Here is a 922746-nt window from a genome sequence, read left to right on the forward strand (position 1 = left end):
GGTCCAGAACGCTGTGTCGGGCTTCCTGGACTCCCAGAAGCCGGTGCTGGGGGTCATCGGAGCCGAACTGGAGCCGGTACTGGCGGCCGCTCGCGACTACACCTCGGGGGGCAAGCGACTCCGTCCGGCCTTCTGCTACTGGGCCCGGGTGGCCGCGGCCGGACAGCCGGTGGACGCCGCCCCGCTGATCCGGGCGGCGGCCAGCCTGGAACTGCTGCACGTCTCCGCTCTGATGCACGACGACGTGATGGACCACTCCGACACCCGCCGTGGGCTCCCGGCGGCCCATCGCCGGTTCGAGGCCGCCCATCTCGAGATGAGCGGCTCCGGTTCGGCCCAGGACTACGGCACCGACATGGCGATCCTGCTCGGCGACCTGCTGCTGGTGTGGAGCGCGGAGATGTTCTCGGGGTCCGGCGTGGACCCGCTGCGACTCTCGGCGGCCACCCCTCTGCTGGAGGCGGTGCGCACCGAGGTGACCTGCGGCCAGGTGCTCGACGTCGCCGCCGAGGCGAGGCTGGCCGGCGGGACCTCGGAGTCCGCCCTGGACCTGGTCAACCGGGTGGTGGAGTTCAAGTCGGCCCGCTACACCGTCGTGCGGCCCGCCCAGATCGGAGTGAGTCTGGGCGGGGGCACCGACTCCCTGCACCAGGCGATGCTGGACTTCGGGTCCCCGCTGGGCAGGGCCTTCCAGTTCCGCGACGACCTGCTGGGAGTCTTCGGGGACGCCGGGCTCACCGGCAAGCCGGCCGGTGGAGACCTGCGCGAGGGCAAGCGCACCGTCCTGGTGGCCCACGCCCTGGCGGCCTCCACCCCTGCCGACGCCGCCCGGTTGGAATCCCTGCTGGGCCGCCCCGACCTGGACGACGCCGATGTCGCCGACGCCCGGCGGATCATCGAGCGCAGCGGGGCCCGGGCCGAGGTCGAGAAGGACATCGAGAACGGCTACCAGCGGGCCGTCGCGGTCCTCGACCACGCCGAGATGACCCACGACGGGGCCCGCGCCCTGCGCGAGCTGGCCCGCCAGTCGGTGCGCCGCGACTCCTGAGGCTGCGGGGCCGGCGTGAGTGGTGGGGCCGGCGTGAGTGGTGGGGCCGGTGTGAGTGGTGGGGCCGGTTGAGATCTGCCATCCGGAGGGCCGGCAACCGCACAGTCCGCGGACCGGCTCTGTGGTGGCAGAACTCGTCGACGACCTATGCTCTGTCTGGCCGAGGCCGAGGGTCGCCCGTGGGGTGGCGACGGGCCCCGGAGGAAACGAGGAGAACGCTCATGAGATCCGCGATGGCCCTCGCCGCCAGTCTCGCCGGTCTGGCCCTGATCGCCGGCGGCCTGACCGGCTGCTTGGAGTCGGGGACCGGGTCCTCCTCCGGGAGCGTGCCGCCGGCCTCCGCCTCCTCCGAGCAGGTGGCGAAGGCCTATCTCGACGCCGCCAAGTCGGGAGACTGCGCCCTCACCAAGCAGCTCACCGGGACCAGCACCTGGGCCTGGTGCGACGAGCCCAGACTCACCGGGTACAAGGATCTCGGCACCGTGACGACACTGCCGGCCTCCCAGGCCGGGGTGAACCTGGACTGCTACCACCTCACCATCACCGCGACGGCGGCGCCCAAGAGGGGCATCACGGCCGGCACCCGGCCCTGGACGCTGTGCTTCGAGCACACCGACCAGGGGTACCGGCTCTACGAGCAGGGCATGCGCTGACCGCTGCGCCCCGAACGGCCGATCCGCCGAGCCGAACCGGCCCTGAACAGGGGACTCGCCGGGGGGCGGCAACGCCACCATCCGCTGGCTCCCGGGTTCTACACTTCAGAGCACGGGCGAACACGGCCTTCCCCTCTTCCCCGACCGTGTTGTGAGGCAACTGTGAGTATGACTGTGAGCACCGACCCCCTGGTGGGTCGTGTCCTCGACGGTCGCTACGAGATCACCTCACGGATCGCCCGGGGTGGGATGGCCACCGTCTACCGCGCCCAGGACCGCCATCTGATGCGGGTCGTCGCGGTCAAGGTGCTGCACGACGAGTTGGCCGAGGACCAGGACTTCGCCCGCCGCTTCGACCAGGAGGCCAAGGCGGCCGCGCGACTGGTCAATCCGCACATCGTCAGCGTCTTCGACCAGGGGATCGACGACGCCCGCCCCTACATCGTCCTGGAGTACGTGCCGGGGTGCACCCTGCGCCATGTCATCGCCCAGGAGGCCCCGCTGTCCCCGCTGCGGGCCATCGACATGCTGGAACCGGTCGTCTCCGCGCTGGCCAGCGCCCACGAGAACGGCCTGGTGCACCGCGACATCAAGCCCGAGAACGTCCTCATCTCCGACCGCGGCCAGATCAAGGTCGCCGACTTCGGGCTCGCCCGGGCCATCACCAACCAGTCCGTCTCGGCCACCCGGGGGGTGCTGGTCGGCACCGTGAGCTACCTGCCCCCCGAGCTGGTCGTCAAGGACCACGCGGATGAGCGGTCCGACGTCTACTCCACCGGGATTGTGCTGTTCGAGATGCTCACCGGACGCAAGCCGCACACCGGCGACAATCCGATCCAGGTCGCCTGGGCCCACGTCCACGAGGACGTTCCGGCCCCCTCGCAGTGGCTGACCCAGCACGCCGGCGTCAAGGGCCGCCAGATGGCCGGCGCGATCCCCGCATATCTCGACGCCCTGGTGCGCACCTGCACCGCCCGCGACCCCCGGGAGCGGCCGGCCGACGGCCGGGCCCTGCTCGCCCTGCTGCGCTCGGTGCGCTCCTCCCTGGCCCGGGGCCGGGCCGAGGACCCGGCGATCACCGCCCTGATGCACCGGGCCGGCAGCGCCCAGCCCGCCAGCCCGGTTCCCGCACCGACCCGCACCCTGCCGGCCGTCCGGTCCTCCGCCACGCCGGTCTCCCCGGTCGACTACCGTCCCGCCGGACCCCGGTCGTCGGCCCGAGCCGACTTCTCCTCGCGCGACCAGTCCCAGCACACCCCGGTACGACGCCCTCAGCACACCGCGACTCCCCACACCCAGCGCACCGCCGCAGCCCGGGCACCGCACGCCACCGGCCACTCCGAGCACACCGCTGTCCCTCGCACCCAGCGGACTCCACTGCGCCGACCCCAGGAGGCACCCTCCCCCCGGACCCGGCCCGCCTCCCTCCGAGGCACCGGGGACTCCCCGCGACCGGCACCCCGGCCGGCGGGTTCCGTCCAGCACCATCGCCCCGCGTCCCGGCCAGGTACCGCGTCCCGGCCGGGTACCGCGCACCGGCCCCAGACCGTCGCGTCCCGCCGCACCCCGGTGCCGGCCGCCCGGCGCCGTCGCAGTCTGGTGATGATCATCCTCATCACCGTGCTGGCGGTGGCGGTGGGGGTGGCGGCCTACCAGTTCGGGGTGTCCCTGCGCACCTCGGCGGGTCCGGCCATCACGGTCACCACGACCGATGCCGGCGGTTCCGGACAGGAGAATCCCTCTCAGGAACCGTCCTGAACCACCGTTCATCCGGACTGGAACCCCATGGTCGTTAGATCTTCTCGTTGATCAGGTTGATGGAGAGAGATTCTCCCGTATAGCATTATTCCCATGACAGCTTTTCGGAACCGGCCGCGGGTGTCCTCGGACCTCGCGCCGGCGGCTCTCCTGCTGATGGCGGCCCTGTGGGGGTCGACCCTGGTGGTGATGAAGGACGCCTACACCACCCTGAGCCCGACCGATCTGCTGGCCAATCGATTCGTGGTCGCCGTCCTGGCCTTCGGCCTTCTGATGCCGCGCGCCTGGCGGGCCAACCGGAGGACCGTCCTTCAGGGACTGGCGCTCGGCGCCCTGTTCGGCGCCGGCCAGGTGCTCCAGGGAGTTGGTCTGAGGTCCACCCCGGCCTCCGTCAACGGCTTCATCGGAGGCCTGTACGTCATCGTCACTCCCCTGCTGGGAGCCGCCCTGCTGGGTAAGCGGGTGCCCCGTCCGGTGTGGCTGGCGGTGGCCCTGGCGACCGTCGGCCTGGGCAGTCTGGCCCTCAACGCGGGCGGGTCGGGGGTCAGGATCGGCACCGGTGAGCTGCTGACCTTCGCGGCCGCGGTCTGCTTCGCCGTCCAGATCGTGGCCCTGGGACGCCTGGCCACCGCCCGCACCGTCATCTCCCTGGGGCTCTACCAGATGGTGGGCGCGGCAGCAGTCTGCCTGGTCTGCGCCGCCCCCGGAGGCATCCGGATGGCCTCGACCCCTCACGAGTGGTTCGCCGTGCTCTACCTGGGGGTGCTGTGCAGCGCCGTGGTGGCCTTCCTGCAGAGCTGGGCCCAGGCGCGGGTGGACGCCACCCGGGCCGCCGTCGTGATGTGCACCGAGCCGCTGTGGGGGGCGATCTTCGCCATCGGGCTGATGGGGGAACCGCTCACCGCCCAGATCCTGTTCGGCGCAGCCTCGATCCTGGCCGCGATGGTGCTGGTGGTCCGCCCGCCGCACCGCCACCGCGGACCGCGCGCCGAGTCCGCACCGCAGCTCGAGCCGGGAGTCGCGCCGCAGGCCGTGGCGGTCCCCGAGGGTCCCGGCCGGGGAGACCTGGCCTCGGCCAGCTGAGTGCCGTCCAACCCTGACAGTCTGGCCCGGCCAGACTCAGTGGCCCGGTGTCAGCGCTCCGGGACCTGCCACGGCTCGCCGACCCGCATGTCGTGGAACTGGGTGTCGCTCATCTCGTCGTGACGGTGGTAGGCCAGTGACCTGCCGCGCTCGTTGAGCAGCCCGTCGTGGATGAGGAAGCCGTGGTCGGCGCCCACCTCGCGCACGAAGTCGATGGTCTCCTTCATCGCCGCCCAGGGCCCGTAGGCCGGGCAGGCCAGCACGTCGACGCCGTGCGGGATCTCGTCGAGCTCGTCGCCGGGATGGAACAGGATGGTGCCGAGCCCCTCCCCGATGAGGTAGCCGACATTGCCGATAGCCGGGATGTCGCGATGGATGACGGCATGGCGCCCGCCGACCGCCTGGATGGTGGCGCCGCCGACCTCCATGACGTCGCCGGGCATGATCGGGTCGGCATCCATCTGCGGCACCGCGGCCACCGCGCCGGCCTCGGCACGGCACAGTGCCCCGGAGTTGGCGTTGACCAGATCGGCGATGTGCTCGGGGTCGACATGGTCGGGGTGGGCGTGGGTTACCAGGATGGCGGTGAGATCGGTGAGGCCCCGCCAGCCGTCGGAGAAGTTGCCCGGGTCGATGAGGATCCGGGCGTCGGCGGCCTCGACCAGAATGCAGGAGTGTCCCAGGTGTGTGATCCTCATGGCCCCAGTCTGGCGGCTACCGCGGGGCCCGACAACCGATTCGCGCGGAATCGGGTGCCGGCGCTCCTCTGCGGGGACCCGTGGGTCACATGTCGAGGCCGCGGTAGGGCTCCAGCGGGCTGACCGTCTTGCGCTTGATCCGCCCGTCGGAGAGCCTCTCGGCGATCATGAAGGCCAGTTCCAGGGACTGGTTGCGGTTGAGCCTGGGATCGCAGGCCGTCTCGTAGCGGGCGGCCAGGTCGGCCTCGTCGAGGGCGTCGACGCCGCCCAGACACTCGGTGACGTCGTCACCGGTGAGCTCGACGTGGACACCTCCGGGCCAGGTGCCCAGCGCCTCGTGGACGTCGAAGAAGGCATTGACCTCGGCGCAGACATCGGCGAAGGAACGCGTCTTGAATCCATTGGCGGCCTCGAAGGTGTTGCCGTGCATCGGGTCGCAGCTCCACACCACCTTGCGACCGGAGGACTCCACGGCCTCGATGATCGGGGGGAGCTTCTCGCGGATCGAACCGGCGCCCATCCGGGTGATGAAGGTGATCCGTCCGGGGATCCGCTCGGGATCGAGCAGATCGGCGATCCGGTTGGCCTCCTCACCGGTGGTGGTCGGTCCGAGCTTGATGCCGATCGGGTTGCAGATCGATCGTATGAAGGCGACGTGGGCGCCGTTGGTCTGCCGGGTGCGCTCACCGATCCACAACAGGTGCCCCGAGGTGTCGTAGGGCAGCTGGGTGCGCGAGTCGATCCTCGTCATGGCGTGCTCGTAGTCCAGCAGGAGGGCCTCGTGGCTGGCGTAGAAGTCGACGGTGCTGATCTGGTCGTCGTCGACCCCGCAGGCCATCATGAAGGCCAGGGCCCGCTCGATCTCCCCGGCCAGCACCTCGTAGCGGGTCTCGACATTGGAGTTGCGGACGAAATCGGCGTTCCACGCGTTGATCCCGCGCAGGTCGGCGAACCCTCCCTTGACGAAGGCGCGCACCAGATTGAGGGTGGCGGCGGAGGCGTTGTAGATCCTCATCAGCCGTCGCGGGTCGTGGACCCGGGACTGGGCGGTGAACTCGAAGCCGTTGACGGCGTCCCCCCGGTAGCTGGGGAGGGTGACGCCGTTGCGGGTCTCGGTGTCGCGGGACCGCGGCTTGGCGTACTGGCCGGCGATCCGGCCCACCTTCACCACCGGCACCTGCCCGGCGTAGGTCATCACCACCGCCATCGACAGCAGGACCCGCAGCTTGCCCTTGATGTTGTCGGCGTTGACGCCGGCGAAGGTCTCGGCGCAGTCCCCGCCCTGGAGCAGGAATCCGCGCCCCTCGGCCACCGCCGCGAGCTTCTCGCGCAGGTCGTCGCACTCGCCGGCGAAGACCAGCGGGGGGAGCTTGCGCAGGGCGGCGACCACCCGGTCCACCTCCGCGGGATCCGGATAGCTCGGCTGCTGCAGGTGAGGCATGGAGTGCAGGGAGACGAGACTGGGAACACCGGAAAGCATGGCGGTGAGTCTAACCGGTGTGTCCAGCGGCCCCCCACGCCGCCCATCCGAGGGCGTCATTCAGCCCTGTTCGTTCTCCCCCGGCTGAATGACGCCCTTCTCCAGGGCGTAGAGGGTCAGTTCGACCCGGTTGTGGAGCTGGAGCTTGCGCAGCACGTTCTGGACATGGTTCTGGACGGTGCGGTGCGAGACGAACAGCTCCTCGGCGATCTCCCGGTAGGCCATCCCCTGGGCCACCCGTCGCAGCACCTCGACCTCCCGGCTGGTCAGTCGGGGGCCGGCGTCCTGGCTGGCGCCGCCGTTCCTGGTCGCCATCCGACGGAACTCGCCGAGCACCAGGCCAGCCAGTCCGGGGGTGAAGACGGCGTCCCCCTCGGCGGTGCGACGCACCCCGCTGATCAGCTCTGCCCGGGAGGCGGACTTCACCAGGTATCCGCGGGCCCCCGCCTTGGCGGCCCGCAGGACGTCGTCGCGCTCACCCGAGGCGCTGATCACCAGGACGTGCATGGAGGGGAACTCGGTGGTGAGGATCTGGGTGCAGGTGGCTCCGTCGGGTTCGGGAATCTTGAGATCGATGACCAGCACGTCGGGTCGGGCCGCCCGGGCCCGGCGCAGGCACTGCGCACCGTCATGGGCCACCGCGACGACGTTGAACCCCTCGGCCGTGAGATCCTCGCTCAGGGCGTCGATCCACATCGGATGGTCGTCGACGAGCATCACACGATGCGTGCCGGCGGGTGCTGGGATGGTCATGTGGCTGCCCTCCTGACCCCAGCTTTCCATCCTTGTGCCGCCCAGACCAGACCCTGGGAGGCGTCGGGTCCTCCGGAGGGCTCGATCAGTGGCCCGGTCCGGCCGACGCAACGCGCCGCACGGGCGGCCGCGATCGGTCACTGCGTCCGGGGGACGGGTCGCACTGCCTGACGGCCGGTCGGCACCCGGATCTCCCACTCGACCCCGTGGCCCTCAGAGGTCCGCATCGTCGTCGTCCCGCCCAGGGCAAGGATCCGCCCGGCGATGGAGTGGGTGATCCCCATCCGGCCCTCGGCCGCCGCCTGCTCGGCCTGGCCGGGCGACATCCCCGAGCCGTTGTCCCGCTCGGAGATGACGATCGTCCCGGCCTCCTCCTCAATGAGGATCCAGCAGTGCGCGGCGGCACCGGCGTGGTGAGCGACATTGGAGATGATCTCGACCACCGCCTTGTCGAGCTCGTCGACCAGATGGGCGGGCAGCAGCAGCTCGCCGGCCATCGCGGAGACGGTGACCGACTCCCCCTCATGGCTCTCGACGGCCGCGACCAGATCTTTGAGATTCGGAGGGCCCTCGGCCCGGGCCCCCTCCCCCGCCGACATTTGCAGCATTCTTCGCAGCTGGCCGCCCTGCTCATGGGCCAGACGCGCCAGCGCCTGGCCTCGCGGGCCCAGGTCGGGCCCCTCCCGCTCGACCATCGACAGCACTTGGAGGGCGCCGTCGTGCACGATCCTACCGAGCCGCTCGCGTTCGGCCAGCCTGGCGGCCACCGCCTGATCGCGCTCCCGATCGGCCATCATCCGGCGGATCTGGTCGATCAGCCGACCCAGCACCACGCAGGCGACCACCAGCAGCAGGTCGGCGCTCCAGGCCCAGAGGTCCCCGTGACCGACCCCGGCCAGCCCCGGGGCGATCACCAGCAGCGCCGCCAGGAAGCCCAGCAGAGGCCCGCGGATGAGGGCCGCCGACAGGGCCGCGCAGATCACCCAGTAGGACCCGATCCCCTCGAAACTGGCGGTGCGGACCGAGGGCCCCAGAATGATCTGGGAGATCGCGGTCACCGACACCGCGATGAGCACGTCGACGCCGGTGAGGGCCAGTGGCGGTACCGAGTCCCGGCGCACCCACGCCGTCATGACGGCGGTCCAGACGAGCATCGCCGTCAGCACCGCGGCCAGCGCCCAGGGGTGGCTGCTGTGCTGCCATCGCAGCACGCCCATCAGAATGGCGTGGCCCAGGAGTACCCAGCGCAGCACGGTGACGGCCCGCTGGAGTCGCCCGGCGGGGTCGTCACGGCGTCGGGACGCGCTCAGGCGGCGGGTCTGCCGATCGGCGGCATCAGTGCTCATCCTCGGTGTTCCCGTCGGTGCCGGGGCGGTACGCCTCGTCGGGCCGGTCCGCCTCGTGGATGACCCCAGGGGTGATCCCGGCTGCCCTCAGCCGGTCGGCCAGGGCGGCCTCGCGGGCCTGGACCTTGGCCCTCTCCCTGGCCAGGATGGCGGCCTGAGCCAGGTCGGCGGCCTCCACGGCGGCCTGGGCCCGCACCTCCTGACGCTCCAGGATGAGCTGCTGACGGGCGGCCGCCCGGTGGGCCCGTCGTGCCCGGGAGCGGTCCCGTCTGGCCGCGCTGGCCTCCTGCCGGGCCGCCGGCGCGGGGATGTCCCGGTAGGGCAGTCCGGCCAGGGTGCTGATCGCCTCCATCACCTCGTCGGTGACGGCGCGCAGCACCGCCCTGCTGTGGGGGGTCTCGGCGTGCCGGCTGAAGTCCATCGGCTCGCCGACCCGAAGTGCTCCCCGGTCCCCGGTGATCACCGCCGGGACCACCGGGACCCCGGTCTCCAGGGCCAGGTGGGCGACCTCGACGTCCCCCTTGAACACCCCGTCCCCGGGAGCGATCGCGTTCTCCGGGAAGAGCACCACCAGCCCGCTCTGCCTGAGCACAGCCAGCGCCCGGGATCGCGCGGAGGTGCCCCAGGGCACCGACCGGGTGGGCATCACCAGTCCCAGCCAGGGTCTGCGCCCGGTGGTCCCGCGGATCGCCGAACGGACCAGGACGGCGTCGTCGCGTCCGACGTGGTGGACGGCGAGGATGAGCGCCCCGTCGGGCAGATCGACACCGGTCAGTGCGATCTCACCTCCTGGCAGCAGCGGCGATCTCGTCATCGCGCACCACCGGCGTCCCTGTCCTGGTGCGGTTCGGGGGCCGGCACACCGCCCGGCCGGGGACGCCGCCAGGGGGTCAGGTCCTTGCCCTTGAGGTTGCCGTACTTGACGCGGAATCCGTAGACGTCGACGTAGTCCTGGCCCCCGAGCTGCTGGATGGCGTCCATCACCTCATTGGTCACCCAGCGCAGCACGGCGGCCTCCTCCTCGCGGCCGCGCAGCTCCTCGAAGTCCAGCGGCTTGCCGATGATGATCCCGGGCCGGACCACCTTGGGGATGCCGAACGCGCCGCGGACCAGTCCGGTGCCGACCACCGCTGCCGGGATCACCGGGACCCCGGCCATCAGGGCCAGCCGGGCGACCCCGGTCTTGCCCCGGAACATCTCACCGTCGGCCGACCGGGTGCCCTCGGGGAAGATCCCGACCATTCCGCCCTCGCGCAGCCGGTCCAGAATCGGACGCATCCCCTCGACGGAGCGCCGGCCGCCCGACCGGTCCAGGGGGACCTGGTCGACCGCCTTGAGGAACCAGGCGACCGCCTTGGACCGGAGTCCCCCGTCCCCCTGGAAGAGCTCCTTCTTGGCCGGGTAGGTGAGCTGGCGGGGAATCATCGCCGCCACGATCACCGGGTCGAGGTACTCGATGTGGTTGCAGGCCAGCACCGCTCCGCCGGTGCTCGGGAGGTTCTCCTCACCGACCACCCAGGGATGCCACAGGGTGCGCACGATCGGACGGATCAGACCGCTCCGGAAGAACTGGTACCACATGGGGATCCCTTCTGGACCATGGCCGCCCGCGCGGGGCCCGCCAGCGCTCGTGACTCTTCGGCCACAGACTATCCGGTGCCGCCGATCCCGTGCTGACCGCCGAGGGGGCCTAGGCTCGACGCCGTGATGCCCTCACAACTGCTCGGATCCTGGTCGTTCACCCGCTCGATCGCCGAGCACCGGACCGGGGCTCGCTACCGGGCGCACGGGACGGCCCGGTTCAGTCCGGCGACCGGTGGCCGGGTGCGCTGGTTCGAGGAGGGGGTTCTCACCACCGACGGCGGATCCAGGCCCTTCACCCGCACCCTCTTCCTGGTGCCGGGGGCGCAGGGCTGGACGGTGACCTTCGAGGACGGCCGGTTCTTCCATCCCTGGGTGGACGGGCGGGTCACTCATCTGTGCGGACGCGACACCTATCGCGGCGACATCGCCGGTCCGCAGAGCTCCGGTGCAGGGAACTGCGGCACGCAGAGCTCCGATACGGGCATCCACGGTGCGGGGAGCTCCGGTACGGGCGTTGACCAGGACCGGGAGCCGGCCTCCTGCGACGCCGGCTGGCAGATCACCTGGACGGTGTCGGGTCCTCACAAGGACTACACGATGACGACCGGGTACCGGCCGATCACCGAGTGATCGAGGACCTCTCCGAGGGGGCCGCGAAACCCTCGGTGAGGGTCTGGAAGATCGGGCGGCGGCGAGGCCGGGCGCGACGGGGGTTGCGACGGCGGGGCCAGAATCCGCGCGCCGGGCCTGGCGGCTCGGTGATGGAGTGACGGGCCAGATCGGCGGCCCCGATGAGCCCGGCGTCGGGACCGAACGCGGCGTGCTCGATCTCGGCCATCGGACGGAATCCGCGACCGGTGAGGTGTCTTCCGAAGGCGGTCCGGGCCGGTGCCAGCAGCAGCTCGCCGGCATCGCTCACCCCGCCGCCGATGACGAACAGATCGGGGTCCAGGGCGGCTGCCAGGTCGGCCATCCCGAGACCCAGCCAGTGGCCGACATCGGCGATGAGTTCGATGGCCATCTGGTCCCCGTCCACCGCGGCGGCGGTGACGTCGGGGCCGACGAGTCTGGCCGGATCGTGGTCGGTGACGTGCTCGATGAGACCCTGGGCCCGCGGTGAGCCCTCCTCGATGAGGGCTCTGGTGTCACGCACCAAGGCATTTCCGGAGGCGTACTGCTCCCAGCATCCGCGGTTTCCGCAGGGGCACCAGTGCCCGTCCGGGACCACCGTCATGTGGCCGAACTCCCCGGCCATCCCGTAGCGGCCTCGGAACAACCGGCCGTTGATCACCAGGGCACCGCCGATACCGGTCCCCAGGGTGAGGCAGACCATCACCCTGGATCCGCGTCCGGCGCCGAACCGGAACTCCGCCCAGGCGGCCGCGTTGGCGTCGTTGTCGACCAGCACCGGGACGGGTATCCGGGTGGTGAGCCGGTCTCGCAGCGGCTCGTTGCGCCAGGCGAGGTGGGGTGAGAACCTCACCAGGGCCTGTTCGGTGTCGACCCATCCGGCCGCTCCGATGCCGACCGCACCGATCGACAGGCCGGTGGAGAGCTCGTCCACCGACTCGACGATGGCGTTCTCGACGGCCTCCGGGCTCCGCGAGGGAGTGGGACGTCTCAGTCGGCGAAGGATGGTCCCGGACTCATCGACGACACCGGCGGCCACTTTCGTGCCGCCGATGTCGATCCCGATGCTGAGCACCGGGTCAGCCTACCCGCCTCGCACCCGCGATGGGCATCTCGCCCACGGGAGAGGTCTTGATGCCGGCGCTCGGATTGGCAGCGTGGACGATCTGCCCGTTGCCGATGTACATCGCCACGTGGCTCGGCGGCACGCCGTAGTAGAAGACCAGGTCACCGGGCTGAAGGCTGCCGGTCGAGACCGGGGTGCCGGCGTTGAACTGCTCCTCGGAGGTCCTCGGCAGGCTCACACCCGCCGAGGCCCAGGCGGCCTGCATGAGGCCGGAGCAGTCGTAGGCGGTGGGGCCGGTGCCACCCATCACGTAGGGCCCGCCGACCTTCGACATCGCGAAAGCGATGGCGGTGGCGGCGCGACCGGAGGCCGAGCTGCCGGTCGAACTGCTGGAGGAGGCCTTCCGGGGAGTCGACGAGGCGCTGGTGCTCGGGGCCGCGGGCCGGGAGTTGGAGCGGGAGGTCTGGGCGGCGGCCCGGGCGAGGTTCGCGGCGGCAGCCGCTGCCTGCTCCTGGGCCAGCCGCTCCTTCTCCTGGGCGGTCAACCGGTCGAGGATCTGGTTGGCCTCGTCCTGCTTGGCCTGGGACTGCTTGAGCAGCTTGGCCTGGGCGTCGCGGTTGGACTTGATGGTGGCCCGGTCGGCGGCCGCCTGCTTCTCGAGGGTCTGCAGCAGGCCCTGCTGGGTCTGGAAGGCCAGGAACTGGCTCTTGGTGCGGTCGCTGACGTTCTGCACGGTGGCCAGCTTGGAGAGGAACTGAGCGGAGTCCCCGCTGGTCACCAGCTGGGCGGTGAGGCTGACCCCGCCGCTCTGGTAGTCGTTGACGGCCAACGAGCTGAGGGTGGAGCGCATCGAGGAGACCTTGGCGCGCTGGGCGGTGAGGTCCTTGTTGGCGGTGGCCAGCTTCTTGGAGGTGGTGTCCAGCTGAGCCTGGGCCTTGGTGTAGCTGTCCTGGATCTTTGCGGTCTGGGCCGAGATGGCGTCGAGGTTCGACTTGGCCTCCGAAACCGTGTCAGGAGCGGCGGCAGCACTTCCCTGTCCGCCGACCAGCCCCGAGACGACAATGACACCGCTCAGTGCGGTGGCCGCCAGGCTGCGGCCGATCCTGCTCCGCCTGCCGGTCGAGCAGGGGCGGGTCGCCGAGCTGGTCTGTCGATCCTGTGCCACGTTCTCTCCTCTGCACCACCGGTGAACCGGTGGTCCTCAATGCCTGATGTCGTCGGTGTGCACATGCAAGCGCCCAACCCGTCCGACTGAGAAAATCTTAGACGTTGCTCAGCTCCAGCGCAAATGATCCCGTCCTTCGGCGTCCGCCCTTGTCAGAGCGATCGGAAAGGGATCGGGAGAACGCCGTGGGAAGTGTCGGTGGCGATCTCTAGCCTGAGGATCATGACCGCTCCCGCCGTCCAGCCCTCATTCGACGATCTGGGCACTCCGCTGTTCGACGTCACCTTCTGCGTGGTGGATCTGGAGACCACCGGGGCGGGCGGCGAGGACGCCATCACCGAGATCGGAGCGGTGAAGGTGCGCTCCGGCGTCGTCCTGGGCGAGTTCGCCACGCTGGTGCACCCGCCCTCCCACATCCGCGCCTCGGTCCAGCTGCTCACCGGGATCACCGACGAGATGGTGGCCGACTCCCCCTCCATCGTGGCGGTCCTCCCGAGCTGGCTGGAGTTCAGCCGGGGGACGGTGCTGGTGGCCCACAACGCCCGCTTCGACATCGGCTTCCTCAAGAGGGCCTGCGCCGACGACGAGCGACCCTGGCCCGGCAACACCGTGGTCGACACCCTGGCCCTGGCCCGCTCCTGCCTGCCGCGTCAGGAGGTCGGCGACTTCAAGCTCGGCACCCTGGCGCGCCACTTCCGGGCTGCCACCTCCCCCACCCACCGCGCCCTGGACGACGCCCGGGCGACGGTCGACGTCCTCCACGCGATTCTCGAGAGGCTCGGCAATCTGGGGGTGACCACCCTCGAGGACCTCATGGAGGTCACCCACGCGGTCCCGGCGGCGCGGCGTGCAAGACGCACCTGGGCCGACGGGCTGCCCGAGGGCCCGGGGGTCTACTGGTTCGTCTCGGAGCACCGGACCAGTGTCCCCGAGGTGATCTACGTCGGCACCTCGGTCAACGTGCGCAGACGGGTCCGCCAGTACTTCACCGCATCGGAGACCCGACGGCGGATGGATGAGATGGTGCGGGTGGCCACCGGGGTGCGAGCCCAGGCCTGCGCCACCACCCTGGAGGCCGGGGTCCGCGAACTGCGGCTCATCGACTCCCGTCAGCCGCGCTACAACCGCAGATCCCGACGTCAGGACGCGGTCACCTGGGTGGCCCTCACCGATGAGCCCTTCCCACGGCTCTCGATGGTGCGCGACACCCGCCGATCCGGCCGGATCTACTGGGGCCCGTTCACCGGTCGCGGTCAGGCCGAGGAGGCCACCCGGACGCTGCGCGAGCTCACCGGGCTGCGGGAGTGCACCGGGGCACCGGCCTCCCACCCGCACGGCTGCCCACTGGCGGAGATGGGTCGCTGCGCGGCGCCCTGCCTGGATCCCGAGGCGGCCGACCGCCGGGCCGACTACCAGCGGGTGGTCGACTCCGCCCGCCGGGCGATGACCGACGACGTCCGACCGGTGATGGAGGCCGCCTGCCGGCGGATCGCCACCCTGGCCCTCGCCGAGCGTTTCGAGGAGGCCGGTGACCTCACCCGGCGCACCGGGCTGCTCATCAGGGCCTCGCGCCGCCGCGCCCGGATAGCCGCCCTGGCCGACTGCGAGGAGATCATCGCCGCTCTGCCCTGCGGCGGGGGAACGGGCCGCGACGGCTGGCAGTTCCATCTCATCCGTCACGGCCGACTGGCCGCCGCGGCGGTGAGCCCGGCCGGCTCCGACCCGATGGAGACGGTGGCCAATGCCCGCCGGGAGGCCGAGACCGTCCTGCCCGGACCTCCCGGAGTGCCGGGCTGCTCGGTCGAGGAGGCCGAACTGGTGGCCTCCTGGCTCGAGCAGCCCGGGGTACGGCTGGTGGACATCACCGGACAGTGGGCGTGGCCGGTGCACTGCACGGTTCCGGACCATCAGCAGGCCCAGTCCGTGGCCCGGCTGATGACGCCCGAGCCGACACGACCGGGCGCGGCCCCGGAGATGGACGACACCCCCGGCGAGCGCCACTAGAGTTGTGGCCATGCTCAACGCGATCGTGCTCATCCAGGCCAGCTCGTCGAGAATCCCCGAGGTGGCCCAGGCCATCCTCGACCTGCCGGGAGTCTCCGAGGTCTACTCCACCGCCGGTCATGTCGATCTCATCGCCATCGTGCGGGCGCACGACATGGAGGAGGCGGCGGAGATCATCTCCGACCGCATCAACAAGATCGACGGCGTCGTCGACACCGACACCCACATCGCCCTGCGCACCTACTCCGAGCACGACCTGGAGTCGATGTTCTCGATCGGCGACTGACAGTCGGCCCGGCGGGGATCAGCGCATCCAGGTGAGGACCAGCACGACCAGGCAGACCAGCGCCACGGCGGCGTAGCTCAGCCAGACCCTGGTCCGGCTCGCCCAGCGCGTCCGGTTCCAGACCCATCCCACCAGGGCGCCCACCACGACCGCCCCGATCCCGGCGGTCCAGTCCCTGGAGCCGGCCAGGATCCCCCAGATCACCAGCAGGGCGATGAGGATGATGTCGCCGCGGATGTCCTGGTGCTGCAGGTACTTGATGACGGCCATCGCCGCGAGAATGCCGAAGACCCCGCAGATCGACCCCGACAGGGATGCGGCGACGCCGGTCACCGACAGCGCGGTGGCACCTCCCAGACCCGCCAGCAGGTAGACCACGGCGAAGTCGATGGAACCGAGCATCGGTTCCAGGGAGCGTCCGACCAGGATGAGGAAGGCGGCATTGATGACCGCCTGGAGGATCGACCCGCCGGACAGCGCGAACAGCAGCGGCCGCCACACCTGGAAGTCGAACTGGGGGCTGGCGCCCGCGGCCAGCCAGTAGCCGACCGGCCCGACCATCGAGACGACCGAGATCACCACCGTCACGGCGGCCAGTGCGATGGCGGCCGGAATCTGAGCACCGGATGGTCGGATCCGGTGCTCAGCCCATCTGTCATTGCCGTTCCTCATGTCAGCCTCCTCGTCGCGACCCCGCCGCAGGCTCGGTTGTTCAGCCGGGACGCCGGCCCCGGGGTGCCAGGGGAGGCCGACGAGGCGATCACTCGCCGAGCTCGACGCTCTCGATCACCACGGGCTCGACGGGTCGGTCCATCCGGCCGGTGGGCACCTTGGCGATCTCGTCGACGACCTTCCTGGACGCCTCGTCGGCGACCTCGCCGAAGATGGTGTGGCGCCGGTTGAGGTGCGGGGTGGGGGCGACGGTGATGAAGAACTGAGAGCCGTTGGTGCCCGGGCCGGCATTGGCCATCGCCAGCAGGTAGGGCTTGCCGAAGGTGAGATCGGGGTGGAACTCATCGCCGAACTGGTATCCGGGGCCGCCGGTTCCGGTGCCCAGCGGGCATCCTCCCTGGATCATGAATCCGTCGATGACGCGGTGGAAGGTCAGTCCGTCGTAGAACTTCCCGGTCGTCGGCTTGCCGGTCAACGGATCGGTGTACTCCTTCGTGCCGCCGACCAGGCCGACGAAGTTCTTCACCGTCTTGGGTGCCTGGTTCTCGAACAGATTGAGCACGATGTCGCCGTGATTGGTGTGCAGGGTCGCGGATGTGGCCACCTGACTGCCTTCCTGGTAGGGGTGTTGGAGACAACTGCTGGTCCCCCGGTCCACAGTAGCGACTCCGGTAGGACCCATTCCGGTTTTCCCTGTCGTGGCTCGACCCCTGCGGCTACGGTGGGTGATGCTTGACCACAAGCCACACACCATCAGGAGGAACTCGTGTCCTGCACCAAGAAATCGCTGCGCGAGGCCGCCGAGCACACGGCCGCCTCGGCGAAGGAGCAGAGCGCCCAGGCACTCGCTGGCGCCACCACCACCCTCAGGGCCGCCCAGGAGAAGGCCGCTCCGCTGGCCGCTCAGGCCGCCGACCGGATCGGACCGTTGACCGAGCAGGCCGCCGAGCGCGGCAGGCGGGCGGTCGCCGAGGCCCGCGAGGTGACCCAGCAGAAGGTCGTCCCGGCAGTGAAGCAGGCCTACGAGTCATTCCAGAAGGATGTCCTTCCCGAGCTCGAGGTGCGCGCCCGCGAGGTCGCCTCCAGCCCCGCCGTCGAGGAGGCCACCAGGCGCGGCCAGGCCGCGCTGTCGGCGCTCAAGGGCCAGACGGCCGGCGCCGGGGCCACCGCAGCCGGTGTGGTCGCCGCCTCTCCGAAGCTCTCCCGCAAGGCGCGCAAGGCTGCCAAGAAGGCCGAGAAGAAGCTCGCCAAGGCCGACCGCAAGAGCCACAAGGTGCTCAAGACCTTCCTCATCCTGGGTGGTCTCGGAGCTGCCGGCATCATCGCCGCCCGCAAGTTCCTGGGCTCCTCCGACGACGGCTGGACCGCCCGCGAGCCCGCCGAGACCTACTCCTGGACGCCGAAGGCGCCCACCACGGAGCCCGCCCCGGAGGCCGAGAAGCCCGCTCCGCAGGCCTCGGCACCGTCTCCCGAGAGCCCCGACGAGACCTCGGGCGAGGCCACCATGACCGAGGAGGGAGCTCCGGCTCCCGAGGGCGTGGAGACCACCGCAGACGCCCCGGCCGATGACTCCTATGTCGGCAACGAGCCCCCGGAGGGATACGTCATCAAGGCCAACAGCCGCTCGAAGAAGTACCACCTGCCCGGATCCGCCGGCTACGACCGGACCATCACCGACATCTGGTTCGCCAGCGAGGAGGCCGCTGAGGCGGCGGGGTTCACCAAGGCGCAGCGCTGAGGCACTCAATCCGCTGAGCCGTTCCGGCACAGCGTCGAGACGTCACCGAGAGGCGGGCGGGTCCGAGAGGACCCGCCCGCCTCTCGTGCGCCCTCGCCGGGGCGAGTTTCCTGTGAATATCGCCCAGACCGTCACAACCGGGCCCTCTCAGTCCACCTGTTCAGGGTGAGAGGGGCTACTGGGTCCCTCCGCCCGACGACGCGAGGACAGTCATGAGCACCCCATCTCGACCGGACCGACCCGACCAGCCCCAGCATCCCCACCAGACCCGCCGGCCCGGGCGAACCCCCGCCGACGATGCCGTCGCGCACCGCTGGGTGCCGTCGGCCCGCTTCGCCGCCCACCTTCGTCAGCTGAGATCGGCCACCGGGCTGCCCTGGCGGGTGCTGGCGCTGGCCTGCGGGGTCTCCCCCCGCACGGTGGACCGACTGCTGGGCGGCGGCCGACCGCCGCGCCGGATCCGGCAGGTCGATGCCCGTCGACTCCTCCTCCTGGACACCCGGGCTCTGGCAGCATTGGAGCTGGAGCTGGTCAAGGCCGACGGCACGACGGCACGGCTGAGGGCCCTGGTGGGTCTGGGCGTTCCGCTGTCGCAGCTGTGCTCCGAGCTGAGGATCGACAGGACCGAGCTCCTCGACCTGATCAGTGGTCGTCGGCGCCGGTGCACCGCGATGGTGCGGCTGCGGACCAGGGCCGCCTGCCAGTCCCGCCGGATGTGGACCTGGAGCGAGGATGTGGGACCCACCGAGTCCGAGGAGGCGGCCTGAGATGTTCGGTGCAGCGCTGTCGTGGGATGTGCTCGCAGCGGCCGGGGCGGGGGCCGCGGTCTCCCTCCTGCTGGCGATCGTGCACCTGAGGGTGCTGGTCCCCCGGCTTCCCGAGCCCGACCCCGACGAGGTGGGGGCTGAGGTGATCGCCGCCAAGCCCCGGTACCGCGACCTGGTGACCCCGGCCCGCACCGCGGTGCTGTCGGTGCTGGCGATGGCGGCCGGAGCGGCCACCAGCCAGGTGCCGGCCTGGGGTCGGGGGATCTGGTGGGTGTGGGCGGGCTCGGTGCTCACCCTGGTGGCGGTGGACCAGGCCACCACCTTCCTGCCCGTCCGGTTGTGGAGATGGTGCCTGGCCGAGGGACTCATCGCCGCCGCGGTCACCGCGGCCCTCGTGAGCACCCGCCCGGCCGACCTGCTGGCCTGCCTGGTGCTCGGCGCGGTCACCGCCGGCCTGTTCTGGCTGGTGTGGAGACTCGGCGCCGGACTGGGCTTTGGCGATGTCCGGCTGGCCGCCGGGACCGGCGCGGTGGGAGCCGTGCTGGGTCTGGAGGGGTGGGCGGCCTCCCTGATGGCGACCGCCCTGACCGGGGTGCTGATCGGTGTCGGCACGACCCTGGTGAGGCGGTTCCGGCCCTCCCCGTGGGGCACCGTCTTCGGCTACGGACCGGCTCTGTGGCTCGGTCCGTGGGGCGCCCTGGCGGTCAGTGGTGCGCCCTGGCAGTGAGCCCAGCGGCACTCTCTGCTGAACCCCTCCGGGACGAGGACGGACCGGGAATGGAACCTCAGTCGGTCCGGGTGGCCCTCTGGGTGGCCTCGATCCAGCCGGCCAGATGCTCCCTGGCGACTCCCTGGTCGACTGCCTCGGCGGCGCGCTCCAGGGGACCCTTCAACTGGTCGGCCAGCGGGGCCTCCAGGTCGGGCCCCTGGAAGGCCAGCAGGGCGGCGGCGGCATTGAGCAGCACGATGTCGCGCACCGGTCCGGTCCGCCCGTCGAGCAGGTCGCGGACGACCTGGGCGTTGAAGGCGGGATCGGCCCCCACCAGGTCGTCACGGCTGGCCCGGGCCAGACCCAGGTCCGCGGGATCCAGGGTGGTCTCGACCACCTGGCGGTCGCGGAACAGCCAGATCGACGAGTCGGTGGTGGTGGTGAGCTCGTCGAGCCCGTCACCGCCGTGGAAGACCAGCCCCCGGGAGCCACGCCTGGCCAGTACCTGGGAGACCAGCGGAGCCATGCTCCGATCGGCGATGCCGATCGCATTGGCCACCGGACGGGCCGGGTTGCTCAGCGGCCCGAGCAGGTTGAAGGTCGTCTGGATGCCGAGCTCCTTGCGAGCCGGCCCGGCGAAGCGCAGCGAGGCGTGGTACAGCGGGGCGAACAGGAAGACGATGCCGGAGGAGGCCAGCACCTCGGGCTGACGGTCCGGGGGCACCGACAGGGCGACCCCCAGGGCCTCCAGGCAGTCGGCGGTGCCGCAGGCCGAACTGGCGGCCCGGTTCCCGTGCTTGACGACCCTCGCCCCGGCTGCTGAGGCCACGATGGCCGCCATCGTGGAGACGTTGACAGTGTTGGCCCGGTCACCGCCGGTGCCCACGATGTCGACCGTCTCGTGGTCCAGGTCGATCGGGGTGGCCCGGCCCAGCATTCCGTCCGCCATTCCGGACAGCTCGTCGACCGTCTCCCCCTTGGCGCGCAGGGCCACCGCGAAACCGGCGATCTGGACCGGGCTGAGATCTCCGGAGAGCACCTGATCCATCGCCCACGCCGCGGTCTCCTGATCCATGTCCGTGCCGCTCACCAGGCTGGTGAGCAGGTCCGGCCAGGTCCGGCCACCTGCGGGGACGGTTTCGGTCGACATAGGGGAACTCCCTTCAGGCTGCCCTGACGACGTCCGCGACGACCCTGGGCAGCTCAAGAGGATCGACGGGGTGGGTGGAGATGGCATCGGCACGTGACCAGCTGGCCAGCCACGCGTCGGCGACGCGAGCAACCAGCAGCACCACCGGTGGGCAGTCTGCCACCTCGTCCTTGAGCTGGTGACACAGTCCCATTCCGCCGCTCGGCACGGCTTCGCCGTCGGCGATCAGCACGTCATAGCCGCCGGAGTCCACCGCATGGACGGCTGCCGCCTGGGTGGCCACGTCCACCGTCTCCACCTCGGGCAGGTCCGCGGCGATCCGGCTGCCCAGTGCCAGCCTCACCTGCTCGCGCACCTGTCGGTCGTCGGAGTACACCAGCACCTTCAGGGTGCGCGTCCCACTCGTCTTCTCGTCACTCATGTCCGGTCCTCACACGGGTCGTTGTGTGCGCCGACGGTGAAATCCGGGAATCCGTCAGGCGGCTCTGGGCGGAGGCGGCCGCGGAGCCGACGTCGCACTCCAAGCCCTCCGGAGGGCATCGTATCGCCACCCGAACCGGCTGCGATCACCCCCACCCGACCGCCCCGAGGACCCGGCCATATCTCATCGGGAAGTCTGTCAATCACTCAGGGTTGAGGTTTCCTTTCGCCAAGACATGACCAATCGCCCGATTGCCGACATAATGACCTCGTGGCCACTTCATCGCAGACAGCCGAGCGACCGACCGGTGCCATCCATCCGATCGCCCCATCACGACTCAAGGCTCCCGCCGGTCGTCCAGACCTCCTGCCCATGGGGGTCTGGGTGTGGCTCGCCAGTGAGCTGATGTTCTTCGCGGCACTGTTCGCCGCCTACTTCATGATCCGTCAGACCACCAGCGTCCAGGCGGCGGCCGGCTCGCAGAACCTCTGGCAGAGCCAGTCCTCCCACCTGGACATCCCCTACGCGGCGGTCAACACGCTGATCCTGGTGCTCTCCTCGGTCACCTGCCAGATGGGTGTCCACGCCGCAGAGCACGGCCGGGTGCGCCGTTCGGGCGGGTTGGGGGCGATCACCTCCTGGGGGATGCGCGAGTGGTACACCCTCACCTTCGCGATGGGCGCGGTCTTCATCGCCGGGCAGGCTCTGGAGTACGCGAACCTCATCAGCGAGGGCCACACGATCTCCTCGAACGTCTACTTCTCGTTGTTCTTCCTGGCCACCGGTTTCCACGGCCTGCACGTGCTGGGCGGCCTCATCGCCTTCCTGTTCACGCTGGCACGCACCTACCTGGCGCGGACCTTCACTCACGAGCAGGCGGTGATGGCGATGGTGGTGTCCTACTACTGGCACTTCGTCGACGTCATCTGGATCATCCTGTTCTCGGTCATCTACATCGTGCACTGACCGCGCGCCAGACAAGAAAGGTCGATCCAGTGAGATTCCTCTCCACGCGACGACGGCACCCGGCGGCGAAGCCCCTGATGCTGGTGCTGGCTCTTGTGCTGGTGGGCAGCGTCTACGCCCTGGTGAGCCCCGCCGCCTCCAGCAGTGCCGACTCGAATGTGTCCAGCCAGGTGGCTGCCGGCAAGGCGATCTTCGAGACGAACTGCTCCTCGTGCCACGGCATGAACGGCGAGGGCACCTCCCAGGGCCCCAGCCTGGCCGGAGTGGGAGCGGCGTCTGTCGACTTCCAGATGGGCACCGGGCGGATGCCGATGGCCCGCCCCGAGGCCCAGGCCCCCGCCAAGCGCACCACCTTCACCTCCGAGGAGGTCGCCCAGGTCGCCGCCTATGTCGCCACCCTGGCCCCGGGCCCGGCGATCCCCAGTGCCGACCAGTACGCCACCGTCGGCCTGACCGCCGAGCAGGTCGCCCGCGGCGGGGAGCTGTTCCGCACCAACTGCTCTGCCTGCCACAACATCGAGGGACGCGGCGGAGCGCTGCCCAACGGTTCCTACGCACCCTCCCTGATGAAGAGCTCCGGCAAGCACATCTACGAGGCGGTGCGCACCGGACCCCAGCAGATGCCGGTCTTCTCCAAGCAGGTGATGACCGACCAGGACGTCAAGGAGATCATCGCCTACCTCAACACGACCCACTCGCAGCCCTCAGACGGAGGGTTCGCGCTGGGCGGTCTCGGCCCGGTCTCCGAGGGGCTGTGGGGCTGGATCATCGGAATCGGTGGATGTCTGCTGGCCGCCGTGTGGCTGGCGCGGAAGGGAGCTCGGTCTCGATGAGCACCGATCAGATGGAACCGGCGGGAAAGACCCCGGAGCAGGATCCCTCGACGGTCCATCCACCGATCGCTGATCCGGGCCCCGAGCCCTATGTCGACCGGTACAGCGACACCGACCCGGAGGTCGGCCGCCGGGTCTACCGGCAGGTGGTCGCGATGTACGGCCTGGCCCCGGTGCTGGCCGTCGCCTTCGTGGTGTGCTACTTCGCCATCCCCCGCGACGCCGCGGTGTCCTTCGGCCCGCTGCACACCAGTGCGATGCATCTGGCTCTCGGAGGCACCGCCGGGCTGGCCATCCTGCTGATCGGGCTGGCCTCGATCCACTGGGCCAAGCAGATCATGGAGGACCGCGAGATCTCCGAGGAGCGCCATCCGGTGGCCTCCTCCGACGAGGACCGGCAGGCCATCGCCGCGGCCTGGAAGGCCGGTGCCGAGGACTCCCGGCTCGGCCGGCGCAAGGTGATCGGCCTGGCCCTGGGAAGTGCGCTGGGAGCGCTGGCCCTGCCGGCCGTCGTGAGCTTCGCCGACCTCGGACCCAAGCCGACCGCCTCGATGCGCGCCAAGACCATCGAGCGCACCATCTGGGCCGAGGGTGTCCGGCTGGTCAACGACATCACCTACACCCCGATCAAGGCCTCCGAGATGGAGATCGGCCAGCTCGTCAACGCCGAGCCCGAGAACCTCGCCGAGATGGAGGGGGTCCACCAGCAGATCGAACGTGCCAAGGCCGCCATCATCATCGTGCGGATGGATCCGGACTCGATCAAGATCCCCGACTCCCGGCGCGACTGGCAGGTCGGCGGGATCCTCTCCTACTCGAAGATCTGCACCCACGTGGGCTGCCCGATCTCGCTGTGGGAGCAGCAGACGCACCATCTGCTGTGCCCCTGCCACCAGTCGACCTTCGACCTGGGCGACTCCGGAGTGGTGGTTTTCGGACCGGCCGCCCGCTCCCTGCCGCAGCTGCCGATCACCGTCGACCAGCAGGGCTATCTGGTCGCCCGCAGCGACTTCACCGTCCCGGTGGGTCCGAGCTACTTCGAGCGAGACTCCCGTCACGACTTCAAGAAGGGTGACAACTGATGGCCAGCCCCACCGGCACAGCCGACACCTCACCCGCCGTGGAGACCAAGGTCCCCGACGACGTCCCGCCCAAGAGGTCCGCCACCGGCGTCCTCACCTGGGCCGATGACCGGCTCGGACTGGCGAAGCTCGGCCGCTCCGGACTGCGCAAGGTCTTCCCCGACCACTGGTCATTCCTGCTCGGCGAGATCGCGCTGTACTCCTTCATCGTGCTGCTGCTCACCGGGGTCTTCCTGACCCTGTGGTTCAAGCCCTCGATGGCCGAGATCGACTACCAGGGCTCCTACCAGCTGCTCCGAGGGGTGCCGATGTCGGAGGCCTTCGCCTCCACCCTCGACATCTCCTTCGACGTGCGGGGGGGCCTGCTGGTCCGCCAGATCCACCACTGGGCCGCCATCCTGTTCGTCGCCGCCGCGATGGTGCACATGCTCCGGGTGTTCTTCACCGGAGCCTTCCGCAAGCCGCGCGAGGTCAACTGGCTGATCGGCATCGGACTGTTCATGCTGGCCATGGTCGAGGGATTCGCCGGCTACTCGCTGCCCGACGACCTGCTGTCGGGAACCGGCCTGCGCTTCGTCGACGGCCTCATCCGGTCCATCCCGCTGGTGGGCACCTGGATCGAGTTCTTCCTCTTCAACGGGGAGTTCCCCGGTACCGCCATCGTGCCCCGGCTGTACATGGTGCACATCCTGCTGGTGCCGGCGATCCTGCTGGGACTGGTGGTCGCCCACATCTCGCTGGTCGTCTACCACAAGCACACCCAGTACCCCGGCCCCGGACGCACCGAGAACAATGTCGTGGGCTACCCGATGTTCCCGGTCTACATGGCCAAGGCCGGCGGATTCTTCTTCGTGGTCTTCGGGATCACCACCCTGATGGCCACCTTCATGCAGATCAACCCGGTGTGGAAGTACGGCCCGTACAATCCCTCCCAGGTCACCGCCGGGTCCCAGCCCGACTGGTACATGGGCTGGTTGGAGGGTGCCATCCGCATCATGCCGGACTGGGAGTCGCACATCGGCCACACCACCTGGAGCTGGAACATCTTCATTCCGGGCGTGGGACTGATGGGGCTGCTGATGACCGCCTTGGTCGCCTGGCCCTTCGTGGAGCGGTGGATCACCGCCGACAACTCGTACCACAACATCCTGGACCGGCCGCGCAATGTGCCGACCCGCACCGCACTGGGTGTGGCGGCGATGACCTGCTACGCGATGTTCTGGCTGTCGGGCGGCAATGACATCATCGCCACCCACTTCCACGTGAGCCTCAACGCGGTGACCTATTTCATGAGGGTCGCGGTGTTCGTCGCCCCGGTGATCGCCTACCACATCACCAAGCGCACCTGCATCAGTCTGCAGCGGGCCGACGCCCAGCGTCTGCGCCACGGATCCCCATCCGGGGAGATCGTGCGCTCCCCCGACGGCGGCTACACCGAGTCCCATGAGCCGATCAGCGTCGCCGAGGCCTACTCCCTCACCCAGCACCGGCAGTACCCGGTCCTGGAGGCCACTGTCACCGGTGATGAGGGAATTCCGGTCAAGAACGGCATCTCGAGGCGGCGGGCCCGGCTGTCGCGGTGGTTCCTGGGAGCCAATGTCCCGGTCCCCCGCTCCGACGAGATCCACGTCGAGGAGGAGCCCGAGGTCGGCACTCAGCCCGAGTCCCCGTCCGAGGTCGGAGACGCCCCGAGGAGTGATGAACTCGAGGGATCGACGCACTGAGTCCTGCGGCCCGGGGGTTGTCCCCCGGGCCGCAGTGCGTCCTGGGGTTGCTGGTCCGGGTGGTCCTGTCGCGATGGCTCCCCGGCGGCGGCGAGTGCGCTCAGATAGGCCCGGGCCCAGCCGACCAGATCGGCGCGACAGCCGGCGATCCGGCAGCCACGACCCGAGGCCTTGACCGGGATACCCTCCTGCCGCCATCTCTCGACCGCTCGGGCCGTCAGTCCGATGGGCAGGTCGCCGGAGACGGTGACCACCCGCCACCAGCACACGTCATGGCCGCTGACCGCCATGATCCGACCGACCCGGCGGGCCGAGGTGCCGACCAGCTCGGCGACGTCGGAGTAGCTCACCACTCGTCCGGAGGGCACCAGATCCACGGCGAGCAGCACCCGGTCGATGGTCTCGGCGGTCGGGCTGGGGTTCACCAGGCCATTCTCGCCCAGCCGCGGAGCACCCCCGTCCACCCCGTGACAGAGATAGGCTGCAAGGCACCTGTCATGAGAGGATCAAGTACGTGCGTTTCCTGAATGAGCAGCCGACCTACGACCTCACGTACAACGACGTCTTCATGGCGCCCAACCGGTCCTCGGTCGGATCCCGGATGAATGTGGACCTCACCTCCACCGACGCCCTTCACACCCCCACCCCGATCGTGGTGGCCAACATGACCGCCGTCTCGGGCCGGAGGATGGCCGAGACGGTCGCCCGTCGGGGCGGCATCGCGATCCTCCCCCAGGACATTCCCGCCCCCTTCGTCGCCCGATCCATCAGCCGGGTCAAGGCCGCCGACACCCGCTTCGACACGCCCGTGAAGGTCGATCCGACGACCACCGTCGGGGAGGCCGTCGGACTCCTGCAGAAGCGAGCACACGGGGTGGCGATCGTCCTGGAGGACGACCGACCCGTGGGCCTGGTCTCCCCCAGCGAGGCCGAGGGGGTGGACCGGTTCGCCCAGGTCCACGAGGTGATGTCCACCGACCTCACGGTGGTCAGCCCCGATCTCAGCGCCGACGACGTCTTCAACACGCTCTCCGACCACCACCAGAAGGTGGCGGTCGCGGTCGACGACCAGGGCCGGCTGGTCGGCATCATGAACTCCCGCGGAGCCCTGCGCAGCGAGATCTACCAGCCCGCGGTCGACCCCTCCGGGCACCTGATGGTCGGTACCGCGATCGGCATCAACGGGGACGTCGCCGGGCGCGCCAGGGCCGCCCTGGACGCCGGCTCCGATGTGCTGGTGATGGACACCGCCCACGGTCACCAGGACCAGATGATCAAGGCGATCCGGATCGCCCACCGGGTGCGCGGCGAGTTCGCCGAGGAGACCGGACGGCGGGTCCCGATCGTGGCCGGCAACATCGTCACCCGACGCGGAACCCTGGACCTGCTGGACGCCGGTGCCGACACCGTCAAGGTGGGCGTCGGACCCGGCGCGATGTGCACCACCCGGATGCAGACCGGGGTGGGACGTCCCCAGTTCAGCGCCGTCCTGGAGTGCGCCGAGGCCGCCGCCGAGGTCAACGGCTCGATCTGGGCCGACGGCGGGGTCCGTTACCCGCGCGACGTCGCCCTGGCCCTCGCCGGCGGCGCCGGCTCGGTGATGATCGGGTCCTGGTTCGCCGGCACCCACGAGTCGACCGGTGAGATGATCACCGACCACGACGGACGCCGGTACAAGGAGTCCTTCGGAATGGCCTCGGCCCGCGCGGTGCGTCACCGCACCCGTCAGCGCAGCGCCTTCGAGAGGGCCCGTGCGGCACTGTTCGAGGAGGGCATCTCGCACTCCAGGATGTACCTGGACCCGGACCGCCCCGGGGTCGAGGACCTGCTGGACTTCATCACCTCCGGGGTGCGCTCCTCGTGCACCTACGCCGGCGCCGCCAATCTGGCCGAGTTCCACGAGAAGGCCGTCATCGGGGTCCAGTCCCCGTCCGGCTACGAGGAGGGCCGCCCGCTCTCCAGCTCCTGGAGCTGACCGGTCGCCCTCTGCCGGCCTGCGTAGGCTGATGACCATGAACTCTTCCATCAGCACAGCATCCACCAGTGAGGGCCGCACGGTTCTGGTCATCGGCGGGCACGGCAAGGTCGCCCTGCTGCTGGCCGCCGAGATGGCCGACACCGATAACCGGCTGATCTCCGTCATCCGTCACGCCGAGCAGTCCGACGATGTGCGGCGGGCCGGGGCCGAGCCCCTGGTCGCCGACGTCACGACGATGTCGGCCGCCGAGCTGGACCGACTGATCGAGGGGGTCGACGCCGTGGTGTGGTCGGCCGGCAACGGCGGCCGGGCCGGGGCGGAGCAGACCTATGCCATCGACCGGGACGGCTGCCAGGCCGTGGTCGACGCCATCTCACGGTCCTCCTCCCGGCCCCGGTTCATCCTGGTGTCGTGGTCCGGCAGCCCGGACCACGGGGTGGACCCGGCGGTGCCCTTCTTCGCCTACGCGGATGCCAAGGCCCAGGCCGACCGGTACACGATGGCCTCATCGGTCGACTGGACCATTCTCGGCCCGACCTCGCTGAGTCTGGAGGCGGCCGGCGGCATCACCGTGCTGCCCGACGGGCACTCGGCCCACCCGGACACGCCCACCTCCCGGCAGGCGGTGGCCCGGGTCATCGTCGCGGTTCTGGCCCACCCGCAGACCACGAGTCACCGGTTCATCCGGTTCAGCGACGGACCGACCCCGATCCCCGAGGCCTTCGCCTGATCTCATCGTCCCTCACCGCCACGCAGCACAGCGCCCCGGGGACCACAGGAGTGGTCCCCGGGGCGCTGTGCTGCAGACACTGGCCGCAGGCTGGTGAGGCTCAGTGGGCGTACTCGCCGCGGTAGAACTGGAAGGCCCATCCGGAGACGGCCCAGACGCCGACCGCGACACCGAGCACTGACAGCCACCAGCCGAAGGGCGGGCCGAGGCAGATCAGGGCCACCGTCACCCCGCACCAGAAGGGCCAGATGCTCGTCGGGGGGAAGAAGCCCAGGGTGCCGGCGCCGTCGATGACCTCGGCCTCCTTGTCGTCCTCGGGGCGGGCGTCGATCCGCCGGCCGACCGCCAGGACGTATCCGGCGATCATCACCGACATCAATCCGGCGAGTCCCAGGGCCAGGGCTCCGGCGATCTCGTGGGCGGACAGCCAGTAGATCGGCGTCATCACGAGCAGGAAGATCGCCAGCCCGGTGAATACCCAACGTTCGACCTTCATCGGTGATCCTCTCGCTTGCTGGAGTGGATGAGCTCGCGCGGCTCGTCGGACTCCCCCGCCAGGGATCCTGGCTCCTTCTGAAGTTCAGGATGGGCGGCGTCGAAGGCCGGGGAGGCCGAACGGACCCGGATCATGTGATCGAAGTTGTGTGCCGGCGGCGGGCAGGTGGTGATCCACTCCAGGGTCCGCCCCCAGCCCCAGGGGTCATCGACCTCGACCTTGGGGTGCTTGCGGGAGATCCAGACGTTCCACATGAAGGGCAGCATCGAGATGCCCAGCAGGAAGGCCCCGAAGGTGGACACCTGGTTGAGGGTGGTGAAGCCCTCCCAGGCGCCGTAGTCGGCGATCCGGCGCTGCATGCCCTCCACACCCAGCCAGTGCTGGACCAGGAAGGTGGTGTGGAAGCCGACGAAGAGGGTCCAGAAGTGGATCTTGCCCCAGGTCTCGTCGAGCATCCGCCCGGTGATCTTGGGCCACCAGTAGTAGTAGCCGCCGAACATCGCGAAGACCACCGTGCCGAACAGCACGTAGTGGAAGTGGGCGACGACGAAGTAGGTGTCGGAGACATTGAAGTCCATCGGGGGGCTGGCCAGGATGACGCCTGTCAGGCCGCCGAACAGGAAGGTCACCAGGAAGCCGACGACGAAGAGCATCGGGGTGTCGAAACTGATCGACCCGCCCCACATGGTGCCGATCCAGTTGAAGAACTTCACACCGGTCGGAACCGCGATGAGGAAGGTCATGAAGGAGAAGAAGGGCAGCGAGACCGCACCGGTGACGAACATGTGGTGGGCCCACACCGACATCGACAGGCCGCCGATCGCCAGGGTGGCGAAGACCAGACCGACATAGCCGAAGACCGGCTTGCGGCTGAACACCGGGATGATCTCGGTGACGATCCCGAAGAACGGCAGGGCGAGGATGTAGACCTCGGGGTGGCCGAAGAACCAGAACAGGTGCTGCCACAGGATCGGTCCGCCGTTGGCGGCGTCGAAGACGTGGGAACCCAGCAGCCGGTCGGACTCCATCACCAGCAGGCCGGCCGACAGCACCGGGAAGGTCACCAGCACCATGATCGAGGTGACCAGGATGTTCCAGCAGAAGATGGGCATCCGGAACATCGTCATGCCCGGGGTGCGCATCGTGATGATGGTGGTGACGAAGTTCACCGAGCCGAGGATCGAGGACAGGCCGAGCAGGTAGATCCCCATCATCCACAGGTCGCCGCCGACACCGGGGGTGTTGATGGCGTCCGACAGCGGCGCATAGGCGAACCAGCCGAAGCTGGCGGCACCGCCGGGGGTGAGGAATCCGGAGCAGGCGATCAGCGAGCCGAACAGGTACAGCCAGTAGGCGAACATGTTCAGCCGCGGGAAGGCGACGTCGGGGGCGCCGATCTGAAGGGGCATCACGTAGTTGGCGAAACCGGCGAACAGCGGGGTCGCGAACATCAGCAGCATGATCGTGCCGTGCATCGTGAACAGCTGGTTGAAGGTCTCGTAGTGGACGAACTGCATGCCCGGGTAGGCCAGCTCGGCGCGGATGATGAGGGCCATCACGCCGCCGAAGAGGAAGAAGAAGAAGGACGTGATGAAGTAGAGCCGACCGATCTTCTTGTGGTCGGTGGTCGTCATGTAGTCCCAGATGAGCTTGCCGACCCGGTGCCGGGTGGTGGTCCGCTCACCGGCGGGGGCGATCGCCTCGCGGTTCAGTGGTGCTGCTGCGCTGCTCACTTGCCCTCACTTCCTTCCTGGCTGGGGCTGGAACCGGCGAGGGTGGTCACCGATGCCGGTGCCTTCACCTCTCCGGTCTGGCCTGCCGCCTTGAGCTTCTGAAGGTGAGCGTTGTACTCGGAGACCGGCACGACGTGGACCTTGAAGAGCATGTTCGCGTGGTAGGTGCCGCAGAACTCGGCACACTTGCCGTCGTAGACCCCGACCCTGGTGGGGGTCAGGTCGAACTGGTTGGGATGGCCGGGGATGACGTCCATCTTGAAGTAGAAGGCCGGCACCCAGAAGGAGTGGATGACGTCGGCGGAGTTGAGATGGAACCTCACCGACTCGTTGACCGGCAGGTAGAGGTCCGGAATCTTCTCGATGGTTCCGGCCTCGCGGGTCACCACGGACCCGGCGGCCGGGTTGTCGGCCTCCATGTAGTTGAAGGTCCAGGACCACTTCTGCCCCACCACGTTGATGGTGTGCTGAGGCTTGGTGTCCTTGGCCAGGACCGAGCTCTGGGTGCGCACCGTGTAGAAGAACAGCACCCCGATGATGAGGAAGGGCACCATCGTGTAGAGGACTTCCAGGGGCAGGTGGTAGCGCGACTGCCGGGGAATCTCGGGATCACCGGAGCGGCGGCGGAACCGCACGACCGCGAAGATGATGAGACCCCAGACGAACACTCCGACGATGAGTGCCGCGATCCAGGCACCGGTCCACATCGACTCCATGTGCGCCGCACGATCGGAGGCACCGTCCACCAGACCGAACCTGGCAGCCTGCCCCTGAGTCTGCGAACTGCACGCCGACAGCATCAGCGCTGACAGCCCCGCTCCCACGGCCGCGAGCCGACGGCCCACTCTGGCCCGCCGAGGTTCGACTTGAGCTCTCACGACTCACCCTTCCCGCCACATGCCGTGCCGCAGGCGCGACAGAAGACCGTTGTGTCCGACAGGTCGAACAATAGCGAAAAAGAGTCACCCCGTCCGGCTCGAGAACCGGACGGGGTGATATCAGTCGACGTGTGACGCCGGTGGCCTCACGGGTCGACGCTGTAAGCGGAACACGATCCCCGACAGCCGACCTTCTGGATCAGTGGAAGGAGTCGCCGCAGGCGCAGGTCGAGGTGGCGTTGGGGTTGTCGATGGTGAACCCCTGCTTCTCGATGGTGTCCATGAAGTCGATGGTGGCGCCGGCCAGGTACGGGGCGCTCATCCGGTCGGTGACGACGTCGACGCCGTTCCAGGTCCCCACGACGTCGCCCTCGAGGTGACGCTCGTCGAAGAACAGCTGGTAGCGCAGGCCGGAGCATCCGCCGGGCTGGACGGCCAGCCTCAGGGCGAGGTCGGTGCGACCCTCCTGGTCGAGCAGGGCCTTGACCTTGGCGGCCGCGGCATCGGTGAGGATGATGCCCTCGATGGCGGGGGCCTCGTTGACAGTGTCAGTCATATCGGTACTCCAAGCTGATCAATCGGTGTTGATCCAACGGTGCTGGTCGGACGATGCTGCTCGAACAAATCCGGGTGCGGGACATCGACCCGCACCGCCACCAGTCTAGGAGGTGCCCCCAGAGCCCGCCCAACGCGTCCCGGGCGAACCACTCACCAGTGCCAGGTGCGCGCCACCGGAACGGCGAGGTCGGTGATCGCGGCGGCGCCGGACCGGCCGACCGGTTCGGTGCCGGGTTCCAGGGCCAGGGCCGCCTCCAGTCCGGAGGCCCGCAGTTCCCGCTCGGACACCTCGTTGGTGGCCGCCATGGCGATCACCGGGACCCCCGCGCGACCGGCCAGACCGGTCACGGTGGAGATCACCTCGCCGGTCAGGCTCATCGCGTCGAGGTGGCGGACGCCGGTGACGATGAGGTCGGCGGTGGCGGCGCTCTGCTCCGCTGCGGCCGCCTCGAGGAGGAATCGGGAACCGGTGGTGACCTCTCCGCCCAGAGCGGAAACTGCCATTCCGACCCCGCCGGCCGCCCCGGATCCCGGGGCGGTGCCGGCCTGGGGGGCACCGGTGAGCTCGGCGGCCCAGTCGCACAGCACCTGGTCGAGCCGGAGCATCCGTGCCGGGTCCATCCCCTCGGAGCGGGCCTCGGTGGAGACAAGCCCGCGCAGTCCGGTGAGCTGGCGATCGGCCTCCTCGACCGAGGTGACCAGGGTCATCCCGGACAGCCGTGACGCCATCGGGCCGAGAGCGTCCATCATTCCGTGGCCGCCGTCGCGCCACGGGGCCGAGGCGAGCTCCAGAACCGGGGGCCGGACCGGGGCCCAGCTCTCCAGCGCCGACCGGAGTAACTCCCCCAAAGGTGCCGATGAGGCCGTCCAGCGGTCCTCGCCGGCGTCCGGCCACCGCGGACTGAGCGGCCTGCTGCCGGTGAGACGGTTCAGGCAGTCGGCGAAGCCCTGCCCGGCCGGAGCCACCGGGAGGACGGCCGCCTCATCTCCCAGTCGGGCCCAGGCCCGCGCCAGTGCCGCTCCGACCTGTGCCGAGTCGAGTCCGGCCGGTGAGTCCTGGGACTGCCAGGATCCGGTCGCGACGAGAACTCTCACCCGGGGATCAGGCCGTCTCCCGATCCATTGCCCGCGAGCAGCTGGGAGACCTCCTCCACGGTCGCCGTCTCATCGGGGACGATGAGGTCGGAGTCGAGGATCTGGTCGTCGGGAACCTGGTGGCCCTGCGTGCGCAAGGTCGTCACGAGGTGGGTGAGGGCCGTGGTGAGCTCATCCTGGGAGCCGGTGGCGACGGCGTGCTCGACCTGAGAGTCGATCCCGTTGAGCTCATGGAGGACCGAGTCGGGAACATCCCACTGACCCTCTCCCATGATGCGGATGATCATCTCTGGTCCTTCCCGTCCTCACCCTGACCCAGCTCCGGACGGGCGGATGAACCGCCCGTCAGCTGGGCCTTCATCGCCGAGAGCTCCTGCTCGACCGAGGAGTCGGCCGACAGGGCGTCCAGCTCGCGGGTGATGTCGTCCTTGTGCATGTCGGTGGGGTCGTCGATCGCCCCGGCGGAGATGAGTTCATCGACGGCACCGGCGCGGGCCTGGAGCTCAAGGGTCTTGTCCTCGGCGCGCTGAATGGCCATCCCGACGTCGCCCATCTCCTCGCTGAGGCCGGTGAAGGCCTCATTGATGCGGGTCTGGGCCTCGGCGGCGGAGTAGCTGGCCTTGATGGTCTCCTTCTTGGTGCGGAAGGCGTCGACCCTGGCCTGCAGCCGCTGGGAGCCGCGGATCAGCTTCTCCTCCTCGCCCTGCAGCTGGGCGTGCTGGGCCTGGAGATCGTCGAACTGGGACTGCAGGCCCGCCTTGCGGGTGAGCGCCTCGCGGGCCAGATCCTCGCGACCCTGCTCCAGCGCACGCTGGGCCGACCGCTGCATCTTGTCGATCTCACTGTTGAGCTGGTTGGCCTGCAGCTCGACGCGTTTGCGGCTCGTGGCGACATCGGCGACGCCGCGGCGCACCTTCTGAAGCATCTCGAGCTGTTTCTGATACGAGTAGTCCAGCGTCTCGCGCGGATCTTCCACCTTGTCCAGGGCCTTGTTGGCCTTGGAGCGGAAGATCATCGAGAATCGCTCGAAAATTCCAGCCATGGGTGGTGTCGGATCCTTCCGTTCGGTTCGGCCGCGACCGCGGCACGGACATCCCGCGACCGCCTACGGTCCCGGTGACGCCCTCAAGACTACGGTCCCCGGGTCAAGATGTCCGCCCGAGACGCCGTCAATCACCCTGTGGGCCCGAATTCGGGGGACCAGTCCGGGCCCGGAAACCGATCTTGGCAGGATCTTCTAGACTGTCCGAGCCTCCTTCACCAAGGAGTGCCCCCAGGAGCATGGGGGTGGACATATCGGATCAAGGACGCAGCGTGGGACTCTTCCGCCCGTACCAGCAGGGCCAGACCGAGACCGCCAAGGCCTCCGACCGGGACACGGCAGAACACTCCCCGAGGGCCTCCGAACCCGGCCGGGACGCTGACAACCAGGTCGCCAAGGGCCAGGGTGACAAGGGTCTGGACGCCAACGGTCAGACGGTCGTGACCCGGCGTCGCGGACCGCAGCGCAAGAGCGGTCCGACCCCGAGCCGCGCCGAGGCCGAGGCGGCGAGAATGGCGCGTCTTCACCCCAACCTGTCGCGGCGGGAACTGCGCCGACGCGACCGGGACGCCAGGCGCCAGGCCCGGATCACCGGTCTGGAGAACATGGAGAAGAAGCCGGAGCGGATCCTCATCCGCGACTACATCGACTCCCGCCGGACCTTCAGCGAGTTCATCATGCCGATCTTCCTGGGCGTGATGATCCTGTGGTTCATCATCATCACGATCTTCCCGAAAGCCATCGTGGTGGTGAACCTGATGACCGTGCTGATGCTGGCCGTGATGGTCGGCTGGGCGGTGGATGCCTGGCGACTGTGGCGTCCGATCCGCCGTCAGCTCATCTCCGAGTATCCCGAGACCTCGCGCAAGGGGATGCTGAGCTACATGAACAACCGTGCGATGACGCCGCGCCGGTGGCGCAACCCGGCCCCCCGGGTGGCCCCCGCCTCCCGCAAGAAGGCCTGACAGACGCACTCCCGGCTAGGCTCGGGTGCCATGAGCTTCGCGTGGATCCTGTCAGTCCCCCGTCCCACCCCCGCCTCGGCCGAGGCGCTGGCCGAGCTGGGTGCCAGCCAGACCTTCGAGACCGCCGACGAGGCGGACGCCTGGTTCTCCGAGGTCTGGGAGGACCTCTCGGAGGAGGGGGTGGACGCCGTCACCCTCGCCGAAGACGGCAATCCGGTCCGCTCCCCGATGTCCCTGGCCGAGGGCTGAGCGCCTCTGCTTGAGGGTTACCTTCTGAGGGCTGAAGGGCCCCTTCCTGGGGGCTGAGAGTCACTGCTTGGGGGCTGGGGGCTCGGGTCGGCGCAACCGCCGAGTGAGCATTCCGGCGCCGAAGACCGTCACCACTGCCCCCAGGGCGATGACGGTGGGGCGCGACTGCGCGACCGCCCGGCGTCGCTGCTCGTAGCTCTGGACGGTGTCGGTCCGCAGCGAGGTGTAGCTGGACTTGTGGCAGACGTCCCCCGGGCCCATCTCGACCCCGCGGCAGGTGAGCGTGGGATGGGCCAGCACGACGGTCCCCCAGACCAGGATGACCACCCCGACAGCAACCACTGCGGCATCCAGGCAGACGCGCCACCAGCTGCGACCACCATCGGCGGCGGTTCGCGATGATCGGTTCCGGGTCGATCCTGTCACTGCATGCACATTACGACAGCCCGGGCTAGGCTGAAACTCACACGTAGCGGCTTGCAAAGGAGCTCCACCTCATGTCGACCGAAGTCACCCTCCCAGCGCTCGGTGAGTCCGTCACCGAGGGAACCGTCTCCCGTTGGCTCAAGGCCGTCGGCGACACCGTCGAGGCAGACGAACCCCTCCTTGAGGTCTCCACCGACAAGGTCGACACCGAGGTCCCCTCACCCGTCTCCGGAACCCTCCTGGAGATCCGCGTCCGCGAGGACGAGGACGCCGCCGTCGGATCGGTCCTGGCCGTCATCGGAGACCCCGACAGCGCCCCAGCCCCCGCACCCGCGGCCACCCCCGAACCCCCCAGTTCCGAGCCCACCCCACCACCCGCACCGGCAGCCCCGGCCACACCCGCCCCGGCACCCGCAGCACCGCAGGCCCCGGCAGCTCCGTCGAAGGGCACCGAGGTCACCCTCCCGGCGCTCGGTGAGTCCGTCACCGAGGGAACCGTCTCCCGTTGGCTCAAGGCCGTCGGCGACACCGTCGAGGCAGACGAACCCCTCCTTGAGGTCTCCACCGACAAGGTCGACACCGAGGTCCCCTCACCCGTCTCCGGAACCCTCCTGGAGATCCGCGTCCGCGAGGACGAGGACGCCGCCGTCGGATCGGTCCTGGCCGTCATCGGAAACCCCGACAGCGCCCCAGCCCCCGCACCCGCGGCCACCCCCGAACCCCCCAGTTCCGAGCCCACCCCACCACCCGCACCGGCAGCCCCGGCCACACCCGCCCCGGCAGCCCCGGCCACACCCGCCCCGGCACCCGCAGCACCGGCGGCCCCGGCACCCGCGCCGGCTGCTCCCTCGGCCCCCTCTCCGACGGCCCCCCCGTCGGCCGGCAGCAATGCCGTGGCGCCGAGGGCCACCAGCTCCTCCTCTGACGTCTACGTCACCCCGCTGGTCCGCAAGCTCGCCAAGGAGAACGGCATCGACCTCGGCTCCCTCACCGGAACCGGCGTCGGCGGGCGGATCCGCAAGCAGGACGTCCTCGACGCCGCGGAGAAGGCCAAGGCCCCCACTCCCGTTCCGGCACCCGCCCAGTCCCCCGCGCCGGCCTCGTCGTCGGCCAGGGCGGCCTCCCAGGAGGTCTCGGCGGAGGCGGCAGCACTGCGCGGCACGACCGAGAAGATGAGCCGGCTGCGCAAGGTGATCGCCTCCCGGATGGTCGACTCGCTGCGCGTCTCGGCCCAGTTGACGGCCACCGTCGAGGTCGACATGACCGCGATCTCGCGGATCCGCAAGGCCGAGAAGGCCGCCTTCAAGGCGCGCGAGGGAGTGGGCCTGTCCTACCTGCCCTTCATCACCAAGGCGATCGTCGAGGCCCTCAAGCAGAACCCCAAGTTCAACGCGCGGATCGACACCGAGGCCGGGACGATCGAGTACGGCGCCAGCGAGAACGTCGGTATCGCGGTGGACACCCCCAGGGGCCTGCTGGTCCCGGTGATCAAGAACGCCGGCGATCTCAACATCGCCGGGCTGGCCCATCAGATCGGCGATCTGGCGGCCCGGACCCGCGACAACAAGGTGACTCCCGACGAGTTGGCCGGCGGCACCTTCACCATCACCAACTACGGTTCGGCCGGGGCTCTGTTCGACACCCCGATCGTCAACCAGCCGGAGGTCGCCATCCTCGGCACCGGGGCCCTGGTGAAGCGCCCGGTGGTGGTCACCAATGAGTTCGGCGAGGACACCATCGCGATCCGCGACATGATGTACATCTCGCTGAGCTACGACCACCGTCTGATCGACGGAGCGGTCGCCGCCCGCTTCCTCACCGGCGTCAAGAACCGCCTGGAGGAGGGCGACTTCGGGGGCGAGTTCTGAGCCCTCCCCCGCTCAGCCGGCCGACTCATCCCCTCCCCTGCACGGGCCCCGACACGGGTCCGCGCAGCGGAGGGGATCGGTGTATATGGTGACTGCGTGACACAACAGGCGACCTCACAACCACAGACTCCGCAGGTCCACGGCGGCGTCTCCCCGAGGGGCTGGGTGCCCCATCCCGAGGGTCTGGAGTTCGAGTACCTGGGCATCGCCGAGGTCCCGCCGGTCCGCACCGAGTACCGCTGGTGCTGGGACCACCAGCGCCGGGTGCACGCCCGGGTGTCGGCCCACGAGATCCCCGACACGGTGATCTACGTGGAGCACGACCCGGTGTACACCGCCGGTCGGCGCACCCGTCCGCAGGCCTATCCCTTCGACGGCACACCGGTGGTGCCGGTCGACCGCGGCGGGGAGATCACCTGGCACGGCCCGGGCCAGCTGGTCGGCTACCCGATCGTCTTCCTCCAGCGCGGGATCGGCGTCGTCGACTACGTCCGCCGGGTCGAGGAGTCGATCATCCGGCTGCTGGCCGGCTACGACCTCCACGCCGGGCGGGTCCCCGGACGCACCGGCGTCTGGTTCCCCTCCGACGGCACCGGACCCGAGCGCAAGATCTGCGCCATCGGGATCCGGGTCTCCAGGCAGACCGCGATGCACGGGTTCGCCCTCAACATCGACCCGCAGACCACCGGGTTCGACAACATCATCCCGTGCGGGATCGCCGACGCCGATGTCACCACGATGGCCAGGGAGTTGCGCGGGGTCCACGGACCCGAGGCCCGCGTCCCCGGTCTGGTGGAGGTCGCCCGGAGTCTGGAGCCGATCCTCACCGAGATGATGGCCTTCCGCCCCTACCGGATGAGCCCCGACATCCCCCGGCGCTCCCATCCGGCCTTCCTCCATCCGATCGACTGAGGGCGACGTACAGTTCGATGAGGTCCAGTTCAGCAGATCGAGGAGACGTCGTGGCCTCTGAGGGTGTTCCCGCTTCCGACGGGCGGGTCGCGCCGAGGCGCCTGTGGCTCGCCCCGGTTGTCGTGGCGATGGCGGCGGCATCCGGTCTGATCGGGTCCCTGAGGCGGCTGGAGCCGCGACTGCTGGGCCGCGAGAACCCCGATCTGGCCACCTCCGTGCTGCACACCATGGTCGCCACCGCGGCATGGACGGCGATGATCCTCACCCTGGCCCAGCTGCTGCTCGCCACCGTCCTGGGCCCTCAGCGGTCCCCAGACGACCCGCGGCGACGGGTCGGGCGCGCGGCCTGGCGGTGCAGCCAGGCCTGGACCATCGCGGCCCTGTTGATGGTGCCGCTGGAGGCAGCCGACTCCTCCGGGCTTCCGACCGCCACCGTCCTGGGCGATCTGCCCACCCATCTCACCTCGACCCCCTCGGTGATGGCCTGGTTCGTGATGGCGGTGGTGGGCCTGGTGACCTCCCTGGTCTGCCTGCTGTGCCGCACCGCGGGCGGGCTGCTGCTGACCGCCCTGGCGGTGATCGCCTCCGCACTGCCGGTGACGGTCACCGGATCGGTGTCGGTGGGCCTGAACCACGACTTCTCCACCGATGCCGGGGCCGTCTCCGCGGTGGCGATGGTGATCGCCTCGGCGTCCTGCCTCGCCTGCCTGCTCGGCCACCCGGCCGGCTCGGCGGCCCGGCTGGCGCGCGTCCGGGCACCCATGGTGGTGTGTCTGGGGGTCGGCCTGGCGGGACAGCTGGTGGTCACCTGGCAGGGCCTGGCGGGCACCGCCGTGGCCTCCTCCCGGTGGGGCATCGCCCGTCTGGTGCTGCTGGTCGCGGTGGCGCTGTGGCTGGCGATGGCGTGCACCGGGTGGCGCACCCGGACCCGGACGATGGGGATCCTGGTGGCCGTCGTCCTGGTGGTCACCGGGTCCTCCTCACAGCTCATCCCGCCGCGCTACCTGGTGCCCCAGACCACCGTGGTGAACTACCTCGGCTACCCGCTGCCCGGCGCGCCCACCGTCGGTTCCCTGATGCTGCCGGGACGCCCGAACCTGCTGATGCTGTTCCTGGCCCTGTCCGGGATCGCCGGCTACCTGCTGGCGGTCCGCCGGGTGCGCCGGCTGGGTGGCAGCTGGTTCCCCGGCCGGATCGCCGCCTGGGTGGCCGGCTGGGTGGTGGTCGGTTATCTGGCCAGCGCCGGACTGTGGCAGTACTCCTCGATCACCTTCAGCTGGCACATGTTGGTCCACATGATGTTCAACATGCTGGTGCCGGCCCTGCTGGTGATGGGGGCGCCGATCACCCTGCTGCGCGAGGTGCTGACCTCCCACCCGGTGCCCGCCGGGTCGGATGCAAGCGATTCGACGACGCAGCAGACGCCGGCAGGACCGGAGGCGCAGGCAGCTCCGGAGGCGTCAGAGACGCCGGGGACCGGGCTGATGGGCCCGCGCGAGTGCCTGGAGAGTCTGCTGCACTGGCGTCCGACCCGGATCCTGTTCGGACCCTTCACCGGATGGGCGGTGTTCATCGCCAGCTTCTACGCGGTCTACTTCACCCCGGTGTTCGGCCTGCTGATGCGCTACCACTGGGGCCACCAGTGGATGCTGCTGCACTTCCTGGCCGCCGGACTGCTGCTCTTCCAGTACGTCATCGGGCTCGACGAGCTGCCGGCCTCGCTGCCCCACATCGGCCGGCTGGGATTCATTATCACCGCGATGCCCTTCCACTCCTTCTTCGCCGTCATCGTGATGGGCGCCAGCCAGATCATCGGCGCCGACTACTACCGGACCCTGTCGGTGCCGTGGGTGGGCGATCTGGCCGCCAACCAGAACCTGGGCGGCCAGATCACCTGGGCCACCGGGGAGCCGCCGATGGGCGTCGTCCTCATCGCGCTGTGCGTGCAGTGGTTCCTCGCCGACAGGCGGGACCAGCACCGGATCGACGCCGCCGAGGACGAGGGCGGCCTGGAGGCCTCCCTGAGCGCCTACAACGACATGCTGGCGCAGATGGCCGGCGAGGACGCCGCCCGCGCCAACGAGGAGCGGATCGAGCGGATCCGCGAGCAGAACAGGCACCGTCGATGACCTCGACGGAGGCTCTGCAACTCCAGATCGGCGGGATGACCTGCTCGGCCTGCGCCACCCAGATCGAGAAGAGGCTGTCGCGGATCGACGGCGTCCGGGCCAGTGTGAACTACGCCACCGAGCAGGCCGTGGTGACCGGCCTCGACCTGGCCACGGCGGTCACCGCCGTGGAGCGGGCCGGTTACAGCGCGGCCCCGGTCGGCCAGGTCGACCCGGTCATCCAGACCACCCGCCGGATCACCGCGCTGCGCCGGCGTCTGGTGGTCGCGGTGCTGCTCACCATGCCCCTGATGGACATCGGCCTGGTGCTCGCCCTGGCCCCCCAGCTGCGGTTCCCCGGCTGGGACTGGCTGCTGGTGGCGTTGGCCCTGCCGGTAGTGGTCTGGTGCGCCGGACCGTTCCACCGGGCGATGTGGTCGAACCTGCGCCACGGAACCACCTCGATGGACACCCTGGTCTCCCTGGGGGTGCTGTCCTCCTTCACCTGGTCGGTGGTCTCGATCGCCATCGGCGCCTCCGACCACGAGGGCTACTGGCTGGGCTACGGGATCACCCCGGCCGGGGCGGACACCCTCTACCTGGACGTCGCCGCCGGGGTCACCTGCTTCCTGCTGGCCGGCCGCTACTTCGAGGCCCGGGCGAAACGCTCGGCCCGCTCCGTGCTCACCGCCCTGGGCCGGCTGGCGGCCACCCGGGCCCGGCTCCTCGTCGACGGCGTCGAGACCGTCGTGCCGATCTCCGATCTGCACCGCGGCGACCTCTTCGTCACCCTGGCCGGGGAGACCGTCGCTGCCGACGGCGAGGTCGTCGAGGGCTCCTCGGGGATCGACACCGCGATGATGACCGGTGAGGCGATGCCGGTCGAGGCGACCCGCGGGACCGCGGTCCTCGGCGGCACCGTCAGCCTCACCGGCCGCATCGTGATCCGCGCCACCGCCGTCGGGTCCCACTCCCAGCTGTCCCAGATGGCGACGATGGCCGAGCAGGCCCAGGCCCGCAAGGCCAACGTCCAGAAGCTCGTCGACCGGGTCGTCCAGGTCTTCGTGCCGGTGGTCCTCGGCGTGGTCGTCGTCACCTTCGGCGCCTGGTGGCTGACCGGCGGCGGACTGCGGCACGCGATGTCGGCGGGGCTGTCGGTGCTCATCATCGCCTGCCCCTGCGCCCTGGGTCTGGCCACCCCCACCGCCCTGATGGTCGGGGTGGGCCGGGGCGGCCAGCTCGGCATCCTCATCAAGGGACCCGACGCCCTGGAGGCCTCCGGCCGGATCGACACCGTCGTCCTGGACAAGACCGGAACCGTCACGACCGGCACCATGACGGTGACCTCGCTGACCGCCGCCGGTCCCGCCGTCGATCTCGACCAGGCGATGCGCCTGGCCGCGGCCCTGGAGGCCGGTTCCACGCACCCGATCGCCGGCGCCGTGCTGGCCGCGGCCCGCGACCGTGGGGTGACCGACCGGCCGCCCTCCTGCACGGATCTGGAGACGGTGGCCGGGCGCGGACTGCGCGGCACCGTGGAGGGCCACCGGGTGATCCTGGGCAACCCGGCCATGATCACCGAGAACGGGCTGGAGACACCGGCCGGCGCCTCCGACGCCCTGCAGACCGCGGTGTCCCACGGGGCCACCCCGGTGGCGATCGGGATCGACCAGCGGGTGGTCGCGGTGATGGCGCTGGCCGACACCCTCAGGCCGGAGGGCCCCGAGGTGGTCGCCGAACTGCACAGGATGGGCCTTCGCACCGTGCTGCTGACCGGCGACACCCGGGCGGCCGGCGACCGGGCGGGCCGCGCACTGGGCTGTGACGAGGTGCTCGCCGAGGTGATTCCCACCGAGAAGGCGGCCGTCATCGAGAGACTTCGGGAGCAGGGCCACCGGGTCGCGATGGTCGGCGACGGGATCAACGACGCCGCCGCCCTGGCCAGCGCCGATCTGGGCCTGGCGATGGTCACCGGGACCGACATCGCGATGCGCAGCGCCGACATCATCTGCGTGCGACGCCACCTGGGGGTCGTCCCCGACGCCATCCGGTTGGCCCGCAAGACCCTGCGCACCATCCGCGGCAACCTGGTGTGGGCCTTCGTCTACAACATCGCCGCCATCCCGATCGCCGCCGCCGGACTGTTGAACCCGCTGATCTCCGGGCTGGCGATGAGCCTGTCGAGCCTGCTGGTGGTCACCAACTCGCTGCGACTCAAGTCGTTCGAGTAGTCAGAAGGGGGACGACCCCCCTTCGCTCACTGCGCTCGCTACCCCTCGTAGCGACCAGTCCCCGCACCCCCGGTCCGCCGCGCCGGCCACCACGCCCGCTGCGCTCGCTACCCCTCGTAGCGACCAGTCCCCGCATCCCCGGTCCGCCGCGCCGGCCACCACGCCCGCTGGCCGTCCTACCACCCCCCGATAGACTCACGGTCATGAGTGTCGAAGCTGATGGACGTCGCCTTCTGCGCGTCGAGGTGAGGAACGCACAGACCCCGATCGAGGACAAGCCCCGGTGGATCCGAACCAAGGCCACCATGGGCCCCGAGTACCGGGACATGCGCCGACGGATGCACGACACGGACCTGCACACGGTCTGTCAGGAGGCCGGCTGCCCCAACATCTTCGAGTGCTGGGAGGACCGCGAGGCCACCTTCCTGATCGGCGGGGACAAGTGCACCCGGCGCTGCGACTTCTGCCAGATCGCCTCCGAGAAGCCCGACGGGTACGACACCGACGAGCCCCGCCGGGTCGCCGAGTCGGTGCGCCAGATGGGCCTGCGCTACGCCACCATCACCAGTGTCTGCCGCGACGACCTGCCCGACGAGGGAGCCTGGCTGTGCGCCGAGACGGTCCGTCAGGTCCACTCCCTCAACCCGGGGGTCGGCGTCGAGATGCTCGCCCAGGATTTCTCGGGCCGCCCCGAACTGCTCGACCAGGTCTTCGAGGCCGGCCCCGAGGTCTTCGGCCACAACCTGGAGACGGTCCCCCGGCTGTTCAAGCGGATCCGCCCGGCCTTCCGCTACCAGCGGTCCCTCGACGTGCTGACCCGGGCCCACGAGCACGGCATGGTCACCAAGTCCAACCTCATCCTCGGGATGGGAGAGACCCGCGAGGAGATCTCCGAGGCGATGAGGGCCCTGCACGAGGCCCACACCGACCTGCTCACCATCACCCAGTACCTGCGTCCCAACGCCCACCTGCACCCGATCGACCGGTGGGTCACCCCCCAGGAGTTCGACGAGCTGGCGGAGGAGGCCGAGGAGATCGGTTTCGTCGGCGTCATGAGCGGACCCCTGGTGCGCTCCTCCTACCGGGCCGGGCGCCTCTACCGACAGGCGATGGCCGCCCGCGGCGAGACACCGGTGACCATCGTCACCGGCTACCGGGACGGTTCGGGACCGGCCCCCTTCGCCGCCAGGTCCTGACCGGCCACCGGCCGTTCGTCGACGGCCACCGGTGCAGGTAGACTGGGTCACCGCTTGTGATCGTGCCCGGTGCACGGTCGGATCCAGCAACGTTGAACCGCACGGGAGTCGTCACAATGCCGAAGAGCCAGGCCGCCAAGGAGCTCGCTGCCAAGCAGAAGGCCGAGGCCAAGGCCGCCAAGGAGCGTCGCAAGAACTCCGACAACCCCAGGGACTGGGGCACCTGGAAGCAGCTCGTCGAGACCTACAAGATGACCCGGACCACCGATCCGGCCGTCCTGTGGTGGTCCCTCGGCGGCTTCCTGGTCCCGCTGATCGTCTTCGTGGTGATCGGCCTGTTCGTCAAGCCGTGGTGGATCTACCTGATTGTCGGCATCTTCGCCGGTGCCGCCGGCGCGATGTGGCTGTTCAGCCGCCGTGCCCGCCGTTCGATGTACGCGCGGTTCAAGGGTCAGCCCGGATCCGCCGAGGTCGCGCTGTCCCAGCTGGACAAGAAGACCTGGTCGGCCACCCCGGTGATCGCCATCAACCGCCACCAGGACGTCATCCACCGCGCCCTGGGCCCCGGCGGACTGGTCCTGGTCGCCGAGGGCTCCGGCAACGGCGTCCGCCAGCTGCTCGCCTCGGAGAAGCACCGCCACGAGCAGGTCGCCTTCGGCGTCCCGGTGATCACCTTCGTGATGGGCGATGGCAAGGACCAGGTCCCCCTCGAGCAGCTCAGCACCAAGATCCGCAAGCTGCCGAAGACCCTCAACGCCGCCCAGATCGCCGAGATCAAGTCCCGACTGCGCGCCCTGGACGCCATGCGTCCGCGCCTGCCGATGCCCAAGGGCCCGATGCCGACCTCCTCCAAGGGCGCCCGCAGCGCCATGCGGGGTCGCTGAGAGCTGGTGGCAGCGACCAACCTCGTCAACGCCGAACACGTCTCCAAGACCTTCGGCACCAGAATTCTCCTCGACGACCTGTCACTGGGTCTGTCCCGCGGCGACGTCATCGGCGTGGTCGGCCGCAACGGTGACGGCAAGTCCACCCTGCTCGGCCTGCTCACCGGCTCGGTCGAGCCCGACACCGGGACGGTGACCCGCACCGGATCGGTGTCGATCGGCGTGCTGGCCCAGGCCGGACAGCCCGGCCCCGACCAGACGGTGCGCGACATCGTCGTCGGCGGACAGCCCGACCACGTCTGGGCCTCCGACCCGCAGGCCCGACCGATCGTCGAGCAGATGCTCGCCGACATCGATCTGGACTCCCTGATGGTCGACCTGTCCGGCGGGGAGCGCCGCCGGGTGATGCTGGTCGCCCTGATGCTGGCCGGCCACGACCTGCTGGTGCTCGACGAGCCCACCAACCACCTCGACGTCGAGGCGGTCTCCTGGCTGGCCGAACACCTGAAGCACCTGCAGTCACGCGGTGTGGCGATGCTCATCGTCTCCCACGACCGGTGGTTCCTCGACGAGGTCTGCAACCACATCTGGGAGGTCCACGACGCCACCGTCGACGCCTACGACGGCGGCTACGCCGCCTACACCCTGGCGCGGGCCGAACGCTCCCGTCAGGCGGCCAGCAACGAGGCCCGTCGCCAGAACCTGGTGCGCAAGGAACTGGCCTGGCTGCGTCGCGGAGCACCCGCCCGCAGCTCCAAGCCCAAGTTCCGCATCGAGGCCGCCAACGCCCTCATCGCCGACGTCCCCGACCCCCGCGACAAGCTCGAGCTGGCCCGGTTCTCGGCCACCCGACTGGGCAAGGACGTCTTCGACCTGAAGGATGTCACCCTCACCCTGCCCGACGGTCGCACCCTGCTGAACCACCTCACCTGGTCCATCGGTCCCGGCGAGCGGATCGGCCTGGTCGGCGTCAACGGGGCCGGCAAGTCCACCCTGCTCAATCTGCTGGACGACCGCCTCTCCCCCACCTCGGGTCGGGTGAAGAGGGGCAAGACGCTGCGCATCGCCCATCTCACCCAGGAGGTCCACGAGCTCGACCCCGGCACCGAGGCCGGTCAGGAGAGGGTTCTGGAGTCGGTCCAGAGGCTGCGCCAGGAGACCATGCTGGCCACCGGCGAGGAGGCCAGTGCCACCAACCTGCTGGAGGACTTCGGGTTCACCGGGCAGCGACTGGTGACCCGGGTCGGCGACCTGTCGGGCGGGGAGAGACGCCGTCTGCAACTGCTGCGGCTGCTCATCGAGGAGCCGAACGTGCTGCTTCTCGACGAGCCCACCAATGACCTGGACATCGACACCCTGAGGGTCGTCGAGGACTATCTCGACGGCTGGGCCGGAACCCTCATCGTGGTCTCCCACGACCGCTACTTCCTGGAACGGGTCTGCGACGTCACCTACGCCCTGATGGGGGACGGCTCCTGCGTGCTGCTGCCCGGCGGCGTCGACCAGTACCTGGCAGCCCGCCGGGAGCGCCGGGTCGACTCCCCCAAGTCCCAGCGGGTCGGGAGCGCCGCCGAGACGGCGACGCCCGGACCCTCATCGGCCGAGCTGCGGCAGGCCCGCAAGGATCTCGCCCGGCTGGAGGGTCAGATGTCGAAGACCCAGCGCGATCTGGACCAGATCCATCAGCAGATGGCCGAGGTCGCCACCGACTTCCAGGCCCTCAACGACCTGCAGGCCCAGGCCGGCGGACTCGAGGACCGCCTCGCCGAGCTCGAGGACGCCTGGTTGAGCGCCGGGGAACTCATCGAGGGCGCCTGATCACAGCCTGATCACAGTACCGGGGAGTCCTGACCCACCGGATCGTCGGCCGTCTCCTGCCTCTGCGACCCCCGGACCGACCCTGCCGACTGCTCGGACGGGCTGGCCGGGCTCGCCGGAGCATCCGACTCCCGTGCCGACCGCGACACCCCGACCGACTCCTCACCCTCAGCCGACCCCGTCTCCTGGGCCGACTCGTCGAGATCGTCGTGCAGGTGGGCGGGGGTCGGCATCAGGCGCCTGAGGACCTGGTCCAGGATGGCGCCGATGACGATCGCGCCGACCACCCCGATGCCCATCGCCAGCAGATGATTGTCGCCGATCAGGCTGGAGGCGCCGGCGCCGATGAGCACCGCGTACCCCGCCCAGGCGATCCCGGCGATGATGTCCACGGCGAGGAAGACCTTGTAGCTGAACCGGGTCGCACCGGCCATCGCATTGACGACCACCCGACCCGCCGGGATGTAACGGGCCACCAGGATGCACAGCGGGCCGCGTCGGCGCAGCTGATGTCGGGACCAGGCGACCATCTTCTGGCGCTTGGGACCTCCCGTCATCACGCGGGTGGTGCCCAGCTTGCGTCCGGCCCAGTAGGCGATGTTGTCTCCGGCGACCGCAGCCGCGGCCGCCACCGGCAGCAGCATCCACCATGGCGGCTGGCCGACCGCGGCCAGCCCCACCACCAGGGACTCGGAGGGAACCGGCGGGAAGAATCCGTCGATGGTGCAGAAGGCGAACAGTGCCAACAGCACCCAGGGTTCACCGGCGTGCTGCTCGATCAACGTGTTGATCGCTGAGAACCAGACTGCCAGATGCACCCCTCAAGTCTTCCACGCCACGGGCCCCGGCGGGTCAGACCTGGGTTCCGGGTTCTGGCGGCGTGCGTGCCACCGAGGTGCCGACCTGGGACCGGTCGTCGCCGGCCGCCGGCCCGGACCGCTACCCGATGAGTTCCCGGTAGATCCGCTGCAGGGTGGCGGCCAGCGCCTGAGGTGAGAACCGGTCCCGGGCACCGCGGGCGATCTGCTCGGCGTCGAAACCGGCCAGCCGCTCCACGAAGTCGGTGAGGCCGGCGCGCAGATCCCCGGCCTCGAACCCGCGGGTGACCAGCCCGGCGTCGGGGCCGATGAACCCCTCGGGACCGCCGCAGGGGGTGGCGAGCACCGGGGTGCCGGCGGCCAGCGCCTCGGCATAGGCCACCCCGAAGGTCTCCCACCGGGAGAACATCACGAATCCTCCGGCGCCGGCCACCTCCCGGGCCACCCGGGCCCGGTCCGTGCGCCCCAGCAGGGTGATCCGGTGGTCGGGATCCTGGTCCGCCAGGAGAGTCTGCAGGTCGGCGTGCAGCGGCCCGTCGCCGATGATCCGCAGTCTCAGGTGGGGGAAGGTCTGCGCCGAGGCGATGACGGTGCGGCACAGCTCGACCATCCCCTTGCGCTCGATGAGACTTCCGACGCTCACCAGGGTGTTGAGGTCTCGGTGCTGGTGGGCCGCGGCCCGGGCGAACAGGTCGACGTCGACGACATCGGGGACCACCTCGACATTGGTGGCGTACTCGTCGACCAGGATCCGGGCCAGGGCTCCAGAGACCGCCAGCACCCGGTCCGCGGCCCCGTAGGCCACCCGGCAGTCCTCGGCACGCAACCGGCTGGTGGCTCCGGGGCGCAGCTGGGAGTCGTGCTCGGTGACCACCAGCGGCACTCCCCCGCCCGGCAGACCGGCCCGCACCAGGGCGGCGGCGTAGCGGGCGAAGTGGGCGTGGACGACGTCGGGGGTTCCGAACCGCTGGACGACGGCCGTCCACAGCCGCTTCATCGCTCTGGCGTGGGCGGCGTGGTCGAGTCGGGCCGGCATCCTGCCGAGCGGGAGATCGAGCCGGACGGTGTCGATCCCGTCGATGCTGGTCACGTGGCCCCCCATCGGACGACGGTGCCGCACCGATCGCACGTCGAGGGCGGCGAGGACGACGCGGCAGCCGGCGTCCTGCAGCGCCCTGGCCTGATCGAGCTCGAAGATCCCGCGCAGCGGGTCCGAGTCCGAGGGGGCCCCTCGGCTCACCACAAGAACGAACATCCGATCACCTCCGGTTGACCACCACGGTGCCGAGCATCAGATCGTCCAGGCCACGGCGGTCGGCACCGATGATGACCGCCGGGATGACAAGACACTTGAGGGCAGTGCGGACCGCGGACCGCCACCAGCCCACGGGGGCGGCGGAGTCCACCCGGACCACCGCGACATGGGCCAGCAGCTGCCCGAAGGAGGCCGAGGCGAGGGCGGTGAGGATGGTCCGCTCGACGAAGAAGACGGCCATCGGCATCCAGACCGGCCATCCCTGGTCGCGGATCACCCTGACCCCGAAGACGGCGATCGCGACGACCATCGAGGCCGCCCAGTCCAGCAGCAGTGCGGCCAGGCGACGGTTCCACGGGGCCAGCGATCCCCTACCGGTGGCCGGCAGTCCCAGAGCGGCACCGACCTGGGATGCTGCTGGTCGGGGAGACGAGGTGTCGGGCACCTCGTCAGCTTATCGGCCCCGTCGCGTAGCGCGGGCAGCGACCGAGCCGATGTCGGACCGGCCGGTGCGAGACCAGACCAGCTGTCAGATCAGTTGGTCGTGATGGCCGACGTGGTCGAACTCGATCCCGCTGTCGGTGCGCATCCACCAGGTGAGCCGCGGAGCCCCGGGCGACTCGGCCTTGACATAGGTCCGCCAGGCCTGGGCGCCGTCGGCCCTCACCCGCTGCTTGCCGCCGCGCGGCGAGTCGTTGAAGGGATGGGTGATGTGGCGGTCCCAGGCCCACCCGGCGAGGATGTCGACCATCACCCGCACCGTCTTGCCACGGGGCACGATCTCGGCCTTCAACGAGTCGAGGAACCGCGGGCCGAGGGAGAAGTCCCTCAGTCCTGCTCCGCGATCGGTCTCGGGGGTGCCCAGCAGCCACTCCTGCTCGATCTCCCAGCGCAGCTGTGCGGCCGGATCGGAGTAGACCTGCGCGGGCGCCGAGCCGTGCGGCCCCGCAGCGTCCAACCTCCTCCGCAGGTCTGCGTTCTGCTCCTCGAGCGCGTCCGCCCGGGAGTGCTCCCTGTCCTGAAGCTCCAACTCGTCCCTGAGCAGGCTCAGCAGCCCCTCCTCCACCCCGGCGATGACCCGTCCGGCGACGGTCTCCACGCTCCTGTCCAGCAGCTTCTCGAGGGTGGCGAGGTCCACGGTGACGGTGCGCGAGGGTGCGCGCTCCTCGCCGGGAGCACCCCCGGTGGGGACCGCCTCGGGAGCCGGGACGGGTTCGGGGGCCCGGACCGGTTCGGGAGCCGGGATCTCCGCGGGGGTCCCGGGGGCGGCCGGCAGGCCGGGTGCCACGACGGGTTCGGGCTCCCGCGGCACCGCCCTGCGCCTCCCGGGACCCGGTTTGGGCCCGGACGTGCGTCCTCCACCAGGGACCGGGGTGGGTCCAGTGGCCGTGTCGCCCGTGGTGGCGACGTCGTCACCGGCGATCGGGCCGGCACCGGGAGCAAGGGCGGTACTGGCAGCCGGATCGGCGCCGGAAGCCGGGGCGGCCTCGGGAGCCCCGACATCATCGGAGAGCAGGCGACGTCGGTAGGCGACCAGTTTGGCGGCCTGCCCGGAGTCCAAGGCTCCGGTCCCGGAGCGCCCCGAGCTGTGGCCGGCGGGGCCGACCCCCTCCATCTCGGTGACGTGGCGGGCGATGAGGGCGCACAACCGGTCGGCGTCGTCCTCCGGGGCGATGGTGAACAGCCGGTGCCGGCGCCAGTTGTCGGTGCGCGAGGCCCCGGGCAGGATCACCCTCACCCTGCCCCCGTAGCAGTGGAACTGGGGGTCGACGGCGTCCGAGAGCAGATTGCTGGCCGCCTGGCTGGCCAGCACCGCCACCTCGGTGTCGGGAGGAATCAGACCGATCAGACGCGGCACGCTGATCCGCGGCCGACCCGACTGCGAGGGCGAGACCACCACGAGGGGAGCCGTTCTGGAGGGGTCGAAGATCCGGGTGACAAGGCGTCCGACCTCCGCACTGCTGACCTGCCATGTCTCTGCCACGGTCGTCCCCTCTCACGGGTCGTCACCTGTCCGGACCTCCAGCCTGCCACCTCGGCCCCACTCGGCGGGCCGCCGCTGTAACATCCCTGCAACAAGACGGTGACTCCCGAGCAACCGGTCACCGTTAGGTTCAGAACAACACCACGTCCTAGATGGAGGAACGATGTTCGAAGGCCCAGACGATCTACTCGAGTTCGTGAAGAAGGAGGGCGTCGAGTTCATCGATGTCCGCTTCTGCGACCTGATCGGGATCATGCAGCATTTCACGGTTCCGGCCCGCGAGTTCGACAAGCACGCCTACGAAGAGGGTCTGGCGTTCGACGGCTCCTCCATCCGCGGCTTCCAGAAGATCAACGAGTCCGACATGGCTCTGAAGCCCGATCCCAGCAGCGCCTGGCTGGATCCCTTCCGCGAGCACAAGACGCTGATCCTCAACTTCTTCGTCACCGACCCGATCACCGGTGAGCTGTACAGCCGCGATCCCCGCAACATCGCCCGCAAGGCTGAGGCCTACCTGACCTCCACCGGTATTGCCGACACCGCCTTCATGGCCCCCGAGGCCGAGTTCTACGTCTTCGACGACATCCGTTACGAGACCAACCAGAAGACCGCCTACTACTCCATCGACTCCGAGGAGGGAGCGTGGAACAGCGGCCGCGAGGAGGACGGCGGCAACCGCGGTTACAAGGTGAAGTACAAGGGCGGCTACTTCCCGGTGGCCCCCACCGACCACTTCGGCGATCTGCGTGACGAGATCGTCACCATCATGGAGGGCATCGGCCTCAAGGTCGAGCGCGGCCACCACGAGGTCGGCACCGCCGGCCAGGCCGAGATCAACTGGCGCTACGACACGCTCACCAAGAGCGCCGACAACGTCATGAAGTTCAAGTACATCGTCCGGAACGTGGCCTGGAACCACGGGAAGACCGCGACCTTCATGCCCAAGCCGATCTTCGGCGACAACGGGTCGGGCATGCACGTCCACTCCTCCCTCCGCAAGAACGGCGAGCCGCTGTTCTTCGACGAGTCCGGTTACGCGCAGCTGTCTGACACCGCCCGCTACTACATCGGCGGCATCCTCAAGCACGCCCCGGCCCTGCTGGCCTTCACCAACCCGAGCACCAACTCCTACCATCGCCTGGTGCCCGGCTTCGAGGCCCCGGTGAACCTGGTCTACTCGCAGCGCAACCGTTCGGCCTGCATGCGAATTCCGATCACCGGTCCCTCCCCGAAGGCCAAGCGCGTCGAGTTCCGCTGCCCCGACCCGTCCGCCAACCCGTACATGGCCTTCTCGGCCCTGCTGCTGGCCGGACTGGACGGCATCCAGAACAAGATCGAGCCGCCGGCCCCGGTCGACAAGGACATCTACGAGCTGCCCCCCGAGGAGCACGCTCAGCTGGCCCACGTGCCCAGCGACCTCGGATCGGTGCTGGACGCCCTGGAGGCCGATCACGCCTTCCTGGAGGCTGGTGACGTCTTCACCCCCGACCTCATCGACACCTGGATCGACATCAAGCGCAGCGATCTCTCCGAGCTCCAGCAGCGCCCGCACCCCTACGAGTTCGATCTCTACTACGACATCTGAGTTCCTCCCCTAGTCAGAGCGTTTCCCATCCGGATTTGTCCGGGATTTGTCCGACGCTCGTTTGAGATCATCCGCCCGTGCTGCCAGCACATCGTCAATGGCAGCACGGGCGGACTCGTCTGCGTCCGGCCACAGGTGGGCATACACCCGCAGTGTCGTGGTGGCCGACTCGTGACGGAGGCGAGCCTGCACCGTCTTCACATCGCACCCGGCATGGATCAGCAGCGACGCGAGATAGTGCCTCAAGTCGTGGAGCCTCATCTCCCCCGGTAGTGGTGTTCGTCCCGCCTCGACATCCTGAGCGATCACCGCAGCCCTCGCCTCCCGCCATGCCCGCTGGAGCTTCCACGGGCCGACCGGCTCACCGATCGGATCACAGACCACATGGTCGGACGGGTACTCGTGACGGTGCTCCAGCATCATCTTGGCGAGCCTGTCCGACATCGGTATCGGCATCTTGGAGGTGTCGGTCTTCAGCGGCACATCACCCCACTGGACGGTCGGCCGGATCACCCTGGCGTCCCAGTCCACATCGGCGTCGCGCAGCCCGGCGATCTCGGACACCCGCAGCCCGGCGAACGCGCCCAGGACCACCACGATCCTCAGATACTCGGGCATCGCGTCGTGCAGCGCCCACACCTGTGCAGTCGTGGCCACATAGGGCCGCTGGCCGCCCGCTTTCGGTGAGGTGCGCCTGGAGCACGGGTTCCTCTGGAGGATGCCGTCATGCACCGCGTCAGCGCAGATCTGGGACAGCCTTGCGTGCAGCGCGTAGATGTAGGACTGCTCCAGCCCATCGTCCTGGAGGCTGGCCACCCACGCGCGCACATCTGAAGGCTTCAACGCCCGGAGCCGTTTGCCGCCCAGACCCGTCTTGATTCTCGCCACATGTGTTCTGGCCTCCCGCACCGTCGCTGGTCGGCCGCCATAGCCTGCCAGCCAGCGGTCGCACCACTCCCCCACCGTGATCTTCGCCGTCGCGGGATCTGCGAGGACGCCGGCGACCTGGTCGTGGTCGATCTGCTTGGCGAACTGGACTGCGTCGATCCGGCGTTTGAAGTTCTTCGAGTGCTCCTTGCCGTCATCGTCGACCCACCGTTGCCGGTAGTACGGCTTCCCGGTCGCGGCCGAGATCCGACGCTCAGGACCGGCCATCGCCGCTCATCGGGTCATCTGGCGCCAGTGCATCCGCGTTGCCCCGCCGCCATTTCCCGGCGCCATCCTCATATGTCTGCTTCGCGATCCCGACGCACGATGTGCGAGCTAGACGACCCCAAAACGTGAACGGATCAGGGTCGATATAGACCTCATCATCCTGAACGCCGATTGAGTACAGGGCCCGGCACGCCGTCTCGTACTCCTTGCACGCAGACTCCAACGCATCGGCCGCATCCGCGTATGCGCCGCGCCGCGTTGACACTTCTAGCTCGCCCTTGAAGTCGTCCGGGTTGAGTGCGATGTCTTCCGGATCGATGTGCAGCGTCCGGCAGATGTCGGCGATCTCGTTCAGTTTGAGGTCGCGCTTGAAGCTCTCGACCCGAGTCATCGTCGTCTGAGTCATGGCGAATCCCCTTCGGTGCATTGCCTCGACCAGCTGCCGTTGAGACCAGCCCCTTGCCTCCCGGGCCGCCTTGATGTTCGCCACGACAGCACGCTGTAGATCGTCCACCATGCTGCAAGTCTCTCACGCCGAGATGGCCTCACCATCCGAGGCGGTATGGACTCAGGCTAGGCGACTCATCTAACCCGTGCTAGGATGACTCACATCATGAGTCATTCAGCCAACACGAGAGGTCGCATCCAATGACCAGACAGAAGCCGCTCACCACCGAGGAACTGGCCGAGCGGACCGGACTGCCCGTCGGAACCCTCCGCTACTGGCGGCACGCAGGCACCGGCCCCGTGTCGTTCAAGTTCGGGAAGGCCGTCCGGTACCGCGTCGAGGACGTCGAGCGCTGGGAGCAGGCCCAGTACGAGGCAACTCGGGTCGGCGACGAGGTCGTGACGTCGTGAGTATCCAGACCACATCACCCGGTTGTAACCGACCGGGCCAGCATCAAGGAACCACTGTCTTCGGATCACTGAACTGGTGGCGTGAGGCCGTCGATGAATGGTGCCGCCAGAACCGCGTCCTCCGGTCCACGTCGCAGATCCGCAAGATCGCCCGCCGGCTCTACAACGTCGGAGTCGTCGGTGACGTTGCTATGCAGATCGCCCGCGAGGTCGACAGGCAGATCGTCAACCTCGACAACTCGGTGGGTCTCCACAACATGGTCGAGTCGCGGCGCGGATCCCGGATCGCCGACGGTGAGATCGAGCGCAAGGCGGGGGGATGGCAGCGATGACCGCAACCGCGGACACTCAAACGCTCTGGGGCCAGATCCAGCGCTCAAGGCACGGCTACCCGTGCGGGAGGAATGAACTACCCCGGCTCCTGTTCGGCCACTTTCAGGAGCTCATGCAGGCCGGTGAGCTTCGGGCCGCGCTGGAGGACACCTGGTCGCTGTGTGAATGGCCGGGCCGCGCTGCTGACACCACCTCATGGCTGGCGCTGTGGGGGCTGGCTGGCGCCGACCACACGCCTGTCACCGGGCCCATATGGAGGGCTGCGGCAGAGGTGTATGCAGATGGCCTGTCGTGGACCACGGACCGCAACATCGCGGTGCGGTTCCACGATCGGAACCTGAAGCGCTTCCCGACCATGCCCGGCCGCTGCGGGCTGTGGCGCATCGACCACCCGGAGTCGTCACACGTCCTGGCCGTTCTGGACGATGCCAGTCATCGCAACGAGCACGAGATCGTCTACAGCCCTCAGGTCGACGAGTTGGTGAGGGAACTGTGAACGCGATCCCTGCCGCCACCAACGGGGGAGTGCTGCTCTACGTGGCCGTCGCCCTGCTGCTCATCTTCCTGGCCGCGATCAGCCGGCCGTCCCCCCGTGTCGTCGCCATCGACGGAACCCACCACAAGAACAACCCCGACGCGTCTATCCGCCAAGACCGCCGCGCCGGGGCCATCACAACCACCCTGCAATCACAAGGAGCTGTCATGACCGATTCTACCGTCAACCCCATCTCGACCGACCGGCTGCTGGAGGCTGCCGCTGATCTGCGCCCCTGGTGGGCGTCCGGGGGCGAGCACGTCCTCAACAACTCCGACCGGCCGACCGACGGCGACCCTGAGGCCGGGTGGGTCCGCTGGCTGTCCGCGCCAATGTGTGATGACCCGCACTTCGATGCCTGGCTCGAGCGGACCGTCAGCTTCGGCGCAGACCTGCATGTGCTGGCCGTGACCGACGCGATCGCCCTCGACCTTGAGGATCAGCTGCTCGCGATCCCCGTCTCCCGCGCCGACGACGCGATCGCCCTGGTCCGGGCCGCCGTCTCAGTGTGGGCGTCCCATCCGACCGACTGACAACCGACTCACTTCCAAAAGGGGCATGGCAGTTTCCTGGAAGGAACACTCAATGTTCGACACAAACAACGGTGCCGCTGGCCAGACCGCCAGCGGCACCCGAGGAGGAGCATCATCACTTGCTCCCCATGATACCTCATACCGCGAGGTATCGACACCACCCCGGCCGGCCAGAACCCAGCTGCAGAAGGATCTCGGAGATATCGCCATCGAAGCCATCGCCAAGTGCGAGGCAGCCCGCCGCAACCGCAACTACCTGCACACCAACCGGATGTGGTCGGCGGCCGAAGCCATCGCCGACACCCTCGGAATGACCGTCGAGGAGATCCTCGCCAACCAGCAGGCAGCAGAAGACGCCTACGCCTGGGCCCGGATCCTCCCCGACGATCCCGACTGGGAAGGGGTTGCAGCATGAGCACCACCGGTGACGAAAACGTTGTGCAGATCGACAAGGCACGCGGCAGGAGGAGCGAGACGCCCAATGTCGAGGAGCCTCAGGAGACCGAGCTGGAACGGCAGACGATCGCCGCCCAGCTGGTCACCATGGCCGAGCAGTCCTACACGTTCGGGCGCACCGCCCAGGACGATGTCTACGGTGTCGCCAAGGGCTCCCACGTGGCCCGGCTGCTGCGCGGCTCAGGATCACTACGGCAGGACCTCGCAGGCCGCTACTGGGACCAGCATCACAAGGTGGCCGGCGCCCAGCAGCTCACCGATGCCCTTACCGTCATCGAGGCTAAGGCCCTGCGCGCTCAGCCGGTCGACATTCACGTCCGCGTGGCCATGGTCGGCACGACCTTGTGGCTCGACCTGGGAGACGAGTCAGAGAGGGCCGTCAGGATCATGCCGGGTCACTGGGAGATCACCACACAGTGCCCGGTGCTGTTCAACAGGACCAAACTCACTCAGGCGATGCCAGAGCCCGACCGGTCCGGGAGGATCGGGAGCCTGTGGCGGGTTCTCAACGTCTCAAAGCGTGACCAGCCTCTGATCCTCGCGTGGCTCATCTCGACGTGGCTGTTGGTGGATCGGCCGTGCCCGATCCTGGGCCTGTTCGGGGAGCAGGGCACCGCGAAGACCACTGCCGGACGCTACCTGTCAGCGCTGGTCGACCCGTCGGCCGCCGAGGTCCGCAAGCCTCCGAAGGACGAGGACGCATGGGTGTCGGCAGCTGTCTCGTCGCGGGTGATCGCCATCGACAACCTGTCCCACATCTCCGCCACCATGTCGGACACCTATTGCCGCTCGGTGACTGGGGACGCGGACGTGCGCCGCCGCTTGTACACCGACTCAGAGCCCGAGGTCTTCCGTCTCAAGAAGGCCATCCTGATGACCGGTATCGACCTTGGAGCGCTGCGCGGTGACTTCGCGGAGAGGCTGCTGCGCGTTGAACTGGACACGATCCCCGACGAGCGGCGCAAGACTGAGGAATCACTGGCCGTCGAGTGGGCCACCGCCTATCCGAAGATTCTCGGGGCACTGCTGACAATCACGTGCACTGTCATGAAGCACCTTCCCCAGGTCCGCCTTCCGAAGAAGCCTCGCATGGCCGACTTCGCGAAGATTCTCGGGGCACTCGACATCATGCAGCCCAAAGGAAAAGTCCTGGACCTGTACCTTTCCCAGCTCGATGACCTGGCCGCCGACTCTATTGCCGGCGACCCGTTCATCACGGCTATGCAGTCGCAGATCGGATCCTCTTTCAAGGGCACCTCTCAGCGACTCTTCGACCTGGTCGACTTCGAGGGCTTCCGGGCGCCGAAGGGCTGGCCTGTCAACGCGCGGTCTCTGACTGGCCGGTTGAAGAAGTCGGCACCTTCCATGCGCAAGGTCGGGTGGACCGTCGAGAAGCACGACCGGGGTGGGCGCGATCACAAGACGACGTGGACCATCCGCCCTCCTCATGAGACGGAGGTAAGAAAGTGATGCCCGCATGCCCGATCGCCCGCCAACCGGCGGATGACAAGGGGAAATACATGCGGGCATGGTGCGGGCATGGCGGGCAAGCACATTACGGCTATGCCCGCCATGCCCGCGTATGCCCGCCTTATGCCCGCATGCACAACAGTGGGTTGACTAGGGGAAACGGCGTCCGAAGCGGGCATGCGGGCAATCGGGCACAGTTTCCCTACCTTCGTCTTGTGGCATCGCCTGCGGGCATGCGGGCATGGCCACCACAACTTTGTCCGTCCGACCTGGAGATCGCATCATGACCCGCCGTCGTTGTGACCGGTGTGGCCAGACCGTGCCGCCCCGCGCCGACCGGTGCCCTGCCTGCGGGGGAGAGGTCCGCGTCACCATCTGCGAGCCCGGGCACGGGACCGTCGAATACCTGTTGCGGAAAACACCGCCACCCGATCCGCGAAAGGACGCCCGATGATTGTCTCCACCGTCGCAGGGGTGAAAGGTGCATTTGCACCTTTCGGCTCGTCACGTTTCACGGTGTCGCGGCTGACGCCGAGGGTGTCTGCCGTCTGCTGCTGAGTCAGACCGGCAGCCCGAACACTCCACCAGAAGCACGAGACCGAGAAACGTCTCGCCAAGACCGAAGAACCACCCAAGAAGAAGAAATGAGGAAACCCGTGGAATTCTATCCGAACGAATCAGCCAGAATCCGACAAGTCCGCTACACGATCCCCGCCGAGGACCCGAAACGAGTCCACCGCCGGCAACTCGTCGGCTGGTGGGTCGAATCCGACCAGAAGGTCACCCCTGCGGTCATCACCGACGGCCACGTGACCCGGCTCGACGACCGCGCCCGAATCCTCGAAATCGAAAACTGACAAGGAGCAACAATGAGTGAGAACACCGCACAGGACGAGACCCCCGAGACCCCGCAGACCGAGGCCGAGCAGACCGAGGCTGTGGAGCCCGAGCAGGTCGACAAGAGCAAGGCCTCCCGTGAGGCAGCCCGGTATCGCGTTCGCGCCAAGACGGCCGAGGAGCAGCTCGCGCAGACCTCAGCCCGCCTGGACGCCCTGCAGCGCCAAGTCATCGAGCACCGGCTCGACGGCCTCAACCCGGCCGCGTTCTGGAAACTCCGCGACAACCAGCTCGACGGCCTGGTCGACGATGACGGGAGGATCAACACCGACGCGGTCACCCAGGCTGTCGAGGCCCTGCGCACCGCGTACGGCCTCACCAGGAGATCCGCCCCCATCGTTCCCGACGTCGGCCAGCAGCCCGAAGTGGCACGAGCTCACGGATTCGACGAAGCATTCAGTCCGAGGAGGGGCCAGTGATGACGAGCAACCCCCACTGCGAGGCCGTCAGCTTCCACACGGACGACGCCGGCCGCTACTGGATCGTCACGCAGTACCCCGACGGGCACCGCACCCTAGCGCTGTGGGCCGTCTTGTACTAAACTGGTGAACGTTCAACCAGTGGTTGACATCACGTTTCGACGGCCCGGGGTCGCCGAGGCAGTTCATTCCGAACTCCTTGGCGGCCCCGTTCGCGTACCGCCGGAAAGGCCATCATGGCTACTGTCACAACCACCACCACCAACCGGGCATGGTCCCCCGACGTCCAGGCATTCCTGCCGGACCAGGCCATCCCCCAAGCCCTCATCCTCGCCGCCTCCACCGCCGTCTACCAGGGCGACATCGGAGACGCCCCCGCGTGTCGAGTGCCCTACGTCGTCGACGATGACGCCGAGGTCACCGCTGAAGGTGCCGACATTCCCGAGGCCGACCCCCAGACCGCCGAGGTCGTCATCCACACCGAGAAAATCTCCCAGCTCATCAAGCTCTCGCGGGAGCAGTTCCAGCAGTCGCCGACCGCCGAGCTGTTGTCCACCAGCGTGGGCCGGGCCATCGTCAAGCGGGCGGACGTCGAGTTCCTGGCCGGGGCCCACACCAACCTGCCCGGTATCTCCACCACCGAGGGCATCGTCGACGGTGGAGCAGTCGGCACCAACCTGGACACCATCTCCGACGCCATCGCGCAGATTCAGCAGAACGGCGGCGAACCCACCTCGATTCTCATCTCACCGCTCGGCTGGTCCGCGCTGCGCAAACTCAAGGCCAGCGCCGACAGCAACCTGTCAGTGATCGGCGCCGGAACCAACGACGCCCAGAACCTCCTGTTCGGAGTGCCCGTCACCGTCACCGCAGCACTCGCCGCGACCAAGCTCCTCGTCGTCGACAAGACCTCGATCGCTTCGGTCGTCGGACCCGTCAACATCGCCCAGTCCACCGAGCGCTACTTCGAGGCCGACGCCATCGGAATCAGGGCCACCTGGAGAATCGGGTGGGCAGTACAGCGCCCCAACCGGCTCGCCACCCTGACCATCGGCTGACCCCACACTTGGGCGTCAACGCCACCAGCCGGCTCCCATGAGTAGCCGGTCCTGGAACGATGGACGGACCAGGCTCCCCCGCAGCCGATGACCCGACCAGCGCCCAACGACGACGGCCCCCCAGGCGTGGAATGCCCAGGGGGCCGAACTCGTCACCACCAGCCGCCGACCGCCAACATCCGATAGGGGGGCATACATGGCAATGGATACGTCACCAGGTGACTAAACGCATTAAAAATAAGCCCAAAACGTCGTTGGAGTGAATGTCATATTCACCTGGGGGTATGACCCCCCATTGCAGGTCAGCGTTCTGGCCCGGAGGCATAAAGATACCCGCCCTGGCCTGTGAGTAAAACCTGGGTCTGAAAAAAAACCTATGCCGTGCATGTTCGTGCAGGGCTCCATATACAGCCTCGGTTGATCCCCGGGGCTAGAGGCGCCCGCAGCTCTCCTGGCTGCGGGCCGTCGTGCGGCGTCGTCACGGGTGCAGTGGCCGATCGTGTAGACACATCCCCCCGCGCGATAGCTCTGGAGTTTTCTCATACAAGGAGAACTCCAACCCGTCTCCCCCCGCGCGCGTGAGGGCGCGATCCGTTGCCCCAGCGCTACAGCACCCCGACGATTTGTCCGGGATCTGTCCGAAAGTTGCTCCAAATAACCTCCAGCTGAGTATCTCATCCAACGCATATCAGCTAGTCAGCCAGCATCTCCAACAACAGCAAATCGTCCAAATCTGCACCGGATAGTTCGATCTCTACTACGACATCTGAGTTCGATGTCTGAGTTGCCCACCTCCCCCTGCGGCAGGTGAACGACCCATCGCGCGACGACCCCGGGCGGGCCACCACTGGTGGCCCGCCCGGTAGCGTGTGCGCCATGACCACCGTCGCCGACATCCGGACCCTGCTCGACCACTGGTACCCGCCCCGGCTCGCCGAGGAGTGGGACAGTCCCGGTCTGATCTGCGGCGACCCCGACGACCGGGTGACCACCATCGCCTGCGCCCTGGAGGCCACCGACTCCGTGGTGGCCGCGACCCTGGAGGCCGGCGCGCAGATGCTCGTCGTCCACCACCCGCTGCTGATGCGCGGGGTCACCTCGGTGGCCGCCGACACCCCGAAGGGCCGCATCGTGCACCGTCTCATCCGGTCCGGGGTCGCTCTGATGAGCGCTCACACCAATGCCGACGCCGCCATCGGCGGGGTCAACGATGTGTTGGCCCGGCTCCTGGGGGTCACGGTGAGCGCGCCGCTGGAGCCTTCCGACGCCGCCGAGGACCCGCTCGAGGGGATCGGACGGGTCGGTCGCCTGGAGCACGCCGTGACCCTGCAGCAGTTCACCGACCTGGTCGCCGATCGCCTGCCGACCACCGTGTGGGGGGTCCGGGCGGCCGGCGATCCGCAGCAGCCCGTGCGCACCGTGGCCCTGTGCTCGGGTGCCGGGGACTCCCTGCTGGGGGCCGCCGCCCGGTCCGGGGCCGACGTCTACCTCACCAGCGACCTGCGACACCACCCCGCCGACGAGTCGCTGCGGGCCGGCGGCCCGGCCCTGGTCGACACCGCCCACTGGGCCTCGGAGTCCCCCTGGTGCGAGTCGGTGGCCGACCGGCTCGCCGAGGCCACCGGGGCCACGACCACCGTCCTGCCGGTGCGCACCGATCCGTGGACCATCGGCGTCCACCCCGCAGCGTGAGAAGAGACATGGCCAACGCGAGAAACGACAGACAGTTCATCGACGACACCGAGGCGGTGGTCCGACTCGGTTCCATGCTGCTGTCGGCGGGCACCGGCTCCTACCGGGTGAAGCGGGCGATGGAGCGAGCGGCCGCCACCCTGGGGATGGACCGCCACGACGCCTCGGTGGGCCTGACCGAGATGAGCGTCACCGCCCACCGCGGCGACAACTTCCGCACCGTGGTCCGCGAGGTCTACCGGGTGCGCGTCGACTCCTCGCGGATCGAGGCCCTGGAGTACCTGTCTCGCCACCTGCCGAACCCGTGCAACGCCGCCGCCCTGGAGGCCGAGCTGGACCGCATCTCGCGGACCGTCACCGCCCGCTGGAAGCCCTGGCAGACGATGCTCGCCGCCGGGGTGGCCTGCGCAGGGTTCTCCATTCTCAACAGATTTCCCCTCACCGACACCGCGGTGGTCCTGGTCGCCGCATCCTGCGGCCAGATGGTGCGGATGTTCCTGGCCCGACGCTGGCTCAACCAGTTCGGCACCACCGCCCTGGCCGCCGCCACCTCCAGCCTGGTCTATCTGCTGGTCGCCTTCCTGGCGAACCTCACCGGGATCCCCCAGCTGGGGGTCAGCGACCCCGGCTACGTCGCCTCCCTGCTCTTCCTGGTGCCCGGGTTCCCGATGATCACCTCGATCCTGGACTTCGCGAGGATGGATCTCACCGCCGGCCTCACCCGCGCGGCCTACTCGCTGGGCATCGTGGTCTCCGCGACGATGTCGGCCTGGGTGATCTCCTTCCTCACCGGCCTCACCCCGCTGGCCACCGTGGCGGCCCTGCCCGGTCTGTGGCAGTGGGCGGCCTACGCGGCCGCGACCTTCCTGGGGGTCTCCGGCTTCGCGATCCTGTTCAACTCGACGCGGCGGATGGTGCTCATCGCGGCCTCCCTGGGGACCATCGGCAATCTGTCCCGACTGGCCCTGGTCTCGGCCTCGGCACCGGCCCAGCTGGCCGCCGGTTTCGGCGGCCTGGTGGTCGGGCTGGTGGCGGCCCCGCTCACCCGGCGGCTGCCCATCCCGAGGATCACCGTCACGGTGCCGGCCTGCGTCATCATGGTGCCCGGAACCGCGATGTACCGGATGATGTACTGGTTCAACGGCGAGGACACCGTCCGGGCAATCGGGTTCGGCGTCGACGCCGTCCTGGCGGTGGTGGCGATCGGCATCGGCCTCGCCCTGGCGCGGATGCTCACCGACCCGGCATGGACCTTCGCCCGGCCGATCCCCAGTCCCCACGCCTTCCGCACCGACCACCGCGGGATCGAGCGGGTTCAGGACCAGAAGAGCTGATCGACCGCCTTGGAGGCCAACCGGCATCGCCTCAGGTGGTTCTCCATCACCTGGGCCGAGGCCCCCAGTCCCAGGCCGAGCAGTCGGGCGATCCCGTCCAACTCCTTCGGATCGGTGGGGATCACGTCGGAGGCCCTGCCGCTCACGATGAGAATGGCGTTGCGCATCCGGGAGGCCTCCCGCCACGCCACCTGAAGGGCGACGTCCTGGGTGTCGCTCAGCAGGCCGGCGTCCAGCGCGGCCTGCAGGGCGCGGACCGTCGAGGTGGTCTGCAGCCCCGCCACCTCGGCGGCGTGCTGCAGCTGCATCACCTGGATCGTCCACTCGACGTCGGCGAGCCCGCCGGGCCCCATCTTGAGATGACGGTGGGGAGACACCCCGCGCGGGATCCGCTCGGTCTCCATCCTCGCCTTGAGTTTGCGGATCTCCCCGAGCTGACCGGCGGTGAGCCCGCCGGGCGGCCAGCGCAGGTGGGACACGCTGTCGAGAAGGGCGGCGGTGAGCTCGCGGTCCCCCGCCCCGTGGCGAGCCCGCAGCAGGGCCTGGGACTCCCAGGTGCTCGACCAGCGCCGGTAGTAGGCGCGGTAGCTGGACAGGCTGCGCACCATCGCCCCGGAGCGTCCCTCCGGGCGCAGGCCGGCGTCCAGGTCGAGCTTCGGGTCGGGGCCGGCCGCCCCCAGCAGGCTGCGCACCCGGGTGACGATCCGGGTCGCCGCCGTGACGGCCTCGGCTCCCCCGGCGTCCTCGACGACGAACATCGCATCGGCATCCGAGGCGTAGGACATCTCCCCGCCGCCCCACCGACCCATTGCGACAACGCCGATCCGCGGCGGCTGGTCGACCTCGCGGGAGACCGTCTCCAGGGCGGCGTCGACCGTGGCGGCGGCCAGGTCCGAGAGTCCGGCGGCGGTCTGCAGGACGTCGATCCGGTCCAGGATGTTGGCCACCACGATCCGGAAGAGTTCGCGGCGGCGGACCGCCCGGACCGCGGTGACGGCGTCCTCGACTGTCTCGTGGCGGGCGGCCACCGCAGTCATCTCGCGCAGGATGTCGTCGTGGCCGCGCGGTACCAGGTCCTCCTCCACGAGGATCTGGACGGTCTCGGGGGCGTGGTCGAGGATCTCGGTGGCGTACCGGCTGGTGGACAGCACGAAGGCCAGACGCTGGGCCATCGCCCCCTCGTCGCGCAGTGCCCGCAGGTACCAGTGGGACTCCCCCAACGACTCGGAGACCCGGCGGAAGGCGAGCATCCCGGCGTCCGGGTTGGGGCCGTTGGCCAGCCACTCCAGCATCACCGGCATCAGCTGGGCCTGGATCCGCTTGGCCCTGGTGGTGCCCTGGGTGAGGGCCTCGATGTGGCGCAGGGCCGAGCGCGGATCGGCGAAGCCGAGGGCGCGCATCCGGTCCTCGGCGGCCTGCGGGGTGAGTCGCAGTTCCTGGGAGGGGATCCGGGCGACCGCCTCGACCAGCGGGGAGTAGAAGACCCGGTTGTGGGACCGCAGGACGGCCCGGGAGGTGGCCCGCCACACCCCGGTCACCTCCTGGGGGGTGTGCAGCCCGAGGCTGCGGGCCAGACGCCGCAGGCCCGCCTCATCGGTGGGCAGCAGATGGGTCCGGCGCAGCTGGAAGAGCTGGAGGCGGTGCTCCATGAGCCGTTCCAGACGGTAGGCGGTGTCCAGATGCTCGGCGTCCCCCCGCGAGATGTATCCGCCGGCGGCCAGCGCGGCCAGCGCCCGGAGGGTGGATCGTTGCCGCAGGGACTCGTCGTGGCGGCCGTGGACCAGTTGGAGCAGCTGAATGGTGAACTCGACGTCGCGCAGCCCGCCGGAGCCCAGTTTGATCTCGCGGCCCTTCTCCCGGGCCGGGATGAGGGACACCACCCGGGTGCGCATCGCGCGGGTCTGGGCGACGAACTGCTCCTTCTCCCCGACGCTCCAGACCATCGGTGAGACCAACTCGCAGAACTGGCCGCCGAGATCCCGGTCCCCGGCCATCGGACGGGCCTTCATGAGGGCCTGGAACTCCCAGTTCTTTGCCCAGTTGCGGTAGTAGGTGGCCATCGAGTCGAGGGTGCGCACCAGCGGGCCGGCATTGCCCTCGGGTCGCAGTGCGGCGTCGACCTGCCAGATGGTGCCGGCCGCCGAGCGGGCCGAACAGATCCGGGTGAGGGTGCCGGCCAGCTTCGCGGCCACCGTGACGGCCCTCTCGGTGCTGACATCGGGCCGGGCGGGTTTGGCAATGTGGATGACGTCGACGTCGGAGACGTAGTTGAGCTCCTGGGCGCCGCACTTGCCCATCGCCACCACGGCCAGCCGGGCGTCGCGGTGTCCCGGGGTCTGGGCGCGGGCCAGGGCCAGGGCGGTCTCGATGATGGCATCGGCCAGGTCGGCGAGTTCGGCGGCGATGTCGTCGAGAATCTCGGCGCACTCGGAGGCGTCGACATCGCGGGAGGCGATCCGCACCAGGTGCCTCCGGTTGGCCAGTCTCAGGAGGTCGGCGCCGCGGTCGGGGTCGGTCTGCCGGGCGGGATCCTGGCCGGCGACCAGGAAGCCGTCGGCATCGGGGGCCGCCCCGACCTCGGCGAGCAGGTCGGCGGCGATCCGGTCGGCGGGCATCCGCACCGGCTCGCGGACCACCTGGTGGAGATCCTCCGGATGACTGGCGAGATGGCGTCCCAGTTCCGAGGAGACGCCGAGCAGCCGCACCAGACGTCGCGCAACGGCGTCGTCGGACAGGGCGGCGGCGGTGGCACCGGGAGCGGCCTCGGCGATGTCGACCAGGGAGAACAGCGCCATGTCGACGTCGGCGCACTCCTCCAGGTGGTCCTCCCAGGCGGCGAGGGACCCGGGTGCGGCATCGAGCAGCTGGGCGATCGTGTCGTGGAGGCCGGCGGCGCGCGGGCCGTCGGCGGCGCCACGCCTGGCCAGCTCGGCCGCGATCGTCGTCGTCCGGTCCATCGGGCCTCCTCGAGTCTCGCCGGTCCGTCGGCTCATCGTCGAGCTGGCGAACTGTCAGAACCCGAGACTAGCGTCACCGTCATGCCCCTCGAACCCAGAACACGCATCGATCGCAAGGTGAGGCGCACTGCACAGGCCTGTCTGCAGGCCTCGGCCGCCGTGGCAGGGGCCGATCCGGACCGGCCGGCCGGCGCGCGGCTGCTGGTGGTACTGACCGATGTGGTGCAGTCCTTCGACGACTCGGGGCGGTCCTGCTCGGAGCAGGCCGGGACGCTGAGTCTGACGCAGCTGATGGACGCCCGGCAAACCGGTCGCGCCGAGCTCTCCGCGATCGCCGACCGGGCGGTCGCCGGAGCCGGCGACCGGAACCTCGGCCCGCAGCTGGCGGTGGTGCACCAGCGACTGGCACAAATCCTCGACGGCCCGGTGCCCGACCAGGTGCAGGCTCTCGCCGGGCCGGTCGACACCTCGACCCTGCTCGAGGCGGCCGCGATCGAGATCTGTGCGATCGGTCTGGGGGCCGGGATCCAGATGCCCCGGACCAGCCTCATCGCCGCCTCCCGCGGGCTGGCCGGTGTCCTCGGGGACAGATTCGGCGGCCGGACCATCGAGATGCGGGTGCCGCCGGCCACCGCCGTCCAGCTGGAGGCCTTCGGGCAGGGCCCGTCCCACCACCGCGGGACCCCGCCCAATGTTGCCGAGACCGATCCGGCGACCTTCGTGCGGTTGGCGACCGGACTGGCGACCTGGCAGCAGGTGCGCGAGGCGGGCCTGATTCAGGCCTCCGGCTCCCACGTCGACGCGATGGCCCGGATGCTGCCGGTCATCGACCTGGGCTGACCGGCAGGCCGGCCGACCCCGCCGAGGCAGCCCTCCTGGCTGGCTCGGCGGGCTGTGTCGGCAGACGGGTCACAGACTCGGCAGGAAGCGGTCCAGCTCGAACTGCGTCACCTGGTTGCGGTACTCGTCGTACTCGGCCTTCTTGTTGCGCAGGAAGTAGTCGTAGACGTGCTCGCCGAGGGTGTCGGCGACCAGTTCGGAGTCCTCCATGCAGCGGATGGCCTCGTCGAGGCTGGTCGGCAGAGGACGGATCCCCATCGCCACCCGCTCCCGGTTGCTGAGCTTCCAGACGTCGTTGGAGGCCTCCTCGGGCAGCTCCATCTCGTGCTCGATACCGGACATGCCGGCGGCCAGGATCATCGCGTAGGCGAGGTAGGGGTTGGTCGCCGAGTCGATGGATCGCAGCTCGACTCGGGCCGAGGCGGACTTGTTGGGCTTGTAGAGGGGAACCCGGACCAGGGCCGACCGGTTGTTGCGTCCCCAGCAGATGTAGCTCGGCGCCTCGCCGCCGCCGTTGAGACGCCGGTAGGAGTTCACCCACTGGTTGGTCACCGCGGTGTACTCGGGGGCGTGATGGAGCAGACCGGCCACGAAGTGCTTGCCGATCGTCGACAGCCGGGTCTCGTCGGCGGCGTCGAAGAAGGCGTTGTTGTCCCCCTCGAACAGGGAGACGTGGGTGTGCATGCCTGAACCGGGGTGGTCGGTGAAGGGCTTGGGCATGAAGCTGGCACTGATCCCGCGCAGCGCGGCGACCTCGCGGATCACCACCCGGAAGGTCATGATGTTGTCGGCCATCGTCAGCGCATCGGCGTAGCGCAGGTCGATCTCGTGCTGGCCGGGGCCCGCCTCGTGGTGGGAGAACTCGACCGAGATGCCCATCTGCTCGAGCATCGTGATGGAGTCGCGGCGGAAGTCGGTTCCGGCCCCCAGGGTGGTGTGGTCGAAGTACCCGCCGTCATCCAGCGGCACCGGCCGGGTGCCGGGCTTGTGGACCTCGGTGAACAGGTAGAACTCGATCTCGGGGTGGCAGTAGCAGGTGAACCCCTTCTCGGAGACCTTGTCCATGGTGCGCTTGAGGACGTACCGCGGGTCGACGTAGCTCGGCGTCCCGTCGGGGTTCGTGATGTCGCAGAACATCCGGGCGGTGCCGGTGCCCTGCCGCCAGGGCAGCATCTGGAAGGTCGCCGGGTCGGGGTGGGCGACCATGTCGGACTCGGAGAGACGGGTGTAGCCCTCGACGGCCGAACCGTCGAAGCCGACCCCCTCGGCGAAGGCGCCCTCGACCTCGGTGGGAGGAATCGCCACCGACTTCAACGAACCCAGGACATCGGCGAACCACAGTCGCACGAAACGGATATTGCGCTCCTCCATGGAACGCAGGACAAACTCGGTCTGCCTGCTCATGGGGCCAGTCTGCCGCCAAAACGTTGCAATCCCATAACGTGACGGCGTTTTTCGGATGTACGCCGGGGTGGCGCCCACAAGTTCGCCACATACACTCACCCCCATGGCCCGAGCAGGTTGGTACCCAGACCCCGACGGAACACCGGATCGCTTCCGGTGGTTCGACGGCCAGGCCTGGACCGATCAGACCACCATGGGCGGCCGGGGCGGGGCCGGTGGCGGCTCCGGGTCCGGGGCCAGCCCCGATACCCTGACCACTGAGCGTGCGCCGCGCAGCGGCGGTCCCATCAGAGCAGTGCTGGCAGCTGCCGTGGTGATCCTGGCGCTGGTCCTGGTGGGTTGGCTGGTGATGCGGCCCAAGCCGGACAACAGCCAGCTGGCCCAACCCGATCAGAACTCCTCGACGCCCACGGTCTCGGCCTGGAACGAGAAGTCGGCCACCCCCAGCGCGGGTTCCTCGGTGGTCAAGTGCCCCAGCGGAGATGTCTCGAAGGCGGCCGGGTCCAGTGACGGACGGCTGCGCTCCGGCAGGATCTCGGCGGCGAGGATCTCCGGCTGGGCGGACCAGACGATGTCGATGCCGTGGGTGCGCAACATCTCCTCGCAGACCGAGACCGTCTACGTGGCCAGCCCCACGAGCTGGATGAGCGTCTCGGGGGTCGGGCAGTTGGCCGCCGCCGACGGATTCTCCGACCCGAGGACCGCGGCCCGGATGATGACCGAGTGCTTCGCCAGTTCGCAGTACTACTCCGGGTACACCGGCTCGAAGGTGGTCTCCCAGCAGGAGTTCGACCGCAACGGCCACACCGGCTGGTGGGTACGCACCGAGATCTACGTGTCCATCCCGAACCTCCCCCAGGTCCGCGGAGACGTCGTCGACGTCGTGGTGATGGACACCGGCCAGAGCGACTTCATGGGGGTCTACTTCAACTCCGCGACCATCGGGGACTCCGCCCGTCAGAAGCTGGTGGACGCCGCCCGGGAGTCGATCCAGGTGAGTTGAGCGCGCGGTCCCCCTGGCCGACGGACTCGGCCCGCATCCATCGACTGGCGATGAGCGTGCACGGCGCAGGGGCCTACCGCCGCAGGACCACGCCGGAGCGGCTGAGCCGCTTCGACGAAGGCCTCGCACTCCCCGAGCGGATCACGTCCGCTTGCCGCCGGCCACGACAGCGGCAAGACCCGAGACCTGCCGACGGCGGTCGGGTGTCGCAGCATGGTCAGCCAGAAGGGCTTCCCGCCCCAGGCCGGGCGAACGCGTTCCTCGCCGGCATCGGCGACACGGTCACCGCGGTGATGACCGACCACGGCGCCTGCTACCGGTCAGCTCTGCCGCAGGGCGTCGACCGGCTCGATCCGGGATGCCCTGCTGGCCGGGTAGAGGCCGGCGAGGCCGCCGACCAGCAGGCCGGCGACGGGTCCGAGAACCGCGAGGCGCCAGTCCAGAACGGCCGTCCACTGCTTCGCCCAGCAGGTCGCCACGACGATGACGGTGCCCAGGCTCGCACCGATCAGCCCGCCCAGGGTGCCCAGCGTCACAGCCTCGACGAGGAACTGGGAGAGGATGTGTCGCGACCGTGCTCCCAGCGCCCGCCGCAGACCGATCTCGGGGGTGCGCTCGATGACCGACACGAAGGTGGTGTTGGCGATCCCCACCATCCCGATCACCAGGCTCACCGCGGCCAGCAGCAGGAACAGCCCCTCCATGTCGGTGTTCACCTGATCCTTCAGGGAGGAGATGTCCGGGGGCTTCGTCACCTTGTATGTGCCGGCCAGATCGGGGTTCACCGCGTCGGCGAGTTGCGACGCGACCACGGCCGCCGCCCCGGGGCGCACCTGCGCCCACAGGGTGAAGGCGCCGGCCCCCGTCGGCGTTCCGAACAGGGCACGAGCGGTCGTACTGGGGATGATGACGGCATTGAGCAGTTCCGCGTGCCGCTGGGTGTTCGACAGGATGCCCATCAGGAAGAAGCGATGACCGTCCATCCAGATGGTCTGTCCGACGGCGGCCCGCGTGATGGACAGCTGTCGGGCAGCCCCGGGGCCCAGCACGACCACCGGCTGGGCGGTGCGCTCGTGCCAGTCGTTGTACAAAGCCCCAGAGGACAGTGTCGCACCGGCCTCGGCGAGCAGACCGGGGGACGCGGCCATGTAGGCCAACTTCGTGTCCGGATCGGTGGTGCCGGGCGGCGGGAGGAGCGAGACCTGTCCCTTCACGTCGTGAAGGCTCCAGCCGATGCCTGCCTCCTCCACCCCGTTGATGGATTTCACGCGCTGCTCGGCGTCGGGCCGAAAGGTGTAAGAGGCGACGGTCACCCCGTCCCCAGGGTCGGTGATCGAGACCTCGTTGGCGGTGAGCGGGTCGAATCTGCTGCCGATCTGGGCGGCGGCGGAGCTGGTGAGTCCGAGCACGCACACCAGGACGGCCACCCCGAGCACCGTGCCCAGGGCCGTCATGACGGAGCGTCCGGGCCGCTGAGTGATGCCGGCGAGGGCCTCGGCGAAGAGGTCGGCCGCCCTCATGGTGGAGCGGGGCAGCTGAGGGGACTGCCCGGCGTCCGCGGCCCCGGCCCCACTCCTACGCCATCTCATGGACCCGACCATCCTTGATCTGGATCTGGCGGTCCCCGTGCCGAGCGATCACCGGATCGTGGGTGATGATGACGATGGTCATCCCCTGGTCGTGGAGCTCGTCAAGGAGATCGATCACCTGGGCCCCGTTCTGGGAGTCCAAGTTTCCGGTGGGCTCATCGCAGAGCATGAGGTGGGGACTGTTCATCATGGCGCGGGCGATGGCAGTGCGTTGCATCTCGCCTCCCGACAGGTTGCGGGCGGGCGCGTTGAGGCGGGCGCCGAGCCCGACGCTCTCGATCACCTCACTGGCCCGCTCCCATCGCCGTGCCGGCGGCATCGACCGGTACAGCCCCGAAAGGCACACGTTCTCCAGCACGCTGCGGTGCGCCATGAGATGGAAGGACTGGAACACGAAACCGAGCCAGCCGCCGCGGATCGCGGTGCGCTGGTCGGCACTGAGCCGCCCGGTGTCCACCGCATTGACCACGACCGAGCCGGTGCTGGGACGGTCTAGCAGCCCGGCCAGGTTGAGCCAGGTCGACTTCCCGGAGCCACTGGGCCCGCACACGGTCACCAGGTCGCCGCGTTCGATCACCAGGGAGCAGGGATGCAGGGCCGTGACCTCCGGCGGGCCGGCGTAGGTGCGGCCCGCCGCCACGAACTCGAGCACCGGACCGACGGCGGAAGGAGCACCGATCATCTCGAGCTCGGTGAGGAGGAGGGCTGGATGGAGTCGCCGATAAGCACGGTGTCTCCCTCGGAGAGGCGACCGCTCACCTGGACACGTCCGTCTCCCTGAAGGCCGGTGACCACCGGCACGACGCGTCGAGTCCCCTTATCGACGATGGTGACGGAGGTATCTCCCCTGGCGCCGGTCGCCACAGCGCTGATGGGCACGTTGAGCACCGGGGCCTGGGAGGTCGCGGTATTGACGATGACCCTCACCTGGGTACCCTCCCCGGCAGTGATCGGATCGCTCGGAGCGATGACGATGCCGACCTGCTCCTCGACTGTCTGCGCGGGCTGGCCCTGCCCGTCCTGACCGGAGGAGGCCGTCGTGATCTGGACGGCGGACACCACCGCTGCGTGACGGGCTCCGTCGTCGGTGACGATCTCGGCGCTCTGGCGCGCCTTGACTCCCGTCGCGCTAGCCGCATCGAGACCGGTGACACTCGCCACCAGGGCACCACTCACGAGAGTGAACGCGGTGCCGCTCGCCTCCTTGCCGACCGCGGTGGACAGCGAGGCGACGGTCGCGGGCACCGAGGGCACGAAGACCACCTCGGAGCGGGGCAGCGTCGGCCCAGCCTTGGCCTGCGCCCGTTCCAGGGCCGTCGAGGCGTCGGCGAGGGTGTCCTGGGCCTCACCCAGTTGCCGTTCGGCCGAGCGCAGCGCCCTCCTGGCATCGACGATGCCGTCCTGCTGGGAGGTGTCGGTGCCGGACTCCTGGGAGGTGGCGGAGCCGGACGAGGATGCTGCGGGGACCGACTGAGCCGCCGGCCTGCGGGCTCGCGTGAGCGCGATCCTCGCAGTGTCCACGTCGTCCTGACGGGACTGGACGGCCTCCTTGGCCGAGGCGACGGCCGAGCGAGCCTCCTTCACCTCTTCATTGCCGGTGCTGGCGACCTTGTAACCGAGCTTGCCGTAGAGGCTCACCAGAGCGTCCTGTGTGTCGGGGCCGAAGCCACTCTCCTCGCCGGAGAGATAGTGCAACGAGCGGAGCGCCTTCTGCAGCTGGACGACGTCGGGGCCGGTGCCGCCGGGACTGATGGTCCGGTATGAGGGCATGGCTCCGGGCAGCAGGATCACCGGCCGCCCGCTCACCTCCAGCAGGACGCTGCCGCCTTGGACGCTCTGGCCCTCCGTGACCCGGAGGCTGCTCACCACGGCGCGTTCGGCATCCTCACCCGTTGCGGAGTCCAACGTGACGTCGGTCCTGATGCCGCGCTGGAGGCTCGCCCCGAAGGGCACGGACCGGGTGACGACGGACTTCTTGACGGTGTCGGTGAGTGGCGTGACCGGAGGTGGAGCGGTGTCGGCCTGGCGCTGGGCCGGCGACTTGAGGAAATGGCCGGCGATCAGCCCGACCGCCAGGAAAGCCACCGCGATCACAGTCATGACGGCGATTGCCCTGGCGCTTCGCCGCCGGCGCGGACCGGCCGCCATGAACTCACCCTCGTCGTCCACCTGCTGGTACCTAGCCCTTCGCGATGATGCCGCGCGCGGTCACCAGAGCCTTGCGCACGCCGTTCTGGGCCGACGTGAACTGCGCCTGGTGCGCGACGATGTACTGATTCTGGTAGGCCGTGTCCAGTGCGTACATGATGCCGTAGTAGTTGATCTGCTGGGAGCAGGTGGCGTCGTCGACGGCCACCTTGACCTGCTGGGCGCGAGGTTTCCCGGCCACCGACTGGACGGCGTCATCCTTGTGGGTGAAGGTGTATCCCTTGGTCTTCATGCACGCCGCCCACTTCTTCTCGGCGTCGAGCAGTCGGGAGTCGTTGTCGAGCCGGTCCAGAGCGTTGTCGAGACCGTCGGACGAGAGATGGATGAGATCGGCCCAGTAGTCCTTCTCATGATCCTGGATCTCGGCGTTACCCTCACCGTAGCAACCACCCTGGGGCAGGAGGTTGCCGTTCTTGTCCTTCAGGGAGGATTTCTGGCCGTCAGCGGTCACTCCGTTGAAGACCTCCCTCTCCTTCGGATTGGCCGGAGCCGCGTCCTTCACCTTCTCCTTGTCGTCCACCTTCACCGCGTACCGCGGGTCCTGCTGGTAACCGTACTGTCGTGCCCCGTCCAGCGAGACGACGGTGCTGTAGCGTCCATCCAGTTCCAAGGCATCGCTGGGCAGTCGCACGTTGTCTGGTTTCTGGCTGCTCACCACACCGAACCGCAGAGAGCACTTGTTCGCGACGATAATGACGGCGTTCTGAAGGGTGGCCGCATCCTCGGGGCTGAGGATGTAGGAGGCCATCGGGGCCTTGATCTGACTCAGCGAGGTGATGGGCGGCGGGTTGTCCGGGATGGAGACCGAGGCCTCGTTCCCGCCCGTGTCACCGCCACGGGAGCAGGCTGTCGTCATACTGGCTAGGGCAAGGACCCCAGCCAGCATGACTAGCATTCTTCCCGAGTGCATCATGAGATCTTGAACGAGCTGGCCCGGTCATTCAGAGAGGCTCCGACATACCCGATGTTCTGCCCGTAGTTCACATATCCGGTGGAAACACCACCGTATCCCAAGTTCGTGAAGAGATCGACGTCGCAACCTGCAAAGTCCTGAGCGCCACTCACGACATCGTTCCAGCCGCGGTCCCCCATCCAAGACATGACGGTGTCAGCATCGCTCGTTGATGCTGTACAATTTCCTGTCCCCAGAACGGTGAGCTTGTGACCCCCGTTGTAGTTCTCCCACAACACAGCCCTAGTAACCTTGCCAGAGGACCAGCTCGCATTCGATACGGCGTTCGCTCCGGGCGACGTAGCAATGACGGACACCAGTGTGACACCGGCCATCGCAATCGCCGCGATTCTCTTTTTCATGGTTGCCCCTTATCCTCGTCGTTGGTCGACGAGAACCACAGTATGGGATGTGACGATAACTGTCGAGCACTCTGGGCGAAAACGGTCCTTTTGGGCCCCTATCCCGGTCGTCGTCCACCAGAAATCGTGAAACAGCTGCCGAGATCCTCCCCGCCCACGGTGCCGTAGGTGCATCACAACGCCTTCGGCGCCTTCTCGCGCTGTCAGGGTGATCGACAGATTCCCATCAGGGGTGTCCTTTCGGCCACCCAAGCCCCATCTCGGGCGACCACTCACGATGCACATACACACAGCCAACGGAGGTCTACGCCCTTCATGTGAACTTCCCCTGGCGGCAGCCGTCTCGGCGCTCTTCATCGCGATGCTGACCTTGGCCTCGCCGCGGCCCGGATGATGACCGAGTGCTTCGCCAGTTCGCAGTACTACTCCGGGTACACCGGCTCCAAGGTGGTCTCCCAGCAGGAGTTCGACCGCAACGGCCACACCGGCTGGTGGGTACGCACCGAGATCTACGTGTCCATCCCGAACCTCCCCCAGGTCCGCGGAGACGTCGTCGACGTCGTGGTGATGGACACCGGCCAGAGCGACTTCATGGGGGTCTACTTCAACTCCGCGACCATCGGGGACTCCGCCCGCCAGAAACTGGTGGACGCCGCCAGAGAGTCGATCCAGGTCAGCTGAGCGCGCGGCCCCCCAGCCTTCGAGCGCCCCCTCGCGCGTCACCACCTGGGTCATCGGGAGGTCATGTGGGCGACCGCTCCCACCGCCAGCAGTCCGGCAGCCCAGGCCCATCCAATCCCGGAGGAGGGCCCGAGGATGGGCCAGTTCCAGGCGGCGTCACCTCCGTAGTTCGTTCTGCCGGTGAGCACTCCGATGAGGATCCAGCCCACCGCAGGCAGCGATATCACCGCCACCGCCAAGAAGCGTCCGGCGAGAAGAGTGAGCCCGATCCCGGCGGCCGTGCTGCGGGCGCAGATCAGCGACGCATCGCGGGGACCGGCGACGGCAGCGGCCAGGAACAGGACCACCAGCAGGACGCCGAATGCTACGTCCCAGATCCGTACTGGCCGGGCCGAACGGGACTCGGTGAGACGATCGGGCCGGGCCAGTCCGATCCCGTAGGCGACGATCACCGGCAGCGGGATGAAGAATCCCAGGGGCTCGTCCGCGCCGATCGCACCGATGATCGACGGCACCTGCACCCGAACGCCGCCTGTCAGCGCCAGGAGAACACTCAGCAGGAGGGTCAGCGCGTCAGTCGCCAATCCGCCTCGGCACTTCGCCCACCAGATGAAGGCCCGCCCTGTGTCGAGAATCCCCCTCATCGGCAGGCAGCCAGGTAGTCAAGGTCGGCGTTGACAGTCCGGCCCTGCTGAGCCCTCGGCTTCACCAGCAGCGCCGTAGCCCAGTCCCAGGCCTCCCGGTCCAGTCCGAAGCGTGCAGCGTCCATCCCGCCTCCGACCTGGGCGCCGGCGGAGCGCACCAGCCATGCCTGGGCGCGCTGCTGACGCTGGATCACCTCAACAGGCACCTGAGTGCCGGGGGCCTGGTAGGAGGCCGTGGCGAGAGCCTGGCTCACCTGGTTGAGAATGTCGAAGTCCGTGTCGTATCTGGCGTTGGCCACGAGCGCGGCGGCATCCCGGCTCCCCGGCTCAAGGCCGGTCGCCTCGGTGAGGGAGGTCGGCGTGCGCACCCCGTACACCTGCCATCGCGAGAATGCGGCGTCCGCCAACGAGACGATGTGGCGCGCCTGTCCGTCATGCTCAGGCAGGACGCAGACGGTGACCCGCTCGCCCGTCGTGCATGCGACGGCGGCGTGGCGTGGATCAACGGGCTCCCACCCGAGATGGTGGACCTGCACACCACCGAGTACCAGTCCAAGCGCCAGCGCCGCGACCACCCCGGGGCCTATCGACAGCCGGACCGATCTGCTCATGGTCCGGCTCCGCCCCCAGATTGCGAGTCCGGCGGCCACGAGCACGCCTGCCAGCACAGTGAGCGTCCCGGTGACCGCCGCTGGAGCCAGCGTCTGGTCGACCTGGCAGCAGACAACCCAGTCTCCGTTGAGATGACGCAACCACGGCACCGAGTTGACCGGGGCCAGGATCAGCCACAACACGGGGACGGCGAATGAGACCGGCAGAGCGACGACTGGCGGGGACCACAGGCCGGCGGCGATTCCCGCCAATGCCCACACCCACAACGACAGGATGGTCGTGGTGACCACGGCCATGGAGGCCCCACCCGAGAATGCCCGGTGCCGGGCGAAGACGATGACTGCGACGGCGGTGGCGGAGACCACCGACATCAGCCAGGGTGCCGCCAGGACTCGTGGAACGGATCGCCTGCGGGGCCAGGTGAGAACTCCCGCCCGCCTCAACCTTCCGCCTTCCCACGCCCCGGCAAGCGCACAGAGACCGGTGGCCAGCAGCAGATCGAAGGAGTCACGGGTGGCCACCGCCAGCCGGTATCCCTCGCCGGAACCCTCCTGACCGCCGAGGTTGGCTGCGACCAGCAGGGCGACGAGCGGGGTCAGCCACATCCCGGCGGAGACGCGCACTCTGGTGAGCCACCTCACAGCGCGATCTCCTCTGATCGGAGCAGGCTCAAGTAGGCTCGTTCCGCCTGACCGGGGCCGGGACCTGCGAGCCCGAGGAACTCTTGGGGGGTGCCGGTGAATCGCATCTGCCCCGCCTCGATCACCGCCACGACGTCGTAGAGCTCGCTGATGTCGTCGATCTGGTGGGTGGAGACGATGGTCACCCGGTCTCCGGGAATGGAGCGGAGGACGGACCGGAATCGCAGCCGCTGGGCCGGATCGAGGCCGGCGGTGGGCTCGTCAAGGAGCAGCACCTCCGGTTCGGCGACAATCGCCTGGGCCAGCCCTACCCGACGCAGCTGTCCCCCTGAGAGCCTTCCCGCCTTGGCGTCAGCCTTGCCGGCCAGATCCACCTGCTCGAGCGCATCCCCCGCGCGTCGCGCGGCCCGCCGGGCCGACAGTCCGGCGAGCCAGCCTGCATAGGCCACCTGCTCGGCGACGGTCAGGCCCGGCACTGGCGCGATGGACTGCGGCATGATTCCGACTCGTGATCGCAGCTCACGGCGGGAGGTCGGGCTGTCGGCTCCCGGCAGCAGGACCGCGCCGGAGCGTGCCGCGAGCGCACCCGACAGCACGCCGAACAGGGTCGACTTGCCGGCCCCGTTCGGACCGAGCAGCACCGTTCTGGAACTGCCGAACTGGCAACTGAGGGATCGTAGGACAGGCGTCGAGAAGTAGGAGAAGTCAAGTCTGTCGATCCGCAGCGATCCACTGGTGCTTGCGGAGAACACTTCAACCATCCCCTGAATTCGTGAAACTTGGGTTTGGATGACCTTACGACGACGTTTCACTCCGGTACAGATACGAGACCAAGATCGGTACATTTGGACACCTCTTCCGGCTCTCCGGGAACCGAGGCCATCACCGCAAGAGATCACGGACCCCCCCGGGACCACGCCATTGCGTCATCTGCTACGCCGCCGAAAACCTTCATCGGTACCCTCCCAAGAGTCCCATGCTGTCCATGCGGCCACCCAACGCCAGCGCCAGGAGGTGGCGCCAGTTCCGTCCACCGGGGTCAGGGATGTCCCGCACAGTGGTGTGGCACGGTAGCCGAGATCTCTCTCGGAGATCGCGCGGGTCGGTCGCTGCCCGGTGACAACCCTGCGCACCCGAGGCGACGAGCGGCTCAGATGCCGGAGCCTTCACTCGGCTCGAGTGGATCTTCCAGGACGCCCACGACCAGACGTCTTGGCAGACGACACCGTCGGCGGGCGCATCATCAAGGCTGTCTGAGACGGAACCACCTTCACGAAGGCCTCGGACTCACGGTCCCCCTGGTGATGACCGACAACGACGCCTGCCTATGATCAGCTCTGCCGCAGGACGTCGAACGGATCCATCCGGGACACCCTGCGAGCTGAGTAGAGTCCAGCAGGGCCGTCGACCAGCAGGCCAGCAACATCGCTGATGACTGCGAGACGCAAGCACAGGAAGACCATCCGCTGTTCAGCCCAGCAGGTCAACACAACTATGACCGTCCCCAGGTCGGCACCTGCGCGAACCCGCGCCCACAGCGTGAAGCGGCCGGCACCGAGTAGTTCCGAACAAAGTCCCACCGGACCGCACTCACCTCGATTGTCCGCCGCCACGGGCATCAGACGATCGATGTCTGCCGCGTCTGCCTCCCCAATCACCGGCTGTGCAGCTCGCCGGCAGAACTCCCATCCGGACCGATTCCAGAACGGCCAACGAGCCGGACAACCACATCCTCCCCCCACCGCCTCGATCATCAACCATTCCCCGACCGGCTTGCGCTCTCTACTTGATCAAGCGCTACTCTCCACCTGTGAACGCGGGGGGACTGAAGCGACTTCGAGCGAGACTCCGCACCTTCGAGAGTATCGTGACCGCGGTCGCAGCCGCGATCGCAATCCTGTTCATTGCAGTGCTGATGACAGCGCCTCCTCGGCACGGTGCAGAGGTCGCGCCGTTCGCCTTGGAGATCGCCCTGTGTACCGCGGCGGCCTTCTCTGGCCGCTGGCCGCTCCTGGCCGGATGCGTGGCCATGGCCTTCCAGGGAGCATTGCTCCTCTTTCCAGGTACTGACTCGACATTCGCCACCCTCGCGGGCCTGCTTCCGGTGGCCAGTTGCAGCGCCCTCGGGCGGTGGCGATCAGGAGCCTCCCTCACGCTCGCGTACTTGACGCTGAGTTGCATCGCAGAGACCCGTGCTGTTCCTCCTCAGTCACTCAGGAGAGTGGTCTTCGCCACTTTCGGATGGGCATTCATCCTTTCCCTGACATGGTTGACAACATTCGGTTTTCATCAGCTTCAACGCGCACTGAAGTACAAGTACGCATCCCAGCGACAACAGCAGCAACAGATCATCGCTCGCCAGTTGCACGACACAGCCTTGCAGTCGTTGTCCCGGATCTCGCTCATTGCGGCCTCCGCCGATGCGTCCGCCCAGCCTGACCCGAACATCCGAGGCTCCCTCGAGAAGGTGGGCGATCTCGCTCGCGCCACCGCCGATGATCTCAACGAGATCCTGATCGCCCTCCGGGATCCGGATCCCGATCTCGACTCGGCCTTCCTCAACCACTCCCCCCTCCAAGAAGTCCTGGACTCAGCAGCCGAGTCACTCCGCGGCGATGGATTCCAACCCATGGTAGTGGGCTCAGCGACCGGCTTGGTGAGTAGTGCCCCTTATGGTGGTGTAACCCGCTGGTGACCAACCCGTCGGCCTCCGCGACTTCGTGGTGGACGGCAGCGCGGTCACCGTGTGATCCTTCGAGAAAGCTCTCTACTTCTCACTCGAAAGGAACAACCACGATGACCGCTCCTCATATTGTCGACCCGACGCGGGTCCTGGACCAAGCCCTGGGCCAGGCCTCCCCGGACCTGCTGCGCTCACTGCTGCAGACGATGATCAACATGCTCCTGTCAGCCGACGCCGACCAGGTCGCCGGCGCGGAGTACGGCCGCCCCGACCCCGACCGCCTCGTCCAGCGCAACGGCTACCGTCACCGCGACCTGGACACCCGGGTCGGCACGGTGGACGTGGCGATCCCCAAGCTCCGCCAGGGCAGCTACTTCCCCGAGTGGCTGCTGGAGCGGCGCAAGCGCGCCGAGTCGGCGATGATCACCGTGGTCGCCGACGCCTACCTGGCCGGGGTCTCCACCCGCCGGATGGACAAGCTCGTCAAGAGCCTGGGTATCGACTCCCTGTCGAAGTCCCAGGTCTCCAGGATGGCCGCCGACCTCGACGCCCAGGTCGAGGCCTTCCGCCACAGGCCTCTGGGCGAGGCGGGCCCGTTCACGTTCGTGGCCGCTGACGCCCTGACGATGAAGGTCCGGGAGGCCGGACGGGTCATCAACGCGGTCGTGCTGACTGCCACCGGGGTCAACGCGGACGGCCACCGGGAGGTCCTGGGCCTCCAGGTCGCCACCGCTGAGACCGGGCCGGCCTGGAACACGTTCTTCGCCGATCTGGTGGCCCGGGGCCTGTCCGGGGTGCGGCTGGTCACCTCGGATGCCCATGCCGGGCTGAGGGAGGCGATCGCGGCGAACCTGCCCGGGGCTGCCTGGCAGCGGTGCAGGACCCACTACGCGGCCAATCTGATGAGCGTGTGCCCCAAGAGCCTGTGGCCGGCGGTCAAGGCCATGCTCCACTCGGTCTACGACCAGCCCTCCGCGGCCGCCGTCGACGCCCAGTTCGACCGGCTGCTGGACTATGTGGAGGCCAAGCTTCCCCAGGTCCATGCCCATCTGGACGCCGCGCGGGCCGATCTGTTGGCGTTCACGAGTTTCCCGGTCGACGTGTGGCGCCAGATCTGGTCGAACAATCCTCAGGAGCGGCTGAACAAGGAGATCCGGCGGCGTACCGATGCCGTGGGGATCTTTCCCAACAGGGAGGCCGTCATCCGGCTCGTCGGGGCCGTGCTGGCCGAGCAGACCGATGAGTGGGCCGAGGGCCGGCGCTACCTGGGCCTGGAGGTCCTGGAACGCTCACGAGGCACTCACAACCCCGACGGCCCGGACCAGACGCACCTGGAAGGAGCAGACCCCATCCCACCCGAACTGGCAGCCTGACCCCGTATCGAAAGATCACGAAACGGATACACCACTACCAGGGACTTGACCGCTTGGCGCTCAGCCCGGCGTGCCATGGCTGCCTGGTGGCTGGGATCCGCGAAGCGGCGCGAAACATCGCCAAGCACGGAGCCCCAGGGATCTGCACGCTGCGCCTCACCGTCAATGCAGAGCGACGCTCGGTCACGTTCACCGCTGCGAATCAACTCGCCACCGGTCGCCAGGAGTCACGTGTCGGCGGACACGGCCTCATTGGCATGCGAGAGCGAGTCGCGATCCTCAACGGACGATTCAGTAGCATGAGGAGCACATCTGATCCCACGACATGGCTGACATCGCTCTCCCTACCGATTGGAGGTGATTCCCATGACTCGTCCGATCACCGTAGTCATCGTCGATGACGACTTCATCGTCCGCGACTCATTGATGTCACTACTGAACGCAACCTCAGGAATTCATCCAGTCGCCGCATTCGGAAACGGAGATCATGCGATTCGATATGCCTCCGAGCATTCCGCAGATGTTTATCTTGTGGACCTCGCCATAGGTGAGACCAATGGATATGACACCACCGCTCAACTTCATTCCATCTCACCATCATCATCGATCGTGATTCTGACAAACAGTTCCAGTGCCAGTGCCGAGATCGCCGTCAGTGCTCTCGGGGCATCCGCCTATTTGCGGAAGACAGCAAATCCCTCTGCAATAGTCTCAACTATTCAGAACTTGGGTCGACGGATCACCAACTCGAGCGAGCCACCACCCGGGACCGAAGACAGACTATTCCCCGTGCCAGAACTCACCGAACGCGAACACCAGGTCCTCACCCTTCTCGGTCACGGCCTCTCCAACAGGGAGATTGAGGAGAACCTATTCCTCAGCAGCTCCGCGATAAAGAAGCACATGTCGGCTCTGTTCAAGAAATTCGAGACACAATCTCGCCTGGAAGTAGTTGTCAAGGCAGCCGAGCTCGGAATGATTCGCCTTGCAACACTGAGAGATTGGAGCTCAGACGACAAGAGGGAAAGCTAGGAAATAGGTTGCAGAAGGAGTTTTCAGGCCCTTGACTGGGAGGGGCCAAGAAAGTGACAGTCAAGAAAAGAACAATACCTGCAGTGTAGGTTCTCCACGAACGCATGTCGGTCGCCTTCCAAGAGACGGTTGCAGAGTAGTACACGCCCCGATCGACGGCCTCGTACACTAGGCAGACGTGACTGCCATCAAGCCCTACCCCGTGAGTCCCCGTCTCGACGTCCCCGCATCCATCCCTCGGCCCCCCTATGTCGGCCTGGGCGATGTCGATGAGGACTACCAGGGCTCCCATGTGCAGACCCCCGAGGTGATCGAGGCGATGAAGGAGGCCGGCCGGATCGCCTGCGGTGCGATGCACGAGGCCGGCAAGGCTGTCGCCCCCGGCGTCACCACCGACGCCCTGGACAGGATCGCCCACGAGTACATGTGTGACCACGGCGCCTACCCGTCGAGCCTGGACTACCGCAACTACCCCAAGTCGATCTGCACCTCGGTCAACGAGGTGATCTGCCACGGCATCCCCGATGCCCGCCCGCTGGAGGACGGTGACATCGTCAAGATCGACGTCACCGCCTACAAGAACGGCGTCCACGGCGACAACTGCTACACCTTCCTGTGCGGTGATGTCGACCAGGCCTCCCGCGACCTGGTGACGCACACCCAGGAGTCGATGAACCGGGCCATCAAGGCGGTCCGGCCCGGCCGCTCGATCTCCATCATCGGGCGGATCATCGAGAACTACGCCAAGCGGTTCGGCTACGGCGTGGTCCACGACTACACCGGCCACGGCGTCCACACCGCCTTCCACTCCGGTCTGATCGTCTTCCACTACGACGAGCCCCGCTACGACGTCACCCTGGAGGAGGGTATGACGCTGACGATCGAGCCGATGCTCACCCTGGGCGACTACCACTCCCACCAGTGGGACGACGGCTGGACGGTCATCACCAATGACGGCTCCCGGTGCGCCCAGTTCGAGCAGACCATGGTGATCCGCGCCGACGGCGCCGAGATCCTCACCACCCTGGGCTGAGACACCACCGGCATCGCGCAGATCCGGGGTCGGACGATGCCTGGCGTGAACATTTCACTCACACAACCCGGTGCTCAGCACCCCGGAGGGTCCCGGGCCCCACTTCCGCGAGTGAAACCTCCACCTCTCAGGCGATCCGGGCCGCCCTCCTCGACCTCTGCACCCGGGGATCGGGCACCGGAACCGCCGCCACGAGTCGCCTGGTGTACTCCTCGCGGGGATGGGCCAGCACCTGGTCGGTGGGACCCTCCTCGACCACCTTCCCCGCGCTGAGCACCAGGGTCCGGGCGGCGACCTGCTCGACCACCGCCAGATCGTGGGAGACGAACAGGCAGGCGAACTCCAACTCGGCCTGCAGGGAGGCGAGCAGGTCGAGGACCACGGCCTGCACCGAGACATCCAGTGCGCTGGTCGGCTCGTCGGCGATCACCAGTCGCGGTCTCAGGGCCAGGGCTCGGGCGATCGCCACCCGCTGGCGCTGTCCGCCGCTCATCTCGTGGGGATAGCGCTCGGCCATCGAGACCGGGAGCCGGACCTGCTCGAGCAGCTCGCGGACCCTGGCCCGCCGCTGGGCGGACTCCATCTCGGCATGGAGCATCAGCGGCTCGGCGATGGAGGCCCCCACGGTGCGGCGGGGGTTCAGCGCCGAGGCGGGGTTCTGGTACACCACCCCGGTCTGGCGGCGCACCGGCAGCAGAGCCCGGCGGGAGGCCCCGGCCACCTCGACACCGTCGACCCGTACTGATCCCGAGGTCACCGGAACCATCCCGGTCAGGGTGCCCGCGATGGTGGACTTCCCCGAGCCGGACTCCCCCACCAGGCCCAGCACCTCACCGGGGGCGATGGTCAGCGAGACACCGCGCACCGCGTGGACCGGTCGGCGCCCCCGGGCCCGGTAGACCACGTCGAGGTCGGTGACCTCCACGACCGCCGATGGCTGGCGGCCGGTCTGCTCCGACTCCCTCCTCTCGGGGGCCTCGCGCAGCGCGTCGAGCCGGGGCACGGCCCCCAGCAGCTCCCGGGTGTAGGGGTGGCTCGGTCGGCTGAAGATCTCGTCGACCCCACCGCGCTCGACGATGTGTCCGCACCTCATCACGGCCACCTCATCGGCGATGTCGGCCACCACTCCCATGTCATGGGTGATGAGCAGGACGGCCATCCCGTCGCGGGTGAGAGTCCGCAGCAGGTCGAGGATGCCGGCCTGGACGGTGATGTCCAGAGCGGTGGTCGGTTCGTCGGCGACGATCACCGGCGGGTCGCAGGCCAGTGCCAGGGCGATGCAGGCCCGCTGCTGCTGCCCGCCGGACAGTTGATGGGGGTAGGAGGCGGCGATCCGCTCGACCTCCGGCAGCCCGACCCGGGTCAACAGCTCCCCGACCCGCTCCCTCAGCCGGGAGCGCGAGATCTCGTGGCGGTCGCCGTGGGCCCTGATGGCCTCGCTGATCTGCGCCCTGATGGTGAGCAGCGGGTCCAGGGCGCTGGCCGGTTCCTGGAAGATGGTGCCCACCAGGCGGCCCCGGGCGTCGTCGAGAACGGGGCGGGCGGCCCCCACGAGTTCCACCTCCGAGGCGCCACCTCCCTTGTCACCGGGTCTGCTGAGCAGCGCCGAGCCGCTCACTTGTGCAGTCGTGGGCAGCAGGCCGAGGCTGCCGAGCGCGGTGACCGACTTCCCCGAACCCGACTCCCCGACCAGGGCCAGCACCCGGCCGGGGGTCAGATCCAGGTCGATCCCCTCGGAGGCCGCCACCGCCGAGCCGCCGAAGTGCACCGACAGGTCGCGCAACCTCAGCACCGGCTGGTCGAAGTCGGACTCTCCCGACGCCCCGGCCTGCTGCCCCGCGACCATCAGGCCGTCACTCCCAGGGTGAGGTAGTTCGGGTAGGAGGGGAAGGGATTGACGAAGAAGTTCGACACCCCGGACCCGTGCAGGAAGGAGTTGCGACGGTAGACCAGCGGCACCACCGGCGCGTCCTGGGCGATCCGCTTGTCGATCGCCGCCCACTGGGACTTGGCCTCGCTCACCGACAGGGCCGCGGCCGAGGCCAGCAACTTGTCCACCTCGGGCTTGCGGTAGCGGGAGACGTTGTAGCCGCCCGAGCCGATCTCACTGGATGCGAAGAGAGGCTGAAGGTTGGCATTGGCCGATGGGTAGTCGGGATTCCAGGCGCTGATCGCCAGGTCGTAGGCCGACCCGTTGCCCTGGGTGGCGCGCTCGGTCCAGGTGTCGTCCTCCACCGGGCTGATGGTCACCGTCAGGCCGACCTTCTGCAGGGACTGCTGGACGGCCTGGGCGATCGCCACCGAGGCGTCGTCGTTGGCGGTCAGCAGCACGAGCTTGCCGACCTTCCTGCCCTTCAGCAGCTGCTCGGCCTTGCTGGTGGAGGTCGGGTAGAGGTCGTACTCCTGGCGTCCGGGGACGCCGGGGGTGATGTAGGTGCTGGCCACGGCGGCGCCGAGGCTGCCTCCCAGAGCGGCCTGCACGGCCTTCTTGTCGACGGCGTGGGAGATCGCCCGACGGACATCGACGTCGGTGACCCGTTCGACGTTGATGGCCAGGTAGTGCAGGGGCCCGGCGCTGGCGGTGGCCAGCCTCGACCTGGCCGACGGATTGCCGGTCACCTGGGCGAGCTGGGCGGCCGCGACCCGATCGGCGCCGAAGGCGTTGCGGTCGGCTCCCGAGTCGGCGATCAGCCGCTGGGAGGCGACTGACTCGTCCTGGCCCATCGAGACGACGATGGTGTCGGGAAGGGCGGTGCGGATCGTGTCGGTGGAGGCGCTCCACCTCGGATTGCGCTTGAGGGTGGCGGAGACCCCCTGCTTGTACTCGGCGACCCGGTAGGGGCCCGAGGCGACCGGCTTGCGGGTGTAGGTGGCGGGGTTGTCTCCGGCGGGCACCGGGGAGAAGGCCGGGGTGGAGGCGATCCAGGGCCAGTCGCCGTAGGGCTTGGTGAGGTGGAAGACGATGGTCCTCGCGTCGGGGGTCTCCACCGATGCCAGGTGCTTGCCCTGGTAGGGGCCGGTGTACCCCTTCGTCCCGGCAAGCAGCGCCTTGTGGTAGCCGAGACCTCCCGACAGCGAGTCGGCGAAGGTTCGTTCGATGCCGTGCTTGATCTGGGCGGATGTGATCGCCGAGCCGTCCTCGGCCACCAGCCCGGCCTTGAGGACGTAGGTCCAGGTGAGGCCGTCGGCCGAGACCTTGCCGGTGCGGTGGCGAGGTCGGGCACCACGGCGGCCTCCTGGCCGTTGACGATCCGCCAGGTGGTGAGTCGCCGGTGCACCAGGGCCAGCGAGGTGACGGCCATCGACTGGCTCTTCGCCGGGTCCCAGTTGATGTCGGTCGCCGACTGCAGGATGGTCAGCGTCCCGCCCTTGGTGGGGGTGGCCGAACCGGTTCCGGAGGCCGATCGTTCGTTGGCCCCGCAGGCGGCCAGGGCCAGCGTGAGTGCGGTCGCCCCGGTGCCGGCCAGGAAACCGCGCCGGGAGAGGGTCTTGGAGGGGTGGATGGGATTGACCATGTGACTGTCCTTGTGGTGTCGGGAGGGTGTCGGGAGGAGAGGGGTCTCAGACCCGTGGGTCGATCGCCGCCGCGAGCACGTCGGCGACCAGGTTCATCAGGATGACGGCGGCCGCGGCGACCAGGGTGATGCCCATCACGAGCTGGATGTCGGTGGCGCCGACGGCGTCCATGAACAGGGCGCCCAGGCCCTGGATGGAGAACACCTTCTCGGTGATGACGGCGCCACCGAGAAGGCCGCCGAAGTCCAGTGCGAAGTAGGTGAGGACAGGTACCGAGATGTTGCGCAGGACGTGGTTGCCGATCACCCGGCGCTCCGGGAGACCCGCCGCCCGGGCGGTGCGCACGTGTCCTCGCCGAGGTTCTCCAGCATCTCGCCGCGCACCATCCGGGCGTAGACCGCCGCCGAGATGAGGGCCAGCACGGTCCACGGGAGGGCCAGGTGCCAGGCCCAGTCGACCGGGCTCTGGGAGAGCGGCACATATCCCGAGACGGGGACGATGTCGGCGGTGAACCCGAGCAGCAGGATCCCCAGCAGCCCCACCAGGTAGGAGGGCGCCGAGACGCCGAGCACGGTGCCGGTCATGATCACCCGGTCCAGGGTGGTGCCGCGGCGCAGCGCCGAGGCGATGCCGGCGACGACGCCGATCACCATCCACAGCACGGCGGCGCCGACGGCGATGGAGAAGGTGATCGGGAACCGGGAGGCGATGAGTTCGGTGACCGGGGCCGACAGCCGAAAGGAGTAGCCCAGGCAGGGAGCCGAGCACCGGACGAGATCGGCGCCGGAGCCGTAGCTGGTGCCGGTGATGATGCCGGACAGGTAGTCCCAGAACTGCAGGTACCAGCTCTTGTCGAATCCCATGTAGGCCCGGGCCCGGGCCAGGCTCTCGGGGGTGCAGGGCTTGCCGCAGGCCAGCTGCGCCGGGTCGGCGGGGAACAGCTGGAAGATCGCGAAGGTGATGAAGGTGATGAGCACCAGGACCAGCAGGGTCTGGAGCAGCCGGGAGGCCAGGAATCTCAGGCGGTTCATCGGGCCTCACCGGTCCTGGGGTCGATGGCGTCGCGCAGCCCGTCGCCGAACAGGTTGAAGGCGAGGGTGACGAGGAACAGGGCGGCACCGGGGAACAGCAGGTACCAGGGATCGGTGCTCACCCAGGTCACCGCCGAGCCGATGGTCCGTCCCCATGAGGGGGTCGGCGGCGTCACCCCCACCCCGAGGAAGGACAGGGCGGCCTCGGCGCCGATCTTGCCCGGGATGGAGATGGTGGTGAAGACGATGATGGTGGCCACCAGGTTCGGCAGCAGCTGGGTGGCCAGGACGTGGAACTCGCCGGCCCCCATCGCCCTGGAGGCCTGGACGAAGGTGCGTCCCCGCAGCGACATGGCGCGGCTGCGCAGCACCCGGGCGGTGGAGGGCCAAGCCCAGGACGCCGATGATGAGGATCATCATCGGGACCCGTGGCGCACTGGCCGGGACGACCGCGGAGATCGCGATCATGAACACCAGCTGCGGGAACCCCAGCACGACGTCAGTGGTCCTGGAGGCCAGGGCGTCCCACCAGCCGCCGAAGTAGCCCGCGGTGACGCCGACGACGATGGCGATGACCATCGACAGGATGGTGGCGCCCAGTCCGATGAAGAAGGAGGTCCGGGTGCCCTCGACGACGATGGCGAACAGGTCGCGGCCGGTCTGCGGCTCCACCCCGAACGGATGGGCCGCGCTGATCCCTCCGAACGGCCCGAGCGGCAACCCGGATCCGTCGAGGGCGGACAGGTTGTAGCTGTAGGGGTCTCGCCCGCTGAGTCGGGTGATCACCCGCGCGAACACCGCCACCAGGGTGGTGAGGATGACCACCACTCCGCCGGTCACCGCCCAGCGGTCGCGGCGGAGACGTCGCCACACGTGGTGGGTGGACACCGGGCGCCCGTCGAGGGACGGATCCTCAGGACCGTCGTGGGACGGGTCGGGAGCCCCGTCGTGCGACGGATTCGCTGGACCGTCGTGAGACGGTTCAACGGGCCCGTCGGTGGGACGGGGCGGAGGGGGTGTCGGGATGGTGTCTGTCGGCGTTCTCCACGTCAGACAGGGCTCCCGGTTAGGGGGTGGTCACAGAGTTACCTCAGAGGCGGAATCGGCGAATGGTGCAGTGGTGCTGTCTCAGCGACAACAACAACACATTCGCTCGTGCATCGTCCTCTTCCCGGATCTCCCGACGGGCCGCAGGCGCGGCCCGGAGTTGTTGTGACATTATCACCGCTTGAGACGCGAGCTCAATCCTCGAGACCTTCGCGACTGCCCTGAGAGCCCCGGTGAGAGCCCTGGTGAGGGCCCTGTGGGTCCGGGTTCTGGGGGTGCGGACCGTGAGGAGGCACCAGCCCGGCCGCCAGCCCGATCGCACAGGAGACGGCGTGATAGTCGCGTCCGGCCGCCATGAGCGCCATGCAGGCGATCGCGACGCCCGCCCAGAGGAGGGCGCGGCGGTCCGGCCGGGAGAGCAGCAGGTTCGAGACGAGAGCCGAGCCGAGAGCGAACACCGCCATCGAGTTGCCCCCGCCGACCGGTTCCAGGACGGGACCGACGGCGAGGTTGGAGAGGACCGCCCCCACCCAGAAGGTGATCCAGACCCGCCCGGCCGACCAGTACCGCTGGGCCGCGACAAGGACCAGGGTCAGGCGGAACAGATTGAACACCAGTCCGAGGGGGCCACCGTCCTGCACGACGACGGAGGTGACCAACCGCCACAGCTGCCCCGAGCCGATGCGCGCCCAGTCCCGTTCCAGGGCGGGCAGCAGGGCCGGGACGACCAACTGGACCAGGGAGGGCACCACAACCACCAGCCACAGCGCGGCGGTGGAGGGCCGGGGCCGCTCCCACGGGCCGCCGGGACGCCTCGCGGCGGTGCTGGCGGTGCTGGCAGCCAGCAGAACCGCCACGACCAGAACCCACGAGGAGACGGCGACCAGCGAACCCATCATTGGCGCGATGCTACCCGGGCATGCAGGCGCATCCGGGTGCGCCAGTGTGCCCGGGTGTACCGACCCAAGCCCCTCCTCGACTCGGCTCCCGGCAAGGAGTGGCCGTAGAGTGACGTGCCGTCCGGCACCACATCCGCCGGGGCGTCGTCAGGCAGAGGAGCCGCACATGAGGAGTCCAGTCCAGAACCGCGACCGCTCCCACCGGCTCATCGACCTCATCGGCCGCCACGACAAGCCGACCACCGCCGAGGAGCCCGAGGCCTCCACGGTGAAGGTGGTACGGCTGCGGCACGGCGAGGTGCACGGAACCGAAACGGCCGGACCGGACGCCTCCGGCGGGGTGGTCGAGGACGCCCTGGCCTACGCCAATGGCGACCCCGAGCGTCTGGTCGTGCTGGACTACGACTGCCCCAGCCCCCAGCAGATCCGACACCTCGCCAGAGCATGGCACCTCCACCCGGTGCTGGTGGAAGACCTCCTCAAGGCGGGCCAGCGTCCCAAGATGGAGCGCTACCCGGAGGTGCTCTTCGTGGTGGCGCGAATGGCGACCTATGTCGATGAGATCGAGGACGTCCAGGTCACCGAGTACCACCTGGTCACCCACCACAATGTGGTGGCGATCCTGCGGCAGGACGGCCACAACCCCGCCACCGACAGGGCCGAGCGCCTCTCCCAGAATGTCGAGCTGATGAAGCTCGGGGCCGACGCCGTCCTCTACTCCTTCCTGGACCTGGTGGTCGACGGGTATCTGCAGGTGCTGCGCGAGCTCGGCGTCGACCGGGAGCAGATCGAGAGGCAGGTCTTCGCCGGGGACCCGAAGGTCACCGAGCGGATCTACCGGCTCAGCCGCGAGATCATCGATCTCCAGCAGTCCTGCGTCCCCCTGGCCGAGGTGATCCAGGATCTGCGCGCCGGCTTCGCCAAGTACCGCACCCTCGACTCGTTGAGGGCCTACCTGCAGGACGTCTCCGACCACCTGTCTCGGGTCAACACCAGGGTGGAGGACCTGCGTTCCGGGATGGGTCAGATCCTCGACGTCAACTCGATCCTGGTGACCCAGCAGCAGAACGAGGACATGAAGAAGATCTCCGGCTGGGCGGCCATCGGACTGGCGCCCACGGTGATCGGCGCGATCTACGGGATGAACTTCGACGTCATGCCCGAGTTGCACTGGGCGCTGGGATACCCGTTCTCACTGGCTCTGATGCTCACCGCCGGAGTCCTGCTGTGGGTGATCTTCAAGCGCAAGCACTGGATGTGAGTCCACGCCGGGCCGGGCGAGGATGTGGCGGCTGATCCACTGCGAGGTGAGGGAGCCGCCCTTGGTGACATTGAGGGTGACATCGGTCTTGAGCTGGTTGCCAGAGATCGTGGCCCGGCACAGTGCCCTCAGGCCTCGCTCGGAACAGGCTCTCAGCACCGCCTCGAAATGAGCGCCACTGACGGACGTCAGCTCCCCCACCGGACGGCCATCGATACGTACCCCGACGATCTGCTTGAGAGTGCGCGCCGTCTGTCTGGTGAACAGGTACAGCTCGGCGACCTTGATCACCTCGTGCTCGTCGCCCAGCATCGCCACCAGCTCGTCCAGATGTTCCTCCTCACCGGTCACCTGAACCGTCGAACCCGGAGGCAACAGCACGTGCGGGTCCTCGATCTGCGCGCCTGGGGGGAGGATCTGATCGACCTCCGGCAGCCAGATGCGCACCCGCACACTGGGGCGATCCCCGGTCCCCACCCGTACCGAGACCTTCACCCGCAGTGAGTGCCCGCCGGCGGCCAGGTCCTCGAGCTCCTGCCGGTGGCTGATCTCGTGTGCGGCGGCCAGCCAGCCGATCTGCCGGTCATCGATGAAGACTCCGATCCGGCCCTGACCAGTCGGGAAGATCTCGGCACCGAGCCCGCTGAGGGTCCCTCCCGAGGTCCCCGAGGGAGGTCGGCCGTCGGGATAGAGAGCGCTCAGCTCGGTGAGGAAGAAGTCGCAGCGGACGGCGTCCACCGTCGTGGTGGCCGACCCCCAGGCCTCGACCGGGACCGGCACCGGGAAGGCGCGCGCCGGGCCGGCGGGCAGTTCCAGGGTGGCCGGAGAGAAGTCGTAGGGCAGCACCACCCGACCCTCGTGGCGTCCGGTGAGCTCGCCCTCCACCAGCAGCCGCGCGAGCCTGCGCCTCCTCAGCTCGGCATTGATCTTCCGCGCTGCAGCACCCTCGAGGATGCCGATCCGCTGGCCCCTGGCGAGCACCACCACCGGCGAGCCGCCGAAGGATCTGGTGCTGGATCCGACCAGCTCGAACCGTCGAGTGTCGGCCAACTCGGAGGGTATCGGCGCCCAGGACAACCCGCCGATCGGCACAACGACGCCTCCGCGGCGTCGGGTGACGCCCGGGACCTGGGTCCAGTCCAACCGGGAGCGACGCCTGGCACCAGGGCCACCCCACCAGATGCAGACGACGATGCAGACCGCCAAGAACACCATGTAGAGCATCGCCACTCCTCCCACTGGGTCTCACGGCCTTGTGTCGTCGGCCCATCGCTGGCCTCGGGATCCTTCGCCGGCTCAGGGTATCGCCAGCCCCCGTCAATACCCGGGCTTCGATGTCATCGCGCCTGCTCGCGCCGCCCTCTTCTGACCCTGGCCCCAGAGCCGCGGTCGGGGCCCATTGGAGTCACCCACCTCGATCCTCGCGAGGTCCTCGAGAAGACCTCTGGGACGCCCAGCGGTGAAACTTTCACTCACCAAAGGGACTCCTCCGCGCTCACCAGCGCCCGGAACGCCGTTCCGCGAGTGAAATGTTCACCCCGGCCCGGATCTCCCACGACATCACGCGACCTCAACAGTTGTCACGGGAGTGACGCGGCGACCAGAGATCGACCAGAAGCCTCAGCATTCCACCATCGCCCCTGGCCAGAGGCGCATTGTGGGGACGAGCCACCCTGTAAGCCGGGTTCTGTGCTCCCGAAGGAGCGGTGATCATCCATCTGTGAGTGCCGTTGCCGACACCCTCCAGCCGAATGGCTGCGCAGCCTACCCGGACGCTCGGGCGGGCAGCCCTCGAACGCGTCCGCGACCTCTCGGTCTTCTTGGCCTTGCTCCAGGTGGGGTTTGCCCTGCCGTCACCGTCACCGATGACGCGGTGGTCTCTTGCACCGCCGTTTCACCCTTACCGGTCCGAAAACCGGCGGTCTGTTCTCTGTGGCACTGTCCCGCGGGTCGCCCCGGGTGGGTGTTACCCACCACCATGCCCTCTGGAGCCCGGACTTTCCTCGACAGCAATGGCTGCCGCGATCACCCGGGTGGCTCGTCCAGCGGCCAACTCTACAACCCGGAGTCGGCCGTCCGCACCAGAATCCGGTCGCACTCCTCGCAGCGCAGCACCTCGTCCTCGCCGGCCGACGCGAACCGTCGCAGATCGGCAGCATTGATCGTGATCCCGCAGGACTCGCACACCCCGCGGTGGAGTCGGCCGGCACCCTGACCGGTCCGGGTGCGCAGGGTCTCGTAGAGCTTGAGCAGGTCGGCGGGAATCCCGGCCGCCTGGGCGCGACGCTGCTCGGTGAGCTGCTTGAGCTGGCGGTCGATCTCGGCGAAATGGTCATCGCGGGACTTCAGCACCCCGCGGATGTGGTCGTCGAGGGTCAGCCTGCGCCGATCGGCCTCCTCGTGGACCTTCTGGGCGTCCTCGAGACGCTGCATGGCCTCCAACTCGGTGTCCTCCAGGTCCGAGATCCGGCGCTTGAGGTGCTCGATCTCATCGGTGAGACCGACCAGGGCCTTGTGGTCTGACAACAGGCCGTCGTCGACGGTCTTCTGGTTGCGCTCCAGACGGGCCCGGGCAGGTTGCAGGTCGTGCTCGACCTGGGCCTCCTCCTCCTGGGCATCGGAGACCTCGGTGGCCAGTCGGACGACCTCCTCGGCGAGATCGCGTCGCTGGACCGCGAGCTGGGACAGTTCGGCCAGCTCGGGAAGAGTCTTGCGGCGGTGTGCGGTCTGGGCCAGGAGACGATCGGTCTCGGCGACGTCGAGCAGTCGCCACTGCTCCTGCGGTGCGGCTTTCACAGGATTCTGTGCCTCCTACTGAACGGGCGGTGGCGGCTCCACCGTCCACGAACGGGTCCGGCTCAGCCTAGTCGCTCGGCCCCTGTCCCGATGGCGCCGCCGGTCTCCCCCGACCCCCGACCCCCCGTCTCGCACCGGGGATGACCCACGCACCACGGCGGGGAAATATCGGTCGTCGGCCCGGCGGAATGCACCGCCCGAAAAGCCGCGCGCACCGCCCCTGGGCATTGTTACAGCTGAATCACAGCGGTGGACAGAAACAGAATCGCCAGTCAGAACAATTATTCTCCTGCCAACGGGCCGGCACCAGAACGCGACCCCATCACCGTTTCGGAACCCTTCGGGACGGAGCTGAGGGAAGGACATCCCCATGTCAGCGACACCCACCACCCGATCGGTCGTCGGCGGCACCGGCCCGACCGGTCAGGCCCACTCCTCCCATGACCTTCGCCCGCAGCTGCGCCTCCACTCGGTGCTGGCCTTCGGGCTGGCCTACCTGGCGCCGATCATCGTGCTGGGCACCTTCGGGGTCATCTCCGACAAGTCCCACGGCGGCACCGCCGGCTCCTACCTCATCGCCCTGGTCGCGATGCTGCTCACCGCGGCGAGCTACGGCCGACTGTCCCGGGAGATCCCGATGGCCGGATCGGCCTACACCTACGTCCGTCGGATGGTCAGCAACCATCTGGGCTTCCTGGTGGGCTGGGGATCCCTGCTCGACTACGTCTTCATCCCGATGGTGATCTGGCTGATCGGCGCCTCCTACCTCAACGCGGCCTTCCCGGCGGTGCCCGACTGGACCTGGATCCTCATCTTCATCGTCTCCACCACCACCCTGAACATCCTCGGCATCAAGGTGGCCGACAAGGCCAACCTGGTGCTGCTGGCGATCGAGATCCTGGTGATCGCCCTGTTCACCGTCTTCGCGGTCTACGCGGTCCTCCACCACGGACGCAGCCTGATCAGCCTGACCCCCTTCACCGGGACCCCGTTCAACGTCCTCGCCCTGTCGGCCGGCGCCGCCACCGCCGCCTACTCCTTCCTCGGGTTCGACGCGGTCACCACGCTCACCGAGGAGACGGTCGATGCCCGGCGCACGATCCCCAAGGCCATCATGCTGACGGCCCTGGTGGGCGGCGGGATCTTCGTCGTGTCGACCTACTTCACCGAGCTCGTCCATCCCCTGGTGGCGGTCGTCGACATCGACTCGGCCGCCTTCGAGATCGCCAAGAGCATCGGCGGCGCATTCCTGTCGGCGGTCTTCCTGACCGGCCTCATCGTCGGACAGTTCGCCTCCGGGATCGCCGCCCAGGCCTCCGCCTCCCGCCTGATGTTCGCGATGGGTCGCGACGGCGTCCTGCCCAAGCGGTTCTTCGGCGTGGTCTCCAAGCGAACCGGCACCCCGCGCAACGCCATCCTGGTGGTCGCGGTGGTCGGCCTCATCGGCTGCCTGCTCGACGTCAGCACCTCCACCTCGTTCATCAACTTCGGGGCCTTCATCGCCTTCGGGATGGTCAACGTCGCAGCCATCGCGCTGTCGCGCAAGCACGCCTCCGAGGCCCACGGCCCCGGACGCCTGGTCGGCTATGTGCTGCCCGCGCTCGGCGTGCTCGTCGTGTTCTACCTGCTCACCCAGCTCGACACCCCCGCCCTCGTGGTGGGAGGCTCCTGGCTCGTGATCGGAATCGGCGTGCTCACCTGGCTGACCCGCGGGTTCCACCGTCCCCCGCCCGAGATGGGCGACGCTGCGTGACGCAGCGCCACGAGCTGACGGCTCTGGGCGTCCAGGGGGTTCCCGTTCCCATCGGGACTCCTCTGGACGTTTTTGAACGGTCCTGCCGCGACCTCCTGGACCGGCATCCGGGAACCGGGATGCTGGTGTGGCCCGAACTCCACCTGTTCGCCGACGGGGTCCCCGATCGGGCCCGGGAGGCCCGGCTGCGCGCTGCAGCCCAGCCTCTGGACGGCCCCCTCATCGCCGGTCTGGCCGCCATCTCGCGGCGTCTCGGCGTCTGGCTCATTCCGGGCAGCGTCTGCGAACGGGGCCCCGAGGGCGCCCTGTTCAACACCTCGGTCGTACTCTCCCCCGATGGCGATCTCACCGCCAGCTACCGCAAGATCTTCCCCTGGCGGCCCACCGAGCCGTACACCCCGGGGGATCGGCTGTGCGTCTTCGACATCGCGGGGGTCGGCCGCCTCGGGCTGTGCATCTGCTTCGACTCGTGGTTCCCCGAGATCTCGCGGAACCTGGCCTGGTTGGGCGCCGAGACGATCATCAACCCGGTGAAGACGACGACCCCTGACCGGCCTCAGGAGATGGTGATCGCCCGGGCCAACGCGATCACCCAGCAGGTCAACTTCCTCACCGTCAATGTCGCCGGACCCGTCGGGGTCGGCGTCTCGGCGCTGTTCGGCCCCGAGGGGGAGCGGATCAGCGGGATCGACGACGACCGGCCCGGATCCTTCGAGGCGGTGCTCTCCTCGGACCGGGTGCACCGCACCCGCCGCGAGGGCACCGCCGGGGTGACCCGTCCGTGGGACTTCTTCCGCCCCGGCGACTCCCCGGTGGACCTGCCGGCCTACCGGGGGACGATCGACCCGGCGTCCTGGAACCGAATCTGATTCCTGGACGCCGGGCCGATGGAGTGGCTCCGGCGGGTTGCCGCCGGTGTGTCGGGACCGGTCAGCGGGAGGCTGCGGCCACGAACAGGTCGAGAGCCTCGTCCAGCAGATCTGCCGGAATGACGAGGGAGGGCAGGAACCGCACGCAGTTGCCGTAGATCCCGCAGGTGAGGACGATGACCCCCTCGTGCAGCAGCTCCGAGGCCACCTGGCCGGCTCGGGCCGCATCGGGCTCCTTGGTGCCGGGCTTGACGAACTCGACGGCCATCATGGCCCCGCGCCCGCGCACGTCCCCGACCGAACCCGATCCGACCAGCGGACCGACCTTGCTGCGGATCGCGGACTCGATGGCGCGAGCGCGAGCGGGCAGGTCCCACTCCTTCATGGTCTCGATGGCACCGAGGCTGGCTGCGCACGAGATCGGGTTGCCGCCATAGGTGCCACCGAGGCCGCCGGCCTGGGCGCTGTCCATGATCTCGGCGCGGCCCGTCACGGCCGCCAGCGGGAGCCCTCCGCCGAGCGCCTTGGCGGTGGTGATGAGGTCGGGCTCCACGCCCTCGTACTCGCAGGCGAACCACTTGCCGGAACGGCAGAAGCCGCACTGGATCTCGTCGAGGATGAAGACGATCCCGTGCTCGTGGCACCATGCCTGCAGGGTCGGCAGGTACCCCTCCGCCGGGACGATGAATCCGCCCTCGCCCTGAATCGGCTCCTGCAGCAGACAGGCGAGATGATCGGCGCCGACCGTCGTCTCGAGGTAGTCGATGGCGCGCTGGGCGGCCTGCTCACCGGTGATCGGCTCGGGCTCGCGGAACGGGTTGCTGCTCGGGAAGTGGTAGATCTCCGGGGCGAAGGGCCCGAATCCCACCTTGTAGGGCATCGCCTTGGTGGTGAGTGCCATGGTGAGGTTGGTCCGGCCGTGGAAGGCGTTCTCGGCGACCGCGACGGCGGCCCTGCCGGTCGCGTGACGGGCGATCTTGATGGCGTTCTCAACGGCCTCGGCACCCGAGTTCACCAGCACCGTCTTCTTGGCGAAGGTTCCGGGGGTGAGCTCGGCCAGCTGCTCGCAGACCGCCACATAGCCCTCGTAGGGGGTGGTGGCGAAGCTCGAGTGGGTGAAGTTGGCCACCGCCTCCTGGACGTTGTGGACGACGTGCGGGGCCGAGGCTCCGACGCTGGTCACGGCGATGCCGGCGCCGAGGTCGATGACCGAGTTGCCGTCGGCGTCGACCAGGACGCCGCCGTCGGCCTGCGCGACGTAGAACGGGGACGATGACGAGACACCCTTGGCGACCACGGCATCGCGGCGAGCCGCGAGCTCCTTGGACCGGGGACCGGGGAGCGCGGTGACCAGCCGACGCTCCTGGGCGAGGTGATAAATCGGATCGGCCATGAAAAGTACTTCCTCTGCCATCGAACGATGGGTGTCGGGATGCGACACCCCTGTGTGAATAATCGCACGACTCACATCCTTCCGCGCCACCACCTCAGCCAATGAAACGCCAGCGCTGAATTGTGACATTTCTGACATTTCTTGGGGGTTCGTCGAGACGCCGCGACTAGAATCGGCAGCGGCGGCCGACCGGCCGCCCTCACCATTCTGACCCTGAGGCGGGGACATATGACAGAGGTCCAGTCGACGACCAACAGCTCTTCGACGGGAGACCGGCACACCGAGGAGGACGCCGCCGCACAGCTGGCGGTGGCCGAGGAGCAGAAGCTGCCCAAGCGGCAGACCCCTTTCTCCCAGGCGTTCGTCGACTTCATCCCGACCGGATGGGCCCCCTACGACACCGCTCCCGAGCAGCAGCTCGACTCGGTGCCCTCGGCCACCGCGCACCGCGATGCGCTGGCCGCCCGCTTCCCCGGGGAGCGCCTGGTGATCCCGGCGGGCACCCTGGTGCGCCGCAACAACGACTGCGACTACCCGTTCCGGCCCAACAGCGCCTTCGCCTACTACACCGGGCTGGGCACCGACCGGGAGCCCAATGCGGTGCTCGTCGTCGACGGCTCCGCCGAGAGCCGCGACGTCCTCTACTTCAAGCCGCGCGCCCCCCGCACCGACCGTGAGTTCTACGCCGACCCGACCTATGGGGAGATGTGGGTCGGCAAGCGGGAGTCGCTGGCCGAGATGTCGGCGATGACCGGCCTGGAGTGCCGCGACATCTCCCGCCTCCAGGAGGCCGTCTCGGCGTCCGACCCGCAGGTCAGGGTGATCCGCGATGCCGACCCGGGAATTACCGAGACGGTGGACTCGCTGCGTTCGACCGGTTCCGAGGAGGCCGACCAGGAGTTCTACGAGGCCACCTCGGCGGCCCGGTTCTGCAAGGACGAGTGGGAGATCGGACAGCTGCGCCAGGCCTGCCGCAAGTCCAAGGTCGGGTTCGAGGCGATGATCGAGCAGATTCCCGCGGCCGTGGCGAACGGCCGCGGAGAGCGCTGGCTGGAGGGAACCTTCAACCTGCACGCCCGCCATCTCGGCAACAACGTCGGGTACGGGTCCATCTGCGCCGCCGGCGACAACGCCAACACCCTGCACTGGATGCGCAATGACGGGGACCTGAGGCCCGGGGAGCTGGTCCTCATCGACGCCGGCATCGAGGTGGACTCGCTCTACACCGCCGACATCACCCGCACCCTGCCGGTCTCAGGCCGGTTCTCGCCGGCCCAGCGAAAGGTCTACCAGGCGGTTCTGGAGGCTCAGGACGCCGCAGCGGCGGTGGCCCGGGTCGGCCACGACCACCGGGAGATCCACCAGGCGGCGATCCGGGTGATCTGCGAGTACCTCGCCGAGTGGGGGATCCTGCCGGTGTCGGTCGACGAGGCGCTGTCCCCCGAGGGCGGCCAGTTCCGCCGCTGGATGGTGCACGGCACCAGCCACCACCTCGGCCTGGACGTCCACGACTGCTCGGAGGCGGCCCGCAAGGACTACTCCGGGCCGCTGAAGGCGGGCATGACGGTCTCCGACGAGCCCGGCATCTACTTCAAGAAGAGTGATCTTCTGGTGCCCGAGGAGTTCCGCGGTATCGGGATCCGGATCGAGGACGACATCCTCATCACCGACGGCGACTGCGAGTGGCTGTCGAAGGACACCCCCCGCCAGATCGACGAGGTCGAGGACTGGATGGCCGAGATCTGGGGTCGCAGCACCAAGTAGTGGCGAGGGCCGGGGGTTGCCAGGGGGTCGTCCCCCGGACCCTCACCCCATCCAACGGGCCAGCGCGGCGGACCCCAGCCACCCACCGAGCCCCCGCCCGGGGGTTGCCAGGGGGGTCGTCCCCCGGCTCAGTCAGACAGCATCGCGCATGGTGCCGGTCATCACGAGGTTGAGGATCAGCACGGTGCCCACCGCGTGCACCACGGCCAGCCCATCGTTGGCCCCGGCGGCGGCGATGACCACCCCGACCACCAGCACCACGACAACGAGGGCGGCCAGCAGCAGGTCCCAGAGGTTGACCCGGTGACGCAGCCGCATCACGACCAGGCCGATGGTGAGCAGCTCCCCGACGGCCATCACCGCCTGCTGGACGGCCCATCCGGCCAGCGGGGCGTCCCCGACGCCGCGGACGAACAGCGCCCACCCCATGCACCGGGTCAGGGAGCTGGAGCCGGCCACCAGCACGGCGCCGACATGGGCCGCCATCAGGGTCACGACGGCCGCCACTCCCCATCTCACCCGCGGCCGCCACGTCCAGCCGGCTGCGGGATGGCGGGTGACGAACCAGGCGCGCCACATCGCACCCATCGCGATCAGGGCGGCGAGCAGGTCCAGGGAGGCCTCGACGCTGTTGATACCCCATTTGATGGTCATCATCCCGAACACCCCGGAGGTCAGCGCCCCCAGCAGGGCGATGACGGGCAGCACCACGAGTGCGTGGTTGCGACGTCGGTGGGCCACGCCGGCCAGCACCGAGGCGACCGCGAACAGGCCGATACTGCTGGAGATCACCCGGTGGATGAACTCGACCACCGGCTGGGTGTGGGCGCTGGGGGTGAGTTTCCCGACGTAGCAGCCCGGCCAGTTGGGACACGACGCGCTGGCGTCGGTCGCGCACACCGTCGAACCCAGCGCCAGGGTGATGGTGATGAGCACCGCGGTGAGGGCGAAGAGCACCTGCATCCAGCGCGGCGCCGGTTCTGTCGGACTCCCGGGGATGCTCGACGGGCGGCCGTTTCCGGATGTCTTCGCGTGTGCCATGGGTCTTTCCTCGCCGGCGGACAGGTCCCTGGCATCCTTGCATCCGCCCGCCATCGCCCCGCCGCCGGGGGTCCGGCGAACCTCTCGGCGGGGTCCGGCTCAGCCCTCAAGCGCCTGAATCAGGTTCAGCTCCCGGCAGCGGGGGTCGGGCTCAGCCCTCGAAGGCGCGGGCCCGGAACTCGGGCATCGCGTTGACGATCTCGCGGGCCTTCGCGGCGACCTTGTGCTCGGCGAGCACCTCGTAGTGGGTGGCCACCACCTGCTGGACGGAGTCGAAGTCGCGCCGGCCGCCGGTCATCGAGTAGCCGATCGCCGCGGTGATGATTCCGATCACCACACCGATCAGCAGACCGGTGATGAGCATGGTGAGGAAGTTCCCGGAGGATCCGGTGAAGAAGGCCAGCATCAGGCCGACGAGCAGGCCGGTGCCCAGTCCGGAGACCGCCCCCTGCCCGAGCACGCTCCCCCAGGTCTTGCGCCCGGTGACCCGCTCGACGGTGCGCAGATCGGTGCCGACGATGCACAGGTTCTCGACCGGGAACTCCTGGTCGGAGAGGTGGTCGACGATCTTCTGCGCGGTCTGGTAGTCGTCGACGACGATGACCGACTGCGGGTAGTCGAGCTGTAGAAGGGACGCCGGAACGTGCTGCCCAGCCATGATGGACCTCCTGAGGTGGTGACACCTCCACTCTACGAAGCACCGTGGGCGCTGGAAACCACGGCGCCCGCCGCGAACCACCCCGCTCATTGCGATCCACCCTCTCCTCGGGAACCACAGTGCCTCCCCCACTCGGCCACCGGGTGCCTGGCCGCGGGGCGCGTGTCGCCGATTCTCCGCGACTTGTAGATTGAGCGGGTGAGCAGGTCGTCCGCAGTATTCATCTCCCGGTTGCGGGGTCTTCCCGTGCTCGACGCCGCCGGTGACCAGGTGGGGAAGGTCCGAGACGTCGTCATCCAGCTGCGTACCCAGGGCCGAGCACCCCGAGTGCGCGGACTGGTGGTGGAGCTCTTCGCGCGACGCAAGATCTTCGTGCCGATGCCCCGGGTCCATGCCATCGACGTCAACCAGGTGATGATCGCCGGCACCGTCGACACCCGGGTCTTCTCCCGGCGCGAGGCCGAGACCCTGGTCGTCGATGACCTGTTCGACCGCACCTTCACCCGGGATGGCTCCCCGGTGAGCATCTTCGACGTGGCGATGAGATCGGTGCGCACCCACGACTGGGAGATCTCCCAGGTGGCGGTGACCCCGGCCGGCGGCCACAACCGGTTCACCTCGCTGCGCAAGCAGGCTCTGTCGACGATCATCGTCGACTGGGACGAGGTGCCCGCCCTGGTGATGATGGGACGTCAGTCCACCGAGCGGACCGTCGCCGAGATGCAGGACATGAAACCCGCCGATGTTGCACGGGAGCTCCACGACATGTCGCCGAGACGCCGTGCCGAGGTCGCCAAGGCCCTCGACGACGACCAGCTGGCCGACGCCATCGAGGAACTCCCCGAGGACGAGCAGGTGTCCCTCATCCTCATCCTGGATCCGGAACGGGCCGCCGACATCCTCGAGGAGATGGACCCCGACGACGCCGCCGACCTGGTCCAGGATCTTCCCGACAATCTGGCCGAGAGACTCCTGGCCAGGATGCGCCCCGAGGACGCCGAGGACGTCCGCAACCTGCTGGTCTACGACGACTTCACCGCCGGCGCCATGATGACCCCCGAACCGGTCATTCTCGGCCCCGACGCCACCGTCGCCGACGCCCTGGCGAAGGTCCGCAGTGAGGACATCACCCCGGCCCTGGCCTCGATGGTCTTCGTCTGCCGACCTCCCCTGGACACCCCGTCGGGGCGCTACCTGGGAGTGGTCCACGTCCAGCGGCTGTTGCGGGAACCGCCGTCGACGATGGTCTCCCTGCTGCTGGACACCGACCTTCAGCCGCTGGCCACCGACACCCCGGTGGGCGCCATCAGCCGGTACTTCGCGACCTACAACCTGGTGGTCGCCCCGGTGGTCAACTCCGGCAGGGAGTTGGTCGGGGCGGTCACCGTCGATGATCTTCTGGACCACCTGCTGCCGGCCGACTGGCGCGGCGACCAGATGGATGGACAGCTGGCAGGAGTGAGACGTGGCTGATCACGAGCGCGACCGGGAGCGGACCCGCGACGACATGCGTCTGGACCTGCCGGGCCCCCGCACCGGACGCCGGATGCCGCGGGTCCAGCTGGACTCCGAGACTTTCGGGCGGTTCGCCGAGTCGGTGGCCCGGTTCATGGGCACCGCCAAGTTCATCGTCTACATGACGATCATCGTGATCGTCTGGGTGACCTGGAACCTGGTGGCCATCTTTCGGCTGCGCTGGGACCCCTACCCGTTCATCCTGCTCAACCTGTTCTTCTCCACCCAGGCGTCCTACTCGGCACCGCTCATCCTGCTCGCCCAGAACCGGCAGGAGGACCGTGACCGGATGTCGATGGCCGAGGACCGTCGGGTCACCGTCCAGAGCCGCTCCGACATGGACTTCCTGGCCCGCGAGGTGGCGGCGATCCGGATGCAGATGGGCGACCTGGCGACCCGCGACTACATCCGTTCCGAGATGCGCGACGAGCTGCAGGACCACCTGCGGGAGGAACTCAAGGCGGCCCTCGCCGACCTCGACGGGAACCCGGAGGATGAGGACTCCGAGCAGGCCGCCAGCACACCCGAGCGGCACGACTGAGACGGCCGGTCCGGGGGCGTTCCGCCAAGGGCGGAACTCCCGTCCTCCGGCGGTCAGCTGCGACGGTCTGTAGTGCACACCTGTGGCAACGACTTGCCGGGCCATTCTGCGGCATGTAGACAGAACACATGAGCACCGAGAATCCCCTGGTCCCGCTCATCCGCGAGGCGCTGGCCTCCGTGGTTGATCCGGAGATCAGGCGTCCCATCACCGATCTCAACATGGTCGATGAGATCACCGTCGACGAGTCCGGACGCGCCTTCGTGCGAGTCCTGCTGACCGTGTCGGGATGTCCCCTCAAGACCGAGCTGCGGGAGAGCGTCACCGAGGCCGTCCAGGGCATCGAGGGAGTCTCCGGTGTGCACGTCGAGCTCGGCACGATGTCCGACGAGCAGCGCGACGCCCTCAAGGTGCAGCTGCGCAACGGCGTCCCGGAGCGGGTCATCCCCTTCGCCGAGCCGGGCAACATGACCAAGATCATCGCGGTGGCCTCCGGCAAGGGCGGCGTCGGCAAGTCCTCGGTGACCGTCAATCTCGCCCTGGCGCTGGCCGCCCGCGGTCGCAACGTCGGCCTGCTGGACGCCGACATCTACGGCCACTCCATCCCCGACATGCTCGGCGTCGGCGAGGCACGTCCCACCCCGCTGGACGACCTCCTGCTGCCGGTGCCGGCCCTCGGCATCAAGACCATCAGCGTGGGGATGCTCAAGCCGAACCGCTCCGATGTCATCGCCTGGCGCGGACCGATCCTGGACCGGGCCCTCACCCAGCTGCTGGCCGACGTCCACTGGGGCGATCTGGACTACCTGCTCATCGACCTTCCGCCGGGCACCGGAGACATCGCGATGAGCCTGGGCCAGAAGCTCCCGAATGCCGACGTGCTGGTCGTCACCACCCCGCAGCCGGCGGCCTCCGAGGTCGCCGAGCGGGCCGGCACGATGGCCGGCATCATGCAGCAGCAGGTGATCGGGGTGGTGGAGAACATGTCCTGGCTCGAGACGGTCTGCCCGCACTGCGGCAAGAGCCACCGGGTCACCCTGTTCGGCGAGGGAGGCGGCCGCGCCGCCGCCAACGCGCTGTCCAAGCGGCTGGGCACCGAGGTGCCGCTGTTCGGCCAGATTCCGCTGGACCAGCAGGTGCGGGTCGGCGGGGACGACGGCGACCCGATCGTGCTGTCCCACCCCGAGTCCCCGGCAGCCCAGGCCCTCACCGAGCTGGCCGAGGGTCTCGACTCCCGTCCGCGCGGACTGGCCGGAATGCACCTGGGGGTCACCCCGGTCGCCAACTGAGCACGCACCAGGCTGACACGGTTCGGCCCCGCCACGATGATCGTGGCGGGGCCGAACCGCATTCACGGCCTGCTGGCAGGCGCTGTGTTCACGACGTTGCTTCAGCCGATGCCGTGCTCGGGAGTCCGTGGGTGGGGGGACCTGTCAGGTCGCCTCGGAGTCGAAGGGGACCGGCACCGATCCCAGGGCCACCGTCCTGGCCGCCGGCTCATTGGCCGAGCTCGGGGACTGCGGCGCATCGGCGGTCGCGGTCTGGAAGTCGTTGATGCTGGAGTCCAGGTCGTTGCGAACCCCCTCCAGGTCGGCCTTGATCCCGTTGATGTCGTCCTGGAAGTCGTCCATGACGTACTTGCGGACGAAGGTCTTCGGGTTGAGGTCGGTGATCTGGAGGTCGGCGTACTTGGGGCCCAGATCCTCACGCAGCTGGTCGCGCGTGGAGTTGGCGATGTTCTTGAGGAAGTGGAAGACCCGGGCGGCCTTGCGGGCCATGTCCGGCACCTTGTCGGGTCCGAACATGACGACGCCGATGAGAATGAGGACCGCAAGTTCGGTCGGACTCATCATGGACATGGTGTCAGGATAGTCCGTCGGGACGGTCCGGCCGCTCCCCGATCAGCATCGGGGCGCCTGTCTCACAGCCCGGCGGCGTCCAGGACTGCGGCGAAGGTCTCCGCCTGGGACCGGGTTGCCGGGACCAGCGGTGCGCGAACGCCCCCGACCCCGAATCCCTGGTGGGCGAGCCCGGCCTTGACCATCACGACCCCCTGGGCGGCGAAGACGCCGGTGAGGACGGGCAGGATCTGCCGGTAGACGGCGAGGCCCTCCTCCCTGCGCCCGGCCAGGTAGTGGTCGACGAGCTGGTGCATCGACCGTCCGGTGAAATGGGTGGAGGTGCCGATCACGCCGACGGCGCCGAGTGACAGCAGAGCCGGGGTGATGGCGTCGTCCCCCGAGTAGTAGGACAGGTCGGTGGCGGCCATCACCTGGGCGGACTCGACCACCTTGCCCTTGGCGTCCTTGACGGCCACGATGCGGGGGTGCTCGGCGAGTCTGATGAAGGTCTCCGGGGCGATCGCGGTGCCGGTGCGCCCGGGAATGTCGTAGAGCATCACGGGCAGGTCGGTGGCATCGGCCACCGTGGTGAAGTGGCCCACCAGGCCGTCCTGGGAGGGCTTGGAGTAGTACGGGGTGACGACCAGCAGGCCGTCCGCCCCGGCCCGCTCGGCCTGCCGGGCCAGTGCCACGGTGTGTCGGGTGTCATTGGTCCCGACCCCGGCGATCACCTGGGCACGGTCCCCCACCGCCTGCCGCACGGCGCGGACCAGGGCGGACTTCTCCTCGTCGGTGGTCGTCGGCGACTCGCCGGTGGTGCCGTTGACGAGCAGCGAGTCATTGCCCTGCACGTCGACGAGCCGGGTTGCCAGCTCCGCGGCACGGTCGAGATCCACTTCCCCATCGGGGCTCATCGGAGTCACCATGGCCGTCAACACACGGCCAAAGATGGGATCGGACATGACGTGCCTCCTGGTTGGCAATGGACACGGCTCCTCGGCCGCCGACCATGTTGTCGACCACCATCGTAACGAGGGCTGCACCGGCTACGCTGGGGGCCGTGAGCGAAGCAATCGAGTTCCCGACCGGTCCGGATCGGCGATCCTGGGAGTACGCCGACGGTTTTGTCGCCGTCTCGGAGCCGGTGGAGGCTGCCCACGAGGCAGCCGGTGAGGCCGGCTGGACGCCGGTCGGCAACGGCACGGCCACCTTTCTCACCTTCCTCGCCCGGTCGATCGATGCCCACGCGGTCGTGGAGATCGGCACCGACGCGGGTGTCACCGGACTGTCCCTGCTCGAGGGGATGTCCGAGCACGGGGTGCTCACCAGCATTGATGTGGAGGCCGATCGTCAGGACGCCGCGCGCCGGTGCTTCCAGCGCGCCGGGTTCCGCTCCAACCGGTTCCGGCTCATCTCGGGGGTGCCGCTGAGCGTCTTGCCGAAGCTGCGGGACGGCGCCTACGACCTGGTGCTGGTCAACGGGGATCGCCTGGAGTACGTGGAGTACGTCTCCCAGGCCCTGAGACTGCTGCGCCACGGCGGGATCGTCGTGGTCAATGACGCACTGGCCGGAAGTGCGGTCGCCGACCCGGACAATGAGGACGACGAGACCCTCATCATCCGCGAGGCCCTGGACTTCGTCGCCGACTCCGAGGAGTTCCTGCCGGTCCTCCTGCCGGTCGGCGAGGGGCTCCTGCTGGCCGCCAAGGCGTGAGGCTGCTGGGGGTACTCTGAGCCGCGGCGCGCGGACCACCGCCGCAACCGGCCGAAGGAGCACCCACGCAGATGTCCAGCAACGGAGTCGACAACCCCGAGAAGTGGCGTCGCGGCACAGCCATCGAGATGATCGTCTCCGGGGCGATCGGACTGGTGGCCTCCTTCGTGCTGTCCATCGAGGCGTGGAAGCTGGCGAAGAACCCGCACGCGATCTTCACCTGCGACGTCAACTCCGTGCTGTCCTGCTCCACGGTGGCGCTCACCTGGCAGGCCCGGGTGCTCGGTTTCCCCAACGCCTTTCTGGGGATCATGTTCGAGGCCGTGGTGCTCACCATCTCGGTGGCGACCTTGGCCGGTGTGCGCTTCCCCCGCTGGTTCATGCTGTGCGTCGAGGGGGTCTACTGCATCGCCCTGCTGTTCGCCTGGTGGCTCTTCCTGCAGTCCTACTTCGTGATCAGGGCGCTGTGCCCGTGGTGCCTGCTGATCACCATCACCACCACTCTGGTGTGGGCCGGACTCACCCGGATCAACATCCATGACGGGTCGATCCGGGTCCGCGACGGGGTGCGCGAGTTCGTCAACTACAACACCGACTGGTGGGTCACCGGGCTCGTCATCCTGGTGATCCTGGCGATGGTCGCGATCGAACTCATCCCCGCCCTGATCTAGGCGGGGACTCCCCCCGCTACGAGGGGGTGCAGGGGGAGTCGCCTCCCCCGCCCCTGACAACAGCGCAGGTGGCCAGCGCGACGAACGCCGACCACCCGCAGAGCCCCCGCTACCAGGGGGTGCAGGGGGAGTCGCCTCCCCCGCCTCGAACACTCAGTACGGAACGGTCACACCCTTGCCGACGACGGTCACCCCGGCCGGTGAGACGGTGAATCCACGGGCCCGGTCGTGCTCATGGTTGACGCCGACCTGGGCGCCGTCGGGGACCACGACGTTCTTGTCGAGGATGGCCCGGTGGACGGTGGCGTTGGCGCCGATCCGGACATTGTTCATGAGGATCGACTCGTCGACCCGGGCCCACCTCTCGACCCGGCTGCGGGGTCCCAGAATGGTCCGGTAGATGTCGGTTCCCGAGATGATGCAGCCGGCCGAGACCAGGCTGTCGTCGCAGGTTCCGCGCATCACGAACTTGGCACCGGGGGCCTGCACCTGACTGGTCCAGATCGGCCACTCGGTGTTGTACAGGTTGAACTCCGGCTCCACCGAGACCAGGTCCATGTGGGCCTCGTGGTAGGCGTCGATGGTCCCGACGTCGCGCCAGTAGTCGGCGTCCTTCTCGGTGGCTCCGGGGACCTGGTTGTCCTTGAAGTCGTAGACCTGGGCGTCACCGGCATTGACGAACCGCGGAATGATGTCGCCGCCCATGTCGTGGCGGGCGTCGGGAGCGTTCGAGTCGTCGTAGAGGGCCTGGACCAGGGAGTCCCGGCTGAAGATGTAGTTGCCCATCGAGGCGAATGACTCGTCGGGAGAATCGGGAAGGCCGGGCGGGTCGGCGGGCTTCTCGAGGAACTCCTTGATCTTGTGGTCCTCGCCGGCGTCGATGATGCCGAATGCCGACGCATCCTTGCGCGGCACCCGGATGCCCGCGACGGTGCATCCCATCCTGGAGTCGATATGGGCCTCGAGCATCTGCTCGACATCCATCCGGTAGATGTTGTCGGCCCCGAAGACGACGACATAGTCGGGGTCCTCGTCATTGATGAGGTTCAGAGACTGGAAGATCGCGTCGGCGCTGCCCTGGAACCAGCGCGGCCCCAGACGCTGCTGGGCGGGCACCGGGGTCACGTAGTTGCCGAGCATCGTGCTCATCCGCCACGCGATCGAGATGTGACGGTCCAGCGAGTGCGACTTGTACTGGGTCAGCACCGCCGTCTTGGTGAGGTCGGAGTTCGCGAGATTGCTCAACACGAAATCGATCAGTCGGTAAGTCCCGCCGAAGGGGACTGCGGGCTTGGCGCGGTCCATGGTCAGGGGCATGAGGCGCTTGCCCTCACCACCGGCCAGGACGATGGACAGCACCTTCGGACGCGTCATTGCCATGGCCTGAACTTATTCCCCGAAACAGGCGTTGACAACCGGAATGGTGAAACTGACGCCATCCGTTCACAATGTGTCGCAGCAGCCCCCGGACCGCAAAGACATGTGGGACGATCTGGGCATGCTCGTCTCCATCCTGACTCGTGAGTACCCACCGACCATCTACGGCGGAGCGGGGGTCCACGTCGCCCAGCTCGTGCCCCAGCTGCGCAAGTTCATCGACGTCGACGTGCAGTGCATGGGCGAACCCCGCGAAGGTTCGACCGCCCACCCCGAGACCTTCCCCGAGGGAGCCAATCCGGCGCTGCGGGTCTTCGGCGCCGACCTGTCGATGACCGCCGCCGTCCCCGAGGACGTCGAGCTGGTCCACTCCCACACCTGGTACGCCAACCTGGCGGGGCTGCTGAGCAGCGTCTACCACGACATCCCGCACGTCATCAGCGCCCACTCCCTGGAGCCCGACCGGCCGTGGAAGGCCGAGCAGCTGGGTGGCGGGTACCGACTGTCCTCCTGGGCGGAGCGCACCGCCTATGACGCCGCCGACGCCATCATCGCGGTGAGCTCCGGGATGCGCCGCGACGTGCTGGCCGCCTATCCCGAGCTCGACCCGGACAAGGTGCACGTGGTGCGCAACGGCGTCGACACCGACGAGTTCCACCCGGTCACCGAGACCGACGTGCCCGAGCAGATCGGGATGGACCCGAACTCCCCCTCGGTCGTCTTCGTGGGCCGGATCACCCGCCAGAAGGGGCTGATCCACCTGGTGCGCGCGGCCGCCGACCTCGATCCCGACATCCAGCTCGTGCTGCTCGCCGGTGCCCCGGACACTCCCGAGGTCGCAGCGGAGTTCCACGAGGCCTTCGCGAGGGTGCAGAAGTCGCGCCGGGCGCCGGTCATCTGGATCCAGGAGATGCTCCCCCGCGCCAGCGTCCGTCAGGTCCTCTCGGCGGCCACCGTCTTCGCCTGCCCCTCGGTCTACGAGCCCCTGGGCATCGTGAATCTGGAGGCGATGGCCTGCGGCACCCCGGTGGTCGCCTCGGCCGTCGGAGGGATCCCCGAGGTCGTGGTGGACGGAGAGACCGGATTCCTGGTCCCCGGCGTCCCGACCGACGAGTCGACCCCCGAGCAGGTGGCCACATTCGAGCACGCCTTCGCCGAGCGGCTCAACGAGCTGGTGGCCGATCCCGCCAGGGCGAAGGCCTTCGGGGCTGCGGGCAGGCAGCGCTGCATCGACGAGTTCGACTGGGAGCGGATCGCCGAGCAGACCATCGACGTCTACAAGGCGGCCATCGCGCGACACAACTCCTGAGAGACGGACAGAAGACAGACAGAAGCAGCGGGGGTCACAACCGAATTCGGTTGTGACCCCCGACTGCCGAGATACCGGTTCCGCGCGGCGGAAAGCAGATCAGCCGACGACGTCCTTCAGGCAGGCGAACAGCTCGCTGGCCTCATCTGAGCTGAGCTCGACCACCAGGCGACCGCCGCCGTCGACCGGCACGCGCATGACGATGCCGCGCCCCTCCTTCGTGACCTCCATAGGACCGTCGCCGGTACGCGGCTTCATAGCTGCCATGTCACTCATCCTCGCTCACTGGTCAGTGGTAACACCCCTATTATTCCGTATTCGTCGCGGTTCCGCTGACCGGCGGGGGCTGATCCTCGCCCGGGGCCTGGGACTGCGGGCTCTCCTCGGACTCCCCACGCCGTGCCGCAGCGCGGTCGGCGGGGAGTTCGTCGGGCATCTGCATCTCGACCGCCATCCGTGCCAGCAGGGCATCCACCTGGGCCATCGAGTACCCCCGGGCGACGACGTCGAAGCGCACCGCACGCAGGTCATCGGGGGTCAACCGGTCGGCCGGCAGGTCGGGGGCGGGCCGGTCGTCGACCACCGCCGGCACGGCGCCGAACCGCCCCGAGGAGGCCATCACGGCGGCGCCGATGATGACGATGACGACCGCGCACAACACCCACACCATCACCGACTCCTCACGATCACGTGGTTGACGACCTGCTGGAGATCATCGCTGCAGATGAACATCTTCAGATCGTCAGGGGAGATATTGCCCTCGGCGAGGGTGGACTGGCGCACCCACTCCCACAGGCCGCGCCAGTAGTCACGGCCGACCAGGGCGACCTGGGCATGGGTCTTCTTGCCGGTCTGGGCCAGGGTCAGGCTCTCGAACAGCTCGTCGAAGGTGCCGTAGCCGCCGGGCATCACGATGAATCCCTGGGCGTACTTCACGAACATCATCTTGCGCACGAAGAAATAGCGGAAGTTGATCCCCAGATTCACCCACCGGTTGAGGGAGGACTCGAAGGGAAGCTCGATCCCCAGTCCCACCGAGACCCCGCCGGCCTCGGCGGCACCGCGGTTGGCGGCCTCCATGGTGCCCGGTCCACCGCCGGTGATCACCGCCATCCCGCGCTCGGCGCACATCCTGCCCAGTTGGCGGGCGGCCTCGTACATCGGGTGGTCGGCCGGGGTCCGGGCCGACCCGAAGATGGTCACCGCCGGTCCCAGGCCGGCGAGAGTGTCGAAACCCTCGACGAACTCGCTCTGGATGCGTTGGACCCGCCACGGGTCGGTGTGCACCCAGGCCGCGTCGGCACCGCCGTCCAGCAGGGCCTGGTCGGTGGTCGTGGGACGCACATAGGGTCCCCGTCGAATCACCGGCCCCAGCACCTGACGATCCTCGCCGGGCCTGGGGCGTCCCCAGTCGCTCTCGAAGGACCGCGAGACGCCGTCCTCCACCGTGCTCTCGCCGATCCGGTCGTGCCCGGTCTCACCGGTCTCGATCCGACCGTCTCCGGTCTGGTCGTGCCCGGTCCGGTTCTCGTCGCCCTTCCCGGCGTCGTGATCGCTCACCGCGCCGCCTCCCCGCTGCCGTCCAGCCAGCCGCCCAGGGCGGATGCGCACTCGTCGAGAGCGGCCACCCGGCAGCACTCGTCGGCCTTGTGGGCGCACAGCGCATCACCCGGTCCGAAGTTCAGGGCCGGGATCCCCAGTCCGAAGAACCGGGCGACGTCGGTCCAGCCGTACTTCGGCAGCGGCTCGGTGCCGACACCGTCGACGAAGGACCTGGCCAGCGGTCGGTCGAGTCCGGGCCGGGCCGGATCCGACAGGTCGAGCACCTCCATCGGCCAGCCGTCGAAGAGCCGTCGCATCTGCGCCTGCGCCTCGGCGGCGCTCTTGTCGGGGGCGAAGCGGTAGTTGATCTGAACGACCGCCCGGTCGGGAATGACATTGCCGGCGACTCCGCCGGAGACCATGGTCGCGTTGAGGCCCTCGTGATAGGTCAGTCCGTCGACCTCCACCAGCGGGTCGTGGCCCTGCCAGTCCCGCAGGATCTCCAGGATCGGCCTGAGATCGTGGATCGCATTGTGGCCCGTCCAGGAGCGCGCCGAGTGGGCGGCGGTCCCCAAGGTCGTGAGGGTGAATCGCATGGTGCCCTGGCAGCCGCCCTCGACCCGCCCGTCGGTGGGTTCCATCAGGATCGCCAGATCGGCCTCCAGAAGGTCGGGCCGCTGGGTGGCGATGAGCCCCAGGCCGTTGTACTCGGCGGCGATCTCCTCGGCCTCGTAGAACACCCAGGTGACGTCCTTGGCAGGCTCGGTGAGACGGGCGGCCAGCCACAGCGCCACGGCCACCCCGCCCTTCATGTCGCAGGTACCGCGGCCCACCAGGTAGTCCCCGTCGGGGCGGTGCTCGAGTCGCGAGGGCAGGTTGTCGACCACCGGGACGGTGTCCAGGTGTCCGGCCACCAGCACCCGTTCCGGGCGTCCCAGGGTGGTGCGGGCGACCAGGCTGTTGCCGATCCTGGTGACCTCCAGATGGGCCAGTCCGCTCAGTGCCGCCTCCACGGCGTCCGCCAGTTCCTTCTCGTGCCGGCTCACCGACTCGCAGTCGACGATCTGCCGGAAAAGGGCGTGAAGGTCCCCGAGGTCAAGTGCCATGGCCCGAATTCTAGTGGGCGGGGTGTGTGGGTGCGGTCATCTAGAGTGGCTTCATGACGAGCAGCACGATGAACCCCGCCCGCACAGCCTGGGGCTGGGGGCTCGCCACCGTCCATGACGGCGGCGAGATCCTTGACACCTGGTTCCCCCACCCGGCCCTGGGCGCCCCCGAGGAGGGCGAGGCCCGGCCGAGCTCACCGCGGCGGCCCACGCCGACCCGGTTCGCGAGGTCCACCAGGAGGTGGTGCGCACCGTCATCGATCTCGATGCCGCCCCGGCCGATGTCTCCGACGCCTACCTGAGGCTCCACGTGCTGTCCTGGCGGCTGGCCGCCCCGCGCACCATCAATCTGGACGGCATCTTCGCCGTCCTGCCCAACAACGTCTGGACCACCACCGGTCCGCTGCGCGTGGAGGACTACCCAGCGGCCTCGCTGCGGGCCCGCACCGCCGGCGCCCCGTTCACCGTTCTGCTCATCGACAAGTTCCCGCGGATGACCGACTTCGTGGTCCCCAGCGGGGTCCGGATCGGCAATGCCGACCGTATCCGACTGGGCGCCCATCTGGCCGAGGGGACCACCGTGATGCACGAGGGGTTCGTCAACTTCAACGCCGGCACCCTGGGCACCTCGATGGTCGAGGGCCGGGTCTCCCAGGGAGTGATCGTCGAGGACGGCTCCGACATCGGGGGCGGTGCCTCCATCATGGGCACCCTCTCGGGCGGCGGCAGGGAGCAGGTCACCATCGGCAAGGGATGCCTGCTCGGCGCCGAGGCCGGAATCGGGATCTCGCTGGGCGACAACTGCGTCGTGGAGGCCGGCCTCTACGTCACCGCCGGGACCAAGATCACCCTGCCGGACGGTTCGGTGACCAAGGCCCGCGAGCTCTCCGGATCCGACAACATCCTGTTCATCCGCGACTCGGTCTCCGGCGCGGTGCGCGCTCTGGGACGCAAGGGCGCCTCGGTCACGCTGAACTCCGCTCTGCACAAGAACTGACCTCTCGTGGCACGCAGGTCGGCTCCCCGCAGGGCCATCCGATCCCCACGCCGTTGGCTTCGTTCGCTGGCGGCGCTGGTGGTGACCCTCGCCCTGCTCGCCGGGCTGGGGTACGGCGGATGGCGGGTCTGGCAGAAGGTCGACCCGCTGTTCAACGTGCCGGTCAACGAGGGCTGCCAGACGACGGTCGGGGGCAACAGCTACACCCTGGACCTGGAGCAGTCGGGCAATGCCGCGATCATCGTGGCGGAGTCCATCCGACGGGGGCTGCCGAGCCGGGCCGCCACGATCGCCCTGGCCACCGCCATGCAGGAGTCCGGGCTGCGCAATCTCGACTACGGTGACCGCGACTCCATCGGCCTGTTCCAGCAGCGTCCCTCCCAGGGGTGGGGCACCCGGGCCCAGATCAAGGATCCGTGGTACTCCAGCGGCAAGTTCTACGACGAGCTGGTCAAGGTGGCCAACTGGCAGACCGAGGACATCAACGACGCCGCCCAGTCGGTCCAGAAGTCCGGGGTTCCCGACGGGTACCGCAAGCACATCGATGCCGCGAAGGCCTGGGCCAGCACCCTCACCGGCAACTCTCCCCGGGCGCTGAGCTGCGTCAACCGGTCCACCGATGCCGGTCGGGCCGGCGCCCTGGCCGCCACCACGGTCAAGGGGCTGGCAAACCGGGCGACGGTCACGGCCAAGGGCACCACGGTGACGGTGCGCAGCACCGACGCCACCCTGGTCTGGGCCGGGGTGGCCCTCACGATGGCCAGCACCGACACCGCGCCGATCGCCTCGGCGACGGTCGGGACCGCCGGATGGACGCTGGACCCCAAGCAGTTCGCGGCCTGGTCCACCTCGACCGGACCCTCGTCCAGCCCCTCGGGAACCACCTCGGCGACCACCGGGACGGTGAAGGTGCGAGGCTGAGACTCGGGGGCCGGACACGTAATGTGTCAGGCACCACCGAGGAAAGAGCATCGTGGACCTCAAGATCGACAGGCGGACGGTCAGCCGGACGATCGGCCGAATCACTGCCGCCGTGCTGCTGCCGGCACTCCTGACGGCCTGCGCACATCCGGCCGCCACCTCCCCCACGAGCAGCCCGCCGCCCTCCGGTGCACGGCCGGCGCCGTCGTCCCCGCCGATCCTCAGGTCCCAGCTCGCCGCACTGGTCGCCGACTCGGGGGTGGACCTTCAGATCGTGGTGGCCGGCACCGGTTCCACCGCGACCAGCGTCGGCAAGGTCGACCAGGACACCGCTTGGTCGACGATCAAGGTGCCCATCGCGATCGCCGCGATGACCACCGGCTCACCGGACCCCGATGACGTTGAGCAGGCGATCTCGGTGTCCGACAACGACGCCACCATGCACCTGTGGAGCCTGCTGGGCGAGGGCACCGGGGCGGCCGACACCGTCCAGAAGGTCATCAGCCGGCTCGGAGACTCCCGCACCGTCGTCCTGCCCGATGACGACGCCGGCCCCGACCAGCCCTTCGGGATGACCCGGTGGAGGGCCACCGACCAGCTGCGGTTCACCGAGGGACTGGCATGCGCCACCGACGCCGCGAGTGCCCGGGTGCGCGGCCACATGGCCCGGATCGATCCCTCCGAGCAGTTCGGTCTGGCCGGGATCCATCCCTCGATGGTCAAGGGCGGGTGGGGTATCGAGGACGACGGGGACTACACCATCCGCCAGATGGCCGTTCTCCCCCACGGCGGCGGCTACTCGGCGGTGGTCTTCATCGCCCAGGGACCGCAGGGCGACGTCGACCGGACGGTCGCCACCCTCCGGACCTGGTTCACCGCGCACCGCGACGACCTGCCCCTCAGACGCTGCCCCCGCTGACCGGTCCTCGGCAACAGGGTGAGCGGGGGCGCGCCCTCCGGAGCGCCCCCGCTCGACCGCAGGTCTCAGTTGCCGCTGGACAACCGTCGGGCCGCCTCGACGATCCGGTCGTCGGGGGCGGTCAGTCCGATCCTCACGTGGTCGCTGTGCCCCTCGACGTAGAAGTCTCCCGGGGAGCACAGGATTCCCCGCTCGGCAAGCCAGTCGAGTGTCTCGCGGCAGTCCTGGCCGCGGGTCGCCCACAGGTAGATCGATCCCTCGGAGTGGTCGATCCGGAATCCGGCTCCGGCCAGAGCCGGCATCAGGACCTCGCGGCGACGTCCGTACCGTTCGCGCTGCTCGGCCACCTGGCCGGCGTCACCCAGGGCGACCCTCATCGCCTCGGCGATCGGGGCCGGGACCATCATCCCGGCGTGCTTGCGGATCGCCAGCAGCTCGGAGGTCAGTGCCGGATCGCCGACCACGAATCCCGCCCGGTAGCCGGCCATGTTCGACCGCTTCGACATCGACATGCAGCTCAGCAGTCCGCCGATGTCGCCGTCGCTGACGCGGGTGTCGAGCACCGAGACGGCCTCGACCTGCCAGGAGAACTCTCCGTAGCACTCGTCGGAGGCCAGCACTGCACCGGTGCGCCGGGCCAGCTGCACCCAGGCGCGCATCTCGTCGATCGACAGCACCCGCCCGGAGGGATTGGCCGGCGAGTTGATCCAGATGAGATCAGGTTCACCCTCGACCCGGTCGGGGTCGTCGGTCACCTGCACCCGGGCACCGCATAGCAGGGCGCCGACCCGGTAGGTCGGGTAGGCGCACTCCGGGATCACGATCAGGGAGTCCGGGCCGAGCCCGAGCTGACTCGGCAGGGAGGCGACCAGCTCCTTGGTGCCGATCACCGGGAGCACCGACTCCTCGGTGAGCTCGCGGGCTCCCCAGCGGCTGGTCATGTGCTCCAGGATGGCGGCGCGCAGGGCCGGGGTTCCCCAGACCTGCGGGTAGCCGTGGGCGTCCGATGCGGCCGCGAGGGCGTCACGAACGGGGCCGGGGGTCGGGTCCACCGGGGTTCCCACCGACAGGTCGATGAGCCCTCCGGGATGCTCGGCGGCCCGCTCCTTGGCCGCCCGGATGGTGTCCCACGGGAAGGTGGGCAGGGATGCCGAGACCCGCCTGCGGGTACCCCGGTCGAGGGCGGAACTCATTCGCCCTGCGGGGGAAGCGCGGCGACCTCCGGCGGATCCTTGTGGGTCGGCCCGAGCCGGGCGGCACCGCCCGGGGAGCCCAGGTCGTCGAAGAACTCGGTGTTGATCCGCAGGAAGTCCTGCTGCTCGTCGGGCAGGTCATCCTCGTAGTAGATCGCCTCCACCGGGCAGACGGGCTCGCAGGCGCCGCAGTCCACGCACTCCTCGGGGTGGATGTAGAGGCTGCGCTCACCCTCGTAGATGCAGTCGACCGGGCACTCCTCGACGCAGGCACGGTCCTTGACGTCCACGCAGGGCAGACCGATGACGTAAGTCATGTCGCTCTCCTTGGTATCTCTTGGAAATCCGGTGACCCATGGGGGCCGTCGGTCACGATCGACCCCACTCTATCCTCTCTCCACTACAGCGTGTCGTGCCGATTCCGCGGGCGTGGGAGTCCCCGGGCCGGCCGCAGCCCGGACTACTGGCAGATGACCTCGTCGGTCGGGTCGTAGCGCCAGAAGAAGTTCTCCTTCCTGGCCACCGCCCCGTCGCGCCAGAACAGCCGCGAGTAGTTCACGTCGAATCCCGGGGAGGGGGACTGCGGGTGGCAGTCGGCGTCGGTGGAGGTGACCGTGCGTCCGTAGGCGTAGTTCGATCTCGCCAGCTCGCTGGAGGTGATTCGCTGCCAGGTCGGGGTGGACCAGATCCGCACCGTGATCGATCCGCTGCCGTCGACCGGGGCCTTGCGGGTGAAGGCCTGGACGAGGACCCCGTAGCGGGTGTCGTTGCGGAACTTGAGGTCGAGCTTTCCGTAGTAGAGGGTGGCCTCCCGGCCGGCCGGGTACCGGGAGAAGTACAGCGAGTGCGGATGGTGCTCGACGTCGGTCATCCCGGCGAAGAAGGCCGCGTTGAAGGTGGTGGTCGCAGACTGGGAGATGCCGCCGGCCGACTCGCGCTTCATGACGCTTCCGGAGATCACCCATCCCTCGACGTAGCCCTTGTCCGCGGTGCGGGGACCCAGCACTTTGTCCATGCTGAAGGTCTGTCCCGGGGCCAGGTAGGTGTTGTTGATGGTGTTGGCGGCGATCGTGAGGTTCGTGTTGCGGTAGGGGGCGTAGGGGAACTGGGTGGTGAACTCCCCGATCACCCGGTTGACGCCGGCCTTGCGGGCGTCCTCGGTGCTGAACCGGGCCGGCACCGCGGTGATCTGTGCGGTGCCGGTGCGCTGGGCGCCGGTCCGGACCAGGGCCGGCTGAACCGCTTTGGTGAACTCGGCCAGGCTGATTCCCCGGCCGTCGACCGAGGGCCGGATGGTGGGTTTTCCGCCGGAGATGAGGATTCTCGCGTCGGTGCCCTGGGTGAGGCCGAGCCGGTCCCGGCCGGCCTGGGTGGAGCGGTACAGGGATGCCATGTCGGTGGTGACCTTCACCGTGCCGCCGGCGGTGCGCACCGAGGTGGCCGCGGCGATCTGCTCCGCGGACACCGCGACGTCCCCCTTGTCGGTGGTCACCGTCACCGGCCCGGAGACGGTGGGTCGCAGGGTGGTGGAGACGGCCTGCTGGACGGCCTTGTCTGTGATCGCCGGATCCTTGCGGATGACGGTGGCAGCCATCGGTTCGGAACCGTCGGTCGGCCAGCCGTCGGCGATCGTCTGTGCGGTGGCGGCGGTGTCGAGGGTCCGGCCGGTCACCGCGCCGGTGGTGAGGATGCGGGTGCCCTTGAGGGTGACCCCGGCGTCCCGGGGGCTCACCGCGAACCGGCTGGACGCAGCGGTGACCGCGGCATCGAGCGCGGTCCGGTCGACGGCGGTCACCAGCGGGACCCGTCCTCCCCCGTGCAGGGTGTTCCAGATCACCCGGGGGTTCCAGGAGTTTCCGGGATCCACCTGCGCCATGGTGGCCGGCCAGTCGACCGACAGACCTGCGGAGGCCGGTCTCACCGCGACCACGGTCCTCCCGTCGGCTATCGGGACCTCCCTGGACAGGGTCGGGGCGAGGGCCGTCCGGGCCTTCTGGAGAGCCTGGTCGGAGGACAGCCCGCCGACGGCCACGCCGGAGATCTCGGTGCGGGCGGGCAGGGTGTCGGTGGTCATCAGATGACCGACCAGGTATCCGCCGGCCAGCACCACGGCGAGACCTCCGAGGCCGATGCCGACCATCCGGCGGCCGCGCCGCGAGGGGTGTCGGATGGTCTCGTCGGTGCTGTCGCTCACGCTGGTCCGCCCTCCCCTTGCCGCCGGCCGCTGGTCGCCTGCGAGGTGTGGGCATTGTAGGCAGACGATCCTGCCCGGACGCGAATGCCGATCCCGGCGGGCCGACGGCGGCCGGGCTCAGAGGGCCGCCCGGTAGACGGCGTCGACGATCCGGGAGTAGTCGACGGGGCGGTCCCTGCCGACGTCGGTGCCGAGCCGGTGACGCGCACCGGTGAGCAGACCGAGGGCCAGGTCTCGCTGTCGATCGACCACGGTCAGGGTGCCGGTCCACCCGGTGTGCCCGATGCTGCCGGGGGCGGGACTGCTCCCGAAGGGCGGATAGGGGTCGCCTGCGCTGGGCGCCACCCGCCACCCCAGGCCGTGACTGGACTCGGCCCGCTCTCCCGCGGTGCGCCCCTGAGGACGGGCGAAACGCCGCCAGACCTCGAGGTCGATGTACTGCTTGCCGTCCAGGCGGCCCTCCCCCAGGCCCAGTCGCAGCAGCACCGCGAGGTCGCCGGTGTCGGTGAACAGGCCGGCATGGCCGGAGACCCCGCCCATGCAGTACCAGGCCTTCTCGTCGTGCACCTGGCCGCGCAGGGTGTAGCGGCGCATCGGGGCCGGTGAGCCGTCGGGGGCCGGCCCGAGGTCCACCGACCCTCCCCGGGTGTTTCCCTCCGGTTCGGTGGCGGCGATCCGGTCGGGGTCGAACCCCTTGTCCAGAGGGTTGAAGACGGTGAAGACCAGGCCGAGGCTCCGGTAGAGGCCGTCCTCCAGCACGTGGTCCAGACGCTGCCCGCAGATCTGCTCAACCAGCAGCCCCAGGATCATGTAGTCCAGATCGGAGTAGCAGTAGCCCTGGTGCGGCGGCCGGGCCGAGGGGGTCCGGCAGATCGTGGCGATGATCCGCTCGCGGGGCACCGGATCGAGGGGGGTGCCCGAGCAGTACAGCGGGCCGGCGGCACGGGGGTTGAAGTAGCGGGGGTCGGCGATCAGTCCGGCCTCGTGGCGCAGCAGATCGGCGACCGTGACACCGCGGCGTCCCGGCTCGCCGAACCGCTGCCAGCCGGCGAAGGTGCAGACCGGGCGGTCCAGGTCCAGTGCACCCCGGCCGACGAGTTCCATCAGGGCCAGATTGGTGGCCCACATCTTGGTGTTGGAGGCCAGGTCGAAGAGGGTCGACCCCCTCACCGGCACCCTCCGGTCGGCGGGCAGCAGGACGGCCGGACCCGGGTCGGCGTCCGGTTGTGCGGTCGACGGTGTGGAGTAGCGCAGCGCGTCACCGCAGTGGTGCTCGTGGAGCACTCCGGCCGACGAGACGACGACCAGGCCGGCCGAGGAGAGCTCCCCGGCCGCCTGGTCGTCGAGATACCGGTCGAGATCCGACCAACCGGTCATGGTCGGGCTCAGTGGGCCGCCGCGGGCACCGGTAGTGCGGCGTTGATGGCGTCCACCGAGGCCTTGGCGTCCCCGAACAGCATCTGCGTGTTGTCCTTGAAGAACAGCGGGTTCTCGACGCCGGCGTAACCGGGCTTCATGGAGCGCTTGAAGACGACCACCTGACGGCCTTCCCAGACGTGCAGGACCGGCATTCCCGAGATCGGGGTGCCCGGATCCATCGCCGCCGGGTTGACGGTGTCATTGGCGCCGATCACCAGAACGATGTCGGTGTCGGCGAAGTCGTCGTTGATCTCATCCATCTCCATGACGATGTCATAGGGGACGTGAGCCTCGGCGAGCAGCACGTTCATGTGCCCGGGCAGACGGCCGGCGACCGGGTGGATCGCGAACCGCACCTCGACCCCCTGCTCGCGCAGCCGCTTGGCCAGTTCGGCCACCGGGTACTGGGCCTGGGCCACGGCCATCCCGTAACCCGGAGCGATGATCACCGAGGAGGCGTCGGCCAGCTGGCCGGCCAGGTCCGCGGCGGTGGTCTCGTGGATCTCCCCCTGCGGGCCGTCGGCGGCCACCATCGGGGCGTCCCCGAAGCCGCCGAGGATCACCGAGACGAAGGACCGGTTCATGGCCCGGCACATGATGAAGGACAGGATCGCACCGGAGAATCCGACCAGTGCACCGGTGATCGTCAGCACCGAGATGTGCAGGCTGAACCCGGAGAAGGCGGCGGCCCAACCGGAGTAGCTGTTGAGCATCGAGATGACCACCGGCATGTCGGCGCCGCCGATGGCGGCCACCAGGTGGAAGCCGAGGAACAGCGACAGGCCGGTGAGGATCGCCAGCGGCAGCCAGGCGATCGGTCCGTCGACATTGGAGAACCAGACCCCGCAGCCGATGACGGCGACCACGATGGCCAGGTTGATCCAGTTGCGGCCGGGGATGGCCAGCGGCTTGGAGGCGATCTTGCCCGACAGCTTGCCCCAGGCCACGATCGACCCGGTGAAGGTCAGGGCGCCGATGAACACACCGATCCAGATCTCCGAGCGCTGGAAGGCCGAGGCGGCGGCGCCGTCCTCCATGAAGGCGTTGAAGCCGATGAGCACGGCTGCCAGACCGACGAAGGAGTGCAGCTGGGCGATGAGCTCGGGCATCCCGGTCATCTCCACCTTGGTGGCCTTCCAGATGCCGATCCCGGCGCCGATGAGCATCGGCACGAAGAGCAGCACGAGGGCGACGGGGTGGTAGTGAGGCAGTGCGACCAGCCAGACGATGGAGGCGATGACCGCGATGATCATGCCGAGGATCCCGAAGGCGTTGCCGCGCTTGGAGGACTCGAACTTCGCCAGCCCGGCGAGGGCGAGGATGAACAGCAACCCCGCGACGATGTAGCAGGCGTCGACGAAATTCGTCAGCCGCCCTGAAATCAGCATCACTGCATTCATCGGTCAGGCCTTCCTGAACATCTTGAGCATTCGAGCGGTCACCAGGAAGCCGCCGAAGACGTTGATACTTGCGATCAGCACGGTGACCGCGGCGATGATCCGGATCGTCCAGGACTCGGACCCCAGCTGGGTGATGGCGCCGACCATGATGATTCCCGAGACCGCGTTCGTGACACTCATCAGCGGGGTGTGCAGGGCGTGGGAGACATTCCAGACGACGTAGTAGCCGACCACCACGGCGACCGCGAAGGTGCCGAACAGACCCAGGAAGTAGGACGGTGCGAAGGTGAGCAGGGCGATCAGCAGGATCGCCAGCCCTCCCACCATGGCGTAGGTCTGGGTCCACGGCCGGGGCTGCTTCTCGACCTTGACCGGCTCGGCGGGAGCCTTGGCGACCGGCGCCGGAGCGGCGGCGACCTGGACGGGCGGCGGCGGGAAGGTGACCTCGCCGTCGCGGCAGACGGTCATCGTGCGGATGACCTCGTCCTCGAAGTCGATGACGAACTGGCCGTCCTTCTCGGGAGTGGCCAGCTTCACCAGGTTGACGAGGTTGGTGCCGTAGAGCTGGGAGGACTGCCCGGCCAGCCGGGAGGCCAGATCGGTGTAGCCGATGATCGTCACACCGTTGTCGGTGACGTACTTCTCACCGGGGTGGGTGAGCACGCAGTTTCCACCGCCCAGGGCCGCCAGGTCGACGATGATGCTGCCGGGCTTCATCGCCGCGACCATCTCGGCGGTGATGAGCTTGGGGGAGGTGCGGCCGGGAATGGCCGCAGTGGTGATGATGACGTCGCAGACCTTGGCCTGCTCCATGTACAGCTCGGCGGCGCGGGCGTTGTAGTCGTCGGAGGTCTCCTTGGCGTAGCCGTCGGAGGACACCCCCTGGTCGGTCTGGGCGGTCCGCACGTGGAGGAACCGGGCCCCCATCGACTCGACCTGCTCGGCGGTCTCGGGGCGGACGTCGGTGGCGAAGACCTCGGCGCCCATCGAGTTGGCGGCACCGAGTGCGGCCAGGCCGGCGACTCCGGTGCCGATGACGAAGACCTTGGCCGGGGGCACCTTGCCGGCGGCGGTCACCTGACCGCCGAAGGTCCGGCCGTAGGCGAAGGCCGCCTCGACCACGGCGCGGTAGCCGGAGATGTTGGCCATCGACGACAGGGCGTCCATCGACTGGGCGCGCGAGATGCGCGGCACCATGTCCATCGACATCCCGGTGATCCCTGCCGCGGCCAGCTTGTCGGTCAGCGCGGTGTCCTGGCGAGGCGCCAGGAAGGTCACCAGCACCGTCCCGGAGTGCATCAGCGCAATCTCCTGGTCGGTGGGGGGGTTGACGGCCAGTACCAGATCGGCCCCCCAGGCATCACCTCCCGAGCCGAGCGTCGCGCCCGCTTCCTCGTAGGCTGCGTCCGGGAACGACGCGCGTTCCCCGGCACCGCGTTCCACGGTCACGTCATAGCCGAGTGTGACCAGTCGTGGGACTGTCACCGGCGTGGCCGCGACCCTGTTCTCACCCGCGAGTGACTCCCGCGGAACACCAATCCTCATGGCACCTGATCCTATTCTCTCGACATCGAGCGATCTCCGGGGGCCCCTCCCCCGGTGCACATCTGCTCACCAGCGCAAATGCGACCACGAGTGGGGTGGTCCAGGATCCTCCTGACGCCCCCGGACGGAGGGCCGCTCAGCCGGCACCGCCGCCCGATGGGGGCCCGGATCCGTGCACCACGGCCACCTTCGGCGGCCACCCGGAGCGCACGGCCATCCGCATGCCGTCGTGAAGGGTCACGAAGAGCAGCACCCCGATCACCGTCAGAGCGGTGGCCGCCGACCCGATGAGCAGGGTCCACCTCGGCCCCCAGGCGTCTCCGATCCAGCCGATGATGGGCGCCCCGATCGGCGTCCCACCCAGGAAGATCGCCATGTAGAGGGCCATCACCCGGCCCCTGACATCAGGATCGGAGGCCATCTGGACGGTGGCATTGGCGCTGGTCATCACGGTGAGGGCGCACAGCCCCACCGGCACCAGGGTGAGGGCGTAGACCTGATAGCTCGGGGCCACCCCCAGCACCGCGGTGAAGACCGCGAACCCGGCCAGCGGGATGAGCAGGGTGCGCAACCGCGGATGGGCCCGTCGGGCGGCCAGCAGGGCGGCGGCCAGGGTGCCGACGGCCATGATCGAGCCGAGCAGGCCGTACTCCCCGGCCCCCTTGCCGAAGACCTTCGTGGCCATCAGCGCGTTGGTGATCTGGAAGTTCATCCCGAAGGTGCCGAGCATGAAGACGATCACCATCGGGACGAGGATGTCGGGACGCCTGCGGACATAGCGGATCCCCTCGCGGACCGCTCCCCCGCCGCGTCTGACCGGCGCGGGGGTGAGCCTGCGCCGGTCCATCACCGCCAGTGAGACGATCACCGCCGCGAAGCTCAGCGCATTGATGAGCAGACAGGCCGACACCCCGACGCCGGCGATCAGCAACCCGCCCAGACCGGGCCCCAGCAGCCGGGCGCCGTTGAACTGGGCCGAGTTGAGCCCGATCGCATTGGGGACCAGACGCATCGGGACCATCTCGGGGACGAAGGCCTGCCGGACCGGGTTGTCCAGGGAACTGAAGACGCCCTGCAGGAAGGCCAGCGCCAGGACGTGCCAGAGCTGGATGACGCCGGTGGCGTCCAGCAGCCACAGGGCGGCGGCGTCCAGAGCCAGCAGACCCTGGCTGAGGTAGAGCAGGTTGTGCTTGGGCCAGCGATCGGCGACCGCACCCATGGTGGGGGCCAGTACCGCGATCGGCAGGAACTGCAGGGCGGTGACATAGCCGAGGGCGCTCGAGGAGTGCTGGGTGAGCTGGGTCAGCACCATCCAGTCCTGGGCGGTGCGCCCCATCCACAGACCCAGGTTGGAGACCAGGGAGCCGATGAAGTAATAGGTGTAGTTGGGAATCGAGAAGGACGCGAAGGTGCGCCCCACCTCGCCCGGGGCGGCTCTCATGCCTGTCCGATCCGGGTGAGGACCTCGGCGGCCCGGGTGAGGACCGCCAGGTCCTGCTCGGACAGCCCCTCCAGGTGCCTCATCATCCAGGAGTCCCGGCTCGCGTAGACCCGTTCGATGACGGCGGTCCCCCGGTCGGTGAGACTCACCAGCACCGACCGGGAGTCCTCGGCATTCCTGGTGCGCCGGACCAGACCCTGACCCTCCATCGCGTTGAGGGTCCGGGTCATCGCCGGTGTGGAGACGCGCTCCCGTTCGGCCAGGGCGGTCGGGGTCTGGGCCTTCGTCCGCACTGCGAAGAGGACGCTGATCTGGTGAGGGGGGATCTCGCTGGTCGACTCGAAGCGGACCCGGCGGGAGATGATCTGGCAGGCCAGCCGAAGGTCATTGGCCAGCTCGGCCAGGTCGGGCTCGGTCGAGATCGGGCGCGGTGATGCCATGGTGACCTCCAGTAATTAGTTCCGGTAATTACCTTAGGCCGCTACTCAACCCCTCGGAGATCAGTCGTCCTGTGGCGACCCGGGGTGCTGGCCCGGTCCCGACTGCTGAGGCGGGTACGGGGGCTGACCGTGCTGGGGAGGATAGGGAGGCTGACCCGGGTACGCAGTGCGACCCTGCTGCGGCGGGTACGGGGACTGACTGCGCTGGGGCGGGTACGGGGGCTGACCCTGCTGCGGAGGGAAGCCGGGCCGCGGCTGTACCTGCGTGTCGGACTGCTGGTTCCACTGGGGCGGCAGCGGGCCCGGACCGAGGGGACCGGATCCCGGGGCGGCCGGTCGGGCAGCCCGCCCGCGGTTCACCACGACCTGCCAGATGGCACCGCCGAGAGTCACCAGCACCGTGACGATGAACAGCCACAGCCCGAATCCCGTCGACACGCTCACCTCCGAGGTCTCGACGGAGGCCCGGCCGAGGACGATGTACAGCTGCTGGGCGACGCCGACGACCATCAGCACCGCGAGGATCCCCGACCCCAGCAGGCCGACGAGATCCCACCGGGCGGGCAGCGCCTCGTCCAGGGCCAGCGCGATGGACCCCATCACGATCAGCGCCAGGAGCAGGACCAGACTCAGCAGCACCCAGGTGTTCCACAGCACCGGGTTCTCCTGACCCTGCCCACCAACGCCGGAGCTCACCCACTGGAGTCCGTTGGACCGCACCGTCACCGAGCCCGACGAGGGCATGGTGATTCGCGTCACCAACCACGGCGCCAGCATCATGAGGACGCTGAGCACTGCCCCGGCGAGCAGCACCACCCGGGGGTAGCGCCTCAGCCAGGTTCCCGGAGCGACCCGGCCCTGCGGAGCGCCCGGCGTCCAGGAGTCGGGCACCGGACGGTGCTGTCCGGGACCACCGTGCCCGGGACCGTGCTGTCCGGGACCGTGCTGTCCGGGACCTTGCTGTCCGGGTCCGTTCTGGGCGGGTCCGTGCTGGCCACCCGCCGGCGCCGGAACCCCCGAGGGGGTCTCCCCCGCCGAACTCTGCCAGTGGGTCTGGGGTTCTCCCCAGGGCGGTTGCTGTGACATCGGTTCTCCTCATCGCGACGACCGGTCCAGGACCCACCCTAGGGGGAGGCAGCTCCGGCCACCACAGCGGAACGGGCCGGGTCCGCACGAGGAGAACCCTCGTGCGGACCCGGCCCGACACCATCGGGGACCAGACGGCCCCGTGCTCACGGCACCACGGGGGTCACTCCGCCAGCACGGCGCCTGCGACCTCGACCACATGGTCGGCGGTGATGCCGAACTCCTCGAAGCACTTGGATCCGGCGGCCGAGGCCCCGAAGTGCTCGATCGACACCGACTGGCCGGCGCACCCGACATACTTCGCCCAGCCCATCGCGATCCCGGCCTCCACCGAGACCCTCGCGGTCACCGCGGAGGGCAGCACAGACTCGCGGTACGTCTCGTCCTGGGCGTCGAACCACTCCTGGCAGGGCATCGAGACCACCCGGGTCGGGGTGCCCGCCTGCTCCAGGGTCTTCTGGGCATCCAGCGCGACACCGACCTCCGAGCCGGTGGCGATGAGGATCAGCTGCGGGTCCGCGCTGGCCTCCGAGACGACATAGCCGCCCTTGGCCACTCCCTCGGCCGAGGCGTACCGGGAGCGGTCGATGGTCGGCAGGTTCTGACGGGACAGCACCAGACCGGCGGGACGATCGGTGTGCTCCAGGATGGTCCGCCACGCCACCGCGGTCTCATTGGCATCGGCCGGGCGCACGACGTCGAGTCCGGGGATGGCCCGGCAGGCCGCCAGGTGCTCGATCGGCTGGTGGGTCGGACCGTCCTCGCCGACCCCGACGGAGTCGTGGGTCCACACGAAGATGCTCGGGATCCGCATCAGGGCGGCCAGTCGCACCGCCGGGCGCATGTAGTCGGAGAAGACGAAGAAGGTGCCTCCGTAGACCCTGGTGAGACCGGAGACGGTGATGCCGTTGACGATGCCCCCCATCGCGTGCTCGCGGATGCCGAAGTGGAGGGTGCGTCCGTAGGGCCCGCCCGGGTACTCGTCGACCACCCGGTTGGCCGGCAGGAAGGAGTCGGCCCCCTTCATGGTGGTGTTGTTCGAGCCGGCCAGGTCGGCCGAGCCGCCCCACAGCTCGGGCAGCTGCGGTCCGAGTGCGCTCAGCACCTCTCCGGAGGCCTTCCGGGTGCTCATCGAGCCGGGCTCGAAAACCGGCAGCTCCAGATCGGCCGGCAGTCGGCGGGCGCTGATCCGCGCCAGCAGGGCCGCCCGCTCGGGGTTGGCCTGCTGCCAGGCGGCGAAGGCGGCGTCCCAGGCCGCGCGGGTGGCGCCGTTGCGCTCGGCGAAGGCCTTGCGGGTGGTGGCGACCAGATCCTCGTCGATGGCGAAGGGGGTGTCCTCGAAGCCGAGCACCTTCTTGAGGGCCGAGATCTCGGTGGCGCCCAGCTTGGAGCCGTGCACCGACTCCTTGCCCTGGAGGTGGGGAAGCGGCCATCCGATGACGGTGGTCACCTTGATGAAGGAGGGCTTGTCGGTGACGGCCTTGGCGGCCTCGATGGCCTCGGCCAGGGCGTCGACGTCCTCGGAGTAGTGGGTGCCGCCGTGGGTGAAGTCGACGGTCCGGACATCCCAGCCGTAGGCCCGGTAGCGGGCGCAGACGTCCTCGGTGAAGGCGATCTTGGTGTCGCCCTCGATGGTGATCCGGTTGTCGTCGTAGAACAGGATGAGGTTGCCGAGCTCCTGGGTGCCGGCCAGCGAGGAGGCCTCGGCGGAGACTCCCTCCTGCAGGCAGCCGTCCCCGGCGATCGCGTAGATGTAGTGGTCGAAGGGGCTGGTCCCGGCGGGGGCGTCGGGGTCGAGCAGGCCGCGCTCACGGCGGGCCGCCATCGCCATCCCGACCGCATTGGAGACGCCGGCGCCCAGCGGGCCGGTGGTCGTCTCGATGAACCGCGTGTGGCCGTACTCCGGGTGGCCGGGGGTCAGCGACCCCCAGGTGCGCAGGGACTCCAGGTCCGACAGCTCCAGGCCGAGACCGGCCAGGTAGAGCTCGGTGTACTGGGTCAGCGAGGAGTGGCCGGCCGACATCACGAACCGGTCGCGTCCCAGCCACTTCTCGTCGGCCGGGTCGATGTTGAGCACCTTGTGGTAGAGCAGGTAGCCCAGCGGGGCCAGCGAGATCGCGGTGCCGGGGTGGCCGTTTCCGACCTTCTCCACGGCATCGGCGGCCAGCACCCGGGCCGTGTCCACGGCCTTCGCGTCCGTCTCAGTCCATTCAAGATGTGCCACTTTGTGATGTCCTCTCATTGGTGTGCCCCGGCCCGGTCCAGGACCGGACCGGGGCGTGATAAAACCTCAGGCGTTGCCAGCCGGGCTCGGTTCGTGCTGCCCGTAGTCGTTCTGGTATCGAGCGTACAGACGGTCGATGGTGTGTTGGGGAATGGGGACGGGCTCACCCATCTGTGCAGAAACCTGGACGGTGTGGGCCACCTCCTCGCACATCGCCGCGGTCTTGACGGCGGCCGTCGCGTCGACGCCGATCGTGAACGGGCCGTGGTTGGCCATCAGCACGGCCCGGGACCGGGATCCCCGCAGGGTCTCCACGATTCCCCGCCCGATCGAGTCGTCGCCGATCACGGCCAGCGGTCCCACCGGGATCTCGCCGCCGAACTCGTCGGCCATCATGGTGAGCACGCACGGGATCGGCTGGTGGCGGGCCGCCCAGGCGGTGGCGAAGGTGGAGTGGGTGTGGACCACCCCGCCCACCTCCACCATCTGCTGGTACACGTAGCCGTGGGCGAAGACGTCGGAGGACGGGCGCAGCGAGGCGTCGGTCCCGTCGTCGACCTTGTGGCCCGCCAGGTCGCAGACCACCATCGCATCGGGGGTGAGCAGCTCGTAGGGCACCCCGGAGGGCTTGATGACCAGCAGGTCGGTGCCGGCCTCCTCGGCGCAGCGGATCCGCTGGGAGACATTCCCGGCGGTCCAGACCACCAGGTTCCAGCGGATCAGCTCCCCGTGGAGTCGGGCCACCTTCTCCCGGGCGGCGTGGATCTGCGCCTGGGTCCGGGCAGACAGGTCGGCGATCCGGATCTGCTTCGGGGTGGCGGGACTAGTCATTGAGGTAGGCGTCCTCCGAGTGGTCCCCGGCCCGCCGCAGCAGTGGTCCGCGCTTCTTCTCGGCGCGGATGTGCGCGGCCCGGCGGATCTCCTTGAGCCGGTGCATCACCGGATTGGCTCCCCGACCGAAGTAGTCGTGCAGGATCCGGTACTCGCGGTAGAGCTCGTCGTACTGGCCGGCGCGCTCCTCGTCGACCTGGTAGACCCCCTCCTCCTTGGCCCCCATCGCCGCAGAGGCCGCCTTGACGTCGGGATAGACGCCGGCCGCCACCGCACCGAAGACCGCCGATCCGCGGGCCCCCGGCTGGGTGGTCAGACCCAGTGACAGCGGAACCCGGCAGATGTCGCAGAGCAGCTGCATGAGGAAGCCGTTCTTGGTGAGGCCGCCGGCCACCACCAGCTCGTTGATCGCCACCCCGGCCTGGCGGAAGGACTCGATGATGGTGCGGGCACCGAAGGCGGTGGACTCCAGCAGAGCCCGGTACTGGTCCTCAGGGGTGGTGGTGAGTGTCTGTCCCACCATCAGGCCCGACAGGTTGGCGTCGGCCAGCACCGAGCGGTTGCCGTTGTGCCAGTCCAGCCCGATCAGCCCGTGCGCGCCGACCTCCTGGTCGCGGCACTTCTCGGTGAGCAGGTCATGGACGCTGATCCCCCGCCGGGCGGCCTGGTCGAGATAGGACTGCGGCACGCAGTTGTCGATGAACCAGGCGAAGATGTCGCCCACCGCGGTCTGGCCGGCCTCGAACCCCCAGGAGCCGTCGACGACGCCGCCGTCGACCACCCCGAACATGCCGGGGACCTCCTTGAGCTCGGGTCCCGGCACGATGTAGCAGGCGGAGGTGCCCATGATGGCGGTCATCTGGCCGTCCTCGACCGCCTGGACGGCGGCGGCGGTGACGTGGGCGTCGATATTGCCCGAGGCCACCGCGATCCCCTCCGGCAGTCCGAGCCGGGCGGCCCACTCGGCGGTGAGCCCGCCGACCCGGGCGCCCAGGGGCAGCACCGGGGCGTTCATCTTGGTCTCGAAGACATCCTCGAACTCAGGGTTGAGGTTGCGCAGGAACTCCTTGGACGGGTACTTCCCGTCCTGGAACATCCGCTTGTACCCGGAGTCCCCGGCCGCGAAGGTGAGGGTGCCGGTGAGGGTCCAGGTGAGCCAGTCCAGGGCGTCGACGAAGACGACGGCGGCGTCATAGACCCGCGGCGCCCACTCCAGGGTCTCCAGAACCTTCGGCATCAGCATCTCGGCGGACAGGATCCCGCCGTAGCGGGCCAACCACGGCTCACGGCGCACCTGGGCCAGCTTGACGATCCGGTCGGCCTGGTCCTGGGCGCCGTGGTGCTTCCACAGCTTGACCCACGCGTGCGGCTCATTGGCGAACTCCTCGCTCAGACACAGCGGGGTGCTGTCGGACCGGCAGGCCAGCACGGTGGCGGAGGTGAAGTCCAGACCGATGCCGACGACATCGGCCGGGTCGACCCCGGCGTCCTTGAGGGCGCCCGGGACGATGTGCTCCAGGGTCTCGATGTAGTCGGCGGGAGACTGCAGGGCGAAGTCCGGCGGCAGCTTCTGCCCGTCGGCGGCGTCCAGGGTGCGGTCCATCACCGCGTACGGGTAGTCGTGGACATCGGTGCCCATCTCGGCACCGTCGCTGGCCCGCACCACCAGGGCGCGGCCGGACAGGGTGCCGTAGTCGAGACCGATGATGTACTTCTGGGACATGGCTTCCTACCTCTGTGTGGGAATGTGAGCGGGTGAGGGTCGGGGCCGCGGACGGCCCCGACCGTCGTCTGATCAGTGCTTCCAGGGGCGCTTGGCCCAGAACCCGTCGCCGACGAAGAGCTTGTCGACCTCCTCCTGGAGGACGCCGGCCTCCAGCAGGAAGTCCAGCAGGGTGTAGCGCGACCGGATCATCTGGCAGCGGAAGTAGGTCTGGTGGAAGCGCTCCTCGGTGAGGCCGATCTGGCCGGGATGGTAGACCCCGCCCACCTCCTTGAGGATCTTCTCGACCCGCTCGGCGGGCATCACCTGGTCGGCGCAGCGGCGCTGGATCTCGGGCCACTTCTGGGCGACCAGCTCGAGACGCTCGCGCAACTGGTCGGCGGTGAGGTACTTGTCCATCGTCTGCTTGACGGCGGGCTCGAGCATGTCGCCGGTGAAGTTGCGGCGGACCTTCGCCTCCATCTCCTGGGCGCTGGGCCACTTCGCGACGGCGGCGTCGATGTCGAGGCTGCTGAAGTCGATCGTGAGGATCTCGGCCCACAGGGCCAGCACCGCGATGGTGCCCAGGCCCACCTTCATGCCATGGGTCAGCGGGGGCTCCTGATCCATCCCGAGCTTCTCCATCTCCCAGGTGTGGGAGAACTGGTGGCCGGCCCCGGATGCGGGCCGGGAGCTGATCCGGTACTTCTGCATCGCCAGACCCGACATCACCAGGCCCTCCACCAGGCCCTCCAGAGCCTCGGGCTTGCCGACCGACAGGCCCTTGGGGTCGGAGATGGCCTGCGGGAGGGGCCCCTGGACCAGATCCCAGACCTCCTTGTCGATGGGCTCGATGCCCAGTTCGTCGGCGATGATCCAGTCGGCCCCGGCCGGCACCTTCTCGATGAGGTCGCCCAGCCCGGTGGCGGTGCACCGCTGCGGCGCCCCGGCCATCGTCGGCAGGTCGGCGATGAGGGCCTGGGGGGCCCGGCAGCTCATCGTGTGCTTGAAGCCGTTCTCGGTGATGGAGGCGCCGAAGGCGGCGTAGCCGTCCATCGAGGCGGCGGTGCAGACATTCATGTAGCGGCGTCCGAGCTCGTCGGAGGCGCGCTTGGTGAGGTCGTTGAGGGTGCCCGAACCGATCGAGCAGGCAATCACGCCGTCGAGGCCGGCCAGGTGGTCGCGGATCTTCTGGACGTTCTCGTAGGCGGCGTAGACGGTGGGGTGGGCCGGGAAGATCATCGGCTCGACCAGCTCGACGCCGGCCCCGGTCAGGGAGGCCTTCACAGCCTCGCCGGCGACCCCCCAGGTGTTGCCGTCGGCGATGATGATCGCCTTGGCATCGCCGAAGAGCTTCGTGAAGACGGGTCCCGTCTGGTCGAGGACTCCGTGTCCCATGACCACCACATCGGTGTCGTCGGAGTCTGCAAGAGCTCTCTCAATAAGTTCGGACATGTCATTCCTCTCGTGGAAACTGTGGGACTGGGCCCCCATCGGTGGCCGGTCTGTGCGACCGGCCACCGATGGGTCCAGTGCGTTGCGTGCTGTGCTGCTCGTGCTGTGCTGCTCGCACTGCCCGGGCCCCGCGGGGCCCGGTCAGTTCAGTGCTTCTGACAGCTCAGTGCTTGGCGGCCTCGTGATCGACGAGCTCGTGGATCAGCGACTGCATCAGCGGGAAGGAGCGCATGTACTTGTCCAGGTAGAACTGGTACTGCTCGTGACGCTGCGGGTCGGGCTCGATGATGTCGATCTCATGGACCATGTTGGCACCGGCCTCCGGCAGGTCCTTGTACAGGCCCGCGCCGACGGCGGCGATCATGCAGGTGCCCAGGACGACGGCGTCGCCCACCTCGGTGAGTGCGATCGGCACGCCGGTGACGTCGGAGTGCATCTGGATCCAGTCGCGGCTCTTGGTCGAGCCGCCGCAGGCGACCATCTTCTCGACATTGACGCCGGCGTCCTTGAAGGCCTTGACCGAGTGGCCGATGCCGTAGCAGACGGCCTCCTGGATGGCGTGGTAGACGTGCGCCGGGGTGTGGGCCAGGGACAGCCCCCACATGATGCCGCGCGCCTTGGAGTCGGTGTAGGGGGTCCGGTTGCCCTGGAAGTACTCGTTGACGATCAGCCCGTCGGATCCGATCGGGATGTCGCGGGACTGGGCGTTGAGGACGTCGTAGGGGTTGAGCCCGACCTTCTCGGCGGCCGCGACGACGTCGGAGGCGAAGTTGTCCTTGAACCACTTGAGGACCGATCCGGTCGACACCCCGGAAGCCTCGACGGTGAACTGTCCGGGAACCACGGCGTCGGTGTAGGACCCCCAGAACCCCTCGCCGTGGATCTCGCGGTCGCTCTGACCGCTGAGCACGTGGGAGGAACCGGTGATGAGGGCGAAGGTGCCCGGACTCAGCACCCCCAGTCCGATCTGGCCCGCCCAGGCGTCGCCGGGGCCCTGGGCGACCGGGATTCCGGGACGCAGGCCGAGCAGCTGGGCGGGAATCGTGCCGAGCACGCCGATCTGCTCGCCGAGGTTGACGACCCGCTCGGGAACCTTCTCGAACAGATCACCGCAGCCGACGGCCTCGTAGAAGTCGACCGGCCAGCCGCCCTGGGCCCGGTTGTAGTAGGAGCGGATCGAGTGGGTGTTGATGTTGGCGGTCCACTCGCCGGTCAGCTTGTAGGTGACCCAGTCGGCGGCATCGACGATGTGGGCGGCGCGGGCGTAGTTCTCCGGCTCGTGCTCCTTGAGCCAGGCGGCCTTGAAGGGGAAGTTCTCGGCGGGGGCGGCGCCCTTGCCGCCGTTGTTCATCAGCCGGGCGACGGAGTCGGACTGCTCGGCGCGGGCCGCCTGGGTGGTGGCGCGGTTGTCCATCCACATGATCGCCGGCCGGATCGACTCCCCCTTGGAGTCCAGGGTGACCATCGTGAAGGTCGTCGCATCGTAGGAGATGCCGGCGATCGCCGAGGGGGAGATCCCGGCGTTGGAGATCGCCCGGTGGGCGCTGGCCTGCAGGGCCTTCCACCAGTCCTCCGGGTCCTGCTCGGCCCAGCCGGGGTGCGGGAAGTTCGTCGGGTAGGGGGTGGCCGCGAAGGTCAGCGGTCGGCCGGCCAGGTCGAAGATGGCCACTCGACACGACTCGGTGCCGTAGTCGATGCCGAGAACGTAGGGTCCGTTGTCAATCATGAATCTCTCCTTTGAGGGTGCCCGTCACTGGGCACCGGAACACAACAGGGGATGAGCAGAAGGTCTGCTCGAGGGTGACGTCCCGTCCCGGGAGGTCACTGGTCGTCGTCGCTCCATCCGAGCTCGTCCCACACCGACGCCGGGATGAGCCGGTCGATCCGGTCCAGCACCCAGGTCGGGCGGTGGGCCCGGTCGAGGGCCGCGACATCGTCGGCGGTGGCCTCCCCGGTGAGCACGCAGGCCGATCCCATCCCGGTGTCCAGAGCCATCTGGATATCGGTCTGGAGCCGGTCGCCGACCATCACGCAGTCCTCCACCGCGACGTCCAGACCCTCCAGTGCTGCGGTGAGCATCACCGGCGAGGGCTTGCCCAGGTTCACCTGGCAGGTGGTCCCGGTGCAGGCCTCGATGGCCGCGGTGATCGCCGCGCAGTCGGGCTCCCCGCGTCCCCCCGGGAAGGGGCAGAACCGGTCCGGGTTGGTCTGGACGAGGAAGGCCCGCTTGTGGAACCAGATGGCGTCGAAGGCGATCTGGAGTTTGCGGTAGTCGAACTGCCGGTCGTAGGAGGCGACCACGATGTCGATCTCGGCGGGGTCCTCCGACAGCCGGATCCCCGCCTCGCGCAGACTGCGCTTCAACGGCTCCTCGGATATCGCGAAGACGGTGGCATCGGGATGGTTGGCCCTCAGCCAGTTGGTGGTCGTCACCACGGTGTTCGAGATGTCGGAGATGTCGGTGGGCAGGCCCAGCCTCTCCAGCTTCTCGACGTACTGCTGCGGATCCTTGGTCGGGTTGTTCGACAGGAAGCGCACCGGGATCCCCCGCTGACGCAGTTCCTCAATCATCCGCTTGGCCCCCGGCAGCAGGTGGTCACCGAGGTAGATGGTGCCGTCCATGTCGAAGACATAGGCCTGCTGGAAGTCGGTGGGGGCGTTCACGATGTCGTTCATTGAGTTCTCCAGGTCAGCGGGGGAATCACGGATTCAGATCAGGACAGCAGCGCGGCCAGGGAGACCACGACGGTGTTCGAGATCCAGATGGCGGCGGCCGGCGGGTCGATGTGGCTCGTGCCGCGGTTGTACCAGAGGCGGGCGGCGAGCTCGGCGAAGGCCGCGGCCATGATGCCGAAGACGGCGCCGATGAGCAGGGCCACGAAGGCCATCAGCCAGGCGTGGGAATCCCATGTGCTCGTCGCGGTCCACTTGAAGGTGTCGAAGGTGGCACCCATCAGGATCGGGTAGAAGTGCACGGCGCCCAGGCCGGCCGTGATCGTCACGTGGTGCTGCACCGGCATGTTCCGGTTCGTGATGAGGAACAGGATGATGATGGCCGAGATGGCGAACGGGAAGCTGGAGGCATTGGCGGCGGCCAGGGTGCTGGGCAGCCCCTGCGCGGCGAAGTGAGCGCCGACGTTCGAGGCCAGGAACAGCGAGGCGCTGGCGGCGAAGATGCCGAACAGCGAGCCGATGGACAGCAGCTGGGAGGGCTTCTCCTGCCATTCGAGCCAGCGCCCGTTCGGGCCGGGCTTGATCTTGGCGGGGAAGGAGGTGGCGTCCTCGTGGAAGAGCTCCGGGTTGTGCAGCGAGCCGCTGAACAGCTTCTGCTTCTTGACCCCGCCGAACGCCCAGCGGGCGACCAGGCCGGAGATGAGCACGGTCAGGGCCACCGAGTCGGTGTGCTTGCCGAACCACGGGAGGTTGGCGATACCGATCTGGAGGAGGTAACCGAACACACCGAAGATCGAGCCGACGAACAGCACGTCGGGCTTGCCCAGGCCGGCCAGGGGCGAGTTCACGTCCTTGCCGTCGGTCATGTAGCCCTTGTAGGTGGCGTAGATGGCACCGGCGACACCGCCGGCGAAGGCCACGTATGGGCCGAAGAACGGACCGAAGGCCAGGAAGTCGAAGCCGAAGGTGTTGCCCGTGGCGGCGAAGATGCCCCAAGAGACCAGCACCATGAAGCCGGTCATCACGAATGCGTAGTTGCCGCCGATCGCTGCGCCGACGGCGCCTCCCGCGATCGCAGCGAGGAGTCCGAAGATGAAGACTCCCAACGAAGCTGTGAACATCAGTGTCCCTAGTGGTCAGGCGGGTGCGGCCCGCGCTCATGTCACCGTCGGCCGGATGCCGCGGCGTGACCCCGTCGCGCCGATGGCGACGAACCGGGGTGGCCCTGCGTCGCACCGTCACAGGTGCGGCTCGCGAGGCTGGGTCCGCGTCGTGGCGGACCCGGTCTGGGCCGGCGCGTCCGCACCTCACTCGGAGGGCCGGACACGCCGACGGGTCTCAGCAGTCCTGGCCGGCTCCAGCGATCTGGCCGCCGGCGTTGGCCTCGTACTCGCTGATCAGGTCCACATTGGCCTTCGAGTGAGAGGTCGGGTCGAAGGTGTAGTCGAGGAACTCGCGGGCCAGTCGACGGGCCAGCTCCAGTCCGATCACCCGCTCCCCCAGGCACAGCACGTGGGCGTCGTTGGACATGATGAGCCGCTCGACGGAGAAGCTGTCATGGGCGGTGCACGCCCGGATCCCGGGAACCTTGTTGGCCGAGATGGCCATCCCCATCCCGGTTCCGCAGATGAAGATCCCCCGGTCGGCCCTGCCCTCGGCGATCACTCGGGCACCCGCGACACCGATGTGCGGGTAGAGAGTCTTCTCACCAGGGGTGATACCGACATCGATGACCTCGTCGACCCGCGGATCGGCCTCGAGATCGGCCTTGATGGCCTCCTTGTAGTCCACTCCGGCCGGGTCTCCGGCCACCACGATTGTGAATCCCATCGCTCCTCCGAGCCTCCTTGCGTTCGGAACGGGCCTTGCGGTCCGCCAGGGCGAATCGCCCTGATGGCGCTAAAACTAACACAGTTAGTGACAAAAACACCATGAAACGTGTGAGAACTATGAGCGATCGGGGACCGGCGGCTCACCGGCGGCCGCCGTCGCCGCCCGGCGAGGGGGCCACGCTCACCTGGACGCCGGTCTCCCGCAGGTGGCTGAGCATCTCGGGGGAGGACTTGTCATCGACCACCACGTGGTCGAACTCCTGGAGGTCGGCGAACTTGAACAGGGCGCGTCGGTTGAACTTCGTGTGGTCCAGCAGCAGCACCCTGGTCTCGGCGGAGTCGAGCATCGCCCGTTTGACCTCGACCACCTCCTGGTAGGGGTGGTAGCAGCCCATCTCGAAGATCCCCGAGGCTGAGACGAAGACCAGGTCGGCGTGCATCGACCGGATGGTCCGCACCGCCGTCGGCCCCATCAGGGAGTGCGCCCAGGCCTGGTACTCCCCGCCGGTGACGACCAGCTTCGCGCCACGGCAGGCGGCCACCTCGTCGGCCACCAGCAGAGAGTTCGTCACCACCGTGACATTGCTGATGTCGGGCAGGGCGCGCAGCAGCCAGACCCCCGAGGTGGAGTCGTCGAGCATCAGCGAGCAGCCGCTGGTGACCAGTGTGGCGGCCTCGCCGGCCACCGACTGCTTCTCCGCCGAGGACTGCTCCAGTCGGAAGTCGGCATCCGCCTCGTGCAGCCCGCTGGCCACCGCGACCACCTGGCCGCGATGTCTGGTGAGCACGCCGCTGTCCTCCAGCACCGACAGATCCCGGTAGATCGTCATCGCGGAGACCCCGGTGAGGCTCACCAGGTCCTCGACGCTCATCGAGCCGTTGCGGATCACCGTCTCGGCGATCGCCAACTGGCGGCCCCGCGGGCCGTCCTGTCCGCGCCTGCCCGACTGGTCGGTTGCACTACTGGGCATGGTCCCATCCCTTCATGAACCGGTCCGGCGGCCGTGGTCGCGGGGCCGGAGAGGTGCGTCGATCTCGGTAGTGTGGTGCCTATGACCGCTTATCATGCCGATTCCTCCGACGTCGTCGACAAGGAGGTGCTCACCTGGTCCAGGTTCGGGACTGCCCAGGAGGAGCTCGCCCAGCAGATCGCCGACTCCGGATTCCATCCCGAGGTGCTCATCTCGATCGCCCGGGGAGGGATGCTGCTGGGCGGTGCCCTCACCTACTCCCTGGGCGTCAAGCTCACCGATGCGGTCAACGTCGAGTTCTACACCGACGTCAACCAGACCCTGCCCGACCCGGTGCTGCTGGCCCCGATGCTCGACACCGCGTCGATCAAGGGCAAGCGGATCCTGGTTGTCGACGACGTCGCCGACTCGGGGCGCACCCTGGCGCTGGTCCTCCAGCTGCTGAGCGGCTACGGCGCCGAGGTCCGCTCGGCGGTGCTTTACACCAAGCCGGGCACGGTGGCCCACCCGGACTACCAGTGGAAGACGGTCGACCGGTGGATCGTCTTCCCTTGGAGTGCCAAGCCCCCGGTCACCGCTCACTGAGACCTCCTCAGCCGATCACGCTGCCGACGGCGCGCACGACCTCGACGAAGGAGACCGCCCCGGGATCCGGGGTGCCCAGGGACTTCTCGCCGAGGGGCCGGGAGCGTCCCAGCCGGGCCACGATGCCGGCGGTCGACCGCGCCCCCTGGTCGGCGGCCAGCACGGCTGCCCCCCAGGCGGTGGGCAGGTCGGCCGTCGACCCCTGGAGGGTCCTCACGAAGGGCTCCATGGCGTCGACCATCGTCTTGTCCCCGAGCTGGGCGCCGCCCAGCCGGGTGACCGCCTCCAGGGCGGCGCCGGCCGCCCGCACCACGAGTTCCGGACGGCACGGCTGATCGTCGCCCAGGGCCGAGCCGAAGGCCGTGAGTGCGGCCCCCCACAGTGCCCCCGAGGTGCCGCCGGCCTGCTCCGACCAGGCCGCCCCGGCGGCGGCCAGGGTGGTGAGCGCCCCGGCCCCCTCGGCAGCGACCTCCCGGGCCGCCTGCACGGCGGCGGTCGATCCGCGGGCCATCCCGATGCCGTGGTCCCCGTCCCCGGCGATCGAGTCCAGCCGTCCGAGCTCGTCCTGGCGCTCGACCAGCATCGACCTCATCAGGTCCAGGGCGCCGACGACCGTGCCGGCCACCTCCTGGGAGACGGGGCTGCCGGGGGTCGCGACGGTCACCGCCTCCGCCTGCTGGGACAGCTCGGCGGTGTCGAGCTCCACCTCGCCGATCGCCCCGCGGCGGTAGGCGGGGGTGTCGCAGGGGGCCAGCCAGAGCGGCTCGATGACCTCGTCGAGCCACACCAGGGTCAGCGACAGTCCGGCCATGTCGAGGCTGGTGACGAACTCGCCGACCTGGGGGTCGACGACCTCCAGACCGGCCTCGACCAGGCGCCGGCGGATGTCGTTCCAGATGACGAAGAGCTCCTCGTACTTGGTGTCGCCCAGCCCGTTGACGATCGGCACCACCCGGACTCCGGCGTCCTCGGGACGGTCGGCCAGCAGGCCGTCGACCAGCATCTGCGCCAGGTCGTCGGCGGTGCCCAGATCCGCGTCGTGGATGCCGGGCTCGCCGTGGATACCCATCCCCACGCCCATCCGGCCCTCGGCGACCCGGAACAGCGGCTGGTCCGCGCCGGGCAGGGTGCAGCCCTTGAAGGCCACCCCGAAGGACCGGGTCCGGTGGTTGACGCGGTTGAAGACCTCGACCACCTCGTCGATGCCCAGACCGGCCTCGCAGGCGGCACCGGTCACCTTGAAGGTCGGCAGGTCCCCGGCGATGCCGCGACGGCGGGACAAGTCGTCGGGGCCGGCCGAGGCGATGTCGTCGGTGACCAGCAGGCAGCGGGTGTCGATCCCTTCGCTCTTGAGCCGCTCGGCCGCCTGGCCGAACTGGAGGACGTCGCCGGCGTAGTTGCCGAAGCCGATGAGCACCCCGGCGCCGCGGTCGGCGGCCTTGCACACCGAGTAGGCCTGCGCGCCCGAGGGGGAGGAGAAGATATTGCCGCAGACCGCGCCATCGGCGAATCCCTGCCCGACCCATCCGGCGAAGGCCGGGTAGTGGCCGGACCCTCCTCCCACCACCAGGGCGACCTTGCCGGGGCGGGTGACAGTGGCCCTGGCCACCCCGCCGAAGACCGGCTTGAGGTGCTGGGGGAAGGCACTGGCCAGGCCGGCCACCGCCTGGGCGGGGAAGTCATCGGGGTCGTTGAGTACTCGGGTCATCCACGTCTCCACTTCTGTCTGGGGAGGAAGCATGCAACCGGGATCCGATCAGCTGTGATCGATCCCGATCATGTCGTTTTTTCACGTTCAGGACTAGCCTTTTCACATCAAATCATGAGAAGTTCGGATCAACAAGCGGGACCATCGGTCCGTTCCCGCGCCTGCGACATGCCAACCGGGAGGATCACCGAGATGACCTCAACCATGCCCACCCTCACCCTGCGCGGCCCCGGCGACGTCGCCCTGGTCGACAAGCCGGTCCCCTCCCCCGGACCCGGCGAGGTGCTGCTGGCGGTGGAGGCGACGACCATCTGCGGCACCGACCTGCGCATCATCTCGGGGGAGAAGACCAGCGGGGTGAGGCCGGGGGCGACCCTCGGTCATGAGGTGGCCGGCCGGATCGCCGCGATCGGCGAGGGGGTGGCCGGTTCACCGGGCGGCGCCGATCTGGTGGTGGGACGCCAGGCGACGGTCTCCATCGTCGTCTCGTGCGGATGCTGCCGGGCCTGCCTGATCGGTCGGGAGCACCTGTGCAGCGGTCTCGAGCTGGTCGGGTACGGGATCGACGGGGGCCTGGCCCCCTACCTGCTGGTGCCGGCCCGGGCGGTGGCACGGGGAAATGTCATCGTCTCCCCCACCGAGCTGCCCGCTGTCCGGCTGGCCCTGGCCGAACCGCTGTCCTGCGTGCTCAACGGGCACCACCGGCACGGCGGGGTCAATCCGGGCGAGACGGTGGTGGTGATCGGTGGCGGACCGATCGGGCTGCTGCACACCCAGCTGGCCCTGGCCGGCGGTGCGGCCCGGGTGATCCTGTGCGACCGCCACGAGGAGCGGCGCGCGGTGGCCCGCGGACTGGGAGCGACCGGGGTGGCGCCCGAGGAGCTCGCGGACAGGGTCGCCGACCTCACCGGCGGCTGGGGGGCCGATGTGGTGGTGGTCGCGATCGGGCGGACGGAGCTGGCCGAGACCTCCCTGGAGCTGGCGGCCCCCGGTGGCCGGGTGAGCTGGTTCGCCGGATTCCCGAAGGACTCCCAGTCGCTTCTCACCCCCAACACGGTGCACTACCAGGAGCTGACGGTCTCCGGAGGCTCCAACGCCCGACGGGCCGACGTCCATGACGCCGTCCGGCTGCTGGCAGCCGGTGTGATCGACGAGACGCCGATCGTCACCCACACCTTCGGGCTGTCCCAGTGGCCCGAGGCGATCGATGCGGTGCGGTCCCACCTGGGGATCAAGATCGCCATCGACCCCCGACGCTGAGCCTCAGATCGCCAGCTCGGCCAGTTCGGCGCTCGGGGTGCCGAACCGGTGGGCGGTCAGGGACACCGACTGCTCGCGCAGGAAGGCCAGCAGCTCCACCCTGGGTGCGGCGGTGACCGGCCAGGACCAGACCGCCAGATCGGGGTCGCCCGCGGTGGCCGCGGCGACCTCGGTGGGGTCGGCGCCGATCAGTCGGACCCTGCGAGGGGCTCCGGGGGCGCCCATCGAGACCAGCCAGTCGGGCTGGGCGACGACATCGCAGACCACCCCGAGGGCGGTCAGGGCACTGGCCAGGACCGGGTCGACCCGCGGGTCGAGGCTCACCGAGAGCACCGGGCCGGCGGCCAGCAGGCCGGCGCTGCAGGCGCGGGCGGCGTCACTCAGATCGGCGTCGGGGCCGATCCGGATCAGGGTCGCGGCGGGTCGGTAGCGGAACTCGTCGCGCTCGTGGATCAGACCGCCGATGTCCCGGGCGATGCCGAACTCGTGGGCCCAGGCGGCGGCGTCGCGGTGGGCGGCGTCCCACAGCCATCCCTCCCGGACGGCCTCGGCCCGGCGATGGGCGATGTGGGAGAGGAACTGCTCGACCCGCGGCGACAGCGGGCCGTCGGGGGCCGGGGTCCTCGGTTCGGCCGGAGCCCAGGAGCCGAGCACGGCCAGATAGTTCGGGCCGCCGGCCTTGGCGCCGGGGCCGACCGCCGACTTCTTCCACCCGCCGAAGGGCTGACGGCCCACGATCGCGCCGGTGATGCCGCGGTTGATGTACAGATTTCCGGCCTGGACGTGGTCCAGCCACCAGGAGATCTCGGCGGGATCCAGCGAGTGGATACCGGCGGTCAGGCCGTAGGGGGTGCCGTTCTGGTAGGAGACGGCGGTGGCCAGGTCGGGGGCTGACATGATGCCGGTGATCGGGCCGAAGTACTCGGTGAGGTGGTAGCGGTCCCCCGGCCTCACCCCGGCGCGCACGCCGGGACTCCAGAACCGGCCCGAGGGGTCGATCCGGCGGGGTCTCAGGGCCCAGGTCTGGCCGGGGTCCAGGGTGGTGAGGCCCTCGAGGAGTTTGCCCTCGGCGGGCTGGATGAGGGGCCCGAGCTGGGTGGCCAGGTCGCTGGAGTCGCCGAGCCGCAGGGAGGCCGCGGCGTCCAGGATCTGGTGGCGCAGCCGTTTGGACCGGTAGGCCTGACCGACCAGGATCACCAGGGAGGCGGCCGAGCACTTCTGGCCGGCGTTGCCGAAGGCCGAGCGCACGATGTCTGCGGCGGCCAGGTCGTAGTCGGCGTTCTCGGTGACGATGATGGCGTTCTTGCCGCTGGTCTCGGCCAGCAGTGGCAGGTCGTGGCGCCAGGAGCGGAACAGCGTCGCGGTGTCATGGGCCCCGGTGAGGATGACCCGCTCGACGTCGGGATGGCTGATGAGTCGGCGTCCCACCTCGTCCTCGGCGGCGTCGCCCAGCTGGAGGACCTCGCGCGGGACCCCGGCCTGCCAGAGGCACTCGGCGATCACCGCGGCGCAGCGTCGGGCCTGCGGGGCCGGCTTGAGCAGCACCGCCGATCCGGCGGCCAGCGGGGCCAGCACCGATCCGGCCGTGATGGACAGCGGGAAGTTCCACGGCGGGGCGACCACCGTGAGCCGGGGCGGGGTGAAGGTCGCCCCGTCCACCTGTTCCAGGCCGATCGCGTGGTCGGCGTACCAGGTGGCGAAGTCGATCGCCTCGGAGATCTCGACATCCCCCTCGGCGACGATCTTGCCGGTCTCGGCGCCGGCGAGCGCCAGCAGGTCCCCGCGACGTCGGGCGAACTCGGCGGCCACCTCCCGCAGGATCCCGGCACGGCGGGCGGCGCCCAGACCGTTCCAGCCCGGCTGGGCGGCCAGGCCGGTCGCGACCGCGTCGTCGACCTCCTCGACGCTGGCGAGGTGGTGGGAGGCCACCGTGGTGGCTCCCAGCCGGCAGTGGTCCATCACCGCCGCCACCTCGGCGGCCCACTCGCGCACCGGGGCCAGGGCCGGGTCGGAGTCGGTACTGGGACGGTAGTCATCGGCCGGGTCGGGCACCCGGTCGATCTCCTGGTGCCGGTGGGGCGCCGGAACGGTCCGGGTGAGGCCGTCGAGGGCGGCGCGGAACCGGGCCTCCTCGCGGGCGAACAGTTCCGGGTCGCGGCCGAGCTCGAAGACCGCCGACATGAAGTTCTCGGCGGCGGCCCCCTCCTCGAGGCGTCGCACCAGGTAGGAGATGGCGACGTCGAAGTGGTCGGGATGGACGACCGGGGTGTACAGCAGAACCCCGCCGACATCGGCACCGACCCGTTCGACCTGGTCGGGGACCATCCCGAGCAGCATCTCGAACTCGACCCGGTCGCCGACCCCGCGCCGATCGGCCAGCAGCTTGGCCATGGCGATGGAGAACAGGTTGTGGCCGGCCACCCCGTAGCGCACCGATCGGGTGCGCTCGGGGGTCAGCGCCCAGTCCAGGACGCGCAGGTAGTTGCTGTCGGTGGCGACCTTGGAGTGCCAGGGAGCCTGGGCCCAGCCGTGCAGCTCGGCGTCGACCTTCTCCATCGGCAGGTTGGCTCCCTTGACCAGCCGGATCTTGATGCCGGCTCCCCCGCGGGCGGTGCGCCGGTCGGCCCATGCGGTGAGCCGCTGGGCGGCGGCCAGGGAGTCGGGGAGGTAGGCCTGCAGGACGATGCCGGCCTCCAGGGTCAGGAACTCCGGACGGTCCAACAGGTTCTGGAAGACGTCGATGGTGAGGTCCAGGTCGTGGTACTCCTCCATGTCGAGATTGATGAACTTGGCGGTGGCCGAGCGGGCGGCCAGTCTAAACAGCGGTGCGAGCCGGTCGGCGACCTCCTGGACGGTGGCGTCGTGGGCCCACAGGTCCAGCTGGTTGACCACCGCCGAGATCTTCACCGAGACGTAGTCGACGTCGTCGCGGGCCAGCAGCCTCTTGGTGCCGGCCAGTCGGGCGGCGGCCTCCCGGTCGCCGAGCACCGCCTCGCCGAGCAGGTTGAGATTGAGCCTCACACCGTCCTTGCGCAGTCGGCGCAGGGCGCGGCCGAGTGCCCGGGGGCGGGCGTCGATGATGAGGTGTCCGACCATCTGTCGCAGCACGCCACGGGCCAGGCCGACCACCAGGCGGGGGGCGTGGGGGGCGGTCCGGCCGGCCATCCGGACCCCGGCGCGCAGGACCGGGGGAAGGAAGGATGCGTCGGTGCGGGACAGTCGCGCCAGGGCCGCCGCGGCGGTGCCAGGGTCCTCGGGGCGCATCACCCGGTCGATGAACTCCACGGTGAAGGGCAGCCCGGAGGGTTCCCTCAGAACCTGGGAGAGCAGGGTCGCGGCGACCCTGCCGCGGTCCCGGGGGAGCATCCCGCGCCACCGTGCGACGGCTCCGGTGCGGCCCTGCTGTGAAGAGTTGTCGAGGGCCCATCGACGGGCGAGCTGGACGGCCTCATCGGCGAGTTCGGCCGGACGGGGACCGGCAGAGCTCCAGGAATCCTCGGGGTTCTCGTCGTGGCGGTCGTCATGGTCAGTGCCGTGGGTGCCCATGACGGGACGATAGTCCCGCCGGGCGGTATGTGTTCGATCCTCGGGTGAACTCAACCGACGATCGCACACCGAAGGACGTAGGCGATGAATGACGATGGGTATTGAGCCAACCACCCTTCAACACTCCAGCCACATGATCCGCGGAGACGCCGGGGCCCCGCCCTGACACAATGTGCTCGTCCTGCAGCAGCCGGCAGATCTTTCCGAGGAGGGGCCATGTCCACATTCGAGTCACCCACCCCGACGTCACCGCCCTCCTCTCCACTCCCCTCTCGGGACCCTGGAATCAGTATCGAGATGACCGGGATTGAGATCATCGAGGAATCCGAGCGCACCGCCAGGCCGCGCAATCTGTTCCTGCCATGGTTCGCCTCCAACATCTCGGTGTTCGGTATGTCCTACGGGGCATTCGTGCTCGGTTTCGGGATCTCCTTCTGGCAGGCGACGGTCGCCACCCTGCTGGGAGTCGTCGTCTCCTTCATCTTCTGCGGGGTGATCGCGATCGCCGGCAAGCGCGGCTCGGCTCCGACCATGGTCGCCTCCCGGGCGGCTTTCGGGGTGCAGGGCAACAAGGTTCCGGGCATCATCTCCTGGATCACCTCGATCGGCTGGGAGACCTCCCTGGCGATCAGCGCGGTGCTGGCCACCGCGACGGTCTTCTCCCGACTCGGCTGGAGCTCCGGGACCACGGTCAAGGTCATCGCCGCGATCGTCGTCGCCCTGCTCATCGTGCTGGGGGCGGTGGCCGGCTATCACATCATCATGAGGATGCAGTCGGTGCTCACCTGGGTCACCGGCATCGTGACGATCATCTACCTCGTGATGGCGGTGCGGGCGATCCACTGGGACGCCGTCGCGGCCATCCCGTCGGGACCCTGGCAGTCGGTGGTCGGGGCGCTGACCATGGTGATGACGGGGATGGGGCTGGGCTGGGTCAACATCGCCGCCGACTGGTCGCGCTACCAGAGCCGCGAGGCCCGGGGCGGTTCGATCGTGTTCTGGAACACCTTCGGCGGGTCCCTCGGACCAGTCTTCCTCATCACCTTCGGCCTGTTGCTGGCGGGTTCCTCGAAGAACCTGTCCGAGGCCGTCCAGGTGGACCCGGTCGGCGCCCTCGCGACGATCCTGCCGACCTGGTTCCTGGTGCCCTTCCTGGTGGTGGCGGTGCTCTCCCTGCTATCGGGGGCGATCAACGGCATCTACTCCTCCGGCCTCACCCTGCTCAGCCTCGGGATCCGGATCCCGAGGCCCGCCGCGTCCCTGATCGACGGCGTCATCCTCACCGCCGGCACCATCTACGTGGTCTTCCTCTCCCCGAACTTCATCTCCCCCTTCCAGTCCTTCCTGGTCACCCTGGGAGTTCCGCTGGCGGCCTGGGCGGGGATCATGATGTCCGACATCGCGCTGCGGCGCCGGACCTACGACGACGCAGATCTGTTCCGCCCCGAGGGTCGGTACGGTGCGGTGGACTGGGTCTCCCTGGTCACCCTCGTCGTGGTCACCGCGATCGGCTGGGGTCTGGTCATCAACCAGTACCCCGGGGTCGGCTGGAACGACTGGCAAGGATACCTCCTCGGACCGTTGGGCCTGGGCGGCAGGGAGGGCTCCTGGGCGTGGGCCAATATCGGGGTCATCGCCGCCCTGGTGCTGGGATTCCTGGTGACCTTCCTCGCCCGGCGCTCCCGGGTCCGCCGCCAGGAGTCGTTCTGATGTCCGGATCCGATCTGCCCTGGCTGGTCGTCATCGATCCCCAGCGGATCTTCGCCGACCCCTCCTCGCCGTGGTGCGCCCACGACTTCGGGGCCGTGGTCGGGCCGATCGGCCGACTGTCCGAGCGCTTCGGAGACCGGGTGCTGGTGACCAGATGGCTGCCCGGCAGCGAGCACCCGGGGGCCTGGGCGGACTACTTCGACAGCTGGAGCTTCGCCGACCGTCCGGACGATGACCCCTGTTTCGATCTGGTCGACGCCGCCCGCGGCTGGTCGCGGCGTCCCGGCCTGGACCTCACGACCTTCGGCAAGTGGGGCCCCCAGCTGGCCGGGATCACCGGCCCGACACCTCACCTGGCGCTGGTCGGGGTGGCCACCGACTGCTGCGTCATCTCCACGGCCCTGGCGGCGGCCGACGCCGGGGCGTGGGTCCAGGTGGTCTCCGACGGGTGCGCCGGATCCACACCCGAGAACCAGGCGGCGGCACTGCGGCTGATTGGCCTCTACTCCCCGCAGATCGAGATCACCTCCAGCTCCGACCTGCTCGGCTGAGCCCCGCCCCGGGCAGCGCGCACCACGCACCCCCGGGCCGCCGCCACGACGCAGCTGGGCCCGCGCCACGACGCGGATTTGCCTCCGCGTCGAGATGACTTGATAATGGTTTTCAGTTACAACACGAATTGAGGACATACATGTCATCCCGTTTCCTGACACACTCCATCTCGCGCCGGGTGCTGGCGACCGTGGCGGTCGCTGCGCTGCCGCTGAGTCTGGCGGCCTGCTCGGGCAATGGATCAGCTGACGCCGCCGGCTCCGCGAGCTCCGGCTCCTCCGCTGCCGGCAAGGTCAAGGTCGTCGCCTCCACCAACGTCTGGGGATCGGTCGCCGAGGCGGTCGGCGGGGATCACGTCGAGGTCACCTCCGTGATCACCAGCCCCGCCCAGGACCCGCACGACTACGAGGCCACCGCCAAGGACAAGCTCACCTTCAGCAACGCGAAGATCGCCCTGGTCAACGGCGGCGGGTACGACGACTGGGCATCGACCCTGGCCAAGGGCAGCAGCGCCACCCTCGTCGACGCCGTCAAGATCTCCGGCTTCAACTCCTCGGTGGAGGGGTTCAACGAGCACGTCTTCTACTCGATGGACACCGCCCGCAAGGTCGCCGAGGTCGTCGCCACCGATCTGGGCAAGGCCGACCCGAGCCACGCCGCCGACTACACCAAGAACGCGCAGTCCTTCGGTTCCGAGATAGCCAAGCTCAAGGAGCGGGCCAAGACCGCCGGAGCGGCCCACAAGAATCTCAGCGCCGTGGCCACCGAGCCCGTCGCCGGATACCTGCTGACCGACATGGGGATCAAGAACATCATCCCCGAGCAGTTCGTCGAGCAGGCCGAGACCGACGCCGGCCCCTCGGTCAAGGTGATCAACGAGACCACTCAGCTCCTCACCACCAAGAAGGCGGGCCTGCTGGTCGTCAACGGACAGACCTCCGACGACGTCACCAAGCAGCTCCAGGCCGCGGCCAAGAAGGTGGACGTGCCGAACGTCGGCGTCACCGAGACCTTCCCCGAGGGAGTCACCAGCTACTCGCAGTTCGTCGGCGACACCATCACCCACATCTCCGAGGCACTGTCCAAGTGAAGTAATCCGATCCTGAGGGATCGGACCGGGAACAACTCCCGATATCATCATCGTCTGGGCCGCGGGGTCTCCCGCGGCCCAGACAGCTTTGGAGACTCAATGGACGCACAGACACCCGTTCCGTCCGGTCACGGGACCGAACCGTCGGACCCGGACACCCGCTCCCAGGCCGCCCAGCTCAAGGGTGCCGAGGTGACCTTCGGCGACCGGGTGCTGTGGCATGACGTGGACCTCACGGTCCACACCGGCGAGTTCGTCGCCGTGCTGGGGCCCAACGGCGCCGGCAAGACCACCATGCTGAGGGTCCTGCTCGGCCAGATCCCCCTGTCGGCCGGCACCGCGACGGTCGCCGGCCACCCGGTCACCAAGGGCTCGGCCGACATCGGCTACGTCCCCCAGCAGCGCGCCATGGACACCCTGGCCCCCATCCGGGGCCGCGACCTGGTGACGATGGGGGTCGACGGGCACCGCTGGGGTCCGCGATGGCCCTCCCGGGCGCGACGCCGCAAGGTCGACGACGCCATCAGGCAGGTGGGCGCCACCTCCTACGCCGAGGCCCCTATCTCCCAGCTGTCGGGAGGCGAGCAGCAGCGCCTGCGAATCGCCCAGGCCCTGGTCACCGACCCGGCCCTGATGCTGTGCGACGAGCCGCTGCTGAGCCTGGACATCCGCCACCAGGACGAGGTCACCCTCCTCATCGACCAGGCGCGCCGGGCCCATGAGATCGGGGTGCTCTTCGTCACCCACGAGATCAACCCGGTGCTGCCCTACATCGACCGAGTCGCCTATGTGGCCGGCGGGCGGGTGCTGGTCGGCACCCCCGACGAGGTGATGCGCTCGGAGACCCTCAGCGAGCTCTACGGCTCCCCGGTCCAGGTGTTCCGGCGCAACAACCGGATCGTCGTGCTGGCCGACGAGGAGCACGGACCCCACGAACACGGAGAGCACCAGGCAGGAACCCGTGACTGACATCAGCGTCATCCTCAACTTCACCAATTTCACCGAGCTGGTCCCGCTGGTCAGCGGGTCCATCCTGGCCGGCGTGGTGCTCGGCGTGCTGGCCGGACTGATCGGCCCGATGATCCACGCCCGCGATCTGGCATTCGCCGTCCACGGCACCTCGGAGCTGTCCTTCGCCGGAGCCTCGGTCGCACTGTTCTTTGGCCTCAGCGTCACCAGCGGAGCCGTCGTCGGATCCCTGGTCGCCGCCGTGATCCTCGGCCTGCTGGGGGTGCGCGCCAAGGACCGCAACGCCTCGATCGGCATCATGCTGCCCTTCGGGATGGGCATCGGGGTGCTCTTCCTCAGCCTCTACAAGGGACGCTCGTCCAACAAGTTCGGCCTGCTCACCGGACAGATCGTCGCCGTCGACGGCACCCAGCTCACCACCTTGTGCCTGGTCGCCGGACTGGTCGCACTGGCCCTGGCGATGATCTGGCGACCGCTGTTCTTCGCCTCCGCCGATCCGGCGGTGGCCAAGGCGCGCGGGGTCCCGATGCGCACCCTGTCGATCGTCTTCATGGTGCTGCTCGGCCTCACCACCGCGATGGCCATCCAGCTGGTCGGCGCCCTGCTGGTGCTCAGCCTGCTCATCACCCCGACCGCGGCGGCCGCCCGGGTGACGGCCAGACCCACCACACTGTCCCTGCTGTCGATCGCCTTCGCGGTCACCGCGGCGGTGGGAGGCATCCTGCTCTCCCTGGGGCCGGGCCTGCCGATCAGCCCCTATGTCACCACCATCAGCTTCGTGATCTACCTCATCTGCCTGCCGATCGGCGCCCTGAGACGCCGGCTCGGCTGGTCGAGGCGCGGCTGAGTCCACCGCCTCCCACCAGGTGCTGACCGGTTGCCTCACGGTGCCGGTCCCTCACCGTGCCGACGGGTTACCTCACGGTGCTAGGCTTCAGGAGATCTGATACCTAGGACTGTGAGGTAATGATGCAGGTCTCCAAGGAGCTGGTCGCCGCCTCGGCGACCCCGATCGTCCTCGGGGTGCTGAGCCACGGGCAGGACTACGGCTACTCGCTGCTCAGACGCATCGCCGAGGCCTCCGGCGGTCAGCTGGAGTGGAAGGAGGGGATGCTCTACCCGCTGCTTCACCGTCTGGAGCAGCAGGGGCTCATCTCGTCGCGGTGGGGAGTCTCGCCGGAGGGACGCCGTCGCAAGTACTACGACATCACCGAGACCGGACGCAGCGAGCTCGAGACCCACGTCTGCCAGTGGCGGCTGGTGATCTCCACCCTCGGAGTCCTACTGCCCACCGCGGCCGGCGACTCCCCCATCCCCGCGGCGGGGATCTGAGATGGCGACCACCGTCGGCTCCTCGGACGGCCCCTCGAACGACCTCACAGTCGGCGCCACGGTCGGGCACGACATCGCCGAGAATCTCGCCCAGTGGCGCCGGCTGATGAGCGGGCGGCCCGGGATCAGCGCCGACGACGTCGACGAGCTCACCGATCACCTCGAGGCCGAGACCGCCGACCTGCGGGCCCTGGGACTGACCCCCGACGAGGCCTTCCTCATCGCCGTCAAGCGGATCGGCCCCCGCGACGAGGTCGGCCGGGAGTTCACCCGGGTCCACCCCGACCGGCTGTGGAGACAGCTCGTGCTGGGCGCCGACGAGCAGTCGGCCGCGTCCTCCACGGATCCGGCACCCGGCGGCAGATCCGCCCGCCGACAGCTGGTCAGCCTGCTCCCGGCCCTCCTGCTGGCCGTCATCGCGGGCCTGGCCGCACGACTGCCGATGGCTCTCCTCGACGACGCCACCGGCGCGCGGTTCTACCCGCGCAACATCGGTCTGCTGGTCCTGCCGCCGCTCATCTGCCTCCTCCTGCTCGGACACTGGCGGACCCGCACCCCCGCAACCGGGCGGATCCAGCGGATCGGCGGGATCGGCGGGATCGCCACCCTGCTGGCGGTCTTCGCCGGCTCGGCGGTCCTGGTCAACGTCTTTCCCGCCGGGGCACACGGCCAGACCTTCTGGCTCACCGCGATCCATCTGCCCATCGCCCTGGTGGCGGTGACGGCGATCGCCTACCTGGGTCCGCGGTGGCGACACCTGGGAGCATGGATGGACTGGGTGCGGTTCCTGGGCGAGGCCGCCCTCTACTACGTCCTCATCGCCCTGAGCGGCGGGGCGCTGACCGGGGTCGTGGTCGCCATCTTCAGGGCGATCGACATTCCCATGTCGACCATCGACGACGTGCTCGGCTGGGTGCTGCCGATGGGGGCCGCCGGGGCCGTCATCGTGTGCGCCTGGCTGGTCGAGCACAAGAAGTCGGTGATCGAGAACATGGCACCGGTGCTCACCGCCGTGTTCACCCCCCTGCTGGGGCTGGCCCTGCTGGTCTTCCTGGTCGTGCTGGTGGTCACCGGCAATCCGGTCACCACCGACCGCAATGTCCTCATCATCTTCGACGCCGTCCTCATCGCGGTCGCCGCGATCGTGCTGTTCACGGTGTCCGCGCGCAGCTCGGAGCGGCGCAGCCCCGCGCTGGACTGGATGCAGCTGGGCCTGATCGTGGTGTCCCTGGCGGTCGACCTGGTGATGCTGTGGGCGATGGCTGGGCGGCTGGCGGAGTGGGGGCCGTCCCCGAACAAGATCGCCGGGCTGGGCTGCAACGTCCTGCTGCTGGCCCATCTGTCAGTCTCCGGGTGGTGGTACCTGCGGATCTGTCTGGGACGTCGAGACCGCGCGGTCGCCGCCTCCACCAGGCTCGAGCGCTGGCAGTGCGTCGCCGTCCCCGCATTCGGGATCTGGGCGCTGGTCGTCGCCCTGGCGTTCCCGCCGCTGTTCGGATGGATCTGAGGCCCCGATCCATCTGCCGGCGTCCGCGTGTTGCCGCACGCCCACGCGACCGCGTGCTGCACCCTGTGTGTTGCAGTTTGGTGACATCACCCGTGCCGAGTTGCAAATATTCGCGTTGATGCATAATTATGTGTTCAGCGGCGTCGACCGGCGCCCCCTCCCAAGGAAGTTCCATGAACAAGCTCACCCGCCTCGCCCCCACCGGCCTGGTCGTTCTCGCCCTGGCCCTCTCCGGATGCACCAATGCATCCCAGCAGGAGTCCGGCGGTTCGGGTCCGAGCGCCACCTCCTCCAGCATGGCCAAGGCCAATGACGCCCTCATCAACTCGATCCAGAAGGACGACGCGATCGCCAAGCTGGTCCCCGCATCGATCGCCAGCAAGGGCACCATCACGATCGGCTCCAGCGCCGACTACGCCCCGGCCGAGTTCGCCGACACCGACGGCAAGACGATCATCGGCTACGACATCGACTACGCCAGGGCGATGGGCAAGCTGATGGGGGTCAAGGTGGCCCCCTCCAATGCCACCTTCGACACCCTGCTCCCCTCGATCGGCTCCAAGTACGACATGGGGATCTCCGCCTTCACCATCACCGCCGAGCGCGAGAAGCAGGTCAATCTCGTCTCCTACTTCACCGCGGGCATGTCCAAGGCGGTCCTCAAGGGCAACCCGAAGAAGGTCCCGGCCGACTCGCTGTGCGGGGTCACCGTCGCCGTCTCGACGGGCACCTCCGAGGACGACTCGGCCCAGAAGCAGTCCAAGGAGTGCACCAGTGCCGGCAAGAAGCCGGCCAACATCCTCTCCTACAAGACTCTGCCGGAGGCCACCACCAATGTCATCGGCGGCAAGGCCGATGTCTCCTTCGGCGACTCGATGATCATCGCCTACTCCATCAAGCAGACCAACGGCACGCTCGAGCAGCTCGGCGGGATCACCGACGCCGCCCTGTTCGGGGTGGCGACCGCCAAGAATGACGGCGGGCTGTCCAAGGCCGTCCAGGCCGCGACCCAGAAGCTCATCGACGACGGGACCATGAAGAAGATCCTCGCCACCTGGGGCAACGAGGGCGGAATGATCACGAAGTCCGAGATCAACCCCAGCGTCAAGTAAGCCCCTCCCACACGGCACATCGCACGACGATCAGGAAGTTCTCATGGGCACACTCACATTTCCCCGCACTCTGGCAGCCGTCGTCGTCGCAGCGGCGATGGCACTGACCGGATGCACCAACGCCTCCGACTCCTCGACCACCGGACCGGGCAGCGCCTCGGGCTCGGCGTCCACCCCCTCCAACAAGGCTCTCATCGACTCGATCCAGAAGGACGACGCGATCGCCAAGCTCGTTCCGGCGTCGATCGCCAGCAAGGGCACCATCACCATCGGCACCGATTCGAGCTACGCCCCGGCCGAGTTCATCGACGCCGACGGCAAGACGATCATCGGCTACGACGTCGACTACGCGAAGGCGATGGGCAAGCTGATGGGGGTCAACGTGACCTTCACCAATGCCACCTTCGACACCCTGATCCCCGCAGTCGGCCCCAAGTACGACATGTCGGTGTCGTCCTTCACCATCACCGCCGAGCGCGAGAAGCAGGTCAATCTGGTCTCCTACTTCACCGCAGGGATGGCCAAGGCGGTCCTCAAGGGCAATCCGAAGGAGGTCCCGGCCGACTCCCTGTGCGGGGTCACCGTCGCCGTGGAGACCGGTACCTCCGAGGAGGCCGACGCCCAGAAGCAGTCCACCGCCTGCAAGGCCTCCGGCAAGAAGGAGACCAATGTGCTGTCCTACAAGGCGCAGACCGATGCCACCACCAATGTCATCGGCGGCAAGGCCGACGTCACCTACGCCGACTCGATGATCATCGCCTACGCGATCGAGCAGACCAACGGCGCCCTCGAGCAGCTCGGCGGGATCACCGACGCCGAGCCCTTCGGGGTGGTCACCGCCAAGAACGACGGCGGGCTGTCCAAGGCCGTCCAGGCCGCGACCCAGAAGCTCATCGACGACGGGACCATGAAGAAGATCCTCGCCACCTGGGGCAATGAGAGCGGAATGATCGCGAAGTCCGAGATCAACCCCGCGGTGAAGTGATCACGATGGCACACCAGGAACACGCCCGGATCCCCAACCGGATCCAGGCGAAAGAGGTCTTTCACCCGGGAACCGTCGTCGCCGCGATCATCGTCGCGGTGCTCGCGCTGATGCTGATCCACGGACTGATTACCAACACGAACTTCAAGTGGCCGATCGTCTGGATGTACCTGCGCGACGTCAAGGTGATCGAAGGTATCGGCTACACCCTGCTGCTGACCGTCTGCTCGATGATCCTGGGCACCGTCCTGGCCCTCGTGATGGCGATCATGAGGACCGCGTCCAACCCCGTCCTGCGGGGCGTCTCGTGGGCCTACATCTTCATCTTCCGAGGCATCCCGGTCTACACCCAGCTGATCTTCTGGGGGCTGGTCGCGGTGCTCTACCCGGTCCTGGGAATCGGCATCCCCTTCGGCCCGCAGTTCATCACCTTCGAGACCGGCAAGCTGATCGGGGCCTTCGCGGCCGCGGTCATCGGCCTGGGACTCAACGAGGGCGCCTACCTCGCCGAGATCATCCGCTCAGGGCTGGAGTCGGTCGATTCCGGCCAGCCCGAGGCGGCCAAGGCCCTGGGCATGAAGCCCTCCCTCATCCTGCGGCGGATCATCATCCCCCAGGCGATGCGGGTGATAATCCCGCCGCTGGGCAATGAGACGATCGGCATGCTGAAGACCACCTCCCTGGTGCTGGCGGTGCCGTTCACCCTGGATCTGCAGTTCGCCACCAATGCCATCGCCAACCGGATCTACGCGCCGATCCCGCTGCTCATCGTGGCGGCCTTCTGGTACCTGGTGATGACCAGCGTGCTGATGGTGGGGCAGCACTACCTCGAGCGCTACTACGGCCGCGGCTTCACCACCGGCGGCTCCAAACGGCGCAACCGGCAGGCGGCCATCAACGCCGCCGGCACCGCCCGCACCAACCCGTCACTGGAGGTCGAGCAGTGAGTACCACGATGTCGACCACGGGCGGCTCCCAGCAGCGTCCGCCGCTGGGCTCCCCGATGGTGGCGATCACCGACCTCCACAAGGAGTTCGGCGCCCTGCACATCCTCAAGGGGATCAACCTGAATGTCAGCGCCGGCGAGGTGTGCGTGCTGCTGGGACCCTCAGGATCCGGAAAGTCCACCCTGCTGCGCTGCATCAACCAGCTGGAGACCTTCGAGGCCGGCGAGATCCGGATCGGCGGAGAGCGTGTCGGGTTCGCCGAGAAGGCACTGCCAGACGGCCGCCTGGCCCGGCTCACCGAGCGTCAGATCGCCGCCCAGCGGGCCCGGTTGGGGATGGTCTTCCAGCGGTTCAACCTGTTCCCCCACATGACCGCCCTCCAGAACGTCATGGAGGCTCCGATTCACGTCGCCGGGGTGCCGAGCGCCCAGGCCCGCACCCGGGCCGTGGATCTCCTGGAGAGGGTCGGGATGGCCGACCGGGCCAGCCACTACCCCTCGGAGCTGTCGGGCGGCCAGCAGCAGCGGGTGGCGATCGCCCGGGCGATGGCGATGGACCCGGAGCTGATGCTCTTCGACGAGCCCACCTCGGCCCTCGACCCGGAGCTGGTCGGCGAGGTGCTGGCCGTCATCAAGGATCTGGCGCGTTCCGGGATGACGATGGTGGTCGTCACCCACGAGCTCGGCTTCGCGCGGGAGGTGGCTGATCAGGTGGTCTTCATGGCCGACGGGGTGGTCGTGGAGTCCGGCCCGCCCGACCAGGTCATCGATCATCCGCAGTCCCCGCGCCTCCAGGACTTCCTCCGGTCGGTCCTGTAGGCCCCTACCAGGTCATCGGCGCACGGGGTCGCGACCCCGTGAATCCGGGCGGGTCATCGTGAAGGCCGCGTCGCATGGTCACAGGGACCACGCGACGCGGCCGTCTCGGCACTGTGGGGCCTTCTCGGCACTGTGGGAGACTGAGGGGGTGGTGCGCGACGACATGATCCGGTTGGGACAGTTCCTCAAGTTCGCCAATCTGGCCGAGACGGGGGGCCGGGCCCGGGAGCTGATCGCCGAGGGTCTGGTCTATGTCAACGGGGAGCAGGAGACCCGGCGCGGCCGCCAGCTCCATCCCGGCGACGACGTCGCGGTGCGAAGCGGCGACCAGGAGGTCCACCAGACGGTGGAGCTGGGAGAGATCGACGTCCCCTGGTGACCCGGCCCGCAGCTGAACCCCGGGCCGGCGGGGAGCCCCGCTCCCCCGGTGGAGTACCCGGCGGCCGCCCGGCGGACCGGGCTCAGCTGCCGGCGTGCATCTCGCCGTGGGCCCAGGACATGTCCGGGACCCGCTTGGCGAACAGCTGAAGGATCTGTGAGGCACCGTCCAGGGCGTTGGTGGCCTCGGTGCCCAGCCCCGCCTCGATGGACTCGGCGGCGGCCTGGATCGTCCGGTCGGTTCTCAGCGACTCGAGGACCTCGTTCTCGACCATGTTCCACAGCCACTCGCGCTGCTGGGAGATCCGGCGGCGGGTGAGGGATCCGTCCTTCTCCAGGTAGGCGCGATGGTCCAGCACCGCCTGCCAGACGTCGTCCAGCCCCGACCCGGTGTAGGCCGAGCAGGTGAGCACCGGGACCCGACGCTTGTCGGCGTCCGAGGAGACCAGCTTCATCGCGATCGACAGGTCGCGGGCCGAGACGCGGGCATTTCCGGCGTTGTCGCCGTCGGCCTTGTTGACGGCCACCACGTCGGCGAGCTCGAGAATGCCCTTCTTGATCCCCTGCAGCTGGTCCCCGGTGCCGGTCACGGCCAGCATCAGGAAGGTGTCGACCATCCCGGCCACCGCGACCTCGGACTGGCCCACGCCGACCGTCTCGATGATGACGACCCCGTATCCGGCGGCCTCCATCACGATCATCGCCTCACGGGTGGCCCTGGCCACCCCGCCGAGGTGTCCTCCCGAGGGGGACGGGCGCACGAAGGCCTCGTCGCGGTTGGCCAGGTCACCCATCCTGGTGCGGTCGCCCAGGATCGATCCGCCGGTGCGGCTGGAGGAGGGGTCCACCGCCAGGACGGCGATCTTGTGGTGGTACTCATCGATGAGCTTGCAGCCCATCTTGTTGATGAAGGTGGACTTGCCCGCCCCCGGGACGCCGGAGATGCCGACCCGGATCGCATTGCCGGTGTGCGGGGCCAGCAGCCGCAGCATCTCGTGGGCCTTCTCCCGGTGGTCGGGTCTGCTGGACTCGACCAGGGTGAGAGCGCGAGCTATGTGCATCCGGTCGCCGGCAAGCACCTGCTTGACCAGTTCCGGTACGTCGATCTTCATCGGGCCAGTTCCTCCATCCTTGGGGACACTCCCCCCACCGTATCGTTCACCCACCGGGTCGTTCACCCACGAGGTCGTTCATGGGGCTGATCGGTTCGCGCACATGTCCGGTCGGGCCTGAACCCGTCCAGATGCCGCAGCGCCGGGGACCACGACCGGCAGGGCCCCGGTGCGACGAGACGGCCGGCTCCGGGATCTCTCCCGGAGCCGGCCGTCTCGTCGTGTCGCACTCAGGACCGGTGGTGCCGGGACCGCGCCCCGGTCAGCCGATCACTTGTCCGCGTCAACCCTGTCCAGCAGGTGCTTCATCAGGTCGACAGCGGCCTCCGGGATGTTGGTGCCCGGAGGGTAGATCGCGGCAGCGCCGTCATCCTTGAGCTCCTGGAAGTCCTGGGTCGGGATGACCCCTCCCACCACGATCATGATGTCGGACCGGCCGAGCTTGGCCAGCTCGTCGCGCAGCGCAGGCACCAGGGTGAGGTGGCCGGCAGCCAGCGAGGAGACGCCCACGACGTGGACATCACCCTCGACAGCCTGACGGGCCGTCTCCTCAGGAGTCTGGAAGAGCGGGCCGACATCGACGTCCATGCCGAGGTCGGCATAGGCCGTCGCAACGACCTTCTGACCGCGGTCGTGGCCGTCCTGGCCCATCTTCGCGATGAGGATACGGGGGCGACGGCCCTCCTTCTCCTCGAACTCCTTGACCATGCTCTGGACCATCTTGGTGGTCTCAGAGGAACCCGATGCCTTGCTGTACACACCGGATATGGTACGGATCTGCGCGGTGTAGCGCCCGAAAACCTTCTCCATCGCGTCGCTCATCTCGCCCAGGGTGGCGTTGGCGCGCCCGGCCTCGATGGACAGCTTGAGCAGGTTGCGGTCGGGATCGGTCGGGTCGGGGTTCGCGGCGGCCCAGGTGAGCTTCTCGAGGGCTGCCTGGGTGGCGGCCTCGTCGCGGTCGGCACGCAGCGACTCCAGCTTGGCCTTCTGCTCGGCCAGCACCTGGGAGTTGTCGACCTTGAGGACCTCGAGGGGCTCCTCCTCGTCGAGCTGGTACTTGTTGACGCCGATCAGGGGCTGACGACCGGAGTCGAGGCGGGCCTGGGTACGAGCCGCAGCCTCCTCGATCCTCATCTTCGGGATGCCCTTCTCGATGGCCTTGGCCATACCGCCGGCGGCCTCGACCTCCTGGATGTGACCCCATGCCTTGCGGGCCAGTTCCAGGGTGAGCTTCTCGACATAGGCCGAACCGCTCCACGGGTCGATCACCCGGCAGGTGCCCGACTCCTGCTGCAGGAACTGCTGGGTGCCTCGGGCGATGCGGGCCGAGAAGTCGGTCGGCAGCGCGATGGCCTCGTCCAGCGAGTTGGTGTGCAGGGACTGGGTGTGACCCTGGGTGGCCGCCATCGCCTCGACACAGGTGCGGACGACGTTGTTGTAGACGTCCTGGGCGGTAAGCGACCAGCCGGAGGTCTGCGAGTGGGTCCGCAGGCTCATCGACTTGGGGTTCTTCGGTCCGAACTGGTGGACCAGCTTGGCCCACAGCATCCGGGCCGCGCGCATCTTGGCGACCTCCATGTAGAAGTTCGTCCCGATGGCCCAGAAGAAGGACAGCCGCGGCGCGAACTGGTCGACCTTGAGGCCGACGTTCTCACCGGCGCGGATGTAGTCGACGCCGTCGGCCAGGGTGTAGGCCATCTCGATGTCGGCGGTCGCGCCGGCCTCCTGCATGTGGTAGCCGGAGATCGAGATGGAGTTCCACTTCGGCATGTTCGCGCTGGTGAAGGCGAAGATGTCGGCGATGATCCGCATCGACGGCTGCGGCGGGTAGATGTAGGTGTTACGAACCATGAACTCCTTGAGGATGTCGTTCTGGATCGTTCCGGCGAGCTGCTCGGGCTTGACGCCCTGCCGCTCGGCGGCCACCACATAGAGGGCGAGGATCGGCAGCACGGCGCCGTTCATCGTCATCGAGACGCTCATCTGGTCCAGCGGGATGCCGGCGAACAGCTCCTCCATGTCCTTGATGGAGTCGACGGCCACACCGGCCATGCCGACGTCACCGGGGACGCGCGGGTTGTCGGAGTCGTAACCACGGTGGGTCGGCAGGTCGAAGGCCACCGACAGGCCCTTCTGGCCGGCCGCCAGGTTGCGGCGGTAGAAGGCGTTGGACTCCTTGGCGGTGGAGAATCCGGCGTACTGACGGATCGTCCAGGGGCGGAAGGCGTACATCGTGGCGTAGGGGCCGTGGACGTAGGGCGGGATCCCGGCGTAGGTGCCGAGCCAGTCCATGTCCTTGTAGACGTCCTCGCTGTACAGGTGACCGACCGGAATCTGCTCCGGGGTCATCCACGGCTCGTGCTCGCCTGCTGCTTCGGCAAGTTCGGCGAACCGCTTCTGCGCATCGGCAGGAACCTTCGCGTCGCCGAGATTGACGGAATCAAAACGGGGCAGGGTGCTCACTTGGCAACTCCCAACGTGTCCAGAGTGTCGGAGAGGACCGAGACGACGTCCATCCCCATGGCGACCCGACCGTCGAAGACCTGCTCGGCCTCCGCGGCGTCATCGCCGAATTCCTTGAAGGCGCCAGACAGGTAGACCTTCTTGGCGCCCGCCTCCTTGAGTGCCTTGACGGCTGCCAGGCCCTGGGCGGCGTACACCTTCTTGTTCGAGCACAGGTCGGCAACGGTGGACCCGGAGGCCTTGAACGCTGCGACGACCTCCTCGAGGGAACCGCCCTCGACCTCGGGGGTCTCGATGCCGGCGATGTGCCACATCGGGGCCGAGAAGCCCTCGCGGGCGCCGAAGTCGCGCCGGGTGCCCAGGCAGGCCAGGAACACCTTCGGGCGCTCGGCGGCCTTGCCGGCCCGGTCGACCAGGGCCTCGAAGACCTCGGAGTCGCGGTGCCAGGCCAGTCCCTTGCGCTCAGGGGCGTCCGGGAAGGGCTTGGCCTCCACCGAACGGGCCCCGATCATCGGGAACTCCGAGACGGCGGTGATGGGCTGCTTGCGGGTGGCCAGGCGCTTGGCCCGCTCGGCGTTCAGGCCGTCGAGCTCCTCGACGACCTTTCCGCTGGCGAGGTAGGCGGCGAAACCACCGGCCGCCTCCACCTCCTGGAACTTGCTCCAGGCCGCCTCGGCGAGGGTCTTGGTGAGCGACTCGACGTAGAAGGAGCCACCTGCCGGGTCGTTGACCCGCCCGATGTTGCACTCCTCGGACAGCACGATGCCGGTGTTGCGGGCGATCCGTCGGGTGAACTGGTTCTTCGGCAGGCCGATGGCTCCGTCGAAGGGGAGCGTGGTGATCGCCTCGGCGCCGCCGACAGCTGCACCGAAGGTGGAGATCGTGCCGCGCAGGATGTTGACGAAGGGATCGTCGCGGGTGAGCTCACGCCAGCTGCTGACGGCCTGCTGACGGGCGCCGCGGTGATCCTCGGGAACCTCGAAGACCTCACCGATCCGGTTCCACAGCACACGCAGGGCACGCAGCCGGGCGATGGTGAGGAACTGGTCGTGGGTGGCGGTGACGCGGAAGTTGATCGCGTCGAAGGCGTCGGTGGCGGAGACTCCCTGCTCGACGAGGGCGCGCACGTACTCGACGGCGGTGGCGATCACCCAGGCGAGCTCGGCGACGTCGCCAGCACCGGCGTTGTGATAGATGGTCCCGTCGGCCACCAGGGCCCGCGAGTTCTTGTAGGGCTTGGTCTTCTCGACCCAGCCGGCGAGCCCCGACAGGTCGGCCTTCCCGCCGTTGAGGGCGGCGAAACCGATCGGGTCGATCCCCAAGTTGAAGGACAGCTCCTCGGGCGCCAGGTCCGAGGAGGCGTAGATATCGAGGAGGGCATTGGCCGCAGCGGCCTGGTCGTCGCGGCTGGAGACCTCGACCTTGGCCAGGTTCAGCAGCACGTCCTTGAGATCTCCGGCGATGTCCTCGGGCTTGATGGCGTCGGCTCCGACGCGCAGCCAGATGGAGGTGACGCCGCGCTCGAGGTCGGCGATGATCGCCTTGCGGGTGAAATCGGTGTCGGGATCCTCGTGGAGGGAGCGAACATCCCACGCGTCGATGTCACCGGTCTTGATGGTGGTGCCGCGCCTGAACGGGGCGACGCCGGGAGCACCGAGACTCTCGGGGGCGTCATCCCTGGTGTACATCGGCTCGAACTGCACACCGTCGACGGTGGTGGGCTCCATGCGCTTCAACGACTGCGCAAAGGTGAGCTGCTTGCCCTCGGGGCGACCACGGTTGAAAACCTTGGCCACCTCTTTCTCCCACTGCTCCTGGGAGGGGGCCGGGAAATCGCCGGCCAGGGTGAGCGCCTCGGGAACGTCGGACACTGCCGACTCGCCGGGGTTGTCGGGATCAGTCATACTCTGCAGACTCCTGCTCCGCTGTGGATGGACATGTGCCGAAGACCTCCCCTCGAGGCCCGCGGTACCGCATCGCACGCGGCGGTGCGAAGACGTGCTGGCAGGTATTCGGACTTGTGGGCACCCCGCCCATCGGCACCAGGCCGACGGCAGGTCCTACGTCACCGCTTCCCGGACCGGAGCCCAGTGCTTGATCACCGTCACGCCCGCGATCTGAACCGCGGACCCGGCGGCGATGGTGATGTCGTTCCCACTCACCGCTGCGGGGCAGCGCCGGAATTCCACCGGCTTCCCTCTTGTGGCCGAAACTGCGTTGACAGCTCCGGCACCAGCAGCTCCATCGTATCCGGAAGGCCTGCGCCGCCACCGCCGGGGTGCCCCTGTGGGGCGGCCCCTCGGGACCCGTGCGCGCGGGCCGGCGGACCGGTCCGCGGCCCGACCGGCGCAGGTGTGAGCGGGCTCACACCGTGACGCCCACCGTCTCGTCGATCCACCGGCAGATCTCATCGTGGACCTGGCCGCGGTTGATGTCGTTGAGGATCTCGTGGCGACCCTGCGGATAGAGCACCACATCGACCCGGCGGACCCCACTGGCGCGCAGTCGGCGGGCCACCTGATGCACCCCGCGACCGGCCGAGCCGACCGGGTCGGCGGCCCCGCTGAACAGGCCGACAGGCAGCTGGGGAGGGGTCGCCCGCAGCACGTCGACGCTGTTGGCCGACCTCATCAGGATGAGCAGCTCGCGGTAGAACCCGGCGCTGCAGATGTAGTTGCACAACGGATCGGCCAGGTACCTGTCGACCATCGCGTGGTCGCGGGAGAGCCAGTCGAATCTCGTCCGGGCGGGCCTGAAGCCGGCATTGAAGGTGCCGAAGGTGAGGCGGTTCATCAGGCGGCTGGGACGGTCCTCCCCGCCCAGGGCGACCTCGACCTCGGCGATCCCGATGCCCACCGACTCGACCGGGCCGAGGGAACCGCCGGTGCCCACCAGCACCAGGGCGGCGATCTCGCGGCCCCGCCGGGCGGCCATCATGCGAGCCAGGAAGGACCCCATCGAGTGGCCGACAAGCACCCAGGGCAGCGGGTGCGGCCCGGTGCGGAAGTGGTCGATGACCGTCGACATGTCGTCGAGGAGCTGGTGGAAGCCACGATCGGGCAGCTGGCCGAGCTCGCCGGCCACCAGGGCTCTGGGGCCCTCGCCGCGGTTCTCGCCGGCCACCACCAGCCAGCCGTCGGCGGCCAGCCGTCGGGCGAACTCGTCGTAACGGGCCGCGTACTCGCACATCCCCACGACGATCTGCACGACCCCTCTGGGTTCGCCCGGCGGTTCCCAGACCAGCACGTCGAGATCGGCACCGTCATCGGCCACCAGTGTGATGCAGTCCATGCCGCCACACTATTCGGAGTCGCACCTTCACCGCCCGGGTCCCCTAGACTTTCGCCCTACATCAACGGGGCGCACAAACCATCCCCAGGGGAGTACATGGTGAAGACGAGAATCGCGGTTGCCGGACTCGGTTACGTCGGGATGGCGATGGCCGTCCTGCTGGCCCAGCACAATGAGGTGGTGGCGGTCGACATCGACGCCGAGCGGGTGGATCTGGTCAATGCCGGCCACACCACCATCGTCGACCCCCAGATCCAGGAGTTCCTGGGCGACCGGGACCTCGACCTGCGCGCCACCGTTGCGGCCGACCAGGCCTATCCCGGCGCCGACTACGTGGTGATCGCCACCCCCACCAACTACGACCCCCAGGCCAACTACTTCGACACCTCCTCGGTCAACGCCGTCATCAAGCAGGTGGAGGAGCTGGCCCCGCAGGCCACCGTCGTCGTCAAGTCGACCGTCCCCGTCGGGTTCACCGAGCAGACCCGTGCCGAGCACCCGGGCCTGCACATCATCTTCTCCCCGGAGTTCCTCCGCGAGGGCAAGGCCCTGGCCGACAATCTGCATCCCTCGCGGATCATCGTCGGCGGCCATGACGAGCGGGCCCGCAAGTTCGCCGACATGCTCCTGGAGGGAGCCGCCGACACCGACGTCCCGGTGCTGCTCACCGGTTCCACCGAGGCCGAGGCCACCAAGCTGTTCGCCAACACCTACCTGGCGATGCGGGTCTCCTTCTTCAACGAACTGGACACCTACTCGGCCAAGCGCGGACTGGACACCCGCCAGATCATCGACGGGGTGTGCCTGGATCCCCGGATCGGCGACCACTACAACAACCCCTCCTTCGGCTACGGCGGCTACTGCCTGCCCAAGGACACCCGCCAGCTGCTGGCCAACTACCAGGACGTCCCGCAGACTCTGATCGGTGCGATCGTGGACTCCAACACGGTCCGCAAGGACTGGGTCGCAGCCGACATCGTCTCCCGGGACCCCAAGCGGGTCGGGATCTACCGACTGGTGATGAAGGCCGGCTCCGACAACTACCGGTCGTCGTCGATCCAGGGAGTCATGAAACGGATCAAGGCCAAGGGGATCGAGGTGGTGGTCTACGAGCCCACCTTCGAGGGCACGGACTTCTACCGGTCGACCGTCACCCACGACCTGGACGCCTTCAAGCGCGACTGCGACCTCATCGTCGCCAACCGGATCACCCCGGAGCTGTCCGACGTCGCCGAGAAGGTCTACACCAGGGACCTCTTCGGCAGCGACTGATCTCTCGGGCCGGGACCGCGGACCGGGTCCCGGCAGACCGACAGCGGGGCGGGGGAGCCAACCTCTGGTTGGCTCCCCCGCCCCGCTGCTGCGTCACCACCCGACCTTCCCCCCGCTGACGGGGGGAAGGTCGGGTCAGCGCCGCGAGGACCCGGTTCAGGCCTTCTTGGCAGCCGCCAGGGCCGCCTCGTAGTCGGGCTCCTTGGCGATCTCGGAGACCAGCTGGGTGTAGAGGACGGTGCCGGAACCGTCGACGACGACCACCGAGCGGGCCAGCAGGCCCCTCAGCGGGCCGTCGGTCATCGTGACCCCGAAGTCATTGCCGAAGGAGGAGCGGAATCCCGATGCGGTGGTGACGTTGTCGATCCCCTCGGCGCCGCAGAACCGCGCCTGGGCGAAGGGCAGGTCGTCGGAGATGCACAGCACGGTGGCGTCGGGAACCTCAGCGGCCTTCTTGTTGAAGACCCGGACGCTGGTGGCGCAGGTGCCGGTGTCCAGGCTCGGGAAGATGTTGAGGATGAGCCTGGTGCCCTTCAGCGAGTCACTGGTGACGTCGCTGAGATCGGATCCGACGAGGGTGAACGCGGGGATCACCGACCCCACTTCGGGCAGCTGTCCGATGGTGTGAATGGGATTTCCCTGGAACTTAGTTTCGGCCATGATCCCCATTCTTGTGACTCCGCTGTCGGGCCGCAACGCCTTGCGCCGCAGACGAACACCCGGCGCCCGGCCCCGACAGTCACCACACCGTCCCGACAGTCACCACACCGTCCCGACAGTCACCGCACAGCCCCGAGCGGGCCGCCGTCGGCGTCAGGGGCGACCCACGAAGGGAGAGGAGGCCCTGTCCAGAGCCGCGGCCTCGTCATCGGCGAGGGTCAGCTCGGTCCCCGCGAACAGGGCGGAGAGCTGACCGGGCACTCGGGCGGAGGCGATCGGGGCGGTGACTCCCTTCGACAGCAGCCAGGCCAGCGAGACGCTGGTCACCTCGGCATGGTGGCCGGCCGCGATCTGCCGCTCCACGTCGATGACCTCGAAGGCGGCCCGGGTGGCGGTCTCGTCGGACAGGTAGTCGGAGATCATCGCGCCGCGCGCGGCACCGCTGAGGTCCTTGACGCTGGTGTACTTGCCGGAGAGGAACCCGGAGGCCAGGGAGAAGTAGGGGAAGAGCGCCAGGTTCTTCTCGGCCGCCAGGGCGCCGTAGCCGTCGCCGCCCTCCACATCCCCGCGGTGGAGCAGGTTGTACTGAGGCTGCAGGGCGACCGGAAGGGCGAGTCCCTCGCGCTCGGCGACCTCGAACCACCCGCGCTCCCGGGCCACCGAGAAGTTCGACAGCCCGATGTGGCCGATCTTGCCCTGCCGCACGAGCTGGTCGAAGGCGGTCGCCATGTCCAGCACGGTCTGGGAGGGGTCGTCGAAGTGGGCGTAGTACAGATCGATGTGGTCGGTGCCCAGTCGTGCCAGCGAGGCGTCGGCAGCGGCGGCGATCGTGCTCGGCGCCAGGCCCTTGAACTGGGGGTGGGTGGCGACCTTGGTGGCGATGATCACCTTGTCGCGACTGCCTCTGGCCCTCAGCCACTGGCCGATGATCGTCTCCGACTCGCCACCCTTGTTGCCCGGCGCCCAGGCCGAGTATCCGTCGGCGGTGTCGATGAGGGCGCCACCGGCGGCGACGAAGGCGTCGAGGACCGCGAACGACTCCTTCTCATCGCTGGTCCAGCCGAAGGTGTTTCCACCCAGGGCCAGGGGGCGGACGTCCAGTGTCTTTCCGGCGAGATGAACCATGTGCACTCCTGAAGTGGTTGACGTGTCGACATCATTGATATGCCTCATTGATATCGCACCGCCCCAGATCAGCTGATCCGCAGCTCCAGCAGACGGTCGTCGCCGGACCGCGGGTCGCCGCGGCCGTCGGTGTTGCTGGTGCCCACCAGCAGGGTCTGGTCGTCCAGGGCCAGGACGCTGCGCAGCCGGCCGTGCGCGCCGTCCAGGAAGCTCTGCGGGGCGGCCACCGGGCGGGTGCCGTCCAGCGGGATGCGCCACAGCCGCTGTCCGCGCAGGGCCGCCATCCACACCGACCCGCCGGCGACGGCGATGCCGCTCGGGGAGTCCACGTCTGTCCCCCACTGGGCGACCGGATCGGTGAAGCGGGCGTCTCCTCCCCGACCCTCGACGACCGGCCAGCCGTAGTTGCGGCCCTTCTGGATGAGGTTGAGCTCATCGGCCTTGTTCTCGCCGAACTCCGAGGCCCACATCCTGCCGGCCCGGTCCCATCCCAGGCCCTGGACGTTGCGGTGACCCATCGTCCACACCGGTGACCCGCCGAACGGGTTGCCGGAGGCGGGGCGGCCCTGCGGGGTGATCCTGAGGATCTTGCCGGCCAGGTTGCCGCGGTCCTGGGAGTGGGCCGGCTGATAGGCGTCGCCGGTGCTGGCGAACAGGGAGCCGTCGAGGCCGAAGGCCAGCCCGCCGCCGTTGTGGTTGCTCGAGTGGGGGATCCCGGTCAGCACGGCGGTGTAGCCGGACAGCTGGCGTCCGGCGGCGGCGGACTCGTCGTAACGCAGCCGGGCGATCCGGTTCTCGGAGTCGGTTGAGTGGTAGATGAAGATCTGCCGGTCGGAGGCGAATCGCGGGGAGACGGCGATCCCGAGCAGTCCGCCCTCTCCGCCGGCGTTCTTGTTGCTCACCGACTCCGAGACGGTGCCCAGGGCCGTTGTCGCACCGTTCCTGACCGCGACGCGGGTGATGGCGGCGGTGTCCCGGGAGGTGACGAGGACATCACCGCCGGGCAGCCGGGCCATTCCCCAGGGCACGTTGAGTCCGGTCGCCAGGGTGCGGACCACCGACGCGGAGCCCTTCGCAGGGGGCGCCGATGCGCTCGAACCACCGGCCGAGGCGGAGGGCGAGCCCGAGGGGCCGGCGGACGATGGCGGGGGCGCCTCGGAGGTGGCGGGGTCCGAGGGTGTCGGCGACACCGTGGAGGTGCTGGTGGAGGGTCTGGTGCAGGCTCCCAGAAGAAGAAGGGGAATCGCTGCGATGACGGTGCGGCGGCCTACCATTCAGGCAGTGTACCGGGCCTCGGCTGTGGATCTGCTGTCCCTCCGGTGTGCCTCTTCGCAGCGATCCCTCCCGGAAGGAGCCACGATGAGCGATCAGGGTGCAGGCGGAGGAGCTGCGGCCAGATCCTTCGCCGCCGACGTCTTCGGGCCGGGGTTCGAACTCGTCGGTCATCGGGGGCCCGGTGACTGGATACCCCTGTCGGCGATGTCCTCGCCGCCGGTGCTGTGGGAGAGGGTAGAGAACACCCGGCTGGCGATCGGCGGGGTGGGTACCTCGCCCCGTCAGATCCGGGCCGTGGCCTCCACGATGGCTCTGGGGTTGTTCTCCCGGTTGATCTCCCCGGTGCTGGGAGCGGCCGTGCTGGACGCGGCGACGCTGGTCCCCGATCCGCAGACCACCTGGCTGCGAAGGGTCGAGCGGGGGCTGATCCCGCTGGCCACCACCCGCGCACCGGTCGACGCCGATCCGGCAGCGGCGCTGGACGGTCTGGTCCTTCCCCTGGTGTCGGTGATCGCACAGGTCTTCGGGCTGTCCCGCAAGGTCCTCATCGGCGACGTCGCCGCCGCGGTGGCCGGTGCCTGCGGGGTGATCGCGGCGGCACGCCCCGACCTGTCCGAGCGCGCCGCACGGCTGCGTGCGGATCTGCTGACCACACCGGACCTGGTGGGTTCGGGGACTCCCCGCGGTCCCTTCGTCCGGTCCTCCTGCTGCCTCATCTGGCAGCTCCCGATGAACTACATCTGCAGCAACTGCGTACTGGTGAACGCCCGCACCCGGATGGTCCGGGAGCGCGACGACGATCGTGCCGGCTCACCCGGCTTCCGTCGTCGCTTCAGGGATCAGCTGGTGGAGGCCGAGAGCACCCACACCTGGCGCGGGTCGAGGCCCTGACGACAGGAGGTCCGGGCCGCCGGTTGGGGTCCGGGCCGCCGGTTGGGGTCCGGGCCGGTTGAGTCCCTGGGATCCGGTCAGTCCGCCTCGACCATGTCGATGTCGACCATCAGCTCCGAGGCGATCGCCTCCAGGGCGGCCCGCAGGTCGTCGACGGTGGTGGCGGTGGTGAGCCTGACCTTCGCCGAGGCCTCGAACAGCACCCCGTCACCCATCGGGGCGTCGCGCACCCCGGTGTCCAGATCGTCGATGGTGGCTCCCAATCCGGCCAGCGCCCCGGTAACCTGGCTGACGATGCCGGGCCGGTCATGGCCGATCAGACGCACCGACAGGATGGTCTGGTCGGGGTGGACGATCGGCCGGGTCGGGGTGACCGTGACATCCAGGCCCTCCCCCGCCAGGCCTGCCAGGCCGGTGCGCAACTCGTCGACCCGGTCATCGGGGATGTCGACGAGCACGATTCCGGCGAATGCCCCGGCCAGTAGAGCCATCCGGCTCTCCAGCCAGTTCCCGCCGTGCTGAGCGACCTCGGCGGCCACCGATGAGACGATTCCTGGACGATCTTCGCCGACTGCAGTGAGGAGAAGCTGTGCCATGCCCAGATGCTACCGGAGGCGCCGTTCTCACCACCGGGCGCGGGTGGTCTCTGTCGGTCCGTCCAACTCGGTGAACCCGGCGTCGACGATCGAGACCGGGCGGCCGGCGTCCCGCCACTGAGGCTCGGTGGCGGTGACCACCCGGACCCTGAACCGGTCCGCGCGCCAGACCTCCCGGACGGCATCAGGCATCGTCTGGAGGGCGATCTGGGCGGCGTGCCCGCACTGGGCGGCGATCTTTCCGGTGGTCATCTCCAGCCCGGGGTTGATCTCGATCGTCACGACGGCGCCGACGGTGGCGCTGGTCCCCTCGTCGGGAAAATGTGTGCCGGAGACCTGCAGCTTGTCCAGCATCTTGGGCAGCGGATGAACCGGGGCGGGTGGGAAGGCGCGCACGGCGGCGGGACCGAACCCCTCGACCCCGGCCTGTTCGACGGTGACCCCGTCGAGTCCCTGGACGTCGGTCCACCGCTTGCCGTCCGCGCGGCGGACGAGTTTGCGGATCCGGTCGTCGTTCCAGTGCCGGACGGCCTGGAACCAGGGTCCGCCCTCGGCCGCGCGGGGGTCGTCCAGCAGGGTGACCACGGCTCTGGCCGCCGCCTCGCAGACGTCGACCTGACGGGCCGGCAGGTGCCGGTCGCGCATCACGACCAGCTGCATCGCCCACGGATCGGGTTCATCCTCGTCCATCACGTCCGCCGAGGCTACCCGTGCCTGGCAGGACGCCACCACCGCCGCTCTGCCACACTGGTCGGTGATGAACACGATCATCTGGGACATGGGTGGAACCCTCATCGACACCTATCCGGAGGTGGACCGCGCCCTGGCGGAGGCCGTCTGGGGGCCGCACCCGGCAGCGGAGCAGATCCACCGGGTGTCCCTGCTCAGAGCGGAGTCGATCGCCCACGCCATTGATGTGCTGGCCACCCGCCACGGCGTCGACCGCTCCCGGCTCGACGAGGCCTACAGCGCGCTCAAGCACCGGTGGGCAATCCATCCCGCTCCCGTGATGGACGGTGCGGTGGAGGTGATGGCCGCGGTCCATGCCGCCGGCGGGCTCAACCTGGTGGCGACCCACCGTGACCGGACGAGCGCCCAGGCGCTGCTCGACGCCCTGGGGCTGCGACCCGACGACATGGTGTGCGCCCCCGACGGCTTTCCGCGCAAGCCCAGTCCGGCGATGAACCTGCTCCTGATGAGACGCCATCATCTGGTTGCGCACCAGGTGCTGTGCGTCGGCGACCGGCCGATCGACGTCGAGGCCGCGGCGGCGGCCGGGTTGGCCGGCGCCCTGCTGGTTCCCGACGGGGAGGAGACGCCGGTCCCGCGACTCCCGGAGGGCAGCGTCGTGATCTCGGCCCTCACCGATCTGCTGGCGATGATCGGCTGAGGGTACGGGATCAGTGAGCGAATGGGGATCGCGTGAGTGAACGGTGGTCGGTGCCTGCGAGCCCGATCGCCCCGTCGAGCTCCTCGACACGAGTCACGGCCGAGATCCTCGACCGGTGTCTCAGACGAGATCCTCGAATGCGTAGTCGCCGGGCCACCAGGCCATCCAGCGCCCGTCCTCGAAGCCGGACAGCAGCGCGATCTCCCGCGAGGGGTCGGCCCGTCTCGGACTGATGATGAGGTGCCCGCGGGTGAGGTCGATGCGCAGGCCTTTGCGACTCTGCTCCCGGGTGCCGGTGACCTCGGCCCCGATGAGCTGGCGCAGCAGATCCGTGTATCCGGTGTCGCCGTCGCGCCAGGTACCGCCGGAGCGCTCGATGCTCGGCCACACGCGACTGCTGAGGACCCGGTCGGTGGACCGTCCGGGCTTGCTGAACACCAGCCGCAGGGGTTCTCCGGCCGCAATCTCGAGGGCCCGCAACCGGTCGCCTACCAGCTGGGAGAGCACATCATTGGGGGCGTACTGGGACACTGCCGATCACTCCGCCGCAGTATCGAGTTCAGTCTGTGTCACGTGGACCCCTCCTGCGCTGGAGCCGTGAAGGCCGCAAACCCGCCCTGAGCGAGCGCACCGCCAATGGTGCCACATCCGGGGATCCGCGGCAGCCCGGCTCGACCTGCCGGTGAGACGTGCTCGACCTGCCGGTGGGACCGGGAAGCGGCAGATCACGACAGCGCCTCGCCGATGATCGCGGTTGCCCGCCCGGCGGCCCGTTCACTGCGCTCCCGCAGCACCGCCAGGACCGTCCTGGCGGCCTCCCCGCCGTCGGCCGCCAGCACTCCCTCGAGGACCACGGCGTCCTGCATCTGTCCCAGGACGTCGGAGGCCCGGGCGAAGGCCTCGGCGCGCTGGGCAGCGCCCTTCACGGTGTCTGTGAGGGACTCGTGGGCGTAGCGGGCTGCCTTGATCCGGCGTCGCAGCCGGTGCCGGGTGGGAGCCAGCGTCGGGCTCACCAGTCCTGCTCCGTCCAACTGCTCCCAGACGGCCATCGCCCGGCTCTCGGCCCAGGCCACCCGCTTGAGGATCCGCGACCGGCCGGGTCCCCGTCCGCCGCGTCCCACCGACTTGCGCCAGGGGTCGGTGCAGAACGTCGCAAGGGCATCGACCAGCGCGGTCGCGGCCGGCGAGTGGACCATCTCCTCGGCCGTCCTCGCGGCGCGCTCCTGCTCCTGGCGGAGCCGATCGATCAGATCCCGGGCGCCGGCCAGCTCCGATCTTTCCGGGACGGCGTCCAGCACCTCGGCGACGTGCTGGGTGGCGACCTCGGCGTCGCGTGCCCGCCCGAGGACGTCGTTGTAGTGACTGAGCTCGTCGAGCAGCCGGACCGCCTGCTTCTGGTGCAGCAGCGGGCGGTAGATCCGGATGGTGGCGCGCAGTCGGCGTCCGGCCGCGCGCAGATCGTGGACGGCGTCGGCCTGGCGCTGCGCGAGGTCGTCGGGCAGGGATCTCATGAGCTCGACCTGGTCGGCCCAGTACCGCTCGACGCTCGCGGCGACCCTGGCTCTGGAGACTCGTGACATCGTCGACCGGCCTCAGCGCGACCCGGAGGCCGATCCGGATGTGGTGACGTCTCGCTCCTCGTCGAACCGCCGGAACAGCTCGTCGACGTCCAGGTCGGGGTCGTCGTCCTGTCCGTCGACCAGGGCCTGGGCCTCGGCCGGGGTGGAGACGGCCGGCATCGCGGCCGGCAGCGGACGGCGCGCCGACTCCGGCAGGAAGAAGATCGCGACGAATCCGGCGATCGAGGTGAGGATCACCCAGAAGGCGGGCGCCAGCGGCTCGCCGGTGATCGCCACCAGGGCCTCCATGATGAACGGGGCGGTTCCCGAGAACAGTGCCGCCGCCACGTTGTAGGAGATTCCCATCCCGCCGTAGCGCGAGGAGGTGGGAAACAGTGCGGGCAGGCAGGAGGCCAGATTGGAGACGTAGAGGGCCACCGGCACCGACAGCACGAACAGACCGAGCAGGGTCGACCAGATCACCCCGTGCATCATCAGCAGGAAGGCCGGAATCGCGAGCACCACCCCGCCGACCGAGGCGATCCGCAGCACCGTGCGACGGCCGATCCGGTCGGAGAGGGCACCGGCCAGCGGGATGCACAGAGACATCACGACCAGGACCGGCAGGGTGAGCAGGTTGCCGTGGGTCTCGTCATAGCCCAGGGTGCTGGTGAGATAGGTCGGCATGTAGCTGGTCAGGGCGTATCCGGCGGTGTTGGCGGCGGCCACCAGGGTGATGGCGACCAGGATCTCCCGCCAGAAGGCGCCGATCAGGGAACGCACCGACCGGGGACCCGTCGCGGCCTCGCTCTCCTGGAGTTTCTGCGCCTCCTGGAAGGCCGGGGTCTCCTCGATCCGGGAGCGGAAGTACAGCGCGACGACGCCGAAGGGCAGTGCCAGCATGAAGGGGATGCGCCATCCCCACCCCTCCATGAAGGAGGGCGAGAGTGTCAGCTGGAGGATCGAGACGACCGCCGCTCCGGATGCGAATCCGAGGTAGGAACCCACGTCCAGCAACGAGGCGAGGAATCCGCGGCGCCGGTCGGGGGCGAACTCGGTGAGGAAGGTGGTGGCGCCGGCGTACTCCCCGCCGGTCGAGAACCCCTGGAGGAGCTTGAGCACGATGAGCAGGATCGGCGCCCAGAAGCCGATCTTCGCGTAGTCCGGCAGGATGCCGATGAGGAAGGTGGCCGAGGCCATCATGAGCAGGGTGAAGGCCAGCACCTTCTGGCGGCCCATCCGGTCGCCGAACTGGCCGAGCACCACCCCGCCGAGGGGCCGTGCGATGAAGGTGACGGCGAAGACCCCCAGGGAGAACAGGTTCTGGGCGGTGGTGGATCCTCCGGGCAGGAACATCCTCCCGATGATCACGGCGAGATAGCCGTAGACCCCGATGTCGTACCACTCCATGAGGTTGCCGACGATCGTCCCGGCGAGTGTCCTCCTCAGCACCTCGGGCCTCACGACGGTGACGTCGGAGACCTCCAGGCGTCGACGGCCGCCGGTCTGCCCCGGTTGCGCTGCGACTCCCGAGTCATCTGTGGTTCCCATGATGTGCTCCCCTGCCGTGTCGCTGCTGTCCCTGTGGCGTCTCCGAATAGCGGTGTCTCCGAAGAGACGCCTCGGGGTCACAGCCCTTCGTCGTCGATCCGCGGGGTCACCATGCCGAGCTGGGTCGCCAGGATGAGGAGTTGGACGCGATCGCGCACCCCCATCTTCTCAGCGGCCCGGGCGAGGTAGCCCTTGATGGACCCGACCGAGACCCCCATGGCGGAGGCTATCTCGGCATTGGAGTATCCGTGAGCCAGCCACCGCACCGACTCCTCCTCACGATCGGTGAGAATCGGGCGGTGACGCGTCGGCGGATCGAGGTCTGGTCCGGGCCCGCCGCACGCCTCGGGAGAGGCAGTCGACGTCTTGGACTGGTCATCCATCGCCATTCTCACCAGGACGCTGGAGACCTTCGGGGAGATGTAGAACTCGTCGGTGAGAACGGCCTGGACCGCCCCGACCAGTTCATCGGTGCTGTCCTTGACCAGGTAGCCACTCGCCCCTGCCGCGAGCATCGGTGCGACGTACTCCTGGGTGGTGAAGGTGGTGAGGGCCAGCACCTTGATCTCGGGATGCTCCCGGACGATTCTGCGGGTGGCCTCGATGCCATTCATCCGCGGCATCCTGATGTCCATCACCACCACGTCCGGCGGATCGGCGATGCAGCGGACCAGAGCCTCCTGACCGTCTCGGGCCGTCCCGACCACCTCGGTGTCCAGACCCTGGTCGAACCGCAGCAGCGCAGCGAGCCCCTCACGCAGCACCGGATCGTCGTCGACGACAAGTATTCTCAGCTTCCCCACGCGCTCAGCGTATCGGGTGGGTGCAGATGGGAGCGGCAGAGGGAGAATCCCTTCTTCCGGGTGATAGCTTCTTCACAACGACTCGCGCCGGGTGGGCCATCGAAGCGGGACGCCCCCACGAATCACGGGTTCCGAAGAACTCCCTTTCACGATCTTTTTCAACAGCACAGGAGAAACTGCCATGAGACGTCGTTCACTCTCCTCCATCGTCGCCGCCTGCCTGCTCGGCGCCTCCCTGGGCCTCGGGGCACTGCCGGCCAATGCCGCTCCGGTCAGCTCCAATCGGGGATCCACCTCGACGGTCTCGACCCAGGGGCTCAACTCGATGATGTGCTATTGGTTGCCTGCATTCTGCAGGTGAGCTGAGCTCGCCGAGCGAGACTGACTGACAGGACGTCACAGGACATGACATCGGACGCGGCTGCGCGAGAGGGATTCTGGCGAGTTTCTCATCGCGTGCCGCGCCCGGTGGCCATCGTGGTGTCCTGCTTCGCCCTGCTGTTCAACATGGATGATCTCGTCGGGGCGTCGACGAGACTAGGTTCTGCCGGCTCGTACTCGGATTTTCTCCGTCTGCTCCTGTGCTCGGCTGCTCTGGGAATCGTGTGCTGGTTCCCCAGGATGGGAGCGGTTCTGGCCTGGCTCGCGGTGCCGGTGAGCGTAGGCAGCGGGAACATCGCGTTGCTCGCACTCGTGGGCCCTCTGGTGTGCGTGGCCGTCACCGCCACCTGCACCCTGCCATTCATCATCGTCAACGGTGTCGTGATGGTGGTGGGGACCATCGGAGTCGCGATCCGGTGGATCCAGTGGCACCACCCCCCGGTGCCGATCCTGTGGACCGGTGCCTTCCTGCTCTCGGCCAGCACGGCCCTGGGAATGGCTCTGCGCGCCCTGCTCGGGTCCCGGGCCGAACGGCGTCTCCAGGACAGACGCATCGCCGCCATCCAGAAGCAGGCCGAACAGGCCGCCGAGCACGAGCGCCAGCGTCTGGCCCACGACATGCACGACTACGTCGCCCACGAGCTCACCGTGATCATCGCCGCCCTGGCGGCCGCTCGCACCAGGCGGCAGAGCCACCAGCAGGATCCCGATCAGGACGCGGCCCTGCTGGAGACCATCGAGACCACCAGCCGCAAGGCTCTCGACGAACTGAGGCGGGTGCTGCGCCTGCTCGACGGCGAGGGCGACCCGGTCATCGGATCACCGGTGCCCGTCTCGGGCGCCCGACGGGCCGAGCCCGTGGAGACGATGATCACCGACGCGGCCCAGGATCTGGAGGCGATCGGGGACGAGGTGACCATCAGCATCAGTCCCGACGCGGCCTCCCTGATTCCCCCGGAGGATCATCGGCTCCTGCTGGAACGGTTCCTCAGCGAGGCGGTCACCAATGCCGTCAAACACGGCGGGCTGGGCTCACGGGTGACGATCCGCGCGAGTACCTGCTCCGGCGTCCTGCAGATCACCCTCAGCAACACCATCGAGAAGGCCAGGGCCGGACTCGACGTGTCCACAGGGCTCGGAATTCGTGGCCTTCGGGAGAAGGCGGAGGAACTGCACTGCTCGGTGTCGGCCCAACCGGCGCCCGGCAGGGATGGCTGGATCGCGACGCTGAGTCTGCCCGAGGATCTCGCGGCCTGAGGCTCCGGCCACGCGCGTCCTGGTCGACCAACGGCTGGCCGACCGGGACGCCGTAGTCCCCAGATCCCTCGTCGGGCCAGGGACCCGACACCACCCACTCAACTCCCTCGAAGGCCATCTGACAAGCAACTTTCGTCCGGACTTTGCCGGTCCCGGACCCGACTTTCGGTCAGCCTCGGCCGGCGATTGCAGTCGCCCGACCGGCGGGACCGGTTGAGCGACCCGACCGGTTGACCGGCCCGACTAGGTTCATTCCTGACTGTTGTCACCAGACTGGGAGAGCTCATGGCCACGGCACTCATCGTCGTCGACGTCCAGGTCGACTTCTGCGAGGGCGGATCGTTGGGGGTGGACGGCGGAAGCGCTGTGGCTGCGAAGGTCGCCCGGCTGCTGGAGTCCGACCACGGGTACAGCGCACTGGTCGCCACCCGCGATCACCACATCGACCCGGGCGATCACTTCTCCGACCATCCCGATTTCATCGACAGCTGGCCGCCGCACTGCGTGGTGGGTACTCCCGGCCAGCAGTTCCAGTCCGCGCTGGGGGGCAGCCGGTTCGACGCCGTCTTCGACAAGGGCTCCTACCGGGCCGCCTACTCAGGCTTCGAGGGCACGATCGGCGGTGGTGACGACGGGGTGACGCTGGCGCGATGGCTGCGGGACCACGACATCGACCGGGTCGACGTCTGCGGCATCGCGACCGACTACTGCGTGCGGGCCACCGCACTTGATGCCGCCCACGAGGGGTTCTCCACCCGGGTTCTGGGCCCCCTGACCGCGGCGGTGCACCCCGACGCCGTCCCGGCGGTGATCCAGGAGTTCGCCGGGGCCGGCATCCAGTGGCAGGCCTGAGGTCCGCCAGAAGGAGGACCAGCAGGGCTGCGAACCGACACGACGAGGACCGACAGAACGCACACCGGCACCAGGGCCGGCCGCACCCGCTGGGTTCAGCGTGCCGTGTCGGCCTCCAGCGCGATCAGGAAGGCCTTGGTCGCCAGCCCGCCGCGGTAGCCGCCCAGTTGGCCGTCGCTGCGCACCACCCGGTGGCAGGGCAGCACCAGGGGCACGGGGTTGGTGGCACATGCGCTGCCGACCGCCCGCACCGCGCGAGGCCGGCCCAGTCGCGCGGCGACCTGGCTGTAGGTGGCCGTGGTGCCATAGGCGATTGCGGGTAGATCGGCCTGCACGGCGCCCCGGAACCCGACCAGGACGGTCGGGTCGACCGTCAGGTCGAAGGTCCGTCGCCCCCCGGTGAGGTACTCATCGATCTGCCGGGCGGCGTCCTCGAGGCGCTCCGGGTTCTGACTCAGGCCGGCGCCGAGGGTCCGCGAGAGTGTGTCCAGCACCTCGTCGAAGTCCTCGTTGTCGAAGGCGATCCGGACCAGTCCCCGGCCGGTCGAGGCCACCAGCAGCGCTCCGATCGGGGTCTGGAGGATGCGGTAGGAGGCCTCGAGGGCCTCGGTCCCGGCGCTCACCACGCCGCCCCGGTGGACTCGAACTCGTCGCGGCGCCCGGCGATGAGCCGACTCAGCAGATCGACCGGAAGCCCGGTGTCGTAGGGCAGCTTGATGAAGCCGGCTCCGGCATCGAATCCCGCCGAGGCGACGTCCTCCGCCACGGTGGAGAAGTACCGGGTGGGGAACCTCAGTGAGGCGTGCTTCTTGAAGGACTGCAGCATCACCAGCCGGGTGCCGTCCTGGACGAATGCCGGGGTGTTCCAGTGGAGCACCTCCTCGGCACGGGGAAGCTCCTGCTGGCACAGTCGTCGCAGCTCGCCCAGGTGCGGCTGGGCCACCCCGGGCAGTTTCGAGTAGTAGTCAGAGACGTTCGCGCGTCTGGCCTGAGCCATCGTGGTCCTCCTGTTGTCCGGCCGGCGACGGTCCCGGACCACTCTAGGTGGCAGAGGGTTCCGCCCCGGGTGTCCGGAGAGGGGCCTCAGGCGACGGCGTCGTCGACCCCGCAGCTGGCGAAGTACCGCCGGCAGCGCGCCGCGCTCCAGCCGTGGGCCTGGGACAGGCCCTCGCTGAGCATCCGCAGGTAGCGCTGCTCGGGCTGGTTGGGCACCAGATCCGCTGCGCGTTCGGGACAGGTGAAGGTGAGCATCGCGACCCCCTCCCGCTGGCCCACCCGGACCAGGGTCTCGTAGCGGCCGGGGCCCGCGACATGGCGACCGCCGGGCACCCCGGCCCTCACCACCGCCTCCAGCGGACTGCTGCCTCCCGGTTCCCGGTGCATCTCCTGGGTGGCGACGTCGACGAACTGCTCGGTGCTGATGAGGTAGGCGCGACCGGGTGTCGGACCCTGGCCGTCGGGGTCGTAGAAGCCCATCCCGCCTCCCCAGACCGAGGATGTGCCGGCGAAGAAGAGCCGCCCGGGAAGCATCACCGCGGCGTCGGCGACCGGCGGGGTGTGGTCGCGGGCTCCGGGGTAGCTGACCCGCGCACCGGGCGGCCGGCCACCCTGGAGGTAGCAGGCCAACCGGGACGCGTTCATGTTCGACCCGTAACTGACGTACCAGACATGATCGGCGTTCATCGCGGTCCAGTGTGCTTCACGACGTCCGTCCGGTCGCCGGTGTTCGGATGGCGACACCCCCGGCGAGCTGCTGGGCGGCCAGCTCGGCGTAGAGCCCGCCCCGGGCCATCAGGTCGGCGTGGCCGCCGCTCTCGATGATGCGGCCGTCCCGGATGACGTGGATCAGGTCGGCGTCGACGACAGTCGACAGCCGGTGGGCCACGGTCAGCGTGGTGCGGCCGTGGGCCAGGGCGTCGATCGCCTCCTGGACCAGGTGCTCGGAGACCGTGTCGAGGGAGGACGTCGCCTCGTCGAGGAGGAGCACCGGCGGATCCTTCAGCAGGACCCGGGCGATCGCGATGCGCTGCTTCTCGCCTCCGGAGAGGCGGTACCCGCGCTCCCCCACCACGGTGTCGTAGCCGTGCTCGAAGCCGACGATGACGTGGTGGATGTTGGCGGCGGTGCACGCCTCGATCAGCTCCTCGTCGGAGGCCCCGGGCCGGGCGTAGCGCAGGTTCTCGGCGATGCTCGCGTGGAAGAGGTAGGTCTCCTGGGAGACGATCCCGATGTCGTCGATCAGGGAGGCCGACTGAAGGGTGCGCACATCGGCACCGGCGTAGACGACACGGCCCTCGGAGGCCTCGTAGAGCCGTGAGATGAGGGAGAGGATGGTGGACTTCCCCGATCCCGAGGGTCCGACCAGGGCGATGTGCTGACCCGGTTCGGCGACCAGGCTCACATCGTCGAGGGTCGGCCTGGAGCCGGGGGCGGCGTCGGGGTACCGGAAGGTGACGGCGTCCAGGACGATGCGCCCGCGGGGTCCGGGGGCCTCGGCGACCGGGCAGGCGTCGGGCCTGTCGCGGACCGCCGGAACCAGATCGAGGTACTCGAAGATCCGGGCGAACAGGGCCTGGGAGGTCTGGACCTCCAGGGTCACCCGCATGAGGCCGACCAGCGGGTTCAGCAGCCTCGCCTGGACGGTGGTGAAGGCCACCACGGCGCCGGCGGTGAGACCGGACCAGCCGCCGATGATCAGCCATCCGGCGAGCAGATAGATGATGGCCGGCACCGACGCCATCAGAACCTGGACGACGGCGAAGAAGCTCTGCCCGCTCATCGCACGGCGGACCTGCAGACCGACCTGGTTCCGGTTCTCGGTCCGGTACCGGGCGGCCTCGGCGGCCTGCCGGTTGAACGACTTGGCGAGCAGCACTCCCGAGACCGACAGCGTCTCCTGGGTGATCGCGGTGAGTTCGGACAACGACTCCTGGGTCTGGCCGGCGATCCGGGCGCGGATCTGACCGACCCTGCGCTGGACCACGACCAGGACGGGCATCAGGATGACGGCGACCACGGTGAGGCGCCAGTCGATGAGCACCATGGCCACCAGGGACGCGATCACGGTGACGGCATTGCCGAGGATCGAGGTGACGGTGGAGGTGAGCACGCTGGAGACCCCGCCGACGTCGTTCTGCAGCCGTGACTGGATGACGCCGGTGCGGGTATGGGTGAAGAACCCCAGTTCCATCTCCTGGAGGTGCTCGAAGAGCCTGACCCGCAGGTCGCCGGTCACCGAGTTGCCCACCGTTGCGGTGAGCCAGGTCTGGAACACGTTGAGCGCGGCCGCCAGCAGGTAGAAGCCGATCATCGCCGCCACCAGTCCGGCCAACAGACCCATCACCGGATGACCGCCGGGTGGGAAGAGAGCCTCGTCGAAGACCCTCTTGACCAGCAGCGGCGGGATGACTCCCAGTCCCGCACTCACCACCACGATGATGCAGGTGACCGCGATGCGGCCCCGATAGGGAGCGAACAGGCTCATCGCCCGACCGCGCAGGTTCTCGATCCGGGGAGCCTGGGCGTTGATGGCGCGCTGGGCGGTCTCGTCGATCCGCCGCATCCCGCCGGTACGGACCATGCCAGGGAAGCTCATGCCCGAATGATAGGAACCGGGTCCCAGATCAACCCAGAGCCCGAAGATTCAGAGTCACGACAAGCGCGAGCACGACCGCCAGGACGGCCATGATGATGAGAAACGGGCCCATGCCCTTGCGCTGCTGCCTGACATGCCCGATCGAACCGGTCGAGAACTGGTGCATGGGTGCGGCGTAGAAGACCGGGACGCACTGACCCGCAGCCAACTGGAAGTCCAGGGATGCCTGGCCGTAGGTGCGCGTCCACTGGGCGAAGGCGTCCACGTGGACCGGGCCGGCGGGCACCGTGATCCTCTGCCATCCGTAGTGAGCACCGATGTGGTGGCCGTTGATGACCACGGTCGGGGTGATCATGTTCGAGGTCATCACGGAACCCTGGATCGTGAGATCCACGGCGCCCATCGGAGGCAGCGCCGGATGCGGGCTCGGATACTGCGGGGTCGGATACCGCGGGGTCGGATACCGCGGGGTCGGATACCGCTGGGGCAGCTGCGCGGCCAGGTACGGCAAGGCCGGCTGTTGGGGAGCCATCCCTGGGTAGGGCTGCTGCCATGGGGAGGCCCCTGGCCCCGGCTGGCCGGGCGCGTCCGGGGCCAAAGGGTGCTGGGTCATGGTCGAAGGGTACTGGAGGAGTCGTCACCAGCCCGATGTCGAGCAGCTCAATCGCGTCGGTGCGTGCTGATCCAGTACCGGCGCTCGCACCGTCCGTTCTCGAGAGTCACGGTGTTCTCCAGTGCGCCACCATTGCACTCGATGACGCCGATCGATCCCCGGTTGACGTCATCGCAGGTGACGAGCGCCCGCTCCACACCCAGACCGCTGAGGATCTCCAGGCCCTGGCGCAGCATCTCCAATCCATATCCGAGACGGCGGAAGGCGGGCCGAACCGCAAATCCGATGTGCCCGCCCTCGCGCAGCAGCGAGGTCGTGAGTGCATGACGCATGTGGACACGGCCGACGATCTGCTCACTGACCACCGCGACGAGCATCGTGGCCGGCACTCTGCCCTCGGCGAGTCCCACGCCACGGCGGACCCGATCGGTGTCGCGCAGATACTCGCTCCAGGACTGCCCCTTCTTCCCGAGCATGAAGTCGAAGTCCTCTGCGGCGAGCTCGGCCTGAGCTGCCCGCACAGAGACCTCGTCCCCCGGCAGCGGCTCGCGCAAGAGCAGTGGTATCTGCGCCTGTTGTCCGGTCATGTGACCTCCCACCGTGTGATTCGGTTTGATCCTGTCAGTGGTAGTCAACGATCTCCACCTTGTATGGTCCGTACTGAGCCTGCCCTAGTCGCATCTACCCGGTAAGGGTGCGGCCCGCCCACTGTTCGGAGAGGGAGGCAGCCCGTTCAAGCCGGGCCAGGTCCGGGAGACTCACTTCTCAGTGGGAGATGTCGGAGTCTCCACAGTCACACACGTCACGCATCAAGGCAGCACTTGACCAGGCTCAGCTCAGTAGTGGTAGCGGGCCTGGAGGATCACGAGGTCGTCCCCGTCGACGAGATACACCAGCCGGTGCTCATCGGTGATACGGCGCGACCATGCCCCCTGCGCGCCATACTTCAACTGCTCCGGTTTCCCGATACCCGCGAACGGCTCACGAAGGCAGGAGTCGATGAGCGTGTTGACTCGCTTCAGCACGCGACGATCGATGGTCTGCCAGTGCGTGTAGTCCTCCCATGCAGACGGGTCCCAGACCAGCCGCACTCAAGCATCCTCGTCCGCACGGTCGAGGGCGTGCGTCTCGACCTTCCCAGCGCGGGCACGCTCGTAGGCATCGAGCAGTCGCCGAGCATTCGCAGGTGAGCGGAACAGATAGGCCGTCTCCTGCCAGGCCGTGTACTCGTCGGCGGGCATCAACACTGCGTTGCCCTTGCGGGAGACGATCTCGATGGCCTCGCGGTCTTCATTGATGCGCTCGATGAGCGGGAACAGCGTCCTGCGCGCCTCGCTGGCACTGATAGACATGATCACGATCCTCCTCGTGCGTCTCTGGTACGAGATTATGGTACCACTGGTGCGTCGATGGTCGACGGCGCGCAGGACCTGTCCGCCACGTCATACCCGAATACCCGATGACGTTGTTCGGTGACGGAACTCGACCCCGTTCCTCGCGTTGATCACGCTGAAAACCGGTTCTGTGCGCACAGCCAAGATGGCTGCAAGCGCATCGGCATCGTCCGGCTAGGCTGAACGCGTTTCGAGGGATAGTCAGGACCTGACGAGTGCAAGCCAGGCGCGTAGTCGGAGAAATCGTTCATGCGCCCCGCAGTGGTGTGATTGACGCGACGGTGTCCCGCAGTGCACGCCGCTCCATGCGCAGCTCGTAGTTCGATTGCAGGTTCATCCAGAACTCCTCGGACGTCCCGAAGTACCGCGCCAGCCGGATCGCCGTGTCCGCAGTGATGCCACGCTTGCCGTGCACAATCTCGTTGATTCGCCGCGGCGGAATGCCAATCGACACCGCGAGCTTGTTCTGCGTGATCCCGAAGCCCTCGATGAAATCCTCCATCAGGATCTCTCCCGGATGGATCGGCTCGATCAGGTCGCTCTCAGCGGTAGTCGACGAGTTTGACACTGTCCGCACCTCCCTCTCCCCAGACGAAGCAGAGACGCCATTGCGCGTTGATGCGGATGCTGTGCTGACCACGACGGTCACCGTCATGAACGCTAGACGTTAAACCGGAACTCGACCACGTCACCGTCCTGCATGACATAGTCCTTGCCCTCCAGCCGGAGCTTGCCGGCCGCCTGGGCCTCCTTCTCGGAGCCATAGGTCACCAGGTTGTCGAAGGAGACCACCTGCGCCTTGATGAATCCCTTCTGGAAGTCGGTGTGGATCACCCCGGCGGCCTGCGGGGCGGTCCAGCCCTTGTGGATCGTCCAGGCGCGGGACTCCTTCTCACCGGCGGTGAGGAAGGTCTGCAGACCCAGGGTGTCGAAGCCGACACGTGCCAGCTTGTCCAGCCCGGGCTCGGTGATCCCGGCGTCAGCGAGGAACTCCTCGGCGTCCTCGGGCTCCATCTCGGCCAGCTCGGCCTCGAACTCGGCGTCCAGGAAGATCGCCTCGGCCGGGGCGACGATCTTGGCCATCCTCGCCTTGAGATCCTCGTCGGCGAGCTGATCCTGGTCGCAGTTGAAGACGTAGATGAAGGGCTTGGTGGTGAGCAGGAACAGGTCGTGGAGAGGCTCGGGGTCCAGCCCTGCCGAGTAGATCGTCCGACCCTCCTCGAGGACCTTCTGGGCCTCCTCCCAGGCCTGCGCGCGGGGCCGCGACTCCTTGCGGATCGCCGCCTCCTTCTCGAGCTTGGGCAGCTGCTTCTCGAGGGTCTGGAGGTCGGCCAGCACCAGTTCGGTGGTGATCGTCTCGATGTCGGAGGAGGGCTCGACCTTCCCGTCGACATGGGTGACGTCGTCATCCTCGAAGCAGCGGGTCACCTGGCAGATCGCGTCGGCCTCGCGAATGTTGGAGAGGAACTCGTTGCCCATCCCCTCCCCCTGGCTGGCACCCTTGACGATCCCGGCGATGTCGACGAAGGACACCGTGGCGGGAACGGTCTTGACCGAGCTGTACATCTTCGTCAGCACGTCCAGCCGCGAATCGGGGACGCCGACCACCCCGACATTCGGCTCGATGGTCGCGAACGGGTAGTTCGCCGCCAGCACGTCGTTGCGGGTCAGTGCGTTGAACAGGGTTGACTTGCCGGCATTGGGGAGGCCGACGATTCCGATGGTGAGTGCCACGTCGCGCCATCTTACCGGCGGCCTCGCAGAGCCTGGCCCCGGCGCGGGGTAGCGTCCGGCCATGCCCCAGCGAATCATCCCGAACCTCTGGTTCAACCACACCGCCCGCGAGGCGGTGGACCACTACCTGGAGATCTTCCCCGACAGCAGCGAGGTGTCGGTCAGCCACTACCCGACCGAGGGCCTGCTGGACTTCCAGCAGGACCTCGCCGGCGACGTCCTGGAGATCCAGTTCCGGATCGGGGACCTCACCTTCTCGGCGATCAACGCCGGGGGCGAGTTCAGGCCCAACTCGTCGATCTCCTTCCTGCTGAACTTCGATCCCTCCCGGGACCCGGACGCCCGGGGACACCTCGACCAGCTCTGGGAGCGCCTCACCGCCGACGGGCTGGTCGGGATGGAGTTGTCCTCCTACCCCTTCTCGTCCCACTACGGATGGGTTGAGGACCGGTACGGGGTCAACTGGCAGCTGATGCTCACCAATCCCGACGGCGACCCGCGGCCCTTCGTCACCCCCGAGTTGATGTTTCCCCACGCCCAGACGCAGGCGACCGAGGCCATCGAGCTGTACACCGGCCTGTTCGAGAACTCCGGCACCGGGGTCATCGCCCGCTACTCGGAGCTCGGCGAGCTGCCCTCCGAGGAGACGTCCCCGCAGGCCCTCGCCTACGCCGACTTCACCCTGGCCGGTCAGTGGTTCGCGGCGATGGACTCGGCGGTCCCCCAGGACGTCACCTTCACCGAGGGGGTCTCGCTGGTGGCGCTGTGCCCCGACCAGGCCGAGATCGACCGACTCTGGGCGGTCCTGTCGACGGTCCCGGAGGCCGAGCAGTGCGGCTGGTGCAAGGACCAGTTCGGGGTCAGTTGGCAGATCGTCCCGCAGGACATGCCCGACTTCTCCCAGCCGGAGGCCTTCGGCAGGCTTCTGGGCATGAAGAAGCTGGTGATCGCCGACCTGTCCTGATCAGGCTCCCGCCCAGTAGGCCCTCAGAGCCGCCGACAGGTGGCTGAGGTCTGCGACACCGGCCAGTTCGCGGGTGGAGTGCATCGACATCAACGGGACGCCGACGTCGACGGTGAGGATGCCCAGACGAGTTGCCGTGAGCGGTCCGATGGTCGAACCGCAGGGCACCGAGTTGTTCGAGACGAAGTCCTGGGTCGGGACCCCGGCGGCCCCGCAGGCGCGGGCCCACAGCACGGCCCCCACACCGTCGGTGGCGTATCGCTGGTTCGCGTTGATCTTGAGCAGCGGCCCGCCGTTGAGCAGCGGGTGGTTCGCCGGGTCGAACTTCTCGACGTAGTTGGGGTGGACGCCGTGCCCGGCGTCGGAGGAGACGCAGGAGGAGCGGGCGAGCATGGCGCGGTAGCTGTCGCCGTCCCGGCCCAGGCCATCGGCGATCCTCACCAGGATGTCCTCCAGGAGGGGCCCGCAGGCCCCCGAGCGGGTGGCCGAGCCGACCTCCTCGTGGTCGAAGCAGGCCATCACCGCGATGTCGTCTCCCGGTGCCGCCTCGACCATTGCGGCGATCGAGGAGTGCACCGAGGAGAGATTGTCCATCCGCGAGCTGGCCAGGAACTCCCCGCGGGGCCCGATCACCGCCGGGCTCTCGGTCGGGTAGGCCAGGATGTCGTGGAAGCCGAGGTCGGCCCGGTCGATGCCGGCGGCCTCGCACAGCAGGTCCTCGACGTCCAGATCGGGGTTCGAGACCGACAGGATCGGCATCAGGTGGCGCTGCCTGTCCAGGTGCAGGGTGTCGTTGACGCTGCGGTCCAGATGCGGGGCCAGCTGGCTGATCCGCAGGATCGGTCCGGTGCGCACCAGATGGCTGCGGCCGTCGCGGGTGACCAGCCGTCCAGCCAGTCCCAGGTCACGGTCCAGCCAGGAGTTGAGCAGTCCCCCGCCGTAGACCTCCATCCCCACCTGCTGCCAGCCGTGGTTGGTCACGGTGGCATGGGGCTTGAGCTTGAAGGAGGGCGAGTCGGTGTGCGAGCCGACCACCCGGAAGGCGGTGCGGTCGCTGATGGCGTCCGGCGTCTGCCAGGCGACCACCGCGCCGTCGCGCACCACGTAGTGGCGTCCGAGGGTCTGGGACCACGGGTCGCTCTCGTCCAGTCGGGTGAATCCGGCCTCGTCGAGACGCCGGGAGAGCTCGGCGGCCGCGTGGTAGGAGGTCGGGGAGGCCTTCACGAAGGAGATGACGTCCTCGGCGTGGGAGGCGAACTGACAGGCCGCCGGCGCGGTGGTGGAGGTCTCGGGCAGGAGTGGTTCTGACACGTCAGTCATTCAACCACCGCCTGTCATTTCCACCCCTGCCCGGACGGCCGGACCAGCCGGCCCGACCAGACTGCCTGCCCAGAACTGTCGGTGGCGGCTGGCACCCTGTGGACATGACCATTTCGTCCCTCGTGATGCTGCTGATCGGACTGCTCCTCGGCCTGGCGATCGGATGGCTCCTGGCCGAGCTGCGCGCCCGCTCGTCGGTGGCCTCCGAACGCGCCCGGGCCGACGTCGCCCGGGCGCAGTGCCAGGCCGCCGAGCAGCGCGCCGAGATCACCGCCGCCGATCGCGACGGGCTGGCGGACCGCTTCAAGTCCCTGTCGGCCGACGCCCTGAACCTCCAGCAGTTGCGCGCCGACCGGGCCGCCGAGCGCACCGTCACCGACACCCAGCGCCTGCTGACCCCGGTCTCCCAGGCTCTCGACAAGTTGGAGCGTCGGCTGGCCGAGGTCGAACGGGAGCGCGCCTCGATGACCGCCTCGCTGGGCAAGCAGGTGGACCTGGTCAATGCCGCCGGGGAGGGCCTGCGCCGGGAGACCGCATCCCTGGTCACCGCGCTGCGCAAACCGCAGGTGCGGGGCGCCTGGGGAGAGGTTCAGTTGCGCCGGGTGGTGGAACTGGCCGGAATGGTGGAGCACTGCGATTTCGAGGTCCAGGCGACCACCCGTGTCACCGGCCAGCCGCTGCGCCCCGACATGACCATCCGGATGGCGGGGGACCGGTGCGTCCATGTCGACGCCAAGACTCCGCTGTCGGCCTTCCTGGACGCCGCCGGCACCGACGACCCGGACCAGCGGGCCACCCATCTGGCACACTTCGCGCGCAATGTGCGCGGTCACATCGATGACCTGTCGTCGAAGGCCTACTGGCGCACCGAGACCGACTCCCCCGAGTTCGTCATCCTCTTCCTGCCCAGCGACGCCTTCCTCCAGGCCGCCCTGGACGAGATGCCCGACCTCCACGAGTACGCGTCGCGGCGCAACATCGTGCTCGCCGATCCGGCCGTGCTGATCCCCATGCTCAAGGTCATCGCGCTGGCCTGGCGCCAGCAGGATGTCGCCCGGTCCGCCGCCGAGGTGGCGGCCCTCGGCCGCGACCTGCACGACCGGCTGGCCACCCTGTCGAACCATCTCGACCGGCTGGGGCGTTCGTTGACCGGCGCGGTGAAGAGCTACAACTCGGCCGTAGGGTCCCTGGAGACCCGGGTGCTGGTCAGTGCCCGCCGGTTCGAGGAGATGGGGGTGACCACCTCCGAGCTGGCCTCACCGGCCCCCGTCCAGGACGCCACCCGGCCACTCACCGCACCCGAGCTCACCGATCCGCTGGCCTCCGTCGAGGAGGCCGACACCGTGACACGAGGCTCCGACTCTGCGACACGAGCGTCCGGGACGACCGACACCGATGCGCAGATGCTCCGTCCAGCCATCGCAGCGACCGGTCCCGAGCCCGAGTCCTCCCGCCGGGGCCAGGAGAGGGCCTCCTGAGGCGACCGGAGGCCCCGGGTACTCAGGCTCCGGTACGCGCCGACCTGCTGCGCCTGGGGCGCAGCTGAGGGGGCAGGGCGAAGGTCAGCGACTCCTCGATGAGGGACTCCTCGACCGCCGGCGGCCAGCCCCTGGACTCCAGCAGCGCCAGCACCCCCTTGACCAGCTGCTCGGGTACCGAGGCTCCGCTGGTCACCCCGATGGTGGCCACCCCGTCCAGCCAGGAGTCGTCGATCTCGGTCGCGTCGTCGACCCGGTGGGCGGCCCCCGCACCGGCCTCCAGGGCGACGTCGACCAGGCGCGCGGTGTTCGAGGAGTTGCGCGACCCCACCACGATCACCAGGTCGCAGTGGGCCGCGATCTGCTTGATGGCGTACTGACGGTTGGATGTGGCGTAGCAGATGTCGTCGGACGGCGGGTTCATCAGGTCGGGGCGCAGCGCGCGCAGCCGCTTGAGGGTCTCGGCGGTCTCGTCGACGCTCAGGGTGGTCTGGCTCAGCCAGGACACCGGACGGTCGGGGTCCAGGTCCAGATCGGCGACATCCTCTGGGCGCTGCACCAGGGTGATGTGGTCGGGAGCCTCCCCGGTGGTGCCCTCCACCTCCTCGTGGCCGGCATGGCCGATGAGCACGATCTGGGTGTCCTCGGTGGCGAACCGCCGCGCCTCGTGGTGCACCTTGGTCACCAGGGGGCAGGTCGCGTCGATCGTGCGCAGACCGCGTCTCTTCGCCTCCGACGTCACCTCGGGCGAGACCCCGTGGGCGGAGAAGACCACCAGAGCGCCCTCGGGAACCTCGTCCAGATCCTCGACGAAGATCGCTCCGCGGGTCTCGAGGTCCTCCACGACATGGCGGTTGTGGACGATCTGCTTGCGCACGTAGACCGGCGCGCCATAGGCCTCCAGGGCCTTCTCGACCGTCACCACGGCCCGGTCGACACCGGCGCAGTAGCCGCGCGGGGCGGCCAGAATGAGCTTGCGGGGCACATCGGGCATGAGGTGCAGTGTAATCGCCGCGGCCCAAGCCACAGAGTCGTCAGACCCGGCCACTACGGTGGGGCCCATGCCCGATCCCTCAGACGCCGACAACCCGAAGTCCCTGGCCTGGGTGGTCCGTGCCGTCAAGGCGTGGGTGGAGCGCTGCGGCGCGGTCTGGGTGCAGGCCCAGGTCATCGAGCTCAACCGCCGCTCCGGACCCACCCAGTTCCTCACCCTGCGCGACATCGACGAGGAGGTCTCGGTGACGGCCACCTGCCACCGTCGCTTGCTGGACGCCGCCGGCCCCGTGGAGACCGGCATGACGGTCACCGCCCTGCTGAAGCCGACCGTCTGGTCGAAGACGGGCCGGCTGTCCTTCGAGTGCTCCCAGATCCGGCCCTCCGGGGAGGGCCAGCTGCTCGCCCAGCTCGAGCGCCGACGCCGCTTGCTGGAGGCCGAGGGACTGTTCGACACCAGCCTTCACAAGCCCCTGCCGCTGCTGCCGGCCGGCATCGGGCTGATCACCGGCACCCACTCCGATGCCGAGCGCGATGTGATCCGCAACGCCGGTCTGCGTTGGCCGGCGGTGCGGTTCGTGGTGCGCAACACCCTGGTCCAGGGGCCCCGCGCCGTCGAACAGATCCTGGCCGCCCTGGCCGAGCTGGACGCAGACCCCGGCGTCGACGTCATCGTCATCGCCCGCGGCGGAGGGTCCCTGGAGGATCTCCTGCCGTTCTCCGACGAGGTGCTCATCCGCGCCGTCTTCGCCGCCCGCACGCCGGTGGTCTCCGCGATCGGGCACGAGCGCGACAACCCGATCCTGGATCTGGTGGCCGATCTGCGCGCCTCGACCCCCACCGACGCCGGCAAGCGCATCGTCCCCGATGTCGCCGAGGAGGCCGCCCTGGTCGCCGAGTGCCGGACGCGGATCAGGCAGTCGGTCGCCACCCTGGTCGCCACCGAGCAGACCAGGCTGGAGGGGTTGCGGTCCCGACCCGTGATGGTCGACCCCACCGCCACCCTGGACATCGCCGCCGAACGCCTGTCGACGACGGTCTCCCGGCTCCGGATGGCCGCCGAGCACGGACTGGACGCCTGCACCCACCAGATCGACCAGTACCTGACCCAGATCCGGGCGATGTCACCGAAGGCCACCCTCGACCGCGGCTACGCCGCCCTGGCCGACGATCACGGAGACTCGGTGAGCTCGGTCGAACAGGTGGCCACCGGCGGCCGGCTGATGGCCTACCTGGCCGACGGCCAACTCGGCCTCCTTGTCGAGTCCGCCACCCCCACCGAATCACGCACCCCCGCCGAGGAGCAGTCATGACATCCCAGAACCCCACCGATCAGACCCCTGCCGCCCAGGCCACCACCGCCCAGGCAGTCGATGACCAGACCACCGGCGAACCGGAGATCGGCTACGAGCAGGCCCGCGACGAACTGGTCGAGGTGGTCCGGCGCCTCGAGTCAGGAGGCACCAGCCTCGCCGACACGATGGCCCTGTGGGAGCGCGGGGAGAAGCTGGCGGCCATCTGCCAGACCTGGCTGGACGGCGCCCGGTCACGGATCGACCAGGCGCGCCATCAGTCGGGCCCCGAGGGCTCCTGACCCCGGCCGGTCACGAGCTGGTCAGCAGGCTGGCGTAGCCCTGGAGCACCGGGTAGTCCGCGTCCCCGACGACAGCGGCCGTCGAGCGGCCCTCCGGGCGCACCAGGGAGCGGGTGCGCCCGTCGTCACTGATCCTCTTCTCCCAGGGGTGCCCCTCGACGACCACCATCCCATCGGGCCGTCCCGACCGGGTGACCGAGTCGAGGAATGCGCTGGTGGACGGCTCGTCGGACTGGTTCACCCCGATGTAGATCTGGTCGGTGCTGAGGAACCCCAGTTCCCAGCGATTGCCACTGGCGACGGTGTCGCCCACCCACTGCCCGCCACGTTCGACGAAGCGGGCCTTGACCGGCTTCCAGCCGGCCGGCGGGGTCGAGGGGGCGAGCACCGGGTATCCCGCCTTCTGGCGCGCCTGGGCGAGGATCGGCTGCCAGTCCACCGGGTCGACCTGCGGTGCGTCGGGGGTCCTGGTGAAGAACCAGACGATCAGGAGGACGGGGACCAGCAGGACGGCCAGGGAGATGACCATGTCGCGTCCGGTCGCCTTGGAGTTGCCATGTGATGCCACGGCGACCATGTTCCCAGATTCTCGGCCCGACGGCTCCGATCGCCTAGACCATGTCCTCGAGCATCTGGGTCACCAGGGCGGCGATCGGGGAGCGTTCCGAGCGGGTCAGCGTGACATGGCCGAACAGCGGATTGCCGCGCAGCCTCTCGACGACGGCGGCGACCCCGTCATGGCGGCCCACCCTCAGGTTGTCGCGCTGGGCGACGTCGTGGGTGAGCACCACCCGCGAGTTCTGCCCGATCCGCGAGAGCACGGTGAGCAGCACGTTGCGCTCCAGGGACTGGGCCTCGTCGACGATGACGAAGGCGTCGTGCAGGGACCGTCCCCGGATGTGGGTGAGGGGAAGCACCTCCAGCATCCCCCGCTCGGTGACCTCGTCGATGACATAGGAGTTCGTCACCGAGCTGAGGGTGTCGATCACCGCCTGACCCCAGGGGGCCATCTTCTCCCCCTCGGAACCTGGCAGGTAGCCGAGTTCCTGACCGCCCACCGGGTACAGCGGCCGGAAGACCATCACCTTCCGGTACATCTCCCGCTCCAGGACGGCGTCCAGACCCGCACACAGAGCCAGCGCCGACTTGCCGGTGCCGGCCCGGCCACCGAGCGAGACGATGCCGACCTCCGGGTCGACCAGCAGGTCCAGAGCCACCCGCTGCTCCGCCGAGCGTCCATGGATGCCGAAGACCTCCAGGTCGGTGTTGATGAGATGGGCCCTCCCGTCGGGTCGCAGTCGCGCCAGGGCGCTGCCGCCGGGACCCTCCATCACCAGTCCGGAGTGCACCGCGATGTCCTCGGCGCGCGGAGTCCCGTCGGACCCGTCGAGTGCCACCGAGCCCTGCTCGTAGAGCCGGCCGATGGTCTGGGAGGTGACCTCCACGGTCGTCATCCCGGTCCAGCCGACGTCGGAGGCCTGCTCGTGGCGGTACTCCTCGGCCTCCAGACCGATCGCCGAGGCCTTGATCCGCAGCGGCAGGTCCTTGCTCACCAGGACCACGTGATGACCGGCGTGCCGGTAGTTGGCGGCCACCGCCAGTATCCGGGTGTCGTTGTCCCCCAGCCGAAGCCCGTCGGGGAGGCACTCGGGATCGGAGTGGTCGAGCTCGACCATCAGGGTGCCGCCCTCGTCGTTGAGCGGGGCCGGGTGATTGAGCCCGCCGTGCTCGAGGGTCAGACTGTCGAGCAGCCGCAGGGCCGCCCTGGCGAAGTATCCGAGGTCCGGGTGGTCCCGCTTGGCCTCCAGCTCGGTGATGACCACGATCGGGAGCACGACCTGGTGCTCGGCGAAGTTGAGGAGCGCCCTCGGGTCGGACAGCAGCACCGAGGTGTCGACCACATAGGTGCGCCGACCCTCCACAGGGGCGACGATGACGGCATGCGGCCGATCCGGCGCATTCGGACGAGTGGGCACAGCGACCTCCCGTGACGATCGAACCGCTCCGAGAACGAGGCCGCCGCGAGGGCGCCTGGACCGGTTCCCTGCCCACAGGCTACCGACGATCTGCCGTGCCGGGGCAACACCGGCCCCCGGACACCGACCCGGACCGTGCCAGGGGACCGAACCGGCGCAGGGTTCAGATCACCACCAGGCCGATGGCGATCGCGTGGCAGATGGCGCCGATAGCGGTCCCGGCGTGGAAGACCTCGTGGAAGCCGAACCAGGTCGGTGAGGGATTGGGCTTCTTCAGCGCGTAACTCACCGCGCCCGCCGAGTAGGCCACCCCGCCGACCAGTACGAGGATGACCACGGCCGGTCCGCCGGCGTGCCAGAACTGCGGCAGCCACCACAGCGCACCCCAGCCCATCACGATGTACAGGCCGGTGTAGAGCCACCGGGGGGCGTCGATCCACAACCATCGGAAGGTGACGTCGATGACGGCGGCCCCCCAGATGACCGCCAGAAGCACCACCCGGGAGGTCCCGGTGAGCATCGAGACGGCCAGCGGGGTGTAGGTGCCGGCGATGAAGACCGCGATGTTGGTGTGGTCGATCCGGCGCAGCACCGCCTTGACCCGGGGGGACCAGCGGACCCGGTGGTAGACCGCCGAGTTCCCGAACAGCTCGACCCCGGTGCAGATCCACACGGCCACCGCCAGGCGCGTCTGCCAGGAGTCCCCGGCGACGATGAGGCCGAGTCCGCAGAGCAGGATCAGTGGCGCCATCACGGTGTGGATCCAGCCCCGCAGGCGGGGCGGCGTGTCCTCGGCCGGCACCCCGACCAGATCATCGGGACCCTTGGGCCCGACCGCCGGCGCCCGGTCAATGGAGGGCGCACCCGTCGAACCGCTGTTGCTGGTGGTATCTCTCATGGCATCATCCCGTCCTCGCCGAAGCAAAAACCTACCGAACCGTAGGTTATCTCGCTGCGCCGACTGTCAACACCCCGGCCCGAGCGGTGGACGCCGTCGGGCCGTCCCCGGCCGACCTGATGGCCGCGACGCAATAGGCTGACGTCATGAGCAGATCCGACCACCGCAGCAGGAGGGTGGGAGAGCTGGCCGACCGCCTCCATCCCTCCGGCCTGCTCTACAGCACCTACGAAGCCAGGCTGCTCGACCAGTTGGACCGCTCGCGGCTGCCCGAGCACGTCGCCGTTCTGGCCGACGGGAACCGCCGGTGGGCCCGCCTCAACGCACCGGGACAGCCGCTGGTCACCGGCTATCGCGCCGGTGCCCGCAAGCTCAAGCACTTCTGCGCCTGGTGCGACGAGGTCGGCATCCCGATCGTCACCCTGTGGGTGCTGTCGACCGACAATCTGCAGCGCGCCGAGACCGGGGAGCTGAGCTCCCTGCTGAAGGTCATCGAGGACCTCGTCGTCGCGCTGAGCGGCAATCCGAGCTGGCGGGTCCAGGTGGTCGGCGATCTCAACCTGCTCCCCGACGAGATGACCCGGGTCCTCACCGACGCCTGCCAGCGCACGGTCGAGCACCACACCATGCACATCAACGTGGCGATCGCCTACGGCGGTCGCCACGAGCTGCGCGACGCCGTCCGGGAGCTGCTCGCCGAAGAGGCCGGCAAGGGCACCTCGCTGACCGAGTTGTCCCAGACCCTGGAGATCGACCAGATCGCCAAGCACCTCTACACCCGCGGACAGCCCGACCCCGACCTCATCATCCGCACCTCCGGGGAGCAGCGACTCTCCGGGTTCCTGATGTGGCAGAGCGCCCACTCCGAGTTCTACTTCTGCGAGGCGCTGTGGCCAGACTTCCGCAAGGTCGACTTCCTGCGAGCGCTGCGCTCCTTCTCCCAGCGGGAGCGCCGGTACGGCCGGTGACCCGCCCGACCCGGCCGACCCGCCCGGCAGATATGCCGCGTCAGGCGCTCACACCCTGCGCCACAGCGGGTCCTTGAGCTCCAGGAAGTCGGTCACGGGTTCGAGACAGACCGTGCCCCGGCACACATAGGCGGTCGGTCCGGTCGAGTCGGTGCGGTCCTGGAACCAGCTGCCGAAGCCGCTGGTGCCGGCCTTCCCGCGCACCAGGGCCGACCCGGCAGGGGCCATCCGCCAGGCCGCCGAGGCCAGGTCGCCGGGCACCTCGTCCTCCTCGACCACCACCACGGTCGCCGGCTTCAGTCCGCGACGGGCGTCGTCGCGGATGAGGTGGTCGGCCAGCGCCCATCCGGCGAACCGGGGATTCTGGGCGACCACCGGTGCCAGCACCGCCGAGGCCCGGTCGGCGCGATCCAGCAGATCCTGGCGCTCGGCCATCAGACCGACCCTCCTCAGCGCCTTGACCATCGTCGCCGTCACCGATGGGCAGGCGTCGTCGGTGAGCTGGCGGGAGGGCACCGCAACCAGTGCGGAGGGCTCGGCGTCCAGGAAGGATCCGTCGTCGGCGGAGAACCTCTCCACCGCCCGCTGTGCCACCTCCACGGCCCGGTCCAGCCAGACTCCCCGGCCGGTGGCGCCGGCCAGACCGGCCAGGGCCAGCGCCAGGTGCGCGTGGTCCTCGGCCACCGCGGGGGCGCCGGGGACGCCGTGCAGGGAGGTGCGAAGGGGGGTCCTGCCCGCCCAGTGGGCGGCCCACAGCCGCTCCGCCAGGTCTGCCGCCAGGCTCACCCAGGTCCACTCGCGCAGGATCATCCCGGCCTCGACCAGGGAGTCGATCGCCATCGCGTTCCAGGCGGTGATCACCTTGTCGTCGCGGTCCGGTGCCGGGCGCACCTGGCGCAGTGCCAGCAGCTTGTCCAGGTCGGTGTTGATCCGCTTCCAGTCCACTCTTCCCCGCATCTGGAGGGTGGACAGGCCGTTCTCGAAGTTGCCGGCCGCGTCGATGTGGACCAGCGGTCGCAGCCAGTCGGCCTCCTCGGCGCCCAGGGCGTCGACCAGCAGGTCGGGATTCCACAGGTAGTACATGCCCTCGTGGCTGTGGCCGGCCAGATCGTCGGAGTCGGCGTCCAGGGAGGCGGCCAGCAGGCCGTCGTCGGTGGTCATCTCCCGTTCCAGCCAGCTCACCGTGCGCCGGGCAGCGTGGGAGTAGAGCTCGCGGCGGTCCGGGTCGTGGTCGGCGGTGCGACGCCAGCAGCGGGCCATCGTGCCCAGCAGCAGGGCGTTGCCGTCGAGCATCTTCTCGAAGTGCGGGACAACCCACTGCGAGTCGGTGCTGTACCGGTGAAAACCGCCGCCCACCTGGTCGAAGATGCCGCCTCGCACCAGGTGCTCGCAGGTGTTCTGGGCCATGTCGAGGCTGGTGGGGTCCCCCTTGACCAGCAGGGCGTCGATGAGGGTGGGGCTGGGGAACTTGACCGGTCCGCCGAAGCCGCCGTTGACGATGTCGTAGTCGGCCCCCACCGCGTCCAGCAGGTCCTGGGCCGGTGGCACGGGTGCGGTTGCGGCCGGAGGCTCGGCGCCCTGGCGAAGCTGCTCGGCGATGATGCCGGCCTGCTCGACGACCTCGCCGCGACGCTGTTGCCAGGCCTGCCCCAGGGCGCCGACGACGTCGACCAGTCCGGGCTGGCCGCCTCTGGCCACCGGTGGGAAGTAGGTGCCGGCGAAGAAGGGCTCCCCCTCGGGGGTGCAGAAGACGGTGTTGGGCCAGCCGCCCGAGCCGGTCAGCGCCAGGGTGGCCTGCATCAGTGAGGAGTCGACCTCGGGCATCTCCTCCCGGTCCACCTTGACCGCGATGAAGTAGGTGTTGATGACCTCGGCGATCTCCGGGTCGGAGAACGACTCCAGCGCCATCACGTGGCACCAGTGGCACGAGGAGTATCCGACGCTGACCATCAGGGGCAGGTCTCTACGGGCCGCCTCCTCGAACGCCTCGGTTCCCCAGGGGTACCAGTCCACCGGGTTTCCGGCGTGCTGGAGCAGGTAGGGGCTGGCCGAGTCCGCAAGGTGATTGGGCATGCCGGCCAGCCTACGGCGCAGCGACCACCCTCGGACAAATCAGGTCTGTCAGGCCTTCGTCTCGTCGTCGTGACGCTTCTTCAGCGCCGGGCCCGAGGGGGTCTCGTCGAAATCGATCCGGCGGATGTTGCGGCGCAGGCTGAACCAGGCGAGGATCCCGAATGCCACCAGCACGCAGAACACGATGAGATTCTGGGTGCCGCTGCCGATCATCGCTACAAGCATGACTGGACCTTATCAACGGGCGGTACGGCACAATGACGGGGTGAGTCAGTCTGAGCAGGGACCCGATGACCCGGTGAGCGCGGAGGACCGGGAGCGCATCGCCCGACGCTATCCGCCGCGCCCGGGCCGTCGGCTCTGGCTCGTGGCGGTCGTGGTGCTGGCCGGACTGGTGCTGGCCTGGACCGTCTGGGCGGGCCTTCACGCCTCCGCCGATCCGGTCCGCGTCCAGGTGTTCGGCTACCAGGTGGTCAGCGACTTCCGGGTCGACGTCACCCTCGAGATCCACCGGGGCACTCCCTCCGACACCGGATCCTGCACGGTCTACGCCACCTCGCACGACTCTCAGCGGGTCGGCGAGAAGCAGCTGGTGATCGGGCCCGGGACCGCCGAGGACGTCCGTGTCACCACCTCGGTGAAGACCTTCTCCCGCGCTGTCACCGCCCAGTTGGAGAACTGTCAGGCGAATCGCTAGCCACGGCGTCGACGCCGGGTCCGGCCGGGTCGGGGCGCCCCTGCAGGAGCGGTCGTGCTCTGGGACGGCGGCCACAGCGATATCATTGGGGAATGCCTGAGTCCCAAGACACCGTGTGGCTCACCCAAGAGGCATTCGACAAGCTCACCAAGGAGCTCGAGTACCTCAAGGGTGAAGGTCGCACGAAGATCAGCAACAAGATCGCCGAAGCCCGCTCCGAGGGTGACCTCTCGGAGAACGGCGGATACCACGCCGCCCGTGATGAACAGGGGCAGGCGGAGGCGCGAATCCTCCAGCTCGACCAGATGCTGCGGCACGCCCAGGTCGGGGAGCGCCCGACCGCCTCCGACAAGGTCGCCCCCGGGTCGAAGGTGACGGTCTACTACTTCGGAGACTCCTCCGACACCGAGACCTTCCTGCTGGGATCGCGCGAGATGATGAATGTCGACAAGTCGGTCGACACGCCGGTCTACTCCCCCCAGTCGCCGCTGGGCGGTGCGGTGGTCGGTCTGCGTCCCGGCGAGTCGACCAGCTACCAGGCCCCCTCCGGCAAGGCGATCAAGGTCACTGTGGTCAGCGTCTCCGCCTGACCTGCCGGCTCTTCTCGATGTTGCGGCCCGCAGCGCCCCAGGGGCGCGGCGGGCCGCAACGGTTCATGGTCGGTTCGTGGCCGATTCGCCGACGCCGCTGGGCGGCCCGGCACCGGGTGCTCCCACCTGGTGCGAGCCGGCACAGGCCAGGGTCAGGCCGGGGTCAGACCAGCCGGACCGAGATCCTTCCCATCACCGCGGACAGGTCCAGCCGGGCCGCCCCGTTGCCGACCACGTACTCGTCGACCTCGGACCCGCCGTCGGGCCAGGAGACGACGCTGGTCTGGGTGTCGGCGCGCACAGCCACATTGGCATCCCCGGTGAGCCTGACCGACAGGTTTCCCGACTCCACCCGGATCCGGGACCGTCCCTGGTCGACCGGACCGGTGACGGTGGCCCCGCCGACCTGGAAGAGGGCGTCCTCGATCCGGTGCACGTCGGCGATGTCGGCGGCCCCGGCGGTGACCCTCACGGAGTCGACCACCGGAACTCCCAACAGTCTCAGCGCACCGCCCGACAGCTCGATGTCGAGCCCCAGGTCGGGGTGCATCCGGATGACGAGTTCGGGTCCCAGGCCGAGGTCCTTGAGGTCCTCGGTGCCCTTGGGGAGCCTGAACTTCAGCAGCCCCGACAGGTCCGGTCCGATGTGTCCCTTGGCGGAGATCTCGACAGCCTCGCCGACCCGACGTCGGATGTGCTCCCCCTCGACCTTCACGCCTGGGGTTGCCGGGTCCCCGATGATCGTCACCCGGCGCCCCACACAGCGCACCCGGACCTGGCTCACCTGACCCGACGGGTCGGGGCCGGGGCCACCGGGACCGGCGCTCCCGCGGGATCCGGAGGCGGCGTCGGCGACCTGCTCGGCCACTCCTGTGACGCGCTGCCAGGCTGATCTGAGGCCCTCACGGGCCTCCGGCGGCACCCGGTTCCAGGGCTCGTCGAAGAGCCCGTGTCGTGACTGACCGGGGGCGTCGTGGGCCTGATGGGGACCGGTCGGGGGCTCCTCCGCCCGACCCTGGCCGGACTCGTCGGGTCGGTTGGTCTCTGCGGCGGGCCCGGTCGGCCCGGCGCCGTCCCGGTCTGCGTCTGCGTCTGCGGGCTGCTGGGCCGCGCCCCGGCTGGCGGCCTCGATGCGGCGGGTCGCCTCGGCTGCATCGATGCGGCCGGCGGCGAGATCGTCGAGGATCGAGGACAGGTCTGGAGTCGGACTCATGGCACCCACTGTATGGGCTCGGACGGGCCGGATCACGCGTGCGCGCCGTGCCCGTTCCGCCGCCTCGTGGTGCGGCCCGGCATCCTCACGCGGTTCTGGCCCTGCTCCCCCTGGGCTCGTCGTCGACGGGAACCGCCTCCTCGGGGGAGGCCGAGGAGCTGAGCGCCTTGGCGAAGGCGAACCCGAAGGCCACCAGCGGGATCGCGAACAGGGCGCCGACGATGCCGGCCTGGCTGGCACCGATCGCGATGCCCAGCAGTACCGCCAGCGGGTGGATGGAGACGGCCTTGCCGAGCAGGAAGGGCTGCAGGACATGTCCCTCGATCTCCATCACCGCGACGAAGACGATGAGCATGATGATGGCCTTGACCCATCCCAGCGTCACCAGCACCACCGCGACAGCCACCACGCCAGCGATGAGTGCTCCGGCGATCGGGACGAAGGCGAGAACGAAGGTCAGGGCGCCGATCGCCACGGCCACCGAGGAGCCGATCAGGGCGGCGCCGATCCCGGCCCCCAGACCATCGACGAAGGCCACGATGACGGCGGCTCGGACATAGGCGACCAGGGCGACCCAGCCGCGCTTGGCGGCGTCCAGAATCCGGGAGCGGCCGGACCGGGGCACCAGGTGGGACAGCGTCTCGCCGAAGTAGGAGCCCTCGTAGAGGAAGAAGAAGGTGGCGAACAGGGCGATCAGCAGTCCGGCCACGAAGTGGCCCACCCCGGTTCCCGCGGCGGCCGCCCAGCCGGCGATGCGCCCCTGGGAGGCCTTCGCCCAGGCTTCGCCCTGGTTGACCAGGTTGTTGAGCTGGTCACTGCCGATGTGCAGCGGGCCGGTGTCGAGCCAGTGGGTCAGCTGGGCGAAGCTGGCCATCGTCTGGTTGGACAGTTCACCCCACTGGCTGGCGATCTGTGCGCCGACCAGGGTGAACAGTCCGCCGACGACGATCACCAGGAGCAGGAGGCACAGGGCCGCCGACAACCCGCGGTGGAGACCGTGGCGGATGAACCAGTGGGCCAGGGACCACAGTGCCGCGGTCAGCATGAGAGCGACCGCGATCGGGATGGTGACGTCCGAGATGGTGGCCAGGACCTTCGCCACCATGTACACCAGGGCGCCGATCACCAGGATCCGCCAGGACCAGCCCGCGGCGGCTCTCAACCCGGAGGGGACGGGGTCGCGGTGGTCGGCCGATCCGTCGGCCCGCGCGACGGTGGGGCCCGCCGCCGCGGAGTCTGCCGCAGGGCTCGCGACGGTCTGCGGGGAGGACGTCGCGGCCGGCGGCTTGTTCCCGGATCCCGGAGAGTTGCTCTCGGAGTCGGGGGTCGACTCGTCTGGCGCAGTCATGGTGTCCTTTCCACCGAGCCGATGAACAGCCCGATGGCCAGAAGGGTAGCGTTACCGGGTCAGGTCTCCCCTCCAGACGCGTCCGGGGAGACGGTGCGAACCACGGAGGTGCCATGACGGCCAAGCCACTGAGCGAACTCGTGGCACCCGACTGGGCAGAGGCGCTGGCTCCCGTGGAGCCGGTCATCCATCAGATGGGCGAGTTCCTGCGGGGCGAGTTGGCGGCAGGACGCCAGTACCTGCCGACCGGCGACCGGGTGCTGAGAGCCTTCTCCAGGCCGATGGCCGATGTCCGCGTCCTCATCGTCGGCCAGGATCCCTACCCCACGCCGGGTCATCCGGTGGGGCTGAGCTTCTCGGTGGAGCGCGACGTCCGCCCGATCCCCCGGTCCCTGCAGAACATCTATGCCGAGCTGCAGTCGGATCTGGGGATCCCGCCGTGTCCGCACGGGGATCTCACCGGCTGGTTCGAGCAGGGGGTGCTGCTGCTCAACAGATGTCTCACCGTGCAGCCGGGGCGGCCGGGGTCCCATCGTCACAAGGGGTGGGAGACGGTGACCCAGCTGGCCATCGAGTCCCTGGTCGCCCGTGGGGGTCCGCTGGTGGCGGTCCTGTGGGGCCGTGACGCGCAGTCCCTCACCCCGATGCTGGGGACGGTACCCATCGTCGCCTCCCCGCATCCCTCACCGATGTCGGCACGATACGGATTCTTCGGTTCCCGGCCCTTCAGCCGCACCAACGAGCTGCTGGCCGAGCAGGGGGCCGAGCCGATCGACTGGGACCTCTCCCATCCCCGGGGCGGGATCGACCCGCAGTAGGTCGGCCGACGTCCTGCACGCTCCCCCGGCGACAACGCCTCACGGGAGCACCGTCAAGCGAGCACCGTCGGAGGCGCGCGGTCGGAGGAGAGCCATCACGGGGCGCGGGAATAGCGTGGAGCCGCCGGGCGCTTCCCCTGCGTGGTCTTCGGAGGATTTGCGAACAAGCGTCAGATGGTCGGTCCCGACAACGCCCTTCCGGGCGGATCAACTCCTGTTCTGGAGATGCCCTTCTTCCACCGGGTCCTCGGCGACCGGCTCGACCGGCAGTTCGAGGGGGCCGAGGTGATCCATCTCGCGATGGGCTGTTTCTGGGGGGCGGAGAAGCTCTTCTGGCAGACTCCCGGGGTACTGCTCACCTCGGTGGGGTACATGGGCGGGTACACGCCCAACCCGACCTACCGAGAGGTGTGCACGGGGCGCACCGGTCACGCCGAGACGGTGCGCGTGGTGTACGACCCGGACGCGATCTCCACCGATGAGATCGTGCGACTGTTCTTCGAGAACCATGACCCGACCCAGGGCATGCGGCAGGGCAACGACGTCGGCACCCAGTACCGCTCAGCGATCTGGTGCACCTCTGCCGACCAGCTCATCACCGCCACCAGGGTGCGCGGCGAGTACCAGGCCGATCTCCTCAACGCCGGCTACGGGCAGATCAGCACCACCATCGAGATGGCCGAGTCGCCCTTCTACCCGGCCGAGGCCGAGCATCAGCAGTACCTCCAGGCCAACCCGCAGGGCTACTGCCCGGTCCATGCCACCGGGGTCTGTCTGAGTCACTGAGGGCCGGCCCCGTCCGCCGTCCTCCTGCTGCTCCTCAGCCGAGCAGTCTGATCACCACGACGCACTCCGGCGTCTTCCCGCCGAACAGCTCCCGGGTGCGCCCGGCGACCGCCGTGGCCCAGGACTGTGCACGGTACTTCTCGACGATCTGGGCCTTCACCTGATCGAAGACCGGACCGTCGGCCAGCACGACGGCCCTGCCCTCCAGAACCGGCTCAGAGTCGATGGCGCGACCTCTGCTGGTCGCGGCGTGCACGCTCACCACGCAGTTGTCGGGAAATCGCTCGCGAACGCCCAGGTCATTGGCCAGCCAGAAGCCGATCTCCCCGTCGCCGACCAGGACGACCTGCTCCGTGCTCGTGGTTCTTCTGCCCTCCGAGTCGTAGGAACTCACCAGGATCCGTTCGGCGGTGCGCAGGCTCATCGGGTGTGCTCCGGACCGGCGGCGTCGTCATCGCGCGGCGACTGGTCGTCACCGGCCGTCAGCTGACGGTCCTCCGGTGCCCCGGACTCCGCTCCACCGAGCTCGGGGGCCGGCTTCTCGCTGGCCGCCTTCTCACCGGTGGTGGGAATCGACTCGACGGTCGTGCGGGCATTCGGCTCACCGGTCGGCGGCTGGATCCCGGCGCCGCCCTGACGTAGGGCGCTGTCGCGGATGGACCGTTCGCGCTGCTCGGCGGCGCCCCGCAGGGTTGCCTTGCGGACCGAGGAGTTCGTCTGGCGCGGGAGACCGACTCCCAGACCGATCAGCAGGCCGCAGGCCAGCGACACGCCCGCCACGGTCCAGATCGTCGAGGTCGGATCCGTCAGCCCCGCTCCCCCGGAGCTGGAGCGCGCGGCGGCCATGATCGTGTCCATCGCCATCCCCACGCTGATCGTCATGTAGAGACCAACTCCCAGGGCTACCGCGCCCAGGACGATCAGGACCAGCTTCAGCGTCTTCATCACCAGACGATCCTAAGCCCAACACGGCGGTCGCATCGGCTGTCGTAGGCTGGACGACCATGGCCAGCACTCGCCGGGCAGGGGCCCGCGACATCCCCTTCATGATTCATGTCCTCCGGCTTGCCGCCGGCGGAGCGAACGGCCCGCTCAGCATCGAGGAGTGCCGGTCCAATCCAGCGATATCTCACTATCTGGACCGCTGGAGCCCCGAACAGCTCGGTCTCATCTGCAGCGAGGAAAACACTGAGATCGGGGCGGCCTGGCTCACCCTGCTGCCCGCCGACGACCCGGGCTATGGATTCATCGCCCCTACCATTCCCGAACTGACGATCGGTGTCGCACCCGAGTACCAGGGCAAGGGCCACGGCGACTTCCTGCTCTCGAACCTGCTGGACGCCGCAGACCGGGCGGGTGTCCGCTCCATCAGCCTGTCGGTGGCCGACGACAACGACAGGGCTCGGGCGATGTACCAGCGAGCCGGATTCTCCCCGGTGGGACAGCACCAGCAGGCCACCACCATGCTGCGAGTCGCCTGATCCCCTGACGGGTCCTGCCGGCGAAACAAGTCCTGCCGGACTCGACCGGTCGGTGCCAGTGTGTGCCTGGTCGTCAGGTCAGCTCACCACTCGACTGGCCCCGGGCGTCATCGGCCCCGGGGGCCCCGGGCGTCATCGGCCCCGGGCTGTCTCCCGTCTGTGCCCGGTCGATCCAGGGGTGTTGCCGTCGGTGTCTGGGTGTGGGTGTGGTTCGGGGCCCGGACCGGGTCCCCCGTCATGTCGATCACCTCGACATGGGGAACACGGTCCGGGCCCCGAACTCTTTTTTTAAGGGGTTTGTGCGGCAGCGTCCTACTCTCCCACCCACTGGCGTGGGCAGTACCATCGGCGTGTGGAGGCTTAACTTCCGGGTTCGGAATGGGACCGGGTGTTTCCCTCCAGCCATGGCCACCGGCACAAAAACTGTGGATATGACTCCCACACAACCCGTCAGCCCATTGAATGGGTTGGAGTGTGTGGGCGTGTTTGTTTCGGATCCAGCCACCATCCCGCACCCCCCGCAGGGGGTGTGTGGTGGGCCAGAGCCGCACAGTGGATACGAGCAGTCACAGAAGATGAAGTGTGTGTAGCAAGCCCTCGGCCTATTAGTACCGGTCAGCTCCGCACCTTGCAGTGCGTCCACGTCCGGCCTATCAACCCGATGGTCTCTCGGGGGCCTTACCAGATTCATCTGTGGGAACCCTCATCTTGAAGTGTGCTTCCCGCTTAGATGCTTTCAGCGGTTATCACATCCCGACGTAGCCAACCAGCCATGCTCCTGGCGGAACAACTGGCACACCAGAGGTCAGTCCGTCTCGGTCCTCTCGTACTAGAGACAGCTCTTCTCAAGATTCCTGTGCGCGCAGCGGATAGGGACCGAACTGTCTCACGACGTTCTAAACCCAGCTCGCGTGCCGCTTTAATGGGCGAACAGCCCAACCCTTGGGACCGACTCCAGCCCCAGGATGCGACGAGCCGACATCGAGGTGCCAAACCATGCCGTCGCTGTGAGCGCTCGGGCAAGATCAGCCTGTTATCCCCGGGGTACCTTTTATCCGTTGAGTGACGGCACTCCCACGAGCCACCGTCAGATCACTAGTCCCGACTTTCGTCCCTGCTCGACATGCCTGTCTCACAGTCAAGCCCCCTTGTGCACTTGCACTCAACACCTGATTACCAACCAGGCTGAGGGAACCTTTGGGCGCCTCCGTTACCTTTTAGGAGGCGACCGCCCCAGTCAAACTACCCATCAGGCACTGTCCCTGGACCGGATCACGGTCCGAGGTGAGATAACCAGAACGACCAGAGTGGTATTTCAACAATGACTCCGCAACCACTGGCGTGGCTGCCTCACAGTCTCCCACCTATCCTACACAAGTCGCACCGATCACCAATACCAAACTATAGTAAAGGTCCCGGGGTCTTTCCGTCCTGCTGCGCGTAACGAGCATCTTTACTCGTAATGCAATTTCGCCGAGTTCATGGTGGAGACAGTAGGGAAATCGTTACTCCATTCGTGCAGGTCGGAACTTACCCGACAAGGAATTTCGCTACCTTAGGATGGTTATAGTTACCACCGCCGTTTACTGGGGCTTAAGTTCACCGCTTCAAACCCGAAGGTTCTGACAGTTCCCCTTAACCTTCCAGCACCGGGCAGGAGTCAGTCCGTATACATCGTCTTACAACTTCGCACGGACCTGTGTTTTTAGTAAACAGTCGTTTCCCCCTGGTCTCTGCGACCCTCACCGCTACCAGTCGCAAGGACTGTCACAGTTGGGGCCCCCCTTATCCCGAAGTTACGGGGGCATTTTGCCGAGTTCCTTCACCATGATTCTCTCGATCGCCTCGGTATACTCTACCAATCCACCAGTGTCGGTTTAGGGTACGGGCGGTCCAACACCTCGCTCACGAAGCTTTTCTCGGCAGTACAGGATCACTCACTCACCCACAAGCGTGGGCTCGCCATCATGCCTCGACCACATGCCCGACGGATTTACCTGCCGGACGGTCCACACATTTAGCCCCAGACAACCATCGCTGGGGTTGAGCTACCTCACTGCGTCCCTCCGCAGCTTGCCTACTACATGATCGGTTCACACACTCATCACCAGCCCCACACCTCAAAGAGGCGCAAGACCAGGACTCGCACGCTTAGCATCACACACCTCGGCACGGACGGTGTTGCACCGGTACCAGAATATCAACTGGTCGTCCATCGACTACGCCTGTCGGCCTCGCCTTAGGTCCCGACTCACCCAGGGCAGATTAGCTTGACCCTGGAACCCTTGGATATTCGGCGGACGGGTTTCTCACCCGTCATTCGCTACTCATGCCTGCATTCTCACTCGCGCCAGTTCCACGACAGGTCACCCCACCGCTTCACCACTGACACGACGCTCCCCTACCCAGCCAGCCACAAGGACTGACTGCCACAGCTTCGGCGGACGGCTTGAGCCCCGCTACATTGTCGGCGCGGAATCACTTGACCAGTGAGCTATTACGCACTCTTTCAAGGATGGCTGCTTCCAAGCCAACCTCCTGGTTGTCACCGCAACTCCACATCCTTTTCCACTTAGCCGCCCCTTAGGGGCCTTAGCTGATGATCTGGGCTGTTTCCCTCTCGACGACGAAGCTTATCCCCCGCCGTCTCACTGCTGCGCTCAACATACCGGCATTCGGAGTTTGGCTGATTTCGGTAAGCTGATAGGCCCCCTAGACCATCCAGTGCTCTACCTCCGGCACGCACCACGCAACGCTGCACCTATATGCATTTCGGGGAGAACCAGCTATCACGGTGTTTGATTGGCCTTTCACCCCTATCCACAGCTCATCCCCTCCATTTTCAACTGAAGTGGGTGCGGACCTCCACGACGTCTTACCGTCGCTTCATCCTGGCCATGGATAGATCACACCGCTTCGGGTCCAGAGCACGCGACTGTCGCCCTTATCGGACTCGCTTTCGCTACGACTACCCCACACGGGTTAACCTCGCCACGCACCACTGACTCGCAGGCTCATTCTTCAAAAGGCACGCCGTCACCCGAACACAAGTGTTCAGGCTCCGACGGATTGTATGCGGCCGGTTTCAGGTACTCTTTCACTCCCCTCCCGGGGTACTTTTCACCATTCCCTCACGGTACTATCCGCTATCGGTCACCAAGGAGTATTCAGGCTTGACGGGTGGTCCCGCCAGATTCACGCGAAATTTCACGAGTTCCGCGCTACTTGGGGTCACTCCCACCAGCGGTGCACTCACGTCTACGGGACTCTCACCCACTCCGGTCCGTCTTCCCAGACGATTCGACTTCACACACCATTTCTTACTGGTCGACCCGACGGCAGTCAGATCAAGAAGGCCCCACAACCCCGCGCATGCAACGCCTGCCGGCTTGAACACACACACGGTTTGGCCTCATCCGCTTTCGCTCGCCACTACTCACGGAATCACTATTGTTTTCTCTTCCTACGGGTACTGAGATGTTTCACTTCCCCGCGTTCCCTCCCACACCCCTATACATTCAGGGCAGGGTCACCGGACATGACTCCGGCAATTCAAGGTTTCCCCATTCGGACATCCCCGGATCACAGTTCGTTCACCAACTCCCCGGGGCTTATCGCAGGTCACAACGTCCTTCATCGGCTCTTGGTGCCAAGGCATCCACCGACCGCACTAAGTAGCTTGCAATACACACAAAACAAGAATCTACAAAGATGCTCATATCCACTGTACAGTTCTCAACCACCACACGAGACACCCACCACAAGCCCCACAACAGGACCCGCAGCAGCGGCATTCGCCAGGACACCACAAGGTGATACCCCAGAACCCCAACAGTGCGCCCCCACCCACCCGACACCCCCACACAGGAGGACACCAGACCAGGCAGAAAAATACATCCAGTCAACATTCCACAGAAGCAGGCCACACACCCCACACAGGAGGCGCCCGACCCAATGGACCATGCCAGACCGCCACAACGACGACCCACACAGTCACAGCTCCTTAGAAAGGAGGTGATCCAGCCGCACCTTCCGGTACGGCTACCTTGTTACGACTTAGTCCTAATTACCAGTCCCACCTTCGACGGCTCCCCCCCAAAAGGTTGGGCCACCGGCTTCGGGTGTTACCGACTTTCATGACTTGACGGGCGGTGTGTACAAGCCCCGGGAACGTATTCACCGCAGCGTTGCTGATCTGCGATTACTAGCGACTCCGACTTCATGGGGTCGAGTTGCAGACCCCAATCCGAACTGAGACTGGCTTTTTGAGATTCGCTCCACCTCACAGTGTCGCAACTCTTTGTACCAGCCATTGTAGCATGCGTGAAGCCCTGGACATAAGGGGCATGATGACTTGACGTCATCCCCACCTTCCTCCGAGTTGACCCCGGCGGTCTCCACTGAGTCCCCAACCGAATTGCTGGCAACAGTGGACGAGGGTTGCGCTCGTTGCGGGACTTAACCCAACATCTCACGACACGAGCTGACGACAGCCATGCACCACCTGTGAATCGGCCCACAAGGGGGGCGGCCATCTCTGACCGTTACCAATCCATGTCAAACCCAGGTAAGGTTCTTCGCGTTGCATCGAATTAATCCGCATGCTCCGCCGCTTGTGCGGGGCCCCGTCAATTCCTTTGAGTTTTAGCCTTGCGGCCGTACTCCCCAGGCGGGGTACTTAATGCGTTAGCTACGGCACGGAATCCGTGGAATGGACCCCACACCTAGTACCCACCGTTTACAGCGTGGACTACCAGGGTATCTAAGCCTGTTTGCTCCCCACGCTTTCGCTCCTCAGCGTCAGGAAAGGTCCAGAGAACCGCCTTCGCCACTGGTGTTCCTCCTGATATCTGCGCATTCCACCGCTCCACCAGGAATTCCATTCTCCCCTACCTTCCTCAAGTCAACCCGTATCGAAAGCACGCCCAGGGTTAAGCCCCAAGTTTTCACTTCCGACGTGATCAACCACCTACGAGCTCTTTACGCCCAATAAATCCGGACAACGCTCGCACCCTACGTATCACCGCGGCTGCTGGCACGTAGTTAGCCGGTGCTTCTTCTCCAGGTACCGTCACACCCCGAAAGGCACTTCGTCCCTGGTGAAAGCGGTTTACAACCCGAAGGCCGTCATCCCGCACGCGGCGTTGCTGCATCAGGCTTGCGCCCATTGTGCAATATTCCCCACTGCTGCCTCCCGTAGGAGTCTGGGCCGTATCTCAGTCCCAATGTGGCCGGTCACCCTCTCAGGCCGGCTACCCGTCGACGCCTTGGTGAGCCACAACCTCACCAACAAGCTGATAGGACGCGAGTCCATCCACCACCGCCAGAACTTTCCAACCCCCACCATGCGATGAGAGCTCATATCCGGTATTAGCACCAGTTTCCTAGCGTTATCCCGAAGTGATGGGCAGGTTACTCACGTGTTACTCACCCGTTCGCCACTCGTGTACCCCCGAAAGGGCCTTACCGTTCGACTTGCATGTGTTAAGCACGCCGCCAGCGTTCGTCCTGAGCCAGGATCAAACTCTCCAATGAAAAAATATCACCACCGCACCCCACCAACCCCAAAGGCCGGCGGACCACAGTACAGGCGACACCATCAAAGAATCCAAAACACTGACCCCGACAAACCAACTGACAAAAAATCAGATGATCAATCGAAATCAATCAAAGGAATCAATAAATCCGACACACAACACAAGTTGTGCATCAACAAAACATCTTTATTGACTAAACATATGACACACTGTTGAGTTCTCAAACATCACACACGACCCGCACCACCACATCACATGGCCGCTTGGGGCTCTCACAACACTACCGGAAACAAACCCGCCAGTCAAACCAGCCGATCCACACACTTCCCAGCACCAATCAATCCCGAAAACACCCCGAAAAGCATCCCCGGAACAACCGGAATCAATCACACCGTCCCTCACAGGACGACCCGATCAACACTACCGAAACAACACCAGCCAGTCAAACCGACCAACCCGCACACATCCCGGCACCAATCATCCCGAAAACACCCCGAAAGACGCACTCCCGAAACAATCAGATCAATCACACCGCCCCTCACGAGGCGACCCGACCAACACTACCCGAAACAACAACCCGGCACAAATCCCGAACCATCATCCCAACAACCCGAAACCACCCCACCACCCGACGCCCACAACAGGCACCAGACAGCCGAACAGCCACGAACCATCAACCGGACAGCTCGGAGAACATTACCCCACACCCACCCACCACGCAACACAGGGCGCAGAACGCCCCCTGGAACAGTCCGCCGGGCGGTTCCGGAGGACTGTTCCAGGGGGCGTGGCGGGCCCCTCGGAGCTCACTTCAGGATCAGTGCGCCCACCGTCTTCTTGCCTCGGCGCAGCAGAGCCACCTCACCGTGCAGGAAGTCCTGGGGGGTGAGCCGGCGCTCGACGTCCTCGACCTTCGTGTTGTTGAGGTAGGCGCCGCCCTCGGTGACGGCACGGCGTCCGGCCGATCGCGACTCCACCACTCCGGCCAGCACCAGGGCCTCCGGAATCGTGGGAAGCTCCGCCGACTCGAGCGTGGTGGCCCCGACCTCCTGTGCCAGCGCCTTCACCGTCGTCTGGTCCAGTGCGGCCAGATCTCCGCGTCCGAACAGTGCCTTGCCCGCGGCCTCGGCGGCCCGACGTTGGACCACCCCGTGGACCAGATCGGTGATGTCGTCGGCCAGCGCGTGCTGGGCTGCTCGCCGCCACGGCTCCTCGGCGGTCTGTCGGGCCAGCTCATCGATCTCCTCATGGGACCGCGGGCTGAACACCTTGAGGTAGTCGATGACCTTGGAGTCCTCGGCATTGAGGAAGAACTGGTGGAAGGCGTAGGCGCTGGTGCGCTCGGGATCGATCCACACCGTCCCCGACTCGGTCTTGCCGTACTTGGTGCCGTCGGCCTTGGTCAGCAGAGGCGTCACCAGCCCGTGGACGACGTCACCGGTACTGCGCCGGATGTAGTCCGCGCCGGCGGTGATGTTGCCCCACTGATCCTGGGCTCCGGTCTGCAGGCTGCATCCGTACCTGCGGTGCAGCTCGGCGAAGTCGAGGGACTGCAGCAGGACGTAGCTGAACTCCGTGTAGGAGATCCCCGACTCCAGACGGCGGGCCACCACGTCCCGGGCGAGCATCCGGTTCACCGAGAAGTACTTGCCGACGTCGCGCAGGAAGCTCAGCGCCGAGTACTCGCTCGTCCAGTCGTAGTTGTTGACCAGCCGGGCCGGGTTGGGTCCGTCCAGATCGACGTACTTGCTCACCTGCTCGCGGATCGAGTCCACCCAGCCGGCGACGACGTCGGCGTCGTTCATCTTCCTCTCACCGGTCATCTTGGGATCACCGATCAGCCCGGTCGCACCGCCCACCAGCAGCAGCGGGTGGTGCCCGCGCTCCTGGAGCGCCCGGACCAGCATCAGCTGCACCAGGTGCCCGATGTGGAGGCTGGCCGCGGTGGGATCGAATCCCACATAGAACGTCACCGGCCCCTGAGCCAGATGGGCCTCGAGGGCCTTCCGATCTGTTGAGTCGGCCACCAGGCCGCGCCACTCAAGTTCGTCCAGGACGCTGTCCACCGCAAGTCTCCTCTGGATATTCGGCGAATGTCGGGGCCAGCCTACCGGGGTCCCGCGCCGTGGCCCGTCCCGCTCACCCTGTGCCAGCGGAACTGATTCATCCCCGTGTCAGCGGTGCCGACTCACCCGTGTGCCAGCAGAGCTGCGGGGGCTCCGGTCTCGGCCATCTCCCGGAAGGCGTCCGCCAGCTCATCGGCCCCGATCCCCCGGGCGCAGATGAGAGCGATCGTGTCGTCCCCCGCGATGGTTCCGAGGATGACCGCCGATCCCGCCTTGTCGATCGCCGATCCGAAGTACTGGGCGGCTCCCGGCGGGGTCTTGAGCACCACCAGCGAGTCGTTGTGCTGGACGCCGGTGCACAGTTCGCGGGTGAGTCGGGCCAACCGTGTCCATGCCGGTGACCCGGTGGTCACATCGGAGGGGTGCTCCCCGCTGGGGATCGTGTAGCAGGGGTTGCCCTCGAGATCTCGGCCTCGCACCGCGCCGATCTCCACCAGGTCGCGCGACAGGGTGCCCTGGGACACCGCCATCCCCTCCTCGGCGAGTCGTTGGCCCAGTTCGGACTGCGAGGACACGTGGCCGGCGGCCACCAGGTCGCGTATTCGAGCCTGGCGGGCCGCGCGTGAGGCCGGTGCCCCGTTCGTCCCCTCCGACATCCTGGCTCCATCCTGGAGGGCCGAGACCCTCGAATACCATGCACTGTTTAGCATAAGTATGCAGTCAGATGTCAGCATTCTCAACTTGGGAGGAGTCCTCGGCGCCGCCGGTCGTCACGCCGCGCAGCCCGGTGACCAGGAGCTCCAGACCATCGGCGAAGTCCTCCTCCTCGGCGCGACGATCGAACTGGTCCACCACGCCCAGCTCGTGCAGCTGCGATCGGGTCTGCTCCTCGATGACATGACCCAGAATGAAGTGCACGAGCGCCCGGGAACTGTACCGCCTCTGGTGACCGGAGAACCCGTACCGCTCCAGCAGCGTCGAGACCTCCGCGGCAGGGTCGACCGTGCCCAGCCCGACCGGCATGGTCGAGGCGACCACCTCGGCGCCGTCGCGGTGCCGCAGCAGCGCGGCGCGGAAGAGGCCGGCCCAGCGGCGCACGGCGTCCGCCAGCTCGTCACGCGAACCGCTGCTCGCCCCGAGGGGATCGCCGTGGTGGTGATCGCGGACGTCGACGCCGGTGTCGATCCTCTCCGCACCGTCGGGCTCCCGGAGGATCTCGTCGCTCACCAGCGCCAGCAGGGTCTGCTTGTTGGTCACGTGCCAGTACAGGGCCCCCGCCTTGACCCCCAGGAGTCCTGCCAGGCGACGCATCGTCAGGTCCTCGAGCCCGTAGTGGTCGAGCACGTCCACCGCTGCCCGCACCACATCCTGCCGATTCAGTGACATCTGAGCCTTCCTGTCGCAGCTCCCACGGTGACCGGGTCCGGGTCCGCCGGAGCACCCGGGTATATTGACCACCGTTCAAGTTGAACAGCGTTCAACCACGCTGGGATCGATGCGCTGACGAACCGGGAGCCAATGATGAATCTATCCGAGATGGTGCAGGCCGGCCTGGACCGACGTTCTGCAACCCCCGAGCAGGCTCTGGAGATCCTGCGCAGCCCCGATGAGATGACGATGCCGATCGTTGCGGCCGCCGGCCGCCTGCGTCGTCGCTTCTTCGCGAACCGGGTGAGACTGAACTACCTGGTGAACCTCAAGAGCGGGTTGTGCCCCGAGGACTGCTCCTACTGCTCCCAGCGGCTCGGCTCGCGGGCCGACATCATGACCTACTCCTGGGCCGATCCCGCGGTGGTCGATGACGCCGTGGAGGCCGGCATCGCCGGGGGTGCCCGGCGCGTCTGCCTGGTGGCCTCCGGCCACGGCCCCAGCCGCCGGGACGTGGACCGTGTCAGTGGACTGGTCAGCGACCTGAAGACCCGGCATCCCGACGTCGAGGTCTGCGTCTGCCTGGGATTCGTCGACGACGAGAAGGCGGCCACCCTCCATGAGGCCGGTGCCGACGCCTACAACCACAACGCCAACACCTCCCGCAGCCACTACGAGTCGATCTGCTCCACCCACACCTACCAGGACCGGATGGACACCGTCGAGGTCCTCAAGCGCAACGGGCTGTCCCCCTGCTCCGGGGTGATCGCCGGGATGGGCGAGACCGACGAGGAACTGGTCGACGTCATCTGGGACCTGCGCCGTCACGGGGTCGACTCGGTTCCGGTGAACTTCCTGCTGCCCTTCGAGGGCACCCCCCTGCAGGGCCAGGGCCGGGAGCTCACCCCGCAGCGGTGCCTTCGGATCCTGTCGATGGTGCGATTCGTCCACCCGGATGCGGAGGTCCGCGCCGCCGCCGGCCGCGAGATGCATCTGCGCACCATGCAGCCGGTCGCCCTGGAGGTCGTCAACTCGATCTTCCTGGGCGACTACCTCACCAGCGAGGGGGCCGCAGGGGCCAAGGATCTGGACATGATCCGCGACGCCGGATTCGTCCCGGAGGGTCAGACCGGGGCCACTGACAGGGCTCCCGCCGAGGAGCCCACCGAGGTGCCGATCCGCCACCGCGGGATCGGCAGTCAGCTGCCGGTCAACGCCTGATCTCCGGTTCCGAACGCACCCCGGCCGCAGGAGCATGGCTCCTGCGGCCGGGGTGATTCACGTCAGGGTCAGGACCGCAGCTCGGCCCCGAACTGCGCGGTGGCCTGGGCCACCGCGGCGTCACGGACCTGGGCGGCCTCGACGTCCTTGAGGGTGCGGTCGGCGGCCCGCAGTCGCAGGCTGAAGGCCAGCGACTTGCGCCCGGGTCCGACCTGCTCGCCGGTGTAGACGTCGAACAGCTCCACCGACTCCAGCAGGTCTCCTCCGCCGGCCACCAGGGCCTCGCGCACCTGGGCGGCCGGCACGGCGGCGTCCACCACCAGGGCGACGTCCTCCTTGGCCACCGGGAAGGTCGACAGCGGGGTGATCTGACCGCCGGCAGGAGCGGCCTCCAGCAGTGCGTCGAGGCTCAACTCGACCGCACATGCCCGGGCGGGCAGACCGAAGGCCTTGCAGACCTTCGGGTGCAGCTCGCCGGCGTACCCGACGATCTGTCCGGCCACCATCAGAGCCGCGCACCGGCCGGGATGCCAGGGGGCCTGCCGCGCCGAGCGGCGCTCCAGCCTCACCCCCAGGGCCTGGGCCGCCGACTCGGCCAGCAGCACCGCGTGGGTCCAGTCGGCCCGCACGGCCGGTCCGTTCCACCGGTCGGGCAGCCAGTTGCCCGACAGGACTCCGGCCAGCATCCGGGGCTGGTCGGGCAGGGCCGCGGCGATCTGCGCCAGCTCCTCTTCGCTGGGTCGGTGGTCGACGCTGGGCCTGGGGGCCCGGGCCGGCGGTCCGGCCAGGAAGACGGTGCCGCACTCGAAGATGGCGACGTCGTCCTGGGAGCGCGACTGGTTGCGCGAGACGGCCTGGAAGAGCCCGGGCAGCAGGGTGGTGCGCAGGTATCCGCGGGTGTCGTCCAGCGGGTTGGCCAGCTGCACGGTGCGCCGTCGCGGGTCCTCGCCGGTCAGGCCGAGCCCGTCCAGGTCGGTGTCGCCGATGAAGGGCAACGAGATGACCTCGACGAATCCGGCGTCGGCGACCGCGTGCAGGGCGGCGCGACGTCCCTGCTGGGCACGGGTGAGTCCCCGGCCGGCGGTCAGCGGGGGCAGCGTCGCCTCGATCTGGCTGAACCCGATCTTGCGGCCGACCTCCTCGACGTAGTCGTAGGGATCCACCAGGTCCGGTCGCCAGGTGGGCGGGATGACGGTGAGGCTGTCACCGAGCGCGGTCACCTCGACCTTGGAGGCCTGGAGAATCTCGATGACCTTCTCGCGGGAGACCGGCAGGCCCAGGATGCGGCCCGGCAGGTCGGCGGAGATCCGCGCCTGCGGCATCGGGGTGACGTCGCCGACGATGGTCGGTTCCCCGACCGTTCCGCCGCCGAGCTCGGCGAGCAGCTGAGCCGCCCGCACCACCGCGGTGTGGGCGCACACCGGGTCGACGCCGCGCTCGAAGCGCCGTGAGGCCTCCGAGCCCAGCTTGTGACGTCGGTAGGCGCGGGCCACCGTGGTGCCGTCGAAGTGTGCCCCCTCGAGGATGATGTCGCGGGAGTCCTCGGTCATCTCGGTGCTGGCTCCGCCCATCACCCCGGCCAGACCGATGGCACCGGAGTCATCGGCGATCACCAGATCGTCGGGATCCAGCTCCCTCTCGGCGTCGTCGAGGGTCCTCAGGTGCTCCCCCGCCAGCGCCTTGCGGACCACCAGGGCACCCTGCACGCGCTGGCGGTCGTAGGAGTGCAGGGGCTGGCCGGACTCGATCATCACGTAGTTGGTGACGTCGACGGCCAGGCTGATCGGCCTCATCCCCGCCCGGGTGATCCTGTCGGCGATGTAGCCGGGAGTGGTGGCCTGGGGGTCCAGGCCGGTGACCGGCAGGGCGACGAACTGGCTGCAGGCCGGGGACTCGATCCGCACCGCCACCGGTCCGGAGACCGGTTGTGCGGGAGCCTCGGTGTAGGGGTCGTGGAAGTGCAGGCCCAGAACCTGGGCCACCTCGCGGGCGATCCCCCGGATCGACATGCAGTAGCCGATGTCGGGGGTGACATCGATCTCCAGGACATCCTCGGGGATGCCCAGGATCGGGCGGGCGTCCTCGCCGGGCACCGGGGTGCGACCCTCGAAGGTGTCGGGCAGCACGATGATGCCGGTGTGGTCGGTGCCGATCCCCAACTCGTCGGCTGCGCAGATCATCCCGTCAGAGGTGTGTCCGTAGGTGTGTCTGGCAGAGATCTCGAATCCGCCTGGAAGCACGGCCCCCGGCAGGGAGACCACGACGAGGTCCCCGACGCCGAAGTTGTGGGCGCCGCAGATGATGCCGCGGCCCAGCTCGGCGCCGTCGGCGTTCTTGGGATGCCCCTGGGCGTTGAGCTCGGCGCCGACGTCGACCCGGCACCACACGATCGTCTTGCCGTTCTTCTGCAGCTTGGGCTCGGCGCTGACCACCTTGCCGACCACGACCGGGCCGCTCACCTCACCGCCGATCGACTCGACGCGCTCGACATCGGCGGTGTGCTCGGTGATCACCTCGGCCACCTGGGTGGTCGTGGTGCCCTCCGGCAGATCGATCATGGCGCGCAGCCATGACATCGGGACCCTCATCGTGCTCCTCCCAGCAGTGAACGGCTGAACCGGACGTCGCCCTCGACGAACTCGCGCAGGTCCGAGGCGTTGTTGCGCACCATCACGGTGCGGTCCAGGCCCATCCCGAAGGCGAATCCGGAGTAGACGTCGGTGTCGACGCCGCAGGCGCGCAGGACGCGGGGGTTGACGACCCCGCACCCGCCCCACTCGATCCATCCCTCGGACCGGCAGGTCCGGCAGGGGCGGGCGGGGTTGCCGACCGACTCCCCGTGGCACACGAAGCACTCGACGTCGACCTCGGCGCTGGGCTCGGTGAAGGGGAAGTAGTGGGGGCGGAATCTGGTCCGCACATCACCGAAGATCGCCTGGGCGAAGTGGTCCAGGGTGCCCTTGAGGTGGGCCATCGAGATGCCCTTGTCGACGCACAGTCCCTCGACCTGGTGGAAGACCGGCAGGTGGGTCGCGTCGTACTCGTCGGCGCGGAAGACCTTTCCGGGGCTGATAATGCGCACCGGGGCGCCGTGGGCGAGGAGGGTGTGGATCTGGACCGGGCTGGTCGCGGTCCGCAGACACTTGCCGTCGGAGACCGGATCGATCCACAGGGTGTCCTGGAGGGCCCGAGCGGGGTGATCGGTGCCCAGGTTGAGGGCGTCGAAGTTGAACCACTCCGACTCGCACTCGGGCCCCTCGGCGACCTCCCACCCCATTGAGGTGAAGACGTCGGAGACCATGTCGATGAGTGCCGTCAGCGGATGCATTGCGCCCTGCGGGTGGGTCTGCACGGGCAGCGTGACGTCGACCGCCTCGGCGGCCAGGCTGGCCTCCAGCTCGGTCTCGGCCACCTCGGCGGTACGGGCCGCGAGGGCCTGTTTGACGCGGCCGCGGGCCATGCCGACCCGCTTGCCGACCTCCCTGCGCTCGGCGGGAGGCAAGGATCCGATCTCGCGGTTGGCCAGGGCCAGCGGTGAGTGGTCGCCGACATGGGCGATGCGAACATCCTTGAGCTCGGCGGTGGTCGAGGCCTGGGCAATCGCTGCCAGCGCCTCGGTGACGTGCCGCTCGACCTGGGCGGCGTCCAAGGCGCTGGTCGCCACCGGGTCGTCATTCGTGTTGGGACCGCTCATGGGCCTTCCCCTGATGCTGTTGGAACGTGCTCGCGCACAGTGTCTGCCAATGCAGCGCTGCGCGCGTGTGATGGCCGGGCGCACCCGGCACATCGGCCCATTCTAGTGACACCGGGCCGGAGGGATCGACCGGCTCAGGTACCGGGCGGTGCCCAGCTGCCACCACCGCCGGGAGGACCGGCGGCCCCACCGTCGACCGGCGGGCGGGCCGCGTCGGGCCCACCGGTCGGCCCGGGTCGGGGCGGACGCCGATCCGGCCGGCCGGGAGCGCTCGTCGCGGAGCCAGCCGACCCAGCGGGATGTGGAGCGAGATCGTGCGCCCCGACACCGGCCGCATCCGAATCCGTCGCCTCCTGGTCGGGCCCCGAGGGGGAGGCGATGGTGCGCGAGTAGGCGGTCGCCAGGGTGAGCATCAGCAGGCCGACCCCGATGAAGGCGATCACCCGGACCACTCCGTCGAGATACTCGAGATCGATCAGACACAGCTTGATCAGGATCAGGCCCATCAGCACGTAGCCGCCCACCCGCCGGATGGCGGCGCCGCGCCCCGCCCCGCGCGACTTCATCAGCAGCACCGTGACGATCACCGCAGCACAGACGGTGGTGAGGCCGCGTCCCAGCGGGGCCGCGCCGTCCTGGTACCCGATCAGCAGGGCGATGGTGTCGGTGACGGCCGTGACGGGTCCCTTGAGCAGGAGGCAGGCCGCCGTCGTCGCGGCCACGATCCATCCCGATCTCACGGCGGACGGGTTCGCCGGTGGGCGGGTGCTCTCGGCGGCCACCTTCCCCAGCATCAGCAGAACGGCGACCACGGTCGCGGTCTCGGCCAGTCCGGTGAGAGCCTCCAGCGCACGCTCCGCGGCCGAACGGGTCGTCTGCTGGTCCGGAAGAGCCGTGATGGCGTGGACCAGCGGGATGGTCGCGAACACCACCGCCACCCACAGCGCGGAGACCTGCCCGGTGCGTCGGTGGACATCCAGCAGGGCGAGGCACAGCAGAGCCACGCTGAGCCAGAGCGCATCACCCTCCAGCAGTGCGATCGGCAGGGCCAGACCGGCCAGCACCGTCACGACGGTGCATCCGGCGACCATGACCAGATCCTTGGCCACCACCCAGTGGACCAGGGAGACCACCAGCAGAGCAGTGGCGAGCAGTGCGGCGACCCATCCCGGCGAGGAGATCGCGGCGGCCCACAGCGGCAGAGTCAGCGGGACGACGGTGAGGGCATGGGCCCTGACCGTGGCCGGATCCACGGCCTCGCCTCCCAGCCTCACCAGTCGTGCCGCCATCGGTCGGAGCAGCCACCAGTCCAGGAAGGGGATCGCTGCGAGCACCGCGGCACCGACTCGCAGCAGTGGCATCCGAGAGTCTGTCGGACTGGCGGCCAGAATCAGCGTGGTCAGATAGATCACCGTCGGAAGCACCCGGCAGCCGAGCAGAACATGCCATCCCCGACGCCAGGAGGCCGGCGTGCTGACAGCGGTGAGGAGTATCAGGAAGGCGGTGGCGGTCAGGAGGTCGTCACCGGAGACGAAGGGCACCAGCACCAGTGCACCGACGGTGGCGATCACCGCAATGAGCTGGGCGCCCCACCACCAGGCCAGCCCGAGGCCGGCCAGCGTCAGCACGGCCGCCACCCCCATCGCGGCGCGCACAGGGGTCCCCAGCAGCCAGGTCATCGCCGTGATGTCGAGATAGCCGGCGGCCAGTCCGGCACCGGCCAGCACCGGGGATCCGACATTCCCGGGGTCCTTGCGATGGATGATCAGCCCCACGGTCACCAGGGCGACCGCCAGCACGCCACAGGCGATCACCCGCGCCAGCGGCCCGAAGTAGCCGTGCTGGGCCGCCAGCACCAGCAGCATCACGACGCCGGCAAGCAGGACGGCGGCGCCCACAGCGCCGATCACCACGGCCCCGGTGACACGGGGCAGGCGCCGGGATGGCCGCTCGGTGACACCGGGGGACGCGCTGGGCGCCGCGGAAGGACCCACCGGAGGGGCGAGTGCCGGGCCGACCGGGGGCACCGGAGCTCCTGCGGGAGGCGGGTAGTTCGGCCGCCGGGAGGAGGGCGGGAGGGCAGCTGTGCTCGGTGGACCGGGAGGCCGTGGGAGACCGGCGGGTGGTCGGGCGAACCCACCGGCCGGCAGCTGGGGGCCGGGGCGGCCGCCACGATCAGGCGGGGGCGGCCATGGCTGCGTTCCGGGAGGTTGCCTCGGATCGGCCGATGGGCCCACCGGCCGCTGAGTCCGGGGGGAGGGCATCTGGCCGCCGGGGCCGGCCATTCTGGCCACCGTGCTCTCCAGGCGTCGGATATCCGATCGCAGTTCCGCATTGCTTGCGGTGAGCGCCTCGAGGGCGTTCAGGACGTCATCTGGGGTCGCCGGTCGGCGTCGATCAGCAGCCATGGCGCAAGGATACGGAAGTCCGGTCCAGGCCGACTGGAATGCAGCAGATCAGCGCCGCTGGGCGCTGGCGGTGGTGTACAGGCACACCGCGGCAGCGGTGGAGAGGTTGAGGGACTCCGCCGCGCCCCACATCGGGACGCCGACGATCTGGTCGGCCAGGTCCTTCTGGTCGGCAGGCAGCCCCCACGCCTCATTGCCCATCAGCCAAGCGGTGGGTCTCCCCAGTTCGTCGTGTCGAGCCAGGTCATCGAGACTTCGTCCGCCGCCGTCGGCGGCGAGCACCTGCAGTCCGCCGGTCCTCGCCCAGCCGACGGCATCGGCCAGGTCCATCCCGGAGACCACCGGCAGGTGGAAGACCGAACCGACCGAGGCGCGCACGGTCTTGGGATTGTGCGGGTCAACGGACCCCTTGGTGAGGATGACGGCGTCAGCGCCGAAAGCGTCGGCACACCGGATCACGGTGCCGGCATTCCCGGGATCGCGGACCTGGGCGCAGATCACCACCAGTCGCGGATCTGTGATGGCGGGGGGCTGGGCCGTGGACACCAGCTCGCAGATCGCGAAGAGTCCCTGACTGGTCACTGTCTCCGAGAGTGCTCGCACGTCGGTGTCGGTGAGTTCGACGACTCTGATGCCGCGCTGCTGCGCCTCTGTCACCAGGGCACGGTCGCGCTGCGGATCGATGGTGGCCAGCAGCGAGGTGCGGCCGGTCCACCGAAGGGCCTCCCCCACCGCCTGGGCGCCCTCCACCAGGAAGAGCCCGGCCTCCTCACGACCGCGCCGGGACAGCAGACGACGGGCCGAGCGCAGCGCATTCCTCGAAATGGGTTCCGGTGCGTTCGACCCGCCGTTCAATGGCGTGCCGATGTCAGGCGGCCGCAGGCTGGGACTGGTGGGCCTTCGCGACCTCGACCAGGCTGGTGAAGGCGCTCGGCTCGCTGACGGCCAGCTCGGCGAGGATCTTGCGGTCCACCTCGACGCCGGCGTTCTTGAGGCCGTACATGAACCGGTTGTAGGTCATGCCCTCGGCACGCGCGGCGGCATTGATCCGCTGGATCCACAGCGCACGGAAGTTGCCTTTCTTCGCGCGACGGTCGCGGAAGGAGTAGGTGCCGGTGTGCAGCACCTGCTCCTTGGCCTTGCGGTACAGACGCGAGCGCTGGCCTCGGTAGCCGGACGCCTGCTCGAGGATCTCGCGGCGCTTCTTCTTGGCGTTCACCGAACGCTTGACGCGTGCCATCGTTGTTCTCCTTGAAAGTTCTTGGTCTGAAGTCCCGTCGCCCGGGGCGACTCATGAGTCCTGTGGACCCATCGAGGGGACTGTGAGGGAATCGGCGAGTGCGCCCTGAACCGTTCTGGACGGTGCAAGGCGAGGCGACTCAGCGGCCGGAGTGGCCACCGAGCAGCTTGCGGACCTTCTTCGCCTGTCCGGTCGAGAGCACGGCCTCACCGGTCAGACGACGGGTCTGACGCGAGGACAGGTGCTCGTTGAGGTGGCGCTTGCCAGCCCTGAGGTGGGTGATCTTGCCCGACCCCGTCACTTTGAAACGCTTCTTGGCCCCGGAGTGGGTCTTCATCTTCGGCATCGGGTGACTCCATTCGTTCTCGTCGGCCCGGGGCCGCATGGGACTCCGGGTGAACCGGTCGAGCCGGTTCGTCGGCTACTGCTCCACAAGGGGCAGTGGCCAGGTGTGGGGATCGGCAGGGCCGTGGGCCCTGACCGATCAGCTGATGATCACACGTCGATATCGGGGTCCATGTTGTCGGCCGGACCCTTCTTCTTCCTGGTCGGGGCGGCAGCAGCGCGCTGCTTGGCCTCGTAGACCTTGTCCGCCTCGGCATCGGCGGCGCGCTGAGCGGCCTTCCGGTCCCGCTCGACCTTCTGATCGGCTCGCGCCTCTGTCTTCTTGCGGGTCGGCGCCAGAATCATCAGCATGTTGCGCCCCTCCTGCTTGGGCGGGGACTCGACGGTGGCGTACTCCTGCACGTCCTCGGCAAGACGCCGCAGCAGGTTGACGCCGAGTTCCGGACGCGACTGCTCGCGACCACGGAACATGATCGTGATCTTGACCTTGTCGCCGCCCTTGAGGAAGCGCAGGACGTGGCCCTTCTTCGTCTCGTAGTCGTGATCGTCGATCTTCGGCCGCAGCTTCATCTCTTTGATCACAGTGTTCGACTGATTGCGGCGCGACTCACGCGCCTTCTGAGCCGCTTCGTACTTGAACTTGCCGTAGTCCATGAGCTTGACGACCGGCGGCCTCGCCATCGGGGCCACCTCGACCAGGTCGAGGTCGTGCTCACGGGCCAGCTGCATGGCCTGCTCCACCCGAACGATGCCGACCTGCTCGCCGTTGGGGCCGACCAGGCGCACTTCGGGGACTCGGATCCGCTCGTTGATGCGCGGTTCAGTACTGATGGGTCCTCCCAGGATCTCGTGTTCTCCGACCAATGCGGAAAAGGCTCCCGTGACGACACGGGAGCCTGACGTAAGGAACCACTGGCCTCGAAGGCCCTCGGCGCCGTTACCCGGCGCCCTCGTAGTGACCTTGCCGGCCACCCATCCGGTGCCGCCACAGGGCGGCAGTGATTCGTCTCGACCCGGCGAACTCGCACTCGCCCGGGTGGGAGGTCAGGCCTCCGCTTTCACGGACCATCTCCGCGACGGTCCTGAATAGAAGAGTACCCGCATCAGGACCGCAATCCCAAATCGGGAATCGGTGTCTGGGTGTGGGTGTGGGTGTGGTTCGGGGCCCGGACCGGGTCCCCCGTCATGTCGATCACCTCGACATGGGGAACACGGTCCGGGCCCCGAACTCTTTTTTTAAGGGGTTTGTGCGGCAGCGTCCTACTCTCCCACCCACTGGCGTGGGCAGTACCATCGGCGTGTGGAGGCTTAACTTCCGGGTTCGGAATGGGACCGGGTGTTTCCCTCCAGCCATGGCCACCGGCACAAAAACTGTGGATATGACTCCCACACAACCCGTCAGCCCATTGAATGGGTTGGAGTGTGTGGGCGTGTTTGTTTCGGATCCAGCCACCATCCCGCACCCCCCGCAGGGGGTGTGTGGTGGGCCAGAGCCGCACAGTGGATACGAGCAGTCACAGAAGATGAAGTGTGTGTAGCAAGCCCTCGGCCTATTAGTACCGGTCAGCTCCGCACCTTGCAGTGCGTCCACGTCCGGCCTATCAACCCGATGGTCTCTCGGGGGCCTTACCAGATTCATCTGTGGGAACCCTCATCTTGAAGTGTGCTTCCCGCTTAGATGCTTTCAGCGGTTATCACATCCCGACGTAGCCAACCAGCCATGCTCCTGGCGGAACAACTGGCACACCAGAGGTCAGTCCGTCTCGGTCCTCTCGTACTAGAGACAGCTCTTCTCAAGATTCCTGTGCGCGCAGCGGATAGGGACCGAACTGTCTCACGACGTTCTAAACCCAGCTCGCGTGCCGCTTTAATGGGCGAACAGCCCAACCCTTGGGACCGACTCCAGCCCCAGGATGCGACGAGCCGACATCGAGGTGCCAAACCATGCCGTCGCTGTGAGCGCTCGGGCAAGATCAGCCTGTTATCCCCGGGGTACCTTTTATCCGTTGAGTGACGGCACTCCCACGAGCCACCGTCAGATCACTAGTCCCGACTTTCGTCCCTGCTCGACATGCCTGTCTCACAGTCAAGCCCCCTTGTGCACTTGCACTCAACACCTGATTACCAACCAGGCTGAGGGAACCTTTGGGCGCCTCCGTTACCTTTTAGGAGGCGACCGCCCCAGTCAAACTACCCATCAGGCACTGTCCCTGGACCGGATCACGGTCCGAGGTGAGATAACCAGAACGACCAGAGTGGTATTTCAACAATGACTCCGCAACCACTGGCGTGGCTGCCTCACAGTCTCCCACCTATCCTACACAAGTCGCACCGATCACCAATACCAAACTATAGTAAAGGTCCCGGGGTCTTTCCGTCCTGCTGCGCGTAACGAGCATCTTTACTCGTAATGCAATTTCGCCGAGTTCATGGTGGAGACAGTAGGGAAATCGTTACTCCATTCGTGCAGGTCGGAACTTACCCGACAAGGAATTTCGCTACCTTAGGATGGTTATAGTTACCACCGCCGTTTACTGGGGCTTAAGTTCACCGCTTCAAACCCGAAGGTTCTGACAGTTCCCCTTAACCTTCCAGCACCGGGCAGGAGTCAGTCCGTATACATCGTCTTACAACTTCGCACGGACCTGTGTTTTTAGTAAACAGTCGTTTCCCCCTGGTCTCTGCGACCCTCACCGCTACCAGTCGCAAGGACTGTCACAGTTGGGGCCCCCCTTATCCCGAAGTTACGGGGGCATTTTGCCGAGTTCCTTCACCATGATTCTCTCGATCGCCTCGGTATACTCTACCAATCCACCAGTGTCGGTTTAGGGTACGGGCGGTCCAACACCTCGCTCACGAAGCTTTTCTCGGCAGTACAGGATCACTCACTCACCCACAAGCGTGGGCTCGCCATCATGCCTCGACCACATGCCCGACGGATTTACCTGCCGGACGGTCCACACATTTAGCCCCAGACAACCATCGCTGGGGTTGAGCTACCTCACTGCGTCCCTCCGCAGCTTGCCTACTACATGATCGGTTCACACACTCATCACCAGCCCCACACCTCAAAGAGGCGCAAGACCAGGACTCGCACGCTTAGCATCACACACCTCGGCACGGACGGTGTTGCACCGGTACCAGAATATCAACTGGTCGTCCATCGACTACGCCTGTCGGCCTCGCCTTAGGTCCCGACTCACCCAGGGCAGATTAGCTTGACCCTGGAACCCTTGGATATTCGGCGGACGGGTTTCTCACCCGTCATTCGCTACTCATGCCTGCATTCTCACTCGCGCCAGTTCCACGACAGGTCACCCCACCGCTTCACCACTGACACGACGCTCCCCTACCCAGCCAGCCACAAGGACTGACTGCCACAGCTTCGGCGGACGGCTTGAGCCCCGCTACATTGTCGGCGCGGAATCACTTGACCAGTGAGCTATTACGCACTCTTTCAAGGATGGCTGCTTCCAAGCCAACCTCCTGGTTGTCACCGCAACTCCACATCCTTTTCCACTTAGCCGCCCCTTAGGGGCCTTAGCTGATGATCTGGGCTGTTTCCCTCTCGACGACGAAGCTTATCCCCCGCCGTCTCACTGCTGCGCTCAACATACCGGCATTCGGAGTTTGGCTGATTTCGGTAAGCTGATAGGCCCCCTAGACCATCCAGTGCTCTACCTCCGGCACGCACCACGCAACGCTGCACCTATATGCATTTCGGGGAGAACCAGCTATCACGGTGTTTGATTGGCCTTTCACCCCTATCCACAGCTCATCCCCTCCATTTTCAACTGAAGTGGGTGCGGACCTCCACGACGTCTTACCGTCGCTTCATCCTGGCCATGGATAGATCACACCGCTTCGGGTCCAGAGCACGCGACTGTCGCCCTTATCGGACTCGCTTTCGCTACGACTACCCCACACGGGTTAACCTCGCCACGCACCACTGACTCGCAGGCTCATTCTTCAAAAGGCACGCCGTCACCCGAACACAAGTGTTCAGGCTCCGACGGATTGTATGCGGCCGGTTTCAGGTACTCTTTCACTCCCCTCCCGGGGTACTTTTCACCATTCCCTCACGGTACTATCCGCTATCGGTCACCAAGGAGTATTCAGGCTTGACGGGTGGTCCCGCCAGATTCACGCGAAATTTCACGAGTTCCGCGCTACTTGGGGTCACTCCCACCAGCGGTGCACTCACGTCTACGGGACTCTCACCCACTCCGGTCCGTCTTCCCAGACGATTCGACTTCACACACCATTTCTTACTGGTCGACCCGACGGCAGTCAGATCAAGAAGGCCCCACAACCCCGCGCATGCAACGCCTGCCGGCTTGAACACACACACGGTTTGGCCTCATCCGCTTTCGCTCGCCACTACTCACGGAATCACTATTGTTTTCTCTTCCTACGGGTACTGAGATGTTTCACTTCCCCGCGTTCCCTCCCACACCCCTATACATTCAGGGCAGGGTCACCGGACATGACTCCGGCAATTCAAGGTTTCCCCATTCGGACATCCCCGGATCACAGTTCGTTCACCAACTCCCCGGGGCTTATCGCAGGTCACAACGTCCTTCATCGGCTCTTGGTGCCAAGGCATCCACCGACCGCACTAAGTAGCTTGCAATACACACAAAACAAGAATCTACAAAGATGCTCATATCCACTGTACAGTTCTCAACCACCACACGAGACACCCACCACAAGCCCCACAACAGGACCCGCAGCAGCGGCATTCGCCAGGACACCACAAGGTGATACCCCAGAACCCCAACAGTGCGCCCCCACCCACCCGACACCCCCACACAGGAGGACACCAGACCAGGCAGAAAAATACATCCAGTCAACATTCCACAGAAGCAGGCCACACACCCCACACAGGAGGCGCCCGACCCAATGGACCATGCCAGACCGCCACAACGACGACCCACACAGTCACAGCTCCTTAGAAAGGAGGTGATCCAGCCGCACCTTCCGGTACGGCTACCTTGTTACGACTTAGTCCTAATTACCAGTCCCACCTTCGACGGCTCCCCCCCAAAAGGTTGGGCCACCGGCTTCGGGTGTTACCGACTTTCATGACTTGACGGGCGGTGTGTACAAGCCCCGGGAACGTATTCACCGCAGCGTTGCTGATCTGCGATTACTAGCGACTCCGACTTCATGGGGTCGAGTTGCAGACCCCAATCCGAACTGAGACTGGCTTTTTGAGATTCGCTCCACCTCACAGTGTCGCAACTCTTTGTACCAGCCATTGTAGCATGCGTGAAGCCCTGGACATAAGGGGCATGATGACTTGACGTCATCCCCACCTTCCTCCGAGTTGACCCCGGCGGTCTCCACTGAGTCCCCAACCGAATTGCTGGCAACAGTGGACGAGGGTTGCGCTCGTTGCGGGACTTAACCCAACATCTCACGACACGAGCTGACGACAGCCATGCACCACCTGTGAATCGGCCCACAAGGGGGGCGGCCATCTCTGACCGTTACCAATCCATGTCAAACCCAGGTAAGGTTCTTCGCGTTGCATCGAATTAATCCGCATGCTCCGCCGCTTGTGCGGGGCCCCGTCAATTCCTTTGAGTTTTAGCCTTGCGGCCGTACTCCCCAGGCGGGGTACTTAATGCGTTAGCTACGGCACGGAATCCGTGGAATGGACCCCACACCTAGTACCCACCGTTTACAGCGTGGACTACCAGGGTATCTAAGCCTGTTTGCTCCCCACGCTTTCGCTCCTCAGCGTCAGGAAAGGTCCAGAGAACCGCCTTCGCCACTGGTGTTCCTCCTGATATCTGCGCATTCCACCGCTCCACCAGGAATTCCATTCTCCCCTACCTTCCTCAAGTCAACCCGTATCGAAAGCACGCCCAGGGTTAAGCCCCAAGTTTTCACTTCCGACGTGATCAACCACCTACGAGCTCTTTACGCCCAATAAATCCGGACAACGCTCGCACCCTACGTATCACCGCGGCTGCTGGCACGTAGTTAGCCGGTGCTTCTTCTCCAGGTACCGTCACACCCCGAAAGGCACTTCGTCCCTGGTGAAAGCGGTTTACAACCCGAAGGCCGTCATCCCGCACGCGGCGTTGCTGCATCAGGCTTGCGCCCATTGTGCAATATTCCCCACTGCTGCCTCCCGTAGGAGTCTGGGCCGTATCTCAGTCCCAATGTGGCCGGTCACCCTCTCAGGCCGGCTACCCGTCGACGCCTTGGTGAGCCACAACCTCACCAACAAGCTGATAGGACGCGAGTCCATCCACCACCGCCAGAACTTTCCAACCCCCACCATGCGATGAGAGCTCATATCCGGTATTAGCACCAGTTTCCTAGCGTTATCCCGAAGTGATGGGCAGGTTACTCACGTGTTACTCACCCGTTCGCCACTCGTGTACCCCCGAAAGGGCCTTACCGTTCGACTTGCATGTGTTAAGCACGCCGCCAGCGTTCGTCCTGAGCCAGGATCAAACTCTCCAATGAAAAAATATCACCACCGCACCCCACCAACCCCAAAGGCCGGCGGACCACAGTACAGGCGACACCATCAAAGAATCCAAAACACTGACCCCGACAAACCAACTGACAAAAAATCAGATGATCAATCGAAATCAATCAAAGGAATCAATAAATCCGACACACAACACAAGTTGTGCATCAACAAAACATCTTTATTGACTAAACATATGACACACTGTTGAGTTCTCAAACATCACACACGACCCGCACCACCACATCACATGGCCGCTTGGGGCACCTGCTCTACTTTACTCGATTGAGGGCCGGTGTCAAATCCGACTCCCTCTCGAGTTGATCTTCCCTCACAGGAGAGATGATCTTGTCGATCTTTCGGCTCCCGCTCTCGCGGAGGCCTCAGCTTAGTTTAGACCCTTTCGGATCCCCCGTCAAGGCTTGTCTCCGACTTGTCATCAGATCGAAACCCCGAAGCACCGGGCCGAGGAGTAACTATGCACCTGTCTGGGCCTGGGTGCAAGTCGGGCTCCAAAAGGTCCCAGTACCGACCTCACGGCCTCCTCCATTCGGCACACCCTCGGTGTTGCGTCTCCCCTCTCGAGGCTCGCTGCTTGCCCACCTGACGGTGACGACTCCTGGCCCGAACCGGCCCCCCTCCGGAGCGCTCTCCATGGCGCCCACGGTGATGCGCCAGCACTGCGCCGAACTCCTAGACTCTTGACTGTGACTGTCCCCGCGCCCAGACCGCCGCTCCGCTGGCCCCGTGTGCTGGTGGTGCTGCTGTCCGGCTGCCTCCTGGCGGCCGGGTGTCAACCGGGGACCCTTGAGAATCCGCAGACCACTCGCCCCTCGATGTCTCCCTCCAGCACTGTCTCCGCCTCGGCCTCCCCCTTCCAGGGGTCCGCCACCCGGCTCATCGTCAATGAGCTGGTCGAGGCCGCCGGCGGTGCCCCGGTGACGAAGGTCGATGTCACCTCGCGCCAGGTCAACGTCACCACCCGCAGCGGCGCCACCGCCCAGATCTGGACCTGGCAGGCGGGCCGGATCACATCCAGCCCTGCCCAGAGCGCCCAGACCGTCTCCCGGCCCTTCTCCCCCGACGACTTCGCGCTGGACCGGATCTCACAGATCCTCGAGACCGCGGGTCGCGCCGTGGGGTCGCGGAGGAACCAGGAACTCCAGATCCTCGAGTACAACCAGGGCGTGGTCCTGATATCGGTCTCCACCCGACCGGAGACCGCACCGGCATTCTTCCGTCCCGACGGCAGCTTCATCGCAACCGTCGACTTCACCACCACTCAGGGGATGGCCGAGGCTCTGCGCGACGCGGTGGACACCTCCACCCAGGTGCTGTCGATCAGCTACCAGCCGGGCAAGGGCCTGATTGTCGACACCCGGACCGGAACCGACGGGATCGTGCTGCGCCGCACCCGTCCCGCCTCGCTTCCGGCCTGGGCGATGGAGCGGCGCGGCGACACCGGTGCCTCCGTCTTCAGTCCGAGCGATGTCTCCCCGGCCGTGCTGGCCGGTCTCATGAACCAGATCCCGGTCACCCTCAACAAGACGACCGACAAGTCTGCGCTGTCCTTCACGATCGACATGTCGGACGGGCGACCTCAGCCGACGATCCACTTCAACCTGGACGGCCAGACCATTGTCACCGACATGGCCGGCAAGGACATCACCCAGCAGGTCCGGTGAGCCTGTCTTCGGCCCGTTAGCCACCGGTGGTTCAATGAAAGTGTGTTGATCCTTGCGATTGGAGTGCCCGGAAGCGGCAGGTCCTTCGCATTTCGGGTGCCCCACGGGATGAACCCCCACCAGGAGCTCTGGCGCCGGGGCCTGGTTGCCAAGGAGTATCTGTCCGCCGATCTGACCGATCAGGAGATCACCCTCACCGTGAGGGTGGCCGCCAGGACGTCGCGTTCCCGACCACCGAAGGTTCGCTCCGGCGTCCCCGACCTGGCGAAGGACCACCGTCCCGGTGAGTCGATTCGCCCGTACCAGCGTCTGGCCGCCTACGCCGTGGTGCGCTCCAGCCTCGGACTACTGGGCACCGAGTGCTCCGTGCTCACCGCCGTGCCCGGCCTGTGGGCGCTGCCCGGCGGTGGCATCGAGCACGGCGAGTCACCGGCGCAGGCCGTCACCCGTGAGGTGATGGAGGAGTCCGGGCAGACGATGCGCCTCAACCGGATCATCGACCTGCAGTCCGACCACTGGATCGGCCGGGCCCCCTCCGGCGCCCTGGAGGACTTCCACGCACTGCGGATCATCTACAGCGCCACCAGCCAGGAGCCGACCGAACCAGTGGTTCTGGACGTAGGCGGCACCACCAAGCGATCACGGTGGATCCCGATCTGGCGGTGGCGCCGGCTGCCGTGGGGGGCGGCCACCAGATCCTGTCTGGAGCACCACCTCCACGACGTGCCGTCCAGCTGATCCACCTGCATGCAGAAGCGGGCCCGGAGTTGCCTCCGGGCCCGCTTCTCGCAGTCTCGACAGCGACCCGCAGTCGCCGTCCGGGACTGCTGACGCTAGTTGCTTCTGAAGTAGCTGAGGATCCGCAAGATCTCGGTGTACAGCCACACCATCGTCACGGCGACGCCGAAGGCCGCCCGCCAGGACTCATTGGCCGGGGCGCGGTTGCGCACTCCCTGTTCGGCCATGTCGAAGTCCATCACCAGGTTCATCGCCGCGAGCACCACGCCGATCGCCGAGCAGAGGATCGACAGCCATCCGGCGCCGGCCCCGATCGTGCGCAGCCCCAGTCCGGCGGGCAGGAAGAACACCGCGACGAAGTTGAGGAGCATCGCAACCGCGAACCCGATGGTCGCGATGGTCACGACACGACGGAACCGCGAGGTCACCCGGATGTTGAAGAACTTGTAGGCCGCAAGGGTCACTCCGGCGGCGCAGAAGGTGCCCAGCACCGCCTGGACGACGATGCCCGGATACATGCTCTCGAACAGCTTCGAGAAGGCCCCCAGGAAGACTCCCTCGATGACCGCGTAGGCGATCACACCGGCGACCGGCACCTTGGCCCGGGTGCTGACGATGAGCACCGTCACGAAGCCGACCAGGGCCGACAGCATGACGGCCCCGCCGGTGAGGGCGAGATTGTCGCCGACAGCCATGAAGGTGAGGACGCCGATCGCGAAGATCGTGAGAAGCACCACCCCGGTCTTGGCGACCACGTCGTCGAAGGTCATCACCGGTTCAGCCGGGGCGTTCTGCGCGGCGTAGGGGTCGTGACCGGGACCGGCCGGTGCTGCTCCCCACTGCGGCGAGCCCTGCGGGTAACCCTGCTGGGGCTGCCAGGCCTGCTGATGGGGCTGGAACGCCTCAGCCCGGGCGAAGACGGGATTTCCCATCGTGTACCTCCTGTTTGTCACGTGTTTCCCACTGTATCGAGCATCGACAAGGTTCTCGGCCGCTCAGGGATGACTCAGGGACACCCCGGACCATTGGTCCACCGACTTGCGCAGTCGGCCCGACTCCCCTAGTCTTCTTCTCCGTTGCCGGTCGTGCGATCGATCGGAGACATGCGGACGTGGCTCAGTTGGTAGAGCATCACCTTGCCAAGGTGAGGGTCGCGGGTTCGAGTCCCGTCGTCCGCTCGGGCGGTTGGCGCAGCGGTAGCGCGCTTCCCTGACACGGAAGAGGTCGCCAGTTCAAACCTGGCATCGCCCACCACGGGATCGCATCCCTGCGATCTCGAGGCCCCGTAGCGCAGTTGGTTAGCGCGCCGCCCTGTCACGGCGGAGGTCGTGGGTTCAAGTCCCATCGGGGTCGCCGATGATATCGGGCGACATCACGAACACCGGATCTGCACTCTGCAGGTCCGGTGTTCTGCTTCGCGGCCGCCAGACGGCGTGCCCGTCCCGGTCCTGAGAACCTTGGATGGGTGCCCCCGGCGGGATTCGAACCCGCACTTCAGCGGGTTTAAGCCGCCTGCCTCTACCGTTGGGCTACGAGGGCCGGTCAGTCGGCCAGCAGCCGACGGACGATGCCGTCGAGGATATCGGTCTCGGAGACGATGATCTCCTCACTGCCCATCCTGGAGCCGATCTCGTCCATGATGAGGGCCCCTGCGCAGATCACCTCGGCCCGTCGACGCTTGAGCGGACCCATCGCCTCGGCCTGGTCGACGGTGGCGCCGAGCAGCCGTGTCGCCAGCAGGTGGAGGTCGCCACGACTCAGCCGCGAACGGTGCACCCTGGCCCGGTCGTAGACCTTGAGCCCCTGATGGATCGCCGACAGGCTGGTGACCGTTCCGGCCACCCCGATCGTGGTGCCCGCCACCGACGGGTCCACCGGGGCGCCGTCGAGCAGGGTCCGGACCAGCTCGCGGGCCTCGTCGATCTGCGCGGCGGTGGGCGGGTCGCCGTGCAGGAAGCGCTCTCGCAACCGGACCGAACCGACGTCGAGGCTCTCGGCGGCGTCGATGACATGGGCCCCGGCCGCATCGCGGTGGCCGAGCACCAGCTCGGTCGATCCTCCCCCGCAGTCGACCACCAGCACCGGCTCGGCACTGACCGGCACCCCCGACATGGCGCCGGCGAAGGACAGCGCGGCCTCCTCGGTGCCCGGCACCACCTCCGGGTCGACCCCCAGCCGGGAGCGGACGCCGGCGGCGAAGGCATCCCGGTTTGAGACGTCCCTGGCGGCCGAGGTGGCCACGAATCGGACGGCGTCGCAGTGATGCTCGGCAATGATCCCGGCGTACTTGTCGCACGCCTCGAAGGTGCGGTCCAGGGCCGCCGGGCTGAATGCACCGGTGGCGTCGACGCCCTCCCCCAGCCGGACCAGCTCGAGCCTGCGGTCGTGCTCGACCAGCTGTCCCTGCGGCCCGCCGGAGGCCACCAGCAGGCGGATCGAGTTCGTCCCGCAGTCGATCGCGGCCACGGTGCGTGGGGTGCTCATCGGATCTCCTCGTCTGTGCTCTGCGCAGCTCCGGTCCTCGTCGACGCGGGGTTCTCGGCCCCGGTTTTCTCGGCTCCGGCGTTCTCAGCTCCTGGGTCCTCGGCTGTCGGGGTTGCGGACGTGTCGTGGGTGTCGGCAGTGGCCGCACGGTGCCGTTCCAGGAACGGTGCGAGGATCGCCACCACCTCGTCCCCGAAGGGGTTGACGCCGGGACCGACCGCCAGCGCGTGTGCTGCCAGGGCGTGCAGGCACTTCACCCGGGTCGGCATCCCGCCGGCCGAGATGCCCTCGATCTCGGGCACCGGCGCCAGACCGGCCTGCTCGGCGAAGTGGGCGCGGTCCGCCAAGTAGGCCAGGTGGGCCCGGCGGTAGGACTCGGCCAGTGCGGGATCGGTGCCCAGTCGTGCCGCCATCCGGGCCATCTCCCCGGAGGCCTCAATGGTTCCGATCCGGGAAGCCAGCGCCGGGCAGGTGAGGTAGTAGGTGGTCGGGAAGGGGGAGCCGCCGGGCAGTCTCGGTAGGGTCGCGATCACTCCCGGACGTCCGCAGCTGCACCGCCACGCCACCCCGACCACTGCCCGTGGTTCGCGTCCGAGCTGGTCGGCCACCGCTGAGCGGTCCTGATCGGTGAAGGGTTCGATGCGAGTCACCGGGACATCCTTGCGCCGCCCCGGGAGACGGACAAGTCGCCGGGTCCGCCCGTCCCGACCGGTGCGGTCGGCGAGCTGGCCGGGATCACCGGCCGGTGGTCCTGGCCGGGGAGTCGGCCGTTCGCACGCTGCCGACCATCTTCTGCCACCACTGACTCGTCTGAGCCGGCCCAGTGGTGTCACCGGAGGCGTCCAGCTCCGCGCCCGCACCCAGCACCTTGCCGTTCTTGCCGATCACCCGGTAGCCGGTCTCGCCGGGCACCACCCAGCCGAGCTGGCTGCGCGCCTGGGTGCGCACGTAGTCGGGGTCGTCCCAGCGCTTGAGCTCGTCCTGCAGCTGTGCGATGGTCCGGGTCTGCTGGGCCTGCTGGGCGGTGAGATCTGCCAGCTGGGAGCGCTGCTTGAAGTAGACGCCGAGGCTGGGGGTGATCATCACGAAGACCAGGACGACCGCTGCCGCCAGGATGAAGGCTCGGGAGGTCAGTCCCAGTCTGCCCAGTCCGCGCTGGCCCGAGGGCTGGGCGCCGGTCCCCTCACGCCGTCCGGTCCCGGCGCCGTCGGTGCGGGAGACCTCACGGCGGGACACATCGCGTCCGGCCGGCCCCTGCCGGACTCGGGGCCTGCGGTCGGGACGCGGATTGGAGCGCGACGGCGAGTGACCCCGGGCAGAGCGGGGCGGGCCGCCGTGCGGACGGGATGCAGGTGTTCTCGGTGAGCTGGCCATCACCGTCCATGATGGCTCACCGCGACGGCCGGCTGCAGGACCGACACGGCCCCGGATCCGATGGGATCCGGGGCCGTGTCGACTCGCGGTGAGCCGCTCTGCGGGTTCAGCTGAGGATGACTCAGGCCTTGAAGCGCGGGAAGGCGGAGGCCCCGGCGTAGACCGCCTGGTCCTCGAGCTCCTCCTCGATGCGCAGCAGCTGGTTGTACTTGGCGATCCGCTCGCCACGGGCCGGGGCTCCCGACTTGATCTGGCCGGTGCTCAGGGCGACGGCGAGATCGGCGATCGTGGTGTCCTCGGTCTCACCCGAACGGTGCGACATCATGCAGCGGAAGCCGTTGCGGTGAGCCAGCTCGACGGCGTCGATGGTCTCCGACAGGGAGCCGATCTGGTTGACCTTGACCAGCAGGGCGTTGGCGGCCTTGAGGTCGATGCCCTTCTGGAGCCGCTTCGGGTTGGTGACGAACAGGTCGTCGCCGACGATCTGGATGCGGTCGCCGAAGCGGGCGGTGAAGGCCTGCCAGCCGTCCCAGTCCTCCTCGTCGAGCGGATCCTCGATGGAGACCAGCGGGTAGTTCGAGATGAGCTTCTCGTAGTACTCGATCATCTCGGCGGAGGAGCGCAGCTCGCCCTCGTAGCGGTACTTGCCGTCCTCGTAGAACTCGGAGGAGGCGACGTCCAGAGCCAGGCCGACGTCCTTTCCGGGCTCGTAGCCGGCCGCCTTGATGGCGTCCTCGATGAGGTCCAGGGCAGCGGCATTGCTCGGCAGGTCGGGGGCGAAGCCGCCCTCGTCACCGAGGCCGGTGCTGAGGCCCTTGTCCTTGAGGACCTTCTTGAGGGCGTGGTAGACGTTCGCGCCGATCTGGTAGGCCTCGGAGAAGGAGCCTGCACCGATCGGGGCGATCATGAACTCCTGGATGTCGACGTCGGAGTCCGCGTGGGCCCCGCCGTTCAGGATGTTCATCATCGGCACGGGCAGCAGGTGGGCGTTGGGTCCACCCAGGTACTGGTAGAGCGGCAGATCTGCCGAGGCGGCAGCGGCGCGGGCGGCGGCCAGCGAGACGCCGAGAATGGCGTTGGCGCCGAGCTTGGCCTTGTTGTCGGTGCCGTCGAGCTCGATCATGGCCGCATCGATGGCACGCTGCTCGGAGGCGTCGTAGCCGAGCACCTCCTCGGCGAGCTTCTCGGTGACGTTCTCAACAGCCTTGAGGACGCCCTTCCCGCCGAACTGAGACTCATCCCCGTCACGCAGCTCGACGGCCTCGAAGGCGCCGGTGGAAGCGCCGGAGGGAACAGCCGCCCGGGCCTCGGTGCCGTCGTCGAGAACAACCTCAACCTCAACGGTGGGATTGCCGCGGGAGTCGAGAATCTGGCGTGCGTCGATGAATTCGATGGTTGCCATGGGCCAACCTTTCACGATGGATGGACTTTCGGCCCCCAGCCTAACCGAGGTCACCTAGGACACGCCCGGGTGGTCGCATCTCCAGTTCCCCCCGCCGGCGTCGCTGCACAACCGTACGGGCTCAGCCGAGCCGGCGGAGGTCCTCGGCCAGATCCTGGGCCGAGTTCTCCGCCCGGTCCCCCGCGGGGTGCTCGACGCCCCGGACCCGCTCCTCCAGTCGGCGGACCGCCTCCCGGGTGGCCTGGTCGGCGTCGATCCCGTGGGCCTGCGCCCTGGCCGCCAGGGCCAGGATCTGGTCGCCGACCTGCTCAGCGGTGAGGGCCTCTGTCGGCAGGTCCACCGCGACCCGGTGCTTGCGCACCCGGGCGATCACCTTGACCGCCCTGGCCAGCGCCGACAGCGACTCGGCGATCCCGTCCAGGCTGGAGTGGCGCCCCTTCTCGACGGCCTTGCGCGCCTCCCAGCTGCGGTCCAGGTCGTCGGGCGGCGGGCCGACCGGGGTGGGCGACAGGGTGATCCCGTCGGGGAAGAACTGGGGGTGGCGCCGGCGCAGCTTGGTGACGATGCCGCCGGCGACGTCCCTGATGTCGAAACGGCCCTGCTGCTCGGCGATCCGGGCGTGCAGGACGACCTGGAGGAGGAGATCGCCGAGCTCCTCGACGAGGTCCTCATCGGTGCCGACCTCCACCGCGTCGACCACCTCCCCGGTCTCCTCGATGAGGTAGGTGACCAGGCTGCGGGGGGTCTGCCGTGCGTCCCAGGGGCAGCGGTCGCGCAGTACCGCCACCAGGTCGACCAGTTCCTCCAGATCGGCCCTGGGACGTTCGCTCATGCCCGGGAACCGGCCCACAGGCTCGACAGCGAGGAGCTGCCGGCCACCAGCAGCTGGTCGGGATACCATCCGCCCAGCCGCGGATTGACCTGGACGTCGAGGGAGTGGACCTGGCGTCTCAGGGTGTCGGCGTCGGACCCCTGGACCACGGCGTACAGGGAGGTCAGGCGGAGTCCGAGCTGGCGGCAGGTCGGACTGGCGTTGAGGGCCGTCAGATTGTTGGAGTGCATGAGGGCGTCGCGCTGGGAGGTGGTGAGGGTGCGTCCGGACCGGGCCAGCAGCTCCTCCCCCACCGCGGCCTGGGTCACGGTGGTGGCGATCACCTGCCGGGGGCTCATCGTCTGGGAGTTGGCCAGTGCCGAGCATGCCTCGACGTCGTTCTCGAAGGTGTCCATCGAGACCCGCTGATCGCCGACCTGGACGGCCATCCCCGAGGAGGGCAGGCAGCCGGTCAGACCGGTCAGTGCCACGACCCCGGCCGCCAGTGCGCCCAGCACCCGGCGGTTCCGGGGCCGGCGTCCGCGGGTGCTGGTGGACTGGGAAGAGGACGTCGTCGTCATCGTGGGAGCTCCTGACTGGTACCTGGCGTGGCCAGGGCGGCGAACCGCCCGGCTGCGATCCTACGACCCCTCAGCCGACCACCGCCGGACGGGCCTGCTCCGGGGCCCTCGCCGGCTGCGGGGTCGAGAGCACCTCGGTGACCACCGTGCGCGCCCAGTCGAGCAGCTGGGCGCCGCCCAACGGGTGACCCCCCACCCGTGCGGTGCGGGGCTTGGGCACCAGGACCAGGCCGGCGGCGTCCTTGACGGTCGCCCCCGGGTACAGCCGCTTGAGCCGCATCGCCCGGGACTCCGGCAGGTGGAGCGGGGAGAACCTGATCGACGAGCCGGTGGGAACCACCTCGCGGATGCCGTGGGCCCGGCACAGCAGCCGGAACCTGGCCACCCCGAGCAGCGCCTCGACGGTCTCGGGAAGGGGCCCGTAGCGGTCCAGCAGCTCGTCGCGGATGGCGTCGACCTCCTGGTCGGAGCGCACCTCGGCGAGTCGCTTGTACATCTCCAGGCGCAGCCTCTCGGACTCCACGTAGTCGACCGGCAGGTTCGCGTCGACCGGCAGTTCGATGCGCATCTCCGGCTCCTCCTCGGCCTTGTCGCCGCGGAACTCGGCGACGGCGTCGCCGACCAGCCGGATGTACAGGTCGAAGCCGACGTCGGCGATGTGGCCGGACTGCTCCCCGCCCAGCAGGTTTCCGGCGCCGCGGATCTCCAGGTCCTTCATCGCGATCGCCATCCCGGCGCCCAGATCGGTGTGCTGGGCCATCGTCGACAGCCGGTCGTGGGCGGTCTCGGTGAGCGGCTTGTCGGCCGGGTACAGGAAGTACGCGTAGCCGCGCTCCCGGCTGCGGCCCACCCGCCCGCGCAGCTGGTGGAGCTGGGACAGTCCCATCCGGTCTGCGCGGTCGACGACCAGGGTGTTGGCGGTGGAGATGTCCAGCCCGGACTCGACGATGGTGGTGCACACCAAGACGTCGGCGCGCTGCTCCCAGAAGTCCAGCATGATCTGCTCGAGCTGCTTCTCGTGCATCTGCCCGTGGGCGGTCGCCACCCGGGCCTCGGGAACCAGCTCGCGCAGCCTGGCCGCGGTCTTCTCGATGTCGGAGACCTTGTTGTGGATGAAGAAGACCTGACCCTCCCGAGCCAGCTCGCGACGGATCGCCGCGACCACCTGGCCGTCATCATAGGGTCCGGCGAAGGTGAGCACCGGGTGGCGCTCCTCGGGCGGGGTGGCGATGGTGCTCATCTCCCGGATCCCGGTGACCGCCATCTCCAGGGTGCGCGGAATCGGGGTGGCGCTCATCGACAGCACGTCGACGTCGACCCGCAGCTTCTTGAGGGCCTCCTTGTGCTCGACGCCGAAGCGCTGCTCCTCGTCGATGATGACCAGGCCGAGATCCTGGAACTTCATGGTGTCCGACAGCAGCCGGTGGGTGCCCACCACGACGTCGATGGTGCCGCGCTCCAACCCCTGTCTGACCTCGCGCGCCTGGGACTCGGTCTGGAACCGCGACAGCGAGGCGACGTTGACCGGGAATCCGGCGTAGCGCTCGCTGAAGGTCTGGGTGTGCTGCTGGACCAGCAGTGTGGTGGGCACCAAGACGGCGACCTGCTTGCCGTCCTGGACCGCCTTGAAGGCGGCCCGCACCGCGATCTCGGTCTTGCCGTAGCCGACATCGCCGCAGACCAGCCGGTCCATCGGGACGACCTGTTCCATGTCGTGCTTGACGTCGGCGATCGTGGTGAGCTGGTCGGGGGTCTCGACATAGGCGAAGGCGTCCTCGAGATCGCGCTGCCAGGGGCTGTCGGGGCCGAAGGCGTGGCCCTTGGTGGCCTGCCGGGCGGCGTAGAGCTTGATGAGCTCGGCGGCGATCTTCCTGACCGCCTTCTTCGCCCGGGCCTTGCGCTTCTTCCAGTCCGCCCCGCCCATCTTGTCCAGGGCGGGCGAGTCGGAGCCGACGTACCGGGTGATCTGGTCCAGGGAGTCCATCGGGACGAAGAGCCGGTCGCCGGGCTGGCCCCGGCGGGCGGGGGCGTACTCGATGACCAGGTACTCGCGGGTGGCCCCGGCCACCGAGCGCTGGATCATCTCGACGTAGCGGCCGACCCCGTGCTGCTCGTGGACGACCAGCTCCCCCGGCTTGAGCTCCAGAGGCTGGATCTGGTTGCGTCGCCGGGCGGGCATCCGGCGGGTGCCGCGGTCGGCGGTCTCCTGCTGACCGGTGAGGTCGGCGGTGCCGTGAACCACCAGTCTGAGCCGCGGGGAGCGGAATCCCTGGTGCTGGTGGGCGCGGATGATGTGGACCACCGGTGCCGCACCGGTGCCGGTCTGTGCGGACTCGCCCTCAAGGCGCCCGGCACCGCCGGTGTCCTCACCACCGACCTCCTCGGGGTCGAGCTCCGTCAGCGCTCCGGGCAGGTCGGTCTCGAGCCGGCAGGCGACGTCGTGCTCGGCGAGCAGCTCGGCCAGCCGATGGGCGAGTCCCTCCCCCTCGACGGCCAGCACGACGGTCCAGCCCTCGGCCAGCGATCCCGACATGGCCGACACCGCGGAGTCGACGTCGCCGTGCCACGGGTCGACCTCCTCGAGTCTGAGGTCGAGGGTGTCGGGGGCCGAGGACGCGACGGGCTCCTCGGCGGAGGTCTCGCCGGCGTCCTCGCCGGGCTGGGATGCCTCTGCGGAGTCCGAGGAGGGCAGGTCGACGCTGAAGGGGGACAGCGTCCACCAGGACATCCCCCGGTCCAGGGCGTGGTGGCGGACCTCGGCGAGGCCGCGGTAGCCGACCGCGGCCAGGTCGATCGGAGCGTCTCCCCCGGTTGCCGCGGCGGCCCAGCCGGCGTTGAGGAACTCCTCGGAGGTGCGCACCAGTTCGGCCGCCCTGGTCCGAATGAGTTCGGGGTCGCAAGCCAGTACCAGGGACTCGGGAGGAAGCACGTCCAGCAGCAGTTCGACCTGGTCGACCAGGGCCGGGATGAGGGCCTCCATGCCCTCCACGGCCTGCCCCTGACCGATCCTCTCGAGCATGTCGGCCAGCTCGGGATGGTCGGGCAGCAGCGCACGGGCCCGCGCGCGCACCTGGTCGGAGAGGATGAGCTCGCGGCACGGGGCGGCGGTCACGAGGTCCACCGTCTGGTCGGTGGAGCGCTGGTCGGCGACCGAGAAGGAGCGGATCTCCTCCACCTCGTCGCCGAAGAAGTCGATGCGCACCGGGTGGTCGAGCACGGGCGGGAAGACGTCGAGGATCCCTCCCCGTACGGCGAACTCGCCGCGACGCTCCACCATGTCGACGCGCAGGTAGGCGGCGTCGACCAGATCCTGACAGAGCCGGGTGAGGTCGTACTCCTGCCCCACCCTGACCACAACGGGTTCGATTCTGCCGAGCCCGGCCACCTGGGGCTGGAGGACCGCGCGGATCGGCGCCACCACGACCTTCGGGGGGCGCTGGCCACCGGTGCCCAGCAGTCGGCGAAGCACCGCCAGCCGCCGGCCGACGGTGTCGGAACGCGGACTGAGGCGCTCGTGCGGGAGAATCTCCCAGGCCGGGTAGTAGCAGACCTCCTCGGGAGTCAGCCATGACTCGAGGGTGGCGGTGACCTCCTCGGCCTGCCGGAAGGTGCTGGTGACCATGAGGATCGGGAGGCCGCGGCCCGACCCCTCGAAGGAGTCTGCCAGGACGGCGGCGACGGCCGGTCGCGAGGGGGCCGCGGCGGTGAGATCGAGGGTCTGGACGTGACCGGTCAGTCCGTCGCGGACCGCCCGGGCGAGGACGGGTTCATGGGACAGCAGGGAGACCAGGCCAGGCAGAGACACCCGAACACCCTACGTTGCCCGCCGCGGGATCCATCATCGGTTCGCCCTCAGGATGACGTCGGGACCCGGGGTCAGTGGTTGAAGCGGTTCTGCGCGACGGCCAGGCCGTCGGCCATCAGGCACTCCACGGCGTCGGCGGCCAGCCCCACCTGGACCGCGATCTCGTCCCTGTCGCGGGAGGGAAACCCCTTGAGCACGTAGTCCGCCGGATCCTGGTGGCCCGGTGGCCGCCCGACCCCGACCCGGACGCGGGTGAACTCGCCGCTGTGCAGGTGGGAGCGAATCGATCGCAGGCCGTTGTGGCCGTTGTCTCCGCCGCCCGCCTTGACCCGGATCCGACCCAGATCCAGGTCGATCTCGTCATGGATGACGATCACCGACCCGACCGGCACGTGCGAGAAGTCGGCGACCTTGCGGACGGCGATCCCGGACTCGTTCATGTAGGTGCGACTGCGCATCAGGATGACCGGGTCGGCCTGCGCCGAGGGGACGGCCAGGCCGGCCGCGGAGATCCGGGTGCGGGCCACATCGGCCCGCTGGCCACGGGCCGAGGTGAGACTCACGCCGGCCCGTGCGCACAGTTCGGTGACCACCATTGCGCCGACATTGTGGCGCGTTCCGGCGTAGGTCGGGCCGGGATTTCCCAGCCCGACCACCAGCCAGGTTCTGGTCACTCGTCGGTGTCCTCGGCGTCGGCGGCCTCGCCCTCGGCGTCCTCGTCGCCCTCGGCGTCCTCATCGGTGGCCTCGGGCTCCTCCGGCTCGGCGGCGGGCACCACGATCGAGATGGCGACGGCCTCCGGGTCGGCGGCCAGCTCCACGCCCTCGGGCAGCGGCACGGAACCCAGGTTGATGCTGTGGCCGGCCGGCAGGTCGGTGACGTCGACGACGAGGCTCTCGGGGATGTTCAGCGGATCGGCGTTGACCTCGACCTCGTTGACGTCGACGGTGGCGACCGTGCCGACCTCGGGCTCGCCCTCGACGCGCAGCGAGACGGTGACGGTGACCTTCTCACCGCGACGCACGGTCAGCAGGTCGACGTGGCGGACGAAACCGGTGAGGATGTCGCGCTGGACGTCCTTCGGAAGGGCCAGCTGGGGCTCGTCGCCCTCGACCTCGATCGACAGCAGCGGGTTCTCGGAACGCAGTGCCAGCAGGGTCTCGTGACCCGGCAGGGTGATGTGGATGGGATCGGAGCCGTGTCCGTACATCACGGCGGGGACGAGGTCCTCGCGGCGGATGCGGCGGGCCGCGCCCTTGCCGAACTCGGTGCGCTTGGCGGCTTTGATGACGATGACGTCAGCCATGTGATTTCTCCTACTCGGAACCGGATGGGGGCTCGACGAGTGGAGAGTCCAGAACTCTGGACGGCCAGTCGATCACGGACCCTGCGGTCCCTCGCCAAGCAGTGGTGGATTTTAGCTCAGCAGGACTTCGGCCGGCAAACCCGGGGCGAGCAGGACGCCGTCGCCCCGAGGGGCGACGGCGTCTGTCTGCGGAGATCGGCGGCCCTGCTCAGCGGAACAGCTGGGCGACCGATCCGTCCTCGAAGACCTGCTGGATGGCCTTGGCGATGAGCGGGGCGATGCACAGCACCGTCATCTTCGGGATGTGCACCCCGGCCGGGGTCGGCAGGGTGTTGGTGACGATGAGCTCCTCGATCGCGGAGGCGTTGATCCGGTCGGCCGCCGGGCCGGACAGCACCGGGTGGGTGGCTGCGGCGATGACCTTGGCGGCGCCGTGCTCCTTGAGGGCCTTGGCGGCCTGGCAGATGGTGCCCGCGGTGTCGATCATGTCGTCGACCAGGATGCAGGTCTTGCCCTTCACCTTGCCGACCACCTCGTGGGTGGTGGCCTCGTTGGCCTTGTTCGGGTCACGGCGCTTGTGGATGATGGCCAGCTGGCAGCCCAGCTTGTCGGTCCACATGTCGGCCAGCCGGACCCGGCCGGCGTCCGGGGAGACGATGACGACATCCTCGTGACCATACTTGTCGCGAACGTAGTCCGAGAGCACCGGCAGGGACCACAGGTGGTCGACCGGACCATCGAAGAAGCCCTGGATCTGCGCGGCGTGCAGGTCCACCGCCATGATCCGATCGGCCCCGGCTGCGGTGAACAGGTCGGCCATCAGACGGGCCGAGATGGGCTCGCGGCCCAGGTGCTTCTTGTCCTGGCGGGCGTAGGGGTAGAACGGGGCGACGACGGTGATCCGCTTGGCGGAGGCACGCTTGAGGGCGTCGATCATGATGAGCTGCTCCATCATGGCCTCATTGACCGGGGCGCAGTGGGACTGGACGACGAAGGCGTCGCAGCCGCGCACGGACTCCTGGAACTGGACGTAGATCTCTGAGTTGGCGTAGGTGACCTGGCGCGAGGGAACCAGCTCGACCCCCAGCTCCTCGGCGATCTCCTGTGCGAGCTCGGGGTATGCCCGTCCCGAACAGAGCATCAGGTGTTTGTTGTTGGGTCGTGTGGCACCGCTCACGAATGATCCTCCGGCGTGGAAATGTGGTTTCGTGTGTCGGACCTGGGGTCCGAGTCTGCTGGGGGAGCCATCTGCTCCCGGTGCCGGGCAGCCCAGCCCGTGCTGATGTGGCCCCGCTGCCTGGCGATGGCCAGGGAGTCGGCGGGCACATCCTCGGTGATCGCCGATCCGGCGGCCAGGAAGGCCCCCGGGGCGATGGTGACCGGAGCCACCACAACGACATTGGAGCCGACGAAGGCGCCATCGCCGACGCTGGTGGTGCTGGTGGTCCGGCCGTCATTGTTGGCGAACACCGCCCCGGCTCCGACCGTGACATCGGTGCCGATGACGACGTCGCCGGCGTAGACCAGCCTCGGCACCGAGGTGCCGGCCCCCAGGTGGGCGTTCTTGGTCTCCACGAAGGCGCCGATCCGGGTGTCCTGGTCGAGCACCGTGCCCGGCCGCAGGTTCGCCCAGGGGCCGACCCGCACGCCGTCCCCCAGCACCGCCAGGGTCGCCTCGGTGCGCCTGACCACGACGTCCTGGCCGACCTCGCAGTCGGTGAGGGTGGTCTCGGGCCCGATGACGGCTCCCGACCCGATGCTGGTGGCGCCGTTGAGACTGCTGCCGGCGAGGATCGTGACGTCCTGTCCGAGGTCGACGTCCGGCTGGATCCAGGTGCTCGTCGGGTCGGCGATGGTCACCCCGGCGCGCATCCACTTCTCGAGGATCCGCCGGTTCATCTCGGCGTTGACCCGCGACAGTTGGACGCGGTCGTTGACCCCCTCGGTCTGCCACAGGTCGTCGGTGCGGTGCGCCCCGACGCCGTGCCGGGCCGGGTCGTCGCCGTGGATCTGACCCGAGGCGGCCATCGAGACCACATCGGTGAGGTAGTACTCGCCCTGGGCGTTGTCATTGGACAGCGCCGCGACCCCGCGTCGCAGGGCCGCGGCGTCGAAGACGTAGATGCCGGAGTTGATCTCCCGGATGCGGCGCTGGGCGTCGTCGGCGTCCTTGTGCTCGACGATGCCGACAACCTCCTCGCCGTTGCGCAGCACCCGGCCGTAGCCGGTCGGGTCGGGCACCTCGGCGGTGAGGACGGTGGCCAGGGTGTGCGCCGACCGATGGGCCTGGACGAGGTCCTGCAGGGTCTGGGTGTTGAGCATCGGGACGTCGGCGTAGGTGACGACGACCTCACCGGTCAGATCACCCAGCCCGTCCAGGGCGCAGGCCACCGCGTGACCAGTGCCCTTCTGCTCGGCCTGCACGGCGGTGACGACGTCGGGGGCGTCCTCGGCCAGCTGGGCCTCGACCTGATCGCGCAGATGCCCGACCACCACGACCAGATGCTGGGGGTCCAGACCGCGGGCGGCGTTGACCGCCCAGGACAGCATCGGGCGTCCGGCGACCTCGTGGAGGAGCTTCGACCGCTTGGACCTCATCCGGGTCCCGCCGCCGGCTGCCAGCACGATGACGGCTGCCACCCCACTCGACTGCGACTGATCGCTGGTCGTGGTCACGGTACTCACCCCTCGCTGTGCGGTGGCTCGTCCGTGCCACCTGGGTCGCTGCCAACTGCACCCCGGACGTCCTGCCAAGTGTCTCTCAGCCGTGCCGAGGGCGCCAGCCGAGCCTAACCCAGCCGATCGACACGGGACCACGCCGCCCGGACACGAATCGATTCCGTTGCGTCGACCCCGGTCAGAACACGCCGGGTCGCGGTGCTTCGTGCCGATTCTATGCGGTGCGCAGGTGACCCGGCGCAGCCCCTACGAGTCTGAGCCCGACGGCGCGCCGTCGACGGGAGGAGCCTTCCTGCGGGACCTCGCCCTGCGCGGCGAGCCCTGCCTGTCCTTGGTGATCAGCCCGAGATCGCGGGCCGCCCGCGACCACTTGTCGACGGCCCACGGGGTCACCCCGTAGTGATCGGCGAGAGCCAGCCGCCGGGTGACCCGCTGTCCGTCGGCGGAGACCGCATTTGCTGGGCGGTGGAGGGCAAGGGAGGGACCCTGCAGCTCCCCGGACAGGAGTCGAACCTGTGTCGCTAGTCCTGATTCAAAGTCAGGCGGGCCCTGCCGGCAGACCAACCGGGGAACGCTCGAGCACGAGCTCGCCCCACGATACGGCAATCGGGCGGGTGCCCGCGTGCAGGACCGGCCGGCAAGGACCGGCGGGGGCGCACCCGGGTATCTTCAGGGCATGGCCACCGCGTCCTCCGGAAAGGGCTCACCCCCCGCCTCCGCGTCATCCTCCGGCACCTCCCACGCACCGCACGAGCAGCGCCGGACGAGAGTGCGGATGACCAGCGCGCAGCGTCGCGACCAGCTCATCGGGGTGGCTCGCGGACTCTTCTCGGCCAATGGCGTCGACGGCACCTCCGTCGAGGAGATCGCCTCCACCGCCGGGGTCTCCAAGCCGGTGATCTACGAGCACTTCGGGTCCAAGGACGGCCTCTACGCGGTGGTCGTCGACCGCGAGGTCCAGCTCCTCCAGACCAGTCTGCTGGCGGCGCTGACCCGCCCGCGGCAGAGCCCGCGCACCATCCTGGAGTCCGGGGTGCTGGCCCTGCTGGACTACATCGACGACCACCCCGACGGGTTCCGGATCATCTCGCGGAACTCCTCGGTGGGCACCTCGACGGGCTCCTACGCCTCGATCCTGTCCGACGTCGCGTCCTGGGCCGAGGGGCTGCTCGGCGACACCTTCGCCGGGCACGGCTACGACCTGGCGAACGCCGGGATCTACGCCCAGGCCCTCACCGGGATGGTCGGAATGGCCGGTCAGGCCTGGCTCGACAACCGGCAGCCGGCCAAGGAGCAGATGGCCGCCCACCTGGTCGATCTGGCCTTCAACGGGCTGGGTCGGTTGTCGGCGTCCCCCCAGTTGACCCGGTCGACCCGGCGGGCCCGCGCGCAGCGCGCCGAGCAGGGGTCCGAGGACCAGACCCCCTCGACCTGATCTCCTGGTCGCCCAGCACCGCCCGCAACCCGGCGCCCAGCCGCTCGACATCTCGCGGATCGATCTCCTGGAGCAGACCTCCCTCGGAGTCCAGCAGCGCCGCGAGAGCCCCGTCGGCCAGCTCCCTGCCCTGGTCCGTCAGCTCCACCAGGGCGCTGCGACCGTCCACCGGGTGGGGACGTCGCACCACCAGTCCGCGCTGGGACAGTCGGGTGATCCGGTTCGTCATCGCCCCCGAGGAGACCTCCAGCTCGACGAGCAGCTGGCCCGGGCTCAGCTGGTAGGGGCTGCCGGCCCGGCGCAGCGCCGCCAGCACGTCGAACTCCCAGACCTCCAGACCGTGCTGGGCGAAGGCGCGGGACCGCTCCCGGTCCAGCAGCCGGGACAGCCGGGTGACCCGGGACCACACCTCCATCCGGTCCACCGGAAGGTCGGGACGCTCCCGGGTCCACGCGGCGATGATCCGGTCGACGGAGTCTGCCACGGCTCACATCCTCGCCTGGAGGGTTCCCGGCAGGAGCTGCGCCCCGGGCACCGGCCCGCGCGCCACCCGGGTCGTCTCGACCTGGTCCAACTCCGCCAGGCCGGTGGCAATGGTCCGCCCGGTCGCCTCGTCGGGGACCAGGAAGGCCACCGTCGGGCCCGACCCGGAGACCAGCCCGGCGAGCGCACCGGCCTCCTCGCCGGCCCGCAGCACCTCGGCCAGTTCGGGCCGCAGATCCAGCGCGGCGTCCTGCAGGTCATTGCCCAGCCGGTGCGCCACCGCATCGATGTCGCCGCTGGTCAGTGCCGCGATGAGTGCGGTCGGCATGAGTTCCCCGCCGGCCCCGCCGAGCTCGTCGAAGTGCCGGTAGACCTGAGGGGTGGACAGCCCCTCGGCAGCTGTGGCGAACACCCAGTGGTGGGTGCCCCGCGAGATCACCGGGACCAGGTGGTCGCCGCGACCACGGCCCAGCGCCACCCCGCCCGTCAGCGCGAAGGGGACGTCGGAGCCGAGATCGGCACCGAGCTGCAGCAGATCGTCGGGGCCGGTGTCCAGATCCCACAGCACCGAGCAGGCCAGCAGGGTGCCGGCCGCGTCCGCCGAACCGCCGGCCATCCCACCGGCCACCGGGATCGACTTGAGGATCTGGATGTCGGCGCCCAGATCCGATCCGGCCCAGCGTTCGCGCATCAGCCGTGCGGCCCGGTGGGCCAGATTCGTCTCGTCGGCGGGCACCAGATCGGCCTGCGGCCCCTCGACGCTGACATGGATCTCGTCGTCGGAGCGTGCCGAGACACTGATCTGGTCGTAGATGCCGACCGCCTCGAAGACGGTGGTCAGCGGGTGGTAGCCGTCCTCGCCGAGGGGGCCCACTCCCAGCGCGAGGTTCACCTTCGCGGCGACCCGCACCATCACTGGTGGGGCCCCGGGGGTGACACGTGCGTTGCTGGCCATGGGGCCAACCTATCCACTCAACGACTCACACCGTAGGGCTGACCATGGGATGTCTGCCGCTCAGAGCCTCCCGGCGGCCACCAGTTGCTCGGCGATCCGGGCGAACTCCTGGATCCCGAGGGACTCCCCCCGCGCCGTCGGGTCGACCTCGGCCGCCGTCAGCAGCTCGGCGGCGGCTGCCGACCGGCCGCACAGCGAGGACAGCGCCGAGCGCAGCATCTTGCGGCGATTGGCGAAGGCGGCGTCGATCACCGTGAAGACCTGTTCGCGGGTCGCCGAGCAGGCCGGCGGGTCGACCCGGGTGATGCGCACCAGGCCCGAGTCCACATTGGGGACCGGCCAGAACACCCGGGGCGGGACGGTGCCCACCCGCTCGGCCCGGCCGTACCAGGCCAGTTTCGCGCTGGGAACGCCGTAGGTCCGCGACCCCGGGGCCGCCACCAGCCGGTCGGCGACCTCCAGCTGCACCATCACCAGACCGGTCCGCCAGCCGGGAGCGATCGCCAGCAGGTGCAGCAGGACCGGCACCGCGACGTTGTAGGGAAGGTTGGCCACCAGCTCGGTTGCCGGCTCCCCGGGCAGGGTCGAGACCTTGAGGGCGTCGGACTCGACGAGTTCGAGCCGATCGGCCGCCCGGGGCATCCGTTCGGCCACGGTGAGAGGCAGCTGGGCGGCCAGCAGCGGGTCGATCTCGATGGCGACCACCTGGGCGCCGGTCTCCAGCAGCCCCAGGGTGAGGGATCCCAGCCCCGGTCCGACCTCGATCACCCGATCGGTCGGGCCGGTCTGCGCCAGGGAGACGATCCGCCTCACCGTGTTGGCGTCATGGACGAAGTTCTGGCCGCGGGACTTGGTGGGACGCAGTCCGATGCGGTCCGCCAGCTCACGGATCTGCCGCGGGCCCAGCAGCCCGCCCCCGCTGGTCTGCTCAGTCATGATCGGTCCCCCACTCCCCGCCGTAGGCGGCCGAGGAGTTGCGGTCCAGCATCCGGCAGCAGTCGAGTTCGTCGAGACCCAGCCGGTCCCCGATGAATCGTGCCGTGTGGGCGACCAGGTAGGGGCCGTTGCGACGCCCCCTCAGCGGGTCGGCGGTGAGGAAGGGAGCATCGGTCTCGACCAGGATCCGGTCGTGCGGGGTGATCGCCAGGGCCTCGCGTTGGGGACGGGCCGATTTGAAGGTCACGGTGCCGGAGAAGGACAGCCAGGCGCCGTGCTCCAGGCAGCGTCGGGCGTGATCGGCGCCGGCGGAGAAGCAGTGCATGATGACCCGGTCGGGCCATCCCTCGGCGTCGAGAACGTCCAGGATGTCGCGGTGACCCTGCCTGTCGTGGACCGCCAGGGTGAGCCCGTGCTTCTTCGCCAGGGCGATGTGGGCGGCGAAGGAGTCGCGCTGGACCGCCCAGCCGGGACCCTCGGGAGTGTTGTGGTGATCGATGCCGGTCTCCCCGACCGCCCTGACGTGGGACCCCGACCCGGCCAGCCGGTCGATCTCCTCAATCGCATCGGTCAGGGCCTCGGGCGAGCGGGCGGCCAGTTCGGCGGCCTCGTCGGGATGGATCGCCACCGCGGCGACCACCTGCCGGTGACGGGAGGCGAGGTGCTCGGCGAACCGGGACCCGGCGACATCGCAGCCGACCTCCACCAGACGGGTGACGCCGGTCGCGGCGGCCGCGGCCAACGACAGCTCCGGATCCACCCCGACCATCTCGCAGACGGTGTCCAGATGGGTGTGGGAGTCGGCGATCGGGGCCGCCAGTGGATCGGGCAGGGCCGGCAGGCCGATCGCGGCGAGCCGATCGGCGATCTGGGAGCGCCTCACCGGTTGTCCTCCCCGTCTGTGTCGTCGGCGTCGGCGGTGTCATCGGCCCCGTCGGGTGCTCCATCGGCCTGGTCTCGGCTGTCCAGGGAGGCCTCGTACAGCTCCCGGCGGCTCACCCCGGTGCGCGCGGCCACCTGGGCGACCGCCGTGGACATCCGCTCCCCCCGGGCGACCTGGTCGGCGACCATCCCGGTGGCCTGCTCCATGCTGACCGCCCCGCCGGTGGCGCCGCCGATCACCACGGTGATCTCGCCGCGCACCCCCTGCGCCGCCCACTCGGCCAACTCCGACAGCGGTCCGCGCCGGACCTCCTCATAGGTCTTGGTGAGCTCCCGGCACACCGCCGCCGGCCGGTCCGCCCCGAGCTGGGCAGACGCCTCCGCCAGCAGCGCGGCCAGCCGGTGCGGGGCCTCGTAGACGATGATGGTGCGCGGCTCGTCGGCCAGCCCGGCCAGCGCGCGGCGACGCTCCCCGGCCTTGCGAGGCAGGAATCCCTCGAAGCAGAACCGGTCGGTGGGCAGCCCCGACAGGGCCAGAGCGGTGGTGACGGCGGTCGGCCCCGGCACCGAGGTGATGGTGATCCCCTCGTCGATCGCGGCCCTCACCAGCCGGTAGCCGGGATCGGAGACCGAGGGCATGCCGGCATCGGTGGCCACCACGACGTCCTGCCCCGATCGCAGCTCCTCGAGCAGCTCGGGGAGCCGATGGGCCTCATTGCCCTCGAAGAAGCTCACCACCCGGGCGGAGCTGGTGACCCCCAGACGCCTCAGCAGGTCGTGGTAGCGGCGGGTGTCCTCGGCGGCGACCAGTGTGGCCTGGCCGAGAGTCTCCAGCAACGCCTGGGAGGCGGTCCGCCGGTCCCCGATCGGGGTTCCCGCGAGGATCACCCGGCCCATTCCTTCTGCCGACCCTGTCTCATTCACGGGGCCAGTCTCCCATGGGCGCCACGGGTCCCCCTGTGCGCTGGTCTCCGCGCTGGTCTCCGCGCTGGTCTCCGCAACTGACGGGGCTCCGCTCTACGATGGGGAGAGTGAGTGCACGGATCCGCCGCCCCTCGTCGACCCTCGACCGGCTCGATGACGGCCGGATGAGCGACGGCTTCGCCAGCTGGGTGGTCACCGCGGTGATCACCGCCCTGGCGCTGGTGCTGCGGATGCACAACGTGTCCTTCCCCCGCACCCTGGTCTTCGACGAGACCTACTACCCCAAGGACGCCTGGACGATGCTCCACCTGGGCTACGAGGGGACCTGGCCCGACGCCAAGACCGCCAATACCGACGTCGTCGCCGGCCAGACCTCGATCTGGAACGCCCAGGCCGAGTTCGTCGTCCACCCCCCGCTCGGCAAGTGGCTCATCGCCGCCGGCGAGCAGATGTTCGGGATGAACTCCTTCGGGTGGCGGTTCATGTCGGTGATCTTCGGCTCCCTGATGATCCTGATGACCATCCGACTGGCCCGGCGTCTGGCCCGCTCCACCCTGGTCGGGGCGATCGCCGGGATCCTGCTCAGCCTCGACGGGTTGTCCTTCGTGATGAGCCGGATCGGGCTGCTCGACATCTTCCAGGCCTTCTTCCTGGTCGCCGGGGTGGCCGCGGTGGCCGCCGACCGGGACTGGTTCCGGCATCGACTCGCCGACCATCTGCGTGCCGCCGGACTGCCCAACCTGGCCGGCGGGTACGGCCCGGCGCTGTGGTTCCGGCCGTGGCGGATCGCGGCCGGACTGATGTTCGGGTGCGCCATCGCCGTCAAGTGGAACTCGATGTTCGTGCTCGCCTCGATGGGCATCATCTCGCTGTGCTGGGACTGGTCGGCCCGCCGGCTGGCCGGTGCACGGCGTCTGGCCTGGTGGTCGCTGATCCGCGACGGGCTGCCGGCATTCATCCAGCTGGTGGTGCTGGCCGGGGCGGTCTACCTGGCCAGCTGGGCGCGCTGGCTGCAGGTCTATCCGCGGATGCAGTTCGGAGCCGGCTGGACCGGACCGGTCCCCGACCCCCGGGTGGAGCGCCTGGTGGGACGCCCGCTGGCCGCGCTGTGGGAGTACCACCGGCAGATCTACGACTTCCACACCGGCTCGTACATGATGAACCAGACCCACGTCTACTCGGCGAACCCCTCGGGATGGCTCATCGTCCAGCGACCCATCGGGATCGACGCCCAGAACAACATCAGCCCCGGAACACAGGGGTGCCAGGCCGTCGGCGACAGCTGCCTGAGGGTGATCTCGGCGGTCGGCACGCCGCTGCTGTGGTGGATGGCGCTGATCGCCCTGGCCGCCGGGGTGGTGTGGTGGATCTTCGGGCGGGACTGGCGGTTCACCCTGCCGGTGGTGGCGATGGCCTCCACCTGGATCCCCTGGTTCCGATACGACGACCGGCCGCTGTTCTTCTTCTACGCGATCTGCATCATCCCGTTCACCGTGGTGATCCTGGCGATCTGGCTCGGCCAGATCCTCGGCCCGGCGGAGAACACCCGGCGGCGCAGGACCGGGGCCGCCATCGTCGGGGCGGCGGTGGCCCTGGTGGCCGCCAACTTCGCCTTCATCTACCCGATCCTCACCGACCAGCTGATGACCCGACAGGCCTGGCTGGCGAGGATGTGGCTGCGCAGCTGGATCTGAGGCGGACAGTCCTGAGGGACCCCAGGGAGAGCGTCCGGGGCCGCCTGCGGACGGGTAACGGCACCGTCACGGACCTTCGGTACGCTGTCCCCCCGGAAAGGGGACAGCCCATGATCTGGAAACTCCACAACGGCGGCCATCTCGAACCGGGCGAGGTGGTCGCACCCGATGAGCGTCTGGGGTGGGGTCGCACCGTCGGCCTGGGCGCCCAGCACGTGGTGGCGATGTTCGGGGCGACCTTCGTCTTCCCGGTGCTGATGGGGCTCAACCCCCAGCTGGCCGTGATGATGTCGGGAGTCGCCACCCTCATCTTCATCTTCGCCACCAAGCACGAGGTCCCCAGCTATCTGGGCTCCTCGGCCGCCTTCCCTGGCGTCGCGGCCGCCATCTACGCCGCCGGCGGCCGACCCGATGACGTGTCGGGAGCGCTCTTCGTGGTCGGCGTGACGCTGTTCATGTGCGGCGTCGTCATCCAGATGGCCGGCGCCCGGGTGATCCACCGGGTGCTGCCGCCGGTGGTCACAGGTGCCGTCGTGATGCTCATCGGCTTCAATCTCGCCCCGGTGGTCGCCAAGACCTACTGGCCGGTCGACCAATGGACCGCACTGATCACCATGCTGGTGGTGGTCGCCCTGTCGGTCGGCCCGCGCGGCTTCGTCTCCCGGATCGCGATCTTCATCGCCCTGGTCTTCGGATACCTGCTCAGCTGGCTGGAGGACCTCACCCTCGGCCCGATCACCCGGACCGTGGACGGCGTCTCGAGCACCGCGAACCGGGTCGACTGGAGCGGGGTGCGCAGCGCCGACTGGTTCGGGCTGCCCCCGGCCACCGACCTGCAGCACTGGAAGTACACCATCGACTCGACCGGCACCGGCCACTTCGCCGCCACCAACGTCGTCGGCTTCCACATGCCGAGCTTCCACCTGGCCTTCATCCTGCTGGCCCTGCCGGTGGTGATCGCCCTCATCGCCGAGAACACCGGCCACGTCAAGGCCGTCTCCGAGATGACCGGCAAGAACCTGGACCACCAGGTCGGCCGGGCGGTCGCCGCCGACGGCGCCACCTCGATGCTGGCCACCTTGATGGGCGCCGGCCCGACCACCACCTACGCCGAGAACATCGGTGTGATGGCAGCCACCCGGGTCTACTCGACGGCCGCCTACGTGGTGGCTGCCCTGGTGGCGATCCTGTTCGGCTTCTCACCGAAGTTCGGCGCGGTGATCTCGGCGACCCCCGGCGGCGTGCTGGGCGGGATCTGCGTCGTGCTCTACGGCATGATCGGACTGCTGGGGGCCAAGATCTGGCACGAGAACCGGGTCGACTTCGGCAATCCGGTCAACCTCGTCCCGGTGGCGGCCGGCATCATCATCGGCGTCGGCGACGTCTCCCTGAAGTTCAGTGAGAACTTCACCCTGGGCGGGATCGCCCTGGGCACCATCGTGACGGTCTGCGTCTACCACCTGGCGCACTGGCTGGCGCCGAAGTCCCTGTCGGACGCCGCCGGCGGGACCAGCGTCATCGTCGACGCCCCCGGGATCTACAAGGCCTCGACCCGCCCGCACAACGCGCGCAGCGAACGGGACTCGTGACCGGGGAGCGCCCCGGTCACATCGACAGCAGCAGGACGAGGATGACGACCAGGGCGATCCCGGCGGCGATCCCGGCACCGAGCACGATGTCGCGGGGGGCCACCGGGGACCGCCCGGTCTGCGGATTCACAACCGGCCGGGAGCCCGACTGACGGGCCCCCGACTGAGGGGTGTTCTGGGAGTATCCACGGGGTCCGACCAGCGGCGCGGGGCGCGCTGCGGGCGGTGAGGGCCGGATCGCCTGCGGAGCGGGCCGCACCCCCTGCGGAGCGGGCCGGACCATCTGCTGGTTGATCAGCGCCCCCTGCATGTGTCCACGCGCCGACTGCGGGTTGATCCGGGCCGCCCGCGGGTTCGGCCTGGCGATCGCCGGTCCGGGTCGCTGAACAGGTGCGCCCTGGCCGGGCTGCAGCGAACCCGGAGATCGCGCGGCCATTCTGGCCGAGGGCGCCGAGGGTCCGCTGATCGGCGTACCGGGACGGTCCGGATCGGGCAGCGGGAGGGTCGAGGTGTTCGGTCCCGCCGGGCCCCACCGGGGAGGCAGCGCCGGTGTCCTGTCGGGCACCGAGATCCTGGCCGGAGGCATAGCCGCCAGGATCGGACCGAGTGCCGCGCGGGCCTCGGTGGCCCCGGGGAAGCGGTGGCCGGCGTCGATCAGGCAGCCGCTGACGAACCGGCCCAGCGACGAGTTGAGCAGGTTGTCGGGCAACGGCGGCGGGGTGTCGGCGGAGGGCCGGTTCCCGGTGAGCAGCTGGATCATCACCACACCCAGGGCGTAGATGTCCTGGGCCGGATCGGGATCGGCGCCCATCTGCGCCTCCGGGGACATGAACCCCGGCGTTCCGACCACCTCGGCGACCCGGGTCATCCTGGGCTCGCCCACCTTGGCGGCGATCCCGAAATCGGCCAGACGGGCATCGGGCAGGCCGGTGTGGGTCGGCTCCATAAGGATATTGGCGGGTTTGAGGTCGCGATGGACCAGACCCGCACCGTGAACCACCTCGAGGGCGTCCAGGATCTGGTCGGCGACCATCGCCACATAGGCCTTCGGCAGGGGTCCGCGATCGCTCAGCAGACTGGAGACCGGGCCGCCGTGCACCAGCGGCATGGCGAACATCACCCGGTCGTCCTCGCCGATCCATCCCAGCGGGGCGACGATGTGCGGATGGTCGAACCGCCATCCGGTCTCGCGGACGAATCGCAGCAATGAGGCCGAGTCGGACTGCTGGAGGACCTTCCCGGCCAGGTACTGGGACCGTCTGTGGTCCCAGACGCGCCAGACATCGCCCGACCCGCCCCGTCCGAGAGGATCCACCAGCTCATACCGACCACCGAAGATCTCACCCATCGTGGTCGAGTCTGCCAGTTGAAGGGCTGTTGACGTGATTCCTCGCGCCGACCGTGTCGCCGCCGGACCGTTCGAATCTCACCGTCGAGCCGGCCGGGAGCTGCGCCAGGGTGTCCAGATCGGCGGCCTCCACCACCCCGATGACGGGGTATCCGCCGGTCACCGGGTGATCGCGCATCAGGATCACCGGGGTACCGGCGGTGGTCACCTGGACGGCGCCGGCGACGGTCCCCTCGCTGACCAGTTCGCCGGGCCGTGAGCGCTCCAGCGGGGCCCCGTCCAGACGCAGCCCGATCCGGTTGGAGTCCTCGCGCAGACGCCACTGCTGGCTCAGCAGCGAGGCGAGGGCGCCCGGGGTGAACCAGTCGTCGCGGGGGCCCAGCATGATCCCGACGGTTGCCCCTGAGGCGGGCAGCGGGCGGGGCCGGGTGCCGGGCTGGGGGGAGGACGCCCATCGGGTGGTCGAGACCGCCAGCAGTTGCCCCGCCCTCAGCGGCGACGGGCCGATCCCCGACATCAGGTCGGTGGCCGCCGAACCGAACAGGCCCGGTGCGTCGACCCCGCCGCGCACCGCCAGATAGCTGCGAAGGCCGGCCTCGGGGACCCCCAGGGCCAGCACCTGACCGTCCAACAGTCGGATGGCGTGCTCGCAGTGCGGACAGTGCTGTGCAGTCGGCGTGTGTTGTGCAGCCGTCGTGTGCTGTCGCGCGTCCGCGGAGATCGACAGCGGGACCCGAGCGCCGGTCACCGCCACCATCTGGTCGCCGACGGCCTGCACCCGCAGGCCTCCGCCGAGATTCTCGACCACCGGGAGCGCCACCGGGTTGCCCACCAGGGAGTTGGCCAGTCGGGCCGCCCCACGGTCCATCGCACCCGACTCGGCGACCCCGACATCGGCGTAGCCCGGTCGACCCAGATCGGTGATGAGACTCTGCGGGCCGGTGGTCAGGATCCGCAGGCCCCGGGCGGGGTCCGGGTGGTCCAGACGAGTCAGGGTGGTCGTCTGCACCAGGTCGCGGACAGCCCGGTAGCGAACCCGGGTGCCGGGCGCGATGAGGGCCGGGGAGTCCCGTCCGGCGTCCCACAGGGCGGCAGCGGTCCGGCCGATGAGTTGCCAGCCGCCCGGGCTGGTGCGCGGGTAGACGGCCGAGAATGCCCCGGCCAGGCCGACCGAGCCCGCCGGCACCGCGGTGCGCGGTGTCCGGCGACGGGGGACGTCCAGATCTCTGTGCGCCACGCAGTAGGTGAATCCGGGGGCGAATCCCCCGAAAGCGGCGGTCCACAGCTGGCCGGTGTGGGCGGTGATCACCGCATCGCGGGACCATCCCAGGAGTGTGGCGAGCCGGTCCAGGTCGGGGCCGTCGTAGCAGACCTCGATCTCGATGAGGGGCCCCTGCTGCCGGTCGTGGGTCTCGGGGTGCAGGGCCGCGACCTGATCTGCCAGCCGGGCGGCGTCGCGCCCGGTGGCGGCGCGCACCATCAGGGTGCGCGCCGCCGCGAGCACCTCCATCTGACCGGACAACGGATGGGCGATCAGCTCCGCGTGCAGGGCCAGCACCTCGGCCAGAGTGGGCAGTTCGACCAGGAATGCCGTGCGACCGCAGGCGCGGATCACCGGTGAGTCGTGGGCTGCCGAGGTCGTCATGAGAATCGGGACAGTGCGACGCCGGCATCGGTGAGGGCGTGGCGCACCGATGCGGCGATGGTCACCGCGCCGGGGGTGTCGCCGTGGACGCAGATGCTTGTGGCCTCGACGCCGATGATGCTCCCGTCGATCGCCTCCACCTCGTGGTGGACAGCCATCCTCACCACTCGCGCAGCGATTGCTCTCGGATCATGCAGCACCGCACCGGGCAGTCGGCGGGAGACCAGGGTGCCGTCGGGGTTGTAGGCGCGATCGGCGAAGGCCTCGTGGACCACTCGCAGGCCGGCCTCCCCGGCGATTCGCCCGATCTCGGATCCGGGCAGGCACAGCACTGCCAGGGAGTCGTCGGCGGCGGCGATGGCGCGGGCCACCGCCTCGGCCTGGGCGGTGTTGTCGACGATGCTGTTGTACAGGGCGCCGTGCGGCTTGACATAGCTCACCCGGCTGCCGACCGCCCGGGCCATCGCCTGGAGTGCGCCGATCTGGTAGAGCACCTCGTCGGTGAGCTCACCGGGAGCAATGTCGACGAAGACTCGGCCGAAGTGGTCGAGGTCGCGGTAGGAGACGTGGGCACCCACCGCGACGCCGTGCTCGACCGCCGACCGGACGGTGGCATGCATCACCGAGGGGTCACCGGCGTGGAAGCCACAGGCGATGTTGGCGCTGGTGACGATGCCCATCATCTCGGCCTCGTCACCCATGGTCCAGTGGGAGAAGGACTCACCTGAGTCCGCGTTGAGATCGATCATCGGTCCTCCGCTGTCTCGGGCCACCGCCCCCTTCCGGGACGTCTCAGTTGACCCGAATTCTAGTGGGCGGCACCACAGGGACCGGGTGGGCTGACCTGCAGGAGCCGGGTGTGCTGACCGGTCGATACGGGCAGGATGGTGGCCCATGCGAGACCTTGACGATCTGGAACAGATCCTCCGCTCGATCGACGGCCGGGGCTACGGCGGTTTCCGCAGGCTGTCCGGCGGCTACCGGATCGGCCGGTGCGAGCTGTTCATCGACCATGTCCAGGCCGATCCCTACGCTCCGCCCTCTCTGGTGAGAGTCAGCCTGCCGGCCGGTCGGACGGGGGTGCCCGCCGATCTGGTCGAGGACCGCCGGGGACGGGTGGCGGTCTGCGACTTCCTCACCAGGAGACTCTCCCGGCTCATCGGGGATGCGGGTTCGCGGCACGACCGCAGGGATGGGTTCGTCGAGATCGGTCGGGTCGGTCAGGAGGTGCTGGAACGCACCACAGTGGTCATCACCGACGACTCCGTGGAGGCGCGCCTGGCGGTGGGCCTGCCTGCCGACGGCCGCCGGGTGCGCGGCCGTCGCGCGTTCACCCTGCTCGGTGAGGAGATCCCCGAGCTGGCGTCGGCCGGACTGAGCCTGGTCGACGCCGACCTGGACGGGCTGCGTGAGCATGTGACGCTGTACCGGGACCAGCTCAGTCTGCGCGACCGGCTGCCCGGCCTGGGGCTGGTGGCCCTGGTCGGCGACGGGTCGATCCTGCCGCGGCGCTCCGGGGACTCAGACCTGCCGATGACCGGCGGGGGTGTCCCCCGTCCGGTGGAGTTCTGCAGCCCGGCATCCCTGCGGGTCACGGTGGGCCTGCCCAGCGGGCGGACGGTGACCGGGATGGGAGTTCCTGAGGGGGTGACTGTCATCGTGGGTGGCGGCTACCACGGCAAGTCGACCCTGCTGCGCGCCATCGAACGCGGAGTGCACCCCCACATCGCCGGAGACGGTCGGGAGTGGGTGCTCACCTGCGCCGATGCGGTGAGCGTGCGCGCCGAGGACGGCCGGGCGGTGACCGGGGTGGACATCTCGCCGTTCATCGCCGACCTGCCCTCGGGCGTCGACACCAGGCGGTTCTCCACCACCAGCGCCAGCGGTTCGACCTCCCAGGCCGCCGGCCTGGTGGAGGCGGTCGATGCGGGAGCCTCGGCGCTGCTGATCGACGAGGACACCTCCGCGACGAACTTCATGATCCGCGACGAGCGGATGCGGCGCCTCATCCCGGCCGACCAGGAGCCCATCACCCCGTTCGTCGACCGGGTGCGCCCACTGAAGCGCGAGCGAGGGGTCTCCACGGTGCTGGTGGCCGGCGGGTCGGGGGCCTTCTTCGATGTCGCCGACCATGTCATCGCGATGGAGGCCTACCGTCCCCGCGATGTCACCGCGCAAGCCCTGGAGATCGCCGGACGAACCGATGGAATGGCCCCGGTGGCGGACTCCGACGACGGTCCGGTGCTGGTGCCGAGCTCTCCACGGGTGCCCGATCCTCGTTGCCTGCGCCCCGACCGGCGTGGCCGAGGTGCGCGCACCAGAGGCCGGGACAGGATCCAGCTCGGCGATCAGGAGATCGACCTGTCCGCGGTCGGCCAGCTGGTCGATTCCGCGCAGACCACGGCTCTGGCCCGGGCCCTGGACCGTCTGGGCGAGCGGCTGGACGGGACTGTCGATCTGGCCGAGGCGGTGTCCGAGCTGGATGCCCTGATCGAGACCGAGGGACTTGATGTGCTGGCCTCCTCGAACGGTCGACCCCGGGGGAACCACCCCGGTGTGATGGCGAGACCCCGGATCGCCGAGATCCACGCCGCCGTGAACCGATACAGAGGGCTGCGCCTGGTGCGACCGGCCGGCGGCGAGGCCCATCCGGGGGCAGGTCGCCCCGAGTAACGACGAGATCTGCCACCACAGCGGCGGCATCCGCACTATCCACACCCCGACCCCCACACGGGCAGAACTCACCCCCACCCGGCTCACACCACCGAACGAGATCTGCCACCACAGCGGCGGCATCCGCACTATCCACGCCCCGACCCCCACACGGGCAGAACTCACCGCCACCCGACTCACCGCCACCCGGCCGACGGGTTCACAGTCGCAGCCGCTTGGCGAGTTCCCGGCGGGCCTCGGGGAACCAGGCGAGCATCCTCATCAGGCCCACTGCGGATATCGCGACGCACACCCAGGAGGCGATCGGGTTGGGGGCCCAGCCGAAGACCAGGAAGAGAATCGGCACCAACCCCAGCAGGCCGATCAGTCCGCTGTAGACGATGTGGTCGCCCACCTCCATCCGCATCACCCTCACCGCGATGAGCACGGCCGCGATGGAACTGGCGCACACGATCGGGACCACATAGCTCAGCGACCACCCGTGCCAGCCGGTGAGGTAGTCCCAGTAGGCCGACACCCCTCCGACCACCAGCACCAGGTAGACCGTTCCCTTCGCAGCGTTGCGCCGTTTTCGCACGGCCATCAGGACCACCAGCCACCCGGCCACCACGCCCAGCCATATCGACCGCAGCACACCGATGCCGGAGGTACCGCGGTGGAACAGCAGCTGGATCGCGAAGGACCCGAGGATCACGACCAGCGAGCACACGAACAGCACCCGCAGGACCCGTCTCCGGGAGAAGACCAGGGGCACCCTGGGCAGCGGGCTGGCCGTCGCTTCGCCCTCCACCGGACCGCGGCACAGCGGACAGACCTCCCAGTCCCCCTCGATACTGACCCGGCAGGCTCGGCAGCGTTTCACCGGTGGACTCCTCCCCCAATGCGACTGCGGTGAGCACCGCGGCCAGTGAGCCGACGACGGTGGCTGCGGCCCTCCGCGTTCGGCCTGCGGTGGTGCTCCCCGCGCAGCCCCACCAGGCCGAGCTCGGCCTCGGTCACCCGGGAGACGGCGACCGTCACATCGACTCCTTCGCGGGTGAGCAACCGGACGAACTCCTTGACATGGCCGGTCTGGATGAAGGGAGAGGTGAAGCTGATGGTGAGTCGGCCGGCATGGGTCACCGCGCAGAACTGCGGCCGGACCGCCACGGTGTGGAACATCATCCTGCCGACCTGCGACTCGGACGCCTCGGGCAGGCGCACCAGGCCGAGGTTGGACACCGCCACCGTGAGGCCACGGTTGTTCCCCCAGTTGATGAGGCGCAGGATGACGTCCTTGAGCGGGCTGGGAAAGATCCTCAGCGGGGCGAGCCGCTCCAACCGGATGAGACGGCGCAGCTTCTGCTCCAGAGCCTCACGGGTGGCACTGGGAGTGAACTGGTCGTCCAGGTCGCGGCAGATCGCATCGATGTCGTCTGCTTCTCGGCCGTAACGGTGCCCGACCCTGATGGTCGCGAAGAAGTTCCGGGCGGAGGTCGAGGAGAAGAACTGGCGCAGGTTGACCGGCACCGATGCGGTGAGCGTGGTCGCTCTCCCCAGTCCCGGCGAGGACAGCCGGACCGCCTCCAGGAACAGGGCGGTGAGGTAGATCGTCAGACCCACCCGGTGACCACGCGCCAGAGCCAGGACAGGGCCGGCGTCCATCGTGAGTTCGACCACCCGTGGACGGTTGTCGGGAGTGAGAGTGCCGCGGACCTGGTACACCCCGTGGCCGAGCAGATGCCGTCGATGCCGCCGGCTGGTGGCGCCGCGCGGATCGGGGTCCCGGACCGACAGCACCGCGGGGGCGGCGGCACGCCGGAACGCCTCGCCGCCGGGCGACGGCGTGCTGCGCGCAGCTCGGCGGTGCCGCCGGAAGTAGTAGGCGAAGGAGTCGGTGGTGAGCTCGTGGACGGGCTCTCCCGCGGATCCCGTCCCGCGGAGCTCGGCCGTTGTCCGGGGGACGAAGGCTGCCCGGTCCGACGGCCCGGGGCCCGGCACAGCCCCCGACCCCATCTGATGGTCCGCCGTCCCGCGCAGCCCGCAGTAGGTGTCCACCAGGTCGGTGAGGAACCACAGCGCTCCGGTGCCGTCAGACAGTGCGTGGAAGATCTCGACCATCACCCGTCGGCCGCGGTACAGCACCCGGAACAGCAGATTGCGGCGATCGGGCTGATAGATCGGGGAGCACGGGCAGCCGGTCTCGGGCCGGACCCGGGGTCGCAGATCGCTGTCCTGGAGGTAGTACCAGAAGACCCCGCGTCGTAGCACCGCGTGGTAGAGCGGATACCGGTCGAAGGTGAGGTCGAGGGCCCGCTGCAGCACCTCCGGGTCGACCTCCTCAGCCATCTCGGCGCTGATCCGGAAGACCTTCGGGTCGATCTCACTGCGCGCGGCAAGGAAGATGTTGGACGCGTTGTCCAGGGCGACCCAGTTGCGTCGGGTCATGACTGCTCGCTGCCCGACCCGGCGCCGGTACCGGAATCAGAGGCTGTCCCGGCTCCTGGGGCGGTACCACCATCTGGGGCTGTCCCGGCATCTGCGTCTGCACCGGCGGCGGGGCCGTCGAGGAAGTCGTTGATCACCTCGTATCCCTCGCGCAACGGCCGGGCGAATCGCGGCAGGGTGATGAACCCGTGCAGAGCTGCGGGCACCCGGTCGATCACCACCGTGTTCCCGGCCTCCCGCAGGGCACTCCCGTAGGCCTCCCCCTCATCGCGCAGCAGGTCGAGTTCGGCGGTGACCACCAGGGTGGTCGGCTGCCTGCTGAGGTCGGTGGCCATCAGGGGGGCGACCAGCGGGGAGCGCCGCTGGGCCGGATCGGGGCAGTAGAGCTCGAAGTAGTCCTGCACCTCGGAGTCGGTGAGACGGTAGTCGCGACCGTGCTCGCGCACCGAGGGGAACGGCGAGGTGGCCGGATCGTGGTCCCAGTGGGTGACCGGGTACAGCAGGATCTGGTGGTCGGCGCCGCGCTCACCCCGGTCGCGCAGCAGGAGCGAGACGACGGCGGCCAGGTTCGCCCCCGCCGAGTCGCCGACCAGGACGATCCTGCCGGCATCGGGGACACCCGCCCGATGCGGATCGTCGAGCAGCAGGTGGGCGACCTGGTAGCAGTCCTGGAGGCCGGCGGGGAAGGGGTGTTCGGGGGCCAGCCGGTAGTCGACCGATGCCACCACCGATCCGGTGAGATCGGCCATCGTCGTGCAGGCCGGGGTGTAGCTGTCGATGTCGCCGGTGACCCAGCCGCCGCCGTGGAAGAACAGCAGGACGTCGTCGCGGCGGCGCTGCCGGGGTTCGAAGATCCGCACCGGGATGGGATGGGTGCCGTCGTCGGCCATGATCTGGCGGTCCAGGGCCCGGTACCGCTGGACCGGCAGGGATGCCAGCTGGCGCTGGATCCGGCGGACCTTGGGGTAGTCCTCGAGCATGTTGAGTCGCGGCGCGGCGAACAGGCTCAGCACCGCTCGGGCGAGCGGGCCCACCGGTGGGCGTGGCGAGGGGTCACGGTCGGTTCCCATGCCCCCAGCGTAGGGACTGCGGCAATGCCCCCGGCGAATCCGACGCGGTCACTGCTGGGACCGCGCCAGATCCCCCATCTCCTGGACGACGTGGCGAAGGGTGGTGCTCAGCGCGCGGCAACCCTCCGGGGCGTCGGCGGACTGGAGGGTGAACCCGAGGGCCGATATCACCAAACTCACCGCCATCCGGGCGGTCCGCGGGTTCCCGGTGCGCTGGCTCGCCAGACCGGTGAGGTCCCCCCTCAGCTCATCCATCCGCCGGCCGACGTCGCCGAGCAGGCCGGGCTGGCAGGATGCCAGTCGCTTCAGCCCGGCGGAGTCGGGCAGGGCCTCGACGTGGGCGCCGACCAGGTCACACAGGTCCCCCACCAGCCCGTCCCGGCCGGCGAGGAATCGCCGTCGGTCCGGGGCACCGATGGTGTGGATGCTCATCCCGAGCACCGCGGCGGCCTTCGATGGGTAGTAGTTGAAGAAGGTCCGCTGGGAGACCTCGGCACGCTCGCAGATCTCCTCGACGGTGACGCCGTCGATCCCACGGTCGGAGACCAGGCTCAGGGCCGCGTCGTGGATGGCGGTCCGGGTGGCCCGCTTCTTGTGCTCGCGCAGACCACCCGTCCCGGCTTCGCTGGCACTCATGCCTGCGCCGGCTGAGACCCGTCGACCCTCTTCCAGCCCTGTCCGGCGCGCTCCTCGAGGGCGGAACGCTCGCGCAGCGGCGGCACCTTGAAGAACCAGGTGAGGACGAAGGCGAGCAGGATCACGCTCAGGCCGACCCAGTAGACGGTCTTCGCCGAGTCGTCGAACCCCTTCATGAAGGGTCCGGTCAGCGCGGCGTCGGCGCCGTTGACGAAGGAGGTGTCGGAGGTGTCGGTGCCGGACTGGCTCGAGGACTGGGATCCCGAGCGGATCGCGTTGGACACCTCGGGAACCACGCTGTCCACGACGCGGGACCGCTGTTCGGCACTGCTGTAGTCGACGGCGAGTCGACCGTTGACCACACTCACGTGCTGTCGGGTGGCGACCTGCTGGAGGGCCTTCTGCTGGGCAGCGGGGGTGAGGCTGGCCACCAGCCGGTCGATCTCGGCCTTCATCTGGGCCTGCTGGGCCGCGGTGGGTGCGGCGCCCGGGTTCTGTCCCGAGGCGGCGGCCTGCTTGCGGACCTGCTCGGTGACCTGCTGGCGCACCGTGGCCTCGACCTCGGCGTTGACCTTCGCGGTCGCCCGGTCCAGACCCTTGGCGTAGTTCTGGGTGATCTTCTCGGTGATCGGCGACCACATCTGATCCATGATCGCCCGGTTGTGCGGGGCGCTGGCGACCTTCGGGTCCAGGGCGGCGTTGAGCGCGGTGGTGAGGGTGGGCCGGTCGGCCATCGCACTGGTGATGTTGGTCGGCATCACGGAGAACAACACCGACAGCAGGACGGCGGTGCCCAGCGTCCCGCCGATCTGACGGAAGAAGGTGGAGGAGCTGGTCGCCACTCCCATGTCGCGGGCCTCGACGGCGTTCTGGCTGGCCTGGGTGAGCGCCTGCATGAGCAGGCCCAGCCCCAGACCGAGGACGAACATGCCCAGCATCATGTGCCACAGCACGGTTCCGATGGCCCACAGCAGGAGCAGGTACCCGCACGCGGTGACGGCGGTGCCGACCCGGGGGAACCACTGGTACTTGCCTGTACGGGCGATGGTGACGCCGGCCAGGATTGAGGAGATCATCAGCCCCAGGACCATCGGCAGGGTGGCGAATCCGGACTCGGTGGGAGTCAAGCCCTCCACGATCTGCAGGTAGAGGGGGATGGTCATCATGGCCCCGAACATGCCGAATCCCACCAGCAGGCCGAGCACCGCCGACCAGGAGAAGGCGTGGTAGCCGAACAGCCGCAGGGGCAGGATGGCGTCCTCGCCGACGGCGTGCTCGATGACGATGAAGGAGACCAGCCCGACCACCGCGACGATGTAGCAGGCGATGGAACCGACCGAGGTCCAGCCCCACTCGCGGCCCTGCTCGGCAACCAGCAGCATCGGGACCAGGGCGAGCACCACCGCGGTGGCTCCCCACCAGTCGATCCGGGGACGCCGGCCGCTGTCGAACTGCGGAAGGTGCAGGAAGAGGAAGACCATCGTGATCGCGATGATGCCGACGGGCACGTTGACCAGGAAGACCCAGCGCCATCCGGAGACCCAGAGGATCTCGTGGGCGTCGGAGAAGACGCCGCCGATGAGGGGTCCGATGACCGTCGAGATGCCGAAGACGGCCAGGAAGTAGCCCTGGTACTTAGCGCGCTCGCGGGGGGCGAGCATGTCGCCCATGATGGCCAGCGGCAGTGACATCAGGCCGCCGGCGCCGATCCCCTGGAAGGCGCGGAAGGCCGCGAGCATCAGCATCGAGGTCGAGAAGGCCGATGCGAAGGACCCGATCACGAACAGCGTGATGGCCACCAGGAACAGCGGCCGCCGGCCGAAGATGTCGGAGAGCTTGCCGTAGATCGGCGTCATGATCGTGGAGGTGATGAGGTAGGCCGTGGTCACCCAGGCCTGCTTGTCCAGGCCGTGGAGATCATCGCCGATCGTGCGGATGGCGGTCGAGACGATCGTCTGGTCCAGGGAGCTGAGGAACATCGCCGTCATCAGTGCGACCACGACGAGCATGATCTGGCGCTGGCTCATCAGCGCGCCCTCGCGGTGCTCGCCGGTCGGGGCCGGACCGGGGGCCCCTGAGCCGGAGGTTGCTGCTTCTGCGCTCACGACGCACCTGCGATTCTGGATATCGGCGCGCGGGGGCGGTCACCGGTACGACCCGGAAGGACTCACCCCGCGTCCCTGCGGATCACCCGGCGAGACCGCCGGACCGGTGCAAAGATACTGCAACTTGCAGAGCATGCAAGAATTCGGTCCGACGAGCTGTCCTCACGACCCCCGCGGCACTGACCCGACGGGCACCTCGGCGCCGATGACCTGCCGGACTCCCGGACCGCGAGGACGCAGACGGCACAACAGCCTCGCCCGCACCCTGTGAGGATGCGGGCGAGGCTGCGACAGGCGACGTCGGCAGAACTCCGGCCGGTACCGCACCGGCTCTGGCCGTGAGGACCGGCTCAGGCCGTGGGGATCACAGCGCGGCACCGATCCGCTCGGAGAACTCGACCAGCCGGTTGGAGAACCCCCATTCGTTGTCGTACCAGCCCAGCACCTTGACCTGCGTGCCGGCGACCTTGGTGAGAGGGGCATCGAAGATCGAGGAGTGCGGGTTGCCGAGGATGTCGGCGGAGACGATCGGAGCCGTGGAGTACTGCAGGTACTTCCCGAGGCGCTCGGAGGAGGCGGCCTCGGCGAAGGCGGCGTTCACCTCATCGACGCTCACCGCGGTGATGAGGTCGGCGGTGAGGTCGGTGATCGAACCCACCGGCACCGGGACGCGCAGCGCGAAGCCGGTGAGCTTCCCGTCCAGCTCGGGAATGACGGTACCGATGGCCCTGGCGGCTCCCGATGTGGTCGGAATGGTGGACAGGGCGGCGGCTCGCGCCCGTCGCAGGTCCTTGTGCGGGGCATCGTGCAGGCGCTGGTCGGCGGTGTAGGCGTGCACCGTGGTCATCAGCCCGGACTCGATGCCGAAGGAGTCATTGAGCACCTTGGCCAGCGGGGCCAGCGAGTTCGTGGTGCAGGACCCGTTGGAGAACACGTCCGAGGCCGCGGGATCGAGCCGGTCGTCGTTGACGCCCAGCACGAAGGTCGGGACATCGCCCTTGGCGGGGGCGGAGACGATGACCTTCTTCGCGCCGCCCTTCAGGTGCTCGAGGGCCTTGTCCCTGTCGGTGAAGCGCCCGGTGGACTCGATCACGACATCGGCGCCGTAGTCGCCCCACGCGATGGCGGCGGGATCGGGCTCGGAGAGCACCGCGATGGAGCGCTCACCGACCCTCAGGGTGTTGCCATCGACCTGAACGCCGTCGAGGTGACCCGAGATCGAGTCCCACTCCAGCAGGTCGGCCAGGGTGGAGACGTCGGTGAGGTCGTTGACCGCGACCAGCTCGACGTCGGCGTCGTTGATCAGCGCGGCACGCAGGTAGTTGCGGCCAATACGACCGAACCCGTTGATTCCAATGCGAACAGTCATGTCATTCCTTCTGATCGTCTGGACGGCGGGTGCCGTCCAGCTGGGTGTCCGGACGGCCCGTGCCGTCCGAGGTCTTGTGGGTGGTGGCGCGGGACACCGCATCGAGGAGGTCGAGAGCGCCTCGCCGCGCCTCATTGAAGGGACCAGGGTCCTGGGCGGCGATCGCCAGGACGTAGCCGCCCTGGATGGTTGCCGTCATGAGATGTGCAATCCGACCGGCATCGACATCGGCGGGGAGCTCCCCCATCCGAATGGCTTCCTCGATCACCGCCACGAGGCTGTGGTGAATCGTCTCGAAGGATGTGCCGATCGGTGCGAGCATGCCGGGATCTGCCACCACCTCCGGGTCCTGGGTGAGCCTGCCCACCTTGCAGCCCCGCAGCGGCTCACTGTCACGACTCAGGTACCTCGTGAGGCGGTCCAGCGGATCCCCGGGACCGTTGAGGATCTCCAGACTGGCGGGCAGCAGAGTCTCGCAGTTGTGTCGGATCGCGGCGATGCCGAGATCCCGCTTCGAGGGGAAGTGGTAGTACATGCTCCCCTGACCCACCCCCGAGCGTTCACGCACCTCACGAGGGCTTGTCGCGGCGTAACCGCGCTCCCAGATGAGGTCGCTCATCGTCTCGATGAGGTTCTCCTTGGAGTTCATGACCTTGACTGTACCTACCTACAGGTACAGACACAAGGGATCACGGACCTCGGCTTCGATCGGGATCAACTGGGAGTCGCGTCCGACCCTGCGAGGTAGCGGGCCACCCTGGAGACCTCGGGATCGGGATCGTCGGCCAACTCGAGCAGGATCGCCGCGGCCCCCTCCCCGGGGATCTCGCCGAGAGCCTGGACGATTCTGCTGCGACCCGCAGGGTCCGCCACCGCGAGCTGGTCGACCAGCTCCGAGGTGATCCGCCCGGTTGCCGCCGCGGAGCCTGAGGCGAGCCTCCCCAGTGCCTCGGCGGCCTCGACGTCGTCCTGTCCCGCGACGACGAGTCGCACCAGCGGTGCGCTGATCGCCGGCAGGGAGAGTTCGCCCGAGAGGCCGGAGTGGGAGGCCAGGAGGATCGCGGCCAGCCCGGCCGTTGCGGGGTCGGGGTCGGCCAGGCCCTCGACCAGGGCATCGGCCGCGGCGGGACCGTCGATCTCGCCCAGAGCGTGAATGACCCGCCGCCTCACGGCGGTCTCGGAATCCGACAGGTGTGCGACGAGGGTCGGCACCGCGGCCTCCCCGGACCGGGCGATCGCCCAGCGCAGGGATCCCGCGACCCCCTCCTCGGGCTCCGAGAGGTAGATCCCGATGAGCGGGTCGGGTGCGGTCGCGGTGATCCCCGAGCGGAGCGCGGCGGCCTGACGCTCAACCGACCGGCCCGATCGCAACCTCGAGAGAAGATCCACCGCGCTCAGCGCCTCCGTCCAGCTGTGCGGGCCGCTCGACTCGATCTCCCGCAACCGGCTCAGCAGTTCGCGCTCCTCGGCGATCCGGCGCACCGTGCGGTCGATGAGCCCGGAGAGCATCCGTGCAGCGTCGAAGTCGGGATCGTCCAGAGCCCTGCCGACCTGCTCGAGGGAGAGCCCGAGGGTGCGCAGGGCCTCGACACGGAACAGACGTCGCAGGTCGTCGGGCTCGTAGCGCCGGTAGCCGGTACCGGTCCGCCCCGAGGGGCGCATCAGCCCGATCCGGTCGTAGTGCCGCAGCATCCGGACGCTCACTCCCGAACGCCGCGACACCTCGCCGATGAGCATCAGGGGGCCACCATCACTCGGGCACCCCCATCACCCAGAACCTCAGCGCCTCCTCGCGGGCGGCATCGAAGCCGAGATCGGGGGCGGCGATGAGCCGCTGGATGGTCTCGGCGTGCAGCGCCGCCTCGGACCCGGCGGTCTCGGCGACCTCCGCCAGGACGGCCTCCCCAGCCTCCCCGAGCTCCAGATAGGCGCGGCTGAGGCTGAGCTGCATGGTGTGGTCGCCGCGGCCGAGCTGGCCGGCCAGACGGCGGGCGAGGTGTTCCCCCTCGCCCGGCGGGACCAGCGCGGCGGCGGCTCGCCAGGCGGCCCTCGCCACCTCGTCGTCGTCCGAGCCGATGAACTCGTCGGTGACGGCCGGCCAGCCTCGCGGATCGCCGACCTTCGAGAGGGCGTGGAGGGCCTGGGCGCGCGCCTGCGGGTTGGCCGAGTCGAGTTCGGCGAGCAGTGCGGGGACCGTCCGGTCCGCCGGGTGGCTCAGCAGGGCCCAGACCAGCATGTCGCGGACGAAGAAGTCGGGTTCGACGCCGGAGCGGCGGATGAGGACCGCCACGTCGCCCGGCTCGGGGCGGCTGCCGGCGATCATCGCGACCTGGAGTCGCCTTGATGCCGAGACCGACTCCAGGGCCTCGGCGAGCTGAGTGGGTGTGTGGTGAACATCAGTCATCGGGGTGACCTCCTGACTCTCACCGAACAGCCTGACACCGTGTCAGGGTCAATCGACGACGCTGCGCTGTGAGCGAGACAGGTGCCGGTTCGCCCGGGCGGTCGTCACCGCAGAGTCCGGGCGATCGTCAACCCAGAGGCCGGACGGCCGGCACTGCAGGGTCCGGTCGCGACGCGACGACTACGGTGGGCGCCGTCGTCACCAGCGAGACGACGTCACACCGAAGGAGTCCCGAGATGACCGAGAACACCCAGGACGGCCAGTTCACCGCCGATTGGAGAGTCTGGCACGAGGAGCGAGAGAAGGCGCGCACCGACCCGCTCGGCATCCTCGCCGCCAGCGGCCTGTACTTCCTGGACGCCGACCCGCTCACCGTTCCCGGGGTGCCGGGCAGCTGGAGACTGGTCGACGGTCAGCCCCAGGTCGAGCTGACCGAGGGACAGACCCTCACCGACGGCGACCGGGTCCTCACCGGAACCGTGCCCCTGGGCGACCGGATCGCCGACGGAGGGGTCGAGCTCGGGTTCACTGACGGCGATGCCCACGGCCTGGCCGAGGTGGCCTGGCGCGGATCCTCGGTGATTCTGCGGCCCCGCCGTGATGACAGCGAGTATCTGGCCCACTTCCCGGGCACCCCGACCTTCCCGCCCTCCCGCCGGTGGCAGGTGCCCGCCCATCTGGAGGCCTTCCCGAAGAACCATCAGGAGACGGTCGGCGCCGTCATCGAGGGTCTGGAGCACCACTACTCCTCCCCCGGCGTCCTCACCTTCACCCTCGACGGTGTGGCCTGCCGGTTGACGGCATTCACCGGCGGCCGCGACGGCTCCCTCATGGTGCTGTTCCGCGACGCCACCAGCGGCAGGACCACCTACGGGGCGAGTCGGACCCTCGCCGTCCCGGCACCGGACGCCGAGGGCAACACCGTCATCGACTTCAACCGGGCGGCGAACCTGCCGTGCGCCTACACCGACAACGCGACCTGCCCCCTCCCGCCGACCGAGAACAGACTCCCGGTGGCCGTCAAGGCCGGCGAGAAGGTCCCGGTGTCCCGGGTCTCCTGACACGGTCCGGGTCCGGCCCCGGACCGTGTCGGGGCCGGCGTCGAACCGGCCTCCGAGCGGTGCGGATCCGACGCCGGAGCGGTTCAGGACCAGCGTGGTATCTGTCGGGATGAGCCCTCAGGCGAACCGGTCCAGCCGCTGACGATGAGCCCGGTAGGCGCCGGTGATGAGCACCGCCGCGACCACCCCGTGAAGGGCCATCAGAGAGCCGGCCGCGGCGGTCGAGACCGCTCCCAACGGGGCCAGCATCGACAGCACCGCCACGACGATCGCCACGATCAGCCATATCCTCAACCCGTGGGCCGAGAGCCGCTCGAGCAGGCGCAGCACGAGGAGGCCGGCGATGCTGGTGGCGGCGGCCGTCAGCGCCACCGAACCGGCGCTCACAGATATCGTCTGGTCCCCGGTGCCGACGGACAGGTCGACCCCGGCCACCGGGGCGACCATCACCCAGGTGATCATCGCGCAGATGATGGTGGTCACGATGACGGCGAGATCGTTGGCGAGCAGCTGACGCCGCGCGGTGTGTCCGGATATGTCGGTCATGTCACTCATGCCTCCACCGGGCGCCGACTGCAACGTCGTCAGGGCGGAACCGGCCCGAGAGCTGACTCGCAACGGTTCGCCGCACTGCGGGCCCGGAGATCGAGAACGCTGTGGGTATTGCGCGGAGGCTACCACCGCTGTGGCGCGTCTCAAGTGGCTGCCAGCAGCGTCTCCATCCGGGCGTAGCAGGCCTCCATGCCATCGACCATCCCGGTGCCCAGGATCATGTCCCTGGTGACGGCGTCGGGGTACTCGATGACTGTGGTGATGACGGTGACGCCGTCCTCCTCGGCGAGAGTGAGGTCATTGACGGTGGTGGGGCCATCGGTCCCGGCCATCCGTTCGGAGGTGACTGCCCGCAACGGCTCATCGCTCAGCAGCAGCTCCCCCTCGAAGCCGAAGGGCCGGCCCTGCACCCCGGGACCCGGGGTCCAGCCGAAGCGGTATCCCTGACCGACCTCGGTGGCCACCTGGCAGGTGGTCATGGACCAGCCATCGGGCCCGAGCATCCACTGCGTCATCAACTCCGGGTCGTTGTGAGCCTGCCAGACGAGCTCTCTCGGGACGTCGACGGCCCGGGTGATGCGCACCAGGGTGTCGGTGAGGAGCTCGAGCCGGGTGCCCTGGCCCCTGAACCACTGGCGCAGGCCGGCCAGGACGGCGTCGATCTGACCCATCGCGAGCCTGGTGCCCTCGATGACGCCCATCTCGATCACCTTGCGCAGACCCTCCAGGGATCCGAGGACCGAGGTGCAGGTCATCCGGGTGCCCTCCTCGGTCGGCTCGAAGACGAAGGTCATCCGCATGGCGGGCATCCCGGGGACCGGGGTGCCGTGCTCATCGGCGAAGGAGTCGGTCACCTCGAAGCGGCGCTCCGGGTCGATCTCCAGGAAGTCCCAGCGGGCGTATGACCTGTCCCCGCGGGGGCCGGTCATGTGGTAGAGGGCGCGGCCGCCGACCCGGTGGTCCCACTCGGTGAAGGTGGCGGGGTAGGTCGGCGGACCCCAGAACCGCTCCAACTGGCGCGGATCGGCGTAGGCCTGCCACACCCGGTGGACGTGATGGGGGAAGTCGGCGGTGACGGTGAGGGTGAGGTTCTTCTCGTCGGCGACGATGTCGGTGACGGGCATGTTCGGCTCCTTGAAGAGTCTGCGATGCAGGGATGCGCGGGGACGCTGGAAATCGGCTCAGTCGGTGGCGGGGTCTGCGAGGAGGGCGTCGAGTCTGTCGACGCGCCCCCTCCACAAATCCTCGTACTGCTCCAGAAGTGCCCGCACCTGGGCGATCCTGCGGGGATCGGCGCGGACCAGACGGGTTCGACCCGACGTTCTCTTGGCGATGAGCCCGGCCTCCTCCAGGACGGCCACATGCTTCTGGACCGCCGCGAAGGACATCCGGTACGAGCCCGACAGCTCCGAGACGCTGACCTCCCTGGTCATCGTCCGGCGCAGGATGTCACGCCTGGTCGACGCCGACAGGGCGTGGAACAGGCGATCGGTCTGAGCCTCGCTCAACTCACTTTCTACAACCATTTGGTTGCATGTTACCCGCGTTCGGCCCCGCATCAAGCGCATCGGGCCCCTGTCCGAGACATCATGCCTCGGGGACCACGGACCTGCCCTGCGCGTCGCTGAGCCTGGCGGCGTCCAGCACGGCGATGGTGTGCAGCACCTCCGGCAGCAGCACCGGGGGCTGCGCCCCGTCGGCCACCGCCGCGTGGAACTGCCGGTAGAAGTCGGCGTACTCGCCGGCCGCCGAGGGCACCTGATGGGCGCCGTCGGCGGTGACCAGGGTCCCCCAGCGATCGGGCTCCTCCACCCCCCAGACCCCCTTCGGGGCGGTTGCCGGACGCAGGCCCGACGTCAGCTGGTCGGTCTGGCGGTCACTCATGTGGGACTCGTAGTAGCCCTTGGCGCCGTAGACGGTGAACTCCTTGGCGATCCGGCGGCACAGTTTGGAGGCCGACACGTCGCTGAACACCCCGGACGCGTGGTGAAGGCCCAGCGAGAAGCCGACGTCGACGCGCCCGTCGGGGGTGTCCACCCAGTCCAGATGTCCGTCGACCCGTGCCACCGGACCGAACAGCCGGATCGCCTGGTCGACGACATGGGCGCCGAGATCGCGCAGCAGGCCGTGCTCGGGGCCGACCTCCAGTCCGCCGGGCTCGTCGAGGTCGAAGACGATCCGGGAGCGCCACGGTGCCCCGAGGTCCCCGGAGGCCAGGACACCCTGAAGGGTGATCAGATCGGTGTCGTACCGCCTGTTCTGGAAGACGCACAGCACCTTGCCAGCGGCGGCCGCCGCCTCGGCGAGCTCCTTCGCGCCGGCCAGATTCGGGGCGAAGGGCTTGTCGGCGACCACGTTGACGCCGCGCTCCAGAGCATGGAGGACCAGTTCGCGGCGGGTCTGGGGAGGAGTGGTGATGGTGACGGCGTCGACCCCGGCGTCGATCAGATCGTCCATCGAGTCGAAGGCGGGCACCCCCGGCGCCTCGCCGGCCAGCACCTCGCGCCGCGCGGGATTGCGCGTCACCACGCCGACGATCTCCCACTCCTTGGCAGCCTGGATGTAGGGAAGGTGGAACAGGTGGCCGCCCACCCCATATCCGACAAGTCCGATACGCATGCGGAGTCTCCTTTGAACTCGTGCAGACCGGTGGGCACACCGCCCCGTGCCCGTCCACGCTATATGACAGGTCATTTCCCCGCCACAGTGACATGACCGTCCCCGCGGGCACGGTCCACCGCACCTCCAGGCCGGGTTTGCCGCACCGGGCGGCAGCAGCACCCTCTACACTGGCGCCAACCTCGGCCGGCTGCCGATCGGAGGCGGTGTTCAACCCGAAGGAGCACGCAGCAGATGAAACGATTCCTGCGGGGTACGAGTGTCTTCGTGGTCATCGAGTACCTCATCAAGGTCTTCGCGATCGGTGTGGTGCCCGAGAATCGCCGGCCCTCCTCCTCGACGGCCTGGCTGCTGCTGATCCTCTTCCTGCCGGTCGTCGGCGTCCCGCTGTTCCTGATGTTCGGCAGTCCCTTCGTCAACGGACGCCGGGCGCGCATCCAGGCCGAGGCGAATCTCCTGCTCAAGAAAGGCACCGACGGCGTCCCGAACTCTCCGGAGTCGGTCACCCTGCCGCAGGGGCTGGCCGACATCATCGAACTGTCCCGGTCCCTGACCTCGCTGCCGATGGTCACCGGCGTCAACCACGGCGTCACGATGGACTACGAGGAGAGCATCGAGCGGATGACCCGACTCGTCGAGACCGCCCAGGAGGCGGTCGACGTCGAGATCTACATCATGGCCCGTGACGACACCACCCGGCCCTTCTTCGAGGCACTGGCAGACGCCGTCAAGCGCGGTGTCAAGGTGCGGGTGCTGCTCGACCACATCGGGTCGCGCAAGTACCCCGGCTTCCACCAGCTCCTCAGGGACATGACCGCAGCCGGCATCGAGTGGTACCTGATGCTGCCCTTCCTCCCCCTCCAGGGGAAGGTGCGACGGATCGACCTGCGCAACCACCGCAAGCTTCTCATCGTCGACGGCCGGGTGGCCGCGATGGGGTCCCAGAATCTCATCGAGGCTCCCTACGGATCGGCCAGGAATGCCCGATTGGGCAGACGCTGGGTCGACATCACGATCGAGCTCACCGGCGAGATCGTCTCCTCCCTGGAGGCGATCTTCATCGTCGACTGGTACACCGAGTCCGGCGAGATCGTCGACATGCACGCCTACCGCGGACTGGGCGATCCGGACGCCGACGCCCACCTGCTGCCGACCCGCCACGGCCCCCGCCGGGCGGTCGGCGGCAATGTCAACGCCGTGCAGCTGATCCCCTCGGGACCCGGCTTCCGGACCGATCCCAATCTGCGCACCTTCGCCTCCCTGATGTATCTGGCCAAGCACCGTCTGGCGATGGTCAGCCCCTACTTCGTGCCCGACGAGTCCCTGCTGGCGGCGGTCACCACGGCAGCCCTGCGCGGGGTGTCGGTCGAGCTGTACGTCAGCGAGGTCGCCGACCAGTTCATGGTCGACCGGGCCCAGTCCTCCTACTACCAGGCCCTGCTGGACGCCGGGGTGAGGATCTACCGCTACCCGGCCCCCGAGGTGCTGCACACCAAGTGCTTCCTGGTCGACGACGAGATCGCCGTGATGGGGTCCTCGAACCTGGACATGCGCTCCTTCGGCCTCAACTACGAGATCAGCCTGCTGGCCTACGGCGGTGACATCGTCGAACAGCTGCGCGACGTCATCGCCGACTACGCGTCCCGCAGCAGCGTGCTGGATCCCGAGCGGTGGTCCGACCGCTCGGTGGCCAGGCGGTACACCGAGTCGGTGATGCGCCTCACCTCGGCGATCCAGTAGCTGTCTGCCAGACCCACGGGCCCCAGAACACTCAGGGCATCGGTCCTCAGATCCGCGACCGGGAGACCGTGGGTCGGTGGTCCCGGGAGCCGGTCGAAACCGGGCGCCAGGCGAGCAGCGCCGCGACCAGACCGAGGACGCCGACGACGACCAGGACCACCGCCACGGCCGGCAGGCCGATCGCCGCACCGAGGGCGCCGGCGAGCGGGTAGGTGATGAGGAAGCAGGCATGGGACAGCGAGAACTGGGCGGAGAACACCGCCGGCCTGGTCTGATCCTGGCTGTTCCTGCGCAGCAGCCGCGAGGGGGGCGTGAGGATGGTGGAGGTCGCGGCCCCCAGCAGCGTCCACACGACCAGGAGCGCCACCCACTGACCGGAACTCGCCGGCCGTGCGATCACCCCGGCGGCCACCAGCAGCAGGACGGGCAGGGCGAGTCCCCCGGCGACCATCACCCTGCGGTCGGGGAGCCGGTCGAGCAGTGCCGGCATCCCGAGCGCCACCACCATCGACCCTGCGCCGTAGACACCCAGCAGCAGTGCCACATCGGACTGCGACCGCCCGAGATGGGCCTGGACCAGCACCACGGTGTTGACGATGACCATCGCCGTGGTGGTCGCCACCACGAGGTTCAGTCCCATCAGCCCGCGCAGCTCGCGGATCCGCCAGAACAGCCGCACGCCGCGGGTGAGCCGCTCCAGGAAGGGTGCGCTGGGCGGGACCTCGATGTGCGGGAATCGGGTGGACGCCACCAGGACCGCGGACCCGATGAACCCGATCACCGTCCCGACGAACAGGTTGTGGTAGCTGATCACCGTCAGCAGGACGGCGGCGAGCATGGGGCTGAGCACCGACTCCAGATCGTAGGCGAGCCTCGACAGGGACAGGGCTCGGGTGTAGTCCCCCTCGTCGGGAAGCACCGAGGGGATCACCGCCTGGAAGGTCGGGGTGAAGGTCGCCGAGGCTGACTGGAGCAGCAGGATCAGGATGTAGATCTGCCACGCCTGGGTCACCATGGGAAGGGAGACCGCGACGCCGGCGCGCACCAGGTCGGCGCCGATCAGCACCGGTTTCCGGGACAGCCGGGCGACCAGTGCGGTGGCGAGCGGGGCGACGGCGACATAGGCGACCATCTTGATGGTCATGGCCACGCCCATCACGATTCCTGCATCCCCCCTGGCGATGTCGAAGGCGAGCAGCCCCAGGGCCACCGTGAGCAGACCGGTCCCCACCAGGGCGACGATCTGTGCGCCGAAGAGTTTCGCGTAGCTGGGGGTTCGCAGCACGGAGATCATGACTGGCTCCTGTTCCTGGATGACAGCTGGCTCATGGGCGCACCGAGTGGTGGTGCGGAGGGAGATGCCCGTCGGCGACCGCGTGCTCGGCCTGCTTGACCGCCTCGAGGACCAGGGTCACCGCGTGCTCGTCGGTGAGTCGGTAGAGCACCCGGGTGCCCTCCTGGCGGGTGGTGACCATCCGGGCCAACCTCATCCGGGCGAGATGCTGGGAGACGCCGGAGGGCCTCCTGCCCACGATCTGGGCGAGGGCGTTCACCGACAGCTCCTCGGCCCGGCGAAGCGCGAGCACGATCCTGATCCGCGTCGGGTCCGACAGCAGTCCGAGCACCTCCGCCGCCAGGTCGATGTACTCGGGCGACGGTTCCTCGCCGCTTGTCTGCATATCCTCATCCATACGCGGATACTAACAGTTGAAGGACGGCCCGGACCGCCGACCGACCTTCGCCCGACTGATTCCTCGGACCAGTCGTGAGGGCCCGTCTCAGCGGTCAGAACGGCTGCCACAACGGTGTGTACTGAGCACCGTGACGACCGACACCCGCGTGAACAGGAAGACTCGAGCGACGTCGACGGGCAGCACCGGACTGATCTGGGGCGCCCTCGGCGTGCTCGGGTTCTCCCTGACCCTCCCGATGACCAAGGTCGCGGTGTCGCAGTTCTCTGCCGTCTTCGCCACCTCGGCCAGAGCGGTGATCGGTGCCGTCCTGGCGGCCCTCACTCTGCTGGTGCTGCGCCAGACCCTGCCCTCGAGGCGTCAGTGGGTACGGCTCACGGTGATCTCCTTCGGCGTCGTCCTCGGGTTTCCGTTGTTCACGACCCTCGGCCTCACCACGACGTCGGCATCACACTCGGCCGTGGTCGTCGGTCTCCTCCCGGCGGCCACCGCGGTCGCCGCCTCCATCCGCGGGCACGAGCACCCCCGCCCGGTGTTCTGGGTGTTCACCGCAGCCGGCGCGCTCACCGTGGTGATGTTCAGCATGATGCAGAGCGCCTCGATGCACCTGGTTCTCGAGCCGGGCGACCTGTGGCTCTTTGCCGCGGTCGTCGCGGCGGCGGTCGGATATGCCGAGGGCGGTCTGGTGTCCCGGGAGCTCGGCGCCTGGCAGACCATCTGCTGGGCGCTGCTGCTGGCCGCTCCCGTGATGGGCACCCTGGCCCTGGTCACGGGTCTGCGCGAGATCCACACCCTCCCCGGGCCGGGCCCCTGGCGGCGCTGGGCTACCTCGGCGTCGTGAGCATGTTCGTCGGCTTCATCGCCTGGTACCGGGGGTTGGCGATCGGGCCGATGACCGCCGTCAGCCAGACCCAGCTCCTGCAACCCGTGCTCACCATGATCTGGTCGGCCCTGCTGCTCGGCGAGACGATCACCCCGCTGGTCGCCCTGAGCGGCGCGAGGATCATCCTTCTGGCCTGGGCAGCCGTGCACACCCGGAGCAGAACCAGATCCTGAGGATTCCCCGCGAACAGACTGGCATGACATGACCCAGACGGGTGCTAATTTCTGCCGCCCTCGGCTTCATCCTTACTCAGGGGGACAGGACGCAGCGATGAGCAACTACGTGAAGATCTACCGGGAGCCCAGGGATCCTCGCCTGGGCCGCAACGTCAACCACGATCCCCGGTCCTGGGACTACGCGTTCAAGGCCGCCGACCTCAGCACCCTCACCTCGGTGCGTCACACCTCTCACATCCCGACCTTGAACCAGGGCGACCTCGGCTCGTGCACCGGCAACGCCGCCGCCAAGTGCATCTCCTACCTCCCGTTCTGGAGCCAGCCCGAGGTGCAGGCGGTGCTCAGCGGTGACGCCGACGCCGACCAGCGCTATGCGGTCGGCATCTACTCCGATGCCACCAAGATCGATCCCTTCGAGGGCACCTACCCGCCCACCGACACCGGGTCCGACGGTCTGTCGGTGGCGAAAGTGCTCAAGACTCGCGGCCTGATCAGCGGGTACGAGCACGCCTTCTCTCTGAGTGCCATGCTGACCGCGTTGGCCGATCATGCGGTCATCGTGGGTACGGAGTGGCGCCAGGACATGTTCGACCCGGCTCCCGACGGGCGTCAGACGATCACCGGTCGGTTGGCCGGCGGCCACGAGTACTGTCTCGACGAGCTCGACGTCGAGCATGAGCGGGTCTGGATGCAGAACTCCTGGGGCGAGGGCTGGGGCCTGCAGGGCAGGGCCTACTTCAGCTGGGACGACATGGAGGTCCTGCTGAAGGCCTCGGGGGACTGCACGATCTTCGCTCCCCTGGCGACCCCGCCGCCTCCTCCGCCACCCCCGGACGACCAGGCCCAGTTCGTGGCCGCGGCGAAGTCGTGGTTGTCGCTGCGGCACTCGTCGAAGTCGCACAAGGCCTTCGCCGCCGATCTGAGGAAGTACCTCGACACCCTGAAGACCGACACCCCGTAATCCACCGACCCGCCATCACGGGACCGGCCAGCATCGGAGGTCACCCCGTGCACCACGACGGTGCCCGGGGTCCTCAGGGCTGTGCCGGTTCCGGCTCGGACGGCGCCGCCGAGCTCGTTGTCGCCGATCCGCCCTCACGAACCGCGGCAACCGACTTGACGACCGCTGCTGCCACCGGAGGGCCGAGCACCATCCCGAGCATCCCTGCGATGGTGCCGCCGACGATGGTGGCGAGCAGCACGACGACCGGGTGGAGGGACAGCGAGCTGCCCAGAGCCCACGAGCCCACAGCGCTCTGAATCGTCCCATTCGACACCAGCAGACTGATGCCGACGATCAGCGCCCCGGTCGGACCGGCAGATCCAAAGGCGATCAGAATTGCGAAGGCCCCGGTGATCCAGGCACCGACATAAGGGATGAAGGAGAGGAAGAAGTAGAGGATCGAGATCGGCAGGATCAGCGGCACCTTCAGGAACAGCAGCGGCAGCAGGAAGATCGGCGCGGTGATGATTGCCGTCAGCGCGGTACCTCTGAAGTACCCCTGCACAGCGGTCTGCGACAGGTCCTTGATCCTCTCGACGAGCACCGGGTCGGTACCCGTCACCCGCGACAGCCACTCGCCGAAGCGCCGGAAATCCTTCAGGACGAAGAACAGGAAGAAGAGACTGAAAAAGGTGCCGATCACCATCGAGACGCCCCCGGAGAGCGTGCTGATGACCAGGCCGAGGATGCCCTCGCCGAGTCGCGGGGCATACCCGTAGGCGGCCTCGCGGATCTGATCGAGAAGGACTGCATCGAGATCGAGACCTCGCGCCCAGCTGACGAAGGCGTTCCAGCCCGTCATCACCTGTTGAGTGATCGCAGGGAGTTGCTGAATGAAGCCGACGACCACCAGCCACACCATGGCGGCCGCGACAAGAACCGCGGAGACCAGGCCGATGACCGCCGCCAGGGCCGAAGGCACCCTGCGGCGTTCGAGCCAAGAGACCCACGGCTCAAGCACGATCCCGAGGATGGCGGCGACCACCAGGGGAACGAGGATCCCGGAGAGTGCGCCAATAGCGGCCGCGACGACCACAATCAGCACGACGATGCCCAGTGCCGACCACGCGGTGACGCCCGCGCGACGAATCCGCTGCGAACGCAAGGGCCCGGTACGCCTGCTCTCCGACATGCTGCACGCTCCCTTGACTCGTCAGCATCACCACATCACTGTGCTTCCACCCGGTTGACACGTTCGCCTCACCCTAGTGGACCGGGGCTGTCGGCCGGGAGATCGCCACTGGTCTCGACCCGGTCCGTCCATTCCCGCCGGTGGTCGGCCGGGATCCCGGGGCGCACTGTCGAGCGGCGATGCACGGTCAGCCCGGGCACGCATCCGGTATGGAGAAGGCCAGCTCACCGGGAACAACACCCGGCCAACCGGCCTCTGATCTACTGGTGGAGCATAGGGGATTCGAACCCCTGACCTTCTCATTGCGAACGAGACGCGCTACCAACTGCGCCAATGCCCCAAGGACCGCGCTCACGCTACCACAGGGGTCTCGCAGCGCCAATCCGGGCTCATGCCGACCGGCGGCGGAGGGCCTCCTCCGGCTGCTGCTCGACGGTCGACCCCTCGACGACCGTGGGGAGATGGGCCCCGACTGCCTGGGGATGCTCGGCGGTCACCGGGGTGCTGGTCTGTCCGGCCACCGGTCCGGGGGCGGACAGGTCGATGGTGCGCACGGTGCGCGCGGCGATCGGCTTGGAGACGTAGGTCGGGGTGGTGACCGGGACGGCGTCCCACAGCGAACCGGAGCCCGCGGAGACCGGCCCGTTCAGCTCGACCGAGTATGCGGTGGGTTCGTTCTCCTCGAGCGTGTGGTCGCTCTCGTGCTGGTGGGACTCCTCGGGAAAGGGGGCCTCTCGGCTCAGCAGCACGGTGTGCTCGTCCCACCCACGGTCGATCTGATCGATCTGCGCGTCGAGCCGGCGGGCCATCCGGACCACCGAGATCCGCGCCACGACGAAGAAGGCCACCACGAGTGCACCGGCGGCGGCAGTGAACCACCAGGACAGCACGGAGGTCAGTGCCAGCACGGCCATCAAGGTGGTGAGAAGCATCAGGACGGCCACCGTCCTGCGACGCCGGACGGCCGCATTGGCCCAGGCCTCGCGGACCTCCTGGCGGGCGTGCGCCCTCGTGAAAGGGGTGGCGACCTCCAGATCGTCCTGGGGCTCCGCCGTATGCGCGCTGATGGTCAGGCCACCGTCGCGCACCACCGACATGGTGTCAGGGAACTCGGTCGCCTCCTCGCTCTCCTCGGCACGGTCGTGGCGACGCATCACGAACCACGGCACAAGGTAGGCGATCCACGCCACGACGAGCACTCCGACGATGATTGCTTCCACGTGGCACACGCTAAAGGTCCCGATGCGCTCCCGTCAGGCTCTTCGCCGGAGTGTCGGACATTTCGCATCACACGGATGTAATTCGGGTGCGCACATCCTATGACGCGTCGGACTGCCACCCGGCAAGCCGATTCAGGTCAGCGGAGAGCCCGGCAGGACGTGCGACGCCAAGTACTCCTGCAGCACGCCGGCCGGACGGTCGTCGCACAGCAGCCGGAACACCCGGTGGTCGGACCACTGCCCGTCGATGTGGAGGTACCGCGGACGCATCCCCTCCTCGACCAGCCCGAGCTTCTCGACGACGCGAAGACTCTTGGCGTTCTCGGGCCTGATGCAGATCTCGATGCGGTGCAGGCGCAGCACCTGGAAGCAGTAGTCGGCGGCCAGTGCCACGGCGGTGGGCACCACTCCGCGGCCGGCATACCGATGACTCACCCAGTAGCCCATCGACGCGCTGAGCGCCGAGCCGTAGGTGATGCTGGAGACCGTCAGCTGACCGATCACCGCGAGTTTCTCCGGGTGCCGGGCCGGGCTGCGGGGCCACCCGTCATCCCAGACGATCGCCCAGGGCAGGGCCACCGGCACCTTCGCCAGCCTGCGGTTGCGGGCCACCATCTGCGGGAAGCTGGGCACCCTCTCCAGGGATCCCGGCGGCCTGGTGGCCTCCCAGGGCTGCAGCCATTCGGCGTCCCGTTGCCTGATCCGGAACCACTCGGGACCGTCCGACCTCACCAGGGGCCGGAGCACCACGGCTCCCGCCCGCAGCACCGTCGGCCAGTGATGGGCCCGCGGGAGGCTCGTGCCGTAGGGCATCTGGAAGGCGCGCTGTGGCAGCGAGTCGGTCATCGTCGGTCAGTCCCGCTCCACGGCCCAGCAGGTCACGGTGTCGCCGACATCGACGCCTTGGCCGGCCGGAATCACGGCGAAGGCGTCGGCCTCGGACAGGTCGACCAGCTCGCGAGCGTCCCCACGTCCCGCGCGTGCCGCGCAGCTGCGACCACCGCGGTCGCGCAGCACCACCGGGACGAACCTCACCGGGGTGTCCGGGCCGGCCAGGATGTCGAGGGCCTCGGCCTCCACGGTCTGGCGCGCCGTCACGGTGATCCCGCCGAGCTTGCGCAGCAGCGGCGCCGCGAAGGCGTGGAAGGACACCAGTGCCGCACCGGGCCCCGGGGGCATCACCATCACCGGGACCAGATCCGGCCCGACCAGGCCGAACCCCTGGGTGGCACCGGGATCCATCGCCACCTGGCAGAAGTCGGTGGCACCCAGATCCGGGAGCAGATCGGCGACCGGATCGCGGCGCGCGGCGGCCGGACGGTTGCTGGTGATCAGCAGCAGATCGGCCCGGATGAGCTGGTCGGTGATTGCCTCGCGCAGCGCCGCGGTGTCGGAGACGTCGGCCTCGACCCGCCAGACGTGGGCGCCGGTCTCGGCGGCGGCCGCGGAGATCAGATGGGCCGTGACGTCCAGCAGGGGGACGCCGTCGTGGCCGGACTTGCCGCCGCCGGTTCCCAGCACCACCACCCGGGGGCGGGGCCGGGCCAGCACCTTGCCGGCACCGGAGTCGGCGAGCAGGGCGATGGTGGCCGGGTGCAGGATCCTCCCTCGGGACACGATGGGGTCTCCCGCGGCGAAGTCCGAACCGGCCAGCCGGCAGCCGCTCCAGGGGTGCACGGCAGCGGTGAGGCTGACCTGGCCGTCTGCGTCCAGGGACTCCTCGGGGACCACGCAGTCGACTCCCGCCGGCAGCGGATCCCCGGCTCTCACGACGACGGCGGTGCCCTGGACGACCGGGCTCGGAGGCCGCCGGTCGACCTGCAGGACCACCGGGTAGGGATTGCCGGCGCGGGTCGTGACTGCCGAGTCCAGGGCGAACCCGTCGATGACCGAGGTGGTGGTGCGCGGCACATCGACCGGAGAGGGGACGTCCTCGCACAGTTCCAGACCGAGGGAGTCGCCGATGCTCAACCCGAAGGGAGCCAGCGGCTTGACCAGGGAGAGCAGGAAGTCGCGGTGGTCCTCCAGGCTGCGCCGACCGTTCTCGTCGTCGTCGGGAGCCCCCGGCAACGCCAGCGGCGCCCCCAGCGGCGTCTCCTCGTCGGTCTTCTTCTTGCGGAACAGCGCCATGGTCCACAGCGTACGGGCTCGACGCCGCCTGAGCGGACAGGCCCTGCCCAGTAGGGTGAGGATCGTGCTGCCGATCCTGATGCCCGACGGCCGCCCGGGCTCCTCCAAGGCCACCTGGCGGGACCTGGGCCGCGCCCGTCGGGCAGCTCTGAGCGATCGCGAGCAGGATCGACGCGACCGCGGCTGGGAGCGCACCGGGTTCCGGGAGGTCCGCCGCACCGGCGCGGGCACCGTCGCGCTGTATCTGTCGCGACCGGGCGAACCCGCCACCGTGGGGCTGGCGGCCAGGCTGGCCGGGGCCGGTCTCACTGTGCTCGCCCCCGTGCTCACCGACGGGGCCGGTCACGGGATCCACGACCCGGCCTGGGCCCGCTTCGACGCCGACCGCCTCCGGGACGGACTGTGGGGAATTCCCGAGCCGGATGGCCCGGTGCTGGGACCCGATGCGCTGATACGGGCGGATCTGGTGATCTGCTCGGCGATCTGGGTGGACCGCAACGGTCACCGGGTCGGGACCGGCGGCGGCTGGTACGACCGGGCCCTTGCGGGCAGCGGGTACCGGTCGGGCGGTGGGCACCGGTTGGACAGCGGGCGCCACCCTGTCGCCCCGGTCTGGGCGATGGTCGACGAGTCCGAGGTGGTCCCCGCTCTCCCCCACGACCGGTGGGACATCCGGGTCGACGCCGCCCTCACCCCCTCCGGGCTGCTTCCCCTGGCGGTGTCGGAGGCAGCGACACCCGCAGAGTGAGGACGCTCGGCCCGGACGTGTCGCCCGCGCGGACAGTGATGCTGAAGGACAGGACGCCCAGGAATAGCGTGGCCGGACCAGACGTTCCGCTCGTGGTCAGGGTGACGCCGGGGCGACGCCCAGCGGTCTCCGTCGGCATCGCCGGGTGGCCGGTTTCGGGCACGCGGCGCAGTCACCTACCATATTAGGGTCGCCCGATCGTGCGATCGGACCGGATCGAGGAGAGCATGCCCACCTATCAGTACCGTTGCACCGAGTGCGGACGCGATCTCGAGGTCGTCCAGCGTTTCAGCGATGCCGCACTCACCACCTGCCCCTCCTGCCGGGGAAAGCTCCGCAAGGTCTTCAGCGCGGTGGGCGTGGTGTTCAAGGGTTCTGGGTTCTACTCGACCGACAATCACACCCACGGGGCCACCGCCGCTGCCGCCCCGGCTCCCGAGCACGAGCACTCCAGCTCGACCGGCACCGCCAGCACCGCGAGCACCACGAAGGCCACCGGGTCGGACGCGACCTCCAGCGCACCGGCGTCGTCCACAGCCCCGGTGGCGGCCAACTGACTCTCGACGCACCTGTGGACAACCGCTGATTTCTCCCGGCGGCCGCTACACGTGGGGGTGTGAGAACACACCCGCACAGTGACTCGTCCACCGTCTCCACAGACCCGTCCGGCAGGCGTCCCGCCCGCGGACGGGCTCTTCACGTCCTCATCGCACGACATCGCCGCGGGCTCGCCGCTCTCCTGCTGGCCGCGGTGGTGTGGCTGATCGCGTCCTCCTCGAGCCCGAGTCCTGAGGCCGAGGTGGCCGTGGTCGCCGCCTCCCGTCAGCTCTCCGGAGGCGCGAGGATCGAGGTTTCCGCCCTCAAGATGGTGCAGATGCCCCGCCGCCTGGTGCCCTCCGGGGCGCTCACCGCAACGTCACGGGCCACCGGACAGACCCTGGTCGCCGATCGCCCGGCCGGCAGTGTGCTCACCTCGGCCGACCTGCTGGGTTCTCCTCGGGCGGGCCCGGGCGGCGCACTGACCGGGATCACGATCTCCGACCCGGCTCTGCTGGCGATGCTCCAGGTCGGTCAGACGGTCAGCGTCGTGGTGGCCGGCGACGGCTCCCGGACCGAGACCCTGGCACCCTCGGCAGTGGTCCGGACCATTCTCACCGGTTCGAGTTCCGGGGCACTGTCGACCACCGCTGACCACTCGATGGTGGTGGTCAGCACCGATCCCGCCAGCGCGGCCAGAATTGCGACCCACGCGTCCAGTCAGGAGATCGGCGTCGTGATCACCTGAACCGGGCCCGGGCGGTTCTCCGGCCTTCCTCCGGTCGCGAAAAACGCGTCCAGAATGAGGAGTTCCTCCGACGGCAGACCTATCCTGCCGTGCTGTTGACGACAGCGTCCGGGACTCACCGGGCGAGTCCAGGACCGGAGGGGTTTATGAAGGGTTTCAAAGATTTCATCATGCGGGGCAATCTCGTCGAGCTTGCCGTCGCGTTCATTCTCGGCGCAGCGTTCGGCGACGTTGTCAAGTCGTTCACGGCGATCATCATGGACCTCATCGGAAAGCTCGGCGGGACGCCGAACTTCTCCACCTTCGTGCCCTGGGGAATCCACATCGGCGCCTTCCTCACCGCTGTGGTGGCCTTCCTCATCCTGGCTTTCGTGATCTACTTCGGCCTGGTCAAGCCCTTCGAGTACGCCAAGTCCAAGCTGGTCACCGACGATCCCGACGACGTTCCCCCGACCACCGAGGAGCTGCTCGCCGACATCCGCGACCTGCTGGCCGCCAAGAATGGCAGCAACTGACCCGACAGGGTCGGCTCGTCGCGCACGAGTCCTGCCAGGTGCCCCCGCTCAGCGTTGGACGCTGTGCGGGGGCACTTCGCGCAACAGCCTCTCCTCCGCCGGGCCGATGATCCTCGGTCCGTGGTGAATCGCGCTCGGCAGCCCGTCCACGCCGAGAAGACGCCTCACCTCGGCCAGCAGCGCCGAGTAGCGGGCGAACTCGAGACCGCTCGCCAGATCGTCGGGAAGCCGGTCCGGCCACACCAGGCGCTCCTGCTGGCAGTGCCGCCGTCTCTCCCCCAGCGCCTGCCGGTCCCAGCCCAGTGAGACCAACCAGTCGGCCACCGAGTCAGCCCGCCAGTCCGGCCGGGCCGGCGGCTCGGGCCGCTCACCGGCGAGCACCGCGGCGATCGCCTGCCAGCACTGGGCTGCCGCCCGCTGCGCGCTCACAGGTTCTCGGGAGTGATCTCGCCGGTGAGGGTGCTGCCGTCGGGCACCGTTGCCGGACCGTTGCCGGCGACCAGATGGGCCTTCCCGGAGACGGTCACCCCTGAACCGAAGGTCCAGTCCCCCGCCACCGCCAGCCGGGCGGCCGCACGCAGCGACGGCGGCTCGGGAATGCGCTTCGAGAAGTCATTGATCTTCTTGTAGAAGTGCTTGTCAAGATCGATCTCGCAGGTGGTGTCGGTGTTCTTCACCAGATGTGCGGAGTCGTCCAGGGAGTAGACGTCACTACGCAGCAGGAGCAACTCGTTGGTCGTCTTGACCGGCAGGAATCGCGACCGGTCCACGCAGATGCAGGTGGCCCCGTCGAATACCTCGATCGCCCCGCCCATCGCCGACTCGATCTGAATCACCGGGGTGGAGTCGGCGTCCTTGGGATCGACCGTCTTCTCATTGCGGATGAGATGGAGACCCAGCACCCCGCGGCGTTCATCGAGAACTCGACGCAGCGCCTCGAGATCGAACCAGAGATTGTTGGTGTGGAAGTAGGGATGGCGGAACTCGTCGGTGAAGTAGGACATCTCCTCGGGAGCCGTCTGGGCGGTGTCGCGCAGAATCAGCTGGCCGTCGGACTTGCGGACCGCCAGGTGCCCGCCCTTCTTGTCATTGATGGTGCGCCGACACAGCTCGGCGGCGTAGGGGGCGCCGGAGGCGGCGAACCAGCCGGCCAGCCTGGCGTCCGGGACAGCGCCGAGGTTGTCTCCGTTGGAGACCGAGGCGTACTTGAACCCCTTGGCCAGCAGCTTGTCGAGCACCCCGGAGCCGAGCAGGGCGGTGTAGAGATCGCCATGTCCGGGCGGGCACCACTCCAGGCTTGGGTCGGCCGGCCACTCCACCGGGGTGAGGTCGTCGGCCCTCAACTTGGGTTCCTCGTTCTGCAGGAAGTCCAGGGGCAGTCCGTCGACGCTCAGCTCCGGGTACCGGGCCAGATGGGCGAGGGTGTCGTCGCGGGTGTTGAAGGAGTTCATGAACAGCAGCGGCAGCCGCGCACCGTAGGTGCGGCGGGCCGCCACCACCTGGTCGACCACGATGTCCAGGAAGGTCTTGCCGTCGCGGACCTCCAGGAGGGACTTCGCCCGGTCCAGGCCCATCGAGGTGCCCAGGCCGCCATTGAGCTTGATGATGACGGTGCGGTCCAGGGCCTGCGCCGCGGCCGCATCGTCAACATCGAGCTCGTCGAGCATCGGGGGGTCCGTGAGGGGACTGATGGTGTCCTCACGGATGAGCCCGGTGCCGCCCTCCTCGAGCTGGTGGTAGTAGGAGGTGAAGACGTCAATGGCGGCCTGGTCGACCCCGGCCTTGGTCATCTTCTGCTGTGCGGCGACAAGTCCTGCTTCGCTCATCATGGTTCCTTCCGGCTGGGCGTCAGGCGTCAGGTCCGATCCTAGAGGCTGGCTGGCGTCTCGCGAGGCCCTACCACTAGGCTGGTCGAGGTCCGTTGCACGGCCATGATGGCCCCGTAGCTCAGGGGATAGAGCAGTGGTTTCCTAAACCATGTGTCGGAGGTTCGAATCCTCTCGGGGCCGCCACCGCGGTACCGCGCGGTCCGTCGAGACTCAGACGGCCGCCGGCACCTTGTTCGCCTCGATGGCGACGGTCCGTCCCTCCTTGGCCGACAGGCCAGCCGCCTCGGCCAGCTGGAGGGCGGCGTACCCGTCGCGCACCGACGGCGAGACGGCCTCACCGGAGGCAGCCGCCTCGATGAAGTGTCCCAGCTCGATCCGGTAGGCGTCCTCGTAGCGGTCCAGGAAGAAGTTCATCACCGCGGACTTCGCCTCGGTCTGGTTCCCCGAGGCCTTGCGCACCGCCGTCTCGGTGAGGTTGTCGGCGCTCAGCATGCCGTCGGCTCCGAAGGCCTCCAGACGCTGGTCGTAGCCGAATGCGCAGCTGCGGGAGTTGACGATGGTGGCCAGCTTGCCGTCGACCGACTTCAGCGTGACCAGGACCTGGTCGAAGTCGCCCTGGGCCTTGATCGCCTCGTCGACATTGGTACCCACCGCGGTCACCTCGGCGATGTCGCCGAGGAAGAACCGCACGGTGTCGAAGTCGTGGATCGTCATGTCCTTGAAGATGCCGCCGGACCCGGCCACGTACTCGGCCGGCGGGGCGGCAGGGTCGCGGGAGACGACGATGAGCTGCTGAAGGTCCCCGACCTCGCCATCGGCGACCCGGTGGTGGATCTCGGCGAAGCTCGGGTCGAAGCGCCTGTTGAAGCCCATCATCACGTGGTCGGCGGCGTCTCCCAGCTCGTCGACGCAGCGCTTGGCCGAGGCCAGGTCGAGAGCGATCGGCTTCTCGCTCATGACCTTCTTGCCGGACTTCACGGCGGCCAGGATGTGGTCCACGTGGAACCGCGTCGGGGATCCGATGATCACCGCGTCGACGTCCGGGGAGGAGAACACCTCCTGGGGGTCCAGGCAGTACTTGACGCCGTACTGCGCCGACAGCTCCTTCGCATTCTTCTCGAAGGGATCACAGACCAGCACCAGCTCGGACTGCGGGTGGTTGGCCACCGCGCGGGCGTGGACGTGGCCGATTCGGCCGGCACCGATGATTGCGATTCGAATCATGATTGAGAACACCTCTCATAGGACATCTGCACTGATGCTGGTCGGTGGCCGCGCCACCGGCGGGATTGTGGTGGTGCCCTGCGAGCAGGACTCACTGTGTCGGCACCGTCACCACGGAAATGTTAACACAATTGAGGGCGGGCCCTCCCATGAAGGGAGAGCCCGCCCTCATCAGCACTGGGGTCGGATCAGGAGTAGCGCTTCTCCATGTATCCCTCGATCTGCTCCAGAGACTTCCCGGAGGTCTCCGGCATGATCTTGAGCAGGACAATGCCGATGACGACATTGAGGACGCCATAGATGGTGTAGGTGAGTCCACCACCGAGGCTGGCCATCATCGAGGGGAAGGTGAAGGTGATGATCGCGTTGACGACCCACATGAAGAAGATCGCCGTGCCGTTCATCACGCCTCGGACGTTGGAGGGGAACATCTCCCCCAGCATCGTCCACACCACGGTGCCATTGGTGGACTGCACGATGAGCATGAAGAGCGCCATCATGGCCAGCACCAGGTAGGCCGTCCAGGCCGGCGGCCGGGTGCCGTCAGCGATATGCGGGGCGATCATGAAGTGGAACACGCCGGCGATCGCCAGCAGCGCCGCGGCGACACCGAAGACGTCGAAGATGAGGATCTGACGACGGCGGAACCGCAGGATCAGCCACAGGCCCAGGGCCGAGCCGATCACCGACATCACGCCATTGGCCACCTGGGCGGTGATCGAGGCGGAGGTCGTCATGCCGGCGTACTCCAGCACCTTCGGGGCGTAGTACATGATCGTGTTGACACCGGTGGTCTGGTTGACGATCGCCAGGAAGATGCCCATGAACAGCAGCTTGCGGAGCCATGGCGTCTGCCACACGTGCTTGAAGGTGCCTCTGGCCCCGGCCTCCTCGCGCTCATGGTGACGAGTCTCCAGCATCTCGGTGACCTCGTCCTCCAGGGACCCGTCCTTCTCAGGATTGCGGACCCGCTTGAGGGAGCCGATCGCCTCGCGGATGCGACCCTTGACGAGATACCACCGGGCCGACTCCGGCATCAGCCGGATGCCGATCCACAGCGCGATGGCCGGGATCGTGCAGAGCACCAGCATCCACCGCCAGGCGGCGCCGTTGCCCGCGCTGACCACCAGGTTGTTGACGAAGGCGTGGAACTGCGCGTCGTCCATCGGGCCGCCCTTGCTGGCCTGCAGGGCGAGGACCGAGTCCCAGGACCGCTGGCCGAGGCCGATGCCGTGATGGTCGGCGTTGTGGTTGGCGGTCACCGTGATCTGCGGTCCGCCGTGCGCCGCGTTGATGACGGCGTTCATCGTGAAGGCCAGCAGCTGGCCGGTGACGATCATCAGCTGGTCGATCGCCACGATCGACCCTCGAATGCGTTTGGGGGCCGTCTCGGCCAGGTACACCGGCACGGTGGCGGAGGCGCCGCCGACGGCGAAGCCGAGGATGAACCGGAACGGGCTCATCACGGCCACGCTGGGCGCGAAGGTGGTGCCGATGGCTCCGAACAGGAACAGCACGGCGAGGATCGTGATGTTGTGACGTCGTCCCCAGCGGTCCGACATGGTCCCGCCGAGCACCGCGCCGAAGGCCGCACCGATCAGCAGAACGCCGCCGATCAGGCCCTCCTCGACCGGGTTCAACGCAAGGCCGCCGGCACCGTGCGGCATGTACATGTAGGGCAGTGCACCGGAGATGACACCGGTGTCATAGCCGAAGAGCAGAGAACCCAGGGTGGCCACCCCGGCCACCGCCAGAATGCCGCGATGCTTACCGGAGGCCGGAGTCCCGGCCACCATTTCTGCGATGTCGGGCTCATCGGTCCCGGGGACGGGACGTGTCGTGTCCATGGTCATGACTCCAACCTCACTCGTCGCGGCCGGTCGGCAGGGACACCGGACGCGCCGCCGCCTGAACGCGGTCCGCGATGCAGGCGTCGACGCTGCGGTCGATCCCGGGGAATAGCTCCTGGAGACCCTGGCGGGCCCCGGTGCGCACGCTGCCCACCGGTCCGCGGGAGGGAACTCCCGAGCCGATGGCCTTCTTCTCAGTCATAACGCTCCTTGCTCAGTCCCGCGGCCCTCATTGGCCGCGGACGGTGCCCCAGTGCACCGGCACAACGATGGTGCCATATGTCATCCGGAAAGTGATAAACGTACTGACATGAAAAAACGATTCGACCGGGAGACTGGCGACCGGGTGAACGGATTTCCGGCCGAGTCGAATCGTTACGACCGCGGGGACCCGGTCGTTGAACGGGTCACCAGCACCGCGGGCACCGTCACCGCCCGCTCGGCCCCGGGCCGCACCGGACCGCCGGCCTCCACCCGGGTCCGCAGCGCCCTCGCCGCCAGCCGCGCCAGCAGGGTGACGTCCTGTCGGACCGTGGTGAGGGCCGTGGTGGGATCGCTGGCCACCGGCGCGTCGTCGAAGCCGACCACGCTGATGTCGTCGGGGACCCGCACCCCGACCATCCGCAACTGCCGGACCAGGCCCGCAGCGCACATGTCGTTGAAACAGGTGACCGCGGTCGGCGCGGGGGCCATCGCCCACAGCGCGTGGCCGGCCAGCACCCCGGCCTCGATCGTCGACCCGCCGGGCAGCACGCGGATCTCCCCCGCCAGCCCGTGGCGGGTCATCGCCTCCACGTACCCCTGCTCCCTGGCATCGGCCATCGGCTGACCCGATCCGCCGACATGGACGATCCGGCGGTGCCCCAGGGAGACCAAGGCATCCACCGCCCCGGCGACCCCCGAGCGCGAGTCGCAGGCGACGACGTCGACACCCCCAAGTGCCACCTGTCGACACAGACTCAGCACCGGCAGGCGCCTCGCCACCGCGGCGATCTCCTGGTCGCTGAGTCCAGAACCGGTGAGCACCATCGCCTCGCAACCCTCGCGCGTGAGGTCCTCGATGCACATCTGCTCGGTGTGATGGGCGGTCGCCCCGGCCAGGATCACCTCGAGGTGCTCGCCGGACAGCCCCACGTAGAGGGCGTCGAGCAGATGCGCCTGGAAGGACTGCTCGACCTCGTAGACCACCCCCACCGACCGGGAGTGGAATCGGCGCAGTCCCGAGGCTCTGCGGTCTGGCCGCCAGCCGAGCCGGTCGGCGGCGTCGATGACCCGCCTGCGGGTCGCCTCGGAGACCTTCCCGCCGCCCGACAGAGCCACCGAGACGGTGGACGTCGAGGTGCCGGCCAGTCTCGCGACGTCGCGAATCGTGACCCTGTGCGGTGTTCGCCCCTGTGCGCCATCCACGTCGGGTGATGCTACCGCCAGCGGCAACGTCAGAAGCTGCGAGTTATTTGTCAGAACAAATTCTTCGCCGTGGGCATAGACGTGCCCCGGGTACTTGCCCGGCACGGTGTCATCCCGTATCGTCTTCCTTGTCAGGTCATGAACCTGACCCTTCCCGGAATCCCGGGGAGCGCACGAAGCCGTGCTGAGCACGGCTTTCAGCCGTGCCCGGCACTCCGATCATGGAAGCAGGCACGCACATGACCACCATTTCTCTGAACAAGTCCCTCGCGTCCAGGGGAGCTGCCTCTCGGCACTCCGTCTCCCGTCACGCCGACACTGACAGGTTCCAGCTGCCCATCGTCGCGGTCGTTCTCGTGGCCGTCTCGGTGATCGTCGCCCTCACCGGTCTGGTGATCTCCTCCGATGTGGCCGTCATCCTCGGCGGGTTCCTGGCAGTGGCCTCCTCCTTCGCGCTGGTCGCCTCGACCCTGCGCAAGGCGGTGCTGGCCCAGAACTGACCATCACAGCGGAACCGGTCGCACCCTGAGGTGCGACCCTGGCAGAGACGCAACGGAGAGTCTCACACAGCCTGCGACTCACATCGAGTCGAGACGAATCCGTCAGCACGAAGGGGCCCGTCCTGGGGACGGGCCCCTTCCATGTCCCCGGCCGCTGCCATCTCCCCGAAGGTCCTGGGGACCAGACCGGCGGGACCCCCGGGCAGTCTCTGCCCGGGGGTCCCGCCGGTCCACACGCCTGGTCGACCAGGCCTGGTCGAACAAGGCTCAGAAGAACCGCCTCTGCCGGGTGATCTCGCCGGCGTACTGCCGGTAGGCCTCCTGGGTCGACTCCAGCCGGGACTGCGAGGTGACCGGGACGTCCCACCAGCCGGTGGAGGGCGGGTTGGGGCCGTACAGGTCGGTCTCGATGTGGATCATCGTCGCCCGGTCGGAGGCGTGGGCCTTCTGGTAGGCCTGACGGAACTCCTCGATGCCGTGCACCTCGAGGACGTCCAGCCCCCAGGAGCGGGCATTGGCCGCGATGTCGACCGGCAGCCGCAGCGACGGGTCGTCGCCGCGGACATGGCCCTCGCCGTCGTCGTCGCGACGGTACTTGGTGCCGAACCGCTGGGACCCGTGGGACTCCGACAGCGCTCCGATCGAGGAGTAGCCGTAGTTCTGCAGCAGCACGAAGATCGCCTTGCGACCCTCCTGGACCAGGGTCGCCAGCTCCATCGGCAGCATCTGGTAGGTGCCGTCGCCGACGATCGCCACCACCTCGGACTCGGGCCGGGCCATCTTGACGCCCAGGGCGGCCGGGATCTCGTATCCCATGCAGGAGAAGGCGTACTCGACGTGGTACTGGACCGGGGTGCTGGCCCGCCACAGGCACTGCAGGTCGCCGGGCATCGAGCCGGCGGCGTTGATCATGATGTCCTCGTCGCCCATCATCTCGTTGAGGGCGCCGAAGACCTCGGTCTGGGCCGGCAGCGGACCGTGATCCGCGTGGTAGCAGGCGTCGGTGGCCTTCTGCCAGGCAGCCACCTCAGTGCGGGTCTTGTCCGTCCACTGCTGGCTCACGTGGAAGTCGGCGAGTGCGGCGGTCAGCGCGCTGAGTGCCTCCCGGGCATCGGCGAGGACCATCTCGGCACCCTGCTTGACGGCGTCGAAGGCGGCGACGTTGATGTTGACGAAGCGCACCTGCGGGTTTCCGAAGACCGTCTGGGAGCCGGTGGTGAAGTCGGAGTACCGGGTGCCGATGCCGATCACCAGATCGGCCTCGGCCGCCAGCGCGTTCGCCGATCCGGCGCCGGTGGCCCCCAGACCGCCGACGGCGGCCGGGTGGTCCCAGTTGATGGCTCCCTTGCCGGCCTGGGTGTCGGCGACCGGGATGCCGGTGGCGGTGGCCAGCTCCCGAAGCTGCTCGGAGGCCTGGGAGTAGATGGTGCCACCGCCGGAGACGATGAGCGGCTTGGCGGCGCCCTTGATGGCGCTGACCGCCCGGGCCAGGGCGGAGGGAGCGGGGACCTGGCGGTCCATGTGCCACACCTTCTTGGCGAAGAAGGACAGCGGCCAGTCGTAGACCTCGGCCTGGACGTCCTCGGGCAGGCAGACCACGGCCGCACCGGTCTCGACCGGGTCGGTGAGCACCCGCATCGCCCCGGGCAGGCTCACCATCAGCTGTTCGGGCCGGTTGACCCGGTCCCAGAACTTCGAGACCGGCTTGAAGGCGTCGTTGCAGCTGATGTCGGGGTCCCTGGAGTCCTCCAGCTGCTGCAGCACCGGGTTGGGCGCCCGGTTGGCGAAGATGTCGGAGGGGAAGAGCAGCACCGGGATCCGATTGGTGGTGGCCAGCGCGGCCCCGGTGACCATGTTGAGGGAGCCCGGGCCGATCGAGGCGGTGGCGGCCAGGGTCTGCAGCCGGTCCATGGTGCGGGCATAGGCGGTCGCCGCGTGGACGATGCCCTGCTCGTTGCGACCGTGCCAGTACTCCAGGCGGCCCTCCTCCGGGTCGGGGCTCACCTCGTTCTGCAGCAGGGCCTGGCCGAGTCCGGCCACGTTGCCGTGGCCGAAGATGCCGAAGATACCGGGCACGAAGCGGCGTTCGACGCCGTCCCGCTCGCTGTACTGGTGGGTGAGGTACCGGACGATCGCCTGTCCGACGCTCAGCCGGATAGTGGGTTCAGCCATCTCTCTGGACTCCTTCTTGGGGTCAGTTCTTGGGGTCAGCCTGGATGTCGTCGACGTTCTCGTCGACCTGGTAGGGAAGGCGCGGGTCCATCGTCCCGGTCTCGTAGGTGCCGCGCAGCCACGTGTACTCGGGGTCGTCCACCGACTTCCACTCGGCTCCGCCGGGGCCCGCCATCACATTGAGGTAGTACAGGTCGTACCCGGGAGCGGCCGCGCAGGGGCCGTGCCAGCCGTGCGGCACCAGGGCGACGTCGCCGGTGCCGATCTTGGCGGCGACGCTGATCGGGCGGTCCGCGGTCCCGTAGGTGGCGTGCAGCGCCATCCCGGGGCCGTACTCGTTGCCCTTGATCTGGAAGTAGTAGATCTCCTCCAGCTCGTGCTCGTCGGGCCCCTCCTCGTCGTGCTTGTGGGGCGGGTAGGAGGACCAGCAGCCACCGGGGGTGATGACCTCCACGACCAGCAGTCGCGAGGTGTGCAGGGCATTGCCGACCGAGTAGCTGGAGGCCTGCCGGCACAGGTAGTCGGCTCCCCGCAGCTCCACGGTGACCTCGTCGACCGGGCAGTAGCGGGGTTCCAGGTCCTCGGAGGCCAGCGCATAGGGCAGCCCGACCCGGCCGCCGCTGACGGCGGTGACCACCGCGGTGGTCCCGCGCGGCAGGAAGAAGTAGTCGGTGACCTGGCCCCAGATGGTGCGTCGGCCGGCGAGCTCGGTGGTCCTGCCGTCGACCTCGACTCTCCAGGACCCCTCCAGCGGCAGCACCAGGTACTCGTACTCCCCGGTCTCCACGGTGGTCGAGGAGCCGGCCGCCAGGGTCGCGACTCTCAGCCCCGAGTAGGTCCAGCCGGCCCGCTGCGGGGAGACGTCGACCTCGAACTCGTCGTGGCCGGCGGTGCCCGCCGGCAGAACGTAGTCACTCATCTGTGTCAGACCTCCAATAGTGTGACGGCGTTGTCCACGGCGGAGGCGACGTCGCCGTCCGCCGGGTAGAGCATTGATCGGCCCAGGACCAGACCCTGGACGGTGGAGGGGGCCAGTGCCCTGGCCCACATCCGGCGGGTCGCCTCGACATCGTCGGACAGTTCCCCGCCCAGCAGCAGGATCGGCATCGAGGAGGCCCGGGCGACCTCCTCCATCCCCTCGACGGCCGGCAGTTTCAGCCAGGTCCATGTCGAGTCGGCGGCCAGTCCGGCGGTCATCGCGACCGACTTCACGACCGCCTGGGTCGACAGGTCGTTGACCACCTTCCCGGTGGCGTCCCGGCGCGAGATGAAGGGCTCGACCATCGCGATCCGACCGGCCCTGGCCAGCGCGTCGATGCTGCTCGCGCAGGCCGCCACGGTGTCGGAGGTCGAGGAGTCCTCGAAGTCGTAGCGCATCAGCATCTTGCCGCCGGCGAGGTCCTGGCCGATGACCCCGTCGACGTCGTAGCCGGTCATCCGGTCGTCGATCTCGAAGCTGGCCCCGCGCAGTCCGCCGCGGTTCATCGAGCCGAAGACCACCTTGCCCTCCAGGGCACCGAGGTTGGCCAGGTCCTGGACCATGTCGCTGGTGCCCAGGAATCCGTTGACCCCGGGTCGCGACAGGGCGGTGACGCACCGTTCCAGCAGGGACTCCCGGTCGGCCATCGCGTACTCGTCGGCGCCGACCCGCAGCGCTCCGCGGGCCGGGTGGTCGGCGGCGATCACCATCAGCGGCTCCCCGCCGTGCCAGCGGGGCCGCTCGCGGTCGATGACCCTGGCCTGGAACCCGCGGGGGTCCTTCACGCGGCGCTCGACGAGGCTGTCGATCAGCGGTGTGGTGCTCATCGTGACTCCTGGGTGGCCGTGATGTCGATGTGGCGGGCCATCATCGAGAACAGTTCGGGTTCGGTCGGCATCGCGGTGGAGCACTCCAGCCGGGTGGCGACCAGGGCCCCGGCGCTGGAGGCGGCGCGGATCGTGTCGGCCAGCGACCAGCCCTCCAGCAGTCCGTGGCACAGGCTGCCGCCGAAGGCATCCCCGGCTCCCAGCCCGTTGGTCACCTCGATCGGGGTGGGCGGGACGACGACCCGTTCGGTGCGGGTCATCGCCAGGGTCCCCTTGGGCCCCTGCTTGACCACCGCGAGCTGCACCCCGGCGTCCAGCAGGGCCTCGGCGGCCCTGGTCGGGTCGGTCTCGCCGACGGCGACCTCGCACTCCTCGCGGTTTCCGACCGCCACGGTGACCTTCGGCAGGATCTCGGCGACCGCCTCGTGGGCCTGCTGCGGGGAGTCCCAGAAGCTGTCGCGGTAGTCGAGGTCGAGGATGGTGTGCTCGGCCCTGTCACGGATGTCGAGGGCGTGGTGGTGGGCGGCGCGACTGGGCTCCTGGCACAGCCCGGTGACCGTCAACCAGAGGATCCTGGCGTCGCGGACCTGCTGCTCGGGGATGTCAGCCGGGGTGATCTTGAGATCGGGCGCGCTGGGGAACCGGTAGAAGTACAGCGGGAAGTCGTCGGGCGGGAAGATCTCGCAGAAGGTCACCGGGGTGGGGATCTCGCGGACGGTCTTGACATAGGTGGAGAAGACCCCGAGGCGGGCCATCTCCTGCCGGCAGAAGTTGCCGAAGGGGTCGTCGCCGACCGCGGTGATCACCGCGCAGGCGTGCCGCATCCGGGCGGTCGCCACCGCGACATTGGTGGGACTGCCGCCGAGGAACTTGCCGAAGGAGGTGACCTCCTCCAGCCCGACGCCGTGCTGCAACGGGTAGATGTCGACGCCGATCCGTCCCATCGTCAGGACGTCAAGGGAACGCGATCCGGGGGCAATCATGTGAGCTCCACTTCTCTGGGGTGGCTACGCAGGCCAACGGTAGCAGCACCGCACCTATTGTCAATACAAATACCCGGGCTGCCGACAGAGGACGCGACCGCACCGCCCGCGGGGGCCGCGCACGGACCGACCGAGGGAAGTGCCCCGGTATTTGACAGGACAATTGGAAGGCAGTGTAATGGGGTCTGTCAGCGACGACGATGACGAGCTGACCCCAGGTATCCAGCACAGGAGCTGATCATCCAATGACCGAATACACCCCCGGGCCTCTCCTCCAGGTGGCGCAGCACACCTCGACCGCCCTGTGGAACGACTCCGCGGACCTCGAGGAGCTCACCCAGTCGATCTCCTTCGGCGGCGTCGGCGCCACCTGCAACCCGCAGATCGCCTACGGCACCATCAAGAAGCACCTCGACGTGTGGGCGCCGCGGATCCGCGAGATCGCCAAGGCCCACCCGACCTGGGGCGAGGCCGAGGTCGGCTGGCAGGCCGTCAAGGACATGTCCGTGGAGGCCGCCGCCCTGCTCGAGCCGATCTTCAAGGAGCAGCACGGACACAACGGCCGGCTGTCCATCCAGACCGACCCCCGCCTGCACAACGACGCCAAGGCCCTGGCCGACCAGGCCGAGTCCTTCAGCCAGATGGCTCCCAACATCATCGTCAAGGTGCCGGCCACCAGCGTCGGCGTCAAGGCCATCGAGGACGCCACCTACCGCGGCGTCTCCATCAATGTCACGGTGTCCTTCTCGGTCCCCCAGGCGGTGCGCACCGCCGAGGCCATCCAGCGCGGTCTGGACCGCCGGGTCGCCGACGGCAAGCCGATCGACGAGATGGGCCCGGTGGTGACCATCATGGGCGGTCGTCTCGACGACTGGCTGAAGATCGTCGCCTCCCGCGAGCAGCTGTTCATCGACCCGGGCGCCCTGGAGTGGGGCGGTATCGCCGCGATCAAGCACGCCTACCAGATCTTCCAGGAGCGCGGGTTCCAGGCTCGGGTCCTGGTGGCCGCCTACCGCAACGTCCTGCAGTACTCCGAGCTGACCGGTGGCGACCTCGTGCTGTCCCCGCCCTTCGCCTGGGCCAAGCGGGTCAACGACTCCGGCTACACCCCGGACTTCGACGCCATCAGCAAGCCGGTTCCCCAGCACCACCTCGACGCCCTGATGAAGATGCCCGAGTTCCGTCGCGCCTACGATCCCGACGGCATGACCGTCGAGGAGTTCGACACCTTCGGGCCGACGGTGCGCACCCTGCGCGGGTTCCTCAAGGCCGACTGCGACCTCGAGACCCTGGTCAAGGACATCGTGATGCCCGAGCCGTGATCCACCCCGGCTCAGCACAGTGATGGCCGGTGAACGGGTTCAAAACCCGTTCACCGGCCATTGCTCTGTGGTGAGGCGGACCTCTCAGCGGACGAGGGGCTCTCGGCGGATGAGGATCCCAGAGGACCCTCAGTCCTCAGATGTCGGCGTGCTCCTCGGCGTGCTGCTCCTCGGCCTGCTTGGCGAGCTCGGCCGGATCGATCGCCTTGACCTGGGCGATGAGGTCGTCCAGTGCCGATCCGGGCAGCAGACCCGACTGGCGGAAGACCAGGTAGCCGGCTCGGAAGGCCATCAGGGTGGGGATCGAGGTGATCTCCAGGGCGCCGGCGAGGTTCTGCTCGGCCTCGGTGTCGACCTTGGCGAAGGTCACGTCGTCGTGCCGTTCGCTCGCGCTGTCGTAGATCGGGGCGAACCGCATGCACGGGTTGCACCAGCCCGCCCAGAAGTCGATGAGCACGACATCATTCGAGTCAATGGTCGAGGCGAAATTCTCCTCGTTCAGGGCAACCGTCGCCATGTCTACCTCCGTGAAGTCATTCAAGCTGTTCAGGTACCGATGCCAGAGTCGTCACGGCATCTCTTCTGGCTCGGGAACACACCCGCCGGGGGCATTATTCCCCTCTGCCCGGCCCCCGAGGCGGCCGGGGCCCGGCTCAGGCGACGCCGTCGGCCGGCTGCGGATCCTTCAGCGCGACCACCCGGCGCATCGGCACGGGCAGGTTGACCGGTCCCCGGCTCTGCACCTGGTGGACCAGCCAGTCGCGGGCCGACTGCCTGCGGGAGGCGGTGGAACCAGGCAGGTACATCGCCGACATCAGCAGGTCGGCGTCGGTGCTGTCGCGGACGGTGAACACGTAGCAGGACCGGGCGTCCTCCACCTTGCGCAGACCCCGCTGGGCGAGCAGATCGGTCATCCTCAGCTCGAGTGCGCCGGGGAAGCTCGGCGTCGACCCGACCCTGGCGGCCAGCTCCACCGCCGGGCGCATCAGGGAGGGCGGGACCGGGCGGATGGTGGGAGCCATGCAGGCGAAGATCCCACCGGGGCGCAGTACCCGGGAGGCCTCGTCGACCAGCAGCCGCGGATCGGGCACCGTCACCATGCCCATCGAGGTCACCACGGCGTCCACCGAGGAGTCGGACAGCGGCAGGTGGTCGAACGCCCCGCGCACCCAGTGCACGGCGTCGGCTCTCGCGCCTCCGCTCATCGCCTGCTCCAGCTCCTCGGCGGAGTCCTCCACGCCGATCACCTGGCGCCGGCCGTCGGCCAGTCTGCGCGACAGCACCCCGGCTCCGCAGCGGACGTCGACCACCACCTCGGCGGTCCAGGAGACCGCCCTGGCCAGCCAGGAGTAAGGATTCCGCTCACCGGCGGTGCTGCGACGCAGGGCCTCCTGGATCACTCCCGGACGTTCGGCGTGGAACCGCGTCAGATAGTCGGGCCACGGGTCCTGGGGGCTCCCCAGACCCAGTCGACGGGCCAGCTCGCGAACGGATGCGCTCCTCACCTCAGGCTCCCCTCAGGTACGTGCGGGAATGGTGGCCGGGACGATGAAGATGCCGTCGGCGTCGTGTTCGGAGAACTCCGCGCTGCCGTCCGGTCCGGTGATCAGCACCGCCCCGTCCTGCAGTCGCGCGGTGATCGGGACGCCGATCTCCAGGCCGACCCTCTTGACCGTCGCCAGATTGGGCTCGGTGGCCTGGAAGTGCTCGGTGAACCGCACGATCCTCACCTGCTGGTCCCCCTCGCCACCGTCGATGAGGAACTCGGCGAGTGGATGGGAGTCCCTGCGGAAGGGGACCGCCGAGTCGGTGCTGGTGAACTGGCCGATCGCCGGGATCGCATTGCCGTAGGGGGACTTGTCGGGATCGTCGAGGATGTCGATGAGCCGGTTCTCCACCTCGTCGGAGATGACGTGCTCCCAGCGACAGGCCTCGCCGTGGACCAGGGCGGTGTCCAGTCCGATCACCTGGGTGAGCAGGCACTCGGCCAGCCGGTGCTTGCGCATCACATTGACCGCCTGGGCATGGCCGGCAGGGGTGAACTCGATGGTGCGGTCGGGTCTGACGACCAGCAGGCCGTCGCGCTCCATCCGCGCCACGGTCTGCGAGACGGTGGGCCCGGACTGATGCAGCCGCTCGACGATCCTCGCCCTGCGCAGATCGATGCCCTCCTCCAACAGCTCGTAAAGAGTACGCAGGTACATCTCTGTGGTGTCGATGAGTTCGCCGCTCACGTTCTCCTCCGTCGTGCCCGATGGGCCCTCGCAACCATCTGAAACTCTGTTCGTCCCACGGTAGAAGCGGTGGGAGACGCCGATGTGGGAACAGCTCACCGCGATGACTCATTCCCCGGCCGGTGCTCCACCGGCCGCGCAGACCTTCCCGCGGGACGGGCTCGGCCCCGTTCCGCGACCCGTCAGCCCTGCCGCTCGATCTCCCGGCCGGCACGGATGACCCGCTCCAGGTGACCCGTCCCGGTGGTGAGGCACAGGTCGGCGCGCCTGCCCGCCTTGATGACGCCGGCGTCCAGTCCGTGCCAGCGGGCCGGGGTGGTCGAGGCCATCATGGCGGCCTGGGCCAGCGGTATCCCCACCGTGGTCACGACGAACTCGACGGCCCGGCCCAGGGTGAGGGTGGACCCGGCGATCGCGCCGAGGGAACCGTCCGGGTTGAGCAGCCGGGCACCGCCGTTGACCACCCGGACCGCCAGGGACCCGAGCATGTAGTCGCCGTCCGGCTGGCCGGTGGCGCTCATCGCGTCGGTGACCAGGCAGATCCGCTCAGGACCGGCGGCCTGCACCGCCATCCGGATGACATCGGGAGCGAGGTGGACGCCGTCGCAGATGAGCTCGCACATCACCCGCGAGTCGGTGAGCATCCACGGCACCGGACCGGGCTTGCGGTGATGGATCGGGGCCATCGCGTTGAACAGGTGGGTGACGACGTCGGCACCGGAGTCGACGGCGTCGCGGGCGGTCGCGGCGTCGGCCTCGGAGTGGCCGAAGGCCGAGTGGACCCCGGCAGCGGCGATCGTCTGCACCGCCTCGATCCCGCACCGGCGCTCCGGGGCGAGGGTGATCATCCGGAGGTCATCGCCACCGGCGTCCAGCAGCCGGGAGACCCGTCCGGGGGTCGGATCGCGCAGCAGGTCGACGTTGTGGGCGCCCTTGCGGGACTCCGCCAGGAAGGGCCCCTCGAGGTGGATGCCGTCGAACTCGCCCTCGGCGCAGAACTGGCGCAGCCGGCCGATCTGGTCGACCAGGTCGTCCATGTCCTCGGTGACGGTGCTGGCGAACAGGCTGGTGGCGCCCTGGGAGCGGTGGTACCCGATGGCGGCCCGCACCTTGTCCGGGTCGGGGTCGGAGAAGCTCGCCCCGGCCGCCCCGTGGCAGTGGGTGTCGACGTATCCGGGCAGCACCCACTCGTCGACCTCGTGTTCGGCGTCCAGGACGCCGAGGGCCACCTCGCTGAACCGGTCACCCTCGATGGTGATCGTTGCCGGCCCGACCGAACCGTCCGGGTAGAGAACGTGACGCGACGAGATGATCATGCTGACCTCCGGTGGTGTTCGCCCCTCGATTCTTCCACAGGATGCCTTGTCCGGGTCCTCCTGCGTGGACATCGGCGTCCCGGCGACCCCCGTCTGGGAGAATTCGGGCATGTCTGAGCTGAAGGTTCCCGTCGATCTGCTGCCCTCCGACCCCCGTTTCGGGTCGGGGCCCTCGCGCATCCGACGCGAGGTGATCCAGGCTCTGGCCGCACCCGGGTCGGTGATGGGCACCTCGCACCGCAAGCCCCCGGTCAAGGATGTCGTGCACTCCATCCGGTCCGGTCTGGCCGAGCTGTACCGGCTGCCGGCCGGCTACGAGGTGGCACTCGGCAACGGCGGGGCCACCCTGTTCTGGTCGATGGCGGCGTGCAGCCTGGTGGCTCATCGCAGCGCCAACGGCGTCTACGGCTCTTTCAGCCGCAAATTCGCCACCACCCTGCAGAAGGCCCCCTTCCTGGCCGATCCGGCGATCTTCGAGGCCCCGGCCGGCAGACTGGCGCTGCCGCGGGCCGCCCATGCGGTGGGCACCTACGCCTGGGCCCAGAACGAGACCTCCACCGGCGTCGTGGCCCCGGTGCAGCGGCCCGAGGGTATCGACGAGTCCGCCCTGGTGCTGATCGACGCCACCTCAGCGGCCGGCGGGGTGGATGCCGACATCTCGGCCACCGACGCCTACTACTTCTCACCGCAGAAGAACTTCGCCTCCGACGGCGGGCTGTGGGTGGCGGTGCTGTCCCCCGCGGCGATCGCGAGGTCGGCCGACCTGACCTCCTCGGCCCGCTGGGTGCCCGACATCCTCAATCTGACCCTGGCGGTGGAGAACTCCCGCAAGGACCAGACCCTCAACACTCCGGCGATCGCCACCCTGGTGATGCTGGAGGCGCAGATCTCCTGGCTGCTGGAGCACGGCGGGATGGCGTGGGCGGCCAACCGCACCCACACCTCCTCCGGAGTCCTCTACCGGTGGGCCCAGGACAACCCGCTGACCTCCCCGTTCGTCCAGGACCCGGCGCTGCGCAGCCCGGTGGTGGTGACCATCGACCTGGACCACAGCATCGACTCGGCGCAGCTGTGCGCGATCGCCCGAGAGAACGGGATTCTCGACATCGAGCCCTACCGGGGGCTGGGGCGCAACCAGATCCGGGTCGGGACCTTCTCCTCGGTCGACCCGGAGGATGTCCGTGCGCTGGTCGCCTGCCTGGACTGGATCCTGGAGAGGATGCCCCGGGTCGGGGCCTGAGAGGCCCCTCGGCCCCCGCCAGGCTACTTCGCCCGGTACACCACCACTGCCGCCGCGACCGCCAGCAGCACGCTGGCCACCAGGGTGATGAGCGTCCCCCACCGGATCCCGGCGGTGTCGTCATCGTCGCTGTGGGCAGGGGCGGCCGCCGATGCCGAGGGGGTCGGCGTCGCGCTGGTGGAGCCGCCGGGCAGGCTCATCCCGGTGACCGTCGTCGAGGAGCCGGCCAGTTGGAGACCGTCGCCCGACAGGGTCGATGAGATGGCGTCTCCCCCCGACGGGGAGACCGGCGCGGTGGCCAGCGTCTTCCAGGTGTAGGCGTCCACCAGGGTGACCTGGTCCCTGGTGCGCAGCGCGATCCGTTTGCCGTCCGACAGGAAGACGGCGTCGGTGACATCGGCGGGAGCGCTCGCGACCCGGACCAGGGTGTTGTCGGAGTCGCGGCTCAGCTCGGTGGGCGCCCGGTAGATCGCCGGGGAGTCGCCGCGGGTGACGATGTAGATGTTGCCCCTCCCGCTGACCGCCATGGCGTCGGCGTCATGGGGTCCGTCGGGATAGACGAGGTCCCAGGCGCGCCAGGAGGTCGCCGACCCGTCGAGGGCCTGGGGGCTGAGCACCTGAATACTCTTGCGGCTGGTTGTCGGGTCGCCGATGTCGCCGACGAACAGCGAGCTGTCGGACCAGGCCAGTGCCTGGACACTGGTGGGCGTCACCTGCCAGGACACCTCCTTGCTGCGACGGCCCTGGGCGTCGACGGCCACCAGGGTGCGGGTGGTCCGCGAGCTGCCGTCGGTCACCCAGTAGCAGTTGCCGTCGGTGTCGGCGGCCATTCCGACCGGGGCCGAGACGCCGGAGACCTGGATGGAGAACCCCTGGGGGGCGGCCACCGCGGGACCGGCTGCCAGAGTCCAGGCGGCCAGGGCGCAGACGACGGTCTGCAGCACGCGTCGCGGGAGGCTTCCAGTCACGAGGCTCCATCCTGCCACGGACGGGCCGAGGCCACCGTGGCCGATCATTCGATCCCCGCTCATCGGGCTCCCAGCAGGGCACCGACCACCACGAGCACCACGACCAGGACGAGGGCTGTTGTCACGACGTACTGTCTTGAGCGCGGATCCACGGGTTCCACGATAGTTCCGGGATCGGGTCTGTACCGTTGGCGCATGGGTGAGTTACGGCTTCACGCCATCTCGATCAATGAGGTTCGAGACATCTTCGGAGCCGACGAGGCACAGGCACGCACGCTTCGCGGCTGGGCACAGGAGCACTTCAGCGTGCCCGAGACGCCTCGTAGACGGGGGTTGTGGTCCAAGCTGCGCCCGGTCACCCGGATCGACAACGAGGCGCCGATCCTGCCGGTGAACTGGCCCACCCCCCAGGACGTGGACGATCTCATCGCGGGCCGGTTCGTCTCCCCCGACCGGCTGGTCCGCTGCTGGCGGGTGCTCGACCTGTGGCTGCACAACCTGTCGTGGGGGACCCACTCGATGTCGATGGACCTCGGCCGGGTCGACGACTTCGAGTTCGACCTGGCCCGGGCCGGGCTGCCCAGCGAGTTGTCCCTGCGTCGACTGTTCGGCAGCGACCCCCAGATCCCGCTGCGTCCGGCCCCGGGGATGCGCACCGGTTACTCCCGGGCGGCCCATGTCACCGCCACCCGGGACGCCCTGTCGGCGATCGCCGAACGGGTGTCCGAGCCGAACCGGGAGACGGTCGCCGGGCTCGTCGGGTTCCTCGTCCAGTTCCCGGCCTGGAGTGCCGCCGCGCCGGGGGCCGGACGGGCGGCTCCCGACCTGTTCGTGGTGTGGCACGCCGGCCAGAGCACCATCGAGAGAACAACGATGTGATCTGGCCGGCGTGACCGGTCGTGTCGCCTGTCGGCAGCTTGTGGCAGCTTGTCGGCGGCGGGGGTCAGAGCTTCGCGATGAGATCGAGGAGCAGCCCCTGGCCGAAGTAGATGACGAACAGCGCCGAGACCGCCCACAGGATGGGATGGACCAGGCGAGCCCTGCCGACGAACAGCTTGGTGATGCAGTACAGGATGAACCCGGCACCGATACCGGCGGTGATCGAGTAGGTGAAGGGCATCAGGATGATGGCGGCGAAGGCCGGAAGTCCCTCGACGACGTCATTCCACTTGATGTCGGTGACCTGGGACATCATGAGGAATCCGACGAAGACCAGCACCGGGGCGGCGGCCTCCGAGGGGATCATCGTGATCACCGGGGAGATGAGCATCGACAGCAGGAACAGGATGCCGGTGACCACGGATGCGAAACCGGTCCTGGCGCCCTCGCCGACACCGGCCGAGGACTCGATGAAACCGGTGTTGGAGGACGAGGATCCCAGTCCGCCGGCGACCGCGGCCAGGGAGTCCACCAGCAGGATCTCCTTGAGGTGGGGCGGGTTGCCCTCGGCATCATTGAGCCCGGCCTGGGCGCCGATCGCCACGACGGTACCCATGGTGTCGAAGAAGTCGGCCAGCATCAGGGAGAAGACCACCAGCAGCACCGAGATGAAGGTGGCGATGTTGAAGTGGCCGTCCTTCAGGAATCCGCCGAACAGGTCGACCCGCCCGACCAGCCCGAGATCGGGCCAGGAGAAGCTGGAGGCCGCCGGCAGACGGGGGACGTTGAGCGCCCAGCCGGTGGGATTCTGGTCGCCGATGTGGGGACCGATCTTGCCGATCTCCTCGATGATGAGGGCCAGGATCGAGCCGCCCGCGATCGCGATGAGCATCGCGCCGCGGACCTTCTTGACGTACAGGATCACCACGGCGATGAACCCGACCACGCATACGAAGATCGGCCAGCCCACCAGGGACCCGTTGACTCCCAGCTGGACCGGGGTGCCGGTGCCGGCGCGAACCACACCGGAGTCGACAAGTCCGACGAAGGCGATGAACAGACCGATGCCCACGCCGATGGCCGCTCGGAGGCTGCGAGGCACGGCGCGGAAGATCATCTCCCGAAGACCGGAGATGACGAAGATGAAGATGAGGATGCCCTCCCAGACGACCAGGCCCATCGCCTGAGGCCAGGTCATCGTGGGTGCCACGCCGTACGCGAGCAGCGAGTTGATGCCGAGTCCGGCGGCGATACCCAGCGGGAACCGGCCGTAAATGCCCATGAAGATGGTCATCACACCGGCGACCAGGGCGGTCACCGCCAGGACCATCATCTTGTTGTGATCGATGGCGGCCTCGTTGAGGGTCTTGCCCGCCGCGTCGAGGAACTTCGGGGCGCCACTGAGGAGCTTGCCGTTCTTGTCGGCGGCTGCTCCGAGGATGAGGGGGTTCAGAGCGAGGATGTAGGCCATCGTGAAGAAGGTCACGACACCGCCGCGGATCTCCTTGGAGCGGGTGGTGCCTCGCTTGGTGAGCTCGAACCAGCGATCGATTCTGCTGTTTGGTTCTGGATATGTGGGGGTCACAGACACGGCGAGCATGATACTGAGATTCTGAAATCGATCGTGTTACGAGGACCGGCGGTGAGCTGTCCCGGTGATCGTTTCGGGGGCAGCTCCGCTGAGGGTGAACCGATCACTCAGGGAACTGGGGGTCACCACCCACCAGCGCCCCGAAGGGCACTTCCGCGAGTGAAATGTTCACCCCGGACCGCGAACTCCCCCGCCGACCGCACCCCGACACTCCCAACGACCCGCGCCTAGCGGCAGAGCAGCTCCGTAGGGGGCCTCAGGGCGCCCGGCACCCGAGTCCGCAGGCGGATCACAAGGTAAACGTACCGTCGGATGGCCCAAATCGGTGGAACGGCCAACCCAAACCTCACCCGAGTGAACCGATCACTCACGGAACCGGGGTCCACCACGCACCAGCGCCCCGAAGGGCACTTCCGCGAGTGAAATGTTCACCTCCGAGATCGCGGTCCCGCACGCCACCCGATCAGCAGACGGCCCAGGGCGAGTTGCTGTAGTGCACGCGGATTGCCAGCACAGTGTTCGTTTCGAAGCCGTCGTCGCCCAAGCTCGTGAACTCCAGTGTTCTGCCTCCGGCGGTGTAGGAGTACCCGCCGTGCTCCGTGTCCACCGTGAGGGTTCCCTGATAGAGACTCAGGAGATCCTTGACGCTCATCCCCACAGTGGCCCCCGAGGTCGTCCTCGCACCTAGGGCGTCCACCGCCATGGCGGTGAGCTTCCCGTCCATGAACCGGAGGTGATAGCCGTCAAGACCAGGGACAAAGCCGTTGACGACGTTCGGAGCGGCGTGTCCCCCACACTCATCCTCCATGGACAGGTTCACCGAAGGACCTTCGAGAGTCTCCCTGGTCATTCCCAGCACTATTGGTCCGGCCCCATCCATCGTGCTGGGGGCTGTCTTCACTCCGACAGCCGATGCCCGGAAGTTGCAGAAGCCTCCCAACGGCTTCTCCAACTCGCCGTACGGTGCATCCTCGGGCAACTCGTAGCAGTCGCCGGCGTGGGTCACCCGCTTGACCTTGGTCCACCCGCCGCCTGTCCGTTGCAGCAAGAGCCATCCTCCGGTGTGGTCCCCCTCGAAGTTGGACTCCACAACCACCCAGTTCCCGTCGTCGATGCAGGTGATCTTCGTCGGATTCATCGTGGGGTCATCCTGGATCTTCCGGATCTGGTCCACCGACGGAGGGCAGCTACCGGTGAGACAGGTGCACAGCACAATGGTGATGATCCTGCCGTCCTTGATCTGCACCTTCCAGCCCAGTCCGAGACGCACGTCTGCCGGGTAGAGGCGCGTCTCCACTCCGCCGTTGGTCGAGGTCGAGACGGGCGCCCCGAGCACGTTCAGCGCCGCGGCGGCGTCCCCCACCCTCAGCCCGTCGATGGTCGAGGCCGACCCCGATCCCTCCAGTGCGATCGAGGTGAGGACGCCTTTCGCGCTGAACGTCCAGGTGCAGTTCATCCAGACCACTCGCACTTGCGTACCGGAGTCCACCTTCGGGAATCCCGGGTGGCTCTTGCGGATCTCGTCGACCAGCTGTCCGGGCCGGATCGACTGGACTCCAGAGGGGGAAAGGGTCCGGGAGGCTGCATCCGGGTCCCCCAGCGCCTCGAGACGACGCGCCAGTTGGGCGGAGTTGCTGGCGGTGACGAAGTACCCCTTGCCCTTGCTGGCGATGCAGGACAGCTGGTCGGAGGACGCGTTCAGGCCGATCGCCGATATCGACAGGCCTGCGTTGTCGGCCGCCAGCGTGGCCGCCGTCTGACACGGGTCGGGCGGTGCGCAGGAGTCCTCGCCATCGGTGATGAGGACGACATTGAGGGGCTGGCCCTTCGCCTGGGCGGCCGCTGTCTGCAGGGCTTTCCCGATCGGCGTCCATCCCACCGGCCTGAGGGTCTTGACCTGACGGGTCACCGCGCCAATGTCAGACCCGACCGGAACCTTCAGCGAGACATCACCACATCCGGCCGAGCGCGGGGCCTCCTCCAAGGTCTTGTCGCCGTAGCTCACCAGGCCGACCCTGGATCCCTTCGGCAGGGAGGACACGAACTTCGAGGCGGCGTCCTGGGCGGCGGTCATCCGAGTACCACCACCCACATCGGACTTCCGCATCGAACCCGATGCGTCCACGATGAGCAGGTAGTTCGCCGGACGCCGTTCAGGGGATGCGGCCGACGAGCCCGTGGGGGCCGCTGTTGCAGAGGCAGGCTGCGATGCGCCGGATGCGCCGGATGCGCCGGACCCGGCGGGCGAGTGCGCCGATGATGACAATCCCGGAACCGAGCACCCCGCCACCATCAATGCCGCTGCGAGTGGGAGGACCAGCCATCGTCGTGCCATGTCGGCAGCCCAGGGAGACCCCACACTCTCACGAGCAGAATGGCGCCCATCGCCTGTCCCCAGTTCAGGGAACACGGCGGAGAGAAACTCTCAGTCGAAAAGTGAGGAGTCGACGGAGATGGTGTCGAAGACCGGCTCGGGAAGCTCGATGCCGCGCTTCTTCTCCACCAGGTCCGAGTGGCCGCCGCAGCCGTGCTCGATCTCCACGACATGGGCGTCGAAGGGCGAGTACTCGTTGGTGCAGGCCCCGAACAGGCGGCCCAGCCCACCCTGGAGGCGGACGAAGTAGCCGCACGTCTGGCACTGCCCCGGGGCGTGCTTGGTGAAGCTGTCGTCGGGTCCGGCGGGACCCTCCAACCAGCGTTCGGCCGCGCGGTCGCGGCCCTCCATGGAGAGCACCCGCTCCCGGCCGAGGCCGAGCTCGCCGGCCACCGCGCGGGTGGCGGCCCACTCCGCGGGATCCTCGTCGGCGGCCAGCTCACCACCGGTGTAGCCGGGCTCCAGCCGAGGATCGTTGTCGGGGGTCGGCAGCAGGGAGCCGGGGGTGATGTCGCCGGGCTCCACCCGCTCCCGCCACGGCACCCAGGCCGGGGCGATGAGGGCGTCGTCGCCGGGCATCAGGGACACCTCGTCGACGGTGACGTTGCGGCCGCGCAGGGCGCGCGCCATCGTCACCGACCAGTGCCAGCCCCGGTATCCGGGGTGCGGGCACTCGAAGAGATGGGTGAGGACGCGATCCCCCTCGATCACGGCGCCGAGGTACTCCCCGACGCCGAAGTCGCCGGCCTGGAACTCGGCGGCCTCCCGGGCCTGGTCGACCGCCTTGACCAGGGTCGAGTCGGCCTTCGGCTTGGCGGCGGCACGCTTGCGGACCGGGGCGTCGTGCGCCTCGGGGGCCCCCTGCGGTTCCTCGACCTCGGAGGGATTCGAGGGCTCAGAAGAACCAGAGGAAACAGCGGGCTCAGGAGCAGCAGCCGACTCCGAGGAGTCGGTGGACTCGGCGGGAACAGTCGACTGCGGGGCGTCGACCGACTCGGGAGCAGCAGCCTCGGAGGAGGCAGCGGCCTCGGGGGCGACCTCCGACTCCGAGGGGACAGCGGGCTCCGTGGAGTCCATGGATTCTGGGTACTGGGCGCTCATCACAGCTCCAACTCGTCGGCAACGGCTCTCAGCATCTTGGCCACCTTGGAGGCGGTCCGAGGATCGGGATGGCGGCCGTGACGATAGCCATTGCCCATGTGGTCCAGCATCTTGATGAGGTCCTCGCAGATGACGGCCAGCTGGTCGGGGGACTTCCGGGTCGACTTCGACAGCGACTTCGGGGTCTCGACGAGCTGGAGAGACAGTGCCTGGTCACCCCGCCTGCCCTCGACGACGCCGAACTCCACCTTCTGGCCGGGTTTCAACGTCGTCGTACCGCTGGGCAGGGCGGAGGCGTTGACGTACACGTCGCCACCGCCGTCCCTGGTCAGGAAACCGAACCCCTTGGCGGCGTCGTAGAAACGCACCTTCCCGGTTGGCATCGCTGGCTCACTCCCCGATTCTGCGTACTCGTACTTGTTCTGGTGCCTGGGAATGAAGAACCGCCGTCGGCATCTCGTGGCCCGACGACGGCTCACGGAACCGACAGTGTCGGCTCCAGGTCTCTGTTCCCAGTCAGCTACTCAGCCTACAAGCTCCCCACAACAGTGCCAAGGTTGGCCCGACCGCACCCACTTGCCGGACCGGAGCCGCTCGTCCCCGCTCCGGTCCCGGTCTCCCGCCCGACGACCCGGAGTCGTCCCTCGGTGTCGTGCCTCGAGCGCTTCCGGCGCAGCCGTGCTGGGGCCGGTATGGTGTGGGGCGCGACGGCCGGGCCCCTGACGATCGGGGCCACTCTCGCCGTGAACCAGGTACCAGTCAGCCCTTGCGTTGTCCGGACCGGTCGCGCGACTCGTGCCGGGTATGGAGATGGCGCATGACAGTTGGTCCCAGTTGGCAACTCATCGTGGCACTGGTGGCGTTGGTGGGACTGGCGGTGATCGCCTCCCGTCTCGGCCGCCTCGGAATCAGCAAGTCGTCGGTGATCTCCGCAGTTCGGGCCACGGTCCAGCTCGCCGCCGTCTCCCTGGTCCTCCGCTACGCCCTGCAGCATCTGTGGGCGGGCGCCGCCTTCACCCTGTTGATGTTCGTCGTCGGCGTCATCACGACCGCCAGGCGCACCGGAGTCGGCAGGGCCTGGCCCTGGACCGCGGTCGCGGTGGCCAGTGGCGTGCTGCCGGTGCTCACGATCATCTTCGTCAGCGGTTCGGCACCCTTCAACGCCGCAACCCTCATCCCGATGGCCGGGATCATCATCGGGAACATGATGAACGGCCACACCCTGGCCGGTCGACGTCTGTTCCCCGAGCTGCGCGAGAACACCGGCACCTTCGAGGCGGCCCTCTCGCTCGGCCTGCCGCGCTCCGAGGCCATCCGGATGGTGACCGAGCACTGTGTCGCCGAGGCCGTCATCCCCAGTGTCGACAGCACCCGAACAGTCGGCCTCGTGACCCTTCCGGGAGCCTTCATCGGCGTCCTGCTCGGTGGCGGATCCGCCCTCCAGGCCGGTGCCGCCCAGCTGCTGGTCCTGATCGGCATCCTCGCCGGCCAGGCGGTCACCGTCGTTGTCGCCCATCGGCTGGTGTGCGCAGCGCTGCTGCTGCCCCCGGACCTGAAGCGCACTCTGCACGAGTGAACCGCTCCCCGGTGGGCGCACCCGGGGTCGGCGCCCTTCCGGGCACCTTCCACCATCAGGGCGCGACTGCCCGGCCGAGGAGCGGGACGCCGTCAGAAGTCCTTGTACTCCTCCGGCTTGTGCTGCCAGACATAGCGGTAGTAGTCGGCCAGCTTCAGGTTGGCGGCGGCGGCCTCGTCGACGACGATGACCGCGTGCTCGTGGTGCTGAAGGATCGAGCCCGGGCACATCGCACTGACCGGGCCCTCGACGGCGGCGGCCACCGCATCGGCCTTCCTCTCACCGCTGGCCAGCAGGACGACATGGCGGGCATCCATGATGGTGCCGAGCCCCTGGGTGACGCAGTGGGTGGGAACCGTCTCGCCCTCCTTGAAGTACCGCGCGTTGTCGCGCAGGGTGCGCGGGGCGAGGGTCTTGATCCGGGTGCGGGAGGCGAAGGAGGAACTGGGCTCGTTGAAGCCGATGTGCCCGTTTCCGCCGATCCCGAGAATCTGGACGTCGATCCCGCCGGCATCCCTGATGGCCTTCTCGTAGGCCCGGCAACCGGCCACGATGTCACTGGCCAGGCCGTCGGGGACGTGGACGCCGGCCGGGTCGAGGCCGAGCCGCTCGGTGACCTCGTGGCGAATCGTCGCCGCATAGCTGCGCTCGTCGTCGATCGGCATCCCGACATACTCGTCGAGGGCGAAGGCCCTCAGGCGGGAGACGTCGAGCCGACCGGAGTGCACCAGATCGGCCAGCGCCCGGTAGGTCGGCAGCGGCGAGCTGCCGGTGGCGACCCCGAGCACCGGATCGGGACGCGTGGACAGGATCGCAGCGATCCGAGCCGCTGCCCGTCGCCCCGCCTCGTCGGCGTCCTTGCAGATGATGACCTCCACGATGGAGCCCCCTCGATAGTGTGTCGCGACGCGGCACGGCGGTGGCCGGCGCGTCTTTCCTGAGTCGATTTCGAGAGTAGGAGTCGGGACACTCAATGAACAGGATTTTGAGTGATGCGCGCACTTCAGATGCGCGGTTCGACCATCAGGGCGAGCGTTGAGCACGCCGACAGGACCGTCGGGGCGGTCGGCCGGACGGGACGGGGTCGTCCTCCTCCCTAAGATGGGGCTGTGGCTACCAGGGTGACTGAGACGAGCATGACTGCGATGAGATCGAGCGGCCGTGCCTCGTCCGGGGGTACACCCGCACCGGTGACTCTCACCGACGTCGTCGGAGCCGTCGAACCGCCGATGGCCTTCGCGATGCCGGACACCACCCCCCTGGAGTCGTCGGCCGTCCGCCCCGACGCCCCGCGTCCTGATCTGCCGGCCGATCCTCCGCAGGGTTATCAGGCATCACCTCATCAGCCGCCACTGTCCTCCCTCGTCCCGCAGACCGGGGAGACCCGGGACCCGAGTCTCCCGTTCTCCTCCACCGGGGTGCCGATTCAGTGGGGCCGTCACGCCGAGATCGATCCGCGTCGGCCGATCCTCACCTCGGGCGGACCGGCAGGATGGGGCGGTTCCCCGCTCACCGGCCCCGAACCGTCCAGCCCGTCCAGCGTCGTTCAGTCCGGTCTCGAACCGTCCGGCCCCGCCCACTCGGGTGCGGCCCGACGCGGTTCCGCACGATCCGGGTCCGACCGTTGGGCACCCCCGGAGCCCGCCCTCGACAACGGCCTCAACCTGGCCCCCGCCGAGCCCTCGGGGCTGTGGGGGGAGCGCCCCGAACTGCCCGGAAACAGGACCCTGGGAGCGCTGTGCCGCGGTCTGGGCTGGGGGCTGGTGGCCAGCGTGGTGGCCGGCTGCCTGGGCACCTGGCTGTCGCTGCCCGCCCTGGCGGTCGGCTGGTACTTCACCTGGCGCCACCCGGTCGCCCGCACCGCCCTGCTGCGGCTCTACGGCGTCGCGACCGCCCTCGCGCTGCTCATGACCGTCCTCGGCAGCCCCACCCGCAGCGGCTGGGAACAGCTCCGATGGACCTGCTGGATGGCCAATATCGCCATCCTGGTCGCCTCGATGATCATCATCGACCGAGAACTCACACCCACACCCAGAACCGATCCCTCTCAGGGGCGACAGGGGATCTCACGATGAGCGGCACGATCACGTTGGCCTCGGTGATTCGCGGGATGGACACCGACGCGATGACCCAGCTGCTCAGCCTGCGCCCCGATCTGGCGAGCCCGCCCCCTCGGTCGCTGGCCGAGATGGCCGAGAGAGCCTCCACCCAGGCCTCGGTGCGCGCCGCTCTGGACGGCCTCGACAGCTGGCAGTACCGCGTCGTACTGGCCATCGCCGCCCTGGGGGACGTCTCGAGGGATGACCTGGCCGGTCACCTGCTGGACGCCGCGAGCGGCGACCGGACAACCGCGACAGCTGAGCAGACCAGTGAGGGGGCCGGCGAGCACTCGGGCACCCCCCACAGCGTCGGTCTGCCCTCCCGACGCGATCTCGACGAGGCCGTCGACCACCTCGAGGACCTCGCCCTGGTGCTGCCCGAGGAGGATCAGTTCCACCTGGTCAGCGCAGCCGCCTCGGTACTGGGACCGAGCCCTGCCGGACTGGCGCCCGAATCCGGTCAACCTCTCACCGCGGCCGAGGTCTCCGAGCGACTGGATGCCGCAGGACCGACCGTGCTGCCGGTCCTGCACCGTCTGATGTGGTCCCCGTCGGGACATGTGCCGCACGCCCGCCGCGCGGTGAGCCCCGAGACGGCCACCTCCCCGATCGACCTGGCACTGGCCCACCGGCTGCTTCACCCGGTCGACGACGAGACCGTCGTGCTGCCCCGGGAGGTCTCCCTGGTGCTGCGCAAGGGCCGGCTGTTCCAGAACCCGGTGTCCGCCCGGCCGCCCGCCTGGCCCTCACCGCACCCCGCCGCACGGACCGACTCGGCGGCTCTGGGCACCGCTCTTGAGGCCATCTCCTCGATGTCGGCCCTGCTGGAGGCGGTCGAGACGATCACCCCGGCCCGGCTGGCATCCGGCGGGATGGCCAAGCGCGACGCCACCCGGGCGCTGGCCAGGGTGGCCCACGGCGACACCGGCTGGTGGTACCTCACGGTGGCGGTGTCGGCCAATCTCATCGCTGCCGACAGCCGCGGCTGGCTGCCGACCACCACCGCCGACAAGTGGCGTCAGGACGAGCTGTGGACCCAGTGGCAGGTGCTCCGCGACGCCTGGCTGGCCATTCCCCAGACCCCCGGCGAGCTGTCGAACACCCTGGACGCCCCGGCTCCGGCCACCGCCCGCGCCTGGCGCCAGCAGGTCCTCAACGAGCTCAGGACCGCCGAGCCCGGGACCCCCGTGGATCCCGAACTGGTGATCGCCAGGATCGCCTGGCGCCATCCCGTCTGGCCGGTGCTCGAGGCCGCCCCCGTGCTGAGGGCGACCACCGAGGAGTGCCAGGTTCTGGGCCTCACGGCGCTGGGCGCCCGCTCGGGCCTGGTCGACGCCACCGAGGATCCCGGCATGCCGCAGCGACAGGAGAGCGTCATCCTGCAGTCCGATCTCACCGCGGTGGCCCCCGGACCCCTCACCCCCGCCCTTGCCGCCGACCTGGCCCTGCTGGCAGACCGCGAGTCCACCGGCGTCGCCGGCGTGCGCCGGTTCACCCGGACCAGCCTGCGTCGCGCGTTGGATGCCGGTTGGAGCGGCGACCAGGTGCGCGAGTGGTGGCGTCTGCACTCGATGTCGGAGGTGCCCCAGGGACTCCTGGTGCTGCTGGACGACGTCGTCCGTGACCACGGGCGGGTCTCGGTGGCCGCCACCGGCTCGGTCCTGGAGGTCGACGACCCGAGTCTGATGGAGACCCTGCTGCGCAGTTCGGCCGCCGAGGGACTGGGCCTGAGACGACTGGCCCCCACCGTGCTGGCGGCACAGGCCGACCCCGACGTGGTGCTGGCCGCGCTGCGCGACATGGGTCTGAGTCCGGTGGCCCGCGACGCCCACGGCGACATCTTCAACGCTCCGGCCCCGGCCAGGGCACGGACCGCCGATCACGGCGGCCCGGGGCTCCCCCCGGGTCCCCGGTCCGATCCCAAGGCGGTGGCCGAGTCGCTGGCGAGCCTGCCGACCTTCAACGACTCGCGTCATCTGCTGGCGATCCTGCACCGCGCCCAGGCCGACGGCACCTGGCTGGAGGTCACCTGGGTGCGCGACGACGGCACGACGACCTCTGAGACGCTGAAGGTGATGGCTCTGGCCAAGGGGGCGATGCGCTGTGTGCGCCGTGGTGGCGGGGGGATCGTCATTATCCCGGTGCCGCGAGTGAGCGCCGCCCGGGCGGTGGCCCAGTAGCGGACTTGGCGACGGAGGATACTGGATGTCGATGTCTCAGACTCCTGGCCCCCTGATCGTTCAGTCCGACCGCACCCTGCTGCTCGACGTCGACCACCCGATGGCCGACGAGTGCCGCCACGCGATCGCCCCCTTCGCCGAACTGGAACGCGCCCCCGAACACATCCACACCTACCGGCTCACCCCGCTGGGCCTGTGGAATGCGATGGCGGCCGGCCACGACGCGGAGCAGGTCGTCGACGTCCTGATGCGCTACTCGCGGTTCCCGGTGGCCTCCTCGCTGCTGGTCGACATCACCGAGACGATGAGCCGCTACGGACGGCTGCGGATCGAGAAGCACCCCACCCAGGGTCTGGTGCTGGTCTCCTCCGACAAGGCGGTGCTCACCGAGGTGCTGCGGGCCAAGTCGGTCCGTGGCCTGGTCGGGGACCAGATCGATGCGGAGACCGCGGTCGTCCACCCCTCCCAGCGAGGCACCCTCAAGCAGGCCCTGCTGAAGCTCGGCTGGCCGGCCGAGGACCTGGCCGGCTACGTCGACGGCGAACAGCACGACATCGATCTGGTCGAGGACGGCTGGAAGCTGCGTCCCTACCAGCGGATGGCTGCCGAGTCCTTCTGGGCCGGGGGCTCCGGGGTCGTGGTGCTGCCCTGCGGGGCCGGCAAGACGGTGGTCGGAGCGACCGCGATGGCGATGGCCAAGTGCACCACCCTGATCCTGGTGACCAACACCGTCTCGGCCCGGCAGTGGAAGGACGAACTGGTCCGCCGCACCACCCTGACCCCCGATGAGATCGGCGAGTACTCGGGCTCCCGCAAGGAGGTCCGGCCGGTCACCATCGCCACCTACCAGGTGATCACCACCAAGCGTCACGGGGTGCACCCGCACCTGGAACTCTTCGAGGCCCGCGACTGGGGACTGGTGATCTACGACGAGGTGCACCTGCTGCCGGCCCCGGTGTTCCGGATGACCGCCGACCTGCAGGCGCGACGTCGGCTCGGCCTCACCGCCACCCTGGTCCGCGAGGACGGCCACGAGGAGGACGTCTTCTCCCTCATCGGGCCCAAGCGCTACGACGCTCCGTGGAAGGAGATCGAGGCCCAGGGCTGGATCGCTCCCGCCGACTGCGTGGAGGTGCGGGTCACCCCCACCGAGGACGAGCGGATGGCCTGTGCGCTGGCCGAACCGGACGTGCGCTACCGGATGGCCTCCACCCTGGCCTCCAAGAACGCGGTGGTCCGCGAACTGGTGAAACGGCACCAGGGTCAACCGACCCTGGTGATCGGTCAGTACGTCGACCAGCTCGAGGAGCTGGCCACCGAACTGGGCTGCGAGATCATCACCGGGGCCACCACCTCGCTGCGCCGCCAGAAGATCTACCAGGAGTTCCGCGACGGCACGATCAACCTGCTGGTGGTGAGCAAGGTCGCGAACTTCTCCATCGACCTGCCCAGCGCCGAGGTGGCGATCCAGGTCTCGGGGGCCTTCGGCTCGCGCCAGGAGGAGGCCCAGCGACTGGGCCGGCTGCTGCGTCCCAAGGACGGCCTCACCGCCCGGTTCTACGCGGTGGTCTCCCGCGACACCGTGGATGCCGACTTCGCCGCCCACCGTCAGCGCTTCCTGGCGGAGCAGGGGTACTCCTACCGGATCGTCGACGGCGGGGAACTGGATCGCATCAACGAGGCGTGAGCCTCAGGCGCCGCACTTCTGCGGGTCATGGTGGTCGGGACTGCAGATCCACGGAGATCCCAGTCCGTTGAACTTCGAGACGGTCTTCTCGACGCCGTCCGCCGAGTACAGGGTGGTCAGCGCATTCCCGTCGGACTGGACCGCCAGGGTGTAGTAGTCGCCGACGGCCACCTCGGAGTCCTCGGACGGGAAACGGGAGTCCCCGGCCTGCATGCTGCCATCCTCGGACAGCACCAGCGGCGCCCGGTAGCTGCTCGTCACGGTGAGCTTGAGGGTCGTCGCTGACGGCACCGTCACGCGGAAGTCCTTCACCTCGGCGCACTCCTTGTCATCGCAACTCCCACTGCCGGGCCCCATGCCGCTGTAGGTGCGCGCGACCGATACCGCCCGTCCGTCGTCGCGAATGGTGAGGTTGAGGCCGTGCAGCTCCCACTGCCGGCTCATCCCGGCGGGCAGGTCGTTCGAGGGTGGCATACAGTGGCACAGCACGATGACCACCACCCGACCGGCCGCGTCGTAGGTCACATCCCAGGCCAGGCCCTTCTCCCGGTCCGCCACGTACACCACATGCCCGGCGCCCGAGGCCGGGCCCGAGACCGACTCTCCCAACAGTGCATCGACACTCGAGCGCGACGACCCCACCCCCAGCTCGTCGATCGTGCGGTTCGCCAACGGATTGATCACCGTCAGCACCCCTCTGTCAAAGCCCCACTCGCACCCGCGCCACACCGAAGGTCACCGTCCTGCCGCCGAAGGTCCGCGAGGTCCCGCCGGACACGCTCGGAAAACCGGGATTCTCCTTCGCGATCGTGGCCCACGGCTGCCCCACGGACACCCCCTGGACTCCCTGAGGGGACTGTTTCTGACGAGCCGACCCGATCGGCGACCACCCACCGGCCTTCAGGGCCTTTGCCCGAGCCACCACCGAGGAGCCCGACGACCCGGCCAGGGGCTGCTCCACCGTCACATCACCACAGCCCTTGCTCTTGGTCACGTCATCACCGGGAGTCCTCGATCCGTAGGCCACCAACCCCACAGATGTTGACGAGTCCAGGCCCGACACCAGGGAGGTCACCGCGTCCTGGGCGGCCTTCATCCGGGTGACCCCGCCACCAGCGTCATCACGACGCATCGACCCGGACGCGTCCTGAATCACCACCACGCTTCGTCCGGCCGGACCGGATGCCGACGGGGACGCCGCCTGGCTCGCGGGCCGCTGCGAGGCGGGAGCCGATCCGGATGAGGACGCCGAGGACCCCGAAGCCGCACGGGAGGCACTACCCGGGAGCCCTCCACAGCCACTCGCTGCCAGCATCACCAGAACTGCCGCGCCGCAGCACCACCGTCTCATCACCCTGCCACGACACCACCGCGCCGCACCCATCAGCAATCCCCGGAACAGGGACAGGATCACCGGACCCCCAGTCGCACCATGTCGAAACGGGGTGACGGCCTGCCTCAGGGGTTCGTCCCGTCCCCTCGCCCGCAGGTCGAGGTCCTCACCACCAGCTGCGGGGGCAGCACGACGTCGACCGGATCGGTGCGTCCGGCGAGTCTCTCGACCACCAGCTCGACCACCCGGCCGGCCATCGTCGAGGTGCTCGGGTCGACCGTGGTCAACGACACCCCGGGAAGGCCGGAGACCACCGTGTTGTCGAAACCCGTGACGCCGACGTCCCGGCCGGGCCTCAGGTGCTGAGCGGCCAGCTGCCCGACCGCGGCCAGGGCGATCAGGTCGTTGTGGCAGCACAGACCGAAGCCGCGCCCGTACTGCTTGACGATGCGCGCGATCACCGGGCCCAGATCGTCGAGCCGGACCATCTCGACCCGGGGCTCGATACCGGCCCCCTCGCAGACCTGACGGTAGCCGCGCACCCGGTCCCCGGCGGAGTCGCCGGAGACCGGCCCCTCCACCCCGAGACAGATGAGCGGGCGATAGCCCTCCTCCAGCAGACGCTCGGTCACCAGGCGGGCCCCCAGGGCGTCATCGGTGTGCACCAGGTCGACGCTGCCGGGGCCGGCGTTGCGGGTCACCACGACGGTCGGCACCCGTCGGCCGACCCGCTCCAGCTCCTCACCGCCCAGCTGCGGGGAGACGAGGATCAGTGCGTCCACGTTCATCTGCAGGAAGCGGTCGATGACCAGCCTCTCGTCGGCTGGATCCTGGTCGACCGGGACGATGAACGGGAGGAGTCCCTCGGCCTCGCAGTGCCGCCTAATGATCTCGAGCAGTTCGCCGTTGAAGGGGTTGACCAGCCCGGAGATCGCGATGCCGATGAACCCGGTCCTCCGGGCCGCCAGCGCCCGCGCGGCGACATTGGGGCGGTACCCGAGGGTCTTCATGGCCGCCTCCACGGCGGCCCGGCTGGCGGGCGAGACCCTCGGGTCGTTGCGGGACACCAGGGAGACCGTCTGGCGGGACACCCCGGCCATCCTGGCCACCTCGACCTGGGTCGGTTGTCTTCCGTTCATCACTCCCCCTCCGCTCGGCGTCCCGCCTCACCCACCGTCCACGCTCCGACAACCGTCCCGCTCCGTCACGACAGTCTGCTCCTGCAGGTGCCGGGACGGACCTCTCTGGAGTCCTCAGATGTGAACGGTCGGACTCACTTGAGTCCCAGGCCGCACTCCGCCAGGTACTCGCGGGTGGCGATGGCGTTGGGCTTGGGCAGACCCGGATCGCAGGGGTACAGGTCCTGCTCGCAGACCACGTAGATGTCCTTGTCCAGCTCGGACAGCGCGTTGACCAGCTTCTTCATGTCGGGCTCACCGGCCGGCGGGCGGACCGAGGCCCCCTTGGCGACGGCCTCGCCGAAGGGCCAGTCCTTCTCGTGGGCCTCGCGGGTGATGTCGGGGTCGAAGGCCTTGATGTGCACATAGGTGATCCGCTCGGGGTACTGCTTGATGAGCTCGATCGGGTCTCCTCCGCCGTAGACGACGTGGCCGGTGTCCAGGCACAGGTTCACGTAGGTGGGATCGGTGGCGTCGAAGATCCGGACGATCTCCTCGGGGGTCTCTATGTGGGAGTCGCCGTGCGGATGCAGCACCATCTTGAGGCCGTACTCGTCGAGCAGCATCTGGCCGAGCTTGTTGGCGTTCTCGATGAACAGCTTCCAGGCGTCGTCGGAGAGCACCCGGTCGTCAGTCCACTCCCAGGTCTTGTCGTCGCGGTAGAGCGGGGGCAGGTGCACGATGTACTCGGCGCCGACGGCCGCGTGGGTCTCGGCGATCTTGCGGAAGGTCTCCACGGTGGTAGGCCAGGCCTCGGCCTTGTGCAGGACTCCCCAGCCGGTGCCGGCGACCACCTTGAGGCCGAACTCATCGGTCCATCTCGTGAGTTCCTTGGGGTCGGTCGGGAAGTACCCGTAGGGGCCCGTCTCCAGAATCTCGAATCCGGCCTCCGCCATCTCCTGCATGGCCTGGCGCGGGGCGATCTGCTTGGGATCGTCCGGGAACCAGACTCCCCACTGATCGGGACAGACGCCGATGGCGAGCTTCGAGTACTTCGGATCGTTCGTGTTGCGTGCCTTTGGGGCCATTCCCGCTTCTCCTCATCGTTGGAGAGCTCCGCCGTTGGAGCGCTCCAACGAGCGTAGGAAAGGTTCCCGTGGTTTGTACAGTCATGTGCGCGGCTCAGTGGCCGGACGCGCCCGGGGACCTGCGCCACGCCCATCCCAGGGCGATGATGGCCAGGATCAGCGCCATCAGCGTGATGACCGAGCCCTCCGCCCCGAAGGCGCCCCCGGTGACCACCGCCGATGCGCTCGGCGACGTCGTCTGGGACAGCACGGAGTGTCCGAAGCTCAACCCCGAGACGTCGTATCCCAGCACCATTCCCTGGGCCCAGTTCCACACCGCGTGGAAGCCCATCGCCGCCCACAGGTTCCCCCGCCACAGCACCAGCAGGCCGAGCATGATGCCGAAGGCGGCCACATTGCCCAGCGCCACCGGACCGGCCCCCGGATTCGAGCCGTGCAGGACCGCGAAGACCACCGCCTGGATCAGCAGACCCGCCCAGACCCCCCACCTGGCGCAGACCCCCTGCATCACGAACCCTCGTAGAACGGCCTCCTCGGCCGATCCCTGGATGGCGAAGAGCACCAGGATCGCGATGATCACGGCGATCCCGGTGACCCCGGAACCGCCCCAGTGGAACCTCACCTGCCCCGAGGCGGCCATCACCACGGCGGCGACCGCGAGGATGGCGAAGGCGATCCCGATCCCGATGAGCAGATCGGTCCTCCTGCCGTCCAGCCCGATCCGGCGCAGTGGGCGGTGCTCGGCCAGTCTCAGCCAGGCCCACAGCAGCACCCAGACCGGGACGAAGGAGGCCAGCAGCAGCACGGTCCCCCGCGATGACGCGGTGTCCACGCCCACCAGCTGGGCAGGGATCTGGACGAAGAGTTGACCGACCGCGATGAAACAGGCCCCGAGGATGGCGACCAGCCCGGGATGGGTCGGGCCGGCCTGTGCGAGGAAGTGCCCGGTCGGGGTGGACTGCTGGACGGGTGAGGTCACCCGGGCAGACTATCGCCCGGTCCCTGCCCAACCCCGATCCGCGGCGGCGTCACGGTTCCGACGTGCCGATTCCACCGGCTCAGTTCCACCGGCTCAGTTCCAGACCTTGCCGGCCTCCCAAGTTCCCGAGGAGACCACCGGGGTCACCGTCGTCGAGATCACCGATCCCTCGTGGGGGGTGTGAGGAAGATCGGCCGGCAGAGCCAGCGTCATCGGCACCGAGGTCTTGCCGATCACCCGCAACCAGTCGACCCCGGTGAGCTCATTGGTGCGTCGCTGCACCTTCTGGCACACCATCGTCATCTGGGTGGCCGCGCTGGCCTGGTCCCGGGTGGCGCGTCCGGCGCTGATCTCCAGCAGCCACGGGGAGATCAGGGTTCCGGCCGAGAAGGCCAGCTCCTGTCCCATCGAGCCCTCCTCGGAGTGGCCGTAGGCCTCCTCCGAGTCGTAGATCTTCGGGAAGTCGGTGGCCACCGCGCCGACCCTCAGGTGCTCGATCCGCTTTGGCTGGTCCGACCCCGGACCGGACGACAGCGGGTACTCCAGCGGATCATCGGTGTTGGCGAGGAACCGCGCCAGCCGCTGGGGTTCGGCGTCGGCGCGGCCGCTGAGGATGGTGTCCCCGGAGAGCACCCCCGAACCGTCCAGGGCCGAGTGCGACAGCCCGGCGGGGCGTCCGGGGGCGAGGACGTCGACCTGGGCCAGGGTGTCCCGGTAGCGGAACACCTCGGCGGGATGGGTCGTCGGGCAGACCAGGCTGGCCATCGTGTCCAGGTCCCCGTCGAAGGGTTTGATGAGGCCGAGCCTGGCGCCGGACGGGTCGGTGTAGGCGGCCAGGATGTCGAATCCCGCCACGTGCTGGACGCCGGCCGCACCGGCGGCCAGAGCGCTGTCCACCAGCTCGTCGAGGGAGGGGGCGTCGAATCCGAGGCTGTGCAGGTCAAACGAGATCACTGCTCGATCCTACGGTGACTTCGGCACCGACCCGATCGGCGACCGGCTAACCCTGCAGAGCCCTCAGCAGTTCGTCGCGCAGTTTGGCGGACTTGCGCGGGGTGCGGTCGCCGACCACAGAGACCGTCATCCCGCCGGCCTCCTGGGTGGCGGGGGTGAAGGCCGAGCCCTTGCGCCCGGCATCCCCGCGCACGCAGAAGATCCGCTGGCGCTCGGCCTCCGCCGCGATCGCGGCATTGACCTCCGGGTCGTTGGTGAGCGCCTGGACGAACCACATGCCGTTGAGATCCGAGGGGGTGAAGGCCCGGCGCTGCAGATCCACCAGACCCTTGCGGGCCAGCCTGCCCAGCTGGATCCCGGTGTTCGGGGCCACCACGTGGACCCGCGCACCGGCCTCCAGCAGGCGCACCACGCGGCGCTCGGCGACATGGCCGGCACCGACCACCAGGACATCCCTGCCCTGCAGTCTCAGCCCCGACATGTACACCGGAGCACCCTCCCCAAGTCCGACCTCGTCGAGCGGCTCGCGGTAGCGGTCCACCACCACGTCGGCGAGCTCATCGCAGTCGCCGATCACCTCGGCGATGCGCACCTCCACATCAGGTCGGGCGGAGTTCCACGCCTCGACCTGCTCGGTCATCCACCGGTGCAGCAGGCCCGGGAACAGGAAGTTGCCGACCACCACGATCTGGGTGGCTCCCTCACAGGCCAGCAGGGTGAGGGCCTCGGGCAGGGCCGGACGGGTGACCTGGATGAAGGCCGGCTGGACGCGGTTGAGCCCGCTCTCCTCCCAGAACAGCCGGGTGAGCTGGTAGTGCGCGGCATTCGCATCGGGGGCCAGGGCGCCACGGCCCACCAGCACGGCGGCGGTGTCCCTGGGCTTCCAGGCCTCCGCGGAGGCCGGCTCCATGGCCTGGGTCAGTCGCCGCACCAGGGCCTGGCGCAGCCGGGCATCGGGCTGCAGGGGGCGGGAGTAGACCACCCGGGAGTCGCCTCGTCCCTCCTCGATCGCCTCGGGGATGTCCTGCTGGACGTGTCCCCCGGTGTTGATCATCAGGGGCACCACCACGGCGTCCGGCCCGCCCGGATCCGCGGCGGGGTCGGCGTCCTCAGCGGTCTGCGGGGACGCGACTGACGGCGTCTCCTCGGCCCGCTCGGACTGCCCGGCCGTGATCGCGGCGGCGACCGCCTCGGCGATGGGCGGCTCAGCGAGCTCGACGAAGCCGAGCTCCACCGGCACCCCGGGGAGCTTGCCGGCGACCCGGCGCACCAGGGCGCGACAGGTCTCCACGCCGCGGGTGTCGCGGGTGCCGTGCGCGGCGATCACCAGCGGGACCCCCGAACCGAGGTCCGCCACGGTGGCTGTGCCTCCCGCCAAGCTGGCGGAGGCTGATGTGGGAGTGCGATCGGTCATGGTCATCCTTCCTGGGTCCGGCCATCGTTGCCGGCCTCATCGGCGCTGTCCTTGCGCGCCTTTCGCTGCCCGAAGTAGGAGGCGTCATCGGCCTTCGGCAGGTCACGGTGAGAGTAGTTCTTCTGGCTGTGGGCGCTGATGGCGCCGTCCATCCAGTGGTAGTCGCGCGGGGTGACCATCATCTGACGGCCGTCCCCGGAGGTGACGTACTTGGTGGTGGAGGAGCCCACCACCACCATCGCCGTCATCCCCACCCACTCCGGTTTGAACTCGGCCAGGGTGGACATGATGACCTCCTGCTGACGTCGTTCGGCGTGGGAGATCATCGCCACCGGGGTGGTCGGCGGCCGGTGCTCGGCCATGATCGCCAGGGCGTCGGGTAGCTGGTGGGTGCGGGTCCGGGAACGCGGGTTGTAGAAGGTGGTGACCAGATCGCCCTCGGCGGCGGCGTGCACCCTCTTGAGGATGAGATCCCAGTCGGTGTGCAGGTCCGACAGGCTGATGGTGGCGTGATCATGGCCCAGCGGGGCGCCCAGGATCGCCGAGATGGCGAGCTCGGCGGTGATGCCGGGGACGATCTCCACATCGATGCCGTCGGTGCCCATCTCCAGGGTGGGTGAGGCCATCGCGTAGATCGCCGGGTCCCCGCCGCACACGAAGGCGACGTTGTTGCCCGCCCGGGCGGCCTCGATGGCGGCCTCGGTGCGCTCCTCCTCGGTGCCCATCTTGGTGGCCAGGATCTCCACCCCGGGCCGCACCAGGTCGCGGATCTGGCGGACGTAGGGGGCGTAGCCGGCGACGAAGGTGGCGTCCTGGATGGCCTTCATGGCACGCGGGGCGAGCAGGTCGCGGGAGCCCGGCCCCAGGCCGACGACGGCCAGGTGGCCGCGGGCCGGGATCCGCCCGACCGCGCAGGTGGCCTCGGAGGTCTTGTGCTTGGGGACGATGAGCTCGGCTTTCGCGGCGAGCACCGAGGCCTCGCTGACGCTTCCGGTGCCGACCTCCCGGGCGACCACCTGGGACGGGTTGGGGGCGTCCTGGGCGGCCAGCACATCGGCCGGGTAGGTGCGGTACTCGACCCCCAGCTGATGGGCGAGTCTGATCAGTCCCAGCTCGCCGGCCTTCACCTCGTGGCTGAGCAGGGCGCTCACCGATCCGACGGCCAGTCCGGCATCGGCCAGGGTCTTGTCGAACAGGGCCCGCAGGGCCTCCACATCGGTGCCGGAGTTGCAGCCCATCCCGACCACCAGGGATCGGGGGTGCAGGACGACGGTCGGCAGCCCATCGGTTCCGGTCGGCGCGGACTGCGCGGTGCGGTCGGTGACGATGATCTGCGCGACCGGGGAGGCGGCTTCCTCGCTGACATTCCTCGGCAGCGGGGGCAGCGGCCAGCGGTGCTCGCGGACCACGGCGACGGGACGTCCGGCGATGATCGCGCCGGTGACCCCGGCGACGTCCCCCTCGTAGGCCCAGCCGAGCTGGTCGAGGGCGGGCACCCCCAGGGAGTCGGTGGCGGTGGAGACGACGGCGGTCCCGCCGAGGGCCTCGGAGATCTGGCGGGCCAGACCGTTGGCTCCCCCGACGTGGCCGCCGACCAGCGGGATGGCGAACCGTCCGGCCTCGTCGACGACGACCACCCCGGGATCGGTCTTCTTGGAGGCCAGCAGCGGGGCGATGATGCGGGTGGTGGCGCCGAGGGCCAGATGGGAGACGATGAGGTCGCACTGGCCCCAGGCCTCGACCAGCCCGGCGGTGGCCGGCCCGGGGTACTTCCTGGTGGTGATCCCGAGGGCCTTGTCAATCGCCTCGGCGTGGGCGATCGCGGCATCGGTGTTGATGATCTGGCCGATGATCGGTGTCCGGTCGGAGCCGTCCGGGTTCGTGTCGGAGCCCGGCGTCGGATCCTGCGGTCCGGGGGTGTTGACGTCGCCCACGAGCTCGGGGCTGACGCCGATCTCGGCCGGGTCGTCGGGGTGATGGGCCAGCACCAGCACCACATAGGGGCTGGTGAGGTCCTCGGCGTCCACCACGGCGCGGGCGGCGTCCTCGTCCAGGATCCGGATCCGCTGGTTCTCCTCGCCGATCCGCTCGGCGACCACGTAGTACCGGCTCAGGCCGGCCAGTCCGGCGACGAGCTCGGGAAGGCCCTTGTGGGGAGCGGTGAGGACGCCGACCTTGGGGTGGACCTTGGCGACCCGGATGGCCGACTCGATCCCGCCGGTGTGGGAGGACACCAGCTGGGCGTCGTCCCAGGGCAGGGCGATCGCGGCGAAGGCCGCCTGAAGGGAGCTCGGAGCGGTGATGACCTCGGGGCGCAGACCGGCCTGGCGCATCCTGCGCACCACCCCGAAGAACATCGGGTCGCCCGAGGCGACGACCGTCACCTTGGAGTCGGTGGGGAGGGACTGGATGCGCTCGATCGCCGGGCCGATGAGACCCAGGACCTGTCGCTTGTCCTCGGGCACCCCGAGCGCGTCGAGGTGACGGCGGCCGCCGACCACCAGGGCGGAGTCGGCGACGTCGCGGTTCATCGCCTCGGTGAGGGTGCCGAGATAGCCGTGGACCCGGATCATGAAAGGTCTCCCTTGGTGTCGGAGGTGGCGTTGGACGCCGTGCTGGAGGTGGCGTCGGACGCCGTGTCGAGGTGCGTGGTGGGCGCAGTGCCGGACTGCATGGTGGATTCCGTGTCGGAGGACGGCGCGGTGTCGGAGGGCTGCGCAGTACCGATGGACTGCGGGTCGGGAATGTCCTCCAGGACACCCCGGGTGCCGTGCTCCCTCAGATCGGCGTGGGCTGCGGGATCGGCCGGCCGGTACTCGTGCCGGAAGCCGGGATGGTAGAGGTGGCTGCGGGTGGCGATCGGGCCCTCGGCCAGGGCCGGGCCGACCAGCACGACGGCGTGCTTCCACAGTTTGTGGGCGCGCATCGTCTCCGACAGCTCCGACAGCGGGCAGCGGAACATCAGTTCCTCGGGCCAGGTGACCGCGTAGCCGATGATGCACGGCGTCTCGGGCGGGTAGCCGCCCTCCAGCAGAGCCTCCTGGAGGGCCTTGTTGCGGGCCGCCGACAGGTAGATCGCCATGGTGGCGCCGTGCGCCGCGAAGGAGGCGATGGTCTCCCCCTTCGGCATCGGGGTGCGGCCTCCCTCCAACCGGGTGAGGATGAGCGACTGGGAGACCTCCGGGACGGTGATCTCGACGTCCATCCGGGCGGCGGCCGCCGAGAAGGCGGAGATGCCGGGGATCGTCTCGAAGGCGATCCCGACCCGACGGCACAGATCCCGCTGCTCGGCGGTGGCCCCGTAGATGGACGGGTCGCCGGTGTGCACCCGGGCGACCAGCAGACCCTCGTCGCGGGCCCGGGAGTAGAGCGGCTCCAGGTCCTCCAGGGGGATCGAGGCCGAGTCGATGAGTTCGGCGCCGGCCTTGTGGCGGGCGACCATGTCGGGGTGGACCAGGCTGGAGGCCCAGATGATGATGTCGGCCTGCTCGATGACGCGGGCTCCGCGCACACTCACCAGATCGGCCGCACCCGGTCCGGCCCCCACGAAGACGACCTTCCCTTCGCCGGATCCGGTCTGGACCCTGGGGATGGGTGCCGGGGAGATCTTCGTGTGGTCGATCTCCTCCAGGGTCTTCTCGGAGCTGTGCTGAGTGGGTCGCGCGGGGCGCGCCCCATCGGTTCCGGTGGTTCCGTTCGGTCCGGTCGTACCGGTCACAGGCTTCCTCCAGTCGTGGTGCGGGACGGGGCGGTCATGACGGTCGAGAAGTAGGGCAGCGTGGTGCCCTCGGCCACGGCGTCCAGACCGACGAGCTGCTGGGAGTCCAGGGTGACGTCGGTGCCCAGGACGGCGTCGCGGCCCCGGGAGCGGATCTGCTCGAGAACCGCCGGAAGGACGCGGCCGCCCTTGTAGACCGTGACCGAGTCGACCAGGTCGAGGACCTCACCGAGCTTCTCGACGCCGACCGTGGCCGGCACCAGCGCGAGGATCTCGCGGCCCTCGACGAGCGGGGTGGCGGTGGCCGCCGAGAGGGCCTGCATCGCGGTGATGCCGGGAACCATCGTCACCTCGACGTCGGACATCCGCTCCTCGACATTGCCGCGCAGGTAGCTGAAGGTGGAGAACACCCCGGGATCGCCGACGGTGGCCAGGGCGACGGTGTGCGCCCCGGCGTCGAAGGCGGCGATGGCGGCGTCGGCCGAGGCCCGCCAGGACTCCGCACGCTTGTGACCGATGCCGCGACGCTGCGACATCGAGAAGGGAACCCTGCGCAGATCTCCGCGCAGCTGCGGGCAGGCGGCCCGCACGATCATCTCGGCGCGACCGGGGCCGTCCCCGGACGTCTCGGTGGCGGGCACCAGGACGACATCGGCCTCGCTGAGGATGCGCGCCGCCTTGAGGGTGACCAGTTCGGGGTCGCCGGGACCCACCCCCACTCCGACAAGTCTGCGTACAGGGTTCATGGCATGGGTCATGCCGGCCTCCTCAGGTCTCTCGCCCGAAACGTGCTCGTGACGTGCCATCGGAGTGTCTGGCTGCCCCTGGGTGGGGTCACAGTGGCGGGACCGCTCCGGACTCTCACCGGATTCCTCGTCGATGGACGCGGGCCCCAGTCTCCCACATCCGCCCGACAAGGCACCTCCCGCAGAACTGTCCGGGCAGCGGCCGGGTCGGCGACCGGGCTAACGCCGGGTCGGCGGTGGGGCCAATGCTGGGGTGACGGCCGAGTCCGCGGGGCCCGGCCTCAGCGGGCCAGACCGAGCAGCCGGTCGATGTCGACATGGGCCTCCAGGCCGTCGGCCAGGGTGTCGATCATCTGGCCGCGCAGGGCCTGGTAGCCCATCGCCCGGTGGTCGGCCCGCCAGTCCAGCCCGGCGTCGGCGGCGGCCTGCTCCAACCAGGCCCGGCGGAAGGCGTCGCACTCGAAGGCGCCGTGCCACATCGTCCCCCACACGCTGCCGACCCGACAGCCGTCCAGGAAGGGCTCCGCCTCGTCGAGCACCGTGCAGGAGCCGTGGTGGATCTCGTAGCCGCCGACCGGGATGTCGCGCCAGGACCCCTGGGACAGCGACGTCACCTTGTCGGCGGCGAAGTCCACCTCCACCGGGAGCAGGCCCAGACCCTCGATCCGCGAACCGGGGGCGGCCTCCTCCCCCTCGGGATCCAGGATCAGCCGGGAGAGCATCTGGTAGCCGCCGCACACGCCCACGACGGTGCGCCCGGCGGCCGCCCGCTCGGCGATCACCTCGGCGATCCCGGTGCGACGCAGCCAGGCCAGATCGGAGACGGTGGACCGGGATCCGGGCAGCACGAGGATGTCGGCCCGCGCGCAGGTGGTCGGATTGACCGTCACCTGGACGTCGACTCCGGGCTCCCCTGCCAGCGCGTCGACATCGGTCGCGTTGGAGATCCTGGGCAGTCGGACCGCCGCCACCCGCAGTGCGGCGGAGTCGGTGGACTCCCCCTCGTGGTGCCACCGGCCGACCTCCAGTGCGTCCTCGCCGTCGAGCCAGACGCCGTCCAACCAGGGCAGCACGCCCAGACTGGGCAGCCCGGAGCGCCGGGTGATCTCCTCGAGACCGGGGGCCAGGACGGCCGCGTCGCCGCGGAACTTGTTGATGAGATAGCCGACCAGGTGGCTGCGATCGGCGTCGTCGAGGAGCGCCCAGGTGCCGTAGATGGAGGCCAGCACGCCGCCACGGTCGATGTCGCCGACCAGCACCACCGGGAGATTCTTGGCCAGGGCCAGCCCCATGTTGGTGTAGTCCCCCTGGCGCAGATTGATCTCGGCCGGGGACCCCGCTCCCTCGCAGACCACCAGGTCGTGCTGGCCGGCGAGCTCGTCGTAGGCGGCCCACGCCGCCTCTGCGAGTTGATGGCGTCCGGTGGTGTACTGGCCGGCCTCCAGGGTGCCGCCGGGGTGGCCGCGCAGCACGACGAAGGAGCGCCTGTCGGTGCCCGGCTTGAGCAGCACCGGGTTCATCGCCGAGGTCGGTGCGACGCCGGCTGCCTGGGCCTGGAGGTACTGGGCGCGGCCGATCTCGGCGCCATCGGCGCAGACCATCGAGTTGTTCGACATGTTCTGGGCCTTGAATGGGGCCACGTCGATGCCCCGGCGGGCCGCCACTCGGCACAGGGCCGTGACGACGAGAGACTTCCCCGCGTCCGAGGAGGTTCCGGCAATGAGGATTCCGGTCACTGGTGGGCCTCCGTGGGGTGGGTGGTGGTGCGGAGGGCCGCTCTGAGGGACCTGCGAGTGCGGCGCGCACCCTTGGTGTCGCGGTCTCCGAGGGTGCCTGCGGGGCGCGGGAGGATGCCGCCGTAGAAGAGCAGGTGGCCCGCCGCGGCGACTCCGGAGACCGCGATCCCGGTGGCGGCGAAGGTCACCGCCTGGACCAGCCTGGCGGCGTCGCGGACCTTGTCGGCGTCGGGTCGGGGACCGTTTCCCAGCAGGGGGCGGTTCTCCTCCCGGGATCCGTAGTAGAGGTTGCGGCCGCCCAGGGTGACGCCGAGCGCCCCGGCCCAGGCTGATTCGCACCAGCCGCCGTTGGGGCTGGGGTGGTGGGCGTGGTCGCGGGCGAGCACGGAGAGGCTGCGCCGCCGGTCTCCCCCGACCATGGGAGCGAGCATGCAGGCAAGCACCCCGGTGATCCGCGCCGGGGCGAGGTCGAGGAGATCGTCGAGGTGGGCCGAGATCTTCCCGAACCGTTCGAACCGCTCGTTGTGGTGACCGACCATGGCGTCCAGAGTGTTGGCACCCCGATGGATGAGCATCGCCGGGAGCCCGCCGACCGCTCCCCAGAAGATGGAGGCGACCGCTGCGTCAGCGGTGTTCTCGGCCATCGACTCCACGGTGGCCCGCGCCAGCTCCGGCTCGTCCAGAGAGCTCGGATCCCGTCCGCACAGGTGGGAGAGCTGGTCGCGTGCTCCCTCGAGGTCCTCGGCGGCCAGTCTTGAGGCCATCGTGTCCCCCTCGCGGGCCAGCGAGGTGGCGCCGACCACGGCCCAGGTGGCGGCCGCGGTGACAATGACTCGCGCCACCGGGTGGTCGCGGGTGGCGCGGTCGACTGCGGCGCCGAGAACTCCCAGGGGCAGTAGACAGGCGGCGGTGTAGAGGCCGCCGCAGGTCACCGAGTCTTCCCAGACCCATTTCTCCAGCCCGTCGGCCACCGACCCGAAGACGGCAACCGGGTGGTGCTGCGGATCGGCGATGGAGCGATCGGCGAGGACACCCAGACCGATTCCGACTCCCCTGGCCAGCAGTGCGGCACCGAGTCTGCGATGTGGGGTGAACGCCATACGGTCAACCTACCAATGAGGCAGTGGCTGAGCAGTTCGGCCGAATCTCGGTGCGTTCGGCCGGGATCCAACGAGATCTGCCACCAGGAGACCCGGCAGCTGCACTATCCACTCGCCGGCCTGTAGATGGCAGATCTCAACCGAGGGTCGGCCGCAGCAGAAACGAGATCTGCCACGGAGGGACCCGGCGGGCGCACTATCCAGTCGCCGGCCCACATGTGGCAGAACTCAACCGAAGGCCTGCCCACCGGCCCGCCGGCCATTCCGTCCGGCGCCGGTAACCTCGGTTCCGTGACCCGCATTGTCCTGGTCCGTCATGGCCAGTCCACCTGGAATCTGGAGCACCGGCTCCAGGGGCAGCGAATGGACGTACCGCTGAGCCCGTTGGGTCGCGACCAGGCCACCGCCGCCGCGAGCACGGTTGCCGGTCTGGTCGACCGGAGCACCCCGGTCTTCTCCAGCGATCAGGACCGTGCCCTCCAGACCGCCGCCCCCATCGCGGCCGCCCTGGCCTCGACCATTCACCCGGATCCGAGGCTGCGCGAGCAGGACCTGGGCCGGATGGAGGGTCTCACCCCCGATCAGCTCACCCCCGAACCCATTCCCGAGGGAGTCGACATCGCCGATGTCCGGTGGGCCGGCGGGGAGTCGCTGGCCGATGTCGCCGCGCGCAGCCGCTCCTTCCTCGCGGATCTGGCGGTCAGCGAGAACGGTCATGCCCCCGACCAGGCGGTGATCGTCGGTCACGGTGACGCCCTGCGAGTACTCATCGCCCTGCTGGACGGCCGCAGTCATCGCGAGTGCGACTTCAACCTGGTCCTGGGCAACGGAGATGTCATCACTCGGACCTGGCCGGGCGGGTCAGCGTAGCCTGACCAGCGTGCTGAGCCAGGACCCGACTCTCCGTCAGCCCGCCGCGCTGATCCTGCGCGGCCGGCGCTTCGACGCATCCCATCCGGCGGTGATGGCCGTCATCAACCGCACCCCGGACTCCTTCTACTCCCAGGCCCGCCACACCTTCGACGACGCACTGCGCCGCCTCGACGAGGTGGCCGGCCACGGTGCCGACATCGTCGACATCGGCGGGGTGCGGGCCGGCCAGGACGGTCCCGAGGTCTGCGAGGAGGCCGAGATCGAGCGGGTGCGCCCCTTCCTGGAACGGGCCCGCGCCGAGCATCCGGAGATCCTGCTCAGCCTCGACACCTGGCGCTCCGGGGTGGCCCTGGCCTGCGCCGGACTGATCGACGTGGTCAATGACACCTGGGCCGGCGCCGACCCCGAGCTGGCCGGGGTGGCCGCCCGACTGGAGGCCGGTCACGTCGTCTCGCACACCGGGGGCCTCCCCCCGCGTACCGACCCGCACCACGTGCACTACGAGCGCGGGGTGGTGGCCGATGCCCTGACCGAGCTGGCCCGCAGCGCCGCCCATGACCGCGAGATCGGCATCCCGGCCGAGCGGATCATCATCGATCCCACCCTGGACTTCGGCAAGACGACCGCCGACTCGCTGGCCTGCCTGCGCCGAACCGACCTGTTCGTGGATCTCGGCTATCCCGTGCTGGTGGCCGCCTCCCGCAAGGACTTCGTCGGGGAGACTCTCGATCTTCCGGTGGACGACCGTCTGGAGGGCACCCTGGCAGCGGTCGCGGTCTCGGTCTGGCTGGGAGCCACCGTGATCCGTGCCCATGATGTCCGCGCCACTCGCCTGGTGGCGGACATGGTGTCGTCCATTCGCGGCGACCGGCCACCGGCCCGTTCCCAGCGAGGAGTCTGAGACGACCACTCCGCGCAGAGACGTCGGCGTCCCCACCGGATCGATGGCCGCCCACCTTGCTGGCGCTCACCGGCGCAAGGGGCTGACGCAGGAACGATCGTGCGCGAGAATGCGCTCATGGCCACAGTGGAGATCCTTCGAACCGACATCACCACCCTCGCTGTCGACGCCGTCGTCAACGCGGCCAACTCGTCGCTGGCAGGAGGGGGCGGGGTGGACGGCGCCATCCACCGCGCCGCTGGACCGACCCTGGACGTGGAGTGCCGCACGCTTCGCCAGACCAGGTACCGGGCCGGCTTGGCGACCGGTGCGGCGGTCGCCACCTCGGCGGGTCGAATGCCCGCCAAGTGGGTGATCCACACCGTCGGCCCGATCTGGGACGGTTCGGGACACCAGGACGGCCTGCTGGCCAACTGCTACCGCCACAGCATCGCCGTGGCCGACGAGGTGCGCGCCTACAGCATCGCCTTCCCGTGCATCTCCGCCGGCGTGTACGGCTATCCGATCGACCGGGCGAGCCGGGTCGCAGTGACGACTTGCCGTCAGGCGCGCCCCGACATCGTCAACCGCATCATCCTGGTGGCCTACGACAACCGGGCGGAGAAAGCCCTCCAAGCGGCGATGGCAGAAAGCTGATCGCTGCCCCCATCGCCAGTCGCATCACCGAAGGAGCCTGACGGGAACTCTCGGACCCCAGCCACTCAGCGCGCGGTCCTGCGCCCCGACCTGAGGAAAATCGGCACGAGAACGGCGACCAGCAGGACGACGGTGACCCAGTTGACGACCTTGTTGTACTCGTGCAGAAGATCGACGATCGGGTCGCCGACCGCCCTCCCGGCGAGCAGGAATCCCAGATTCCACACGGTCGCGGCGATGAAGTCGATGATGAGGAAGGTGCGCAGCTTCATCCCGGAGGCTCCCGAGAGCACGAAGACCACCGGCATGAGGGGCAGCGGGATCGGCGCGTAGGCCACCAGAATGCCCAGCCATCCGAGCCGTCCGGCCCATCTCTCGAGTCGGTCGTAGCGCCGTTGGGCACGCGGAGAACTACCGGCCCAGACCTCGATCATGCCCCGGCCCCACAGTTTTCCGGCCCACCAGTAGACCCAGTCCAGTTTGATCGAGACCAGTGAGCCGAGCAGCAGCCACGCCCACCAGTGCGGTGCGCTCCCCACCGCCACCAGGGCGCCGGTCGCGGCGGCCCCGATCCGGGACCCGGACACCCCCAGCATGATGTCGGGGCGCAGTCCGAGCAGCCACCCCTTGAGAGGCAGCATGGCCAGCCCGACGACGCCGACCAGGCCGATGCAGGCCATGCAACAGTAGTCCCGCTTGCCGGGCTTCTGGTGCCACGGCATGCCGGAGTCCTGCCACCAGGGCGCCTCCTCGTCGGCTGCGGTCCCGCCATCGGCAGTGGTCCCCTCGTTGGCTACCGCCCCGCCATCGGCTGCGGCGTCCTCCCTGCCAGCGGCCCTCTCGTCGACTGCGGCCCTCTCATCGGGTACGTCTGATGAGGGGTTCAGCTGCTCGTCGGCGGGGCGATCCATGGCCTCGACGATACCCGGGAGCGGAGCTCGCCCCGGTCGGCTCGTCATCCCCGCAATGACCCGGTCGCCCGGCATCTGCGCAGGTCAGCGGCTCAACCCCGGTCAGCGGCCAGCTCATCGAGGACGGCCTTGAGGACCACCGCGTTGTTGTGCTCGCGGTCCTTGGCGTCGTATAGGAGGTCGACGTCGTCCTGGTCGGCCAGCTCGTCGAGGAGGTCACGGGCGGCGCCAGAAGCCTCGAGCTCCTGGCGGTAGCGCTCGACGAAGGCGTCGAACTTGGCGGGGTCGTGGCCGAACCACTTGCGCAGCTCGGTGCTCGGGGCGACCTCTTTGGGATGGGCGTCGAGGGCGGCGCGAACCTTGCTGATGCCGCGCGGCCAGAGCCGGTCGACGAGCACCCGGTAGCCGCCCACCGCGGGCGGCTCGCCGTCCTTGCCGGCAAGATCGTCTCGAATGTTGAGGACTGTGAAGGTGGTCATGACCCCACCTTTCCACGCGACGGTGAGGAGGGGTCGATCTCCTCCCTGGCCTGCTCGAAGGCGAGGATCGCCCGGTCGATCTGGGTGCGGTCGAGGGCGGCCGACATCTGGGTGCGGATCCGCGCCCTGCCCCGCGGCACCACGGGGTAGGAGAAGGCGCGCACATAGACCCCGCGGGCCAGCATCGCGTCGGCCATCCGCGCCGCGGCGACGGCATCGCCGATCATCACCGGGCAGATCGGGTGGTCGGACGCCGGGATGTCGAATCCGCGCCGGGTCATCTGCGAGCGGAAGTACCGGGTGTTCTCGCGCAGCCGCTCGAGCAGTTCGGGCGAGCGGCGCAGCAGGTCGAGGGTGGCCAGGGTGGCGGCCGCGATCGAAGGCGCCAGGGAGTTGGAGAAGAGGTAGGGCCGCGACGTCTGCCGCAGGGTCTCCACCACCTCCCGGTAGGAGCAGGTGTAGCCGCCGGAGGCTCCGCCCAGGGCCTTGCCGAGGGTTCCGGTGAGGATGTCGACCCGGTCGCGCACTCCCCAGTGCTCCGGCGTCCCGGCTCCGGTGGCCCCGACCAGTCCGACCGCGTGGGAGTCGTCGACCATCACCATCGCGCCGTACCTGTCGGCGAGGTCGCAGATCTGCGGCAGCGGGGCGACGAAGCCGTCCATCGAGAAGACGCCGTCGGTGGCGATCACCACTCGTCGCGCCCCGGCGGCGTCGCGCAGCTGATCCTCCAGATCGGCCATGTCCTGGTTGCGGTAGCGCAGCCGACGGGCCCGGGAGAGCCGGACCCCGTCGATGATCGAGGCGTGGTTGAGCTCATCGGAGATGATGACGTCGTCGGCCCCGAACAGCGGTTCGAAGAGCCCGCCGTTGGCGTCGAAGCAGGACGAGTAGAGGATGGTGTCCCAGGACTGCGGGTCGTCGGGATGGAGGAACTCGGTGATCGCCTGTTCCAGCTGCTGGTGCAGGGTCTGGGTGCCGCAGATGAACCGCACCGAGGCCATCCCGAATCCCCAGGTGTCCAGGGCCTTCGCGGCCGCTGCGATGAGGGTCGGCGAGTCCGCCAGGCCGAGGTAGTTGTTGGCGCACAGGTTGATCACCCGGCGACCGTCGGCCACCGTGATCGACGCCGACTGGGGGCTGGTCAGCGCGTCCTCGGTCTTGAACAGGCCCTCCTTCCTGAGGGCGTCGAGTTGGCCGGTCAGTTGGTCCCTGACTTCTCCGTACACGGGGTACCTTCTCCCAATCTCTCGGCCGGCAGTCTCCTGTCGGCTCCTTCCCGGCGACCGACCGCTCAGTCGAGCGCCTCCCAGTTCATGACGACCTTCCCGGACCGGCCGTTGCCGGCGATGTCGAAGGCCCGGCGGTACTCGGTGACCGGGACCCGGTCGGTGATCACCCCGGAGATGTCCAGCCCGGAGCGCAGCAGGGAGGCCATCGCGTACCAGGTCTCGAAGATCTGCCGGCCGGTGACTCCCTGCAGGGTGAGCATCGAGAAGATCACCTTCTCGATGTCCACCTCGGTGGGGGCGGTGGGAGTGCCGAGCAGGGCGATCCGCCCGCCGTGGGCCATGTTGGCGATCATCGCGGTGAGGGAGGAGGCCGATCCCGACATCTCCAGTCCGATGTCGAACCCCTCCCTCATGTCGAACCGGTCCCACACCCCTGCCAGCGGTTCGCGGGAGACGTCGACGGTGTTGCCCAGGCCCAGGGCTCGGGCCAGGGCCAGCCTCTGCGGGGAGACGTCGGCGACGACGACATTGCGGGCCCCCTGGAACTGGGCGACCAGGGCGGCCATGATGCCGATCGGCCCGGCCCCCGAGACCAGCACGTCCTCGGCCAGGCAGGGGAACTGGAGGGCGGTGTGGACGGCGTTGCCGAAGGGGTCGAAGATCGCGGCGACATCGGGGTCGAGTCCGGCGATGTGGTGCACCCAGACATTGGAGGCCGGCATCGCGAAGTACTGGCAGTAGGCGCCGTCGATGGCATAGCCGATGCCCCTGGTGTTGCGGCACAGGTGCCGTTCCCCGGCCAGACAGGCCCGGCACCGTCCGCAGACGTAGTGCCCCTCCCCGGAGACGAACTGGCCGATCTCCAGGTCGACGACCGCCGATCCGAGGTCGACGATCCTGCCGCAGAACTCGTGGCCGACGATCCGAGGGGTCGTGACCCGGTGCCGGGCCCAGCCGTCCCACCGGTCGATGTGGACGTCGGTGCCGCAGATCCCGGTGCGCATCACCTTGATGAGCACCTCGTTGGGGCCGGCCACCGGCTCGGGGACGTCGACGAGGTCCAGCCCCGGGGCGGGGCGGGTCTTCACCAGAGCCTTCATCAGTACCTCCATGTACCTGTCAGGCGACAAGAAGTCGTCGACCACAAGGGCCGACAGCCACGGCGGTCCCGTACGGCACACACTATGCCGTCGGAGCCGCCGCTGCAGCGACGAGGCCGTCAGGGCCGCCGCTGCAGCGACGCGGCCGGGTCTCAGCCCTTGAGGCCCGAGGTCGCCAGTCCCTCGATGACCCTCTTCTGCATGGAGAAGAAGAGAATGAAGATGGGCGCCATCGCCATCGTCGAGGCCGCCATCATGAGGGCGTAGTCGGTGGAATGCTGGCCGGCCAGGGTGGCGATGCCGACGCTCAGCGGCATCGACTCCTCACGGGTGGTGACGATCAGCGGCCACAGCAGGTCGTTCCAGGACCACAGCACGGTGGTGATCATCACCGCGAAGAGGCTCGGGTTGACCAACGGGAACATCACCCTCCAGAAGGTCTGCCACGGGTTGCAGCCGTCCAGCCGGGCGGCCTCCTCCAGTTCCATGGGCAGGCTCATGAAGGCCTGCCTCATGAGGAAGACGCCGAAGGCCGAGAAGAACCCGGGCAGCACGATGCCCCACGGCGTCTCCAGCAGGCCCAGATTCTGAACCACCTGGTACTGGCCGATGAGGTAGGACTGGCCGGGCACCATGAGGATGGCCAGCAGCAGACCGAAGAGCAGACCGCGACCCTTGAACCGCATCCGGGCGAAGGCGTAGCCGGCCATCGAGCACAGCAGCAGCTGGACGACAGTCCTCAGCACGGTGATCTCGATCGACACCCAGAACTGGTGCAGGAAGGGCAGCTTCGCGAAGACGTCGGAGTAGTTGCTCCACTTCCAGTGCTCCGGGATGAATTTCGGCGGCACCGCCTGGATCTGCGCATTCGTCGAGAGCGACATGAGGATCTGGTAGACGAACGGAAAGACCATCACGATCCCGCCGAGGATCAGCAGGATGTGGACCGGCAGGTAGCGCTTCTGGGAGACGTGCCCCTGCTTCTTCGCCATCCGGGCGATCTCTTCGCGGCTGTACTCGCCGGTGACGTCGGTGCTCACCAGTGGCGTGCTCACACCGGAGGCCGAGGCGCCCGGGGTCTGGATCATCGAGTCAGACATAGTTCACCCACTTCTTCTGGCCGATGAACTGGATCACCGTGACGATCGCCACGAAGAGCAGGATGACGATCGCGGTGGCGGCGCCGGCCCCCTGATTGCTGTCGACGAAGGCCTGCCGGTAGAACAGCGAGACCAGGGAACGGGTCTTCGGTTCGGCCGGGTTGCCTCTCCCGATCATCGCGAAGAGCGCGTCGAAGAGCTGGAAACCGCCGATCGTCGTGGTGATGGACAGGAAGAAGATCGACGGGGTGAGCAGCGGCACGGTCACCCAGCGGAACTGCTTGACGCCGGTGGCCCCGTCGATCGAAGCGGCCTCGTAGAGCTCTCTGGGAATGCCCTTGAGACCGCTGGACAGGATGATGACGTTGAACCCGATCGAGCACCACAGGCCGAAGACCGAGACGGCCACGATCGCGAATCCGGGAGTGACGATCCAGTACGGCGGGTCGTCGACGCCGACGACTCTCAGGAACTGGTTGATGAGTCCGAAGTTGCCGTTGTAGAGCACCTTCCACACCTGGGCCACGGCCATCGGCATGGCCAGGTAGGGCAGGAAGTAGATCATCCGGTACACGCTCTTGCCGCGCAGCCCGGGCAGCTCCACCATCGAGGCGATGGCCACCGACAGCGGCACCCCGATGAGCAGGATCAGCGTGTACAGCAGGGTGTTGCCGATCGCCGAGCCGATCTCGGGCTCGGCGAACAGGGACTTGTAGTTGTCAAGGCCGACGAACTGGGGGTCGCCGCCGAAGGCGTTGGTCTGTTGGAAGGACGTGATGATGTTCTTCACGATGGGCCAGTAGTAGAAGACCGCGACGCCCAGCATGAGCAGGCCGATGAAGGCGACGGGCCAGGCTCCGACGCTTGTGGGAGAGCCCCGGCGGCGCCGGCCCTTCGGGCTGGCGGAGCCGGGGCGCGGGGCGGTGGCGCCCCGCGCACCAGCTTCGGACATCACTTCTCCTTGGCCAGCTCAGCGTTCATGAAGTCGGCCATCTGCTTGGCCGCGGCCTTGACGGTCGTCGAGCCGTCGAAGGCCGGCACCAGGATGTCGGCCTCCTTGTTGGCCCAGACGTCGGTGTTCTTGCTCACCGGGTAGGTGACCGCGTAGTCATTGGCGGCGTCGATGAACAGCTGCATGTTCAACTTCGGGAAGGCCTTCACCCAGGCGTCCTGGGTGTCATTGAAGGCCGGGATGGCGGTGCCGTTCTTGGCCTCCACCTCATGGGCCTCCTTGGAGCTCATGTGGGCGGCCAGCGCGATGGCTGCGGCCTTGTTCTTCGACTTCTGGGAGACGGCCCACGCCAGGCCGTGAATGATGGTGCCCTTCTTCTCCTTCTTGGGCAGGTCGATGACCCCGAACTTGTCCTCCTTGCCCTTGAGGTCGGCGGCCAGCTGAGAGGCCATCCAGTCCCCGGACCAGAACATGGCGGATTTGCCGTTCTCGAACATGACGTCGGGCTTGGTGTCGGTGACGATCTTGGCGGAGGCCACCGAGCCGTCCTTGATCCAGTCGGCCCAACACTGCAGACCCTCGATGGACTTCGGGTCGTCGTAGCCGGACTTGCCGTCCTTGATGACGTAGCCGCCGGCCTGGGCGATCGTGTTGTAGTAGGTGCCCTGTCCGTCGCCGTTGATGGTGGTGGCGCAGCCGTAGATGCCCTTCGACTTGCCCCAGTCGGAGATCTTCTTGGCCTTGTCGTGGAAGTCGTCCCAGGTCCAGTCGGCCTTGGGCTCCTCCACCCCCGCCTGCTTGAACAGGTCCTTGTTGTAGAAGACGCCGATGGTGTCGTAGTCCTTCGGGACGCCGTAGTGCTTGCCGTCGTAGGTGTAGAGCGTCACCAGGGCGTCGGGGTAGTTCTTCCAGTCGACGCCCTGGGAGGTGATCGAGTCGAGCGGCTCGAGCATGTTGTTGGAGGCGTAGAGCTGGATGTTCGGGCCGTTCATCCACATGACGTCGGGCAGTTCCCCGCCCTGCGCCTGGGTCTTCATCTTGGTCCAGTAGTCCGCGTAGGCCGTCAGATTCGTCCGGATCTTGATCTTCGGGTACTTCGCGTTGAAGCTCTTGATGTTGGCCTGGACGGTCGGGGTCTGGTTCTTGTCCCAGTACGCCAGGGTCAGGGTGGCGGAGGTGTTCGCGTCGATGGATGCGGCCGCCGAGGGCGACCCGCTCTCCTTCGACCCGCATCCGGCCACGGCCATTGCGGCGAGCGCTGCCGCTCCGGTGAGGAAACTACGCCTCTTCATGGTCTTCTCCTTGCTTTCCCGAGGTCACTTGACCTGATTGTTGAGGAAATACGTGACGATCTCGCCAGGGAGCGACGGGATCTGCCGCGGCGTCGAACCGTGCCGCAGCGAGTCTGTGGCCTGGATACCGGCCGCGACCGCATACCAGGCGCCCAGGGGGGAGGTGTCGGTGCGGGCGCCGCTGCGAACGAACCGGATGAACTCGGTGACGGTGAGCACGTCGGCGTCCCCGTGGCCGTTGGCGTCCCCGAGGATCGGGAACTGCTCGTCCCCCTCGGCGCTGTACTCGGTGCGGTGGTTCCACAGCCGGATGAGCCCGCCCTCGCCGTCACCGAAGTTCTCGATGCGGCCCTCGGTGCCGATGACGGTGTAGTTGCGCCAGTAGTCGGGGGTGTAGTGGCACTGCTCGTAGGAGGCGAAGACGCCGGACTCCATCCTCATAAGCATCATCGAGAGGTCCTCGACGTCGATGACCGGGTTGAGCCCCTTCTGGGTGAGCGGGGGCCAGTTGTCGTGGGAGAACCAGTCGACCATCAGGTCGTCGGTGTTGTCGCGGCGGTCGGAGACCTGGTTGTAGAGGGTCTGGCCGCCCATGGCCACGACGTCTGTGGTGTGGGAGTCGGCGAACCAGTGCATGACGTCGATGTCGTGGGCCGCCTTCTGGAGCAGGAGGCCGGTGCCGTGCTCGCGGGTGGCGTGCCAGTCCTTGAAGTAGTAGTCGCCGCCGTTGCCGACGAAGTGGCGGCACCAGATGGCCTTGACCTCGCCGATCCGCCCGGTGCGGATGAGGTCGCGCATCGAGCGAACGACGTTCATGTGGCGCATGTTGTGGCCGACGTAGAGCTTGGTGCCGGTTTCGTAGGCGGTGGTCAGGACGCGGGTGGCCGAGTCGAGGGTGATGGCCAGCGGCTTCTCCAGATAGACCGGGATGCCGGCCTCCAGCAGCGCGCAGGTGGCGTCGGCGTGAGTGTCGTCCGGAGAGGTGACGAAGGCGACGTCGACCCCGGCCTTGATGAGCCCGTCGACGTCGGGGCTGATGGAGATCTCGTCGGGGTCCTTCTTGAGCCGGGAGACGACCCGCTCGCGGGCCAGGTGGTGGGGCTCGGCGACGGCGGTGATCGCGCCGTTGTTCTCCTCGAGTTCGGAGTTCAGAGCGAGGCTGGCCCGGGCGCCGACCCCGACGACCCCCACTCTGAGGGTGTCGGTGCGAAGCTGCGAGGGGACGGTGGTCGTCATTGTGGAGTGAGGTCCTTTCTCAAGTTCTGCTGTGACGAGATCGAAATTCCGGAAAGGCACCGGCCGAGGGTCCGGAATGCCCAGGAGGGTGCCGGCGGCGGTGTGCAGGGCGACGGCCAGGGCACCCGAGACCGAGGCGGCCCAGCCGAGCCCGGAGACCTCCGCGGGAAGCGGCGGGGCGCCGACCGGGCGGTTGCTGATAAGCCGGGCGACGACACGGCGGATGGCCAGCAGGGAGGCCGGGGTCGGGCCCGTGATGACGATGAGGTCCGGATCGATGACGGCGGCCATCGAGCCGATGGCCACAGCCGCGCTCTCGACCCACTCGTCGGTGGGGCTGTCGAACTTGTCGAGGGGCTGGCCGAGGATGTCGCTCACCTCGCCGGCGTTCCACTGCCGGCCGTGGTGGACCCGCCCGCCCAGCACCAGGCCGGTGTTGAAGCCGCGGGTCATCTGCACCATGAGCAGGTCGGCGTCGGGGGCGATGGACCCGGCCTGGCGTCTGGCGGAGAACTCGCCGAGGGCCGCCATGTTGATGTCGTTGTCGACGGCGACGGGGACCCCCAGCCGAGAGGAGATCTCGGCGGCCAGCGGCAGGCCGTTCCACTGCGGGACGAGGTCGCTGCGCTGGATGACGCCGTCGCCGTCGATGACGCCGGTGGTGGAGATGGCAATCTGGCGCAGGGCGCCGTGACCGGGGGCCTGGCGGCCCGCCGCCTCGGCGATCATCTCGCTCACCTCCGCCAGCCGTGCCTCGCGCTGCTGGGAGTGGATCGCAACGGTCCGGGCGGACAGGATCCCGCCGTGGATGGAGGCGACGACCACCAGGGCCGAGCTCACCAGGACGTCGGCGGCGACGATGATGCCCGCCGCGGGCTCGATCTCCCAGCTGGCCGCGGGGCGTCCGACGGCGTTCCCGGCACCGCCCTGCGACTGGCGGACGACGCCGTGCGATTCGAGGGCGCCCAGCAGGGAGATGACGGTCGGGCGGGAGAAACCGGTCTTCGTGACGAGGTCCCGGACGGTGGCGGGGCTCGTGTGGCGCAGCGCCGCGAGGACGACGTCGGCCCTGGCGCGCTTGGCCTCCTGATCGCTGCTGACCATGGCCCCTCCCGGTGTCGAAGCTGAAACACGATGGTTACAAAAGCCCTTTTCGAAAGGGTCTTTCAAATGAACAGCTCCACTCTCAGCGCAGAGGGCGGCAGTTGTCAACAGGCTCGGCGGGATTCCCACCATCCGGTCACCGCGCAGGTCCGCCCGCACATCCCCCTCCCGCCCCCCGACCGCCCTCTCCCTCGGGGGTTTCTCCTCCCAACACGCCGTCCCCCAGCTCTGGCGGGCGCTGGGACGGCGTGTTGGGATGCAGAATCCCCACCTCGCTCCGAACTTGAGTCCCGGGGGTCGCGACGGCTGAGGCCCGCCCCGCAGACCATGCCGCCCACGAACTTGAGTTCCGGGGGTCGCGAGGGCTGAGGCCAGCCCGGCCGACCTGAATCCCGCGAACTTGCGGCCAGGGGATGCAAGGGGGTTGCCCCCTGCCGATAATGAGTGCGTGGCTGTGAGTGTGTTCGACATCTTCAAGATCGGCATCGGGCCGTCGAGTTCCCACACGGTGGGACCCATGAGGGCGGCCCGGGTCTTTGCCGGCGATCTGGCATCGGATCCCCGGTACAGGGAGCTGACACGGGTACGGGCGCAGCTCTTCGGATCCCTGGGGTCGACCGGTCACGGGCACGGCTCGGAGGGGGCCGTGCTGCTGGGTCTGGAGGGCGAGGACCCGGCGACGGTGGACACCGACGCGATGCGCCCGCGTGAGGCGATGATCCGCACCTCGGGGCGGATCGCCCTCAATGCCGCACGGCCCGACGAGTCACTGGAGATCGGCTTCGACGCCGATGAGGATCTCGTTCTCTATCGCACCCGGTCGCTGCCCTTCCACCCGAACGGCATGATCTTCACGGCCTGGGCCGACGACGGCGTGGTCGACGAGCGGACCTTCTACTCGATCGGCGGAGGCTTCGTCGTCGAGCACGGCGATGACGGGCATCCCGCTGTGGTGCCGGACTCCACCCCGGTGCCCTTCCCGTTCCGCACCGGGGCGCAGCTGCTGGAGCACTGCGTCGACAACCGCATGAGCATTCCCGAGGTGACGATGGCCAATGAGGTCTCGTTGCGGTCCGAGGATCCGGGGCGGGCCGAGGAGCGGGTGCGCGAGGGGCTGCTGCACATCTGGGAGGTGATGCACGACTGCGTGGAGCGCGGCACCTCCAGGTCCGGGGTGCTTCCGGGCGGTCTGCACGTGCGACGACGGGCCATGAAGATGCGCCGCGATCTGGAGGCCCGGGAGCGGCGCGTACCCGGGTCTCCCGAGCCCTTCGGCGCGCTGGACTGGCTGACGGTGTGGGCGCTGGCGGTCAACGAGGAGAACGCGGCCGGCGGCAGGGTGGTGACCGCCCCGACCAACGGTGCGGCGGGAATCGTCCCGGCGGCCCTGCATCTGGTGGTCCGCTACCTGGTTGTCGATCGGGTGACCGACTCCGGGACGCCGGGGGTGGGGACCGAGGACGACGACGCCATCGTGGCGTTTCTTCTGGCCGCCGGTGCGATCGGGACGATCTTCCAGCAGTCGGCGTCGATCTCGGGAGCGGAGGTGGGCTGCCAGGGGGAGGTCGGAGTGGCCTGCTCGATCGCGGCGGCCGGTCTGACCCAGGTGCTGGGCGGCACCGTCCATCAGGTGTGCAATGCCGCCGAGATCGGGCTGGAGCACCATCTGGGGCTCACCTGCGACCCGGTGGGCGGACTGGTGCAGATCCCCTGCATCGAGCGGAACGCGGTGGGCGCCATCAAGGCCCTCACCGCGGCGCGGCTGGCCTGCGCCGGCGACGAGCAGCAGATCGTGAGTCTGGACCAGGTGATCCGGACCATGATGCAGACCGGTCGCGACATGAAGAGGAAGTACAAGGAGACCGCCCGCGGCGGCCTCGCGGTGAACATCGTCGAGTGCTAGCTGTACTTCCCCGGGACGTTGTGAACAGTTGAGCTGAGGGGGGAGGCCTCCGGCAGGATGTGGGTTACCACACACGCATCCAGGAACCGGAGGCCTCCGTGACCCACGCTAACGCACCCCTGACCCCCGCTGGAAGGCTCCGGCTGGCCGCCTGCATCGTCGACGACGGCTGGCCCCTGAGACGGGCTGCTGAGCGCTTCCAGGTGAGTCCGGCCACCGCGAAACGCTGGGCCGATCGCTATCGTGCCGGCCAGCCGCTGATCGATCACTCCTCCCGGCCGGCTCACAGCCCCAACCGGTTGTCGCGGCGCACCGAGCACCGGATCGTCGGGCTGCGGTTCACCCGGCGGTGGGGGCCTCATCGGATCGCCTACCACCTGCACATTCCCCGCTCCACCGTGGGGCGTGTCCTGGAGCGCTACCACATGCCTGTGCTGGCCAACACCGATCAGGCCACGGGCCTGCCCGTGCGCCGCCCCGACCCTGTCCGCTACGAGAAACAGGCCCCCGGGGACCTGATCCACGTCGACATCAAGAAGCAGGGCCGTATCCCCGACGGGGGCGGCTGGCGGGCCTTCGGGCGCGGATCGGTCCAGGACCGAACGGCACGGGCCGCAGGAGACCGCGCCGCGCGGGCGGGCGCGCCCGCATCTCGGGGCTACCGGTATCTTCATCACGCCGTCGACGATCACTCCAGAGTCGCCTACTCCGAGATCTGTGACGACGAGAAGAAGGAGACCGCTGCGGGGTTCATGACCCGGGCTCTGACCTTCTTCGAATCCATCGGGGTCGCCGTAAAGGCCGTGATGACCGACAACGGGGCCTGCTACCGGTCCCGGGTCTTCAGCCAGGTCCTCGACGACGCCAAGATCGGTCACAAGTGGACCCGGCCTTACCGGCCTCAGACCAATGGGAAGGTCGAACGGTTCAACCGGTCCCTGGCCGCCGAGTGGGCCTACGCCCGCGACTACACCAGTGAAACTGAACGCGAAGCGGCCTACACGGAATGGTTGCATCACTACAATCACCACAGACCCCACACCGGTATCGGCGGCCAGACCCCCTCAGAACGTGTTCACAACCTCACGGGGAAGTACAGCTAGCCGTCCGTCCCCAGCAGGAGCCGACCCTCTCCGCCCCGGTGTGCGGACGTCGTCCGCTCAGGGGGAACACTCGCCCGCTCGGACCTGGCGGGACTGCGGAGTAGCATCGCGTGGCCCCCGAACCCGCATTACCAGTGAGACAGAACAGGACCTCGATGACAGAACTCCAGCGCGGCGATCAGACCAGGCCGTGGCCATCCCTGTGGGCGATGCTCATCGGCTTCTTCATGATCCTCATCGACACCACCATCGTGTCGGTCGCCAACCCCTCCATCCAGCGGGGACTGGAGACCTCCACCACCGGGGTGCTGTGGGTGACCAGCGCATATCTGCTGGCCTACGCCGTCCCGCTGCTGGTCACCGGTCGACTGGGCGACCGGTTCGGCCCCAAGAAGGTCTACCTGATCGGCCTGGTGATCTTCACCCTGGCCTCCCTGTGGTGCGGCCTGTCCAACCTTCTGCCGGGCAGCGGGATCACCAACCTCATCATCGCCCGGGCCGTCCAGGGCCTCGGCGCTGCCGTGATGGCTCCCCAGCCGATGGCCGTCCTCACCCGCACCTTCCCGCGGGAGAACCGCGGTGGCGCGATGGCCCTGTGGGGTGCCACCGCAGGGGTCGGCACCCTCATCGGACCGATCCTCGGCGGCGTCCTGGTCGACGCCCTCGGCTGGGAGTGGATCTTCTTCGTCAACGTGCCGATCGGCATCGTCGGACTGGTCCTGGTCACCCGGCTGGTACCGAACCTGGAGCTGCGCACCCACCAGTTCGACTGGCTGGGCGTCGCCATCTCGGGGACGGCCATGTTCCTGCTCGTCTTCAGCCTCCAGGAGGGCAACAGCTACCAGTGGAACGGTTGGGTGTGGGCCGGGATCATCGCCGGCGTCGTGGTGATGGGCCTGTTCGTGTGGTGGCAGGCCGTCAACCGCAATGAGCCGTTGCTGCCGCTCAATCTGTTCAGCGACCGCAACTTCTCCCTGGCGAATCTGGCGATCGCGGCCGTCGGTCTGGCGGTGACCTCGCTGTTCGTCCCCCTCATCTACTACTTCCAGCTCGTCCACGGCATGCGGCCGACCGAGTCAGCGCTGATGACCGCACCCTCCTCGATCCTGGGACTGGTCCTGGCCGCACCGGCCGGACGCCTCACCGACCGCGTCCACCCCGCTCTGCTCGCGGGGCCGGGCATGGCGCTGATGTCTGTGGGGATGTGGCTCTACGCGACGCTCCTGTCGCCCACCGTCGGATGGGGCTGGCTTCTCCTGCCCTCGGCCGTGATGGGACTCGGCAGCGCCTTCGTGTGGGGACCGATCTCGGCCACCGCGACCCGCAACCTGCCTCTTCACCTGGCCGGCGCGGGATCCGGGGTGTTCAACGCCACCCGGCAGCTGGGCTCGGTGATCGGGTCGGCCGCCGTGGCGGCGCTGATGACCAACCGGATCAGCACCCAGCTGTCGGCGGCGACCGGTGGTCGGGGCGGCCACGGCGCCGCCGGGATGGGTGACGCCGCCTCCCTGCCGGCCTTCCTGAAGGCTCCGTTCACCACCGCCATGGCACAGACCGTCGTCCTCCCGGCGATCGTCATGATGGTCGGAGTGATCGCCGCGGTGTTCTTCGCCAAGCCCGGATTCATGGACCCGGGGACGCGCCCGGCGGGTTCCGAGGACGTCGACGCAGCCCTGTCCGACAAGGCCTGATCACGGCGCGGCGGACGCCGTCCGGGATTTCGGTGCCGGTCTGCCTCGATCTCCCCCCGAGCAGCTATGCTCAGGACTGACCGGTGAGGTGCTGCGCCTGACCGGGCCCCGGCGGCCGCCTGGCCGCCAACTTCCACTACGGATCGTCGGGCACGTACCTGCCCGTGGAAAGGAACAGCCGACATGGCAACTGTTCAGTACAAGGAGGCGACCCGCGTCTACCCGGGCACGGATCGCGCGGCTGTCAGCAAGCTGAATCTCGATATCGGTGACGGCGAGTTCATGGTTCTCGTCGGACCGTCCGGCTGTGGCAAGTCCACCTCGCTGAGAATGCTGGCCGGCCTGGAAGAGGTCAACGCGGGAAGCATCTGGATCGGGGATCGGGATGTCACCGACCTCCCGCCGAAGGACCGTGACATCGCCATGGTCTTCCAGAACTACGCGCTGTACCCCCACATGACTGTCGCGGACAACATGGGCTTCGCGCTGAAGATGCAGAACGTGCCGAAGGCCGAGCGTCAGCAGCGGGTCCTCGAGGCCGCCAAGCTGCTGGGCCTGGAGGACTTCCTCAACCGCAAGCCGAAGGCCCTCTCCGGTGGCCAGCGGCAGCGTGTCGCGATGGGTCGCGCCATCGTGCGCAACCCTCAGGTCTTCCTGATGGATGAGCCGCTGTCCAACCTGGACGCCAAGCTGCGTGTCCAGACCCGTACCCAGATCGCGGCCCTCCAGCAGCGTCTGGGAGTCACCACCGTCTACGTGACCCACGACCAGGTCGAGGCCATGACGATGGGCGACCGGGTCGCCGTGATGCGCGACGGCCTGCTGCAGCAGGTCGACACCCCGATCACCCTCTACGACGCCCCCGCGAACCTCTTCGTCGCCGGGTTCATCGGCTCTCCGGCCATGAACCTCATCGACGGCACCCGGGTCGACGGCGGCATCAAGGTCGGCGACTTCGTCGTGCCGGTGGCTCGTGAGGTGCTGGACAAGGCCCCGAACGAGACGAGCTTCACCCTCGGTATCCGCCCGGAGAACTTCTCCCTGGCCGACGAGGGCATCCCGCTGGATGTCGCGGTGGTCGAGGAGCTCGGCTCCGACGCCTACCTCTACGGCTCGCTCACCGGCTCCGGCCGGGCGGCGAACCTCGAGGACGGCGAGGGTCACCAGATCGTGGCCCGGATCTCCTCGCGGCGTCCCCCGCAGCACGGCGCACAGGTCCGTCTGGGCGTCGACCCGACGACGGTGCACGTGTTCAGCAAGGAGTCCGGCGAGCGGATCTCCAACCCGGTGAGCTGAATGACGGCATGACCCAGAAGGTCTGACCGACTCCTGGAGACACGGCGGCGCCCCCGAACCTGTGGTTCGGGGACGCCGCGTGCTGTCCGCTCAGTGGTCGCCCGATGGTGCGGGTCGCACCGGTCCCAGCCGTGGCCGGCCACCACTGGCGACGGACGGCCCGGACCGGTCAGGGCGTGCCGGGATCGGGACCTGTCGGGTCAGCTCACCGAGACGTGGACGTGGTCATAGTGGTTGGCGGTCGTCGAACCGCGGTCCGACATCGGACGCCAGCCCTCCGAGGAGCGCTGAACGTTCCAGATCTTCTGGCTCCAGATGATGTAGTGCACTTCCAGGCTGGAGGCATTGGCGCGGACGTAGGCGGCGATCTCGTCGCCCATCCCGCCGGAGACCATGATGTCGACCGCGTGTCCGGTGGCGTGATCCTGAGAACCGGCGGTCAGCAGACTGACCTGCGGGTAGCGGGCCTTGACCGCCCTCATCAAGGCGACCGTGATGGCGGCCAGTCCCGAGGTGTCGCCGATGGAGACCTTCGACGCGCTCCGGGTCGGAGCCTTGGTCGTGGTCCTGGTCGCCGAAGGTGAGGTCGTCGCCTTAGTCCTGGTCGTCGTCTTCGTGCGGGTCGGGGTGGCCGTCGCACTGGGCTTGGTCGTGGCGCGGGTCGGGCTGGCAGAGGCGGTGAGCCGTCCCATCTCGGTCGCCCGGGCCGACGTCGTGACCGGCGGGCGGGAGGCGTCGGAGCGGCTGATGCCACCGGTGCGCGAACGCTCCCCCCTCGACGGGGTGGCCGAGGCGGTGGATCCCTCGGAGGCGGGCGTGGCCGTAGTGGTCCAGGCGGCGGGGGCCTCGGCCCGGTCGGCGACCCCCGATCCCCCGTTCGCCCCGGCGACCACCCCCGAGCCGATGACGGCCAGGGCGGCCACCGCGGTGACGCCGACCACCGCCCGTCGTCTCACCCGGGTGGCCAGTCGCGGCCGGGCGCGGCGCGGTGCGGCGTCGAGGGGTTCCAGCAGGCTGTCGTCGGAGGCCTCGGTGCCGAGATCGTGAGAGGCGCTCTCGTCGAGCGCTCGTCGGGGACCGGTTGGGGTCGACGTGGACATGAATCACCCTCCATGGCGGATGACGTGGGATGAAGGTCCCTGTCACTGTAACCGAAGCTGAATGAAAACGAAAGAAAATCTGAGAATTTCACATAATTATGGATCTGGCGGTGTCCGGCAGAGTCTGGTGGTGTGCTGCAGCACCGCGGACCATCCACCCCGGTCGAGCCGGACGGCGGCCGCCCGGCCCTGGCACCGGGGCGACAGTCCCCGGACGAGGACGCCTCCCCCCGGCGACCGGACCGATACAGTCTCAGCGAGCGAACCGCTTCATCTGCGAGGAGAGTCTCATGAGTTCAGACGACCGGCATCTGGCCACCCCCCTGTCGGGGACCCCGGCACGGGAGGGGCTGTCGGAGCGGATGCGCGGGCTCACCGCCGGCATCGCCGCCCCCGAACTGCGCAGTGCGGTCGTCCCCCCGCTGTACCTGTCGACCAACTACGTCTTCTCCGGACTCGACGGGCGTCCCCAGTTCGACTACTCCCGTGGGCACAATCCCACCCGCGACCTGCTGGGCGAGGCGCTGGCCACCCTGGAGCACGCCTCGGGAGCCACCGTGACCTCCTCCGGAATGGCGGCGATCACCCTGCTGATCGAGACCACCGTGCCGGTCGGCGGCCATGTCATCGCCCCGCACGACTGCTACGGCGGCACCTGGCGGCTGCTGGACACCTGGTCGCAGACCGGCAGACTGACCGTCGACTGGGTCGACCAGACCGATCCGGACCATCTCACGCAGGCCCTCGGACAGTTCGACGGAGCCCCCGTGCACACCGACCTGGTGCTGGTGGAGACGCCGTCCAACCCGCTGCTGCGCATCACCGACATCGCCGAGGTCTCCCGCCTGGGACACGAGGCCGGCGCGGTGGTGGCGGTCGACAACACCTTCTGCTCCCCGCTGCTGCAGCGTCCCCTCACCCTGGGCGCCGACTACGTGGTGGCCTCCGACACGAAGTTCATCAACGGCCACTCCGATGTGGTCGGCGGCTCGGTGGCCTCGGCCACCACCGAGGGGGCCGAGAGGATCGCCTACCACGCCAATGTCATCGGCGTCACGGCATCCCCATTCGACTCCTGGCTGACCCTGCGCGGACTGCGGACCCTGGACGCCAGGCTGCGGGTGCACGCCGAGAACACCCGACGAATCGTCGACACCCTCACCTGCCACCCGGCGGTCACCGCGGTGCACTGGCCCGGCCTGGCCGACCACCCCGGCCACGATCTGGCCGCCCGGCAGCAGGACGGCCCCGGCTCCCTCCTCAGCTTCGAACTGGCCGGCGGGCTGGACGCCGTGCGCCGCTTCCTCGACGGCCTGCGCGGGTTCACCCTGGCGGAGTCCCTGGGCGGCGTCGAGTCCCTGGTCTGCCACCCGGCCACGATGACCCACGCCGCGATGAGCGAGAAGGCCAAGGCCGACGCCGGCGTCACCGAGTCGATGATCCGGATGAGCGTGGGCATCGAGCCCGCCGAGGACCTGGTCACCTGCCTCACCGAGGCCCTGGGTCGCGCGGCGTCCTGACTCCTGCCGATGTCCTGACGGGTCCCGGCGTCCTGACCCCTGCCGGACCGGGCCTGTCGGGCCGTGACCGGTCCCTCCCCGACGTCATGCGGCCCGCACCTGGTCCCTCCCGGCCCGGGCGTGTCGGACCGAACCGACTGAGCAGAAGGTGCCCGGCCGCGCAACCGGATGGCAGACTTGAGCCGTGACGCGATTCCTGTCGGCAAAACCTGATGCCCGGTTGCTCCCGCTGCCCTGGAGCACACCCCTGGCGAACTGGCCGACGGACCGCCTGGTCGCCCTGCCGCGAGGTATCTCGCGGCACGTGGTGCGATTCATCAAGGTGGGCAGCGACGTCTACGCCGCCAAGGAGGTCATCGAGCACCTGGCGATCCACGAGTACCGGTTGCTCACCGATCTCAAGCGGCTGGGCACCCCCTCGGTCGAACCGATCGGCGTGGTGACCGGCCGGGTGGACTCCTCAGGCGAGGCCCTCGACCCGATCCTCATCACCCGTCACCTCCAGTTCTCGCTGCCCTACCGGTCGCTGTTCCACACCGGGGTCCGCCAGGACACCGTGATGAGGCTGCTCGACGCCCTGGTCGTGCTGCTGGTGCAACTCCACCTGGTCGGCTTCCTGTGGGGAGACGTCTCGCTGTCGAATGTGCTCTTCCTGCGCGACGCCGACGCCTTCGCCGCCTATCTGGTCGACGCGGAGACCGGCGAGCTGCACGACCGACTCACCGACGGCCAGCGCGAGCACGACCTGCAGATCGCGCGCACCAACATGTTCGGCGAGTTCCTCGACCTGGAGGAGGGCGACATGCTCGACTCCTCGCTGGACCCGCTCAACCTCGTCACCACCATCGAGACCCGCTACCGCCAGCTGTGGAGCGAGCTCACCGGCGCCGAGGAGTACGCCGGCTCCGACATCTCCCAGGTCGAGTCGCGGGTGCGCCGGCTCAACGCCCTGGGATTCGACGTCGCCGAGCTGGACATCGAGACCTCCCCCGACGGCTCGACCCTGCGGATCCAGCCGAAGGTGGTCGACGCCGGCCACCACCAGCGGCGCCTGATGCGCCTCACCGGGCTGGACGTCGAGGAGAACCAGGCGCGGCGTCTGCTCAACGACCTGGACACCTTCCGCGCCCGCAAGGGGCTGCAGCACGTCGACGAGGCGGTGGTCGCCCACATGTGGCTCACCGAGTGCTTCGAGCCGGTGGTCGCCGAGATTCCCCCCGAGCTCAACCGCAAGCGCGAGCTCGCCCAGTTCTTCCACGAGGTGCTCGACTACCGCTGGTACCAGTCCCAGCGGGAGCACCGCGAGGTCTCCCATATCGAGGCCGCCAAGGGATACGTCCGCGACGTGCTGGCGAAACTGCCGGACGAGGCGATGAGCATCGAGTCGGTGGTGCCGGTGGCCGGGGAGAACGTCTCCGACCAGGCGGTGCACAAGATGGTCAACCCCTACGACCCGTCACTGGGGTACGTGGAGGACGAGGAGGAGGAGCCCCCTTACGATCCCTGGGAGGACGCCGAGGCCAACGAGGACACCGGCCCGGAGGTTCTGGACATGGCGGCGCTGCGCGCCAGGTCGAAGTCGAAGAGGTAGTCCCGCCGGGGTCGTTCCCCGCGAGGTTCAGTGCGCGGAATCGGCCGGGCTCCCCCGGACTTCGCGTCTTGCGCGCCCTACGCGTCCTGCTCGTCCGCCTCGCCATCCGCGGCGTCGTCCGCGGCCTCAGCGCCCTCAGCAGAGCCGGCCTTGCCGGCGGGCTCCCCGGCGGACACGGTGCCGACGGTGAAGCCCTGCCATCCGGCGGCCATCGTCAGGGATGCCGGGCCGGCGGCCTCGGGCCTGTCGTCATCGTCGGCGCCGACCGGACGGGCGCCCGGGGTGAGGGGACGGATCGGATCCCCCATCGCCGCCGCGAGAGCCTGGGCGATCGGGTTCGAGGAGGACTTGTGGGTGCGGATCTCGGCCATGCGACCATGGTACGAGACGGCGCCGGTACCCTGTTCCCGTGACCTTTCAGCTCTACAACACCGCTTCTCACCGAACCGAGACCTTCGTCCCGCTGGTTCCCGGCGAGGTGTCGATCTACCACTGCGGGATGACGGTGCAGGGCTCCCCCCATCTGGGCCACATCCGCAAGGAGGTCGTCTTCGACGTCCTGCGACGCTGGCTGGAGCACTCCGGCTACCGGGTCACGGTGGTCGCCAATGTCACCGACATCGACGACAAGATCCTCACCAAGTCGGCACAGCAGGGTGTTCCGTGGTGGGCGCTGGCCTACCACTTCGAGACCGAGCTGCACGAGGCCTACCACGCCCTGGGCTGCCGCCCGCCGACCTACGAGCCGCGCGCCACCGGTCACATCCCCGAGATGATCGAGCTCATCAGCACCCTCATCGACGCCGGGCACGCCTACCCCGCCGATGACGGCTCGGGGGACGTCTACTTCGATGTGCGCTCCTGGCCGCGCTACGGGGAGCTGTCGGGGATCAAGGTCGACGAGATGGCCCCGGCCGAGGACTCCGATCCGCGCGGCAAGCGCGATCCCCGGGACTTCGCGCTGTGGAAGGGCCACAAGGACTCCGAGCCCCTCACCGCCTCCTGGCAGACGCCGTGGGGCCGGGGCCGACCGGGCTGGCACCTGGAGTGCTCGGCGATGGCCGGCAAGTACCTGGGCGACGCCTTCGACATCCACGGCGGCGGGATCGACCTGCGCTTCCCCCATCACGAGAACGAGCTGGCCCAGTCGGCCGCTGCCGGACGTCCCTTCGCCCGCTACTGGATGCACAACGCCTGGGTGACGATGGCCGGGGAGAAGATGAGCAAGTCCCTGGGCAACACCGCCCGGGTCACCGAGGTCACCCGTAACCACGACCCGCGCGCGGTCCGGTACTTCCTGCTCGCCCCGCACTACCGGTCGGCGATCGAGTTCTCCCCCTCCGACGAGCAGACCCAGGGATCCCTGGACGAGGCCACCAAAGCCATCGAGCGGATCGACGGATTCCTGCGCCGCGCCGACGAGCTGGCGGCCGACTTCCCGGCCGCGGTCTCCGACGCCCAGACCGACAGCGCCACCGACACCTCGGCGCCGATCCCCCAGGAGCAGCGGTTCGCCGCCGCGATGGACGACGACCTCGGCACCCCCGGTGCGGTCGCAGCCCTCTTCGAGGCGATCAGCGCCGGCAACCGGGCGATCGGCGCCGGCGATGCCGAGCAGACCGCCGTGATCGCCGCCGGCGTCCGGCGGATGCTCGACGTCCTCGGCCTGGACCCGGACTCCGCGGAGTGGGCCGGAGTCGGCCCCGGAGCCTCCCCCGACAAGCTCGAACCGGTCGTCGACGGGCTGGTCCAGGCGATGCTCAAACAGCGGGCCGAGGCTCGCGCCCGCAAGGACTGGGCGGCCGCCGACGCCATCCGCGACACCCTGTCCGATCTCGGGCTGACCGTCGAGGACACCCAGGTCGGCGCCCGCTGGTCCCTCTGAGCGCACTCGACCCGGGGCACCCCCGACGGGTGGGGCCCGCACCGCAGTCCATCTCTCTCGAACCATTTCGCACCATCCCGGACCGGCACCGACATCGCGTCACCCGCATTCCGGGACCCACAACTCAGGAGGCACCATGCCTGGAAACTCACAGCGGCGAGGCGCCGGCGGGAACAAGGCCGGCAAGTTCGCCGGCAAGGGCAGCGCGGCGGGATCGGGCGGCCGGGTGAGGCGCGGTCTGCGCGGCCGCGGCCCGACCCCCCGGGCCGAGGACCGGCCCTACCACAAGGCCTACAAGGACAAGCAGCAGCGGACCACCAAGCAGCAGGGCCGTCCCGGCGCTGGTGGGTCCCGCCCGGGGTCCGGATCGGGGCAGGGTTCCCGGGGAGCCGGCCCGGAGTGGGTGATCGGCCGCAACCCGGTGCTGGAGGCGCTGCACGCAGGACTTCCGGTGCGCACCGCCTACATCGCCGAGGGGGCCGAGCACGACTCCCGACTGCGCGAGATCCTGTCCTACGCCGCCGACCACAACATGCCGATGCTCCAGACCACCCGCGGTGAGCTGGACCGGATGACCGGCGGGGCGGTCCACCAGGGCGTGGCGATCAGGATGCCCGAGTACGAGTACGCCGCCGTCGACGACCTCATCGCCGCTGGCGCCGAGTCTTCCCACGGCGGCCTCATCGTGGCCCTGGACAAGGTCACCGATCCCCGCAATCTCGGCGCCGTGATCCGCTCGGCGGCCGCCTTCGGCGCCCAGGGGGTGCTCATCCCGTCCCGGCGCTCGGCCTCGATGACCGCGGCCGCCTGGAAGTCCTCGGCCGGGGCCGCCGCCCGGGTGCCGGTGGCGATGGCCTCCAACCTCAACCAGGCTCTCGCCAAGCTGGCCAAGACCGGCTACACCATCGTCGGACTGGCCGGTGAGGCCGATGCCGACATCGCCGACACACACGGCCTGGACGGCCCGCTGGTCCTGGTGATCGGTTCGGAGGGGGAGGGAATGTCCCGCCTCACCCGCGAGCACTGCGACCAGGTGGCATCCATCCCGATCACCGGAATCGAGTCCCTGAACGCCTCGGTGGCGGCCTCCATCGCGCTCTACGAGGTCGCTCGGGCCCGCGCCTGAGACTCCCGGTTGGTCGGCCCGTGCCGGGCCCTTCGGCGGCGCGGTTTCCAGTGCGTGCGGCGCGGTTTCCGGTGCGTGCGGCGCGGTTTCCGACGAGATCTGCCACCACAGGACCCAGCAGCCGCACTATCCAGTCGCCGCGCCCCACAGGGCAGAACTCAACCCCATACCGATCCAGGACCACACGAGATCTGCCACCACAGAGCCCAGCAGCTGCACTATCCAGTCGCCGAACCCGTGATGGCAGAACTCACCAGTACCCGAGCCATCCCCACACGGGTCTGACCCCGCGGCAGACCTATTCCCAGTGGCTCACCACCACCGAGGAGCAGCGCACCCGGTGGATGCCGGGGCGGAGGGAGATACTGGCCACCGATCCCGAGGTGGCCGATATCGAGAGCGTGGAGATCCCGATGGCCACCGAGCGCTGGATCACACGTGTGACCGGCGACCGGCGACCCCCCGGCCGCGGAGGAGGACGAGGATGAGCATCACCTCACCCGGAGGCCATCGCGAACTGAGTCGCGGACTGCTGATGCTGATGGCCACCGCCACCGGCCTGTGCGTGGGAGGCAACTACCTCAACCAGCCGTTGATCGATGAGATCTCACGCCACTTCGGCGTCACCGTCTCAACCGCCGCGTCCAGCGTCACCGTCGCCCAGTTCGGCTATGCGATCGGCCTGGTGCTCTTCGTGCCGCTGGGCGACATGGTCGACCGCCGAAAACTCGCGGCCGGCCTGATCCTGCTGTCGGCAGCAGGACAGCTGGTGGCCGCCTCCTCGACGACCTTCCCCGTCATGCTGATCGGGACCGGTGCCGCCTCCGTCTTCTCAGTCGCCGCCCAGGTGCTGGTGCCCTTCGCCTCCGAACTGGCCTCCCCCGGCCGGCGGGGGGCGGCGGTCGGCACCATGATGAGCGGGTTGCTGATCGGCATCCTGGTGGCCCGGGCGGTCTCTGGCGGGTTGAGTCTGGTGGGCGGCTGGAAGACCGCCTACTGGATTCTCGGCGGTCTGCTGATCGTGATCGCCGCTCTGCTGTGGCGCAGTCTGCCGACCGTTGCGGTCCCGGAGAGCTTCAGCCTGACCCGGGTGCCGGCGTCCATGATCGATGCCTGGCGCAGGCTCCCGAAGGTCCGCTCCCGGTCGGTGATGTCGGGGCTGCTGTTCGCCTCGGTCAGCGCATGCTTCGCGACGATGACCCCCCTGCTGGCCGGCCCGCCCCACCGTCTGGGACCGGCGATGATCGGCCTGGTCGGTCTGCTCGGGGTGGTCGGAGCCCTGGCCGCCGGCCCGATCGGACGACTTGCCGACCGCGGCCTGGGCACCCAGGTGGTCGCCCTGGGAACGGGACTGCTGCTGGTCGGCTGGGGCACCCTGTGGTTCGGGTCCTCCTCGGTGCTGATGTTCGGCATCGGCTTCATCCTCACCGACTGCGGACTCCAGGCCGCCCACATCATCAATCTGTCGGTGGTCTACGCCCAGGAGCCGGCCCTGCGCTCGCGTCTCAACTCGCTGTACATGACGACCTACTTCATCGGCGGATCGGTGGGCTCGGCGGTAGCGGTGTTCCTGTGGCCGCGGTTCGGCTGGCACGGGGTGGTGCTGGCGGCGGTCGGCTTCGTGGTGGCCGCCGGGCTGGTCCTGGTCGCCGAGACGGCGAGGGATCGACGTCGTCCATCTCACCGCGACCACCCGCAGCACGACCCGTACTAGATTGTGCTGCGGCCCCACGACAGGAGATTTCCGTGCCCGACTCGACCTACCCAGAGCCCGTGAGCATCAATGAGAAGGCCGCTCCGGCATACCGGACGCTGCTGGACATCATCAGTTCCGTCGAGCCCCGGATCGCCGAGGCCACCCGCGCGGAGCTGCGCGATCAGCGTCACTCCCTCAAATTGATCGCCTCCGAGAACTACGCCTCGTTGCCGGTGCTGGCCACCATGGGCACCTGGTTCTCCGACAAGTACGCCGAGGGCACCATCGGGCACCGCTTCTACGCCGGCTGCCAGAACGTCGACACCGTCGAGGCGGTCGCCGCCGAGCACGCCTGCGAGCTGTTCGGTGCCGACCACGCCTATGTCCAGCCGCACTCGGGCATCGACGCGAACCTCACCGCCTACTGGTCGATCCTGGCCCACCATGTGGAGATGCCGGCTCTGGCCGAGTTCGGTTCCAGGACCGTCAACGACCTGTCCCAGGAGGACTGGGACACCCTGCGTCACCGGTTCAACGACCAGCGCGCGATCGGGATGAGTCTGGACGCCGGCGGTCACCTCACCCACGGATTCCGTCCGAACATCTCGGGCAAGATGTTCAACCAGCGCTCCTACGGCACCGATCCGACCACCGGACTGCTCGACTACGCGAAGGTCCGCGAGCTGGCCCTGGAGTTCAAGCCGCTGATCATCGTGGCCGGCTACTCGGCCTACCCGCGCCGGGTGAACTTCGCGAAGATGCGCGAGATCGCCGACGAGATCGGCGCTGTGCTGATGGTCGACATGGCCCACTTCGCCGGGCTGGTGGCCGGCAAGGTGTTCACCGGCGACGAGGATCCGGTGCCCCACGCCCAGGTCGTCACCACGACCACCCACAAGTCGCTGCGCGGGCCGCGCGGCGGCATGGTGCTGGTCACCAAGGAGTACGCCGATGACGTCGACCGCGGCTGCCCGATGGTGCTCGGCGGTCCGCTGGGCCATGTGATGGCCGCCAAGGCGGTGGCCCTGGCCGAGGCCCGCACCCAGACCTTCCGCGACTACGCCCAGAAGGTCGCCGACAACGCCAAGGCGCTGGCCGAGGGGCTGATGAGCCGTGGCGTGAAGCTGGTCACCAATGGCACCGACAACCACATCAACCTGCTCGACGTCACCGCCAGCTTCGGGCTGACCGGACGTCAGGCGGAGTCGGCCCTGCTGGACTCCGGCATCGTCACCAACCGCAACTCGATCCCCGCCGATCCCAATGGCGCCTGGTACACCTCGGGCGTCCGGATCGGCACCCCGGCGCTGACCTCACGCGGTTTCGGAGCCGAGGAGTTCGACCGGGTCGCGGCCCTCATCGTGGAGGCTCTCAAGGCCACCACCCCCAGGACCGCCTCCTCCGGCAAGCCGGGCAAGGCCAAGTACGTGATGGCCGACGGCGTGGCCGACAGGGTGCATGCCGAGGCCGATGAGCTGGTGGGCAACTTCCCGCTGTACCCCGGCCTGGAGCTCTGAGTCCGGGCCCCGACGCGGGCCAGCACTCCGTCTCGTCCGGCCGCATCGGTTGTGGCTCGGCGATCCTTGGTGATCGCGGGCCACAACCGATCTTCATCTGACGAGTCCTGGGAATGACCTGCCTGGATCGGGGTTGCTCAACGCGCACCTGAGGATCCTGATGTCGCCTGCCTGAGACACGGCCTCAATCACCAGACTCACGTCATCGTAAATGTCAACAATTGCCCGATCGGTCAGATTTTCATCAGATCTATTGCGCTTCTCACTTGCCACCCATAAGCTCTTCAAAAGAAGATACCGCACGAATGGTACTACTTCCGACGAAAGAAGGACGGTTGTGAACTACAAGAAGCTTGCAGGACGCACCGTTGCGGCAGCGATCTTATTCTGTGGTGTGGCAATTCCTGCGCAAGCTGCCCCAGAAACCTCGTCTCAGACCGACTCCTCGACGTCCAATATAGAACCGCGAGATTCTGGTGTTGCGCAGCCCGATGTCGTCACGTTGGAGTGCTCTCCGTGGTGATGAACCTCGGAAGTCCGGCCACGATAAGGGCCCACCTGACAGTTTTCTCGCCAAAGAGACCCGTCCTCGCCTTGGATCAAGTGTTCTATCCGGTCATCGACAGTCTTGGCCTCCGTTCGCCGATTAATGAGGGGCCACCCCGCTGGAGCTATGCCGCAGCCAGTGCAACCAGCATGTCCGCAGACATGATCGCGCTGTCTTTTCGTGCCGATATTGCACCCACGACATGCATCACAGGACCAGGCGGACAGTTCATGTCGTGCATCGTCGAGACACTGAGGATGCTCGGTATCTCACATACTCAAAGTGTGAGAATCACCGGGGATTCCCAGTTGCTCGAGGCATGGACCGGCAACTCCCGGGACACATACTGGGGTCTTTATGAGCAGCGTGATCGATGGCTCGGATGGACCGGTGGAGAATCAACATGCACAGCGTGCATCGACTCACTTCAACCTGCCCTCATGAAGTCCCTGTCAGAGTTCTTCGTTGACGCTGATGGTTTCACCTGTCACGCACAGGACAGCGAGATTTGTGTCGACATCCCAGACGATCCGGTCGCGGTGGGATGGATATTTGATTCAATCGCCTGGATCACGAGAACTTCAGACTTCTCGGTATTCCTGAGCCCAGCGACCGCATCATGAGATCAGTCATCTGCCAGAGCGGGGATTCCGCTCTGGCAGATGACTGATCACGGGCCACCCGTATCATCGTCAAGGTGAGCACCTCCCGATCACGCAGCAGGAAGAGGGGCAGGGGACGCGCGCAGTCGCGGCGGAGAGACCGGCCCACCGTGTCGCCAGCCACCGCCGCCTCGACGACGCCGGCGCACGGATCGCACGTTCAGGACCATGGGCCGCGCGATCGCCAGAGCGCGTCCGAAGCTCGTCCGGGATCGCTGGGTACACGGCAGGCACTGACGCCGGATTCCTCCGCCCCGATACTTCCGGACACCGTCACCGGCGCTGGCGAGATCGGGATCGGACTCACCCTGGCCTTCACAGCGTTGACGGCGTCCAACCCGCCCACCGCTGCAATCGTGGTGGCCCTGGGGCTGGCCACCACCGTCGGGATGTGTCACAACTACCGGACCCGTCGTGAGATGACGCGCTCCGCAACCAGGACTGCCGTGGTGCTGGGAGCCGGGCTGGCCGGCGTGGTGGCGGTGGTGGCCACCTTGTCGATGGATCTACCGGTGGGTACTGCACCCCTCATCAGCCCCGTGGTGCTGGCGGTGGTCGCCTTCGGGACCCGCTGGCTGGCCGAGCGCTCGCCGGCCCTGACCCCCTGGCACCTGATCTGCTGGCTGCTGATGGTGGCCGGCTGTCTGACGCCGTTGCTGGTTCCGCCCTCTGGCGCCCTGCTGGTCTGCGGCGTCGTGTCGGGAGCGGCGCTGCTGGTGATGGGTGTGGTCGACAACCGACGCCTCTCCCGGGCGATCGGCGCCACACCGAAGGGCCCGAAACCACCGCCGAATCCGGTCTGGGAATGGGTGCGCGACAAGGTGAAGCGCTGAGCCGAGCTGGACCTCCGTCCCCTCCCCCTCCCCGCAGTCCGGCCCGATCCTCGCACGAGGCGCCCCTTCATCAACCAGGCGCCAGCTAGATGAGGCGCTTGGTGGACGAAGAGGCGCCTCGTCGCGATCAGCGCCACCGTGACCCACTCGGCCAACGCAACCCACTCGGACCACACGGCCCACTCGGCCAACACAGCCCACTCGGACCACGCACCCCGGACAGGTCTACCTCTCCAGGAATCTCACCAACAGATCCAGCCGGTCGAAGAGGGTCGGCACCAGGATGTGCTCGCTCACCGCGTGGGCTCCCCCGCCCATCGGCCCGAACCCGTCGACCGCGGGGATGCCCAGCGGTCCCCCGACCAGGTTCGTGTCCCCGGCGCCGGCGGCCGGACGCCCCTCGATCGTCTGCCCCAGAGCCGCCCCGGCAGCTGCGATCTCGGCCAGCAGGGCCTGATCGGAGGCTTTCGGGGCCCAGGTCGGACGATGAGTGAGGATCTCGCTGTCAATCCGGGCGCCCTCGCGGACCGGCGTCAGGGAGGTCAACCGGTCCAGCACGTAGCTCTCGCTCTGCGACTCCAGGAACCTCAGCCCGATCTCGGCCTGGGCATGGCCGGGGATCACATTGGCCCGGGCGCCACCGGAGATGATCCCGACATTGCACAGCACCTCCTTGATCCGGCTGGCCTCGGCAATCACCGGGCGCACCCCGACGAGCTGGTCGACCAGCTCGTCGATCGCCGAGATCCCGGACTCGGGATCCAGGGCGGCGTGGGCCGCCCGTCCGGTGACCGAGACCCGCAGCCGGGTGGACCCGCGTCGTCCCACCTTGAGCGCGCCGTCGGGGTGGGGACACTCGAAGCCGATGGCGCCGACGACCCCCTCGGCGGCCTGTCGGCAGATGGCCGTGCCGGTCGGCGACCCGATCTCCTCATCGCAGGTGATCACCACGCGCACCGGACGGTGGGGCCGGGACCGCAGCTTCTCCAGGGCGGTGAGGATGATCACCAGACCCGACTTCATGTCGAGGGCACCGGGTCCGCGCAGCACATCGCCGTCGTGCACCCACGGCACCTGGTCGGTCAGGGCGCCGATCGGCCAGACGGTGTCGGAGTGTCCGACCAGCAGGACCGGGTCGCCCACCCCGTCGCCGGGATCGTCGACGATGAGGTGGATTCCCGAGGAGCTGTCGATGCGCTGCGGTTCCAGCCCGATCCTCTGGAACCAGGAGACCAGCAGATCGGTGACCTTCCGGTTCGCGTCGAGATCGCGGGAGGGGCTCTCGACCCTCACCAGTTCCTCGAGCCGCTCCAGCACCTGACGGGAGTCCGGTCGGGTCTGCCAAGGGGCCCTCGCGGTCGTCTCGGCACCACCGCGGGACTCCTCCGAGCCAGGGTGGGTCGTCCCGGCACCACCCCGGGCCGCCCGCGAACCAGTTCGGGCCGGATCAACACCACCCAGGGACGCCTCCAAGCCAGCGCGGGACTTCTCAGAACCACTCCGGGACGTCTCAAAACCGCGTCGGGCCCTCTCAGAACCACCGTCTGTCATCTGAGAACCTCTCTTCTCATACAGATCATAAGTTGACCGCTCCCGGCACCCTCGAGATGCCGGACATCTCATCGACACCCCTGGATGTCTTGGTGATACAGAGCATAGAGAGGCCATGTGACGGTGTGATGTCGGTAACACCGATGCAACATACGAATCGTATCTTTCTCGGTATGGAGGACCTGACAGAAGTCTCACCCGCACACCAGGACCGCACCCACCCGGTGAGGCTGTACATCGGCACGCTCACCGAGGCGGCCGAGTTCGGGGAGGCGACACGCCTCTACCGGCGAACCTTCAACTACGACCTTCCCCAACTCTCCCTCAACGCGAACCTGCTGAGCGCGCTCGGACGCCACGGCGGCTCCTCGGTCGGGGTACGCCGCGACACACCGGACGGACCGCTGGTCGGCTTCGCCTACGGCTTCGCGGCCCTGGACCCGGAGACCCACAAGCTGTTCCACTACTCCCAGGCCGCCGTCGTCGACCCGAGCATGCAGGGCGAGGGGATCGGCCGGATCCTCAAGCTCCGCCAGGCCGAGGTGGCGAGGGACTGGGGAGCCACGCACATGCGCTGGGGGTACAACCCGCTGTTCGCCCGCAACGCCCACTTCAACCTCGACTCGCTGCGCGGGGTGGGCCGCGAGTTCGTCGTCGACTACTACGGCCGCCCGCACAGCGACCGGATGATCGTCGAGTGGAACCTGTCCGAGGACGTCGACCGCTACGCCGACGAGCACGCCCTGGCCGTCCCCCCGGAGCTGGCCGAGGCCGAGCCGGCCGTCGCGGTCCCCGACCAGGACGGCATCTGGATCCCGATCCCCTCCGGGGTGGTCGCCGGGGACGACTCGGAGGAGGGCACCGAACCGGTGCGCGACAGGCTCCGTCAGACCCTCTCGGAGGTGATGGGATCGGGGATGGTCCTGGTCTCCTGCCGCCGGCTCGGGGACTCCCTGTCGGTCTACCGGGCCGTCGAGAGCCGCGGGGGCGCGCTGTGAGTCAGTCCGGCGAAGGGGGTGTCGGAGCCGATTCCGACGAGGGGGGTCTCAGTACCGATTCCGGCCGGGGACCCTCCAGCCCCCGAGACCGGATGCTGAGGCTGCGCCCCAATGTCAGCGCCGAGGCCCTCCAGGCCCATCTGGTCGACGCCGAGCGGGCCTCTCTGGAGAGCACCTTCGCCACCCTGGCCGCCGACTCCAGCCTGTCGCGGGCCGCCGCGCTCATCCTGGCCTCGCGACGCAAGTACATCGCCGGGGCCGGGAAGTCGGCGGCCTACGCGGCCCTGCTCAACGCCGATCTGGCCGCCACCCTGCCCAATGTGATGCTCATCGGCGCCGGGCTGAGCGCCACCGATGTACTGAGCGACGTCCGCTCCTCCGACGTCTGCGTGGTCTTCAGCGTGCGCCGCTACCGCGCCGAGACGGTCCGCCTGGGTCGTCTCTTCGCGAGCTCCGGAGGCCATCTGGTGGTCGTCACCGACGATCCCCGGGCACCTCTGGCTAGCAGCGCCAGTGCCCTCATCCTGGTCGACACCGGATCGGCCTCCTACGCCGACTCCCCCACCGCGATGGCCGCCGTCTGCCATCTGCTGAGTTCCCTGGCCAGCGCCTCCGCGAAGGGGGCCAGACGCCGTCTGGCCAATCGCGACGTCGTCACCGCCGAGCTGGGCCTCTACTGGGACGAGAGCTCCGACAGCCTCGAACCCGACGCCGACGGCACGCCTCCGATCATCCATTCCCCCACCGAGGAGAGCGAGAGCATCTCATGAGAATCACCCGAGCACGACTCTTCGAGGTCCGGCTGCCGCTGGTCCACCGGTTCCGGACCAGCTCCCACGCCAAGTCCACCCTCGACCACATCCTCGTGGAGTTCACCGGCGCCGACGGCCAGGTCGGCTGGGGGGAGATCGCCTCCCCGGCCGGCCCCTTCTACTGCCCCGAGACCACCACGACGGCCTGGGACACCACCATCGCGTTCCTGCTGCCGACCGTGCTGGACGCCGACTGGGACCACCCCGAGCAGGTCGACGACCTGTGGCAGCGGGTCCGCGGCCACCGGTTCGCCAAGGCCGGGCTGGTCGGGGCGGCCTGGGACCTGTGGTGCCGGACCCATGAGGTCTCGCTGGCCGCCAGTCTGGGCGGCACCCGCACCAAGGTGCGCGCCGGCGTCTCACTGGGCATCGAGGCCACCATCGACGACCTGCTCGAGCAGGTCGAGCACCAGGTGGCGGCCGGCTACCACCGGGTCAAGCTCAAGATCTCCCACGGCTGGGACCTGGAACCCGTGCGGGCGGTGCGTTCGGCCTACCCCGACCTGGATCTCCACGTCGACGCCAACGGGGTCTACACCGACGACGACGAGACGATGGCCCACCTGGCCGAGCTGGACGCCTTCGGCCTGACCATGATCGAGCAGCCCTTCGCACCGCGCGACCTGCTGGGTCATGCCCGCCTCCAGCAGCGGATCGCCACCGACGTGTGCCTCGACGAGTCGGTCGAGGACCTCTTCGACCTGGAACTGATGATCTCCCTGAAGGCCGGCCGGGTGCTCAACATCAAGGTCTCCCGGATGGGCGGGCTCACCGTCGCCCGGGCCGCCCACGAGATGGCCCGCAACGCCGGGATCCCGGTGTGGTGCGGTGGGATGCACGAGTTCGGGATCGGGCGCGCGGCCAATGTCGCGATCTCCTCGCTGCCGGGATTCACCCTGCCCTCCGACGTCTCCGGGTCGGACAAGTACTACGCCCGCGACGTCATCATCCCGCCGGTGATCGCCACCGACGGCTGGGTCCAGGTGCCGACCTCCCCCGGGCTGGGCCACGAGATCGATCTGGAACAGATCACCGCCAACACCTTGCGCCGCTACGACAGCGCCCAGACCAGCTGATCCGAACACCCCTGGGCGGCCCCGGCACCGGGCCGGTGACGGGGTCACGCAGTAGCCATGTCAGGATGTCGTCATGCCCATCAGCCGCACCGACGACCTGCACTTCGCGTCCTGGCTGGCCGATCTCGAGGAGCCCGGCGCACTGGACGACCGGTTCGAGGAGCATCGCAGGCTCGCCTGCGGCCCGGAAGGCCTGCCGGACGATGCCCTGGAAGGTCTGGTCGGATGCCTGCGGCAGGCCACACCGGCTCACCTGTGCATCGAGGTCACCTACGGCCAGTGGACCGGCCGAGCAGGCTTCTGGGGAGGCGAGTTCGGTACTCCCGTCCTGATCCCCGATGCGCCAGGCAGATTGGCCAAAGCCTCCATCTGGGCGGCCGACAAGGGGGTCCGGATGGCGGCCTTCGGTGCCCGTCAGAGGGCCCTGCTGAGGCAGTGGTGGGACGACATGCTGCACAACCCGCTCACTTTCCAGGGCCATGACTTCGCCTTGTTCCGGGGAAGGCTGGAGGCCGTCACGAGGTGGGAGAGCACGATGGGCCGACTGGCTTTCCGACACAGTCCCGACCTGATCTGGCCCGACGACCACTCGTGGCTTGTGGCAACCGATCCCGGTGACCTCGCAGCGGCGGAGGTGGTCGGCGTCTGGGGAAGCTCCCGACTCACCGGCCTGCTGGACGCCGATCCCCATGTCAGCTCCATACTGTGATAGCTTGGCGGGCACATCATGACGAAGAACCTCACCGCCGGACCTCCGGTGCGGCTGATCCTGCTGTTCACCCTCCCGCTGCTGATCGGCAACCTGTTCCAGCAGGCATATTCCTTCACCGATGCAGCCGTGGTGGGCCGCCTGCTCGGAGTCAATGCGCTGGCCGCGGTCGGGGCATCTGGAAGCATCCAGTTCTTCCTGATCGGCTTCTCCATCGGGTCCTCCACCGGGTTGGCGATCCCGGTGGCCCGGGCGTTCGGAGCCGGCGACCTGCCGGCGGTGCGCCGACGGGTGGCCGCCGGGCTGGTCATCATCACGGGGATCGCGGTGGGGACCACCCTGGCCGGAACGCTGGGGGCCCGCACCGTGCTGGGCTGGATGGACACTCCCCCCGAACTGGTCCACGACTCCACGGTGTTCCTGATGGTGCTCAGCGCCGGCTCCTCGGCGATGGTGGCCTTCAACTTCCTGTCCGCGATGATCCAGGCCCTGGGCGACTCGCGGACGCCGTTGATCTTCCTGGTGATCTCGTGCCTGATCAATGCCGGGCTGGTGGTCCTGTTCGTCGGTGGTCTGGGCATGGGAGTGGGCGGCGCTGCGGCCGCCACAGTCGTCGCCCAGGGCCTGTCGGTGGTGCTGTGCCTGGTACTGATCAGACGCCGGATGCCGATTCTGAGGCTCAGTAGAGCCGATCTGGCGGTCACCCACGACGAGCTGCGCGAGTCGCTTCGGCTGGGTCTGACCCTGGGATTCCAGATGTCGGTGATCGCCACCGGGGCGGCCATCCTGCAGTACGGCGTCAACAACCTGGGATCCGAGACGGTTGCCGCCTTCACCGCGGCGATGCGCGTCGACCAGATGGCGGTCGCCCCGCTGGCCTCGGTCGGAGTAGCGATGACCACCTATGTGGCGCAGAACCGGGGAGCCGCTCAACCCCGCCGGATCCGCGTGGGCGTCTTCCGGACAGGGATCATCGCCAGCTGCTTCGGCGTCCTGCTCGGCGCGATGATCTACCTGTGGGGACAGTCCGTCGTGAGAGTGTTCGTGGGCTCCGGGGCGGAGACCGTGGTGGCCCTGGCGCACCGCTACCTGGTCATCAACTCTGCGCTGTACTGGGTGCTGGCACTGTTGTTCCTGCTGCGCAACACGGTCCAGGGCCTGGGGTCGACCTCGGTGCCGACGATGGCCGGGGTGATGGAGTTGGTGGTGCGGAGCATCGCCGGTCTGGTGCTCGTCGGTCACATCGGATTCCTGGGGGTGTGCATCGCGGCGCCGCTGGCCTGGTTCCTCGCCCTGGTGCCGGTGACGATCGCCTGGCTCGTGCTGCGACGCCGACTGGTCGCCGATGAGCTGGCCGGCAGTGCGCCGCCGGTCCTCCCGACCGCGGTGCCGGCGGCCTCGCCCACCTCGGTGGTGGAGCCCCTGGTGCCGGTCGCGCCGGCTTCAGCTCTGCCGGCCGATGAGAGCGGTGGCGATCGCCGCGACCCCCTCGCCGCGCCCTGTCAGTCCGAGGTGATCTGTGGTGGTCGCTGAGACCGAGACCGGCGCACCGACCACATCGGTGAGCAGTGCCTCGGCCTCGTGGCGCCGTGCCGCCATCCTCGGGCGGTTCCCGATCACCTGAACGGCGACATTGCCCACCTGCCAGCCGGCCCGGGCCAGCATCCTCACCGTCTCGGTCAGGAATGCCGCCCCGGCAGCCCCGGCCCATTCGGGACGATCGGTGCCGAAGTTGGCACCGAGATCCCCCAGCCCGGCAGCCGAGAGCAGGGCATCACAGATCGCGTGGGCGGCGACATCACCGTCCGAGTGCCCAGCCAGCCCGGCCGGTTCATCGGGGAAGGACAACCCGGCCAGGTGCATCCCCACGCCATCCACCAGCTGGTGGACGTCGGTGCCGATGCCGGTACGGATCTGCGGGATCATCCGCGACGCCGGTGGGAGGGCCGCGGGTCCATCCGGCTCAGCACCCGCCGGACCCGACGTCCGGAGTGGTGGCCCGCTCCCGCGGTGGCCTTGAGCAGCGTCTCGGCGATGTCCAGGTCCAGCGGTTCGGTGATCTTGAGCGCCATCCGGGACCCCTCGATGAGACTCACCCGGTACCCGTACCGTTCGCAGCAGCTCACATCGTCGGTGACCTCGCCGCCCTCGGCGTGCAGCCTGCGGTGGCACTCGGTGATCACCTCGCGGTCGAATCCCTGCGGGGTCTGCACCGCACGCAGGGTGGACCGGTCGATCACCTCCGAGACGTCGCCGTCGATCTGGCGGATGGTGTCGACCACCGGGACCGCCGGCGTCACCGCGACCGCCCCGTCCTCCAGTGCGGCGAGCACCTGCTTGACGACATAGGCGGGCACCAGGGGGCGCACGGCGTCATGGATGAGGACCTTCCGGGCCTTCGACAGCCGGGTGCTGGCATCGATGAGCTGGAGGCCGTTGTGCACCGACTCCTGGCGACTCGACCCGCCGGTCGCGAACCGCACCGGGATCGGCGAGGCCGCCAGGGCCAGCCGGAAGTGGTTGTGCATGCCGTCCTTGACGACCACCACCGCGTCAGTGCACCCGCCGGCGGCCATCGACTCCACGGCGACCGCCACCACGGCCTTGCCGGTGAGCTCCTGGACCTGTTTGGGCACCGGACCGCCGAATCTGGTGCCGAGGCCGGCGGCCATCACGAGCGCGACCACGGGTTCTGACATGATCGTGACTCTATCGTCGCGGCGGCTAGCCTGGCGGCGTGATCGACGACCCGGGGGAGACGCAGATGTCACCAGCCGTCACGGCTCCGTTCCTCATCATCAACGTGAAGGCCTACCTGTACGGCGATCAGGCCCTGAGGCTCGCTCGGATCGCCGACGGCCTGAGCCGCGATGCCGACGTCGACATCATGTTCGCCGTTCAGCACGCCGACATCCGGCTCATCGCCGAGCACACCGACAGGCTCATCGTCGTCGCACAGCACATGGACCCCATCGCACCCGGACGCGGGATGGGACACATCCTGCCCGAGTCACTCGCGGCGGCGGGGGCGCGCGCCGTGATTCTCAACCATGCCGAGCACCCGCTCACCGTCGCCGATCTGGACGCCGATCTGGTGCGCGCCCGCGAGGTCGGCCTCAGCACCGTTGTCTGCGCCGACTCCATCGCCCAGTGCCAGATGATCGCACGGCTGGGACCCGACGTCATGATCTGCGAACCCTCCTCGCAGATCGGCAAGGGCACGCTCACCACTGACGACTACATCCGGGACTCCACGACCGCCGTCAAGGAGGTCGATCCCTCCATCATGGTGCTCCAGGGAGCGGGCGTGTCCACCGGCGAGGACGTGGCCAGGGTGCTTGCGCTGGGAGCTGACGCCTCGGGCGGCACCAGCGGCATCGTGTGCGCCCCGGACTGGAGCGGCACCGTCTCGGAGATGCTGATTCCGCTGCGAGCCGAGAAGGATCGCAGAAGCCAGTCCGCGCCACCCTCAGGGCCTCCCCTGCAGCACCTCCGATAAGGGGCCTCGGACAAGAGGCCTCCGACAAGGGGCCTCCGACAGTGGCACGATGTGCGCGACGCTCCCGTCGGGCATCAAGGGACGTCGGAGACACTGAGTGTCATGACCAGCAACGAGAACGGCTCCGGACCAGGGCGTGGCCGATGGATCTCCGCCCGGCAGCCCTGGTACCGCGGCACCTCTCTGCTCATACAGTGAGAGCCCGCAGACACATGACCGATGGCCGCGAAGGAATGCGATGGCGCGCAGAAGCAGGGACGAGCACCTCATCCAGGTGCTGCACGTCGCCGAGATGTACTACTTCGAGCAGATGACCCAGTCGGCGATCGCCGACCGGCTGTCGCTGAGTCGCTGGACGGTGGGACGGATGTTGGAGTCGGCCCGCGAGTCGGGCCTGGTGCACATCACCATCGACCATCCGCTGGCCCGCCACCACCGTCTGGAGGTGGAGCTCGCCAGCCGCTTCGGGCTGGCCAAGGCGGTCGTCGTCCCCACCCAGGCGCGCCCCGAGAGCACCCTGGACGTCATCGCCTCGGCCGCCGCCGACCGTCTCACCATGCTGCGTCCGGCCCCCTCCGTGATCGGGGTGAGCTGGGGCCGCACCCTCGCCCAGGTCGCCCGGCACCTGCACCCCGGATGGGCCCACGACATCACCGTCGTGCAGACCAATGGCGGGGTGGCGATCACCCGCAACGACCTGGTCGGGCGGTCGGTGGTGCGGATCGCCGAACTGGGACGGGGACGGGCGATCACCCTGCAGGCCCCCACCATCCTGGGGTCGGCCGAACTGTGCTCCATGCTGCGCGCCGACGCCGCGGTGGCGCGCACCCTGCAGATGGCCTCCCACGCGGACCTGCTGATCTACTCCCCCGGACCGCCCGACGCCGGTTCAGTGCTGGTCGGGTCGGGACACCTGAGCGCCGACGACATGACCAGACTGCGCGCTGCCGGCGGGCGGGCCGATGTGATGAGCCACGTGGTGGACTCCACGGGGGCCCCGGTCGACCCGGATCTGGACGCCCGCACCCTCTCGATGGATCTGGACGCCGTCCGCAGCGCCCCCCGGGTGATCGCGGTGGCCGCCGGGATGGAGAAGGCCGAGGCCACCGGGGCCGCCCTGGCCGGGGGCCTGTGCACCGAGGTGGTCACCGACTCCGAGGTCGCCGAGGCCATCCTGTCCTGATCCCCCGCCCCCTGGGGAGCGACCGCCACCTACTCCGGCCTGCCCACCGGGCTGGGCCTGATTCCCCGCCCCCGGGGAGCGACTCTGCGACCCCGCTCTCCCCGGCCACCCCGGAAAAGCTGCTCAGACCCCGCATTACCCAACAAATGACCTCTTGATCCCACATCTGTGCAGGACGCTGTCACAGCGGGACAGCGGGAAGGCCGCAGCATTAGCGTCGAACCATCGGTTCGACCCGGTCCGCCTCAGCATCGTCGCTGGCCGCGCCGAACAGCACCGGGCACCACCATCCCGGATCACATCACGGCGACGCACACCGGACGGCAGACCGTCCCCCAGCTGTGTGCGCCCTCAGGAGAAGGAGAATCATGGCGAAGATTGCAGTACTCGGCGCGGGGATCATGGCGACGGCCCTCACCTTCCCGGCCGCCGACAACGGCAACGTCATCAACCTCATCGGCACCCACCTCGATGACGAGATCATCGACTCCATCAAGGCCGACGGCACCCACCCGGTGCTCGGCCTCAAGGTCCCCGAGACCGTCAAGGCCTTCTACTTCACCGAGGCGGCCGAGGCCGTCAAGGACGCCGACATCATCATGAGCGGGGTCAACTCCTTCGGCGTCGAGTGGGCCGGCGAGCAGCTGGCCAAGCTGGCCCGTCCCGGCCAGATCATCCTGTCGATCACCAAGGGGATGCGCGCCGACGAGGACGGCACCCTCCACATCCTCCCCGACGTCCTCAAGGCCAAGATGGGTCCGCTGGCCGACCAGGTCGACTGGGCGGCCATCGTCGGCCCGTCCATCGCCGGCGAGCTCGCCGTCCACCACCTCACCTGCGTCACCTTCTGCGCCGAGAAGCAGGAGATCGCCGAGAAGCTGGCCGCGCTGTACCGCACCGACTACTACCACGTGTGGACCTCCACCGACTTCATCGGCAACGAGGTCGGCTCCTGCATGAAGAACATCTTCGCCTTCGGCGGCGGATTCGCCCCCGGCATGCTCAAGAAGATGGGCAAGGAGAACGACAAGTACGTCATGTACAACTACGCCGCCGCGCTGTTCGGCGAGGGCGCCCGCGAGCTCAAGCAGATGGTCGTGCTGATGGGCGGGGACCCGCTGGTCACCGAGAACCTCGGCGGCGTCGGCGACATGTTCGTCACCACGATGGGCGGGCGCAATGTGCGCGCCGGCACCTACGTCGGCGAGGGCGTGCCCTTCTCCGAGATCCGCAACGTCAAGATGAAGGGGGTCACCCTCGAGGGTGTCGCCGCCATCGGCGTGGTCGGCGAGGCCGTCGAGAAGCTGACCGACCGCGGCGTCATCTCCGCCGACGACTTCCCGCTGGTCCGCGCCCTCTACCGGATCGTCGCCCACGACGCCCCGCTGGATCTGCCGTGGAGCACCTTCTTCGGCGGGGAGCGCTGACCCTCCAACCCACCGGCCGGATCTCGCCAGGGGCGGCATGTCTCTGGTGAGATCGTCCGGTCCACAATAGGGTCTGCGAGGTGACCGCGACTCACGGTCGCCTCGGCCCCATCGGGCGACGCAGGTCCGCCTGCACATGAGTGCAGACTGGGTCAGGAAATATTCACAGGCGGCGATCCTCTCACCGAGAATTGCCACCGCCGGAGTCGGGGTGTGCTACGCATCCCGCATGCGTGAGGATGCCCCACCCGGAGCAGCCTTCACCGATCAAAGGAGACGGACAGAATGGTCAGCAAGAAGGTTCTGGTCTGCTGTGGCACCGGTATCGCCACATCAGTGCAAGTTGCCAACAAGCTTCAGCGCCTGCTGAAGGACCGCGGCATCAACGCGACGATGAAGGAGTGCAAGGCGGTGGAGGTTCCGGCCCAGACCGCAGCGTTCAAGCCCGACGCCATCGTCTCGACCACCGTCGTCAAGTCCCCCGCGGAGGGCATCAAGGTCTACCGCGGAGTCGCATTCCTCACCGGCGTCGGCGCCGACAAGCTCGCCGACGAGATCGCAGCAGATCTCAAGGGCTGAGTCCAGCCCACCGCAGCGGAGCCGCCACTAGCCCTGGCAGCACCACTGTCCACACATGAAAAAGGGTCCCCGGCCCTAGCCCGGCCGAGGACCCTCATGACAGAAGAAAGAACCTTCCATCATGGGAACAGTCACTACCGTCATCCAGTACATCTTGGGTCTGGGCGCCAGTGTGGTCCTACCGATCATTATATTCCTGCTCAGCCTGTTCTTCCGGATGAAGCCCGGCAAGGCCATCCGCGCAGCGCTGACGATCGGCATCGGATTCATCGGCATCAACCTCGTCATCGGCCTGCTCGGCAGCACGCTGGGGCCCGCCGCCCAGCGCATGATCGAGAACACCGGCCTCAACCTGCCGATCATCGACGCCGGCTGGCCGGTCGCCGCGGCGATCTCCTTCGGCACCGCGAAGGTGGTGCCGTGGATCTTCGTCCTCGGCATCGCCATCAACCTCGCCATGATCGGCCTGAGGTGGACCACCACCCTCAACGTCGACATGTGGAACTTCTGGCACTTCATCTTCTCGTCGGCCTTCGTCTACATCGCGACCGGCAACTTCTGGCTCGGCCTGGCGGTCGGCCTCATCACCCTGGTCATCGTCCTCAAGCTGGCCGACATCTGCGCGCCGATCATCCAGGACTACTACAAGATCCCCGGCGTCACGACGGCCCACACCGACACCGTCTCGTGGGCCCCGGTCGGCTGGTGCATCAACAAGGTCCTCGACCACGTCCCCGGCTTCCGACACAACAAGATGACCCCGGACTACGTCCAGGAGAAGTTCGGCTCGTGGGCCGAGCCGATGGTGATGGGCACCATCCTCGGTGGCGTCATCGGTCTGCTGGCCTACTTCCCCGACCTCACCGGGGGCGCCTGGGGCAGCGGCATCAAGGGGATCGTCACGGTGGCCATCTCGATGGGCGCCGTGATGCTCCTGCTGCCGCGCATGGTGGCCCTGCTGATGGAGGGACTCATCCCGCTGTCGGACTCCGCCCAGGAGTGGATCAAGGCCCGCTACCCCGACCGTGAGCTCAACATCGGGCTGGACGCCGCCATCCTGGTCGGCTACCCGGCCAATATGTCGGTGGCCATCATCCTGGTCCCGATCACCCTGGCCCTCGGCGTCCTGATGAGCTACGCCCACCTCAACCAGATGCTGCCCTTCACCGACCTCGCCGACACCCCGTTCTTCGCCGTCTGGGCGACGACATGGTGCCGGGGCAATATCGCCAGAGGCACCGTGATCGGCACCTTCTTCGTCGCCTGCATGCTCACCATCGGCACCTTCATGGCGCCGGCCACCACGATCCTCGCCCACCAGGCGAACTTCACCATCCCGCAGGGCGCCAGCCAGATCTCCTCGATCGACTCGGGGGCCCACCTGATCGCATACTTCTTCGCCTTCTTCTTCGTCTTCGGACAGGCGAAGGCCTACGGCACCGCGTTCATCGTCTTCAGCATCATCCTGCTCACCATCGCCGTGGTCTGCTACGTCGTCTTCTTCGCCCACGTGCTGCGCGGCGGCAAGCCGGGCATGGAGGACCGCGAGCGGTACATGACCAAGGAGGAGCTGCAGGCCGAGGCCGAGGCCGCCGAGGCGGGGTGGTGACCGATGGTTGAGTCCATGCTCGACATGACCCTGGGTCACTGGTGGCGGTCCGTGATCGCCTTCTACCTGGCCCACTTCACCTGGATCGTCGTTCCACTGGTGGCCTGGATGGCGGTCATCGTCATCGCTCACCGGGTCATCAAGGACGCCGAGCAGGCCATGCGGGCGACCCTCATCGCGATGCCCAACGGCCGGATCGCCCCGGAGAAGGTGCTGCGCAAGCGGTTGCTCCCGGTGATCCGCGAGCGGGCCGCCCAGCACCGCTGGATGCCCGCCGGTCCCGGAGGCATCTGGATCCGGCGCTGCCGCCCAGACGATGTGGTCGCCCAGATGACGAAACTGCCGAACTACCTCATCCGGTTCTGCGACCAGCAGTTCGGGACCTCGGCCGGGCGTCGTCGCCGGTCCCTGGCCCGCTGACGGCGTCTGTTGCGAACCGCGTGTTCTGCACCTCAACCCCAGCACTTCCAAGGAAACTGATCATCATGTCCGAAGCTCCCCGTTTCATCGTCGTCGATGCCGACACCGACTCCCAGAGCGAGCTGTACGCCACCGTCAACTCCCGGCTGCTCGAGGAGGAGGCGGTCCGCGACTCCTTCCTGGACGCCGTGAGCGCCCGCGAGAAGAAGTACCCGACCGGCCTCGACTTCGGCCACTGCCAGGTGGCCATCCCCCACATCGACCCCGAGCACGTCATCACCCCCGGGGTCCTGGTCTGCCGCAACGCCCAGCAGACGCCGTTCCGGGCGATGGACGATCCCGACCGGGAGCTGTCGGTGCGGCTGTCGATCTGGCCCCTGGTCACCGACCCGCACAACCAGATGGACATGCTCGGGGCCGTGATCTCGCTGCTCCAGGAGGACTCCTCCTGCCAGCGTCTGCTCACCGCCGACCCCACCGAGCTGCCCGAGATCCTGGCCGGCGTCCTGAAGGCCGTCGGCCAGCAGGAGTGAACGCCACAACACCGCTGGCATGAGCTCCCGGAACAGACAGGCCGAGGGCCCCACGGATGTCCGTGGGGCCCTCGGCCGTATCAGTTGTTCAGTACGAGTTCGTACCGGGAGCTGCCGCTCAGCTCAGGAGGCCAGAACCTCGTCGAGCATCTCCTCGGCCTTGCCCTCCTCGACCTTCTCGGCGAGCGCGAGCTCGGAGACGAGAATCTGACGAGCCTTGGAGAGCATCCGCTTCTCACCGGCAGACAGGCCGCGATCGCGCTCACGACGCCACAGGTCGCGAACCACCTCGGAGACCTTGATGATGTTGCCGCTGTGGAGCTTCTCGGTGTTGGCCTTGTACCGGCGGGACCAGTTGGTGGGCTCCTCGACCTGCGTCTTGCGCAGCACGTCGAAGACCTTCTCGAGGCCCTTCTCGTCCACGACGTCACGAACACCGACGAGATCCAGGTTGCACGCCGGCACCCTGACAACCAGGTCGTTCTGTCCGATGATCCTCAGAACGAGGTACAGCTTCTCCTCGCCCTTGATGGTCCGGGTCTCGAGATCCTCGATGACCGCCGCCCCGTGATTGGGATAAACAACCGTTTCGCCGACGTTAAAAGTCATGTACGCAACCCCTTTCAAGGGTCGATTCTACCATGAGAATGCCCTGAGAGGAAGATGTCGCACCTAGTCACCGGCGACTCCACCCTATACCGAGGAGTTGACTTCCGGCCAAATCTGTGGGTCGCGGCCTGTCGCGGACCGGTATTGCCGCGCTGACTAGGTGTGGGACGCCGCGTCCTTGACGGCGGCCCGCTGCTGGCGACCGGGCGCCGGGACGGGCGGGCGCCGACGGCGTTCGTGGTCGGAGACCGGCTCGTCGGGCGGTCCTCCGGCAGGCTGCGGGCCGGCACCTCGAGCGCGAGCAAACGCACCCCCGACCGGTCCCTGAATCCGATAGGCTCTGGCCGGGACATTGAGGACTCGACCAGCCAGGAGACGAGCATGATCAGCGCGAGCAGGTTCCGGAGCCGCACGGTTCTGCTGGTGACGGCCGGGGCCCTGCTGGCCACCACCGCGGTGGGGTGCAGCCAGGAGCCCAAGGTGATCCGCCCCTACACCCCGGCGGCCGGGGTGAGCGGCGCCAACGACACCGTCAAACTGCGCAACATCGTCCTGGTCGCCCAGGGTGGTCAGGCCCGGCTGTCCGGGATGGCGGTCGCCAGCGCCGACGACGCCATCACCGGGGTCACCGGCAACGCCCTCAAGCCGGACAACTCGGTCGCCGCGGCTCTGGCCCCCAGCACCACCCGGGTGCCCCTCACCCGGCAGACCTCCGTCAACCTCACCGACGCCGGGATCCAGGTCTCCTCCCCCAAGCTCACCGAGGGTCTGCTGGCCTCGGTCACCATCACCTTCAGCCAGGGCGAGCCGATCACCCTCCAGACGCCGGTGGTCTCGGCCTCCCACGCGGACTTCTCCCCCGCGGCGCCGACCCCCACCCACTCCTGAGCCGCGCCCCGCAGGACCTCGGCAGAGCTGGGAGTCCCGGGACCGGGAAGTCCTCAGAACTGGGCAGTCCTCAGTCGAACTTGTAGCCCAGTCCCCGCACCGTGATCACCCGCACCGGGTGGGACGGGTCAGCCTCGATCTTGCCGCGCAGCCGCTTGATGTGGACGTCGAGGGTCTTGGTGTCCCCGACGTAGTCGTTGCCCCAGACCAGGTCGATGAGCTGGCCGCGGGTCATCACCCTCCCCGCGTTGCGCAGCAGCACCTCCAGCACCTCGAACTCCTTGAGGGCCAGGGACACCTCGGCCCCGTCGACGGTCACCTCGTGGCGCTCCACGTCCATCCGCACGCCGCCCTCCTCGAGGATGTCGTCGACCGCCTCCTGGTCGTGGCCGCGTCTCAGCACCGCGCGGATCCGGGCCACCAGCTCGCGGTGGCTGAACGGCTTGGTGACGTAGTCGTCGGCCCCCAGCTCCAGGCCGACCACCTTGTCGATCTCGGAGTCGCGGGCGGTGACCATGATGATCCCGACATTGCCGCGGGCCCTCAGCTGGCGGCAGACATCGGTGCCGGGCATCCCCGGCATCATGAGGTCCAGCAGCACGATGTCGGCCCCCGCGGCGTCGTACTCGGCGAGCCCGGCCAGGCCGTCGGCGGCCTCCACCACCTCGAACCCCTCCTTGCGCAGCATGTAGGCAGTGGCGTCGCGGTAGGACTCCTCGTCCTCGATGATCAGCACTCGGGTCATGACGTCTCCTCGGAGGATGGGTGGTGCATCGGAAATCGAAGGGTGAAGGTGGAGCCCTGCCCGACCTTGCTCCAGACCCACACCGATCCGCCGTGCACGCGGGCGGTGTGCTTGACCAGGGACAGGCCCAGGCCGGTGCCGCCGCTGGCCCGGGAGCGCGCCTGGTCGACCCGGTAGAAGCGCTCGAAGATCCGCTTCTGGTCGTCCTGGCTGATCCCGATCCCGTTGTCGGTGACGGCGATCTCGACGACCCGCAGGTCGCCCTCCCGGCCCTCCCGGGTGATCACCGAGACCCGCGCCCGGGGTCCGGAGTAGGCGATCGCGTTCTGGACGAGGTTCGCCACCGCGTCGATGAGCGGGCCGGGATCGCCCATCACGGTGAGTCCGGGGGCGCAGCGCACCACCAGATTGATGTGCCGGGAACGGGCCAGCTCGTCCATCCGGTGGACGGCCTTGTGCACCACCTCGGAGACGTCGGTCGGCTCGGCGCGCAGCAGCGGCTGGTCGGACTGAAGTCGCGACAGGGCGATCACCTGGGTCACCAGGCTGGACAGCCGGACGGCCTCGGTGTGCAGCCGGGTGGCGAAGTGCCGCACCGCGTCAGGATCGTCGGCGGCGTCCTCCACCGCCTCGGCGAGGATCGAGACGGCGCCGATCGGCGTCTTCAACTCGTGGCTCACATTGGCCAGGAAGTCGTTGCGGGCCTGTTCGACGCGGATCATCGCGCTGCGGTCGTCGGCGAGCACCACGGCGCTGCCGTGCTCATCCATCGGTGCCGCGCGGACCACCATGTGGAGCACCGGGACGCTCGGGTTGGGCCGCACGTCGAGATCCTGGACCTCGGTCTGCTCCTCGCGCCGGCAGCGGCGGACCATGTCGAGCAGTTCGGGGTCGACGATCCGGGAGCCCTCGACCAGTCCGATGGAGATGGCCTGCTCGGTGGCGTAGAGCACCTCGTCATGGTCCCCGACGACGATGCCGGGTCCGTTGCGCAGATCGAGGGCGCTGATCAGGGTCGGGTCGACCTCCGGCTCCCAGGTGTCGGTGTCCAGGGTGTCGGGAGGGTTGCGTGCCGCGCTGACGGTGCGCTCGATGAGCCATGTCAGGGCCGCTCCGACCACCAGGCCGATCAGCCCTGCCAACCACCAGTTCACAGCCCAGATCATAGGAGTTGCACCGCCCCCGGGACGACCTGACGGCGTCCCCGCCGGGCATGTTCACCGAGGGTTCACGGACGGTTCGCCGCGATGACAGTCAGCGTCGGAGGCGCCCACTAGGCTGTCGACCAGCCGAGGACACCGCCCGGGGTGACTCCTGGCTGACAAGGAGGATCCATGCGCGAGAGCTACCACGACGAGCTGGCCGCCAACACCAATGACGTCGTCACCATGTCGGCCCTGGTGCGCACCGCCGTCGAGCGGGCCACCGCGGCCCTCATCGACGCCGACCTGGCCGTCGCCGAGGAGGTCATCAGCGCCGACTCGAAGCTCGATGCGCTCCACGACGAGATCGAGCAGCGCTCGTTCAATCTTCTGGCCCGCCAGGCCCCGGTCGCCGGGGAGCTGCGCACCGTCGTGGCCGTGCTGCGGATGTGCTACGAACTGTCGAGGATGGGTGATCTGGCCGTGCACGTCGCCGAGACCGCCCGGCACCGCTACCCCGACCACGCGGTCCCCGATCCGGTCGCCCAGCAGTTCACCAAGATGGCGACGATCGCCGACAAGATGATCGCCACCGCCGGCCAGACCCTGGTGGACCGCGACGTCGAGGACGCCAAGAAACTGGCCAGTCAGGACACCGCGATCGACGACATCCGCGCCGAGCAGTTCCGGATGCTGCTGAGCGACACCTGGCAGTACGGCGTCGAGGAGGCCGTCGACACGGCCCTGCTGGGGCGCTACTACGAACGGATCGCCGACCACGCGGTGGCGATCGGCTCCCGGGTGATCTACATCGTCACCGGTGAGGCCCCCGAGGGCGAGGACTGGCCGAAGGCCTTCTGAGCAGGAACGCAGTCTTAACAGAGATGCAGTCTGGGCAGGAACGCAGTGTGGTGCGGCCCGGGAACCGAGGTTCCCGGGCCGCACCACATTCTTGCCGGACCCTCCCGACCCTCAGGCCGGAAGGGTCAGCGGTTCACTTCTTGGCGCCCTGGTTGGCGACAGCCTTCTGTCCGGCGGCGGCGGCCTCCGGGTCGAGGTAGCGGCCACCCTTGACCAGCGGCTTGAGCGAGTCGTCCAGCTCGTAGTAGAGCGGGATGCCGGTGGGGATGTTGAGCCCGGCGATGTCGTCGTCGCTGATCTCGTCGAGGTGCTTGACGAGGGCGCGCAGGGAGTTGCCGTGGGCGGCGACCAGGACGGTCTTGCCGGCCTTGAGGTCGGGGACGATGCCCGACTCCCAGTACGGCATCATCCGTGCCACGACGTCCTTGAGGCACTCGTGCAGCGGACGCTCGTCAGCCGGGATGTCGGCGTAGCGGGGATCGTTGAACTGGCTGAACTCGCCGTCCTTGTCGATCGCCGGCGGCGGGACGTCGTAGGAACGGCGCCATGCCATGAACTGGGTCTCGCCGTACTTCTCACGGATCTCGGACTTGTTGAGCCCCTGGAGGGAGCCGTAGTGGCGCTCGTTGAGCCGCCAGGAACGGCGCACCGGGATCCAGTGGCGGTCGCAGCCGTCCAGCGCCAGGTAGGCGGTGTGGATGGCTCGACGCAGCAGAGAGGTGTGGACGACGTCGGGCAGCAGGTTCTCGGACTTGAGGAGACCGGCGGCATTCGCCGCCTCCTTCTCGCCCTTCTCATTGAGGTCGACGTCAACCCAGCCGGTGAACAGGTTCTTCGAGTTCCACTCGCTCTCGCCGTGGCGGAGCAGAATCAGCTTGAAGGTCATGTTTCCACCATATCCGCCGCGTTCCCTCCAGACAGCCCCGGGACCGACCCGCGAACGCGGGTCGCAGCTGAGCTTCTGGCGACCGGGGGCGACCGGCGAGAGTGTCTGCAATGAGCTGGACTGAACTGGTCATGAGGCCGTGAACAGCGCTGATCCCTCATCGGGAGGATGCGCCGAAGACACACATATGCAGAATGTTGCGGACCGGACGCGCCATCGGCAGCGCCATCGGTTATCGTCGTGGTGTTGTCCTGCCCACCCGATCAAGGAAGAGCCCATATGTCCACTCGCACCACCACCATTGCCGCAGCCAGTGGCCTGCACGCGCGTCCCGCCGCCATGTTCGTCCAGGCGGCCTCCAAGTCGGGTCTGGCAGTGACCATCGGCCGGCCCGGCGAGACCCCGGTGGATGCCCGCAGCATCCTGTCGGTGATGGGCCTGGGCGCCAAGTTCGGCGAGACCGTCGAACTGTCCGCCGAGGGCGACAACGCCGACGAGGTCCTCGACACCCTGGTCGCCAACCTGCAGACCGATCCGGAGGCCTGAGTCAGATGCAGACCCTCACAGGGCTGGGTGTCTCGGCCGGCGTCGGCCAGGCACAGGCCCTTGTCGTCTCGCCCGCCCCGGGTCTTCCCGAGGTCGACCCGAAGGGTGAGGTCAAGGATGATCTGAAGAAGATCACCGTCGCCCTCAACAAGGTCGCCGACCGGCTCGACTACCGGGCCATGCACGCCGACTCCTCGGGTCTGGCGGTGCTCACCGCCACCGCCATGATGGCTCGCGATCCGGGACTGGTGGCCAAGGTGGAGGCCCACCTCCACACCGGCGCCGGCCCGGCCCGCGCGCTGTGGGACGCCTTCGACGAGTTCTGCGACCAGCTGGCGGCCGCCGGCGGTTACCTCGCCGAGCGGGTCACCGACCTCAAGGACGTCCGCTCCCGGACTCTGGCGGTCCTGGAGGGGCTTCCCGAGCCTGGCGTCCCGACCCTGGACCGTCCGGCCATTCTGGTCGCCGAGGACCTGGCCCCGGCCGACACCGCCACCCTCAACCCCGAGCTGGTCAAGGGACTGATCACCGCCGCCGGCGGACCGACCTCCCACACCGCGATCCTGGCTGCCCAGATCGGCATCCCGGCCATCGTGCGCTGCCCGGAGGCCCGCTCCATCGTCACCGGGACGAACCTCGCCCTCGACGGAGTCACCGGTACCGTCCTCATCGATCCCGAGGACGCCGCGGTGATCAAGCTCACCGAGCGCGCCGACAAGCGCAAGCAGGTGCTCGAGTCCGCCCCCGAGGGCGAGTCGTGCACCTCCGACGGGCTGCGGGTGCTCACCCTGGCCAATATCGGCTCTCCCGCCGACGCGGTCAACGCCAAGAAGAAGGGGGCCGAGGGTGTCGGACTGTTCCGCACCGAGTTCCTCTTCCTCGAGCGTCAGGACGCACCCACCAAGGCTGAGCAGGCCGACGTCTACGCCCAGGTGCTGAGCACCTTCGACGAGGACGCCAAGGTGGTCTTCCGCACCCTGGACGCCGGGGCCGACAAGCCCCTGGCCTTCGCCGATCTGGGCCCGGAGGACAACCCGGCCCTGGGACGTCGCGGTCTGCGGCTCTCCCAGGTGCGCACCGATCTGATGGACACCCAGCTGGCCGCGCTGGCCGAGGCGGCCCGCAAGACCGACCGGATGCCCTATGTGATGGCGCCGATGGTGGCCACCCCCGCCGAGGCCAAGTGGTTCTCCTCGCGGGCCCGCAAGGCCGGCCTGAGCACCGTGGGTGTGATGGTCGAGGTGCCCGCGGCGGCGCTGCGCTCCTCGCAGGTGCTGGAGACGGTCGAGTTCGCCTCGATCGGCACCAACGACCTGACCCAGTACGCGATGGCCGCCGACCGTCTGCAGGGCGAGCTCTCCGAGCTCCTCACCCCCTGGCAGCCGGCCGTCATCCAGCTGGTCAAGGCCACCTGTGACGGTGCCGGGGACCGGCTGATCGGCGTCTGCGGCGAGGCCGCCGGCGATCCGCTGCTGGCCCTGGTGCTGGTCGGCGTCGGGATCCGTTCGCTGTCGATGGCTGCCGGCAAGATCCAGGCGGTCAAGGCGGCACTGGCGATGCACACCACCGCTCAGTGCGAGGTGATGGCCCAGGCCGCGCTGGCTGCGCCGTCCCCCGAGCTGGCCAAGGCTGCTGCTCTCAAGTTGGCTGATCCGAGCATGGAGGTGCTGGTCTCCTGAGTCCGGCTGCTGCCGGGTTCTGAGAACGCCCGCCGTTCGGCACACGATCCGCCCCGACACCCAAGAGGTGTCGGGGCGGATCGCTGTCCACGGGCCCTCACGCAGCGCTGTCCCAGTCATCCGCCCGTTCCCTGTCCACAGTCCGGATCTGGCACCGGGCCTCTGGCTGCGGGTAAGAATGTGGGCATGAGTACTGCACTTGTCACAGGAGCCAGTTCCGGAATCGGGGCGGCCACCGCCCGCGCCCTGGCGGCCGACGGATGGACGGTGATCTGCGCGGCCCGGCGCAGCGACCGGATCGAGGCGCTGGCCCTGGAGATCGGAGGCCGGGCGGTGGTCTGCGACGTCACGTCCGAGGAGTCGGTCGCCGGTCTGGTCGAGGCCGTCGGACCGGAGCTGGACCTGCTGGTCAACAATGCCGGTGGGGCGATCGGCCAGGAGCCCGTCGACCAGGCGGACCTGGACGCCTGGCAGACCATGTACCAGACCAACGTGCTGGGCACCGCCAGAGTCACCAAGGCGCTGCTGCCGGCCCTGGAGAAGGCCCGCGGAGAGATCGTCTTCATGACCTCCACCGCCGCCGATGCCGGATACGAGGGCGGTGCCGGCTACAACGCCGCCAAGGCCGGTGAGCGGATGATCGCCGAGGCGCTCAGGCTCGAGCTGTTCGACCGTGATGTGCGGATCGCCGAGATCTGCCCCGGGATGGTCCACACCGACGAGTTCTCCCTCAACCGGTTCCACGGTGACCAGTCGCGGGCGAACAATGTGTACGCCGGGGTGGCCGAGCCGCTCACCGCCAAGGACATCGCCGAGTGCGTCCGGTGGATCGCCGGGCTCCCCCACCACGTCAACATCGACCGGATCACGGTCCGTCCCCGCGCCCAGGCGTCCCAGTTCAAGGTCTTCCGCGAGACCAAGTAGGTCGCAGCCGATCACCTCCGGCCCAGGACATCGGCTGACCGTCTGAAGGCCCAGGGGGAGCTTCCGCAGCCCGTCCCACCTATCCTCCACCAGTTCCCACCTGCGCCGCCGCCTCCGACGTCCTCCCCCCTCCTCCGCCGCCTCTCTCTTCCGCGTTGATCCAGTTACTCGGCGTTGATCCTCTTGCAAGAGGATCAACGCCGAGTAACTGGATCAACGCGACACGGCAGGCAGGGAGGGAGACGAGGGAACCTGGTGGGACGCCGACGACGTCACGGACGCCTGGGGATTTGGACAGACACCGCACCCCGCCCACAGACGCCACGACGCCGCGCTCCCCGAAAGGAGCGCGGCGTCGTTGAATCCGCGTGAGAGACGGTTCCGTCCGGCCACGAGAACCGGCCAGAATCCCCCGTCCCAGACCTGGTGGGTCGAGCCAGGGGGAGCCTTCAGAACATGCCTGAAGACCCACCCGAGGCCGGACCCCACCAAATCAGAGGGCTGAACCTCAGCCCAGAGCCACCAGGCCCTGGCCACCCTGAACGGCGTCCCCGACGGCCACCAGGATCCCGGTGACCTTTCCGTCGGAGGGAGCGGCGATCTCGGTCTCCATCTTCATGGCCTCCAGCGTCAGCAGAACGTCGCCGGCCTTGACCGCGTCGCCCTCCTTGACGAGGATCTTGGCGACGGTTCCGGCCAGCGGGGCCGGAACCTCACCGGCACCGGCCTTCCCGGCGCCACCGCCACTGGCGGGAGCCAGTGCCGGGCCGCCCGCTCCGCCGCCGAACAGGATCGGCGGGATGGGCGAATTGTTGGACTTGTCGACATCAACGTCAACGTCGTACGCGACGCCGTTGACGGTCACCTTGAGCTTCATTGTCAGTCTCTCCGGGTCAACGAATGGAATGGTTCTGGAGCGTCCTGCGACCCTGACGGGTCCAGTTCTCACTCGGGGCGAAACGGATGGCCTGGACCTTTCCGTCGTCACCCAGGTAGGCCGCCACGGCCGCACTGATCGCAGTCACGACGTCCTCCGGGACGTCGGCGCTGACCGCCTTCAGGCGGCTCACGTCGGCCTCCAGAGCGGACAACCGCTTGGTGAGCGTCTCGATGACGCGATCCTTCTCGTTGTCAGTCATCAGTTTCTCCGATCAGCACGGCATGTTCCCGTGCTTCTTGGCCGGCCTGGACTGACGCTTGCTGGCGTAGGTCTCCAGGGCGGAAGTGATCTTGCGACGGGTGTCGGCCGGGTCGATGACGTCGTCAACCTGTCCGCGGCCGGCGGCCACGTACGGGGTGTTGAAGGCGTCCCGGTACTCCTCGATCTTCTCGGCGCGGGTGGCGGCCGGGTCGTCGGAGGCCTTGATCTCCCTGCGGAAGATCACGTTGGCGGCACCGTCGGCACCCATCACGGCGATCTCGGCGGTCGGCCATGCGTAGACGGCGTCGGCACCCAGGTCGCGGTTGCACATGGCCAGGTAAGAGCCGCCGTAGGCCTTGCGGATCACCACGGTGATCTTCGGGACGGTGGCCTCGGAGTAGGCGTAGAGCATCTTCGCGCCGTGGCGGATGATGCCGCCGTACTCCTGCTGGACGCCGGGCAGGAAGCCGGGGACGTCCACCAGCTGGACCAGCGGGATGTTGAACGAGTCGCAGAAGTTGATGAACTCCGCGGCCTTGTCGGATGCGTCGATGTCGAGGCAGCCGGACATCACCTTGGGCTGGTTGGCCACAATGCCCACGGAACGACCGTTGATCCTGGCGAAGGCGGTGACGATGTTGGTCGCCCATCCCGCCTTGACCTCCAGGTAGTCGCCCCAGTCGACGATCTTGGCGATGACATCGCGGATGTCATAGCCCTTCTTCCCGTCCAGCGGCACGATGTCGCGCAGCTCCGGAACCGGGGAGACGTCGTTGTTCGGGAACTCGATCGCCGCGTCCTGGGTGTTGTTCTGCGGCAGGAAGCTCAGCAGCTTCTTGGCGATCAGCATCGCGGCGTCGTCGTCCTCGGCCACGAAGTGAATGTTGCCGGAGGTCGACATATGGGCCTCGGCGCCACCCAGCTGGTCGGCGGTCACGTCCTCACCGGTCACCGACTTGATGACGGCAGGGCCCGTGATGAACATGTGGGCCTGCTTGGTCATGATGATGAAGTCGGTGAGGGCCGGGGAGTACGAGGCACCACCGGCGCACGGGCCGGCGATGATCGCGATCTGCGGAACCACACCGGACAGCTTGACGTTCGCGTAGAACATCTTGCCGTAACCGGACAGGGAGTCGATGCCCTCCTGGATTCGGGCGCCGCCCGAGTCGTAGCAGAACAGGAACGGGGTGCCGGTCAGCAGCGCCTGCTCCATGGTCTCGACGACCTTGGTCGACTGCGTCTCGCCCGCGGACCCGCCCATCACGGAGAAGTCCTGGGAGGCCACGTGGACCGGACGACCGTTGATGGTGCCCCGACCGGTCACCACGCCGTCGGCCGGAACCACTGCCTTGTCCATCCCGAACAGCGTGGTGCGGTGCTGACGGAACGCGCCGACCTCGTCGAAGGAATGGGCGTCCAGCAGGGTGTCGATGCGCTCGCGGGCGGTCTTCTTGCCCTTGTCGCGCTGCTTCTGGAGGCGCTTCTCGCCGCCGCCGAGTTCAATCTTGTGACGCTCCTCGGCGAGCTGCTCGATCCGACCCTCCATGGTGTCGGCGAGCTTCACATGCTTCTTCTCAGCCATGATTGGCAATCATCCTCACGCAGGCTCGACGGTCACGTCGTGGCTGCGGCCACCGACCGTGACGCTGTAATTGACCGGGCCCTGGACCCCGGACGGACCGGTGCCCTCGGCCTCGGCCTTCATCTGGGCCTCGGTCATCGCGACGCTCTTGGGGCCCTGCGGGCGCTCCTTGAAGAACTTCGGGGCGACTCCCGGGAACAGTGCATTGGTGAGGACGTCCTCATCGGTGCCGTCGAATCCCTCGAGCTCGGAGGACTGCTTGACCAGCTCGTCCCACTCGTTGTCGATGAGATCGGCCGGGCGGCAGTCGATCGGCTTCTTGCCGGTCTGCTTCTCGGCGCGCTTGATCAGCTCCGGGTTGAGGTCGCCGACGGGCTTGCCGTAGTAGCCGAGCATCAGGTCGGCGAACTCGGCGGTGAGGGTCTTGTAGTCGCCATTGCCCATCAGGACGTTGAACACCGCCTGGGTGCCGACGATCTGGGAGGACGGGGTGACCAGAGGCGGGTACCCGGCGTCCTTGCGGACCCTCGGGACCTCCTTCATGACCTCGTCGGTGCGGCCCGAGGCGCCCTGGGCGGCCAGCTGGGACTCCATGTTGGAGAGCATCCCGCCGGGGATCTGGGACTTGAAGATGTTGGTGTTGACCAGCGTCTTCGACTCGAACTTCTTGTACTTCGGGCGAACCTTCTTGAAGTGGTCGCGAATCTTGATGAGGCGGTCCATGTCCAGGCCGGTCTCGTAGCCGGTGCCCTCGAGCATCTCGACCAGGGACTCGGTCGGGTTGTGGCCGGGCCCCAGCGACATCGAGGAGATGGCGGTGTCGACGACGTCGACGCCGGCCTCGATGGCCTTCATCAGGGTGACCAGGGTGACGCCCGTGGTGGAGTGGCAGTGCAGGTTGATCTGCACGTCGGGGTGGTTCTCCTTGATGCCCTTGATGATGTCGTAGGCGGGCTGCGGCTTCAGCAGGGCGGCCATGTCCTTGAAGGCAATGGAATCGGCACCCATGTCGATCAGCCGGTCGGCCTGCTTGATGAAGCTCTCCGGGGTGTGAATCGGGGAGGTGGTGTAGCAGATGGTGCCCTGGGCGTGCTTGCCGGTCTTCTTGACGGCCTGCATGGCGCGCTCGAGGTTGCGAGGATCGTTGAGGGCGTCGAACACGCGGAAGACGTCCATGCCGTTCTCGGCGGACTTCTCCACGAACTTGTCGACGACGTCGTCGGCGTAGTGCCGGTAGCCCAGCAGGTTCTGGCCACGCAGCAGCATCTGGAGACGGGTGTGAGGCATCAGCTTGCGGAATGTCCGCAGCCGCTCCCACGGGTCCTCATTGAGGAATCGGATACAGGAATCGAAGGTAGCTCCACCCCAACACTCTGCGGACCAGTAGCCAGCTGCGTCGATGTCGGCACAGGCACCGACCATGTCCTCCATGGCCATGCGGGTTGCAATCAGGCTCTGATGCGCGTCGCGGAGCGCGAGCTCGGTAACGCCAATCTTTCGCGGACTCATACCCCTTATCCTTGCACCCGCGACCGACACTCGCAGCGCAGGGGTCGTCCTTCAGAAGCTGAACATTGTTCAGTCTGCGGTGGGCCAGTTGCCGTCCGGTTCCAACTGTCCCTCCCACTGTTTGACGGCCGCGACCAGGGCGAACGACAGGCTCACCAGCAGCGCCCAGGAACCCCATTTGCCGACGTGGACCAGATGCCATCCGGATGCCTGGTCGGGGTACCGCCAGGCCCCCAGCAGGGTGGCCAGATTCTCGGCGACCCACAGCGCCGCGCCGATCAGCACGAAGGCCGCCCACAGCGGCATCCAGTACCAGCGCAGGCCGACCCGGAACCACACCCGGCTGCGCCACAGTACCGCCACGAAGGCCAGCGCCAGGATCACCCGCAGATCGGGCAGCCAGTGGTGGGTGAAGAAGTTCGCGTAGGAGCAGCCCGCCAGCACCACCATCGCGGCAGCCGGGTAGTGGGAGACCCGCAGGGCGAACCGCCGGAAGGCCTGACAGATGTAGGAGCCGACGCTGGCGTACATGAACCCGGAGAAGGCCGGCACCCCGGCGATCCTGAGCAGCCCGGGATCGGGGTATCCCCAGGACCCCATGTGGGTCTTGAAGATCTCCAGGCCCAGACCCAGCAGGTGGAAGCAGCAGATCACCGCCAGCTCGCGGCCGGTCTCCACGCGCATCGCCACCAGTACCAGCTGCACCACCAGGGCGTAGCCGAACAGGACGTCGTAGCGGGCCACCGGCGGATCCCACACCGACCACACCCCGATGGTGAGGGCCAGTCCGGCCACCAGGGCGATCGGGAAGACGCAGCACTGCACCTGGATGAGGGCGAACCGCCACAACTGGCCCCAGAACCCGGGCCGGACCGGACGCAGCAGTGGGGCCGGCCCGACCGGGCCGACCCCACTGCTGTTCATCTGTTCTCGAATCTGTTGTCGAGCCGATCCGGGGAGGATCAGGCGGTCATCGAGGTGCCCTTGGAGCCGAGCTCCTCGCAGGCCTCGACGATACGGGCGGACATCCCGGCCTCGGCCTTCTTGCCCCAGGCGCGGGGGTCGTAGTCCTTCTTGTTGCCGACCTCGCCGTCGATCTTGAGGACGCCGGCGTACTTGGTGAAGAAGTGGTCGGCGACCGGACGCGAGAACGCGTACTGGGTGTCGGTGTCGACATTCATCTTGATGACGCCGTAGGACACCGCGTCGGCGATCTCCTGGGGGGTCGAGCCGGATCCGCCGTGGAAGACGAGATCGAAGGGCTTGTCCTTGCCGTACTTGGCGCCGCAGGCGTCCTGGATCTCCTTGAGGATCTCCGGGCGCAGCTTGACGTGTCCGGGCTTGTAGGCGCCGTGCACGTTGCCGAAGGTCAGGGCCGTGGTGTAGCGGCCCTTCTCGCCGAGACCGAGCACCTCGAGGGTGCGCATCCCGTCGGCGACGGTGGTGTACAGCTTGTCGTTGATCTCACCGGTGACGCCGTCCTCCTCGCCACCGACAGCACCAACCTCGATCTCGAGGATGATGTGGGCCTTGGCGGCCTTGGTGAGAAGCTCGTCGGCGATCTGCAGGTTCTCCTCGAGCTCAATGGCCGATCCGTCCCACATGTGGGAGTTGAAGATCGGGTCCAGGCCCTTGTCGACCCGCTCCTGGGAGAGGGCGATGAGGGGACGGACGTAGGAGTCCAGCTTCTCCTTCTGGCAGTGGTCGGTGTGCAGGCCCACGGTCACCGGGTAGTTCTTGGAGACGGTGCGGGCGTACTCGGCCAGCGCGACGGCGCCGGTGACCTTGTCCTTGATGGTCTGGCCGGAGGCGTACTCGGCGCCGCCGGTGGAAATCTGAATGATGCCGTCAGAGCCTGCGTCGGTGAAACCCTGCAGGGCGGCATTGACGGTCTGCGAGGAGGTCACGTTGATCGCCGGGTAGGCGAAGGCCTTGGCCTTGGCCCGGTCGATCATCTCTGCGTAGACCTCAGGTGTTGCGATGGGCATATGTGTGCCTTTCTGCTGATGTACTCGCGATGACGGCATCCATTCTCGCGCACTTTCGTCGCGAGCGCCGACCCGACCCGTGGGCAGCTGCGCGGAAACGGCCCGGAACGGCTCAGAAGGGACGGTCCAGACCGGTGACGTCGAGCCCGAGGCGGCCCCCCGACCATGCCCTGGCGGCCGAGTCGATGGCTCCGGGCAGGGCGTCCAGCCAGGAGACCGGCACCTCCCAGCGATGTCCGGCGGCGTCCACCAGGCGCACCACGGGCCCCGATCCCATGCTGCTGCCGAGGACCGCGAACTCCTGGACGTCGTGCCAGCCGACCAGGTCCAGGGCCGGGTCGGCGGGGTGGGCGGGGACGGTCTGGAAGCCGTCGGCGGCGTCCTCCTCGCGGGTCGATCGGCGCGGCCCGGTGACCCGCTGCTCACGTCTCATCGCGATGCCGCGGGGATCCAGCCGCAGCACGACCCCCTCGTTGATGGTGAGCAGGTCCTTGCGCGCCGCCCTCAGCCGCAGGTTCTGGATGATGAACAGGACCGCGAAGACGACCAGCCAGCCGACCAGCATGCCCGCCAGGGTGCCCAGGTCGAAGGAGGACCGGGTGATCGCCCAGATGAGGGCGACGACGGCGACGATGACCAGGGCCTGGAGGGCCAGCCTCAGCCGGGTCGCCTGGTGGCGGGCCACCCGCCCGGCCGCCGGAACGGGGTTGTAGGCAACCTCCAGGGCCGGTCCGCCATCGTCTGTCATGGAGCCGAGCCTAGTGGGGGTCGGCCCGGCGCAAGGACTCAGAGGAGGGGTCGGTGGTGCGGTGCCCACTGGAGGGACCAGTGGTACATCGCGATCGCCGAGGCCGCCCCGGCGTTGATGGAGCGGGTCGATCCGTACTGGGTGATCGCCACCAGGGACCGACAGCCGGCAACCACCTCGTCGGTCAGTCCGGGACCCTCCGATCCGAACACCAGGCAGCAGTCGCGGGGCAGTTCGGCCTCCTCCAGGGGGACCGATCCGGGCAGGTTGTCGACCCCCACCGGGGTGACGCCGTGCTCGTCGAGCCAGTCGAAGAACTGCTCGGCCGTCTCGTGGTGGTGGACGTCGAGGTAGCGGTCGGTGACCATCGCGCCGCGCCGGTTCCAGCGTCGTCGTCCCAGGATGTGCACCCCGGAGACGTTGAAGGCGTTGGCGGTGCGCACCACCGAGCCGATGTTGAAGTCGTGCTGCCAGTTCTGGATGGCGATGTGCAGCGGGCTGCGGTGGGTGTCCAGTTCGGCGACGATCGCCTCGACGCTCCAGTAGCGGTACCGGTCGATGACGTTGCGCCGGTCCCCCTCCCTCAGCAGCTCGCGGTCGTAGCGCGGGTCGGTGGGCCAGGGCTCGGGCATCGGGCCCACCCCCACCTGCGAGGTCGGGCCCTCGCCGGGGTCCCTGCTCGAGTCATTGTCGGGAGCCTTGTCGGAGTCCTTGCCAGGAACCTTCCCGGCGGCCCTGTCGGCGTCCTCCCGACGCCGCCTGGCGGGCGGTGGGAGGCGCACCGACAGGTCCGTCACGGGCGCTTCTGCACAGCTGTCATCCATGGCTCCAACGTATTGTGTCCCCCATGACGAGTGTCGCCTCCCTGTTCACCCCGCTCCTGCTGCCCTCCTGGCTGGACCCCCAGCACATCATTCAGGCGGCCGGAGCGTCGGCCCTGTGGGTGGTCGCCCTCATCGTCTTCGCCGAGTGCGGACTGGCGATCTTCTTCATGCCCGGCGACTCCCTGCTGTTCGCCATCGGGATGTTCACCGCGGTCGGCGTCACCGCCGGATCGGGGCCGCTGATCCAGTACGGGGACCGGTTCACCACCGTGCTGGTGGTCAATGTGGTGCTGCTGGTGGCGGCGGTGGCCGGCAACGTGGTCGGCTACTGGATCGGCCGCAAGCTGGGACCGGCCCTGTTCCGCCCGCGCCAGGGGCTGGCGGGCCGGATCCTCAACCCCGCCTATGTCGACAAGACCGACCAGTTCTTCGCCAAGCACGGCTCCTCGACCCTCATCCTGGCCCGTTTCGTGCCGGTGGTGCGGACCTTCGTGACGATGGTCGCCGGGATCGGCCGGATGGACTTCCGCAAGTTCATCTCCTACACCGCGATCGGCGGCGTCGCGTGGGTGCTGATCGCCGTGCAGGCCGGGCACTTCCTGGGTCAGGTGTCCTTCATCAGGGACAACTTCGAGTTGGCCCTCATCCTCATCGTGGTCATCTCGGTCATCCCGATGGCCGTGGAGTGGCTGCGCGCCCGCCGGGTCCAGCCGGTCAGTTCGGAGACCGGCCAGACCCGCTGAGCCCTCGACGGCGCACGTTCGGCGCCGTCGGCCCCTCCACGTGGTGGATCAGCGGTGACCCACCACCCTCTGTGTCGTGACAGGTCAGTTGCCGAAGAGGCCGCCCTGCTGGTTCTTCGGGAACGGGTTGGCCTCGGTGGCAGGCTGCTGGATCTCGGGCGCAGCGGCGCTGTCGGGCTGCTGAACCTGGTAGCCGGGGGCCGGCGTCTGGTCGCCCTGACCGATCTGCCCCTGCCCGCCCGGCTGGCTCTGCGCCGGACGCTGGCTGATCTCCCCGAAGCTGACGCTGGGGGCGGTGCGCACCGCCGGGTCGTCGACCTGGAAGTAGCCGGCCTTCTCGAAGTGGAACATGTTCGCCACCATGTTCGACGGGAAGCTCTCGATCTTGGTGTTGTAGGCGCGCACATTGGCGTTGTAGTAGCGGCGTCCGGAGGCGATCCGGTCCTCGGTGGAGGCCAGCTCGCGCTGGAGCTCCAGGAAGTTCTCGTTGCTGCGCAGCTGGGGGTAGGACTCCACCTGGGCGATGAGGTTGTGGACCGCCCCGGTGAGCTGGGACTCGACCTGGTCGCGCTGGCCGTCGGGGCCGCCGTGGGAGCCGGCGGCCAGCTGCACGGCCTGGTTGCGCAGCCTGGTGACCTCCTCCAGGGTGTTGCGCTCGTGGGCTGCCCCGGCCCGCACCGTCTCGACCAGGTTGGGGATGAGCTCGTAGCGGCGGTTCAGCTCGACATCGACCTGCCGCCAGGACTCCTGGATGGTGTTGCGCAACTTCACGAAGGAGTTGTACGGCGCGATGAACAGTCCGGCCCCACCCCCGACGACCACGACGAGGAGGATCAGAATGACGATCAGGAGTGTCATCTCGGGGTTGCCTTCCGATAGGGGATCTGTCGGCCAGCCTACCGAGGCAGAGGGCGAGCGGTAGGGACGCCGGGAGCCCGCCGGCCTCACGACCCGGGCCAGGGCACAGCGACACAGGAGTGGCTGGTTCCCCGGAATCCCGGCCCCCGGGTCAGGAGACCCGGTGCTGGGTGGACACCAGATGGCCGACGCCGACCGACCGGGCCGAGCTGGGCACCATGTCGCGGTTGGTGGTCAGGGTGATGAGCGGGCGCTGGGCGCTGGCGTCGGGATATCCGGGGACCGGGTCGAGGACCCAGTCGTCGGAGGAGGTCACGGTCAGCGCCGAGGGCGGCACATCGATCCGGTAGGTGAAGACGCTCGAGGGGGTCTCCACGACCACGGTGTCGCCCTTGCGGACCCGGTCCAGGTGGCGGAAGGCGTCGGCCCCGGTGGCCGAGCGTCCGGCCACCGCGAAGTTGCCGGTCTGCCCGGGCAGCACCGACCCCCGGTACCAGGCCAGGCCGTGGTCCAGGGCCGAGGTCGCGTCATCGGTGGAGGCGTACACCGGCCAGGCCCAGTCGGTCCCCAGCCGGGGGATCCGCATCACGGCGATGAGCTTGCCGTCGGCCGGACCCGAGGTCGCCGACGAGGAGCCGGCCGGGGCGGGCGACGCCGACCAGGAGGCCCTGGCTGCCGAGACGGCGACCCGCGCCTTGTCGCCGGCGATCATCGTGCTGCCCCACCAGGTCCAGCCGACCCAGATCGCGGCCACCAGCAGCAGCGCGCACAGTGAGACGACCGTCCAGCCGAAGGGGCGAAGACGCCGTCTGGTGGTGGATGCGCTCTCGGCGCCGCGGGATCGTCTGCTCATTGTCCGTTGCTCTCGGGGGTGAGTCCGGCGCGGTCCATCTCCCACATCCCGACCATCGCCACCCAGGCGTTCATGGTCCTGCTCCAGGTGAGGGTGACGGCCACCACGACCAGTGCCGCGGTGAGCCAGGTGGGGGTGAGGGGGAAGTGGACGTTGCGCCAGAACCATGCCAGCCAGGCGGCCGACAGTGCGGTGAACAGCCAGCGGTCCACCTGGTGACCGGTTCTCATCGTCATCGTGAGCACTGCCCCGGCCACCGGCAGCAGCACCATCGGCACCCAGTCACCGGCCGCCAATCCGAGAACGAAGGTCTGCATGACGGCTCCCAGAGCGGAGTCGGAGGCCCCGCGCGAGGCCCACCAGATCACTCCGATGCCGAACAGCCAGATCGCGCCGGGACCCATCACGAGGACTCTCACCGCGGTGAGTGCACCCGGCGGTCTGGGCCGCGGGAAGTTGGCGGCGGTGCGTCGCCAGTTCTGCTGGAACTGCGGCGGGACCGGCCACGGGCCGCCCGGGCCTGCCGGGCCCGGTTGTCCGGGCCATCCCGGCTGGGCCGCGTGCCGGGGTGGCTGCGGGCCGCGCTGCTGGCCGCCCGGCGGAACGGGCGGGCCCCACTGACCCTGCGGCGGTGGTTGGTGGGAGCTCATGGGTTCATCATTCCACGGGTCGATCGTGGCTCACCGGCGACGACGCCGAGGACTGCCGGGAGTGACTCTCCTGGATGACGCCTCTCCGAGACGATGCGCAGCAGGTGCCGTGGCGGGATCGGGAGTGGTCAGGAGAAGTAGGTGCCGCCCTGGGGCGGCCCGGGCGAGGATGCGGCGTCGGCGTCGGTGAAGGCCTGGACCCCGGCGAGCATCCTCGACAGGGCGGCCTCGCGCACCACCCTGAACGGGAAGGCCGCTCCGGCGCAGCGCCGGATGACGTCGACCAGCGGGAACGGCGCGTTGCCGGCGGCCAGGATGATGTTGCCGTAACGGCGTCCCTTGAGGGTGGCCGACTCGGCCTCCAGCAGCACGTGGCCGAAGGTCTGGCGCATCCCGGCGACCACCCTCCTGGTCCAGCTCAGGGGTGCCGAGTCGGTGACATTGGCCACCATGATCCCGTCGGGGTGGAGTACCCGGGAGACGTCGGCGAAGAACTCCGCGGTGACCAGTTCGCCGGGCACCCGGGCGCCGGCGAAGGCGTCGAGGATGACGACGTCGGCGAAGTCCTCGCGCATCGCGGCGATCCCGGCCCGGCCGTCGACCGGGCGCACCTTGATCCCGGAGTGCGGGGCCAGGGGTGCCTTGCGGCGGACCTCCTCGGTGAGGGCGGCGTCAGGTTCCAGCACGATCTGGGGGGAGGTGGGCCGGGTGGCGGTGACGTAGCGGGCCAGGTTCATCCCGGCCCCACCGATGTGGATCACCCTCATCCGCTCCCCGGCGGGCCGGTGCAGGTCGAGGTGGTCGGCGATCCGCTCCATGTAGTCGAACTCGAGACGGGTGGGGTCGGAGGGGTCGAGCCAGGACTGGTCGGCCCCTCCGATCCGGACGATCCAGGCGCCCTGGTGGTCGGGGTCGGGGACCAGCCGGTCGCCCCCGGACTCACCGACGTCGGACCGGCGACCCGGCGCTGCGGATCGAACCGAGTCGGCCATGGCTTCCTCCCCGCACTTCCGGGCCAGTCCTGCCCCGGCCTGATTCCCCGGACATGATAGCCACCGGCCGCGGTGGCGGGCGGCCCGCCGGGGACGGGCTCAGCCCTGACCTGCGGACAGCGTGCCCTGCTCCCACTTCTTGATCCACTCCGGGTGATCCTCGGCCCATTGCGCGACCGCCTTGTCATTGTCCTTGCCGGCGTACTCGGTGTCGGAGAACATCACATTCTCGAGGCTGGCCAGATCCTCATCGCTGAAGGCCAGGTTGCGTGCCAGCTGGGCGGCCTTGGGGCTGTCGGAGCCGAAGCCGGAGCGCGCGAAGGTGTAGATGTTCTCGGCCCCTCCCATCGCCCCCTTCGGATCCTTGAGGTCGCGGACCGGGAAGGCCGAGTAGGCCCAGTGCGGACGCCACAGGGTGACGGCGATGTTCTGCCCGGAGGAGGTCGCCTTCTTGAGCTGGGCCAGCATCGCAGGCGTCGAGGAGACCTTGAACGTCGTGCTCTGCAGACCGTAGGCGGGAATCATGGTGTCCTTGACCACCTTCGTCTCCCCGGCCCCCGCCTCGATGCCGTAGAGGGTGTTGTCGTACTCCTTGCCCATCGACTTCAGGTCCTCGATGGATGTGGCGGGGGAGTCCTTGTTCACGGCGATGGTGAGCCGCGCGTTGTCGTACCAGCAGCCGAGGCTCTCCAGCTTGGAGCCGTACTTCTTGATGTAGTCGGCGTGGGTGAGCGGGAGCCAGGTGTCGGTGATGAGGTCGACGTCGCCGGCAGCCATTCCGGTGTAGGCCGGTCCGGCGTCGAAACTCTTGACGGAGACGGAGTAGCCGTCCTTCTCGAGCCCGTACTTGAGCATGTGAGCCGTTGCGAAGGACTCGTCCCAGCCGTTGAAGGCGGCGATGGTGATCGTCCGATCGTCGTCCTTCTTCATGCCGGTGACGTCCTTGGCGCCTGCGCCGGGGGTGCAGTCGGCCCATTTCTTGTCGACGGTGGAGGATGGTGCGTCACTGCCACCCGGGTGCGCCGAGCCGGTACCGCTGTTGGAGGCTCCGCAGCCCGACAGCGCCAGTGCGGCGGCGCTGATGAAGGCCGTGAGGGCCACAAGGTTCTTCCTCACCATGTGTCTTCTCCTGTGTCATGTCGGATGGTGAATGGGGATGGGCCTCAGTTGGCCCTCTGGGCGCGGGCCAGCGGGGTGCGATTGGCCAGTCCGCCGGTGATCCTGTCCAGGAAGACCGCGACCACGACGACGGCCACTCCCGCCTCCATGCCGAGGCCGATGTCGACCTGGGAGAGTGCGGCGACCACATCTCCGCCGAGGCCGCCGGCCCCGACCATTCCCGAGAGCACCACCATCGACAGGGCGAGCATGATGACCTGATTGACGCCGGCCATGATGGTCGGCATCGCCAGCGGGATCTGGACGCGGGTGAGGATGTGGAGCGGGCTGGCGCCGAATGCGGCGGCCGCCTCGACCGTCTCGCGGTCGACCTGCCGGATGCCCAGTTCGGTGAATCGGACCCCGGGCGGCAGCGCGAAGATGATGGTCGCGATGGCTCCGGGGACCGGTCCGACGCTGAACAGCACGATGACCGGCACCAGGTAGGCCAGTGAGGGCATCGTCTGCATGAAGTCCAACACCGGTTTGACGATCGCCGAGAACCTCTTGCTCCTGGCCGCCAGAATGCCGACCGGAATCGCGATGAGCAGCGCCAGCACGACGGCGACCAGCACCAGCGCGAGGGTCTGCATGGTGTGGTTCCACTGGTCCATCGCGCGGACGACGTAGAACCCCACGAGGGTGAACACGGCGACCCGCCAGCTCGCGCACAGCCATGCCAGGGCGGCGAGGAGGACCATCATCACCAGGTAGAGGGGCGTCGACAGGGCGGTTTGCAAGCCGCTGTAGAGGCCTCCGATCACCCAGTTGGTGGCATCGATGAGCCAGCCGAACCAGTGCTGGAACCAGTCGAAGAACTGCTCGATCCAGCTGCCGAGCGGAATGCGCGGATTGAGAACATCGAATTCCATCAGGCTCTGACCTCCTGCTGTCCCGTGGTCCCCGGACGGGTGTCGGTGGTGTGGGTGGTGCCGGGCTGGTGCGCCAGGGCCTTCTGGTCGGCCGGTTCCAGGCCGACCGGTTCGTGATCATCGGTGATGATCGGAAGCTCCCCGGTGTCCTCCAGCGATGTGGCGACGCCGGACTCCTCGGCGTCCTGGTCCATGCGCGACATGGAGTCCAGGAGCGCGACGCGGGGCACGATCCCGAGCAGGTGCAGCTCGTCGTCCACCACGGCCAGCGGCAGGCGGACGTTGGCGCTGGGCGCGAAGAGTTTCGCCAGCGGGGCATCGGGCTTGACGGTGAGGATGTCCGAGTTGTCGATGATGTGGGCGACGGTGGCATCCCCGGCGCGGGTGGCGGCGACGACCCGCTCGTCGCGGATCGATCCGAGCAGCCTGCGGTTCTCGTCGACGGCGAACATTCCCGAGACGCCGAGCTGCTCCATCACTGCCAGGGCGTACCGGGGCCGGGCGTTCTGGGAGATGACGGCCTCGGTCTCTCTCATCACTGCGGAGGCGGTGAGCACCCGGGTGCGGTCGACGTCCTGGATGAAGTCGGCGACGTAGTCGTCGGCGGGCTCGGTGAGGATCTCCTCGGAGGTGCCGATCTGGGCGATCTGGCCGTACCGCATCACCGCGATGTGGTCGCCGAGGTACATCGCCTCGTTGAGATCGTGGGTGATGAAGATGATGGTCTTCTGGATGCGGGCCTGGAGCTCCATCAGCTGGTCCTGCATCTCCCGGCGAATCAGTGGATCCAGCGCCGAGAATGCCTCGTCCATGAGAAGGATGTCTGTCTCCGCGGCGAGTGCGCGGGCCAGTCCGACCCTCTGCTGCATGCCGCCCGACAGCTGATGGGGGTACTTCTCCCCCCAGCCCTTGAGGCCGACCGTGTGCAACCACTCGTCGGCCCGCTCCAGCTGTTCCGATCTCGGAATCCTGCCCTGGAGCCGCAGGCCGTAGGCCGCGTTCTCGCGCACGGTGAGGTGGGGCAGCAGCGCGAAGCTCTGGAAGACCATCGAGACATGGTCGCGGCGCAGCTGACGCAACCGGACCGGGCTCATCTGGGAGACCACCGAGTCGCCGATGGAGATGCTGCCGGCCGAGGGAGTCCACAGTCCGTTGATCATCCTGATGAGGGTGGACTTCCCCGATCCCGACAGACCCATCACGACGAACGTCTCGCCCTTCTGCACCGAGAAGCTGGCGTCGATCACCGCGGCGGTGCCCAGGGTCTTCAGCGCCTCTCTGGACTCCCCCTCCTTGAGCCGCCGGACGACCTCTTTCTCACGTCTTCCGAACACCTTGTAGACATGTGATGCACGTACGATTTCCACTCGAGTGTGACCTTCCGTGTAATTGTCGCCACGACACCTGGAACGACTCGCCGAATAATCAGCTCCCAACGAGAAAATGCCGCAATTGATAGCCCCTCCTGCTGGAAGAACAACTTGGTCAACGCTAGCAGCGACAACTGAGGCAGGCAAGCCCGGCGCACCAGCGCGACGCCTCTGGAGGCCCCCTCGACACACCGTGTCTAGGGCGAGATCACATGATCAGACAACGATGTCAGGACACCCCCGGGAATCCCGTGACCCGACCCGTGGCTCCGTGCCGTTAGCATCTTCCAATACCGCCGTGGCAAGGGGTTATACGATTCCTCCACTGCGAGAGGAGCATCCTCCTTCACGATTGTCGTACGCCGTGGCAGAGGCTTCGTCAGCGTCATCGACTGACCCTCCCATGCACATGGAGGGATCATCGCGACGGTTCTTGCAGAACATGTTGTAGCACGCCGCCAAAATCATGTCTTGAGGTCTTGGCGCAGACGTTCTGAATAGCGATGCATGATATATGTCACTCCCACGAGAGGGGCTCCGTTATCACACGCCCCGACGGTGTCAATCGGCGGGGTGCGACGAGCGATACCGATATTTCTCATCTGCCGTTGCGCCACATGTCGTCGAACACGACGAATTCACTCATCGGCACGGTGTTGACCCGACCGGCCAGATCACTGCGGACGGGGCCGATGGCCTGGCTTGCACGGCATGGGCGCAGCAGCAGTCCTTGATGGAGGGCGCCCGGTCTGGCACCCACCGGGCAGGATGGACGCCATGAGATCCTCTGACCCCTGCCCCTGCAGTTCCGGCCTGCCTTTGGGGCACTGCTGCGGGCCCGTACTCGACGACCCGAGCACGGCGTCGACCGCCGAGGCGCTGATGCGGTCGCGCTACACCGCCCACGTCCTCGGCCAGTGGAACCACCTCTATGTCACCTGGCATCCGCGGACTCGCCCCGAGCTGGTCGACGACGACGGTCTGGAGTGGATCGGTCTTCAGGTGCTGGACACAGAGGTGGGCGGGCCCGACGACAAGAACGGGATCGTCGAGTACGCCGCATCCTTCCGCCTCGACGGGCAGCGCGACGTCCTCCACGAGAAGGCTCGGTTCGAGCGGCGGGCCAAGAGGTGGTTCTACACGGACGGGGAGCTCGTCGAGGACTGAGGAGGGACGGACAGAGCCCACCCGGGCGACCACAGCGCCGACGGTCGTGTCGGGCGATGACAGAGAATCTGTCATCGCCCGACACGACCGTTTTGCACCCCTGCGGTGTGCACCGGATCAGGAGAGGGCGACCTCCGCGGTGCCGCTGAACAGGGAGCTCTTGAAGGTGGATGTGGTGGGAGTGGTTCCCTTCGGCACGTCGAAGTAGGCGACGCCGCTCATCTTGTTCCCGGGGTTGATCTTCTTGAGGAAGATGCTGCCGTCCACGGCCCAGGTGTCGGTGGATGTGGAGTACTCGCTGCCCTTGGCGTCGGAGATCTTGATCTGCGAGTCATCGACAGTCGCCTGACCCTTGCCGCCGTTGGCGATCGTCACCGACAGCTTGCAGAACTGGCCCTGGGGAGTGAGCTGCTCCATGGGGTCGGACACCGTGACGCCGCACCTGAACCCGGTCACCGTGAAGGTCAGGTCGCCGGACTTCACAGCGGTGCCGATCCCGGCCTTCTTCGGCTCCTCCTTCGTGGGCTCGGCCTTCTTCGAGGGGGCCTGCGCGTTCGCCTTGTCGGCCGCCTTCGCCGCACCGCCGCCGGCAGCCGCGCTGGCGGACTCCGATCCACCGGCGGCACCGCTGCTGGCGTTGTCGTCCCCGCCTCCACCCAGGTGGGAGGCGACGATCGCGCCCACGATGACGTAGAAGCAGATCATCCACCAGCGCTTCCAGATCGACTTCTTCGGCTTGCGCGGCGGCTGGAAGGCGGGCCCCTGGTACTGCTGGTAGGGGCCGTTGGGCATCGGCTGGCCGGGCTGCTGACCGGTGAAGCGCTGACCTGACTGCTGGTTCGGGCCGCTGAAGCCGGGGTTCTGCTGGGACATGGTGTGTCCTTCCTGTGCATTTTGGATGATCGGTGGTTTGGCCGTCGGTCCTCACCGGCAGCGACAGGAACACCGTGCCCTTCCCGGCTGACATCAGCGTCTTATAGTGCTGATAACCCCACTTATCAGATACCTGCTAATTCCTGTCGGACTGCTTGCGTAGAGTGCCAGCATCACCAGGGAGAGGAGACGCCATGGCCGCCACACTGTCGATGGCCGACATCGCTCGGCTGGCGCACGTTCAGCGTCCGGTCGTCTCCATGTGGCGCCAGCGCGCCGTCCCGGGCGCCCCCTTCCCCACCCCGCGGGCCGACGGCCGGTTCAGCGCCGGGGATGTCCTCACCTACCTGTCGGCGACCGGCCGCGGCAACAATCCCGATCCGGAGCTGACGTCGGATCTCACCGTTGCCTCGAGTTCGGCCACCGACCCGGCAGACCGCGGAGACCTGCTCACCCTGCTGGCGGCAAGGGCGGTGCTGGGTGCCGACGCCCTGGCCGAGACCGACGTCGAGGACCTGCTCGACGATGTGGAGGCCCTCGATCCTGACGACGAGTGGCTGTTCTCCGAGGTGGAGGGGGCCGACGTCGAGCGGCTCGCCCGCACCGCCGACGCCGTGGCCGACAACTCCTACTCCCCCGCGGAGGCCTACGAGCAGCTCCTGGCCGCCGATCCGGACCCCTCCGGCCTCACCGCACCGCTGGTCGACCTCCTGGCCGAGCTCACCGCAGCGCTGTTGGGCGAGGACAGCAAGTTGGTGGACGTCGCCGGCACCGCGACCGGCACCGCACTGAGGCTGGCCGCGGACGAGTCGTTGACGCCGCCGGCCATCCTGCTGGCCCGTGACCTGCCCTCCGACCGGGCCACTGCCCGGCGGACGCCGCTGCGCGCAACGTTGCGCCGTTACCGGGTTCATCGCTGCGAGGTCGGCACGGTGGCCATGGAGGACGACTGGGATCTACCCGCCGGGTCGGTGATCCTGGCACGAGTCCCCGACCACACCGATCCCGCCCGCGCCGATCCGGCCCAGTCCGATCCCGACCACACCGACTCCGCCCACACTGATTCTGTCCAGGCCGCTCCCGCCACCGCCGAGGCGTTTGGCCTCATCGACGACCTCACCCTCCAGATGGGCCCCGGCACCACCGCCCTGGTCCTCGGCCCGGCCTCGATCCTCATCGACGAACTGCCGGACGCCCTGGTGGGTCAACGCGACGCCTTCCTGCGCCGCGGTCTGGTGCGAGCCGCGGTACGCCTGCCGGCAGGGCTGCTGCGAGGAGGCGGCGGGGAGCACCTGGCCCTGTGGCTGCTGGCGGAGGGCGACTCCCGTCACCTGTGGGCCGGGGATCTGTCGGGGCGCAGCCTGGATGCGGCGACCAGTCAGCAGCTGCTGGATGACGTGGTCGCGGTCGCCAGGTCCGAACGGCAGCGCGCCTTCTCGATCCTGCACCGGGCCGAGGCCGCCAAGGTCATCGCGTTGTCGCAGTCCCTGGTGGCCCTGGACGTCTCCCCCGCCGACCCATTGCCCGTCTCAGCGGCCGACGACGCCGCGCGGATGGCCGAGCTGCTGGCGCTTCTCGCCGAGCCGATGCCCGATCCGCTGTCGGGGCTGAGGCCCGAGGCCTCGGACGCCGGAGGGGGCGGTCACGGGTCGGCGCTGTCTGCCACCCTGGGAGACCTGGCCCGCAAGCGGCTGGTCCGCATCATCTCCGGTTACCGGCTCCCCCGACTCCCGGCCGGGACGCTCCAGATGTGGACCGCCGAGGCCGTGGCCACTCACCTGCCTGCCGGCGTCGACCTGCTCGCGTTGACCACCGCCATCCCGGGGGCGGCCCTCACCGCGCCCGACGACCTCGTCTTCACCTCGACCGGGACCCCGCATGCCGTGGTGGACGCCGGTGGAGGCTCGGTGGTGGCCTATCCGGCCCGGATCCTGCGGGTCTCGCCGACAGCGTCCTGCTCCCCGCGAGCGATCGCGGCCACCATCAATGAGCTGAGACCTGGCACCGGGATCGGCAAGTGGCGGTCATGGCAGGTGCCGCTGGTCTCGGGGAGCCGCCGTGAGGTGGAGGACGTCATGACCCGGATACAGGCGTGGGAGGATCAGACCCGCACTCGGTTGGCGCAGATCGGCGAGCTGCGGCGTCTGGCCACCCGATCAGTGACGTCGGGTGCGGTGAGGTTCGCAGCCGCGGCCTGCACGCACCCCGAGCCAGCCCCTGTCGATGAGAAAGGCCAGTGATGGCAGAGCGATCCGTGACGACCCCGTCGACCCGCAAGGAGCTCAAGGACACCTTGTGGAAGGCGGCCGACAAGCTGCGCGGCTCGATGAGCGCCGCCCAGTACAAGGACGTCGTGCTGGGGCTGATCTTCCTCAAGTACGTCTCCGATGCCTTCCAGGAGAAGCGCGACCAGATCGCCGAGCAGGCCCGGACCGAGGGTCTGGACGAGGAGGACGTCGCCGAGACCCTGGAGGATCGCGACGAGTACGCCTCGGGCGCCTTCTGGGTGGATCCCGATGCCCGCTGGGCGGCCCTGGTGGCCGATGCGAAGGTCACCGAGGGGAGCACCATCGGCCAGCGGATCAATGAGGCGATGGATCTGCTGATGCGCGACAACCCGTCACTGGCGGGCACTCTGCCGAGGCTGTTCAACGGCAACAATGTGGATCAGCGCCGACTGGCCGAGCTGATGGACCTGCTGAACTCGGTGCAGTTCTCCGGGCAGGGGGCCGCCAAGGCCAGGGACCTGCTGGGCGAGGTCTACGAGTACTTCCTGGCCAATTTCGCCCTGTCGGAGGGACATCGCGGTGGCGAGTTCTACACCCCGGCCTCGGTGGTGCGGATCATCGTCGAGGTACTGCAGCCGAGAACCGGCCGGGTCTACGACCCGTGCTGCGGGTCGGGCGGGATGTTCGTCCAGGCCGAGAAGTTCCTGGAGGCCCACGACGCCGATCCGACGAATCTCGCGGTCTACGGCCAGGAGCTTAACGAGTCGACCTGGCGGATGGCGAAGATGAACCTGGCCATTCATGGTCTGGGCGGCAATCTGGGCCCACGGTGGGGGGACACCTTCGCGCTGGATTTCCACTCCGATGTGCAGATGGACTTCGTGATGGCCAACCCGCCGTTCAACATCAAGGACTGGAACCGGCGGGAGTCCGATCCGCGCTGGGTCTACGGTGTGCCGCCAGCCAAGAACGCCAACTATGCGTGGATGCAGCACATCCTGTCGAAGTTGGCGCCGGGCGGGACCGCCGGAGTGGTGATGGCCAATGGGTCGATGACCTCCTCGTCGAATGGCGAGGGCGACATCCGGGCGCAGTTCGTGGAGCACGACATGGTGGCGGCGATGGTGGCGCTTCCCGACAAGCTGTTCCGCTCGACCGGGATCCCGGCCTGCCTGTGGTTCTTCGCCCGCGACAAGGGGGCGGGTCCTGGTGGATCGGTGGATCGGCGCGGCCAGGTGCTGTTCATCGACGCCCGTGAGATGGGCTACATGATCACCCGGGCCCAGCGGGGGCTGAGGGCCGAGGAGATCCAGAGGATCGCCGACACCGTCCACGCCTGGCGAGGGATGGAGCAGCTGGCGGTGTCGACTGCGGATGTCACCGTCGAGGAGGATGCCGAAGTCACCGCGGCCGGCGCGGAGTACGAGGATGTCGCGGGATTCTGCAAGTCCGTGAGCACCGCCGAGATCAAGGCCGCCGGCTATGCCTTGACGCCGGGGCGTTACGTCGGGATGGCCGAGGCGCCCAAGGATGCCGAGCCCTTGGACGAGAAGATCGCGAGGCTAACAAGTGAGCTCAATGCGCAATTCGCCGAGTCATCACTTTTACAGAACCGCGTCCATCGAGCCTTAGAGAATCTCGCATGAGCGTCGCCGTTGACTGGGAGCCTTTGGAGGCGGCCGTGTCAGTCATACTGGACCATCGTGGTATGACTCCAAAAAAGCTCGGCTCTGAATTCGTACCTTATGGAATCCCTGTCGCCTCTGCAATGTTGGTGAAGGATGGCCTAATCGACCTTACCGACGCGAGATTCGTGAATGATGAGACATATCAGAAATGGATGCCAGAACCACTTCAAAAAGGGGATGTAATCCTCACCAGCGAGGCACCACTTGGAAGGGTCGCTCAGGTCGACACAAACTCACCGCTTGTACTAGGTCAGCGCCTGTTCGCTCTTCGAGGCCGGAGCGGACACCTTGACTCCCGATACCTTTACTATGCGCTACAATCATCTCGAGTTTCGAACGATATCCAGAGCCGCGCGACTGGTACAACCGTGCTTGGAATCAGGCAGTCTGCCCTACGTCAGGTCAAGCTGCCAATTCGACCGATCTGTGTCCAGCAAGCCATTGCGGAGGTGTTGGGGGCGCTGGACGACAAGATCGCCGCCAACCGCAAGCTCGTCACTACCGCCGAGTCCTACCTGCGCGCTATCTTCGATCGAGATCTCGCAAGCAATGATCTTCCAACCAGTCCGCTTGACAGCATCGTCCAGCTGAACCCGAAACGTCCAGCACCAAAGGATCCAGCGCCATTGATCCCCATGCAGGCTCTCCCGACCCCTGGAATCACTATTCCCGAGTTCACTCGGGATACCCCGAAGGGCGGAGTTCGCTTCACGAACGGAGACACACTTCTCGCCAGGATCACTCCATGTCTGGAGAACGGCAAGACTGCATTCGTTGGAAGTCTGGCCGAGGGTGAAATCGGGATTGGATCCACCGAGTACATCGTTTTGCGCAGTATAGAACCGTACCCTCTCGAAGTGAGCTACTTCATCGCGACCGACGCAACATTCAGAGCAGAGGCGATCCGACGAATGACGGGGACATCGGGTCGACAGCGAGTCAAGGCGCAGGATGTCGCCAAAGTTCCGATTCACTTGACCTCTGATCGTGCGGCTATGCGACAGTTTGGCGATCTGGCGAGGTCTTGCTTCCAGCACGCCGAGATTCTGAGTGCAGAATCCCGGACTCTCGCCTCACTTCGTGACACTCTCCTCCCCGCTCTCATGGACGGGACCATCCGCGTCAAGGATGCCGAGACACATGTAGAGGAAGTGCTCTGATGTCACCTGCCGGCAGGTCGCTCATGCATGAGGACGACTGGGAGGCCGACATGCTCGACTGGCTCGGGCAGATCGGCTGGCAACCGGGCAGGGGATCCGAGATCTCCGCGCAGCGCCAGTCCGAGTCCGACCTCATCCTCCATGACGACTTCCTGACGGTCCTGCGAAGCCTGAACCCCGAGGTGCCGGCCAACCACCTGGCCGAGGCGGCCGCGATGATCTGCGCACCGGCGTCCCAGGACGCCATCGCCGAGAACGAGCGCATCCACACCTTCCTGGTCCACGGCTTCCGCGGGCTGAGCTACCTCGACCTCAACGGCGTCGAGCAGACCCCGACCATCCAACTGCTGGCCGACGACCCCGAACGCAATGTCTTCCGCGCGATCCAGCAGGTCACCATCCGCCAGTCCGGCCACCACCGCCGCTTCGACGTCGTGCTCTACGTCAACGGCCTGCCCTTGGTGATCGTCGAGCTCAAGGACGCCGGCAGCACCCGGGCCACCATCTCCAAGGCCCACAGTCAGCTCGCCACCTACCTCGACGAGTTCCCCACCGCCTTTCGCACCGTGGTCGCCACCGTCATCTCCGACGGGATCAGCGCCAAGTACGGCACACCGTTCACCCCCTACAACCACTTCAGCCCGTGGACCGTCGACGAGCAGGGCGTCCCGCTCTCCCCACCGCCCACCGAGGAGCTCGAGCCGCTCACCTACGGGCTGTTCGACCAACGACATTTCATCGACATCGTGAAACACTTCGTCACCTTCGAGCACGGCGACAGGCCCACCAAGCTGATCGCCAAACCCCACCAGTACTTCGCGGTCCGCAAGGCCCTCACCCACACCCTGACCGCCGTCGACTCCGACGGGAAGGCCGGCGTCGTGTGGCACACCCAGGGATCCGGGAAATCCCTGGAGATGGAGTTCTACACCAACCTGGTGATGACCCATCCGGTGCTGCACAACCCGACGATCGTCCTCATCACCGACCGCAACGAGCTCGACGGGCAGCTCTACGAGGGATTCGCCAGGTCCACCCTGCTGCCCGAGGCGCCCCTCCAGATCACCACCCGCTGGGAGCTGCGCCAGGAACTGTCCTCCAAGAACTCCGGCGGGATCATCTTCACCACCCTGCAGAAATTCGGCCGCACCGGCCAGGAGCGCGACTCCGGCGCCGACCACCCGCTGCTCACCGACCGGCACAATGTCATCGTCATCGTCGACGAAGCCCACCGCAGCCACTACGACGACCTGGACGGCTACGCCCGCCACCTCAAGGACGCGCTGCCGCACGCCACCCTGATCGCCTTCACCGGCACCCCGCTCAGCGAGGCCGACCGCAACACCCGCGCGGTCTTCGGCGACTACATCGACATCTACGACCTCGACCGGGCCGTCGCCGACGGAGCCACCGTGCCGGTCCACTACGAGCCGCGACTGGTCAAGGTGCGGCTGTCCAGCGACCTCACCGCCGAGCAGATCGACGCCGCCGCCGACGAGCAGACCGCCGGCCTCGACGACTCCGAACGCCAGCGCATCGAGCAGGCGGTCGCCGTCATCAACGCCATCTACGGCGCCCCCGAACGACTCCACGCCCTGGCCGCCGACATCGTCACCCACTGGGAGAACCGGCAGAGACTGGTCGCCCCCACCCTCCAGCCGGTCGACGGAGAACCCGATGAAACCCCCCACGGCAAGGGGATCATCGTGTGCGGCACCCGGGAGATCGCGGCGAGGCTCTACGACGAGATCGTGGCGCTGCGGCCGCAGTGGCACTCCGACGACGACACCCGCGGGGTCATCAAGGTGGTGTACTCCGGATCGGCCTCCGACCGGCCGCCGATCAGCAAGCATGTGCGCACCGAGTCGGCCAACAAGACCATCAAGAACCGGCTCAAGGACATCGACGACGAGCTCGAACTGGTGATCGTCAAGGACATGATGCTCACCGGATTCGACGCCCCGCCCTGGCACACCATGTACCTGGACCGGCCCCTCAAGGGGGCCCAGCTGATGCAGGCTCTGGCGCGCGTGAACCGGACCTTCCGAGGCAAGCAGGACGGTCTGCTGGTGGCCTACGCCCCGTTGGACGCCAACCTCAAGGCGGCCCTGGCCGAGTACACCCACGGCGGTGCCAGCGCCGAGGAGATCGGGCGCGACGTCGGGGAGGCGGCGGCCACCACACGCCGGCTGGTCGAGGCGCTGCGGGGGCTGCTCTCCGGGTGCGACTGGCGTCCGGTTCTCGAGGGCGGGGGACGCCGCGCCGCCCACGACGCGGTGACGATGGCCGTGGAGTATCTGCGCTCCCCCCACACCCCTGGCAACCGGGTGGCCGAGGGCCAGGAGACCCTCAAGGACCGGTTCCGGATGCTGTCGGGACAGCTCAGCCGGATGTGGGCGCTGTCGGCCGGCGATACGACGCTGGCCGGTCTGCGCCAGGAGATCTCCTTCTACGAGCAGGTCCGCGGGTGGATGGCCAAGTTCGACGCCAAGGAGCGGGAGGCCAACGGCCGACCGATCCCCGAGGATGTGCAGCGGATGCTGCGCGGCCTGGTGGCCGAGGCCACCGAGGCCGGCGGGGTGACCGACATCTTCGGCGAGGTGGGGCTGGACCGTCCGGATCTGCGCTCCCTGAAGCCCGGCGACGCCGAGGCGCTGAGCCAGAGCACGACCCCGCACCTGGCCATCGAGGCGCTGCGCGACATGCTCATCACCGAGTCGCGGGCCGCCACCGCCAGCAATATCGCCCGGCGGACGGCCTTCAGCCAACGGATCTCCGACCTCATGCTGCGCTACACCAACCAGCAGCTCACCGCCGCCCAGGTGCTCGCCGAGTTGATCTCGGTCGCCGGGGAGGTCCAGGCCGAGGCCGACCGGGGCAAGCGCTTCTCCCCACCACTGAACCGCGACGAGTTGGCCTTCTATGACGCCGTGAGCCAGAACGACTCGGCAGTCCAGCTGCTGGGCGACGGCGTCCTGGCCGAGATGGCCCGCGAACTGGTGGCCGTGATGCGCCGCGACACCCGCACCGACTGGAAGGTCCGCGACGACGTCAAGGCCTCCCTGCGCGCCGCGGTGAGACGACTTCTGCGCAAGTACAAGTACCCCCCGGACAAGCAGCCCGAGGCCGTCACCCGGGTCATCGAGCAGATGGAGGAGCTGGCTCCCGGCTACCAGAGCGCTGCATAAGGGGATTGGCCGTCACTCATGTGGCCGGCATTGAGATGAGCGGCACGCACCCACATCGAGTGGATTGCCAGCGACTGGTCTACAGCGGCAGTTGGGGACTGTCCGGATGCGCTGACTCGTCGACAGCTCTCAAGTAGGCGCGATTCCGACTGGTCGGGGGCGCTGTCGCAATCACGAGGCCCCGGGCCACGAGGTCGCGCAGTACCGGGCGAAGCGCGTTTGCCGATCGGTGGGTTCTCCGGGCCAGCTCCTGAATGTTCCTCGCAGTCCCTGCATCCACGGCAGTCAGAACGTCACGCTGGACGGGAGTCAGCACCGCCGCGTCAAGTTCCCTCGGCAACTCGTAAGTCTCGATGCCTGTCTCGGTGAGCAATCCGAGGTCGACCAACCGCTCCAGATCGTTCCGCGCATCGTCAGAGTCGACTGCAGCCTGCTCCCGCAAGTCATGAGGGGTGACATTTCCCTGAGTGCGGGTGAGCACGAGCGCGATCTCCTGGCGTGGCGTGATGCGCGTGGCCCCCCCCAGCGAATGGAGCCATTCACGCGTCTCGGGTGTCAGAAGGCCGAACCGATGCAGAACAACTTTCACCTTGTCGGCGCTGCTGTCGAAGGCTGGGATGGGGAGGCCCCGTGACCGCATGGCCCCGATCATGAGCGGCACCCCTGAGCCCAGGTTCTCACAGACCATCGCGTCGCTGTCAGGCAGCGGAACCTGGGTCAGCAGCTTCGCCAAGCAGTCATTTCGTGAACACGACACACCTTCACCGATGTTCTCCCTCGACACACTTCCCCAGAATCCACCCGGACTGATGATCTCCACTCTGTCCGGATACACGTCGACGGCCACCTGCTGGCCCAGCACATGGGAGCTGTAGTCGCGATGCGTCGCCGCGTTGACGATCGCCTCACGGAGCACCTCCTCGGGAATCTCCAGCACATCGGTGCCGCGGGAACCCTCCACGACGCGAGCCGTACGCAGGTTGCGAGCGACGGCTCGCACTGCCTGATCGACCGCGACCGGAATAGGCCCCTCGCACACCTTCCGATCCAAGAACCGGGTGCTGCCCGGCTGGGCTCCCTTGGCGGTACCCGGGTGCACCGCCACATCAATGAACAGCTGGGGGAAGAACTGTTGCGGGTAGGTCCCAACGCTCAGAAGGCCGGCGAGCGTGGGGCGGCCGGCCTGGTCAACGACATTGAGACGTCGTAACTGGCTGAGTGTGTCGGTGGTTCCCGTCAACACGCGAGATCCCTGTTTGCGAAGTCGGGCAATCATGCGATCCAGAAGATGCGGATCCAAGTCCTGGACAGTCGCGGCAGCAACCGCTTCACGGTCGGTCCCCAGTTGTTCGTGGCGATGCCGAAGCAGGTAGATCGCATAGGTGGACAAGTGGATGTCCTGGTCATCCCAACGCCGATAGGCGCCATTCTCCAAGCCCTGATCCGTCACAAAGCACGGCGCAGGAATCGCCACCAGTGGTCGCACCGTAAGTGCAACAACAACCCCTCCCTCGAACTCCAGCTGCTCCACCTCAGTGGGTGGCACCGGCGTGACTTTCGTGCCATGGCCTGGTGTCGCATTGAGGCCGTCGCTGAGTGCGTCCAAGATGGGTTGCGGATCGAATCCCGGAGCCAGCGCAAACCCGGTCTGCTCGTCCAGGCCGAGGAGTACGAGGCCTCCTCCGGAGTTGGCGAACGCGCTCACCGCCTCCCACACTCGCTTGGGCAGCTTCCCGACGGCGCTCTTGACCTCGGTCGTTCCCTCGTCGGAGCCCAGTGAGCGAAGTCGCGCTATCCGGGCGGCAATGTCCAAACCCATGGTCAGTTGATCCTGACTGTAGACAAGTGAGGGCCTCACTGTATCTCAGTGACACCATCACTCTAGATAGTGAGAACTTGAGTGGAGGACAGAAAGAGGGCCGGATGCAGGCAGATCCTCGCCGATCCGGCCAGCGAGATGGGTTCGGGGAGGCGACGGTCGCCGCCCACCCACGGCGGCCCGCCTGAGGAGGGATGGGCAGGTCAGGTCCGGGGAACCGTTCGGCCCTACCCTCAGTTCGGCCTCGGGAGGCCGGACCGAGAGTTACTGTGACCAGGACAGCGCAGCCCCTGACGAGGAGTGACCATGACGAGCCCTCGACATCCCCGGAAGGCCCGGCTCTCCCAGCCGCATCACTCCACGAACGTCGATCCGAACCTCAGCCTCAGCCCGATCTTCGTCAGACCCGGCGAGGCGACCGATCTGCCGAAGTTCACACTCCCCGACTCGATGAGCGAGCCCGAGACCGCCTACCAGATCGTCCACGACGAATCGATTCTGGACGGCAACTCGCGGCTGAACCTGGCCACCTTCGTCACCACCTGGATGGACGACTACGCCAAGAAGCTTTACCTCGAGTCCGCCGACAAGAACATGATCGACAAGGACGAGTACCCGGCGACCTCCGCCATCGAGGAGCGCTGCTGGCGGATCCTCGCCGACCTGTGGCACGTGCCCGACATCGACGACACCCTCGGCACCTCCACGATCGGCTCCTCGGAGGCCTGCATGCTGGGCGGGCTGGCACTCAAGCGGCTCTGGCAGGAGCGGCGCAGGGCTCACGGAGAGCCCAGCGACAAGCCCAATCTGGTGATGTCGGCGGCCGTCCAGGTCGTCTGGGAGAAGTTCTGCAACTACTGGGACGTCGAACCCCGCTACGTCCCGGTGACCCCCGACCACCTGGTGCTCGACGGCACCGGCCTGGAGGACTACGTCGACGAGAACACCATCGGCGTCGTCGCCATCCTCGGCCAGACCTTCACCGGCCTCTATGACGACGTGGCCGCCATCGCCGACAAGCTCGACACCATCCAGGCCGACACCGGGCTGGACATCAGGATGCACATAGACGGGGCCTCGGGTGCCATGGTGGCGCCCTTCTGCCAGCCCGACCTGGCGTGGGACTTCAGCCTGGACCGCGTCAACTCGATCTCGACCTCGGGGCACAAGTACGGACTGGTGTACCCCGGCCTCGGCTGGGTCGTGTGGCGCAACACCCAGGTGATACCTGAGAGCCTGATCTTCCACGTCAGCTATCTCGGCGGGGACATGCCCACCCTGGCGCTCAACTTCTCACGGCCCGGAGCCCAGGTGCTGTTGCAGTACTACCAGTTCCTGCGGCTGGGCTTCGAGGGCTACCACGAGGTCCAGCAGAACTCGATCGACGTCGCCACCTTCCTGTCAGGCTCGATCGAGAAGCTCGGCCCCTTCCGGCTCATCAGCCGCGGCGACACCATCCCGGTCTTCGCATGGGTGCTCAAGGAGGGCTACACCGACAACTGGAGTCTGTACGATCTGGCCGAACGGCTCCGGATGAGGGGCTGGCTGGTGCCCGCCTACCCGATGGCCGACGCCATGTCGGATGTCGTGCTCCAGCGGATCGTCGTCAGGTTCGGGATGAGCCACGATCTGGCGACAGCCCTGCTGACCGACCTCACAGCCGAGGTGCACAAGCTCAACTCGCTGCAGTCCCCGCTGCCCGACGAGTTCGCCCGACGGTCCCAGTTCCACCACTGAGGGCGTCTGCCCTCTGGAGGATCCCCTCAAGAGGGAGACGCCGGTAGGACGACGCCGCCCGGCGGGCATCACCGGAGGGAAGCGGGCACGATAGGACCGTGATGGCTTCCACGATCTGTCCCTGTGGTTCCGGGCTGCCTCTCGGCAAGTGCTGCGGGCCCGTCCTGGACGATCCCCGCGCAGCGTCCTCGGCCGAGGCACTGATGCGCTCGCGCTACACCGCCCATGTGCTGGGACGCTGGAACCATCTCTATGTCACCTGGCATCCCCGCACCCGCCCCGAACTGATCGACGACGACGGGCTCAGGTGGACCGGCCTGGAGGTGGTGCGCACCCAGGACGGCCAGCCCGGGGACTCCACCGGAGTCGTGGAGTACCGGGCCTTCTTCCGCGACGGGGCCCAGCAGGACTGCCTGCACGAGGTGGCGCGATTCGCCAGACGGGCCGGACGATGGTGCTACGTCGACGGCGACCTGGTGGCCGATTGAGCGGAACTCCCGAGCGCCGCCCGGGAGCTCGACGCTGCAGATATAGTGGTGGCTCGATCCCCCACCCACCCGACAGAGAGAACCTTCCTTGAGACGGTCAACCACGCGACACCCCCATTCAGGAGAGCAGCACCTGGGCTCTGTGGACCAGCGCCTCAACTGGCTGCGCGCCGGGGTGCTCGGTGCCAATGACGGCATCGTGTCGACCGCCGGAGTGGTCATCGGGGTGGCCGGCGCCACCAGCCAGACCTTCGCCATCGCCACCGCCGGGATCGCCGCCCTGGTGGCCGGCGCCTTCTCGATGGCCGGCGGCGAGTACGTGTCGGTGAGCACCCAGCGAGACACCGAACGGGCGCTGCTCGCCAAGGAGCAGTGGGAACTCGACACGATGCCCGACACCGAGCTCAAGGAGCTCACCGACATCTACGTCGACCGCGGCGTCACCCCCGACGTCGCCGCCCTGGTGGCCAGGGACCTCACCGCCCGCGATCCGCTGCGGGCCCATGCCGAGGCGGAGCTGGGCATCGACCCCGACGATCTCACCAACCCCTGGCTGGCGGCGGTCTCCTCGCTGGTGTCATTCAGCGTCGGTGCGGCGATCCCACTCATCGCGATTCTGCTGCCGCTGTCCCAGGCTGTCCTGATCTGTGTGCTGGCAGTGGCTCTGGCACTGGCGATCACCGGCCTGGTGAGCGCTCACCTGGGCGGGGCCCCCAAGGTCCGGGCCGTACTGCGCAATATCGGCATGGGCCTGCTCACGATGGCCGTCACCTACGGCGTCGGACGACTCTTCGGCACGGTGGCCGGGGCCTGAGCCCGGTCGGCGGGTGGTGGGTGGCCGCGTCTCCCCCGACCGGGTCCCCGCGCTGCCCCCGACAAGCGACCGACCCGACACCACCGGCCCGACACCACCGGCCCTGCACGCCCCCGCAGACGCAGATGTGCCCGGCCCCCTGAGGGACCGGGCACATCCGGTGGCACAGCCGGTGATCACACCGCCGCAGCGGGCTGCTGGGAGACGATCTCCAGACCGTCGTCGGAATCGCTGACGTCGAAGTGCACCGTGCTGCCCTCGGCGATCTCGCCGGACAGCACCTTGCGGGCCAGCTGGTCCTCCACGGTGGTCTGGATCAGACGCCGCAGCGGACGGGCGCCGTAGACCGGGTCGTAACCGGTCATTGCCAACCAGTCCTTGGCGGCCTGGCTCAGCTCGATGGTGATCCGACGCTCGGCCAGCCGGGCGTTGAGCTTGGTCAGGTTGGTGTCCACGATGCGGCTCAGGTCCGAGGTGGTCAACGGGTCGAACATCACGATGTCGTCGAGCCGGTTGAGGAACTCGGGGCGGAACTGCGCACGCACCGCGCCCATCACGGCCTCCCGCTTGGCGGGCTCGTCGAGATTCGGGTCCGAGAGGAACTGCGAACCCAGGTTCGAGGTCATGATGAGGATGGTGTTGCGGAAGTCCACCGTGCGGCCCTGACCATCGGTCAGACGCCCGTCGTCGAGCACCTGCAGCAGGATGTTGAAGACGTCACGATGAGCCTTCTCCACCTCGTCGAGCAGGATCACCGAGTACGGACGACGCCGCACGGCCTCGGTGAGCTGGCCACCCTCCTCGTAGCCGACGTAGCCCGGAGGAGCGCCGACCAGCCTGGAGACCGAGTGCTTCTCCATGTACTCGCTCATGTCGATACGCACCATCGACGTCTCGTCGTCGAACAGGAACTCGGCCAGCGACTTGGCCAGCTCCGTCTTGCCGACGCCGGTCGGCCCCAGGAACAGGAACGACCCGGTCGGTCGGTTGGGGTCAGAGATGCCGGCGCGGGAGCGCCGCACGGCGTCCGAGACGGTCTTGACGGCCTTCTCCTGGCCGATCAGACGCTCATGAAGACGTCCCTCCATCTGGAGGAGCTTCTCCTGCTCGCCCTGCATCATCCGGCCCACCGGAATCCCGGTCCACGCCGAGACCACCTCGGCGATATCGGTCGAGGAGACCTCCTCGGAGACCATTCGCGGCGTCTCCTCCTCGGCCTTGTTGGCCTCCTCCATCTGGCCCTCCAGAGCAGGGATCTCCCCGTAGAGGATCTCCGAGGCTTTGCCGAAGTTGCCCTCGCGCTGGAACTTGTCGGCGGTGGTGCGCAACTGGTCGATCTGCTTCTTGAGCTCGCCGACCTTGTTCAGACCCGACTTCTCGGCCTCCCACCGGCTCTCCAGGCCGCGCAGCTGCTCCTCCTTGTCGGCCATCTCGGCCTGCAGACGCGACAGCCTCTGCTTGGAGGCGGGATCCTCCTCCTTCTCGACGGCGAAGATCTCCATCTTCATCCGGTCGACCTCACGGCGCAGCGTGTCGATCTCCTCTGGGGAGGAGTCGATCTCCATCCGCAGTCGAGAGGCGGCCTCGTCGATCAGGTCGATCGCCTTGTCAGGCAGCTGACGGGCGGTGATGTACCGGTTCGACAGGGTGGCCGCGGCCACCAGGGCGCCATCGGTGATACGCACCTTGTGGTGCGCCTCGTAACGCTCGCGCAGGCCACGCAGAATGGCGATGGTGTCCTCCACCGAGGGCTCGCCGACGAAGACCTGCTGGAACCGGCGCTCGAAGGCCGGGTCCTTCTCGATGTGCTCGCGGTACTCGTCGAGGGTGGTCGCACCGATCATCCTCAGCTCGCCACGGGCCAGCATCGGCTTGAGCATGTTGCCGGCGTCCATCGACCCCTCACCGGTCGCGCCGGCACCGATCACGGTGTGCAGCTCGTCGATGAAGGTGATGATCTGACCCTCGGCCTCCTTGATCTCGTTGAGGACGCTCTTGAGGCGCTCCTCGAACTCGCCGCGGTACTTGGCGCCGGCGACCATCGAGGTGAGATCCAGGGAGACCACCCGGCGACCCTTCAGGGAGTCGGGGACGTCGCCCGCAATCACTCGCTGGGCCAGCCCCTCGACCACGGCGGTCTTGCCGACGCCGGGCTCGCCGATCAGCACGGGGTTGTTCTTGGTGCGTCGGGCCAGCACCTGGATGACCCGTCGGATCTCGGCGTCACGGCCGATGACGGGATCCAGTTTGCCGGCGCGGGCGCGCTCGGTGAGATCCACCGAGTACTTGGCCAGGGCCGACTCCCCGCCCTCGGACTCCTCGGAGGTGACACGGCGGTCGCCGCGGCCCTCGTTGAAGGCGCGGGTCAGCGTGTCGGGGCGCAGACCGAGCTCGGTCAGTCCCGGCTGGACGTCGCTGGGGACGGTGGTCAGCGAGATGAGCAGGTGCTCGGTGGCGACGAAGGAGTCGCCCATCTCCTGGGCGCGGTTCTGGGCGTCGGCGATGACCCGGGCCAGCGCGCCGGACAGCTGCGGCTGGGAGACCGAGGCCCCCGAGGAAGACGGCAGTTTGCGCATCGCCTCGGTGGCGATCCGGTCGATCGCCTCGGGTTCGATGTTCAGTCCCTTGACCAGCGGCCCGACGGTGTTGTCGGGGATGGTGAACAGGGCGTGCAGCAGGTGAGAGGGCTCCACGGAGGGATTCCCGTGGGCCAACGCGTGCCGCGAGGCGGCCGAGACCGCGTCACGACTCATCGTGGTGAGATTGGTATCCATGTATGTGCCTCGCAGGGTTGAGTTCTACTGACTCAAGTATGGCCCGTTCATTCTGAACGTCAAGCCATACTTGAGCGACACAGACTCAACCCTGCCGAGGCGTGGAGTATTCCGGGGGTCGGGGACCCCTCGCACTCAGTTGAGGTGGGGCTTCACCTGGCTGGTGTAGATCCCCTCCAGGGTGGACCGCAGGCTCTTCATGGTGGCGGTGGTGTCGGCCTTCTGGGTGAGGATGCCGGCCACCGCCTTCGCGATCTCCTGGTCGGCGCCGGGCATGAAGACCCGTGCCCAGTCCTGGGTGCGGGTGACGTCCAGCTGCTTGATCGCGGTGCCGATGAGGGCGTTCTTGTCGAGCAGCGAGGAGGTGTCGGCCGACTTGCGGACCGGCATGTACCCGGTGGCCGAGGAGAAGTCCACGGTGTTCTCGGGGTTGGTGAGGAAGGCGATGAACTTCGCGGCCGCCAGCTGGTTGGCCTTGTCGATCCCCTTCGGGATGCCGACCCCGGCGCCGCCGGTCGGGCAGACCGGCTTGGTGGAGACCGGTCCCCCGGGCAGGAAGCCGACGCCGACCTGGAAGCGGGACCCGATGGACTTCTGGACGCCGACCAGCGATCCGGTGGACTCGATGGTCGCCGAGCAGGCGCCGGCGGCCAGGTCGTCGATGGCGGCGGTGCTGGCCACCCCGGCCCACTTGGAGGTGTTGACGGCGTCTGCGAAGTAGTTCAGGGCCTTGACGGTGGCCGGGGAGTCGCAGGTGATGTCGAAGCTGTTGCGCCTGGACCAGCCGCCGCCGTACCCCCACAGGGTGTTCTGGAGGGTCCAACCGGCGTATCCGGCCAGGGCCGGGATCTCGTAGGCGTACTTGGCCTTCGTGGTGGCCTTGACCGCCATCAGCTTGGGCGCCCAGGTGGCGAACTCCTCCCAGCTGGTCGGTGACCGGTCAGGCAGTCCGGCGGCCTTGAAGTGGTTCTTGTTGTAGTAGAACAGCGGGGTGGAGCGGGCCCACGGCACCGCCCACTGCTCGCCCTTGTACTGGTAGTCGGCGACCAGGCCGTCGCGGTAGTCCGACAGCTCGAGGCCTGCGGCCTTGATGACATTGCCCAGCGGGATGATCGAGTCCTGCATGTAGTAGCGGAACCACCAGACGTCCGACAGCACCACCAGGTCGGGCAGCTGGCCGCCGGCCTGGGCGCTCTGGAACTTCTGGGCGACGTCCTCATAGGTGCTGCCCGCGGTGACGAGGTTCACCGTGATGCCCGACTGGGCCTTGAACTTCTTGATGATCGACTGGGTGATGGCCTGGGAGCTGCCGGGGTGGTTCGACCAGAAGGAGATGGTCTTGGCAGGGGTGACGCCGTCGAAGCTGGGTCCGCCGGTCGCCCCGGCCGAGGCCGAACCGGCCGCCGAGGTCGTCGAGGGCCCCGAGCAGGCCGACAGCAGCGCGGCACCCGCGCCGAGCCCGGCCAGGCCGAGCAGGCTGCGTCGCGAGATGGCGGCGCTGGACACATCATGAAGCATGACAGGGATCTCCTTGTGGAAGTGGGATGCGCTCACTTGACCGCACCCTGGGTGAGACCAGCGACGATGTATCGCTGGAGGAAGAGGAAGACGATGAGGACCGGCAGGATGACGACCACCGCCCCGGCCATCAGCACCGGGTAGGCGCTGGGATCACCCTCGATGTTCTTGAGCAGGGTGAGGCCGACCGGCAGGGTCATCCGCGAGTCGTCGGTGGTGATGACCAGCGGCCAGATGTAGTTGTTCCACTCGTCGACGATGGTCACCAGACCGACCGTGGCGATCGCCGGCGTCGACATCGGCACGACCATCCGGAACAGCCGGCCCAGGTGCCCGGCGCCGTCCATCTCGGCGGCCTCCAGAACGTCGATCGGCAGGGACATGAAGTTCTGGCGCAGCAGGAAGGTGCCGATGGCGGTGCCCAGTCCGGGCAGGATGATTCCCCAGTAGGTGTTGACCCCGCCGAGCCCGGCGATGGTGATGTAGTTGGGGACCAGGCTCACCTGGGAGGGCACCATCAGGGCGACCAGGATCGCGATGAAGATGAAACGGCGTCCCGGGACCCTCAGGAAGCTGAAGGCGTAGGCGCTGGTGATCGCCAGGACGAGCTTGACCACCGCGCCGACCGCGGTGACCAGCACCGAGTTGAGGAACAGCTGGGGGAAGTCGACCTTCGCCGAGGCGTTGAGATAGGCCGTCAGGCTCGGGTGGTGGGGCCACAGCACGAGGTCCTGGGTGACGACCTCGCCGGAGGTCTTGAGGGAGCTCAGGATCATCCACAGCAGCGGCAGGACGATCACCAGGCAGGCGATCACCAGGGGCAGGTAGCCGCCGAGGACGCGCCGCGACCAGGAGTCCGGGCCGACGATCGACTCGTCGACCGAGGACTGGTGCCTGCTGTGGGCCCGCCTGGTCCCCTCGGCGTCCCGGGACGGTGTCCGGGTCAGTGCGAGGCTCATGCGTAGTAGACCTTCCGCTCGAGGAACCTCATCTGGAAGACGGTGAGGATGAGGAGGATGACGACCAGAAGGGTTGAGATCGCCGCCGAGTAGCCGGCCCGGTTGTAACCGCCGAAGGCCTGCAGGTAGGAGGCGTACATCAGCGTGGTGGTGCCCTGGCCCATCGGCGTCATGATGCGGATCAGGTCGAAGGACTGCAGTGAGGACAGGATCGTCGTCATCAGCAGGAAGAAGGTGGTCGGCGAGATGAGCGGCCAGATGATCGCCCGGAAGCTGCGGCCGCGGGTGGCGCCGTCCAGGGCGGCGGCCTCCAGCAGGTCGCGGGGGATGGCCTGGAGGGCGGCCAGGTAGATCACCGCGCAGTAGCCGAGGTTCTTCCAGATGTAGACGATGATGATCATCGTCAGGGACAGCGGCGGTTGCAGGAACCACCGCGGGGAGGACTGTCCGAACTTCCGCAGCACCGCGGCCAGCACCCCGCCGACCGGGTCGAAGATGAAGGTCCAGACCAGTCCGACGCCGACCCCCGACAGGACGTAGGGGGCGAAGACGGTGGCCCGGGCGACATTGCGTCCGACCAGCCTGCGGTTGAGGACGACGGCCAGGCCCAGGCCGATGAGCATCGACCCGCCGACCGTGACGACGGTGAAGACCAGTGTCGTGGTGAGGACCTGGCCGGCGTCGCGGCTGAAGAACTCGCGGTAGTTGCCCAGGCCGATGAACTTCGCCGTCGGGGAGCCGAGAGTCCAGTCCAGCATCGAGTACCAGATGTTGAGCACCAGTGGCCGGTAGGTGAACACGGCGATGAGTGCGGCATTGGGCAGGACGAAGGCCACGAAGAGCAGCGCCTCATGGATTCGTCGCCGACCGATGTGGCCTCTCGGCCGTGCGATCGTTGGTGCTGCACTCGTCACGCTCACTCCTCCTGGTCCAACGGACCTGCCTCCAGAAAGGTAGGCAGGCCAGTTGTCCTGAGGGGGAGTCGAAGGTTACGAGAGGGTTGTCGCCGGGTTCATTCTTGGTGTTCCCGCTGGTGAGGCCGGGCTGAGGGCCTCAGGCGGACTGGTGGAGGCCGGCCCCGGCGGCCTCGGCGAGCAGGGCCTCGAGCTTCTCGACGGTGTCCTGCCACCCGGTGACCGAGACACAGGGCACCCCCATCGCCTTGACGGGGTAGTCGTTGCCGTTGACGTCGAGCCGGTCGCCGAAGAACAGCAGGTCCTCGCGGTTCAGGCCGGTCTTCGTCAGCAGTTCGCCGATTCCGAAGGACTTGTCGCGTCCGACCCGGGTGATGTCGACGGAGGTGGATCCGCCGGCGCGCACCTCGAGATCGGGCAGCAGTTCGGCCACCGCGGCGCGCAGCCGCAGCTTTTTCTCACCGGTCGGGTCCCAGGCGAGCTTGGCCGGAACCGGCGCCTCCTGGCCGAGGGCCGAGAAGGTGATCTGGGACTCCCGGTCCTCCATCGTCGGACCCCAGGTGTGCTCCTCCCACAGGCCGAGCCTGCGGGCGCATCCCTCGAGAGCCTCGGTGGCCCGCGACTTCTCGTCGTCGGTGAGAGCCTCCAGGTAGATCCTGTCCCACCGGCCGTCGACCAGCCGGTAGTACTGGGTGCCGCAGGCCGGCATGAGGTGGAGCCGGTCCATCCGGGCCGACCCCACCTCATCGAGGGGTTCGACGACCTGACTGCGGAACTGGCCGAACTGGCCGCCGGAGATCACGCACACCTGGGTGGCCTCCAGCAGCCGTGCCAGAGTCTCGGCCATCGGTTCGGGAAGCCGCGTCTTGGAGGGCGCGAGGGTGTCGTCCAGATCGAAGGCGACCATTGGCGGTATTGACGCAGTCACGGCCAACAACCTATAGGAAGCCGCTCGACCGGTTGACACGACTCGACTGATGGAGACCGCTCAGCTGATGAAGGCGGGACTGATGGAGACCGCTCAGCTGATGGAGGCCTGGTAGATCGAGGCGATCGAGGAGGCCAGAGTGGCGTCGAAGTCCTGCTGGGACTGGTCGACACTCAGGCCCTCGGCCAGAGCCCGGGAGAAACTCGCGATGAGGCCGTGGTTGCGGGCCAGCAGCTCATTGGCCTCGGTGCGCGAGTAGCCGCCCGACAGCGCGACGACGCGCACCACCTTGGGCTCGGCGATGAGGTCGGCGTACAGGTCGGTCCGGCTCGGGATGGTGAGCTTCAGCATGATCCGGGCGTCGTCGGGAAGGGCGTCGATGTGGCTGCGGAGCTGCTCGTGCAGCAGGTCCTCGGCCTTCTCCTTGGCCGGGGCGTGGATGTCGACCTCCGGCTCCAGGATCGGCACCAGGCCGGCGGCCCGCACCTTCTCACCGAGGTCGAACTGCTGGTCGACGATCCGCGGGATACCGGTCTCGTCGGCGTCCAGGATGACCGAGCGCTCCTTGGTCCCGAAGATGTGCTTCTCCTCGCGGGCCCGAGCCAGGGTCTCCTCCAGCCCGGGGATGGGCTTCATGACGCGGACGTGATCGGCCTCGTCGGTCAGCCCCTTGTCAATCTTGAGGATCGGGACGATCCCCTTGCGCTGCCACAGGAAGTCGGCGGTGGGGATCCCCTCGATCTCGCGGTCCATGGTCATCTCGAACAGGATCGCGGCCAGGATGTGCGCGCTGGTGAAGGACGGGCTGGTCACCACCCGCGTCCTCATCTGGTGGACCAGGTCGAACATCTTCTGCTTGTCGTCGCCGTAGGCGTCCTCGCCGATCCCGTAGGCCCTCAGTGCCTTGGGGGTGGAGCCGCCGGACTGGTCCAGGGCGGCGATGAATCCCTGACCGGAGTGCATCCGGTCGAGCTGTTCGGTGTTGATGGTGACAGTCATGATGATCTCCTTCGACACGATTCGCCTCGGCGAGGAGCGACTGCCTCGTCGTCGAGGGTCGTTTCCACCGTACCCGGATCCTCGAGGGATCAGACGAGGATCACCAGAAACCGTCCGGACACCGTTCCCCCCGGTGCGAGTACCCCTCGATCGGACCCCTCACGGGTCCACCAGTAGCCCCGCAGGACTGTCCAGGGCTCGTCAGCGAGGGATCGTGCGCCAGCGCCGGCCCAGCCACACCAGGGCGTCGTGGCCACGGCGTCCCGGCTCGATCCGGTCGACCTCCAGGACGACCACGGTCGCCGACCCGACGTCGACCATCCTGACGACCTCGCAGTGCAGCCGGGCAGTGGGGACGTCCAGACAGGGCACCTGCTCGGAGGAGACCATCCAGCGGGTCCTCAACTCGGAGATGCCGTGGTGGGCGAACTCATTGCCCAGCTGCTCCTGGCCGGCCTCCAACGGATGGAGGACGACGCGGGAGCCCTCCTCCAGGGCCGCCAGGGTGATCGAACCATGGCCCATCGACAGCGAGACCATCGCCGGGCGCACCGAGACCGAGGCCAGCGAGGACACCGTCATGCCGACCGGACCGGCCGCACCGCGGGCGGTGAGCACGGCCGCACCCGCCGGGTACTGGCGGAACACCCCGGCCAGCTCCTGGGCGAGATCGGACTCTTGGATCGGATGACTCACGAGGCCGAGCGTTCCACGCCGAAACGTCGCTGACCAGCCCCTGGACCCCCGGATTCGCTACCCGCTGACCTGCGGGGTCCCGGGGTACCCCAGCGCCTCGACATCTCGACGTCTCAGCGCCCCGGTGCCATGGGTCCTCCGCTGCCGGGGAAGGCGGATCCTCGCCACGGGAGGGGTCGGACCCTCCCTCGGGAGAGCGCGGATCCTCCCCCAGGAGGATGCCGCGGGCGCCCTGGCTGCCTAGGCTCGAACGGTGAGCACTCGTCGCCGCCTGAGCATTCGCGGAATCCACAACTGGCTCGGGCGCCACCCGATGGTCGGTGACGCCGTGCTGGCCCTGCTGCTCACCCCGTTCGCCCTCGCCGGGACCATCAGTGGCCACTACGGCTGGGCACGTGCCCTGTGGGGGCTGTGCTACGTGGTCCCGCTGATCTGGCGGCGGGCCCGACCCGACGTCGCCGCGGCCGGGGTGGCCGTGGCCTGCCTGGTCCAGCTCGTCGTCGCCACCGGCCCCAATGCCGGCAACGTCACCGTGCCGATCGTGATCTACGCGGTGATCGCCTACGGCAACGCCCGTCACGCCCGGTGGTGGCTCTGGCTGGCCCTGGCCGGCAGTCTGGCAGCCGGTTTGAGATGGTCGTTGAATGACGATGTGTTCCGCTCCTACGGCCGCCAGGAGCTCATCCTCAACATCACCGCGCTCACCATCGGCTGCGCCGTCACGGTGCTGATGGCCTGGTACGCCGGACGGTTCGCCCGGGAGCGCCGGTTGAACCTCGAGCAGCTGCGGCGCCGCGCCGAGGACCTGGAGCGGGAGCGTGACCAGCGGGTCAAACTCGCCACCCAGGAGGAGCGCACCCGGATCGCCCGGGAGATGCACGACATCGTCGCCCACTCCCTGTCGGTGATCGTCGTCCAGGCCGACGGCGGGTCCTACCTGGCCCACCACGACGACGCCGGCGACGCGGAGTCGCGCCTGCGATCCTCGGCCACCGCCCTGGACACCATCGCCGAGACCGCCCGCACGGCCCTCACCGAGACCCGCCGGCTGGTCGGGGTGCTGCGCGACGACTCCGGTCGCCCCGCCGATCTGACCCCCTCCCAGGGGCTGGCGGACCTGCCCGCGCTGATCGAGGAGACCCGCGGCGCGCTGCCGGTGACCCTGCAGGTGACCGGGGACCCCGACGGCCATCCGGCCCTGTCCGCCGGCGCCGACCTGGCCTGCTACCGGGTGGTCCAGGAGTCCCTCACCAATGTCCTCAAGCACGCCGGCCCCGGGGCCAGCGCCCTGGTGCAGATCATCCACCGGCCCGACCGGGTGGAGGTCCGGGTCACCGACGACGGCCGCGGCTCCCTGGCCGCCACCGACGACGGCGCCGGGCACGGCCTGGTGGGGATGCGCGAGCGGGTCAGCGCGTGGGGTGGCACGCTGGAGGCCAGGGACCGGCTGGACGGCGGATATCAGGTGGACGCCGTCATCCCGGTCGAGTCCACACCCACCCACCGGACCCCAGGAGAGACCCCGTGAACCCGGACCAGCTCATCCGACTGCTGCTCGCCGACGATCAGGAGATGGTGCGGGTGGGATTCCGGATGGTCCTCGACGCCCAGCCGGACATGGAGGTCGTCGGGGAGGCGGCCGACGGCGTCCAGGCCGTGGCGATGGCCACCGAGCTGGAGCCCGACGTCGTGCTGATGGACATCCGGATGCCGCGGATGGACGGTCTGGAGGCCACCCGCCAGATCATCGCCGGCAGCTCCGAGGCCCGGGTTCTGGTCCTCACCACCTTCGATCTGGACGAGTACGTGCACTCGGCGCTGCGGGCCGGGGCGTCGGGATTCCTGCTGAAGGACGCCGGTCCCGCCGAGTTGCTGGCCGGGATCCGGTCGGTCGCCTCGGGGGACGCCGTCGTGGCACCCTCGGCCACCCGACGTCTGCTGGAACGGTTCCTGCCCACCGACGGCGGCGGTCCCTCGCCGACCGACCCCGACCTCATCGAAGCTCTCTCGGACCGGGAGCGCGAGGTGCTCACCTGTGTCGGGGCGGGCCTGACCAATGCCGAGATCGCCGCCAAACTCTTCCTGGCCGAGACCACCGTCAAGACCCACATCGGCCACATCCTCGCCAAGCTGGGCCTGCGGGACCGAGTCCAGATGGTCATCACCGCCTATGACGCCGGCCTCGTGAGGCCCGGTCGGTGAGCGGTTCAGTGAACGGTTCGATGAGTGGTCCGGGTCGGCGGGGACGCGACGCCGAAGCGGAGCCCGGGCCGGTGAACGGGCCCGATCGACAGGGCACGGCCCTCGGTCGATTTCTTGCGGCGCTGTTCGCCAGCCGGGCGGCACGGCTGACCTGCACCATCGTCCTCACCCTGGTGATCGGCGTCATCGTCTTCGACCCCGATCCCGGCGAGGGCTCCTCCTTCTTCAGCACGCCGGCCCTGGAGTTCAGCGCCAACATCGTGATGTTCCTGCCGGTCGGCGCGGTGGCGTGGTGGTGGCGCCGGTCGGTGTGGCGCAATGTCCTGGTCGGATTCGTCGCGACGGTGATCATCGAGTCGGTCCAGGGACTCTTCCTGCCCCACCGGGTGGCCGACATCCGCGACGTCATCGCCAACACCTCCGGGGCGGTTATCGGCTCGGTCACCTGCTGGGTGGTGGCCGGCATCCTCCTGCGGAAGGACCTGCGGAACCATTCCGGCGGATGATTCGCGACGATGCGGCCGATTTCTAGCGTCTGTGGTGTTCGTTGACCCAGACCCAGGAGACCGCACGATGTCCCACTCAGCCACCCCCGCCCGCGCCCTTCGCCCCGACGGCGCACCGCCCCGGTCCGGATCCCGACCTACCGTGCGGTCCGCGGTCCGCGCCGTCGACCTCACCAAGACCTACGGCTCCGGTCCCGCCACCGTGCACGCCCTGGACGGGGTGAGTCTGGATCTGGCGGCCGGCCATCTCACCGCCATCATGGGGGCCTCCGGATCGGGCAAGTCGACCCTGCTGCACTGCCTCACCGGACTGGACTCCCCCACCAGCGGCACGGTGTGGATCGGCGACACCGACATCACCTCGCTGTCCGACGACGACCTCACCCGGCTGCGCCGCGACCGGATCGGCTTCGTCTTCCAGTCCTTCAACCTGATGCCCACCCTCACCGCCGAGAGGAACATCCTGCTGCCGCTGAAGCTGTCGCGGCGTCGAGTCGACCAGGAGTGGTTCGACCGGGTCACCGGGATGCTGGGGATCACCGAGAGGCTGTCCCACCGGCCCTCCGAGTTGTCCGGCGGTCAGCAGCAGCGCGTCGCGGTGGCCCGGGCGCTCATCACCCGTCCCGACGTCATCGTCGCCGACGAGCCCACCGGGGCTCTGGACTCCGCGGCCAGCGACTCCCTGCTCACCTTCCTGCGCAACTGCGTCGAGGACCTGGGACAGACGGTCGTGATGGTCACCCACGACCACCACGCCGCCGAGTACGCCGACCGCGTCGTCACCCTGCGCGACGGGCGAACCAGTGAGGACCACTGGGTGTCACTGCGGGCCGGGGTGCTGGCCGAGGACGGCTCCACGAGACCGGACGGCAGCGGAGCCGCAGGCAGCGGAGCGACACACGGTTGGAGAGACGCCGGCTGTCCGGCCTGCCGGGATGCTGCAGGCCTGGACGCACCGGACGCATCGGCACAGGACGCTGCCGCCCGGAACGTGGGGGTCGCGCGATGACTCCGGAGCGCCGCAGACTGATCCCCACCATCCTGGCGGTCCTGCTCGGGGTCGCCTTCCTGGCCGCCACCCTCATCATGTCGGCCACCATGAAGGCCTCCATCACCTCCCAGACCGCCGCATCGGTCGAGGGGGCGGACGCCGTCGTGGTCGCCGACCCCTCCACCACCCTCCCGGTCGCCGCCACCCAGGCGATCTCCCGAGCCTCCGGGGTGACCGGCGTCGACCCGACGATCTCCACGACGCTGAGGGCCACCCACTCCGGCGGCATGTCGATGGTCGAGGGGCACCTCACCCCCTCTTCGGGTCAGCGCACCCTGGTCTCGGGGCGGCTCCCCCGCAGCGCCGGGGAGGCCCTCGTCAACCCCCTGATGATCGACGCCGGGGTGAGGCAGGGATCGACACTGACCCTTCTCGGCGTCGACAACGCCGCGAAGCCGCAGCAGGTGCGGGTGGTCGGCGTCATCGCCCCCGCCCCGAGGGTCTCGATGAACACCGACAGCCAGCAGGTCTACACCGACTCCCGGACCCTGATGGCGGCCCGCGGCACCCCCGGCTACGACACCGTCTACGTCACCGGGACCGGCGGCCAGCAGGCCGTCGCCCAGGCTGTCAAGAAGGTTCCCGGGATGGACGCCGCCGGCATCACGGTGCGCACAGCCGATGCCGAGCGGGCCGAGCTGACCCGCCAGTCGCTGGCCGGCTCCGGGGCGCTGACCGGCTTCATGGGGGCCTTCGCCGCGATCGCCGTGGCGGTCGCCGCGATCGTCATCGTCAACACCTTCGCCATCCTGGTCGCCCAGCGGACCCGCTCCCTGGCACTGGCCCGCTGCGTCGGCGCCACCCGCCGGCAGGTCCGCAACTCGGTGCTCATCGAGGCCCTGGCCACCGGTGTGATCGGCTCGATCCTGGGTCTGACGGTGGGCACCGGACTCTCCCAGCTGCTGGTGTCCCTGGGCCGGTCCCGGATGAACCTGCCGCTGCAGTCGGTGATCACCCTGGACCCGGTGTCCCTGCTGGCCCCCGCGGCGGTCGGCATCCTGGTCACCGTGCTGGCCGCCCTGCCACCGGCCCGCAGAGCCACCCGGGTTCCCCCGGTCGCCGCCCTGTCCCCGGTGTCGCCCGAACCCACCCGGCGGGTCGGACGGGTCCGACTGGCGATCGGCGCCGTGCTGTTCGTCGCTGGAGCCGGCCTGCTGGTCTACGGGGCGATCGGGACGAAGGTCACTGGCCTGGCCCTGGTCGCCGGCATCGCCGGCGGACTGGCGAGCTTCGTCGGGGTGCTCATCCTGGCGATCGTCGTCATCCCCCGACTGGCCCTGTCTCTTGGACGCCTCGCGGCCCGGCTGGGCGGCGTCCCGGCCGAACTGGCCACCGAGAACACCCAGCGCAACCCGGGCCGGGCGGCCTCCACCGTCTCCGCCCTGCTGGTCGGCGTCACCCTCATCGTCATGACGGCGGTCGGCGCCGCCACCGCGCAGACCAGCGTCAACAAGACCCTGGACGAGCACTTCCCCACCGACGCCATCGTGACCAGCGACTCCGGACGGCTCCCCGACCGGCTGCTGGATGCGGCGCGCGGCGCAGACGGGGTGGCCGCAGCCGGAGAGGTGAGCTCCGGCCAGGCCACCCTCACCGCCGGCGGCAGAACCCAGCGGGTGGACGTCGCCGGATACTCCGCCGGAGCCCTGGCGGCACTGCGCGACACCGAGGCGCTGGCCAGACTGGACGACCGGCACGTGGTGGTCCGGGCGCCCGGCGTGACCACCGGACAGAAGGTGACGATCCGCAACGGACAGCGCTCCCTGGAACTGGTCGCGGTGGCCCAGCCCACGGACCAGCGGGCGCCCAGCATCGCCCTGAGCGCCGCCACCATGAAGAGGGTTCTTCCCGACGCCGTCGGAAGCCAGATCCTGGTGCGCTACGCGGCCGGGACCACCCCCTCCGACGCCACCGCGTCGATCACCCGGGCGATCAGCCCGATCCCGGGGGCGTCGATCATCAGCGCCGCCTCGAGCAGGGATGAGATCCAGCGGGTGGTGACGATCATGCTGGCCCTGGTCATCGGTCTGCTGGCGATCTCGGTGGTCATCGCGCTGGTCGGGGTGGGCAACACCCTGGGCCTGTCGGTGCTGGAGCGGACCCGTGAGATCGGCCTGCTGAGGGCGCTGGGGCTGACCCGCCGACAGGTGCGGGCGATGTTCGGCCACGAGGCGGTGCTGGAGTCGGTGGCGGCCGTGGTGGTCGGGCTGGTGCTGGGCACCGGCTACGGGATCGCCGGGACCTACGCCATGCTCGGCAGCCAGGGGGCCGATGTCATCGTCTCCCTGCCCTGGCTGCAGCTGGCGGCGGTCGCGGCGATCGCGATGGCGGCCGGCTGGCTGGCCTCGGTGATTCCCGGCCGGCACGCCGCCCGGGTGAGCCCGTCGGTGGCCCTGGCCGGGGAGTAGTCGGGGACTTGACCGCCCACCGTGCGGGACCTGGAGTAGGCGGACCGGGAGGGACCAGGCTGCGAGGTGGGGCCGCACCGGGAGGGCAGGGCCATAGCGGTGGCCCTCCCCCGGTCCCTCCGCCGCCCTACCCCACCCCCGAGGTCTCGGTGGCGGCGTCCACGCCCCGGCCGCCGCCACCGCCGTCAGACCCGAACTCTAGGATGCTCGGAGTGAGCCCTCTCCAGTCGCCGAACCGCACCACCCCCGCCGACACCGGTTCGGGACCCGGCGGGTCCGACGACGGAGTCGGCAGTACCGGCAGTACCGACAACGCTGGCAGCACCGGCAGTACCGGTAGTACCGGCAAGGCTGACGACAATGGCAGCACCGATCGGACAGGCGGAATCGCCCTGCGCCGCGACCTGCGCAACCGTCACATCCAGCTCATCGCGCTGGGCGGGGCGATCGGCACCGGACTGTTCTACGGCGCCTCCGACTCGATCGGGGCCGCCGGACCCGCGGTGATCGTCAGCTACCTCATCGGAGGCATCGTCATCTACCTGGTGATGCGGGCGCTGGGCGAGATGAGCGTCGACCACCCGACCTCCGGGGCCTTCTCCACCTACGCCCACGACTACTGGGGCGACCTGGCCGGATTCGTCTCCGGCTGGAACTACTGGTTCAACTACATCGCCGTCTCGATGGCCGAGCTGTCGGTGGTGGGCATCTACATCAACTACTGGCTGCCCTCGGTGCCGACCTGGGTCTCGGCGGCCGTGATGCTGGTCATCATCACCGCCATCAACCTGCTCCACGTCAAGGCCTACGGGGAGTTCGAGTTCTGGTTCGCGATCATCAAGGTGGTCGCGATCATCGCGATGATCTGCTTCGGACTGTGGATCATGGTGGCCGGAGCCGGCGGCACCCCGGCCACCGGGATCTCCAACCTGTGGACCCACGGCGGATTTGCACCCCACGGCCTGCACGGAATCATGACAGGCCTGGTCGTGGTGATGTTCTCCTTCGGCGGGGTCGAGCTCATCGGGATCACCGCCGGCGAGGCCCAGGACCCCCAGCGATCCATCCCCCGGGCCATAAACCAGGTGGTCTACCGGATCCTCATCTTCTACATCGGGGCGATCTTCGTCATCGTCGCCCTCACCCCGTGGGACAGGATCGACGGGAAGGCCAGCCCCTTCGTCCAGATCTTCGACCAGATCGGCATCCCCGGAGCGGCCGCGATCCTCAACGCCGTCGTCCTCACCGCGGCCGTCTCGGCCTACAACTCCGGGCTGTACTCCAACGGCCGGATGCTCTTCTCGCTGGCCCAGCGCGGCAACGCCCCGCGGGTCCTGGCGAAGGTGAGCCGCAACGGCTCGCCGTGGGTCGGCGTCGTCGTCTCCAGCATCGTCACCGCCGCGGCCGTCCTGCTCACCGCCGTACTGCCCGCCCAGGCCTTCGGATATGTGATGTCGATCGCCCTGATCGCCGCCTTCATCAACTGGGGGATGGTGGTCATCACCCAGCTGTTCTTCCGCCGCAGACTGGACGACGCCGCGATCGGCGCCCTACGGTTCAAGATGCCGGGAGCACCCGTCACCAACTGGCTCGTGCTGGCATTCATGGCCGTTATCGTCATCCTGATGGTGCTGTCGGGCAATCCCGCCTACCAGATCGCGGTCGGCGTCGGCCCGGTCTGGCTCATCATCCTCATCGTCGGCTGGGCGCTGTCGCGGCTGGCCCGGCGACGTCACTCGAACCACCACACCGACGGCGACCAGATCGCCTCGAGGGAGAACTGATCCGTGTTCACCATCGTGCTGGACTTCCTGGTCGCCCACCAGCTGGTCACCATCCTCGTGGTCCTGGCCCTGGGCGCCATGCTCGGCCAGATCAAGTTCGGGCCGCTGCGCTTCGGCGCCGCCGGGGCCCTGTTCATGGGGCTCGTGGTGGGCACCCTCGACCCGCGTCTTGGACAGGGTTTGGCCAGCGTCAAGGCGCTCGGCGTCGTGCTGTTCTGCTACACCGTCGGACTGTCGGCCGGCTCGACCTTCCTGTCCGACCTCAAGCGGCAGTGGACGCTGATGGTGGCGGCGATCGTCGGACTGGTCGTGATGGCCGGGGCCGCGATCGGGCTGGGACGACTCTTCGGACTGTCCTCGGCGCACATCGCCGGGCTCTACGCCGGCGTGCTCACCTCACCGGCCATTGACGCCGCCCAGTCGGCCACCCAGGGGGCCGGCGACACCCTGGTCGGTTACGCGATCTCCTACCCGGTCGGCGTCGTCGTCGCGATGATCGTCGTCTCGATGATCGCCACCCGCAAGTGGCCGGCCAAGAAGGACAACACCTCGATGGCCGAGGCCGGACTGACCTCGGTGTCCACCGTGGTGGACCGCGAGACGACGATCCGCCACACCCCCGGATTCACCGCCGACCAGATCCGGATGTCCTACCTGCTGCGCGACGGTGAAATGCGCCTGGCCCGCCCCGACGACGACCTGCACATCGGAGACCAGGTGCTGGTGGTGGGCAACCCCAACGACGTCGACAAGGCCGTCAAGCACCTGGGACACCGGTCCCGCAAGCGCCTCACCGACGACCGCAACACGGTGGACTTCCGGCGGTTCCTGGTCTCCAACCCGCTGCTGGTCGGGCGGCGTCTGGGAGATATCGACGTCCGCGGACGCACCAGCGGCAAGGTGACCCGGGTGCGCCGCGGCGACCTCGACATGCTCGCCAATGACGACATCATCCTGCAGCCCGGCGACCGGGTGCTCGTCGTGGTGCCGGCCAACCGGCTGTCCGACGCCGCCGACCTGTTCGGCGACTCGGAGGCCCGGGTCTCCCAGGTCGACGCCCTCTCGCTGGGTCTGGGTGCGGCGATGGGCCTGGTGCTCGGGGCGATCCTGGTGGCCCTTCCCGGCGGCCTCAAGTTCGAGCTCGGAGCAGCTGCCGGACCGCTGGTGATGGGCATGATCCTCGGTGCGGTGCACCGCACCGGGCCGCTGCGCTGGGACCTGCCGCACGCCACCAACAACATCCTTCGCCAGATCGGCCTGATGATCTTCCTGGCCTGCGTCGGACTGGCCTCCGGTCAGGCCTTCATCTCCCAGGCCCTCACTTGGCACGGTCTGGCGGTGGTCATCGTCTCGGCCGTCTCGCTGATCCTCGGCGGGGTCATCCTGCTGGCCGCCGCCCGGTGGCTGCAGCTGTCGGCCCAGCGGGCCACCGGCGGATTCGCCGGGTTCGTCGGCCAGCCGGCGATCCTGGGGTATGCCAACACCCTGGTCAACGACGAGCGGATCGAGTCGGCCTACGGTGCGCTGTTCGCCCTGGGAACCGTGGTCAAGATCGTCATGGTTCAGGTCATCGCCCTGCTCTGAGGGGGTTGCCGTTCCGTCGTTCTCCGTTGTGATGTCGGCCTTCTTGGGTGCCTGTGGCTGTCTCCGCTTCTTGCCCTGCGGTGTCTGGCCGTCTCACCCTTGGTCTGACGGCGTCTGGCTGTCTCGCCCTTGGTCTGACGGCGTCCCGTCGTCTCCCCACCTGCCCTGACGGTGTCCTTCCGCTGCCCTGGACGGCGTCTCCAGCTCCCTTGTCCTGACGGCGTCTGGCTGCCTCTCCGCCCTGAACGACGTCCTCCCCCATCCCTGGCTCCACGTTGATCCAGTTACTCGGCACCCCCACCTCCCCCTCACCACGTTGATCCAGATACTCGGCGTTGATCCAGTTACAAGAGGATCAACGCCGAGTATCTGGATCAACGTGAAGTTCGGGCGGGCAGAGGCAGGCAGAAACGGAGTGAGGGCGGGCAGAGTCAGGCAGATAGAGGGCGGAACCGGTGAAGACCGGCAGACGTCGACAGACGCAGACGCCGACAACCAGAAACTGCGAGCAGCCAGCAGGCAGCCAGACCAGGCCCTTCTCGGAGCAGACCAGGCAATCGGACCGGATCCTTCTTGGTCCGGAGCCGACCCCGTCAATCAGGTCAGATCGTGCTGTGCTCGGTCTTGGCCATCTGGGCGGCCAGATCCGCCGGAGCCAGATCGGCGTGCTCGAACTCGGTGGTCACCGGAAGTCGAAGTCGCAGATCGGTGCCGACGCACACCTCGACCGACCCGTTGCTGATCTCGAAGTCGACGACGTGACCGCCCAGGGTCCGGGTGTCGTCGATGAAGTGGACATGGCAGCCCGGCACTGAGATCCCGCCCTGGTAGACGGGGGTCCGGAAACCGACGAAGACGCCGTCCAGGTCCTCGGCGCGCACCACCTCCTCGCCGTCGGTGGCCTCCACCATCGGACGGTAGGGCTTGGCCTGCTGAACCACCGTGCGCGTCGTCACCCAGCCGACGTGACCGCAGATCCGCAGCGCATACATGTAGTTCGCACTGGGCAGCAGCCCGTCGATGAGCCGCGACAGGTCCGAACGGTGCAGGGTCTGATTGATCTCCAGACGGTGGGAGGGGACGAAGTTGGTCACCGTCGCGTAGGGGGTGTGCTGACTCATCAGCGCCGGCCGGGTGGTGCCGTCCCCGCGCAGCTGGAAGCACCGTCCGTCGAGGATCACCATCTCCCCGTCCAGACCGTTGAAGGTGCCGAGCCCGAAGGACCCGTGGGACAGCAGCTCGGCAATGGACATCTCGTCCTCGTAGACGCCGTCCATGAGAGATGAGATGAGACTGGTCTGGAAGAACTCGTGTCGATTCACGGACTCCAGCTTAAGCATCCTCGGGCTCCCCGCACGCTCCTCCGAGCGTCCCCGACGACTTCCAAGGGAGGGTCACCCGACCGCCGACGGCCTCACCGCTCCGACCCTCATCCAGGATCCGGAGAACCTCACCTGTCCGACGCCCTCAACGAGCCGGAAACTGTCCTGGTCAGACGCCCCCAAGGAGCCGGAGAACCTCACCGACCCAGCGCCGAGACCACCGCATCGGACAGCCGGGCGTGCCCGGCGGCATTGGGATGGTCCCCGTCGGAGGCCAGCAGATCGGTCGGGTCCGCGCTTCCGTCGGTCCCGATGAAGGGGGTCGAGAAGTCGGCGTAGATCGCCTTCTGGGATGCGGCGACCTCGACCACCATCGCGTTGAACAGCCGGGTCATGGTCCACGACGTCATCATGTACTGCGGCCCGTTCTGGCGCCCGACCGCACCGTCGACGCCGACATTCCAGTACCCGGAGACGACCACCTTCGCGTCGCGGGCGGTCTGCAGCGCGCGGACCTGCTGGACGATCGTGGTGAGCCGCGTCCTCAGCTCGGCGATCGCCATCCGGGCGCACCCCGAGTCCGGGTCGCAGGACCCATCCGAGTCGTCGGGCAGGTCGTTGGCGCCGACCGTGATGACGACCAGGTCGGCGTCGGCCACCCGGGAGCGCACCGCGGCGGTGCCCAGCTGGTCCAGCACCTGGGAGCTGGTGAACCCGGCGACCGCGTCATTGACGACGACGCCGGTCACCCCGGCCCGGTCGGCCAGTCGGTCGCCGACCTGGGTGATGTAGGAGACGCAGCCCGGACAGTTGGCCGCCGAGGGGACCGAGTCGCCCAGCTCGACGGTGACGTATCGACCGGCATGACCGGCCAGGGTCGGGGTGGGAGTCGGCGTGGCTGTGGAGCTTCCCGTCGAGTCCGGGCGCCAGGATGACGACGCCCCCGACGTCCCCGTCCCCGACGACACCCCCGGCGTCGACGAGCCGGCACCGCTGGACGACGTCCCCGGGGCCGCGGCGGCGCTGGGGAATCGGGCGCAACCGGCCGTGCTGATGACCAGCAGGGCCATCAGGACAGCAGCCAGACGCGATCTCATCACCTCAGCATGTCACCGGCTCGGAAGAGCGAGCTGTGCGCGGACAATGGTTCTGCCCATGTGCACCAGCCCGGTCGACTCGGCGGTGAAGACCCTCGGCAGGTCCGAATTCCCGTGGTACTCGGCGTCCTGCATCTGGCGCATCGTGTCGGTGAGCTGATCGATCTGCTCGTTGAGCCGGTCGATGCGGCTCTCCATCTCGAGGATCCGACGGATCCCGTTGAGATTGATCCCCTCCTCCTGGGAGAGGTGCTGCACCAGCCTCAGGCGGCTGATGTCGCGGGCCGTGTACCGGCGTCCCCGGCCCTTGGCCCGGCTGGGCACCACCAGACCGAGGCGGTCGTAACCGCGCAGGGTCTGGGGGTGCATCCCGGCCAGTCCGGCGGCCACCGAGATGGGGAAGATCGCGGCGTCCTCGTCGATCGGGGCCAGATCGGTCCCCTCGGCGAGGACCTTCGCGCGCCGGGCCATCTCAGCTCACCGACCCGGAGTGAGGGCTGTCCCACGGCCTGGGGTCGGGCTGGTTGGCCCTGGCGGCGAACTCCTTGAGCGCCGCCTGGGCGTCGGCGTCCAGCGAGGTGGGCACCGTCACCGCGATGGTGGCCAGCAGGTCGCCACGGGTGCCGTCGTGCCGCGGAGCACCCTTGCCGCGCACCCGGAAGGTGCGCCCGTCGGGAGTCCCGGCGGGGATCTTCAGGGTGACGGTTCCGCCCTGGAGCAGCGGGACGCCGATCCTGGCGCCGAGGGCGGCCTCCGAGAAGGTCACCGGCACCTTGACGGTGAGGTTGTGGCCCTCGCGTCCGAACAGCTTGTGGGGACGCACATGGACCACGACGTACAGGTCGCCGGCCGGTCCGCCGTTCTCCCCCGGGGAGCCCTTGCTCTTGATGCGGATCCGCTGGCCGTCCTCGACCCCGGCGGGAATCCTCACCTGCATGGTGTGGGTCGACTTTGCCCGTCCCGAACCGTGGCAGATCGGGCAGGGGTCGTCGACGATCATCCCGCGGCCCTTGCAGTCTGGGCACGGTTCGCTCATCTGGAAGACGCCGCCGCTGTTGGTGGTGTGCATCCCGGACCCCTCACAGGTGGGGCAGACCCTGGGCATCGTGCCGGCCTTGGCGCCGGTCCCCCGGCAGGCCTGGCATGCGGCCTCGGAGACGGTGCGCATCGGCACCGTGACACCGGCGATCGCGTCGGTGAAGTCGACGGTCACCTCGCCCTCGACGTCGGCACCGCGTCGGGCGGCCCTGGTCGTGGTCCGCCTTCCGCCGGTGGAGCCGAAGAGGTTGCCGAACAGGTCGCCCAGTCCGTCGCCGTTGGTGGCATTGCGGAACAGGTCGTCGACCCGGACGTTCTGACCGCCCCCGCCGGGGAACTTGAACCCGCCGCCACCGCCGAACAGGCTGCGCTGCTGGTCGTACTCCTTGCGCTTCTTCGGGTCTGACAGCACGTCATTGGCCTCGGAGGCCTCCTTGAAGCGGGCCTCCGCCGCCTTGTCGCCCGGATGGGAGTCGGGGTGGTTCTCCCGCGCCAGCTTGCGGAAGGCCTTCTTGATCTCCTCAGGCTTGGCGTCCTTGGAGACGCCCAACACCTTGTAGTAGTCCTTGTTGGCCCAGTCAGTCGTGCTCATTCAGCGCCTCCTCCCTGTCGAATCCACTCGATTGCTCATCTGCTCGTGTCGCGTCTCAGTTGTCACCAGCGGGGCTCTGACCGGAGCCCCCGTCGGCCTCCGAGGCACCACTGCCGTTGCTGCCGGTGCTGCCGGTACCCGTGCTGCCGTTACCGTCCGAGACGGCGTTCGGATCAGGATCCGACACTGCCACCCGGGCCGGCCTCAGCACCTGGTCGCCGAGCTTGTAGCCCGGCTGCATCACCTGGGAGACGGAGGTCACCGTCGCCCCGGGCAGCGGCACCTGCATCAGCGCCTCGTGGACGTGGGGATCGAACTCCTCGCCCACCGCGCCGAAGCTGGTGAGGTCGTGGGCCGCGGCGACCTTCGCGATCGCGTCGGCAACCGCACGGAACCCGGACCCCTCCTCCAGCTCGCCGTGCTGGCGGGCCATCTCGATCGAGTCCAGCACCGGCATCAGGTCCGCGACGACCTTTCGGACGCCCACCTGGCGGGCCAGGTCGCGGTCGCGGTCGACCCTGCGCTTGTAGTTGACGTACTCGGCCTGAAGACGCTGGAGGTCCTCGGTCCGCTCGGCCAGCAGGGTGGCCAGCTGGCTCTCCCGGCTGGGCGGGTCGGTCGGACCCTCTGGTCCGCTGCCGGTGCTCTGGTCGACGCCGTCGGTGTTCAGCTCGACTCCCTCCACGATGTCGTTGAAGGCCTGGTCATCACTGGCCCTGCCAGTGGCCCGATCGGCCGGGTCGGCCGGGTCGGCCGGGGAGTCACCGCCATCGCGACGGTCGGCGTCCTCGGGCTTGTCAAAGTTCTCGTTGTCACTCATGTCGTTCTCGTCACCCCTGGATCTGGCGTTCTGCGCCCCGGGGGCGCCGGTTCACCCGACGCCCCCGGTCACGCGTGGAGACTGCGTGGAGCCTGCGGGCCCGGCCGCGGGGCCGGGCTCACAGCTGCGCTCAGTTGGCCTTGTCATCCTTGTCGTCGTCGACGATCTCGGCGTCCACGACGCCGTCATCGCCCTCGGCCGAGGACTCTCCGGCGGCGCCGGCGGCCTCACCATCGGCCGGGGCCTGCTGCTGGTTGGCCTGAGCGGCGGCGTAGATCGCCTGGCCCATCGCCGACGCCTTCTGGTTGAGGTCGTCCATGGCGGCCTTCACCTCGTCGTCGTTGTCGGTGCCCTTGAGGGTCTCCTTCAGCTTCGCGATGGCCTCGGTCACCGGGGTCTTGACGTCCTCGGGGATCTTGTCGCCGTTCTCGTCGAGCAGCTTCTCGGTGCGGAAGGCCAGCGAATCGGCCTCGTTGCGCATCTCGACCGCCTCGCGGTGCTTCTTGTCGGCGTCGGCGTTGGCCTCGGCCTCCTTGACCATCTTGTCGATCTCGTCCTTGCCCAGGGCCGAACCGCCGGTGACAGTCATGGACTGCTCCTTGCCGGTGGCCATGTCCTTGGCGTGGACGTGGACGATGCCGTTGGCGTCGATGTCGAAGGTGACCTCGATCTGCGGGATGCCGCGCGGTGCGGGCATCAGGCCGGTGAGCTCGAAGTTGCCCAGCGACTTGTTGTCGCGGACGAAGTCGCGCTCGCCCTGGTAGACCTGAATCATCACGGACGGCTGGTTGTCGTCGGCGGTGGTGAAGACCTCGGACCGCTTGGTCGGGATCGTGGTGTTGCGCTCGATGATCTTGGTCATCACGCCGCCCTTGGTCTCGATGCCGAGGCTCAGCGGGGTGACGTCCAGAAGCAGCACATCCTTGACCTCGCCCTTCAGGACGCCGGCCTGCAGGGAGGCGCCCAGGGCCACGACCTCATCGGGGTTGACGCCCTTGTGGGGCTCCTTGCCAGCGAGCTCGGTGACCAGATCGGTGACGGCGGGCATCCTCGTGGAGCCGCCGACCAGGATGACCTCGTCGATCTTGGAGACGTCGAGACCGGCGTCCTTCATCACCGCGTTGAACGGTGCGCGGCAGCGGTCGAGCAGGTCGGAGGTGAGGCGCTGGAACTCGGCGCGAGTCAGCTTCTCGTCCAGGTGCAGGGCACCGGTCTCCGGGGTGGCCGTGATGTAGGGCAGGTTGATCTGGGTTTCAGAGGCCTGCGACAGCTCGATCTTGGCGCGCTCGGCGGCCTCCTGCAGACGCTGCTTGGCCATCTTGTCCTTGGACAGGTCGACGCCGTGAGCGTTCTTGAAGTTGGTGACCAGCCAGTCGACGACCCGCTGATCCCAGTCATCGCCACCCAGACGGTTGTCGCCGTTGGTGGCCTTGACCTCGAAAACCCCGTCGGAGATGTCCAGCAGGGAGACGTCGAAGGTGCCGCCGCCGAGGTCGAAGACCAGGACGGTCTGCTCCTTCTCGGTCTTGTCCAGGCCGTAGGCCAGGGCCGCGGCGGTGGGCTCGTTGACGATTCGGTCAACGGTCAGGCCGGCGATCTCGCCGGCCTCCTTGGTGGCCTGACGCTGGGCGTCGGAGAAGTACGCCGGGACAGTGATGACGGCGTCGGTGACGGTCTCACCGAGGTAGGCCTCGGCGTCCCTCTTCAGCTTCTGCAGCACGAAGGCGCTGATCTGCTGGGGCTTGTAGGTCTTGTCGTCGATCTTGACGGTCCAGTCGGTGCCCATGTGACGCTTGACGGAGCGAATGGTGCGATCGACGTTGGTCACAGCCTGACGCTTGGCGACCTCGCCGACCAGCACCTCACCGCTGTTGGTGAAGGCGACCACCGACGGAGTGGTGCGGGCGCCCTCGGCGTTCGGGATGACGGTGGGCTCGCCACCCTCGAGGACGGCGACGCACGAGTTGGTGGTTCCGAGGTCGATGCCTACTGCACGGGCCATGTTTCCTGTTCCTCCTGAGTGAGGTGAAAGTTCTTCATGTGGCTCTCCGGGACCCCGTGGCCAACCATCTGCCTGGCGTCCCCTTGAGCGGTTACGGCTCAAGGCTAGCGGTTGAGTCGACCCGTATCAACCTTTCAGCGGGCCTCTCGTGCTCCAACCTTGAGTACACCAGACTCAACCCTGGTGACCCCGGTGGTATTCCCGACCTCTCCCACACGTCTCCGCGCACCCACATTCCACGCGTCCACGCGTCTGCGCCCACCCACATTCCACGATGCTCGCGAAGTTCGACGATGCTCGCGCTATAGCGCGAGCATCGTCGAACTTCGCGAGCATCGTGGGGTCAGGGTCAGACTTCCCCAGGGATGGTCGGACCGCGTGGGGGTGGTCGGACTCCACCAGCGGGCGGGATGGGACTTCGGCCCGGGGCGGTCATACTTCAATCCAGCCGGGCCTTGGTCCGCTGCGGTCGGGGCCGCCGGGCACAGTCCGGGGTTCCGGTCGGGCGTGGACGGATACCCCGGCACGGACCGAATGACGGCCACCGCGGTTCGGACCCGCTGACACACCCCGACCAGCGGCCGCGACCCCCAACTGGGCACCACCCTGACCGACGTCCCACTCCCCCAACCGGGCATCAACCCGACCGGCGTCCCACCCTCTGGCCGAAGCCCCACTCCGCCGAGCAGGCCACCGCCTGCAGGAGAGTCCAGGAACGGCCACACCGTGCCCAGATTCCGCCCACAGCGAACTCCACTGTGAATCCCGGCCACCACCGTCACAAAACGCGGTTCTCGGACCACCTGTTCTGGGTGTGAAGGGGATATCCAAGAACGTCAGGCGGGTCAGCGATCTGGTCCGCGAAGGAATGAGCCATGAGGACGTCGCGCGGTGCATCAGCGACGGGTCCATGACCACGATCCGGCACGGGGCGGTGAGCACCGGTCCACCGGGCATCGACGAGCGAGAGCTCCAGCTCGACCTCATCGAGGCGACCCTGCCCGTCCTCGGCGGGGACGACTGGGTCCTGAGCCATGTCTCGGCTGCGGCCCTCCTCGGGCTCCCGATGACCAAGGACGAGCAGACGACGGTGTGGGTGACCAAACCGCCGGGAGACAACAGCAGGCACCGCAAACCATGGCTCGTGACGCGGACGTGCAGAATCACTCCCCAAGAGATCTGTGACGTCCGCGGGGTCCGCGTCACCAGTCCGGAGCGCACCGCGGTCGACATGGCGCGCGAGTTCGGCTTCGTCACCGGCGTCATGATCGCCGACGCCGTCCTGGGCAGAGGCGGATCCGCGCAGCACCTCCAGGAGCTCACGGACCGTGCCTTCCGCAGACCGGGAAACCGAGCGGCACGGCGGGTGGCGGAGTTCGCCGACCCTGCCCCCGAGAGCCCCGGGGAGTCGCTGATGCGCGCCATGCTGGAGGTCCAGGGCTGCCCCCGCCCGGTGCTGCAGTTCATCATCCGCACCCCGGACGGACAGTTCGTCGCACGGACCGACTTCGGGTGGCCGGAGTTCGGGGTGATCGGCGAGTACGACGGCCCCGAGAAGTACGGTCGGCTGCTGCGTCCGGGCCAGACCGTCTCAGACGTCGTCGTCGCCGAGAAGGACCGGGAGGCGGCCATCCGCGACCAGGGATTCCAGATCATCAGGTTCAGCGCGGCCGATCTGAGGAACCCCCGGGCAGCGGCGTACCGGCTGCGACGTCTGATCTACAGGACAGGACCTGACGCATAGCCCGGAGCCGTCATCGGGGGCACCCGGAGCTTGAGCCGGCCGAATCCACCAGCACTTCAACCGACCGAGACCACCCAGGACTTCAGCCGACCCTGCCCACCCGGCCAGATCCGACCACACCAGCCCCAAACCCGACCACACCCAGTCCATTGGCCGCCCAAACCCCGACGATGCTCGCGAAGTTCGACGATGCTCACGCTATAGCGCGAGCATCGTCGAACTTCGCGAGCATCGTCGCAAAAAGGGTGGCACCGGCAACCCAGGGGGCACCACAGGACGTCCGGCAACCCAGGGGGCACCACAGGACGTCCGGCAACCCAGGGGGCACCACAGGACGTCCGGCACCACATAGGGGCCGGCACCGCAGGACGGCCGGGAAGACAACTGGCCGGCTGGAGAACCAGCCGGCCAGTCAGTCCACCCAGAACTCAGTGGAAGTAGGGGATGAGGAGGTAGAGGCCGTAGAGGACCACCAGGCCGGCCAGCCCGATCATGCTCCAGCCGATCATCACCAGGGAGGCGGTGCCGTCCCCGTTGCCCTCGCGGATCTTCGCCCGGTCGAGCATCAGCGCCCCGCCGGAGACGACTCCGACGATGGCCACGGCGGCCAGCACGGTCACCATCGCGACCTGGGCAAGTGCGATCCAGTCGATGCTCATGCTGCGGCTCCCTCGGAGACGTGGGCGACGCCGGGCTTGCGCACGTTGACGTCGCTGGACTCGTTGACATTCTTCGAATCGATCGAGTGATGACGGGACTGATGGAGGATGAACCCGGCGCCGAGCAGCAGCAGGGCCGCATCGATCGCCATGCCGCCGAGCCCGAGGCCGGCGATGAGGGAGGCCAGCGCGCCGACGACCGCGGCGCACGGCAGGGTGACGACCCAGGCGATCGCCATTCTTCCGGCGGTGGACCACCGGACCTGAGTGCCTCGGCCGAGCCCGCAGCCCAGGATCGATCCCGAGCAGACGTGGGTGGTCGACAGCGCGAAGCCCAGGTGGGAGCTGGCGAGGATGGCGACGGTCGAGGAGGTCTCGGCGGCGAATCCCTGGGGGGACTCGATGTCGCACAGCCCCTTGCCCATGGTTCGCATGATCCGCCACCCGCCGGAGTAGGTACCCAGGCCGATGGCGCAGCCGGCCGCCAGGATGACCCAGACGTGCGGGCCGGTGCCGGCCGTCTGGTAGCCGGCGGCCACCAGCACCAGGGTGATGATGCCCATCGTCTTCTGGCCGTCGGAGGTGCCGTGGGCCAGGGCGACCATGGACGCCGACACGACCTGCGCGTGCCGGAAGATGCCGCGAGTGTTCTTGTCGGTGGTGCGACCGTTGATCTTGTAGGCCAGCCGAGTGGCCAGGGCGGCGGCGACGCCGGCCACCACCGGGGCGACCAGGGCCGGCAGGATGATCTTGCTGAGGATGGTCTCGAGGTGGACCCCGCTCATCCCCGCCTTGACCACCACGGCGCCGATGAGGCCGCCGAACAGGGCGTGCGAGGAGCTGGACGGAAGTCCGAAGAGCCAGGTGACGAGGTTCCACATGATGGCCCCGGCCAGGCCGGCGAAGACCATCTCGGGACTCACCAGCGAGTCCTCGACGATGCCGCTGGAGATGGTCTTGGCGACCTCGGTCGACAGGGTGGCCCCGACGACGTTGAGGACGGCCGCGATACCTACCGCGACCTTCGGGGCGAGAGCACCGGTGGCCACCGAGGTGGCCATGGCATTCGCGGAATCGTGAAAGCCGTTGGTGAAGTCAAACGCCAGCGCTGTGATCACGACCAGGCAGACGATGAACAGAGTCGTTGTCAATGACAGTCCTTGGACTCAGGGCGCGCGGTCGACCAGACCCACCCGTCACAAACCTGGGTTCCAGCGGTGCGCCCGAACCCAGCAGAACGCTAGTGCGATCGGTGACCCCCGGTTTTCACCCCTGCGCGGACCCGCCCCCCCGCGTCCGGGTCCGGGCGGGCCCTGTCCTGGCAACGGGGCGGGCGGGCGGCGTCCGGTCCGCCCCGCAGGCCGACGCAGGAACCGGCCCCGCGGCGCGGCGTCGCGGACGAGACGGCACGCCGTACTCCGGGTCGATGGTGAAAGTTAACCAAATGTTCATCTTGGGCCATCGGCGCATCCGCCGGGGACCAACCCTCCCCTGGCCATCGGCTGCACACAGCCCCCGACTACCGACTCTCAGGATCATCACAGCCAAGCCCCGTCCTCCACACACCCTCTGCGTGCCATTCTTGCGACGTGACGGACAATTCACCCACCAAACTCACACGCGCCGACGGCTCTCCGATCCGTGTCCTGGCCGTCGACGACGAGGCCAGCCTGACCGAGCTTCTCTCCATGGCGATGCGCTACGAGGGATGGAAGGTGACCACCGCGGACAGCGGCATCAAGGCCGTCCGCGCGGCCAAGGAGGTCAAGCCGGACGCCATCGTCCTGGACATGATGCTGCCGGACTTCGACGGCCTGGAGGTGATGCGCCGAATCCGGATGGACCAGCCCGAGGTGCCGGCGATCTTCCTCACCGCCAAGGACTCGGTCACCGACCGGATCGCCGGACTCACCGCCGGTGGCGACGACTACGTCACCAAGCCGTTCTCCCTGGAGGAGCTCATCGCCCGGCTGCGCGGCCTGCTGCGCCGCTCGGGAGCCACCGAACCGCGCTCGGACTCCACTCTGGTGGTGGGCGACCTCACCCTGGACGAGGACTCCCATGAGGTGGCCCGGGCCGGCGAGGAGATCAACCTCACCGCCACTGAGTTCGAGCTGCTGCGCTACCTCATGCGCAATCCCCGCCGGGTGCTGTCGAAGGCCCAGATCCTCGACCGGGTGTGGAACTACGACTTCGGCGGTCAGGCCAATGTCGTCGAGCTGTACATCTCCTACCTGCGCAAGAAGGTCGACCGCGGCCGCCAGCCGATGATCCACACCATGCGCGGCGCCGGGTACGTGCTGCGTCCCGCCAACTGAGCCGCGACGATGGGCAGGATCCGGGAGCGCCTCACCCGACGGCCAGACTCCCGGCAGGACTCCCGGCTGGACCATCCGCGCGGCAACGGCACCCTGGGACGCCGACTCATCATCCAGGTGTCGGCGATCGCCGCGGTGGTCGCCATCGCGCTGACCGCCATCACCACCTTCGCTACCTGGCACATCCTGGTTTCCCAGCTGGACCAGCAGCTCGACACCGCCAGCCAACGCCAGTCCAGCCAGCCGGGGGCCGATCCCTGCTTCACCGAGATCCCCGGCCCCGCCCAGGGGTCCAAGGTGCTGGGCAACTCGGTGGGCTCGGTCTTCGTCTCCCGGTGCGCCAACGGGCTGACGGTCGGATCGGTGGTCACCGAGGGTCAGGTGGACTCCTTCATCCGCGGCAACGGGATGTGGATCGGCCTGAACAACAGTGCCACCACCGTCTCGCCGAGTCTCGACTCCGGCCTCAACACCCTGCTCGACGTCCCCAGCGACGGCCGCAAGCACGGCATCAGGCTGGACGGTCTGGACCGCTACCGGGTGCTCTCCCAGACCCGCGACGGCGCCACCTACGTGGTCGCGCTGCCGATGGGAAACATCGACAGAGCGATCAAGGCCCTACTGATCCTGGAGTGCGGCGGGGCGGCACTGGCCGTGGTCGCCTCGATGGTGATCTCGCGCACCGTCGTGATGCACAACCTCAAACCCCTCAACCGGCTGGCCTCGGTGGCCAACCACGTCTCGAGGCTCGACCTGGACTCCGGGGAGGTCAACCTGCCGGTCCGCGTCGATCCCGCGCTGGCCGATCCGCGCACCGAGGTGGGCCGGGTCGGATCGGCCTTCAACCACATGCTCAACAATGTCGAGGGAGCCCTGGCGGCCCGCCAGAAATCCGAGACGAAGGTCCGCCAGTTCGTCGCCGACGCCTCCCACGAGCTGCGCAATCCGCTCGCCTCGATCCGCGGTTACGCGGAACTCACCCGCCGCTCCGAGCAGCAGCTGCCGGAGGACGCCGCCCACTCCCTGAGCCGGATCGAGGCCCAGGCGACCCGGATGAGCGGCCTGGTGGAGGACATGCTGCTGCTGGCCCGTCTAGACAACGACCAGACCCTCGACCTCCAGCCCACCGACCTCGTCGAGGTGGTGCTCAACGCGGTCTCGGACTCCCAGGCCGCCAGCACCGACCACACCTGGTCGCTGGACCTGCCCGACGAGCCGGTCATGGTGGCAGCCGACCCCGACCGGCTCACCCAGGTGGTCGTCAACGTGCTCTCCAACGCGCGCAAGCACACCCCGCCGGGCACCCATGTGCACACCTCCGTCGCGGTCGAGGGAACCGAGGCGCGGGTGGTGGTCACCGACGACGGTCCGGGAATCCCCGAGTCGGTACGCGAGACGGTCTTCGAACGGTTCGCCCGCGCCGACACCTCCCGCACCGACTCCACCGAGGGGTCCACCGGGCTGGGGCTGGCGATCGTGGCGGCGGTGATGGAGGCCCACCACGGCTCGGCGCACCTCGACTCCAGCGAGCGCGGGACGACGATGACGCTGCGGCTCCCACTCACCGGCTGATCGCCTCAGGCCCCGCCCACCGAGGCTCCACAGTCCACCCGACAGCGCGACGTGACGAGTCGAGCTCACAGCGCCATCCACCGATGGCACCGCTCCCAGCGCGACCTGCGCCCAGCTTCCAGCAGCCCACCGCTCGGCCCAGCTCTGCGGTGGCCGACGTCCAGATCCGCTGTGTGCCCACCGGGTGATAGCTGTCCTCCGACTGTGTGAATGCTGATGATCGTGCTTTCTGGCCGGCGGCATCCGCCACCCACACGGGACGCACAGGATCCAGCAGTCGGCTGGAAGCCATGGAGAATCCAGCGGCTCTCGGTCCCACGCACACACGACTCATGTCCGGCGTCACCGCCCCACAGGACGCTGCCCGGAACAGCACTACCCGGGACCCCAACACACTGGACACCACCGCCCAGGACGCCGCCTCCCAGGACACCACCGAACGCAGGACCACGCTCCGGGCCGGTGCGCGCGGTGGGTCCCGCCGCTCGTCGCTGCGAGCCGGCCGGGTATGGCGGGCGGCCAGTCTCGGTCTCCTGCTCCTCGCCATCGGATGCCTCTACATCATCGGCCTGTCGGCCTCTGGCTGGGCCAACTCGTTCTACTCGGCGGCCGCGCAGGCGGCCTCACAGTCATGGAAGGCGCTGTTCTTCGGGTCCTCGGACGCCGCGAACTTCATCACCGTCGACAAACCACCAGCATTCCTGTGGATCATCGGCATCTCGGTGCGCATCTTCGGCGTCAACTCCTGGGCCATCCTGGTGCCCGAGGCGCTCGAGGGGGTCTCCGCGGCCGCCGTCCTCTACGTCACGGTGCGCCGGGTCCTGGCCCACGGCGGTTGGCGCGACGTCACCCCCGAGACCAGCGCGCTGCACAACCGCGCCCACTGGGCGGCGATGGGTGCCACGGCCATCTTCGCAACGGTGCCCTCGGCGACCCTCATGTTCCGCTACAACAACCCCGACGCCCTTCTCACCCTGCTGCTCGTCGTCGCCACCTACTGCGTGCTGCGAGCCTGCGAGAAGGGCTCGCGCGGATGGCTCGCCTGGGCGGGGACCGCGGTCGGATTCGCCTTCCTCACCAAGATGCTGCAGTCCTTCCTGGTGCTGCCCGCCCTGCTGATCGCCTACGTCATCACCGCGCCGCGCAGCTGGAGGCACAAGCTCGTCGACCTGCTGACGGCCCTTGGCACCATGGTGCTCTCGGCCGGCTGGTATATCGCCGTCTTCGAACTGGTGCCCGCCTCCTCCCGTCCCTACATGGGCGGGTCGCAGACCAACTCCTTCCTGGAGCTGGTGCTCGGCTACAACGGACTGGGCCGGATCACCGGCAACGAGACCGGATCGGTGGTTCCCGGCGGCACCACCGGGGCGGGGTCGTGGGGACGCACCGGGATCACCCGGCTGTTCGACGGCACCTCGGCCGGCATGGTCACCTGGTTCATCCCGGCGGCCCTCATCCTGTCGGTGACGGCCGTGGTCCTCATCGGGCGCAGGGGCTGGGTCGGTCTGTCCACCCGTCGTCTCGGTCCCTCGAACGCGAGGTCGACGCCGTCGACCCAGACGCTGGCCGGCGTCATCGCGACGGCCGGGTCGCTGGTCGTCACCGCCCTCACGTTCTCGTTCATGTCGGGCATCTACCACGACTACTACACGGTCGCCCTCGCACCGTGGATCGGTGGAGCGGTCGGTCTGGGGGCCGCCGTCTGCTGGCAGCACCGGGACCGGTGGACGGGCCGCATCGCGCTGGCCGCGTCCACGGCGGTGACCGCCGGCTATGCGATCTACCTGTTCTCGCAGGCCGGTGGGGCCTGGATGATCCTGGCGGCCGCGGTGGGCGTCGCCGGACTGGTCGCCTCCCTCGGGCTGCTCCTCGGTCCGCTGCTTCCCGCCGGGATCGCGAGGGCATCCCTGGCGATCGCCCCGGCCGCCGGGCTCGCCGGCCCTGTCGGCTACTCGGTCAACACGGCGGCCACCCCGCACACCGGCGCAATCATCACTGCGGGACCGGTCTCCAGCGGTCAGGGCGGCGGCCCCGGCGGAGCGGGCGGCCAGGCGGGCCGGACGAGCCGGGGAGGTCCAGGGGGTCAGGCAGGTCAGAGACAGCCGCAGAACGGCCAGGGCGGACCCGGGCAGTCGGGGACGGGCAGTACCCGAACTGGTCGGACGCCCGGCGCCGGCCAGACCGGAGGTCGACCCAACGGCATGGCCGCAGGCCAGTCCACCGGAGGGACCAACGGGTCGACCCCCGCGCGCCAGGGCGGCCGGCCCGGCAGCACCGGCGGCGGGATGGGCGGCCTCAACGGCAGCGCCCAGGTCTCCACCGCCGCCAGGACCCTTCTGTCATCGGGTGCCGGCTCCTACACCTGGGTGGCGGCCGTCACCGGGTCGAACAACGCCGCCAGCTACCAGCTCGCCACCGGCTATCCAGTGATGGCCGTCGGCGGCTACAACGGCACGGAACCGGCGCCCACGCTGAGCCAGTTCAAACAGCTGGTGGCGCAGGGAAGGATCCACTTCTACATCTCCACCGGCTCCGGCGGCGCCGCCGGATCCAACGCCGGCTCCGGATCCACCACCTCCGGTTCCAGCGCCAGCTCCGAGATCTCCACCTGGGTCGCCAAGAACTTCACGGCACAGTCCGTGGGCGGCACATCAATCTATGACCTCTCACAGGCGACATCATGACGGCACAGATTCTCCACAATGCCGCCAAAGCCAACACCTCATTGCACGCGGAAGTCTCTTGTTCAGAAGGAGACAACGCCATGACATTCATTGACACGCTTCCCCGGACATCGATGACCAGTACCCCCGCGGTCAATTCCGCCCTCGATATCGTCATTCCGGTCTACAACGAGCAGAAGGACCTTCGAGAATCCGTCACCCGGCTGCACCGTTTTCTGCAGAAGGACCTCCCGTGGCCGGCAACAATCACCATCGCCGACAATGCCAGCACCGACGACACCTGGCTCATCGCAACCGAGCTGGCCGACCGGCTCGACGGGGTGCGTGCGGTCCACCTGGACCAGAAGGGCCGGGGACGCGCACTCAAACTCACCTGGCTGGGGTCCACCGCCACGGTGCTGGCCTACATGGACGTCGACCTGTCGACCGACCTTCGGGCCCTCGCCCCACTGGTGGCACCGCTGCTGTCGGGACACTCCGACCTGGCGATCGGCTCGCGACTGTCGTCCTCCTCGCGGGTGGTGCGGGGGCCGAAGCGTGAGTTCATCTCGCGCTCCTACAACTTGATCCTGCACACCGTCCTCGGGGTGTCCTTCTCCGACGCCAAGTGCGGCTTCAAGGCCATCCGCTCCGACATCGCCCATCACCTGCTGCCGCTGGTCGAGGACAACAACTGGTTCTTCGACACCGAGATGCTGATTCTCGCCCAGCGCGCCGGCCTGCGCATCCACGAGGTGCCCGTGGACTGGATCGACGACCCCGACTCCACCGTCCACATCGTCGGTACCGCCACCGAGGACCTCAAGGGGGTGGCCCGCCTGATGAAGGGGTTCGCCACCGGGCGGATCCCGCTCGCCGGGCTCCGCGCGGAGTTGGAGCGCGACGCCGACACGGCCAGCTCGGCCGGCGCACCCCGCCGCCAGCCCCGTGGACTGATGGGCGAACTCGTCAGCTTCGGTGTGGTCGGCGTGGTGAGCACCCTCGCCTACTACGTCATCTACCTGCTGGCCCGGATGGCGATGGGACCGCAGCTGTCCAACCTGCTGTCGCTGCTGATCACCCAGATCTGGAACACCAGCGCGAATCGCAGGCACACCTTCGGCCTGCACAACCGAGACGGGATGCTCAAGCACCAGGCCAGCGGGCTGATCGCGTTCGGCGTCGGGCTGCTGCTCACCAGTGGCTCGCTGTGGGGCCTCCACCACTGGGCCACCACGGTGCCGCGCTGGGCGGAGGTGCTGGTGCTCCTGGTCGCCAACGCCATCGCCACCCTGGTCCGCTTCGCCACCCTTCGGGCGGTGATCCACCACGACGCCGACCCCGCCTCCGCGCAGGTGTCGGCCGGGTGACCCCGCCCCCGGCAGCCGCCGACCCACCCCGGACGCCCTTTCGCGCCGAGGTGGGTCCTCGGCGCGTCGCCCGGTGTGTGCCCGCCGGACAATTCCCTGTTCTCATATCTGCCACGCTCTGCTCACAGAAATCCCACACCAGTTCCGTGGACTCTTGAACACTGCCACTCAGAGATTTCGAGAGGAACTCATATGACATCCGTCACGGTCGAAGACCCCCATCCTCGAAGAGGCATCCCAGAGAGAACTGATTCCGAACGCCGACAGTCCTCGGGTGCCGCACCGGAACGCGCGTGGTACATCCGCGCATTCACCGGCCGCCGTGAGGATCCGCGCTGGGCGCGCCCGGCACTGTGGGGACTTGTCGCGATCACCGCATTCCTGTACCTGTATGAACTCACCATCTCCGGATATGCGAACGAGTTCTACGCCGCCAGTGTGAAGTCGTCGACGCAGAGCTGGCGCGCCTGGCTGTGGGCGAGTCTGGACTCCCAGCTGTCGATCACCGTCGACAAGCCGCCCGCAGCGATCTGGCTGATGGGCCTGTCGGCGCGGATCCTCGGGTTCTCCAGCTTCAGTCTGCTGCTGCCCAACGCCCTGATGGGCGTGGCCACCGTGGCGCTCAGCTACGGAGCGGTGCGCCGCCTCTCCGGGCACCTGGCGGGTCTGATCGCCGGTGCGGTGGTCGCGGTGACGCCGGTGGCCGCGCTGATGTTCCGGTTCGACAACCCCGATGCCATGCTGGCCGCGTGCCTGACGGCGGCCGCCTACATGGTGGTGCGCGCCCTTCAGACCGAGCGTGGCCGCACCGCCCTGTGGTGGTTGATCGGCGCCGGCTGGCTCATCGGGCTCGCCTTCCTCACCAAGATGCTCCAGGGTGTGCTCATCCTGCCCGCTCTGGGTCTGGTGTACCTGCTGTGCGCCCGGCGGGGCTGGTGGACCCGGATCTGGCACCTCCTGGTGGCGACCGCCTCGATGGTCGTCTCGGCCGGATGGCTGATCGCCCTGTGCGCGGTCTGGCCGGCCTCCTCACGTCCGTACATCGGAGGTTCCGAGAACAACTCGCTGTGGGAACTGGCCCTCGGCTACAACGGCCTGGGGCGGGTCCTGGGTGGCGACGGCAACCGCGGAGGAGGCGGAGCAGGGGGTGGCAACGCCTCGTTCGGCGGGGAGGCGGGCCTGCTGCGGATGGTCAACTCGGCCTTCGCCACCGAGATCAGCTGGCTGCTCCCGGCGGCCCTCCTCCTGCTGGTGGCAGGGCTCATCGCCCGCGGACGACGTCCACTCCACGACCGCCAGCGTGCCCGCATCATGCTGTGGGGTGCCTCCATGGTGGTCACGGCCCTCGTGTTCAGCGTCATGCAGGGCACCATCCATCCGTACTACGCGGTGGCGCTGGCACCGCTGATCGGCGGCACCATCGGCAGTGGTGCGGCCGCCCTGTGGCCCGGCGAGTGTGACAGCACGACGGTCGCCACGCTCAAGCGCGTCTGCCTGGCCGTCGCGGTCGTCCTCACCGGGGCCTGGGGGTTCCACCTGCTCGGGGTCTACGCATCCGGGTGGCAGTCCTGGATCCGCTGGCTGGCACTGATCGGGAGTCTGGCCGGTGCGATCGTCTTCCTGGTCGCCGGATCGCTGAGATCACCGACCGGGGCCATCGCGCTCAAGCGGATCGCGGTCGGCGCGCTGCTGGTGGGGTCGCTGGCCGCGGTGGTTCCCACTAGTGCGTGGACGGCCGCCACCGTCGTGACTGCGCACTCCGGTTCGACGCCGACCTCGGGTCCTGCCGGGATGTCCGGCAGTGGCATGGGTCGCCCCGGAGGTGCTGCGGCCGGCTCCTCGCGACAGCGCCCGGCGGTACCCGGAGGTTCGGGCAGCCCCGGAGAGTCCGGGGCACAGGGCAGTTCCGAGATACAGAACGGCTCCGGGAGACAGGGCAGCCCCGGTGCGCAGGGCCAGACCGGTCAGCAGGGCCGGTCCACCGGGGGCACCACCGCCAGAGGCGGAGGCATGGGGGGCACGACGTCCTCCAACACCGCACTGGTGAAGCTCCTCAACAGCGCCGGGACCAAGTGGTCTGCGGCCGTTGTCGGGGACCAGACCGCGGCCGGATACATCCTGTCCACCGACACCGCGGTGTTCTCCATCGGCGGCTGGTCCGGAAGTGACAACAACATCACCCTGGCCCAGTTCAAGCAGTACGTGGCCGACGGGAAGATCCGCTACTTCATCGGCGGCGGTGGCATGGGAGGCCGGATGGGCGGCGGCACGACCGAGAACTCGTCGTCCGGCGCCCCCACCGCAGACGGGGCGTCCGGTTCCGGGAGTGCGGGCACCGGGCCCAGCGGCTCGGGCACCGGTGAGATGGGCCAGTGGGGCGGTTCCCGCGGTACCGGTGCAGGAAGCACCACACGCCACAGGGGAACCGGCGGCTCCGGTGGCGCCGAAAGCGGCGCATCATCGGCCATCACCAGCTGGGTGACCTCCACCTTCACCGCCAGGACAGTGGGCGGCGTGACGGTCTACGACCTCACCAGCGCCAAGAGCTGAGAGGGGCCGCCACCGGCGAGCCCTGTCAGAGCTGCCCTGGGACTGGTTGATGCCCAGTCCCACGGCAGCACTGCGTCATCTCTGGCTGTGTCGTCTCTGGCTGTGTCATCCCGAGCGAGGAGCAGCGGCCCCAGCGCCGCCGCCCCCTTGGGCCCGGCCAACGGGTGGAGCACCCACATCATGTGGGCGAACCGAGCGCCGAGAACAGGCGCCCGCTCAGTCGTCGTCGCCCTTCGGCTCGGCCGATGCGCTCGGCAGATGGACGGTCTGGGTGAGGACCGCGTAGTTGTGGGTCGGGACGCCGGCTGCGGCGGCCTCCTGGGCGCTGACCGCCCCGGTCCCGGCCACCGCGATCGTCGCCCCGGCGGCGATGCCGAGCACCATGCGGCGGACCCGGTGACGCCAGCCGCCCCGGCCGGTCCGACCTGCGGACCCTGCCGAGGCAGTGGCCTTCGAGGGGTGCTCCGCGGGGATGCGGGACTCAGTCCCCGAGGGGGTGGTCTGTGAGGGATGCGGGTTCTCGATGCTGTCCATGGCCGCAGCCTGCCCACCGCGTCTGTGAGTGATCTGTACGGCTCATGTGACGTTGCCCCGGGGCTGGGACAGGATGGCATCTGGGGATTCCACCTGTCGGCCGCCCCCCACTGGAAAGGCTGGAGCCACCGGGAGCGGCCGGGCTCCGTATCCTGAGGGGTGCACTCCAAGGAAGGAACAGACGTGAACGCACATCCGAGCGCACGCGAGCTCGCACAGTACATCGACCACACCCTGCTGACCCCCGAGGCGACCTCGGCCGAGGTCAGGATCCTGGCCGAGCAGGCGAGGTCGCTGGGCACCTGGTCCATCTGCGTCTCCCCGGCGATGCTGCCGCTGCGCGACGTCGAGCTGGGCCCGGTGCACCTGGCCGTGGTGTGCGGATTCCCCTCGGGCAAGCACACCCCGTCGATCAAGGCCGCAGAGGCCGCCGAGTCGGTGGCGCTGGGAGCCGACGAGATCGACATGGTGATCAACATCGGGCTGCTCAAGGAGGGCGACACCGACGCCCTGACCGCCGAGATCGCCGCGGTGCGGGCGGCCGCCCCCTCCCCCACCCTTCTCAAGGTGATCATCGAGTCGGCGGTCCTCACCGACGAGGAGATCGTCACCGCGTGCCGGTGCGCCGAGCAGGCCGATGCCGACTTCGTCAAGACCTCGACGGGATTCCACAAGGCCGGCGGTGCATCAGTGCACGCCGTGGAACTGATGGCCGCCACCGTCGGCGGCCGGCTGGGGGTCAAGGCCTCCGGCGGGATCCGCGACTACGCGACGGCCTGCGCGATGATCGACGCCGGCGCCACCCGGCTCGGGGTCTCCGCCACCGCCGCGATCCTGGCGGGAGCCCCGCAGGACTGAGGTCCGGCAGACCCCACGATGCGGCAGGGCCGGGAGCGGGACGGCTGAGCTCTCCGGCGCGCCGGAGGGGGTTTGTGGGGGCGGGGACTCAGGCGGTCGCGGGAGAGGACACCAACCTCTCCTCGCCCGCCTTCCTGTCCTCCTCCTCGGCCTTCCTGGCCTCCTGCACGGCCAGCCGCTTCTTCCAGTTGAGCAGCCAGCTCACCTCCGAGCACAGCAGCATCCGCCGGGACGCCGACTCGTAGGACCGCCCCGAGTGACCCAGGCCGTCGTAGATGACGTTGTTGCCCATCACCCAGTCCACCACCTGGAACTCCTCGCTCGTCTCGTGGAAGAGCAGCGGGGTGGCCAACGGGTCGATGACCAGGTTCGAGTAGCGCTCGTCGTAACAGACCACCTGGTCGACCCCGCGCAGCGCCGGGTGTCCCTCAGCTCCCGGCATCGGCTCGAAGACCGCGTAGGAGCGCTCCGGATGGCCCGAGACGCCGGGAACCCACTTGCCGCCCAGGATGGTCGGCCACAGCTCCCAGTCGCAGAAGGTGTTGGCGGCGGTGTGCAGACCGAGAATCGGCTTGCCGGACTCCCAGTGGTCGAGGATCTTGGCATGGGCGCGGGACCACGCGGGAATGTAGTCCCAGCCCTCCTCGGGGTCGCCGCCGCCGGTGTTGACCACCAGCAGGTCGGCGTCGGGCAGGGTGTCCAGCGCCTCGGGGCAACTGCGCCGCACCACGGCCTGGTGACCGCGATCGGTGAGGATCTGGGCCACCGCCGCGGAGGTCTCGTCGAAGTTGTGCCAGGCATCGCCGTACCGCCCGGCACCCGACAGAATGAGGACTCGAGCCATCACACGTCCCTTTCATGAACTCTGAGCCCCGGACGACCGGGGCATCAGGACACGATAGGTCACCAAGGGGTGGTTCGACACCCCTCCCCCTGTGGAAACCCCGGGGTTCGGACTCAGCCGCGCGGCGGCGCGATCTGCAGGGTCACACCGTCGCCCAGATCGATGACGGCACCGATCTCCACGGTCACCGTCTCACCGGCGGACAGCCGGATCGACTCCTCCCCCGGATGGCGGACCAGGGTGCCGTTGGTGGAGTTCATGTCGGTCACCTCGATCGACCAGTCATTGGGCGCCACCCGCACATGGGTGCGGCTGATGTCCTGGTTGGGAGAGAGCACCCGCATCAGCGCGGCCTGTGGATCGGTGGTGCCGCCATTGGGGGCGCGACCCACCAGAACCGGCCCCAGCAGGTCGATCGAGTCGCCGCTGGAGCACACCAGCACACCCAGGCACGGTCGGTCGACCAGCCGGGGACCCGAGGGGTCCATCGGCGCCGAGCAGATCCGGCAATGCTGGGAGCCGGGCGGATTCGCATGGCCGGAGGTGCACACCGAGGCCATCACCAGACCCGAACCCGCCGGGTCGGCCGACGGCGACTCGTTGGCCAGACCGGGCATGAACATGGTGGCCCCGTCGTGGGCCATCGAACTCTCCGGGTCCCCCCATCCCGACGGCGACGGCGCATCGGTCTTCTCGGCCGTCTGGGCAGGGGCGGCCGGAGGCTGGGAGGAGGACGCGGAGGAGTCGGGTTCGGACCAGGGAGTCGATCCCCAGTCATCGGGGGCGACATCCTGGTCGGCCTGGTCATCCAGGCGCGAGGGGGCCGGCCACGGCTTCGAGGAGTCCTCGTCGGAGTCCTTCCACTCCGACGATCCCCAGTCGAGATCCCCGGAGGCCTCGGCGGGCGGGGTCGACCAGGTCCCGGGGGCGGCCGGCAGAACAGCGTCGACGGGAGCAGGGGCGACCGGGGCCGGGGAGCCGAGGGAGTCCGCAGAGTCCGCCGAGGTGGCCGGTGCCCGGCCCAGGTCGTCGACGTCGGCGAAGGCATCGGCGGAGGCGCTCGAGGCCGGCGAGCTGGCAGCGGGCTGGTCGGACGGCGCGGAGGGCTGCTCCGCCACCGCATCGGGATGGGCCGACGCCGGGGCGACATCCTGCGCCGCCGACCGGCTCGGCTGCCCCTGAGGGGCCGATGCCGCGTCGCGGTCATCCTCTACGACCAGCGGCTCGACGGTCCCGGTGGCGTCGATGGTGAGCCGGGAGGCCTGCACCACGCCGAGCAGCAGCGGCATCACCAGATTCTCCTGGGCCGACTCCTCCATCTCGACGGTGATGATCGACGGATCCAGCCCGGCCTCCCGCCAGGTGAGGACGCCATCGCCGTGATTGACCACTTTGCCGCTGGAGGCGTCCTTGACGACGACCGAGCCACGGGCCAGGGAGACCATCTGGTCGCCGGACCAGAAGAACACCCCGAGACTGGGCATCTGGGACAGTCCGATCGCGGTGAGGGTCTGGACCAGGGCGTTGGCGTCATCGGCGTGGGCCACCTGGTACCAGATCTTGGCGATCAGCTCCGAGTGTCGTGGGACCGCCGGCTGCATGACCACCAGGGAGCTCGGACCGGCGAGCACCACCCAGTTGCCCGGTGTGTAGCTGGCGCGCCAGGAGCCGAATGACTGAGACATGTGTCCTCCACGACGGGATGTTGACAGGTACTGCGGTGGTGCTGCGAGCTGGGCGGCAACCGTTCAAAGGGTATCCGGGAGCCGGGCAGATGCGCAGCACCCGTTGTCACCCGGACACCGTGGGACCTCCAGAGACCGACGAGCCGCCCCCGTGACGGGACACCCCCAACGGGACACCCGGGACGGGGCAGCGCCCCTGCCGGAGTCCTGGATACTCCGGCAGGGGCGCTGACCGCACCATTTGAGGCCCGTCCGGTCCTGTTCGGCCGCACACGGTCCCGTTCAGGCCCGTTCGACCCTTCTCGAACCAGACCCGGTCCTACTTGTCGCGAACGGTCGTCTCGCCGTTCTTCTCCTCGATGGCCGCCTGGGCCGCCGAGAACCGGGCGATCGGCACCCGGAACGGGGAGCAGGACACGTAGTCCAGACCGGCCTGGTGGAAGAAGTGCACCGAGTCCGGATCCCCGCCGTGCTCGCCGCAGACGCCCAGGGAGATCTCGGGCTTGACGGCCCTACCCTTCTTCACCGCGCCGGAGACCAGCTGGCCGACCCCGTCGACGTCGATCGAGGCGAACGGGTTCTGCTTGAGCACCTTGTTCTGGAGGTACTCGGTGAGGAAGCCGTTCTCCGCATCGTCGCGACTGATGCCCAGGGTGGTCTGGGTGAGGTCGTTGGTGCCGAAGGAGAAGAAGTCGGCCTGGGTGGCGATCTGGTCGGCGACCAGGGCGGCCCGCGGCAGCTCGATCATCGTGCCGATCTTGACGTCCAGCTCCTTGCCGGCCTTCGCCAGCTCATCGGCGGCCGCCGCGGTGACGATCCTGCGCTGGGTCTCCAGCTCGACGACGGTGAAGACCAGCGGGATCATGATGTTGATCTGGACGGTCTCGCCCTCCTTCTCCTGCACCGCCAGGACGGCGCGGATGATGGCGCGGGCCTGCATGTCGGGGATCTCGGGGTACAGCATCGCCAGCCGCACGCCGCGGGTGCCGAGCATCGGGTTCTGCTCGTGCAGCTTCTTGACCTGGGCCAGCAGGCGACGCTCCTTGTCCAGGGCGACCGGATCGGCCCCGGTGAGCTCCATCTGCTGGACCTTGAGGGACTGCTCCACCAGGTTCGGCAGGAACTCGTGGAGCGGCGGGTCGAGCAGCCGGACGGTGACCGGCAGCCCCTTCATCGCGGTGAAGACGCCCTCGAAGTCGGCCTGCTGCATCGGCAGGATCTTGTCGACGGCGACCTTGCGCTCCTCCGGGGTCTCGGCGGTGATCATCTCGTGCATCGCCGGGAGCCGGTCGGCGCCGAAGAACATGTGCTCGGTGCGGCACAGCCCGATTCCCTCGGCGCCCAGCTCGCGGGCCTTGGCGGCGTCGGTGGCGTTGTCGGCATTGGCCTCCACGCCGAGCCGGCGCACCTCGTCGGCCCAGCCCAGGACCTCCTCGAAGTCCTCGTTGATCTGCGGCGGGATGAGCGGCAGACCCGCGTTGAAGACCTCACCGGTGGACCCGTTGAGGGTGATGAGATCCCCCTTGGAGATCACCACGCCGCCGGCCGACAGGGTGCCGGCCTGGGCGTCGATCTTGATCCCGCGGGCGCCGGCCACGCAGGGCTTGCCCATCCCTCGGGCGACCACCGCGGCGTGCGAGGTCATCCCGCCGTGTGCGGTGAGGACTCCCTGGGCGGCGATCACACCGTGGATGTCGTCGGGGGTGGTCTCGAAACGGATCAGGACGACCTTCTCGCCCTTCTCCCCCAGCTCGGCGGCCTCGTCGGCGTCGAAGACGGCCTTGCCGACGGCGGCACCGGGGGATGCCGGCAGTCCCTCGGTGACCGCCTTCTCGCTGTGGTTCGGGTCGATGGCCTCGTGGAGGAGCTGGTCGAGCTGCTCGGGCTCGATGCGCATCAGCGCCTCCTCCTTGGTGATGACTCCCTCGGAGACCAGATCGCGGGCCACCTTGAGGGCGGCCGCCGCGGTGCGCTTGCCGTTGCGGGTCTGCAGCAGGTAGAGCTTGCCGTTCTCGACGGTGAACTCCATGTCCTGCATGTCGCGGTAGTGAGACTCCATCTTGTGCATGGTGTCGATGAGGTCGTGGTAGGCGTCCGGCAGGATCGCCTCCATCTCACCCAGCGGCTTGGGGGTGCGGATGCCGGAGACGACGTCCTCGCCCTGGGCGTTGAGGAGGAACTCGCCGTACAGCTCCTTGGCGCCGGTGGCCGGGTTGCGGGTGAAGCAGACGCCGGTCGCCGAGGTGTCGCCGCGGTTGCCGAAGACCATCTGCATGACGTTGACGGCGGTGCCCAGGTCGTCGGAGATCTTGTTGGCCTTGCGGTAGACGAAGGCACGCGGGTTGAGCCAGGACCGGAAGACGGCGTCGACGGCGCGCATCAGCTGCTCGCGCGGGTCGGTGGTCCAGTTGCCGCCAAGCTTCTCGTTGGACAGCTTCTTGAAGATCTCGACGAGTTCCTTGAGGTCGGCGGCACTCAGGTCGGTGTCGGAGTCGACCTTGCGGTCGGCCTTCATGGCGGTGAGGGCGTCCTCGTAGACGTGGGAGTCGATCCCCTCGACCACCTCGCCGTACATCTGGATGAAGCGCCGGTAGCAGTCCCAGGCGAACCGCTCGTTGCCGGCCTTGCGACCGACCGCCTCGACCGTGTCATCGGAGATCCCGAGGTTGAGGATGGTGTCCATCATCCCGGGCATCGACATCACCGCACCGGACCGGACCGAGACCAGCAGCGGGTTGTCGGGGTCGCCGAGAATCATCCCGGTGCGCTCCTCGAGGCGCTTGAGCCCCTCGCTGATCTGGTCTGCCAGCGGGGCCGGCCACTGGCCGTCCTTCCTCATCGTCTCCACGCAGGCCTCGGTGGTGACGGTGAAGGCGTCCGGGACGGGTACCCCCACCCGGTTCATCTCTGCCACTCCGGCGCCCTTGCCGCCGAGCAGGGGCTTCATGTCGGCGCTTCCCTCGGACAGGTCATAGACGTAACGGTGCTGGTCGCTCATCGTGAGGATCTCCTTCGATCGCATGCCTTGCGGGTTCATCTGCGCGGTTCCATCTGCCTGACGGGTGACCTCGTGGGGTACTCCGGCGCTGGATGAAACCCCGTGTCGGGACGGCGGACAGTGTCGCCCCCGGGCAGTCGACATTCTTCCACGTTTTGCCCGGTGGAGAGCAGATCCGATCCGAGCCTTTTCCCGAGTCTGCTCGAGTCCTCCCGGGCCGCTCAGGGGCGGATGCGCAACTGTCCGGCGGGACGCCGCAGGTGGGCCCCGGCGGTGCGGGCACGCTCCTCGACGATGTCGACGACCCGGGTGGCGGCCTCCTCCAGGGCCAGTCCGGTGGTGTCGATCACCGGGCAGCCCAGTCTGCGCTGGACCTTGCCGACCTCGTCCAGCTCGTCGTAGATCTTCACCAGATCGGCGTACCCGTCCGAGGTGCCGAACCCGCCCATCCCCTTGACCCTGCGACCGCGGATCTCCAGCAGCCGCTGGGCGTCGATGGTCAGCCCGACGATCCGCCAGCGGTCCACCGCGAAGAGCTCCGCGGGCGCCTCGATGCCGGGGATGAGGGGGACGTTGACGGTCTTGTAGCCGAGATACCCCAGGTAGATCGACAGCGGCGTCTTGCCCGAGCGGGAGGCCCCGATCAGGCAGATGTCGGCCTCGGTGACCCGCTCGGGGATCGCCCCGTCGTCGTTGCGCACCGCGAACTCCATCGCCGAGATCCGGGTGAAGTAGTCGGCCTCCACACCCACCGGACGCCGGGGCACCTCGTCGGCGTCCAGCCCGGAGGCGTGCTCCATCGCCCCCAGGATCGGGCCCATCAGATCGACCTGCTGGACCTCCATCGCCTCGCAGGCGTCGCAGACCATCTGACGCTGGTCCGACAGGGCCAGGGTGTGGACCACCGTGACCCACATCCCGGCGTCCCGGCGCTCCTTGATCTCGGACAGGGCGACCACCATGTCCTTGACCGAACCGATCATCGGATGGCGCACGATGTGCCAGTGCACCCCCTCGAACTGGCTGCGGGCGGCACGTGCCAGCCGCACGGCCGTCTCTCCCGTGGAGTCGGCGATGACATGGATCTCGAGAACGGACTCGGGCATGTCCGAACGCTAACAGCGCGCGGACCGCTGCCGGGGGCGCTGGCCCATAATGGGGGCCCATGGACGATCCCGTGGACGACATCATCGCCGCCGAGGCCCCCGCAGGGGCGCGTCACATCTGGATTCTCGGACGCCCCGGACTCGTCGACGCCGCCCGGGCCTGGGCTCCCGTATCCGTCTGGTGCGATGACCTGAGACTGGCCCGCCGGGTGGACAGGGACCACCCCGGGGAGGGTCTGCTGGTCAACCCGCTGGCCGAGGCGGCGACCGAGCGCCGGGCCGGTGACGGTGTCGATGCCCGGGCAGGTCGCGGTGCGGATGCCCGGGTTGAGGCCGTCTCATCCGCGGGCGTTCCCCAGGAGGCTCCCCACCAGGTCTGGATGGAGCTGCCGGAGTCCCTGGACGCCCTCGACGAGACCCTCTCGGCCCTCCACGGGCTGGCCGCCCGGCACGGCATCGACGACCTGCACGTGGTGGCCGGCGGCCGAATCCGCCGGATGAACCGCTCGATGAACGAGGTGGGGCTGCGTTGGTTCGACGACGTCAGCGCCAGCCTGGGCCGGCGTCGCGCCCGGGTGCTGCACATGTCGGGGCCCAGAAGCCGGCCGGCGCGCGGATCGGGCTGGCCGCGCCGTCAGCACATCGACTCCCTGGACCTGGTGGCCCACGGCGGGGTCTTCCACGTCGCCGGACTGGACGCCGGCACCGCCCTGCTGCTCGACCAGTTGCCGTCGATCGGCCGCCATCTTCCCGACGACCGTCCGGCCGAGGTGCTGGATCTGGGCTGCGGCAACGGGGTGATCGCCGCCTCGGTCGCCAAGAAGTTCGGGGCCCGGGTCTTGGTGCGGGCCAGCGACGTCTCCTGGGCTGCGGCCGACTCCACCGCCATGACGGCCGCCGCCAACGGTCTGGACATCGCGGTGCGACAGGCCGACGGGCTGACGGGAGTGCCCGACTCCAGCCTCGACGTCATCGTCACCAACCCGCCCTTCCACCGTGGGTCGGCCCGCGACTCCGGGCCCACCCACCGGATGCTGGCCGAGGCCGGCCGGGTGCTGCGCCCCGGGGGGCAGTTGTGGTGCGTCTACAACTCCCATCTGCCCTGGGGCCGCTACCTCGACGAGCGGGTCGGGCCGACCCGGCAGGTGGCCAGGACCCGCGCCTACACCGTGACCCGCACGATCTGCGGATCCTGAGCCCGCTCCGACAAGGGCAGAACTCCATATGCTGAGGCCATGGCCTATCGCATCGTGCTCCTGTGTGCCCTGGACAGTCTCGAGCCGCTGCGGCATGTCGCCCAGCCCTTCTGGAGCCAGGCGGCGACCGCCCGAGGACTCACCGGGGAGGGTTGGCGATCGCTGGGGTTCAAACTCCCCGCCCAGCCGCTCCACGACGTGCGCCGGCTGGCCGCCGAGGCCCGCCCCGCCGGCGTCGACATCATCGCGGTGCCGCCCCATCTCGCCGACGAGCTCCCGGGGCTGATCGTCAGCGACGTCGACTCGACGGTGACGCGCACCGAGGGCATCGACCTGCTGGCCGAGGTCGCCGGGTGCGCCGACCAGGTGGCCGAGGTGACCGCCCGGGCGATGAACGGCGAGCTCGACTTCGCGCAGTCCCTCACCGAACGGGTCGGTCTGCTCAAGGGACTTCCGGAGGGGGCTCTGGAGGAGGCCGGTGCCGCGGTGAAGGTGACCGACGGGGCGGCGGAGCTGTTCCGCCAGGCGCACCAGGGGGGCTGCCGGGTGGGTCTGGTGAGCGGCGGGTTCACCGCCATGGTGGCCCCGCTGGCCGCCCAGCTCGGGGCCGACGTCCTCGCCGCCAACGAGTTGGAGATCGTCGACGGCGCACTCACCGGACGCCTTGCGGGCGAGATCGTGGACCGGGCGGCCAAGGAGCGGTACCTGCGCCGGTGGGCCGACCAGTTCGGGGTGCCGATGAGACGCACCATCGCGCTGGGCGACGGAGCCAACGATCTGGACATGCTCGGCGCCGCCGGCCTGGGCATCGCCTTCTGCGCCAAGCCGGTGGTGGTCGGGGCGGCCGACGGTGCGCTGTCCTTCCCCCGGCTGGACGCCCTGGGCACCCTGTGGGCCCGCCCCTGAGCCGCAGTCCTTGGCCAGAGCCGCTGCTCGGTCGGTAGCCTCTGCGGGTGATTGACCTTCCCGGACCCGTTCTCACCAGGCAGCACAGTCGTTGGGCGGTCGCCGATCACGGTGCCCAGGTGCTGGCCTGGCAGCCCGTCCCGGCGATCAGCGCCGGTGCACCGGCGGCATCGTCCTCGCAGCTGGCATGGACCGACCGGCCGGTGCTGTGGTTCGACCCCACCGACCCCCAGGAGCTGCCCGGGGTGATCCGCGGCGGGATCCCGGTCTGCGCCCCCTGGTTCGGCCACGGCCCGGCCGATGACCGCAACCCCCAGCACGGCGCGATGCGTCTGATCGACTTCACCCGCGAGATCCTCGCAGACAGCGCCAACCGGCTCCGGGTGCGCTACCGCGGATCCCTGCCCGGTGTCGACGTCGTCCAGATGGTCGAGATGACCGACTCCGCCCTGCGACTGGGGCTGACCCTCACCTCGACCCTCGGCCATCCCCAGCAGGTCGAGGCGGTGTGGCACAGCTACCTGCGGGTCGGCGACGCCTCCCGCGCCACGGTCCGGGGAGTCGCCGGGGCCGATCTCCACAACTACGCCACCGGACAGCGCGGACCCCTCGCCGACGACGTCCTGCCGGTGCGCCCCGACACCGACACCGTGCTGCAGGATCCCGCCGGACCGCTGGTCCTGGTCGACCCGGCCTGGCGGCGTCGCATCACCCTGAGGACCGCGGGGTGCCCGACCGCCGTGGTGTGGAACCCGCTGCTCAGCCAGGACACCCGTTCCGACCTCACCGGGACCGCCTGGCGGGACTTCGTCTGTGTCGAGACCGGGGCCGCCAAGGAGCACGCGATCGAGCTCCCGGCAGGTCGTTCGACGACCCTCCAGCTGGAGATCGGCGTCCATCCCGACCCCCGGTCCTGACCACACCCGCGGGGAGGGCCCCGGCCACCGGCACACAACAGCAGTCGGATATCGTGACCACTGGCTTTCACGACGCCGTTCGCCCACCCGGGGCGGACCACGCGACTCAACGTTATGCAGCCCAATGCTCACGCATGCAACGCAGGAGGACAGATGTCAGAACGGATTGCCAACGAGGCAATGCGTCAGAAGGTGATGAGCGCCGACGATGCCGCCGCTCTCATTCATGACAAGGCTCAGATCGGCTTCGGGGGGTTCACCGGGTCCGGCTACCCCAAGGAGTTCCCGCCGGCCCTCGCCAAGCGCATCAAGGCCGCCCATGAGAAGGGTGAGCACTTCACTGTCAACGTCTTCACCGGAGCCTCCACCGCTCCCGAGCTCGACGGCGAGCTGGCCGGGGTCGACGGCATCGGACTGCGCTCCCCGTACCAGTCCGACCCGATGATGCGCGCCAAGATCAACGACGGCACCAGCTACTACGACGACATCCACCTGTCGCAGTTCGGAATGCAGGTCCGCGAGGGATTCTTCGGCAAGCTCGACTTCGCCGTGATCGAGGCCACCAAGATCACCGCCGACGGCAACGTCATCCCCACCTCCTCGATCGGCAACAACGCCGTGTACATCGAGAAGGCCGAGAAGATCATCATCGAGGTCAACGACTGGCAGTCGGAGGACCTCGAGGGGATGCACGACATCTACTACGGCTTCGCGCTGCCGCCGCACCGCGTCCCGATTCCGATCACCCACCCCGGCGACCGGATCGGCGAGACCTACCTGCGGGTGCCGGCCAACAAGGTCGTCGCCATCGTCAAGACCCACGATCCCGACCGCAACTCGCCGTTCAAACCGATCGACGAGGCCTCCCACAAGATCGCCGGGTACCTCCTCGACTTCTACGACAACGAGGTCGCCCAGGGCCGGATGCCGAAGAACCTGCTGCCCCTGCAGTCGGGCGTCGGCAACATCCCGAACGCCGTGCTCGACGGTCTGCTGCACTCGGACTTGGAGCACCTCACCTCCTACACCGAGGTGATTCAGGACGGCATGATCGACCTGATCGACGCCGGCAAGGTCGACGTGGCCTCGGCCACCGCCTTCTCGCTGTCCCCCGACTACGCGCACAAGATGAATGAGAACGCGGCCTTCTACCGCAACCACATCATCCTGCGCCCCCAGGAGATCTCGAACCACCCCGAGGTGATCCGCCGTCTCGGCGTGCTGGGCGCCAACGGCATGATCGAGGCCGACATCTACGGCAACGTGAACTCCACCCACGTGATGGGTTCGCGGATGATGAATGGCATCGGCGGGTCCGGCGACTTCACCCGTAACGCCTTCATCTCGGCGTTCGTGTCCCCCTCGACGGCCAAGGGCGGCAAGATCTCGGCGATCGTGCCGATGGTCTCCCACGTCGACCACACCGAGCACGACACGATGGTCATCATCACCGAGCAGGGCATCGCCGATCTGCGTGGCCTGGCCCCCCGCCAGCGCGCCCCGAAGATCATCGAGAACTGCGCCCACCCTGACTACAAGGAGATGCTGAGCGACTACTACGAGCGCGCTCTGCGTGACTGCAAGTTCAAGCAGACCCCGCATCTGCTCAATGAGGCCTACAGCTGGCACACCCGGTTCCTGGAGACCGGGACGATGAAGCTCAACTGAGTCTCTAGACTCCGCTGAGAAGCCCGGGTGCCGACCTCGCGGTCGGCGCCCGGGCTCACGTTGTGGTCGGAGGCGCTGGTGACCGCAGCCTTCCGGAGATCCTCAGCCCAGCAGGAGGGTCCGCAGCTCGGTGACGTCGTGCACCCGGTGGGCAGCGGCCTCGGCCTCCGCCTCGGTGCCGTAGCCCCACTCGACGAAGATGGTGGGGATGTCGTGGGCCGCGGCTCCGTCGATGTCGTGACGCCGGTCGCCGACCATCACGGGCCGCGAGACGTCGTGGCCCTGGTCGCGCAGTTGGGCCAGGGAGTCGGCGATGATGCCCGCCTTGTCGGCCCCGGCGTGGCCCTCCGACGCGCCGGCCACCGCGTCGACGTCGTCGCCGAGGTGGTAGTCGCCCAGCCAGCGCCGGGCTATCCGGAGCCGCTTGGAGGTGGCCACCCCGACCGGGATGCCGGCGTCGTGGAGGTCGGTGATGAGCTCGACCATCCCCGGGTAGGTCGTCACGAGGTACTCCAGCTCGTCGTGATGGTCCCGGTAGAGGGTGGAGGCGCGAGCGATGTCGTCCTCGCGGGTGAAGCCGGTTACCCACTCCAGGGTGTCGCGCATCGGAGGACCCATGAAGGTGGTGACATCGGAGAGGTCCGGCTCGCCGATCCCGAGATCGGCGGCCATCAGCCGCAGCGCGCCGGCGATGCACTCCATCGAGTCGACGATGGTGCCGTCCATGTCGAACAGCACGGTGCTCCATCGTGGCCGAGCCGCGTGTGCAGGGGGGTTGTCGGCGAGTGTCACTGGGATCTCCCTTGATTCTGTGCGCGGCGGGCCCACCGCGTCATGGCCGGGTCACTGCACGACAATGGCGAGGTGACCAGCTCGAAACCACGCGGCCGGCGTCCCGGATCCCCGGACACCCGACAGACCATCGTCGGGGCTGCCCGGGGACTCTTCGACACCCAACCCTATGACCAGGTCTCACTGCGGGCGATCGCCAGGCGCGCCGACGTCGACCCGGCCCTGGTTCACCACTACTTCAGCGGCAAGGCGGAACTCTTCCTCACCGCGACCGCCGACGTCTCGGCGGACCCGATGGAGATTTTCCGGATGGTCGACGACGTCCCCGCCGATCGACGCGGCGGCGCCCTGGTGCTGGCCTTCACGGCGGTGTGGGAGGCGGCCGGGCGGTCCGGGAGGTTCACCGAGTTCATCTCCTCGATGCTGGCCACTCCGGACCTCACCGCCGGAGCCGGGGAATTCATCACCCAGCAGATCCGTGAACGGATCGCTCACTTCGCCGATCCGGACGAGCGGACTCTGCGCGCCACCCTGGCGATGAGCCAGATGATCGGCATGGCGATGCTGCGCTACACCCTGCGGATGGAGCCCGTGACGTCGGTCAGCCGCAGCCGGCTCGCCGAGCTCTACGGGCTGACCCTCCAGCACTATCTGACCGGTCGGCTCAGCGCCGAGGACCGCCGGAATTCATCACCGGCCGTTCGGGACTGACCGGTCGACCCCCGATTCCTAAGCTGTGGCCCATGACAACGAGCCCTGCCGTCAGCATTGACGGCCTGTGTGTGGACCGGGGCGGCCGACCGGTCCTCGACCATCTCGACCTCGACATCCCCACCTGTCGGGTCACCGGCCTGCTGGGACCCTCCGGGGCCGGCAAGTCCACTCTGATGCGGGCCATCGTCGGGGTGCAAGTGGTGGCCTCGGGGAGCGTCACGGTGCTCGGATCCCCCGCCGGCTCCCCCTCCCTGCGCAGGCGGGTGGGATACGTCACCCAGGCGCCGAGCATCTACGACGATCTGTCCGTCGAGAGCAATGTGCGCTACTTCGCCCGTCTGTTCGGGACCGGACGTCGGCGGGCCGACGAGGTGATCGAGCAGGTCGATCTGGCGGCCGAGCGGCACAAACTGTCGGGCCGGCTCTCCGGTGGTCAGCTGTCGCGGGTGTCGTTGGCCTGCGCGCTGGTCGCCGACCCTGATCTGCTGGTGCTCGACGAGCCCACCGTCGGCCTCGACCCCGTGCTGAGGCGCTCGCTGTGGGCGCTGTTCGATGAGCTGGCGGCGGGCGGGGCGACCCTGCTGGTCTCCAGCCATGTGATGGACGAGGCGGCTCGCTGCGATGAGCTGGTTCTGATGCGCGACGGCCGGGTGCTCGCCCATGAGGGACTGGACAGCCTGCTGAGGCGCACCGGGACCACCGACGCCGAGGCGGCCTTCCTGGCTCTCATCGACGACCCCCAGTCCGGTTCTCACGGCACCGACGGCGCCCCTCCTCGTCATGCCGAGGACGAGCAGAACAAGGGGGCACGGTCATGACCGGAACGTTCATCACCATGCGCAGGGTGCTCATGCAGCTGCGCAACGATCCGCGCACGATCGGCCTGATCCTGGTGGTGCCGTGCGTGCTGATGGGCCTGCTGGCCTGGATCTACCACGACAACCAGCCGCACGTCTTCGATCAGATCGGCCCCGCCCTGCTGGGGCTGTTCCCGCTCATCGTGATGTTCATCGTGACCAGCATCTCGACCCTGAGGGAGCGGCGGTCGGGGACTCTGGAGAGGCTGTGGACCACCCCGGTCACCAAGGGCGGTTTCGTCGCCGGCTACGCCCTGGCCTTCGGGCTGATGTCGGTCCTCCAGGCGGTGATCGCCGTCGCCTTCTCGATCTGGGTGTGCGGGCTGAGTCTGGTCGGCCCCGTCTGGCAGCTGGTCGTAGTGGCCGTCCTGGACGCCGTGCTGGGCACCTGCCTGGGGCTGCTGGCCTCCGGTTTCGCCCGGACCGAGTTCCAGGCGGTGCAGTTCATGCCCGCGCTCATCCTGCCCCAGTTCCTGCTCTGCGGCCTGCTGGTGCCCCGTGACCAGCTGCCCGATGTGCTGCGCTGGGTGTCGGACATCCTGCCGCTGTCCTATGCCGTCGATGCGATGAAGACCCTGGCCACCAGTGCGGACTCGGGCGCCGACGTCGCCCGGGACTGCCTCATCCTGGTCGGCTTCATCACACTGGCGGTGGTCGGCGGCACGGCCACCCTGCGTCGTCGCACCGCATGATCTCGGCCACCGTCGCGCCCCGACATCCCGGACCCTTCATCCGGTACCCGTGCATTGCGGGCCCTTCATCCGGTACCCGTGCATTCCTGGCCCGGCTTCCGAGAGCCCCGTATCCCGGACCCCGCATCTTGGAGGTCGTGAGGCGGACCGACACGTAGTCTGGGGCGCATGACCGAGCAGACCCCCTCCCCCGCCACCACGGCGTCCAGCCCAGGCGGGACGAGATCGGTCACCCAGATCGGCACCCTGCCCCCGATCGAGGAGGTGGAGGCCGGGCTGCCGGTGGACCCCAGGACCGGGCGTCCCCGGATGATCCGCTGGGCGGTGGTCGCCACGGTCTGCTTCGGGCTGGCGGCGCTGAGCTCGGCGGTGGCGCTGTGCTGGGCGTGGTGGCAGATGATCCACATGAGGACCTTCCGGTCCGCGACCCGTCTGATCGCCTGGAACGATCCGCGTCCCGGCTCACTGGCCTCGGTGCTGCTGGCCGCCCTCACGATGGTCATCGGCGCGGCGATGGTCGCGATGCCGGGGATTCTCGCCGTCAACACCTGGCTGGGACGCCGGTGGGTCCGCTGGGGTGCGATCGGCGGCCTCGCGGCGGCCGCGCTGGCCGTACTGATGAACACCCTGTCCTGGGTCGGTCTGCCCTTCGCCGTGCTGGCCGGTGTCCTGGTCTGGACTCCTCCGGTCCGCGCCTGGCTGGATCTGTGGGTCCAGGTCAGGGCTCAACCGGACACCGAGCGGTTCGTTCCTCGAGAGGTGCGCTACGGCAGGATCGCCGAGCACTACTGAGTCCCGGCGTCCCGACTGGCCTCACAGCTTGACGCCGTCAGAGCCGGACAGCGTCCCGACTGGACGGCGTCCCGACTGGGCGACGTCACCTACGACAGGTGTTGCCACCCGGTCCGGAGTCAGAGGCGGAACTCGGTGGCGGCCCGGGCGTTGTCGGCCATGTCGCGAATGTCGGGGTGATCGGCGGCCAGCACCTCGGTCAGCGACCCGCGGGCGACGATGCGGCCCTCGGCCATGAATGCCGCATCGGGGCACAGGGCGCCGATCAGCGCCAGGTCCTGGGAGGCGATCAGCGTCCCGATCCCCAGGTCGTCGATCATCTGACGCAGGGTTCCGGCGATGGCCTGCCGACCCGCCGGGTCGACGGCCGACAGCGGCTCGTCGAGGACCAGCACGGCCGGGCGGGTGGCCAGGGCAGTCGCCAGAGCGACCCTCTGCTGCTCCCCTCCCGAGAGGGTTCGCATCGTCCGGGTGAGATATCCACCGGCCAGACCGACCCCTGACAGCATGGTCTCGGGATCGATGGTGTGGGGCCGCCCACCCTTGCGAGCCTCCTTGGCCGCGGCCTTGAGACGGTCGTCGACGGTCTCCCGAGGGTCGAGGATGGTCATCGAGTCCTGGGACATGAAGCGGGCCCCGGCGGTGAAGACCTTCGCCGCGCTGAACCTCAGCTTGGCGACCTGTTGCCCGTTGAAGATGGCGGTGCCGGCGCTGGGGCGCAGCAGGCCGTGGAGGACGTCGATGAGAGTCGTCTTGCCCACTCCGGAGGGCCCGATGAGGCCGATCGGCGGCTGGCCAGAGGTCACCTCGAGGTCGACCCCGTTGAGCACCTGCCCGTCCTCGTACCCGACACAGACCCCGCGGGCGGCGAGGGTGGACTGGGCAGCGGGTTCAACGGCCATGGAAGGGCTCCTGGGGTCGGCGGTGGGACTCCCCGAGCTTATCCGGGGGACTATCGGGCATCCTCCAGTTGGCAGCCGAGGGCCAGCAGGACGTCCTCCTGGCCCATCCGGGCGCCGAACATCATGCCGATCGGCAGTTCGACGCCGTCGACCACGGCGGTGTGCAGAGGCAGGCTGATGGCGGGACGCCCGGTGAGGTTCCAGACACTGGTCCAGGGTGTGAAGGCGCACTGGGCGTCGAAGTCACCGGCCGGATCGGAGTCGTCGCGCAGGCCCCCGACCAGCAGCGGGGGTTGGGCGAGGGTGGGACTCACGACGACGTCGAAGTGGTCCCACAGTTCGCTGGTGGTGCGGGTGATCCGCTGGATCCCGGCCTGGGCGTCGGCCAGATCGACCGCCGAGTAGCCGCGCCCGAGCTCGCGGAGCCAGCGGGTGTACGGCAGCAGACCGTCCTCGGCCTCGGCGGGCACCGGGATGGAGGCGGCGCCGACCGCCCACACGCAGCGGAAGGAGTTCCAGGCATCGGCACCGAAGGGCCGGGAGGCGGGCTCGACGATGTGGCCGAGGTCCTCCAGGGTGCGCACGGTCCGGGCCAGAGCGGCGGCCACCGCGGGATGGACCTCGGCGTCGTCGCTGATCACCGGATCGGTCAGGACTCCGATTCGCAGCCGTGGCGAGGGGTGTTCGCAGCCGGCCAGGAATGATCCTGCGGCGCGGGGGGCCGGGAAGGGGTCGCCGGGCCACCCGATCGACAGCACGTCGAGGGCTGCGGCGGTGTCTCGCACGGTGCGGGTGAGGACGCCGGCGGTGGTCAGGCCGGGGCCGTCCAGTCCGTACGGGCCCGATGAGATGCGCCCGCGGGTCGGCTTGAGCCCGACCACTCCGCAGCAGCTGGCGGGGATCCGGATCGACCCTCCGCCGTCGGATCCCTGAGCGATCGGGACCTCGCCGGCGCCGACCACGGCCGCAGCGCCGCCGGAGGACCCACCAGACATCCGGGTGGGGTCGAAGGGGGTGACGGTGGCCGGTCGTCCGACCGGCTCGGTGTAACAGGGCAGACCGAACTCGGGGGTGGTGGTCTTGCCGATCGGGATGGTTCCGGCGCCCTTGAGGAGGGTGACGACGCCGTCGTCGTGGATGGACACCTTGCCGGCCAGGGCTGCCGACCCGGCCTCCATCGGCATCCCCTTGCACTCGTTGAGGTCCTTGATCGGGCAGGGAACGCCGAAGAGCGGGCCGGGGTGGAAGCCGCGGTCGGCGAGCCGCTCCTGAAGGTGGACGGCGCGACGTCGCGCGCCCTCATCGTCGATGAAGGTCCACGCGTTGCAGGTGTCGGCGTGCGCCTGCTCCAGGGCGGCGTCGACCACCTCGAGGACGCTGAGCTCGCCAGAGGTGATGCGCGCCGCGGTCTGGAGTGCGGTCAGCTGATCCATTCGGGGCCTCCTGGCGCGACGATGTGCGAGACGGGGTGGAGATATTGTTCCGCGTCGAACAGGCGAGCGCCCAATGTGACGTGCCCGCCGACAGTGCGCTAGAGTCTGTCGGGCAGTCGTCGCATGCGGGCGTAGCTCAATGGTAGAGCGCCAGCTTCCCAAGCTGGACACGCGGGTTCGATTCCCGTCGCCCGCTCCATCCATGTTTCCTCGAGGGTGTGCTCGAGTGCTTCGGGTCCGACGCCTTGTCAGGGCGTTGCCGCTCTCGGATCCGACATGTTCGAAGTGATCTTCGATGTCACCGGTGTCGCGTGGGCCCTTCGGCTCCTTTGCGCCTTCTGCCCTCCTGCTGTCTCCGCTCCCTTTGCCCCCACTTGTTCCCTCTGTTCTCTTGCTTCCTCCGCTCGTTGCGTGGCTTCTACTTCTCGACTCGTGGCGGTGCGTCCGTTTGCTGTAAGAGCGCGGCCTCGCGGGTGCCGGCCTCTGGGCCGATGCGGCAAGAGGGAGTGCGCCGGCTCGGGATAGCGATGGCAGCGGACCCAGTCCACGGCGGAGGATGATGAGGCAACCAGGGCTGTGGACAACTTCCGGTCCGGTGTGACGGTCATAACAGTGGGGGGAGTTGTCCACAGATTCCGTGCCGGGCTCTGGCACCCTGCCCGGTCAGCTGTGAGGATGCCGCAATGGACCGGAGAGTGCTGGCGACCGCGATCGCCATGGCGGTGATCGGATCAGGCCTGACCGCGTGCGGGAACGACCCTGAGGCGAGTCCGTCTCCGGCCACCAGCATCTCCACGGCCACAACTCCGACGCCGACCACGGCGACACCCTCCGCGACACCGACGCCCTCGGAGGATCCCCTCTTCACCGAGGCCAAGGCCGTTCACGCGCTCTACATGGAACAGATTCTTAGTCTGGAGAAGGCAGGGGGCGCAGAGACGCTTCCGCCAGGCCTGGAGGCCTTGGTGACTGGAAAATACAGGAAGGATGTACAAGACGCCTACCGGAAACTGAAGTCCATCGGCAGCCATGCTGACTCCAACTCCACATATCAAGTCAAGTGGATCCACCAATCTCAACCCAAACCGGGAACAACATTCGCTATCCGCGCTTGCGTTGACGCCTCAGGAGTCACGATCCGCGATAGAAGTGGCAACATCTCCGGAAAAGGAACACTGCGCCAGGACGATTTTTCTCTCATCCGCCGCGACAATCGTCTTGTCATCGCCGACGGCGACTCCATAAGGGTAAAGAAATGTTCAGGCTAGCTCGCATCATCACGACAGGACTCCTGGCGACCTTGCTTTCGGCCGCGCTGCCCACTCCAGTCGCAAGTGCCGAGGTCGATCTACTTGGAGGACCAGACGGCTTGGGCGTATCCGCGTCCAGCTCTGGCTCGTCCGGCGAGCGAGGCTCCCGGGGTGGCCAGTCGTCATCGCAGGGCGAATCCACCGGATCCAGCGGATCCTCTGACCGGACAGCGAGCTCAGGTGGCGGGAGCAAGCTCGTACGCCGCTGCGACAGCGCAGGCGTCTGCCAGACCTGCGAAACCCCGGCAGCCTCAGGACTCTGCCCAGGATATCTCAACGACATAAACGCCACAGGACAACAGGAGGCCGCGCCACCCACACCTGAGGAGATTCGAAACTGGGCCATATCGGTGGCCACCTCGGTCAGGCTCCCCGCACCCGCAGTCGGGGTCGACCCTGACCCGTCTGTCAACCGCTGGAGAATCGTCGCCGTCGGCCAACCCCTCTGGCTTCACGACAACTCAACATCAACCGTGACATCGTCAGCAGCCAACCAAGGAATGAGCGTCTCCATCTCGGCACGACGCACCAGAGTCCGTTTCGACATGCAGGAGAAAGTCATCACCTGCACGACAATGACCCGGCGCCCAGCCAACGCCGACCCGAAAGCAAAGTCACCCGACTGCGGCTACACTTATCAGCGCAAGGGAGACCGCCGGATCACGGCGACAGCAACCTGGCAGATCACCTGGCACGCCGCCAACCAGTCGGGCACCGTCCCCATGACACGAACCTCGACCCGCACCCTCCCCGTGCGCGAACTCCTCGCCGTCAACACCCGCCCCTCCTGAACGGATGGATTCATAGATCGTGTCCAGCGAGGACTTCATCGCGGACCCACACGTGCCCGATCCCACCTCGGCACAAGGACGGCCTACCGCAGTGTGGTTCCTCCTCGTCGAAACCTGCCCGGCACCGTGATGGACCGCCCGTCGACGCGCCAACCCACCGGCACCATCTCCTCATCCTCGACATCTCCGGAGTGACGCAGCAGCGTGAACGCCCGGCGTCCCATCTCGGGCAGCGGAAGATCAACCGTGGTGAGCGAGGGACAGCAGTCGCGTCCCGCACGAATTCCGTCAAAGCCCATGATCCCGAGGTCCTCCGGCACCCGCACACCGGCCTGTTGAGCGCGCCCGAGGACGGCCACGGCGATCGCATCGGTGATCGCGAAGAAGCACAGCGGTCCTCCGCCACCGTGGCTGTGCAAGTAGCGCACCAGGGCGGTGCCGATGTCTCCTCCGCTGTTCACCGCGACCGCCCCGCGCACGCTGTGCTCCACCGACAGTCCAGCCGCTCGCAGACCCGCCACGAAACCCTCTGACCGCGCCACTGCCGAGGGCGCTCGGGCAGTGTCGTCCACGATCGCGAAGCGCCGGTACCCGGCCGTCACCGCAGCCTTGGCGAGGCTGACTCCCCCGGCCCGGTCGTCGGGACCGAGCACCGTCCCGACACCGTGGTCCTGACCCACCGTCACGACCCCACCTCCCCTGGCTGAGATCTCCGACAGAAGCCCTCTGATCCCCGACTGCTGGGACAGGTCCAGATTCAGTGCCCCAACCACCAGCACACCGTCGACGCGCTGAGCCCCCATGCCTCGGAGCGCCGCACTCGTGGCAGCCTCCTCACCACCGGTCTGGGAGAGCAGCACCAGCCGACCCTCGGCGGCGGCGTCTCGTTGGAACCCGGAGGCGATCGCTGAGAAGTAGGGATTCTCGAGGTCTTGAATCACCAGCCCCATCAGTCCCGAGGTGGACCTCGCCAGCGCCTGGGCGCTGGCATTCGGGACGTATCCCAGCTGGCGCGCGGCAACCCGAACCCGCTGACTGATCTGCTCCGACGGCCTCCTCGCCGAACCATTGAGGACACGCGAGGCCGTCGCCATCGAGACGCCGGCAGCCTGCGCGACGTCGCGAAGTGTCACCTGAGCCATGCCCACATCGTGCCCCACCACCATCAGATCTGCGACAAGGATCCCTGCCCTGAACCGGCAGGGAGGGGAGGATCGGCGGCATCTCGAACAGGAGCACGCGCCCCCAGACCTGCAGTGCGGCCGTGCTCGGCGACGGGGCGGTCGTACTCGAGCGGCGTTGCGCAGATCGGCCCGCAACCCCGACCCCGGATAGGTTGAAGCATGGCCGACGACAACGACACCGCTCCCCAGGTCGACACCAATCCCGCTCCGCCGGAGGGCCCCGATCTGCGCGAGGCGATTCACACCACCGGCGCCGCGGACAGAGTGAAGGCCCTGGTGGCGTGGTGGAAACAGACCCGGTTGGCACGAGCTCTGGCACGGTACGGGAACTGCTACGGGGGGCTGTTGTCCTCGGGCATGGCGCTCACCACAATGCTCTCGTTGACGGCGGTCCTCACCGTGGCGATCACCGTGTTCATGGCGGTGCTCGGCGGAAACGATCAGTTGCGCACCTCCTTCATCGAGTCCCTCAACGCCGCACTTCCGGGCGTCCTGAAGACGGAGTCGAACCCGAGCGGACTGGTGAACCCGAACTCCCTGGTCCAGTCGAACGCCTCATCGGTGACCGGAGTCGTCGCCCTGGTGATCGCAGCCTGGTCGGCGGTCTCGCTCATCGGGTCGCTGGCCCAGTCCATCCGATCGGTCTTCGGACTGGTGGCACTGCCGGAGAACGGCCTGGTGAAGATCGGACGCAATGCGCTGGGAGCGCTGGGTCTGGGCGTCGGACTGCTCGCCAGCGCCGGACTGGGCATCGTGGTCAATGTCTTCGGCAACTGGGTGAACCGGATGCTGCACCTGGGGTCAGGAGCCGGTCACATCCTCCTGGTGATCGCCACGATCGCGGTCTCCCTGGTGGTGGACGCCGCCGTGCTGCTCCTGCTGGTCCGCTTCGTGGCAGGGGTTCGGGTGCCCAAGCGAGACCTGGTGTGGGGACTTGCCCTCTTCGCGGTCGCCTCGGCAGTGCTGCGTCAGCTCGGAACCACCGCGGTCGGCTCGGTGAACGGCGCGCTGCTGGCCTCGGCCACCGCGGTGCTGACTCTGATCCTGTGGATCAACCTGGTGATGCGCGTGCTGCTGCTGACCTGCGCCTGGATGGCCAATCCGCCGCAGGCCGTTCCCGTGAACGACCCGGATGCGGTGCACTTCACCGAGTCGCCGAACTTCGTGACCATGAGCGCCCGGCACACCCTCGAGTGGCCGCACAACGCGGTGACCGGCGGACTTCAGCCGGTGGTCCGCGAGCCCGATGTGCCCGAGGATCAGGATCCCCTGCCCGAGAAGGACTGAGTCCGCACTCGAGTGCCGGCTCAGACGGCAGCTGGGCCCCTCGCCTCCCGGCCGGGTGCACAGTCTTGCTACCCGGGGGCGCCTCCGCTGCCGGACGGACTCCCCGGTCTGCGCTTCATTGCACATTTCACTCGCCAGACCGCTCCCCAGCGCATGGATCCGCCGGAGGGGCCAGTTCAGCGAGTGAAATGTGCACTCCATCCCCCCGCCCGGCGACGTGTGCACCCCGCATCGCCCCTGGATGACCCCGAAGATCCCGTTCCACCCCCTACTTGTTCTAGTTAACATAGAACAAGTACACTCGACCCATGATCTGGACGGTGGACCCCACAGCCCCCGAGCCGCTCTACGCCCAGTTGGCGGCCCAGGTGCATCTCGCGCTGGCCCGGGGCGAGCTCGCCCCCGGTGAACGGTTGCCCTCCGCCCGACAGCTGGCCCAGTCGCTGGACCTCAACATCCACACCGTGCTGCATGCCTTCCAGCTGCTGCGCGACGAGGGAGTGGTCGAGCTGCGCCGAGGTCGCGGTGCCGTCATCACCGCGCACCAGGGATCCGCCCCGACCTCAGCCGTCCACCAAGCGCTGCGCCACTACCTGGAAGCCGGCCGCGCCGCCGGACTACCGCCCGAGGCCCTCATCACTCTCGTCAAGGAGGCTCTGCGCTCATGAACTCCACATCCCGCCCCAACGCTTTCCCCGACTCCGGAACTCCACCGCACGACCCGGGTGCGCAGGGTCCCGATCCCACCGATGAGCCCTGGCGCCGCCGCGCCCGCCTCACCGTGCTCCTGTCCGCAGCATCCGGGATCGTTCTGCTCGCGATCGCAGCGGCTCTTGCCTGGTCCTGGCGGGCCGAGCTGCCCGACCCGGTGGCCAGCCACTGGGGCACCGGCGGCTCCCCCGACGGCTTCTCGAGCCTGGGCTCTCTCCTCGCAACGACCTCGCTGGTGGGACTGGGCTGCGTCGTGCTGTTCTCGGCGATCGGCCTGTTCAGCGGCCGAGCAGCCTCGACGCTGCGGATCACCGCAGCATCGACGGTGTGGATCTGCGGCCTGCTGGCCATCCTCATCGCCGGATCGCTGGCCGGCCAGCGCGGCCTGACCGACGCCCATCAGGCCCGAGGAATGGATGGGGTTCTGCTTCTGTCCCTCCTCGCACCGCTCGTCCCGGCAGTCCTGGCCGCCCTGCTGATCCCCGCAGATCGCCGGCAGCCGGCCACCGGTGCGGTGCCGGCCTCCGCTCCCCGGGTGAGTCTTGGCGCGTCGACCCGGGCGGTGTGGTTGCGCCGGACCTCTGGAGGACCCGGTCTGCTGGTCTCGATCGCGGGGGTTCTGGTCATCGTGGTGGCGTCGATCATCACCCGGATGCCGGTCCTGCTCGCCCTGGCAGCCCTGCTGGCACTGCTCTTCGCCACGATGTTCGCCTTCCGGGTGACGGTCGACTCCGCCGGCATCGAGATCCGCTCGGCGCTGGGCTGGCCGCGCACCCGGATCGGCGCGGCCGAGGTCGAGCGGGCCGAGGCGATCCACGTCTCCCCGTTCCGCGACTTCGGCGGGTGGGGCTGGCGGGTCAACCATTCGGGACGCACCGGAATCGTGCTGCGCTCGGGTCCTGGGCTGCTGGTCGAGCAGTCCGGCGGCCGGTCCCTGGTGGTCACCATCGAGGACGCCGAGGAGGGAGCCGCGCTGCTCAACACGATGGCGGCGCGGGCTCGCGCCTGAGGAGACGAGCCTGGATCGACCCCGCACCGCCCCGGGACGCCTCCCGGCAGCTCTCCAGAGTCCGCACTCCGGTGCACATTTCACTCACCGAACGGCCCTCGAGCGCGAGAGCAAGCCGGAGGGGCCACTTCAGCGAGTGAAATGTGCACGCGAGAGACCACCCGCCCGGGATCGGGCGCTCCCCCATTGCACCAGGGACCCGGCTCAGGACCCCAGATGGAGGAACAGAGACCCGGCTCAGGCCCCCAGGTGGAGGAACAGAGACCCGGCTCAGGCGCCCAGGTGGAGGAACAGGGACGCGGTGAGAACAGTCAGCGGGAGGGAGCCGATGGTCGTGATGACAACGGTCGCCTCGGCGATCTTCTCCCCCACCTTCGCCCGAGTGGCCGCGATGAAGGCGTTCTGGGCGGTGGGCAGCCCCGCCATGATCGTCACCGCCATCAGTGCGTGCCCGCTCAGCCCCAGGGCCAGACCGGCGCCGAACCCGACGAGCGGCTGGACGACGAGCTTGAAGCCCGTGGCCAGCCCGGCCAACCGGCCGTCCAGGGAGTGCATGGAGAAGGTCTGCCCGACCAGGGAGGCACCCAGCGCGATGAGCACGGTTCCCGGTGCCGCGTCACCGATCAGGTGCGAGGTGGTGACCACCAGGGACGGCGGGTGCAGATCGAAGGCCGAGACCAGGAACCCCAGCATCGCCGCGATCACCATCGGGTTGGTGAAGATCCGCGTGAACACCCCGGACACCGTCGGACGGGTGTGGCTGCCGACCAGGTCCGACAGCACGTAGAACGTCGGAGTCAGGAATCCGAGCTGAAAGATCATCACGGGCACTCCGTAGGAGGCGTGTCCCAGCACGTAGATGCCGATCGGAATGCCGATGTAGGCGGCATTGTTCAGCGACGCCGACATCGCCCCCAGCACCACCTGCCCGACATCGGCCTTCATGAACAGGCGAGCGACCAGGGCGAACAGGACGGCGGTCACCAGCCCCGAGATGACGGCGACCGCCAACGGCCGACCCACGACCTGATTGATCGGGGTCTCGGCTATCGAGTAGAACAACAACGCCGGGGCGGCCGACCAGTAGACGAAGCTGGAGAGCACCCGGCCGGCCTGGGGACCGATCGCACCGGTCCTGCGCAGCAACCATCCGACAGCGATGACGACAGCCAGGGCGATGACATTCTCGGCGATGACGGTCAACGGGTTTCACCAGGTCCTGGATCGGGGAGCGACGACCTCATCAGTTAACAACCACCGAGGGACTCGGCGCATGCCGGGGCATTCGGGAAGTGGTCGCACGCGCCACCCACACAGTGCCCCCGGAGCGAACCCGCACCGACCTGGAGCGAACCCGCACTGACCTGGAGCAGACTTCTCACCGTTGGCTCACCCTCCCGACGCCGATCCGAGAGGGCGCGTCGACCGAGGTCAGCGCCGACGACCCCTGGTGAGGTAGACCAGCGGGAGCACACCCACCGAGTTCACCGTCATCAGACTCAGCGCCCACAACCCCTTGTGCCCGCGCACCTTCTCGGCCGGACGCCGGGCGAGATCCACCAGGCTCCAGGCCCGCAGGGCCGCCTCGACGCCTCCGGCCAGCACCAGACCGGTCCGCACCGGCCTGGAGAGGTCGGCCCATCGTGTACGTGCCGCTCTCATGGCAATCATCCGTCGTCCCTCCCGGACCTCCGGGCATCCGGTGATGCACCGTTCCGCTCAGCCTACGACGCGCGCGAGCGCGCGGCGCCGAAGTCGACAAGGACGTCGCCGAGCAACTGCACCCGACACCGAGCCCTCACCAGCGCACGCCACAGCACCGACGAGTCGACGCCGAGACGTCATCGAGCCACCGATGGAAGACCAATGAACAACCGAGCACCCCGCCCCCTGGCCGTCCACCTTCTAGGCTTGGACCCATGACCGAGATGCCCCCCGCCGACAATGACCCGCAGATGCGAATCAGCGACGCCGACCGGGCCCGGCTCGCCGATCTTCTCGACGACGCCTACGCAGATGGGCGGCTGGACCAGTCCGAGCACGGCGAACGGATGACCGCGGCCCTCGACGCGCGGACCGTCTCCGACATCGCGCCGCTGGTCGGAGACCTCGCCCCCCTCGAGACGGTGATGCCCTCAGCAGGCGCGCCGGCGGGCATGGCCCTGGTGCCGACCGACCGCGCCTCCGCCCTGCCGCCGATCATTCCGGGCACCCAGCAGGACCGGATCTCGACCATGATCGGCGACGTCAACCGGGGTGCGGGATCGATCCTGGCCGTCCACACCGAGATCTCCAACGGACTGGGCGACGTCCGCCTGGACCTCACCCAGATGTCGATGGCGGCCCACGACGTCGAGGTCGAGATCCACTCCTTCATGGGCGACGTCATTCTCATGGTGCCGGAGGGAATCCGGGTCATCGACCAGACCAGCCGGTTCCTGGGCGACAGCAAGCTGCACGGCATGCCGCCGTGTCCCGCCAGCGCGCCGACGGTGACACTCACCGGTTTCATGGCCCTCGGTGACGTGCGGGTCTACGGACCCGAGCACAAGTCCTTCCTCAAGAAGCTGCGTCACTGGTTCGGGCACGACTGATCCGCACCCACATTCCCGACGGTCCCCCGCGCAGACCGGCCGTACCCGGGTGGGGTGAGACGGCTGCACATGGCAGCGGTGCCCGACCACACCGGCCATATCCGGGTGGGGTGAGACGGCTGCGGCCGGCAGCGGCGACCGACCACACCCGGCTGTCCCCGGCCGCCCACGCTCGCCCCCCCGGCCCCCTTGGCCGGACAATCACCCACCGGCACCCCGGACAATCGACCACGCTCTCACCAGGCGCTCCCGGGCACGCCCGGACTCCGTCTCCCCCGCGATCCACAAGCCGAGTCCCTAATCTCAATGGATAGACATCCCGTCTATTGGTTGATATTATCTGGAGCTGTCGGGGACAGCGTCACACCCAGACTCCGACACAGACTGAAGCGCCAATCGCAACGTCGCATGGTGCGCATGCCAGGAGGAGAACATGACCGTGTTGAGCACCCAGCCGTCGCTCACCGCAGAACAGCGGAGCGACCTGGAACAGACCTGCCGCGAGGTGAGAGCCTCCATCCTCCGAGAGATCGGCAGCCTGGGAAGCGGCCACATCGGCGGCTCCCTGTCGATGGTCGAGGCGCTGGTCACGATCTACTCCCGGCACCTTCGCCAGACCCCGGCCACCAAGGACGACCCGGACCGCGACCGCTTCGTGCTGTCGAAGGGCCACTCGGGCCCCGGCTACTACGCCACCCTCGCCCACTTCGGCTACTTCGACCCGGCCGAACTGCTCACCCTCAACCAGCCCGGCACCCGGCTGCCCAGCCATCCCGACATGAACAAGACCCCCGGGGTCGACATGACCAGCGGGTCCCTGGGCCAGGGATTCTCGGCGGCGACCGGCATCGCCGAGGCGCAGCGCCGCCGCGGCAAGGGAGCACGGACCTACGTCATCCTCGGCGACGGCGAGTCCCAGGAGGGCCAGGTCTGGGAGGCCGGCCTGTGGGCCGCCCAGCGCAAGATGGACAACCTCATCGCCATCACCGACTACAACGACATGTGCATCGACGGCTACGTCCATGACATCAACGACATCGCCCCGCTGGACGAGAAGTGGCGGGCCTTCCGCTGGTTCGTCCAGGTCATCGACGGCCACGACGTCGACGCCATCGACCGCGCCCTCACCACCGCCGAGCAGCACCAGGGCCAGCCCTCGATGATCATCATGCGCACCCGCAAGGGCCACGGGGTCTCCTTCATCGAGGCCGCCGGAGTCGCCAACCACTCCATGCCCATCACCCCCGAGCAGGTCCGGGCCGGGGTCGCCGAGCTCAATGAGGAGAACTGACATGGCTGACCAGGAGATGCGCGCCGCACTCGGCGCAACCCTCAACAAGCTGATGGACGAGGACGAGCGGATCCTGCTCGTCAACGCCGACCTCGCCGGGGCCCTCGGCACCTCGGCCGTCATCAAGGCCCACCCGGACCGCTGCTACGACGTCGGCATCCAGGAGGCCAACATGACCTCCTTCGCCGCCGGTCTGGCCAGCTCCGGGTTCATCCCCTTCATCGCCTCCTTCACCGCGTTCACCAGCCGTCGCGCCTGCGACCAGCTGATGGTCTCGGTGGCCTTCGCCAAGCAGCCGGTCAAGGTCATCGGCGGGGACCCGGGGGTCTCCGCGCAGATCAACGGCGGCACCCACATGTCCTTCGAGGACGTCGCCATCATGCGGTCGATGGCCGGGTTCAAGGTCGTCGAGCCCGCCGACCCGCACTCCATGGAGGTGCTGCTGCCGCAGATCGCCGCCGATCCGGCACCGGTCTACATCCGCTCCTTCCGCAAGAAGCGCCACAACATCTACCCGGAGCACCCCGACCTCAAGCTGGGTCGCGCCGAGATCGTCCGCGAGGGCACCGACGTCTCCCTGATCGCCTCCGGGGTCGAGCTGCTGGAGGCCATGAAGGCCGCCGAGATCCTCGACAAGGAGGGCGTCCACGCCGAGGTGATCGACGTCCACACCGTCAAGCCGCTCGACGCCGAGACCATCCTGGCCTCCGTCGGCCGCACCGGTGCGGCGGTCACCTGCGACAACGCCAGCGTGGTCGGGGGCCTGGGAGACGCCGTCTCCGAGGTCGTCTCCGAGGCCCATCCGGTTCCGATCACCCGGATCGGGGTGCACGACCGGGTCGGTCAGGTCGGACCCCTCGACTTCCTCCTCGACGAGTACCAGCTGTCGGCCCCGTGGATCGCCAAGGCCGCCCGGAAGGTCCTCGCCGCGAAGTGACCAGCGGCACCGGGCGCTCGGCAGGACCCACCTGCCGAGAAGACTCGGTGTCCACTGACTGATATGTTTAGTCCTGCTGGAGGACTCACCTGACAATCCAGCACGAGTGCTGCTCCTGGCCCCGACACGGCAGACGGGTCCACACAACAGCCCCCATCCCGCGACACAGCTGTCGCCAGATCTCCACATGCGGGGAAGGAATTCCAATGTCAACAACCAGCTACGGACCTCACGACACCGTCCGGCTGACCGTGACCCAGGCCATCGTCAAGTTCCTCGAGGTCCAGCAGGTCGAACGCGACGGCCACTCCGAGCCCTTCTTCGGCGGCGTGCTCGGCATCTTCGGCCACGGCAACTGCGGCGGTCTGGGACAGGCCCTGCTGGAGGAGGCCGGCAAGCTGCGCTTCATCCAGGGCCGCAACGAGCAGGGCATGGGCGACATCGCGATCGGCTACGCCAAGATGCGCAACCGGCTCGGCGCGATGGCCGTCACCACCTCGATCGGCCCCGGCTCGGCCAACCTGGTCACCGCCGCCGGAACGGCAACCTCCAACCGGCTGCCCCTGCTGCTCTTCCCCAGCGACATCTTCGCCACCCGCCGCACCGGCTCGGTGCTCCAGCAGATCGAGGACGAGCGCGGCACCTCCACCTCCACCAACGACTCGCTGCGCTCCGTCTCCCGCTTCTGGGAGCGGATCAACCGCCCCGAGCAGCTGGCCAACGCCCTGCTGGGCGCCATGCGCACCCTCACCGACCCGGCCAACACCGGCGCCGTGACGATCTCCCTGCCCCAGGACGTCCAGGCCGAGGCCTACGACTTCCCGGCCGCACTGCTGGCCCCCCGCACCTGGCACGTCGACCGCAACCGCGCCGACGTCGCCTCCTTGGAGGCCGCCGCCAAGGCCATCAGCAAGGCCGAGAAGCCCGTCATCATCGCCGGCGGCGGAGTGATCTACTCCGATGCCACCGAGGAGCTCAAGACCTTCGTGGAGGCCACCGGGATCCCGGTCGGCGTCACCCAGTCCGGCAAGGCCTCGCTGCCCTTCGATCACGAGCTGGCCATCGGGGCCATCGGCTCCTCCGGCATGAAGTTCGCCAACCGGGTGGGCAACGAGGCGGATCTGGTGATCGGCATCGGCACCCGCTACACCGACTTCACCTCGGCCTCCAACACCCTGTTCCAGAACCCCGAGGCCACCTTCGTCAACATCAACGTCTTCCCCTTCGACGCCCAGAAGGAGTCGGCGATCCCGGTCGTCGGCGATGCCCGGGAGTCCCTCAAGGAGCTCACCGAGAAGCTGAAGGGCTGGACCGTCCCGGCCGACTACCGCGCGCACGTCGCCGAGGTCGCCCAGCAACAGCGCGACGAGGTCGCCACGCTCATCGCCCCCGAGCCGGGCGCGAAGATCCTCAGCCAGACCGAGGTCGTCGGCATCGTCAACGAGGCAGCCGGCCCGCGCGACGTCGTCCTCAACGCCGCCGGCTCCATCCCCGGCGATCTGCACCGGCTGTGGAAGCCCGGTTCCCCGCTCGGCTACGGCGTGGAGTACGGCTACTCCTGCATGGGCTACGAGATCCCGGCCGGCCTCGGCATGCGGATCGGCGACCCGAGCCGCGAGATCTTCACCTTCATCGGTGACGGATCCTTCCTGATGTACCACCAGGACGTGCTCACCGCGATCCAGGAGCAGGAGAAGATCATCCTGCTGGTCGTCGACAACAAGGGCTTCGGCTCGATCAACTCGCTGTCGGTGGCCGTCGGCTCCCAGGGCTTCGAGACGACCTTCTTCCACCGCGGCGAGGACGGCCGGCAGGACACCTCCCGTCCCCTGGAGATCGACTTCGCGGCCATCCTGCGCGGCTACGGCGTCACCACCTACTCGGTGGAGACCGCCGACGAGCTGCGCGAGGCCCTCGACAAGGCCAAGGCCGCCACCGAGATCACCGCGATCTACGTCCCGGTGGATCCGGTCGGACGGTTCGGCTCCGAGGGCTTCTGGGAGGTCGCCACTCCCGAGGTCTCGCACATCGAGTCCAGCCAGAAGGCCCACGAGGTCTACATGAAGGGCCGCGAGCAGCAGCGGCTCTACGTGGAGCCGGCCACGAACTGACGGAGAGGTCCCTCCCCGTCCAGGGGGGGGCGGCCGCTCAGGGGTCCTCGGGCTCCGGCGGCCGCCCCGTTCCCGGGGGTGCTCATCACAGACCCAGCGATGACCTACAGGCGCCCCCGGGGACACCCGTCCCTGCCACCCAGGTACCACCACAAAGCATCATCACTTCCAGCCACCACCGCAACCCACCACAGGCGGCCCTCGCACGCGCAAGGACGCGCGGCACCCCGCCCCAGCCGGGCCGGAGACCTCGACACTGACCCGGTACCGGCCGCTGACCACCTGCGCTAGCGTCGACAGGTGACCCGAGAGCGCTCAGAGGCAGGCCGCCCGGGACCACGACTCACCGGCGTCCCACACCGCCGAGAAGGAGATTCATGATGAAGATCACAGGAGCTGTTCTCGAGGAGATCGGACGCGCGACCCCCTACGCGTCCAGCCGGCCGATCAGCATCAGTCAACTCGACCTGGACGATCCCCAGCAGGACGAGGTCCTGGTGAGAATCACCGCATCCGGTATCTGCCACTCCGACCTGTCTGTGCTCAACGGCGCCCGCCCCCGCCCGGTCCCCATGCTGCTGGGCCACGAGTCCACCGGGATCGTCGAGAAGCTGGGTCCCGGAGTCGACGATCTGGAGATCGGTCAGCACGTCACGCTGGCCTTCCTGCCACGCTGCGGCAAGTGCTCCGGGTGCCTCACCGACGGCAAACTGCCCTGCATCCCGGGCACCGCTGCCAACACGGCCGGCACCCTGCTGGGCGGGGGCATCCGGCTGCACCGCGACGGCAAGCCGGTGCTCCACCACCTGGGGGTCTCCGGGTTCGCCGACCACGCGGTGGTCAACCGCAAGTCCGTCGTCCCGGTGCCCGCAGAACTGCCCCGTGAGATCGCCGCGGTCCTCGGCTGTGCGGTCCTCACCGGCGGCGGCGCGGTCATCAACGCCGGACGCCCCGCGCCCGGAGACGACATCGTCGTAGTCGGTCTGGGCGGGGTCGGGATGTCAGCTGTCCTCACCGCCGCCGCACAGGGCACCGGTGAGGTGATCGCCGTGGACGCCAACCCGGCCAAGCTCACCGAGGCCAAGGAGTTCGGCGCCAGCCAGGCCTTCACCCCCGACGAGGCCCTCGCCAAGGGGCTCAAGGCCCCGGTGGTGATCGAGGCCGCCGGGCACCCCAAGGCCTTCGAGAACGCCGTGCTCTACACCGCTCCCGGCGGCACCACCGTGACGGTCGGCCTGCCCCACCCCGACGCCCGCTCCGAGATCTCCCCGGCCGCCCTCACCGGGGAGGCCCGCACCATCATCGGCTGCTACCTCGGCTCGGCCGTGCCGGCCCGCGACATCCCCAAGTACGCCCAGATGTGGATCGACGGGAAGCTGCACGTCGAGAAGCTCATCACCTCCAGGATCCGGCTCGACCAGATCAACGAGGCGATGGACACCCTGGCCGCCGGCAACGCCATCCGCCAGGTCATCCTCTTCGACTGACCGGCGCACCGCGTCGCCCCCGCCGTGCCGAGTCGGGGCGACGTCGCAGGGACTGGCCCCCACGACGTCGCCCCGCGGGACGGCGGCGCTCGGACAATCGGCACCGCGGGCCCACCACCCACCTCACCCCGCACACCCTTGGAGACCTGATCCACGATGACGTCCACCCAGCTCCACCACGATTTCGAGTTCGGCTTTGACGGCCACGGGGAGGTCCTTCGCATCGCCGCCCGAGGCTCGGAGGTCCTGGCCAACGCCGTCATCAACCGGGGCACCGCCTTCAGCGCCCAGGAGCGAAAGGCCCTGGGTCTGAAGGGACTGCTGCCCTCGGGCGTCACCACCATGGAGGACCAGCTCAAGCGGGTCTACGTCCAGTACCGGGCGCAACGCTCCCCACTGGACAAGTACCTCTTCCTCAACACCCTGCACGACCGCAATGAGGTGCTCTACTACCGCCTGCTGTCCGAGCACATCGAGGAGATGCTGCCGATCGTCTACACCCCGACCATCGGCCAGGCGATCCAGGAGTACTCCCACTGGTACCACCGGCCGCGCGGGGTCTACCTGTCGATCGACGACCCCGAGGGCATCGAGGACGCGCTGCTGTCGATGGGTCACGGACCCGACGAGGTCGATCTCATCGTGGCGACCGACTCCGAGGGGATCCTCGGGATCGGGGACCAGGGGGTGGGCGGCGTCGCGATCACGATCGGCAAGCTGGCCGTCTACACCGCCGCCGCCGGGATCCACCCGCACCGGGTGCTGCCCGTCGTCCTGGACACCGGGACCGACAACCTCGATCTGCTCAACGACGAGGTCTACCTCGGGGTCCGCCACGCCCGGGTCCGCGGTGAGCGCTACGACGCCTTCATCGACCGCTACGTCACCACCGCACACCGGTTGTTCCCCCATGCGATGCTCCACTGGGAGGACTTCGGCGCCTCCAACGCGACCAGGATCCTCAACAAGTACCGTGACGACTACTGCACCTTCAACGACGACATCCAGGGCACCGCGGCCGTGGTCGCGGCCGCGGTGATGAGCGCCGTCCAGGTCTCGGGAACCCCCCTGGCCGACCAGCGGATCGTCATCCACGGGGCCGGCACCGCCGGCATCGGCATCGCCCGGCTGCTGGTCCAGATGATGTGCCAGGACGGCGTCGACCCCGAGACCGCCCGGTCGCGGGTCTGGGGGCTGGGATCGCGAGGACTGCTGCGCGAGGGGATCGCGGTTCGCGACTTCCAGCAGCCCTTCGCCCGTTCGGCGGCCGAGCTGGCCGGCTGGACCCTCGACCTGCCGGGGCACTACGAGTTGGCCGATGTGGTGCGCAATGTCCACCCCACCATCCTCATCGGCTGCTCGGCGCAGCCCGGCGCCTTCACCGAGCAGATCGTCCGAGACATGGCGCAGTCCTGCCAGCGGCCGATCATCATGCCGCTGTCGAACCCGACCGACCGGGCCGAGGCCTCCCCCGCCGACCTCATCTCCTGGACGTCGGGACGCGCCCTGGTGGCCACCGGCTCGCCCTTCCCGCCGGTTCGCTACAACGGGGTGAGCTACCGGATCGCCCAGGCCAACAACGCCCTGGTCTTCCCCGGGATCGGACTGGGGGTCACCGCCGCCAGAGCCACCCGGATCTCGGACTCGATGATCACCGCTGCGGTCCGCACGGTGGCCCGCAGCGTCGACCCCCGACCCGCCGGGGCCTCCCTGCTGCCCGAGATCTCCGGTCTGCTGCCGCTGTCGGCCCAGGTCGGTCTCGCCGTCGCGCTGGCCGCCCAGAAGGAAGGACTGGCCACCGCACCGCTGGACAACCCGGTCCAGGCCATCTACGACGCCATCTGGCGCCCCGACTACCCACGCGTCAAGGCGATCTGACCACCGGTCGGACCCAGTCATCCCGCATCTTCGACTCTCGATCAATCATCCGTTCAAGGAGGAACTCTCACATGAAAAGAACTGTAGGAATCGGCGTCTTCGGTGTCGGCAAGATGGGCCAGGCCCATGTCCGCCGGATCAACGACTCGCTGCGCGGCGCACGGGTCGTGGCGATCGGCGACCCCGCCCCGGAGTTCGCCCACAAGGCGGCCCCCGGACTGGACCTGCCCGATGACGCCGTGGCGGAGAGCATCACCGAGATGTGCGCCCGTCCCGATGTCGACGGCATCCTGGTCGCCGCCTGGGACGGTGAGCACGAGGCCGCCGCCCTGGCGGCCATCGCGGCCGGCAAGATGGTCTTCTGCGAGAAGCCGCTGACCCCCTCGGTCGAAGGCTGCCGGCGGATCATCGAGGCCGAGGAGAAGGCCGGACGCCGACTGCTCCAGATCGGTTTCATGCGCCGCTACGACACCGGCTACCAGCAGATGAAGCAGGTGCTGGACTCCGGGAGGATCGGCGACCCGCTGCTCGCCTACTGCATGCACCGCAACCCCTCTCAGGGGGAGAGGTTCGAGTCCCACCAGATCATCACTCAGGTGATGGTCCACGAGTTCGACATCTCCCGCTGGCTCTTCGGAGAGGAGATCACCCGGGTGCGCGTCGACCGTTCGCGGTCCACCTCGAAGGCCCCCGAGGGGCTCATCGACCCGCTCACCGCGGTGCTGTGGACCGAGTCGGGAGTCCGGATCAACGTCGAGGCGGTGTGCTTCGGACGCTATGCCTATGACATCCGGTGCTCGGTGCTCTGCGAGGACGGCGACGTCGCCCTGCCCGACCAACTCGCCCCCACCATCCGGGACGCCTCCGGTGTGCGTCATGAGATCGGCACCGACTGGCTCGACCGGTTCAAGGACGCCTACAACATCGAGATCCAGAGCTGGATCGACTCGGTGATCGCCGGCGAGCAGGACGGCCCCAGCGCCTGGGACGGGTACGCCGCCCAGGCCATCTGCGAGGCCGCCGCCGAGGCGATGGGTTCGGGGGCCGAGCAGCCTCTGGACCTGATGGCCAAGCCGGCCATCTACAGCTGAGACCGCACGCACAGAGCGCGTCCGGACAACCCTGGGGTTGTCCGGACGCGCTCTGGTTGTCCGAGTCGGTTCTGGGCCGTCCGGGCTGAGGGATCCCTCAGCCGAGGGCTGACGCCACCACCAGCTGGGCGGTGCGGAAGGCCCTCATCATCCCTGTCTGGACGGGCATCTCGCGGTACCTGTCCGAGAGGATCTCGACTCCCCAGGGGCCGCGCCACCCGGCCCGGTGCAGGGCCTGCACATCACCGGTGAGGTCGAACGACCCCTCCCCGCAGAACCGCCTGTTGCACTGGGTGTCGTGAACCAGATCGCCCTCGATGCCGGCGGCGGCATCCGACAACTCCACGGCGATGATCCGCTCTGCCGGGATCTCGGCGAGATCGGAGGCCGGCGTCCCGAACCGTTCGGTGTGCCAGACGTCGACGACCAGACCCCCTCCGGGATGGCCCGCACCCTCGACGAGCTCGCGGGCGGTGGCCAGGTCCTTGATGTTGGTCCAGGGAAGGAACTCGATCCCGACCCTGGTGCCGACGTCGGCGGCCTGGCCGCACAGCGCAGCGAACTCCTCCTGCCAGTGCGCCATCTCGAAGGGCAGATCGTCCTCGTCGGGACCGATCTTCAGCTCGCGGGGATGCAGCGTCTCGGCCATCCTCAGCATGTCCAGACGGGTCCGGTCCGACAGCTCGCGCTGTCGGCCGGTGGCCCACCATCCGCTGAGCATCTCGATCTCGCAGGCCAGCCCGTTGTCGTCGAGCATCTGCTTCATCGTCGGCAGGCCGTATCTCTCCTCGGCGACCACCAGGTCGTCGTGGATGAAACCGAGCCCGACATAGCCGATCCGGGCGGCCGTCTCGACCCTGGCGCGGAAGTTCACCGGGGACCTCGGATCGGCCAGGGCCGGGCTGGCCGGCCCCGCCGAGGTCCAGCAGGTGGCCCACATCCGTGGGCCACCCGCAGTCTCATTGGTCATGGCGACCCGCCTCCTTGCTCGCGCTGCGGGTCGTCGATGACCCCTGCATCACTTCTCGTGTCCGGCGGTGACGCTCTGCGCGGTGGCGTCCCCGGCGCCGTACTTGTTGCGGAACCTCTCCTCAAGCTCCTCCAGAGTACGGGTCTTCGTCTCGGGAACGATCTTGATGTAGAAGATCAGGCTGCCGATGTTGATGATTCCCAGAATGAGGTAGGTCCAGCCACCGCCGATGTGATCCATCAGGATCGGGAAGGTGAAGGCGATGACGAAGTTGCCGAGCCACTGGATGCCCACCGCAAATCCCTGGGCGACGCCGCGGATCTTCGCCGGGAAGATCTCCGAGACGTAGATCCACTGGATCGTGCCGCTCTGCTTGATGAACAGGAACACCGAGATGATGATCAGCACCGCCCACGGGAGCACCGCGGGAATCGAACCGGAGATCGCCCCGTCGGCACCGGCGTACTTGTTGATCCCGAAGAAGAAGACGCCGGCCAGCGAGAGCAGGCAGACGGCTACACCGGAGGTCTGGTACATGCCGACATGGCGACGCATCAGCTTGCCCACGAAGAGGAAGCCGAATGCCGATCCGATGAAGGAGAAGATTCCGGTCACCACATTGAGGGTGATCGCGCTGGCCGAGGAGAATCCGGCCGCGGTGAGAATGATCGGCAGGTAGTACATCGCCGTGTTGATGCCGGTGAGCTGGTCCAGCACACCGACCGCCGACCCGATGATCAGCAGTCGCCTGGTCCACGGCGTCCTCATGACGGTTCTCAGACTCCACTGCTCGTCCTCGGCCTCGACGCGGTGGAGGTCCACCATGCCGTCGATCTCCTGGGTGACGGTGGGATCGTCGTCCTTGCGGACCCGCTTGAGGGCGCCGATGGCCTCGTAGTAGCGCGACCGGGCGGCGTACCAGCGGGAGGACTCCGGCATGAAGTGCATGAAGATCCACAACAGCACCGCGGGGATCGTGGCGAGCACCAGCATGTGCCGCCAGGTCTGGCCGTTGCCCGACATCACGGTGAGGTTGGCGATGCTCTGCAGGGTGTCCCAGGACTGGGTGGAACCGTGCGGGAACTTCCCGGTCGGGTCGTGGTCGACCACCGCGGAGGGTCCGCCGGCGTAGTGGGCCAGCACGGCATTCATGCTGTAGGCGACCAGCTGGCCGGTGACGATGAGGAACTGGTCGACGGCGACCAGCGGTCCGCGCAGGTGCTGGGGAGCGGTCTCGGCAAGGTAGACCGGCACCGTCGCCGAGGCCCCGCCGACCGCGCAGCCGAGCAGGAAGCGGAACAGGAAGAGGATGCCCACGTTGGGGGCGAAGACGCATCCCAGGGTGGAGAAGGTGAAGATGATCGCCAGCAGGATGATGTTGTGCCGACGGCCGTACCGGTCGGACAGCCGGCCTCCGAACATGGCGCCGACCATGGCGCCCAGGGACAGCAGGCCGGTGACCAGGCCCTCCTGGACCGAGCTGAGGTGCATGCCGCCGGCGGCGTCGGGCATCAGCATGTAGGGCAGGGCTCCGGAGATGACACCTGTGTCATACCCGAACAGCAGCGATCCCAGGGTGGCCACGAAGGCCAGCAGCGCGACCGGCACCCGCCGGCCCGATCGCGGCGTCTTCTCGACGAGGTCCCTGACCTCATCAGGAGTCGGAGGGGGAGTTCTTCCCTCGGACTTGTGAACTGAATCAAGAGTGTTTGTCATGATATCCGATTTCTTCATTCGGAGAGGATGTAGGACGACGCCGAACGCATTCGGTCAGCGTCATAGAAATGCTGAGCATTGAGATCGCGGAATATCGCATCGTTGCGACTGGCGCGAGGACAGCAGTACTTCTCCACCACACTTCAGGCCATCGAATTCCCGGAATGCTGCGCGCAGCCATTGCGCGGTGACTCCGGTCGGCCGTCGTGAGTCGATGTCACGTCATATCGGCTGAGGCCTGCCCCGGGCAGCGCCGGGTCCGTACCAGTGAACGGTCGTTGTTGATCCCTCCCTTCAGCGAGAGTCCGGCGGCATCGCCGAACCCACGGACGCGGGGCGCCGCATCGCGCCCCTGCATGAGTCAGACCTGCATGAGTTCACGGAGACCGGCGCACCCAACGGCAGCCCGTCCCCGGGAGGACTATCTCACACAACGGACGTGCTGTCCTCTCCGGGGCTCGCACGTCAGCCTCCCTCCCGCATCCCGGGGACGGTCGACGAGGAGCCGGCGGGGAGTGGACACGATCCACATGACGTCGGCCGCCCATCCCGCTCTCCAGCCGGTCCCCAGCCATCCCCAAGCACGCCTTCCGGGCGCCTCGAGCGGCCCGGGAGGACTCCCTGAACGCACACCCGCCACCCCTCAGAAAGTCAGATCCAGTCATGCCGTGACTAGCTGATTCTCGCCTACTAGACACTCTGGCCGATGGACAGTAACGTGTCCGTTGTTCATGGAACGGTGGGGCACAGCCGACCCGCCCGCCTCGGCGTGGCCGCGCGCCCGTTCATACCAATCGTCGAAGGAGACGAGACACATGTCAGATCTGGCAAGCAGGATCGCTGCCGCACCCATCTCCTGGGGTGTCTGGGAGGCCAACGGAGCGTCCGGGTGGACCGTGCCGGCCGCGCAGTACCTCCAGTCGGTCAAGGACCTCGGCCTCAAGGCCACCGAGTTCGGCCCCGAGGGGTACCTTCCCGACGACGGCGACGAGCGCAAGGCGATGCTCGACTCCTACGGCCTGGAGGGCCTGGGCTGCTTCGTCCCGATCATGCTCTTCAAGGAGGACTACGACCCCCTCCCCGAGGTCGAGCACATCCTCGACGTCTACGAGAAGGCCGGCGCCTCCACCATCATCTGCGCCGCCATCTCCGGCGGCAAGGGCTACGACGACCGCCCGGTGCTCGACGAGAAGGGCTGGGACACCCTGTTCACCAACCTGGACCGGATCTGCGCAGCTGCCCGCAAGCACCACATCGTGCCGACCCTGCACCACCACATGGGCACCATGATCCAGACCGCCGACGAGATCGACAAGCTCCTCGAGCGCTCCGACATCGGCCTGTGCCTGGACACCGGCCACGCCACCATCGCCGGCATCAAGCCGCTGGATCTGGCGAGGAAGCACGCCGACCGGGTGACCTTCGTCCACCTCAAGGACGTCCACAACGAGGTGGCCGCCAAGGTCCAGAGCGGGGAGCTGTCCTACATGGACTCCCTCTCCCAGGGCATCTTCTGCCCGCTCGGCGAGGGCGACGCCCAGATCGCCGAGATGATCGACACCCTCGAGAAGGCCGGCTACACAGGCTGGTACGTCATGGAGCAGGACGCCATCCTCTCCAGCGGGGACGACCTTCCCGCCGCCGTCGCCGACGTCAAGAAGTCCCTCGACTTCCTCCACACCCTGCACTGACCCCGGCGCACCCCCTTCCTCTCACCCGCCACACGAACCATCAGGAGCACTCATGTCCACATCTGATCCCATCCTCGGCATCCTGGGCACCGGGCGCATCGGCGCCGACCACGCCCGCACCATCTCGACCCTGTCCGGCATCGGCGGCATCCTGGTCGCCGACGCCGTCCCGGAGTCCGCCCAGAAGATCGCCCAGGAGCTCGGCGCCACCGCCGTCAGCCCCGACGAGATCTTCGACAAGGTCGACGGCCTGGTCATCACCACCCCCACCAGCACCCACGCCGAGCTCATCAAGAAGGCCGTCGCCAAGAAGATCCCGACCTTCACCGAGAAGCCGATCGCCCTAGACGTGCCCACCACCCGTGAGGTCGTCGACGTCGTCAACGACTCCGACGTGCTCGTCCAGGTCGGCTTCATGCGCCGGTTCAACGACGGCTACGCCAACGCCCGCAAGCTCCTCGCCGAGGGCGCCATCGGCGAGCTGCGCCGCGGCAACGTCACCATGGGCGACACCCCCGCACCGCCCGAGAGCTTCATCAAGTTCTCCGGCGGCATCAACAAGGACTGCCTCATCCACGACGCCGACATCACCCGCTGGGTGACCGGCCAGCGCATCGAGGAGGTCTACGAGGTCGGCTTCAGCCGCGGCGCGGACTACTTCGCCCGGTGGGACGACATCGATGAGGGAGGCGGCGTCTGGACCCTGGCCGACGACTCGATCGTGACCTTCCAGACCACCCGCAACAACGGCGCCGGGTACGACATCCGCCTCGAGCTGTTCGGCACCAAGGACACCATCTCCGTCGGCTTCGACACCTACATGCCGATCACCTCGGCCGAGCCCGGGTTCACCTTCGAGCAGGCCGGGGACCGCTTCCAGGCCTTCTACCCGCGCTTCATCCCGGCCTACAAGAAGGAGATCGGCCACTTCGTCCAGGCGATGAAGGACGGCAGCCCCTCGGTGGCCACCGTCAACGACGCCCTGGAGGCCCTCTACGTCTGCGACGCCATGGACCTGTCCCGCAAGGAGCACCGCCCGGTCACGGTCGACGAGATCCGTCAGGCCAAGTGACCGGCCGTCATCACACCCACGTCCAGGAGGAACTGACATGACACAGTGGCTATACCGGTGGCAGGACGCACCCGAGGGGAAGTGGGGACTGTCGGTCGGCGCCGAGGGCTCCACGACCGAGCTCGAGGGCTGGAAGCACACCGGAATCAAGGCGGCCGACACCACCGCCGACCAGGAGCTGACCCTTCCCAAGGGCAAGGAGGAGCGCTTCATCGTCCCGATCCACGGCGCCTTCTCCGTGGTGGTCGACGGCGAGCGCCACCAGCTGCGCGGACGCCCCAGCGCCTTCGCCGGACCGACCGACGTCATCTACGTCGGCATCGACCACGAGGTGACCATCATCTCGGAGGGGGACGGCAGGGTGGCCGTGGCCAGCGCCCCGGCAACCGTCGCCTACCCCACCAAGGTCACCAAGGCCGAGGACGTCCCGGTCGAGCTGCGCGGCAACGGACCCACCTCCCGCGAGATCCACAACTTCGGGACCGTGGGCCAGGCCGAGGCCGACAAGGTCATCGTCTGCGAGGTGATCACCCCCGGAGGCAACTGGTCGTCCTACCCGCCGCACAAGCATGACGAGATCACCGACACCGAGAACGCCCTCGAGGAGATCTACTACTACGAGGTCCGGTCCACCGAGGGAGCTCCCGCCGACACCGACCCGTTCGCCGTCCAGCGGGTGTCCACCGCCGACCAGAACCGTCCGATCGAGATCTGCGACGAGGTCCGCTCCGGGGACTGCATCTTCATCCCCTACGGATGGCACGGCCCCTCGATGGCCGCCCCGGGATACGACCTGTACTACCTCAATGTGATGGCCGGACCCGGCGCACGCGAGTGGAATGTCACCGTCGATCCGCACGACGCCTGGGTCAACGACTCCCTGACCGGCCAGCCGATCGATCCCCGGCTGCCGCTCCACTGAGCGACACCCCGCCCGACGAGACCGGGAACTGCGCCAGCGACGCGACGCGCCGCTGGCGCAGTTCTTCCTGTGATAGGTGTTATGACCATGACGACAGCCCAGCTCGGCAATGGCGTGGAGATCGTCTCGAAGGCGAACGCCGTGCTCGACACGCTGCGTGCGCTGGGGCAGGCCGGCGTCCCCCAGATCGCCGAGAGCATCGGGGAGCCGGTGAGCTCGGTCTACCGGCTCGTCGCCAATCTGTGCGAGGCCGGCTGGGTGGAGCACGGCACCCAGCGCGGCCGCTACCGGATCGGCTCCAAGATCGTGACCCTGGGCGGGCTGGTCGAGAGCCGGCTGGACATCCAGCGGATCAGCCGCGACGTGCTGTGGCCGCTGCGCTCCAGCACCGCCGGAACCTGGTCGCTGTATGTGCGCCGGGGCCTGCGGGCGGTGTGCATCGAGGTGGTCAGCGACCTCGTCTCGGCGCAGTTCTCGCTGCGCGTCGGGGACTCCCTGCCGCTGGACATCGGCGCCGCCTCCCTGCTCCTGGTCGCCTTCATGCCGGCCTCCGAACGCGAGGCGGCCCTGGAGCAGCTGCTGGCCACCCGGCCCAGCGGCCGCAGCACCGCCCAGACCCGCAACCGGTTCCGGACCGACGCCGACCAGGCCCGACGCACCGGCCTGGCGATCGACCTCGAGGAGACCTCCCCGGGAGTCGCCACCATCGGCGCACCCGTGCTCAACCGGCGCGGTGAGATCGAGGGGGCCATCACGCTGACCGGGGTGGACCCGGCCCACGCCCGCACCAGCGCCGTGCGCCCGCCCGCCGACCTGGTCTCCCGGGCCGCCGCCGACGTGTCCGCCCGGCTCGGCCACCACGAGGGGATCGCCCATGACGCGGACCATGCCCCGGTGCTGGGATAGCTGGGATAGGAAGACCCATGAGTACCTCTGAACAACCCGTCGGAGCCCTGGCCAAGGCGATGACCGTGGTCGAGACGCTGGCCCTGCACGGCGAGATGAGCCCGGCCGACATCGCCACCGCCTCCGGAATCCCCCGCTCCACCGTCTACCGGCTGCTGGGCGGACTCCAGGAGGCCGGTCTGGCCACCTTCCGCGATGAGTCGGCCGCCAGCCTCACCCTCAAACTGACCGATCTGGCCGACGGCGCCCGGGAGGCCATGACGGAGTGGGCGCCGATCACCGCGATCCTGCCGAACATCACCCGGACCTTCGGGATGACCTCCTTCCTGTCGGTGCGCCGCGGCGACGAGACGGTGTGCATCCGGTGGGTCCAGGGCACCGGCATCGACGCCCTGGTGCTGCGGCCCGGGCGCACCCTTCCGCTGCACGCCGGGGCGGCCGGCCGTGCGGCGCTGGCCGCCCTGGACGACGGGGAGCGCGAGGAGTACCTGTCGCGAGCCCCCTTCCGGCCCTTCAACCACAACTCCCTGGTGAGCCGCCAGGAGCTGGCCGCCGACATCTCCTGGGTGCGCGACCACGGCTACGCCTTCTCCCAGGAGGACGTCACGCTGGGGGTCGGGGCGGTCGGGATCACCGTCGAGGACCCGGCCCACCCCGGCGGGATCGGCTGCGTGTCGGTGGGCGGACTCATCGGCGAGATCACCGCCAACCACGAGCGGCTGGCCGCCGTCATCCGCGAGGAGGTCGCGGGGGTCTGAGACGCTGACCCGGGCCGGGAGCCCGGGGGAACGCCGACGTCTTCCGGCTGTGGTGGTGCGACGCCATCGGTCCGGGCGGCCGGCCGCTGTGGCGCTACCGATAGCGTGAGGGCCATGGATGATCTCTTCGACCCGCCGGGCGGGGTCTGGCAACCGGTCTCGCCGCGCTACACGACCGTCAGGAGACTGTCCGTCATCCTCACCTGGGGACTGCTGACCGTGGCCGTGGTGGTCGGCCTCGGGCTGCTGTGGACCTGGTGGGCCGGCCTGGCCGCCGGCGTCCTCGGAATCGCGTGGACCGGCTGGCGATGGATCCGGATGACGCCCATCGTGGCCGCCTGGGGCTGGTGCGAGCGCGGCACCGATCTGTGCATCCGCTCGGGGCCGTGGTTCCGCCGACTCACCATCGTCCCCTACGGCCGGATGCAGAGCGTCACCATCAACTCCGGGCCCATCGACCGCCACTTCGGACTGGCCTCGGTGGAGCTGGTGACCGCCTGTCCCTCCAGCAACGCCGCCATCCCGGGGATGACGCTCGCCGAGGCCACCGTGCTGCGAGACCGGATCACCGCCATCGCCGAGACCGCGGACGCCGGGCTGTGAGCACGAACCCCTCGTCCCCGACTCCCGACCCGCTCCCCCCGAGTCACGCCCAGCCCTCCCCGGGCCCCGACATGTCGTCCCCGACTGGTCCACAGGAGCAGCGTCTCCCGGTTCAGACCACCTCGCCGGAGCAGCGTCTCCCGATTCAGACCACCTCGCCGGAGCAGCGTCTCCCGATTCAGACCACCTCCCCGGAGCACAGTTCCCGGGTTCAGGAGCAGCGTCCCCACTGGGCGACCCCGATCCTGCGCGGCTGGATCGTGCTGGTCGGCGTCATCGCCTGGATGGTCAAGCAGGCCTTCGACAACTGGCAGTCCACCGAGGATCTGCCGTCCCTCCGCAACATCCTGCTGGGGGCCTCCGTGGTGCTGGGGGTCGCCCTCGTCCAGGCCGTGATCGGCTTCCTCCAGTGGCGCACCACCACCTTCCGGATCGATGACGAGGAGGTCCGCGTCGACCGCCGGTTCATCATCCACAGCTCGGACCGGATCGCGCGCTCCAAGATCCAGTCGGTCGACGTCATCCAGCCCTTCGCCGCCCGCCTGGTCGGGCTGGCCAGGCTGCGGATCGACATCGGAGGGTCCAGCGCGCACACCATCGAGTACCTGACACGGGCCGACGCCTACCGGTTCCGCGACTTCTTCACCTCCACCGCCGACGAGGTCGGCGCCCCGGTGGCCCCGGGATCGGTGTGGGCCGACCGGCGCACCGACGAGTCGGTGATCACCGCAGTCTCCCCCCGGCAGATCATCCTGGGCACCTTCATCTCCGGCAACTTCCTGTGGACCGTGGTGCTCGCCGCGGCCGGGATCGTGGTCCCGATGGTGCTGGATGCGCAGGTCGTCAGCATCCCGTTGGTCGTCGGCGCCGTCGTCGCGGCGGTGCGGGTGGTCACCGGGACCCTGATGAAGTACTGGCACTTCACCCTGCTGCAGTCGGCGCGCGGACTCAAGGTGGTGCACGGCATGACCACCCTGACCACCCGCAGCGTGCCGGTGCACCGGGTGCAGGGAATCGCGGTGAGCCAGCCGCTGCTGTGGCGTCTCACCGGTCTGCACAAGGTCGAGGTCACGGTTCTCGGCGGCCTCGCCGAGGCGGACGTGCTGGAGGCCAAGGTGCTGTTGCCGATGGGCACCGCCGACCAGGTGGCGAGGGCCGTCGCCGCCCTGTGGCCCGGCTTCCAGATGGACTCGGTGGACCTGCACCCGATTCCGCGCCGGGCCCGATGGCTGCGGTGGTTCGACCGGCAGACCTTCCAGTGGGGTCTCGACGACCGGGTGATCGTGGCGCGGCACGGCCTGTTCACCCGGGTCAGGGCGGTGGTCCCGCACTCCCGGGTGCAGTCGACCCGCCTGCACCAGGGGCCGCTCCAGAGGCGTCTTCGGCTGGCCGATCTGAGTATCCAGATCCCTGCCGGACCCGTCCAGCTGTCGTGCCGCCATCTGGACGCCGGCGACACCCGCGAGCTGCTCCTCACCGAGATGGACCGGTGCCGGGCCGCGCGACGCGCCGAGACCGCCGCACTGTCGGGATCGGCGGACGATCCTCGTGAGACGCCGACGCCTCCGCTCCAGTAGTGTGATCTGACATGAGCACAGTGCTGGGCATCGACGTCGGCGGATCTGGCATCAAAGGAGCTCCCGTCGACCTGGAGGCGGGCGATATCGCGGAGCCGAGGCTGCGCATCGCCACACCCGACAAGTCCTCCCCCAAGAATGTCGCCGCCGTCATCCGGGAGATCATCGAACACTTCGCCGACTCCATCGGGGACGGCCCGGTAGGGGTGTCCTTCCCGGCCCCCACGCGCCACGGCGTCATCCCCTTCATCGCGAACCTCGACCAGGGATGGGCCGGCCTGCACGCCGAGGACTACCTCTCCGACAAGCTCGGACGCCCGGTGACCGTCGTCAACGACGCCGACGCCGCCGGCCTCGGCGAGGTGCACTTCGGGGCTGCCAAGGGGGTCCCCGGGGTCGTCATCCTCACCACCCTGGGCACCGGCATCGGCACCGCGATCATCAATGACGGGATCCTGCTGCCCAACACCGAGCTGGGGCATCTGGAGATCGACGGGTACGACGCCGAGAAGCGCGCCGCGTCCTCCGTCAAGGACAAGAAGCACATGTCCTACAAGGACTGGGCCACCAAGCGCCTCCAGCGCTACTACGAGGTGGTCGAGATGCTCTTCACCCCCGACCTGTTCGTGGTGGGCGGCGGGGTGAGCAAGGACCATGCCCGGTTCTTCAAGTACCTCAAGCTCGAGACCCCGATCGTCCCGGCCACCCTGCTCAACCGGGCCGGCATCATCGGGGCGGCCTGGCAGGCCAACTGGCGGATGGACCATCCCGACTCGGTCAACCAGGCCACCGCCAAGAAGGCGGCCGAGGAGGCCATCCGGGCGGCCGGCGGGCAGGACTGAGCTGCGGAACCTGAGTCGGGAGGAACTGAACCAGCAGGCCGAGTCGGCATGCTTGCCGACGGGACGGATTGCGCCGGCCGGCAGGACTGATCCGAAAGCAAGAACCAAAGTCGCAAGCAAGAACTGAGCGGCGGCCCGGGATCACCCGGGCCGCCGCTGGTCACCTGCTGTCGACGAGGGATCTCACATCCGGTCGGGGGCGTCGATCCCCAGCAGATTGAGTCCGCTGCCGAGGACCCGCCGGGTCGCGGCGCACAGCGCCAGCCGGGAGGAGCGCACCTGCCCCTCGGACTTGAGCACCGGGCACTTCTCGTAGAAGGAGGAGTAGGTCCCGGCCAGGTCGTAGAGGTAGGTGCACAGTTTGTGCGGGGTGAGGTCGTGGGCGACCACCTCGACGGTCTCCCCGAACCGGGACAGCAGCAGGGCCAGCTGCTGCTCGGCGGGCTCCTCGAGAACGGTCACGGTGCCCCAGTCCAGACCGGCGAGGTCGACCTGCGGATCGACCTGGGGATCGGCCTCGGCGGCCGCCTTGCGCAGGATCTGGGAGACCCGGGCGTGGGCGTACTGCAGGTAGGGGCCGGTGTCGCCGGTGGTCTGGACCATCCGCTCGGCGTCGAAGACGTAGTCCTTCTGCAGCCCGTTGGACAGGTCGGCGTACTTGATGGCGGCCAGCGCGATGTTCGGTGCGGCGTGCTCCTCGGCCTCGTCGAGCAGGCTGGCCAGTGAGACCGTGCCGCCGTCGCGGGTCTTGAAGGGGTGGCCGTCGGGGCCCAGCACCATGCCGTAGCCGACGTGCTCGGCCGTGACGTCGTCGGGCAGGAAGCCGGCCATCCGGGCCACCGCGAAGACCATGTCGAAGTGGTGGTGCTGGCGCACATCGGTGACGTAGATGATCCGGTTGGCCTTCAGCTGGCCGACCCGGCGGCGGATGGCGGCCAGGTCGGTGGCGTCGTAGCCGTAGCCGCCGTCCTTCTTGCGGACGATCATCGGGGCGTCCTCGCCCTTGACGAAGACGCACAGCGCGCCGTCGTCCTCCTTGGCCAGCCCGTCGGCCTCCAACTCCTGGACCACCCGGGGCAGATCGTCGTTGTAGATCGACTCCCCGGCCAGGTCGTCGTCGGTGAGCAGGACGCCGAGGCGGGCGTAGGTCTGGTTGAACCCGGCCAGCGAGACCGTGATGAGGGAGGTCCAGATGGACCGGGTCTGGGGGTCGCCGCTCTGCAGCATGACCACCCGCTTGCGGGCCCGGTCGGCGAAGTCCAGATCGGCGTCGAAGAGCCTCTTGGAGTCCTTGTAGAGCTGTTCGGTCTCGGCCAGATCCAAGGCGGAGACGTCGACCTTGTGCTCGACGATGTACTGCACGAGCATGCCGAACTGGGTGCCCCAGTCGCCGATGTGGTTCTGCGGGATGACGGTGTGGCCCTGGGCGGTGAGCACCCGGTTGAAGCAGTCGCCGATGATGGTCGAGCGCAGGTGGCCGACGTGCATCTGCTTGGCGACATTGGGGGCCGAGTAGTCGATGACGACCCGCTGGGGATCGGTGGCCTGGGCGATCCCGGCGTGCGGATCGGCGACCAGCTCGGAGGCCGCCTGGGCCAGCAGGTCGGTGCGCAGCCGGAAGTTGATGAAACCGGGGCCGGCGATCTCGGGGGTCTCCACCAGGTCGGCGGCGTCCAGCGTGGCCACGATGTCGGCGGCCACCTCGCGCGGCGGGCGCCCCTGCGACTTCGCCAGGCGCAGCGCCACATTGGACTGGAAGTGACCGAACTGGGGCTTGGTGGCCGGACGCAGTTCCGGGTCGACCCCGGTGACGGACTCAATGCGGGCAGCCAGCTGAGAGGGCAGAGACGACATGATCCGCATTCTCCCACAGGGCCCCCGGAGACGTCCCCCCCTCCCAGCCCGGCCCTGTCCACCCCCAGACATCCACCCCCAGACATCCACGATGCTCGCGAAGTTCGACGATGCTCGCGCTATAGCGCGAGCATCGTCGAACTTCGCGAGCATCGTGGGGAAGGGCGTGGGGAAGGGCGTGAGGAAATGGGGAAGGGCGTGGGGAAGAAGGGGTGGACCGACGCCGGGCCGACAGCGTGGAACATCTGCGGGAGGTGGTGGTGTTGTATCTGGATGGACAACACCAGCAACTCACGGAGGTTCCAGATGGCAGTCCCCAACATCACGCTCAACGACGGTCGCACGATTCCCCAGCTCGGGTTCGGCACCTGGCAGGTCGCAGATGACATCGCCGAGAAGTCCGTCTCCACCGCTCTGGCCACCGGCTACCGGCACATCGACACCGCCGCCATCTACGGCAACGAAGCGGGCGTCGGCCGTGCGATCGCCACCTCCGGGGTCCCGCGCGACGAGCTCTTCATCACCACCAAGCTGTGGAACAGCAGCCACCGCAAGGACGCCGCCCGCCAGGCTCTGGAGACCAGCCTCACCAAGCTCGGCCTCGACCACGTCAACCTGTACCTCATCCACTGGCCGGCGGTGAAGTACCCGGGCCAGTTCGTCGAGGCGTGGGACGCCATGCAGGCCTTCCGGGCCGAGGGCCTGGCCCTGTCGATCGGCGTCTCCAACTTCAACCAGGAGCACCTGGACGACCTCAACGGCGCCACCCCCGCCATCGACCAGATCGAGATGCACCCGACCTTCTCCCAGAAGGCCTTCCGCGAGTCCCTGCTGAGCGCCGACATCCGCCCGGAGGCGTGGAGCCCGCTGGGCATGTCCAAGGACCTCGCCAACCCGGTGATCGTCGAGATCGCCCAGGAGGTCGGCAAGACGCCGGCTCAGGTCATCATCCGGTGGCACCTGCAGGCGGGCACCGTCGTCATCCCGAAGTCGGTGACCCCCGAGCGGATCGCCTCGAACTTCGACGTCTTCGACTTCGTGCTGACCGACGACCAGATCGCCAGGATCGACGCCGTGGACACCGGGGTCAGGCTCGGCGGAGACCCCCTCGAGGTCTGAGTCTGAAGGGCCAGTGGCCACACAGTGAGCCCCCGTGAGTCGATCGACTCACGGGGGCTCACTTCACGCCGAGATGACTACCCCGGGCTCACCTGACGACGGGCTCTGGACTCATCCGAGCACAGCCCCGGAACTCACCTGGAAACGGGCTCGGGACTCACCGGCGCCGACGACCTCGGCCCCGTCCCTGCCCCGGTCGCACCGCTGCCTCCGTCCTTCTTCGAGGGCTCGAGCAGATAGGTCATGCCGCCGCCGACCACGTGCAGCACGGCGTAGAGAATCATCAGGCCGCCGACCCCGATCGGTCCGGCCAGCGGAACCAGGGCCGGTCCGACGAAGTTCGACAGCCCGGCGCCGAGGTTGAGGATGGCCACCGCCGAGCCACGACGGTCGGGAGCCAGCAGGGGCATGATCGCCGACAGCGGCACATAGGCCGCCAGGCCGATCCCGAAGAGGATCCCGGCCACCATCTCGGCAGCCACATTGGCGCCCCAGAGGCTGGGGAACCACCACATCAGGAAGACCGCGACGGCGCATCCCCCACCACCGAACCAGGCGACCGTGCGCACCCGGCCGATTGCATCGCCGATGTAGCCGAAGGCCAGGTTGGCGAAGACATTCGCCAGGTTGAGGGTGCCCCAGACGGTGAGCCACTTCTCCTGGCTCATCCCGACGGTGCCGACGATCCACGGCGCGAAGAACACCGGAATGCCGTAGTAGGCGGCCTGATTGATGATTCGGACGACGCCGCCGATGGCGGTCTTGGGGTGCTCGCCGAGGATCGTCACGCCGCGCACCAGACCGCCGAGGGTCTCGGTCACCGAGGGGGCGCCGGCAGCGTCCGCAGCAGTCTGGAGCTCCTTGGGACGACGCACCAGGAGAATGGCCAGCAGTCCGCCGGCGATCACGAAGACGAAGGACATCCACAGGGTGCCCATCTCGCCGAAGGCGGGGATGAGGAACCAGCTGGGGATGTAGGCACCCAGGGCGCCCATCCCGAGGGACTGCGCGAACCAGAACCAGCCGACCCCTCGTCCGAGGTGCTCATCGGGGGTGTCCATCGTCACCCAGGCGAGGAAGCCGTAGCAGAACAGCGGATAGCCGAAGCCGCGCAGCGCATATCCCACCACCATCACCCAGTAGGTGCCGGTGGTGACGCCGCCCCACAGGAAGACCAGCTCGAAGACCAGCCAGGCGACCAGGCCCAGCAGCATCACCCGGCGGGATCCCCAGGCATCGGCGAGCGACCCGGAGAACCAGGAGGCGATCGCGATGACGATGCCGTAGGCGGCGGTCATGAAGGCCACCTGTCCGGCGGTCAGTCCCTTGGCGTCCTGCAGGAAGCGGGAGTAGAAGCCCAGCTCCATGCCATTGCCGGTCTGGAACAGGATGACCGCGATGAACCCCCACAGAAGGTGTCTGGCGATCCCCTGTCGTTCGAGGAATCCCCACGATCCCCCGGTACTGCGAGCACTCATCCGACTCTCATCCCTTTCCACCGCCTTCGCGGCGACACTCCTCGTTGACGTGCAGAGGTGTATCTGGTGTGGGTGAGAGTGCGAGTGTTCGACGGGTGTGCACTGGACATCTGCGGTCGTCCGCGGCCGGGCCGCGGGACGGCGTGGTCGAGCGCCTCCCTCTCAGGGCACATCATCGGGCCTGCGACCCGAACCGTGCGGTCTCGGGAGCTGTCACAGTCAAGTCCCCGATGACCTGCACGACGCCGTGAACGCTACGCCGAGGAGCCGGGCGGGGCCTCGCCGACAGCGCCTCGTGCACTCTTGTGCATCAATTGATCATGTGAAAATCACATCGCAACGTGTGAATTTCCCCGGTGGTGCCACGCCCCGCCTCGATCGACACGGCGTCCATCGACACGACTTCTATCGACATGCGCCAATCACCCCGCAGCGATCGACGCCAGCGGTCAGCGCACGGCGAGTGCCTTGGAGACGCCGTCCTCCCGGTCGCCGAGGGTGGGGGTGCGCTGGGAGACGACGTCCCAGACCATCTTGAGACGGGCGCCGAACTCGCGGCTCCAGCCGTACCACCAGACCCGATTGCGCGGCGGATGGTCGGCGACCCCCTGGACGTCCAGCCCGGTCATCCGGCAGGTCGCCACCGCCCGGGTGAGGTGGTAGTCCTGGGTGCTCAGCACCGCGGAGCGCACCCCGAAGATCTTGCGGGCCCGCACGCAGGTGTCATAGGTGTCGAACCCGGCGTAGTCGGTCACCACCTTGACGGCGGGAATCCCCCGGGTGCCGACCAGATAGGCCTTCATGTTGTCGGGCTCGTTGTAGTGCTCGGTGCCGTTGTCGCCGGAGACCAGGATGGCCCGGACCCGACCGGCCTCGTAGAGATCGGCCGCCCGGTCGAGGCGTCCCTGCAGGTATCCCGAGGGGGTGCCGTCGGAGTGGACCGCGGCCCCGAAGACGATGGCGATGTCCTCCTTCGGGACGTCGCCCGTCTCGTGGATCCGGCCCACCGAGAGCCCCTCGGCCAGCGCCCAGGGGCCCGCCAGCACCAGCGCTGCCAGCCCGACACCACCGAGAACCCCGCGCTTCAGCCATCGGTAACGTGTCCGAGTCGCCATGGCCTGAAGTCTACGGCGCACGAACAGCCCGGCCCGACGTCGACCATTCGCCCTGCCTGTGCCCACCCTGCCTGTCCTCACACAGATCGGCCCGACGTCGATCGGCCGGACCCCGGTGCCGCGCCGTCGGGAGCCACCAGTAGGCTCATGGCCCACAACTCAATGACGCGCAGGTGCTCATGGGGATCATCCGGTCCCCCGAGCCCAACAGAGAATCCGGTGAGAAACCGGAGCGGTCCCGCCACTGTGACAGGGAGGCCGTCCTCATCACGCCACTGGTGCTCCAGCACCGGGAAGGCACCGATCCCCGCCCGGCACCGCCGCGGAGGATCCGACCCAGCAGACGGACAGGTCTGCGACGTCCAGAGGAGGCACCAGCCCCATGAAACTCCCCAGAATCGCAGCAGCCGTGGTCGCCGTGGCACTCGCCATGACCGGCTGCTCCGTACCGGGAGATGGGGAGTCAGCGACCAAGGACTCCCTCAACTTCGTCACCGTCATCGCCGCCAACACCACCGACCCCCATCTCGTCCAGGCGGCTTTCACCCTCAACTCCGGCGCGGTCGAGACCCTCGTCGCTCTCGACCCCAGGACGAGCACCCTGAAACCCTCGCTGGCAACCAAGTGGGACAGCAAGGACGGCCAGAACTGGACCTTCACGATCCGTGACGGGGTGAAGTTCCACAACGGCAAGACCCTGACCGCCGAGGAGGTCAGGAAGAACATCGAGCGCGCGCGCAAGGTCAACCCCGGCGTCGCCAAGCTGCTGCCGATCGCCTCGATGAGCACCCAGGGCCAGACCCTGAGGATCCGCACCACCGAGCGCCATCCCGGACTGCCCTCGGACTTCGTGCACTTCAACACCGCCATCATCGACACCGCCGCGGGGGTGAAAGTCCCGGTCGGCACCGGGCCCTTCAAGATCGACTCCTTCGACATCAGAGGGGAGACCAAGCTCAGCCGCTTCGACCAGTACTGGGGCGGGCGACCCAAGCTGGCCCACGTCACGATGACCGCCAATGACGACGCCAACGCCCGCCTGCTCGCGCTGCAGTCCGGGGGGAGGCCGATCTCATCTACCGGCCCTCCACCGAGAGCCTCGACGCCCTGAAGAAGGACTCCAAGTTCACCGTCGAGTCGGTGCCCGGCACCCGCGTCTACCACCTCATCCACAACTACGCCGGCCCCAACGCCCGGCTGTGGAAGAACCTGGAGTTCCGACGCGGCATCGATGCCCTGATGGACCGCGACTCGATCACCAGAACGGTGATGAGCGGCCAGGGGGTCGCCACCGACAACCCCTTCCCCGGCAAGCGCGAGATCTCACCGGCACCCGGCCCGACCCGCCAGAAGGGCACCGCCGCGGCCCTCGCCCACTTCTCCGCCGCCGGCCTGAGCGTCTCCGGGGGCAAGGTCACCGACTCCGGCAAGCCGATCTCGATGACCATCGTCACCTATGTCGCCCGACCGGAGCTGCCTCAGATGGCGCAGGTCCTGGAGAACGCCGCCTCCCGAGTCGGCATCTCCTTCAAGATCGTCACCGCCGACAACATCGACGAGTACCTCACCCAGAACAGGAGCAGATGGGACGTCGCCACCTACTCGGTGAACACCATCACGCGAGGAGACGGGTCCTACTTCGTCAACGGCTCGCTGGCCCCCGGAGGAGCGCAGAACCACGGCTCCCTCGACGACCCCGCGGTCACCTCCCTCATCGCCTCCTACAACACGACGGTCGGGGAGAAGCCGCGGGCCGGGATCGCCCGCAGGATCGCCGCCACCGTGCGCGACAAGTACTACAACACATACCTGGTCTCCCCGAACGAGACAGCGGCCTACGACTCCTCGGTGACCGGCTGGATCACCCCGCCCAATGAGTTCGAGTACCCGATGATCACCAAGGACCTGGCCCGTGCCTGACCAGCTGCCCGCAATCCTCCGGAAGGCCGGGGAGGTGGTGCTGATGGTCTGGGTGATCACCCTGCCCAGCTTCCTCATCGTCGCCCTGGCCCCCGGAGACGCCGCGCTGTCCATGCTGCGCGTCGACACGGTGGCTCTGAGCCAGTCCGAGATCCAGGCCTACCGGGAGCAGATGGGTCTCACCGATCCGCTGCCGGTGCGGTACTGGCACTACCTCACCGGGCTGCTGCACGGAGACCTGGGCACCTCGGTGATGACCGGTCAGCCGGTCGCCGCCGAGATCGCCCAGACCCTGCCGGCCACTCTGCTGCTGGCCGGTTCGGCCCTGGCGCTGACCTTCGTCCTGGTGATCCTGCTCGGAACGGTCTCGGCGGCCTTCCGGGGAGGGTGGCCGGACAGGGCCGTCAGCATGTTCAACTACGTCGCCGCGTCGATGCCGACCTTCTGGCTCGGGCTCCTGCTGATCCAGTGGTTCGCCGTGGACCTCGACCTCCTTCCCGCCTCCGGCTGGCACCAGGGTCTGGGACTGGTGCTGCCGACGGTCAGCCTGGCGGCGGCCATCGCGCCGCCGTTCATCAAGATCTACCGGCAGAGCTACGGGGAGACCGTGAACAAGGAGTTCGTCCGCTCGGCGCGGTCCCGCGGAGTGCCCTTCGGCATCATCCGCTCCCGCCACGTGCTGCGCGGAAGTCTCATCCCGGTGGTGACGATGATGGGGGTCAGCCTGGGCAGTCTGCTGTCGGGATCGGTGGTGGTCGAGGCCATCTTCGGTCTTCCCGGGATGGGCAAACTGGCCGTCGAGGCCGTCACCCGCCGCGACTACGGCGTCGTCCAGGGGTTCGTGCTGGTGATCGGTCTGGCTGTTCTGGCCATCAACCTGCTCGTCGACCTCTCCTACCGCGTCATCAGCCCCGAGGTGCGCCTGAAGGGAGGTGCCCGGGCATGAGAACACTCCTGTCACGGACCCGATCGGCCCGATCGGCCCGATCGGCCCGATCGGCCCGCAGGACCGGCTCCGGATCCGCCCGGCCGCTGCTGATCGCCGCCGGCATTCTGCTGGCGGTGGTCCTTGCGGGGCCCTGGCTGGCTCCGCACGACCCCTATCTGGTCGATCTCGGCCAGAGCCTTCGGCCGATCAGTGCCAACCATCTGCTCGGCACCGACCAACTGGGCCGCGACGTCCTGTCGCGGGTGCTCACCGGGGGACGCACCACGGTCGGCATCGCCCTGGTGGCGCTCGCCGCCTCGGTGCTGGTCGGAGTCCCGTTGGGGCTCTACTCCGGATATCTGGGCAGGGGGACCGACTGGGTGACGATGAGGGTGTCCGACGCCTTCATGTCATTCCCCGAGTACGTGGTTGCCATCGTCCTCACCGGGCTGATGGGCCCGGGCTTCCTCAACCTCGTGCTGGCGGTCGTCGTCGTCAAGTGGGTGGGGTACACCCGACTGGTCCGGTCCATCGTCATCCAGGAGAAGACCCAGGACTACTTCATGGTCTCGGCCGTCAGTGGTTCATCGAGGACCCGCACCATCACCCGCCACCTCATTCCCCATGTGGTGGGCCCGGTGCTGTCCCTGGCGACCCTGGATGTCGGCAAGATCGTGCTTCTGGTGGCCTCGCTGTCCTTCCTGGGACTCGGCGTGCCCCAGCCCTCCCCCGAGTGGGGGGCGATGCTCAGCGAGGGTCGGGCCTACTTCACCCGCACCACCATCCTCATGCTGGCCCCGGGAATGGCGATCTTCCTGGTCGTCATCCTCACCAGCCTGGCCGGAGACCGGCTCAGCGCGAGGTACTCCCTCGACCAGACAGGAGAGTCCCATGCTTGAGGTGTCCGGACTGACCATCGGCACCGCCGACCGCGAGATCGTCCACGGCGTCTCCTTCTCCGTCGACGCCGGCGAGTGGTTCGCGGTCATCGGGGAGAGCGGCTCGGGAAAGAGCATCTCCGCCCATGCCATCGGCGACCTGCTGCCCCGCTCCCTGCACCGCAACGCCGACGCGCTGCGGCTGGGGGATCTGGATCTGCTGACCGCCGGCCGTCGACGACTCCGCCGGGAACTGGGGCGCAGCATCTGCTACGTCTTCCAGAACTACGGTGCCGCCTTCTCCCCCTACTACCGGATCGGTGCGCACATGACGGAGGCCCTGAGGGCCCATGAGAGGTTGAGCCGGGGGCAGTGCCGCGGCCGGATCACAGACGCCCTGGAGAGGGTGGGGCTGGATCCGCTGATCACCGCCGAGCGGTATCCCTTCCAGCTCAGCGGGGGTCAGCTCCAGAGGGTGGTGCTGGCCACCGCCCTGATGGGCAGGCCGAAACTGCTCATCGCCGACGAGCCGACCACCGCCCTGGACGCCGCCACCCAGGCCGACGTCCTCGAGAGGGTGGACGATCTGAGGCGGTCCACCGGATGCGCGGTGCTGTTCATCACCCACGATCTGCGCTGCGTGTCCGCCCGCGCCGACCGAATCGCGGTGATGCGCCGCGGCCGGATCGTCGAGACCGGTCCGACTTCGAAGGTGGTGGCCGATCCGCAGGACCCCTACACCCGCAACCTGTTCGCCTCCGTCCCGATGGTCGACCAGGATCTGGACCGGCTGCCGGTCCTCGACGACCCGGACGACTCCACCGAGGAGGCCTCATGAGTGCCGAGACCGCTGCAACAGCCCCGGAATCGACGTCGGCCGCGACTCCGGCGCTGCGGGCCGAGGGCATCACGATGACCTACCGGAACGGGCTCACCGCGGTGGACGGGGTGTCGCTGAGCATCGCCCGGGGAGAGTGCGCGGGTCTGGTGGGCCAGAGCGGATCGGGCAAGAGCACCCTGGCGCGCTGCCTGCTGGGGGTCCAGCGGATGGCCTCGGGACGGGTGTGGATCGGATCCCAGGAGATCACCGCCCTGCGCGGCCGCAGCCACCGCGACCAGCGTCGCCGGATGCAGGTGGTCCTCCAGGACGCCAGCGGATCCTTCAACTCGCGGATCCCGATCATCGGGTCACTGCTGGAACCGCTGGACTGCCAGCCCGAGACCCTCCAGAGACTGATGGCCGAGCGAGGGGTCGGACGCCGTGAGCTGGCCTCGGATCTGCTGCGGCAGGTGCACCCGGAGGCGGACCTCCTCGACCGGCTTCCCGGATCCCTGTCCGGCGGACAGCTTCAGCGGGTCTCGATCGCACGGGCGCTCAGCGTCCAGCCCGAGGTGGTGATCCTCGACGAGCCCACCGCCAGCCTCGACGTGTCGATCCAGGCGCGGCTGCTCAACCTGCTGAAGGATCTGCGCGAGGAGCTGGGGGTGGCGATGCTCTTCATCACCCATGACCTGGGAGCGGCACGGTTCCTCGCCGACCGGACGATCGTGATGAGAGCGGGCCGTTTCGTCGACGAGTGCGACTCGACGGACCTGCTCTCGTCCGATCGCGACCCCTACACCCGGGAGCTGGTGGACCTGTTCCGCACTCACACCGGGTGAGTCGGATCACGAAGAGCCCCGGCCAGGGCCGCGCCGGGCACGCCCGGGTCGCCCCCTGCCGGACAGCACGTCCGGCAGGGGCACACAGGGGTTCAGTGCCGGTGCTGGCGGTACCAGGTCACCAGACCCTGGGTCGAGGAGTCCTGGGCCACCAGCGCCGCGTCGTCCCCGGAGACCGCCGGGGCTACCTGGAGGGCGAGCTTCTTGCCGAGCTCGACACCCCACTGGTCAAAGGAGTCGATCCCCCACACCGCACCCTCCACGAAGGTGATGTGCTCGTAGAGGGCGATGAGTTCGCCGAGCACCTTCGGGGACAGCTCGGCGGCCATGATCGAGGTGGTCGGACGGTCGCCGGGGAACACCCGGGCCGGCACGATGGCCTCGGCGGTCCCCTCGGCGCGCACCTCCTCGGCGGTCTTGCCGAAGGCCAGGGCAGCGGTCTGGGCGAAGAAGTTCGACAGGAACAGCTCGTGGACGTCGACCGTCCCGTCCTTGGTGGGATGGGTCGGGTTGGCGAAGGCGAGGAAGTCGGCCGGGATGAGCCGGGTGCCCTGGTGAATCAGCTGGTAGAAGGCGTGCTGGCCGTTGGTGCCGGGCTCCCCCCAGAAGACCTCACCGGTGGCGGTGGTCACCGGGGTGCCGTCCCAGCGCACCGACTTGCCGTTGGACTCCATGGTGAGCTGCTGGAGGTAGGCCGGGAAGCGGTGCATGTACTGCGAGTAGGGCAGCACCGCGTGGGACTCGGCCTTCCAGAAGTTCACGTACCAGACGTTGAGCAGACCCATCAGCAGCGGGACGTTGTGGGCCGGGTCGGCGGTGGCGAAGTGCTCGTCGATGGCGTGGAAGCCGGCCAAGAAGTCGGCGAACCCCTCGGGCCCGATGGCCACTGCCAGGGAGGTTCCGACCGCGGAGTCGACCGAGTAGCGGCCGCCGACCCAGCTCCAGAAGCCGAACGCGTTGGCCGGGTCGATACCGAAGGCGGCGACCTTGTCGAGGGCGGTGGAGACGGCGACGAAATGCTTGGCGACGGCGGCGCTGCGGGCCTCATCGGTGTCCTCGATCGCCCCGGAGGCCACCAGGGAGTCGAGCAGCCAGGCGCGCACGCAGCGGGCGTTGGTGAGGGTCTCCAGGGTGCCGAAGGTCTTCGACGCCACGATCACCAGGGTGGTCTCGGGATCCAGATCAGCGGTCTTGACGGCGGCGTCGGTGGGGTCGATGTTGGAGATGAAACGGCACTCCAGACCCTCCTTGACGTAGGGCTTGAGGGCCTCGTAGGCCATCACCGGACCGAGGTCGGAGCCGCCGATGCCGATGTTGACGACGGTGCGGATCGGCTTGCCGGTGGCACCCACCCACTGGCCCGAGCGGACCTTCTCGGCGAAGGCGTAGATCCGGTCGAGGACCTCGTGGACGTCGGCGACGACGTCCTGCCCGTCGACGGTCAGCGAGTCGCCCGCGGGACGCCGCAGGGCGGTGTGCAGAACGGCCCGGTCCTCGGTGACATTGATGTGCTCGCCGGAGTACATGGCGTCGCGGCGTGCGGCGATGCCCACCTCATCGGCCAGCTCGAGGAGGGCGTCGCGGACCTCGTCGGTGAGCAGGTTCTTGGACAGGTCGACGTGGAGATCGGCGGCGGAGAAGGCGTAGCGCTCGGATCGTGCGGGGTCGGCGTCGAACCAGCGGCGCATCACGTGGGGGCCGTCGATGATGGTGGGCTGAAGCTGGGCCAGCGTTGCCCAGGCGGGGGTGGTGGTGGCATCAACCGGTGTCTGCATGGGTCCCACACTAGGAGATGGCCGGGCAGATCACGCCACTATCCTGATCACGAACCGTGATCGGAGGCGGCCGGGACCGGCCGGCCGGGTCCAGGGGCCAGGACGGAGAGTCGATGCGCGCAGGCAGCAGGCCGGTGACCATGGCAATGGCGGCCGCCGTCGTCGCGATGTCGTTGGCCTGGGGAGGGTCTGTTCTGGGCAGTGACCGCGCGGCCGCCGCCTCCGTTCACCCAGCTTCTGTGCGTGTCGCCGCAGCCGGTGTCGCCGCCGCAGCTCCCGTTCGTGTCGTCGCCGCCCCTCACCGGGCCCCGGCTCGTCTCGTGGCCCGGGCATCGCTGCCGGCGGACTCCGCGGCTAACCCACCCGCCCCGGCCCGGGATCTTCCTCAGGCCCGGCTGGCCGCGACGATGACTCCCTCCAGCGGCGCACCCGGCACCGTCATCCACATCGCCGGACGCCTGACCCGCACCGACGGGAAGCCCGTCGACGGCGCCTCGATCGCCATCCAGGGATCCTTCTCCGACGTCCCCCGGGCCTTCTCGGCGACCGATCGCCAGGGCCGGTTCACCGCAGCCCTCCAGGTGCCCCTCGGCACCGCGGGCGGGCCGGCGACCATCCGGGCGAGTCTGGTCGGCGACACCCGGTACCGCGCCACCAGTCAGCAGTGGCGGTTCACGGTGGTGGCCGGCGCCGCCACCCCGTCGTCCCCCTCGCCCCAGCCGACGGACACGCAGACAGCCGGTCAGGACGCCGAGGCCGTCCCCGACAGCTCCTCGACCGATGTTGCGGGTGCAGGGACCTCGGATGTCCCCAGCCCGGGAGCGGCATCACTGCCCGCCTCCAGCGGCACGGCGACCCCGCCAGGAGTGCTGGACTCCTTCGGTGGACGCCGGGCGGTCGGCATCTTCCTGGTGGTCCTGGGCGGCCTGGTCGCCCTGGCGCTGATCGGCTGGGTGATCCGGGCGCTGGCGCGACTCATCCACCGGATCCGGCACGGCCGGGACCCCCACCAGGGCAGTTCCGACGGGGCCAACGACCTGTTCAGCTGAACCCGGAGAGCCGGGCTGCCGGCCCTCAGGCCCGGATGTCGGTGATGACCGCCAGCACGGAACGGCACCGTTCCCGCAGGGAGGGCAGGGTGCCGCCGCGGCAGGCGTCGCCGACCAGGCTGTCGTCCAGGCAGACCGCCGGGGCGCCGGCCATCAGCCAGTTGCGCATCGCGTAACTCCCCACACCGCCGCGCGGCACGCAGACGGCTCCCGGAGCCAGCGCCGACAGGCTCTCCCCGTAGGTCGCCCCGCCCAGATCGGCCGGGATCACCTGGACCGCGTCGGCACCGGCCGCCCAGGCCGCCCTCACCTCGATGGGGGTCAGCGCGTCGGGAGCCGCGGCGATCCCCGCGGCCCGCAGCTCGGCGAGCAGCTCGGGGGTGGCCGCCACCGGAAGACACATCGACACCCCGGCCGCCACCAGCGGGTCGATCTCGTCGATCGTCATGACGCCGTGCACCGCGAAACTGGCGCGGGCCCCGAAGACCGAGGTCACCGTGGTGAACCTCTCGAGGTCCCCGGCCGGCAGGCTGAAGACCTTGATCCCCTCCTCGACCATCACCTCCACGGGTGCGAACAGGTCGGCGGCTGCGACATCGTGCAGCACCGCCACGATCCGCGAGGCCAGCACCGGTTCGGGGAGAGGGAGGCGCTCCACCGTCGGCGCCGGATCAGAACTCATGGCCCCATCATGCCGACGCGCGCTCGGCGGGCCCAAACCGACCCTGGGTGTCCGGGGCCTTCCGCGGTTCCCTCTCTCGTGCCCGCTGCTCGCCTCTTCCCCGGTCCTCTCTCCTCTGCCACTCTCCCCTCCCGGTGCCACTCTCCTCTGCCACTATCCCCTCCCGGACGTTCCTGTCAGACGGGTCCGATAGCGTGGGTCAGACCCTGTGCGGCAACCCTGAGGAGAGATCGTGCGACTGGCCGAGGCACTCGATGACATGGTCGACGGCCGTCCCCCTGTCGAGACCGACCGGGGGGAGCGTCCCCGCGGCTGGGACTCCCCCGGCGCCCGGGCGATCGATCCGGACATGGCGATCGACCACCTGGAGAGGGCGGTCGCCGCCGACGGCCTGGAGATGTACGAGCACCAGGAGGAGGCGATCCTCGACATCGTCACCGGCTCCCATGTCATCGTCACCACCCCGACCGGGTCGGGGAAGTCGCTGATCGCCACCGCGGCCCACTTCGCCTGTGTGGCCGGCGGCGGCTGCTCCTACTACACCGCCCCCATCAAGGCCCTGGTGAGCGAGAAGTTCTTCTCCCTGTGCGAGATCTTCGGGGCCGCCCGGGTGGGAATGGTCACCGGCGACGCCTCGGTGAACCCCGACGCCCCGATCATCTGCTGCACCGCCGAGATCCTGGCGAACATCGCCCTGCGCGAGGGCCGTCACGCCGCGGTCGACCAGGTCGTGATGGACGAGTTCCACTTCATCGGCGACCCGGACCGCGGCTGGGCCTGGCAGGTGCCCCTCACCGAGCTGCCCCAGGCCCAGCAGATCATCATGAGCGCCACCCTGGGCGACGTCTCCCAGCTCGCCGAGAACCTCACCACCGACACCGGACGGCCCACCGAGATCATCACCGGGGTGACCCGGCCCGTCCCGCTGCTCTACGAGTGGTCGATGGAGTCCGACCACGACACCATCGCGAACCTGGTCGACGACGGGAAGGCGCCGGTCTACATCGTCCATCCCTCCCAGCGGCTGGCCCTGGAGCGCGCCCAGTCGCTCACCTCGATGAAGCTGGTGAGCACCGAGGAGCGCCACGCCATCGCCGCCGAGATCGCCGACTTCCGGTTCTCGAAGGGGTTCGGCTCGACGGTCCGCAAGTTCATCACGGCGGGGATCGGCGTCCACCACGCCGGGATGCTCCCGAAGTACCGGCGTCTGGTGGAGACCCTGGCCCAGCAGGGACGGCTCAAGGTGATCTGCGGCACCGACACCCTGGGGGTCGGCATCAATGTGCCGATCCGCACGGTGATGTTCACCGCCCTCACCAAGTTCGACGGCTCCCGGATGCGGGTGCTGAAGTCCCGCGAGTTCCACCAGATCGCCGGGCGGGCCGGTCGCGCCGGGTTCGACACCGTCGGCTACGTCGTCGCGCAGGCTCCCGAGCACGTCGTCGCCAATGCCAAGGCCCTGGCCAAGGCCGGCGGGGACGCCAAGAAGGCCCGCCGGATCCAGAAGCACAAGGCCCCCGACGGGTTCGTCAACTACGACGAGGAGACCTTCCGCAAGCTCATCGACTCGACCCCCGAGACCCTGCACGCCCGGATGCGGATCACCGACGCGATGCTGCTCAACCTGCTGTCGCGCGACGAGGACACCGTGGTCGCCGCCAAGCACCTCATCGACGGGGCGACGAGCAACCCGCGGGAGAGACGCCGTCTCTACCGTCGGTCCCTCCAGCTGGGCCACGCTCTGCTGGTCTCCGGGGTGGTGCACCGGCTCGACGAGCCGACCCCGGGCGGGCGCCGCTACGCCATGAACGAGGACCTGCAGGAGGACTTCGCCCTCAACCAGCCGTTGAGCTCCTTCGCCGCCGAGGCCATCGAGACCCTGGACCCGGAGTCCGAGAACCACGCCCTGGACGTCGTCTCGGTGATCGAGGCCACCCTCGACAACCCGATGACCCTGCTCTTCGCCCAGCAGCACGAGGCCCGCGGCGAGGCGATCGGCGAGATGAAGGCCGACGGGATGGACTACGAGGAGCGGATGGACGCCCTCGAGGAGGTCGAGTGGCCCAAGCCGCTGGCCGAGACCCTGGACGCCCTGTTCGAGATCTTCGCGCCCTCCCACCCGTGGGTGCCGGCCGACGCCCTGTCCCCCAAGTCGATCGTCCGCGACATGTACGAGCGGGCGATGACCTTCGGCGAGTTCTGCGCCTTTTACAAGGTGCAACGGTCCGAGGGGCTGGTGCTGCGCTACCTCACCGATGCCTTCCGGGCGCTGCGTCAGACGGTGCCGGAGGCCGAGCAGACCGAGGATCTGGCCGACATCGTCGCCTGGCTGGGGGAAGTGATCCGCACCACCGACTCCTCCCTCATCGACGAGTGGGAGGCGCTGACCCATCCGCCCGAGGAGGAGGGGGCCGAGGAGGTCCGTCCGGTGCGGACCTTCACCTCCAACCGGCGGGCCTTCACGGTGGCGCTGCGCAATGCGATGTTCCGCAAGGTGATTTTGGCCGCCGACGACGACTTCGAGGGACTGGCCGCCCTGGAGCCCGAGGGCTCCCCGATGAAGGTCCACGACTGGGAGGACGCCCTGGGCGCCTACTGGGACGAGCACGAGAAGCTCAACGACGGGCCCGACGCCCGTTCCCCGGCCCTGTTCATGGTCGAGAAGGAGTCCGGCCGGGGCGGTTCGCGGATCTGGCTGGTGCGCCAGATCATCGACGATCCCGAGGGCAACCACGACTGGTCGATCGCCGCCACGGTGGATCTCGACGAGTGCGACGACGCCGACGAGCTCGTCCTGCGGACCCGGGCCTTCGCCCGGATGGACTGACAGAAACAGTTCTGACCTGATTGATCCGGTGCGGATCTCCCCGGTCCGGTGCGGTGCGGGCCGGTCCGGTGCGGGCCGGTCCGGGTCGAACCGCGGGAGCCGCAGCGCCCGATGACCCGGTTGTCCGAGCGAACCGCGGGTCCAGGCGGCAGGATGGGACCCACTCCACGAGGAAGGACGAGTCGACATGGAACTCACCAGCACCTCCATCACCGACGGCGAGCCGATCGGTCTGACCTACGCGCACCCCAATGTGGGCGGCAGCAATGTCATCCCCCAGCTGTCCTGGACACCGGGACCGGAGGGCACCAGGTCCTACGCCATCACCATCTACGACCCCGATGCACCGACCGGGTCGGGATTCTGGCACTGGATCCTCGCCGACATCCCGGCCGACGTCACCGAGATTCCCGAGGGCGGTCCGCTGCCGTCGGGTGCGCGCCAGTGGGTCAATGACGCCCAGGAGGACGGCTACTCCGGCCCCTTCCCGCCGCCCGGTCCGGCGCACCGCTACATCCACACCGTCCACGCCCTGCCGACCGCACGGCTGGCGGCACCCGACGACGCCGCCAATGTGCAGGTCCGGTTCGCCATCCACACCAGCGAGCTGGACTCGACGAGCATCACGGGCACCTTCATCGTCGACTGAGGACTCCCACCGCTCCTCTGGGACCGACACGGGTAGCGCTGGCGACGACTGGTTGACTGGGGCCATGGCTTCCCGACTGCACTCCCTGCTGCACCACCACCTCGGGAAGCCGGCTCGACTCATCAGTCTGGTGCTGGCACTGAGTCTGCTCGCCGCCCCGGCGGCCGCCGCCGACCCCGGCGACTCGAGTGGCTCGGACAGCTCGGGCGGTTCGGGCAGCTCGGTCGCCCAGGACTCCCCGGCCGGGCCGGCCCCTGCGTCCTCGACCGGGGCATCCCCATCTGGATCCTCCTCTGGATCCTCTTCAGCCCGGCCCTCTGCGGTCGGGGCCGGCGCGGCGTCCGGCAAGGGGTGGCGAGGGGTGCCGGTGTCCTCGGCCAGGGCGTCCAGCCAGCCCTGCGCCTCACTGATGTTCGTGGGGGTGCGCGGCTCCGGTGAGAAGGCCCCCTACGGGACCACCATCACCGGCATCCGCGACGCCCTGGCGAGTCGATGGCAAGGGCGCGGGACGGTCCGTCAGGTCTGGCTCGACTACCAGGCGTCCGACCCGCTGACCCTGCGGAACGCCTCGATGAGCTCCCTGCTGTTCGACCAGACGATGCCCTCGACCGAGTACTTCGACTCCGCCGCCACCGGTGCGACGCGGCTGTCGGCCCTGCTCACCAGCCAGTCGAAGCGCTGCCCCCGGGAGTGGGTGGTGCTCGCCGGATTCTCCCAGGGTGCCCAGGCGATCACCGAGGCGCTGGCCCGCACCGACGTCAGCACCCGGTTGGCCGGGGCGATCCTGGCCGGCAATCCCGACCATCATCCGGGCCAGAACGTCCAGGAGCTCTCCGGGACGGCCCCGCTCAACTCGATCGGGCTGGCGGCCCTGCTGTACTACCTCAGGGGACAGGTCGGCACCGCCGGCGAGAACCGCGGCGCCCAGGTGAGGACTCTCATCCAGACCACGATCGACGTCCACAAGGGATCCTTCGACATGTCGGCGGCGCGCACCGACATCGCCGACCATCAGGCTCTGATACCGGCGACGGCATATCCGGGGACCTTCTCGATCTGCCTGGCCGGGGACCCGGTGTGCGACGCGGCGCCGGCGATGGCGCGAATCCTCACCATGCAGTCCACCCTCGACTCCGAACTGCAGTCGGGTCTGGTGGTGCACCGGCGCTACACCCCGCAGGTGCTCAGGGCCACCCTGGACGCCGTCGCCGCGCGGGCGAATGCGGTCGGTGCGGCCGCATCCAAGGGTCGGCCGGTGCCGCGGGGTCAGACGATCGGGGTGCAGTCAGGATCGTGGGGGCGTCCCCAGGTGCTGGTGGCGATCGGCGCCGGACTGGTCGGCCTGGCGCTGGGCATCGCCGGCGGGGTGCTGGTCGGGGTCCGGAGGTCGGGACGCCGACGGGTGCCGGTCGAGCGGGACCTCACAGACTGAACCACCACGACCCGGTGGTCATCGCCACCGCGACGTCGATCAGCAGGACGACGCCGAACCCGACCGCCGCGATGCCGACGATCCGTCGCACCGCGGTGGCGTGGGAGCCGGTGACCTCGCCGACGAGATGTTCGACCCGTGTCGCACCGACCACCAGATAGACCACCACCAGGGTGATCAGCAGGCTGTGGCTGCACACCACCCAGATCAGCGCCTCGGTGATCGTCCAGGACCGGCGCGTCCAGCGTGCGGCGTGGACCACCATCGCCCAGAAGGCCGGATCGGCCAGCGAGGACAGTCCGACCAGCAGGCCGCTCAGCGCCAGAGCGCGCGCGCTGGAGGACCGGGGACGGGCCCGTCCGCCGGCCCGCTGATCGGTGGCCTGCTCGGGTTCACCGCCGTCACCGTCGACGCCGTCGTCTCCGCTGCCGGGGGGCGTTGAGCGTTGACGCAGGTAGACGATCCCCCAGATCACCAGGGCCAGTCCGACCGCGGCGACCGCCACCAGCCACACCGGGTGGGGGATGTGCGGGGGGTGGATGCCCATCCGCCGGGCGAGCTCGGTCAGCCCGAAGGTTCCCGCCAGGGCCAGCAGCAGGGAGGTGCCCACCGAGACCCCACCCAGCGCGATGACCCCGGCTCGCCGGGCGCCCAGGCCCAGGGCCGCGACCAGCACCACCGAACCCAGCGGGTCGAAGCCGGCAATGCCCAGGGCCAGTGCGGCGGCCAGAAGTTCGAACACGCAGTCACTGTACGCAACCGCCGTTGTCACCGCGGTTCGTGCGCTGTCGCCGCCGTTGTCACCTCCGATCGCCGTTGTCACCGCCATTCGTGCGCTGTGATCACCGTTCGTGCGCTGGGGTCGCCGGGTCCTCCACCGCGACCTGCAATTTTCCTCATCTGCCGAAGCCGTGCTATGTTTTCCGGGTTGGGTTCGCACGGCGGGTCCATGCGCGAGTGGCGGAATGGCAGACGCGCTGGCTTCAGGTGCCAGTGTCCCTTGGGACGTGGAGGTTCAACTCCTCTCTCGCGCACACGATGCGAATGGCTCGTGACCGGATGAAGATCTGGTCACGAGCCATTCGCCGTTTCTGGCAACGTTGGGGACCCGGGTCGGCAGCCGTCGGACGACCACTCGTGGATAGGGTCGGGATTGACGCTTTCCCCTTCTCACCTCGCACTCGGGAGGATCCGATGAAGTACCGCAAGCTCGGCCCCTACCAGGCCAGCGCCATCTCCTACGGCAACATGCCGCTGGCGATCGAGGGACGCCCCGACCGGGCGACCGCGATCTCCGTGATTCACGACGTCCTGGACGCCGGCGTCACCCACATCGACACCGCCTGGGCCTACTATCCCTCCGGCGACACCCCGCAGTACGGCGAGGAGCTGGCCGCCGAGGCGCTGCGCACCTGGTCGGGGGACCAGTCGCGGGTCACCATCGCGACCAAGGTCGGTCACTTCCGCAACTTCACCGACGGCAGGCCCACCTGGGGGATCGATGACGATCCCGACCATCTCAAGGAGCGCGCCCACGAGTCGGCCCGCGCGCTGGGGGTCGACACCATCGATCTGCTGTACTCCCACCGTCCCAGCCCCGACGTCCCCTACGAGAAGGTGATCGGCGCGCTGGCCGACCTCATCGACGAGGAGGTGGCCTCGGTGGTCGGCATCTCCAACGCCAATCCCGACCAGATTCGTCTGGCCCACCGGATCCTCGGGGACCGGCTGGTCGCGGTGCAGAACCAGTTCTCCCCCGGCTTCCGCAGCTCGGAGCCCGAGATCGAGGTCACCGGGGAGCTCGGCCTGGCATTCGTGGCGTGGAGCCCGCTGGGCGGGTACCGGGCGGCCCTCGACCAGGCGCTCTTCGAACCCTTCCAGAAGATCGCCGATGCCCGCTCCGTCAGCCGCGCCCAGGTGATTCTGGCCTGGGAGCTGACGAAGGGACCGCACGTCATCCCGATTCCCGGATCGCACCGCAGCGCGACCATCCTGGACTCCCTCAGGGCCACCGACCTGGAGCTCACCGAGGAGGAGCTGGCGGTCCTGGGCTGAGTGTCGTCCAGCCAGTTCAAGACGCTGGGCTGAGCGCCGCTCGACTGCGGCCTCAGCCCAGCGTCATCCCCAGTCCCGCCGCCAGCAGGCAGAGCACCAGCATCCCGCCGGCATGCACCAGCCCGACCCACGGTCGGCCCACCAGGATGAGCCGCGCCCCCTCCACCGAGGCGGTGCTGAAGGTCGAGTAGCCGCCGCAGAACCCGGTGCCGATCACCGACGTCCAGGACCGCGTCATGGTGTGGTCGATCCCCATCCCGGTGGCCAGGCCGAGGATGAAGCAGGCGGTCACATTGATGACGATGGTGCCCAGCGGCGTGTTGAGACGGTTGTGACGGGCGACCCACGAGTCGACGATGAACCGGGCGGCAGATCCCAGCCCACCGGCCAGAGAGACGAACAACCAGATCATCGGCTCTCCCCCGTCCTGGCGCGGTCACGCCGACCGGCCGACCGGGACACGAACCAGCGCGCCAGCACGATCCCCCCGATGGCGCACAGCACCCCGGCGACCACCGACCCGACCGCATAGCCCAGACCGAGCAGCGGCGAACCGCCGCCGATCAACCGGTCGGCCTCCACCGCGAAGGTCGAGTAGGTGGTGAACCCGCCGATCACTCCGGTGCCCACCCCCAGCCTCACCGCCTTGCGGGCTCCGACGTCGTCCCCGGTGCGCGCCAGCCCCTCGAGCAGTGCACCCAGCACCACCGAGCCGACCAGGTTGATGGCCAGGGTGGTCACCGGGAGGTCGCCGTGCGGGGCGGCCGCGGCGCTCTCCAGCACCGCCCGCAGGAGTGTCCCGAGGCAGCCGCCCGCCCCGACCAGCACGGCCAGCGCCCAGGTGGGGGTGACACGCCGTTGCAGTTGACCCGCTCCCCCGGCGCCGGTCGGAGGTCGGTGCCTGATGCCCGCCGTGGTCTCTTCCCGGCGGTCCGGGCGATCGTCCCCGTCGTCCGGCGTGTCGGGTGCTCCCGATGTCATCGCCTCCACGGTGTGCGCCAATCCTTCCAGTCGATCGTCTCGACCGGCACGGTGAGCACCGGCCGGTGCTGGTGGTGGGCCAGATGGCCGGCCACCGACCCCTCCAGGAGTTCGCCGAAACGGTGTCCGCCCCGGGAGTGGCGGGTTCCGATGACGATCACGGAGGCGTCCAGGACTCGCGCCAGATGGGTGAGGGACCGGTCGGGTCGGCCCGCCAGGTACCACAGCTTCCAGGAGGTCCCGGACCCAGCCAGCACCTCGCCGATCTGGGTCTCGAGTTCGGCGCGCACCCTGTGCCAGTCCTCGACATCCGCGTCGGGGCTCAGCGGGGCGTGGTGCACCGATCCGTCGGGCAACTCCTCGACGGTGTACCGGCTGGTGTCGACATAGGCCAACTGAACGACCGACTGGCCTACCGCGGCGACCAATCGCGCTGCAGTCACCACGACGAGCGGGTTCTGGTCGGGGACCACTGCGGCCAGGACGGGCCCCGATCTGAAGTCGACCATTCTGTCCAGGCCGGGCTGCGGCACCGGGCCGATGTCTGAGTCTGCCATCTGCCACCTCACCATCCGGCGGGCCGGGCGCCCGCCTCCTGAAGACTGCGCGGACACAGTCCTCCCATGAGACAGGGCCCATCAGCACATGGCGGTTCGTGGCCGACATCTCGTCGCTCGGTCACGGGTGGGGTCCATCGCCCTCGGGGTCGTGCGGCGGTTGACCCGCCTCGAGATGACCCCGGCAACACCTTATACGGGTTGCACCGGGGAGCGCCGAGGGGTGAGACCGCGGAATCGCGCCCTCAGTGGGCTGCTTGGCGACAGGTGCAGGGCCCTCAGCGGGCTCCCCGGAGACAGATGCAGCGCCCTCCCCGCGATGTCCCCGGGGTTTGCGCCGGCGCCAGCGCGCGTCGCCACCGTCAGATGCAGCCAAAGTGCTGGGTGCCGAACCCCCAGGTGAGCATTTCACTCACGGAAGTGGCCTCTCCGTCGCTCCCAGCGCACCAAGACCGGTTCCGCGAGTGGGAGTTCCACCCGACGGGCCCGTCACGCCCACACCAGCCCGTTCCCCGAGTGAAACCTCCACCTCCCCGGCGACACCGCCGCGAGCCGAGATCCGGGAACGACGCCCCCGCCAACGTCAGATGCAGCCAAAGTGCTGCGCGCCGAACCCCCAGGTGAACATTTCACTCGCGGAAGTGGCCTCCCCGTCGCTCCCAGCACCCCAGGGCCCGTTCCGCGAGTGAAACCTCCACCTCCCCGGAAACAGCGCCACAACCGAGGTCCCAGCAACGCCGCAGCCGAGGCGTCAACCGGCCAGAGCATGGCGGGCGGTGGCCAGCAGGAGTCCGGGGGTGGAACGGACATCCTGGTCGGCCCGCCAGACCAATCCGACCTCCCTGGTCCGCTCGGTGAGCAGCGGCACGAAGACCGTCCCCGCCAACTGGAGGTGCGGATCCCCCGACGGCAACAGCGCCACCCCGACCCCGGCCACCACCAGACCCACGATGGTCGACAGCTCATCGGACTCGTAGGTCACCGGAATGTCCAGTCCCTCGTCCCGGGCCACCTTCTCCAGCAGATCCCGGGAGTTCAGACCGGTCGGGGTCGAGATGAATCTCTCCCCGGCGGCCTCCGAGAGCCGGACCGCGGTACGGCCGGCCAGCGGGTGATCGACGGGGACGCACAGGGCCAGCGGCTGGCGCAGCACCTCCCGCCAAGCCAGCCCCTCCCCGGTCGGTTGCGGGGAGCACAGCGCGACATCGGACTCGTCGGCGATCACCCTCTCGAGCAGTTCAGTGCCGATCCCCTGATGGAGCCGGATCTCGGCGCGCGGGTGGTCCCGCACGAACCGGTGGATCACGAGGGGCGCCAGCCAGGTGCCCAGGGAGTGCATGAAGTCGAAGCGCACCAGCCCGGTCTCGGGGTCCAGCAGCCGACGCACCTCGGACTCCCCAAGGTCCAGCTGGGTGACAGCCGCCCGGATCCGCCGCCTCAGCACCTGACCGCGCGAGTTGAGGGCCAGCGAGCGGCCGTGACGGTCGAACAGGGTCGTCCCGATCCGGTGCTCCAGGCGGCCAAGACGCCGTGACAGGGTCGACTGCGGAACTCCCAGCACAGCTGCGGCATCCCCCACGTGCTCGGTCTCGGCGAGCTCCAGGAACCAGGACAGGTCGTCGGACAGCACATCGTCAGCTTATCCGCCATATGCATCAGAAGCGGCGTTCAAATGCATTTCCATTCGTGCAGGTGCGGACCGACAGTAGATGGGTGACGTTCCCGGCCGCTGTCCCCTCTCGCCGTTCATCGGAGGATTCCCTGTCAGGAGTCCCCCGCACCGGCGACCAGCCACTCGTCGAGGGGCTGCGCCACGGCCAGCCCTCCTACCACCGAGCCTCGCTGGCCCTGCTCTTCGCCGGCCTGGCCTCCTTCAACGCGATGTACTGCACCCAGGCCCTGATGCCCGAGCTCTCCACCGACCTGCACGCCTCCCCGGCCCAGTCCGCACTCACCGTCTCCGCCACCACCGGCATCCTGGCCCTGGCGATCCTGCCGGCATCGATCCTCTCGGAACGACTGGGCCGCGGTCGGGTCATCGTCTTCTCCGCCCTGGCCGCCACGATCGTCGGCCAGCTGCTGGCCTTCGCCCCCAGTCTCGGATGGCTGGTGGCCGGCCGCGGCCTCCAGGGGCTGCTGCTGTCGGGTGTCCCCGCGACCGCGATGGCCTGGTTGGCCCAGGAGATCCACCCCAAGGACCTGCCCAGGGCGATGGGACTCTATGTCGCCGGCAACTCGGTCGGCGGTCTCATCGGGCGACTGCTGCCCTCGGGAGTACTCCAGTTCGCGGGATGGCGCACCGCCCTGAACGTCGACATGGCGCTGGCTCTGACCTTCAGCATCGTGCTGGCCGTCATCCTTCCGAAGGAACGCCGCTTCAGACCCAAGGCCCTCCACCTGCGCTCGGAGATCGCCACCATGGTGCGCCAGTGGCGCGACCCCCGGCTGGCCGGACTGTTCGGCGTCGGGTTCATCTTCATGGGAGTCTTCGTCTCCCTCTACAACTTCCTCGGCTACCGACTCACCGGCCGCTTCGGGATGCCGCCATCGCTGGCCGGCCTGGTCTTCCTGCTCTACCTCTTCGGCACCCTCGCCTCGGCGCGGGGCGGGCGGATGGCGGCCCAGCGCGGTCGCGGCGTGGCGATCCTGGTGGGCACCGTGCTGTGCGTGGTCGGCCTGCCGGTGGCCGCATCCGGAAGTCTGTGGATGATGCTTCCGGGAGTGGCGGCCTTCACCTACGGCTTCTTCACGGTGCACGCGGTCGCCTCCGGGTGGGTCGGTGCACTGGCACCGACCAGCCGCGGCGAGGCCTCCGGGATGTACCTCACCTGCTACTACCTGGGATCCTCCATCCTCGGCTACCTGTCGGGGCACGTCTTCCACGCCGCAGGGTGGACAGCGCTCATGATGTGGCTGCTCGGGCTGGTCCTGGTGGGTTGCGCTCTCGCCGGCATCGTCGCCCGTTCGGCACGACGCCTCGCCACGGCCTGAGCGCGACGCCACTCTGACCTCCACGACCACACGGAACCGATCGCCAGGGTGGCGCGTCCCATCTCGTAGTTGTGGGCCCAGATCCCCTGGGACTCACCGGAGACACCCTCGATCCGCCCTTCTAGGAGCCCCATGAGCCCCCTCGTCTGGACCCTGACAGTCGCCGGACTGATCGCCCTGCTCGTCATCGACTTCATGACGCACGTCCGCAAGGCGCACACGCCCAGCCTCAAGGAGGCGGCGATCTGGTCGGGGATCTTCGTGGGGGTGGCCCTGGCCTTCGGCGTCGGAGTGTGGTTCGTGGCCGGGCCCGAACTGGGCAAGGAGTACTTCGCCGGCTACGTCACCGAGAAGGCCCTCAGCGTCGACAACCTCTTCCTCTTCCTGGTCATCATGACCAGCTTCGCGGTGCCCTCCGCCAACCAGCAGAAGGTGCTGATGTTCGGGGTGGTGTTCTCCCTGATCGCCCGAACCGGGCTGATCCTGGCCGGCGCCGCGCTGGTGAACTCCTTCTCCTGGGTCTTCTACCTCTTCGGCGCCATCCTGATGGTCACCGCCGCGAGCATGCTGCGCGGTCACGGTGACGGCGAGACCGAGGCCGGCGACAACGTCATGGTCCGGTTCGCCCGGCGGTTCATCCACACCACCGACTACTACGACGGCGACCGGATGACCACCATCCATCAGGGACGCCGTGCGATGACCCCGATGATGCTCGTGATGGTCGCCATCGCCGGCACCGACGTCCTGTTCGCAGTCGACTCGATCCCCGCCATCTTCGGGCTCACCCAGAACGCCTACATCGTCTTCACCGCCACCGCCTTCTCCCTGCTGGGGCTGCGGCAGCTCTACTTCCTGCTCGACGGGCTGCTCGACCGGCTGGTCCACCTGTCCTACGGACTCGCCGTGATCCTGGGCTTCATCGGGGTCAAGCTCATCCTGCACGCCCTCCACGAGAACAAGCTGCCCTTCATCAACGGCGGCCACCCGCTCCACGTCCCGCAGATCACCACGAACGTCTCCCTGCTGGTGATCCTCGGCGTCCTCACCGTGACGGTGATCACATCCCTACTGGCCAGCCGTCGGGCGAAGCGCAGCTCCGAGACCGAGCAGAAGGAGACTGCTGTCAACTCCGTCGCGCCTCACTCGAAATGAGCTGTGAAAGAACGTAATCTGAGGGTCGTGATGGTTTCTCGACGCAATTTCTGTGGCACCGCGGCTGGTGCGATCGCGACACTCTCGGTGGCGGCGTGCAGTGGCGCTGACTCCGACGGCCTGTCCGCCGCCAACAGCAGCGCCTCCAAGGCCGCCGCGGCCGCCAAGTTGACCTCGGCGAGCGAGTCCCTGGTGAAGGGCTCGACGCCCACCGTGCTCACGGTGAGCGAGCCGCGCACCGTGAGCGCCTCGGTTCCTCAGATCCCCCTGGCGCGCAACCTCAGTCAGGCCATCGAGGTGGTCCGGGAGCGGACCCTGCGCCAGGCGGGCTGGAACAACGCCTCGGCGGTCACCATCACCAGTTCCTACATGGGTTCCTCCACTGACGTCATCGGCATCGAGCTGCGCGCCGCGGTCACCGTCAACGGGAAGACCACCACCACCCCGACCGCGCTGTGGTACGACGCGACGATGTCGCAGACCTTCTCCCCCTCGGTGCTCATCTCCTGGCCCGGCTGGGACGCCTTCGCCAAGGCCGTCGGTGACCGCGCCGCCGCCCAGGGGCTCGACAGGGCCAAGGCCCTGAAGTCCCTCCAGGACACCGCCGCCCCCTACGGCACCGGCCCGGCGATGGGCTTCGCGGACAACGGCGGATTCGTCGTCTCCTTCCCCCCGGGCACGGTCGGCGCCGATCTGGTCCAGGTGGTCCTCGACAAGAACGCCGTCTCCCCCGTGCTTTCGGACTTCGGCAGCAAGGCGGAGGGCGCCTCGCACCATCCCAGCGCCTTCTCGGGGACGCCGTCCACCACGGTCGTCTGGTACAAGCCGCCGAAGGACCGTCCCAAGCCGGCTGACTCCCCCAATCTTCATCCGCTGCCGGGAGACTCGACCGCGGGCTCGGACCAGGCCGGCTCCTCGGCCTCGGCATCCCCCTCGGGATCGACATCTGCTTCGCCTGCCCCGAAGAAGATCCCGCACCCGACCACTGCCATCGGCATCGACTGCATCGTCCACAAGGCCGTCGCACTGACCTTCGACGACGGCCCGGGAGCCGAGACGGACAAGGTCGTCGCCGACCTCAACAAGGTCAAGGGCGGGGCCACCTTCTTCCAGATGGGCAACTCCGTCGACACCTATCCGAAGTTCACCAAGCTGGTGGCCGGCTCCGGGTTCGAGATCGGCAACCACACCGTCACCCACCCCGACCTGTCGACGCTGAGCTCCGGCGCCGTCACGCGGGAGCTCAGCGGCAACAACGCCCGGATCAAGAAGCTCATCGGCCGGGCCCCGCTGCTGCTGAGGCCTCCCTACGGCGACCACAATGCCGACGTCGACGCCGTCGCGGGATCCCTCAACATGGCGATCGTCAACTGGAGTGTCGACACCGAGGACTGGAAGACCAAGAGCACCTCGGCGACCGAGCAGAAGGTGTTCAAGGATGTGCCGATCTACACCGAGCCGATCATCCTGATGCACGACATCCACGACTTCACGGTGGCCGCCGTCCCGACGATCGTGAACACCCTCACCAAGCAGGGCTACACCCTGGTGACGGTCTCGGAGCTGACCCTCAACACCGGCGGGTTCAAGACGGCCCACTCCTACTGCCGCGGCACCTCCCTGGTGCAGGACGGCTACCTCTGCAAGGGCTGATTCCGACACGGTGTCAGCGCCGGGTTGACATGGGTTGACCCCGCGGTTGGGGCCGCATAGTCTGTGTGGTATCACGGGGACTCCCCCAGATCCCGTGATGGGGTCCACCGCGCCCTCCCCCGGCTGTGGTGGACCGCGGGAGGTCTCGAGCTTCGCGCCGAGGCCTCCCGCACTACTTTCCCCCGCCTCTCCACGAGCTGCGGAGCACTTCTCCAAAGATCCCGGCGGTCTCGTGCTGGATCCCGAGGGTCGCTGTCTGCGGAATCCTGCGGATCATCGTCCGCCGCCCGCGAGGACCACCGTCTGCGGGATCCCGTGGGTCCTGTGGATCCCGATGGTCACCGCCTGTGGATCCTGCGCACCACCGGGTCGATCAGCTCCGAGATCTCGCCGATCCTCATCAGCCGGGCGACCACCACGAACACCCCGACGAAGACGATCCCGCCGGCGGCCAGGGTGAGCAGGCTGAACAGGCGTCCCTGACCGAGCATTCCCGCCGCCCAGACCACCGCGGCGGTCGGCACGCCGGAGATCACGGAGGCCGCCAGCAGCCGCAGCCACAGCGTCGAGACGCTGCGCATCCCCAGCCCGCTCACCTCGCGGGAGGCCCGCAGGATCCACACGATGGAGACGATCGTGTTGCTGATGGTCTGCGCCGCGGCCACCGTCCACAGCGCCGAGGAGGCCGGCAGGACCAGCACGAGGCTGGCCAGGATCAGCTGGGAGCCGGACAGGATGGACTGCATCACAAGGTTCTGCCGGCCGTCCTCGCGGGCGAAGCAGTAGCGCTGCTGGAGGGTCGAGATGCCGAAGGGCAGCAGGCCGATCCCCATGATGGCCACCGCCCCGGCCAGCGGCATCACCTGGTCGGGCTGGAGGGACCAGATGGTCTGGACGCCGGGAGCCGCGAGCACCACCATCGCGATCGAGCAGGGGACGACGACGACCGCGGGGGCGGTGAGTCCCCGGCGCACCAGGGAGCGCATGCCGGCGGTGTCGCCGTCGGCATTGGCCGCACTCATCCTCGGGAACAGGGCGGTGAGAATCGACACCGTGATGAGCCCGTGGGGCAGCATGAAGATGAGGAAGGCGTTGTCGTAGGCGCTGATCGAGGAGACCTCGGGGTGATGCACCCGCACATAGGACAACATCTTCTTGGTGGCGATCCCGACCAGCTGGGCGATGAGCAGGGCCGAGAAGGTCCACACCGTGAGCCGGGCGGCCGCCCCCAGGCCGTAGCCGCGGATCCCCCACCGGGGACGCCAGCGGAACCCGCCGCGCCACAGCGGGATGATGAGGAACAGCCCCTGGACGGCGATGCCCAGGGTGGTGGTGCCGGCCACCACCCAGATCATCTGCGGGGTCCAGCTCGCCGGGTCGCCGTGGGCGCCGAACTGCACCAGGAACCACACCAGACCGCTGATCTGGATGATGTTGGCCAGCACCGGACTCCACATGAAGGCGGCGAACTGCCCCCGGGCGTTGAGGACCTGGCCCAGGATCGCGTAGAGGCCGTAGAACAGGATCTGCGGCATGCAGATGAACCCGAAGAAGGTGGTGAGTTCGCGCGCCGGGGCCGAGCCCGAGAAGTACAGGTCCAACAGCCACGGCGACCCGACGGTGGCGAGCAGGGTCACCGCGATCACCGCGACGAAGGAGACCGTCAGCAGCCGGTCGACGAACTCCCGGCCGCCGTCGCTGCGCTTCATCGCCTTGACGATCTGGGGGATGAGGATCGCGTTGAGGACGCCGGCCGACAGCAGGTTGAAGATGACATTGGGCAGCGTGTTGGCCGCCTGGAAGGTGTCCAGGGCCAGCGACGTCCCGAGCATCGCGGTGGTGAGCAGGGAGCTGCGGACCAGCCCGAGGATCCGCGAGACGAGGGTGCCGGCGGCCATCACGGCGCTGGCCCGTCTCAGGGACGCCGACTCCTTGGCCTCGGCCTCGGCCAGGCTGGCCCGGGCTCGGTCGGCCTCCGCCTCGGCGACCTCCAGGCCGGGCCCGGGGGTGGTGATCGGAGGGGTCTGGCCGGGTTCCAGGTCGGGCAGCTCGGACGGCAGCCCGGAGGAGCGGTGGGCGGCTGCCGGTCGCTCCTCGGGGGACTCCGCCGGGGCGGGGGCTCCGGGGGTCGCCGGTCCGGTGAGGTCGGACCCGCTGAGGTCCCGGACGTCGTCCGGGCCGGCACCCGTCCCCCACCCACCGACCAGGTCAGTACCCGTACGGCCAGTCTCGGTGTGGGAGGTGCCGGTGTGGGAGGCGTCAGTGCCAGAGGACGCGGATCCGGGACCCGCGGTCCCCTCCCGGCCGGAGGCGCGGCGTCTGGCCTGCTGGTCGATGCGGCGGTCCAGCTCGAGCCTCTCCAGCTCCTGGATCCGCGAGGCGATATTGGCCCCGAGCATCGTGGCGTCGGGGTCGATCGAGTCGTAGACGTCGAAGGTGGGGGCCGGTGCCGGCCTCTTCTCCGGGACTCTCAGCAGGTCGTAGACGTCGGCTTCGGTCCCCGCGGCGGGTCTGCCGAAGGAGCCGCCGATGGATCCCCCGGCAGAGCCTCTGCGGGAGCCGGTGGATCCGGTCGGACCGCCGGGGAGCGAGTCCTCCACGGCGTCGTCCTCCCGTCCCTCCTGTCGGCTCCTACCGGAGCGTCGAGGCGCGCGGGAGGTCGGATCGGGCGGCTCGCCGTTCGACCCGCGTCGGGCGCTCAGCGTCCCGTCCCTGCGTAGACGACGGCCTCTCCCTCGGAGTCCAGACCGAAGGCGGTGTGGGCCACCCGGACCGCCTCGTCGACCTCCTCGGCGGCGACGACCACCGAGATCCGGATCTCGGAGGTCGAGATCATCTGGAGGTTGATCCCAGCATCGGCCAGGGCGCGGAAGAAGGTGCTGGTGACGCCGGGGTGGGAGCGCATCCCGACACCGATCACCGAGACCTTGCCGACCTGGTCGTCGTAGAGCAGCTGCTCGTAGCCGAGGGAGTTCCTCGCCGCCCGCAGCGCCTCGACGGCGGTGCGGCCGTCGGACATCGGCAGGGTGAAGGACAGGTCGGTCCGGCCGTCCATCACCCGGGAGGCGTTCTGGACGATCATGTCGATGTTGATGCCGGCGTCGGCGATGATCCCGAAGATCTGCGCCGCACGGCCGATGGCGTCGGGAATCCCGGCGATGGTGATCTTCGCCTCCGAGCGGTCGTGGGCGACCCCGGAGATGATGGCCTCTTCCATGGCTGGTCCCTTCTTGATGTCGGCGAGGTCCTTGACCCAGGTGCCCGGATTGTCGGAGAAGGAGGAGCGGACGTGCACCGGGACGTCCTCGCGGCGGGCGTACTCGACGCAGCGCAGGTGCAGGATCTTGGCGCCGCAGGCGGCCATCTCCAGCATCTCCTCGTAACTGATCTCCGGGATCCGTCGCGCCTCGGGGACGATCCGCGGATCGGCGGTGAACACCCCGTCGACGTCGGAGTAGATCTCGCAGTACTGGGCGTTGAGGGCGCTCGCCAGGGCGACCGCGGTGGTGTCGGAGGCGCCGCGTCCCAGGGTGGTGACGTCCTTGGTGGTCTGGGAGACCCCCTGGAAGCCGCACACGATGACGACGTTGCCGGCGCTCAGCGACTTCTCCACCCGGCCCGGGGTGATGTCGATGATGCGCGCATTGCCGTGCGCTGCGGTCGTGATGACCCCGGCCTGGGAGCCGGTGTAGCTGCGGGCCGGCACGCCGAGATCCGACAGCGCCATCGCCAGCAGGGCCGCCGACTGGCGCTCACCGGTGGTGAGGAGCATGTCGAGCTCGCGAGGGGCCGGCTGGGGGGAGACCTTGAGGGCCAGGTCCATCAGGTCATCTGTCGAGTCGCCCATCGCCGAGATGACGATGACCACCTCGTTGCCGGCCCGTCTGGTCGCGGCGATCCGGCGGGCAACACGTTTGATCGACTCGGCGTCGGCCACCGAGGACCCGCCAAACTTCTGGACGACGCGCGTCATCAATCCTCCCGTTGGTGCGGACACCGCAGTCTATCCGGCGTCCTGCGGTGCTCGGTGCACCGGCCACTGGTCGAAGCAGAATGTACCCGCCGCAGGGAGGACCGGGCTGAACTACCCTCAACCCATGGATCCGAACCTGCGCATCGGCGACTCCGACCGTGACGCCGCGGTGGCGGCGCTGCGCGACCACCACGTCGCCGGACGGCTCACCGCCGAGGAGTTCGACGACCGGATGGCCGCCGCCCTGGCCGCCCACACCCGGGCCGACCTGGACGAGCTCTTCGTCGATCTGCCGAAGGACCCCTCCAGCCTCGTGGTGGCGACCCCGATCCCCTCGAAGGTCGAGACCTCGAACCGGCGCAAGCCCCTCGAGGTGGTCTCGGCCCTCACCTGGCCGGCGGCACTGATCTTCTGCTTCGCCACCGGCTGGCAGTGGTGGTGGGTGATCCTCATCCCGGTGTTCCTGGTCCCGGTGCTCACCGGGGGCCACAGCTCCCACCGGTCGAGGGATCGGCGCAGGCTGGAGGGCCGGTCCGACGACTCGAGCGGCAGTGAGTGACCCGGAGGGCGGGACCCAGCGGGTTACAGGCCGGACTCGGCGGTGTGCAGGCCACGCTCAGCGGCTCGCGGGCGGGACCCAGCGGCTCGCCCTGCTGCACAACGGCAGGGCGAGCCGCTGACTCGTCTCAGGCCTTGACGACCTTGATCGACAGCCCCAGATCGGGCTCGGTCGCCCAGTCCTGACCGGGCTCGGCCTCCTCCATCGAGGTAGCCAGCACCTCGTCGGCGATCTCGCCGGCATGGTCACGGATCGCCTCGGCCAGCTTCTCGCCGGCATGCCAGCTCAGCGAGATCCGGTCGGAGACCTCCAGGCCGACATGCTTGCGGGTGTCCTGGATGAACCGGACGGCCTCACGGGCCAGACCGGCGCGGGCCAGCTCCGGGGTGATCTCCAGATCCAGGGCCACCGTCTCGCCCTGCTCGTTCACCACGCTCCAGCCCTCGCGGGGACGCTCGGAGATGATGACGTCGTCGGGCCCGATGACCGCGCTGCCGCCCTCGGCCTGGGGGACGTCGAGGGTCACCTGACCGTCGGCGGCCAGGTCGGCCGCCAGCTTCCCGGCGTCGACCGCCGCGATCGCCGCAGCGACCTTCGGGGTGACCTTACCGAACCGCTTGCCCAAGGACCGGAAGTTGCCCTTGGCGGTGTGGTCGACCAGATCGCCGGAGGAGCCGAAGGACTCCAGCCGGACCACATTGAGCTCGGCACGGATTTCGGCCTGCAGGGACTCGTCGAGCCGGGCCAGATGGGATCCGGAGATCAGCGCCCGGCTGAGCGGCTGACGCAGCTTCACCTTGGCCTCGGCGCGGGCGCCACGACCCAGCTCGACGACCCTGCGGGCCAGGTCCATCGACTCGTCGAGGCTCTCGTCGATGACCGACTCGTCAACGGTCGGCCAGCTGCTGAGGTGCACCGACTCCGGGGCGTCCGGATCGGTGGCCACGAAGAGGTCCTGCCAGACCCGCTCGGTGATGAACGGGGTGATCGGGGCCATCAGCCGGGTGAGCACGTTGAGGGTCTCGTGGAGGGTCCACAGGGCGCTCGGGTCGCCGTCCCAGAAGCGACGACGGGACCGGCGCACGTACCAGTTCGACAGCTCGTCGATGAACTCCTGGAGGAGGGCACCGGCACGCTGGGTGTCGAAGTCGTTGAGCGCCTCGGTGACGTCGCGCACCAGCACATTCGTCGACGACACCAGCCAACGGTCCAACACATGGCGGTCTTGTAGAGCGGGGGGGACGACCCCCCCGTTCCCCCTCGGGGAGTCGTCGCCCGCCTGGCCGGCCCCGGCGGCCGTGGCCACGCTCGCTCCCGCGGGGGACCAGTTGTTGGCCCGCGCGTACAGGGCATGGAATGAGACGGTGTTCCAGTAGGTGAGAAGGACCTTGCGGACCGTCTCCTGAATGGTGTCGTCGCCGACCCGTCGTGCGCTCCACGGCGACCCGTCGGCGGCCATGAACCAGCGGACGCCGTCGGCGCCGTGCTTGTCCATCAGCGGGATGGGCAGCAGGATGTTGCCCAGATGCTTGCTCATCTTGCGGCCGTCGGCGGCCAGGATGTGGCCCAGGCACAGCACATTGCGGTACGGCGACTGGTCGAAGACCAGGGTGCCCACCGCCATCAGGGTGTAGAACCAGCCGCGGGTCTGGTCGATCGCCTCGCAGATGAAGTCGGCCGGGAAGTGCGCCAGGAACTTCTCCTTGGAGCCGGGCACATGCGGATACCCCCACTGGGCGAAGGGCATCGAGCCCGAGTCCAGCCAGGCATCGGCCACCTCGGGGACGCGGTGGTAGGTGTGGCCATCGCGCTCGAAGGTGATCTCGTCGATGAACGGGCGGTGCGGGTCCAGCCCGGTGAGGTCACGTCCGGCGTACTCCGACAGCTCGGCCAGGGATCCGACGCAGATGACGTCGTCGCGGTCGTCGTCGTTGCGCCACAGTGGCAACGGCGTCCCCCAGTACCGGGTGCGCGAGACGGCCCAGTCGATGTTGTTCTCCAGCCAGTCGCCGTAGCGGCCGTGCTTGATCGTCTCGGGGTACCAGGTGGTGGCCTCATTCTGGGCGATCAGCTGCTGCTTCATCCGAGTGGTGCGGATGTACCAGGAGGGCTGGGCGTAGTAGATCAGCGGGGTGTCGCAGCGCCAGCAGTGCGGGTAGGAGTGCCAGTGCATCTCCAGACGCCACAGGATCCCGCGCCTCTCGAGGTCCTCGCACAGCGGCTTGTCGGCGGACTTGAAGAACATCCCGCCGACCATCGGGATGTCGGCCTCGAAGGTGCCGTCGGGGCGGATCGGGTTGACCATCGGCAGCCCGTAGGCCCGGCAGGTGGCCAGGTCGTCGGCGCCGAAGGCAGGGGCCTGATGGACCAGCCCGGTGCCGTCCTCGGTGGTGACGTAGTCGGCCAGGATGACGAAATTGGCGTCGGCGGGGGTGGTGCGTCCATCGGTGGTGCGGTGGTCGGTGGCCGGCCAGTCGATCCACTCGTAGGGGCGCTGGTAGGTCCAGAACTCCATCTGCGCGCCGGTGAAGGACTGCCCGGTGCGGGTCCACTCATCGCCCAGAACGGCGTCGAACAGCGGTTCGGCGATGACCAGGTCGGTGCCGGGCTCGACCTTGCCCAGATCGGCGGCCACCTTGTCGGTGGCGGCGTCGGCGTCGGACTCCTTGACGTCGACCGGCTTGCGGCGGGCCACCACATAGGTGACGTCGGGGCGCACCGCCACCGCGGTGTTGGAGACCAGGGTCCATGGGGTGGTGGTCCACACCAGCAGCTTCGCCTGGCCGGCCAGCGGCCCGGAGGTGAGCGGGAACTGGACGTAGATCGAGGGGTCGCGGTCGTCGTGGTAGCCCTGGGCCAGCTCATGGTCGGACAGCGTGGTGCCGCAGCGCGGGCAGTAGGGGGCGACCCGGTGGTCCTCGCCGAGCAGACCCTTGTCGAAGATCTGCTTGAGGCCCCACCACACCGACTCGACGTACTGGGGGTTCATCGTCCAGTAGGCCTCGTCCATGTTCACCCAGTAGCCCATCCGACGGGTGAGCTCGGTGAAGGCGTCGACATGTCGGGAGACCGACTCGCGGCACTTGGCGTTGAAGGGTTCGACGCCGTACTTCTCGATGTCAGGCTTGCCGGAGAAGCCCAGCTCGCGCTCGACGGCCAGCTCGACCGGCAGTCCGTGGCAGTCCCAGCCGGCCTTGCGGTCGACGTGGTAGCCCTGCATGGACTTGAACCGGGGGAAGACGTCCTTGAAGACGCGGGCCTCGATGTGATGGGTGCCGGGCTGGCCGTTGGCGGTCGGCGGACCCTCGAAGAAGTTCCACGGCTCGCCGTCCCTGGTGGCCTCCAGGGACTTCTCGAAGGTGTGGTTGGCGTCCCACAGGTCGATGATCTCGTGCTCCATCGCCGGCAGGTCGATCTGGGGGGGCACCGGCCGGTAGGAGCCTGGTGAGGTGCCGTTCGAGGCGCTGGGTGTGGTACCCGCGCTCTGCTGGGGGGTGATGGCGTCGCTCATCGCGATGGTCGCGTCCTTCGTCGTCCGATCTCGACGAGGGACGAGCTCCCGGAGGTCTCCGGGGCACCCGCGGTACCACCCTCATTGCAGCTGGGTCCCGGTCCGGTCCGCCAGCTGCCACTTCCTTGCATCGCTGCCGGTTCTAATGAGCCACGCGGCCGTCCTGTCGGCCGGCCTCTCGAGGAGTACGTGCCTTTCGGCCCAGGACCCCACGAGCACCCGGCGAGACGCCACGTGTCCGTTCTTCCGGCGGCTCCGGGGTGATGGCCCCATCGACGCCGTGCGACGCGGCGATCATACGCCAAGCTGCCGTTGGCCGGCGAGCGGCTCCGCACGGACCGCCGCCACCAGTGACTCGATGATCTGGGCGACGCCGTCCTCGGCATTGGAGGGAGCCCGGTGGTTCGCCGCAGCCAGTGCGGCCGGCACCGCATTGGCCACCGCCCAGGATCGCGGCGCCCAAGCCAGCAGCTCGACGTCGTTGTCGCCGTCGCCGAAGGCCACCACATCGGCCCGTGTCATCCCCAGCCTCTCGGCCAGCATCGCGACCCCGGTGTCCTTGGTGACCCCGGCCGCGCTGACCTCCAGCATCCCGGCCCCGGAGTTGGTGATGTGCACCTCGGCCGGGTCGGCGACCGCCTCGGCGATCCGCGACAGCTGCGGCACCGACAGGCGGGGATGGCGAGCGACCAGTTTGAGGCATTCGGCCCCGGTCACCTCGGCCAGGCTGAGGGTGGGCATCTCGGCGGGGTCGCGGTGGTGGTCGGAGAAGACGCACAGATCCGGGTAGCCGGCCTGGGAGGCGAAGTACTGGCCATTGTCCTGAATGGCGGCGAAGACCGTTCCCGGCGCGGCCTGCGACAGTGCGGTGGCGAACCGGCGCGCGACCGCCGAGGTCATCGGCAGGGCGAACAGCACGGTCTGGGCATGCAGGTCCCAGCAGATCGCACCGTTGCTGCACAGCGCCCACCTGCCCAGCCCCTCGCGGATCCCGGTCAGCCCGTAGAGCTGGCGGGCGGTGACCGGCACCACCGGCACCCCGGCCGCCTCGGCGGCGGCGATGGCTGCCCGGGTGCGGGCGGAGATGGTGCCCTCGGGAGACAGCAGGGTGCCGTCCAGGTCGGTGGCGATCAACATCAGGCGGCCTGTTCGACCAGGGACTCGACGACCTGGGCGAAGCCCTCCTCGGCCAGTGGCGGGGCGATGTCGGTGGCGGCGTCCTTGGCCAGTTGCTGGCCGTCGGCCATCGCGAAGGAGCGGCCCGCCCAGGCCAGCATCTCGGCGTCATTGCCGCCATCCCCCAGGGCGACGACGTCGGCACTGGTCATCCCGAGCAGACTGCACAGCTGGTCCAGGCCGTGGGCCTTGTCGTGACCCTCGGCGCACACCTCGACCATCGGGAAGCCGGAGTTGGAGGTGTGGGCGCCGGGGACCCGCAGCGCCAGGGTGCGGGAGATGAACTCATCGGTGCTCATCTCGTCGGTGCGCACCATCACCTTGAGGCAGTCGTGGCTGAAGATGTCCTCGCGGTCCACCTGGACGAACTCGGCCGGATCCTTGACGAGCTCATCGGGGCGCATCTGGTCCAGATAGTGCTCGGTGACCGCGAAGACCCGGCCGTCCTCGCGGACCGAGGCGAACTGCGCGTGGGGGGCGTACTTGAACACCGTCTCGGCGAAGGAGCGGACCGTGGCGGCCGGCGTCATCAAGGAGAACAGCACCTTCATGTCGTGGGCCAGGTCGAAGGCCAGCGACCCGTTGCTCACCACCGCGTAGCGGGAGAAGGCGTCCAGCACCGTCTCCAGGCCGCCGATCTGGCGCCCGGTGGTCGGCACCACCGGGATCCCGGCCGACTCGGCCGCCCGGATCGCGGCCCGCGACCGTGACGAGATGGTGTTGTCGGCTCGGACCAGGGTTCCGTCGAGATCGGTGGCAATCAGCACGGCTCCAGCCTATCGGGACGACGCCGTTGCGACCGCGGGGCATCGGACAGGGCCGTCACGGGGGCGCCGGGGCCGAGGAGATCTGTGTCGGATCCTCGGCGGATCCCGCCCGGCGACCCGACTGAACCCGGCCACCCGGGGGCCCGGGTTGAGCCGACTCGTGGAGCTGTGCTGAAGTAGCCCCGGAACCCGGTACGGGTGGAGGAGGCGACGCGGTGGCAGCTCAGCAGAGCGATTGGCCCCATCGCTCCCGCAGCCTCTGGCGGATCCCCCTGGAGCGCTACCTGCGGGGCACCAAGCCGGTGGACCCGGGCAGGGATCTGGCCGCGGCGCGCGACGACATGGCCGCCGCCGAGGCCCGCAGGGTCTTCGACCTCATCATGCGGGTCACCGCGATCGCCATCTCGGTGGGCGCCTCCTCGGCCGAGTCGATCGCGATGGCCCTTCGGATCGCCGACGCCTATGGCATCCGGATCCACGTCGACATCACCAACACCTCGGTCATCGTCACCCAGCACCGCAGCCTGGACGACGACCCCATCACCGCCCTGCGGGTGGTCCAGGTGCGCGCCCCCGACTACCAACGGCTGGGACGCCTGGAGACCCTGGTCGGCCAGGTCGTCGGCCGGCAGATCGAGCTGGATGACGCCAGGCGCAGTCTCGATGATGTGGTGCGGGCGCCCCGGATGTACCGGCGCTGGTTCGTCACCGCCAACATGGGGGTGCTGGGCGCGTCGATGGCGGCCCTCTACGGCGCCACGGTGTGGGACGTCATCATCGCCTTCCTGGCCACCTGCCTGGTCGATATCGCGGTCCAGGCACTGGCCAGACGCCGTGTCGCCAGCTTCTTCGTGCAGGCCGTCGGCGGAGCGATCCCGACCGCGGTGGCACTGGGGATGATGCTGCTGATCTCGGTGGCCGGGGCGCATCTGCCCCTGTCTCCGTCGCTGGTGGTGGCCGCCGGGATGATCTCGCTGCTGGCCGGCACCGGGGCGGTGGCCGCCGCCCAGGACGCTCTGGACGGCTACTACGTCACCAGTTCGGGGCGCTTCCTCGAGGTCATCATGCAGACCGGCGGGATCATCTTCGGGGTGATGACGGCGTTGTGGATCGGGCTGAAGCTCGGCGTCCCGAGTCACATCTCGCCGACCCTGCCGTGGACCAGCGGCTGGTGGGTGCAGGTGCTGGCCTCGGCCATCGCCTCGATCGCCTTCGGCGCCACCGCTCATGCGGGGCCCCGCACCCTGGGGGTCAGCGGTGTGCTGGGAGCGCTGGGCTGGGGCGGATATCTGGTCGGGATGTGGTTGAGCGGATCGATGGTGATCGCATCGGGGCTGGGGGCGGTACTGATCGGGCTGGTCTCGGCCACTGCGGCCAAGCGCTGGAAGGTGCCGCAGGTGGCTCTGGTGACCATCGCCGTGGTGCCACTGATGCCCGGGATGATGCTCTACCGAGGGCTGTACATGTTGATGGCCGGCCAGCTGGGACTGCCGGCGCCGGGGTCGGGGGCCAGTGTGCTGGCCCAGGCGATCCTCATCGGGGTCGCCCTGGCGGCGGGCTCCAGCCTGGGGGTGCTGGCCGCCCGGCCGCTGTCGATCCCTGATGATCGCCGGACCCGCCACGCGGTGCGAGCCTCGTGGTTCCGTGGTGAGGCGGTACCCAGGGACTGGGTTCCCAGAGGGCGGCGCCATCGCAGCCCCTCCGTGGCCCCCGACCCGGATCAGGCCTCCCAGGCCTCCCAGACCACCGCGGATCAGACCTCCGAGGACAGCTCGAGCAGGGCCTCGGCGCGCAGCTGAGCCCCCGGCTCCCCTGGCGCTCCCCCCGCTGAGGAACCGGGGAGTTTGACGACCACGCGCGCCGTGATGTCTGCTGAACGATCGTGACCACCACACCGCCGCCCCAGGCCGTCCGGGCCCGGGTCGGCACCCTGTTGCTCTTCCTGGTCAACGGGATGACCTTCGCCTCATTGGTTCCCCGCTACCCCGAGATCAAGGCGAGCCTGACGGCGTCCCAGACCCTGTGGGGGCTGGCGATCGGACTGGGGCCGCTCGGCGGGCTGGCCCTGGGCCTGGCTGCCGCCCGCCTGATGGCGAGATTCGGCTCCCGCAATGTCGCCATCTGGCCGCAACTGGCCTCCACCGCCTCCATGATCCTTCTGGCACTCGCCGGCCATATCGCCTGGGTCTTCGTGGCGATGATCCTGATGAGCGCCTTCGATGCGTTGACCGACATCGCGATGAACTACCAGGGGTTGCGGGTCCAGAACCTGTATCGCCGCTCCATCATCAACACCTTTCACGGCTTCTGGTCGGTGGGGGCGGTGGCCGGTGGACTGATCGGCTCGGCGATGGCCCAGTGGCGAGTCAGCATCACCTCCCAGGCGCTGGTCACCATCGTGGTGCTGGCCCTGGTGCTGGTGTGGTCCTGGTCGTTGATGCTGCCGGGTCGCGACGCCGACACCGCGGATCCCAGCACCCCGGATTCCGGCCCGGTGCCCTCCCCCGATGGTTCCAGCACCCCGGATGCCGGCCCGGTGCCCTCCCCTGCCGGCTCCGAGGGCCATCCGGACCCTGCGCTCGCGGCCGCCGGGACCAGCCCAGCCAGCCCGGTCGGCACCAGTGCCATCCCTGCCGACCAGGCCGCCCGGAACCGGGTCCCGGTGCCGCCGGGCAGCTGGCTGAGGATCGTCGCCCTGGGTCTGGTCGGCGCGGTGGCCGGCGGCATCGAGATCGGCGGAGCGAGCTGGGCCCCGCTCTATCTCAACTCGGCCTTCACCGTGACGCCATTCGTGGCGGGCCTGGGTTTCGTGGGCCTGATGAGCGCCGAGACCCTCGGACGGCTCACCGGCGACGCCATCGTCAACCACTTCGGCCAGGCCGTGGCCGTGGCCCAGGGGTCGATCGTCTGCCTGATCGGGATGATCATCTCGATCGCCTGGCCGACCCCGGCCACCGCGATCCTCGGCTTCACCGCCGCCGGTTGGGGGGTCGCCACCATCATTCCGCTGGCGATGGACGTGGCGAACCGCCTCCCCGGGGTCACCGACGGCCTCGGCCTCACCGTCACCTCATGGCTGATGAGGCTGGGGTTCATGGCCTTCCCGGTCGGCATCGGGGCGCTGGGAGATGCCATCAGCCTGCGGTGGGCGCTGATCTGCCTGCCCGCCGGGGCTGCTGTGATGCTGGCCCTGGTGCCGCTGTTCCGCCCGATCCCAGCCGACCGGCGGTAGCCGGAGCCGAGGGCTGCGCACATTGCTCCGCAGACGGGGGTCTGTGCAGCTGGAGCTGCAGGCAGGCCGGTCTGCGGAGCATTTTGCGCAGTTCGAGGCCGGCGACTACTTGCTGTCCTCGGCGATGTGGCGCTCCAGACGCTCCAACTTGGCGGTCATCTCACCGGTGCGACCGGGCCGGATGTCGGCCTTGAGCACCAGGGACACCCGGGTGCCGTACTCGGCGACCGCCTCGGTGGCCTTCTTGACCACCGCCATGCACTCGTCCCAGGACCCCTCGATCTCGGTGAACATCGAGCTGGTGTGGTTGGGCAGGCCGGACTCGCGCACCACGGCCACCGCGGCCGCGACGGCATTGGCGACACCGCCGTCCTCGCGAGCCGACCGGCCACCACTGGGCACCAAACTGAATGCTGCAATCATGGCTCAACTCTATTCGGCCGGGGTAGCCCTGCTGGCAATCCCCGTCCGGCCACCACCGTTCCGGGTGCGCTGCAGCTCAGTCCACCACCTGCGATCAGGCAGTAGTGGCCGAGGCGGCGTCCGAGGAGACGTAGCGGCGTCCCTCGAAGGCCCGGCCCAGGGTCACCTCGTCGGCGTACTCCAGGTCCCCGCCGACCGGCAGTCCTGAGGCCAGCCGGGAGACCCGCACCCCCATCGGCGAGATCAGCCGTGACAGATAGGAGGCCGTCGCCTCCCCCTCGAGGTTCGGGTTGGTGGCCAGGATCACCTCGGTGACGGTGTCGTCGGCCAGCCGGGTGCACAGCTCTCGGATGTGCAGGTCGGCCGGGCCCTTGCCGTCCAGCGGTGAGATCGCCCCACCGAGGACGTGATACAGCCCTCGGAACTCCCGGGTGCGCTCCACGGCGATGACGTCCTTGGACTCCTCGACCACGCAGATCACCGACTGATCGCGGCGCGGATCCCGGCAGTAACGGCAGGTGTCGTCGGACGAGATGTTGAAGCAGACCTGGCAGAACTTCGCCTTCTCCTTGACCTCTTTGAGAGTGTCGGCGAGTGCGTTGACCTCCTCGGCGGGCGCGTCGAGGATGTGGAAGGCGATGCGCTGCGCACCCTTCGGGCCGATTCCCGGCAGCCGCGACAGGGCGTCGATGAGGTCTTGCAGCGGACCGTCGTACATCGGGTCTCCTTCCGCGACCGTCACGTCCAGCCGCCCTCACATGCTACGGCGGACGACCGACACTTCCAGACGCCGCACCACGCGCCCCCCGAACCCGGCCATCTCCTGCCACCGGCAGACGCCGTCACATTCAATCGATGGAGACCCTCGGGCCCTCCACCGGCGCAACCTCAGATCCCCCGGCGGGGCACAGTCACATCCCCAGACCAGGAATCTGGGGCATCACCGAGGCCTGCTTGGCGCTGGCCTTGGAGGCGGCGTCGCGGACCGCGGCGACCACCAGATCGGCCAGCGTCTCGGTGTCCTCGGGGTCGACGGCCTCGGGCTTGATCTCCAAGGACTGCAGCTCACCGGACCCCGACACGACGGCATTGACCAGGCCGCCACCGGCCGTCCCGTCGAAGCTCGACTCGGCGAGGTCCTTCTGGGCCTGGACCAGCTGGGCCTGCATCGCCTGGGCCTGAGCCAGCAGACCGTTCATGTCGAGGCCGTTGAGGTCGAAACCATCTGCCGGACTGCTCATCTGGATCCCCTGTCACGCCCGGGCTGCACCCGGGAGATAGTCATTGATGCCCCTCGAATCTACCCGACCCGGGGTGCCCGCCCAACGCTGCCGAGGGTGCAGTCGGCGGCAAGCGCAATCCCTGGCACAAGTCTCCGGCCGCGCCGGGAGGAGGATCGGCACCCCGATCCTCACTCCACCACGGGGATGTCGATGACGACCCCTCCCAGTTCGGTGCGGATCAGCTCAGCAGCCGAGTACTGGGGGGTCTCGACCGCCTCCGAGTCCCACTCCGAGGCGGGCAGATCCTCATCCTCGGGAGGCTCCTGCTCGACATGGTGGGACATCTCACGGATGCCCTCCTTGGCGCGCTGGCTCCACCTGTGGCCGGCCGGAGCAGCGTCTGCGGGCCGGCTCACGGGGCCGGAACCGGCCGGCGCACGATCCGCACCGTTCGAGGCGGGCCGGGCCGAGCCCGCACCGCTTCGATCCGAACCGTCCGCGACGCCGGGAGCGCCGGAATCAGACCCGTCAGGCTCGTCAGCGCCCGGCCGGAGCGCCTCGTCCCGGCCGGGCTCAGAAGGGTCCGGCGGAGCCTCACCCGATGGACCGGGCCACGATGAGCCTGGAGCCTGGTAGTCGTTGCGGGACTGGCCGGGATTGTGAGGGGCGGAACCGCCCCGGCCTCCCGAACCTCCCTGGCCGCCCTGATCGCCTGGTCCGCCGGGACCACCCTGGGGTCCGCCGCTCGGACCTCCTCCGGGACCATCCAGTATCGGGTCGAAGTCCAGGTCGACACCCAGCACCTCCACCACGGCGTCGTGCAGCACCTTGGAGTGCGGCCCGGAGGCGAACATGTCGAGGGCCCCCGGATTGGCGAACCCGATCGTCGCCCGCCGACCGTGCACCTCGAGGATCTGGGCGTACTGGGTCAGCACCATCCAGATCACCCGGCCGTGGTCCTTGACGACGTCGAGCACCCGCGGCCACTCGCGCCGCAGCATCGATATGTCCACCTGACCTGGGCCGGCCCCTTGCGGGGCCGATGCCTGCGGGGCTGGGGACTGGGGGCCCGGCTGATCTGCCGGTCGCTGTTCGCCGCTCTGACCCGAGTTGCCGCTCGTCTGCTGGGGAGCCGGGGGCTGCGAGTCGGGAGCGGGCGATGGCGGGGAGGCCGGGGGTCGGGAGCCCTCCACCGGCGGCTCGGCCGACTGGGTGGAACCGGATCGGTAGTTGCGCTCGCTGGGCCGGGGACGACGCCTGGGCCCGGGGCTGGCGGGGCGACGTTGCGAGCTCGGCTGCTGGGCCGGGCGCTGAGGTCCCGCCTGCGCGTTGCCCTGCGGCGCGTTGCCCTGCGACACATTTCCCTGCGGGGATCCGGCCTGCGGGCTCCCCTCCTGCGGTCCCGAGTGCGCGTTTCCCTGCTGGGGACCGGTCTGCGGGCTGCCCTGCTGGGGAATGCCCTGCTGAGGAGCCGATGGCCCGCCCGACTGCTGGGAGGGTGGCCGCCGGCCCTGTCGCGGACCGGACTGCCCGGCCGCCTGCTGGGAACCGGGCGACTGCGTCGGCTGCCCGGGGGAATCCGCCCCAGACGGCGTCTCCCCCGTCTCGACCGCTGCCCCGGCCATCCCCACCCGACGCTCCAACCGCTCGAGCCGGGCGTTGTAGCCGCGTTCGCCAGAGTCGGAACTGGGCAGCAGGACCCGGGAGCACATCAGCTCCAGGTGGAGCCGCGGAGCGGTGGTGCCGCGCATCTGGGTGAGCCCGGTGGCCAGCACCTCGGCGGCGCGGGTCAGCTCCCCCGACCCCATCCCGGCTGCCTGGTGACTCAGCCGGGTGGCCTGTTCGGGGGAGGCGTCGATGAGCCCGGTGGAACAGGCGTCGGGGACCGCCGAGAGGATCACCAGGTCGCGGACCCGGCGCAGCAGATCCTCGGTGAACCGCCTCGGATCCTGGCCGATCTCGATGACCTTGTCGATGGTGGCGAAGACCTCGTGGGCGTCCCCGGCGGCGAAGGCGTCGACGATCTGGTCGAGCAGCGCGTCAGGGGTGTATCCGAGCAGCGCCGCGGCCCGGGAGTAGGAGACGCCGTCGGCCTCGGCCCCGCCGAGCAACTGATCGAGGACCGACAGGGAGTCCCGCACCGACCCGCCGCCGGCCCGGACCACCAGGGGCAGCACCGACCGCTCGACGCGGATCCCCTCCTGCGAGCAGATCTTCTCCAGATAGGAGATGAGGATCTTCGGGGGGACCAGCCGGAAGGGATAGTGGTGGGTCCGCGACCGGATGGTGCCGATGACCTTCTCCGGCTCGGTGGTCGCGAAGATGAACTTGACGTGCGGCGGCGGCTCCTCGACCAGCTTCAGCAGGGCGTTGAAGCCCTGCGTGGTGACCATGTGGGCCTCATCGATGATGTAGATCTTGTATCGCGAGGAGACCGGCGCGAAGAAGGCCCGCTCTCGCAGGTCACGGGCGTCCTCGACCCCGCCGTGGGAGGCGGCGTCGATCTCGATGACGTCGATCGAGCCGGCCCCGCCGCGGGCCAGATCCCGGCACGACTGGCAGACGCCGCAGGGGTTCGGCGTGGGCCCCTTCTCGCAGTTCAGCGCCCGGGCCAGGATCCTGGCGCTGGTGGTCTTGCCACAGCCGCGCGGCCCGGAGAACAGGTAGGCGTGGTTGACCCGGTTGTTGATGATGGCGCGCTTGAGGGGCTCGACGACGTGATCCTGACCGATCACCTCGTCGAAGGTGTCGGGACGGTAGCGGCGGTAGAGGGCCAACGGGGGTTCACCGTCGTCCTGCTGGGTGGCGGGGATCGCCTCGATGTGGCCGCGGGTGCTGGCTGAGTCGGGGTCGTGCTGGCCGGCGTCGTCTGAATCGGGGAGGTCAGGCTCGACGTCGACGGGCGGTTCGTCGATCACCAGCTCCTCGGCGGCCGCCAGCTGTCTGACGGCCTCGAGGTGCTCGGAGGCCTCGTCGCTCTCATCTGCCGGGGACTCGGGGTCGTCGGCGACCTCGTCGGACTCCAGCCCATCGGGCTCCTGGGGTGTCTCCGGACCGGTCAGCAGGTTGCCCTCGGGATCGTCCTGGTCGTCATCGTCTGTGGCCTCGTCAACCGGGGCAGACTCGGACGGCTCGGACTCTGACGGCGTCTGCCCCGCGGTGCCTTCCTCGGCCCCCGCATCGTCGACCGGATCCGGCTGGGCACCGAAGAGGTCCGGACCGTCCTGGACGTAGTCATCCTCGTCCTCCTCGGGTTCCGGGTCGCCGGACAGCGGGTCGTAGTCCTCATCCACGAACCGAACCCTAGTTGACCTCACCGACACTGCGACCCCCGGTCACAGATCCCTCATCGGAATCCGCCCACCGACCGATACCGGCCTCTCCCCTGTCAGCCGAAGAACCACAGCAGCAGGCCGACGACGGCCACGAAGCCGAAGACCCCCCAGCCGAGCATCACCGCTCCATTGACCGGATGGCCGAGTTTCTTGGCCTTGCGGTTGCACAACGTGCAGACGATCGCGGGGACCGCGAAGGCCGCCATTTCGCAGCCGAGCACGGTCAGCGACAGCCAGCGCGGCACGACGGCCTCGGAGGTGTCCAGTTGCGGATAGCCGAGATTGGCCGGCAGCAGGGTCTGAAGCATCATCCCGGCCAGTCCGGCAGGGATCACCAGAAGCAGGCTGCACCAGGTGATGCCGCTCCAGATGATTCCGGCTCGGTCTCTGGTGATGATCCGGCTCTCCGTCAACAGTCCTCCTGCAACCCCGCCCCTGCGCCTCCGGCCCTCTGGGCACCGCGGCGGCGGACATGAAAAGGGGCTCCCCGCGCACCCGGTAGAGCCAACCTACCCTTGCTACCTCTCGGTCCTGGGGGAGTTCGGTCAGGTGCCGCCGCACGGGGAACCTTCATCCAGTCTAGGGGACGCCGCGACCGCGGCCAACTCGCCGGGGCCGCCGTGCCGGACGCCATCCGGATCGCCCGGTGCCCACAATCAGCTGCGGGTGGCAGAATCGGCGTCATCTGTGGGCGGGTGGGCCCGGCGTGAGGAGGCGCGATGACCAGGGTGGACGTGTGGCTGTGGTCGGTGCGGGCCTTCAAGACCCGATCGATGGCCACTGCGGCGGTGCGAGGAGGCCACATCCGACTCAATGACGAGCCGGTGAAGGCGGCCAAGGTGGTCAAACCTGGCGACACGGTGACCATCCACACCCCGGGATGGGACCGAGTGCTGGAGGTGGTCGACCCGATCAGCAAGCGGGTCGGGGCGAAGCTGGCCGTGGAGGCCTATCGGGATCTGTCCCTGCCTCGCCCGGACTACCTGTCGGCCCCGGTGGCCCGGAGGGATCGCGGAGCCGGGCGTCCGACCAAGAAGGACCGCCGTGAGATCGAGGCGCTGCGAGGCCGGGAGAATCGGTGAGACCCTGCGGCCGGCGTGCTGCCTGATGCGGTGTCGCCCCGGGCACTGAACGATCGGCCCAAGCAGCCGGGCGAACCCGTGATTTGGCGCGGCGTCGCGCAGCCGGTACCCTCTGCGACGGAGGATTCGCCTAGAGGCCTATGGCGCTCGCTTGGAAAGCGGGTTGGGTTCACGCCCTCACGAGTTCGAATCTCGTATCCTCCGCCATTACCCTTCCAGGGGCGCAGAAGCCCTTGTCAGACGTCACTTGGATTGTCATCTGACGGCACCGGCCGGGGACTTGGCGGTGTCCGCGGACGGTCTGCGGTCCGAGAGCCACCGATGCCCTGTTCACTGTCGGGCAGCGACCGACTGCCAGCCTCACGGACCCATTGACAGCACCGCCACTCTGCAGGTGCAGGCGCCACCGCGGGAGGTGCCGGGCTCCGGGTGCGTCGGCGACCTCGAATCCCCGGTAATCCTCCGTCGGAGGCGATACTCTCAGGCCCGATGGTCTGCCCTGCCACCACCTCACCCGACACCCAGGATCCACGCCGATGACTGTGCAATGCCGAACACTCATGGACCAGGACGCCCTCTACGCCCTGAACGACTACCACATGAAGCATCACAAGCAGGCGCGCTCGACCAAGACCACGCTGATCACGGTGGGTGTGCTGTGCCTGGTGATCTTCGCCATCGGCCTGGTCTTCGACGTCATGCTGGGGTCTGGTGAGATCTGGGACCTGGATGCGTTCCCGGTGTTCACCCTGGGCGTCGGCGTGTTCATGCTGCTGTACGCAGCCTGGGGGTGGAAGAGCGCCTGCCGTCGCATGGTGCGCAAGCAGCTGGCCGCCAAGGGGCCGACGATGTTGACCTGCAACATCGCCGAGGAGGGCATCTACTCCCTCAACGAGCGCAATGGCTGCCGATCCTTCAACCCTTGGCTCACCGTTGAGTCCCTGGACCAGCAGGGACGCTACGCGATCGGCACCCTCGAGGTGGGATACCTGCTGTTCGACGCCGACGGCTTCGCGACCGAGGCCGAGCGGTGGGATTTCACCCGGTTGGCCCAGCAGCAGATGGGGCCACGGATGAAGCTGATCCCCGAGAGTCAGCCCTCCGCCTGATCCCGGGAGTCGGTTGCAGCCACCCCCGCCACACGACCACCGCCTGGGGCACGGCCACCCCCTGCCCACAGCCACTCCTGGGACAAGACCACCCCCTGCCCACAGCCACTCCTGGGACAAGACCACTTCCTGCCGCACGGCCACCTCCCTCCCCCACTGCGCAGATTGCTCCGCAGACAGGGGTCCATGCAGATGTGACTGCAGCTCCCCCCGTCTGCGGAGCAATGTGCGCACCTGTCGTGGCCAGAAGGTTGGGCTACCAGTGCCGATCGACCACCTTCAGCTCCTCCTCGGGCCGATTCCGAACCTCACTGCCGCTCACCACACCTCATTCTCCTGACTCAGCGGCGCCTCGTTCTCCCACCACTGCGCCTCCTTCTCGCGCCGATCGACGATCCTCCAGAACGGCGCCCCTCCGGTGTACTCCACCCAGGGAAGCTCGGATGGCCGATGGCGTGAGCTCAGCCGCGAACAGAGGTCGGCCAGGAAGGCGTTCGGATCACGTCTGACCTGCACCGGGGTGACGGGCATCTGGGTCCAGCCCTCAGCCGCGAACCAGCGCGCTCTCAACGTGTCCATGGCGAAGGCCATCGAGTTGTTGTGATAGGTCTCGCTGGCCACCTCCAGGGCAAGCTTCTCCGCCTCAAAGGCGGCGTCCGGGTAGCAGATCCTCCCCCTCTCGTGGCCGCTCGGATGAAGGATCAGCTTCGGGTTCCCCTTCCACCCAGTGATGCCGACGAGCCTCAGGAGCTCGTGAACCTCCAGTTCGGCCACCGACCACGGCGACTGACTCACGTAGCGCAGCACCCGGTCCATCTTGCGAGCATCCGGGTGGCATCGCAGCAGCGCTCTCGCCTGCCTCATCTCACTGACCGTCGTGATGCGCTGCTTCAACGCGGCGCAGACCGCCTCGAGGTCTCCTTGCACACCCAGCAGCAGGGCCGCTGCCGCCGGCACCACGACGGGACCGTGGCCACGGTCCGTGACGAGCTCGGGCGGCAGCTCGCAACGGCGGTAGCGCAGCCGGCCACGGTCGGCATAGGTGTACGGAAGGAGCACATCAACGTTCTGCACGGTGATCCCCTCCACCCCCTGCAGGCACAGTGCCGCACGACCCGCGACGATCGCACTCGGCCGCCACATCCAGGTCGCGAACACCCACGCCCGGTAGTCGTCGCACACCTGTGCGGACATGATGATTCCGGGCAGCGGCCGGATGGCGCGACCCGCCTTCACGGCCGCTGTCACCTGCCGTCTCGCCGAGGAGGTCCTGGGAATCCGCATGAGGGGAGCGGTCTGAAGTTCGTTGAGTGCTGTCACACTGAACTTCTCGTGGCGAGACCTCCGATCTGCCGCTGCCAGGTCAATCTGTGGAAAGAATCCCGCACCCCCGGCGCCCGGAGACTGTTCTGTGGACAACTCCTGGCCCGGGGCGTCGATCGATCCCCACGGCGCCCCTGCTGCCCGGGGCAGGCCGTTTCCGGTGGTCAGCCATCCGGCCGATCACGCCATCGGAGGCCTGTGGTCATCCCTCAGCGTGGTGTGAATCGGCCGGCAGCTGCGCACATTGCTCCGCAGACGGGGGTCCATGCAGCTGTGACTGCAGATAGACCCGTCTGCGGAGCAATTGCGCATCCAGCCCCGTCAGATCCGGGGTCTCACCGGCAGGAGGGCCCAGATCCAGGGCCCTCCCCCGACTTCAGAACCTCAGTGACTCCCGGCCATCTCGGGCTCCCGCTCGGCGGCCGAGCCGGCAACCTCAGCGTCAGAAGCCTCTCCGATGGTCACCAGGTCACGGTTCCTGGTCTCGGGGATGGTGAGGCAGGCGATCAGGGTGAGAGCCCCCATCGCCAGCAGGTAGATCCCGACCCAGCCGGGCCCGTAGGTGGTCGCCAGCCAGGTGGCGATGAACGGAGCCACCGCAGCACCCAGGATCGAGGCGACGTTGTAGGCGATCGCCGATCCGGTGTAGCGCACATTGGTCGGGAACAGCTCGGGCAGCAGGGCCGACTGGATGCCGAAGGTGAGGCCCATCAGAGCCATCCCGATGAGCATGAAGACGACGATCCGCGCGATGTCGGCGGAATCACCGGTGCCCACCCGGGCCGGATCGAGGAAGAACGCGAAGGTCAGGCCGAAGACCATGATCGCGGCGGTGGTGGTGGTCAGGAAGAGCTTGCGCCCGACCTTGTCACCGAGCCATCCGGACAGGGGAATGGTCACCGCGAAGGCGCAGATGGTGATGAGCTGCACGATGAGGAACTTGCGGTAGCCGATCCCCAGGAACCCGGCCGATGTCTTGCCGATCGCATAGGACAGGATCCAGGTCGTCATCAGGTAGAACAGCGTGTAGGTGGCCAGCATCAGGAAGGTGCCCTGGATGATCTGACGCCATGAGGTCCGGAAGGCGGTGGCCACCGGGGACTTCACAACCTGCCCGCGGGACTTCGAGATCTCGAAGGCCGGGGTCTCCTGCAGCTTGAAGCGCACGTACAGGCCCAGCGCCACGATCACCGCGGAGAACAGGAAGGGCAGCCGCCATCCCCATACCAGGAAGGTGTGATTGGTGGTGGCCGAGGTGGAGTCGTAGTTCATCGAGACGGTGAGGAAGAGGAAGAACCCGTTGGCCAGCAGGAATCCGATCGGGGCGCCCAGCTGCGGCCACATCGAGTCGAATCCGCGCTTGCCCTCGCGGGCGTTCTCACCGGCCAGCAGGGAGGCACCGGACCACTCGCCGCCCAGTCCCATGCCCTGGCAGAACCGCATGATGGCCAGCATCGCGGGGGCCCAGACGCCGATCTGGGCGTAGGTGGGCAGCATGCCGATGATCACGGTCGCCACGCCCATCGTCAGCAGCGAGGCGACCAGGGTGGCCTTGCGCCCGACCCGGTCCCCGAAGTGACCGAAGACCACCGAGCCGACCGGCCGGGCCACGAAGGCGACGCCGAAGGTGGCCAGCGAGGCCAGCAGCGCTCCGGTGGAGGTCTTCGAGTGGAAGAACAGCAGCGGGAAGACGGAGATCGCGGCAGTGGCGTAGACGTAGAAGTCGTAGAACTCAATCGTCGTCCCCACCAGGGAGGACACGATAATCCGGGCCTTGGAGTTACCGGTGGGTCTCGTCACTGCCTGTGGGGATGTGTCAATTGCGTCACTCATAGTGGTGAGAATTGTGCGCCCGTCTCTCATCGCGAACATTGAATCTCACAACTTGGACAAGGCGAGGACGCCGTAGGCTTGACACCGTGACGCTAAAGAGCAGCGACTTCACCATCCCGTCCAGCACCTACCGTCTGCAGTTCAACGCGGACTTCGGCTACGACGACGCCCGTGCGCGGCTGGACTACTTCGCCGCGCTCGGCGTCTCGCACCTGTTCTGCTCCCCGATCCTGCAGGCGGCCCCCGGCTCCACCCACGGGTACGACGTCGTCGACCACACCCGGGTCTCGGCCGAGTGCGGCGGGGAGGACGCCTTCCGTCGGCTCGCCACGGCAGCTCACGAGCGGGGCATCGGGATCGTGGTCGACGTGGTCCCCAATCACATGGCGGTGCCGACCCCGCTGTGGCACAACCGGCCGCTGTGGGACGCTCTGCGCCAGGGGCCGTCCTCGCCCTACTCGGGTTGGTTCGACATCGACGTCTCCAACTCCCTGTCTATCCTCATGCCGGTGCTGGGCGACCGGATCGGCACCGAGCTGGCCCATGACAACATCCACCTGGAGACCCGCGACATCCCGGTCGGCGACGGCACCACCACCGAACGCCAGAGCGTCGTGGTCTACTTCGACCACGTCTTCCCGGTCCGGCCCGGCACCGCGGACCTGCCTCTGCCAGCCCTCCTGGACCAGCAGTGGTACCGGCTGGCGTACTGGAAGGTGGCCAGCGAGGAGCTCAACTACCGCCGGTTCTTCGACGTCGACACCCTGGCGGCGATCCGGGTCGAGAATGACGACGTCTTCCAGGCCAGCCACGCCAAACTCATCGAGCTCTACCGCGACCACATGATCGACGGGTTCCGGATCGACCACCCCGACGGCCTGGCGAACCCACGCAAGTACCTGGAGGATCTGCGCCGGGCCACCGACGGCGCCTGGGTGGTGGTCGAGAAGATCCTGGAGCCCTCCGAGACCTTGCCCACCGACCTCGCCTGCGCCGGGACGACCGGCTACGACTCGCTGCTGAGGGTCGACGGGCTGTTCAGCGAGGCGACCGGGCTGCCGGAGCTCGACCACATCTGGGAGGCGCTGGCCGGCACCGACGAGGATCCGGCGCCGTCGTTCTCGAGCACGGTCCAAAAGGCCAAGCAGGAGGTGATCAGCGAGATGCTGTTCACCGAGGTCAACCGTCTCACCAGTCTGGCGGTCTCGGTCTGCGCCGACGACATCATGTTGCGCGATCACACCCGGCGTCACCTGCGCCGCGCCATCACCGCCCTGCTCATCGCGATGGACCGCTACCGGGCCTACATCGAGCCTGGTGTCGAGGCGCCCGATGCCGAGAAGGCCGTCATCGGCAGGGCCGCCGAGAGGGCACGGCGGGGGCTGGACGCCGACGAGTCCGACACCCTGGATCTGGTCGCCTCACTGGCCTGCGGCACCGTCGGGCCGGCCCGCGACCCCTATGCTCAGGCCGAGCGCGACGAGTTCATCACCAGATTCGCCCAGACCTGCGGTCCGGTGATGGCCAAGTCGAAGGAGGACACCGCCTTCTACCGCTACACCCGCTACACCGGCGTCAACGAGGTCGGTTCGGATCCGGATCTGGTGGGGATCTCGCTGGACGACTTCCATGACTTCGCCGGCAAGCTGGGGCGCACCTGGCCGACCACCATGACGACCCTGTCGACCCATGACACCAAGCGCTCGGCCGATGTCCGGGCGCGATTGAGCGTGCTGCTGGAGTACCCCAAGCAGTGGGAGATGACGGTCGCCGGGCTGGAGCGATTCGCTCGGCCCTGGCGGGACGAGAGGGTCGACGGGGCGATGGCCAATCTGCTCTGGCAGACCCTGGTCGGCACCTGGCGGCTGCCCGGGACCAGGGCCGGCTCCGAGCCGATCTCCTCGGAGCGGCTGTCGGGATATCTCACCAAGGCGATGCGCGAGGCGAAGCTGCACACCCACTGGACCGAACCGGATGCCGACTACGAGAAGGCCGTCCAGGAGCTGGCGGCGGCCTGCCTGGAGGACAACACCGTCACCGCTCTGCTCGACGAGTTCACCTGGCACACCTTCGCCGCCCAGCGGGCCGCGATCCTGGGGCGCAAGCTGATCCAGCTGACGATGCCCGGGGTGCCCGACTGCTACCAGGGCTGCGATCTCATCGATCTGTCCCTGGTGGATCCCGACAACCGCCGCCCGGTGGATCTGGACTACCGCGCAGAGCTGCTGTCGCGGCTGGCGCCGGGGTCCTCCGATGCCCTGAGCGGGGTCGATGAGGCCGAGAAGCTGGATGCCGAGAAGCTCCTGCTGACCTCGTCGGCGCTTCGGTTGCGCAAGTCTCATCCCAGTGCGTTCCGGGAGGATGACGCCGACTACCGCCCGGTGGCGACCACCACCGGCCATGCGGTGGCCTTCGCCCGGCTGGAGCGCGGGGCCGATGAGGTGACCTCGATCACGGTGGCGACCAGGCTGGCCGGAGTGCTCGCCGAGCGTCACGGCTGGGCCGACCACAAGGTGGTGCTGCCCGCCGGGAGGTTCCGCGAGGTGTTCACCGGCCGGGAGCTGAGTGGCGGCCAGCTGTCTCTGGCCGAGCTGATGACCACCCTTCCGGTGGCCCTGCTTGTGCCCTCCGAATGACTCCGGGGGTCAACCTCGGCCCCGCGCACTTGACACTCCCCATGCTTCAAATCGACTGGCCCCTGTTACTCCACGGCCTCGCCTCTTGGCAGATAAACACCACAGCTAATCCTGGCGACGGCGACTACCTCGCACCGGAAATCCTCTCGGGCATGAAGGTCTCTAGCCAATCATCCACAAGCGACCACACCCTGCGCTCCCCACGTACCTCCCATGGACAAGTGCTCCGAACGCCCAGAACCGTCAAGCAGCCAATCCCGCCGAATCCCTTACTAAGAAATTCATAAGTATGTAGACTCTTCGGGTTTGGTCTGGAAGAATGGAGCATGCGCGAGAATGACGGGCGGAAGCTCGACCACAAGACCTTGGAGGTCCTCCGGGTGAGGGCTGTGGGCCAGGTGGAGAAGGGGGCCCGAGTCGAGGACGTCGCGGCGGCTCTGGGGCTGAACCGTTCAAGTGTGTTCAAGTGGGTGGCGGCCTACCATGCGGGAGGCAAGAAGGCCCTGAAGGCACGTCCGGTGCCGGGCCGGCCCCCGAAACTCTCGGGCCTCCAGACTGAGGAGGTCTACCAGATCGTGGCGGGGACTAACCCGGACCAGCATCAGCTGGACTTCGGGTTGTGGACCCGTGACCTGGTCCGTCAGATCATCGCCACACGGTTCGGCGTTGAACTGTCGCTTCCGTCGGTGGGCCGGCTGCTGCATAAGCTGGGCATGTCGCCGCAACGGCCCTTGCACCGGGCCTGGCAGTCCGACCCGCAGGCGGTGGCCGAATGGCGCGAGAGTGTGTATCCGGGGATCGCCGCCGATGCCAGGAAGAACGGGGCGGTGGTCTACTTCGGCGACGAGGCCTCGGTGCGCTCGGACTATCACGCCGGCACCACCTGGGCCCCGATCGGCCAGACCCCTGTGGTGAGGACCACCGGGGCCCGGTTCAGTGTGAACATGATCTCGGCGGTCTCGGCGCAGGGCAGGCTCCGGTTCTCCATCGTGGACGGCACGATGAACGCCACCAGGTTCCTGGACTTCTGCCGCCGGCTGCTGCGTGACGAGGGCAGACCCGTGGTGCTGATCGTCGACGGGCACCCCGCCCACAAGGCCAGGAAGGTGACGAAGTGGGTGGAGGCCACCGGCGGCCGGTTCACCCTGGTCCACCTGCCGGCCTACTCCCCGTTCCTCAACCCTGACGAATGGGTCTGGAAGAATGTCAAGGCCGACCGGGTCGGCAAGCACGTCATCACCGGGCCCGACCAGTTCAAGGCCCTCGTGATCGCCGGCTTGCGCCGCCTCCAGCGTCTGCCCGCATCGTGCGGGGCTTTTTCGCCGACCCGAGCCTGGACTACATCAAAGCGGCCGCCTGACCCCGCAAGGAATGCCGGTCCCATGTATTCCCTGCAGTCTACCTACTAACGATAGCCTTAGTAACCCTCGAGTCGACCGCGCGTTCACTCTCCCCTGAGAAGCTTCCCAGCTGAAATGATCGGTGCTGTCAACACGACGTCATTGGGTACAAGAAGGGGCGCCTACCTGCAGGAAGCCGATTTCTCGCCGGCAGAATCCAGTGAGCGGCAGTCAGTGGCGGGGTCGTCATCGCAGTCAAGATCAAAGCTGCGATGCGATACCATCATGCGGGGTGCCCGTCCGGCCCCCTTCACGTCAGTTCGCCAACGTGATGACGAGGAGCGAGATCGGCATGAAAGGAACTCTCTTGTTCGAGAACTCGGAGAGGGACCTAGGTTCATGACACGGGACACCAGCATCGACATTGCCAAGGGTATTGCCATCATCGCGATCGTGCTCGGTCACGTTCTTCGTGGACTCAATTCCGCTGGCATGATCGTCGACGAAGTCGCGTTCACCCGTTGGGACAATGCTCTGTATTCGTGGCACCTGACTACATTCGCGTTCCTCTCTGGGCTGTTCGTTGCACGCAGCAGCGAAAAATCGGGCACCTCGGCATACCTGAGATCCAGGATTGGGAACTTTCTCTGGGTCTACGTCCTCTGGTCTCTTATCCAAGGCATAGTCAAGATCGCTGCGGCAGGCTCTGTCAACTCCCAGACATCTCCGCTCGACATCTTGGCCATCTGGCGACCCGAAGGGCAGCTGTGGTTCTTCCCTTGGATCATTGTTGCCACAATATTGGCCACAATGATCCGGCCATGGATCCGCCCCCACGGATTCATCACCATCGCGTGCTCTGCAGTCGTGGCCGTAGGTCTGTGGGGCTATTCTGGGCCAGTCATCGGCCTCCAGGGACTCGCCCTCTACGTGTTCTACTTCGCTGGCACCATCATGCAAGCCGACACCTACCAGCGCATGAAGATCCGGTGGTACCTTACGCTCGGAGCAGCAGCCTTCTACGCGACGCTCATTGCGGCTGTCTCCTTCACCCCTCCTACGACAGGATTTGAGAACCGCGACGTCATGACGGTGGCCGCAGGCCTCCTAACCACCGCGGCAGGTGTCACCCTCGTGCTTGGCGTGTCCAAGACGCTCGCCCCAGTCCGGCAGACTCTGTGGCTCAGCATCCTCGGCAGGCGCTCTCTTGAGATCTTCACTGCACACATTTTGTTCACTGCAGGAGCACGCATCATCCTCTCGAAATTTGGTCTGCACTTCCTTTCCGTTCAGGTATTGGCGGGGGTCATGTTCGGGCTCGTTGGTCCCCTAGTACTGGTCTGGATAATGCAACGGTGGACGCCAGCCAAGCTCCTCTTCATGGCCCCACGTGCCATAACCCACAAGTCTGAGCACGGTCTGTTGACTCAATAATCATGCAGTCGGCCAACCCCACCAGCCGAAGCCAGCAACAGGCGGTTCTGCAAGGCAGTCGTTGAGAGCTGGAGCCTTTCTATGTGGAAGTCCGGGGAGCAGCGTTGTCCAGCTGCCACTTGGCCATTCCACCGTTACGGTGGGGGCATGGCACCGCGCAACTACGAGCAGATCTCCGTCTGGGCTCCGACCGCCTCCCGCGTCGACGTCATCCTGGACGGCCGGCGGCTCACGATGGCGGCCGTCCGAGCCGCTTCGGGCATCCCAGCCGTCACCACCAACGGCTGGTGGGTTCTGCCCAAGGCGGTGCGTCCCGGCCAGCGCTATGCCTTCAGCATCGACGGCGGCGATCCGCGACCCGACCCGCGCTCACTGCTGCAGCCCGACGGGGTTCACGGACCCTCGGAGGTCTTCGATCCGACAGCCCAGCCACCCGCCGCCACACCCCCGGGCATCGACCTGCGGGGCAAGGTCCAGTACGAACTCCACATCGGCACCTTCACACCCGAGGGCACCTTCGACGCCGCGATCGGCCACCTCGACGAGTTGGGCGCCCTCGGCGTCCAGGCCATCGAGGTGATGCCAGTCGCCCAGACCCCCGGCCACCGCAACTGGGGCTATGACGGCGTCGACCTCTACGCCACCAACGCCGACTACGGCGGCCCGGCAGGCTTCATCCGGTTCATCGGGGCCGCCCACACCCGCGGCATCGGCGTCATCCTGGACGTCGTCTACAACCACCTGGGACCGGAGGGGAACTACCTCGCCGAGTTCGGCCCCTACTTCAACCCCGCCCACGAGACGCCGTGGGGCCCGGCGGTCAACCTCGACGGGAAGCATGCCGGACCGGTCCGTGATTTCCTGATCGGCAATGCCCGCCAGTGGCTGGTCGATTTCGGCCTGGACGGCCTGAGGCTGGACGCCGTCCACGCCCTGCTGGACGACTCCGATCGGCATTTCCTGGCCGAGCTGGCCGACGCGGCCGCCGGCTGGTCGGCCGAGATCGGCAGGCCGTTGACCCTGATCGCCGAGTCCGACCGCAATCAGCCGGCCACCGTCCACCCCGCCGGCGCGAGCCCCGATGCCAAGGGGATGGCCATGCAGTGGGCCGACGACGTGCACCACGGCCTGCACGCCTTCCTGACTGGGGAGGGCCAGGGCTATTACGTCGATTTCGGGACGCCGGAGATCCTTGCCAAGGCGTTGACAAGGGTCTTCGTCCACGACGGCGGCTGGTCGACGTTCCGCGACCAGACCTGGGGAGCGCCCGTCGACCCGCACAGCCCGCACTACGACGGACACTCCTTCGTCGTCTTCCTGCAGGATCACGACCAGGTCGGCAACCGGGCAGCCGGCGACCGGATCGGTCACAGCACGCCCCCGGGGGCCCAGGCGGCCGGCGCCGCGTTGTATCTGCTGAGCGTCTTCACCCCGATGATCTTCATGGGCGAGGAGTGGGCGGCCTCGACTCCCTTCCCCTACTTCTGCGACATGGGCCCCGAGCTGGCCCCGCTGGTCACCGAGGGCCGCAGGAGGGAGTTCGCTGAGACCGGCTGGGCAGGCGAGGTCCCCGACCCGGAGGATCCGCAGACCTTCGAGTCGGCCAAACTCGACTGGGCCGAGCGCGCCGAGCAGGGCCATCACCGGATGCTCGAGTGGTACCGGACGCTGCTGGGGCTGCGCCGCGAGATCCCCGAACTGATCGACGCCGATCTGTCTGACATCAGAGTCGAGGTCGTCGATGACGACACCGTGGTGATGATCAGGGGCGAGATCGCCGTCATCGCCAGCAGGGCGGACCGGGTCATCGAGGTCGATCTGGCCGAGACCCTGGGCAGCGATGTGGAGGTGGAGGGCCTGGAGGTGCTGGCCGCCTGGGACACCGCCGAGGCCGACGGCCCGGCGGTGACCTTCCAGGGGCCCGGTGCGACCGTGGTGAGGGACCGCTGAGGCTGTCGGCAGCCCATCCGGTTTGGTCCGACCGCGTGGTGTCCCTTATCTTGACGCCATGTCGACTGCCCATCGCGCCCCCAGCAGGGTGCGACTGTGCCGTGGGATCACTGCGGGCTACCTGGTCCTGATCGGCCTCGCGGTGCTGACCCCGATCAGGCAGCAGGCCATCGCCGTCAAGCGCATGACGGGAGTCCGGTTGCAGGGCGGGGCATCGCATCCGGCGATCGATCCGGTCGTGCTGGGCGATGTGGTGCTCAACATCGTGGGGTTCATCCCGCTGACCCTGCTGCTGTCGCTGGGGTGGCCCAGGGTCAGGCCGTACGCGTGGGCGGGGGTCTGCCTGTTGGTGAGCATGGCCTGCGAGGCGCTCCAGTTGATACCGGCCCTGAACCGTCGGGCCGATCTTTTCAACATCCTCGAGAACGGATCCGGGGCCTTCACCGGGGCGTGGATCGCGGTCCAGATCCGCCGCCTCAGCGTCGGACAGGTGGTGGCATCGGTACCGACGGCGCAATCTGACGCGGTCCCCGCACACCGGTGAACCTGTCCCACGAGGCGCGCTTGCAAGGGGACATCTCCAGTGACGCTGCTACACGACTGTTGCAAATAGCTCGTACTGTGAACCCGTGACTCCCCCGCGCGATGGTCGGCTCGACCAGCAGGCACCCCAGCAGTGGGCACCCGTGCGCGAGAATGCCGATTGGGAGTCCACCGCACCGATGCCGAGAAGCCAGGCGACGCCGGTCTACCCGTCCATGCACACCGATCCGAGTGCGAGCTCCGACCAGCAGGACGCACGCCAGAGCCACCAGGACGAGCCCTCACGCCGCAACGTCGGCAGTAGCGCGGTTCTCGCGAGGATGTGTGCGCTGTTCTACCTGCTGCTGATCGGCGTGGCGGTGCTGATGCCGGATCCGGCGTTGATCGCCAAGCTGAAGCTCAAGGTGGGCCATCTGGTCCAGCGGATCGCCCACCACATCACCCAGGTGCCGGCATTGTCGGTAGGCGACGTCGCCAGCAACATTGCAGCCTTCGTCCCGGTGACGCTGTTGCTCGCACTGGCCTGGAAGCGGGTCCCGCTGTGGATCTGGGGGGTGGTGGGCACGGTGATCAGCATCAGCGCGGAGATGCTGCAGCTCCTGCTGCCCCAGATCCACCGCCGTCCACTCTTCTGGAATGTCGTCCAGAACTCCTTCGGAGCCTGGATCGGGGTCGCCATCGCCGCGGTGTGCTTCCAGTTCGCGGGGCTGCGCTCCCGCGAACATCTGTGAGATCTGTTGTCCCCAGTGCTGGTGACAACAATAACTAAACCCTGGGCAGCCCCAAAGGCCTCAGATCTCAGCTGAGCTCCCCTCCACTGCTGCAACGATCTGACCCACGGCGGCCTGTATCTCAGCCAGTGCCCGGTCGTAGTCCTCCGGGGCCCCGCGGTACGGATCGTCGATCACCAGACCCGGCCCGGCCCGGAATCGGCCACGCTGCATTCCGGCGAGGTCCATCAGGATCTCAAGCCTGGACTCATCATCGAGCCGCGCCGGCCAATTCACCTCACCCGACCCGCTGAGGAATCCACAGATCAGCGCGAACTCCCTCAGCGTGTAGGTGCGTCGCAGAGCAGCCGGCACCCGTCCCAGAATCCAGCTGCGCTGATCGGTGTCCATCGTGAGCACGAGATCAGCACCAGAGATCAGTGCCTCTGTGGCCTGCCGTGCCTCATGCGGCCCAGCAGAAACCCCAGCACGGCCAAGGGCATCCATCATCCCCCCGCCGATATCAGAGCCCACCACGGCGCCGACTCCGGCACTGGCCACCCTCACACCCCCACGGTCCAGACCGGCAGCCAGCAGCTGCGCCGCCACCGGAGAGCGACAGATGTTCCCGGTGCAGACGACCAGAATCTCGAAGGTCATGGCTCCAGTATCGGGGCAATGAGCTGCGAACAGCCACACGACGCCGCACGGCGGCTTCCGCGCAGCCCTCCAGCCCCCAGGACGGGGCTCAGGCAGACCACTCGATCTTGCGAGCCAGCACCTCGACATCGCCCCAGATCTGCTCAGCAGCCACCCTGGCGGCCTCCGTGCCCTGACGGTACGGGTCAGCGATCCAGTCCTCCTCCAGAGGATCGGGCCGCTGCTGCCGCACATCCCTCACCAGATCCGACACCCGGGTCAGCGCGCGCCGCGGCTGGGAGCGCAGTACAGCGGCAGCCTGCCCCAACGCGACCACCCGCTCCAGGTGCTCCGGGTAGGACGCGGAGATCCAGTCCACATGCTCAGCCCCGAACACCAGCACGATGTCGGCATCCTTGAGGATCCGCCCGGTGAGCTGGCGGGCACGATGCCTCGACCCATCCAGTCCGAGCCGGGCGGCCTGTTGCTTCATGAGCTCATCGAGCGGGTGATCGACCAGTGCCATCACTCCCGCCGATGCGACCTGGACTCCAGTCATCCCAGACAGACGCGAGGACAGGCACACCTGGCCGAACGCTGATCGGCAGATATTGCCGGTACACACGAACAACACCCGCACCGGCCGATCGGTCCCGCCACGGCCCTGGGCGCCACCTTCGGGAGCGACTCCTGGCTGCCCGGTCAGGCTCTGGGACTGCACTGTCCTGTTGTCCACCTCGCCACCTTCACTCGAGTCCTCCGATCAGGCCACCATAGCTGGCGCATAGCACTCATTTCCCGAAGTCACGCGTCACCATCAAGCGAACCTCGACACCGCGATGCAGTGACTGAGCATTCTCAGTATTATTGTCACCGTTTATCGCTGCACTGCGATCGAGATTGTGTCTTCCGGACGGACGGACAGGAACCCCGCACATGACTCTTCGAGACTTCCTCAAGCTGACTCGGCGTCGGCTGGGAACCATCCTTGTCTGCACCTTGCTCGGTGCCGTCGCTGCAGCGGGGCTGCTTCTGGTGACGCCGACGACGTACTCGGCACAAGCAACCGCCTACGTCCGGGTGGCGATGCCGCAGACCTCCGACGGAAGCAACGACTCAGGCTCTTACGCTGCTGCAGCTCAGCTCGCGTCGCAGAAGGTGAAGGCATTCGTCTCGGTCTTCACCTCTCAGTCGGTCGCTGAAAGTGTCATCAAGGAGCTCAACCTGGACACGACTCCAGCCGAGCTCGCCGACCGGGTCAGTGCATCCAATGCGGCGAACTCCCTCACGATCGTTGTCACCGCCACAGGGGACAGTCCGGAGCAGGCGCGAAAGATCGCGGACGCGGTGGTCACGCAGTCCGCAGCCCAGGTGAAGAGCCTCGAGGGCGCGAACTCGCCGGTTCAGGTCGTCATGATGGCTCCGGCGGGCCTGTCCGAGATCACTAGGACGCCATCGCCTGCCAAGTACCTGGCCATCGGAATCCTCGCCGGCCTTCTCATCGGTTTTGCCATCGCCTTTGCCCGCCAGCACTTCGACACGCGTCTTCGTACCGCTGACGACATCACCGACCGTTTCACTGACCCAGTGCTGGCAGTCCTTCCGCAGTCCAAGGGGATCGCGCGCACCGACGCCGACTCGAACGAGGACTTCCAGTCCGCAGAGTCGCTGCGCAAGCTCCGTACCAACCTGCGTTACGCCAATGTCGACCACCAGGCCAAGGTCATCCTGGTCACGTCACCCCTTCAGGGCGATGGCAAGTCCTCGGTGGCAGCAAGCCTGGCCAAGGTGATGGCCATCGCCGGTGACGACGTCATCCTCGTTGACACCGACCTGCGCCGTCCGAGCGTCGCCGAAACCTTCGCGCTACATGGCCCCCTCGGGTTGCTGCAGGTGCTCGTCGGGTCAACGAAGCCGGAAAATGCCTTGCGCCGCACCAAGATCGACGGCCTGTCGATTCTACCCGCCTTCGACACTCCCCCGAACCCGTCTGACCTACTCGGCTCGGATCGGATGACTGACCTGGTCCAGGAACTCTCCAAGAATCACACCGTTATCCTCGATGCTCCCCCGGTGCTCCCAGTCACGGACGCTGTTGTGCTCTCGCATCTGGCCGATTCGATCGTCGTGGTCGTTTCTGCTGGGCGTACGAGGGCCGAACAGCTCGAGCACGCCGTCGAGTCGATCGAGCGCGGCGAAGGCAAGATCTCCGGCATCGTGCTGAACCGGGCGTCGTCCACTAAACTCTCCCGGCTGCGATACGGGGATGCGGAGTACGGCTATGAGTACGGCTACTCCCAGTCTGTGTATGGAACTGAACACGATAGCCACGGCGTGAAGACGCCAGACTCATCGGTCCACAGCAGCGCCGCCCGCCACGCACAGAGTGACGGACAGCACGCTGACAGTGGACTAATAGATAATGATGGCCAGTTAGGGCTGAGAGACGCGGCCGAAGAAATCTCCGAGACGCGACGGATGCCCGTGGTCGCCTTTGCTAAGTCCGAACACCTTTCGCTTTCCAGCGCCCAACCTGACCCGAACGACGAGTTCATTCACGAAGAGGCGGGAAGACGTCGCCTGTGGCGCGAGAGCCCCAAGCGTTCATAGGTCGGTCGGTCACACAACAAGGTTGCCAGGCTGTGAATTCTCACCATAGGATCAGAATAGTTGGGCGTCAGGCTCGAGTTCTCGAGCCGGGACTTCATACCACGGAGCGCCGGCCCAGGGGCCGTTTCTCTACAACCGGTTTACGAGGTGGATACGCATGACGACTGACCAGCTCACCGTTGACTCGCTAGCTGACGGTTCTGCCAAGGCAGCCCAAGGTCACCAGTTCCGACGTCAGACCCGGGAGCCGGCTTGGGGTAAGACTTATCGCAAGGTGCTCATCGCTGGCGACTTCGTAGCCATCACAATGGCGATTCTGATCTCAATGGTTCTGATGACACCGAGCGCAGAGGCACTCGTTGGAGCAAACGGCGTGGGTCTGCCGTACACCGCGGTGGCCGCAACGCTGGGAGTCGTGTGGCTGCTTGCGCTCAGCGCAGGCGGCTCCAGAAACCCCTGGATCATCGGTGCCGGCGTCGAGGAGTACATGCGAGTTTTCAAAGTGAGTCTGTACGTCTTCGGCGGCATTGCGATCGCGTCATACATCCTCAAGGCCCAGTTCGCTCGCTCTCTGTTCATCTCGCTGCTGCCAATCGGCGTGCTCCTGTTGCTGTTCTGCAGGTGGCTGGCCAGAAGCTGGATCAATAGCACCCGCCTTCACGGCAAGAACCTCACGTCTTGCGCCGTGGTGGGCCCGGCAGAGCAGGTGGAACGCGTTGTGGGTGATCTCAAGCGGCACACCGATGCCGGCTTCCAACCGTTGGGTGTGTGCGTGGTCGACAACGAGGACGAGCCCACGATCGTCCACGGCATTCCGTCCTACACAGCCAACCAGTTGTTGGGAACGGCAGCCTCGACCACATTCGACGCAGTGATCGCCACTGAAGGCCTGCCGGAACAATACCTGCGCAAGCTCGCGTGGAACCTCGAGGGTTCCTCGACGTCACTAGTGGTCACCCCGAGAGTGATGGACATTGTCGGCCCGCGCGCCCACTACACCGACGCCCCTGGGGTCTCCCTCATCCATGTCGATATCCCGACCTTTTCAGGCTGGAAGTACGCCGTGAAACGGGCCTTCGACATCATCGTCTCGATCATCGCTCTCATCCTGCTCTCTCCGATATTCCTGATCACCGCGATCCTCATCAAGCGTGAGGATGGTGGACCGGTGATTTTCCGCCAGCAGCGAGTGGGCCAAAACGGAGAACCGTTCACCATCCACAAGTTCCGGTCGATGAGCGTCAACGCCGAGTCGAAAATCCAAGAGCTCATCGACGAAGCCGGGGGCCATGCGCTATTCTTCAAGCTCGATCATGACCCACGGATGACCAAGATCGGTGCGACACTGCGCAAGTACTCAATCGACGAGCTGCCGCAGTTCTGGACTGTTCTTAAAGGTCACATGAGCGTGGTAGGCCCCCGACCCCAGATGGCCCGCGAGGTGGCTGAGTACACTCCGGCATACAAGCGCCGCCTGCTCACCAAGCCCGGCATCACAGGTCTCTGGCAGATCTGCGGGCGTTCTGACCTGTCTCCTGAAGAAGGAATGCGACTGGATCTACGATACGTCGAGAACTGGTCGCCAATCTCTGACATCATCATCGTCACCAAGACCGTGGCCACCATACTGAAACCGGAGAATGGGGCGTACTGAAGCGTTTCACTGTCAAGGCCGGGGCCGAATCGCCCGCTTTGCGAGCAACTCAATGTCCCTCCTCGACCTTTTCAGTCCAAACTTGGACGCTTGCCGGATCTTCCGGATCTAGAATCGAGTTGACTCTTCGCAAATAAGGGGTTAAGTGGCTCTTCAGGATCCAGGGTGTAGTCGGGGTCTGAACCCTCCGGTCTCCAGGAGGCTTCGGAGTCGGTAGTGGACCTCGTTGCGGAAGCCCAGGGCGATGCCGCGGAGGTGTTCGAGTCTGCCGTTGATGGCCTCGGTGGGCCCGTTGGAGGAGCCGGGGTGGTCGAAGTAGGCCAGGATGTCGGTAGCACGTGTGGCCAGGGTGTGGCCCAGTGTGATGACCTCGGGTAGGGCCTTGGGAACCCTGGTGGCGATCGCGTTGATGAGGCGTTCCATGACCTGCCGGCCCTCGCTTGTGTTCTGGGCGCGGTAGGCGGTCACGACCTGCTGGTAGACCGCCCAGGTGACCTGGACCGGCGCGTGAGCGTCATCGGTGAACACAGTCTCCAGACCTGACTTGTTGCATTGGCTTAGTGCCCCGCATCGGACTCGATCGCGTTGATGATGGCGCGGGCCTCGGGTGTGGTCTGGGGCTTGATGGTGTGAAGCGAGCCGTTGATCTCCAGGGTCGCTGAGCGTAGTGGGGCGAGGGTATGGACGATCCGTTTGACCGACAGGCCGGTGACCTGTCGTAGGTAACGCGAGACGGCCAGGGCGGCGAATGCCGTGGTCAGGTGGGCCTCGATGGAGTCAGAGAGCCGGTGGAAGATGGGCCGGGCCCGCAGGTCGGACTTGGCCATGCGGAAGGAGTCCTCGACGTGCCAGAGGTCGTGGTAGGCCCCGATCACCTGGACCGGAGTCATCACCGATACTGGAATATTGGTCACGTATCCCTTCAACCCGACCAGTTGGCGGGCCCGGTCGATCGCCTTGTGATCCAAGGACAAGCCGTTCGCCGATGCGCTGACGAACCGTGGCTTGCGGGCCGGTCTGTCACCGTCGACCACGGCTTTGGCGCGGTTCTCCTGAGCCGTCAATGTGGCCGAGTCCCGCACGGCCCGTTTGCGGGAGTACTGCCAGACCGCCCGCCAGCTATCGGTGGACCCGGCTGGATCCCAGACCGGCTCGGTCCGTCTGCTGCGAGGGTGGCAGGTCTTCCTCCTCGCTGTGCGGGGTGTGATCGTGTCGATGATCTGCCCGTCATCGAAGGCCGTGCCGTTCCAGTGGAAATGGCCGGCCAGGTCGCTGGGGGCCTTTACCGACCGGGATCCCACGATGAACCGCAGACCTGCACCGTCCAGGGCCTCCAGATTGGAGGCCGACAGCATGCCGGCGTCTGCGACCACCACCATGTCGGCGATCTCGTGGGCCGACCGGTAGGCCTCAACAATCGGGATCAGGGTCGTGGTCTCGGCCTTGTTGCCGGGAAAACAGCCAATCTGGAGGGGAAAGCCCCAGCGGTCCACGAGGAGCCCGACCACGATCTGGGGATCAACCCGGCGTTCCTTCGAATAGCCGACCTTGCGCAGACTGTCCTCGTTCTCAGCCTCGAAGTACAGGGTGGTCACGTCATAGAGCACCAGAGTCACCTCCCCGCCACCGGCCGAGTACCGGTGGCAGGCATCGGTGATCACGGCACGGTAGTCGCGGTCCTGGGCACGAGCCAGGTGCCGGTAGATCGTGGTGTGATGCGGCGGGTCCTGACCCAAACCGGTCAGGACCCGCCCGACAGCCAGTTTCGAGGTGGGTTCGACGATCCGGGCCACAACGACCTGCTCGAACACCTGATCGGCAACCGCGTCGAGTCCCAGGCGGCGATAGGCCCTGTCCAGCACAGACCACAACAGGTCCGAGGCCGTCGAGACGACCTGCGCAGGCCTGGCAAGCGCTGAACTCTCATGGCGTCCAGAGTCCTCACCGGTCAACCTGTCCTGGACCACGGGCTCGGTGAACGACTCCTCGACCGCAACCGGGATCTCCACGCCCAGGTCCAAGGGCTCCTGGCCGCTCAACTGCTCGATCCTGGCCCGGGCAGTGGTCCTGAGTACCGCCAGTTCCTCGTCACTGTGAGCCGAGCCCACATGCTCCACGATGATGCGCCTGCCCCGTCGCTTCTCAGCGATCTGGACCGCCACCGCACCCGAACCCGTGCGGACCGTCCGGACATAGGTCATGACCCCCACAATACGGGTCCCCAGGACCGTCTTAGTGCCCCAAAACAGCCACGATCGAACACGAAACCCGTAGCCAGACCAACACACCCGACCGAACCCCGAAAAACTGCATCAAGTCAGGACAGACGCCTGTCGGAATCCCTCCCCCGAACGACGGCTCTAAACCACCGCGGTCCTCAATGGGTAACAGCTAGCGAATCATCAAATGGGTCATCAGTTCCAACCAGGACCCCAGCCTGATAGTCTACGCACCTACATAGGCCATCCGGGACCGCTCGTGGGCTCTTCAGAACCATTCACGCCGATCACGGATACACCATCTACATCATGGATCCTCGGCAAGAAGGTGGGCTTGGTAGATCAGATGCTCTCATCCAAATACATAGGAAATATAAATCCACGGCACGATAACCTAACGGTTCTGATCATTCATGCAGACCGAGCGCCTAAACGGGAAGAAGTGGACGACTCGGGCTGGTCTTGTGAACGCAATGCTCATATGTACCGTGATCTTTGACAACCGGTTGCGCTGACACGTGAATTCGAACATGGTGCCCGATAGAACACAACACGACACACTCAACATCAACGAACCGCCCGCCATGAGCTAGCCACCGCGACTCACAGCAAGACCCTAAGCAGGTCAAAAACTTCCCGTACTGTGGTCCCCAGCCAGAGAGCCCCTGCCTCACGCTGTGTCAGCGGAAGTGCAGGCCGCGATGAGCTTCGAGGTGGAACGCATAGTCGATGCGAGAAGCTAGGACAGAATACCAGCTTGGAACGTCACCGTCCAGATGAGATGGGCCATGCAGCTCCCGGATCCATCCTGTAGATTGGTACCACATGCGAAGCCGAACAATCTAAGCATGCCCCGATTCAATGTAGCTATTACGGCGCGACCCCGGAGTCGTCATTCGCACGCCCATAGTGTTGCGTATCCGGTTCTGGGGAAAATACCCTGCGTTTGTGTTGAAGTGTCAAGATGGAGGTTAGTTTAGAATGCGCGTAGTGATTCTTCTTCCCGGTTACTCCGCGAGTCCAGTTGGAGGGTATTCGGTAGTATATCAGTACGCGAACTATCTTTGTTCACTACCCGATATCCAAGTCGTTATCGTTCACGATGGGTTTAGGTTGGTGAACACTATCAGACCAACGCCTAGGCGCATTCTCTCACTCATCAAAGGCTCGCTTTCATTTCACCTTGGAAAAATTGGAGTTCGGAAGTTCAAGCCTTGGGCACGATGGGATCCTAGAATCGAGGTTGAGAACTCCATTAGAAGCCTAGACGACCTCAGGCTTGGAACGAATGATTTGGTACTTGCAACTGCCGTTGAAACGGCCCTGACTGCCGAATTGATAGCGAAGACAAGAGGCTGCGCCGGCTGGTACTTCTTACAGCATGTAGAGACGTGGAATTATGGAAGGGAATACCTAGATAACACCATTAGGTCATCCCTGAGAAAGATAGCTGTAGCTCCGTGGATACGAGACTACTGCGCCGACTTGGGTGAGCCCTGTGAAGTCGTACTCAATGCTGTAGATGGAGAGAGTTTTCCCTTGGGTAGCTTTGGTCCTCGCCGAAAGTTGGTTAGCACGCTGCTCTCCCCCGGTATACCTCTCAAGCGTACGGATATCGCAATAGATGTGCTTAACGGCCTTGTCGGCCTCGGATACCCCGCCGCCGCATTCGGCGCCAAACCACGTCCTCGTTCTCTAGACTCCAGGGTTGTATACAAGCGACTTCCAGATCGACTCACGCTTCTTGATCTTTACCAGCGTTCGCGAGTATTTTTTTGCGTGAGCCAGACTGAAGGATTCGGATTGACCCCAGCCGAGGCCACATTGGCGGGAGCCGCAATCGTGTCCACAAACAATGGCGGCGTGGAGGCTTATGCTGAATCCTTTGGCCGGTTTACAGGTGAACCGGATGTCGGACGCACAATCGCAGCCGTAGTTGATCTCATGCGCAATCCGGAAGAAGCACGATCTCGGGCAGAACGCGGACGGGAGCAACTTATGTCTTACACTCCCGAAAACGCGTCAAAGGAGTTTGCTCGTATTTTGCTTGAGGCTGATCCACCTAAAGCCCAGTAGCATCTTTGCTGCGGAACCAATACGTCACAAATAGGTTGAATTGGAGCTATCACTAGTGACCAGAATACAGTCAAGAAGAGCCATGATTCTAACAACTTGGTTGGGGCGCGGGAACTTCGGAGGCGTCCTCCAAGCGTACGCACTGCAAGTTGCACTCCGAAGCATCGGAATTGAAGCAGTTACTGACAGCACACATCCCGTCGTAAATAGGGTCCGACCCATTGGGCTAATAAAGTCTGAGATCTCAGGTCTGTCCAGGGGCATTGCTATGACACGCGCGGAAGCGCGACGCCGATCACATCTAGAGTTGGATAGATTCATCAAAGAACACATGGTTACGGACACGCTATTCGGAGTTAGCGGGAAACCCCGGAGATCGGTGCTCCAAAGCTTTGATACTTTGGTTGTTGGCGGAGATCAGGTATGGAGGCCAAACCCATGGATCGAATCCTTCTTTCTCGATTTTGTGGCGGGTAGTGAGGAGTATAATCGCTTTGCATATGGCATTTCGTTTGGAACTGACAAATTTACCCCCGACGAGATTAGTAAGTTTTCTAGGCTCCGGCCGCTGGCTCGGGAGTTTCGCAATATTTCTGTGAGAGAAGATATGGGCGTCGGACTATGCGCTGAGTTATTGGGGGTACATGCCCAGTGGGTGGCCGATCCAGTGCTTCTCTTGTCACCAGATCATTACCGTGACCTTTGCTCGGCCTGGTTAATGACAAACACTGGATCTGGGTTGCTGAGCTACATCTTGGATGACTCCGCACTTAAGAGCGCCATTGTCTCTGATGTTGCCGGGGCCGTCGGTATGAATGCGACCAGTGTTTCGCCGCCGGACGTCCCTTCTGGACGGGCCTACCAACATGACCCGAGTCATTGGATAAAGCCTTCGATGGAAGCGTGGCTGGGAGCGTTTGCCAATTGCGAATTCGTTATTACTGACTCCTACCACGGCGTTGTTTTGGCATTACTCTTCCATAAGCCGTTCATTGCTATCGGGAACCGGAAGCGAGGCCTGTCGCGCTTCGAATCGTTGCTTGACCATGTCGGGCTGCGGTCAAGACTTATCACGGATCGGTCAGAACTATCGTTCCCGCTACCAGAAATTTTTTGGACGGATGTCCAAGATTCACTGGATGTGCTCATCAATCGCGGTTGGGAGTTCCTTCGTAATTCAGTGATGGAGGACCACTGAGCTGCTCTCAACTATTGGATCCCTTAATCACGCTGCGCATTCGAGAGTGGAGCATCTTGGCTCTCAAGTTTATGAACCGTCTCGCGCGTGAGAGAGCCCTAGAAATGAGTGGACCATCCAAGCGTCTGTAGCGACGAATCTCCTTCGTCATCGCTCGCTTGTAGCGTCCGAGATCTCCAGAAGCACGGGCTTCACTAAAAGCCTGATGACTAAGCTTCGCCATCCGTCGGCGTTGGCGCAGCAGGGTGGCTCTCGCCTCGGAGACCGCGTGACCGTCTGGAGCGACTCGCTTCCGGGGAACCGAGAGCCCTGCTGACTGGTCATCGGACAAGCGTAGCGCTAGGCCCTCGCGGCGATGGCGGAAGCCGCCCGCCTGGGACTGAACCGCATCTGCGGCAGCGAGTGGGATCAGCGTGATCTCCCCGGAGCTTGCTGCGGCGTCCAGAATCTCGTCAAGCATACGGTTGCGCGAGATGATGAGGTTGGTTCCTCGAGAATCCTGTGCAAACTCGGGAAGCCAGGCATCGCCGAAGCTGATGTCGGAGCACTCTGCGACGACGTCATCGCAGAAGTTGCACGCCTCCGGCTGAAAGGCGTTGTGTCCCCAGTTTCCTCCGACAAGGTCGCGGGTCGGGGCATACCGCCAGTGATCCTCGCCAATCGCTCTGGCTCCAAAATTGTAATGGTCGGCTGACAAAGATGGGTTCTTGACCCGGAAGTCAACCTCGGCTAGGTGCTCGGGGGATATGCCTAACTGCCAAGCGAGTGATTCTGCGAAGGCTTGGGTCTTGTAGTGTCCGCAGACAAGGCCGATGAACACGGCGAGGTGTGCTGATAATTCTGGCTTCTGATCGCAGAGTGCGCGAGCCGCCTTGATGTTGCAGGGCACGCCGATGAGCGCGAAGCGCAGGTTGGTCGAGCCGATGACGCCAAGAACCTCGGCCATAGTCGTCGCGTAGTAGCAGGATTTGCGACGCCCCGGTATTTCTGACTCTTCAGCAGCGGCGTACCCGAACAGTTCGTGATCTGTCGGCCCGGGGCGTCCGACTGAAAGGACTGCGTCGATTATGCCGACTTCGATCAACTTCCGGGTGAGCCATGAGGTCATACCCCCAGAACTGCTCCCCCATACGTAACCCTCCGCATTGACACGTCCAGCCAACGTTCGGATGTGGGTTCCCAACTGCGGATGCCGCTGCATGGCGGCGTCGCCGTGCGGCACCCCGAGGTCATCCTCATTGGGTGCCTCGTCAGAAAACGGGCACACCCTACTTGCGGCACGAAGCGCCCCTGACGAGGCGTTGCTGATGTCAGCTTGGTAGAGGCGACTGGCGTCCAGCCTGACTTGTATTGCCCCGTTGGTGGCCACGGCGCAGACACCACAGCCAATGCACATGCCCCGGGATACGACATCCTCGATGCGGTGAGTCACTTTGCCTCCTGGATCTTGCGTGCGAAAACTGCGCCCAATAACTGTAGCGATGCGACAAGGAAGTGCCGCGTGACTGGCATGGCCATGAGGGCACCGAGCATAGCGGCCGTTCCGACTAGGACACACAAGGAGATCGAGGGGACAGCAGGCAGGACGGGCAGTACTGTGCCGACTACCGTGGCAGCTAGGCTACCGAGCCCACCCGCTAGGAGAATGGTGGTCCCATTGCGGGCAAAGGATCGAGACGGTAAGCCCGCTGTCCGTGACAGCCAGAACAGGTTCAGTGGCCAGCTCAGTGCCATGGCAGCAACGTAGCCCCATGCAACGCCATCAATACCAAAGAAGGCGCCAACCGAAAGACATGCCACTGCCAGCGGCTTCGAGACAAGGTTGTACCGCAGCAGCTGCCTGCTCTGCTCGTAGAGGATGAACACCCAGCTGCTCACTGTACTGAAAACCCAGATCGATCCGCCGATGGCAAGGATCTGGAAGACTCGGACGGTAGGCCCCCATCCTGGGCCGAGCAGCAGAGGAACGAGCCAGTGCGCCGTAGCTCCTGCCATCGCGAAGACCCACACAATTGCGCAACCCACGCCGAACTGCACGCGCAACAGCATGGCATTGAGATCGCCGCCCTCGGCGCGAATCCTGTTCAGGGTGGGCACGACGACTTGGCTTAGTGGATCCAGGAGCCGTCCCACGGGTGTTGTCAGAAGCTGGTAGCCACGGTTGTAGTAGCCCAACGGAGTGGCACCCAAGGTGGCCCCGACAATCAGGGTGTCAGCGTTCTGTTGAGCAAAGGTGAGGAGGTAGGCCACGCCATACTCGGCACCCGCACGGAACAGATTTCCCGAGTCGTGGCCACGTCGAAACCGGGATGGAACCCAGCGATCAAGGACTGCACGCAGAATCAGGGTGACGAGAGCCGCGGTGAGGGCTTGGGCTACTAGCGCCCAGTAGCCGGCCCCCAGCAGCGCTAGGGCGATCGCAGCTGCCAGGCCCAGGACTTGACCCAAGATGTCGCTCAGGACCAGCGCCTTGAACCTCAGCTGACGGGCTAGGTCGATCTGGATCTGAGCGCCGACCCCAGTAACGAGAATGACCGAAGCCATGGCCGGAACCACCGCAGCCAGTCGCGGTTCCGAGTAGAGAACAACCAGAACCGGGGTAGCCGCGATCAATAGGATCCAAGCTGTTCCAGCGAGTGCTGTGTTAACCCAGAATAGGTTGGAAGCCTGTTGGTGGGAGAGCGACTTCGCCTGGAGGGCAGCCGTCGGCATTCCGAAGTCGCGGATGATGTTCCCCAGCGCGATGAAGACGCTGACCATCGCGACAAGTCCGAAGTCTCGAGGAGTTAGCAGGCGCGACAGGACTGTGACCGAGATTAGCTGGAGTCCCATCGAGAACCCACTACCCAAGACAGTGAGCCCGGTGCCTTTTGCTCCGACCGCGGCCGTACTCTGGGACATGGGACCACCATAGTCAGGATGGACCAAGTGCTCACAACCGATGGGATCCCGGGACACCTTGAGTCGCTGCAACCACACGATGACTCGACCGCGCCTCTGGAGGCACTTGTTCCACGACAGGCTCAAGGGTGGACCTGATGGCCAGCTTGTCGCGAAGCTGGTGGGGGTGGGGACCCGCAAGAAGCCGGGGTACCGCGCCACTCGATTCAGGCGATTTCAGTAACGCCCGTGCTCCCTGCGGCGCTGTCGAAGGCGGCTACTGCCACCACTCCGATCTTCTGGTCGGTCTCCCCGACCTCCACGTCATCAGTGTCAAGCGAAGCGACGCCGCGATGCAGCGCGAGGTCGAATCACCACGGCCATCGATGACGCGCTGCCCGAAGTGCGGAGTGATCGCTTATGCCCGCGATCGCCAGCAGATCGACCCGCTCGCCGCGCCGTGCGTCGGTGGGCGGATGCGGTTGTGGTCGCCGAAACGACGCTGGCTGTCCCCTGAACCATTGTGTCCGGTAACCTCTTTTGTGGAACAGAACCTGGCAGTGACGCGACCTCGAGCACTGTTGATCACGCGCGGGCTCGTGTCGGCGATCGGCAGGATGAGCCGGGCGTACGCCTCTCTCCAGAGACTGACCTGCCAGCTCAGCTGCTCCTGAAAATCACCGTGACTCGGCGCCGAAGCGGCCCTTGAGGCAGCCGCCGAGGGACCGCCGTGCCCCTCCACACCGGAGTCAGACGGCTCACCGAGACGCAGCAGACCGGCCTGCAAGCGCTTTTGCTCATGACTCACCCATGGCCAAAACCTCGAGGTCGAGACGACCTGGCATGCTCTTCCGCGAATGGCGACCGCCCACCAGAAGCGGTCAACGAAAGTTCGGGAGGCTCGTCATGCGCCGACTCGTCGACTCCCCCGCGAGCGGCATTCGCTCCAGACTCGTCGAACTGTGCGATCCTCCGCCAACCCTCAAGCAGCGCGCAACCCGCATCCTTCGACCGGCCCGACACCAGCAACGGTCACACCAAAGCCATCAAGACACGCCTCGAACACTCTACGACTGAGCCCTGGACCCCCGGAACCCCTCTGTGCCAACCTTGAGTAAGACACCCGGACAGTCCGGATCGGTGTCGTAGAGGGCGGGGAGGAGTTCCCCAGGATGAGTACGACGATGACGGCGCCCGCTGGGGCGGGGCAGGCTGTAGGCATGGAAGACGTCCCGGATCCGCAGGTGCCGGCGAAGGCGCAGCGGCGGACCTACACGGCGAGGTACAAGGCGAAGGTCCTGGCCGAGTACGAGGCGTGCGATCGGGAGGGCAAGGGGGCGCTGCTGCGCCGGGAGGGGCTGTACACCTCGCTGATCAGCTCGTGGCGTGACCAGCGCGACCGCGGCGCCTTGGAGGCGCTGGGGCGCTCGTCGGGCGCTGCGCCGGCCACTGCTGCCGAGAAGGAGGCGGCCCGGCTGCGCAGGGAGAACGAGCGGCTGACCGGCGAGCTAGACACGGCCCGGAAGGTCATCGAGATCCAGGGAAAACTCTCGGCTCTGTTGGACCAGTTCTCGACCGACAGCGCGAAGAAGACCGACGAGCGATGATCGACGAGACGATCACCGAGCTCACACCCCTGATCGGTGTCAAGGCCGCCTGCCGGGCGGTCGGCAGGTCGCGGGCCACGCACTACCGTCACCACCGCAAGAGCCCGACCCCGCCGAGGCCACCACGACGCGAGCCGGCCCGCCAGCCCCGCGCCCTGAGCGCGGCGGAGGAGGCCCAGGTGCTGACCGTGCTGCGCTCGGCGCGGTTCGTCGACATGGCCCCGGCCGAGATCTACGCGGTCCTGCTTGACGAGGGCGCCTACCTGTGCTCGGTCTCGACGATGTACCGCCTGCTCCGCAAGCGCGGCGAGGTGCGCGAGCGGCGCCGCCAGGCCACCCACCCGGCCCGGGTCAAGCCCGAGTTGGTCGCTACCGCCCCGAACCGCGTGTGGTCGTGGGACATCACCAAGCTGCACGGTCCGGCGAAGTGGACCTACTACTACCTGTACTCCATCATCGACATCTTCTCCCAGTACACCGTGGGCTGGATGGTCGCCACGAGGGAGGCCGCGCCGCTGGCCGAGCGGCTGCTGGCCGAGACGATCACCAAGCAGGGCGTCGACCGCGGCCAGCTGAGCATCCACGCCGACAACGGCTCCTCGATGGCCTCCAAGCCGGTCGCGTTCCTCCTGGCCGACCTGGGCGTGACGAGGTCGCACAGCCGCCCCCACGTGTCGAATGACAACCCCTACTCCGAGGCCCAGTTCAAGACCCTGAAGTACCGCCCGGAGTTTCCCCACCAGTTCGGCTCGATCAAGGACGCCCGCGCGTTCTGCGCCGAGTTCTACCGCTGGTACAACACCGAACACCGCCATTCCGGGATCGCGATGCACACCCCGTTCGACGTCCACCACGGCCGCGCCACCACCGTCCAGGACCACCGCTGCCGTGTCCTGACCCGCGCATACGGCGCCCACCCCGAGCGCTTCGTCCACCACCCGCCCGTCCCGCTGACACTGCCAGAGACGGCGTGGATCAACCAACCCCCCAAGGAGACGACCAACTCAACGATCCAGCACAGTCACTGACCCACCCAGGTTGACAGGTTCCGGGGTGCGCAACCACGGACTCCTTCAGTGAGCGGGGCGTGCTGTACTCGATGGGACGTCGAGGTTGAAGACTGGTCTGTCTGTCGAAGGGCTCGAGTGGAAGGCCTAGTGTCCTGAGTCGGAAGTTTCTGGTCAGGATTGGTAGACTCTTCTCATGGCGAGTCCCAGGACTGAACCCGTGCACTTGACCGACGAGGAACGTGCCGTGCTGGAGGGCTGGACACGCGGGCGAACCCTGGCGGCCTGGCGGGCGCGGCGAGCCCGGATCATTCTGGAACTCGACGGTGGGGCCACGATCGGGCGGGCGGCCGAGCTGGTGGGTTGCTCGCGGACCACAGTCGGTAAGTGGCGGTCCCGCTTCGCCGCCGACCGGCTTGACGGTCTGGAGGACGCGCCCCGTCCCGGGCGGCCGCGTGCTGTCACCGACGAGGCTGTCCAGGCCCTGGTCGAGAGGACCTTGCACTCCAAGCCGGCGAACGGGGACCGGGCATGGTCCACCCGTAGCGCAGCGCAGGCCTCCGGGATGAGCCAGTCCATGGTCTCTCGGGTGTGGCGGGCCTTCGGACTGAAGCCCCAGGCGATCGATTCCTGGAAACTCTCGACCGATCCCGAGTTCGTCGACAAGGTCCGCGACGTGGTCGGCCTGTACATGGACCCGCCAGCTGACGCCCTGGTGCTGGCGGTCGATGAGAAAACCCAGATCCAGGCCCTGGACCGGACCGCCCCGATCCTTCCGGTGCTGCCGACCAGCCCGGCCAAGGCCTCCCACGACTATGTGCGTCATGGCACCACGAGCCTGTTCGCCGCCCTGGACATCGCCTCGGGTTCGGTGATCGCAGAGCACCACGCCCGGCACACCGCTGCCCAGTTCATCGGTTTCCTGACCACCATCGACAAGGCCGTGCCCCAGGACTTGGACCTGCACCTGGTCCTGGACAACTACGCCACTCACAAGACCCAGAAGGTCCACACGTGGCTGCTGCGTCACCCCCGGTTCCATCTGCACTTCACCCCGACCTACTCGTCGTGGTTGAACCTGGTCGAGCGCTGGTTCGCCGAGTTGACCTGCCGGAAACTCCACGGTTCGGCACACCGGTCAGTCACCGAACTGAAAGCCGACATCCAAGCCTGGATCAACCAGTGGAACCACGATCCCAAACCCTTCATCTGGACCAAGACCGCCGACCAAATCCTCTCCACCCTCGCGGGCCTACTGCACCATCCTCAACCACACCAACGACCAACCAGAAACTTCCGACTCAGGACACTAGATGCGCGGCGGAATTGCGGACTATGCATGCCAGCTGGACCGAGGGTCGTAGGTAGTGTCGAAGAAGAGGACGGCTCCCTCGTGCGCTGGCTATGACCGAACAGTCGGGATCAAGGAGGGCGAACGACTCGGGCAGTGAGATCGCCAGCAAGACGAGCTAGGACCTCCGGTTCAAGAAGAACGGTCCAAATCGACGCGCATGCACCTTGCGAGACCAGGACTGATCCCCATGGTGGCCAAGATCGAACGCATCCACGGGCGGTGACGCGAGCTGCGTCTGAGTTGTTCGACTCCCATCGAGTTCAGGACCGCCATCACCATGACCGACGCCCCACGGCGAGAGGACAAACTGTAACCTATCCGTGCGGCAGCACTGATCCCGATGAGCAAGGCCAAAGCTTGCATGCTTCGCCGAACCCGTCCAGGTCCGGATGGACCACCTACGCCGTAGAGAAAAATGATGGATCCAAGCCAGCGACTCGCATGATATCCTCCATAGCGAGAAAATCTGACGCAGCGATCAGCTAGACCAACAAGGATCGAAGGACCAAGGAACGTACGGGAGATGGTGCTTGTGAGGAAATCTGATATCAGTGTGGTGATGGTTACGTTCGGGGCATCCGAAATGGTCCAGAAGTCACTGGATGTGCTGCGGCCTACCACTCTAAACACAGTTGTCATTTGGGACAATACGCAGGACGGGAATGAGGCGGGGGCTCTCGCTAGATTGACAGGGGATCACGTCACAGTATTTAGTGATGGCTCAAACGGCGGGTTTGGAGCGGGTTGCAACAAGGGGTTCAAAAAGACTAGCTCAAAGTACGTAGCCTTTGTCAATCCAGATTGCCTTGTCACGGCTGATCAGTTACTAGCTCTCGCCGAAGACATAGAAGAGTACGGCGGTCAAGTTGGAGCTGTGGTGCCACGGATGGTCTATCCTGACGGTCAAATCGGAATTTCGGGAGGACCGAGAGTCTCGATCTCAAAAGAGTTGCTGGCCGCAACGAGAATCGATGATGTCTTGCCGGAACGCATTCGTAAAGTGGCTATTTCGGCCTACGATAGAGTTTTTGTCCGCGGAAGTGGATACTCAAAAGTATATGAGTCGGGCGGCCTCTTAGATACAGAATGGGTATCTGGCTTTTGCATGATCATGAGATCTAGTACATTCCAGGCCGTGGGCGGGTTTGATGAACGGTTTTTTCTGTATTTTGAAGACGTGGAGCTTTCCAATAGAATCCGCAACGCGGGGTTCCGTGTAGCAATTGATAGGAACGTCACCGCAGTTCACTTCGAGAGCGTGACCACGAAGAACGGTAAGGGGTCCGCGTATTGGCGTGGAATGGCGACCTATTTCGATATCAAGAAGTTTCCAGTTCGATCTAGGATCGCGCAACTAATGGCTGGACTAGCATAATGAGAATACTATTCGTGACGCCGTGGATTCCTGCGCCGTACCGACCGAGGAGTCTTCAACTATTAAAACTCATTAGTAGGCAGCACGAAGTCATTCTGGTGGCCTGTGCTTGGAGTAGGAAAGACCGCGCCCAGGCTCGCGAGTTGAGAGATTATTGTGAAGTCCGACTAGTCGATCGCAGCCGCCTGTTTGGCATCCTGCGAGCGCTATTAGCAATCCCGTCTAGATCGAGATCGCTGCAGCAATCATTTGTCGGTAGGGGTTCATTCGCGAGGTCAGTAGTTTCGGCGATTCGACAACTTGATCCGGATATTGTTTACTACAATGTGATTCGTTCCGCGCAGGTCATACAAAATTCCAAATGTGGATCGATTCTAGACATGGACGATATCCGCAGTGATTACTATAAGCAGATGGCTACCTATGGAGACAGTCCTTTGTGGCGAGGGATTGCGCGAATTGAGTACCCTCGGATGGTGGGAGCCGAGAAAATGGCGGCCTCGGAGGTTGATGCGGTATTGTTCTCTTCGCCGGTGGATTGCGACTCGAAGGTGGCGTCGGGGAAGGGTTTCCTAGTTCGCAGTCCACACATGGTAGGAGTGAACAGTTTTCCTTATCAGTATGACCACCCGTTTCCGATAGTGTTTGTCGGGCGTCTGTCGTATCGGGCGAACGTTGAGGCGATCGAATGGTTCGCAGACAATGTGGTGCCGGAGCTTGGCAGATATGTCCCGGGGGCTAAGCTGTATGTGGTTGGTCAATCTCCTTCAAGGCGCGTGCGCGCGCTGGAGGGGCCACGTGTCCATGTTATTGGTGAAGTTGATTCGGTGAGTCCCTACATTCTTGGAGCAAGGGCATCCATTATACCCGTGACCATGGCCACTGGTGTGCAGATGAAGCTGATTGAGTCCTGCGCGTTAGGTGTTCCCGTTGTTGCGACTGGAACGGTTGCCCATCAAGCCGGAGTCAAGAATGGGCGGGAAGTCTTGGTCGCAGATAGTGTGGAGGAGTGGGTTGGAGCGCTCCAGTCTCTCCAGACTGAGCCTAAGCTGGCATCAAGGGTCGCCTCCAGCGGCATGGACTGGGCTGTTACCAACTACTCAGACGAATCGATTTCAAGGTCAATTGAAGAGCTAATGGTCCGAGTTATGGAGAGGCACAGATGACCATTCACTGCCGTGTCCACAAGATCGTCAGAATCGCGCGGAGGCTAGTGGTGCTGCGTTGCGCGCTCGGCAGTCTTGTACGGGCTAATCTGCCCGGGGTGATTGCGGAATGAAGGAATTTCTGATCGCCGCTGTCCTGGTCGCTGTGGTGCTGATCCCCATACTTCGCCCTCGTGGTCTCTTGGTCGTTGGATGCTATTTGGTGCTGCTTTTGTTTGTGCCTTACTGGGTCGGATTCTCAATAGCTGGTCAATTCGTTCCACTGGCCCTTATGCTGGCCGCGTTCGGCCTGATACTTTCGCATCCGGGCAGTCTCCACATCAGGGGAGCTGATTGGTTGATGATAGCGATGGTATCTCTCGCGCTCGTTGGTGTCTTGGATGGACGGGTGCTCTTCGGGCATGCTCTGACCTTGGCCGGATCAATGGCGGTGCCGTACTTTTTCGGTCGAGGGATTGCCGGTCAGGTGGACCGATCGCGGATGATACGCGTGTTCGGGATCGTGGGCCTCGTTCTAGCAGTATGGAGTATTGGCGACTTTGCTTTCGATTGGCATCCGTTTATGAATCTTACTTTTGGGTCTCCAACCGGAATTCGTTGGAGCCCAATTCAATACAGAGGTGGATTCGCTCGGAGCGAGGGGGCGATGGGGCATTCGATAGTGTTTGCCGCGGCTATCGCGATGCTTACTACTTTCGTGCTCTTTCTCAAGCTAAATCGGGCAGTTCGCGCCCTCCTGTTGGCGATATGTCTGGCCGGAGTTGCGGTGACATTCAGCCGCGCGGGGCTGGTCGCATATGCCCTTGCGCTCGTCCTTGCTGGGGTGTTTGGGCGGAATTCAAGGGTAGCTCTGGGGGAGAGGAGTGCGTATCTTGTTGCGACAATTGGTGCTGGTTTGCTTCTGGCTCCGATGTGGCTTGAGTTTGTGGATGCGGGTACAGGTGATCTTTCGGCGAGCACCGGATATCGTGAAGGCTATCTTTCGTTGCTGCCTGGCATACGGATGTTCGGATTATCGGGGTTGTATACTGAGTATGGAGACGGGTTGTGGGGATGGGCGTCTTCAGATTATAGCGGCAACGTGGTCGGTACAGTAGATAACTCAGTGCTGCTAATTTGTCTTCAGTTTGGATGGATTGTTGGCGTATTGTTCTTGGCTCTGCTAATTTTTCTTGTTTGGGAGCTTATCAAGGGTACGGATGATCCTTCGCTCATCGCTTCCGTGTCTCAGATTTCGGTACTTGCAACCGTAGCGATGATTACTCAACTTCCGTACCTTCTGTGGTTCGTTGTTGGTATGGCGGTCACTAATCTATCTGATGATCGAAGGAAATCTACTGAGGCCTTGGCGAAGGGCTTCGGTGGAGTATTGGACGAAGTCGATCGATCAAGGGGAAAGATGGGTTAGATTCCTCAGGATGTGTGGCCGAATGGTTGTGAATGTGCGGAGTGGTGACTGATCGACGGATGAGCTAGAGCGCGGGTGTGCTTCTTTCATCGCGCCCTGGTCGATGTTGTCGCGGGACCTCGGGCGGCGCTGGCCGCCGTGCGTCTTGGACACCCATTGGAGGCCGGGATCGTTCATGAGCAGTAATATGCCTAAGGCCGGTCGCGGTTCTTGACTGGGCCTTGTGGAGGTCTAGTGTCACGTAACAATCTACGTGGCTGGTATCGCGTGACACTTGCTCTTCAATACCGATTACCGACCTCTGACCGAAGGAGCTCCGATGGGTGATCGAGTTCCTCCGTCTTTCGGCAGGGATTGCGTTGTTCGCCGTGTTCCACGATGCTGTGAACCTGTCAGCGGCCCTTGCGATGGACAAGTGCCTAGTGTCCTGAGTCGGACGTTTCTGGTCAGGATTGGTAGACTCTTCTCATGGCGAGTCCCAGGACTGAACCCGTGCACTTGACCGACGAGGAACGTGCCGTGCTGGAGGGCTGGACACGCGGGCGAACCCTGGCGGCCTGGCGGGCGCGGCGAGCCCGGATCATTCTGGAACTCGACGGTGGGGCCACGATCGGGCGGGCGGCCGAGCTGGTGGGTTGCTCGCGGACCACAGTCGGTAAGTGGCGGTCCCGCTTCGCCGCCGACCGGCTTGACGGTCTGGAGGACGCGCCCCGTCCCGGGCGGCCGCGTGCTGTCACCGACGAGGCTGTCCAGGCCCTGGTCGAGAGGACCTTGCACTCCAAGCCGGCGAACGGGGACCGGGCATGGTCCACCCGTAGCGCAGCGCAGGCCTCCGGGATGAGCCAGTCCATGGTCTCTCGGGTGTGGCGGGCCTTCGGACTGAAGCCCCAGGCGATCGATTCCTGGAAACTCTCGACCGATCCCGAGTTCGTCGACAAGGTCCGCGACGTGGTCGGCCTGTACATGGACCCGCCAGCTGACGCCCTGGTGCTGGCGGTCGATGAGAAAACCCAGATCCAGGCCCTGGACCGGACCGCCCCGATCCTTCCGGTGCTGCCGACCAGCCCGGCCAAGGCCTCCCACGACTATGTGCGTCATGGCACCACGAGCCTGTTCGCCGCCCTGGACATCGCCTCGGGTTCGGTGATCGCAGAGCACCACGCCCGGCACACCGCTGCCCAGTTCATCGGTTTCCTGACCACCATCGACAAGGCCGTGCCCCAGGACTTGGACCTGCACCTGGTCCTGGACAACTACGCCACTCACAAGACCCAGAAGGTCCACACGTGGCTGCTGCGTCACCCCCGGTTCCATCTGCACTTCACCCCGACCTACTCGTCGTGGTTGAACCTGGTCGAGCGCTGGTTCGCCGAGTTGACCTGCCGGAAACTCCACGGTTCGGCACACCGGTCAGTCACCGAACTGAAAGCCGACATCCAAGCCTGGATCAACCAGTGGAACCACGATCCCAAACCCTTCATCTGGACCAAGACCGCCGACCAAATCCTCTCCACCCTCGCGGCCTACTGCACCATCCTCAACCACACCAACGACCAACCAGAAACTTCCGACTCAGGACACTAGACGAGGATGGCTTCGATCGCTCACGACACTTTATTTCCGCACTGGGGTTACCCGCAAGTTTCGGACGGTTGGATTGGTTCAGGCGGCCCGTGTCAGGGCTGCCGCGTGTTGGGCTTCGAACTCGACTGGGGTCTGGTAGCCGATCGCTGTGTTGAGGCGCTTCGTGTTGTAGAAGTCGTAGATCCACTCCTCCACGCCCTGAATGGCCTGCTGGGGGGGTGTCCCACTCGTAGCGGTCGTAGAACTCAGCCTTCAACACGGACCACTGGGATTCGATCATCGCATTGTCCCAGCACACCCCGGTGCGTCCCATTGACTGGTCGAGGTGGAGTTCCCGGCAGCACTCATACATCTGCTCGGAGGTGAATTGCGTGCCACGGTCGGAATGGATGATCACTTTCCTGGGCGCGTTCGGGCGAAGAATGCGAGCCCGGCGCAACGCCTCCTCCACGAGGTCCGTCGTCATGGTCGTCGACATGGCGGTTGCGATGACCTTCCGGGAGCAAGCGTCCTTGATGGCGCACAGGTACACCCACCCGGCCCGCGTCCTCAGGTAGGTGATGTCGGTGACCCACACGCGATCCACCTGCCCCGTGTCCCAGTGTCGCTTGACCCGGTCAGGGATCGAATGCGTGCGCGTCCCCGGTATCGTCGTCACCGGACGGAACCGGCGCGGGCTGATGCCCGCAAGGCCCTGACGGCGCATCGAGGCCGCCACCGTCTTACGATCCACCACCACCCCCTCACGGCGAAGCTGGGCGCACTGGACTGCTTGCCGTTTCTCGGACACGCCCAAACACTTGGTTTCAGGCCACCTGACGTGATTCCCTGTACTCCGCCTCAATCTCATTAGGGGTCCGATACCCCAACGACGAGTGAAGACGTTTCTGATTATACCTGAGCTCGATCCACCGCACAATATCCCGGACCGCCTCATCCTTGGTCCGATAGATCACCCGGTGCACCCTCTCGTTCTTCAACGTCGCATTGAACGACTCCGCCCACGCATTATCCCAGCACAGTCCCGTCCTCCCCACGGACAGTCTGATATCATAGGACTCGAGCAGCTCGGTGAATTCCTTCGACATGTACTGCGACCCATGATCCGAATGGAAAATGGTCGCCCCTCTGACATACTCACAATTCCTGACGGCCATGTCGATGGCCCTGCAGATCAATCCGGTCCTCATGTGATCATCGATCGCGTAACCCACGGCCCTCTTCGTGCAGCAGTCCAGTACCGTCGCCAGATAGCAGAATCCTTCCAGGGTGCGAATATAGGTGATGTCACCGACCCATTTGTATCCCGGCTGCGCCGCGGTGAAGTCTCGTTCCACCAGGTCTGGGCGCCCGTCGGCGTCGTCGGCCGGGATCGTGGTGCGGACCCTCAGGCGGGGCTGTGCGGCCACCAGCCCCTCGGCCCGCATGATGGAGCGGACCGTGTCCGGGTGCACCGCCTCACCGGCCCGGGCGAGCTCGGCGGCGATCCGCCGGTAGCCGTAGGTACCGTCCGAGTCAGCAAAATAGAAACGAATCTTGGAAGCGAGGTCACGGCGTCGACGTGCGGTCGCAGAAATGGGCCTGGCTCGCCAGTCATAATATCCCGAGGGAGACACGGTGAGGCATCGGCACATGAGCCGAACGGGGTAGTTGCCTTCTTGCGAGAAGATGTACGTGTAGCGGACAGCTACTGTGATTCCTTCGCGAAGAAGGCTGCCGCTTTTTTTAGGAACTCGTTCTCCATCCGGGCCTCACGGAGATCCTTCCTCAACCGTGCGAGTTCGGCCGACTCGGCACTGGTGAGGTTCTCGGTTTCCGGGTCCGGATTCTTCTTGCGATACTCCTTGACCCATACGCCGACAGTCTGAGCGACAAGATTGTATGATTCTGCTACGGCTTTGATGGTGCGATGCTTGTCCACGACTTCAAGAACGACCTGGTTCTTGAACTCCGGACTGTACTTCGATCCTGACATGATGTGATCCTACCCGATTCTCGAAACTATGACTTTCCTCAGAAGTCCGGGAAGCTTCACTCAGTCCACACACACGCAGGTACCCGTACGTGCTTCGGGAGTCCACCCATATGCGGCGCACCGCCTCATCCAGGCGCCGACGCGCCCGGAGGCTGGGGAGAAGATGATCCCCATCCCGCTGCTGGGCCGCAACCCACGCGTAGTACCCGGAAGTGGACACTTTCAACAGGCGGGCCATCCGGGCAATCGGGTACCGAGCCTTCTCCGCCTGCATCAGCGTGTACTTCTCACTCACTGATGCTTCGCAGCGAAGAAGGCCGCTGCTTTTCCCAAGAACTCGTTGTCCATCCGCAGGTCCGCGTTCTCCTTGCGGAGCCGCTTCAACTCCTCGCGTTCATCCGGACTCAACGTGCTCGGCGTCATGGTCTCCTTCTCTGCCTTCACCCACCTGCCCAACAGTTGGGGACCCAGCCCCAGCTCCTGGGCGACCTCGGCGATCGTGCGACCCGAGTCGATCACCATCCTCGCCGCCTCATGGCGGTACTGGGCCGTGAACTTGCGACGCTGCCTCCGCGTCTTCTCGTTCCCCGTGCTCATGACAACACCTTCCCCCAGGGCCACCAGGCCCCGCCACATCAGGTGTCCGAAAAACCAGGGTAGGCCCAGGTGACGTAGGAGTCGTGTGGAGTTTCGGTCAAGTCCCTGGTAGTGGTGTATCCGTTTCGTGATCTTTCGATACGGGGTCAGGCTGCCAGTTCGGGTGGGATGGGGTCTGCTCCTTCCAGGTGCGTCTGGTCCGGGCCGTCGGGGTTGTGAGTGCCTCGTGAGCGTTCCAGGACCTCCAGGCCCAGGTAGCGCCGGCCCTCGGCCCACTCATCGGTCTGCTCGGCCAGCACGGCCCCGACGAGCCGGATGACGGCCTCCCTGTTGGGAAAGATCCCCACGGCATCGGTACGCCGCCGGATCTCCTTGTTCAGCCGCTCCTGAGGATTGTTCGACCAGATCTGGCGCCACACGTCGACCGGGAAACTCGTGAACGCCAACAGATCGGCCCGCGCGGCGTCCAGATGGGCATGGACCTGGGGAAGCTTGGCCTCCACATAGTCCAGCAGCCGGTCGAACTGGGCGTCGACGGCGGCCGCGGAGGGCTGGTCGTAGACCGAGTGGAGCATGGCCTTGACCGCCGGCCACAGGCTCTTGGGGCACACGCTCATCAGATTGGCCGCGTAGTGGGTCCTGCACCGCTGCCAGGCAGCCCCGGGCAGGTTCGCCGCGATCGCCTCCCTCAGCCCGGCATGGGCATCCGAGGTGACCAGCCGCACCCCGGACAGGCCCCGGGCCACCAGATCGGCGAAGAACGTGTTCCAGGCCGGCCCGGTCTCAGCGGTGGCGACCTGGAGGCCCAGGACCTCCCGGTGGCCGTCCGCGTTGACCCCGGTGGCAGTCAGCACGACCGCGTTGATGACCCGTCCGGCCTCCCGGACCTTCATCGTCAGGGCGTCAGCGGCCACGAACGTGAACGGGCCCGCCTCGCCCAGAGGCCTGTGGCGGAAGGCCTCGACCTGGGCGTCGAGGTCGGCGGCCATCCTGGAGACCTGGGACTTCGACAGGGAGTCGATACCCAGGCTCTTGACGAGCTTGTCCATCCGGCGGGTGGAGACCCCGGCCAGGTAGGCGTCGGCGACCACGGTGATCATCGCCGACTCGGCGCGCTTGCGCCGCTCCAGCAGCCACTCGGGGAAGTAGCTGCCCTGGCGGAGCTTGGGGATCGCCACGTCCACCGTGCCGACCCGGGTGTCCAGGTCGCGGTGACGGTAGCCGTTGCGCTGGACGAGGCGGTCGGGGTCGGGGCGGCCGTACTCCGCGCCGGCGACCTGGTCGGCGTCGGCTGACAGGAGCATGTTGATCATCGTCTGCAGCAGTGAGCGCAGCAGGTCCGGGGAGGCCTGGCCCAGGGCTTGGTCCAGGACCCGCGTCGGGTCGACAATATGAGGAGCGGTCATCGTGGTTGTTCCTTTCGAGTGAGAAGTAGAGAGCTTTCTCGAAGGATCACACGGTGACCGCGCTGCCGTCCACCACGAAGTCGCGGAGGCCGACGGGTTGGTCACCAGCGGGTTACACCACCATAAGGGGCACTACTGGAGTTTCAGACCCGAGCAAGGACCTGATGAGTTTAGTCCCCGATAGTGGTGTAGCTGTTGCGGGTTTTGACGTGGTGTTCATCGGTACGGGGATGAAGGAACGGGTCCCTAACCGAGGCGATGGGTTGTGCTGGGGCCCTGCATCTGCTGGGAGAGACCCGTTCGATGACGCAGCGCTATGCCCCGCTCACCGTGCTCGGGAGCCAGCGTGTTTGTCACCCAGGTCCTCGACGCCGGGCGCCCTGTTGCTGACGTCGCCGCCGAGTTCCGAGTTGCCCGTTCGGCGCTGTCGTAGTTGGTGGCCCACTTCAGCGATCGTGGCGAGTCGGGCTTGGCGGATCGGTTGAGCCTCCGGCGAACCGTTCCTCGCGCTTGCGAGTCAGTGTCGTTGCGCTTATCGACGCTGGCGACCCTCTAGGAGGTGGTCAGCTCGCTGGGTCGCTACGCACGTGCCCACGACGCCGAGGCCGAGCGACGCGATGCGACCAGCGTCTGCACTCACCATTGAAACTACTGTGATCTCCTGCTGGCTGGTCTGAGATTGGCCGGCAGGGTGATCGTCTTGCTGCCCCGTGGCGTGTGCGTGACTTCCACACTTACTAGTGTCCTGAGTCGGAAGTTTCTGGTTGGTCGTTGGTGTGGTTGAGGATGGTGCAGTAGGCCCGCGAGGGTGGAGAGGATTTGGTCGGCGGTCTTGGTCCAGATGAAGGGTTTGGGATCGTGGTTCCACTGGTTGATCCAGGCTTGGATGTCGGCTTTCAGTTCGGTGACTGACCGGTGTGCCGAACCGTGGAGTTTCCGGCAGGTCAACTCGGCGAACCAGCGCTCGACCAGGTTCAACCACGACGAGTAGGTCGGGGTGAAGTGCAGATGGAACCGGGGGTGACGCAGCAGCCACGTGTGGACCTTCTGGGTCTTGTGAGTGGCGTAGTTGTCCAGGACCAGGTGCAGGTCCAAGTCCTGGGGCACGGCCTTGTCGATGGTGGTCAGGAAACCGATGAACTGGGCAGCGGTGTGCCGGGCGTGGTGCTCTGCGATCACCGAACCCGAGGCGATGTCCAGGGCGGCGAACAGGCTCGTGGTGCCATGACGCACATAGTCGTGGGAGGCCTTGGCCGGGCTGGTCGGCAGCACCGGAAGGATCGGGGCGGTCCGGTCCAGGGCCTGGATCTGGGTTTTCTCATCGACCGCCAGCACCAGGGCGTCAGCTGGCGGGTCCATGTACAGGCCGACCACGTCGCGGACCTTGTCGACGAACTCGGGATCGGTCGAGAGTTTCCAGGAATCGATCGCCTGGGGCTTCAGTCCGAAGGCCCGCCACACCCGAGAGACCATGGACTGGCTCATCCCGGAGGCCTGCGCTGCGCTACGGGTGGACCATGCCCGGTCCCCGTTCGCCGGCTTGGAGTGCAAGGTCCTCTCGACCAGGGCCTGGACAGCCTCGTCGGTGACAGCACGCGGCCGCCCGGGACGGGGCGCGTCCTCCAGACCGTCAAGCCGGTCGGCGGCGAAGCGGGACCGCCACTTACCGACTGTGGTCCGCGAGCAACCCACCAGCTCGGCCGCCCGCCCGATCGTGGCCCCACCGTCGAGTTCCAGAATGATCCGGGCTCGCCGCGCCCGCCAGGCCGCCAGGGTTCGCCCGCGTGTCCAGCCCTCCAGCACGGCACGTTCCTCGTCGGTCAAGTGCACGGGTTCAGTCCTGGGACTCGCCATGAGAAGAGTCTACCAATCCTGACCAGAAACGTCCGACTCAGGACACTAGGGTCCACCGAGTCTGGATCTTTTCGCCGAGCCATGTCAAACTGTCACCTACCCGGGCAGTAGTCCTTTTTCTGTGCCCCATAGTCGTTGCCCGAGCTGGGTGCAGAGCTGTCAGTACAACATTTGTGAGATGACTTGGCGTGAGCTTCAGCCTCTCCCAGTGCAGTTCCGGTCAGCAGACTAGGGGGCTTGACCCCGCTCAGCGATGCCTCGTGTTGGCGCGAGAAATTTGCATGCAATATGGATATAGAGTTGAGAAATGGGTGTGGCGATGAGTCGGTTTAAGCAAGGGCGCATATTCTTGGAGCTGATTTCTAAAGATATGCATGCGATGATGCAGTCTCCTGAGTCAGGAGCGGCAAGAGTGGTTGCACTGTTGGCTCGAATTATTATGCATCCACGGTTTCAAGTCGTCGTTCTCTACAGGGTATCACAATGCCTCATGAGCGGACCTATTGGTGGACTGTTTGCAGATCCGCTACGTTCGTTAACTCAGGTGTTGACAGGCGCCGAAGTTCGAGGAACGGCCGATATAGGGCCAGGATTTGTTGTAGTGCACAGCTCGGGAATTGTTATCGGCGAAGAAGTGGTTATCGGAAGTAATGTTCGGATCTACCAGGGAGTGACTCTTGGGGATGGTTCAAGAAATGGACAACCTCACCTAGGAGATAACGTTTTCTTGGGCGCGGGTTCGAAGATCCTTGGCGGAGTAGTTATCGGAAACAACGTTCGAGTCGGAGCTAATGCTGTGGTTTTGACAGACGTCCCCGATGACTGTACAGCCGTCGGAGTTCCTGCGCGGATCATTCATGGCAGATAGGAGGCTAGTGTCCTGAGTCGGAAGTTTCTGGTCAGGATTGGTAGACTCTTCTCATGGCGAGTCCCAGGACTGAACCCGTGCACTTGACCGACGAGGAACGTGCCGTGCTGGAGGGCTGGACACGCGGGCGAACCCTGGCGGCCTGGCGGGCGCGGCGAGCCCGGATCATTCTGGAACTCGACGGTGGGGCCACGATCGGGCGGGCGGCCGAGCTGGTGGGTTGCTCGCGGACCACAGTCGGTAAGTGGCGGTCCCGCTTCGCCGCCGACCGGCTTGACGGTCTGGAGGACGCGCCCCGTCCCGGGCGGCCGCGTGCTGTCACCGACGAGGCTGTCCAGGCCCTGGTCGAGAGGACCTTGCACTCCAAGCCGGCGAACGGGGACCGGGCATGGTCCACCCGTAGCGCAGCGCAGGCCTCCGGGATGAGCCAGTCCATGGTCTCTCGGGTGTGGCGGGCCTTCGGACTGAAGCCCCAGGCGATCGATTCCTGGAAACTCTCGACCGATCCCGAGTTCGTCGACAAGGTCCGCGACGTGGTCGGCCTGTACATGGACCCGCCAGCTGACGCCCTGGTGCTGGCGGTCGATGAGAAAACCCAGATCCAGGCCCTGGACCGGACCGCCCCGATCCTTCCGGTGCTGCCGACCAGCCCGGCCAAGGCCTCCCACGACTATGTGCGTCATGGCACCACGAGCCTGTTCGCCGCCCTGGACATCGCCTCGGGTTCGGTGATCGCAGAGCACCACGCCCGGCACACCGCTGCCCAGTTCATCGGTTTCCTGACCACCATCGACAAGGCCGTGCCCCAGGACTTGGACCTGCACCTGGTCCTGGACAACTACGCCACTCACAAGACCCAGAAGGTCCACACGTGGCTGCTGCGTCACCCCCGGTTCCATCTGCACTTCACCCCGACCTACTCGTCGTGGTTGAACCTGGTCGAGCGCTGGTTCGCCGAGTTGACCTGCCGGAAACTCCACGGTTCGGCACACCGGTCAGTCACCGAACTGAAAGCCGACATCCAAGCCTGGATCAACCAGTGGAACCACGATCCCAAACCCTTCATCTGGACCAAGACCGCCGACCAAATCCTCTCCACCCTCGCGGCCTACTGCACCATCCTCAACCACACCAACGACCAACCAGAAACTTCCGACTCAGGACACTAGGTGAACATGGTGACCGACCGCAGTGTCGAGTCTGCGATGACCCTGAGTCCTGACTGAACCCTGACCCGACCGTGCAGTCCTTGGAATAGTGCTGCGGCTGGCCGGCTTGGAACATGCCCTCGCATCGGTTCTTGGAGACAGCGCCGTGGCCAACGTGTTACGCCCACGTCCAGCCTGTCCGGGTCACCGTCCACAACCCGTCCCGCTCACCTGATCAAGCCAATGTGGCTCATCCGAATCCAGGGTGTAGTCGGGGTCTGAACCCGCCGGTCTCGAGCAGGGATCTGGCGATGTAGTTGGTCAGGTTGCGGAACCCCAGCGCCGAGCCGCGCAGGTGCTCGAGCCTGCCGTTGATCGCCTCGGTGGGCCCGTTGGAGGTGCTGGGCCGGTCGAAGTAGGCCAGGACGTCGGCGGCGCGCTTCTTCAGCGTCCTGCCGAGCTTGGTGATCTCGACCAGGGCCTTGGGGACGCCGGTGCTGATCGAGTCGATGAGCCGGGCCATCAGCTCGCGGCCGTGGCGCCGGTTCTCGTGGCGGTAGGCGGCGATCATGCGCTGGTAGACGCTCCAGGTGACCTCGACCTCGACGTGGGCGTCGTCGGCGAACAGGGTGTCCAGTCGGTCCTTCTGCTTGTCGTTGAGCAGGTCGGCGCCGGTGGACAGGGTCCGGCGGGCGGCATAGAGCGGGTCGCCGGCACGGCCGCGGTGCCCACAGATGGCCTGCTGAACTCGCCGTCGGCACTCATCGAGCGCCTCGCCAGCGAGCCTGGTGACGTGGAAGGGATCTAGCACGGTCACCACGTCGGGCAGTTCCTCGACGGCGGCGGTCTTGAACCCGGTGAAGCCGTCCATCGCGACCACCTCCACGCCGTCGCGCCACTCCTGCGGGCGGTCGGCCAGCCAGGTCTTGAACGCCTGCTTGGAGCGGCCCTCGACCATGTCCAGCAGCCGTGCCGGGCCGGTGCCATCTCGCACTGGGGTGAGGTCGATGATCACGGTGACATACCGGTCACCGCGACGGGTGTGCCTCCACACGTGCTCATCGACCCCGACGACCTTCACCCCCTCGAAGCGGTGCTCCTCGTCGATCAGCACCCGCTTGCCCTCGGCCAGAACGGCGTCGTTGGCGGTGTCCCAGGCCACCCCGAGCCCCTCGGCGACCCGAGCCACGCTCAGGTGGCGCACCACGATCCCTTCCAACGCCCACCGCAGAGCGCGCCGAGACAACTTGGCCCGGGGCTCGGCCGCGGCGGTGGTGTCCTGGCGCCACACATACCCGCAGCCGCTGCAGCGGTAACGGCCCACGACGACCTCCAGCGTCGTGGGCCGCCAGCCCAGTGGTTCGTGGGCAAGCCGTCGGACCACGGTGTCACGTGGTCTCCCTTCGCAGCCGCAGCGCCGGCACCACTGGTCGGGCTCGACCACCTGGCAGGCCAATACGGCACGATCCGGCTCGAGTCGCTGCCCGGTGACAACGAGGCCGAGTTCGTCGAGGCGGCAGAAGGCAGTCAGGTCGGGGCTGGCGAACGCATCAGCGCGCCCGCCGACGGTAGCGTCGTGCACGTCGAGGTCTTTCGGGCTGAGTGTGTAGGAGCTCTCATCCTCGGGAGACCTCGACCTCTACCCGGCCACCGACGCGCCGGCCCGCCGCGCGACGTGCGCTACACCCTCATCTGGGAAGAGCCACTTTTGAGGACGGACCACTGGGATTCGATCATGGCATTGTCCCAGCACACGCCGGTGCGTCCCATGGACTGATCCAGTGTGAGTTCCTGGCAGCACTGGTACATCTGTTCGGAGGTGAATTGTGCTCCGCGATCCGAATGTATGACGACTCTGCCCGGCGCGTTGGGGCGCAGGGTGCGGGCCCGGCGCAGGGCTTCCTCCACGAGGCCGGTCGTCATGGTGGTGGACATGGCCGTGGAGATGACCTTGCGGGAGCAGGCGTCCTTGATCCCGCACAGGTACACCCAGCCTGCGCGGGTACGCAGGTAGGTGATGTCGGTGACCCACACGCCATCGACCACTCCCGTGTCCCAGCGGCGTGTGCACAGGTCTGGGATGGAGTGGGTGCGCGTACCGGGGATCGTCGTCACCGGGGCGAACCGGCGCGGGCTGATGCCTTTCAATCCCTGGCGGCGCATGGATTGGGCCACCGTCTTGCGGTTCACACGGGTCCCCTCGCGCAGCAGCTGGGCGTGGACGCGCGGGTACCCGTAGGTCTTGTGGGAGTCCACCCAGATGCGCCGCACCGCCCGGTCCAGGGCCCTGCGGGCCCGCGACCGGGCAGGCAGGTGGTCCCAGGTCCTGTCCTGGGCCCCCACCCACGAGTAGTACCCCGAGGTGGACACCTTCAACAGGCGGGCCATGCGTGCCATGGTGAAGTGTGCCTTCTCCGCCTGCATCAGCGTGTACTTCTCACTCACTGATGCTTCGATGCGAAGAAGGCCGCTGCTTTTCCCAAGAACTCATTGTCCATCCGCAACTCGGCGTTCTCCTTGCGCAGACGGACGAGCTCTTCGCGTTCATTCGCACCCAATGGCGCAGGTGTCATGGTCTCCTTCTCCGTCCTCACCCATCTGCCCAACAGTTGGGCACCCAGCCCCAGCTCAGCGGCGACCTCAGCGATGGTGCGACCGGAGTCGATCACCATCCGGGCTGCCTCGTGACGGTACTGGGCAGTGAACTTCCGACGCTGCTGCGGCGCCTTCTCGTTCCCCGTACTCATGACAACACCTTCCCGCAGGACCACGCGGTCCCGCTACATCAGGTGTCCGAAAAAACAGGGTAGGCCCAGCTCAGCGTTCCCGGACCAGGCCACCGCCTACCGGACCGTGTTCCGGTGGGCGAACCGTTACAACACCCGAAGGCGCCACTCCGCGATCGGCAACATCAGCACGAACGCCTACGAAGCCGCGCTCTCCGCTACGCTCGCGGAAGCGGCATAACCGAACCGACACCGTGTCCACGATCAAGGGTCAAGGCCCATGCTCCTTCACCGCAACAGGTGAACTAGCATGGCTTTTGCCCTTTCCCTTGGCTGGCGCTGAGGTCCACTCCGAGGAGTTGCACCATCACTATGTCGAACACCCCGCAGGAGCCGAGTCAGGCGCCGAAGCACGCAGATCCCGACGACGAGGGTCTCGACCTGTGGAGGGACGACACCACGGAACCGGCGAACGAGGGTGAGGTGGCGACTGCCACCAGGACCGCCCGCAAGAAGCGGAAGTGGCCCAAGATCTTTCTTGCCGCTCTCTTGGCAGCTGTGCTGCTGGTGGTCGGCGTGCTGTTCTACTACTTCCGAAGCATCAGCGGAGCACTCAACGAGATCCACCGGGACTCGAGCCTGATGCCCGACAACACCGCCGTCCAACCAGTTGAGACCGGCAAGCCCATCAACTTCGTCCTGATGGGCACCGACAACCGGGCAGGGGTCTCCGGAGCCCGATCGGACTCCCTCATCCTCGCGCAGCTGTCGGGAGACCGCGAGCACCTGTACCTCGTGAGCTTCCTGCGTGACATGTGGGTGACCGTTCCGGCGAACAAGGTTGTCAAGAAGGATTCTAAGGCCAAAATCAACGCCGCATACTCCTGGGGCGGGTCGGCACTGACCATCAAGACCCTGCAGAAGCTCACTGGCGTCCAGATGGACCACGCCGTGATCATCGACTTCCCAGGGTTCATCTCGCTCACCGATGAGCTTGGCGGTGTGACCGTCAACAACCCGCAGAAGTCAACAATCGATGGACACACCTTCGCCCAGGGCAACATCACGATCTCGGGCGAAGAAGCCCTGCTGTACGTTCGTGAACGCTACGATTTGGCCAACGGCGACTTGGACCGTGCAGCACGGCAGCGGTCGGTGATCACCGCGATCATCGAGAAGTCCATGAGCGGCGGGGTCATCAGTGACCCGAAGAAGTTCAAGGGCGTCCTGGACGTCTATGCCAAGAACACCACCGTTGACTCCGGGCTCACGACGGCCAACATCCGCAAGATCGCGACCAGCTTGAAGTTCTCCTCAGGCAAGGGCGTCGTCCAGGTTCAAGCCCCCATCTCGGGCTTCGGGAAGTCGAAAGACGGTCAGGCCTACGACATCGTCGACGAGGCCGGCATGAAAGAGTTGTCCACCGCTCTCAAGAACGACCGGATGGCCGACTACGTGGCGAACCATCCGCAGTGATGTGCCATTGAGGGGGACATCGTTTCTGAGATGCGAGTTCGCTTCAGATCCGTCCGCCAGTGTTCGGCGTCGTTCCTGAATGTGGCGTTCGATCAGTGAGGTTTTCTCACCAGGCTCCTCGCACGTGAGTAGCGATCACGAGGGCTGAGCGGACGATCTGGGTGATGCGCCAGGGGTCGAGGGTGACTTTCTGGAGGGCCTTGAAGTGTTTGATGATGGCATTGGCTCGTTCGGCTGGGGCGCGGAGTTGGGTGATGAGCCGGTTGCGGGTGTTGGTGTCGGGGGCCAGGCCGTGGCCCTTGATCGGGTGGCAGATGCCGATGCCGGCGCCTTGGTAGCCCTTGTTGGGCTCTTCACAATTCGGGGTGTAGGTGTGGTCTGAATCCGCCGGCTTCGAGGAGTGCGCGGGCGATGTAGTTGGTGAGGTTGCGGAAGCCGAGGGCCAGGCCACGCAGGTGCTCGAGGCGACCGTTCACGGCTTCGGTAGGTCCGTTGCTCGTGCGCGGCCGGTCGAAGTAGGCCAGGACGTCGCAGGCGCGTCTGGTCAGGGTGCGGCCGAGCTTGCGCAGTTCTACCAACGCCTCAGGCACACTGTCGGCGAGGGCGTCGATCACGGAGCTCATCTCGACGCGGCCGGCTGCCCGGTCGGGGTGACGGTAGGCGGAGATCATGCGCTGGTAGATCCCCCAGGTGCACTCGACTTGCACGTGCCGGTCCCCAGCGAAGAGCTTGTCAAGGCGCTCGTGCTGGCGGTCGGTGAGCAGGTCAGCCCCGGTGTGCAGGGTCCGCCGCGCGGTGTAGAGCGGGTCGCCCTTGCGTCCGCGGTGTCCGTGCAGTTCCTGCTGGACTCGGCGGCGACACTCATCGAGAGCGTCCCCGGCCAACCGGATGACGTGGAAGGGATCCATAACCGTGACGGCGTCCGGCAGCTCCTCGGTGGTGGCGGTCTTGAAGCCCGCGAACCCATCCATGGCCACGACCTCGATCCCATCGCGCCAAGCCTGGTCCCGCTCGGCCAGCCAGTCCTTGAACGCCTTCTTCGACCGACCTTCGACCACGTCCAGCAGGCGTGAGGGCCCGGTGCCGTCCCGGACCGGGGTGAGGTCGATGATCACGGTGACGTACTTGTCACCGCGCCGGGTGTGCCGCCACACGTGCTCATCGACCCCGACGACCTTGACACCGTCCAGGCGGGTCGGGTCCTCGATGAGCAGACGCCGGCCCTCAGCCAGGACCGCGTCGTTGGCGGTGTTCCACGCCACGCCCAGTCCTTCGGCAACTCGGGCCATCGACAGGTGGCCGACGACGATCCCGACCAGACCCCACCGCAGGCCGGCGCGGGAGATCTTGGCCCGCGGCGGCGCCGCAGCGGTGGTGTCCTGACGCCACACGTGCGAGCACTCCTTGCAGCGGTAGCGGCGCACGGTGAGCACCAGCGTGGTAGGGCGCCACCCGAACGGCTCGTGCGCCAACTCCCTGCTCACCGTGTCACGGGGCACGCCCTGGCAGCCGCACCGCCTGCACCAGTCGTCCGGCTCCACGACCCGGCACGCCAGCACGGACCGGTCAGGCTCGAGCAGCTGGCCGGTGACCTCCAGACCGAGGCCGTCGAGGCGGGTGAAGGTAGTCAGGTCAGGGCGCGTGAAGGTAGCGTCAGGCACGTCGAGGTCTTCCGGACGGGTTGTGTGAGAACTCCCATCATCGGAAGACCTCGACCCTCACCCCGACACCGACGCGCCGCCCCAGGTCGCACCACAGCTACACCCTCATCTGTGAAGAGCCCCGAAACCCGGCCCAGCGCGACGTGCGATGGGGCCCAGGGTGGCTCAGCTTCGGACCAGTTTGCGAGCGGGGTTCGGTGCGGTGTAGCGCAGGACGAGGACGACCCCGATGGCACCCATCAGGAGCGGGAGGGCGCTGAGAGGGAGGTTGACTCCGACCGGGACGCTCCCGCCCGCGATGCCGAACACGATGGCCAGCAGCGAGGAGGCGATCCACGAAGCGGTCAGCAGAACCCGCTGCTGTCCGGTCAGCTCTCTGACGAGGAAGGACAGCACGGTCGAGAAGACTCCTGTCATACTGCCGGCACCGAAGGCGAGCAGGATGAGCATCGGGTGTAGAGCGTATTCGGAGTCATCGTCGAAGTACGCCGTGAAGCACAGCAGTGCCCCCAGGGCCATGAAGCCTCCCACTGTGGCCACGGCGCTTGCTACGGCTAGCAGCCGCATCCACCGCGGTGTGCCGGCCGTCTCTGCCCCGGCTTCCAGGGCGATCTGCTCAGGTGGACCGAGACTGTCGAGTGCCGCCTGGATCACGCCTCGCTGTTCGGCGTCCCTGAGGTGTTCCTCGATTCCGGTGAGAAGATCCAGCTGCTCGCTGGAGGGGAGCGATTCGGTCAGGGCAGTGAGGCGCTTGAGGTAGGCCTGGGCGGCGGCGGACGAGGGCAGAGTGGTCATGCGTGGTCTCCAATGACGAGGTCGACGGCTTGCCGGAAGCGGCCCCATTCCTGGGTGAATGTAGCAAGTCCGGTCTTGCCTGCCGGGGTGATGTGGTAGTAGCGGCGCGGGGGTCCACTCGGGGACTCTTGCCAGGCAGTGGTCACGAGGTTGCGTTTTCGGAGTCTCGACAGGAGCGGGTACAGCGTCCCTTCGCTCTCGAGGAGTCCTCGTTCGCTCAGCGTTCGAGCCAGGTCGAGACCATAGGTCGGTTGCTGGGCGATGACGGCGAGGACACATGGTTCGAGAGCGCCGCGGCGCAACTGCCCTACGAGGTGAACAGCGTCAGGTTCCATGCACCACAAGGTAGCACGCTCCGCCAGGATCTGTTCGGTGTGGGGTAGACGAGGCCAAGGATCCTGCGCGCGGGTGGTCTCCGCCCTGCAAGCCCGCCGTCGCATATCGGGCCGCACTGTACGGTGATCATCGACTTGACCACGGTTCGCCAGGACAGCGGCCCTTCCAGGCTGCTGGACATGGTCGAAGGCCGCTCCAAGGCAGTGTTCGAGACCTGGCTCGCCGCCCGCCCCTAGACTTGGCGCGAGGCAGTGGAAGTTGTTGCGACAATCGGCTTCACCGGGTTCAAGACCGCCGCAGCCGAGAAATTCCCGGACGCGGTCGCGGTAATGGACCCCTTCCGCGTCGGGCGGCTCGCCGGGGAAGCGGTCGACGTCTGCCGACGGCGCATCCAGTTACTCCTGCACGGACACCGCGCCGCGCCGGCGACCCGCTCTATTCCTGCCGATGCACCCTTCACACTGGAGCAGCGCTAATCACCGACCGCCAGGTCGAACGGATCCAGGACCTGTATGCCGACGAGCAACACGTCGAAGTGGAAGCGACCAGGGGCATCTACCAGCGCATGATCGCCGCCTCCCGGACCGCACACTCGGGAAACCAGAGATGCAGGCCGTCATGGACGTCCTCCGCACGGCTATCCCCGAAGGCCTCGACGAACAGGCCCGCCTCGGTCGAGCTCTGCGTCGGCGATCCAGCGACGTGCTGGCATTCTTCGACCTACCCGGCGCCAGCAACGGCCCCACCGAGGCCACCAACGGCAGGCTCAAACACCCCCACGGATCCGCCCTCGGCTTCCGAGATCTCACGCACTGCATCGCCAGATCCCTGCTCGAGACCGGCGGGTTCAGACCCCGACTACACCCTGGATTCGGATGAGCCTCCAGACGCTGTCCTCCTTCGAGCGCAGCTACCGACCGCGGCTCGCCGACATCCTGGGCGACGGCAACGTCAAGCACCTGCAGGACTTCGGCAATCTGTGGGACTACGCCCGCGACCTGTTCCAGCACGGTTTCGTCGACGATCGGGAGCTCTACTTCCTCGATCTGCTGCCCGGGCCCTCGGGCGAGTACATCCAGGGGCTGGGCTTCGCCGATGGGCTCGAGCTGCCGGACGCCGCCGAGGCCCTGGCGGCCTGGCGGCAGCCGAGCGGCCGCGAGGACCTGGCCGGTTCGCCGCTGTACTCCGGCCCGGGATCGGGCGGCTCCTTCGAGCTGTGGAGCCTGTCGTGAGCACCATCATCGACGCCCAGCCGCGCGGGGCCGTCCAGGAGTCGATCAACGGCCCCGAGCAGACCGATGACGGCGCCTTCAAGCGCCAGCCCAACCGCTTCACCGCGCGGTTCTCCACCGGGGAGCTGCCGGTGAAGGCCGGACGCTACCGGCTGGTCGTCTCTGCCGTCTGCGGGTGGTCGCGTCGTCAGATCATCGTGCGGCGGCTGCTGGGGCTCGAGGACGCCATCTCGATCTCCTACGTCTCGGGGCGCGGCGACGACGGCGGCTGGGTCTTCGCCGACCAGCCCGGGGGCCGGGATCCGGTGCTCGGCTTCAAACGCCTCAACGACGCCTACCGCACCGCCGAGCCCGGCTACCGGGGACGCGGGACGGTGCCGGCACTGGTCGACACGCGCACGGGTGCGGTGGTCACCAACGACTACCACACCCTCAGCCTGGAGCTGGAGACGGCGTGGAAACCCTTCCACCGGGCCGGGGCGCCCGACCTGTACCCGAAGGATCTGCGCCCCCGGATCGACCTGCTCAACCAGCAGCTCTTCGACGACGTCAACAACGGGCCCTACAAGGTGCTCTTCGCCACCTCCCCGGAGGCGGCGAAGGTGGCCCGGGCGGTCTTCGAGGCACGGCTGTGGGATTACGACCACCGGCTGGCGACCAGGCGCTACCTGTTCGGGGACCGGCTCACCGATTCCGACATCCGGCTGTGGGTCACCCTGGCCAGCTTCGACCAGACCTACGTCACCGGTTATCCCGAGGCCGTGCGCGACACCGCGCTGCGGGTGCGCGATCTGCCGAATCTGTGGGCCTACGCCCGCGATCTGTTTCAGAGGCCGGGGTTCGTCGACGAGCGCGACACCGAGGCACTGGGCATCACGCCCGGCCCCGACGGCTCCTACCTGGGCGGGTTCGGTGAGGCGACCGACGCCGCGTCGGGCGACCGCCTGGCGGCCTGGAGCGAGCCCGCGGGCCGCGAAGGGCTGTCGGGGGCCGACGCCACCGCCGGCCCCGGAGGGGCGGGCACCGATCAGTACTGGGCCTTCGCGCCCGGCCGGGTTCCGATCGTCTGAGGAGGACACCGTGAGCACCATCGTCAGGCCCGTCATCGACGCCTACTCCTACCCGCCCGAGGTGATCGCCTCGCTGCGCCCGATCCCGGTGGATCTGTGGTTCAGGGATCTGGGCGAGTCCCGGCTCGGGCGTCTCGTGCTGCGCCACGCCCTGCCCGAGGAGTACGGGGAGGTGGGCGACGTCCTGGAGGCCGCCTTCACCACGGGCTGCTGGTCGACTCCGGAATACATCGCCGGCCTGCACGCCATCGACGCCCGGGCGCGGACGTCGAATGTGTGGGTGGTGGCCGACGACGAGGGCGTCCTCGCGGCGGTGCTCACCCCCCAACCGCGGTACCTGGACGGGCCATTCACCTTCAACATCCTGGGGGTGGGGCCGCGGGGCCGCGGGCTGGGGCTGGGCCGGCTGCTCACCGACCACGCCGTGAATCTGGCCCGGGCCCTGGGGATCGACAGCATCGAGATCCATTCGGGGCCGCAGATGACCGCGGCCCACAAGGTGTATGTGGACTACGGCTTCGTGCGGCGCATCGAGCAGGAGACGGTGGTGGTCGACGGCCACCAGCGGCTGCGCAGCTTCACGTTCCGGGTGCCGGATCCGGTCGCAGACCCGCCACACATCGAGCACGCCGACCCCCCCGGCCGGTGACTCCCCCTTCCCGCCACCAGGAGATCCCGTGAGCATCACCGCACTGCGCCCCGCCGGGGCCCAGGACGCCGGCCATTTCCGCCCCGAGGCCGAAGCGCCCGGGCCCGGCCGAGCTGCCGGACCGGCGGCTGCGGCTGGTGGCCCCGGCGTCATCGCCCCGCAGCTGGGGGGCGGTGCTGGGCGCCCGGATCGCCGCCCCCGACTGGGTGACGGTGGAGTGGTCCCAGGAGGTGTCCTCGCCCGTGCTGCTGGACGGCGAGGGGCTGCTGGTGAGCGACGACTGGTCGTGGATCGCGCGGTCGCTGGCCACGGCGTCGGGCAGCAAGGTCTACCCGGCGGCCCGGCGCGAGGAGATCGACGCCCTGGAGCAGGTGATCGACGCCGAGCTCATCGGCGCCCTGGAGGAGGTGGTTTTCTCCACCGACCAGGCGGTGCGCGACGCCGTCTCCCGGCTGCTCTTCGCCCGGCTCGGGCTGCTGGACCTACAGCTGGCGGACCGCCGCTACCTGCTCGGCGACGAGCTGACCTCTGCCGACCTGCCCCTGTTCGGGGTGCTGCTCGGCTGGGACCTGCGCTACCGGGCCCATCTGGGTTGGGGAGCGGCCTCCCTGGTCGACTACCCGAACCTGTGGACGTGGGCCCGCCGGCTGGCCGCCGAGGTGCTCTCGACCGAGGACCGGGTTGTCGCCGGCCTGGAGGCCAGCCCCGACGGGTCCTTAGCCGAGCCCTGGGGCCCGGCGCTGCCGGTCGAGGGGATCGATGACATCCGGGTCGCGTGGCGGGAGCCGGTGGAATAGCGACAATTTCTGGATCCAGAACCCACCGATCGACGTCGCCGACCACGATCATGCTGTTCTGGAGCGAGAAATTGCGCCCCTACACTGGGCACACGCCGACGTAGGAGGAGCCATGGCCAAGCCCACCATCACCGACAACACCGAGGAGCACCGCTACGAGGCGCGCCTGGACGGCGAACTCGCCGGATACCTGGTCTACGAACAGACCGGCGACGTCGTCGACCTGCCCCACACCCTTGTCTTCCCGCAGTACGAGGGGAAGGGCATCGCCGGCAGGCTGGTCCGCCACGGCCTCGACGACATCCGGGACCGCGGACTGACGGTGACGCCGACCTGCCCCTACGTCGACTCGTGGATCCGGCGCCATCCCGACTACGCCGACCTGGTGCACCAGAGCTGACTCAGCGCAGCTACAGAGCCGGCTCAGCAGCGATGATCCGCCGCCACCCGATTCCGTATACAGAAACCATCCATTTTCGTATACACTACGAGCATGAGCAAGCAACTGCTGCACGGCAAGCCCGTCAGCGATGAGCAGATCCAGTCGTGGGCCGACGAGGCCGAGGCCGGGTACGACCCGTCGAAGCTTCCCAAGCCTCGGCGTGGCCGCCCGCCTGTCGGCGACGGTCCCGGGATCGTCGTTCCCGTCCGCCTCGACGCCGCCACCATCGCCGCATTGACTGCACGCGCGGATGCCGAAGGCATCAGCACCCGCTCCGAAGCCGTCCGCGCAGCCATCCGCGAGTGGCTCGACGTTGCCTGACATCCATCGGTCCGCCCGAGCGCCACTCCACCTACGCCGACCTAGTGCACCAGAGCTGAGGACTCGGCCAGTATTGACTACATTGTTTACAATGTAGTCATGACCTCCACTCTGGGCAGTCCCATCTCCGTCCGGCTCCCCCAGGAGCTCCGTGATCGCGTTGTCGCCCTCGCGCACGCCACGCGCCGCAGCCAGGGCGACGTCGTCCGTGAAGTCCTCGAGCGCGACCTGGGTGCACTCGAGTGGGAGCAACGCATCGCCGATCGGGCCGCGGATCTGCGCGCGGGACGCGTCAAGGCCGTTTCCGCCGACGAGGTCGATCGGCAACTCGGTCTTGACGGGGAACCGCCGGCCACCTCGCTCGACGACATCTCATGACCGAGTGGGTCCTCGAGTACGATCCCGACGCCGCCCGATGGCTCTGCAAGGCCGACCCCCAGACGGCCCGTCGCATCCGGAACAACCTTAAGGCCGTGATCGCCACCGGAGATCCGCGCATCCGCGGCAAGGCGCTGACTGGTCGCCTGGCGGGCATGTGGCGCTATCGCATCGGCGACTATCGGGTGATCTGCGACATCCAGGAAGCGAAACTTGTCGTCCTCATCGTTGAGGTGGGTAAGCGCGACCACATCTACGACTGACACTCAGCACACCACGTCTCAGGCCATCTCAGGGGCCGTGGGTCTCGGGGCTGACCAACCAGGCCTGCTGCTCCAACTTCTGGGTGTACTCGTGCAGCACGTCCAAGGTGGTCGGATCCTTGGCGTCGACCTTGATCAACACGACCTCAGGCCGGGACGTGAGGATCAGGACCTTGAAGCGCGGGGAGCCATGATCCCCTGCTGAACGGCTTTGGGGTCATCCCGAGCAGAGCGACGACGTGGATACTGCGACTGCCGAATGAGCCGACGTCTACAACACCCACAGACCCCTACTCACTGGGGCTACATGGCCCCTCGGGAATGGCTGACCGCCCATCCCGACGGTGTCGATCTCGAAGACCCTGCCAACACCCAGAACCTCGTAGGCTGACCCCCACCCGAGACGCGAGCCACCTGTACTCGCGGCTTGACTCGGAACATAGGGACGCCCCATGTACCCCGACCCCAAAGACCAACTGCAGCCGTTTCTCACACAGTCAGCCCACAGCTACACCCTCAATCCTGAAGAGCCTGTAATCCGGAAGTCTCCAGTTTTGCTCGGGATGTGCCGTGTTCATCGCCGTCGACGTCGCCCCCGATCCTCAGACTGAACCGTCCCGGGCCTGATTGAGAGGTATCCAGACATTCTGTAAGCAATCCCTGATCATGCCTGAATACAGCAAGTACCCGCCCGAACTCCGCGAACGAGCGACCCGACTGGCCGGGGAGGCCCGCCATGACCCCGAGACCCGTACCGGTGAGATTCACGTGACCTGATCCAACGCATTCAGTCCGACCTGGCCACCCTGGCGAACAACGTCTCCTGACAGTCACAATGCGGCGGTGCCGCCGACCGTAATGGGTCGGCGGCACCGCCGCATTGTGACTCGCTACGACTACCAGGCTCAGGCCTTCTCGGGGGCGCGGGTCTCGGAGCTGATGAACCAGGCCTGCTGCTCCAGCTTCTGGGTGTACTCGTGCAGCATGTCCGAGGTGGTCGGATCCTCCGCGTCGACGGCGTCATGCACCTCGCGCATTGTGGCGACAGTGGCCTCGATGGCGGCCACGATGAGGTCGATGGCGTCGTGGGTCGACACCTCGCCCTGCGGGAACTGGCCGATCGAGGTGCGGGCGGCGACCACCGAGGGACGGCCGTCCGGGGTGGCGTGCAGAGCGCGCAGACGCTCGGCGAACTCGTCGGACCCGTCACGGGCGATATCGACGACCTCATCGAGGTTCAGGTGAAGGTCGCGGAAGTTCGGCCCCACGATGTTCCAGTGGGCCTGCTTGCCGACCAGGCTCAGGGCGATGAGATCGACCAGGACCTTCTGGATGTTGTCGCTCAGCTCCTGGGACGCGCGGAAGCCCTTCTCAGCGTTCTCCGCGGCGGTCCGGGTGTCTCCAGCGTGCTTCGGAAGGGTGATGGACTGCTCGGTCATATGACCTACTCCTTCTATCTCGACGTCTCTTTCGCTCTCTGTGGGGTGGAACCTCCCACCGCCCTCCACTATTCCGTGTAGGAGAGCCCGGCGTGTCGCGATCGGGCAGGATCCCGCACGCCCTCAGCCGGCCGCCAGCTCCTCCAGGGCGTCGACGTCGCGCAGCGTGATATCCGCGCCCGAGGTGGCGATCAGGCCCTTCGATCGCAGGGCCTCCAGGCCCCTGCTGAACGACTCCGGGGTCATCCCGAGCAGCGACGCCGTGTCCTTCTTGGCCATCGGCAGCCTCACCCGGTAACCCGACTCCTCGGCGCTCCCCGGCTGATCCAGCAGATAGCCGGCGATCCTTGCCGGCCGGCTGGTGGGGGCCAGGCTCAGCCGGTGCTCGGCGTCGTCCAGCCGCTGAGCCAGTGAGCGCAGCATGGCCATCGCCACCGACGGATGGGAGGCGATCAAGGGCGCCAGATCGGCCCGCGAGAAGACGCACATCCGGGTGGGGGCGGCGGCCTCGATGAGATAGCTCGGTGCCTCCCCGGTGAGGAAGGACCCCTCCCCCACGAAGTCGCCGGGCCCAGCCAGCCGCAGCACCCGCTCGTGGCCGCTCGCCGAGAGCCGCGACACCTTCACCTGCCCCCGGTGCACCACGGCCAGGCGCCCGGTCGCCGGCCCGAAGGCCTCCCCCCGCTCCAGCGACGTCGGCCTGGCCAGGGACCCGACGGCGTCCTGATCAGGCGCGCTGAGACCGCCGAACAGCGGGACCAGACGCACACAGCTCACATGCTCGGTGACGTCGGTCAGAGGCAGGTTCTTCACCCGTCCGAGGCTAGTGCCGATCGGCCAGAGCTGCGGCGATCAGCCGGAGATGGCCCCGCCCAACCGCCCGATAATCCATGTTGACAAGGGAGTTCATGTGATCTTGACCTACGTCAAGGAGTGTGGCGCCGCCTCGAACCAGTATTCGAGGTGTCGCCGGAACAGGCGGCATGACGAAAGGACAGATCATGAGCACCAACGAGATCACCACCACCCACACCGTGCTGCGCGCCGAGGGGTTCTCCTGCCCCTCCTGCGTCGCCAAGATCACCGGGGCCCTGGAGAAGCTGCCCGGCGTCGGCGACGTCACCGTGCACTTCGCCTCCGGACGCATCGAGGCCGACCACGACGAGGCCCGCACCAGCGTCGACGATCTGATCGCCGCCGTCGGCAAGCTGGGCTACCCCGCCACCGCCTCGGCCTTCTGAGCCGACCGCCAACCGAATGCGAAGGAGAAGGATGATGTCTGCTCTCAGACGCCCGGGGCCGCGACTTGCCGCCGCCGGGATCCTCATCGCGGCCGCCCTGGTGATGGGCCGCCTCGGCACCGATTGGGCACTGCCCGGCAACATCGCCATGGCTGCCGCCGCCATCATCTCGACCATCCCGATCGCGGCGGCCGCCCTGCGGGCGCTGCGCTCCAGGACGATCGGGATCGACCTGCTGGTCACCATCGCCTCGATCGGGGCCCTGGCGATCGGCAACTACTGGGAGGCGGCCGCCGTCACCTTCCTCTTCGCATTCGGCCACGTCCTGGAGCAGGGGGCCATGACGCGCACCCGATCGGCCCTCACCGATCTGGTGCGCTCGGCCCCCCAGGACGCCGTCCTGGTGCGCGACGGACGCACCGAGACCGTGCCCACCCGCACGCTGAGGCCCGACGACGTCGTACTGGTCGCCGCCGGCAGCTCCGTCCCGGTCGACGGGACGGTGATCTCGGGATCCGGTGCCGCCGACGAGTCGGCGGTGACCGGGGAATCCATGCCCGCCGAGAAGACGCCGGGCGACCAGGTGCGATCCGGCACCACGCTCACCTCGGGGATGGTGCAGGTGCGCGCCGAGAAGGTGGGCTCCCAGACCCTGCTGGCCCGCATCGTGGCCAGGGTCGAGGAGGCCCAGGACGCCCGCGGACGGGTGCAGACGATGATGGATAGGTTCGGACGCTGGTACACCCCGGCCATCATCGTGCTTGCGATCGTCGTCGGGCTCATCAGCGGCAGCCTCACGCTGGCCCTCACCCTGCTGGTCATCGGCTGCCCTGGCGCCCTCGTGATCTCGGTGCCGGTGGCCGTGGTCGCCGGTATCGGACGCGGGGCCCGCGACGGCATCCTCATCCGCGGCGGGGAGCATCTGGAGACCGCGGCGAAGGTCGACACCGTCGTCTTCGACAAGACCGGGACGCTGACCACCGGGCATCCCGAACTCACCGACGTCGTGGCGTACGGGGCCGCAGGCGAGGAGGAGGTGCTCCGGTGGGCGGCGCTGGCCGAGATCGGCTCCGGGCACCCGCTGGCCGGCCCGATCCTCGACGCCGCCCGGAGCCACGGCGTCGCCCCCGGGGGAGTTCCCGGCGAGGCCGACGCGATCCCGGGACGCGGCCTGATCGCCGACGTGCTGGACGCCGAGCACCCGCAGACCCGCCATCGGGTGGTCGTGGGCACAGTGGAACTGGCCGGCCAGGAACTGGGCTACGACAAGGAGTCCGACACCGCATGGGCGGCCCGGACGTCCGCCCGGCTGGCCGGCGGCGGGGCCACGCCGGTCACCGTCGTCCGCGACGGCGTCCTGCTCGGCGTGCTCGCGATCGCCGACACGATCCGGGCCGACGCCCCCGCCGCACTGGCCCGGCTGCGCCGGACCGGCGTCACCCGTCTGGTGATGCTGAGCGGCGACCGCCAGGAGGTCGCAAGCGCGGTGGCCGATCAGCTCGGCATCGACGACGCCCGTGGCGGCCTGCTGCCCGAGGACAAACTGGCTGCAGTCCAGGAGCTGCGCGCCGGCGGAGCGGTCGTGGCCATGGTGGGAGACGGCATCAACGACGCCCCGGCCCTGGCGGCCGCCGACGTCGGGGTGGCGATGGGGGCGGCCGGCAGCGCTCTGGCGGTGGAGACCTCCGATATCGCGCTGATGGCCGACGACCTCACCCGGCTGCCGGAGTCCCTGAGGCTGGCCCGCCGCACCCGCGCGGTGATCCGCCAGAACATCGTCATCGCCGTCGCGACGGTGACCCTGCTGCTGGCCGGGGTGCTGCTCGGCGGGGTGACGATGGCGCTGGGGATGCTCGTCCACGAGGCGTCTGTGCTCGTGGTCATCGTCAATGCCCTGAGACTGCTGGGACGCCGAGCCCGCACCCGCGAGGAGTCCCGCCAGGACCAGGCCGGCAAGCAGGATCAGCCGTGGCAGACTTCAGAGCATGGCGGATCGAGATCGGGACGCCCAGGGGCGTCCCCGCAACAGCAGGCCGCGTGACGGCCTCGGCCGGCCCCTGCCCCGTGGCCAGGAGGGTGTCCCGGTGACTCCGGACGATCTGGAGCTGCCGGGCCCCGAGACCCTGGAGATGGCCCAGGAGCTGCTCGACCGGGGCCGGCCCTTCCACGCCCACGAGGTACTCGAGGCCAGGTGGAAGAACTGCCCCGAGGCGGAGCGGGACCTGTGGCACGGTCTGGCCCAGCTGGCCGTCGGCGTCACCCACCAGATGCGCGGCAACACGACCGGCGCGATCCGGCTCATCGGGCGCGGGGCCATGTACCTGCGCCCCTACGCGACGGCGGCCGCACCGGCCCGCGTCGAGGAGGTGGACGTGGCGGGCATCCTGTCCTGGGCCGATGCCACCGTCACCGCACTCGAGGACGGCCACGGGATCGACACCGTGGTGGCACTTCGTCAGAAGGCATCCTCATGAGGCTGCATCAGAAGGGGTCGTCATGACGACCTTCCACATCGCCAACATCCGCGACGACATCCGCGAGGGCAGTGCCGACTCCGGCTACCGCGTCCTGGTGGACAGGATCTGGCCGCGCGGCGTCAGCAAGGAGCGGGCCGGCCTGGACGAGCACCGCAAGGAGGTCGCCCCGAGCAACGAGCTGCGCAAATGGTTCGGCCACGACCCGGTGCGTTTCGACGAGTTCACGGCCCGCTACCGGGCAGAACTGGACGCCTCCGGCGCCGCCGAGACCTTCGCCCGGGACATGGCCGGCCACCCGCTGGTGACACTGCTCTACGGCGCGAAGGATCACGAGCACAACCAGGCGGTCGTTCTGAAGCAGGTCCTGGAGGAGCTGGACGGGCATACCGCCTGAAGCCGCGGGCGACCCGCGTGATATTTTCAAGGAGTGCCTGATCAAAAATCGCGGGATCCCCGCGCCCGCGTTCAGGCCGCTCATCTCGAGGCGAAGGCCCGCCCCGGCGTCCTCAGCCGGCACCGGGCCTGGTTGATGGTCGGCGCGGGGTTCTCCCTGCTCGCTGGCCTCGACGGCGCTCTCATCCTACTGGGGGTCTGGTCGCCGGTGCTCACCGCCCGGCTCTCGCAGTGGCACGGCCCCTTCATGACGCTGGGCTTCATCGGCACCGTCATCTGCCTGGAGCGGGCCGTCGCCCTGGACCGTACGTGGGGCTATCTGGCCCCGCTGGCCTCGGGCATCGGATCGATTCTGCTGGCCTCCCCCGCACCGGTGCAGATCGGGCTGGCACTGCTGCTGGCCGCCCAGATCGGCATGCTCGCCATCTACATCCCGCTGTGGCGGCGCAGCGAGGACGACGCCACCGTCATCCAGGCCGCCGGATCGGCATGCGCGGTCGGCGCCGCCGGGCTGCTGCTCGCCGGGGTCGAGGTGAGGTCGGTGATCGGATGGCTGTCGTGCTATCTGGTGCTGACCATCCTCGGGGAGCGCCTCGAGCTGTCTCGGCTGACGATGACCCGGAACCGCTTCCTGCCCGCCGCCGCACTGTGCCTGCTGGCCGCCCTGGTGATCCAGACCGCCTCGCCGAAGGTCGGCTGGCCGCTGCTCGGCGTCGTGCTGGTGGTGATGTCGGTGTGGCTCATCGACAAGGACGTCGCCCGGGTCGGCATGCGGCGCGGCGGGCAGGCCGCCTACATCGGCGGGATGCTGATGGCCGGCTATGTGTGGCTGGCGATCGCCGGCGTCGTGTGGATCTTCTCCGGGCCGCTGGGCACCGGTACGGGATATGACGCCGCCGTCCACGCCGTCTTCCTGGGATTCGTGATGGGCATGATCCTGGGGCATGCGCCGATCATTCTTCCCGCCGTGCTGCGGATCCGCCTCGACTGGTCGAACTGGTTCTGGGTGCCGGCGGTGCTGCTGGAGGCCTCGCTCGTGGTCCGGTTGGGGATCGGCGACGGGCTGGGCCTGCCCCTGGCCGTCCAGATCGGTGGGACGATCAATGTGATCGCCCTGCTGAGCCTGATCGCCGTCGTCGTCACCCATGCCCATTCACGAGATGGTGCTCATTCAGCCCATCCACACGACAGGAGGTCCCGTGCCTGAGATCACCTTGCGCCCGCAAGAGGATCCGGGGAGACCCGCCCCGAAGGGCTCCGACCGGACCCGCCGCAGCGCCTGGCACCGCAAGGCCTCCGCCCCGGTGTCGGTGTGGCTGGTGGCCCTGCTCGCCGTGGTGATCGGCGGGCACTGGATCCCCCAGCAGCGGTGGCTGCTGGTGCACATGGTGACCCTCGGCGTGGCGACCACCTCGATCCTGGTGTGGGGGCAGTACTTCACCGAGTCGATCCTCCACGAGAAGCTCGCGGAGCCGGACCGCAAGCGCCAGGTGTGGCGGATCCGCATCCTCAACCTCGGCGTGCTGGCCTGCTGCGTCGGCATGGTGCCGAGCTGGCCGTGGGTGGTGGTGGCCGGCGCCACCGTCGTCGGTCTGGCGATGTGCTGGTACGCCCTCGACCTGGGCCTGCAGGTGCGCCGCGCCCTGCCGGGACGATTCGACGCCACCGTGCGGTTCTACAGCGCCGCGGCCTGCCTGCTGCCACTGGGCGCGATCGCCGGGGCGGTGATGGCCTTCTCTCCCGAGGAGCCCTGGCGCACCCGACTGCTGATGGCCCACCAGGGGCTCAACATCATGGGATTCGTGGGGCTGACGGCGGTCGGCACCCTGGTGACCCTGTGGCCCACGGTGCTGCGCACGAAGATGCAGCCCACTCAGGACCGCAACGGGAGGCGGGCTCTGTGGATCATGTGCGCCGCCGTTCTCGTGATGACGGTCGGATCGCTGGCCGGATGGTGGTGGCTCGAGGCCGCCGGGGTGCTCGCCGAACTGGCCGGGCTGTGCGTCGTCGGGGTCGACCTGGTGCGCTGCGCCATGAAGAAGCCCCCGCGGGACTTCCCCGGATACTCGATGGGTGCGGCGGTCATCTGGTTCGCCATCTGGCTGGGATGGCTGGCCGCCACCATCCTCATCAAGCGCGACCACCTGCTCCAGGAGGACATCACCGCCCTCACCGTGCCAGTGGTCGTCGGCTTCCTGCTGCAGTTGCTGCTGGGGGCCATGAGCTACCTCATGCCGATGGTGATGGGCGGCGGGCCGGCGATCGTGCGCGCCACCAACGCGAGGATGCACACCCTGGGGGCGCTGCGGGCCACCGCCACCAACGCCGGACTGGTGATCTGGGCGCTGGCCGCCGGGACGTGGACCTCCCGGATCGGACTGGGACTGGCCATTCTCGGGATGGCGGGATTCCTGCCGGCGATGGTCGCCATGGTGAAGACCGGGGTCGGGATGCTGCGGGCGAAACGGGCCGCGGCCGAGCAGAAGGCCCCGGTGCCGGCGGCCGACCGCGCGGATCACTCGCCCGAGGGCCGTTCTGGGGCTCCGGAGCCCGGGAAGGCCGCTCCAGCTAGCAAAATGCGCACTCCCACCAACCATCCGGCCCCGGCTCCCACCGCCCCGACCTCCCGGCGCTCCTTCGCCGAGGCGGCGATCGGCCTGGGCGCCGCCCTGGGAGCGGTGGCCGTGGGCCAGCGCCTTGACGGGGACACCTCCGGCTCCGGGTCTTCCGGCCATGTCACCGCGACCGGCCGCACCACCACCGTCAAGATCTCGATGAAGGACATGCACTACCACCCGTCGGCGGTCGAGGTGCCCGCCGGGAACCGCCTGGTGGTCCAGCTCCACAATGCCGATCCGGAGCAGACCCACGACCTCTACTTCCCCTCCGGTGCGGCCTCGAGGCGGCTGGCCCCCGGGCAGAGCCAGACCGTGGACGCCGGAGTCATCAGCGCCCCCACCCAGGGGTGGTGCACCATCGTGGGCCACCGCTCGATGGGCATGGAGCTCGAGGTGACGGTCGGCGGCGCCTCCGCCTCCCAGGGCGGATCCTCGACGGCAACGTCCACCCGCCGGAAGATCGACCTCACCAAGGCGAACGGTGCGGGTTTCCGCACCCGTGACGCCAGGCTCCCGGCCCTGCTGGCCGGGCGTGATCACACAATGACCCTCACGGTCACCGAGTCCACCCAGGAGGTGGCCCCTGGCGCCACGATCCGCGCCATGACCTACAACGGGCGGGTGATGGGACCGGCGATCCACGCCCGGATCGGCGACACCATGGACGTCCACCTGGTCAACCGCGGCTCGATGGGCCACTCGATCGACTTCCACGCCGGGACCGTCTCCCCCAATGCCGTGATGCGCACCATCTCGCCGGGAGCGTCCCTGGACTACCGCTTCACTCTGCACCGGTCGGGCGTCTGGCTGTACCACTGCTCGACGATGCCGATGAGCTCGCACATCGCCGCTGGCATGTACGGGGCGGTCGTCGTGCCTCCCCACGACCTGGCCCGCGCCGACCGCGAGTACCTGCTGGTGCAGTCGGAGACCTACCTCGATTCAGCCAACGGCAAGGAGGTCGACGCCGACAAGATCGCGGCCGAGACCCCCGATCTCACGATGTTCAACGGCCACGCCAACCAGTACGTCTTCGCCCCACTGACCGCGAAGGTCGGGGAGCGGGTGAGGATCTGGGTTCTGGCCGCAGGCCCGAGTCGTGGTATCTCATTCCATGTGGTGGGTACCCAGTTCGACACGGTCTTCAAGGAGGGCGCCTACCTGCTGCGCCCCGACAACGCCGAGGGCGGCGGGGCCCAGGCCCTGGATCTGGCCAGCGCCCAGGGAGGATTCGTGGAGATGGTCTTCGAGGAACCGGGCCGCTACACCTTCGTCAACCACTCCTTCGTCGAGATGGAGCGCGGGGCGAGGGGACTCATCGAGGTGATCTCATGACCGAGAATCAGCACACACTCACCGATCCCGGGGCCGATTCTCCGGCCGACCGGGTCGTCGAGGCCCTCAGGCGCCGTGGCGGCACGGCCTCGGCCGCCGAGGTGGGCGCCGATCTGGGCATCCACGTCTCGACGGCGCGCTTCCACCTGGACCATCTGGTCGAGGACGGACGCGCCCGGTCGGGTCGCGAGAAGCGCGCCACCCGCGGGCGCCCGCGCACCATGTTCACCCTGACCCCCGACCCGAAGGAGGGGCCGAGGGCCTACCAGATGCTCGCCGGGGTGCTCGTCGACCACCTGTCGCGGCAGGACGACGCCGTCGCCCTGGCCCACCAGGCCGGGGTGGAGTGGGGACGTCGGTACGCAGGTGTCGACGTCACCGAGATCCTTGAACAGATCGGCTTCGCCCCTTGCACGACCCTGGTGGACGACGACCAGGATGAGGGCCCGGACGGCGAGGCACGGATCGCACTGCGCCACTGCCCCTTCATCGACGTCGTCCAGGAGCATGCGGCCCTGCTCTGTCCGCTGCACCGCGGCGTCGTCGAGGGGGTCGTGGGCCATCCGGTGACTCTGGAGGCCCACCCCGGCGCAACCTGCTACGTCGATCTGGAGCAGGCCGGCTGATCCGCGGGAAAGCACCATACCCGCGCCTCGTGAGCGCGAGGTACCGCCTCTGGGAACCGCGATGTTTGCGCAATTTCTCACACGGTCATATGCTCCTGGTCATGACTGACGCACGTATCTCGCTGGGCAGCTCTGCTTCTGCTCTGCGAATGTGTTGTCCCTGCAGCCTGTGATCCTGCGCCTGTGACGGTGCATCACCGGTAAGTCAATTCTCCGAAGCTTCACAGCGGGAGGCGTCTCTGCGCCTCCACGCAGCTTCTCACCTTTTCTGCAGCGGCCCGCATGTGCGCAGTGACCACCACGATCTGCTCCTGAGGGCGGCGTTCTGCATGCCCTTCAGGAGCCGAACCTGTGGTCAGACTCATCCTCAGACGAATCGCCGGCTGGGCGGCGATGATCGTCGTCGCCACCAATGCCACGTATTTCCTCGCGGTGGCATTCCTCGATCCCCGATCCAACTACCGGGACACCCGCCCCGTCCCCAGCGAGATCCATATCGACCAGGCCCTGGCTCCCTACAACCTCGACCCGAGGGTTCCCGTCCTGGAACGCTGGTGGCACTGGCTCAGCGACATCGTGCTGCACTTCGACTGGGGACGCTCCCCCACCGGTGGATCGGTCAACGCGGAGGTCGGGTACCGGGTCTTCACCAGCGCCGAACTGGTCCTACTGGCCACCGTCCTGTCGGTGGTCATCGGGGTGGGCCTGGGCGTGGTGAGCGCGCTTCACCAGTACCGACCTGCCGATCGCATCCTGCAGAGTGTCTCCGTCATCCTCTACAACGTTCCGACCGTAGTGGCGGCCCTGTTCCTGGTGTTCGGGGCGATCCGCCTCAATGACGCCGTCGGCCGGCGCATCTTCTTCGTCACCGGCTCCAGCTCCCCCGACGTCACCGGCTTCTGGGCCACCCTGGGCGACACCCTCGCCCACCTCCTGCTGCCGACGATCTGTCTCACCGTGCTCGGCTACGTCGGCTACCACCTGACCCAGCGGTCCCTACTCCTGGACACCATCAATGCCGACTTCGTGCGCACCGCCCGGGCCACCGGGCTCACCCGCGCCCAGGCCGTCCGGCGGCACGCTCTGAGGGCCTCGCTCATCCCCACCGCCACCTCCGTCGCCTTCTCCGGCTCTTCACGAACGAGGGTGTAGCGCGGGTCTGAATCCGCCGGCTTCGAGCAGCGACCGAGCGATGTAGTGGCTGAGGTTGCGGAAGCCGAGGGCTGTGCCGCGTAGGTGTTCGAGTCGGCCGTTGATCGCTTCGGTGGGGCCGTTGCTGGTGCCGGGGCGGTCGAAGTAGCCGAGCACGTCCGAAGCGCGCTGTGTGAGGGTGCGGGCGAGTTTGCGGATCTCGACGAGCTGCTCCGGGACGCTGGCGCTGATCTTGTCGATCGTGTGCGCGAGGAAGAATCTGCCCAGGCCGCGGTCCTTGTCCCGGTACGCGGTGATCATGTCTTGGTAGATGCCCCACGTCGCTTCGACCTCGACGTGCCTGTCGTCGGCGAACAGGGCATCTAGCCGCGCCTGCTGCTTGTCGGTGAGCAGACCGGCACCGGTGAGCAGGGTCCGTCTGGCCTGGTAGAGCGGATCGCCCTTCATGCCCCGCCGGCCGAAGACGTCGTGCTGTACCCGGCGTCGGCAGTTCTCCAGCGCGTCACCGGCGAGCCGGATCACGTGGAACGGATCCATGACCGGGGCCGCGTCGGGCAGTTCTTCGGCGGCGGCGGTCTTGAACCCGGTGAATCCGTCCATGGCGACGACCTCGATCCCCTCTCGCCAGGGCTTCGGTCTGGCGGCGAGCCAGGTCTTGAACACGGCTTTCGAGCGTCCGGCGACCATGTCCAGCAGCCGTGCCGGGCCGGTCTTGTCGCGCACCGGGGTCAGGTCGATGATCACGGTCACGTACGTGTCGCCGTGGCGGGTGTGTCGCCACACGTGCTCGTCGACGCCGATCGTGGTCACGCCCTCGAACCGCGCCGGGTCATCGATCAGCCGCCGGCGGCCCTCGGCGAGGATCGCGTCGTTCGCGGCGGACCAGGACACCCCCAGCCCTGCCGCGACACGCGTGACCGAGAGATGATCGAGGACCAAGCCCGCCAGCCCCCACGCCAACCCACCGCGGGAGGTCTTCGCCCGTACCGGCGCGGCGGCCGTGGTGTCCTGCCGCCAGACCCGCCCACACCCGCAGCATTTGTAGCGCCGGACCCGGATCAGCAGGGTCGTGGGCCGATGCCCGAACGGCTCATGCGCGAGCCGACGGATCACCGTGTCGCGCGGGGCGCCCTCGCATCCACACTCGCGGCACCACCGGTCCGGCTCCACGACACGGCACTCGATCACCGCCCGATCCGGGTCCAGACGCTGCCCGACAGCCTCCAGGCCGAGCTCGTCGAGACCGCAGAACGTGGTCAGGCAAGGTGTAGTGAAAGTAGGGTGTGACACGTCGAGGTCTTCCGGCAGATGGCGAGTGTGAGAACTTCCATCCTCAGGGAGACCTCGACCCCTACCCGGCCACCGACACGCTCAACCCGCTACACCCTCGTTCGTGAAGAGCCAGATTGAATCCAGTACGGACAAGAAAGACGTCGACCACCAGTCCAACGACCACACCGGTCGCCATCACCGGGGCCGAGCCCGGTATCCGCCTGCCGGAAATCGGGCGGTCAAGATCTTGCCACAGCCGCGTAGCTGTGCCGGCGAACTGCAGCATGGCCGTCACACATCGCCGAGATGGCGACGCGGAGCACGGGGGCAAAGTACGCGACGTAGGTCGTGTGTCCGCAGCCCGGACCCTCTCAGGCCAACTGGAAGACCTCTCGGTAGCGCTCAGCCGTCGTCTCCCAGCTGAGGGATGCAACCCTGCGCTTCCCCTCGGCGACCAGACCCTCTGCAAGACGATGGTCGATCAGCAACCGGCCCACGCACTCCGCCAGTGACGCGGACTGCCCCAGGGGAGCCAACAGGCCGTCCATCCCGTGGTGGATCACCGACACCGCTCCTGCGGTCGCCGAGGCCACCAACGGGGTCCCGATCTTCCACGCGCTGACGATCTCGCTGACATCGGTGTTCACCCTGTTCGGAAGCACCACCACGTCGGCATGGTCCATGCCGGCGGCGATCTGACGGGCCGACAGCGGCCCGGCCCATTCAATGCTTGCTGCTCCGCCGATCCGTTTCGACCACTCCTTGAGCCCGGCCAGCGCGCTGCCGTCGCCGCCGATCACCAGCCGATGGGCCACCGTGCTGCGGCCCGCGGCCCCCACCAGGAGGTCGAATCCGCTGCGCGCATCCACCGCCCCGGCGGCGAAGACCACTCGTCGCCCGTCGATCCGCCACGGGATGTCGGACCATCCGAAGGACACATCGATCGCGGGATCCACCCCATCGGGGATCACCACGACCCCCTCTGCACCGAACCTCAGGTGAAGGTCGTCTCGGACCGGGCGAGAGATCGCGGTCAGCGCCGACGCCTGCCGGATGGCCTGGACGAAGGGCTTGAGCAGCCCGGGTTGGCGGTCGACACCGCGAGGACCGCGATCCAGCGTCTCGCCCGCACTCGACACCACAAGGGGGGTCTTCTCGCGGCGTGCCAGAGACAACGCGTAGACGCCGCCGGAACCGAATCCCTGCACGTCGAGCAGTGCCGGCCGATCCACCCTCAGGGCATGCTGCCACTCCCGTGAGGCGTTTCCCACGGCACGACTCCCCCACACCCTGGAGCGGATCGTGCTTCCGGGTAGGGGCGACGGCAGGTGGCGCACCGGAATCGCGACCGACGTCTCCCCCGTCGTGCTGTCCCGCTTCCACTCATGAGCCCGGCCACCGCGGCCCGCCGGACGATCCGGTGCGTCCGCCACCCAGATCACCACCGGCTGCCCAGCATCGCCGAGCGCCCTCGCCAGACGGCGCACTCGGGGGGCGATCCGACCGTCACGCGGATCGGGAGAACAGACAAGAGCAACAGGCCGGGTCACAGGGGTCCTTCCGTCGCCCCAACGCTACTCGTACCGGCCGACCGAGGGCCGACTCTCTACTACTCGAGCCGAACCCAGGAGGACAGTGCCGATCACGTCCATCCCAATGGGACCCTCAGGATGTGAACACCCTCTAGATTCTGCTTACAGCGAATAACCCTACCGCCTTGCCGCACTTCTGATACTCCACGGAAGAATGCATCGCCGCTTGTCAGAGCGTGGAGACCGGGGGCAGTCAACCCCTCACGGCCACCTCGTCAATGTAAACAGCGCGCACATAGACAAACGGCCAGCTTTGCTGGAGCGCCGCAACTTTAGACCAACGCTGGATATGGTGAGCCAACACCGTCGCCCTGCTTCGGGGCGATGAACAGACGACGGTGGGCGCAGTCTCACAGAGGAGGCCGGTGGTGTTCAAGGAGTCCTTCACAGGCCCGATTCCTGCGTTGCGGGAGGTGGTGTCGACCTCACTGGCGCCTCGAGTTCCTGTCCGCGAGGGCGCACCACCGGCACTGGGACCCCCGGCCGAGCAGCCCCCGAACAGGGCACGCTCCACCAGCTCGGTGCGCAGGGGGATCCGCATCCGTCCCGCTCTCGCGCTGGACCTGGTGGTGCTCACCGCGTCCACTCTCACTGCGCTGCTCGTCAGCGCCCTCATCAGAACAGCGTTGTTCGCCGACGCTGAGCTCTACACCCCGGTGATCCTGGTAGTCCTGCCGCTGTGGGTCACGATGATCGCCCTGGTCGGCGGCTACCGCAGTACGCAGCTCACCACAGAGGCCGCAGAGTACCGGAGCGTGCTGGAGGGATCCCTTCTCACCGCGGGGGTGCTCGGCGTCTCGGCCTATCTGCTCGAGTACCCGATGTCCCGGACCTTCTTCGTCAACGTCTTCCTGATCGGGATCCCGGCGGCTCTGCTCGGGCACATCATTCGTCGTCGCCTCGTGAAGCTGGCGCGAACCCAGGGGAAGTATCGGTCCCGGATTCTCGTCGCCGGGGACCGCGAACACATCGAGGAGCTCGTGACCGTTCTCGAGCGGGAGCGGTGGCTGGGGTACGACCCGGTCGGCCTGCTCACCGAGGACATCGACACATGCCAGGAGAGCCTCACGGTGCCGGTGGTCGGCACTCCCGATCACGTCGTGGACGCCGTGCGCCGCACCCACGTGGACTCCGTCATCTTCGCTGAGGGAGCATTCCCCCGCGGCCGCGACTTCAACGTCGTGGCCCGCCAGCTGGAACACGAGCGCACCCGCCTCATCGTGGTTCCCGCGGTCAACGACGTCGCGGCGGCGCGCCTGAATGTGCGCCCGGTCGCCGGGATTCCGCTGGTCCACATCGAGAAGCCCCGCGCGGCCAAGGCCGGATGCATCCCGAAGCGGGCGATCGACATCGTCGGCTCGCTGTTCCTCATCCTCGCCACCGCACCGATCCTGGCTGCCGCGGCACTGGCCATCAAGATCGAGGACCGCGGTCCGGTGATCTTCCGGCAGCGCAGGGTCGGGTTCAACGGGGAGGTCTTCGAGTGCCTCAAGCTGCGCAGCATGGTGACTGACGCCGAGAAGATCCGGGCCCGCACCCTGACGGACCAGAACGAGTCTGACGGACTGCTGTTCAAGATGAAGCGCGACCCTCGGATCACCCGTGTCGGCCGGTTCATCCGGCGGTTCTCCATCGACGAGCTCCCCCAGTTCATCAACGTCCTCAAGGGGGAGATGAGTCTTGTCGGGCCACGTCCCGCCCTCGAGGCGGAGGTCGCCCAGTACACGCCCCAGGTCCTGCGCCGACTCGATGTGCGCCCCGGACTGACCGGGCTGTGGCAGGTCTCGGGGAGGTCGGACCTCTCCTGGGAGGACACCGTGCGTCTGGACCTGTACTACGTGGACAACTGGTCGATGTTCCAGGACGCCACCATCCTCGCCCGCACGGCGAAGGCGGTGGTCGGCTCCGACGGCGCCTACTGATCGCTTACCGTCTGACCACTACGGTCTTATGTGGCTGTGCACACGGGCGACGGAGGGGAACGAGGATGCCACGACGAGTCGTGTTCCATGAGTTCGGTGGTGTGGAGGGGCTCCGGGTGGAGGAGGCCGCCCCGCTGCAGGCCGGGCCCGGGCAGGTCAGGGTGCGGGTCCGGTACGCCGGGCTGAATCCCTCGGACCTGAAGATCCTGGCCGGCACCTTCTTCATCGTGCCCGATCTGCCATCGGGGTTCGGCAACGACTTCTCGGGTGTGGTCGACCAGATCGGCGAGGGTGTGACCGGCCCTCAGGTTGGCGACCCCGTCTTCGGAGGACGGCGTCTGGCCGCCGAGGCCGACCATCTGTTGGCCTCCCCTTCTCAACTCCACCGGGTTCCGGTGGGTCTGGGGCTCGACGTCGCGGCCGGGCTGCAGATCGCCGCCACGACCGCTCTGGCCGGGATCCGGGCGGTGGCGCCGGTCGAGGGGGAGACCGTCCTGGTGAGCGGTGCCGCCGGCGGTGTGGGAGTTCTTGCCGCCCAGCTGGCACGGGCCGCCGGGGCGCGGGTGATCGGCACCGCGAGCGAGTCCAACCACGGGTTCCTGCGATCCCTGGGGATCATCCCCGTCGCATACGGCGAGGGGGTCTGGGACCGGATCCGGGAGCTGGCGCCGGCCGGTGTCAGCGCCGCCCTGTCCACCCGGGGGATCGACGAGGTCCGCGGCCTCATTGCCCTGGGGGTGCCGCCCGAGCGAATCGACGCGGTTGCCGCCGGAGCGGCCGCAGGAGAGCTGGGGGTACACACCGACGGGTCCGCAGCCGCATGGCCCGATGATCTGGACCGGATGGCCCGGGCTCTGGCTGAGGGCCGTCTCGTGCTGCCGATCGACTCGGTGTACTCGTTGGACTCCGTCCAGGCCGCCTATCGGCGACTCGCGGCGGGCCATCTGCGCGGGAAGATCCTGCTGCGGACCGCCGATGTCAGGGGTGCCGCCGACCTGCTCTGAGATCGAGAGGCCGTTGGCGAGAGAGGAGAGGCCTCCGCGTCGGGTAGTGCGCGTTCCCACACCCCAGAGCAGGCCCCCCGCGGACAAGCGCCAGCTGGCGCCCCCCCCCGACAAGGGGTGCACCAGTCGGCGGTTACACATGCATCACTTCCAGGTCTGAACCTCATAGGTCTTGCCATTGATGAAGTTCGGCTGGATCAATGGGATCGTCCTGCCCTTGGAGTCTGTGGCCGAGGTAACGTTCCACGTGACCGTGTATGTCTCAGACCCTTCGCCTGGGGTGAATTGATACCTCAATAGGGGACTGGTGCTCATACCGTTGATCTCAGGCAGAACGGCGGAGAATTCTTGAGAGAAAACCTGCCTACCATGGCTGTTGACAACCTTGACGTTACCGAACAGTCGAGCGACCCCGCCCGAATTCTCCGGACCTTGGATGTAGACCGTGTCGGCAATCGTGATCTCCTTGCCATCAGAGTTAGCTCCACCTCCGTTCCACCCCCAGTGATAGGGCGAGTTCCCTGTCTGGGACGCCGCAGCTAAGGGTGCTGCGGCGGCCGCAGCGATGACCGGAGCGGTCCATGCGGCACCCTTGAGGATTGTGCGTCGTGACATACCACCAGCAACAGTGATCGGCTTGTTCAGGTCTTTCATACTCCAGCCCTTCTAGCGCGGGACGATGCGCTCGAGCGAATAACTCAGTGCGAGGGGCTAGCCGTAGCCCCTACCATCTTTGGATTGTATCGAGGCTGATCGGAACCTCCAGCGATTGGCCGATGTATGTCGTTCCGAGTGTGAAATGTGGCGGATTCAGGCGACTTCTCCAGATTCATCACAGTGACCGCTTGGTAGATGGCTGCTGTCTGGTGTTCGCCACGGGGGTTCTTACCGGCTGCGGCCGCCCACTCCGGTAGCGTCCTGGACATGACGCAGACTCCTCCGGATCCCGGTGCCGAGGCCCTCGGACAGGCACGCTGGATCTGCCGCCCTTCGAGCCGTCCAGGAAGAGCCGACACCGGTGATGACGGGGCCGCGCCGATCTTCCGACGGGCTTTCAGCCTCGAGTCGGTGCCCCGGCGTGCCGTGCTGAGGATCGCCGGACTGGGCATTCACGCCATCCGGGTCAACGGCGTCCCGGTCGGGGTGGGTGCCCTCGAGCCCGCCCAGAGCGATCCTCGTGAGGTGGTCTACTACGCCACTCACGACGTGACCGACCTCCTGGAACCCGGCGAGAACACGCTGGAGGTGACCCTGGGTCGCGGATTCTTCGACATGTCCATCCCCCGATGTGTGGCGTTGGGACAGGGCGCCCTGGCGGGCGTCCCCGCGGCTGATCTGCGCGCTGACGGGCGGCGATGGAGCTGAGGGGGCTGAGCATGCCGAGCCCACTGAATCGACGGATCCAGTCCGCACGATCCTGGTGAGCGACGAGCGCTGGACGTGCGGCGAGGGGCCAGTCCGTTTCGACTCGATGTACGAGGGCGAGACCTACGACGACCGGCGCTCCCCGTCCGACTGGGGTCCGGTCGCGGTGGTCTCGGGTCCGGGTGGCGCCCTGGTGGAGCGACCCCACGAACCCGTCTCCGCCCAGACGGCTGTCGAACCGCAATGGCGCCGATCAGCCAGCGGATGGATCGGCGACGTCGGGCAGATGATGGCCGGCGTCGCCCGCTACGACCTTCCACTGGAGACCGGCCAGCAGGTGAGTGTCCGGTTCGGCGAGAAGCTCGACGAGTCCGGCGAACTGGTCTGCGCCAACGAGCACATCTACACGCCCCGGTTCCAGACCGACGTCCTCATCGGTGCCGGCCGGCGACTCCACTGGCAGCCGGAGTTCAGCTACAAGGGATTTCAGTACCTGAGCGTGGAGGGACTCGGTCGGCGTCCCGCCCCTGGGGAGATCCTCGCGGTGCCCCTGGTCCAGCAGGTGCGGCGCGCCGTCGAGTTCGAGTGCGACGTGCCCATCTTCACCCAGCTGGTGGAGGTGATGCGGACCACCGTCCTCAACAATCTCCACCACATCCCCACGACACCCCGATCTACGAGAAGAACGGCTGGACCGGCGACGTCCTGGTGGGGATGGACACGATGTCGGGGCTGTTCGACCTCCGGAGGCTGTTCACGAAGTGGCTGGACGACGTCGCCGCGACCCAGCTGCCCTCCGGTCAGCTGGCGGTCATCGCCCCCAGTCCCGGCTGGGGGTACGAGCATGGAGAGTGCGCCCCGGCCCCCGAGTGGAGCTGCCCGTTCCCCGTACTGCTGCTGCATCTAGCCGACGTCTACGGGGATCTGGGGCCGGCCCGTCGACACTGGCAGACCTGCCGACGGTACCTGGACTGGGAACTGACGCAGATCGCCGATGCTGTGGACGGGTCCGGCGGGACCGGAGCGACCGGAGGCGGGCTGGCGTCCTCAGAGCTCGGCGACTACCTCTCCCCCGGGTACATCGACGGGCCTCCTCCCGAGGACAGCCGGTTGTCGGCGTCCTGTTTCCTCCACCGGGGGCTGCTGCAGGGGGCGGAGCTGGCTGCCCGGCTCGATGCCGAGCCTGGTGCCGGGGAGGGTCGCCGAGATTCCCGGGAGGCGTGGATGGGTGCCGCCGAGTCGCTGCGCGGGCGGATCAACGAGGTGTTTCTCGACCGCGAGCGCGGCTGCTACCGGACGGCGTCGGACCCCCACGGCCAGTACCGGCAGACCTCCAATCTCATGCCGCTGGCGCTGGGGATCGTGCCCGAGAAGATGCGGGCGCGGGTGGTGGAGTCGCTGGTGGCCGATGTGCGCGAGCGGGGCCACCACCTCAACACCGGACACATCGGGACGAGCCTGCTGCTCAATGTGCTCACCGACGCCGGGTTCGGCGCCGACGCCTTCCGGGTTGCGACGCAGCGCAGCTGCCCGTCCTGGGGGTCGTGGCTCGATCTGGGGGCCACCACGATGTGGGAGAGGTGGGACGCCGGGGCGCGCAGCCGGGACCACTTCTTCCTCGGGACGGTGGTCGACTGGATCCTCACCCGGGTGGCCGGGGTGCGGCGGATCGCTCCGGACTGGGCGGTGGTTCGTGTGCAGCCGGGTCTGGTGGACGGCGTCTCCCGGTGTCGGACCAGGAGGCGGACCAGCCGCGGGGTGCTGACCGTCGACTGGGATCTTCGCCTGGGTCGGCTGAGCGTGGATGTGCCCGAGGCGATGGTGTGTCAGCTGGAGCTGGGAGGACCCACCGTGGTGGCGGAGGCCGGCGAGAGCGTCTGGCAGATCGGGGATCGCTGAGACGCGAGGGGGATCTGGCGCTACTCTTTCGCGTGGTCGGTCCTTCCTGCCGTCAAAGTTGTCGGTGACGAGAGGTAGAACTACTGCTGTCCACATGAAGACGCCCCTCTCATCGAAAGAAGTCCCGGTGACCCGCCACCACATGCCCCATACAGTTCACCGCTCGCGCCGGCCCGACCTGCTCTTCCGCGCAGGAACCGGCGTCGTGGTGATGGCCGCCGCCCTGGCCATGACCGGGTGCGGAAGCTCCGCCAAGGCCGCGTCCCCCGCAGCCGGTGGCGACGTCGACGTCCCCGCCAGCTCGCAGGCCGCGACGACGTTGACCTCGCTCCAGCGGACCTCGCACACCGTCGTGCCCGCCAAGACCAGTGCCGGGAACGGGACCGCGGCGGCTGCTCTGGCGACCCTGCCGATCAAGGGGCGCGCCCCGAAGACCGGCTACAGCCGCGCGCAGTTCGGCCCGGCATGGGCCGACGTCAACCACAACGGCTGCGACACCCGCAACGACATCCTGGCTCGAGATCTCCACTCGAGGACCGTGAGGGCCGGGACGCACGGGTGCATCATCACCTCCGGGGTGCTCAATGATCCGTACACGGCCAGGACCATCCGCTTCACCCGTGGCGAGAAGACCTCCACCGCGGTCCAGATCGACCACGTCGTCGCACTGTCGGACGCCTGGCAGACCGGCGCGCAGAAGCTCAGCGCATCAGCGCGTCAGAGTCTGGCCAATGATCCGTTGGAGCTGCTGGCCGTCGACGGGCCGAGCAATGAGAGGAAGTCCGACGGGGACGCCGCCACCTGGCTGCCCGCCAACAAGGCCTTCCGCTGCCAGTACGTGTCGCGCCAGGTCGCCGTCAAGGTGCGCTACAAGCTGTGGGTGACCAAGGCCGAGCACGACGCCATCGCCCGGGTGCTGTCTGGCTGCAAGGGTCAGAAGCTGGCGACCGCTGCGGCTCCGATCGTGGTGTGGAAGACCGCTGCGGCTGCGAAGGTGCCCGCCAAGAAGGCTCCTGCGAAGAAGGCCGTCGTCAAGAAGGCTGCTGCAAAGAAGGTTGCCAAGAAGGCGCCTGTGAAGAAGGCCGTCAGGAAGTCTTCCTCCGTCTACTACAAGAACTGCGCTGCGGCGCGAAAGGCTGGCGCGGCTCCGTTGCACAGGTGGTCTCCCGGATATCGGTCCGGTTTGGATCGCGACAATGACGGGGTTGCCTGCGAATAGCATCACAGGTGAGTGACCTGCGAGGTGTCTGATGATCGGCTGTTCCATGGAAATGACTCCGCGGGACAGCCGATCTCGGCAAGTGGGGCCGTGTTGGCTGGGTGGATTCTGATCGCGGTCGGACTGGCGGCCTGCAGTATCTGCCGGCACAGCTCACCGGGACGATCATCGACGACCTCCTCGATCTCGTTGCCCCTGGACCTGCTCGACCTGATCGTCCCCTGGACCCGGTCGATTTGCTCCACCTGCTGAATCTGCTCAACCTGGGGATCTCACGCTGCGTACCCTCGCCCTGGCCCGATCCGCTCGATCTCGACAGTGCTGCGCCCCTCGGCGCATCCACGCAGACTTGGCCTCGTCGCTCGATCCCGCCGGCACCGCACCCTCAGCGGCTCAACACAGACTTGATCTCGTCGTTCGTCGCCGAGACCGTGCCCCACGAGACCTGACGTCGTCACCCGTCGTCGACACCGCAGCCTCAGCGCTTCGGCACACTGTCCAGCCTCCGCACACGATTCGAACCTGCACCAGTCACTGGACCAGAGCAGGACCGCCGAGCCGCTGCGCACCCCCCCAGCGGGATCCACCGACCAGCCGCGTCGTCGAGACCCAACCGCGCCTTGCCGATTCTTGTCGGTGGTCTCTGTTAGTGTTGGACACAATGTGTCGGCAGGGTTTTTCGTGTCGATTGTCGCGTGTTCACGAGAACATCGCGGGAAAACATGCCCCACACCGCCGACACACGACACCGGTACTGCTGCCACGTGGTTTCCGCGGCCGGGTTCGGTCGAGTTGTGGGACAATTTCTCCTGTGAATATCGGCGATTCTTCACAGGAAACAATCGGCGTCATTGTCTGGTGTGCAGGTGCCGGTTTGCGTATCATTGACCCATGGATGACACGTCGGAATTCTGGAGAGGGATCGCGGTGATCGAGGACGCCCTCACGGCGCTGGACCTCACCGGGATCGCCGCCATGACCGACGCCCAGAAGGTCACCGCGATGACCCGGATCCGCACCCTGGAGGGGCGGGTCAGTGCCGCGGCGGCGGTGGCGACCGACGCGGTCGCCCGCTCGTGTGCCACCGAGAGGACCACCGGCACCCCGCTGGCCGACTTCCTGGCCACCACCGAGGGACGCACCCCCTCCCAAGGGCTGGGTCAGGTGTTCCGGGCCTCCCGGATCACCGCCGACCCCCGGATCCGTGACGCCGCCCTGTCCGGCCGGGTCGGTCCCGATCATGCGGCTGCGATCGGCGACCAGTTGCGCACCATGCCCCGCGACCAGATGACCCCCGACCAGCGCGACGCCGCAGCCGACCGGTTCCTGCAGATCGCCGGCACCACCACCCCCGGACGCATCGGACGTGCCACCCCGAAGATCCTGGAGGAGGTCGCACCCCAGGCGGCCCCGCCGCCGCATGATGCGGCGGCGCAGGCAGCGGCCCGGCGTCGTCGGGCCGTGGCGGCACGGCGTCTGGTGTGGAGTCGTGACGGGCAGGGGTCGGTGCACCTGCGCGGACAACTCCCCGAGATCGAGGCGGCCCGCATCATCCCGGTCCTGGAAGCGTTCGTGGAACACGGCCGGGGAGCCGAACGCGACCAGATCGACCGGCTGAAGACCGGGCGGGCCGCCGGGACGATCACGACAGCCCAGTACCTGGCGGCCCGGCGTGACCTCGAGGGGCTGCAGGGCCGTAGTACCGGGCAGCGGGCCGCAGACGCGCTGGTCGAGATGGTCGATGTGCTCGCCGGTCTGGACCAGATCCCCCAGACCGGTGGGCAGGCGCCCCGGCTGGTCGTCACCCTGGACTACGACAGCCTGCGGGCCGCGGTGGCCGGGCGGGTGGCCGGCGGAACCCTGGCCGGTGGGGTGCCGGTGGATGCCGGATCGTTGCGCCGGTTGTGCTGTGAGGCGCAGATCCTTCCCGCCGTGCTGGGTGGCGGCTCCCAGGTCCTGGACGTGGGACGGGCCCGGCGCCTGGTCACCCCGGGGATCCGCAGGGCCCTGGAGATCCGGGACCGGGGGTGCATCTACCCCGGCTGCACGGTCTCGGCGCAGGCATGCCAGGCCCACCACGTCCGGCCCTGGTGGGACGGGGGTCCGACCGCCCTGACCAACCTGGTCCTGGTGTGCCGGCACCACCACGGCCTGATCGAACCCGACCGCCACCACAACAGGGACCAGTGGCAGGTCAGCTTCGACCCCCACACCGGAAACCCCCAGATCCACCCACCCACCCGCCTGACACCCCACCTCCGCAGAACCAGTGGTGGGCCGGGTGGGAGGCCGAACAGCACCGCCCCGGACAGTGCCGGACCACCGGACCAGCCTCCCCAGGCCGGGCCGAGTGGAACGCCGAGCAGGACACAGATCGGACCCGACAAGTCGAGGCGGATACCCGATCCACCAGACGTCAGCCCCACTCCGTCCGCAGCCGGACCCGAACCGTTATCGGTCGCACCCCGCCCGCAGGCCGACCAACCCGACCTACTGGCAACCGAGTCCCAGCGCCCAGAAGGCAGACCCCGGCCCGAGGCCGGGCCCGACCCGTCCGGACCCAGATCTGACCGGCACGCCGCCAGGTCCGGCCGAGCAGGAGTCAGCCGAGGATCTGAGTTGGCGAGAACGAAAGACAACCGCGACCTGCCCACAGACGGACCCGCCCGGCGCGACAGCAGATCCAATCCGCCATACCTGACCAGACGCCCCTCACCGAACCGGACCAGAACGACACCACCACAGTCGTCACCACCGTCGACGACTTCACTCACCCCGTGGAACCAGAACGCGCCCGCAACCCTCCAACCCGACCCATGACCAGAGAACACGGACGAACGACCCTGACCCATGGCCGGGAGTCGGCGATGAGACCGCCCGGAGCCATGGCCTGGAAGCCGGAGTAGAGCCGTTCCCAACCCATCATCGGGAAGCCGAATGAAGCCGTTCCGGACCCATGGCCAGGAGGCAGCGACAAGACCGCCCGAAGTCATGGTCGAGAAGTAGGAGGAGGGCCCTTCCCGACCCAAGGACGTCCGAGACGAAGGAGTCTCACCTATCCATGGTCTGAGGACGAGAATCGGCCGAGGACATCAAGACCCGGGACAAGAACAAGACCCAGCGACGATCACCGCCGACGATCGCTGCCACGACACCGACGCAACCGCCGCTGAGGACGACCCCCGACGACCTCCGGACGCCGCTCAGTTCCCAGCAGCCACCAACGACGCCAAGTACGCGCCGTAACCGGACGCCGCTCAGTTCCCAGCCGCGACCAGCGACGCCAAATAGGTGCCGTAGCCGGACTTCTCGAACCGGGCGGCCCGCTCGAGCAGCTCCTCGTCCGAGAGGAATCCCCGCCGCCAGGCGGCCTCCTCCGGGCATCCGACCTGGAGACCCTGCCGGGCCTGGATGGTGCGCACGAAGTCGCTGGCGTCGTTCAGCGAGTCGAAGGTGCCGGTGTCCAACCACGCCGTGCCGCGCGGCAGCAGCTGCACGTGCAGCCGTCGCTGCTCCATGTATGCCCGGTTGACGTCGGTGATCTCGTACTCGCCACGCGCCGAGGGCTTGAGGTTCCGGGCGATCTGGACGACGTCGGAGTCGTAAAAGTACAGCCCGGGCACCGCCCAGTGCGATCTCGGTTCGGTCGGCTTCTCCTCGATCGAGACCGCAAGCCCGTCGTCGTCCACCTCCACGACGCCGTAGGACCGCGGATCGGCCACCTGGTACCCGAAGACCAGAGCGCCGTCCAGACCCTCGACGGTCTCGGCCAACCTCGTGCCAAGGCCCGGCCCAGAGAAGATGTTGTCGCCCAGCACCAGACAGCTGGGGCCCTCCCCGACGAAGTCCGCCCCGATGGTGAAGGCCTGGGCCAGGCCCCTCGGCTCGGCCTGCACGGCGAACTGAATGGAGATCCCGAACTGGGAGCCGTCACCAAGCAGCCGGTGAAAAGCCTCGGCCTCGTGCGGAGTGGTGATCACCAGAACGTCCCGGACACCCGCGAATATCAACGTCGACAGGGGGTAATAGATCATCGGCTTGTCGTAGACCGGAACAAGCTGCTTGCTGGTGCCCAGAGTGATCGGGTGCAGTCGCGAGCCCGTGCCGCCGGCCAGAATGATGCCTCGCATGGGGCCATCATGGCAGAGTCATACAGCAATAGCCGAGATATCCTAAACTGCCTCTCGTGTCCACACTTCTTGTGACCGGCGGAGCCGGATTCATCGGCAGCAATTTCACTCACTGGGTGATCGACCACACCGACGCCAGCGTCACGGTGCTGGACGCCATGACCTACGCCGCCAACGAGTCCTCCCTGACGGGTCTGCCGGCCGACCGCTTCCAGCTGGTCCGCGGCTCGGTCTGCGATGCCGATCTGGTCGACGAACTGGTGGCCCGCGCCGACGCCGTCGTCCACTTCGCCGCGGAGTCCCACAACGACAACTCCCTGGAGAACCCCAAGCCGTTCATCGACACCAACATCGTCGGCACCTTCACGCTGCTGCAGGCCGTGCGACGCCACCACACCCGGCTCCACCACATCTCCACCGACGAGGTCTACGGCGACCTCGCCCTCGACGACCCGGCCAAGTTCACCCCCACCACCCGTTACAACCCGTCGTCGCCCTACTCCTCCTCCAAGGCGGCCTCCGACATGCTGGTGCGGGCCTGGGTGCGGTCCTTCGGGATCGAGGCGACGATCTCGAACTGCTCGAACAACTACGGCCCCCGACAGCACGTCGAGAAGTTCATCCCCCGCCAGATCACCAACGTCATCGACGGCATCCGCCCCAAGCTCTACGGCGCCGGGCTCAATGTCCGCGACTGGATCCACGTCGACGACCACAACGCCGCGGTCTGGACGATCCTGGAGTCCGGGCGCCCCGGCGAGACCTACCTCATCGGCGCCGACGGCGAGATGAACAACAAGGACGTCATCGAGATGATCCTGGAGCTGATGGGTCAACCCGCCGACGCCTATGACCACGTCAACGACCGCCCCGGCCACGACATGCGCTACGCCATCGACTCCACGAAACTGCGCACCGAACTCGGCTGGGAGCCCCGGTTCACGAACTTCCACGACGGGCTGGCCCACACCATCGACTGGTACCGCAACCACGAGTCCTGGTGGCGCCCGATGAAACAGGCCACCGAGGCCAAGTACGCGACGAAGGGCCAGTGACCGTGGACCCTGCGACGCTGTCCATCGAGAAGACCGCGATCCCCGGGCTGCTCGTCGTCCACCTGCCGATGCACCCCGACAACCGGGGATGGTTCAAGGAGAACTGGCAGCGCGCCAAGATGACCGCCCTGGGGCTGCCCGACTTCGCCCCGGTGCAGAACAACATGTCCTTCAACGCCACCGCCGGGGCCACCCGAGGGCTGCACGCCGAACCCTGGGACAAGCTCGTCTCGGTGGCCTGCGGCAAGATCTTCGGGGCCTGGGTCGACCTGCGCGCCGGAGCCTCCTTCGGCCGGGTCGTCACCGTCGAGATGGGACCCGAGACCGCCGTCTACGTCCCCCGCGGGGTCGGCAACGGCTACCAGGCCCTGGTCGACGGCACCACCTACACCTACCTGGTCAACGAGCACTGGTCGGCCGCCGCGAAGTCGTCCTACACCTTCGCCAACCTCGCCGACCCGCAGATCGGCATCGACTGGCCGATCCCGCTGGAGCGGGCAGAGCTGTCCGAGGCAGACCGGCACCACCCGGCGCTGGCCGACGTCACCCCCTTCCCCTCCTCGCGCACCGTCGTGCTGGGCGCCAACGGCCAACTCGGCACCTCCCTCCGCAAGCTCCTCGGCGCCGATGACGCTGCCAGCCGGAAGCGACCCGGTCGGGTCGAGTTCCTCAGCCGTGCGGAGATCGACCTGGCCCGCCCCGAAACGATCGACGACTACGACTGGGACGGCGTCGACACCCTCATCAACGCCGCCGCCTACACCGCGGTCGACGCCGCAGAAACAGCCGACAACCGCCCCACCGCATGGGCGGTCAACGTCACCGCGGTAAGGCATCTGGTCGAGATCGCCCGACGCCACCGGATCACCCTGGTGCACATCTCCTCGGACTACGTCTTCGACGGCACCCGCGAGGTCCACACCGAGAAGGAGCCCTTCTCCCCGCTGGGGGTCTACGGCACCACCAAGGCCGCCGCCGACGAGCTCGTCGCCACCTGGGCGCACCACTACATCCTGCGCACCTCGTGGGTGATCGGGCACGGACACAACTTCGTGGCGACGATGGCCGGCCTGGCCCGCCGCGGAGTCAGCCCGACGGTGGTCGACGACCAGTTCGGCCGACTCACCTTCTCCGACGACATCGCCGCGGCGATCGGCCACCTGCTGGCGGTCGACGCCCCCTACGGCTCCTACAACATCTCCTCCGACGGCCCGACCCGGTCCTGGTACGACATCGCCCGCCGGATCTTCGAGATCCTCGGCGCGCAGGGCACCGTCTCACCGGTGTCCACGAAGGAGTACTTCGCCCAGCACAGTGCCTCACAGGCAAAGGCCTCGCAGGCCAGGGCCGGGACGAGCTCCGCCACACCGATCGCACCACGACCGACCCACTCCACCCTGGATCTGGGCCGGATCCGGTCGACCGGGTTCACCCCGGCGGACGGGGACGCGCAGCTGCGCCGGTATCTCGCCACCGACGTCCCGCCACACTGAGAGCACTCCTCCGCAGGGCGATCGACCGCTGTAGCGTGGACCCCGACGGTGTCCTCATCTCTCAACCCTCGATCACCGGGATCTGCGTCCGCACAGGCCAGCTCGGTAGACTCCCTGCGGTAGCGGTGCGGCAGCACCCGGGAATCGGCCCTGAGAATGGGCGGACAATCACCCCGGAATGGGCAGATCCGGGCAGATCAGCGAGAGTCAGTGGGAGGAGGCACACGTGGGAATCCTCGACAAGTTCGAGAATGCTCTCGAGGGAGCCGTCAACGGCGTCTTCGCGAAGGCCTTCCGCGGTGAGGTCGAGCCGGTGGAGATCGCCGGACGCCTCCAGCGCGAGCTGGACTCCGAGGCCCAGATCCTGACCCGCGACAAGAAGCTCGTCCCCAACGACTTCTCGGTGATGCTGTCCAGCCACGACTACGAGCACCTGGTGCCCTACACCAAGACCCTCAACGCCGAGATCGTCCCCGCCCTGCGCGACCACGCCACCGAGCGCCGCTACGTCTTCAACGGCCCGATCCACATCCGCTACGAGCTCGACGAGTCCCTGCCCACCGGCCGGTTCACCGTCGCCAGCGGATCCCTGTCCGGCGAGGAGTCCGAGCGGACCGCGGTCCGTCGCACCCCGCTGGTGCTGGAGGTCAACGGCGTCCGACACCCGCTGCTGCCGCCCGGCCTGGTGATCGGCCGCGGGTCCGAGGCGGACCTGCGGATCAACGATCCCGGCATCTCCCGGCGTCACGCCCAGATCCACGTGTGGACCAAGGGCGAGGGGGTCGGCGTCTCGATCGAGGACCTCGGATCGACCAACGGCGTCACCGTCGACGGACAACGGGTGACCAACACCGAGCTGCGGGACGGTTCCCGCATCGAGATCGGATCGACCCGCATGCTTGTCCACTCCCCGTCAGGGATGTGATCGTGAGCGAACTTCTGGTAGCCATTCTGCGGATCGCCTATCTGGTCCTGCTGTGGGTGTTCATCCTGTTCATCGGCAGCACCGTGCGCACCGACATCTTCGGACGCCGGGTCGCCACCCGTGGCGGTTCGAGCCCCGCCGCTGCCGCCGGCGGCAGCACCCCCAAGCGGCACCGCAAGCGGTCCCGCAACCAGCCGGCCCCCGGCCAGCTGCACATCCTGTCGGGCAGCCGCGCCGGCCAGATCATCCCGCTCGCCGACCGGATCCTGGTCGGACGCGGCGGCGACTCCAACCTGCCGATCGACGACGACTACGCCTCCACCCACCACGCCGAGTTCGCCCAGGGGGTGGACGGCGCCTGGTTCGTCGAGGACCTGCGCTCCACCAACGGGACCTACGTCAACGGCCAGCGGATCGAGGAGCTCACCCGGTTGACCATCGGCGACGAGGTGAGGATCGGCCGCACCACCATGGCGGTCGAGGCCGCCGGGCGGAGGTGACGATGGCCTTCTCCCTCGACATCCGGTGCCACTCCGAGATCGGACTGGTGCGCAAGAACAACCAGGACTCGGGCTATGTCTCGCCCACCATGCTGGTGGTGGCCGACGGGATGGGCGGCGCGGCCGCCGGCGACCTGGCCTCCACGGTCGCCGTCAAGCAGGTCGCCCGGGCCGACTCGCGGCGTCAGGGCGAGGAGATGCTCACCCTGCTGGCCGGGGCCGTCTCGGCGGCCAATGACGAGCTGGCCGATCTGGTCGCCTGGGACCGCTCCCTGGAGGGGATGGGCACCACCTTCTGCGGGGCGATGTTCGACGGCGCCCAGCTCGGCCTGGTGCACATCGGCGACTCCCGCGGCTATCTGCTGCGCGACGGCGCCCTGTCGCGGATGACCCACGACGACTCGTGGGTGCAGTCCCTGGTCGACGAGGGCCGGATCACCGAGCAGGAGGCCGCGGTCCACCCGCACCGCTCCCTGCTCCTCAAGGTCCTCAACGGCCAGCCCCAGCACACCCCCGACACCAAACTGGTCGATGTCCAGCTCGGCGACCGGGTGCTGTTCTGCTCCGACGGGCTGTGCGGATTCGTCTCCGACCCGGTGATCGAGCGGATCGTCTCCCACCACACCCTCGACGACGCGATGGCGATGCTGGTCACCGAGGCGCACGCCGCGGGGGCCCCCGACAATGTCACCGTGGTGCTGGCCGAGATCGTCCCGCACAGCGACGAGCTGGAGGCGATGGAGCCCAAGATCATCGGGGCCGCCGAGATCACCGCGGTCCCCGACCACGAGGTGACCGCCCCGCTGCCGATCACCGCCGCCGACATGGCCGAGCAGACGGCCCCGCGCCCCGGCACCCCGCGTCCGGGTGCTCCGCGTCACGCCGCCCGCGACGACGGCACCCCGCTGCTCTTCGACTCCGAGGCCGAGGAGTCGGCCCGCTACGCCCCCATCGACCCCGACGCCCGGCACCGGCTGCGTCCCTGGCTGCTCACTATCGCCGCGGTGCTGGTGCTGGCGCTGGCCGGCACCCTCGGCAGCCGGGCCTTCCTCAACCGACAGTTCTACGTCGGCGAGAAGGCCGGCACGGTCGCCATCTACCGCGGCGTCCCAGACTCCCTGCTGTGGCTGAGGCTGTCGAGTGTGGTGGAGAGGACCGACATCAACGTCGGCGACCTGCCGCGGCTCTACCGCAGCAGCGTCATCAGCACCATCGACGTCGACTCCCTGGAGTCGGCCCAGGCCACCGTCGCCGAACTGCGGATCGGGGCGGAGAACTGCCGGGCGGTCCGGGAGCGCGCCAACACCCCGGGTTCGGCCTCGCCGACGCCGGGAGCCACGACGCCGGGCACCTCGACGCCGGGCTTCTCGACGCCGGGAGCCGCGTCGGCGTCCACCCCGGCTGTCTCCCCGTCCGGTTCCGCGTCGGCCTCTGCGACCCCCGGCACCGCCTCCGAGGCGGCGCCGACCGGATCACCCAGCCCGAGCTCCGGCGTCTCGCTGCCGAAGGTCACCGAGGATGACTGCTCATGAGTAGCTCCGAGCAGTCGGCACGGCCCGGCACGATCGTGGTCCACAGCAAGCGCCGGTGGGTGGAGTTCTTCCTGCTCATCGTCGCCTGGGGGGTGGGCTACTCCGGCTATCTCCTCACCGAGATCAACATGAACGGCGCGGTGCCCGCCAACTGGAAGGTCGTCGGAGGGGTGTGGCTCGGCCTCATCATGGTCTGCCATATCGTGGTGAGGATCTTCCTGCCCTACGCCGACCCGATGATCCTGCCGATCGTCTTCACCCTCAACGGGCTGGGACTGGCGATGATCCACCGGATCGATTTGGCCGGCCACCCGAACCCGGACCGGATGACCAATCAGGCCATCTGGACCCTGGGCGGCATCATCCTGTGGGCCGTCATCGTGGTCTGGCTCAAGGACCACCGCAAACTCCAGCGGTTCCCCTACATCCTCTTCCTGGCCGGCCTGGTCCTCATGCTGATGCCCCTGCTGCCGGGAATCGGCCGCGAGATCAACGGCGCGCGGCTGTGGATCGGGGTCGGGCCGTTCAGCTTCCAGCCCGCCGAGCTGGCCAAGGTGCTGCTGGTGATGGCCTTCGCCTCCTACCTGGTCGACAAGCGGGACGTGCTGTCGCTGGCCGGTCACAAGATCGGCCCGCTCACCCTGCCCAGGGCCCGGGACCTGGGTCCGCTGGCGGTGATGTGGGGTGCGGCGATGGCCGTCATCGTGTGGCAGAACGACCTCGGCACCGCCCTGCTGTTCTTCGGCCTGCTGGTCGCGATGCTCTACATCGCCACCGAGCGGGTCGGCTGGGTGGTGGTCGGGACGCTGTCCTTCGCCGTACTGGCGGTGGTGGCCTACAAGATGGTCGGCCACGTGGCGGTGCGGGTGAGCGGCTGGCTGCACCCCTTCGACAACTTCTCCGACAACTTCCAGATCATCATGGCCCAGTACGGGATGGCCTGGGGCGGGTTGTCGGGGCGCGGCTGGGGGCTGGGACGTCCGGGCCTGACGCCGTTGTCCTTCAGCGACTACATCTCGGCCTCCATCGGCGAGGAGCTGGGCGCCACCGGACTGATGGCCGTCATCGTCCTGTACGGACTGCTGGTGGCCCGCGGACTGCGCGCCGCGCTGTCGTGCCGCGACTCCTTCGGGAAACTGCTGGCCGCGGGGCTGTCCTTCGTCTTCGGCCTGCAGGTCTTCGCGATCATCGGCGGGGTCACCCGGCTGCTGCCGCTGACCGGTCTGACCACCCCGTTCATGAGTCAGGGCGGGTCCTCGGAGGTCGCCAACTGGGCACTGGTCGCCATCCTCATGCTGGTGAGCCATCAGGCACGGCGTCCCGCCGATGAGCTGCAGGCCAATCTCGAGGAGGATCCGCCGCCCCTGATGGACACCGAGACCGGTACCGCCCGCCACGCCGCCGGTGTCGGTGTCGGCCAGGGCACCGAGGCCGCCCCGTACTCGGGGGTCGGCCAGAACGCGAGTGCCGACCAGGACGAGACAGTGCAGAACGGCGTGCCAGGAGGTGCCCGACGATGAACCGACCGATCCGATTCGTCGCGGTCTTCGCGGCCATGATGACCTTCGCCCTGCTGCTCAACGTCACCTACTCGGCGGCCTTCCGCCAGCCGGGACTCAACAACGACCCGAAGAACACCCGGGTCCGCGACGCGGAGTTCTCCCAGAACCGTGGCGACATCCTGGTCGGCGGCACCGCGGTGGCCCGGACCGTCGCCACCGACGGCCAGTACAAGTACCTGCGGACCTATCCGAAGGGCGCCGAGTTCGCGCCGATCACCGGCTACTACTCGTACTACTTCGGCCGCACCGCCCTGGAGTACTCCCAGAACGCCCAGCTCACCGGCACCTCCGACTCGCAGTTCCTTCAGCGGGTCACCGGCACCCTGTCGGGGCGCAAGCCCCAGGGCGGATCGGTGATCACCACCATCAACGGGCGCGCCCAGAACGCCGCCTGGAACGGGTTGGCCGGCAAGAAGGGCGGTGTGGTCGCGATCGACTACACCACCGGCGCGATCCTGGCGATGGCGACGTCTCCCTCCTACGACCCGAACCTGCTGGCCAGCCACGATCTGCCGGCCACCCAGAAGGCCTGGAAATCCCTCAACGCGAACTCCAGCCTGCCGATGGCCAACCGGGCCTCCAAGGAGATCTACCCGCCCGGTTCCACCTTCAAGCTGGTGACCGCCTCGGCCGCCCTGGAGTCGGGCCGCTACACCCCCGAGGGCCAGGTCGACACGCCGAGCTCGATCGTGCTGCCGCAGACCACCAACCGGCTGGGCAACGAGGTCGACTGCGGCAACGGCACGGTGAGCCTCACCGAGGCCCTCGACAACTCCTGCAACACCGCCTTCGCCAAGATCGGGATGTCGCTGGGCCAGAACGCCCTGCGGGAGCAGGCCAAGAAGTACGGCTTCGACTCCAGCATCGACTCCGATGTGCCGGTCGTCCCCTCGCTGTTCCCCGGCGACATGAACGAGGCCCAGGTGGCCCTCAGCTCGATCGGCCAGTACGACGTCGCCGCCTCGCCGCTGCAGATGGCGATGGTCGCCTCGGGAATCGCCAACGACGGCAAGCTGATGACCCCCTATCTCACCCAGTCGGTGCGCGCCTCCAACCTGCAGACGGTGTGGCGCCACCACAACACGACGCTGTCCCACCCGACCAGCAGGAGCACCGCCGAGTCCCTGCAGAAGATGATGGTCTCGGTGGTCGAGAACGGCACCGGCGGTGCGGCGAAGATCGACGGACTGACGATCGGCGGCAAGACCGGTACGGCCCAGACCACCAAGGACGCCTCCCCCTACGCCTGGTTCGTCGGATTCTCCGAGAATCCGCATGTGGCGGTGGCGGTGTTCATCGAGTCCTCCGACACCGAGCGCAGTGAGATCGCCGGCGGTACCCTTGCCGGCCCGATCGCCCGCTCCGTGATCCAGGCGGTCCGATGAGTATCCCCATCTCCCGAACCCGCTCCCATCATTCAGACCCGTGCACTACCTCTGCTGACGAAGGAGGCCCCCGATGACCGCAGCCGGTACCTGGCTCGGAGGGCGTTATGAACTGCTGAGCGTCATTGGACGCGGTGGGATGGCTGAGGTGTGGAAGGCCCGCGACCACCGCCTCGGTCGAGACGTCGCCATCAAGCGACTGCGCGCCGACCTGGCCTCCGACGACACCTTCCAGGCCCGCTTCCAGCGCGAGGCGCAGTCCGCGGCCGGGCTCAACCACCCCAACATCGTCTCGGTCTACGACACCGGTGAGGCCGTCGACGACGCCACCGGACTGTCGGTGCCCTACATCGTGATGGAGCTCGTGGAGGGCCACACCCTGCGCGACGTGCTGCGCGACGACCGCAAGATCCTGCCGGCCCGGGCCCTCGAGTTCACCGAGGGGGTGCTCGACGCGCTGAGCTACTCCCATGCCGCCGGCATCGTGCACCGCGACATCAAGCCGGCCAATGTGATGCTCACCGAGTCCGGCCAGGTGAAGGTGATGGACTTCGGCATCGCCCGGGCGGTCGCCGACACCTCGGCCACCATGACCCAGACCGCCGCGGTGATCGGCACCGCCCAGTACCTGTCCCCCGAGCAGGCCCGCGGCGAGAAGGTCGACAACCGGGCCGACATCTACGCCACCGGCTGCCTGCTCTACGAGCTGCTGGTGGGGCGTCCGCCCTTCATCGGCGACTCCCCCGTCTCGGTGGCCTACCAGCACGTCCGCGAGATCCCGGCCCCGCCGTCCTCGCTGGATCCCGAGATCACCCCGGAGATGGACGCCGTCACCCTCAAGGCGCTGGCGAAGGCCCCGGCCGACCGCTACCAGACGGCCACCCAGATGCACCAGGACATCGAGAGGGTCCTCAAGGGGGTTCCGCCGCTGGCACCGATGGTCACCAGGCCGGCCAACGATCCGGAGTCGGCCGCCGCCACCCAGGTGATCTCCCCGGCAGCAGCCGCCGACAATGTGGCCACCGCGGTGCGGCCCGTCGAGCCCAACCCGACCGGCGTCGACGCCTACCCGGTGTACCAGCCCGGTACCGGCACCCAGGCCGTCACCCGCGAGACCCAGACCCCCGTCAGCCCGGCCACCGCCTCCCGCGGCGAGGAGCCTGCTGCGCAGAAGAAGAAGCGCTGGCCGATCGTCCTGCTGGTGGTCCTGGTGGCCGCCGTGCTGGGTGTCGGAGGGTACTTCGGCTATCAGGTGTTCGGCGGTCCCAGCCCGAGCAACTCGCCGTCCGTCGCGATGGTGAAGGTGCCCGCGGTGACCGGGATGAGCGAGCAGGGCGCCTGGTCGGTGCTCAGCAACGCCGGCCTTCGGACGAAGATCACCCATGTCCGTCAGGGGGCCGACACCGCCGGCCAGGTGGTCTCCCAGAACCCCGCCGGTGGCCGGTCGGTGGCCGCCAACAGCGAGGTGACGATCACCATCAATGACGGGCCGAAGAAGATCACCGTGCCCTCCGACCTCATCGGGATGACCGAGGCCCAGGCCAAGTCGGCGCTGGTGAGCGCCGGGTTCGCCAAGACCGACATCAACGTCACCTACCAGCAGACCTCGGAGGCCGACGAGGGCACCGTGATCTCGTCCTCGCCGAACCCCGGGCAGCAGGCCTCCGACGGGGACTCCATCACCATCGTGGTGGCCCAGGCGGCACCTGCCCCCTCCACAGTCACTTCGACCACGACCACTGGTGGTAACAGTGGCAATGGAGAAAGTGACGAGACCACCGGCGGTGAGCAGAACCCCGCACCGTCCAACACCGCGACCGAGAGCTCCACTGCACCCACCACTGAGCCCACCGGCGGCGAGTCCGGGTCGTCTTGAAGAGAGTCTCCGGCCTCGCCGCGCTCGTCATCCAAGCAGAACGGCGGTCAGGGCGGAGGCCAGCAGGCCCCGGCCGGCCGGTGAGGTGAGGACCCTCAGCGGGCCGTCATGAGCGGTGAGAGTCCGGCCGCCCGGGCCGGGGCGTCGGCGTCGCCGCAGACTGCCAGCCAGTGGCCGAACATTTGGTAGCCGTGCTCGCTGAGCACCGACTCCGGGTGGAACTGCACCGCCTCGACCGGCAGCTCGCGGTGCCGTAGCCCCATGATGAGGCCGGACTCGCTCCAGGCCGTCGTCTCCAGGCACTCGGGCAGGGTGTCGACGTCGGCCGCCAGGGAGTGGTAGCGGGTCACCGTCAGTGGTGAGGGAAGTCCGGTGAAGACCCCGGTGCCGTTGTGGAGGACCTTCGACACCTTGCCGTGGAGCTGTTCGGGGGCGCGGTCGACCCGTCCTCCCCAGGCCACCGCCATCGCCTGCATGCCGAGGCAGACCCCGAAGATCGGGAGGGTGTCCGACAGGTTGCGCAGCACGTCGATGCAGACGCCGGCGTCCCGGGGATGTCCCGGTCCGGGGGAGAGCAGGATCCCGTCGTAGCGGGTGTGCCAGCCGGGGGTGGAGAAGGTGGCATCGTCATTGCGCAGGACGTCGACCTCGGCGCCGATCTGGCCGAGGTAGGAGACGATGTTCCACACGAATGAGTCGTAGTTGTCGATGACGAGGATCCGACAGGCTGACATGGGCCCCAGTCTAGGAGTGACGCCGGTGGCCGCGCCGGTTCTGGGACGGCCCAGACACGACCTGAGTGGGAGACGCCCGACCCCTCCGATGCCCCCTGCCTGGGTGCCGGCTGTCGGGGTTCCCTGCTATCTGATCGGGCTGGCGTGGGTGATGGCGAGGGTGCCCTTGTAGGCGGGCATGGTGACCTGACCGGCGTCGGCCACCGCCCATCCCAGCCGGTAGGCGGTGACGTACTCCTTGTAGACCTTGACCGCCTCGCTGGAGTCCAGGGCGCTCTGGAGCGCGGGGACGTCTCCCATCGCCTCGATCCGGTAGGGAGGCGCGTAGGGGACCCCGTGCAGGACGACGGTGTTGCCCACGCACTTGATGCCGGTGGCCGAGGTCACCCGCTGGCCCTGGATGGTCATCGCCTCGGCGCCGCCGGCCCACAGCACGTTGACCACCATCTGGATGTCCTGCTGATGGACCACCAGGAGGTTCTGGTCGACCCCGTCGGGTTTGACGTCCAGGGGGGCGTCGTCGAGGGTGACCCGGATGGCGGGCCCGGTGACCGGCGTCAGTCCGGCCCCCGGTGAGAGGGCGTCGATGGATCGGGCGACCTTGGGATCCCCGTCGCGGACCTTGGAGAGCCGGTCGACCTTGGCGCGCATCTCGGCGGCCTGCCGGGCCTGGTCGGCATTGTGGCTGGCCTGGTCGCGGACCAGTCCGGCGAGGTCCTCGGACTCCGACTCGGGGCGCAGGTCCCGGCCCTGGGAGGCCAGCGCGGCCCAGCTGATCATGAATCCGCACAGCACCAGGACTCCGGCGGTCAGAAGATGGCCCCGAAGGCTGCCGCGAGGCACCCACTTGAGACGACTGAGACGACGTCGGGGACCCTCGGAGTGGGTGTGCTGGGAGCCGGCCCCGGGGCTCTCGGAGTCCTCGGACGACCTGGGACTCTCGGACGACTCGGTGCTGTCGGGCTTGGCGCTGTCCGGTTCTGGCTCGTCGTCGGCCATCTCGCCCTCCCCCACGTCGTCGGCCCGGGGAGGCTGATATGAACCTGCCCACAGCGTCCTCTAGGCTACCCGGGTAATCTCGGACGGGAGTCCAGCCAGTCGCAGGCGCCCCGTCACGCCATCTTCAGGAGTTGTCATCGTGCCCGAGTCCAAGGTTCGCAAGCCCGCCAAGAGCAAGGCGTCGACCAAGAACCCCAAGAAGGCTCCAGCCGTGAAGAAGGCCGCTGAGGAGAAGGCCGCCAAGGAGGCCAGGGAGGCCGAGGCCAAGACTCCGGAGTCGACCGAGGCCGCGCGCAAGGCCGAGGCGAAGGCCGAGCGCCACCGTCGTCTGGCGGTCGACCGGACCTGGGTGCCGTGGGTCTTCATCCCGCTGCTGGTGATCGGCGTGCTGTGGCTCGTGGTCTACTACATCGCCGGGTTCCAGATCCCCTTCATGGCGGCGCTGGGCGACTGGAACATCCTCATCGGAATGGGATGCATGGCGGCATCCTTCGCCGTCGCCACTCTCTGGAAGTAGCCGACAGAGCCGAGCGCGCCCGACCCGAGGGGACGGGCGCGACCGAGGCCCCGGACCACACCCGGGGCAGTCCCCGGGCGGTGGATCGGTGGTCCCGCGACTCGTCGATGAGGACGAGCGGCAGGGCCCTCTGAGCCGTGGGTCAGTGCTGCTCGGGCTTGAGCAGCGGGAACAGGATCGTCTCGCGGATCCCGGCGTTGGTGAACAGCATCACCAGCCGGTCGACCCCCAGGCCGAGTCCGCCCATCGGCGGGCAGCCGAACTCCAGGGCCTCGAGGAAGTCCTCGTCCAGCTGCATCGCCTCCGGGTCCCCGGCCGCCGCGGCCAGTGACTGCTCGGTGAGCACCTTGCGCTGGATGACCGGGTCGACCAGCTCGGAGAACCCAGTGCCCCGCTCCATGCCGCCGATGATGAGGTCCCAGGCCTCCACCATCCGCGGGTCGTCGCGGTGCGGCCGGGCCAGTGGCTGGGCGATCGCCGGGTAGTCGCAGACGAAGGTCGGCTGCAGCAGGGTGGGCTCGACCAGCGCGCCGAACAGCTCCATCACGATCTTGCCGGCCTCGAGGCCGGGGTCGACGTCGACGTGGTGAGCCGCCGCGATCTCGCGCAGCCGCTCGACCGGGGTGTCGAGGGTGACCTCCTCGCCGAGGGCCCGGCTCAGCCCCGGGTAGACCTTCACCCACGTCCACTCGCCGTCCAGGTCGATGACCCCGTCCGCCGTCTCGATCTGGTGGATGCCCACCGCGTCGGCGGCGGCGAGGATGATCTTCTTGATCACCTCGGCGATCGTGAACTGGTTACCCCAGCTCATGTAGGCCTCGAGCATCGAGAACTCCGCGGAGTGGGAGGAGTCGATGCCCTCGTTGCGGAACACCCGGCCCATCTCGTAGACCCGGTCGATCCCACCGACCATCGCCCTCTTGAGGTAGAGCTCCAGGGCGATCCGCAGGCTCATGTCGATGTCGAAGGCATTGAGGTGGGTGTTGAAGGGCCGTGCCGCGGCCCCGCCGTGCACCAGCTGGAGAGTCGGCGTCTCGACCTCGAGGAAGCCGTCGTCGTGGAGAGATGTGCGGATCGCGGTGGTGATGGCGGCGCGGGTGCGCACCATCGAGCGGGACTCCTGGCGGACCACCAGGTCGGCGTAACGGCGTCGGACCCGCGACTCCTCGGACAGCTCGGTGTGCAGGTTCGGCAGCGGTCGCAGCGCCTTGGCGGCCATCCGCCACTGGGAGGCCATCACGCTGAGCTCGCCGCGGCGGGAGCGGACCACCCGGCCCTGCACCCAGACGAAGTCGCCGAGGTCGACGTCGGCCTTCCACGCCTTGAGGCCGTCCTCGCCGATCTCGGCCTTCGACAGCATCACCTGGAGGCGCTCGCCGTTGGAGGTCTCGGTGAAGCCGTCCTGGATGGTCGCGAAACACAGCCGCCCGGTGTTGCGGACGAAGACGACCCGGCCGCCGACGGTGACGACCTCGTCGGTCTCCTCGCCGGGCTCCAGGGTGAGCTCGCCGTCGGGGCCGGTGTAGGCGGCCTTGATCTGGGGGACGGTGTGGTCGCGGGTGAGGTCGACCGGGTAGGCCTGGCCACCCTCGGCGAGGATCCGGGAGCGCTTGTCGAGTCGGACCTGCATCTGCTCGGAGACGTCGGGGGTCTGGTCGCCCGGGGCCTGCTGCGTGGCGGGGGAGGCGGCGGGATCCTGGCTGGGAGCCGACTGGGGGTCTACGTTTCGATGCTGACTCACCGGCACAGTGTATCGAGGCGGTCCGGGGAGGCTGTTCGGGCTGTGGCGGGCCGGGGTGGGCTGTGTGGGCCGGGGCGGCCGGGTGGGCCCGGGGGCGGACGGGCCCTTGAGCTTGTGCGCGGACCTGCGGGCTGGCGGGCCCACGCCCTTGAGGAACCCGGCCCGGTGGGCTGATCGGGCCGGTGCCTGATGACACCGGCGGGGTGACCAATGAGTGGAGCCCCGCGGTGGATGTGAGGCGATGCACCCAACGGCGTCGACGGCGGCTCGTCGGCGCACTAGCATTTGGCCATGAACTCGTCCCGGCCCCCCGCCCAGCCACCCGGCTGGCAGCAGCCGTCGACGGGTGCGCGCCCCGGTCCCCGACCGGGTCCTGTTCCGCGGCCGACGCCGCCGACCCAGGTCAAGTCCCTGGTAGTGGTGTATCCGTTTCGTGATCTTTCGATACGGGGTCAGGCTGCCAGTTCGGGTGGGATGGGGTCTGCTCCTTCCAGGTGCGTCTGGTCCGGGCCGTCGGGGTTGTGAGTGCCTCGTGAGCGTTCCAGGACCTCCAGGCCCAGGTAGCGCCGGCCCTCGGCCCACTCATCGGTCTGCTCGGCCAGCACGGCCCCGACGAGCCGGATGACGGCCTCCCTGTTGGGAAAGATCCCCACGGCATCGGTACGCCGCCGGATCTCCTTGTTCAGCCGCTCCTGAGGATTGTTCGACCAGATCTGGCGCCACACGTCGACCGGGAAACTCGTGAACGCCAACAGATCGGCCCGCGCGGCGTCCAGATGGGCATGGACCTGGGGAAGCTTGGCCTCCACATAGTCCAGCAGCCGGTCGAACTGGGCGTCGACGGCGGCCGCGGAGGGCTGGTCGTAGACCGAGTGGAGCATGGCCTTGACCGCCGGCCACAGGCTCTTGGGGCACACGCTCATCAGATTGGCCGCGTAGTGGGTCCTGCACCGCTGCCAGGCAGCCCCGGGCAGGTTCGCCGCGATCGCCTCCCTCAGCCCGGCATGGGCATCCGAGGTGACCAGCCGCACCCCGGACAGGCCCCGGGCCACCAGATCGGCGAAGAACGTGTTCCAGGCCGGCCCGGTCTCAGCGGTGGCGACCTGGAGGCCCAGGACCTCCCGGTGGCCGTCCGCGTTGACCCCGGTGGCAGTCAGCACGACCGCGTTGATGACCCGTCCGGCCTCCCGGACCTTCATCGTCAGGGCGTCAGCGGCCACGAACGTGAACGGGCCCGCCTCGCCCAGAGGCCTGTGGCGGAAGGCCTCGACCTGGGCGTCGAGGTCGGCGGCCATCCTGGAGACCTGGGACTTCGACAGGGAGTCGATACCCAGGCTCTTGACGAGCTTGTCCATCCGGCGGGTGGAGACCCCGGCCAGGTAGGCGTCGGCGACCACGGTGATCATCGCCGACTCGGCGCGCTTGCGCCGCTCCAGCAGCCACTCGGGGAAGTAGCTGCCCTGGCGGAGCTTGGGGATCGCCACGTCCACCGTGCCGACCCGGGTGTCCAGGTCGCGGTGACGGTAGCCGTTGCGCTGGACGAGGCGGTCGGGGTCGGGGCGGCCGTACTCCGCGCCGGCGACCTGGTCGGCGTCGGCTGACAGGAGCATGTTGATCATCGTCTGCAGCAGTGAGCGCAGCAGGTCCGGGGAGGCCTGGCCCAGGGCTTGGTCCAGGACCCGCGTCGGGTCGACAATATGAGGAGCGGTCATCGTGGTTGTTCCTTTCGAGTGAGAAGTAGAGAGCTTTCTCGAAGGATCACACGGTGACCGCGCTGCCGTCCACCACGAAGTCGCGGAGGCCGACGGGTTGGTCACCAGCGGGTTACACCACCATAAGGGGCACTACTCAGCCGGTCCCCACTGCCCTTTACGTCTCGTGCACCGGGCAGTCGGGACAGAATCTGAGCTCCCCCGCCCAGCCCCGCGTCCTGAGGACCTGGGCCACCCTCGCCGCCACCTCGCAGGACCGACTCACCACATCCGCCCAGCCGAACCGCAGCGTGACGAGCCCCAGCGCCAGGTGGGAGGAGTCCCGCCAGGCGTCCCGGGTCTCGCCCCGGGCCCGATGGCCTTGGCGTCCGTCCAGTTCAGTGATGGTCCCGAACTCCTCGTAGACGACGTCGGAGCAGGTGCCCTCCGACACCGACTTCTGCCGAACGCCCGCCGGGAGCCCGTGGCAGCGCTCGACGTCGCGGCGATAGCGCACTTCGAGCGGGCTGTGGGATCCACCGGCCACCGCCTCGAGGCACTCGGCGATGAGCTTGCGGTTTCTGAGGCACGGCGAGTCGCCCAGCAGATCAGCCAACCGGGCGGCTGTTGTTCTGCGTTCGGTGATGGCCAGCGCCAGCCATGCGCTGATCCCGTCCGGATCCGAGTCCGCGCACAGATCGAGGATCGTCTCCTCGACGCCCAGGTGCGGCGGCGATCCCCGTGGACGTCGGGTGCCACGGTGGAAGACCCAGGGGTTCGGTCCCAGACGCCGTCGATAGGACTGATCTCTGGGTGCCCAGATGTCGATCTTCTCGGGACGAGATACCAGCCCCGCGATGTGAGCCGCGGCGAGACCGCCGACAGCGGATCCGGGGCCACCGATGAGCACACCTGCCCACAGCATCTGCTCCCAGTCGACACCATCGATGGCGTAGACGCCACGAGCGAGTCGATCCCAGCGTCCCGCCCTGAGGAGGCTCTTGACCGCCTCTCCGGTGAGGCCGGCGCTCAGGGCCTGCTGGCGGGTAACGACTCCGGCCTGGAAGGCAGCCGCCGTGGACAACGACGCGGGCACGCTCGTGCGCGGGATCATGTGGCACCTCCGGAGGAGACGCCGCCCTGAGCCCGGGCGCTGCGCCTCGCTGTCCGCATCTCGCCAGGATGCTTCGGCACGGGTCTTCGCGAGGTGCCGGCCCCGCACTTCAACGCGCCGTCACTCTGGTCTGCGCTGGACCCCTCGCGGGTCCTGTTTCGTGGTCTCATGCCACGTCATCCTCGGGTGTGACGGCGGCGATCGGAAGGGCTCGCACGAGACGGACAACACATGCACCCAGATTGACAACACCTGGCACTCTTCGGACAACACCTGAGGTGGCCGGCAGGAGCGCGCCCTGGTGCACGACCCCGGTCGAGTGCGCTCCGGAGCATCACGAGTCTCCAAGGATCTGGAGGTCTGGTCGACTTCGGGACAGTAGACGCACCCGAACTCGACCAAAGCCGGCCGGGAGCTGCACCAGGGACCATCAGCGGCTGAAGAGAGCCGGCACTCGACGGGACCACGCCGACGCCAACTCCCGATACCGCGGACTCCAAGCACCACGCGACAGCCCACGCCGCTTCTATCGAGGTGGGGGGCCATTCCGGGCGGCCCACTCAAAGCCTCCGAGCTAGAGCAGAGGTCTGGTCGAGTTCGGGACAGTAGACGCACCCCAACTCGACCACACCTGGCCGGGAGCTGCACCGGGGACGATCAGCAACTGAACAGAGTCGGCGCTCGACGGGGCCACGCCGCCTACTCCCGGTAACGCGGACTCCTGGCCTCACGCGACAGCTCACGCCGCTTCTATAGACGTGGGGGCCATCCCGGGCGGCCCGCTCAAAGCCTCCGAGCTGGAGCAGGGGTCTGGTCGACTTCGGGACAGTAGACGGGGTCAAGTCCCTGGTAGTGGTGTATCCGTTTCGTGATCTTTCGATACGGGGTCAGGCTGCCAGTTCGGGTGGGATGGGGTCTGCTCCTTCCAGGTGCGTCTGGTCCGGGCCGTCGGGGTTGTGAGTGCCTCGTGAGCGTTCCAGGACCTCCAGGCCCAGGTAGCGCCGGCCCTCGGCCCACTCATCGGTCTGCTCGGCCAGCACGGCCCCGACGAGCCGGATGACGGCCTCCCTGTTGGGAAAGATCCCCACGGCATCGGTACGCCGCCGGATCTCCTTGTTCAGCCGCTCCTGAGGATTGTTCGACCAGATCTGGCGCCACACGTCGACCGGGAAACTCGTGAACGCCAACAGATCGGCCCGCGCGGCGTCCAGATGGGCATGGACCTGGGGAAGCTTGGCCTCCACATAGTCCAGCAGCCGGTCGAACTGGGCGTCGACGGCGGCCGCGGAGGGCTGGTCGTAGACCGAGTGGAGCATGGCCTTGACCGCCGGCCACAGGCTCTTGGGGCACACGCTCATCAGATTGGCCGCGTAGTGGGTCCTGCACCGCTGCCAGGCAGCCCCGGGCAGGTTCGCCGCGATCGCCTCCCTCAGCCCGGCATGGGCATCCGAGGTGACCAGCCGCACCCCGGACAGGCCCCGGGCCACCAGATCGGCGAAGAACGTGTTCCAGGCCGGCCCGGTCTCAGCGGTGGCGACCTGGAGGCCCAGGACCTCCCGGTGGCCGTCCGCGTTGACCCCGGTGGCAGTCAGCACGACCGCGTTGATGACCCGTCCGGCCTCCCGGACCTTCATCGTCAGGGCGTCAGCGGCCACGAACGTGAACGGGCCCGCCTCGCCCAGAGGCCTGTGGCGGAAGGCCTCGACCTGGGCGTCGAGGTCGGCGGCCATCCTGGAGACCTGGGACTTCGACAGGGAGTCGATACCCAGGCTCTTGACGAGCTTGTCCATCCGGCGGGTGGAGACCCCGGCCAGGTAGGCGTCGGCGACCACGGTGATCATCGCCGACTCGGCGCGCTTGCGCCGCTCCAGCAGCCACTCGGGGAAGTAGCTGCCCTGGCGGAGCTTGGGGATCGCCACGTCCACCGTGCCGACCCGGGTGTCCAGGTCGCGGTGACGGTAGCCGTTGCGCTGGACGAGGCGGTCGGGGTCGGGGCGGCCGTACTCCGCGCCGGCGACCTGGTCGGCGTCGGCTGACAGGAGCATGTTGATCATCGTCTGCAGCAGTGAGCGCAGCAGGTCCGGGGAGGCCTGGCCCAGGGCTTGGTCCAGGACCCGCGTCGGGTCGACAATATGAGGAGCGGTCATCGTGGTTGTTCCTTTCGAGTGAGAAGTAGAGAGCTTTCTCGAAGGATCACACGGTGACCGCGCTGCCGTCCACCACGAAGTCGCGGAGGCCGACGGGTTGGTCACCAGCGGGTTACACCACCATAAGGGGCACTACTGTAGACGGACCCCGACTCGACCACACTCCGCGAGACCACTCAGCCAGCCGAGCGAGTCCCCGACCAGCACTCACCACCCGGCACCCCCAAGGCGGTAGCCAGCTCCGAAACCCCGAGAACCCAAGAAATCTGGTCGACTTCGGGACAGTAGACACACCCAAACTCGACCAGACCCGGCCGCGAGCCGGACGCGGCCGACAACCCTGGTGTCCACCAAAGGGGGAACGGTCCACTGACGCAGAGATCTGGTCGAGTTCGGGACACTACACACACCCGAACTCGACCAGACCCAACGAGACGATCAGCCAGCCCAGCGAGTCCCCGAGCAGCACTCACCACCCGGCCGGCAACCCCAGGACCCAGACCACCGAGAAGTAGCGATCCCCTGGCACACGCCAGGGGATCGCGAAAGGTCCCACAACCCGGAGTAGAAGTTCACCAGTGGGACGGCGCACACCCCAATGGACACCTCAAGAGATCGTGACCCAGGAGATCGTGACTCAGGAGATCGTGAAGGGTTCCAACAACCCGGTGTAGGACTTCTCAAGGGGGACGGCGTACTCCCCCCGGGCACAGCCTCCCACCCCGATCCGCACCATCGTCTCCACCAGACCCACCCCGGCACCGACTCCGTCGATCACCGGTGCCCCGGTCTCGGCGCTCACCCGGGCGGCCATCTCGGCCATCCCGGCGCAGCCGAGGACGATCGCCTCGACCCCGTCATGGGTCAGCGCCTCCCGGGCCAGGTCGGCGACCATGTCCTCGGCCGAGTCGACTGCCAGCACCGGCACCTCGCAGGCCAGCACCTCGCGGCACCTGTCCCCGAAGCCGTAGCTGCGGGCGAGGTCCCACGCTCTCCCGGCGGTCCGCGACAGGGTCGTCACCACGGCGAACCCGCGCGCCGACAGCGCCGCCACGTGCATCGCCGCCTGGGCGATCCCGATCACCGGCCGTCCCTGGGCGAGCTCCCGGGCGGCGTCCATCCCCGGGTCCCCGAAACAGGCCAGCACGAAGCCGTCGACCTGGTCGGCGACCCCGCGGGCCACCTCGGTGAGCACTCCCGGTACCGCGAGCGCCTCGTCGTAGTGACCCTCGATGCTGGCCGGCCCCATGGCCGGGGTGACGGCCTCGATGACGGTGTCGGGGGCTGCCGCAGCATGGGCCGAGGCGGCGATCGTCTCCGTCATCGAGGCCGACGTGTTGGGGTTGATGACCCTGATTCGCATGGGGTCAGGCCCGCTCGCCCGCGGTGGCCCCGGGCACATGCGCGTGGCTGTTGATCTCCTTGTCGGCCAGGTTGGCGACGCGGGAGGACCGCGAGTTGAGGTAGTACACCAGGGCTCCGACGCCGGCACCGATGAACCAGGAGAAGTTCGCCGCCGTCTTGAAGGGCTCGACGGGGGTCAGCACGATCGCCAGGGCGATGACGCCGCCGACCACGGTTGCGATCACGGCCTTCGGGTTGACGCCCTTGGTGTAGTAGTAGCGGCCCTTCGAGCTCATCGTGTAGAGGTCGTCGACGACGACGTGCTGGTGACGGATGAGGTAGTAGTCGCAGACCAGGATGCCGAACAGCGGGCCGGTGAAGCTGGCCAGGACGTCCAGCGTGTAGTGGATGACCTCATCGCTGGAGTACAGGTTCCAGGGGGTGATGAGCACCGAGCCGACCGCCGCGATCATGCCGCCGGTCCGCCAGGAGATCTTCTGGGGAGCGACGTGGGAGAAGTCGAAGGCCGGGCTGATGAAGTTCGCGACGATGTTGATGCCGACGGTCGCGATGGCGAAGGTCATCGCGCCGAGCACGATGGCGAAGGTGTTGTCGATGCGCGAGACGGTCTCGATCGGGTCGGTGATGAGCTTGCCGTAGACCGGGACGGTGGCCGCGGCGCACACCACGGTGAGGATCGAGAAGAAGGTGAAGTTGATCGGCAGGCCGAGCAGGTTGCCGCGCTTGACGTCGGGCATCGTCCGTCCGTAGCGGGAGATGTCGCCGAAGTTGAGCAGCGGGCCGGAGAAGTAGCTCACCACGATCGAGGTGGCGAGGAACATCGCCCCGACGGTGCCCCAGCCGGAGTACTTGATGCTGCCCAGGGTGAGGTCGATGTTGCTGGTGCCGGCCTTGTACACGAGGTAGACGGTGAGCACGATCATCACGACGTAGACGGCGGGGCCGGCCCAGTCGATGAACTTGCGGATGGCGTTCATGCCGCGCCAGAAGACGAAGGCCTGACCGATCCACAGCACGATGAAGGCTCCCCACCCGATGGTGGACAGCCCGACGAAGCCGTGCTGGGCGACGTCGGAGTAGGGCTTGAGGGCCGGCCACAGCTTGAGGGCGACCACCACGATGGCGTCGGAGGCCAGGTAGGTCTGGATGCCGTACCAGGCCACCGCGATGAGACCTCGCAGGGTGGCGGGAATGTTGGCCCCACGCACGCCGAAGGGGGCGCGCGAGATCACCGGGAAGGGGGCGCCGGCGACCTGGCTGGGCTTGGCGACCAGATTGGCCAGCAGCATCACGATGACGATGCCGACGATGAGGCACACGAAGACCTGCCAGCTGGCCAGCCCGAAGGCGAACAGGCTGCCCGCGGTGACGTAGCCGCCGACCGAGTGCACGTCCGACATCCAGAACGCGAAGATGTTGTACCAGTTCCACTTCTGCTTCACCAACGGCGCGAGGTCGTTGTTGTAGAGACTGGGGTGGTAGTCGGACCCGACGTGGACATCGGCTGACGATGTCGTGGCGGACGACCCCGAGCCCTCAGCGAGCTCTGTGGTGACCATGTGAACCTCCAGATGTGACTGGGCCGGAATGCGAACCGGAACGAGGAATGGAAGCTGCAGATACCGGGCGGCCACGTCCGAGGAGCCGCGGGTGCGGACCGCCTCGGCACAGATCGTCCTGAACACCTCGCGGTGACGCTGGGCCACCGGGAGGAACGAAACTATCGTTCTGTAATCCAGACGCTTCCAAAATTTTGTTTCATGTGGATGACATCACCGGCCGCACCTGTTGCAGTCGTGTTTCGCCCGCGTTCCGGTTCCCGCCCGCAGGGCACCCACAGCAGAGAGGTGCTGGAGGCCCTGTCCTGCGACGGCGTGATCACCGCGGGCCCCGACCGTGCCCAGGACGGCAGGATCAACAGCAGCATCGCCGCAGGCCCGACCACGACCCACCACCAGAGCTCCCACGAGAGCCATCACAAGCATCCCGGGAGCGCCCCCAAGGGACTGAAACACAAATTTCACAGACCAGCGGTAGTTTCATCCCCAGTTCAAGCGGTAGGTCCTTCGGGCGCATCGACGCCCGGCAGCCTCGGAGGTTTCCATGGCAGATTCGTCCACAGTCCCGTCCAGCTCATCGTCCCCGCTCACCATCTCGGCGGCGCTAGCCGTCCACAACGGTGCGACCGGGCCGGTCACCCTCACCGTCCAGGACGGCGTCATCACCGCCCTCACCGAGTCCGAGACCCCCGGCGCCGACATCGTCATCGACCCGGCGTCGGTGCTCCTGCCCGGCGGGGTCGACACCCACGTCCACCTCAACGAGCCCGGCCGCACCGAGTGGGAGGGGTTCGCCACCGGAACCCGGGCGGCCGCCGCCGGCGGCGTCACCACCGTTCTGGACATGCCGCTCAACTCGATCCCGCCGACCATCTCCCCCGAGGCGCTGGCCACCAAGCGTCAGGCCGCCGCCGGGCAGCTCTCGGTCGACCTGGGCTACTGGGGCGGCGCGGTTCCCGAGAATCTCGGCCATCTCCAGGCCCTGTGGGAGGAGGGCGTCTTCGGGTTCAAGTGCTTCACCCTGCCCAGCGGGGTCGACGAGTTCCAGCCCCTGGATCCCGCCCAGCTCCACCGGGCGATGACCGAGATCGCCGGGTTCAACGGCCTGCTGATCGTCCACGCGGAGGACGCGCAGTGCATCGAGCACGCCCCCTCCCCGCACTCGAAGGCCTATCAGGACTTCCTGCTCAGCCGCCCCGACGCCGCCGAGACGACCGCCATCAAGCTCGTGATCGACACCATGCGCGACACCGGGGCCCGGGTCCACCTGCTCCACCTGTCGAGCGCCAAGGGGCTCGACCTGGTCGCCGCAGCAAGGGCCGAGGGCCTGCCGCTGACCGTCGAGACCTGCCCGCACTACCTCTGCCTGGCCGCCGAGCAGATCCCCGACGGCACCCCCGAGTACAAGTGCTGCCCTCCGATCCGCGACCAGGGCAACCAGGACGCGCTGTGGCAGGGTCTGATCGAGGGGCTCATCGACATCGTCGTCACCGACCACTCCCCCACCACCCGCGACAACAAGTACTCGGGCGGCGGGGACCTGTCGACCGCCTGGGGCGGGGTGGCCGGCGTCCAGGTCGGATACACGGCGATGCTCGACGCCGCCCCCCGCCACGGCGTCTCCCTGGACCGGGTGACCGAGTGGATGTCGCAGGGTCCGGCCCGCGTCATGGGGATCCCCGGCAAGGGCGGGATCGCCACCGGACGCGACGCCGACCTGGCGGTCTGGTCGCCCACTCCTCAGACCATCGACGCCGGGGCCCTCAAGCACCGCAACCCGATCTCGGCCTGGCACGGCCACACCTTCGACGGCACGATCAGCAAGGTCTGGCTGCGCGGGATGCCGCTGGAACCGGTCGTGACCGGCCAGACCCGGCCCTTCGGCCGGGAGATCTTCCGCCACTGACCCGCCGATCGCAGCACAACCCAGCCGCACCACCCCGGCCGAAAACCTCACCGCAGCACAGTCCATTGCTGCCCACCCACTTCCGACCGTCCCCGTTCAGGAGGGATCAGATGTCCACCACGACAACCGACACCGCAACCACCGGCACCGCAGCCACCACCCGCACCGCACCAGCGCACACCACCGCTGCCGGGCTCGACCAGCTCAACCCGCCCACCCGGCTGCTGATGGGCCCCGGCCCGATCAACGCCGACCCGCGCGTCACCCGGGCGACGGCCTCGGCCCTCACCGGCCAGTTCGACCCGTGGATGACCGACACCATGAACGAGACGATGGCGCTCTACCGGTCGGTGTTCAACACCACCAATGAGCAGACCTTCCTCGTCGACGGCACCTCCCGGGCAGCCATCGAGGCCGCCCTGGTCTCCCTGGTGGCACCCGGACAGAAGGTCCTCATCGCGGTGATGGGCCGCTTCGGTCTGCTCCTCAAGGAGATCTGCGAGCGGGTCGGCGCCACGGTCATCACCATCGAGCGCCCCTGGGGCACCGTCTTCACCGCCTCCGAGATCGAGGAGGCGCTGCGCATCCACCGCCCGGTGCTGTTCGCCACCGTCCAGGGCGACACCGCCACCACCATGAACCAGCCCCTGGAGGGACTGGGGCAGCTGTGCCACCGCTACGGTGCGCTGTGCTACGTGGACGCCACCGCCTCCATCGCCGGCAACACCCTGCTCGTCGACGACTGGGAGCTCGACGTCGTGAGCGCCGGTCTGCAGAAGTGCCTGGGCGGACCCTCCGGCTCGGCACCCATCACCATCTCCGAGCGGGCACGCGAGGTCATCGAGGGACGCCGTCACCTGGAGGCCGGCATCACCGACGGCTCCGCCGGCGTCGGGGAGCGGATCAGGTCCAACTACCTCGACCTGGCGATGCTGATGGACTACTGGGGCCCGATGCGCCTCAACCACCACACCGAGTCCGGCCCGATGCTCTACGCCGCACGCGAGTGCGCCCGGCTCATCGACGCCGAGGGCATCGCACAGACCGTCGAGCGCCACCGCCTCAACGGTGCCGCGATGGCGGCCGGCCTGCAGGGCCTGGGCCTGGAGCTCTTCGGCGACCAGCACTACCGGATGAACAACGTCATCGGGGTGAAGATCCCCGACGGGGTGCCCGGCGACGACCTGCGCGCCGCCCTGCTCACCGACTTCGCCGTGGAGATCGGCACCTCCTTCGGGCCGCTCACCGGCGTCGTGTGGAGGGTCGGCGTGATGGGCTACAACGCCCGTCGCGACGCCGTCCTCACCACGCTGGCCGCTCTGGAGGCCGAGCTCCACCGGTTCGGCCACGCCACCACCGGCAGCGGGGTCGAGGCCGCGATGGCCTACTACGACCAGAGCAAGACGAACGAGGAGCAGCCGGCATGAGCGTCACACAGACTGCCGGTCAGCACCGGACCGAGACCACCGCATCGGCCGCCGCGCGCATCATGGAGCGCTGCGACGAGCTGGGCACCCACTCCTCGATGGAGGGCGGCATCGAGCGGGTCTACCTCAGCCCCGAGCACGCCGAGGTCGACGCCCTGGCCGCCGGCTGGATGACCGAGGCCGGGCTGCGCACCTGGCGCGACGCCTCGGGCTCGCGGATCGGACGACTGGAGGGAGAGCGTCCCGGCCTGCCGGCCCTGATCCTCGGATCCCACCTCGACACCGTCCCGGACGCCGGACGCTATGACGGCCCCCTCGGCGTCCTGCTGGCCATCGAGGTGGCCCGCCGGATCGCCGCCAGCGACCGCAGGCTGCCCTTCGCCCTGGAGACCTACGCCTTCCATGAGGAGGAGGGGGTGCGCTTCGGCGCCACCCTGCTGTGCTCCCGGGCCCTGGCCGACACCTGGACCGACGACCTCTGGGAACTGCAGGACGCCGACGGCATCAGCCTGGCCGAGGCCTTCGGCACCTTCGGACTCGACCCCGCGACGATCCAGGACGCCGCCCGGCGCCACCAGGACGACGGCCCGAAGGGCGTGGTGGGATACCTGGAGGCCCACATCGAACAGGGCTCCCTGCTCGAGGAGGCCGACCTTCCGCTGGGAGTGGTCACCTCGATCGCCGGGGCCCGCCGCTTCGAGATCACCGTCACCGGGGAGGCCCGGCACGCCGGCGGCACCCCCTACTCCCGCCGCAAGGACGCCCTGGTCGGGGCCTCCGAGATCGTCGTGGAGATCGAGCGGATCGGCAAGGAGCGCGACGTCATCGCCACCGTCGGGCAGATGAGCGTGGAGCCCGGCGGCGTCAACGTCGTCCCCGGCACCGCCGTGTTCAGCCTGGACCTGCGCGCCGAGACCGACCAGCGTCGCGACGACGCCTGGCAGCTCATCCGGGCCGCCCTGGACGAGATGGCGACCCGCCGCGGGCTGGGCGTCGACATCAACCAGATCCACGAGGCGCGCTCGGTGACCTGCGCACCGCAGCTGATGAGGGCCGTGGAGACCGGGATCCAGCAGGCCACCGGGACCACCGCGGAGCCGATGCGGATCTGGTCGCGGGCCGGACACGACGCGATGGCGGTCGCCGAGATGTGCGACATCGCCATGATGTTCATCCGCTGCCACGACGGGATCAGCCACGCCCCCGACGAGTCGGTGCTGACCGACGACGTCGCGGTGGCGCTGGACGCCTACGAGGCGGCAGTCTGGGCACTGGCCGACCAGTATCAGAACTGAGCCAGGCAGGACCGCAGCTGAGAACCGGAGGGATCATCGTGACCGCAGTGGACGAGGAGGACACCGGGCAGGCCATCACCGCGGTGGGGTCCAGCCCGATCGAGGCGCGGATCACCACCGCCTTCCCGGAGCTCACCGGTCAGGAGCGCCGTGCCGCCACGACGATCCTGGAGCATCTCGACGACCTGGCCACCTACTCCTCGGCCGACCTGTCGGAGCTGTCGGGGGTCTCCCGGCCGACCCTCAGCAGGCTCTACCGGCGTCTGGGATACGGCAGCTTCGGGGAGTTGAGGAACGAGGCGCGCCATGCCGGCGGCGTCCCGATCGGCCCCTCACAAGGGGTGGAGGCCCATCTGGCCCAGGAGACCCGCAACATCTCCCACCTCGGACGGCTGGCCGACGGCCGGCTGGAGGCGGCGGTGCTGAGCATCATGGGGGCCGGCGACCTGGTCGTCATCGGCTACCGCAACTCCTACCCGGTGGCGATGCACCTGCGCGAGCAGCTGGCCCAGCTGCGCCCGAGGACCCGGCTGCTGCCCCTCCCCGGCCAGACGGTCGCCGAGGACATGGTGGGGGTCGGCCCCGGCGACACGGTGGTGCTGGTGGGGCTGCGGCGACGCACCTCGGGGTTCGACGCGCTGCTGAACCTGTGCGTGGAGAGTCGCGCAGACATCATCCTCATCGCCGACAACTCCGCACTGCGCTACGCCGACCGGGTGACCCATCTGCTGCCCTGCTCGCTGGACGCCTCGGGGCCGTTCAGCTCCTACGCCGCGGCGATGAGCCTGGTGGCGATGATCGCCAACGAGGCCAGCTCGATCGCCGGCGCCCAGGGGGAGCGGCGGGTGGGTCTGATCACCGAGGGGTACCGCCAACTCGACGAGATCGAGCACCCCTGACCCGCCTCGTCTGATCGGGCACGTCCGGGTCCGGGACGGCCCCTCGGGCCGACAATTCTGGCGAGTCTCCCGGTAGGGGATCTCCCTCGTCCGGCTCAGAACGCCCGCCACCCCATGTACACCGCCATCGCCACCCCGAACACGACGATGAAGACTCTGAAGAAGCCGGCCGGAAGACGCCGCGCCACCCAGGCCCCGGCCAGCGCCCCGATCACCGAGCCGACCGCCACGCAGCCGGCGAAGGGCCACGAGACCCCGCCGGTGACGATGAAGAAGACGGCGGCGACGATGTTGACCAGGGTCTGCAGCAGATTCTTCAGCGCGTTCTGCTCCTGCAGGTCGGCCGACAGGTAGAGCCCCAGCACCCCGAGCAGGATGATCCCCTGGGCGGCCGAGAAGTAGCCGCCGTAGATCCCGGCCAGGAACACCACGACCAGCAGGGGACGCCACCGGGTGCCCTCCACCGGCGTCATGGCGGCCGCGATCCGGGGCTGGAAGGCCACCAGCAGGGCGGCGCCCAGGATGAGGAAGGGCACCGCGTAGGAGAAGGTCACCGCCGGCAACCGGGTGAGCAGAAAAGCGCCGATCAGCGCCCCGGCCACCGATGCGGCACCGAGCCTCAGCAGCAGGGGGCGCAGCCGGCCGAGCTCGCGGCGGTACCCCCAGGAGCCGGCCACCGACCCGGGCACCAGACCGACGGTGTTGCTGATGTTGGCGGCCACCGGCGGCACCCCGAGCATCACCATCACCGGGTAGGTGATCAGCGATCCGGAGCCGACGACCGTGTTGGTGAGTCCGGCGCCGGCGCCGGCCACCACCATGAGCAGGATCTGGGCGGTGTCCATCAGTGGGACTCCTTGAGAGAGAAGGACTTTTCGGTATACCCGACGACGTGGATCCGGGAGCGCGACGCACCGGCCGCGAGGGCCCGGGCCCGCTCCCGGCGGCGGCCCGTGCCGGCCCCCGGGGTCCGGCGCTCAGTCATCGGCCCGCCCCGCGTCCTGCCTCTCGTCCTGTTCGGTGAACAGCGCCAGGCTCGGCGCCCGGGTGGAGACCACGTGGAGTCGGGCCAGCAGCTCGGCGGTCTCGGCCTGCCGGTCCGCCAGGGCCGCCAGCATCCGGGTGTGATCCTCGGCCAGCTCGGGGGCGCGCCCCACGATGGTGCGCCGGAAGAGCCTCTCGATGCGGGTCTGCAGGGGGGCCATCACCGCCGCCAGCAGGCCCGACCCGCAGGCTTGGACGAGGATCCCGTGGTAGGCCGTGTTGGCGAGCGCCCCGGCCCTGTTGTCGCCGGTCTCGGCGGCCCTCCGGGCCGTCTCGAGCTGATCGCGGAGGGCCTCGAGCTGGGCCTCGCTGCGATGTCGGGCCGCCAGCCGGGCGACCAGCGGCTCCAGGGCCTCGCGCGCGTCGAAGAGTTCGGCCACATCGTTGCGGTCGAACCGGGTGACCTCCACCCCGGCCCCCTCCGAACCGTCGGCCCGCCGCGAGGAGGTCACCAGCAGGTCGGCCTCCAGCACCATCAGCGCCTCGCGCACCGGTACCCGGGAGACCCCGAAGAGGTCGGAGAGGGTCCTCTCGCGCAACCGGGTTCCCGGCTCAAGGTCGTTGCTGAGGATCTGCTCGCGCAGCTGCGAGACGACCTTGTCGCGAAGACTCTCCATGGACCGGACTCTACCCGACACGAACCATTTCGGTATACCATCCGGGTGTCGGCGCCAGCCGGGTCATTCCCCCAGGAGGTCGTATTGCTCACCGTCGTCGTGCAGAAGAACCACTATCAGGACTCGGTGGCACTCATGGTGCTCAGCCGGGCCCTGTCCGACCTGCCGGGAGTCGACCGGGCCTCGGCCATGATGGGCACCCCGGCCAACAAGGGAATCCTCACCGACACCGGCTTCGAGGCCCCCGAACTGGCGGCGGCCACCCCCGCCGATCTGGTGATCGGGATCGTCGCCGAGGACGCCGAGGTCTGCAGGGACGCGGTCTCCCGGGCCGATGAGCTGCTCGCCGCCCAGGCCTCGGCGGCCTCGGGCTCCTCGATGCGGCGGGCGCACAGTCTGGTGCGCGCCCGCACCGCGCTGCCCGACGCGAACCTGGCCCTGGTCTCGGTTCCCGGGGCCTATGCGGCGGCCGAGGCGCGGCACCTGCTGGACGCCGGCCTCAACGTCATGCTGTTCAGCGACAACGTCACCCTGGCCGACGAGGTCGATCTCAAGACCCGGGCCGGTGAGGCCGGCCTGCTGGTGATGGGACCCGACTGCGGCACCTCGGCCTTCAACGGCGTCCCGCTGGCCTTCGCGAATCTGTGCACCGCCGGCTCGGTGGGTGTCGTCGGCGCCTCTGGCACCGGCACCCAGGAGGTGATGACCCAGGTCGACCGGCTCGGCGCCGGGATCAGCCACGCGATCGGGCTGGGCGGGCGCGACCTGTCCGACCAGGTGGGCGGGCGCACCGCGACCCAGGCGCTGGCCGCGCTGGACGCCGATCCGGCCACCGACGTCATCGTGCTGGTGAGCAAGCCGCCGGCCCCGGCCGTGCGGGCCCGCATCGACACCCTCGCCCAGGGGCTGTCGAAGCCGGTGGTCACGATGTTCGTCGACGGCCCCCGCGACGCCGGACGGCACGGCAATGTCACCGCCACCACGACTCTGGCCGAGGCCGCCGCCCGCGCCGTCGAACTGGTCGGCGTCTCCTCCTTCACCCCGTCTCCCGGTGGCGATGGGGCCCCCGCCGCAGGGCTGATCGGGCTGTACACCGGAGGCACCCTGGCCGACGAGGCCGCCGTCATCATCCGCGACGCCCTCGACCTGGACGTCCCCCTGGGCGCCGGGGACCCGGGCGTCGTGCTGTCGGCCGGACCGCACCGGATCATCGACCTGGGCGACGATGTCTTCACCCAGGGACGCCCCCACCCGATGATCGACCCGGCGCTGCGCGCCGAGAAGATCGTCACGACGCTGGCCGACCCGGCCACCGCCGTCCTGCTGCTGGACGTCGTCCTCGGCCACGGTTCGGCCGCCGACCCGGCCGGTGCGATCGCCGGACCGATCCGCGAGGGTCTGGAGAAGGCCCGGGCGGAGGGCCGTCAGGTCCGGGTAGTCGCCTCGGTGTGCGGCACCGCCCGGGACGAGCAGGGGCTGACCGAGCAGGTGGCCGCCCTCACCGAGGCCGGCGCCCGGGTGCTGCCCAGCAATGCCGCCGCCGCCCGGCACGCCGCCGCCCTGGCCGCCCGGATCGGGCAGCCGGCACCGGCCTCCCCCTCCCCCGCCCCGGCCGGGATCGCCGGCCTGCTGGCCGGCCCGAAGGTGATCAATGTGGGCCTGGCCGGTTTCGCCGAGGAGCTCGCCGGCCTCCACGTCCCGGTGGTCCAGTGGTCCTGGGCCCCGCCCGCCGGCGGCGACGCCCGCCTGGCACGCATCGTCGAACGTCTCCTCGCCCGCTGAAAGGCCACCGATGAATTCCACCGACATCTCCCGCACCATCGACGACTTCGCCACCATCAACGACGCCAACCGCGCGGTGGTCGACGTGATGGTCTCCGGACAGCCGACCCTGGTCGACGTCGCCCAGGCCCACACCCTGATCCCCGCGCTGGACACCGGCGAGAAGGTGCTGCTGCACGCCGGCCCGCCGATCGACTTCGCCCACATGCCCCAGACCATCCAGGGAGCCTGCATCGGGGCGGCGCTGTTCGAGGGCTGGGCCACCACCGAGGAGGGGGCGCGCGAGATCGTCTCGCACCAGGTCCGCCTCATCCCCTGCCACGAGGTCGGCGCGGTCGGCCCGATGGGCGGCATCACCAGCGCCCACATGGCCGTCATGAAGGTGGTCAACGCCGTCTACGGCAACACCTCCTTCTCCACCCTCAACGAGGGCATCGGCAAGGTGCTGCGGTTCGGCGGCCACGACGCCGAGGTGCTCGAGCGGCTCGCCTGGATGCGCGACGTGCTCGGTCCCGCCCTGTCGGCGGCGCTGCGCGTCACCGGCGACGGGGGCGGCTACCCGCTGGGTCCGGTGATGGCGCGCGCCCTCACGATGGGCGACGAGATGCACCAGCGCAATATCGCGGCCTCCGCCCTGTTCGCCAAGGACATGGCCCCGCTGCTGGCCCGGGCCGATCTGCCGAGCGAGGTGGTCGCCGAGGTCACCGACTTCCTGGGGCGCACCGACCAGTTCTTCCTCAACATCGCGATGGCCGCCTCGAAGGCCAGTGCGGACGCCGCGCGGGCGATCCGCGCCGGCTCGGTGGTGACGGCGATGGCCCGCAACGGCTACGAGTTCGGCATCCGGGTCTCCGGGCTGGGCGACCGCTGGTTCACCGCCCCGGTCAACACCCCCACCGGGTTGTTCTTCACCGGCTACGACCAGTCCCAGGCCTGCCCCGACATGGGCGACTCCGCGATCATGGAGACCCTCGGGCTGGGCGGGATGAGCATCGTCGCGGCCCCCGGGGTGACGCGGTTCCTGGGCACCGGCGGGTTCGAGGACGCCCTGGCGACCACCGAGGAGATGGCCGAGATCGTCACCGGCCACAACCCGGCCATGCCGATCCCGACCTGGGGATTCCAGGGGGCGCCGATCGGCATCGACATCCGGCTCGTGGTGCAGACCGGGATCACCCCGATCATCAACTCTGGCATCGCCTCCATCCACCCGGGAGTCGGTCAGATCGGCGCCGGCACGGTCCGGGCACCGCTGGGATGCTTCACCTCCGCGGTCGAGGCCCTGGCGCAGGTCTACGGGATCGACGTGGCATGACCGTCCCGGTGGGCCTTCCTCCGGCCTCCCCCGTCTCCTCGGCCTCACCGGTCTCCCCGGTGTCGGCGCCGGTCGGTCTGCGGGCCTGCGAGGTCTCGGCGCCGGTGGCCCGCTGCTCGACGGGGCGCACCGCCGATGGGTCGGACCACGGGTCGGGACGGGCCCGCACGACACCGGCCGGCACTGTGGTCGGCGTCTTCGCCCACTCGGTGAGCATCCGATGCCAGGATCCGCACGGCGTCCCGCTGATCGTCAGCCTCTCCGATGTCCCCGTCGACTCGGTCGCCCAGGCGCGGATCCCCGCCGACCGGCTGGCGGATCTGCGGCCCGAGGGGATCGGGACACCGGTCGCCCTGGAGACCGCCGGGGCGGCCGTCGTCGCCAGCCGGATCACGACCCACGGCACCCCCGCCGTCTTCTCGGCGCCTGCCTCCTGGTTCGACACCGCCGACGGGCGCCGGTTCGGCGTCCCGCGGCTGGAGCGGGCCGCCGAGGCGATCTGGGGCGACCAGGACGCCGAGGCCCTCGAGGGGCTGTGCGGACTGGGGATCGGGCTCACCCCCTCGGGGGACGACGCCCTCATCGGGCTCATCGCGACCGCCCGCACCGCCGGTCTCGGGACCCGCGTGATCGGCCGGTTCACCGAGATCCTCACCAGCCCGCGGGCGGCCGGCCTCACCACCGAGACCTCGCTGTGCCACCTCCGGCTGGCCGTCGGAGGGGACTTCTCGGCCACCGTGCTAGACCTGCTCGACGCTCTTATCGCCGACCACGACAGCACCACGACCGGGCAGCCTCGCATCGCCACCGCGGTGGCCCGGCTGGCCCACACCGGCCACAGCTCCGGGGCCGACCTGATGGCCGGGGTCGCCGCCCTGACCCGCCGTCTGGCCCACCAGCAGAGATCATCTGAACCATCCGAGTCCGGGAGGGACCAGCAATGAGAATCGTCATCGGCGTCGGCGGAAACGCCATCGCACCCCGTGGGCGCCCCAACACGGTCGCCGACCAGAGGGCGCAGATCCGCCAGGCCTGCGGCCCGCTGCTGGACGCCGCCGTCGACAACGAGCTGGTGATCACCCACGGCAACGGCCCCCAGGTGGGGATGCTCGCCCTGCAGCGCGATCCCGACGGCAACCAGCCGCTGCCCCTCGACGTGCTCGGCGCCGAGACCCAGGGGATGATCGGCTACCTCATCGAGACCGAGCTGCGCAATGAGATGACCCGGCGGTCCAGAGCCCTCACCAAGCAGCAGCGCGCCGAGGCCCGCCGCGAGGGGGAGACGATCCGCAGCGGGGCCGCCCAGCGTCTGGTGACCACGGTGCTCACCCTGGCCGAGGTCTCGATGGACGACCCGGCCTTCCAGCACCCGACGAAGTTCGTCGGTCCGGTCTACACCGACACGGAGGCCGAGCAGCTGGCCGCCGAGCACGGCTGGATCTTCGCCTCCGACGGCGGGCACCCGCGCCGGGTGGTGCCCAGCCCGCGCCCCCGCCGCATCATCCAGGTCGACTCCACCAGACGACTGCTGGACGCCGGGCACATCGTCATCTGCACCGGCGGCGGCGGGATCCCGATCGCCCGGGACTCCAAGGGCAGCTATGTCGGGGTGGAGGCCGTCCTCGACAAGGACGCCAGCTCCGCGCTGTTCGCCTCCGAACTCAAGGCCGATGTGCTCGTGATGGCCACCGACGCCGACGCCGTGATGGTCGACTGGCGGACGCCGCAGGAGAGGCCCCTGAGGGTCGCCACGGTCGGCGAACTGGAGCAGATGGACTTCGCCGCCGGGTCGATGGGCCCCAAGGTGCAGGCCGGCTGCGACTTCGTCCGCAAGCACGACGGGCGGGCGGTCATCGGGCGGCTGTCCGACCTGGGCCACCTTCTCGACGGGACCTCGGGGACCACCATCCTCAGGTGAACGGTCCGCCGGGTCCGCGACCACGGCCCTGCGAGGTCGTCCGGGAGCGACGACACCCTGAGCACTCAACCCCCGAGTCCAGGAAGCAATCGGCCAGAGGGCGGCCCCGCTCAGCGCAGCGAGATGCGCACCCCGTCGGGATCCTTGTGGAACCGGACCCGCGACAGGTCCTGGACCCGGGCGTCGGCCTCGGGACCCTCGGCGGTGGTGGTGCGCAGCCCCAGGGTGGCGCACCCGGCGGCCCGGGCGGCGTTCACCCCGACCTGGGAGTCCTCCACCACCAGGCATCGCCGGGGGTCGGCCCCGATCCGGCGGGCGGCCTCCAGCCACGCATCGGGGGCGGGCTTGCCGTGCTCGACGTCGGTGCGGGTCACCACCACCGGTGGCGCCGGGATGGCGCTGGCGGCGAGCCGGACCTCCATCAGGTCGCGGTCGCAGGAGGTCGCGATGGCCGAGGTGTCGGCGTCCAGGGCCCTCAGCGCCTCCACCGCCCCGGGCATCGCCACCACCCCCTCGACGTCGTTCAGCTCGTAGCTGCGGATGTCGGCCAGCGCCTGGGGGCGCAGCGGCGGGTCGATGAGCTCGTCGACGATCTCGATGACGGGCACCCCGTGGCGGACGTCGGAATCGCCGATCCGGTACTTGTGCGACCATCTCGCCCAGGACCGGGCGACCACCGGGGTGGAGTCGATGAGGGTTCCGTCGGAGTCGAAGAGCACCGCCTCGAAGAGCCGATCGGTCAGGGGTCCCAGGTCGTCACTCGCCATGGCCTCACTCTATGGGCCCGGTGCCGGCCCTGTGGTGTCCGACGCCGGTCCTGCGCTCCATCCCCCCGCCGCCAGGGCCCCGACCGCGCGCTCAGATCCGGTGCGCGGAGCACCGCCCCGCTCTTGTGAGTGAGCACTCACTCACATATCATTCTCCGACGTGTCCCCTCGTGCCCGGGCGATGTCCGCCCAGAAACGCAGCCTCTCGATCGTCGAGGCGGCCCGCCGCCTGCTCGTGAGCACCGGCGTCGCCTTCACCACCCGCGAGGTGGCCCGGGCAGCCGGCATCGCCGAGGGCACCATCTTCCGCCACTTCGCCACCAAGGACGACCTCCTCCAGGCGGTCATCGACGACGTCCTGGACCCCACCGACCTGTGCGCCGGGATCGACGCCCTGCCCGAGAATCTGGGACTGCGGCCGCGGGTCGAGGCCGCCCTGGAGCTGATGGCCTCCCAGCTGGGCACCATCACCGCGGTGATGACCGCCCTGCACCCGCACCGGATGCGCCCACCGGGCGAGGACCGCACCCGAACCCACGGCCCGGGCCCCCACAACGGCCGGGACGACGACCCGCACGCCGGCATCCGCGCCTGGTACTCCGCGGTGACCTCCTCCCTGGGCCGCCTGATGGCGCCCTACGCCGACCAGCTGCGCGTCCCGGCCGACCAGGCCTGCGCGGTCCTCCTCTCGGCGGTCACCATCAACGCCCGCCCGATCGCCATCTCCCCCCACCGGTTCTCCGCCGCCGAGCTCGCCGACATCCTGCTCAACGGCATCGCCGATGCGGACCCCACCCTTGAATCCCGTACCTGTCAGGAGTCGCCGTGCTCGTGAAACTCGTCAGCCACCATCTGCGGCGGTACTGGCCCCAGCTCGTCGTCATCCTCGTCCTGCAGGCCGGCGCCCAGGTCGCCGCACTGACCCTGCCGACCATCAATGCCGACATCATCGACAAGGGGGTGGTCGCCCTCGACACCGGCTATGTGAAGTCACGCTCGGCGCTGATGCTGGCCGTCTCCGCCTGTCAGGCCGTCTGCCAGATCATCGCGGTCTACTTCGCCTCCCTCACCGCGATGGGGATGGGCCGCGACATCCGCGACGCCGTCTTCACCAGGACGCTGTCCTTCTCCGCCCGGGAGGTCAACCGGTTCGGCGCCCCCTCCCTCATCACCCGCACCACCAACGACGTCCAGCAGGTCCAGATGCTCGTCTTCATGACCCTGGCGATCATCGTCGGGGCCCCGATCACGATGATCGTCGGGGTCGTCATGGCGCTGCGCGCCGATGTCTGGCTGTCCTGGATCATCGTCGCCGCGGTGGTCCTGCTGGCCGTCTGCGTCGGCGTCGTGGTGGCCAACATGGGCCCGCTGTTCGGCCGCCTGCAGAAGCGCATCGACGACCTCAACCGCGTCACCCGCGAGCAGATCACCGGCATCCGGGTGGTCCGCGCCTTCGTCCGCGAGTCCTACGAGGCCCACCGGTTCGACCGCACCAACGGCCAGCTGATGCGGATCCAGGTGGCCGTCGGACGGCTGATGGCCGCGATGTTCCCGATCGTGATGCTGGTGATGAACCTCTCCCAGATCGGCGTCTTCTGGTTCGCCGCCCCGCGGATCGACTCCGGACTGCTGCAGATCGGCGCGCTGACCTCCTTCACCACCTACCTCATCCAGATCCTGTTCTCCGTGATGATGGCCACGATGATGATCATCATGTGGCCGCGCGCCTCGGTCTGCGCCACCCGGATCACCGAGGTGCTGGACACCCACTCCTCGGTGGCGGCCCCGCAGCACCCGGTCACCGAGCTCCCCGAGCGCGGACACCTCGAGTTCCGCGACGTCGAGTTCAGCTACCCCGGGGCCACCTCCCCGGTGCTCTCCGACATCTCCTTCAGCGTCGAGAGGGGCACCACCACTGCGGTGATCGGCTCCACCGGCTCCGGCAAGACCACCCTGGTCGACCTCATCCCCCGGCTCTTCGACGTCACCGGCGGCCAGGTCCTGGTCGACGGGGTCGACGTCCGCGAGCTCGACCCGGAGACCCTCTGGGGGGCCATCGGACTGGTGCCCCAGAAGTCCTACCTGTTCAGCGGGACGGTCGCCTCGAACCTGCGCCAAGGCGATCCCGACGCCGACGACGAGGCGCTGTGGGAGGCCCTGCGGACCGCCCAGGCCGCCGACTTCGTCTCCGAGATGTCCGACGGGCTGGACTCGACGATCTCCCAGGGAGGCACCAATGTCTCCGGCGGACAGCGTCAGCGGCTGTCGATCGCCCGCGCCCTGGTGAAGAAGCCCGACATCTACGTCTTCGACGACTCCTTCTCGGCCCTGGACGTCGGCACCGACTCCCGGCTGCGCGCCGCCCTGGCCCAGACGGTCTCTGAGGCCGCGATCCTCATCGTCGCCCAGCGGGTCTCCACCATCCGCGGCGCCGACCAGATCCTGGTCATCGAGGACGGCCGGCTGGTCGGCCGGGGCCGCCACGAGGAGCTCCTGGAGAGCTGCCCCACCTATGTCGAGATCGTCAACTCCCAGCTCTCCGCCGAGGAGGCAGCAGCATGAGTCAGGAATCACCGGTCGCCGGGAAGAAGCCGGCGATGTCGGACCAGGAAAGGGCCCGGATCGCCCGGGAGTCCTCCCGCAGCGGCCGCGCCTCGCACGGCCCGATGAGTGGCGGACGGGTGGCCGAGAAGGCCGTGAACTTCGGCCCCTCGCTGCGCCGCCTGCTCCACGAGCTGGCGATCTCCCGGACGGTGCTCGCCGTCGTGGTGGTGGTCGCCGCCGTCTCGGTCGGACTCAACGTGATCGGCCCCAAGGTGCTCGGCCACGCCACCGACATCATCTTCGCCGGTGTCATCGGCCACCAGCTGGGGGCGCGGGTCCCCCAGGCTGCCGGGATGACCAGCGACCAGTTCATCGCGATGCTCCAGTCCAGCGGCCAGGCCGACCCGATGTCGCGGGTCATCGACCTGCTGCGCCAGTACCACGACATCGTGGTGGGCCACGGCATCGACATCCACCGGCTCGGCGTCGTGATGATCTTCGCGCTGTCCCTCTACGTCGTCTCGGCCGTGCTGTCCTTCCTGCAGGGATTCCTGCTCAACACCGCCGTCCAGCACTCCATCTACCGGCTGCGCAAGCGGTTCTCGGCGAAACTGGACCGACTCCCGCTGAGCTACTTCGACAAGCAGCCGCACGGCGAGCTGATGAGCCGGATGTCCAATGACATCGACAACATCTCCCAGACCCTCCAGCAGACCCTCCAGCAGCTGCTCAACGCGGCGCTGATGGTGATCGGCGTCATCGTGATGATGTTCTGGGTCTCCCCCCTGCTGGCCGTCATCAGCATCGTCGTCATCCCGATCGCCGGGGTGGTCTCGGCGCTCATCGGTAAGCGCTCCCAGGTGCAGTTCGCCCACGTCTGGCGATCCACCGGCGACCTCAACTCCGAGGTCGAGGAGGCCTACACCGGTCACTCCCTGGTGAAGGTCTTCGGACGCCAGAAGGCCGTCGCGGCCACCTTCCACGAGCGCAACCAGGAGCTCTACCAGGCCGGTTTCAAGGCCCAGTTCATCTCCGGGATGATCCAGCCGGTGATGTTCCTGATCGGCAACATCAACTACGCCGTGGTGGTCCTGGTGGGCTGCCTGCGGGTGGCCAGCGGCCAGATGCCACTGGGCGACGTCCAGGCCTTCATCCAGTACTCGCGGATGTTCACCCAGCCGATCACCCAGATCGCCTCGATGGCGAACCTGCTGCAGTCGGGGGTGGCCTCGGCCGAGCGGGTCTTCGAGGTCCTCGACGCTTCGGAGCTGTCGGCCGAGGCCGACGGCGTCCTGCCCCCGACCCGGGGCCGGGTCTGCTTCGAGCACGTCGACTTCTCCTACTCCCCCGACAAGCCGCTCATCACCGACCTGTCCCTGGTCGCCGAGCCGGGCCAGACGGTGGCCATCGTCGGGCCGACCGGGGCCGGAAAGACGACCCTGGTGAACCTGCTGATGCGGTTCTACGAGATCGACGGCGGCCGGATCACCCTGGACGGCACCGACATCCGCACCGTCCCCAGGGAGCAGCTGCGCTCCCGGATCGGGATGGTCCTCCAGGACACCTGGCTGTTCTCCGGGACGATCCGCGACAACATCGCCTACGGGCGCCCCGACGCCTCCGAGGAGGAGATCCTGGACGCCGCCCGGGCCGCCTATGTGGACCGTTTCGTGCACTCCCTGCCCGACGGCTACGACACCGTCATCGACGAGGAGGGGTCCAACGTCTCGGTCGGCGAGAAGCAGCTCATCACCATCGCCCGGGCCTTCCTGGCCGCCCCCGACCTGCTCATCCTCGATGAGGCGACCAGCTCGGTGGACACCCGCACCGAGGTGCTGGTCCAGCAGGCGATGAACAATCTGCGGTCGGGACGGACCAGTTTCGTCATCGCCCACCGGCTCTCCACGATCCGCGACGCCGACCTCATCCTGGTGATGGAGCACGGCGCGATCATCGAGCAGGGCAGTCACGCCGAACTGCTGGAGGCCCAAGGGGCCTACTACGACCTCTACCAGACCCAGTTCAACGCCGCGATCGAGGAGGACGCCGCCGAGCCGGCCCGCTGAGGGCCGTCGGGGCAGGACGGGCAGGGACAGGACGGCCCGAGGTCACATCGAGGTCTCGATGATCTCGGCCACCTCGTCGTGGGTCAGCACGATCGGGTTGCCCTTCATGCTGGAGGCCCTCATCGCCGCCTCGGCCGCCTCGTCGACCTGGGAGCGCCTCAGTCCCAGGGCCGCCAGGCCGGGCACCCGCAGGTCGGCCACGATCCGGGCCAGCCACTCGACCCCGTCGGCGGCCCGCGCCTCGGGTCGGCCGGTCAGCAGCTTCGCGACGGTGTCGTAGCGGGCCAGTGCCGGGTTGTCGAAGTCGCGCCGGATCATCGACTGCACATTGACCCTCGTCGCCGCCGCCAGCATCGCCGCGCAGATCTCGCCGTGGGCGCCGCCGGTCACCCCGCCGATCGGGGCGGCCAGGCCGTGCACCGCGCCGAGTTTGGCATTGGCCAGGCTCAGCCCGCCGAACAGCGAGCACAGGCTCATGTCGGTGCGCGCCTCGATGTCGGCGCCGTCGGTCCAGGCGCGGCGCAGCCCGGAGGCGGCCCGGCGCATCCCCTCGGCGGCGATCTGGTCGGTGAGCACATTGGCCTTCACCGAGACGAAGGGCTCGATGCACTGGGTGAGGGCGTCGAATCCGGAGGACGCCGTCACCGCGGCCGGACCGCTCACCGTCAGCTCCGGGTCGACCAGAGCGATCGCCGGCAGCATCGCCGGTGACCTGAGACTGGCCTTCACCCCGTGCTCGGGGGAGATGATCGGTGAGTTGGCGGTGACCTCGGCGCCGGCCCCAGAGGTGGTGGGGCAGGCGACCACCGGGATCGTCTCCGGTTTGAGGGCCATCCCGCGCCCGACCACCTCGATGTGGTCGAGGATGTCGCCCGAGTTGCGCGACAGCACGCCGACCGACTTCGCGGTGTCGATGGCCGAGCCGCCGCCCACCGCCACGATGACGTCGGGCTTGAACTGCCGGGCGGAGTCGACCGCCTGGCTGACCTGGGGGATGGAGGGCTCGCCGCTGGTGCGCACCACCAGGCGCTCGGATCCCAGCAGGTCGAGTCCGGGGAGGTTGGCGGCGTGCCCGCCGGCCACGATCATCACCCGGGGGCCGAACCCCGAGACGATGGCGGGAAGGGCCGCGAATCGGCCCGGTCCGAAGACGATTCTCCCGGCGGTGGCGAAGTCGAACTCCATGATGTGCCTCTCCTGTGACGGCGCGGCCGGCCCCGGGCCGGTCCGTCCTCAATCCTGCCAGCCCTTGCCGGGCTGCACCCGCGATCCCCGATGCTCGGTGGCGATCCTCACCAGTGCCCCGGCCGGCCCGCCCAGGGCCTGCGGCCCGGTCCAGGCCGCGCACAGGCGACGTCTCAGCCTCACCCCGTCGATCGGGATCTCGACCAGTGATCCGCCGGCGATCGCCTCGGCGACCGCCAGCCTGCTCAGCACCGCCGGGCCGGCCCCCGACAGCACGGCGACCCGCACCGCCGCATTGCTGCCCAGCTCCAGCTGGGGGGTGACCGGTCGGCCGAGCGCGTCGTCGAGGACCCGTCGGGTGCCCGAGCCGGACTCCCGGGTGACCAGCACGCCGTCGTGCAGATCCTCGGGGCCCACCGCCCGGTGTCCGCGGGCCCAGGGGTGGCCGGGCGAGACCACCAGGACCAGCTCGTCCTGGCCGACCGTGGCCAGGTGGGCGGCGCCCCGGGGGATCGGCCCCTCGATGAACCCGAGGTCGCACCCGCCCACCAGCAGGTCCTCGAGCACCGCGGCGGTGTTGGTGACCCACAGGGTGACCCGCACCTCGGGGCTGAGGGCCCGGAAGGCCGCCAGCCATCCCGGCAGGAGGTGCTCGGAGATCGTCTGGCTCGCCGAGACGGCGATCGTCCCGGCACCCCGGTGGCTGAGGGTCCGGGCATTGGACAGCAGGTCGTCGGCCGAACCCAGCAGGGTGCGGGCCCACTCGACCACCAGGAGTCCCTCGGGGGTGGGCGCCGATCCGGTCGTGGAGCGGCGCAGCAGGGGCAGTCCCAGGCTGTGCTCCAGCCTGGTCACCGATCGGCTCGCATTGGGCTGGGCGATCCGCAGGGCGCGGGCGGCCGCCGACAGGCTGCCGTGGTCGACCACCGCGACCAGCACCTCGAGGGCGCTCAGATCGGGCCATCGGGACATGCGCGAATGATATGCCCCCATGGGCAGGTGGCGGCTACCGGAGCGGCGGAGCCAGGAGCAGGGTGTGACATATGGTCACCACCCGCCACCCGTCCCCCTCGGTCGCCACGACTCCCTCTGATCCCATCGCGGTGGAGCCCCTGCCCGCCCCGGCCCTGGTCCCGATGGGTCCGCCGTGGTGGGGTGCGGTGATGGGTACCGGGATCCTGTCGACCCTCACCCAGCTCCACATCGGCACCTCGACCCCCGGCGCCGTCCTGGCCCGGTGCCTACTGGTCGCCGGATGGCTGCTGATGGTGTCCTTCGCCACCCTCTTCCTGCTCAGGGTGCGCCGCAGCGCGCAGGTCTGGCGGGACTCGGTGAGCGGGGTCGGCTCCTCTGCCTGGGGAATGGTGGCGATGGGCATCCTCGCCGTCGGATCGGCGACCGGGACCGTGCTGCCGGCCTGGAGCCCGGCCCTGGCCAGCGCGGCCTGGACCGCCGACCGGACGCTGTGGGTCATCGGCACCCTGATCGGTTTCCTCAGCACCTTCGGGTTCGCCGTCGGGCTGCTGAGGCACCGCCCGAAGGAGCCCCGTCCGGCCTGGGGTCTGGCGATCGTGCCCCCGATGGTCTCGGCCACCTCCGGGGCCCCCTTCGTCGCCCAGATCTCCTCCCCGCTGCTGTCCCTGGGCCTGCTGGCCTTCCTGATCGCCTGCTTCGTGTGCTCCCTGACGCTGGGGATCGTGATCTTCACCGCCGCCTACCACCACCATCTGCGGATCGAGCCGATCCCTGTCCCGCTGTCGATCTCGGCGTGGATCCCGCTGGGGGTGGTCGGCCAGTCGACCGCCGCGGCCCAGGCCATCGCCGCCCAGAGCGGACGGTTCCTCACCCCGGAATCGGTGCCTGCCGCCCAGGCCGTCGCCGACGGCTACGGCTACCTCATGCTGTCGATCGCCGTCCCGCTGGTCCTCCTCGCGATCAGCGTCACCCTCCACGGGGTGCGCAACGGAATGCCCTTCTCGCCGGGCTGGTGGGCCCTCACCTTCCCGATCGGGACCCTCTCGCTGGGCGCCCTCAATCTGTCGAAGGGGTCCCATCTGGCGGGCTACTCGCTCGCCAGCACCCTGACCTGGATCGTCCTGCTGGGCACCTGGACGCTGTGCGTCATCGCCTCCCTGCGCCCGCTGGTGCTCCAGCAGGCCGCCCGCACACGGCGTCTCCACGCCTGACCGGCGGCTGACCGGCGGCTGACCGGCGGTGCACGACCACCAGAGCAGCACCTGCACCGGGCCGGCAGCGCACCCCAGCACCCGAGACGGCCCGCTGACCACCGGTCTCACCCCCGGCGGGCCACCGGCGGGGCGCGTCTAGACTGTTCGCCCGGAACCTCCGGCGAGGTCCCCGTCCCGGCCTGCCCCCAGTCGAGGCGTCACGTCCTCTTACTGAAATGAGACCCATGGCCGAGGTCAGGACCCGCGAGGTCACCGCACACACCGACACCGAGATGGCGCAGGACCAGACGAAGGTCCTGCAACGAACCCTCAGCCGGTTCGACATCGTCTTCCTCATCGTCTCGGCGGTGGTCGGCCTGGAGATGCTCGGCTCGGTGTCGGCCCAGGGTTCGCAGACCTTCACCTGGCTGGTCATCCTGATCGTCGTCTTCCTGGTCCCCTACGCGCTGATCTTCGCCGAGACCGGATCGGCCTTCGTCGGCGAGGGCGGGGTCTACCTGTGGACCCGCAAAGCCTTCGGGCGCCCGGCGGCCGCCGTTGCCTCGGCCCTCACCTGGATCACCCAGCCCGTCTGGGTCGGCGGGTCGATGGCCTTCCTCAACGCCGAGGCGGCCCGCAACCACGTCGTCCACTTCGCCCCCGGGTCGACCCCCGACTACCTCTTCAAGCTGGTCTTCATCTGGCTGACGGTGCTGGCCGCGATCCTCTCGCTCAAGAAGGCCAAGTGGATCCCCACCGCGGGGGCCTTCCTCAAGATCGCCTTCCTGGCCCTGTTCATCCTCACCGCCGCCTTCTACGCCACCCGGCACGGCGTCCAGCACCTGCCGATGTCCGGCTTCTCCCCCACCCTGTCCGGGTTCGTCACCCTCACCCCGCTGCTGCTCTTCGCCTTCCTCGGCTTCGAGGGCTCCTCCAGCGCCTCGGGGGAGATGCACAACGCCCAGCACGACGTCTCGGTCTCGGTGCTGCGCTCCTCGGCGATGGCCGGCATCTTCTACCTCATCCCGGTGCTCACCATCCTGCTGGTCATCCCGCCGACCATGATCGACGGCGTCTCCGGGCTGCTCACCGCCGTGTCCACCGTCTTCTCGGTCTACGGCCCGGCCTCCGGGGCCATGATGACCCTGGCCGTCGCCCTGTTCATGGGCGCCAATGTGGGCCAGGGCGCCGCCTGGATGATCATGTCCGACCGGATGCAGGCGATGGCTGCCGCCGACGGCTCCTTCTTCGGCGGGTTCTTCGGGCACTTCCACCCCACCCTGGGCACCCCGGTGCGGGTCAACCTGCTGTCGGGCACCGTCTCGACGGCCTTCATGCTGGCCGCCATGCAGCTCACCGGCTCCTCGGCCTCGCTGTTCAACGTGGTGCTCGGGGTGGCCATCACCACCTACCTGTTCAGCTACCTGCTCATCATCCCGGCCGCCGCACGGCTGCGGACCCGCTTCCCCGATGCCGAGCGCCCCTTCCGGGTTCCTGGCCCGAACTGGGTCTTCGTGGGCATGTGCGTCATCACCACCGCCCTGGTCGCCCTCGGTTCCTGGGTGACGGTCTTCCCCGGCACCCTGGAGGCGCTGCTCGGCCTGCCCCACGACTTCTCCCAGGCCTCCGGGGTCTCCTACGGCGCCTTCGAGGCGCTCACCCTGGGCACCATCGGGTTCATCGTCGCGCTGTCCCTGGTCGGCTACCTGCGCGGGGCCCGGCTGCGCTCGCGGTTCACCAGCGTCCCCGACGCCGACCTGAGCGAGTCCCTCACCTCGGCCCGATGAGCATCCACTCGACCAACCCCTTCGCTGACCCGGTCAACGAGCCGGCCCGCCAGCTGCGCGGCCGACTGGGCTCCCGGGTCACCGTCTGGACCGCCGGGGAGCTGGAGCCCAGTAATCCGGACGGTGAGGCCGCCGGCCTCACCGTCTCCTCCCTCATGACGGTGCCGGGGGACCCGTGGCGGGTGGCGGGGCTGATCAATGTGGACTCCGACCTGGCCGAGCTCATCCCCACCACCGGCCGGCTGGCGATCACCCTTCTCAACGGCCCCGACGAGGAGATCTCCGAGACCTTCGCCGGCGCCCTGCCCAGCCTCGGCGGCCCCTTCCGCAGGGGCCGGTGGCTGGACTCGCAGTGGGGACCGCGGCTGGCCGGGCACACCTGGGCCGGGGTCCGGGTCGAGGACACCCGCCCGCTGGGCTGGCTGCTCGAGGTGACCGGAACGCTGGACCACCTGGAGATCGCCGACGACGCGGCCCCGCTGCACCACATCCGGGGCCGCTACCGGACGCTGTGACGCCGTTCCTCAGTCGGATCCGAGCAGTCCCAGCTCGTCGGCCCGCCACAGGGCCTCGGTCCGCTTGTTGACGCCGAGCTTGCGATAGATCGAGCGGACGTGGGTCTTCACCGTGTTCACCGAGGTGAAGGTCTCCGCGGAGACCTGGGCGACCGTGCACCCGCGGGCCAGAAGTCGCAGCACCTGGGTCTCGGCGCGGGTGAGGTTCACCGTCTCCAGGGGCAGCGGGAGTTCTCGCGCCGGCTCGCGGGACGGGCCGGGGCCGCACAGATCGCGCAGCTGGGCCAGTGCGCTCGGCGAGATCCGGGACGCCGCGCCGGCGGAGTACCTCGTCCGGCAGGCGTGCAGGGCGGAGAAGCACTGCCGCGCCTCGGCCACCCGATTCATCCGCATCAGCGCGACCGATCTCACCAGGGCCAGTTCGCGCTGGTCGCGCAGTGAGATGTCATCGCGTCGGACGGCCCGGATGGCCACCCGCGCGGCGACCTCGTTGCTCCCGCTCAGCAGATGGACCCGCACGATCGGCACCAGCGTGCGCGGCGGAGGCTCCTCCTGCCCCACCAGATGGAGCACCCGCGCGCCGTCCCCCATCGCGATGAGGCAGTCCAGGTAGGCCCGCTGCAGCAGGCCTCCGGCAGCGGTGCTGTGGGCCAACTCGTGGCCGTGGGCGAAGGCCGCCGACCGCAACCTCTCATAGGCCCGGAAAGAATCGGAGAAGGCCAGGTCGACCGCGCAGCCGGCGGCCGCGACGAAGGGCCACAGCTCCACCGCCTGGCTGCCGTCCCCGGCGTCGCGGCAGGCCGCCGACGCCGCCTCGGGATCCAGGCTGTCGGCGGCCAGCAGGGCGCGGGCGAGGTACTCCCCCAGGTAGGTGAGATGGGAGGACCACAGGACCCGGTCCCGGTACCCCCCGACCCGGGCCAGCCAGGTCTCGGCGAGCTCGTAGTGGCCCTCGAAGGCCGCCAGCATCGCGGCGTTCGCGGCCGCGTTCGCCCCGGCGAAATGTCGATAGGGAGACTCCCCGCGACTCGACCAGGCCTGGTCGTAGCACCTCATCGCGGCCCCGAGCTCGCCCATCAGGGTCAAGGTGAGTCCGCGCTGCATCTCCAGCTGGCCAGGACGCAGCACCTCGTCCTGGTCCGGAAGGCGAGCCGCCCAGTCCTGGACCTCGCGGACCCGGCGCTGGACGAGTTCGCCGAGCCGGTCGGCCTCGGCCAGATCGCCGCGGATCCGGGTGCCGACGATGAGGATCGTCCCGTAGCCGATGACCTCGTCGATGTCGTGGGAGGTCGTCACCGCATTGAGGCAGTACTCGACCAGACCCGCACTGGCCATCAGGGGGCCGTGCTGATCGCCTCCCAGGTCGGCGCGCACCGCCAGGTAGTGGCCGATGATGCGGCCGTAGATGAGGAACGGGTCCGCCAGGATCTCGGCGTCGGTGGCCCTCAACAGGACGTCGTGGACGGCAACCGCCTCGTGGGGGGTCAGCCCGAACCAGGCGCGCCTGATCAGCGCCGCGATCGACTCAAGCCCTGCGGTCCCCATGGTCAGCCACGGTCCACGTCCACCGGTTCAGCACCGACCACCGGCACGCGACCGGCCTCGGGCACAGCACCACCCTCGAGCCCAGCAGCGACCACCGGGGCAGTGCTCTCGTCGGCACCCTTCCCCGACTCCTCGACCAGGGCGGCGTCCTCGTCGGGGGACGCCGGGCTGCCGGCCGGGACGGGGCCCCGACGTCCGGAGCGGAAACTGCTGGCGGCCCGGTCCAGGGCGCTGGCCAGCGCCCCGAGCTCGCTGGGGTCCAGGGTGGGCACCAGGGCGGCCAGCACCTCGCAGCGGTCCGAACCGGCCTCGTTGAGCACCTGGCCGAGCTCGCCCGCCATGAACTGGGCCTTCGACCGTGCCGGACGGTAGATCCAGGCCCGCGACTCCTGGTGGCGGGAGACCACGTTCTTCTTGGCGAGCCGGTCGAGGACCGTCATCACGGTGGTGTAGGCGATCTTGCCGTCGGCGAGGAGCACGTCGTGGACGTCGCGGACCGACATCGGCCCATCGGCGTTCCACAGCACCTCCATGATGCGGTGCTCAAGATCTCCCAGTACGGCCATGGGCCACAGTGTAGCCATCCGCCGCCCCTGATACGACAACTTGTAGTATCCTCGCGGCCAGCCAGCGGCCCCGGGAGCCGGTGCCGTACACCATTCCCCTGATGGCGAAACAGGCACCCCCGACGAGGCACGCGGCCCCGTCACCAGTACGATTCCAGTACGGCTCCGTGTGGACGTTTTACGACCTGTGGTAGTAGGTTCGGCCCCATGGACGCCCAACTGATCGCTCGATGGCAATTCGGGATCACGACGATCTACCACTTCTTCTTCGTCCCGATCACCATCGCGCTGTCGATGCTGGTCGCCGTCATGCAGACGATCTGGGTCAAGACCTCGAATGACCGCTACCTCAAACTCACGAAGTTCTACGGGAACCTGTTCCTCATCAACTTCGCACTCGGTGTCGTGACCGGCATCGTCCAGGAGTTCCAGTTCGGGATGAACTGGTCGGAGTACTCCCGCTTCGTCGGCGACATCTTCGGCGCCCCGCTGGCCCTTGAGGCGCTCATCGCCTTCTTCCTGGAGTCGACCTTCATCGGGCTGTGGATCTTCGGCTGGGACCGCCTGCCGAAGAAGGTCCACCTGGCGACCATCTACCTCACCGCCTTCGGCACCATGATCTCGGCGGTCTTCATCCTGGCCGCCAACTCCTGGATGCAGAACCCGGTCGGCGCCAGCTACAACCCGCAGACCCGCCGGGCCGAGCTCACCGACTTCGGTGCCGTCCTCACCAACCCGGTGCTCAAGGCCACCCTGCTCCACCAGCTGTCGGCCTGCTACGTCGTCGCCGGCGCGATCATCGCGGCCACCGCCTTCTGGCACCTCTCCAAGGTCGCCAACGGACGGCGCACCACCGCGATCACCGACGCCGGAGAGGTCGAGGACGCCCGCACCTGGCGCTGGGCGACGAAGTTCGGCGCCTGGGTGCTCATCGCCGCCGGAGCGGTCACCATGATCTCCGCCGACTACCAGGGCAAGGTGATGACCGACGTCCAGCCGATGAAGATGGCCTCGGCCGAGGGCGCCTACTACAAGACCAGCGACTTCTCCCTGCTGACCATCGGCAAGCTCGACGGGTCCCAGGAGATCTTCGCCATCAAGATTCCGGGGCTGCTCGGCTTCCTCGGCAACGGCAAGTGGGGCAGCACGATCGAGGGGATCAACAACCTCAAGAACGTCGACCTCAACGAGTACACCTACCGTCGCAAGGATGGCACCCAGACCTCCCTGCAGTCCAGCTACGCGGAGGTGCTGCGCGGCCACATCGCCAAGAACGGCATCAAGCTGCAGCCCAACATCCCGGTGACCTACTGGAGCTTCCGGATCATGATCACCCTCGGGATGATCGCGATGGCCGCCGGGCTGGTGATGCTGATCTGGCTGGCCCGGGATCGAAACCCGAGACACATGAGATGGCTCACCCTGGTCCTGGTGCTGGTACCGCTGTGCCCGCTGTTCGCCAACTCCTTCGGCTGGTTGTTCACCGAGATGGGTCGCCAGCCCTGGATCGTCGCCGGCGTGCTGCCCACCACCGAGGCGGTCTCCCCCGGGGTCTCCGCCGCATCGGTGTTCACCTCGGTCGCCGTCTACACGCTGATCTACGGGGCCCTGGCGGTCGTCGAGGTCGGCCTGTTCTTCAAGGCGATCCGCAAGGGTCTGCCCGATGTCACCCCGGCCACCACCGATAAGGACGAGGACGCCCCCTTGTCCTTCGCCTACTGAGGGGTGTTGTTCATGTTCCCCATTCTCGAGATCGCCCACTCCACGCTCACTCCGGTGTGGTTCATCCTCATCGCCGTGCTGTGGATCGGATTCTTCTTCCTGGAGGGATTCGACTTCGGCGTCGCCATGCTGCTGCCCTTCCTCGGCAAGGACGAGACCGACAAGCGGGTGATGGTCAACACCATCGGCCCCACCTGGGACGCCAACGAGGTCTGGCTCATCACCGCCGGCGGAGCCACCTTCGCCGCCTTCCCCGGCTGGTATGCGACCCTCTTCTCGGGCCTCTACCTCCCGCTGCTGCTGGTGGTCCTGGGCCTCATCATCCGAGGTGTCGCCTTCGAGTACCGGTCCAAGCACCCGTCCTCCAAGTGGCGCAACTCCTTCGACTGGATGGCCACCATCGGCTCCTTCCTGCCGACCGTGGTGCTCGGCGTCGGGTTCGCGAACTTCGTCCGCGGAATCACCCTGGGGCCCGTCCCCACCCTCAACGGCGACGCCCCCCTGGTGACCACCTCCTTCTGGGGTCTGTTCACCCCCTTCGCCCTCATCGGCGGGATCCTCTTCGTCGTGCTGTTCTGCGCCCACGGCGCCGGCTTCGTGGCCCTCAAGACCACCGGTCGGATGCACTACCGGGCCGGCCGCTACGCCACCCGGCTGGGCTGGGCCGCCGCGATCGTGATGGCCGTCTGGGCCGTCATGTTCAACACGATGTACGCCCCGGCCAACGGCACCGCCCACCTGATCACCTGGATCGTCTCGCTGCTGGCGGTGCTGCTCGTGGTGATCGCGACCGTCTTCTCGGGACGCCAGCGCGACGGCTTCGCCTTCCTGTTCAACGGACTGGCGATCGCCCTCATGATGGCCGCGATGTTCGTCAAGATGTGGGGCAACATCGGGTTCCGCCCGGTCGGCGTCCCCTTCGACATGTGGATCGCCTCCTCGAGCCCCTACACGCTGAAGATCATGACGATCGCCGCCGCCGTGATGGTGCCGGTCGTGCTGGCCTACCAGATCTGGTCCTACTGGGTGTTCCGCAAGCGGATCTCCCGGGAGTCCATCCCGGCCGGGGCGCACTGATGCTGCGCACCGCGGCGGCCTGATATCGCGTGGCGGGTCCCATCGATCCCCGGCTCCTGCGCCGGGCCAGGGCGACCGTGCCCTTCCTCATCGCGCTCTGCGCGACGGGGGTGGTCACGGCCGCCCTGGTGCTGTGCCAGGCGTGGCTGCTGGCGCGCTCCATCTCCTCGGTCTTCACCACCCACCGCACCGACGGGCTGGCCGGCTGGTGCCTGCTGCTGGCCGCGGTCTTCGCCGGTCGGGCGGTCACCTCCTGGGCCACCGAATGGCTCTCCCACCGGGCCGCGGCCGCGGTGAAGTCGCAGCTGCGCGGTGACCTGCTGGGCGCCCGACTGGCCCGGCCGACCGACTCCTCGGTCTCCTCGGCCACCCTCATCACCCTGGTCACCACCGGGCTGGACGCCCTGGACGGGTTCTACTCGAAGTACCTGCCGCAGCTGGTGCTGGCCTGCATCGTCCCGGTGGTGCTGGCGACCGCGATCGGCTTCCAGAGCCTCACCAGCGTCATCATCATCGCGGTGACGATCCCGCTCATCCCGGTCTTCATGGCCCTCATCGGATGGCGCACCGAGACGGCGATGACTCGCCGGCTGCAGGTCCAGACCCGGCTGGCGAACCACTTCTCCGACCTCATGTCGGGTCTGGTCACCCTGCAGGTCTTCGGGCGCGCCCGGGCCCAGCTCAAGGGGCTGCGGCGCACCGAGGGCGCCAACCGGACCGAGACGATGCGCACCCTGCGGATCAGCTTCCTGTCCTCCTTCGTCCTGGAGCTGCTGGCCACCCTGTCGGTGGCCCTGGTGGCGGTGACGATCGGCTTCCGGGTCGCCGCCGGCGGGATGGATCTGCGCACCGCCCTGTTCATCCTCATCCTCACCCCCGAGGTCTACCTGCCGGTCCGCGAGGTGGGGGCCCGCTACCACGACTCCGCCGACGGGATGGCGGCCGCCGAGGCGGCCTTCTCGGTCATCGAGAGGTCCCAGACCCCCTCGAACCTGCCGAGCGCGTCGGGTCGATCGCGTGCTGCCGGGGGATCCGGCCGGCCCATCGAGGTCCCCTCCCCGCGCGAGGCGAGGCTGGTCCTGGACGGACTGACCTACCGCTATCCCGGTGCCCCCTCCCCCGCCCTGTCCGGGCTGTCCCTGGCGGTCGCCCCGGGCGAGCTGGTCGCCCTGGCCGGCCACTCGGGAGCCGGGAAGACCACCGCCCTGGACTGCCTGCTCGGCTTCCTGGCCCCCGACGAGGGCCGGATCCTCATCGGCGACCTCGATCTCACCGGCGCCGACCCGGACACCTGGCGGGCCTGGCGACGCCGTCTTGCCTATGTGCCGCAGGTCCCCGGGCTGCTGCGCGGCACCATCGCCGACAACCTGCTGCTGGGCACCGCCGGATCCGCCGCCCTGCCCTCGCACACCGCACCTGTGAAGACTCTTCCCCCGGAGGTCCTGCGCGACTGCCTGGACCGCTGCGGCGGCCGCTCGCTGCCCCTCAACAAGGAGATCGACGACGACGCCGAGGGCCTGTCGGCCGGGGAGCGTCGCCGGGTGGCGATGGCCCGGGCCCTGCTGCGGGTCGAGCACGGCGGCGCCGGCATGATGGTCCTCGACGAGCCCACCGCCGGACTCGACGACGTCACCGAGGCCGATGTGCTGGCCACCCTGCGCAGCCTCGGCTACTCCGTGCTGGTGGTGAGCCACCGGCCCCAGGTCCTCCAGGACGCCGACCGGGTGGTCACCCTCGAGTCGGTGGTGAGCTCATGACGACGCACCCGGATCTGATCCGGCGTCCCGCCTGGCGCCTGCTGCGGCTGCTGCTGGGCGACGTGCCCGCCGGACGACGCCGACTGCTCGGCTCGATCCTGCTGTCGGCCTGCGCCTCGGGGGCCTCGGTGGCCCTGATGGGGGTGGCCGGCTGGCTGCTGTCGCGGGCCGCCGAACTGCCGCCGGTGCTCTACCTGGAGGCCGCCGCGGTCGGCGTCCGGTTCTTCGGCATCTCGCGCGGCGCGTTCCGCTACGTGGAGAGGCTGGTCGGTCACGACCTGGCGCTGCGGATGCAGAGCGCCCTGAGGATGCGGGTCTACCGGCATCTGTCGGGCACCACCCTGCTGGGACGCCGTCACGGCGATCTGCTGGTGCGCGCCACCGCCGACGTCGAGGCGGTGCTGGACCTCGTGGTGCGGGTGGTCGTCCCGGCCTGCTCGGCCAGCCTGGTGATCATCGGGACCACGGTGCTGCTGGGCCGGTTCTCGATCGGTTCGGCCGCGGTGCTGCTCGGCTCGGCCCTGATCGCCGGGGTGCTGATGCCCTGGCTCACCCAGCGAGTCTCGCTGCGCGCCGACCGGGAGATCACCCCGCTGCGCGGCGAACTGGCCGACCGGACCCGCGAACTGGCCCACCTGGCCCCCGATCTGGTCGCCCTGGGGGCCGACCGGGACGCCCTGGACCGGACCCTGGAGGTCGACTCCAGGCTGCGCGACGCCGAGCGCCGGGCCGCCCGGGCGCGCGGCCTGGCCAGCGCCGGACAGGTCCTGGCGGCCGGGGTCGCGGTGATCGGGGCCCTGCTGATCGGCGGCCAGGCGGTGGCCGACGGGGAGCTGGGAGGCCGCATCCTGGCCGTCCTGGTGCTCACCCCGCTGGCCCTCCACGAGGTCTTCGCGAACTTCACCGCCGCCGCCCAGGCGCACACCCGCGCCACCGAGTCCCTGGACCGGATCGTCGAGGTGCTGGACACCCCGCCGGTCGGCACCGGCGACTCCACGAAGGCACGGGTGGACGGCGAGCACGTGCGCGCCGGGGAGCTTCCCGGCCTGCACGTCGGCGGCCTGACGATCGGCTGGCCCGGTCACCCGCCGGTCCTGGCGGGCCTGGACCTGGACATCGAGGCCGGCGAGAGGGTCGCGGTGGTGGGCCCCTCCGGGATCGGCAAGACCACCCTGGCCGCCACCGTGATGGGTCTCATCCCGCCACTGGCGGGGACCGTGACGACCACCGGGAGGGTGCGCTACCTGGCCCAGGACGCCCACGTCTTCGCCACCACGATCGCCGAGAACGTCCGGATCGGCGACCGGGACGCCACCGACCGGGAGGTCGCCGAGGCGCTGGCCCACGCCGGTCTGGCAATGGACCCCGACCGGATCGTCGGGGAGGACGGCGCCACCCTGTCGGGGGGCGAGGCCCAGCGGCTGGCCCTGGCCCGGGTGCTGGTGATCCACCGGGACGCCGCCGAGCCCGGGATCGCCCCGCCGCTGCTCATCCTCGACGAGCCCACCGAGCATCTGGACAGCGAGACCTCGGCGGCCCTGATCGACGACCTGTGGGCCGGCAGCCAGGATGCTGCGATGCTCGTCATCACCCACGACACCTCGGTGATGGACCGCTGCGACCGGGTCTGGAAGATCGACTGACGGGTTCGGCCTACCGGGCACGCACTGAACACGCCTGGCTGCTCACCAGACAAAGCCTGAACTCGCCCGGCCCAACACGCTCGCACGCACACCCTCGACCTGAGCACGCATGAGGGGGGCGCCGCCCCGGCCTGGACCGGAACGGCGCCCCCCTCGAGCACCAGGATCATTCGCGGCGAGCCGCGGTGAGACTCAGATGTCGTCGACGACGATGACGTACAGCTTGCGCGGTCCGTGCACCCCGTCCACCCGGGACAGCTCGATGTCGCTGGTCGCCGAGCCTCCCGAGATCCAGGTCAACGGGTGACCCTCCTTGACCGCGGGCTTGACGATCTGGGTCGCCTCGGGCACATCGGAGACCACCTGGGAGGCCCGCACCACGCACACGTGGCGGTCGGGCACCAGGGTGATCGCACGGCGTCCCTGATCGGCGATGTGGGTCAGCACGATGGTGCCGGTGTCCGCGATACCGCAGGCGGCGGCGGTCACCACCGCCTCGGTGTCGTTGAGCACCTCCTTGCTCAGCGCCGGCTCGTCCACCCGGGCCTCCAGACCGGCCGCCCGCATCGCGTAGATCCAGTCGGCGTCCAGCCCGGCCGGGACCACCGCGCTCATCCGCGCGCCGGTGGCCCGCAGACCCTCGACGACGGCCTGCGGCACGTCCGGCGGAGCCACCCGCACGACGGTGGCGGAGTAGTCGATGACCTTCTGGACGAAGGTGCTCACGACGTCGTCCATCTCGATCCCGCGGCCGTACTCCCACTGGATGGGGGAGTCGGTCTCGGGATCCTTGTCGGTGATGTCAGCGGTCGCCCGGCGGATCCTGGCCAGGATCTCGGTGCGTGCCGCGGTGTCCCTCGCGCTCATCGTGGTCTGCTGGGCACTCATCACTTGCCCTCCTGTCGGTTCTTCTTCCACCAGCTGCGGAAGGTGTCTGCCGGCGGCGCCTGAACGTCGCGGTACTTCAACCAGCGCTCGGCCACCGGGACCGGGATCGGTCCGAGAGGCTTGCCCTTGAGGACCTTGCCGGCGCCGCGGGTGGCCACCTGGACCGCCTCGAAGTGCTTGGCGTCGCCGAAGATCCATCCTGCGGTCTTCATGAGGTTGCGCTCGACGGTGCCCTCGGCATCGGCGCCGAAGCGGTCGGCCTTCTCGGCCTGGGCCACCTTGTGGCGCAGGTGAAGGATGATGTCGGTGAAGGGGATCTTCACCGGGCACACCTCGTTGCAGGCCCCGCACAGCGAGCACGCGTAGGGCATCGCCCGGTCGACCGGGTCCTCGACGCCGCGCAGCTGCGGGGTGAGGGAGATGCCGATCGGGCCGGGGTAGACCGAGCCGTAGGCGTGACCGCCGGCCCGCTCGTAGACCGGGCAGGTGTTGATGCAGGAGGCGCAGCGGATGCACCGCAGCACCTCGCGTCCCACCTGGTCGGCGAGCACGTCGGTGCGGCCGTTGTCCATGAAGATGACGTGCTGCTCCTGGGGGCCGTCGCCGTCGGTGACGCCGCTCCACACCGAGTTGTACGGGTTCATCCGCTCGCCGGTGGCCGAGCGCGGCAGCAGCTTGAGGAAGACCTCGAGGTCGTCGAAGGAGGGCAGGATCTTCTCGATGCCCACCATCGACACCAGGGTGTCGGGCAGGGTGAGGCACATCCGGCCGTTGCCCTCGGACTCGACGATCACCAGGGATCCGGTGTCGGCGAGCACGAAGTTGCCGCCGGAGACCGCCATCTTGGCCCGCAGGAACTTCTCGCGCAGGTGGAGGCGGGCCGCATTGGCCAGCTCCGGCGGGTTCTCCGAGACATCCTCGGGGGCCGGACGCCCGTAGTTCTTCATCTCCCGCAGGAAGATCTCGCGGACCTCGGCGCGGTTGCGGTGGATGGCCGGGACCACGATGTGGGAGGGCCGGTCGTGTCCGAGCTGCACGATGAGCTCGGCCAGGTCGGTCTCCCAGGCTGCGATCCCCTGCTCCTCCAGGTACTCGTTGAGGTCGGTCTCCTGGGTGGTGATCGACTTGATCTTGACGACCTCGTCGACCCCCTTGGCCTGGGCGATCTCGGCGACGATCTGGTTGGCCTCCTGGCCGTCACGGGCCCAGTGGACGTGGACGCCGTGAGCGGTGAGGCTCTTCTCGGCCTCCTCCAGGTAGTAGTCGAGATGCCGCGAGACCCGGTTCTTGATCTCGGTCGCGGCCTCCCGCAGCTCCTCCCAGTCGGGCGACTCGGAGACGCGCAGAGCCCGCTTGTTGCGGATCGTGGTGGTGGCGTTGCGCATATTCTTGCGCTGGACGTTGAGCTCCAGCTCATGCTTGACGGCCTTCTGGAACTTGGGCATTCCCAGGAAGGTGCCGCCGTGGTCGGGGGCCGGTGTCAGCCGCGCGACGCCGTGATTACCGTCGGTGATGCGACGCAGTTCGGTACCCATGCCGTCAGTCCTCCTCGGTGTTGGCCAGGATCTCGGCCAGGTGGATGGCCTTGACCCCGGAGTTCTGGCGGGACAGCACCCCGCCGATGTTCATCAGACAGGAGTTGTCGCCGGCGACCACGTACTCGGCGTCCGTCTCACGGATGTGACGGACCTTGTCCGAGGCCATCGCGGCACTCATGTCGGAGTTCTTGACGCAGAAGGTGCCGCCGAATCCGCAGCACTGCTCCTCCATCGGCAGCGGCACGATGGTCATGCCCTTGACGTGGCTGAGCAGTCGGGCCGGCTTGTCGCCGAGCTTGAGGAAGCGGCGCCCGTGACAGGACGGGTGGTAGGTGACGCGGTGCGGGAAGTAGGCGCCGACGTCCTCCACACCCAGGATGTCGATGAGGAACTCCGGGAGGTCGTAGAGCTTCTGGCTCACCTCGTCGACCTCGCGGATCAGCCCGGCGTCGCCGAGCTTGCGGGCCAGCATGGGGTGCTGCTCGCGGACCGCACCGGTGCAGGAGCCGGACGGGGCGACCACGTAGTCGTAGCCCGAGAAGGCCTTGACGTACTGCTTGACCGCCGGCATCGACTCCTCGAAGTAGCCGCTGTTGGTGGTCATCTGGCCGCAGCAGGTCTGCGCCCTGGGGAACTCCACCGAGCAGCCGAGCCGCTCGAGGATCTTGACGACCGCCTGACCGGTCTGGGGGAACATCACGTCGTTGATGCAGGTGATGAACAGGCCGACGGTCATACCGTCGCCGGGCTTGGCCAGGGATGCTGTGCTGCTCGCGGCAGCTGTTGTTGTAGTCATTGACGGGGCCTCCGAGCTAGTACCGGTATCAGGGGAGAATCCAGGAGAGCACCGGCGTGGACATCAGTCCGGCCAGGATGCACATGAGAACGATCAGGAAGATCGAGTACTTGAAGACCTTGCGCAGGATGACCGACTCGGAGCCGACCAGGCCGATCGCGCTGGCCGCGACGGCCAGCGACTGCGGAGAGATCATCTTGCCGACCACGCCGCCGGCAGCTCCGGTACCCACCAACAGGTGCGTCATGCCATCGACTCCCAGGTACGAGCCCTGGCCGATCGACTGACCGACGGTGTACTGCAGGTTGGAGAAGAGGATGTTGGCCGAGGTGTCCGAACCGGTCACGTAGGTGCCGATCCAGCCGAGCAGCGGTGCGAGGAAGGGGTAGATCGCCCCGGCGCCGGCGATGAACAGGCCCAGGGCCAGGGTCTGGCCGGAGTCGCCCATGACATAGGCCAGTGCCACCACCATGCCGATGGTCAGCATGGTGAACTTCATCTTCTTGACGTTGACCCACAGCTCCTTGAAAATGTCGGCGAGCTTCATCCGGTAGATGAGGCCGACCAGGATCGCCACGATGGCGAGCAGGAACCCGGGCTGGGAGAGCCACGGCCAGGTGTACGCGGCGTGACCGGCGGCCTTGCCGGAGGCGGACTGCAGACCGGACAGGCCGGGCCACGCCATCTTGACGTCGGCGCTGGCCAAGGCCTTCTTGATAGAGGGCACGGCGGCAATTGCGAAGATCACGATGACCAGGATGTAGGGCACCAGAGCCATGAAGATGCGCTTGCCGGTGAGGTCGGAGGTGTCGACCTTCTCGGCCTTGACCGGGTCGGTCTCCAGGGTGGTGTCCATCGGGATGCCGATCCGCTGGGCGGCGTCATGGCCGCCGACGGGCTTCCAGAACTTGAGGAAGAGAATGCCCAGGCCGACGGTGATGACCGCCGCGAAGACCTCGGTGAGGTTGAACATCGGGGTGGAGGCGACGATCCACTTGGTGGCGCCGAACACGACACCGCAGAACAGACCGAACGGCCAGACCTCCTTGACGCCCTTCTTACCGTCCATGATGGACAGCATCAGGAAGGGCACCACCAGGCAGAGGATGGCGCAGATCCGCGCGCTCACCGGAGCGACAGCAGAAACCGGAAGACCCGGCACCGGCCCGGCGGTCGCCGCGGCCTGAATCACCGGAAGTCCGACCGCTCCGAAGGCCACCGGGACGGTGTTGGCCACCAGGGCGGTGATGGCGGCGCGCAGCTTGCCGAAACCGATGCCGATGAGCATCGCGGCCGCGATGGCCACCGGGGCGCCGAAGCCGGCCAGGGCCTCCAGCAGACCGCCGAAGCAGAAGGCGATGAGGATGCCGAGCACCCGGGGGTCGTCGCTGATGAGGAAGAAGGTCTTGCGCAGATCGTCGAATCGGCCCGAGACCACTGTGAGCTGGTACATCCAGATCGCGGCGATCAGGATCCACACGATCGGGAAGAGGCCGTAGAGGAAACCCTCCGCGCTGGTCGACAGCGCCATCAGGAAGGGCATCTTGAAGGCGACCACCGCGATGACCAGGGCCACCGCCCAGGAGAAGATGCCGGCCCAGTGGGCCTTCCACCTCAGGGCGCCCAGAGTGATGAGCATCGCGAGCACGGGGACGAAGGCCACCAGCGCCGAGAGCCACCGCTGCCCCAAGGGGTTGGTGTCTGGTCTGAATACCTCAAGAAGAACCATGGAAACTCCGTTGTTCCGCCAAGTTGGCTGAGTTATTTAAGTCAGGGAAACGGACCGTTTTCTTCGCGGGAAGCCTCTGGTCCTACCAAAAAACTACAGTAGGTCGTAGCCAGAGTGGGTGTCAAGACTTTCGTGCAAACTCTCCAGACGTGTCCTGCACCAACATTCAGCCGGCTCGGCACACCCCCGAGTTCGCACACGCCCGGTTACCGATCGGCCCCGATCGGGGTGAGAATGGGCCCCACCCGGCACCCCTTGCCAGGCATCTGATCGACCAAGGCCGCTCGACGACAGGCGCACCATGACTCCATCCCCCGCCACCCCTGGCAACCCCGACGCGACCTCAGACGCCGATCACGCTCCGAGCCCGACCGCCGGCCCCGCCCCACTGGCCGACCCCGCCCCGCAGGCGGGCGCCAGCCCCAGCCCCGGCACAGCCCCCGCCAACCCTGGAACCACCCCGGCCAACCCTGGAACCACCCCGGCCGCCAGCCCTGCGACGAAGCAGCCCACCGCCGACAACCCCGGCCCCCAGGGCGGGTTCGACGTCGCACTGGGGTACATCGACTCCCAGATCCTGGCCGGAGAGTACGTCAACGGCACCCGGCTTCCCGCCGAGCGGGACCTCGCCATCCATCTGGGGGTGAGCCGGGGAGCGGTGCGCGAGGCGATCCGGGTGCTCCAGGCCCAGGGGATCCTCGTCTCGGGGGCCGGCCGCGGCAACGGCACCCGGGTGCAGGCCACCTCCACCAACGCGATGGGTCGGATCCTTCGCCTGCAGCTGGCCCTCGACATCGTCTCCTTCGCCGATCTCACCGAGACCCGGGTGGCCCTGGAGCGGGCCGCCTGCGCCGCCGCCGCCCGCCGGCGCGAGCCCGAGCCGCTGGACCGCGCCCGGGAGCTCCAGCAGCGGATGCGCACCGCGCTGGACCCCAACCCCTTCAACGAGCTCGACACCCAGTTCCACGTCGCCCTGGCCGAGGCCGGCGACAACCGGTTGATGAGCGACATCACGGTGGCCATCCGGCGCGCCGTCCAGGACCCCATCAGCATCGCCGAGCACGCCCTGGTCAGCTGGCCGACCGTCCGCCAGACCCTCATCGACCAGCACGACGCGATGCTCACCACGATCTGCGAGGGCGACATCGAGAGGGCCGCCAGGCTCACCGAGGAGCACATCCGGCACGCCTACCGGATCCTGCTGGACTGACCCGGCCGCACGTCCGTCGGGCCGCTCACCGCACCCCCTCCATCGCTTCGCGGCACGGCACCGCCGGGCCCCCGCCCGACACCGCTCCCGGAACACCACCAGGCGACTCCGGGCACCCGCACGATCCATGGAAAGCGCATTCCAGCACGTTTAGCGAACATGCCGCTTTCGTATTTCGCGGTGCCTGTTCAGGCCCGGGAAAGCGCTGTCTTGTGGCATTTACCACACTATTTACGCAACGCCTGCTGAACATAATCGCAATAGCGGCCCCCGGTTCTGAACAAACGATCACCGGGGTTTACCATCGCTGTCAGTTGACGTTGTGACGCGACGTGCCCGGATCGCTGGGCCCGCGGACGTGGCATCGCGTCACAGCACTGTCCACCACCGAGCGAGTCGGCACCCGAATCCAAGGGAGAAGTCAGGCATGAGCACGGACACCCCGTTCAGCACCGAGGGCCAGGTCACCCCGCCCGAACACCAGGTCACCACCCAGGACCTCACCACACTGCCGAATCTGGCAACCACCACCGGGCGGGTCGCCCCGGTCCGGACGCGACGTCCCGTCTACCTCGACATGCTCCCCCCGTGCAACGCCGGTTGCCCGGCAGGCGAGAACATTCAGGAGTGGCTGCGTCTGGTCACCGCCCACCAGGAGGAGAAGGCCTGGCGTCAGCTCACCGCCGACAACCCCTTCCCCGCCATCCACGGCCGGGTCTGCTACCACCCCTGTGAGGTCGCCTGCAACCGCGCGGACCTGGACGGATCGGTGTCGATCCACTCCGTGGAGCGCTACCTCGGCGACCTGGCCATCGAGAAGGGCTGGAAGTTCCACCGCCCCACGCTGCGCTCGGGCCACCGCGTGCTGGTGATCGGCGCCGGCCCCGCCGGACTGTCGGCCGCCTACCACCTGGCGATGATGGGCCACGAGGTCGAGATCCACGACGGCGGCGACGCCGCCGGCGGCATGATGCGCTACGGCATCCCGGAGTACCGGCTGCCCCGCGAGGTCCTCGACGCCGAGGTCGACCGGCTGGTCGACCTGGGGGTCAAGATCGTCCTCCACCACAACGTCACCGATCTCGCAGAGGAGAAGGCACAGGGCCGCTTCGACGCGGTCTTCGTAGCGATCGGCGCCCACCTGTCCAAGCGCGTCGACATCCCCACCACCGATGCCTCCCGGATGGTCGATGCGGTGAGCTTCCTGCACCAGGTCGGATCCGGCGAGAAGCCGATGATCGGCCGCCGGGTCGCCGTCTACGGCGGCGGCAACACGGCGATGGACGCCGCCCGGGTCGCCAAGCGGCTCGGCGCCGAGGAGTCCATCGTGGTCTACCGGCGCACCGCAGACCAGATGCCGGCCCACGCCGAGGAGCGCGAGGAGGCCGAGCGCGAGGGCGTCCAGATGAACTGGCTGCGCACCATCACCGATGTCGGCAACGACCTCACCGTCGAGGTGATGGAGCTCGACGAGAACGGCAAGCCGCACGGCACCGGCCGTTACGAGAAGCTCGAGGCCGACACCGTGATCCTGGCCGTCGGTCAGGAGGCCGACACCGGCTTCCTGCACAAGCTGCCCGGGATGCGGTTCAAGGACGACGTCGTCGACGTCAACCCCTCCACCCTGATGACCGATGTCCCCGGCGTCTTCGCCGGCGGCGACACCGTCCCCTCCGAGCGCACCGTCACCGTCGGCACCGGCCACGGCAAGCGGGCCGCCCGGCAGATCGACCGGTGGCTGCGCCGCGACGACAGCTACCCGGCCCCCCGGAAGAACATCGCCGAGTTCAACGACCTCAACGTCTGGTACTTCGGCGACCACCTGCGCCGCCACCAGCCCGAGCTCGACCCGACCCAGCGCGTCAACTTCGACGAGGTGGTCGGCGGCCTGGACGAGCGCCAGGCCCACTTCGAGGCCGGCCGCTGCCTGTCCTGCGGCAACTGCTTCGAGTGCGACGGCTGCTTCGGGTCCTGCCCCGAGGACGCCATCATCAAGCTCGGGCCCGGCCACCGGTACGAGTTCGACTACGACAAGTGCACCGGCTGCGCGACCTGCTTCGACCAGTGCCCGGTGCACGCCATCGAGATGGTCCCCGAGGAGACCCCGATCGAGAGCATTCCCGGATCGGGCAACCCCACCCCCGGATGGGCGGTTCGTCCCGAACCCAATCCCGCCGTCTACGGACCGGAAGCCCGTACCGCCGTCACCCCTGAGAACTGAGCGGAAAAGAGATAGCCATGGAACGCACTCGTACGATCGCCGACGGCAACACGGCAGCTGCCTCGGTCGCCTACCGCTGCAGCGAGCTCTGCTCGATCTATCCCATCACCCCCTCCTCGCCGATGGCCGAGACCGCCGACGAGTGGTCCTCCGCCAAGCGGGTCAACATCTGGGGAGACATCCCCACGGTGATGGAGATGCAGTCCGAGGGAGGTGCCGCCGGAGCCCTCCACGGAGCCCTCCAGGGAGGCGCCCTCACCACCACCTTCACGGCCTCCCAGGGCCTGCTGCTGATGATCCCGAACATGTACAAGATCGCCGGTGAGCTCACCAGCACGGTCTTCCACGTCGCGGCCCGTTCGCTGGCCGCCCAGGGCCTGTCGATCTTCGGCGACCACCAGGACGTGATGGCCTGCCGCCAGACCGGCTTCGCCATGCTGTGCTCGGCCACCGTCCAGGAGTGCCACGACCTGGCGCTCATCTCGCACGCCGCGACGATGCAGTCGCGGGTCCCCTTCATGCACTTCTTCGAGGGGTTCCGCACCTCCCACGAGCTCAACGTGCTGGAGACCCTCAGCGACGACGACATCCGCCAGTTCATCACCGATGACCTGGTGCACGCCCACCGCGAGCGGGCGCTGTCGCCGGCCCACCCGTTCATCCGCGGCACCGCCCAGAACCCGGACATCCACTTCCAGGCCCGCGAGGCGGCCAACCAGTACTACGAGAAGGTTCCCGGCATCGTCCAGGGCCTGTTCGACCAGTTCGCCGAGCTCACCGGCCGCAGCTACCACCTCGTCGACTACTTCGGCGACCCGCAGGCCGAGCAGGTCATCGTCTGCATGGGTTCGGGAGCCAAGACCGTCCAGCACACCATCGAGCACCTCAACAAGGAGGGCCACAAGCTCGGTGTCGTGATGGTCCGGCTGTTCCGTCCCTTCCCGGCCGCCGAGCTGGTCAGGGCGATCCCCGAGACCGCCCGCACCGTCGCCGTCCTGGACCGCACCAAGGAGCCCGGCTCGGAGGGCGAGCCGCTCTTCCTGGACGTCGTCAGCGCCCTGTCGGAGGCCGTCTCGCGCGGCAACCGCAAGACCATGCCGATCGTCTCGGGCGGGCGCTACGGGATCTCCTCCAAGGAGTTCACCCCCGGAATGGTCTCCGGCATCGTCGACGAGCTGGAGCTCGACCAGCCCCGGCCGCGGTTCACCATCGGCATCGACGACGACGTCACCCACCTCTCGCTGCCCTGGCAGGACCTGGACATCGAGGATCCCAAGACGCTGCGCGCGGTGTTCTTCGGGATGGGTTCGGACGGCACCGTCGGCGCCAACAAGAACACCATCAAGATCCTCGGGTCCGACCCCGACACCTTCGCCCAGGGGTACTTCGAGTACGACTCCCGCAAGTCCGGGTCGCGGACCACCTCCCACCTGAGGTTCGGCCCCAACCCGATCGAGTCGGCCTACCTGGTCAACCAGGCCGAGTTCATCGGCGTCCACAACTTCAACATCCTGGAGTCGATCGACGTCCTGACGATGGCCCACGAGGGCACCACCGTCCTCATCAACGCCCCCTACGACGCCTCGGAGCTGTGGGACCACCTGCCCGACTCGATGCAGCGTCAGATCATCGACAAGAAGATCAACCTGTGGACCATCGACGCCCTGCCGGTGGCCCGCAAGGTGGGGCTGCGCAACCGCACCAACACCATCCTGCAGACCTGCTTCTTCGCGATCTCCGGGGTGCTGCCGCGCGATGAGGCGATCAAGCGGATCAAGGACTCGATCCAGAAGACCTACGGCAAGAAGTCCCAGAAGATCGTCGAGATGAACCACGCGGCGGTCGACGCCTCGCTGGAGCATCTCCACCAGGTGACGGTCCCCGGCCAGGTCACCTCCAAGCACGGGCTGATCCCGCCGGTCACCGCCGACGCACCCGAGTTCGTCCGCGACGTCACCGCCCGGATGATCGAGGGCCAGGGCAACCTGCTGCCCGTCTCGGCGGTTCCCGACGACGGCACCTACCCGGCCGGCACCACGAAGTTCGAGCAGCGCACCCTCTCCGACCTGATCGCCGAGTGGGACCCGCAGGAGTGCATCCAGTGCGGCAACTGCGCCTTCGTCTGCCCGCACGGCGTGATCCGTTCGAAGTACTACCCGCAGTCCTCCCTGGAGGGGGCGCCGGCCGGATTCCCGACCGCCACCCTCAACGCGGCCGGTCTGCCGGAGTCGAACTACACCCTGCAGGTGGTGCCCGACCAGTGCACCGGTTGCGGACTGTGCGTGGAGGCCTGCCCGGTGCGGCCCGCCGCCCATCCCGACCGCCGGGCGATCAACCTCGCCGAGCACCTCGACAAGACCAAGCAGCGCCGCGATCTCGAGTTCTTCGAGACGCTGCCGGTCAACGACCGCTCCCGGGTCGACTTCGCCTCGGTGCGCGGCACCCAGTTCCTGCAGCCTCTCTTCGAGTTCTCCGGAGCCTGCTCGGGTTGCGGCGAGACCCCCTACGTCAAGCTCGTGAGCCAGCTCTTCGGCGACCGCGCCGAGATCGCCAACGCGACCGGCTGCTCCTCGATCTACGGCGGCAACCTGCCGACCACCCCGTGGGGCAAGAATGCCGACGGACGCGGCCCGGCCTGGTCCAACTCGCTGTTCGAGGACAATGCCGAGTTCGGTCTCGGCATGCGGCTGGCGGCCGATGTCCAGACGAACCTGGCCAAGGTGCGCCTGGGTCAGCTCGCCGAGGGGCTCGACGCCGAGCTGGTGGACGGCCTGCTCAACGCCCCGCAGCTCACCGAGCACGATCTGCAGTCCCAGCAGGAGCGGGTGCACACCCTGCAGGCGATCCTCGCCGACATGGAGCAGACCCCGCAGGTCCGCGACCTGATCAGCGTCGCCGACCACCTGCTGCGCCGTTCGGTGTGGATCATCGGCGGTGACGGCTGGGCCTACGACATCGGCTCCAGCGGCGTCGACCACGTGCTGGCCTCCGGCCGCGACGTCAACGTCCTGGTCCTGGACACCGAGGTGTACTCCAACACCGGCGGCCAGGCCTCGAAGTCGACGCCGATGGGCGCGGTGGCGAAGTTCGCCACCTCCGGCAAGCCGACCTCCAAGAAGGACCTGGCGATGCAGGCCATCGCCTACGGCTCGGTGTACGTGGCCCGGGTGGCCCTGGGCGCCGATCCGCAGCAGACCCTGCGGGCCTTCCGCGAGGCCGAGGCCTACCCCGGCCCGTCGATCATCATCGCCTACAGCCACTGCATCGCCCACGGCTACGACCTCAAGAACGGCCTGGACCAGCAGTACAAGGCCGTGCACTGCGGCCACTGGCCGCTGATGAGGTACAACCCGGTGCTCACCGAGGAGGGGCTCAACCCCTTCCTTCTCGACTCCCCCCGTCCCGACATCAGCTGGCGCGAGTACACCAAGCTCGAGCTGCGCTACAAGATGCTCAACAAGACGAATCCGGAGGCCGCCGAGAGGTTCCTGGATCTCGACCAGAGGACCGTGGAGCGCCGCTGGACCGAGTACGAGGACATGGCCACCCGCAGCGCCGACCGGTTCTCCTTCGACGCCCGCACCTCGGAGTTCGCCGCCGGTTCCAACCGGTCCTGAACTCACCTGATCCCGGCGGTGGGGCGGTTCACCCGAGCCGCCCCACCGCCGGGCCCCGTCACCACACAGCACTACGAGAGGCAAGTCAATGAGCGTCGATCTGTCAACGAAGTACCTCGGCCTCGGTCTGCGGTCACCGCTGGTCGCCTCGGCCGGACCCATCCAGCAGAACCTCGACGGGGTGCGCGCGCTGGCCGACTCCGGCGTGGGTGCCATCGTGATGTACTCCCTGTTCGAGGAGCAGGTGCGTCACGAGGAGGCCCGCCAGGCCGAGATCGAGCTGGAGTACATGGACTCCTTCGCCGAGTCGCTGTCCTTCTTCCCGACCGTCCAGAGCAACGAGGGCGGGATCACCGCCGAGTACCTCGCCCATCTGGAGGCCTCCGCGAAGGCCGTCGACATCCCGGTCATCGCCTCCCTCAACGGCGCCACCAACGGCGGCTGGGTGGAGACCGCGCACCGCATGCAGGAGGCCGGCGCGGCCGCCATCGAGTGCAACATCTACATGGTCCCCGGAGCGGTGGACACCACCGCCGACGAGGTCGAGGACCGTCACGTCGAGATCCTCTCGGCGGTGCGCGACGCCGTCGACATCCCGGTGGCCGTCAAGCTCTCCCCGTTCTTCTCCGCCCCGGGCAACATGATCGCCCGGCTGGACGCCGCTGGCGCCGACGGCCTGGTGCTCTTCAACCGCTTCCTGCAGCCCGACATCGACACCGAGAAGCTGGAGGTGGTGCCCGGCGTCTGGCTGAGCAACCCCACCGACTCCCGGATCCCGCTCACCTGGATCGCCAGCCTGTCGGGGCGCGTCAAGGCCTCACTGGCCGCGACCTCCGGCGTGGAGACCGCCGACGACGTCCTGAAGTACCTGCTGGCCGGAGCCGATGTCGTGATGACCACCTCCTCCCTGGTGCGTCACGGGGCCGGCTACGCCGCCGACCTCATCGACGGCGTCTCCGCCTGGCTGGAGCGCAAGGGTCTCACCCTGGATCAGGCCCGCGGCCTGCTCGCGGTGCCGGCCGACGCCTCCAGCTCCGAGTACGAGCGCAACGGCTACGTCTCCGCACTGGAGAAGGCCAAGGCCACCTACGGCGCCTGATCTGGCAGCCCTCCGGCAGGCCGCTGCCACCTGCCGGAGGCGTGCTTCGCAGCGACGACCTCTCGGGCCACCCGTCCTCACGGGTGGCCCGAACTGCGTCTGCGGCAGGCCCCCGCGGCCGCAGACAGTTCCCCCGGGCTGTGGTCTCCCCTCAGCGCGCAGCAGCGGGGCCCCACGGATTCCGTGGGGCCCCGCTGCTGTGTTGCTGTGTCAGGGGTTCCGGGCCAAGGGCCCGGGATCCGGATCAGGAGCTGTAACGCACCGTGACCAGGCCCTCTCCGGGAGCGATCGCATTCATCGCAGCGGTGGACAGGTCGAGGCACCGGCCACCGACGTACGGCCCGCGGTCGTTGATCCGCACCGTCACCGTCTGACCGTTGGCGACGTTGGTGACCCGGATCGACGACCCGAGCGGCAGCGTCTTGCTGGCGGCAGTCAACTGGGAGGGATCGAAGGTCTCACCGGAGGCGGTGGGGCCACCGGCGGTGCCATCGTTGGCGCCGTAGGTCGAGGCGGTGCAGGTCGTCCCGCCGGTCACCGGGCTACCGCCCGACGAGCTTGAGCTCGAGCTGGAGCTGGAGCTGGACGAGGAGGAGCTCGGCTTGGGGGCCGGGGCCTTGGTGCCGACCTCGGTCACCTGGGTGACCGGAGCCTTGACCTTCTTGACCGCGGTCCTCTTCTGGGAGACCAGCTTGCCGTCGTGGTAGGTCATCACCCAGGTCTCCTGGTTGACGCCGTCGACGCCCTGGGTGGTGATCTTCGTGTCGCCCTTGGTGAGCTTCGAGGTGTCCACCGAGGTCTTGGAGTAGGCGACCGAGACATTCTTGGTGGAGTTCTTGACGTCGACCTTCGTCCACGCGATGGACATCCCCTCGGTGAGGGCGGTGCCCAGGCCGGGCTTGGAGATGTCATTGGAGTCGTACTTGACCCCGGCGGCGTCGAGGGCGTCGGCGACGGTACCCGGGGTGGTGACCTTGGTGGTCTTGCCGGCAGCGGTGACGGAGACGTCCCGGGCGACCGAGACCGCGAGGTTCAGACCCTTGCGGGGGATCTGGGCCGACCGGCTCACCGAGACGATGTTCTTGGGGTTGTCGAGGTTCAGCTGCTGAAGCACGGCCGAAACGGTGCGAGCGGTGGTCCAGCGGGAGCTGCCGGTGCCGTCCACGTCGAGGTTGACCTTGCGGCCGTAGTTGACGGCGATGTAGGTGCCGTCGGCGACCTTGGTCGCCAGAGCCGGCTGAACGGTGTCGTGGGAGCCGACGGAGATGCCCTGCGCCTTGAGCGCCTGGTCAACCGAGCCGGGACGAACCTTCACCTGCTGGGAGACACCGTCCACGGAGATCGTCACATCGGCACGATCCATGACCTTGGCAACTGTCAGTCCACCTGCGGTCGTGAGCGTGAGGGCTCCGGCGATGGCTGCGGCAACAACTTTTGACATGCAACTTCTTCGATTTCGGGAGGACGGTGACCCGTCCGCGGTATCTGGGAACTTGTCCGCCGGCCGGTGTCGACCAACGACCGCTTCAGACTATATGAAGAGCCGAAGAAAGCCAAACTTTTCCTGAGAAACCTCAGTATTGCGTAGTCACGGGCCCGCCGGAGCCCTCCCTAGCCGGACACCTGACCCCACACCGCGCCCGGCCATGGGACCACACCGCGCCCGGCCGTGGGGCCACACCTGCGCCCACACCTGCGCCCACACCTGCGCCCACACCTGCGACGATGCTCGCGAAGTTCGACGATGCTCGCGCTATAGCGCGAGCATCGTCGAACTTCGCGAGCATCGTCGGTAGAAGTCAGCAGACGTCAGCGGGCGTCAGGACGGTGGCGGACAGAGTGCGAGCGTCCGCCTCAGTGACGGATGCGGAACCGGGTGAGGCGGACGCTGTTGGTCACCACGAAGACCGAGGAGAAGGCCATCGCCGCCGCCGCCACCATCGGGTTGAGGTAGCCCAGGGCCGCCACCGGGATCGCGACGACGTTGTAGGCGAAGGCCCAGAACAGGTTCTGGTGGATCGTCCGCAGGGTCGCCCTCGACAGGTGGAGGGCATCGACCGCCAGCCCCAGGTCCCCTCGGGTGAGGGTGATGTCACTGGCGGCGATCGCGACATCGGTCCCGGTGCCCATCGAGACGCCGAGGTCGGCCCCGGCCAGGGCCGCGGCGTCGTTGACACCGTCGCCGACCATCGCGACCTTCCTGCCCTGCCCGCGCAGCTGCTCGATCACCGACAGCTTCCCGGCGGGCCTCACATCGGCGTGCACCTCGTCGATGCCGACCTGGTCGGCGACGTACTGCGCCGCCCCGGCGTTGTCGCCGGTCAGCAGCACGGTGCGTATCCCGTCGGAGTGCAGCCGGCCGATCGCCGCCGATGAGGTCTGGCGGAGGGTGTCGGCGACCAGGATGGCGCCGAGCAGCTCACCGCCGAGGGCCACCACCACGACGGTCCTGCCCTGGGCGGCCGACCTGTCGACCGCGTCATCCAGACCCGCGGGGATCGTGACGCCGGCATCGCGCAGCAGCTGCGGCCGACCGGCCAGGCCGTCGCGGCCGTCCACCACCGCCCTCACCCCGGCCCCCGCCAGGGCCGTGAAGTCGTCGACCGGCGCGACCCGGACGCCGATGCGGGAGGCCTCCGCCAGGACCGCTCTGGCGATCGGGTGCTCCGAACCGGACTCCAGTGCGGCGCCGACCGCCAGCAGCCGTTCGGCGGCCGGGCGCCCCTGCGCCGAGGACGCCTCCAGCACCGCTCCCCCGGCGTCCAGCAGCTGGGCGACGCCCATCGTGCCGGTGGTGAGGGTGCCGGTCTTGTCCATCACGACGGTGTCGATGCCGTGGGCGCGTTCCAGCGCCTCGGGCCCCCGGATGACGATGCCCATCCGGGCGCCGCGACCGGTGCCGGCGAGCAGGGCGGTCGGCGTGGCCAGTCCCAGGGCGCAGGGGCAGGCGATGATGAGGACGGCGACGGCGGCGGTGAAGGCCGCGGTCGCCCCCTCACCGATCAGCAGCCAGATCGCCAGGACGACCACGGCCAGCGAGATGACGGTGGGCACGAAGACCGACGAGACCTTGTCCGCCAGATCCTGGGTGGCCGAGCGGCCCACCTGGGCCTGCTCGACGAGCCGGGCGATCTGGGCGATCTGGGTGTCGGATCCGACGGCGGTGGCCTCGACCACCAGGCGCCCCGACGCGTTGACGGTGGCGCCGATCACCCGGTCTCCCGGGCCGACCTCCATCGGCACCGACTCCCCGGTCACCAGGGAGGCGTCCACCGCCGAGGACCCCTCGGCGACGACACCGTCGGCGGCGACCTTCTCACCGGGACGCACCACGAACCGCTGTCCCACGCCGAGCGCGGAGATCGGCGTCTCGGTCTCGGTGCCGTCCGCCCCAAGGATCCGCACCGACTTCGCCCCCATCGCCATCAGGGCGGTGAGGGCGGACCCAGCCTCCCGGCGGCTGCGGGCCTCGATGAACCGGCCGGCCAGGATGAAGGTGACCAGTGCGCAGGCAGCCTCCAGATAGATGGTGGAGCCGGCGTCGCCCCGGGCGAGGGTGAGGTGCACGGCGTGCCTCATCCCGATCATCCCGGCATGGCCGAACAGCAGCGCCCACACCGACCATCCCAGGGCGGCCAGCGATCCCATCGAGATGAGGGTGTCCATGCTGGTGGCGCCGTGCTTGAGGTTGGCCCAGGTGGCGCGGTGGAAGGGCAGCCCGCACCAGAACACCACCGGCAGGGTCATGGCCAGGGCGACCCACTGCCAGCCCGGGAACTGCAGGGGCGGGGCCATCGAGACGACCATCACCGGGATCGACAGCACCGCGGAGACGATGAGTCGGACCCTGAGCTCGGCGGCCCGGTCGGGGACGGCCGACTCGGGGGTCGGGACGGAGGCGTCGTAGCCGGTCCGCTGGACGACGTCGATGAGATCCTGGGCGGAGGTGCCGGCCGGCACCAGGGCGTGGGCCCGGGCGGTGGCGTAGTTGACGGTGGCGTTGACGCCGTCGATCCGGTTGAGCTTCTTGGTGATCCGGGCGGCGCAGGAGGCGCAGCTCATGCCCTGGATGTCGAGGTCGATGGACCGGCGGGAGGAAGGCCTGTCGGCGGTCCGCCCGTCAGTGCTCGTGGCGGTCATGACGATTCCTCTCGGAACCCCTTCCGGACGACGGGGTCGACGTCGCCCGGAAGGTTCCTGTGTTCAGATGTTTCGTGTGGTCAGCTGGACTGACGCCGGTGACACCGGCGGGACGCCCCGACCCCGGCCCCTCGGGGACGACGGCAGGGCGTCATCGGGACCGGACTCAGTGGTGCAGCAGGCGCCCGAGGAAGCCCTTGTGCCCGCTGCCGGCCGGCTCGGCGTCCTGGGTCCCGTCGGCGGCGAAGACGTGAGAGTGGGTCTCGGCCTTCTGATGGTGACCGCAGCCGCAGGACTCGCCCTCACCGTGTGAGGCGTGCTTCTCGGCGGCATCGGCGGAGTGCTGATGACCCTCATGCCCACCACACCCGCAACCGCTCTCGGCCTTCTGATGGTGACCGCAGCCGCAGGACTCGCCCTCACCGTGTGAGGCGTGCTTCTCGGCGGCATCGGCGGAGTGCTGATGGCCCTCATGCCCACCGCAGCCGCAACCGCTCTCGGCAGAGTCTGCGTGGTGGTGACCGCCGCAGCCGCACTCGCCGCCCGGGTGACCGGCGGTGTCCAGGCTGGTGGCCGCGGCGACGGTGTAGTCGCCGGCCTCGTCCACGGCGGCCTTGATCGTGTCGAGGTCGATCGGGGCCTCGGAGGTGACGTCCATCGAGTTGGAGGCCAGCGAGACCTGCACCTTCGAGACGCCGTCGATGGCCGAGACCTCCTCGGTGATGGCGTTGACGCAGTGCTCGCAGGTCATGCCGTTGATGGTGTATGTCTTCTGCATTGATGTCCTCCTGGGACGATGTCTGGACAGTTGGTGGGTGACGCTGGGTCCGGTCGGTCAGGACCGGACGAGTCGTGCGATGGCCTGGTTGGCCTCGGCGATCTTGGCCTCGGACTCCTGGCCTCCGGCACGTGCGGCCCTGACGACGCAGTGGTCCATGTGCTCGGAGAGGAGTTCCAGGGAGACCGACTTGAGCGCCGAGTTGACGGCTGCGATCTGGGTGAGGATGTCGATGCAGTACTTCTCCTCGTCGACCATCCGTTCCAGACCCCTCACCTGGCCCTCGATGCGGCGGAGTCGGCGCAGATGCGCCTCCTTGTGTTCCAGGTAGCCGTGCTGCGGGTGCTGCAGATCCGAGGGATCGCAGCAGGTCTCGTGCTCGTCCATCTCCCACCTCCACACCGGACTATACCCACAGGGGGTATCCGATTCAATGGCCCCCGACCGCCCCACAGATCGCCGAGTCCGCTTCCACTAGCCCATTCAGCAGTTGTGGACAACTCATCCCCACGGCAGAACGCGGGGACTGTACCACCGATCGATCCACAGCCCGTCGGCCCAGGTCCCGACTCGCCGGGCGCCGAAAAATCGCCCTCCAAGATTCAGCACACCCACCATCGCCCCTTGTCAGAGCCTGGTCTCCGGCGTGTCGTCAACACCTCGGCGGAACTTGTGCCCAGCTCGGCCCGGGATATCCCCAGGCTTGGGAGAGCTGTCCACCGGTTGTCCACAGACCCTGTGGACAACTCCCTGGACCGCCCGTCTCCCCGCCCTGCACGCGGGCCGATCACGGCCTGGAACCCCGGGTCGCTTCCCCCGGCCTTGGCCGGCATGAAAGACTCAGAGTTTGTACTCTGCCCACAGCCAGGGCATGCGGTGAGGAGTTCAGATGTCACAGCCTGCGGACCAGGGCCCGGGAACCATCAACATCGACCGGACGCCGCCGCAGGACCTGGAGGCCGAGCAGAGCGTCCTCGGCGCGATGCTGATGAGCAAGGAGGCCATCGCCGACGCCGTCGAGGCTCTCAAGCCCCGCGACTTCTACCGTCCGGCCAATGAGCTGGTCTTCAATGCGATCCTCGAGCTCTACGGACGCGGCGAACCGGCCGATCCGGTGACGGTCGCCGACGAGCTCTCGCGGCACGGCGATCTGGAGCAGGCGGGTGGTCACATCTACCTCGCCGATCTGCTGGCCAGCGTCTCGGTGGCCGCCAATGCCTCCTACTACGCCGCCATCGTGCGCGACAAGGCCGTGCTGCGGCGTCTCGTGGAGGCGTCACTGAAGATCTCACAGATGGGGTACCAGGCTCAGGGCGAGGTGGCCGACATCGTCGACGCCGCCCAGCAGACCCTCTACCAGGTCACCGAGGGCAAGACGAGCGAGGACTACCACCCGCTGTCCGAACTCTTCGAGTCCACCTTCGACGAGATGGAGGCCATCGAGGCCCGCGGCGACTCGATGTCGGGAATCCCCACCGGGTTCACCGACCTGGACGATCTCACCAACGGCTTCCAGCCGGGCCAGATGATCATCGTGGCGGCCCGACCCGCGATGGGCAAGTCCACCCTGGCCCTGGACTTCGCCCGGGCGGCGTCCATCAAGCACGGCCTCACCTCGGCGATCTTCTCCCTGGAGATGGGCCACTCCGAGATCGTGATGAAACTGCTGGCCGCCGAGGCCGGGGTCGAGCTGTCGCGGATCCGCGGCGGCAAGCTCAACGAGGAGGACTGGCAGAAGCTGGTCGCCAAGACCACCACGATCTCCTCGGCGCCGCTGTTCATCGACGACTCCCCGAACCTCACGATGATGGAGATCCGGGCCAAGGCGCGCCGCCTCAAGGAGCAGCACGACCTGAAACTCGTCGTCATCGACTACATGCAGCTGATGACCTCGGGCAAGAAGGTGGAGTCCCGACAGCTCGAGGTCTCCGAGTTCTCCCGCCAGATCAAACTGCTGGCCAAGGAACTCTCGATCCCGGTGATCGCGTTGTCCCAGCTCAACCGAGGGCCCGAGCAGCGCACCGACAAGCGGCCGATGATGAGCGATCTGCGTGAATCCGGATCCCTGGAGCAGGACGCCGACATCGTCATCCTGCTCCACCGCGAGGACGTCTACGACAAGGAGAGCCGGGCCGGCGAGGCGGACTTCATCGTCGCCAAGCACCGCAACGGCCCGACGGCCACCATCCACACGGCATTCCAGGGACACCTGTCCCGGTTCGTCGAGATGCAGAACAAGTAGGCACCGGCGCGATCCCGACGGGACCAGCGCACCCGACCCTCGGGGCGGCCCCGGTCGACCGATCCCGTGACCGACAGACCGGCTGGATGACCGACCCCGACCGACCCCGACCCCGTGACCGACAAGACCAGGCAGGAAAGAAGGCCCATGGACCATCACCCCGACGACCCGGTGGCGTCCCACCCGATGCAGCCGCTGCGCCGCTCGATGAAACTCCACCACTGGCTCAACAACGACACCTACGCGGCCATCGCACTGGCCGCGGCGACCGTCGTCGCCCTGGTGTGGGCCAACATCGGGGGCAGCTACCACGCCTTCTGGCACACCCACTTCGGGTTCATCCTCGGCGGCACCGACTTCGAGCTCAGCATCTACGAGTGGGTCGACGAGGGGGTGATGGCGCTCTTCTTCTTCATGATCGGTCTGGACGTCCGGCGCGACCTCACCCTCGGCGAACTGCGCTCCAAGCGCCGCGCGATGCTGCCGCTGGCCGCCGCCCTGGGCGGACTGGTCGTCCCGGCGGCGCTGTTCCTGCTGGTCGCCGGGAACTCCGGGCACACCAGCGCCTGGGGCACCGTGATCTCCACCGACACCGCCTTCGCGGTCGGCATGCTCGCCATCGTCGCCCCCCGCAACGCACCGCGGCTGCGATCCTTCCTGCTGGCCCTGGCGGTCATCGACGACATCGCCGCCCTGACAGTCATCGCGGTCTTCTACACCAGCCACCTCAATCTGGTCGCCCTGATGCTGGCCGGAATCGGCCTGCTCGGCGTCTGGGGCCTGGAACGGCTCAATGTCTGGCGGGTCGGCCCCTACGTCCTGCTGGCGATCTGGACCTGGGGGTGCTTCTTCGCCTCCGGGGTGCACGCCACCCTGGCCGGGGTGCTCATCGCCCTGCTGATGCCGGTCTACCCGCCGCGGCGCAAGGACCTCCAGTTCGCCTCCCAGATCTTCGACCAGTTCCGCCAGGCTCCTCAGCCCGACATGGCCCAGCGGGCCCGCGAGGCAGTGATCTTCTCGGTGCCGATGAACCAGCGGCTCTCCGCGGCGATCGCCCCCTACGTCAACTACCTGGTCGTGCCGCTGTTCGCCCTGGCCAATGCCGGCGTCTCGCTGTCGGGCGACAGCCTCACCAAGGCCTTCACCTCCTCCCTCACCTGGGGGATCATCGCCGGCCTGGTGGTCGGCAAGGCGGCGGGCATCGCCGGCGCCTCCCTGCTGGTGCTCAAGCTGTCCCCCGGCTCACGCCTGCCGGGCCTGGACGGGCCGCGGCTGGCCGGGGTCGGCGCGCTGTCCGGGATGGGCTTCACCATCTCCCTGCTGGTGGTCGGAATGGCCGTCGAGGATCCGGTGGCCGCCGACCAGGCGAGGGTCGGCGTCATCGTCGCCTCGATGCTGGCGCTGCTGCTGTCCTGGCTGATCTTCCGGCTGAGCCGGCACTTCAAGCCGCTCCCCCGGCCCGCCGGCGAACGGCTGGAGCGTCCGGTCGACGCCGAGGACGACCACATCCGGGGCCCGGTGGACGCGCCGGTCACCCTGGTCGTCTACTCCCCGATGAACTACGACTACCGGCGTCGGACCGCCGTCGCGCTGAGGCAGACGCGCACCGCCCTGGGTGACTCGATCCGGATCGTCTACCGCCACCACGCCGTCGAGGGATCCGAGATCACCGGCGCCCTGGCGCTGGAGGCCGCCGCCGAGCAGGGACGGTTCTGGGAGATGCACGACGCCCTGGTCGCCTCGCGCAACAGCCTGGACACCGACGCCGTGAACTCCATCGCCGCCCGGATCGGGCTGGACACCAAGAGATTCGAGACCCGGATCAGTCACCAGGACGACTGGGAGCGGGTCGAGAACGACAACCTCGACCTGGAGAACGCCGAGACCCACGACACCACGCTCATCTACCTCAACGGCTCCCGGGTCGACGGGCCGCTGCACTCGATGGCTCTCACCGCGATAGCCCACGCCCAGCTGTGAGGTCGTGGTTCCCGGTGGGTCTCAGCTGGGCCCCGGCGGGTCTCAGCTGGTCGGGGTCGGAAGATCTCCGGTGCACTGGACGGCAGCATCTCCCCAGATCATGTAGACCGATTCACTGCTCTGCTCGGACTCCAGCCACTGGGTGCGGATCGTGACCCGCAGCGCATTGGTGATGTTCAGGTCCACCGGGACGGAGGCCCCGTAGGCGATCTTCTTGGTGAGGACCGCCTTGCCGTCCACCAGGATGCTGGCGACGGCCGGCGTGGTGTCGGTCTGCTCATCATCCAGTCCAAGGGTGGCGGTCATCCTCGTGCACCGCCGGGCCAGCAGGTAGTCCACCTCACTGGGGTCGCTGTAGCGACCGATCGTGGTGCGGACCGAGTTGGCGAGCAGCTTGCCGTTCACCTCATAGGCCCCCGAGTCAAGGGTCCCGCTCACCGGGGTGAGGTCGTGGAGGTAGACGGCGCCTGACCCACCGGGCTGCGCCGAGGAACTGGCATCGGTGCTCGCGTCGGGGGAGGCCGTGACGCCGGCAGCGTCGGTGGAGCCGGTATCGGTGGGCGTCGGAGACTCCGAGGACGGGGATGAGGCGACGGCACTCACCGTGGCGGTGGCGGTGACAGTGGTCTGGGCCGGAGGACTGGCCGTGCTCCGACTCCCCATGCAGCCCGAGGCGAGGGCCAGCACCGCGAGGCCGGTCACCCCCATCACCGCAGCACGACCCGCACGACGCGAGCGAGCCGGCCGACGATCATCCGTGGCATCCACCATCATGGCGTCTCCTTCATCTCCGCACTGATCACCCGACACACCTGATCCGTCATCACGCTACGGCAGAATGTGCGTCCGGGACCGGGGGATTCTCGTCTGAATAGCCCGCGCATGTCCCCCGATCATGGGACATGCCAGCGGTGAGCGCCTCCACAGGAGGGCCGGTGACAATCCATTCCCACAACGGCCGGTACGCGATGTCCCCCACCTGCGGTACATATCCTCCGATGTCCCATGAATGGGTCACATCAACAGCGTCGACGACGACGCCCGCGATGGCTAGTTTGTGGTCAGGACGTTCGAACTCCCGAACACCACCAGCATTTCGCGCCACTCCAACGAAGGATCGCCGATATGACTCGTCCACGCCTCGCCGCATCCATTGCGGCTCTCACCGCAGGTGTCCTGCTGACCGGCAGCGTCAGTGGATGCTCGATGCTCTCCAAGGATAAGGGGCTCTTCAGGATCCAGGGTGTAGTTGTGTCTTGACTGTGTGTGGATCGGTTGTCACTTCGCTGTGAGGACGGGGTGCGTGGGGGAGGGCCCTGCGGAAGGATCGGAGTGTTCAAGTCCCGTTCCTGCACCACAAGGCCCTCATGTCTCACGTTACCTTCACCGCCCCTGACCTGACCACGTTCTGCTGTCTCGATGAGCTGGGCCTGGAGGTGGTCGGCCAGCACATCACCGCCGAGCGGGCCGTGGTGGCCTGCCGGGTGGTCGAGGCTGACGACTGGTGCCGGCGGTGCGGATGCCAGGGCGCTCCGCGTGACACGGTGATCCGGCGCCTGGCCCACACCCCGTGGGGCCATCGGCCCACGATCCTGCAGGTCCGCGTCCGGCGTTACCGGTGCACCGGGTGTGGTCATGTGTGGCGCCAGGACACCAGTGCTGCGGCCGAGCCGAGGGCTACACTGTCCCGCGGCGGGCTGGCCTGGGGGCTGGAAGCTCTGGTGCTGGATCATCTGCCGGTCTCGCGGATCGCAGCATCTTTGGGAGTGGACTGGACCACCGCCAATGATGCGGTCCTGGCCGAAGGCCGGCGTCTGTTGATCGATGATCGGCACCGTTTCGACGGTGTGGAGATCATCGGGGTCGACGAGCACGTGTGGCGCCACACCAAACGCGGTGACCGGTATGTCACCGTGATCATCGACCTCACCCCGGCACGAGACGGCAGCGGGCCGGCCCGGCTGCTCGACATGATTCCCGGACGCTCCAAGAAAGTGTTCAAGGCGTGGCTGGCCGGCCGTGACCAGGCCTGGCGCGACCAGATCCATAGTGTGGCGATGGACGGGTTCACCGGCTTCAAGACCGCCGCGGCCGAAGAGGTGCCCGACGCGACAGAGGTGATGGACCCCTTCCACGTGGTCCAGTTGGCCGGCGACGCCCTGGATCGGACTCGTACCCGCGTCCAGCAGGACACCTGCGGTCACAGGGGCCGGAAAGGAGACCCGCTGTTCGGGGTCCGCCTGACTCTGCACACGGGCCGTGACCTGCTGACCGACCGCCAGGCCACCCGTCTGGAGACTGTGTTCACCGATGACGCTCACGCGCCGGTCCAGGTCACCTGGGCGGTCTACCAGCAGGTCGTGACCGCCTACCGCGCCCAGAACACAAGCGAGGGCCGGCAGGTCATGGAACGCCTCATCAACGCGATCGCCACCAGGGTTCCCAAGGCCCTACCCGAGGTCATCACACTGGGCCACACCCTGGCCACACGTGCTACCGACATCCTGGCCTACTTCGACCACCCCGGCTCCTCCAACGGGCCCACCGAGGCCATCAACGGCAGACTCGAACACCTCCGCGGCATCGCCCTGGGCTTCCGCAACGAGGTCCACTACCGACTCCGAAGCCTCCTGGAGACCGGAGGGTTCAGACCCCGACTACACCCTGGATCCTGAAGAGCCCGAAGAGGGAAGGCCGAGTCTGCGTCTCGCCGCGCGGATGTCCGCGGCGAACAACCGCTCCCCCAGTGTGACGGCGCGATAGCTCAGCCGGTTGCCGACCGCACCGAGAGAGCGACTCGCCACACCGGGAGCGGGAAACTCGCGCGTGGGGCTGAGTACGGGCGTGAACCCGACGTCGAGAGCGGGGATGCCGAGGCGCTCGGCGACGACCGGGACGGTGAGCAGCTTGGGATGGAAGACGATGATGTCCGGCTGCCAGGACATGGCGGTGTCCACGACCCGTGCGAGCATGATGCTCATCGCGGGCCGGATCTGTTCACGAAAGGCGCGGAGACCGTTGCGCGATTCCTGCGTCATGCTGGTCAGTCGCCGGAAGCTCACGCCGAGGCTGGCGACGTCGATGCCCTCACCGGGGATCGGATCGTCGGGCGCTGCGACGCGGACCTCGTGCCCTGCCTCCTGCAGCACCGCGGCGAGGCCGAAGAACGGCTCGACGTCCCCTCGGCTCCCGGCCGTGGCCAGCAGGACCCGGCCGTGGCGAGGAGCCGAGGACGCGTTAGGCATCGTCGTCTCCGATGCGGGCGATATCCCGGTCCGGCTGCCCGTCCTCGTTCATGTCCGCGTTGCGTGCTTTGCGGGCGTCCCATCGCAGCATCATCGCGGCGGAGATCGCGGCGATGAGGGTGCCGATCAGGATCGCGATCTTCGCACCGTCGGTGTGTTCGGTGTCGGGGAACGACAGCTCGGCGATCAACAGGGACACGGTGAATCCGATTCCCGTCAGAAGCCCCACGGGGAGGAGATCACGGATGCCGATCGCGTCGGGCAGTCGCAACGGGGTGAGCTTGGCGACCAGCGCGGTCATGCCCAGCACGCCGAGGAGCTTTCCGAGCACGAGCCCGGCGACGATGGCGAGCACGACCGGCTGGCCGAGGATTGCCGCGGGCCCCTCGCCGTCGATCAGAGACACACCGGCGGAGAAGAACGCGAACACGGGCAGGGCGATGCCGGAGGAGAACGGGCGGATCGCGTCATCGAGCCGGTGGGTTCGCGGCTCCGGCTCGCCGTGGATGATCCGGGCAGGAACGGTGAAGCCGAGCAGGACTCCGGCGATGGTCGCGTGCACGCCGGATGCGTGCATGAACCCCCATGCGGCCAGAGCGAGCGGGACGAGAAGCCACCACTGCGGGCGCCGCATGCGCACCATGACCCCGAAGAGGACCACGAGGCCGAGAGCGCACGCCAGGGCGATGATGTCGATCCCGGTCGTGTAGAACACCGCGATCACCACGATCGCCAGCAGATCGTCGACCACGGCCAGCGTGAGCAGGAAAGTTCGCAGCGCCCGCGGCAGCCCGCGGCCGAAGATCGCCAGCACGGCGAGAGCGAACGCGATGTCGGTCGCGGTCGGGATCGCCCACCCGTGCAGGGCCTCCCGATCCCCGGAGACGAGGATCACGCTCACGAAGAACACGGCCGGCAGGATCATCCCACCCACCGCGGCCAGGACGGGAACGGCCGCCTCCCGCGGACGGCGGAGGCTTCCGGCGACGAGTTCGTGCTTGAGTTCGACGCCGACGACGAAGAAGAACACCGCCAACAAACCGTCGGCCGCCCAACTCGACAACGAGAGGTCGAGATGAAGAACGGCGGGACCGAGGGTGATCTCCGACAAGGCAGTGTAAGTGTCATGCCACGGCGAGTTGGCCCAGAGGAGAGCGAGTGCGGCCGCGGCCAGCAGCAGGAATCCGCTGGTGGTCTCGAGCGTCACCCATCGCCGCACACGGCGGCGGGCGTCACGAACACGGGTCACTGGCGTCATGGGTCTCCTCTGGTCACACCGCCGGCGGGTGTCGCCGGCGTCGATGTCGACCAGACTTCCCGACGCGCCGGAATCCACCTTACGTGACAACTCGACAGCCGCGCGCCGGCAGGCACGCCGGAATCCACCTTACGTGACAACTCGACAGCCGCGCGCCGGCAGGCGCGCCGGGCCGTCGCCGTTGGCTAGTCCCTCCTCGTCCCGTCGTATCGTTGTCGGCGTGCGACATAAGCAGATCCTGGACAAGCTCGCGATCGGCCAGATCCCCGCGACCGTGGAGGACGAGGTCGCCCGTCTCGCGGGCACGAGCTTCATCTACGCCAAGCACGCCGGGCATCGGGGAGCACGCTATGAGGACGTCGTCCCGCGCCTGATCCGCCGATGGTCGGGACTGCTCGATGCCGACCACTCCGATTCGGACCGGATGCTCGGCCATCAGGTCGCCCTGGCACTCGCCACCTGCCTGCACCAGGTGGGGCTGATCGACCCGGAGCTGACAGAGCGCGCAGTCTCCGGAATCGCCGAGCTGAACGCCCGGGTCTGGCTCAGTGACGTCTTCGAGCGTCAGTCGGCGGACGTCGCTGCGCTGCTTCGTTCCGCCCCCGTTGCCCTGACGCGCCGCCCTCCGACGCGCGAGACGATCACCTTCACCCGGCCCGGCGACCTCCTCGCCATCCGTACCGGGGATGTCTATGTCATCGGGCATGTGCACGGCGACACGGCGTTGAATCAGGCTCCCGTCGTGGAGCTCTATGAGACGACCTTCGCGCAGCTTCCGGAACCGGATAACGTGGTCGGCTCGCGGGCAGCGGGAGAGCAACGGGGCGACGGCCCCGCGTCGGTGAGTGTCCTTGGCGTCTTCGGGCTGCGGCATATTCCGGACCCTGCCGAGCAGATCGTCCTCATCGATGTGGCGCAGAAGACACTCCCCGATCGTTCGCATCTCGTCGACCGCGGCGTGGGCTGGACGGTTCGGATCTCTACGATCTCCTCGACACGGCAGCCGAGATCGCCGCACGCTGACCTGCTCGGGACCGTGCGCGCGCAGGCGACCGATGCTCAGTCGCCCTTCTCGGTGTCGCTGATCTTCTCTCGGGTTTCTCGTCGAGAGGCTCGCCGCTCTTCGCCGACCGTCAGCGAGGCGTCTCCGGAGGCGGTGTGGGTGGGGTCCCCCGGGCCCTTGGGTTGGATGCGTCCCGGTTCGAGCGTGCGGGTGACGTCCTGGGCGGTGACGATCGGGATCTGTCCGGTCGCGGTCTCGTACCATTCGGTGAGGGCGGGATCGTCGATGCCCGCTCCGGCGCCTTCGTCGGCGGCGACCTCGGCGGCTTCGAAGACGAAGTCGTCACCGTGCTCGGCGATGCCGCGCCGGACGCCCTGCGCGATCGCGGCACGCGCGTACCGGTAGCGGAGTATGTAGGGGTCGGTGCGCAGTTCCTTGGCCCAGGAGATCATGATCCCGATCACGATGATCGCGAACGGCAGCGCCGAGACGACCATGATCGACTGCAACCCGGACAGCGCGGTCTGCCCTCCCGCGAGGAGCAGCGCGAGGGCTGCGGCGCCGAGGAGAACGCCCCAGGTGATCGTCACCCACGTCGACGGCTCGGGCTTGCCGCGCTGACTCATCGACCCCATCACGATCGCGGCCGAGTCCGCGGAGGTGACGAAGAACAGGATGATGGAGATCATCGCCAGCACGGACAGGACCACCCCGAACGGCAGCGCGCCGAACACGGCGAACAGGATCGCCTCCGGGGATCCGGCATCCGCGATCCCGCTCCCCTGGGACTCGAAGAGCATGGTCGTGCCGCCCATGATCCCGAACCACACGATGCACACGATCGAGGGGACGACGATGACGACGGTCACGAACTCGCGCAGGGTGCGGCCGCGGGAGATCTTCGCGATGAACATGCCCACGAACGGTGTCCAGGAGATCCACCAGGCCCAGTAGTAGTTGGTCCAGCTGGCCATGAACGCGGCGGCGTCGTTGCCCTGGGCGGGGTTGCGCAGGAGCATGGTCCATAGCTCGCCGAAGAACGCGGAGACGCTGGCGGGGATCATGTTCAGCAGGAACAGGGTCGGGCCGGCGATGAAGATGAACACCCCGATGACCGCGGCGATGACCATGTTGGTGTTCGACAGGGCACGGATGCCGCGCTTGATACCGGAGACGGCGGAGACCACGAACGCGGCGGTGAGGATCGTGATGATGACGATGAGCCCCGCGTTGCCGAGGGGGCCGATGCCGGTGACGACCTCGACGCCGCTGGCGATCTGCAGGGTGCCCATCCCGAGGGTGACGCCGGTGCCGAACAGGGTGACGATGATCGCGAACACGTCGATGACCGCGCCGATCCATCCCTCGGTGCGCTCTCCGAAGATGGGGCGGAAGATCGCCGAGATCAGCGGCGCCCGTCCCCTGCGGTAGGCGGCGTAGGCGATCGCGCCGCCGACGAGCGCGTAGAACGCCCACGCCATCGGGCCCCAGTGCAGGATCGACTGCGCGAGCGCGTCGAGCATCGCATCTCTGCTGCCCGGTTCCGCCGTGAAGCCCGGCGGCACGTCGGTGAAGTAGGCCAGTGGCTCGGCGGGGCCCCAGAACAGCAGGCCGATGCCCATGCCGGCGGAGAACAGCATCGCGATCCACGACACCGTGGAGAACTCCGGCGACTCGTCGTCGGCGCCGAGGCGAATGCCGCCGGTCCGGCCGTAGCCGACGACGAACATGAACCCGATGGTCGCGATCGCGAGCAGTGAGAACAGCCAGCCGAAGTTGTCGGTCACCCAGCCCAGAGACGCCGCTCCCGCGGCGCTGATGCTGTCGGGGGCGAGGAAGCCCCAGACGACGACTCCGAGGACGAGGACACCGGCGATCCCGAAGACAGCCCAGTTGGTACTGAACACGCGCGGCGTGTCCTCGACCCCGATCCCGGGGATCAGCGCCGGATGCGTCACCTCCTTGAGGATCGTCTTCGGTGATCTCTTTCCCGAGCCGGCGCTTGGCGTCTCCGTGTCACGTTTCCGGCTCTTCCCAGATGAGGGTGTAGCGCACGTCGCGCGGCGGGCCGGCGCGTCGGTGGCCGGATAGGGGTCGAGGTCTCCCGAGGATGAGAGCTCCTACACACTCAGCCCGAAAGACCTCGACGTGCACGATGCTACCGTCGGCGGGCGCGCTGATGCGTTCGCCAGCCCCGACCTGACTGCCTTCTGCCGCCTCGACGAACTCGGCCTCGTTGTCACCGGGCAGCGACTCGAGCCGGATCGTGCCGTATTGGCCTGCCAGGTGGTCGAGCCCGACCGTGCCGTTCTCGCGTGCCGGGTCGTCGACGACGACCGCTGGTGCCGCGGCTGCGGCTGTGAAGGCAGCCCGCGCGACTCGGTCACGCGCGAGCTCGCCCACGCCCCGCAGGGCTGGCGGCCCACGACGCTGGAGGTCGTCGTGCGCCGTTACCGCTGCAGCGGCTGCGGGTATGTGTGGCGCCAGGACACCACGGCGGCGGCCGGGCCCCGGGCCGAGTTGTCTCGGCGCGCTCTGCGGTGGGCGCTGGAAGGGATCGTGGTCCAGCACCTGAGCGTGGCTCGGGTCGCCGAGGGGCTCGGGGTGGCCTGGGACACCGCCAACGACGCCGTTCTGGCCGAGGGCAAGCGGGTGCTGATCAACAACCCGCACCGGTTCGAAAAGGTGACCACGATCGGCGTGGATGAGCACGTGTGGCGCCACACCCGTCGCGGCGACAGGTACGTCACCGTGATCATCGACCTCACCCCAGTGCGAGATGGCACCGGCCCGGCCCGGCTGCTGGACATGGTCGAAGGACGCTCCAAGCAGGCGTTCAAGACCTGGCTGGCCGACCGCCCGCAGGAGTGGCGCGACGGCGTGGAGGTGGTCGCGATGGACGGCTTCACCGGGTTCAAGACCGCCGCCGTCGAGGAACTGCCCGACGTGGTGACCGTGCTAGATCCCTTCCACGTCACGCGCCTCGCCGGCGACGCCCTCGACCGGTGCCGCCGTCGAATCCAACAGGATCTGCACGGCCACCGCGGCCGTGCCGGCGATCCGCTCTACAAGTCGCGGCGCACGCTGCACACCGGCGCGGACCTGCTCAACGACAAGCAGAAGGACCGACTGGACACCCTGTTCGCCGACGACGCCCACGTCGAGGTCGAGGTCACCTGGAGCGTCTACCAGCGCATGATCGCCGCCTACCGCCACGAGAACCGGCGCCACGGCCGCGAGCTGATGGCCCGGCTCATCGACTCGATCAGCACCGGCGTCCCCAAGGCCCTGGTCGAGATCACCAAGCTCGGCAGGACGCTGAAGAAGCGCGCCGCCGACGTCCTGGCCTACTTCGACCGGCCCAGCACCTCCAACGGGCCCACCGAGGCGATCAACGGCAGGCTCGAGCACCTGCGCGGCTCGGCGCTGGGGTTCCGCAACCTGACCAACTACATCGCCAGATCCCTGCTCGAGACCGGCGGGTTCAGACCCCGACTACACCCTGGATCCTGAAGAGCCAGGAATCGGCAAGGCGAGCGATCTCGCGTTCGCCAGCCTGTGGTCGATCGGCGCACACGTCGAGATTGTCCGGCGCTCCGACACCGAACTGGATCTGGCCATGAACTCGGGGAAGAACCTCATCGAGCTGTGCACCTTCAAGGCCCGCGCGACGTCGGACTCCTCGGGGCACACCCACATCGTGGTCGGGGGTCTCGACACCTACAAGACCAGCCAGGAGAAGTACATGGGCTTCATCCCCGTCGGCCCCAAGCTCATCACCGGCATGGCCCAGTACAAGAACTTCCTCAACGGTGTCTCCAAGCTCCTCACGGCGCGCGACAACACCGCTCAGGTGACGATCGCCCAGGCGGCCTGAACCGATGGTCGTGACCGTTGTCGGCACCATCATTGGCATCGGACTCGCCGTACTCGCGGCCTGGAGTCAGATCGGAGACATGTTCCACCGCGAGTACCCGCGCCAGAACCGCAGTGACGCCATCGAGAAGTCCGGCCCCGACAGTCACCGCACCGAATAACCCGGGCCGAATGGCCCCGATGGAGTCGAGGGTGCCGGCATGGAGGCATGCTGGCTGTCTGGTGGCCGACTGTCTCGAGCCACCTGACATGAGTCGGCCGGGACCGATCCGCCCGGAACAGACGATGGCCCCGACGGAGTGATCCGTCGGGGCCATCTGTGCCCCTCAAGGCACGGCTCGGGGCATCGCCGGGCCAAGGAACCCTCGAGCCCATGAATCCCGAGACCATGAGTCTCAGACCCATGCCCCCAGCACCATGAACCCTCAGCCGATGAACCCTCAGCCGATGAACTCAGCCAGGGCGCGCTCCAGGGCCGGCTTGGGCTGGGCGCCGACGAAGCTCTTGACGACCTCGCCGTTCTTGAACACGAACATCGCCGGGATCGAGGTGATCCCGTACTGCTGGGCGGTGGCCGGGTTGGCGTCGACGTCGACCTTGGCCAGGGTGATGGCGTCGGAGTGCTCGTCAGCGATCTTCTCGAGGATCGGGCCGACCTGGCGGCACGGGCCGCACCAGCTGGCCCAGAAATCGACCAGAACGGGCTTGTCGGACTTCAGGACGTCAGCGTCGAAGCTGGCATCGGTGACCTCAATGGACATTTCAGATACCTCCTGGATGGTGTTCTTCCTGATGACTCACGTGTCGCGGTACCGGCCGGCAGGCACGATCCCGCGTGTCGGGCGGACCGCTCAGGCGTGCGCCCCAGCCCTGTCCGCCGTCTCGACGTCCTCTGTCTCAACAGTGCGGGACGTCGCGGTGTTCCCGGCGGCGTCCTCCACCTGGGGGCGGTCCTGGATCTGGGCCGGGGCCTTGTCCTCCAGATCGGCCAGGTAGGCCTGGGCGTCCAGGGCGGCGACGACACCGGATCCGGCGGCGGTGGCCGCCTGCTTGTAGGTCGGGTCGACGACGTCCCCGGCGGCGAAGACCCCGGGCACCGAGGTGCGCGAGCTGCGCCCCTGGACGGCGATCGTCCCGGCGTCGGTGAGGTCGAGCAGTCCATGCACCAGGTGGGTGCGCGGGTCAGAGCCGATGGCCTCGAAGACGCCGTCGACCGGCATCGGCGTCTCGGCCCCGGTGACGGTGTCGCGCAGCACCAGCCCGGTGACCTTCTGGTCGCCCTGGAATGCCGAGACCGTCGAGTTCCAGCGGAAGTCGATCTTGGGATCGGCCTTGGCGCGCTCCACCATCGCCGCCGAGGCGCGCAGCGCGTCCCGGCGGTGGATGACGGTCACCTGGGAGGCGAACCGGGACAGGAAGGTGGCCTCCTCCATCGCGGAGTCGCCCCCTCCGATGACGGCGACGTGGCGGTTGCGGAAGAAGGCTCCGTCACAGGTGGCGCACCAGGAGATCCCCCGGCCCGACAGCTCGGTCTCCCGCTCGCAGCCGAGCTTGCGGTAGGCCGACCCGGTCGCGTAGATGAGGGTGCGGGCCTGGTAGGTCTGCCCCTCGCCGGTGGTGACGGACTTCACCTGTCCGGCGATGTCGAGGGCGGTGACGTCGTCGTAGACGATCTCGGTGCCGAACTTCTCGGCCTGCTTCTGCATCCGGTCCATCAGGTCAGGGCCCATGATCCCCTCGGGGAATCCGGGGAAGTTCTCCACCTCGGTGGTCTGCATCAGCTCACCGCCGACCTCCACGGAACTGGCGATCAGCAGCGGCGACAGGTTCGCCCGTGCAGCGTAGATCGCCGCCGTGAACCCAGCCGGGCCGGACCCGATGATGATGACGTCTCGCATGGTTGCCCTTCCGAGTGTTGAGAACCAGAGATTACGGCCTGGCCCACCACTCAGACCAACGCGGGAGCGCGGCGAGTGATTCCCGCCGGTCGCCCCGCAGTGGTCCCGGACCGCTCCAGCGGCACCCCGTCGTGACCGGCGGTCCGCCGGCGGTTAGCGTGGGACCATGCCCACCATGCCTGCCGTCGCGGTGACCGAGTCGCTGCCCATCACGAACCCGAACTCGTTGGTCGACGTGGACCTGCCCGTTCCGACTCCCGGCCAGAATGACCTGCTCATCGAGATCCGGGCCATCTCCGTCAATCCGATCGACGTCAAGATCCGTCAGGGCGCCGGCACCCCGTCCGAGCCCCTGGTGCTGGGATTCGACGGGGTCGGCCAGGTGAGGGCCGTCGGCGAGGCGGTGGAGGACTTCGCCATCGGTGACGAGGTGTGGTTCGCCGGGGACCGCACCCGGCAGGGCAGCTATGCCCGCTACACCCTCGTCGACCACCGGGTCGCGGCCCGGCGTCCGGGGACGCTGGCCGCCGCCTCGGCGGCCGCCCTGCCGCTCACCGCGATCACCGCATCCGAGGCGCTGTGCGAGCACATCAACCTGGGCGGCGACGACGCCTTCCTGATGGTCGGTGGGGCCGGCGGGGTCGGCTCGATGGCCATCCAGCTCGCCCGGGTCCTCACCCAGGGGCCGGTGATCGCCACCGCCTCGCGCACCGAGAGCGACGAGTGGTGCCGCCGGCTCGGGGCCGACGCCACCATCGATCACCACCGTCCGCTGGCCGAGCAGGTCCAGCAGTTGGGGGTGGAGGGGTTCCAGGGGATTCTGTCGGCCTACTCGTCCGGACGCGAGGCCGACTTCGCCGAGATCATGGCGCCCTTCGGGCGTCTGGTGGTGATCGACGCGATGCCCAGTCTCAACACCAATGCGTTCAAGCCGAAGTCCCTGTCGATGGTCGCCGAGTCGATGTTCACCCGCACCCAGTTCCACACCTCCGACATCGCCGAGCAGGGCCGGATCCTGGCCCGGGTGGCCGATCTGGTGGACAACGGCAAGGTGCGGAGCACGATGACCAAGTGCTTCAAGGGGATCAACGCGGCCACCCTGCGCGAGGCCACCGAGCTGGTCGAGTCGGGCCACACCATCGGGAAGGTCGTCGTCGAGGCCGACGCCTGGTAGAGCACAGCCGAGGCCGACGCCTGGTAGAGCACTGCGAGGCCGACGCCTGGTAGAGCACAGCCGAGGCCGACGCCTGGTAGAGCACAGCCGAGGCCGACGCCTGGTAGAGCACAGCCGAGGCCGACGCCTGGTGAGGCCGTCCCTAAGCTGGGCGACATGACGTGTTGTGCGAAAGACCCGAAATCCCTCAAGACCGCACCGGTGGTCGCCGCCGGGCTCATCGGGGGGTGGCAGATCGCCCGTGCCACCGGCATCCGCCCGATCGGCGGGGTGGTGCTGGCGGCGGCCGGCGTCCTGGCGGGACGCAGCTGGCTGGCGAGGAAGGGACCGGCCACCACCGCTGCGCTGAGCGCCGGCTACCTGGCTGCCTTCGGACTGTCCCACCCGCTGGCCAAGAGGATCGGGGCGTGGCCCTCGGTGCTGGTGGTCACCTCGGCGATCACCGCGGCCGCCCACTACCTCGGAGACCGGAACTGAGTCCTGTCGAGGCCGTTCAGCCGGATCCCCGCCACCACCTCGTGGCGGGCCCCCTGACGGCTCAGGTGTGACTCCAGCAGGGTCACCTCTCGGGCACGCCACGGGGGTCGACTGAATCCGGACAGGGAGTCGACCTCAGCGGTGAGATCACCACGGTGGCACCGGGCCAGGGTGAGGTGCGCGCTGAACGCGCCGACCTCGGGCTGGGCCCCCGCGCTGTGCGCCGAGGATCTGATGGTGCGGGCCAGTCCGGGCAGCCGCCCGGTGGGGTCGGCGATCCCGAGCCAGAGCATCCGCCCGGAGACCGGGTCCGGGAAGGCACCCGATCCCGACAGGCCGATCTCCACCGGAGGGACTCTCTCGAGGTCGGCGGTGAGGGAGTCGGCGAGGCCTTCCGGATCGGCGACCGAGGCCATGAAGGCCAGGGTGATGTGGGCGTCCCCGGGCTGAATCCACCGGAATCGCCGCGGGTCCTGGGGACGTTGTCGTTCGCGCATCCGCTCCACCAGGTCGTCGACGGACTCCAGCACCTCGGCCGGCGGCACCAGTGCCACGTACATTCGGCTGCCCATGGATCGATCCTCGGTCAGCCGGGGGCCATTCTCAAGGACCCGGTCGATCTCATAGCCCCGGCCGACCTCAGCGCCCCGAGAAGGGTCCTGTCCCCGCCCTATTCTCGAGGGGTGATCGACCTGTCCCGACCTGCCCTTGATGTCGCCCCCCATCTGCTGGGGGCCATCATCCGGCACGGTCCGGTGAGTGTGCGGATCACCGAGGTGGAGGCCTACATGGGCCTGGTGGATCCGGCCTCCCACGCCTTCAACGGACCGGGCGGCCGGGCGGCGGTGATGTTCGGTCCTCCGGGCCGGCTCTACGTCTACCTGTCCTACGGGATCCACCACTGCATCAACGTGATCTGCTCCCCCGACGGCGTTGCCTCCGGAGTGCTGCTGCGCGCCGGGGAGGTGGTCGGAGGAACCCAGATCGTCCGGGACAGGCGCGGCCCGAAAGCGCCCGACCGCAAGCTGGCCAGCGGGCCGGGCAATCTCGGCCAGGCACTCGGCGTCGAACTCGCCGACTCCGGGATGGCCCTGGCGCTGGACGGCTTTGCGCCACCCACCGACGGGACCTCCTCCGACTGGAGCCTGGAGGCGCCCTCGGCACCGGTGGCCGCCAGGATCACCACCAGGATCGGCATCTCGAAGAATGCCGAGACCCCCTGGCGGTTCATCATCCCCGGCGAGCCCACCGTGTCGGGCCGGCGTCACTGAGGGGTGGCGTCACTGAGCGTGGCGTCGACGGCGACGGCGTCCCGAATCCGCCCGTGAGCCGCCCGGAATCGGGCCGCCACCCGTGGTCCGAAACGGAGCCGCAGACTACCGGTAGAGGGACTTGTCCAGGACCGCCTCGAGCTTGTTGACGCTGGCCTGGAGGCTGAACTGGTGGGCCATCAGGTCGTGACCGCGGGCGTGCCACCGGTCCCGGGTGGCCTGGTCGGCGTCGCGCACCCGCGAGATCCCCTCCACCAGGTCGTAGGGGTCGACGACCGCACCGACCTCGTCGTCGGAGATGACGTCGCGCAGAGGCACCTTGGCGTTGCTGACCACCGCCAGCCCGGCGGCCATGTAGTCGTAGAGCTTGTTGGGGCTCATCCCCTTGTTGAAGACCTTCTGCGGGGTGACAGTGTGCAGGCCGACATCGCAGGCCTTGAGGATCCGCACCAGCTCCGACTTCGGCACCTGGTCGTGGAAGGTGACATTGGTCAGCCCCCGCTCGGCGACCTCGTCGATGGCCCACTGCTTGCGGGCGCCGCCGCCGACCAGCAGGAAGTTGACGTCGGGCAGCTTCTGGGCGGCGTCGATGATGAGGTCCAGCCCGACGTAGTTCGCGTGGGTGCCGGAGAAGACCGCGGCGAACCCGCTGATGCCGTACTGGGAGCGCAGCTCGTCGCGGCTCTCGGGCACCTCGTACTCGGCCAGATCGGCGCCGTTGGGGACCACGGTGAGCTTGTCGGTGTTGATCCCGAGCTCCTCGAAGTGCTCCTCCCAGCCCCTGGGCACCACGACGATCTGGCGGGCGTTGGCGTAGATGGTCCGTTCCAGGCCGACCAGGATCTTGTGCAGCAGGGAGCCCTCCTTGACCGCCCCGCCCGAGACCAGGGAGTCGGGCCACAGATCGCGGACCTCCACCACGAAGGGCTTGCGTCGCAGCTTCGCGACGACCATCGCGGCGGCCGGGGCCAGGATCTGCGGGGAGGAGGCGAAGATGACGTCGGCGGGACGCACCAGGGCGCGCGCCCCGGCGCCGGCGGCGAAGGCCACCCAGCCGAGGATCCGCTTGGCGCCGTTGCCGGAGTACTGGGGAATCGGCACCAGGGTGTAGCGGGGATCGTCGACGGTCATCTTCTGGCCGCTGGTGTGGTTGATGTTGGCGGCGTAGAAGTGCGGGGTCCAGTGCTTCAGCCGGGAGAACATGTCGAAGTTGCGGGTGATGCCGCCTGATCCCGGGGGAAATGCGTAATGGTTGATGACGGTGACCCGACGGTTGGGCATCTGTCCTCCTGGCGTGACGGCGTGGCCCCAGCCTAACGGGCCGGACGCCGCCCGGCGCGGCCCGGCGTCGCGCCTCAAGGCTCACCCGGACCCGGGGGCCGGACCGAGCACTCCGGGTTCACAGGCCCCGCTCGGCGGCGGGACCGCGGTCCGCGGGGCTCAGCGTCCCGACCGGGTCGTTCCCCGCCTGGGTGGGGCCGACAGGGGATCCTCGGGCCACGGGTGCTTGATGTAGCGGCCGCGGTTCTCGGCGCGCACCTGCGGGTAGGCGTGACGCCAGAAGCTGGCCAGGTCGTCGGTGACCGCCAGTGGCCGGCGGGCCGGCGACAGCAGGTGGAGGACCACCTTCACCCGGCCGTCGCACACCGTGGGGCCGTGCGACCAGCCGAAGCACTCCTGGAGTTTGACGGCCAGCACCGGTGCCAGATCGGAGTCCACCGGCGGGTAGTCCAGCCGGATGTGGGATCCGGTGGGCACCTGGACGGCCTCGGGGACCAGCTCGTCCAGCCGTGAGGCGGCCGGCCAGGGCAGCAGACGTCGCAGCGCCGAGGCCATCGAGACCCCGCCCGCCGACCGACCCCGGGCCAGCGCGTCGATCTCGGGTCCGAGCCACTCCTCGGCGCGGGCCACCAGGGTCTCCTCGTCCATTCCCGGCCAGGGATCGCCCATCACCCGGTGCAGCAGGCCCAGCCGGTTCCGCAGCTCGACGGCGTTGCGGCTCCACACGAACATCCCGTGTCCACGGGCCGGGTCCAGACCCAGCCCCTCGCTGCGCAGGCCCTCCAGCACCGCCGGACGGGCCAGAGCGCGCCGGGGCCGGGTGGGGGTGGAGGTCAGCACGATGGCGCCGAGGCGGTGCTCACGGCGTCCGACCACCTTCCCGGACCGCCAGACCGCCGTGTCCTGGGTGTGGTCCAGGGTGCGGGCGGCCGCCATCGCCGAACCCTCGTCGATCGGCACCGCGGCCCGGATGAGAGCCCCGGATCCGGAACGACCGGGTGACCGGGTGGTCTCCGCGACGGCCAGCCAGGCCGATCCGGCGAGCCGTGAGCCGCGGGGCAGGTCGGCACCGGTCCCGCAGGCCAGCAGGTATCCGCTCGACCCCTCGGCGCGACGTCGGGCGATCCAGCCCGGATGGGCCAGGGCGACCACCGTGGCGACCACTGTGTCGGTCGAGGGATGCGGGTCTGCCGCGGGATGCGGGTCTGCCGAGAGATGGGCGTCCGTCAAGGGACGAGCGCCTCGCGAGGACCCGCCCTCCGTCACCAGGTGCTCCAGCCGGGCGGCCTGCTGACGCCAGGCCCGTGCGGCCGGGTGGCGCCCCGATCTGAGCGACCTCAGCAGGGCCACCAGGTCGCCCTCCTCGGCGCGGGCGTCGGAGGCCAGCATGGCGACCACCTCGGCGGCGTGTCGGGCGCCGATGCTGCCCGCCGACTCCAGCAGGGCGCGGGCCAGCCGCGGGTCGACCGGGATCTGGGCCAGTGCCCGTCCGGTGGCGGTGGCCCGTCCGTCGGCGTCGACCGCACCCAGCTGGCGCAGCTCCTCCTCGGCCTCGGCGACCCGGTCTACCGGCAGCGGGGTCGGCAATGCCATCCCCTCCCCGCGCGGGGATCCCCAGCAGGCCAGCGCCAGCAGCGGTCCGACCAGATCGGCGTGACGCACCTCGGGCGGGGTCTCCTCGTCCATCCCCGCCCAGTCCTCGGCCCGCAGGCAGCGGACGGCGACGCCGGGTCCCAGCCGGGCCGCGCGGCCGGCCCGCTGGACGGCCGAGGCCTTCGACTCGCGGACCGTCACCAGCCCGGTCATCCCCCGGCCCTTGTCCAGTCGCGGCTCCCGCGACAGCCCGGAGTCGACCACCAGACGCACCCCAGGCACCGTGAGCGAGGACTCCGCGACCGAGGTGGACACCACGATCCGGGGGCGCGACGAAGGGGTCAGCGCCCGGTCCTGATCGCGGGCCTCCATTCCTCCCGACAGGGCCAGGACGTCGACCCCGGCGAGGTCGGGACGACCCGACAGCCCGCGCACCACGGCGTCGACCTCTCGTCCCCCGGGGGCGAAGACCAGGGCGGAGGGGTGTCCGCCGGTCCCGGCCGACCGGTCGACGTCCCCGGCCTCCCCGGCCTTCCCGTCGGCGGGGTGGGAGAGGAGGTCGTGCATTGCGGTGGCGGTCACCTCGGCAAGATGTCCCAGGAAGTCCCGGGTCACTCCTCGCGCATCGGTCGGGGAACCGGCGGCCGGTGCCCAGCGGACCTCCAGGGGATGGAGCACCGAACCGATCTCGACCACCGCGGCCGGCTCCTCCGAGCCCAGCAGACCGGCCCAGAAGTCGGCGTCCAGGGTGGCCGACATCGCGACCACCGTGAGGTCCTCCCGCAGCTCGGCGAGGTCATGAACCATCGCCAAAGCCAAGTCAGAGTCCAGGTGCCGCTCGTGGACCTCGTCGAGAATCACGGTGGAGACGCCGTCCAGCTCCGGATCGCGCAGCAGCCGCGAGAGCAGCACCCCGGTGGTGACGAACTCCACCCGGGTGGCCCGGGTGGTGCTGGACTCGCCGCGCACGGTGTGGCCGGCGAACTGGCCCGGCCGGGTGCCGGTGAGGGCGGCCAGCCGGCGCGCGGCGGCCCTGGCGGCGATCCGGCGCGGCTGGGTGACGATCACCCTGCCCGGCCGGCCCGTCTCCTCGGCGACCGCGGCGGCCAGCGGCGGGACGAAGGTGGTCTTCCCGGTGCCCGGCGGGGCCTGGACGACCAGGCGGCCGGTGGCCAGGCCGTCTCTGAGTGGGTGCGCGTGGGCGGCGACCGGCAGTCCGGCGCCGATCCGTGCCAGGTCGATCACCAGGAGGTCTCCCGGGCGTCCTCGGGGTCCGGGGCGGTGGCCTCGGCGACCGTGCGGTCGGTGAGCGGTTCGGGCTCGGCGTCGCGCAGGCTCCACCGGGTGGCCGGGATCTCGTACCAGGACCCCACCACCCGATCGGCCAGCATCGTCATGATCGCGACGGCGTCCGGCTCAGCGTCGGGGTGCACGGCGTACTCCTGGGGGGTGAGCCAGGCGAGCTCGCGGGACTCCCCGGGCCGCGGGTCGTGGGCCGGATCCTGATCGGTGGTGAGGACCATGATCAGATCGGAGTGGAAATGCCCCTGATAAGGGGAATGAGTGTTCATCACGGCCGGAACCGGGTGCATGATGTCGTGCACGCCGTCGTGCATCTGCGGCAGCGGCTGCAGGACGTTGAACTGGCCGACCTCGTAGCCGGTCTCCTCGCGCATCTCGTGGATCAGCGCCTGCCAGGGATTCTCGGTGTGCTCGATGTGACCGCCCGGCTGCAACCAGATCCCCATCTTCCGGTGCTTGTGAACCAGACCCCGCCAGACGCCGTCAACGTTCCGGAAGATCCAGGCACTGATGGTGATGTCATGGCCATGGGCCTCGGTGTTCAGGTGCACAGTCGCTAGATTAGGCGGGGAGACGACTCCCCTGCACCCCTCGTGGCGGCAGCACCGCGGACACCACGGCCCGCCGCGCCGGCCACACCCCCACCCCTCGGACTCTGCCGAGAAGTGAAGAATCGCACTTTGTGAGGGTCAGCTACTAACGTGTTCTCAGCACAACCAGTACCCTGCGCCGGCGAATCCTGCCCAGCGACATCCCGGAGGTCTTGATGCAGCTCTCTCAACTGTTCCCCACACTTGGTCACGACGCGGCGTTCACGAGCCGGCACCCCCGGGTCGCCGTCGTCGGCGGCGGCTTCGGCGGAATGGCGGCCGCCAAGGCCCTGGCCGCAGAGGGATGCCACATCGACATCATCGACCGGCACCCCTACACCACCTTCCAGCCGCTGCTGTACCAGGTGGCCACCGGCGGCCTGAACCCCGGCGACGTCACCTACCGGCTGCGCAGCTTCGCCGCCAAGCTCGGCTCCCACGCCCGGTTCCGCCGCGCCTCGGTGACCAGCATCGACACCGAGAACCGCCTGGTCCACTGCGACAACGGCGAGCCCATCGAGTACGACTACCTCGTGCTGGCCCAGGGCGTCGGCGCCAACTTCTTCGGCACCCCCGGGGCGGCCGAGCACTCCTACACGATCTACACCCGCGGCTCCTCGCTGACCGCCCGCGACGTCATCTTCTCCAACCTGGAGGCCCTCGACACCGACGTCTCCAAGACCTTCGACGTCATCATCGTCGGCGGCGGCCCCACCGGGGTCGAGACGGCCGGCACCCTGGCCGAGATGAAGTCGGTCGGTATTCCGGCGATCTTCCCCGACGTGTCGATCGACCGGGTGCACGTCACCCTGGTCGAGATGGGCTCCCACCTGCTGGCCCCCTTCGACTCCAGCCTGCGCCACTACACCCGCCGCCAGCTCCAGAAGCGCGGCGTCGACGTGCGCACCGACACCGCCATCGCCGAGGTGCGCGAGGACTCGGTGCTGCTCAAGGACGGCCACGAGCTGCCGGCCGACATGGTGATCTGGGCCGCCGGCGTCGGGGCCCACAAGGTGGCCATGGACTGGGGCTTCGAGACCGGCCGCGGCGGCCGCATCGTCACCGACTCAAACCTGAGGGTGCACGGGCAGGACCGCATCTTCGCGGTCGGCGACGGCGCCATCATCGACGACAACCCACTTCCCCAGCTGGCCCAGCCGGCGATTCAGGGCGGCCAGCTGATCGCCCGCCAGATCGTCAACCTGGAGAACAACAGGCCGCTGGAGACCTTCCAGTACGTCGACAAGGGCACGATGGCCACCATCGGCCGCAATGCCGCCGTCGTCCAGCTCGCCAACGGTCCCAAGTTCACTGGTTTCCTGGCCTGGCTGGTCTGGGTGACCATCCACATCTACTCCCTGCTGGGCGGCCGCAACCGCATCCAGGCGATGATCAACCTGGGTTCGCGCTACCTCACCTTCAACCGCGAGGCCGGTGCGATCGTCGGCGACGTCCTCACCGCCGACGGCAACCCGGGCAAGGGCGACTCGGAGACCTTCCGCAAGGAGATCGCCGAGGAGATGAAGGGCTCCGACAAGGACGCCCCGAAGGCCTGATCAGCCTCACCAGACTGGACGACTCGAGCGACTCGACAGTCTGATCGGTTCGAACAGCGCCGCGGCACCCCAGGTCCTCCTGGGGTGCCGCGGCGTCTTCAGTGGGTTGCCGGTCCATGTGCGGGGCCCGCCCTGGGGATCAGCGGGCTCTGCAGCGATGCCAGTCGGCCCGGTGCGACCAGCAGGGACGGCGGTGTCAGCCGCCGGTGACGACGGCCGGTCCTCCGGTGCGCCCCCACTCGCTCCAGGAGCCGTCGTAGACCCGCACCGTGCGACGTCCGGACAGCACCGCGGCCAGGGCCACCACGCAGGCGGTGACCCCCGATCCGCAGCTGGCCACCACACCGGGCTGGTGGCAGACCTCGTCCACCCGGGCGCTGAGATCGTCGACCGATCTGAGCCGTCCGGCCTCCTGCAGCTCGGTGAAGGGCAGGTTCACCGCCCCGGGCATGTGACCGGTGCGCAGTCCGGGTCGCGGTTCGGCCTCCTCGCCGCGGAACCGGGAGCGGGAGCGGGCGTCCACCACGGTCTCGGCACCGCTGGCGAGGATCTGCTCGACATAGTCCTGGTCGACGACCAGGCCCTCCCGCGGGTGAAGGACGACGTCTCCGGGCGCCGGCGTCGGCGTGCTCTCGGTGGTGAGACGGTGGCCGGCCCGCTGCCAGGCCGGGTTGCCGCCGTCCAGGATCGAGACGTCGTCGATCCCCATCGCGCGCAGCATCCACCAGGGCCGGGCGGCGGCGAACAGGGAGTCGGTCTCGGTGACGACGACGTGCGAGTCCTCGTTCATCCCCAACCCGCGCAGAGCCTCCTGGAAGGTTTCAGGGGAGGGCATGGTATGCGGCAGGCCGGTTGTCTGGTCGCTCATCGGACCGTCCAGATCGAAGCGCAGCGCCCCGGGGAGGTGCGGGGCGGTCGGCGCGGCGCCCATCGAGGCATCGAGGACAAGGATGCGGCCGGCGTCGGGGCCGGCCAGGGCGGTGGCGAGCTCCTCGACGGTGACGACGGGGGTGGGCAGCAGCTCGTTCATGCCGCGATCATGCCACCGGGAAGGGGTGCACGGGTGGGGCCACCGCGAACAGGGGGCCGATGGCTGTGGGTGCCGAGATCCTAAATGCGGGGAGATCACGGGAGCCCGGGCCGCGGTCCCCTTGTGGCGAAGTGCCCGTGACGCAGCGTCCGGGGCGCACTAGCCTCACAGCATGAACAGGACAACGATCATCATCGCGGGTCTCGTCGCAGCCGGCGCCCTCATCGTGCTGAGCAGTCGCTGCCGTCGGCACAGCCATGATGTGGCCGGGGACCTCAAGCACCAGCTGCGCGATCTGGAGCACGACAGCCGCAGGAGGGGCCGCGGACGCCGCAACTCGCCGCGCTCCGACGGCCACGCCACGCCGGCCGGCGGCCACGGCCGTCCCGGCACCGCCCCCTCCTACTTCACCGCCTGAGAGCTGTCGAGGCTCGACACCGCCAGGGCACTGCCCCCACCCGGTCCGCAGTCTAGGCTGCGGCCATGCACATGTCGTCGCCCTCCACCGGCACCAGGCGAGGTGACGACCACCCCACTCTCCTGACTGGGGCTCGTGACTGGCTGGCGCGACACCAGACCGTTGTCATGGCGGTCCTCATCGGTGGGGCCATCGTCCTGGCCGTCATTCCCCGGTGGACCCAGCTCGGCGCCCAGAGCGTCTGGTCCGATGAGCAGTTCACTCTCAGTCAGACCAGCGGCGGTCTGACCCGGCTGCGAGACCGGGGACACACCGAGATCCACACGCCATTCTTCGCCATGCTGGTGTGGTTGTGGAATCACATCGTGTCCGTGGGCGCCGTGCGTGCCCGGGCATTCTCGGCACTGGTGACCACCCTCGGCATCGCCTGTGTGCCGCTCATGCTCAGGCGGACCCCGATACCCGCGCCGACCCGCTGGCTGCTCACCGCCGCGGTGGCCACCAGCGGACTGGGATTCGTGTACGGGCAGGAGATCCGCCCCTACGGTCTGCTGTGGGCACTGGCGGTCGCACTGACCGTCAGTCATCTCCGACTCGAGTGGGAGCCCCGCACGGGCGGGCCCACCGCACGGCGCCAGGCCGTCCATCTGGGCCTCGGGGTGCTGGCCTCCCTCACCCACCTGTTCGGTCTGGTACTCGCCGGCTGCAGCCTCGTCGTGCTGGTCCCCCGTGGCAGGATGCGTCCGCTGCGCGGCCTCCTCTTTCTCGCGGTGGTCTGCCTCCCCGAAGCCATCTGGATCATCCATGGCCGGCTCACGGTGCCGGGGTTCGCCGCCGGCACCTCCTGGAACGCCAGACCCGACCTCTCGGCAGTCACTCTCCTGCTCCAGAGCGTCTTCAGTTGGGGTGTCCCGTCGATGACCAATGGCGGATTCGTGTGGCACACCCCTGCGGGACCTGCCCTGGTCATCGTGGTACTCACGGTGGCGCTGAACCGCTACTGGAGACGCTCGGCGTCGTCCCGCGGCACACCCTCCCCGCCGGCCATCTCGGCCGCGACCGGCCTGGCTCTGCTGGCCGTGCTGATCATCACCTCGAGCTGGCTGGTCTCCCAGATCACCCCGCTGTGGACCCCCCGCAATCTCATCGTCGTGGACCCGGTGATCCGGATCGCCCTTGGCCTCCTCGTCGTCTCGGTGCCCGGCCGACCTGCTGTCCGGACCCTCCTCAGCAGTGCCCTGGTGATCGTGCTGACGGCCGGTCTGGCCACCGTCGTCTCCGCCAACCGCAGTCCGTGGAAGACCGACTTCAGAGCGGCCGTCCGACTCGCGATGACCACTCGCCATACCCATCCCGAGGTGCGCATCGCCGGCAACCTCGATCCGCAGTGGGCCGTGGGGACGACCTCGCACCCGGACGACCCGCGCACCGTCGCCGCCCTCACCCCTGACCGCTATGTCAGCCGACTGACATTCCCCTCCGGTGTCCGACTCGCCGACCACGACACCCTGTGGCTGATGTATCTGAGCCCGCAGGCAGACACCGACAGCAACACCCAGATCATGATCAACACGGCGAGTCCGTCCCAGTGCCACCCGATCGCGATCACCGGAATTCTGGCGATGTACTGCACGGCCAGGGCGAAGTAGCGCTTCGAAGCACCCCGTCACGTCATTCCCGTCCGGCCGGTCAGGCCTGACCCCTGGCCTGAGTCCTCGCGGAGGCCGGCCCGGCGCCACGAACCCGATGCGTGCGCTGCCACAAGGGCACACATCGGGAATACCATCGAACTCCCTGTCGTCCCCAATATCGGGACAAAACCGGCTGGCGGAACCTCGCCCGAGGGGAATAGCGTGTCCCCTGATTCAAGGTCGAACCCTCCGTCGAAGGCCCATCCTCTTGCCGAAACACCTTGCACGCCGTCTCGTCACCGCCATCGCCGCCGGAGCGACCCTGCTGGGCTCGCTGTGCACCGCCAGCGTCGCCCACGCCGACTATGCGACGCCCTATCAGCCGTTGATCGTCCCCGGGACACCCTCGGGGCAGGACTGGGAACTTGAGAACCCCGCGCCGCACACGACTGGGTCCACGGGGAACAACGTGTTCGGTGACAGCACAGGTGACAAGTACGCAGATATCTGGGGAATTCAGTGGGACGGTCGGTGGTCAAAGATGAACAAGGCCAACGGCATCGCTTCATTCTTCTCTGCCGTGCCTCCGTATATGTATCATCAGCAGCGCCACATCGACATCATGAAGTATCCGGGTGATATCGGTTACCACATGCACAACGTCACATCCCTCATGCCCACGGTTGACCTGAACGGCGACAAGTGGTGCGACTTCCTGGCGATCCAGGATGGCCAGATGTATGCCTACTACAACCAGGGCAGTGGCTACCTCGTCAAAGGACCGCAGGTCGGTAAGAACTGGAGCGGCATGGACCAGATCATCTTTGCCGGCCAGCTCAACGGGGATGGTGTGCAGTATGTGGTGGCCAGGAGCAAGTCGGACGGGAACCTGTACGGCTACACCATGGGAGTCGACGGCGCGCTGAGCAACGTCGGCCAGATCGGGAGGAACTGGGGTGGTGTCAGGTTCATCCTGGCTCCCGGTCAGTTGGTCGGAGACAAGAAGTACGACCTCATGGCGATCGACAACAACGGCGGACTGTTCTGCTACCGCGGGGCCGGTCTCGGCAAACTGAGCAATGCCGGACAGTGTGGAAGAGGATGGAACGGATTCCAGATCGCTCTTGTACCCGGGGACATGACTGGCGACGGACTGTGGGACCTGGTCGGGCTGCAGAACCTGAACCATCCCACGAACATGTATGTCCCGCAGGAGGGAAACAACGGGAACCCCACTGACCGCGGTCCGCTCTACCTCTACGAGAATCTTGGAAACGGCCGATGGGGCGCCAAGCACATGATCGGCTACGACTTCTACCAGTACAACGTCCTCGGCTGATCCACAGGCTCCTGACCAGCTCCCCCGACTCCGCGAAGCCTGGAGAGGGCCCAGTGTGGGCATCACCCCCGAACTCGTCGACGAGGACCAGTACTCTCCGTCTCTGCAGCGCCCTGGGGCTCAGGGCCGCCCCACCAGCTGAGCGGTGAGATCCAGCAGCACCTGGGCCTGGGCCTCGAAGGTGAGGCCCCGGTCGACGGCGGCCCTGCCCGCCGCGCCCATCCGGGCGCAGCCGGCCGGGTCCTCCAGCATCTCGGCGAGCACCTGCACGGCGGCCTGCACCGACTCCGAGTCGGCGAACCGTCCGGCATGGTACCCGGCGAACATCTGACGCCAGGCCGGGAAGTCGGAGGCGCAGAACGGCACCTGGGCGGCCATGTACTCGAACAGCTTGGTGGGCAGCGACCGGACGTAGTTGGGCAGCGGCTCCAGGAACACCAGACCCACCTGGGCACTGGCCAGCACGGCCGGCACCCTGGTCGGCGCCACCAGGCCGAGATGGTCCACCAGGCCCTCGGCCACCGCCGCCTCGACCACCGGTCCGCAGCCCCTCAGCGGACGTCCGGCCAGCACCAGGTGGGCCTTCGGGACCCGCTCGCGCAGGGCCCGGACGACGTCGATCATGAAGGAGAGCCGGCGCTCCTGGCTGAGATCACCGGCGTAGACCAGGCGTCCGGCCACCGGGGCGGGATCGACGGTGAAGTTCGCCAGCCAGGGGTAGTTGTGCACCACCACCGTGCGGCTGTTGCCGAACCCGGCGGCGACCGTCTCGGTGGCTGCCACGATGCTGTCGGCGCCGCGGTCGGCCAGTCCGACCAGGATGCGGGCGGTGCACCGGACGAGGGGCCGGGTGAGGCGGTTGAGATAGGGCTTGGTGTCGACCTGGCCGACCAGGTCCTCGTGGGCGTCGTAGATCACCTTGCAGCGGTGGCTGCGGCCCCACAGCAGGGCCATCGGGATGAGCTCCGGGTCGTGGATCTGCAACAGCTGGGGACGCAGCCTGCTCAGCGCCCGCCAGGCCTCCGGCTGGCCCGCCAGCATCCGCAGCACCCGCCCCCCGGTGCGGTGCAGCGCGACCACCGGGACGCCGTCGTCGAGCCCGTCGCGCTCGGCGCTGATGACCAGGTGGAAGTCGTAGCCGGCGGCGGCCACCGCGCGCGCCTCCTTGTTGAAGACGCGATTGTCGTGGCCGTTGTGGACGGTCGACAGGTGGACGACCCTCGGCGAAGCCTGACTCACTCCAGCCACTCAGTCCCGATCGGGGGTCTTGGCGGCCAGCAGCACCTCGGCCACCTTCGCCGCGGCATGGCCGTCGCCGTAGGGATGACCGGGATCTCCCACCGGTGCCGGACGCACCGCGGTGGCGGCCAGGTGCTCGGCGTCGGGATCGAGGATGTTCCAGCCGTTGTCGACGGTCTCGGTCCACTCGGTCTCGGTGCGCACCGTGGTGCACACCGTCCGCAGCAGGAAGGCCTCCTTCTGAAGGCCGCCGGAGTCGGTGATGACGCCGTCCGCGTGGATCACCGCATTGACCATGTCGGGGTAGGCCAGCGGGTCGATGGTCTCCAGATTTCCGCGGGCGATCGTGATGCCGTCGGTCTTCGCCCGCACCCGGAGCCTGGGGTGGACCGGCAGGACGACCTTGCGGTCCAGGGATCCCAGGGCGTCGAGGATGTGCTCCAGACGGTCCTGCTCGTCGGTGTTGTCGGCGCGGTGGATGGTGGCGAGGATGTACTTCTCGCCCTCGGCGACGCCGGGCACCGGGCGCGGTTTCGCCAGCACGGAGTCGCGCACCTGCATGCAGACGTCGGTCATCACGTCGCCCACCAGGATCGAGCGCGAGGCCAGTCCCTCGTCGGCCAGGTGCTTCATGGCGACCTCGGTGGGAGCCAGACACAGATCGGCGGCGTGGTCGGTGAGCACCCGGTTGTGCTCCTCGGGCATCCGCCGGTTGAAGGAGCGCAGGCCGGCCTCCAGGTGAGCCACCGGAAGGTGCATCTTCACCGCGGACAGGGTTCCGGCGATGGTGGAGTTGGTGTCCCCGTAGACCAGCACCCAGTCCGGATCCATCTCCTCCAGGACGGGATCGAGCTGTTCGAGCATCCGGCCGGTCATCACGCCGTGGGAGCCGCCGCCGACACCCAGGTGGAGATCGGGGGCCGGGATGCCCAGCTCGATGAAGAAGGAGTCGGACATGTTCACGTCATAGTGCTGTCCGGTGTGGATGATCTTGTGGTCGATCCCGGCCGCCGCGAAGGCCTTGGCCACCGGGGCCAGCTTCACGAACTGCGGTCTGGCGCCGACGATGCTGACGACTCGCAAATCTGTTCCTCTCAGTTGAACTACCGGGATCGCCATCAGACGTCCGCCCCGGGGACCCGCTCCGAGTCTCCGCCCTACTCAGGTCATTCGGACCAAGCCCTTCAGACTCTAGACTCTGCCGAGCTACGAGCCTCAGTGCCGCCCACGCCGCTCAGGTGAACGCGAGGCATCGTGGATGGTGTCACGGTAGGCCTGTTCCATCAGTTCAAGACTCAGCTTCCATGAGTAGTGGGCGAGAACGTGGTGGCGTCCGGCCTGGCCCATTCGCCGCCTGAGGTCCGAGGAGTCGACGAGACGCCCGAGCGCCGCTGCTGCAGCACCAACGTCCCGCCGGGGGACGATGAGGCCGGTGCGGCCCTGCTCCACAACCTCTGCCGGTCCGTCCGTGTTGGTGACGACCACCGGAAGCCCACATGCTCCTGCTTCCAGGATTGCCACTCCGAAACTCTCGGAGTCGAGAGTCGACAGGGCTGCGAAGACGTCCAGGCCGGCCAACGCCTTCGGCACCTCCTCATGGGGCACTGCGCCGTGGAAGACGACTGACTGGCCCAGACCGGACGCGAGCTCGCGCAGTGCACCTTCGTCGGGTCCTTCGCCATAGAGGTGCAACTCGAGACCTTGGTCGGCTCGATGCTCACGCACCACCGCGAAAGCCCTGATGAGGTCGTCGATGCCGTACTTGGCGAACAGTGCCTTGACCGTCCCGACACGCACCACACCATCCTCAGGACGAGGGCTGGGCACGAACTCATCGGTGTCGACACCGAATGGGGTGATCGATATCGGCCGCCGTCCGGCGTAGTGACGGATGACGTCCGCCATGCACAGGCTGGTGGAGGCCAGCCGGGTGGCCGCAGCGAGGTTGTCCCTCACGATTCGGGCGGCCGCCGCGTTGCGCCGTGGCGTGTCGTAGATGTCGGCCCCCCACACCGACAACAAGGTTGGCTGCCGAATGTGTGCGAGTCGGGCCATCAGTCCGTACCCGGTGGCGAAGTGCACGTTGACGATGTCCGGGTCAACCGAGTCTGCCAACCGCCGCAACCACCAGGCGTCAGTGAGATAGCGGCCGGCACGCAGGTCCGGTGCAAGATGCAGGTGAACGTCCCGACTGAATGTGTGTCGACCGGGCCGGTGAGCCGTGGCGAGATGCACATCATGTCCGCGCTCAGCCAACCCATTGGCCCACCGGACCATATGAATCGAGGAAGCCGCTCCCACCAGGAGAACTCGCATAGTTCCGCACCTTCTGTCAGAGCCCGCGTCTGGCAGGGCTCGCACTGGTCTCGGAGTGTCAGCCTATCGAGATCGGCCGTCACTCTGCCTGGCGAGCACTGATTCCGGCAGCGACCCGACGGGTTCCTCCGGTTCACAGCTGATGACCGCCGCGGCCAGCAGCCAGGTCAGCTGGGTGACCGACTGCACCAGGTAGGTGCTGTTGGCGAAGGACAGAATCGGCATGGCGACCAGCAGGCCGACGACCCACCACCGCTCGCTGCCGCCCCTGCCGCGGCGCACCACCACGACGGCCGCCAGCACCGCCATCACCACCAGGGCCGCCGTCACCACCAGGCCGTACTGGGAGGCGATCTCCAGCACCCCGCAGTGCGGGTTCACCTTGCCGTGGAGGGTCCACGGCAGCCCTCCTGCGCGCACCGAGGCCTCGTATCCGCCGGGCCCGGTGCCCACCCACGGGTGCTGTCTCACCAGTCTCAGCCCCACCGCCACCAGGGCGGATCGCACCGACAGGGAGGACGGACCCTCGTTGGAGTGGTGCATCACGACGCCGACCACCCGGTGCCATGCCCGGGCCAGGGAGTCGCCGCGCAGCGCGACCAGGACGCCCATCGCGACCACCGTGCAGGCGATCAGCAGCCACCGCCACCGGCGCGAGGCCAGCACCCGCACCGCAACCGCGCAGGCCAGCGCCAGCATCGCCGAACGGCCCGAGGTGAGCACCAGCAGGACGGCGGACGCTGCGGCGCCGGCGGCCATCGCCCATCGCCACGGCCCGCTCTCCCGTCGACACCGGACAGCCAGCAGAGGAACGGCGATCGCGGTGAGCACCGCATACAGATTGGGGTTGGTCAGCCAGGTGGCGGGGGCCCGGTAGACGCCGGGATAGCCGCGCCACACCCCGTTGAGATAGCTGCTCAGGTGACGTACGGTGGCCACCTCCCAGGCCGCCACCGGCAGGCTGATGCCGATCGCCACCGTCCAGCCTCGCGCCAGCCAGCGCACCAGGTCGAAGCGGCGCAGCCTGGTCATCGACCAGACGCCGGCCAGTCCCAGAGCGACCGCGACCAGCTCGCTCCACTGCCGGCCGATTCCTCCGGTCAGCGCCGTGGCGGCGCCCACACCGAGCCACAGCACGGCCAGTCCAAGGACCGCCAGGCTGGCCCGGCTGCGGCGTCCGAGGACCACCGCGATGACGGCGACGACGCCCACCAGCACCCGGTAGCCGAACAGTGGTCCCGCCCCGGCCCAGGGCCCCAGCAGGGCCGCGACCGGCAGGGCGCCGACGCACCAGGCGACCAGCGCCCGGCGCCGGCGTCCTGGCAGATGCGTCGCGGCGGCCGTGCCGTCATCGACAGCCGACCGCCGCGGTGGTTCCTGATCAGCCATCGAGGGCCGATTCGGTTCGGATCAGGCCTCGCCGTCACCGATCACGATGACCTTGACGCCGTCCCACTTGGCGGGATCGACGACATGGCGGCCGTCCACCAGGACCTTGATGCCCGGCAGATCGGCCGGGGTGAAGTCCTTGTACTCGGGGTGGTCGGCCTGCAGCAGCGCACCGTCGACCGGCTCGCCGACGTGGTACGGGGTGAATCCGAACTTCTCGAGCTCCGCATCGGTGAACATCGGGTCGTGGACGCTGACCTCGGCGCCGGCGTCGGCCAGGTCCTTGACCGTCGGGAAGACCCCGGAGAAGGCGGTCTCCTTGACCTTGCCGCGGTAGGAGGCGCCCAGCACGACCATCTTCCTGCCCTTGAGGTCGCCCAGCACCGCGGCGGCCTCGTCGACGCAGTACTGCGGCATCGTCATATTGGCCTGGCGGGCGGTCCGGACGATGGTGGCGTCGGGATCGGTCCACAGGTACAGCCGCGGGTAGACCGGGATGCAGTGGCCGCCCACGGCGATGCCGGGACGGTGGATGTGCGAGTAGGGCTGGGAGTTGCAGGCGTCGATGACCTTGTAGACGTCGATGCCGTTCTTGGCGGCGAACTTGCCGAACTGGTTGGCCAGTCCGATGTTGACGTCACGGTAGGTGGTCTCGGCGAGCTTGGCCATCTCGGCGGCCTCGGCGGTACCCATCGTCCACACGCCGTTGGGGCGGGGCAGGTCGGGACGCTCGTCGAAGTCCAGCAGCTGCTCGTAGAGGGCGATGCCCTTGGCGGTGCCCTCGGGGCTCAGACCGCCGACCAGCTTCGGGTAGCGGCGCAGGTCGGCGAAGACGCGGCCGGTGAGGACCCGCTCGGGGGAGAACACCAGGGTGAAGTCCTTGCCCTCCTTCAGACCGGAGATCTTCTCGATCATCGGCCTCCAGCGGTTGCGGGTGGTGCCGACCGGCAGAGTGGTCTCGTAGGAGATGACGGTGCCGGGGGTGAGGTGCTCGGCCAGCGACTTGGTCGCGGTGTCCATCCAGCCGAAGTCGGGCTCCCAGGTCTCATCGTTGACGAACAGCGGCACGACCAGCACGACCGCATCGGCGCCGGGAATCGCCTCGGCGTAGTCGAGGGTGGCGTGCAGCTTGCCGGCCGGAACCAGCTTCTTGAGCTTCTCGTCCAGGAAGGCCTCGCCGGGGAACGGCTCATTGCCCTTGTTGACCTCGTCGACGACCCTCTGCTGGACGTCGACGCCGATGACGTCGTGGCCCTTCTCCGCGAACTGGACAGCCAGAGGCAGGCCAATCTTGCCCATGGCGACGACGGCGATCTTCATTCAGGACTCCTCGCGCAGGTTGAGTAACGCCAGCAGTCTAGTCGAGGGCGACGGTCCGTCCCCCGAAACCCCGCACAGCGGGCGACGGTGCCGGACTCCCTCTGCGGGACTCCCTCTGCGGGACTCCCTCTGCGGGACCCTGCCAGACGCCGGGAGACGGCCGCCCGGAACCGTGCAGCACGCCCCCTGGAGGTGTCCTGAGCTGTGCCGGGTCCCAGCAGGAGCGCATCCCGCGACGCTGCGACACCCTCCGCCTGTGTTACGAACAGATAACAATGGTCACAGTTGAGTAAGAATACTGTTCCATACTGCACATATTCGCGCTTCGAGGACGCCTGTGCCGCTAACCTCCCCGCATGGCAGCCTTCAACCCCGAGGACACCGGCCCCCTGGTGCACCAGATCGGCGAGACGATTCTCGAGCTCTCGCACGTGGACAAGCACTTCGGGGACCTGCACGTCCTCAAGGACATCAACCTCACCGTCGCCAAGGGCGAGGTGGTGGTCGTGCTCGGCCCCTCGGGCTCCGGGAAGTCGACCCTGTGCCGCACCATCAACCGCCTCGAGACCATCGACTCGGGGACCATCACCATCGACGGCACCCAACTCCCCCACGAAGGCCGTGAACTGGCCAGACTGCGCGCCGAGGTGGGCATGGTCTTCCAGTCGTTCAACCTGTTCGCCCACAAGACCATCCTCGAGAACGTCATGCTCGGCCCGGTCAAGGTGCGCAAGCGTCCGCGCGCCGAGGCCGAGAAGAAGGCCCGCGAGCTTCTGGAGCGGGTCGGCGTCGCCAACCAGGCCAGCAAGTACCCGGCACAGCTGTCGGGCGGCCAGCAGCAGCGCGTCGCGATCGCCCGGTCGCTGGCGATGGAGCCCCAGATCATGCTCTTCGACGAGCCGACCTCCGCCCTGGACCCCGAGATGGTCCAGGAGGTCCTCGACGTGATGGTCTCCCTGGCGCGCGGCGGCATGACGATGATCGTCGTCACCCACGAGATGGGGTTCGCCCGCAAGGCCGCCAACCGGGTGGTCTTCATGTCCGACGGCCAGATCGTCGAGAAGTCCGACCCGGAGACCTTCTTCACCAATCCCACCAGCGACCGGGCCCGGGACTTCCTGGGCAAGATCCTGCACTGATTCCGTCCCGACACCGACAATCCCCGTGACACCACGACTCGCTCGGCACCATGACCCGCGAGAACATCACGACTCGCGAGAACACCACGACCTCCGACGACCTGGGAGCGCACAACCACAGACGTGCACCCCGGCCGCCGGACTCCCAACCGACACGACCAGGAAGAAGCACACGATGTCAATGAAGTCCATGCGCAAGGCGGCAGCGGTCCTCATCACCGCGACCCTCGGCCTCTCGGCACTGTCCGGCTGCGTGGCCGGGGAGAGCGGCTCGAGCTCCGACGACGGCTCCGCGGGCGGCGGCGGCACCGTCAACATCGGAATCAAGTACGACCAGCCCGGCCTGGGGATGAAGGACGGTTCCAGCTTCAAGGGGTTCGACGTCGACGTCGCCAACTACGTCGCCAAGGAACTCGGCTACTCGAAGGTCAACTTCATCGAGACCCCCTCGGCCCAGCGCGAGACGATGCTGCAGTCGGGACAGGTGAAGATGATCTTCGCCACCTACTCGATCACCGACCAGCGCAAGGAGAAGGTCTCCTTCGCCGGACCCTACTTCGTCGCCGGCCAGGACCTGCTGGTCAAGGCCGACAACACCAGCATCACCGGCCCCGACTCCCTCAACGGCAAGAAGCTGTGCTCGGTGACCGGTTCCACCTCGGCCAAGAAGATCCAGGACAGCTACGCCTCCAAGGTCGACCTCCAGGAGTACGACACCTACTCCAAGTGCGTCGCCGCCCTGTCGGCCGGCACCATTGACGCCGTCACCACCGACGACATCATCCTCGCCGGATTCGCCAGCCAGCCCCAGTACAAGGGCAAGCTGAAGGTCGTCGGCAAGCCCTTCACCACCGAGCAGTACGGCGTCGGCATCAAGAGGGGCGACACCGCGGACGCCAAGAAGATCAACGCGGCGATCAAGAAGATGATCGACGACGGCGCCTGGGAGAAGGCCCTCAAGGACAACGTCCCGGAGTTCTCCTACAACAAGAAGACCAACCCGCCCAAGCCCACCGAGGGCGAGTGACGGCAGCCCGCAGCTGAACCCGACACTCACTCCGACTCCCCCGCCCGGGCCGCTCGGCCCGGGCCGCTCGGCCCGGGCGGGGCGGGTCAAACCCCACCCTGGAGGTGATTCATGTCCGATCTTGCCCAGTTGATGCGCGACTATGACGTGCTGGGAGGGTTCTGGATGACGATCAAGCTGACGGTCGTCGCCGCGCTGGGATCGCTGATCCTCGGCACCATCGTCGCGATCATGCGAGTCAGCCCGGTCAAAGCCTTCCAGGTCTTCGGCAGGATCTACGTCGAGCTGATCCGCAACACCCCGCTGACGGTGATCGTCACCTTCTGCGCCCTGGCCTTCTACAACGTGCTGGCCTGGCGACTTGCCGGCAGCACCGCCCGATCCTCGGTCCAGCTGTTCTGGTGGGGCAGCGTCGCGCTGTCGGTCTACCACTCGACCTTCGTCGCCGAGGGCATCCGGTCGGGGATCAACACGGTCCCATCGGGGCAGGCCGAGGCCGCCCGATCGGTCGGACTCACCTTCGGGCAGACCCTCAGCCAGGTGATCCTCCCCCAGGCGATCCGCGGGGCGATCACGCCACTGGGCAACACCCTCATCTCGCTCACCAAGAACACCACCGTGGTCTCGGCGATCGGGGTGGCCGAGGCCTCCTACGTCATGAAGAACATGATCGAGTTCTCGCCACAGTTCATCTACGCGATCTTCATCCTGATGGCCCTGGGCTTCGTCATCCTCACCCTTCCGGTCGGGATGCTCGTCTCCTGGGCCTCGACCCGACTGGCGGTGCAGCGATGAGCAACAGCGTTCTGTTCGACGTACCCGGCCCCAAGGCCCTCCACCGGCACCGCATCATCGGGATCGTCGGCGTCATCCTCATCGTCGCCCTGGTGGCCCTGCTGATCTACGGACTGCGCTCCCAGCTGGGGGCCGATGCCTGGTCGGCGGTGTTCACCGGGGAGGCCTGGACCGACTACTTCATCCCCGGCATCATCAACACCCTGCAGGCCGCCGCGGCCGCCCTGATCCTGGCCTCCCTGCTGGGATTCGTGCTGGCCATGGGCCGGATGAGCTTCGTCCGCCCGCTGCGCTGGGTCTGCTCGATCCTGGTGGAGTTCTTCCGCGCCGTCCCGGTGCTGATGGCGATGCTCTTCTTCTACTACCTGATGGTCTTCGCCGCCCCCTTCAACACCCTGGTCCCGCCGAACCTCAAGGGCCTGGTCGGAGTGGTCGCCGGGTTGACCTTCTACAACGGCGCGGTGATGGCCGAGCTGCTGCGCGCCGGCGTCAACTCCCTGCCGCGCGGGCAGACCGAGGCGGGACTGTCGATCGGGCTGTCCCTGGGCCAGACCCGCCGGATGATCCTGCTGCCCCAGGCGATCACCGCGATGATGCCGGCCCTGGTGAGTCAGCTCGTCATCATCGTCAAGGACACCGCGCTGGGCTACATCATCACCTACCCGGAGCTGCTGCGCTCGGCGACCAACCTGTCCAGCGGCGGGACGAACATCATCCCGGTCTTCCTGATCGCCGCGGTGCTGTTCATCGTCATCAACTACTCCCTCACCCAGCTGGCCGAGTACCTCCAGAAGAGGATGGGACGCAGCCGCGGCACCCGGATGGTGACCATCGAGCAGGCCCACCAGGAGTCCTTCCTGCACGACGAGGGGGCCCTGGAGGAGGTCGTCGACCAGTCCGGCATCCACGAGAAGAGGCGTCCTCCGGACGAGGTGTGAGGGGCGCCCGGGGCACTGGTCGCTAGGCAGTGGACTCGGATCGCCGAACGGAACTGCCCGCGGTCGTGACAGGCTGGACGCCGTGATCCTCACAGTCACCGCGAACCCCAGCCTCGACCGCACGGTCCGACTCGAGGGACCCCTTGTGCCCGGACAGGTCCATCGTCTCGTCGACTCGGTGACGGTGGCGGCCGGCAAGGGGGTCAACATCTCGGCGGTGCTGCACGCCGCCGGCGTCGCCACCCTGGCGGTCGTCCCGGACGGAGCCGATGACCCGCTGCTCGCCGGCCTGGTCCGTGACGGCGTCCCCCACCTCGGGGTGCCGATCACCGGGGCGGTCCGCACCAACCTCACCGTCACCGCACCGGACGGCACCACCACCAAGTTCAACGAGCCCGGGGCCAGGCTCGACGGTCCACAGCTCAGGGCCCTCGAACAGGCCGTCCTGGCTGCGGCGCTCAACGGTGCCGCGCCGTCTCCCTCCCCGATCCGGAGCACGGGACCGCACGTAGATGCCGGGTCGGTCTCGGGGAGCGGTTCAGGCACCGCTGCCGGGTCGGGTGGCAGAGCCGGTGATGACTCGCCCGAATGGGTGGTGATGACCGGGTCACTGCCTCCCGGCGTCCCCGCCGACTGGTACGCCTCGATGGTCGCTCGGCTCCGCGAACAGCTGGGTTCCAGTGGTGTGCGGATCGCCGTCGACACCTCCGACGCGCCGCTGGCGGCGCTCGTCTCCCGATGCCCCGGATGTGCTCCCGATCTCATCGCCCCCAACTCGACCGAGCTCGCCCAGGTGTGCGGAGGAGACGGCGCACAGATGGAGGCCAGCACTTCCGGCGGCGACCTGTCCGCGGTGATCGAGGCTGCCCGAACCCTTGTTGGCAAGGGGATTCGCGAGGTTCTGGTGACCCTCGGCGGTGCCGGGGCGCTGCTCGTGGGTCGCGACTCCTGCTGGCAGGCGGTGACCGGTCCGGTCGACGTCCGCTCGACGGTCGGGGCGGGGGACGCAGCCCTGGCCGGACTCCTGCTGGCCCGTGACCGCGGGTCTGATGCCCCCACGGCGCTGCGCACCGCCGTCGCGTACGGGACCGCTGCGGTGTGCATGCCCGGGACCGGTCGGCCCTCCGCCGAGCAGGCCGCCGCGGTGTCCGTCAGCGTGAACCGCTGCCGGTAGGCCTTGCCGATTGGATATCGTCAAGGAGTCGTCAGCCGCCGTCGCGGGGCTCCAGCACATCACCGGAAGAGACACATCATGGCCAAGAAGGTTGTCACCGTCGGCTCCTCGGTCGGGCTGCACGCCCGCCCCGCCGCCACCATCGCCCAGGAGGCCGCCAAGCTCGGCTCAACGGTCACCCTTGCCACCGAGGGCAACGAGCCCGTCGACGCCCGTTCCGTCCTGCTCATCATGACTCTGGGCGCCGGATCCGGCGACTACGTCACTGTCGAGGGGAACAAGGAGGCCGACGTCGAGACCATCGCCGATCTGGTTGCCAAGGACCTCGACGCCTGATCCTCAGTCTCTCTAGCCCCACTGATCCCCAGGGCCGTCTCGCCCGCTGATCCCCCGAAGGCCGTCTTGCCCTGACAGTACGTCGTCCTCAGACCGCGTTGATCCAGTTACTCGGCGTTGATCCAGCTACAAGAGGATCAACGCGAGATGGGTCGGGAGGGATGGGTCGGGAGGGGTGGGGTTGTCGGGGTCGACGGCAACCGGATCCAGCGGATTGCGACGTTGCCGGTGCAGCGCCGGAGAGTCAGCACGCAGGGGCGGGACGTCGCAGGGTCACCACGGAGTCGCGGGCTGCTCGGTGGTGTCGGAACCGCTGCTGCGGAACATCGCCCGCCGCAGTCGTCCGGCCGCCAAGGACGGTCGGCGCAGGTCGTCTGCGGTGAACCGGATGATCTCCAGACCCTGGTCCCGAATCCTCGCCTTCCGGGCCTTCTCCGGCATCACGACCTCGGACACCGTCTGTCCCGGTCTGACGAGGGCGCCGTACTTCTCCCGGCCGTCGTACTCCCCCACCAACCCGTCCTCGGGCCATCCGAAGTCGCATCGGGCGACGAATCGTCCGTCCTCGGTGAGGACCACGTACTGCAGGATCGGTCTGGGGCAGCCGTGCAGTTCAAGCTGCGCGCGCATCAAGGACTCGCCGGCACTCTCGACGGTCCCATCGGCGAAGGCCGCCACGGCCCGTGCGACCTTGTTCCCAGGCCGTCCGGCACCGCGGGCGACCAGATCGGCCAGGACGGTCCGGGATCCGCCCTCGGCCAGCGCCGCGTCGGCGCACATCACACCGGTGACGAAACCGAACTGCCTGGCGACGTCCACCACGGTCCTTTCCATGCTGGTGAGACGGATGCCCTGCGCCTCGATCATCTCGTCAGGTTCGATCGTGCACACCCGCGTCACCAGTTGTGGACGTCGGTGCGAACTCTGCCCGCGACCCGGCGCCCTGGTGATCCACACCGAGTCCAGGCCCCGTCCCGACAGCGGTAGTCCGAGCAGCGCAGCAGCCGAGACATGACTCAGTGCCCAGCCGTCATCGGCCAGCATCGGGATGGTCGCGTCCACGAGATCGAGGTGACGACCGCGGACGTCCTCGGCGAGGTCACCGGGGACGACGGCTCCCCGACGGACCGGTGTCCAGGTGCCGTCCCGCTTTCCCCGGGCGAGCACCTCGTGGCTCACCCCGCCGCGCACCAGATCTCTGACCATCCTCACCCGCGGTGTCGCCCTCGTCATGGCAGGAGTCAGCCACACCGACCCGACAACCGTCCAGGAGCCGGCACCTGAACTGTGGATAACTCTTGGCGGTGTCGACGGCCCCGATTCTGTCCACAGGTGCCGACCGGCTGCTGGATCGCCCAGGGCAACACGGCGTCCTGCCGACTCGGCATCGTCCGACCCACTCAGGGCTGAAGCCTGCCTGCTGCTGGACGCTTGTCTGCCACCCGACTCTTCTTGTTGCCAGACCCCTACCTGCTGCTGGACCCCTCCCTGCTGCCAGACCCCTGCCTGCTGCCAGACCCCTGCCGCATTGATCCAGTTACTCGGCGTTGATCCTCTTGTAGCTGGATCAACGCCGAGTAACTGGATCAACGCGGATGAGCGGAGGCGAGTAGGGAGGGCGAGGAGAGGGGGAGGGCCGGGAAGGGAGGAGGGGCGGGGAATGGAAGATGGGCCGGCGTCAGGAAGGCCGGGGTCAGGAGGCGGTCTTGCCGGACGGGGACGAGGAAGAAGGAGACGCCGGAACGGGCGACGAGGAGTCGGCGGAAGGGTGTGTCCGGCGACTCATCAGGACGGCCACCGAGATCGCCACCACCCACCACATCAGCGAGGTGGGGAAGTTCTTCACCAGATAGGTGTCCAGCACCAGCCCGGGGAAGGTCGCCAGCACGGCCAGACAGGTCGCCCCGTGCAGACCCCCGATGCCGCGCAGACAGAACACCACCACGGCCACCAGACTGGCCAGTGCCAGCACGACGCCGAGAAGACCGAGCTCCGCGGCGATCTGGACCACGGTGTTGTGGGCGTGCGGCAGGCTCACCCCGAATCCCGTCACCCGCAGCGCGTGGGAGGCCCCCGGCACCTGCCCGCTCTCGGTGGCGAACCACGGCCACATCACGCCGTACCCCTTGCCGAACAGGGCACTGCCGATACTGGCGGAGATGCTCTCCCAAGCCACCCGCCAGGTCTGCGCACGCCCATGATCGACCAGTCCGACGCCGCGCAGCTGTCCCATCCACAGCACCGCCGCGCCGGCCACCAGGAACCCGATGACTCCCTTCAGGAAGTGCCTGTGGCGGGTGCCGATGCGAGCAGGACGCCCCCAGATCAGCAGGGCCACGCACAGCAGTCCGAGATCGATGAATCCGGCCCGTGACCCGCTGGCCACCAGGGCGAACACGAAGCTGGCCACCATCAACCAGGACAGCACTCGATGTCTCCCGCGCCGAATGCCGTCAGCAGCGATCCCGATCCCCAGAATGAGCGCGGTGTGGTAGATGGCGGCCCCGCCGAACCGGGTGGCCAGCCTCCATCCCACCTTCGGTTCCCACAAGAACTCTCGAACCAGGTCGACGGGTGTGACGACCGCCAGCACCAGACACGCCCGCCACAGTGCGTCGGCCAGCCTGTCCCGCCCGATCAGCAGGACGAGCATGACGGCAGTCACCAGCACCAGAACGGACTCCAGCAGCGGCACCACCAGAGCCGACGCCGGAACAGTGACCCGCACCATGGCCGACGCCGTCCGGCCGGCCAGCACGTAGTGGGAGTGCATCGGAATGGTGCACGCCGCCCACACCAGCATCGCCAGGAAGGGTCCGGCGACAAGGACGGCAGCCCGCACCGCCGGCCGCTCGGGCAGACCCGCCTGGACCGACTGGTCGGGCACACCCACAGGGCCCGACTGACCCGACCGGCCCGACTCTCCCGCGCGATCCCCACGATTTCCGAGACCCGAACGACCGCGACCCGTACGGTCCAGCAGCCACTTCACCGGCCACAGCAGGAGGCACACCACGAGGGATCCGGCGAGCAGCCCGAGCATGATCGGGTAGCGCCGGTCGTCGGCCATTCCCCGCTCGGTGGTGACGAAGGTGCAGGTGACCAGCAGCACGGCCAGCACCAGTTCGGCCAGCCAGCTCACCGGGTGGGCGAGGAGATCGGCCGCCAGTCTGGCCGCGCCAGGGCGCACTGCGTCCATGACGCCACCCTGCTGCTCAGACTTCGTGATGTGCTCATCCTAACGGTGCAGGTCGGGCGACGACCCGACACATTCGGTCCCGACGCATCCGGCCACACTCAACGTCCCCGACGCGCAGCGGTGCCCGGGCGGCCAGTTCTGGCACACCCGGGCACCCGCTCCGTCCTGGGGCCGGCAGCAGCCGCCACCGGCCAAGCCGGCCAAGCCGACCGAGCTCGGCCGCTTCCGGCCGAGGCCGGACTCAACCGCCCCCAGCCGAACTCAGCCGGATTCAGTCGGACTCAGTCGGACTCAGTCGATCTTGACGAACTCGTTGGTCGCGGCCGAACGGATCATCGCCTCACAGACCTGCACCACCTTGGCACCCTGCTCCATGGTGACGATGTCGGACTTCTTGCCCAGCACGGCGTCGCGGAAGTTCTCGTGCTCGGTGCGCAGCGGCTCCGGCTTGGGAATCGCGAACCGGGTGACATCGCCCTCGGCGACGCCGCGGAAGTTCGCGATGTCGTCCCACACCGTCTCCACATTGGCGTTGGCGTAGAAGGTGAGGTCGGCGGTGAGGGTGTCGGCGACGAACATGCCCTTCTCACCGGTCACATAGGTGCGACGCTCCTTGGTCGGGGTGAGCCAGTTGACCAGGTGATTGCTCATCAGCCCGCCCGACAGCGAGCAGGTCGCCGAGACCATGTCCTCGTACTGACGCCCGGCCTTGAACATCGTGCGGGCCGCAACCCACTCGAAGTCGCGCTGGGTCACCCAGCTGGTGAGGTCGATGTCGTGGCTGGCGAGGTCCTTGACCACGCCGACGTCGGCGATCCGCGCCGGGAAGGGGCCCTGACGACGGGTCGCGACCTGGTAGAGATCGCCCAGGTCGCCGTTCTCCAGGCGCTTGCGCAGCGACTGGAGGGACGGGTTGTAGCGCTCGATGTGGCCAACGGCACCCACCAGCCCCCGGCTGCTGAAAGCATCGGCCAGATGCCTTGCCGCGGCCGTGTCGTACGCCAGGGGCTTCTCGATAAGAGCATTGACGCCGGCCTCGGCCAGCTTCAGGCCGATCTCCTCGTGGTACTTCGTGGGAGCGGCGACGACGCAGTAGTCGACGCCGGCCTTGATGACGTCGTCGACGTCCGGCAGCACCGGGAGGTCGCCGGCGACGCCGTAGGGGTCCTTGCCCGCGGCATCGGCGATGGCGACCAGGTCGACACCGTCAATGGCCCGCAGGTTGCGGACGTGGTTCTTGCCCATCGATCCGATGCCGACCATGCCGGCGCGCAGGTTCGCCATCTCAGGCTCCGGCCTTCGCGGCCGCGTTCACGGCGGTGACGATGCGCTCCAGGTCCTCCTGGGACAGCGAGGGGTGGACCGGCAGCGAGACGCACTCGGAGGCGACCTTCTCGGTGTTCGGCAGATCGAGCCCGGGAGCGTAGGGGGCCAGCGAGGGCAGCCGGTGGTTCGGGATCGGGTAGTAGACGCCGGAGCCGACCGCGTACTCGTCCTTCAGGGCGGCGGTGAAGCGGTCGCGCTCGGCGCCGGTGGCCCCCTCCAGGCGGATCGTGTACTGGTGGTAGACGTGCTCGTAGCCCTCGGGGACGAAGGGGGTGACCGCCTCGGTGATGTTGGCGGTGAGGAAGGCCGCGTTGGCCTGGCGGGTCTTGGTCCAGCCGGCCAGCTTGGTGAGCTGCACCCGGCCGATCGCCGCATTGATGTCGGTGAGCCGGTTGTTGAGCCCGATGAGCTCGTTGGCGTAGCGCTTCTCCATGCCCTGGTTGCGGATCATCGCGGCCTTGCGGGCGACCTCGGGATCCGAGGTGGTGATCATGCCGCCCTCGCCGGCGGTCATGTTCTTGGTCGGGTAGAAGGAGAAGGCGCCGAAGGTGCCGAAGGTGCCGACGTGCTTGCCGTCGATGGCGGCGGCGTGGGCCTGGGCACAGTCCTCGAAGAGCACCAGACCGTGCTTGTCGGCGATCTTCTTGAGGGCCGGCATGTTGGCCGGCAGACCGTACAGGTGCACCGGCAGGATGCCGACGGTGTGCTCGGTGATCGAGGCCTCCACCGAGGCCGGGTCGAGGGTGAAGGTGGCCGGGTCGACGTCGGCGAAGACCGGCTTGGCATTGGCCAGGGCCACCGAGTTGCCGGTGGCGGCGAAGGTGAAGGAGGGCACGATGACCTCGTCGCCGGGGCCGACGCCGGAGGCCAGCAGCCCGATGTGCAGGGCCGAGGTGCCGGAGTTGACGGCCACTGCGTGGACGCCGTCGACGACCTGGGCGGAGAACTCCTCCTCGAAGGCGTGCACCTGCGGTCCCTGGGCGACCTGCCCGGAGGCCAGCACGGCGTCGACGGCCTTGCGCTCATCCTCGCCGATGATCGGCTTGGCCGGGGGAATGAATTCGTTGCTCACGTGAGCTCCTTGTGTGAATGACGCTGTGTGAAATGACGTCCTGCGCGGTGGCCTGGGCCTGCGCTCGGATTGAGTTGTGCGGGGTGCTGCGCCAGCAGTGGCAGTCGCTCTGAGTCGACCAGGAACGGTCGGCGGCCCCGTCTGGTCATCGACCTTCGGACACCAGGCTGAGGGTGTCGGTGGCGGGATCCTCGACGAAATGGTCGCCGGTGCGGGTGTCGACCCACTTGTGCTCACCCTCGGGATCCAGCGGGAAGCCGGAGCGGCCGACCCACTTGATCCGGCGGGCCGGGACGCCGGCCACCAGGGCATAGGGCTGGACGTCCTTGACGACCACCGAACCTGCCGCCACAGTGGCCCACTCCCCGATCGTCACCGGGGCGACGCAGACGCTGCGGGCACCGACCGAGCATCCGTGCTTGAGGGTGACGCCGACCGGCTCCCAGTCGTCGGCGCTCTTGACGCTGCCGTCGGGGTTGCAGGCCCGCGGGAAGTGGTCATTGGTGAGGACCACGGCAGGTCCGATGAAGACGCCGTCCTCCAGGTACGCGGGTTCGTAGACCAGCGCGTAGTTCTGGATCTTGCAGTTGTCGCCGACATGCACCCCCTCGCCGATGTAGGCGCCGCGGCCGACGACGACGTTCTCGCCGAGCACCGCACCGGAGCGCACCTGGGAGAGGTGCCAGATCGACGAACCGTCGCCGATGGTCACACCATCGTCAAGATCGGCGGTGGGAATGATCCGCGGTTTCGTCATGAATCCACCCTTCTGGAGTGCTGAGTCACGTGCTCAGCCTACTCATGACGACCCCCGTTTCACCTCAGGAGGGCGCGCGTCTGTCATTCGGAAGGCCATCGGCGGGCCATCAGTGCGGTTCCCGGCCGGACGCCGAGGCCGACAACACCCCCGCATCCCGGTTGCGAGATGTTCCCGGGGGCTGTGTGGACCCGCGGGCGACGTGGTGTCGCGCGTGCGCTCCGGACCGCCCGGGGTGGCCCGGCGGTGCGCCGACGCCGGCGGCGTCAGGCTCCTGCATCGAGGGGGACATGTGGCGCACTCGGAGCGGGCGGACGACCGAGCCCACGCGCGGCGTCCACCGCGACGCCGCTGTGTAGCATTCAGGATCGTGAGCAACCCGACTCCGTCCGAAGACCCTGTGACCGCCCAGACCGATGTCTCTGGTGAGCCCGAACCCGTTGATCTGCTGGGATACCTCAAGAGGCTCGCGCATCACTGGCTGGCGGGCATCATCACGGCGGTCGTCGTCGCAGCTGCCCTGTTCGGTGCAGGCCTTGCCAGCGGTTCGGACTCGGTGGGTTCAGTGTGGGCGCGAACTCATGTGATGGTCACCATGCCAGCGCCGACGAACGAGGCTCAGGCGCAGTTGCTGGCTGCTTCCTCGGACCGTCTGATCAACAGCTACCTGGCTGTCGAGAGCTCAGCCACACTGTTGGCCGACACAGCAAAGATCCTCAACGACGGGACCACCACCGAGACGCTTTCCAACGCGCTCTCAATGTACTGGGGGGGCGGCGGCCAGATCATCGCCTTCTACGCTCTGGGTACCGATCAGAAGAAGGCCGAACAGCGGGCCAACGCCTATGCAGCGGCTTTCGTGAACGACTCCGGCCGACTCCTGCCACCGGTGGTCTCCGGCGCCGGCAGGCCCACCTTCACCGTCGTCCAGCCCGCATTTCCGTCGCCGGCGAACCCGTCACCCACCGGAGCCGCCGGCGGCACGGCTGGAAAGCTGCTGAAGTCACCGGCTGTCGTCGCGATCGCTGGGATCGTCGTCGGCCTGCTCGCGATGGCCGCCCTCGAGATGCGGAACTCCCGCCGTCGACAGTTCAGTTGAGCTGAACGGTACTGACTGGCGTCTCCGCTGCTGGCCAACCTCGACCAGGAGCCCGACCGCCAACAGATAGAGCCAGGTGACGTGATATCGCAGCGTCGATGACGGAACCACCCCCAGAACAGGGACAAGGACCACGACCACCAAGCCAAAGGCCGTCTGCCAGTTCACCATGGGGGAGCGGGGAAGATAGCCGCGGACCAGGACCCACAACCACATCGCGATGAACAACACCAGGGCGAGAATGCCGTACCGCAACCAGAACTCGAGCAACACGTTGTGCGGATCCATCAGGATGTCTCCGTAGGCGCTGGCTGCCGCTGCTTGATAGTCGACCAGTGACCCGTAACCGAGCAGGGCGTTCCCGGGACTTCCCATCAACATCGCGAGCGCATTCCCGAGGATGACGCCGCGCTTCGCAGTCGAGTTGTCCTGAATGTAAGAGCTGCTGAGCAGCGCCACGACCGACACGACGAAGAGCGATCCACCCAGCACCGCAGCCCTTACCCCCAACGCGGCACGGTGCAGCCGACGGATATTGAGGATTGCGAGCAGCGCGAAGGCTGCCACACAGCCGAGCAGCGCTCCCCGCGATCCCATGTAGGTCACCATGAACGCAGTGGTGAGCAGCACGAACCAGCGGCCAGCGTTGCGCACCCCCCGCACCGGCTGGAACCAGATCCGGGCCAGCACACCGGTGAACAGCATGGCGAGGACCACACAGAAGTCGTTGTAGTTCGGATAGGTGGCGCTCACCACAAATCGGCTGGTGGAGACGGCGCCGACCGTGTTGGCGCCCGGATACAGGATGGGCAGCAGCTTGATGCCCGTGACCATCTCTCCGATGCCCATCAGCCACACTGCAAACGCGCCCCAGTACAGCCCTTCCAGGGTGCGCCGTGCCGCCAGCTCAGGACGTTGACACCGATACATCACCCAAGCGAAGCCGATCACGGCAACCATGATGGCGGCATTGTTGCTTGTGCTGATCAACGAGTCCCGATGCAGGAGCAACACGCTCAACGCGGACCCGATCAGGCACCACGACAGCAGAATGACCACCGGTGGGCAGGTTGGCCCTGAACGGCTCCGGGCCACGCCCACGAACACCATGAACCATGGCACCACCAGCAGCAGAATGAAGCTCAGGGGCAACCGCATCACCAGCATGGCGGCCACGACGGCCAAGACCATGCCAGGTGCCCAGCTTCGATCCGGAACCGGTCGGACGCCGCTCCCCACCGCTGAGGGGGCCGAAGCACGCTTTGCCGTGCTCTGCCCAGTGGATCCTGCAAGGGTCCCCATTGCACTCCCGTCGTCATGAACCGCGGGCGGTCCCGCGCCCCCAGACTAGTTCCCAGTGTGCGACCCCTGGCGCCGGTCAACATCGGCCAGAACCTGGGCAAGCTGCCTCACCCGTCCCCTCCAGCTGTGAGAGTCCCGTACCTCCATCACCGTCTTCCGGGCTCGACCCACCTCTTCCGGATGGTCCGAGAGCTCCTTCAGTTTCCCTGCCAGGGCATCGGTGGTGCACGGCACCGTCCACCCCAGACCACCATCAGCCACTCGCTGCCCGGCAAGGGTGCCCTCGGAGGCGAGCATGGGCTTGCCGTTTCCGATGTACTCGTAGAGCTTCAACGGAGCCGCGAAGGTCCAGTACGGCTGCGGCTCGACGGCAAGAGTGGCAACGTTGCATCGAGCAAAATAGGGGGCCAGCTGCTCCGCCCCCAGTGCGTGCACAATCTCAACATTCTCCCCCACCCACTGCCTGAGCCGTGGCTCTGCGGCAGCCCACTCCTCGGGTCGGGTGCACACCGTCATGTGCACCTCGGGAACCCGGTTCACCGCCTCGAAAAGGCGGTCAAGGCGGTATATGTCACCGAATCCTCCAACATAGAACAGCGACAGCGGGTGAGCGGGAGCCTCTTTCGGCTCCTCGACGATGTTGTGACCGGGCGGCAACTCGGCCAGCTGGACATTGGAGGGCAGATCCACATAGTCCGCCATCTTCAACGACGGCAGGAATATGACGTCCAAGCAGTGGCCATAGGCCATCACGTCATATCGGTACATCGCGATGGCGGCCTTGCGCCGAAGAGGCGAGAGCCCCTTGCCATAGAGCGGGAACCTCCAATGAATATCTCGGTAGAACAGTCCCACCGGAATTCCAGCCTTGCGCACCCGCGCGAGGAAGGCGAAGTCCTCGAAAGGATGAGTCGGTAGGTGATGCCGCTCGGTGAGCGCAGTCGGCATCGTCGAGGACTCGGAATAGCAGAAGTCGAAGTGCGTGCCTCTTTGGATGGCCTCGCTGACGAGGCGCATCTGCCGACGCCGCTGTGCTGCGGTGCCCGCGACCAACCACACCTCTCCCCACTGACTGAGGGCCTCCATCATGCGCGCAGGGCGCACCTGGCCACCGAACTTGGAGGCCATGTCGATCGGGTACGGAAGGTGATAGATACACCTGCCTCCTCGGTCATGCTCCTGGGCCGAGCGATCTGGGCTGCTGGTAGGCATGGGTCTCCTCTGAGTCCGCGAATCCGAGGCCAAGCGTAGTGGCTCACATCGCCCACCGGCGATGGCTGCCACAAGACGCAGCGCGATGGGGGCCACTCCATGAGTGTCCCTGATCAGTCGTGTGAGGACGAGTCCGGCCGGCTCCGAATCGGCGTACAGGAACATCCTGGAAGCTCGCTGCAATGCCCTCAGTAATCTGTGGTCATGCCCAGCGCAACGAGTCTGTTCCTCCTCACCAGCTTCTATCCGCTGTCGACAGGCGAGGAGTTCATCGAGAACGAGATCGGACACCTCGCCCACGCATTCGACCGTGTGATCGTCGTGGCCACACAGACGAGACCGACGGATGTCATGACCCGAGAAGTGCCGAGCAATGTCGAGGTGGTCGTCGCCGGGGGTGCTCTTCCTTCCGGCCTCGCCGCGCTGAAGGAGGTACTCCCCGGCCTCTCGCAGCTGCCGCGCGAGGCGTTGAGTGGCGACGCGGCCAGGAACCCCCGGATACTCGCTCTGGATGCGATGTTTGAGAACCATGCCCGTCGTACCGCCGACGCACTGGCCGCGGAGCTCCCGAGGCTGCGTCTGGCACCCGGATCGCACGCCGTCATCTACTCCTTCTGGTTCCACGTCCAGGCGCGGCTGGCGATGCTGCTGGCCGCCGACCTGCGCAGCCGCGGGGTCGTCGTCGACCGGATCGTGTCGCGGGCTCACCGGTACGACCTCTACGAGGGCGAGACGAAGTACGGCCATATCCCCGAGCGCAAGCTCCTGCTGGGGGCCCTGGACGGCGTCTACCCGGTCTCCGAGCAGGGCAGCCGCGAGCTGAGACGGCGCTGGCCGGCCTTCGCGGACAAGATCCACACCCGCCATCTGGGCACGGTCGACCCCGGCGAGCAGGCGATCTGCGCGAGGAGCCCGTTCCATCTGGTGAGCTGCTCGCATCTGGTGCCCGTCAAACGGGTGGACAGGCTGCCGGCGATCCTCGCCGGGCTGCGCAGCCGGGGGATCGACGCCGTCTGGACCCATCTGGGCGACGGCCCGCAGATGGACGCGGTCCGCGAGGCCGTCGAGCGGGCCGGGGTCGGGGAGTGGACCGATCTGCGCGGGCACGTCCCCAACAACGAGGTTCCCGATGTCGAGCGGGCGCTGAACCCGTCCTGCTTCATCAACCTGTCGACCTCGGAGGGTCTGCCGGTGTCGATGATGGAGGTCGCCGCCCTGGGAATCCCGATCCTGGCGACCGACGTCGGCGGGGTCGCCGAGATCGTCCACGACGGCGTGAACGGGAAACTCCTGCCGGCGGAGTTCACCGGCGGGCAGGCCGTCGATGCCCTGGCCTGGCTGGCCGGACTCGATGCGGATGCCTTCCAGGCCGCCTGCGCGGCGTCCCGCCAGGTGTGGGAGACCGGCTTCGACCAGGCGAAGGTCTACCCGGCGTTCTGCGCCGAGGTGCTGGGGGCTGAGGAGTCGCAGGACGGAGTCCCGGCCAGGTCGGGGGAGGTGAGCTGATCCTCGCCGTGGAGCTCGAGCTCACTCTCCTCGTGAGACGTGGGCCGACGTCTGAGAGCACCCAGCGCGACCAGCCACCACCACAGGCTCGCGCCGTAGTTCTTCAGCAGATAGGTGTCGAGCAGGAAGGCACCGATGGTGGCCACCAGGGCGACCAGGATGACGTCCTCGGGGTCCGGACGGGCGTGTCGGCGCAGGCTCGGCCACAGCCGACGGACCAGGACGACCACCGGGACGATGATCACCGGCGCCAGGAGAAGACATCCGACCAGTCCGAGCTCCACCAGCACCTGGAGGAAGGTCGAGTGGGCGCTGTTGAGGGCGGGCCCCCAGTGGGTGGTCACCATGCCGCGCCACGGCGTCCTCAGCAGGTGGGAGTCGAAGGCGTACCACGGCCACAGCCGACCCGAACCGACACCGATCAGGATGTGCGTCGGGGTGCTGGCCCAGAAGGTCAGCGAGGTGTCGAGGTTCTTGGCGCGCAGCTCGTCGATCGGGTTGAACAGCCGGTGCAGGACCGGGACGGCGGTGACCAGGATCGCCGCGACGACCACGACGACTCCCGCTCCGATCCAGGCGCGACGGCTGCGCAACCACTGCAGGGCGATGACGACCCCGGCCAGCAGCATGCACATCACCCCGGCGCGGGAGCCGGTGAGGACCACCGCCAGGACGCCGAGTGCGGCCAGCCCCAGGCTCCACCATCGCCGCCAGCCGGCCAGTGCGGCCGCCATCGTCACCCCTGCCGCCAGCATGAGGGGGACGTGGACCACCGCCGAACCACCCATCCCGGTGGCCAGCCTGGCCGACCCGTGGACCGCGGCCGAACGCGGCCACTGCAGGAACGAGCAGACGATGGTGGCCGCGGCCGGCCACCACAGAACCCGGTGCAGCGGGCCGGGGGGAAGGACGCGGATGATGGCTGTGGCGAGCAGCAGAGTGGCCAGTGCGGTGAGGATCGGGACGGTGAGATAGGACCGGGGAATGACGGTGTAGGAGACGTAGGGCCTGGGGGTGATCGATGCCGAGACCAGGGCGTAGACCATCAGAGCTGTACCGGACAGCACGATGGTGCTCCCCGGTCTGGAGAACGTCGTCGCCGGACGGGGCCACAGCATCAGGCAGATGACGGTGCCGATGTAGTAGACGAAGAAGTAGCTGTTCCACAGCCAGGGGCTGGGGGTGGGGGCGCGTCTCAGGTCGAAGAAGGTCTCGATGACCATCAGTGCGGTGAGGGCGACGATGGGGAGCCAATGGCGCCAGTCAGCTGCGGCGTCGCGGATTCGCTGGGTCCGGGTCCCTCCGGACTCTGTGCTAGGTGCCATTCCACTCCCGGGAGTCGCCGTTGATGTGAGTGCCACCTCGTCACCAGGTGTGTCACCCCTGCTGGGGGTCACCCGACTCCCTCGAGCCACCCCTCCCACGGCCGTGGTGTGGTCACCGAGGTCTGCGGCGTCGGGGACGACCATCCTGTTGGCGTTGACCGTCCCGCTGGCGTCGGCCGGCTTGTTGGCGTCGACCGCCTCATCACGGCCAGACAGACCGCCTGCGCCGGCCGGCTTATTGCCGTCGACCGGACCGCCTGTGTCGGCCGGACCGTCGCCGGGTTCTCCTGCCACCATGTCGCTCAACCACCTCATCTCGGAGCACCCCGATCATGCCACCCGGGAGGAGCCTGACCTCTTCACTGCACGGATCACTCGCCAGTCGAGCACTTAGGCAGCGCCAGCGGCGCGAACCCTGGTTTAGCGAGTGATTTGTGCACTCCCCGTCCCCGCTGAGGAGGTTCGCCGACCGATTCTGTTCCCTGAACCGGGATCTGGTGCCCACATTCCGGTGTTCATAGCGTCCGTACTGCCCGTCGCAAAGCCCTGCGTTCTCATTGGCATCACAGTGCCATCAACTCCTGGACCAGTCCCCGTCCGGTCAAGTCCCTGGTAGTGGTGTATCCGTTTCGTGATCTTTCGATACGGGGTCAGGCTGCCAGTTCGGGTGGGATGGGGTCTGCTCCTTCCAGGTGCGTCTGGTCCGGGCCGTCGGGGTTGTGAGTGCCTCGTGAGCGTTCCAGGACCTCCAGGCCCAGGTAGCGCCGGCCCTCGGCCCACTCATCGGTCTGCTCGGCCAGCACGGCCCCGACGAGCCGGATGACGGCCTCCCTGTTGGGAAAGATCCCCACGGCATCGGTACGCCGCCGGATCTCCTTGTTCAGCCGCTCCTGAGGATTGTTCGACCAGATCTGGCGCCACACGTCGACCGGGAAACTCGTGAACGCCAACAGATCGGCCCGCGCGGCGTCCAGATGGGCATGGACCTGGGGAAGCTTGGCCTCCACATAGTCCAGCAGCCGGTCGAACTGGGCGTCGACGGCGGCCGCGGAGGGCTGGTCGTAGACCGAGTGGAGCATGGCCTTGACCGCCGGCCACAGGCTCTTGGGGCACACGCTCATCAGATTGGCCGCGTAGTGGGTCCTGCACCGCTGCCAGGCAGCCCCGGGCAGGTTCGCCGCGATCGCCTCCCTCAGCCCGGCATGGGCATCCGAGGTGACCAGCCGCACCCCGGACAGGCCCCGGGCCACCAGATCGGCGAAGAACGTGTTCCAGGCCGGCCCGGTCTCAGCGGTGGCGACCTGGAGGCCCAGGACCTCCCGGTGGCCGTCCGCGTTGACCCCGGTGGCAGTCAGCACGACCGCGTTGATGACCCGTCCGGCCTCCCGGACCTTCATCGTCAGGGCGTCAGCGGCCACGAACGTGAACGGGCCCGCCTCGCCCAGAGGCCTGTGGCGGAAGGCCTCGACCTGGGCGTCGAGGTCGGCGGCCATCCTGGAGACCTGGGACTTCGACAGGGAGTCGATACCCAGGCTCTTGACGAGCTTGTCCATCCGGCGGGTGGAGACCCCGGCCAGGTAGGCGTCGGCGACCACGGTGATCATCGCCGACTCGGCGCGCTTGCGCCGCTCCAGCAGCCACTCGGGGAAGTAGCTGCCCTGGCGGAGCTTGGGGATCGCCACGTCCACCGTGCCGACCCGGGTGTCCAGGTCGCGGTGACGGTAGCCGTTGCGCTGGACGAGGCGGTCGGGGTCGGGGCGGCCGTACTCCGCGCCGGCGACCTGGTCGGCGTCGGCTGACAGGAGCATGTTGATCATCGTCTGCAGCAGTGAGCGCAGCAGGTCCGGGGAGGCCTGGCCCAGGGCTTGGTCCAGGACCCGCGTCGGGTCGACAATATGAGGAGCGGTCATCGTGGTTGTTCCTTTCGAGTGAGAAGTAGAGAGCTTTCTCGAAGGATCACACGGTGACCGCGCTGCCGTCCACCACGAAGTCGCGGAGGCCGACGGGTTGGTCACCAGCGGGTTACACCACCATAAGGGGCACTACTCCCCGTCCCCGCGTTGATCCAGTTACTCGGCGTTGATCCAGTTGCAAGAGGATCAACGCCGAGTTACTGGATCAACGCTGAGAAAGAAGGGGTAGGGGTACGGCGGAGCGGAGGGGGAAGGGGTACGCCGGGGCCAGGCAGAGACGGGGGCGGGGCGGGAACGCTGATCGGGAGGTGGTGTCGGGTCGACTGTGTCGGAAGACCGGCTGCCTGAACACCAGCCACCCGGGATCCGACCCCTGGACGCCGGCCAACCGAACACCAGCGACCGGGATCCAGACGCATGGACGCCGATCAACCCAGCACCGTCAGCTGGACCATTTTCCGGAGTAGAAGAGCCATCCCCACCACGCCATCACCGCCAGGTCGAGAACCACCGCGATCAGCACCAGCCACCGCCAGAACAGCTTGAGCCCCACCGGTCGGGACGGCCCGCGGGTCAGCTCCCCGATCGCGATGAACAGCGGGAACCACAGCAGCACCGCCCGGTTCACGCTCATGAACCAGTGCCCGATCGAGAAGGCGATCACCTGGATCCCCACCCACGAGGCCGACGCCCAGCGGCGTCTCAGCAGGCAGTACAGGGTGGTGGCGATGCCGACCACCAGGGCGAGGATCTCAAGGCGGAAGAGCATCGCCACCGCCCCGGCGTCGGCCCCGTAGACCGATCGCCAGGTTGACGTCACGGTGGCCGGGATGGTGTTGCGCAGCGACTCCATCGGGGTGGTGAAGCCGCGTCCCCAGCCGCGGTCCTGGGCCTGGAACCACGCGGTCCACGACCCGGTCAGCGAGTGCAGATAGACGACATAGCCGGCCAGCACCGCCAGCGGTAGCAGCAGCGGGGCCAGCCTCTCGGCGACCGCCGCCGGTTTCCGGTTGATCGGCCGGGCGGACCTGCCGGCCCGTCCGTCGCGCCACTGACCGTCCCCCAGGATGGCCATCACGGCCAGCGCCCCCACCAGGAACAGTCCGGAGACGCGCAGTGTGCAGGCCAGCGCCGCCAGCCCCGCTGCCGGCCACCACTTTCCGGCCCGGGCGCGCTCCCACGCCCAGAAGGCCGCCGCGCAGAACGGCGCCTCGGTGTACCCGACGGTGGTGAAGACGGCGGTCGGCGCGATGAGCCACAGGCACGCCGGCACGGTCCCACCGATCCGGAACAGGGCGACGGCGGCCAGCAGGGAGCAGATCAGTGCCAGTACCGCGCCGGTGACCGGCATCGGCACCCCGATCAGCGCTCCGGCGCGCATCACCAGCGGCAGCCCCGGGAAGAAGGCCATCTCCAGGGAGTCTGCGTAGCCGTCGCGGGCGATGGTCATGAAGTGCTGGACGTCCCAGTTGGAGATCGCCCTCTCCAGACTGTGGCCGGTCATCACCACGACCGCCAGGACCAGAGCGAGCAGTGCCCTGGTGCCCAGCCAGGTCTTCATCACCAGGCCCAGGTCATCGGCAGGCATCGTCGCCCGGACCGCGGTGGTCCGGGACGTCCGTGCGCTCACCGGGTCGGTCCGGTCTCAGGTTCGTCTGCCGCGAGCCGTTCCCCTGCCGCATCTGGCCGATCCGTCGGCGTCCCGGTCGAGTCCTCCGCCATCGCGGTACTGGACGCCGGCGCCTCAGGCTCGACAACAGCGGCCTCATCCTGCCCGTCGGGGGCATGGTCCAGCACTCCCCCGGTCGGGTCGTCGGTGAACCCGACCCGCACCGAGTCGACCCACGGCCGTCTCATGTCGTCGAGGATCCCCCACCCGAACCACACCTGGCCGCCGAGCCGCAGCACGATCGCCACCCAGTAGACGACGTCGGAACTGGACCCGCCGGGCATCGTCAGACCGCCCAGATGGGCCCACACCGCGCAGAAGTACAGCGACTCGGTGATCGTGATGACGGTCCAGTCGCGCCAGTCGGGCCGCGCCAGCACGCACAGCGGGATGAGCAGCAGGACGAACTGAGGGGAGTACACCTTGGCGGTCAGCAGGAAGACGATCACCGCCAAGCAGGCCACCTGGCTCAACCGCGGACGACGCGGGGTCGACAGCGAGAACCAGGCCAGGGCGATCAGCCCGGCGGCGGTGAGGACGCCGGAGATCCACCCCACCCAGGGCACGATCGAACCGGTGGAGTCTTTGACGATGTACCAGACCGTGCCCAGCCCGGTGCCCGACCAGAAGGTGTTGTGGAAGCTTCGCCACCACGTTCTGGGGCTGATGAGCAGCACCACGAGATGGCATGCGGCCAGCACGGTGATCGCGGTGACCAGGTAGCGGCCGAGCTCGGTGAGCCGGGTGGCCCGCAGGCACAGCACCACCACGGCGAAGGCGACCAGGCCGGCCTGCAGGCTACCGGCGCAGGCCAGACCGATGAGCATCCCGGCCAGGGCGGGGCGGCGTCGCGCCCATGCCAGCAGGGAGAACATCACCAGACACACCGGCACCAGGGTGAAGTCGACCAGCCCGGCCAGGTAGATCGACGGACTGGCGGCCACCCAGAAGACGTCCCAGCTGCGTCGCGGCGGCGAGTCGGGCCGGCCCTGGGCGGTGATCCCGACGCCGTGATCGGACCCCCGGCCCATCAGCATCACCGCGACCACCACCCCCAGGAAGGCCGCGAAGAGCACGATCTGGGCGATCCCCCAGTAGATGTTGGAGGCGTCCAGCACCTGCTGGGGGGACGCTGTCGGCACGACATGGCCGCCGACCAGCCCGGTGACGGCCCGGGTGAGGGCCATCAGGGCGATCACCAGGGGACTCTGCTCGATGCCGATGCCGCGCAGCAGCCCGGCGCCGTGGCCCATCCCCGAACTCTGGTAGATCACCGGGATGTCGGAGTAGCACAGCCGCTGATAGGGGTCGACGCCCTTGGTGACGTTGTGCTGGATGCACGGCGTCATCCGGTAGATGGCCAGCAGCCAGACCAGGGTGGCCGTGAGCACCGCCCACGGCGCCGGGTCGAAGAACCGTCCGCGCGGCCAGGCGTGCCGGCCCATCGGGCCCCCGATGCGCCCGTCCAGACCCCAGCGCGACGCCAGGGAGCGGCGGTGCTCGGGCCGTGCGTAGCGCTGGGGGAAGGTCACGGGGTCAGGCTACCTTCCGCCCGACTGCGTCCAGTCAGCCGCCGTTGCGCGGGCTGTGCCTGCCTCCCGGAGCCTCTGCGCCCCGGCCCTCCTCGGGCTGCTCGTGGTTCGGCTTCTTGGAGGTCGTCGTGGCGGTCTGCTCGCCAGTGGGCTTCCGGGTGGAGGTCTCGTGGGTAGCAGCGGAGCTGGTCGGGGCCGAGGTCGTCCTGGTGGACGTCGTGGTGGGCGGGATGGTCACCGTCGCAGACGACGGCGGAGCGCTGCTCGGGGTGGTGGTCGGGGCACTGGTCGCAGACGCTGCCGTCTGCGTCGGTGTGGCGACCTCCTTGCGATCGGTGCCGCCGTAGTGGTGTCCGCTGAGGTTGACCCAGTCCGGCTCGGGGAACCCCTGGGGGCTCTTGCCCGACATCGCCACTCGCATGTAGGAGGCCCAGGTCTGGGCCGGGTAGGTCCCGCCGAAGAAGGTGGGATCCCCGGGTGCGGCGTAGGGGTCGAGGTCGGCATTGCCGGAGTCCCCGGCCACGAACATCACGGCCGTGGAGATCTGGCGGGTGAAGGCCACGAACCAGGCCGAGGTGATGTCGTCCCCCACCCCGTTGGTACCGGTCTTGCCGGCCACCGGATAGCCCAGGTCGGAGACGGCGGTTCCGGTGCCCTCGTTGACCACATTCTCCAGGGCGTAGGTGACGTCGTGGGAGATGTCCTTCTCGACGGTCTGCTGACTCGGCGCCTTGGCGGTGTACAGCGTCCGGCCACTGCTGTCGGTCACCGAGGCGACGACGTGCGGATCGACCCGCTTGCCCTCGTTGGCGAGGGTGGCGTAGCCGGCGGCCTGGTTGAGCGGGCTCACCTCGGCCACGCCCAGCGGGATGCGGTTGTTGAGATCCCATCCGTCGCCCTTGGGCACCCCGGCGTCGTTGGCGGCCTTGACCACCTGGGCGGGGCCGTTGTCGATCTGGGAGACCATGTCGACGAAGGCGGTGTTGATGGAGTCCTCGACCGCCTTCTGCAGGGTGACGGTGCCGTACTCCTCGTTGAACTCGTTGCGGATCGGCACGGAGTCTCCATTGGGGGTGAAGGTGTCGCCGTTGAGGCTGGACCTCAGGCTGAACCCGTGTCGCATCCCGGCGATCGCCGCATAGGTCTTGAAGGTGGACGCCGCCGGGCGCGCCGTCGTCGCCCAGTTGCGGGTGTTGGAGATGTAGTCGTCGTTGCCGCCGTACAGGGCGATGACCCCTCCGCTGGAGGCGTCGACCGAGGCGATCGCGGCGTGCAGCTGCTTGGCCCTGGCGGCCCCGGCGTTGGCGCCGGCGGTCCGCTGGTACTGCTTGCCGACCGCAACAGCCGCCTTCTGGGCGTTGACGTCGAAGGTGGTGGTGATCCGCAGCCCGCCGCCGTTGATCTGGGACTCGGTGAATCCCTGGTTGAGCAGCTCCTGCTCGACCATCTTCAGCAGGTAGCCGTTCGTCCCGCCCCAGCGGTTGTTGATCGGCACCTCGGGGAACTTCGGCAGCGCCCGGTAGTACTCGTCGTGCTGACTCTGGGTGATGTTGCCGGCCTCCAGCATCCCGTCGAGCACGTAGCGGTACCGGTTGAGCAGCCGGTTGCGCGCGGCCACCCCGTCGGAGGGGTCGAACAGGCTCGGGTTGTTCAGGACCGAGGCAAGCACCGCCGACTGCGGGACAGTGAGCTTGCTGGCGCTCACGTTGAAGTAGGCCTTCGCGGCGGCCTCGATGCCGTAGGCGCCGCGGCCGAAGTAGATGGTGTTGAGGTAGCCGGCGAGGATCTCCTGCTTGGGGACCTGCTTGCCCATCTTCACCGCCAGCACCAGTTCCCGGAACTTGCGCTGCATGGTGCGGTCCTGGGTGAGGTAGAGCACCTTGATGTACTGCTGGGTGATGGTCGAACCGCCCTGGACGTCGCCGCCCCGGGCGATCGCGACGGCGGACCGGACGATTCCCTCGAAGGAGATCCCCTTGTCCTCCCAGAATGACCGGTTCTCGGCCGAGATGACGGCGTCCTTGATGGACTCGGGCATCTCGTTGTAGCTGATCGTCTGGCGGTTCTGGATGGAGAAGGACCCCATCTTCGACTTCCCGTCATGGAAGTAGACGAAGGAGGTGTTCGTCTGGAAGTCCTTGTTGGGGTCGGGCAGATTCGTGCGGTTGTAGAACACGATGGCCGCCACGCCGATCGTCACGGCCATCGCCAGGAACAGCACCAGGACGGTGAATCCCAGCCGCCTGAAGAAGGTGGCCACCCGCGACCGGCGCCGGCGTGAGCTGCGCCCCGAGACGCCTGCGGAGGCGGCGCGCCTGGGCGCACCGGACCGTCCCCTGCGTTTCGGATCAGCCATAGATGTCCTCCACTGTCTGCTGGTGTCGCGGAGGCCTTCGACGGCGACCGTCCCCCAGAATGTAATGGGTCACGATGTGATTCCACAGACAGTCGGGGCACACCTCGACCTCGTAGACCCGGAACTCCCCGAACTCGGTCTCCATCTCCTCCAGCTCCTCGGCGGTTCTGATCCGTCCGGAGAACTGGCCGAGCTGACGGCCGTAGGTGTAGCGCAGCAGGGTCAGCCGCGGGGACTCGCACACCGGGCAGGGGATGTCCATCTCCTCGCCGTGGTGCAGGGCGGCACGGACCAGCATCGGGTCGGCGTCGCAGGATGCCGGGGCGTTGAGATCCACCCGAGGGCTGCGCAGTGCCTCGAGTGCTCGACGGCGCTGCAGCGCGTGGGATACCACTTCTCGCTGCGTTTTCATGGCCTCCAGCGTACGATGCCCGGCGAATCGGGGGTCAGTGCGGAGGGCGCGAGGCGTCTCAGCGTCCTGCCGACATCCCGCCCGGAGTCCTGCCGAGAGCCCGCGCGGCGCATACCGGATACTCTCGGCGACATGCCTGGAGACATCGCACTGAGGTCGACGACCCTTGACAACGGGATGCGGGTTGTCGTCAACCCGGACATGACCTGCCCGGCGGTGGCGGTCAACATCTGGTACCGGGTCGGTTCGGCCGATGAGACGGCGGGCCATTTCGGCTTCGCCCACCTCTTCGAGCACCTGATGTTCTCCGGCACCACCAGCGGCATCGCCTCGGGTGAGCACCTGGCCACCGTCGAGTCGGTGGGCGGCACCGCCAACGCCACCACCAGCTTCGACCGCACCAACTTCTTCGAGACCGTCCCGGCCGGCGCGCTCGAACTGGCCCTGTGGCTGGAGTCGGAGAGGCTCGCCCACCTGGCGGTGACGACCGAGAACCTGGACATCCAGCGCGAGGTGGTCAAGGAGGAGAAGCGCCAGCGCTACGACAACCTCCCCTACGGCGACATGCTCGCCCACCTACTCGCCCAGCAGTTCGGCGCCGACGGCGTCGCGGAGGGCCATCCCTACGCGCACCCCACGATCGGCTCGGTTCCCGACCTGGACGCCGCCTGCCTGGACGACGTCGTCTCCTTCCACCGCCAGTGGTACCGGCCCGACAACGCCTGCCTGGTGATCGCCGGATGTGTGGACGCCGACCGGGCGCTGCTGCTGGCCGACCGCTACCTGGGAGCTGTCCCGGCCGGAGAGGGGCCGGCGCCGTCGCGGGACCGGACGCCGGCCGCGCCTTCTCTGTCTGTGTCTTCCCTGTCTGAGCCTTCTCTGACTGTGCCCGCCCTGCCGCTGCCCTCGCGGCGGGTGCTGGAGCGCGAGGTGCCGCGCACCGCCGTCTCGCTGTCCTGGCCCTCGCCGCCGGTCAGCGACGCCGACCAGCTGAGTCTGGAGGACGCCCTGTCGGTGCTCCAGACCGGGATGGCGTCGCGGCTGGTGCGCCATCTACTGCGCGACCTTCAGCTGGTGGAGGGGATCTCCGGGTACGACCTGGGGCTGTCGCGGGGGCGTTCGACGGCGGCTCTGGTGGCCAGTCTGCGGCCCGGCGTCGAGGAGTCGCGGTACATCGACGAGGTGTCGGCGGCGCTGCGCAGGCTCGCCGCCGAGGGCCCGACCGCCGCCGAGATGGCGCGGGTCCACGCCCAGGTGGAGCGGGACTGGCTGCTGGAGCTGGCGACCGCCGACGACCGCGCCGATGCGATCAACTTCTACGAGACGATCATGGGTTCGGGCGACCGGGTCAATGACTACCTGGACCGGATGAGCCGGGTGGGGGCCGACGACGTGGCGCGGGCGGCCGCCAGATGGCTGGACCCCGACAAGGCCTCGATGCTGGTGTACCGGCGTCTGGAGAGCGGCCCTGCGGGTGGTGTCGAGGCCGGCGTCGAGGATGAGGCCGGCATCGAGGATGGAGCCGGCGTCGAGGACGAGACTGGCGTCGCGCACGAGATCGGTATCGACCAGGGCGCCGATGGGGACGCCGAGCTGAGCAAGGAGTCACGATGAGCGAGAACACAGCGCCACTGAACCCGCGGCCCGAGGTGTCGGCGGCGTCCCCGTGGACCTTCCCCGACTCGCACCACGAGCAGTTGGAATCCGGGCTGCGGGTGGTGCGGGTGCCGATCCCCGGCCAGCAGGTGGTGACGGTGGAGCTCGGCATCGATGTGCCTCTGTCGGCCGAGGACCCGGCTCATCTGGGGGTGGCGAATCTGGTGCTCACCACCAGCGACGAGGGCACCCGGCACCATCCGGGGGCGGAGTTGGCCGAGGCGATCGAATCGATCGGTGCCAGCTACGACGGGGGCTGCGGGCTCACCTCTAGCAGTGTCAGCATCGACGTCCCGCGTGGGCACCTGGATCCGGCACTGGACCTGCTGGCCGAGATCGTCACCTCATCGGCGCTGGCCGATGAGGACGTCCTGCGCCAGATGGCCCAGGCCCGCTCGCAGCTGGCCCAGGCCGCTCAGAACGGTCCGAGTCTGGCGGGGTTGGCGGTCTCGCGGGAGGTCTGGCCGCTGGGGCACCGCGCCTCGCGGCCGACCGGGGGCACCGCCAGCACTCTGGACGCCATCACCACCGCCGATGTGCGCGACTTCCGGGACGCCACCTGGCTGCCGGCCGGCGGCGTCCTGGTGCTGGCCGGGGCCGACATCGACGGGGTGGATCTCGGCGCCTTCTCGCAGTGGACCGGCGCCCGGGAGGAGGCGGCCGAGGAGGTCCGGAGCGACCCGATCAGGGCCGACGGGCCGACCCGGGTGCTGCTGGTCGACCGGCCGGACGCCGTTCAGGCCGATGTCCGGATCCAGACCCGGGTGCCCGGGCGCCAGGACTCCCGGTGGGCCGCCCTGAGAGTGGCCTGCGGAGTGCTCGGCGGCACCTTCGGTTCGCGGCTCAACACGGTGCTGCGGGAGCAGAAGGGCTGGTCATACGGCGTGTCGGCGGCGGCCCGTGCGATGCGCGACGGCGGTCTGGTGACGGTCGGCGGCGCGTTCCGCGCCGAGGTGGCGGCACAGGCCGTCCGCGCGGCTCTGGACCTGGTGGACCCCGGCTCGCCCTCCCTCGAGGACGCCGAGGTGCGCGACGCCCGCAACCATGCGGTCGGCGTCGCTCCGTTGCAGTACGACACCGCCGGCGCGGTGGCCAGCCAGGTGACGACCCTGGAGATGGCCGGGCTGACCGGGGCGTGGGTGGACCACTTGATGGCCGACACTGCGGCTGTGACCACCGACCTGGCGAACCAGGCGTGGCGCGAGCTGCTGCCGGCGTCGACATGGCGGGTCGGCATCGCCGGGCCGGCCGGGACGCTGGGACCGGCCCTTGAGGAGGCCGGGTTCATGGTCGAGGTCATCTCGCCGTCGGAGTTGCTGGACTGAGCGTTCTTCGGCGGGGCTGTCGGCTCGGGTCGCGGGGTCGGCTCGGGTCGCGTACACTGTCATGGTCGATTCGTTCGTCGACTGAGATGTCAGCGCGTCCGTTCGATCACGAGGGGCATTGGCGCAGTTGGTAGCGCGGCTGCTTTGCAAGCAGTAGGTCAGGGGTTCGAATCCCCTATGCTCCACCAGTAGTCAGGGGCCGGTTGGCCGGGTGTCATGCCTGGCCGACGGCCTCCTCTCATGTTTGCCGATGCTTCACGATGCGCGTGAACGCTCGTCGGGGACGTGTGCGTCGCAGAGATTCGCTGACAACGTGCGATGCCCGGGCTGCCCGGAGCGAAGTGTACGTGGAGTGAACGAATTCACATGACCCTGGACGCGCGTAACCGTCTCTTCACGATCGAGAGTTGAAGAAAGCACGATAAGCACCATTCAAATGATCCCTGAGTCATACTCATACTCTATGAGGTCTTCAACTGCTTTCCTGAGCCAATCGTTGAATTCCGAAAACTCGTCTCGCTGCTCCCAGCCGGGCGACGCGTAGTCATGAATGACGAATATTTTCTTATCACTCTTCGAAATGTCCCAGCAGGCGATATCATCGCTGTCGATTCTCCTGGCAAAGGGGACAAGTCTCCGATTCGGAAACCGCTCTCTCAGGTCACCCATCCTCTCTGCGCCGTTTCTTACAACTGCCCAAGGCTCCAAGTTGAGGATTCCAAGCTCGACAACGTGTAGAAATTCTGGAGGATAGTCAAATCCGTGGGGAAGTTTCTCTATAGGTATCAACCTCGAAGTCACGTCAGTTTCCTTTCCATCCGGTGATCATGGAACCACTTGCATACGTTGAGCCAAAGATAGTACCTTGCCCAGACACTCGGTTTCCAACAATCTGACCCCAAGACCACAGAAGGGAATCGTCGCGTGCTCCAAATTGATCCGCAACGCCATTTGGGATCGCTCCATCAAATTTGTGAAATTTCGCCTGCACTGAAATATCTAATATCTTCGCTCCAGTAAACGACTGTTATCCGTCGATGCCAATCCCAAATCCGACATCCTTACGACATCCATGAGACCGCCTTGCAATCCATGAAATCTCATACTTTTTTCGATCTCCGCTGCGCCATTCACTGATCTTTGACTGAAGCATGCGCTCTCCGCAGAGATACTGACGATGGGTGATGTGGATGGTCCTCGAGACACCACCCTGGCCGCCGCACGCCTACCAGCCGAAGTCCCCGGCAGGCCACCGTCTGCCGATCTGCGTTCCGCCGGATGAGCCCCAACAGTACCCAGCGAGACCACTGCGTGATAGGCCACCCCTGTCTGAACACCTGCGAGACGACCGCGTCCGATAGGCTCACAAAAGCGTCATAATCGAACCGACACCGTGTCCACGGTGAAGGTTCGCAGTCCGACAGAGGCAACGTTGTCTTATCGTCCCGGCGTCCCGCCCGTTGTTGTGATCATCCTTGATTATCTGGGGTCCAGTGCCGCAACCGCTACACCAATACTCCACAATCCCATATAGATTCTCCTATACTGCGACTGAAATTTGCGCCTTTTCACATGCGGTGTTCCTGACCGCAAAACCCGCTACTGCCGTACTGAGATCCTACTATCGGCTGATGGTCATGGGTCGGGTTGGAGGGTTGCGGGCGCGTTCTGGTTCCACGGGGTGAGTGAAGTCGTCGACGGTGGTGACGACTGTGGTGGTGTCGTTCTGGTCCGGTTCGGTGAGGGGCGTCTGGTCAGGTATGGCGGATTGGATCTGCTGTCGCGCCGGGCGGGTCCGTCTGTGGGCAGGTCGCGGTTGTCTTTCGTTCTCGCCAACTCAGATCCTCGGCTGACTCCTGCTCGGCCGGACCTGGCGGCGTGCCGGTCAGATCTGGGTCCGGACGGGTCGGGCCCGGCCTCGGGCCGGGGTCTGCCTTCTGGGTGCTGGGACTCGGTTGCCAGTAGGTCGGGTTGGTCGGCCTGCGGGCGGGGTGCGACCGATAACGGTTCGGGTCCGGCTGCGGACGGAGTGGGGCTGACGTCTGGTGGATCGGGTATCCGCCTCGACTTGTCGGGTCCGATCTGTGTCCTGCTCGGCGTTCCACTCGGCCCGGCCTGGGGAGGCTGGTCCGGTGGCCCGGCACTGTCCGGGGCGGTGCTGTTCGGCCTCCCACCCGGCCCACCACTGGTTCTGCGGAGGTGGGGTGTCAGGCGGGTGGGTGGGTGGATCTGGGGGTTTCCGGTGTGGGGGTCGAAGCTGACCTGCCACTGGTCCCGGGAGTGGTGGCGGTCGGGTTCGATCAGGCCGTGGTGGTGCCGGCACACCAGGACCAGGTTGGTCAGGGCGGTCGGACCCCCGTCCCACCAGGGCCGGACGTGGTGGGCCTGGCATGCCTGCGCCGAGACCGTGCAGCCGGGGTAGATGCACCCCCGGTCCCGGATCTCCAGGGCCCTGCGGATCCCCGGGGTGACCAGGCGCCGGGCCCGTCCCACGTCCAGGACCTGGGAGCCGCCACCCAGCACGGCGGGAAGGATCTGCGCCTCACAGCACAACCGGCGCAACGATCCGGCATCCACCGGCACCCCACCGGCCAGCGTCCCGCCGGCCACCGCGGCCCGCAGACTGTCGTAGTCCAGGGTGACGACCAGCCGGGGCGCCTGCCCACCGGTCTGGGGGACCTGGTCCAGACCGGCGAGCACATCGACCATCTCGACCAGCGCGTCTGCGGCCCGCTGCCCGGTACTACGGCCCTGCAGCCCCTCGAGGTCACGCCGGGCCGCCAGGTACTGGCCCGTCGTGATCGTCCCAGCACTGCGCCCGGTCTTCAACCGGTCGACCTGGTCGCGTTCGGCTCCCCGGCCGTGTTCCACGAACGCTTCCAGGACCGGGATGATGCGGGCCGCCTCGATCTCGGGGAGTTGTCCGCGCAGGTGCACCGACCCCTGCCCGTCACGACTCCACACCAGACGGCGGGCCGCCACGGCCCGACGACGCCGGGCCGCTGCCTGCGCCGCCGCATCATGCGGCGGCGGGGCCGCCTGGGGTGCGACCTCCTCCAGGATCTTCGGGGTGGCACGTCCGATGCGTCCGGGGGTGGTGGTGCCGGCGATCTGCAGGAACCGGTCGGCTGCGGCGTCGCGCTGGTCGGGGGTCATATGGTCGCGGGGCATGGTGCGCAACTGGTCGCCGATCGCAGCCGCATGATCGGGCCCGACCCGGCCGGACAGGGCGGCGTCGCGGATCCGGGGGTCGGCGGTGATCCGGGAGGCCCGGAACACCTGACCCAGCCCTTGGGAGGGGGTGCGTCCCTCGGTGGTGGCCAGGAAGTCGGCCAGCGGGGTGCCGGTGGTCCTCTCGGTGGCACACGAGCGGGCGACCGCGTCGGTCGCCACCGCCGCCGCGGCACTGACCCGCCCCTCCAGGGTGCGGATCCGCGTCATCGCGGTGACCTTCTGGGCGTCGGTCATGGCGGCGATCCCGGTGAGGTCCAGCGCCGTGAGGGCGTCCTCGATCACCGCGATCCCTCTCCAGAATTCCGACGTGTCATCCATGGGTCAATGATACGCAAACCGGCACCTGCACACCAGACAATCACGCCGATTGTTTCCTGTGAAGAATCGCCGATATTCACAGGAGAAATTGTCCCACAACTCGACCAAACCCGACCGCGGAAACCACGTGGCAGTAGTACCGGTGTCGTGTGTCGGAGGTGTGGGGCATGTTTTTCCCCGATGTTCTCGTGAACACGCGACAATCATCACGAAAAACCCTGCCGACACATTGTGTCCAACACTAACAGAGACCACCGACAAGAATCAGCAAGACCGGCTCCACTCCAACCGAACCCAGGCAGAGCCAGACCCACCCCAACCGAACCCAGGCAAACCCAGGCAAACCCCAGTCGACCCAAGCCACCCAGGCAAACCCAGGTGAACCCAAGCCGACCCGGCTCAGCTCAACCCCTCGACGACGTCAGCCAACTCGCCAACCGGTCGACATGCGTCGAGCTCGATCGACGCACCCCGGCGAAGCAGCGGCTCAACCTCCGCCGCGTACTGCCGTATCTCGGCCTGCTGGTCCGCGGAGCGCCCATACGGGTTGTTCGTCCGCGTCGCAACACGCTTGATCAGAACCTCGACCGGAGCACTCAGCAGCACCACATGCTCGAACCGGCCATAGAAGCGGCCCTGGTTCTCGGCAGTCCCCGAGACGACGACATCGTCGTGGCGCGCCAGAAATGCGCTCATCCGAGGCTCGTCCCACAACACTCCGGGCAACGTCCAGCCGTCGTAGTCGGTGTCGACGGTGAGATGTCCGCGCCGGGCAAGCTCCTGGAGCAGAGTCGACTTCCCCGCGCCCGACATGCCGGTGACAAGGATGCGGACCATGACCCAACCCTATGCAGCCGCTGTTCCGAGCTACCTCCCAACGTCCTCAGATTGAGACCGCAGACCGTACTCTGGACGTCGACCGTCTCCTCCGTCCCCCAGGAAGTGCCGAGACAGGAGCACGCGATGACCACAGAACAGACTCACCTGGTTGAACGGCTTCGATCGCTGCTCACCGATGAGCCGGAGGTGCGCGAGGTGTCGATGTTCGGCGGCCGGTCGATCATGGTCAGCGGGAAGATGATCGCCAGCGCCCGGAAGGACGGTGGACTCCTGGTACGCGTCGACGCCGACCAGCACGACGAGCTCCTGCGCGGCCCCGGAGCCACGCAAGCGGTCATGGGCCCCGGACGCGACATGGGACCGGGCTGGATCGAGGTCGCGGCCGAGGCAGTGAGCGACGACGAGACGCTGTCATCCTGGGTCTCCGTCGCGATGGCCTACAACCGCACAGTCACCGGGCGCTGACGCCGACCGCGCCTTCGACCGGACCGCTCGGTACTCCCAGGACGCGCCCGATAAGCACCGAGCAGTCCGATAGTCGAGTCCGGGAGCGGCGTTCCGCCTCCTATACCGTGGGTCCTGTGAAGGCTCCTCGCCGCTTGCCCGCACTGGCCATCGCTGGTGCGTCACTCGTTGCTCTGTCAGGGTGCTCCCCCGATGGGATGCTCTGGGGTCCCCACGGCGCGCAAGTGATCAGCACGACGGAGACGCTGATCGCCGGCGCGTCGTCCGGCAGCCAGAACTCACTCGCCTGCGAGGACTCGTCCGCGGTCTTCGGGGACGCAGCGGCCTGGAGGGGACTGCGCGCAGGAGAGCCGGAGCAGGTAGAGCCCACGACGTCCGGTGATCGGCCAATGCCGAACGCGACGTGGAGAATCAACCTCGAAGGAGCAGGTATCGCCAGAACCTCCGGCGAGAAGGTCCCGACGGATGTGTTCTACCGTGAGACCACCACCGGCATGTGCGTCGCCGATGTCATCTGGCAGACGGTGGACGTCGAGTAGGTGCCACAGGTCGCAGCCTCTGGTGTCACCAACGTCACGCCCTGCAACATCTGGACTCTCCCTCCTCACAAGCCCCTCGGCCCACGGCGTCATTCGTCGCAGCCCGGGCGGCAGTCATCCCTCAGCTGTCCACCACTGCGTCCGACCCAAGGCACAACACCTGTCCGCGAAGGAGACAAGACCATGACCGACGCCGCTCCCGACAAACACGATCCCACGACGGTGCGTGAAGCGACCTGGGCAGTGCACGGCGGCAACAGGCCCGACCCCGGCAGTGGAGCGCTGCGGACGCCGTTGGTGATGGCGAACTCCTACCTGTTGCCCGACGACCCCGCCAGTATCGACTGGTCGGGCACCGACAGTCTGATCTACACCCGCAACGGTGCGGTCAATCAGCAGGCTCTGGAGCGCAAGCTGGCAGCGATGGAGGGCGGTGACGCCGCCACCGTGTTCGCCACCGGGGTGGCTGCGCTGCATGCGGTGTTCTTCACCCTGTTGCGTGCAGGAGACCACGTGGTCGTCTCAGACATCACCTACGAGGCGGTGTGGCGGCTGTTCAGCGAGCTGCTGCCAGAGCGGTACGGGATCGAGGCGACCTTCGTGGACGCCTCGGACCCTGACCTCGTCGCGGCCGCGATCCGCCCCACCACACGGCTCGTCCATGTCGAGACGATCGCCAACCCCACCACCCGAGTCGCTGACATCGCCGCGCTCGCCGGGATCGCGCACGAGCACGGCGCACTGCTGTCGGTGGACTCGACGTTCACCCCACCACCGGTGTTCCGGCCACTCGCCGCCGGGGCCGATCTGGTGATCCACTCGCTCACGAAGTACATCAACGGGCACGGCGACGCGATGGGCGGGGCGGTGATCGGCAGCGCCGAGCTGGTGTCGCGGATCCGCGGCGATGCGCTGGTCGACGTCGGCGGAGCCATCTCGCCGTTCAATGCCTGGCTGATCCTGCGCGGTTCGGTCACCCTGCCACTGCGGTTGCGACAGCACATCAGCTCCGCCGTACGGGTCGCGGCACACCTGGACGCCGATCCCCGGGTGGCCTTCGTCGCCTATCCCGGCCTGCCCTCGCACCCGCAGCACGATCTGGCCAGCCGCCAGTTCGGCACGATCGGGCCGGGAGCGATGCTGGCTTTCGCGCTCGACGGTGACTCGGATCTGCAGGACCGGTTCGTGAACCGGCTGCAAGTCATCACCTCGGCCGTGTCACTCGGCCACGACGAGTCCCTGATCGTCCACGTCGGCCCCGATGGGCGGGGCGGAGCAGAGCACTATCCCGCGGAGTTCCGCCGCTTCGGACACCTGCGGCTGTCCGTCGGCCTGGAGGACCCGGACGATCTGATCGCCGACATCGACCAGGCCCTCGACCACGCCCTCCCACCGGTTCGCTGAGCGGCTCCTGGGAACCCCCGCATCCACAGGCCTCACTGGGTTACCCGACCCCGCTCGATGAGCACCGCGTCGTGAGGTCGCCTTCGCGGGGCCGGCGCAACGGCTCCCGGGCAACGGCCGCGGCGGCGGCTCAGGAGAACAGACTGATGGCGTAGAGCACGAACACGAAGAGGTGCGCGGCGCCGTGCAATGCGGTGCCCCTCTGGGCGCTGAAGGTGGTCAGACTCAGCAACAGGCTCACCGCGAGCAGGAGCAGGTTCACGGGTCGCTCGGCGAGAACGACGGTCTGCCCGGTGAGCAGACCGATCGCAAGCACCACGGGAAGGGTGAGGCCGACACAGGAGACGAGTGCGCCGTGGGCAAGATTCGTGACCCGCTGCCCCTCGCCCATCCAGGCGGCGCGGATCGTGGTGATGGTCTCGGGCAGGAGCACGATCACCGCGATCAGGACCCCCGACAGCACGACCGGAGCACCGAGCCGGCCCAGCCCGTCCTCCAGGAGGACGGCCATGTGGTGCGAGAGCAGCACGATCGGGATCGCGGTGATCAGCAGCACCAGCGACCGGACGATCACCTCCGTCCCGTGCTCGTGCAGCGAGAACCCGGCCGTCCGGCGTGGCTGAGCCGGGATGGCGGAGGTCACCGGCTCAGCCACGGCTGGGCTGGACGCCACACCCCCGGACACCGCACCCTTCGACGCCGACCCCTTCGACACCGAAGTGGTGGCGCCGACCTCCTTGAAATCGCTGCTCTGCGCCCCGGTCTGCCGGTAGAGGAAGAACGCGTAGAGCAGGATCGTGAGGGTCAGGACGGGGATCGCCAGGCCGGCCGGATAAGCGCCTCCGGTGCCCATCACGGCCGGCAGTGCGAAGGCGGTGGCGAGCAGCACGACGAGCAGGGAAAGGTAACTGGAGACGCCGGTGCGGTTGACGCGCAGATCCCTGTGCCGCAACCCGCCCACCAGCAGGGCCGCCCCGATGACGAGGGTGAGGATGATCATCGTCGAGGCCATCACGGAGTCCCTGGCGATGGTGGTGTGCTCGCCGGGTCCGAGCATCACCGCAGAGATGAGGATGACCTCGATCAGCACGATCGACAGGGTCAGCACCAGCGTGCCGTAGGGGTCTCCCAGTCGGTCGGCGAGGCGCTCGGCCTGGGCGACGACCCCGCTCGAGGAGACCACGATCACCGCCACGATCGCGGCGAGCACCAGGAACAGCACCGGGCTGGGCATCTGCCCCACCTGGAGCGGCTGGGCGATCAGCAGAGCGATGAATGCGACCCAGCCCACCCCGATCCGCAGGAGCACAGCGGGAGTGAGAATGGCGCGCAGGGAGGCGGCGGATGGCACGGAGACGATCTGTTCCCCGGGGTCGTCCCCGGCCCATGACTTGCGCTGTCCGGGTCGTCCCGGCAGCACCTTCCGATCTCCCGACTCTAGCCGAGCCCGCACCCCCGGCTCAGGAGTGCCGGGCTCAACGGGAACCCTCCGCTCCGCACACCAGCAGCCACTGGCTTCGAGCTAGAGGCAGGCTGGGCGACACTGACTTCGCCCCGCGCACCAGTGGCCACCGGACCCGGGATCGGGATCACCACGGAGACAGCCGCCACAGCGATGATCACCACGGAGACGGCCGCCACGTCGCCCCGGGTGCCTCTGATGCCGTCGTCGACGACATCCCGTATCACCCCCGAAACCGCCTCTGACTACCTGTTCGTGAGGTGATGCCCGGCAAGACCCACCCGGAAGCCGCGCAGGCAGTACCCGGCGACCAGATCGTCCCACTCGATCCGCGGCTCGGCCAGGATCTGCGGCTCGAGGTCGAGCATCCGGGTCAGCAGGACGTCGGTCTCCAGCAGGGCGAGCGCCTGACCGGGGCACCGGTGCGCCCCGTCCCCAAAACTCAGCCCGGCCGGGTGCACGTCGCGGTCCAGCGGACGGCCCGGACACAGCGACAGCGGATCGGCCCCCATCACCACCGGATCGACATTGGCCTGCCGCACCTGGAGATCGACGAGGTCTCCACGCCCCAGGCACCGCTCGTCGGCGCCGTCGGCCACCCTCAGCGTCTCGCCGACCCGCCGGTAGATGTGCCCCACCACCGGCTCCAGACGGATGATCTCCTCGAGGACGCCGATCCGCCCATCGGCATCCGCGGCCAGATACCCCGCGCGCAGGTCCTCGTCGGTGAGCAGGTGCCACAGCGCCATCGCGATGAACTCGCGCGTGGTCACCATCCCGGCCGTCCCATAGGTGACGCACTCCACGAGGATGTCGACGTCGGTGTACCCCTCCGCGATGAGGTGGCTGATGACGTCCTCCCCCGGCCGCCTCCGCCGCGCCCGCACAGCGGTTCTGACGTCGGCCAGGTAGAGGCTCACCACCGGTCCCAGGCCGTGCACCGCAGCGGACGCCCACTGTCTCCGGGTCCGGCCGAGATCGGGTTTGGTGATGTCGAAGGGGGGTTGGTTGAAGAACCGCACCAGGCGCCCGGCAAGGCCTTTCACCGACGAGTTGGTCAGTCCGACCACCTGACGGGTGACGTCGACGGCGTAGAGCAGCGCCAGGTCCTCGACCCGACAGCCCACCCCACCGGCCGTCCCGACGTCCCCGGCGTCATCCATCGCATCGGCCAGCAACCTCTCGGCGGCATCGACCATCAGCGGCCGATACCGCTCGCTGACCACCCTGGGCGCGAAGAACCGCCCCACCTTGCGACGCTGTTCGTCGTGCAGGGGCCCATCGGAGAACAGAATCGGGTGGTGCTTGAGCCGTCCCTTCGGCACGAACTCGGAGGTGAACCCGGCCTGAGTGGTGCAGCCGCGGGCCTGCAGGACCTCGCGCGCCACCGGGTAGGAGCCGATCCGCCACACCCCCGGCGCCTGCTCCACCGTCGACTCGTGCGGATCTCCGGGCTGCACCGCCCGTCGCCTGTTCGGTCCGTCCACCGCGACTCCTCGGATCGTCGTGGTCCTCACACTGCCTCATCCACATGCTGCGCAACCATCCTGTCACGCCGGCTCGACGACGTCCCGAGCCCGATTCCAGGAAGGCGCAGCACGCCGGGCAGCCCCGAACACCGGGTGCTGGACAACCCGGCTCGACGACGTCTCGACCCCGACAATCCCGCACAGGCTGGACCGGCCCCATACGATCGAGACATCCAGGGCGGACCCCCGGTCATCGCAGCACCTCGACCGGGCACGCGATGGGTCACCGTCAAGCACCCCGACGAGGGAGGTCTCGTGAACCACTGGCAGTACCTGATCGTCCTGGCGGCCTGTGTCGCCATCACCCTCCCGCTGGAGTTCCTCATCGGCGCCCGCGTCTACCGCTCCCCCCGCCGACTCCTGCTGACCCTCATCCCGATGCTGGTGATCTTCGTGGGATGGGACGTCGTCGGCATCCTGCGCCACCACTGGTGGTACGAGCCGCGGTTCATCTCCGGCATCCACCTGGCAGCGCTGCCCCTGGAGGAGTTGCTCTTCCTCACCATCATTCCGATCTGCGCGCTGCTCACCTACGAGGCGGTCGGCCGGATCCTGCTGCTGGCCCGCACCCCCGGACGCCTGCGCTACCGATGGCCCGACGGCCTGGTCCGGATCGCCGACGAGTCCGCCACCCGACCCCACGAGAGCAGTGATCATGCCTGAGTACACGGTTCTGACGCTGATCGGCATCGTCGCGGTGGTCGTCTGGGAGCTCGCCTGGGCCAGAACCGGGATCTTCTCCTCGGCCCGCTACTGGCTGACGATGGCGATCGTCTTCTTCTTCCAGATCTGGGTGGACGGCTGGCTCACGAAACTGTCGGCGCCGATCGTGATCTACGAACCCACCGAGTTCTCCGGCATCCGATTCCCCTGGGACATCCCCATAGAGGACTTCGGCTTCGGTTTCGCCATGATCACATTCACGATCATCTGCTGGATCAAGTTCGGCCACAGGGAGGCACGATGAGCGCGAGAAGCCCGTTCCCACACCACCACGGCAACGCCGACCACAGCGACGCCGACAGCAACGACCACGGCGACGCCGACGCCACCAGCCGCTCGGCCCGCACCGACCGCCCTGGACGCGACCGCCATGCGGTCCGCCACGCCGCCCCCACCGGCCGCTACCGGATCACCGAGGACCGCCATGTCGCAGTCGTCGGCGGCGGGATCGCCGGGCTGGCGGCCGCCACCGTGCTGGCCGAGCGCGGGGTGAGGGTCACCCTTCTGGAGTCCGAACCCCGGCTGGGTGGCCGGGTCGCCTCCTGGCCGATCGGCGAGGGCCGCACCATGAGTCGCGGATTCCACGCCTTCTTCCGCCAGTACTACAACCTGCGCTCCCTGCTGAAGCGGTTCGACCCCGATCTCACCAGCCTCGCCCCGGTCCCGGACTACCCGCTGCAACGCCCCGACGGTCTGCGCGACTCCTTCTCGAACATCCCGCTCACCCCGCCGTGGAGCATCCTCGGCTTCGTTCTGCGCAGCCCCACGATCACCCTGCGCTCCCTGGTCGACGTCAACGTCGCGGCGGCACTGGAACTGGTCCGGGTCCGCTTCCCCGACACCTTCTCCGCCTACGACGGCGAGTCGGCCGCGGCATTCCTCGACCGGCTGCGGTTCCCGCCGGGCGCCAGGGACCTGGCCCTCGAGGTCTTCGCGCGCTCCTTCTTCGCCGATCCCGACGACTTCGCCGCCGGCGAGCTGGTCGCGATGTTCCACACCTACTTCCTCGGCTCCGCCGAGGGCCTGGTCTTCGACGTCCCGGTCGACGACTACGACACCACCCTGTGGGCTCCCCTCGGACGGGTCCTCGACGGATTCGGCGTCGACGTGCGCACCTCCTGCCCGGTCCGGTCCATCGACACCACCGCGCAGGGCGCGACCCTCACCCTGGACGACGGCGTCCTGTCCGCCGACGCCGTGGTGCTGGCCACCGATCCGCGCACCGCCCGGCAGCTGGCAGCGTCGACCACCTCGCCCTCCTTGGCCGGCTGGCGCCACGCCGTCGCAGCCACCCGCAACGCCCCTCCCTTCGTGGTGGTCCGGCTCTGGCTCGACGGACCTGTCGAGGCCGATCGACCGCCTTTCCTCGGCACCAGCGGATACGGTCCGCTGGACAACATCTCCGTGCTGGAACGGTTCGAGGACGGCGCCCGGAACTGGTCCGCCCAGCACGGCGGCGCCTCGGTCGTGGAGCTGCACGGCTACGCCTGCGACCCGTCGGTGACCACCGACCCCGCCGCCCTGGACGACGTCGTCACCGAGCTGTCTCACCAGCTCCACGCGGCCCTTCCCGAGACCGCGCGGCTGGGTGTGGTTCACCGCGAGGTGCTGGCCAGGCAGGACTGCCCGGTGATCGGTCCCAGCGGCTGGACCGAGTGTCCCGGGGTGACGACCCCCTCCCCGGCCCTGGTGCTGGCCGGCGACTGGGTCGCCTGCGACCTTCCGGTCGCGCTGATGGAGCGCGCCGCCACCACCGGTTTCCTGGCGGCCAACACCCTGCTGCACCGCTGGGGAGTCCAGGGTCAGGACGTCTGGTCCACCCCGATGAGCGGCCTGTTGGCCACACCGCGGCAGCGGTCCTGGACGGCGCTGCCCTGAGTCGACCTCCCGATCACCGCGAGTGGCGCGGGGGACCCGCGGCCCACGGGGCGTGGGACAGCGAGAGTTCCTGGGCGGTGTCGTCGAGGAAGCCGATGACGACGTCGCGCTCGGCCGGGGTGAGCCGGGCCGCGGCGTTGAACCGGCGGGCCTGCTGGCGTCCCACGGTCGACGCGGCGGCCTCGCGGGTCTCCGGGGTGATGCTGATCACCAGCGCCCGCCGATCGCTGGGGTGGGGCCGGCGGGTGATGTGGCCACCGCGCTCCAGCCGGTCGAGAAGCTTGGTCGTCGAGGCAGTGGAGATGCCCAGGTGGGCCGCGATGACGCTGGGAGTGACCAACTCCCCGCGACGCCCGCTCACCATCAGGAAGTGCAGCGCCCGCATGTCGGTGCGGTTGAGCTTCATATAGGCGTCCGAGGCCTCGACCAGCTCCTCCTCGACCTGCCGCAACCGCGCGAAGGCGCCCATCAGGGTGTTGATCTGGGCGATGTCGGCGTCGGACAGCGAGGACCGGTCCACCAGGTCACTTGACTCGACGTCGTAGAGACTGAGGCGACTCGTCTGCGCATCGCGGTCTTCACTCACGGGGAAAGATTATCAGCACGTGCAGATACATCCTTTACATATTGCAAGCCTGGCTATTAAAGTCTCAAGGAAGCCACTTACGTCTGGAGGGATCACGGATGAACGACAGTCTCACAGCTGCCCACTCGTCACCCCCACGCACTGGGGGGCAGCGATGACAGCGCCCATCTGCACCGACGAGGCCGCGACCCGAGCCCACCTCCAGACCCTCATCTCCGAGTTCTTCGAGCGCGGCACCGGTCGGGCCACCGGCTACGGCAGCCACTTCCAGAAACTCTGGCAGATCGCCGGCCGATCGGTGGCCGGCGGCAAGCTGATGCGGCCCCTGCTGCTCATGAACTGCCATGACGCACTGAGCTCCGATCCCGACTCGCGCCACCACGGCCACCACACCGGCAGCGACCCGATCTCCAACGACCCGGTCCCCAACCTGGCGGTCGCGGTGGAGCTGCTGCACTACTCCTTCCTCCTCCACGACGACGTCATCGACGGCGATCTGCTGCGCCGGGGCCGACCCAATCTCATCGGTTCGATGGTCAACGACGACGCCACCGCCGACCACGACGTCGCCCGGGTGATGCACTGGGCGCAGACCTGCGGGATCCTGATGGGCGATCTGCTGCTGTCGGCCAGCCACCAGATCTTCGCCCGCGCCGCCGTCCCCGAGCCGCAGCGGCTCCGCCTTCTCGACCTCCTCGACGAGACGATCGAGGACTCGATCGCCGGTGAGCAGATCGACGTCGGACTGAGCGATGCGATCATCTCGCCGGAGCTGCACACCATCCTCGACATGACCGCCCGCAAGACCGCCACCTACAGTTTCGAGCTGCCGATGCGGATGGCGGCGGTGCTCACCGGGGCACCGCGCTGCGTGGAGGACCGGATGGGCACGATCGGACGCCATCTGGGGCTGGGGTTCCAGCTCCAGGACGACCTGCTGGGCGCCTTCGGCGACCCGGCCGCCCACGGCAAGGACCACCTCTCCGATCTGCGCGAGGGCAAGCAGACCGCGATCATCGCCGCGGCCCGCACCACCCCGGCCTGGCCCGACATCGAGGGTCTCCTCGAGATGGCGGCGCTCTCCCAGCACGAGGCGGCGCGGCTGTCCGCGATGCTGGCCGAGTGCGGCGCCCAGGACCGGGTCGCCGACCTCGCCGAGCAGGAGCTGCGATCGGCCACCATGCTCATCGACACCTCGGGCGAGGACCTCCCCCAGCCGGTCCGCACGGTCCTCATCGACCTCATCGAGAAGCTCTGGGGACGATCCTCATGACCTCCCCGCACCTTGCCTCCCCGCACCTGGACGGACCGGCTCCCACCTCACCGTCCGCACCGGAACCGACTCCCACCGGATCGGCCCTGCGCACCTACACTCGCACCGCCGAGCGGGCCTCGGCCGAGGTGATCTCCTGCTACTCGACCTCCTTCGGCGCGGCCACCAGGCTGCTGGGAGCGCGACACCGCCAGCACGTCCGCAACGTCTACGCCCTGGTCCGGGTGGCCGACGAGATCGTCGACGGCGTCTGCCAGCAGGCGGGCCTCGACACCGCCGCGCAGGAGGACGTCCTGGAGCGGTTCATCGCCGAGACCCACCGCGGTCTGGACACCGGTTACAGCAGCAACCTGGTCGTCCACGCCTTCGCCCACACCGCCCGGGCGGCCGGTTTCGGACGCGATCTGGTCGATCCCTTCTTCGCCTCGATGCGTTCGGACCTCCATCACGACGACGCCGCCGGGCTCGACGAGCAGGCCCACGACTCCTATGTGCATGGTTCTGCGGAGGTGGTGGGGCTGATGTGCCTGGCCGTCTTCGTCCGCGAGGAGCACCTCGATCCGGCCACCCGCTCCCGACTGGAGCACGGTGCCGCCCGACTCGGCGCGGCCTTCCAGGACGTCAACTTCCTGCGCGACCTCGCCGACGACACCGACCGCCTGGGCCGCTCCTACCTGGGGCCCGCCCACCGGCTGACCGACGCCGACCGCGACCGGATCGTCTCGCGGATCCGCGACCAGCTCGCCGACGCCGAAGCGGTGATCGGGCTGCTGCCCATCGACTCCAGGTCCGCGGTGCGCAGCGCCGCCGGACTGTTCGCCGCGCTGGCCGACCGGCTGTCACGCACACCGGTCGAGGACCTCTACCGACGCCGGGTGAGGGTCCCCGATCTCAGGAAGGCCGCCATCATCGCCGAGGCCGTGGGCCGGACATGGAGGGAACGCCGATGAGTCGGGTCGTCATCATCGGGGCAGGGGTGGCCGGACTCGCCACCGCCGCCCTGCTGGCCCATCAGGGTCACGAGGTCGAGGTGCTCGAGGGGCGCGACGACGTCGGCGGCCGGGCCGGCAGCCTCACCCGCGACGGGTTCCGGTTCGACACCGGCCCCTCCTGGTACCTGATGCCCGAGGTCTTCGAGCACTTCTTCGAGCTGCTGGGCACCTCGAGCGCCGAACAGCTGGACCTGCGCACCCTGGATCCGGGCTACGCGGTGTTCAGCGAACCCGATCCTGGCGCGCCGGCGTCTCCCCCGGTCATCATTCCCCGTGGTCAGGACGCCGTCGAGAGGGTCTTCGAGAGCCGCGAGCCCGGCTCCAGCACGGCCCTCCGGAGCTACCTGGACTCCGCCGCCAGGACCTCGCGGCTGGCCCAGGAGTACTTCCTCTACAACCCGTACACCCGGTTGCGCCCGATCCTCACCCCCGAGATCACGCGCAGCCTGCCCGACCTCGCCGGCCTGCTCACCCAGTCCCTCGCCGGCTACATCTCACGCCGGTTCCGCGACCCGGTGCTGAGGCAGGTGCTGGGCTACCCCGCGGTCTTCCTGGGCACCAGCCCCGACCGGGCACCGGCGATGTACCACCTGATGAGCGCCTTCGACCTGGCCGAGGGGGTCCAGTACCCGATCGGCGGATTCTGGGAGCTGGTCTGCCGCATCGAGGATCTCGCGCGGGCCGAGGGGGTGCGGATCACCACCGGCGCACGTGTGACGCAGATCACCACCGATGCGCGGACCACCGGGCCCGGCAGTCGGGAGGTCCCGGGGAGCACCGATTCACGGGACGCGGGGAGCGCCGCTGCGCGAGACGCCGGGAGCGCGACGTCCCCGGGTGACCGCCGTCCCCATCCTCTCGGCCGCCTCCTCCGACGTCCCCGCCCGCGCCGGGTGACCGGAGTCTCCTGGCGATCGGCCGACGGCCGCGACCGGCACACCGAGGCCGAGATCGTCGTCTCGGCGGCCGACCTGCACCACACCGAGACCCGGCTGCTGGCCCCGAACGCCCGCAGCTATCCGGAACGATGGTGGCGTCGCCGGGTGAGCGGCCCGGGAGCGGTCCTGGTGATGCTCGGGGTCCGCGGCCGGCTGCCCGAGCTGCCGCACCACTCGCTGTTCTTCACTCGGGACTGGGACACCAACTTCGCCGCGATCTTCGGTGACGCACCCCGCATCCCCGACCCGGCGTCGATCTACCTGTGCAAGCCGAGCCAGACCGACGACACCGTCGCCCCCGAGGGGGACGAGAACCTCTTCGTGCTGGTTCCGGTCCCGGCAGATCCCGGCCTGGGCCACGGCGGGCCCGACGGCACCGGCTCGCCGACGATCGAGCGGACCGCCGACGCGGCCATCGACCAGATCAGCCGTTGGGCCGGGATTCCCGACCTGGCGAGCCGGATCCTGGTGCGCCACACCGTCGGCCCCCAGGACTTCGCCGACCAGTACCACTCCTGGCACGGCGGCATGCTCGGGCCGGGTCACATCCTGCGGCAGAGCGCGATGTTCCGGGCCCAGAACCAGTCCCGCCGGGTCGACGGCCTCTACTACGCCGGCGCGACGACCGCCCCCGGCGTCGGGGTGCCGATGTGCCTCATCAGCGCCGAGCTGGTCCTCAAGCGGATCACCGGGGACCACAGCGCCGGGCCCACCGCACCCCACCCGTCACCGACGACTCGCACCTCCCCGGTCCCGCCCCCGGCGTCGTCCGTTCGGACGTCGTCACCACACCCGTTCCCCGCCGATCCATCAGCCAGCGACCCATCACCCACCCATGCCGCCTCGAAGGAGACCCCGTGACCACGCTGCCCGCCCAGCCGTGCCACCGCACAAGCAAGCCGCCCAGGGCCCGAGGCGTCCATCTCGAACCCGGCGCCAGGGTCGCCTCGGCCACCGAGCCCGCCCAGTCCGGTCCCGCCCACGTCACCCGGCCGGTCGCTTACGACGCGATCCTGCTGTCGGGATTCGGCGGCCCGGAGGGGCCCGACGACGTCATGCCCTTCCTGCGCAATGTCACCCGAGGCCGAGGCATCCCCGACGAGAGACTCGAGGAGGTCGCCCACCACTACCTCGCCTTCGGCGGCGCCAGCCCCATCAACGAGCAGAACCGGCAGCTGCGCGGCCTGCTCGAGGCCGCGCTGGCCACCGCCGGCATCGACCTGCCGGTCTACTGGGGAAACCGCAACTGGGAGCCCTATCTCGACGAGGCCCTGGCCCGGGCGGCCGCCGACGGGGTGCAGCGGATCCTCGCCATCCCGACGAGCGCCTACTCCTCCTACTCCTCGTGCCGGCAGTACCGCGAGGACTGGGCCGACGCCCTGGAGAGTGCAGGCCTGCAGGACCGACTGCAGATCGACAAGGTGCGACAGTTCTTCTCCCACCCCGGATTCGTCCAGCCCTTCGTCGACGGGGTGCGCGAGGCGATCGCCGCCGCCGAGCAGGACGGCCACCCCCGCTCCGAGATCGAGGTGCTCTTCTCCACCCACAGCATCCCCTCGGCCGACGCCGCCCTGTCGGGTGCCGGCCAGTTCGACGGAAGGCAGGGTGGGGCCTATGTCGGTCAGCACCTGGCCGTCGCCGAGCACATGATGGCCGCCGTCGCCCCCGAGGTCTCCTGGCAGCTGGTCTTCCAGTCGCGCTCCGGAGCCCCCTCGACGCCGTGGCTGGAACCCGACATCAACGACGCGATCGGGGCCCTGTCCGACCGCACGGCGGTGATCATCGTGCCCTCCGGTTTCGTCAGCGATCACCTCGAGGTGCTGTGGGATCTGGACCGCGAGGCCTGCCAGACGGCCCGGGACGCCGGTCTGTGGGTGCGGCGCACCCCCACTCCCGGCACCAGCCCGCAGTTCGTCGACGCCCTGGTCGACCTGGTGCGGGAGCGCCTGGCCGGCACCCCGGCAGCCGAGCGCGCCAACGTCACCTCGGTGGGCCCGTGGTTCGACGTGTGCCGTCGGGGCTGCTGCGCGAAGTCGACCGGCCCCTGCCACCCGGCGATCGCCGGGCTGATCTGACCCCGGCCCCGCCCGGCCCCCGGAACCCGACCACCCCGCGCGACATCTCACAGACCCTTCCGACCCGACACTCAACCCCGGCCCGACACGCGGTTCGGCCCGATGAGAGGAGCTCCGATGGCCGTCTTCGAGTACCACAGCCACCTGCCCCAGCCACGCACCGAGGTCTTCGACTGGTTCTCCCGCCCCGGCGCGATCGTGCGACTCTCGCCGCCCTTCGGGGGCCGGGTGCGCCGCCCGCCCAGCGACGGACTGAACCCCGGTTCGCAGACCCTGCTGTCGGTGGGTCTGCCCGGCCGGGCCGGGCTGGCCGGCACCGCTCTGTCGGCCGTCGTGGGGTCCAGGATCCCGGGATCGCCGCGGGCCGAGGTGCCCTGGCGGGCCCGGCACACCCAGCTGGACCCCGGGCGCTCCTTCACCGACGTGATGGAGTCGGGGCCACTGGCCTCCTGGCGCCACCACCACTCTTTCAGCGATGAGGGTCCGGGCTGCCAGATGCGCGACACCGTCGAGTACTCGCTGCCCGCACCCCTGGCCAACCGGTGCGCCGCGCGTGCCCTCGACGTCCCGGCCGAACTGTCGCGGATCTTCGACTACCGGACGGCGCAGCTGAAGGACGACCTCGCCCTCCACCACACCTTCCGCGACGTCGCGCCCCTCACGGTGGCGGTCACCGGGGCCACCGGGCTGATCGGGACCCAGCTCTGCGCGCTGTTGGAGAGCGGCGGGCACCGGGTCCTGAGGATGGTGCGGCACCGGCCCCGCCACGACGGTGAGATTCAGTGGGACCCGGCCTCCGGAACCCTGAACCCCGAGGACCTGGCCGGCTGCGACGCCGTCGTCCACCTCGCCGGGCACCCGATCGGCGGCCGCTTCACCGAGGAGAACAAGCGCAAGATCCTCGAGAGCCGCCGCACCGGCACCGACCTGGTCGCCCGCACCTTGGCCGAACTCGCCTCCGACGGCCGGACCCGCACCCTGGTCTCGGCCTCCGCGATCGGCTACTACGGCGCCCACCCGCACCACCCGAACCCTTCCCGGGACGCACACGATCCCCAGGGCGGGCCGGACTCCCAGGGCTCCGGCGACGGCCTGCCGCGACCGTTGACCGAGCAGGACTCCCCCGGCGACGACTTCCTCGCGCAGGTCACCCGGGTCTGGGAGGAGGCCTGCCGGCCGGCCTCGGATGCCGGCGTCCGGGTGGTCAATGTGCGCACCGGACTGGTCCTCACCCCCGCCGGCGGGCTTCTGGCGCAGTTCCTGCCGCTCTACCTGGCGGGTGTGGGCGGCCCATTGGGGGACCGGGAGCAGCAGAGCTGGATCGGGATCGACGACATCGTCTCCATCTACGCCTTCGCCCTGCTCAACGACCGGGTCGAGGGGCCGGTCAACGCGGTGGCGCCCGAACCGGTGAGCGCCCGCCAGTTCGCCACCACCCTCGGACGGGTCCTGCACCGACCCTCCCTGGTCCCGGTGCCCTCCCTCGGACCGGCCCTGCTGCTCGGCCCCGAGGGGGCGCGCGAGATCGCGCAGGCCGATCAGCGGGTCTCCTCGGCCCACATCGAGGGCCTCGGTTACCAGTTCCGCCACCGGGATCTCGAGTCCCAGCTGCGCCACGTCCTCGGACGATGACGTCGCCCGCACAGGGGGCGATCTCGCTGCAGATTCTCATGGGACTGCGCAGATCCGTCGCCCCGAGGCGGACTGACCGGCGCGCTGCCCCGCCAGCGGACTCCGCGGCTGGCATGCTCTTGCCCCATGGCCATCCCGACTCAACGGCCCCGTCGCGACCGGCCGCCAGACTCTCCCCGATGCGCGCCCGCGACCCGCACGAACCGCATCGCGCCGCCTCGAGTCTTGAACTGTTCTTCGACCTGGTTTCGTGGTGGCGGTGAGCGTGGCCTCCTCCCAGCTGCACCACCAGCTGGCCGACAGGGGGGTGCTCAACGGCGTCCTCATCTATGCCGTGGCCTTCTTCGGCATCTGGTGGGCGTGGATGAACTTCACCTGGTTCGCGACCTCCTTCGCGGTCGACGACTGGCTCTACCGGGTCGTCACCATCGTCCAGATGGGCGGCGTCCTGGTGCTCGCCGCGGGCATCGAGCCGGCCTTCGAGCACCACGACTTCCGGCTGCTGGTGTGGGCCTATGTGGTGATGCGCGTGGCGATGGTGGCGCAGTGGGTGCGCGCGGCCGTCTCGGACCGGGCGTTGCGCACCACCACGATCAGCTATGCGTTGGGCATCGCGATCACCCAGGCACTCTGGATCGTGATGCTGGGGCTGCCCGGCAAGGCGATTCCGGTGGCCATCCCGGTGCTCATCCTCGCCGAGCTCGCGGTTCCGGTGATCGCCGAACGACACCACGCGACCCCCTGGCACCCTCATCACATCACCGAGCGGTACGGCCTGTTCACCCTCATCGTGCTCGGCGAGAGCGTGCTGGCCTCGGCCAACGCCATCATCGAGGCCCTTCACACCTCCCGCGAGCACGCCGAGGCCGCGGCCCATGCCGACCTGCTGGGCTCCCTGGTGGGCCTGTCGGCACACTGACCCTGATCACCTCGGCGGCGCTCTGGTGGATCTACTTCTGGCCGCCCCACCACGGGCTGATCGGCTCGCTGCGCGAGTCCCTGCGCTACGGCTACGTGCACTACGTGGTCTTCGCCGCCGCGGCGGCCTTCTCGGCCGGGATCGAGGTGCACATCGACGCCCTCACCGGGGAGTCGGAGCTCTCGCGGGTCGCCGTCGGCTACACCGTGAGCATCCCGGTCGCGGTCTTCGTCCTGGCGATCTGGTGGATCGCGCTGAGTCGGTTCGGGGACCGGCTGGTCAACACGACGCTGCCGCTGGGTGCCGCGGTGATCCTCCTGAGCCCGCTACTTCCCTTCGACGTCGCGGCCACCGCGGTCGTGCTCGTCCTGATCGTCGTGGTGCTGGTCTGGCGGCGTCCCGTCGAGCGCAACCAGTGAGGGCCCCGACCCCGCCGAGAGCGGGGACGCCGGCACCGGCACGGACGGCGTCGCAACCCTCGGCGTCGGGACCTCGTCGGGAACCGACCCCCAGCCGTAGCGGCGCACCCGGGCGACCGCGAACAGGATCGACGAGGCCACCGCCCAGATGCCCAGCACGACGAAGGGTTCGGCGTGCACGGCGTCGGGGAAGTAGGTGACATCTCTCATCGCGCGCACGGTGGCGCCGGTGGGCAGCCATCGCCCCATGAACTCGTAGAAGGCCGGCAGCAGTTCGGGGGCGACCGCCCCTCCCGATGACGGGTTGGCGATGATGACGAAGGTGATCCAGGTGGGCAGCAGCGCCCACTTGCCGCCGATCGTCACCCGCCAGAAGCTGTACACCGACCCGGCGATGAACATCGTCACCGCCAGAATCAGCCAGACCGGCAGCACGGGCAGCGCCTCAAGGCCGAGCACCGGGCCGATGACCAGGGTCATCGTGAGCGCCACCCCCAGCGATCGCGCGATGTCCCAGCCGAAGTCGGCGACCAGGGACATGTCCTTGGCGTTGACCCTGGTCTGGATGGCGCCGACGAATCCGAGGATCGTGCCACCCAGCGCCAGGTAGAACAGCACCAGGCCGTTCGGGTCGTGCGGGGCCAGCGGATGGGCGTCAACGAACTTGAGGTCGGTGCCGACCACCGCGCTGAGGGCCTGCCTGTGCTGGGTGAGCAGTTGGCCCACCGATGCCCCGGAGGCGGTCGAGATCCAGACCGTCGCGGGGGTCACCGAGGAGTCGATGATGGCGTAGATCTGCTGGCGCTCCAGGGCCTTCTGGGCGGCCGGCAGCGAGGGATACTCGCCCACCTCGAACAGTTCCGACCCGGTGTCGTCGAGGGTGTGGGAGATCGCGGTGGCATCCATTGAGGAGCCGACCACGCCGATCGGCACGTTGCGCGGCGAGGGATCGCCCATCGCCAGGCTGTAGGACGCCACGAAGACCGGCCCGATGATGGTGACGATGAGGGCGACCACCAGCGCAGGAAGGTGCGTCCTGGGCAGTCCCCACGGTATCCGGCGGGTCCGTCTGGAGATCCTCGTACCGATCACTTCTGGAACGCCTTCCGCATATGGGTGAATCCTCATCTCCCTGTCGACATCAGGGGCCGCTGACCGCGATCTCCCGGCCCGAGCTCCCCCCGCCGGACCCGGACTCGGTGCACGCACCGGTCCCGCCTCGCGTCGGCCCCCGGGACAGACTACGTGCCGGGTCAGCGCTTCGAGACCCTGCGCACCGCCATCTTCGTGACGACGGCGACGACACTGGGCCTGAACTGTCCGACGGCGTCGGCGACCCTGGCCGGATCCACCTTGCCGGTGTGGACCTGCTCGCAGAGCCGCAGCCAGCCCTCCCCCGCGGCCGCGGTGATCGCCGAGGCGACGGCCGCGTTGATCACACTGCCGGCCACCGGGACGAGCTTGATGAAGCTGCGGGCCAGGGCCTGCCCGGTGACCTGGGCCCCCAGTTGGGCCAGCGCCGAGGTGGACAGCATCGTGGTCATCTCGAGGTCGTAGATGGCCGCGATCCTGCCCATCATCGTCATCTGGATCGGCGCCAGGGCGGCCGCATCCGCAACCGGGATGGGGACGGCGGCAGCAGCTGCCGCCGCAGCCGCCCCAGTGGCGATGATGGGTCGCGCCATCTCCCGCTTCCAGGGGAGGTTGAGTCGCTGGGCGATGCGAAACGCGTCCTGCTCGGTCCTGGGAGACAGTTCCAGGGTGGCCTCCACGAGCTCACCGAGTCCGTGCCCCGTGCCCTTTCCGTGCTCGTCGTGGGAGGCGGTGAGGATGACCCGCCGGATCGGGAGGTGGATCGGGGTGCCGTGCTCGTCGACCGGGTGCTCGAGCCAGTCGACGAAGTCAGAGGTGTCCTTCGGGGCGCTGTACCTGCCGGTGACCGTGTTCCTGGTCCAGTGCACCTTCGTGAGCACCAGGATCACCGGCAGCCCGCGGGCGTCCAGCTCACGGATCCGGTCGATGTCGAACCGGGTGAGCCGGTCGGCCTGGGAGAGCACGCAGTACCAGACGACGGCGATCTGCTCGTCGGCCGGCCGCCTCGAGACGGTCTCCAGGTGCTGCCTGAGGGACTGCGCCGGCGACACCGCCGACCCGACCTCGAACCCCTCGAAGTCCCAGATCCCCAGCGACTCGTCGTGGTAGTAGTTGACCCCGCTGGTCACCGGAAGACCCTTGCCGACCGCCGCGTAGTCGCGGCCGAAGACCGCGTTGACCAGGGAGGACTTGCCCACCCCGGTCTCCCCGACGATCGCCAGGTTGAACCGTCCGTAGCGGCTCCTCGCCTGGGAGGTGGCGTCGATGAACGGCCGGTCGTCGACCTTGGGGGCGTCCTGGTGCTCTGCTGCCATGTCGTGCTCGGTCCTCTCAGCAACCGCTGCCGGTGATCTCCGGGCGGATCGACGCGGACGGGTGGATGCTCACTATAGGGTGCGCCGCAGCACCGCCGGGGACGCTCATCGAGGGCTCATTCCTGGGGCCAGGCGCGGCTGATGTCGTCGACCCTGCCCTTGGAGGCGAGCCAGGATCCGAAGTTGTCGGCCCACTTGCGGTGCTCCTCGACCTGGAACTGGTGCAGCGCCCCGGCGTCCACCCCGGCGATCCGCGGATACCGGACGGCCATCTCCTGGAGCACCCCGAGCATCATCGAGACGTCGACCTGGGCGGTGTGGGCGTCCTCCTGAAGGGTCACCCCGTAGACCGACGTCATCGCCGACAGGGTGCGTTTCCCGCGCCGGTAGCGGTCCAGGCTGTGGTCCAGCACCAGCGGGTCGATGACCGGGGCGGTCTCGGCGCCGAGGCGCTCCTCGAGGGATCCCAGATCGTGGCGGCGCAGCTCGGCGTTGATGAGGGTGATGTCGAAGGGGGCGTTGAAGACCACCACGGGAAGCCCCTGCTGCCAGTGCTCGACCAGGGCGGTGGCCAGCTCGTCGAGCACCTCGACGACCGGGCGGCCGCGATCGCGGGCAGTGGCGGTGGTGATCCCGTGGATCGCGGAGGCGGCGGCCGGGATGGGGATCCCGGGATCGGCCAGCCAGGTGCGCACCCGATCGGGTTGGGCGGGGGTCCCCGCGCCGGCGGGGCGCAGCACCAGGGCGGCCGTGACCAGCCTGTCGGTGGCCGGATCGGCCCCGGTGGTCTCGGTGTCCAGTCCCAGCCATGGGACGTCGGTCCAGTTCACGATCCCTCTTTCGTCGAGTGCTCCTACTGTGCATCACGGCACTGACAGTTCTGGACGCCGGGACCTGCGGGCGCATACTTGTACGCCGTGAGTCCTGCCAGCACACCACACTTCTCCTTCGCCACCCTCGCCGACGCCGACCGCATCCACACCATCGTCGAGGCCGCCTACCGGGCCACCGGCGATGCGGCGGGATGGACCACCGAGTCCCAGATTCTCGACGGCCAGCGCACCGATCTGGACGAGATCACCAGCCTCATCGACCAGCCGGCAGGAGGCCTTCTCACCGCCCGGCAGGACGGCAAGATCCTCGGCTGCTGCCAGCTGGAGCGCCGCAGCGACCACGCCTACTTCGGGATGTTCGCCGTCGACCCGACCCTGCAGGCCCAGGGGCTGGGTAAGCAGCTGCTGGCCGAGGCCGAGCGGGTCGCCCGGGAGGACTGGGGTCTCGACGAGATGCGGCTCACCGTGATCACCGCCCGCACCGACCTCATCGCCTGGTACCGGCGCCGCGGATTCCGGCCGACCGGCGTCTCCTCCCCCTTCCCCTACGGCAACGAGCGGTTCGGCCTGCCGAAGGTGGAGGGGCTGCACTTCGACGAGTTCTCCAAGGGCCTCTGAATCCCGGTCCCACCACGGGAGATCCCCTTCGCGGCCGTGCTCTGAGCACCGCCGGATCGCGGCTGCGCCTTGAATACCGCCGGATCGGGTGCGAGGGTCGACAGTGCAACCGATCCACTGAGAAGGAGCACATATGACTGACAGCGATGCCACCCGAGACAAGCTCCAGGGCAAGCTCAAGGAGACCGCGGGCAAGCTCACCGGGGACAAGGACGCCGAGGCCGAGGGCCGGCAGCAGAACGCGGAGGGCCAGCTCAAGGACCAGGTCGAGGACGCCAAGGCCGGCCTCAAGGCGGCCGGGGAGCGCGTCAAGGACGCCCTCGGCGACAAGAAGGACAACCAGTAGGCGATGCCCGACAGACAGGGCATCTGAGGCGAGTGCCAGCCGCACCCGCCCGCCGCTGTGGCGGCGTCCCCCTCCCGGGGACGCCGCCACAGGCGTCTCCGGGAGGGGGCACCGACGACCCTCTGACAAGGAGTGTTGGTGAAATCCAAGAAAGTTGAGTCTTTTCGGCTCAACTATGGAATAACCATGGCCCCCCTGTGGTTCTGCTGTATGTGACGGCGAGGAGGCCGGCGGGGCAGCGAGATGTTCCGCAGGTGTCTCGACGTCGTCACCGAAAACTGCATGCTTCCGAGTTCCGGAGACTCCGGGACTCACCCGTCAGAAGGGGGAAAACAATGGCTCTCGTTGAAGCCAATCCGTTCCGTGGTCTTGATCGTTTCTTCGATCAGTTCGCCCAGCTGGCAACCGGCGACGCCAAGCTGATGCCGATGGATGTCTATCGCGATGCCGACAACTACGTCGCCAAGATGGACCTGCCGGGAGTTGATCCCGCCAGCATCGATATCGACGTCAACGACAACGTTCTGACCGTCCGCGCTGAGCGCACCGCTCAGGATGTCAAGCACGACGAGCACTCCGGCTGGGTGTCTCGTGAGCGCAGCTACGGGTCCTTCGCCCGCCAGCTGTCCCTGGACTCCGGTCTGGACGCCAGCAGGATCTCCGCCGACTACACCAACGGCGAACTGGTCATCACCATCCCGGTGGCCGACCAGGCCAAGCCGCAGAAGATTCAGGTGACCCACGGCCAGCAGCAGGTGGGCACCGGAAGCTCGAAGGGCAGTGCCGTTGACAGCGGCACCGACTCAGCCAAGGCCAGCACAACCGACGCCGACAAGCAGCGTCAGCACGCCTGAGCCGATCGGCCCATATCGCGCTGAACAGGCACCGCAGGTCGACGATCAGCACCGGCGGATCCGTGTGGTCCGGTGCTGAACGCCCTGCAGCCCTGCATCTGTGAGGTTCTCACCTGGCCACGGCCCCTCCACCTATTTCGGTGGAGGGGCCGTGGCATGTCCGGAGTCATCGACCGGCAGGGATGGTCGGCCCGGAGCCGGTGACCGGGACGGAGTGCCCGTCCGCCGGTGGCGGATGCCCCGCGGACGGGGTCCCGCCGGAGCGACGGTCGGGATAGCCTCCATCCCATGAGCATCGTGGTCTCCCTTCCCACCCAGGAGCTGGTCGACGACGTCACGGCACGTCTGGACCCCGCCCTCGACATCGACCTCGTCCTGTGGGACGGGACCGGCGAGGCCCCCTGCGAGCACATCGACATGTACGTCCCCGCCGCGGTCGGCCCGACCCACGCGATGCCCGATCTCGGTGCGGTGGGGTGTCACTTCGTCCAGGGTTCGGCGATCGGCTTCGACGGCGTCGAGCAGACCCTGCCGCACGGCGTCAGCTACGCCAATGCCGCCAGCGTCCACGAGACGGCGACCGCGGAACTCACCGTCGCCCTGCTGCTGGAGGCCCAGCGCCGACTCCCCGAGTTCCTCGAGCTGCAGCGGCTCGGACAGTGGCACATGATGGGCTGCCCCGGACTCGCCGACCGCCGCATCGTCATGCTGGGCTACGGCGGGGTCGGCAAGGCGATCGCGCAGCGACTGGCCGGTTTCGAGGTCGATCTGGTCCCGGTCGCCCACACTGCCCGCGTGCAGGACGGCGTCCAGGTCCATGCGATGGAGGAGGTGCCCGACCTGCTGCCCGGTGCCGACATCCTCCTCAATGCCCTTCCCGGCGGTCCGGCGACCCATCACCTCATCGACGACGCCGTCCTGTCGGCACTGCCGGACGGCGCCCTGGTGTGCAACATCGGACGCGGGCCGACGGTGGACACCGATGCCCTGGTCGCCCATCTGCGCCGCGGCCGGATCCGGGTGGCCAGCGACGTCTGGGATCCCGAACCGCTGCCGGCCGGCCATCCGCTGTGGTCACTGGACGGGGTCATCATCACCCCGCACATCGGCGGGCTCTCGGACGCCCTCAAGCCTCGGATGACCCGGCTGCTGGTCCGCCAGGCGGAGCGGCTGGCGCGCGGCGAGGAGCCGGTCAACATCGTCCTGCAGGCCTGATCTCCCGGCCGTGCGCTCGGCCCCACGGACCTGGGCCCCACAGATCGAGGCCCGGGTCGCTGCCTGCTCACTGCGGAGGCATGTCGCGGCGGACGTACTCCTCCGGCGGGACGGCTCCCCGCGTCTCATCGATGAGGTCGACGACCTCCTGGCGGGTGACCGTGCGACCCTCGCTGCGCGCGTGCTCGAGCGCCCGGGCGACCGAGTCGCTCTGCTGCGGGCTGAGCTGCTCGAACAGTTCCGGCCACCGGTTCTGGACGTCGAACTCGTCAGACATGACTTCCCCTCGGCTGGTGATGGCCGTCGGCTGTGGCGGCCGTTCCCCAGCGTAGGTGGTTGGCTATGTCAACTTCATTTGGCCCCGGGTTGTCGGTCTGGCTGGGCCCCGGTTGGGTGCGAGAAGCCAACCCAGAGTGAACTCCGGGCAGCTTATGGGGGCGGTTCATGTCAGTGGTGTCGGCGCAGGCGCAGGGAGTTGGTGATGACGCTCACCGAACTGAGGGCCATGGCGGCTGCGGCGATCATCGGGGACAACAGCCAGCCGAAGGCGGGGTAGAGCACTCCCGCGGCGATCGGAATGCCGATGACGTTGTAGATGAATGCGAACAGCAGGTTCTGCTTGATGTTGCGCATAGTGTCGACGGACAGGTCGCGGGCCTTGACCAGGGCTGCGAGGTCGCCGCCGAGGAGGGTCACGTCTGCGCTCTCGATGGCGACGTCGGTCCCGGTGCCCATGGCGACGCCAACGTCCGCCCCGGCCAGGGCAGGGGCGTCGTTGACGCCGTCACCGGCCATCGCGACCGTGTGACCTTGCTCCTGGAACCGCTGGACGTGCCCATGCTTCTGATCCGGAAGCACGTCCGCGATCACCTCGTCGATGTGGAGCTCGTCGGCGATGGCGTGGGCGGTGGTGGCGTTGTCCCCGGTCAGCATCACGATCCGCATGCCACGGTGACGTAGGTCGTCGATGGCCTGGGCGGTGGTGGGCTTGAGTGGGTCGGCGATGGCCAGGATGCTTGCAGGCTGACCATCGACAGTCACGATGACGGCAGTGGCTCCTTGGCGACGGAAAGCGTCGATGTCGTCGGTCAGGGGGGTCGTGTCGGCATGCTGGGTCGTGAGGAAGGCAGGGCTGCCGACCATGACCTGGTGACCGTCGACCAATGCTTCGACGCCGCCACCCGGGTGGGCGGTGAATGCAGTGGCGGTCGGTACGGTGACGTCGCGTTCTCGCGCCGCGTCGACGATCGCGCGGGCCAAGGGATGTTCGGACCCGGACTCGACAGCGGCCGCCATGGCCAGCACGATCTCGGCGTGGTGGCCGGCGACGACCTTCTGGTCGACGAGGCTGGGATGGCCCTGGGTCAGGGTCCCGGTCTTGTCGACCACCAGGGTGTCGATCTTCTGCAGTCGTTCGAGTGCTTCGGCGTTCTTGACCAGGACGCCATCGCGGGCTCCGCGACCAACCCCGACCATGATGGACATGGGTGTGGCAAGGCCAAGCGCGCAAGGGCAGGCGATGATGAGCACGGACACTGCAGCAACGATCGCGAACGGTAGCCGGGGCTGTGGCCCGACCGTGGCCCAGACGGCGAAGGTGATCAGTGCGATGCCGATCACGACCGGCACGAACACAGCGGAGATCTTGTCGACGAGCCCTTGGATGGGGGCTTGGGAACGTTGCGCCTGGGACACGAGGTCGACGATGCGGGCCAGGGTCGAGTCGGCGCCCAGGCCGGTGGCCTCGATGACCAGGCTGCCGCCGCTGGTGATGGTGCCGCCGATCACACGGTCGCCGGGGTTCTTGTCAACAGGTACCGGCTCGCCGGTGATCATGGATTCGTCGACGTAGGCGTGGCCGTCGACCACGATGCCGTCTGCTGGGATCTTCTCACCGGGGCGGACCCGGCAATGGTCGCCGACCTGCAGGTCCGCGGATGGCACTTCCTCTTCTTCTCCGTCGGGGTTGATGCGGTGCGCGGTGGCTGGCGACAGGTCCAGCAGGGCGCGGATGGCACCCGAGGTCTGGTCGCGTGCCCGCAGTTCGAGTACCTGCCCCAGCAGCACCAGGGTGATGATCACGGCGGTGGCCTCGAAGTAGACGCCGACCCGGCCACCGTCATCACGCATGATGGCCGGGAAGATCCCCGGGGCCAGGACGGCGACCACACTGTAGAACCACGCGGCACCCACACCGAGGCTGACGAGGGTGAACATGTTGAGGTGCCGGCTGGCCACTGATCGGGCGCCACGTGCGAAGAATGGCCACCCGGCCCACCACACCACGGGGGTGGACAGCGCGAGTTCGACCCAGGGCACCCACGCCCCGACGGCCAGGGCCGGGACCATCGCCAGCACCACCAGGGGCAGGCTGAGCACGGCTGCCACGCGGAGACGGCGGCGCATGTCTGCCAGCTCTGGGTTGGGTCCGTCGTGGACGCCCACCGAGACCGGTTCGAGCGCCATGCCACAGATCGGGCACTCGCCCGGCCCATCCTGCCGGATCTCGGGGTGCATGGGGCAGGTCCATTCGCCATCGCGTGGGCCGGTGTCGGCCTGTGGTGGCGGGGCGCTTTGCCCGCCGTGCTCTTGGTGGGCAGCAGTCTGCCCGGGGTGGGTGTGCTGGTGTGCTGCTGGCGCGGGGGGCTGTCCGTCCGGTTGGAGGAACATGCCGCACTTGGGGCAGCGGCCAGGGTGGTCACTGGTGACCTCGGGGTGCATGGGGCAGGTGAAGGAGTCCCCTTCAGCTGTGATGGGCTCGTCGGGTGGGGTAGGGCTGGTCATGGTCTTCCTCGTCCGTTGAGTGGTGGTGCTCTGTGGTGCTGGTGGGCGCGTGGTGCGAGGTTCTTGGCTCAGTGGTGATCGGCCCCGTGGTTCATCATCCGCATCATGAGCCACATCATCACTACGCAGCCGAGGGCGGGGATGACGGCGGCCATGACGCCGCCTGCGGCGAGGCTGGCACGACCTGTCCACAGGTATCCGGCCACGATGAGCAGCATAGGGGCACACATCAGCAGGTGCATCCAGTGGTGGCTCTTGCCGTGGCCTGTCATCTTCGGGTCGTGCCGGTGCTGCACGGGCTCGAGTACCGGGTCGGCGGCGGGGCGGGGAGCGTCGCTGTCACTGCGGTTGAGCTGGGTGGGGTTTGTGTACATGGTGGTCTCCTTCGTCGTGTGTGGCTGGCTGCCGTCACCATCCAGACTGTCGAGCGTCCATGAAGCTGGACCGGGGCAAATGATGAAGGTTTGACCAAGACGTCGGAGGCATGTGCGGGCATGCGGCGGTGCGGTTCCCGGGGCGACGCGGGAACCGCATCGGCGTGGGCTGGGGTCAGTAGCGCAGGCTGGTCATCATGCCGATCTCGGCGTGGTAGATGTTGTGGCAGTGCAGCATCCAGGCTCCGGGGTTGTCGGCCTGCAGGTCGGCCTCGATGGTCTGCATGGGCAGCAGCAGCACGGTGTCCTTGCGTAGTCCGTTGCTGCCCGGCAGGGACCAGGTGTGGCCGTGGATGTGCATCGGGTGGGCCATCATCGTCATGTTCGTCATCCGCATCCGGACCCGCTGTCCCAGGTTGATTGACAGGGGTGTGTCCTCACCGAACTTCTTGCCGTTGATGCCCCAGGCGTAGGGCTTCATCTGGCCGTTGAGCTGGACCTCGAGGGTCTGCTCCGGTTCCTTGTCGGGCAGCTTGGCTGCGTCGGCGGCGCGCAGGGCGGTGCCAAGGACAGCCTTTCCTCCGAGTTCGGGGATTCGGGTGGTGGCCGGCGGAATGCTGCCGGCGCCGGTCTTGACGATGGCGCGGGCGGGAGTACCGGTCTTGCCCTCGGGGGCGGCCTGCAGCACGAAGACGCCGTCGCCGACGGTGACGGTGGCGTCGATCCTTTCTCCCATGGCGAGGTAGATGGCCGTCGCCTCGACTGGCTGCACGGCGAATCCGTCGGCGTGGGTGATGGTGAGTCGGTGCCCGGACAGGCCGACCTTGAAGATCGTGTCGGCTCCGGCGTTGATCAGCCGTAGCCGGATCTTGTCTCCGGGGCGTGCCGTGAGGGTGCGCGGTGCGGCCGGGATCCGGCCGTTGACGACGTAGTGCGGGTAGCTCACGTCTCCGGCATCGCCCAAGGGGGAACTGCCGTGGTCCATGCCTCCCATGTCGTGGTTCATTCCTTGGGACAGGGGGCCGCTGTTGGCCTTGAAGTCGGCGAAGATCGCATCCGGTGACTTGCCCACCCCATCGGTCCAGTCATCCAGGACCAGGACCCATTCCGCGTCGTGGTCGCCCGGATCGCGTGGGTCGTCCAGCACGAGGGGAGCGTACAGGCCCCGGTCGATCTGGACTCCGCTGTGGGGATGGAAGAAGTAGGTTCCGGCATGGGGTGCGACGAACTCGTAGGTGAAGGCACTCTTGGCGGCGATGGGGTCCTGAGTGACACCAGGCACACCGTCGGAGGCGTTGCGCAGGGCAATGCCGTGCCAGTGCACCGAGGTGGCTGTGGGGAGCTGGTTGTCGACCGTGACCCGGAACAGGTCGCCCGCCTTGCCGCGCAGGACGTTCCCGTCGAGTTCGTCGGTGTAGGCCCAGGTCTTGGCCAGGACACCGCCCAGGTCCAAGGTGACAGGGCGCGGGGTCAGGGTGTGGGTGACGGTCGTCGCCCCGGCCGGGGTGGCGAGTGGTGTCTGGGTCGGGATGGCCCATGTGGCCGGGGTGGTGCTGGCCGGGGAGGGCTGCTTGGCGCCGCATGCAGCCAGGGCGCTGGTGGATGCCAGGCCGAGGCCGGCGAGCAAGGCCTGTCGGCGAGTGATCGTGTTCATGCCCACGACTCTTCCCGCCCCGCATTGGGACCGGGTCAGGGAAGTGTGGAGATTCGATCAAGACTTCGTGGCAGCACCAGGGTGAACGACGCACCACAGCCCACCCCCGGACTGGCCGCCAGCACGTCGCCCCCATGTGCCCGGGCGACGGCTCTGGCGATGGTCAGGCCGACTCCGGTTCCGCCGTCGACGTCACGGACCCTGCGTGATCCTTGGTGGAAGAAGCGTTCGAAGACGTGGGGCACCTCACCGGCGGGTATGCCTGCGCCGGTGTCGCTGACCTGGATGGACACCGAGTCCGTGTCAGACCAGCTCGTCACACATACCTCACCCCCGCGTGGCGTGTGCTGGACGGCGTTGCGCAGCAGGTTGTCCAGGACCTGGCCGATGCGTGCAGGGTCGACATCCACCTCCACGGGGCAGTTGCCACGGGTCACCAGCTGGATACCTGCCTCGGCACAGGCTTTCGCACACGAGGTGACCGCCGATTCCACCAGGTCATCGATGCGGGTCAGCCGTAGTTCCAAGGGGATCCGCCCCTCCTCTGCCCTGGAGACCTCGGAGATGTCGGCCGCCAGCGCCGTGATGCGCTCGTTCTGGCGTTGGAGGACCTCAAGGACCTCCGGCCCATACACGGCGACTCCGTCCTGGAGGCTCTCGAGTGTCACCCGCGTCACGGACAGGGGCGTTCGCAGCTCATGGCCAAGATCGGTCAACATGCGTCGTCGGGTGGCCTCCGTGGCCGCGATCTGGGCCGCCATCCGGTTGAACTCATGGGCCACGGATTCGAGTTCGCGCCCCAGTGGCGGCATGCGCACGGGGTCGTCGTAGTTGCCGTGCGCGACCCTCTCAGCCCCCTCGGCCAGGGCATCCAGCCCTCGGATGAGGCTGCGGTTCAGCACCCATGACGTCACCGCCGCGATCATCATCGCGGCGGCAAGTCCCAATCCCAGGGAGGCCGCACCGGCGTCATGGAAGGCACGCTCGGCATGGTCCAGCACCATGGGCTGGGTGTGCCCGGCCTCGGCCATGTGCTTCTTGAACAACGGCGGGCCCATCTCCAGGGCGGTCAGGACCAGCGTGACGCTCATGGTGACCAGGACGGCGAACTGGGTCCACACCAGCCGTCGACCCCACGACAACCCGGACCACAGCTCTGATGGCCGTCCTCCCATCAGCCTCGGCCCATCCGGTAGCCCACGCCCCGCACAGTCAGCACGTAGCGGGGATCGGCGGCCTCCTCACCCAGCTTCTTGCGAAGGTGTGCCACGTGGACATCGACCAGATGGTCGTCGCCGACCCAGTCCTCGCCCCAGACCATGTCCGTGAGCTGACGCCGACTCAACACACGTCCGGGATGCGCGGACAGGGCCTTCAGCAGGTCGAACTCGGTGCGTGTCAGGTCCACCGCCACACCATCCATGGAAGCCTCGCGCGAGTCGGGATGCACCACCAGTTCCCCGATCCTGCGGGCGACGGATGCCGAAGCCGTGGATCTCGGGCGACGCAGCATCACCTGGACACGTGCGACGAGTTCGCGCGGGCTGAAGGGCTTGGTGAGGTAGTCATCCGCGCCCACGGACAACCCGATGAGCATGTCCACCTCGTCAGCTCGCGCGGTCAGCATCAGGACGTAGCAGTCGCTGAAGGTGCGCACCTTGCGACAGACCTCCACTCCGTCGAGGCCCGGAAGGCCGAGGTCGAGGATGACGACATCTGGCTGCTCCTCCCGGATCCGCGACACCGCCTCGTTCCCGTCTGCACAGGTGTCTGCGGCCATGCCGGCCCGTTCCAGGTAGTTCTTCACCGTGCCGGCCAGCACCGGTTCGTCGTCGACCACCAGCACCGAAGTGCGCGCCACATCGCTCATGGCTCCACCTCACCACGAGACCCAGCAGGCGTCACCTCGTCGGTTGCGAGGACGGGGACATGTTGTGGTTCATGCTGCCCATGTCGTGGTTCATGCCGGACATGCCACCCATGTCATGGGTCATGACGCTCGACGACGTGTCACCTCCCAGGACTGCCGGATCGACCATCCCGAAGATCATCGCCACGTGGGCCACCACGAGGAAGGCCGCCACCATCGCCACGTGCATCCGCAGACGGTTCTCACTACTGCGGCCCAGGACCCCCGCCTCGAGGAGACTGATCACGAGCATGGGCAGGCCACCGACCAGGTAGCTGAGGACCGCGATGACATCAGCCGGGCCGCGCCATCCCCCATTCATGGTCAAGGGCACCACCGCGTGGACCATCAGGTGCGTCCCGATGAAGACCCACACGGGACCGGCGAGCAGGCCAGCAGCCCGACTGAGCCTCGCCACCCACGGGGCTGCGGGCCGGTCATTGCGGCGCCCCAGCAGCATGACCAGTTCCGTGATCGCCAAGGTCTCGACCAGGATGACCGGGAGGGCCATGAACAACAGCAGGTTCCACGGTTGCCGCACCGCGAGGAGTTCCATGTAGTGGGTCATCGCCATACCAGCCGTGCCCGAGCCAGCAGTCAGGTCGGGCACGGCCAGGGCCAGCCCGACCGCGGCCACGCTGGCAATTCCCAGGAATGCGAGGGACCCACGAGCCAGGGATGAGGATTCATTCGTCGTCATGCCGCCAAGCCTCCAGGCGGCATGTCGAGCACGAGCAAGACAGTGTGAAGAAATGATCAAGATCCACCGCGAACACCGGCTGTCACCCACCTCCCCCGTCCGGACCATCGATGCCCCGGACCTGTGCAGTACCCGCAGTGGCACAGAAACCCACCAGAAGTCGACCGGCACTCGGTTCGGCCGCCTCTCTGCCGTGCACTTCTCTCGATGGCCACGCCATGACCCGTCGAGTCACAGAGTCTGGCGAGCTCGCGTGTGGGCGAGGCGATAGGAGTGGGTGCCGGTCTCGATGATGGTGGCGTTGTAGGTGAGGCGGTCGACGATCGCTGCGCACAGTCGTGGATCGGTGAAGGTGTCGGTCCAGGCGGAGAAGGACTGGTTGGAGGCGATCGCGATGGCGTTCTTCTCCTCCCGCTCGGTGAGGACCTGGAACAACAGCTCGGCCCCGCGCCGGTCGAGCTCCATGTATCCCAGTTCGTCAATGACCAGGAGATCCACTCTTCCGTAGCGGTTGATGGTCTTGGTGAGTTGCTTCTCGTCAGCGGCCTCGACGAGCTCGTTCACCAGGCGGGTGGCGAGGGTGTAGCGGACGCGGTAGCCCTGCTCGGCGGCGGCGGTCCCGAGTGCGATGAGCAGGTGGGACTTGCCGGTGCCGGAGTCCCCGATCAGGCACAGCGGGTCGCCGCGGCGGATCCAGTCCCCGGTGGCGAGCTCGTTGATGGTGGCGGGGTTGATGTTCGGGTTCGCGGTGAAGTCGAAGTCGGCCAGCCACTTCTCGCGCGGGAATCCGGCGCTCTTGATACGGCGCAGGGTAGAGCGCCGGTCACGGTCGTCGACCTCGGCCAGGAGCAGCTCGGCGAGGAAGCCCTGGTAGGTGAGTTGTTCCTTGGTGGCGGTGGTGATCGCCTCATCGACGACGGACCGGATGGTGGGCAGTCGTAGGCGGCGGCAGGCCTGGTCGATCGCGGCCTGGGCGGCTTGTTCGGTGAGGCCGTGACGACGACGAAGACCGCCCGGACGGGAGCTGCTGGTGTTGGTGGTGGTCATGGGGTTCCTGTCGGAGTGTGGTGATGGGCTTCGGCGGTGGCCGAAGCGGGGTCGGGTTGGCGACGTCGCAACAGCTCGTCGTAGGCGGTGACGCTGGGCAGGGGCCGGGTGTCCTCGGGCAGGTGCGCGATGACCTGGTGCGGGTTGGTGGGGCGTCGGGGTGGCAGGTTCACGACCGTCCCCCGCCCGGCCGGAGCGGCTGGGGCGGGTGTGTGGGTGGTGGCGTGGCGGCGGGCTTCGACGGCGACGACGTCGGGGCTGATCGCGCCCACCGACAGGGCCGAGGTGATGCCGGCGATCACCGCGTCAGACGGGAGGGATCGGTGGAGCAGGAGCACGTCGATCAACGCTTGGGTCCCGGCCACGTCGCCGCTGGTCTTGCGGGCGGCAGCCCAGAACGCGTCGTGGGCCGCGGTGAATGCTCCGGCGGCGCGGGCCTGGGCCAGGGCGGTGGAGCCGGGGAACGCGCCGGGCTTGTGCCGCAGCACTTCGAGGTAGTGGTCCAGCTCGACCCGGGTCACGCCACGGGTGCCGAGGCGGGGATGGGTGGCGACCACGGTGCGGCCCTCGAACACGACCACGCACGAGGCCCGCAGACTGACCCGGACGCGCTGCCCGATCAGGTGCGCCGGAACGGAGTACTTGACCATGCGGACGGTGATCAGGGCGGAGCGGTCGACGCGGGGGTGGAGGATCAGGCCGGGGTCGAAGTCATCGGCCGGCAACGGTGCCAGGTGGGGCAGCTCGGCGTGGTGGTCCTGCCCGATCGTGTTCGCATGGCCGGTGATGCGGCGGGTGTTGTCGTCGTGCTCCCAGGCGCGGATCTTGTCGTTGAGTTCGTCCAGGGTGGCGACCTCGGGCATCGGGGTGAGGTGGTTGCGGCGGAACCAGCCGACCTCGCCCTCGACGCCGCCTTTCTCATGGGCGCCGTCGATGCCGGGCTGGCAGTAGAACGCGTCGAAGCCGTAGTGGGAGCGGAACAGCACCCAGCGTTCGTTCTCGTCGCGTAGCCGGTCGCCGCCGTGGATGACCTGGACGACCGCGGACGTGAGGTTGTCGTAGCGGATGTGGCGGGTCGGGATGCCGCCCAGGGCGTGGAAGGCCTCGATGTGTCCTTCGAGGAAGGCCTCCTGCCCGCCGGTCGGGTAGACGCGGTGGATGGCCTTGCCCGAGTGGGACAGGCGGTAGACGAACATGTGGCACTTGGTCTTGACGCCGTCGAGGATCACGTACACCTCGCCGAAGTCGACCTCGGCCTCCGCGCCGGGGGCGTGGTCCTGCGGCACCATCGCCTCCACCCGCCGCCCGGCCTCCAGATCGATCTGCGCGCGCCTGACCCGGACGTAGTCCCGCACCGTGGAGTAGGACAGGTCGGTGGCACCGTGCTCGTCACGCAACCTGGCCAGGATCCTCGTGGCGGTGTGGCGCTGCTTGCGCGGCGCGGTCAGGTCATAGGTGAGCATCTCGTCGATCGCCGGCTTGTACGGGTCCAGACGTGGTGCGGACCGTACCGGGGTCTTGCGGGGCGGGGGTTCGGCTGCCGCGAGTGCCTGGCGAATGGTGCGGCGGTGCACCCCGTGCTTGCGCGCGAGTTCGCGGATGGACAGGCCATCGACTCGCGCGTCGTGGCGGATGTCGGCAAACAGTTGCACTCGTGACCCCATCTCGGCCTCCTCGCCTCACACCAGTGGATGGGGACCAGCGTGGAGGGGCGGGGCCAATTCAGACCGTCAACACCCCGGCAGGCTGCACGTGGGGCCGATTCAGGCCGTCACAACGGGGCCAAACCAAGCTGTCACAACCAGGTGGTGCCGCCCGTGATCCCCGGGCCGGGATGGGCCTCACGCGCCGACGGCCTCAGGACGACTCGGTGCGGTAGCCGCTGGGGGTGAACCCCAGAACGGTGCGGAAATCACTGGTGAGGTGGGCGTGGTCGGCGTAGCCGAGATCGGCGGCGATCGTCGCGAGGGAGACGTCGGGGTGCTCGCGCACCAGTTGTGCGGCCTCCTGCAGTCGTCGACGCCGGATGATGGCGGCCGGTGGCAGGCCGATGTACCGGTGCGTCATACGTTGTAGCGTGCGCAGCGACACCGCGAGCCGCACGGCCGCCTCGGTGGGGGTGTTCGCGCCGCCCTCGCCGATCAGCACGTCGGGCATCATGTTCGCGTGCCGGGCGACGGACGGGATCTCGCCCGCCCGGTCGCTGAGCCATTGCGCGACGATGTCGACCGCGTGATCATGCCGATCGGCCGGGGCATCCGCCTCATGATCAACCGCCTCCTGACCCGCCACCTGGCCTGCCACCGGCACTCCTGCCTCCGGGCCCGCCCCCGGCTCTCCCACCAACGCCTCTCCAGCCATTGCCGCGACGACCCGGGCGTGAAGAGTGGGAGCGCTGAGGGGCTGCTCGACGTCGACCAGAGAGCTCGCGTCCGATGTCAGGGCGCCCACCGCCGCGGGGCGCAGGAGTGCGCCCACCGCCCAACCGCAGCCGCGCAGCACCCGCTCGCTCATCCGCGTCGTCGCGCCCACGAGCGACACCCCGTGCGGCTCGACGACCAGGTTCAGCGCCGGGTAGCCGAGGACCGTCTGGCGCGACACGACGCCCGGTTCGAGATCCCACTCCGGTATCCAGAACCACTGGACCAGATCCGCTGTGACCGGTGGGGGCGCATATCGATGGAACGCGGTCAGTCGCGACGGGAACAGCACCCCTCGGGACGGGTCGACCATGGGCCCACGGTAGCCGAGCCGAGAAGGTGGCGCGCATCTCCAAGCGGCCGGACCCGCGCCCGCCGCACGATGGGTGCCATGACTGAGCAGAACACGCCGAGCCGGGGCGTCACCGGCACATTCACGACGGACGGCCGGCCTCACGGCGTGACCTCTCTGCCCCCATTCCTCGCCCTGACCGATGCCGCCGGGGCGATCGAGTTCTACCGCGACGTCTTCGGCGCACGCGTCATCGACGTCACCGAGATGAACGGCCAGGTTGCTCACGCCGACCTCGACCTCGGACTCGGACAGCTCCAGCTGGGAGTCCCCAGCCCGGACTACCGGCTCGTGCCACCACCGGACGCCGACCAGGCCTGCTACTCACTCGGGCTCTACGTACCCGACGTCGACGCCGTCGTCGCGAGAGCGGTCGCAGCCGGTGCCACCATTCGCGAAGAGCTCTCCACCTTCGTCTCGGGTGACCGCTACGCCAGCATCTGCGACCCGTTCGGCGTCCGATGGTCGGTGATGAGCCGTGTCGAGGACCTGTCCGAGGAGGAGAGTTCCCGCCGGGTCGCGGAATGGGCCGCGTCGTACTCGTCGAGCTGATCTCTAGAGTCCTCAAGTACCTCAAGGCGCACAGCGCCGAATAGCCCGGACGATCTCGGAGAGGGTTCGCGGGCGGTCGCCATCGTGTCTCCGGGGCATCGAATTCTGAGTGACCGGGGCACTACTGTGGTCGGTGAGCGTTGTTCCCTCGCGACTCAGCATCTCGACCGCATCCGCGGCACGACGGCTCTCCGGCACCGACGCCGGACGGGCCATGATCGCCAGGACACCGCTGTCGAAGGTTGTTGCTCGTCGAAGGAGAAGAGCAGATGCGAGTCGGAGTCCCCACCGAGATCAAGAACAACGAGTTCCGGGTGGCGATCACCCCCGCCGGAGTGCACGCCCTCACCGACCACGGCCACCAGGTCCTGGTGCAGAAGGGCGCCGGACTGGGCTCGTCGATCACCGACGCCGAGTACCTGCGGGCGGGGGCGACGATCGTCGACGACCCCCGTGCGGTCTGGGACGGCGCCGACATGATCCTCAAGGTCAAGGAGCCCGTCCCCGAGGAGTACGAGCTGATGCACGAGGGGATGGTGCTGTTCACCTACTTGCACCTGGCCGCCAACCGCCCCCTCACCCAGGCCCTGCTGGACCGCAGGATCACCTCGATCGCCTACGAGACCGTCGAGACCGACTCGCACGCCCTGCCCCTGCTCTCCCCGATGTCGGAGATCGCCGGGCGGCTGGCCACCCAGGTCGGCGCGCACTGCCTCATGCAGCCCTACGGCGGCAAGGGCACCCTGCTGGGCGGTGGCACCGGCGTCCACAAGGGCGACGTCGTCGTCCTCGGCGGCGGGGTGGTGGGGCTGTGCGCGGCCCGGGTCGCCATCGGGATGGGCGCCCGGGTGCGACTCTTCGACGTCGATGAGGAGCGGATGCGCTATATCGAGGAGGTCACCGGCGGCGCCGTGGACACCGAGTTCTCCACCTCGCTGGGAGTCGGGCAGGCCTGCACGGAGGCCGATCTGGTGATCGGATCGGTACTGGTCCCCGGGGCCCGCACACCCCATCTGGTGAGCCACGAGATGGTCACCGCGATGTCTCCCGGCTCGGTCCTGGTCGACGTCGCCATCGACCAGGGAGGCTGCTTCGCCGACTCCCACCCGACCACCCACGACGACCCGACCTTCCGGGTCGCCGACACCGTCTTCTACTGCGTCGCCAACATGCCGGGCGCGGTCCCCCACACCGCCACCCATGCCCTCACCAACGCCACCCTGCGGTACGCCACCCTGCTCGCCGACACCGGATGGCAGGGCGCCCTCACCGCCCGGCCGGATCTGGCCCGGGGGCTGACCACCTACGACGGGAAGCTGGTCAGCGTCCCGGTGGGTCAGGCCCTGGGGATCGCATCCTCCCCGATCGGAGACCTCATCGGCTGAACCCCGCGCACGCACCTCGTCTCCCTACTGCCCGAGCGCCCCGGCGGCCGTGGATCGATCCCGGTCCATCTTTCGCGGCACAATGCCGGGGTGAACAGTCCCGTGACAGATGACATGGAGGACGCCGCCGCGGAGCCGGTCGACGTCGTCCTCACCGGCACCGTGTTCTGGGATCTGGTGATGACGGGACTGCCCCGGATCCCGGCCAATGGCGAGGAGATCCGGGCCGACCGGATGGCCACCGCACCGGGCGGGGTGGCCAATCTGGCCGTCGCCGCCTCCCGGCTGGGGGTGTTCACATCTTTGGCGACGACCTTCGGGGCCGACATGGCCGGCCGGTTCTGCTCCTCGATGCTGGCCGCCGAGGGAATCGATCTGGGCTCCTCGAGGGTCTGCGAGGGCTGGACAACGCCGGTCACGGTCTCGGTGACCCATGCCGGGGACCGGCGGATGTTCACCCACCAGAGCCCGGCCCCGGTCTCCACCGACGACCTGCTGGCCGGCGTCCGCCCTCCTCGGGCGGCTCTGGTCGACCTGGATCAGCTGCATTCCGGGCAGGGCGCGTCGTGGACCAGAGCCGCGGCCGACGCGGGGACCGCGGTGATCGCCGACATCGGCTTCGACGAGACCGGCCGGTGGGACCGCGGGGTCCTCGACGAGCTCGCCTGGTGCCGGGCCTTCCTGCCCAATGCCGTCGAGGCGATGGGGCTCACCCGCCGCGACTCTCCGCGCGAGGCGGCCCGGGACCTGGCCGACACGGTGCCGGTGGTGGTCGTCACCGACGGCCTGTCGGGGGCCTGGGCCGTTGACGCCGGCAGCGGCGAGGAGTGCCACGTCGGGGCGATCCCGGTCCCGGCGGACCAGGTGGTCGACGCGACCGGGGCCGGCGACGTCTTCGATGCCGCCTTCACCTGGGCGACGCTGTCCGGCTGGCCGCTGGGGCAGCGTCTGGACCTGGCCAGTCTGGCCTCCAGCCTCGCGGTGCGCGGCCTCACCGGCTCGATGGCCGCCCCCGGCTGGGCGGAGATCGGCGCCTGGTGGCAGGGCCTCGGCGACTCCTCCGACGACCAGGCGATGCGACGCCGGTTCGGCTTCCTGGCCGACTGCGCACTGGATGCGCCGGCGGTGGCGCCGGCTCCCCTGACGATCGGATGGGACCTCTGAGGGGCTCCTTTTCCGCTGGTTGGCTGCTCGGTGCTGGTGCGGCCCTGGCCTTGGAGGGTTTCCGGACCCGGCCTGGCTTCGACAGCGGTCCTCGCCGGCCAGGCCACACACCCCGTAGTCCCTCAGCACCCACCCTCCAGCCACTCCCCGACCCCATCCACCGAGGTTTGGTCGACTTTGGGGCACTACACGCACCCAAACTCGACCACACCTCCTGCTCCACCGGCCTCCGGGCCTCACTGGGCCTCGGGGCCGGGCCCACACCGCCTCAAAGGCCACCTCGGCCGTCTGACCGCACAACCATCTGTCCGGGATTCGGGATCGACCCCATTCACCGAGGTTCGGTCGACTTCGGGGCCGTAGACGCACCCAAATTCGACCACACCCCCTGCCATGCCGGGCCACAGCCCTCGCCAGCCCCCGCCGGCCCTCGCCAGCCCTCGGCGACCAGTCCACACACCCCGTGAGACCTCAGCATCAACACCGACCCCGAGCGAGATAATCAGTCCGGCCCCGAGGGAGACCATAATGAGCGTTCCTCTTGATCACCTCGTCCTGCTCGTCCCCCACATCGACGACTACGTCGACGAGTTCGCCCGGGTCACCGGCGTCCCCCGGTGTTCGGCGGAAGCCACCCCGGCAGGGGCACCAAGAACTACCTGGTGCGGCTCGACGCCGAGGCCGTGAGCACTCCCGGCAACCCCTCCTACCTCGAACTGCTCGGGCTCGACGACGCCCAGCCCGACGTCGCCCCGGAAGACACCATGTTCGGGGTGGGACGCCGTGGACCCGACCCGCGGCCGGCCCTGGTGACCTGGGCGATGCACCCCGCCGACATCGAGGCGACGGCGGCCGAGGCGACCGCCGCTGGGGTGGCGGTCGGCACCGTCGAGGCATGGTCGCGCACCGCCCCCGACGGCTCCCTGCTGAGATGGCGGGTCTCGATGAACCCGGCCCTGCCACTGGGCGGGCTGCAGCCCTTCCTCATCGACTGGGGGACGACTGCCCATCCCGCCAGCAATCCGGCCCTCGACGAGATCCGGCTGCTGGGCCTGAGGTTCGAGACCCCCAACCCGCAGGCCCTCGGGAACGCCCTGGCGGGGCTCGGCCTGACGGATCTGCCGCCGATCCGATTCGGGCTGGTGCCCACCATCACGGCCTCCCTCCAGACCCCCAACGGCCCCCTCGAACTGCGCTGATCCCCCGAAAGGACACCCCATGAACCACCGTCTCGGCATCATCGGATTCGGCCAGATGGGCGGAGCGATCGGCTCCGGCCTGGTCGCCAACGGAGCCCTCGAGGCCGGCCAGGTGACGGCCTGGGATCTCTCCCCGGATGCCCGTGGGCACGCCACCGAGGTGGGCATCGCCACCGTCGGAAGCGTCGCCGAGTTGTGCTCGGCCTGCGACATCGTGCTGCTGTCGGTCAAGCCCCAGGACGCCCCGACGGTGCTCGAGCAGGCTGGTGCCGGGCTGGCCGGCAAGGCCGTCGTCTCGATCGTCGCCGGCTGGGACGTGGAGACCTTGTCCGCCCACCTTCCCGAGAGCGCCCGGGTGCTGCGCGTGATGCCGAACACCCCGGCCCGGGTCGCTGCTGGAGCCTTCGGGATGTCGGAGGCGACCACCGTGACCGATGCCGAGAAGGCCACGATCCAGGACTGGTTCTCGACGATCGGGCTGGTCGAGTGGGTGCCCGAGAAGCTGATGGATGCCGTCACCGGGCTGTCGGGAGGGATCCCGGCCTATGCGGCGATCATCGTCGACGCGCTGGCCGACGGCGGGGTGCAGCAGGGGTTGAAGCGACCGGTGGCCCGGCGACTGGTGCTGCAATCGCTGCTGGGCAGTGCTCAACTGATGCTCGAGACCGATCTGGGGCCCGGGGATCTGAAGGACGCGGTCTGCTCCCCTGCCGGCACGACGATCGAAGGAGTCCGGGCGATGGAGAGGGCAGGCGTCCGATCGGGACTCTCCGAGGCCGTCATCGCGGCCTCGCGACGAGCCTCGGAGCTGTGAGGACGATCCCTCCTGTAGTCGGCGGCCTTCGTCCGCGGCCGTCAGCGGGGTGTGGCGACGGTCCCCGCCCGATCGGGACAAGGCCGCTGCAGTAGATGCGAGTACTCCCGGCCTCGACACAGCACATGGCCGCCCAGGCCCCTTGAGGTCTGGTCGAGTTGGGGGCACTACACGCACCCAAACTCGACCACACCTCCTGCTCGGTCGGCCGTAGAGCCTCGCTGAGCCTCAAAGCCCGAGGAGAGCAGGCGACGGCCACCGCCCGCGCAGAACTGTCACAGCCTTCTGACATCATCGAGGAATCAACGATGAGGAGGCCGCCGCGCCGTGGCCTCGACAACAACTCCACAGGAGAGTCCGATGAGCGGAGCGCCCCGGCACATGAACCACACCAGTGCGGGCCAGAACCTGAGAAATGTCCCGGCCGTGCTGCCCGGTCTCGAGCAGGTCATGACGCTCATCAACTCCGACCGGGTCAAGTCGCAGTCGGGGTGGCGCACCATGACGCCCACACCATGGGGATACGTCGAAGCCGTCCAGCGGAGCAACGGCGGCTTCGACTGGCACATCGGCGTCCCGAACCGCAACCGCAGCGTCGCTGAGATTCACCAGGCCGTCGCTGCGGCGACGCAGGGGGTATTCGCGCCGCTCAGCGACGGCGGACGGTTCACCCGGGCCCAGCTCTTCGGCATCGTGGCCGGCTCTCTCACCTGCCTTGTCGCAACGTCCATCGCCGGCGGGAACGGCCTGGGAACCATGCTAGGTCTGGCAGCTCTTGCGGCACTGTGGGGCATCCCGATGGGAGAGCGGAACAAGCGGCACCAGGCTGTGGCGGACATGTGCACATTCATCGATCCGTCGACGTTGACCGGCCCGAGAGGACGATGCCTTACGGCCCTGGCGCACCTCGCGGAGATGCCGGGAGTCACCGAGTCCACCGCGGCGGCGATGACTCGCTGCACACAGCAGGGGCCCGCGAGCCCAGCGGCGGCGGACCTGGCCGAGGCGTCGGTCACCGTGATGTCGAGGGCGCTCGGCAGCCCTGTCGTCGATGACACCATCGCCACCGTGATCTCGGTCCTGGATCTCGTCCCCTTCGGCGCCGAGAGAACCGTCATCGACACCACCCAGCAGATGCACGCCCTGGCCACCAAGTTGCAGGGCTGGAAATCGACGCAGATCGCGCACATGCGCCGCGACGCGCAGCAGAACCACAACCGCCGGCAGGAGGAGGCGGAACTCTCGTCGAGGACGTACGTGGACCAGGTCGTCACCCCCTCGATGGAGGCGATCAATCGCATTCTCGACGCGGAGGCGCGGGACGACCGCGATTGGTGATCGGTCGCTGCACGGCCAGCCTCCCGTCGGCCACTCCGGTCCTCGCAGATGAGAAATCGGCCGCCAGCGGGAGGACGTGCTGGTCCGGCTCCAGCCTCAGCACCGCAGGTGCCACACTCATGCTTGAGACTGAGCAGCACCGCGTAGAGGGCCCGTCCGGCCCTTGAGGTTCGGTCGAGTTGGGGCCACTACACGCACCCGAAGTCGACCACATCTCCAGCCCGTCGAGGCGCCAAAGCCGCACGAAACCTCGAAGTAGCCCCAGCCCGCCCGCAAGTCAGTCGGAACTGGGACCCGATCCGCCAGCCGAGTTCCCCTGCCCGCGACGCTTACGTTCCCGGAGCCTGTCCCACTCGGCGAGCTTCTCGCCGATGATCTGCTCGTACCCGTTACGGGTGGGCCGGTACAGCGTCGGCCGGTCCACCCCCTCGGGGAAGTAGTCGGCCCCGGAGAACCCGTCTGCGGTCTCGGGGTCGTACTGGTAGCCCTTCCCGTACCCCAGGTTCTTCATGAGTCGGGTGGGTGCGTTGAGGATGTGGGCGGGCGGGGTGAGGGAACCCGTTCTGCGCGCCAGCCGCTGGGCCCCGCCGAAGCCGCGGTACACCGCGATCGACTTCGGCGCGGTGGCCAGGTAGACGACGGCCTGGGCGATGGCGAGCTCCCCCTCCGGGGAGCCCAGGCGCTGATAGACGTCCCATGCCGCCAGGGCCTGCTGCACCGCCTGGGGATCGGCGATCCCGCCGTCCTCGGTGGCGTACCGCACCACCCGGCGGGCGATGAGACAGCGGGTCCTCGCCCCCGTAGAGCATTCTCGCCAGCCAGTACAGCGCCGCGTCGGGGTCGGATCCGCGCATCGACTTGTGGAGGGCCGAGATGAGGTTGTAGTGACCCTCCTGCGCCTTGTCGTAGGCCGGTGCGCGCTTCTGGGCGACCTCGGTGAGGGTGGCCATGTCGATCGGGCCCGGCAGTGCGAACAGCTGCTCAACCAGGTTGAGCAGGTAGCGTCCGTCGCCGTCGGCCATCGCCACCAGTGCGTCGCGGGCGTCGTCGTCGATGGGGAGGGTGGTCCCGGTGAGGGCCTCCGCGCGGTCGATCAGGGTGTCCAGCGCCCGGTCGTCGAGGCGTTTCAGCACGTAGACCTGACAGCGCGACAGCAGGGCGCCGTTCAGCTCGAAACTGGGATTCTCGGTGGTCGCCCCGACGAGGATGATCGTGCCGTCCTTGACGTAGGGGAGGAAGGAGTCCTGCTGGGCGCGGTTGAACCGGTGCACCTCGTCGATGAACAGCAGGGTGCCCTGTCCGACCTCTCGACGCCGGGACGCCGCCGCGAACACCTTGCGCAGATCGGCGACCCCGGAGAAGGTGGCCGACAGTGGTTCGAAGGCCAGGCCGGTAGCCTCGGCCAGGAGTCGGGCGATGGTGGTCTTCCCGCAGCCAGGCGGACCCCACAGGATCATCGAGACGAGCCGGTGGTCGGCGACCATCCGTCCGATCGGGCCGTCAGGAGACAGCAGGTGGTCCTGCCCGACGACGTTGGCCAGGCTTGTCGGGCGCAGACGGTCGGCCAACGGTCGGGAGGAGTTGTCGACCTCGAACAGTGAGGGCGGATCGGAACGCATGACTCGGCCTTTCTTCCGGCTCACCCTACGATCCTGACACGGGGTACTCACATCGGTGTGAGGTCGGCAACGCAGACCGCTCCAGTGCCCCTCAGGCTCCCCCATCATCCGTCGCCGTACACCACTGGCGACAGACTCAGACGGCCGGCTGGAGGCGCGCAAATCGATTTGCGGTACTCCGCAGTCGGCACCCTCTAATTATTGCCAGAATTTGCCGTATATGGACTACTCAAAACCTTCCTAATCGATTCACCGAAGACCGATGAGTCATTCAGCAATCGACGTCTTAGAATCGCAGATCACGGCATGTCCTCGCTGAATTCACCGAGCGGCGAGAGTGGATACGCGCTCTGACCAATAGTCCTCGCACGAGATCGCGCTTTATTCCTCACCGCCAACATGCTCACCTGAATATCTGGCGGAGCGCAACAGACAAGTCATTACCGGTCCCGTCCATCAGGTTATGGACAACCGACTCGTGGGAAAAGACTCTAGAAAGCAGGACCTTCGCATCTTTCTCTTCACGTTTAATTGCGCGCTCCGATAATGATGTTGTGCAATCCGCTCCATTCCGGCAAGACAGGCTGGCTTTCGCGCATGTTCTTGGTATATCCAAGTAGTTCCATTCATCCCCATTCTGAAAGTACTTGAACCACTCCAGAAAATTGCCTAGATCAGCATAGGCTTGAACTACTGCAGTCTCTGTCAAGTAGTTCTCAAGTTCTCGGCGGTCCAAAAGGTGCACGAAGTCACTGCTACTTCTAGAATTTTTCGACCAGTCAAGGTATTTTTTAGCAGCGGGCTTCAACTTGGCATTCGGACCATCCTTGTCGCTATCTAGTGTCCTGAGTCGGAAGTTTCTGGTTGGTCGTTGGTGTGGTTGAGGATGGTGCAGTAGGCCGCGAGGGTGGAGAGGATTTGGTCGGCGGTCTTGGTCCAGATGAAGGGTTTGGGATCGTGGTTCCACTGGTTGATCCAGGCTTGGATGTCGGCTTTCAGTTCGGTGACTGACCGGTGTGCCGAACCGTGGAGTTTCCGGCAGGTCAACTCGGCGAACCAGCGCTCGACCAGGTTCAACCACGACGAGTAGGTCGGGGTGAAGTGCAGATGGAACCGGGGGTGACGCAGCAGCCACGTGTGGACCTTCTGGGTCTTGTGAGTGGCGTAGTTGTCCAGGACCAGGTGCAGGTCCAAGTCCTGGGGCACGGCCTTGTCGATGGTGGTCAGGAAACCGATGAACTGGGCAGCGGTGTGCCGGGCGTGGTGCTCTGCGATCACCGAACCCGAGGCGATGTCCAGGGCGGCGAACAGGCTCGTGGTGCCATGACGCACATAGTCGTGGGAGGCCTTGGCCGGGCTGGTCGGCAGCACCGGAAGGATCGGGGCGGTCCGGTCCAGGGCCTGGATCTGGGTTTTCTCATCGACCGCCAGCACCAGGGCGTCAGCTGGCGGGTCCATGTACAGGCCGACCACGTCGCGGACCTTGTCGACGAACTCGGGATCGGTCGAGAGTTTCCAGGAATCGATCGCCTGGGGCTTCAGTCCGAAGGCCCGCCACACCCGAGAGACCATGGACTGGCTCATCCCGGAGGCCTGCGCTGCGCTACGGGTGGACCATGCCCGGTCCCCGTTCGCCGGCTTGGAGTGCAAGGTCCTCTCGACCAGGGCCTGGACAGCCTCGTCGGTGACAGCACGCGGCCGCCCGGGACGGGGCGCGTCCTCCAGACCGTCAAGCCGGTCGGCGGCGAAGCGGGACCGCCACTTACCGACTGTGGTCCGCGAGCAACCCACCAGCTCGGCCGCCCGCCCGATCGTGGCCCCACCGTCGAGTTCCAGAATGATCCGGGCTCGCCGCGCCCGCCAGGCCGCCAGGGTTCGCCCGCGTGTCCAGCCCTCCAGCACGGCACGTTCCTCGTCGGTCAAGTGCACGGGTTCAGTCCTGGGACTCGCCATGAGAAGAGTCTACCAATCCTGACCAGAAACTTCCGACTCAGGACACTAGAAGATACCAACCTTTCGCACGTATTGGGTTCAGCCGATTCTCCCAAAGCTCTGCCGCTCCGCATCCACCCATTGGGATAAAACAGAGTTCCCCAGCCGCCTCTAGTTTTCTTATGTCCACTATCATACCGGGATAGACAGCTGCGATACCATCAGTAAGATACCGAAGTGACTCAATATCATTCTTCCCCTCGACATATAGGAACTGCGACACGGAAGTGTGGGAGAATATCCCCATTGACTGAGACAGTTTGCGCAACAGCACTGCCGGATTCTTCTCATCTCCTGCTACCCACAGTCTCTCCCTATTTTTGCCGACCTCTAAATACCTAACCGATTCAATTGGAAGATCTCGCACCAGGTTAGAACTGTGCGTTGTGATAACCACTTGACGGCCATCGAATTCAGAAATCTCGCGAAATACTTCAATTGCCTCTCGCTGAAGATCCGGATGGAGCGCTGTTTCAGGTTCCTCGACAGCGATCACCACACCACGATCATACTTTTCGGAGTCTACGGTGTCTATCCTGTCGATATCTGCATGAAAGAAGCTCAGCAGCACGAGTCTTCTTGTGCCACTTCCATGCTTGTTTAGTGCTACACCTACGTCATCTACGAACTGGACCGCAGAGAACGCCTTCTCCCAGTTTGGTTCAGTCTCGATGGGAGATAGGCTATCGGCCAACCCCGGATCAATCTCAGCCAGCTTTGATACGACCCTCCCGAGGAGATCAGAAATCTCTTCTCTGATTTCTTGGGAAAGCTTTGCCAACTGGTCCGTTCGGCGCCCTAGAACGGCTTTTACCGCAAGTTTTGCTGGATCCTGAGCGATCTGGTCAGAGTCTGTACCTTGCCTATCAGCTTCAAAAAGCTCAAACATTGGATAGTAGCGCTCAAGCGATGTCGCAATTTGCTTTCCATCCTCAGCATCAAGTGCCACGAACTCCTCCTCGTCCGTGGCCTCATAATTCGCCGTCCATTTATCCCAGATTGCCCTTCGTATCTGCTTATTGACTCGCTTATCACTTACTCGGTCAAGAACACCCTCGTCTTTGGCGATACGCTTGAGTTCACCGTTCTTTGCCGCGACCAACGGTTTTGATTCGTCCTTGATTGGCTGGAGCGACTTCGCATATACAGTTGGTTGAGTCTTCCCCTTTTGCCACCGTTTCTCGACAGTTAGACCTCCACTAGAGTCCAGCAAGAACTCTTCCTCGAGGGTTGTCTCTACGGTGCTATCGATCACTACTCGTTCCGGAAGCGAGGTAAAGCACAGACAAACACGTATCTCATCAATGCCACCTACTGAATAGTCTCCCGGATCAGGCTTATGTGAGTCTAGGAACATTCTGAGAGCCGCAAAGACAGTGCTCTTACCAGCATCATTTTTCCCTGTAAGTGTTGTGAAATTCCCGAATTCTAGATGGACCCGGTTCTTGTACGCCCTCAGACCCTCGATCTCAATCCAGCGTATTTTCACGATCGTCCTTCCGTCGAGGACTCGCCGCTTATCGCATTGACGACGAGCTCATCTCTTGCCCTTGACGCAGCGACATACAGGAGCGATCGCTCCCTCTTCTGGGCATCAGCCTTGTCCTGATCGCTGAAGTCATAGCTGCGGGATGCGCTGGAGTCTGCACCGGTCAGATCCGCATCGAAGAGGATCACCCTGGTGAACTCGGTTCCCTTGGCGCGGTGCATGGTCATCACCACCGGTTCCTTCCCCGTGGCTGGCCCTCGATCCACAGCCTTGGCCGGAACTCCGCGTTCATTGAGCCCGGAAACGACCCGGTCTCTTTGATTACGGTCTCTCACCAGGACAGCGAAGGCCTCAGCTCGTCCAGTGCCACTTGCCTCCTTGATCCAGCGCATCAGCGTCTCGGCAGTGGCATCGAGTTCTTCAATGAACCCGGAGCACCGGCGCACCACCGGATCCATTCCATGTCTGGCCGACCGGTACCCGTCGGTGCCGTCCTCGTCCCCCTCGAGATCGTCGTACTCGACACCCGCCAGGATTGCCGTCGCCCATCGAAGATTCTCGGCCGTCGTGCGGTAGTTGAGCGTCAGCTTCCTGGACCGCCCACGGGTCGCGATCCCGTAGTGGGACAGGACGAGCTTCTGGCCGTAGATCCGCTGATGTCCGTCCTCGGCGATGAAGATGTCATCGGCATGCTCCCCGACGAGCGCCCGCACCAGCATCCAGTGAGTAGGCTTGAGATCCTGCCCCTCGTCAACCAATACGTGATCGGCCGGCCGGCCCTCGCGGTCAGCCACCTCGTTCAGGTACTCCGCGGCGATTGCCGCCTTCTCCGCAAAGTCCGCACAACCCTGGAGGGCCTCTTCCTCCCGGTACCGTTCCACCGCCTTCCAGACCGCCTGACGCGCCGAGCGACTCAACCGCACGCCACGGCCGGGCCGTCGCACGCGCAGATACTCGGCCTCCGTGGTGATGCGGTTCGGCAACACCACCAGCTCGTACTCGGTCTCCAGGAACTGTGGCTTCGCGGCGGCACCCAGCTGCTCCCTCAGCCCGGATGTCTCCTGGACAACCTGACGCCAGAGATCCCTGGGCAGCCGGCCGCCGACGTCGGTCCTCGCCGCGCCCAGCACCTTCTCCACCGCCGTCGCAATGCGCGCGCCGGCTCCGCGAACCACTGCCGACGCCAAGGCGTCGATCCCGTTGACGTAGACGCCGTCACCACCCAGCCCCGGAGCCAGCTGAATCCCCGGATCCAGACGCGTCAGGCTCTCCTTGAGCTCATCGGCAAGGTTCCTGGTGAAGGTCGTGAGCACGATTCGACAGCCGGGATCTGTCCTTGCGAGACGCCGGGCACGGTGCACCACGACGACCGTCTTCCCGGTCCCCGCGCCACCCGCCAGCCGGAACGAGCCATTTGTCCTCTTGTCCACCCAGGTGCGCTGCACCGGGTGCAGGAAGACCCGCCAGGCACCGAGGTCGCCCTCCTCGATGACGCGTCTCAGCTCGTCGACGCCGTCGATCGGGGCGAACTCCATTCGGCTCGCCGGCCTCTTCAGCGCCTCGATCATGTCAGCATCGTTGGCCTCAGACCCTGCCGCGGCTTGGTCGAGTTCCAACTCCTCGCGCACCTGGTCCAGTGAACTGCCGGTCGCCAGAGCCAGCAGCGCCTCCGACTGCCAGGTCGGGGCAGACTCCACCAACTGCCCGAAGGCGCGATCATCTGTCACCCGCATGGCTCGCCGAGCCAGCCCCGGCTCGATGCCAAGACCCTCCAGTTCCGCAACGGAGACCTTCAGCAGAGGATCTGCAGTCGCGGGATGGACATCCGGACCCGGCGCCGCAGCGGGGACGCCATCCCTCGCCGGAGCGGCCTCCTCCACATGATCGGCATGAGTATCAGCACCAGCACCCGCTCCGACACCACGGTCGGCCCCCGAATCCGCCTTCGGCACCTCGCCAACAGCATCCGCCTCGGGAACGGCCGCCGCCTCGGCCCGCACGATCTCCACGATCCCGTTCACCGGGTTCATCCAGAACTTGGCGGTTCGCGCCTTCTCGATCGCCTCGTCATGCATCCAGATCCCATAGACCACATAGGCCGGATGCTCCCCCGCCAGTTTGAACAGCACCGCGCGGTACTTGTCGTCGACCCGTCCGGTCCGCACCCGCTTGTCCACCGAGCTCTTGATCGTCTCGATGTGCAACCCGGGAGCGGCGTCATCCTTGGCGAGCTTCTCCAGGAAGGTGTACGCCTTCTGTTTCACCGACCCATCAACCTGATGCGCCTGCTTGGTCATGATCAGCATTGACTCAGCCATCGGTCCCCCTCACTGCCTTGACGATCGCCTTCACCTCGGCCGGGACGAGCCGCCAGCCCTCATGCTGGAGCTCCTCCGCGTCCCCCTCCTCGGGTTCGGCAACCACAACGATCTTCTCAGATGGCCACGACAAGTCTGTGGGGATCCCGGCGACCTCCTCGCCCGATTCCGGCACCGAGACACCGGCATCGGCCAGTTGACGCACCAGCGGACCAACGGACTTGTCGACGTTGCCGAGGACGGCCTGCCACTGTCCGACCAGCTCCACCGGGGTCGCCGGATCGGGCACCATGATGTCGGCGCGCGCACGAGACGGCGTACCTTCTCCGGTCAGGACAGGGCCTCCGAACAGCTCAGAACTCCCGGCCGCCGCCAGCGCCCCGGCCTGCGACGAGGGCGCTGCCGCTGCACTGCGACTGGTCCGTACCGACTCCACGGTGACGACATCTGTGTCGTCCGGCGTCCTGGCGATCAGCGCATTGGAGATCTGCAACCACAGCCGCCAGGAGTCGGCGAAGGTCTCGGACCCCAGCGACGCCGTCCGGTCGTCGAGCACCACGCAGACCCTCATATTCATCACGTTCTGGGCGTCGACCAGCACGCCGACCTCCCCGCGGTGCCACCAGAATCCGCCAGATGTCTGCGAGGGAACGGCCGGTTGCCCACAGATCAGCCCGGCCGCCATCTCCGGCAGGGGCGTGGCCTCGTCGAGGTACACCCGCCGGGCCCCGGAGTTCCCGCCAGTGATCATGAAGTACGCCGGCACGGCGTTGCTGAACCGTCGAAGATCGGCCTGACTTCCACCGGAGACGACGTAGGCCAGGAAGGCGAAAGGCCCGCTGGTGAGCGCATCGGCGGCGTCCTGGCTGAACCCGAACTGAGTCCGCAGCGGCCCGGTGATCTGCTCGTTGAGCCAGGCCGGCGGCGCGACGCGGGAGCCTCCGGAGGCCCTGCGCGCCGCCTCCTGCTCGCAGTCCGCCATGGTGATGGCCAGCACCTGGTCCCCGCCGAGCCTCAGCGCTGCCCGTTTCTCGGCGTCATCGGCCACTCGGTTGTGCTCCCTCGTGGCGTGGTAGCGCAATCCGTCGGTGAAGATCTCGACCTGCGGGATCCCCGACCCGAACAGCCGGAAATCGGGGCGAGCGCCCAGGACATCGACCTGAGGCTGGATCCGGAACTGACGGTTCCCGGCGCTCACAGTCATGGCGTTTCCGGTGGGCCCGGGGACCTCGTGCACCGTGGCGACCCCCTCGAGTCCTGCGCGAACCTCCACCCGGAAGCGCTGCTCGAGTGCGGACTCGTCGCTCGGATCGGTCGCCACAGCGGCGCCAGTCCGCTTCCAGGCCATCTCCTCGGTGGGCTCGGGACCGTCGACAGATCCGGTCAGCAGCACACGCAGGTGCCGCTCGGCCGCCATCCGTGAGATGTGCGGCACCGCCTGTGGAGACGCATATGGCAGCAGGCATCGGTGGCACGCCAGTCTCCCCTCCGCCTGGCACTCGCAGTCGTGGACCCGCTGCCACGCGCTGTAGAGCATCTGCCAGACGTCTCCCGGATTGGCGAGTTTGGCCAGGTACCCCGTTCCCCCTGGCACCTGATCATGCAGCAGCAGTGATTGCTGCGGCGTCTCGCCGGGGGCGGTCGGATCAGCGACCACCTCCACCCCGATGTGATCCGGCGATCCTCCGAACTCGGAGCGCAACCCCATGAGGACGGCAGCCGCCAGGCTCGGGATGGCGAAGCTGTCCCCGGTGGTGATGGACCATGGCAGGGGCAGCAGCACCCCCTGGGTGGTCAATGTCCTCGACAGCGCGATCGCCCGATTGTGCTCTTCCGGCGCATCGCGGTACTGGCACCACGGCGCGTGCTCGGCACGGGAGTTCGCCCGCGACTGGGTGTCGAGGTGGCCACAGCCCTCACACACCCGGAACAGCGGGGCGATGTACGAATCCCCGGCGATCATCCGCTCGGAGCCCTGCTCCTGGCGCTTGCCGAGATTCAGCCATCGCAGCGTCATCCCGTTGACGAGTTTGGCACCGAACTCGGAGCCCTCGACGAACCACTGGTGTGCGATCCGGGCCTCGTCGACGTCGGCGGTGAGCACCATGGTGTAGTTGGCATTCACCCTCTCGTCGGAGGAGTCGGTGATCCGGCAGGAGTCCCGGTTCACATTGGCTGACGCCTTCTTGAACTCCACGACCTCCATGCGGTTGCCGGAATCCCCGATCCCAGGGGTTCCGCACCGTGGGCACTCGGTGATCGTCTCCTCGACGCCGCTCTCGGTGAGGTCCTTCCCGTAGCCACACTGGGGGCAGAAGACCCAGTTGCGAATCTCCTGGGCGTCGGGCCCCAGATCCACCGAGTCGATCCTCACGGCGTAGCCGTGGGCGTAGAAGGTGGAACCGGGAGCGAAATCACGCAGGGCGATGGCCGATCCGCGCTGATAGCTCACCGGTTCGTGCTCGTATGCGCCAGTGTCGGGATTGAACCAGCTCATCGCGACGTCGAGGGTCACCGAGTCGTCCAACAGGGTGTAGTTGGGGAACAGCCCGACCCTCTCCAGGGTGGAGATCCAGTACTCGGTACCGGTCTCGGCGATCTCGCGGTTCACCTGGCGCAGGGCAGACGTGGCCGTCCGTTGCTCTGCCCGGCGTTCCGCTGTGTCGTCGGTCCGCTCGTCTGACCGGTCCAGCTGACCCTCCACGAGCGCGAGCTCTGCTGTCGCGGCCTGCAACTGGTCGACGTCGTCGCTGGCCCGGGTGACCTTGGCGCGCTGGTCCAGCTCCTCAAGGACGCTCATGATCTGGTCCTTGCGGTAGCGCAGCGCCTCCTGCTCGTGGTGCCAGGACTGCGCTGCACCGTGCACCAGGGCCGCCAGGTCGCTGCTGCCGGGTGCAGATCCGGGGTCGGCCCAGGCTTTGAGGGTCTCCCGTGCGGCCTCATCGACCCGGCCGTCGAAGGTGGCCAGGAAGGCGGCCAGTCGCCCGGGCTGCTCGGCGGCGCTGATGAGATCACCGAGGTACTCGCCCGGCTGGGAGTTCATCGCCTCGCCGATGGAACGCGGGTGGTGCTTCTCGATGTCGTCGCGCGCCATCCCGTCGGCAATATGGGCCAGGTACTGCCGCTTGAGGATCTCCTCGGCCGACAGGTAGGTGGCCGGCGGTTGGACCTCGCCGTTGATGAGGGACTCCGGCTCCCCCAGCCGGGGCAGAAACTCTCCCCGGCCACGGACATAGGCCATGTCCAGGGAGTTGCCGGTGAGGCGTCCGGCGCGCCCGACCCGCTGCAGATAGTTCGCGACCCGACGCGGCAGCCCGGCCAGGAAGACGGCTGACAGGTCACCGATGTCGATGCCCATCTCCAGGGTCGGGGTGGCGACCAACACGTTGGGCGCGGCGGGATCGGTGGAGCCGCGCTTGAACGCCTCCTCGTACTCGGCGCGGGTCTGGTTGCTCAGCAGGGAGGTGTGTTCGCGGGAGACCACGCGACGCATGTCGCTGGACTCGTAGAGATGCCGGTACGCGTTGTCCGGGTCTCCTGCCTCGGGGCGCAGGTGGCCCGGGCACCGTGACGACAGGCAGGGCCCGTCGCGCAGATCCGCGACGGTGTCGGGGGATCCGGGGTACGGGGTCCGGCACACGTCACAACGCAGCAGGATCCGACCGGTGGCCACGTCCTGCGCGTCCGCGGCTCCCACAATGACGTGGTCGGCGCGGATCTTGTAGACGGTGTGGTCGCCGGTTCCGGTCCGCACCGACGCGATCACTCCGGCTGCCGCCAGTCGCACCAGCAGATCCTTGGCCAGCACCCCGCCCAGTCGGGGTGGGACGCCGAGCACCCGCCGGGTCCAGTCGGCATACCAGGACTGGGAGCCTGTGACGGGGTCGAGCAGCATGGTGTCTGAACGCCGGTCCCTGCGCGCCCGCGGCGTCCTTCCTCCGCCGGTGTAGGGGAACCCGGGTGCGGCCCGGCCGGTCGGAAAGGCCGGCATCCCGCCTGTCCGCTGGGTCGGGGTGCGGCCTCCCCACAGGAAGTACCGTTGGCCGTCGTGGTCGATGAATCGATCGAACCACTCATGATCGATGGCGCCCTGGGAGCGCATCCGCTCCAGGACACCGCGCACCCATCGGACACGCACCTGCTGGGAGAGATCCGCCAGGGGTTCGTCCATGCGGTCCTGATTCAGATCGGCGAGAACCTGCTGGGCGATGGCGCCCAACTCCGTGCCACTCTCGGTGCCCACATGAGCCCAGGCTGAACCGGTGCGTTCCAGGGTGCGGCCGAAATGACTCGACAGGCCGAACTCCATGATCGCGTCGAAGAGGAGACGCCGCCGCACCCTGTTGCGAAGCCCGCTGTGAATCCCCGACCAGCTCGATGAGGTCCAGAACTCGGCATTCTCGGGATTGCTCGCCAACTCCACAGGAAGGATCCGATAGCGCTTGAAGACGTCGTCGCGAGCCAGTTCGAGTACCCGGTCGGTGAGCTCGTTGAGGTTGAGATGCTCGTCGCCGAGGCCGTTGCGGAGCACGGCGCGCAGGGTGATGGAGTGGGATCGGGCGGAGATGAACCCGGCGTGGTGGGCGGCGTCCTGCACCGAGTCGGCGAAGACCAGGGCCTTCTTCTCCCCGGGGTTGATGGTGGGGCTGCCGAACAGGTTCGACATGGTCACCGAGAGCAGGGTGGCGATGGCCGAGCCGAGGAACCGGATGCCGTCACGCTGCTGGCAGGAGGGGCAACGATCATCGCGGGACTGGTCGTCGGCGTCCTCCCCGGTGAGCATCAGGACCGGGATCACCGAGCCATTCCGGTAGGCCGGGTCATCGGCCTCGGGACGCTGGGAGGAGAAGTGGCGGGCCAGGGTGTCGAACCACATCAGTCGTGAATCATGCTCCCCGCCGGATTCCGCCTCCTCCTGTTCGGCCTCGCGGGTGGCGCTGATGAGGGCACGGAACCGGTTGCTGTGACTGGCGTGACCGGTCCGGATGTGGTCATCGTTGGCGGTCAGATCCGCCCCGGTGTTGGCGAGCTGGACACCCCATCCGGAGCGGCCGCAGTGCCGGCAGTAGACGGCGGGGAACCAGGCGAGGTTGGCAGCGGTGAAGTCATCGCCCGCCCCGGCAGGAACGCCGTCGTCGGACCAGTGGTAGCGGACCTCGGTGCTGGCCTCACGGTCGATCCGGGACAGTTCACGGATCCACAGGTGGGTCTCGGTGCTGATGGCGTCGCGGTCGGGCTGGGCGCGCAGATGGGCGAGTGCGGAGACCAGATCCAGGAGGAACAGGACGCGATGATCATGGGAGTCGGGGTCGGTTCCCTCGCCGGGGAACAGCTCCTTGTCGTCGGCAAGCCGATCGATGTGGGTGGCTTCGGTGGTCCTGGCGATGAGGGTCCGGATGAAAGGGTGAGCTGCGGCCAGGGCGAGCAATCGGTCGTGGTCGAAATCGTGGGAGCCAGCGCGGTCCGTGGAGGCGTCCGGAACCTCGGAGCCAGAGTCGCCCGAGGAGGCGTGCGGATCCTCGGGTTCGTACATACCTTCGAGGACGGCCTGACAGATCGCGGCGGCATCACCGCCCGCCCGCTCGGCGGCGTCGTGAATCTGCCGGGCCCCGCTCGTGGTGATAGTCATCGGCCGCAGCATCACCTTCTTGGCTCTGGAGCCCACGCCGTGCGCCCACTCGTCGATGGCTTTGCGGGACTCGGTGACCACGCAGTCAGTGTCGAAGGGCTCGCCGAAGATGGTGGTGGCGAAGTCGACCATCTGCTGGCGACCGGTCTCCGATCCTCCGCCAAGGGTGGCGGAGGTGCCGACCGGTGTGATCCGCCCCAGCGGCCTGGCCCACTCCTCGGCGGTGTGGACGCTCGGTGAGAGGTCGCGCTGGTTCTGCAGGGTGTCGCAGGGTGGCGACCAGTAGGACTTGAGGGTCAGGCCGAGGCGGCGCAGCAGCATGGCGACATCGGTGCCCTGGGCGCCGTCATAGGTGTGGAACTCGTCAAGGACGAGGTACTGGAGGCTGTCTGCGGACTCGGCCCAGATGCGTTGGTCCGCAGGACGCAGCAACAGCTGGTCGAGCATCTTGTAGTTGGTGAGCAGGATGTCGGGCGGGTCCGAACGGATCGCCTCGCGGCTCGTGATGATTCCCTCGGCGCTCATCGTGGTGCGCTGGTGGGTCTGGTCCCCGGTGTAGATCGCGGCGGTGACCCCGGCCCAGGGGTTCTCTGCGGCCCGGTCGCCGGGGGCGCAGATGGTTCTGGCCAGCCGGGATGCCTGGTCGGTGGCCAGGGCATTCATCGGGTAGAGGAAGAGGGCTTTGACGCCGCGCTGGCCGGCGCGTCGGGCCCGGGCGGCGTGGTCGAGGACCGGGTAGGTGAAAGCCTCGGTCTTGCCCGACCCGGTGCCGGTGGTGATGAGGGTCGGCAGCGGACGGTGGTGGGCGGAGTTGAGCCTGGCGAAGGCGGCGGCCTGGTGTCCGTAGGGGGTGAACTTGTCGGGCACCCAGGACAGGCCCTCGACGGAGCGCCGCGGGGCCGGCTGGAAGGGCAGGCTGGTGCGGATGTACGGCCCTTTGAACAGGCCATCGGTGGGGTCGCTGAGGAACGCCTTGAGAGCGGTCTGCGCATCCCCGTCGGCCAGCGCGAAGGTGGTGGTGAGGTACTCCTCCAGCCGGTTCTGGAGTGCCCTGGCCTCGCGGGGTGGCAGCAACTCGCTCATGACACGCTCTTCTCCTCGGCGTCGACTGACCCCTCAGCTCTCATGAGGGCCAGACGCCGTTCGAACTCCTGGTAGGCGGCGGTCATGTCGGCCTCACGGTCGTAGGTCTGGAAGGGCAGCTCGTAGGTGTACTCGTGGCCGGACGCATTGGTCGCAGTGCGGTCGCTCCAGGCGACGTAGTCCCCCTTTTTCCTCCACGCCTGGTAGACGGTGTTCGGGATCACCCGGCCGTTGGCGTCGAAGATGTATCGGCCCCGGCCCTCGCCGTGGTCGTAGCCGTAGAGCACCGCGAACTGGGTGCGGTAGACGGTGCACAGTTCCTCGGCAGGAATCCCCAGCATGAGGGCCACCAGGGCGTCGATCTCCACGAGAGCCTGCCTACGGTCGGAGTCCCGGCGGAGCGGAGTGTCCACGGACCAGTCGGGGGCCACATCGCCGAGGCCTGTGGTCGTGTGGTCCGTGGCCGTCCAGGAGTCGATGGTGAACGCCGTGTTCCAGCACTCGCCCCACAAATCGGCATAAGCGTTCGTGAGGCAGTTGAGACGCAGTGCGCGGAGGATGAGAGCGGCGATGAGGGGGTGATCAAGGGGTGGGAGGGGGAGACGCTCAAAGACCCCCTGATATATCGTCGCTTTAGGCGTCGATCTAACCAAAAAGTCAGCGATAAGACTTTGACACACTCCGGCCACCACCGGAAGCACACCACCCCCAAAGGATCCGGCGCTGAATACGCCATGTATGTGGGCCGCTCCGGAGGGGATGATTGCGGGAATAAGCGTTCTTTCGCCGGTATTGGCCGCCATGGCGCGCCACGCGATCCTGTAGTGATCTCGCGCGGGTTCTCCATCCCAGTGGGTGTAGTCGCGGTCGTACTTGGCACGGTCACCGGCGGGCTTGTAGGCCGTGGCGGGGATGGCGTCGGCGGCGAGGTGTTCGAGGTCAATGGTCGACCAGTCCTCGTTGCTCTTCATGGTGGGGTTCGGCTGCTTGTAGGCCGGGTTCGCCACGTGAAGGTGGGGCCCCTGAAGGATCACATCATCCCAGCTCTCGGGCACCCCCCACCTCTGCACGAAGTAGCCCTTGGTGCGGTCGTTCTTCTCATGCCAACCTGCCGAAAAGCGCAGCCTGAGTGACCTCATGCGGTCGGCGTGGGCCAGTCTTGTCAGCACATCGGCCACCTCCCGATTCACCGTGTACACCATCCGGGTCCGCCTGATGGGGGTGACCGGCGATTCCAGCAGATCACGCCAGACAGTGAGCGTCTCATCGGTGACCCGCTGGATTCGCGACCGGTGCGGGCGAGTGTCCCAGTGCCCCTGATACTTGAATCCCGGCTCTTCGCCATCGCCATTGTGGCGATAGGAGTTCACTACCGTGTCAGGGTGATACAGGGCAGTTGCTTGATCAAATCCGACGTTTCGTGGACGCCCATAGACATGAACTCCATAGGACACCAAGTGATGCACCTCAGAGAACATCCTGAGCTCGTTGACGAACTGCCAGTGCCGACGCAATCTCAGGTACGTGTTCTCACGCAGGTATCCCGCCTTCTCATCGGTGAAATGTGTTTCGGGGTGCACAAGTGAGCTGATGCCACGATGGGACTGATGCCACCAGACCTGCGACATGAAGCACCGGTACAGATCGGGTTGGAGGCCCTCGAGCACCGGATAGTTCGTGGGATCGCCGACATATCCCGCGAGCCCCACCGTGTCGCCCGCGCCGTCGAGGACCTCGTCGGCCATGCCGGGAACCCGAAGCGTTTTCTCGCGCCTCTGCTTCCGGGCTGATTCCGAGGGCTTGTGGGCCAGCATCCACCAGGGGTCGCCCTCGGCCAGGAGGGCGTCCACGTCCAGAATCGGCCTCACCCACGGCGGATTTCCGAGCTGAAGGTCGAAACCACCGCACCCGAACACGGTGGCGAAGTCGAGTTGCCAGTGGAAGAACCCCTGCTGGCGGGCCACACGTTCACACACCGCCAGCCATGGATGCTCGCTCACAAGTCCTGAGACATGCGCTACCGCTCCGGCGCCCGCGAGCTCGAAGCTCTCCTGGGATGCCAGCGCCTCCCAAGCATTGGCCGGGGCCAGAGCACCCGCCCCGCTCGCCGAAGCAGTGCGATCCTTCTTCCGACGCGTCCCAAGAACCTGTTCACAGACGGCGAGCCACTCGTCACACTCAGGCGGCTTCACCTCGGTAGTGAGAGGCCAGAACCACAACGCACACCAGGCATCCATGATCAGCCGAAGCCGCTGGTAGGCACCATCGGGATCGGCGAGGCTCTCCTCGATCTGCTCACGGGTCACATAGCTGGCGGGCGAGTCATCGGGTTCCTGGCCCCAGAGGGGGATGGTGCGCCGGGTCTGCTGCTCGGCGACCGACAGCCGCCGGTAGGCCATGATCCACAGCTCCTCGACCTGGTAGCCCAGGTCGACCAGGCGGTCGACCTCCTTCTTGCTGGGCTTGCTGGTGGCACGGCGCCGCCAGGCCTTGATCTCCTTGACCCTCTCGGGGGCCAGGTTCTTCGCCTCTTTGGACTCTGCGGTCGAGCCCCATCCGGCGGCGGGCATCAGCCAGTGCGGAATCCTGCCGGCAGCGTCCGTGAGCTCGTCCGAGTCGTGCTGCACGCGGGCGGCGATGTCGGCCAGTGGCACATCGGTGGGTGGGGCGGTCAGCCAGGACTTGTCCATGATCTGGCTACGCCGGTACACCGCCCGCCGGGCCCCGATCAGGGAGTTGCCGCGCCGCAAGTGGAGTCCGAACCATGGCGCCTGCAGCCTTTTGGCCATCGAGGAGAGCCACAGGGTGATCTCCGCGAACTCCACAGCGGTGGCGTTGAGGTCGACCCCGTACACCTGGTGCAGGGCGATGGAGGCCTTGACCTTCTGCAGTTCGGCCGGGTAGTCGTCCGGGTCGAGCACCACCTCCGGCCCGAGCTCCTTCTTCTTGCGGTCCAGGTACTGCTGGGCGAGCTGGTTGACGGCCTCGATGGCGAAGGCTCCCGACCCCATCGCAGGCTCGCAGATCGTGAGATTCAGGATGTCGTCGGCCGGCGTCGTCTCCCCGCCCTGGTCGAGCAGCTCCTCCAGAGCCTGACCGACCGTGAACTTCGTGAGCACCTCTGGGGTGTAGTAAGAGGCCGACTGCTGACGTTCCCGGCCCGAGAGCTGGAAGACGAACTCGCCTTTGGAGTAGCGGCGCGGCACCCGTTCCCCGGTGTCGGGATCCTCGATGCGCACGAAGTCCTTCGCGTCGATGTCGTCGGCACGACCGATCGGCACCACCCAGGAACCTTTGGCCGGGTTCCCATCGTGGGCCACCTCATACAGCTCTTCGGAGGCGAAGAAGCCGGTGTAGCTCATCAGCCCCTCGTAGACCGACCCCAGCTGATTGATGCCGAGCTCGACATAGCTGATGAAGCCCCGTTCGCGCCCCTTGGACTCCTTGGTGAGCAGCAGCCGCGAGAGCACTTTCTGGAGGGCCTCATTGCCCAGCCCCACCTGGTCGATGAGGGCGGTGGCCTCTGGGCGGAACAGGTCGGCGCGAAGGCTGTGGAACTGCAGGCCCTGATCGATGGGCTGGTCGGCGTCCAGCTGGCCGTCTGGGAGTTGTAGGCCATCGTGTCCCTTGTCGATGAGCCGGAACAGCACCCCGAGGGAGTCGTGAATATGGGTGCCCTGGCGGGCCCGCTGGCTGGTAAGCCTCACCTGGAGCAGGTCGCGCAGCCGATCCACCGAGTAGCCGGCGTCGTACTCCGGGGCGCCGACCGGCAGGATGCCGAGCTGCGGGGAGGCCTCGGCATAGAGCAGGAAGAGGATTCGGTACAGGAACCGCAGGGCCTGCTGGGCGAGCGACTGGGCCTGGTCATCGGGCAACGGCGTAAGACCCTGGGCGCGGCGGCGGGCGACCACCTCGTTGGCGATGATCTCGATGCTGGTGCGGACTCCCTCACGCAGATCCTCGGAGACGCCGGCGGTGTGCCGTGAGGAGTCCTCCAGGGTTCCGGACCACCAGATGGCGCCGTCGGGATCGGGGGCGAGGGACTGGGCGTCGATACAGGTCAGGGCGGTGTCGAGTTCGCCGGCGCGTTTCGTCTCGTTGCGCTCCAGGACGGTCTGCAGGTCGACGCCGAGGTAGCGGCCCTGCTGGAACCGGGAGCCCTCGGTGACCACCAGCCACCGGCCAGCCATCACCAGAGCGAAGGAGGCGGCTGGCCCGTCGCCACGAGGGGCGAAGATCTCGGAGAGGGCCTGCGAGACGGAGACCAGCGGCTCCCCCTCCTCGAGGGGAGTCCAGGCCGTCAACAGGGTCGGGGCCTTCTTGATGAACAGGTCCTCCAAGGTCTGGACCGGAGCCGCCTCGACGATGGCCAGCGGGGTCTCGGCGAGTCCGCGGGCGCCATAGCGTCGGACCGGGGTGTCCCCCTCCTGGTGGAACTCGCCGGTCTGGTAGCCGAGCACCGTCCGCAGTGCTTTGTAGAGATCCGCGGCGGCGTCCCGCACGTCGTCATCGACCAGGGTCGGCTGCTGCTGTGGCCCGGTGGTGTCGCCGTTGGTGAGCGTCTCCCCGCTGGTGGCGTCCGGGTAGAGGGCACTCATCGCGGCCAGCAGCTTCTTGCCGCGCGGGGCGGTGAGCCGGGACCGCGAGGTGGGCTCCTCGGCGGCGTCCCACTCCTTGCGGCGATCCACCACCCGCCTGTGGAAGGTCTCGTTGGCGGCGTCGGAGGTGAAGTAGTGCTCGCTGATCCAATCCTCCACCACACGGAGGGCATCACTGCTGGCCATCACTCACCATCCCGGCTCTGCGTTGTGTCGGTGCCCACTGGGGTGTCTGCCGGCACCACGACCAGCAGGGGGCGGACCAGGCGACGGTCGGGTGCCATCTGGGCGATGAGCGCTCGCTCGCGTTCGACGTCGACCCTGCGCCGTTTCATGGAGCCGCGCAGCGGAAGCTGTTCGGCTTGCGCCGACCAGTTGTCCACCTGCTGGTTCCAGCCCTGGACGCGCTGTTCGGCGTCCTGCTGGGTGGCCCGGGAGACCTGCGCAAGGTACTGGCCCGCCTGCCTCACCGCCTGCGGAATGAGTTCCTGGAGGGCGCTCAGATCGGCGACCGGTCCGGGATTGTTGAGCTGCTGCCCGAATCCGACAGCCCGCAGCATCGCGGCGCTGGAGGGCGCCGGGTCGACCACCGGCTGGAACTCCTCGGGGTCGAAGATCACCGACATCCAGACCGCCGAGATCACCTGTCCGCGCTTGTTGGTGATGGTCCCGACCAGCAGCACCGTCGGGTGTGCGACGCTTCCCCGCACGGCGAAGATCTCATTGCGCGACAGGGCCGACAGGCAGCGGTCGGCCGCCCAGTCGAGCACCGGATGGAGAGGCCCGAGGTAATGGGCCTCCGGCCAGGATGAACCGCTCTCGTCGTTGAGGGAGTTCTTGAGGAGGCGGTCGGCCTCCTGCCGGGTGGTGGCCAGAGTCATGGACGACAGCACGTGGCGTTGCGTGAGGTAGGAGTCCGGGAGCACCTCCAGGCGGGTCCTGAGATCGGGCGGTGGGACGAACCGCACCAGATGCTCCTCGGGGAACCTCTGCCAGGAGATCCCTCCGGTGCCACCGTCGCCGGGGGCCTGACTCTGATTGCCGTCGTAGGCGTCGGCGACGGCCTCGCTGAGGAAGTCCACCGAGGTGCGGTAGAGCGGATCGGCCTCCGGTTCCGGCGTGGTGTCGGCCTGAGGACCGGGCTGGGAGCCGATCATGTCGAGGAATGCGGCCAGCGACTGGTGCGGGTCGGCGGCGAGATCATCAACATCCTTGACGACGGCGTCAACGTCCCGGTTGTGGGCCAGCACGTCACGGATGGTGTTCTCCTCCGCGGCGACGGAGTACTCACCCATCAGGGAGGCGGCGTCGCCCAGGGCCTTGTGCGCTTGCTCCTCCTTCTCGAGAAGCCTGGTCAGCACGTGAACATCACCGGTCCAGGACTCGGTGCTCGGCTCGAGCAGGAGGGTGGTGATCTGGGGGCGGTGCCGCTGGCCGTAGCGGTCGATGCGGCCATTGCGCTGCTCGATGCGAATGAGGGACCACGGAATGTCGTAGTGGATGAGCTGATGGCACTGGAGGTGAAGGTTGACTCCCTCGGAGGCGACATCGCCGGTGACCAGGACGCGGATCGGAGAGCTGGACTGCTTGAAGCTCTCGACGACCTCCTGCTGCTCGATGTCGGTCATGCCGCCGTGGAGGACCCGCACCTGGTCGTCGGCGAGCTTGAGATCCTTGATGAGCTTCCTGCGGAGCCAGTGGAGGGTGGGGACTCGTTCGGAGAAGACGACGGCCCGCTCGGAAGAGCGTCGGCCGATGGAGATCGATCGCAGGTAGCCCACCAGGGCGTCGTACTTCGCAGAGTGGTCGAAGGCGGCGTCGTTGAGCTCGTGGAGGGTGGCCAGGGCGCTGATCTCGGCGGGGCCGGGGAGATTCTCCATCTTCTTACCGGTGGAGGTCTGCCGGCTGGCGATGGTCTCGCGGAGAGCCGCCGGGGAGGAGAGGAAGGCCTTGGCGAGGGTCCAGGGGAACAGGCTCGACTGCCCAGTGCAGGGCGAGGTGCCTGAGGCGGGGTGGAGCCAGGTGTCTGCGAGTTCAGCGGCGACGGCGTCCTCGGCAGGGGATGCAGCAATGAGCCTGTTGTCCATGGGTAGGCGCTCGGCCCACTCCGTCCCCACGACGCGGGCGACCTCCTCGGAGTTGCGGTGGCGCCGGACGACGAGGCTGGCCAGATCGTCCTTGTTGAGCTCACCGGTCGGGGAGACGGCGGTGGGTTCCAGGAGCCGGACCAGTTCGGCGAAGGACTCCGGCCGGCCGTTGTGCGGAGTGGCCGAGGCGAGGATGAGGGCGTCGGTGTTGGGGGCGAGGACGTTGGCCAGATGGTTGTTCTTGGACGACGAGTTGGTGACATTGTGCGACTCGTCGATCACGACGGCGTCCCAGTGGTGGTGGCGCAGATCATGGGCGAAGCGGTCCTGCTTGAGGGTGTCGATCGAGATGATGACCCGCTTGTAGAAGGTGAAGGGGTTGCGGTTGGCGGGGATCTTCTGGCGGACCCGCTGGACACCCAGGGAGTCCAGGCGCACGAAGGGGATGTCGAAGCGGCACCACATCTCGTTCTGGGTCTGCTCCAGGACGTGACGAGGGCACACGATGAGGATCCGCTCACCTCGTCCACGCCGGATGAGCTCCGAGAGGATCATGCCGATCTCAAGGGTCTTGCCGAGCCCGACGGCGTCTGCCAGGAGGATTCTTGTGCGGAGGCGGGACGGATCGAGAGCCTTCTCAACGGCCGAGATCTGGTACGGCAGGGAGTCAGCGAGAGCTCCCCTGGCGACCGTCAGACTGGGGTCGCTGAGAGGGGTGGACGTGGACCTGATCGTCGACTCGAGCCAGAGGCGAGCCTTGCGGTAGTGGGAGGAGCCGTCGGCAATGACCTTGGCGTCATGGGGATCCAGCGCGGTGGCGTCGGTGTCGATCGAGGGATAGAAGCTCGCGGTGGTGCCGCGAACCAGTTCGGAGGTGCCGATGACATGGAGGAGCTGGCCGTCAGAGGTCTGGTCGACGGCGGTGACCAGCCACTCCTCATCCCGGACCAGGACAATTGAGCCCGGCGCGACATTGAGGTCGGTGGCGACGGTCATATGGCTGCAACTCCCCTGTGCACAACGCTGTCAGACACGTGTGAGCATAGTAGAGAGGCTCGGAGTGGGCGTCCTGGGACAAGCGCAACCGCTCAGCTGGCGGCCGTGCCGGTGGACTGATGCGTCAACGCGCGGGACGATGCTTGCCGACATCCTTGAGTCCCAGAAGCGACAGCGACACCGTGCCACCAAGGCGCTGTCGGACATCGTCGCCGATGCCCAGGCCTTCGGTGACTACGACCATCCCAACCGTTAGAAACGAGCACACCCATGGCGCGCATCAGATCCTTCGAGCCCTCGGCCCAAGACGTGAAGCGGCATCCGACTGAAGTCGACTGTCAGTACCAGTCCTTCCTGGACAACGGCGTCCGGCTCCTCCATCTGAGCACCTTCGGTTCAGACCACCGGTCCAGCCGACCGAAGTCGAGCCAGAGCATGCAACTGGACGCGCGGAGCGCCGCAGAACTCATTACCATCATCAAGAACGCATTCCCGGAGCTCAGGAATCTGTAGCCCGGCCTCGATCTTCCAGGTGTCGGTGACTCTCGCGCCCCAGATCCGGCCCAAGGCAACCAGAGCCTGACATCAGTCCCGACGCTGGCGACTGGTCTCGAGACTATGAGCGAGATCGCCGATGGACGCCAGCAACTGGTGGGGCGGTAGCGACAGGTCCAGGGTGTGCGCGAACAACCGGATCCCGGCGCGCCGAACCGTGTACTGGCGAGACTCCTCGTTGCCCTTGGCGTAGATGAGGTGGCCGACCGGCAGACCCAGCACCGTGCAGTAGGCCAACAGCTGGTAGAGGTCGGCGTTGGGGAATCCGGCGGGCTTCTCGGCCTTGTACTTGGCATCGGCGACGGCCACCGGCCGGTCGGCCTCCAACCAGACGAAATCGGGCAGGACGTCGACCTGTTCCTCGTCGTCCAGGCAGGTGTCGTAGCGCCGCGAGTGCCCGCCGAAGGGTGTCAGCGCCTTGGCCAGGGCGACGGTGACGAAGTCCTCGAAGATCCGCGCCATCGAGAACAGATAGCCGGTCACCCTCACCTGGCCGACCCGCTGCTCAAACGACCTTCCAGCCAGGATCAGTTCGGCGATCTCCAACCCGGGCTGGTACCGCGCATTGAGGCGGCTCGGCGTCCACCTCGGGATGGCCGGGGAGGCCGATGCTGGCGTGACGTCGGCGAGCTGGAACCGCAGACGTTGCAGCGCGGCCCGCTGCATGGGCCTGGTCGTCGGTATCCTCAACAGTCGCACGGCGGCCGCCAGCAGGATCTGATTCTCGGGGATGTCGACCGTGAACTCGTCGAAGCGCACCTCGAGGGGGATGGTACGGCCCCAGTGGTGGCGCAGCTGGCCGGCCGCCTCCACCACGCCGATGTGCGTCCCAGCGGTCACCTCCCAGACGCCGGGCTGGGCCGTGCGGACACACCGGGCGATCCGAGTGTCATTGAGGGCGTCGGCCACTGCACTCGACAGAGCGACGAGGCGGGCCGGGGCCCCCTCACGCAGGATCAGGGGCGTCGTCATCGCTGTCCCGCCTGACCTGAGCTTTCCTGGCGACCTGGGAGCGGATGGCGTCAAGCCCGTACCGGTAGGCGACGTCGGTGCCGTCTCCGTAGTGATGCTCCTCCAGCAGCGGGAGGATCGCGGTGCGCCAGGCGCGTTCCAGTCCACCGTCGGCGTGGACGGCGTCGCGCATGAAGTAGGAGGGACCGATCCTGAAGTCGGGGTCGTCGATCCGGCTGTTGAGTTCGTCGAGCAGATCCGCGACACCGGCGTCCCTTCCGGTGGCCGCCAACCAGCGCCGCAGGACGTCGCGCACCGGAGGTTCGCTCGGGTGCAGGGAGACGAATGCGAAGCGCCGTCGCATTGCGGCGTCGACCAGGGCGATGGATCGGTCGGCGGTATTCATGGTGCCGATGATGAAGACATTCTCAGGAAGGGTGAAGCCGATGTCGTCGTCGGTGGCGTAGAGCAGGTCGACGTTCTGGTCGCGGTATTCGAGCAGGAAGTAGAGCTCGCCGAAGATTTTGGCGAGGTTTCCCCGATTGATCTCGTCAATGATGAGAACGTAGGGAACCCCGGGATTCTCGCGCGCGGCGTCAACGGTCTTGCGGAACGGTCCGGGGCGCAGTTCGAAGGTGCCCGCCGATGTGGGCCGGTATCCCTCGAAGAAGTCCTCGTAGGAGTACGCCGGATGGAACTGGACCAGGCGGACATTGTCGCCGGCCAGGTGTTCGGCCAGTGCTTGGGCGATGCACGTCTTCCCGGTGCCAGGCGGGCCGTAGAAGATGAGCTGGGGGCGGTCGCGCAGCAGCTCGATGCAGTCCTCGAGCCATGCTCGGTCGACGTTGAGGGATTCAGCGAGAGAGTCGGTGGCGTCAGGTAGGACGAGTTGCGGGCGTGGCGGCACAGAGTCCGCGAGCGGCGCACCCTCACCGTCGGGCGCGGACGCGGCGAGTAGGGGCTCGAGGACGTCGAGCTGCTGAGTCATCTCAATGACGTCGTACTGCTGTCTGAACCGTGCGGTGACGTCCTTGGGAAGCTTGGCGTAGTCAACGCTGTCGACCTGCCACTCCGCGGTGCGACGAAGCCTCGACGCACTGTCCGCGGATCCCAGGTACTCGGCGTCTCCTGTGATGGTCCCGAGGAAGAGTCGGCCCTGGCTGGTGGTGGTGACCAGGTCGCCGACCTTCATGCGGGTGAGGAAGTTGTGGAAGTCGTCGACCTTCGCGGCCTTGGCGGAGTAGGCCGACTGGGAGAAGTCGTCCTCGACGATGCTCTTGAGGTCGTGCCGTGAGATGCCGGGCTCGACCCGCCGGAGCTTGCTGGCCCTGATGGAGACGTAGCCGTCGTGCCGCCAGGACTCGGTGAGATCGTGGCCGTCGACGGCAGACCCCTTGACGAGCCAAGCGCGCCTGGGCGCCGGGTTGAGGATTCCCCTGTCCTCCAGAAAGTCCCGGAAATCTGCGGTTCTCAGACGCTGGGACTCACTGGCGATGCCAGCGGAGTCGAACACAACACCCTCCGCTTCAAGCGCCTCCCGCTGGGTCTGGTGACGGCCGTCCGGCCAGTGAAAGTTCGGGGACGGCTTGCCGGTCTGCGGGATGACACGGTGGGCAGCGTCGGCCGTGCTGCTCCACAGTGCATTCGAGATCGCACCGTCGTCGGTACCGGTCACCCCGGCCAGGTCGCCGCAAGTCGTCCACGTGCCCTGGTCGATGAAGTCCAGTGCCGCGTCCAGAATCCGTTTGAACTCAGACCCGCCATGGCGATTCGCCTTCGCCCACTCCTGATAGGCCTGACTCGATACCGCGGCGAGGCCTTCTCCGCCCTTCGGATGAGACGCCAATGCCGCACGACCGGCGTCCGTGATCTCCCAGCCGGCATTGGTCTTCGTGATCCATCCCGCAACCTTCATGTCGGTGCTGCGCCAGGCCAGGTGAGTGAAGCCTCTGCAGATCGCGTCACCGTCCTTGGCGAACGCCGCCTCATATGGGGTGAGCTCAACCCGGTCCTTCACATGGGCAAGCACCTTGGCACGGGGTAGCCGACCGCCGTCATCGGCGAGCACCTGGAGGGCGGCCCGGATGAGCAGGTCGCTGCGAACGGGTTCGTGAGACGTCTCTGTCATGGTGTGTCCTTCGGCCGACTACGACACCATTCATACCGGACGAGGCCGACATCCGAGACCGCAGAGAACTCCGTGCGAGCCGAACTCCCGCGATCCTGGGCGAAAGATCACGGTACGGTACGGTACCAACATCTCGCAGGGGAATCCCTGTGCCTGAGCGTCAGGAGTGGCCGTGGACAGCGAAATCCAACTGATCAATGATGGAGACGGTGTGGCGGTCATCGGAGACCCGACAACCGTCCAGACATTCCTTGATTCAGCAGGACTGCCTTCCAGAGACCTCGGACTGCAACGGCTCAAGTCTGCTCTCAACACCGGGGCCGGAGTCGCACAGGCTGGCTCAGAGATCGCCGCCAACTCGGGACGTTGGGTGAAGCTCACCGAGAAGTCGGCAAAAGCCCTCAAGCAGAACACCTTGATGAAGGGATCTGAGCGGAATGTGAGTCGTGCCGTCCTGACAAAGGACGGGAAGATCAAGGGGCTGCTCGAGATCTCGAGGACGCCCGGCGCCATGCTGACGAACCCGGCGATACTGGCCGGAGCAGCAGGGATCATGGCGCAGATGGCCATGCAGCAGACCATGGACGAGATCACCGACTACCTCGCCAAGATCGACGAGAAAGTCGACGATGTGCTCCACGCCCTGAATGACGCCGAGCTCGCGAAGGTAACCGGAGCAGGTTTCATGATCGAGGAGGCTCTCACCATTCGCGAGCATGTCGGACTGGTCTCCGGGGTCACATGGTCGAAGATGCAGGGAACGTCAGAAACGATCGCGGTGGCCGAGGCCTACGCGCTACGTCGGCTCGATGCGCTGGCTGAGAAGTTGGAGAGCAAGACCAAGGTCGACGAGCTCGCCAAGACGTCCAGGACAGTGGAGTCCGATGCTCGCAAATGGCTCACCGTGCTGGCGCGCTGCTTCCAGCTCCAGGACGGAATCTCCATTCTGGAGCTCGACCGGGTGCTGGACTCCTCTCCCGAGGATCTCGACCGACACCGTCTGGGTCTGAACACCGCTCGCAAGAAGCGACAGGATCTCATTCTGCAGACCACCGATCGCCTTCTGGATCGCATGACTGCAGCTGCCGAGAGGGCCAACACGAAGGTGATACTGCACCCGAGGCTGTCTCATGACGTGGTGGATTCCAGCAATCATGTAGCGACCGGAATCTCTGAGTTCCAGGAGCAACTCGGGATCACGCATGACCTCCTGGAACTGGAAGCGCGTCCGTGGATGGACGCGGTCGTTGAGCTGAAGGACGACGCTCTTGAGACCGGGGTTCAAGGTGTCGATGCCGCCAAGCGCTTCGGCAGCACGGCTCTCGGTCGTGCCAGATCGGTGACGGACAGGCTCTCCAGCACGGTTGCCGAACGGACCCTGCGTCGGGGCGGCGACAGCGACGACAGCGATCCGCGGGACTGACTGTCATGCTTGAAGACCTCCACGACCGCGTCGTGGCCTCACGACCGACCGCCGAGATGAACCTGGCCCGTGAGGTCGACAGCGTGATCTCCCACATGCTTGGTGACGGTAGATCCGTGATCCTCCCTGACGCCACAATCTGGACGGCTGAGGCTGCCGGGGAACTTCGCGCCAGGATCGCAGACAACCCCATACCCGGTACGCATATGAGCCAGTGGGACAAGCTCGACGTCCAGCTCCAAGGCGCCTCTCGCGATGCCGTGCTTCTTGCGGCCGAGCTGGTCTTCCTGCGCGAACACCCCCTGCACTCGAATCTGCCGGCAACACGACGAGGCCATGTCGAGCGAGTGCTCGCCCATCTCGACGTCCCCGTGACCATTCCCGAACCCATGTCTGGATGGCTGGGCCGCCCGGCGGGGGCGGCGGGACTCACGGTGGGAACCTCGTACAACAGTCACGTGTGGAAACATCTCCCTTGGCTCTCACAGTTCGTGATCCACTGGCGTGGGCTGACCGACCTCGAACGCGACGCTGCTCGCAGCGATCCGTGGACCCTGCAGCACACCATGATCAATTCCGGGGAAGACCGGTCCGATATCCGCAACATTCTGCAGTTCCTCGCGAGGCCGGACGAGTTCGAGCCCATCTCGTCGGCCGACATGAAGAAGAAGGCCCGCGATGGCCTCGCCAGTCAGATCGGCGGCTCGACGGGTGAGGACCCGGCGGCGATCGACCGCGACCTGTTCCAGATCCGCGCCGCACTGGCCCAGGACCGCGCGGAACCGTTCCAGTTCTGGACCCCCGGTGTGGAGGAACTCTGGAAAGCACACCCCACTGACTCGGAATCGTCGGCGTCCGACAGCACCGATCTGAATGAGCCCCGGCCTCGCCACTACTGGCTCTACTCTCCTGGCGCGCAGGCTTCGCAGTGGCCGGAGTTCTCGACGAACGGGATCATGGGAATCGCCTGGGATGAGCTCGGCGATTTCTCGGAATACCCCAACCGCGAATCGATCAGACAGCAGCTCGACCCCGAGGGAACGCGCGGACCGATGACGAACGACGTCCTCGCGGTGTGGCAGTTCCAGAATGAGATGGCAGTGGGTGACATCGTCTACGCCAAGCACGGTAAGAGCAAGCTCATCGGCCGAGGCGAGGTCACCTCTGACGCGCGGTACGAGCCCGAGCGCGACTCCTTCAAGAACGTCCGCTCTGTGAGCTGGGATCACATCGGATCCTGGGAGCACCCCGGCAACGCTGTCTTGAAGACACTCACCGACATCAGCGCTTACCACGACTATGTCGACACCTTGGAGGAGATCTTCGCCGACGAGTCCGAACCGGAGGAGTCCGTCGTGGTAACTCCTCTCCCCCGCTACGACAAGACGTCCTTCCTCAACGAGGTGTACCTCTCCGAGGAGCGCTACGACCGGCTGCGCAGGCTGCTCACACGAAAGAAGAATGTCATCCTCGCCGGCCCTCCCGGAGTTGGGAAGACCTACGCGGCCAAACGCCTGGCGTACTCCATCATCGGCGCCAAGGATCCCAGCCGAGTCCAGATGGTCCAGTTCCACCAGAGTTACTCCTACGAGGACTTCATGATGGGATACCGACCCACTGAGTCCGGCGGATTCACCCTCACCGAGGGGCCGTTCTACCGATTCTGCGACAAGGCCCGTGCCGACGATCCGGACCGGCCGTACTTCTTCATCATCGACGAGATCAACCGCGGCAACATCTCCAAGATATTCGGCGAACTACTCATGCTCATCGAAGCAGACAAGCGCGGCCAGGAACTGCGCCTGCTCTACAAGAATGAGACGTTCTCGGTTCCTCCGAATGTGTACATCATCGGCATGATGAACACCGCGGACCGCAGCCTCGCCGTCCTGGACTACGCCTTGCGGCGTCGCTTCGGATTCTTCCAGATGGACCCCGGCTTCAACTCCTCGGGATTCATGCGGTGGCAGCGCGAGGTCGACAGTCCAGCCCTCGACCATCTCGTGGCAGACATCATCGACCTCAATGCGGCGATCGCCGAGGACCCTGCGCTCGGATCCGGGTTCATGATCGGTCACAGCTTCCTCTGCCGCCCCACCAGCGCCGACGACGGATGGCTGGAATCCGTCGTCGAGGACGAACTCATTCCCCTGCTCGACGAGTACTGGTTCGATGAGCCGGACAGAGCCCAGGAGTGGGCGGAAAGATTGCGGAATGCGGCGTCATGACCGACCATTCCATCGTCATCCGGAATGTCTACATCATGCTGGCCTACGCCTTCGGCGCCCTGCGCAGCAAGGACGGTGACCCCATCAGTGGCGAGCGGTTCGAACACCTTCACGACCTGCTCGGGGAGATTCTCGTCCAAGGAGTCGGGGCCCAGGTGAAGCGCGGGCTGTACCGCGAGTACCGACGCCACCGCGACGAGCTGTCGACGGTACGCGGCCGAATCGACATCGGTCGCACCGTGGCGACGCTTTCGGTCACCCGCGGGCGGCTCGCGTGTCAGTTCGACGAGTACGATCCCGACACCCCGCACAACCGAGTCCTGAAGTCGGTGATCGTCCTCCTCATTCGTCACGGCGACGTGGCGCCGGCTCGCAGAGCCGCGCTGCGGCGTCTCCTCCCCTATCTGGATGCGGTCACGCTCATCGCGCCGACCTCGATCCGATGGAGCGAGCTCAACTACCACCGGGCCAACGCGAAGTACCGGCTCCTCATCGGAGTGTGCGAGCTGATCGTGCGAGGACTCCTTCCCACCCAGGAGTCCGGCCCCACAGAACTCGCCGCGTGGTTCTCCGACGACGCCATGAGCCACCTCTACGAGAAGTTCCTGCGGGAGTACTACTCCTTCCACCACCCGGAGTTCTCACCCAGTGCGGCAGCCGTCCACTGGGACTACGACGAGGCGAGTGCGCTGGGCGTCAAGCAGCTCCCCGCAATGCGTACCGATGTCACCCTCCGCAGGGGATCGCGGACCCTCATCATCGATGCCAAGTACTACGGAGAATCGATGCAATCCGGCAGGTGGGGCAAGGCGACCGTCCGCTCAGACCACCTGTATCAAGTACTGGCTTACGTGAAGAATGCCGATGTGATGCGGGACGGCTCCGTGAGCGGGCTGCTGCTCTACGCGGGGACCGACGCCCCTGATCAGCCCGGACTCGATGTCGTGGTGCAGGGGAACCGGATCGGGGCGCGATCACTCGACCTCAACCGGGAATGGCTTTCTATCCGGGCCCAGCTGGAGGGGATCACCGCCTGGCTTGGGGACTGAGGGTCCCTGCGGGTTGTGCTGCGCCCGGGCGTGACCGCGCTCTCCCGACTGTCTCACGTGAGCGCTCGGCCTCACCCCCCGGGCACCAGATCCTGTCTCTGTTGGTGCTCGTTCCCATCCCCATGGCTCTCCTCCTCCTCGTCGGCCCCTCGGCCGTGAACATTTCACTCGCGGAACCCGGCCCGCAGCATCCCGGGCGTCACACACCGCCCTTTGGCGAGTGATGCGTTCACCCAGATGCCAACCACAGCGAGCACACGAGCCACCGGAGCCCCGAAGCACCTACGGGCGGGCTCACCGGGAGCGCTCGGAAGCTTGAGGGAGTTCCCGACACACGCCGGGAGGCCCCGAACCCACCCGCGCAGATCTCACCCCACCACCCGACTTAAACACTGTTCAATAGATGTCGTAGCATCAGACCCGCCAGAGCCGGACGAGCCGGTGACTGGAACCGATGGGAGACGGCCTCGTGGGCGCTCAGACCGAATATGCGAACGAGAACAGCACATCCAACGTCGCTGCGGACGCCCCACCACGGCGCCACGGCTTCCAACCCACCGACCTGGCACTGATCGCCGTCTTCGCCGCCTTCATCGGCGCCCTGGCTCAGATCCCGCCGATCTTCGTCGTCGGCGCGGTTCCCTTCGCGATGCAGATGATCGGGGTGCTCCTGGCCCCCATGGTGCTGGGGTCCCTGCGAGCGGGTGCCGCCTGCACGCTCTACGTCGTCGTCGGAGTCCTGGGAATGCCGATCTTCGCCGGCCAGCGCGGCGGCCCGGGAGTCCTGCTCAGCGCGAGCGGCGGCTACCTCATCGCCTTCATCCCGGCCAGTTTCATCGCCGGCGCTGTGGCCACCGCCGTCCTGCGACGTCGCCCCCGCAAACCCCTTCTCATCGTGTGGCTGTACGTGGTGGCCCTGGTCAGCCTGGCGGTGATCTACCTCGGCGGGATCGTCGGCCAGATGATCAACGTCTCCCTGTCCCTGAGCGCCAGCCTCGCCGTCAACGCCCCGCTGTTCGCCCTCGACCTGGTCAAGGCGGCCTTCGCCGTCGTGCTCGCCATCGCGATCCTCACCGCCTACCCCCGGCTCCTTCCCGCCGTTCGGCATCGATGAGTCCGTCCCCCTCCACGGAACCGGTGGTCCTCAGCGCCGACCGGCGGGCACTCGACGAGTTCTGGAGCGCCCACAGACGCCACCAGCTCATCGGACTGCGTACCTCCGGCACCACCACCGGAAACGGGCGGATCATCGTCCGGACCACCGATTCCTGGGTCGACTCCTTCCCCCCGACCGCACGGATCTGTGCTCTCACAAGCGCCGACACCGTCTGGATCCCGGGACCGATGGGGGCGACCATGAATCTGTTCGCGGCCTGCCTGGCGCAGCACACCGGCGCCCGTTGGACCGTCGACGACCCCCGCTCGGCCACCGTCTGGCAGCTGACTCCGGCCAGGCTCACCAAGGTTCTCGACGCCGGTCTGCCCGGGTCCGACCGACTTCGCGGCGTCATCGTCGCCGGCGACGGACTGTCCCCGGTGGTGCGCGACCGCGCCCGGGCAGCGGGGCTGGCGGTGACGCACTACTACGGCGCGGCCGAGCTGTCGATGATCGCGATGGGCAGCTGCCGCGACGATCTTGAGCTCTTCGACCGGGTCGAGGTGAGCATCCGTTCGGGTCACATCTGGGTGCGCTCCCCCTGGCTGTCGAGGGGATATCTGCATCCCCATCCGCGCGGATCGCTGAGGGTCGACCCTGACGGTTTCGCCACCGTCGGCGACCACGGGGAGCTGGACGGACTGCATCTGACGGTGACTGGGCGCGATGGTGCGGTCACCACCGCCGGGCAGACCGTTCTCCTCGCCCCGCTTCTCGCCCGGCTGCAGCCCCTGGCGCACGGCGACGTCTTCCTGGTCGGCAGCCCGCGCGAGGGCGTCGGCGAGGTGCTCACGGCCGTGGTGACCGAGGCCGGCGACCTGCCGGTACTGCGCCGCTGGGCGCGCGCTCATCTGGAGGGGGCCGACCGACCCAGGCGATGGCTGTGCGTCCCGGACCCGCCGCTGACCGAGGCGGGCAAGATCGACATCGGCGTGCTGGGCAGGGATTCACTGAGCAGGCAATCTTCGGACGGGCGCCCTCTGGGCAGGCACGATCTGGGCAGGCACGATCTGGGCAGGAGCACTCTGGACGGGAGCAGGGAATGAGCGACGACCGACCCGTCATCATCGACGCCCTGCGCACCCCCATCGGCACCACCGGCCAGATGTTCTCGCACCTCACCACCACCGACCTGGCCGCCCCCGTGCTGAAGAGGCTGGCGGAGCGTCTGCCGCAGGGGCTGGGCACCGACGCCGTCATCCTGGGCAACATCCGCGGTCCCGGCGGCAACCCGGCCCGGCTGGCCGGCCTGGCCGCGGGTCTGGGGGTCGAGGTCCCCGCACTCACCCTGGACGACGAGTGCGGCTCGGGTCTGGCAGCGGTGGAACAGGCCTGGTACCGATGCCTGAGCCGCCCGGGGGCTGTCCTGGCGGGAGGGGTCCAGGCGGCGTCGACCCAGCCCGTGACGATGTGGCCCGGCACCGATGACCACCCTCCGCGGCGCTACGACCGGGCCCCATTCGCCCCCGCCCCGTGGGCCGACCCCGAGATGGGGCCGGCCGCAGACCGGGTCGCCGCCGAGCGCGGGATCGATCGGGCCCGGCAGGACCGCTACGCGCTGCGCTCCCACCAGCGGGCGGTCGCCACGCGCTCGGCCGGTGGGTTCGCCCCCGAGATCGTGCCGGTGGGCGGACATGTCGACGATCAGCGTCCGCGCCCCGGCTTCACGGCCCAGCGTCTCGCCCGGTTCCGTCCCGCCTTCGGACCGGACGGCACCGCGACCGCAGCGAACTCGTGCGGGATCAGCGACGGGGCCGCCGCCGTGACCATGATCGACGGCCGCACCTTCGCCGGGCTGGGCGGCAGCGGGTTGCGGGTGCTGTCGGTCGTCTCGGCGGGGTGCGACCCGGACCGGCCCGGCCTGGGGATGGTACCCGCCGTGCGTTCCGCTCTGGGCGAGGCCGGAGTGGCGGTCGACCAGCTCGACGCCATCGAGTTCAACGAGGCTTTCGCCGGACAGGTCCTGGCCTGCGCCGACGCCCTGGGAATCGGGGAGGAGCGGATCTGCCCCGATGGCGGAGCGATCGCCCTGGGGCATCCGTGGGCCGCCTCCGGGGCGGTTCTGGTCGTGCGGCTGTTCACCAGGCTCGTGCGCCAGCAGATGGGTCGCTACGGACTCGCCGGGATCTCGATAGGCGGTGGGCTGGGTTGCGCCATGGTGGTGGAGGCCTGTCAGGGCGCTGTCTCGGCCTGATCCGGGTGGGCTGCTGATTCGACGCAAGGGGCGAAAGTGCCCCTCACCCCGTTGCTTCCGGGCCTCTCGATGAACATTTCACTCGCGGAACCGCACATCTCGACCCCACAGAGCCGACACCCCGGGATGTGCGAGTGATGCGTTCACCCAGATCGCGCAGACCCTCACCCCTGCGGCCAGAAGTCCTCCGTGAGCTGCTCGGCGACATTCACCGAGTCCACCAGGGGATGCTTGGCCAGGGCCTCGAAGGCCAGACCGCGGTCATCCTCCAGAACTGCCCGGATCGCCAGCTGCTCGACCGCCTTCATCTGCATCATGAGGCCCAGCTCCGCCCCACCGGGCGGCTCGGTCGCCAACGGATGGGCACCGGCCCCATCCACCAGACATGGCACCTCGATCACTCCGTTGTCCGGGAGCGCGGCGAGGGTGTGACCGTTGCGCACGTTGAGGATCATCTCGGCCCGCTCATTGAGCGCGATCGCCCTCATCAGCGCCAGCGCCACCCGCTCGTACCCGCCGCCTGAGGTGTCTGGACGTTCCTCCCCCTCGTCGCGGGCCTCGGCCATGTAGGTGGCCTCCCGCTCGTCATGAGCTGCGGTCCACAGCTGGAATGCCCGCTCGGGGTGGGCCTTCGCCTGCTCGTAGAACCGGGCCTGCTGAGCCTGGAGGAACTCGCCCCGGGTGGCGTCGGCCGACAGGATCGAGGCGATCGCCTCGCGGGTGGAGTACCAGTAGTAGAGGTACTCGTTGGGCAGTGCCCCGAGGCGTTGCATCCACTCGATCGAGAAGACGTCGGCCTCCTCCAGGTGGGAGAGCTTGCCCGGATCGTCAAGCACCTCGGCGACCAGATCGCGGCCCCGGTACCAGGCGTGTCGCAGCCACCCCAGGTGATTGAGCCCGACGTAGTCCAGGGACAGCTCGAACTCGTCGGCCCCGTAGAGGGCGCCGACCCGCTTCCCCAGTCCCGACGGGGTGTCGCAGATCCCGATCACCCGGTTGCCCAGGACCGTCTGCATCAGCTCGGTGATGATCCCCGCCGGGTTGGTGAAGTTGATGACGAAGGCGCCGGGCGCCTCCTCGGCCACCGTTCTGGCGATCCGGAGGGCCACCGGGCCGGTCCTCAGGGCGAAGGCGATCCCGGCGGGCCCGGTCGTCTCCTGACCGAGCACTCCCAGGCCGAGGGCGGCGCGCTCGTCGTGGACCCGTCCGGGGAGGCCCCCGACCCGGATCGCGGAGAACACGAAATCGGCGCCGCGAACGGACTCCGCGAGGTCGGTCGAGGTGTGGATGGTCGGTCCGGGGCGACTCCCCCTGGCCTGGACCAGAACGTTGCGGATCACCTCGAGGCGGTCGGCCTCGGTGTCGAAGAGCCACAGATCATCGATGAGGTCACCCTGCTGGCCGAGCAGAGCCTCATGAACCAGCGGGACACGGAATCCGCCGCCACCGAGCAGAGCCAGTTTCATGCGATCATCCTCAAGCTCATCCTCCAGGTCTCATCTGCGACACCGCCGACCGACGCCGATAGTGGCGGGGCCAGTGCGCCGGTTCTCCCGAACAGCCGGGTCAGACGTGGGTGAGCTTAGCTGGGGCCGGGATGGGACGACTCGGTCCAATCGGGCTGCGCAAGCAGACGCGGTGAAGCGGAATCCAGCATGGGAGCCCGGTGCCGCGGGACCCCAGGCGAGGGCCACACCGCCAGAAACCACCCCGCGGGCACCCCCCAGCCGAGGGGCACGCCGCCGGAGCCCGGTGCCGCGGGCCCCCGGCCGACGGCCGCGCCATCGGAACTCGCCCCGCGGGCGCCCCGCCCCTCTAGGCTTCGGACATGGCGAAAGCGGAGCGTTTCCCGAAGAAGGTCTACGCGAAAGAGCTGAAGAAGCTGCAGGCGAAGCTGGTCGACATGCAGGCCTGGGTGCAGGACACCGGTGCCCGGATCGTTGTCATCTTCGAGGGCAGGGACGCAGCCGGCAAGGGCTCCACCATCAAACGGGTCAGCGAGTACCTCAACCCCCGGGTGACGAGGATCGTCGCCCTCCCCACCCCGACCGAGCGCGAGAAGACGCAGTGGTACTTCCAGCGCTACGTGGCCCATCTCCCGGCGGCCGGCGAGATCGTTCTGATGGACCGCTCCTGGTACAACCGTGCCGGGGTGGAGAAGGTGATGGGCTACTGCACCAACGACGAGTACCAGCGCTTCCTCCGCCAGGCGCCCATCTTCGAGCGGATGCTGGTCGAGGACGGCATCATCCTGCTGAAGTACTGGTTCAGTGTCTCCGACATCGAGCAGGAGGTCCGGTTCAGGTCGCGGGCCGACGATCCGATGCGCCGGTGGAAGCTGAGCCCCAATGACATGGTGTCCATCACCAAGTGGGAGGACTACTCGCGAGCCAAGGACACGATGCTGATCCACACCGACATCCCCGAGGCCCGATGGTTCGATGTCGACAACGAGGACAAGCGCCGCGGCCGGCTCAACATGATCCACCACCTGCTGAGCCAGGTCCCCTACACCGATATCGCCCGTCCGAAGATCGAGATCCCAGACCGCCCGCCCTCCAAGGGGTACGAACGGCCACCGCTGTCAGAGACCCGGCGGGTGCCCGACTTCGCGGCGACCCTGCTCTGATCCCTGGGCACCCAGTTCTGGACCCCCTGAGGATCCTGACCCCCTGAGCTCCCTGTTCTGGACCCCCTGATCGGGGCACGATTTCCCGGATGCGGTTGAGTTCTGCCACCAGGGAGCCGGCGTGCGGATAATCCACGCGGCGGCCTCCTGGTGGCAGAACTCATCACAGCCCCGATCCGGGCCCACACGAGATCTGCCACCACAGCCCCAGGCATATGGATTATCCAGCTCCCCTGCCGCTCAGTGGCAGAACTCATCACAGCCCCGATCCGGCCTCCCACGAGATCTGCCAACCCAGCCCTGGGCACATGGATTATCCAGCTACCAGGCCTCCCAATGGCAGAACTCATCCCCACCGGCGCCCCGGCACCTCGACCGAGCATCCAAGAGCCGGCCGAACGGCAGTCCTGAGGTCCAGTGGAACGGCCAGGACCAGTGGGATCAGTTGTCGGAGCGGGAGAACCGGTTGGTCATGAGGTTGCTGGCGATGAACAGCACCTTGCCGAGCAGTTCATCGGTCTGACCCTTGACCAGCTCGGCGATCTCATCGTTGGCGGCCTCCAGAGTCCGGCGGACCCCCTCCTCGCCGGACTCGCCGACTGTCCCATCAGCGCTCTCGCCAGTATCTGAAGCAGCGGCCGCACCGGAGACACCAGCTCCTGCTCCGACACCAACTCCTGCTCCGACACCAACTCCGGCTCCAGCCCCGGTTCCAGCTCCGGCTCCAGCACCACCAGCCAGGGCAGTGTCTGTCGCCCGGACACTGGCATGTCCGGTGGCCACAGTCTTCTCCTGGTAGCGCTCGATCTCGGGAATGATGTCGTTGAAGTGGGCATCGGCCAGCGCCGCGATGATCCGCTCGGCCCAGTAGAAGCTGTCGGTGCTGACCCGCCCGGTGGTGTTGGCGAGGTAGTCCGGGGTCCGGTCGACATTGGTGTACAGCGGCACCAGGGTGTTGAACGGGTTGGAGGCGAAGGCCACCCACTGCAGTGCCCTGCTGGCCTCCGGCCGGTAGGGGCGAATCTGCAGGATCGACAACTCCGAGTGCCGATTGATGCCGATCGGGCGCAGCAGGTGCCTTTCGGCCTCGGTGCCCAGCGCGGAGTACGGGTCGTACCGGGTGCCCTGGTAGTGCAGGCTCAGCACGTACTTGATGTCCTCGAGGGTGACCTTGCGCTCGGGCACCCGGCCCCACGGAATGTCATCGGAGGCCGGCGTGTACCGCGCGGTGGGCCCGTCCCAATCCTCGGCGTGCGGGTTGAGCGCCCGCTGCATGCTCCAGGCGCGCGGCGAGTTGTAGACATGGTCGGAGTCGGAGTGAGAGCCGAAGGCCTCGCGCGGATTCACCATCCCGGGCTGACCGCCCAGCGACAGGTCGAGATGGTTGTCGGCGATGAACTCTCGCAGGTCGGGGCTGGCCAGATACTCGGCCCCCTCCCCCAGGGCGTCGTCGACATCGAAGGAGTCGATGCCGAGCTGGTTCGGCATGGTCACGTACTGGTCGTCGGGGACCCGCCGGGCGATCCAGTGGTGCCCGCCGACGGTCTCCAGCCACCAGATCTCGTCGGCATCACTGAACGCCACACCGTTGGACTCGTAGGTTCCGTACTCCTCCAGCAGTGCTCCCAGCCGCAGCACACCCTCGCGGGCGGTGCGGATGTAGGGCAGCACGAGGGTGAGGAAGTCCTCCTCGCCGATGCCCCCGGCCACCGCCGCGAGATATCCCGCCTCGCCCGGGGTGCCGCTGGCCGCCTGGTACTCCACGAAGGGATCGGCTCCGAGGACGCGTTCGTTGGTGGTGAGGGTCTCGGTGGCGCTCATCGCGACATTGGCGGCGTTGATGCCGGCCTCTCCCCACACCCCCTCATCGGGGATGGCGTTCGGCGCGGCGGTGTAGCGCAGCGGGTCGTCGGGGAGGTCGATGGTGAGGTGCGCCAGGACGCTGGTGTAGCTGCGCGGCTGGTCGGCGGGGGAGACGACGACGATCCGCTTGGGATTCCACTCCCCGTTGGCCGAGTCCTCGTTACGCGCCACGATCGGCGACCCGTCGTAGCTTGCGTCCCTACCCACCAGAATCGTTGTGCAGCCCACTTCGATGACCTCTCTGTATCTCGTGTTCTCAGTAGCCGAGCCTATGTCTGCGGCTCAACGACCCACGCTGCCCCACCCCTTCTTGATGGGCAGTCCCGAGGCCCCGGACACGACCACCACACCCAGCGAGCCCCCGACCTGCAGAATCCCGACACCCACTTCGGGCGTGTCGCGATGTCGGGGTCGTTTTCGCGATGGTAGACAGGCGAGGGATGAGACTTCCGCAGCTTTCCCCAGACTTCGCCCGTCGCGCCCGACACGTCGCCTCCGGCGCGGTGGTTCTCGCCATCGTGGCCGGCGCGGGGTCGGCGGGAATCGCTCACGCCGAGTCCGACAAGGACCGCCAGAATCGTCTCGAGACCGCGCTGGCGACCTCCCAGGACTCGCTGAAGAACAGCAAGGCCGAGGCCGCAACCGCCCAGCAGAATCTCACGACCTCCCAGCAGCGCCTGGCCAGTCAGCAGGCCGTCCTCTCCCAGGCGAAGTCCGACGTCGCCATCGCCAAGCAGAAGGACACCCAGCTGGCCGTGAAGCTGGCCGCCGCCCAGGAGGCCCTCACCAAGGCCAACCAGGCGGTCGCCACCGGGAAGGCCGAGCTCGACGCCGACCGGAAGACCTACGCGACGTCGATGAACCGGCTGGTCCAGCAGTCCAGCCCGCTGCAGAGCATCGCCGTGTTCACCACGAACCTCACCACCAACGACATGAACCAGCGGACCCAGTGGTCGACGGTGGCCACCAACGTCAGCAAGGAAGCGGTCGAGGAGATCTCCCGCAAGGTCGTCACCCTGCAGGCCGCCGAGAAGGCCCAGGCCGGGGCCACCCGGCAGGCCGCCGAGCGCAAGAAGGACTCCGCGGCCCACCTCCAGACCACCCGGACCCTGGAGCAGGAGGCCGAGTCGGCCGCCGAGGCGGTCGCCGCCACGGTGAAGCTCAACGCCGCCACCGCCGCCCAGAAGCAGGCCCAGCTGGACGCCGACCGGGCCAGGACGAGTAGCCTCACCAGCCAGGTCTCCCAGGTCAAGACCTCCATCGCGAGGGCCGCAGCCCGACAGGCCGCAGCGGCCAAGGCAGAGGCCGAGGCACGACGTCAGGCGGAGGCGGCGTCCAACAAGCTGGCGACCGCCGCCGCCTCCGCCGACCGCACCCGCTCCGGCAGCGGCCAGTCCTCGTCGAGCACCGCCGGCAGCTACGGGGCCGTCGCCAACTACAACGGCGTCGACCCGTGGGGCTTCTACTGGGGCCAGTGCGTCTCCTACGCCGCCTGGAAGGTCCGCTCGACGACGAACTGGTCGAACTTCCAGAACGACACCAACGGCGTCCACTTCGGCAACGCGGTCAACTGGGGAGCCGCCGCCCGCGCCATCGGAGTGCGGGTCGACACCTCCCCCTCGGTCGGCTCGGTCGCCTGGCGGACCAGCGGGTACGCCGGCCACGTCGCCTGGGTCACCGCCGTCCACGGCGACGGGACGATCGACGTCTCCGAGTACAACTTCGAGGTTCCCGGCGGCTTCGACACCCGGTCGCGGGTGAACTGGAGCTCCGGCGGCAGCGCCGGTTTCGACGGGTTCATCCACTTCTGAGAGGTTCCCGACCTGCGCCTCAGCGACCGCTGGGCATCGCCATCGGAGACGCCTTGGACGGTCGCTCGACGGTGCTCGTCCCCTTCGAGGCCGGCGTCACATCCTGCGTGGAGCCGCCCTGCCTGGAGCCGCTGCTCTCGCCGCTCGAGGTTGGCTCGGTGGCGGGCTTCTCACCAGCGGTCGAGGACCCGGACGAGTGCTCCGGGGTGACCTCCGAGGACCCCTCGGGAGTCGGGGTGGAGGTCCCGTTGCCGGTCGGAGTCGTCGGAGTGGGCGTCGGGGTGGGATGATGCGTCTCGGGAGTCTTCGGGGTAGTCGGCCGACTCGAACCGGTCGCGGTGCCGGTCTCCGTGCCGCCGGTCTGCTTCGGCCGGGTGACGGGGGCGTCGGATCCGGGGACGGCGGGCGTCGTCCTGGTGCTCCGGCCGGGGCTGCCCGGCTGACCGGTTCCCGACGTCCGACCGGTGCGATCGGGCCTGTCTGTCGACCTCTCGGACCGCCCGTCGGCCTGCGACGAGTGGCGCGAGTCGTGGTCCGACCCGGCAGGCCCGCGCGCATCCTGGGGGCCGGCGGGCTGGGAGGTGAGGTCGACCGTGACCGTGGCCCACCGACTGAAGGCCCCCGCGGCACTGACCGAGGCCACCCGCACCCTGATGCTGTCCACCGAGTCCGGCCAGCTGAGAGTGGCCGAGGGGACGCCGACCCGGATCGGATCGCCGCCCTCGGGGTAGACCTCGAAGACCGAGGCGCCGCTGCCGGCCACCCATGCCAGGGTGAACCGGACACCGTCATTGGCCATCAGGCGAAGATTCTGGACGGGAGCCGGGGCGGCCGGTGCGCTTCCTGAGGAAAGCGCGGCAGCACTCGGAAGGGTGTCGATCCGGTGCACCGAGGTGGCGGTGTCACGCGAGCCGATGTGGACGGCAGTAGCCACGGCGGCTGTCCCGAAGGCAACAGCCGCCGCGATCAGCACAACCCAGCGGCTCCTCATAGGGAGCCATTCTATGCGAAACCCGGCCAGAACCTAAGAAATTCTCCACGGAACTCTCAGATCCGCTGGCAGCGTGGACACTCTCCCGCCGCGCACCCCTCCCCTCGGGCCATGACGGCGCCTCGCCCGGGAGCGGGGACGGCCCCGATCAGCTGAACTGGTAGGAGTCGTAGCCCTTGCCCAGCGCCTCGGCAGCGAAGATCCACGAGCCCCCGTCATGGCCGAAGTCATTGGTGCAGATCAGCAGGGTCGAGGTGCCCGGGATGATCATCGGATGGGTGGAACGCCGGTTGCGCCCCTGCTCCCGGTCGGGCAGCAGGATCTGCTTGGCCAGCACTCCCTCGGGGGTGAAGCACAGCACCCGACCCTGCTCGTACATCGCGACGTACAGGTTGCCGTCGGCGTCGATCGAGCAGGAGTCCGGACCCTCCAGGCCCGAGAAGGTGTAGGGCACCGAGGTGCCGTAGGGCGGGATGGAGACGCGGTCGTCGCCGAGCTGGATGAAGTGCAGCCGGTTGGCGGCCATCTCGGTGACCCACAGCCGGTGCTCATCGGGGGACAGCGCCAGGCCGTTGGGGGTGGCCAGGTTCGGCACCACGGCGGTGATCTGTGAGCCGTCGACCGGTCCTGCCCCGAGGGCATCGCCGGACACGTGGTAGATCCCGCCGGTGGGATCGAACACCGGGCCGGTGAAGTCGGAGAAGTAGAAACCGCCATCGGAGTCGAAGACCATGTCATCGGGGACGTAGCCGAGCTCGGGGCCGACGATGGTCTCGAGCTCACTGCCGTCGGGAGCCATCGCCACGATCGACCCGTTGTCGCGCATATTGGCCAGGCAGCAGACGAACAGCCGGCCGTCCCGGTGGATCTTGAGAGCCGCGGGATTCTCCCCGGTGAGGGTGGCCAGCACGGTGAGCTTCCTGCCGGTCATCTCCAGCTTGTAGACATTGCCCTCGAAGACGTCGACGAGGTGCAGATCGCCGGCCCGGTCGAAGCACAGTCCCTCGAGCTGCTTGTTCTCCGGGCTCACCTGGAACCAGGGTTCGGCCACCTCGGCGGGGACCTCTCGCTCGCTGCACGGGATCCCGGACAGTTCCTTGACGCTCATCGGTTCTCCACTCGGTTGCTGACATCTGGGTTGGACGCCGGGGCCGGCCGCTGGCCCGCGGCCGGCGTCGGCGACGACGCCATCGGCATCGGCGGTCCGCCCACGCAGACCGTTGCCAGCCTAGCCTCGGTATTTCATCGTTGAGTGTGCGAGGGGTGGTCGCCGGGTAGGCGAAAGTGCTCCTGACTTGGCAGGATAGGGCTTGTTGAGAGTACCAATCCGTCAAGGTCGAGGAGCACCTTCATGGTGAAGAGTACCGGCTCGTACCCGCGTGTCCATGTCGATACCGCGCCGGTGGCTGCTGTCGGCCAGGCCGGTGGCATCCTGCTGGTCGAGACGATCCGCGCCGCCGGCCTGGACCGAGACCTGTCGGCGGCCCTGGCCCGGTGGGTCAAACCGTGGGCGACCCATGATCCGGGCAAGATCCTGTGCGATCTGGCCCTGTCGTTGGCGACCGGAGGTGACTGCCTGTCCGACCTGGCCCAGATCCGCGCCGAGCCCGGCATCTACGGGCCGGTGGCCTCCGATCCCACGGTGTCCCGGCTGATGAGCCTGCTGGGCGCTGACGCCGACCGGGCCGAGAAAGCCATTGCGAAGGCCCGCAAGACGGCCCGCGCCAGGGTGTGGGCCCTGGCCGGAACTCACGCCCCTGACGCTCACCTCTCGGCGGCTGATCCGTTGATCATCGATGTGGATGCGACCCTGGTCACCGCCCATTCCGAGAAGGAGGAGGCGGCCCCGACGTTCAAGAAGGGCTTCGGCCACCACCCGTTGTGCGCGTTCATCGACCACGGTCGGACCGGCTCGGGTGAGGCCGCGGTGATCATGTTGCGCCCCGGCAACGCCGGGTCGAACACGGCCGCCGACCACAAGACGGTGATCTGCCAGGCGCTGGACCAGGCCGGGGTCGGATCGCGGCCCGGCCGCACAGTCCTGATCCGTATCGACGGGGCAGGATCGACCCACCAGACTCTCGCCGAACTGATGCGCCGCCGGGTCTCGTACTCGGTCGGGTTCACCCTTCCCACCGACACCCCAGACCTGTACGCCCAGATCCCCGAGAGTGTCTGGACACCTGCCTACAACAGCGATGGTGACGTGCGCGAGGGCGCCGACGTCGCCGAGTTCACCGGCCTGCTGGACCTGACGGGCTGGCCTGAGGGTATGCGGATCATCGTGCGCCGGGAACGCCCGCATCCGGGTGCCCAGCTGCGCTTCGACGATGTCGAGGGCTACCGGCTGACGGCCTTCGCCACCAACACGAGGACAGGCCAGCTGGCCGATCTGGAGGTCCGGCACCGCCGAAGGGCCCGGTGTGAGGACCGGATCCGTAACGCCAAGGACACCGGTCTGGTCAACCTCCCGCTCCACGGCTTCGGCCAGAATCGCATCTGGTGCCAGATCGTCGCGATCGCGTGTGATCTGCTGGCCTGGATGGGGCTGCTGGCCCATCCCAGATCAGACACGCGCCGGTGGGAGCCGAAGAAGCTGCGGCACCGGCTGTTGTCGATCCCGGCCACCCTGGCCCGCACCGGGCGGCGCACCGTGCTGCACGTCTCAGACCGCCACCGATGGGCCGACACCGTCGTCGCCGCTGTCGGAACCCTGCGGGGCCTGCCCGCCCCCGCCCGATAGCTGCCGAGCGACCACACCCACCACGACCTGGAAGAACTCCTTCGGCCTGGACCGCCCGGCCCCCGCACCGACATGCGGCGAACCGTCACACCCGCATGCCAGAATCACCCCCAGTTCGACGGCGCCGCCACCGAACCCTCAGCCAGCCGCCACCCATGAAAGATCGAGGCTAGGCGATCGGTGTGCCCGTCGCCGACGGCGCCTTTGATCGGAGCCGATCGGTGGGTACTGTGCCCATAAGGCGGTCCCGATCCAATGGCAATGAAATGCGTCTCGGGGGACGGTGATGGGGGCATCATGATGGCACTGGAATATGGTCGTACCAATTTCTCGACGAGCGCGCGATCTCTGATTTCTGAGGACTCCGCGCACTCCGAACCAGGAATTCCCAGCGATCTCCGTACACCGGAATCGATCCGGCAGCGTGGCCGACACCGAACTCTTGGTGAGCGCCTCGTCACCTGGATATCAGATGAAGGACCGACCAGCCCGATATCCGGACCTCCTGGCCCACGGCACAGATCCGGGGAGCAGCGCATTCCGGAAACCACCCACCACACCGAAGGCGGCATTTCATGACATCCGACCAGCAGCGTCCCGACCCCGAGGCACCCGACCAGCAGCGTCCCGACCCCGAGGCACCCGGCCAGCAGGGGGACTTCCTCACCACCTCCCAGGGTGCCCGCCTGCGCGACACCGACCACTCCCTCAAGGCCGGTGCCCGCGGCCCGGTCCTGCTCCAGGACCACCATCTGCGGGAGAAGATCACCCACTTCGACCATGAGCGCATTCCCGAGCGGGTGGTCCATGCCCGCGGGGCCGCCGCGCACGGCGTCTTCGAGAGCTACGGGACGGCCGAGGAGGTGACCTCGGCGGCCTTCCTGCGCAAGGGAGCGATCACCCCGACCTTCACCCGGTTCTCCACCGTCCTGGGCTCGCGCGGCTCGGCCGACACGGTGCGCGACACCCGGGGTTTCGCGACGAAGTTCTACACCGAGGAGGGCACCTTCGACCTGGTCGGCAACAACATCCCGGTGTTCTTCATCCAGGACGGCATCAAGTTCCCCGACATCATCCATGCCGCCAAGCCCCATCCCGACCGGGAGATCCCCCAGGCGCAGTCGGCCCATGACACTTTCTGGGACTTCGTCTCGCTGCACCCCGAGGCCCAGCACCACACCCTGTGGAATATGTCGGACCGCGGGATCCCGCGCTCCTACCGGATGATGGAGGGTTTCGGGATCCACACCTTCCGGCTCATCGGCCAGGACGGCCGGACCTCCCTGGTCAAGTGGCACTGGAAGCCACGCCTGGGCGTCCACTCCCTCACCTGGGAGGAGGCGCAGATGGTCTCCGGCATCGATCCGGACTTCCACCGCCGCGATCTGGCAGACGCCATCGACGCCGGCTCCTTCCCGCAGTGGGAGCTGGGTATTCAGGTCTTCCCCGACAACGAGGAACAGAGTTTCGAGGGGATCGACCTGCTGGACCCGACCAAGTTCGTTCCCGAGGAGCTGGCGCCGGTCCAGCTGGTCGGCAGGCTCACCCTCAACCGCAATCCTCGCAACTACTTCGCCGAGACCGAGCAGGTGGCCTTCCATCCGGGCAATCTTCCGCCCGGCATCGACGTCACCGACGACCCGCTGCTGCAGGTGAGGCTGTTCTCCTACCAGGACACCCAGCTCACCCGGCTGGGCGGTCCCAACTGGAACCAGCTGCCGATCAACCGGCCGCACGCGCCGGTCGACGACATGCTGCGGGACGGGTACGGGCAGCAGGACATCCACCAGGGCATCGCCCCCTACCGACCCAACAGTCTCGGCGGGGGCTGCCCGTTCACCGCCGGTGACGCCGACCGGCCGTTCACCGATGCCCCGGTGCACATTCCCGAGACGGTCAAGAACCGCGAGCTGTCGGCCAGCTTCGCCGACCACTACTCCCAGGCGAGGCTGTTCTGGACGAGTATGACGCCGGTGGAGCGCCAGCACATCGTCGGCGCCTACTCCTTCGAGCTGAGCAAGTGCCGGGTCCCGGAGGTCCGTCGGCGCCAGCTCGAGTGCCTGGCCAGGATCGACGCGGATCTGTGCCAGCAGGTGGCCGACGCCCTGGGGGAGGACGCCCCCGCCCCCGACCAGCCATTGGCCGAGGTGACGCCGAGTCCGGCGTTGAGCCAGCTGGGCAGCCGCTGGCCGGTGGACGGCCGCATGATCGGCCTGGTCGTCGGATCCGATCAGGACCGGGCGGAGCTCGACGCGGTCCTCGGATGGATCGACGAGCACTCCATGACGCCGGTCCTGGTGGCACCGCACGGTGGATCGGTGGCGGGCCATCCGGTCGACGAGACCTTCGCCACCGCCCGCTCGGTGCAGTTCGACGCGCTGCTGCTGGCCAGCGACCCCGTCGCCACCCCCGACCCGGACCAAAAGGCCGATGCCCCGGCACCCTCGGGCCATGATCCGCGGATCACCCTGATGGTCGAGGAGTGCTGGCGCCATGCGAAGGCGATCGGGGCCTGGGGTCAGGGCCGGCGAGTGCTGGACGAGGCGGTGGAGGCCGGCCCCGGCGTCGTCGAGGACCAGCAGCCCCCCGCCGTCCTGTCGGCGGTCACCGAGCTGCTGGCAGCACACCGCGTCTGGGAGCGCTTCACCCCCGAACTGCCGGCTACCGGATCCACCGATCCGACCGCCCGGCCCTGAGCGGTGACGCGTGACCTGCGCCGGCAGACCAGGACGGCTCGGGTCCGACCGGGGGCTAGGCCGGCTCCGCCTCCTCCGGCGGGAAGGCCTGGTGCTCCGGTAGCGCGGGCAGCGGTGCGACGACGACGTCGTGGATCTTCCAGTCCAGACCCCGCAGGGTCTCGACCAGATCGGCGCACCGCTGCACCGAGAGCTGCCGAGGATCTGTCGGCACCACGAAGACCTCGACGTGGAACAGATGCCCCTCGTCACGGACCCGGCTTCTCACGGCGTCCACCCACGGCTGGCTTGCAGCCACGTCGTCGATCCGTCGCAGCAGCGGATGCGGGCGGGCGTCGTCGAAGGTGCGCGCCCGCCGGTCGGTGAGCCCCCCGATCGCCGAACGCAGGTTCGACACCCCGTCACGCACGATCCCCGCAGACACCACGACGGCGGCCGTGGCATCGGCCCACCACCAGCCCAGACCGACTCCCAGCACGCCGACGATGGTGGCCAGAGCCGAGGTCCAGTTGGCCCGGCTCATCGCCGCGTCCGCGTAGAGCACCTTGTCGTGCAGCGGCTCGGCGAGTTTCATCTTGAAGTGTCCGAGCACGATCGGCGAGACATTGGTGACAGCCATCACGACGACCATCAGCCAGCCGGCCCACAGCGCGTGGCCACCGATCACCACGATGCCGATCGGCGGCCGTTCCACCGTCACCAGGCTGATCAGCGAGTCGACCGCCAGATAGCCTCCCATCGCGAGCAGCGCCGTGGCGGCGACCAGATGGGCCACGCCGATGGAGCGGTGGAAGCCGTAGGGGTGGTCGGCGCTGGGACTCCTGCGGATCCGGTGGCTGGCGACCAGGAACGCGGCCGGCGGCAGCAGGGACAGCGCATCGTCGATCCAGGCCACCTTCATCGCCTGGGACTGGCCCGAGACCACGCCCACCAGCACAGCGATCACCAGCTGAGAGGCCACTGTCAGCCATTCCAGCCGGATCGCAGCCCGCAGGGTGCGCTGGAGCGGCTCGGGGAGTTCGCGTCCGTCACCGGTGCCGCGAGAGCCAGCCGTCATCGCCGGTCCTGATGCGCCAGGAACCGTTCCAGCGAGACGAGCAGGGCATTCTCTCCCGGCCGGGTCGCCATCACCAGCTTCACGGAGTCGCCGTTCGGGCTCTGCACGGTGGCATAGGGCCTGGTGAAGGCCATCTTCTCGGTCCACGGCGAGCTCGCGGTGAGGCCGCCGATCACGACATCGAGCTGACCCCCGTCGATCTCCTCGGCCAGCACGCTCTCGGCGCCGACCCGCCACCGCACCGTGGCGCCGATGCTGGCGGCGTAACTCTCCACGAGCCGTGCCTCCGAACCGCCCACCTCGCCATCGGCGCCCACCTCGGTCCACGGCGGGTTGGCAGAGACACCCACTCGCAGGCTGCCACCGGTGGCCGCGCGCAGCGAGCCATGGGTGTCGCGGGGGTACTGGGCCCCGCAGCCGGCCCCGACCACCAGGACCACTGAGGCGAGCAGGGCGATCGCCGCTCGCTGCGCCCATCGTCGCGTCATCCTCGCCCCTCGCTACTCCATCCCCGGATCGTCGCACAGTACCGGAACTCCCGTTCACCAGGAAGTCGTCAACACCGTGCTTCACCGGCCCGATCCGCGACCTCGCGTGCGCGATAGCCAGGAAATTCACTGAGTGCCCTGCGCGGTCGATGCGCGACCTCTCACCCCTATGGGTGAGGCCGTCAGACCCTGGCCTGCGTATCCTAGTTGATATCTCGACGAGAACGTCGCGGAACAATGACCGTCCGCGTTTCGCCCGCCAGTGGCACACGACCGAGGAATTCGCGGTGGATGCCACATCTCGTGGAGTGGTTGGACCCCCAATGAGATGACATGTCCCGTTGGGAGGAGAAGCACGGAGAGGAGTACACCATGGCTGACAAGAACAACTCAGGCCAGTTCGGCAATCGCTCGGACACCGAGGTGCAGGCCCGTAAGGGCGGCGAGCAGAGCACCGGAAAGTTCGGTGAGAAGAATGCCGCCGACCCCAGCGAGGCCGGCCGGCAGGGAGCCGAGGCTCAGCCCCACGCGGCGAAGGTCGAGGGTGGCAAGCACAGCCACGACGGCAACTGATCCCTGTTAACCCTGCGTTCCAATTGCGTGCCCGGAGGTCGGGAAAGACCTTCGGGCACGCTCCTTCGAGAAAGGCCAGCACATGACTGATGAGACCCAGCTCACCTTCCAGAACCCGGTCACCCGTTACCCGTCCATCTCACCGCCCGAGCAGTCCCAGCAGGAACCCGGCCTGGACCTGCGGCTGGACCCTCCCGCCGACCGTGGCGAGCAGAGCTACCGGGGCACCGGACGACTGGAGGGCCGCAAGGCCCTCATCACCGGCGCCGACTCCGGAATCGGGGCTGCGGTCGCCATCGCCTTCTCACGAGAGGGTGCAGATGTCGCGATCTCCTACCTGCCGGCCGAGGAGCAGGACGCGCTGAGGATCGCTGAGCTCATCAAGGGGGCCGGACGACGCGCCGTCGCGATCCCCGGCGATCTCGCCGAGGCCACCTTCTGCTCAGATCTGGTGGAGAAGGCGGCATCGGAGCTCGGAGGCTTGGACGCGCTGGTCAACAATGCCGGCAAGCAGATCTCCGTGGAGCGTCTGGAGGACCTCACCGACGACCAGCTCACTGCCACCTTCGAGGTCAACATCCTGGCCCAGTTCCGTATCGCACGGGCCGCGCTGCCCCACCTGGTCCCCGGTTCCACCATCGTCAACACGACGTCGATCCAGGCCTACCAGCCGAGCTCGCACCTCCTCGACTACGCCTCCACCAAGGCGGCCATCAACAACTTCACCAAGGGGCTTGCCCAGCAGCTGGCCCCGCAGGGGATCAGGGTCAACGCAGTGGCGCCCGGTCCGATCTGGACACCGCTCCAGGTATCGGCGGGCCAGCCCACCGAGGCGCTGCCCTCCTTCGGTCAGAACACCCCCCTGGGCAGGGCCGGCCAGCCCACCGAGCTGGCACCCGCCTATGTCTTCCTCACCTCTGCCGAGTCGAGCTACGTGGTGGGCGAGACCCTCAACGTCAACGGCGGCAGCCCGACGCCCTGACCCGACGGCGGCCGACGGGGATCGCCGACCGCCCCGACCAGCCATCACCGGTTCCGCCGGAACCGCCGTCAAGGAGAGCAGATGAGACACTACGACTACCTGATCGTGGGCGGCGGGATGGCCGCGGACGCTGCTTCACGGGGCATCAGGGAGCTCGACGTCGCGGGGGCACTGGGAATCCTCAGCGCGGACATCGATCCCCCCTACGCGCGTCCGGCGCTGAGCAAGAGGCTGTGGACCGACATGCACTTCCCGTGGCACCGCGCCCTACTGGACACCCAGCAGGCCACCGGCGCAGACCTACAACTCCAGACCAGAGTGACACGGATTCTCCGGACGGACCAGCAAGTCGTCACCGCCGCGGGCGAGACGATCGGCTACCAGCGCCTGCTGCTGGCCACCGGGCTCGTCCCGAGGACGTTGCCCGATGCTGAGTCCGGAACGGTGATCTACTACCGCAGCGCCGAGGACTACCGCCGGCTGATGAGTCTGTCGCTGTACCGTGACAGCTTCCTGGTGATCGGTGGCGGGTACATCGGTGCGGAGCTCGCCGCGGCCCTGGTCGGGCACGGCCGGCGGGTCACCCTCGTGCTGCCGGGTCAGATGCTGGGAGACACGATGTTCCCCGCCGACATCGCCCAGGAGTACCACCAGGAGTTCGCCGACGCCGGAGTCCGTCTCATCACCGGCCACCGGGTCCGCCAGGTGCGACGCAGCGGCCCCTGCGAGGACGGTCTGCAGGTGGGCGTGACAGCTGTCCTCGACGACGGCCGCGAGATCACCGCCGATGCCGCGGTGGCCGGTCTGGGAGCGGTACCCGACCTCCACATGGCGCGCGAGGCCGGGCTGAGTGTCGACGACGGAATCATCGTCGATGCTCACCTCAGGACGTCCGACCCGTCGATCTGGGCCGCCGGCGACATCGCCCGTTACCGCGACGCCGTTCTGGGACCCGCCCGGGTGGAGCACGTCGACAACGCCCAGACGATGGGCCGAGCCGCCGGGCGCGCGATGGCCGGCGACCCCGAGCCCTACGACTACACCCCGTACATCTACTCCCGGGTGCTGGGCATCGACTGGCAGGCGATCGGCAAGCTGGACCCCTCCCTGGAGACTCTCACGACCACAATGCGCGACGGCGGACGCGTCGTCGCCTACATTCGTGACGGCCGGACAGTCGGGGTGCTGCTGTGGCAGATCGCCGACGGACTCGACGCCGCCAGATCGTTGCTGACTCGACGGATCGTGAGTCCGGCCGACCTGGAGTCTGCTGTCCGGCGGTGAGGCCGCCGGACAGCGGCGCTGTGCCCGGTCGGTCCCGGGCTCAGCGCCTGGAGATGACCTGCTCGGCGGCACGCCGCCCGGTGCGCAGCGCTCCCTCGGTGGTGGAGTTGACGAAGAGGTACTCCCCGGCCAGATGCAGCCCTGCCACATCGTCGAGATGACCTCGCAGATCGGTCATCGCCTCGAGCTGTTCCGGTGACTGCTGGCACAGCGCCCGGTCCCAGCGGATCACGTCGGTGAATGCCGGTTCGTCGGGGAACTCCGGGAAGAATCGCTGCATCTCGGAGATCACGGCCCGCCGGCGGGTCGGCTCGTCCATGGCGACCAGGGTGTCGTCGTGCCAACCGGCGGTGAAGGCGTGCATCAGACCGCTGCCCCGCGGGCCGCGCTGCCCGAAGGCACCGCAGTTCTCGTCGAAGGCCCGGACCAGGATGGAGTCCTCGCTCTCGGGAATCATCAGCGAGACGAAGTCGTCGGGCACGACTCGGCGCTCGCGAGCCAGTAGTGCCCCTTATGGTGGTGTAACCCGCTGGTGACCAACCCGTCGGCCTCCGCGACTTCGTGGTGGACGGCAGCGCGGTCACCGTGTGATCCTTCGAGAAAGCTCTCTACTTCTCACTCGAAAGGAACAACCACGATGACCGCTCCTCATATTGTCGACCCGACGCGGGTCCTGGACCAAGCCCTGGGCCAGGCCTCCCCGGACCTGCTGCGCTCACTGCTGCAGACGATGATCAACATGCTCCTGTCAGCCGACGCCGACCAGGTCGCCGGCGCGGAGTACGGCCGCCCCGACCCCGACCGCCTCGTCCAGCGCAACGGCTACCGTCACCGCGACCTGGACACCCGGGTCGGCACGGTGGACGTGGCGATCCCCAAGCTCCGCCAGGGCAGCTACTTCCCCGAGTGGCTGCTGGAGCGGCGCAAGCGCGCCGAGTCGGCGATGATCACCGTGGTCGCCGACGCCTACCTGGCCGGGGTCTCCACCCGCCGGATGGACAAGCTCGTCAAGAGCCTGGGTATCGACTCCCTGTCGAAGTCCCAGGTCTCCAGGATGGCCGCCGACCTCGACGCCCAGGTCGAGGCCTTCCGCCACAGGCCTCTGGGCGAGGCGGGCCCGTTCACGTTCGTGGCCGCTGACGCCCTGACGATGAAGGTCCGGGAGGCCGGACGGGTCATCAACGCGGTCGTGCTGACTGCCACCGGGGTCAACGCGGACGGCCACCGGGAGGTCCTGGGCCTCCAGGTCGCCACCGCTGAGACCGGGCCGGCCTGGAACACGTTCTTCGCCGATCTGGTGGCCCGGGGCCTGTCCGGGGTGCGGCTGGTCACCTCGGATGCCCATGCCGGGCTGAGGGAGGCGATCGCGGCGAACCTGCCCGGGGCTGCCTGGCAGCGGTGCAGGACCCACTACGCGGCCAATCTGATGAGCGTGTGCCCCAAGAGCCTGTGGCAGGCGGTCAAGGCCATGCTCCACTCGGTCTACGACCAGCCCTCCGCGGCCGCCGTCGACGCCCAGTTCGACCGGCTGCTGGACTATGTGGAGGCCAAGCTTCCCCAGGTCCATGCCCATCTGGACGCCGCGCGGGCCGATCTGTTGGCGTTCACGAGTTTCCCGGTCGACGTGTGGCGCCAGATCTGGTCGAACAATCCTCAGGAGCGGCTGAACAAGGAGATCCGGCGGCGTACCGATGCCGTGGGGATCTTTCCCAACAGGGAGGCCGTCATCCGGCTCGTCGGGGCCGTGCTGGCCGAGCAGACCGATGAGTGGGCCGAGGGCCGGCGCTACCTGGGCCTGGAGGTCCTGGAACGCTCACGAGGCACTCACAACCCCGACGGCCCGGACCAGACGCACCTGGAAGGAGCAGACCCCATCCCACCCGAACTGGCAGCCTGACCCCGTATCGAAAGATCACGAAACGGATACACCACTACCAGGGACTTGACCCTCGAGCCCGAATACGTAGTTGTAGGTGGAGGTGTAACTACACGCCGACAGGTCATCGGCCATCCGCCCGGGCAGCGCAGGGATGATCCTTCGTGCCACCTGGGCATCGGTGGCGCAGATGACGGCGCTCGCCGCAACGACTCCTTCGGGAGTGCGTACACCCGTGACAGCCCCGTTCTCCACCACGATCTCCTCCACCGGCGTCGAGAGCCGTACGTGGTCCTGCACCCGATCGTGGAGCGCATCGGTGATCGACGCCATGCCGCCCTCAAGGGTTCGCATGCCTCTCATCAGTGCCAGGGTGGCCAGTGGCAGGGCGATGCTGACATCGGTGGTGCGACCGAGCACCATCGTCGCCAGGAAGGGCCCGAGGATCCGGTCGGTGAACTCCGGGCCGCCGTGTCGTCGGCCGAACTGCGCCGTGGTGGTGGCTTGGAGACGTGAGAGCCAACTGAGGTCGTACTTGCGCGAGGCGGGCCCGGCCTTCACCAGGTGGGGCAGCACGGTCGCCCCGAAGCAGATCGCCTGGAGGTAGACCGAGAGCGGTAACGCACCTCGCAGGAAGTGCCACAGCTGGGCCGGGCGCATTCCGCGTCCCAGGGTGAGGTACCAGGTGCACTGACCGTCCCACATCCCGAAGCACTGGGTGCGGACCTTGCGGACCTCGTCGAGGATCCCGAGTTCACGCAGATACTGGCCGGTGGTCTCCCACTGCGGCTCGGTCATCGTCGCGCCGATGGCCCAGGTGGAACTGCCGTTCGTGCGATTCCCGACCCGGCCACCGACCCGGTCACCGGCTTCCAGCAGCACGTAATCGAGCCCGGCTCGTTGCAGGGTGTCGGCGGCCGACAGGCCGGCGCATCCGCCGCCCACCACGACGATCTTCTCGGAACTGGTCATTGCGCGAGGTCCGGCTGCGATCGGTACTGCGCCGCCGACCTCACCATGCCGTGCCGCGAGCCCCACACGATGGTCTGGCTCCTGCGGCCGACCCCGATCTTGCGATACGCATTGCGAATATAGGCCTTCACGGAATTGATGGTGAGGTAGCAGATCGAGGCGATCTCGTCGTTGGTGGCGCCCTCGCAGATCAGCGCGAGCATCTGTGCCTCCCGAGCCGACAGCTCTCGCCCCTCTTCCTGCGATCGGAATACAGGCTCAGTATTGGTGGCCATGGCTCGTTCCTCTCTGTATCGACTCACTGAACGGATCGCCCAACTTCTCCGACGCTACCCTTGGGTGCCGCAAACTCAACGCGGCGGAGAATTCCCTCGATGGAATTCGTGATGGAGCAGCGGTGACAACCCCGTGGCAATGCTTTTGGACGGCACCCTATGCCGTCGTGTGAATGTCCTCGGATCAATCGCCCGCGTCCCCCGTGCGGGTTCACGCGGCCCAGGCTACAACCAGCCGATCACCGACCGGGACCGCCACGGCCGGGTACCCGACCGTGGCGACGGCATCATCCGATCGGTGCGCCCGAACGTCGCACTGCGATGAGGGGACACTCGAAGGGATCCTGATGGCCCAGCCCCACGCTGTCGATGTAGGCGGTGACGCTCCGCAGCGCCTCGGCCAGACCGGTCCTGGTGTAGCGCACGTCGTGCTCATCGCAGAACCTCTTGATGACCTGTGCCGCCCTGCGCAGATTGGGACGGGCCATCGAGGGGAACAGGTGGTGCTCGATCTGATAGTTGAGACCACCCATCAGAAAAGCCGCCAGTCGGCCCCCGCGAATATCACGGGCGGTGAGAGTCTGACGCCGGAAGAAATCGAGTTTCACGTCCTTCGGGACGAGCGGCATCCCCATATGATTGACGGCGAAGACGGTGCCGAGATAGAACCCGAACACCGCGAGTTGGAGCCCGAGGAATGCCAGTGCGCGGCCCGGTGAGAGGACCAGGAACACCAGGCCGGTGAAGCCGACGAGGCGAACCAGGATCATGCTGATCTCCACGCTGCGGTGCTGGACGGGGCCACGGCCGAACAACCGCTTGAGGCTCTGCACATGGAGGATGAGCCCCTGGAACAGCAGGAATGGGGTGAAGCCGACACTCTGATGAGCCAGGACCCACCTCGCCACCGCGCTGCGGCTGCGCAGGGCCCGCAGCGAGTCGGTCCGGACCACCGGAATCTGGATGTCCGGGTCGTAGCCGACGCGATTGGGGTTGCCGTGGTGGCGATTGTGCTTGTTGTTCCACCAGCCGACGCTCATGCCGACGTACAGATTGCTGATCACCAGGCTAGCCCAGTTGTTCCACCTCCCGGACTGGAAGATCTGCCGGTGGGCCGCGTCATGGCCGAGGAAGGCGATCTGGGTGAAGACCAGGGCGAAGACCGCCGCCGTGCACAGCTGCCACCACGAGTTGCCGATCTGGATGAACACTGCCACGAGTCCGCTGAGCACGACCGTGAGCAGCGCGAATCGCACCCAGTAGTACCCGCGTCGGCGGCCCATCAGGCCCGCCTCCTGCATCTGGGAGCTCAACTGGGAGAACTCCGTCGTGGCCCGTTGCCGACGGGCCTTTCCGGGGACTCGGCCGGTGCGGTGCGACCCGCCGTCGCGGGGCCCAGCACGGCCATTCCCAATATTCTTGACATCCTCAACAGGATGAATTCCGGAAACCGCAAGTGGAGTGTCTGACATGGAACCTCTCCTTCGAAAGTGAAGCGAAGGTCGCCAGTCCTGACCACCTCTATTTATTTTACGTCGCCATCCCATCGCCCAAGATGTGTCATATTAAGAACTTCGTAAGTAACCCCCGGCTCCGGATCCGGGACCCTCCCGGTTGGCACGGCCGGTTCAGCCCAGCGGGTACAATCCCTTCAGAATCGGGGCGTGCGAACTGACCGCTCCCGGGGCTGAATCCTCGCCCCGGCAGTCGCGCAGCGGTGATGGCCGGTCCTCCTCGGGGGCCGCCGACGGCCGACAGCACTCCCGACACCCGCCATCACCGGCGCACCGCCGGCAACCGCAAGGAGATCTCAGCAATGAGCGCCCAGGTACTCATCTCGGTCGCCGTGGCCAACGACTACCCGGTCATTGCGCACGGTCTGGCCGAGATGCTCGGAAGGGACCACCGATTCCAGGTCGTCGAGTCGCTCTCCCTGGCGACCCCCTCGTCGCCGGTCGACATCGTCCTGTTCGACGCCTTCGCCAGGCGGGATGACGATTCCGAGCTGGGGGCTCTGCTGCGAGACCCTAAGTGCGGCAAGATCGTGGTCTACAGCGGAAATCTGGACCCCGAGAGAGTGAGCCTCACCTTCCGGATGGGGGTCTGCGGGTACCTCTCCAAGGCCTTGGACGACCGTCAGCTCGGCGATGCGCTGGTCCGGATCCATCAGGGCGAGCGGGTGATGGAACTGGAACCCACCGGCAGCGACACCCAGTATCACGCCTGGCCAGGCCAGAGTTACGGACTGTCGGCCCGTGAGGCCGAGATGCTGGCCCTGATCTGCCAGGGGGCCACCAATGAGGACATCGCCACGTCCTGCTATCTGACGATCAACTCGGTGAAGACCTACATCCGCAACGCCTACCGCAAGATCGGCGTCTCACGGCGTAGCCAGGCGATCCTGTGGGGGGTCGGACATGGCATGTCACCGACAACCACCTCCAGATCCGAGCAGACCACCGGCTGACCCCGCTCTCGGTCAGCCGTCGCGGACCTGCCTAGGCCGCACGGCTCCCGCCGCCGGCCTGAGATCTCCGGTCAGGCGGCCTGCCGCGGATCGCCGGTGATACGCGAGGGGGCGGCGCCTTCGCACCGCCCCGCATCCTCGAGCTCGCCGGTACGGCTCGGGTTCAGACCTTTCAGGCCTTCTGCCCGCGGCCTCTGATCCAGCCCCAGACGAAGGAGAAGATGATCGCGCCGATGACCGCGGTGATGAACGATCCCCACGACCAAGGGTTGGAGAAGGTTGCGCCCACGCCGCCGCCACCGAACAGGCCTCCGATGAATCCGCCGACGATGGCGCCGATAAGACCGAGCACAATGGTGCTGCCCCAGCCGCCGCCCTGCTTACCAGGGAGGATCAATTTGGCCAGTGCTCCGGCCAACAGACCGACAACTATCCATGAGATCACAGTTCCCATGATTTCTCCTTTCGAAAAGAAACCTCCTTCTCCTCCAGAGTACGGGAAAATTCACCAGAACTCTCCCCCGGAGGCAAATTACTCCGAGAGGTGAATACGTGCTTCCGCTGAACCGACCCGTCGCTTGATCATTGACACCGGCACCTCAGCGGGCCAGTTCCCGCGCCGCCCGGGCGATATCCGAGGCGGAGATACCGGCCCAGCCGAGAAGCTCGGCGGTGGTGCCGGATCCGGGCAGTTCGCGCACTGCCAGGTGGCGCACCGACAGGTCCGCCACTCCGGACCGAACCAGCGCGGCGACCACGGCCTCCCCGAGGCCTCCCTCGGGATGGTGGTCCTCGGCCACCACGATCCGCCCGCCGGTCTGACCGACCGCATCGACCAGGGTGGCGGCGTCGATCGGCTTGACCGAGTAGCAGTCGATCACCCGGGCCTCGATGCCCTCCTCGGCGAGCAGGTCTGCGGCCTTCAGGCTCTCGTGCAGGGTCACCCCGGCGCCGACGAGGGTCACCTCGTCCTTTCCGTTGGAGCGCAGGATCTTCGATCCGCCGATCGGGAAGTCCTCATCGGAGTCGTAGACGACCGGGTACCCGCCGCGCGTGGTCCGCAGATAACTGATGCCCTCGAGATCGGCCATCTGTGCGACCAGGGCGCCGGTGCTGACGGCGTCGCTGGGGTAGAGCACGGTCGAGCCCAGCACCGCACGCATCATCGCCAGATCCTCCAGGGCCATCTGCGAGGGGCCGTCCGCACCGATCTCCACACCGGCGTGGGAGCCGACGATCCTGAGATCCGCGCCCGTGATCGCCCCCATCCGGATGAAGTCGTAGGCACGGGTGAGGAAGGCCGCGAAGGTCGACGCGAAAGGCTTGTATCCGCGCACGGCGATCCCGGTGGCGGCGGCGATGAGCTGCTGCTCGGCGATGAACATCTCGAAGAAGCGATCGGGAAGGGCTTCTGCGAACGCCCCCGCACCACTCGAGTTCGACACCTCGGCGTCCAGCGCCACGACTCGCGGGTCGGCCTGTCCGAGAGCCGTCAGGGCGGCCCCGTAGGCCTTGCGGGTGGCGACCTCCTCACCGTGGCGGTAGTGCGGCAGCTGCAGAGCGGCGCCCGGTGCCGGCGTCTCCTGACGGGGCGCCTCGGGCGGCCGCAGGCTCCTCACCAGGATCTGACGGGGGCCACCCAGCTCGGCCACTGCCTTCTCCGCGAGCTCCTCGGGGAGCGGCTTGCCGTGCCAGTCCGGGCTGTCCTCGACCTCGGGGACCCCCTTGCCCTTGACCGTGCGGGCCAGGATGACGGTGGGGCGGCCGTCCCGGTCGGACTCGGCGGTCGACAGGGCGGCGTCCACGGCGTCCAGATCATGGCCGTCGATGGTGAGCGTGCGGGCTCCGAAGGCCTGCGCACGGTGCGCGTAGCTGTCGACGTCCCAGCCCAGCTCGGTGGGCCCCCGCTGCCCGAGCCGGTTGACGTCGACGATCACGATGAGGTTGTCGAGATGGTAGTAGGAGGCCTTGTCGAGAGCCTCCCAGACCGATCCCTCGGCCATCTCGGAGTCTCCGCAGAGCACCCAGACCCGGTAGGGCAGCTTCTCGAGGTTCTTCCCGGCCAGGGCGATCCCCACGCCGTCCGGAAGCCCTTGGCCCAGTGATCCGGTGGCGACGTCCACCCAAGGCAGGATCGGGGTGGGGTGACCCTGAAGGCGCTGTCCGAACCGCCGGTATCCGCCGACCAGTTCCTCATCGCTGACCTGCCCGGTCGCCTTGAGCACCGAGTAGACCAGCGGGGAGGCATGCCCCTTGGAGTACACCAAGTGGTCATTGGTGGGTGTGGCCGGCTGGTCCCAGTCGTAGCGCAGATGGCGGGTCACCAGGACCGCCAGCAGGTCTGCGGCGGACAGCGAGGAGGTCGGATGGCCGGAGCCGGCGCTGGTGCTGGCCCGGATGGAGTCGACCCGCAGCTGCGCTGCGAGCTCGGCCACCTCCGCGAGGTCAGGCCTCTCCTGGTCCGATCCCGTGGCGGCCTGTGCAGAGACCTTCGAAGGGATGTCTGCCGGGGTCGCGGCAGTGCGGCTGCCATCGTCGGCAGTGGTCTCCTCGGTGGTCATGGCGAGTCCTTCCGGATCGACAACACGGCTCACCGCCGAGATCGTGATCCTGCAGCCCCCCGAACGGTGCACCGTTGCGTGCGCATCCTTTGATGCTGCCATCCACCGGGTTCACCCACCACACCCTCCGGGGTGTAGTCGCCCACCCGGACCGATCGGTTCCCGGTGCAGCCCCGACGGATGGCGTCCCCGACCGATTGGCCCCGCCAGGCGAGGCTGCACCGTCGCGCCGGTGGCCGTGCCGGCAGCAGGACCGGCCGATGGAGGGACTGTTTGTCATCCGAGACGCGCGGCGAGGGGTCGGGCCCCTCCGGCAGACTCGTCGGTACCCCAGCAAGGAGACCCGCAATGACCGCGCTCGCCTCAGGCAACGGCGCCCCCACCAGACCCACCTCACCCGATGAGATGCGCAGGATCGCCCTTGCCGGCGCCTTCGGTACCGGCATCGAGCTCTACGACTTCCTGGTCTTCGGACTGGCAGCGGGACTGGTCTTTCCCCACCTGTTCTTCCCACACTCCGATCCGCTGACCGGCACCCTGGCATCCTTCATGGCATTCGGGGCCGGCTTCATCTCCAGGCCGCTGGGCGGGATCATCTTCGGCCACTTCGGCGACCGGGTCTCCCGCAAGACGATGCTCGTCATCACCTTGCTGGCCACCGGCACCTGCACCGTGTGCATGGGGCTGCTGCCGACCTACCAGACCATCGGTGCACTGGCCCCGGTGCTGCTGGTCACCCTTCGGGTGCTCCAGGGGGTCTTCATGGGCGGGGAGCAGAGCGGCGCCTTCATCATGGTGGCCGAGCACGCCCCGGCCGGTCGCAAGGCCTTCCTCGGCGCCTCGGTGACCGCCGGCTCGCCGATCGGCAGCCTGCTCGGCATCACCAGCTTCCAGGTGGTGGCGATGATCACCGGCAGCGCCTTCGGCGTCTGGGGCTGGCGGATCCCCTTCCTGGCCTCTGCCATCCTCATCGCGATCGGCCTGTACGTGCGGGTCGGGATCAGCGAGAGCCCCGAGTTCGAGCGACTCCAGGCGGAGTCGAAGACCCGGAAGGTGCCGATCGCCGGCGTCTTCTCCCATGCCCTGATCTTCCTGGTCGCGGGCATCCTGGTGAACCTGGGGTTCAACCAGTTCATCTTCATCGTCAACTCCTTCACCACCTCCTACGCCGCCAAGACCATCGGCTTCAGCCAGAGCGAGGTGCTGCTGGCCGGCCTGGTCGGATCCGCCGGAATGCTCGTGGTGGTCTTCATCGCCGGCCATCTGGCCGACCGGTTCGGGATGGCCAGGGTGATGGCGGTCGGCGCGCTGTTCCAGATCGTGTGGGCCTTCCCCTACTTCTGGCTCATCAACAGCGGCAGCCTGCCGGGGCTCTTCCTGGCGATGGTGGCGGCCTATGTCGGACTGAGCTTCGTCTTCGGGCCGATGGCCGCCTACTACGTCAGCCTGTTCCGGCCCGAGCACCGGTACTCCGGGGTGGCGCTGTCCTACAACCTCGGCGCGGTGCTGGGCGGGGGCCTGTCCCCCTCCATCGCGACCGCCCTGCTGGGTCACTTCCACGGCAGCGTGGGGATCTCGGTGTACGTGGCAATCGGCGGCGCGCTGACCCTGGCCGGACTGGCGATCAGCTCCCGGCATCTCAGCCGCAGGGACGCCACCACCGACGACCAGGTGACGCCGGCAGAGCTCCAGGGGGCCGGACAGCTCGGCTGAGTGCCGACCGGACCCGATCACTGCGACACCCCGAAGTGAGGTAACCCTTATCAACCCGCAACTAGGCTTCGGGGCATGGCGAAATCGATACAGCAGGTCCGGGTGACCGCCGTCACACGGCAGGTCCCCGGAGTCGTCTCGATCGACTTCGAGCCAGGTGGTCTCTCCCCGCGGGTCTTCGTCGACGACCACGTCAAGATCATGCTGCCCGCCCCCGGCCCCGAGCACCTGTCCGCCCCCGACTCCCAGACCCTGCCCGCCGCCGGCTCCGAGACCCTCTCGACGCCAGATCCGGCGGCCCCGGCAGCCCAGGCAACCCAGCCGGCCCCGGCCCCCGCGCCGTTGCTGCGGACCTACACCCGGCGTCGCGCCGACCCGGCCACCGGCGCCTGGGGGATCGACGTCCTCCGGCTGCCGCACGACGGGCCGGGAGCGCGCTGGGCCGACTCGGTGGCGCCGGGCGACGTCGTCACCGTGCGCGGCCCGGGCGGGCACTGGCAGATGCCGGACTCCACCGAGCCGATGACCGTGCTCATGGTGGGTGACGCGGTCGCCCAGCCGGCCATCGCCAACGCCCTCGAGGCGCTGCCGGCCGACTCCTCGGCGGTCGTCCTGGTGGAGCAGGGGGACCTCCACTACCCGCTGCCGCAGCGTCCGGGGGTCCGGATCGTCCCGGTGCCGGTCTCGCCGGGAGGGGCGGCCCTGGTGGACGCGGTCCGCGACCTGGCGACGCCGTCGGGGCCGTGGTGGGCCTTCGTGCACGGCCAGGCCGAGATGGTCCGGCCGCTGCGCCGCCATCTGCGGGTGGACCGGGGGCTCCCGAAGGATCGGATGCACCTGTCGGCGTACTGGTTCTCGGGTCGCGACACCGAGGCGTGGCGGGCGATCAAGAGCCGCTTCAACAAGGCGATGATCGCCGAGTCGGGAGACTGAGAGACCGTCCGAGGAGGGATGTCGGGGCACCCCCGCCAAGGGCCCGGAGGAGCCGCCCGTGAGAGGCTGTCCCGACGGGCGGCGTCCACCGGAGTGCTCGTCGATCCATCGCAGGGAGAAGGCAGGAATGGACATCCAGGAACCGATCTCGGTGACCGTGGCCAATGACTACCCGGTCATCGCCCACGGCCTGGCGCAGATGCTCAACGAGGACCCCCGCTTCGAGGTCCTCGAGTCGCTGGCCCGGGCGACGCCCTCCTCCCCGGTGGACATCGTGCTCTTCGACGCCTTCGCGCGACGCGAGGACGATGCCGAGCTGATGGCCCTTCTCCACAACACCGCGTGCAGCAGGATCGTCATCTACAGCGGCAACCTCGACCCGCAGCGGGTCCGTCAGGTGCTGGACGCCGGAGTCCGCGGATACCTCTCCAAGGCCCTGGAGAGACGCCAGCTCGGAGACGCCCTCGTGCAGATCTACCGCGGGGAGGACGTCGTCGTGCTGGACCCCTGGACCGCCGAGGACCAGTCCCACCCGTGGCCGGGGCAGGAGACCGGGCTGTCGCCCCGGGAGGCGGAGATGATGGCGCTGATCTGTCAGGGCGCCACCAACGACGAGATCGCCCGGTCCTGCTATCTCACGATCAACTCGGTCAAGACGTACATCCGCAACGCCTACCGCAAGATCGGAGTCGAGCGCCGCAGTCAGGCGATCCTCTGGGGTGCGGCGCACGGCATGGTGCCGTCCAGCAGCGCCGAGACGGTGGGCAGCGGCCAGGCCTGAGGCGCCGGCCGGCACCCGGCCGGCCTGTGAGGCTCGGGCAGCGCTGCCTGTGAGACCGGGCGGAGTCTTCTGTGAGGCGCCGGGGCTATCTCCCGGCGCCCTGCTCGGTGACGGCCGTCCCACTCCGGACGGCGTCCTGCCCGCTTGTCGTGGTGTCGGTGTCGGGGTGCTGGCCCTCGGGAGATCCGGGACACCCCACTCCCCGGTTGTAGGCCGCGCGGTAGATCTCCTGGGCGTGGAGCGGCAGGGTCTGGCGCAGGAAGTCCGGAAGATCATCAATGCTCGTGTACGCCATCTCGGTCCCCTTGTCGGTTCGGTCCCTTGGTCGGTTCGGACTCACTGCGCGACGTTGCGGCGGCGCCCCGAGGGGTGACGCGGCGGACCCCGGAGGGGCCCACCGCGCGATCGGTGTCAGGCCTTCGACCTGCTCCTGATCCATCCCCAGACGAACGAGAAGATGATGGCGCCGATCACGGCCGTGATGAATGACCCCCACGACCACGGGTTGGAGAATGTCGCGCCGACTCCACCGCCTCCGAACAGGCCGCCGATGAGTCCGCCGACAATGGCTCCGATGAGGCCGAGCACCATGGTGCTGAACCAGCCGCCCTCCTGCTTTCCCGGAAGAATGAGTTTGGCCACGGCTCCGGCCAGAATTCCGATAATGATCCATGAGATGATGTTTCCCACGACTGATCCTTTCCTTTGTGTGTCAATTCCCCATGATGTCTGGGGACTTTTCCGGGACCGGTGCCGCGACCCGCTCCTCCAGGAATGAGGAGGTGCTGGTCGCGATTCGCCGGCCCCACGTCTGTTCCGACCCGCTGCTTACTCGCTGCCGTTCCGCTGCCGACTCGATGCCGACTCGCTGCCTACCGGACGTTGCCCTGGGCATCGTGCTCGGCGTCACGCTCGTCGAAGAGCTCGCGTGCGGCCCGGGCTATCCGACCGGCCGAGAGACCGGCCGCCTCGAGCAGCTCGGCGGCCGTGCCGGAGCCCGGCAGGTCGCGTACCGCCAGGTGCCGCACAGACAGTGCGCCGACGCCCTCGACCTCTGTCAGCGCTGCGATGACCGCCTCTCCCAGGCCGCCCTCGGGGTGGTGGTCCTCGGCGATCACGAGCCGGCCCCCGGTGTGCCTGACGGCCTCGGCGAGGGTGTCGACGTCGATCGGCTTGACCGAGTAGCAGTCGATCACCCGCGCCCCGATGCCCTCGCGGGCGAGCAGGTCGGCGGCTCCGATGCACTCGTGGACCGTGACCCCGGCACCCACGACGGTGACGTCGTCCATCCCGTTGGAGCGCAGGATCTTCGACCCGCCGATCGGGAACTCCTCCGCCGGACCGTAGATGACCGGGTAGGACCCCCGGGTGGTCCGTAGATAGCTGATGCCGCTGATGTCCGCCATCTGGGCAACCAGTGCGACCGTGCTGGGCGCGTCACTGGGGTAGAGGACCGTCGAGCCCAGCACCGAGCGCATCATCGCCAGGTCCTCCAGGGCCATCTGGGACGGGCCGTCCGCACCGATCTCCACGCCGGCATGGGAGCCGACGATTCTGAGATCGGCGCCCGTGATCGCACCCATCCGGATGAAGTCGAAGGCGCGGCTGAGGAAGGCCGCGAAGGTCGAGGCGAAGGGCTTGAAGCCGCGCACGGCCATTCCGGTGGCCGCCGCGATGAGCTGCTGCTCGGCGATGAACATCTCGAAGAACCGGTCGGGGAAGGCCTCGGCGAATGCTCCCGCACCGGTGGAGTTGGACACCTCGGCATCCAGTCCCACCACCAGCGGGTCGATCTCACCAAGAGCCACGAGTGCCTCCCCGTAGGCCTTCCTGGTGGCCACCCGGTCGCTGTGCCGGTAGCGCGGCATCACGGCCCCGGACCGCTGAGACGCAGCGGTCGCGGTGGCCGCGTCCGGCTGCGAGGAGTGCTGTTCTGCACCCGCGCCCGTGTCAGGGGTAGCGGCAGGGTCCGTGTCAGAGCTGGTGTCGGAGCTCGTGTCAGAGCTGGTTGCGGGACTCTCGGCGGGACTTTCTGCGGGGCCCTCGACGGACTCTGCCTGCGGCGGGGCGATGCTGGTGACCGTCATCTCTCGGACGCCGCCCAGGGCCTCGATCGCCTCCTCGGCGAGGTCGCCCGGCAGCGGCTTGCCGTGCCAGTCGGGACTGTCCTCGACCTCGGCAACCCCCTTGCCCTTGACCGTCCGCGCCAGGATGACCGTGGGTCGGTCGTCCTGGCCCGAGTCCACATCGTGCAGTGCTGCATCGATGGCGGCGAGGTCGTGCCCGTCGACCGTCAGCACCCGGGCGCCGAAGGCCTCGGTGCGCCGTGCGTAGGCGTCGAGGTCCCAGCCCAGTGCGGTGGCACCCCGTTGACCGAGCCGGTTCACGTCGACGATCACGACGAGATTGCCGAGCTCGTAGTGCGAGGCCTTGTCCAGCGCCTCCCAGATCGACCCCTCGGCCATCTCGGAGTCTCCGCACAGCACCCACACCCGGTAGGGGAGCTTCTCCAGATACTTGCCGGCCAGGGCGATTCCCACCCCGTCCGGCAGCCCCTGCCCCAGCGAGCCGGTGGCGACGTCGACCCACGGAAGGACCGGTGTCGGGTGGCCCTGGAGTCGCTGCCCGAAGCGCCGGTATCCGGTGAGGAGCTCCTCCTCGCTGATCTGCCCGGTGGCCCGCAGCACGGAGTAGACGAGCGGGGAGGCGTGCCCCTTGGAGTAGATCAGGTGGTCATTGGTGGCGGTCGACGGGTGATTCCAGTCGTAGCGCAGATGACGAAGGACCAGCACCGCCAGCAGATCGGCGGCCGACAGGGATGACGTCGGATGGCCCGAGCCCGCGCTCGTGCTGGCGCGGATGGAGTCCACGCGCAGCTGCGCCGCCAGATCTGCAGCCTCCGCAAGACTTCTGGTGTCGTCCTCGGCCATGTCGCACTCCTTCCCTGCTCGGGCTCCAGCGGTCTCGCCGGCCGCACGGTCCTGGGGCGGGCTGCCCGACACTGCGGGTGCCGCGCGGGCCCAGCGGCCCCAGTACCTGACCAGACTGCCCTTCGGCCGAGCCGGCGGGTACACCCCCGAGGGTGTGATGGTCCGGCTGGTGGCGCACTACGGGGTGGTGGGCACGAGTCAACACGGGAGAACGCCCGAGCAGGGGCCCGACACAGGGGGTATCGGCGCGGGCCCAGCAGGGGTCCGTGCGCCCGAGCCCGGCGGGATCCACCCCCGCTCAGGGACGCTGGCTCAGGGGTGCGGGAAGGCCCTGAGAATCTGGTGGACGACGTCCTCGGGTTGGTCGGCGGTCATGATGGCGCGCACCACCGCGACCCCGGCCACCCCGGTGGCGGCCAGGGCGGGTGCGTCGTGGGGGCCGACGTCGCCGATCGCCACCATCGGCAGCCGGGTCTCGGCGACCAGCGGCCGGTATCCCTCCACCCCCAGCGGGGTGCGGCCGGAGTTCTTGGTGGGGGTGGGCCGGAAGGGTCCGCAGCCGAGGTAGTCGATGTACTCCGACAGCGCGTCGGCGCGCCGGACCAGGTCTGCGGTGCCGGTGGTCAGCCCGATGATCGCGTCGGGTCCGAGCATGGCGCGGGCCGCCTCCACGGGAAGGTCGTCCCAGCCGAGGTGGACGCCGTGCACCGGGGTGCCGGCGTGCATCGCGGCGAAGGCGACGTCGGCGCGGTCGTCGACCACGACCCGGGTGGCGGGGGCCGCCTGGTGCACCGCCTCGGCCACCGCAGTCAGCAGCGCCAGCAGCTCGGCGGTGGGCAGCTGCTTGGCGCGCACCTGCACCATTCCGGCTCCGGCGGCGGCGGCGCGGGCGGCCGTCTCGACGGTGTGCCGGTCGGTGCCCGAGGTCACCAGGTAGCAGCGGATGTCCAGCGGTTCGGTGTGCGTCATCGGCATCTCCTCAGATCTCCAGGCCCCGGTCGGCGTCCAGCCTCTCGGCCGCCTCGCCGACCTCGTCGAGGGCGTCCAGCAGGGCCATCCGGAAGCTGCCGGGGCGGGCGGCCCGCCAGCCGGCGAGCTCCCCGGCGAGGTTCATCCACACGGTGGCGGCCAGGGCGGCGGTGGCGGCGCGGGTGGGATCGGGCACCGAGGCGGGAGCCGGCGTCGGCGTCGAGTCTGACACCGGCGTCGGGGTCGAGGCCGCCAGGCAGGCGGCGACCAGACCGCCGAGCAGACATCCGGTCCCGGTGACCCGCGCCATCATCGGGTCCCCGCGGGCGACCCGTCGAGGCTCTCCGGCGCCAACCACCAGGTCGACCCGCCCGGAGACCGCCACCGCACCGCCGGTCTGCCCGGCGACCGTCTCGGCGGCTCCCCGCGCGTCCTCCACCGGGTCCTCGGAGTCGGCCCCGCGGCCTCCCCCTCCCCCGGTCAGCGCCAGGATCTCGGAGGCATTGCCCCGCACCACCGCCGGCCGGCCGGCCAGCAGGTCGCGGGCCATCCGGGTGCGGATCGGGGCGGCCCCGATGGCGGTGGGGTCGAGCACCCAGAAATGTCCGGCCCGGCGGGAGGCCTCGACGGTGGCGGGGATCCCGTCCATCGCGTCGGTGCTGAGGGTTCCGAAGTTGACCAGCAGGATGTCGGCGATCTCGGTGACGGCGGGCGCCTCCTGGAGGGTCTCGGTCATCACCGGCCGGGCGCCGGCGGCCAGCAGTCCGTTGGCGACCAGGTCCATCGAGACGGCCGCCGAGATGCAGTGCACCAACGGGGGACGCCGTCTGGTCCGGGCGATGACGTCGGCCACCTCGGCGAGGTCCCCGTCCTCGGCCAGGTCCGGGTGCAGTCCCCAGCTCATCGCGAACCCGCCGACGTCGGTACCCGGAGGGCCCGGCGGCGGGTCGAGGCGTGGGCCACCTCGTCGATCCCGGCGTCGATGTCGGAGGGTCCCAGTCGCGGCCCGCACAGCGCGCCGATCACCACGAGGATCCCGCCCAGGGCGACCAGACCCATGATCGCCGAGTGCGACCCGACAGCCCTCTCCAGGGTGGGCAGGTAGAACGGGTAGAGGGCCGGCACGATGAGCGAGAGGCTGTATCCCATCCCGTAGCCGGTGGAGCGCACCTCGCTGGGAAACCGCTCCGACAGGTAGGCCGAGACGGGCCCGTAGGCCGACACGGTGATGACCTGCAGGACGGCGGCCAGGATCGCGGCGCGGCCGAGGGTGTGGGAGTTGACGGTCGCCCACCACAGTCCCGGGCCGGCCAGCGCGGCGACGGCTCCCCAGACGACCAGCAGGTTGCGTCGTCCGGTGAGGGTCGAGAGGTGACCGGCGACGGCCATCAGGATGGCCTGGGCCACCGATGCCACACCCATCGCCACCGAGACGCCGGTGGCCGGGAGTCCGGCGTCGGTGGACAGTCTGGCGGTGAGCATGATGACGACGGCGTTGGTGAGCAGCCACAGGCCGCTCATCAGGGTGAAGACCTGCCAGAAGGCCGGTGCCCAGCGTCCGACCAGGACCTCGCGCACTCCGGCAACGGGACGATCGGCGGCGGGTCCGGTCTGCGACGTCCGGGAGTCGGCCGGGTGGGTGGAGCTCGCCTGGGCAGTGCCCGAATGGGCAGTGTGCGCCGGGGACGCCGCCTGGCGGTGGAGGACCGGGGCGTCGACCACCCGGTAGCGGTAGTAGATGAGCATCCCGAGGGAGCACAGCGCGCCGACGACGAACATCAGCCGCCATCCCCAGGCGGCGTAGCGCTGGGGTCCGAGTCCCACCAGCAGGCCGGCGGTGGCGAAGGCGATGGACCCCTGCGCCCAGGGCGCCATCGACAGGATGAGCCCGCTCATCAGGCCGCGGCGCTTCGGCCGCGACCACTCCATGGCCAGCGGAATCGCCGCCGAGTACTCGCCGGCGACGAAGATCCCGCCGAGGAAGCGCAGCACCAGGATCACCGCGATGGTGCCGGCCCCGAGAATCTCGTGGGTGGGCACCGCGGCGATCAGCAGGGCGCAGCAGGCGGTTCCGGTGATCGCGATCCGGGTGGTGCGGGTGCGACCGAGCCGGTCCGAGACGCGCCCGAGGATCATCCCTCCCAGCGGACGGCCGAGCATCATCGCGATGACGATGACGGCGCCGGTCGAGGCGGCCACCCCGGGTCCGGCGATCACCGCCAGCGCGGGGGCCAGGGCGGTGAGCGGAAGGAAGACGTGGACGTTGTCGATCCAGTTGCCGACCACACCGGCGCGCAGCGCGGCACGGCCGGCGGCAGGCATCCGCTCGGCCTGCTCGACGTCGAGAACCCGGCTGGACGCTGTGGCACCGGTGGACGTCGTCGTGGACGATGCGGCGGTCGACGTCCTGGTGCTGGATGCGGCGCGGCTGGACGTTCTGGTGCTACCTGCCGGGGTCATCGCAGACCGTCCATCCGCAGTGCCTGCTCGAAGAACTCGAGCTCATGGCGGCACGAGATGAGGAAGGCACGAGCGGCCGCCGACCTCTGGGCGGGCGCGGCCACCTCCATCGCCTTCTCGACGTGACCCAGCGCGGTGGCGGTGGCCGTGATGAAGGCGTCGTCGCGATAGGTCGCCAGCCATCCGGCGTAGCGGTGGTCGTCGGGGACCTGCGGGAGGGAGGCGCCGACCTGGGCGTAGAGCCAGTAGCAGGGCAGCACCGCGGCGGCACCGACCGGATGGTCGTCGCCGAGTGCCCTGGCCATCAGGAAGTCGACATAGGCCCTTGTCACCGGGCTGGGAGCGGGCGGCTGGGAGTCGGCGCCGAGCCAGCTGCGGTGCAGTTCGGCCTCGACGACCTGGCTGGCGGTGGCTCCGCCGGCCCAGTCCGCGGCCTCGGCGGGATCGGCCGATGAGGCGGCGACCGCCGCCAGGGCGCGGGTGTACCCGGCCAGGTAGCAGGCGTCCTGGCCGAGGTAGAAGGAGAAGACGCCGGGCGACAGGGTGCCGTCGACCAGGGCGGTGACCAGGTCGCAGTCGGCGATCCGGCGGGCCAGGTCCGACCCGGCGCGCCACAGGGCCGCGGTCCAGGGTCCGGCGGCGGGCACCGCGGCGGCCGGGGCATCGGGCGCGGACGGGGCATCGGGCGCGGACGGGGCATCGGGTGCGGCCGGCGTCGCGGGTGCGGGAGCGTCGGTCGCCGTCGCGGGTGCGGTCGGCATCACGGCCGCGGGAGCGTCGGTCACCGGGGCGAGCTGGTCTGGGATCTCCAGGGCGGCGGGGACGTCGTCCGCCGTCAGCCAGGCGACGGGCTGTCCGGCGGCCGCCAGCCGGCGCATCCGGTGGCTGTGGTCGACCGGACCGTGGCCGTGGCCCACGACGAGTTCGCTGCCGTGGAGGATCGCCTCGTGGAGCCATTCGGTGGTCCAGACGAGGGCTGTGGCGGGGTCGTCTCCGGCGGCGAGCCGGGTGGCCAGGGCCGAGGACAGCGAGCATCCGGTGCCGTGGGTGCTGGTGGTGTCGACCCGGGTGCAGGGCACCTCGACGAGGGGGCCGTCGGGGCCGACCCACAGGTTGGTGGCCAGCCGGGAGTCCAGGTGTCCGGTCTTGACGATCACCGCGACGCCGGTGTCGGCCGCCCACGCCCGGGCCTGGGCGACGGCGGCGTCCTGGTCGGGTGCGGGGTTGTCGTCGACCAGCACGGCGAGCTCGGGAATGTTGGGGGTGATGACGGTGGCCCGCCGGCAGAACCGGCTCATGGCGGCCTCGGCGTCGGGCTCCAGGAGGCGGTCGCCGCTGGTGGCGACCATCACCGGGTCGACGACGAGGACCGGCGGCTGATGGACGTCGAGCCACTGCTCCACCGTCTCGATGATGGCGGCGGTGCCGAGCATCCCGGTCTTGACGCCGTCGACCACGACGTCGTCCCCCACGGCCTTGAGCTGTGCGGCGAGGAAGTCGGTGGGCGGGGTGTGGATGGCGCGCACACCGGTGGTGTTCTGGGCGACCAGGCAGGTGACCACGGTCATGCCGTAGCCGCCGGCCGCCGTGATCGACTTCATGTCGGCAGCTGTGCCGGCTCCCCCGGAGGGATCGGTTCCGGCGATGGAGAGCACCCGTGGCAGGGCGCCGGGAACCGATGGGTGGATGGTGGAGGTCACTGGGACATCCCTTCGCTAGTCCGAACTAGATCAGGTTCCACGGGTGTGATCTCAGCGCAGCGGCGCACCCCGTGTCCACGCAACACAATGCCACAGGGAGCCCCGGACAATGCCACAGGGGGCCCCGGCGTCTGCCGGGACCCCCTTGTCAGCGATGACTGTGAGCGACGACCCCTCACGCACCCAGGATTCCGCCCGGGGTCGCAAGGGGTCGTCCCTCTGCCTCAATCAGACAGCCATCAACCCGGTGAACGCGAGGACCAGGAGCACCACGCCGAGCACGATCCGGTACCAGATGAAGCCGGTGAACTTGTTCGAGGAGACGAACTTCAGCAGCCAGGCGATCGAGAAGTAGGCAACGACCAGGGAGACCAGGGTGGCGATGATGGTCGGCCCCCAGCCGATCACGCCCATCCCGCCGTCGATCAGGATGTCGGTGGAGGCGGTGATGTGGGAGGCCTCGGTGATCGCCTCGAAGATGCCGGCGGCCACCAGTGCGGGGATGCCCATGAAGAAGGACAGCCGGGTCGCGGTCGTCCGGTCGAACTTGCGGAACAGGCCCGCGGAGATCGTCGCGCCGGATCGGGAGATGCCGGGGAACAGCGGGGACAGTGCCTGGAAGCAGCCGATGATGGTGGCGTCGACCAGGGTGACGTCCTTCATCCCGCGACCGAGATCGGTGCGACGGTCGGCGGCCATCATCACGAAGCTCCAGATGATCAGCGCCCCGGCGACCACCCAGATCGACGACAGCGGGCCCTGGATGGCGTCCTTGAAGACCAGCCCGACGACCGCCACCGGAATCGATCCGATGATGATCCCCCAGCCGAGGGTGTAGTCGGGATCGTCGCGTCCCTCCTTGTTGAACAGACCGCGGAACCAGGCGGCGACGATCCGGACGATGTCCTTCCAGAAGTAGATGATCGCCGCGGCGATCGCACCCACCTGGATGATGGCGGTGAACGCCGTGATGCCCACGCCCTGGGTCTTGAACCCGAGAAGGTGTTCGACGATGCGCAGATGCCCGGTACTCGATACCGGCAGAAACTCGGTGATGCCCTCGACGATTCCGAGGATGACAGCCTGCCACCAGTTCACGGAGCAGAGACCTTTCTGTGGGGGACGCGCACCGGCCCGGGCGCACAGGCCCATAGCCTAGATCGTCGGGACGACGTCGCCGCCCTTCCGCGTGTCGGCGATTCCCCGGTGGCCGGTGGGCCCCGTGATTCGGTTCCGGGTGGGGACTACGCGCTGAGACTCGGCGACGATCGGACCAGCAATGCCCCCGGAGCACAGGAGGGTACGACGAAGGGGCCGCGCCCCGAGGACGCGACCCCTTGTCGGATCTGTGTCAGCAGATCTGCCTCAACAGACCTGTGCAAACAAACCTGTGCCAGTCGTGACGAAGCCGCCCGGCGAACCGGACGGCTCTCATCAACCGTGACCGACGGCCGTCACCGACACGTGCAGATCGCCCTGCGCGGACCGGCGTCGGCCGTCGTCAGCTCACTTGGCGACGGTCTCGACCGCGACGTGGCCCTTGACGGCCTCGTGCAGCTTCACGCCTACGGAGTGGGTGCCGATGGTCTTGATCGGCTTGTCGATCTCGATGGACCGCTTGTCGAGGGCGGGGCCACCGGCGCGCTTGACGGCGAGCACGATGTCGGCGGGAGTGACGGCGCCGAAGAGGCGACCGGTGTCTCCGGCCTGAACCGGGATCTGGACCTTGAAGTCCTCGAGCTGGCCGCGGACCTCCTCGGCCTGCTCACGGGTCTTGATCTCCTTGGCGTCACGCGCCCGCTTGATCTGCCCGATCTGGGTCTCGGCGCCACGGGTCCACCGGATGGCGAAACGATGCGGCAGCAGATAGTTGCGGCCGTAACCGTCCTTGACCACCACGATGTCACCGGGCTCCCCGAGCTTGGGGACGGGTGCAGTGAGAATGAGCTTCATGTCGGACCTCCTTCTCAGCGTGCGGTCGAGGCGTAGGGAAGAAGCGCGAGCTCGCGCGCATTCTTGATCGCGATGGCGACCTTGCGCTGATCCTGGACAGTCAGCCCAGTCACGCGGCGGGCGCGGATCTTGCCACGCTCGGAGATGAACTTGCGCAGCAGGGCGATGTCCTTGTAGTCGACCTCGCCGATGTGCACGGTCTTGACGGGAACGACCTTCTTCTTGTTCACAGGCTTACGCTGTGGACCGGCCATTGTGGTGCTCTCCTTGTCTACGGGATCACTCCCGTGAAAGCCCGGCTCTCGCCGGAATGTGCCTGTCCGTGTCCTCGTCGACGATCAGCCTGGGCCGTCGCCGCCGGGAGCGGAACTTGACGTTGCTTGAAAGGGTGCGGATCAGAACGGAGGTTCGTCGCTCTGGGCCTGGGCCCACGGGTCGACGCCGCCTCCGCGGTTGTCCGCTCCCTGGTTGTAGGACCCCTGATTCCCCTGATTGCCCGACGGAGCTCCCGACTGGCGTCCGGGCTGGTTGCCCGACTGGTTGTTGTCCCAGCCACCCGAGTTGCCACCCTGAGGCTGCTGACCCCAACCGCCGGAGTTTCCTCCCTGGTTGCCGGAGCCACCGCCCTGGTTGCCGGAGCCGCCACCGGACCATCCGCCGCCCTGACCACCCTGGCCGCTGCCCGAGGGATTGCGGGTGACCTTCGCCGAGGCGTACCTCAACGACGGGCCCACCTCCTGGACATCGAGCTCGTGGACGGTGCGGCGGTTGCCGTCGCGATCCTCGTAGGAGCGCGCCTTCAGGTTGCCCTGAACGACGACGCGCATCCCCTTGGACAGCGACTCGGCGACATTCTCCGCGTAGTTGCGCCACACGGAGCAGTTGAGGAACAGCGCCTCACCGTCACGCCACTCATTGCTCTGGCGATCGAAGGTGCGCGGGGTGGACGCAACGGTGAAGTTGGCCACCGGCACCCCGTTGGGGGTGAACCGCAGCTCAGGATCAGCAGTGAGATTGCCGATCACGGTGATGGATGTTTCGCCTGCCATGTGACTCTCCGAATCGGAACGGGGTACGACGTCGTGTCCCCCAGACTGCCAGCCGCCACTGACACTTTCAGCAGCGGGTCCAAGCGATCGGGGCGGACGGCGTCAGAACCGTCGTTACAAGGGTTCTTGAGATGTGTCCGACGTCTCAGTGGACGTCCGGGCGCATCACCTTGGTGCGCAGGATCTTCTCGTCGATCGCGAACAGGCGGTCGACTTCCTGAACGGTCGAGGGCTTGCAGGTGACATCGAGAACGACATACACCGCCTCGGACTTCTTCTGGATCTCGTAGGACAGGCGACGCTTGCCCCACACGTCGACCTTGTCGACAGATCCCTTCTCATCGGTGACAACCTTCAGGTAGCGCTCCATGAGGGAATCGACCTGATGCTCGTCAACGGTCGGGTCAATGAGAATCATGACCTCGTACTTACGCATACGCTGACTCCACCTCCTCTGGTCTCGGCGGCCACGGGAAGGTCCCGTGGCAGGAGGGCGATATGCCCGTCACGGTGGCCGAATGGCCCCGCGACGCGGCCGTCCCGACGAGGGACAGCCAGCCGCACACTCTACGCCAGCCCACCATCGATCGCCAACGCCTGTGGTGTCGGGGTCGCCAGGGTCTGGCTTCCGCTGGCGCCTGCTGGTCTTGATGCCGGCGCCTGGGGCCCATCGATCATCACTTCCCCCGGTCTGGCCTGAACCTTTCACTCGGAGAACCGCCCATCACGACCCCCACACGCCAGATCCCCCAGTTCCCCGAGTGAAATGTGCACCGAAGAGGTCCAACACCCCTTGAAGGGCCTCCCGCCGATCCCCGATCAGCCGGCACCAGGGGCCGCCGTCGGGACCCGGAGTGAACCTTTCACTCGGAGAACCGCTCATCAGGACCCAGACACGCCAGATCCCCCAGTTCCCCGAGTGAAATGTCCACCGAAGAGGTCCCAACACCCTCGAAGAGCCTCCCGCCGATCCCCGATCAGCCGGCACCGCCCTCAGCGACTCCAAGGAGCACCGGTACGGCCACCTCATCTCCGGACCCGGGCACCAGGGGCCGGCGCCGGGATCCGGAGTGAACCTTTCACTCAGGGAACCACCCTTCCCGGCCCACACACGCCGGATCCCCCAGTTCCCCGAGTGAAATGTCCACCGATCAGGCCACCACACCCTTGAACAGCTTCTCGGCGATCCCCTGCTCGGCCGCCCCCACCCCCGGCGGGATGGCGAAGAGAGCCGAGGCCTGGTGCTGGAGGTACTCGGTGAGGGCGTCGGAGGTGGTCATCCTCATGAGGATCGGGTAGAAGTTCGTCCTCGGGTCGCGCACGAAGGCGATGAAGAACAGCCCCGCATTGAGTCGCCCCAGGGAGTCGATCCCGTCGGTGTAGTTGTACCCGCGCCGCAGCATCCGCCGGCCCTTGTTCTGCTCGGGAGAGACGATCGCGACATGGGCATCGGCGGCCACCATCGGCGCTCCCCCCTGCTGGGCCGACAGGTCCACCGCGGTGAACTCCTGGCGTGCGGAGCTGGGACTGGCCACCGACTGCGGGGCGCCGAACATCTTGTCGCGCCCGATGGTGTCCTCCTGCTCCGCAAGCCTCAGCCGGTCCCAGATCTCCAGGAACATCCGGATCCGGCGGGCCACGAAGTAGGTGCCTCCGGCCATCCAGTCGCCCTGGTCGTCGCCGGGCTGGACCCACAGGTGCTCGTCGAGCTGCTCGGCGGGCGCCTCGGCCTTGAGGTTGTTGGTGCCGTCCTTGAAACCGAAGAGATTGCGCGGGGTCTGCTGATCCTTCGAGGTCGAGGAGGTGCGTCCGTACCCCACCTGGGTCCATCGCATCACCGCCCGCCCGAAGGCGATCCGGGTGAGATTGCGGATCGCGTGCACCGCCACCTGGGAGTCATCGGCACAGGCCTGAATGAGCAGGTCCCCGTCGGACTGGCCGGACTGCAGTGCCTCGTTGGCGAACCGGGGCATCCCCTCGGCGAGGATCTTCGGCATCCGCGACTTCAACCCGAACCGGTCGCGCCCCTTCTCGTCGACGAACAGCCCGCGGCCCACCCCGAAGGTGATCGTCAGCCCCGAGGGCGGGTAGTCCCAGGCGTCGCCGGTGTCGGTGGGAGCGGCCTGCCGGTTGGCCAGCGGCTGCCCGCCGACCAGCTCCCCGGCCATCATCTGCTCGGCGGCGGTCGACCAGTCGCGCAGCAGGCTTCGCACCAGCCGGACGTCGACGTCGCGCATGTCGAAGGCGGCGGTGAACATGGAGTCCTGGGCGGGGGTGAGGATGCCGCTCTGGTGGTCCCCGCGGAACGGGTAGCTGGTCCGGGTCGAATGGTCGGCCGAGGCTGCCTCGGCAGACTCGGCACCGCGGTGGTGGCCCCAGGCGAAGCCACCCATCCCGAAGACCGCCGCAGCCCCGCCGGAGCCTGCCAGCATCGCCCGGCGGGAGACCATCGGGCGTCCCGCCGGGGCCTGCCCCTCGGATCCGGGGACGCCCTTTGAACCCGATTCCCGGGAGGTCGAGCCACCATCACCGGCTCCCCCGGAAGTAGCCGCAGCGGGATCGGCGCCGACGGCGTCGCGCCCCTGCTGCGGATCGGGGCCGGGCTGGGAGTGGTGCTCCTCGGTCATCTCATCACCTCGTCGATCTCGATCGTGTGGGGAGTGGTGGCTCAGTGAAGGATCGTCCCGGGCACCTTGCCGAGCGCCTCGGAAGCGACATTGACCTCATCGGAGAAGGTCCGCTGAGCCTTGGTGTAGGCGGAGTCCTTGGGGGCCTCGCCCGCATCCTTCTGGACCGCAGCGATCGTCGAGTAGTCGACGTACTTCACGTTGCCCATCGAGTCCTTGCCGTCCTGGTACTTGGCCAACAGGGAGTTGAGGTCCTTGAAGGACTGGGTGACCTCGGCGTCCAGATCGGCATCGGCCTTCTTCACCAGAGCGGCGACGTTGCCGTAGGCAACCTCGGCCCCCTCGACATTGGCCTTGAAGTCCGACAGGTCGGTGTGCGAGAAGGTCTCCTCCTCGCCGACGATCTTGGAGGTGGCGACCTCCTCCAGCAGGCTCGAGGCGCCGGTGACGACGTCTGCCAGATTGAGCTTGAAGGCTCCCGAGGCGCCGGTGATCTTGCCGTAGACGAGGTTGTAGAGGCTCTGGGTGTCCTTGTCGAGGCGGTCGGCCGCGGCCCTGCGATCGGCCTGGGAGGCAAACTTGAAGGCCGATCCGTTCTTGGTGAACAGGTCCGCCTCGATGCGGTGCCAGCCGGTCCACGACTTCAGCACCGAGGGGTCGGTGACCTTCTTCCCGGCGTCGGCGGCGAGGTCCTGGACGCGAAGGTCCAGGGCGGTGTCGAGGTCCCCGGCCTCCTTGATCCCGAAGGCCTCGGCAGTCGGTTCGATGCGCTCGTAGTGGCTGCGGGCGACCGGGTAGAGCTCACGGGCCCGGACGACGTCGCCCGCCAGGTAGGCCTTGGTGAAGGCCTGGGTGCCGGTGAGCAGCTGACCCACCTGGTCCCTCACGTAGGCGGTGTAGTTGGTGATCGCCCGCTTCTCCAGGGCGGCGGTGCCGGAGTCCACCGAGGCGCCCGAGCCGGCGGTCACGGTGATCTTCTGGATCCCCTTGAGGGCGCCGACCATGTTCGGCTTGCAGGCGGTGTAGTAGGTGCCCTTCTCCAGGGCGGTGGTGAAGGTGGTGGTGACCCCGGGGCCGATGTTCTCCTTCTCCCCGACGATCTGCAGCTGGTTCTCGGTGAGGATCTCGAACTCGTTGGGGACCGTGCCCTTGTTGGTGATGGTGACGGTGACCACCCCGCCGGGCAGGGTGCTGGTGGACAGCGAGCAGCCGTCGTCGGTGATGGTGAAGACCGGCCTGACTGCCGTTGCGGATCCGGCGGGGGCTGCGGCGTCGTCGACATTGTCGGTGCAGCCGGTGGCCAGCAGAGCGGTGACGGCGGCGGTGGCCAGGGCGATGCCGCTCCGGGCGAGACGCCGGTGGGTGCGGTTGCTGCGGGTGGAACTGCTGGATGTAGCGGTGGTGGGCATGGATGTCCTCAGGGTTCGGGGCGTGGACACGCTTCGGGGTGGGGATGAGATGCGGGGATGGAATGGGGTCAGGCGAGGGGCCGCGACGTTGTCTCCGGGGACTGCGGCGGTTGGGGATGGGGGACCGTCCCGGAGCCGAGTTGCGGCGTCCCGTCCGGGAGAATCGGCGTCGCCCCCGGAGGTACCGGCCTCTCCTCCGGCAGCACCGACGTCGTCCTCGACGTCTCCCCCTCGTTGGCAGCCCTGGCGCGACCGTGGAGTCGACCGTTGACCTGGGCGATGAACAGCGCCATCACGGGAATCAGGTAGACCCACCAGGCGATGGTCTGGGCGAGGGTCGGGGCGAGATTGACCTGGAACATCGCCACCGCCACGACGTAGAGCCAGTAGACCGGTGACGACGCGGCCGGCAGCCAGGCCGACAGGTCCCAGGCGTGGGTCATGATCCCGGGCAGGACGCCGGCCTCCTGAAGGTCGCCGATCCCGTAGGAGCCGATGCCGGCCGCCACCAGGATGAGGAATCCGCCGGTGAGGGCGAAGAAGGCGCGCATGTTGATCCGCACCGCACCCCGGTAGACCAGCCAGCCGAGCAGGACGGCGGCGGCCAGGCCGGTCACCACCCCGGCGGTGGTGGCAACCGTGTTGGTCTGGACCGAGGACTTCACCGTCGCCCAGATGAACAGGGCGGTCTCGACCCCCTCCCGGCCGACCGCCAGGATGGCGATCCACACCACTCCCCAGCCGGAGCCGTGGCTGCTGAGCGAGCGGGTGAGGTCGGACTCGATGTCGCCCTTGAGCTGCCGGGAGTTCTCCCCCATCCAGAACACCATCCAGGTGACCATCGCGACCGCGACCAGGGACAGGACGCCGCCGATGATCTCCTGGGCCTGGAAGGTGAGGGTCTTGGGACCCCAGGTGAGGACGGCGCCGATGGCCAGCGGGACGAGGGCGGCCAGTCCGACGCCGAGCCACAGTTTGCCGATGAGGTCGCGGCGGTCGGCCTTGACCAGGTAGGCGTAGATGATGCCGACGACCAGGGACGCCTCGAACCCCTCACGGAGGGCGATGAGAAGGTTGGCGACGAACATGGGGGCTCCGTCTCTGTCCCGATCCGGACTTACCCGGATCTGTTAGGCAAGCCTCACCTAATCATCCCGGCGGGACGTCGTCAACCCCTCCGACAAGGGGATTTCTTGATGTGAGATGCGACATGGTCGGCTGTCGAGGGGTGGGGTGCCTGCTTTGGAGCCGAGGGAGGTGCCTGTTGCGGACCGGGGGTGCCTGCTGCGGGCGGAGGCGGCCGCCAGGCACACCCACCCTCTGGCGCAGGTGACCCCATGCGCCCCGTTCCGACCCTCTGGCGCAGGCCAACCCCATCCACGACACGGCCGCCCCACCTCCAGCCACAGATGCAGGGAAATGTCACGAATGCAGTGGAGCTCCACTGCATCTGTGACATTTCCCTGCATCCGTCGAAAGAAGGGGTCATTTCCCTGCATCCGTCAGCCCCAGCACGACACTTCCGCTGCATCCGTCAAGACCGAGGCATGTTTCCCTGCATCTGTCGACACCGGAAGACCGCCCGGGAGCCATTCGGCTGCATCTGTCGGAGGAAGCAGGAGTTTGCCTGCATCCGTCGCGCAGGGCACCGGCCCAGCACCGCACCCTGGGTAGAACACCAGCCCAGCACTTCAGCCAGGGGTGCAACACCCGGGATCTGGCCCCTGAGCAACACCCTCTTGGTAGGACACCGGCCGAGCGACGCCCCCTGGGTAGGGCATCCGCCGACAGGGTTGACGCTGGGACGCCCTGGTCTGAGCAAGCGTGGCAAGAAGTCGGCGTTCACCGTCAAGGTGACGCTGGGACGCCCAGGTCTGAGCCTCTCGGGTCTGACAACTCAGATCTGGTCGACCAGGTCTGCTCAGTGGCGCGGGGGCCCTGGGATCAGGATCTCCCCGCCCTCGCGCCAGGCCCTCAGCCCGCCGGTGAGGAAGTCGGCGTCATAGCCCTTGTCGCGGATCGCCTGGACCAGATGGCCGGAACGAAAACCGGTGTCGCACACCAGCACGAAATGGGGATCGGGCTCGGCCAGCGGATCATCGCCGTAGACCGCGGTGAACGGATCGTCGACCAGCTCCTTGGCCTCCACCAGATGAGCACCGGGCGCATGTCCCGCCTCGTACTCCGGCAGGGTCCGCACATCGACGAGGACCCCTCCGTTCGCGAGCACGGTGAGGGCGGCCGGCAGGTCGATCCCCCCGGTCGGCATGCCTCGGTTGGCGAGGAAATTCCGCAGTCCCATGGCGGTGATTCTAGGTGTTGTAGGTCATGACGTTGTCGACGCCATGCCCCGGTGGCCGGCCTGCTGCTCCCCAGTCCTTCGGCGCTCGGCCTGCTACTCCCCGGTCCCCCGGTGACCATCCCCATGCCCATGACCGTGACCAGCATGACCATGCCCATCCCCAGCATGACCATGCTCAGCCTTCTCATGCTCGGCCTCCTCATGGTCATGCCTCACATGGTCGGCCTTCCGCAACTTCGCCAACCGGGAGTACATCTCGTCAATCACCTCGGTGAACCGCTTCTCCACCTCGCGCCGGCGCACCTTGAGGGTCGGCGTCAACAACCCGTTGTCCTGGGTGAAGTCGTCCCACAGCACCCGCAGGTCGCGGATCTGCTCCTGGTGGGGCAGCTTGGCGGTGAGGTCGGCGACCCGGCGTCGCAGCTCCTCGACCAGCTCCGGACTGCGCATCGCATCCACCCCCGACAAGCTCAGGTGCAGCTTCTCGGCGAGCTCCTCGACGCGCGGCAAGGACGGCTTGACGAGCAGGGTGAGGCACGGCCGGTTGTCGCCGAGGATGACCGCCTGCTCGAACAAGGGGTCGGCCATCAACAGCCCCTCGATCGGCTGGGGGGAGATGTTCTTCCCGTTGAGGGTGACGATGATGTCCTTGAGCCGGTCGGTGATCACGAGGTACCCGTCCTCATCGACATGACCGACGTCGCCGGTGTGCAGCCAGCCGTCCTGGATCGTCTGCGCGGTGGCCTCGGGGGCATTCCAGTACCCCTTCATGATGTTGGGCCCCCGATACAGGATCTCTCCCTCCGCCCCCTCCTTGATCTCGCTTCCGACAAGGGGTTTCCCGGCAGTCCCGAACTTGTGGGCGCCCGGCGAGTTGAAGCTCACCAGGGGTGACGCCTCGGTCAGCCCGTACCCCTGGCACACCAGCAGCCCGACCGAGGCGAAGAACTCCTCGACCTCCTGGCGCAGCGGTGCACCGCCTGCGGCCAGCACCGTCTTGGGTCCGCCGACCGCCGCCCGGACGGCCCTGAGGACCAGCGCGTCGGCCACCTTGTGGCGCAGCCTCAACCCCAGTTCCGGACGCCGTCCGTCCTCGGAGGCCTGCCACCAGCGTCTGCCGACGTCGATGGACCAGTTGAACAGCCGGGTCTTGACACGCGAGTCGGAGACCTTCTCATGGGCGACCGTCATCACCTGCTCGTACAGCTTGGGCACCGAGACGAACAGGGTCGGGCGCACCTCGACGAGCATCGAGGCGATGGTCTTGGGGTTGGTGACGAAGGTGTTGAGGCAGCCATGGGTGAGCAGCACCATCGACCACGCCCACTCCAAGGCGTGGGACAACGGCAGGAAGCACAGCGAGTGGTCGGAGGGCCGGATATCGAAAAAGGCGTCCAGAGTCCGCGCCTGGGCCATCGCGGCGCGATGGGTGATCATCACTCCCTTGGGAGCGCCGGTGGTTCCGGAGGTGTAGATGAGGGAGGCGACGTCGTCACCGGAGGAGGCGGACATCCGCTCCTCGACGCCGGTCTTCAGCTCAGCGGTGCGTTCGGGGGTGCGTTGCGGGGAGAGGACGTCGGCCAGGGCGACGACGCGAAGGCCGCCCCCGGCGGCGTCCTGGTTGTCGTGCGCGCCGCCCGGGACGCTGGGACCGGCGTCCTGGGAGTCGGCAGCAGGGGAGGTCCCGGCGACACCGCCCTCGGTGGCGGAGGAGGTCCCCGCGACACCGCCCTCGGTGGCGGAGGAGGTCCCCGCGACACCGCCCCCGGCGGCGTCCTCGCTCCCCGACCGACCGTCCTCGTCGGACTCCGGGGTGTCGATCACCACGACGGCCTTCAGCGAGGTGGTCCGGTCGTGGATCGAGACCACCAGGTCGCGCTCGGCGGGCCCGGCGACGCAGGCGATCCGCACTCCGGCGTCGGCGATGATGTGCACCACCTGTTCGCCGGTGCTGGTGGGGTAGATCGGCACCGGCACGGCGCCGACCGTCATCACCGCAAGGTCGATCTCGATCCACTCGGGGCTGTTGTGGGAGAAGATCGCCACCCGGTCGCCGCGCGCGATCCCGTGCTCGACCAGGGCCAGGCTGATCGCCTCGACCCGACGTCCCATGTCGGCGTAGGTGCGAATCTGCCACTTCTCGCCGACCTTGACCCTCGACGCCGGCCGGTAGGCGTAGCGGGAGACGGTGTTGCGGAACATGTGGGCCAGATGGACCTCGGCAGGGTCCTCCCCAGCCACCGGGGACCCGAGCAGCGCTGCGGCAGGATCAGCGTCGGTTCCGGGACGGGAGGAGATATCGGCAACGGGCATGGGGGCTCCTCGAAGATGATGCACCGATCATCGGGACTCATCCTGCGCCGGTGCTGTGCCCCCATCGTAGGAGGACGCCACCAGCGCCGGATCAGCGACTCACAGCCTCTCCCGCAACCACGCGATGTCGGCGGCCTGGTCCTGCGCACCACCCGGGGTCTCGACGACCACCGGGGCCCCGGCCGCACGGATCACCCGGACCAGCTCATCGGGGTCGATCTGCCCCTGGCCGAGATTGGCATGCCGGTCGCGGCCCGACCCGGCCGGACCCTGGGAGTCGTTGGCGTGGACCAGATCGATCCGCCCGGTGACGGCATGGATGTCGTCGACCAGGGTGGTCATGTCCAGTCCGGCGGCGAAGGCGTGGCAGGTGTCCAGGCAGAAGCCGACACTCTCGAATCCCGACGCCGTCCGGATCGCCTCCCAGGTGCCGCGGATCCGCTCCAGCTGGCGGGCCATCGCGTGCTTGCCGCCGGCGGTGTCCTCGATCAGCAGCGGGACGGGCATCTCCAACCCGTCGACCGCCTTGCGCCAGTTGTCCTGGCCCTTCTCGATCGGCTCGCCCTCGCGGACGTGGCCGCCGTGCACCACCACCCCGATGGCCCCCATCTCCGCGGCGATGGTGAGGGTCTGCTGGAGCAGCTTGCGCGAGGGGATCCGGATCCGGTTGTTGAGGGAGGCCACATTGATGACATAGGCGGAATGGACGACGACGGAGATCCCCGCCTCGCCGGCGGCCTCGCGCAGCCCGGCCGCACCGCCCGGATGCTGGACCACCGGTTTCCGCCACGACTGCGGGTCACCCAGCATCACCTGCGCCAGGGTGGCTCCGCGCTCGCGGGTCTGGGCCACCAGCTCGGCCTCGTCAACGCTTCCGCCTATCGTCCACTCAGTCACCACTCGACCCTATCCGCCGGTCGTCCCAGAACCCTCCCGGACGCCGGTCCGGTCACTCCCACAGGACGCCGAGACAGCCATCGCAGCACGAGAGGTCGTAGATTAAAGCCCATGTCATCCTGCTTGGTCACCGGTGGTACGTCTGGCATCGGTCGGGAGTTCGTCACGCAGCTCGCCGCCAGGGGGGACGACGTCATCATCGCTGCTCGCGACGTCGACCGGATGGCGGCCATCAAGGCGGAGATCGAACCCCGGTACGGCGTCTCGGTTGAGACCATCCGCGCCGACCTGGCGGTGCGCGCCGATGTCGACGTCGTCGCCGCCCGGCTCGAGGACCGGGAGCGACCGGTGGACCTGCTGGTCAACAATGCCGGTTTCGGGCTGCACGCCAAGATCCTGGATCCCGAGACCCTCCCCCTCCAGGAGAAGGCCTTCGACGTGATGTGCCGGGCCGTCCTGATCCTCTCGGCGGCCGCCGGCCGGGCGATGCGGGACCGCGGGCACGGCGGGATCATCAATGTCGCCTCCTCCAGCGCCTGGATCAACACCGGCAACTACTCGGCCATCAAGGCCTGGGTGCTCACCTTCACCGAGGGTCTGGCCAATGAGCTCCACGGATCCGGGGTGAAGGTGGAGGCGCTGTGCCCCGGCTGGGTGCACACCGAGTTCCACTCCCGGGCCCATGTCACCGCCACGAACCTCCCCGAGGTGGTCTGGGTGGACGCCGAGACCCTGGTCCGCGAGTCCCTGTCGGACCTGGCCAAGGGGAAGGTCGTCTCGGTGCCCACCGCCCGCTGGAAGGCCGCGATCGCGGTCGCCGGGGTCGTCCCCCGATCGACGATGCGGTGGCTGTCGCGCAACCTCACCTCCAGCCGGGACAAGACCGACTTCCCGTCCCCCCACCCGGACGGCTCGCCGGACCGCGGCCCCTCCGGTGAGGCCGGTGAGCGCTGAGTATGCCCATCAAGCCCAAGGTCAAGGATCGCGGACGCTACACCAGCGACATCAACGCGGTGGCCCGTCAGGCCGCCAACATGCTTCTGCTCAAGCCGCTGGTCTGGCGGGTGACGAAGGTCACCGTCCACGGTCTGGAGAATCTCGGCGGGCTGGACGGCGCCTATGTCATCACCGCCAACCACTCCTCCCACCTGGACACCCCGCTGATCTTCGGGTCGCTGCCCAAGCGGCTGAGCCGGTACCTGTCCACCGGCGCGGCGGCCGACTACTTCTTCACGAACTGGTGGCGGGCCTTCACCCCGGTGCTGTTCTTCAACGCCTTCCCGGTCGACCGCGGCAAGGGACGCACCCGCTCCGGCAGCGCCCCGCACACCCACCGCGGACTCGCCGGATCCCTGCTGACCGACGGCATCCCGCTGCTGATCTTCGCCGAGGGCACCCGGTCGCGCACCGGCGGGATGGGCACCTTCAAGCCCGGCGCCGCGGCCCTGGCGATCTCCCGAGGGGTGCCGGTGATCCCGGTCGCCCTGGTCGGGGCCTTCTCGGCGATGCCCTCGGACCTCCAGGGACTGCCGAAGGGACGCCCCCCGGTGCACGTCGTCTACGGACATCCGATGCAGCCGGCCCCCGGCGAGATCGCCCACGAGTTCTCCGAGCGGATCCGCCGGCAGATCATCACCCTCCACGACCAGACGGCGCGCGCCTACGGGATGCCGACCCAGGCCGACTACGCACGGACGCTGGCTCTGGGCAAGGCGGCGGACAAGGCCGAGAAAGCGGAGAAGGCGTCGACCGAGAAGGGCGACGAGAGACCGCCCGAATCTCCCTCGGCCGGGTGACATGGCGCCCCCACTCGGCCATCGCGGCTCCCACCGACCCCGCCTGCGCAGGGTCCCCGGGCAGACCGTGCTGGCCGTCTGGCGGCGAGTGAGCATCGACGACCTGGACTCCTGGATCGACGAGGCCACCGAACTGATGCGGACCCTGGCCCCGGTCGCCGCGGCCCAGTTCGTCATCTACCACGACGGCCTGTCGACCGGCCACGACGGCACCGTCGAGGTCTGCCAGCCGATCGACCCCGACTCCCCCGGACCCGCCGACCTGCCCGACGGCGTCGTCCGCCGGTTCGAGTCCGGGCGCGTGGAGGCCTACATCACCCTCACCAAGGCCGAGCTCGCCTACCCCGAGGTCGACGAGTTCTACCAGCATCTGGACGACGCCTGCACCGCCCGCGGATGGCGTCGCACCGGTCCGCCGCGGGAGCTCTACTGGGCCGACTGGGACGCCACCGCGATGGACGAGCCGGTCTGCGACGTCTGCTTCGGGATCGAGGAGCCCGGCATCGACCGGGCCGATCTGCCCTGAACCCGCCCGCGCAGCGCCCGGGTCGCTCCTGAACCCGCCCGCGCAGCGCCCGGGTCGCTCCTGAACCCGCCCGCGCAGCGCCCGGGTCGCTGCGAACCCGCATGGTCCAGGGCCCCGTCGAGCCCCGACCGTCGGCTGCTGACCTCCTGTTCCCGGTCGCACCGGCTCCTCCCCGTTAAGGTGTGAGTGTGATTCAGGTACGCCAGATCTCTCCTGCCCAGCACCTCGCCTTCCTCCACGACTGGGCCGCCCCGGGCTCGACAGCCGAGGAGACGGTGAGTTTCCTCCAGACCCCGGCATGGGCCAAGGTCAAGCAGGAGTGGCGCTCCGAGTCGATCGGCATCGTCCGCGACGGCGGCCCCGGCGGCCCGGAGCTGCTCGGCGTCGGACTGGTGCTCTACCGCCAGGTCCCGAAGCTCAAGCGCTACCTCGCCTACCTTCCCGAGGGCCCGGTGCTGGACTGGACCAGCCCCGACCTGCCCGAGATCCTCGACGCCCTGCGCGCCCACGCCAAGCGGCGTCACGCCTTCGCGCTGCGGATCGGCCCGACCCTGCCGCACCGGATCTGGCGCAAGGACACCATCAAGGACGCCATCGCCGACGAGTCGATCACCGCCCTGTCCCAGGCTCCGGCCGATGTCACGAATCTGCACGCCACCCGGCTGGCCAACCAGCTGCGCCACCTGGGATGGCGTCCCCCCAAGGCCGCCGAGGGATTCGCGGCCGGCCAGCCGAAGTTCAACTTCCAGCTGCCCCTGGTGACCTGGACCGGCGGGGTCCGCACCCGGCTGAGCGAGGACGAGGTGCTCGCCGGAATGAACCAGCTGTGGCGGCGCAACATCCGCAAGGCCGACAAGAAGGGGGTCGAGGTGAGCCGGGGCGGCCGCGAGGACCTGGCCGCCTTCCACAAGGTGTACGTGGAGACCGCCGGGCGCGACGGCTTCACCCCCCGGCCGCTGGACTACTTCCAGACCATGTGGGACGCCCTCAACGGCGAGGACCCCGACCGGATGCACCTCTACCTGGCCCACCACGAGGGCGACCTGGTGGCGTCGACCACCTGGGTCCATGTCGGGCGGCACACCTGGTACTCCTACGGGGCCTCGACCAGCGCCAAGCGCGATGTGCGCGGCTCCAACGCCATCCAGTGGCAGATGATCCGCGACTCGATGGCGGTCGACGCCGACGTCTACGACCTGCGCGGGATCACCGAGGGGCTGGAGGCCGACGACCCGGAACTGGGTCTCATCAAGTTCAAGGTGGGATCGGGGGGCGAGGCGGTCTCCTACATCGGCGAGTGGGACCTGGTCATCGATCCGCTGCTCTACAAGGCCTTCGACTGGTACATGACCAGGAGGTCGCGATGAGTCTGGTGCTCCACGTCGACGCGGCTGCCTGGCGGTCTCATCAGGATGCCGTGGTGGCGGCCCGGGAGGGGATCGTACCGGTGGCCAAGGGCAACGGGTACGGGTTCGGACTGGGCCGACTGGGGGCCGAGGCGGCCCGGCTGGGATGCGATGTGCTGGCGGTGGGGACCGCCGAGGAGGTCGCAGCGGTGCGCGCCGGGATCCCCGGAGACTCCGAGTCCGGGGCCGGGTCCGGATTCTCCGGGGATGTCGTGGTGCTCACCCCATGGCGACCCGGGGATCCGGTGGCCGAGCAGCTGATCTCGGATCCCCATGTCATCACCACGCTGTCTCGGGTGGACGACGTCGCCGCGGTGGCCGCCGGCCATCCGGGAGCGCGGGTGATCCTGGAGGCGCTCACCTCGATGGCCCGATACGGGCTGGAGCCGGGGCAGTTCGCCGAGGCGGTGGCGGCCGCCGGGCCGCTGGAGATCGTCGGCTGGACGATCCATCTGCCGATGATCGGGGAGCACCTGGGCGAGGCGACCGATCTGGCCACCTCGGCCCTGGCGGCCCATCGGGCGCCGCTGTGGGTCTCGCACCTGTCGGCGGGAGATCTGGACCGGTTCCGGCGCACCTTCGACGTGCCGGTGCGCCCCCGGATCGGCACCGAGCTGTGGCTCGGCGCCCACGGTGCGATGCGCTACCTGGCCAGCGTCCAGGACGTCCACGAGGTGACCGCCGGTCAGCGGGTGGGCTACTGGCAGCGACGGGCGGGACGTCGTCACCACCATCTGGCGGTGGTCTCCGGAGGCACCGCCAATGGTGTGGCGATGCAGGCGCCGACCGCCGCGGCCACTCTGCGCCAGGTGGTCCAGACCCTGGCGAACGGGGCGATGGAGGCGGGGCGGCTGGCGCTGTCGCCGTACTCGGCCGGCGGGCACAAGCTGTTCTTCGCCGAGCCGCCGCACATGCAGGCCAGTCTGCTGTGGGCGCCCCCCTCGGTGCATGTGGGCGATGAGCTGGAGGTCACCATGAGGGCCACCACCGCGACCCCGGATCAGTTGATCCTGGACTGAATTCGGGCGGTTCCTGGGCCGATCCCGGGGTCGGAGCGGCCCGGTTCCCGACCTCGGACGGTTCGGTTCCGGGGTCGGCGCGGTCCGGAACGCGGTCGCTCCTGCGAGGTCCTCCGTCATCCCCCGACCGTCCTCCTTGCGTGTGCGGGCGTCCCCGGGGATCGGGCGCGGAATGCCGGGTGCGGCGTCCTCGTTGTCACTGACTGAGAGATTCAGTCGGAAACAGCGATCTGAGGAGTGTCGATGAGCAGTCCTGAACATGTTGTGGTGATCGGTGGGGGTCTGGCCGGGGCCAAGACCGTCGAGGCCCTGCGCGACCAGGGGTTCGAGGGCGCGGTCACCCTGATCGCCGCCGAGTCCGACCTGCCGTACGAGAGGCCGCCGCTGTCCAAGGGCTTCCTTGCCGGGTCGGCCCCCTTCGAGGAGGCCGTCGTCCACCCACAGGAGTGGTACACCGAGCACTCGATCCACATGCGCCGCGGGGAGCGGGTCACCGCGATCGACCCGGGCGCCCACCAGGTCAGCGTCGATGACGGTTCGACGATCGGCTACGACAAACTCGTGCTGGCCACCGGTTCGGTGCCCCGCACGGCATCCCTTCCGGGGGCCGCGGCGCACGGCGTCCACCAGTTGCGGACCCGGACCGATGCCGAGCAGATCCGCGCCGAGTTCGGCAAGGGTCGCCGGCTGGTGATCATCGGTGGCGGGTGGATCGGCCTGGAGGTCGCCGCCACCGCCCGTGGCGCCGAGACCGCGGTGTCGGTCATCGAGCCCTCAGAGCTGCCGCTGGCCCGGGCGATCGGCCCGAAGGTCGCCGCGGTCTACGCCGAGGTGCACCGTGCCCACGGCGTCGACCTGCGGACCTCGACCACCGCTGCCGAGATCCTCACCGAGGACGGCCGGGCGACCGGTGTGAAGCTGACCGACGGCGAGGTGATCGACGCCGACGCCGTGGTGATCGGGATCGGAGCGGTCCCGGTGGTCGACCTGGCCGAGAGCGCCGGACTGGCCGTTGACGACGGCGTCCTGGTGGATGCCGGGCTGCGCAGCAGCGATCCGGACATCTACGCGGTCGGCGACATCGCCAACCAGCAACACCCCCGCCTCGGACGCCGGGTGCGGGTGGAGCACTGGGCGGCCGCCCTCAACCAGCCGGCAGTCGCGGTGACCAATCTGCTGGGCGGTTCGGCCGAGTACGACGAGCTGCCCTACTTCTTCAGCGACCAGTACGACCTGGGCATGGAGTTCTACGGCGACATCTCCACCGCGGCGCGGGTGGTGATCCGAGGAGATCTGGAGGCCCGCGAGTTCGTGGCCTTCTGGCTGGACTCCGACAAGCACATCACCGCCGTGATGAACGTCAACGTGTGGGATGTCATCGACGCCGTCAAGCCCCTCATCCTCGCCGGGAGGGTGGTGGATCCGGCGAAGGTGGCCGACCCGGATGTCGACTACGCCTCGCTGTGAGCCATGAGCCGGATGTCGTGAGCCGGGGGCCCGTCGGGCCTGAGGCCGGGGTGGGAGCCGGGCCCGACGCCGGAGTGGAAGCCGGGCCTGAGGCCGGGGTAGGAGCCGGAGGTCCGGCAGATCGGCGTCCGGAGGCGGTCGCCGCGACCCTGGCCCGGTTGCGCCGGTCGACGTTCCGGTCCCGGTTCCACCTGTCGGCGTCCGACCGCGACTACGCCCGGGCCAAGGGACGACAGACGATCGTTGATCATGCCCGTGACCTGCTGAGGGGCCGGATCGGGGCCGCCGCACCGCACAATGACGGGCGCCAGACCCCGATGCGCGGTCATCCGGTGTTCATCGCACAGCACGCCACCGCCACCTGCTGCCGCGGCTGCGTGGCCAAGTGGCACGGCATCGCGGCAGGCCATCAGCTGACCGACGTCGAGCTGGACCGGCTGGTGGAGATCGTGATGGCCTGGATCGACACCGAACTGACCGCCCACCCGGCCTCCCCCACCCCGGACCATCCCACCTCCGACTGACCCCCCTCACCTTCTCTGCCCGCCCTCTCCCCCGCCTCCTTCCCCCGCGTTGATCCAGTTACTCGGCGTTGATCCAGTTACAAGAGGATCAACGCCGAGTAACTGGATCAACGCGGATTGGGGTGGGGTCTGGAAGGCAACTGGCATGGGATAAGGCAGGCGGAGACGGCAGGACAGAGACCAAGACGGTGCCGGCCATCAGGAGTGGGCCGACACAGGAACCCCAGACGACCAGAGTCCAGAGAACCAGAAGAACGGTGACCGGTCACCAGTCGAACACTGACCACGACATCGCCGATGATTGAAAGACTAGAAGAATGAGTGGAATTGCTGACCTTCCCCGTCCCGACCAGATCACCGGACCATGGCTGCGCGCCGCAGCCGGGGCCGGACTGCTCGGTGATGATCAACAGGTCCGCCCCACCATCTTCACCGAGATGACGGCGATGGCCAATGCCACCGGAGCCATCAACCTCGGCCAGGGCTTCCCTGACGACCCGGGTCCCCAGCAGGTTCTCGACGCCGCCCGCCAGGCGATCTCCGACGGCCTCAACCAGTACCCCCCGCTGTCCGGGATTCCCGCCCTGCGAACCGCCATCGCCGCCCATCAGCAGCGCTTCTACGGGCTTGACGTCGACCCCGACACCGAGGTCCAGGTCACCATGGGCGCCACCGAGGCGATGGCCGCCACCCTCCTGGCGCTGGTGGAACCCGGCGACGAGGTCATCACGATCGACCCCTTCTACGACGCCTACGCCGCCATCATCGGCCTGACCGGAGGGGTCCAGAAGTACGCACCGCTGACCCTCGATCAGGACGCCGACGGCCGGCCCACCGGATTCAGTCTCGACCTGGACGCCCTGCGCGCCGCGTTCACCGACCGGACCAGGGCGATCATCGTCAACACCCCGCACAACCCGACCGGTGCGATGCTCAACCGCGACGAGCTGACGGCGATCCTGGACGCCGCCCGGGCGCACGGCGCCTACGTCATCACCGATGAGGTCTACGAGCATCTGGCCTTCTCCGGGGCGCATCTGCCGATGGCCACCCTGCCCGGTGCCCGGGCAACGGTCATCACCATCTCCTCGGCCGGCAAGACCTTCTCGGTCACCGGCTGGAAGATCGGCTGGATCACCGCCACCCCGGAGCTCATCACCGCGATCGCCGCGGTCAAGCAGTACCTCACCTTCGCCGGTGGTGGCCCCTTCCAGGCCGGGGTCGCGGCCGGACTCGGGCTGCCCGACGACGTCCTGGACGCCCACCGCGCATCCCTGCGGGTCCGCCGGGACCTGCTGAGCGAGGGGCTCCGCGCCGCCGGGTTCGACGTCGTCGAGGCGGCCGCCGGCTACTTCACGGTGGCCGATGCAGCGCCGCTGGGCTATCAGGACGGCGCCGCGCTGTGCCGCGAGATGCCGGGCCGGATCGGTGTGGCCGCCGTGCCGGTCTCCGCCTTCACCGCGGCCGGGGGGCAGAACGCCACCCGGATGGCCTCGCTGGTGCGGTTCGCCCACTGCAAGTCGACCGCCAGCATCATCGAGGCCGCCGACCGTCTCCAGAAGCTCCACTGAGCGCTCCCCCACCACGCAGCCTTCCCACACCACACAGCCCTCCCCACCCCTCGCATCCAGCCGCACATCCAGTCGTCCCAGACTTCGAGACACCCGCCCACCGAGCGGACCTGGCGACCGGGCATTCCCACAGGAGATCCGAATGACCACAGTTCGCACGGAGACGGCCGCCGTGACCACCGAGGCGATGCGCGCGGCGCTGCCCGACCTGGAGCTCGACGACTCCCCCGCGACCCTGGAGGCCCACCGCACCGACCGGTCGTCGATGCCGGGCTCCGATCATCCCCTGGTGGTGGCCCGACCCGACTCCGCCGAACAGGTCTCGGCCCTGTTGAGCTACGCCAACGGGCACCGGATCCCCGTCGTGCCGCAGGGCACCCTCACCGGGGTGGCCGGCGCCGCGTCGGCCAGCGATGGGGCGATCCTGCTCGACCTGACCCGGATGAACCGGATCCTGCGGGTCAGCCGCGAGGACATGATCGCGGTCGCCCAGCCCGGGGTGATCGTCTCGGACCTGGCGGAGGCGGCCGCCGCCGAAGGGCTGTTCTACGCCCCCGCCCCGGCGTCCGCCCAGATCGCCACCCTCGGCGGAACGGTGGCCACCAACGCCGGAGGGATGCGCTGCATCAAGTACGGGGTGACCCGCGAGTCGGTGCGCTCGCTGGAGGTCGTGCTGGCCGACGGCACGATCATGAGCACCCGTCCACGAACCGTCAAGACGGTCGGCGGGCTGGACCTCACCGGCCTGATCGTCGGCTCGGAGGGGACCCTCGCAGTGGTCACCGAGGTCACCGTGAGACTGCTGGCCGCACCCGGGCCCGAGCGCGGCGTCCTCGGCCTGTTCCCCACCCTCACCGAGGGGCTGACCGCCACCAACCGGATCGCCTCGGGCGCCCGCACCCCCTCCCGGCTGGAGTTCATGGACGGGCTGTGCCTGCAGGCCCTGCGCAACCATCTCCCGGACGCCGACATCCCGGCCGGGGCGAATGCCTGGGTGCTGGCAGTGACCGACGCCCACGACGGCGCCGAGGAGGACCTGGCGAGCTACGAGACGACGTTGCTCCGGGCCGGGGCGAGTTCGGTCCACCGGGCCGCGACCGCCGAGGAGCTGGAGGAGGTGCTGTCGGTCAGGCGTCGGCTCCAGCCCAGCGCCAAGTCACTGCGCGGCGGGTCGGTGGAGGGAGACATCGGGGTGCCCCGCAGCACCCTGGTGGACTTCGCGGCGAGGATGCCCGGCCTCAGTGAACGGTTCGGCGTCACGATCGCGCTGGGGGGCCACGCCGGGGACGGCAATCTGCACCCCATCGTCGCCTTCGACCCGAGCGATCCCGGCGCCCACGCCCGGGCCGAGGAGGCCCTCAGGACGCTGAGCCGGCTCGCCCAGGAGATGGGCGGGACGATGTCGGGGGAGCACGGTGTCGGGCTGGAGAAGCTGCCCTTCCTGGACACCGAGATGGCCCCGGAGGCCCTGAACCTTCAGCGCCGGATCAAGCAGCTCTTCGACCCGAACGGCATCCTCAACCCCGGGAAGAAGTTCTGAGCCCGGGGTCGCGCACCTTGCCGTAGTGTCCGCGACAGCGGACGAAAAACCGACCACGCACGCTCAGGACACCGGACGGTTCTCGTGTGCGTGGAGCGCGCGGATCTCATCGAGTTCCCGGCGGATCTTCGACGTGTTGTACGCGATCAGGATCTGGCTGCCGGGCGAACCCTCTCACGCGCGAACCCCTACCATCTGCTCCATGACCACTCCCGGAGAACGTCTGCACCGAGCCCTCGGCAGCGGTGTCATGGAAGTGAGTCTTGCCACTGTCCTTCTTGCCATCGATGCGTTGCCCTTTCATCCCGGCCGCGACGCCACACTCGCACTTCTCATGGGCGCCATCGCCTGTGGAGGTGCCGCGCTGACCGCCTGGCACCCTCGCATTGGTGCAGTGATCAGCTGCATCGGGTTCGGTGGCCTGGCGCTGCTGCCCGACAGCATGGTCGGCACCACCCTGTACGCCCCGATGATCGTCATTCTCTCGTGCGCCTGGCACGGGGAGTTCCGGACCGCAGGATTCACATCGCTGTGGGGATTTCTCGTCTCCCTGTGGCTGACTCTCCGCCGAACGACGAGTGTGGCCCAGGATGCCCAGGCGATTGCCCTGTGGTGCGGCTTCTACACGCTTCCATGGGTGATCGGACTGGCCCTGCGCCGAGTGGAGCTCACCGAGAGCCGTCGATTCACGGTCAGGGCCGAGGCGCAGCGCCGGGAGATCGCCGCCGAACTGCATGACAACGTCACCCATGAGCTGGCGCTCATCACCATGGCCGCTGAGGCCGCCCGCATCGATCCGGGGACCGACCGTGATGCGGCCCTGGTCGAGATCGCCGCTCGAAGCAGGCGCAGTTCGGCCTATGTGACGCAGCTGGTCACACTGCTGCGGCTGGGGCGCACCTCATCCCCGGTCACCTTCTCCGCAGAACTCCAGCGCGGTCATGACATCTTGTCCGGTGCCGGATTCACCCTGGACATCTATACCGACTGCGATATTGATGCCCTCACCCCGGTGATATCGAATGCACTGGGCCGCATCACCCATGAGGCGTTCAGCAATATCCTCCGGCACGGCAATCCGAGTGAACCGTGCGAGGTGAGTGTGCGGGCCTCTGGATCCCGGCTCGCAGTCTCCTTCACGAACGCGACAAAGGCTGCGTACCGCGCAGACGACCTGGGCATCATCGGCATGCGGGAACGGGCCGAGGGGATCGACGGCACCCTCAAGACCTGCCTGATCGACGGATACTGGTCGGTGACGGTGTCAGTTCCCGTCTCCATGACCGACGGACAGTTCTCCTGAGTACGCGGCCAGCCCCGCCCGCCCCCTCACCCCGGCTCGCCTGCACAATGCCGAGACCGTCTGCTTGACCCATGACGCTGACATGTTGAGCTCGGCGGCGATCTGGGAGTTCGTCGCGCCCCGGCCGACGAGCCGGACGACCTCGCGTTCCCGCGGGTCGCTGACCCAGTCGCCAGACCCAGCCCCGCCATGGGCCGGCTGCCGGATGAACTCGGGGGCGAGCAATGAGATCCCGGAGGCCACCAGGCGAATCGCCGCCACCAGATTCTCGGGGCTGATGTCCTTGGTCAGTGCACCGAGCACGGTCTTGCGCAGATCGCCACGGACCGGTACCTCATCAGGATACGACGTGAGATACAGAACCTTGCAGCCGATCCCCGACGCTGCCAGCTCTGCGGCCACCGAGGGGCCCGTGATGCCCGGCATCCGGACATCCAGCAGCAGGACCTCGATGTCGTCGCGGCAGACACCGGCGATGGCATCGGCACCAGAAGCGTAGGCCGCGCACAGCGGCAGGTCCGGCGCAGTGGAGAGATAGATCCCCAGCTGACGACGCACGACAGCACTGTCATCACAGACCCCGACCCTTGTTCCCCCAACTCCCATAGCCGGATCGTAACCCTCGAGGGAGACCACCGGTCGGCGAGGGGCCGGAGCATCAAGAAATGCCCGATCGGGCAGAGTTCGCTTGAAACCCTTGCGCGGGCACCTGACCCTCCAGCATCATCGGATCCAAGCTCGAGCTTCGAACCCCTACCAGAGAGCATGTACTCATTTCAAGATCTCATCAAGGATTGATTGGATAATGTCGACCTTCATGCCGAGATGCGGCTCATCACAATCCACGGTGTAGTGGGGGTGTGATGAGCCCGAGATGCGGCACGGGCTGGGTAGCTTTTGCCGCCTGATTGACAGGATCAACGCTCATGTGTGCTCCAGTCTCGGGACCCGCAGCATCGGCATGTGTTGTCACCATGGGACTCCTCGGCGCAATGCCGAAATTCAATGATGCGTGTTAACTGCTGCGGTGAGAGGAAGGTGAATGACCGTGAAAGTGATTGTGAATCCGCATTCTTGGTTCAAACGATTTCTCATGAACTTTTCCTTGGCATACTCCGCCTCTCTTGTAGTAATGCTCATCACGTGGATAGTTGGCCATTGGGATACGTTCATGGCATTGGTGGGTTCACTTTCATTCAGTGTGCTGTTCGGTATCGTCAGAGGCTCGATATCTGTACCCGGAAGGAGATTCATGTCATCCCCCATTCACGACAATTGACAGTCACTTGAAATTTCAGGGGTATGACACACGGGAGGTATGACACACGAATGGAATCTATGGCGCTGGCAGTTGACGACCTGACCGTGCGGTACCGGAGGCGGACCGCTGTCGACGCGGTGTCATGGCGGCTGGGCGAGGGCTTCCACGCGTTGTTGGGCCCCAACGGCGCGGGGAAGTCCTCGCTGCTGCGCGCGATCGCCACCCTCCAGCCGACGGTTTCGGGAACCGTTGAGCTGGACGGACGCAGCGGAACCGAGATCCGAGCCCATCTTGGCTACTGCCCCCAGGAGAACCTCGGCAGGTCCCGATTCACCGTTCGCGAGCACCTGGCCTACATGTGCTGGCTGCACCGTATCCCCGACTCCCGGGTCCCGTCCGAGGTGGACCGGGTCATTGAGCTGGTGGATCTGGCCGAGCGTGCCGACGACCGGATCTCCGCCCTGTCCGGAGGGATGCGCCGGCGGGTCGGCATCGGTTCGGCGCTGGTGGGCCGGCCCTCACTGGTGATCCTCGACGAACCCTCGGCAGGGCTGGACGTCGCCCAACGGGAGGCGCTGTCCTCGGTCCTGCAACGCGTCTCGGCCGAGGCGATCACCATCGTGTCGACCCACATCGTCGAGGACGTCCTGGACCACGCCGACACCCTGACCGTGATGAACCAGGCCCGATTCGCCCACAGCGGGGCCTTCGACGAGTTCGCCGGATCCCGCGATCTGGAGGCCGTGAGATCGCGCTACCTGGAGACGGTGACACCGTGAGGCACACGGGAGTCATGCTGTGGGCCCGTCACCACCGGGTGGGACCATCGGTCGCAGTGGCCGTGATCGCCTCGGCGGTCGTGCGCGGACTGGTGCTCCTCATCACCTCCGACGGAAGCGGGATCGAGGTGGCCCCACTGTGGATCGCCACCGTCTGTGCCGTCCCGTTGCTGTTCATGTTCACCACCGAGACCGACACCGACCGCACCGCCCCACGATCCCTGGCGGCCCGCCGGGGGGCCCTGCTGGGGATCGCTGTCCTCACGAGCGGGGTCATCTCGCTGGCAGCCTTCCCCACCACCATCGGCGAATGGGGACTCATCGCCACCTGGCGCGACGCCGTCGCCCTGCTCGGGCTGGGCCTGCTGAGCCTGGCCGTCCTGCCGCCGGCCGCCATCTGGGTGGCCCCGCTGGTCGCGGCACTGGCGTCGATGATGTTCAGCTGGCCGCTGCACCCGGGACTGTCCCTGGGACTGTGGGGAGCGCTGCGCGCCCCGGCCGACCTGCTGCTGGACCCGGGCGTGCCCAATCTGAGTATTCCGCTGTGCCTGCTGATCGGGGCGGCCGGAGTCGTCGTCCTCGTCAACGGCCTGACATGGTCCCCACGCCCAACCGCCCCCGTTGGGCGACCACACAACCGCAGCGTGACGCCCCACCGCTCCAGTGCCCGGGCCGGCATCAGGAGAGCCTCCCTGGCCGTGCCGATGGCCTGCCTGGTCGCCGTCGTCTCGGCCTGGCCGTGGGTGACGTCGCTGTCGTGGTGGGGCGGCAGCCCCAGGCTGCTGCTGGCCGGCGAGATCCCCGCCTCGTTCCTCGCCATACCCTGCGCGGTACTGGCCGGCGTGGTGACCGGCCAGTACCGGTGGCGCAGCGGAGTCGCGGTCTGGCAGAAGCTGTCGGGCCGCCCGGCCTGGACACTGCTGGGACGGGCCTGCGGTGCCGCAGCCCTCACCGCCGTCATCGCGGTGGGCACCCCCGCACTGGTGATGGCACTGATGGCCACCTGGGACCTGGCCTCCCACGACGTCGGGGCGAGCGTCGTCGCCACCGAGTTCCTCGCCGGATGGCCACCCACCCTCGTCGTACTGGCCGAGGTGGCCGCCGCTGCGGTGCTCGGCGTCTGCGCGGGCTGGTGGAACGGTCGGATCTGGCTGGCCCCGGCATGCCTGATCCTGGCCCTCGCGGCGATGATCGCCACGCCGCGGCCACCCGCTCAGGACGTCGACCAGCTGTGGGCCGACCGGTACGGGTACACCACCTGCGCCACTGTGGCCGGCCACGACGTCACGGTCTGCGCGCCGGCCCCCGACAAGGGATACCTGCCCGCCGCCGTCACCACCGTCTCGCAGATCTACGACCAGTCCGCCCACCCCGAGGCACTACCCCGGCTGATACACCTGACGACCACAGGCACCATGGGCGGCGGCATGCACCCCATGGGCCTGGAGCACCCGCCGGACCTCGGGGCCGCTCCGGGACGCGGTCTCACCCCGCCCACAGCTCTGGGGTCGGCGGCAGGCGACTCGCTCTCCTACTCCACCCAGGCCTGGTGCGCCGGCACCGATCTGGCGGACCTGCAGAAGCTCTTCGGCGTCGAGCAGTACGTCCAGACGCCGACCATGGGCAAGACCCTGGCAGCGCTGCAGAAGTGCCGCGGCTGAGCTCGCTCCACGCCTCATTCTCGGAGGCGATGCCGCTGGGATGCCACACGTCACGAGCCAACGCCCACGCGACCGCTACTTCGAGGAACGGCACCCCGGCCACCAGGGATGCCTGCTGCACCACCCACCACCGCGACGACTCACCAGGGGGACGGCTGCGACGAGCAGCAGACCGGTGGCCAGGACCGCTGCCCGGGAGGGTGTCAGTCGCTTCATGTCAGCTCCATCGTCGTAAGTCGCGCCGCGCGTCGGCATGATACGTGACTTTAGGCCAGACTTTCGGTCGGTGGCGTTCGAGCAGGCCACCGCCCCATACGATCGGTGGCATGGCCTCACATCCGGATAGTCTGCGTCGCTTCCTCAGCGGAGGATCGGTCGAGGTCGGTCTGGCGGGCCTGCTGTTCGTCATGGAGCTCATCGGTCGCCGCCCCGACGACCCGGCGTCCGCGCTGCCACTGGCCTTCCTCACCTGTGCCGGCGCCGGCCTGGCCGCCTGGCACGCCCGAATCGGCGCGGCGATCAGCTGCCTGGGATTCACCGCCGCCGCCATCGTCGTCCCCACTGTCGTGACCGGCTCGATCTACGCGCCTCTGGTCGTCATCCTGGCCTGCGCGTGGCGCGACGACCTGTGGGCCGGAGCGCTGGCGTCGGTCTGGGGATACGCGCTGTCGATCTGGCTGTCCTTCCGCAACACCACCACAACAGCGGAGGATGCCCAGGCTCTGCTGCTGTGGCTGGGGTTCTACATCCTGCCCTGGATCCTCGGCCTGGCACTGCGACGCGTTCAGCGCACCGAGCGCCAACGACTGACGGCCCAGTCCGAGGCTCAGCGCCGCGACACCGCCGCCGAGCTCCACGACAACGTCACCCACGATCTGGCGCAGATCATTGCGCGGGCGCAGGCTGCCCGCCTCGGCCCTGAGGCCGACCGGGACGTCGCACTGGCCGATATCGTCGCCCGCGGTCGCCGGGCCTCGGCCTATCTCACGAATCTCATGAGAGTGATGAGGGTGGGGACGCCGTCACCCAGCGTCTCGCTCGCCGAGGAGCTCCAGACCGGTGAGAGGACCCTCGCCGCCGCTGGTTTCGACATGCAGATCTACACCGACTGCGACGTCGACGCGATAGCCCCCGAGGTCTCCGATGTCCTGGGCCGGATCGCGCGCGAGGCATTCCACAACATCGTCCACCACGGGGATCCCACCGAGTCGTGCGAGGCGACCGTCCGAGCGGACAAGGGCAGAATCGCCGTGTCCTTCACCAATGCGACCAGCACGCCCTACGGTGGCGACGGCCTGGGGATCATCGGCATGCGGGAACGCGCCGAGCTCATCGGAGGGACACTTCGCACCCGACTCTCCGACGGGTTCTGGTCGCTCAAGCTGTCGGTCCCGATCACAGCAGACTCCGCCGAGATCCCAGTCCCCTGACAGGACCCGTCCCCACCCCCACCGCCCCAGACCACGGATGCAGGGAAATGGCACGGATGCAGTGGAGCTCCACTGCATCCGTGCCATTTCCCTGCATCCGTGCCGAAAGACCGGCCGGACCACCAAAGACCACAGACCAGACCGTGTCGGACGGACAGGCCCGACCGGACGGCTGGTCTGACGGACACGACCAAGAGGACAGGCCCGGCCGGACGGCTGGTCCGACGGACCAGACCAAGCACTGGCCCCGCCGGACCCAGGGCGACCAGAGCCGACCTCAGCCCAGCCAGCCGAACCAGCCGACCCGCGGACTCACTTCAGCAGATTGTCCGACAGTCCCAGGGCATGGTGCAGCAGCCACACCGGGTGCACGATCTTGACCCCCGAGGACTTGGCGATCTGCCAGCGGCAGGTCTCGGTGTCGCAGACACCGACGCCCTCGTTGTAGTTCTGCATGTGCTCGAAGACGCCCTTGCCGATCTTCTGGGCGGTGTCGTAGCGCTCGGCCTTCAGTCCGTAGGTGCCGGCGATTCCGCAGCACGGCTCGTTGGACTCGATCACCTTGACCCCGGGGATCAGCTCCATCAGCTGAACGGCCGGGAAGCCCATTCCCTGGCTCTTCACCTGGCAGGGCTGGTGGTACGGCACCGTGAGATCGATCTCCTTGAACTCCGAGGCGTCCAGGCGACCGGCCCGATACTCCTCCATGAGGAACTCGCAGAAGTCGCGCGAGCGCACCGACACATTGGCCAGCCGCGGGTCGTCGACCCCGATGACCTCGTGGGCCTCGTGCTTGACCATCCCGATGCACGAACCCGAGGAGGACACCACCGGGAGCTCGTTGCCGAACTTCAGGAGGTTGTCGCACAGGTTGAGGATGTCCTTGGTGGCTCCCTTGAACAGCCCGTTGGACTGCTTGGCCAGCCCGCAGCAGGACTGCTTCGGGACGAAGACCTCGTAGCCCAGGTGCTCCAGCACCTCGATGGACTTCTTGGAGGTCTCGGTCTCGAAGTACCCGCCGGCGCAGCCCTGGAAGAAGACCACCGGCCCCTTGGTGGGGGTGATGTCAGGCTTCTTGCGGTGCTTGAGCCACTTGGCGAGGGTCTCGGTGTGGGCGGTCGGCATCGGGGCGTCGCGATGGATCTTGATGACCTTCTCGACCACGATCCGCAGCGGACGCAGCCCCAGGGCCCAGTTCGCCACCGGAGCCATCGGGGACAGCAGCATCCCCTCCATGTTGGTCTCGGGGATGATCCGGTCCCGCAGCGGGAAGCCGTTCTGCTCCTTCATCTTGGTCGCCGCCTGCTCATTGAGCTCGGCGATCTTGACCCCCTGCGGGCAGTTCAGCGTGCAGATGCCGCAGAAGTCGCACCACTCCAGGGAGTGGTCCACCGACGCACCGTCGCGGTACCGCTCGGCCTGCGGGCCGTTGTACTTCGGGCCGGTGAACAGCGGGTTGGCCTTGGCGACCGGGCACACCGTCTCGCAGATGGTGCACTTGACGCAGTTGTCGAGGGAGGCGCGGGCCACCTCATGGCCGGCGAATGTCTCCTCAATGACTCCCATTTCAGTTCCTTTCCGCAGTCGGGGACGCCGCGCTCGCGGCAACGACCGGCAGTGAGGCGAGGATGGCGTCGGTGGCCTTGACGGCCGAACCCAGCGCGATGCCCTCGCCGCTCTTCTCCTGCCAACGGGTGGCTCCGGCGATCACGCCACCAGCGGCGTAGACGTTGTCGTAGACCGGCTTGCCGTCGGCCACGACCTTCATCGAGTCGTCCACGGCGACGCCGACCTTGAACAGCGGCTGGGCCACTCCCCAGTACTTGTCGGTGACCAGATGGTCCTCGTCGACCCCCTCGGGGAGGGTCAGCGGCAGCCCCAGGACGGTGTCCAGGACGTGTCCGTGGGAGTCCAGCTTCAGCGCGCCGGACTCGAAGCCGCCGGCGGCCAGCACGAAGGCGTCGGCCGCGATCTCACGACGGTGACCCGCCGTGGAGGCGGTCACCGAGGCCAGCCGGCCGTCCGGACCGGCGGTGAAACCAGTCACCTTGGTGCCCAGGATGAACTCCACCCGGGCATCCTTGACGGCCTTGACCAGAGCCTCGTTGAGCCTCATGCCCGGCACGCACGGCGGCAGGGCGGGGATCTCGAAGACCGGGGCGCCGATGATCTGGGAGATCTCGGCGAAGGCGGCCTTGTGGTCCTCCTCGCCAAGGATGGCGGGAAGGCCGACGGTCTCCCCCTCGTTGACGAATCCCTTGATTCCCTCGGCGAAGGTGCGTCGGGTCTTCGGGTCGTCCAGGGCCCGGGCGAAGGTGAGCCCGGTCGCGTCGTACTCGTTCTGGCGGGGCTCGAAATCGGTCATCACCGCGCGGGCCGACACCTTGCCGCCGTCCGGCAGCGTGGTGCGCTCCAGGTTCTGGGCGATGAGCATCGGGTGGAAGTCCTTGAGCTGGGCCACCCCGATGATGACGAGCTTGAGCCCGTCGTGCAGTTCCCCGGCGGTCATCGTCGGCGTCACCAGAGCGGTGGGCCGCACGGCGCCGACGGCGGTGGGCAGGTTGACGTTGCGCTCGGGATCGCCGACCAGCAGGTCCTCACCGGCGGCCTCGCGCAGGAAGTCGACGCCGGCGCGGACGGCGTCGACCCCGATCCGTGCGTAGGGGTGCTCGGGGTTGGCGGCGGCGAAGGCCTCGATGGCGTCCAACGGACGCTCGACCCGCTCGGGGGCGTAGCCCAGGATGTCGATCGACCCCTGGCCGAGCTGGATGCCGCCCAGCCCCTTGGTGATCTGGGTGACGCGGGCGCCGGCCCGGCGCAGCCGCAGGGCTGCGGTGAGCCCGGCGATGCCGGCACCGATGACGACGACGTGCGGCTGGGCGCCGGCCCAGCTGGCGGTGGTGGTAATGGCTGTGGCGGTCACAGTTCAACCTCGCTCTCGGGGACGGGAAGATGCTCGACGTCGAAGGTGCCCTGGAAGATCCAGTCGTCGAGAGCGGTCTGTCGGACCTGCTCGCCGTAGAGGATGGGCCACAGGCCGATCCACCGGTTCTTGAGGAACAGGCGCAGCAGGCCGGTGGCCCGCTCGACGTCGACAGCGCCCTCCTCAAGGGCGACGCCGGTGGCGCGCATCGAGCAGAAGCCGCCCTGGCAGGGGCCCATGCCCAGGCGCAGCTGGCGGCGCAGGTCGTCGAAGGTGGAGTCGGGCTGCTCGGCGAGCAGGTCGGTGAGCATCTTGCGGCTCATCAGCTCGCACTCGCAGATGATCTGGTCGTCGATCGCGGCGCGCGAGGGCGTCTTGTTCGGCGTGGTCTCCAGATGCTTGGCCCGGGCCACCTCGTTGTCGTGGAGGCGGTGCGTGATGACGTAGGTGTGGCCCTCGGTGGATCCCGGCACGGCCTCCTTGTCGGTGGTGCAGGGGCGGTCGTCGCCGAGCTGCTCGCACATCACGTCGACGACGTTCTTGGCCATCAGGCGGTAGGTGGTGAGCTTGCCGCCGATGATCGAGACGATGCCGTTGACGCCGTCGCGGGTGCCGTGGTCGAGGATGCTCATGCCGCGGGACATGTGCCGGGTGTCGGTGGCGGCGACCCGCTTGTCCTTGAACAGCGGGCGGGCGCCGGCCCAGGCGTGCACGGCTCGGGAGTCGCGGAATCCGGGGATGAGGGCCTCGCCGGAGTCCAGCATCTGCTGGACCTCGTTGCGGGGGACCGCCAGGCGCTGCGGATCGTCGGCCTTGACGTCGGTGGTGCCGATGATGGAGACCGTGTGCACGGGCACCAGGATGTCGCCGTCGGCGGGGTAGATGCAGCGGTTGACGACGGTGTTCACCAGGCGGTGGTTCATCGCGATCATGATGCCGCGACCGGGCACCACCTCGACGTCGTGACAGCCGACCAGGTCGGCGATCCGGCCGGCCCAGGGGCCTGCGGTGTTGATGACGAAGCGGGTCGAGATCCTGACCTGCTCATCCTTCTTGAGGTCGTGGGCGACGACCGCGGTCACCTGGTCGCCCTCGCGGATGATCTCGGTGACCTCGGTGTAGGTGAGCACCTGGGCTCCGTGGTCCTCGGCGGAGTGAGCGGCGCCCCAGACCATCTGCCAGCCGTCGACCGTTCCGTCCTGGACGGCGAAGGCGCGCTTGAGTCCGGGGTTGAGGCGGGGCTCGCGGCGCAGTGCCTCGGCGACGCTGATCTCGGTCCACGGGACCTTGGCCTTGGTGGCCCCCTCGGTCCACTGGTCGGAGAACTCCATCGGGTCGTCGGGGGTGACGACGAACAGGCCGCCGGTCTTCTCGACGGCGTCCGCGTGGATCCGGGTGACGATCTCGTTCTCCTCGGCGCACTCGGTGGCCGACTCGGGATCCGATACGACATAGCGTCCGCCGGAGTGGAGCAGGCCGTGATAGCGGCCGGTGGTGCCCTGGCCGAGGTCGGCCTTGTCCAGCAGGACGGCGGAGTACCCGCGCATCGCGACGTCCCGCACGACGCCCGCACCGGTGGCACCGCCACCGATGACGACGACGTCAGCGTCCATGGTCCTCATGTTTGAAGCTCCTTCCGAAGCGCCGGGACGAACTCTCCGAGCTACCTGCCCTGCGCCGTTGCCAAAGTCCACTACAGAGAGTAGTGAATCCTCCGGCGAATCTTCGATCTTGCCTGCCGATGTGCAGGGATCAGTACCCACATAGCACGGACGTGCATTGAGTGCCACATCCGTGCATGTTTACGGCCGTCCTGGTCGTGGGAGCCTTTATTTACGGCACTTCCTCGTGCTGTAAATACGGCCGTTCCGGGTTTACTCCGGGATGGAGAACTCAGTTGACCGGGGTCTCGGCGGGCCGGCCGGCCAGCACCTCGAGGATGTTGCGCGCCGCCAGGGCGCTCATCACCCCGCGGGTCTGCCGGGTGGCCGAGCCGATGTGCGGCAGAGCCACCACATTGTCCATCTCGAGAAGGGCCGGGGTGATCGTGGGCTCGTGCTCGTAGACGTCCAGCCCGGCGCCGGCGATCTGGCCGGTCTGCAGGGCGTGGGCCAGGGCCGCCTCGTCGACACAGCCGCCGCGGGCGGTGTTGATGAGGAAGGCGCTGTCCTTCATCGTCGCCAGCGCATCGGCGTCGATGAGGTGGGCCGTCCGGGGGGTGAGCGGGCAGTGCAGGGAGACCACGTCGGAGACCGCCAGCAGCTCCTGGAGATCGACCCGGCGGGTCGCCGCGGTGTGCGGGTTGACGGCGTCGATGGCCGAGACGTCGTGGTCGTGGCGGGCGTCGTAGACGACGTCCATCCCGAAGGCGGCCCCGCGCCGGGCCATCGCCTCGCCGATCTGGCCGAGACCAACGATGCCGAGGGTGGCGCCCTGGAGACCGGCCCCCAGCATGAAGGTGTGGTCGTATCGCCAGGGAGTTCCCGCCCTCACCAGCCGCTCGGCCTCGCCGAGCCGTCGGGTGACCATGAGCATCAGCCCGAAGGCGAGATCGGCGGTGGCCTCATGGAGGACCCCCGGAGTGGTCGTCACGACGATCCCGCGGGCGGTGGCGGCGTCCAGATCGATGTTGTTGAACCCAGCGGCGCACTGCCCGATGACCTTCAGCCGGTCGGCGCGGGCGAGCATCTCGGCGTCCAGCGGGTCCGACAGGGAGGTCAGCAGGGCGTCGGCGTCACCGATGAGGGACTCCAACTCCGCACGGTCCATGAAGTGGTCCCCGCCCACCACATCGTGGTCGCTGAGCCGATCGAGAGCTTCGGGCATCTGAGGAGCAGTGACAATGATCCTGGCCATAGGGCCACACTATCGCCGCTCCCGGGGCCGGTTCAGGCGTGGTCGACGGTCTGCTGATCGGCCGGATCGGTGGAGTCGTCGGGGCTCGACGGCGTCTCGGAGGGACGGAACGGGTCCTCGCCGAGCCGACGGGTCCGGGCGATGCCGATCAGGAAGAGCACCAGAGTCAGCCCGAAGGTGGCCAGGATCTGGGCCCGGACACCGGGGTCGGTCATCCCCAGACCGATGATCCCGATCAGCACCGCCAGGGTGAGCCAGGACAGGTAGGGGTAGCCCCACATCTTGAAGGGGAGCTTCTCACCGGTCCGCTCGGCGCGACGTCTCAGGATGATCTGCGAGGCGATGGTGAACAGGTAGGTGACGATGATCGTGGAGCCCACGATGTTGAGCAGCACGTCGAGCACCTTGGCGCCCCAGATGTAGGTGAGGACGACGCACACGTAGCCGAAGGCGACACTCGACAGCACGGCGGCGACCGGGACGTTGCGGCGTCCCTTGCGCATCATGAACTGCGGAGCCATCCCGCGCTGGGCCAGCGAGCCGAGCATCCGCGAGTCGCCGTACAGATTGGCGTTGAGGGAGCTGAGGATGGCCAGCACGATGATGAGGGTCAGCACGGCGTCGGCGCCGGGGATCCGGGCCAGCGACAGCACCGCGACGAAGGGGGAGCTGGCGAGCTTGGGATCGTCCCAGGGCAGGGCGAAGACCATGATGGCCACCGACCCCATGTAGAAGACCAGGATCCGCCAGATGATGGTGTTGATGGCCTTGCCGATGTGCTTGCGGGGGTTCTCGGTCTCGGCGGCGGCGACCGCGACGATCTCGATGCCGCCGAAGGCGAAGATGACGATGAGCAGGCCGGTGGCCACTCCGGGCCAGCCGTTGGGCATGAACCCGCCGTGGTGCAGGAAGTTCGACAGGCCGGGGGCCGGGGTGGGCAGCACCCCGCACAGCAGCAGGACGCCGACCACCAGAAAGCCGACCACCGCGGCGACCTTGATGAGGGCGAACCAGAACTCGAACTCGCCGAACTTGTCGACCCCCAGCAGGTTGATGACGGTGAGCACCACCATGAAGACGAGGGTGAGCAGCCAGTCGGGGGCGATCGGCCAGGCAGCCAGGAAGATCTGTGCGGCGGCGGTGCCCTCGGCGGCCACCACGACGGCCAGCTCGACCCACCAGACCCAGCCCATCGCGAATCCGGCGGCCGGTCCCATGGCGCGGGAGGTGTAGACGGAGAAGGCTCCGGAGTCGGGGTGGGCGGCGACCATCTCGCCGAGCATCCGCATGATGGCGATGACCACCAGGCCGGCGACCACGTAGGCGACCAGCACCGACGGTCCGGCGGCGGCGATGCCCTTGCCGGAACCCAGGAAGAGGCCGGTGCCGATGGCGCTGCCGAGGCTCATCATCACCAGATGACGGCCCTTCATCCTGGGTGCGGGAGCGGTCCCCCGTTGACCCCCGGATGCCTGCGAGTGGCTGGAACTGCTCGACACGTGAGCTCCTTTGGCACGACGAATTTCCAACCACTGAGCCTATTCCGCCGGACGCTGTGGTCCTCGGTCGACTCAGAGCGTGGGACGCCGGGGACGTGGGAGTCCGCACTTCCTGGTCGCCGCGACGGGACGCCGCGCGCGTCAGCAGCCCTGCAGCGTGTCGCGACGTGCCCCCGACCACAGGCACCGGACACGGGGACTGGTCTCAGCCGTTCCCTCGCTTCTCGCGTCGCACATCCGAGGGCGTCGGGCCGAGGCGCCGAGCTGTCAGGACTCCAGGGCCTCCCGCTCCTTGACCAGACTGTCCCGGATGTGGTTGAGAATCTGCTCCAACTCGTCGAGATGATCCATGTCCAGGCCTCCGAAGACCACCCGGCGGACCAGACCAGCATGGCCGGGAGCGGCCGCGACGACGGCGTCCCACCCCTTGTCGGAGAGCCGGACGAGCTGCCCGCGGCCGTCGGTGCAGCAGGACTCGCGGCGGACCTGGCCGCGCTTCTCCATCCGGGTGAGCTGGTGGGACAGCCGCGAGCGCTCCCAGTGCATGGCGTCGGCCAGTGCCACCACGCGCATGGCGTGGCCCTCGGTCTCCGAGAGGCAGACCAGCACCTCGAAGTCCTGGAGGGACAGATCGGTGTCGCGGGCGAGTTGGCGGTTCAGCAGGACCGGGAGTCCATTGGTGACGTCGAGCCAGAGTCTCCACACGCGCTGCTGATGGTCGTCGAGCCACGGGGTGTCCTCAGTCATGTCGCTCATCCTCCCCCGGGGAGGGGCAGCGGAATAATTCCCGGTCTCACTGGTTGACATGTCACACAGTGTGCGTCACTATTGGTGACGCGTCAACCACTCCATCTCATGTGTTCCACTCAGGGAGACTTGCAATGACCAACCTCAGCGACCTCAACGGCACCTACGTCCTCGACCCCGCCCACACCCGCCTCGGCTTCGTGACCCGTCACGCCATGGTGACCAAGGTGCGCGGCTCCTTCACCGACTTCGAGGGCACCGCCTCCGGCAACGGTTCGGATCCCTCGTCGGCGAAGGTCACGGTCAGCATTGCGACCGACTCCTTCACCACCGGTGTCGCCGACCGCGACGCCCACATCAAGTCCGGCGACTTCCTGGAGACCGACAAGTTCCCCAAGATCACCTTCGCCTCCACCTCGGCGGCCGTGAAGGGCGACGACCTGGAGCTCACCGGTGACCTCACGATCAAGGGCATCACCAAGCCGGTCACCATCCCCTTCGAGTTCGACGGCGAGGCCAAGGACCCCTTCGGCAACATCCGCGTCGGCTTCGAGGGCAAGGTCAAGATCTCCCGCAAGGACTTCGGGATCACCTGGAACGCCGCCCTGGAGACCGGCGGTGTGCTGGTCAGCGACGACGTCACCCTGGAGCTCGAGGTCAGCGCGATCAAGCAGGCCTGAGGTCTTCCTCTTCCTCCTGTTCGGCTGAGTGGCCCGCCCGGCTTCGACTGGGGCCTGCCCGGCTCCAGCTGAGTGGCCGACTGGGGCCAAACTGGGCCCCGCCCGACTTCAGCTGGGTGGCGACCGCCCCTCCCGGCGTCAGTTGGGTCACTGGCAAAGGTTCCGCGGGCACCTCAGCAGACTCCACGGAGCCGCCGCCCGCGTTCGGCCGGGTGAGGACCAGAACTGGCCGTGCACCGGTCACGCCGGCCCGTTCGGCGACGCCCGGCCGGCGCCCCCATCCACGGATGCAGGGAAAGCCGTCGACCACCGTCACAGTCGGCGGAACATGACGCCCCCTCCCCACGGATGCAGGGAAAAGGCCTCATCCATGACATGTCCTCTCAGAATGGGGCGCCCCTCCCCACGGATGCAGGGAAAAGGCACGGATGCAGTGGAGCTCCACTGCATCCGTGCCTTTTGCCTGCATCCGTCCTTCTTCCTGCACCTGTCCCGGCAGTTTCCCTGCATCTGTGCTGCTTGTCCGCACCGACCACGGCAGTTTCCCTGCATCTGTGCCGCTCCCCCTGCGCCTACCCCGACAGCTTCCCTGCATTCGTGCTGTTTCGCTGCACCTGTCCCAACCCACCAGAGCGTCCGCACCTCTCCCCTGCATCCGTGCCGTTCCCCTGCGTCTACCCCGGCAGTTTCCCTGCACCCGTCCCAGCCATTTTCCTGCATCCGTGCCGACGAGCCCTCTCCAGCACGGTTCTGGGCAACATGACATGGAAGAAGTGAACATTTCACTCGCCAAAGTGCAGATCTCGACGCTGCCGTCGCTCCGCACCTCGTTCAGCGAGTGAAATGTTCACCTCATCGGATGCTCAGGGAATTACCAAGCCTGCTGCCGCTCGCGCTCACGTGCGATTCCCGGCTCTTCACGAACGAGGGTGTAGCGCGGGTCTGAATCCGCCGGCTTCGAGCAGCGACCGAGCGATGTAGTGGCTGAGGTTGCGGAAGCCGAGGGCCGTGCCGCGGAGGTGTTCGAGTCGGCCGTTGATCGCTTCGGTGGGGCCGTTGCTGGTGCCGGGGCGGTCGAAGTAGCCGAGCACGTCCGAAGCGCGCTGTGTGAGAGTGCGGGCGAGTTTGCGGATCTCGACGAGCTGCTCCGGGACGCTGGCGCTGATCTTGTCGATCGTGTGCGCGAGGAAGAATCTGCCCAGGCCGCGGTCCTTGTCCCGGTACGCGGTGATCATGTCTTGGTAGATGCCCCACGTCGCTTCGACCTCGACGTGCCTGTCGTCGGCGAACAGGGCATCTAGCCGCGCCTGCTGCTTGTCGGTGAGCAGACCGGCACCGGTCAGCAGGGTCCGTCTGGCCTGGTAGAGCGGATCGCCCTTCATGCCCCGCCGGCCGAAGACGTCGTGTGGACTGAGTGAAGCTTCCCGGACTTCTGAGGAAAGTCATAGTTTCGAGAATCGGGTAGGATCACATCATGTCAGGATCGAAGTACAGTCCGGAGTTCAAGAACCAGGTCGTTCTTGAAGTCGTGGACAAGCATCGCACCATCAAAGCCGTAGCAGAATCATACAATCTTGTCGCTCAGACTGTCGGCGTATGGGTCAAGGAGTATCGCAAGAAGAATCCGGACCCGGAAACCGAGAACCTCACCAGTGCCGAGTCGGCCGAACTCGCACGGTTGAGGAAGGATCTCCGTGAGGCCCGGATGGAGAACGAGTTCCTAAAAAAAGCGGCAGCCTTCTTCGCGAAGGAATCACAGTAGCTGTCCGCTACACGTACATCTTCTCGCAAGAAGGCAACTACCCCGTTCGGCTCATGTGCCGATGCCTCACCGTGTCTCCCTCGGGATATTATGACTGGCGAGCCAGGCCCATTTCTGCGACCGCACGTCGACGCCGTGACCTCGCTTCCAAGATTCGTTTCTATTTTGCTGACTCGGACGGTACCTACGGCTACCGGCGGATCGCCGCAGAGCTCGCCCGGGCCGGTGAGGCGGTGCACCCGGACACGGTCCGCTCCATCATGCGGGCCGAGGGGCTGGTGGCCGCACAGCCCCGCCTGAGGGTCCGCACCACGATCCCGGCCGACGACGCCGACGGGCGCCCAGACCTGGTGGAACGAGACTTCACCGCGGCGCAGCCGGGATACAAATGGGTCGGTGACATCACCTATATTCGCACCCTGGAAGGATTCTGCTATCTGGCGACGGTACTGGACTGCTGCACGAAGAGGGCCGTGGGTTACGCGATCGATGATCACATGAGGACCGGATTGATCTGCAGGGCCATCGACATGGCCGTCAGGAATTGTGAGTATGTGAGAGGGGCGACCATTTTCCATTCGGATCATGGGTCGCAGTAC

General features: G+C 68.2%; 767 protein-coding genes, 11 tRNA genes, 6 rRNA genes, 2 other RNA genes, 32 pseudogenes and 4 riboswitches (2 of these 822 running past the window's edge). Of the genes and pseudogenes, 384 read left to right on the top strand and 434 right to left on the bottom strand.

The features are described from left to right. The 5 genes and pseudogenes from FEZ32_RS00265 to FEZ32_RS00280 all read left to right on the top strand — a co-directional run. Positions 1–1048: the 3' portion of a polyprenyl synthetase family protein gene (locus FEZ32_RS00265; RefSeq protein WP_028703135.1), read on the top strand. It extends 53 nt beyond the left edge of the window; 1048 of the gene's 1101 nt are visible here — the last part of the coding sequence; its start codon lies beyond the left edge, outside the window; it ends in the stop codon at positions 1046–1048. A gap of 221 nt (positions 1049–1269) precedes the next feature. Further along, positions 1270–1701, top strand: a complete 432-nt coding sequence (locus FEZ32_RS00270; protein WP_138679623.1) for a hypothetical protein — start codon at positions 1270–1272, stop codon at positions 1699–1701. A 168-nt stretch (positions 1702–1869) separates the two neighbouring features. Next, positions 1870–3121 (top strand): annotated as a pseudogene (locus tag FEZ32_RS00275) (protein kinase domain-containing protein); the annotation flags it as partial. A 182-nt stretch (positions 3122–3303) separates the two neighbouring features. After that, a complete protein-coding gene (locus tag FEZ32_RS14160; RefSeq protein WP_301474132.1) occupies positions 3304–3459 on the top strand; it encodes a hypothetical protein in 156 nt (51 codons plus the stop codon). A 156-nt stretch (positions 3460–3615) separates the two neighbouring features. After that, on the top strand, positions 3616–4542 hold the full coding sequence (locus tag FEZ32_RS00280; protein WP_138680797.1) for a DMT family transporter: 927 nt from the start codon (positions 3616–3618) through the stop codon (positions 4540–4542). Between the two features lie 50 nt (positions 4543–4592). Here FEZ32_RS00280 and FEZ32_RS00285 read toward each other — a convergent pair whose 3' ends face one another. The 6 genes from FEZ32_RS00285 to FEZ32_RS00310 form a co-directional block, all read right to left on the bottom strand. After that, positions 4593–5240, bottom strand: a complete 648-nt coding sequence (locus FEZ32_RS00285; RefSeq protein WP_138679625.1) for an MBL fold metallo-hydrolase — start codon at positions 5238–5240, stop codon at positions 4593–4595. A gap of 85 nt (positions 5241–5325) precedes the next feature. Continuing rightward, positions 5326–6720 carry a class II 3-deoxy-7-phosphoheptulonate synthase gene (locus FEZ32_RS00290; protein ID WP_097799099.1) on the bottom strand — a complete coding sequence of 465 codons (1395 nt, stop codon included), beginning with the start codon at positions 6718–6720 and terminating at the stop codon, positions 5326–5328. 60 nt (positions 6721–6780) lie between these two features. Beyond that, entirely contained in the window at positions 6781–7473 is a 693-nt protein-coding gene (locus tag FEZ32_RS00295; protein WP_097799100.1) for a response regulator, read from the bottom strand. A gap of 137 nt (positions 7474–7610) precedes the next feature. Continuing rightward, positions 7611–8819 carry an ATP-binding protein gene (locus tag FEZ32_RS00300; RefSeq protein WP_138679626.1) on the bottom strand — a complete coding sequence of 403 codons (1209 nt, stop codon included), beginning with the start codon at positions 8817–8819 and terminating at the stop codon, positions 7611–7613. Beyond that, positions 8809–9633 (bottom strand): lysophospholipid acyltransferase family protein, encoded by an 825-nt coding sequence (locus tag FEZ32_RS00305; protein WP_097799102.1) that lies wholly within the window; start codon positions 9631–9633, stop codon positions 8809–8811. The genes FEZ32_RS00300 and FEZ32_RS00305 overlap by 11 nt, the downstream gene beginning before the upstream one ends. Further along, complete coding sequence (locus FEZ32_RS00310; protein WP_028702806.1) at positions 9630–10400, bottom strand: lysophospholipid acyltransferase family protein; 771 nt, start codon at positions 10398–10400, stop codon at positions 9630–9632. Before FEZ32_RS00310 ends, FEZ32_RS00305 begins: the two co-directional genes overlap by 4 nt. 126 nt (positions 10401–10526) lie before the next feature. On the opposite strand from FEZ32_RS00310, the gene FEZ32_RS00315 reads away from it, so the two are divergent. Further along, on the top strand, positions 10527–11033 hold the full coding sequence (locus FEZ32_RS00315) for a DUF6314 family protein (RefSeq protein WP_051238213.1): 507 nt from the start codon (positions 10527–10529) through the stop codon (positions 11031–11033). Here the strand turns inward: FEZ32_RS00315 and FEZ32_RS00320 are convergent. Together FEZ32_RS00320 and FEZ32_RS00325 are read right to left on the bottom strand one after the other, a co-directional pair. Beyond that, the gene (locus FEZ32_RS00320) at positions 11023–12108 is read right to left on the bottom strand and encodes an ROK family glucokinase (RefSeq protein ID WP_028702805.1); all 1086 of its coding nucleotides are present in this window, start codon (positions 12106–12108) and stop codon (positions 11023–11025) included. The genes FEZ32_RS00315 and FEZ32_RS00320 overlap by 11 nt on opposite strands. Before the next feature lie 4 nt (positions 12109–12112). Beyond that, positions 12113–13264 (bottom strand): C40 family peptidase, encoded by a 1152-nt coding sequence (locus FEZ32_RS00325; protein WP_084149296.1) that lies wholly within the window; start codon positions 13262–13264, stop codon positions 12113–12115. 222 nt (positions 13265–13486) lie between these two features. Here FEZ32_RS00325 and FEZ32_RS00330 point away from each other — a divergent pair, with 222 nt between their 5' ends. After that, positions 13487–15268: a DEDD exonuclease domain-containing protein gene (locus tag FEZ32_RS00330; protein ID WP_071161707.1), complete on the top strand. Its 1782-nt coding sequence runs from the start codon at positions 13487–13489 to the stop codon at positions 15266–15268. A 10-nt stretch (positions 15269–15278) separates the two neighbouring features. Further along, positions 15279–15554: an Lrp/AsnC family transcriptional regulator gene (locus tag FEZ32_RS00335; RefSeq protein WP_028702803.1), complete on the top strand. Its 276-nt coding sequence runs from the start codon at positions 15279–15281 to the stop codon at positions 15552–15554. A gap of 18 nt (positions 15555–15572) precedes the next feature. On the opposite strand, the gene FEZ32_RS00340 is transcribed toward FEZ32_RS00335, so the two are convergent. Both FEZ32_RS00340 and FEZ32_RS00345 read right to left on the bottom strand, forming a co-directional pair. Beyond that, positions 15573–16151 (bottom strand): rhomboid family intramembrane serine protease, encoded by a 579-nt coding sequence (locus tag FEZ32_RS00340; protein WP_028702802.1) that lies wholly within the window; start codon positions 16149–16151, stop codon positions 15573–15575. A 163-nt stretch (positions 16152–16314) separates the two neighbouring features. After that, on the bottom strand, positions 16315–16830 hold the full coding sequence (locus tag FEZ32_RS00345) for a peptidylprolyl isomerase (protein ID WP_138679627.1): 516 nt from the start codon (positions 16828–16830) through the stop codon (positions 16315–16317). 162 nt (positions 16831–16992) lie between these two features. Here FEZ32_RS00345 and FEZ32_RS00350 point away from each other — a divergent pair, with 162 nt between their 5' ends. The 3 genes from FEZ32_RS00350 (at position 16993) to FEZ32_RS00360 (ending at position 19458) form a co-directional block, all read left to right on the top strand. Next, a complete protein-coding gene (locus FEZ32_RS00350) occupies positions 16993–17964 on the top strand; it encodes a sunset domain-containing protein (RefSeq protein WP_028702800.1) in 972 nt (323 codons plus the stop codon). 212 nt (positions 17965–18176) lie between these two features. Then, positions 18177–18731 (top strand): transcriptional regulator, encoded by a 555-nt coding sequence (locus FEZ32_RS00355; RefSeq protein WP_051238211.1) that lies wholly within the window; start codon positions 18177–18179, stop codon positions 18729–18731. 1 nt (position 18732) lies between these two features. Next, positions 18733–19458, top strand: coding sequence for a prepilin peptidase (locus FEZ32_RS00360; RefSeq protein WP_051238210.1), 726 nt, complete (start codon positions 18733–18735; stop codon positions 19456–19458). A gap of 58 nt (positions 19459–19516) precedes the next feature. On the opposite strand, the gene trpD is transcribed toward FEZ32_RS00360, so the two are convergent. Further along, positions 19517–20590, bottom strand: coding sequence for an anthranilate phosphoribosyltransferase (gene trpD / locus FEZ32_RS00365; RefSeq protein ID WP_138679628.1), 1074 nt, complete (start codon positions 20588–20590; stop codon positions 19517–19519). A gap of 13 nt (positions 20591–20603) precedes the next feature. Continuing rightward, positions 20604–21011 (bottom strand): DNA-binding transcriptional response regulator, encoded by a 408-nt coding sequence (locus FEZ32_RS00370; RefSeq protein WP_028702797.1) that lies wholly within the window; start codon positions 21009–21011, stop codon positions 20604–20606. Positions 21012–21281: 270 nt separating this feature from the next. Here FEZ32_RS00370 and ctaE point away from each other — a divergent pair, with 270 nt between their 5' ends. The 4 genes from ctaE to qcrB are packed head-to-tail and all read left to right on the top strand — an operon-like array spanning position 21282 to position 25616. Continuing rightward, positions 21282–21977, top strand: coding sequence for an aa3-type cytochrome oxidase subunit III (gene ctaE, locus FEZ32_RS00375; protein ID WP_436406245.1), 696 nt, complete (start codon positions 21282–21284; stop codon positions 21975–21977). A gap of 29 nt (positions 21978–22006) precedes the next feature. Next, positions 22007–22810 (top strand): cytochrome bc1 complex diheme cytochrome c subunit, encoded by an 804-nt coding sequence (qcrC, locus tag FEZ32_RS00380; RefSeq protein WP_028702795.1) that lies wholly within the window; start codon positions 22007–22009, stop codon positions 22808–22810. Further along, positions 22777–23892 (top strand): cytochrome bc1 complex Rieske iron-sulfur subunit, encoded by a 1116-nt coding sequence (gene qcrA, locus FEZ32_RS00385; RefSeq protein WP_414973644.1) that lies wholly within the window; start codon positions 22777–22779, stop codon positions 23890–23892. Before qcrC ends, qcrA begins: the two co-directional genes overlap by 34 nt. Next, positions 23892–25616, top strand: a complete 1725-nt coding sequence (gene qcrB, locus FEZ32_RS00390; protein ID WP_138679629.1) for a cytochrome bc1 complex cytochrome b subunit — start codon at positions 23892–23894, stop codon at positions 25614–25616. The genes qcrA and qcrB overlap by 1 nt, the downstream gene beginning before the upstream one ends. On the opposite strand, the gene FEZ32_RS00395 is transcribed toward qcrB, so the two are convergent. After that, on the bottom strand, positions 25547–26041 hold the full coding sequence (locus FEZ32_RS00395; RefSeq protein WP_084149299.1) for an MGMT family protein: 495 nt from the start codon (positions 26039–26041) through the stop codon (positions 25547–25549). The two genes, qcrB and FEZ32_RS00395, sit on opposite strands and share 70 nt — an antisense overlap. A 143-nt stretch (positions 26042–26184) precedes the next feature. Here FEZ32_RS00395 and FEZ32_RS00400 point away from each other — a divergent pair, with 143 nt between their 5' ends. Both FEZ32_RS00400 and FEZ32_RS00405 read left to right on the top strand, forming a co-directional pair. After that, positions 26185–27591: a GuaB1 family IMP dehydrogenase-related protein gene (locus FEZ32_RS00400; RefSeq protein WP_244937997.1), complete on the top strand. Its 1407-nt coding sequence runs from the start codon at positions 26185–26187 to the stop codon at positions 27589–27591. A 37-nt stretch (positions 27592–27628) separates the two neighbouring features. After that, complete coding sequence (locus tag FEZ32_RS00405) at positions 27629–28324, top strand: NAD(P)H-binding protein (RefSeq protein ID WP_138679631.1); 696 nt, start codon at positions 27629–27631, stop codon at positions 28322–28324. A 100-nt stretch (positions 28325–28424) separates the two neighbouring features. Here FEZ32_RS00405 and FEZ32_RS00410 read toward each other — a convergent pair whose 3' ends face one another. The 7 genes from FEZ32_RS00410 to FEZ32_RS00440 form a co-directional block, all read right to left on the bottom strand. Next, positions 28425–28820 (bottom strand): cytochrome c oxidase subunit 4, encoded by a 396-nt coding sequence (locus FEZ32_RS00410; RefSeq protein WP_138679632.1) that lies wholly within the window; start codon positions 28818–28820, stop codon positions 28425–28427. Next, on the bottom strand, positions 28817–30532 hold the full coding sequence (gene ctaD, locus FEZ32_RS00415; RefSeq protein ID WP_414973645.1) for an aa3-type cytochrome oxidase subunit I: 1716 nt from the start codon (positions 30530–30532) through the stop codon (positions 28817–28819). Before ctaD ends, FEZ32_RS00410 begins: the two co-directional genes overlap by 4 nt. A gap of 17 nt (positions 30533–30549) precedes the next feature. Continuing rightward, positions 30550–31353, bottom strand: coding sequence for an aa3-type cytochrome oxidase subunit II (gene ctaC / locus FEZ32_RS00420; RefSeq protein ID WP_126412861.1), 804 nt, complete (start codon positions 31351–31353; stop codon positions 30550–30552). 277 nt (positions 31354–31630) lie between these two features. Continuing rightward, entirely contained in the window at positions 31631–31987 is a 357-nt protein-coding gene (erpA, locus tag FEZ32_RS00425; protein WP_028702788.1) for an iron-sulfur cluster insertion protein ErpA, read from the bottom strand. A gap of 152 nt (positions 31988–32139) precedes the next feature. Then, positions 32140–33084 (bottom strand): glycerate kinase, encoded by a 945-nt coding sequence (locus FEZ32_RS00430; RefSeq protein ID WP_138679633.1) that lies wholly within the window; start codon positions 33082–33084, stop codon positions 32140–32142. Continuing rightward, positions 33081–33371, bottom strand: a complete 291-nt coding sequence (gene pspAA / locus FEZ32_RS00435; protein ID WP_097799117.1) for a PspA-associated protein PspAA — start codon at positions 33369–33371, stop codon at positions 33081–33083. Before pspAA ends, FEZ32_RS00430 begins: the two co-directional genes overlap by 4 nt. Continuing rightward, complete coding sequence (locus FEZ32_RS00440) at positions 33368–34126, bottom strand: PspA/IM30 family protein (protein WP_097799118.1); 759 nt, start codon at positions 34124–34126, stop codon at positions 33368–33370. The genes pspAA and FEZ32_RS00440 overlap by 4 nt, the downstream gene beginning before the upstream one ends. A gap of 272 nt (positions 34127–34398) precedes the next feature. On the opposite strand from FEZ32_RS00440, the gene FEZ32_RS00445 reads away from it, so the two are divergent. Continuing rightward, a complete protein-coding gene (locus FEZ32_RS00445; protein ID WP_138679634.1) occupies positions 34399–35091 on the top strand; it encodes a DUF3043 domain-containing protein in 693 nt (230 codons plus the stop codon). A 30-nt stretch (positions 35092–35121) separates the two neighbouring features. Next, the gene (locus tag FEZ32_RS00450; RefSeq protein ID WP_097799120.1) at positions 35122–35340 is read left to right on the top strand and encodes a hypothetical protein; all 219 of its coding nucleotides are present in this window, start codon (positions 35122–35124) and stop codon (positions 35338–35340) included. 60 nt (positions 35341–35400) lie between these two features. Here FEZ32_RS00450 and FEZ32_RS00455 read toward each other — a convergent pair whose 3' ends face one another. After that, positions 35401–35766, bottom strand: a complete 366-nt coding sequence (locus FEZ32_RS00455) for a hypothetical protein (RefSeq protein ID WP_097799121.1) — start codon at positions 35764–35766, stop codon at positions 35401–35403. 71 nt (positions 35767–35837) lie between these two features. Here FEZ32_RS00455 and sucB point away from each other — a divergent pair, with 71 nt between their 5' ends. From sucB to FEZ32_RS00490, 7 genes are all read left to right on the top strand, one after another. After that, positions 35838–37634 carry a 2-oxoglutarate dehydrogenase, E2 component, dihydrolipoamide succinyltransferase gene (gene sucB, locus FEZ32_RS00460; protein WP_138679635.1) on the top strand — a complete coding sequence of 599 codons (1797 nt, stop codon included), beginning with the start codon at positions 35838–35840 and terminating at the stop codon, positions 37632–37634. A gap of 96 nt (positions 37635–37730) precedes the next feature. Next, positions 37731–38546: a lipoyl(octanoyl) transferase LipB gene (lipB, locus tag FEZ32_RS00465; protein WP_138679636.1), complete on the top strand. Its 816-nt coding sequence runs from the start codon at positions 37731–37733 to the stop codon at positions 38544–38546. Between the two features lie 128 nt (positions 38547–38674). Next, positions 38675–40675, top strand: coding sequence for a cytochrome c oxidase assembly protein (locus FEZ32_RS00470; RefSeq protein WP_138680798.1), 2001 nt, complete (start codon positions 38675–38677; stop codon positions 40673–40675). After that, positions 40672–42885: a heavy metal translocating P-type ATPase gene (locus FEZ32_RS00475; protein ID WP_028702780.1), complete on the top strand. Its 2214-nt coding sequence runs from the start codon at positions 40672–40674 to the stop codon at positions 42883–42885. The genes FEZ32_RS00470 and FEZ32_RS00475 overlap by 4 nt, the downstream gene beginning before the upstream one ends. Positions 42886–43088: 203 nt before the next feature. Further along, entirely contained in the window at positions 43089–44081 is a 993-nt protein-coding gene (lipA, locus tag FEZ32_RS00480) for a lipoyl synthase (RefSeq protein WP_138679637.1), read from the top strand. A gap of 116 nt (positions 44082–44197) precedes the next feature. Further along, positions 44198–44965 carry a DUF4191 domain-containing protein gene (locus FEZ32_RS00485; RefSeq protein ID WP_138679638.1) on the top strand — a complete coding sequence of 256 codons (768 nt, stop codon included), beginning with the start codon at positions 44198–44200 and terminating at the stop codon, positions 44963–44965. Between the two features lie 6 nt (positions 44966–44971). Beyond that, positions 44972–46783 (top strand): ABC-F family ATP-binding cassette domain-containing protein, encoded by a 1812-nt coding sequence (locus FEZ32_RS00490; protein ID WP_097799125.1) that lies wholly within the window; start codon positions 44972–44974, stop codon positions 46781–46783. 221 nt (positions 46784–47004) lie between these two features. Here FEZ32_RS00490 and FEZ32_RS00495 read toward each other — a convergent pair. From FEZ32_RS00495 to FEZ32_RS00510, 4 genes and pseudogenes are all read right to left on the bottom strand, one after another. Continuing rightward, positions 47005–47601: pseudogene (locus FEZ32_RS00495) on the bottom strand (DedA family protein); the annotation flags it as partial. A 121-nt stretch (positions 47602–47722) separates the two neighbouring features. Then, entirely contained in the window at positions 47723–48856 is a 1134-nt protein-coding gene (locus FEZ32_RS00500; RefSeq protein WP_138679639.1) for a glycosyltransferase, read from the bottom strand. Positions 48857–48860: 4 nt separating this feature from the next. After that, positions 48861–49301: an RDD family protein gene (locus FEZ32_RS00505; protein WP_097827648.1), complete on the bottom strand. Its 441-nt coding sequence runs from the start codon at positions 49299–49301 to the stop codon at positions 48861–48863. 84 nt (positions 49302–49385) lie between these two features. Further along, positions 49386–50840: a hypothetical protein gene (locus FEZ32_RS00510; RefSeq protein ID WP_138679640.1), complete on the bottom strand. Its 1455-nt coding sequence runs from the start codon at positions 50838–50840 to the stop codon at positions 49386–49388. A gap of 163 nt (positions 50841–51003) precedes the next feature. On the opposite strand from FEZ32_RS00510, the gene glnA (FEZ32_RS00515) reads away from it, so the two are divergent. Next, positions 51004–52425, top strand: coding sequence for a type I glutamate--ammonia ligase (gene glnA / locus FEZ32_RS00515; RefSeq protein WP_138679641.1), 1422 nt, complete (start codon positions 51004–51006; stop codon positions 52423–52425). A gap of 9 nt (positions 52426–52434) precedes the next feature. Here glnA (FEZ32_RS00515) and FEZ32_RS00520 read toward each other — a convergent pair whose 3' ends face one another. Both FEZ32_RS00520 and FEZ32_RS00525 read right to left on the bottom strand, forming a co-directional pair. Then, entirely contained in the window at positions 52435–53580 is a 1146-nt protein-coding gene (locus FEZ32_RS00520; RefSeq protein WP_138679642.1) for a tyrosine-type recombinase/integrase, read from the bottom strand. Continuing rightward, complete coding sequence (locus FEZ32_RS00525; protein ID WP_175415683.1) at positions 53567–54070, bottom strand: helix-turn-helix domain-containing protein; 504 nt, start codon at positions 54068–54070, stop codon at positions 53567–53569. Before FEZ32_RS00525 ends, FEZ32_RS00520 begins: the two co-directional genes overlap by 14 nt. A 158-nt stretch (positions 54071–54228) precedes the next feature. On the opposite strand from FEZ32_RS00525, the gene FEZ32_RS00530 reads away from it, so the two are divergent. The 12 genes from FEZ32_RS00530 to FEZ32_RS00580 all read left to right on the top strand — a co-directional run bounded on the left by FEZ32_RS00530 (position 54229) and on the right by FEZ32_RS00580 (position 63165). Further along, on the top strand, positions 54229–54438 hold the full coding sequence (locus tag FEZ32_RS00530) for a helix-turn-helix transcriptional regulator (protein ID WP_138679644.1): 210 nt from the start codon (positions 54229–54231) through the stop codon (positions 54436–54438). After that, positions 54435–54770: a hypothetical protein gene (locus tag FEZ32_RS00535; protein WP_138679645.1), complete on the top strand. Its 336-nt coding sequence runs from the start codon at positions 54435–54437 to the stop codon at positions 54768–54770. The genes FEZ32_RS00530 and FEZ32_RS00535 overlap by 4 nt, the downstream gene beginning before the upstream one ends. After that, positions 54758–55267, top strand: coding sequence for a hypothetical protein (locus FEZ32_RS00540; protein ID WP_138679646.1), 510 nt, complete (start codon positions 54758–54760; stop codon positions 55265–55267). Before FEZ32_RS00535 ends, FEZ32_RS00540 begins: the two co-directional genes overlap by 13 nt. Further along, on the top strand, positions 55264–55839 hold the full coding sequence (locus FEZ32_RS00545) for a hypothetical protein (RefSeq protein ID WP_138679647.1): 576 nt from the start codon (positions 55264–55266) through the stop codon (positions 55837–55839). The genes FEZ32_RS00540 and FEZ32_RS00545 overlap by 4 nt, the downstream gene beginning before the upstream one ends. A gap of 25 nt (positions 55840–55864) precedes the next feature. After that, entirely contained in the window at positions 55865–56254 is a 390-nt protein-coding gene (locus FEZ32_RS00550) for a hypothetical protein (RefSeq protein ID WP_138679648.1), read from the top strand. Beyond that, entirely contained in the window at positions 56251–57765 is a 1515-nt protein-coding gene (locus FEZ32_RS00555) for an ATP-binding protein (protein WP_138679649.1), read from the top strand. The genes FEZ32_RS00550 and FEZ32_RS00555 overlap by 4 nt, the downstream gene beginning before the upstream one ends. 644 nt (positions 57766–58409) lie before the next feature. Further along, positions 58410–58622, top strand: coding sequence for a hypothetical protein (locus FEZ32_RS00560; RefSeq protein ID WP_138679650.1), 213 nt, complete (start codon positions 58410–58412; stop codon positions 58620–58622). A 12-nt stretch (positions 58623–58634) separates the two neighbouring features. Beyond that, positions 58635–59081: a hypothetical protein gene (locus FEZ32_RS00565; RefSeq protein WP_138679651.1), complete on the top strand. Its 447-nt coding sequence runs from the start codon at positions 58635–58637 to the stop codon at positions 59079–59081. After that, a complete protein-coding gene (locus FEZ32_RS14005; RefSeq protein ID WP_276338769.1) occupies positions 59081–59203 on the top strand; it encodes a hypothetical protein in 123 nt (40 codons plus the stop codon). Before FEZ32_RS00565 ends, FEZ32_RS14005 begins: the two co-directional genes overlap by 1 nt. Before the next feature lie 114 nt (positions 59204–59317). Then, the gene (locus tag FEZ32_RS00570; RefSeq protein WP_138679652.1) at positions 59318–60139 is read left to right on the top strand and encodes a phage major capsid protein; all 822 of its coding nucleotides are present in this window, start codon (positions 59318–59320) and stop codon (positions 60137–60139) included. A gap of 876 nt (positions 60140–61015) precedes the next feature. Then, a complete protein-coding gene (locus FEZ32_RS00575) occupies positions 61016–61831 on the top strand; it encodes a Nif3-like dinuclear metal center hexameric protein (protein ID WP_175415684.1) in 816 nt (271 codons plus the stop codon). An 8-nt stretch (positions 61832–61839) separates the two neighbouring features. Continuing rightward, entirely contained in the window at positions 61840–63165 is a 1326-nt protein-coding gene (locus tag FEZ32_RS00580; protein WP_097799131.1) for a threonine/serine exporter family protein, read from the top strand. Here FEZ32_RS00580 and FEZ32_RS00585 read toward each other — a convergent pair. Continuing rightward, a complete protein-coding gene (locus tag FEZ32_RS00585) occupies positions 63147–66122 on the bottom strand; it encodes a bifunctional [glutamine synthetase] adenylyltransferase/[glutamine synthetase]-adenylyl-L-tyrosine phosphorylase (protein WP_138679653.1) in 2976 nt (991 codons plus the stop codon). The genes FEZ32_RS00580 and FEZ32_RS00585 overlap by 19 nt on opposite strands. An 81-nt stretch (positions 66123–66203) precedes the next feature. Here FEZ32_RS00585 and FEZ32_RS00590 point away from each other — a divergent pair, with 81 nt between their 5' ends. Next, entirely contained in the window at positions 66204–66962 is a 759-nt protein-coding gene (locus tag FEZ32_RS00590; RefSeq protein WP_138679654.1) for a sterol carrier family protein, read from the top strand. A 69-nt stretch (positions 66963–67031) separates the two neighbouring features. On the opposite strand, the gene glnA (FEZ32_RS00595) is transcribed toward FEZ32_RS00590, so the two are convergent. Next, the gene (glnA, locus tag FEZ32_RS00595) at positions 67032–68333 is read right to left on the bottom strand and encodes a type I glutamate--ammonia ligase (protein ID WP_138680800.1); all 1302 of its coding nucleotides are present in this window, start codon (positions 68331–68333) and stop codon (positions 67032–67034) included. Positions 68334–68469: 136 nt separating this feature from the next. On the opposite strand from glnA (FEZ32_RS00595), the pseudogene FEZ32_RS13710 reads away from it, so the two are divergent. Next, positions 68470–68523, top strand: a pseudogene (locus tag FEZ32_RS13710) (hypothetical protein); the annotation flags it as partial. Between the two features lie 420 nt (positions 68524–68943). Continuing rightward, on the top strand, positions 68944–69369 hold the full coding sequence (locus tag FEZ32_RS13715; protein ID WP_420809270.1) for a hypothetical protein: 426 nt from the start codon (positions 68944–68946) through the stop codon (positions 69367–69369). 320 nt (positions 69370–69689) lie between these two features. Here FEZ32_RS13715 and FEZ32_RS00605 read toward each other — a convergent pair whose 3' ends face one another. From FEZ32_RS00605 to FEZ32_RS00625, 5 genes are all read right to left on the bottom strand, one after another. Next, positions 69690–70958 (bottom strand): ABC transporter permease, encoded by a 1269-nt coding sequence (locus tag FEZ32_RS00605; protein WP_027588150.1) that lies wholly within the window; start codon positions 70956–70958, stop codon positions 69690–69692. Beyond that, complete coding sequence (locus tag FEZ32_RS00610) at positions 70945–71640, bottom strand: ABC transporter ATP-binding protein (RefSeq protein WP_027588149.1); 696 nt, start codon at positions 71638–71640, stop codon at positions 70945–70947. The genes FEZ32_RS00605 and FEZ32_RS00610 overlap by 14 nt, the downstream gene beginning before the upstream one ends. Then, a complete protein-coding gene (locus tag FEZ32_RS00615; RefSeq protein ID WP_126412628.1) occupies positions 71637–73058 on the bottom strand; it encodes a hypothetical protein in 1422 nt (473 codons plus the stop codon). The genes FEZ32_RS00610 and FEZ32_RS00615 overlap by 4 nt, the downstream gene beginning before the upstream one ends. Positions 73059–73137: 79 nt before the next feature. Beyond that, positions 73138–74022, bottom strand: a complete 885-nt coding sequence (locus FEZ32_RS00620) for a hypothetical protein (RefSeq protein ID WP_138679656.1) — start codon at positions 74020–74022, stop codon at positions 73138–73140. Between the two features lie 53 nt (positions 74023–74075). Further along, positions 74076–74480 carry a hypothetical protein gene (locus tag FEZ32_RS00625; protein WP_126412629.1) on the bottom strand — a complete coding sequence of 135 codons (405 nt, stop codon included), beginning with the start codon at positions 74478–74480 and terminating at the stop codon, positions 74076–74078. Positions 74481–74861: 381 nt separating this feature from the next. Here FEZ32_RS00625 and FEZ32_RS00630 point away from each other — a divergent pair. Then, positions 74862–75161 (top strand): annotated as a pseudogene (locus FEZ32_RS00630) (DUF2510 domain-containing protein); the annotation flags it as partial. A 50-nt stretch (positions 75162–75211) separates the two neighbouring features. Here FEZ32_RS00630 and FEZ32_RS00635 read toward each other — a convergent pair. From FEZ32_RS00635 to FEZ32_RS00645, 3 genes are read right to left on the bottom strand one after another with little or no spacing between them, the layout of a single operon-like run. Further along, complete coding sequence (locus tag FEZ32_RS00635) at positions 75212–75745, bottom strand: hypothetical protein (protein ID WP_027588145.1); 534 nt, start codon at positions 75743–75745, stop codon at positions 75212–75214. A gap of 56 nt (positions 75746–75801) precedes the next feature. Next, positions 75802–77058: a DUF7224 domain-containing protein gene (locus tag FEZ32_RS00640; protein WP_051238204.1), complete on the bottom strand. Its 1257-nt coding sequence runs from the start codon at positions 77056–77058 to the stop codon at positions 75802–75804. After that, a complete protein-coding gene (locus FEZ32_RS00645; RefSeq protein WP_027588144.1) occupies positions 77055–77783 on the bottom strand; it encodes an ATP-binding cassette domain-containing protein in 729 nt (242 codons plus the stop codon). The genes FEZ32_RS00640 and FEZ32_RS00645 overlap by 4 nt, the downstream gene beginning before the upstream one ends. A 1142-nt stretch (positions 77784–78925) precedes the next feature. Between FEZ32_RS00645 and FEZ32_RS00650 the strand changes: the two genes are divergently transcribed. From FEZ32_RS00650 to map, 4 genes are all read left to right on the top strand, one after another. Beyond that, positions 78926–79753, top strand: a complete 828-nt coding sequence (locus FEZ32_RS00650; protein ID WP_138679657.1) for a histidine kinase — start codon at positions 78926–78928, stop codon at positions 79751–79753. Between the two features lie 101 nt (positions 79754–79854). Next, complete coding sequence (locus FEZ32_RS00655) at positions 79855–81114, top strand: IS256 family transposase (protein ID WP_138679658.1); 1260 nt, start codon at positions 79855–79857, stop codon at positions 81112–81114. Positions 81115–81480: 366 nt separating this feature from the next. Then, positions 81481–82146 (top strand): response regulator transcription factor, encoded by a 666-nt coding sequence (locus FEZ32_RS00660; protein WP_084648531.1) that lies wholly within the window; start codon positions 81481–81483, stop codon positions 82144–82146. A gap of 319 nt (positions 82147–82465) precedes the next feature. Beyond that, positions 82466–83179, top strand: a complete 714-nt coding sequence (gene map / locus FEZ32_RS00665; RefSeq protein WP_244937998.1) for a type I methionyl aminopeptidase — start codon at positions 82466–82468, stop codon at positions 83177–83179. Between the two features lie 127 nt (positions 83180–83306). Here map and FEZ32_RS00670 read toward each other — a convergent pair whose 3' ends face one another. From FEZ32_RS00670 to FEZ32_RS13725, 5 genes and pseudogenes are all read right to left on the bottom strand, one after another. Continuing rightward, positions 83307–85025, bottom strand: coding sequence for a dipeptide ABC transporter ATP-binding protein (locus FEZ32_RS00670; protein WP_138679660.1), 1719 nt, complete (start codon positions 85023–85025; stop codon positions 83307–83309). Then, positions 85025–86326 (bottom strand): ABC transporter substrate-binding protein, encoded by a 1302-nt coding sequence (locus tag FEZ32_RS00675; protein ID WP_244937876.1) that lies wholly within the window; start codon positions 86324–86326, stop codon positions 85025–85027. The genes FEZ32_RS00670 and FEZ32_RS00675 overlap by 1 nt, the downstream gene beginning before the upstream one ends. A gap of 302 nt (positions 86327–86628) precedes the next feature. Further along, positions 86629–86694: pseudogene (locus FEZ32_RS13600) on the bottom strand (hypothetical protein); the annotation flags it as partial. A gap of 46 nt (positions 86695–86740) precedes the next feature. Next, positions 86741–87726: pseudogene (locus FEZ32_RS00680) on the bottom strand (ABC transporter permease). Next, complete coding sequence (locus tag FEZ32_RS13725) at positions 87723–88097, bottom strand: ABC transporter permease (RefSeq protein ID WP_236082447.1); 375 nt, start codon at positions 88095–88097, stop codon at positions 87723–87725. Before FEZ32_RS13725 ends, FEZ32_RS00680 begins: the two are co-directional and overlap by 4 nt. Before the next feature lie 32 nt (positions 88098–88129). Here FEZ32_RS13725 and FEZ32_RS13730 point away from each other — a divergent pair, with 32 nt between their 5' ends. Both FEZ32_RS13730 and FEZ32_RS13735 read left to right on the top strand, forming a co-directional pair. Next, positions 88130–88270: a hypothetical protein gene (locus FEZ32_RS13730; RefSeq protein WP_236082448.1), complete on the top strand. Its 141-nt coding sequence runs from the start codon at positions 88130–88132 to the stop codon at positions 88268–88270. Between the two features lie 6 nt (positions 88271–88276). Continuing rightward, on the top strand, positions 88277–88477 hold the full coding sequence (locus FEZ32_RS13735; protein ID WP_236082449.1) for a hypothetical protein: 201 nt from the start codon (positions 88277–88279) through the stop codon (positions 88475–88477). A gap of 47 nt (positions 88478–88524) precedes the next feature. Here the strand turns inward: FEZ32_RS13735 and FEZ32_RS14115 are convergent. Both FEZ32_RS14115 and FEZ32_RS00690 read right to left on the bottom strand, forming a co-directional pair. Next, a pseudogene (locus tag FEZ32_RS14115) lies at positions 88525–88614 on the bottom strand (hypothetical protein); the annotation flags it as partial. 353 nt (positions 88615–88967) lie between these two features. Continuing rightward, a complete protein-coding gene (locus tag FEZ32_RS00690) occupies positions 88968–89672 on the bottom strand; it encodes a rhomboid family intramembrane serine protease (protein ID WP_138679661.1) in 705 nt (234 codons plus the stop codon). A gap of 166 nt (positions 89673–89838) precedes the next feature. Between FEZ32_RS00690 and FEZ32_RS00695 the strand changes: the two genes are divergently transcribed. Continuing rightward, the gene (locus tag FEZ32_RS00695) at positions 89839–90933 is read left to right on the top strand and encodes a magnesium and cobalt transport protein CorA (RefSeq protein WP_097799140.1); all 1095 of its coding nucleotides are present in this window, start codon (positions 89839–89841) and stop codon (positions 90931–90933) included. Here FEZ32_RS00695 and FEZ32_RS00700 read toward each other — a convergent pair. The 3 genes from FEZ32_RS00700 to FEZ32_RS00710 form a co-directional block, all read right to left on the bottom strand. Beyond that, positions 90865–92157, bottom strand: coding sequence for a hypothetical protein (locus FEZ32_RS00700; protein ID WP_138679662.1), 1293 nt, complete (start codon positions 92155–92157; stop codon positions 90865–90867). The two genes, FEZ32_RS00695 and FEZ32_RS00700, sit on opposite strands and share 69 nt — an antisense overlap. Positions 92158–92593: 436 nt before the next feature. Further along, positions 92594–92974, bottom strand: an RNA gene (rnpB, locus tag FEZ32_RS00705) — RNase P RNA component class A. Between the two features lie 14 nt (positions 92975–92988). Next, positions 92989–93729, bottom strand: a complete 741-nt coding sequence (locus FEZ32_RS00710) for a zinc ribbon domain-containing protein (RefSeq protein WP_138679663.1) — start codon at positions 93727–93729, stop codon at positions 92989–92991. A gap of 370 nt (positions 93730–94099) precedes the next feature. Here FEZ32_RS00710 and FEZ32_RS00715 point away from each other — a divergent pair, with 370 nt between their 5' ends. Then, positions 94100–95482, top strand: a complete 1383-nt coding sequence (locus FEZ32_RS00715) for an APC family permease (RefSeq protein ID WP_097799143.1) — start codon at positions 94100–94102, stop codon at positions 95480–95482. After that, positions 95479–96351, top strand: a complete 873-nt coding sequence (locus tag FEZ32_RS00720; protein ID WP_175415685.1) for a carbon-nitrogen hydrolase family protein — start codon at positions 95479–95481, stop codon at positions 96349–96351. Before FEZ32_RS00715 ends, FEZ32_RS00720 begins: the two co-directional genes overlap by 4 nt. 61 nt (positions 96352–96412) lie before the next feature. On the opposite strand, the gene gabT is transcribed toward FEZ32_RS00720, so the two are convergent. Continuing rightward, positions 96413–97744 carry a 4-aminobutyrate--2-oxoglutarate transaminase gene (gabT, locus tag FEZ32_RS00725; RefSeq protein ID WP_097799145.1) on the bottom strand — a complete coding sequence of 444 codons (1332 nt, stop codon included), beginning with the start codon at positions 97742–97744 and terminating at the stop codon, positions 96413–96415. Between the two features lie 228 nt (positions 97745–97972). Here gabT and FEZ32_RS00730 point away from each other — a divergent pair, with 228 nt between their 5' ends. Then, entirely contained in the window at positions 97973–99508 is a 1536-nt protein-coding gene (locus FEZ32_RS00730) for an aminopeptidase P family protein (RefSeq protein ID WP_138679664.1), read from the top strand. Between the two features lie 132 nt (positions 99509–99640). On the opposite strand, the gene FEZ32_RS00735 is transcribed toward FEZ32_RS00730, so the two are convergent. Further along, positions 99641–100471: a COX15/CtaA family protein gene (locus tag FEZ32_RS00735; RefSeq protein WP_138680801.1), complete on the bottom strand. Its 831-nt coding sequence runs from the start codon at positions 100469–100471 to the stop codon at positions 99641–99643. A 229-nt stretch (positions 100472–100700) separates the two neighbouring features. Beyond that, entirely contained in the window at positions 100701–101207 is a 507-nt protein-coding gene (locus FEZ32_RS00740) for a YflT domain-containing protein (RefSeq protein WP_028702756.1), read from the bottom strand. Positions 101208–101405: 198 nt separating this feature from the next. On the opposite strand from FEZ32_RS00740, the gene FEZ32_RS00745 reads away from it, so the two are divergent. The 3 genes from FEZ32_RS00745 (at position 101406) to FEZ32_RS00755 (ending at position 104552) form a co-directional block, all read left to right on the top strand. Next, positions 101406–102680 (top strand): magnesium transporter MgtE N-terminal domain-containing protein, encoded by a 1275-nt coding sequence (locus tag FEZ32_RS00745; RefSeq protein WP_138679665.1) that lies wholly within the window; start codon positions 101406–101408, stop codon positions 102678–102680. Between the two features lie 34 nt (positions 102681–102714). Further along, positions 102715–103263, top strand: a complete 549-nt coding sequence (locus tag FEZ32_RS00750) for a DUF1003 domain-containing protein (RefSeq protein ID WP_097799897.1) — start codon at positions 102715–102717, stop codon at positions 103261–103263. 128 nt (positions 103264–103391) lie between these two features. Then, positions 103392–104552 (top strand): Mrp/NBP35 family ATP-binding protein, encoded by a 1161-nt coding sequence (locus FEZ32_RS00755; protein WP_138679666.1) that lies wholly within the window; start codon positions 103392–103394, stop codon positions 104550–104552. Positions 104553–104696: 144 nt separating this feature from the next. Here the strand turns inward: FEZ32_RS00755 and FEZ32_RS00760 are convergent, their stop codons facing one another. Continuing rightward, positions 104697–105122: a sec-independent translocase gene (locus FEZ32_RS00760; RefSeq protein WP_097799149.1), complete on the bottom strand. Its 426-nt coding sequence runs from the start codon at positions 105120–105122 to the stop codon at positions 104697–104699. A gap of 62 nt (positions 105123–105184) precedes the next feature. Next, positions 105185–106066 (bottom strand): 4-hydroxy-tetrahydrodipicolinate synthase, encoded by an 882-nt coding sequence (gene dapA, locus FEZ32_RS00765; RefSeq protein ID WP_097799150.1) that lies wholly within the window; start codon positions 106064–106066, stop codon positions 105185–105187. An 89-nt stretch (positions 106067–106155) separates the two neighbouring features. Between dapA and FEZ32_RS00770 the strand changes: the two genes are divergently transcribed. Both FEZ32_RS00770 and FEZ32_RS00775 read left to right on the top strand, forming a co-directional pair. Further along, positions 106156–106818, top strand: a complete 663-nt coding sequence (locus FEZ32_RS00770) for an O-methyltransferase (RefSeq protein WP_414973646.1) — start codon at positions 106156–106158, stop codon at positions 106816–106818. A gap of 71 nt (positions 106819–106889) precedes the next feature. Beyond that, positions 106890–107489, top strand: a complete 600-nt coding sequence (locus tag FEZ32_RS00775; RefSeq protein WP_138679667.1) for a vitamin K epoxide reductase family protein — start codon at positions 106890–106892, stop codon at positions 107487–107489. Between the two features lie 153 nt (positions 107490–107642). Here the strand turns inward: FEZ32_RS00775 and glgC are convergent, their stop codons facing one another. Then, positions 107643–108869 carry a glucose-1-phosphate adenylyltransferase gene (gene glgC, locus FEZ32_RS00780; protein WP_138679668.1) on the bottom strand — a complete coding sequence of 409 codons (1227 nt, stop codon included), beginning with the start codon at positions 108867–108869 and terminating at the stop codon, positions 107643–107645. 118 nt (positions 108870–108987) lie between these two features. Between glgC and glgA the strand changes: the two genes are divergently transcribed. Beyond that, the gene (gene glgA, locus FEZ32_RS00785; RefSeq protein ID WP_138680802.1) at positions 108988–110175 is read left to right on the top strand and encodes a glycogen synthase; all 1188 of its coding nucleotides are present in this window, start codon (positions 108988–108990) and stop codon (positions 110173–110175) included. Positions 110176–110274: 99 nt separating this feature from the next. On the opposite strand, the gene FEZ32_RS00790 is transcribed toward glgA, so the two are convergent. The 4 genes from FEZ32_RS00790 to dapE all read right to left on the bottom strand — a co-directional run bounded on the left by FEZ32_RS00790 (position 110275) and on the right by dapE (position 112823). Continuing rightward, complete coding sequence (locus tag FEZ32_RS00790; RefSeq protein ID WP_071161704.1) at positions 110275–110442, bottom strand: DUF3117 domain-containing protein; 168 nt, start codon at positions 110440–110442, stop codon at positions 110275–110277. Positions 110443–110482: 40 nt separating this feature from the next. Then, positions 110483–110845: a DivIVA domain-containing protein gene (locus FEZ32_RS14120; protein ID WP_138679669.1), complete on the bottom strand. Its 363-nt coding sequence runs from the start codon at positions 110843–110845 to the stop codon at positions 110483–110485. After that, positions 110845–111552, bottom strand: a complete 708-nt coding sequence (locus FEZ32_RS00800) for an LOG family protein (RefSeq protein WP_051238218.1) — start codon at positions 111550–111552, stop codon at positions 110845–110847. The genes FEZ32_RS14120 and FEZ32_RS00800 overlap by 1 nt, the downstream gene beginning before the upstream one ends. A 179-nt stretch (positions 111553–111731) precedes the next feature. After that, positions 111732–112823, bottom strand: coding sequence for a succinyl-diaminopimelate desuccinylase (gene dapE / locus FEZ32_RS00805; protein WP_097799154.1), 1092 nt, complete (start codon positions 112821–112823; stop codon positions 111732–111734). Between the two features lie 53 nt (positions 112824–112876). Between dapE and dapD the strand changes: the two are divergent. From dapD to FEZ32_RS00820, 3 genes and pseudogenes are all read left to right on the top strand, one after another. Further along, positions 112877–113820: pseudogene (dapD, locus tag FEZ32_RS00810) on the top strand (2,3,4,5-tetrahydropyridine-2,6-dicarboxylate N-succinyltransferase). A gap of 6 nt (positions 113821–113826) precedes the next feature. Continuing rightward, on the top strand, positions 113827–114741 hold the full coding sequence (locus FEZ32_RS00815; RefSeq protein ID WP_414973635.1) for a hypothetical protein: 915 nt from the start codon (positions 113827–113829) through the stop codon (positions 114739–114741). A 52-nt stretch (positions 114742–114793) separates the two neighbouring features. Then, on the top strand, positions 114794–115660 hold the full coding sequence (locus FEZ32_RS00820; RefSeq protein ID WP_138679670.1) for a serine hydrolase: 867 nt from the start codon (positions 114794–114796) through the stop codon (positions 115658–115660). A 65-nt stretch (positions 115661–115725) separates the two neighbouring features. Here the strand turns inward: FEZ32_RS00820 and dapC are convergent, their stop codons facing one another. The 18 genes from dapC to FEZ32_RS00910 form a co-directional block, all read right to left on the bottom strand. Then, on the bottom strand, positions 115726–116853 hold the full coding sequence (gene dapC, locus FEZ32_RS00825) for a succinyldiaminopimelate transaminase (protein WP_138679671.1): 1128 nt from the start codon (positions 116851–116853) through the stop codon (positions 115726–115728). Continuing rightward, positions 116850–117170 (bottom strand): ferredoxin, encoded by a 321-nt coding sequence (fdxA, locus tag FEZ32_RS00830; RefSeq protein WP_028702742.1) that lies wholly within the window; start codon positions 117168–117170, stop codon positions 116850–116852. The genes dapC and fdxA overlap by 4 nt, the downstream gene beginning before the upstream one ends. Positions 117171–117313: 143 nt before the next feature. Then, on the bottom strand, positions 117314–119047 hold the full coding sequence (locus tag FEZ32_RS00835) for a VanW family protein (protein WP_097799159.1): 1734 nt from the start codon (positions 119045–119047) through the stop codon (positions 117314–117316). A gap of 117 nt (positions 119048–119164) precedes the next feature. Next, positions 119165–120424 carry a serine hydrolase gene (locus tag FEZ32_RS00840; RefSeq protein ID WP_138679672.1) on the bottom strand — a complete coding sequence of 420 codons (1260 nt, stop codon included), beginning with the start codon at positions 120422–120424 and terminating at the stop codon, positions 119165–119167. 8 nt (positions 120425–120432) lie between these two features. Next, positions 120433–121866 carry an NAD(P)(+) transhydrogenase (Re/Si-specific) subunit beta gene (locus FEZ32_RS00845; protein ID WP_097799161.1) on the bottom strand — a complete coding sequence of 478 codons (1434 nt, stop codon included), beginning with the start codon at positions 121864–121866 and terminating at the stop codon, positions 120433–120435. Positions 121867–121869: 3 nt separating this feature from the next. After that, positions 121870–123411 (bottom strand): Re/Si-specific NAD(P)(+) transhydrogenase subunit alpha, encoded by a 1542-nt coding sequence (locus tag FEZ32_RS00850; RefSeq protein ID WP_028702739.1) that lies wholly within the window; start codon positions 123409–123411, stop codon positions 121870–121872. Between the two features lie 136 nt (positions 123412–123547). Further along, positions 123548–124852, bottom strand: a complete 1305-nt coding sequence (locus FEZ32_RS00855; RefSeq protein ID WP_097799162.1) for an MFS transporter — start codon at positions 124850–124852, stop codon at positions 123548–123550. Continuing rightward, the gene (locus FEZ32_RS00860; protein ID WP_097799163.1) at positions 124849–125292 is read right to left on the bottom strand and encodes a MarR family winged helix-turn-helix transcriptional regulator; all 444 of its coding nucleotides are present in this window, start codon (positions 125290–125292) and stop codon (positions 124849–124851) included. The genes FEZ32_RS00855 and FEZ32_RS00860 overlap by 4 nt, the downstream gene beginning before the upstream one ends. 60 nt (positions 125293–125352) lie before the next feature. Continuing rightward, positions 125353–126378, bottom strand: a complete 1026-nt coding sequence (locus FEZ32_RS00865; protein WP_138679673.1) for a hypothetical protein — start codon at positions 126376–126378, stop codon at positions 125353–125355. Positions 126379–126541: 163 nt separating this feature from the next. After that, entirely contained in the window at positions 126542–128602 is a 2061-nt protein-coding gene (gene tkt, locus FEZ32_RS00870; protein WP_244937879.1) for a transketolase, read from the bottom strand. A 66-nt stretch (positions 128603–128668) separates the two neighbouring features. Beyond that, positions 128669–129433: an L-ribulose-5-phosphate 4-epimerase gene (locus tag FEZ32_RS00875; protein WP_138679675.1), complete on the bottom strand. Its 765-nt coding sequence runs from the start codon at positions 129431–129433 to the stop codon at positions 128669–128671. Continuing rightward, the gene (locus tag FEZ32_RS00880; protein WP_138679676.1) at positions 129426–131156 is read right to left on the bottom strand and encodes a ribulokinase; all 1731 of its coding nucleotides are present in this window, start codon (positions 131154–131156) and stop codon (positions 129426–129428) included. The genes FEZ32_RS00875 and FEZ32_RS00880 overlap by 8 nt, the downstream gene beginning before the upstream one ends. Before the next feature lie 72 nt (positions 131157–131228). After that, positions 131229–132590 (bottom strand): sn-glycerol-1-phosphate dehydrogenase, encoded by a 1362-nt coding sequence (locus tag FEZ32_RS00885; protein ID WP_028702733.1) that lies wholly within the window; start codon positions 132588–132590, stop codon positions 131229–131231. A gap of 163 nt (positions 132591–132753) precedes the next feature. After that, positions 132754–134316, bottom strand: a complete 1563-nt coding sequence (locus FEZ32_RS00890; RefSeq protein WP_097799168.1) for an FGGY-family carbohydrate kinase — start codon at positions 134314–134316, stop codon at positions 132754–132756. Between the two features lie 95 nt (positions 134317–134411). Further along, positions 134412–135266 carry an HAD-IIA family hydrolase gene (locus FEZ32_RS00895; RefSeq protein WP_138679677.1) on the bottom strand — a complete coding sequence of 285 codons (855 nt, stop codon included), beginning with the start codon at positions 135264–135266 and terminating at the stop codon, positions 134412–134414. A 38-nt stretch (positions 135267–135304) separates the two neighbouring features. Beyond that, complete coding sequence (locus FEZ32_RS00900; protein ID WP_138679678.1) at positions 135305–136384, bottom strand: DUF7973 family transport facilitator; 1080 nt, start codon at positions 136382–136384, stop codon at positions 135305–135307. 217 nt (positions 136385–136601) lie between these two features. Further along, entirely contained in the window at positions 136602–137093 is a 492-nt protein-coding gene (locus tag FEZ32_RS00905; RefSeq protein WP_028702729.1) for a ribose-5-phosphate isomerase, read from the bottom strand. A 142-nt stretch (positions 137094–137235) separates the two neighbouring features. Beyond that, on the bottom strand, positions 137236–138066 hold the full coding sequence (locus tag FEZ32_RS00910) for a DeoR/GlpR family DNA-binding transcription regulator (RefSeq protein ID WP_138679679.1): 831 nt from the start codon (positions 138064–138066) through the stop codon (positions 137236–137238). Between the two features lie 81 nt (positions 138067–138147). Here FEZ32_RS00910 and FEZ32_RS00915 point away from each other — a divergent pair, with 81 nt between their 5' ends. Further along, positions 138148–138651 carry a phosphoribosyltransferase gene (locus FEZ32_RS00915; protein WP_028702727.1) on the top strand — a complete coding sequence of 168 codons (504 nt, stop codon included), beginning with the start codon at positions 138148–138150 and terminating at the stop codon, positions 138649–138651. Positions 138652–138658: 7 nt separating this feature from the next. Here FEZ32_RS00915 and FEZ32_RS00920 read toward each other — a convergent pair whose 3' ends face one another. After that, positions 138659–140359, bottom strand: coding sequence for a dihydroxyacetone kinase family protein (locus tag FEZ32_RS00920; RefSeq protein WP_138679680.1), 1701 nt, complete (start codon positions 140357–140359; stop codon positions 138659–138661). Between the two features lie 192 nt (positions 140360–140551). Between FEZ32_RS00920 and FEZ32_RS00925 the strand changes: the two genes are divergently transcribed. Further along, entirely contained in the window at positions 140552–141619 is a 1068-nt protein-coding gene (locus tag FEZ32_RS00925; protein ID WP_097799172.1) for a zinc-binding dehydrogenase, read from the top strand. Between the two features lie 3 nt (positions 141620–141622). On the opposite strand, the gene FEZ32_RS00930 is transcribed toward FEZ32_RS00925, so the two are convergent. Further along, positions 141623–145165 (bottom strand): bifunctional proline dehydrogenase/L-glutamate gamma-semialdehyde dehydrogenase, encoded by a 3543-nt coding sequence (locus FEZ32_RS00930; RefSeq protein WP_138679681.1) that lies wholly within the window; start codon positions 145163–145165, stop codon positions 141623–141625. 297 nt (positions 145166–145462) lie between these two features. Between FEZ32_RS00930 and FEZ32_RS00935 the strand changes: the two genes are divergently transcribed. The 12 genes from FEZ32_RS00935 (at position 145463) to FEZ32_RS00990 (ending at position 156566) form a co-directional block, all read left to right on the top strand. Continuing rightward, positions 145463–146875: a purine-cytosine permease family protein gene (locus FEZ32_RS00935; RefSeq protein WP_244937880.1), complete on the top strand. Its 1413-nt coding sequence runs from the start codon at positions 145463–145465 to the stop codon at positions 146873–146875. After that, on the top strand, positions 146875–147426 hold the full coding sequence (locus FEZ32_RS00940) for a cysteine hydrolase family protein (protein ID WP_138679683.1): 552 nt from the start codon (positions 146875–146877) through the stop codon (positions 147424–147426). Before FEZ32_RS00935 ends, FEZ32_RS00940 begins: the two co-directional genes overlap by 1 nt. A gap of 167 nt (positions 147427–147593) precedes the next feature. After that, positions 147594–148517 carry a metal ABC transporter solute-binding protein, Zn/Mn family gene (locus tag FEZ32_RS00945; protein ID WP_175415799.1) on the top strand — a complete coding sequence of 308 codons (924 nt, stop codon included), beginning with the start codon at positions 147594–147596 and terminating at the stop codon, positions 148515–148517. Positions 148518–148616: 99 nt separating this feature from the next. Then, entirely contained in the window at positions 148617–149486 is an 870-nt protein-coding gene (locus FEZ32_RS00950; RefSeq protein ID WP_097827597.1) for a metal ABC transporter ATP-binding protein, read from the top strand. Further along, complete coding sequence (locus tag FEZ32_RS00955) at positions 149479–150333, top strand: metal ABC transporter permease (RefSeq protein ID WP_028702716.1); 855 nt, start codon at positions 149479–149481, stop codon at positions 150331–150333. The genes FEZ32_RS00950 and FEZ32_RS00955 overlap by 8 nt, the downstream gene beginning before the upstream one ends. A gap of 119 nt (positions 150334–150452) precedes the next feature. Continuing rightward, a complete protein-coding gene (locus FEZ32_RS00960; protein ID WP_232020981.1) occupies positions 150453–150818 on the top strand; it encodes a PadR family transcriptional regulator in 366 nt (121 codons plus the stop codon). A 1-nt stretch (position 150819) separates the two neighbouring features. Continuing rightward, positions 150820–152325: a permease prefix domain 1-containing protein gene (locus tag FEZ32_RS00965; RefSeq protein ID WP_138679685.1), complete on the top strand. Its 1506-nt coding sequence runs from the start codon at positions 150820–150822 to the stop codon at positions 152323–152325. Between the two features lie 173 nt (positions 152326–152498). Beyond that, positions 152499–153437 carry an ABC transporter substrate-binding protein gene (locus FEZ32_RS00970; RefSeq protein WP_138679686.1) on the top strand — a complete coding sequence of 313 codons (939 nt, stop codon included), beginning with the start codon at positions 152499–152501 and terminating at the stop codon, positions 153435–153437. A 43-nt stretch (positions 153438–153480) separates the two neighbouring features. Continuing rightward, positions 153481–154422: an ABC transporter substrate-binding protein gene (locus FEZ32_RS00975; RefSeq protein WP_138679687.1), complete on the top strand. Its 942-nt coding sequence runs from the start codon at positions 153481–153483 to the stop codon at positions 154420–154422. A 230-nt stretch (positions 154423–154652) separates the two neighbouring features. Beyond that, entirely contained in the window at positions 154653–155369 is a 717-nt protein-coding gene (locus FEZ32_RS00980; protein ID WP_244937934.1) for an amino acid ABC transporter permease, read from the top strand. A 56-nt stretch (positions 155370–155425) separates the two neighbouring features. Next, positions 155426–156187 (top strand): amino acid ABC transporter ATP-binding protein, encoded by a 762-nt coding sequence (locus FEZ32_RS00985; protein ID WP_138680804.1) that lies wholly within the window; start codon positions 155426–155428, stop codon positions 156185–156187. Positions 156188–156350: 163 nt separating this feature from the next. Continuing rightward, positions 156351–156566, top strand: a complete 216-nt coding sequence (locus FEZ32_RS00990; RefSeq protein ID WP_028702709.1) for an RNA-binding S4 domain-containing protein — start codon at positions 156351–156353, stop codon at positions 156564–156566. Between the two features lie 82 nt (positions 156567–156648). On the opposite strand, the gene meaB is transcribed toward FEZ32_RS00990, so the two are convergent. From meaB to FEZ32_RS01010, 4 genes are all read right to left on the bottom strand, one after another. Next, complete coding sequence (gene meaB, locus FEZ32_RS00995; protein WP_028702708.1) at positions 156649–157677, bottom strand: methylmalonyl Co-A mutase-associated GTPase MeaB; 1029 nt, start codon at positions 157675–157677, stop codon at positions 156649–156651. 270 nt (positions 157678–157947) lie between these two features. Further along, positions 157948–160140: a methylmalonyl-CoA mutase gene (gene scpA / locus FEZ32_RS01000; RefSeq protein ID WP_138679689.1), complete on the bottom strand. Its 2193-nt coding sequence runs from the start codon at positions 160138–160140 to the stop codon at positions 157948–157950. Further along, entirely contained in the window at positions 160137–162044 is a 1908-nt protein-coding gene (gene mutA, locus FEZ32_RS01005) for a methylmalonyl-CoA mutase small subunit (RefSeq protein WP_097799182.1), read from the bottom strand. Before mutA ends, scpA begins: the two co-directional genes overlap by 4 nt. A gap of 82 nt (positions 162045–162126) precedes the next feature. Beyond that, positions 162127–162392: riboswitch (cobalamin riboswitch) on the bottom strand. Between the two features lie 112 nt (positions 162393–162504). Next, positions 162505–163431 (bottom strand): alpha/beta fold hydrolase, encoded by a 927-nt coding sequence (locus FEZ32_RS01010; protein WP_138679690.1) that lies wholly within the window; start codon positions 163429–163431, stop codon positions 162505–162507. 141 nt (positions 163432–163572) lie between these two features. Here FEZ32_RS01010 and FEZ32_RS01015 point away from each other — a divergent pair, with 141 nt between their 5' ends. Beyond that, a complete protein-coding gene (locus tag FEZ32_RS01015) occupies positions 163573–164703 on the top strand; it encodes a nucleotide sugar dehydrogenase (protein ID WP_236082648.1) in 1131 nt (376 codons plus the stop codon). A 156-nt stretch (positions 164704–164859) separates the two neighbouring features. Here FEZ32_RS01015 and tpx read toward each other — a convergent pair whose 3' ends face one another. The 3 genes from tpx to FEZ32_RS01030 all read right to left on the bottom strand — a co-directional run bounded on the left by tpx (position 164860) and on the right by FEZ32_RS01030 (position 167546). Then, entirely contained in the window at positions 164860–165363 is a 504-nt protein-coding gene (gene tpx, locus FEZ32_RS01020) for a thiol peroxidase (protein WP_028702703.1), read from the bottom strand. Between the two features lie 153 nt (positions 165364–165516). After that, the gene (locus FEZ32_RS01025) at positions 165517–166488 is read right to left on the bottom strand and encodes an aldo/keto reductase (RefSeq protein WP_138679691.1); all 972 of its coding nucleotides are present in this window, start codon (positions 166486–166488) and stop codon (positions 165517–165519) included. A gap of 68 nt (positions 166489–166556) precedes the next feature. Continuing rightward, complete coding sequence (locus FEZ32_RS01030; protein ID WP_244937881.1) at positions 166557–167546, bottom strand: PQQ-dependent sugar dehydrogenase; 990 nt, start codon at positions 167544–167546, stop codon at positions 166557–166559. Between the two features lie 301 nt (positions 167547–167847). Between FEZ32_RS01030 and FEZ32_RS01035 the strand changes: the two genes are divergently transcribed. Continuing rightward, on the top strand, positions 167848–168654 hold the full coding sequence (locus FEZ32_RS01035) for a hypothetical protein (protein ID WP_138679693.1): 807 nt from the start codon (positions 167848–167850) through the stop codon (positions 168652–168654). A gap of 77 nt (positions 168655–168731) precedes the next feature. Here FEZ32_RS01035 and FEZ32_RS01040 read toward each other — a convergent pair whose 3' ends face one another. Together FEZ32_RS01040 and FEZ32_RS01045 are read right to left on the bottom strand one after the other, a co-directional pair. Next, a complete protein-coding gene (locus tag FEZ32_RS01040) occupies positions 168732–169250 on the bottom strand; it encodes a glycine cleavage system transcriptional repressor (RefSeq protein WP_138679694.1) in 519 nt (172 codons plus the stop codon). Positions 169251–169277: 27 nt separating this feature from the next. Then, positions 169278–169910, bottom strand: a complete 633-nt coding sequence (locus FEZ32_RS01045; RefSeq protein ID WP_138680805.1) for a peptidyl-tRNA hydrolase — start codon at positions 169908–169910, stop codon at positions 169278–169280. A 97-nt stretch (positions 169911–170007) separates the two neighbouring features. Here FEZ32_RS01045 and FEZ32_RS01050 point away from each other — a divergent pair, with 97 nt between their 5' ends. Next, positions 170008–170640 carry an HAD-IA family hydrolase gene (locus FEZ32_RS01050; RefSeq protein WP_028702698.1) on the top strand — a complete coding sequence of 211 codons (633 nt, stop codon included), beginning with the start codon at positions 170008–170010 and terminating at the stop codon, positions 170638–170640. 120 nt (positions 170641–170760) lie between these two features. On the opposite strand, the gene FEZ32_RS01055 is transcribed toward FEZ32_RS01050, so the two are convergent. The 4 genes from FEZ32_RS01055 to FEZ32_RS01070 all read right to left on the bottom strand — a co-directional run bounded on the left by FEZ32_RS01055 (position 170761) and on the right by FEZ32_RS01070 (position 174553). After that, on the bottom strand, positions 170761–171171 hold the full coding sequence (locus FEZ32_RS01055; protein ID WP_138679695.1) for a hypothetical protein: 411 nt from the start codon (positions 171169–171171) through the stop codon (positions 170761–170763). Positions 171172–171365: 194 nt separating this feature from the next. After that, positions 171366–172220: a CHAD domain-containing protein gene (locus FEZ32_RS01060; protein WP_138679696.1), complete on the bottom strand. Its 855-nt coding sequence runs from the start codon at positions 172218–172220 to the stop codon at positions 171366–171368. A gap of 12 nt (positions 172221–172232) precedes the next feature. After that, positions 172233–173750, bottom strand: a complete 1518-nt coding sequence (locus FEZ32_RS01065) for an MFS transporter (protein ID WP_138679697.1) — start codon at positions 173748–173750, stop codon at positions 172233–172235. Between the two features lie 77 nt (positions 173751–173827). Continuing rightward, positions 173828–174553: a response regulator transcription factor gene (locus FEZ32_RS01070; protein WP_201270068.1), complete on the bottom strand. Its 726-nt coding sequence runs from the start codon at positions 174551–174553 to the stop codon at positions 173828–173830. Positions 174554–174734: 181 nt separating this feature from the next. On the opposite strand from FEZ32_RS01070, the gene FEZ32_RS01075 reads away from it, so the two are divergent. The 3 genes from FEZ32_RS01075 to FEZ32_RS01085 all read left to right on the top strand — a co-directional run bounded on the left by FEZ32_RS01075 (position 174735) and on the right by FEZ32_RS01085 (position 177043). Then, positions 174735–174914, top strand: coding sequence for a hypothetical protein (locus tag FEZ32_RS01075; RefSeq protein WP_138679698.1), 180 nt, complete (start codon positions 174735–174737; stop codon positions 174912–174914). 44 nt (positions 174915–174958) lie between these two features. Then, entirely contained in the window at positions 174959–176191 is a 1233-nt protein-coding gene (locus FEZ32_RS01080) for a sensor histidine kinase (RefSeq protein ID WP_138679699.1), read from the top strand. A 285-nt stretch (positions 176192–176476) separates the two neighbouring features. Beyond that, the gene (locus FEZ32_RS01085) at positions 176477–177043 is read left to right on the top strand and encodes an isochorismatase family protein (RefSeq protein WP_097799193.1); all 567 of its coding nucleotides are present in this window, start codon (positions 176477–176479) and stop codon (positions 177041–177043) included. A 95-nt stretch (positions 177044–177138) separates the two neighbouring features. Here FEZ32_RS01085 and FEZ32_RS13420 read toward each other — a convergent pair whose 3' ends face one another. The 10 genes from FEZ32_RS13420 to ychF all read right to left on the bottom strand — a co-directional run bounded on the left by FEZ32_RS13420 (position 177139) and on the right by ychF (position 184379). Continuing rightward, complete coding sequence (locus tag FEZ32_RS13420) at positions 177139–177666, bottom strand: methylated-DNA--[protein]-cysteine S-methyltransferase (RefSeq protein WP_175415686.1); 528 nt, start codon at positions 177664–177666, stop codon at positions 177139–177141. Continuing rightward, complete coding sequence (locus FEZ32_RS13425) at positions 177663–178040, bottom strand: iron chaperone (RefSeq protein ID WP_051238192.1); 378 nt, start codon at positions 178038–178040, stop codon at positions 177663–177665. Before FEZ32_RS13425 ends, FEZ32_RS13420 begins: the two co-directional genes overlap by 4 nt. Positions 178041–178126: 86 nt before the next feature. Then, positions 178127–178726: a histone deacetylase gene (locus FEZ32_RS01095; protein WP_138679701.1), complete on the bottom strand. Its 600-nt coding sequence runs from the start codon at positions 178724–178726 to the stop codon at positions 178127–178129. A gap of 16 nt (positions 178727–178742) precedes the next feature. Continuing rightward, positions 178743–180638: an ABC transporter ATP-binding protein gene (locus FEZ32_RS01100; protein WP_138679702.1), complete on the bottom strand. Its 1896-nt coding sequence runs from the start codon at positions 180636–180638 to the stop codon at positions 178743–178745. Positions 180639–180666: 28 nt separating this feature from the next. Further along, on the bottom strand, positions 180667–181032 hold the full coding sequence (locus FEZ32_RS01105) for a hypothetical protein (protein ID WP_154655309.1): 366 nt from the start codon (positions 181030–181032) through the stop codon (positions 180667–180669). Positions 181033–181298: 266 nt separating this feature from the next. Further along, the gene (locus FEZ32_RS01110) at positions 181299–181838 is read right to left on the bottom strand and encodes a GNAT family N-acetyltransferase (protein WP_138679704.1); all 540 of its coding nucleotides are present in this window, start codon (positions 181836–181838) and stop codon (positions 181299–181301) included. Between the two features lie 249 nt (positions 181839–182087). Next, positions 182088–182342 (bottom strand): Txe/YoeB family addiction module toxin, encoded by a 255-nt coding sequence (locus FEZ32_RS01115; protein WP_028702688.1) that lies wholly within the window; start codon positions 182340–182342, stop codon positions 182088–182090. Continuing rightward, positions 182343–182603, bottom strand: coding sequence for a type II toxin-antitoxin system Phd/YefM family antitoxin (locus FEZ32_RS01120; protein WP_028702687.1), 261 nt, complete (start codon positions 182601–182603; stop codon positions 182343–182345). A gap of 289 nt (positions 182604–182892) precedes the next feature. Further along, on the bottom strand, positions 182893–183213 hold the full coding sequence (locus FEZ32_RS13750; RefSeq protein WP_028702686.1) for a HigA family addiction module antitoxin: 321 nt from the start codon (positions 183211–183213) through the stop codon (positions 182893–182895). Positions 183214–183305: 92 nt separating this feature from the next. Continuing rightward, entirely contained in the window at positions 183306–184379 is a 1074-nt protein-coding gene (ychF, locus tag FEZ32_RS01130) for a redox-regulated ATPase YchF (protein ID WP_138679705.1), read from the bottom strand. A gap of 61 nt (positions 184380–184440) precedes the next feature. Here ychF and FEZ32_RS01135 point away from each other — a divergent pair, with 61 nt between their 5' ends. Further along, a complete protein-coding gene (locus FEZ32_RS01135) occupies positions 184441–185343 on the top strand; it encodes a VOC family protein (protein WP_138679706.1) in 903 nt (300 codons plus the stop codon). Here FEZ32_RS01135 and FEZ32_RS01140 read toward each other — a convergent pair whose 3' ends face one another. Next, positions 185344–186663, bottom strand: coding sequence for a M18 family aminopeptidase (locus tag FEZ32_RS01140; protein WP_138679707.1), 1320 nt, complete (start codon positions 186661–186663; stop codon positions 185344–185346). It lies immediately after the preceding gene. A 110-nt stretch (positions 186664–186773) separates the two neighbouring features. On the opposite strand from FEZ32_RS01140, the pseudogene FEZ32_RS01145 reads away from it, so the two are divergent. After that, positions 186774–187976 (top strand): annotated as a pseudogene (locus FEZ32_RS01145) (DNA recombination protein RmuC); the annotation flags it as partial. A gap of 187 nt (positions 187977–188163) precedes the next feature. On the opposite strand, the gene FEZ32_RS01150 reads toward FEZ32_RS01145, so the two are convergent. After that, entirely contained in the window at positions 188164–189135 is a 972-nt protein-coding gene (locus FEZ32_RS01150) for a 4-hydroxy-3-methylbut-2-enyl diphosphate reductase (protein WP_097799213.1), read from the bottom strand. A 67-nt stretch (positions 189136–189202) separates the two neighbouring features. Between FEZ32_RS01150 and xseA the strand changes: the two genes are divergently transcribed. Beyond that, complete coding sequence (xseA, locus tag FEZ32_RS01155) at positions 189203–190447, top strand: exodeoxyribonuclease VII large subunit (protein ID WP_138679708.1); 1245 nt, start codon at positions 189203–189205, stop codon at positions 190445–190447. An 86-nt stretch (positions 190448–190533) separates the two neighbouring features. Then, entirely contained in the window at positions 190534–190728 is a 195-nt protein-coding gene (locus FEZ32_RS01160) for an exodeoxyribonuclease VII small subunit (protein ID WP_236082649.1), read from the top strand. Positions 190729–190738: 10 nt separating this feature from the next. Here FEZ32_RS01160 and FEZ32_RS01165 read toward each other — a convergent pair whose 3' ends face one another. From FEZ32_RS01165 to trhA, 3 genes are all read right to left on the bottom strand, one after another. After that, positions 190739–191257 carry a DUF4245 domain-containing protein gene (locus tag FEZ32_RS01165; protein WP_236082650.1) on the bottom strand — a complete coding sequence of 173 codons (519 nt, stop codon included), beginning with the start codon at positions 191255–191257 and terminating at the stop codon, positions 190739–190741. Between the two features lie 82 nt (positions 191258–191339). After that, positions 191340–192704 carry a PhoH family protein gene (locus FEZ32_RS01170; RefSeq protein ID WP_097799217.1) on the bottom strand — a complete coding sequence of 455 codons (1365 nt, stop codon included), beginning with the start codon at positions 192702–192704 and terminating at the stop codon, positions 191340–191342. A 163-nt stretch (positions 192705–192867) separates the two neighbouring features. Next, entirely contained in the window at positions 192868–193602 is a 735-nt protein-coding gene (gene trhA, locus FEZ32_RS01175; RefSeq protein ID WP_084149512.1) for a PAQR family membrane homeostasis protein TrhA, read from the bottom strand. A gap of 146 nt (positions 193603–193748) precedes the next feature. Here trhA and FEZ32_RS01180 point away from each other — a divergent pair, with 146 nt between their 5' ends. Further along, positions 193749–194570, top strand: a complete 822-nt coding sequence (locus FEZ32_RS01180; protein ID WP_138679710.1) for an isoprenyl transferase — start codon at positions 193749–193751, stop codon at positions 194568–194570. Between the two features lie 48 nt (positions 194571–194618). Here FEZ32_RS01180 and FEZ32_RS01185 read toward each other — a convergent pair whose 3' ends face one another. Continuing rightward, positions 194619–196643: a thioredoxin domain-containing protein gene (locus FEZ32_RS01185; RefSeq protein ID WP_097799220.1), complete on the bottom strand. Its 2025-nt coding sequence runs from the start codon at positions 196641–196643 to the stop codon at positions 194619–194621. A gap of 48 nt (positions 196644–196691) precedes the next feature. Then, positions 196692–196868, bottom strand: a complete 177-nt coding sequence (locus FEZ32_RS01190) for a hypothetical protein (protein WP_036982401.1) — start codon at positions 196866–196868, stop codon at positions 196692–196694. Between the two features lie 40 nt (positions 196869–196908). Between FEZ32_RS01190 and FEZ32_RS01195 the strand changes: the two genes are divergently transcribed. Further along, positions 196909–197340, top strand: coding sequence for a DUF4307 domain-containing protein (locus FEZ32_RS01195; protein ID WP_236082451.1), 432 nt, complete (start codon positions 196909–196911; stop codon positions 197338–197340). Between the two features lie 92 nt (positions 197341–197432). Then, entirely contained in the window at positions 197433–197930 is a 498-nt protein-coding gene (gene greA / locus FEZ32_RS01200) for a transcription elongation factor GreA (protein WP_028703789.1), read from the top strand. 163 nt (positions 197931–198093) lie between these two features. Here greA and FEZ32_RS01205 read toward each other — a convergent pair whose 3' ends face one another. Together FEZ32_RS01205 and FEZ32_RS01210 are read right to left on the bottom strand one after the other, a co-directional pair. Next, positions 198094–199143, bottom strand: a complete 1050-nt coding sequence (locus FEZ32_RS01205; RefSeq protein WP_138679712.1) for a hypothetical protein — start codon at positions 199141–199143, stop codon at positions 198094–198096. Positions 199144–199228: 85 nt separating this feature from the next. Beyond that, positions 199229–200491, bottom strand: a complete 1263-nt coding sequence (locus tag FEZ32_RS01210; protein WP_084149510.1) for an AI-2E family transporter — start codon at positions 200489–200491, stop codon at positions 199229–199231. 113 nt (positions 200492–200604) lie between these two features. Here FEZ32_RS01210 and FEZ32_RS01215 point away from each other — a divergent pair, with 113 nt between their 5' ends. Together FEZ32_RS01215 and msrA are read left to right on the top strand one after the other, a co-directional pair. Then, positions 200605–201309 (top strand): uracil-DNA glycosylase, encoded by a 705-nt coding sequence (locus FEZ32_RS01215; protein WP_028703787.1) that lies wholly within the window; start codon positions 200605–200607, stop codon positions 201307–201309. A 174-nt stretch (positions 201310–201483) separates the two neighbouring features. Continuing rightward, positions 201484–202095 (top strand): peptide-methionine (S)-S-oxide reductase MsrA, encoded by a 612-nt coding sequence (gene msrA, locus FEZ32_RS01220; RefSeq protein WP_028703786.1) that lies wholly within the window; start codon positions 201484–201486, stop codon positions 202093–202095. Between the two features lie 34 nt (positions 202096–202129). Here the strand turns inward: msrA and FEZ32_RS01225 are convergent, their stop codons facing one another. Both FEZ32_RS01225 and FEZ32_RS01230 read right to left on the bottom strand, forming a co-directional pair. After that, entirely contained in the window at positions 202130–202519 is a 390-nt protein-coding gene (locus FEZ32_RS01225; protein ID WP_028703785.1) for a hypothetical protein, read from the bottom strand. Beyond that, positions 202516–203043, bottom strand: coding sequence for a hypothetical protein (locus FEZ32_RS01230; protein WP_126412587.1), 528 nt, complete (start codon positions 203041–203043; stop codon positions 202516–202518). Before FEZ32_RS01230 ends, FEZ32_RS01225 begins: the two co-directional genes overlap by 4 nt. A 56-nt stretch (positions 203044–203099) precedes the next feature. On the opposite strand from FEZ32_RS01230, the gene FEZ32_RS01235 reads away from it, so the two are divergent. Beyond that, a complete protein-coding gene (locus FEZ32_RS01235) occupies positions 203100–203576 on the top strand; it encodes a GNAT family N-acetyltransferase (RefSeq protein ID WP_138679713.1) in 477 nt (158 codons plus the stop codon). Between the two features lie 299 nt (positions 203577–203875). On the opposite strand, the gene rrf (FEZ32_RS01240) is transcribed toward FEZ32_RS01235, so the two are convergent. The 6 genes from rrf (FEZ32_RS01240) to FEZ32_RS01265 form a co-directional block, all read right to left on the bottom strand. Continuing rightward, positions 203876–203992: ribosomal RNA gene (gene rrf, locus FEZ32_RS01240) — 5S ribosomal RNA — on the bottom strand. A 169-nt stretch (positions 203993–204161) separates the two neighbouring features. Then, positions 204162–207261: ribosomal RNA gene (locus FEZ32_RS01245) — 23S ribosomal RNA — on the bottom strand. A 322-nt stretch (positions 207262–207583) separates the two neighbouring features. Then, positions 207584–209111: ribosomal RNA gene (locus FEZ32_RS01250) — 16S ribosomal RNA — on the bottom strand. The 16S, 23S and 5S rRNA genes sit together here, the layout of an rRNA operon. 808 nt (positions 209112–209919) lie before the next feature. After that, positions 209920–211179 (bottom strand): tyrosine--tRNA ligase, encoded by a 1260-nt coding sequence (gene tyrS, locus FEZ32_RS01255; RefSeq protein ID WP_138679714.1) that lies wholly within the window; start codon positions 211177–211179, stop codon positions 209920–209922. A 122-nt stretch (positions 211180–211301) separates the two neighbouring features. Next, positions 211302–211835, bottom strand: coding sequence for an arginine repressor (locus FEZ32_RS01260; RefSeq protein WP_028703877.1), 534 nt, complete (start codon positions 211833–211835; stop codon positions 211302–211304). 64 nt (positions 211836–211899) lie between these two features. After that, a complete protein-coding gene (locus FEZ32_RS01265; RefSeq protein WP_028703878.1) occupies positions 211900–212565 on the bottom strand; it encodes a TetR/AcrR family transcriptional regulator C-terminal domain-containing protein in 666 nt (221 codons plus the stop codon). A gap of 132 nt (positions 212566–212697) precedes the next feature. On the opposite strand from FEZ32_RS01265, the gene bioB reads away from it, so the two are divergent. Beyond that, entirely contained in the window at positions 212698–213768 is a 1071-nt protein-coding gene (gene bioB / locus FEZ32_RS01270; RefSeq protein WP_028703879.1) for a biotin synthase BioB, read from the top strand. 68 nt (positions 213769–213836) lie between these two features. Here bioB and pheT read toward each other — a convergent pair whose 3' ends face one another. The 10 genes from pheT to FEZ32_RS01320 all read right to left on the bottom strand — a co-directional run bounded on the left by pheT (position 213837) and on the right by FEZ32_RS01320 (position 227938). Next, positions 213837–216356 carry a phenylalanine--tRNA ligase subunit beta gene (pheT, locus tag FEZ32_RS01275; RefSeq protein ID WP_138679715.1) on the bottom strand — a complete coding sequence of 840 codons (2520 nt, stop codon included), beginning with the start codon at positions 216354–216356 and terminating at the stop codon, positions 213837–213839. Further along, a complete protein-coding gene (pheS, locus tag FEZ32_RS01280; protein ID WP_028703881.1) occupies positions 216353–217462 on the bottom strand; it encodes a phenylalanine--tRNA ligase subunit alpha in 1110 nt (369 codons plus the stop codon). The genes pheT and pheS overlap by 4 nt, the downstream gene beginning before the upstream one ends. A 134-nt stretch (positions 217463–217596) precedes the next feature. Next, positions 217597–219489, bottom strand: coding sequence for a DUF2339 domain-containing protein (locus FEZ32_RS01285; RefSeq protein ID WP_028703882.1), 1893 nt, complete (start codon positions 219487–219489; stop codon positions 217597–217599). A gap of 429 nt (positions 219490–219918) precedes the next feature. Continuing rightward, positions 219919–220725 carry a TrmH family RNA methyltransferase gene (locus FEZ32_RS01290; protein ID WP_028703883.1) on the bottom strand — a complete coding sequence of 269 codons (807 nt, stop codon included), beginning with the start codon at positions 220723–220725 and terminating at the stop codon, positions 219919–219921. 13 nt (positions 220726–220738) lie between these two features. Next, positions 220739–221110 (bottom strand): 50S ribosomal protein L20, encoded by a 372-nt coding sequence (gene rplT / locus FEZ32_RS01295; RefSeq protein ID WP_028703884.1) that lies wholly within the window; start codon positions 221108–221110, stop codon positions 220739–220741. A 139-nt stretch (positions 221111–221249) separates the two neighbouring features. Continuing rightward, positions 221250–221456 (bottom strand): 50S ribosomal protein L35, encoded by a 207-nt coding sequence (rpmI, locus tag FEZ32_RS01300; protein ID WP_028703885.1) that lies wholly within the window; start codon positions 221454–221456, stop codon positions 221250–221252. A gap of 149 nt (positions 221457–221605) precedes the next feature. After that, positions 221606–222319, bottom strand: a complete 714-nt coding sequence (gene infC, locus FEZ32_RS01305) for a translation initiation factor IF-3 (protein WP_097799232.1) — start codon at positions 222317–222319, stop codon at positions 221606–221608. A gap of 383 nt (positions 222320–222702) precedes the next feature. Beyond that, a 5S ribosomal RNA gene (rrf, locus tag FEZ32_RS01310) occupies positions 222703–222819 on the bottom strand. A gap of 169 nt (positions 222820–222988) precedes the next feature. Next, positions 222989–226088, bottom strand: a 23S ribosomal RNA gene (locus FEZ32_RS01315). Positions 226089–226410: 322 nt separating this feature from the next. After that, positions 226411–227938 (bottom strand): 16S ribosomal RNA (locus tag FEZ32_RS01320). Between the two features lie 714 nt (positions 227939–228652). On the opposite strand from FEZ32_RS01320, the gene FEZ32_RS01325 reads away from it, so the two are divergent. Both FEZ32_RS01325 and FEZ32_RS01330 read left to right on the top strand, forming a co-directional pair. Beyond that, positions 228653–229630, top strand: coding sequence for a hypothetical protein (locus tag FEZ32_RS01325; RefSeq protein WP_138679716.1), 978 nt, complete (start codon positions 228653–228655; stop codon positions 229628–229630). A gap of 108 nt (positions 229631–229738) precedes the next feature. Continuing rightward, positions 229739–230368: an NUDIX hydrolase gene (locus tag FEZ32_RS01330; RefSeq protein WP_175415688.1), complete on the top strand. Its 630-nt coding sequence runs from the start codon at positions 229739–229741 to the stop codon at positions 230366–230368. 95 nt (positions 230369–230463) lie between these two features. On the opposite strand, the gene FEZ32_RS01335 is transcribed toward FEZ32_RS01330, so the two are convergent. Next, on the bottom strand, positions 230464–231300 hold the full coding sequence (locus tag FEZ32_RS01335) for a Bax inhibitor-1/YccA family protein (RefSeq protein WP_028703674.1): 837 nt from the start codon (positions 231298–231300) through the stop codon (positions 230464–230466). A gap of 173 nt (positions 231301–231473) precedes the next feature. On the opposite strand from FEZ32_RS01335, the gene FEZ32_RS01340 reads away from it, so the two are divergent. The 3 genes from FEZ32_RS01340 to FEZ32_RS01350 all read left to right on the top strand — a co-directional run bounded on the left by FEZ32_RS01340 (position 231474) and on the right by FEZ32_RS01350 (position 231721). Further along, positions 231474–231546: transfer RNA gene (locus FEZ32_RS01340), tRNA-Gly, on the top strand. A 1-nt stretch (position 231547) separates the two neighbouring features. Beyond that, positions 231548–231622: transfer RNA gene (locus FEZ32_RS01345), tRNA-Val, on the top strand. A gap of 25 nt (positions 231623–231647) precedes the next feature. Continuing rightward, positions 231648–231721 (top strand) — tRNA-Asp (locus FEZ32_RS01350). 113 nt (positions 231722–231834) lie between these two features. Here the strand turns inward: FEZ32_RS01350 and FEZ32_RS01355 are convergent. The 12 genes and pseudogenes from FEZ32_RS01355 to glmU all read right to left on the bottom strand — a co-directional run bounded on the left by FEZ32_RS01355 (position 231835) and on the right by glmU (position 244729). Continuing rightward, a tRNA-Leu gene (locus tag FEZ32_RS01355) sits at positions 231835–231907 on the bottom strand. A gap of 3 nt (positions 231908–231910) precedes the next feature. Beyond that, a complete protein-coding gene (locus tag FEZ32_RS01360) occupies positions 231911–232852 on the bottom strand; it encodes a Ppx/GppA phosphatase family protein (protein ID WP_097799235.1) in 942 nt (313 codons plus the stop codon). A 161-nt stretch (positions 232853–233013) separates the two neighbouring features. Beyond that, a pseudogene (locus tag FEZ32_RS01365) lies at positions 233014–233502 on the bottom strand (DUF501 domain-containing protein); the annotation flags it as partial. Between the two features lie 85 nt (positions 233503–233587). Next, positions 233588–234088: an FtsB family cell division protein gene (locus FEZ32_RS01370; protein ID WP_051238572.1), complete on the bottom strand. Its 501-nt coding sequence runs from the start codon at positions 234086–234088 to the stop codon at positions 233588–233590. 259 nt (positions 234089–234347) lie between these two features. Beyond that, complete coding sequence (gene eno / locus FEZ32_RS01375) at positions 234348–235628, bottom strand: phosphopyruvate hydratase (protein ID WP_028703672.1); 1281 nt, start codon at positions 235626–235628, stop codon at positions 234348–234350. 121 nt (positions 235629–235749) lie between these two features. After that, complete coding sequence (locus tag FEZ32_RS01380; RefSeq protein WP_051238574.1) at positions 235750–236460, bottom strand: nucleoside triphosphate pyrophosphohydrolase; 711 nt, start codon at positions 236458–236460, stop codon at positions 235750–235752. Then, positions 236457–237020 carry a hypothetical protein gene (locus FEZ32_RS01385; protein WP_138679717.1) on the bottom strand — a complete coding sequence of 188 codons (564 nt, stop codon included), beginning with the start codon at positions 237018–237020 and terminating at the stop codon, positions 236457–236459. The genes FEZ32_RS01380 and FEZ32_RS01385 overlap by 4 nt, the downstream gene beginning before the upstream one ends. A gap of 70 nt (positions 237021–237090) precedes the next feature. Beyond that, positions 237091–240825 carry a transcription-repair coupling factor gene (gene mfd, locus FEZ32_RS01390; RefSeq protein WP_138679718.1) on the bottom strand — a complete coding sequence of 1245 codons (3735 nt, stop codon included), beginning with the start codon at positions 240823–240825 and terminating at the stop codon, positions 237091–237093. Between the two features lie 71 nt (positions 240826–240896). Next, the gene (gene pth, locus FEZ32_RS01395; protein WP_097799240.1) at positions 240897–241499 is read right to left on the bottom strand and encodes an aminoacyl-tRNA hydrolase; all 603 of its coding nucleotides are present in this window, start codon (positions 241497–241499) and stop codon (positions 240897–240899) included. Further along, complete coding sequence (locus FEZ32_RS01400) at positions 241496–242131, bottom strand: 50S ribosomal protein L25/general stress protein Ctc (RefSeq protein WP_028703669.1); 636 nt, start codon at positions 242129–242131, stop codon at positions 241496–241498. The genes pth and FEZ32_RS01400 overlap by 4 nt, the downstream gene beginning before the upstream one ends. Positions 242132–242339: 208 nt before the next feature. Next, positions 242340–243272: a ribose-phosphate diphosphokinase gene (locus FEZ32_RS01405; RefSeq protein ID WP_236082210.1), complete on the bottom strand. Its 933-nt coding sequence runs from the start codon at positions 243270–243272 to the stop codon at positions 242340–242342. A gap of 32 nt (positions 243273–243304) precedes the next feature. Further along, positions 243305–244729 (bottom strand): bifunctional UDP-N-acetylglucosamine diphosphorylase/glucosamine-1-phosphate N-acetyltransferase GlmU, encoded by a 1425-nt coding sequence (gene glmU, locus FEZ32_RS01410; RefSeq protein ID WP_236082209.1) that lies wholly within the window; start codon positions 244727–244729, stop codon positions 243305–243307. Between the two features lie 310 nt (positions 244730–245039). Here glmU and FEZ32_RS13430 point away from each other — a divergent pair, with 310 nt between their 5' ends. Further along, a complete protein-coding gene (locus FEZ32_RS13430) occupies positions 245040–245210 on the top strand; it encodes a hypothetical protein (RefSeq protein WP_153810749.1) in 171 nt (56 codons plus the stop codon). A 92-nt stretch (positions 245211–245302) separates the two neighbouring features. On the opposite strand, the gene FEZ32_RS01415 is transcribed toward FEZ32_RS13430, so the two are convergent. Next, a tRNA-Gln gene (locus tag FEZ32_RS01415) sits at positions 245303–245381 on the bottom strand. A 204-nt stretch (positions 245382–245585) separates the two neighbouring features. On the opposite strand from FEZ32_RS01415, the gene FEZ32_RS01420 reads away from it, so the two are divergent. Beyond that, complete coding sequence (locus FEZ32_RS01420; RefSeq protein ID WP_051238570.1) at positions 245586–246245, top strand: TetR/AcrR family transcriptional regulator; 660 nt, start codon at positions 245586–245588, stop codon at positions 246243–246245. A 1-nt stretch (position 246246) separates the two neighbouring features. Here FEZ32_RS01420 and FEZ32_RS01425 read toward each other — a convergent pair. The 5 genes and pseudogenes from FEZ32_RS01425 to rsmI all read right to left on the bottom strand — a co-directional run. Next, positions 246247–246729, bottom strand: a pseudogene (locus tag FEZ32_RS01425) (MarR family winged helix-turn-helix transcriptional regulator); the annotation flags it as partial. A 3-nt stretch (positions 246730–246732) separates the two neighbouring features. After that, entirely contained in the window at positions 246733–247683 is a 951-nt protein-coding gene (locus FEZ32_RS01430) for a 4-(cytidine 5'-diphospho)-2-C-methyl-D-erythritol kinase (protein ID WP_051238569.1), read from the bottom strand. Positions 247684–247743: 60 nt separating this feature from the next. Continuing rightward, positions 247744–248619 carry a 16S rRNA (adenine(1518)-N(6)/adenine(1519)-N(6))-dimethyltransferase RsmA gene (rsmA, locus tag FEZ32_RS01435; protein WP_028703665.1) on the bottom strand — a complete coding sequence of 292 codons (876 nt, stop codon included), beginning with the start codon at positions 248617–248619 and terminating at the stop codon, positions 247744–247746. Continuing rightward, positions 248612–249502 (bottom strand): TatD family hydrolase, encoded by an 891-nt coding sequence (locus FEZ32_RS01440; protein WP_244937882.1) that lies wholly within the window; start codon positions 249500–249502, stop codon positions 248612–248614. Before FEZ32_RS01440 ends, rsmA begins: the two co-directional genes overlap by 8 nt. Beyond that, positions 249499–250398, bottom strand: coding sequence for a 16S rRNA (cytidine(1402)-2'-O)-methyltransferase (gene rsmI / locus FEZ32_RS01445; protein WP_097799245.1), 900 nt, complete (start codon positions 250396–250398; stop codon positions 249499–249501). The genes FEZ32_RS01440 and rsmI overlap by 4 nt, the downstream gene beginning before the upstream one ends. A gap of 191 nt (positions 250399–250589) precedes the next feature. Here rsmI and FEZ32_RS01450 point away from each other — a divergent pair, with 191 nt between their 5' ends. After that, complete coding sequence (locus tag FEZ32_RS01450) at positions 250590–252119, top strand: dolichyl-phosphate-mannose--protein mannosyltransferase (protein ID WP_138680808.1); 1530 nt, start codon at positions 250590–250592, stop codon at positions 252117–252119. Between the two features lie 110 nt (positions 252120–252229). Continuing rightward, complete coding sequence (locus tag FEZ32_RS01455; RefSeq protein ID WP_097799247.1) at positions 252230–253708, top strand: uracil-xanthine permease family protein; 1479 nt, start codon at positions 252230–252232, stop codon at positions 253706–253708. A gap of 16 nt (positions 253709–253724) precedes the next feature. On the opposite strand, the gene FEZ32_RS01460 is transcribed toward FEZ32_RS01455, so the two are convergent. From FEZ32_RS01460 to FEZ32_RS01470, 3 genes are read right to left on the bottom strand one after another with little or no spacing between them, the layout of a single operon-like run. Then, positions 253725–255056 carry a serine/threonine protein kinase gene (locus FEZ32_RS01460; RefSeq protein WP_138679719.1) on the bottom strand — a complete coding sequence of 444 codons (1332 nt, stop codon included), beginning with the start codon at positions 255054–255056 and terminating at the stop codon, positions 253725–253727. After that, positions 255049–256701: a 5-oxoprolinase subunit B/C family protein gene (locus tag FEZ32_RS01465; RefSeq protein ID WP_138679720.1), complete on the bottom strand. Its 1653-nt coding sequence runs from the start codon at positions 256699–256701 to the stop codon at positions 255049–255051. Before FEZ32_RS01465 ends, FEZ32_RS01460 begins: the two co-directional genes overlap by 8 nt. Next, on the bottom strand, positions 256698–257450 hold the full coding sequence (locus FEZ32_RS01470; protein ID WP_138679721.1) for a LamB/YcsF family protein: 753 nt from the start codon (positions 257448–257450) through the stop codon (positions 256698–256700). Before FEZ32_RS01470 ends, FEZ32_RS01465 begins: the two co-directional genes overlap by 4 nt. 145 nt (positions 257451–257595) lie before the next feature. Between FEZ32_RS01470 and FEZ32_RS01475 the strand changes: the two genes are divergently transcribed. Further along, positions 257596–259374, top strand: coding sequence for an ABC-ATPase domain-containing protein (locus FEZ32_RS01475; protein WP_138679722.1), 1779 nt, complete (start codon positions 257596–257598; stop codon positions 259372–259374). A 199-nt stretch (positions 259375–259573) separates the two neighbouring features. On the opposite strand, the gene FEZ32_RS01480 is transcribed toward FEZ32_RS01475, so the two are convergent. From FEZ32_RS01480 to FEZ32_RS01520, 9 genes are all read right to left on the bottom strand, one after another. After that, complete coding sequence (locus tag FEZ32_RS01480) at positions 259574–260236, bottom strand: DUF6320 domain-containing protein (protein WP_028703659.1); 663 nt, start codon at positions 260234–260236, stop codon at positions 259574–259576. Next, positions 260233–261801, bottom strand: coding sequence for an alcohol acetyltransferase (locus tag FEZ32_RS01485; RefSeq protein WP_217496604.1), 1569 nt, complete (start codon positions 261799–261801; stop codon positions 260233–260235). Before FEZ32_RS01485 ends, FEZ32_RS01480 begins: the two co-directional genes overlap by 4 nt. Continuing rightward, positions 261798–262871 (bottom strand): alpha/beta hydrolase, encoded by a 1074-nt coding sequence (locus tag FEZ32_RS01490; RefSeq protein WP_097827532.1) that lies wholly within the window; start codon positions 262869–262871, stop codon positions 261798–261800. Before FEZ32_RS01490 ends, FEZ32_RS01485 begins: the two co-directional genes overlap by 4 nt. A gap of 48 nt (positions 262872–262919) precedes the next feature. After that, on the bottom strand, positions 262920–263507 hold the full coding sequence (locus FEZ32_RS01495) for a TetR/AcrR family transcriptional regulator (protein ID WP_138679723.1): 588 nt from the start codon (positions 263505–263507) through the stop codon (positions 262920–262922). Continuing rightward, positions 263504–265612, bottom strand: coding sequence for an MDR family MFS transporter (locus FEZ32_RS01500; protein ID WP_244937883.1), 2109 nt, complete (start codon positions 265610–265612; stop codon positions 263504–263506). Before FEZ32_RS01500 ends, FEZ32_RS01495 begins: the two co-directional genes overlap by 4 nt. Positions 265613–265976: 364 nt before the next feature. Next, the gene (gene gap, locus FEZ32_RS01505; RefSeq protein WP_138679724.1) at positions 265977–266981 is read right to left on the bottom strand and encodes a type I glyceraldehyde-3-phosphate dehydrogenase; all 1005 of its coding nucleotides are present in this window, start codon (positions 266979–266981) and stop codon (positions 265977–265979) included. Position 266982: 1 nt separating this feature from the next. Then, on the bottom strand, positions 266983–267630 hold the full coding sequence (locus FEZ32_RS01510; RefSeq protein WP_097799254.1) for a TetR/AcrR family transcriptional regulator: 648 nt from the start codon (positions 267628–267630) through the stop codon (positions 266983–266985). A 65-nt stretch (positions 267631–267695) separates the two neighbouring features. After that, on the bottom strand, positions 267696–268718 hold the full coding sequence (locus tag FEZ32_RS01515) for a HEAT repeat domain-containing protein (protein ID WP_138679725.1): 1023 nt from the start codon (positions 268716–268718) through the stop codon (positions 267696–267698). Between the two features lie 13 nt (positions 268719–268731). Further along, a complete protein-coding gene (locus FEZ32_RS01520; protein WP_138679726.1) occupies positions 268732–269385 on the bottom strand; it encodes a HEAT repeat domain-containing protein in 654 nt (217 codons plus the stop codon). A gap of 236 nt (positions 269386–269621) precedes the next feature. Between FEZ32_RS01520 and FEZ32_RS01525 the strand changes: the two genes are divergently transcribed. Beyond that, on the top strand, positions 269622–270446 hold the full coding sequence (locus FEZ32_RS01525) for a DUF1684 domain-containing protein (protein ID WP_138679727.1): 825 nt from the start codon (positions 269622–269624) through the stop codon (positions 270444–270446). 117 nt (positions 270447–270563) lie between these two features. Here the strand turns inward: FEZ32_RS01525 and FEZ32_RS01530 are convergent, their stop codons facing one another. From FEZ32_RS01530 to FEZ32_RS01545, 4 genes are all read right to left on the bottom strand, one after another. After that, positions 270564–271001: a DUF6069 family protein gene (locus tag FEZ32_RS01530; RefSeq protein ID WP_138679728.1), complete on the bottom strand. Its 438-nt coding sequence runs from the start codon at positions 270999–271001 to the stop codon at positions 270564–270566. A 140-nt stretch (positions 271002–271141) separates the two neighbouring features. Beyond that, positions 271142–272122 (bottom strand): SRPBCC family protein, encoded by a 981-nt coding sequence (locus FEZ32_RS01535; protein ID WP_138679729.1) that lies wholly within the window; start codon positions 272120–272122, stop codon positions 271142–271144. Between the two features lie 57 nt (positions 272123–272179). Further along, a complete protein-coding gene (locus tag FEZ32_RS01540; protein ID WP_236082151.1) occupies positions 272180–272506 on the bottom strand; it encodes an ArsR/SmtB family transcription factor in 327 nt (108 codons plus the stop codon). A gap of 79 nt (positions 272507–272585) precedes the next feature. Further along, the gene (locus tag FEZ32_RS01545) at positions 272586–273617 is read right to left on the bottom strand and encodes a Gfo/Idh/MocA family protein (RefSeq protein WP_138679730.1); all 1032 of its coding nucleotides are present in this window, start codon (positions 273615–273617) and stop codon (positions 272586–272588) included. Positions 273618–273851: 234 nt separating this feature from the next. Here FEZ32_RS01545 and cls point away from each other — a divergent pair, with 234 nt between their 5' ends. Further along, the gene (gene cls, locus FEZ32_RS01550) at positions 273852–275357 is read left to right on the top strand and encodes a cardiolipin synthase (RefSeq protein ID WP_138679731.1); all 1506 of its coding nucleotides are present in this window, start codon (positions 273852–273854) and stop codon (positions 275355–275357) included. Positions 275358–275403: 46 nt separating this feature from the next. Here the strand turns inward: cls and FEZ32_RS01555 are convergent, their stop codons facing one another. Together FEZ32_RS01555 and FEZ32_RS01560 are read right to left on the bottom strand one after the other, a co-directional pair. Then, positions 275404–276651 carry an MFS transporter gene (locus FEZ32_RS01555; RefSeq protein ID WP_138679732.1) on the bottom strand — a complete coding sequence of 416 codons (1248 nt, stop codon included), beginning with the start codon at positions 276649–276651 and terminating at the stop codon, positions 275404–275406. A 31-nt stretch (positions 276652–276682) separates the two neighbouring features. Continuing rightward, positions 276683–277048, bottom strand: coding sequence for an ArsR/SmtB family transcription factor (locus FEZ32_RS01560; protein WP_138679733.1), 366 nt, complete (start codon positions 277046–277048; stop codon positions 276683–276685). A gap of 148 nt (positions 277049–277196) precedes the next feature. Between FEZ32_RS01560 and FEZ32_RS01565 the strand changes: the two genes are divergently transcribed. From FEZ32_RS01565 to FEZ32_RS01570, 3 genes are all read left to right on the top strand, one after another. Further along, entirely contained in the window at positions 277197–277889 is a 693-nt protein-coding gene (locus FEZ32_RS01565; protein ID WP_201270071.1) for an EamA family transporter, read from the top strand. Between the two features lie 2 nt (positions 277890–277891). Beyond that, positions 277892–278104 carry an EamA family transporter gene (locus FEZ32_RS13605; protein ID WP_232021367.1) on the top strand — a complete coding sequence of 71 codons (213 nt, stop codon included), beginning with the start codon at positions 277892–277894 and terminating at the stop codon, positions 278102–278104. A 97-nt stretch (positions 278105–278201) separates the two neighbouring features. Further along, positions 278202–279068 (top strand): C1 family peptidase, encoded by an 867-nt coding sequence (locus FEZ32_RS01570; RefSeq protein ID WP_138679734.1) that lies wholly within the window; start codon positions 278202–278204, stop codon positions 279066–279068. 73 nt (positions 279069–279141) lie between these two features. On the opposite strand, the gene FEZ32_RS01575 is transcribed toward FEZ32_RS01570, so the two are convergent. From FEZ32_RS01575 to FEZ32_RS01595, 5 genes are all read right to left on the bottom strand, one after another. Next, positions 279142–280242 (bottom strand): AI-2E family transporter, encoded by a 1101-nt coding sequence (locus tag FEZ32_RS01575; RefSeq protein ID WP_138679735.1) that lies wholly within the window; start codon positions 280240–280242, stop codon positions 279142–279144. Between the two features lie 264 nt (positions 280243–280506). After that, positions 280507–280582, bottom strand: a tRNA-Ala gene (locus FEZ32_RS01580). A gap of 49 nt (positions 280583–280631) precedes the next feature. Then, positions 280632–281462, bottom strand: a complete 831-nt coding sequence (locus FEZ32_RS13760; RefSeq protein WP_236082459.1) for a hypothetical protein — start codon at positions 281460–281462, stop codon at positions 280632–280634. A gap of 132 nt (positions 281463–281594) precedes the next feature. Further along, positions 281595–282227, bottom strand: coding sequence for a GNAT family N-acetyltransferase (locus FEZ32_RS01590; protein WP_028703482.1), 633 nt, complete (start codon positions 282225–282227; stop codon positions 281595–281597). Between the two features lie 87 nt (positions 282228–282314). After that, the gene (locus FEZ32_RS01595; RefSeq protein ID WP_028703481.1) at positions 282315–283592 is read right to left on the bottom strand and encodes a molybdopterin molybdotransferase MoeA; all 1278 of its coding nucleotides are present in this window, start codon (positions 283590–283592) and stop codon (positions 282315–282317) included. A gap of 79 nt (positions 283593–283671) precedes the next feature. Here FEZ32_RS01595 and FEZ32_RS01600 point away from each other — a divergent pair, with 79 nt between their 5' ends. The 4 genes from FEZ32_RS01600 to mscL all read left to right on the top strand — a co-directional run bounded on the left by FEZ32_RS01600 (position 283672) and on the right by mscL (position 286140). Continuing rightward, the gene (locus tag FEZ32_RS01600) at positions 283672–284340 is read left to right on the top strand and encodes a 5-formyltetrahydrofolate cyclo-ligase (RefSeq protein ID WP_051238492.1); all 669 of its coding nucleotides are present in this window, start codon (positions 283672–283674) and stop codon (positions 284338–284340) included. A 227-nt stretch (positions 284341–284567) separates the two neighbouring features. Then, complete coding sequence (locus FEZ32_RS01605) at positions 284568–284897, top strand: FmdB family zinc ribbon protein (RefSeq protein ID WP_028703480.1); 330 nt, start codon at positions 284568–284570, stop codon at positions 284895–284897. A gap of 59 nt (positions 284898–284956) precedes the next feature. After that, complete coding sequence (locus tag FEZ32_RS01610; RefSeq protein WP_138679736.1) at positions 284957–285625, top strand: SAF domain-containing protein; 669 nt, start codon at positions 284957–284959, stop codon at positions 285623–285625. A gap of 146 nt (positions 285626–285771) precedes the next feature. Then, the gene (gene mscL / locus FEZ32_RS01615) at positions 285772–286140 is read left to right on the top strand and encodes a large conductance mechanosensitive channel protein MscL (protein ID WP_028703478.1); all 369 of its coding nucleotides are present in this window, start codon (positions 285772–285774) and stop codon (positions 286138–286140) included. A 48-nt stretch (positions 286141–286188) separates the two neighbouring features. Here mscL and FEZ32_RS01620 read toward each other — a convergent pair whose 3' ends face one another. Then, positions 286189–286569 (bottom strand): hypothetical protein, encoded by a 381-nt coding sequence (locus FEZ32_RS01620; protein ID WP_138679737.1) that lies wholly within the window; start codon positions 286567–286569, stop codon positions 286189–286191. Further along, positions 286566–287966 (bottom strand): UTP--glucose-1-phosphate uridylyltransferase, encoded by a 1401-nt coding sequence (locus FEZ32_RS01625; RefSeq protein ID WP_138680810.1) that lies wholly within the window; start codon positions 287964–287966, stop codon positions 286566–286568. The genes FEZ32_RS01620 and FEZ32_RS01625 overlap by 4 nt, the downstream gene beginning before the upstream one ends. A 110-nt stretch (positions 287967–288076) precedes the next feature. Here FEZ32_RS01625 and FEZ32_RS01630 point away from each other — a divergent pair. After that, positions 288077–288152, top strand: a tRNA-Arg gene (locus FEZ32_RS01630). A gap of 27 nt (positions 288153–288179) precedes the next feature. Here the strand turns inward: FEZ32_RS01630 and iolG are convergent. The 4 genes from iolG to FEZ32_RS01650 all read right to left on the bottom strand — a co-directional run bounded on the left by iolG (position 288180) and on the right by FEZ32_RS01650 (position 292450). Then, entirely contained in the window at positions 288180–289193 is a 1014-nt protein-coding gene (iolG, locus tag FEZ32_RS01635) for an inositol 2-dehydrogenase (protein ID WP_138679738.1), read from the bottom strand. 188 nt (positions 289194–289381) lie between these two features. Then, complete coding sequence (locus FEZ32_RS01640) at positions 289382–290989, bottom strand: MFS transporter (protein WP_138680811.1); 1608 nt, start codon at positions 290987–290989, stop codon at positions 289382–289384. A gap of 67 nt (positions 290990–291056) precedes the next feature. Next, entirely contained in the window at positions 291057–291245 is a 189-nt protein-coding gene (locus FEZ32_RS01645) for a hypothetical protein (protein WP_138679739.1), read from the bottom strand. Between the two features lie 173 nt (positions 291246–291418). After that, complete coding sequence (locus FEZ32_RS01650) at positions 291419–292450, bottom strand: LacI family DNA-binding transcriptional regulator (RefSeq protein ID WP_138679740.1); 1032 nt, start codon at positions 292448–292450, stop codon at positions 291419–291421. A 239-nt stretch (positions 292451–292689) separates the two neighbouring features. On the opposite strand from FEZ32_RS01650, the gene FEZ32_RS01655 reads away from it, so the two are divergent. After that, the gene (locus tag FEZ32_RS01655) at positions 292690–292950 is read left to right on the top strand and encodes a hypothetical protein (protein ID WP_028703472.1); all 261 of its coding nucleotides are present in this window, start codon (positions 292690–292692) and stop codon (positions 292948–292950) included. Between the two features lie 267 nt (positions 292951–293217). On the opposite strand, the gene iolD (FEZ32_RS01660) is transcribed toward FEZ32_RS01655, so the two are convergent. Genes iolD (FEZ32_RS01660) through iolC form a run of 4 tightly spaced genes read right to left on the bottom strand, consistent with a single transcriptional unit; the run spans position 293218 to position 297911 of the window. Continuing rightward, positions 293218–295122, bottom strand: coding sequence for a 3D-(3,5/4)-trihydroxycyclohexane-1,2-dione acylhydrolase (decyclizing) (gene iolD, locus FEZ32_RS01660; RefSeq protein ID WP_138679741.1), 1905 nt, complete (start codon positions 295120–295122; stop codon positions 293218–293220). 22 nt (positions 295123–295144) lie between these two features. Further along, positions 295145–296041 carry a 5-deoxy-glucuronate isomerase gene (gene iolB / locus FEZ32_RS01665; RefSeq protein ID WP_028703470.1) on the bottom strand — a complete coding sequence of 299 codons (897 nt, stop codon included), beginning with the start codon at positions 296039–296041 and terminating at the stop codon, positions 295145–295147. A gap of 5 nt (positions 296042–296046) precedes the next feature. After that, a complete protein-coding gene (locus FEZ32_RS01670; protein WP_028703469.1) occupies positions 296047–296928 on the bottom strand; it encodes a Cgl0159 family (beta/alpha)8-fold protein in 882 nt (293 codons plus the stop codon). Beyond that, complete coding sequence (iolC, locus tag FEZ32_RS01675) at positions 296925–297911, bottom strand: 5-dehydro-2-deoxygluconokinase (RefSeq protein WP_138679742.1); 987 nt, start codon at positions 297909–297911, stop codon at positions 296925–296927. The genes FEZ32_RS01670 and iolC overlap by 4 nt, the downstream gene beginning before the upstream one ends. Before the next feature lie 245 nt (positions 297912–298156). Here iolC and FEZ32_RS01680 point away from each other — a divergent pair, with 245 nt between their 5' ends. After that, complete coding sequence (locus tag FEZ32_RS01680; protein ID WP_028703467.1) at positions 298157–299233, top strand: transaldolase family protein; 1077 nt, start codon at positions 298157–298159, stop codon at positions 299231–299233. A 136-nt stretch (positions 299234–299369) separates the two neighbouring features. Here FEZ32_RS01680 and trxA (FEZ32_RS01685) read toward each other — a convergent pair whose 3' ends face one another. From trxA (FEZ32_RS01685) to FEZ32_RS01700, 4 genes are all read right to left on the bottom strand, one after another. After that, positions 299370–299750 carry a thioredoxin gene (gene trxA, locus FEZ32_RS01685; protein ID WP_028703466.1) on the bottom strand — a complete coding sequence of 127 codons (381 nt, stop codon included), beginning with the start codon at positions 299748–299750 and terminating at the stop codon, positions 299370–299372. A 136-nt stretch (positions 299751–299886) separates the two neighbouring features. Next, positions 299887–300738, bottom strand: coding sequence for a class I SAM-dependent methyltransferase (locus FEZ32_RS01690; protein ID WP_138679743.1), 852 nt, complete (start codon positions 300736–300738; stop codon positions 299887–299889). A 12-nt stretch (positions 300739–300750) separates the two neighbouring features. Then, entirely contained in the window at positions 300751–301437 is a 687-nt protein-coding gene (locus FEZ32_RS13765; RefSeq protein ID WP_338028430.1) for a metal-dependent transcriptional regulator, read from the bottom strand. 212 nt (positions 301438–301649) lie between these two features. Next, positions 301650–302783 (bottom strand): N-acetylglucosamine-6-phosphate deacetylase, encoded by a 1134-nt coding sequence (locus tag FEZ32_RS01700; RefSeq protein WP_138679744.1) that lies wholly within the window; start codon positions 302781–302783, stop codon positions 301650–301652. A 109-nt stretch (positions 302784–302892) separates the two neighbouring features. Between FEZ32_RS01700 and serC the strand changes: the two genes are divergently transcribed. Then, positions 302893–304023 carry a phosphoserine transaminase gene (gene serC / locus FEZ32_RS01705; RefSeq protein WP_051238489.1) on the top strand — a complete coding sequence of 377 codons (1131 nt, stop codon included), beginning with the start codon at positions 302893–302895 and terminating at the stop codon, positions 304021–304023. Positions 304024–304046: 23 nt separating this feature from the next. Here the strand turns inward: serC and FEZ32_RS01710 are convergent, their stop codons facing one another. Then, entirely contained in the window at positions 304047–304991 is a 945-nt protein-coding gene (locus tag FEZ32_RS01710; RefSeq protein WP_138679745.1) for a hypothetical protein, read from the bottom strand. Positions 304992–305186: 195 nt separating this feature from the next. Between FEZ32_RS01710 and FEZ32_RS01715 the strand changes: the two genes are divergently transcribed. Next, positions 305187–305870: a hypothetical protein gene (locus FEZ32_RS01715; RefSeq protein ID WP_138679746.1), complete on the top strand. Its 684-nt coding sequence runs from the start codon at positions 305187–305189 to the stop codon at positions 305868–305870. A gap of 64 nt (positions 305871–305934) precedes the next feature. Here the strand turns inward: FEZ32_RS01715 and FEZ32_RS01720 are convergent, their stop codons facing one another. From FEZ32_RS01720 to FEZ32_RS01735, 4 genes are all read right to left on the bottom strand, one after another. Then, a complete protein-coding gene (locus tag FEZ32_RS01720; protein ID WP_138680812.1) occupies positions 305935–307341 on the bottom strand; it encodes an NCS2 family permease in 1407 nt (468 codons plus the stop codon). Between the two features lie 583 nt (positions 307342–307924). Beyond that, positions 307925–309535, bottom strand: coding sequence for a vWA domain-containing protein (locus FEZ32_RS01725; RefSeq protein WP_244937885.1), 1611 nt, complete (start codon positions 309533–309535; stop codon positions 307925–307927). A 351-nt stretch (positions 309536–309886) separates the two neighbouring features. Further along, complete coding sequence (locus FEZ32_RS01730; protein WP_138680813.1) at positions 309887–310627, bottom strand: DUF3027 domain-containing protein; 741 nt, start codon at positions 310625–310627, stop codon at positions 309887–309889. 308 nt (positions 310628–310935) lie between these two features. Continuing rightward, positions 310936–311319: a cold-shock protein gene (locus FEZ32_RS01735; RefSeq protein ID WP_028703458.1), complete on the bottom strand. Its 384-nt coding sequence runs from the start codon at positions 311317–311319 to the stop codon at positions 310936–310938. A 470-nt stretch (positions 311320–311789) separates the two neighbouring features. Between FEZ32_RS01735 and FEZ32_RS01740 the strand changes: the two genes are divergently transcribed. Then, on the top strand, positions 311790–312512 hold the full coding sequence (locus tag FEZ32_RS01740; protein ID WP_138680814.1) for an ABC transporter permease: 723 nt from the start codon (positions 311790–311792) through the stop codon (positions 312510–312512). A 92-nt stretch (positions 312513–312604) separates the two neighbouring features. On the opposite strand, the gene nagB is transcribed toward FEZ32_RS01740, so the two are convergent. Then, positions 312605–313390 (bottom strand): glucosamine-6-phosphate deaminase, encoded by a 786-nt coding sequence (nagB, locus tag FEZ32_RS01745; protein WP_138679748.1) that lies wholly within the window; start codon positions 313388–313390, stop codon positions 312605–312607. A gap of 312 nt (positions 313391–313702) precedes the next feature. Between nagB and FEZ32_RS01750 the strand changes: the two genes are divergently transcribed. Genes FEZ32_RS01750 through FEZ32_RS01760 form a run of 3 tightly spaced genes read left to right on the top strand, consistent with a single transcriptional unit; the run spans position 313703 to position 318478 of the window. Further along, on the top strand, positions 313703–314587 hold the full coding sequence (locus FEZ32_RS01750) for a hypothetical protein (protein WP_138679749.1): 885 nt from the start codon (positions 313703–313705) through the stop codon (positions 314585–314587). Next, positions 314584–316791: a helicase-associated domain-containing protein gene (locus FEZ32_RS01755; RefSeq protein WP_138679750.1), complete on the top strand. Its 2208-nt coding sequence runs from the start codon at positions 314584–314586 to the stop codon at positions 316789–316791. The genes FEZ32_RS01750 and FEZ32_RS01755 overlap by 4 nt, the downstream gene beginning before the upstream one ends. Before the next feature lie 31 nt (positions 316792–316822). Further along, the gene (locus FEZ32_RS01760) at positions 316823–318478 is read left to right on the top strand and encodes a DNA repair helicase XPB (RefSeq protein ID WP_036981976.1); all 1656 of its coding nucleotides are present in this window, start codon (positions 316823–316825) and stop codon (positions 318476–318478) included. A gap of 3 nt (positions 318479–318481) precedes the next feature. Here FEZ32_RS01760 and FEZ32_RS01765 read toward each other — a convergent pair whose 3' ends face one another. The 12 genes and pseudogenes from FEZ32_RS01765 to cbiB form a co-directional block, all read right to left on the bottom strand. Beyond that, positions 318482–319162: a hypothetical protein gene (locus FEZ32_RS01765; protein WP_127822690.1), complete on the bottom strand. Its 681-nt coding sequence runs from the start codon at positions 319160–319162 to the stop codon at positions 318482–318484. Between the two features lie 16 nt (positions 319163–319178). Beyond that, complete coding sequence (locus FEZ32_RS01770; RefSeq protein WP_138679751.1) at positions 319179–319610, bottom strand: vWA domain-containing protein; 432 nt, start codon at positions 319608–319610, stop codon at positions 319179–319181. A gap of 326 nt (positions 319611–319936) precedes the next feature. Continuing rightward, positions 319937–320950, bottom strand: coding sequence for a LacI family DNA-binding transcriptional regulator (locus FEZ32_RS01775; RefSeq protein WP_138679752.1), 1014 nt, complete (start codon positions 320948–320950; stop codon positions 319937–319939). A 134-nt stretch (positions 320951–321084) separates the two neighbouring features. After that, complete coding sequence (locus tag FEZ32_RS01780; protein WP_138679753.1) at positions 321085–322017, bottom strand: sugar phosphate isomerase/epimerase family protein; 933 nt, start codon at positions 322015–322017, stop codon at positions 321085–321087. Positions 322018–322111: 94 nt separating this feature from the next. Beyond that, positions 322112–322996, bottom strand: a complete 885-nt coding sequence (locus FEZ32_RS01785) for a CPBP family intramembrane glutamic endopeptidase (RefSeq protein ID WP_138679754.1) — start codon at positions 322994–322996, stop codon at positions 322112–322114. Positions 322997–323089: 93 nt separating this feature from the next. Continuing rightward, positions 323090–323950, bottom strand: a complete 861-nt coding sequence (locus FEZ32_RS01790) for a hypothetical protein (protein ID WP_138679755.1) — start codon at positions 323948–323950, stop codon at positions 323090–323092. 46 nt (positions 323951–323996) lie between these two features. Beyond that, a complete protein-coding gene (locus FEZ32_RS01795; RefSeq protein ID WP_420809248.1) occupies positions 323997–325370 on the bottom strand; it encodes a CbiX/SirB N-terminal domain-containing protein in 1374 nt (457 codons plus the stop codon). Further along, positions 325367–327937 carry a precorrin-3B C(17)-methyltransferase gene (gene cobJ / locus FEZ32_RS01800; RefSeq protein ID WP_097799296.1) on the bottom strand — a complete coding sequence of 857 codons (2571 nt, stop codon included), beginning with the start codon at positions 327935–327937 and terminating at the stop codon, positions 325367–325369. Before cobJ ends, FEZ32_RS01795 begins: the two co-directional genes overlap by 4 nt. Positions 327938–328119: 182 nt before the next feature. Then, a pseudogene (gene cobM, locus FEZ32_RS01805) lies at positions 328120–329082 on the bottom strand (precorrin-4 C(11)-methyltransferase); the annotation flags it as partial. Next, positions 329079–329840, bottom strand: a complete 762-nt coding sequence (gene cobI / locus FEZ32_RS01810) for a precorrin-2 C(20)-methyltransferase (protein ID WP_138679757.1) — start codon at positions 329838–329840, stop codon at positions 329079–329081. The pseudogene cobM and the gene cobI, both read right to left, overlap by 4 nt. Positions 329841–329890: 50 nt before the next feature. Further along, positions 329891–329957: riboswitch (cobalamin riboswitch) on the bottom strand. A gap of 152 nt (positions 329958–330109) precedes the next feature. Then, positions 330110–331564: a cobyric acid synthase gene (locus tag FEZ32_RS01815; RefSeq protein WP_028703444.1), complete on the bottom strand. Its 1455-nt coding sequence runs from the start codon at positions 331562–331564 to the stop codon at positions 330110–330112. Between the two features lie 104 nt (positions 331565–331668). Next, positions 331669–332664 (bottom strand): annotated as a pseudogene (gene cbiB / locus FEZ32_RS01820) (adenosylcobinamide-phosphate synthase CbiB); the annotation flags it as partial. Positions 332665–332955: 291 nt separating this feature from the next. Between cbiB and FEZ32_RS01825 the strand changes: the two are divergent. The 3 genes from FEZ32_RS01825 (at position 332956) to FEZ32_RS01835 (ending at position 335074) form a co-directional block, all read left to right on the top strand. Further along, positions 332956–333534 (top strand): histidine phosphatase family protein, encoded by a 579-nt coding sequence (locus tag FEZ32_RS01825; protein ID WP_036981624.1) that lies wholly within the window; start codon positions 332956–332958, stop codon positions 333532–333534. 10 nt (positions 333535–333544) lie between these two features. Beyond that, the gene (folP, locus tag FEZ32_RS01830) at positions 333545–334438 is read left to right on the top strand and encodes a dihydropteroate synthase (RefSeq protein WP_244937886.1); all 894 of its coding nucleotides are present in this window, start codon (positions 333545–333547) and stop codon (positions 334436–334438) included. A gap of 117 nt (positions 334439–334555) precedes the next feature. Further along, the gene (locus tag FEZ32_RS01835; RefSeq protein ID WP_138679760.1) at positions 334556–335074 is read left to right on the top strand and encodes an O-acetyl-ADP-ribose deacetylase; all 519 of its coding nucleotides are present in this window, start codon (positions 334556–334558) and stop codon (positions 335072–335074) included. A gap of 65 nt (positions 335075–335139) precedes the next feature. On the opposite strand, the gene FEZ32_RS01840 is transcribed toward FEZ32_RS01835, so the two are convergent. From FEZ32_RS01840 to FEZ32_RS01875, 8 genes are all read right to left on the bottom strand, one after another. Next, positions 335140–335985 carry a DedA family protein gene (locus tag FEZ32_RS01840; protein ID WP_138679761.1) on the bottom strand — a complete coding sequence of 282 codons (846 nt, stop codon included), beginning with the start codon at positions 335983–335985 and terminating at the stop codon, positions 335140–335142. A 92-nt stretch (positions 335986–336077) separates the two neighbouring features. Further along, a complete protein-coding gene (locus FEZ32_RS01845; RefSeq protein ID WP_097799304.1) occupies positions 336078–336464 on the bottom strand; it encodes a DUF488 domain-containing protein in 387 nt (128 codons plus the stop codon). After that, complete coding sequence (locus tag FEZ32_RS01850; RefSeq protein ID WP_138679762.1) at positions 336461–337690, bottom strand: glycine C-acetyltransferase; 1230 nt, start codon at positions 337688–337690, stop codon at positions 336461–336463. Before FEZ32_RS01850 ends, FEZ32_RS01845 begins: the two co-directional genes overlap by 4 nt. A gap of 65 nt (positions 337691–337755) precedes the next feature. Then, positions 337756–338793, bottom strand: coding sequence for an L-threonine 3-dehydrogenase (tdh, locus tag FEZ32_RS01855; RefSeq protein WP_138679763.1), 1038 nt, complete (start codon positions 338791–338793; stop codon positions 337756–337758). A gap of 152 nt (positions 338794–338945) precedes the next feature. Continuing rightward, on the bottom strand, positions 338946–339833 hold the full coding sequence (locus tag FEZ32_RS01860) for a carbohydrate ABC transporter permease (RefSeq protein ID WP_028703144.1): 888 nt from the start codon (positions 339831–339833) through the stop codon (positions 338946–338948). 52 nt (positions 339834–339885) lie between these two features. Continuing rightward, entirely contained in the window at positions 339886–340845 is a 960-nt protein-coding gene (locus FEZ32_RS01865) for a carbohydrate ABC transporter permease (protein ID WP_015069612.1), read from the bottom strand. Then, positions 340845–342137, bottom strand: coding sequence for an ABC transporter substrate-binding protein (locus FEZ32_RS01870; protein WP_028703145.1), 1293 nt, complete (start codon positions 342135–342137; stop codon positions 340845–340847). Before FEZ32_RS01870 ends, FEZ32_RS01865 begins: the two co-directional genes overlap by 1 nt. Positions 342138–342161: 24 nt before the next feature. Next, positions 342162–344477: an ROK family protein gene (locus FEZ32_RS01875; protein ID WP_028703146.1), complete on the bottom strand. Its 2316-nt coding sequence runs from the start codon at positions 344475–344477 to the stop codon at positions 342162–342164. Between the two features lie 448 nt (positions 344478–344925). On the opposite strand from FEZ32_RS01875, the gene FEZ32_RS01880 reads away from it, so the two are divergent. From FEZ32_RS01880 to FEZ32_RS01895, 4 genes are all read left to right on the top strand, one after another. Beyond that, positions 344926–346380: an L-serine ammonia-lyase gene (locus tag FEZ32_RS01880; protein ID WP_138679764.1), complete on the top strand. Its 1455-nt coding sequence runs from the start codon at positions 344926–344928 to the stop codon at positions 346378–346380. A gap of 98 nt (positions 346381–346478) precedes the next feature. Beyond that, positions 346479–347483, top strand: coding sequence for an IS481-like element ISPfr15 family transposase (locus FEZ32_RS01885; RefSeq protein WP_138679765.1), 1005 nt, complete (start codon positions 346479–346481; stop codon positions 347481–347483). 155 nt (positions 347484–347638) lie between these two features. After that, positions 347639–349174 carry an MFS transporter gene (locus tag FEZ32_RS01890; protein WP_138679766.1) on the top strand — a complete coding sequence of 512 codons (1536 nt, stop codon included), beginning with the start codon at positions 347639–347641 and terminating at the stop codon, positions 349172–349174. Positions 349175–349357: 183 nt separating this feature from the next. Continuing rightward, positions 349358–350470 (top strand): ABC transporter ATP-binding protein, encoded by a 1113-nt coding sequence (locus FEZ32_RS01895; RefSeq protein ID WP_138679767.1) that lies wholly within the window; start codon positions 349358–349360, stop codon positions 350468–350470. Positions 350471–350670: 200 nt separating this feature from the next. On the opposite strand, the gene FEZ32_RS01900 is transcribed toward FEZ32_RS01895, so the two are convergent. Beyond that, positions 350671–351570, bottom strand: a complete 900-nt coding sequence (locus FEZ32_RS01900; protein ID WP_138679768.1) for a VldE C-terminal domain-containing protein — start codon at positions 351568–351570, stop codon at positions 350671–350673. A gap of 362 nt (positions 351571–351932) precedes the next feature. Between FEZ32_RS01900 and FEZ32_RS01905 the strand changes: the two genes are divergently transcribed. Next, positions 351933–353090 carry a trans-sulfuration enzyme family protein gene (locus tag FEZ32_RS01905; protein WP_138680815.1) on the top strand — a complete coding sequence of 386 codons (1158 nt, stop codon included), beginning with the start codon at positions 351933–351935 and terminating at the stop codon, positions 353088–353090. A 184-nt stretch (positions 353091–353274) separates the two neighbouring features. Further along, positions 353275–354681 carry a DUF4032 domain-containing protein gene (locus tag FEZ32_RS01910; protein ID WP_175415691.1) on the top strand — a complete coding sequence of 469 codons (1407 nt, stop codon included), beginning with the start codon at positions 353275–353277 and terminating at the stop codon, positions 354679–354681. Positions 354682–354758: 77 nt separating this feature from the next. Here FEZ32_RS01910 and FEZ32_RS01915 read toward each other — a convergent pair whose 3' ends face one another. Next, entirely contained in the window at positions 354759–355052 is a 294-nt protein-coding gene (locus tag FEZ32_RS01915) for a hypothetical protein (RefSeq protein ID WP_138679769.1), read from the bottom strand. A gap of 38 nt (positions 355053–355090) precedes the next feature. Between FEZ32_RS01915 and cysS the strand changes: the two genes are divergently transcribed. Continuing rightward, entirely contained in the window at positions 355091–356566 is a 1476-nt protein-coding gene (cysS, locus tag FEZ32_RS01920) for a cysteine--tRNA ligase (RefSeq protein ID WP_138679770.1), read from the top strand. A gap of 136 nt (positions 356567–356702) precedes the next feature. Beyond that, positions 356703–357692: a 23S rRNA (guanosine(2251)-2'-O)-methyltransferase RlmB gene (gene rlmB, locus FEZ32_RS01925; protein ID WP_028703153.1), complete on the top strand. Its 990-nt coding sequence runs from the start codon at positions 356703–356705 to the stop codon at positions 357690–357692. Positions 357693–357990: 298 nt separating this feature from the next. Here the strand turns inward: rlmB and FEZ32_RS13435 are convergent, their stop codons facing one another. Further along, positions 357991–358128 (bottom strand): hypothetical protein, encoded by a 138-nt coding sequence (locus FEZ32_RS13435; protein ID WP_175415692.1) that lies wholly within the window; start codon positions 358126–358128, stop codon positions 357991–357993. A 48-nt stretch (positions 358129–358176) separates the two neighbouring features. Between FEZ32_RS13435 and FEZ32_RS01930 the strand changes: the two genes are divergently transcribed. From FEZ32_RS01930 to FEZ32_RS01945, 4 genes are all read left to right on the top strand, one after another. Then, entirely contained in the window at positions 358177–359406 is a 1230-nt protein-coding gene (locus FEZ32_RS01930) for an MFS transporter (RefSeq protein WP_138679771.1), read from the top strand. Positions 359407–359438: 32 nt separating this feature from the next. Then, the gene (locus FEZ32_RS01935; RefSeq protein WP_138679772.1) at positions 359439–360905 is read left to right on the top strand and encodes a glycine hydroxymethyltransferase; all 1467 of its coding nucleotides are present in this window, start codon (positions 359439–359441) and stop codon (positions 360903–360905) included. 516 nt (positions 360906–361421) lie between these two features. Then, positions 361422–362075, top strand: coding sequence for a hypothetical protein (locus FEZ32_RS01940; protein ID WP_127822691.1), 654 nt, complete (start codon positions 361422–361424; stop codon positions 362073–362075). Positions 362076–362437: 362 nt separating this feature from the next. Further along, on the top strand, positions 362438–362947 hold the full coding sequence (locus tag FEZ32_RS01945) for a hypothetical protein (protein ID WP_127843536.1): 510 nt from the start codon (positions 362438–362440) through the stop codon (positions 362945–362947). A gap of 225 nt (positions 362948–363172) precedes the next feature. On the opposite strand, the gene FEZ32_RS01950 is transcribed toward FEZ32_RS01945, so the two are convergent. Then, positions 363173–364240, bottom strand: coding sequence for a M20/M25/M40 family metallo-hydrolase (locus tag FEZ32_RS01950; RefSeq protein WP_236082145.1), 1068 nt, complete (start codon positions 364238–364240; stop codon positions 363173–363175). Between the two features lie 431 nt (positions 364241–364671). On the opposite strand from FEZ32_RS01950, the gene FEZ32_RS01955 reads away from it, so the two are divergent. The 5 genes from FEZ32_RS01955 (at position 364672) to FEZ32_RS01975 (ending at position 369626) form a co-directional block, all read left to right on the top strand. Further along, positions 364672–365496, top strand: a complete 825-nt coding sequence (locus tag FEZ32_RS01955; RefSeq protein WP_097799317.1) for a hypothetical protein — start codon at positions 364672–364674, stop codon at positions 365494–365496. A gap of 92 nt (positions 365497–365588) precedes the next feature. Further along, positions 365589–366266 (top strand): MurR/RpiR family transcriptional regulator, encoded by a 678-nt coding sequence (locus tag FEZ32_RS01960; RefSeq protein WP_071161723.1) that lies wholly within the window; start codon positions 365589–365591, stop codon positions 366264–366266. Beyond that, on the top strand, positions 366263–367384 hold the full coding sequence (menC, locus tag FEZ32_RS01965; RefSeq protein WP_138679774.1) for an o-succinylbenzoate synthase: 1122 nt from the start codon (positions 366263–366265) through the stop codon (positions 367382–367384). The genes FEZ32_RS01960 and menC overlap by 4 nt, the downstream gene beginning before the upstream one ends. 73 nt (positions 367385–367457) lie before the next feature. Further along, a complete protein-coding gene (locus FEZ32_RS01970) occupies positions 367458–368093 on the top strand; it encodes a hypothetical protein (protein ID WP_138679775.1) in 636 nt (211 codons plus the stop codon). Positions 368094–368111: 18 nt separating this feature from the next. Further along, the gene (locus FEZ32_RS01975; protein ID WP_138679776.1) at positions 368112–369626 is read left to right on the top strand and encodes an MATE family efflux transporter; all 1515 of its coding nucleotides are present in this window, start codon (positions 368112–368114) and stop codon (positions 369624–369626) included. Here FEZ32_RS01975 and ispF read toward each other — a convergent pair. Beyond that, a complete protein-coding gene (gene ispF, locus FEZ32_RS01980) occupies positions 369537–370019 on the bottom strand; it encodes a 2-C-methyl-D-erythritol 2,4-cyclodiphosphate synthase (protein ID WP_138679777.1) in 483 nt (160 codons plus the stop codon). The genes FEZ32_RS01975 and ispF overlap by 90 nt on opposite strands. Further along, a complete protein-coding gene (ispD, locus tag FEZ32_RS01985) occupies positions 370016–370792 on the bottom strand; it encodes a 2-C-methyl-D-erythritol 4-phosphate cytidylyltransferase (protein ID WP_138679778.1) in 777 nt (258 codons plus the stop codon). The genes ispF and ispD overlap by 4 nt, the downstream gene beginning before the upstream one ends. A gap of 38 nt (positions 370793–370830) precedes the next feature. Between ispD and FEZ32_RS01990 the strand changes: the two genes are divergently transcribed. From FEZ32_RS01990 to FEZ32_RS02020, 7 genes are all read left to right on the top strand, one after another. Continuing rightward, positions 370831–371592: a triose-phosphate isomerase gene (locus FEZ32_RS01990; RefSeq protein ID WP_232020939.1), complete on the top strand. Its 762-nt coding sequence runs from the start codon at positions 370831–370833 to the stop codon at positions 371590–371592. Between the two features lie 238 nt (positions 371593–371830). Next, entirely contained in the window at positions 371831–372775 is a 945-nt protein-coding gene (locus FEZ32_RS01995) for a sugar-binding transcriptional regulator (RefSeq protein ID WP_028703161.1), read from the top strand. A 368-nt stretch (positions 372776–373143) separates the two neighbouring features. Beyond that, complete coding sequence (locus FEZ32_RS02000; RefSeq protein WP_028703162.1) at positions 373144–374202, top strand: NAD(P)H-dependent glycerol-3-phosphate dehydrogenase; 1059 nt, start codon at positions 373144–373146, stop codon at positions 374200–374202. A gap of 285 nt (positions 374203–374487) precedes the next feature. Continuing rightward, positions 374488–374781 (top strand): PTS sugar transporter subunit IIB, encoded by a 294-nt coding sequence (locus FEZ32_RS02005; RefSeq protein ID WP_028703163.1) that lies wholly within the window; start codon positions 374488–374490, stop codon positions 374779–374781. Between the two features lie 121 nt (positions 374782–374902). Next, a complete protein-coding gene (locus tag FEZ32_RS02010; RefSeq protein WP_028703164.1) occupies positions 374903–376390 on the top strand; it encodes a PTS galactitol transporter subunit IIC in 1488 nt (495 codons plus the stop codon). Positions 376391–376393: 3 nt separating this feature from the next. Continuing rightward, positions 376394–376810 carry a hypothetical protein gene (locus tag FEZ32_RS02015; RefSeq protein WP_138679779.1) on the top strand — a complete coding sequence of 139 codons (417 nt, stop codon included), beginning with the start codon at positions 376394–376396 and terminating at the stop codon, positions 376808–376810. A gap of 65 nt (positions 376811–376875) precedes the next feature. Continuing rightward, positions 376876–377343, top strand: a complete 468-nt coding sequence (locus FEZ32_RS02020; RefSeq protein WP_028703166.1) for a PTS sugar transporter subunit IIA — start codon at positions 376876–376878, stop codon at positions 377341–377343. 123 nt (positions 377344–377466) lie between these two features. On the opposite strand, the gene FEZ32_RS02025 is transcribed toward FEZ32_RS02020, so the two are convergent. Continuing rightward, a complete protein-coding gene (locus FEZ32_RS02025; protein ID WP_028703167.1) occupies positions 377467–377952 on the bottom strand; it encodes a CarD family transcriptional regulator in 486 nt (161 codons plus the stop codon). 381 nt (positions 377953–378333) lie between these two features. Between FEZ32_RS02025 and FEZ32_RS02030 the strand changes: the two genes are divergently transcribed. Continuing rightward, the gene (locus FEZ32_RS02030; protein WP_028703168.1) at positions 378334–378840 is read left to right on the top strand and encodes a hypothetical protein; all 507 of its coding nucleotides are present in this window, start codon (positions 378334–378336) and stop codon (positions 378838–378840) included. A 70-nt stretch (positions 378841–378910) separates the two neighbouring features. On the opposite strand, the gene FEZ32_RS02035 is transcribed toward FEZ32_RS02030, so the two are convergent. Continuing rightward, positions 378911–379585, bottom strand: coding sequence for a response regulator transcription factor (locus FEZ32_RS02035; RefSeq protein WP_028703169.1), 675 nt, complete (start codon positions 379583–379585; stop codon positions 378911–378913). Beyond that, the gene (locus FEZ32_RS02040; protein WP_420809256.1) at positions 379582–380748 is read right to left on the bottom strand and encodes a sensor histidine kinase; all 1167 of its coding nucleotides are present in this window, start codon (positions 380746–380748) and stop codon (positions 379582–379584) included. Before FEZ32_RS02040 ends, FEZ32_RS02035 begins: the two co-directional genes overlap by 4 nt. A gap of 171 nt (positions 380749–380919) precedes the next feature. Here FEZ32_RS02040 and phoU point away from each other — a divergent pair, with 171 nt between their 5' ends. Next, positions 380920–381588: a phosphate signaling complex protein PhoU gene (gene phoU, locus FEZ32_RS02045; protein ID WP_028703171.1), complete on the top strand. Its 669-nt coding sequence runs from the start codon at positions 380920–380922 to the stop codon at positions 381586–381588. Between the two features lie 133 nt (positions 381589–381721). Here the strand turns inward: phoU and FEZ32_RS02050 are convergent, their stop codons facing one another. Next, positions 381722–382474 carry a phosphoglyceromutase gene (locus FEZ32_RS02050; protein ID WP_028703172.1) on the bottom strand — a complete coding sequence of 251 codons (753 nt, stop codon included), beginning with the start codon at positions 382472–382474 and terminating at the stop codon, positions 381722–381724. A 279-nt stretch (positions 382475–382753) separates the two neighbouring features. Between FEZ32_RS02050 and FEZ32_RS02055 the strand changes: the two genes are divergently transcribed. From FEZ32_RS02055 to FEZ32_RS02065, 3 genes are all read left to right on the top strand, one after another. Then, on the top strand, positions 382754–383020 hold the full coding sequence (locus FEZ32_RS02055) for an HPr family phosphocarrier protein (protein WP_028703173.1): 267 nt from the start codon (positions 382754–382756) through the stop codon (positions 383018–383020). 5 nt (positions 383021–383025) lie between these two features. After that, positions 383026–384699: a phosphoenolpyruvate--protein phosphotransferase gene (gene ptsP, locus FEZ32_RS02060; RefSeq protein WP_097799331.1), complete on the top strand. Its 1674-nt coding sequence runs from the start codon at positions 383026–383028 to the stop codon at positions 384697–384699. Positions 384700–384885: 186 nt separating this feature from the next. Beyond that, positions 384886–385623: an SDR family oxidoreductase gene (locus tag FEZ32_RS02065; protein WP_138679781.1), complete on the top strand. Its 738-nt coding sequence runs from the start codon at positions 384886–384888 to the stop codon at positions 385621–385623. A 508-nt stretch (positions 385624–386131) separates the two neighbouring features. Here FEZ32_RS02065 and FEZ32_RS02070 read toward each other — a convergent pair. From FEZ32_RS02070 to FEZ32_RS02105, 8 genes are all read right to left on the bottom strand, one after another. Continuing rightward, positions 386132–386500, bottom strand: coding sequence for a biotin/lipoyl-containing protein (locus FEZ32_RS02070; protein ID WP_028703176.1), 369 nt, complete (start codon positions 386498–386500; stop codon positions 386132–386134). A 16-nt stretch (positions 386501–386516) separates the two neighbouring features. Continuing rightward, the gene (locus FEZ32_RS02075) at positions 386517–386762 is read right to left on the bottom strand and encodes a hypothetical protein (protein ID WP_028703177.1); all 246 of its coding nucleotides are present in this window, start codon (positions 386760–386762) and stop codon (positions 386517–386519) included. Positions 386763–386774: 12 nt separating this feature from the next. Next, positions 386775–388349, bottom strand: a complete 1575-nt coding sequence (locus FEZ32_RS02080; RefSeq protein ID WP_097799333.1) for an acyl-CoA carboxylase subunit beta — start codon at positions 388347–388349, stop codon at positions 386775–386777. Between the two features lie 15 nt (positions 388350–388364). Then, positions 388365–389858, bottom strand: coding sequence for a methylmalonyl-CoA carboxytransferase subunit 5S (locus tag FEZ32_RS02085; protein ID WP_097799334.1), 1494 nt, complete (start codon positions 389856–389858; stop codon positions 388365–388367). A gap of 69 nt (positions 389859–389927) precedes the next feature. Next, positions 389928–390782: a DUF817 domain-containing protein gene (locus FEZ32_RS02090; protein ID WP_084149368.1), complete on the bottom strand. Its 855-nt coding sequence runs from the start codon at positions 390780–390782 to the stop codon at positions 389928–389930. A gap of 38 nt (positions 390783–390820) precedes the next feature. Next, positions 390821–391846 (bottom strand): class II fructose-bisphosphate aldolase, encoded by a 1026-nt coding sequence (fbaA, locus tag FEZ32_RS02095; protein WP_028703181.1) that lies wholly within the window; start codon positions 391844–391846, stop codon positions 390821–390823. Between the two features lie 112 nt (positions 391847–391958). Next, complete coding sequence (locus FEZ32_RS02100) at positions 391959–392594, bottom strand: hypothetical protein (RefSeq protein ID WP_097799336.1); 636 nt, start codon at positions 392592–392594, stop codon at positions 391959–391961. Positions 392595–392632: 38 nt separating this feature from the next. Further along, complete coding sequence (locus tag FEZ32_RS02105; protein ID WP_028703183.1) at positions 392633–393226, bottom strand: TrmH family RNA methyltransferase; 594 nt, start codon at positions 393224–393226, stop codon at positions 392633–392635. A gap of 215 nt (positions 393227–393441) precedes the next feature. Between FEZ32_RS02105 and FEZ32_RS02110 the strand changes: the two genes are divergently transcribed. After that, on the top strand, positions 393442–394161 hold the full coding sequence (locus tag FEZ32_RS02110) for a VTT domain-containing protein (protein WP_138679782.1): 720 nt from the start codon (positions 393442–393444) through the stop codon (positions 394159–394161). Positions 394162–394245: 84 nt separating this feature from the next. Here FEZ32_RS02110 and FEZ32_RS02115 read toward each other — a convergent pair whose 3' ends face one another. The 7 genes from FEZ32_RS02115 to FEZ32_RS02140 all read right to left on the bottom strand — a co-directional run bounded on the left by FEZ32_RS02115 (position 394246) and on the right by FEZ32_RS02140 (position 400911). Continuing rightward, on the bottom strand, positions 394246–395019 hold the full coding sequence (locus FEZ32_RS02115) for a LemA family protein (protein WP_097799338.1): 774 nt from the start codon (positions 395017–395019) through the stop codon (positions 394246–394248). Positions 395020–395170: 151 nt separating this feature from the next. After that, the gene (locus FEZ32_RS02120) at positions 395171–395872 is read right to left on the bottom strand and encodes a sortase domain-containing protein (RefSeq protein ID WP_051238316.1); all 702 of its coding nucleotides are present in this window, start codon (positions 395870–395872) and stop codon (positions 395171–395173) included. Further along, positions 395869–396522, bottom strand: coding sequence for a hypothetical protein (locus FEZ32_RS13440; protein WP_175415693.1), 654 nt, complete (start codon positions 396520–396522; stop codon positions 395869–395871). The genes FEZ32_RS02120 and FEZ32_RS13440 overlap by 4 nt, the downstream gene beginning before the upstream one ends. 128 nt (positions 396523–396650) lie before the next feature. After that, positions 396651–397514, bottom strand: a complete 864-nt coding sequence (locus FEZ32_RS02125) for a spermidine synthase (protein WP_175415694.1) — start codon at positions 397512–397514, stop codon at positions 396651–396653. A gap of 99 nt (positions 397515–397613) precedes the next feature. After that, positions 397614–398633 (bottom strand): glycine betaine ABC transporter substrate-binding protein, encoded by a 1020-nt coding sequence (locus tag FEZ32_RS02130; protein ID WP_027586547.1) that lies wholly within the window; start codon positions 398631–398633, stop codon positions 397614–397616. Positions 398634–398677: 44 nt separating this feature from the next. Then, positions 398678–399544, bottom strand: coding sequence for an ABC transporter permease (locus FEZ32_RS02135; protein WP_027586546.1), 867 nt, complete (start codon positions 399542–399544; stop codon positions 398678–398680). After that, positions 399544–400911 (bottom strand): quaternary amine ABC transporter ATP-binding protein, encoded by a 1368-nt coding sequence (locus FEZ32_RS02140; RefSeq protein ID WP_138679783.1) that lies wholly within the window; start codon positions 400909–400911, stop codon positions 399544–399546. The genes FEZ32_RS02135 and FEZ32_RS02140 overlap by 1 nt, the downstream gene beginning before the upstream one ends. 780 nt (positions 400912–401691) lie before the next feature. On the opposite strand from FEZ32_RS02140, the gene FEZ32_RS02145 reads away from it, so the two are divergent. Then, positions 401692–402081, top strand: a complete 390-nt coding sequence (locus FEZ32_RS02145) for a YchJ family protein (RefSeq protein ID WP_138679784.1) — start codon at positions 401692–401694, stop codon at positions 402079–402081. Between the two features lie 117 nt (positions 402082–402198). Here FEZ32_RS02145 and FEZ32_RS02150 read toward each other — a convergent pair whose 3' ends face one another. After that, on the bottom strand, positions 402199–402954 hold the full coding sequence (locus tag FEZ32_RS02150; protein WP_027586544.1) for a DUF4352 domain-containing protein: 756 nt from the start codon (positions 402952–402954) through the stop codon (positions 402199–402201). Between the two features lie 194 nt (positions 402955–403148). On the opposite strand from FEZ32_RS02150, the gene FEZ32_RS02155 reads away from it, so the two are divergent. From FEZ32_RS02155 to FEZ32_RS02170, 4 genes are read left to right on the top strand one after another with little or no spacing between them, the layout of a single operon-like run. Beyond that, the gene (locus FEZ32_RS02155) at positions 403149–405194 is read left to right on the top strand and encodes a hypothetical protein (RefSeq protein WP_027586543.1); all 2046 of its coding nucleotides are present in this window, start codon (positions 403149–403151) and stop codon (positions 405192–405194) included. After that, a complete protein-coding gene (locus FEZ32_RS02160) occupies positions 405194–406828 on the top strand; it encodes a class I SAM-dependent DNA methyltransferase (RefSeq protein WP_138679785.1) in 1635 nt (544 codons plus the stop codon). The genes FEZ32_RS02155 and FEZ32_RS02160 overlap by 1 nt, the downstream gene beginning before the upstream one ends. Further along, entirely contained in the window at positions 406825–408030 is a 1206-nt protein-coding gene (locus tag FEZ32_RS02165; RefSeq protein WP_084149372.1) for a restriction endonuclease subunit S, read from the top strand. The genes FEZ32_RS02160 and FEZ32_RS02165 overlap by 4 nt, the downstream gene beginning before the upstream one ends. Positions 408031–408053: 23 nt before the next feature. Continuing rightward, positions 408054–411218, top strand: coding sequence for a type I restriction endonuclease subunit R (locus tag FEZ32_RS02170; RefSeq protein WP_244937888.1), 3165 nt, complete (start codon positions 408054–408056; stop codon positions 411216–411218). A 79-nt stretch (positions 411219–411297) separates the two neighbouring features. Here the strand turns inward: FEZ32_RS02170 and FEZ32_RS02175 are convergent, their stop codons facing one another. Continuing rightward, the gene (locus FEZ32_RS02175) at positions 411298–413037 is read right to left on the bottom strand and encodes an ATP-binding protein (RefSeq protein WP_051238318.1); all 1740 of its coding nucleotides are present in this window, start codon (positions 413035–413037) and stop codon (positions 411298–411300) included. 306 nt (positions 413038–413343) lie between these two features. Here FEZ32_RS02175 and gad point away from each other — a divergent pair, with 306 nt between their 5' ends. From gad to FEZ32_RS02190, 3 genes are all read left to right on the top strand, one after another. Further along, positions 413344–414774, top strand: coding sequence for a glutamate decarboxylase (gene gad / locus FEZ32_RS02180; protein WP_138679787.1), 1431 nt, complete (start codon positions 413344–413346; stop codon positions 414772–414774). A 101-nt stretch (positions 414775–414875) separates the two neighbouring features. Next, the gene (locus FEZ32_RS02185) at positions 414876–415262 is read left to right on the top strand and encodes a YchJ family protein (protein ID WP_126412839.1); all 387 of its coding nucleotides are present in this window, start codon (positions 414876–414878) and stop codon (positions 415260–415262) included. 142 nt (positions 415263–415404) lie between these two features. Beyond that, the gene (locus FEZ32_RS02190; protein WP_232020937.1) at positions 415405–416076 is read left to right on the top strand and encodes a VIT1/CCC1 transporter family protein; all 672 of its coding nucleotides are present in this window, start codon (positions 415405–415407) and stop codon (positions 416074–416076) included. 176 nt (positions 416077–416252) lie between these two features. On the opposite strand, the gene clpB is transcribed toward FEZ32_RS02190, so the two are convergent. From clpB to FEZ32_RS02225, 7 genes are all read right to left on the bottom strand, one after another. Further along, on the bottom strand, positions 416253–418850 hold the full coding sequence (gene clpB / locus FEZ32_RS02195) for an ATP-dependent chaperone ClpB (protein WP_028703193.1): 2598 nt from the start codon (positions 418848–418850) through the stop codon (positions 416253–416255). A 135-nt stretch (positions 418851–418985) separates the two neighbouring features. Beyond that, a complete protein-coding gene (locus tag FEZ32_RS02200) occupies positions 418986–420368 on the bottom strand; it encodes an ABC transporter substrate-binding protein (RefSeq protein WP_138679788.1) in 1383 nt (460 codons plus the stop codon). Between the two features lie 32 nt (positions 420369–420400). Further along, positions 420401–421327 (bottom strand): carbohydrate ABC transporter permease, encoded by a 927-nt coding sequence (locus FEZ32_RS02205; RefSeq protein ID WP_138679789.1) that lies wholly within the window; start codon positions 421325–421327, stop codon positions 420401–420403. Next, on the bottom strand, positions 421324–422241 hold the full coding sequence (locus tag FEZ32_RS02210) for a carbohydrate ABC transporter permease (RefSeq protein ID WP_138679790.1): 918 nt from the start codon (positions 422239–422241) through the stop codon (positions 421324–421326). Before FEZ32_RS02210 ends, FEZ32_RS02205 begins: the two co-directional genes overlap by 4 nt. A gap of 139 nt (positions 422242–422380) precedes the next feature. Continuing rightward, complete coding sequence (locus FEZ32_RS02215; protein WP_138680818.1) at positions 422381–423148, bottom strand: HAD-IIB family hydrolase; 768 nt, start codon at positions 423146–423148, stop codon at positions 422381–422383. Between the two features lie 114 nt (positions 423149–423262). After that, on the bottom strand, positions 423263–424168 hold the full coding sequence (locus FEZ32_RS02220) for a fructose bisphosphate aldolase (RefSeq protein ID WP_051232228.1): 906 nt from the start codon (positions 424166–424168) through the stop codon (positions 423263–423265). Positions 424169–424369: 201 nt separating this feature from the next. Continuing rightward, positions 424370–424864, bottom strand: coding sequence for a flavin reductase family protein (locus FEZ32_RS02225; RefSeq protein ID WP_027586531.1), 495 nt, complete (start codon positions 424862–424864; stop codon positions 424370–424372). A 313-nt stretch (positions 424865–425177) separates the two neighbouring features. Here FEZ32_RS02225 and FEZ32_RS02230 point away from each other — a divergent pair, with 313 nt between their 5' ends. The 7 genes and pseudogenes from FEZ32_RS02230 (at position 425178) to FEZ32_RS02260 (ending at position 434399) form a co-directional block, all read left to right on the top strand. Beyond that, positions 425178–426392 (top strand): sensor histidine kinase, encoded by a 1215-nt coding sequence (locus tag FEZ32_RS02230; protein WP_051232226.1) that lies wholly within the window; start codon positions 425178–425180, stop codon positions 426390–426392. Positions 426393–426436: 44 nt separating this feature from the next. After that, a complete protein-coding gene (locus FEZ32_RS02235; protein ID WP_051232224.1) occupies positions 426437–427066 on the top strand; it encodes a response regulator in 630 nt (209 codons plus the stop codon). 71 nt (positions 427067–427137) lie between these two features. After that, on the top strand, positions 427138–427572 hold the full coding sequence (locus FEZ32_RS02240; protein ID WP_051232178.1) for a VanZ family protein: 435 nt from the start codon (positions 427138–427140) through the stop codon (positions 427570–427572). A gap of 67 nt (positions 427573–427639) precedes the next feature. Then, positions 427640–428377 (top strand): annotated as a pseudogene (locus FEZ32_RS02245) (ABC transporter ATP-binding protein); the annotation flags it as partial. A 200-nt stretch (positions 428378–428577) separates the two neighbouring features. Continuing rightward, complete coding sequence (locus FEZ32_RS02250; protein WP_138679791.1) at positions 428578–431031, top strand: ABC transporter permease; 2454 nt, start codon at positions 428578–428580, stop codon at positions 431029–431031. 386 nt (positions 431032–431417) lie between these two features. After that, on the top strand, positions 431418–432815 hold the full coding sequence (locus FEZ32_RS02255) for an amino acid permease (RefSeq protein WP_051238324.1): 1398 nt from the start codon (positions 431418–431420) through the stop codon (positions 432813–432815). A 3-nt stretch (positions 432816–432818) separates the two neighbouring features. Further along, complete coding sequence (locus tag FEZ32_RS02260) at positions 432819–434399, top strand: aspartate:alanine exchanger family transporter (protein ID WP_036981654.1); 1581 nt, start codon at positions 432819–432821, stop codon at positions 434397–434399. A gap of 602 nt (positions 434400–435001) precedes the next feature. Here FEZ32_RS02260 and budA read toward each other — a convergent pair. The 6 genes from budA to dnaK all read right to left on the bottom strand — a co-directional run bounded on the left by budA (position 435002) and on the right by dnaK (position 441270). Next, on the bottom strand, positions 435002–435721 hold the full coding sequence (gene budA, locus FEZ32_RS02265; RefSeq protein ID WP_027586526.1) for an acetolactate decarboxylase: 720 nt from the start codon (positions 435719–435721) through the stop codon (positions 435002–435004). 197 nt (positions 435722–435918) lie between these two features. Next, complete coding sequence (locus FEZ32_RS02270) at positions 435919–436818, bottom strand: SGNH/GDSL hydrolase family protein (protein ID WP_138679792.1); 900 nt, start codon at positions 436816–436818, stop codon at positions 435919–435921. A 12-nt stretch (positions 436819–436830) separates the two neighbouring features. Beyond that, the gene (locus FEZ32_RS02275; protein WP_097799364.1) at positions 436831–437289 is read right to left on the bottom strand and encodes a heat shock protein transcriptional repressor HspR; all 459 of its coding nucleotides are present in this window, start codon (positions 437287–437289) and stop codon (positions 436831–436833) included. 1 nt (position 437290) lies between these two features. Next, positions 437291–438448, bottom strand: a complete 1158-nt coding sequence (gene dnaJ / locus FEZ32_RS02280) for a molecular chaperone DnaJ (protein ID WP_138679793.1) — start codon at positions 438446–438448, stop codon at positions 437291–437293. 55 nt (positions 438449–438503) lie between these two features. Continuing rightward, on the bottom strand, positions 438504–439268 hold the full coding sequence (locus FEZ32_RS02285; RefSeq protein ID WP_138679794.1) for a nucleotide exchange factor GrpE: 765 nt from the start codon (positions 439266–439268) through the stop codon (positions 438504–438506). 130 nt (positions 439269–439398) lie between these two features. Further along, positions 439399–441270 (bottom strand): molecular chaperone DnaK, encoded by a 1872-nt coding sequence (gene dnaK, locus FEZ32_RS02290; RefSeq protein ID WP_028703201.1) that lies wholly within the window; start codon positions 441268–441270, stop codon positions 439399–439401. Positions 441271–442180: 910 nt separating this feature from the next. Between dnaK and FEZ32_RS02295 the strand changes: the two genes are divergently transcribed. Beyond that, the gene (locus FEZ32_RS02295; RefSeq protein ID WP_175415695.1) at positions 442181–443014 is read left to right on the top strand and encodes a hypothetical protein; all 834 of its coding nucleotides are present in this window, start codon (positions 442181–442183) and stop codon (positions 443012–443014) included. A 428-nt stretch (positions 443015–443442) separates the two neighbouring features. Here the strand turns inward: FEZ32_RS02295 and FEZ32_RS02300 are convergent, their stop codons facing one another. Further along, positions 443443–443673 (bottom strand): hypothetical protein, encoded by a 231-nt coding sequence (locus FEZ32_RS02300; protein WP_028703203.1) that lies wholly within the window; start codon positions 443671–443673, stop codon positions 443443–443445. Then, positions 443670–444824 carry an inorganic phosphate transporter gene (locus FEZ32_RS02305; RefSeq protein WP_028703204.1) on the bottom strand — a complete coding sequence of 385 codons (1155 nt, stop codon included), beginning with the start codon at positions 444822–444824 and terminating at the stop codon, positions 443670–443672. Before FEZ32_RS02305 ends, FEZ32_RS02300 begins: the two co-directional genes overlap by 4 nt. A 438-nt stretch (positions 444825–445262) precedes the next feature. On the opposite strand from FEZ32_RS02305, the gene FEZ32_RS02310 reads away from it, so the two are divergent. The 5 genes from FEZ32_RS02310 to FEZ32_RS02330 all read left to right on the top strand — a co-directional run bounded on the left by FEZ32_RS02310 (position 445263) and on the right by FEZ32_RS02330 (position 454146). Then, complete coding sequence (locus FEZ32_RS02310) at positions 445263–445991, top strand: response regulator transcription factor (RefSeq protein WP_138679796.1); 729 nt, start codon at positions 445263–445265, stop codon at positions 445989–445991. Between the two features lie 9 nt (positions 445992–446000). Beyond that, entirely contained in the window at positions 446001–447563 is a 1563-nt protein-coding gene (locus tag FEZ32_RS02315; protein WP_097799369.1) for a sensor histidine kinase, read from the top strand. A 332-nt stretch (positions 447564–447895) separates the two neighbouring features. Further along, entirely contained in the window at positions 447896–450247 is a 2352-nt protein-coding gene (locus FEZ32_RS02320) for a glycosyltransferase family 39 protein (RefSeq protein WP_175415696.1), read from the top strand. 80 nt (positions 450248–450327) lie between these two features. Next, positions 450328–451596, top strand: coding sequence for a bifunctional glycosyltransferase family 2/GtrA family protein (locus tag FEZ32_RS02325; RefSeq protein ID WP_217496606.1), 1269 nt, complete (start codon positions 450328–450330; stop codon positions 451594–451596). Between the two features lie 192 nt (positions 451597–451788). Continuing rightward, on the top strand, positions 451789–454146 hold the full coding sequence (locus FEZ32_RS02330; RefSeq protein WP_138679798.1) for an ArnT family glycosyltransferase: 2358 nt from the start codon (positions 451789–451791) through the stop codon (positions 454144–454146). A 216-nt stretch (positions 454147–454362) separates the two neighbouring features. Here the strand turns inward: FEZ32_RS02330 and FEZ32_RS02335 are convergent, their stop codons facing one another. Continuing rightward, entirely contained in the window at positions 454363–454680 is a 318-nt protein-coding gene (locus FEZ32_RS02335) for a hypothetical protein (protein ID WP_028703814.1), read from the bottom strand. A 183-nt stretch (positions 454681–454863) separates the two neighbouring features. Between FEZ32_RS02335 and deoC the strand changes: the two genes are divergently transcribed. Beyond that, positions 454864–455538, top strand: coding sequence for a deoxyribose-phosphate aldolase (gene deoC / locus FEZ32_RS02340; RefSeq protein WP_138679799.1), 675 nt, complete (start codon positions 454864–454866; stop codon positions 455536–455538). 88 nt (positions 455539–455626) lie between these two features. On the opposite strand, the gene FEZ32_RS02345 is transcribed toward deoC, so the two are convergent. The 5 genes and pseudogenes from FEZ32_RS02345 to FEZ32_RS02360 form a co-directional block, all read right to left on the bottom strand. After that, positions 455627–456382, bottom strand: a complete 756-nt coding sequence (locus tag FEZ32_RS02345) for a ThuA domain-containing protein (RefSeq protein ID WP_097828710.1) — start codon at positions 456380–456382, stop codon at positions 455627–455629. 113 nt (positions 456383–456495) lie between these two features. Further along, positions 456496–457026, bottom strand: coding sequence for an FHA domain-containing protein (locus FEZ32_RS14125; protein WP_338028431.1), 531 nt, complete (start codon positions 457024–457026; stop codon positions 456496–456498). 567 nt (positions 457027–457593) lie between these two features. Then, positions 457594–458067, bottom strand: a pseudogene (locus FEZ32_RS13780) (FHA domain-containing protein); the annotation flags it as partial. Positions 458068–458386: 319 nt separating this feature from the next. After that, a complete protein-coding gene (gene ppdK, locus FEZ32_RS02355) occupies positions 458387–461065 on the bottom strand; it encodes a pyruvate, phosphate dikinase (RefSeq protein WP_028703810.1) in 2679 nt (892 codons plus the stop codon). Between the two features lie 221 nt (positions 461066–461286). Next, positions 461287–462171 carry a pyruvate, water dikinase regulatory protein gene (locus FEZ32_RS02360; protein ID WP_028703809.1) on the bottom strand — a complete coding sequence of 295 codons (885 nt, stop codon included), beginning with the start codon at positions 462169–462171 and terminating at the stop codon, positions 461287–461289. Positions 462172–462230: 59 nt separating this feature from the next. On the opposite strand from FEZ32_RS02360, the gene FEZ32_RS02365 reads away from it, so the two are divergent. The 4 genes from FEZ32_RS02365 to FEZ32_RS02380 all read left to right on the top strand — a co-directional run bounded on the left by FEZ32_RS02365 (position 462231) and on the right by FEZ32_RS02380 (position 466858). Further along, positions 462231–463367, top strand: coding sequence for a class I SAM-dependent methyltransferase (locus tag FEZ32_RS02365; protein WP_175415697.1), 1137 nt, complete (start codon positions 462231–462233; stop codon positions 463365–463367). 39 nt (positions 463368–463406) lie between these two features. Next, positions 463407–464273 (top strand): phosphoserine phosphatase SerB, encoded by an 867-nt coding sequence (gene serB / locus FEZ32_RS02370; protein ID WP_138679801.1) that lies wholly within the window; start codon positions 463407–463409, stop codon positions 464271–464273. Between the two features lie 47 nt (positions 464274–464320). Next, a complete protein-coding gene (locus FEZ32_RS02375; protein ID WP_138679802.1) occupies positions 464321–465190 on the top strand; it encodes an aldose epimerase family protein in 870 nt (289 codons plus the stop codon). A gap of 153 nt (positions 465191–465343) precedes the next feature. Further along, positions 465344–466858: an acetyl-CoA hydrolase/transferase family protein gene (locus FEZ32_RS02380; RefSeq protein ID WP_097827419.1), complete on the top strand. Its 1515-nt coding sequence runs from the start codon at positions 465344–465346 to the stop codon at positions 466856–466858. Positions 466859–466960: 102 nt separating this feature from the next. On the opposite strand, the gene FEZ32_RS02385 is transcribed toward FEZ32_RS02380, so the two are convergent. After that, on the bottom strand, positions 466961–467596 hold the full coding sequence (locus FEZ32_RS02385; protein WP_097827418.1) for an HAD family hydrolase: 636 nt from the start codon (positions 467594–467596) through the stop codon (positions 466961–466963). 126 nt (positions 467597–467722) lie between these two features. Between FEZ32_RS02385 and FEZ32_RS02390 the strand changes: the two genes are divergently transcribed. From FEZ32_RS02390 to FEZ32_RS14130, 4 genes are all read left to right on the top strand, one after another. Beyond that, positions 467723–468361: a TetR/AcrR family transcriptional regulator gene (locus FEZ32_RS02390; RefSeq protein ID WP_161971514.1), complete on the top strand. Its 639-nt coding sequence runs from the start codon at positions 467723–467725 to the stop codon at positions 468359–468361. A 32-nt stretch (positions 468362–468393) separates the two neighbouring features. Further along, entirely contained in the window at positions 468394–469182 is a 789-nt protein-coding gene (locus FEZ32_RS02395; RefSeq protein WP_138679803.1) for an ABC transporter ATP-binding protein, read from the top strand. Further along, positions 469179–469913 carry an ABC transporter permease gene (locus FEZ32_RS02400; RefSeq protein ID WP_028703381.1) on the top strand — a complete coding sequence of 245 codons (735 nt, stop codon included), beginning with the start codon at positions 469179–469181 and terminating at the stop codon, positions 469911–469913. The genes FEZ32_RS02395 and FEZ32_RS02400 overlap by 4 nt, the downstream gene beginning before the upstream one ends. Positions 469914–470081: 168 nt before the next feature. Next, complete coding sequence (locus FEZ32_RS14130) at positions 470082–470705, top strand: hypothetical protein (RefSeq protein WP_138679804.1); 624 nt, start codon at positions 470082–470084, stop codon at positions 470703–470705. A 119-nt stretch (positions 470706–470824) separates the two neighbouring features. Here the strand turns inward: FEZ32_RS14130 and FEZ32_RS02410 are convergent, their stop codons facing one another. Both FEZ32_RS02410 and FEZ32_RS02415 read right to left on the bottom strand, forming a co-directional pair. Then, the gene (locus tag FEZ32_RS02410; protein WP_138679805.1) at positions 470825–471607 is read right to left on the bottom strand and encodes an ABC transporter ATP-binding protein; all 783 of its coding nucleotides are present in this window, start codon (positions 471605–471607) and stop codon (positions 470825–470827) included. A 50-nt stretch (positions 471608–471657) separates the two neighbouring features. Beyond that, positions 471658–473040, bottom strand: coding sequence for an amidase (locus FEZ32_RS02415; protein ID WP_138679806.1), 1383 nt, complete (start codon positions 473038–473040; stop codon positions 471658–471660). Positions 473041–473165: 125 nt separating this feature from the next. Between FEZ32_RS02415 and FEZ32_RS02420 the strand changes: the two genes are divergently transcribed. From FEZ32_RS02420 to FEZ32_RS02430, 3 genes are all read left to right on the top strand, one after another. Further along, positions 473166–473239 (top strand) — tRNA-Gly (locus tag FEZ32_RS02420). 484 nt (positions 473240–473723) lie between these two features. Next, positions 473724–474308, top strand: a complete 585-nt coding sequence (locus FEZ32_RS02425; protein ID WP_138679807.1) for a hypothetical protein — start codon at positions 473724–473726, stop codon at positions 474306–474308. A gap of 515 nt (positions 474309–474823) precedes the next feature. Next, a complete protein-coding gene (locus FEZ32_RS02430) occupies positions 474824–475141 on the top strand; it encodes a hypothetical protein (protein WP_217496607.1) in 318 nt (105 codons plus the stop codon). 83 nt (positions 475142–475224) lie between these two features. Here FEZ32_RS02430 and FEZ32_RS02435 read toward each other — a convergent pair whose 3' ends face one another. Beyond that, entirely contained in the window at positions 475225–476283 is a 1059-nt protein-coding gene (locus FEZ32_RS02435) for a LacI family DNA-binding transcriptional regulator (protein WP_175415698.1), read from the bottom strand. 201 nt (positions 476284–476484) lie between these two features. On the opposite strand from FEZ32_RS02435, the gene FEZ32_RS02440 reads away from it, so the two are divergent. The 3 genes from FEZ32_RS02440 to FEZ32_RS02450 all read left to right on the top strand — a co-directional run bounded on the left by FEZ32_RS02440 (position 476485) and on the right by FEZ32_RS02450 (position 479332). After that, positions 476485–477612, top strand: coding sequence for a YihY/virulence factor BrkB family protein (locus FEZ32_RS02440; RefSeq protein ID WP_138679809.1), 1128 nt, complete (start codon positions 476485–476487; stop codon positions 477610–477612). 308 nt (positions 477613–477920) lie between these two features. After that, positions 477921–478280, top strand: a complete 360-nt coding sequence (locus FEZ32_RS02445) for a GntR family transcriptional regulator (protein WP_028703376.1) — start codon at positions 477921–477923, stop codon at positions 478278–478280. Next, the gene (locus FEZ32_RS02450) at positions 478277–479332 is read left to right on the top strand and encodes a DUF1648 domain-containing protein (RefSeq protein ID WP_138679810.1); all 1056 of its coding nucleotides are present in this window, start codon (positions 478277–478279) and stop codon (positions 479330–479332) included. The genes FEZ32_RS02445 and FEZ32_RS02450 overlap by 4 nt, the downstream gene beginning before the upstream one ends. A 270-nt stretch (positions 479333–479602) precedes the next feature. Here the strand turns inward: FEZ32_RS02450 and FEZ32_RS02455 are convergent, their stop codons facing one another. Then, positions 479603–480535, bottom strand: coding sequence for an AEC family transporter (locus FEZ32_RS02455; RefSeq protein WP_138679811.1), 933 nt, complete (start codon positions 480533–480535; stop codon positions 479603–479605). Between the two features lie 228 nt (positions 480536–480763). After that, positions 480764–480994, bottom strand: a complete 231-nt coding sequence (locus tag FEZ32_RS02460) for a hypothetical protein (protein ID WP_097827407.1) — start codon at positions 480992–480994, stop codon at positions 480764–480766. Between the two features lie 257 nt (positions 480995–481251). Here FEZ32_RS02460 and FEZ32_RS02465 point away from each other — a divergent pair, with 257 nt between their 5' ends. From FEZ32_RS02465 to FEZ32_RS02495, 7 genes are all read left to right on the top strand, one after another. Next, positions 481252–481926, top strand: coding sequence for a DUF1707 SHOCT-like domain-containing protein (locus FEZ32_RS02465; protein WP_084149417.1), 675 nt, complete (start codon positions 481252–481254; stop codon positions 481924–481926). Between the two features lie 433 nt (positions 481927–482359). Further along, a complete protein-coding gene (locus tag FEZ32_RS02470; RefSeq protein WP_097799395.1) occupies positions 482360–483217 on the top strand; it encodes a transketolase in 858 nt (285 codons plus the stop codon). Between the two features lies 1 nt (position 483218). Continuing rightward, entirely contained in the window at positions 483219–484154 is a 936-nt protein-coding gene (locus FEZ32_RS02475) for a transketolase family protein (protein ID WP_175415699.1), read from the top strand. A 206-nt stretch (positions 484155–484360) separates the two neighbouring features. Continuing rightward, positions 484361–486265: a 3D-(3,5/4)-trihydroxycyclohexane-1,2-dione acylhydrolase (decyclizing) gene (iolD, locus tag FEZ32_RS02480; protein WP_138679813.1), complete on the top strand. Its 1905-nt coding sequence runs from the start codon at positions 484361–484363 to the stop codon at positions 486263–486265. Between the two features lie 377 nt (positions 486266–486642). Next, entirely contained in the window at positions 486643–487752 is a 1110-nt protein-coding gene (locus tag FEZ32_RS02485; RefSeq protein ID WP_244937889.1) for an alcohol dehydrogenase catalytic domain-containing protein, read from the top strand. A gap of 156 nt (positions 487753–487908) precedes the next feature. Further along, positions 487909–489630, top strand: a complete 1722-nt coding sequence (locus tag FEZ32_RS02490) for an NAD-dependent malic enzyme (protein ID WP_138679814.1) — start codon at positions 487909–487911, stop codon at positions 489628–489630. Between the two features lie 71 nt (positions 489631–489701). Next, positions 489702–490721, top strand: coding sequence for a Gfo/Idh/MocA family oxidoreductase (locus FEZ32_RS02495; RefSeq protein WP_097799399.1), 1020 nt, complete (start codon positions 489702–489704; stop codon positions 490719–490721). A 97-nt stretch (positions 490722–490818) separates the two neighbouring features. On the opposite strand, the gene FEZ32_RS02500 is transcribed toward FEZ32_RS02495, so the two are convergent. Then, positions 490819–491691 carry a sugar phosphate isomerase/epimerase family protein gene (locus FEZ32_RS02500; protein ID WP_201270080.1) on the bottom strand — a complete coding sequence of 291 codons (873 nt, stop codon included), beginning with the start codon at positions 491689–491691 and terminating at the stop codon, positions 490819–490821. Positions 491692–491739: 48 nt separating this feature from the next. Then, positions 491740–493407, bottom strand: a complete 1668-nt coding sequence (locus tag FEZ32_RS02505) for an MFS transporter (RefSeq protein WP_138679815.1) — start codon at positions 493405–493407, stop codon at positions 491740–491742. An 815-nt stretch (positions 493408–494222) separates the two neighbouring features. Between FEZ32_RS02505 and FEZ32_RS02510 the strand changes: the two genes are divergently transcribed. The 8 genes from FEZ32_RS02510 to ppgK all read left to right on the top strand — a co-directional run bounded on the left by FEZ32_RS02510 (position 494223) and on the right by ppgK (position 501778). Then, the gene (locus FEZ32_RS02510; RefSeq protein ID WP_028703365.1) at positions 494223–495098 is read left to right on the top strand and encodes a sugar phosphate isomerase/epimerase family protein; all 876 of its coding nucleotides are present in this window, start codon (positions 494223–494225) and stop codon (positions 495096–495098) included. A gap of 52 nt (positions 495099–495150) precedes the next feature. Continuing rightward, positions 495151–496170 carry a Gfo/Idh/MocA family oxidoreductase gene (locus FEZ32_RS02515; RefSeq protein ID WP_138679817.1) on the top strand — a complete coding sequence of 340 codons (1020 nt, stop codon included), beginning with the start codon at positions 495151–495153 and terminating at the stop codon, positions 496168–496170. A gap of 37 nt (positions 496171–496207) precedes the next feature. Continuing rightward, positions 496208–497092: a 5-deoxy-glucuronate isomerase gene (gene iolB / locus FEZ32_RS02520; protein ID WP_028703363.1), complete on the top strand. Its 885-nt coding sequence runs from the start codon at positions 496208–496210 to the stop codon at positions 497090–497092. Positions 497093–497179: 87 nt separating this feature from the next. Continuing rightward, positions 497180–497998 (top strand): IclR family transcriptional regulator, encoded by an 819-nt coding sequence (locus FEZ32_RS02525; protein WP_161971957.1) that lies wholly within the window; start codon positions 497180–497182, stop codon positions 497996–497998. Between the two features lie 17 nt (positions 497999–498015). Beyond that, complete coding sequence (locus tag FEZ32_RS02530; protein ID WP_036981840.1) at positions 498016–498756, top strand: IclR family transcriptional regulator; 741 nt, start codon at positions 498016–498018, stop codon at positions 498754–498756. Between the two features lie 114 nt (positions 498757–498870). Continuing rightward, positions 498871–499359, top strand: coding sequence for a PH domain-containing protein (locus FEZ32_RS02535; protein ID WP_028703361.1), 489 nt, complete (start codon positions 498871–498873; stop codon positions 499357–499359). 71 nt (positions 499360–499430) lie between these two features. Then, positions 499431–500936, top strand: coding sequence for a PH domain-containing protein (locus tag FEZ32_RS02540; RefSeq protein ID WP_138679818.1), 1506 nt, complete (start codon positions 499431–499433; stop codon positions 500934–500936). Between the two features lie 11 nt (positions 500937–500947). After that, on the top strand, positions 500948–501778 hold the full coding sequence (ppgK, locus tag FEZ32_RS02545) for a polyphosphate--glucose phosphotransferase (RefSeq protein WP_028703360.1): 831 nt from the start codon (positions 500948–500950) through the stop codon (positions 501776–501778). A gap of 183 nt (positions 501779–501961) precedes the next feature. On the opposite strand, the gene argS is transcribed toward ppgK, so the two are convergent. Next, positions 501962–503632 (bottom strand): arginine--tRNA ligase, encoded by a 1671-nt coding sequence (gene argS, locus FEZ32_RS02550; RefSeq protein ID WP_028703359.1) that lies wholly within the window; start codon positions 503630–503632, stop codon positions 501962–501964. Between the two features lie 306 nt (positions 503633–503938). Between argS and FEZ32_RS02555 the strand changes: the two genes are divergently transcribed. Next, on the top strand, positions 503939–504751 hold the full coding sequence (locus FEZ32_RS02555) for an aldo/keto reductase (RefSeq protein WP_138679819.1): 813 nt from the start codon (positions 503939–503941) through the stop codon (positions 504749–504751). 134 nt (positions 504752–504885) lie between these two features. On the opposite strand, the gene FEZ32_RS02560 is transcribed toward FEZ32_RS02555, so the two are convergent. Then, positions 504886–506229 carry an MFS transporter gene (locus tag FEZ32_RS02560; protein ID WP_036981838.1) on the bottom strand — a complete coding sequence of 448 codons (1344 nt, stop codon included), beginning with the start codon at positions 506227–506229 and terminating at the stop codon, positions 504886–504888. A 449-nt stretch (positions 506230–506678) separates the two neighbouring features. Continuing rightward, the gene (locus tag FEZ32_RS02565) at positions 506679–507344 is read right to left on the bottom strand and encodes a SanA/YdcF family protein (protein ID WP_138679820.1); all 666 of its coding nucleotides are present in this window, start codon (positions 507342–507344) and stop codon (positions 506679–506681) included. 212 nt (positions 507345–507556) lie between these two features. Further along, a riboswitch (cobalamin riboswitch) is annotated at positions 507557–507688 on the top strand. A gap of 38 nt (positions 507689–507726) precedes the next feature. On the opposite strand from FEZ32_RS02565, the gene FEZ32_RS14010 reads away from it, so the two are divergent. The 6 genes from FEZ32_RS14010 to FEZ32_RS02595 are packed head-to-tail and all read left to right on the top strand — an operon-like array spanning position 507727 to position 512732. Further along, positions 507727–508455: an ABC transporter substrate-binding protein gene (locus FEZ32_RS14010; RefSeq protein ID WP_138679821.1), complete on the top strand. Its 729-nt coding sequence runs from the start codon at positions 507727–507729 to the stop codon at positions 508453–508455. Further along, positions 508419–509264, top strand: a complete 846-nt coding sequence (locus tag FEZ32_RS14015; RefSeq protein WP_138679822.1) for an ABC transporter substrate-binding protein — start codon at positions 508419–508421, stop codon at positions 509262–509264. The genes FEZ32_RS14010 and FEZ32_RS14015 overlap by 37 nt, the downstream gene beginning before the upstream one ends. Further along, entirely contained in the window at positions 509257–510210 is a 954-nt protein-coding gene (locus FEZ32_RS02580; RefSeq protein ID WP_138679823.1) for an ABC transporter permease, read from the top strand. The genes FEZ32_RS14015 and FEZ32_RS02580 overlap by 8 nt, the downstream gene beginning before the upstream one ends. Continuing rightward, a complete protein-coding gene (gene nikC, locus FEZ32_RS02585; protein ID WP_138679824.1) occupies positions 510207–511091 on the top strand; it encodes a nickel transporter permease in 885 nt (294 codons plus the stop codon). Before FEZ32_RS02580 ends, nikC begins: the two co-directional genes overlap by 4 nt. After that, positions 511084–511908 (top strand): ABC transporter ATP-binding protein, encoded by an 825-nt coding sequence (locus tag FEZ32_RS02590; protein ID WP_138679825.1) that lies wholly within the window; start codon positions 511084–511086, stop codon positions 511906–511908. The genes nikC and FEZ32_RS02590 overlap by 8 nt, the downstream gene beginning before the upstream one ends. Beyond that, a complete protein-coding gene (locus FEZ32_RS02595) occupies positions 511905–512732 on the top strand; it encodes an ABC transporter ATP-binding protein (protein ID WP_138679826.1) in 828 nt (275 codons plus the stop codon). Before FEZ32_RS02590 ends, FEZ32_RS02595 begins: the two co-directional genes overlap by 4 nt. 92 nt (positions 512733–512824) lie before the next feature. Here FEZ32_RS02595 and pgi read toward each other — a convergent pair whose 3' ends face one another. Beyond that, positions 512825–514507 carry a glucose-6-phosphate isomerase gene (gene pgi / locus FEZ32_RS02600; RefSeq protein WP_138679827.1) on the bottom strand — a complete coding sequence of 561 codons (1683 nt, stop codon included), beginning with the start codon at positions 514505–514507 and terminating at the stop codon, positions 512825–512827. A 407-nt stretch (positions 514508–514914) separates the two neighbouring features. Between pgi and FEZ32_RS02605 the strand changes: the two genes are divergently transcribed. After that, complete coding sequence (locus tag FEZ32_RS02605; RefSeq protein WP_138679828.1) at positions 514915–515556, top strand: carboxypeptidase-like regulatory domain-containing protein; 642 nt, start codon at positions 514915–514917, stop codon at positions 515554–515556. Between the two features lie 25 nt (positions 515557–515581). Here the strand turns inward: FEZ32_RS02605 and FEZ32_RS02610 are convergent, their stop codons facing one another. Next, entirely contained in the window at positions 515582–516238 is a 657-nt protein-coding gene (locus FEZ32_RS02610; protein WP_138679829.1) for a beta/alpha barrel domain-containing protein, read from the bottom strand. Between the two features lie 232 nt (positions 516239–516470). On the opposite strand from FEZ32_RS02610, the gene FEZ32_RS02615 reads away from it, so the two are divergent. The 3 genes from FEZ32_RS02615 to FEZ32_RS02625 all read left to right on the top strand — a co-directional run bounded on the left by FEZ32_RS02615 (position 516471) and on the right by FEZ32_RS02625 (position 521146). Continuing rightward, on the top strand, positions 516471–519065 hold the full coding sequence (locus tag FEZ32_RS02615) for a DEAD/DEAH box helicase (RefSeq protein ID WP_028703351.1): 2595 nt from the start codon (positions 516471–516473) through the stop codon (positions 519063–519065). 187 nt (positions 519066–519252) lie between these two features. Continuing rightward, on the top strand, positions 519253–519714 hold the full coding sequence (locus FEZ32_RS02620; RefSeq protein WP_097799417.1) for a YbhB/YbcL family Raf kinase inhibitor-like protein: 462 nt from the start codon (positions 519253–519255) through the stop codon (positions 519712–519714). Between the two features lie 361 nt (positions 519715–520075). Then, positions 520076–521146, top strand: a complete 1071-nt coding sequence (locus FEZ32_RS02625; protein WP_028703349.1) for a cutinase family protein — start codon at positions 520076–520078, stop codon at positions 521144–521146. Here the strand turns inward: FEZ32_RS02625 and FEZ32_RS02630 are convergent. Beyond that, a complete protein-coding gene (locus tag FEZ32_RS02630) occupies positions 521136–521888 on the bottom strand; it encodes a hypothetical protein (protein WP_097799419.1) in 753 nt (250 codons plus the stop codon). The genes FEZ32_RS02625 and FEZ32_RS02630 overlap by 11 nt on opposite strands. 209 nt (positions 521889–522097) lie before the next feature. Here FEZ32_RS02630 and FEZ32_RS02635 point away from each other — a divergent pair. Together FEZ32_RS02635 and FEZ32_RS02640 are read left to right on the top strand one after the other, a co-directional pair. Further along, positions 522098–522180, top strand: a tRNA-Leu gene (locus tag FEZ32_RS02635). Positions 522181–522340: 160 nt separating this feature from the next. Next, positions 522341–523201 (top strand): aldo/keto reductase, encoded by an 861-nt coding sequence (locus tag FEZ32_RS02640; RefSeq protein WP_028703347.1) that lies wholly within the window; start codon positions 522341–522343, stop codon positions 523199–523201. Positions 523202–523253: 52 nt separating this feature from the next. Here FEZ32_RS02640 and FEZ32_RS02645 read toward each other — a convergent pair whose 3' ends face one another. From FEZ32_RS02645 to FEZ32_RS02660, 4 genes are all read right to left on the bottom strand, one after another. Continuing rightward, entirely contained in the window at positions 523254–523613 is a 360-nt protein-coding gene (locus FEZ32_RS02645; RefSeq protein ID WP_138679830.1) for a fluoride efflux transporter FluC, read from the bottom strand. Next, positions 523610–524182 carry a fluoride efflux transporter FluC gene (locus tag FEZ32_RS02650; protein WP_084149423.1) on the bottom strand — a complete coding sequence of 191 codons (573 nt, stop codon included), beginning with the start codon at positions 524180–524182 and terminating at the stop codon, positions 523610–523612. Before FEZ32_RS02650 ends, FEZ32_RS02645 begins: the two co-directional genes overlap by 4 nt. Beyond that, positions 524179–524739: a universal stress protein gene (locus tag FEZ32_RS02655; RefSeq protein WP_028703345.1), complete on the bottom strand. Its 561-nt coding sequence runs from the start codon at positions 524737–524739 to the stop codon at positions 524179–524181. The genes FEZ32_RS02650 and FEZ32_RS02655 overlap by 4 nt, the downstream gene beginning before the upstream one ends. Positions 524740–525490: 751 nt before the next feature. Beyond that, the gene (locus tag FEZ32_RS02660) at positions 525491–526369 is read right to left on the bottom strand and encodes a LysR family transcriptional regulator (protein WP_138679831.1); all 879 of its coding nucleotides are present in this window, start codon (positions 526367–526369) and stop codon (positions 525491–525493) included. Positions 526370–526452: 83 nt separating this feature from the next. Between FEZ32_RS02660 and FEZ32_RS02665 the strand changes: the two genes are divergently transcribed. The 3 genes from FEZ32_RS02665 (at position 526453) to FEZ32_RS02675 (ending at position 530538) form a co-directional block, all read left to right on the top strand. Further along, positions 526453–527730 carry an MFS transporter gene (locus FEZ32_RS02665; protein WP_232020998.1) on the top strand — a complete coding sequence of 426 codons (1278 nt, stop codon included), beginning with the start codon at positions 526453–526455 and terminating at the stop codon, positions 527728–527730. Between the two features lie 132 nt (positions 527731–527862). Beyond that, entirely contained in the window at positions 527863–528885 is a 1023-nt protein-coding gene (locus tag FEZ32_RS02670; RefSeq protein WP_138679832.1) for a TerC family protein, read from the top strand. Between the two features lie 30 nt (positions 528886–528915). Then, the gene (locus FEZ32_RS02675; RefSeq protein WP_244937935.1) at positions 528916–530538 is read left to right on the top strand and encodes a polysaccharide deacetylase family protein; all 1623 of its coding nucleotides are present in this window, start codon (positions 528916–528918) and stop codon (positions 530536–530538) included. A gap of 338 nt (positions 530539–530876) precedes the next feature. Here FEZ32_RS02675 and murJ read toward each other — a convergent pair whose 3' ends face one another. Beyond that, positions 530877–533138, bottom strand: a complete 2262-nt coding sequence (murJ, locus tag FEZ32_RS02680; RefSeq protein ID WP_338028425.1) for a murein biosynthesis integral membrane protein MurJ — start codon at positions 533136–533138, stop codon at positions 530877–530879. A 98-nt stretch (positions 533139–533236) separates the two neighbouring features. After that, positions 533237–534511 (bottom strand): aspartate kinase, encoded by a 1275-nt coding sequence (locus FEZ32_RS02685; RefSeq protein WP_028703338.1) that lies wholly within the window; start codon positions 534509–534511, stop codon positions 533237–533239. Positions 534512–534635: 124 nt separating this feature from the next. Between FEZ32_RS02685 and FEZ32_RS13445 the strand changes: the two genes are divergently transcribed. Continuing rightward, positions 534636–535070 carry a DUF1707 SHOCT-like domain-containing protein gene (locus tag FEZ32_RS13445; protein ID WP_175415700.1) on the top strand — a complete coding sequence of 145 codons (435 nt, stop codon included), beginning with the start codon at positions 534636–534638 and terminating at the stop codon, positions 535068–535070. A 127-nt stretch (positions 535071–535197) separates the two neighbouring features. Here the strand turns inward: FEZ32_RS13445 and ileS are convergent, their stop codons facing one another. The 3 genes from ileS to FEZ32_RS02705 all read right to left on the bottom strand — a co-directional run bounded on the left by ileS (position 535198) and on the right by FEZ32_RS02705 (position 540524). Then, positions 535198–538470, bottom strand: coding sequence for an isoleucine--tRNA ligase (ileS, locus tag FEZ32_RS02695; RefSeq protein ID WP_244937936.1), 3273 nt, complete (start codon positions 538468–538470; stop codon positions 535198–535200). A gap of 405 nt (positions 538471–538875) precedes the next feature. Further along, the gene (locus FEZ32_RS02700) at positions 538876–539718 is read right to left on the bottom strand and encodes an HAD family hydrolase (protein WP_138679836.1); all 843 of its coding nucleotides are present in this window, start codon (positions 539716–539718) and stop codon (positions 538876–538878) included. Further along, positions 539718–540524: an HAD family hydrolase gene (locus tag FEZ32_RS02705; protein WP_138679837.1), complete on the bottom strand. Its 807-nt coding sequence runs from the start codon at positions 540522–540524 to the stop codon at positions 539718–539720. The genes FEZ32_RS02700 and FEZ32_RS02705 overlap by 1 nt, the downstream gene beginning before the upstream one ends. A gap of 302 nt (positions 540525–540826) precedes the next feature. Between FEZ32_RS02705 and FEZ32_RS02710 the strand changes: the two genes are divergently transcribed. Both FEZ32_RS02710 and FEZ32_RS02715 read left to right on the top strand, forming a co-directional pair. After that, positions 540827–542323, top strand: a complete 1497-nt coding sequence (locus FEZ32_RS02710; RefSeq protein WP_420809257.1) for a threonine/serine exporter family protein — start codon at positions 540827–540829, stop codon at positions 542321–542323. A gap of 83 nt (positions 542324–542406) precedes the next feature. Next, the gene (locus FEZ32_RS02715) at positions 542407–543756 is read left to right on the top strand and encodes an MFS transporter (protein ID WP_138679839.1); all 1350 of its coding nucleotides are present in this window, start codon (positions 542407–542409) and stop codon (positions 543754–543756) included. Positions 543757–543861: 105 nt separating this feature from the next. Here the strand turns inward: FEZ32_RS02715 and FEZ32_RS02720 are convergent, their stop codons facing one another. The 6 genes from FEZ32_RS02720 to ffs form a co-directional block, all read right to left on the bottom strand. Beyond that, positions 543862–544179 (bottom strand): thiamine-binding protein, encoded by a 318-nt coding sequence (locus tag FEZ32_RS02720; RefSeq protein WP_027587574.1) that lies wholly within the window; start codon positions 544177–544179, stop codon positions 543862–543864. A 94-nt stretch (positions 544180–544273) separates the two neighbouring features. Next, complete coding sequence (gene recR / locus FEZ32_RS02725) at positions 544274–544897, bottom strand: recombination mediator RecR (protein WP_138679840.1); 624 nt, start codon at positions 544895–544897, stop codon at positions 544274–544276. A 193-nt stretch (positions 544898–545090) separates the two neighbouring features. Continuing rightward, positions 545091–545420, bottom strand: a complete 330-nt coding sequence (locus FEZ32_RS02730) for a YbaB/EbfC family nucleoid-associated protein (RefSeq protein ID WP_138679841.1) — start codon at positions 545418–545420, stop codon at positions 545091–545093. 170 nt (positions 545421–545590) lie between these two features. Next, positions 545591–548695 (bottom strand): DNA polymerase III subunit gamma and tau, encoded by a 3105-nt coding sequence (locus FEZ32_RS13795; protein WP_420809249.1) that lies wholly within the window; start codon positions 548693–548695, stop codon positions 545591–545593. Positions 548696–548790: 95 nt separating this feature from the next. Continuing rightward, positions 548791–549153, bottom strand: coding sequence for a hypothetical protein (locus FEZ32_RS02740; protein ID WP_138679842.1), 363 nt, complete (start codon positions 549151–549153; stop codon positions 548791–548793). Positions 549154–549212: 59 nt separating this feature from the next. Continuing rightward, positions 549213–549309: signal recognition particle sRNA small type (ffs, locus tag FEZ32_RS02745), an RNA gene on the bottom strand. Between the two features lie 147 nt (positions 549310–549456). Here ffs and FEZ32_RS02750 point away from each other — a divergent pair. The 3 genes from FEZ32_RS02750 to FEZ32_RS02760 all read left to right on the top strand — a co-directional run bounded on the left by FEZ32_RS02750 (position 549457) and on the right by FEZ32_RS02760 (position 550928). Beyond that, positions 549457–549819: an RNA-binding S4 domain-containing protein gene (locus tag FEZ32_RS02750; RefSeq protein WP_138679843.1), complete on the top strand. Its 363-nt coding sequence runs from the start codon at positions 549457–549459 to the stop codon at positions 549817–549819. 119 nt (positions 549820–549938) lie between these two features. Further along, positions 549939–550026, top strand: a tRNA-Ser gene (locus FEZ32_RS02755). Between the two features lie 329 nt (positions 550027–550355). Beyond that, positions 550356–550928 carry a hypothetical protein gene (locus FEZ32_RS02760; protein ID WP_138679844.1) on the top strand — a complete coding sequence of 191 codons (573 nt, stop codon included), beginning with the start codon at positions 550356–550358 and terminating at the stop codon, positions 550926–550928. Positions 550929–551246: 318 nt separating this feature from the next. On the opposite strand, the gene FEZ32_RS02765 is transcribed toward FEZ32_RS02760, so the two are convergent. Both FEZ32_RS02765 and FEZ32_RS02770 read right to left on the bottom strand, forming a co-directional pair. After that, complete coding sequence (locus FEZ32_RS02765; protein ID WP_138679845.1) at positions 551247–552248, bottom strand: hypothetical protein; 1002 nt, start codon at positions 552246–552248, stop codon at positions 551247–551249. Between the two features lie 387 nt (positions 552249–552635). Further along, entirely contained in the window at positions 552636–554000 is a 1365-nt protein-coding gene (locus FEZ32_RS02770; protein WP_244937890.1) for an MFS transporter, read from the bottom strand. Positions 554001–554170: 170 nt separating this feature from the next. Between FEZ32_RS02770 and treY the strand changes: the two genes are divergently transcribed. From treY to FEZ32_RS02800, 6 genes are all read left to right on the top strand, one after another. After that, positions 554171–556720 (top strand): malto-oligosyltrehalose synthase, encoded by a 2550-nt coding sequence (treY, locus tag FEZ32_RS02775; RefSeq protein ID WP_138679847.1) that lies wholly within the window; start codon positions 554171–554173, stop codon positions 556718–556720. Positions 556721–557046: 326 nt separating this feature from the next. Then, positions 557047–558129, top strand: coding sequence for an IS630 family transposase (locus FEZ32_RS02780; RefSeq protein ID WP_244937891.1), 1083 nt, complete (start codon positions 557047–557049; stop codon positions 558127–558129). A 330-nt stretch (positions 558130–558459) separates the two neighbouring features. Beyond that, positions 558460–559494 (top strand): acyltransferase family protein, encoded by a 1035-nt coding sequence (locus tag FEZ32_RS02785; protein WP_175415701.1) that lies wholly within the window; start codon positions 558460–558462, stop codon positions 559492–559494. Between the two features lie 147 nt (positions 559495–559641). Beyond that, positions 559642–561444: a malto-oligosyltrehalose trehalohydrolase gene (treZ, locus tag FEZ32_RS02790; protein WP_138679849.1), complete on the top strand. Its 1803-nt coding sequence runs from the start codon at positions 559642–559644 to the stop codon at positions 561442–561444. Positions 561445–561502: 58 nt separating this feature from the next. Next, positions 561503–561988 carry a VanZ family protein gene (locus FEZ32_RS02795; protein WP_138679850.1) on the top strand — a complete coding sequence of 162 codons (486 nt, stop codon included), beginning with the start codon at positions 561503–561505 and terminating at the stop codon, positions 561986–561988. A gap of 85 nt (positions 561989–562073) precedes the next feature. Beyond that, positions 562074–562718 carry a VanZ family protein gene (locus FEZ32_RS02800; protein ID WP_138679851.1) on the top strand — a complete coding sequence of 215 codons (645 nt, stop codon included), beginning with the start codon at positions 562074–562076 and terminating at the stop codon, positions 562716–562718. Positions 562719–562778: 60 nt separating this feature from the next. On the opposite strand, the gene FEZ32_RS02805 is transcribed toward FEZ32_RS02800, so the two are convergent. Then, complete coding sequence (locus FEZ32_RS02805) at positions 562779–563357, bottom strand: arsenate reductase/protein-tyrosine-phosphatase family protein (RefSeq protein ID WP_175415702.1); 579 nt, start codon at positions 563355–563357, stop codon at positions 562779–562781. A gap of 88 nt (positions 563358–563445) precedes the next feature. Further along, the gene (locus FEZ32_RS02810; protein ID WP_138679853.1) at positions 563446–564072 is read right to left on the bottom strand and encodes an arsenate-mycothiol transferase ArsC; all 627 of its coding nucleotides are present in this window, start codon (positions 564070–564072) and stop codon (positions 563446–563448) included. A 200-nt stretch (positions 564073–564272) separates the two neighbouring features. On the opposite strand from FEZ32_RS02810, the gene FEZ32_RS02815 reads away from it, so the two are divergent. Together FEZ32_RS02815 and FEZ32_RS02820 are read left to right on the top strand one after the other, a co-directional pair. Next, entirely contained in the window at positions 564273–565946 is a 1674-nt protein-coding gene (locus tag FEZ32_RS02815) for a tyrosine-protein kinase domain-containing protein (RefSeq protein WP_138679854.1), read from the top strand. Between the two features lie 157 nt (positions 565947–566103). After that, a complete protein-coding gene (locus tag FEZ32_RS02820; RefSeq protein WP_138679855.1) occupies positions 566104–567600 on the top strand; it encodes a sugar transferase in 1497 nt (498 codons plus the stop codon). A gap of 153 nt (positions 567601–567753) precedes the next feature. Here the strand turns inward: FEZ32_RS02820 and FEZ32_RS02825 are convergent. After that, a pseudogene (locus FEZ32_RS02825) lies at positions 567754–568146 on the bottom strand (transposase); the annotation flags it as partial. Positions 568147–568157: 11 nt separating this feature from the next. After that, a complete protein-coding gene (locus FEZ32_RS02830) occupies positions 568158–569801 on the bottom strand; it encodes an IS1634 family transposase (protein WP_138679856.1) in 1644 nt (547 codons plus the stop codon). A 1008-nt stretch (positions 569802–570809) separates the two neighbouring features. Between FEZ32_RS02830 and FEZ32_RS02835 the strand changes: the two genes are divergently transcribed. After that, on the top strand, positions 570810–571895 hold the full coding sequence (locus FEZ32_RS02835; protein ID WP_175415703.1) for a glycosyltransferase family 4 protein: 1086 nt from the start codon (positions 570810–570812) through the stop codon (positions 571893–571895). A gap of 82 nt (positions 571896–571977) precedes the next feature. Next, positions 571978–573093, top strand: a complete 1116-nt coding sequence (locus tag FEZ32_RS02840; RefSeq protein WP_138679858.1) for a polysaccharide pyruvyl transferase family protein — start codon at positions 571978–571980, stop codon at positions 573091–573093. Positions 573094–573100: 7 nt separating this feature from the next. Here the strand turns inward: FEZ32_RS02840 and FEZ32_RS02845 are convergent, their stop codons facing one another. Both FEZ32_RS02845 and FEZ32_RS02850 read right to left on the bottom strand, forming a co-directional pair. Then, entirely contained in the window at positions 573101–574525 is a 1425-nt protein-coding gene (locus FEZ32_RS02845; RefSeq protein WP_138679859.1) for a Coenzyme F420 hydrogenase/dehydrogenase, beta subunit C-terminal domain, read from the bottom strand. Then, the gene (locus tag FEZ32_RS02850; protein ID WP_138679860.1) at positions 574522–575994 is read right to left on the bottom strand and encodes a lipopolysaccharide biosynthesis protein; all 1473 of its coding nucleotides are present in this window, start codon (positions 575992–575994) and stop codon (positions 574522–574524) included. Before FEZ32_RS02850 ends, FEZ32_RS02845 begins: the two co-directional genes overlap by 4 nt. Before the next feature lie 1151 nt (positions 575995–577145). Between FEZ32_RS02850 and FEZ32_RS02860 the strand changes: the two genes are divergently transcribed. From FEZ32_RS02860 to FEZ32_RS02885, 6 genes and pseudogenes are all read left to right on the top strand, one after another. Beyond that, positions 577146–578608 (top strand): IS3 family transposase gene (locus tag FEZ32_RS02860; protein WP_420809250.1). Its coding sequence is split into 2 segments (ribosomal slippage): positions 577146–577515 and positions 577515–578608, totalling 1464 coding nucleotides; the frame shifts between segments, so codons are not numbered across the junction. A 175-nt stretch (positions 578609–578783) separates the two neighbouring features. After that, positions 578784–579900 (top strand): annotated as a pseudogene (locus FEZ32_RS02865) (IS630 family transposase). Positions 579901–580464: 564 nt separating this feature from the next. Further along, positions 580465–581316, top strand: a complete 852-nt coding sequence (locus tag FEZ32_RS02870; RefSeq protein WP_138679862.1) for a glycosyltransferase family 2 protein — start codon at positions 580465–580467, stop codon at positions 581314–581316. A gap of 473 nt (positions 581317–581789) precedes the next feature. Continuing rightward, positions 581790–582482: a glycosyltransferase family 4 protein gene (locus tag FEZ32_RS13450; RefSeq protein ID WP_175415704.1), complete on the top strand. Its 693-nt coding sequence runs from the start codon at positions 581790–581792 to the stop codon at positions 582480–582482. A 109-nt stretch (positions 582483–582591) separates the two neighbouring features. Next, positions 582592–583890: a hypothetical protein gene (locus FEZ32_RS02880; RefSeq protein ID WP_138679864.1), complete on the top strand. Its 1299-nt coding sequence runs from the start codon at positions 582592–582594 to the stop codon at positions 583888–583890. Positions 583891–584358: 468 nt separating this feature from the next. Further along, positions 584359–585474, top strand: a complete 1116-nt coding sequence (locus FEZ32_RS02885) for an IS630 family transposase (protein ID WP_138679865.1) — start codon at positions 584359–584361, stop codon at positions 585472–585474. Positions 585475–585552: 78 nt separating this feature from the next. On the opposite strand, the pseudogene FEZ32_RS02890 reads toward FEZ32_RS02885, so the two are convergent. From FEZ32_RS02890 to FEZ32_RS02915, 6 genes and pseudogenes are all read right to left on the bottom strand, one after another. Further along, positions 585553–586240, bottom strand: a pseudogene (locus FEZ32_RS02890) (IS3-like element ISPfr11 family transposase); the annotation flags it as partial. A gap of 40 nt (positions 586241–586280) precedes the next feature. Continuing rightward, positions 586281–587171 (bottom strand): IS3 family transposase, encoded by an 891-nt coding sequence (locus FEZ32_RS02895; protein ID WP_138679866.1) that lies wholly within the window; start codon positions 587169–587171, stop codon positions 586281–586283. After that, complete coding sequence (locus FEZ32_RS02900; RefSeq protein ID WP_138679867.1) at positions 587162–587449, bottom strand: transposase; 288 nt, start codon at positions 587447–587449, stop codon at positions 587162–587164. Before FEZ32_RS02900 ends, FEZ32_RS02895 begins: the two co-directional genes overlap by 10 nt. 67 nt (positions 587450–587516) lie before the next feature. Next, positions 587517–588046 (bottom strand): annotated as a pseudogene (locus FEZ32_RS02905) (IS3-like element ISPfr11 family transposase); the annotation flags it as partial. 146 nt (positions 588047–588192) lie between these two features. Then, a complete protein-coding gene (locus tag FEZ32_RS02910; RefSeq protein WP_138679658.1) occupies positions 588193–589452 on the bottom strand; it encodes an IS256 family transposase in 1260 nt (419 codons plus the stop codon). Positions 589453–590189: 737 nt separating this feature from the next. After that, positions 590190–591306 (bottom strand): annotated as a pseudogene (locus tag FEZ32_RS02915) (IS630 family transposase). A gap of 490 nt (positions 591307–591796) precedes the next feature. Between FEZ32_RS02915 and FEZ32_RS14165 the strand changes: the two are divergent. Beyond that, positions 591797–592174, top strand: coding sequence for a serine O-acetyltransferase (locus tag FEZ32_RS14165; RefSeq protein WP_420809258.1), 378 nt, complete (start codon positions 591797–591799; stop codon positions 592172–592174). Between the two features lie 53 nt (positions 592175–592227). Continuing rightward, a complete protein-coding gene (locus FEZ32_RS02925; RefSeq protein ID WP_138679865.1) occupies positions 592228–593343 on the top strand; it encodes an IS630 family transposase in 1116 nt (371 codons plus the stop codon). 229 nt (positions 593344–593572) lie between these two features. On the opposite strand, the gene FEZ32_RS02930 is transcribed toward FEZ32_RS02925, so the two are convergent. Together FEZ32_RS02930 and FEZ32_RS02935 are read right to left on the bottom strand one after the other, a co-directional pair. Continuing rightward, a complete protein-coding gene (locus FEZ32_RS02930; protein WP_138679868.1) occupies positions 593573–594904 on the bottom strand; it encodes an ISL3-like element ISPfr3 family transposase in 1332 nt (443 codons plus the stop codon). 122 nt (positions 594905–595026) lie between these two features. Then, positions 595027–596069 (bottom strand): annotated as a pseudogene (locus FEZ32_RS02935) (IS3 family transposase); the annotation flags it as partial. Between the two features lie 351 nt (positions 596070–596420). Here FEZ32_RS02935 and FEZ32_RS02945 point away from each other — a divergent pair. Next, positions 596421–597524 carry an LCP family protein gene (locus FEZ32_RS02945; RefSeq protein WP_138679869.1) on the top strand — a complete coding sequence of 368 codons (1104 nt, stop codon included), beginning with the start codon at positions 596421–596423 and terminating at the stop codon, positions 597522–597524. Positions 597525–597630: 106 nt separating this feature from the next. On the opposite strand, the gene FEZ32_RS02950 is transcribed toward FEZ32_RS02945, so the two are convergent. The 4 genes from FEZ32_RS02950 to FEZ32_RS02965 form a co-directional block, all read right to left on the bottom strand. Then, a complete protein-coding gene (locus tag FEZ32_RS02950) occupies positions 597631–597975 on the bottom strand; it encodes a transposase family protein (RefSeq protein ID WP_138679870.1) in 345 nt (114 codons plus the stop codon). Further along, the gene (locus FEZ32_RS02955) at positions 597878–599185 is read right to left on the bottom strand and encodes an ISL3 family transposase (RefSeq protein ID WP_048680651.1); all 1308 of its coding nucleotides are present in this window, start codon (positions 599183–599185) and stop codon (positions 597878–597880) included. Before FEZ32_RS02955 ends, FEZ32_RS02950 begins: the two co-directional genes overlap by 98 nt. A 165-nt stretch (positions 599186–599350) precedes the next feature. Then, positions 599351–599980, bottom strand: coding sequence for an HAAS signaling domain-containing protein (locus FEZ32_RS02960; protein ID WP_048769063.1), 630 nt, complete (start codon positions 599978–599980; stop codon positions 599351–599353). Then, positions 599977–600420, bottom strand: coding sequence for a PadR family transcriptional regulator (locus FEZ32_RS02965; protein ID WP_311317323.1), 444 nt, complete (start codon positions 600418–600420; stop codon positions 599977–599979). The genes FEZ32_RS02960 and FEZ32_RS02965 overlap by 4 nt, the downstream gene beginning before the upstream one ends. A 9-nt stretch (positions 600421–600429) precedes the next feature. On the opposite strand from FEZ32_RS02965, the pseudogene FEZ32_RS13800 reads away from it, so the two are divergent. The 9 genes and pseudogenes from FEZ32_RS13800 to FEZ32_RS03020 form a co-directional block, all read left to right on the top strand. Beyond that, positions 600430–601195, top strand: a pseudogene (locus tag FEZ32_RS13800) (transposase); the annotation flags it as partial. After that, positions 601192–601548: a hypothetical protein gene (locus tag FEZ32_RS02985; RefSeq protein ID WP_244937892.1), complete on the top strand. Its 357-nt coding sequence runs from the start codon at positions 601192–601194 to the stop codon at positions 601546–601548. The pseudogene FEZ32_RS13800 and the gene FEZ32_RS02985, both read left to right, overlap by 4 nt. Next, positions 601545–602618 (top strand): glutathione S-transferase C-terminal domain-containing protein, encoded by a 1074-nt coding sequence (locus tag FEZ32_RS02990; protein ID WP_138679873.1) that lies wholly within the window; start codon positions 601545–601547, stop codon positions 602616–602618. The genes FEZ32_RS02985 and FEZ32_RS02990 overlap by 4 nt, the downstream gene beginning before the upstream one ends. Before the next feature lie 10 nt (positions 602619–602628). Further along, positions 602629–603267: a GNAT family N-acetyltransferase gene (locus FEZ32_RS02995; protein WP_175415706.1), complete on the top strand. Its 639-nt coding sequence runs from the start codon at positions 602629–602631 to the stop codon at positions 603265–603267. Positions 603268–603404: 137 nt separating this feature from the next. Further along, the gene (locus tag FEZ32_RS03000; RefSeq protein ID WP_175415707.1) at positions 603405–604064 is read left to right on the top strand and encodes a glutathione S-transferase C-terminal domain-containing protein; all 660 of its coding nucleotides are present in this window, start codon (positions 603405–603407) and stop codon (positions 604062–604064) included. 112 nt (positions 604065–604176) lie between these two features. Further along, positions 604177–604464, top strand: a complete 288-nt coding sequence (locus FEZ32_RS03005) for a GNAT family N-acetyltransferase (RefSeq protein ID WP_138679876.1) — start codon at positions 604177–604179, stop codon at positions 604462–604464. A 93-nt stretch (positions 604465–604557) separates the two neighbouring features. Then, complete coding sequence (locus tag FEZ32_RS03010; RefSeq protein WP_015069011.1) at positions 604558–604827, top strand: ribbon-helix-helix domain-containing protein; 270 nt, start codon at positions 604558–604560, stop codon at positions 604825–604827. 99 nt (positions 604828–604926) lie between these two features. Further along, positions 604927–605205 carry a type II toxin-antitoxin system RelB family antitoxin gene (relB, locus tag FEZ32_RS03015; protein WP_015069010.1) on the top strand — a complete coding sequence of 93 codons (279 nt, stop codon included), beginning with the start codon at positions 604927–604929 and terminating at the stop codon, positions 605203–605205. Beyond that, positions 605202–605468, top strand: a complete 267-nt coding sequence (locus tag FEZ32_RS03020) for a type II toxin-antitoxin system RelE family toxin (RefSeq protein WP_138679877.1) — start codon at positions 605202–605204, stop codon at positions 605466–605468. The genes relB and FEZ32_RS03020 overlap by 4 nt, the downstream gene beginning before the upstream one ends. Positions 605469–606373: 905 nt before the next feature. Here FEZ32_RS03020 and FEZ32_RS03030 read toward each other — a convergent pair. Both FEZ32_RS03030 and FEZ32_RS03035 read right to left on the bottom strand, forming a co-directional pair. Further along, entirely contained in the window at positions 606374–606907 is a 534-nt protein-coding gene (locus FEZ32_RS03030; protein WP_138679878.1) for a Dps family protein, read from the bottom strand. A 123-nt stretch (positions 606908–607030) separates the two neighbouring features. Further along, on the bottom strand, positions 607031–607720 hold the full coding sequence (locus FEZ32_RS03035; protein WP_138679879.1) for a Crp/Fnr family transcriptional regulator: 690 nt from the start codon (positions 607718–607720) through the stop codon (positions 607031–607033). Between the two features lie 188 nt (positions 607721–607908). On the opposite strand from FEZ32_RS03035, the gene FEZ32_RS03040 reads away from it, so the two are divergent. The 8 genes from FEZ32_RS03040 (at position 607909) to FEZ32_RS03075 (ending at position 616749) form a co-directional block, all read left to right on the top strand. Next, positions 607909–608148, top strand: a complete 240-nt coding sequence (locus FEZ32_RS03040) for a heavy-metal-associated domain-containing protein (RefSeq protein ID WP_015069004.1) — start codon at positions 607909–607911, stop codon at positions 608146–608148. A gap of 31 nt (positions 608149–608179) precedes the next feature. Beyond that, positions 608180–610189, top strand: coding sequence for a heavy metal translocating P-type ATPase (locus tag FEZ32_RS03045; RefSeq protein WP_138679880.1), 2010 nt, complete (start codon positions 608180–608182; stop codon positions 610187–610189). Between the two features lie 43 nt (positions 610190–610232). Next, positions 610233–610622 (top strand): DUF309 domain-containing protein, encoded by a 390-nt coding sequence (locus FEZ32_RS03050; RefSeq protein WP_244937893.1) that lies wholly within the window; start codon positions 610233–610235, stop codon positions 610620–610622. A gap of 22 nt (positions 610623–610644) precedes the next feature. Continuing rightward, positions 610645–611019 (top strand): DUF488 domain-containing protein, encoded by a 375-nt coding sequence (locus FEZ32_RS03055; protein WP_044636494.1) that lies wholly within the window; start codon positions 610645–610647, stop codon positions 611017–611019. A 135-nt stretch (positions 611020–611154) separates the two neighbouring features. Next, positions 611155–612225, top strand: a complete 1071-nt coding sequence (locus FEZ32_RS03060) for a hypothetical protein (RefSeq protein ID WP_138680826.1) — start codon at positions 611155–611157, stop codon at positions 612223–612225. Continuing rightward, positions 612218–614971, top strand: a complete 2754-nt coding sequence (locus FEZ32_RS03065) for a multicopper oxidase domain-containing protein (protein ID WP_420809251.1) — start codon at positions 612218–612220, stop codon at positions 614969–614971. Before FEZ32_RS03060 ends, FEZ32_RS03065 begins: the two co-directional genes overlap by 8 nt. Further along, on the top strand, positions 614968–615597 hold the full coding sequence (locus FEZ32_RS03070) for a helix-turn-helix transcriptional regulator (RefSeq protein ID WP_015068998.1): 630 nt from the start codon (positions 614968–614970) through the stop codon (positions 615595–615597). The genes FEZ32_RS03065 and FEZ32_RS03070 overlap by 4 nt, the downstream gene beginning before the upstream one ends. 351 nt (positions 615598–615948) lie before the next feature. After that, positions 615949–616749 (top strand): ABC transporter permease, encoded by an 801-nt coding sequence (locus FEZ32_RS03075; RefSeq protein WP_138679882.1) that lies wholly within the window; start codon positions 615949–615951, stop codon positions 616747–616749. On the opposite strand, the gene FEZ32_RS03080 is transcribed toward FEZ32_RS03075, so the two are convergent. Together FEZ32_RS03080 and FEZ32_RS03085 are read right to left on the bottom strand one after the other, a co-directional pair. Further along, positions 616732–618039 (bottom strand): ISL3-like element ISPfr1 family transposase, encoded by a 1308-nt coding sequence (locus FEZ32_RS03080; RefSeq protein WP_138679883.1) that lies wholly within the window; start codon positions 618037–618039, stop codon positions 616732–616734. The genes FEZ32_RS03075 and FEZ32_RS03080 overlap by 18 nt on opposite strands. 353 nt (positions 618040–618392) lie before the next feature. Beyond that, a complete protein-coding gene (locus FEZ32_RS03085; RefSeq protein ID WP_138679884.1) occupies positions 618393–619571 on the bottom strand; it encodes a glycosyltransferase family 4 protein in 1179 nt (392 codons plus the stop codon). A 563-nt stretch (positions 619572–620134) separates the two neighbouring features. Between FEZ32_RS03085 and FEZ32_RS03090 the strand changes: the two genes are divergently transcribed. Both FEZ32_RS03090 and FEZ32_RS03095 read left to right on the top strand, forming a co-directional pair. Then, on the top strand, positions 620135–621535 hold the full coding sequence (locus FEZ32_RS03090; RefSeq protein ID WP_201270086.1) for a sugar transferase: 1401 nt from the start codon (positions 620135–620137) through the stop codon (positions 621533–621535). 65 nt (positions 621536–621600) lie between these two features. Continuing rightward, positions 621601–622539 (top strand): NADP-dependent oxidoreductase, encoded by a 939-nt coding sequence (locus FEZ32_RS03095; RefSeq protein ID WP_138679885.1) that lies wholly within the window; start codon positions 621601–621603, stop codon positions 622537–622539. A gap of 144 nt (positions 622540–622683) precedes the next feature. Here FEZ32_RS03095 and FEZ32_RS03100 read toward each other — a convergent pair whose 3' ends face one another. After that, positions 622684–623193 carry a hypothetical protein gene (locus FEZ32_RS03100; RefSeq protein WP_138679886.1) on the bottom strand — a complete coding sequence of 170 codons (510 nt, stop codon included), beginning with the start codon at positions 623191–623193 and terminating at the stop codon, positions 622684–622686. Positions 623194–623463: 270 nt separating this feature from the next. On the opposite strand from FEZ32_RS03100, the gene FEZ32_RS03105 reads away from it, so the two are divergent. The 7 genes and pseudogenes from FEZ32_RS03105 to FEZ32_RS03125 all read left to right on the top strand — a co-directional run bounded on the left by FEZ32_RS03105 (position 623464) and on the right by FEZ32_RS03125 (position 629842). Next, positions 623464–623904, top strand: coding sequence for an alpha-L-rhamnosidase N-terminal domain-containing protein (locus FEZ32_RS03105; protein WP_175415709.1), 441 nt, complete (start codon positions 623464–623466; stop codon positions 623902–623904). A gap of 55 nt (positions 623905–623959) precedes the next feature. Beyond that, positions 623960–624388, top strand: a pseudogene (locus FEZ32_RS14170) (family 78 glycoside hydrolase catalytic domain); the annotation flags it as partial. A 230-nt stretch (positions 624389–624618) separates the two neighbouring features. Further along, a complete protein-coding gene (locus FEZ32_RS13810; RefSeq protein ID WP_244937895.1) occupies positions 624619–625803 on the top strand; it encodes an alpha-L-rhamnosidase-related protein in 1185 nt (394 codons plus the stop codon). Between the two features lie 211 nt (positions 625804–626014). After that, positions 626015–626755, top strand: a pseudogene (locus FEZ32_RS13815) (HNH endonuclease family protein); the annotation flags it as partial. A gap of 120 nt (positions 626756–626875) precedes the next feature. Then, positions 626876–627022 (top strand): excalibur calcium-binding domain-containing protein, encoded by a 147-nt coding sequence (locus FEZ32_RS13820; RefSeq protein ID WP_244937942.1) that lies wholly within the window; start codon positions 626876–626878, stop codon positions 627020–627022. 101 nt (positions 627023–627123) lie between these two features. Beyond that, positions 627124–627471 carry a hypothetical protein gene (locus FEZ32_RS03120; RefSeq protein WP_126412670.1) on the top strand — a complete coding sequence of 116 codons (348 nt, stop codon included), beginning with the start codon at positions 627124–627126 and terminating at the stop codon, positions 627469–627471. 442 nt (positions 627472–627913) lie between these two features. Next, entirely contained in the window at positions 627914–629842 is a 1929-nt protein-coding gene (locus tag FEZ32_RS03125) for an HNH endonuclease signature motif containing protein (protein ID WP_138679889.1), read from the top strand. 437 nt (positions 629843–630279) lie between these two features. Here the strand turns inward: FEZ32_RS03125 and rfbA are convergent, their stop codons facing one another. Continuing rightward, on the bottom strand, positions 630280–631152 hold the full coding sequence (gene rfbA / locus FEZ32_RS03130) for a glucose-1-phosphate thymidylyltransferase RfbA (RefSeq protein WP_138679890.1): 873 nt from the start codon (positions 631150–631152) through the stop codon (positions 630280–630282). A gap of 56 nt (positions 631153–631208) precedes the next feature. On the opposite strand from rfbA, the gene rfbB reads away from it, so the two are divergent. From rfbB to pknB, 8 genes and pseudogenes are all read left to right on the top strand, one after another. Beyond that, positions 631209–632207: a dTDP-glucose 4,6-dehydratase gene (rfbB, locus tag FEZ32_RS03135; protein WP_028703754.1), complete on the top strand. Its 999-nt coding sequence runs from the start codon at positions 631209–631211 to the stop codon at positions 632205–632207. Positions 632208–632275: 68 nt separating this feature from the next. Further along, positions 632276–633700, top strand: a complete 1425-nt coding sequence (locus FEZ32_RS03140; protein WP_217496637.1) for a sugar nucleotide-binding protein — start codon at positions 632276–632278, stop codon at positions 633698–633700. Positions 633701–633926: 226 nt separating this feature from the next. Continuing rightward, positions 633927–634625 (top strand): FhaA domain-containing protein, encoded by a 699-nt coding sequence (locus tag FEZ32_RS03145; protein WP_028703756.1) that lies wholly within the window; start codon positions 633927–633929, stop codon positions 634623–634625. Positions 634626–634627: 2 nt separating this feature from the next. Next, a complete protein-coding gene (locus tag FEZ32_RS03150; RefSeq protein ID WP_028703757.1) occupies positions 634628–635125 on the top strand; it encodes an FHA domain-containing protein FhaB/FipA in 498 nt (165 codons plus the stop codon). A 2-nt stretch (positions 635126–635127) separates the two neighbouring features. Further along, positions 635128–636657, top strand: a complete 1530-nt coding sequence (locus FEZ32_RS03155) for a PP2C family protein-serine/threonine phosphatase (RefSeq protein WP_138679892.1) — start codon at positions 635128–635130, stop codon at positions 636655–636657. Further along, a pseudogene (locus FEZ32_RS03160) lies at positions 636654–638018 on the top strand (FtsW/RodA/SpoVE family cell cycle protein); the annotation flags it as partial. The gene FEZ32_RS03155 and the pseudogene FEZ32_RS03160, both read left to right, overlap by 4 nt. A gap of 155 nt (positions 638019–638173) precedes the next feature. Next, complete coding sequence (locus FEZ32_RS03165) at positions 638174–639604, top strand: peptidoglycan D,D-transpeptidase FtsI family protein (RefSeq protein ID WP_028703759.1); 1431 nt, start codon at positions 638174–638176, stop codon at positions 639602–639604. 73 nt (positions 639605–639677) lie between these two features. Further along, entirely contained in the window at positions 639678–641480 is a 1803-nt protein-coding gene (pknB, locus tag FEZ32_RS03170) for a Stk1 family PASTA domain-containing Ser/Thr kinase (protein WP_138679894.1), read from the top strand. 95 nt (positions 641481–641575) lie between these two features. Here pknB and FEZ32_RS03175 read toward each other — a convergent pair whose 3' ends face one another. Both FEZ32_RS03175 and FEZ32_RS03180 read right to left on the bottom strand, forming a co-directional pair. Next, positions 641576–642214 (bottom strand): anthranilate synthase component II, encoded by a 639-nt coding sequence (locus FEZ32_RS03175; RefSeq protein ID WP_138679895.1) that lies wholly within the window; start codon positions 642212–642214, stop codon positions 641576–641578. Positions 642215–642340: 126 nt separating this feature from the next. Then, complete coding sequence (locus FEZ32_RS03180) at positions 642341–643213, bottom strand: DUF881 domain-containing protein (RefSeq protein WP_138679896.1); 873 nt, start codon at positions 643211–643213, stop codon at positions 642341–642343. 139 nt (positions 643214–643352) lie between these two features. Here FEZ32_RS03180 and FEZ32_RS03185 point away from each other — a divergent pair, with 139 nt between their 5' ends. Then, positions 643353–643730, top strand: a complete 378-nt coding sequence (locus FEZ32_RS03185; RefSeq protein WP_028703762.1) for a cell division protein CrgA — start codon at positions 643353–643355, stop codon at positions 643728–643730. Positions 643731–643872: 142 nt separating this feature from the next. On the opposite strand, the gene lysS is transcribed toward FEZ32_RS03185, so the two are convergent. The 6 genes from lysS to FEZ32_RS03215 all read right to left on the bottom strand — a co-directional run bounded on the left by lysS (position 643873) and on the right by FEZ32_RS03215 (position 653347). Continuing rightward, complete coding sequence (lysS, locus tag FEZ32_RS03190; protein WP_138680828.1) at positions 643873–645360, bottom strand: lysine--tRNA ligase; 1488 nt, start codon at positions 645358–645360, stop codon at positions 643873–643875. A 563-nt stretch (positions 645361–645923) separates the two neighbouring features. Beyond that, positions 645924–647183: an IS256 family transposase gene (locus FEZ32_RS03195; RefSeq protein WP_138679658.1), complete on the bottom strand. Its 1260-nt coding sequence runs from the start codon at positions 647181–647183 to the stop codon at positions 645924–645926. 157 nt (positions 647184–647340) lie between these two features. Beyond that, complete coding sequence (locus tag FEZ32_RS03200; RefSeq protein WP_138679897.1) at positions 647341–648276, bottom strand: type IV toxin-antitoxin system AbiEi family antitoxin domain-containing protein; 936 nt, start codon at positions 648274–648276, stop codon at positions 647341–647343. 887 nt (positions 648277–649163) lie between these two features. Continuing rightward, complete coding sequence (locus tag FEZ32_RS03205) at positions 649164–650423, bottom strand: IS256 family transposase (protein WP_138679658.1); 1260 nt, start codon at positions 650421–650423, stop codon at positions 649164–649166. A gap of 637 nt (positions 650424–651060) precedes the next feature. Continuing rightward, the gene (locus tag FEZ32_RS03210) at positions 651061–651786 is read right to left on the bottom strand and encodes an aspartate/glutamate racemase family protein (protein ID WP_138679898.1); all 726 of its coding nucleotides are present in this window, start codon (positions 651784–651786) and stop codon (positions 651061–651063) included. Between the two features lie 4 nt (positions 651787–651790). Next, on the bottom strand, positions 651791–653347 hold the full coding sequence (locus FEZ32_RS03215; protein WP_138679899.1) for an NCS1 family nucleobase:cation symporter-1: 1557 nt from the start codon (positions 653345–653347) through the stop codon (positions 651791–651793). A 544-nt stretch (positions 653348–653891) separates the two neighbouring features. On the opposite strand from FEZ32_RS03215, the gene allB reads away from it, so the two are divergent. From allB to FEZ32_RS03235, 4 genes are all read left to right on the top strand, one after another. Further along, a complete protein-coding gene (allB, locus tag FEZ32_RS03220) occupies positions 653892–655253 on the top strand; it encodes an allantoinase AllB (RefSeq protein WP_138679900.1) in 1362 nt (453 codons plus the stop codon). A gap of 110 nt (positions 655254–655363) precedes the next feature. Then, positions 655364–656680, top strand: coding sequence for a pyridoxal-phosphate-dependent aminotransferase family protein (locus FEZ32_RS03225; RefSeq protein WP_138679901.1), 1317 nt, complete (start codon positions 655364–655366; stop codon positions 656678–656680). After that, positions 656677–657975 carry an allantoate amidohydrolase gene (locus FEZ32_RS03230; protein ID WP_138679902.1) on the top strand — a complete coding sequence of 433 codons (1299 nt, stop codon included), beginning with the start codon at positions 656677–656679 and terminating at the stop codon, positions 657973–657975. The genes FEZ32_RS03225 and FEZ32_RS03230 overlap by 4 nt, the downstream gene beginning before the upstream one ends. A gap of 38 nt (positions 657976–658013) precedes the next feature. Further along, positions 658014–658874: a MurR/RpiR family transcriptional regulator gene (locus FEZ32_RS03235; protein WP_217496611.1), complete on the top strand. Its 861-nt coding sequence runs from the start codon at positions 658014–658016 to the stop codon at positions 658872–658874. A gap of 95 nt (positions 658875–658969) precedes the next feature. On the opposite strand, the gene FEZ32_RS03240 is transcribed toward FEZ32_RS03235, so the two are convergent. Together FEZ32_RS03240 and FEZ32_RS03245 are read right to left on the bottom strand one after the other, a co-directional pair. Next, the gene (locus tag FEZ32_RS03240) at positions 658970–659719 is read right to left on the bottom strand and encodes a sulfite exporter TauE/SafE family protein (protein WP_138679903.1); all 750 of its coding nucleotides are present in this window, start codon (positions 659717–659719) and stop codon (positions 658970–658972) included. Between the two features lie 132 nt (positions 659720–659851). Beyond that, a complete protein-coding gene (locus FEZ32_RS03245) occupies positions 659852–660535 on the bottom strand; it encodes a GntR family transcriptional regulator (protein ID WP_138679904.1) in 684 nt (227 codons plus the stop codon). Positions 660536–660619: 84 nt separating this feature from the next. On the opposite strand from FEZ32_RS03245, the gene fdrA reads away from it, so the two are divergent. Genes fdrA through FEZ32_RS03265 form a run of 4 tightly spaced genes read left to right on the top strand, consistent with a single transcriptional unit; the run spans position 660620 to position 665550 of the window. Continuing rightward, positions 660620–662317, top strand: coding sequence for an acyl-CoA synthetase FdrA (fdrA, locus tag FEZ32_RS03250; RefSeq protein ID WP_028703594.1), 1698 nt, complete (start codon positions 660620–660622; stop codon positions 662315–662317). 10 nt (positions 662318–662327) lie between these two features. After that, on the top strand, positions 662328–663632 hold the full coding sequence (locus FEZ32_RS03255; protein ID WP_138679905.1) for a YlbE family protein: 1305 nt from the start codon (positions 662328–662330) through the stop codon (positions 663630–663632). Continuing rightward, positions 663629–664576 carry an oxamate carbamoyltransferase subunit AllH family protein gene (locus FEZ32_RS03260; protein ID WP_138679906.1) on the top strand — a complete coding sequence of 316 codons (948 nt, stop codon included), beginning with the start codon at positions 663629–663631 and terminating at the stop codon, positions 664574–664576. The genes FEZ32_RS03255 and FEZ32_RS03260 overlap by 4 nt, the downstream gene beginning before the upstream one ends. Further along, positions 664573–665550 carry an amino acid kinase family protein gene (locus FEZ32_RS03265; protein ID WP_138679907.1) on the top strand — a complete coding sequence of 326 codons (978 nt, stop codon included), beginning with the start codon at positions 664573–664575 and terminating at the stop codon, positions 665548–665550. Before FEZ32_RS03260 ends, FEZ32_RS03265 begins: the two co-directional genes overlap by 4 nt. Positions 665551–665660: 110 nt before the next feature. Here the strand turns inward: FEZ32_RS03265 and FEZ32_RS03270 are convergent, their stop codons facing one another. Next, positions 665661–666317: an HAD family hydrolase gene (locus FEZ32_RS03270; protein ID WP_036982062.1), complete on the bottom strand. Its 657-nt coding sequence runs from the start codon at positions 666315–666317 to the stop codon at positions 665661–665663. Positions 666318–666477: 160 nt separating this feature from the next. Here FEZ32_RS03270 and FEZ32_RS03275 point away from each other — a divergent pair, with 160 nt between their 5' ends. From FEZ32_RS03275 to FEZ32_RS03285, 3 genes are read left to right on the top strand one after another with little or no spacing between them, the layout of a single operon-like run. Continuing rightward, complete coding sequence (locus FEZ32_RS03275; protein WP_126412677.1) at positions 666478–667152, top strand: TetR/AcrR family transcriptional regulator; 675 nt, start codon at positions 666478–666480, stop codon at positions 667150–667152. Beyond that, the gene (locus FEZ32_RS03280; RefSeq protein ID WP_138679908.1) at positions 667143–668879 is read left to right on the top strand and encodes an ABC transporter ATP-binding protein; all 1737 of its coding nucleotides are present in this window, start codon (positions 667143–667145) and stop codon (positions 668877–668879) included. Before FEZ32_RS03275 ends, FEZ32_RS03280 begins: the two co-directional genes overlap by 10 nt. Further along, the gene (locus FEZ32_RS03285; protein ID WP_338028426.1) at positions 668876–670927 is read left to right on the top strand and encodes an ABC transporter ATP-binding protein; all 2052 of its coding nucleotides are present in this window, start codon (positions 668876–668878) and stop codon (positions 670925–670927) included. The genes FEZ32_RS03280 and FEZ32_RS03285 overlap by 4 nt, the downstream gene beginning before the upstream one ends. Before the next feature lie 42 nt (positions 670928–670969). Here the strand turns inward: FEZ32_RS03285 and FEZ32_RS03290 are convergent, their stop codons facing one another. Together FEZ32_RS03290 and FEZ32_RS03295 are read right to left on the bottom strand one after the other, a co-directional pair. After that, positions 670970–672112, bottom strand: coding sequence for an iron-containing alcohol dehydrogenase (locus FEZ32_RS03290; RefSeq protein WP_028703587.1), 1143 nt, complete (start codon positions 672110–672112; stop codon positions 670970–670972). Positions 672113–672160: 48 nt separating this feature from the next. Then, complete coding sequence (locus tag FEZ32_RS03295; protein WP_138679909.1) at positions 672161–673084, bottom strand: LysR family transcriptional regulator; 924 nt, start codon at positions 673082–673084, stop codon at positions 672161–672163. Between the two features lie 71 nt (positions 673085–673155). On the opposite strand from FEZ32_RS03295, the gene FEZ32_RS03300 reads away from it, so the two are divergent. The 3 genes from FEZ32_RS03300 to FEZ32_RS03310 all read left to right on the top strand — a co-directional run bounded on the left by FEZ32_RS03300 (position 673156) and on the right by FEZ32_RS03310 (position 676582). Next, a complete protein-coding gene (locus FEZ32_RS03300; RefSeq protein ID WP_138679910.1) occupies positions 673156–674298 on the top strand; it encodes a TDT family transporter in 1143 nt (380 codons plus the stop codon). 227 nt (positions 674299–674525) lie between these two features. Beyond that, positions 674526–676067, top strand: coding sequence for an APC family permease (locus FEZ32_RS03305; RefSeq protein WP_138679911.1), 1542 nt, complete (start codon positions 674526–674528; stop codon positions 676065–676067). After that, positions 676064–676582: a flavin reductase family protein gene (locus FEZ32_RS03310; RefSeq protein WP_097799492.1), complete on the top strand. Its 519-nt coding sequence runs from the start codon at positions 676064–676066 to the stop codon at positions 676580–676582. The genes FEZ32_RS03305 and FEZ32_RS03310 overlap by 4 nt, the downstream gene beginning before the upstream one ends. Before the next feature lie 9 nt (positions 676583–676591). Here the strand turns inward: FEZ32_RS03310 and FEZ32_RS03315 are convergent, their stop codons facing one another. Beyond that, the gene (locus FEZ32_RS03315; RefSeq protein ID WP_138679912.1) at positions 676592–678127 is read right to left on the bottom strand and encodes a helix-turn-helix transcriptional regulator; all 1536 of its coding nucleotides are present in this window, start codon (positions 678125–678127) and stop codon (positions 676592–676594) included. 2 nt (positions 678128–678129) lie between these two features. Next, complete coding sequence (locus FEZ32_RS03320) at positions 678130–678693, bottom strand: BlaI/MecI/CopY family transcriptional regulator (protein WP_138679913.1); 564 nt, start codon at positions 678691–678693, stop codon at positions 678130–678132. Positions 678694–678900: 207 nt separating this feature from the next. On the opposite strand from FEZ32_RS03320, the gene FEZ32_RS03325 reads away from it, so the two are divergent. The 4 genes from FEZ32_RS03325 to cydC all read left to right on the top strand — a co-directional run bounded on the left by FEZ32_RS03325 (position 678901) and on the right by cydC (position 684892). Beyond that, entirely contained in the window at positions 678901–680415 is a 1515-nt protein-coding gene (locus tag FEZ32_RS03325; protein ID WP_028703582.1) for a cytochrome ubiquinol oxidase subunit I, read from the top strand. A gap of 12 nt (positions 680416–680427) precedes the next feature. After that, positions 680428–681492: a cytochrome d ubiquinol oxidase subunit II gene (cydB, locus tag FEZ32_RS03330; protein WP_138679914.1), complete on the top strand. Its 1065-nt coding sequence runs from the start codon at positions 680428–680430 to the stop codon at positions 681490–681492. 89 nt (positions 681493–681581) lie between these two features. Continuing rightward, complete coding sequence (cydD, locus tag FEZ32_RS03335) at positions 681582–683249, top strand: thiol reductant ABC exporter subunit CydD (protein ID WP_036982068.1); 1668 nt, start codon at positions 681582–681584, stop codon at positions 683247–683249. Beyond that, positions 683246–684892 (top strand): thiol reductant ABC exporter subunit CydC, encoded by a 1647-nt coding sequence (gene cydC, locus FEZ32_RS03340; protein ID WP_138679915.1) that lies wholly within the window; start codon positions 683246–683248, stop codon positions 684890–684892. Before cydD ends, cydC begins: the two co-directional genes overlap by 4 nt. Before the next feature lie 192 nt (positions 684893–685084). On the opposite strand, the gene FEZ32_RS03345 is transcribed toward cydC, so the two are convergent. From FEZ32_RS03345 to FEZ32_RS03360, 4 genes are read right to left on the bottom strand one after another with little or no spacing between them, the layout of a single operon-like run. Then, entirely contained in the window at positions 685085–685780 is a 696-nt protein-coding gene (locus FEZ32_RS03345) for a LutC/YkgG family protein (RefSeq protein ID WP_097799497.1), read from the bottom strand. Next, positions 685780–687315 carry a LutB/LldF family L-lactate oxidation iron-sulfur protein gene (locus FEZ32_RS03350; protein ID WP_097799498.1) on the bottom strand — a complete coding sequence of 512 codons (1536 nt, stop codon included), beginning with the start codon at positions 687313–687315 and terminating at the stop codon, positions 685780–685782. Before FEZ32_RS03350 ends, FEZ32_RS03345 begins: the two co-directional genes overlap by 1 nt. A 4-nt stretch (positions 687316–687319) precedes the next feature. Next, positions 687320–688114, bottom strand: coding sequence for a (Fe-S)-binding protein (locus FEZ32_RS03355; RefSeq protein WP_028703576.1), 795 nt, complete (start codon positions 688112–688114; stop codon positions 687320–687322). Between the two features lie 28 nt (positions 688115–688142). Next, positions 688143–689843, bottom strand: coding sequence for an L-lactate permease (locus FEZ32_RS03360; protein WP_138679916.1), 1701 nt, complete (start codon positions 689841–689843; stop codon positions 688143–688145). A 553-nt stretch (positions 689844–690396) separates the two neighbouring features. Here FEZ32_RS03360 and FEZ32_RS03365 point away from each other — a divergent pair. The 4 genes from FEZ32_RS03365 to FEZ32_RS03380 all read left to right on the top strand — a co-directional run bounded on the left by FEZ32_RS03365 (position 690397) and on the right by FEZ32_RS03380 (position 697990). After that, a complete protein-coding gene (locus FEZ32_RS03365) occupies positions 690397–691053 on the top strand; it encodes a FadR/GntR family transcriptional regulator (protein WP_175415803.1) in 657 nt (218 codons plus the stop codon). 427 nt (positions 691054–691480) lie between these two features. Further along, entirely contained in the window at positions 691481–693274 is a 1794-nt protein-coding gene (locus FEZ32_RS03370) for an NAD(P)-binding protein (RefSeq protein ID WP_051238531.1), read from the top strand. 17 nt (positions 693275–693291) lie between these two features. Next, positions 693292–696891, top strand: coding sequence for a pyruvate:ferredoxin (flavodoxin) oxidoreductase (gene nifJ / locus FEZ32_RS03375; RefSeq protein WP_028703573.1), 3600 nt, complete (start codon positions 693292–693294; stop codon positions 696889–696891). Positions 696892–696979: 88 nt separating this feature from the next. Continuing rightward, positions 696980–697990: a dihydroorotate dehydrogenase-like protein gene (locus FEZ32_RS03380; RefSeq protein WP_097799504.1), complete on the top strand. Its 1011-nt coding sequence runs from the start codon at positions 696980–696982 to the stop codon at positions 697988–697990. A 244-nt stretch (positions 697991–698234) separates the two neighbouring features. Here FEZ32_RS03380 and FEZ32_RS03385 read toward each other — a convergent pair whose 3' ends face one another. The 4 genes and pseudogenes from FEZ32_RS03385 to FEZ32_RS14250 form a co-directional block, all read right to left on the bottom strand. Further along, complete coding sequence (locus FEZ32_RS03385; protein ID WP_028703571.1) at positions 698235–699431, bottom strand: septal ring lytic transglycosylase RlpA family protein; 1197 nt, start codon at positions 699429–699431, stop codon at positions 698235–698237. Between the two features lie 413 nt (positions 699432–699844). After that, positions 699845–702130 (bottom strand): heavy metal translocating P-type ATPase, encoded by a 2286-nt coding sequence (locus FEZ32_RS03390; protein WP_138679918.1) that lies wholly within the window; start codon positions 702128–702130, stop codon positions 699845–699847. 388 nt (positions 702131–702518) lie between these two features. Next, positions 702519–702908: pseudogene (locus FEZ32_RS13825) on the bottom strand (heavy-metal-associated domain-containing protein); the annotation flags it as partial. A gap of 57 nt (positions 702909–702965) precedes the next feature. Next, entirely contained in the window at positions 702966–703295 is a 330-nt protein-coding gene (locus FEZ32_RS14250) for a metal-sensitive transcriptional regulator (RefSeq protein ID WP_051238647.1), read from the bottom strand. 502 nt (positions 703296–703797) lie between these two features. Between FEZ32_RS14250 and dnaB the strand changes: the two genes are divergently transcribed. After that, a complete protein-coding gene (gene dnaB / locus FEZ32_RS03405) occupies positions 703798–705150 on the top strand; it encodes a replicative DNA helicase (protein ID WP_138679920.1) in 1353 nt (450 codons plus the stop codon). Positions 705151–705297: 147 nt separating this feature from the next. After that, entirely contained in the window at positions 705298–707130 is a 1833-nt protein-coding gene (nhaA, locus tag FEZ32_RS03410; protein WP_097799508.1) for a Na+/H+ antiporter NhaA, read from the top strand. A gap of 42 nt (positions 707131–707172) precedes the next feature. Here nhaA (FEZ32_RS03410) and FEZ32_RS03415 read toward each other — a convergent pair whose 3' ends face one another. Continuing rightward, positions 707173–707904: an NPCBM/NEW2 domain-containing protein gene (locus tag FEZ32_RS03415; RefSeq protein WP_138679921.1), complete on the bottom strand. Its 732-nt coding sequence runs from the start codon at positions 707902–707904 to the stop codon at positions 707173–707175. Between the two features lie 593 nt (positions 707905–708497). Between FEZ32_RS03415 and FEZ32_RS03420 the strand changes: the two genes are divergently transcribed. Beyond that, positions 708498–709805 (top strand): ISL3 family transposase, encoded by a 1308-nt coding sequence (locus tag FEZ32_RS03420; RefSeq protein WP_126412824.1) that lies wholly within the window; start codon positions 708498–708500, stop codon positions 709803–709805. On the opposite strand, the gene FEZ32_RS03425 is transcribed toward FEZ32_RS03420, so the two are convergent. The 4 genes from FEZ32_RS03425 to FEZ32_RS03440 all read right to left on the bottom strand — a co-directional run bounded on the left by FEZ32_RS03425 (position 709788) and on the right by FEZ32_RS03440 (position 714543). Beyond that, a complete protein-coding gene (locus FEZ32_RS03425; protein ID WP_138679922.1) occupies positions 709788–710375 on the bottom strand; it encodes a glycosyltransferase in 588 nt (195 codons plus the stop codon). The two genes, FEZ32_RS03420 and FEZ32_RS03425, sit on opposite strands and share 18 nt — an antisense overlap. Next, a complete protein-coding gene (gene nhaA / locus FEZ32_RS03430; protein WP_027587659.1) occupies positions 710368–711633 on the bottom strand; it encodes a Na+/H+ antiporter NhaA in 1266 nt (421 codons plus the stop codon). Before nhaA (FEZ32_RS03430) ends, FEZ32_RS03425 begins: the two co-directional genes overlap by 8 nt. A gap of 79 nt (positions 711634–711712) precedes the next feature. Further along, positions 711713–712576 (bottom strand): hypothetical protein, encoded by an 864-nt coding sequence (locus FEZ32_RS03435; protein ID WP_138679923.1) that lies wholly within the window; start codon positions 712574–712576, stop codon positions 711713–711715. A gap of 116 nt (positions 712577–712692) precedes the next feature. After that, positions 712693–714543, bottom strand: coding sequence for a BCCT family transporter (locus FEZ32_RS03440; protein WP_217496612.1), 1851 nt, complete (start codon positions 714541–714543; stop codon positions 712693–712695). 241 nt (positions 714544–714784) lie between these two features. On the opposite strand from FEZ32_RS03440, the gene FEZ32_RS03445 reads away from it, so the two are divergent. The 3 genes from FEZ32_RS03445 to FEZ32_RS13465 all read left to right on the top strand — a co-directional run bounded on the left by FEZ32_RS03445 (position 714785) and on the right by FEZ32_RS13465 (position 716673). Continuing rightward, on the top strand, positions 714785–716149 hold the full coding sequence (locus tag FEZ32_RS03445) for an ISL3 family transposase (RefSeq protein WP_138679925.1): 1365 nt from the start codon (positions 714785–714787) through the stop codon (positions 716147–716149). A gap of 106 nt (positions 716150–716255) precedes the next feature. After that, a complete protein-coding gene (locus FEZ32_RS03450; RefSeq protein WP_138679926.1) occupies positions 716256–716513 on the top strand; it encodes a hypothetical protein in 258 nt (85 codons plus the stop codon). A gap of 4 nt (positions 716514–716517) precedes the next feature. Beyond that, positions 716518–716673 carry a hypothetical protein gene (locus tag FEZ32_RS13465; RefSeq protein WP_154101205.1) on the top strand — a complete coding sequence of 52 codons (156 nt, stop codon included), beginning with the start codon at positions 716518–716520 and terminating at the stop codon, positions 716671–716673. Between the two features lie 279 nt (positions 716674–716952). On the opposite strand, the gene trxA (FEZ32_RS03455) is transcribed toward FEZ32_RS13465, so the two are convergent. Further along, positions 716953–717273, bottom strand: a complete 321-nt coding sequence (gene trxA, locus FEZ32_RS03455; protein WP_028703602.1) for a thioredoxin — start codon at positions 717271–717273, stop codon at positions 716953–716955. A gap of 219 nt (positions 717274–717492) precedes the next feature. Next, positions 717493–718410, bottom strand: a pseudogene (gene trxB / locus FEZ32_RS03460) (thioredoxin-disulfide reductase); the annotation flags it as partial. 166 nt (positions 718411–718576) lie between these two features. Here trxB and FEZ32_RS03465 point away from each other — a divergent pair. Continuing rightward, the gene (locus FEZ32_RS03465) at positions 718577–719584 is read left to right on the top strand and encodes a zinc-binding alcohol dehydrogenase family protein (protein WP_138679927.1); all 1008 of its coding nucleotides are present in this window, start codon (positions 718577–718579) and stop codon (positions 719582–719584) included. 156 nt (positions 719585–719740) lie between these two features. Then, entirely contained in the window at positions 719741–720061 is a 321-nt protein-coding gene (locus FEZ32_RS03470) for a hypothetical protein (RefSeq protein WP_028703604.1), read from the top strand. Here FEZ32_RS03470 and thpR read toward each other — a convergent pair. Beyond that, the gene (gene thpR, locus FEZ32_RS03475) at positions 720040–720633 is read right to left on the bottom strand and encodes an RNA 2',3'-cyclic phosphodiesterase (protein ID WP_036982094.1); all 594 of its coding nucleotides are present in this window, start codon (positions 720631–720633) and stop codon (positions 720040–720042) included. The genes FEZ32_RS03470 and thpR overlap by 22 nt on opposite strands. A gap of 111 nt (positions 720634–720744) precedes the next feature. On the opposite strand from thpR, the gene FEZ32_RS03480 reads away from it, so the two are divergent. Next, complete coding sequence (locus tag FEZ32_RS03480; protein WP_138679928.1) at positions 720745–721332, top strand: DNA-3-methyladenine glycosylase; 588 nt, start codon at positions 720745–720747, stop codon at positions 721330–721332. Between the two features lie 105 nt (positions 721333–721437). Here the strand turns inward: FEZ32_RS03480 and FEZ32_RS03485 are convergent, their stop codons facing one another. From FEZ32_RS03485 to FEZ32_RS03495, 3 genes are all read right to left on the bottom strand, one after another. Further along, the gene (locus FEZ32_RS03485) at positions 721438–722613 is read right to left on the bottom strand and encodes a glycosyltransferase family 4 protein (protein WP_028703607.1); all 1176 of its coding nucleotides are present in this window, start codon (positions 722611–722613) and stop codon (positions 721438–721440) included. 159 nt (positions 722614–722772) lie between these two features. Further along, complete coding sequence (hrpB, locus tag FEZ32_RS03490; protein WP_138679929.1) at positions 722773–725451, bottom strand: ATP-dependent helicase HrpB; 2679 nt, start codon at positions 725449–725451, stop codon at positions 722773–722775. Further along, a complete protein-coding gene (locus FEZ32_RS03495; RefSeq protein WP_138679930.1) occupies positions 725448–726059 on the bottom strand; it encodes an NUDIX hydrolase in 612 nt (203 codons plus the stop codon). Before FEZ32_RS03495 ends, hrpB begins: the two co-directional genes overlap by 4 nt. A 215-nt stretch (positions 726060–726274) precedes the next feature. Between FEZ32_RS03495 and FEZ32_RS03500 the strand changes: the two genes are divergently transcribed. Then, positions 726275–727654: an NAD(P)/FAD-dependent oxidoreductase gene (locus FEZ32_RS03500; protein ID WP_138679931.1), complete on the top strand. Its 1380-nt coding sequence runs from the start codon at positions 726275–726277 to the stop codon at positions 727652–727654. 196 nt (positions 727655–727850) lie between these two features. On the opposite strand, the gene FEZ32_RS03505 is transcribed toward FEZ32_RS03500, so the two are convergent. Beyond that, a complete protein-coding gene (locus FEZ32_RS03505; RefSeq protein ID WP_138679932.1) occupies positions 727851–728684 on the bottom strand; it encodes a sulfurtransferase in 834 nt (277 codons plus the stop codon). A 172-nt stretch (positions 728685–728856) separates the two neighbouring features. Here FEZ32_RS03505 and FEZ32_RS03510 point away from each other — a divergent pair, with 172 nt between their 5' ends. From FEZ32_RS03510 to FEZ32_RS03520, 3 genes are all read left to right on the top strand, one after another. Then, positions 728857–729102, top strand: coding sequence for a hypothetical protein (locus tag FEZ32_RS03510; RefSeq protein ID WP_138679933.1), 246 nt, complete (start codon positions 728857–728859; stop codon positions 729100–729102). Positions 729103–729269: 167 nt separating this feature from the next. Then, positions 729270–730751 carry a hypothetical protein gene (locus FEZ32_RS03515; protein WP_138679934.1) on the top strand — a complete coding sequence of 494 codons (1482 nt, stop codon included), beginning with the start codon at positions 729270–729272 and terminating at the stop codon, positions 730749–730751. A gap of 250 nt (positions 730752–731001) precedes the next feature. Further along, positions 731002–732072, top strand: coding sequence for an FG-GAP repeat domain-containing protein (locus FEZ32_RS03520; RefSeq protein WP_138679935.1), 1071 nt, complete (start codon positions 731002–731004; stop codon positions 732070–732072). Positions 732073–732192: 120 nt separating this feature from the next. Here FEZ32_RS03520 and FEZ32_RS03525 read toward each other — a convergent pair whose 3' ends face one another. The 5 genes from FEZ32_RS03525 to FEZ32_RS03545 form a co-directional block, all read right to left on the bottom strand. Beyond that, a complete protein-coding gene (locus FEZ32_RS03525) occupies positions 732193–733311 on the bottom strand; it encodes a glycosyltransferase (protein WP_138679936.1) in 1119 nt (372 codons plus the stop codon). A 9-nt stretch (positions 733312–733320) separates the two neighbouring features. Next, positions 733321–734394, bottom strand: a complete 1074-nt coding sequence (wecB, locus tag FEZ32_RS03530) for a non-hydrolyzing UDP-N-acetylglucosamine 2-epimerase (protein WP_138679937.1) — start codon at positions 734392–734394, stop codon at positions 733321–733323. Positions 734395–734526: 132 nt separating this feature from the next. Further along, a complete protein-coding gene (locus tag FEZ32_RS03535; protein WP_138679938.1) occupies positions 734527–735627 on the bottom strand; it encodes a glycosyltransferase in 1101 nt (366 codons plus the stop codon). A 63-nt stretch (positions 735628–735690) separates the two neighbouring features. Continuing rightward, the gene (locus FEZ32_RS03540; protein WP_138679939.1) at positions 735691–737016 is read right to left on the bottom strand and encodes an O-antigen ligase family protein; all 1326 of its coding nucleotides are present in this window, start codon (positions 737014–737016) and stop codon (positions 735691–735693) included. A gap of 21 nt (positions 737017–737037) precedes the next feature. Beyond that, entirely contained in the window at positions 737038–738336 is a 1299-nt protein-coding gene (locus FEZ32_RS03545) for a nucleotide sugar dehydrogenase (RefSeq protein ID WP_138679940.1), read from the bottom strand. Between the two features lie 356 nt (positions 738337–738692). Between FEZ32_RS03545 and FEZ32_RS03550 the strand changes: the two genes are divergently transcribed. The 6 genes from FEZ32_RS03550 (at position 738693) to FEZ32_RS03575 (ending at position 743745) form a co-directional block, all read left to right on the top strand. Next, positions 738693–739475 (top strand): amino acid ABC transporter ATP-binding protein, encoded by a 783-nt coding sequence (locus FEZ32_RS03550; RefSeq protein ID WP_097799529.1) that lies wholly within the window; start codon positions 738693–738695, stop codon positions 739473–739475. Between the two features lie 175 nt (positions 739476–739650). Further along, positions 739651–740502, top strand: a complete 852-nt coding sequence (locus FEZ32_RS03555; protein ID WP_244937896.1) for a glutamate ABC transporter substrate-binding protein — start codon at positions 739651–739653, stop codon at positions 740500–740502. A gap of 111 nt (positions 740503–740613) precedes the next feature. Then, a complete protein-coding gene (locus tag FEZ32_RS03560) occupies positions 740614–741297 on the top strand; it encodes an amino acid ABC transporter permease (RefSeq protein ID WP_097799531.1) in 684 nt (227 codons plus the stop codon). Then, positions 741294–742235, top strand: a complete 942-nt coding sequence (locus FEZ32_RS03565) for an amino acid ABC transporter permease (RefSeq protein ID WP_138679941.1) — start codon at positions 741294–741296, stop codon at positions 742233–742235. Before FEZ32_RS03560 ends, FEZ32_RS03565 begins: the two co-directional genes overlap by 4 nt. Positions 742236–742317: 82 nt before the next feature. Next, positions 742318–743409 (top strand): 1-phosphofructokinase family hexose kinase, encoded by a 1092-nt coding sequence (locus FEZ32_RS14135; RefSeq protein WP_138679942.1) that lies wholly within the window; start codon positions 742318–742320, stop codon positions 743407–743409. Between the two features lie 78 nt (positions 743410–743487). Next, positions 743488–743745: an HPr family phosphocarrier protein gene (locus FEZ32_RS03575; RefSeq protein WP_138679943.1), complete on the top strand. Its 258-nt coding sequence runs from the start codon at positions 743488–743490 to the stop codon at positions 743743–743745. Between the two features lie 273 nt (positions 743746–744018). Here the strand turns inward: FEZ32_RS03575 and FEZ32_RS03580 are convergent, their stop codons facing one another. From FEZ32_RS03580 to FEZ32_RS03600, 5 genes are all read right to left on the bottom strand, one after another. Then, positions 744019–744978 carry a hypothetical protein gene (locus FEZ32_RS03580; protein WP_138679944.1) on the bottom strand — a complete coding sequence of 320 codons (960 nt, stop codon included), beginning with the start codon at positions 744976–744978 and terminating at the stop codon, positions 744019–744021. Between the two features lie 460 nt (positions 744979–745438). Then, a complete protein-coding gene (locus FEZ32_RS03585) occupies positions 745439–746944 on the bottom strand; it encodes an O-antigen ligase family protein (protein WP_138679945.1) in 1506 nt (501 codons plus the stop codon). Positions 746945–747235: 291 nt separating this feature from the next. Continuing rightward, positions 747236–748228, bottom strand: a complete 993-nt coding sequence (locus tag FEZ32_RS03590) for a Gfo/Idh/MocA family protein (protein WP_138679946.1) — start codon at positions 748226–748228, stop codon at positions 747236–747238. 1 nt (position 748229) lies between these two features. Beyond that, positions 748230–749342, bottom strand: coding sequence for a DegT/DnrJ/EryC1/StrS family aminotransferase (locus FEZ32_RS03595; RefSeq protein WP_138679947.1), 1113 nt, complete (start codon positions 749340–749342; stop codon positions 748230–748232). A gap of 145 nt (positions 749343–749487) precedes the next feature. Beyond that, on the bottom strand, positions 749488–750099 hold the full coding sequence (locus FEZ32_RS03600) for an acyltransferase (protein WP_138679948.1): 612 nt from the start codon (positions 750097–750099) through the stop codon (positions 749488–749490). A gap of 292 nt (positions 750100–750391) precedes the next feature. On the opposite strand from FEZ32_RS03600, the gene FEZ32_RS03605 reads away from it, so the two are divergent. Beyond that, positions 750392–751198 carry a YveK family protein gene (locus tag FEZ32_RS03605; protein WP_175415710.1) on the top strand — a complete coding sequence of 269 codons (807 nt, stop codon included), beginning with the start codon at positions 750392–750394 and terminating at the stop codon, positions 751196–751198. Here the strand turns inward: FEZ32_RS03605 and FEZ32_RS03610 are convergent. Together FEZ32_RS03610 and FEZ32_RS03615 are read right to left on the bottom strand one after the other, a co-directional pair. Further along, a complete protein-coding gene (locus FEZ32_RS03610) occupies positions 751103–752365 on the bottom strand; it encodes an O-antigen ligase family protein (RefSeq protein WP_244937945.1) in 1263 nt (420 codons plus the stop codon). The genes FEZ32_RS03605 and FEZ32_RS03610 overlap by 96 nt on opposite strands. Positions 752366–752545: 180 nt before the next feature. Further along, complete coding sequence (locus tag FEZ32_RS03615; protein ID WP_138679951.1) at positions 752546–753712, bottom strand: glycosyltransferase; 1167 nt, start codon at positions 753710–753712, stop codon at positions 752546–752548. A 204-nt stretch (positions 753713–753916) separates the two neighbouring features. Between FEZ32_RS03615 and FEZ32_RS03620 the strand changes: the two genes are divergently transcribed. Next, the gene (locus FEZ32_RS03620; protein WP_138679952.1) at positions 753917–755218 is read left to right on the top strand and encodes a glycosyltransferase; all 1302 of its coding nucleotides are present in this window, start codon (positions 753917–753919) and stop codon (positions 755216–755218) included. Here FEZ32_RS03620 and FEZ32_RS03625 read toward each other — a convergent pair. From FEZ32_RS03625 to FEZ32_RS03650, 6 genes are all read right to left on the bottom strand, one after another. Then, positions 755137–756543 (bottom strand): O-antigen ligase family protein, encoded by a 1407-nt coding sequence (locus tag FEZ32_RS03625; protein ID WP_175415711.1) that lies wholly within the window; start codon positions 756541–756543, stop codon positions 755137–755139. The two genes, FEZ32_RS03620 and FEZ32_RS03625, sit on opposite strands and share 82 nt — an antisense overlap. 650 nt (positions 756544–757193) lie before the next feature. Then, on the bottom strand, positions 757194–758453 hold the full coding sequence (locus FEZ32_RS03630) for an IS256 family transposase (protein ID WP_138679658.1): 1260 nt from the start codon (positions 758451–758453) through the stop codon (positions 757194–757196). Positions 758454–758898: 445 nt separating this feature from the next. Next, entirely contained in the window at positions 758899–760044 is a 1146-nt protein-coding gene (locus FEZ32_RS03635; RefSeq protein WP_138680832.1) for a mannosyltransferase family protein, read from the bottom strand. A 38-nt stretch (positions 760045–760082) separates the two neighbouring features. Further along, positions 760083–761570: a glycosyltransferase family 87 protein gene (locus FEZ32_RS03640; protein ID WP_338028432.1), complete on the bottom strand. Its 1488-nt coding sequence runs from the start codon at positions 761568–761570 to the stop codon at positions 760083–760085. Between the two features lie 121 nt (positions 761571–761691). Next, entirely contained in the window at positions 761692–764013 is a 2322-nt protein-coding gene (locus tag FEZ32_RS03645) for a transglycosylase domain-containing protein (protein WP_138679954.1), read from the bottom strand. Further along, complete coding sequence (locus FEZ32_RS03650; RefSeq protein ID WP_028703624.1) at positions 764006–764425, bottom strand: DUF5318 family protein; 420 nt, start codon at positions 764423–764425, stop codon at positions 764006–764008. Before FEZ32_RS03650 ends, FEZ32_RS03645 begins: the two co-directional genes overlap by 8 nt. Before the next feature lie 132 nt (positions 764426–764557). On the opposite strand from FEZ32_RS03650, the pseudogene FEZ32_RS03655 reads away from it, so the two are divergent. From FEZ32_RS03655 to FEZ32_RS03665, 3 genes and pseudogenes are all read left to right on the top strand, one after another. After that, a pseudogene (locus FEZ32_RS03655) lies at positions 764558–765883 on the top strand (M16 family metallopeptidase); the annotation flags it as partial. Between the two features lie 272 nt (positions 765884–766155). Further along, complete coding sequence (locus FEZ32_RS03660; RefSeq protein WP_175415805.1) at positions 766156–767406, top strand: M16 family metallopeptidase; 1251 nt, start codon at positions 766156–766158, stop codon at positions 767404–767406. A 112-nt stretch (positions 767407–767518) separates the two neighbouring features. After that, positions 767519–767594, top strand: a tRNA-Ala gene (locus FEZ32_RS03665). Between the two features lie 244 nt (positions 767595–767838). On the opposite strand, the gene FEZ32_RS03670 is transcribed toward FEZ32_RS03665, so the two are convergent. From FEZ32_RS03670 to FEZ32_RS03680, 3 genes are all read right to left on the bottom strand, one after another. Further along, the gene (locus FEZ32_RS03670) at positions 767839–768207 is read right to left on the bottom strand and encodes a hypothetical protein (RefSeq protein WP_217496613.1); all 369 of its coding nucleotides are present in this window, start codon (positions 768205–768207) and stop codon (positions 767839–767841) included. An 834-nt stretch (positions 768208–769041) separates the two neighbouring features. Beyond that, a complete protein-coding gene (locus tag FEZ32_RS03675; RefSeq protein ID WP_138679956.1) occupies positions 769042–770958 on the bottom strand; it encodes an HNH endonuclease signature motif containing protein in 1917 nt (638 codons plus the stop codon). A 399-nt stretch (positions 770959–771357) separates the two neighbouring features. Next, positions 771358–771795 carry an AAA family ATPase gene (locus FEZ32_RS03680; RefSeq protein WP_028703700.1) on the bottom strand — a complete coding sequence of 146 codons (438 nt, stop codon included), beginning with the start codon at positions 771793–771795 and terminating at the stop codon, positions 771358–771360. A 126-nt stretch (positions 771796–771921) separates the two neighbouring features. Here FEZ32_RS03680 and FEZ32_RS03685 point away from each other — a divergent pair, with 126 nt between their 5' ends. The 3 genes from FEZ32_RS03685 to FEZ32_RS03690 all read left to right on the top strand — a co-directional run bounded on the left by FEZ32_RS03685 (position 771922) and on the right by FEZ32_RS03690 (position 774206). After that, the gene (locus FEZ32_RS03685; protein WP_028703701.1) at positions 771922–772263 is read left to right on the top strand and encodes a TfoX/Sxy family protein; all 342 of its coding nucleotides are present in this window, start codon (positions 771922–771924) and stop codon (positions 772261–772263) included. A gap of 389 nt (positions 772264–772652) precedes the next feature. Continuing rightward, positions 772653–772802 carry a hypothetical protein gene (locus tag FEZ32_RS13470; RefSeq protein ID WP_157773942.1) on the top strand — a complete coding sequence of 50 codons (150 nt, stop codon included), beginning with the start codon at positions 772653–772655 and terminating at the stop codon, positions 772800–772802. A gap of 183 nt (positions 772803–772985) precedes the next feature. Next, positions 772986–774206, top strand: a complete 1221-nt coding sequence (locus tag FEZ32_RS03690) for a trans-sulfuration enzyme family protein (RefSeq protein ID WP_138575052.1) — start codon at positions 772986–772988, stop codon at positions 774204–774206. 130 nt (positions 774207–774336) lie between these two features. Here the strand turns inward: FEZ32_RS03690 and FEZ32_RS03695 are convergent, their stop codons facing one another. Both FEZ32_RS03695 and FEZ32_RS03700 read right to left on the bottom strand, forming a co-directional pair. Then, on the bottom strand, positions 774337–775557 hold the full coding sequence (locus FEZ32_RS03695; protein WP_138679957.1) for a calcium:cation antiporter: 1221 nt from the start codon (positions 775555–775557) through the stop codon (positions 774337–774339). 356 nt (positions 775558–775913) lie between these two features. Beyond that, the gene (locus FEZ32_RS03700; RefSeq protein ID WP_138679958.1) at positions 775914–777155 is read right to left on the bottom strand and encodes a cytochrome P450; all 1242 of its coding nucleotides are present in this window, start codon (positions 777153–777155) and stop codon (positions 775914–775916) included. 297 nt (positions 777156–777452) lie between these two features. On the opposite strand from FEZ32_RS03700, the gene FEZ32_RS03705 reads away from it, so the two are divergent. The 3 genes from FEZ32_RS03705 to FEZ32_RS03715 are packed head-to-tail and all read left to right on the top strand — an operon-like array spanning position 777453 to position 779798. Further along, positions 777453–777860 carry a lycopene cyclase domain-containing protein gene (locus FEZ32_RS03705; RefSeq protein ID WP_071001120.1) on the top strand — a complete coding sequence of 136 codons (408 nt, stop codon included), beginning with the start codon at positions 777453–777455 and terminating at the stop codon, positions 777858–777860. Further along, positions 777853–778164 carry a lycopene cyclase domain-containing protein gene (locus FEZ32_RS03710; RefSeq protein WP_138679959.1) on the top strand — a complete coding sequence of 104 codons (312 nt, stop codon included), beginning with the start codon at positions 777853–777855 and terminating at the stop codon, positions 778162–778164. The genes FEZ32_RS03705 and FEZ32_RS03710 overlap by 8 nt, the downstream gene beginning before the upstream one ends. Then, entirely contained in the window at positions 778161–779798 is a 1638-nt protein-coding gene (locus FEZ32_RS03715) for an FAD-dependent oxidoreductase (protein ID WP_138679960.1), read from the top strand. Before FEZ32_RS03710 ends, FEZ32_RS03715 begins: the two co-directional genes overlap by 4 nt. A 13-nt stretch (positions 779799–779811) precedes the next feature. Here the strand turns inward: FEZ32_RS03715 and FEZ32_RS03720 are convergent, their stop codons facing one another. Continuing rightward, positions 779812–780384, bottom strand: coding sequence for a MarR family winged helix-turn-helix transcriptional regulator (locus tag FEZ32_RS03720; RefSeq protein ID WP_217496614.1), 573 nt, complete (start codon positions 780382–780384; stop codon positions 779812–779814). A 154-nt stretch (positions 780385–780538) separates the two neighbouring features. On the opposite strand from FEZ32_RS03720, the gene FEZ32_RS03725 reads away from it, so the two are divergent. From FEZ32_RS03725 to FEZ32_RS14025, 7 genes are all read left to right on the top strand, one after another. Further along, entirely contained in the window at positions 780539–781657 is a 1119-nt protein-coding gene (locus FEZ32_RS03725) for a polyprenyl synthetase family protein (protein ID WP_138679961.1), read from the top strand. After that, entirely contained in the window at positions 781654–782607 is a 954-nt protein-coding gene (locus tag FEZ32_RS03730; RefSeq protein ID WP_084149489.1) for a phytoene/squalene synthase family protein, read from the top strand. The genes FEZ32_RS03725 and FEZ32_RS03730 overlap by 4 nt, the downstream gene beginning before the upstream one ends. Then, positions 782604–784448 (top strand): phytoene desaturase family protein, encoded by a 1845-nt coding sequence (gene crtI / locus FEZ32_RS03735; protein ID WP_138679962.1) that lies wholly within the window; start codon positions 782604–782606, stop codon positions 784446–784448. Before FEZ32_RS03730 ends, crtI begins: the two co-directional genes overlap by 4 nt. Next, the gene (locus FEZ32_RS03740) at positions 784445–785662 is read left to right on the top strand and encodes a ferrochelatase (RefSeq protein ID WP_244937898.1); all 1218 of its coding nucleotides are present in this window, start codon (positions 784445–784447) and stop codon (positions 785660–785662) included. The genes crtI and FEZ32_RS03740 overlap by 4 nt, the downstream gene beginning before the upstream one ends. 117 nt (positions 785663–785779) lie before the next feature. Next, on the top strand, positions 785780–787294 hold the full coding sequence (locus FEZ32_RS03745; RefSeq protein WP_138679963.1) for an SDR family oxidoreductase: 1515 nt from the start codon (positions 785780–785782) through the stop codon (positions 787292–787294). Between the two features lie 265 nt (positions 787295–787559). Beyond that, the gene (locus FEZ32_RS14020) at positions 787560–788213 is read left to right on the top strand and encodes a low temperature requirement protein A (protein WP_217496616.1); all 654 of its coding nucleotides are present in this window, start codon (positions 787560–787562) and stop codon (positions 788211–788213) included. Positions 788214–788242: 29 nt separating this feature from the next. Continuing rightward, the gene (locus FEZ32_RS14025) at positions 788243–788632 is read left to right on the top strand and encodes a low temperature requirement protein A (RefSeq protein ID WP_276338772.1); all 390 of its coding nucleotides are present in this window, start codon (positions 788243–788245) and stop codon (positions 788630–788632) included. Here the strand turns inward: FEZ32_RS14025 and FEZ32_RS03755 are convergent. The 3 genes from FEZ32_RS03755 to FEZ32_RS03765 all read right to left on the bottom strand — a co-directional run bounded on the left by FEZ32_RS03755 (position 788540) and on the right by FEZ32_RS03765 (position 791870). Further along, a complete protein-coding gene (locus FEZ32_RS03755) occupies positions 788540–789724 on the bottom strand; it encodes a hypothetical protein (protein ID WP_138679964.1) in 1185 nt (394 codons plus the stop codon). The genes FEZ32_RS14025 and FEZ32_RS03755 overlap by 93 nt on opposite strands. A 161-nt stretch (positions 789725–789885) precedes the next feature. Beyond that, complete coding sequence (locus FEZ32_RS03760; protein WP_028703715.1) at positions 789886–791040, bottom strand: GTPase family protein; 1155 nt, start codon at positions 791038–791040, stop codon at positions 789886–789888. A 116-nt stretch (positions 791041–791156) separates the two neighbouring features. Beyond that, on the bottom strand, positions 791157–791870 hold the full coding sequence (locus FEZ32_RS03765; protein ID WP_028703716.1) for an exonuclease domain-containing protein: 714 nt from the start codon (positions 791868–791870) through the stop codon (positions 791157–791159). Positions 791871–791957: 87 nt separating this feature from the next. On the opposite strand from FEZ32_RS03765, the gene FEZ32_RS03770 reads away from it, so the two are divergent. From FEZ32_RS03770 to FEZ32_RS03785, 4 genes are all read left to right on the top strand, one after another. Next, on the top strand, positions 791958–792491 hold the full coding sequence (locus FEZ32_RS03770; protein ID WP_138679965.1) for a GNAT family N-acetyltransferase: 534 nt from the start codon (positions 791958–791960) through the stop codon (positions 792489–792491). Positions 792492–792624: 133 nt separating this feature from the next. After that, positions 792625–792837 carry a CsbD family protein gene (locus tag FEZ32_RS03775; RefSeq protein ID WP_028703718.1) on the top strand — a complete coding sequence of 71 codons (213 nt, stop codon included), beginning with the start codon at positions 792625–792627 and terminating at the stop codon, positions 792835–792837. A gap of 335 nt (positions 792838–793172) precedes the next feature. After that, positions 793173–793691 (top strand): Hsp20/alpha crystallin family protein, encoded by a 519-nt coding sequence (locus FEZ32_RS03780; protein ID WP_071001116.1) that lies wholly within the window; start codon positions 793173–793175, stop codon positions 793689–793691. A 288-nt stretch (positions 793692–793979) separates the two neighbouring features. After that, a complete protein-coding gene (locus tag FEZ32_RS03785) occupies positions 793980–794906 on the top strand; it encodes an NAD(P)-dependent oxidoreductase (RefSeq protein ID WP_028703719.1) in 927 nt (308 codons plus the stop codon). Between the two features lie 67 nt (positions 794907–794973). On the opposite strand, the gene FEZ32_RS03790 is transcribed toward FEZ32_RS03785, so the two are convergent. From FEZ32_RS03790 to FEZ32_RS03835, 10 genes are all read right to left on the bottom strand, one after another. Beyond that, positions 794974–795183 carry a hypothetical protein gene (locus FEZ32_RS03790; RefSeq protein WP_028703720.1) on the bottom strand — a complete coding sequence of 70 codons (210 nt, stop codon included), beginning with the start codon at positions 795181–795183 and terminating at the stop codon, positions 794974–794976. A gap of 170 nt (positions 795184–795353) precedes the next feature. Continuing rightward, a complete protein-coding gene (locus FEZ32_RS03795; RefSeq protein ID WP_044636502.1) occupies positions 795354–797690 on the bottom strand; it encodes a copper-transporting P-type ATPase in 2337 nt (778 codons plus the stop codon). A 68-nt stretch (positions 797691–797758) separates the two neighbouring features. Then, entirely contained in the window at positions 797759–798064 is a 306-nt protein-coding gene (locus FEZ32_RS03800; protein ID WP_028703848.1) for a hypothetical protein, read from the bottom strand. Between the two features lie 175 nt (positions 798065–798239). Continuing rightward, on the bottom strand, positions 798240–799718 hold the full coding sequence (locus FEZ32_RS03805) for a multicopper oxidase family protein (RefSeq protein ID WP_138679966.1): 1479 nt from the start codon (positions 799716–799718) through the stop codon (positions 798240–798242). 35 nt (positions 799719–799753) lie between these two features. Next, on the bottom strand, positions 799754–800893 hold the full coding sequence (locus FEZ32_RS03810) for a sensor histidine kinase (protein WP_175415712.1): 1140 nt from the start codon (positions 800891–800893) through the stop codon (positions 799754–799756). Further along, complete coding sequence (locus FEZ32_RS03815) at positions 800893–801588, bottom strand: response regulator transcription factor (protein ID WP_027586301.1); 696 nt, start codon at positions 801586–801588, stop codon at positions 800893–800895. The genes FEZ32_RS03810 and FEZ32_RS03815 overlap by 1 nt, the downstream gene beginning before the upstream one ends. A gap of 31 nt (positions 801589–801619) precedes the next feature. Next, a complete protein-coding gene (locus FEZ32_RS03820; protein ID WP_138679967.1) occupies positions 801620–802327 on the bottom strand; it encodes a DUF6803 family protein in 708 nt (235 codons plus the stop codon). A 231-nt stretch (positions 802328–802558) separates the two neighbouring features. Then, the gene (istB, locus tag FEZ32_RS03825) at positions 802559–803374 is read right to left on the bottom strand and encodes an IS21-like element helper ATPase IstB (protein ID WP_027586303.1); all 816 of its coding nucleotides are present in this window, start codon (positions 803372–803374) and stop codon (positions 802559–802561) included. Beyond that, entirely contained in the window at positions 803371–805038 is a 1668-nt protein-coding gene (gene istA, locus FEZ32_RS03830; RefSeq protein ID WP_138679968.1) for an IS21 family transposase, read from the bottom strand. Before istA ends, istB begins: the two co-directional genes overlap by 4 nt. Positions 805039–805231: 193 nt before the next feature. Continuing rightward, positions 805232–806107 (bottom strand): helix-turn-helix domain-containing protein, encoded by an 876-nt coding sequence (locus tag FEZ32_RS03835; RefSeq protein ID WP_138679969.1) that lies wholly within the window; start codon positions 806105–806107, stop codon positions 805232–805234. Between the two features lie 78 nt (positions 806108–806185). On the opposite strand from FEZ32_RS03835, the gene FEZ32_RS03840 reads away from it, so the two are divergent. From FEZ32_RS03840 to FEZ32_RS03865, 6 genes are all read left to right on the top strand, one after another. Beyond that, complete coding sequence (locus tag FEZ32_RS03840; protein WP_138679970.1) at positions 806186–806698, top strand: VOC family protein; 513 nt, start codon at positions 806186–806188, stop codon at positions 806696–806698. Between the two features lie 269 nt (positions 806699–806967). After that, positions 806968–808083 carry an alanine dehydrogenase gene (gene ald, locus FEZ32_RS03845; protein ID WP_138679971.1) on the top strand — a complete coding sequence of 372 codons (1116 nt, stop codon included), beginning with the start codon at positions 806968–806970 and terminating at the stop codon, positions 808081–808083. A 90-nt stretch (positions 808084–808173) separates the two neighbouring features. Further along, on the top strand, positions 808174–809247 hold the full coding sequence (locus FEZ32_RS03850; protein WP_138679972.1) for a carbohydrate kinase family protein: 1074 nt from the start codon (positions 808174–808176) through the stop codon (positions 809245–809247). Between the two features lie 617 nt (positions 809248–809864). Beyond that, a complete protein-coding gene (locus FEZ32_RS03855) occupies positions 809865–810446 on the top strand; it encodes a VOC family protein (RefSeq protein WP_138679973.1) in 582 nt (193 codons plus the stop codon). 19 nt (positions 810447–810465) lie between these two features. Continuing rightward, positions 810466–811260 (top strand): pyrroline-5-carboxylate reductase, encoded by a 795-nt coding sequence (proC, locus tag FEZ32_RS03860; protein WP_138679974.1) that lies wholly within the window; start codon positions 810466–810468, stop codon positions 811258–811260. A gap of 360 nt (positions 811261–811620) precedes the next feature. Beyond that, entirely contained in the window at positions 811621–812598 is a 978-nt protein-coding gene (locus FEZ32_RS03865) for a hypothetical protein (protein WP_138679975.1), read from the top strand. 277 nt (positions 812599–812875) lie between these two features. Here the strand turns inward: FEZ32_RS03865 and FEZ32_RS14030 are convergent, their stop codons facing one another. The 10 genes and pseudogenes from FEZ32_RS14030 to FEZ32_RS03915 all read right to left on the bottom strand — a co-directional run bounded on the left by FEZ32_RS14030 (position 812876) and on the right by FEZ32_RS03915 (position 838043). Beyond that, complete coding sequence (locus FEZ32_RS14030; protein WP_276338770.1) at positions 812876–813364, bottom strand: AAA family ATPase; 489 nt, start codon at positions 813362–813364, stop codon at positions 812876–812878. Positions 813365–813410: 46 nt separating this feature from the next. Further along, positions 813411–814325 (bottom strand): annotated as a pseudogene (locus FEZ32_RS14035) (replication-associated recombination protein A); the annotation flags it as partial. Between the two features lie 729 nt (positions 814326–815054). Beyond that, the gene (locus FEZ32_RS03875) at positions 815055–816170 is read right to left on the bottom strand and encodes an IS630 family transposase (RefSeq protein WP_138679865.1); all 1116 of its coding nucleotides are present in this window, start codon (positions 816168–816170) and stop codon (positions 815055–815057) included. A gap of 37 nt (positions 816171–816207) precedes the next feature. Continuing rightward, positions 816208–817698 (bottom strand): ATP-binding protein, encoded by a 1491-nt coding sequence (locus FEZ32_RS03880; protein WP_175415713.1) that lies wholly within the window; start codon positions 817696–817698, stop codon positions 816208–816210. A gap of 89 nt (positions 817699–817787) precedes the next feature. Further along, a pseudogene (locus FEZ32_RS03885) lies at positions 817788–820016 on the bottom strand (UvrD-helicase domain-containing protein); the annotation flags it as partial. Further along, on the bottom strand, positions 820009–826728 hold the full coding sequence (locus FEZ32_RS03890) for a DEAD/DEAH box helicase (protein WP_138679977.1): 6720 nt from the start codon (positions 826726–826728) through the stop codon (positions 820009–820011). The pseudogene FEZ32_RS03885 and the gene FEZ32_RS03890, both read right to left, overlap by 8 nt. Then, positions 826725–831512: a class I SAM-dependent DNA methyltransferase gene (locus FEZ32_RS03895; RefSeq protein ID WP_138679978.1), complete on the bottom strand. Its 4788-nt coding sequence runs from the start codon at positions 831510–831512 to the stop codon at positions 826725–826727. Before FEZ32_RS03895 ends, FEZ32_RS03890 begins: the two co-directional genes overlap by 4 nt. Beyond that, on the bottom strand, positions 831512–834409 hold the full coding sequence (locus FEZ32_RS14140) for a helicase-related protein (protein ID WP_138679979.1): 2898 nt from the start codon (positions 834407–834409) through the stop codon (positions 831512–831514). Before FEZ32_RS14140 ends, FEZ32_RS03895 begins: the two co-directional genes overlap by 1 nt. Before the next feature lie 585 nt (positions 834410–834994). Beyond that, on the bottom strand, positions 834995–835936 hold the full coding sequence (locus FEZ32_RS03910) for an McrC family protein (protein ID WP_138679980.1): 942 nt from the start codon (positions 835934–835936) through the stop codon (positions 834995–834997). Next, positions 835911–838043, bottom strand: coding sequence for an AAA family ATPase (locus FEZ32_RS03915; protein ID WP_217496619.1), 2133 nt, complete (start codon positions 838041–838043; stop codon positions 835911–835913). The genes FEZ32_RS03910 and FEZ32_RS03915 overlap by 26 nt, the downstream gene beginning before the upstream one ends. A gap of 172 nt (positions 838044–838215) precedes the next feature. On the opposite strand from FEZ32_RS03915, the gene FEZ32_RS03920 reads away from it, so the two are divergent. From FEZ32_RS03920 to FEZ32_RS03945, 6 genes are all read left to right on the top strand, one after another. Next, entirely contained in the window at positions 838216–839466 is a 1251-nt protein-coding gene (locus tag FEZ32_RS03920) for a hypothetical protein (RefSeq protein WP_097799606.1), read from the top strand. 56 nt (positions 839467–839522) lie between these two features. Beyond that, positions 839523–841694, top strand: a complete 2172-nt coding sequence (locus FEZ32_RS03925; protein WP_138679981.1) for an AAA family ATPase — start codon at positions 839523–839525, stop codon at positions 841692–841694. Next, on the top strand, positions 841691–842743 hold the full coding sequence (gene mcrC / locus FEZ32_RS03930; RefSeq protein ID WP_138679982.1) for a 5-methylcytosine-specific restriction endonuclease system specificity protein McrC: 1053 nt from the start codon (positions 841691–841693) through the stop codon (positions 842741–842743). Before FEZ32_RS03925 ends, mcrC begins: the two co-directional genes overlap by 4 nt. 562 nt (positions 842744–843305) lie before the next feature. Further along, positions 843306–843857: a biotin transporter BioY gene (locus FEZ32_RS03935; RefSeq protein ID WP_028703735.1), complete on the top strand. Its 552-nt coding sequence runs from the start codon at positions 843306–843308 to the stop codon at positions 843855–843857. Further along, the gene (locus FEZ32_RS03940) at positions 843854–844945 is read left to right on the top strand and encodes an acyl-CoA synthetase family protein (protein WP_138679983.1); all 1092 of its coding nucleotides are present in this window, start codon (positions 843854–843856) and stop codon (positions 844943–844945) included. The genes FEZ32_RS03935 and FEZ32_RS03940 overlap by 4 nt, the downstream gene beginning before the upstream one ends. Beyond that, a complete protein-coding gene (locus FEZ32_RS03945) occupies positions 844942–846093 on the top strand; it encodes a thiolase family protein (protein ID WP_138679984.1) in 1152 nt (383 codons plus the stop codon). Before FEZ32_RS03940 ends, FEZ32_RS03945 begins: the two co-directional genes overlap by 4 nt. Positions 846094–846257: 164 nt before the next feature. Here FEZ32_RS03945 and FEZ32_RS03950 read toward each other — a convergent pair whose 3' ends face one another. After that, positions 846258–847559, bottom strand: coding sequence for a family 4 glycosyl hydrolase (locus tag FEZ32_RS03950; protein ID WP_138679985.1), 1302 nt, complete (start codon positions 847557–847559; stop codon positions 846258–846260). Between the two features lie 362 nt (positions 847560–847921). Here FEZ32_RS03950 and ppk2 point away from each other — a divergent pair, with 362 nt between their 5' ends. Then, a complete protein-coding gene (gene ppk2, locus FEZ32_RS03955; RefSeq protein ID WP_097799612.1) occupies positions 847922–848722 on the top strand; it encodes a polyphosphate kinase 2 in 801 nt (266 codons plus the stop codon). Positions 848723–849163: 441 nt separating this feature from the next. Here ppk2 and FEZ32_RS03960 read toward each other — a convergent pair whose 3' ends face one another. Continuing rightward, positions 849164–850792, bottom strand: a complete 1629-nt coding sequence (locus tag FEZ32_RS03960; protein ID WP_244937899.1) for a C69 family dipeptidase — start codon at positions 850790–850792, stop codon at positions 849164–849166. A gap of 233 nt (positions 850793–851025) precedes the next feature. Here FEZ32_RS03960 and FEZ32_RS03965 point away from each other — a divergent pair, with 233 nt between their 5' ends. Beyond that, complete coding sequence (locus FEZ32_RS03965) at positions 851026–852396, top strand: CHAP domain-containing protein (RefSeq protein ID WP_138679987.1); 1371 nt, start codon at positions 851026–851028, stop codon at positions 852394–852396. Between the two features lie 19 nt (positions 852397–852415). Here the strand turns inward: FEZ32_RS03965 and FEZ32_RS03970 are convergent, their stop codons facing one another. Both FEZ32_RS03970 and FEZ32_RS03975 read right to left on the bottom strand, forming a co-directional pair. Further along, positions 852416–853330: a hypothetical protein gene (locus FEZ32_RS03970; RefSeq protein ID WP_126412697.1), complete on the bottom strand. Its 915-nt coding sequence runs from the start codon at positions 853328–853330 to the stop codon at positions 852416–852418. 205 nt (positions 853331–853535) lie between these two features. Beyond that, positions 853536–854495: an SMP-30/gluconolactonase/LRE family protein gene (locus FEZ32_RS03975; RefSeq protein ID WP_138679988.1), complete on the bottom strand. Its 960-nt coding sequence runs from the start codon at positions 854493–854495 to the stop codon at positions 853536–853538. A gap of 243 nt (positions 854496–854738) precedes the next feature. Here FEZ32_RS03975 and FEZ32_RS03980 point away from each other — a divergent pair, with 243 nt between their 5' ends. Both FEZ32_RS03980 and FEZ32_RS03985 read left to right on the top strand, forming a co-directional pair. Beyond that, the gene (locus tag FEZ32_RS03980) at positions 854739–856130 is read left to right on the top strand and encodes an IS1380 family transposase (RefSeq protein WP_138679989.1); all 1392 of its coding nucleotides are present in this window, start codon (positions 854739–854741) and stop codon (positions 856128–856130) included. Between the two features lie 575 nt (positions 856131–856705). Then, complete coding sequence (locus FEZ32_RS03985) at positions 856706–858826, top strand: catalase (RefSeq protein ID WP_138679990.1); 2121 nt, start codon at positions 856706–856708, stop codon at positions 858824–858826. A 55-nt stretch (positions 858827–858881) separates the two neighbouring features. Here the strand turns inward: FEZ32_RS03985 and FEZ32_RS03990 are convergent, their stop codons facing one another. Both FEZ32_RS03990 and FEZ32_RS03995 read right to left on the bottom strand, forming a co-directional pair. Continuing rightward, on the bottom strand, positions 858882–859883 hold the full coding sequence (locus FEZ32_RS03990; RefSeq protein ID WP_028703907.1) for a cation diffusion facilitator family transporter: 1002 nt from the start codon (positions 859881–859883) through the stop codon (positions 858882–858884). Then, the gene (locus tag FEZ32_RS03995) at positions 859880–860371 is read right to left on the bottom strand and encodes a transporter substrate-binding domain-containing protein (RefSeq protein ID WP_138679991.1); all 492 of its coding nucleotides are present in this window, start codon (positions 860369–860371) and stop codon (positions 859880–859882) included. The genes FEZ32_RS03990 and FEZ32_RS03995 overlap by 4 nt, the downstream gene beginning before the upstream one ends. 372 nt (positions 860372–860743) lie before the next feature. Here FEZ32_RS03995 and FEZ32_RS04000 point away from each other — a divergent pair, with 372 nt between their 5' ends. The 3 genes from FEZ32_RS04000 to FEZ32_RS04010 all read left to right on the top strand — a co-directional run bounded on the left by FEZ32_RS04000 (position 860744) and on the right by FEZ32_RS04010 (position 863210). Then, a complete protein-coding gene (locus FEZ32_RS04000) occupies positions 860744–860944 on the top strand; it encodes a hypothetical protein (RefSeq protein WP_138679992.1) in 201 nt (66 codons plus the stop codon). An 82-nt stretch (positions 860945–861026) separates the two neighbouring features. Further along, the gene (locus FEZ32_RS04005) at positions 861027–861926 is read left to right on the top strand and encodes an SDR family oxidoreductase (protein WP_138679993.1); all 900 of its coding nucleotides are present in this window, start codon (positions 861027–861029) and stop codon (positions 861924–861926) included. A gap of 81 nt (positions 861927–862007) precedes the next feature. Next, positions 862008–863210, top strand: coding sequence for an NAD(P)/FAD-dependent oxidoreductase (locus FEZ32_RS04010; protein WP_097828545.1), 1203 nt, complete (start codon positions 862008–862010; stop codon positions 863208–863210). Between the two features lie 40 nt (positions 863211–863250). Here the strand turns inward: FEZ32_RS04010 and FEZ32_RS04015 are convergent, their stop codons facing one another. Continuing rightward, positions 863251–863691 carry an FAD-dependent oxidoreductase gene (locus tag FEZ32_RS04015; RefSeq protein ID WP_138679994.1) on the bottom strand — a complete coding sequence of 147 codons (441 nt, stop codon included), beginning with the start codon at positions 863689–863691 and terminating at the stop codon, positions 863251–863253. 156 nt (positions 863692–863847) lie between these two features. Between FEZ32_RS04015 and FEZ32_RS04020 the strand changes: the two genes are divergently transcribed. Continuing rightward, complete coding sequence (locus FEZ32_RS04020; RefSeq protein WP_138679995.1) at positions 863848–865107, top strand: IS256 family transposase; 1260 nt, start codon at positions 863848–863850, stop codon at positions 865105–865107. A 15-nt stretch (positions 865108–865122) separates the two neighbouring features. On the opposite strand, the gene FEZ32_RS04025 is transcribed toward FEZ32_RS04020, so the two are convergent. The 3 genes from FEZ32_RS04025 to FEZ32_RS04035 form a co-directional block, all read right to left on the bottom strand. Beyond that, positions 865123–866058 (bottom strand): protoporphyrinogen/coproporphyrinogen oxidase, encoded by a 936-nt coding sequence (locus tag FEZ32_RS04025; protein ID WP_138679996.1) that lies wholly within the window; start codon positions 866056–866058, stop codon positions 865123–865125. Then, positions 866055–866333: a response regulator transcription factor gene (locus tag FEZ32_RS04030; RefSeq protein WP_097828547.1), complete on the bottom strand. Its 279-nt coding sequence runs from the start codon at positions 866331–866333 to the stop codon at positions 866055–866057. The genes FEZ32_RS04025 and FEZ32_RS04030 overlap by 4 nt, the downstream gene beginning before the upstream one ends. Positions 866334–866620: 287 nt before the next feature. After that, entirely contained in the window at positions 866621–867646 is a 1026-nt protein-coding gene (locus FEZ32_RS04035) for a fatty acid desaturase family protein (RefSeq protein ID WP_236082079.1), read from the bottom strand. A gap of 407 nt (positions 867647–868053) precedes the next feature. On the opposite strand from FEZ32_RS04035, the gene FEZ32_RS04040 reads away from it, so the two are divergent. After that, the gene (locus FEZ32_RS04040; RefSeq protein WP_244937900.1) at positions 868054–868800 is read left to right on the top strand and encodes a response regulator transcription factor; all 747 of its coding nucleotides are present in this window, start codon (positions 868054–868056) and stop codon (positions 868798–868800) included. A 172-nt stretch (positions 868801–868972) separates the two neighbouring features. Here the strand turns inward: FEZ32_RS04040 and FEZ32_RS04045 are convergent, their stop codons facing one another. Both FEZ32_RS04045 and FEZ32_RS04050 read right to left on the bottom strand, forming a co-directional pair. Continuing rightward, positions 868973–869254, bottom strand: a complete 282-nt coding sequence (locus tag FEZ32_RS04045; protein ID WP_027587251.1) for a GlsB/YeaQ/YmgE family stress response membrane protein — start codon at positions 869252–869254, stop codon at positions 868973–868975. Between the two features lie 145 nt (positions 869255–869399). Further along, positions 869400–871361 (bottom strand): transketolase, encoded by a 1962-nt coding sequence (locus FEZ32_RS04050; protein WP_138679997.1) that lies wholly within the window; start codon positions 871359–871361, stop codon positions 869400–869402. A 348-nt stretch (positions 871362–871709) separates the two neighbouring features. On the opposite strand from FEZ32_RS04050, the gene FEZ32_RS04055 reads away from it, so the two are divergent. From FEZ32_RS04055 to FEZ32_RS04065, 3 genes are all read left to right on the top strand, one after another. Further along, the gene (locus FEZ32_RS04055) at positions 871710–873074 is read left to right on the top strand and encodes an MFS transporter (protein ID WP_138679998.1); all 1365 of its coding nucleotides are present in this window, start codon (positions 871710–871712) and stop codon (positions 873072–873074) included. Positions 873075–873149: 75 nt separating this feature from the next. Then, positions 873150–874007, top strand: a complete 858-nt coding sequence (locus tag FEZ32_RS04060) for a siderophore-interacting protein (RefSeq protein ID WP_138679999.1) — start codon at positions 873150–873152, stop codon at positions 874005–874007. A gap of 127 nt (positions 874008–874134) precedes the next feature. After that, positions 874135–874788, top strand: a complete 654-nt coding sequence (locus tag FEZ32_RS04065; protein ID WP_138680000.1) for a response regulator transcription factor — start codon at positions 874135–874137, stop codon at positions 874786–874788. Positions 874789–874873: 85 nt separating this feature from the next. Here FEZ32_RS04065 and FEZ32_RS04070 read toward each other — a convergent pair whose 3' ends face one another. The 18 genes and pseudogenes from FEZ32_RS04070 to FEZ32_RS04155 form a co-directional block, all read right to left on the bottom strand. Continuing rightward, the gene (locus FEZ32_RS04070; RefSeq protein ID WP_036982168.1) at positions 874874–875083 is read right to left on the bottom strand and encodes a hypothetical protein; all 210 of its coding nucleotides are present in this window, start codon (positions 875081–875083) and stop codon (positions 874874–874876) included. A 116-nt stretch (positions 875084–875199) separates the two neighbouring features. Continuing rightward, positions 875200–875478, bottom strand: coding sequence for a GlsB/YeaQ/YmgE family stress response membrane protein (locus tag FEZ32_RS04075; RefSeq protein ID WP_028703643.1), 279 nt, complete (start codon positions 875476–875478; stop codon positions 875200–875202). Positions 875479–875660: 182 nt separating this feature from the next. Next, positions 875661–877718, bottom strand: coding sequence for a transketolase (locus tag FEZ32_RS04080; RefSeq protein ID WP_138680001.1), 2058 nt, complete (start codon positions 877716–877718; stop codon positions 875661–875663). Positions 877719–878030: 312 nt separating this feature from the next. After that, complete coding sequence (locus FEZ32_RS04085; RefSeq protein WP_138680002.1) at positions 878031–878687, bottom strand: thiamine phosphate synthase; 657 nt, start codon at positions 878685–878687, stop codon at positions 878031–878033. Positions 878688–878697: 10 nt separating this feature from the next. Then, entirely contained in the window at positions 878698–879591 is an 894-nt protein-coding gene (gene thiM / locus FEZ32_RS04090) for a hydroxyethylthiazole kinase (RefSeq protein ID WP_138680003.1), read from the bottom strand. Beyond that, positions 879588–881009 carry an MFS transporter gene (locus FEZ32_RS04095; protein WP_138680839.1) on the bottom strand — a complete coding sequence of 474 codons (1422 nt, stop codon included), beginning with the start codon at positions 881007–881009 and terminating at the stop codon, positions 879588–879590. Before FEZ32_RS04095 ends, thiM begins: the two co-directional genes overlap by 4 nt. Positions 881010–881143: 134 nt before the next feature. Next, positions 881144–882847, bottom strand: a complete 1704-nt coding sequence (locus tag FEZ32_RS04100; RefSeq protein ID WP_138680004.1) for a bifunctional hydroxymethylpyrimidine kinase/phosphomethylpyrimidine kinase — start codon at positions 882845–882847, stop codon at positions 881144–881146. Then, a riboswitch (TPP riboswitch) is annotated at positions 882838–882929 on the bottom strand. Its footprint overlaps the gene before it by 10 nt. A 146-nt stretch (positions 882930–883075) precedes the next feature. Further along, on the bottom strand, positions 883076–883945 hold the full coding sequence (locus FEZ32_RS04105; protein ID WP_028703646.1) for an undecaprenyl-diphosphate phosphatase: 870 nt from the start codon (positions 883943–883945) through the stop codon (positions 883076–883078). A 408-nt stretch (positions 883946–884353) separates the two neighbouring features. Beyond that, positions 884354–884800 (bottom strand): 50S ribosomal protein L9, encoded by a 447-nt coding sequence (gene rplI / locus FEZ32_RS04110; RefSeq protein WP_028703647.1) that lies wholly within the window; start codon positions 884798–884800, stop codon positions 884354–884356. 14 nt (positions 884801–884814) lie between these two features. Next, on the bottom strand, positions 884815–885054 hold the full coding sequence (gene rpsR, locus FEZ32_RS04115) for a 30S ribosomal protein S18 (protein ID WP_028703648.1): 240 nt from the start codon (positions 885052–885054) through the stop codon (positions 884815–884817). Between the two features lie 141 nt (positions 885055–885195). Beyond that, positions 885196–885849, bottom strand: coding sequence for a single-stranded DNA-binding protein (locus tag FEZ32_RS04120; protein WP_097799626.1), 654 nt, complete (start codon positions 885847–885849; stop codon positions 885196–885198). A 145-nt stretch (positions 885850–885994) separates the two neighbouring features. Further along, positions 885995–886285 carry a 30S ribosomal protein S6 gene (rpsF, locus tag FEZ32_RS04125; protein WP_028703650.1) on the bottom strand — a complete coding sequence of 97 codons (291 nt, stop codon included), beginning with the start codon at positions 886283–886285 and terminating at the stop codon, positions 885995–885997. Between the two features lie 715 nt (positions 886286–887000). After that, positions 887001–888476 carry an iron uptake transporter deferrochelatase/peroxidase subunit gene (efeB, locus tag FEZ32_RS04130; RefSeq protein WP_138680005.1) on the bottom strand — a complete coding sequence of 492 codons (1476 nt, stop codon included), beginning with the start codon at positions 888474–888476 and terminating at the stop codon, positions 887001–887003. 41 nt (positions 888477–888517) lie between these two features. Beyond that, positions 888518–889885 carry an iron uptake system protein EfeO gene (gene efeO / locus FEZ32_RS04135; protein ID WP_217496620.1) on the bottom strand — a complete coding sequence of 456 codons (1368 nt, stop codon included), beginning with the start codon at positions 889883–889885 and terminating at the stop codon, positions 888518–888520. A 68-nt stretch (positions 889886–889953) separates the two neighbouring features. Beyond that, positions 889954–890973 carry an iron uptake transporter permease EfeU gene (efeU, locus tag FEZ32_RS04140; protein WP_138680006.1) on the bottom strand — a complete coding sequence of 340 codons (1020 nt, stop codon included), beginning with the start codon at positions 890971–890973 and terminating at the stop codon, positions 889954–889956. Positions 890974–891806: 833 nt separating this feature from the next. Then, complete coding sequence (locus FEZ32_RS04145; RefSeq protein ID WP_097799630.1) at positions 891807–892187, bottom strand: rhodanese-like domain-containing protein; 381 nt, start codon at positions 892185–892187, stop codon at positions 891807–891809. A 222-nt stretch (positions 892188–892409) separates the two neighbouring features. Next, positions 892410–894500 (bottom strand): annotated as a pseudogene (locus FEZ32_RS04150) (AMP-dependent synthetase/ligase); the annotation flags it as partial. 99 nt (positions 894501–894599) lie between these two features. Then, positions 894600–895397 carry a deoxyribonuclease IV gene (locus FEZ32_RS04155; protein WP_028703653.1) on the bottom strand — a complete coding sequence of 266 codons (798 nt, stop codon included), beginning with the start codon at positions 895395–895397 and terminating at the stop codon, positions 894600–894602. A 111-nt stretch (positions 895398–895508) separates the two neighbouring features. Between FEZ32_RS04155 and FEZ32_RS04160 the strand changes: the two genes are divergently transcribed. The 10 genes from FEZ32_RS04160 (at position 895509) to FEZ32_RS04205 (ending at position 906549) form a co-directional block, all read left to right on the top strand. Next, entirely contained in the window at positions 895509–896351 is an 843-nt protein-coding gene (locus tag FEZ32_RS04160; protein ID WP_138680008.1) for an SDR family NAD(P)-dependent oxidoreductase, read from the top strand. A 2-nt stretch (positions 896352–896353) separates the two neighbouring features. Beyond that, a complete protein-coding gene (locus FEZ32_RS04165) occupies positions 896354–897193 on the top strand; it encodes a lysophospholipid acyltransferase family protein (RefSeq protein ID WP_036982176.1) in 840 nt (279 codons plus the stop codon). A 1-nt stretch (position 897194) separates the two neighbouring features. Further along, positions 897195–897719 (top strand): GyrI-like domain-containing protein, encoded by a 525-nt coding sequence (locus tag FEZ32_RS04170; RefSeq protein ID WP_244937902.1) that lies wholly within the window; start codon positions 897195–897197, stop codon positions 897717–897719. Positions 897720–897907: 188 nt separating this feature from the next. Then, the gene (locus tag FEZ32_RS04175) at positions 897908–899086 is read left to right on the top strand and encodes a lipid II:glycine glycyltransferase FemX (protein WP_338028427.1); all 1179 of its coding nucleotides are present in this window, start codon (positions 897908–897910) and stop codon (positions 899084–899086) included. Further along, positions 899083–900144 carry an alanine racemase gene (locus FEZ32_RS04180; RefSeq protein ID WP_138680010.1) on the top strand — a complete coding sequence of 354 codons (1062 nt, stop codon included), beginning with the start codon at positions 899083–899085 and terminating at the stop codon, positions 900142–900144. The genes FEZ32_RS04175 and FEZ32_RS04180 overlap by 4 nt, the downstream gene beginning before the upstream one ends. 243 nt (positions 900145–900387) lie before the next feature. Further along, positions 900388–901611 carry an NAD(P)/FAD-dependent oxidoreductase gene (locus tag FEZ32_RS04185; RefSeq protein ID WP_138680011.1) on the top strand — a complete coding sequence of 408 codons (1224 nt, stop codon included), beginning with the start codon at positions 900388–900390 and terminating at the stop codon, positions 901609–901611. A 17-nt stretch (positions 901612–901628) separates the two neighbouring features. Beyond that, on the top strand, positions 901629–902135 hold the full coding sequence (locus tag FEZ32_RS04190) for a DUF4186 domain-containing protein (RefSeq protein ID WP_217496621.1): 507 nt from the start codon (positions 901629–901631) through the stop codon (positions 902133–902135). A 317-nt stretch (positions 902136–902452) separates the two neighbouring features. Further along, the gene (locus FEZ32_RS04195) at positions 902453–903706 is read left to right on the top strand and encodes an aminotransferase class I/II-fold pyridoxal phosphate-dependent enzyme (protein ID WP_138680012.1); all 1254 of its coding nucleotides are present in this window, start codon (positions 902453–902455) and stop codon (positions 903704–903706) included. A gap of 142 nt (positions 903707–903848) precedes the next feature. Then, on the top strand, positions 903849–905246 hold the full coding sequence (locus tag FEZ32_RS04200; protein ID WP_138680013.1) for an FAD-binding oxidoreductase: 1398 nt from the start codon (positions 903849–903851) through the stop codon (positions 905244–905246). Between the two features lie 202 nt (positions 905247–905448). Then, positions 905449–906549 carry a sensor histidine kinase gene (locus FEZ32_RS04205; protein WP_244937903.1) on the top strand — a complete coding sequence of 367 codons (1101 nt, stop codon included), beginning with the start codon at positions 905449–905451 and terminating at the stop codon, positions 906547–906549. Here FEZ32_RS04205 and FEZ32_RS04210 read toward each other — a convergent pair. After that, positions 906511–907107: a response regulator gene (locus tag FEZ32_RS04210; protein WP_175415714.1), complete on the bottom strand. Its 597-nt coding sequence runs from the start codon at positions 907105–907107 to the stop codon at positions 906511–906513. The two genes, FEZ32_RS04205 and FEZ32_RS04210, sit on opposite strands and share 39 nt — an antisense overlap. Before the next feature lie 444 nt (positions 907108–907551). Continuing rightward, on the bottom strand, positions 907552–907803 hold the full coding sequence (locus FEZ32_RS04215) for a hypothetical protein (RefSeq protein ID WP_138680015.1): 252 nt from the start codon (positions 907801–907803) through the stop codon (positions 907552–907554). An 84-nt stretch (positions 907804–907887) separates the two neighbouring features. On the opposite strand from FEZ32_RS04215, the gene FEZ32_RS04220 reads away from it, so the two are divergent. Both FEZ32_RS04220 and FEZ32_RS04225 read left to right on the top strand, forming a co-directional pair. After that, positions 907888–908589, top strand: a complete 702-nt coding sequence (locus FEZ32_RS04220; protein WP_138680016.1) for an ABC transporter ATP-binding protein — start codon at positions 907888–907890, stop codon at positions 908587–908589. Continuing rightward, positions 908586–910250 carry a hypothetical protein gene (locus FEZ32_RS04225; RefSeq protein ID WP_138680017.1) on the top strand — a complete coding sequence of 555 codons (1665 nt, stop codon included), beginning with the start codon at positions 908586–908588 and terminating at the stop codon, positions 910248–910250. The genes FEZ32_RS04220 and FEZ32_RS04225 overlap by 4 nt, the downstream gene beginning before the upstream one ends. Positions 910251–910325: 75 nt before the next feature. Here the strand turns inward: FEZ32_RS04225 and FEZ32_RS13480 are convergent, their stop codons facing one another. Beyond that, entirely contained in the window at positions 910326–910466 is a 141-nt protein-coding gene (locus FEZ32_RS13480; protein WP_154101209.1) for a hypothetical protein, read from the bottom strand. 110 nt (positions 910467–910576) lie between these two features. On the opposite strand from FEZ32_RS13480, the gene FEZ32_RS04230 reads away from it, so the two are divergent. Then, the gene (locus FEZ32_RS04230) at positions 910577–911680 is read left to right on the top strand and encodes a sensor histidine kinase (RefSeq protein WP_138680018.1); all 1104 of its coding nucleotides are present in this window, start codon (positions 910577–910579) and stop codon (positions 911678–911680) included. 312 nt (positions 911681–911992) lie between these two features. Here FEZ32_RS04230 and FEZ32_RS04235 read toward each other — a convergent pair whose 3' ends face one another. From FEZ32_RS04235 to FEZ32_RS04260, 6 genes are all read right to left on the bottom strand, one after another. Continuing rightward, positions 911993–913246, bottom strand: coding sequence for an anaerobic glycerol-3-phosphate dehydrogenase subunit C (locus FEZ32_RS04235; RefSeq protein WP_028703265.1), 1254 nt, complete (start codon positions 913244–913246; stop codon positions 911993–911995). A gap of 1 nt (position 913247) precedes the next feature. Then, positions 913248–914603: a glycerol-3-phosphate dehydrogenase subunit GlpB gene (glpB, locus tag FEZ32_RS04240; RefSeq protein ID WP_138680019.1), complete on the bottom strand. Its 1356-nt coding sequence runs from the start codon at positions 914601–914603 to the stop codon at positions 913248–913250. Continuing rightward, positions 914600–916225 carry an anaerobic glycerol-3-phosphate dehydrogenase subunit GlpA gene (gene glpA, locus FEZ32_RS04245; RefSeq protein ID WP_097799642.1) on the bottom strand — a complete coding sequence of 542 codons (1626 nt, stop codon included), beginning with the start codon at positions 916223–916225 and terminating at the stop codon, positions 914600–914602. Before glpA ends, glpB begins: the two co-directional genes overlap by 4 nt. 271 nt (positions 916226–916496) lie before the next feature. Then, positions 916497–917459: a 2-hydroxyacid dehydrogenase gene (locus FEZ32_RS04250; RefSeq protein ID WP_138680020.1), complete on the bottom strand. Its 963-nt coding sequence runs from the start codon at positions 917457–917459 to the stop codon at positions 916497–916499. Between the two features lie 32 nt (positions 917460–917491). Continuing rightward, positions 917492–918892, bottom strand: a complete 1401-nt coding sequence (locus FEZ32_RS04255; protein WP_244937949.1) for an amino acid permease — start codon at positions 918890–918892, stop codon at positions 917492–917494. 333 nt (positions 918893–919225) lie between these two features. Continuing rightward, entirely contained in the window at positions 919226–919705 is a 480-nt protein-coding gene (locus FEZ32_RS04260; RefSeq protein WP_036981718.1) for a MarR family winged helix-turn-helix transcriptional regulator, read from the bottom strand. Positions 919706–919839: 134 nt separating this feature from the next. Here FEZ32_RS04260 and FEZ32_RS04265 point away from each other — a divergent pair, with 134 nt between their 5' ends. Next, a complete protein-coding gene (locus FEZ32_RS04265; RefSeq protein ID WP_138680021.1) occupies positions 919840–920385 on the top strand; it encodes a YceI family protein in 546 nt (181 codons plus the stop codon). Between the two features lie 917 nt (positions 920386–921302). Here the strand turns inward: FEZ32_RS04265 and FEZ32_RS04270 are convergent. Further along, positions 921303–921788 (bottom strand): annotated as a pseudogene (locus tag FEZ32_RS04270) (transposase); the annotation flags it as partial. Between the two features lie 71 nt (positions 921789–921859). On the opposite strand from FEZ32_RS04270, the gene FEZ32_RS04275 reads away from it, so the two are divergent. Further along, the gene (locus tag FEZ32_RS04275) at positions 921860–922147 is read left to right on the top strand and encodes a transposase (protein WP_138679867.1); all 288 of its coding nucleotides are present in this window, start codon (positions 921860–921862) and stop codon (positions 922145–922147) included. Positions 922148–922164: 17 nt separating this feature from the next. Then, positions 922165–922746 carry the 5' portion of an IS3 family transposase gene (locus FEZ32_RS04280; RefSeq protein WP_244937950.1) on the top strand. Its footprint extends 282 nt past the window's final position, so only the first 582 of its 864 coding nucleotides appear in the window; its start codon is at positions 922165–922167; its stop codon lies beyond the right edge, outside the window.

Source organism: Acidipropionibacterium jensenii (assembly GCF_005890135.1).
Taxonomy (GTDB): domain Bacteria; phylum Actinomycetota; class Actinomycetes; order Propionibacteriales; family Propionibacteriaceae; genus Acidipropionibacterium; species Acidipropionibacterium jensenii.

Bases quoted from the DNA above. Each gene is read 5' to 3' on its own strand.
- FEZ32_RS03285 (WP_338028426.1), top strand. From the start codon at position 668,876: ATGAGTCAGGAATCACCGGTCGCCGGGAAGAAGCCGGCGATGTCGGAC.
- FEZ32_RS04195 (WP_138680012.1), top strand. From the start codon at position 902,453: ATGAGTGGAATTGCTGACCTTCCCCGTCCCGACCAGATCACCGGACCA.
- FEZ32_RS01185 (WP_097799220.1), bottom strand. From the start codon at position 196,643: ATGCCCAATCACCTTGCGGACTCGGCCAGCCCCTACCTGCTCCAGCAC.
- FEZ32_RS03615 (WP_138679951.1), bottom strand. From the start codon at position 753,712: ATGCCTACCAGCAGCCCAGATCGCTCGGCCCAGGAGCATGACCGAGGA.
- FEZ32_RS03980 (WP_138679989.1), top strand. From the start codon at position 854,739: ATGGTGAAGAGTACCGGCTCGTACCCGCGTGTCCATGTCGATACCGCG.
- FEZ32_RS03620 (WP_138679952.1), top strand. From the start codon at position 753,917: ATGCCCAGCGCAACGAGTCTGTTCCTCCTCACCAGCTTCTATCCGCTG.
- FEZ32_RS03710 (WP_138679959.1), top strand. From the start codon at position 777,853: ATGCCTGAGTACACGGTTCTGACGCTGATCGGCATCGTCGCGGTGGTC.
- FEZ32_RS01135 (WP_138679706.1), top strand. From the start codon at position 184,441: ATGCCCCAGCGAATCATCCCGAACCTCTGGTTCAACCACACCGCCCGC.
- FEZ32_RS03690 (WP_138575052.1), top strand. From the start codon at position 772,986: ATGACCGACGCCGCTCCCGACAAACACGATCCCACGACGGTGCGTGAA.
- FEZ32_RS02785 (WP_175415701.1), top strand. From the start codon at position 558,460: ATGACACGGGACACCAGCATCGACATTGCCAAGGGTATTGCCATCATC.
- FEZ32_RS03790 (WP_028703720.1), bottom strand. From the start codon at position 795,183: ATGTCTGACGAGTTCGACGTCCAGAACCGGTGGCCGGAACTGTTCGAG.
- ald (WP_138679971.1), top strand. From the start codon at position 806,968: ATGCGAGTCGGAGTCCCCACCGAGATCAAGAACAACGAGTTCCGGGTG.
- FEZ32_RS02505 (WP_138679815.1), bottom strand. From the start codon at position 493,407: ATGACAAACACTCTTGATTCAGTTCACAAGTCCGAGGGAAGAACTCCC.
- FEZ32_RS13440 (WP_175415693.1), bottom strand. From the start codon at position 396,522: ATGAGCTCCCACCAACCACCGCCGCAGGGTCAGTGGGGCCCGCCCGTT.
- sucB (WP_138679635.1), top strand. From the start codon at position 35,838: ATGTCGACCGAAGTCACCCTCCCAGCGCTCGGTGAGTCCGTCACCGAG.
- FEZ32_RS03805 (WP_138679966.1), bottom strand. From the start codon at position 799,718: ATGAACACGATCACTCGCCGACAGGCCTTGCTCGCCGGCCTCGGCCTG.
- FEZ32_RS04095 (WP_138680839.1), bottom strand. From the start codon at position 881,009: ATGCCTGCCGCCGGCCGTGCCGCGCTGCGCGCCGGTGTGGTCGGCAAC.
- FEZ32_RS03950 (WP_138679985.1), bottom strand. From the start codon at position 847,559: ATGAAACTGGCTCTGCTCGGTGGCGGCGGATTCCGTGTCCCGCTGGTT.
- erpA (WP_028702788.1), bottom strand. From the start codon at position 31,987: ATGACTGACACTGTCAACGAGGCCCCCGCCATCGAGGGCATCATCCTC.
- iolD (WP_138679813.1), top strand. From the start codon at position 484,361: ATGTCAACAACCAGCTACGGACCTCACGACACCGTCCGGCTGACCGTG.
- FEZ32_RS00900 (WP_138679678.1), bottom strand. From the start codon at position 136,384: ATGTTCACAGCTTCGTTGGGAGTCTTCATCTTCGGACTCCTCGCTGCG.
- FEZ32_RS04085 (WP_138680002.1), bottom strand. From the start codon at position 878,687: ATGACGCACACCGAACCGCTGGACATCCGCTGCTACCTGGTGACCTCG.
- FEZ32_RS02025 (WP_028703167.1), bottom strand. From the start codon at position 377,952: ATGACTTTTAACGTCGGCGAAACGGTTGTTTATCCCAATCACGGGGCG.
- FEZ32_RS03345 (WP_097799497.1), bottom strand. From the start codon at position 685,780: ATGAGTGCCCAGCAGACCACGATGAGCGCGAGGGACACCGCGGCACGC.
- FEZ32_RS00610 (WP_027588149.1), bottom strand. From the start codon at position 71,640: ATGATCGGTGCTCCTTCCGCCGTCGGTCCGGTGCTCGAGTTCGTGGCG.
- FEZ32_RS01595 (WP_028703481.1), bottom strand. From the start codon at position 283,592: ATGGCGCTGTTCCGCAAGAAGAAGACCGACGAGGAGACGCCGCTGGGG.
- FEZ32_RS01060 (WP_138679696.1), bottom strand. From the start codon at position 172,220: ATGTCACGAGTCTCCAGAGCCAGGGTCGCCGCGAGCGTCGAGCGGTAC.
- FEZ32_RS02495 (WP_097799399.1), top strand. From the start codon at position 489,702: ATGAAAAGAACTGTAGGAATCGGCGTCTTCGGTGTCGGCAAGATGGGC.
- FEZ32_RS02805 (WP_175415702.1), bottom strand. From the start codon at position 563,357: ATGACCTTCGAGATTCTGGTCGTCTGCACCGGGAACATCTGTCGCTCT.
- FEZ32_RS03040 (WP_015069004.1), top strand. From the start codon at position 607,909: ATGAGCACCAACGAGATCACCACCACCCACACCGTGCTGCGCGCCGAG.
- thpR (WP_036982094.1), bottom strand. From the start codon at position 720,633: ATGGGCAGCCGAATGTACGTGGCACTGGTGCCGCCGGCCGAGGTGCTG.
- FEZ32_RS03555 (WP_244937896.1), top strand. From the start codon at position 739,651: ATGTCAATGAAGTCCATGCGCAAGGCGGCAGCGGTCCTCATCACCGCG.
- FEZ32_RS00970 (WP_138679686.1), top strand. From the start codon at position 152,499: ATGAACAAGCTCACCCGCCTCGCCCCCACCGGCCTGGTCGTTCTCGCC.
- FEZ32_RS13730 (WP_236082448.1), top strand. From the start codon at position 88,130: ATGATGAGGATCATCATCGGGACCCGTGGCGCACTGGCCGGGACGACC.
- FEZ32_RS02830 (WP_138679856.1), bottom strand. From the start codon at position 569,801: ATGACCTATGTCCGGACGGTCCGCACGGGTTCGGGTGCGGTGGCGGTC.
- FEZ32_RS03580 (WP_138679944.1), bottom strand. From the start codon at position 744,978: ATGACGAGGGCGACACCGCGGGTGAGGATGGTCAGAGATCTGGTGCGC.
- ispF (WP_138679777.1), bottom strand. From the start codon at position 370,019: ATGATCCCGCAGATCCGTACCGGCATCGGCACCGACGTCCACCAGCTG.
- FEZ32_RS03010 (WP_015069011.1), top strand. From the start codon at position 604,558: ATGAGCAAGCAACTGCTGCACGGCAAGCCCGTCAGCGATGAGCAGATC.
- clpB (WP_028703193.1), bottom strand. From the start codon at position 418,850: ATGGATACCAATCTCACCACGATGAGTCGTGACGCGGTCTCGGCCGCC.
- FEZ32_RS00855 (WP_097799162.1), bottom strand. From the start codon at position 124,852: ATGAGAGCCGCCCCGGGCGAGGTGGGGCGCACCTTCGCGTCCTTCTCG.
- FEZ32_RS01770 (WP_138679751.1), bottom strand. From the start codon at position 319,610: ATGCGTCGTGATGACGCTGGTGGCGGGGTCACCCGGATGAAGGCCGCC.
- FEZ32_RS02795 (WP_138679850.1), top strand. From the start codon at position 561,503: ATGTCGACTGCCCATCGCGCCCCCAGCAGGGTGCGACTGTGCCGTGGG.
- FEZ32_RS02205 (WP_138679789.1), bottom strand. From the start codon at position 421,327: ATGAGCCTCGCACTGACCCGGACACCGTCCCGGGACGCCGAGGGGACC.
- FEZ32_RS02460 (WP_097827407.1), bottom strand. From the start codon at position 480,994: ATGAGAGCGGCACGTACACGATGGGCCGACCTCTCCAGGCCGGTGCGG.
- FEZ32_RS03210 (WP_138679898.1), bottom strand. From the start codon at position 651,786: ATGCGAATCAGGGTCATCAACCCCAACACGTCGGCCTCGATGACGGAG.
- FEZ32_RS03565 (WP_138679941.1), top strand. From the start codon at position 741,294: ATGAGCAACAGCGTTCTGTTCGACGTACCCGGCCCCAAGGCCCTCCAC.
- FEZ32_RS03575 (WP_138679943.1), top strand. From the start codon at position 743,488: ATGGCCAAGAAGGTTGTCACCGTCGGCTCCTCGGTCGGGCTGCACGCC.
- FEZ32_RS02720 (WP_027587574.1), bottom strand. From the start codon at position 544,179: ATGATTGCAGCATTCAGTTTGGTGCCCAGTGGTGGCCGGTCGGCTCGC.
- FEZ32_RS03310 (WP_097799492.1), top strand. From the start codon at position 676,064: ATGAGCATCCACTCGACCAACCCCTTCGCTGACCCGGTCAACGAGCCG.
- FEZ32_RS00850 (WP_028702739.1), bottom strand. From the start codon at position 123,411: ATGAGGATTGGTGTTCCGCGGGAGTCACTCGCGGGTGAGAACAGGGTC.
- FEZ32_RS02425 (WP_138679807.1), top strand. From the start codon at position 473,724: ATGGACCGGAGAGTGCTGGCGACCGCGATCGCCATGGCGGTGATCGGA.
- FEZ32_RS01755 (WP_138679750.1), top strand. From the start codon at position 314,584: ATGAGCGGCACGATCACGTTGGCCTCGGTGATTCGCGGGATGGACACC.
- FEZ32_RS02650 (WP_084149423.1), bottom strand. From the start codon at position 524,182: ATGACATCGGGAGCACCCGACACGCCGGACGACGGGGACGATCGCCCG.
- FEZ32_RS00475 (WP_028702780.1), top strand. From the start codon at position 40,672: ATGACCTCGACGGAGGCTCTGCAACTCCAGATCGGCGGGATGACCTGC.
- FEZ32_RS01530 (WP_138679728.1), bottom strand. From the start codon at position 271,001: ATGAGTGACATGACCGACATATCCGGACACACCGCGCGGCGTCAGCTG.
- FEZ32_RS03985 (WP_138679990.1), top strand. From the start codon at position 856,706: ATGACATCCGACCAGCAGCGTCCCGACCCCGAGGCACCCGACCAGCAG.
- meaB (WP_028702708.1), bottom strand. From the start codon at position 157,677: ATGAAGATCGACGTACCGGAACTGGTCAAGCAGGTGCTTGCCGGCGAC.
- FEZ32_RS01780 (WP_138679753.1), bottom strand. From the start codon at position 322,017: ATGGCCCCAAAGGCACGCAACACGAACGATCCGAAGTACTCGAAGCTC.
- FEZ32_RS02235 (WP_051232224.1), top strand. From the start codon at position 426,437: ATGGTGCGGGTGGGATTCCGGATGGTCCTCGACGCCCAGCCGGACATG.
- FEZ32_RS04200 (WP_138680013.1), top strand. From the start codon at position 903,849: ATGACCACAGTTCGCACGGAGACGGCCGCCGTGACCACCGAGGCGATG.
- FEZ32_RS03505 (WP_138679932.1), bottom strand. From the start codon at position 728,684: ATGAACGAGCTGCTGCCCACCCCCGTCGTCACCGTCGAGGAGCTCGCC.
- rsmA (WP_028703665.1), bottom strand. From the start codon at position 248,619: ATGACTGAGCAGACCAGCGGGGGCGGGCTGCTGGGCCCGCGGCAGATC.
- FEZ32_RS02780 (WP_244937891.1), top strand. From the start codon at position 557,047: ATGCGCGAGAATGACGGGCGGAAGCTCGACCACAAGACCTTGGAGGTC.
- rplT (WP_028703884.1), bottom strand. From the start codon at position 221,110: ATGGCACGCGTCAAGCGTTCGGTGAACGCCAAGAAGAAGCGCCGCGAG.
- FEZ32_RS01520 (WP_138679726.1), bottom strand. From the start codon at position 269,385: ATGACTGATGTTCACCACACACCCACTCAGCTCGCCGAGGCCCTGGAG.
- FEZ32_RS04230 (WP_138680018.1), top strand. From the start codon at position 910,577: ATGGCCTCACATCCGGATAGTCTGCGTCGCTTCCTCAGCGGAGGATCG.
- serB (WP_138679801.1), top strand. From the start codon at position 463,407: ATGGCCTATCGCATCGTGCTCCTGTGTGCCCTGGACAGTCTCGAGCCG.
- FEZ32_RS03380 (WP_097799504.1), top strand. From the start codon at position 696,980: ATGAGCGTCGATCTGTCAACGAAGTACCTCGGCCTCGGTCTGCGGTCA.
- FEZ32_RS04260 (WP_036981718.1), bottom strand. From the start codon at position 919,705: ATGACTGAGGACACCCCGTGGCTCGACGACCATCAGCAGCGCGTGTGG.
- FEZ32_RS02595 (WP_138679826.1), top strand. From the start codon at position 511,905: ATGAGTGCCGAGACCGCTGCAACAGCCCCGGAATCGACGTCGGCCGCG.
- FEZ32_RS02315 (WP_097799369.1), top strand. From the start codon at position 446,001: ATGGGCAGGATCCGGGAGCGCCTCACCCGACGGCCAGACTCCCGGCAG.
- FEZ32_RS04170 (WP_244937902.1), top strand. From the start codon at position 897,195: ATGGCGCCCCCACTCGGCCATCGCGGCTCCCACCGACCCCGCCTGCGC.
- FEZ32_RS02115 (WP_097799338.1), bottom strand. From the start codon at position 395,019: ATGACACTCCTGATCGTCATTCTGATCCTCCTCGTCGTGGTCGTCGGG.
- FEZ32_RS00560 (WP_138679650.1), top strand. From the start codon at position 58,410: ATGAGGAAACCCGTGGAATTCTATCCGAACGAATCAGCCAGAATCCGA.
- ppk2 (WP_097799612.1), top strand. From the start codon at position 847,922: ATGGCGAAAGCGGAGCGTTTCCCGAAGAAGGTCTACGCGAAAGAGCTG.
- fdxA (WP_028702742.1), bottom strand. From the start codon at position 117,170: ATGACTTACGTCATCGGTCTGCCCTGCGTGGACGTCAAGGACCGTGCC.
- FEZ32_RS03390 (WP_138679918.1), bottom strand. From the start codon at position 702,130: ATGACCGCCACGAGCACTGACGGGCGGACCGCCGACAGGCCTTCCTCC.
- FEZ32_RS03200 (WP_138679897.1), bottom strand. From the start codon at position 648,276: ATGATCCCGCGCACGAGCGTGCCCGCGTCGTTGTCCACGGCGGCTGCC.
- FEZ32_RS01450 (WP_138680808.1), top strand. From the start codon at position 250,590: ATGAGCGACGGCTTCGCCAGCTGGGTGGTCACCGCGGTGATCACCGCC.
- FEZ32_RS02510 (WP_028703365.1), top strand. From the start codon at position 494,223: ATGTCAGATCTGGCAAGCAGGATCGCTGCCGCACCCATCTCCTGGGGT.
- crtI (WP_138679962.1), top strand. From the start codon at position 782,604: ATGAGTCGGGTCGTCATCATCGGGGCAGGGGTGGCCGGACTCGCCACC.
- FEZ32_RS03975 (WP_138679988.1), bottom strand. From the start codon at position 854,495: ATGAGCGTCAAGGAACTGTCCGGGATCCCGTGCAGCGAGCGAGAGGTC.
- FEZ32_RS04250 (WP_138680020.1), bottom strand. From the start codon at position 917,459: ATGGCCAGGATCATTGTCACTGCTCCTCAGATGCCCGAAGCTCTCGAT.
- FEZ32_RS00585 (WP_138679653.1), bottom strand. From the start codon at position 66,122: ATGGACCGGACGACGACGATCGCGGCCGAGCTGGCCAGGCGTGGCGCC.
- FEZ32_RS00915 (WP_028702727.1), top strand. From the start codon at position 138,148: ATGACCGCTTATCATGCCGATTCCTCCGACGTCGTCGACAAGGAGGTG.
- FEZ32_RS04045 (WP_027587251.1), bottom strand. From the start codon at position 869,254: ATGGGAACTGTGATCTCATGGATAGTTGTCGGTCTGTTGGCCGGAGCA.
- FEZ32_RS03965 (WP_138679987.1), top strand. From the start codon at position 851,026: ATGAGACTTCCGCAGCTTTCCCCAGACTTCGCCCGTCGCGCCCGACAC.
- mscL (WP_028703478.1), top strand. From the start codon at position 285,772: ATGAAGGGTTTCAAAGATTTCATCATGCGGGGCAATCTCGTCGAGCTT.
- FEZ32_RS01085 (WP_097799193.1), top strand. From the start codon at position 176,477: ATGGCCACGGCACTCATCGTCGTCGACGTCCAGGTCGACTTCTGCGAG.
- FEZ32_RS01050 (WP_028702698.1), top strand. From the start codon at position 170,008: ATGAACACGATCATCTGGGACATGGGTGGAACCCTCATCGACACCTAT.
- FEZ32_RS01840 (WP_138679761.1), bottom strand. From the start codon at position 335,985: ATGGATCGCCCCGCCGACGAGCAGCTGAACCCCTCATCAGACGTACCC.
- FEZ32_RS01140 (WP_138679707.1), bottom strand. From the start codon at position 186,663: ATGACTGACGTGTCAGAACCACTCCTGCCCGAGACCTCCACCACCGCG.
- FEZ32_RS00405 (WP_138679631.1), top strand. From the start codon at position 27,629: ATGAACTCTTCCATCAGCACAGCATCCACCAGTGAGGGCCGCACGGTT.
- FEZ32_RS03360 (WP_138679916.1), bottom strand. From the start codon at position 689,843: ATGGTTCTTCTTGAGGTATTCAGACCAGACACCAACCCCTTGGGGCAG.
- FEZ32_RS14010 (WP_138679821.1), top strand. From the start codon at position 507,727: ATGAAACTCCCCAGAATCGCAGCAGCCGTGGTCGCCGTGGCACTCGCC.
- FEZ32_RS01930 (WP_138679771.1), top strand. From the start codon at position 358,177: ATGAGCATCACCTCACCCGGAGGCCATCGCGAACTGAGTCGCGGACTG.
- nhaA (WP_027587659.1), bottom strand. From the start codon at position 711,633: ATGACGCCAGTGACCCGTGTTCGTGACGCCCGCCGCCGTGTGCGGCGA.
- FEZ32_RS00550 (WP_138679648.1), top strand. From the start codon at position 55,865: ATGGCAGTTTCCTGGAAGGAACACTCAATGTTCGACACAAACAACGGT.
- FEZ32_RS00605 (WP_027588150.1), bottom strand. From the start codon at position 70,958: ATGAGATGGCGTAGGAGTGGGGCCGGGGCCGCGGACGCCGGGCAGTCC.
- FEZ32_RS03215 (WP_138679899.1), bottom strand. From the start codon at position 653,347: ATGGTCACCACAGAGCTCGCTGAGGGCTCGGGGTCGTCCGCCACGACA.
- FEZ32_RS13810 (WP_244937895.1), top strand. From the start codon at position 624,619: ATGGACACGATGTCGGGGCTGTTCGACCTCCGGAGGCTGTTCACGAAG.
- istB (WP_027586303.1), bottom strand. From the start codon at position 803,374: ATGACCACCACCAACACCAGCAGCTCCCGTCCGGGCGGTCTTCGTCGT.
- ctaC (WP_126412861.1), bottom strand. From the start codon at position 31,353: ATGCTGTCGGCGTGCAGTTCGCAGACTCAGGGGCAGGCTGCCAGGTTC.
- FEZ32_RS03355 (WP_028703576.1), bottom strand. From the start codon at position 688,114: ATGACTACAACAACAGCTGCCGCGAGCAGCACAGCATCCCTGGCCAAG.
- FEZ32_RS02515 (WP_138679817.1), top strand. From the start codon at position 495,151: ATGTCCACATCTGATCCCATCCTCGGCATCCTGGGCACCGGGCGCATC.
- FEZ32_RS01905 (WP_138680815.1), top strand. From the start codon at position 351,933: ATGCGCGGGCTCACCGCCGGCATCGCCGCCCCCGAACTGCGCAGTGCG.
- istA (WP_138679968.1), bottom strand. From the start codon at position 805,038: ATGGGGTCACGAGTGCAACTGTTTGCCGACATCCGCCACGACGCGCGA.
- FEZ32_RS02610 (WP_138679829.1), bottom strand. From the start codon at position 516,238: ATGAGTTCTGATCCGGCGCCGACGGTGGAGCGCCTCCCTCTCCCCGAA.
- FEZ32_RS00620 (WP_138679656.1), bottom strand. From the start codon at position 74,022: ATGACGACAGCCTGCTCCCGTGGCGGTGACACGGGCGGGAACGAGGCC.
- FEZ32_RS03300 (WP_138679910.1), top strand. From the start codon at position 673,156: ATGGTCACCACCCGCCACCCGTCCCCCTCGGTCGCCACGACTCCCTCT.
- FEZ32_RS03715 (WP_138679960.1), top strand. From the start codon at position 778,161: ATGAGCGCGAGAAGCCCGTTCCCACACCACCACGGCAACGCCGACCAC.
- glgA (WP_138680802.1), top strand. From the start codon at position 108,988: ATGCTCGTCTCCATCCTGACTCGTGAGTACCCACCGACCATCTACGGC.
- cls (WP_138679731.1), top strand. From the start codon at position 273,852: ATGAAACGATTCCTGCGGGGTACGAGTGTCTTCGTGGTCATCGAGTAC.
- FEZ32_RS14140 (WP_138679979.1), bottom strand. From the start codon at position 834,409: ATGACCGTCGCCACCGACCTCAATGTCGCGCCGGGCTCAATTGTCCTG.
- rfbA (WP_138679890.1), bottom strand. From the start codon at position 631,152: ATGCGAGGCATCATTCTGGCCGGCGGCACGGGCTCGCGACTGCACCCG.
- FEZ32_RS13480 (WP_154101209.1), bottom strand. From the start codon at position 910,466: ATGAAGCGACTGACACCCTCCCGGGCAGCGGTCCTGGCCACCGGTCTG.
- FEZ32_RS14130 (WP_138679804.1), top strand. From the start codon at position 470,082: ATGACCGAGCAGACCCCCTCCCCCGCCACCACGGCGTCCAGCCCAGGC.
- FEZ32_RS01075 (WP_138679698.1), top strand. From the start codon at position 174,735: ATGAGACGTCGTTCACTCTCCTCCATCGTCGCCGCCTGCCTGCTCGGC.
- trhA (WP_084149512.1), bottom strand. From the start codon at position 193,602: ATGAGAGATACCACCAGCAACAGCGGTTCGACGGGTGCGCCCTCCATT.
- FEZ32_RS01455 (WP_097799247.1), top strand. From the start codon at position 252,230: ATGATCTGGAAACTCCACAACGGCGGCCATCTCGAACCGGGCGAGGTG.
- FEZ32_RS03265 (WP_138679907.1), top strand. From the start codon at position 664,573: ATGAGAATCGTCATCGGCGTCGGCGGAAACGCCATCGCACCCCGTGGG.
- FEZ32_RS01360 (WP_097799235.1), bottom strand. From the start codon at position 232,852: ATGAGCACCCCACGCACCGTGGCCGCGATCGACTGCGGGACGAACTCG.
- FEZ32_RS02535 (WP_028703361.1), top strand. From the start codon at position 498,871: ATGGATGATCTCTTCGACCCGCCGGGCGGGGTCTGGCAACCGGTCTCG.
- efeU (WP_138680006.1), bottom strand. From the start codon at position 890,973: ATGTTCGTCGCCAACCTTCTCATCGCCCTCCGTGAGGGGTTCGAGGCG.
- FEZ32_RS00775 (WP_138679667.1), top strand. From the start codon at position 106,890: ATGTCCAGCAACGGAGTCGACAACCCCGAGAAGTGGCGTCGCGGCACA.
- FEZ32_RS01655 (WP_028703472.1), top strand. From the start codon at position 292,690: ATGACCACCATTTCTCTGAACAAGTCCCTCGCGTCCAGGGGAGCTGCC.
- FEZ32_RS14125 (WP_338028431.1), bottom strand. From the start codon at position 457,026: ATGGCCCACGACGGGGCCACCATGTTCATGCCCGGTCTGGCCAACGAG.
- FEZ32_RS02135 (WP_027586546.1), bottom strand. From the start codon at position 399,544: ATGGAATTCGATGTTCTCAATCCGCGCATTCCGCTCGGCAGCTGGATC.
- cobJ (WP_097799296.1), bottom strand. From the start codon at position 327,937: ATGATCCGGGTCCACGGCTATCTCGGCACCCTCACCGAGGCGATGAAC.
- FEZ32_RS02275 (WP_097799364.1), bottom strand. From the start codon at position 437,289: ATGGCCCGGCGCGCGAAGGTCCTCGCCGAGGGGACCGATCTGGCCCCG.
- FEZ32_RS00330 (WP_071161707.1), top strand. From the start codon at position 13,487: ATGACCGCTCCCGCCGTCCAGCCCTCATTCGACGATCTGGGCACTCCG.
- FEZ32_RS01400 (WP_028703669.1), bottom strand. From the start codon at position 242,131: ATGGCTGACGTCATCGTCATCAAAGCCGCCAAGCGCACCGAGTTCGGC.
- FEZ32_RS03465 (WP_138679927.1), top strand. From the start codon at position 718,577: ATGCCCACCATGCCTGCCGTCGCGGTGACCGAGTCGCTGCCCATCACG.
- FEZ32_RS02885 (WP_138679865.1), top strand. From the start codon at position 584,359: ATGGCGAGTCCCAGGACTGAACCCGTGCACTTGACCGACGAGGAACGT.
- FEZ32_RS02700 (WP_138679836.1), bottom strand. From the start codon at position 539,718: ATGTTGATCGCCACCGACCTGGACGGCACCCTGCTGTCTCCCGAGGGC.
- FEZ32_RS00280 (WP_138680797.1), top strand. From the start codon at position 3,616: ATGGCGGCCCTGTGGGGGTCGACCCTGGTGGTGATGAAGGACGCCTAC.
- FEZ32_RS01680 (WP_028703467.1), top strand. From the start codon at position 298,157: ATGACCGAATACACCCCCGGGCCTCTCCTCCAGGTGGCGCAGCACACC.
- FEZ32_RS01260 (WP_028703877.1), bottom strand. From the start codon at position 211,835: ATGTCGGAGGGGACGAACGGGGCACCGGCCTCACGCGCGGCCCGCCAG.
- FEZ32_RS02175 (WP_051238318.1), bottom strand. From the start codon at position 413,037: ATGGGTTTGGACATTGCCGCCCGGATAGCGCGACTTCGCTCACTGGGC.
- FEZ32_RS00660 (WP_084648531.1), top strand. From the start codon at position 81,481: ATGACTCGTCCGATCACCGTAGTCATCGTCGATGACGACTTCATCGTC.
- FEZ32_RS04010 (WP_097828545.1), top strand. From the start codon at position 862,008: ATGAGACACTACGACTACCTGATCGTGGGCGGCGGGATGGCCGCGGAC.
- FEZ32_RS04160 (WP_138680008.1), top strand. From the start codon at position 895,509: ATGTCATCCTGCTTGGTCACCGGTGGTACGTCTGGCATCGGTCGGGAG.
- rlmB (WP_028703153.1), top strand. From the start codon at position 356,703: ATGCCTGGAAACTCACAGCGGCGAGGCGCCGGCGGGAACAAGGCCGGC.
- FEZ32_RS02335 (WP_028703814.1), bottom strand. From the start codon at position 454,680: ATGGACAGCATCGAGAACCCGCATCCCTCACAGACCACCCCCTCGGGG.
- FEZ32_RS03290 (WP_028703587.1), bottom strand. From the start codon at position 672,112: ATGGAGTTCGACTTCGCCACCGCCGGGAGAATCGTCTTCGGACCGGGC.
- FEZ32_RS01670 (WP_028703469.1), bottom strand. From the start codon at position 296,928: ATGAGCACCACACCGCTGATCGACAGCCTCGTCGAGCGCCGCGTGAAG.
- FEZ32_RS00930 (WP_138679681.1), bottom strand. From the start codon at position 145,165: ATGGGCACCCACGGCACTGACCATGACGACCGCCACGACGAGAACCCC.
- FEZ32_RS02400 (WP_028703381.1), top strand. From the start codon at position 469,179: ATGACCGGAACGTTCATCACCATGCGCAGGGTGCTCATGCAGCTGCGC.
- menC (WP_138679774.1), top strand. From the start codon at position 366,263: ATGAGAATCACCCGAGCACGACTCTTCGAGGTCCGGCTGCCGCTGGTC.
- FEZ32_RS03910 (WP_138679980.1), bottom strand. From the start codon at position 835,936: ATGACGACGCCCCTGATCCTGCGTGAGGGGGCCCCGGCCCGCCTCGTC.
- FEZ32_RS03545 (WP_138679940.1), bottom strand. From the start codon at position 738,336: ATGAAGATCGCCGTCGTCGCCATGGGCAAGATTGGCCTGCCTCTGGCT.
- FEZ32_RS03940 (WP_138679983.1), top strand. From the start codon at position 843,854: ATGAGTCCGTCCCCCTCCACGGAACCGGTGGTCCTCAGCGCCGACCGG.
- nhaA (WP_097799508.1), top strand. From the start codon at position 705,298: ATGGACCATCACCCCGACGACCCGGTGGCGTCCCACCCGATGCAGCCG.
- FEZ32_RS00875 (WP_138679675.1), bottom strand. From the start codon at position 129,433: ATGACTAGTCCCGCCACCCCGAAGCAGATCCGGATCGCCGACCTGTCT.
- FEZ32_RS00920 (WP_138679680.1), bottom strand. From the start codon at position 140,359: ATGACCCGAGTACTCAACGACCCCGATGACTTCCCCGCCCAGGCGGTG.
- FEZ32_RS01065 (WP_138679697.1), bottom strand. From the start codon at position 173,750: ATGGGAACCACAGATGACTCGGGAGTCGCAGCGCAACCGGGGCAGACC.
- FEZ32_RS04165 (WP_036982176.1), top strand. From the start codon at position 896,354: ATGCCCATCAAGCCCAAGGTCAAGGATCGCGGACGCTACACCAGCGAC.
- FEZ32_RS00655 (WP_138679658.1), top strand. From the start codon at position 79,855: ATGACCGCTCCTCATATTGTCGACCCGACGCGGGTCCTGGACCAAGCC.
- pgi (WP_138679827.1), bottom strand. From the start codon at position 514,507: ATGCAGACACCGGTTGATGCCACCACCACCCCCGCCTGGGCAACGCTG.
- FEZ32_RS02105 (WP_028703183.1), bottom strand. From the start codon at position 393,226: ATGCCCGAGCCCTGGCCCACCGACCCGCGCTACGACCGCGAGCTGCTG.
- FEZ32_RS03245 (WP_138679904.1), bottom strand. From the start codon at position 660,535: ATGGAGAGTCTTCGCGACAAGGTCGTCTCGCAGCTGCGCGAGCAGATC.
- FEZ32_RS03370 (WP_051238531.1), top strand. From the start codon at position 691,481: ATGAGCACGGACACCCCGTTCAGCACCGAGGGCCAGGTCACCCCGCCC.
- FEZ32_RS03650 (WP_028703624.1), bottom strand. From the start codon at position 764,425: ATGAAAACGCAGCGAGAAGTGGTATCCCACGCGCTGCAGCGCCGTCGA.
- FEZ32_RS02380 (WP_097827419.1), top strand. From the start codon at position 465,344: ATGTCAGAACGGATTGCCAACGAGGCAATGCGTCAGAAGGTGATGAGC.
- FEZ32_RS01890 (WP_138679766.1), top strand. From the start codon at position 347,639: ATGACAGAACTCCAGCGCGGCGATCAGACCAGGCCGTGGCCATCCCTG.
- FEZ32_RS04060 (WP_138679999.1), top strand. From the start codon at position 873,150: ATGGCGAAATCGATACAGCAGGTCCGGGTGACCGCCGTCACACGGCAG.
- FEZ32_RS03470 (WP_028703604.1), top strand. From the start codon at position 719,741: ATGACGTGTTGTGCGAAAGACCCGAAATCCCTCAAGACCGCACCGGTG.
- fbaA (WP_028703181.1), bottom strand. From the start codon at position 391,846: ATGCCCATCGCAACACCTGAGGTCTACGCAGAGATGATCGACCGGGCC.
- FEZ32_RS00295 (WP_097799100.1), bottom strand. From the start codon at position 7,473: ATGACCATCCCAGCACCCGCCGGCACGCATCGTGTGATGCTCGTCGAC.
- FEZ32_RS03270 (WP_036982062.1), bottom strand. From the start codon at position 666,317: ATGGCGAGTGACGACCTGGGACCCCTGACCGATCGGCTCTTCGAGGCG.
- FEZ32_RS02530 (WP_036981840.1), top strand. From the start codon at position 498,016: ATGAGTACCTCTGAACAACCCGTCGGAGCCCTGGCCAAGGCGATGACC.
- FEZ32_RS00305 (WP_097799102.1), bottom strand. From the start codon at position 9,633: ATGACGAGATCGCCGCTGCTGCCAGGAGGTGAGATCGCACTGACCGGT.
- glnA (WP_138680800.1), bottom strand. From the start codon at position 68,333: ATGGAGGAGCGCAATATCCGTTTCGTGCGACTGTGGTTCGCCGATGTC.
- FEZ32_RS00865 (WP_138679673.1), bottom strand. From the start codon at position 126,378: ATGTCACAGCAACCGCCCTGGGGAGAACCCCAGACCCACTGGCAGAGT.
- FEZ32_RS03840 (WP_138679970.1), top strand. From the start codon at position 806,186: ATGACTGAGCAGAACACGCCGAGCCGGGGCGTCACCGGCACATTCACG.
- FEZ32_RS00790 (WP_071161704.1), bottom strand. From the start codon at position 110,442: ATGGCAGCTATGAAGCCGCGTACCGGCGACGGTCCTATGGAGGTCACG.
- FEZ32_RS00950 (WP_097827597.1), top strand. From the start codon at position 148,617: ATGGACGCACAGACACCCGTTCCGTCCGGTCACGGGACCGAACCGTCG.
- FEZ32_RS03515 (WP_138679934.1), top strand. From the start codon at position 729,270: ATGGCGGTCCTCATCGGTGGGGCCATCGTCCTGGCCGTCATTCCCCGG.
- FEZ32_RS00530 (WP_138679644.1), top strand. From the start codon at position 54,229: ATGACCAGACAGAAGCCGCTCACCACCGAGGAACTGGCCGAGCGGACC.
- FEZ32_RS03590 (WP_138679946.1), bottom strand. From the start codon at position 748,228: ATGGCGAACCTGCGCGCCGGCATGGTCGGCATCGGATCGATGGGCAAG.
- FEZ32_RS00885 (WP_028702733.1), bottom strand. From the start codon at position 132,590: ATGTCCGAACTTATTGAGAGAGCTCTTGCAGACTCCGACGACACCGAT.
- FEZ32_RS14005 (WP_276338769.1), top strand. From the start codon at position 59,081: ATGACGAGCAACCCCCACTGCGAGGCCGTCAGCTTCCACACGGACGAC.
- dapE (WP_097799154.1), bottom strand. From the start codon at position 112,823: ATGGCACTTGACCTCGGGGACCTTCACGCCCTTTTCCGGCAGATCGTC.
- FEZ32_RS00695 (WP_097799140.1), top strand. From the start codon at position 89,839: ATGAGGAGTCCAGTCCAGAACCGCGACCGCTCCCACCGGCTCATCGAC.
- FEZ32_RS00890 (WP_097799168.1), bottom strand. From the start codon at position 134,316: ATGATTGACAACGGACCCTACGTTCTCGGCATCGACTACGGCACCGAG.
- FEZ32_RS03635 (WP_138680832.1), bottom strand. From the start codon at position 760,044: ATGCCTGCCGATGACCTGGGCCTGGTGATGAAGACCTGGCTGGGCACC.
- FEZ32_RS03100 (WP_138679886.1), bottom strand. From the start codon at position 623,193: ATGAAAGACCTGAACAAGCCGATCACTGTTGCTGGTGGTATGTCACGA.
- FEZ32_RS03875 (WP_138679865.1), bottom strand. From the start codon at position 816,170: ATGGCGAGTCCCAGGACTGAACCCGTGCACTTGACCGACGAGGAACGT.
- FEZ32_RS13465 (WP_154101205.1), top strand. From the start codon at position 716,518: ATGGTCGTGACCGTTGTCGGCACCATCATTGGCATCGGACTCGCCGTA.
- iolB (WP_028703363.1), top strand. From the start codon at position 496,208: ATGACACAGTGGCTATACCGGTGGCAGGACGCACCCGAGGGGAAGTGG.
- FEZ32_RS02685 (WP_028703338.1), bottom strand. From the start codon at position 534,511: ATGACGCGCGTCGTCCAGAAGTTTGGCGGGTCCTCGGTGGCCGACGCC.
- FEZ32_RS02490 (WP_138679814.1), top strand. From the start codon at position 487,909: ATGACGTCCACCCAGCTCCACCACGATTTCGAGTTCGGCTTTGACGGC.
- FEZ32_RS00440 (WP_097799118.1), bottom strand. From the start codon at position 34,126: ATGGCTGGAATTTTCGAGCGATTCTCGATGATCTTCCGCTCCAAGGCC.
- FEZ32_RS02500 (WP_201270080.1), bottom strand. From the start codon at position 491,691: ATGACCAATGAGACTGCGGGTGGCCCACGGATGTGGGCCACCTGCTGG.
- FEZ32_RS03105 (WP_175415709.1), top strand. From the start codon at position 623,464: ATGACGCAGACTCCTCCGGATCCCGGTGCCGAGGCCCTCGGACAGGCA.
- FEZ32_RS02560 (WP_036981838.1), bottom strand. From the start codon at position 506,229: ATGAGTGCTCGCAGTACCGGGGGATCGTGGGGATTCCTCGAACGACAG.
- FEZ32_RS13470 (WP_157773942.1), top strand. From the start codon at position 772,653: ATGCCGAACGCGACGTGGAGAATCAACCTCGAAGGAGCAGGTATCGCC.
- FEZ32_RS02760 (WP_138679844.1), top strand. From the start codon at position 550,356: ATGACTGTGCAATGCCGAACACTCATGGACCAGGACGCCCTCTACGCC.
- FEZ32_RS02215 (WP_138680818.1), bottom strand. From the start codon at position 423,148: ATGGTCGCCTTCGATCTGGACGACACCCTCGCGCCCTCCAAGACGCGG.
- relB (WP_015069010.1), top strand. From the start codon at position 604,927: ATGACCTCCACTCTGGGCAGTCCCATCTCCGTCCGGCTCCCCCAGGAG.
- FEZ32_RS00360 (WP_051238210.1), top strand. From the start codon at position 18,733: ATGTTCGGTGCAGCGCTGTCGTGGGATGTGCTCGCAGCGGCCGGGGCG.
- FEZ32_RS00575 (WP_175415684.1), top strand. From the start codon at position 61,016: ATGACCACCGTCGCCGACATCCGGACCCTGCTCGACCACTGGTACCCG.
- FEZ32_RS03820 (WP_138679967.1), bottom strand. From the start codon at position 802,327: ATGACGACGAATGAATCCTCATCCCTGGCTCGTGGGTCCCTCGCATTC.
- trxA (WP_028703602.1), bottom strand. From the start codon at position 717,273: ATGTCCATTGAGGTCACCGATGCCAGCTTCGACGCTGACGTCCTGAAG.
- FEZ32_RS01795 (WP_420809248.1), bottom strand. From the start codon at position 325,370: ATGACCATGACCGATCGCACTCCCACATCAGCCTCCGCCAGCTTGGCG.
- FEZ32_RS13425 (WP_051238192.1), bottom strand. From the start codon at position 178,040: ATGGCTCAGGCCAGACGCGCGAACGTCTCTGACTACTACTCGAAACTG.
- FEZ32_RS00880 (WP_138679676.1), bottom strand. From the start codon at position 131,156: ATGTCCCAGAAGTACATCATCGGTCTCGACTACGGCACCCTGTCCGGC.
- ispD (WP_138679778.1), bottom strand. From the start codon at position 370,792: ATGTCAGAACCCGTGGTCGCGCTCGTGATGGCCGCCGGCCTCGGCACC.
- FEZ32_RS01775 (WP_138679752.1), bottom strand. From the start codon at position 320,950: ATGAACGGAAGACAACCGACCCAGGTCGAGGTGGCCAGGATGGCCGGG.
- pheS (WP_028703881.1), bottom strand. From the start codon at position 217,462: ATGAGCGGTCCCAACACGAATGACGACCCGGTGGCGACCAGCGCCTTG.
- FEZ32_RS03225 (WP_138679901.1), top strand. From the start codon at position 655,364: ATGTCCACCACGACAACCGACACCGCAACCACCGGCACCGCAGCCACC.
- FEZ32_RS03810 (WP_175415712.1), bottom strand. From the start codon at position 800,893: ATGGGAGGACGGCCATCAGAGCTGTGGTCCGGGTTGTCGTGGGGTCGA.
- FEZ32_RS00990 (WP_028702709.1), top strand. From the start codon at position 156,351: ATGATCCGGTTGGGACAGTTCCTCAAGTTCGCCAATCTGGCCGAGACG.
- FEZ32_RS02965 (WP_311317323.1), bottom strand. From the start codon at position 600,420: ATGCGACGGCGGGCTTGCAGGGCGGAGACCACCCGCGCGCAGGATCCT.
- FEZ32_RS01485 (WP_217496604.1), bottom strand. From the start codon at position 261,801: ATGACCCGACGCAACTGGGTCGCCCTGGACAACGCGTCCAACATCTTC.
- msrA (WP_028703786.1), top strand. From the start codon at position 201,484: ATGGTCGGTCCCGACAACGCCCTTCCGGGCGGATCAACTCCTGTTCTG.
- FEZ32_RS03640 (WP_338028432.1), bottom strand. From the start codon at position 761,570: ATGGGCCGGCACGCCTGGCCGCGCGGACGGTTCTTCGACCCGGCGCCG.
- FEZ32_RS01380 (WP_051238574.1), bottom strand. From the start codon at position 236,460: ATGAGCGAACGTCCCAGGGCCGATCTGGAGGAACTGGTCGACCTGGTG.
- rpsF (WP_028703650.1), bottom strand. From the start codon at position 886,285: ATGCGTAAGTACGAGGTCATGATTCTCATTGACCCGACCGTTGACGAG.
- FEZ32_RS03415 (WP_138679921.1), bottom strand. From the start codon at position 707,904: ATGATGGTGGATGCCACGGATGATCGTCGGCCGGCTCGCTCGCGTCGT.
- FEZ32_RS02270 (WP_138679792.1), bottom strand. From the start codon at position 436,818: ATGAGATCGCGTCTGGCTGCTGTCCTGATGGCCCTGCTGGTCATCAGC.
- FEZ32_RS00315 (WP_051238213.1), top strand. From the start codon at position 10,527: ATGCCCTCACAACTGCTCGGATCCTGGTCGTTCACCCGCTCGATCGCC.
- proC (WP_138679974.1), top strand. From the start codon at position 810,466: ATGAACCACCGTCTCGGCATCATCGGATTCGGCCAGATGGGCGGAGCG.
- FEZ32_RS01915 (WP_138679769.1), bottom strand. From the start codon at position 355,052: ATGGCCGAGATCCGCACCCACAAGTCCTCCTCGAACCCGATCGCCCAG.
- FEZ32_RS01205 (WP_138679712.1), bottom strand. From the start codon at position 199,143: ATGAGTCCGACTCCAGACCTGTCCTCGATCCTCGACGATCTCGCCGCC.
- FEZ32_RS13445 (WP_175415700.1), top strand. From the start codon at position 534,636: ATGGATCCGAACCTGCGCATCGGCGACTCCGACCGTGACGCCGCGGTG.
- FEZ32_RS03675 (WP_138679956.1), bottom strand. From the start codon at position 770,958: ATGGATGACACGTCGGAATTCTGGAGAGGGATCGCGGTGATCGAGGAC.
- FEZ32_RS02050 (WP_028703172.1), bottom strand. From the start codon at position 382,474: ATGACCTTCAAGCTGATTCTGCTCCGCCACGGCGAGAGCGAGTGGAAC.
- FEZ32_RS01035 (WP_138679693.1), top strand. From the start codon at position 167,848: ATGAGCGATCAGGGTGCAGGCGGAGGAGCTGCGGCCAGATCCTTCGCC.
- FEZ32_RS03060 (WP_138680826.1), top strand. From the start codon at position 611,155: ATGGTCGGCGCGGGGTTCTCCCTGCTCGCTGGCCTCGACGGCGCTCTC.
- FEZ32_RS01900 (WP_138679768.1), bottom strand. From the start codon at position 351,570: ATGTCCACGTCGACCCCAACCGGTCCCCGACGAGCGCTCGACGAGAGC.
- serC (WP_051238489.1), top strand. From the start codon at position 302,893: ATGTCTGAGCTGAAGGTTCCCGTCGATCTGCTGCCCTCCGACCCCCGT.
- FEZ32_RS04180 (WP_138680010.1), top strand. From the start codon at position 899,083: ATGAGTCTGGTGCTCCACGTCGACGCGGCTGCCTGGCGGTCTCATCAG.
- efeO (WP_217496620.1), bottom strand. From the start codon at position 889,885: ATGCCCACCACCGCTACATCCAGCAGTTCCACCCGCAGCAACCGCACC.
- FEZ32_RS00625 (WP_126412629.1), bottom strand. From the start codon at position 74,480: ATGAAAAAGAGAATCGCGGCGATTGCGATGGCCGGTGTCACACTGGTG.
- dnaB (WP_138679920.1), top strand. From the start codon at position 703,798: ATGTCACAGCCTGCGGACCAGGGCCCGGGAACCATCAACATCGACCGG.
- FEZ32_RS01120 (WP_028702687.1), bottom strand. From the start codon at position 182,603: ATGTCTATCAGTGCCAGCGAGGCGCGCAGGACGCTGTTCCCGCTCATC.
- FEZ32_RS13765 (WP_338028430.1), bottom strand. From the start codon at position 301,437: ATGTACCTGCGTACTCTTTACGAGCTGTTGGAGGAGGGCATCGATCTG.
- FEZ32_RS01600 (WP_051238492.1), top strand. From the start codon at position 283,672: ATGCCCGACGGCCGCCCGGGCTCCTCCAAGGCCACCTGGCGGGACCTG.
- FEZ32_RS03540 (WP_138679939.1), bottom strand. From the start codon at position 737,016: ATGGCTGATCAGGAACCACCGCGGCGGTCGGCTGTCGATGACGGCACG.
- FEZ32_RS03630 (WP_138679658.1), bottom strand. From the start codon at position 758,453: ATGACCGCTCCTCATATTGTCGACCCGACGCGGGTCCTGGACCAAGCC.
- FEZ32_RS00690 (WP_138679661.1), bottom strand. From the start codon at position 89,672: ATGATGGGTTCGCTGGTCGCCGTCTCCTCGTGGGTTCTGGTCGTGGCG.
- FEZ32_RS01430 (WP_051238569.1), bottom strand. From the start codon at position 247,683: ATGGCCAGCAACGCACGTGTCACCCCCGGGGCCCCACCAGTGATGGTG.
- FEZ32_RS00555 (WP_138679649.1), top strand. From the start codon at position 56,251: ATGAGCACCACCGGTGACGAAAACGTTGTGCAGATCGACAAGGCACGC.
- FEZ32_RS02640 (WP_028703347.1), top strand. From the start codon at position 522,341: ATGAAGTACCGCAAGCTCGGCCCCTACCAGGCCAGCGCCATCTCCTAC.
- FEZ32_RS01040 (WP_138679694.1), bottom strand. From the start codon at position 169,250: ATGGCACAGCTTCTCCTCACTGCAGTCGGCGAAGATCGTCCAGGAATC.
- FEZ32_RS03760 (WP_028703715.1), bottom strand. From the start codon at position 791,040: ATGGCAGCAGAGCACCAGGACGCCCCCAAGGTCGACGACCGGCCGTTC.
- FEZ32_RS04030 (WP_097828547.1), bottom strand. From the start codon at position 866,333: ATGGCCACCAATACTGAGCCTGTATTCCGATCGCAGGAAGAGGGGCGA.
- FEZ32_RS02030 (WP_028703168.1), top strand. From the start codon at position 378,334: ATGATCAGCGCGAGCAGGTTCCGGAGCCGCACGGTTCTGCTGGTGACG.
- FEZ32_RS02470 (WP_097799395.1), top strand. From the start codon at position 482,360: ATGACCGTGTTGAGCACCCAGCCGTCGCTCACCGCAGAACAGCGGAGC.
- lysS (WP_138680828.1), bottom strand. From the start codon at position 645,360: ATGCAGGTCCGACTCGACAAGCGCTCCCGGATCCTCGCCGAGGGTGGC.
- FEZ32_RS02325 (WP_217496606.1), top strand. From the start codon at position 450,328: ATGACATTCATTGACACGCTTCCCCGGACATCGATGACCAGTACCCCC.
- glmU (WP_236082209.1), bottom strand. From the start codon at position 244,729: ATGAGGTCCAAGCGGTCGAAGCTCCTCCACGAGGTCGCCGGACGCCCG.
- FEZ32_RS02080 (WP_097799333.1), bottom strand. From the start codon at position 388,349: ATGGCTGAGAAGAAGCATGTGAAGCTCGCCGACACCATGGAGGGTCGG.
- FEZ32_RS03500 (WP_138679931.1), top strand. From the start codon at position 726,275: ATGCAGCTCTCTCAACTGTTCCCCACACTTGGTCACGACGCGGCGTTC.
- FEZ32_RS01715 (WP_138679746.1), top strand. From the start codon at position 305,187: ATGGGTGAGTTACGGCTTCACGCCATCTCGATCAATGAGGTTCGAGAC.
- FEZ32_RS02005 (WP_028703163.1), top strand. From the start codon at position 374,488: ATGGTCAGCAAGAAGGTTCTGGTCTGCTGTGGCACCGGTATCGCCACA.
- FEZ32_RS03800 (WP_028703848.1), bottom strand. From the start codon at position 798,064: ATGTACACAAACCCCACCCAGCTCAACCGCAGTGACAGCGACGCTCCC.
- FEZ32_RS04265 (WP_138680021.1), top strand. From the start codon at position 919,840: ATGACCAACCTCAGCGACCTCAACGGCACCTACGTCCTCGACCCCGCC.
- FEZ32_RS03925 (WP_138679981.1), top strand. From the start codon at position 839,523: ATGAACCTGGCCCGTGAGGTCGACAGCGTGATCTCCCACATGCTTGGT.
- ppdK (WP_028703810.1), bottom strand. From the start codon at position 461,065: ATGAGCGACCAGCACCGTTACGTCTATGACCTGTCCGAGGGAAGCGCC.
- FEZ32_RS01720 (WP_138680812.1), bottom strand. From the start codon at position 307,341: ATGGCCTACATCCTCGCTCTGAACCCCCTCATCCTCGGAGCAGCCGCC.
- FEZ32_RS02820 (WP_138679855.1), top strand. From the start codon at position 566,104: ATGACGACTGACCAGCTCACCGTTGACTCGCTAGCTGACGGTTCTGCC.
- FEZ32_RS00940 (WP_138679683.1), top strand. From the start codon at position 146,875: ATGTCCGGATCCGATCTGCCCTGGCTGGTCGTCATCGATCCCCAGCGG.
- FEZ32_RS01725 (WP_244937885.1), bottom strand. From the start codon at position 309,535: ATGACCGCCGCCCAGGACGCCGCCTCGAAGTTCGTGTCCTCCCTGCCG.
- FEZ32_RS04275 (WP_138679867.1), top strand. From the start codon at position 921,860: ATGTCAGGATCGAAGTACAGTCCGGAGTTCAAGAACCAGGTCGTTCTT.
- FEZ32_RS00960 (WP_232020981.1), top strand. From the start codon at position 150,453: ATGATGCAGGTCTCCAAGGAGCTGGTCGCCGCCTCGGCGACCCCGATC.
- FEZ32_RS00565 (WP_138679651.1), top strand. From the start codon at position 58,635: ATGAGTGAGAACACCGCACAGGACGAGACCCCCGAGACCCCGCAGACC.
- FEZ32_RS01015 (WP_236082648.1), top strand. From the start codon at position 163,573: ATGGCGATGGCCGTCCTGCTGGCCCAGCACAATGAGGTGGTGGCGGTC.
- FEZ32_RS02145 (WP_138679784.1), top strand. From the start codon at position 401,692: ATGAGATCCTCTGACCCCTGCCCCTGCAGTTCCGGCCTGCCTTTGGGG.
- nifJ (WP_028703573.1), top strand. From the start codon at position 693,292: ATGGAACGCACTCGTACGATCGCCGACGGCAACACGGCAGCTGCCTCG.
- FEZ32_RS03780 (WP_071001116.1), top strand. From the start codon at position 793,173: ATGGCTCTCGTTGAAGCCAATCCGTTCCGTGGTCTTGATCGTTTCTTC.
- FEZ32_RS03140 (WP_217496637.1), top strand. From the start codon at position 632,276: ATGCACCCCGACAACCGGGGATGGTTCAAGGAGAACTGGCAGCGCGCC.
- FEZ32_RS00540 (WP_138679646.1), top strand. From the start codon at position 54,758: ATGGCAGCGATGACCGCAACCGCGGACACTCAAACGCTCTGGGGCCAG.
- FEZ32_RS02410 (WP_138679805.1), bottom strand. From the start codon at position 471,607: ATGGCCGTTGAACCCGCTGCCCAGTCCACCCTCGCCGCCCGCGGGGTC.
- FEZ32_RS01335 (WP_028703674.1), bottom strand. From the start codon at position 231,300: ATGGGAAATCCCGTCTTCGCCCGGGCTGAGGCGTTCCAGCCCCATCAG.
- dnaJ (WP_138679793.1), bottom strand. From the start codon at position 438,448: ATGAGCACGACTGACTGGGCCAACAAGGACTACTACAAGGTGTTGGGC.
- FEZ32_RS04065 (WP_138680000.1), top strand. From the start codon at position 874,135: ATGGACATCCAGGAACCGATCTCGGTGACCGTGGCCAATGACTACCCG.
- FEZ32_RS02445 (WP_028703376.1), top strand. From the start codon at position 477,921: ATGATCTGGACGGTGGACCCCACAGCCCCCGAGCCGCTCTACGCCCAG.
- FEZ32_RS02945 (WP_138679869.1), top strand. From the start codon at position 596,421: ATGTCGAACACCCCGCAGGAGCCGAGTCAGGCGCCGAAGCACGCAGAT.
- FEZ32_RS03070 (WP_015068998.1), top strand. From the start codon at position 614,968: ATGACCGAGAATCAGCACACACTCACCGATCCCGGGGCCGATTCTCCG.
- rpsR (WP_028703648.1), bottom strand. From the start codon at position 885,054: ATGGCCGGTCCACAGCGTAAGCCTGTGAACAAGAAGAAGGTCGTTCCC.
- FEZ32_RS01080 (WP_138679699.1), top strand. From the start codon at position 174,959: ATGACATCGGACGCGGCTGCGCGAGAGGGATTCTGGCGAGTTTCTCAT.
- FEZ32_RS00590 (WP_138679654.1), top strand. From the start codon at position 66,204: ATGCCCCTCGAACCCAGAACACGCATCGATCGCAAGGTGAGGCGCACT.
- glnA (WP_138679641.1), top strand. From the start codon at position 51,004: ATGTTCGAAGGCCCAGACGATCTACTCGAGTTCGTGAAGAAGGAGGGC.
- FEZ32_RS02015 (WP_138679779.1), top strand. From the start codon at position 376,394: ATGGTTGAGTCCATGCTCGACATGACCCTGGGTCACTGGTGGCGGTCC.
- FEZ32_RS00670 (WP_138679660.1), bottom strand. From the start codon at position 85,025: ATGGTCGCGGGGCAGCAGGCCGGGGCGTCGGGAGAGTCCGACTTCGAC.
- rplI (WP_028703647.1), bottom strand. From the start codon at position 884,800: ATGAAGCTCATTCTCACTGCACCCGTCCCCAAGCTCGGGGAGCCCGGT.
- FEZ32_RS03995 (WP_138679991.1), bottom strand. From the start codon at position 860,371: ATGACGCGACGATGGGCGCAGCGAGCGGCGATCGCCCTGCTCGCCTCA.
- FEZ32_RS02815 (WP_138679854.1), top strand. From the start codon at position 564,273: ATGACTCTTCGAGACTTCCTCAAGCTGACTCGGCGTCGGCTGGGAACC.
- FEZ32_RS02590 (WP_138679825.1), top strand. From the start codon at position 511,084: ATGCTTGAGGTGTCCGGACTGACCATCGGCACCGCCGACCGCGAGATC.
- FEZ32_RS00355 (WP_051238211.1), top strand. From the start codon at position 18,177: ATGAGCACCCCATCTCGACCGGACCGACCCGACCAGCCCCAGCATCCC.
- FEZ32_RS02285 (WP_138679794.1), bottom strand. From the start codon at position 439,268: ATGAGTGACAACGAGAACTTTGACAAGCCCGAGGACGCCGACCGTCGC.
- FEZ32_RS01570 (WP_138679734.1), top strand. From the start codon at position 278,202: ATGAGCAACTACGTGAAGATCTACCGGGAGCCCAGGGATCCTCGCCTG.
- nikC (WP_138679824.1), top strand. From the start codon at position 510,207: ATGAGAACACTCCTGTCACGGACCCGATCGGCCCGATCGGCCCGATCG.
- FEZ32_RS02300 (WP_028703203.1), bottom strand. From the start codon at position 443,673: ATGAGCATCGACTGGATCGCACTTGCCCAGGTCGCGATGGTGACCGTG.
- FEZ32_RS02035 (WP_028703169.1), bottom strand. From the start codon at position 379,585: ATGACCCGAGTGCTGATCATCGAGGACGAGGAGTCCTACCGCGACGCC.
- FEZ32_RS01265 (WP_028703878.1), bottom strand. From the start codon at position 212,565: ATGTCACTGAATCGGCAGGATGTGGTGCGGGCAGCGGTGGACGTGCTC.
- FEZ32_RS00450 (WP_097799120.1), top strand. From the start codon at position 35,122: ATGAGCTTCGCGTGGATCCTGTCAGTCCCCCGTCCCACCCCCGCCTCG.
- FEZ32_RS01190 (WP_036982401.1), bottom strand. From the start codon at position 196,868: ATGCTTGTAGCGATGATCGGCAGCGGCACCCAGAATCTCATCGTGTTC.
- FEZ32_RS02295 (WP_175415695.1), top strand. From the start codon at position 442,181: ATGACCACGATCCGGCACGGGGCGGTGAGCACCGGTCCACCGGGCATC.
- FEZ32_RS02475 (WP_175415699.1), top strand. From the start codon at position 483,219: ATGGCTGACCAGGAGATGCGCGCCGCACTCGGCGCAACCCTCAACAAG.
- FEZ32_RS02065 (WP_138679781.1), top strand. From the start codon at position 384,886: ATGAGTACTGCACTTGTCACAGGAGCCAGTTCCGGAATCGGGGCGGCC.
- FEZ32_RS02345 (WP_097828710.1), bottom strand. From the start codon at position 456,382: ATGGCTCGAGTCCTCATTCTGTCGGGTGCCGGGCGGTACGGCGATGCC.
- FEZ32_RS01575 (WP_138679735.1), bottom strand. From the start codon at position 280,242: ATGTCGGAGAGCAGGCGTACCGGGCCCTTGCGTTCGCAGCGGATTCGT.
- treZ (WP_138679849.1), top strand. From the start codon at position 559,642: ATGGCACCGCGCAACTACGAGCAGATCTCCGTCTGGGCTCCGACCGCC.
- FEZ32_RS00965 (WP_138679685.1), top strand. From the start codon at position 150,820: ATGGCGACCACCGTCGGCTCCTCGGACGGCCCCTCGAACGACCTCACA.
- FEZ32_RS02360 (WP_028703809.1), bottom strand. From the start codon at position 462,171: ATGCCCGAGTCCGTTCTCGAGATCCATGTCATCGCCGACTCCACGGGA.
- FEZ32_RS03745 (WP_138679963.1), top strand. From the start codon at position 785,780: ATGGCCGTCTTCGAGTACCACAGCCACCTGCCCCAGCCACGCACCGAG.
- FEZ32_RS01605 (WP_028703480.1), top strand. From the start codon at position 284,568: ATGCCCACCTATCAGTACCGTTGCACCGAGTGCGGACGCGATCTCGAG.
- ptsP (WP_097799331.1), top strand. From the start codon at position 383,026: ATGCAGACCCTCACAGGGCTGGGTGTCTCGGCCGGCGTCGGCCAGGCA.
- FEZ32_RS14160 (WP_301474132.1), top strand. From the start codon at position 3,304: ATGATCATCCTCATCACCGTGCTGGCGGTGGCGGTGGGGGTGGCGGCC.
- FEZ32_RS02250 (WP_138679791.1), top strand. From the start codon at position 428,578: ATGACTCCGGAGCGCCGCAGACTGATCCCCACCATCCTGGCGGTCCTG.
- FEZ32_RS01875 (WP_028703146.1), bottom strand. From the start codon at position 344,477: ATGGTCAGCAGCGATCAGGAGGCCAAGCGCGCCAGGGCCGACGTCGTC.
- FEZ32_RS00310 (WP_028702806.1), bottom strand. From the start codon at position 10,400: ATGTGGTACCAGTTCTTCCGGAGCGGTCTGATCCGTCCGATCGTGCGC.
- FEZ32_RS03600 (WP_138679948.1), bottom strand. From the start codon at position 750,099: ATGACGAAACCGCGGATCATTCCCACCGCCGATCTTGACGATGGTGTG.
- FEZ32_RS01865 (WP_015069612.1), bottom strand. From the start codon at position 340,845: ATGTCCGAAGCTGGTGCGCGGGGCGCCACCGCCCCGCGCCCCGGCTCC.
- FEZ32_RS02155 (WP_027586543.1), top strand. From the start codon at position 403,149: ATGGCCGCCACACTGTCGATGGCCGACATCGCTCGGCTGGCGCACGTT.
- FEZ32_RS03835 (WP_138679969.1), bottom strand. From the start codon at position 806,107: ATGGTCGACCCGTCCCGAGGGGTGCTGTTCCCGTCGCGACTGACCGCG.
- FEZ32_RS01165 (WP_236082650.1), bottom strand. From the start codon at position 191,257: ATGGTCATCTCCCTGGCCGTCCTGCTGGTCCCCGTCCTCCTGATCGTC.
- FEZ32_RS13605 (WP_232021367.1), top strand. From the start codon at position 277,892: ATGTTCGTCGGCTTCATCGCCTGGTACCGGGGGTTGGCGATCGGGCCG.
- FEZ32_RS03180 (WP_138679896.1), bottom strand. From the start codon at position 643,213: ATGGCCGACGACGAGCCAGAACCGGACAGCGCCAAGCCCGACAGCACC.
- FEZ32_RS02540 (WP_138679818.1), top strand. From the start codon at position 499,431: ATGTCGTCCCCGACTGGTCCACAGGAGCAGCGTCTCCCGGTTCAGACC.
- FEZ32_RS01970 (WP_138679775.1), top strand. From the start codon at position 367,458: ATGCCCATCAGCCGCACCGACGACCTGCACTTCGCGTCCTGGCTGGCC.
- FEZ32_RS02090 (WP_084149368.1), bottom strand. From the start codon at position 390,782: ATGAACAGCAGTGGGGTCGGCCCGGTCGGGCCGGCCCCACTGCTGCGT.
- FEZ32_RS03685 (WP_028703701.1), top strand. From the start codon at position 771,922: ATGACCACAGAACAGACTCACCTGGTTGAACGGCTTCGATCGCTGCTC.
- FEZ32_RS00400 (WP_244937997.1), top strand. From the start codon at position 26,185: ATGGCGCCCAACCGGTCCTCGGTCGGATCCCGGATGAATGTGGACCTC.
- FEZ32_RS02870 (WP_138679862.1), top strand. From the start codon at position 580,465: ATGGTGCTTGTGAGGAAATCTGATATCAGTGTGGTGATGGTTACGTTC.
- FEZ32_RS02960 (WP_048769063.1), bottom strand. From the start codon at position 599,980: ATGACCACTCTGCCCTCGTCCGCCGCCGCCCAGGCCTACCTCAAGCGC.
- FEZ32_RS04000 (WP_138679992.1), top strand. From the start codon at position 860,744: ATGGCTGACAAGAACAACTCAGGCCAGTTCGGCAATCGCTCGGACACC.
- FEZ32_RS03730 (WP_084149489.1), top strand. From the start codon at position 781,654: ATGACCTCCCCGCACCTTGCCTCCCCGCACCTGGACGGACCGGCTCCC.
- FEZ32_RS02330 (WP_138679798.1), top strand. From the start codon at position 451,789: ATGACATCCGTCACGGTCGAAGACCCCCATCCTCGAAGAGGCATCCCA.
- cydC (WP_138679915.1), top strand. From the start codon at position 683,246: ATGACGACGCACCCGGATCTGATCCGGCGTCCCGCCTGGCGCCTGCTG.
- FEZ32_RS04055 (WP_138679998.1), top strand. From the start codon at position 871,710: ATGACCGCGCTCGCCTCAGGCAACGGCGCCCCCACCAGACCCACCTCA.
- FEZ32_RS01515 (WP_138679725.1), bottom strand. From the start codon at position 268,718: ATGCTCATCGGCGAGGTGTCGCGGCGTTCGGGAGTGAGCGTCCGGATG.
- FEZ32_RS02120 (WP_051238316.1), bottom strand. From the start codon at position 395,872: ATGAGCAGACGATCCCGCGGCGCCGAGAGCGCATCCACCACCAGACGG.
- FEZ32_RS03450 (WP_138679926.1), top strand. From the start codon at position 716,256: ATGAACTCGGGGAAGAACCTCATCGAGCTGTGCACCTTCAAGGCCCGC.
- FEZ32_RS03895 (WP_138679978.1), bottom strand. From the start codon at position 831,512: ATGGCCAGCAGTGATGCCCTCCGTGTGGTGGAGGATTGGATCAGCGAG.
- FEZ32_RS02020 (WP_028703166.1), top strand. From the start codon at position 376,876: ATGTCCGAAGCTCCCCGTTTCATCGTCGTCGATGCCGACACCGACTCC.
- FEZ32_RS00410 (WP_138679632.1), bottom strand. From the start codon at position 28,820: ATGAAGGTCGAACGTTGGGTATTCACCGGGCTGGCGATCTTCCTGCTC.
- pheT (WP_138679715.1), bottom strand. From the start codon at position 216,356: ATGAGGGTCCCGATGTCATGGCTGCGCGCCATGATCGATCTGCCGGAG.
- FEZ32_RS00615 (WP_126412628.1), bottom strand. From the start codon at position 73,058: ATGACTGTGATCGCGGTGGCTTTCCTGGCGGTCGGGCTGATCGCCGGC.
- FEZ32_RS03865 (WP_138679975.1), top strand. From the start codon at position 811,621: ATGAGCGGAGCGCCCCGGCACATGAACCACACCAGTGCGGGCCAGAAC.
- FEZ32_RS13715 (WP_420809270.1), top strand. From the start codon at position 68,944: ATGCCGTGGGTGCGCAACATCTCCTCGCAGACCGAGACCGTCTACGTG.
- FEZ32_RS03645 (WP_138679954.1), bottom strand. From the start codon at position 764,013: ATGGCTGATCCGAAACGCAGGGGACGGTCCGGTGCGCCCAGGCGCGCC.
- FEZ32_RS03435 (WP_138679923.1), bottom strand. From the start codon at position 712,576: ATGCGAACGATCGGGGAGTGTCTTCTGCGCCACATCGATGAGGACGAT.
- FEZ32_RS01045 (WP_138680805.1), bottom strand. From the start codon at position 169,910: ATGCAGCTGGTCGTGATGCGCGACCGGCACCTGCCGGCCCGTCAGGTC.
- FEZ32_RS03625 (WP_175415711.1), bottom strand. From the start codon at position 756,543: ATGGCACCTAGCACAGAGTCCGGAGGGACCCGGACCCAGCGAATCCGC.
- pknB (WP_138679894.1), top strand. From the start codon at position 639,678: ATGACCGCAGCCGGTACCTGGCTCGGAGGGCGTTATGAACTGCTGAGC.
- dapC (WP_138679671.1), bottom strand. From the start codon at position 116,853: ATGAGTTCCGCCCTCGACCGGGGTACCCGCAGGCGGGTCTCGGCATCC.
- FEZ32_RS03485 (WP_028703607.1), bottom strand. From the start codon at position 722,613: ATGCCCAACCGTCGGGTCACCGTCATCAACCATTACGCATTTCCCCCG.
- FEZ32_RS00730 (WP_138679664.1), top strand. From the start codon at position 97,973: ATGACAGAGGTCCAGTCGACGACCAACAGCTCTTCGACGGGAGACCGG.
- FEZ32_RS00300 (WP_138679626.1), bottom strand. From the start codon at position 8,819: ATGAGCACTGATGCCGCCGATCGGCAGACCCGCCGCCTGAGCGCGTCC.
- FEZ32_RS02555 (WP_138679819.1), top strand. From the start codon at position 503,939: ATGGCAGTCCCCAACATCACGCTCAACGACGGTCGCACGATTCCCCAG.
- FEZ32_RS00470 (WP_138680798.1), top strand. From the start codon at position 38,675: ATGGCGGCGGCATCCGGTCTGATCGGGTCCCTGAGGCGGCTGGAGCCG.
- FEZ32_RS03585 (WP_138679945.1), bottom strand. From the start codon at position 746,944: ATGGACGCAGTGCGCCCTGGCGCGGCCAGACTGGCGGCCGATCTCCTC.
- FEZ32_RS02750 (WP_138679843.1), top strand. From the start codon at position 549,457: ATGACCAGGGTGGACGTGTGGCTGTGGTCGGTGCGGGCCTTCAAGACC.
- FEZ32_RS04185 (WP_138680011.1), top strand. From the start codon at position 900,388: ATGAGCAGTCCTGAACATGTTGTGGTGATCGGTGGGGGTCTGGCCGGG.
- FEZ32_RS02220 (WP_051232228.1), bottom strand. From the start codon at position 424,168: ATGACTGTCACCATCAACACCGAACAGCTCGACCGGATGCACTCCGGT.
- FEZ32_RS02440 (WP_138679809.1), top strand. From the start codon at position 476,485: ATGGCCGACGACAACGACACCGCTCCCCAGGTCGACACCAATCCCGCT.
- FEZ32_RS01095 (WP_138679701.1), bottom strand. From the start codon at position 178,726: ATGAACGCCGATCATGTCTGGTACGTCAGTTACGGGTCGAACATGAAC.
- FEZ32_RS00980 (WP_244937934.1), top strand. From the start codon at position 154,653: ATGATCCTGGGCACCGTCCTGGCCCTCGTGATGGCGATCATGAGGACC.
- FEZ32_RS00285 (WP_138679625.1), bottom strand. From the start codon at position 5,240: ATGAGGATCACACACCTGGGACACTCCTGCATTCTGGTCGAGGCCGCC.
- FEZ32_RS04255 (WP_244937949.1), bottom strand. From the start codon at position 918,892: ATGAAGGGCCGTCATCTGGTGATGATGAGCCTCGGCAGCGCCATCGGC.
- FEZ32_RS02655 (WP_028703345.1), bottom strand. From the start codon at position 524,739: ATGGCAGACTCAGACATCGGCCCGGTGCCGCAGCCCGGCCTGGACAGA.
- FEZ32_RS03320 (WP_138679913.1), bottom strand. From the start codon at position 678,693: ATGGCCGTACTGGGAGATCTTGAGCACCGCATCATGGAGGTGCTGTGG.
- FEZ32_RS01010 (WP_138679690.1), bottom strand. From the start codon at position 163,431: ATGGACTGCATCACACTGGTGGCCGATGACGGTGCCGATCTCGACGTG.
- FEZ32_RS00370 (WP_028702797.1), bottom strand. From the start codon at position 21,011: ATGAGTGACGAGAAGACGAGTGGGACGCGCACCCTGAAGGTGCTGGTG.
- FEZ32_RS01870 (WP_028703145.1), bottom strand. From the start codon at position 342,137: ATGAAGAGGCGTAGTTTCCTCACCGGAGCGGCAGCGCTCGCCGCAATG.
- FEZ32_RS02185 (WP_126412839.1), top strand. From the start codon at position 414,876: ATGGCTTCCACGATCTGTCCCTGTGGTTCCGGGCTGCCTCTCGGCAAG.
- FEZ32_RS03295 (WP_138679909.1), bottom strand. From the start codon at position 673,084: ATGTCCCGATGGCCCGATCTGAGCGCCCTCGAGGTGCTGGTCGCGGTG.
- FEZ32_RS14250 (WP_051238647.1), bottom strand. From the start codon at position 703,295: ATGGACGAGCACGAGACCTGCTGCGATCCCTCGGATCTGCAGCACCCG.
- FEZ32_RS03560 (WP_097799531.1), top strand. From the start codon at position 740,614: ATGTCCGATCTTGCCCAGTTGATGCGCGACTATGACGTGCTGGGAGGG.
- xseA (WP_138679708.1), top strand. From the start codon at position 189,203: ATGCCCGATCCCTCAGACGCCGACAACCCGAAGTCCCTGGCCTGGGTG.
- FEZ32_RS02070 (WP_028703176.1), bottom strand. From the start codon at position 386,500: ATGAAGCTCAAGGTGACCGTCAACGGCGTCGCGTACGACGTTGACGTT.
- FEZ32_RS02000 (WP_028703162.1), top strand. From the start codon at position 373,144: ATGGCGAAGATTGCAGTACTCGGCGCGGGGATCATGGCGACGGCCCTC.
- FEZ32_RS02565 (WP_138679820.1), bottom strand. From the start codon at position 507,344: ATGGCGACTCGGACACGTTACCGATGGCTGAAGCGCGGGGTTCTCGGT.
- FEZ32_RS01525 (WP_138679727.1), top strand. From the start codon at position 269,622: ATGACCGAGAACACCCAGGACGGCCAGTTCACCGCCGATTGGAGAGTC.
- FEZ32_RS00860 (WP_097799163.1), bottom strand. From the start codon at position 125,292: ATGGCATCACCGCGCCCGATCTCGACCGAGCCCGACCTGGCCGAGCTG.
- FEZ32_RS03230 (WP_138679902.1), top strand. From the start codon at position 656,677: ATGAGCGTCACACAGACTGCCGGTCAGCACCGGACCGAGACCACCGCA.
- FEZ32_RS00755 (WP_138679666.1), top strand. From the start codon at position 103,392: ATGAGCACCGAGAATCCCCTGGTCCCGCTCATCCGCGAGGCGCTGGCC.
- FEZ32_RS00580 (WP_097799131.1), top strand. From the start codon at position 61,840: ATGGCCAACGCGAGAAACGACAGACAGTTCATCGACGACACCGAGGCG.
- FEZ32_RS04120 (WP_097799626.1), bottom strand. From the start codon at position 885,849: ATGGCAGGCGAAACATCCATCACCGTGATCGGCAATCTCACTGCTGAT.
- FEZ32_RS01560 (WP_138679733.1), bottom strand. From the start codon at position 277,048: ATGGATGAGGATATGCAGACAAGCGGCGAGGAACCGTCGCCCGAGTAC.
- FEZ32_RS00485 (WP_138679638.1), top strand. From the start codon at position 44,198: ATGCCGAAGAGCCAGGCCGCCAAGGAGCTCGCTGCCAAGCAGAAGGCC.
- FEZ32_RS02900 (WP_138679867.1), bottom strand. From the start codon at position 587,449: ATGTCAGGATCGAAGTACAGTCCGGAGTTCAAGAACCAGGTCGTTCTT.
- FEZ32_RS00335 (WP_028702803.1), top strand. From the start codon at position 15,279: ATGCTCAACGCGATCGTGCTCATCCAGGCCAGCTCGTCGAGAATCCCC.
- FEZ32_RS03175 (WP_138679895.1), bottom strand. From the start codon at position 642,214: ATGTCAGCCTGTCGGATCCTCGTCATCGACAACTACGACTCATTCGTG.
- FEZ32_RS03260 (WP_138679906.1), top strand. From the start codon at position 663,629: ATGACCGTCCCGGTGGGCCTTCCTCCGGCCTCCCCCGTCTCCTCGGCC.
- FEZ32_RS03315 (WP_138679912.1), bottom strand. From the start codon at position 678,127: ATGGGGACCGCAGGGCTTGAGTCGATCGCGGCGCTGATCAGGCGCGCC.
- FEZ32_RS02840 (WP_138679858.1), top strand. From the start codon at position 571,978: ATGATTCTAACAACTTGGTTGGGGCGCGGGAACTTCGGAGGCGTCCTC.
- FEZ32_RS03915 (WP_217496619.1), bottom strand. From the start codon at position 838,043: ATGACAGAGACGTCTCACGAACCCGTTCGCAGCGACCTGCTCATCCGG.
- cobI (WP_138679757.1), bottom strand. From the start codon at position 329,840: ATGACCCATGCCATGAACCCTGTACGCAGACTTGTCGGAGTGGGGGTG.
- FEZ32_RS00845 (WP_097799161.1), bottom strand. From the start codon at position 121,866: ATGAATGCAGTGATGCTGATTTCAGGGCGGCTGACGAATTTCGTCGAC.
- FEZ32_RS02170 (WP_244937888.1), top strand. From the start codon at position 408,054: ATGCATGAGGACGACTGGGAGGCCGACATGCTCGACTGGCTCGGGCAG.
- argS (WP_028703359.1), bottom strand. From the start codon at position 503,632: ATGTCGTCTCTGCCCTCTCAGCTGGCTGCCCGCATTGAGTCCGTCACC.
- FEZ32_RS03990 (WP_028703907.1), bottom strand. From the start codon at position 859,883: ATGACGGCTGGCTCTCGCGGCACCGGTGACGGACGCGAACTCCCCGAG.
- FEZ32_RS02605 (WP_138679828.1), top strand. From the start codon at position 514,915: ATGACTCCCTCCAGCGGCGCACCCGGCACCGTCATCCACATCGCCGGA.
- FEZ32_RS01150 (WP_097799213.1), bottom strand. From the start codon at position 189,135: ATGCCCGATGTGCCCCGCAAGCTCATTCTGGCCGCCCCGCGCGGCTAC.
- cydB (WP_138679914.1), top strand. From the start codon at position 680,428: ATGTTCCCCATTCTCGAGATCGCCCACTCCACGCTCACTCCGGTGTGG.
- map (WP_244937998.1), top strand. From the start codon at position 82,466: ATGAAGGAGGCCGGCCGGATCGCCTGCGGTGCGATGCACGAGGCCGGC.
- FEZ32_RS03205 (WP_138679658.1), bottom strand. From the start codon at position 650,423: ATGACCGCTCCTCATATTGTCGACCCGACGCGGGTCCTGGACCAAGCC.
- FEZ32_RS00935 (WP_244937880.1), top strand. From the start codon at position 145,463: ATGACCGGGATTGAGATCATCGAGGAATCCGAGCGCACCGCCAGGCCG.
- rsmI (WP_097799245.1), bottom strand. From the start codon at position 250,398: ATGGGCCGGGTGATCCTCGCGGGAACCCCGATCGGGGACCGGCGGACC.
- greA (WP_028703789.1), top strand. From the start codon at position 197,433: ATGCCTGAGTCCCAAGACACCGTGTGGCTCACCCAAGAGGCATTCGAC.
- gad (WP_138679787.1), top strand. From the start codon at position 413,344: ATGACGAGCCCTCGACATCCCCGGAAGGCCCGGCTCTCCCAGCCGCAT.
- FEZ32_RS01420 (WP_051238570.1), top strand. From the start codon at position 245,586: ATGACCAGCGCGCAGCGTCGCGACCAGCTCATCGGGGTGGCTCGCGGA.
- FEZ32_RS03030 (WP_138679878.1), bottom strand. From the start codon at position 606,907: ATGACCGAGCAGTCCATCACCCTTCCGAAGCACGCTGGAGACACCCGG.
- FEZ32_RS01225 (WP_028703785.1), bottom strand. From the start codon at position 202,519: ATGAGCCTGCGCACCGCCGAACGGATCCTGGTGAGTTCCTACGACTCG.
- bioB (WP_028703879.1), top strand. From the start codon at position 212,698: ATGATGAATCTATCCGAGATGGTGCAGGCCGGCCTGGACCGACGTTCT.
- FEZ32_RS02110 (WP_138679782.1), top strand. From the start codon at position 393,442: ATGACGAGTGTCGCCTCCCTGTTCACCCCGCTCCTGCTGCCCTCCTGG.
- trxA (WP_028703466.1), bottom strand. From the start codon at position 299,750: ATGGCGACGGTTGCCCTGAACGAGGAGAATTTCGCCTCGACCATTGAC.
- FEZ32_RS02910 (WP_138679658.1), bottom strand. From the start codon at position 589,452: ATGACCGCTCCTCATATTGTCGACCCGACGCGGGTCCTGGACCAAGCC.
- FEZ32_RS01975 (WP_138679776.1), top strand. From the start codon at position 368,112: ATGACGAAGAACCTCACCGCCGGACCTCCGGTGCGGCTGATCCTGCTG.
- thiM (WP_138680003.1), bottom strand. From the start codon at position 879,591: ATGAGCTGGGGACTGCACCCGGACCTGGCCGAGGACGGGGACCTCGCC.
- FEZ32_RS01475 (WP_138679722.1), top strand. From the start codon at position 257,596: ATGCGAGACCTTGACGATCTGGAACAGATCCTCCGCTCGATCGACGGC.
- gap (WP_138679724.1), bottom strand. From the start codon at position 266,981: ATGACTGTTCGCATTGGAATCAACGGGTTCGGTCGTATTGGCCGCAAC.
- FEZ32_RS01470 (WP_138679721.1), bottom strand. From the start codon at position 257,450: ATGATCGATCTCAACGCGGACTCAGGTGAGTCCTTCTCCCACTGGACC.
- FEZ32_RS01640 (WP_138680811.1), bottom strand. From the start codon at position 290,989: ATGGTGGCCGGGACTCCGGCCTCCGGTAAGCATCGCGGCATTCTGGCG.
- FEZ32_RS03785 (WP_028703719.1), top strand. From the start codon at position 793,980: ATGAGCATCGTGGTCTCCCTTCCCACCCAGGAGCTGGTCGACGACGTC.
- FEZ32_RS01180 (WP_138679710.1), top strand. From the start codon at position 193,749: ATGAGCAGATCCGACCACCGCAGCAGGAGGGTGGGAGAGCTGGCCGAC.
- FEZ32_RS03385 (WP_028703571.1), bottom strand. From the start codon at position 699,431: ATGTCAAAAGTTGTTGCCGCAGCCATCGCCGGAGCCCTCACGCTCACG.
- FEZ32_RS04005 (WP_138679993.1), top strand. From the start codon at position 861,027: ATGACTGATGAGACCCAGCTCACCTTCCAGAACCCGGTCACCCGTTAC.
- dapA (WP_097799150.1), bottom strand. From the start codon at position 106,066: ATGTCCGATCCCATCTTTGGCCGTGTGTTGACGGCCATGGTGACTCCG.
- FEZ32_RS00270 (WP_138679623.1), top strand. From the start codon at position 1,270: ATGAGATCCGCGATGGCCCTCGCCGCCAGTCTCGCCGGTCTGGCCCTG.
- FEZ32_RS00735 (WP_138680801.1), bottom strand. From the start codon at position 100,471: ATGCAGGTGCTCTTCGCCCTCACCGCGGTGCTCATCACCATCACCCTG.
- FEZ32_RS00700 (WP_138679662.1), bottom strand. From the start codon at position 92,157: ATGCTCTACATGGTGTTCTTGGCGGTCTGCATCGTCGTCTGCATCTGG.
- FEZ32_RS01405 (WP_236082210.1), bottom strand. From the start codon at position 243,272: ATGCTCTGTTCGGGACGGGCATACCCCGAGCTCGCACAGGAGATCGCC.
- FEZ32_RS03795 (WP_044636502.1), bottom strand. From the start codon at position 797,690: ATGACCAGCCCTACCCCACCCGACGAGCCCATCACAGCTGAAGGGGAC.
- FEZ32_RS02670 (WP_138679832.1), top strand. From the start codon at position 527,863: ATGAGCCCCCTCGTCTGGACCCTGACAGTCGCCGGACTGATCGCCCTG.
- FEZ32_RS03550 (WP_097799529.1), top strand. From the start codon at position 738,693: ATGGCAGCCTTCAACCCCGAGGACACCGGCCCCCTGGTGCACCAGATC.
- FEZ32_RS03165 (WP_028703759.1), top strand. From the start codon at position 638,174: ATGAACCGACCGATCCGATTCGTCGCGGTCTTCGCGGCCATGATGACC.
- ileS (WP_244937936.1), bottom strand. From the start codon at position 538,470: ATGGAGCACGAGATCATCGACCTGTGGGACGCCAACCACACCTTCGAG.
- FEZ32_RS03240 (WP_138679903.1), bottom strand. From the start codon at position 659,719: ATGGACACCGCCCAGATCCTGCTCATGGTGGTGGCCGGCGCCGGCGCC.
- FEZ32_RS02880 (WP_138679864.1), top strand. From the start codon at position 582,592: ATGAAGGAATTTCTGATCGCCGCTGTCCTGGTCGCTGTGGTGCTGATC.
- eno (WP_028703672.1), bottom strand. From the start codon at position 235,628: ATGGCAACCATCGAATTCATCGACGCACGCCAGATTCTCGACTCCCGC.
- FEZ32_RS04020 (WP_138679995.1), top strand. From the start codon at position 863,848: ATGACCGCTCCTCATATTGTCGACCCGACGCGGGTCCTGGACCAAGCC.
- FEZ32_RS01700 (WP_138679744.1), bottom strand. From the start codon at position 302,783: ATGATCATCTCGTCGCGTCACGTTCTCTACCCGGACGGTTCGGTCGGG.
- FEZ32_RS04215 (WP_138680015.1), bottom strand. From the start codon at position 907,803: ATGAATCTCCTTCCGGGTACAGATATCGAGCCTCTGACGATACCGAAC.
- FEZ32_RS01645 (WP_138679739.1), bottom strand. From the start codon at position 291,245: ATGACTGAGAAGAAGGCCATCGGCTCGGGAGTTCCCTCCCGCGGACCG.
- FEZ32_RS04025 (WP_138679996.1), bottom strand. From the start codon at position 866,058: ATGACCAGTTCCGAGAAGATCGTCGTGGTGGGCGGCGGATGCGCCGGC.
- FEZ32_RS01535 (WP_138679729.1), bottom strand. From the start codon at position 272,122: ATGCCCGTCACCGACATCGTCGCCGACGAGAAGAACCTCACCCTCACC.
- FEZ32_RS00715 (WP_097799143.1), top strand. From the start codon at position 94,100: ATGTCAGCGACACCCACCACCCGATCGGTCGTCGGCGGCACCGGCCCG.
- FEZ32_RS02055 (WP_028703173.1), top strand. From the start codon at position 382,754: ATGTCCACTCGCACCACCACCATTGCCGCAGCCAGTGGCCTGCACGCG.
- FEZ32_RS01625 (WP_138680810.1), bottom strand. From the start codon at position 287,966: ATGAGCGAAGCAGGACTTGTCGCCGCACAGCAGAAGATGACCAAGGCC.
- FEZ32_RS04040 (WP_244937900.1), top strand. From the start codon at position 868,054: ATGGCCGGTCCTCCTCGGGGGCCGCCGACGGCCGACAGCACTCCCGAC.
- FEZ32_RS02465 (WP_084149417.1), top strand. From the start codon at position 481,252: ATGACCGAGATGCCCCCCGCCGACAATGACCCGCAGATGCGAATCAGC.
- FEZ32_RS02435 (WP_175415698.1), bottom strand. From the start codon at position 476,283: ATGGCTCAGGTGACACTTCGCGACGTCGCGCAGGCTGCCGGCGTCTCG.
- FEZ32_RS01835 (WP_138679760.1), top strand. From the start codon at position 334,556: ATGGCCACAGTGGAGATCCTTCGAACCGACATCACCACCCTCGCTGTC.
- FEZ32_RS01545 (WP_138679730.1), bottom strand. From the start codon at position 273,617: ATGCGTATCGGACTTGTCGGATATGGGGTGGGCGGCCACCTGTTCCAC.
- FEZ32_RS00975 (WP_138679687.1), top strand. From the start codon at position 153,481: ATGGGCACACTCACATTTCCCCGCACTCTGGCAGCCGTCGTCGTCGCA.
- FEZ32_RS03020 (WP_138679877.1), top strand. From the start codon at position 605,202: ATGACCGAGTGGGTCCTCGAGTACGATCCCGACGCCGCCCGATGGCTC.
- FEZ32_RS02925 (WP_138679865.1), top strand. From the start codon at position 592,228: ATGGCGAGTCCCAGGACTGAACCCGTGCACTTGACCGACGAGGAACGT.
- FEZ32_RS02985 (WP_244937892.1), top strand. From the start codon at position 601,192: ATGAGCCTCCAGACGCTGTCCTCCTTCGAGCGCAGCTACCGACCGCGG.
- mutA (WP_097799182.1), bottom strand. From the start codon at position 162,044: ATGACTGATCCCGACAACCCCGGCGAGTCGGCAGTGTCCGACGTTCCC.
- FEZ32_RS03045 (WP_138679880.1), top strand. From the start codon at position 608,180: ATGATGTCTGCTCTCAGACGCCCGGGGCCGCGACTTGCCGCCGCCGGG.
- FEZ32_RS03195 (WP_138679658.1), bottom strand. From the start codon at position 647,183: ATGACCGCTCCTCATATTGTCGACCCGACGCGGGTCCTGGACCAAGCC.
- FEZ32_RS01555 (WP_138679732.1), bottom strand. From the start codon at position 276,651: ATGATCTCCGTGCTGCGAACCCCCAGCTACGCGAAACTCTTCGGCGCA.
- FEZ32_RS02850 (WP_138679860.1), bottom strand. From the start codon at position 575,994: ATGTCCCAGAGTACGGCCGCGGTCGGAGCAAAAGGCACCGGGCTCACT.
- FEZ32_RS13450 (WP_175415704.1), top strand. From the start codon at position 581,790: ATGGTGGGAGCCGAGAAAATGGCGGCCTCGGAGGTTGATGCGGTATTG.
- FEZ32_RS02320 (WP_175415696.1), top strand. From the start codon at position 447,896: ATGTCCGGCGTCACCGCCCCACAGGACGCTGCCCGGAACAGCACTACC.
- FEZ32_RS01110 (WP_138679704.1), bottom strand. From the start codon at position 181,838: ATGACCGGACAACAGGCGCAGATACCACTGCTCTTGCGCGAGCCGCTG.
- phoU (WP_028703171.1), top strand. From the start codon at position 380,920: ATGCGCGAGAGCTACCACGACGAGCTGGCCGCCAACACCAATGACGTC.
- FEZ32_RS03155 (WP_138679892.1), top strand. From the start codon at position 635,128: ATGGCCTTCTCCCTCGACATCCGGTGCCACTCCGAGATCGGACTGGTG.
- FEZ32_RS03420 (WP_126412824.1), top strand. From the start codon at position 708,498: ATGTCTCACGTTACCTTCACCGCCCCTGACCTGACCACGTTCTGCTGT.
- dnaK (WP_028703201.1), bottom strand. From the start codon at position 441,270: ATGGCCCGTGCAGTAGGCATCGACCTCGGAACCACCAACTCGTGCGTC.
- FEZ32_RS03425 (WP_138679922.1), bottom strand. From the start codon at position 710,375: ATGCCTAACGCGTCCTCGGCTCCTCGCCACGGCCGGGTCCTGCTGGCC.
- FEZ32_RS00925 (WP_097799172.1), top strand. From the start codon at position 140,552: ATGACCTCAACCATGCCCACCCTCACCCTGCGCGGCCCCGGCGACGTC.
- glgC (WP_138679668.1), bottom strand. From the start codon at position 108,869: ATGGCAATGACGCGTCCGAAGGTGCTGTCCATCGTCCTGGCCGGTGGT.
- FEZ32_RS00985 (WP_138680804.1), top strand. From the start codon at position 155,426: ATGGTGGCGATCACCGACCTCCACAAGGAGTTCGGCGCCCTGCACATC.
- FEZ32_RS02675 (WP_244937935.1), top strand. From the start codon at position 528,916: ATGGTTTCTCGACGCAATTTCTGTGGCACCGCGGCTGGTGCGATCGCG.
- lipA (WP_138679637.1), top strand. From the start codon at position 43,089: ATGAGTGTCGAAGCTGATGGACGTCGCCTTCTGCGCGTCGAGGTGAGG.
- FEZ32_RS00570 (WP_138679652.1), top strand. From the start codon at position 59,318: ATGGCTACTGTCACAACCACCACCACCAACCGGGCATGGTCCCCCGAC.
- FEZ32_RS01895 (WP_138679767.1), top strand. From the start codon at position 349,358: ATGGCAACTGTTCAGTACAAGGAGGCGACCCGCGTCTACCCGGGCACG.
- FEZ32_RS02415 (WP_138679806.1), bottom strand. From the start codon at position 473,040: ATGGATCAGCTGACCGCACTCCAGACCGCGGCGCGCATCACCTCTGGC.
- FEZ32_RS02165 (WP_084149372.1), top strand. From the start codon at position 406,825: ATGAGCGTCGCCGTTGACTGGGAGCCTTTGGAGGCGGCCGTGTCAGTC.
- FEZ32_RS04050 (WP_138679997.1), bottom strand. From the start codon at position 871,361: ATGACCACCGAGGAGACCACTGCCGACGATGGCAGCCGCACTGCCGCG.
- FEZ32_RS02150 (WP_027586544.1), bottom strand. From the start codon at position 402,954: ATGTCCCAGCAGAACCCCGGCTTCAGCGGCCCGAACCAGCAGTCAGGT.
- iolG (WP_138679738.1), bottom strand. From the start codon at position 289,193: ATGATTCGAATCGCAATCATCGGTGCCGGCCGAATCGGCCACGTCCAC.
- FEZ32_RS02085 (WP_097799334.1), bottom strand. From the start codon at position 389,858: ATGAGTCCGCGAAAGATTGGCGTTACCGAGCTCGCGCTCCGCGACGCG.
- FEZ32_RS01735 (WP_028703458.1), bottom strand. From the start codon at position 311,319: ATGCCAACCGGGAAGGTGCGTTTCTACGACGCCGCCAAGGGGTTCGGT.
- FEZ32_RS03610 (WP_244937945.1), bottom strand. From the start codon at position 752,365: ATGCTGGTGATGCGGTTGCCCCTGAGCTTCATTCTGCTGCTGGTGGTG.
- FEZ32_RS04070 (WP_036982168.1), bottom strand. From the start codon at position 875,083: ATGGCGTACACGAGCATTGATGATCTTCCGGACTTCCTGCGCCAGACC.
- FEZ32_RS02485 (WP_244937889.1), top strand. From the start codon at position 486,643: ATGATGAAGATCACAGGAGCTGTTCTCGAGGAGATCGGACGCGCGACC.
- FEZ32_RS02365 (WP_175415697.1), top strand. From the start codon at position 462,231: ATGGACGATCCCGTGGACGACATCATCGCCGCCGAGGCCCCCGCAGGG.
- FEZ32_RS02160 (WP_138679785.1), top strand. From the start codon at position 405,194: ATGGCAGAGCGATCCGTGACGACCCCGTCGACCCGCAAGGAGCTCAAG.
- glpA (WP_097799642.1), bottom strand. From the start codon at position 916,225: ATGAGGACCATGGACGCTGACGTCGTCGTCATCGGTGGCGGTGCCACC.
- FEZ32_RS01465 (WP_138679720.1), bottom strand. From the start codon at position 256,701: ATGACGACCTCGGCAGCCCACGACTCACCGGTGATCCGCGCCTGCGGT.
- FEZ32_RS01460 (WP_138679719.1), bottom strand. From the start codon at position 255,056: ATGGGTGAGATCTTCGGTGGTCGGTATGAGCTGGTGGATCCTCTCGGA.
- FEZ32_RS00895 (WP_138679677.1), bottom strand. From the start codon at position 135,266: ATGAACGACATCGTGAACGCCCCCACCGACTTCCAGCAGGCCTATGTC.
- gabT (WP_097799145.1), bottom strand. From the start codon at position 97,744: ATGGCCGATCCGATTTATCACCTCGCCCAGGAGCGTCGGCTGGTCACC.
- FEZ32_RS03890 (WP_138679977.1), bottom strand. From the start codon at position 826,728: ATGAGCGAGTTGCTGCCACCCCGCGAGGCCAGGGCACTCCAGAACCGG.
- FEZ32_RS03005 (WP_138679876.1), top strand. From the start codon at position 604,177: ATGGCCAAGCCCACCATCACCGACAACACCGAGGAGCACCGCTACGAG.
- FEZ32_RS00910 (WP_138679679.1), bottom strand. From the start codon at position 138,066: ATGCCCAGTAGTGCAACCGACCAGTCGGGCAGGCGCGGACAGGACGGC.
- FEZ32_RS02525 (WP_161971957.1), top strand. From the start codon at position 497,180: ATGACGACAGCCCAGCTCGGCAATGGCGTGGAGATCGTCTCGAAGGCG.
- FEZ32_RS02130 (WP_027586547.1), bottom strand. From the start codon at position 398,633: ATGGTGAGGAAGAACCTTGTGGCCCTCACGGCCTTCATCAGCGCCGCC.
- FEZ32_RS03945 (WP_138679984.1), top strand. From the start codon at position 844,942: ATGAGCGACGACCGACCCGTCATCATCGACGCCCTGCGCACCCCCATC.
- FEZ32_RS03815 (WP_027586301.1), bottom strand. From the start codon at position 801,588: ATGAGCGATGTGGCGCGCACTTCGGTGCTGGTGGTCGACGACGAACCG.
- iolC (WP_138679742.1), bottom strand. From the start codon at position 297,911: ATGATTGCCCCCGGATCGCGTTCCCTTGACGTCCTGACGATGGGACGG.
- FEZ32_RS03325 (WP_028703582.1), top strand. From the start codon at position 678,901: ATGGACGCCCAACTGATCGCTCGATGGCAATTCGGGATCACGACGATC.
- FEZ32_RS01495 (WP_138679723.1), bottom strand. From the start codon at position 263,507: ATGAGTGCCAGCGAAGCCGGGACGGGTGGTCTGCGCGAGCACAAGAAG.
- FEZ32_RS02100 (WP_097799336.1), bottom strand. From the start codon at position 392,594: ATGACAGACGATGGCGGACCGGCCCTGGAGGTTGCCTACAACCCCGTT.
- FEZ32_RS01385 (WP_138679717.1), bottom strand. From the start codon at position 237,020: ATGACGACGACGTCCTCTTCCCAGTCCACCAGCACCCGCGGACGCCGG.
- FEZ32_RS03125 (WP_138679889.1), top strand. From the start codon at position 627,914: ATGGATGACACGTCGGAATTCTGGAGAGGGATCGCGGTGATCGAGGAC.
- FEZ32_RS00290 (WP_097799099.1), bottom strand. From the start codon at position 6,720: ATGCTTTCCGGTGTTCCCAGTCTCGTCTCCCTGCACTCCATGCCTCAC.
- FEZ32_RS01510 (WP_097799254.1), bottom strand. From the start codon at position 267,630: ATGAACTCCAAGGAGAACCTCATCGAGACGATGAGCGACCTCATCTGG.
- FEZ32_RS03680 (WP_028703700.1), bottom strand. From the start codon at position 771,795: ATGGTCCGCATCCTTGTCACCGGCATGTCGGGCGCGGGGAAGTCGACT.
- FEZ32_RS01210 (WP_084149510.1), bottom strand. From the start codon at position 200,491: ATGACTGCGCCAGACGAGTCGACCCCCGACTCCGAGAGCAACTCTCCG.
- FEZ32_RS01955 (WP_097799317.1), top strand. From the start codon at position 364,672: ATGGAGGACCTGACAGAAGTCTCACCCGCACACCAGGACCGCACCCAC.
- FEZ32_RS03305 (WP_138679911.1), top strand. From the start codon at position 674,526: ATGGCCGAGGTCAGGACCCGCGAGGTCACCGCACACACCGACACCGAG.
- FEZ32_RS01330 (WP_175415688.1), top strand. From the start codon at position 229,739: ATGAACCCCCACCAGGAGCTCTGGCGCCGGGGCCTGGTTGCCAAGGAG.
- FEZ32_RS02125 (WP_175415694.1), bottom strand. From the start codon at position 397,514: ATGGCCGACTCGGTTCGATCCGCAGCGCCGGGTCGCCGGTCCGACGTC.
- FEZ32_RS14165 (WP_420809258.1), top strand. From the start codon at position 591,797: ATGAGCGGACCTATTGGTGGACTGTTTGCAGATCCGCTACGTTCGTTA.
- FEZ32_RS03535 (WP_138679938.1), bottom strand. From the start codon at position 735,627: ATGCGAGTTCTCCTGGTGGGAGCGGCTTCCTCGATTCATATGGTCCGG.
- FEZ32_RS01025 (WP_138679691.1), bottom strand. From the start codon at position 166,488: ATGGTTCATCTCGCCGGAAAGACACTGGACGTCCGCCCCCTGGCCCTG.
- FEZ32_RS04205 (WP_244937903.1), top strand. From the start codon at position 905,449: ATGACCACTCCCGGAGAACGTCTGCACCGAGCCCTCGGCAGCGGTGTC.
- FEZ32_RS01760 (WP_036981976.1), top strand. From the start codon at position 316,823: ATGTCTCAGACTCCTGGCCCCCTGATCGTTCAGTCCGACCGCACCCTG.
- FEZ32_RS01235 (WP_138679713.1), top strand. From the start codon at position 203,100: ATGGCCAGCACTCGCCGGGCAGGGGCCCGCGACATCCCCTTCATGATT.
- FEZ32_RS14120 (WP_138679669.1), bottom strand. From the start codon at position 110,845: ATGGTGTGGGTGTTGTGCGCGGTCGTCATCGTCATCATCGGCGCCGCC.
- qcrB (WP_138679629.1), top strand. From the start codon at position 23,892: ATGGCCAGCCCCACCGGCACAGCCGACACCTCACCCGCCGTGGAGACC.
- FEZ32_RS02395 (WP_138679803.1), top strand. From the start codon at position 468,394: ATGACAACGAGCCCTGCCGTCAGCATTGACGGCCTGTGTGTGGACCGG.
- FEZ32_RS00750 (WP_097799897.1), top strand. From the start codon at position 102,715: ATGCGTCTGGACCTGCCGGGCCCCCGCACCGGACGCCGGATGCCGCGG.
- FEZ32_RS00905 (WP_028702729.1), bottom strand. From the start codon at position 137,093: ATGGGATTCACAATCGTGGTGGCCGGAGACCCGGCCGGAGTGGACTAC.
- FEZ32_RS01215 (WP_028703787.1), top strand. From the start codon at position 200,605: ATGACGGCCAAGCCACTGAGCGAACTCGTGGCACCCGACTGGGCAGAG.
- efeB (WP_138680005.1), bottom strand. From the start codon at position 888,476: ATGACCGAGGAGCACCACTCCCAGCCCGGCCCCGATCCGCAGCAGGGG.
- FEZ32_RS00840 (WP_138679672.1), bottom strand. From the start codon at position 120,424: ATGACCGGTTGGTCGGATCTCGACCGGTATCTCGACGACCAGGCGGCC.
- FEZ32_RS03725 (WP_138679961.1), top strand. From the start codon at position 780,539: ATGACAGCGCCCATCTGCACCGACGAGGCCGCGACCCGAGCCCACCTC.
- trpD (WP_138679628.1), bottom strand. From the start codon at position 20,590: ATGTCGACCGAAACCGTCCCCGCAGGTGGCCGGACCTGGCCGGACCTG.
- allB (WP_138679900.1), top strand. From the start codon at position 653,892: ATGGCAGATTCGTCCACAGTCCCGTCCAGCTCATCGTCCCCGCTCACC.
- FEZ32_RS03095 (WP_138679885.1), top strand. From the start codon at position 621,601: ATGCCACGACGAGTCGTGTTCCATGAGTTCGGTGGTGTGGAGGGGCTC.
- FEZ32_RS02010 (WP_028703164.1), top strand. From the start codon at position 374,903: ATGGGAACAGTCACTACCGTCATCCAGTACATCTTGGGTCTGGGCGCC.
- FEZ32_RS03255 (WP_138679905.1), top strand. From the start codon at position 662,328: ATGAATTCCACCGACATCTCCCGCACCATCGACGACTTCGCCACCATC.
- FEZ32_RS00500 (WP_138679639.1), bottom strand. From the start codon at position 48,856: ATGTTCGTTCTTGTGGTGAGCCGAGGGGCCCCCTCGGACTCGGACCCG.
- FEZ32_RS00740 (WP_028702756.1), bottom strand. From the start codon at position 101,207: ATGGCTGGGCAGCACGTTCCGGCGTCCCTTCTACAGCTCGACTACCCG.
- tdh (WP_138679763.1), bottom strand. From the start codon at position 338,793: ATGAAGGCTCTGGTGAAGACCCGCCCCGCCCCGGGGCTGGACCTCGTC.
- FEZ32_RS02450 (WP_138679810.1), top strand. From the start codon at position 478,277: ATGAACTCCACATCCCGCCCCAACGCTTTCCCCGACTCCGGAACTCCA.
- FEZ32_RS03775 (WP_028703718.1), top strand. From the start codon at position 792,625: ATGACTGACAGCGATGCCACCCGAGACAAGCTCCAGGGCAAGCTCAAG.
- FEZ32_RS00520 (WP_138679642.1), bottom strand. From the start codon at position 53,580: ATGGCCGGTCCTGAGCGTCGGATCTCGGCCGCGACCGGGAAGCCGTAC.
- FEZ32_RS01100 (WP_138679702.1), bottom strand. From the start codon at position 180,638: ATGAGCTTCCCTGGCATGGTCCGTACCGGCGGGATGCGGCGGATCGAC.
- FEZ32_RS02230 (WP_051232226.1), top strand. From the start codon at position 425,178: ATGGTCGGTGACGCCGTGCTGGCCCTGCTGCTCACCCCGTTCGCCCTC.
- mcrC (WP_138679982.1), top strand. From the start codon at position 841,691: ATGACCGACCATTCCATCGTCATCCGGAATGTCTACATCATGCTGGCC.
- FEZ32_RS04220 (WP_138680016.1), top strand. From the start codon at position 907,888: ATGGCGCTGGCAGTTGACGACCTGACCGTGCGGTACCGGAGGCGGACC.
- FEZ32_RS03055 (WP_044636494.1), top strand. From the start codon at position 610,645: ATGACGACCTTCCACATCGCCAACATCCGCGACGACATCCGCGAGGGC.
- FEZ32_RS00760 (WP_097799149.1), bottom strand. From the start codon at position 105,122: ATGTCCATGATGAGTCCGACCGAACTTGCGGTCCTCATTCTCATCGGC.
- iolD (WP_138679741.1), bottom strand. From the start codon at position 295,122: ATGGCTGAACCCACTATCCGGCTGAGCGTCGGACAGGCGATCGTCCGG.
- FEZ32_RS04145 (WP_097799630.1), bottom strand. From the start codon at position 892,187: ATGGGACTGCGGAATTTCCTCGCCAACCGAGGCATGCCGACCGGGGGG.
- FEZ32_RS01960 (WP_071161723.1), top strand. From the start codon at position 365,589: ATGCTGAGGCTGCGCCCCAATGTCAGCGCCGAGGCCCTCCAGGCCCAT.
- FEZ32_RS01490 (WP_097827532.1), bottom strand. From the start codon at position 262,871: ATGGGAACCGACCGTGACCCCTCGCCACGCCCACCGGTGGGCCCGCTC.
- iolB (WP_028703470.1), bottom strand. From the start codon at position 296,041: ATGAGTGACTACGTTCTGCCGGCGGGCACCGCCGGCCACGACGAGTTC.
- FEZ32_RS01845 (WP_097799304.1), bottom strand. From the start codon at position 336,464: ATGACCACCTTCACAGTCCTCAACATTCGAGACGATCTTGCCGGCAAG.
- FEZ32_RS02645 (WP_138679830.1), bottom strand. From the start codon at position 523,613: ATGATCTGGTTGTTCGTCTCTCTGGCCGGTGGGCTGGGATCTGCCGCC.
- FEZ32_RS02200 (WP_138679788.1), bottom strand. From the start codon at position 420,368: ATGCTTCATGATGTGTCCAGCGCCGCCATCTCGCGACGCAGCCTGCTC.
- tpx (WP_028702703.1), bottom strand. From the start codon at position 165,363: ATGGCCGAAACTAAGTTCCAGGGAAATCCCATTCACACCATCGGACAG.
- FEZ32_RS02075 (WP_028703177.1), bottom strand. From the start codon at position 386,762: ATGACTGACAACGAGAAGGATCGCGTCATCGAGACGCTCACCAAGCGG.
- pspAA (WP_097799117.1), bottom strand. From the start codon at position 33,371: ATGATCATCCGCATCATGGGAGAGGGTCAGTGGGATGTTCCCGACTCG.
- FEZ32_RS02730 (WP_138679841.1), bottom strand. From the start codon at position 545,420: ATGAGCAGTCCGGCAGATGGTTTCGACCTCAACGGCCTCGACATGAAC.
- recR (WP_138679840.1), bottom strand. From the start codon at position 544,897: ATGTACGACGGTCCGCTGCAAGACCTCATCGACGCCCTGTCGCGGCTG.
- FEZ32_RS03510 (WP_138679933.1), top strand. From the start codon at position 728,857: ATGAACAGGACAACGATCATCATCGCGGGTCTCGTCGCAGCCGGCGCC.
- FEZ32_RS03350 (WP_097799498.1), bottom strand. From the start codon at position 687,315: ATGGGTACCGAACTGCGTCGCATCACCGACGGTAATCACGGCGTCGCG.
- rpmI (WP_028703885.1), bottom strand. From the start codon at position 221,456: ATGCCGAAGATGAAGACCCACTCCGGGGCCAAGAAGCGTTTCAAAGTG.
- FEZ32_RS01995 (WP_028703161.1), top strand. From the start codon at position 371,831: ATGGCGCGCAGAAGCAGGGACGAGCACCTCATCCAGGTGCTGCACGTC.
- FEZ32_RS04235 (WP_028703265.1), bottom strand. From the start codon at position 913,246: ATGGGAGTCATTGAGGAGACATTCGCCGGCCATGAGGTGGCCCGCGCC.
- FEZ32_RS02620 (WP_097799417.1), top strand. From the start codon at position 519,253: ATGGAACTCACCAGCACCTCCATCACCGACGGCGAGCCGATCGGTCTG.
- ppgK (WP_028703360.1), top strand. From the start codon at position 500,948: ATGAGCACAGTGCTGGGCATCGACGTCGGCGGATCTGGCATCAAAGGA.
- FEZ32_RS04080 (WP_138680001.1), bottom strand. From the start codon at position 877,718: ATGGCCGAGGACGACACCAGAAGTCTTGCGGAGGCTGCAGATCTGGCG.